An 892,681-nucleotide genomic window follows, 5' to 3' on the forward strand; every position below is an offset into this window, starting at 1 on the left:
CAGATCGATCTCAATGGAGAAAACAACACTGGAACAGGCTATCAGAGCTCATATTCGGTCGGTCAGGTTAGTGCAGTTTCAATTACCGGGTTAGACACTTCTATCTTTGATGTTGATGATGCCAATATAGAATCAGCAGTTATTACCCTGGTTAATGCGCAGGCAGGTGATCAGCTAGTGATAGATAACCTACCTGATGGAATCGAAGCTCGCTTTGTAGAGAGTACTGAGGGATCAATCAGAATTGAACTCACCGGAAGCGCCAGCAAGGCTATCTATGCGCAAGGGCTTCAGTCGATTGGATTCATAAATAGGCTGGAGAACCCAAGCACAATTGCCAGGACACTAGAAATCTCCGTTAATGATGGGGACGAATCCAGCAATACGGCTATCAGTAGCCTGCAGGTCATTGGAATTAACTCCCTGAATGCTCCCTCCACAAAAACGATTGAAGGCAGCGATCTCATATTTGATGTCCAGTTAACTGCAACGCCAGTGAGCGATGTAGATTTTTCACTCTCTATAGGTGATGAGTCGACTGCAATCAGCGGAGTAGACTATAAATCAGTCCCTGCATTCACAAATGGTGTGCGGTGGATGGGCAATGATCCTAAATCGGGAAGGATCACGGTCCCAGCTGGAGTAGAGTCCTTTAATATTGTCTTTACCACAAATGATGATCTTGTAGTAGAAGGGACAGAAACTGTCGTCTTAAAGCTTGCGAGTGTTAGCGCAGTTGGCCAGATAACCGATGGCTCCGGTTCCTTCTTGGCTATCAACAACATCACCGTAAACGAAGGCTCTCCAACAGCTGTTTTTCGAGTAGAAGGCGTTGAAGGACAAGAGCTAAGGCTCAATCTTGAAGGTTACATTGATGACACAGAAGCTGGTCAAGGAGAATTCAATGCAGGAGCAAAAGCTGCAACCATGACTGGTAATGGCGCAGATCTAGACTCGTTCTTAGAAGTCTATAACGGCCAGACTTGGGAGCCCTATGTGCCAGGTAGTTTTGTAAGATATCCAACTGGGAGCACAACACTACTGGTAAGGGTAGATCTCAGAAATGATATCGAGTCCGAAGGCCGCGAAGCCTTTAAATTAATTGCCGAAGCTAAAGCTATTGACCCTATTGCTTCCGATGATGGGAATCTGATCCGAGTTGCAGGTATCGGGATCATCGCAGATGACGGGCGTGGCCCGTTCTTCAACGAAGCTGGTTCTGAAAACTATGATGTTGTCAGAGATGACGACAGACGCATCAAGATCTCTAGCATTAATATCAATGAAGGTTCGTCGTATGGAATTTTTACAGTTGCTAATAACGAAGTATCGGATCAAGAGATAAAACTTTCAGTTCAGGATAGCCCCAATAGCGGCTTTGAAACGGGACAAAGAGATTTAAAACCCGGTGAGAGCTCTGCGTTCAGCCCAGATCAACTTTCGAACAAAGTTCTAGAGTACTGGGACAACGAGAACAATGGATGGGTACAATTTACCCAGCAAGACTTTGTGCCCATCAAGGGCAACAGTCTCCTCTATGTGAGGCTCGATACCAGCAGCGAGCAGGATGATGTGTTCGAAGGTCAAGTGGGTGAATCGAGTATCGGCGAGACTTTCAAGCTTGTGGCTACTAACAATAATGGGGAAGAACTAAGTTTTGGCATTGGGCAAATTCTGGATGATGGTACCGGTATTAAATATACGGGAGATATCGCGGATGGAAGTCCAGTCACATCAACGAGCGATCTTGATGATGATCTTGACAAGGATGGTATCGCACCCAATGTGGAAGAAATATTAGCTACTCAAGCATTCTCAGTGGGACAAGGTGGCCAAGCAGGTGACCTGAACAATGACGGCATTCAAGACGCCGAACAAGCAGCAGTTTCAACACTGGCCTGGATCAAGGCAACAAATCTTGAGCTCGCGAAGACTGGAGAACTCTTAGATGTGAAGCCAATTGTTTCGATTGTGGTCGAAACAAGCGCAGATGCAAATCAGGTGGAAGAAGCAGGAGCAGCTGACAGCAAATATCAACTGCAGAACGTTAATGTTGTCAGTCAAGAGAGTGAAATATTCAGAGGCAGCAAGCCAACACAGACCAAGAATGAACTTGAAACAATCGAGGCAAACTGGGATCCCATCCTCTTTGACATTCAAAAGAAGGAGGATGCCCTAGAACTCGTTGATGCAGATCCAACTAGAGAGGGGACTCAAATTATCGTAACGATTGATATCGCCAGAAGCGGCACAAAAGAGGGCGACTTTAATGCTTATCTTAAGTTTGTGTCTGACGACGTAATTCAAACCGCAATAGACAACAACATTGATCTTAGAGACCTTGATGGAAACCCTATCACGGAGCCAGGATGGATTGACTTTACACGTCGCCAAGACGCGAGCGGAAACTACACTGGAGATGGCGCCCAGTTTATCGTAGAAGACATAGGCGGGCAGCGCATGATCACCAAGATAAGACTAACCTTTACTGACAACAAGTTTGGTGATAATGATTTGCTCAATACCGGGGTGAAAGACCCTGGCCTGCCAGTGAGGAGAACCCTACGGATTCAAGATGCACAGGCAGACTCCACCCCAGAACCACAACCATCTAGGCCAAATCTTCAAGAGCCAGAAGATGAACCTCTTCCACCGGTAACCCCTGAGGTAACGCCTGACGCACCGGTTTCAGCAGATGCTCCACCGGTAACGCCTGACGCACCGGTTTCAGCAGATGCTCCCGTCACGCCAACTGAACCAACGCCCTCTAGAGAAATCGAGGCAGAAGAAATTGAAGAAGAGCCAACCACGGTTCAGAAATTCACCAGTAATGAAGCTCGTAGGCTGACGCCTTTGGTCGCAGTAGCCGAAGTTGAGGAGATAACTCGCCGCACCACGGCAGCGCAGGAAAACGTTGACGAAAATAATGTTCAAGCAACAAACCTATTCATGGACGTACCCTACGATGAAACCAAGCTAGTTCGGGAACTTGTACTGCAATCGCAAGACACTTTGATAAATTGGGCGGCAAACGCCAGAATTATCGCAGGAGGCAATCGTGGTGAGAGCGTTCTCAACGGTCGCGACACGGTAAAAGGATCGACGAACAAAGATCATGGCCCCTCCGAGATCGCGGGCGAAGCTGCGTTAGGCCCTAACAGCAGGCGCCCATCTGTCGCAGGGGCGCTTTCTACATCAGAGTTGGGCCTTGAACCCAGGCTGGGCAATGGCTTACTGGATACCATCTTGCTCGGCGGTGGAGTGCTCTATGCCTTCAATCGCTTCAATACCAACAAGGTGACCAGTTGGGTCAATCAGTTGCTGGCCAAATCACCAAAATATTATGCAGGAGCAGGTCAATATGAAAGGGTGATCACGGTTTTCCTGATGGCATCGGAAACAGGGCTGCAACGCTTGATCGCAGCACGGGTAACCGACGAACAAATTGAAATTCTGGCCGAACAGATCCTTCCCATGTCCCTCAGTGCAGCTGCTGCACCCTCTCAGGCAGATCTAGACCGAGAACTACAGCAGCTGGTGAAGAAGGTCACCGACCAAACCAACTCGTCGCATGACCTTCTCTTGTTTGATCCCAAGCTAAGGGAAGATCTGCCGATTTACGAATCGCTCGGTAACGATGATCATGAGCTACAGCCGAAAAGTCTGCACGCAATCCTCAACAAACTCAACCCAGACGAGCTTTCCGATCTACGCCAATGGATCAGCAGGCCCTCTAGCTGCACCATCGACAATCACCCCATTGCAAACCGTCTCAAACAGCGCCAACATCAGCTGAGGAAGCTCGTCAACCACGACAAGTCCCGCTTGGTATCCATGCTGGAGCTCTGCCTGGCTATGGCCCAGCCCATGGCTTAGGGCGATTGGGACAGGTTCAATTCAAATCACTAGCTTCGATCGCGGCCACCGTAAACAAACGACGGAGGCCACGATGAGTCTCAGTCAGTAGCAGATCAATTGAGAACCTTTGTGTGACAGCCAGATCAGTTGGGTGCCTTCCATTCCTCCCACTCAACGTCCTGATCGGCGTCGGCGGGAGGTTGAGCCGAAGGCGGCATACGGCTGAGTGCGTCCTGGGGCCAACCCAGGCGCTGAAACACATCCTGTCGTTGTTCTTGTCCCATCGAGGCTAAGGCATTCACAACATCGCGCACTTTCTTCTCGTTGTGCACGAGTGCCATGAAGAACTCCTGTTCACTGGCCTCCAAGCCTTCAAACCACTGCACAAAGACGCGCACGCGGTCGGCGATCGGTCGGGTGGAAGTCATGGAATGAAATCTCAGAAGGATTTGGTGGCGGCAAGTGATCAGCCCGCAGGGGAGCGGATCTGGCGCAGCGCATCCAAAGCACGCTGCACCGCATCAGTGAGCAGAGTAATCACACGCTTATCACGCACAATCAGATTCACCGACACGGTCTGCCCCGAACTCACCTGGTGCCTTGTACCACTCTTCTCAAGATAGAGTCGATTGAGCGATACATAAGCAGGAAAACGAGGCAGGGGATTCTGCTGATCAGGAGGGAGAGAGTCAGTGCCGATGCTTTTTAAGCGACCAGGAATGGCTCCAAACTGAGTAAAGGGGAAGGCATCAATCCGAATTTGAGCGGCCTGACCAGGTTTCACAAAGCCAACATCGCGGTTCGTGAGAAATACCTTGGCCTCCAGTGTGCCTCGAGGCACAACTTTAAGCAAGGTCTCGTTCGCTTGGGCGGCATAACCAGGGCTCGATGGTTTGAGTTCAAACACCATCCCTCCGACTGGGGCCCGCAGCTCTTCGTAATCAAGAGACTTGTTCACCTCAAACAGTTGGCGCTCGAGGTCGCTGAGGTTACGCAACGATTCCTGGCGCAGCTTGACAAGCTCTGCCTGGACCTCGCGCAGATTCGCTTGCGATTGAGCAATCTCCGAGCGCAACTGCTGGATCTTGTTTTTCTGCTGTAAAGACTGAACCCCCTGGATCCCTCCCTGACGAACCAACGGCTCAATTTGCGTTAAAATGATTTGTTCAGTCTGAAGAGATGCTTCCAGGCTGCGAGTGCGAGATTCAAGGCTCTGCTCTCGTGCCTCATAGGCCCGCTCCTGCTCATTAAAGCGCTGGCGCTCCAACCGGAGCTGCTCGAGCAAAGCAGCCTGTCGGGTTTCATTCACCTCGGGGTCAAATTTGAGTAGCGGCTCGCCTGCTCGAACGGATTGCCCTTCCTTCACATAGATCTCATCGACAACCCCTGGTGCTGGGCTCATAATCGGCCGAGAGGCACCAATCGCTTGCAAGGTGCCGTTTGCCACAACAACCTCGTCGATCTTGGCGAAGGCCGCATACACAAATCCAAGTGAAGCTGTGCCAATAATCGACCACACCACCGCTTGACTCCATACAGGGGCGGGCTTAAGCCGCACCTCCTGGTAATCAACCGGGCGAGAATGAAGAGCGGCTTGCGTTCGCTTAAAAAGACCCATCAAACCAGCGCAGCCTCCTGCTGGTTGTAGAGCAAAGCATAGCGGCCGTTGCGTGCCATCAACTCATCGTGATTGCCCTGCTCCACGAGAGCACCCTGATCCATAACCAAGATCTGATCGGCATGGCGCAAGGCTCCTAGGCGATGCGTGATGAAAAGCACCGTGCTACCGCGGTAGGCCTGCATCAGATTCCGCGTCACCAGCTTCTCCGTTTGCACGTCGAGAGCACTGGTGGCCTCATCCAAGATCAACAGCCGCGGACGTTTCAGCACCATCCTTGCAATGGCGATGCGCTGGCGTTGCCCACCGCTCAATCCAGCACCCCGTTCACCCACCGAACTGCTGTAGCCAGCAGGCATGGCCTGGATGAAGTCATGGGCGCAAGCCACCTGGGCAGCGCGGCAAATGTCTTCAAAGGAAGAATCAGGGCGGGTTAGCGCCAAATTAGCTAACACCGATCCGTCAAATAGGAGACTATCCTGAGGGACCACACCGATCTGGGCGCGCAGGGAATACAGATCAACCTTGCTGATGTCGTAGCCATCAATGCGAATGGTGCCATCAATCGGGTCATATAGCCGCGTGAGCAGCTTCAGCAGGGTGCTCTTACCGCTACCGCTAGTGCCCACAATCCCGACAAAGGAACCAGCCGGGATCTCGAAATTCACATTCAGTAATTGCAGCGGTCCCTGATTGCCGAAACGGAAATTGACTGACTCGTAACGGATATTGCCGTGAACCGGAGGAAGAGGCGGTAACTGCTCGCCGGCTATCTCGATCTCTTCTGGGTGGTCGACGATGTCGGACAGACGCTCCAGCGAAAGAGAGGTTTCCTGGAAGCTCTGCCAAAGGGTGGCCAGCCGCAGCAGCGGGCTCGTGACGTATCCAGCCAAAATGCGGAAGGCAATCAGCTGACCGAGGGTGAGCTCGCCTTTGAGCACCAGGGAAGCGCCAATCCAAAGCACCAAGAGACCCGAAAGCTGCTCAAGAAACTTGCTCGCGGAACCAGCCGCCGTGCTGGTCAGAGTGTTGCGGAAACCAGCCTGAATTTGGCCTCCGTAAAGCTGTTGCCAACGCCAGCGACTGTGCAGCTCCATCCCTTGGCCCTTGACCGTTTCCATGCCGCTGAGGGTTTCCACCAAATGGCTCTGAACGCGGGCATTCGCTTCAGCCTGTGCACGCAGCTGCGCTCGAATAATCGGCGCTGCAGCTGCCGTGAGGGCAACGAAGAAGGGAACCACCGCCAGTGCCCAAAACGTGAGGCTGATGCTGTAGAGCATCATCACGGCGATGTAGATGATCGCGAACAGCGCGTCAAGCATCACCGTGAGGGCGGTACCTGTGAGGAAGCGGCGGATTTTCTCGAGCTCATTGATACGGCTGCTCACCTCACCAACGGGCCGGCGAGCGAAATAGCCCAAGGGGAGGCGCAATAGGTGATCGATAATCGTGGCACCTAAGGTGATATCAATGCGATTGGTGGTGTCGGAAAAGAGATAGGTGCGAAGGGCTCCGAGGACTGCTTGAGCCACCGCCATCCCAACAAGCAATGTACCAAGCACATTCAGGCTACTGAGATTGCCCTGGGTGATCACCGCATCAATGATCTGCTGAATCAACAGTGGATTAAGCAACGCAAACAACTGCACAAAGAAACTGGCAATCAACACCAGAATCAAAATGTTGCGGTGCTGCATAAGGGCCGGGAGAAACCAGCCCAGGCCGAATCGCGCCGTCGGTGAGGACGCGCTTCGTTCCAGCGTCAACACCTGAAGCTTGCCCTGATCACCAAAGCCAATCAGGCTCTCGAGCCCACGGCGCTCTTGAACCGCGCAAGGATCACTGCAGAGCGCATCCTCGACATCCACCTGCCAGATCACAAGCGGATGTCCCTCCTGCATCACCACCACCGGTGTTGGCAAACGTTGCAGCTGGGATTCGCTGACCTCGAGAATGGATGCCCGCAACCCCATCAGTTCGCTCACAGCGGCCAGCTGCAAAAGACCAATTCCTGCCTCTCCCTCCCGTTGCAATTGATCCGCAAGAATCCGCCGCAACACGTCCTTCCGGAAGGGCAGGTCAAAAAAGCGGGCCAACATCCGCAGGCAGGCCATCGGTTCATCGATCGGCCCCTGCCCCGTCACATGGGGAAAGCTGCCGTCGTCGCTGAGGCGTCCATACCAATCTTCGAGGGCATCGGTTTGCGCAGGCACAAGTGCACCTGGGCTTTCCAGCCACTCCGGCTCGAGCACTTCGTCATCGGGAAGCGAATCGCCACCCACCACCATGACCGCTGGCATGCGGGTTGGCGGCCAGCCGGTTGGCTGAGCAACCAGGCGCCCCGGCAACTTGCCACGCACAAACAACTCAAGTGGACCCGAGATCTCCGCTCCGGGTTCCAGGCCCTCAAAATTGGTGGAGCTCACCAACCAGGTGCCGGCATCGATTCCCAGGCTGTGGCTGCCGGGCGCTAGAAGCTGCACCTGCTGCTCACTGCGAGAGTCGTGCAGTTGATTCGAGGCCCAGTCGCGCAGGCTTTGGCGGAGCGGCAGGTTGGCGCAACCACTGGCAGCGATCACGGCATAGAGCTCTTCGAGGCTGGGTGACGCCAGAGCCGGGCAGGGCTGGGGCAAAGCCTCGCAGGCACCCAAGAACGCTCCCGCAGGCATGAGCCACAACTTTGTAGGCAAGGCAGCTTGCAGGGCAAAACCCGTTTCGCCGCGGAGCAACGCACGCTCACCCACCATGCCAGTGGGCCCAACCCGCTGCAACGTAAACGGTTCCCCGTGTTCGTCCCTGGCCAACAATCTCAGCTGGCCCTTCACCACAAGAGCCACCCCTGGTGGCAAGTTGCCATGGTCGTAGAGCTTTTGCCCAGGCCTGAGCTTCAGCGGCCGGAGCGCCTCGGCCAGCTCAGCTTGATGCTTTGGAGGGAGCTCATTAAAGGGGGGCCAGTCGGCGACAACTCCCAAGGCAATAACAAGGTCCACAGGCTTAGTGAAACCCCTTGCAAATGAGCGAAGCGATGCTCAAGGACGTCCTAGATTAATGGTAGTGATTTTGCTGAACAACACCGGCAAAGGCAAGCCCTGTCCCCAGATCCAGCAATGATGTCGATTGCTAACAAAGGCTGTGGACCTGGCTCTGCGGTGGCTGCCGCAGGCGTTCTCGCAGGTAGAGATCCCCCTCATCCAGCAAGAGCCTCTCCTGCAACGGAGAATCGAGTGTGGCCGCTTGGAGGATTTCGAGGCGCACCACAACCCACCAGCCCTCTAGTTGCTTTGGAGGCCAGATCTGCCCAGGTCGACTCACCTGCAGCAGTTTTGCCAGAGCAGGGTGCAGCTGGCTGAGCGGCACAGGTCCCAACACCCCGCCACTGAGCTTCTCCGGGCCGCCAGAGAACTGAGAGGCTAGCTTCGAGAAGCTGGCCTCTCCCTCCTTGATCTGGAGATGTAGTTCGGAAGCCAGTTCGCCATCCAGGAGGCGAAGCATGGAGTAAGTCACTCGATCAAACTCAGACTTGCGCTTCAGAAAAATCGTTTGCAGATCGGCACCCCAGCGCTCACGGCACCACTTCAACCACTGCCAGGAGCGCGCCGCCATGAGATCCAGATCACTATCCACCAGGCCGTAGCGGTCCAACCAGGCCTGGCGCGGCTCCAGCTCTTTCAACCCCAACTGACGCTCCAGGTTCTGGCGTAGCAGCAGCAGCCGCTCAGGCTCTGGCAAAGGGCAATCCCGCAGCAGCTCATCGATGCAGCGCTCACGTTCTACCTGCTCCAGAAGACCCCATCGGGCCAGCTCCCCTCCACTTACATCGCCCATCGGCGGATTCCCTCCCCACAGCAGCAGAGAAGCTGCCTCAGCACCCAACAATATTGGAGTTTACGCCGAATCGCCGGCAAGAATCGATCAGATCTTGAGGGCGATCACACCATCTGAAGCTGCAGCAACAGATCCGGTACTGCCGGTTCCGCCTCCCAGCGGCGGCGCGGCAACGCCCGCAAGCGCGCCAGCAGCTCATCCACCGAAAAGGGTTTCACCAGATAGTCGTCCACGCCCGCATCGAGCGCTTGAACGCGATCGCTCACATCGTCGTGGCCGGTGAGCATCGGCACGGGCAAGCTGATCCCGGCATCCCCCATCCGCTGGCACAGCTCAGGCCCGCTGCCATCGGCCAGGTTCCAATCCAGCACCAACAAATCGGGTGGACTGGGCTGGTCGAGCTGATCCCAAGCACCGGCCGCATCAGCTGCGGTGCTCTCCTGGTAGCTCTCGGCCTACAGCGCCTCCTTCAAACACGTGCGCAGACGCGGCTCATCATTCACCAGCATCACCTGGATCGGAGGATCAGAGGCCGTCGTGCTGAGCACCCTTCAGAACCAAAGGTTCACCCTAAAAGTAATGGGATGGACTGCAAAAAGAACCGTTAGACTAGTGCTGGAATTGGTTCTGTGAAACCGTGTCCACCGCCTGGACCCCTGGAGCCATCGCTGAGCTCCGTACGAAACTCAACCTGCCCTTCGTGCGCGCCGATGCCCAGGGCCTGGTGGTGGAGTTCAATCCCCGCTTCAGTGAGGTGTACGGCTGGGACGCAAGCCTGATCGGCCAATCCATCGGCGAAATCCTGCCGGCAGAGTTCCGGGAACTCCATCATAGCGGCTTCGCGCGCTTTCAGCTTACCGAAACCTCGAAGGTGGTCAACCACCCCCTCACTCTGGCCACGATCTGCAACGACGGCACCGTGATCAGCAGCGAGCACTATATTGTTGCTGAGAAATCCAATGACTCCGTCTGGAGTTTTGCCGCTACGTTGCGCCCCCTCGAAGGACCCCACGCTCAACCCCAGTAGGCCTGCGTTTCGCCCCTGACCCCGCATCCCGCTGCAGAGAACCCCGATCCAGGGGCGCTCCTGGATCAACTCCGCCAGTCACTTGGACTGTTGCAGGTTGCCTTTGATGCCTCGGAGCAGCCGATGCTGATTCTCGATGCAGCCAACAAAGTGCGTTGGGGTAACCAAGCAGCTGCGGATGCCTGGACCAGCGGCCTGCCCATCCTGCTCCCCAGCAAGACTTTGACTGATCTCGTGCAGCTGGCCACACCAGCCGGCCATCCGATCAGCGAAAACGAACCAGCCCATCCCCTCTCCAGGATGAAACTGGCCAATGGCGATGATCGCTATCTCCTGCTCCAACCAGGCCAGGCCAGCGGCCCGCTTGAAGCCCATCGGGTCCGCTGGCGGCGGGTCACGGAAGTGCCGGGTGGTTTTGTGTTAATCACCTTTGCCAATCTTGGCCCAGCTGAACGAGCGCTGCTCCAACAGCAACGGCTCATCAACCAACTAGCTCACGAACTTCGCACCCCATTGGCCATCGTGAATGGTTGCTTGAAGCGCTTATCTCGTAGCACCGATTCCGAAGCACAGAAGCACAAACAAATCACCACAGCTCACCAGGAAATTCGGCGCATCGATCGCCTCCTCGAGCAACTGAGTTTACTGAGCCAGTTGGATGTCGGCAGCTACCGGCCGACGCTCGAAACCCGATCCCTGGGCTCCTTCTTAGAGGGGTGGTCGCGGCAATTGCGGCGGCAGGCGCGCGATCGCGTGAGCTTCAATCTCGACGACCTCAATCCCGCGCTGCAACTTCAGCTGGATCAACTGGCCTTCAACCGCATTCTCAACCACCTGCTCGAGAACAGTCTGCGCTTCTGCCCGGCCAAATCACCAATCCTCATTACTGGCCATGAGCGGGATAATCAGCTCGAAATCCTGTTTATGGATTGGGGCCCAGGTATTCCCGAAAGCGATCTCGCGACAATCTTCGATCGTTTCCGGCGCCTTGAAACCATGCGCAGCGTCAGCCACACCGATGGCTCCGGTTTAGGACTGGCGGTGGTGCGCGCGCTCACAGAGGCGATGGACGGGACTGTATGCATCCTGCCGAATCGCGGTGCCGATGGCCTAAGCCGTGCAGGAACGGTGGTGCAACTCATGCTGCCTGTGCATACCCCTAAGCCCCCAGCAGGGGCCTCAGGGCAAAATAACCTTGATGCAGCACACCCCTCTCAGAGGGATGAAGCCGGCTTGGATCGGACCGAAGAATCCGGCACAATCAAATAGAACGAAATCACAGATGCGGCGGCAACCGCTAGAAAAATGTGATCGAGCCAGCCCATCTCAACGCCCATCCCCATCACCGTAATCCAGGTGTTCACAATCACCATCACAACCATAAAAACCGCAAAAACAACAGCCAGGGCTTTGAGGACCACCCGCCGTGACTGCCACAAGACGAGCAATACAGGAACGAGCACAACGGTCGAAACAGCATGCAAAATACGCATGCTGGTTTCAGTGTGAAAGTGCGGTGTCATCGCCGCCCAAAGATTCACTGGCACCATGAAGGCGCAGAGCAGGAGATAAGCAATCATTCCGTTACAGGCAAAGGGATAGGAACACAGGTGGGGAAGGCCAACACAAAGGTAGTGCCGGCTCCAACCTCACTGGTCACGGCGATGCTGCCATCCATCGCTTCCACCAGCAACTGCACCACGGAGAGCCCCAGCCCGGAGCCTTGCTGGTCTAGCGCATTGGGAGAACGGTAAAAGCGATCAAAAATCTTATCGAGGTCTTCCGCCGGAATACCCACACCTTGATCGATCACAGAAATCAACAGCATTGAACCATCAAGCTTGAGCTCGATCGTGATACAGGAGTCGGGCGCGGAGTATTTCGCAGCATTCTCAAGCAGGTTGAGCAGCACCTGCTTCAGCCGGTCGCGATTAGCCAGGATACAAACCTTGAATTGATCAGGCATCCCCAGCTTGATCCGCCTGGAGAGCGACGTTTGAGCCACAGCAGACGTTTCCTGCACCACCTCCATCGCACAGATTTGATCCAGAGAGACAGCCAAACGGCCATTATCGGAGCGTGCAAGATCGAGAAGATCTGAAATCATTCTTGTGATTCGAGCTGCTTCTTCTTGGGCGGTTTCGATAGCCTTGCGCTGCTGATCAGTGAGATTGTCGCCGCGGCGCAGTGCTCGCTTGAGATAGCCAGAGAGAATCGTGAGCGGAGTGCGTAGTTCGTGGCTTACCGCATCAACAAATTGACGTTGATGATCCCAAGCATCTGACAAACGATCCAAAACCCGATTGAACGCTTGCGCCAGCTGATCTAACTCAACAGGCGCATCATCGAGCTCGATACGCAATCGGTTGAGATTGTCAGCCTTGACCTGATCTGCCATGCTATTCAATTGCAGCAGCGGCCGAACAATTCGAGACACCAGCAAGCCAACCCCAAGCGCAGTTAAACCCAGGATTGTACCCCAGACACCAACAAGGAGACCAAAAAAGTTTTTATCGTCCATCACAGCCGCAGTCACGTTCTCGGCCGTCCACACCTTTGAGCCCATCCCGGCAATCTCGTGTTGGTGCACCACAAATTGCTCATCGCCCAAATTGACCACTTCCGCTTCATAGCCCTCGTTTTTCAGATGATCGGCATCAACACCGTTCGACACCTGGGAGCCGATAACTCTATCCGCGGCCTGGATCAAGGCCTGGGGCACGTCAACCACCTGCGATTTAGCCGTGAACAAAGACCCGTTCTTGTTCTGGATCCAGAAGAAGAAGTCAGATCCGCTGTACTCATCCAAACACGGCTGGGCGAGTTCAGGTGTCATCAAGGCATCATGCTGATCAAGACCACCTTGTTCATGCGCCGACTCAGCCAAGCAGCTCATCATCAACGTGGACATTCTCGTGGCGTGACGGTGATGCTGGTGGATCAGATTGCGATAGTTGAGCCAGATACTGGCACTCGAAGCAAAGCTGAAACCAAGAAAAACAGCCGAAAAGGCCGCCAACTGCAAGCGCCCCTGGATCGAGCCGAGCAGACGTGTACGCCATGCACGGCGAGCAGACTGATCAGCCACAGTCTCGCTTCACCCTTAAGTACTGATCAACCAGCCCGGGCAGACTGTCAAACAAATCGGGCTTGAGAACATAATCATTGGCCCCAGATTCGAGCGCTTCCCTACGCTTCGCATCATCACTAAGCGCCGTAACGATCACCACTGCCCCCGAAAAGAGACGCTTTTTTAAATGCTGCAAACACTGAAGACCATCCATTCCAGGCATCATCAGATCCAACAGGATCAAATCAATCGGCTCTCGATCAACCAGCTCGAGCAGCTCAGCTCCGCTGGCGCACAGGCACGGCTTAAAGCCTTCATCGCAGAGCTCATCGTCGAGCAAGGCGCGGATCCTTGGGTCATCATCCACAACCGCCACCGTTGGGCGTTCGCTCGCGGAGTCGCTCATCGCTCAGCCGGCTCGTGGCGGGACTATCTCTAACGGCAAATCTAAGTGGCTAAAGCGTGCTTTGCACGCGCAGAGCGACCTCTGCGCTCATCGTTGTGGTGATCAAGGCTCCGGGCCGCTGCTGATGCACCAGGCGCATGGCAGCCCAGCTACCGGTTGGATCCACACAGATCGAGAAGGGAAGCGCAGAAGAAGCGCCAAGAAGTCGCAAGGGTAAGCAGGCGCTCGCGCTGCAGCGCAGGCTCTGAAGCCACCCGCCAGCGCACGCTGCCTCAGGATCGCCATCGCCGAGATGGGTCCGCCCTTGGCGGCGTGCAGGATGGCGGCGCGAAGACCTTCCACGCTCACATCGCGGCCGCGGGCCATCAGGGGGCGGAAGGGCTGGGTTTGTTGTTGTAGGAAGGCCACCCCCGCGGGCGGATACAGGAAATTCGCCAGGGGCACCAAGCCCACGGCCTAGGGCTTGGCCAGGGCCGCACGCAGCTGATCGTCGGGCCAGCCGGAATTGGCGGCCAGCTGCAGCAATTGGCGATCGCCGATCGTGCCAACAGCCACAAACTGCTGCGGCGCGGCGTAAGGAATCGTCCATCGCTCTGCGCCACTGGCCAGGCGCAGGGTTTGGGTGGCACAGGGGGCTCCAGCGGTGCCGGGGGCACGATCACTGGGCCGGTGGGTTGCGCCGGTGCGGCCGTTGCGAGCCTTATCACTGGTTGAGCTTGAGCACAGCCATGAAGGCCTCTTGGGGCACGTCCACCTTGCCCATTGCCTTCATGCGCTTCTTGCCTTTGGCCTGTTTCTTCAGCAGTTTCTTCTTGCGGGAAATATCACCGCCATAGCACTTGGCCAACACATCCTTACGGATCGCGCTGATGCTGGTGGAGGCAATGATGCGGCTACCAATCGAAGCCTGGATGGGGATCTTGAACTGCTGGCGGGGGATCAGTTCCTTCAGTTTTTCCACCAGGGCCTTGCCCACGTTGTAGGCCTTATCGCGGTGCACAATCGTAGTGAGGGGATCAGCCCGCTCGCCATTGATCAGCACATCCAAGCGCACCAGTTCGTTCTTGCGATAGCCGATCAGTTGGTATTCCATCGACGCATAGCCCTGGGTACGCGTCTTCATCTGATCAAAGAAGTCAGTCACCACTTCTGCCAGCGGTAGTTCATAAATAAGCGTCACACGATCGGTGGTGATGTATTTCATATCGAGATACTCGCCGCGCCGTTCCTGGCACAGGCCCATCAGCGCGCCGTTGTACTCATTCGGCGCATAGATCTCCATCTTCACGTAGGGCTCTTCAATCGACTCGCGCTTCTGCGGGTCGGGAAGCGTGGCGGGGTTATCCACCATCACGTCCGTTCCGTCAATCATGTTCACCTTGTAGATCACCGACGGTGCAGTGACGATCAGATCGAGGTCGTACTCCCGCTCCAGCCGCTCCTGCACGATCTCCATGTGCAGCAAGCCCAGGAAGCCACAACGGAACCCGAAGCCCATCGCACTGCTGGTTTCCGGTTCGAACTGAAGCGCCGCATCGGAGAGCTGAAGCTTGTTGAGCGCTTCGCGCAGATCCGGATATTGGTCGGCCTCCGTGGGGAACAGGCCGCAGAACACCATCGGCTTGGCCTCGGTGTAACCAGGCAAGGCCTCGTCTGCCGGAGCATTGAGCAGGGTGATCGTGTCGCCCACGCGGGCATCGGCCACAGCCTTGATCGAGGCCGCCAGGTAACCCACCTCACCGGCGTGGAGCTCCTCCACCTTCTTCTGATCCGGCGCCATGATCCCGATCTCATCGAGCTCATAGGTCTTCTTGCTGGCCATCAGCAGCACCTTGTCTTTGCAGCTGATCCGGCCGCTCATCACCCGGAAATACACAATCACCCCCCGGTAAGGGTCGTAATAGGAATCAAAGATCAGTGCCTTGGTGGGCTCCTCCACCGCATCCTTCGGCGCTGGCACCCGGTCCACCACCGCTTGCAGAATTTCGGGTACACCCAACCCTGTTTTGGCCGAGCAGGCAATGGCCTTGCTGCAGTCAAGGCCGATGATCGCCTCCACCTCTGCCTTGATGCGATCGGGGTCGGCACCGGGCAGATCGATCTTGTTGAGAACGGGAATGATCTCGAGGTCGTTCTCCAGTGCCAGGTACACATTCGCCAGGGTCTGGGCTTCCACCCCCTGGCTGGCATCCACCACCAGCAGCGCCCCTTCACAGGCCTGCAAGGAGCGACTCACCTCATAGGAGAAGTCCACGTGCCCCGGGGTGTCGATCAGGTTGAGCACGTATTGCTCACCGTCGGCTGCGGTGTAGTTCATCCGCGCCGCCTGAAGCTTGATCGTGATCCCCCGTTCCCGCTCCAGTTCCATGTTGTCGAGGAACTGATCCTGCATGTCGCGGCTGGCCACCGTGCCCGTGTCCTGCAGCAGCCGATCGGCCAGGGTCGACTTGCCGTGGTCGATGTGAGCAATGATGCAGAAGTTGCGGATCCGTGAGACGGGGGCGTCGGTCATGCGGTTGGCGGAATCCCGGCTCGGGCTTGTGTCGTCAGTGAAGCGATCCTAGGGAGCAGCCACCAGCCCCAGAAGCGCATCACTGCGCTCCCGGGTGCGGGCTAACAGCGCCGGATCGGCATTGATGTCCTGCCCATAGCTGGGGATCAGTCGCTGCAGGCGTTCATGCCAGGCCGCCGTGGTCAACTGTTGCGAGAAACAGCGCTCCAGCACCTCCAGCATGATTTTGACGGAGGTGCTGGCCCCCGGTGAGGCCCCCAGCAAGGCCGCCAGGGAACCATCCGCAGAGGCCACCACTTCGGTGCCCAGCTGCAGGCGCCCGCCCTCGGGCGTGCGTTTGATGATCTGCACCCGCTGGCCAGCCACCGAGAGCGTCCAGTCCTGGTCGCGGGCTTCAGGCAAGAAGGCGCGTAGGACCTCCATCCGATCGGCCTCGCTCTGGCGCAGCTGATTGATCAGGTACTTCACCAGGGGAAGGTTGTTGACTCCCACCTGCAGCATCGGCAGCAGATTGCCAGCCCGCATTGACATCGGCAGATCCAGCAGCGAGCCCGTCTTGAGGAACTTGCTGCTGAAACCCGCATAGGGACCAAACAGCAGCGAGCGCTTGCCATCGATCCAGCGCGTATCGAGGTGGGGCACCGACATCGGCGGCGCTCCCACCTTCGCCTTGCCGTACACCTTGGCGTGGTGGCGCGCCACCAGCGATGGCTCGCCGCACACCAGCCACTGACCACTCACCGGGAAACCGGCATAGGCATGGGCTTCGGGGATGCCGCTGCTCTGCAGCAGAGGAAGGGCTCCCCCGCCAGCGCCCAGGAAGACAAAGGGGGTCTCCACCTGCCGAGCACCCGAGGGTCCGCGCAGATTCAAGACCCAGTCACGATCGGAAGCCACGCCAAGCCTGTGGCCGCGGTTGAGATCGGTAACCGTGGTGCCGAACATCACATCCAGCGCACCAGCGTTTTGCAGAGGAGCCAACAAGGCCCGGGTGAGGGTTCCGAAATCCACATCCATCCCTCGCTCGATGCGCGTCGCGGCCAGGGGCTGATCGCGCCCGCGCCCTTCCATCACCAGGGGCATCCAGGCTGCGATCTGCTGCGGATCACTGGTCCACTCCATTGCCCCAAAGGCAGGTAAAGCGCTCAGCTGCCGGTAGCGTTGCTGCAGAAAGGCCACATCCTCGGCACCCCACACCAGGCTGAGATGGGGCACCCGATGCAGAAACCCCTCTGGCTTCAGCAGGCCCTGTTCAGCAAGCGAGGCCCAAAACTCCAGGCTCGATTCGAACGCGGCATTGATCGATAGAGCCTTAGCCGTCGCCACCGTGCCATCAGCCTGCAGCGGGGTGTAATTGAGCTCACAGTTGGCCGCATGGCCGGTGCCTGCATTGTTCACTGCAGCACTGCTTTCCAGCGCTGGCGCCTCAAGACGCTCCACCAGCAGCAGGCGCAGCTCAGGGTCTAGGGCATGCAACAACGACGCCAAGGTGGCGCTCATGATTCCCGCGCCCACCAACACAACGTCGTAGCGGTTCACAAAAGAGACAAAACGGAGTGTGATGCCCAAAGGCTATGGAGCCGGTGCCCTTCGCGCCTGCCTACGATCGTGTTCTCTTCCGACTCCGTTCATTTGCCATGAGCACCGAGACCCTGCCGCTCACCAGTGAGAACGTGGAGAAGGTGCTCGATGAGCTGCGCCCCTTCCTGATGGCCGACGGCGGCAACGTGGAGGTGGTGGAGATCGATGGCCCCGTGGTGAAGGTGCGTCTGCAGGGAGCCTGCGGCAGCTGCCCCAGCAGCACCATGACCCTGAAGATGGGCATCGAGCGCAAGATGCGTGAAGCGATCCCCGAGGTCAGCGAAGTGGTGCAGGTGCTCTGAACCTGCTTTTCGTTTACGGCAGCCTTCGCGCCAACGGCCCTGCACACCACTTGCTTGGGGGTGCAGCTGCTGAAGCATCTGGGATGCTGCAACCCGGCATCGGGTCCGTGGATGGGGAGGTGTATCGCGTCAGCGGTGCCCTCTGGCCCCTGCTCGATGCCTGGGAAGAAGCCCCTCAGGTCTATGAGCGGGTCCAACGCCAGCTCGATGACGGTCGCTGGGTATGGGTGTATCAGAGGCCCGGCTGAGCCGGCGGCGGGCAGGTGCGCGCCTCAAAATTGCAGCTGTAGATCGTTGGTTTCTGCCAGCTCAGGGGAATCTCGAGAAGGTCCCGGGTACCGGTGAGCCCTTGCATCAAAAACAGCACCGCCGCAAGCACACTGGCGCTCACATGCAGACGCCGGAGGCGGATGTCGCGCAGGATCTCGGGCCGGGCGCCAAGGGAGAACAGCATCAGTCCAGTGACAGCAACACCAGCCCAGTAGTGCGACTGCCAGAAGGCTCCATCCAGGGGGTTATCGGATAAACGCCACACCTCCGGCTGGGCGCCGAGCCCCAGCACACCGGCCCAGGTGATCATGGCAAAGACCAGGCGCAACCCCGGTGCCTTCGAGAACCAGAGCGCCACCAGGCTCACCAGCGTGCCGACCAGCACCAACACCAACTGCATCGCCCGCGGGGTCCCCCCCGCGAACGCCGCCAGAGGCGCCTTAGTGGCAATCACGACAGTGAGCGCGATCAGCACGATCACCACCACGCCGGCCGACAACCAGCGACCCAGATCACTGTGGTCGCGCCCCACCGTGGCGGGGAGTTTCGTCTTCTGCAGGCGCCGCTGCCGGGTCTGCAGCGCCAGGCGAATCACCATGCCAATCAAGGGATAGATCAACACCACCGCCAGGAACGGATGCAGGATCCAGAGCCAGTCAACGGATGCCACGCCCGGGACGCAGTTCAGGCCTCCTCAGGCTAAGGCGGAATGCACGGGACGCACCCAGCCGAGCTTGCGCTCCAGCTCCTGAATCATCCGCCCCGCCAGGTCTTTCCCCGTGGCGGTTTCGATGCCCTCCAACCCCGGGCTGGAATTCACCTCCAGCAGCAGGGGGCCGCGTTCTGAACGGATGATGTCGACACCGGCCACATCGAGGCCCATGGCACGGCAGGCCGCGATCGCCAGACGTCGCTCGTTCTGCAGCACCCGCACCGCCCGGGCCTTACCGCCCTGGTGCAGGTTGGCGCGATAGTCGCCCAGGGCCGCGGTGCGCTCGATGGCCGCCACCACCTTGCCGCCCATCACAAAACAGCGGAGATCCTTGCCGCCGGCTTCCTTGATGAATTCCTGCACCAACAGGTTGGCGTTGATGCTTTTCATCGCATTAATCACGCTCTCGGCTGCCTTCTGGGTTTCAGCCAGTACCACGCCGCGCCCCTGGGCACCCTCGAGCAACTTCACGATCAGAGGAGCCCCACCCACCATCGTGATCAGATCTTTCGTGTCGAGCGGGGAACTGGCAAAGCCAGTCACCGGCACATTCAGGCCATGGCGCACAAACAGTTGCGATGCCAGCAGCTTGTCGCGCGAGCAGCTGATCGCTTCCGCCGTGTTGAGCGTCTGCAGGCCCATGGCCTGGAACTGACGGGTCACCGCGCAGCCATAAAACGTGACGCTCGGGCGGATGCGCGGGATCACCGCATCGAAACGCTCCAACACATCGCGGCCCCGGTAATGCATCTCCGGGCTCTGGGCATCGAGGCGCATGTAGCAGTGCTTGATCGCCAGAAACTCCATGCGATGGCCGCGCTCCTCCCCCGCCTCCATCAAACGGCGATTGCTGTAAAGGTCGGGATCGGTGGCGAGCAGTGCGATGCGTAGCCCCTTGCGCTCCACCCGGTGATGGGCATACATCGCCTCCACCTGGGCCTGGTCGTACTGCACCAGGTGATGGCTGCCCTCCGGATCCACCAGCACCCGGCCCACCATCGCTTCACGGCCGAGCAGCATCCGGTACCCCATGGCATCACGATTCGTGAGCGTGAGCTCGATCGGCCAGCTCTGATCACCCAGTTGCAGGGTCTCGCGAATCACATAGCGGGCCTCCACCAGACCGCTGGTGTTCTTCACCCCGCGCTGCTGGAGCACCGGTGCCTCATGGCGGACCACCACCGATCGATCGTTTTGAAGGGGATGCACCTCAAAACTGATCCACTCCTTCCCCTCCCGTTGAAACGGCGTGATGTTGAAGGCATGCAGTGACGAGGTCGCGGCACCGGAATCCACGCGGGCCTTGATCGCCGCTAGCCCGAGGCCTGGCAGACCGCACCACTCCTCACTACCAACGATCACCTTGGCGTTCATCGCCATCAGTGCGAAACACCTCAATCTGATCCCACTGCCAGGCCGCTGATCCAGCGATGATCCAGTTCATACGCTGACGCCTGGAGCGATGCGCAACCACTGCCCCGCCCTCGCCAACAAGACCTACTTCAACTACGGCGGCCAGGGCCCGTTGCCCACACCATCGCTGGAGGCCATCACCAGCTCATGGCAGCAGATTCAAGGACTGGGGCCCTTCACCACCGATGTCTGGCCGTTCATCGGCCGTGAAGTCAACAGCACCAGGGCCCTGCTGGCCGGACTGTGCGGCGTCGCCCCCCATCGCTTGGCCCTGAGCGAGAACGTCACCAGTGGCTGTGTGCTGCCGCTCTGGGGCCTGCCCCTGCAGCCTGGAGAGCGCATCCTGATTGGCGACTGTGAGCACCCTGGAGTGGTGGCCGCCTGCCAAGAGCTGGCGCGGCGTCGGCAACTCCAGGTCGACACCCTGCCGGTGAAACAGCTCCGCGGCGGTGGCGACCAACAGGCGCGAACCGATGCCGACGTGCTCAGTGCCCTCACGGCCAACTTGCATGCGAACACCCGGCTTGTGGTGCTCTCCCACCTGCTTTGGAACACAGGGCAACGGATGCCGATCGCAGCGGTGGCCATGCAGCTCAGCGAGCATCCCAGCCATCCCTACCTACTGGTGGATGCGGCCCAGAGCTTTGGGCAGATCCCAGTCGCCGAAGCCGCTGCTGCCTCCGACATCTACGCCTTCACAGGCCACAAGTGGGCCTGCGGTCCCGAGGGTCTGGGTGGCGTAGCGCTCTCGGAGCGCGTGCTGGCGGAGGCCAGTCCCACCCTGATCGGTTGGCGGAGTCTCAAGGATGAAAGCAGAGCCATCGCCGGAGATCCGGATCCTTTTCACCACGACAGTCGCCGCTTCGAGGTGGCGACGAGCTGCATACCGCTCATGGCAGGCCTCCGCACCTCGCTGGAACTGCTCGAGCGAGAGGGGAGTGCGGAGCAGCGGTTGGCACGGATTCAGGCGCTAAGCAAAAAGCTCTGGCAGCAACTGACGGCACTGTCAGGGGTCTCCCCCCTGCTTGAGGGTCCTCCCCCGGCCGGGTTGGTGAGCTTCCAGCTCGCCGGGACCACCCCTCCAGCCACGACCGTTGAAACCCTTGGCGCCAAAGGGATCTGGATCCGCGATCTGGCCGATCCCACCTGCCTGCGGGCCTGCACCCATGTCGCCACCAGCGAAACCGAGGTCGACCAGCTCATTCACCAACTTGGCACCATTTCGTAACGCAACTAGCACGCAACCGTGTCACATAGCGTTTTCGTGGGCCTTGCGACGCTGCCATCCCTTGTGAATGGTTCAGGCTTGGATGTGCTGCAGGCGTTTCTCACCCAGCCCCTGCCCTGGCTGGCCCTGCTGCTTGCCCTCAGCGCCGCCTTCCTGATGGGGTTCGCCCGCAGCGGCCTCGGCACCGGCGGCTTTGTGGTGTCGCCACTGATGGTGTTCGCCCTCGGCCCCAGCGATGGTCTAGCCGTCGTGGCCGTGCTGATGTTGCCGGCGGCGCTGCTCGGTGTGTGGCAGCACCGCGGCGAAGGCGAGCGACGCCTGTTGCAGCCCCTGGTGCTCGGCATGGTGCTGGGCACGGCCCTGGGCGGACTGGCGCTCTGGGCTCTGGTGTCGGGCGGCGATCTCAACATCGTCCATCGCCGCATGGAGGTGCTGGTGGCCCTGCTCTTGCTGCTTTATGTGGCCCTGGTGGCGGGCCGCAACGTCATCGCCCGCGCCGGTGGTGGCGGTGGACCGGCCGGCCCCACCGGCCTGGTGCTGGTGGGATCGGGGGTGGGCATCAGCCAGACCGTGGCCAATTCCGGCTCACCGCTGCTCACGGTGTTTTTTCTTCGCCATCAGGTTCCACGCAGTCGCTTCGTGGCAGCACAACTGATCGCACTGCTGGTGCAGAACCTTCTCAAGTTGATTCCCCTGATCAGCCTCGGCATCCTCCATCTCGGCAACGCCGGCAGTGCCCTGCTGCTGATCCCGGTCACAGTGATCGGCAATCTGAGCGGCCAGCGCTTTTATCGCGGTGCAAGCGAGCGGTTGTTCTTCCTCTGCTATCAGGTGCTGCTCCTGATCGGCTTTGCCGTGAGCGTGGCCCTGATTGCGGGACGCAGCAGGATCCTGGGCCTGCTCTAGGGCTGCGGGCAGCCCAAAGAATCATCCGATCAACAGCTCAGGCGAGAGCGCAGCGCCTTCTCCGCCTCCTCACGGTCATCGAAATGCACTTTCTCAGTGCCCAGGATCTGATAGTCCTCATGCCCTTTTCCAGCAATCAACACCAGATCGCCCGGTGCCGCCGAAGCCACCGCCCCGGCGATCGCTGCAGCCCGGTCCACCGCCACTACAGGCTCACATCCAACCGGCAGGCCCGCCACCACATCGGTGAGGATCTGCTGGGGGTCCTCGGTGCGTGGGTTATCGGATGTGACCACAACCCGATCCGCCAGCTGGGCGGCAATCGCCGCCATCTGAGGCCGCTTGCCCCGATCGCGGTCGCCCCCACAGCCGAACACGCAGACCAAACGCCCCTGCACAAAAGGACGGCAGGCCTCCAGGGCGTTCTTGAGGCCATCAGGGGTATGGGCGTAATCGACCAGCACGGCAGGTAGCTGATCGGCAGCCGCTAACGGCACCACCACCCGCTCCATGCGCCCCGGCACGCCACGGAAGCTGCTGATGCCCTGCAGCATCATGGGCAAAGGAAGGCCCTGTTGCTGCAACACACCAACGGCCTGCAACAGGTTCATCAGGTTGAACCGCCCGACCAGCGGCGACTGGAACATCCCCTCTCCCCTCGGTGTCAGCAGGCGCCCCTCCACACCGCTGGAACGCATCACCAGATCGGTCATGGTCAACTCAACGTCCTGATCGGGTTCGAGGGAACTGCGCCAGCAGCGCTCACCCAAGCGCTCGGCCAACTGTCGGCCCCAGGGGTCGTCAACGTTCACCACAGCCCGAGCACCCTCATCCAGCAACAGAGGTGCCGCGAACAGGCGCGCCTTGGCCTCGAAATAGGCCTCCATCGATGGGTGATAGTCGAGGTGGTCCTGGGTGAGGTTGGTGAACACAGCCGCAGCGAAGCGGCACCCGGCTACCCGTTGCTGCTCCAGGGCGTGGGAGCTCACTTCCATCGCCGCCACCTGGCTGCCACCAGCCACCGCCTCCGCCAACTGGGCCTGAAGACGATCGGCAAAGGCCGTGGTGTGGGTGGCCGTGATGCTGTGGCCAGGCCAGCGGTTCACCAGGGTGCCGAATAGGGCTGCGGGTCGACCGGCCTCCAGGCTCAAGTGCTCGATCAGATGGGTGGTGGTGGTCTTGCCGTTCGTGCCCGTCACTCCGATCAAGGTCATGCGGCTGGAGGGGTGCTGCCAGAACGCCGCGGCCAATTCACCGATCCAGGTTGCTACCGGCTCGGGCACCACCAGCACAGGATCGTTCTCCCCCGGCGGTTGAGCAGCAGCAGCGGCCGGGCCAATCACCGCAGCCACGGCACCATCGGCGAGGGCCTTAGGCCAGAAACTGCCGCCATCCACCCGAACCCCAGGCAAGCCCAGAAACAGGCTGCCCGCGCCAACACAGCGGGAATCGCAGGTAATCGCCTGAATCGGCGCATTGGCCAGTGACTCCGGCCAGGTCAGGCCGACAGCTCGCAGGAGCGAATGCAGCGTCTGAGACATCGCCGACCCGAAAACGATGGGGCCGTTCTAATCCGATCCAAGCGCCTTGGAGCAGGCCCGTTGCAACCAGTTCAACAGGCCCTCGTCACTCAGTCGCGGGGACACCCTCGGTAGCTCCAGCTGTCTCCCGATGATGACCAGGGTGAGCACAGGCACCTCCAGGTCGAATCGGGCTCGAAGTTCAGGGGAACAATCCGGAGCATCGATATCCACCACCTTCAACGACAAAGGAGGTTGCAAGGCGGACAGATCAAGCGCGCGCAAACGCTCCTCCAGCCCCTCGCACAAACAACAGCCCGTGCGGCTGAAGAGGGTCAGTGTTTGGTGCTCAGTCGGGGACGGGGTCACAACCGCAAGGGGTGAAGGGATGGCAGCGGCTGAGCCGGCGCAAGGTCAGCCATCCGCCTCGCCAGGGACCATGGCGCTGGATCGCCTCCAACCCATAGGCGCTGCAACTGGGAATGAAGCGGCAACGGGGCCCGAGCAACGGCGAGAACCAGCGGCGATAGAAGCCGATCAGGGCCAGCATCAGGCCAGCAAGGAGTTGGTTGCAGAGGGCTGGAATGCCGCCAGATAGAGTATTCGATTCGTGCATGCGGAGCCGCGGTCTGGGCCTTGTGTCCAGCATGACGGTTGAACGGCGCGAATGGTCCCAACAACTCCTTCCCTATGTCTCGATACCGCGGCCCTCGCCTGAGGATCACGCGGCGCTTGGGAGACCTTCCCGGTCTCACCCGGAAGGCCGCAAAGCGGTCCTATCCCCCCGGTCAGCACGGCCAAGCCCGTCGCAAGCGCTCTGAATACGCGATCCGTCTCGAAGAGAAGCAAAAGCTTCGCTTCAACTACGGCGTCTCCGAGCGTCAGCTCGTGCGCTACGTGAAGAAAGCGCGCGCCCAGGAGGGTTCCACTGGAACCAACCTGCTGAAACTGCTCGAGAACCGTCTCGACAATGTCTGCTTCCGCCTCGGCTTCGGCCCCACCGTTCCCGGTGCCCGTCAGCTGGTGAACCATGGGCACGTGACCGTGAACGGTCGCGTCACCGACATCGCCAGCTATCAGTGCAAGCCCGGCGACGTGATCGCCATCCGCGAGCGCAAGTGCAGCAAGCAACTGGCTGAGGGCAACCTGGAGTTCCCTGGCCTGGCCAACGTGCCTCCGCACCTGGAGCTCGACAAGCCCAAGCTCAGCGCCAAGGTGGTGGGCCGCTGCGAGCGCGAATGGGTCGCGCTCGAAATCAACGAACTGCTGGTGGTGGAGTACTACTCCAGAAAGGTCTGACCTTCAGTTACACCGCATGGCTTTTGGGGCAATCCCGAGAGCCTGGTCAAACTCTTGCCCACACGATCGATGGCGGGCAGGAGTTTTTTTTGGCCCGATGCAAAGCAGTCACTCAGCGATTTTTAAAGACTGCTCCAAATGGTTGACCTGTTGTTCCAAGGTCGCTTCACGGCGTTGCAACTCGAGTTCTCGCTCATGAGTTTGCTCATCCATCTGCGCGCGACCACCATTCATCATCTCCGAGTAGGTCAGCGCTCTCGGCTTTCCAGGGAGCGGAGAGGGGTCAACCATTGGCAAAATCCACTAGGGTCAAATCAAATACTGGCGAAACCTCGAAATCTCGCCGCCATACTGAATTTATTTGTACCACTGCTTCCAGCATTCGGCATCACCACTCCTCAAAAAGCAGACCGAACAACTCGCGTCCATACCACTAATCAACGAAAGCAATCCCCTTGACTAACGCCGCCGCCAAAACCCTGTCGACAACTCCGCTGAGGCGCATTGACTTAAACATCAAGCCATACATGAGCAGCGACGACAGAATTGCCGCCTGGCAGATCATTAGCACGATCGCCCCCTTGACCTTATGCTGCATTGCGATTGCCAATGTCACTGAAAAGCTAACAATACTATCGCTCATATTAACACCCATTCTTTTCATTTTTATCATTCTTTTTTTAAGCAGAAGCTTTTCGCTGATGCATGACTGCGGCCATCACAGCTTGTTCAAGGCCAAGGCCTCCAATCGCGTTGCCGCTTTCCTTCTCAGCATTATTCACGCTATGCCCCATCACCCTTGGTCAAGGGGTCACGCATTTCACCACAAACACAATGGCAACTGGAATCGATACAGAGGTCCATCGGCTTTAACGACGCTCCGCGAATACGAGAACAAGAGCAAACACTCTCAATTTGCTTATAAAATGCTTCGTCACCCCTTAACCCTCTTACCTGGGGGCTTTTACTATTTGGTGATCAAGCCAAGAGTTGCATTGCTTCTGGGATTTCTCGAATTGATTGCAAAGGGGGCTATCCATGGGTGCCGTGAATCGTCTAGCGGCAAAGCATTTAACCCTTTTACGTTTATCGACAAACACAAATCAAGCTTTTTCTACACCAGAGAGGAGGTTTACGACACGACCGCCAACACCATATGCGTCTCATTGGCCTGGTGGTGGATCGGAAGCGCAATCGGACATTGGCACTTTTGGATCCTCTACACCTCAATCATGAGCACCAGCGCAGCAATCATGATCGCTGTGTTCTTTGTCCAACACAACTTCCCAGGATCGTATGCGAGTGGCGAAGACAATTGGAGTTACTTCAAAGGCGCTGTCGATGGCTCATCTTTTTTGATCATGCCTCCTGTTCTCAACTGGTTCACCGCTGATATCGCTTACCACCACGTGCATCACCTCTCCGAAAGAATACCAAACTATCGCTTGCGCATGTGCCATCAAGACGAACAGAACAACTTTGACAGCGTTAAGCGACTACGACTTGATCAAGTCTGGGAGTGCTTTTCATTAATCCTTTGGGACAACGAAGCCCTTCGGCTTGTTTCAACGAAACAATAATTCCCACATCTTGCGCACATTGCTCCCCGAAGGCGCGAATAGATAAGTCTTGATTTTTGCTGAGAAAAACAACAATCTCCTAAACTCAACAGCCGATCGAATCCCCCCCTTGCAGCATCCCGCGACCGCACCCGCTGATGCCACCCGGGCCATCCATCACGGTGAGAGCTACGCGGCCGAGACCGGCACGGTGATGCCGCCGATCTACGCCACCTCAACCTTCGCCCACGGCAACCCTGGCGGGTTCGACTACACCCGCTCGGGGAACCCCAACTTCCGCATCCTCGAAGGCGTGCTCGCCTCCATTGAGCAGAGCGCCCACGCCACGGTGTTCGGTTCAGGCGTCAGCGCCATTACCGCCATCGCCTCCACCCTCAGCCAGGGGGATCTGGTGCTCTGCGAAGAGAACCTCTACGGCTGCACCGTGCGCTTGTTTGAACAGGTGTTCGCCAAATTCGGTGTGCGCACGGAATGGGTCGATTTCACTGATTCCCAAGCGCTCACAACGATTGCTGAGCGCCAACCCGCCATGGTCTGGCTGGAGAGCCCTACCAATCCCCTTCTCAAAGTGATTGACCTGGAAGCGGTCTGCAGCGCAGCCCGCAGCGCAGGTGTGCCCGTTGTGGTCGACAACACCTTCGCCACAGCCTTGGTGCAGCGCCCTTTACAGCTGGGTGCCACGCTCTCGCTCACCAGCACCACCAAATACATCAACGGTCACTCCGATGCCTTAGGGGGTGCCGTGTGCACGGATGCCCCTGAATGGCATGGGCGCATGGTGTTTGCCCAGAAAGCCCTGGGCCTGATGCCATCCCCCTTCGACTGTTGGCTGATTACACGGGGCATCAAAACCCTGCCCCTGCGCCTTCGGCATCAGATGGCCAGTGCGGCGACGATCGCTGACCACCTGGCCATGCATCCGGCCGTGAACTGGGTGCGGTATCCCCATCGCAACGATCATCCCCAGCAAGCCGTGGCGCTCCGTCAGATGCGTGGCGGTGGAGCGATCGTGACCATCGGCATCCGAGCAACCCGTGAGCAGGCCTATGCCGTTTGCAAGGCTCTGCGCTGGTTCACCATGGCCGAAAGCCTTGGGGGCGTTGAAAGCCTGATCTGCCACCCCGCCACCATGACCCATGCCGCCGTGGCCGCCGACGTGAAGGAGAAGCTCGGGATCAGTGATGGGCTCGTGCGTCTCTCGATCGGCTGCGAAGATCCAGACGATCTGATCGCCGATCTCGATCAGGCCCTCGCCCTGCTGTCATGAGCCCCCGCGATCTGCAGCGCAATCCCTGCTGGCAGGCCGCGGACCTGGGTCATCCGCTTCCCGATGCCACCCATGCCGTGTCGGTGGCATTGCCCCGCTGGAGGGATGTGGTGGCCTACGAAGACAATGATCCGAATTGCCGGTCGCAGTTGCGGGCGGTCTATCCCCGTTTCGGCTTCCACCCGCTGGTCTCAGAGCTAGCCAGGGCTGCCCTGGATGAGAGCGGTGCCCCACCAACCAGCAGCGCCTGGCCCTATCCAACCCTCGCCGCGGCGGAGGCCGCGCTGGCGCACTGCCTCCGCGAGGCACCCGACGCTCACACAACGATCGCAACAGTGCGCGGACTCGCTTGCCTGATTGCCGACCCTGACAGCACTGCAGCAGCCAAGGCCTTCTGGCAGCACGCCGGCCTCGGGGCCTCCTCCCGATTGGCGGCCATCGCCCTTGGAAAGGAGAGCGCACCCTCCGACAGCGAAGCCAACGCAGCGCTCCAAGCCGTGATCAGCCGCCTGTCGCAGATGTATGGCTGCACCGCCGAGAACATCTCGCTGCATCCTTCTGGCATGGCAGCCCAACACGAAGCGCTGCGACTGGTGAACCACCTGCATCCAGGCCGCCCCTCTCTCCAGATCGGCTTCCCCTACGTGGATGTGCTCAAACAGCCCCAGGTGCTGTTCAACGGTGCAGAGCTGCTGATAGACAGCAGCCCCGCCGTGGTTGAGGCCGCCCTAAAGCGACTCAAGCCGGCAGCACTAGTGGTGGAACTCCCCAGCAACCCGCTGCTGCAATGCGTTGACCTGCCAACGATCGCCAAGCTCGCCCACGCCCGCGCCATCCCTGTGATCGCTGACGACACGATTGGCTCCGGGCTCAACATCGACGCCCTTCCCCATGCCGACCTGGTGTTCAGTTCCCTCACCAAGAGCTTTGCCGGTCGGGGGGATGTGCTCGCGGGCAGCCTGATCGTGAGCCCCTACTCCACGTGGAGGCAGACCTTCCTCTCCAAGCGGTCATCCACTGAGGCTGGCATCCTGGCCGGCCTCGCTGCCGCTGATGCGATCCCCCTCGAGCAAGGCAGCCGCGATCTCAACCAGCGGTTACCCCAGCTCAATGCCAACACGCTTGCCCTGGCCGAACAACTCAAACAGCACCCGGCAGTGGAACGGGTCTTTCACCCGGCTGACTGCGCGAACTTCACCGCCCTGATGCGACCCGATGCCGGGAACATCGCTTCAGCCCCTGGCCATGGCTGTTCCGCCCCTGGCCATGGCTGTTCCGCCCCTGGCCACGGTTGCCTGCTGTCGTTTGAGCTGAAGGGAGGCACCGAGAAAGCCCAGCGGGTCTACGACGCCCTCTCTGTGTGCAAAGGGCCGAGCCTCGGCACGGCCTTCACGCTCTGTTGCCCCTACGTGCTGCTCGCCCACTACGAGGAACTGCCCTGGGCTGCATCCTGCGGCGTGCCCTCCCATCTCCTGCGGGTGTCTGTGGGACTGGAGGACCCTGCAGAACTCTGGCAGCGCTTTAAACAGGCCCTGGAAGCTTGAAGCCCATCCACTCGGAATCTGAACAGGGGCTTAACAGCCGGCCTCATTCCGCCCTGAACTCCCTACATTGCCTTGATTGGGTTTCAGCAACTTTCCCCATGTCTCGCGTTTACGCCGATAACAGCCAGGCCATCGGCAACACTCCCCTGGTGCGCCTGAACCACGTCACCAAGGGCTGCAAGGCCACCGTGCTCGCCAAGGTTGAAGGCCGCAACCCCGCCTACAGCGTGAAGTGCCGCATCGGCGCAAACATGATCTGGGACGCCGAGAAGCGTGGCGTGCTCAGCGAAGGCAAGACCATCGTTGAGCCCACCTCTGGAAACACCGGCATCGCTCTGGCCTTCACGGCGGCAGCCCGCGGCTACAAGCTCATCCTCACGATGCCTGAGTCGATGTCCATCGAACGGCGTCGGGTGATGGCCGTTCTGGGTGCAGACATCATCCTCACCGAGGCCGCCAAGGGCATGGGTGGTGCCATTGCCAAGGCCAAGGAGATCGCCGAGAGCGACCCTGGCAAATATTTCATGCCCGGTCAGTTCGAGAACCCCGCCAACCCCGAGATTCACGAGAAAACCACTGGTCCAGAAATCTGGAACGACTGCGACGGCGCCATCGACGTGCTCGTGGCCGGCGTCGGCACCGGTGGCACGATCACCGGTGTATCGCGCTACATCAAGAATCAGGCTGGCAAGGCGATCGAATCGGTGGCCGTGGAGCCCAGCCACAGCCCTGTGATCACCCAGACCCTGAACGGCGATGAGGTGAAGCCCGGCCCCCACAAGATTCAGGGCATCGGTGCCGGCTTCATCCCCAAAAACCTCGACCTGTCGGTCGTCGACAAGGTGGAGCAGGTCACCAACGAAGAGTCCGTTGAGATGGCCCTGCGCCTCGCCAAGGAAGAAGGTCTGCTGGTGGGCATCTCCTGTGGTGCCGCAGCTGCTGCCGCGATCCGCCTGGCCCAGCAAGATGCCTACGCCGGCAAAACCATCGTCGTGGTGCTGCCCGACCTGGCCGAGCGCTATCTCTCCTCGGTGCTCTTCGCTGATGTGCCCAGCGGGATCATCGAACAGCCCGCAGTGACCGCTTGATCAGCGCCTGAACGCCACTCAGTCTCCGGGGGCTGCTGCCTTCAGCACCGCCTCCGGAGCGATCCACATGGCATCGCCATAGGAATAAAAGCGATAACGCTCCCCAATCGCGGCTTCGTAGAGCTTGAGGAGACGCTCGCGACTGATCAGTGCGCTCACCAGCAAGAGCAGTGAGCTTTTCGGCAAATGGAAGTTGGTGAGCAGCCCCTGCACCACGGCAAAACGAAAGCCCGGCTGAATCACCAGATCCACAGGACCTTTTAAGGGCTGCAGCTGTCCCCCTGCCGCAGCCGCCGCCCCTTCCAGAGCTCGAACGCTGGTGGTCCCCACAGCAATCACCCGTCCACCCCGTGCTCGGCAAGCCTTCACCGCCTCCACCAAGTCGGCCGACACCTCGACCCATTCGCTGTGCAGCGTGAGCTCGCTCAGGTCTTCGGTCTCCACAGGCCGAAAGGTGCCCAGGCCCACGTGGAGCGTCACCGAGGCCAGCGCAATGCCCCGCTCCCGGATCGCTGCCAGCAACGGATCACTGAGATGCAGCCCCGCCGTGGGAGCCGCCACAGCCCCGGGTCGTGCGGCATAACGAGTCTGGTAACGGGTTTGATCCGCCTCGTCGTGCCGGGTGATGTATGGGGGCAGGGGCACCTCTCCATACCGCTCCAACAGGGCTTCGATCGCGATCGCGTCCTCGCAGCCGGCAGGGAATTGCACGATGCGACCGCCACTGGCCTCATCGCTGGCCAGCACCTGCAACGGCAAAGGCTCCTGCTCAAGACCCTCGAGCCACACCTGATCGCCAGGACGCAACTTCTTCGCAGGACGGGCCAGACACAGCCAGCGCCCCTCACCCCGCGGCTCTAGCACCAGCAGCTCCGCCATCCCTCCCCCGGAGCGACGCACCCGCAAGCGGGCCTTCAACACCCGCGTGTCATTCACCACCAGCAGATCACCGGGCTGGAGTTCGTGCTGCCAGTCCCACACCGTCTGATGACGCACCTGTTCGAGCGGAGCATCGATGGATGGCACCATCAGCAACCGCGCTGCATGCCGCGGCTCCACAGGCGACTGAGCAATCCGCTCTTCAGGCAACTGATAGTCGTAGGAACTGAGTTGGAGATCGCGGGGGTCAGACACAGGCACCGGCGCGGCAATGGCCAATCTGCCTAAGCGCGGGCAGGGTCCTGCATCGGCTCCTTCACGTAGTACCTCACGATCGAAAACACCCGACTGCCGTCGGCCGACAGGGCCCGGAACAGGTTCAGGCCTCGCTGATTCAGCAGTGTCATGTCGAGACGGTCGCGAGGAATCGCCACCGGCATCACAACGGTGGTGGTGCGGTCAGGGTGCTGCTGCTCCTCCTGTTCCACGTAGTCGCAGAAGGGATCGATCAGTGAACTAAAGGGGCTGTCGAGCAGCTTGAACTCAAGGGAGCCCGTCTGGGTGCCGGCCCAGCGATCCCACTCGGTACTGAGCCGACCGGGGTCCTCCTCTTCCGCGAGCACCATCACCGCTGTCACCGAGTCGGCAAAGGAGCAGGCATAACGCACGGCCTCAAAGCTCGGCATGGTGAGGCCTGCAATCCAAACAATGCAGTGATGCCCCGTGGGGGTGCTGCGCTCCGGACAGCAGAGGGGTTCCATGCCGGCTCTTGGTGCGATAGCCGCATACACCTCCCGATAACGGCGACGGATCATCGCCAGCCCTGCCACGAGCAGGGGAATCGCAATCACAACCGTCCAGGCCCCCTCATCAAACTTGCTCACCACGATCACCAGCAGCACCAAGAAGGTGGCGAGGGCTCCCAGGGCATTCATCAGCATTCGGCCCTGCCAACCATCACCCCTAAGCCGCCACCAGCGCCGCACCAATCCCAGCTGCGAGAGAGTAAAAGCCGTGAAAACCCCGAGGGCATAGAGATTCACCGCCACGGTGGTGTCTCCCCTGCAGATCAGGATGATGAGGGCGGTGAAGGCCAGAAGCACACCGATGCCGTTCTGATAGACCAGCCGGTCTCCCAGCCAGCTCATCTGCCTCGGAAGGCAACGATCATCGGCAAGCATCGCCGCCAGCCGGGGGAAGCCGGCGAAGGCCGTATTGGCTGCCAGCACGAGAATGAGAAGCGTCGCGATCTGGAGAGCCCAGAACAACACGCTGCCTGCTCCGAACACGCGGATGCCGATCTGGGCCAGCACGGTGACCTTGGGATCGGGGGCGATGCCATACATGAATCCCATGCCACTCACCGCGAGGAACATCAGGGAGAGCAACACCCCCATCACGAGGAGCGTCTTGCGAGCATTCGCCGGAGCAGGCTCCTTGAACACCTTCACGCCATTCGCAATGGCCTCGATCCCGGTCATGGCGGAACAGCCAGAGCTGAAAGCCCGCAGAATCAGAAACAGACCGATGGGTTCAAGCGCCTGCACCGACGGGGGCGCATCCGCTGACCAGCCGTGGTGGAACGTGAGGTCCTTCAGACCCGCGATCGTCAGCAACACCACCATCAACACAAAGGCATAGGTGGGAATCGCGAACACCCGACCGGCCTCCTTCACCCCCCGCAAATTGGCCCAGCCCACCAGCACCAACAGCAGCAGTGACAGCGACACCTCATGGGGAAGCAGAGATGGCGCCAGAGACGACAGCGCCTGGGTTCCCGCCATCAGGCTCACCGCCGCCGTGAGCGTGTAATCAATCAGCAAGGCAGCTGCGGCAACGAGGCCCACATTGCGACCGAGATTGTCGCGAGCCACCACGTAAGAACCGCCACCATCGGGATAAGCGGCGATCGCCTGGCGATAAGAGAGCACCACAATCACGATCAGGGCGATGATTGCCAGGGTGATCGGCACGGACAGCCCGAGGGCAGCACTACCGCCGAGGATCAAGACGCCCAGCGCTGCCTCCGTGGCATAAGCCACCGACGAGAGCGCATCGGAGGAGAGGATGGGCAGGGCCTCGAAGTTGGGCAGCCGCTCACCGACGGCGGCTGCACGGGGTAAAGGTCGACCGAAGAAACGGGACAGAAAACCTGTGGACACGACTAGGACCATTCGGTCCAAGACTGCCAACGTGGCCCGGATCTGGCAGCTCCTGCCCTGATCGCTCAGATCGCGAGGCTTTCCGGCCTGGTCTCGATCAGTTCCGCGAGATCCTTCAGGAAGGCAGCGCCATCAGCGCCGTAGATCACGCGGTGGTCGGCCGTGAGGTTCACCTGCATCTGACGCTTCACGGAAATGGAACCGTCTTTGCCCGCCACCACAGTGGGGCGAGAAGCGGCAACCGCCAGGATCGCGCCGGTGCCAGGGGGAAGAATCGCGTCGAATCGATCGACGCCGAACATGCCCAGATTGGAGAGGGTGAAGGTGCCGGTGCTGTATTCCTCTGGCTGCAGCTGCTTGCTGCGGGAGCGCTTCACCAGGTCAGCCCACTGACGCGACATCTCATAGAGATCGGTGCGGTCGGCTTGGCGCAGCACGGGAGTGATCAATCCACCGTCTTCCATGGCCACCGCCACGGCCACATTCACATCAGCGGGATAGGCCATCCCTGCAGCGGTGGTAGCGGCATTCACCTGGGGGTGACGGGCCAGGGTCACCGCCACAGCCTTGGCCAGCAGGGCCGTCATCGTGACGCCCTTGGGCTTCACCTGCTTGTAGAAGACGTCGAGCTTGTCGGTGGTGATGGTGTACCCCACACGGAAGCAGGGAACCGCCAGGCTCGCTTCCATGTTGCGATTCACCGCCGCCTGAAGCGTGTTGAAGGCAACGGTGTCGCCGGGGGCACCAAAGCTGTTGCCAGCCGGAGCGCTGGGGGCAGCAGCACCGGCACCGGCCACCACAACGGCCGCTGTGGTGCCTTCACCCACCCGCGGGGGGGTGATTGGACGACCAGCAGCCCGCTCCACATCGTCCGCCTGGATCCGGCCATTGGGTCCACTGCCGCGGAGACCAGCGAGATTCACGCCCATCTGGGCCGCCAACTTCTTGGCACGAGGACTGGCCACGAGACGACCGTTGCTGGCCACGGGCGCAGGGGCAGCAGCGACCGGTGTCGCGGGTGCCGCAGGAGCGGGGACAGCAGCAGGTGTGGGTGCTGCGGCAACAGGAGCCGGTGAAGAGGCCGCAGCAGCAGGCTGAGCTGGAGCGGCGGCTGCGCCACCGCCTGATCCTGCCTTGGCTTGAGCCTCGGCGATCTCGGCCTCGGTCTCCACGATCAAACCGATGGTTTCACCAACAGGAGCGGTGCTCCCAGCTGGCATCAGCACCGCCGCCAGGTAACCCTCATTGAAGGATTCAACATCCATGTCGGCCTTGTCGGACTCAACCACGAGCACCGACTCTCCCCGTGCCACCTTGTCGCCGGGCTGTTTGAGCCACTCCACGATCTTGCCCTCCGTCATGGTGGAGCTGAGGGCAGGCATGAAGATGTCGTGGGTCGCCAAAACCGTCTCCAGGTGGGCTGAGTAGGGGGATTTTACGGGCCGACCAGACAGCTGAGCCCAAGAAGGGATCAGTCCTGTTCGATCGACTCGACCACCCCGTCCCGCACGACGACAGCCACCTGCATCTTGCTCACGAGGTTGTCGCCCACCTTGAGCTCGCAGAAGCTTTCGATCTGGCCCTGCTCAACGATTTGCTCCATCTCGAGCTCGCGCACCTGAGCCTGCTGCTGCAGCAGGTTGCGCTTCTGCTCCTCCAGTTCGGCCCGTTTGGCAGCCACCTGTTGCTGCACCTGCGCCACCTGATCCTGCACCCGGGGATCGAGGGGGTTGGCGCTCTGGCGACGGATCTCGTCCACCACCTGCTGCCCCTCCTGCTCCAGCTGGGCCAGCTGCTGATCGGTGGTGGCAATCCCATTGCTCAACTCGCGCTCAGCCTCCTCCTTCCAGGCAGGAGTCACGACGGCACGAACGGTGATGGAACGCTTGATCGAGAGGCTAGTGCCGTCTGACATGGGAGCCATGAGGGAGCGCCAAGCGTCTCAGCCCAACGCCGGAAGGTCAAGACGGATGACCGCCCCTCAACGGCCGTAGATGGCCTCGATCGCCGCGCGATCCCTCTGACTGATGCGATCGCGGCGCTGCTTCAAGGTTTGGGTGAGCAAGCCATTCTCAATCGAGAACGGTTCCACCAGGGCCACCCCCGCCAACCGCTCATCGGCACGGGATCCGACCCGCTGCGCCAGCAATCGATTGAGTTCACCGCGCAGCAGGCGGCGCAGGCTTGCATCACCGGGCCGCCCTCCCAGCTCCTCGCCAAGGGTCAGCCCCTGATCGGAGGCCCAAGCCTGCATGGCCTCAACCCTGGGCACCACCATGGCACCAAGCTGACGCTCGTCCTGACCCACCAGCATCACCTGCTCGATCAAGGGGCTGGCCACCAGCGCCTCCTCCAGGGGGCCTGGCTCGATGTTTTCACCGCTGCTCAGCACGATCGTGTCCTTAGCCCGGCCTGTCAGCACCACCGAGCCATCCGGCAACAACATGCCGAGATCACCGGTGTCAAACCAACCATCGGCATCCAGAACTTTGGCGGTGGCCTCTGGTTTGCCGAGATAGCCCTTCATCACCTGCGGGCCTCGCACCAGCACCAGACCCCGCTGGCGATATCCGAGAGGCTGACGGGTCTCGGGATCCACGATCCGGAATTGCGTCTCCGGCATCGGCAAGCCGGAACTACCGCGGATGTTGCGCCAGGGGCGACGACAGCTCACCACGGGGCTGGTTTCCGTGAGTCCATAACCCACCAGCAGTTCAATCCCAACAGCCTCAAAAAAGGCATCCACGTGGGGAGCGATCGCTCCACCGCCGTTGATCGGGTAGCGCAGTTGGCCGCCACTTAACTGAAGGCGCAGCTTTGGCCAGATCAACTGGGATGCCAAGGCATGGGCCGGCCAGCGGCGTGCCGCCTCAGCAGCGGCGCGCAGTCGATCGCGTTTGCGCTGCGGCTCCAACATCAGATCAAGGCTGCGGCGCCGGGCCAGTCCATAGGCGCTGCTATTCGCCAGGGCTGCCCGCAGCAGGCGCTGACGGGAAGCGGGGAAGGTTTTCAACACATCTTCAAAGCCCGCCTGCACGGCCTCCCAGAGCCTCGGCACCGTGACCATCACCACCGGCTTCACCCGAGGCAGATCCTTCTTCAGCTGCTTGATCGTGGTGTAGGTCTGCGAGCAGGCACAGGAAAAAAAGAAATATTCCGCACTGCGCTCGTAGGCATGCCAGATGGGCAGCACACTCAGCACCGGGTCACTGGCTTCTGGCCTCGCGACACAGGCAAGGCTGCGCATCTGATGCAGCAGGTTGCCGTGACTGAGGGGCACCCCCTTGGGCTGGCCGGTGGTCCCGCTGGTGTACAGGATCGTTGCGATCGTTGCGTCCGCGGTGGCACGGTCTCGCCCTGCCTCAGGATCAGGAGCGGTATGCCCTTCGCCCAGGGCAAGGAAGTGATCAAAAGCGAGCACCCCTTCCGCCGCCTCTCCCTCAAGTTGAAGCACAAAGCGAAGTCGCGCTCGCAACTGGGGCGGGAGGTCAAGGCGCCGCCAGAGGTCGGCGTTCTGAACCACCAAGGCCACCGCCCCGGAATCCTCAAGGATGTAACGGAGTTCCTCCACTGGTGCGGCAGCGCCGCGCACCGCATCAGTGGCCCCGGCCCGCATCAGCCCCTGATCCGCCACCAGCCAGCGGGGGCTGTTCTCCGCAAAGAGCCCCACCACATCGCCGGAGCTGATGCCAAGCGCAGCGAACGCGCTCGCCGCCCGCGCGATTCGTTCGTCCAACTCGCCGTAACTGAAGCGCTCCGGATGAACAGCATGGGGAGCGTCAACCGCCAGCACCCGGCCGTGATGGTGAGCAAGCCAAGGCCAGATCTGATCCACCCGTCCGAGGGCCTGCACATGCTCCTGACGGGCCAGGGCTTGCTGCTCCCGCGCTGTAGGGCTCCAACTGGCTTGAGCGAATGACGACACGGCAAGGACCTGGGATTGCCCAGGGCTATCACCCTGGGGCGCCATCGGCAATGGCAACTTGAAGTTCAAGGACTCAGCCACTCGAGGCCAAACCGCGCCGCCAGGGCCTGGCCCAAGAGGGGCTGCACCTCCTCCACTGTCAAGCCTGGAAGCCAGTCGCTCAGTCGCCCCACCGGACGACCGCTCAACCCGCAGGGCACGACGGCCTCAAAACCTTCGAGATCACAATTCACGTTGAGTGCGAGCCCGTGCTGGGTGATCCAGCGGCGGCAACCAACCCCAATCGCCGCCACCTTGGCGCCGTCCAACCAGACCCCGGTGAGGCCTTCGATCCGCTCACCCTGCAGCTCCAGAAGCTCCAGCACGTCGATCACCACCGCTTCCAACTCACGCAGGTACCAGTGCAGATCAGGCTGATGCCTGCGCAGATCAAGCACTGGATAGGCCACAAGCTGACCGGGCGCATGGTGCGTTACCTCCCCTCCCCGATCGATCCGATGCAGGGGCGCCGGAGGGTGGGAGGGATCAAAGCGCAGATGCTGCTCACTGGCACCACGGCCAAGGGTGTAGCAGAGGGGATGCTGCAGCAACCAAACAGCCTCGGGGTGGGCCGCTCCCGGCTGCGCCAACAGCTGCTCCTGCCAGGAGCGCTGCCAGTTCCAGGCCTCTGAAAATGACACAGGCGAAGCAGGCTCAAAAAGAAATGCCGCAGCCTGCATTGCCCCCTGGTTTGGCGTCTCTAGGTTGCGGATATCGTCTGGCACCGGAGGGATGCCGTGAAGCTGCTGATCCATGGTCGCAATCTCGAACTGACCCCTGCTCTGCGCGACTACACCCAGTCAAAGCTGGAGCGGGCGGTGCAGCACTACAACGACATGGTCAAGGAAGCGGATGTGCATCTTTCCGTAGCCCGCAACCCGAGAGTTCCCCAGCAAACAGCGGAGGTGACCGTCTTCGCCAACGGCACCGTGATTCGCGCCCAGGAACGCAGCGAAAACCTCTACGCCAGCATTGACCTGGTTGCCAACAAACTCTGCCGACAACTGCGTCGGTTTAAGGAGCGCCACAGCGACCATCACCACAGCCATGGCCATCGCGCCAGCGAGACGCCCCCCACCGATGCGGTGACCAGTGAGGCACCCATCGATGGCTCGCTGCTCGACGGCAAGGAGGCCCAACTCCCTGAGCCCGGGGTGCGTCGCAAATACTTCGCCATGCCACCGATGCGCATGGAGGAAGCCCGCCATCAGCTCGATCTGATCGATCACGACTTCTACTTCTTTCGTGATGCGGAGAGCGGTGAGCTGCAGGTGATCTATCGCCGCAACCACGGTGGCTACGGCGTGATTCAGGCTCGGGACTGATTACGGGCTTCCAGCCCGGCTCCCGCGCCAGGATTCCATGCCACCAGTGCCGCTTCCGACCCGCCGGCAGGATCTGCCTGAACTGGCCCCCCTGATCCACCAGGCCCTGCTGGATCCCCACCTGACGCCCGAACAGCTGCAGGAGGGCTGTGACGCGGCGCGGCAACTTGGGATGGGTGGGCTCTGCACCAGCCTGCGTCATCTGCCAATGCTGCGGGAACGGCTTGGTGCCCCTGGTGCAACCCGACTGATCGCCACCATTGCCTTCCCCTTCGGTGGCCTCCCTAGCGAGCTGAAGCAGGCGGAAGCGGAATGGGCAGCAGAGCAAGGGGCAGACGCCCTGGATGTGGCCCCTGATCTGGCCGCATTAGCGACCGGGGATGGCAATCAGTTCGCAGAGGAGCTTGCCGCCCTGGGCGCGATCGGCCTTCCGATCACGGTGGTGCTCGACCTGAACCGCCTGGCTGACGATCGGCTGGAACTAGCGGTTGAAGCGGCCCTCGATGCCGGAGTCAGCGCCCTACAGAGTGGCCCTGGCTTCGGGCCAGGGGTCACACCAGCCCAGATCCAGCGCCTGCGAGGACTCTGCCGCGCGCGCTGCGGGATCAAAGCCGTGGGCGGTATTCAGCAGCTGGAGACCTGTGCGGCGCTGATCGAAGCCGGTGCAACAGCACTGGGCACAAGCCATGGCCCTCAGTTGCTTCAGGAGCTGCGCCGCCCCTCCTCAGGCGGCTCCCATGGGGACTGAGCGACGCCTCGAGGGTTTAGCGCTGAAGGTGGGCCCCCTCGGAGAACACGATCGACTGCTCACCCTGCTGAGTCGGGAATCGGGAGTGATCCGACTGGCTGTTCCCGGAGCCCGCAGGCCGCGCAGCAGCTTGGCCGCAGCGGTGCCCCTCACCCAACTGGACTTGCAGGTGGTCGGCCAGCGAGGTCTCCCACGGATCCGGCAGTTGCGGGTGCAGCACAGCTTCAGCGCCGTCGGACAGCGGCTGGAAACCCTGGCCGGTGCCCAGGCGCTGGCGGAACTTTGCATCGCCCTGGTGGCCGGTGACGATCCGATGCCAGGACTCCTGGAGATGGTATTGCTGCATCTGGAGCGGCTGGAGCAGTGGAGTCGGCTCTTACCACCCCAACCGAGCCTCGCCCTGGCCGGCACGGTGCAGGCCTGCGTGCACCTGCTTGCCCTCGGCGGCTATGGGCTGCCGCTTCAAAGCTGCTGCCGCAGTGGCTCCGCCCTGATACCACCCATTGGCCAGTGGGACTGGCGCTGCAGCCTTCTGGCGGAGGAAGGCTTTGCCATCGACCGCCAACCGGGGGCCGCGATTCAGCTCAACCCATCGGAACTGGCCCTCCTGCAGCGACTCCCCAGGGCCGAGCTCCCCCACCGACGCGATGGTGAGCTGATGGGACCAGTCGATGTCTGGCTACGCCTGCTCACGGTTGTGGAGTGCTGGATCAGGGCCCATCTGCCCCGGCCGGTCCGTTCCCTCGCCATGGTGCGGGAGGCTGGGCGATCATGACCCGGTCACGGCAGCCACTTTGAGCGGTCCATCTCTGAACACCCCGGAACCAGCCCTACCGACCGGGGGCAATCCAGAAGGGGGACGTGGTCTGCAGGCCGTTCTCAGGCTTGAGGATTTCCGCAAACTCTGGATCGGCCAAATCTTCTCCCAGCTGGCCGACAAGTTCTACATCGTGCTGATGGTCTTCTTGATCGATCAGCACCTGCTGCTGACGCAGCAGCACAACGGGGTCCTGGCGAATGTCGCGTCCGACTACGGCTTCGACATCAGCACCCGCACCCAAGTGATCACGCTGCTGGCCACCGGAATCTTTGTCGCCAACACCATTCCCGCCATGGTGCTGGGAAGCGTGGCTGGGGTCTGGGTGGACCGCTGGCCCAAGCGTCGGGTGATGGTGGCCTCCAACGGCCTGCGGGCGCTCCTGGTGTTGCTCACACCGCTCTGTCTGATCCCCGGCCCCCAGATCCTCGGATTGCCCTGGGGCTACTGGGGACTCCTTGGGATGACCTTTCTGGAGTCAATCCTGACCCAGTTCTTCGCACCGGCGGAACAAGCCGCGATCACGCTGCTGGTGCCAGGAGAACACCTGCTCGCTGCCAACTCGCTGTACCAAACAACGAGCATGGGCGCCACGATCGTGGGCTTCGCCCTTGGGGAACCGATCCTTCGCGCCCTCAACCTGGCCTCGGAGCGGCTCGGTATTCCCGGTGGGGAATTCACTCTGCTGCCCTTTTGCTACGGCATGGCGGCTCTGAGCCTGCTGGCGATCCGGCGGGATGAGCCCCCCCGAACCAGCTCCGGACGCTCCGTCTGGCAGGAGATCGGCGAAGGTGTGCAGGTTCTCAGGCACTGTCCGACCGTGCGAAGCGCCATGGTGCATCTGGTGCTGCTCTACAGCCTGCTGGCGGCCCTGTATGTGCTGGCCCTCCAGCTCGCCGCCCTGATCACCAACCTCGGCCCCTCCGGCTTTGGCACTCTGCTGGCCATGAGTGGCCTGGGCATGGCCGTGGGCGCTGTACTGACCGCCCAACTCGGCCATCGCTTCAGCCGCCGCCGCCTGACGGCAGCCGGTCTGGGAACGATCACCTGGTCGCTGCTCCTGCTCAGCCAGTTCAAGGGCTCCCTGAGCGGGACCCTGGGCCTCTGCGGAATCCTGGGCGTAGGTGCTGCCCTCGTGGCGATTCCAGCCCAGACCACGATTCAGGAGGACACCCCTGAACACCAGCGGGGGCGCGTGTTCGGCCTGCAGAACAATCTGATCAACATCGCCCTCAGTCTTCCGCTCGTGCTGGCGGGGACCCTAGTGAGCCGTGTGGGCCTCTCCCCGGTGCTGGGACTGCTGGCGATCCTCGCTCTGATTGCTGCACTCGTGGAGCGCCCCTGGAAGCGCTGCTAACTTTCTTGTTCAGCAGAGGGGAAGCAGCGGGTGGCGCATATCGCCTGGCTGGGCAAGAAATCACCGTTCTGCGGCAACGTCACTTACGGGTTGAGCACCACGGAGGCCCTGAAGGCCCGTGGCCATCAGACCAGCTTCATCCATTTCGACAACCCGGAGGCCCCGGCCAATCGAACCACCTCGCTGCTGGCGAACGATCCGGACGTCAGCCTGCCGTACCTCATCAAATCACAGGTTTACACAATCCCTTCACCAGGGGCTCAAAGGGAATTGCGCGAATCCCTAGAACGGCTTCAGCCCGATCTGGTCCACGCCAGTCTCACCCTCTCCCCCCTTGATTTCCGCCTCCCAGACCTCTGCCAGCAACTGGGAGTGCCTCTGGTCGCCACCTTTCACCCACCCTTCGATGCCGGCCTGCGCAACCTCACCGCTGGCACGCAACAACTGACCTACCAGCTGTATGCACCGGCCCTGGCCCGCTACGACAGGGTGATCGTGTTCTCCGATCTGCAGGCTGAAGTGCTGGCCCGACTCGGAGTTCGTGAAGAGCGGCTGGCCGTGATTCCCAATGGCGTCGACCCCCACTGCTGGGCCCCAGGGGATCCCGGCACGGTCAGCCCAGGGAAGCAAGAGGTGCGCGAACGACTGGGCGACGACCGGATCTTCCTCTACATGGGGCGGATCGCCACCGAAAAGAATGTCGAGGCCCTGCTCAAGGCCTGGCGCCTGGTCAATCCCCGTGGCTGCCGGTTGGTGGTTGTGGGGGACGGCCCCCTCCGCACCACCCTGCAAAACGCCCATGGCAATGGCAGCGTGACCTGGTGGGGCTACGAGTCAGACCTCAGCACCCGGGTGGCCTTGATGCAAGCAGCCGAGGTGTTCGTTCTCCCGAGCCTGGTGGAGGGCCTCTCGCTCGCACTGCTGGAAGCAATGGCTTGCGGTTGTGCCTGCGTGGCCACGGATGCTGGTGCCGATGGGGAAGTGCTCAACGAAGGCGCAGGCATCGTGCTGAGCACCCAGGGCGTTACCACCCAGCTGCGCACCCTTCTACCAGTGCTACGCGACCAGGAGGTGCTCAGCGCCGAACTGGGCCGACGCGCCCGCGAACGGGTTCTGGAGCGCTACACCCTCAGCCGCAATATCGAAGCGATCGAAGCCCTGTATGCCGAGCTACTAAGAACCCGCACCAGCCACGCTGCCTGATGATCCGCTGAACCATCAGCGCAGGTTTCGGCCGTGTTCAGACGCAGCCACAACCGCCTCGATCAATGCGGAGCGAAGACCTGCCTGCTCCAACTTACGGAGAGCGGCCATCGTGGTGCCACCAGGTGAAGCCACCATGTCTTTGAGCTGACCGGGATGCAGCTCCTGCTCCTTGAGCAAAGCAGCCGTACCGGCCAACGTGCGATGGGCCAGGTGATGGGAAAGATCGCGGGGCAGGCCTGCGGCGACAGCGCCATCAGCCATCGCCTCCGCCACCATGGCCACATAGGCCGGACCGGACGAGGTGAGAGCTAAGAACGCATCCAAAAGCGACTCGCCCAGCTCAAGAACCTCACTGACCGGGGAAAAGAATGCTTTGACCCGCTGCTGATCCTCTGGAGTGAGCCCCTGCCCCCAGGCCAGACCGGTGAGGCCAGCCCCCACCAAACACGGGGTATTGGGAACCGCGCGAACGCAGCGTCGTCCGGGGAAGGCAGCCTCAAGACGCTCGAGGGTCACACCAGCCAGAACAGAAATCAGAATCGGGGACGTTCCCTCCGGCACAGGCGGTGCAGAAGCCGCAACCCCATCAAGCTGATGAGGTTTGATCGCCAGCAGCTGGACATTGCACGTCCAAACCGAACGCGCCTCCGGATCCACTGCAGCCAACAGATGCACCCCCTGGGGCAAGGACGCCGCTAAGCGCTGGCAGGTTGACGCTTGTCCAACAACCGCGATCACGTCGTCGGCCGCGACAACGCCTTGCTCAAGCAGAGGCAGCAGCAGAGCCTGGGCCATCCGACCCAGGCCGATCACCCCAAAAGAGTCAGGCACAGTGCTGAAGCAGGGCTCAAAGAGCAGCGGCAGTCGCACCACCCCAGGCTGGGGCAGGAGCCACGCTGGCCTGAGCGGATGACTGCTCCACATCTCGGCTCACCACCGTGGGGGAGGAGACCTCTTCGTGGCCGGCGTTGATCACGCTCACGCAGCTTGGAGCGAACAGAAAGATGCTTTCACCGACCCGCTCCTGGTGGCCGTCGATGGCAAAGGTGCCCCCTGCCACAAAATCCACCGCACGCTGAGCCTGGTCGGGCTCCATCATCGTGAGGTTGAGAATCACGGTTTTGCGTTCGCGCAGCGCCTGAATCGCCTTCGGCATCTCATCAAAGCTGCGGGGCTCCATGAGCATCACCTCAGCCGCCGCAGTGCTGATACCGGGCATCCCGATCACATTCGAGCTGCCACCGAAGGGGGAGTCGCTGCCGAAGGGATTGTCAGAACCGAGCGGTGCGAGAGCGCCACCGCTGGCATGGGTGGCACCGGAATCAGCCTCATGCTCTTCGCCGGTGTCGTAGTCGAGATCGTCATAGTCGCCATCGAGATAGTCATCACCGGCAACAACGGCGCGAAGGCGGGAAATCAGCGACACCTGGAGTCTGCGAAACCTTGACCCTGAATAGCGCTCCGTCGGAGCCGGAGCAAGCGTTAAACGGCAGATTGCTGCAAGGGCCGCGCACCGAACAGAGCCGAACCGAGCCGAACCCAGGTCGCTCCAGCCGTTACTGCGTCCTGCCAGTCACCGCTCATCCCCATGGAGCACTCATCAAGACCCAGGTCATCGGCCAACCGCCGGCACTCCTGAAAGAGCGCCAATCGCTCCTGCGAGTCCAGCCCCAGCGGGGCCATCGTCATCAGGCCGGTGATCCGTAGATGGGGAAGGCCTTGCAGCTCCTCCCAGGCAGCCCGAAGGTCCTCAGGGTCCCAGCCGCCCTTGCTCGGATCTGGGCGCAACTTGACCTGAAGCATCAACTGGGGATGACGCTGCTCCTCCTCCGCGATCCTCGAGACCCTCCGGCACAGGGCCAAGGAATCAATCGAGTGAATGACGGGGAACGCCCTCACCACCTGACGCACCTTGTTGGCCTGCAGACGACCGATGAAATGCCAGCGCAGATCCTGCAGGTCCCCTAAGGCCTCCTGTTTGGGCAGCGCTTCCTGAAGACGGCTTTCTGCAAAGTCCTGCTGCCCGAGTCCTGCAAGGAAACGGATCGGCTCCGCAGGATGGCCTTTACTGACCGCAAGCAGACGGGCTGAAGGCGGCAAGGCTTCCCCGAGCTCTGCCCAACGCCTTGAAAGATCCACTTCGATCATGGTCAAAACAGGCGCAGAGACCGCACTCAGATGAACGTCTGGTCGAACAGCTCCCTCCAGAGCTCCTGATCAGCGGCTCCATCGCGTCGGCTGCGCGCCAGGTTGAGCTCAGCGTGGTGGCGGGCATCCTGGTAAGGGATCACCTCAAACTGAGCACCACGGGGCTGCAGGGTGACAAGGAAGAACATCCGCTGCGCATACAGCGTGGCGTAAATATCACGGCCCTCTCCCGCCGGCGCGACGCGATACAGCATGCCGAAGGTGGGGTGATTCAGATAGCGCTCGGCGCCCACAGATTCAGATCAGGAATCACAGTGCACCGTACTTCCCACGCAAACCAACCATCATCAAGAGGACAATCATTGCCAAAGAATTGAGAACAGCCGAGGCTGGAGTGGTCTTCGAAGCGACTCGAAAATGCGAAGCCGGGCGCCATTGGCCGCCCCGGGCTAGCAGCGCATCCGCCCCCTGTTCGGCCCTCAGCAAGATGTTGGCGAGCAAACGCTCTCCAACAGAAAGAACAAGGCCGAAGGACGCCTTGAACCCAAGCCTGCGCAGGTTCACCGCACGACTGGCGAGGGCACGCATCAGATTCTGGAGCTCCTCCTGAACCAGCGGAAGGAAGCGCAGCGCGAGCAAGAGCTGAAAACTCAAGCGCTCCACCGGAACACCTAAACAGGCCAGAGGGGCGAGCCCCCAGCTCAGCGCCCAGACCAAGTCTTCACTTGGGGTTGTCAGCAGCATCAGATTGACGCTGTGAATGACCGTGACGATAAGCGTGGCGCTGCTGAGGCCCAGCTCGGCGGAACGCCGATCAATCACAAGCGGACCAAGGCTGAGTGGACCAAGCCGGACAGGGCCCAGCCGCCAGATGTCCCAAGAGGGCACCTGCAGTGAGAGACCGGGAAGTTCCTGGGGTGAGCGAAGGGGCCAAGAGACAGCGGGATCACCAGTGGGCAGGAACGCAGCCAGCAGCCCCACGCCACCGCCGAGCAGAGCAAGCAAGAGCAGCGAACGCCACCAGAGCCTTGGCGGCAGACCACTCAGCAGCGTGAGCAGAAGCAGCAGACCCAGAAGGGAGAGCCGCCAGATCGGACCGGCCAGCACAGGGGTGAGCAAGAAAAGCAGCACCCAAGCGAACTTGAGGCGTGGATCAATCAGTCGCAGCCAGCTCTCACGGCCATCCACGTACTGCCCGATGGGGATCTGCCTCAGCCAGTCCATCGTTTAGTCCTGACGGTTCTGCTGGCGAGCCAAATCTCGCTCCGCATCCCGCTGCTGTTTACCCCGCCAGAACAGCTTCAAAGGAGTGCCATCGAAACCAAGCCCTTCGCGGATCTGGCGTTCCACATAGCGACGGTAGGTATCGCCAAACAGCTTGGGATCATTCACGAACAAGGTGAAGCTCGGTGGACGGCTGGCCACCTGAGTGCCGTAATACAGCCGACCTTGACGACCTCCGCGGGTGGTCGGTGGACTGCGCCAGCTGAGGGCCTCCTTGAGCACTTCATTGACAACCGAAGTGCTGACCCGGCGCCGATGTTGCTCCACCGCGAGTGCCGCGAGCGCAAAGATGCTGTCCACCCGTTGGCCAGTCAGAGCGGAGGTGAACAACATCGGCGCCCAATCGAGGAAGTAGAGCTTGGCGCGCAGCTCCTTCTCCATCGCCGGCATGGTGTGGCTGTCCTTCTCGACCGCATCCCATTTGTTCACCACCACCACACAGGCGCGACCCTCCTCTTCGATTCGACCAGCGAGACGCTGATCCTGCTCGGTCACACCATCGAGAGCATCGATCACAAGCACGCAGACATCACTGCGTTCAATCGCCTTGAAACTGCGATTGATCCCAAAAAATTCAGGCCCATAGTTGACACTGCGCCGGCGGCGAATGCCAGCGGTGTCCACCAGCCGCCAGGGCATGCCCTGGCGCTCAAGCTGGGTATCAATTGTGTCGCGCGTGGTGCCGCGAATCGGGCTCACGATCGCGCGCTGCTCGCCGCAAATGGAATTAAGCAGACTCGACTTACCCACATTGGGACGACCGACAATCGCCATCTGGATCGGTTCATCGTCCTCGCCCTCCTCCTCCTTGGGAGGAAGAAAGGTGAGCACCTGATCCAGAAGATCCCCGGTTCCTGCACCATGAATCGCGGAAATCGGGTGGGGCTCGCCCAGACCCAATCCCCAGAACTCAGCCGCCATGGCCAGCCCCTGATCGGGAGACTCGCACTTGTTGACCGCTAAGAGCGTGGGGCAGCGCTGGGTACGCAACCATTCGGCAATCGCCTCATCAGCGGCTGTTACCCCCTGCTGCCCATCCACGATGACGACAGCCACACAGGCCTCGGCCATGGCCAGATTGGCCTGCTCGCGAATCTCCGGCAGAAACTCACTGTCATCGTCGAAAACGAGACCACCGGTATCAACCACCTTGAATTCACGATCCCCCCAATAGCCGTCCTGATAGGTGCGGTCGCGGGTGACTCCGGGCTCGTCATGGACGATCGCCTCGCGCGTGCGGCACAGGCGATTCACCAGCGTCGACTTGCCGACATTGGGACGCCCGATGATCGCGACAACCGGACGCGCCAAGACAGACAAGGAAAGGGACTTCCTTGACAGTACAGAGGCACCCCTCCAGGCACTCAAGGAGGAGGAATAGGAAATCTTCCTAAGAGAGACTAATGAGACCCAGCTGAGACCGCTAGCCCTTGGGCAGTGCAGCAAGCGTCACAAGCCATGCTCGAGCTCATTGCAACCCTCGTCGTCGACCTCTCCGACCAGCGACTCACCGTCTTGGACCGCAACCAGCAGGTTGTGCGCGTGATTCCCGTCAGCACCGGCAAAGCATCCACACCGACCCCGACCGGCGAGGCCTCTGTGCTCACGAAATACCGCTCTGTGACCATGCGAGGGCGGAACTATGTGGCCCCGGGCGTGCCCTACGCCATGTGCATCACCGCCAATGAACTGATCTGCATGCACGGAGCCCCCTGGCAGGAAGACGCCGGCCAGGCCTTTGGCGTACCCCGCAGCAATGGCTGCGTGCGCATGCCCACCCATCAAGCTCGCTGGTTGTTTGAGAACACCCCCAAAGGAACCAAGGTGATCATCCAGGTGTGAGCGCGGGGGCCCGCCCAGGGCCTTCAGCTCACCGGCGGGTCCCCGGGATGACCTCGCACCGGATCCTCCGGCGCTGGCAACAACTCCGGCACAGGCCCCTGCTCCGGCAAGGGATCACCCCGCCCCGCCAACCAGGCCAGCAACCAGTTGACCGCCGTGGCCCTCCGCGTACGCCGGGGGTAGAGGGCACCGATGCGGTAGCCCTGAAAACCGAGCTGCTGTTTAAGCAGTTGCTTGTGCTCCGGCGGCACCGAACGGGTGAGCTGCACGGAGGCCGGCCGTGTGGCAATCACCTCCGGAGCCTGGGGGTAGGCCAGCCTCCAGGGCTCAGGAGTCTCAGGTCCTGCACACCAGGGCTCTCCTGGAGAGCGGGGTTGATAACCAAGCCTCTCCCAGACCAGCGTCGCCACAAAGCGATCGGAGAGGCGGTCCTCCAGGATCCGCTCCAGCAGAGCCGCGCTGAGCGGCCAAGGTTGCGCCGTCATCAGACCAATCAGACCCGAAGCCATCGTTTCACGACAGCAGCTGGCAACTCCTTAATCCCTCCATTACCTTCGACGGATGTATGTGTTTGACACAAGTCTCGATAGCGCGAGTCGAATCGACTCGGCTCAGTCCACGCACCGCCTGAGCTTCCGCCTGCCCGACAGCGTGCTTCGCAGAGCCCTCCGGGATCGCCGCCGGTTTCTACAGGGCCCTGACAGCCTGGCCATGCCCTGGGACGCCGATGGTCGGGTGACCTTCACCTACTCAGTGGCATCAGAGCGGAGTCGTCCGGTCTATTGCGACCGTCGCGATCAGCCCCTGCCAGCTCGGCAGCTGAGTCAGGTGCGAGCTGGATCTGCCGTGCGTCTCACCCTGAGGCAAGTGCGCAAAGGCGGAGGGCGTCCTGGCACCCGCCTGGAGGTGCTCAAAGTGCAGCTGCTGCATGTTGATGCCCCGCTACCAGGGGGTCCTGCAGCCCCCCACAGCATCCAGTCGTTTGCTCTGCAGTTGCCGGTGGATCTTGCCCAGGAGGTGGAGCGTCTGGCCCAGGCAGAAGACTGGTCCACCACCGCCTGGCTGCGCAATGCCATTGAACAGCAGGTGGCCCGCAGTCGTGCGCGCTTGAGCAACCACGAGAACGCTGCCTGAAGGGCAGGATGGAGAGGTAGTTCAGCGATCGATGTCGCTCCCTGCCCCCCCGCGTTTTCAAAGCGACCTCACACTCCCCGGACTCGGTACGCCGCGGCGGCTGCGCTGCAGGGTTCTGCAATCCCCCCTGGCCGGCGTCAGTGATCGGATCTTTCGAAACCTGGTGCGGCGCTGGGCACCAGATGCACTCCTGTTCACGGAAATGGTCAACGCCACGAGCCTTGAGCTTGGCCATGGCCGGCGCAAGGTCGAGGAACTGGCCGAGGAATCCGGGCCGATCGGCGTGCAGCTTTTCGATCACCGCCCGCAGGCCATGGCAGAGGCTGCCCGGCGTGCGGAGGCAGCGGGTGCCTTCCTGATCGACATCAATATGGGTTGCCCGGTGCGAAAAATCGCCCGCAAGGGCGGCGGCAGCGGCTTAATCCGCGATCAGGATCTGGCTTGTCGGATTGTTGAGACGGTCGCTGCCGCTGTGACCCTGCCGGTGACCGTGAAAACCCGTCTTGGCTGGTGCGGTGAAGACGGCAGTAGCGCCGCGGCCGTGGCCTGGTGCCGACGGCTGGAAGGCGCTGGTGCTCAGCTGCTCACCCTGCACGGCCGCACACGAGAACAGGGTTTCAAGGGGCAGGCCGACTGGCTTTCGATCGCAGCGGTGAAACAAAACCTGGCGATTCCGGTCATCGCCAACGGTGATGTGAACAACCCGGACGATGCCCTCCGTTGCCTGGAGACCACTGGAGCGGATGGGGTGATGGTGGGGCGCGGCACGATGGGCGCGCCCTGGCTGGTCGGGCAGATCGATGCCGCCCTGGCTGGTCGGCCGATCCCCACGACTCCTGCCGCGGCCGATCGGCTGGCCATTGCGCGTGAACAGCTGCTGGCCCTTGTGGACTGCCGGGGCGATCACGGGCTCCTGATCGCTAGGAAACACATGAGCTGGACCTGCACCGGCTTCAGTGGAGCGCCCCAGCTCCGCCACGCCCTGATGCGTGCCCCGACGCCCGCTGACGCGATCGCTCTTCTCGATGCCGCAGGCCGGTCGCTGGCAACAGCCCCTCCCGGCTGCTGAAGCGCCGTGAACCTGCTGCCCCTCCTGGTTCTGCTTTGGCCCCTCTGGCTTCAACGTCGTCCAGAGCAGAGCTCTCCCCTCTGGGCTCGACGCAGTCTGATCCTGCTGATCAGCCTGCTCACAGCCCGTTACCTGGTGTGGCGACTGAGCGCCAGCCTCAACCTCACCACAGCCCTGAGCACCAGCCTCAGCCTGCTGCTCCTGCTGAGCGAAGGCTGGCTGCTACTCACAGGGCTGGTGCCCCTATGGCTGGCCTGGCGGTCATTCCCCGACCGCCGCAACGAGGTGGAGGAATGCGAGCAGCGATGGAGAGCCAGTGGCTGGCGACCCTGGGTGGACATCCTTGTACCCACGAAAGGAGAACCACTCGCCGTCCTCGAACGGACCCTTGTGGGTTGCTGCAATCAGACCTACTCCAACAGCACCGTCTGGCTGCTGGATGACAGCGGACGCCAAGAGGTTCGGAAGCTCGCTGCTGAACTGGGCTGTCGCTATCTGCATCGCCCCCAGAGAAACGGCGCGAAGGCCGGCAACCTGAACCACGGTTTGCACCATTGCAACGGGGAACTCGTGGCCGTGTTCGATGCCGATTTCATTCCACAACGCCACTTTCTCGAACGCTGCATCGGTTTTCTGATGGAACCGGATGTCGCCCTGGTGCAGACACCGCAGAACTTCATCAATGCCGATCCTGTGATGCGCAATCTGGGAATGGAGCAGCGCCTGCTTCCCGATGAAGAGAGTTTCTACCGCTGGATCGAACCGGTGCGTGACGGCTGGGACGCCGTGGTCTGCGCCGGCACCTCCTTTCTGGCACGTCGCGCCGCCCTTGATGCTGTTGGAGGCTTTGTTGAGCAGGCGATGTCGGAGGACTTTGTCACCGGAATCGCCCTGCGACGCAGCGGATGGCGGTTGCTCTACCTGCAGGAAAAGCTGAGTGCTGGCCTGGCGGCAGAAACGATGGCCGACTTCGTACGCCAGCGACAGCGCTGGGCTGCCGGGACGCTCCAGAGTTTGCGACTAGCGGATGGCCCGCTGGCGCCAGGACTAGGCCTCGGCCAGCGGATCGCCTACCTCGAGGGAGTGCTGCATTGGTGCAACAACCTGCCCCGACTTGTGCTCATGCTGATGCCCTTGAGCTACGGGTTGCTCGGAGTGGTGCCAATCCTGCTGACCCCTGAGGCGATCATCTCTCTGCTACTGCCGCTCTGGGCGACGCTGCTTCTGAGCCTGGGCTGGCTCAATCGCGGCTCAAGGGCCGCCTTCCTGAGCGAACTGACCGGGTGGGTCCTGACGGTGCCGCTCACCCTCACCGTGATCAGCCGCATGCTCGGCCGTTTCCATGGTTTCCGGGTGACGCCGAAGCATCAACGGCGCGACCGGGGCAGCTGGAGCCTGGGCCTGGTGATGCCGCTGCTGGCGCTGCTACTCCTCAACCTCATCAACCTGGCGGGCCTCTTAGCTCCAGAGGCAGACCTTGAGGAGTCAACGCCCCAAGGACAGCTCCTGGGCCTGGTGTGGGCCACCCTCAACACCCTGAGCCTGCTGGTCGCCCTTCGAGCCTGCTGGGATCCCGCCGTCTCCGATCCAGCCCCCTGGCAGCAGCTCTCGCTCTCAGCAGCCCTTGAGGACGCTGGAGGTCATCACCACCCCTGCCGGATCACAGCGATCAGCGAAAGCGGTGTGGAAGTACAGCTGCCTGGCCGCCCACCACCGATCGTTGCCAGTACCAAGCTTCGTTGGTCCGATGAGCTGCCAGCCCTCGGAGTCACGCCTTGGGAGCCATCCACCCGCAGGGAACAGGCCGGCCAACTCGCCCTCCACTGGCAGCCGCTCTCGTCCCATGAACGCCGCAACCTCAGCCGCTGGCTGTTCACCCGTCCTGGCTGCTGGGTGGAGCGCCAGGCCGGCGGGGAATGGATCTCTTTGCTTGTGCTCTGCCAGCGAATCCTGCCCCCGTGGCGCGGACCGGCTCCATTTCAACGCAGCCTGGTGCCGCAGAGAGTCAGCCCAGCAGCAGATCGCGAGTGCCGGTAATCGCCTGTGTAGCGAGGAGCAGAGCCACCAGCACATTGATCACGACGTGAAGTCGGCGCATCGCATCACGACGTCCGATTTCCTTTTGCAAGGCCACCGAGAGCAGAAGCATCCCTGCGAGCAACACACCACCCCAGTAATGGGACTGCCAGAAGGCCAGGTGCAATGGGGAATCAGCGAGACGCTCCACCTCCGGCTGAGCCCCCAGCACCAACAAACCCACCCAGCAGGCGAAGGCCCAGAGCAAACGACGCCCTGTCCGACCTGTGCGCAAGAGCCCCCCATAGGCGGCTGCAACGCCGATGGAAGCAAGCAGGATTCCGGCTAAACCCGCTGCACGGTCGGCCGCCGCGGGCATTCCTTCAGCCCAGGCAGACGCCACATCGTGACCGAAGGCAATCAGCACTGCCAGCACAACAGCCCCCGTCAGCCAACGCCCGTGATCGGCATGCTCGATCGGCACCGTCGGTGGAATCGGATTGATCTGGAGCCGGCGCTCGCGAGCCAAGATTCCCAGGCGGATCGTCGCCCCCACCACCGGATACACAAACAGAATGATCAGGACGGGATGCAAGAGGGCGAAGCCTTGCATCGGGGTGAGGGTGGGAAGTGAAAGCTCTGACACCACGGAGCCGATCGCAACCAAGAACTGCACCTTCACCTTTAAGGCAGCACTTCTACGGCAGAACCGGCGGACAGGGAACGCCCTGCGATCTCTGCCGGATCAGAAGCTGGGAGAAATAAGGCCTTGTCTGGGCTGACACAGCATCGGCCGTGATCACTTGCTGATCGGGCCAGCCGACACGCTCAGCAAACAGGGCCTCGGCCAGCAGGCCCTGCTGCTCCAACAGCGGCTGCACCCAGAGCCAACGATGGCCGAGCTTGAGCAGAGCCAACACCATCGCCTGCTGGCGCGCCTGCTCGAGTAGGGCGAGTAAATCCTCGGGGCGGTCTGGGCAGGGTCGAATCAGCAGAGCCTCCTGCTGAAAGGCCAGAGGCCAGGCACCGGCCGCAGCAGCGGCCGCGACCGAGGACACCCCTGGAATCACCTGCAACGGGCATTCCGGATGGTGTTTTTGGAGTGCCAGCAACACATAACTCCCTGTTGCAAACAGAGAGACATCCCCTTCGCAGAGAAACACCACGCGCTGGCCCGCGGCTACCTCGGCAGCCAATGCATTGGCTGCCGCCAGCCAGGCCGCCCGCAACGGCTCGGCCTCCCGAACCATCGGAAACACCAAGGGCAGTTGCCGCTGCCCAGTCTCCAAAAAGTGCTCCACGATCGTGAGCGCCATCCCCGAGGCCGTGAGCGAGGCGACCGGGTAAGCCACAGCATCCGCAGCCCTCAACGCTCGATAGCCGGCAAGGGTGAGAAGGTCCGGATCTCCAGGGCCCACCCCCAGGAGCACCACTCCTGGAGATGCGGCTGGCCTCTCACTTCGCAGGTCCACAGGATTCGAGAAGAGGCAAACGAATCGTCTCGTTCTAGGTCAGCCCGATCAGTCGTAAAGCAATGGCAGACCAGCTGGTGGTGGCAGCCAGCCCCAGGCAGGATGGATGTCCCAGCAGCTTCCGGGAGTGATGAGTCATCTGCGCATCTTTCCCGCCCCAAGCCACACCCCCGGCGAGGCTCCAGAGAATCTCGATAAGGACCTCTCGCCCCTGCCCAGCCTGGAAAGCAATGATCCAGGCACGATTCAGGCAGAACTCCTGGAACGTGGCATCCGTTTCGAGCGCTGGCCAGCACGCCAATCCCTGCCGTCAGGCGCTGACCAGGAGGCGATCCTCAAGGCCTATGCCGATGAGGTTGCTGCCGTGCAAAGCAGCGGTGGCTACGGCACGGTCGATGCCATCCGGATGACCCCTGAGCATCCCGATCGGGAAACGCTCCGCTCCAAGTTCCTGAATGAGCACACCCACGCTGAAGACGAAGTGCGCTTCTTTGTGGAAGGGCAGGGGCTGTTCTGCCTCCATCTGGGCCATGAGGTAGTCCAGGTGCTGTGCTGCGCCGATGACTGGATCGCCGTTCCTGCCGGCACCAAGCACTGGTTCGATATGGGGTCTGCTCCGTCCTTCTGCGCCATCCGGTTCTTCAATAATCCAGAGGGCTGGGTCGCCCAATTCACGGGTGACCCAATCGCCAGCCGCTACCCGCTCCTGAACTAAGGGAGGCTCAGGCAGCAAGCAGCAGCCGTGCATCCACCGGCGCCCGAAGCCTTTGCAGAACATCACCTCTGGCCCCTGATCCCGTGGCATCAGCCAACAGCAGGGCTGCCTCGAGGTCGGCGCATCGGCTGATCAGATCCCGAACCAGCGGATTGGCTTTCAGGCCATCCCACTGCTCCTCTGTCGTGCCGTTACGGAGGGCCTGCAGAGAGTCAGCCACAGCCGCTGCCACGGCTGTCTTCACCGTCACCGCTGGATCAGCCATCACGACACCCGCAAGAACTGGGTCAATTCTAAAACCGACCACAGACAGTGGCGCGTCTCTTCAGGCTTCTTTTGGACTTTGCTTGCGGATTCCAACGGAGTGCATCCGCACATCCTCGGGGCGCTCGAGTTCGCCGGAGAGCGCCTCCACCTCGGCGAGAGCCAACGCTTGCAACCTTGGAACAATCACGTCCCGCGGCCAGCGCTCCTCGCAGAGCACCCAATAGAGCCCGAAATGGCGTGCCTCGCTTTGCAGCAGCCCCGCATACAGATCACGAAGTTCCGGATCCGGGCTGTGCTGCGCCAGTAGAGCCATCCGTTCGTGGCTACGGGCTTCGATCAGACCTGCCACCAGGAAGGAATCCAGCATCCGCTCCGGCTCACCACGACGCACATGCTTGGCAAGCTGGGCTCCGTAGCCCGGCGATGGCAGCGGCTCGAGGTAGCGACCGCGTGCCTTGAGAAGAGCCAACACTTGCTCGAAATGCTCCAGTTCCTCTCGCACCAAAGGGCTGAGCACCTCCCCGAGGCCTGGCTCGCAGAGATAGCGAAACATGAGCTGCACCGCGGAGCCGGCCGCCTTGCGTTCACAGTGGGCGTGATCGATCAGCACCTCCATCGGGCGGGCGATGGCCTGCTGCACCCAGAGGGCGCTGGTAGGAGCCGCCAGCCAGCGGATGCTGGCCACTGGCACCGGCGTAACAGCAGCGGCCTCAGCCACGGGCAGAGGCAGCCCGCAGGTGCTGCAGAAGGCCATCCAGGGCCAGAACGTAACTCGCCGCACCAAATCCACTCACCACTCCGACGGCGCGATCTGCCAGATAGGAGTGATGCCGGAATGGCTCCCGGGCATGGGTGTTACTGAGGTGCAGTTCTACATAGGGAATCTCCACCCCCAACAGCGCATCCCGCAGAGCCACGGAGGTGTGGGTGTAAGCACCGGCATTGATGAGAATGCCATCCATCAGGCCCATCGCCTGATGAATTCGCTCCACCAGGGCACCCTCAAAGTTGCTCTGGAAACACTCCAGCTGCACACCTTCGGCCTCGGCCCTCTGGATCAAACGCTGTTCGATCACGTCCAGGGTCTCAAATCCGTAGAGCCCAGGCTCTCGGCGCCCGAGCAGGTTGAGATTGGGGCCGTTGAGCAGCAGAAGGCGCATGGCCCGATGCGATGCATGTCGAGCTGATCGTATCGAGGGGTGATGGTCCCGCGGGCTGGTAAGTTCTTGCGGTGTGGTTCGGGTCGGTGCCCGAGTGGTTAATGGGGGCGGACTGTAAATCCGCTGGCTCTGCCTACGTTGGTTCAAATCCAACCCGGCCCACCTTCCACATGCCCTTGTAGCTCAGCGGTAGAGCACTCCCTTGGTAAGGGAGAGGTCACGAGTTCAAGTCTCGTCAAGGGCTTCCATCCAACGATGGCTCTGCACCAAAGCCATGGTTGATCTCGACACCCTCGCTTGCCTCGATGGGCTGATCTGGTTGAGAACCGGTCGGGACGTGGCTAGCCGCCTGAGTCTCGACCAATCGTCGGTGAGCCGAAGGCAGCGAACCTGCGCCAGCAACTTCGGGATCACTCTTGAAAAGCATGATCAAGAGTGGGTCCTAACTGGTGATCAGACCCTGCTGAACATGGAGCGGGAGGTCCACCAGAGGGCCCGCCTGTCGGGACTGCATCCCCTCCGGCTGGAGGCCACCTACTGGACCCTGCCCCTGCTTTGCACACCCGAGCCCTGCGGTTGGATCGCCGGTCTCTCCAATCGGGTGGGCATGGGGCCCAACCTATCCCTACTGCGCCAAAGAATCTGCGATGCATGGATCTGCGGCCTGCCGGATCTCCCTGCCGCCGACGACCCCGAACTCTGTGCTGTGCACCTCTGCACCATGCCGCTGCATCTGCTGGTCAAAGCGGATCACCCACTGCTGAAGGAAGCAGACATCCACTTGAGCGATCTCCAGGCCTTCCCGAGCCTGGCTCTGCCGGATGGCGCCTATCCCGTGGTCGAACGAGAACTGAAAACGCTCGGCCTCTGGAACACTCCGGTGCCCATGAGCCGTTATCGCCAGGATCGCTGGGAAGGGCGCAGCGCCAAGGATGTGACCATCGTCTATGGCCACTGTCTCAGCCAGGCAGTCTCCGGTGAGGGGCTCGTTCCACTGCCTTACACACTGCCCTTTCAATCAGGCGAGACTCTGGTCACACGTCGTGAGCTACGCGACGAACCTGCGATCACGGCGCTGATTCAGAACTTGCGACAACGCCTTCGCCGTCTGCAGGCACAGTTCCCCGAGCTGAACATTGCGTCCTAAGAAGCCCAGGCAGCGCCAGCCAACAAAGGAAAGGACCGCTTTGCAGCGCTCTGCCTCGGCGCTAGCACTTGGAAAACGGCATGGCCATGGCAGACAAGCCGCTCCTTCTGGCCCTGGACCAGGGCACCAGCAGCTCCAGGGCCGCTCTCTTTGACTCCGAGGGCCACCTGATCGCCAGCGCCTCAGCCCCTCTGGCGATCCACTACCCAGCTGATGGCTGGGTGGAGCAGGATCCCAGGCTGATCTGGCAGAGCCAACTCCAGGCGATGGCCGATCTGGAGAAGGCCCTCAGCCCCGAGCAACGCCAGGCCGTGAGTTGCTGCGGCATCACCAACCAGCGGGAAACCACCGTGCTGTGGCAGCGCAACGACGGCGCCCCCTGCGGACCAGCCCTCGTCTGGCAGGACGGCCGCACCGCCGACCTATGCCGGCAATGGAAACAGCAGGGACTGGAGACAGAGTGGCGCCAACGCACCGGCCTGCTGCTCGATCCTTACTTCAGCGCCAGCAAGATCCGTTGGCTGATGCTGCATGAGGCGGCCGCCAATGCGGCAGCGTCTCGCGATGACCTGTGCTTCGGCACCGTGGAGAGCTGGTTGCTCTGGCACCTGAGCGGGGGCACGCGGCACTGCTCCGATATGAGCAATGCCAGCCGCACTTTGCTGATGGATCTGGAGCAGCGGCAGTGGGTGGACGCCTTCTGTGAGCAAGCCAGTCTGCCCCTTTCCGCGTTACCGGAGCTGGTGCCCTGCCGCGGCGACTTTGGCGCGATCACCAAAGGGCTGCCCTTCGCGGGTGTGCCGATCAAGGCCCTGCTTGGCGATCAACAAGCCGCCACCCTCGGCCAGCTCTGCCTGGATCCCGGGGAAGCCAAGTGCACCTACGGCACCGGCGCCTTTCTTGTCGTGAACACCGGCTCAGTGATCCGCCGCTCGAATGCCGGCCTACTCACCACGCTGGGCTGGACCGATGCCGATGGCACTCCCACCTATTGCCTGGAGGGAAGCCTCTTCAATGCCGGCACCGTCGTGCAATGGCTGCGCGACGGCCTAGGGATCATCGATAGCACCGAAGCAATCAATGCGCTGGCTGCCCAGGTGGACTCCGCCGCCGGCGTGATGCTGGTTCCAGCCTTCACCGGCTGGGGCACCCCCCATTGGGACCCGGAAGCCAGGGGGCTGCTGATCGGCCTCACCCGAGACAGCGATCGGCGCCATATCGCCAGGGCCGCCCTCGAGGGGATCGCCCTATCGGTGGCCACCCTGGTGCATCTGGCAGAAACGGCCCTGGGGCAAGGGCTTGGCGAACTAGCCGTCGACGGGGGAGCGGCAGCCTCCGATCCACTTCTTCAGGCGCAGGCCGACAGCACGGGCCTGCGGGTGCGCCGACCGGCCAGCCTGGAGAGCACCGCCAGGGGGGTGGCCTTGCTGGCCGGTATGGAGTGCGGTGCCGTGGGGGATCTTCGAGCCCTGCAGGTGCAGCGCGTGGATGGAGCCAGCGTGTTCATGCCTCAAATCGATGGCCCGCAACGGAACCGCTGGCGTGAGCGTTGGGATGACGCCGTGCGCCGCAGCCTGCACTGGAGCCAAGGAGGCCAGGCATGAACCAGTTGTTCGACCTTGTCGTGATCGGTGGCGGCGCCAGCGGTGCGAGCGTGGCCTATGAGGCCGTACGCCGCGGCCTCAAGGTGGCTCTACTGGAGGCGTCCGATCTCGGCGGTGGCACCAGCTGCCGCAGCACCAAATTGCTTCACGGTGGCGTGCGCTACCTGGAACTGGCCTTCAAAACAGCTGATCCCGCCCAGCTCCGCCTGGTGCGCGAAGCCTTACTTGAACGGGGCCATTGGTTGCGACAGGCGCCCTTTCTGGCTCATCGGCTCGAACTCGCCCTGCCCACCAGCAACCGGCTGGGCCAGGCCTACTACCGCGTTGGCCTTGGCCTCTACGACGCCCTTGCGGGGCGAACTGGCATTGGCTCCAGTCGCTGGCTGTCGTCGCAACAGCTGCGTGAGGCCCTCCCTGGGCTGCAACCAGAGCTGAACGGTGGTGTGGCCTACAGCGATGGACAGTTCGACGATGCCCGCCTCAATCTGCTTCTGGCCCTCACTGCCGAACAAGCCGGCGCCGAGATCCGCACCGGCTGCCGAGTCACCCAACTCGAGCGTGATGGCCAAGGTCGGATCTGCGCTGTCCTCAGCCTGGGGGACGATGGCCGCGAAGAACGCTGGCAGGCCCAGGTGGTGGTGAATGCCACCGGCATCCAGGCGGATGCCATTCGCCACATGGCCGATCCCGACCTGCCGCCCCGCATGCTCACGAGCCGAGGCGTGCATCTGGTGCTCGAAGCCGATCTCTGCCCGCAGGGCATCGGCCTGCTGCTACCGGCCACCAATGACGGACGGGTTCTGTTCATGCTGCCGTTCTTCGGCCGCACCCTCGTCGGCACGACCGATACCCCCTGCCCTCTCGAGCAGGCCCAGACCCCTTCACCTGAAGAACACGCCTATCTGCTGTCGTACGTGCAGCGCTGGTTTCCCTTCCTCAGCGAGCTCAGGATCAGCAGCAGTTGGGCTGGCGGCCGCCCCCTGTTGCGCCCCGCGGGAGCCAATCGCAGCAGCAGCCGCGTGGTTCGCGAACACGAAGTGGAAACTCTGAGCTGCGGCTTGGTGAGCGTGATGGGAGGCAAATGGACCACCTGCCGGCCCATGGCTCTCGACACCCTGGCGGCGGTGGAGAAACAGCTTGGGCAGTCGCTTCCCGAGCCCACTGCCCTGCCTTTGCTCGGTGCTGATGGCAGTCCGGAACGCACCCCGCAGCGCTTGTGCGAGCAACAGCAACAGCTGGAAGAGCTCCTGCCCGACACCCCTCTGCGGCAGCGCCAGATCGACCATCTTCAAGCCAGCCATGGACTGGAAGCCCCCAAGCTTCTGGCCGGGTGGCCTGCGGCTGAGCGGCGGCCCCTGAGCGAAGTGATTCCTCTTTGTCGAGGCGAATTGCGGCACGCGATCGAACGGGAACACGCCCGCACGGTCACCGATGTGCTGGCGCGCCGCTGCCGCCTGGCCATGGTGGATCAAGCGGACGCCGAGCGCCTGGCGCCTGAGGTGCAGTCATTGCTCGCAGACAGTCGCACCAACGGCAACCTTGCCGAACCCTCCATCGACCTCAGGCTCTAAAGCACTCAGGCCCGGTCACAGGCCCTGCGGTTCGAGATCGTCACGCATCTCTTCCACCTCACCGATCAACCACCAACTGAAGCCGTGGGCCGGGAGGTAGACGAACCAGTTGGGCCCCGCTTCAGGGAACTCACAGCCCCAGAGCACCTCTCGCGTGCGCTGGCCCAGCCAGCGACTCAGATCCAGCCGGAAGGAGGCTCCAGCAGCAGAAAGATTGGCTGCGACGAGCACCGTCATCGACTCGCTGCAGCGGCTGTAGGCAATCACCGCAGGGTGGGCGCAGTCGAGCAGGGTGAAATCACCACTGCGCAAGGCAGGCAACAGCCGTCGGCAGGTGAGCATCCGCCGATGCCAATTCAGCAGAGAACCTGGCAGTTGCTTTTGCACCTCCACATTCACCACCCGATAGTCGTACCCAGGAGCGGTGATCGGTGGCAGCACCAGCAGAGGATCCGGAGCGGTGGAAAATCCACCGTTGCGGGCAGGGGTCCAAGCCATCGGCGTTCGGTTGGGGTCACGATCCCTCAACCCGGGCCAGTCACCCATACCCAGCTCATCGCCGTAGTAGAGGCAAGGCATGCCTGGAAGGCTGTAGAGGAGTGCGTGCAGCACCCGGTTGGACCCAGGGTCACCATTGAGCAGGGGTGCCAAGCGTCGATTGATTCCCCAGTTGAGCCAATGCCCCTGCCCTTGATGCAGTCCTGTACGGATCGACTGGATCAGCTCCTCAGGCACCAGGTGTCCATCGCCAAGCCAAAGCTCATCGTGGTTACGCAGAGGCAGGGCCCAGCGACATCCGGGAACGGCCTGATGGGAGGCCTCGAGACAGAGGCGAAGATCCCGTGTGCTGCCACTGGCGATCGCGGCGAAGAGATGGGCTGTCAGCACGAAATTGAACGCCCCATGCAGCTCCTCATCCGCCAGATAGGGCGCCGCCTCATCCACTGGCTGAATCGCCTCAGCCAGTAAAAGCACATCACGGCCATGCCGCTCCACCCGCTGCCGCAACAGCTTCAAAAAGGCATGGGTCTGGGGTAAGCCCTCACAGCGGGATCCCTCCTGCTCAAAGAGAAAGGGCACGGCATCGAGCCGGAAGCCATCCACCCCCCGCTCGATCCAAAAGTCCACCACCTCGAGCATCGCCTGCTGCACAAGGGGGTTCTCGTAGTTGAGGTCTGGCTGATGGCGGAGGAAGCGATGCAGGTAGTACTGCTCAGCCACCGGGTCCCATTCCCAGTTGGAGGCCTCGAAGTGTCGAAACAACACCGGCGCATCGGCGTAGCGCTGCGGGTCATCACTCCACACGTAGACCTCCCGCTCCGGGCTTCCCTTCGCTGCCCAGCGGGCGCGTTGGAACCAGGGATGCAGCGTGCTGGTGTGATTGAGCACCAGGTCGAGGATCACCTTGATCCCCTGGGAATGGGCTGCGGTGAGACAGCGATGGAACGCGGCGAGATCTCCGAGGTCGGGGTGAATCTCCTTGAAATCGGTGATGTCGTAACCGCCGTCCTGCAGGGGTGATGGATAGATCGGTGTCAACCAGAGGGCATCCACACCCAACCAACGCAGATAGGGCAGCCGCGATGCAAGGCCCTGGAGATCACCCGTGCCATCGCCGTTGCCATCGGCGTAGCTACGCACGATCAGCTGATAGATCACAGCACCGCTCCACCAGGGCTGCTCCATGCCTCATCGCCGTCTCTCCTTCACTGGTGGTAGCGCTGGGGGGAGGCGTCACGCCAGCGCTGCCCACAGAACGGCAAGCAGGTTGCGAGCATGACGGCAGTCCGTCCCCAGCCATGACCAGCTCAACCGTCCCGGTGAGCCAGGCCCTACCGGATCTGGCAGCCCTGCGCGCCCCAGTGCAGAGGGGCGACACCCGCGCTGAAGGCTGGCGACGTCGTCAGCTGCAGGCAGTCGCCACTCTGGTGGAGGAGCACGAAGACGAGATTCTTGCCGCCCTGCATCAAGACCTGGGCAAACCGGAGCTGGAGGGCATGGTCGAGATCCTGGCCCTGCGGCAGGAGCTGAAACTTTGCCGACGCCAGCTGCGCCGCTGGATGCGTCCTCGGCCCGTGCCCGTGCCCCTTGCGCAACGTCCGGGCAAAGCGGAGGTCATCCGAGAGCCGCTGGGCTGCGTGCTGATCATTGGCCCCTGGAATTATCCCTTCCATCTCACTCTGCAGCCGCTGATCAGTGCCCTCGCCGCTGGCAACACCGCTGTGGTTAAACCCTCCGAGCAGTCTCCGGCGACCTCATCCCTGATCGCTCGTTTACTTCCCAGCTATTTCCCGCAGGACGTGGTGCAGGTGGTGGAGGGTGAAGGGCCTGTCGCCGCCGCCCTCGTTGATCAGGGATACGACCACATCTTCTTCACTGGAAGTGGAGCCATTGGCGCCAGAGTGCTTGCTGGTGCGGCACCGCACCTCACCCCTGTGACGCTTGAGCTGGGGGGGAAAAGTCCGGCGGTGGTGCTTGAAGGAGCGGATCTGAGCGTGACTGCAAGACGGCTGATCTGGGGCAAGGGGCTGAATGCAGGGCAGACCTGCATCGCCCCCGACCATCTCTTGGTTCAAGCGAGCATTCGAGAGCCGCTACTGGCAGCTCTGGCCCAAGCCCGCCTCGAGCTTTATGGAGAGCAGCCGCTGCAATCCCCTGATCTGGCCCATCTCATCCATGGCCGCCACTTCCAACGACTCAATGCGCTGCTGGAGGGGGCTCGGCAGAGCGGACAGGTGCTGATCGGTGGTGAGAGCAACGCGGACACCCTGCGTATGGCACCAACAGTGATTCAGGTGGATTGCGATGACGATCCCCTGATGGAGGACGAACTCTTCGGCCCCCTGCTGCCCATGATCTGCGTGGACAACCTCGCGGAGGCGATCACAAGGATCCGTCGGCAGCCGAAACCGCTGGCGCTGTATCTGTTTGGAGGAGAGGCCCAAGACAGGGCCATGCTGCTTCAGGGCACCAGCTCTGGTGGGGTGTGTTTTAACGATGTGGTGATGCAGGTGGGTGTTCCCGAACTGCCCTTCGGGGGCGTAGGCGCTAGCGGAATGGGGGCCTATCACGGGGAAGCGGGATTCCGGACCTTCTCCCATGAACGGGCTGTGCTGAAGCGCTCCTTCGCGCTGGATGCACGACTGCGTTACCCGCCCTATGCCATCAGCCGAGGGCTGATCAAACGACTGCTCGGCTGATCCGAGACTGGCATCGCCGGCTGGACACCTTATGGTTCGCCCAGCCGACCGAGACGCATGCGCCGCACCACCATTGCCGCCCTGGCCCTGGCGGTTCTGCTGCCCCTGCCGAGCTTCGCGGGCACTGTCACCGTCAAATCAGGTGACACCCTCTCCGACATTGCCGACCGTTACGGCATCTCCGTTGGCGCTCTGATGCGCATGAACGGGCTGCGGGATGCCAACCATGTGGAAGTGGGGCAGACGCTGCAAGTCCCAGGACCCCGCGTGGTTGCTGGATCTGGCCGCCACACCGTGCGCAGTGGTGACACGTTGAGCGGCATTGCCGATCGCTACCGCGTCAGCGAGAAGGCGCTGATCGCGCTCAACAACCTTCCCAGCGCAGACCACGTTGAACTTGGAGCAACCCTGAAGCTGCCGAGCAACGCTGTGTTGCCCAAGCCCAAACCGAAACAAGCCCCCAAACCCAAGCCTGTAGCGATCAAGGCCAATCCCAAGGCCACGGCCCACACCGTGGCCAGCGGCCAAACGTTGACCCAGATCGCCAAGGCCTATGACGTGCCCGTGGCCACCCTCATTCAGCTCAACGACCTGACCGATCCCAACAAGGTGACCGTTGGCACAAAGCTGATGCTTCGCGGAACCACACCCAAACCCAATCCCATCAAACAGACCGTCGAAGCCACACAACCTGCTCCAAAAGCCCAACCCGCTCCGAAGAGTCAGACAGCCAAAGCCGTCGAAACTGCGCGACCGGTTCAAACAGCCAAGCCCACTCAAACGGCCAAAGCCTCGGCGAAACCCACCAGCAAATCCGTGCAGCCCAAGGATGCCGACTGGCGAACCTATGGCCCGCTTCAGGTGGACTGGGCCAACTGGCAGTCGATGGGTGGCAGCGATGTAGCCCCCACGCTCAACTCCGATGGCAAGCCCCTCTACATCGCCGTCAATTGCGCCGCAAACAAGATCAATGTCACCGGAGCCGATGGATCCTGGAAAAGCTGGAGTGCACCCCAGAGTGGCTTTGAGGATGATCTGGTGAAAGACCGCTGCAAGAGCAGCAAAGGCTGAATTCAAGCCACAAAGCGCAGGGGCCAGGGCTGCCGCAGAAACCGGCGACCACTGTCCCTGAGGTACAGACGCTGGATGCCGTCATCGCTTTCCTGAATCAGCTCCTCCTGCACCAACCGTCTGGCCAGCCAGCCCCAACGCTGAGGCTCCTGCTCTGAAAGAGCCTCCGTGAGCGAGCGCAGGTCATGCCCCTGCCCCTGGTCCAATGCCTTCAGCACCTCAACGGCCTGTTCTGACCAGTCGGCCAAGGAGCCCTTGCTGAGGCATCGATCACAGCGACCACAGGGCGGTGAGAGCTCACCGACCGCCAACAGCAACGCCTGTTGGCGGCAGTCCCCGCCCTCTGCCACCGCTTCCATGCGCCGAAGCTTTCGTTGCGCCTGCTCCAGACGCCAGCGTTCTTCAGGCGGGTAGTCAGAGCCGCTCTGCCGCTGCAACGAGGCCTGCATCGCCCACCCCAAGCTGGTGCGATCTCTTGGGGAAAAAAGCACCAAACACTGGGCCGGCAAACCATCACGCCCGGCTCGACCTGACTCCTGCAGATACCCCTCAGGAGTCGAGGGGAGGTCGAGGTGCAGGACGAGACCCACATCGGCGCGATCCACACCCATCCCAAAGGCCACTGTGGCCACCAGGACGGGACGATCCGCTTCAAGAAAATGATGGAGAGCCTGCTGGCGCGCCTCGACCTCGAGACCGGCGTGATACGAGATCGCTTCAATCCCCTCATCGCGGAGGCGAGCGGCCCAGCGTTCCACTGACCGTCGGGTACGCGCGTAGATCAAAGCAGCGCCACGGGCCTCTTGCAGGGCGGCGAGCACCTGGGGCAGGGGCTCTTTAGGGCGACGGCGCATGGTGTACACCAAGTTGTCCCGTCGCGCAGAACCAACCTGCACCAGGGGCCTCTGCAGGGCCAGCAGGCGCAGAATGTCAGCCCTGACCTGGGGCGCTGCCGTGGCGCTCAGGGCCACCACCGGCACACCCGGGCAGAGATCCCGAACCTCCCCAAGACGCCGGTAGTCCGGTCGAAAGTCATGGCCCCAGGCGCTGATGCAGTGGGCCTCATCTACCGCAAGAGCCACCAAGCGCCCCTGCCTGGCGGAGTCAGCAACGACACGGCGCACCCAGTCGTGCTGGAGACGTTCAGGAGCGAGATAAAGCAGGCGCAGCCCACCGTCGGCAAGCATCTGCTGCATGCGACGGCGCGCTTCCGGATCCACGCCGGCATGGAGCGAAGCTGCAGCAATGCCGCGCGCCCGCAGCTGTCGCACCTGATCGTCCATCAGGGCCACAAGGGGAGAGATCACCAGGACCAGTCCGCCCCGAACAAGAGCGGGCAACTGGTAACACAGCGATTTGCCGCCGCCGGTGGGAAGCACCACAAGGGAATCGCGACCATCCAGGAGAGCCTCGATGACCGAACGTTGACCAGGACGGAACGCATCCCATCCGTAATGCTGCCTGAGCGATGCCAGCAGGGGATCCAAACAACACCACAGATGGCGGATCCAGTTTAGGCACCGCCAGATCTAGGGGATGACCGGTGGCTCCAGCTGGTCAGGCGACTCCTCCACCAGCTGCAAACGCACCCGCTTTCCTCCGGCCAGTTCGCCCAAGGAGACCCTCAGGGTCGCACCGCTGAGGCTCTGCAGAGCCGAAAGCACATCGCGCAGATAGGGCGTGCTGCTTCCACTCTCAACCCAGAGACGCTCCTGCAGGCCACCGAGACGCCGCCAGGAGGTATGGAGCTTCAAAACGGCCGATTCCAGAGCCTGGGCCTGGCCCACCGCATCCGCAAGCAAACCAAGGGCGTCAAGCCGTTGCGCCTCCTGCATGGCCTTCTCCAGGTCGAGCTCGCCCTGCTGAAAAGCGCGAACGGCCACCCCTGATTCAGTCGCCTTATGAATCCAACGGGCCGTACTCGTAACGTCTTTGACACGGTCTAGTTCCGGTTCATCCCGCAGCGCCCGGCGCAAATCCTCCTGCTGAGGTTCCGGGAGTTTGGCCAGCTCCCTCACCAGGGGAGCCACCAGCTTGGGGGGCAGAAGATTCTCCTGAGTCCGCTGTCGGATCTCCTCCGGCAGCAACGGGCTGGTGGCCGCCGTGAACTCATCGGTCAGGCGCCTCACCTGCTTGCGAGTGATCTCTTGTCCCTCATTGGCCGCTTCTGAAATCATCAGCTGCACCTCGGGGGCCGCCTGTGCCGTTTCTAGAAAAGCCCGCTTGGAAAACTGATTGACGCTGTCCGCCTGCAGCAGTCCTCCACCCACCAGATCATCCGCTGATTCAGCCAGCTGAATCAGGCTGTAGGCACGGGTCTTACTGATCTCTCTCTCCCTTAACCACTGCAGAAAGCCAGCACCGCGTCCTTCGCCACCGCGCTTCTCGCGGTCGCGGACGGCCCGGAGAATGCGGCCACGCCAGATCTCTGTCTGGAGATCAAATCGATCGCAAACGGCCCAGGCTTGCTCCAGCTGAGCCAAAAATTCGAGCGTGCTGAGATCGTCCCGTTCAGGATCAGGGAGATCGAGCTCCAGAGCCGGGGGATCAGGAATCTGGCTAGAGCTCACTGCAAACGAACAGACGGGGCTGGATGCTGCCATGGCGAACGACATTCTGTGACGCTCCATGCATCCACACGCCCATACGGCGATACGCTCGCCTTGCATCCCGACCCTCCGCAGCGATGGCGATCTCCCGCGGTGACAAGGTGCGCATCAAGCGCCCCGAGTCCTACTGGTTCAACGAAGTGGGCACCGTTGCCTCGATTGACACCTCTGGCATCCGCTATCCCGTCGTCGTTCGCTTCGAGAAGGTGAACTACAACGGCATCTCCGGCTCCGAAGGTGGAATCAACACCAACAACTTTGCAGAAGCCGAGCTCGAGCCCGCCTGAGGCCCTTGCCTGAACTGCCAGAGGTTGAGACGGTTCGCCGCGGACTGGCGAGTCGTCTCGAATCATTCGTTATTGAAAGTGTCGAGGTCTGCCGGGACCGTGCCATTGCGAGTCCTGGTGGATCCTCTTTGTTTGCTGAGGCCCTGCAGGGAACCCGTGTTGGTGCTTGGAAACGGCGGGGCAAATACCTGATCGCCAACCTCCATGCCAGCACTCAGGAGCTCTCAACGGACGGCATAGCTGATGCCGGTCTCTGGGGTGTGCACCTCCGCATGACCGGACAGTTTCAGTGGCATCCAGAGCCATCATCCACTTGCCGACACACCCGTGTCCGCTTCTGGAATCCCGAGGGCCAAGAGCTCAGGTTCGTGGATCTTCGCAGTTTTGGAGAGATGTGGTGGGTACCGCCAGGTGAACCCGCCGAACACGTCATGACGGGCCTCAAGACCCTTGGGCCTGAGCCTTTTGACGATGCATTCAGCGCGGCTTACCTCAAGCAAAAGCTGAAAGGCTCAAGCCGATCGATCAAGGCAGCGTTGCTGGATCAAGCCGTGGTGGCGGGAGCCGGCAATATCTACGCCGACGAAAGCCTGTTCGCGTCAGGAATCGCGCCACAAACTCGTGCAGGGAGCCTGAGCCTGCAGCAATTACAACAACTGCGCGATGCCCTGGTGCAAGTGCTGGAGATCAGTATCGGGGTCGGCGGGACCACGTTCAGCGACTTCCGCGATCTTGAAGGCGTCAACGGCAACTACGGCGGCCAAGCATCGGTGTATCGGCGCACGGGTCAGAGTTGCAGTCGCTGCGGGGGCACGATTCAGCGCGAGAAACTCGCAGGACGCAGCACCCACTGGTGCCCTGGCTGTCAACACTGAGGTGCGCAGATGGTGCCATGTTGTGCATGGCTCCGCCCTCGACTAGGACTGGAAAGTACCCCCAAGCGGATGGCATTGAGAACGCCCCCACAGCAACTCGTGGACACCATTCATGCCCTTCATCAGCGGGGGTGGTGTGATGGCACCGGCGGAAATTTCAGTGTCGTCCTAGAGCACAGCCCACTCCGCCTTTTGATGGCACCAAGCGGTGTCGACAAGGGGCTCGTACAGGCAGACCAACTGATTGAGGTGAACGCCCAAGGCACCGTGGTGAAGGGAGAGGGAAAGGCAAGCGCAGAAACGTTGTTGCACCTTCAGGTGATCCACGATTGCAACGCAGGATCAGTTCTCCACACCCATTCACCGGCAGCCACTCTTTTGTCCAAACATCACGCCGCATCTGGGTCCCTCAGGCTCGAGGGCTGGGAGATGCTGAAAGGACTCGAAGGCATCGACACGCACGACACAAGTGTGTCGGTTCCGATCATTGCCAATGATCAAAATCTCAAGTCACTGAGCGCTACGGCTTCAAAGCATCTGCCTGGAAAAGCGCACGGACTGCTTGTCGCTGGTCACGGCCTCTACGCGTGGGGGAAGACATTGAACGATGCACGTCGACATGTGGAGATCCTTGAGTTCCTGCTGGATTTGCACTGGCGCGAAAGCCTTCTGCTAGGGAGATGGTCATGACTGAATGCCTGTTGCTCGACATTGAAGGCACAACCTGCCCCGTGACATTTGTCGCAGACATTCTCTTCCCATATGCGCAAACACACCTTTCGTCTTTCCTTGCAGAGCATGGCGATGAGGTGATCATTCAAGACATTGCCAGGGCAGCATGGCGGGAGTGGGAGCAAGATAGTGACAACACTGCACAAGCAATCCTGCAGGAGGCAAAAGCCTCAAATCTGCAAGAACGACAAGCACTGGAAAACTATTGGCAGCTATTGATTCAAACGGATCGGAAAGCCACATCCCTGAAAGACTTGCAAGGCCACCTTTGGGCAGAGGGATTCCAGAAGGGTGACATCAAGGCCGACCTGTACCCAGAAACAATCACTTCGCTCAAGCGCTGGAAAAAAGAAGGTTTAAAGCTAGCGGTGTATTCATCAGGCAGCATCAAAGCGCAACAACTGCTCTATGCACACACGATTTCGGGAGATCTAAGGGAGCTATTTAGCGGTTGGTTTGACACCCACACAGGCAGCAAAAAAGAGACCACCAGCTACGTGACAATCGCCAATCAACTCAAAATTCCAGCCGCATCGATCACCTTCATCAGCGATAACGGCGTGGAATGTGATGCCGCCCAAGAAGCGGGCATGCAAGTGTTGTTCAGCCTAAGGCCAGGCAATCCAGATCAAAACCCTCGCGGACATCGCGTGATCCACTCCCTTGAGCAAGTCGACGCGTTGATCTAAAACCTCACCAAACGGTAGCGCGTGGAGGAGTCTGCCAACAAAAAAGCCACCCTTCCGGGTGGCTTTCCTGCAACGTTGCAATGGTTCTCCATTCGCTAAACGTTGATTTTGAGAATTGTTTTACCTGGCATCGAGCTATTTTCTCAGGGGGCTACCCCCCAAATATCGTCGCCGCTGCTGCGTTTCACAACCGAGTTCGAGATGGATCGGAGTGGGACCACAGCGCCATGGACACCAGGATAGTTCAATCCTCAAGGTATGAACCCTGAGAACTGCATAGGCTCCCATCACTCTTCAGTGATGACGTCTGAATTGAATAAAACTTGTCTCTCAGGCAAGAACCAAATGTTGGTCAAGCCCTCGGTCTATTAGTACTCCTCCGCTGCATCCATTACTGGACTTCCACGTAGAGCCTATCAACGGGTGTTCTTCCCGTGACCTTACTGGGTTACCCCATGGGAACACTCATCTTGAGGTGGGCTTCCCACTTAGATGCTTTCAGCGGTTATCCACTCCGCACATGGCTACCCAGCGTTTACCGTTGGCACGATAACTGGTACACCAGAGGTGCGTTCCTCCCGGTCCTCTCGTACTAGGGAGAAATCCTCTCAATGTTCCTACGCATACACCGGATATGGACCGAACTGTCTCACGACGTTCTGAACCCAGCTCGCGTACCGCTTTAATGGGCGAACAGCCCAACCCTTGGGACCGACTTCAGCCCCAGGTTGCGATGAGCCGACATCGAGGTGCCAAACCTCCCCGTCGATGTGAACTCTTGGGGGAGATCAGCCTGTTATCCCTAGAGTAACTTTTATCCGTTGAGCGACGGCCCTTCCACTCAGAACCGTCGGATCACTAAAGCCGACTTTCGTCCCTGTTCGACTTGTAGGTCTCACAGTCAAGCTTGCTTCTGCTTTTGCACTCGACGGCTGATTTCCAACCAGCCTGAGCAAACCTTTGCGCGCCTCCGTTACCTTTTAGGAGGCGACCGCCCCAGTCAAACTGCCCACCTGATACTGTCCGCTCCCCGGATAACGGGTGAACGTTAGAACCCTAGCTCTGAAAGAGTGGTATCTCACCATTGACTCCCTAGTACCCGCAAGCACTAGATCAACGTCTCCCACCTATCCTGCGCATTCAGAGCCCGGGCACAATACCAAGCTACAGTAAAGCTTCATAGGGTCTTTCTGTCCGGGTGTATGTAGTCCGCATCTTCACAGACAATTCTATTTCGCCGAGCCTCTCTCCGAGACAGCTCCCAGATCGTTACGCCTTTCGTGCGGGTCGGAACTTACCCGACAAGGAATTTCGCTACCTTAGGACCGTTATAGTTACGGCCGCCGTTCACCGGGGCTTCAGTCGCCAGCTTCGCTTACGCTGACCGGCTTCCTTAACCTTCCGGCACTGGGCAGGCGTCAGCCCCCATACATCGTCTTGCGACTTAGCGGAGACCTGTGTTTTTGGTAAACAGTCGCCTGGGACTCTTCACTGCGACCAGCTCGCGCTGGCACCCCTTCTCCCGAAGTTACGGGGCCATTTTGCCGAGTTCCTTAGAGAGAGTTACCTCGCGCACCTCGGTATTCTCTACCACCCCACCTGTGTCGGTTTCGGGTACTGGCAGTTATGCCTTAACGGGTATAGAGCTTTTCTTGGAAGCATGACGTCACCAACTTCGCTGCCGTAGCAGCTCGTACTCACGCCTCAGCTCGGATCGTTTTCGCCGATCCTCAACGCCTCGAACGCTTGAACCAGTAACCAACATCTGGCTTGGCTAGCCTTCTCCGTCCCTCTTCCCAAAACATAACCGGTACAGGAATGTTGACCTGTTATCCATCGACTACGCCTTTCGGCCTCGCCTTAGGTCCAGACTAACCCTCCGCGGACGAGCCTGCCGGAGGAACCCTTAGGGTTTCGGTGCATGGGATTCTCACCCATGTTTTCGCTACTCAAGCCGACATTCTCACTTCCATGCAGTCCACGCCCGCTCACGCTAACGCTTCACCCCACATGGAACGCTCCCCTACCATAAATCCGCAGCTTCGGTACAACGCTTAGCCCCGTTCATTTTCGGCGCAGGATCGCTCGACCAGTGAGCTATTACGCACTCCTTTGAGGATGGCTGCTTCTAGGCAAACCTCCTGGTTGTCTGGGCAATCCCACCTCCTTTATCACTTAGCGTTGATTTGGGGACCTTAGCTGGCGGTCTGGGCTGTTTCCCTCTCGACCATGGAGCTTATCCCCCACAGTCTGACTGCCTCGCTACACACAGGGTATTCAGAGTTCATCTCGATTTGGTACCGCTCTCGCAGCCCGCACCGAAATGGTGGCTTTACCCCCCTGCTGGAGCACGAGACGCTACGCCTCAACGTATTTCGGGGAGAACCAGCTAGCTCCGGGTTCGATTGGCATTTCACCCCTAACCACAGCTCATCCGCTGATTTTTCAACATCAGTCGGTTCGGACCTCCACTTGGTATCACCCAAGCTTCATCCTGGCCATGGTTAGATCACCCGGGTTCGGGTCTATAAACACTGACAAACGCCCTATTCAGACTCGCTTTCGCTATGGCTCCACCATTCCCGGTTTAACCCGCCAGTGCCTATAAGTCGCCGGCTCATTCTTCAACAGGCACACGGTCATCCGATCAGTCGGACTCCCATTGCTTGTAAGCTCACGGTTTCATGTTCTATTTCACTCCCCTCCCGGGGTTCTTTTCACCTTTCCCTCGCGGTACTGTTTCGCTATCGGTCACACAGGAGTACTTAGCCTTACGAGGTGGTCCTCGCGGATTCACACGGAATTTCACGTGCTCCGTGCTACTCGGGATACAGCTAGGTCAGTTCAGTTTTCGTGTACGGGACTTTCACCCTCTGTGGTGTGCCATTCAAACACTTCCACTAACATTCCTTTTCCACATTGCTGTCCCACAACCCCGATGCTCGAAAGCATCGGTTTAGGCTCTTCCCCGTTCGCTCGCCGCTACTTAGGGAGTCGTTTTTACTTTCCTTTCCTCCAGCTACTAAGATGTTTCAGTTCGCTGGGTTGGCTCGCACCGCCCTATGGATTCAGGCGGCCGTTCTAGGGGTTGCCCCATTCGGAAATTCCCGGATCAAAGCGTGTTTCCAGCTCCCCGAGACTTATCGCAGGTAACCACGTCCTTCATCGCCTCTGTGTGCCAAGGTATCCACCGTGAGCCCTTTGTAGCTTGACCAATGTATCTCCAACACGCTTGCTGTCGTTGAAACAGATTCTCTCTGATTCATTGCTGAATCAAAGATCTAACTCCTCATTGCTCGACACAATTAGAAGAACGTGATGGAGTCTCGGCTCTTGCTCGATAGAATTTGCAATCACTCCTCATCATCACCCTTTCGGATCATCATTCAGAGTCATCGCATCATCCATGAGATGCTTTATTCTTTCCAGACTCACCTATGCAGTTGTCAAGGTTCTGCCAGACTTCAAATCAAATCACCAATTGCTTGATCACCTGATTCGAGCCCAGCATCTTATCAACCATCGATAGATTTCTCTCTATCGCAGGAATGACAGGAAGCTGGGTTCCTCTAGCGGACACATCTAAATCACACTCCAATCGAGCTCATACTCCAAACTTCTGGAGATGGGAATTAAAGTTCGGTCAGTGGAGGTTAGGAGACTCGAACTCCTGACATCCTGCTTGCAAAGCAGGCGCTCTACCAACTGAGCTAAACCCCCAACACCGAATGGGCCATCCTGGACTTGAACCAGGGACCTCACCCTTATCAGGGGTGCGCTCTAACCACCTGAGCTAATGGCCCAGGAGTCTCATCCCTTTTGGGGTGTGACCTAGACAAAGTTTAGGAACTAAAAATCTCCATTAAGCAGCTCACTGTTTCCAGTTCACTCTTAACTTCAAAGCTGAGGTACCGATCGACCTAAGGTGACAGAATTTCGGCCTAAGAATAAAACTACTCAGGCATCAAAATCATTGTTTGTCTCCCTGTTAGGAGGTGATCCAGCCGCACCTTCCGGTACGGCTACCTTGTTACGACTTCACCCCAGTCATCAGCCCCACCTTCGACGTCCTCCTCCACAAGGGTTGGAGTAACGGCTTCGGGCGTGGCCAACTTCCATGGTGTGACGGGCGGTGTGTACAAGGCCCGGGAACGTATTCACCGCAGTATGCTGACCTGCGATTACTAGCGATTCCTCCTTCACGTAGGCGAGTTGCAGCCTACGATCTGAACTGAGCCACGGTTTATGAGATTTGCTTGTCCTCGCGAACTTGCTGCTCTTTGTCCGTAGCATTGTAGTACGTGTGTAGCCCAGGATGTAAGGGGCATGATGACTTGACGTCATCCACACCTTCCTCCGGTTTATCACCGGCGGTCTCTCTAGAGTGCCCAACTGAATGCTGGCAACTAAAGACGTGGGTTGCGCTCGTTGCGGGACTTAACCCAACATCTCACGACACGAGCTGACGACAGCCATGCACCACCTGTCACTGCGTTCCCGAAGGCACTCTCCCGTTTCCAGGAGATTCGCAGGATGTCAAACCCTGGTAAGGTTCTTCGCGTTGCATCGAATTAAACCACATACTCCACCGCTTGTGCGGGCCCCCGTCAATTCCTTTGAGTTTCACACTTGCGTGCGTACTCCCCAGGCGGAACACTTAACGCGTTGGCTACGACACCGAGGGGGTCGATTCCCCCGACACCTAGTGTTCATCGTTTACGGCCAGGACTACAGGGGTATCTAATCCCTTTCGCTCCCCTGGCTTTCGTCCATGAGCGTCAGTTATGGCCCAGCAGAGCGCCTTCGCCACTGGTGTTCTTCCCGATATCTACGCATTTCACCGCTACACCGGGAATTCCCTCTGCCCCTACCACACTCTAGCCCAACAGTTTCCACTGCCATGATGGAGTTAAGCTCCACTTTTTAACAGCAGACTTGATGGGCCGCCTGCGGACGCTTTACGCCCAATAATTCCGGATAACGCTTGCCACTCCCGTATTACCGCGGCTGCTGGCACGGAATTAGCCGTGGCTTATTCCTCAAGTACCGTCAGATCTTCTTCCTTGAGAAAAGAGGTTTACAGCCCAGAGGCCTTCATCCCTCACGCGGCGTTGCTCCGTCAGGCTTTCGCCCATTGCGGAAAATTCCCCACTGCTGCCTCCCGTAGGAGTCTGGGCCGTGTCTCAGTCCCAGTGTGGCTGATCATCCTCTCAGACCAGCTACTGATCGATGCCTTGGTGCGCCTTTACCACACCAACTAGCTAATCAGACGCGAGCTCATCCTCAGGCGAAATTCGTTTCACCTCTCGGCATATGGGGTATTAGCAGCCGTTTCCAGCTGTTGTCCCCCTCCTGAGGGCAGATTCTCACGCGTTACTCACCCGTCCGCCACTAACCCGAAGGTTCGTTCGACTTGCATGTGTTAAGCACGCCGCCAGCGTTCATCCTGAGCCAGGATCAAACTCTCCGTTGTAGATCAATTCCTTTTGATGACTTACATCACCTCAAATTGATTTGCGTCACCCACAATTCAGTTTTCACTCATTGCAGTTGAGGCCTCCTTTCAGCTGACACAGAAAGGGTTCTTAAGAGTGCACTTCTAGATTTCTCTATCCATGACTTTCCAGGATCTCAGATCCGGTTGTTGCTCCATCAATTCGCACACCGGCAACAGTCAGGCTCGTGAAAACCTCACCGTTGCAGCGAATGACTTCATCGCAACGACATTGTTTGACGGGACCTCACACCTTCATCGCTCTTTCATCAAAGCCTTCCACTCACCTCGCGGCTCGTTTCAAGACCTCGACGCGATGAAAGCGTCAGTTCCTAAACTTTTCGATTGTCCAGGTTCTGCCGTCGCGCTCCCTCTCAGGAGCGGTGGGCTGTGCGGCCTCTCGCGACCGCTTGTGAAACTTACAACACCGTGGGATCGCTCCCTCTTGGTCTTGTAAGCACCGATCGAACCACACAAAAGCTCTCGCTTCCCTTGTGCTCCTCCCGGCTGCGCCTTCCGCCCTTCGGCTTCCTGCGCAGTCCAAAAACATAACCCATCAACTCCCCTACTCGCAACCTCAGGGGCGTCACCAGATCTCCAGACTTGCTTCCACTGGCCAAAACGCTTGCAATCACTACGGTCTGATCAGGATCTCCTGAGCAACGAACCATGGCAGGTCGATTCAGCCAGCAGCACCAGCGTGTGCGACCCAGCTCCAAGGAAGACCAAGTCGTCGAGAAGGCAAGGGAGCATTTCGAACGCACTCTGATTTCCGTTGGTGGTGCACTGGCGGGAAGCGTGGCGGCACTGGAGCACCCCAGCTCCGACGGAGCTCTCAACTACGGAGAGATCTTCCTGCGCGACAACGTGCCGGTGATGGTTTACCTGCTAACCCAGCGCCGCTTCGATGTGGTGAAGCAGTTCCTGAGTGTGTGCCTGGATCTTCAGAGCACCACCTACCAGACCCGCGGTGTTTTCCCCACCAGTTTCGTGGAGGAAAACCAGGAGCTGATCGCCGACTACGGACAACGATCGATCGGAAGGATCACATCCGTCGATGCGAGCCTCTGGTGGCCAGTGATCTGCTGGCTCTACGTCAAACACAGCGGCGATCACAGTTTCGGCGCCAGCCAAAAAGTGCAGCGGGGGATCCAGCTGCTGCTTGATCTGGTCCTGCATCCAACCTTCGAGGGCACCCCCGTGCTCTTCGTGCCGGACTGCGCGTTCATGATTGATCGTCCAATGGACGTGTGGGGCGCACCACTCGAAGTGGAAGTGCTGCTCTATGGCTCGCTTCGCAGCTGCATCCACCTCATGGAACTCTGCAGAAGTCAGCACAACAGCAGGCTGCTCGATCAGCGCCTGGTGCTCACGAGGCAATGGGTGCATGACCTGCGCGGCTTCCTCTTGAAGCACTACTGGGTCACCAGCAAGACGATGCAAGTGCTTCGACGACGGCCCACAGAACAGTACGGGGAGAACCAGCACCAGAACGAATTCAACGTTCAGCCCCAGGTCATCCCCGACTGGTTGCAGGACTGGCTGGAAAACCGCGGCGGCTATCTGATTGGCAACATGCGAACCGGCAGACCCGACTTTCGCTTCTACAGCCTGGGAAATTCACTGGCCTGTCTCTTCGGCTTGCTGACCAGCCCCCAGCAGCGGGCACTATTCCGCCTGGTCTTGCACAACCGTGACGATCTGATGGCCCAGATGCCCATGCGCATATGCCATCCGCCGATGGACGGTCTCGAATGGCAGAACAAAACTGGCTCAGACCCCAAAAACTGGCCATGGAGCTACCACAACGGTGGACACTGGCCAAGCCTTCTCTGGTTTTTCGGTGCTTCCATCCTTCTGCATGAGCGGCGAAACCCACACGCCGACGTTCTGCTCATGGGCCAAATGAAGGCTCTTCTTGAAGAGAGCTATTGGAGTCATCTCAACCAACTGCCCCGTCAGCAATGGGCCGAATACTTCGATGGGCCAACAGGGACCTGGGTAGGACAACAGTCCCGCACCTACCAAACCTGGACGATCGTCGGATTCTTACTCCTGCATCACATGCTGAGGGTCAACCCTGACGATGTCGACATCCTGAGTCTGGACGATCAGCCATAAAAAAACCCGGCCAAAGGCCGGGTTTCATTCCTGCAAAGAGCAGGACGTTGCTCAGAAGAGACCGAGGGTCAGAGACTTGTCGATCGGGAGTGCAGCACCAATACCCAGGTAGATGGTCGTGAGAGTTCCGAAGAGGAAAACGGCCATCGCCACTGGACGGCGGAAGGGGTTCTGGAACTTGTTGAAGCTCTCAATGAAGGGAACCAGCATCAGGCCCAGAGGAACAAGCGTCTGCAGAGCGATACCGAGAAGCTTGTTGGGGACAACCCGCAGAATCTGGAACACGGGGTAGAGGTACCACTCAGGAAGAATTTCGAGAGGGGTAGCAAAGGGATCAGCCTTGTCGCCGAGCATGGCCGGATCAAGAACGGCGAGGCCCACCACACAGGCAAAGGTTCCCAGAATCACAACCGGGAAGATGTAGAGGAGATCGTTGGGCCAGGCAGGCTCACCGTAATAGTTGTGGCCCATGCCCTTGGCCAGCTTGGCCCGCAGCTTTGGATCGGTGAGATCCGGCTTCTTGAGGATGTGCATGATGCAGGACGGGGTTGTACGAACGGTAGAAAAAGCTGTTCGGTATCCGCTTCAGGATGTGAAGCGAATGAAATGGATCACAAGGGGCCGGAGATGCCCTGCTTCCGAATCATCAGGAAGTGCATGAGCATGAACACGGCCAGCAGCCAGGGCATCACAAACGTGTGGAGGCTGTAGAAGCGGGTCAAGGTGGACTGACCAACGCTCTCACCACCGCGAAGCAGCTCAACCATGAAATCGCCGACCACAGGAATGGCGGCGGGAACGCCAGACACGATCTTCACAGCCCAGTAACCAACCTGATCCCAGGGGAGTGAGTAGCCAGTCACACCGAAGGACACGGTGATCACGGCCATGGTCACGCCCGTCACCCAGGTGAGCTCACGGGGACGCTTGAACCCCCCGGTGAGATAAACGCGGAACACGTGAAGAATCAGCATCAGCACCATCATGGAGGCGCTCCAGCGATGGACCGAGCGGATCAACCATCCGAAGCTGACGTCGGTCATCAGGTACTGAACCGAGCTGTAGGCCTCTGCCACCGTCGGCTTGTAATAAAAGGTCATCGCGAACCCAGTCGCGAACTGAATCAGGAAACAGACCAGGGTGATCCCGCCCAGGCAATAAAAGATGTTGACGTGGGGTGGGACGTACTTGCTGCTGATGTCATCAGCGATGTCTTGGATTTCAAGACGTTCCTGGAACCAGTCGTAGACGGGTGAGGAGTTCGCCATGCAGAGGTGGGCTTGGATTGCGAGAGTCTACTGAACACGTTCCAGCGATCGCGTCCGGGATGAAGCCAATGTTGCCGACTGTTAACGACCTGGCAAACCAATTGCGGCGACTGGCTTGTGGGCTGATCAGCCTGCTCGTGATCGCCCTCGCCATCGCCCCTCAAGCCCTGGCGCTCAACGATGCGCAGCAGCTCGTGGTGGAGAGCTGGAAGCTGGTGAACCAGAGCTATGTCGACCCGTCGCGCTTCGATGCCATCCACTGGCGAAGGCTGCGCCAGAAAGCCCTAGAGGGATCCATCGAATCCAGTGGCCAGGCCTATGACGCCATCGATGCCATGCTCGCGCCGATCGGCGATCCCTACACCCGACTGTTGCGGCCAGCGGACTACGACGTCATGAAGGCCAGTAACGAAGGCAGCCTCAGCGGAGTAGGGCTGCAACTTGGGCACCGCAGTGATGACGGCAAGATCGTGGTGATCGCGGCCCTCGAGGGCTCACCCGCGGCTGATGCAGGCCTGGTCAGTGGCACGTTGGTGCTGGCCGTGAATGGAGAAACCACAGAAAGCCTTGGGCTCGAAGCCACGGCTGCCCGCCTTCGCGGCGAGGCGGGAACCCAGGTGGTGCTCACCTTGCTGTCAGCGGATGACACCCAGAGCGAAGTAACGCTCGAGCGTCGGTATGTGGATCTCAGGCCAGTGCGTACAAGGCGCCTACGCAGCGACAGTCACACGCTTGGATACCTGCGGATCACCCAATTCAGCGATGGTGTGCCAGACCAAGTGCAGGAAGCACTACGAGAGCTCTCCGAGAAGGGAATTGAGGGCCTGGTGCTCGACCTTCGCAACAACTCCGGAGGGCTGGTCAGTGCTGGTTTGAGCGTGGCAGATGCCTTCCTCAGCAATCAGCCGATCGTGGAAACCCGCAACCGAGATGGAATCGCCGATCCCATTCAGGCTGGTCAGGGGGAGATTTACAGCGGGCCGATGGTCACCCTTGTCAATCAAGGGACGGCCAGCGCGAGTGAAATTCTGGCGGGTGCCCTCCAAGACGACGGGCGCTCCCAGCTGCTCGGAAGCCGAACCTTTGGCAAAGGACTGATCCAGACCCTGACCAATCTCAGTGATGGCAGCGGTCTGGCCATCACTGTGGCGGGCTACGTCACACCAAGCGGCCGGGACATCCAGGGTCAAGGACTGGAGCCAGATCGCCTGCTGGATCAGCCAGAGCCCTTGAATCCTGGAGGCGAAGGAGATCGCTGGCTCCTGGATGCCGAACGGTTTATGGAATCGCTACTGGATCGCAGAACGGCGTCCACGGACCCGGAACCCGACCCGCAGCCATGAGCAGCCGAACATTCCACGACCCCCTCCATCGCAGCATCCGGCTCGATGCCAGCCGGCCCGCTGAGGCCATGGTCATGGCCCTCGTCGACAGCCAACCATTCCAACGCCTACGTCGTATCCGACAACTGGGTCCCGCCTTTCTCACCTTTCACGGTGCTGAATCGAGTCGTTTCACCCATTCCCTTGGGGTTTTTCATCTGGCGCGCCAGGCCCTTGATCGGCTGGTGTCCAAAGACCCCACCCTGGAATGCCATCGCGGCACCCTGTATGCCGCGGCACTTCTCCATGATCTGGGCCATGGACCGCTCAGTCATACCGGCGAGGAGATGTTCGGTCTGCATCACGAGCAGTGGTCAGCGCGACTCGTGCGTGAGCACCCACAGATCCGCCCGTTGCTCGATGCCCACAGCGCTGGCACGGCTGATGCTGTGGCCAACCTGCTGGGGCATGACAAGGCTGAACGCAGCGTGATCAAAGCGCTCGTCAGCAGCCAATTGGATTGCGACCGTCTGGACTATCTACTGCGCGACAGCTACAGCACTGGAACCCGCTACGGACAACTCGATCTGGAGCGAATCCTTTCGGCGCTCACCCTGGCACCTGATGGTGAACTGGCCATCCATCCGAAGGGGCTGATGGCAGTGGAGCACTACCTCGTGGTGCGCAATCTGATGTACCGCAGTGTTTACAGCCATCGACTCAATGTGGTTTGCAACTGGCTTCTGGAACAGGTGATCCGCATCGCCCGACAGCTCGGCCCCGGGGATGTCTGGTGCGATGCGGTTTTGAAGCGGTGGCTGTGGTCGCCCAAACAGTTGGATCTCAACGCGTTCCTCGCCAATGACGATCTACGGACCGGGTACCACCTACTGCGCTGGGCAGAGGACGGCCCAGCACCTCTGGCCAACCTCTGCCAACGCTTTCTCGATCGACAGCTCCTCAAGGCCAGTGCCGTCGAGCATCTGAGCAGCGAACAGCAGCTTGAGGCCCTTGCTCTCGCCAGACGCCTTTCTGAGCAGCAGGGCATGGATGCGGAAACCTGCTGCGGACTCCGTCATCAGCAACTGCGGGGGTATCACCCCTACCGAGGCGGGCTACGTCTCTGGGATGGCCAGCGCTTACTTGCCCTCGAGCAGGAATCACCTCTTGTACAAAGTCTGACCACGCCAGCCGCAAGCGCCTGGCTCATCCACCCTCGGGAGATCGAAACAGAGCTTCGCAGCCACCTGGGCACCCATGGCTTCGGCGCCTAGCGTTTGCCCATGCCTGCGCCGCTTTTTGAAGCCAGATCCCAGGAAGACGTGACTTACCGACTTCGGCTTCCCCCCTTCCTGGAGCGTGACTGGCAGGAAGCGCTGCCTGATCTACTCGCCAACTGTCCGCCAGGGCCCGTGGATCTCGATTGCGGAACCTGGCCTCTCAACGTGCGAGACCTTCACCATCTAATCGACACCCTCGAACGGGAAGGACTCTCGATCAACGGCCTGGAAGCCTGCAGAAGTGAAACGGTCATCAGTGCCAATGCCCTTGGCCTACAGGCCCGCCTGCGGATGGAACACCTGCAGATCAAGCCCGTAGCTGACGCTGCAGCAGGCCTGCGGCTCCATCAGGGCACCTTGAGGTCTGGGGATCACGTCAACGCCCAGGGCCACCTTCTACTGGTCGGTGATGTGAACCCTGGCGCCCGCGTGTCAGCAGCTGGTGATGTTCTGGTCTGGGGGCGACTGAGGGGCGTTGCCCATGCAGGCTGCCTAGGCAACAGCGAGGCCAAGATCGTGGCGCTCCAGTTGCGGCCACTGCAACTGCGGATCGCTGATTGCGTTGCCCGTGGACCGGACGAGCAGCCTCAACCTGGCTTTGCGGAGCAAGCCCGCATTGTGAATGGAGAAATCGTGATTGAAGCCGCCCAGCCACTGCCCCCGATCGTTCCTGCAACAGAGCGGGACGATTCCCTGGCCTGAATGCGTCACCCCCTTTAGGCTGCCCTGACTTCCCGGGACCCCGTGGCGCCAACCTCGCGAACGATCCTGATCTGCTCTGGCAAAGGCGGTGTCGGCAAAACGACCCTCACAGCCAATCTGGGCATTGCCCTGGCCAGGCAAGGTCAGAAAACCGTTGTACTGGATGCCGATTTTGGCCTTCGCAACCTCGATCTTCTGCTGGGCCTCGAAAACAGAATCGTCTACACAGCGCAGGAGGTTCTGGCTCAGACCTGCCGACTCGAACAAGCCCTCGTACGCCACAAGCAAGAGCCCAACCTCGCCCTGCTTCCGGCGGGCAATCCCCGCATGCTCGAGTGGCTCAAACCCGAAGACATGCAATCCATCGTGAGCATGCTTCAAAAACAGTTCGACTACGTGCTGATCGACTGTCCTGCCGGGATCGAGGACGGATTCAAGAATGCAGCCGCTGCAGCCCGCGAGGCCATCGTGATTACCACTCCCGAGGTTTCAGCAGTTCGCGACGCCGACCGGGTGATCGGGCTTCTCAACACCAGAGGGGTTTCGCCGGTGCAGCTGGTTCTCAATCGAGTGCGGCCAAAAATGATGGCGAACCAAGAAATGCTGGCGGTTGATGATGTCACCGACATCCTCGCCCTCCCCCTGCTGGGACTTGTGCTGGAGGATGAACAGGTGATCGTGAGCACAAACCGGGGTGAGCCACTCACCCTGAATGGTGGCGGCTCACCTGCAGCCCGTGCTTACGCCAACATTGCACGCCGCTTGCAGGGAGAGGACGTTCCTCTCACCGACCCTGCAAAAGAAGGACGTGGGCTACGCGCCAAGGTGCGCCGGCTGATGCAAAAGAAGATTTTCTGAAGCGATGACCCTGCGCGACATCCTCGACAAACTGCTCGGACGCCAGCCAGCCAGTGCCACCACAGCACGGGAACGTTTGCAGCTGGTGCTTGCCCACGATCGCAGCGATCTCAGCCCCGAACTTCTGGAGCAGATGCGCAAAGAGATCCTTGAGGTCGTGGCGAAGTACGTAGAAATCGACCTGGATCATGGCGACGTAAGCCTGGAGACCGAAGACCGGGTGACCGCGCTTGTGGCGAACCTGCCCATCCGCCGCCCCCTGGCCATTCCAACCCGCAACAACGACCAAGAGACAGTCGACGCCTGAGGGCGTCCCAGGGGAATGCTTGGCTCAGCAGCACTTTTGCCATGCCGACCTCTGACCTCACCCCTGCGGAGCTCTCTGTCGTTCGCTTGCTGTTGGAAGGACTCAGCAACAAAGCCATCGCCCAGCGCAGGGTTCTCAGCATCCGCACCGTGGAGACCCACATCAGTCATGCCCTGGGCAAGACCGGCTGTCGCTCCAGGCTGGAGTTGATGCTCTGGATGCTGGCCAGGGAAAGGCATCAGAGGCCGGAGCCGGCCGGTACACTTCCCTCATTGCCGGCTTAGCTCAGCGGTAGAGCAGCGCTTTTGTAAAGCGAAGGCCGTCGGTTCAAATCCGTCAGCCGGCTTGGATGGTGATTGCAGTAAATCTTCGGGGCACTTTCCGTTCTCAGGACTGTCCGTTCTCAGGACTGACCAGATCGACCGGCAAGCAACCAGAGGCCAGTCAGAGCCAGGAGCCAGGGAAGAAAACCAAGGTTGAAAAGAGGGCTCGCAAAGCCAACCACTGGGAAGATCAGCCAGTGGGTCGCTGCCTGCAGCACCAGCACGATGGCGATCAACCAGAGCATGGGGGCTTCAGGTTCAGGCCTGTAGGCATCACAGCACCCTCTCGCAGGACTCGCCACTCCCCTGGACCGCTCCAGGCGAGAACGGTGCTTGCCAAGCCACTCGGAGCTGGCCAGGGCAGCGGAGCAAGCAGTGACAGCGAGGGAAAGCAACGCCAAGCGTCTCGAGCGTTGGTCGCAGCAGGCTCTCCGGACCGATTCACGCTTGTGGTGGCCAGGGGGCCGCTCCTGGCCAAGAGCGCTCTGGTGACTGCGCAATCGGGCACGCGCATGCCGAGTGTTGACGCCCCTGGGTGGAGCCTGTCAGTCATCGATCCTTGGGAGGGGAGCACCAAGGTGAGAGCGCCTGGCCAATGATCTGAGGCCAGAGCTTCCGCCTCCCGACGTGCATCGACCCGCGCGTGACACAGCAGGTCCATGGCATCAGCGCCCATCAAGATCAGCGGCTTCTCCAAAGGACGCTGCTTCAGGCACCAGATCTGGCCAGCGTGATCCGGCAGTGCGGCCAGGGCCGGGAGGGTGTCGGTTGGAATCAACACGGGATTTCCACTTTGCAACTGAAGCAGCAGTGACTCGACTCCATCCCCATCAGGCATCAAAACTGGCATCAAATCAGGACGACCTCCTGGCAATACAGAAGCGGGCGACCCCTTCAAGATCGCGTTCAGCTCGAACATCCTCAAGGCCGGCCTTGCGACAAAGCGCAGCAACCGGCTCGCTCTGATCGTGATGATGCTCCATCAGCAGCCATCCGCCTGGAGCGAGAGCGCGGCCTGCTGACATCACAATGCTCGCAATGGAATGGAGGCCATCGGGACCTCCATCAAGCGCCAGCCTTGGTTCGTAATCCCGCACCACCGGATCAAGGAGATCCACCGTCGAAGCAGGGATATAAGGCGGGTTAGACACCACCAACTGCAATCCCCCCCACCAGGGTTCCAACGGCGTCCACCAGTCACCAGCATGCAATTGCCAGTCAGCCGAGCCGGCCAGGCGCTCCAGGTTGGTGCGAGCCAGAGCCAGGGCCGCTTCACTGCAATCGACCCCATGGCCGCTCCAATGGGGTAGAGCACGAGCCAGAGCAACCGCCAGGGCACCAGAGCCCGTGCCTAGATCAGCCCAGCGTCCCGACCCAAGGGAATTCGGCTTGACCGAGACGCAGTCGAGGGCGAGATCCACGAGCAGTTCGGTCTCCTGCCTGGGAATCAAGGCTGCGGATGACACGGTTAATTCAAAGTCCCGCCAGGGGCAGCAACCAACCAGATGCTGCAAGGGCTCGTGACAGTCGAGATGGCGCCGCCACAGCAACTCAAGCTCCTCAAGCGCACAGCTGAGGGTCACAACCCTGGCACCGGGATCGAGATGCAAACGCTGAAGCTCAGTCCAGCGAAGACCACCGGCCAAATCCAGCAACCAATCGAGATCGGCTCCATAGCCTCCCCGGGAGAGCTGCTTCCGCCTCCAGGCCAGCAGGTCTGTGCCAGAAAGCTCTGAAGATGCCATCCGTCCAAGCTAAGCAAGCCGCCAGCGCATCCCAGGTTCAGCGCAGACAACTCCCTGAAGCTCCAGCTGAAACAACTGCTCCGCCAAATCGGCGGTGGATCGACTGAGTTCCTGGCCCAGCGTCTCCAACCCGGCACCTTGCTCAAGCAATCGCAACAGAGCGGAATCCTGAGCACCAGCAGCGACGGGTGGAGACAACTTGGAGAAAGAACTCTGCTCAGGTCGCGCCAGGCAGCCGGCACCCAGGAAATCGAGAAAGTGGTCAATACAGACCAGCGGCGAAGCCCCGTCGGCCAAGAGTGCGTTACTGCCCTTCGCCGAATCCCTCAGAACATCCCCAGGGACCACCCAGAGAGCACACCCCAATTGCTGAGCACATCGAGCCGAGAGCAACGCCCCACTTCCCTGCGGACACTCCACGACCACCACAACCCTGGCGAGAGCGACCAGCAGTCGGTTGCGAAGCGCAAAGCTCGCGCGAGAGACACGAGCCTCCGGAGCCTGCTCCGTGATCAACAATCCACTGGAGGCCACATGGGCCTGAAGCTGGGCATGCTCGGGCGGATAAACCCTGGTCAAAGGAGTTCCCACGACAGCGATCGGCCGACCAGATGCCGCGAGGCAACCTTGATGCGCAGCAGCATCAACCCCCTCGGCCAAACCACTGACCACAGGCCATCCCGCCTCCGCCAGCGCTTCTCCCAACCTGGTGGCCACCCGCAAGGCATGGGACGAAGGCCGCCGGGTGCCGACAATCGCAACAGCGGCAGAATCCGCCAGCGCTGTCCAGAGGGAGTCCTGCCCTCGCCAAAAGAGCGCGACCGGAGGCCTAGGCAGGGCGCCTAGAGCATCAGGCCAGATCCTGTCGCCGGGCACCAAGACATCCGCGGGAACGCTGACACGAGGAGCCTTCCCCCAGCGAGAGCGAAACCGATCAACCCGTTCAAGTAGGGAGTCAGGCCAGAGCAGAGCAGCCTTCAGGCGAGCGCGGGGCCACCCCCAGAGCGCCGCAAAGCCTCCTTCAGTCCGGAGGGCGAGAGCGCGAAGGGCATCCATCCGACTGGAACCAAGGCCAGGACAACGACTCCACAACCACCACCAATCGCGCAACTCCAAACTCGGCAACTAATACATCTGTATTAGCGTCTCATGCTGGCGGCTCAGGGCCTTGCTGGAGGCGCCGCAAGGCTTCGCCGAGGGGTTCCGGAGCCTGGCGCAGAAGGGTGCGACGCCCACCGTCGAAGCGAACCAGCACCAGCTCGACCCGAGCCTCTGCCGCCACCTCGCCATCCGAGCACAGCCAGCGACTCCGCCACGGCCAGCGAACTCCTTTCCTAGGGAGCGCCCAGCTTTCCAACAGCACCTGCTCGCCGTGATGGAGGGCCTGCCGATAGTCGATCTCTAGGCGCACCACAGGCATTTCCAGCCCTGCCTCCGACACCACGCCGTAGGGCAGCCCCACGGCTGCCAATGCCTCCACCCTCGCCTCCTCGAGCCAGGCCACATAGGCGCCATGCCACATCACCCCACCGTGGTCGGTGTGCTGAGGAAGAACACGTTTGCTCCAACGCCAGGGCCGCGTCGTAACGCTCTCAATCACCATGCTTCAGGCCCTCCTTTTTCGGCCATAGGCTGCTGCACACACCGCTGCGATGTTGTGTTCAACAACCTTCTGATTGCTGATTCCGGGAAGGGACATGTCGAGGAGATGGTCAAAATGCTGCGCGATCTACCCGGATTCCGCGCCGCAAGGATCAACCTCCTCCATGTTGTTCCAGAACAGGACAAATCCGGCGCTGAAGAGCACTGGGCCGACGCCGCCCAGCTCCTTGCCCAGGCGGTGGAGCGGCTTGGCCTCAACCCGAGCGAAGTGAACTCGATCATTCGTCAAGGTGACGCGAAACAGACCGTGCTCAAAGTGGCAGAGGAGCTCAATGCCGATCTGATCGTGATGGGATCCCGGGGGCTCGGACGACTCCAATCGATCCTCGCCAACAGCACCAGCCAGTACGTCTTCCAGCTCTCAACCAGGCCCATGCTTTTGGTGCGAGACGATCTGTACGTACGCCATGTCAATCGTTTGCTCGTGACCATCGATGGCACAGGAGTTGGCGACGACGCCCTGCGACTGGCCTGCGAGATGATTCGCGACATTCCCGGGGGACAACTGACGGGTGTCCATGTGGCCAGGCAGGACATCACCCCATCCCGAGGAGCCGTTAGCAAAGGCGACGCTCTACTGGAGGCAGCGGTCCAACGGGCCCGCGGCTATGGAGTCGCCCTGAAGCCCTTACACATCACCGCGAACGACATCGGCCGCGGGGTGTGCCAGGCCGCCAAGGACACGAATGCCGATCTCGTCGTGATCGCATCCCAGGACCGTCGACCGCTCGTGGCCCGCGGACTGGTGGATCTGGACAAACTGCTGGGGGGATCCGTGAGCGACTACATCAGGGTGCATGCTCCAGCCCCCGTGATGCTCGTGAGGGAACCGGAGCGGTCTTGAAACTGCTCCGGTGAACCCGTTCAGCTCTGCTTGCTGTTGGTCTGAATGAACAAAATGATCAGGAAGACCGTCGGAACCAGCACGAACATGAGGCTGGCGACAAAGCCGAGATCGTTGGTTTCCATGACCGCTGATAAGTGCCCTCGGAAGGTATCACCGTTCGGCGACCTCGCAGGGCCAAACCTCAGGCCTCGTCACCGGGCGTAGCAGCCCGATCATCAAGTTCCTGATCAGGCTCGGGCTCATCTTCATTCAGCTCCTGAGCAGGCCAGGCGGTTGGCCCGCTTGGCAAACCGCCCGCTTGTGCTGCTGCGATCCGTGCCTCCGCATCCGCAAGCCCCATCTGCGGCCTGGTCAAGACCACGAGGGAGTCCTGTACAAGCGCCTGACAGGCAAGACGCCAAGTGTTCGGCCGACGCCGCAACTTGTTCTCCTCCACTGCCGTGCGCGTGGAGAGAGCACCCGGCAAAGCACCATCCGGCACATCGACAAAGCAAGTAATGCACTGGCCGCACCCGCCGCAGTTGCCAAGCTGACCTTTCAGGCCGTACAGGGAAATCCCTTCACGAAGGGCCACGTCCCGCAGATTTTCCCCGGGGTAGCACTCCACGTCACGACCTTCTCTGACAAAGCGGATGACTGGCATGGCGAGGGGAGGTCGGAAACCTGCATTCTGAATCCAGGGGTTGCGATTTGTAACCGCCGCATCAGAGGCACCCCGACATCGCCCTGAAGCCCCTACCTCCCTTCCTCCAGCAGGAACATGGCAACAGGCCGATCCGCTCAACGGCACGAAAGAGATGTTGAGACGTTGCAGCTCGCGACAGCGAGTCCCAGCAGCCCTTCAACACCCCTTACGATCGCTGGGTCTGGCTGCATCAGCAGCTTCGTTCCCCCGAACCTGACCCATGGGATTGCCCTGGTATCGGGTGCACACCGTCGTTATTAACGACCCCGGCCGACTCCTGGCCGTGCACCTCATGCACACCGCCCTCGTTGCCGGCTGGGCCGGCTCGATGGCTCTCTATGAACTCGCCATTTTCGACCCCTCGGATCCTGTTCTGAATCCGATGTGGCGTCAGGGCATGTTTGTGATGCCTTTTATGGCCCGTCTTGGCGTCACCGGCAGCTGGGGAGGCTGGAGCATCACCGGTGAGACCGGTGTGGATCCTGGCTTCTGGAGCTTTGAAGGTGTCGCCGCAGCTCACATCGTGTTCAGCGGCCTGCTGATGCTGGCTGCCATCTGGCACTGGACTTACTGGGATCTCGAGATCTGGCAGGACCCACGCACAGGTGAGCCCGCCCTTGATCTCCCCAAGATTTTCGGCATCCACCTCCTGCTTGCAGGACTAGGCTGCTTCGGTTTCGGCGCCTTCCATCTCACCGGTGTTTTCGGACCGGGCATGTGGATCTCCGATCCGTACAGCCTCACCGGGCACCTAGAAGCTGTCCAGCCAGCCTGGGGTCCTGAAGGATTCAACCCCTTCAATCCTGGTGGAATCGTTGCTCACCACATCGCTGCAGGGATTGTCGGCATCATTGCTGGCATCTTCCACATCACCACTCGACCTCCTGAGCGCCTTTACAAGGCCTTGCGCATGGGGAACATCGAGACGGTCTTGGCTAGTGCCATTGCCGCTGTGTTCTTCGCAGCCTTCATCGTGGCCGGCACCATGTGGTACGGCTCAGCTGCCACTCCTGTGGAGCTGTTCGGCCCGACCCGTTATCAGTGGGATCAGAGCTACTTCAAGACTGAGATCAACCGTCGCGTTCAGACGGCAATGGATTCAGGTGCTTCCGAGCAAGAGGCTTATGCCTCGATTCCTGAGAAACTTGCCTTCTATGACTACGTCGGAAACAGCCCTGCCAAGGGCGGTCTGTTCCGTGTTGGTCCGATGGTGAATGGTGATGGTCTGCCCACGGGTTGGATTGGCCATATCTCCTTCACTGACAAGGATGGTCGCGATCTTCAGGTGCGCCGTCTCCCCAACTTCTTTGAGAACTTCCCTGTGGTTCTTGAAGACAGTGACGGCATCGTGCGGGCTGACATTCCTTTCCGTCGGGCTGAAGCGAAATATTCCTTCGAGCAGCAAGGTGTGACCGCCACAGTCTTTGGTGGTGCCCTTGACGGTCAGACCTTCACTGATCCTGCTGACGTGAAGCGACTGGCTCGCAAGGCTCAACTGGGTGAAGCGTTCGAATTCGACCGCGAGACCTACCACTCCGACGGCACCTTCCGCAGCTCACCCCGCGGCTGGTTCACCTTCGGCCATGCCACCTTTGCCCTCCTCTTCTTCTTTGGGCACATCTGGCACGGTGCACGCACCCTCTACCGTGACGTGTTTGCCGGTATCGATCCCGATCTCGGTGAGCAGGTTGAGTTCGGTCTGTTCCAGAAACTGGGAGACCGTTCCACCCGTCGACTGCCTGAGGGCTACGTGCCCCCGGCAGGCACCACCCTCAGCTGATCGCCCCCTCGGAGACTCTCGATGGAAAGCTTCGCTTACATCCTCATCCTCACCCTGGCGATTGCCACACTCTTCTTCGCCATCGCTTTCCGCGATCCCCCGAAGATCGGCAAGTGATTCAGGAATCAACTGCTTTGCCCCGCATGAAGGCGGGGCTTTTTTTTGGCAATTTCCAGGCCTGGACAAGCTGTCTAAACTTGGAACACATTCGACTTCGGAGTGAACCGGGCGTGCAGTGCCCTTCCTGCCAAAACACAGACAGTCGGGTATTGGAATCCCGTGCTGCCGATGGAGGCAGGAGTGTTCGCCGTCGGCGTGAATGCCTGAACTGTGAGTTTCGCTTCACCACCTATGAACGGGTGGAGACCATGCCGATCACCGTCCTCAAACGGAATGGCAGCCGCGAGAGCTTCAGCAGGAGCAAGCTGCTCCATGGCCTGAGCAGGGCCTGCGAGAAAACCGGGATCACAGCCACCAAACTCGAAGAAATCGTCGACGAACTTGAGCTCACCCTTCAACAGCGCAACGGTCGCGAGGTGACCAGCCACGACATTGGAGAGCTGGTGCTTGAGCAACTCAAGGAGCTCAGCGAGGTGGCATACGTTCGCTTTGCTTCGGTTTACAAGCAGTTCCGCGGCGTCAACGACTTCGTCAAGACGCTCGAAGGAATGAACACCAGCAAGCCTCCTCTAGCCACCGTTTGAATTGAGCAGCTGAGGAACCACCCAAGCGAATCGCCCTAGGGCCGTCTGTAAGAATGGGCGATTCGATCGCTTGTGGTCGGCGGGCCTCAGCGTCTTCTCTCACACTGTCTTCGGGCAGACCGCCATCCCCCCATGTCTGTCACCTCCACCGACCAGGTTCAGGATCCCAACGCGGAAACAGCCGCGTTTGCCGAAGATGCTGAAGCGATCATGGCAACGGAATCCATCGATGCCTTCGCTGAAGAGGACCTGAGCATTCCGGAGGATGTGCCCACGGCCGACGACCCCAGCAGCCGGGCCAGCAGCCGTGATCTCGATGGCGCTGGTTTCACCCTCGACGAGTTCGCCTCGCTGCTGAGCAAGTACGACTACAACTTCAAGCCTGGCGACATCGTCAACGGCACCGTCTTTGCCCTGGAGTCGAAGGGAGCGATGATCGACATCGGCGCGAAGACGGCCGCCTTCATGCCGATGCAGGAGGTGTCGATCAACCGTGTTGAGGGACTGAGCGATGTTCTCCAGCCGGGAGAGGTGCGCGAGTTCTTCATCATGAGCGAAGAGAACGAAGACGGTCAGCTCGCACTATCGATTCGCCGGATTGAATATCAACGCGCCTGGGAACGGGTGAGGCAGCTGCAGAAAGAAGACGCCACCATTTATTCCGAGGTGTTCGCCACCAACCGTGGTGGTGCCCTTGTGCGGGTGGAAGGCCTGCGCGGCTTCATCCCCGGTAGCCACATCAGCACCCGCAAGCCCAAGGAAGATCTGGTCGCCGATTTCCTGCCGCTCAAGTTCCTGGAAGTCGACGAGGAGCGCAACCGTCTGGTGCTCAGCCATCGTCGCGCCCTGGTGGAGCGCAAGATGAATCGCCTCGAGGTAGGCGAAGTGGTGATCGGCACCGTTCGTGGCATCAAGCCCTATGGCGCCTTCATCGATATCGGTGGTGTCAGCGGTCTGCTGCACATCTCCGAAATCAGCCACGAGCACATCGAGACTCCTCACACCGTGCTCAATGTCAATGACCAGATGAAGGTCATGATCATCGATCTGGATGCCGAGCGCGGCCGCATCTCTCTCTCCACCAAGGCGCTTGAGCCGGAGCCCGGTGACATGCTCACCGATCCCCAGAAGGTGTTCGAGAAGGCCGAGGAAATGGCTGCCCGTTACAAGCAAATGCTGCTTGAGCAGGCCGAGGAGGGCGAAGAGTCCTACGGGATGATGGGCTGATTCTCGCGATCAGTTCGTCCCATGGCCACGCTGTTACTCAACGGTGAGGCCCTAGCCGAAATCGATGGGGTGCTGTTCGACAAGGACGGCACCCTTTCTCATAGCGAACCGCACCTCATCAGCCTGGCGCGAAGGCGAATTGAAGCCATTGCAGAACGCATGCAACACCTTCCACTTCGCGTCGTTTCAAACGCGTTGGACACCAAAAGCCTGCGTTCGCTCCTCGAAAAGGCCTACGGACTGAACAGTGAAGGCGTTCGCCCGGACAGTCTTCTCGCCGTGGCGTCAAAACAGCACAACCTCGCTGCCACCGCAACCGTTCTCAGCCTGGTGGGCGTGCCGTGGCCTCAGGCCCTACTGCTTGCGGAGGAGAGCTTTGCATCCGTGGAGCAGTCGCTTCCCCCCGATGAAGAAGACGGTTCCACTCCGCTTTTACCGGATGCCAAACGCCTGATCCAAGCGCTCAACAAAGCCGGGGTGACCTGTGCTGTGATCAGCAACGACACCCACGAGGGAATTCAGCGCTTTCTGCGTCATCACCAGCTAGAGCACGCCGTTTCAGGCATCTGGAGCGCGGAGCATCAGCCAAGCAAACCAGATCCGGCCGCTGTCCACCGCCTCTGCGAGTCCCTGCAACTCAACCACCGTCGCTGCGCCCTAGTCGGCGATGCCGACTCCGATCTACTCATGGGCAGGCGCGCTGGAGTCGCTGTCACCCTGGGCTACGTGGCCGGATGGAGGGAGCCCCCAACGCTTACCGCCCACGAACACCTTGTTCACCACTGGCGCGATCTCCAAGTGCGCCTAGAAGACTGAACTCGCCTCCCCTTAGAGTCGCTCCATTCGCACCGGGTCATGAGTCGCTACGTCTTCACCTCCGAATCCGTCACAGAAGGACATCCCGACAAAATCTGTGACCAGGTCAGTGATGCAGTACTCGATGCGCTCCTCGCACAGGATCCCTCCAGTCGCGTGGCCTGCGAAACGGTGGTCAACACCGGACTCTGCATGATCACCGGTGAAGTCACCTCAAAGGCCCAGGTGGATTTCATCCATCTTGTGCGCGATGTGATCCGCGACATTGGCTACAGCGGCGCCAGGGCCGGTGGATTTGATGCCAACAGCTGTGCTGTGCTGGTTGCCCTCGATCAGCAATCCCCTGACATCGCCCAGGGCGTTGATGAAGCCGATGACCATGCTGGTGACCCGCTCGACAAGGTGGGTGCGGGAGATCAGGGCATCATGTTCGGCTACGCCTGTGATGAAACTCCGGAGTTGATGCCTCTGCCGATCAGCATCGCCCACCGTCTCTCGAGGCGACTGGCAGAGGTCCGTCACAACGGCACCCTTGAATACCTGCTCCCGGATGGCAAAACCCAGGTCAGTGTCGTGTACGAGAACGATCAGCCCGTGGCGATCGACACGATTCTGATCTCCACCCAGCACACCGCGGAAGTGGCTGGCATGAGCGGCGAGCAAGAGGTCAGGCAGCGCATCAGCGATGACCTTTGGACCCATGTTGTGGAACCTGCCACGGCAGATTTGCCCCTGAAACCCGAAAAGGGATCGACTCGCTATTTGGTTAACCCCACCGGAAAATTCGTGGTGGGTGGCCCTCAAGGTGATGCGGGGCTGACAGGCCGCAAGATCATCGTGGACACCTACGGCGGCTATGCCCGCCACGGTGGTGGTGCTTTCTCCGGTAAGGACCCCACCAAAGTGGATCGCTCTGCTGCCTACGCAGCCCGTTACGTCGCGAAGTGCCTCGTGGCTGCTGGTCTCGCCCGGCGCGCAGAGGTCCAGCTGAGCTATGCCATCGGAGTCGCTAAGCCCGTCTCCATCCTTGTCGACTCGTTTGGCACCGGCAAAGTGTCAAACGCGGAGCTCACCGCACTCGTGAACAGCCACTTTGATCTGCGCCCTGGAGCGATCATCGAGCAATTCAAACTGCGCGACATGCCTTCTCAGAGCGGAGGTCGCTTCTATCGCGACACGGCCGCCTACGGGCATTTCGGTCGCCCTGATCTCAAGCTTCCCTGGGAAGACGTGGCCGACAAAGCCGCAACGCTGCTCCAGGCGGAAGCAACCCGCCTCCAGGAGGGGAGCACCATCTGATCCTTGACCTGTGATCGCCCCTGACACCGCGGTGCTCGGTATCGATCTGGGCACCAGTGGTGTCCGGATCGCGATTCTCGACCTGGCCGGCAATCTTCGACACAGTGAAGGGATGCCCTATCCAGGTGCATTCGAGGACCCAGCGGCATGGGTTGATGGCTGCAGGCAGCTCATCGCGTCCATTCCCTCTGACCTGCGCCAGCGGCTTCGAGCCCTGGCGGTGGACGGAACCTCTGGCACCCTCCTGGCCTGTGAAGAAGACGGAAGGCCTCTGGGGCCAGCCTTGCCGTATCACCTCAGTTGCCCGGAACAGCTGGAGCGACTCAACGCCCTGATCAGCGACTCCAATCCTGCAGGCAGTGCAAGCGGAAGTCTGGCCAGGGCCCTGCGCCTGCTGGAGACGCATAAAAGAGATCAGCTGCTGCTGCGCCACCAGGCCGACTGGATCACTGGTTGGTTTCTGCAAAGCTGGCGTTACGGCGAGGAAGGAAACAACCTCCGCCTGGGCTGGAATCTTGAGACGGGGCGCTGGCCAGACACCTTTGCCCGCCAGCTTTGGTGTCAGGCCCTGCCTGAGATCAGGCCAAGCGGAGCACTCTTGGGATCGATTGCCCCCTCGATCGCCGATCAACTCGGCTGCCCCCCAAACCTTCAGGTGATCGCTGGCACCACAGATTCGAATGCAGCGGTGCTCACGGCCAATCCAAGCGCTGGAGATGGGATCACGGTGCTCGGCAGCACAATCGTTCTGAAGCGATTTGTGAAGACTCCACTCGCTGGTGCGGGAGTCACGAACCATCGGGTTGGAGGTCGCTGGTTGTGCGGAGGGGCCTCCAACTCCGGTGGCGTCGTCCTGCAACAACAGTTCCCTGGAATCGACCTCGAGGAACTCAGCCGTCAGATTGATCCTGAGCAGAACAGCGGCCTGGATCTACGCCCCTTGCCGGCAAGGGGCGAACGGTTCCCCATTGACGACCCGACGCTCGAGCCGATTCTCAGGCCTCGGCCTGTCAGCGATGCCCTCTACCTCCATGGCCTGCTGGAGGGCATGGCTCGCATCGAGGCCCAGGGCTGGCGACGTTTGACGGAGCTGGGAGCTCAACCCCCAAAACAAGTGATCACGGTGGGAGGGGGAGCCCGCAACCCCCAATGGAGAAGGCTCCGGGAACGGATCCTCGGCCTGGCAGTTCGCAGTTGCCATGCTCCTCCGGCCGCTGGCACGGCACGCTTGGCACTCGAAGGTCTGCAACAGGCTGCCGATCTGCACGGATAAAGATGGAGAATCCAGTGCGCTTCAAACTGCCGGTGCCTGCCAAAATTCGCGACGTTCTCGCCGTCGGACTCTTCGTGATCCTCGCCGGCTATGTGACATTCAGCGGTTTCCGCCTCGCCCTCCTGCTCTGGCAACGCTTCGGCTGAAGCCAGGCAATCCTCCTGGCCGCCATGTGCCGACAACCGCTCCTCTGTTGATCCCCCACTCCCCATGGCCGCTGATCCCCTCACCCCAAGCGTCAGTGATCGCATCTGCCGGCACATGAATGCAGATCACAGCGAGGCTGTTCTCAGCTACGCCCGCCACTACGGCGGAATCGAGAACCCGCAGAGCGCCACGATGCTGGCCGTGCGATCAGATGCCATGGAGTTGGAGGTGGATGGAGCAACGGTGAAGATTCCGTTTGATCACCAGCTGAGCGACAGCGAGGATGCCCATCGCACCTTGGTGGCCATGCTGAGAGCGATGCAGAATTAGGCCTCAGGGGAATCCTTCACGCAGCGCGACCGCTGCGATGCTCAAGCTGATCAGGCAAAGCTGCCGTGACCTGCTGATTAGACCCAGCTGCCCCATCTGCTCGGCAGAGATCGTCTCCCATCCCAGGGAACAACACCCCTGCCAAGCCTGCTGCCAAGCCCTCGGCCTTGGAGCACACCCTTGCCATGGACGTGATCCTCTGCCGTGGATCGCAGCAGGGCTCTACCAAGGTCGCCTACGCGAGAAGCTTTTGCAGCTCAGGAGCAGCGGCAATCTCCGCCAGCTCCGAGCCCTCAGTGCTGGCCTGAGGGAGCGACTGCCAGCAGAGGCCCTGCTGGTACCAATTCCCAGCTGGAAGCACCGAAGCAGAGCCAACCCACTGCCAGCCCTGATCTGCCAAAGCCTGGAACGCTCAACCAGAGAATTCTTGGAACGAACCTCAGCAGGAATGGGACAACACCACCTGAGGGCAAGACAACGGTTGGACAACCAACGCTCGGCCTTCAAGGCCACAGCACTGGCGACTGAAGTCGCAACCAACACCAAGGCAATCGGAGCGGCGGACCGAATGCCCCCCCTCTGGATCGTGGATGACATCCTCACCACTGGCGCGACGGCCCTCGCGGCGATGACCGCTCTTCAAACAGCCGGCCTAACGGTGCACGGCCTAATCTGTTTGGCCCGAACCCCAAGGAAGCTGCCCAGGTCTGGAACGTCGTGATCTAAGATCTAGCTGTCGCGCAGACGACGCGCCGGGATAGCTCAGTTGGTAGAGCAGGCGACTGAAAATCGCCGTGTCCCCAGTTCAAATCTGGGTCCTGGCATTACGTACGACAAAAGAAAATGGATAAAGTTTTTAATAACGCAGATAGTTTCGCTATGGCTTTTGATGAATCATGGAAACAGCAGTCTAAATCCCAAAGCTTTTTAGGCTTATCAGCGGAAGCTCGAAAGCATTATCTATTTGAGAACTGCATTCAAGATCATCCATTTTTAATCAACAGCCCAAAGGAAGCCAACCAAGTAGCAGACTTCCGAATCAGACTATTAGGGCTTGATCAGCAATAAAGCGATTTCCAATCAACAGAAAGCATTAAGCCGTCATCGAGTCATAGTCGGGATCGTCTATGTAAACAGTTTCCAGAGCACTATCGGCTTCATGCTCTTGGCCATCATCCTCGCGGCTCGACGCTTCAGCAGCCAAATCTTGCTCCCCACTCACCAACGACAATTCAGGCACACCTGAAGTCGCAACAACACCAGTTTCTTCGAGTGCCAACAGCTCTTTGAGATCGCCAAGGCGTCCACCAACGGCATCCAGAAGTTCAGCAAACCCCTCAGACTCCATTGCCAGAGAGACCCCCTTCACCGAGGAATCAACGGCATCGAGACGACGTTCAAGCTCAAGCAGCCTTAAAGCAAGGCCCTCACACACTTGAGTTACCACCTGCATCTGACAGCAAAGCTGTCGCACGAGGCGCTCATCAAGCCCAAGCGAGTCCATGGCTGCCTTAAGGAAGAGCTCTCAAATCGTATCGATTCAAAGAAGACTGTCCAGCACCATCGCGGTGACTGGCAACATGGAATCCCATGGCAGCGTCAGGCTTACGCTTGATCCAGTACCCCGCCTGCCAGCAGCCTTCCGGGAATGACCGCGACCTTAGCTCGACTGACACAGCAACTCAGCGCGAGCTTCAGCAACCAACGCCAAGCCTTCGACAACCCGCCCTTATACGGGAATATTTTGGTGCGGTTTCGCCCCCTGCCCCACTTTGAAACAGCCTCTCTTTTGCTCGAGCAGGCCTACGCAATTGCAGCCAACGAACCGTACAGAATTCGAGTTTTAAGACCAAAAGCCTGTGCTGAACGAGGCTTAGTGATCGAGAACTACGCAATCGCAGACAATCAAAGATTCTGGGGAGCCATCCAAGACCAATCAAAGCGCGAGAAGATTCAGGAAAGTGATCTTCAACTACTTGAAGGTTGCACTTACATCGTGACTGAAACAGACGAGGGCTTTAGCGGAGAGGTTGAACCAGGCTGCAGGTGCATTGTCAAGCGGAAAGGCTTTGAGTCTTACCTCGTGAGCAGCTTTCAGCTCTCCCCCTCATCAATGAGCACCATCGATCGCGGCCATGATCCCAAAACCCATGAACACCTCTGGGGATCAATTGCAGGCCCGTTCATTTTCGAAAAAACAGAAGATTTTTCCGAAGAAATCCCTGAAAAGTGGCTCATGCCATAACCCACCATCACCCCGAATCACACCATTAACAAGCCAATCGAGAGCCATGACATCAATCGAACAACTGATGAACTCAGCTGATCAGAACAGTGAAGTGATTCACACGATTGGAGAACTGCAATTCCGCATTGACCTCAAACCCGACGATCTGAGACTTTGGTCGAAAACCCTTCAAACGCGCAACGAACACTGCAACTTATTGCTTGCCTGCGAGCACGGTGATGGCGCTCTCGATCAAACATCCCTCACTTGGGTCGTTGGCTCGGCAATCCGCTCCTTCAGCATCCAATCAGCCGATGAAGTCACACCCCTGCTCACAAGCCTTGGCGTCGAAGCAGCCTTAAGCGAGAAACTTCCAGAGCTCTGTCCTGGCTTGGGGTTTGATATCACGTGGGCTTTTTACCTTGATCGCAATGGCACCCTCAGCGCATCACCAGTACCATCCGAAGCCTGAATGGACCCTCAACAAGCGATCGGCGGCAAAGAACTTCAAGTTCTGATTGCCAAAGCGAATGTCTGCGGACTGCAACAACACCCCAATCTTCCTGAGTCTTCAAAGCGCATTATTGCCAAGGCCGATCAAGACAAACGGCAATTAACTGAGGTCGAGGTCAACGATCTTTGCTCCACATCAGGAATGAGCGCAACGGTCATTTTATTTGTGATCGAGCACGCCAAGCGCTATGTCGATCAAAGCAAGCAAGTTGTGCTCAAAGCGCATCCATCACTTGTCGAGCCCGGAGGCGCGCTGCATCCAGCCGAACGCGCCCAGGCTTGCTGGAGAGACTGTTGGAACTTTCTTCGCGTCGCCACCTATGCGACGGCAACCGACACTGCCGACTGCACAGATCCTCAGGGCATTGAGGCGGTACGTGCTCTTTACGACCAACTCAGAGTGCCCATGGAAGGGATGTCTATGGCTTTAATCACCCTTTCCAGCCTGATCACGGCCGATATCCAACTACAACACAGTGATCTCAATCGAGAGGCACTGGCCTTCGAAGCAGCTTTCGCACACCTGAACGCGACGCTTCATAAAGGTTAAGCAAACTCCTGATACGTTTCACCGCTTCACGACAGGATTGCTGCAGCAAGGGGCGATGATGGGTCGCCAGTATTTATGCCTAGACAGGAAGCGATGTCGTTACCCCTGCTGTCCTATCCCCTTGAGACCCAGAACTCCCGGGTGAGCAATCTTGCGGGGGACAAGTCAACCGTGAAGGGGAGCCTGCAAGGGTCAGCTGGCGCTGGCAGCGATGGAGCGCGGGGAAGCATCGACGCCTTAATCGAAACCGCCTATCGGCAGATCTTTTTTCATGCCATGCGATCCGACCGCGAGCCATTCCTGGAATCTCAGCTGCGCGCAGGCAACATCACCACCCGGGATTTCATCCGGGGCCTTCTGCTATCGGAACGATTCCAACAGGGTTATTACCAGTGCAATTCCAACTACCGCATGGTGGATCAGGTGGTGGGAAGGGTGCTCGGAAGGCCGGTGCATGGCGACGGCGAGCGCCGCGCCTGGTCGATCGTGATCGGCACCAAGGGATTCGCTGGTTTTGTTGACCAACTCCTCAATACGGAGGAGTACATGCAGGCGTTTGGCTACGACCTGGTGCCCTCTCAACGGTCTCGGGTGCTCCCGGGTCAGGCCCAAGGTGAAATGCCGATCTATCAGGCCTACCCCCGCTACGGCAGCGACTGGCGCGACTCCCTCCAACGCCGTGCCCCCAGCGGCCAAGCCGATGCCATGGCTCCCATGGAAGCTTCGGCAGCTTGGGTGAATGGCCAACCACCGGCATGGGCGCTGAAGGCCTGGCTCGGCATTGCCGTTGTCGGCGGCCTCGAACTCACCCGAGTGCTGCTTACGATCGCGATTTCTATGGTTCGCAACTGACATGTCTGCGTCAGCGACTGCCCTTGCTCTACGCGACTGGTCAGCCCCCGAACTGTGCAAACCCACGCCTGACTCCACCACCACCCCGGTGGACGCACGCGGGGCTGATTGGCGCGGCCTCAGCGTCGGCGCGCTTGATCTACAGAACGGCAATCTCTGCCGGGCCGATCTGCGCGGAACCAACCTCAGCGAGGCCAAACTCGAGGGATGCGATCTGCGGCTCGCCCGCTACGACAGCAAAACCCTGTTTCCTGAGGGCTTCGACGTCCGCAGCTGCGGAGCTGTGGGCCCTGGAGCCAAGCTGAGCGGTGTGTTTCTGAACTGCACCGACCTGCGCGGCATGGATCTGCGTAGAGCGTCGCTGATGGGTGCATATCTGAGCGGCGCCGATCTGAGCGGTGCCCTCCTCGACGGTGTGCGATTTACAGGCTCTGATCTGCGCCACGCAGTTCTGCGCGGAGCCCTCTGCCGAGGTAGTCGTTTCGGAGGCTGTCAGCTCGATTTCGCCGACTTCCGTGCAGCCGACCTCACAGATGCAGGCCTCGAAACAGCCGAATCACTGCAGGGGGCGGATTTCTCAGGCTGCATTGGTCTTCAGCCTCAGATCCCAGCCCTGCTCAGTCGCCCCTACAAAGAGCTCGACTGCTGGAACCCCCTCACCCGAAGCCACACCAGAGACGGCCTGGAGGTAGCTCGATAACAAAGGCATCTCTCTCCAGAAGCACTTGCCAGGGGGCTTCGGCGCGCATTGCAGTGGAAGCAATTACCAAGACGTGGTCGCAGAGCGCCCCAAAAGCGTCATGTCACGCAACATCGAGAAACAATTGATTGAGGTTTATAAAGAACTGAGCCTTGACCATGGCGGGCATCAGATCATGTTGGAGCCGTGCTGTAAAGCTCCCCATGCCCTTCGGACCTGCCTCACTCCTCGGGGTTGAGCGTTTCTCTCAGGAAAGCGAAGCTCCGCTCGAGCTGATCCCTGGGGATGACGACGCCAAGAAAGAACAGATCATCAACGCGGTGTACAAGCAGGTGCTTGGCAACGCCTACGTGATGGAGAGCGAGCGTCAGCTCGTGGCTGAATCCCAGTTCAAGCTCGGTGAAATCAGCGTGCGTGAGTTCGTGCGCATGGTTGCCAAGAGCGAGCTGTACCGCGGCCGTTTCTTCGACACCTGCGCCCGCTACCGCTACATCGAGCTGGCCTTCCGCCACCTGCTGGGACGCGCCCCCGTTGACTTCAACGAAATGCGTGCGCACGCCGAGCGCCTGGACAGCAAGGGCTACGACGCCGACATCGACAGCTTCCTCGATTCGGACGACTACCAGAACACCTTTGGTGAGTGGACGGTGCCCTACCAGCGCGGCTGGAAGACCGAAAGCTGCACCACCATGCAGGAATTCACCTGGAGCTTCCAGCTTCTGCGCGGCAACAGCAGCAGCAGTCTGAAAGGCGATCTTTCCGGCATCACCAGCAAGCTGGGCGGTAACGCCTACCAGAACCGCCCCATGGCGGTGGTTCCCCCCTCCTCCAGCGAAACCCAGGGCTGGAGCTTCCGCCCCTCCAAGAATCTGCAGGACGCCGCCACCCGTCTGGGCAGCGGCGCCAGCGATCAGGGCAAGACCTACCGGGTGGAAGTCACCGGGTACAGCGCCAACAATGTGCGGCGCATCTCCCGCTACACCCGCTCCAACCGGGTGTACTACGTGCCCTTCGACAAGCTCTCCGAGCAGTTCAAGCGCATCCATGCCGAGGGCGGCACGATCGCCAGCATCACCCCCGCGAACTGAGGCACACCCACTGTCTTGCTCCCGCAGCAGAACCTTCCGGCTGGTGAGACCAGCCAAAAGGTTCCGGGAGTAACGCCTGCTTTCCCAAACAAGGCCCTCCAACACCATTCTCCCATGTCTTCCAACAGCTCCAACGCCCTTGGCTTCGGCGCCACCCAACTGATCCCCGGCCCCGTCTCCTACTCCCGCACCCGCACCCCCTCCGGCAGTGCAGCCGTAAGCAACGGCGACTTCCGCAATCAGGGCACCAAGGCTTCGGTCGATTTCTTTGCAGCCGACGACGAAACCGCTTTTGCCGCCACCGTGCGGGCTGCGTACCGCCAAGTGTTTGGCAACGTGCAACCCATGGAGAGCGAGCGTGCCACCAGCGCCGAATCCATGCTCCGCAACGGCGACATCAGTGTGCGCGAGTTCATTCGCACCATCGCCAAGTCTGAGTTTTACCGGTCCCGCTACTTCGAGGCGGTTGGCCCCCACCGTGCTGTTGAGCTGAGCTTCAAGCATCTGCTGGGCCGTGGCCCCGTCAACGAAGCGGAAATCACCGCCCAGGTGACGCTGATGGCCAACGGTGGTTTCGACGCCGCCATCGACGGGATCCTGGATTCCGACGAGTACATCCAAAGCTTCGGGGAAGACACCGTTCCCTACCCGAGCAGCTTCAACAGCCAGGCCGGTCAGCCCCAGGCCAGCTTCAACCGCATCGCCGCCCTCGAGCAGAATTTTGCCGGCAGCGATACGGCCATCGGCAGCCGCAGTCAGCTGCTGAGCAACCTGGCCCAGGGCTACAGCATCCGCATCAACCCGCCGGCTCAGGTGTATCGCAGTGGTTCGTCCGTTGCTGGTGGTTTCTGCGGCAGCGGCAGCGCACGCGGTGTTTTTGCGCCGGTGAAGCGCAGCACCGCTGATGGTGGGGACAGCGCTCCGATGCGTGGAGACCTCTACGTCGGTTTCGGCCTTGGCCAGCGTGTCCAAGAAACCTTCGAACGTTGCGAGGGCGACTCCGCCGATCAGATCAACGCTCTGATCCGCTCCACCTACCGCCAGGTGATGGGCAACCCTCATCTGATGGAAAGCGAGCGCAGCCTCACCGCTGAAAGCAAATTCGCAGAGGGCACCCTCAGCACCCGCGAATTTGTCCGCGCCATCGCCCTTTCTGCTGAATACAGCCGTCGCTTCTTCGAGAGCAACGCCCCCTACCGCTTCGTTGAGCTCAACTTCAAGCACCTGCTCGGACGCGCACCCGTGTCTCAAGCCGAGGTGAGCGAGCACATTCAGCGCCTGGCCAACGAAGGCTACGAAGCTGAGATCAACAGCTACCTCGACGGCAGCGAGTATCAGGAAGCCTTCGGTGAGTACACCATTCCGTTCCAGCGCGTGAGCACCGAGAACGGTCGTTCCCAGGTGGCCTTCAACCGCAACCTGGCGCTGTCCCAGGGTTACGCCTCCAGCGACACCGTTCAAACGAGCTCCACCCTTGTGACCTCGGTTGCGACGAACAGCTCCCCCAACAACTGGAACAGCACCACCCAGCGCATCAACCGCATCGGCGCTGCGTCCGGCACAACCGAGCCCACCGGTAAGCGCTACCGGATCGTGGTTCAAGCCCAGCCGGCTGGTGGCCGTCAGCGCACACCCAATGCCAGCTACCTCGTGTCGGGCAAGGACATGACCTCCCAGTTGGGCTACATCCACCGCCGCGGTGGCCGGATCGTATCGATCACCGAAGTGATCTGATCACTGTTCATCAACCCTCCCCTGCCCTCCGTACCCACGTCGATTAATGACTGAAGCCACTGTGAACACCGCGAATGCCGACCTGCGCCAGGCTGATGCGCAGGCCGTGATCCGTGCGGCTTACCGCCAGGTGTTCGGCAACGCCCACCTGATGGATGAAGAGCGCTGCAGCTCTGCGGAAAGCCTGTACGTGAATGGCGACCTCACCGTTCAGGGCCTGGTCACCGCCTTCGCCCAGTCGGACACCTACCGCCGTCTGTTCCTGGACAAGAACGGCCCCTACCGCTTCGTTGAGCTCAACTTCAAGCACCTCCTGGGTCGCGCCCCCCACAACCAGGCCGAGCTGAGTGAGCACGTTCAGCGCCTCGCCAACGAGGGATACGAAGCTGAAATCAACAGCTACACCTACAGCCACGAGTACCTCGATGCCTTCGGTGTCGACGATGTGCCCGCCATGCGCGGCAACAGCAGCCAACTGGGTCAGAGCAACGTGAGCTACACCCGCTCCGTGGCGATGGACTCCGGCTTCGCAGGCTTTGACGGCAGCACGTCCTCGATCCTGATTTCCAGCATCGGCACCAATGCGGCCCCTGCTGCCGGGCCCAAGACCCCTGGCCCCGGCAACCGGGACAGCAAGCGTTACACCATCACCTGGACCACCGCATCCCCTGTGGGTGTGCGTCGCCGCTCGGTGCAACGCACCTCGGCTCCCTATAGCTCCCTCACCACGAGCATCCAAGCCATTCAGAAGCGTGGTGGTCGCATTCTTTCTATTGCGAACACTTAATCAATCGAGGGCCCTGCCTCGGTCAGGGCTCTTCCTGATGCATCATTGGTCTGGCGGCAGCCCTGCCGCCAGAGATTTTCAAACAATCGGACCACTAAGACAACGCTTGCAACCGATGTCCCCACTCCACCGCCCCAACTCTGATAAGCGCCCCTGCGAGATGGTCAACGCCTCTCCATCCGGCACCAATGTGCCTGTGGCCATGGAGATGATGGTGGAGTCCATGGTGAAGATGATGCAGAGTGCACGCAGCCAAGAATCTTCGGACGCTTCAATTCGGTTCTGAAGTTTCTAATGAATCTCCAATCGTTCGTTGAACGAAGCGAGGGTCAGTGGCGCTCCATGAGGAGTGGTCACTCCCTCGCTTTTCAGCAATTTGAAGAGGTCCTCAGCCAGATCACCATCGAGCGTCTTGATCTTAACGATCAACGGGTGATTGATTTACTCCAATCGGATACGTCGGTTCAGGGAACACCCGAAGCGCCCTTTCGCATGGAGTGGAGTGCTGAAAGCGACTGGGAGCCCGACGATCCCAGTGAAGTATCAGCGGGCTCCTGCGTTCTCGTGCCCTTCCCCGCCAATGAACAGAGTGGTGTGCTGCTGCGGAGTGTCGGCTATGCCGAAGCGGAACAAGCCACATCCACCTACCAGTTCCTGTCCGACGGCACGTTTGTACTGAGTACGAAATACGGCCAGTCGATTGCGGAAGAGCGCATCTGGTTTGTGGCTGAACATGTGCGCTGCCGCTCATCTGTATTACGCACATCAGAAGGCTCGGGTGTGCTGCAGACATCCTTTGCATCCGAAGTCAGGCGTCTCTCGGTTTGACCACCACCAAGACAATGCACCCTTCCCTGGCGTTTGCACGCACCCTTTGTGGGCATTACAGCAACCGCAAACAGGCACAATCTGATCCAAGCAAGTTTGCCCATATCAATATTTTCTTTCTGCCTCTGCCTTGGGCCGTTCTTGAAGCCCCTGGCTTTTATTCGGAACAGAGCTACGACCATGATCCCTGGCGGCCCTACCGCCAAGGCGTTCACCGCCTCCGAGCTGGGAGCGAGGGGATTCACATCGTTGAAAACTACGGGCTAGCAGCACCCGAACGCGTCGCCGGCGCCCCTCAGCACACCTCCCTGCTCGATGCCATCGACGCCCAAAGCCTCAAACCGCGCTGCGGCTGTGCCATGCACTTTCGCAGCGTGCGCGACGGTGCTTATGAAGGATGCGTGGAGCCCGGCAAGGGCTGCATGGTTCCCCGCGACGGCAAGTTGACTTATCTCGTCAGCGAAGTGAATGTTGACCAACAGAGTTGGAGCAGTCGCGACCGAGGCTTCGACCCAGCCACCGATCAAGCGGTCTGGGGCTCTGAACATGGCCTACTCCAATTCGAGCGCGTGGCATCCCTGGCTGACCATCTCACCGACGATTGGCTGAAAGGCCTCAACGACTAATCAGCAGGCACCCCGTCTCATGCCTGCAAGCCCAGCGGAAAAACAATTGCGGACGTGGATCCGATCCCAGCATTTGATCTGCGTTGGCACCGATTTTCTGTTCGAAACAGTCGATCAAGCCCAACTTGATCGGTTCGAACAATCCCTGGAAGCACTTGGAGGGCACATTCGAGAGGTCAAAGCCGTCGGCAATTGGCCCATGGGCCCGAACCGCAGCTTCAAAGTGCTCCGGGCACTGGCCAGTGTTCCAAGACCTGGTGGTGAGAAAATTGTCCAGTACTGGGCAAGTCGCGGCTCAAATCAAACCCGCTACGCAGAGATCAATTCCTGATCATCGCCAAACGAGCCTCCACATACGGATGGGGATCAGGCTGTTGCGCAGGCTGCATGCCCAATTGCTCCATCACCATGGCAGCGGCATAACGACACTCCCAAAATGCCATCTGCTCAGGATCACTCCAATCGCCAAGATGCTCACGACAGCGATCTGGAACCAGTGCTGCCAGAGCCAGCAAAGCTGCTGGCTTTGACTTCATGAACTGGGGTCGCTTGGTTTCAACGGCCTCCAGCAACCATGCTTCAATCTCAACGAACGCATCCTGCGGCCAATGCTGCACAGCAGCAAAAAGGCGAATAAAGAAATAATGGGCACCGTAATCATTATGCGCTTCCTCTTGCCAACGCTGTTTTAGAAGTGGCCACAGCATTAAAGAAGGGCGACTGCGAAGCGTTTGCAGACCTAAATAGCAACGGCTGAAATCAGTTCCAAAGAATTCCTGAACCAGGAAAGCGTCGGCCGGAGGGGCATCATACCGATGCACTAAAACAAGATCATCAGGATTGTCGATGAGAAGACGATCGAGGGTTGCCGTTAACGAAAGCCCTTGAAAAGTCTCCTCAGCATCAGGCCAAAGTGCCGTTAATGCACGCATACGAAACACAGGAGACACAGGCGCCTTCAGCACACTCGGCAACAACTGACCAGCACCACAGTCGATCACATCCTGAATCCCAGCATGTCGATCCATTTGATTCGGAAGGGTCAGGAGATCTTCCAAGGCATCAATCTGATCAAACGTCCCACTCAGCCGAGCGATTGCTGAGCGTGCTGCTCCGCGCACACCCGGGACTTCGTCATCAATCAGCAACTGAATCGCAGGCAATGCCTCGCGCACTGCCAAGCCCGCCAAACTCTGAATCAGCACCCTGCGGTTCTGACCAGGATCCGCCAGAAGAGCCATCATCTGCTGATGGAAATGGTCGTCTTGACAGCTCAACTGTTCAAGCGACCAAGCAGCATTTTCCACCAAATAAGGATCATCACTGCTTAAGCAGGCACCGATCACGGCCTCCGCAGCCGTGACCTTCAATCGACCCAACACTTCGACCGCTTTGCGTCGCGCCAGTTTCTTCGTTTGTTGGTCGCTGCCTTCAGCCACCAACGTGATCAACGCATTGGCAGTGGTCTCACCAGGAAAATTGATCAGATGGGAGGCCGCCATGTAGTAATCACTGGCGGAGTCGAGCTGGTCTTCCGGAAGCGTGAGGATGCGCAGGGCTTCCTCATGGGAGAGGCCGAGATGAATATTGTCGAAACGACTCACAGCACAAATTAGGGCGAATGCCAACGCCCTTCAGACAACTCCCATGACTCTGCAGTGGCACGAGCCCATTCTGCGAGTGCGTTAAACATTTGCGACACCCTGGCCCCACCAGGTGAAGTTTGGCAGGCTGGCCTTGTCAGTCACAACAGAGACATGGGTCCCTGGCAAGAGAACAGCTTCATGGTCACCACCGGCATTGCCGAGGGGGCCCGTTTGAAGGCGCGGCATGGAACCAAGATTCCGCTCTCCCTTTTGAGCCGCCACATGCAGATGGTGGGCCAGCGCCAAATCTCAATCGTTTCAGTCTCTTTGCAGGGAGCAGACGCAGTGAGGTCATTCGCGGCGCACACCCAACCATCCACCCCAGCGGCGCCCAAAGCCAGCAAGTCAGCCAAACAAGAACGCTGGCCCCGTCGCCGCAAAAAGGCGAGCGAATAAGAGTGAGGGGGTCAACCCCTCCGTTCGAACACGCCATCAGCTGGCCGACCTGCTTTCAGGCCTTCCCAGTTGATGGCTTGGAGAAAGGCATCCCCATCGAGAGTTTCCACCACATCCACACCCCAAGCCCCTAGCTGAAGCGGAGAGCCAGGGGCCCCAGCGGTGTCTTTTCGGCCTCCGAGGGCAAGGAGGTGATGCCCCGCATCGTCTCCCCGGGCTGCACGAAACGCACGCCAGGCAGAAACAAGATCATCTGCCACTTCACTAGCACTCCCCTCTGCATCAACGGTCACAAGCCAATGGGGATGGTCGAGTGGTGCTGCCGAGCTGATCCGTTGGCTGTATTGCTTCAAGCCATTCGCCAACTCTTGTGCGCCCAAGGGCGGCAACGATGGGGAGTTGACCTGCAGGTTGTGGGAGAGAACGAAACAGGTCATGGGGTCAACAGTGTGACGAAGACCCTAACTGGGCTCAGTCACCCTCGATAATTCAAAGCTCAGGCACATCAAGGGTGATGAGCGAACACCAGCCCCTGTCCGTTGACGGACAGCCTCAGCAGCTCAACCAAGACGAGGCAACCCAGCTGGCCGAGGAGCTGAAGCAGCAAATCCGTAATGGAGTCATCCCAGCCGGAGACAGCGACAGCATCGAACGGATGGTGGCCGGGCTTGGCGACCCACGCGGCCTGATGCGACTGACCTTCGCCGAAAGTCTTGGCGTGGTGGGCAAGGCAGCTGTGCCATCGCTCTGTCGTGCCCTCTCCGAGCACGACAGTGTCACCGTGCGCCGTGCCGCCGCCAAAACCCTCACGCTGATCGAAGACCCCCGCGCTCTGCCTGTACTGCTCAAAGCCCTGCTCAATGACCCTGATCCCGTGGTGCAGGGATCCGCCGTGGGCGCCATGGCAGCAGTGGGAGCAGAAGCCATTGATGGCCTGCTCGAGGTGCTGATCAACCCCAACAGCACCGCGATGCAGTTGGGTCTTGCCAGCTGGGGGCTGGCCTTTGTTGGTGCCAGGGCACCAGAAGCTCTGCGAAACGCAGCCACTTCAGACCATGCCGAAATCCGCTGCGCCGCGATCGCCGCTTTAGGCGATCAGATCCAAAGCCTCGATGACAGCGAAGCCAGGGGCCTGGTGGAGCAGGGGCTCAAGGATTCAGATCGCGATGTGCGCGCTGAGGCGGCAACGCTGCTCGGCAAACTCCACAACCCAGCCTGGGCAGCACCGTTGCTCGAGCCGATGCTGAACGACCCGGAAGGCCAGGTTCGAAAAAATGCGGCCCTGTCTCTGATGAAGCTTCAGGCCACTGCCTCAAGGCCAGCACTGGACGTTCGTTTGAGCCAAGAAGACCAAACGGATGTCCAAGCCGTTCTGAAATTGGCCATCAATCAACTCGATCAGGCCGGTTGACGGGCCTTGAGATCTTTGACCCTCAACACAGCAGACGCCAACGTCTCCCTCACATAGTCGTCAAGATCGTCGAGAGCCAGCAGGGCATCAAAGCCTTCCTCCACTGAGGGGTCATTGATCTCAGCCAATGCGTTCACTGCGGCAACCGCCTGAGCAGGGTTATCGCCACGACTCACCTCAAGCAGGAGAGAAACCGCCTGTTCCCCGACCTGCCCCAAAGCCATCACGGACGCCACAGCAACCACAGGGGAGGGATCCGCGAGGCCTGCCTGGAGCACCTCCATGGCAGCTGCTGAAAAGGGAAGTCCTGGATAGTTCGAGGCCAACTGGGCATAGGCCTTCACGCAACTTGCCCTCACCGTTCCATCCTCACTGGAGCGAAAGCAATCAGCGATGGGCTGCATCGCCACCTCACCAAAGGCACCCAAGCCACGCACTGAAGCGCGACGCAGGGAAACATCGGGTTGATCGAGCAAGGCGATCAAGCGCGGCATCGCTTCTTGTTGCCAGTGCTGGGCCATGGCCGTAAAGGCCTGGGTCTGGATGTATGGATTGGGGTGAGCCAAATCACTGAAGAGCTGATCCAGGTCTGGGATCGCTGCGTTTTCAGCTGCAGTCACACAAAATCTTCAGCGTCGCTGAGACCCTAAAACGGCCAACAACGTCTTGAAAGCAAGGCAGTGAAACTTCAACAAGGCACAAAAAAAGGGGGCCCGCAGGGCCCCCTTCTTCACCAATGACGCGACTCAGGAGAGGGCGTTGATGGCGTAGTCGAGGTAAGCCTTGAACTCGTTCAGAGCCTGGGGGCTCATGTCGCGAGGTGCGCAAGCGCGGTCGCGGGTGTAGGTCAGAGCTTCCACGTAGGGAGCGGTAGGCAGACGCAGGGTGCGATACACCTCACGAGCGCCGGCAATGCCCCACTCGTCCAGAGGACCGGTGCCGCCCACAACCAGGCAGTAGTTGATCAGGCGCAGGTAGTGGCCCAGATCGCGGTAGCACTTGTCCACCTTGGTCTGGTTCTCACCAGCCTCACCGGGCTGCTTGAGGTAGGGGTACTTGTTGAAGCAGGCATCGCCAGCTTCCTTGGTGACGGCGTCCAGACCAGCAGCCAGCTTCTCAGCGGCTTCCAGGCGGGCAGCGGCACGTTGGATGTTGCCCTGAACGGCCTCGAGGTCGTTCTGGGTGGGGAAGCGACCAGCTGCGTCAGCGGCGGTCACAACGGTGGTTGCAACGGATTTCATTTTGAGATCCTTAGTGGAAGTGTGCTTTGGGAAAAGAGAGCTATCGCTCGCTGATTCAGCTGAGGGCGCTGATCACGCGGTCGAAGTAGGAAGCAGCTTCTGCAACCAGAGCAGAGCAGTCACCCTGGACGGTTTCCATCTTGCGGAAACGGGTCTCGACAGGGTTGGTGCCGGTGGTGTTGGTCTCGTTGATGTGAGCCGTGGAAGAAGCCTTCATGATGGCCACAGCGCGAGCTGCAGACTGCAGGGGCACACCCAGAGCCACGTAGGTCTCCTTCAGACCGTTCAGGCAGCGGTCGTTGAGCACGGAAGCATCGCCAGCCAGCAGGGCGTAGGAGATGTAACGCAGAACGATCTCACCGTCGCGCAGGCAAGCAGCCATGCGGCGGTTGGGGTAGCAGTTACCGCCAGCCTGGATCAGACCGGTGTTCTCGCAGATCATGCCGGTCACAGCATCAGACACGATGCAGGAGGCGTTGGAGGTGATGGCGTTCACAGCATCAAGACGCTTGTTGCCTTCGGCAACGAAGCCCTTGAGAGCAGCCAGTTCACCGCCACCAATAGGAGCGGTTTTAGCGTCGGCGCTAACGACGGCGCGGGAGAATGCGTCGAGCATAGGAAAGCAGGACTGTTAAGGGGGCTTATACGGCCGCCAATCCAGCAGTCAAAGAATCACGGAGACTCTCTGGCCATTGGCTCCCGTGCACTACACCCAGGAGACTTGGTGGCTAGGTGCTTGAGCCCGAAGGCTTAAGCGCGGAACGAAACTAATATCGACTCATCTCCCAATTCGCGAACCCTTACGAATAAGCAAAGGTTCGTCATACGCTCTCAGAAAAGTCAAGATGCATTGCAGCAGAATGACTTTCAGATGATGTAACGCTAGGAACATCCGGTTCATGTCGCCGCGATTCAGCAGGACAGAACGTCACAAGCGATCGATTTCTGAGAACGGCCAGAACAACCACCAAGTCAAACAACCCTCGAGGAAGCGATCGTTCACGCCGCCCAGGCAACCGAACCAGCTCTGCGACGGATCCAGACCATGGATTAACGCCATGAGGCCACTGCAACACCATGGCACTGGTTAGGCAAAACGAAGCCCAAGCCGCCTTGAACAAGACAAAAAAAGGGGGCCCGCAGGGCCCCCTTCTTCACCAATGACGCGACTCAGGAGAGGGCGTTGATGGCGTAGTCGAGGTAAGCCTTGAACTCGTTCAGAGCCTGGGGGCTCATGTCGCGAGGTGCGCAAGCGCGGTCGCGGGTGTAGGTCAGAGCTTCCACGTAGGGAGCGGTAGGCAGACGCAGGGTGCGATACACCTCACGAGCGCCGGCAATGCCCCACTCGTCCAGAGGACCGGTGCCGCCCACAACCAGGCAGTAGTTGATCAGGCGCAGGTAGTGGCCCAGATCGCGGTAGCACTTGTCCACCTTGGTCTGGTTCTCACCAGCCTCACCGGGCTGCTTGAGGTAGGGGTACTTGTTGAAGCAGGCATTGCCAGCTTCCTTGGTGACGGCGTCCAGACCAGCAGCCAGCTTCTCAGCGGCTTCCAGGCGGGCAGCGGCACGTTGGATGTTGCCCTGAACGGCCTCGAGGTCGTTCTGGGTGGGGAAGCGACCAGCTGCGTCAGCGGCGGTCACAACGGTGGTTGCAACGGATTTCATTTTGAGATCCTTAGTGGAAGTGTGCTTTGGGAAAAGAGAGCTATCGCTCGCTGATTCAGCTGAGGGCGCTGATCACGCGGTCGAAGTAGGAAGCAGCTTCTGCAACCAGAGCAGAGCAGTCACCCTGGACGGTTTCCATCTTGCGGAAACGGGTCTCGACAGGGTTGGTGCCGGTGGTGTTGGTCTCGTTGATGTGAGCCGTGGAAGAAGCCTTCATGATGGCCACAGCGCGAGCTGCAGACTGCAGGGGCACACCCAGAGCCACGTAGGTCTCCTTCAGACCGTTCAGGCAGCGGTCGTTGAGCACGGAAGCATCGCCAGCCAGCAGGGCGTAGGAGATGTAACGCAGAACGATCTCACCGTCGCGCAGGCAAGCAGCCATGCGGCGGTTGGGGTAGCAGTTACCGCCAGCCTGGATCAGACCGGTGTTCTCGCAGATCATGCCGGTCACAGCATCAGACACGATGCAGGAGGCGTTGGAGGTGATGGCGTTCACAGCATCAAGACGCTTGTTGCCTTCGGCAACGAAGCCCTTGAGAGCAGCCAGTTCACCGCCACCAATAGGAGCGGTTTTAGCGTCGGCGCTAACGACGGCGCGGGAGAATGCGTCGAGCATAGGGAGGGGCAAGACTTCGGGGTGATCCACCGAGCCCTTCAACCGGAGCTGAAGGTGTCAGACGCAAGGCGTTGGGCGCAATGCTCAAGACCCGGACTGATGGAGCCGGCGTACGAGTGGCAGACAAGCTACCGCTCCAGGGGAAGGTAGGTGTTTTTCATGGGTAGCTTCCCGGAGGCCTCGGATGACGCAAAGGTTCGTCATCCGCCAACCCGATCAAGCCAAAACCTTTCCAGCGCATGGGACTAAGGCAGAATTTCGCCCCCCACAAGGCCCCATCCATGCGATCTCTACAGGTTCTCTCAAGATTCCACGCAACGGTCTGAGCAACCTCATTCCCCCAGCGGTCTTGAGCGACAGTATTAATAAGGTCATCAAGAACATGACGGAGCCAGACCCAGCGCCATGGCAGCCAGGTTCTTCGTTCTAGGGTCGCCGCACTTGGATCTCTCCTGCCCGTGACGGACGTCTCCACGCAAGAGCTCGACGAGTCGATCGAACAGCTCACTGCTTATCGCGACAGGCTCCGGAGCGACGTGGTCGCAATGGGGCAGAAGTTGAAATTGCCTCAAAAAAAGATCGAAGGAACGTTGAGCGATCACCCCGAGCTGCAACGCATCGAAGCAGTTCTCAACCAGCTGATCACTGAACGCAGCAAGCGCTGAGCGCTCGCCACGACCTTCTGAGGCCCTCTCCGATGCTCACCACAGCGATGACGATGGAGGCGTTCCTCCAAGCCAGCCGCGGCACTTGGATGACCCGTCGCGCCGTCCATCACCTCGACCACCAAGACGATGAGTTCGCCGATTCCAATCTGATCATCGAGCCCTTCAGCCGCTCAGACTCAGCTGTGGAATCGATCTGCACCAACCTGGGCATCGACCCATCCGAAGCCAATGGCGGCGCCCGGTTTTGGTGGGAAAGCAATCTCAAACAGAGCAGCCGCAGCGATGACAACGCTGCTGTTCTGATCGATGTGCCATCGACGGAAGCACCGCATCGAGGCTTCCTTCTGCGTGACAAAGGCTACGTGGAAAAGCAATCGGTGATTAGCACTTACACCTTCGCCGAGGATGGCGTGCTCACGATCACAACCCGCTACGACACCAATGTGGGAATCGAGCGGTGTTGGTTCGTGACCGACAACCTGCGAATGCGGGTGAGTTCTGTGCAATGTCTCGACGGGGTCTCCATGACGACCTACTGCACCGAATTCCGCTGCCCCAGCGACAGCGATCTTGAACAACTGCGCCAGCAGGCTTTGGCCCTGGAGCATGACCTCAATCAGGCGGGGGCCATCTGAATGTTTGACCCCTTCCTCAAAGAACTCCATGCAGGGATCGAATCCCGGGGAGGTCGTCTCGCAACTGTTCCCGAAGGCCTGGAACAGAAGAGATCCGACAAACAGAACAGTGAGATCCGCAGCTGGCTGTGGGATGTGCCGGGGTTCCGCCGCTGGCGCGTCACCCGCCTCGATGCAGGCGACAGCCTCCAGGTGCTCAATTCGGTCGCCTACCCGGCTGAAACGTTTGATCACCCATTACTAGGCATCGACCTGCTCTGGTTCGGAGCCCGTCAGAAGCTGGTGGCCGTTCTCGACTTTCAGCCGCTGTCGCAGGATCCCAGCTACTTCGAGCGCCACTACAGCGGCCTCAAAAACCTGCACGCGCAGTTCCCCGATCTGAGCGGCGAAGAGACCATGCGCTCCTTCGACCCCAATCAATACTTCTCGCCCTGGCTGTTGTTTTGCCGCGGTGGTGCCGATCAGGCACAAAGTTCCCTGCCCAAAGCCTTCACGCCATTTCTGGCGGCCTATTGGCAGCTGCATGACCAAGCCGCACAAGCAAAAAGCCCGATGACGAGCGAAGACGTCATCAATCTGCAAAAGGCTTACGACGTCTACAGCGCCGAACGGGATCCAGCCCACGGCCTATTCACCAGCCATTACGGCAAGGAGTGGTCAGACCGCTTTCTCCACGAGTTTCTCTTCCCCGCAAGCCAGAGCGCATGACTCCCTCTCCTCGTCACAGCAGCCTCGATCCCGTTCAGATCGAAGGGTGGCGCTGGCAACCCTTTCTCGACAATGCCGTCGGCAAACTTCAGCCGTTCGATCCTCAGCCCTACGACGTGCCCGACACGTTTTTGCTGAAGCAAGGCAGCACGGGCTCGAAGGCGCGACCAGTTCCCGTCACCACGGCCACCTGGGCATGCAGCACAGCCAAGCTGCGCCAGGTGCGATCGGCTTGCGTGGAAGCGGGAGCGGCCGCCTCCGTGCTGAATTTTGTGATCAATCCCAGCTGCCGCTACGACTTGCCCTTTTTCGGTGCCGATCTGGTGACCTTGCCCAACGGTCACCTCCTGGCCCTGGATCTTCAACCAGTCGACAAGAGCGATCCAGAACACACCGAGCCGGTCTGGGAGCGACTCATGCCCATCTTCGAACGCTGGCGCCAGGAACTCCCTGATGGAGGACCGATCCCCGAAGAAGCGCAGCCTTTCTTTTCTCCAGCATTTCTATGGACGCGCCTTCCGCTTGGCGCAGAAGGCGACCGATTGATCGAGACGGTGATCCGCTCTGCTTATCAGGAGTATCTCGAGCTCTATCTCAACTTGGTTGACGAAGCCAAACCGGTGAGCGATGCCAGAGCGGCAAGCCTGCTGGCCGGCCAGCATCGCTACACGACCTATAGGGCGGAAAAAGACCCAGCACGGGGCATGCTGACGCGCTTTTACGGCGCCGACTGGACGGAGGCTTACATCCACGACGTGCTCTTCGACCTGCGATGAGCCTCGACTTCCTTGTGACTGCAAGCGGAGTTAAGCATTATGAACAGCCTTCGGGGTCCCTTGGCTGACTTCGCGAGAATCACTGGCGACGGGACGCGAGAGCCTCCCGGCTTTCTCCCCATCCCTGTCTGAAGTTTTCTCCAGACCTCGCCTACAGGAGTTCCAACATGTTCGACGCCTTCGCCAAGGTTGTCGCCCAGGCTGATGCCCGGGGCCAGTTCATCAACGCCAGCGAGATCGACGCCCTGGCCGCCATGGTGTCCGACAGCAACAAGCGTCTGGATGCTGTGAACCGCATCACCAGCAACGCTTCCACCATCGTTGCTAACGCCGCTCGCGCCCTGTTCGCTCAGCAGCCTGCGCTGATCGCCCCCGGCGGTAACGCTTACACCTCCCGCCGCATGGCTGCTTGCCTGCGCGACATGGAGATCATCCTGCGTTACGTCACCTACTCGATCTTCACCGGCGACGCTTCCGTGATGGAAGACCGCTGCCTCAACGGTCTGCGCGAGACCTACCTGGCCCTCGGCACCCCCGGTGCTTCCGTGGCTGCTGGCGTGAACCTGATGAAGGAAGCCGCCATCTCCATCGCCAACGACAAGGCCGGCATCACCCAGGGTGATTGCACCGCGCTGATGAGCGAAATCGGCACCTACTTCGACCGCGCTGCTGCTGCTGTCGCCTGATTGCGACGCCGTTCAGTCGTTAACAACCTTTTTCACCTCCAATGAAAACTCCCCTCACCGAAGCGGTCTCCTCAGCTGACTCCCAGGGTCGCTTCCTCAGCAACACCGAAATCCAAGGTGCTTTCGGTCGTTTCAACCGAGCCAAAGCTGGCCTTGAGGCTGCCAAAGCTCTGACCACCAAGGCCGACACCCTGGTGAACGGTGCTGCCCAAGCTGTGTACAGCAAGTTCCCCTACACCACCCAGATGCAGGGCGCCAACTTCGCTGCCACTCCCGAAGGCAAGGCCAAGTGCTCCCGCGACATCGGCTACTACCTGCGCATGGTCACCTACTGCCTCGTGGCAGGCGGCACCGGCCCCATGGATGACTATCTGATCGCCGGTCTCGACGAGATCAACCGCACCTTCGAGCTCTCCCCCTCCTGGTATGTGGAAGCGCTGAACTACATCAAGGCCAACCACGGTCTGTCTGGTGAGGCTGCCACCGAAGCCAACAACTACTTCGACTACGCCATCAACGCTCTGATCTGATTTCCGTCAGTCATTGCATCACGATCGTTGTCGATCTCTTTCAGGCCTCCCAGTGGGAGGCCTTTTTATTGGCCTGGTGATGGCAGCATCGGGACCCACTCTCCTGCGCGGAAGCTATGCAGTCAGGCCCGGAAGGATCACAGGCCTGGAATGGGGATCCGATCGATGAAGCAGAAGCCCTGCGGCGCCTGCAACTCAGTGACGATCCTTCGGCGCAGTACTACGCCGCCTGGTGGCTAGGTCGCAGCCGCACGCAACATCCCCAGGCTGTTCCCTTACTGCGCAACGCCCTGCAACAACGTCGGGCCCGCCAACTCGGCGATGAGGTGGAAGAAAATGCCGTTGCCCGTAATGCAGCCCGTGCCCTGGGCAAGCTCGGTGCCATCGCCAACCCTGCCATCCCCGATCTGCTCGCAACACTGAACGATGACGACCATGGTCTGCGGGAAGCCGCGGCTCGGTCGCTCGGCCAGTTGAAAGCTGAAGCGGCGGTGCCCTTACTGCTCGCTCGCTTGGCCAGTGGACCTGACGTCGCCGGCGCCCGGGAGGAGGGCACGCCACGGATGAAAGAACCCTGTGACGCTCTTCTGGAAGCACTGGGAGACATCGGCATTGGCAACGACGCCGTGCTGACCACTCTGAAATCCTTTCTGCACCACGAACGGCCCGTCGTGCGGAGTTCCGCCTGCAGGGCGTTGCTGCAACTCACCGACGATCCTCAATGGGGAGAAGCGATGGTGGAGTTGCTTCAACACGACCAACTTCAAGTGCGCCGGGCGGCCCTGATGGACCTTGGAGCAACGGGTTGGAGGCCAGCCCTGACCGCCATCAGCAACACCCTCGCCGAAAACAGCCTCAAGCTGATCGCCCTACGAGGGATTGCCGAAACCGCCGTTGATAAGGCAGTCGATGAAGCCGTGCTCGACGCCATGGACGCCCTGCTCTGATCATGACTCTCCCCACCCCCATCGCTGCGCTGATCGAGGCGGTCGACCGCGCTGACACCGCCGACGGCTTGCTTGAAGCTACACAGGCCCTTGCTGCCACGGGCCATCCCGCCGGTGCCCGCTGCCTGCTCGAAATTCTGGGCTTCAACAACCCAGGTGCTGCCGTCGCCGCCGTCGATGGCTTGATCGCGATCGGAGAACCGGTCGTCGAAACGATTCTCGACAACCTCGACGGCCACAACTACGGCGCCAGGGCCTGGTCGGTGCGGGCGCTCGCAGGGATAGCCGACCGCCGCGGCCTGCCTGTGCTGGAACGGGCCCTGGCGGCAGACATCGGACCCAGTGTGCGCAGAGCCGCTGCTTGTGGCCTAGGCAATCTGCAACTCACCGATCCAAACCATGCCGAGGCAGAGCGGGAACGCTGCCTTCAAGGCCTGATCCAGGCGACAGACGATGGCGAGTGGATCGTGCGTTACGCCGTGGCTGTTGGCCTCGAACGTCGCCTGCGCGAAACCAGCTGCAACCCGATGCAGCGGCAGCAAGGAGAGAACGCCCTGCGCAAACTGCTGGGTGAGGGGGAAGATGTGAAGGTGGTGCGCTCCAGGGCTCGCCTCGCACTCCAACGCCTTTCGAACGGATGACTCAGAAGCTGCTGTTTGTCTGTCTCGGCAATATCTGCCGGTCACCAGCCGCCGAAGGGGTGTTCCTCCATCTGATAGCACAACACGGCCTGTCCGACAACTTTGTGGTGGATTCGGCCGGCACTGGCGGCTGGCATGTGGGGCAACCTGCCGACCAACGCATGCAGGCCGCCGCGAACCGAAGGGGCATCCATCTACCCAGCCGGGCACGCCAACTCGCCATGGGCGATCTCACAAGCTTTGATCTGATCCTGACCATGGATCAGGACAATCTGGATGCCGTGCAGAGCCTGAGCAGAGAAGCCGGGGGGCGATCTACGGCAACAATCCAGCCGATGCTCGGCTATGCCCGTCGTCATCAGACCAGGGACGTACCCGATCCTTACTACGGGGGTGAAGCTGGTTTCGAGCATGTGCTCGATCTTCTAGAGGATGCCTGCGAGGGGCTGCTCGAAACGCTGACCAACCCGGCGAAGCATCCAGAGTGATTCATCCCTGGCCGGCTGGGTTCGGCCAGGCCTCCTCGGCCACCCGGAACCGGAACAGATCCACGAGGGCTTCGATCACCTCGTCGATGCTCATGCCGTCGGTGATCAGTTCCGTCGCGTCCACCGCCTGCACCAACGGCGCCACGTCACGGGTACTGTCCATCCGATCCCGTTCAACGATCTGGGCTTCAAGCACTGCCAGATCGGGGACCGCATGGCCTCGGGCCTCCAGATCCTTGGCCCGACGGCGAGCCCGCTCCTCCGGTGTGGCCGTCAGGAAGACCTTGAGCTCGGCATCGGGGAACACAGCCGTGCCGATGTCACGCCCTTCCGCCACCAAGCCACCTTGCTCACCCAAGCGCTTTTGTTGTCGCGTCAGTAGCTCTCTCACACAGGCATGGGCAGCCACAAGCGAAACGGAAGCGGTCACCCGCGGGTCTCGAATCGCGTCGGTGACGTTTTCTCCATTCACCCGTACCGTCTGAATGCCATCACGCAGTGGCTCCAGCTCAATCTCAAGATTGGTGAGAAGCTGCTCAACTGCATGGGCATCGGCCGGATCAGCACCCTTTTGCTGCACCCACCAGGTGACGGCCCGATACATGGCGCCGGTATCGAGGTAGAGCAGACCCATACGCTCAGCGAAAGCACGGGTCACAGTGCTCTTGCCGGCACCGGCGGGGCCGTCGATGGCAACGATGGGCGAACGAGTCATCAGAAACACGTGATCGATCAGACGGGTCTGGCCGCAGCGAACAGCCGCAGCCAACAGGCGTAGGGCCTGATCGGGCCGAGCCGGCTGAAGGGAGATCGGATCCAGGACATCTACATACTCCACCGCCAGGCCGGTGGCGCCGAGGGCACCTGACAGCTGAACTGGATCCACGGCGGTCCCCCGATCCCGAAACTGCTGAGCACAGGCCTGAAGCAGAGCTGGAAACTGAGCAGCGAGTACCCGTTCTGAAGCCGTGAGATAGGCGTTACGAGAACTGCAAGCAAGCCCATCTGGATCGCGCACGGTTGCACAACCACTGATCCGCGTCGGCAAACCGAGATCGGCGATCAGATGGCGAAGAATCGTGAGCTGTTGCCAATCCTTCTCCCCCAGCACAAGCCAGTCGGGCCTGGTTAAGGCCAAAAGGCGACAGACCACGGTCGCGACACCATCGAAATGACCGGGGCGGTGGGCTCCGCACAATCGGTTCTGTAGCGATTCGGGCACCTGAAGACGGAAGGCCTCCTGCGCACCCCCGGGATAAATCTGCCCATCATCAGGACACCAAAGGGCTGTGGCACCTGCTTCAGCTGCCAGCTGAAGATCAGCCTGGAGAGTCCTTGGATACTGAGCAAAGTCTTCACCCACTCCAAATTGCAGTGGGTTGACATAGACACTCACCAAAACCGAGCGAGGGCCTGATCCGAGCGTGCGGGCCCTCTGGATCAGCTGGGCATGCCCCTGATGCAGAGACCCCATGGTCGGCACGAAGTGAACAGGCTCAGACCTGCCTGCACGCCATCGCTGCAGATCGCCAAGAGTCCTGAGGACAGGGAGACTCAGCGCAGCACCTCAAGCTTGACCTTGGCCACGCCGCTAGCAATCAAACCCAGCTGATTGGCAGCGCCATGGGCGAGATCAATCACCCGAGCGCCGTGGAACGGACCTCGATCATTGATTCTCACCACGGTGGAACGGCCGTTCCAGAGATTCGTGACGCGAACGCGAGTGCCGAAAGGAAGGGTGCGATGGGCTGCGGTCATCGTTCCCGGCCGAAACACTTCACCATTGGCGGTGCGATTGCCGAAGAACCCCGGGCCATACCAGCTGGCTTCGCCGGTGCTTACAGAGACGACTGCTGGCGCTGGAGGGACAGGAGGCTGTGCCTTGACCGGTGCAGGAGCTGGCTCGGAAGGCAGCTCTTGAGCAGCACTGGCAGGCTCCGATAACTCGTTCGAGACGGGAGTCTCTGAAGCCGTTCCATCTGGCAGGGGCTGATTCAGGACCAGATCAAGGGCATCCCTCACAGGATCGGCCTCAAGATCACGAGCCAAGACCGGCAGAAGCGCTGCGCTACCTGAAATCACTCCAGAGAGAAGCAGCAAGACGAAAGAAGGACGCATGCCAGGCGGCTGGCGCAATGTCGTGACGACAAAGGGGAGAAAAGTTCACCCCAGTTACGCGAGCCTCAGCAAACAAAGAACGATCAGAACGTAAGGAGAACCACCAACTGGGCGACACCCCCTCCGCTAGGCCTTAAGAGCGACCAGCCCCAGAGACCCCATACCAAGACTCCTGCCCCTCACAGAGGAAAACGACCGCCCAAACCAAAACAACCGATGAGCTGAGCTTTTGACTGGTATAAGCCAGGCTCATGCCCTAGGGGACAGTGAGTCGACCGCCCCCGGAACGTCGAGGAGAGAGGATCGGAACAGATGGGCGGCGGGGACTGACCTCGCAGAAGCATTCATGGACTACAAAACCGCTGGCGTTGATGTGGAGGCCGGACGCGCCTTCGTCAATCGAATTCGCACAAGCGTGGAAGCCACGTTCCGCCCTGAAGTGATCGGTGGCCTTGGTGGCTTTGGTGGGGTGATGCGACTCCCGGCAGGGATGCGCTCGCCGCTCCTGGTGTCCGGGACTGACGGCGTGGGCACCAAGCTGGAACTGGCCCAGGACCACCATGGCCATCACAACGTGGGCATCGACCTGGTGGCGATGTGCGTCAACGACGTGATCACCTGTGGAGCCTCACCGCTGTTCTTCCTCGACTACATGGCCACTGGAGCCCTCACCCCAGACTGCATGGCCACCGTTGTTGAAGGCATCGCCGAGGGCTGCCGCCTGAGTGGCTGCGCTCTGCTCGGAGGGGAAACCGCGGAGATGCCTGGCTTCTACCCTCCTGGCCGCTATGACCTTGCCGGCTTCTGCGTGGCTGTCGTCGAGGAGGACGCCTTGATCGACGGCCAATCCATTGAAGTGGGAGATCGCATCGTCGGCGTGGCGAGCAGCGGCGTACACAGCAATGGCTTCAGCCTGGTGCGCAAGGTGCTGAGCCTCGCCCATGCGGATGCATCCACGTGCTTTGGCGAGCGCGAGCAACCACTCATCCAGGCGCTACTGGCGCCCACAACGCTCTACGGCTCGTTGGTGCAGGCGCTGCTCCAAGAGAGCATCCCCTTGCATGGCATGGCCCATATCACCGGCGGGGGGCTTCCGGAGAACCTCCCGCGCTGCCTACCCGACGGCACCAAAGCAGCCATTGATGCCAGCAGCTGGGAGCGCCCAGAGCTGTTCCGCTGGCTTCAACGCCATGGTGAGATCCCAGAACGGGATCTCTGGCACACCTTCAACCTCGGGATCGGTTACTGCCTCATCCTTCCTGAGGCCGAAGCCGAGCGGGCGATTGCCATCAGCGCGGCCAAAGGGCTACAAGCCTGGACAATCGGCGAAATCGTCAGCGGCACTCGCAGTGCGGATGTGCCGGTGGTTGGGCTGCCGGCTTAATGCTTCAGAATCCAACATCCTCTGTGCTCTAGAGCACAGATTTAATTTCGATCACTATCCTTAACCCAAGCTGGTTGCCTGCAGAGGCGATAGCAGAGACGACAAATCCTTATTTGTGATGCCTTTTGATAAGCCTCAACGCACGACCCGACGCCGGTCTTCGGCTGGCCCCGTGCCGCCCCGCCGCCCCCTGGGCCATGGACTGGAGCGAGGTGGCCCCCATCGGCAGGGTCCGCGTCCGACCTATCTGGCGCTGAAGGATCACGGCAAGGTCTTTGTGGCTGACATGCCCCACCTCTCAGACGGGCAGCTCTCCCACATCAGCAAGGAGGCAGAGGAAGTCCTGAGCAGCCTGGAGCGGCGCATCAGTGAACTCGAGAGCGACCTCTCCCTGGAAGCGAACGATCGCGACACTCTGATCAAGGCCTGCACCAAGAGAGACGTCACCCACCGCTTTCTAAAAGCGATCAAGGACGAACAGGAGCATCGCCAAAACAACCCTGCTGTTCGCAGTGCGGCTGGGGAATCACTGCCTCGCACCTTCTTGGAAATCGCCAGGCATCGGCTGCCTGGCGCCACTTTCGATTCACTCCTGCAGGAAGCACTAGCCGCCTGCGAGCAATCCACTCGCAGCGAGGCCAATGAGCCCGCACCGGCGCCGACCGTTAGCAACGTCGTCCCCCTCCAGACGGCGGTGACCAGCCTGCCAGTGGTGGTCAGTCCTGATCCTGAAGAACCTGCTGATCAGGCGCTCTGAAAGGGGTTGGCAGGCATGCGCACCCGATTCGCCAAAGCGAGTTGATCCAACTCGATGCGCTCCTGGTCTGTTAGCGACCAGCTGAGGGCCTGAACCGTATCGGCAGCCTGAGCGGGGCGGCGCAATCCAGGCAGGGGCTTGGCCCCATGGGCCCGACACCAGTTGAGGGCCACCTGGGCCTGACTGGCTGCGCGGTTGGCTGCAATCGCAGCCAGTTTCCGACGCAGCGCGACACTTCCGGGTAGCAAGCGCCTGAACAGGCCGCGTCTCAGGACTGTGCTTGGTGGGATTTCGGCGTCAGGAGACAAGGCCAAGACGCCCAAGGCCAACGGGCTATAGGCCAGAAGCTCAATGCCGAGCTCCCGACAGGTCGCGATGAGACCATCAGCCTTGATTGGGTCAGGGGCCAGCAGCGACATCTGCACCTGCACGCTGGTCAGCCGTATCGACCGGGAGGCAAGACGGGCCTGCAGTGCACGCAGACGGCACGGTCCGATGTTGGACACACCAAGCTCCCGCACGGCCTGGCGCTCCACCAGATCAGCAAGACCATCCAGAAGAGGGCCCTCCTGCCAAGGGGCATAGCGGGCCGTGCTCCAGTGCAACTGCACCCGATCCAGGTGTCCCTGCAGGCGCTCTCGGCTGGCCTGAAAGGGCTGTTCAAATCCTCGACGTCCCAATCGCCAGGGGAAGGGAGCCAGCTTGGTGGCCACGATGAGCCGGGAGCGCTCCTCCTTGGGAAGAGCCTTTAAAAACTGCCCTAACAACGATTCACTGCGACCGTTGAAGCGACCGGTGCCGTAGGAATCGGCCGTATCCACCAGGTCTAGGCCTCCGGCCAGCGCCAGGCGCAGGGTCGCGGCCAGCTCTGGGTCATCCCGGTCAGGCTGATATCCCCAGAGCAGTTGGTTCCCCCAAGACCAGGTCCCAAAACCGATTCCCGTCACACCACTCCACACAACATCGCGCCATGATCGCTACCTGAAGATGTGTCCGGAGCATTGGCAATCGTCATGCCATTCAGTCCTCTCTCCGACTCCGTGTCTCGACAAGCGCCCAGACCAGCGGTTGCTGAACAGATCGAGCAGAAGGGCATGGACGTGACCTCCAGCACTACATCGGCGAGTCCAACAACCGTTCTCTGCGACCATTGCGGACGCACAGCTGAGAACGGCATTCGCTGCCTGGGCATGTGTGTGGCAGACAGTGACTACTAACCGCCTGCTGCTGACGAACGCTGCAGGCCTGCTGTTGCTGGGGTGGGGACCTGCCTTTCCTGCAACTCCCAACCAACCGGCCCCGCCGGCCATTGGCAGGCTGCAAACCCTCAGCAAGAGCTGTGAGTACCGCCTGGAAGGCGGTCACCAGGGTCCCTGCGCCCTGGTGGAGTTGGTGCGAAAAGGGCCTGAATTGCTCTTTGTTCGATTCACAGGATCAGGTCCCGACAAAGGATCCAATCGACAGCTGAGCTTTGTCGCCATCACCAGCGCAGAAGCGATGCCTTTGCATTGCGAGAGCGGCGTCTGCAAGTTGCTGGCACAGCCTTGGCAGGGCGCCGTATCCAGCGCGGCTGAGAGCAGCAGCGACAGACTCGGTCTGGCAGAGGGAATTCCCAGGGCCTGGCCAGTGAGCGGACGCTGCAGCATCGAGGAATCGATACTGCGCTGTCAGGCTCAGCTGCCGGAAGGTGGCTGGCTGAGAGCCTCCGCCGCCCTGTGAGCTACGCACCAGGCTTGTCACAGCCCATCAGAGAAGATCTGACAGGATTCAGCGTGCAAGCTCCGAGAAGCTTGAGCCCCTGTCCCACGACCCACGACCCACGACCCACGACCCACGACCCACGACCCACGACCCACGCTGACCCATCCAAGGTGCTGAAGCCATCAAGCCAACGAATGGGCCGAATCGCGATCCAAAGGATCGTTGCAAAGGCGGCACCCAGATTCGAACTGGGGATAAAGGATTTGCAATCCTCTGCCTTACCACTTGGCCATGCCGCCGTGCAGGGAGCCGCGCTCCCATCTGCGGATCGTATCAGCGAGACCTCAGGCAGCTTGCTGGTGCTGAGCAACGGACATGGTGAAGATCTCATTGCCCTGCGGATTCTCGAGGCGCTGCATCGGCTCCGCCCAGGGGTTCAGCTGCGAGTCCTGCCCATGGTGGGTGTGGGACGCGCCTTTGATGCTGCAACAGAAGCTGGCTGGCTGCATCGGGTCGGCCCCCGTGCAGCACTACCCAGCGGCGGTTTCAGCAATCAGAGCCTCCGGGGCCTGATCGCCGATCTGGGTGCCGGCCTGCCCCTGTTGAGCTGGCGCCAATGGCGCTGCCTGCGTCGAGAGCGCAAGCAGGTCAATGCAGTGGTAGCCGTTGGTGATCTACTCCCACTCCTGCTGGCCTGGGCAGCTGGCGGGCGCTTTGGCTTTATCGGCACCCCCAAAAGTGACTACACCTGGCGGAGTGGTCCTGGCCATGCCTTGAGCGATCACTATCACCGCCTCAAGGGCAGTGAATGGGATCCCTGGGAATGGCTACTGATGCGGAGTCGTCGCTGCAGCTTTGTTGCCATGCGCGACCGGATCACCGCAAGAGGCCTGAGACGCCGTGGCGTCCGAGCAGAAGCTCCGGGCAACCCAATGATGGATGCGCTGCATGCAACGGAGCCCCCCTCCGCGCTGGAGCGTTGCAGGCGACTGATGCTGCTCTGCGGCAGTCGGATGCCGGAAGCTCTCCACAACGCCGAACGTCTGCTGCGCTCCTTGGAAGGATTCCCGAGCTCGGTCCCTCTGGCCCTCTTGATGACCACGGGCTCCCAACCGGATCAATCCCAACTGGCTCCCCTGTTGGAAACTCTCGGCTATCGGCCTTGCCCGCCCCCTGCTGCATCCCTGGAAGCGACGGCTTGCTGGGTGAAGGGCGTGCATCTGCTCCTGCTTGGCAGCGGTCGCTTCGACCGCTGGGCAGGCTGGGCGGAGGTGGGGCTAGCCACAGCGGGGACCGCCACGGAACAACTTGTTGGCTTGGGTATCCCCGCCCTCTCTCTCCCCGGTCCTGGTCCGCAGTTCACCCGCGGCTTCGCCAAGCGACAGAGCCGACTGCTGGGGGGGGCCGTCCTCCCCTGCCGCTCCCGATCCGAGCTCCAGGAGCGCCTGAGCCTGCTGCTCAACGACGCCTCCCTGCGGAATGAACTGGGCCGCATCGGTTGCCAACGCATGGGGCGTCCCGGTGGAAGCACAGCGTTGGCCCGCAGGATCTTGGATCAGTTCATCGCAGATACTGAATGATCCTGCCCCGTTCACCATGGCCGCCATTCAGGACCGTGACTACTTAAGGCTCTGCGCCGAACTGGCCAGCTGCCTGAGCATTAGTCAGGCAGCTGCCCGGCGCCAGGTCGAGTACGCAGCAGCCCAGGAAGGAGTCAGAGATCTGGAAGCACGCAAACGCATCGCTTCACAACTACTCGACGAGGCACAGGTGTCCAGGGCCTCACAGGGCGAGGATGCAAACCCCGGACTCGATGCTCTGCTGGCGGCCAGCCCAGGGGACGAACATTTCATGCTGGAAGACTGAGGTTCAGTGCTCAAAGGTCTGCGTGAAACGCAGACGATCGAGTTCCGACATCACCGGAATGCACTGGAAGCAACGCTGAGCAAGCTCCCAACGGCCCTCTCGTCTCAGCATCTCCTCGAGTCGCTCCCGGGCTGGCAGCAGGAAGCGGGCATCATTTGCCGCATAGGCCAGCTGGGTGTCACTGAGCTGATCGACCCTGCCCCAGTCACTGCTTTGCGCCTGCTTATCGAGCTCGACCCCCACCAACTCCAGCACCACCTCCTTGAGACCATGCCTTGGGCTGTAGGTGCGCGCCAGACGACTGGCGACCTTGGTGCAGAAGATCGGATTCACCGCGATGGCCAAACCGCTGGCGAGGGCGGCCACATCGAATCGGGCGAAGTGGAACACCTTCTCCACGGTGCTGGATTCCATCAGGGCCTTTAAACGAGGCGCCTCCGTCTGACCAAGGGCAATGCGAATGCAACAGACGTTGTCGTCAGCATCACAAAGCTGCACCAGACAGAGCCGGTCGCGGCCATGGATGAGCCCCATGGCCTCGGTGTCCACCGCCAGTCTTGATGCCGCTGCGTAACGCTCGAACCAGACGGAATCGAGATCGCCATCAAACACCGAGAAGTCCTTGGGAGGAGAAGCGAGTTCAGCCATGAGCCAACCAGAGACCGTGAGACGAGACATCCCACCACTTTGATCACGAGCGGAAAACACTTTCCGCTCCAGACTTGAAAAACAGAATGAGACCAAGTTAGACACAAACGAGACCTAGCGACCGACGTGCAGACCCGCCGCAAACACACCCGCGCCTGCCTGGCCGATATCGAGCGTTACTTCCGTCAGCCGCCACCGCGTTTTCTGGATCTGGAACTCGCCGTGTGCTGGGTACTCGACTGCCTTCTGCAGAACGACAGCTACCCCTCAGGGCTGCTGCATCGACTGGAGCATGACCATCCCGAACTGCGCTTGTCGGAAACCGTCCTGCATCAGGCCCTGAGCTTTCTGGATGACCAGGGCATGCTCGACCACTACAGCAAACGCTGTCCAAGCCGCGGCCGCCCCCGCAGCATGCTTCACCTCAACAGCGAGGCGCGTGAATCAGCCGAGCGGCTGATGGGTCCTTGGCAGCGCTGGCTGATGGACCATCTCTGCCAACCCCAGCTGCCGGCGGCGACCTAGAACGGATGGGCAGCTGCGACAGAACGGCGTCGGATGCCCTCCTTTCAGACCTCGACACTGCTGCTGACCCTCCTGCTGGCCATCGGCCTGGTGTTTTTCCTCAGGGCAGCCAGCAAAGACCGCACCACAGTTGTGGACGTGCAGTCACCCCGTCCTGCCCTTGAGGTGCTGGACGGGGTGAGCACATGGCTGGAGCGACGAGGCTGGAGCCAGAAAAGTGGCGATGCCGAGCGACAGGTGCTGCGCTTTGAGGCGACCGTGGAGGCCAGCACGCCATTGGCATTACTGCTTTCGACGCTTGGTGCCATCGGAGCAGGTTGCCTAGGCCTTGTGCTCAGGGAACTGAGCCCGATGCTGGGCTGGTGGCCCCTAGGACTGGCCCTGCTTGGTCCACTGGCGGGCCTTGTTTATCAGCGCAGAGCTCGCCGCCCCGAATCCCTCGAGATCCGCTTGATGCGAGGCGATGCGGATGGCGGCAGCACCTTACGGCTGCGCGCCCACCGGGATGAGTTGATCGCCCTCGAACTGGCCCTGGCAGGGCCGCTGGATCTCGCCAGCGACGGCTCTCTGCTCTCCTCTCCCATTTGAGGAACAAGGCCATGCTGCGCTCCCTCACCCTGGTGGGCTTGACATCAGCCTTCACGATGCTGGGCTTGGCGACCGCGGCAGATGCGCCTCTGCCGCCAGGGGTGGACCCTTTGACAGGTCCTGAAGTCAGCCTTGAGGCCCAATGGCAGGGACGAGCTGGCGTCGGCCCCCGGATTCCGATTCTCGTGCTCGCAGGCCATGCCGATTCCCAGGGGATCGAGGGTTCTGGCACCGCCGGAGCCGCTGTTGATCTCCACAGGTCCGAGCCGATGGATGGCCGGATGCGTGACGAGCTGTATTGGAACCTTGCGGTCCGCGATGCGGTTGTCGCCCAGGGACGCCAGCGAGGTCTGAACATCCGCGCTTACACGCCAGCGAGTTTGACGATCCACGACGAGGACGATCCGCGGACCAACTGGTCGGTAGGTCGCCGCCACAGTGCTGCTGGCGGCTATGCGCTCGAAATTCACTTCGACGCCTATGGACCCGATGGCTTCGGATCGGGCCTGATTCCCGCCCTGAATCGCCCACTGAATCGGTTCGACGAAAGTCTTGCCATCGCCTTCGGGCGCTATCCCAAACGATTCCGCGGGGGCTTAGGAGCACCGCGTCGAGGGATCAGCATTCTTGAAATCGGCAAATTAGAGGGAGCTCTTGAGACAGGGCTTCGCTCCCCTGAAGGGCGACAGGCGAGCCTGAGCACCATCGCCCGCCGAATCACCGAAGCCCTGGTCCTCGCACTTCCGCAGTCGCCCCCCGAGGCCCCGCTCAGTTCACGGCCTGATGGGGCTGGCAGCGCTCCTCGAGGGATGGATCGTCAAACCAGTTCTGAGGACGCGTGAACAGATCCGTCAGCAACGCTTCCCTTGAACCCTCGGGTGCGCTGTAGCCATACTCCCAGCGAGCAAGAGGCGGCAGTGACATCAGGATCGATTCTGTGCGGCCATTGGTCTGAAGACCAAAAATGGTTCCTCGGTCCCACACCAGGTTGAACTCGACATAGCGACCCCGTCGGTAGAGCTGGAACTGACGCTCCCGATCGCCATAGGGAAGGTTGTTGCGTCGCTCGACAATCGGGCTGTAAGCCGGCAGGAACGCCTGGCCACAGGCGCGGGCCAGATCATGCAGCTGCTCCCAGCCGAGAGGAACGGAACCAATCGCTGTGGCGGCATGGGCCGCAGGCCCCTCTGGATCCTGGCCCTTGTAGAGCTGACCATTGCCGTCTTGGTAGTCGTAGAAGATCCCGCCGATGCCCCGGGTCTCTCCACGGTGCTTGAGGAAAAAGTACTCATCGCACCAGGGTTTGAACACGTTGTAGAGCTCAGGGCTGACCGAGTCGCAGGCCTGTTTGTGCTGACGATGAAAGTGCCGGGCATCCTCCAGAAATGGATAGAAAGGTGTCAGGTCAGCGCCACCACCGAACCACCAGACCGGGCCGGCCTCGAAATAGCGGTAGTTGAGGTGCACCGTCGGCACATAGGGATTGCGTGGGTGAAGCACCATGGACGTGCCGGTGGCAAACCATGGATGCCCCTTCGCCTCAGGACGCTGGCGCAGGATCGAGGGTGGAAGCTCCAGACCATGGACCTCCGAAAAATTCACCCCGCCCTGCTCAAAGATGCGGCCCTCACGCATCACACGCGAACGCCCGCCGCCACCCTCCGGTCGATCCCAGCTCTCCTCCTGAAAGCGGCCAAGGCCATCGAGGCGCTCTAGGCCCGCACAGATCTCGTCCTGCAGCCCCATCACCAGAGCCCTGGCTCGATCTCTGGAGTTGGCGGGCGGGCGCTGAAGAGCCCTAATCGCAGGCTTAGAGGCCGCGGCATCCGAGGAGATGGACGCTTGTCCAGTCTCGAAGGATCCGCCCCTGAGGCGACGCAGCAGTGAACGAACCATGGGTGGCATCCCGCAGGAACTGGCTTGAACCATTTCAGCCTGCGGGCACCCTGCACAAGTGCACGTGAAGGTCTGTCATGGGAACACACTCCTAGGATCCGGCCCGACGGCAGCGACGTATGGCCACGGCAGAACAGGCGACAACGGCTCTGACAGCGATCGTCGACAGCGGCAGCGGACGTTCAGCCCTGGAACTTGGCTGGATTGACCGCATCCGCGTCAGCCCACCTCGAGCGGTGATTCGGCTGAATTTGCCCGGATTTGCCCAGAGCCAGCGCGAGCGGATCGTGCAGGAGAGTCGAACCAGGCTGCTGGAAATCGACGGCATCAGCGATGTGCAGATCGAAGTGGGATCGCCACCACCCCAGCACTCTGGAACGCAGCCAGGTGGCATCGGCCATGCCGGCCACGGTCAAGTGGCAGAGCGACAAGCGATTCCAGGCGTTCGACGGGTGATCGCGGTCAGCAGTGGCAAGGGCGGTGTCGGCAAGAGCACCGTGGCGGTGAACCTGGCCTGTGCCCTGGCGCGCCAGGGGCTCAAGGTGGGGCTTCTGGATGCTGATATCTACGGACCCAACGCTCCCACCATGCTTGGCGTGGCGGACCAGACGCCACAGGTGGAGGGGAGCGGCAGCGAGCAACGCATGACCCCCATCGAAACCTGTGGACTCGCCATGGTTTCGATGGGCCTGCTGATCGACGAAGACCAGCCGGTGATCTGGAGGGGACCGATGCTGAACGGCATCATTCGTCAGTTCCTCTATCAGGTGAACTGGGGTGAACGGGACGTTCTTGTGGTGGATCTGCCGCCCGGCACCGGTGATGCTCAGCTCTCCCTCGCGCAGGCCGTTCCAATGGCAGGAGTTCTGATTGTGACCACTCCGCAGCAGGTGGCACTTCAGGATGCCCGTCGCGGCCTGGCCATGTTCCGGCAGATGTCGATCCCCGTGCTGGGGGTGATCGAAAACATGAGCGAGTTCATCCCTCCGGATCAACCGGAACGCCGCTACGCCCTCTTCGGTGAAGGGGGCGGCCAACGGCTCGCTGATGAGTTCGAGACCGATCTCTTAGCCCAAATCCCCCTGGAAATGCCCGTGCTCTCAGGCGGAGATCAAGGGCGGCCGATTGTGATCAGCCAACCTGAATCTGCCAGTGCTCAGGTCTTCATTCAGTTGGCCGAGACGGTCCTTCCCCTGATCGCCCAGAGCAACTGATCATGCAAAGCGGCTTGCCATGGGCCAATCGGAGGCGTCGTTCGCGCCTACCGGGCATGGGAAGCCGACGCAGGGACACCGAGCGTGTCCTCTGGTGGATCCCCCTGGCCCTTGTCGCCATCGCGGGGGTGTTGATCGCCAGCACCCAGCGTCAGGCCGAATACGCCGACTGGTACCAACACTGGATTACAGCGGCCTTCGGGGTCGGGATTGCCCTGCTTCTGGCCCGGTTGAACCTGGAACGGCTCAAACCGCTGTTGATTCCCATCTATGGCCTCACGGTGATCAGCCTGATCGCTGTACGCCTGATCGGCACATCCGCTCTCGGAGCCCAGCGCTGGATCAGCATTGCTGGAGTGCACGTGCAGCCGTCGGAATTCGCCAAGCTTTCAGCCATTCTTCTGTTGGCTGCGGTGCTTGACCGGCACCCCGTGGAGCGACCGGTTGACCTCCTCCGCCCACTCGGGGTGATCTCCCTTCCCTGGCTTCTGGTCTTCATCCAGCCCGACCTCGGCACCTCCCTGGTGTTCGGAGCCCTCCTGCTCACGATGCTCTATTGGTCGGGGATGCCGTTTGCATGGCTAGTGCTGCTCTTAGCCCCCCTGGGCACGGCACTTTTGGCTGGCCTCCTCCCTTGGGCTCTCACGGCTTGGGTGCCGCTGATGATGCTGGTGGCTTACCGGTCCCTCCCGTGGAAGCGACTGGCAGCTGGAGCCGTTCTGGCGATCCAGGGAGCTGTGTCCCTGATCACCCCTTGGCTGTGGATGCATGGGCTCAAGGACTACCAACGGGATCGCCTCGTGCTGTTTCTAGACCCCAGCAAAGATCCCCTAGGCGGCGGTTACCACCTCCTGCAAAGCACGGTGGGGATCGGATCTGGAGGGTGGTTCGGCACGGGGCTCCTGCAGGGCCAGCTCACAAAACTTCGCTTCATTCCCGAACAGCACACCGACTTCATCTTCAGCGCTCTTGGTGAGGAAACGGGCTACGTAGGCACGGTGCTGGTGGTGGTGGGCTTCGCCGTGCTGATGGGGCGCATGCTCCAGGTGGCGAGCCGGTCTCGCACGGACTTCGAATCGCTGATCGTGATCGGAGTGGCCACCATGCTGATGTTCCAAGTGGTGGTGAACATCTTCATGACCATCGGCCTTGGCCCAGTGACAGGCATCCCCCTGCCGTTCATGAGTTATGGGAGATCCGCCATGGTTGTGAACTTCATCGCGCTCGGCCTTTGTCTTTCGGTCGCACGCAGGGAACGCAACGCCCAGAACCGGTGACCACCTCCCCATCACTGAAGGCCATTCAGGCCTGCATGGCCGAAGGCGTCCCCCCCTCCGGATCTGACGATGCCAGTGCACGCCGTCTCTGGTGGGCCGCGCTCGACACCCTCCAGGAGCAACTGCAGGAGCAAAGCTCAACCACGGGTGGGCTGTGGCTGGCGGCCCCCCTCCCTGCCCTCTATGACCCCACCCTGCTGAAGGCGATGCGCGGTTGGGTATGGAGCCCCAATCCCCAGGGTTTACCGCAGCTCGGTCCGGCTGGACCGACAGCAGCGCCCGGTGATCCCTACAAACAGCTGCCGCTGCACCCAGACGATGGACACGATCCACTGCTCGTCGTCATCCAGCCAACGCTGCAGGTGGCACTGGCCCTGCAAGGCCCGCCGGACCAGAGACAGCTGCTCATGCGCAGTGACCCAAAGACCCTCGGCGCCATCCTGAGCTTGCTGGAACAACGCCTTCGCGCGGATGCCCCAGATCAGGCCGATGCGCTCCATGACGCAATCCGAGCCCTGGGCTCTCTACAGAGCAGTAGTGCCTACAGCGAGCAGTTCTGGCCCGTGGTGGCGGAGCGCCTGGCGCGCATGGCCCCCAGTCTGACCCTTCAGACCCTGAGGGACGAGCCTGGGCGAGGGGACAGCAACGAGCCGATCGAGGGCGATCAGTACGAGGGCGGAGCCGAAGCGGAACTCTCCTTGTTGGAAGCGATCACCCATGAAGTCAGAACACCGCTCGCCACAATCCGCACCTTGATCCGATCCCTGCTGCGCCGCCGCGATCTTGCACAGGTGGTCATGGAACGACTTCAGCAGATCGACAGTGAATGCACCGAGCAGATCGACCGCTTCGGACTGATTTTCCACGCTGCCGAACTGCAGCGACAATCCACTGAGCCAGCAGAACTGGCCCAGACAGATCTAGGCGCCGTACTCCAGCATCTGGCTCCTGGGTGGCAGATGCTCCTAGAGCGGCGAGGTGTGGCTCTGCAGATTGAGCTCAGCCCGAATCTCCCAGCGGTGCTCAGTGACCCAAGCCGATTGGAACCGATGCTCGGAGGACTGATCGACCGCAGCAGTCGGGGGTTGCAACAGGGCAGCCAACTCGTGCTTCAACTGCGCCCTGCCGGAGCCCGACTGAAACTACAGATCCGCGGTTACAACCCCAGTGAGCAGGGGCGAGGCCTTGGAACCGCCGAGCCCACAGCTGAGCTCGGACCTGTACTCAGCTGGAACCCAGGCACCGGCAGCCTCCAACTGAGTCAGGCGGCTACGCGTCGACTGCTGGCCAGCCTTGGGGGTCGTCTCGCCCAGCAGCGGGATCGCGGCCTAACGGTGTTCTTCCCCGTTGCAGGGAGGAGCCAATGTTGACGGGTGTGAAGCTTGCCCACCAGAGGTGAGATCAGACCCTAATCACGGTGCTACTTTCCAGCCGTAACGGCATGCCGATTTTTCGAGGACAGCCATGACAGCAACGGCGTTGAACGGTCAGCTCCCCCAGTTCATCGGCAGCACCGGTGGACTTCTGAACGCCGCAGAGACCGAAGAGAAGTACGCCATCACCTGGACCAGCTCCTCCGCCCAGGCTTTTGAGCTTCCCACCGGTGGCGCGGCGATGATGAACCAGGGCGAAAACATCATGTATTTCGCTCGCAAAGAGCAGTGTCTTGCCCTTGGCACCCAGCTGCGCACCAAGTTCAAGCCCCGGATCGAGGACTACAAGATCTATCGCATCTTCCCCGGTGGTGACACTGAGTTCCTCCATCCCAAGGACGGCGTCTTCCCTGAAAAGGTGAACGATGGCCGCGCCATGGTGGGCCATAACCCCCGTCGGATCGGTGCCAACCCAGATCCCGCCACCCTGAAGTTCAGCGGTCGCAACACCTTCGACGCCTGAGCCCCGCGGTCAACGGTCGGCTGCAACAATCCCTTCATGCTCAGCCCTGACCGCGCCGCCTTCTTCGAGGCAGCTGCCACTGGTGCCAGGTTCATTCCTGTTGCACAAAGCTGGCCTGCCGACCTGGAGACCCCTCTCACCACCTGGCTGAAAGTGGGGGAGGGGCGTCCTCCTGGTGTTCTTCTTGAGTCAGTCGAGGGCGGTGAAACCCTTGGCCGGTGGAGCGTGATCGCCTGCGATCCTCTGTGGACCCTCACAGCCCGAGGGCATCAGCTCACCAAGTGTTGGCGCGATGGGAAGGAAGAGCGCTTTGAGGGCAATCCGTTTGAGCTGCTGCGCAGCAGCTTGGAGGCTTACAAAACCGCTTCGATTCCTGGCTTGCCGCCCCTTGGCCAGCTCTACGGCATCTGGGGCTATGAGCTGATCCGCTGGATCGAACCCACGGTCCCGGTTCATCCATCAGCTCTCGATGATCCGCCGGATGGAGTCTGGATGCTGATGGACAGCATCTTGATCATCGACCAGGCCAAGCGCCTCATCACTGCTGTTGCCTACGGCGATCTGAGCGGAAGCCATGCAAGCGCCGCCAACGCCGACGAAGCCTGGGAGGATGCCCTCCAGCGCATCCAGCGCCTCGAGGAGCGCATGGCGGCCCCACTGCCCCCGATTCGCCCCTTGCGCTGGCGACCGAGTGAACAGACATCACCGCAGACCCGGAGCAATCGCAGCCAGGACAATTTCGAACAGGCCGTCAGCCGCGGCCGCGAGCACATCGCCGCCGGCGACGTCTTCCAGCTGGTGCTGAGTCAGCGCCTGGAAACGCGTGTACCCCATGAGCCCCTAGCGCTCTACCGGAGCCTGCGGATGGTCAATCCTTCCCCCTACATGGCCTTCTTCGACTTCGGGGACTGGCAACTGATTGGCTCCAGTCCAGAGGTGATGGTGAAAGCCGAGCCCGTTCCGGAAGGGATCCAAGCCAGCCTGCGGCCCATTGCCGGCACCCGCCCTCGAGGGCGCAACGAGCAGGAAGATCGCCAAATGGAGGCAGAGCTGCTCGCCGACCCCAAAGAGCGGGCCGAGCACGTGATGCTGGTGGACCTGGGCCGCAACGATCTGGGCAGGGTTTGTCAGCCCGGCTCAGTGCAGGTGCGCGACCTGATGGTGATCGAGCGCTATTCCCATGTCATGCACATCGTCAGCGAGGTGGAAGGGCTCCTTGCCTCAGGGAGAGACGTTTGGGATCTGCTGATGGCAGCCTTTCCTGCTGGCACGGTGAGCGGTGCACCCAAGATCCGGGCCATGCAGCTGATTCATGCCTTGGAGCCTGAGGCACGTGGGCCCTATTCAGGCGTTTATGGCGCAGTCGATCTGGCCGGAGCCCTCAACACCGCCATCACGATTCGCGCCATGGTGGTTCGCCCGGATCCGGATGGGGGTTGGCGGGTTCAGGTGCAGGCCGGCGCGGGTGTGGTAGCCGATTCCAAACCCGAAGCTGAATACCAGGAAACTCTCAACAAGGCCCGCGGCATGCTGGCGGCCATCGCTTGCCTCGGGGATCCGCCCCCATGAGCCATCCCCTACTCCTGAAGGGCTTCGAGGTGGAACTGTTCACAGGCCGGCCTGACGGAGAGAACGTCGGGGTCGCCGCACAGGCATGCCGTGAGCTGGAGGGCTTCGTGACCGAGCCTGACCAGCGGAACCTCGAATACGTCACGGCACCAGAGGCCGACTACAGCTCCCTGCGGGAAGCCCTGATCAGCCCTCGACGCCGGCTGCGTCAGTGGCTGGCACCTCGCCAGCTCACCCTGCTTCCCGGAAGCTGCCTGAGCCTGGGAGACCCGAGTCGATTCGAACGTACGAACCCCGACAATCCTTATCACGATCTGATCGAACGCAGCTACGGCACCCGAGTGGTGACCGCAAGCATCCATATCAACCTTGGCATCGCCGCCGCCGATGATCTGTTTCGGGCCCTGCGCCTTGTGCGTTGCGAAGCAGCCCTCTGGCTGGCGCTGAGCGCTAGCTCCCCCTTCCTGGGAGGCGCCGTCACCGGAGCCCATTCCCAACGTTGGCTGCAGTTCCCCCTCACACCACCCCAGGTGCCTCTGTTCCGTGACCAAACCCACTATGTGCAGTGGATGGAGGAGCAGCTGCAGGCGGGAAGCATGCACAACGTTCGCCATTTGTGGACGTCTGTGCGCCCCAACGGTCCACGACGTCCTCATGAACTCAACAGGCTCGAACTGCGCATCTGCGACCTGATCAGCGATCCAGACCTGCTGCTGGCGGTCACCACACTGCTTGAGCTCCGTGTGATCGCCCTACTGGAAGGAGCGGAAGGGCTGGACCCACTGCAAAGCAGCTCCCTCACGCTGGATCAGCTGGCCGACCTTTGCGATGCCAATGAAACTGCTGCAGCCCGATGCAGTCTTGATGCCGAACTACGGCACTGGCAGGACGGCCGCCCGATCAACGGCAAAGACTGGGTGCGTCTCTTGCTGGCATCCGTCCAACCCCAAGCCATGAGATTGGGCCTCAGCTCCCGCTTGGCACCAATCGACAAGGTGCTGCAGGACGGCAATCAGGCGATGCGCTGGCTCAAGGCCCATGCCAGCGGAACCCCCATCCGAGAGGTGATGCGCACCGCCATCGCCGAGATGGCCACCGAAGAGCTCCCCATGAGCAGCGATTCAGGCGTTTTGGGATGATCATGGCCAGACCCGCAGACGGCCGCCCCCTGATGCCTTCGACCTCCGCCCTCAACACCGAGTGCGACCCCAGCGGTTTGGCATCGCCAGCGCCGGGCGGAGATCAACTGCTCCAGCAGCGCCTGGAGCTGGTGGAGGACCTCTGGGAAACCGTTCTGCGCAGTGAGTGCCCTCCTGAGCAAGCAGAGCGCTTGCTGCAGATGAAGCAACTGAGTGCTCCCCTCGCCAACGAACCCCAGAGTTCCGCGAGTGACGCCGTCGTTCAGCTGATCCGCGAGATGGATCTGGTCGAGGCGATCGCCGCGGCCCGGGCGTTCTCCCTTTATTTCCAATTGGTGAACATCCTCGAGCAGAGGATTGAGGAAGACAGCTACTTGGCGAGCATCAGTCGCTCCGCTGATCAGCCCGATCGGATCGATCCTTTTGCGCCGCCCCTAGCGAGCCAAACCGAACCAGCGACCTTCCAGGAACTGTTCGAGCGACTCAGACGCTTGAACGTGCCGCCGGCCCAGCTCGAGGCATTGCTTCAAAACCTCGATATCCGCCTGGTCTTCACAGCCCACCCCACGGAGATTGTTCGGCACACCGTGCGCCACAAGCAGAGGCGGGTGGCAACCCTGCTCCAACAGCTACAGGGCAGTACCGAGGTCAGCAAAGGGGATCAAGCCAGCCTGCGCCAACAGTTGGAAGAGGAGATCCGTCTTTGGTGGCGCACCGACGAGCTTCATCAATTCAAGCCGTCGGTGCTCGACGAGGTCGATTACGCCCTGCACTACTTCCAGCAGGTGCTCTTCGATGCCATGCCCCAGCTCCGGCGTCGGATCAGCTCGGCTCTCCAACAGAGCTATCCGGATGTTCGCCTCCCCCCCTCAGCCTTCTGCACCTTTGGTTCCTGGGTGGGCTCCGATCGGGATGGCAATCCCTCGGTGACACCTGAAATCACCTGGCGCACCGCCTGCTATCAGCGCCAGCTGATGCTCGATCGCTACGTCTCAGCGGTGCAGGACCTGCGCGACCAGCTGAGCATTTCGATGCAGTGGAGTCAGGTGAGCGCACCGCTCCTGGAATCGCTGGAAATGGACCGGTTGCGCTTTCCCGAGATCTATGAAGAGCGGGCAGCTCGCTACCGCCTGGAGCCTTATCGACTGAAGCTGAGCTACATGCTGGAACGCTTGCGGCTCACACAGCAACGCAACCAACAGCTCTCGGATGCAGGCTGGCGCACCCCTCCAGAGGGACTGATTCCTTGCCCGACTGGAGCCGCCGCCGGGAACAGCGCCGAAGCGCTGCACTACGACTCCGTCGCTGAATTCCGTAGTGATCTCGAGCTGATCCGTAACAGCTTGGTGAGCACCGAGCTGACTTGCGAACCACTGGACACCTTGCTGACCCAGGTGCACATCTTTGGGTTTTCCCTCGCCAGTCTCGATATTCGCCAAGAGAGCACGCGCCACAGTGATGCCCTCGATGAGCTGACCCGCTATCTGCGACTTCCCACCGCCTACGGCGAGATGGATGAAGCGGCCAGGGTTCAATGGCTGCTCTCGGAAATGCAGACACGCCGCCCGCTGATCCCTCCAGCCGTGGAATGGTCTTCGACCACCGCGGAGACGATCGCGGTGTTCCGGATGCTCCATCGCCTTCAGGAGGAGTTCGGCAGTCGCATCTGCCGCACCTACGTGATCTCCATGAGTCACACCGTCTCCGATCTCCTGGAGGTGCTGCTCTTGGCCAAGGAAGCGGGCCTGGTGGATCCGGCTGCTCATCACGCCGATCTGCTTGTCGTGCCCCTGTTTGAAACGGTTGAGGACCTGCAGAGGGCGCCGGAAGTGATGGGCCAGATGTTTGAGAATCCGCTCTACAGACAACTGTTGCCCCGGGTTGGCGAACAAGCCCAGCCCCTCCAGGAGTTGATGCTGGGCTATTCCGACAGCAACAAGGATTCAGGCTTCCTCTCGAGCAACTGGGAAATCCATCAGGCCCAGATCGCCCTCCAAGATCTGGCCAGCCGCCACGGCGTCGCCCTGCGCCTGTTCCATGGCCGCGGGGGCTCCGTGGGACGAGGAGGTGGGCCTGCTTACCAGGCGATCTTGGCTCAGCCCAGTGGCACTCTGCAGGGACGCATCAAGATCACGGAGCAGGGAGAGGTCCTGGCCTCGAAATACAGCCTTCCCGAACTGGCGCTCTACAACCTGGAAACGGTCAGCACGGCTGTGGTTCAGAACAGCCTGGTGACCAATCAACTGGATGCCACCCCCAGCTGGAATGAATTGATGGCGCGGCTGGCCAGCCGGTCCCGCAGCCACTACCGAGCTCTGGTCCACGACAATCCCGACTTAGTGGCTTTTTTCCAGCAAGTCACGCCGATCGAGGAAATCAGCAAGTTGCAGATCTCCAGCCGACCGGCAAGGCGCAAGAGCGGTGCGAAGGATCTCTCTAGCCTTCGGGCAATTCCCTGGGTCTTCGGCTGGACGCAAAGTCGCTTCCTCCTACCCAGCTGGTTTGGCGTTGGCACAGCACTCGCTGAGGAGGTGAGTTCCGATCCTGAACAATTGGAATTGCTGCGCCGGCTGCACCAGCGCTGGCCGTTCTTCCGGATGCTGATCTCCAAGGTGGAGATGACGCTCTCCAAGGTTGACCTTGACCTTGCCCACCATTACGTGTCCAGCCTGGGCAGAGCCGACCACCGCGAAGCCTTTGAACGCATTTACGCCACCATCGCGGCAGAGCACGACCTCACGCGACAGCTCGTGCTCGAAATCACCGGTCAAGATCGGCTCCTGGACGGCGATCCCGCGCTGCAGCTTTCAGTGGACCTACGCAACCGCACGATCGTGCCCCTCGGATTCCTGCAGGTCGCACTCCTTCGGCGCTTGCGCGATCAGAACCGTCAACCACCCATGAGCGAGGCCCCGAACACCGATCCCGATGGCCGCACCTACAGCCGCAGCGAGCTGCTGCGCGGGGCGCTGCTCACCATCAATGGGATCGCTGCAGGGATGCGGAACACCGGCTGAGTGTCATTCCTTCCCTTCCGACAACAAACGCCGGTCCCCAGCCTTCCCGCCGGTTGTGCCCTCTATCAGGATCTCCCCCCTTCAGCAGAGGCCATCAATGAGCTGCTCCAAGCCTGCGCTGAACCGTGCCTACCTCCGGAGCGTTGGGGAGCAGCCCTGGAACGGAGTCTTTGGTGCCTGAGCATCGTTTCAGAGAACGATGGTCAGCTCCTCGGCTTCGTGCGCGCCACCAGCGATCGTGCTCTCAATGCCAATCTATGGACGTTGGCGGTTCGACCTGGGGCGAATCAGGCCCAGTTGACTGTCGTTTTAGTGCATCGCTCCCTGGCAATCCTCCGTCGAGATCTACCAGGTTGCAGTATTTCAATCGCGGCACCGTCCTCAGCGCTTGCCGCACTCAAGAATCAAGGGTTTGTGTTGGATCCCGGCGGAATCCGAGCCATGGGACTCAAGCTCCGCTGACGAGGCGAAGACCGCAAAACTGACCACGAGCATGGAGGGACTCGAACCCCCGACCCTCAGAACCGGAATCTGATGCTCTATCCAACTGAGCTACATGCCCACAACGGCAAACGCCGCTGCAGGGGGTGGATCCGCAGACCTCCCCGATCCGATTACCTTAGCGACACGTCGCACCCGGACCGATTCGGCTTCACCGGCTCGAACTGCAGGGTTTCCGCAACTACAGCCATCTGCAGCTGGAGATCGAATCACCCCGCTTGCTCGTCATCGGCAGCAACGGGATCGGAAAATCCAACCTGCTTGAAGCGGTTGAACTACTTGGCAGCCTGCGCTCCCATCGCTCCAGCCAGGATCAGGATCTGGTGCAGTGGGATCAACCCAGGGCTCTGCTGCGAGCCATCACGCCAGACCAGGATCAGCTGGAGCTCGAGCTGCGCCGGCGAGGTGGTCGCCAAGCCCGCCGCAACGGCAAGGTGCTGGAACGTCAACTGGATCTGATCGGCCCCCTGCGCTGCGTCGGCTTCAGTGCGTTGGATCTCCATCTGGTGCGAGGGGAACCGGCGCTTCGCCGACAGTGGCTCGACAGGGTGGTGCTGCAGCTTGAGCCGATCTACAGCGAGTTGAACAGTCGCTATGGGCGGCTCCTGCGCCAGCGAGCCCAGCTCTGGCGACAACACCGAGAAGGACCTGCATTCGATCACTTGCTCGATGCCTTCGATGAACAGATGGCCCTGGTGAGCACCAGGATTCATCGCCGGCGCCGCCGGGCCCTAAGCCGACTCCAACCTCTAGCCGCTGCCTGGCAGAGACGCCTGAGCGACAACCACGAAAGCCTTGAGCTGAACTACCGGCCCGGCAGCGTGTTGGAGGGAGAGGAGGCGGAGGAACCCTGGCGGGAAGCGATTCAGCACCAGTTCCGGATCCAACGGCCAGAGGAAGCACGCCTTGGCTCCTGCAGGGTTGGCCCCCACCGCGACGAAATCGATCTCCTTCTGAACGGCACCTCAGCGCGTCGCTTCGCCAGCGCTGGGCAGCAGCGCACTCTGGTGCTAGCCCTCAAGCTGGCGGAGCTGCAGCTGGTAGGGGAGCTGTGGGGGGAGCCACCACTCCTGCTGCTGGATGATGTCTTGGCTGAATTGGATCCTGTACGCCAGCTGGCTCTCCTTGAAGCGGTCGGAACCTCCCACCAGTGTCTGGTGAGCGCCACGCATCTCGATGCCTTTGAAGGGCAATGGCATCAGCACGCCCAGATCGTCGAGGCCGAATACCTGGCTTCCAACGGGAACCTGAGGTAAAGTCGAGAGCTGTTTTCTTTTGAAGCCCTGATGGAGCAGACCCTGTCTTGCCTGCATCCCAACCCGGGATGGGGCGGCGCCGATTCCTCGCCAGCCGACAGTTCCACCACACCCAGTGCCACCGACATGGTGGGCAAACACTGCATTCTCGAGCTTTACGACTGCGACACCAGCAAGCTCGACGACGAAGCCTTTCTGAGGACCACCATCACGACAGCAGCGAAACGTGCTGGTGCCACACTCCTCAACCTGATCACCCATCGGTTCGAACCACAGGGCGTGACGGGACTAGCTCTCCTGGCTGAATCTCACATTTCCATCCACACCTGGCCCGAAAGTGGCTACGCCGCTATCGATGTTTTCACGTGTGGTGATCACACCATGCCTGAACGAGCTTGCGACGTTCTCCGCAAGGAGCTCAAGGCAGGTCGCCATGCCCTTCGCAGTTTCCTGCGGGAGACACCGGCAGCCTTGGTCGATAGCGAACGGACGCCGAGTCTTTCAGCGGCCTGAATCAAAGTCAGCCCCACGAATCAGAGGTGCCTTGCGAAGGTCGCCTCTGAAAGGCTGATGGCAATGATCCATCACGGATCAGACAACGAGTCCATGCCAAAGGCTTTAACCGCGATCTTGGAACCGATCGCGGTTGAGCTTGCCGCTGACCAACCCCTCTAGATCGAGACTGACCGCTGTGAAACCAAAGCCCATCAGTGCCTCCACGAGGGCGCTGCGCAGCTGAGGCTCCACCAAGGAAGCGATTCGGTCCACAGGCACTTCCACCCTGGCCGCCTGGCCATGGCTGCGCACGCGCACCTCAGGGAATCCCTGATGGCGCAACCACTCCTCGGCCGCCCCGACCCGACGCAGACGCTCCGCGGCAATCGGATCGCCGTAGGGAAAGCGGGAGGCCAAGCAGGGCTGGGCTGGCTTATTCCACCAGGGGAAACCAAGCACACGGGAGAGGCTGCGCACCATCAACTTGTCGATGGCCAATTCCGCCAGCGGGGAACGCACGCCGGCCAGACGCGCCGCATCGATTCCTGGTCTGTGATCCCCAAGATCGTCATGATTGACCCCATCCACCACCTGGGCAGCCCCGGCTGCCGCGGCGATGAGACCTAGATGGCGATGCAGTTCTCGCTTGCAGGCGAAGCAACGGTCTTGGGGATTACTGGAATAAGCGGGATCATCCAGCTCTGCGGTTTGCACCTCCCGGTGCTCGATTCCCACCCAAACGGCCTGCTGCCTGGCCTCAGCGCGCAAATGGGGGGCCAGGGCCGGGGAAACCCCAGTAATCGCCATAGCCATCGAACCAAGCTGCTCGAAGGCGATCGCCGCCACGAGGGTGCTGTCAACACCTCCGGAGTAGGCCACGCAAAGGCGCTCATGACGCCGCATCCACTGACGCAGATCCTCAAGCTTGCTGCGCTCGTCAGCAGACAGTGTGAGCGTCTGATCCACTCGTTTCAGTGATGCCAACCGTTGGGATCAGGCTAGGGCGGCAGGCTGGTCACTCTGGGTAAGCTCCAAGGGCCATCCGACGCGCCATGGCAGGGAATCGAAGGCCAGCCATCGGCATCGTCACGGCCGCTGACAGTCAAGAGCGCAGTCATGGACAGCTGCACGTCTATGACGGAGAGGGAAAGGGCAAGAGCCAGGCCGCTCTTGGTGTGGTGCTTCGCACCATTGGCCTGGGCATCTGCGAGCAGCGCCGCACCCGGGTGTTACTGCTGCGTTTCCTAAAGGGGCCTGGTCGGGCCTACGACGAAGATGCGGCAATTGAAGCGTTGCAGCAGGGCTTCCCCCATCTCATCGACCAGGTGCGTACCGGTCGGGGCGACTACTTCGGGGCTGATGAGGTCACCCGTTTCGATCGCCAGGAAGCACAGCGCGGCTGGGATATTGCCAAAGGAGCGATCGCGAGTGCCCTTTACTCCGTGGTGGTGCTTGATGAACTCAACCCCGTGCTCGAGCTGGGCCTGCTCGACATCGACGATGTCATGCGCAGTCTGAGGGAGCGCCCTGAGGGCATGGAAATCATCGTCACCGGCCGGGCAGCTCCGCGCCAGCTTGTGCAAATCGCTGATCTCCACTCCGAGATGCGTGCCCATCGGCGGCCGGCGCCCACGGACGGCAACGTGATCACGATTGAACCCCAAGGGGGAATCGAGATCTACACAGGAGAGGGAAAAGGCAAATCCACCAGCGCCCTTGGAAAGGCCCTACAGGCAATCGGCCGAGGCATCAGTCAGGACAAGAGCCACAGGGTGCTGATCCTCCAATGGCTCAAGGGGGGCAGCGGTTACACCGAGGACGCGGCGATCGCCGCGCTACGTGAGAGTTATCCCCATCTTGTGGACCATCTGCGCTCCGGGCGCGATGCCATTGTTTGGCGGGGCCAACAGCAACCGATCGACTACGTGGAAGCAGAGCGGGCCTGGGAAATCGCCCGTGCCGCTATCTCCAGCGGGCTCTACAAAACTGTGATCCTCGATGAACTCAATCCGAGCGTCGATCTGGAGTTATTACCAGTGGAGCCAATCGTGCAGACCCTGTTGCGCAAGCCTGCGGAGACGGAAGTCATCATCACCGGACGCTGCAAAAATCCTCCGGCCTATTTCGATCTGGCCAGCGTGCATTCCGAGATGGTGTGCCACAAGCACTACGCCGAACAGGGCGTTGATCTCAAACGCGGCGTGGATTACTAAGAGACCTTAGTAACGGGGAACAGCAGGATCGATCTGTTGGGACCAAGCATCAATTCCTCCATCAACATTGATGGCAACAATCCCTTGCTGGCTCAGCGCTGTCACCGCCTTAGCGGAACGACCGCCAAGCTTGCAATGCACATAGATCGGTCGATCACCCGCCCGCTCTCGGATCGCCCCGAAGGCTTCGCCGCTTTCAATCGTGGCAAGGGGAAACAGCTCAGCCCCTGGGATCGCCGCAACCTCCACCTCCGCCTGATTGCGGACGTCGATCAGAAGCAGATCAGCGCCGGAATCGAGCAACGCTTTGAGCTCTTGCACGGAAATGCTTTCCACCTGCTCCTCCTGAGCAAAGGCGACGCCAGTGGTGCCGCAGAACGCTTGGTAGTCAATCAGGCCGGTGATCGGCTGTCGCGAAGGAGCTGGAGCGAGACGCAGCTCCCGAAAGCGCATGGCCAGACCGTCCACCAACAGCAGGCGACCATCCAGCGGATCGCCGATTCCTGTAATCAGTTTGATGACCTCAGTGGCCTGAATCAGACCAATCAGTCCAGGCATCACGCCAACAACGCCACCAGCAGCGCAGGAGGGAACGAGACCAGGGGGCGGTGGTTCCGGCACAAGATCGCGATAGTTCGGGCTTTCTACCGTGCGATTGAAAACGCTCACCTGACCTGAGAACCCCTGGACCGACCCATAGATGCAGGGTTTTCCCAAGAGGGCGCAGGCGTCATTCACCAAGTAGCGACTGGGGAAATTGTCAGTGCCATCGCAGACCAGGTCATAGGCACGCACAATGTCCAAGGCATTGTCGGCACAGAGCATGATGTCGTGCTCTTCCACCTGCACATGGGGGTTGAGATCCCGAACCCGGGCCGCCGCCGAGCGAGTTTTCGAGTGCCCAATGCTGGCGCTGCCGTGAATCACTTGGCGCTGCAGATTCGAGGCTTCCACCCGATCAAAATCGACAATGCCGATTCGGCCCACCCCTGCAGCAGCGAGATAGAGCAAGAGAGGCGAGCCCAGGCCACCACTGCCCACGCACAGAACCGAAGCCCGCTTCAGGCGCAGCTGGCCTTCCAGTCCCACCTCTGGCAGTGCGAGGTGGCGTGCATACCTGGACCGCTCCTCATCACTCAGTTCGGGATGGCCGACGTCGTGATTGGGCATGGGATCAGCCGTCGTTCCCATGAGTGTGAACGAGGGGCAGACGGGTGGCCGTTCCGGCAGCGATCCACCAGGCCTCAACCTGAGCATCCTTGCCCATGATCAGCATCAAACCCGGCTGCACCATCCAACGCTGATCCTGATCCGATGGCCTTGGCTGCCCCCCTGGATGCGAGTGGGCCGTACCAAGCACCTGAAGCCCACGATCTCGAGCCCAGCGCTGGGCATGCAACTGCTCTCTAGGGTCGAGGGCAAAGCGGTTGCGACGGGTCGGGACAGCCTCCGGGAGCTCAGGCAGAGCATCCAGCCCCGGCCGCCAGACATTGCAGCAAGGCCAGATCTGCTGCACCCACCACGTTCTGGGGTTCGCCGCATGGGCAGTGCCCAGCAAGAGTGCACAGCCCTCATTCGGCAACGCTGCCCGCAGGCTGGAACGCAGAACGATCAGGCAATCCCAACCGAGGCACACCCGTTCTGGCCATTCGGTGAGCTGACCGATACGCTCAAACCACATTTTCCATCCGTCAAAGGTTCATGAGCGAGGACAGCACCGCGGTGAAGGACGCGAGCGCCAGCACCGACACCAGCAGCGAGACGGCCAACGGCGGCGATAGCTTCAACTTCACTGAGCGTTATGGCGAGGTGCTGGGCAAAATCAATTCCACCCTTGATCAGGTGGATTGGAGCCAAGCTGGTCGCATCGGCAAGGTGGTCGGCATCTTCGCTGCTGTGATCGTTGCCCAAATCCTGATCAAAGGCATTCTCGACACCATCAATCTTCTGCCCGTGGTGCCCGGCCTGCTGGAACTGCTCGGCGTGGTTGTGGTCGGTCAGTGGAGCTGGAAAAATCTCACCACCAGCGATAAGCGCCAGGCCCTGATCACCCGGGTGCAGACCCTGCGCAAGGAATATCTAGGCTGATACTTCAGCCATCGATGCCTTCGAGCCGTTGAAGGGTCTGCAGGCACTGTTGCCGGTAGGCCCCACCGAAGAGGTTGGCATGGTTGAGCAAGTGATAGAGGTTGTAGACCTCAACCCGTTCAGAGGCCAGGTCAGGCAAAGGCCACTCCTGTTGGTAAGCCTCGTAGAAACGTCTTGAAAAGCCTCCGAACAGGTGGGTCATCGCCAAGTCCACCTCACGATCCGCCCACCAACAGGCTGGATCAATCAGTAGTCCCCGCCCATCTCCCAGCACGGAGGCATTGCCGCTCCAAAGGTCGCCATGGACCAGTGCCGGCGTCGCCCCGTGCCGATCAAGCCGTTGGATCAAACCGTGCAAGAGCGGCTCGAATGGAGCGATCTCCAGCCCCCAGCTCCTGGCGAGCTCCATTTGAGGGCGTAGGCGTAAGTCAATGAAGGCCTCGCCCCAGGACTGTCGCCATCCTCCTGGTTGAGGGCCCAGACCGATGTAGGCGTCGCTCTCCCAGCCAAAGCGATCAGGCCCTTGCCCTGCGGACGCGCGATGCAGACGGGCTAGGCCACGCCCGAGCCGACGCTGATCGCCAACGCCCTGATCCAGCCAGGGCAGCAGCAGCCAGGCCCGGTTGGATTGACCATGGAGAAGCGCCAGGACCTCGGGCACCAGCAGATCGAGGGGATCGCTCCAGCGGCGCAGGGCCTGCAGGCCAAGCCGTTCGGCCTCAAGCATGACTGGATCCCCTCCCTTGGCGAACAGCTGGCGACCATCGCTGAGCTGCAACCGCCAAGCCTGCTGACTGCATCCACCACCCACCGGCTGACAGAGCTCAAGATCCACGCCCCCCGCATGGGGCCCCATCCCCCTCACCAATCGAGCTAGCTCCTCCTGCATCCGCACCTCTGCTCCCGGCTTGCCAGCATGCCGCGATGGAGGAACAGCAGGATGTGATTGTGATCGGCGGTGGCATCGCCGGTCTCACAGCGGCGGCACTTCTGGCACGCCATGGTTTGCAGGTCACGCTGCTGGAAGCCCACTATCAGCTAGGTGGCTGTGCAGGGACCTTCCGCCGTGGCCCGTACACCTTTGACGTCGGTGCCACCCAGGTGGCAGGGCTGGAGCCAGGCGGTAGCCATGCACGCATTTTCAAACATCTGAATCTCGAACCACCGGAGGCGGTTCCGCTGGATCCCGGCTGTGTGGTCGACCTGGCCGACGGTACCGAGCCGATTCGGCTCTGGCGTGACCCGGAGCGCTGGAAGGCCGAACGTCAGCGCCAGTTCCCTGGTAGCGACCGCTTCTGGTCTCTTTGCAGCCAGCTGCATCAGAGCAATTGGGCCTTTGCCGGCCGAGACCCCGTTCTTCCGATCCGCTCTGGCTGGGATCTGCTCCAGACCATTGGAGCCTTGGGCCCAGCAACCATGGCCAGCGCCCCCTTAAGCCTGCTCACCGTGGGCGATCTCCTGCGCATCAGCAGCTGCTCTGAGGACCAACGCCTGCGCCGCTTTCTTGACCTCCAGCTGCGGCTCTACTCCCAGGAGCCAGTGGAGCGCACTGCTGCTCTCTACGGAGCAACCGTGCTGCAGATGGCTCAGAACCCTCAAGGGCTCTGGCATCTCCATGGCTCCATGCAGGTCCTCAGCGATCGCTTGGCATCGGCCTTTAAACGAGATCGGGGCTGTCTACGGCTTCGGCAACGGGTCACACGACTGACAAGACAAGGCGAAGGTTCAGGCTGGCGAGTCCAAACCGAATGCCGCGACGGAAGCCCTTCGAGCTTCAGTGCCGCTGATGTGGTGTGCAGCCTGCCGCCCCAGTGCCTACCAACCCTGATCAGGGAAGACGAAGGTGCCAAGGCCATGCCACTGGGCTATCGCAGGCAACTGATGCAACTGGATGCCCCCAGTGGTGCCTTGGTGCTTTACGGGGCCGTGCGCCGAGACGCCTTACCAGCGGATTGCCCAGGCCATCTACAGCGCGACGGAGAGTCGCCCGGATCGCTCTTTGTATCCGTGAGCCAGGAAGGGGATGGTCGCGCCCCGATAGGGGAAGCCACCTTGATCGCCAGCGTGTTCACAGACCCAGGTATTTGGTGCCAGAGGCCCGAGGCCGACTACAAAGCGCACAAGCGGGGCTGCCAGGAAGCGATCAGCCACACCCTGGAACAGTGGCTCGGCTTCTCTCCCGATGCCTGGCGTCATCAGGAACTGGCCACTCCCCGATCGTTCGCCCACTGGACGGGACGTCCGAATGGGATTGTCGGAGGGCTTGGTCAGAGCCCGCGCCGCTTCGGCCCCTTCGGACTGGCCAGCCGCACACCGCTGGCCAATCTGTGGCTATGCGGCGATTCGATCCATCCAGGAGAGGGCACCGCTGGGGTGACCCTCTCTGCCCTGATGGCCTGTCGTCAACTCACAGCCCAACGGGGGCGACCACTGAAGCTCAAGGATTCATGAGCTCACCGGGTGCAGTCAGAAATGCAGGCCTGAGCGACCGTGTCTGCTCCAGTTCACGCTCCAGCTGTGGCCAGTTCCCCTCCAGGATCGCCTCCTCCAACTGCTCGAGGCTCCAGCGATAGGCAGCCAGACCTCTCAGCACCGCAGCGGTGTTGCGAGAGGCCATCGCCGTGCCAAGGACCGGATTGCCTGCCCCCACGCGCGTTGTGTCGGCGAACCCGCTGGAGGCCAACTGACAGGCGAGCGCCCGCACCGCTGGATCACGCTCCGTCCCCACAGCTCGCAAAAGGGCCGCACTCACAAGCACCGGCACATGGGAAATGAGTGCGACGGCCTGATCGTGACGCTCTGGATCCGCTGTCAGCCAGTGGCTACCAAGGGCGCGTGCCATTCCTTCCACCATGGCCAGCGCTTCGGGATCGCTGGACGCGTCAGGTGTGGCCACCCAGGGACGTCCGCGGAAGAGATCGCGCACACCTGCCTCAACACCCGCCTCAGCCGTGCCCGCCATCGGATGGCTGGCGATGAAACGGGGATGGCGGGCACGCCAGACCTCCAGCACCGGCGTCTTGACCGACCCCACATCCGTGATCACCGCCTGCTTCGGTAAGGCCGCCACCAGAGCGGGATCAGGGTCGAGCAAGCGTTCGATTGGAAGGGCGAGGATCACCAGCTCGCAGCGGGCCAGATCGGCTGGGTTCGTGCTCACCCGTTGGGCAAGTCCCCGCTCCAGGGCCCGCCCGACCGTCTCTTGACGATGGCAGAGGCCGTGCACCTCACAACCAAGGGCCTGGAGATCCAAGGCGAGCGATCCGCCGATCAGCCCCAGGCCAACAATGCCCACCCTGCCTGGGACCTGGGGGGGGCAAACCAGCTGCTGCTGCATCTCAGGGACTGTCGATGTCCCCATGTTGATCGAGAGATCAGCCTGAACCATCCCGATTCAGCGCTCTGCCTAGGCTCCTTTGATGCTGGAAGCACATGCCCATCAGCAACTCAAGCAACTGCTGCTGCAGGAGCGCTCGGCGTGGCCGCATCACCTGACTCTGAGTCGCCTGATCGCCCGAGGGCTACGGCGTCGGGATCACGCCCTCATTCAACTCAGCCCCTGCAGCCAGGATCAATGGTGGCTTGGGCTCCTGGTTCCCCTCTCTCTTCAGAGCCGCCACTGCGTGCTGGTCCTTGAGGACCAGCAGCGCCAGCGTCTACTCCAGGTGGAGCGCCCGAGGCTGCAAGCGGAGGGTTTGCAGCTGCCCTGCTGGCAGGGACTAGAAGCACCGCAGGGCGATCAGCTCTGGTTGCTCAATACCCAAGAGCTGGTCGAGGCCCAACGACTCGGCCTCCTACGGGCTCACCATCTTTTGATCATCCCTGAGGCTGATCAGCTCAGCCAAAGACTTCGACGGGCGATGGCTCTGACCTTAACGGCGTCGGACTGGGAAAGTCTTCGTCGGGCCCAGCCCAGTGCCGACGGAGCATTGCTGGAGCTGTATGAACGCCTCAGTCGCCAACTGTTTGGCCAGGCGACCCACAGTGATGCCAGCGTGCGTTTGCAGAGCTGTCAGCTCCAAAGCCTGCGCGACCTGCTGAGCCTTCTGCAACCACTGCCAGCCCCATGGGCACGCGTCCTGGCGGCCGATCCGCAGCATTGGGCCAGCTGGGCTCAGCTTGACCACCGCCTGCTGCAATGGAGCTGGCACCTCCAGGCCCTGGAGCCCCTGAACCAGCTGCATGCCCTGTTGAAGGACCATCCAATCCTGCTTCTCAGCAGCAATGGGAACAGCGGACCTTTGCAGGCGGAATTACGCAGTGCCGGCTTCCAAGCCGAGGTTGATGTGCATCTGCGCGAGCCGTCGCTTCTGGAGCCGGTCCCTCTTTTTGCACCCCGCCGACAACCGCTGCCGAACACCGAGGTGTACGCGCAACACCTGCTCGAACAGTCCCGACGACTGATTCTCGGACGCGCCGGGATGACGATCGTGCTGCTCAATGACCCACAGATGCGCCAGCGTCTCACCAGCGAACTGGCGGGAGAATTCGGCAGCCGCGTCCTGGAGCAGGCGACCGCCCCGGAAGCCAATGGTGTGATCTGCTGCTCCTGGGAGTGGTGGCTAACGCATCAGTCGCAGCTGCCGGCTCCCGATCAGCTGATCGTGGCACTGCTACCGATCGCCAGCCTGGAAAGCCCCCTAACGGCAGCCCGGGTGGAAGCTCTCAAGCAGCAGGGGCGGGACTGGTTCAGGGAACTTCTGCTTCCAGAAGCCCTCAGCCTGATGGCCCCGGCGATTGCTCCGCTTCGCCGCAGCGGCGGTCGTCTTGCAGTGCTGGACGGACGACTGCGGGGTCGAAGCTGGGGCGAACAGGTGTTTCAGGCCCTGCAACCGTGGACCCCCTTACACCGGCTCCTGCCTGACTAAAAAAACGCAATCAAGCCTGCGTGAGCCCACTTAGGCTCCCCAAAGAACCAATCGCCTTTGCATGGGAGAAGCCCGACGCCGCGCCAGCCAGGGCCTGCCGCCCCGCCAGCCTCGTGCGAACCCTGCAGACCAGGAGCGGGTTGCACCTTGGCTGCCCCTCACCAAACAGCAAACCAATCAGTTCGTATCGATCACGACCCGCGGTGCCTGGATCGGGATTGGCGCCCTGGTGGTGTTCTGGGTGGTGGTGCGCTTCATCGGACCCGCTGCAGGCTGGTGGACCCTGGCCGATATGCCTTGATCCACCTATTACGAAACAGCGCAGCAGTAAACAGGCGACAATCGAGGCCTGTCAAAGGTGAGACATGCCCGTCTGCGTGCTGGTACTGAAAGACTGGAGTGACGCGGCGTCTCTGCAAACCAAGCTCAAAGCCCAGGCCCTGCCGCTGCTTCAAAGCGTGCTGGTACCGCCGGAAGGTGGGGACGGGCAGTTGCCAGACGAAGGAGATGGAGCCACCGGACTCCAGTGCGAACTCATCGATCGGGTGGAGCTGCTCAACCCCAACCTGGCGCGGCAACGACGCCAACGGGGCATGGCCCGCTGGCTGATGCCCTTTGGCTTTCTCGCTGGGCTCACCTTTACCCAGATCACCACGCTGGAAACCTTCTCCGCCCTCGGCACCTGGGCTCAACCGATGATCGGCGGCCTCCTGGGGATGGGCTCCGGCCTTATGGGTAGCTATGCCGCCGCCGCGAGCGTGCCCTCCGACAATGAAGACGGGGTGCGAATCCTTCGCAATCGCCATCAGGAGAAACGCTGGCTTCTTTTGCTGGAGACCCCAACGGGTATCGAGCCCCCCTGGCAGCTCCTGCAAAGTGCTCGTCCGATCCAGGTGGTGCGCCTGAGCGAGCTCTGATGTTGCCCCGCGAACCACTCCTGCAGGGCAGTCGCCTTAGGGCCGGACTGGAGCCACTTCTCGATCTAGCCGATGAGGTATTGCGCACCTGGCAGCCAGGCTGGAGTCCCTTCCTTTCTGCCCCCCTCCAGAACGAAGCGCTCGCCCGATTCTCGTCCTTGACTGAGCTGCGCTGGGATCGGGAAGGGGGCTACCCGGCCGCGGAGCGCTGTCGCCTGCGCTGCCAGCGCAGCGGCGGAGAGCCCACAGAGAAGAGCAGCCCATCCCTCGCGACGGATGTGCCGATCCACGGCCTATCAGTGGAAGGCAACTTTCTGTTTGACCCCCTCTCTCCGGCTGACATGCACCAAGCTCTCGAAGGGATGGGCGTTGAGGAGGGGATGCTCGGGGATATCTGGATCCGCGGAGATCGGGGGGCTCAACTGCTCTGTACCCCCGAGGCGGCAGCCTTGCTTGATGGGCGGCGAGGGGTGGTGCGCGATGTGGAGATCCTCTGCGAGTCGATGGCGCCGGAAGCCCTTCAACTTCCCGCCCTGCGCGCGGTCAAACGCCTAAGCAGCGTTGAAGCCTCCTGCCGACTCGATGCGATCGCCTCTGCAGGGTTCGGGCTTTCACGCTCCAAAGTCAGCCAGCAGATTCGCGCAGGAAAGCTCCGGCTGAACTGGGAGCCCGTTCGCCAGGCAAGCCGCGATCTACAGGTGGGCGATTGCCTACAGCTCCAGGACAGGGGAAGCGTGGAGGTGCTCTCGCTGACTCTGACCAAACGTGATCGCTGGCGCGTCGACATGGAGCGACGCTGAGGGGAACGGATCGCTCCGGCTGCTAGGTTCACTCTCTCAGCGGAACGACCCGCTGCTACGCCTCACGCAAATGCTTGATGCGTCGAGAGGGCGATTAGCTCAGAGGTAGAGCACTACCTTGACACGGTAGGAGTCACTGGTTCGATTCCAGTATCGCCCACTTTCTCAACGGAGACAGGACACAGGAATGGCGCGCACCGTTGTGGTGGGGCTTGGGCGCTCAGGGGTCGGAGCCGCGCGTCTGCTCAGGGCTCAGGGCCTCGCTGTCACGGTGCTGGAGCGGGATCAGGGATCGAGCCAAGAGGAGAAGGCGCAACTCCTACGGGCCGAAGGGATTGACGTGCAGCTTGGGCGACCCCTGATGCCCGAGAGCTTCACGCCCTGGCTCAACGCAGCCTCCCCCGATGACGGCCTTGCTGCCGTGGTCGTGAGCCCCGGAATCGCTTGGGATCACCCGACCCTCAATCAGCTCCGCTCTCACGGTGTCTCCGTGCTTGGGGAAATGGCTGTGGCCTGGCAGGCCCTGCAGATGGCCCCCTGGATCGGGATCACCGGCACCAACGGCAAGACCACTGTGACCCAGCTGCTTCAGCACGTGCTGAGCCATGGCGGCCTGTCGGCACCGATGGCAGGCAACGTTGGGAACTCGGCCGCTGAACTCGCCCTTTTGCTCCAAAGCGAGCAGCTGCCTTGCCCTGACTGGGTCGTAATGGAAATGAGCAGTTATCAGATCGAAGCGGCGGCCACGGTCGCTCCCCGGATCGGCATCTGGACGACGCTCACGCCCGACCATCTCGAGCGCCACGGGACCCTCGAGGCTTACCGCTCCATCAAACGGAGTTTGCTGGAGCGCTCTCAGGTGCGGATTTTCAATGCCGATGATCCCGACCTTCAAGCCCATCGCGCCTCCTGGAGCCAAGGCATCTGGATCAGCGCTGCAGGGCCTGGTGAGGGCGCTGAGCCTGCTGACCTCTGGTGTGATGAGAACGGCACAGTGCGAGCCCCCTCAGGCCCCTTGTTTCCCGCCTCAGCGCTGGCGATGCCCGGGGCCCACAACCGTCAGAACATGCTCATGGTCACTGCCGCTGCCTTGGAAGTAGGACTCGATCCGGGCACGATTGAGGCCGGACTGCGCAGCTTCCCTGGGGTTCCCCACCGCCTCGAGCGGCTTGGGCTGCTCGAGGGCATGGACGTGTTCAACGACAGCAAGGCCACCAACTACGACGCTGCCGTCGTCGCCCTGCGCTCCGTACCAGGCCCGATTGTGGTGCTTGCAGGCGGGCAAACCAAACAAGGAGATGCCACGGAATGGCTGCGCCTGATGCAGGAGCACGCCTGCGCAGCCGTGCTTTATGGCCGTGGAGCCGAAGAGCTAAAGAGTCTGCTGAAGAGCAGTGATTTTTCAGGGGTGGTGGAGAGCACCCTTGATCTGAATACAGCGGTGCCGCTGGCGATCGAACTCGGACGCCGACAGAAGGCCGCAAGCCTGTTGCTGTCCCCGGCATGCGCCAGTTTCGATCAATACCGCGATTTTGAAGCGCGTGGCGATCATTTCCGCACCCTGATCAACGCCCGTCTCTCCCCCTAATCTTCCTGGGAGCATGCGGTGACCCTTTTGGCGTACTGGCTGATGAAAAGCGAGCCTGACGTCTATGGAATCCAGGACTTGGCGCGCGAGCGGGAGACCCTTTGGGACGGGATCCGCAATTATCAAGCCCGTAATTTCATGCGCAGCATGAACATCGGCGATCAAGCCTTTTTTTATCACTCCAATTGCAAACCTCCGGGCATTGTTGGCCTGATGGAGGTGGTTGAGACCGGTCTCACCGATCCGACCCAGTTCGATCCCAGCTCCAAGTACTACGACCCGGCGTCCAAACAGGAGTCTCCTCGCTGGGACTGCGTGCGGCTCCGCTATGTGGGAGTGTTTGCCGAGCTGCTGAGCCTCGATGCCCTGAGGGAGACGTACAACGAAGAGCAGCTCACGGTCGTACGCCGCGGCAATCGATTGTCGATCCTGCCCGTAGCGGATCCGATCGCCACCGATCTGCTGAGCCGCCTTGGAACGCTCCACTGAGACCGTCCTCCCTTCCCCAGGACGTGAGGTTCTGCCCCTGGCCACCGTGCTGCCCAGGGCCTGGATTGGCTTCAGCCAGGCCCCCTGGCATTCCCTGGGGCTTTCAGCGCTGACACTCTTGGCTGCCGTCGGGCCAGGTGTGCTCGCCAGCGATTTGCGGACTAGCGACCTGCCGCTCATCGTCGCCCTTGGGGATCTGCTAGTAGCAGCCAGCCTTTTACTGCCGATAGGGCCACTGATGGCTCTCCTCGACTTGGCGGATCAGCTTCTACCAGCCGCATCCAGTGAGAGGTCACCCTCCAGGATCGCTAGGCCTGACCACCAACCTCGGCTCCTCTGGCTATGGCGTCAGGGACTGGCGCTGCTGACTCTCGAAGGACTGATCTTCATCGGCGCTTTCAGCAGCATTCGACTGATCAGCTGGCTCTTGCTTGGTCAGAGCCCTGTCTTGGCGGGAGCCAGTGTGCTGCTGGGAAGCCTGGCCACAGCCCTCTGGGGAACGGGACAGGTGTTAGCCCTGCCGCTGCTCGTGCACCATCACCATCGCCCCCTTGCAGCCATGGACCACAGCCGCCGCATTGTTCAGGCGAACCGCCTGAAGATTCTTGCCCTGATCGGCCTCCTGCTCGGTCTCAATGCCTTGGGGCTCATGGGTGCCTGCCTTGGGCTGTTATTCAGCCTTTCCCTCAGCGCCCTCGTGCTGATGGCCAGCTGCCGCACTCAAATCTGCTGAAGCAGCGACTGACGCCTGAACATGTTGCCGACATACAGGCGCGTAATCGCCCTTGACTCGACGCCGTTCTGAACCAGAAAGCCGGCAAGGGCCGCCTGAACGAGACGGTACTGATCCCAGTTGGGATAATTCTCGATGAAGCGGGTCATGGCCTCCTGCAGAGGCAGGGGCAATTCAGCCTGAAAACTGACCAGTGCAGCGTCCATGGCTCCAGAGGCATCGGATGCAGATGACCCACAACCTGAGGGGCTCATGAGCTCTGACTGCATCATTTGCGCTGCTTCTGGCTGCATCTCTGAATCACCGATCGACCACCAGTTCTCCACACCGCGAGGACCACGTCAAGGGCAGCCTCATCGAGCCTTCCCACCCCTTCTCCCCATGAGACTCGAGCTATCAAGCCCTTTCAGGAGAAGCGATGCCGCCTGAAAAGGCCCATCACAACCAAGGCAACCAACGTCAAGAGGGATCAACCCGATTCATCCGGTTTTCCACAAACTCCGCGAGAGCAGGTCGCAACAGGAGAGAACCTGTGGAAAAGCTGTTCAATGCGGGGCAAAGGCGGTGGAGGAAGCCCCATTCGCTCAAATGATCAGAAGAACTTATCTCGAGCCTGAATCCCAGATCGTTCTCATCGCCGCCGTCACAGCCTGAGCAGCTGGCGCAGGCCAATGGCCTTCCACTCCCCTTCCGCCGGTCGCGTCAGCTTCAAGCAGAACCTGCAGCGCCCATCGATCCCGATGGCCCTCCAGGCAGCCCCACCAGGGCGCTCTCTCCATTTCCAGCGTGATCGCCTCTTCTTCAAGCAGCTGATCCACCAGCGCCTGATGCTGATTGGTGAGCTCCGAAACCAAGGCCACCAGGCCCTGCCACTCCCCTTCGGTTAGCTCAAATGCCCAAGCCTCCCCTCCAATCAACACGGGATAACGGAGACGACTGGGATCGTGGGCCAGGCGCCAGCCAGGCCCTTCCTGCTGAATCATCCAGGGAGCAAGTCAGGCTGATCCTGCTCATCACTCAGCTCGATAATGGCCCTCTGCACCGGCTTGACGCTGGACTCCTCAAGCAGCCCGTCGAAGTCGTCAAAACGACGCTGTTTGGCCCGGAACGCAATCCGAACGGTCGTGAGATAGCGATTGCTTGATTGGCGGATCAGGCTTTCACCGCGCTTGGCCAGATCCTGAGAGCTCAAACCGGCACCGATCACGATTGACCTGACAACAATTCACCACTCTAAGTGAGCATGTCGCTGTGGAACGGCACATGCATCGGATAGGTGCGCTGCAGGCTGCCAGGAACTCGCAAAACGATCTGACGCCCCAGCCCCATGGCGGCGAGGGGCTGTCGCAGCATCTCCAGCAATGCGCTGATCTCCTCAAGATGCGCCGCGTCAACGCATTCGATCCGAATACTTCCCCAGCTGCGCGACATCCTGCTGGCCCGAAGTGGTTCCAGCCGCTGCTCCAGCACAGGATCCTCCCTGTAGAAGGACATCACCAACCGCTGCAAGCGATCCATCCTGATACCCCTTAGTCTCATCGTTCTTCCAACCTGCCCATGGCAGCGGACCGACCCCCGGCGGACGAAGAAAACCTTCAGGTTTCAGAGCGGACTGGAACGCTGGCGATCGACCTGGGAAGCACCACCACCGTGGTGGCCTTTCAGTTGGATGGCGGCACCGCCCCGAACCTGCTCGATCTCCCACCCATCACTCGCAATCCAGGGGAGATACCGAGCCTGATCTGGGCTCGCAGCGCCGATGACCCCAATCCTCTTGTGGGCCGACAGGTGCTCGACAGTGGTCTTGCCGACGGCCACTCTCCAGGATTACTGAGAGATTTCAAGCGCTTCATCGCTGGTCCTGAGCTGGATCCAGCGAATGAGTGCTCCGATCAGTCCAACGGCGAGTCCTTAGGCGAACAAATGTCTGCGGACTCCGCCGGTGAGTGGCTGCTTCGAGAGATCTGGCGGAGGCTGCCCAATGGGGTGAGGGTCGGACGGCTCGTACTCACGGCCCCGGTGGAGCACTACCGGGGCTACCGAACCTGGCTTCTGAAAGCCTGCAGCCAGCTACCGGTTGATGAAATCGCCCTGGTGGATGAGCCCACCGCAGCGGCCCTGGGGGCCGGGCTGGCGCCAGGCTCTCGCCTGCTGGTGGTGGACGTGGGGGGGAGCACGATTGACATGGCGCTCGTCGCTCTTGAGGGAGGGGAAGGGCGTGCGGCGCCCCTCGCCCAGCTCTTGCGCTTCCGCGGCAGGGACCTGGCCAGCAGTCGCCAGTCCTTGCGCTGCGCCAAGGTGCTGGGGAAGGCCGGTCTAGCTCTCGGTGGACGGGATCTGGATCGCTGGATCGTTGACCACCTGGCCCCAGGGAAGTTCCAGAAGGACGATCCTGCGATCGCCCCTCTGCTCAATGCTGCCGAACGCCTGAAATGCCGGCTCAGCGACTGCAACCATCCCTCCGACCTGCCCCTCAGCGAGATCGCGACCCTCAGCGATGAGGGGCGCCAGCAGGAGCTTCGCCTGACGCGATTGCAGCTCGAGTCGCTGATCCAAGAACGGGGCCTGCTGAAGGCTCTCGATGATTTGTTGGAGCAGACGCTCGCAGGAGGACGGCGACACGGCTGCCCTCTCGAGGATCTCGATGGGGTGATGGCGGTAGGCGGTGGGGCACGCCTCCCCCTGCTGCTGGACTGGCTGCGGCAGAGAACTGCACCAGTCCGCCTGCTGACACCACCTCCTGTTGTGGCCGTGGCTTCCGGAGCCCTTTCCCTCACCCCTGGCGTGCAGGTCAGGGACGTTCTTCAGAGGGGGGTGTCGCTGCGTTGCTGGGACCGCCGCAGTCAAAGCCATCACTGGCACCCTTTATTCGTCGCCGGTCAGACCTGGCCGACCCGGAGTCCGCTTGAGCTCGTCCTGGCTGCCGGTCGCGAGGGTCAAGGCCAACTGGAGCTGGTGCTCGGGGAACCAGAGGCCATCGGCCGCCATGACGTGGTTTACGTGAACGGCTTGCCAACCCTGCAGCAGGGCAGCGCAACAGCCACGGTGCGCCCATGGAGCGCCCCCTCCCCGCACCTACCCCTCGAGCCCACGGGGAAGGCTGGTCAGGACTGCCTGCGCCTGCGTTTTTCCATCGATGCTCAGTCCGTTCTGCTCGTGGAGGGAGAAGACCTGCGCAGCGGCCTGAAGCTGCAACCTCGTGAACTGGGGACGGTTCGCTGAGCAGCAGCGCGTTATGCGCCTTCTACACCGTCCACAAACGGCATGGATTGACCTGGCTTCTTCATAGAACAATCAAGAACCTGCGGTCCTGCTTTGGCGCTTCGTCGCCACACCCTGCCCCGTTACTGGCTCGGCTTGACCCTGGGCGGCGTTGCCCTGCTCTGCGGCGCGGCCTACCTCTGGGAACAGCAGCTTCCCCTGCGCCTTCGGGAGGCGGCCCGTCGCGGTGATCTCGACGCCTGCTTGCGCTACGGCGAACAACTGGCGGCTCTGCGCTGGCTGGGTCAGAAGGCCCCCCTGGAGCAGGCCTACTGTCGCCGCCAGCAGGCACAAAGGCTCTGGGAGCTTGGACAGTTGGCGGACGCCCTTCGCCTGCAGGAGCAGCTCGTGAACTCTGGTGTCGGCACCCCAGGTGATCGTCAAGGGGATCAACAGCAGCTGATGGTGTGGCGGGATCAACTCCGTAATCAAGCGTTGACGCTCTTTCGTCAAGGCGATCTAGAGGGGGCCATCAGCAAGCTCACCCCTGTGGAGCAGGGGGATGGCCGTCCCGGCACCCGCCTGAGTGACAACCTCCGGGAGACCTGGAATCGCAACCGCCTGAATCACGAACGGCTGATTGAGCTTGTAGAGCGCAAGCGCTGGTGGGAAGCCTTGTCCGTTCTCAACCAGCTCGACCACCCCTGGTGGCAGAGGAAGGCTCTGCCTGAGCGACAGGCGGTGGAAACCTCGATCGATGCGCTGAGGGACCGGGAGGACCATCACAGTCATGGCGACCTACCAGCCCATACCGTTCCTGAAGCGGAGCTGGATGCTGCTGTTCAACAACGCATCCGAATGGGATTGGAACCCTGGAAAGCTTTCCTTGCCGGCTGCGCCGATGTTGGCGGCAGCGTTGAGGAAGAGGGGCCCGAAAGCCTGTGCCGCAGAAGGTAATGCGGCGGAGCGCTCAGGCGCATGACACAATGCGCCCCAGCAATGACGTGGCTCATGCAAGCGGGCGACAAGGTAACGGTCTCAGCCAACGTCGTGGTGTTTAACCATCCCGAACATCGTGGTGAAGCCTTCGATCTCCAGGGAAGCGAAGGGGAAGTGGTCAACGTGCTGGATGACTGGAAAGGTCGGCCGATCAGTCCCACCCTGCCGGTCATCGTGGCCTTTGGCCGTTACAAGGCCCACTTCCGCGGTGATGAGCTCACCGCTGTGAGCTGAAGGGAACCCTTCAGCGCAGGTACACCCCCTCCTCACCGTCAAGATCCATCAAGCGCAGCTCGATGGTTTCCGTGCGTCGGGTTGGCACAACGCGTCCGCAAAAATCAGGCTGGATCGGGAGCTCACGGTGACCACGATCCACCATCACCAGAAGCAGAACCCGACGCGGACGGCCCCAGGCCTGAATCGCCTCCAAGGCCGCCCTCACGGTGCGACCGGTAAAGATCACATCGTCGACAAGCACCACAACCCGCTCCTCAACGCCCATGGGGAGGTCCGTGGCTTGTCCAAACCGCATTCCCACCCGCTCGAGATCATCGCGATGAAAGGTGGGGTCAAGCGTTCCTTGAGCAATCGTGCGGCCGGAGAGATCCTCAAGCTGGCGGGCGAGAACTCGGGCGAGCTGCACGCCGCGTGTGGGGATGCCCAACAAAACCAGGTCATCCGTGCTGTCAACGGTCTCCAGCACCTGCGAAGCAAGTCTGGCGAGGGTCCTTGCCAGCTCCTGGGCCGAGAGGATCTCAATCCTTCCGGCATCGGCAGAACCGCCCATAGCCAAGCGCTCAGCGAGTCTCAGTTTATGGCGGCCGGATGGTCGAAAGCTGACCGACCGAACACCGACTGGGTCGAACTGCAGCTCTTGGAGGTAACTTGAATATGGAGAAGCCCTTAAGAACTGAACGTTGCGGAGAGAGCGTGCCGAACAGCAGTGATGAGAGCTTCCAGCGATCCGGTGCCGTCGCACCGGTCGTTCTCGCCATTCTTGACGGCTGGGGACACCGCGAAGGGAAAGAGCACAACGCCATTGTCACCGCCGAGACTCCGGTGATGGATGCCCTCTGGCATGCCTATCCGCACGCACTGATCCAAGCCAGCGGAGCCCATGTGGGACTCCCGGACGAGCAGATGGGCAATTCCGAAGTGGGGCACCTCACCATCGGAGCAGGCCGGATCATCCGCCAGGAACTCGTTCGGATCAGCGAAACCGTCCGAAACGAAAAGCTCGGTGAACGATCCGCTCTCCGGGAGCTGGCAGCGGAGCTGCGCAACAGCAACGGCACCCTCCACCTCCTTGGCCTCTGCTCCGACGGTGGCGTCCACAGTCATGTGGATCATCTCTGCGGGCTCTTGCGCTGGGCAGCCTCCGAGGGCCTGAGCAAGGTGGCGATTCACGCCATCACTGATGGCAGGGACACCCCCACCCAGAGTGCCCCCCAATTCATCGAGGCCGTTGAGAATGCCATCCTCCTGACCGGAGTTGGCGAGATCGCCAGCCTCTGCGGCCGCTATTGGGCCATGGACCGAGACCATCGCTGGGAGCGGACCAGCATGGCCTACTCCCTGCTCACGGATCCCGCGATCGAGATCAGCGGCATGACGGCCTCAGAGGCCCTGGCCGCGAGCTACGCCCAGGGAACCACCGACGAGTTCCTCGAACCGGTGCGTCTCACCCCCAGCTTCTTCAACGACGGCGACGGGCTTGTGATGTTCAACTTCCGCCCCGACCGCGCTCGGCAGATTGTTCAATCCCTGTGCGTCGATGCCTTTGAGGGTTTTGAGCGCGCCCAACGCCCCAAGTTGAAGATCGTCACCTTCACGCAGTACGAAGCGGATCTTCCCGTGATGGTGGCCTTCCCTCCCGAGTCGCTCGATCAGCTACTCGGCCAGGTGGTCGCCGATCACGGACTGCGCCAGTACCGCACGGCTGAAACCGAAAAATATCCACACGTCACCTACTTCATGAACGGTGGCATTGAGCAACCCCTTTCAGGAGAGGACCGCCACCTGGTGCCCTCACCACGCGTCGCCACCTACGACCAAGCGCCTGCGATGGCCGCTGCCACCCTCACGGACAGTTGCATCGAAGCGATCGAACGTGGCGTGTATTCGCTGGTGGTGATTAATTACGCCAATCCCGACATGGTTGGCCACACCGGTGTGATGGGGGCCACCACCGAAGCGATCCAGGAGGTCGACCATTGCATCGGTCGCCTGCTCGATGCCGTCGGGCGCATGGGAGGCACGCTTCTGATCACAGCCGACCATGGCAATGCAGAAGTGATGCAAGGTCCCGATGGTCAAGCTTGGACCGCCCACACCACCAACCCGGTGCCCGTGATCCTCGTGGAGGGGGAGAAGCGCAAGGTCCCTGGCCTTGGCAATGCCCTGCGCCTCCGAGACAACGGCGGGCTCGCTGATATCGCACCAACCTTGCTTCAACTTCTCGATCTCCCCAAACCTGAGGTGATGTCAGGCTGCAGCCTGATTGAATCGATTGATGCGCCGACTTTGAGCGCCCGTCTGCCCCAACCCGTCTGACTCTGCCTGATGCTTACATCTGTTCTCTCCTGGATCTGGATCGGCAGCGGCATGCTGCTCATCCTGCTGGTACTCCTGCACAGTCCGAAAGGCGATGGCATGGGAGGACTGGCAGCCAGTGGCAGCTCGATGTTCACCAGTGCCAGTAGCGCTGAGGCCACGCTGAATCGCCTCACCTGGACCTGCCTGGCAACGTTTCTCACCCTCGCGGTGATCTTGAGTGCTGGCTGGCTTCGCTGAAGCCAGCAAGGGTGAAGTCAAGGACAACTCACTGGAACTGAGGTGAACCCACCCGTTCCGCATAGGCTTCCTCTCCATGGGCGTCGACGTCGATCCCGAGGTTTTCAGCGTGTTCGGACACGCGGAAACCAAGCCCAAGACCACGCAGGATGCCTGCAATGACGAGAGTTCCCGCCGCCGCCAGGCCATAGGCCACCACAACAGCTTGAAGCTGCCCTCCAATCAGGGCCAACCTGCCTTTCTCGGCTAGAACCTGACCGGCAGGATGATTGGCGATCAGTTCAGCACTGGCAAACACGCCTGTGAGCATGGCGCCGATCGTGCCTCCCACGCCATGCACCGCAAAGGTGTCGAGAGAGTCATCGAAGCGCAGTTTCACCTTGACCTGGACGGAGACATAACAGAGCACTCCGGTGATCGCACCGATGGCCATGCCTGAGCCAGGGCTGACGAAACCAGCGGCTGGCGTGACCCCCACGAGACCGGCAACCGCGCCGGTGGCCATACCCACAACAGTGGGCTTGCCATCACGCCATGTTTCCACCAGCGACCAAGCCACGAGTCCTGCAGCCGCAGAGAGGTGTGTGGTGGTGAAGGGCAGTTCAGCGCCACTCACAGCCAACTGACTGCCACCGTTGAAGCCAAACCATCCAAACCACAACAGGCCGGTGCCCAGAAGAATCTGAGTCACGTCATGGGGAGGGCGAACGGAGCGGGGCCACTGCTTGCGGGCACCGACCAAAGCAGCGAGCAGCAGGGCAGTGACACCTGAGCTGATATGCACCACCGTGCCACCAGCAAAATCGAGATCCTTGCCAAGGAATCCTCCACCCCAGACCATATGAGCCAGTGGGGCGTAGACCACCAGCAGCCAAACGGGTGTGAACACGCACCAGAATCGGAAGCTGAGCCGCTCCACCAGGGCTCCGGAGATGAGCGCCGGCGTGATGATCGCAAACATCCCCTGGAAGAGGGCAAAGCTCAGGCCTGGGATCGACAAGCCATCCCAGATTGGAGGGATGTTTTCGAGCAGAGCGAAGGAGAAGGGATTGCCGACAACGGCATTGAAGGCTCCTCCATCGGAGAACGCCAGGCTGAAGCCGAAGGAGGCCCAGACCAGGGTGGCGATCCCCATCATCACGAAGCTCATCGCCATCGTGTTGAGAACGTTCCGCCCCTGAACAAAGCCACCGTAGAAAAAGGCAAGACCAGGGGTCATCAGCAAAACAAGAGCTGCTGACGTCAAGATGAGGGTGTTATCGGCATCAGAGAGAGCGGCTTCACCAGCGTGGGCCGGCAAAAGGGCGGCACTGATTACCTGCAGCGCCGGAACGCAAAGAGCAGCAATCAGCAGACGCCTGAAACGGGACTGCAGCACAAGTTGAAACGGTTACCAGCGATACCGTTTCAGAGCACGGGCCCCCTCGAATGTTCACCATGAACAGTTGGGGGCATCTTGAGGGAGACGTTCATGCATGGGGACATCCTCAGAGCATGAAAAAACCCCCGCCGCAGCGGGGGTGAACCGTTGCTCCTTGCGGAGCCGTCGATCAGTAGTCGAAGTCGCCGCCGCCCATGCCGCCTCCGGCAGGAGCTGCTTCCTTCTTCTCGGGCAGATCGGCCACGATGCACTCGGTAGTCAGAACCATGCCAGCGATGGAGGCAGCGTTCTGCAGACCAGATCGGGTCACCTTGGCGGGATCAACGATGCCAGCAGCGAGCATGTCCACATACTCGCCGTTGGCTGCGTTGTAGCCCTCGTTGAAGGACTTGGCCTTCACGTTCTCAGCGACCACAGCACCGTTCACACCGGCATTTTCAGCGATGCGCATCAAGGGAGCGGTCAGGGCCGCGGCCACGATGTTGGCACCGATCAGCTCCTCTCCGTTGAGGCTGCCAGATGCCCACTGCTCTAGAGCAGGAGCCAGGTGAGCCAGGGTGGTGCCGCCACCGGGGACGATGCCTTCTTCAACGGCCGCCTTCGTGGCGTTGATGGCATCTTCCAGACGCAGCTTCTTGTCCTTCATCTCGGTCTCGGTGGCAGCACCCACCTTGACCACAGCCACGCCACCGCTCAGCTTGGCGAGACGCTCCTGCAGCTTCTCCTTGTCATAGGTGGAGTCGGTTTCGTCCATCTGCTTGCGGATCTGCTCGCAGCGGGCCTTCACTGCCACTTCGTTGCCTTCGGCCACGATGGTGGTGGTGTCCTTGTTGATGGTGATGCGGCGAGCGGTGCCCAACATCTCCAGCTTGGCGTTCTCCAGCTTGAGGCCGGCGTCCTCGGTGATCAGCTGACCGTTGGTGAGAACGGCGATGTCCTCGAGCATGGCCTTGCGGCGGTCGCCGAAGCCAGGGGCCTTCACAGCAGCCACGTTGAGCACACCACGCAGGCGGTTCACCACGAGGGTGGCCAGGGCCTCCTTTTCGATGTCCTCAGCGATGATCAGCAGAGGCTTACCGGTGCGAGCGATCTGCTCAAGCACGGGCACCAGGTCCTGCACCAGGCCGATCTTCTTGTCGGTCAGGAGGATATAGGGCTCCTCGAGCACCGCTTCCATCCGCTCGGTGTCGGTGGCGAAGTAGGGGGAGATGTAGCCCTTGTCGAAACGCATGCCCTCGGTGACCTCAAGTTCGGTGGTCATCGACTTGCCTTCCTCGAGGGAGATGACCCCTTCCTTGCCAACCTTGTCCATGGCATCGGCGATCATCCGACCCACTTCTTCGTCGTTACCGGCGGAGATGGTGCCCACCTGAGCGATGGCGTTGCTGTCGCTGATCGGCTTGGCGTGCTCCTTGATCTTGCCGACCAGGAATTCAGCAGCCTTGTCGATGCCCTTCTTGAGGGTGATCGCATTGGCACCGGCGGCCACGTTGCGCAGACCAGCCTTGACCATGGCGTGTGCCAGGACGGTGGCAGTGGTGGTGCCGTCACCGGCGGCGTCATTGGTCTTGGAGGCAGCCTGACGGATCAGAGCAACGCCGGTGTTCTCGATGTGGTCCTCGAGCTCGATCTCTTTGGCGATGGTGACACCGTCATTGATGATCTGAGGAGCGCCGAACTTCTTCTCGAGAACGACGTTACGGCCCTTGGGACCGAGGGTGACAGCAACGGACTCCGCAAGGATGTCGATGCCCTTTTCCAGAGCGCGGCGAGCCTGCTCGTTGTAGATGATGCGCTTGGCCATGGGAGGCAGGGAGAAAGATAAAAGTGGAAACGATCAATCGAAACTGAACTCAGCACGTGGGCGCTGAGGCCAGGAGGCTTGGGAACGCTCAGTTCACAATCGCGAGGATGTCCTTCTCGGAGAGAAGCACGAACTCATCACCACCGAGCTTGATGTCGGTACCGGCGTACTTGCTGTAGAGCACCTTGTCGCCAACGCCGACTTCAGGAGCCTGGCGGGAGCCGTCGTCATTGCGCTTACCGGGACCCACCTGGACCACCTCGCCCACCTGGGGCTTTTCCTTGGCGGTGTCAGGGAGAAGGATGCCGCCGGCGGTTTTTTCCTCGGACTCGGAAACTTTGACGAAGACGCGGTCTCCAAGGGGCTTAACGGTGGAGACGCTGAGGGAAACAGCTGCCATGGGTGAATGCGAAAGCAGGGACAGGGGACGCGAAGCGCCACACATCGACACGAGCTAGCACTCAAGGTCGACGAGTGCCAACCTATGGCCTGGACGACTGCCCCCGCCAGCCACCCGGCGTGCGGTTGACCGAACCCCTCCTGAGGCCGCCATTGCGGTGGTATGGTTGCGCCGCTCAGGAAGGGAATGCCTCCGGACCTGTCTGTGTCCATCGTTCCCTCAAACTCCTCCTTTCTTATGGCCGCTGCTGCTCCCGCCTCCGCCGGTACCAAGGGTGTTGTCCGTCAGGTGATCGGCCCGGTTCTGGATGTGGAATTCCCGGCCGGCAAACTGCCCAAGATCCTCAACGCTCTGCGGATCGAAGGCACCAACACCACCGGTGAGAAAATCGCTCTGACCGCTGAAGTTCAGCAGCTCCTCGGTGACCACCGCGTTCGCGCCGTCGCCATGAGCGGTACTGATGGACTCGTTCGCGGCATGGAAGCCGTTGATACCGGCGCTGCCATCTCCGTTCCCGTTGGCGAAGCAACCCTCGGCCGCATCTTCAACGTGCTTGGTGAGCCTGTCGATGAGCAGGGTCCTGTGAACGCCACTGCCACGGCTCCGATCCACCGGGAAGCTCCCAAGCTCACAGAGCTGGAAACCAAGCCCAAGGTGTTCGAGACCGGCATCAAGGTGATCGACCTCCTGGCTCCCTATCGCCAGGGCGGCAAGGTGGGACTGTTCGGTGGTGCCGGCGTCGGCAAGACCGTGCTGATCCAGGAACTGATCAACAACATCGCCAAGGAGCACGGCGGTGTGTCCGTTTTCGGTGGCGTGGGTGAGCGCACCCGTGAGGGCAATGACCTCTATGAGGAGTTCAAGGAGTCCGGGGTGATCAACTCCGAGGACCTCTCCAAGTCGAAGGTGGCCCTTTGCTACGGCCAGATGAACGAGCCCCCCGGCGCACGCATGCGCGTGGGCCTCTCGGCTCTGACCATGGCTGAGCACTTCCGCGATGTGAACAAGCAAGACGTTCTGCTGTTCGTCGACAACATCTTCCGCTTCGTGCAGGCCGGCTCTGAAGTGTCTGCTCTGCTGGGCCGCATGCCCTCCGCTGTGGGCTACCAGCCGACTCTGGGCACCGATGTGGGCGCCCTGCAGGAACGTGTTGCTTCCACCGTCGAAGGTTCAATCACCTCGATTCAGGCCGTCTACGTCCCTGCTGACGACCTCACCGACCCAGCTCCCGCCACCACCTTCGCCCACCTCGACGCCACCACGGTTCTCAACCGTGCCTTGGCCTCTAAGGGCATTTATCCGGCTGTGGATCCCCTGGATTCCACCAGCACCATGCTCCAGCCCGCGGTTGTCGGCGATGAGCACTACCGCACCGCCCGCGCTGTCCAGTCCACTCTGCAGCGCTACAAGGAGCTTCAAGACATCATCGCCATTCTCGGCCTCGACGAACTCTCTGAAGATGACCGTCAGACCGTGGATCGTGCCCGCAAGATCGAGAAGTTCCTGTCCCAGCCATTCTTCGTGGCTGAGATCTTCACCGGCATGCCCGGCAAGTATGTGAAGCTCGAGGAAACGATCTCCGGCTTCAACCAGATTCTTGCTGGTGAACTTGATCACCTGCCCGAGCAGGCCTTCTACCTGGTGGGCAACATCGAGGAAGCGAAGGCCAAGGCCGAGAAGATCAACGCCGAATCCAAGTGATTCTGAGGGGGGTGTCTTGAGCACCCCCCAATCACTTGCTCAAAGTCGTCCGTTCTCCCCTTCGAACCAAGGTTCATGTCCCTCACCCTTCGCGTGCTGGCCCCCGACCAGAGCGTCTTTGATGGCAGTGCTGATGAGGTGATCCTCCCCAGCACTACCGGCCAGCTCGGCATCCTTCCTGGACACGTGTCCCTCCTGGCCGCTCTGGATGTGGGCGTGCTTCGGGTGCGCAGCACCAAAGGTTGGCAATCCATCGCTCTGATGGGCGGATTCGCCGAAGTGGAAGCTGATGACGTCACGGTTCTGGTGAACGCTGCAGAACTGGGCAGCAACATTGACGCCGGCAAGGCGGAAGCCGATCTGGAGGCAGCACGGGCCGAAGTCAATCGCTTCGAAGGTCAGCCTGCTTCCCCAGAAAAAGTCAAAGCTCAGCAGAGCTTGGACCGTGCTCGCGCTCGCGTGCAAGCCAGTAAGTGATCGGCCTCAGCCCTGAGTCTTGAACTCAGTGATGACCTGAACAGAAATTCTCAAACGACTCCCTTTCAGGGAGTCTTTTTTTGTGCCGAGCCCAGGCAATCAACGACATAAGGGCCAAAAAAACCCCGCCAAAGGCAGGGTTTTGATGCATCAGATCGCGTCAGATCAAAGACAAAAAACCGACCTTGATCAAGCGGTACCGCAGAAGGTCACATCAGGGAACTTGAGCTTGGCTTCGTCAAGACTCTTGCCCTTGCCCTCTTCTTGCCAGTAGTTGATCACCTCGGTGGCTTTATTCAGCACTTCCACTCGCTCATTGTCAGTAATCCAGCTCTTGCCTTCCAGCTCGGTTTTGAGCGTTTCCCAGGCATCCTCACGGGGCCAGAAGAAATAAGCCGTCAGGGGGCTGGGGCCACCACCAACGATCTGATCAACAGCCAGGGCGACGTTGTCAGGGAGCCAGAGGATCTTCAACAGGAAACGACCTTCATCGGCCTTTGGGGTGTAGCCGGAGGGCACTCCATCAGCATCAATCGTGGCGGTCGCCAGGGCAGCACTGCCACCACGCATCACAGGACGGCCTTCCGTCGGCTCCTGGTCAGGGGTAGCCGTATCGGCTGCTGCTGCTGCGGTGGCGACCTCCTGGTCGGCGGCAGCGCCTTCGGAAACCGTCATGGTGTCAGCGCTCAAGAATTCAGGACAAACAACTAACCTACCAGCCGCCCGAGGCCCAACCGCCCTGACCCCCCCTGAAGCCCCAGCCCGCTCCCCATCCCGCTGCCTGCTGCTGTTTGATCTGGACGGCGTGATTCGTGATGTAGCGGGCAGTTACCGGCGCGCCCTGCAGTCGACGGTGGAGCACTACAGCGGCTGGCGACCGGAGCCCTCAGTGATCGATGCGCTGAAAGGAGAAGGTCTCTGGAACAACGACTGGGACGCCAGTCTCGAACTGCTCAGACGGCACGCCGCCACACCATTGCCAGAGCGGGAGGCATTGATCGACGTTTTCAGTGGCTTCTACTTCGGCGATCAGGCGACCAGCGCCTCGGGAGCGGCCTCTCCTGAGGCCTGGAACGGGTACATCAAGGATGAACCGCTTCTGGTGGATGCGAGCTTCTTTGCAGAACTCAGCGACCTCGCCGTGGGCTGGGGGTTTGTCAGTGGTGCCGAACCCCCCTCGGCCCGCTTCCTGCTCGAAACCCGCCTTGGCCTGACATCCCCCCCCCTGATCGCCATGGGTGATGCCCCCGACAAGCCAGATCCCACCGGCCTGCTCCAGCTGGCGAGCTCCCTGATCGAACACCCCCTTGGCAAGAACACGCCTCCAATCGCCTACCTCGGTGACACCGTCGCCGATGTGCAGACCGTCGTAGAGGCCAGACGGCGCTGCAGTGATCAACGCTTCTTCAGCCTTGCCGTGGCCCCCCCTCACCTGCAGGCCGTCGGCCAGGAACGCGCCCGGCATCACTACGAAGCACGCTTAAGGGAGGCAGGTGCTGATGTGGTTCTGTCTCACACGGCTGCAGCACTGGAATGGTGCCGCGATCTGCCCCTCAACGTTCCATCGCAGCCGTGCTCTTGAGAGCAGCAGCGGTCAGCACCTCCCGCCCCATCGCAGTGACCGCCACGTCATCCTCAATCCGAATGCCAATCCCCTTCCAGCGCTCTTCGATCGCCGGCTGACCCTCCGGCACGGCCAAACGATCACTCACGTACAAACCCGGCTCCACCGTGAGCACCATGCCTGGCTCGAGTTCCACAGGATGTTCGCCCAGTCGATAGGCACCGACGTCATGCACATCGAGGCCAAGCCAATGACCGGTGCGGTGCATGTAGAGATGGCGATAGGCCCCCTGTTCGATGATCGCGTCCGCTTCACCGACCAGAAGACCAAGTTCCAGCAATCCTTCCACCAGCACCTGCAGGGCGGTCTGATGGACCTGCTCTGCGCTTACTCCAGGCCTGACCGCCTCAATCGCCCGCTCCTGAGCGGCCAGCACTAATTCATAAAGGGCCCGCTGTTCGCCGGTGAAGCGCCCGTTGATCGGGAAGCTGCGTGTGATGTCTCCGTTGTAGTAATCGGGCAGCGAACATCCGGCATCAATCAGAAGCAGGTCACCGTCCTGCAGGACGTCGCTGTTGGCGATGTAGTGAAGAACGCAGGCATTGTCTCCACCGGCCACGATCGAGCTGTAGGCAGGCCCTCGGGCACCGGCCGCCAAGAAATGCTGCTCAATCAGAGCCTGGAGCTGCCGCTCCCCCATCCCCGGTGCCACAGCAGCGCGGGCCAGCTCATGGGCCTCCGCTGAAATCCGGCAGGCCTCCCGCAGACGCTCCAGCTCCTGGGGCTCTTTACGCAAACGCAAGCGATGCAATAGGGGGCATGGAGCCACCAGACCAAGGGCTGCCGCTCCGCTTCGGGGAGCCCGATCGAGCTGGTCGGCCCAAGCCTTCAGCACCAGGGGCTCAACGGCAGCATGGCGACCGACTCGAAAGGCGATGCCCTCGGCACCCTTCAAATACTCCGGCAGACGTTCTTCCAGCTCATCGCGTGGATGGGCGATCTGTGCACCGAAATGCTCCACCGCCCCCTCACACCCCCAGCGACGGCCGGTCCAGACCTCGGCACCTGCCTCCCGCGGATGCACGAACAACACAAAGCGCTCCCCGTCCGGACGATGAGGGAGCAGCAGCGCCACCGCATCCGGTTCATCGAAGCCGGTGAGATACCAGAAGTCACTGTCCTGGCGGAAGGGCCACTCGCAGTCAGCGTGATGGGTGACCAGGGACGCTGCCGGAATGACGGCCGCCGCACCACCGAGCTGCTCAAGGAATCGTTGACGCCGCTCGGCATGACGCTGCTGATCAATCACGGCGGAGACAGAAGGACGGGGAAACGTCAGGATGGCAGGCAAAGCACCCGGGCATGACCAGCGACCTTCTGATCCTGATCCTGATGGTGGTGGTGGTACTCGCCGGATCCGCCCTGTGTTCGGGTGTCGAGGCAGCGTTGCTCACGGTCAACCCGGTACGGGTGCATGAACTGACTGGCCGCAGTCGACCACCCGCCGGGGCGCGGCGGCTGGAACAGTTGCGTCAACGACTGGGACGCACCCTCTCCGTGCTGGTCATCGCCAACAACGGCTTCAACATCTTCGGCAGCATGATGCTGGGCGGCTATGCCGCCTGGGTGTTTCAGAAGAACCAGTTCAGCGAGGTGGCCCTTCCGCTGTTCTCGGTGGCCCTCACCGTGCTGGTGATCCTGCTGGGGGAGATCCTTCCCAAGGCGATCGGAAGCCGGCTGGCCCTGCCGGTCTCTCTTGCCAGCGCACCATTGCTGCACTGGTTAGGGGTGATCATGCGCCCGCTGGTGCTGCTGCTCGAGCGCCTGCTGCCGGCGATCAGCGAAGAGAACGAGATCAGCACCGACGAGAACGAAATCAGACTCCTGGCCAGGCTTGGCTCCCAGAAAGGACAGATCGAGGCCGATGAAGCGGCCATGATCGCCAAGGTATTTCAGCTCAACGATCTGACCGCCCGTGATCTGATGACCCCCCGCGTCGCGGCACCCACCCTGGAGGGGGCCCTCTCTCTCGATCAGCTGAGACCCCAGCTGATGGCCCAGGCAGCCCCCTGGTGGGTTGTGCTTGGAGCCGAGGTGGATCGCGTTCTGGGGGTTGCCAGTCGGGAGCAACTGCTGACCGCCCTGCTCGAGCAACGCGGACAACTGAGTGCCGCCGATCTCTGTGAACCTGTGGAATTCGTCCCCGAGATGATCAGGGCCGACCGATTGCTAACCAGCTTTCGTCGCGACAACAGCGGCGTCCGGGTGGTGGTCGATGAATTCGGAGGCTTCGTGGGCGTGATTGGCGCCGAGGCGGTGCTGGCGGTGCTGGCGGGCTGGTGGCGCAAGGGAGGCGTGGGAGGCCAGCTGGAATGACCGTCGCTCCCGCCTCTCTCCCAACCCTCGAACGCTGCCAGCTGCTGCTCCAACAATGGCGCCAGACGCTGGAATTAACGGCGCGGGACCGCAGCCTGCTATCTGGCCATCTCCAAACCCTGGAGCGCCAGATGGAACGTCTCGCCCAGCGACGGTTGCGGATCGCCGTGTTCGGACGCGTGGGGGTTGGCAAGTCGAGCCTCGTGAATGCTCTCGTGGGGGAAGCGCTGATGGCCACGGATGTGGCCCATGGCTGCACCCGACGCCAGCAGGCGGTGACCTGGCCGCTGACCATCGAAGCGCTCGAAGCGATCGAGCTGGTGGACACCCCAGGCATCGATGAAGTGGCCGCTGACGCCAGGGCCAGGCTCGCGGCTCGGGTCGCCTTGCAGTCAGATCTGGTGCTGATGGTGCTGGATGCCGACATCAGCCGGGTGGAGCTGGAGGCGCTCGACACCCTGCTGAACTGGGGGAAACCGGTGCTGCCGGTGCTGAACCGCAGCGACTGCTGGCCGGAACCGCAGCGCCAGACCTTGTGCCGGAGCATCGAGACAAGAATTCGTGAACACCTAGCTGTCTCGGGGCTGTGCCGCACCAGTCGGCGGGTGCTAGCGCCGATCGCGGTGGCAGCTGCCCCCCGTGGGGCGGTGGTCCTTAGCGACGGCCGGGTGCGTAGCCGCCCTCTGCCAGCGGAGGTTGATGGCCTGGAAACAGCCCTTCGCAGCCTGCTGAACGAGCAGGGGCAAGCCCTGCTTGTCCTCAATAGCCTGCGTCAAGCGGAACGGCTGCAGCAACGCCTGGAGGCGGGTCGTTTGCTGCGACGCCGCCAGGCGGCGCAGGGGCTGATCGGCCGCTACGCCGCCCTCAAGGCGGCCGGCGTGGCCGCCAACCCACTGATCCTGCTGGATCTAGCCGGTGGCTTGGCCTGCGACACAGCCCTGGTGGTGCAGCTCTGCCAGCTCTATGACCTACCGATGGGAGGACCGGGAGCACGACGTCTGCTCCAGCGCCTGTCTGGGCACAACGCCCTGATCGGCGGAGCCCAGCTCGGCATCCAAGCCGCCCTGAGCGGAGTGCGACAGCTACTGATGGTGGCGGCCCCCTTCACCGCCGGGCTCTCCTTGGCTCCCGCCGCACCCGTAGCCCTGGCCCAAGCAGCCTTAGCCGTCCACACCACCCGTCGAACCGGTCGGCTGACGGCCCGCTGGCTGCTGGAGCAGAAGGGCCGAGGCAAGCGCTCTCGGCCCCTACCCGCCACCTTGCTGAGGCGCCTGGCCTGGCAGGACTCCACCCTGCAGCGCCTGCTTGCGGAGTGGCCTCAACCCCTGGAGAGAACGGCGGTGCAGGAGCTCCTGCCTTGAGCGATTCGCCCACAGACAAAATCGCGCTGCTGGGGACCAGCGCCGACCCACCGACCCGGGGCCATCAGGCCCTGCTCGAAGGTCTGTGCAAACAATTCCCCAGGGTGGCCACCTGGGCCAGTGACAATCCCTCCAAACAGCACGTCATCGAACTGAACCAACGCCTGGAACTGCTCGACGCCCTGGTGCAGTCGATCAATAACCCCCGACTGGAACTGGTGCAGGAGCTCAGCAGCCCCTTTGCGATCACCACGGTGACCCGGGCCGAGCAGCGCTGGCCAGGGCTGGACCTCTGCTTTGTGGTGGGCAGTGATCTCATCAGCCAGATCCCCCGCTGGAAAGACGCCTCCACCCTGCTGGGCCATTGTCGTCTGGCGATCGTGCCCCGGCAGGGATGGCCCTTGCAGGACGCCGAACTCAAGCGCTTGCGCAGCCTCGGGGGCCGTCTTGAGATCCTGCCGCTCGGGATTCCAGGAACCGCCAGCTCCGAGATTCGCTCGCGAGCGGCAGCCTCTCAGATCCCCGATGCGCTGGAGCCGCTGCTGCTGAAGCACAATTTCTACGGTTTCACCCGCGGCAACGACTGAAGCGCCATGCGTATCGCCCTGGCCCAGATCAATCCGCTGGTCGGTGACCTCGCCGGCAATGCCAGGCGGATCCTCAGGGCCTGCCAGGACGCCCACCGTGCAGGGGCCGATCTGGTGGTCACTCCAGAGCTAGCCCTTTGGGGCTATCCGGCTCGGGACTTACTGCTGAAGCGATCCCGCGTCAGCGCGCAGAGCAGGGAAATGGATTGGCTCAGCGGAGAACTCGCAGCCCTCGCTCCACACCTGGGGGTGTTAGTGGGCCTGGTGGAACCGGCCTCAGATCAACAGCAGCCGAGGCTGTTGAACGCGGTGGCCCTGATCCGTGGAGGTCACTGGAGGGTGGTGGGCCGCAAACAGCTGCTGCCCAGCTACGACGTCTTTGATGAAACGCGCTACTTCCGAGCCGCTGAAGGTCCTTCCGTGCTGGATTTCCCCACGGAAGAACGAACCTGGCGCCTAGGTCTCACCATCTGCGAAGACCTCTGGGTGGATGGCTCTCTGCATGGAGAACGCCTGCGCGGACCGGACCCAATCGCTGCATTAGCGGAACAGGATGTGGATCTGCTGCTGAATCTCTCAGCCTCCCCCTTCGGTCGTCACAAAACGAGCAAGCGTCAACAGCTAGCGGGGCAGGCAGCTCAACGGCTGCACTGTCCGGTGATTTATGTGAACCAGGTAGGCGGCAACGATGAACTGGTGTTTGACGGAGCCAGTTTCGTAGCGGTCCCAGCGCCGGAGCCCAGCGCGCCCGCCTTGCAACTGCCCAGTTGCAGGGAAGCGGTGCAGATCTGGGCAACGGACCAGCAGCTTGAGCGGAGGACGGCCCTGATCACTCCTTCAGAACAGAACGAGCTCGAGCCCCTCTTCCGTGCCCTGGTGCTGGGCGTGAAGGATTACGCCCGCAAATGCGGCTTCCAGCAAGCCTTACTTGGCCTTAGTGGCGGCATCGATTCGGCCTTGGTGGCGGTGATCGCCTGTGCAGCCCTTGGCGGCGAGCAGGTGCAGGGCCTGCTGATGCCGTCCCCCTGGAGCTCCAAGGGGTCGATCGACGATGCCCAAACGCTGGCAGAACACCTTGGGCTCCGCACGCAAATCGCCCCGATCCAATCCCTCATGGATGGCTTTGCCACCACTCTCGAACCGGTGTTAGGGGGTCGACCGACCGATGTGACGGCAGAAAACCTGCAATCCCGCATCCGCGGAACCTTGCTGATGGCCATGGCCAATCAGCAGGGGCAGCTGCTGCTCTCCACGGGCAACAAATCGGAACTGGCCGTGGGCTACTGCACCCTCTACGGCGACATGAACGGCGGTTTGGCGGTGATCGGCGATCTCTATAAATCGAGTGTGTTTGCGCTCTGCGCCTGGCTTGACAGCGATGCCAGCCAGGCCTGCCGCCGCGACCTGGGGCTTCCCAGCGCAGGGGAGCTAGTGGGACGGGCGATCAGGGAGAAACCCCCCAGCGCCGAGCTCAGGCCCGACCAGAAAGACAGTGATTCGTTGCCGGATTACGCCGTGCTGGATCCGCTGCTGCGGGACATGATCGAAGAACGCTGCAGCCGCGAAGCCCTGCTGGCTAGGGGCCATGCCACCGGCGATGTGGATCGTGTGCAACGGCTGTTCCAGCGAGCGGAGTTCAAACGCCGTCAGGCGCCGCCCCTTCTGAAAGTGAGCGGTCAGGCATTCGGAACCGGTTGGCGGCTGCCGATCGCGGCCGTCTGAGCCAGATTGAGGAGAGATTCCGGCAGCCATGGCCCACTCCGTTCTCTCCGCCCCGATGGCGAGCATCGGGGTGCCAACCGAGATCAAGTCGGATGAGCAACGGGTCGCCCTGACCCCAGACGGTGCGCGGGAGCTGGTGATGCAGGGCCTTGAAGTGCGTGTGCAAAGCGGAGCAGGGGCTGGCGCCGGCATCAGCGATGACGCCTTTGCTGCCGCGGGTGCCCGGGTGGTGGACCGTGAGGAGGCCTGGGCCGCCCACCTGGTGGTGAAAGTGAAGGAACCGCAGGAGGAGGAATTCCCATTCCTGCGCGATGACATGGTGCTGTTCACCTACCTGCATCTGGCCGCCTACCCAAAGGTGGGTCAGGCGCTCCTCGATGCAGGCACCACCGGCGTGGCCTACGAAACCGTGCAGCTGGAGAACGGCAGCCTGCCGCTGTTGGCACCGATGAGCGAGATCGCCGGTCGGCTCGCAGCCCAGGTAGGTGCCCGGCTTCTGGAACGACCGAACGGTGGCCGTGGCGTACTGATCGGGGGCTGCACCGGGGTTCGTCCAGCACGGGTGGTGGTGCTCGGCGCCGGCACGGTGGGCTGGAATGCAGCGCGGCTTGCGGCGGCGATGGATGCAGAGGTGATGCTGCTGGATCGCTCCCCAGAACGGCTGCGCAGCCTGGAAGCCGACCGGCGCGGACGCCTGATGAGCGTGGTGAGCAGCCGGGGATTACTGGAGCGACTGGTGCCAACCGCAGACCTGCTGATTGGTGCCGTGCTCACACCAGGGGGCCGAGCACCGACCCTGGTGGACGAAGGCATGGTGCAGCAGATGAAACCGGGGTCAGTGATCGTGGATGTGGCGATCGACCAAGGGGGCTGCGTCGGGACCAGCCGGGAGACCACCCACACCGACCCAACCGTGACGATCCATGGGGTGCAGCACTACGCCGTGGGCAACATGCCTGGGGCCGTGCCTTTCACCTCCACCGAGGCCCTGGTCAGCGTGACACTGCCTTACATCCTCGGCATCGCTGGCCGCGGACTGGAGGAAGCCGTCACGGAGCGGCCCGAATTGCTTTCAGGCTTAAACACCGTGCAAGGCGCGGTCTGCCATCCCGGAGTCGCCAAAGCCCTGGGAGTGCCACCTCGCCACCCAATGGCCTGCCTGCGCTGACACGGGAACGGGACGACTTCGTTACGCCAGCGTACCGCCGGAATCCAAGATCAGTGGCTTGATGTAGAGCCACTCACCGCCGAGCTGCCTGTCTCTCCGCTGAAACAGGGAGGTTTCTTCCAGCACGCCCCGATGCCCTCCGACCTGGAAGCTGGCCTTGAACTGCACGGTCCCCTCCAGATCAGCGGAGCCTCCACGCTCCACTGCGATGATTTCGAGCCCTAGCCAACGGGTCTGGCGGCAGCTTTCGCGCAGATCCTTGCGGCGCTTTGCGAGGGGTTCCCCAGGGATGGGATGGGTCTGAATCAGATAGTCGAAAACGCCGCAGGCATAGGCGGCGTAACGGGAACGCATCAGCTGCTCTGCGGTCTGCGCCTGCTGCTCGCCACGATGCAGAGGGCGGCAGCAAGCGACAAAGGCCAGCCCAGAGCCACAGGGACAAAGCCTTGAGCCTGTGGCAGCCGCGAATCCGAAACCAGCCGCCATCACTCAAGCCGATGCAGCGAGGGGAATGGACGCTGCAAAGAGGCCGGTGCAATCCCCTCGCGAAGGGCCAGCACCAGCCCGGCTGCCTCCGCATAGGAGCTTGCTGATAAAAGCTCAGCGACACCCTCCAGCCCCAGGGCCGAAGCGCTGACCTTTAACAACGATGGGTTGGCCACTGCGATCACAGGGACCCTCCGTTCGAGGCAAGCGAGCACAGCCTCGCTTCCAAGGGCACCGTCCGGCACCACCACGGCACCCAATTGATCGGCGTGCAAGTCCTGGGGTTGAAGCTGAGTGCCTGAAGCGAGCAGCTGCGGAGCGCGACTCAATCCCACAAGCACGCAAGCCAGAAAGGTGTAGCCGAGCTCCTCGCCTGCAGCCCGCGGATCGAGCTGGGGATCGAGGGGCAAAGGCTGAACGGCTGGTGCATGGGCACAGGGGATCTGGAGATGACGCACCAGCAGATGGCTGATCACCGCCTCCGCACCGGCCAGCACATCCACGCCGCTGCCGTGGCGATAGGCCGCCAAGGCTTCGCTTTCGGGATCCTCGGGAAATCGGGCTACGACAGCGATGGCAGTAGCCCCAGCAGCCTTGAGCTGCTCGCCCGCTCTCAGCAGCGCATCCGGACGCTCAAGCGTGCCCCAGCTGATGCCACTGGCGCCAAGCTCCAGATGCACACCAAGCGGCACTTCGGTGGTCAGCACCGGGCCAATCTCCAGGCCAAGAGTGGCCCGGCAGCCTTCAGCCACCTGCAGATGACGCTCGCGCAACTCCGGCTCAATCCCGGCATCCAGCAGCAGGCCGATGCGCTGTTGCCGCACAGGCCTCAGGCTCCAAGTGCCTACAGCGAAACGATCGAGCCCGTAACCCTCCACGTAATGGATCCTTGGGTCGCGCCAGTAAAGGGCCGCGCCGTTCATCACATTCGGATGTGTGATCAAACAGCCGGATGCTGCCGCCAACAACCTGGCACTGGGCAGGGCATCACCGGCATAGCCACCGATGGCGCAGCCGATTCCAGTAGGAACCAACAGCAGAGTGGGCAGAGCATCCCCAGGAGCCAAGGCGGCACTCATGGGATCAGCACCGCCTCCACTTGCAACTGGAGCCCAGCCCCTGCGGCACTGGGCTCAGCGGCCGTAATGGCCCAGCGCAGGGGCTCACCGTGCACGCGCAGCTGATCGAGCAGCCATTGCCGCAGGCACTGGGCCTGCAGCTCAGCAGGTGCGCACATCGTCAAGCGAAGGGAGGTCAGCCTCACTTCTGATACTGCCCGAACTGCGCTTCATAGAGCGCATCTTCCTGGCCAGCCACCACCTTGAGATCAGAGCGGGGATAGGACACGCAGAGCAGCGCGAAACCGTCCTTGCGCAGCTCCTCCTTAACGCCCATCGCATCGGGCTGATGCACCTCACCCTCGCGGATCTGGGCTGCACAGGTGGTGCAAACCCCAGCGCAGCAAGAACTCGGAATCAGCACGCCAGCCGCTTCAGCGGCGGCGAGCACCGTCTGATCGGCGCTGCACTGAAAGGCATGCTGCTGCCCATCCAACTCAACCGTAATGGTGTAGGTGCCCGCAGTGGTGTCGCTCATCCTTGCTGCCAGAAGAAGTGCCAGGAGCCAGCATCCTCTCAGGGCACAGGCCGTTGACAGGAAGTCCAATGCGAGGGATCGGGCGCCAAGTATTCAGGTGGGAGCCCATCAGCGACGGCCGTCAGCACAAAGTCGAAGCTGATCGAGACCCGCAACGCATCCTCAACGCTGTTCTCAAGAACACTGTGCTCGAGCCGGGAGGGGAACAACACCAGCAGACCTGGCTGGGGGGCCAAGGTCCAGCGCGTCTGATTGTGCGGATGATCGAGCGCAATTGGCCCCCCGTGACCGACGGCCAGGCCGGGCACCAGTTCATTGAGCTGGTGGGGCGCATGCAAACAAAGCGCCCCCTCCTGGGCGGACCCATCACCGCTTAGATAAAGCACGGCACTGAGATGCGCATTCGGATGGTGGTGGCGTCCCACCACCTGCCCCCACTCACTCAACACCGGCCAGCAACGCTGCAGATGAAGGGAGACACGGGTGAGGTCGAACCCAGTCGCCTCGAGATAGCGCCAGGCCTGCTGGGTAACCCAATCGGCGAGCGGAGCCACATCGGTATGACGGTGCAGTTGCCAGATGCCATTCAGGTCCCCGGTCCAGGCACAACCTGGACTGGGATTCCCGCTCGCCTCTCCGCGTAGCTGATGCAGCGTCTGCAGCAGGCCGGCATGGTCAAGGGGATCGAGCGGCAAATGCTCGGTTGCCACCAACGTGGGGAAGAGGGGATGCAGTTGGAGAGCCATCGCTCCATCATCCAGCGCTGACAGTCAGCGCAAGAGACCATAAAAAAACCGGCCCCCAAGGGGACCGGTGAAGACTGATCGCTGGATTGCCGCAGGATCAGGCCATTGCTGCAGCACCGCCAACCACCTCAAGAATCTCCTGGGTGATGGCTGCCTGACGGGCCTTGTTGTAGTCAAGGGTCAAGGACTTGGCGAGAGCCTTAGCGTTGTCGCTCGCATTGTTCATGGCCGTCATGCGACTGGCCAGCTCTGAAGCCGCAGCTTCCTGCAGAGAGCGGAGGAGCTGATTCTGCAGATAAAGGGGCAACAGTGCATTGAGCAACTGCTCAGGACTCTGCTCAAACACGATGTCGGAGGGAACAGCAGGCTGGGTATTACCCGGACCAGTGCCGGTCTCGACGCGAAGCTGACCTTCCTTGGTCGTGAGGCGGAAGATCTCATCATCGGCCTCAGCAATTCCCTGAGGATCGAGGGGCAGCAAGGTCTGGACCACAGGCTTGCAGCTCACGAGGTTGATGAACTTCGTGTAGATGATCTCGACACGATCAGTGCTCTCCGAAAGGAACTCGGCAAACACTTCATTCGCAATCGAGCCGGCTTCATCAGCCGTTGGCACCTGTTCCAGACCGGTAAACGTGGCCTGGATCGGATAACTACGGTTGGTGAAGTAAGTGATGGCTTTACGGCCGATCAGCACCAAATCGACTTTGTAGCCCTGGGCCTTCAGTTCAGCGAAGCGCTGCTCGGTGCGCTTGATGATGTTGGTGTTGTAGCCACCGCAAAGGCCGCGGTCGCCGGTCACGGCCACCAGGGTGATGGACTCGACGGTGCGTTGCTCCAGCAGAGGGGCATCGGCATCTTCGAAGCGCATGCGGGCCTGAAGGTTCTCGAGCAGGCGTGCCAGCCGATCCGCAAAGGGACGGCTGCGCAGCACCTGCTCTTGAGCCCGGCGCACCTTGGCCGCAGCCACGAGACGCATGGCCTCAGTGATCTTGCGGGTGTTCTTGACCGATTTGATTCGGTCTCTGATCTCCTTGAGATTCGCCATGAGTGAAGATCCCTCAGTTGGCCGTGGCCAGCATGGTGGAGGTGACTTCAGCGATGGCCTCCTTGAGCATGGTTTCGGCCTCAGGGCTGAGAACCTTCTCATCCTGAATCTTCTGAATGAACTCAGGCTTATTGCTCTTGAGGTACTCGCGCAGCTCACGGGAGAACTGCACCACCTGATCCACGGGAACGTCGTCGATCAAACCCTTCACGCCGGCGTAGACGATGGCGACCTGCTCAGCCAGGATCAGCGGGCTGAACTGAGGCTGCTTGAGCAGTTCACGCAGACGCTTACCGCGGCCAAGCTGCTTTTGAGTGGCAGCGTCGAGGTCGGATGCGAACTGGGAGAACGCGGCGAGCTCGTCGAACTGTGCCAGCTCGAGCTTGAGGGTACCGGCAATCTTCTTAATGGCCTTGGTCTGGGCAGCACCACCAACACGGCTCACGGAGATACCAACGTTGATGGCGGGGCGAAGACCTGAGTTAAAGAGGTCGGAGCTCAGGAAGACCTGACCATCGGTGATCGAGATCACATTGGTCGGGATGTAGGCCGAGACGTCGCCGGCCTGGGTCTCGATGATCGGCAGGGCGGTCATGGAACCCTTGCCCATCGCATCAGACAGCTTGGCGGCACGCTCAAGCAAACGGCTGTGGCAGTAGAAAACGTCGCCGGGATAGGCCTCACGACCGGGCGGACGGCGGAGCAGCAGAGACATCTGGCGGTAAGCCTGAGCCTGCTTGGTGAGGTCGTCGTAAATCACCAGCGTGGCCTTGCCCTTGTACATGAAGTACTCAGCAATGGAGGCACCGGTGTAAGGAGCCAGATACTGGAGGGCTGCAGCTTCGGATGCGTTAGCAGCCACAACGACGGTGTAGTCGAGAGCGCCGCGCTCACGCAGGACTTCGACGACGTTGGCCACGGAAGCGGCCTTCTGGCCGACGGCCACATAAACGCAGACGACGTCCTGGTCCTTCTGGTTGAGGATGGTGTCGATCGCAATGGCGGTTTTGCCGGTCTGGCGGTCACCGATGATCAGCTCACGCTGACCGCGACCGATGGGGATCATCGCGTCAATTGCGGTGATGCCGGTCTGCATGGGCTCATGCACCGACTTGCGCTGGATGATCCCAGGGGCGGGGGATTCGATCAGGCGGGTTTCGGTGGTGGCCAGATCACCCTTCCCATCGATCGCGCGTCCGAGAGGATTCACCACGCGGCCGAGAAGAGCTTCTCCAACAGGAACTGAAGCAATCTTGCCGGTGGCGCGAACGGTGCTGCCCTCCTGGATGCCGTTGCCCTCGCCCATCAGCACGGCGCCGACGTTGTCGTCCTCAAGGTTGAGGGCGATGCCTTCGGTGCCGTCTTCGAACTCAAGGAGTTCACCGGCCATGGCCTGCTGCAAGCCGTACACACGGGCAATGCCGTCGCCAACCTGGAGGACGGTGCCCACGTTGCTGACCGATACGGACTTGTCGTAGTCCTCGATCTGCTGTTTGAGGATGGCGCTGATCTCGTCAGGACGGATGGAAACCATGGCGGGAAGTCCCTGCGGGGAGTGGTGGGTGGAGGAGCGATGAAGAGGGGTGGAAGGCTCAGCTCGCCTTGGCGAGCGACAAACCGAGTCGACGGACCTGACCGGCCAGGCTGGCGTCGATCACCTGGGAGCCCAGGTTCACAACGAATCCACCGATCAAACTGGGGTCAACGCTGAGGTCGATCTCGACCGTGCCGGATCCGACCATGGCCTGAACTTTGCTGGCCAGAGCAGCCTGCTGGTCATCGGTCAGGGCCTGAGCAGTGGCCACCTTGGCCAGAGAGATGCGGCGGGATTCCCGATAGAGGTCGAGATAGCGCAGCAGCACTGCATCAAACGCGGCCAAACGCTGACGATCTGCGAGCACCTTGAGAAGGTTGAGCAGAGAAGGCTTCAACTGATCACTCAAGAGAGTGGTGAGGGCCTTTTTCTTACTTTCAGGCTCGAGCACTGGAGAGGTCATCGCATCCCGGAGCTCGGCGGACTGGTCCCAGAGAGCGAGTAACTGCTTGCACTGGACTGCCACATCATCGGATTCCTTACGAGAATCCGTCACCTGAAGCAGAGCTTCGGCGTAAGGAGTGGCCAGGGAGTTGAGAAGGGGCATCAGGCGTCCTCCAGATTGGCAATGGAGGCATCAATGAAACGGGCTTGGCCCTGTTCATCGAGGCGACCAGGGAGATCAGCCAAAACCTTGTCGATGGCGGCAAGAGCCGCTTGACGACGGAGCTGTTCGGTGAGGCGGGCACCCTCAGCATTGAGATCAGCAAGGGCATCCTGTTTCAGGGCAGCCATCGCTTCGATCGTGCGCTTCTCACCATCCAGACGGATGGCTTCGGCTCGCGCCTTGCCGTCTGCACGGATCTGCTCGGCTTTTTGCTGAGCAGCAGCCAAATCGGCCTGGGCCTTAGCCAGTTCAGCCGTCGCAGTTTTCAGACGGGTCTCGGCATCCTCAAGGTCGTGAAGGATTGCCTGACGGCGACGCTCCAGGATTCCACCGAGGAAGCCCTTAAGGAACCAACCGAGAACACCGATCACGATGACCAGGTTGATCAGGTTGGTTTCGAGTGGATTGAGGTTGATCCCAAATCCACCTTCGGAAGCAAGCAGGGAAAGAGAGAACATCATCACGCTGCCAGAAGTCGTTGAATGATCTGGGAGCTGAGCTGATCGACCTGAGCCATCAGCTTGGCCTGCGCTCCTTCGCGCTGGGCCTCGATCTCTCGGCGAGCCTGCTCGCGGGTGCGATTGGCTTCTGTCTCAGCCGTGGCCAGAGCCTCGCGGTAGAGACGATCAACTTCCTGTTCGGCTTCGACAATGGCGGCTTGAGCCGCCTGACGAGCACCGCGGAGCTGATCGGTGAGATCGGCTTCCAGACGCTGAACCTGAGCCAGCTTCTGCTTGGCATCGGCACGGCTGGTGGAGATGTAACCCTCACGATCTTCCACGACCTTGCCGACCGGACGGAAGAAGAGGGAATTAAGCAGGAAGGTGAGGAGCACCACCTGAACCGCCATCAGCGGAAGGGTGGCATCGAGGTCAAAGAGACCTCCCTCCGGTACCCCTGCTTCAGCGAGCAGAAGCCAGGTCATGGAAGAGGAGCGCTGGGTGGAAGCGGGACAATGGATTCAGAAAAAGACTGGAGGAATCGCTAAGCGCGATTCCTCCAGACCTGAATCAGCCGGCGAAGGGGTTGGCGAACAGGAGCACCAGAGCCACAACCAGGCCGTAGATGGTCAGAGCTTCCATGAAGGCCAGGGAGAGCAGCAGGGTGCCGCGGATCTTGCCTTCAGCTTCGGGCTGGCGGGCGATCCCTTCCACAGCCTGGCCGGCTGCGGTGCCCTGGCCAATGCCAGGACCGATGGCGGCGAGGCCCACCGCGAGAGCGGCGGCCAGGACGGAGGCGGCGGAGGTCAGATCACTCATTGGTGGAAAGCGGTTGGGGTTGCGCAGGATGAGCGCGGAAAGGGCAGGGCGCGCCCGGGACACTCTTCCGAGGAAGAGTGGGCCCGGTTCCACCCGGACCTGCGCGCGAAGTGTTTAGCAGATCGCCGGGGACCGGCGAAAGGATGAAGCGGCCTAGTGGGCCTCTTCGTGCACAGCCTCACCGATGTAATTGGCGGCGAGAGTGGCAAAAATCAGAGCCTGAATGGCGCTGGTGAACAAGCCGAGGAACATGGCCGGCAGGGGCACGAGCACCGGCACGAGGAAAGCCAACACTGCCACAACCAGTTCGTCAGCCAGGATGTTTCCAAACAGACGGAAGGAGAGTGACAGGGGCTTGGTGAAGTCCTCGATGATCTTGAACGGGAGCATGATCGGCGTGGGCTCCACGTAGTACTCGAAGTACCGGAGGCCTTTGCGGCTCAGGCCCGCATAGAAATAAGAGAGCGACACCAGCAGGGCCATGGCCACGGTGGTGTTGATGTCAGCGGTGGGAGCGCCGAGCTCACCATTGGGCAGTTCGATCAGACGCCATGGGATGAGAGCACCGCCCCAGTTGCACACAAAGATGAACAGGAAGAGGGTGCCCACAAACGGGAGCCAGTCGCGATAAGCCTTTTCGCCGATCTGCTCCCGAGCCAGATCCCGCAGATAGTCCCAGAGAAACTCCAGAAGGTTCTGCACGCCACGGGGGTCACGCTCCATTTTGCGGGTACCGCTGACCACGAGAGCCAGAAGCAAGCCGATCACAACCCAGGAGCTCAGAAAGACCTGGCCGTGAAGATTGAGATTGCCGATCTGCCAGTACAGATGCTGGCCCACCTCCAGTTCGGCGAAAGGAAGGGGGAAGGGCAACAGAGCCATGAATGCAGGGGGTTGCGCGGACTCAGGCGTCTGTGACGGCCTGAAGGATCAGGGCAGGCTTGTAGAGAAGAAAACCAAGAAAGGCAGGAAGCAGCTCCAGCTGGGGGAGGCGCGAGGAAGCCACAATCAGCAACATCGGCACCACGAGCTGAAACCGACCCACCTGACGGGATCCTCCGCCGAGCCGGGCCACGCTGCGGGCGAGCAGACGCAGGTAGAGAAGACCAGCGCACGCTCCGACCAACAGGCTGCGGGCCACATGAAGATCGAACCGGAGCGCTGCCACGAGGGCTGCAGCCAAAGAAACGATCAAGGTGACCAGCATCAGGCGACGTTGCAGACGCGCGTAATCCTCCATACCGTTGTCTGGAGAGGTGATTTCCCCATTCAGATCGGTGGAAGGCACTGTCTGCAAATAACACCTGAGAAAGCGCGCGGAATCTATCACGCGCTACAGACGGAAAACCGACTCAGGGGTGCAGCAGCAGCAGGCGCTGATCCATCAACCCCCTCACAAGGCTGAGGGTCTGATCACCGAAACCCAACTGGCCAAGAGGCGTCTCGGGATGCTGCTCAATGGCTTGAAGCAGTGCCAATGCATCCTGATCAATGCTGAGGGGCTCAAGGTCGGGGCCCAGCATGCTGGTGGATGGCCAGCCCCACAGACAGGGCTGCCGCTCCGCACGGGCAGCAAGCAACGCTTCAGGGTCATCCCAAACGCGTTTCTCCACAGGGGTGGAGCTCACAAAGAATTCGAAATGACTGATGTCTGGATCGAGCTCTTCCACCAAAAGCCACTGCTCAAGGGGAGACAAACGCAGGGCTCGCTCCAGCAATTCCCCCTGAAGCAGGCGGGCAGGATCCCAGACCGATGGATTCGAAAATCCGGCGAAATGGAGACCCGATGCCTCGATGTAGGCCATCAGACGCCGCAGGTTGTAGCTCGTTTCCTGAGGGTGCAGGTACATGTCGGCAAAGTTGGCGTCGGCAGCACAATCCACCGACCAGCGCTGCTCGTGATGACGCCTTAAGCGGTTGTCGTCAGGGAGGTGATCAAACAATTCGCGCCCCAGCTCCAGGCCCTCGGAGCCCGTACCGACAGCCAGCTGCGACAGAGCCCTCTGCACACGATGGATTTCCCAGCGGCCACCATCGGCGTACAGGAACAGATGCAACAGGCCCTTGTCGCTTAAACGCTCACCGAGGGCTTGGAGACCGGCGGAGGGATCATCGAGGTGGTGAAGCACCCCCACCGAATTGATGTAGTCGAATTGTCCCTCTGCCTGCAGGTCGAGAAGGCTGCGCTGCTCCTGGCGCAATGACGCCACCACATCCGCCGCTCCAGAACGCCGCAGCCTCTCCCTGGCCACATCGAGGGCTCCGGGGCTGATGTCAACCGCAAGAACGTGCGCTCCAGGATTGAGGTGGCAGAGGTAATCGGTGGTCACACCGGTGCCACAGCCGGCATCAAGGATGTGGGGCGGCCCAGCCTTGGCCTCCGATGGAGGCACGAACCCATACACCGCCTGATGCACGCTCTTGAGGTTCCAACGCCAGTTGTATCCAGGCGGAGGGCCATCCTGAAGCGGGTCGCCTGGATAGGGGAAACGGTCATAGAAGGCGCTGACAACGGGGGTTGCAGCGTCCGTGGAGGTGTTGGGCATCGATCGTGTCGAACCGGTGAGGCGAGGGTGGTGAGCCGAGCATTTCATGGCTGAGCCCCCAGTCAGGCCCTGGATCTCCATCCCTGCAAATATTTGTTCATGAGGGCGAAGAAGCCCGAGAGACGAGCCGTAATGTGACCCGATCTGGCTTGATTCGTTCATGACCGTGACCGCCAGCAGCGGCAGCCCAAGGGTCTCGCCTCAGCTCTTCGACACCCTGCCGCTCTCGAGCGTTCGACAGGCTGAGCAGCAAGATCGCTTCCCCGAAGGCGGCGAGCTTGACAATCTGATTACGTTTTTCCGCAGCGGTCAGGATCGTCTTCAAGCAGCAGAACTGATCTCCACCAACGCTGAAGCGATCGTGGCTCGCGCGGCCAACCGGATTTTCGCTGGCGGCACCCCTCTCTCGTTCCTAGAAGAGCCGCTGAGCCGCGGCGAAAACACCCAGGCAGACGGCACCGTGTTGGCCGCTGACCAGGTCGCCTTCCAGCGCTCTGTTCAGACATTCACCGGGGCCAGCGCCACGGTGCAGAAAGGCAACGCCCTCACCCGTCTGCTGCGCGGTAACAACGAAGATGCCGATGTCAGGGTTGTTCTTCCGACAGGCTTCTCCCCCATCAGCGTGGCCAAATATGGCCCCGAACGGATGCGTAAATCCGTTCGCGATATGGGCTGGTTCCTTCGCTACGTGGGCTACGCGCTCGTGGCCGGCGACCCGAGCATCCTTGCGGTGAACACCCGCGGACTCAGAGACGTCCTCGAAAAGGGTTGTTCGCTGGCCGCCACCAATGTGGCGCTGCAGGAAATGCGTGCTGCCGCCGCATCACTCCTGGGCGACCGCCCCGAAGCGCGGCGAATGACGATCGACTGCTTCAACGTGCTGCTCAAGGAGCTGGCTGTTGCCACTCCTTCCACCCGTCAGAGACTCGGCAGCCCACAACGGCAGGGCCTGCAGTTGCCCGCGATCTACGCTCTCGCGGCCCAAGGCAAAGCACCGCGTTACTCCCTCAAAACCGGGATGAGCGGCAACGAACGCCAAGAAATCGTTCGCGCCGCCTACCGGCAAGTGTTTGAACGCGACATCGCCAAGGGCTACTCCCAGGCCCCCTGTGCCGCTGAGGCATCTCAGCTCGTGCAAGGCAAGATCTCCATGCGTGAATTCATTCGCGCCCTTGGCCGGTGCAAGGAATACCGGCAGCAGTTCCACGACCGGTTCGTCAACAGTCGGGTGGTGGAGCTGGCTTACCGCCACTTCCTCGGTCGAGGCATCAGCTCCCTGGAGGAATTCCGCACCTCCTTCGCCATCCTGAGCGATCAAGGCCTCAACGGCCTGGTGGATGTGCTGGTGAACTCCGGCGAGTACGCGCAAACCTTTGGGGAGGAGACGGTTCCCTTCCTGCGCGATCTGGGTGAAGAAGCTCAGGAAAGTGCGGGCTGGGGATCCAACCGCAAGTTGTTCCGCTTCAGTGCGCCATTCGAAGGAGCACCGCAGTACGTCACTCTCTACGCCTCCTACCGCCAACCCCTCGCCGACCAACACGTTTACGGAGGCGGCAACGACCCCGTTGGCAATCAATACGGAGCCATCTTCCCCAGCGCCACGGCCACCGTCAGCACCCGCCCGGCTCCCTACGGCTACGACACCCGTCGGCTCCTCATCAGCAATGGCATGGCGTCGCCAGGCCAAATGGACAGCGCTCAGTTCCGCAGCAGCCGTCCCCGCAAGGTGGGACCCAGGGTGATGCGCCTGCAGCAAATCGCCACCGGTGGAGCAGCCGTTCCCAAACGGGGCGGCCAACCCAGCATCCGAAACACCGAATCCAGCACTCAAGCTGTGATCAATGCGGTGTATGTGCAAGTGCTCGGCAACGCGGGTTACGCCGGCGAGCGCATGGGCGCCAGCGAAACGCAGCTTGAAAATGGCGATCTCTCGCTGCGCGACTTCGTTCGTGCAGTGGCACGATCCGATGCCTTCCGCCGCCGCTACTGGGATGGGCTGTACATCACCAAAGCGATTGAAGTGATGCATCGACGCCTGCTGGGCCGTCCCACCTTTGGCCGGTGGGAAATTGACGCTCTGTTCGACACAGCAGCTCGCAAAGGTTTCTACGGGCTCGTCGATGCCTTGATCGACAGCAAGGACTATCAAGACAGCTTCGGGGAAGACACCGTTCCCTACGAGCGGTTCATCACGCCCAAAGACGTGAACACGCGCCGAGTCCCCACCTGGAAGCGTGAGCTCAACACAGCTGAGCTGATGGATCCGACGCCTCAAATCAGGCCCAATGTGCGCCCCAAAGCAGGCTTCCGCAGCAGCGGTGACATCACCGCACGCAATCTCAAGCCCGCCGCAGCCGTCAAGGGCACCTGGACCGCATCGATCAGCACCAACGCCCCCGACCCACGCTGGGTAGCCCTACGGGCGACCCGTCCAAGCTTCGGCACATCAGCGGCAGCCGCAACCCCCTCCGCCGCGATCAGCACGGGCACACCAGGTGCACGCAGCTTCAGCCGCTCCACCTTCCAGGTGCCCCACAGCCGCAGTGCCCAGCCGGACGTTCCCGGCGCGCGCCTCGCCAAAGCTCTGCGGGCCACCAACGCAGATGGGTTCCGCCGTCGTGAGGGATTGGCTGCAGCGATCACGCTCAAGCCCCCTTACAACGAGGGCGAACTCCAAGCCGCCATCGACACCACCTACCGGCAGCTGATCAACAGAATCCCCCTGGAATCGGAGCGCCTGCTGTCTGCGGAGTCACGCCTGCGCAATCAAGACATCGACATGGGCGGTTTCATCGAAGCCGTTGCCCTCAGCCCCACCTACCAAGACCAGCTGGCACGCATGGCACCACTGCGGTCGGCCTCGGCTGCATGCCTTGACCTGCTTGGCCGCGCCGGCACACCTGCAGAGGTGGCCGACTTCCTGCAGATCCGAGCCACCGCCGGTCAGCCCGCTGCAGTGCAGTCACTCCTGAAGCGACGTGGCGCGGAGAAAGCCGATCAAGCTCCAAGCATCCAGGGGCTGAACACCCGCCCTGGCCAAAGCCAGGAGACGGTGACCAAAACCGCATCGCTCTATCGAGGCAATGCCGCCATTAACCCCGACAACAACCCAGCGATTTAATTCACAAAACCGCCACGGCATTGTTAACAGCCAAACCTCCCCCGTTTACGGGGGAGGTTTTTATATGTCTACGCACGAAATATTGACAGCAATCAGCCAAGAGATAGGCGCGCGAAGAGAAGCATTAACAACCCCCCAAAAGCATTGCAGCGCAATCGATTACACCGAAAAGAGAGGGCGTGAAGAACTGTTACCACCGCGCCAAGTTCTGCAAAGGACTCGCGCAGAATGACCTGGCGATCGGTCAAACTGGTCGCGTCAACCACTCACCGGATCTCGGCCTCCCTCGGGCGGCCGCGCTTTTCGAGGCAGAACTGCATGAGCATCGTCTCCAACTCGATCATCAACGCGGACGCCGAAGCCCGCTATCTCAGCCCTGGCGAACTCGACCAGATCAAGGCTTTCGTCGGTGGCGGCCAGCGCCGTCTCCGCGTCGCCCAGGTTCTCTGCGAGAGCCGTGAGCGCATCGTTAAGCAAGCAGCTGGTCAGCTATTCCAGAAGCGCCCCGACGTCATCTCCCCAGGCGGCAACGCTTACGGCGAAGAAATGACCGCCACCTGCCTGCGCGACATGGATTACTACCTGCGCCTGGTGACCTACGGAGTCGTCGCCGGCGACGTCACCCCCATTGAAGAGATCGGCGTCATCGGCGCGAAAGAGCTGTATCGCTCCCTGGGCACTCCTCTGGAAGCCATGGCCTCGGCCGTGCGTGAAATGAAGATCGTGGCCATGGGCCTCCTCACCGGCGCCGACGCTGAAGAAGCCGGCACCTACTTCGACTACGTGGTGGGCGCTCTCGCCTGATCCCTCGTCACTGCCATTCACGCAACTACTGAGTATTCATGCAAGACGCCATCACCAACGTCATCAACAAGTCCGACGTTCAGGGCTTGTATCTCGACACTGCCTCGATGAGCAATCTCGAGCAGTATTTCGCCAGCGGTGAGCTCCGTGTGCGTGCAGCTGCCACCATCAGCGCCAACGCTTCTGGAATCATCCGCGACGCCGTCGCCAAGGCACTGCTCTACTCGGACATCACTCGTCCTGGTGGAAACATGTACACCACCCGTCGCTATGCAGCCTGCATCCGCGACCTCGACTACTACCTGCGTTATTCGACCTACGCCATGCTGGCGGGTGACACCTCCATCCTCGATGAGCGTGTCCTCAACGGCCTCAAGGAGACCTACAACTCCCTGGGCGTGCCCATCGGTGCCACCGTTCAGGCCATCCAAGCCATGAAGGAAGTGGTTGCAGGCCTGGTCGGTCCTGATGCCGGTAAGGAAATGGGTGTCTACCTCGACTACATCTGCTCTGGCCTCGGCAACTGAGCCCATGCGCTTGTTCAAAGTCACCGCCTGCATTCCCTCACCTGAAAAGGTGCGGACGCAGCGCGAATTACAGAACACCTTCTTCACGAAATGGGTTCCCTACGAGAGCTGGTTCGCTGAGCAGCAGCGCATCATGAAGCAAGGGGGGCGGATCCTAAAAGTTGAGCTCTGCAGCGGTCGCCCTCAGGTGAACGTCGGCAACTGAACCTGAAGCCTCCTCAGATTCTTGAAAAGCCCGGTCAGAGACCGGGCTTTTTTGTCTTCTACGACTTGGCAAAATCCCCTTGAGACGGCTGAATGGAGCATCACCATTTGTCTCTCCTTCCTTGACCAGCACCAGTGCGATTTCCAGAAGGAAACCACGCACCGTGACAACAGCGGTCCAGGGGCCGTTCCTGCAACGCCAGCTGCCACTGGATTGGTCGCTCTGGCCTGCGGAGGCCAGGCTGCTGATCAGCCTCACGGCAATCTGGAGCCTGGCGGGACTGCTGGTGCTCGCGTCCGCCAGCTGGTGGGTTGCCAGCCGGGAAATGGGAGAAGGGGCTTACTACCTCAAGCGACAGATCATCTGGATGGTGGCCAGCTGGGGACTCTTAGCCACCGCAATCAGCACTGACCTTCGGCGCTGGATGAAGCTCGCCGGCCCGGCTCTCTGGATCGGCACCCTGCTTGTCGCGGCCACCCTCGTGTTCGGCAGCACCGTGAATGGTGCGAGCCGCTGGCTCGTCATCGGCCCTCTTCAGATCCAACCGTCGGAACTCGTCAAACCATTCGTGGTGCTTCAGGCCGCGAACCTCTTTGCCCATTGGAAACGGAGCGCTCCTGATCAAAAGCTGCTCTGGCTGGGCAGCTTCGCGGCTTTGATTCTGCTGATCCTCAAACAACCGAACCTGAGCACAGCAGCTTTGACGGGCCTACTCCTCTGGCTCATGGCATTCTCTGCCGGGCTACGCCTGCGCACCTTGTTCGGTACCGCCCTGGCGGGCGCCGCCTTGGGAGTCAGCAGCATCATGATCAACGAATACCAGCGTCTACGGGTGATCTCGTTCCTGGATCCCTGGCAGGACCCCCAGGGAGATGGCTATCAACTGGTGCAGAGTCTGCTCGCCATCGGTTCAGGGGGGCTGTTCGGCCAGGGTTTCGGACTCTCGACCCAGAAGCTGCAGTATCTGCCCATTCAGAGCACAGATTTCATTTTTGCCGTCTACGCAGAGGAGTTCGGCTTCATCGGCTCGTTGATGCTGCTGATGTTCCTGATGTTGATCGGCTTCATCGGCCTGCGCGTCGCCCTGCGCTGCCGGAGTAACCAGGCCAGGCTGACGGCGATCGGATGCACCATCCTGCTGATTGGCCAGTCGCTGATGAACCTGGCCGTCGCCTCTGGAGCCATGCCCACAACGGGACTGCCGTTACCGATGATCAGCTATGGGGGCAACTCTTTGATGTCGAGTCTTTTGATCGCCGGCCTTCTGATCCGTTGCTCCCTTGAATCCAGCGGTCTGGTCGGAGGTCGCAGGCTGAAACAAAACGGGGGGCGGAGGCACCAGCCAAGGCGGCCCTCTCGATAAGGTGACGATCAACCTCCGAGGCAGCCATCAACCTCGATCTTGCCGGTCTTGCACAGAGCAGTGAGCAGCTGCTGACCCAGGCCCTGACCCACCCTGGGCCCATCACCCTTGGCTTGGTCTTTGCCGGTGGCGCACTCACGAGCCTCGGTCCCTGCTCTCTTTCCCTGCTTCCCGTCACTCTGGCTTACCTAGCGGGGTTTGAAGGCCGCCAAAGCCCTTGGCAGCGAAGCCTGCTCTTCTGCAGCGGGATTGTTGTTGCACTCGTGCTGCTGGGCAGCCTCAGCGGCCTGCTGGGGAGGATCTACGGCCAGGTGCCGAATGCCGTGCCGACAGTGGTCGCGGTGCTTGCTGTGGTGATGGGGCTTAACTTGCTTGGTCTCCTGCGGGTGCCTCTTCCTGCAGGACCGGACCCGACCCAGTGGAGCCGCCGTATACCGGCCCCCTTGGCACCAGTGGCTGCTGGCCTCGCCTTCGGATTGGCCGCCTCCCCCTGCACAACCCCGGTACTCGCTGTTCTGCTCGGATGGATCGCCACCAGCGGCAGCCCCTTGATCGGCATGCTGCTGCTCACCTGTTTCGGTTTCGGCCAGGTGCTTCCGCTGCTGCTGGCAGGAAGCGCAGCAGCGAGCGTTCCCAACCTGCTGGCCCTACGCCCAATCGGCCGCTGGGTGCCACCGGTGAGCGGCGTGGTACTCATCACCACCGGTGCACTCACCCTGCTCTCGCGCTGGCTGTGAACCAGCCATGACCTGACACCCATGACCCCTCAGCCATGACAGCGCTTCGACGTCTGGCAGCTCTGCTATCCGATCTACGGCTGGCCATTGCGCTGCTGCTGCTGATCGCGATCGCCAGTGCCTTCGGCACCATCCTTCCTCAGGGGGAAGATCCTGCGCTTTACCTCGATCGCTTTAACAACGATCCCTGGCTGGGACTGATCAACGGCGATCGAATGCTCGCCCTCCAGCTGGATCATGTTTACAGCAGCTTCTGGTTTCTCAGTCTTCTCGGCTGGCTCGGGCTGGCCTTAATCCTCTGCAGCTGGCGACGCCAATGGCCCGCTCTCCAGACCGCCCTCCGTTGGATTGATTACCGCGAACCGCGTCAGCTCAGCAAACTGGCCCTGGCCGAGAGCCTGAGCCTCGATGACGCGAGCACGGGGCTCCGACGGCTGGCGAGCAGCCTCAGGGAGCGTGGTTGGCAAGTTCAGGAGCACGGGGAACGTTTCAGTGCACGCCGGGGAGTGGTAGGCCGCGTTGGCCCGCTACTTGTGCACACGGGGCTTGTCCTGCTGATGCTGGGTGCCGCCTGGGGGGCACTGGCTGGTCATCGCCTCGAGCGCTATCTGGCACCTGGGCGCAGTCTCGACCTTCTGAATCGCCAGGGAGAGAGCCAGCTCACCCTCACCCTCGAGCAGTTCGCGATCGAAAGGGATCCCGCTGGGCGGCCCGAGCAGTTCCGCTCGGTTTTAGAGCTTCAGGCGCCTAACGACGCCAGCCCCTCCATCCACGAGATCAGCGTCAACCACCCACTCCGTTTTCGCGGGATGACGGTGTATCAGGCCGACTGGTCACTGGCGGCAATCACGGTGCAATTGGGCAACAGCCCAAGGCTGCAACTTCCTCTGCAGACCTTTCCGGAACTCGGAGATCAGCTCTGGGGTCTGGTGCTCCCCACCCGGCCGGATGGCAGCGAACCAGTGCTTCTAGCCCTCAGCACCGAAGAGGGCCCTGTGCAGGTGTTTGGCAGCGGCGGCGACTCCTTGGCCAATCTGCGCCCAGGGGGGGCGGCAGCAGAAATCAATGGTCTGCCGCTGCGTGTGTGGGACGTGATGCCAGCCAGCGGTCTGCTGCTGAAACGTGATCCTGGAGTCCCTCTGGTCTATGCAGGCTTTGCTATCACCCTGCTGGGGGGCGGCCTGAGCCTGGTGGCCACCCGTCAGCTCTGGGCCATCCTTGACCCCGAAGGCAGGAAGCTGCATGTGGGCGGCCTCTGCAATCGCAACCTGGGGGGCTTCGCCCGGGAGCTGCCGGAGCTCATCAGCAAGGCTGGCGGCTGCCGTGACTGACACGTACGACGGTGTGCACATTGCCGCGGGGGTGGAAATCTGCCTCCAGCTGCATCCAGACCGGATCACAGGCCGCCACAAGATCATCAAGGATCCTGTTGGCCACCTCTTCATGGGAGATGGTGCGATCGCGATAGCTGTTCACATAAAGCTTGATGGCCTTCAGCTCCACCACCCGGGGACCGGGTTGGTAGAGCAAACGCAAAACCGCGAAATCCGGATATCCCGAGAAGGGGCAGAGACACGTGAATTCAGGTAGTTCAATCGCCACCTCATAGGGACGCCCAGGACGGGGATTGTCGAAGCAAATCAACTCGGCCTCGGCGATGGCACGCTCGCCATAGAGGGGAGTGCGGGTGGTTTCAGAGGCGGAGGAAGCCAAGACACAAGGCGCGAAGTGATCACCACGCTACAAACTCACAAAAGCTTCACAAACAAAGAGCGAAACTGTTCACTATGAACAGCAGTTTTGAGATACAACATTCTTGAAGGACAAAACGTTGAGCTTGGTCGGCGCTTCGGCGCCGGTCGACCAGCCGGAAGTAGCCCTCCGCAAGGCGAAGCAACGCTCCTTCCATCGAAGCGGTCCCCGATTCGCTCGGGTGAACTCCCATCCCTTCGAGGTTCCAACCATGTCTGTCAAACAACGCACTTATCGAGGCGTCGCTTATGACGCCAACCAACACGAGCAGCCAAGCCAAACCAAGGTCGATCACACCTACCGCGGTCAGCATTACGAGGCTCCGCTCCGCCATGAGTCCGCCGATGCCGACGCCAGTGTCGAGCTGCACTACCGCGGCAACACCTATCAGCACAGGCAAGCGGAAGCCAGCCAGCAGGCCAACCGCTGATTCGGTCGCAAAAGGCACAACTGTTGCCTGGGCGCCACGCCGTAATGGAGTGGTCGCTCAGGCTTTTTCATGGATCTCTGCCTGTACAGCTCCGAAAGCTCCATCCGGCTCCGACCGGGCAGTATCCACGGCATGCTCTGGTTGCAGACGCATTTCGAGAGCGAACACTGGTCGCTACTGGCCGATGGCTTGGTGACCCTTCCCCCCGCCGATGCCGACGCCCTAAGCGCCGATGCAAGTGCGGCAGGTCTGCAACTGACGTACCTGCCAGCCCTGTCGCCATCCGGCCAGATCTGACACACTTTCCTTACTCAACACCCACCGCCCCAGGTCATGAAAAAAGTCGAGGCGATCATCCGCCCCTTCAAGCTGGAAGACGTGAAATTGGCCCTTGTCAATGCCGGCATCGTTGGCATGACTGTGAGTGAAGTGCGTGGTTTCGGTCGCCAGAAAGGCCAAGTGGAGCGCTATCGGGGATCTGAGTTCACGGTGGAATTCCTCCAGAAGCTGAAGATCGAGGTCGTTGTCGATGACGCCCGCGTCGACACGGTCGTCACCGCCATCGCCGATGCCGCGAAAACCGGCGAAATCGGCGATGGCAAGATTTTCATTTCACCTGTCGACACAGTGGTGCGCATCCGCACCGGGGACCGCGACGGCTCGGCACTCTGAAGCAGTCTTCTAGAGCCCCAGGGTTGCCCTTGCCAGCGCCTGCAAGCTTTCAGCTGTAGGCATCTGCACTGGGGCTCCCTGGGCGAGCCAAAGCAAATATTCGTGGTTTCCAGCCGGACCGGTGATCGGTGATGCCACGAGACCATGGGGGTTCCAACCCAGTGGTGATGCTGCATCGATCACCCCAATCAGGGCATCCCGATGGGCATCAGGGTCCCGCACCACACCTCCTTTACCGACCCGTTCCCGACCCACCTCAAACTGAGGCTTCACCAACAACACCGCCTCCGCTTTCGTCGGATCCAGCAGGCCCCGTAGTGCTGGAAGCACTAGGCCCAGAGAGATGAACGACACATCGGCGACCGCCAATGTGGGCCTGGGGTCATCCACATCGAAGAGCTCGTCTGGCGTGAGACGACGCAGGTTTGTTCGTTCCCTCAGCACCACCCGCTCATCCGTTCGCAAGCTCCAGGCCGTCTGCCCGTAGCCCACATCAATGCCGTACACCTTGGCGGCCCCGTGCTGCAGGAGGCAGTCGGTGAAACCACCCGTGGAGATCCCGCCATCCAGGCAGATGCGTCCATCCAATTGCAAAGGGAAAGCTTCCAGAGCCGCAAGCAACTTGTCGCCACCCCTGGAGACGAAGCGAGGGGGCTGTTCGACGATCACCTCAAGATCAGGGGCGACCTCGACACCAGGTTTGTCCAGGAGTTGTCCATGGACATCCCGCACCCGACCTGCACGGATGAGCTGCTGGGCCTGCTGACGCGAAGGCACCAGGCCAAGGGTCAGCAGATGCAGATCCAGTCGTTGTTTACGGGCCATTTCGTCATAAAAGCAGAGGAGAAAACGGAACAAAAACCAGGGTTCCTCCCGGAGCGGCGGTGACCACCAGGAAGATCGTTCCAAGCCGCCCGCAAGGACGTGTCAGCCCATCAGCCCCCCCGCTCCAAGAAGCGCATCAGGACATCCCCTCGCCCACATCTGCGGGGCCTGCCAAGCGTCGAGCCAAACCGCGTCCTTGAACTGCTCCCCCCCGGCACTTTCGTGACCATCGACAATCACCCGAGCGATCTGCCTCCCTTTCAGGTGATCGAATGCCGTGGAGGGCGTTGCTGGGTGCGCCAGCAGGCCTGGGGGCAACACGTGCAGTGGGAAGTGGAGCATCAACGCCTGACGTCGGCCTAAGAGACGTGCTCCTCCTGAGCAACCCAGCCCAGGCCATACATTGGTGAGGTCGTTGCCACGCGCTGGCCTTGATCGAGAGATACACCCTGCCTGAGATGGGCGCGCTCTGGACTGACCGGGCGAAATATCAGAGCTGGCTCGATGTAGAGGTCGCCGCCTGCGAAGCCAACTGCAGCCTTGGCCGTGTGCCAGAAGACGCCATGCAGGACATTCGCACGAAATCGGCCTTCGAGCCGGAGCGAATCCTGGAGATCGAGGCCGAAGTGCGTCACGACGTGATCGCTTTCCTCACGAATGTGAATGAACACGTCGGCGATGCGGGTCGCTACATCCACGTGGGCATGACCAGCAGCGATGTGCTGGACACTGGCTTGGCTCTGCAACTGAAAGCATCGGTGGCTCTGCTGCGTCAGGAGCTAGCCGCCCTGGATGCAGCCATCGCCAAGTTGGCCTCTGAGCACAAGTCCACGGTGATGATCGGCCGCTCCCACGCGATTCATGGGGAACCGATCACCTTCGGATTCAAGCTGGCCGGCTGGCTCGCGGAGACCCGTCGCAATGCCGATCGCCTCGAGCGGCTGGAAAAGGATGTGGCCGTAGGCCAGATCAGCGGCGCCATGGGCACCTACGCCAACACGGATCCTGAAGTTGAACGCCTCACCTGCGAGCGCCTCGGCCTCACTCCAGACACCGCCAGCACCCAGGTGATCTCCCGTGATCGTCACGCCGATTACATCCAAACTTTGGCCCTCGTCGGCGCCTCGCTCGACCGATTCGCGACCGAGATCCGCAACTTGCAACGGACTGACGTTCTTGAAGTGGAAGAGAGCTTTGCCAAAGGGCAGAAGGGCAGTTCCGCCATGCCCCACAAGCGCAATCCAATCCGCAGCGAACGCATCAGCGGCCTCGCGCGGGTGCTGCGGAGCTACGTAGTAGCCGCTCTCGAGAACGTCGCCCTCTGGCATGAACGCGACATCAGCCACAGTTCCACCGAGCGGATGATGCTTCCCGACTGCTCGGTGACACTGCACTTCATGCTGCGGGAGATGACGGCCGTTGTCGCCGGTCTGGGGGTCTATCCCGACAACATGCGTCGCAACATGAACGTGTATGGCGGCGTGGTCTTCAGCCAACGCGTGCTTCTTGGCTTGGTGGATGCCGGGATGAGCCGAGAGGATGCCTATCGGGTGGTTCAGCGCAACGCCCACACCGCCTGGAACAGCAACGGCGGCGACTTCCGGGCCAACCTGGCGGCAGATCCTGAAGTCACTGACAAACTCAGCGCCGAGCAGCTAGCTAACTGCTTCAGCACAGATCTACACCAGTCCAATCTCGGCGTGATCTGGGAGCGACTGGGACTCTGACGCCCTGAACGCTGCATGTTCTGGACCCCCTACGCAGACTGGATCTATGTGGTGGTGAGCGTCAGTGGCTTGCTGCTGATCATCGCCATGGTGCTCAGGCCCAATCCAAAACGATGACGAACACCACCAGGATCGAGACCGACAGCATGGGGCCGATTGCGGTTCCCACCGAGGCTCTTTGGGGAGCCCAGACCCAGCGCTCGCTCCAGAATTTCGCCATCAGCCAAGACACTGTTCCCCTGGAACTGATCCACGCCCTGGCACGGATCAAACAGGTGGCCGCCGTGGTGAACACCCGCCTGGGCGTTCTCGATCAGGAGCGTTGCGCTCTGATTGTGGAGGCGGCGGCGGCGGTCGCCGAAGGCCAGCACGATGCCCACTTCCCCTTACGGGTCTGGCAGACCGGCAGCGGCACCCAGACCAACATGAACCTCAATGAGGTGATCAGCAATCTCGCGGCCCTATCCGCTGGCGAGCCCATGGGGAGCCACAGGCCGGTGCATCCGAATGATCACGTCAATCGTTCGCAATCGACCAATGACGCCTTCCCGGCCGCCATCCACGTTGCAACCGCCGAAGGGATCAGCCGTCGCTTAGTGCCTGAACTGCAACGACTGCACGAGGCCTTGGCCAAGAAAGCCGACGCCTGGAACGGGATTGTGAAAATCGGCCGCACCCACCTGCAGGACGCGGTACCGCTCACCCTGGGCCAGGAAGTGTCCGCCTGGCGCGACCAGATCGGCACAGCGACCGAGCGGATCGATGCCTGCCTCGCCGAAGTGCTGCCTCTCCCCCTTGGCGGCACGGCCGTGGGCACAGGCCTGAACGCACCCGATGGCTTTGCAGAGCAGGCCGCCGCCGAGCTTGCACGCCTCACCGGCCTGCCCTTCCGCTCAGCGCCAAACAAATTTGCCGTGATGGCCAGCCATGACGGCCTGGTGCATGCCATGGGTCAGCTGCGGCTGCTGGCGGTGACACTGCTGAAGATCGCCAACGACATCCGCTTGCTGGCTTGCGGCCCCCGCGCCGGCCTGGCCGAACTCCATCTGCCGGAAAACGAACCCGGCAGCTCGATCATGCCCGGCAAGGTGAATCCCACCCAGTGCGAGGCAATGGCGATGGTGTGCACCCAGGTGATCGGTCTCGATGCCGCTGTGGCCATGGCGGGAGCCGGTGGCCACCTGCAGATGAACGTCTACAAACCGCTGATCGGCTTCAATCTGCTCCAGGCGATCACCCTGCTCACGGATGCCTGCCGCTGCTTCCGGGTGGCGATGGTGGAAGGGATGGAACCGAACCTCAGCCGCATTCAACGCGACGTCGAGCAATCCCTGATGCTCGTGACGCCCCTGGCACCGGTAATCGGTTACGACAAAGCCAGTGCCATCGCCAAATATGCCCATGAGCAGGGAACGAGCCTTCGCGATGCCGCCCTGGAGCTGGGCTACGTCAGCGCTGATGATTTTGACCGGATCGTGGATCCGGCCGCGATGACCGTGCCGCACGGATAACCCCTGAAGCGGCCCGTCAGGCAGCCCGTTCCGTGGCTGGGTTCAATCCTCCGGATTCCGCCGCCGCGGCCTTCAGCAGATCATCAGCTTCGGCCACCGGGAAGCGGTTGATCGCTTTGAGCGCCTGGCGAGCGTGGCTACGCAGCTGCTCGCTGATCGCCTCGCAGTAGGGCACCTGCGCCAGCAAATCCACGGTGCGCCGCATGATCCGCACCACATCACCCTCGTCCAGGGAGGTATTGGCGATCAGATCGTTCCAGGCCGTGCCGCGCGCCCAGGCCTCCACCAGCCCCATCAGCTCCGGCTCCCACCAAGCAGGCACCACCACCTGGGCGCGCTCCTGGGCCCGAAGCAACTCGCGACGGATTCCCATCAGATCGTGGAGTGCCTCCTCTGCCCGAGGCGGCGGTGGGAATCCGCTCCATAAATCAGGGCGATTGACCTCCGTACTGATCGCCTCAAACACAGCCGCAAGTTCCGCTGGCGGCAGATCATCGAGATGGCCACTCATCAGAGCCAGGCCCAACCACAGTTCGTTATCTCCCCGCAGAGCCGCCACGGTGCGGCCTATCTCGGTGGGTTCCAGATCATCGAGGCAGCCGAAGTGCTGCAGGATTTCGATCAAGGCCAGGAAGGTTTCCCAGTGGCGGTTGGCGCGGTGATGAAGCAGCTGCTGACGCTCGCTGATCTCCAACTCCAGCTCCTCCATGCGGCGCCGATGCTTCTTGAGCTGGCGGCGATCCCCCCAGCGGTGCGCCGGGTGAGCCTCGAGGTCGGCCTCCAGCTCCTGCACAAGACGGGCCTGGGAGAGAACCTCTCCGGCCAGGTCGTACTGAGGAGTGGTCATGTCATGGCGTTGGGCGATATGGCCCACGGCGAGTGCCAGACCGCCACTGCGTTGATCCCCATGGCGGAGCTCACCCGATCGACGCAGTTCAGGGGCCTCAACCCCATGCACCTGCAGGCAGCTCAGCTCCGCATGCAAGCTCACCACAGCCTGGCAAGGCAGCAGCAGCCAGACATTGTCGTGGGTGAGGCAAAGCAGCAGGGGGAACTGACCAGGACCGTCCTGCTTATCGACGATCACCGCTGGCGTCACCGCGCCCCGCAACTGCGGGGCCTTAAGACTCACCAGGGTGCCGACACTGGCGAACTGCAAAGCCAACGTCAGCTCATGGGCCAGGGTCTCCTCCGCCTGCTGCTGCAGGATCCTCAACAGACGCCGCTCCTCCCGCAATCGGGCCCGACGCTTCTCGTAATCCTCGAAGTCTTCCCAAGGCACATCCCCAGCTGTGCCCTGCAACTGACCCAGCTGAAGCCTGAGCTGGGTGAGGATCTCCTCCTCCTCCACCAAATCCAGGCTCGCCAGATAGCGCCCGAAGCTGCGCTCCACGAGCTCCCTCGCCTTGGCGAGATCATGGCGTTGCAAGAGATTGAGCACCATCCCATAGCTGGGGTTGAACTGACTCACCAGCGGATCGGCTGGACTGGTGGCCAGTTGTCCTGCCTCGCGCACCCCCTCGAACCGGCTCTGCACCGTCACCACATACCCCTGGGAGTCAAGGCCACGCCGGCCGGCCCGGCCGGCCATTTGCAGAAATTCACTGGCCATCAGCGGCCGGTGGCCCCGTTCAGTGCGTTTCGACAGGGCTGCAATCACCGTGCTGCGCGCCGGCATGTTGATCCCCGCCGCCAGGGTTTCCGTGGCGAAGACCACCTTCACCAACCCCTCCTGGAACAGCTCCTCGATCAGCTCCTTCCAGGCGGGAAGCACGCCGGCATGGTGGGCCGCGATGCCACGAAGCAGGGCATCGGCATGCAAGCCATCACGGACCGCCTCCGGATTGGCGCTGGCATAGGCCTTGAGACGAGATCGGATTCGAGCCTGCTCGGCATCGCTCACCAGACATTGCACCCCCAGATCGCGCACCGCCTTATCGCACCCCCTGCGGCTGAAGATGAAGTAAATCGCGGGAAGCATGTCGCGCTCCGCCATCTGGGCCACGACGAAGCTGATCGGTGGTGGCTCCGGCTGGGGAGGTTTCGGGGAGCGTCCTTTGCGTTTGCTGCCCTTCGGAGCGCGCCAAACCTTGCAATTGGGATGCAGTCCGGTCCCTTCCTCATTCAGCAAGGGATGCAGTCCCTTGGCACTGCAGAAACTGAACTGAAGCGGCACCGGCCTGAAATCACTCAGCACCAGACGGGTGGGTCCATGCACCCGCTCAATCCAATCGGTCAGCTGACCGGCATTGGCCACCGTGGCCGACAGGGCCACCAACTGGACCGCTGGCGGGCAGTGAATGATCGACTCCTCCCAGACCGTGCCCCGCTGGGAATCGTTCATGTAGTGGCATTCATCGAGCACCACCGCCTCAACATCCGCAAGCGGATCGTCATGCTCGTCCGCTTCCGCATAGAGCATGTTGCGGAAGATCTCGGTGGTCATCACCACGATGGAGGCCTCCCGGTTGACGCTGAGATCACCGGTCATCAAACCGACGTTCTCCGCCCCAAACTGCCTGCGGAAATCACGCAGTTTCTGGTTGGAAAGCGCCTTGAGAGGCGTGGTGTAAAAAACCTTCTGGCCGTGGGCCATCGCCCGATAGATGGCATATTCACCGACGAGCGTCTTACCGGAGCCGGTGGGGGCACTCACGACAACCGAATGCCCCTGATTCAGGGCATCGATCGCCTCCAGCTGAAAGGCATCCAGGGGGAAGGGAAAGATCCGCGCCGGATCTGGCGACCCCACGCTCGCGGGCTCAGCAGCCTGGGTATCGGTTTCCGCCATAGAAGCGATCCTAGGGACGCTTCCGCCACCAGGCCGCCAGCGCACTGCCCATCAGGGAATGAACCACGGCGGAGATAGCCCCTGGGAGGGCGGTGAGGGGGCTGGTGAATCCTCCGCTTCGAGCCAGCACCACCGCCAGACCCGAGTTCTGCATGCCCACCTCGATGCTGATGGTGCGTGCTGCCCGTCGAGACTCCCCGAGCAGAACCGGCAACACCAGACCCAGGAGAAAACCACTGCCATGGAGCAGAAGGGTGGCCAGCAGCAACAGAAAGCCCTGAGTGAGCAGGGCCTCCCGCTGGGCACCGATGATTCCAGCAACGATCAAGGCGATCGCTAACACAGCAACTGGGGGCATCAGCGGCTCGATCCGCCGAGCCAATCCTGGACGCCCCTGCTTGAGCAACACCCCAACAGCCACCGGAATCAACACCACCTGGAGCACATTGGCCAGAAGCGACCAGCCATCCACAGGCACATAGCGGCCCGCCAAAATGCTGCTCAGCAGCGGTGTAAGACCCACCGCCAAAACGGTGCTGAGGGACGTCATCACCACCGAGAGCGCCACATCCGCGCGAGCGATCAAAGCGACCACGTTGCTAGCGGTGCCCCCTGGGCAACAGCCGACCAGAATCAAGCCGACGGCAAGCGGTGGTTCCAAACGCAGGCCCCAGGCCACCAATGCCGCCAGAGACGGCATCACCACAAACTGCAGCAGCACACCCAGCAGGGCTGGCCGCGGCCGAGTCAGGACCCGACGGAAATCGGCAGGCTCCAGCCCTAGACCCATGCCGAGCATGATCACGGCCAGGGACCACACGATCACCGGACCTGCAACCCAAGCGAACAAGCCCGGCAACGCCAGGGCGAGACCGGCCGCCAGCAAGGTCCAGCATGGGAAAAGCAGGGTGAAGCGCTCCAGCAGCCGGGGTGGCATCAAAGGAACCAGGCAGGCAACTTCACCATCCTGTCCTGCCCTGGCACTGCAGCAGAGTAAGGAGATGGAGAGCCTGCCCCCAGCCCGTCGCCGTCAGCTGCGCACCTGGGTCCCCGCACCTGGGAGCGCCAGGCTGCAAGCGCATGGCTCTCAAGCGGAGAGCGACCCACTCCTTGATCTAGCCAGCAACGATTATCTAGGGCTCAACCGACACCCCGTTCTGATCGCTGCCGCCCAAGCGGAGCTCGAGCGCAGTGGAGTCGGTGCCGGAGGGTCCCGACTCGTGAGCGGAAGCCGGCCAGTTCATGGCGCATTGGAAGCGGAGCTCGCCGACTGGCTGGGGAGGGATCGGGTGCTGCTCTTCCCCAGCGGCTTTCAGGCCAATCTTGCGGCCATTTCCGCCCTGGCGGATCGCCACTGCACCGTGCTGGCGGATCGCCTGATCCACCACTCCCTGCTGGTCGGGGTGCAGGCCAGCGGCGCACGGTTGAAACGCTTCGCCCACAACGACCTCAACGCAGTGAAGGAGCTGCTCGAATCCTGCCGAAACAGAAACCCTGACCAACCGCTGCTGGTGGTCACGGAAAGCCTGTTCAGCATGGAGGGCACCAGCCCAGCCCTGATGGAGCTGACGGCTCTCTGCCGCCAGCACCGGGCGCGCCTGCTGGTGGATGAGGCCCATGCCCTGGGAGTTCTTGGTCCAGCCGGGCGCGGCCTCGCCTACGGCCTGGAGGGCGTGACGATGATCAGCGGCACGTTTGGCAAAGCGTTCGGAAGCGGCGGTGCCTTCCTGGCCACTGATACCAAGCTGGGGGAGGTCCTGCTGCAGAGCAGCGGCGCCTTCCGCTACACCACTGCCCTTGCGCCTCCACTGGTCGCTGCAGCATTGGCGGCCCTCAAGCTGATCCGTCACCATCCCGACTGGGGTCAGCAACTGGTGGAGAGAAGCATCCTTTGGCGGGACCATCTCCAGGCCGCAGGCTGGCAGCGGCCTAGCGGTTGCGGGCCGATCCTGCCCCTGATCGTGGGGGCCGACCAGGCGGCACTCGATCGGCAGCATCAACTGGAGAAGGCAGGCCTGCTCACCGTGGCGATCCGCCCTCCCACCGTGCCCGAGGGAACGGCCCGCCTGCGGCTTGTGCTGCACCGCGACCTCCCCGATGAGACATTGGAGGTACTGCTGAGGGCGCTGGCGGATGGCTGATCTGCCGAGGCAAGAGGTGATCGCCATGCACGGCTGGGGTGGAGACAGCTGCGCTTGGGAGCCCTGGCACCGCCACTTTGACCGCCATGGCTGGCACTGGCAAAGCGGAGAACGGGGCTATGGCGGACGTCCCCTTAAGCAGCCCCAATGGCATGCCAACAGCGAGCGTCGGGTCCTCATCGGCCATTCCCTCGGCCCTCATCTGGTCCAAGCGACTGTGCTGTGCCAAGCCACCGATGTGGTGCTTCTAGCCAGCTTCGGGAGATTCATCCCAACAGGTGCCGGAGGCCGCGCCCTGCGAACGGCCCTCAACGGCATGCATGCAGCCATTGGGACTGAGGGGGAAACCGCCATGCTCACGACCTTTCTCGCCCGGGCTGCCGATCCAGCGAACCCCGATGCACTGCCCAGCGGCCCCCTAAAGAAAGGTCTTAGCTCCGAAGGCCGAAACCGGTTGCGCCGCGATCTCGAACGGCTCAGCCAGACCATCGGCCTGCCAGACGGCATCCCCACCCAGGCGAGAGTGCTCGTCGTGGAGGCTGGTGCCGATGCGATCGTCTCGTCAGCCGCCAGTCGCCAATTGCTGCTGGATCTGCAACAGAAACTGCAGGCCGCTCCTGAACATTGGACCCTGAAGGATGTGGGCCATGCCTTACCAGTTCCTGACCTGGTCTGCAGGGTGCAGCGCTGGCTGGATGGAGCAGCCTCATCTTGAGGGATTCGCCCCACTGGCAGCAGGACGTGCTGCATGAATTCAGCCGGGCGGCGCCGTCCTATGACGCCCACGCACGGCTGCAGCGGGCTGTCGCCTGGCGTCTGGCGGCGCTCTGCCAGCGCCTCCCGATTCGCCGCGGCTTATGGGTGGATCTGGGTTCCGGCACCGGACTGCTTGCGGAGGCCCTGGAGGCCCTTCATCCCGGACAGCGACTCACCCGACTTGATGGGAGCCAGGCGATGCTGACCATGCAGCCGGCCGGAAGCGCCACCCTGCTGTGGCGCCTTCAGGACGGACTGCCCCCTTGGCAAGAGCCACCGCGGTTGTTGGCTTCCAGCTTTTGTCTTCACTGGCTTGAGCAGCCCGATCTGCAGCTGGTGCACTGGTACAGGGCCCTCGCCCCTGGCGACTGGCTGGCGGTTGCCCTGCCCGTGGAGGGCAGCTTTCCCCAGTGGCACGCAGCGGCAAGAGTGAGTGGGGAGCGCTGCTCAGCTCACACCTTCCCCAACCCGCAGGATTTGGTCGCCAACCTGCCAGTCGAGGCGATTCAGCACAACAGGTGCTACCGCTTTAGCCAGCAGGCCTCCAGCGCCGTTTCGCTGCTTCGGCCCATGCGCCAAATCGGCGCCGGCAGCTCCCCCTGCACTCCCCTGGGGGTGGGCGGCTGGCGCCGCCTCGAACGGTGCTGGCCGGACCGCAACTCCAATGGCCAGATCAGACTCACCTGGTTGATCCAGATCCTGCTGCTCCGGCGATGACTGAACGCCCTTGCCCAGGCCCCCGTCTGGTGGTCTGCGGCACCGACACCGACGTGGGCAAGACAGTAGTGAGCGCCCTGCTGGTGCAGGGACTGGAAGCCCGCTACTGGAAACCGGTGCAAAGCGGCCTGGAGCAGGGCGGTGATCGCGACTGGTTGGTGAACCTGCTGCACCTTCCGCCGGAGCGCTGGCTGCCAGAGGCCTACGCCTTTCAGGCCCCTGTCTCTCCCCACTGGGCCGCGGAGATGGAGAACCAAGAGATCGATCCCGAACGGCTGTCCCCCCCGAACCAAGACCAATGTCCGCTGGTCATCGAAACCGCCGGTGGTCTTCATGTGCCACTCACACGCACATGGCGACAAATCGACCAGCTGGAACGCTGGCAGTTACCTGTGCTGCTGGTGGCCCGCAGCGGCCTGGGCACTCTCAACCACTCCTTGCTCAGCCTGGAGGCCCTCAACCGACGGAGCATTCCGGTGTTGGGACTCATCCTCAACGGCCCAATCCATCCCGATAACCCCCGCACCCTGGAGGAGCTAGCCGGGGTGCCTGTACTGGCCCAGTTACCCCCATTAGCACCGCTGAATGCCCAGGCCCTGGCGGAGCAATGGCGCATTCAGGGACTGGGCCCTAAGTTCGAACGGATTCTTAATGAGCAGGACTGCCCCCAATGACGAGCCGCCAGACCTGGGCCACTGCTGCCGTGATCCTGCTCTGCGGAGGCATTCTGGTGCTGTTCACCGATGTGGAAGTCGGCATCGTTCGCTGGTTCAACTGCGGCCCTCTCTCCACGCCATCAGAAGACCGAAGCGAAGTCTGCCGCTGAATCCAGCCGGGAATCAGAGATCTCCCGAGGCCACCCTCAACCGAGGGGCCGAGAGCGCAAGGGACACAGTCCGTTGCGAAGAGCGACATGACGCACGGCCAGAGCCAGAGGCCACCCCTGTCGCAACTGCTCGTGGATCTGATCGATCTGACAAGGAGACCACCCGCCCATCTCGAGGCGCACCTTGATCGAGGGCCATCCACCCTCGAAGAACATCTGCCGTGTTCCGCAGGCGCGGGAGTCGAGACTGCGATTGAAAACTGCACAACGCCTGCCTGAGTCGGACCGAGGCGAATCGATAAAACGATTGGATCGTCTAGTCGTTGTCTGTGCTGTGGCCATGGTGGGAGGCCTCAACGTCATCTCCATCATGGCGCTCCCTTCAAGGACCGGCCCTCATGGCCGCCTCGACATCCAGACGAGACAAGCCGTAGGAAAACCTGCGCTGAGCGTCCTGCCCCGGAGACTGCCAGCTCACCCAAAGCTCCTCCTGGTCAAGACGAATCTCGGCAGACCAATCAGGCTGCGTCCAACACCAAAGACAGGGGTCTTCCTCACTGCGTAGGGCCCCAAGCCCCTCAAGCCAGAGCTCAAGGGAGCGAAGGGAGTGCTGATTGAGCGGCGTCTGGCCCGGGGGCAGGGAGGACATCACTGCGGGAGGACTCTGAATCAGACCAAGTCTGCTCCTGCAGCATCCAGCTGGGCGCGACCTGCAGCTGCACCCCCCGACGCCATCCCATCCCAAGGCCAAGCACGAGACAGAGCAGCAGAGCCCCAAGCAGCAGCACGATCGACAACCACTCGCCCCCGGAGAGAGGACGTCGCTCACCGATCCGCCCCCATCCAGCCCCTGAAGCCGATGCCGTTACGCGTTGCACAGGGGCGACTGGTTCCTGCAATCCGGCGTCGTAACAGGCGCGGCGGCGGGGATCTGCCAGCTGCGCATAGGCCTCGCATAGCTGCTGAAACTCGCGGGAGGCCTGCTCCGCAGGCAACTGGGTGGTGTCAGGGTGCAGCGCCTTGCTTCGACGACGAAAAGCCTGACGAAGACCGCTTGCATCCACTCCTGGATCAACCCCCAGCAGGTCGTAGAGGGTCCGGTTCTCAGCCACGGGCGCACCGGGTCATCCTCGAGGAGGCATCCTAGGGAGAACCAACGGTCGGATCTCGATGCCGAACCCGTCCCGTTTCGATCGACCGGAACAGGATCTCTGGGAGGCCCTGGGCTGGACACCTTCAGCCCGACAACTGGAGCAGTTCATCCGGCTGCAGCAGGAGCTGAAGGAATGGAACAGCAGGGTGAACCTGACCCGACTGCTCGAAGGAGCTGATTTTTGGATTGCTCAGGTCTTTGACAGTCTCTGGCCCCTCCAAAGGGAACTGCAGACGCCAGATGCGCCCCTGGACTGCATCGATGTGGGCACCGGCGGGGGGTTTCCTGGACTGGCCGTCGCCATCGCCCTCCCCGGCGCCCGGCTCACACTCGTGGATTCCGTCGGTCGCAAGACCTCAGCGGTGCTGGCGATGGCCCGCAGCCTCGAGCTTGCTGATCGCGTCCAAGTACGCACGGAACGGATCGAACGCACCGGCCAAGATCCACACTGCCGTGGCCAGTTCGATCGAGCCATGGCCCGTGCCGTGGCCTCAGCTCCTGTGGTTGCCGAATACCTGGTTCCCCTCCTGCGAGAGGAAGGGGAGGCCCTGCTGTATCGCGGTCGCTGGACGCCGGAGGATGAGCTGCAGCTTCAGGGCGCCCTCAAGCCCCTTCGGGCGAACCTTGCGGAACGTCAGCACTGCGAGCTGCCAGCCGACAAAGGGCCGCGCCATCTATTGCGTCTACGTCCCCAGGCCAGATGCCCTGCCACCTACCCAAGAGCCATCGGGATACCGGCCAAACTGCCCTTGGGTCTCGACCTGAACTAGGCGCTCGATAGACGCTGCTGCTCCGCTCCACCCACCCGCGCTCGTAAGGAACGAAGAATCGCGGGGATCTGCGTCGCCCAGGGGCTGGCACCCAAAACGCTCAGCAGCTCGGCTTCCGACACCTGCTGGTCAAGGGGGTCAGCATTGGCGCCAGGAAACCAATGGCTGGCTTTGCCGAGCAATCCGTATCGGGCTCTGGCGTAACCCTCAAGGCCCCAGGCTTCCACCAGTCCATGGAGCCAGAGCAGCACCTCCAGATTGATCTCTCCGGGTGTGTCCTCCCAGCTGGGAAGGCCCTGGCGCCAGCTGCACAACCAAGGCTCACCCAGGGCTTCCTTGGCCGCTCGCTCCAGATGCTGCTCCACAGGGGGCACGAGTTCAGAAGCCCTGTCCAGCAGCGACACGGCCTCGAGATGTAGATCAAGGTCTTCCGGTCGTGCGGCCCCGACGCTGATGGTGTGCACGCGTGGATCCCTCAGGCAAAAGAGGTCGTTGAAGACGATCGGATGCAAGGGCGCACAGAGCTCCTGCATCGGCACGGAAGGGGTGTGCAGATGTCCTCCCTTGTCGGTGGGACTGATGATGAACACCCCCATGTCATGGTCCGCCGCCGCTGCAATCGCCGCTTCGTTGTCCTGGCGAATGAAATACCAGTGCAAATTCACGTAATCAAAGGCGTCACTGGCGATCGCTTCCTCGATCAGCGGCGTGGGTCCATGGGTGGAGAAGCCGACATGGCCGATCCGGCCATCGCGCTGCCAACGGTGCACAACCTCAAGGCAGCCACCAGGACGCAGGGCTTGCGCGAGGTGTTCCGAACGGTTGATGCCATGGATGGAGAGGAGGTCAATGCGTCGTCCTCCGAGGCGCTCCGCACTCAGTCGGAGCTCAGCTTCGAAAACCTCTGGATCGTCATGGGGCGGCACCTTGGTCTGAAGAAGGCGGCTCCGATCCGGCACCCTGTCGAGCGCCCAGCCCAGCTGGCGCTCGGAACTGCCGTAATGACGAGCGGTTTCCACATGATGCAAGCCACAGGCGACGGCACGCTCCAAGGTGGCCTCGAGTTGTCGCTGAGACTCAGCGGTGATCGCATCAGCCTCAAGATCAGTCCAGCTCTGCTGAAAACGCATCCCTCCAAGAGAGAGAATCGGGATCGGTAGTTCGGTCCGCCCGAACCGTCGCGTCGGCAGCGCAGCGCTCATGGGCCTGAAGATCGGGGCAACTGCCGTCGGGGCCTGGCTGGAGAAGGAAGCCCTAGGGGAAGCAGTTCCGTTGCCTCAAGGCGGGCCCGCAGACCATCGAGCTCCTCAAAGCCAACCCAGTGAATGCAATCCACTGGGCAGGTCTCAATCGCCTCCTGGATCCGTTCCGTGCTGTCGCCGTCCTGTCGAATCGCACGGGATCGGCCCAGTCGGGGCTCGATCGAGAAAGTGTTCGACGCCACATGGGCGCAGTAACGACAGCCGATACAAACGGCCTCATCCACCCACACAGCACGCTCGCGCAACGCCCCTCCGAGAAGAGGCTCATCACCACTGCGCTGATCGCCACCGTCAACGGTGGCGCGATAGGCCGCAGAGGGGTCAAAGGGCAATGACACGCCGCAACAGGAAAGGAATCAGGCGTCCCAGCGGGTCACCACCAACTCAATCGATCCATCCTGAGTGGTCGTTTGCTCACTCAGCGCAAAACCTTCCTCAACACTGGCGCTGAGCACGGTGTGAAGGGCATAGCGCTGGGTCAGGCGCTGGAGAAAGCGCTCAACGGGAATGGGCTGGCGCCAGAGGTCGAGATCGGTCACCAGCTCGTAGCTGCCGGTTGAAGCATTCCAACGAAAGCCCAAGTCAGAGCCTTCGGTCATCTTGACCGCCAAATCAGCATCAACGGTCTGACCGCGGTAACCGCGCACAGGGCGGGAGCCCGACTCGGGCTCGTAGCCAAGATCGCGAAGCGCAGCCATCAGCGGATCGCGCTGACGAAGCTCCGTACGAACCGTGCTGAAGTGAGACATCAGAGTTGCTCAACGGGAAGAGGTTGGGTCTGTGCCGCCTGGGTGCCATAGGCCTCACTGGTGGCTTCGCGGCGCTCGACAGAACCGAGAGCTGCTTCCAATCGCTCAGTCAGACCGAGGCAGGCTTCACCTTCAACGCCTTCAACACGCTCCTCAACCCGTCCGTCAGGACGAATGCGGAAACGGAGTGTGCGCTGGGGCATTCGCCTCAACCATGGAGACAAGAATGCTAGGCAACGTGCCTGGCGACTGACGGGCGACTGTTACAGGCCGCTGTAGCTCCCAATGACTCAGAGCAGACCTTCATCCACCAAGGTCTGCAGGCGCTCCAGAATCTCGGGGTTTTCGAGTTGCTCCAGAGCCGTCCTGGCCTCATCGCGGACGGAAGTTTCCTGATCATGGAGCAAGGCGTTCACGAACGCTTCGATCACATCAGCCCGACGCGGCTCAACGAGCTGCTCCACAAGGCGACCGAGCGCCCAGATGCAGTTACTCCGGACCACAGGCTCACTATCGATCCGCAGGCTGATCAGGAGCTGTCCTGCAGCAAGATCCGCTTTCACAGGGGAGGTCATTCCAGCTTCAGCCAAGGCCACGGTCGCCCAGAGCCGGACGGAGGCCACATCCACCTGCAACGAGCGGATCAGGGGGTTAAGGACCGGGGCATCGGGGTAATTGCCCAGGCTCCAGGCTGCCGCTTTGCGGACATACGCAATGCTGTCGACCTGGAGCAGCTGCAGGAGCGGCTCAACTGCGGAAGGGGAGGGGTTGCGGCCAAGCGCGTAGACCGCGCTCATCCGCACAACTGGACAGGCCTGGCTGAGCAGAGGCAGCAACAGGGGGACGGCTCGGGGGTCGCGGTGCTCACAGAACACGCGTAAGCCTTGAAGACGTTCTTCATGGCCTTGCTGCAACCAGGCCAGCCCCTGATCACATTCACGGGCGGCATGGAGCGCTTCATCCTGCGGATCATCGAGATCAATCTCGTCGAGAGGATCGCCGAGCAGCTCTGCAGCCAGTTCACGGGAAAGCACATCAGGATCGATGGCCAGGTTGACCAGGCCCTCATCACCGTCTGGAGTGAATCGCTCGCTCATGGCGCCGATCGTACGCTCAGCCCACCGGAGCCGGGGCCAGCATGTCACCCGGCAGCCAGATGCGCGCACTGACGGCGAACAAAGCCAAGGCGAACAAGCCCACGATCATCAGGGGCAGCAGGGTGGTGCGAAAGAAACTCACGGAACAAACGCTTTCGGCCATTCTGGGTGGCGATCAGACGGCCAGAGACCTGCGGCGGCCCGAACGCAGAAGCAGCGTCAGGCAAACCACCGTGACAATCAGCCCGATCCAACCGCTGAGCTGCTGATGCAGCAGGAACGCGCCCGATCCGAGCAGAGCGCCGAAGAGCACGCCACTACTCAAAAGAAAACGGAGGAGTAGGGCTGGTAGAGACTCGGCTCCATCGCTGGCATCCGGTTGACGCCAGCGGCGCCAACCGGGCCCGGGGGGCTGCACCTGTTGCACGAAGCGCTCGAGGACTGCTGCTGATTCGGGTGGGGTGCTGAGCATCACCACCACCCAGACCACGGCAGTCAGGGCTGTGGTGACCATCAAGCGCGAGCCGTAATCCGAGATCTGCAGCACAGGCACCACCGAAGTGCTGAGGCCAACACAAAAGCCGCAGAGCATGGCAGCCAGCTCAGCGGCGGCGTTGATCCGCCACCAGAACCAACGCAACACAAGCACGACCCCTGGCCCGGTCCCAATGGCGATCACCAAACGGAACACCGTGCCGATGCTGTCGCTGATGAGAGCGGTGATCACGCCAAGCACCACCAGCAGCACACTCATCAGTTGCCCGATCAGCAGCAGCTCCCGCTGGGAGGCCTCCGGCCGGATAAAACGTTGGTAAAGGTCATGGGTGAGATAACTGGCCCCCCAGTTCACGGAAGTGCTCACCGTGCTCATGAAAGCGGCCACCAATGACACGACCACGAGGCCGAGCACAACCGGCGGCAAGTACTGAACCGCCAAAGCGGGATAGCTGAGCTCCCAGTCGCTTTGGTCCGGCAGAAGCACCAGCGCGGCAAGCGCCACCAACACCCAAAGCCAGCTCCGAACGAGATAGTTGACCACCAAGAACACCCAACCGGCGAGGCGCGCCTGCTGTTCGTCCTTCGTGGCCAGCATGCGCTGGATGAACTCACCGCCGCCATCACTACGTCGGAAGCTCCACCACTGCACGCTGAGGTAGGCCAAAAACGTGGACACACTGATTCCGGCACCGCCAATCCAGTCGAGGCCTGCGTCCGTCCAGCGCCAAGGCACCAGCGACAGCAGTTCCGGACGGCCGAGGGCATCGAGGCTGCTCAGAAGTGCTTCCATCCCCCCGGCGGCATGGATTGCAGCCCAGGCAACCGCCAGGGCCCCCAGCAAGGCCAGCAGAAGCTGCACAAAATCAGTGACCACAACAGCCCAGAGACCACCGGCGGCGGTGTAAGTGAGCACGAGGCCTGCCACAACCGCCAACAGCAGCACGGTGTCAGAGAGGCCACCGAAGGCAGGAATCGGCTGATCCGAGACGATCCCCAGCGCCTCCACCACTTTGCGCATCGCCAAGAAGGCATACCCGATGCCGATGCAGTTGACCGGAAGCGCGAGCAGGAAGGCTTTGATCCCCCGCAACCAGGCGGCGGCTGGCCCGCCGTAGCGCAGCTCTGTAAAGGCGGCGTCAGTCAGCACACCACTGCGCCGCCAAAGCGGCGCGAAGACCACAGCCATTGCCACATGGGCGAGACCAAATCCCCACCACTCCCAGTTGGCCGCAAGCCCACGGGTACCCACGAGACCCGCCACATAGAGGGGCGTATCGATGGAGAAGGTGGTGGCAGCCATCGAGGCCCCAGCCAGCCAGCCACTGAGGCTGCGACCGGCCACGAAGTAGTCGTCCTCTCCACGATTGCGTCGGGCCAGCCAGAGTCCGAGAACCAGGGTCCCCGCCAGATAAAGAACAAGGATCAACCAGTCAATTCCCGCCATGGAGCCCTGCCGGATGGCGGCAGTCTCGATCAAGTGGTGCGATTCCGCCGCAACTGTCCGCAGGCCGCATCCTGATCGAGCCCCCGACTGGCCCGCAGGCTCACCGCCACACCACGGCGTTCGAGGACCTGCCGAAATGCAGCAATCCGCTCAGGGGATGGTCGCTGAAAATCCTCTTCGTCGATGGGGTTGTAGGCGATCAAGTTCACATGGCTCTGAAAGCCACCAACCCGGTCAGCAAGTTCTGCGGCATGACTCGGGGCATCGTTGAGCTCGCCGAGAAGGATGTATTCGAAACTGACGCGTCGTCCTGTGACCGCCAGGTAATGGCGACAGTCATCAAGCAGGGCGTCGTAGGGGTACGCATGGGCGGTGGGGATCAGCTCCTCCCGCAGCCGTTGATTAGGCGCATGCAGGCTCACAGCAAGGGTGAACTGGGCCCGACCCAGGCGACTCATCGCCAGTTCAGCCAGCTGCGGCAAGGTGCGCGGCACCCCCACAGTGCTCACGGTGATCCGGCGCTGACCGATCCCGAGGTCGTCATTGAGACAGCGAATCGCGCCCAGCACGGCGTCGATATTCAGCAAGGGTTCTCCCATCCCCATGAACACCACATGAGAGGGACGGCGATCCATCACCTCGCGAACACTGAGCACCTGATCGACGATTTCGTGGGTGGCGAGGGAGCGTTGGAGGCCCCCCTTCCCGGTGGCGCAGAAACGACAGGCCATGGGGCAGCCCACCTGACTGGAGACACAAACCGTCAGCCGTTGGTCTGTGGGGATGCCAACCGTTTCAATCAACTCACCGTCGTTGGTGGCCAGCAGCAACTTGGTGGTGGCATCAGTAGCAATCCGTCGGTCCTGCTCCTTGAGACGACCGACGGTGACACCTTGCTCCTCAAGAGCGATTCGCCAGGCCTTCGGGAGCACCGTGATCGAGGCCAGATCAGGGGCTCCCTTGGCGTAAAGCCAGTCATGGAGCTGCCGCCCCCTAAAAGCCGGCTGCCCCTGGTCGACAGCCCACTGCTCAAGATCTGCGGCGCTGCGGCCCAGAAGGGCCACCGGCTCCGGAGTCGAGCTCACCAAGTCAGTAGACCGTGGCCCAGCTTGAATTCCACCGCCAACAGAGCAATAAACCCAAGCATGGCCACACGGCCATTGAGCCGTTCCGTATGGAGGTGAAAGCCGTAGCGGGGCTTACGGCGTTTCGGAATCAAGGTGGGCTCAAGCATGACCATGGTCTGCAGCGACATTGAGTCTGATGGCGCTGATCCGACAGCTGTGGACCTTCAGGGCAGAGGGATCACTCATCGCTGAGCAGCCCCTCTTCCTGCAGACCCTCGAGGGCCTCAGCATCGACCACCTGCTCCTCAGCCAGCTCATCGTCAGCTGCAGGACGGGCGAATGCCGCGAAGTTGCTGGCTGCGGCATCGATGCCATGACGACTGCGGGTGGCTTCCAGATCTTCCTCACTGGGGTCATCGAGCACGGCAGAGGCGCTGGCTGCCGGGGCAGCGGGCATCTCCACGGTGTAGTCAGGCCTCAGATTCTGCATGCGTCGGTAACCAGCAGGGTCCTCGGACAGGATGTCGGGGTGTGGACCAGCCTCGGCCCGCAGCTCCTCTTCGAAGCCGCTGAAACCGGTACCTGCTGGGATCAAGCGACCGATGATCACGTTCTCTTTGAGACCGCGCAGCCAGTCGCTCTTGCCTTCGATGGCTGCTTCCGTGAGAACCCTCGTGGTCTCCTGGAAGGAGGCCGCAGAAATGAAGCTGTCGGTGTTGAGCGAAGCCTTGGTGATACCGAGCAACACAGGGGTGAATTCCGCTGGAGCTCCACCGGTGATCGCCATGGCTTGGTTCGTGTCTTCCACCTGACGCAGCTCGATCAGCTCGCCAGGAAGCAGGGTGGTGTCCCCGGCATCTTCGACCCGCACCTTGCTGGTCATCTGACGGACGATCACCTCGATGTGTTTGTCGTCAATCGAAACGCCCTGTGATTTGTAGACGTTCTGAACCTCATTGACGAGGCGGTGCTGCAGTTTGGCAATCGCCTCTTGGGCGGCCTCCATCAGCGGCTTGCGGCTGCGCAGATCCTCGAAGAAACATTCCAGCAACTCATGGGGGTTGATCGGCCCATCGGTAAGCAGCTCACCGGCATGCACTTGTTGACCATCGCTGACCATCACGTTGCGGCCCAGCAGGATCGGATATTCAGAAATCGCATCATCCGCCTCAATCACTGTGACGGTGGTGGATTCATCGTCCTCACCCTGCTTGATCTCAACGGTGCCAGGCTTCTTGCAGAGAATCGCCGATTCCCGTGGCCGACGGGCTTCCAGCAATTCCTCAATCCGGGGAAGACCCTGAACGATGTCACCGGTCTTCTGCCGCTCGAACACCAGGAGGGCGAGACCGTCTCCCCGCTGCACCAGGTCACCATCACGCACGTGCAGAAGGGAATCGGGCGAGATCATGTAGGGGCGGCCGAGTCGGAGGGTGATGCTGCTGCCATTCACGGCCTCCACCTCACCGCAGCAACCAGCCGGCTGACCTGCAGCAATCTCGTCACCATCGACAACCCTCTGCCCCAAGCTGACCAGGACGGATCCCTTAGCCGTGAGGGTTGTGGTGTCCTCCTCTCGCTCGACGATCAGACGACGAACCGGTTCGCCATCCTGCTCTTCAGGCATCTGCACCACACCCTGCTGCTTGCAGAGAATCTGAGTCGTAGCCACCACGTCACCGGCCTTGATCGACTGGCCGTCCTCCACCTGCAGCTCGGTGTGAGTCGAACCATGGCTGGAGTCGGAGATGGTGTCACGACGCACCAGGATGCTTTCAAGAATCACCAGCTGAAGACGTTCGATCGTCTTGGCGCGCTTGTCGGGCACAGCTTCAACGTCCACGGTCATCTGCGGAGTGGTGTCAAAACTTTCCAGCATCAACTGGGTGCGAAGGAGCTCCACACCTTCCACAGACTTCACCAGCTCACCATCCTTAAAGGCAAGTCGCTGGCTGGCTTTTAGCCCCAAGTAGGGCCCCTTGGCCTGCTTGACATGGCTGAGCTCAGGAAGCTGAGCCTCATTGGGAATGGTGTATTCCTCGACAGGGCGGAGCAGAAGGCCCATGCCCTCCGGGGTTTCCACCGACTGCACAAACACCATGGCATCGCTGCTGATGCCCTTAGCGATCGTTTCGCCGGGATTCACCATCACCCCATCACCCTCGAATCGCTCAAGGGCCTTCTTGTCGGAGCAGAGGTGGAAGCTACCGCTGCGCACAATGATTTCGCGCAGGATGTCGTTCTTCTGAGTGACCGTGACGATGCCGGCGGTCTGGCTGAAGATGTCTTTCACCACCTCAGTGCCAGCCTCAATCCACTGGCCGTCCTCAATCATCAACAAGGAGATGTCCTTGTTGATCTCATGGGTTTCCTGAGGGACCCACAGCATGGTCCCGCCCTTGCTCACCTCATATCCGTTCTTCGCGGAGCGGGCTTTTTTGATTGCCAGCCCTGGAGCAAAGCGCACCAGACCACCGGTCTGGGTACGGAAGCGATCATCGGCGAGTTCAGCCACCACTTCACCGGAACCGATCTTGCTTCCAGGAATGGTGTTGAGGCGATAACGGGTGCCGTCCTTGGCCTCGAGATGCCAGATCTCTCCAGCATGGGTGGACTCTCCCAGAAGCTTGAAGTCCTTGAGAGTCATCGCCGTGGTGACGATCTGAACCTCACGGGAATCACCGAGGGAGTCGCGCAGACGCACATCGCCGCCATACTCACTGGCCTGGCTGGCCTCAGCGAGCACCTGGCCCTCGTGGACCGGGGCGGAAGGCTTGACCACAGGGTGTGCATTGGGGGGCAGGTTGTACACATCCCCTGCCAGCACCCACATGCGGCCCAACCTCTGGGCCTTGCGGGTGATATTGCCCTGACGGTCGGTGACCTCCCTGGGCTGAATTGCTTTCTCATAACGCACCTGACCGGCGAGATCACAGATCACGTCTTTGGTGGCTTTCTCAACGCTCTTCTTGACCGCACCAGCGGCAATCTGAGCAACGGTCACATCAGAGGCGATGACCTGGCCGTTGTCGACGAACAGGAGCGAACCGTTGGTGATCTCGATCTTCTGGGGCTTGCCCTTGCCGCTGGGCTGAATCGTGAGGGTGAAGTCCACCTCTGCCTGTTGGGCGTTCACACCATGGGGGGTGCGATACGGACGAACCCGAGCCTTGGCACCGAATTCAACCGTGCCCTCGAGCTTCGAACGAACCACACCGGTCTCGGCTGTAGACACACCACCGGTGTGGAAGGTGCGCATCGTGAGCTGGGTTCCGGGTTCACCAATCGACTGAGCCGCGATGATTCCCACCGCTTCTCCGAGATCCACCAGCTCGTTATGGGCCAAGGCCCAGCCGTAGCACTTACGACAAACGGAGCGATTGGCTTCACAGGTGAGGGGTGAACGCACGCTGACCGCAGCGACACCGGCCTTCTCAAATGTTTTGGACAGAGGCGGATCAATCTCGGTGTCGCGTTCCGCCAGCACCGTTCCTTCAGCGTCGAGCACCTGATCGGCAGTCAGACGTCCGATCAGACGGCTGCCATAACGACCATCCTCCGCTTTAACGAGGATCGAACGCGTGGTGCCGCAGTCGTCCTCACGCACGATGACGTCCTGAGCCACATCCACCAGACGGCGGGTGAGATAGCCCGAGTCAGCAGTCCGAAGTGCCGTATCCACCAGACCCTTACGGGCTCCATAGGAGGAGATCACGTATTCGGTGACCGTCAGACCCTCGCGGAAGTTGGTACGGATTGGGAGGTCGATGATCTCCCCCTGCGGGTTAGCCATCAGGCCGCGCATGCCCACCAGCTGACGCACCTGGGACATGTTTCCCCTGGCGCCTGAGTTGGCCATCATCCAGACCGAGTTGAGCGGGTCGTTCTGGTTGAAGTTCTTCTTGACCGCATCCACTAGACGCTCATTGGTCTCCGTCCAGGTGTCGATCACCTTGGTGTGACGCTCAACCTCCGTGATCTCCCCGAGGCGATAAGACTCCTCGGTGGCGGTGATCAACTCCTCGGCCTGTCCAAGCAGATCTTGCTTGGCCTCAGGGACTTTGAGGTCGTCGACAGAGATTGAAACGGCCGCCTGAGTGGCATAGCGGAAGCCCAGATCCTTGAGCTGGTCGGCCATTGCAGCGGTGGCGGCGGTGCCATGGGTCTTGTAGGCCCAGGCCACCAGCTGCTTGAGGCCTTTCTTATCCACCACCCGGTTGCGGAACGGGGGTGGGGTCTTGGCCAAAGGGGGAGTCACAGCAGCAGGAGCTGCCTGCTTGCCTTTAGCGGCCTTGCCGGAAGACTTACGGGATTTGGAAGGAGTGGAGGTCATGACAGCGCTCGGTTCGTGAATCGGGGAAAAGTCGTTGCGAAAAAAGGCGTCAGGTGGCCGCCACCGCGTCGATGATCGTGTGGTTCATGACCACGCGTCCGACGGTTGTGAGGATGTAGCGACTGATCAGGGCACCGTCCTCATCGAAACGGTCGCGCCGGAAACTCCACTGCTCAAAGCGGGTTCCATCGCTGAGGGTCTCACTCTTCAAGGGTTCATCACGCTCTTCGTCGTCTTCAACTTCACCGCTGAAGCGAACCCAAACCCAGTCGTGCAGACCGATGCGCTTGTCTTCGAAGGCATGAATCACATCCTCGAGGCCCGCGAAGGTGCGGGAGCGATCACCAAACTCCACAGGCTTTTGATCGGGCTGTAGTGCCGTCAGGTAGTAGGCGCCAAGCACCATGTCCTGGGACGGCGTGATGATCGGCTCGCCCGTAGCAGGAGACAGGATGTTGTTGCTGGCAAGCATCAGCATGCGCGCCTCAGTCTGAGCCTCAATGGCCAAAGGCACGTGCACAGCCATCTGGTCACCGTCGAAGTCAGCGTTGAAGGCCGGACAAACGAGCGGGTGCAACTGAATGGCACGGCCATCAACAAGCTTCGGCTCGAAAGCCTGGATGCCGAGTCGGTGCAGGGTGGGCGCTCGGTTGAGCAGGATCGGGTGCCCCTCAATCACCTCCTGCAAGACCTGCATCACCTCATCGTCTGCACGCTGGATCAGCTTCTTGGCCGCCTTGATGTTGTTGACGATGTTCTGGCGGATCAGGCGATGGATGACGAAGGGCTGGAACAGCTCGATTGCCATCTCCTTAGGCAAACCGCACTGGTGCATCTTCAGCTTCGGACCGACCACGATCACGGAACGACCTGAATAGTCGACGCGCTTACCAAGGAGGTTCTGACGGAAGCGACCTTGCTTGCCTTCGATGATGTCGCTGAGGGACTTCAGCGGTCGGTTATTCGCACCAACCACGGTGCGGCCCCTGCGACCGTTGTCGATCAAGGCATCGACCGCCTCCTGGAGCATCCGCTTTTCGTTGCGGACGATGATTTCGGGGGCGAGGATTTCCTGAAGACGCGCCAACCGGTTGTTCCGGTTGATCACACGGCGGTAAAGGTCGTTGAGGTCAGAGGTGGCGAAACGGCCACCATCCAACTGCACCATGGGTCGCAGATCTGGCGGGATCACAGGGATCACATCCAGCACCATCCACTCCGGACGGGCGTTGGTGGCGATGAAATTGTCGATCACCCGCAGGCGCTTGATCAGCTTGGCCCGCTTCTGGCCTTTGCTGCCGGCGATTTCCTCGCGTAGCTGCTCAGCGACGGCCTCAAGCTCCAGGTCTTCGAGCAGCTGCTTGAGAGCCTCAGCACCGATGCCCACAACGGGCTCGTTCTCAATCTCAGAATCCTCGGCGTAGATCTCATCTTCGATCTCCAGCCACTCGTCCTCGGTCAGCAGCTGCTTGTACTTGAGGTCCTTGTGATCACCCGGATCGAGCACCACATAGCAGTTGAAGTAGACGATCTGCTCCACATCCCGCAGGGGCATGTCGAGAAGGATGGCCACATAGCTCGGGATGCCCTTCAGGTACCAAACGTGGGACACCGGAGCAGCCAGCTTGATGAAGCCCATGCGGTGACGACGCACCCGGCTCTCGGTCACCTCAACGCCGCAGCGTTCACAAACGATGCCGCGGTGGCGCACCCGCTTGTACTTGCCGCAGTGGCACTCCCAGTCCTTGGACGGTCCAAAGATCTTTTCGCAAAACAGCCCGTCCATCTCGGGCTTCAGCGTGCGGTAGTTGATGGTTTCAGGCTTGGTGACCTCACCCACCACCTGTCCATTAGGCAAGGTGCGCTGACCCCACTCCATCACCCGATCGGGGGATGCGAGCGTGATCTTGACGTAATCGAAGTGGTTCTCGGTGCGGAGGTTGCTGTTGGTCATTGACGGTTAAGGGAAGAGAGGGGGTCTGTCGGTTCGATCGTTCGGTCCGTCAGTCCTCGTCGTAATCCGCGACGCCGAGGGATTCATAGGTGGGCCTACTGGGCGTGCTCCGGCGGGGATTCACGTCCTGCATCAGATCCACTTCCTTGCCTTCATCGGTGAAGACCGCGATGTCCAGTCCGAGGGACTGAAGTTCGCGCATCAGCACCTTGAAGGATTCCGGGGTACCAGGACGGGGGATCGGCTTGCCCTTGACGATGGCGTTGAGCGCCTCATTGCGGCCCTGCATGTCATCGGATTTAACCGTGAGCAGTTCCTGCAGGGTGTAGGCGGCGCCATAGGCCTCGAGTGCCCACACCTCCATCTCACCCAGACGCTGACCACCTTGCTGGGCCTTACCACCAAGGGGCTGCTGGGTCACCAGGGAGTAAGGACCCGTCGAGCGAGCGTGGATCTTGTCGTCCACCAAGTGAACGAGCTTCAGGAAGTGGGAATAGCCCACTGCAACAGGCTGGTCAAAGGGTTCACCGGTGCGTCCATCACGGAGCAGCAGCTTGCCGGGATCATCCGGGTTGTAAATCCAGTCTTTGCCGGGCTGGCTCGCAGCCTCCTTCAGGAAGGCCTCCACGGTCTGCTGAGATTTCTCAGCTCCATACATCTCATCGAAGGGAACCACCTTGACCCGACAGTCGAGATTGGAGGCGGCCCAACCCATCAAGAGCTCAAACACCTGTCCGACATTCATGCGGCTCGGCACACCCAGGGGGTTGAGCACGATGTCCACCGGAGTGCCATCGGGCAAGTAGGGCATGTCCTCCCGAGGAAGGATGCGGCTGATGATGCCCTTGTTGCCATGGCGGCCAGCCATCTTGTCGCCGACCTGGATCTTGCGACGCTGCGCCACATACACCCGCACCACCATGTTGGCGCCCGGGGGCAGCTCATCCCCCTGCTCACGGGTATAGATACGAACATCCACGACGCGGCCGCGCTCAGTGCTGGGAACGCGCAGGGAGTTATCGCGAACGTCGCGAGCCTTCTCACCGAAGATCGCACGCAGCAGCTTCTCTTCCGGCGGCTGATCTGACTCACCTTTTGGAGTCACCTTGCCCACCAGGATGTCGCCGCTCTCCACAAAGGCGCCGATGCGAATGATGCCCATCTCGTCAAGGTTGCCGAGGCTTTCCTCAGCAACATTGGGAATCTCGCGGGTGATCTCTTCAGGGCCGAGCTTGGTCTGGCGTGCTTCGATCTCGTACTTCTCGATGTGCACCGAGGTGTAGAGGTCGTCATTGACCAGACGCTCACTCACAAGAATCGCGTCCTCGTAGTTGTAACCCTCCCAGGGCATGTAGGCGATCAGCACGTTCTGGCCGAGCGCGATCTCGCCGCCCTCACAGGCAGAGCCATCAGCCAGCACCTGACCGACGATGACGGGATCACCCTGACGCACGATCGGTCGCTGATTGAGGCAGGTGTCCTGGTTGGAACGCTGATACTTCTGCAGGAAATGGGTGTGATCCGTTCCCTCCTCGTCGCGCACGACAATCGCGGTGGCATCGACGAAGGTGACCGTGCCGTTGACCCGGGAGATCGGCACCATGCCGGAGTCGCGTGCCACCTGGGTTTCCAAACCGGTTCCCACAAGGGGGCGCTCGGGTCGGAGCAGAGGCACGGCCTGCCGCTGCATATTCGAGCCCATCAGGGCACGGTTGGCGTCGTCATGCTCCAGGAAGGGGATCAGGGAGGTGGCCACAGAAATCACCTGGACAGGTGAAAGCTGCACGTAGTCGACCTGCTCCGGGGGGACTTTCTCAAAGTCCTGGCGGTAACGCACTGGGATCAGATCGGCGAGGATGCGACCGTCTGAATCGGTGGCCACGTCACCAGGGGCGACACGACACTCGTCCTCCAGATCAGCGGAGAGATAGATGGGATCTCCCTGCTTGAGAACCACGCCGTTCTCAACCTTCCAGAAGGGGGTCTCGATGAACCCGTACTCATTCACCCGAGCGTGGGTGGCCAGGGAATTGATCAAACCGGCGTTGGGACCTTCCGGTGTCTCAATCGGGCAGAGACGGCCGTAGTGAGAGGGATGGATATCACGCACGGCGAAGCCGGCGCGCTCACGGGTCAGACCGCCTGGGCCCAGGGCCGAGATCCGGCGCTTGTGGGTGAGCTCAGCGAGGGGATTGGTCTGATCCATGAACTGGCTCAGCTGGCTGGAGCCGAAGAACTCCTTGATCGCCGCCACCAGGGGCTTGGGATTGACCAGCTGGGCAGGAGTGAGGGAGTCGGTCTCTCCGACAGTCATCCTCTCCTTGATGATCCGTTCGAGGCGGTTCAGGCCCACACGCACCTGGTTTTGCAGGAGTTCTCCAACCGAGCGCACGCGGCGATTGCCCAGGTGGTCGATGTCATCAAGGCTGGCCCCGCCGACATCGAGCTCGAGGTTGATGAGGTAATCGATGGTGGAGAGCACGTCCTCGTGGGTGAGGGTGCGGACCGCATCGGGAATCGTGAGGCGGAGCTTTTTATTGATTTTGTAGCGACCGACGCGACCGAGGTCGTAGCGCTTGGGATCGAAAAAGCGGGTCTGCAGCAGCTGCTGACCACCACTGACCGAGGGGGGCTCACCGGGGCGAAGCTTCTTATAAAGCTCAAGCAGAGCCTGATCCTCCGAGCTAATCCCTTCGTCGTTGGCGGCCTCAATCGACTTCTTGTAGTACTCCGGATGACGGAGCTTATCGATCACATCGTTATCCGAAAGACCCATGGCACGCATCAGGACGTGCGCGTTGATCTTGCGGGTTTTATCGACCCGGACATGCAGCAGGTCGTTCTTATCGGTCTCGAACTTCAGCCAGGCGCCACGATTAGGAATCACGCTGGCGTTGTAGGTGCGACGCCCGTTCTTATCCATTTCATCTTTGAAATAGACGCCGGGGCTGCGCACGATCTGGTTCACAATCACGCGCTCGGCACCATTGATGATGAAAGTGCCGCGCTCGGTCATCAGGGGCAGCTCCCCGATGAAAACCTCCTGCTCCTTGATTTCACCGGTCTCTTTGTTGACCAACCGGCAGGTGACATACATCTGTGAAGCGAAGGTCGCATCACGGCGCTTGGCCTCTTCCACATCGTGGCGAGGGCGCTTGAGTCGGTACTCGCTACCGACGAAGTGCAGCTCAAGCTTGCCGGTGTAATCCGTGATCGGAGAAAAGCTTTCCAGCTCCTCGATCAGACCTTTGTCCAGGAACCACTTAAAGCTGGCACGCTGCACCTCCACCAGATCGGGCAGGTAGGTGGCGGTCTTGGCGACCTGAATCGCGCTGCTGCTCATGCGGAGACCTGCAGAAGGATGGAGGGACAAAAGGCCTGAAGGTCAGCCGCTGAATTCCACGATCTTTGATCACCACAAGGCTGCGGCACCTCCTCGCCACGGGGAGAAGGCACCGCTGAAGGGGTCTCAGAGATCTCGGGAACGAACGGCGGACGTCGTCAATGCACCGGAAGGGAGTGGACGCTTCGGGAGCCGCTGCGCAGAATCTGCGCATTGGCCAGGCCAATAAAACATCTTACACTTCTACTCCGCCTTCGCCCGAAAGCGCTGGTTTCAGGGCAGAGCGAACAATTGACGGGCATTGGCGGTACTGCGCTCAGCCACCTCCTCCACGGTCTGCCCACGCAATTCAGCGACCCGTTGAGCCACCGCAGCCACAAAGGCAGGTTCGTTGCGCTTGCCTCGCCTGGGCACAGGGGCAAGAAACGGACAATCAGTCTCAACCAGAAATCGATTGTCCGGCACCTGTCGAGCACAGGCGTGAGTGACCTCAGCCTTGGGGAACGTCACCGTGCCACTGAAGCTGATGTAGAAGCCAAGCGCCAAAAACGCCTCCATCTCTTCAGGGGTACCACCCCAGCAGTGCATGACCCCCCTCGGGCAAGCACCACGAGCTTGACGCTCCTGCAGCTCACGCAGCATCGGCTCAGCGGCATCGCGGCAGTGAATGATCACCGGGCGGTCAAGCTCAACCGCCAGATCAAGCTGGGGCCTCAGCACCGCCAACTGCTCATCGAGATTCTTATCGCGGTACAAATCGAGACCGAGTTCACCGATGGCCACCACTCGGGGATCATCAAGAGCAGCGCGACGCAACAATGCCGCGGTGTCAGACGTCCAGTGCTCCGTATCCAGTGGATGCACACCCACCGAATAACGCATCTCCGGGAAGCGATCGGCAAGGGCCCGGATCGCCGGGATTTCAGAAGGCTCGACGCAAGCATGAAGCAGAGCCACCACCCCGGCCTCTCGCCAGCGCTGTGACACCTCGTCGAGATCCGCGTCGAAATTGCGGAACACGATGTGACAGTGACTGTCGATCAGCGAAAGAGTGGACACAAGGACCGGAAACGCGCCTTCCGGTCCATTTTGCAGAGTTGAACCTTGGAGCGATGCTCAGCTGGCGGTGGCTGCCGGCTCAATCGCCTTTTTCACAGCCGCGGTCAGCCGGGACTTCTGGTGGGCGCCGTTGTTGCGATGCAGAACACCACGCTTCACAGCCTTGTCAATCTTGCTGAAAGCAGCATTCATGCTGGAGTGAACGGTGGCCTTGGCATCGTCGCCGGGCTTCTCGGCATAGGCCGAACAGGCAGTGAAGCAACGCTTCATCAGGGTGCGCAGTGCCGACTTGTACGACTTGTTCTGCAGACGATTGCGCTCGGCAATCTCAACGCGCTTTTTTGACGACTTGTTATTGGCCACTGAGGCGGATCGGGTTCGACAATCTTCAACCTTAGCCCACAGGAGTTCTCCCGCACTTCATCCTTCGGACGGGAGCAGCGGGTTCTAGCTTGATCAGATGCCATTGCCTCAGAGCCCCCGCCGATGACCCAGCCGAACCGTGAGGTTCCCTCCAAGGCCAAGATCCACCTTCGCTGCCTCCATGACGCGGATCAGGCCGCTGCCTTGCTGGATCAGATCGCAGGGCGAACCGGCGGTGATGCGCAGCAGCAAGCACAGGCCACTGTCGACGGGATCCTGACGCGCGTGCGACGAGACGGCGACCAGGCTTTGATCGAACTGACCGAGGAATTAGACGGTTTCAAGCCCGAGCCCATTCAGCTGGATCCAGCGCTGCTTGAAGAGGCCTGGAAGCGAACACCGGCCGATCTCCGGGACGCTCTGGACTTGGCCCATCGCCGCATTCAGGATTTTCACTCCCGTCAGAAACCCCAGGACCTCGACTTTGAGGGGGTCCATGGTGAGCGTCTCGGACGTCGATGGCGCCCCGTACACCGGGCGGGGCTCTATGTCCCAGGTGGACGCGCTGCTTACCCAAGCACTGTGTTGATGAATGCGGTGCCTGCACGCACTGCCGGGGTGGAACGTGTCGTGATGGTCACTCCCGCCGGCCGGGATGGTTGCGTCAATCCAACGGTCTTGGCCGCTGCCCACATCGCAGGAATTCAAGAGGTTTACCGGGTGGGTGGTGCCCAGGCGATTGCCGCCCTTGCCTTCGGCACCGAAACGATTCCACAGGTCGATGTCATTACAGGGCCAGGAAATCTTTATGTGACCCTGGCCAAAAAAGCGGTGGTTGGGCAGGTGGGAATCGATTCCCTCGCCGGTCCCAGCGAGGTGCTGGTCATCGCAGACCACACAGCCGCAGTCGCCCACGTCGCTGCCGACCTGCTGGCCCAGGCCGAGCATGACCCGCTGGCTGCCTCCGTGCTGCTCACGACGGAGCCAGCCCTCGCAGCTGCATTACCGGCCGAACTGGAACGTCAGCTCTGCGATCACCCCCGCGAGAGCATCTGCAGGCAATCCCTGACGAACTGGGGACTTGTTGTGGTCTGCGACAGCCTGGAAAGCTGTGCCCGCCTCAGTGATCGCTTCGCACCCGAACATCTGGAGTTGCTGGTGGAGCGCCCCGAGGCCCTGGCGGATCGCATCCGCACGGCAGGGGCGATCTTTATTGGCTCATGGTCACCGGAGGCGGTCGGCGATTACCTCGCAGGCCCGAACCACACCCTGCCCACCTGTGGAACAGCTCGTTTCAGTGGGGCCCTGAGTGTCGAAACCTTTATGCGCCATACCTCCCTGATCGCCTTCAACAGGGCAGCCCTGGAAGCCACCGGCGGAGCCGTCATGGAATTGGCCCGCAGCGAGGGGCTGCACAGCCATGCCAACTCGGTGTCGGTGCGGCTCAACGCCTGACGAGATCTCGTACACCGGCCACACCGTCACTGATCTCACCAACCAGCACTTGATCGGTGATGTTCACGAACAGGCCGTTCTCCAACACCCCAGGAAGATTGTTGATGGCCTGCTCGAGGCCAGCAGGATCGCTGACGCCACCTTCAAATTTCACATCCAGCACCAGGTTTCCCTGATCGGTGACCACTGGACCGGCCTTCTTCACTGCCATCCGCAGTTCAGCCTCTCCCCCCATCTCGGACAGCTGTGCTTTGACCTGGCGCCAGGCGCCTGGGAGCACCTCCACAGGCAACAAAAAGCCGAGGTTCAGGGTGTCCACCAGCTTGGTGGAATCAACCACCACCACGAACCGGTCGGCGCGAACAGCCACCAGCTTTTCCTGCACATGGCAGGCTCCGCCTCCCTTGATCAGCTGAAAGGAAGGATCGACTTCATCAGCCCCATCGATGGCCAGATCGATGCGATCCACAGCATTCAGGCTTTGCAGAGGGATCCCAAGTTCTGCCGCCAGAACCTCCCCTTGAAACGAGGTGGTCACCCCGACGATCTCCGTGAGTTCACCTTGCTTCAACTTGGCACCAAGGGCCTGGATCATCAGGGCTGCCGTGGAGCCTGACCCGAGCCCGACCACCATGCCGCTCTGGATCTGCTCTGTGGCAGCAGCAGCCACAGCCTGCTTCATCTGGGTCTGAAGATCCACTGTCGTTGGTCAAAGACTGGCGAGACCGTAGCAAGGGTTTCAGCCGAGACCAGGAAGGGGGGCCGGCTTGACAGACAGGCGCAGAGTCTGACCACTGCGCAGCACCTCGAGGGGCAGTGGCGCCCCGATCTCAGCACGATCCACTTCCTGCAACAGCGCCTGAGGACCATCCACCGGGAGGCCAGCAGCGGAAATCACGAGATCGCCACGCCGAAGCCCCGCTTGGTCAGCCGGGCTATCTGGCAACACGGTCTGTACAAGAGCTCCGGAGTGCTCGGGCAGTTGAAGCAAGGCATTGGGATCGCGGTTGTGATCCCTTGCGATCCTTGGGGTGAGAGGCACCAGCTGGAGCCCTAAATAGGGATGCACCACCTCCCCTGTGGCCAGCAGCTGCTCCGCGACCCGACGGGCCAGATTGATCGGAATGGCAAAGCCGAGACCAGCCCCAGGCCCCGAGCGCACAAGAGTATTGATGCCGATCACTTCTCCAGCGGCATTCACCAGCGGACCGCCGGAGTTTCCAGGATTGATCGCGGCATCGGTCTGGATCAGATCCAAACGCTTGTCAGAGAAACCGAGGGTGTTGATGTTGCGATGGAGGCTGCTGACGATGCCGAGGGTGACCGTGCGCTCGAGGCCATAGGGCGTACCGAGGGCAATCGCCCAGTCCCCCACTTCCAATGCTTCGGAGTCACCCAGGGGTGCAGCGGATGGCCGCTCCCCACTCCCGAGACGCACCAAGGCGAGATCTGTGATCGGATCGGTCCCGATCACCTGGCCATCACGCTGTTCGCCATCTGCCAGGGTCACAGTCACCTCATCAACCCGCTCCACGACATGGGCATTGGTGAGCACCAAACCTTCCGCATCGATCACCACTCCCGATCCCTGCCCCCTCTCGCGTTCTGCACCCAGGCCCGGTTGCCCCAGCAGGTCCCGCAGCAGAGGGTCAATCAGCGTGGGGTCATAAGGCTGCCGCTGCACCAGACGCTCGGTGTCGATCCGCACCACGGATGGGGCAACCCGATGCACCACATCAGCAACAAAGCTGTGAGAGGCCTTGCCAGAGCTGAGTGAGGCCTGCACCGGAAGGGCGCCGATCAGGCTGCAGAAACAGATCAGCAGAGCAACTGCGCACAGCCGGAAGCGACCCATTAACGCGCGAAGGCGACGGCGGCTCCCACGCTAGGGGCATCCCAGAGCATCGACGAATCTCTCCCCGCTGACTAGATCTATGGGTGATCTCCACGATGTGGGTTCCATGGGATCCATTCGGCATGCGCGGCTGGCCTTACTCGCCGTCTGCAGCACCTTCTTGCTGGCCTGTCAGAAACCTGCTGAACAGACAACGGGCAATCCGCCAGCAACCCCTGATCTTGTCTCCGAAAGCGGGCAACTGCGAGCGGTGGTGATCGGGACGGAGCTGCCGATGGTGCGCAAAGCCGATCAAGGATTTGACGGCCTCAGTTTCGTCGTGCTGGAGGCCATACGCGACCAGCTCAATGCCGAAGGAGTCAAGGGTGCGAAGCAAGTCAGCATCGTTCCCATCGTTGCTCCGACTATGGCGTCGGGTTTGGAGATGATCCGCTCAGGGAAAGCCGACATCGCCTGTGGGGTGAATTTCTCCTGGGAGCGACAAAAGAACTTCGACTTCACCCTTCCTTTTGCCTCCAGCGGGATCAGGCTGCTGGCGCCGAAAGGGAATGACGGCACTCCCAAGAACCTCCAGGGCAAGACGATCGGCGTCATTGCCGACAGCGTTGCCGCCAACGTGCTGGCTGAAAACATCAATCAAGCGACGTTCAAGAGCTATGCAACCCCAAGCGATGCGCTGCAGGCTCTGAAATCTGGCGCCATCCAATTGTTGGCGGGCGACAGCCTCATCCCTGCAACAACGTTCGCGTTGGGAAAGGCATCGACGCTCCACATCGATCGACAGCAGCCCCAATTTCCAGAAGAACCTTTTCCTGAAGAGCCCAGGCATCCATCAAGGTGGCGCCACGGGCATGACAAACAAGCCTGAGATTCAGGCTGGAATCTCCATAGCCGATGAAATTGACGGCAAGAGTGCGGCTTGCATCGACATCGGGGTGCCCACGCAGCCAGCTTTCCATTGCGGAAGTGAGCTCAGGAATCAGCGCGCGATTGGCGTAGTTAAGCCCGAATTCAATCCAGACCCGGCGATTATCAATTTCGCTGATGTTGATCACCGGCTTGGCACTAAAAATCGCATTGGGCACAAAAAGAGGCTGGCGATCCACCGAACGAAGGCGCGTATAAAACCAGCTAATCTTTTCGACAGTTCCCGAGAGATTTTCCGAAGGAATATCAATGTAATCACCCACAACGAATGGCCTATTGACATACAAGCTCAGGCCACTGAGTGAATTCGAGACAATACTCTGGGCGCCAAAACCAACGGCCGCCGCGCCGAAGCCACCGGCAGTAATCAGCACGGCGGCAGAGATACCCAGTAGACGCATCACCTGCAGCACGAGGACAAGCAGCGCTAGGCCAAGCAGGAGCTTGCCAATCACGTCGAGCAAGAACGTGCGGTCCTTCTTCTCCAAACCGGGCAGCAAACGTTCGCCGTAGCGATCGGGGTGCGCCTCGATCACTCCCTTCCAGCGCAGAAGGGTCCAGGAGAACCCCACAACAGCTATCTCGACAAAGAAGGAGCGGCTACCAAGGCCATCCCGGGGCAGATCAATGACCTGGGGATCAAGAAGCTCGCCGATCCACCAGCCCAAGGAGGCAAGCGCCAAGCTCATGCACACGCTCAGTCGACTGGCGAGCAGCAGATGGCGACGCAAAGACCCTGAACCGAACCGGCGAGCGATCAGATCAAGAGCGAACCAAATCAGCAGCGCACTGCCCAGCCCAATCAGCGGAATCTGCGAGTCAAAAGGAAGCGTCGTCACAACAGCAGGGCGATCGCGGGGGATTTCGGGACCCTACCAAGCGCAATCCGGCCTTAACTTGCCTCTCTCACCGCCCGATCCACGATGACGGTCCCCTCAAGCCAGCGTCTTCGCTGTGAGCTCTGCCAGGTTGAGATCGATTGCCAGCCCGGTCTGCCCGACCAAGTGCTCTTCAGTCGCGGCCCCGGCGGAACCCGGAGCAAGCTGTGGGCCAGGGTGTGCCAATACCTGACCACCGGGGAGCAGAAGGCGCGCTGCATCAACCAGGTCCCAACCCTGCGAGGCGATGAAAAACCTGGGGATCGCTACGAGGATCTATCGAGCATCGATCTGGGAGGAAATCAGACCTGATCCGATTCGTGCACACCCCGGCACGATGCGGTGGACACCGCCAGCGAGCCTGCCTAGACGTGCGGTAACGCGCACTCTTTCCGATGAAGCACTCCCGCCGGGCCACCGCCACTGGCCTGATGCTTCTCGCCTCGTTCGGCTTGCTGGCCTGTCAGAAGTCGCCGTCGTCTTCCCCTGACTCCTCAACAAACGGAGCGGGTGCGTCTGAGACTGTGTTCTCTACCGGCAAGCTACGGGCTGTGGTCATCGGCCAGCAGCTTCCTTTTGTCACCACCACCGAGACTGGTGATGACGGCCTCTCCTTCGTTGTGCTGGAGGCGATCCGCGACCAACTCAAAACGGCCGCTGAGACCAAGGTCGACAACGTGAGCTTGGAAACGATGACGGCCAGCTCGGTGGACGAGGGCCTCAACAAGATTCGCAATGGTGAAGCCGATATCGCCTGCGGTGTGGGTTTCTCCTGGGAGCGCCAGAAGACTCTTAACTACACCCTCCCCTTCGCCACCAGCGGCATCCGCGTGCTGGCACCGGCCGGCATCGATGGCACACCCGACAGCCTCAAGGGTCAGACCATCGGCGTTGTGAAGGACAGCGTTGCGGCCTCGATCCTGGCCAACTCCGTGGATGACGCCTCCCTTCAGGCTTTCGACACTCCCTCAGAGGCTCTAGAAGCGCTGAAGAGCGACAAGGTGAGCGTGTTGGGTGGCGACACGCTCTGGCTACGCGCCAACCAGAAAACTACGGCCCCTGATAGCAATTTGGTTCCAGCCCTCCCCTATGGCCGAGCGAGCGTGGGCTGCGTGGTCACCGATGCCACCCCTCACCTCCTCAACGTGAGCAACCTTGCCATCGGCCGGCTTCTGCAGGCCTACATCAACAACGACACCGACGTGCGCAAGGAAATCAACCGCTGGGTGGGTCCTGGCAGCAGCATTGGTCTCAAAGACGAGCAGATCAGCACTTTCTTCAGGATCGTGCTGGCCACGGTCGCCGAGATCACCCCTAACAACTAACGCCTTCCCACCGCCGACCCACCCCGATCGATCCAGGACCCATGAAAAAAACCACCCTCCTCAGCCTCGTGACCCTGCTCAGCGCGGCGGGCGTCATGCAGCAAGCCAGCCATGCCAGCGTCCACGTCGACCCAGACCGGAGCCTTCAGCTCGAGCAACGGATCGAATGGATCCGACAGGCGGCCTGGCAGGCACTCGATGAAGCAGCTCCACAGCACCCGGACCTCGCCCGTGCCTGGGGCAACGGTGGTGGTCGTGCCTGGGGCAACGGCGGTCGTGCTTGGGGTAACGGAGGTGGTGGCGGCTGGGGGAACGGCGGACGTGGCTTTGCCAATGGCGGTGGCGGCGGTTTCGCCAATGGCTACCGCGGTGGTTTCGCGAACTGGTGAACAACGCAGAATTCGGCCCGATCGGGCTGTTGGTGATCCAGGCCACCTCTCTGTGCAACCTGGACTGCAGTTACTGCTACCTACCGGACCGGCAAAAACGGAAGATTTTTGACCTCGAGTTGCTGCCGACCCTGCTCGACCGGATTTATGAGAGTCCCTTCTGGGGCCCCCAGTTGTCCATCCTCTGGCATGCGGGGGAGCCTCTCACCCTTCCCACCGGTTACTACGACGAGGCCACGGCGATCCTCCGGCGTCACACCGCTGATCTCCAAGCCCAGGGTGTGGTGATTGAGCAGCACGTTCAAACCAATGCCACGCTGATCAATGCCGACTGGTGTGATTGTTTTCGGCGTAATCAGATCGTGGTGGGCGTGAGTGTCGACGGGCCCGAAGACATTCACGACGCCCACCGTCGCTTCCGCAACCAGCGGGGATCTCATGCCCTGACGATGAAGGGAATTAAGACACTGCAAACGCATGAGATTCCCATTCACGCCATCGCAGTGATCACCAGTGCTGCCATGGAGGATCCAGAACGGGTCTACCGGTTCTTCCGTGATCAGGGCATTCACCACATCGGCTTCAACGTAGAGGAGCAGGAGGGCGTGCATACCCAGTCATCCATGCAGGGGCAAAGTCGCGAAAAGCAATATCGATCCTTTCTGAGCCACTTCTGGGACTGCAATCGTCGCGATGGTTTCCCAATCCACTTGAGGGAATTCGATCAAGTTCTAGGGATGATCCAGGGGGAGCAACGCCTGCTTCAGAACGAGATGAATCGTCCCTACGCCATTCTCAGCGTTGACGCCCAAGGCAACTTCTCCACCTTCGATCCGGAACTGCTCTCCGTCGAAACTGAGCGCTACGGACTGTTCAATCTGGGCAACATCCGTGAGGTGTCATTGGAGGCTGCCGCCTCATCAAGCACCTTCCAGCGATTGCTTGCCGACATGCGCTCAGGCATGAGTCGCTGCCTGAAAACCTGTGACTACTACGGCTTCTGCGGTGGCGGCAATGGAAGCAATAAGTATTGGGAACACGGCACTCTCGATGCCAGCGAAACTTGTTCCTGCCGCTTCTCCAGTCAGATTCCCGTAAACGTGGTGCTGGAGCGGCTGGAGCTTGAGAGTGCCACCAGCCCCTGACGCACTCGCTCCACTCCCCACAACCCAAGAGAGACCATGCCGATCCAGACAGGACGGACCACTGCCATTCTCTGCTGCACCGCGATCTCCAGCGCGCTCTCGATGGCTCCCCAAGCCCATGCCGGATGTTCCTTCCTGATGCCGGTCGGGGGCAATGGCAACGGTCCTCAGCCCCACATCGTCAAGAAACAGGTCGAACGCCCCAAAGGCTTGGTAGGAAAGGCCGTCGGACGCACGAACTGGAACACTGATTTCGTCGTCAACCGGCCTTACCGAAGCTTCAAGCTCTTCTTCACGGCAGATTCCACCGATGGCAATCCGGGTGCCTATCCAATCGAGGCCTATCTGAAATTCACAGACGGAAGCAACCTTCGGGTGGTGCAGCAATCCATGAAGCCCCCCACGGGCACCGGTGCCCAGTTCGGTCCATTCGCAGTGCCGTCCGGCAAGGCCGTGAGTCAGGTGAATTTCAGAATCGGCGCTAACAATGATCCAGGAGCCACCGGCTTCAGCTACCGAATCTCTGTGCAGGGTTGCAACTGAACGCTGCCTCTCGGCTGCACTTCGGCTCTGTGAACCACCATCGCCTACATTTGACACAGGCCTGGTGAGTACCTCTCTCCGGGAGGGTGATCACAGCATCAACCATCGGGCCTGAGCCCGAGTCACCCTCTCGCCGAGCCCTTGCCCCATCCACTCCTGCCGGACATCACTGCCGTTGCTGCAAGCACAGCTGCAGCACACGGTTTTGAGCTAGCAGACATTCAGATCCTCACCCACCTGCAACCCATGACGGTGCAGGTACAGATTCGTCGCGGAGATGGTTCTGACGTCTCACTGGATGACTGCGCAGGCTTCAGTGGACCCATGGGAGAAGCACTTGAGTCGCAGGCTCTGCTCACCGAGGCGTATGTTCTGGAGATCAGCAGCCCTGGCATCGGGGATCAGCTCCAGAGCGATCGGGACTTCCAGACGTTCCGCAGCTACCCGGTTGAAGTCCTCTATCGCGATGACGAAGGCAGGGAGCAACGGCAACAAGGCTCCTTGCTCGAACGCAACGACGACCACGTGCAGGTGAATGTGCGGGGACGCATCAAACGGATTTCCAGACCCTCTGTGATCTCCGTTCAACTCATCAGCCCCACCGGCTGAATCCCCTCCACCCCACTCGCTCGCTCTTTTTTTCTTCTCGAAATCCCCCGATGGCTCTCGTCCTTCTCCCTGGCCTTACCAACCTGATCGATGACATCAGCGAGGAGAAAAAACTCCCCCCTCAGGTGGTGGAAGCGGCCCTGCGTGAAGCTTTGCTGAAAGGCTACGAGCGCTATCGACGCACCCTCTACCTGGGCATCAGTGAAGACCCCTTCGATGAGGAGTACTTCAGCAACTTCGATGTTGCCCTCGACCTTGAGGAGGAGGGCTACCGGGTGCTAGCCAGCAAGATCATTGTCGAAGAGGTGGAAAGCGAAGACCACCAGATCGCCCTTGCCGAAGTGATGCAGGTGGCCGACGACGCCCAGGTGGGCGACACCGTTGTCCTCGATGTCACCCCTGAGAAGGAAGACTTCGGTCGCATGGCGGCAGCCACCACAAAGCAGGTTCTTGCCCAGAAACTCCGAGATCAGCAACGGCGCATGATCCAGGAGGAATTCGCTGATCTGGAGGATCCCGTCCTCACCGCCCGAGTGATTCGCTTCGAGCGTCAGTCGGTGATCATGGCCGTGAGCTCGGGCCTAGGCCGACCGGAGGTTGAAGCTGAGTTACCCCGCAGGGACCAGCTGCCCAACGACAACTATCGAGCCAATGCCACCTTCAAGGTCTTCCTGAAGGAAGTCAGTGAAGTACCCCGTCGTGGTCCCCAGTTGTTCGTGAGCCGCGCCAACGCCGGACTCGTCGTTTACCTCTTTGAGAACGAGGTTCCTGAGATCCAGGAGGGATCGGTGCGGATCGTGGCGGTGGCCAGAGAAGCCAACCCCCCATCCCGTTCCGTTGGCCCGCGCACGAAGGTCGCCGTTGACAGCATCGAAAGGGAAGTGGATCCCGTCGGCGCCTGCATCGGTGCCCGAGGCTCCAGGATTCAGCAGGTGGTCAACGAACTGCGCGGCGAAAAGATCGATGTGATCCGCTGGTCAGCTGACCCCAGCCAGTACATCGCCAATTCCCTCAGCCCTGCTCGGGTTGAAGTGGTGCGACTGGTGGATCCTGAAGGACAGCATGCGCACGTGTTGGTTCCCCCGGATCAGCTGAGTCTTGCCATCGGGCGCGAAGGCCAGAACGTCCGTCTGGCGGCGCGTCTGACGGGTTGGAAGATCGACATCAAGAACTCCACCGAATACGACCAGGCGGCAGAGGATGCGGTTGTGTCTGAACTGATCTCCCAACGGGAAGAAGAGGAAGCCCTCCAGCGCGAAGCCGAAGAGCGCCTCGCCGCTGAACAGGCAGCCCGAGCTGCCGAGGATGCACGCCTGCGCGAGCTGTATCCCCTGCCTGAGGATGATGAGGACAACGACCCCGATGCCTCCTATGAAGAGGTTGCCCAAGTCGATGGCGTCGACGACGCCCAGGCCGTGAGCGAAGAGGACGGAGCCCGGTGAACATCGATCGCCCCATCCTGCGACGGTGTGTCGCCTGTCGCCAGTTGCTCGATCGTCGCCAGCTCTGGCGCGTGGTACGCGACCATCAGGATGGGGTTCTCTTGGACGCAGGGATGGGCCGATCCGCCTACCTCTGCCCCCAGGAGGCCTGTTTGGAAGAGGCACGCCGCCGCAAACGACTGCAAAAAGCCCTGCGTTGCCAGGTGCCCGACAGCGTTGTGGAGGTGCTGCAGGAGCGGCTCACCCTTCAACGGGATACGGCCGCTGAGGCAAGATGACCATTGGCCCCACCTGGGTGGAGCCCCGGGGCACACCGTGCCCTGACCGACCGGAGACCTGACCTGAATGACCAGCAGCGGCAAAGTCAGAATTTATGAGCTGTCCAAGGACTTGGGCCTGGACAACAAGGACGTGCTGGATGCTGCTGAAAAGCTTTCCATTGCGGCGAAGAGCCACAGCAGCTCGATCAGTGATGGCGAGGCAGCAAAGATCCGCTCATTGCTGAAGCAGGGCAGCAAGCCTGCACCGGCAGCACCTGCGAAACCGGCTCCAGGCAAGGCGATCCTTTCCGTGCGGAAAGCGGACAGCCCCAGCGCCAAGCCTGCGCAGCCGGCTGGAGATGCGGCAAGCCCAAGCCGCCCGGCCGCTCCGCGCCAACCAGCCCCCCCGGCGAAGCCAGTGGTGCAGCAGAAGCCCGTGGTGGTGAAGCCAGGGGTGCAGAAACCCACGAGTCCGAAGCAGCCTGTGGCCCGGGAGCCCCAGGCCAAGCCAGCTGCTGCGCCAACACCCCGTCCTCAGGTGGTGAAACCTGCGGTGAGCGCACCTCCGGCACGCCCCAGTGCCCCTGCGAGCAAGCCAGTTTCGAACACAGGGCCGGCGACACCAAGTCCTCGCCCTGCGGTTCCTTCCCCCAGACCCGTCCAAAACCAAAGTGGTGCTCCCAGTGCTGGGCGGCCTGCCGCACCCGCACCGGTGAAGCGCACCACGGCGCCGCCCCAGCGTCCGGTGGCCAAACCGGAATTGGTGGGCCGCCCCCAGCCGGCCCGCGGAGCCAATCCTCCAGGCAATGCCCAGGGAAATCCCCCCATGCGTCCGCCGGCGCAGCGTCCTGGCGTCAGTCCCCGACCTGTCGCCGCCGGCAGCCAAAACCAACGACCGGCAACGCCCGCTCGCCCCGGCGCCCCCCAGCGACCGACTCCTGCCAGAGCAGGTGGACCTGGTGCTGGACGTCCTGGGCCATCCCGTACCGGCCAGCCCCGTTCTGGCGGTGGTCTCGAGCTGGTCGGCAAGCCGATCCGACGCGATGGAGCGGGCCCAGGCGGACGCGATGGCGGCGGACGCCCGTCGGCACCGATTCGCCCCGGAGCTCCTGGCGGCATGCGCAAGCCAGTGGCCCCTGGCGAGCTCATGCAACTTCAGAAGCCATCTGGGCGTCCTGGGGCACCCCCGCCGCGTCGACCCGACGGCACGCCGGTTGCACCGCGTGGAGGAACGGACGGTGACAGCAAAGCCACTCCTCCCGTGGCTCGGCCCACCGCTCAGCCACCTGCAGCGCCTCGACGTCCTGGTTACAGACCAGCCCCGGGTGCTGGAGGTCAGCGCCGACCCGGTCGCCCCGACTGGGATGACAGCGCCAAGCTGGAAGCTCTGCGCAGCCGCTCTCCTCAGAAGCAGCGCCAGAAGGTTCACATCATTGGTGAAAACGATGATGCGCTGACGGCGGAAACCGGTGGTTACGCCGGTGAACAGCAGGCCATGGTCCTTTCGGCCAGCCTGGCCCGTCCGGCCAAACCCAAAGCGCAGCAGAAAGCCGCAGCCAAGCCGGTGGCGGCCATGCGGAAACGCAAAAAGGAAACCACCCGCCAGCGCCAACGGCGCCGGGCGATGGAACTGCGTGCAGCGCGAGAAGCCAAGCAAGTACGCCCGGAGATGCTGATCGTTCCGGAGGACAACCTCACGGTGCAGGAACTGGCCGACATGCTCAGTGTCGAGAGTTCCGAGATCATCAAATCCCTGTTCTTCAAGGGGATCATCGCCACGGTCACACAAACCCTCGATATGCCCACGATCGAGACGGTGGCCGAAGAGTTCGGTGTGCCGGTTCTCCAAGACGACGTGGAGGAGGCCGCCAAGAAGACGGTCGAGATGATCGAGGAGGAGGATCTCGCCCACCTGATTCGCCGCCCTCCCGTGGTCACCGTCATGGGTCACGTGGACCACGGCAAAACAAGCCTGCTCGACGCCATACGCAAAGCGAGGGTGGCCGCAGGCGAAGCCGGAGGCATCACCCAGCACATCGGTGCTTACCAGGTGGAGATCGAACACAGCGGAGAGCCCCGCAAGATCACCTTCCTCGACACGCCTGGCCACGAGGCATTCACCGCCATGCGGGCCCGAGGCACGAAGGTGACTGACGTTGCTGTCCTGGTGGTTGCTGCCGATGACGGCGTCCGCCCCCAGACCCTGGAAGCGATCAGCCATGCACGGGCCGCTGAGGTCCCGATCGTGGTGGCGATCAACAAGATCGACAAAGAAGGAGCTTCTCCCGACCGGGTGAAGCAGGAACTCTCGGAACAGAACCTGCTAGCCGAGGAATGGGGCGGTGATGTGGTGATGGTGCCCGTGAGCGCGATCAAGGGCGAGAACATCGACAAGCTGCTCGAGATGATCCTCCTGGTCACCGAAGTGGAAGACCTGCAGGCCAACCCCGATCGCCTGGCCAAGGGCACCGTGATCGAGGCGCACTTGGACAAAGCCAAGGGTCCTGTGGCCACACTGCTGATTCAGAACGGCACCCTGCGTACGGGTGATGTGGTCGCTGCTGGGCCTGTGTTGGGTAAGGTGCGCGCCATGGTCGATGACGCCGGGCATCGCCTCAAGGAAGCAGGGCCCTCCTGTGCGGTCGAGGCCCTGGGCTTCAGCGAAGTGCCGACAGCTGGTGATGAGTTCGAGGTTTATCCCGACGAAAAATCCGCCCGCGCCGTTGTGGGCGATCGCGCCTCCGATGCCCGCGCCACACGGCTGGCCCAGCAGATGGCGTCCCGTCGTGTGTCGCTTGCCGCAATGTCCGGACAAGCCAGTGAGGGCGAGCTCAAGGAGCTCAACCTCATCCTCAAAGCCGACGTTCAGGGCAGCGTGGAAGCGATCCTCGGGTCGCTCGAACAGCTACCGAAGGACGAAGTCCAGGTGCGAGTGCTGCTGTCAGCTCCCGGTGAGATCACCGAAACCGACGTGGATCTCGCTGCCGCATCGGGCGCGGTCATCGTGGGCTTCAACACCTCCATGGCCTCCGGTGCCAAGCGCGCTGCCGATGCCACTGGTGTTGACGTCAGGGACTATGACGTCATCTACAAGCTGCTGGAGGACATCCAGATGGCGATGGAGGGCCTGCTCGAACCAGAAATGGTCGAGGAGCCTCTGGGCGAAGCGGAAGTGCGTGCCGTCTTCACGATTGGCAAGAGCGCCGTGGCCGGTTGCTACATCACCACGGGCAAGCTCCAACGCAACTGCAAGGTTCGTGTCCATCGCGGCAAGGAAATTGTCTTTGCGGGCGATCTCGACTCTTTGCGTCGCAACAAAGACGATGTCAAAGAAGTCGCCACGGGCTTCGAATGCGGCATCGGCTGTGATCGCTTTGCGAATTGGGAGGAGGGCGACCGTATTGAAGGCTTCAAGATGGTTACCCAGCGCCGAAAACTCAGCACCTGATCACCACCCCGCCACTGCCGACCGTGAGTTCCCGCAGCGAGCCACTGCTCTGGCTTCAGCTCCTTGCCATCGGGGCCATCCCCTTGGAGCTGATCCTTTTGCAGCTGGTGCTCGCCGGATCGGATCTGGGTCCTGTGCCTGTGCTGGAACGGCTCTTGACTTGGGCACTTGGGGCCTTGGCCCCTGCGGTTCTGCTGTGGCGCCAGCCAGCTGACTGGGGATCCCTGCTGTTGGTCCGCATCAGGCCAGACTCCCGCAGCCGCGTTCAGCGTCAACTCAGCAACCTGCAAAGCAGCCCTCTGATCCGTGTACTGGCTGCCAGTGGAGTCCTGGTGCTTCTCTTCCTGTTCTGGTGGATTGACAGCTCGGCCGTGCTGGTTCGAGACCTCTCCCCCCTGGCAGGCAGCAGCCGTCTGACCTGTCTATTAGTCGCCATCCCAATCCTGGCGATGCTGCTCTGGCAGTGGCAGCAATTGATCCAAGCAATCTGGCTTCTGACCTGCGATCCCAATGCACTGGATGCGGTCAGCCCTATGGATGACAACGAATTTCAGCCCCGCAGGCTCTCCTTCGGCCTGGGTCTACTGCGCTTGGAGAACCTCCACTGGGACGTGCAGAACGCCGCCACTGCGGCGGCAAATGCTTCAGGCGCCGCGGTCTCGATCGAACCAGAGCAGGCTGCCGAAGAGGACAACAGCTCCAATCTGAATTCCGAGGTCACTGAGAACAACCTCCCCACCGGCACTGCCCCGGAAGCCCATGACGAAAAGTCCGAGCCCACCGGAAGCGAAGAAAGCAAGCCAGAGGAGTCGCCGAAGACCCCGCCAGGGAGTGCGTGATTCCCTGAGAAGTCGCTCCTTGAGGTCAGGGTCGAGGGATTTCCTGGAGTTCTGACCCAACCGTCAAAAGCGCTGCAGCTTCAAATGTTAAGTTCCTGTTGTCGCCGATGTAGCTCAGCCGGTAGAGCAACGCTTTCGTAAAGCGTGGGTCGCCTGTTCAAGTCAGGTCATCGGCTTCACCCCAATGGCGCCGGATGCGTCGTCCAAGCTCTCGGGCAAGACCAGACTGATGACGCTGGTACCGGAGTGTCATGAAAAGCAGCGTGGTCGAGCCGCTGAAACGACTGGAGGAGCTGCACAGAAGTTACCGGCGGGATGCTGCGCTCGATGAGGTCTTCATCGTTCTCACCATTGGAGCCAGCTTGATTGCCACCTTCGGATTGCTTGCGAATAGCGCTGCTGTGGTCATCGGCGCCATGGTGGTTGCTCCCTGGATCATGCCCATCCGATCCGGAGCCTTTGCCATCCTGCTCGGCGACGCACGTCTGCTGAGCCGTGCCCTGCGCACACTCTTCATCGGTGTCTTGACCACCACGGTGATGGCAGCACTGCTGGGCAGCAGCGTGGGGCTGCCTCAGTTTGGGAGCGAAGTGGCGGCGCGAACAGCACCCAATCTGCTTGACCTAGGCATTGCCCTTGTAGCCGGTGGTTTGGCCACCTATGCGAAGTTGCGCAGCGATGCCGTCAGTTCCCTGGCGGGCACGGCGATTGCTGTGGCTCTGGTCCCACCGATCTGCGTGATGGGCCTGCTGATCTCCCATCAGCGCTGGAGTCTGGCCAGTGGCGCTGGCCTGCTTTTCGCCACAAACCTGATGGGCATCCTCACCGGCGGGCTTGTGCTCATGGCCTGGAAGGATCCGGTGCTGCGTCAGCAGCTTCGCCGCAGCCATCTCAGTGCTGCGAACTTCGCGCTCACCGGTTTGTTGCTGATTCCGCTTGGTAGCAGCTTCATCAACCTGCTGGGTCGTGCAAGACAAGACAACACCCGCGACGCGATCCGCTCCACGATTCTTTCCTTTCTGCGCCGCGAAACGCTGACCTTTGGCGATCAACAGAACGTCGATCTCGAGCAACTCGACATTGACTGGGGGCGCAACCCTCCAGTGATTCGCGCACTAGTGCGCGTGACCGATCCAAGACTGCCCACCTTCAAACAGGTTTCAGCAGTGCAGGATGAGATCAACAAAAGACAATCGCTTCGTTTTCAGCTGGTAGTGCAACGTACGGCGGTTGATGTCGTCGGTCCGGAGGAAGCACCCAACGAGAACAATTCCAGTGCGAGCAACCTCTTGCCATCTGACCAGCAACCTGATGTTTTGCCACAGTTGACCGCGCCGCCAACTCTTGACAAGACCACTGATTAAGGGCGACGGGGCATCGAGATGCCAGCGAATGCCGTTTCAAGACCGGAGCTGCTGGTCGAAGAGTTGACCGTAAAGCCATGCCTGAGTGATGCCTTGCTGTCGAAGCGGCGCTTCTGAATGCAGCGGAAGCACCCCACGCAACTGGGTGGGCGTTAGCCGTGCGCAGCGTGATTGCAGCCTGAGTGTCCAAGCCAAGAAGCGCACAACAAAAAGCCCCCTCCGAGGAGGGGGCTTTCCGGTTCAGTTGACCTGAACCTGTTGTTGTTTCCAGATCAACCGATGGCGGGAGCTTGCAGAGCCACGGGGGTGGACTCAGCAGCAGCCAGGTCGAGGGGGAAGTTGTGAGCGTTGCGCTCGTGCATCACTTCCATGCCGAGGTTGGCGCGGTTCAGCACATCAGCCCAGGTGTTCAGGACGCGGCCCTGACCATCAAGGATGGACTGGTTGAAGTTGAAACCGTTCAGGTTGAAGGCCATGGTGCTGACGCCCAGGGCGGTGAACCAGATGCCGACCACAGGCCAGGCAGCCAGGAAGAAGTGGAGGCTGCGGCTGTTGTTGAAGGAGGCGTATTGGAAGATCAGGCGACCGAAGTAACCGTGGGCAGCCACGATGTTGTAGGTCTCTTCCTCTTGGCCGAACTTGTAGCCGTAGTTCTGGGACTCGCTCTCAGTGGTCTCGCGGACCAGGGAGGAGGTCACCAGGGAGCCGTGCATGGCGGAGAACAGGGAGCCACCGAACACACCAGCCACACCCAGCATGTGGAAGGGGTGCATCAGGATGTTGTGCTCAGCCTGGAACACCAGCATGAAGTTGAAGGTGCCGGAGATGCCGAGGGGCATGCCGTCAGAGAAGGAACCCTGACCGAAGGGGTACACCAGGAACACAGCAGAAGCAGCAGCCACAGGAGCGCTGTAAGCAACGCAGATCCAGGGGCGCATGCCGAGGCGGTAGGAGAGTTCCCACTCGCGGCCCATGTAGCAGAAGATGCCGATCAGGAAGTGGAACACAACCAGCTGGTAAGGACCGCCGTTGTAGAGCCACTCATCGAGGGAGGCCGCTTCCCAGATGGGATAGAAGTGCAGGCCGATGGCGTTGGAGGAAGGAACAACAGCACCGGAGATGATGTTGTTGCCGTAGATCAGGGAGCCAGCAACAGGCTCACGGATGCCGTCGATGTCGACGGGGGGAGCTGCGATGAAGGCAACGATGAAGCAGGTGGTGGCAGCCAGCAGGGTGGGGATCATCAGCACACCGAACCAGCCCACATAGAGGCGGTTGTTGGTGGAGGTGACCCACTCGCAGAAGGACTGCCAGCCATTGGCGCCGGAGCGCTGCTGAATGGTGGTGGTCATGAGAACGGGAAAAGATGCTCCGAAGAGCGGTTACGGAAGGGCAGGGATGCCCTGCCACGCACGACTGTAACGGAACATTGAGCTGTGTGTGCTCCCGTTCATGAAGAAGGGCAAGGCCTTCAGGATCGCTTAAGGTTCTTAAGTCAAGTCTCTGGAGACTCAAGTGGTTCTGATTCGCTGGCTTCATGCCGGGCGACGTCTCGAGGAGACCGTTCCAGTGGAACGAGCGCGTCACAGGCGCCATGAGCTCGAAGCCCAGGGGGCTGTCATCTACTGGAGCGAGCGACTGGTCAACCCGCAGTAACCACGCAGACTGGGGGCACCAACCCTTTGTCCATGCTCAGCAGAGCCTGTGCCGCAACTCAAATCCGTGTCGCCCCCCTGGTCGGTTTCACGGGCCTTGCACTGGCCTTGCTTGGGCTCAGCGCCTGTCAAAAGCCATCGCAACCGAACAAAGCAGGCCAACAGGCTGAAGCGATCAATCGTCTGGAGTTGCGCCTCGAGCAACTGGAGCGACGGCTTGCCCAGCAGGGCGCACAACCGGGCGACCCGAATCGCAAAGCTCCCGCCGGCCCTGTGAAATCACTCACCCTGCGCCTCGGCACGGTGGATGATCGATTACGGATCTACTGGGCCGATGGCAGCACAAGCGATCTGCCCTGCACCAAGGAACAGGCCACCTGGGCCTGCGGGTAGGCCATCCCCCCAAGGCGAACGGTCGTAACCAGACACAGCTTGGTCATCAACCAGTCAGATGACGATCGCCCTGCCCAAGCATCATCGGGACCATGAACCAGACACGAACGCTCCGCTTCGCTACAGGCCTGCTCCTTGGCCTGGCGGCCCTCAGCCCAGGCGCCCTGCACGCTCAGAGCAGCAGCTCGCTTCCCCTCGCTCAAACCAAGGCCGCGAACCTGGCCCGAATGCGAGCTGAATCTCTCAACGGGGGGCTCTCTCAGTACAGGGCCGCTAGCTGCATGTACGAAACCGGGGCTCCCACATGCCTGATCTCCCGATCCAGCCAGGGTTTTCTGTTCCGCTTCAAGGGGGGGGCACCAGGTTGGCAACAGCAGGTTCCAGCCAATCCCTCAATGGAAACTGAGGTTCTGGTCTCCCGCACCGGAGACAGCATCGTGGCGGTCCCCTACAACGGTCCTCTGCGCTGAATCAAGTCCAAACTGATCCGGATCGGGCGCGCTGTGTTGCAGTGAGTTGACAGCTGAAAGGAGCCGAACAATCAATGAAGGTGAGATCCTCACCTCACCCATGGGTTTCCGTCTCCTCTCAGCCTCACTGGCCTTCAGCGGCGCGTCTTTGCTCAGCCTCACCGCTCCGGTTCAGGCGCAGGCCCCTGTGCCCGCCTCCCAAGTGCGTGCCCTGAACTTGGCACGTAACACCATTGTGAACCAGAACGGTGGTCTGAGCGCTTACCGGCCGCAGCCCTGCATGTTCAACACAGCCGGAGGAGGCGGACAGTGCCTGACTAGCGACAACAGCCAGGGCTACACCTTCCGCTTCCTTGGCGGTAAGCCCGGCTGGCCGGAGAACGGAAGTCAGCCGACCACCGAATCCGAAATCCAGATCGCCCCTGACGGCCGCAGCGTGGTTCAGGTGATTTACAACGGCTCCCCGCGCTGATCGCTCATCAGCAGAGCCCTGAGCGCCCCTGGCCCTGATGGGTCCAGGGGCCACCGTTCCCTGCTGGTGAAGCTGAAGGCGATCGCTTTTTCGGCATAGGCCGCTTCATTGATGAACACCGGCACTAGCCCTTCCGGGCCTCCATGGCGGATCACCTCGCCATCGGCACGTAAGAACAGAGGGTCACCAAGACGCAGCGGGTGCCAATCCCGGCCTTGAAGCTGTGGATGAATGCAGGCATCAGGGCGACCGGCTGGATCGCGGGGAACGTCAATGCTGCCGAGATGTCGATGCACCACCAAATCGGATGGGGTGATCAGTAAGCCGTGAGCAGCTTCATGGGTCACATCGAAGGCCGCCTGGAGTACGAGCCGGGTCTGTTCGACGACGCGGGCAGAGCGAACACCCTGGGGCACAGGGCCGATCTCAACAACCAGTCCGCAGGGCCAGCGCTCCACAAGAAAGCCCTGCTGAGCCTGATCACCCTCATGCAGATACACCGGCAGTCCCAGCCGCTCCTGCAGCGCCGCTGCCAAGGTAAGATCAGCCGGGCGGCGCCCATAGACCACCAGCGAGGCCCCCATCGCAGCCGTCGTGCTGTGCAGATCGAACACCAGGCTGCAGGGCAGAGACCCAGAGCTCCCATAGGCAGCCATGAGCTCCCGGGCCCGGAGGACCTCCAGGGGGACATCCTGCGGGGCTGAGGAGAAAGATTCCGGGACCAGACCCAACCATTCGGGTCGGAAGCTGCGATTGAGGTCACGATCGACATAGCGCCTGGCAAGTCGGCAGGCCTCGGGGTTGCCAAGCACCGTCTCGACCTGCAGCCCCCTGCGATCAAGCAAGTCTGGATGCGTCTCCCATTGCTCGAGCAGCCAGGGACCGTTGATCTCATTGCCGTGGGTGCCCGCGACCACCAACACTCGAGAGGCTGCCATGCACCACCAGCCAGGACCTCCAGCCTGGCGGAGGATGGAATGAAAGGAAAGCGCCATGGCCGTTCCCCCGCTGATCGTTGCCACTGCTCGCGCGGGTTGGCACTGGCAATGGCAACGCCTGATGCAAGGACTCGCCCCAGCCGACGCAGAAGGTCACTACCGCAGGCCCGCGAGCGACCGCCGTGACGTGGTTCTACCCGAGGCCAGCGACCTGCTTGCCCGCAACGACGAGACCCGAGCGCGACTGATCATCGGCCGCAGCTGTCCATGGGCCCATCGCACCTGGCTCATTCATCAACTGCGGCAGCTGCAGCCGAGTCTTGAGCTGGTGATCGCTAAAGCCGATCACCTGAAGGGGCGATGGAGCCTGGAACCGGCCTGGCTGGGCTGCGACAGCCTGCAGGCTCTGTATCAACACTGCGGCTGCAGTCCCAGACACCGGGCCACAGTGCCGGCGCTGATTGATCCATGCCAGTCAGCAACCCATGAACCGGCTCTGCTTGGCAATGACAGCGCCGAACTCAGCCTGGCGCTAGCGCGCTGGCCTGCCCCCCAAGGAGCTCCTGATCTCGCCCCGGAGCCGCTTCTGGAGAGCATCGAAATTTGGCAGCAACGACTGCAGCCAGCGGTCAATGACGGGGTCTATCGCTGTGGATTCGCCCGCAGCCAGCAGGCCTATCAAGACGCCAGTGAGGCTCTCTTCCAGGCCTTGAAAACCGTGGAATCAGCTCTCAAAACTGGAGGGGGTCCCTGGCTCTGCGGCGAGGAGCTGACCCTGGCTGACGTGCGTCTCTTCCCAACACTGATTCGATGGGAAATGGTGTACGCCCCCCTGTTCGGATGCACGGCCCACCCCCTATGGACCCTGCCGGCACTCTGGGAGTGGCGACAACGCTTCTTCAAGCTGCCAGGAGTAGCCGCCACCTGTGATGCCCACGCCTGGCGGCAGGATTACTTCGGAGCCCTCTTCCCGCTCAACCCTGGGGGCATCATTCCAGCCGGCGAGGACTTGAGCAGACTGGTCATGGCCCAGCCCCCCACCTGCCCATGATCTCCTCCACCGCCAACGGTGAACAAACAACGTTCGAGGGGGTCTATGGCAGTTACCAGATCACCGAGCGTGATGCGAAGGAAGTGCAGCGCTATCGCTTCTGTCTCCTGATCTGCGCCATCAGCTTCACGGCAGCCATGGGGCAATGGGCCCTGCTGGGCCCACGCCATGCAGGCCTCTGGCTCGCGCCAATGGCCACCAGTCTGGGACTGGCCCTGAGCTGGATCCATATCTATCTGCGCAGCCTGCATCGAGCTCTACAGATCCTCTGGGGCCTGGGATGCTTTGGGCTTCTGGTTTTGATGTGGCGAAGCGGTTCCGAGCCCATGCTCCAGGTCGCGGCGCAGCAACCACTCTGGATCTGGCTGATCGGTCCTCTGTTCGCCGCCCTCACTGGGGTGGGGTTCAAAGAGTTCTTCTGCTTCCGCCGGCCGGAAGCGATCGGACTCACCCTGCTGCTACCCCTGGGACTACTCGGCCACCTGAGCGGACTGCTCTCAGAGGCGCTCACCGGCACTGTGATGACTCTGGCGGCCCTGCTGATGTTGGTCCTAGCGCTGCGCAAGTTTGGGGGCCCTGTTGCTGCCGATGTGGGGGATAAGAGCGTGTTTGCTTATCTGGAAGCACAACGGATGGCCTCAAGCGCGTGAGTCTGATCAGCCTGGTGGGTGCAGCGAAGGATTTCGGAATCCGCACCCTCTTCGCCGAGCTCACACTGCACGTGGCCGCGGGCGATCGGCTTGGCCTGATCGGACCCAATGGCGCGGGTAAATCGACCCTGCTGAAGGTGCTCGCCGGGATCGAACCACTCGGTGCTGGAGAACGACGCTGCTCGCCACGATTGCGGATCGAACTGGTGGGCCAGGAGAGTGCCGTAGAGCCCGGTCTCACCGTGCTCGAACAGGTGCTGGCTGGCTGCGGAGAAAAAAGGGAGCTCCTGCTGCGCTTCTCCGCGTTAAGCGAGGCTGTGGCTGAAGCACCCGAAGACAGTGCCTTGCTGGCTGAGCTGGGACAGCTCAGCCAACAGATGGATGAGTCGGAAGCATGGGGCCTCGAACAGCAGTGCCAAGAGGTGTTGCAGCGCCTTGGTATCAGTGATCTCCATCGCCCAGTCGAAGACCTATCCGGCGGGTATCGCAAGCGGGTGGGTCTGGCATCGGCCCTGGTGGCCTGCCCGGATGTATTGCTGCTGGATGAGCCCACCAACCATCTAGATGCGGCAGCGGTGGAATGGTTGCAGTCATGGCTCGACCGCTATCCAGGGGCTGTGGTGCTCGTCACCCACGATCGCTATGTGCTGGATCGCGTCACGCGCCGGATGGTGGAGGTGGATCGAGGCGAAGCACGCAGTTACGACGGGAACTACAGCACCTATCTGCAGCGCAAGGCCGAAGAGGATGCCGCAGATGCCGCCTCCGCTGCAAAATTCAAAAGCGTTCTGCGCCGGGAGCTGGCCTGGTTGCGTCAGGGCCCGAAAGCTCGCAGCACCAAACAGAAAGCAAGGCTGCAACGCATCGAGGCGATGCGGGAAGCACCCTCCCGCCAGGCTCGGGCGCAGCTGGACATGGCCAGCATCAGCCGAAGGATCGGCAAGATCGCGATCGAAGCTGAGAACCTGAGGGTCACCGCCGATGGCCATCCCGACGGGCCTGTGCTGCTGGATGACTTCAGCTACAGCTTTAGCCCTGAGGACAGGGTCGGCATCATCGGCCCCAACGGAAGCGGTAAATCGAGCCTGCTGGACCTGATCGCCGGGCGCCGCGAACCCACCAGCGGCAGCCTGCGGCTCGGCGACACCGTGCACCTCGGCTATCTCGACCAACACACCGACGCCCTCACCAGCGGACGTGGACTGGAGCGGAAGGTGATCGAATTCGTGGAAGAAGCTGCTTCGCGTATCGACCTGGGGGGCGAACAACTCAGTGCATCTCAGTTACTTGAACGCTTTCTGTTTCCTCCCGCCCAACAGCACAGCCCCATCAGCAAGCTCTCCGGAGGTGAGCGGCGGCGCCTGACCCTCTGCAGGCTGTTGATCCAAGCCCCCAATGTGCTGCTTCTTGATGAACCAACCAATGATCTCGATGTGCAAACGCTGAGCGTCCTCGAGGATCTCCTAGAGGACTTCCAGGGCTGCGTCGTAGTGGTCTCCCACGACCGCTATTTCCTCGACCGCACAGTGGATCGCCTGTTCTGCTTCGAGAACGGGCGCCTGCAGCGTTTTGAGGGAAACTACAGCGCCTTTCTCGATCAACGTCGGCAAGACGAGCGGTCAAGCGCAGGACAGCGCCAAACCAAGGACACCACCTCCAGCCTGCGGCAGGAGAGCCAGACCAGCGATCCAGCGCCGACTCCTCGACGGCGCAGTTTCAAGGAATCTCGAGAGCTTGAAGCTCTCGACCGGGAGCTCCCAGCTCTCGAAGCACGCAAAAGCGAATTGGAAGCCGCGCTGAGTAGCGGGACTGGAGAAGACCTCACCCGCCTGAGCGAGGAGCTGGCCGCATTGATCCAGAAGCTGGAGTCAGCCGAGGAGCGCTGGCTGGAACTCAGCGAACTGGCTTCATAAAAGAAGCTGTCTGCAACAGAGGTGAACCGCTGCGCTTGCGCCGTCTGCGCTTGGGATGAGCCAGATCCTGGGAGCGAGATGGTGCGGGCCATTCACAGCAGAGAACAACCTGCGCCTGGCTCTGGCCCGACACGGCCCAGGGGGCCGGGAGAACCCGCGCACCGGCAGCCTCAGCCAGCTTCATCGCCGTAGGCCTGTAGTCATCGAGAGAGCGATGCAGGGCCATCTGATCACCCATCCGTCTCAGGTAAAGGTCGTGGGACCAGATCACCTGATTGTGTTCAAAGGCTTCACAGGCCTGCACGAGCGAGGCAAATCGCTGACTGACAAGCCCAGAAGGAGCGCATTGCTTCCATTCCAGGATTTCCTGAAACGTCAGTCCTGATCGCCATTGCCTCTGCTCCGAGAGATAGCAGAAGGCCTCAGGCCCATTGATCCAGAACATCCGCCCCTCCTCATCCATGAAGTGGCGGCCTTGACGATGCCTGATCCGAACCATGTGCCCCCTTGCTCCCTACTGAGCTGGTAGCGCCAATGAGCGATCCCTGACAAGCATCCTGTTACGGAAAGGCAGTGGCACCCTTCCCCCGTAGCGCCATCGTGGATCAGCCGTATGGTGTGCCCGTTGCCTGTGAGCGGCACCCAAAGACCGCAGATTCCATGAAATCCATCGACGAGCACATCCAAAAAGATCAATCGGAGATCGAGGCTGCCCGTGCCGAGGGGAACGAGGCCAAAGTGCGTCACCTGGAAGGTGAGCTCAAGGAGCTCAAGGACTACAAGGAACACCATCCCGGTGATAACCACGACCCCACATCCCTTGAGATGTATTGCGACGCCAACCCCGACGCACCCGAGTGCCGGGTTTACGACGACTGATCAGAGCGTCAGTCCCTACTGAGGAATGATCGATGGCCTGCAGGATGCTGTCCTGCAGGGCATTTCTTTGGCGTTTTCAGACTTCCTCGTCGTATTCGGCTGGGCTACCGGTGAGAGAGCAGACCACAGCTTCTTCGGCCTTCATCTCGCGCACTTCGGCGATCGGACGGCCCATGCCCTGCAGGACGGCGATCTCCTCACGGGTCTGACAGCGGGCAATCACCCCACCTTCGGCATCGAAACAGGTGAAGAAGGTCATGAATCGAAAACGAGCTGCCCCCGTTATCGCCATGGATCCAAGGGGCCACAAGCATTGATGTCGGCGTGAACACCAGCACCAGGTTTCCGCCAAACAACCAGCTGTCTTAAATGCCCAGCTCTCGCCAGACCAGATCCAGGAGTTGATCCAGCCCCTGGCCCATGGCCGCCGAAATCAAGTGCACTGGTCGACCGCTTTCACGTTGCAGCCGTTCCACCTGTTCAGCACGGGCCGCCTCATCATTCAGCAATTCCTGCTTGTTCAGCACCAGGATTCGTGGGCGATCCACGAGAGCGTGGCCATAGGCCTCCAGCTCCTTCTCCACCACGCGAAGGTCGCTGACTGGATCCTCTGAGCCCCCATCCACCAAATGGATCAGCAGCCGGGTGCGTTCGATGTGTCTTAGAAAATCATGGCCCAGCCCTGCTCCCTGGGCAGCACCAGCGATCAACCCGGGGATGTCGGCAAACACGGTGCCATCCCCTGTCGGACGTCGGACGACGCCAAGGTTGGGCACCAGAGTTGTGAATGGGTAATCGGCGATCTTGGGGCGAGCCGCTGAGAGCACGCTGATCAAAGTGCTCTTGCCTGCATTGGGCAATCCAATGATCCCCACCTCGGCCAACAGCTTCAGCTCCAGCTGCAGGGGCCATTCCTCCCCATCGCGACCTTCAGTGCATTTCTCCGGCGCCCTGTTTCGGTTGCTGAGGTAGTGGGCGTTTCCAAGGCCTCCGCGGCCACCAAAAGCCACCACCAATTGCTCGCCAGCCGTCGTGAGATCCCCCAGCAAGATGCCTGTGGTGAGGTGGCGAACCTCCGTACCGCATGGCACACGGATCACCAGGTCAATGCCAGAGGCACCGGTGCAGCGATTCGGACCGCCCCGCCGCCCATCCACCGCCGGGAAGAGGCGCTTGTATTTGAAATCGAGCAGGGTCTGGAGGTTGGCGTCTGCCTCGAGCACAACATTGCCGCCATTCCCCCCATCACCCCCTGAGGGGCCACCGGCCGGCACATATTTTTCGCGTCTGAAAGCGACGATCCCATCGCCGCCGCGGCCGCCCCGCACGGTGATGCGCGCCTGATCGATGAACTGCACAGCAACCCTCAGGCCTGGCCAACCATCAACCCTAGGATCGCGTCGAACGGGAGCACAGCGGTGGCCGGGGTTCGCTTCGAGGCGCTCAGCAAAACCTATCCCGGTCGGGGCGGTGGCGCTGGGGTGGAGGTGATCCGCCAACTGGATCTCAGCATCGACGATGGCGAGTTCCTCGTGCTGGTGGGCCCCTCCGGTTGCGGCAAAAGCACCTTGCTCCGGCTGCTGGCAGGGCTCGACACCCCCAGCTCAGGCGAAATCCTCGTGGGGGATCGACCGGTCAGTCAGCTAAGGCCCTCCCAGCGGGACGTGGCCATGGTGTTTCAGAGCTATGCCCTCTATCCGCACCTGAGTGTGCGCGACAACCTGGGGTTCGGTCTCCGGCGCAGTCGCTCACGCACGCCTGTGCAACGGATCCAGGATCAGCTGCACAGGCAGACGCGGCAGCTTCCAGGCATCCTTCAGGTTCCTTCCATGCGGGAGCAACGCATTGAGGAGCGCACCCAGGAGGTGGCACGCGCCCTCGAGCTCGATCAGCTGCTCGATCGCCGGCCCAAGGAACTCTCAGGTGGTCAGAAACAACGGGTGGCGCTTGGTCGCGCCATGGCCCGCCAACCAGCGGTGTTTTTGATGGATGAACCGCTGAGCAATCTCGATGCCAAGCTGCGCACCAGCACCCGTGCCCGGATTGTTGATCTACAGCGCCAGCTGGGCACAACCACCCTTTACGTGACCCACGATCAAGTGGAGGCCATGACCATGGGGCACCGAATCGCGGTGCTGAATCAAGGCAGGCTGCAGCAACTGGGCACGCCGATGGAGCTCTACCGCTGGCCCTCGAACCTGTTCGTGGCTCAGTTCATCGGTAGTCCGCCGATGAACGTGCTGCCGGTCCGTGTGGGTGCCGGCCACTGCCTTCTCTTGGAGGAGCGCCGGCTCAACGTGGAAGGTCCACTCGCTGCTGCCATGCCCGCGCTGGAAGGCCAGCCGCTCACCGCTGGCATCCGACCGGAACAGTTGAACGTGGCTCCCGCCACCAACCGCAACTTGCCTGCGGAGGTCAGTCACTGCGAGGTCCTGGGGAACGAGCAGCTGATCACCTGCAGGCTGCTTGAGGGCAATCACCTGGTGCAGGTGCGAGCTGAACCGGATCTCAGCCTGACCAGCGGCAGCCGGATCCACCTCGATGCGGATCCGGCGGGTTGGCGACTGTTCGACCAGGCTGGAGAAGCGATCCCGCTGCCTGAGGAGCCTGCCGCTCCAGGCCCGGAGCCAGTGCTTCCAACGCTTTAGGCGATCGCGAACGGATTCATCGAGGCCAAATCACACTGCAACCAGCTCCACCGTCTCCCTGATCCGCATCCACCACTCGCTCCACGTAAGGAACCGTCGACAACCAGTCGCGCAGTCCACGTTTAAGGCGCCCGGTGCCAACGCCATGAATCACCCAGACCGGACCACTGGCCGTGCGCAGGATCTCCTCCACGGCAGCCTCAGCCTCATGCACACGCATGCCACGCACATCCACGGTGTTGCGTGAGGTGCGCACCTGAGCACCGGAGCCATTCACCCGCGCCTTGACCTTCACCACCGGTTCAGGTGCTGCGGCGCGACGACCATCCAGGCTCTCTACCGCTGTCAGCTCCACGCTGCTACGCATCACTCCGCAACGAACCTGCAGCTGAAGGCCATCCTCTGAGATCGACAGCACCTCTGCTGCCTTGCCGAGTGCGAGCAGTCGGATCCGTTCGCCAACCGCAGGCCGCCAGTCTGTGAGCTGTCGGCGCTGGGGCCGGGGCTGATGATCTGACTCCAGACGCCTGAGCCGTTGGCCGGCCTGCCGAGCCGTTTCGCCATCGGCCTTCTCATCCCGCAGGCGCCGGATCAGACGACGAACCTCCTTCTGGCCTGAGCGAATCGAGGCCTCGAGGTGCTGCCTCCCCTGTTCCTGCCGCTCTGAGGATTCACGCCGCTGGCGCTCCCAGCGACCCAGCAGCTCCTCATGCAGAAGTTCCGTGCGGGCCAGGAGAGCAGCGGCATCCTCAGCAGCCGCCTGCTGGCGTTGACGCTGTTCCTCAAGACCGCGGATCACAGCGTTCACATCCCCCTCCGCCTGGGGGGCCAGCAACTCCCGAGCCTGCTCGATCACCCCAGAATCCAGGCCCAGACGCGTGGCAATCGCCAGAGCGTTGCTGCGACCTGGAATACCCCAGAGCAAGCGATAGGTCGGAGACAGCGTGTCGCTGTCGAAAGCAACGGAGGCGTTCTCGAAACGAGCATCGGCGTACTTGAGGGCCTTCAGTTCCCCAAAGTGGGTGGTTGCCACGGTGAGGCGGGCTCGGTCCGCGAGGGTGCGCAACAGGGCCGTCGCCAGGGCCGTGCCTTCACTGGGGTCCGTGCCTGCTCCGACTTCATCGAGCAGCACGAGAGCTGGGGCGGGGCCGGCCGCCAAAGCGGCGAGGATGCGCCCGATGCGTCTCACATGGCCGCTGAACGTCGACAGGCTCTGCTGCAACGACTGCTCGTCACCGATGTCAGCCAGCACCTGAGCACACCAGGGAAGGGATGGCGTTCCCGTGCAGGGCAACCAGAGACCAGCACGGGCCATCAAAGCGGCCAGGCCGATGCTTTTGAGAGTGACGGTCTTGCCGCCGGTGTTGGGTCCGGTGATCGCGACCACCCGCAGACTGCTGGAGACCTCCACGCTGATCGGTACCACTGGGGCCCCCTGATCCCTGCGCTCCTGCCAGACGAGCAGTGGATGGCGCAGGTTTTGGAGCACAAACGGAGCGTCAGGATCGGGCTCCAACCGAGGAGGTACGGCACCAAGCCACTGGCCATACCGCGCCCTGGCCAGGGCCAGATCCAGCTGAAGCAGCACGGTCCCGAGTCGCTGGAGGGGCTCACCCTGCTCACCCACAGCAGCACTCAACTCCGCCAGCACCCGCTGTTCCTCCTCCCGGATCCGCCCCTCGAGATCGGCCAAACGGTTGCCCAGGTCCACCACCGTTCGCGGCTCCACGAACACCGTGCTGCCAGAGGCGGAGCTGTCATGCACCATGCCGGGGCAATGGGCCGCGGCACCGGCCTTCACCGCGAGCACGGGACGGCCATGGCGCTCAGCAATCACCGTGTCCTGCAACTGCGAAGCCCAGCGGCGGATGACCTCCTGCAGGCGATCACGACGCTCCTGGCGCAGCTGCTGCCACTGCCGTCGTAACCCGGACAGCGCCGCACTGGCACGATCCGCCACCCTGCCGCCCTCCTCCAACGCGAATTTCAGCCGCTGCTCCAACTCTGGGAGGGTGGCCACATCCTCAAGCAGGGCTGTACAGACAGGTCGAAGCTCAGGGTCATCGATCTGCCGCCGCAGGCGACGGCCAGCGGCCAAGGTGTCAGCCACCTCCAGCAGCTCCTCGCCATCGGCGCCCCCCCCTTTGCAGCAGCGCAGAACAACCGGCTCGAGGTCGTGAACCCCCTGAAAACTGAGCCCCCCGTCAATCACACCATCGAGCCCCCCCATCTCGGTGCTGCGGGCCAGCAAGACGCGACTGCCATCGAGATCAGCGGGGAAGAGATCACCCTGGCAGTGCCGACGGCCCACAACCGTGCTGGCGAAATGAGCGAGATGACTGCAGAGGCGCGGCCACTCCAGTAGCTCGAGCGCCTCCTCCAGCACGCCGGATGACGTCGCCATTGCGCGGTGTTGCTCAGCCATCGTCAGGAGGGCTCAGCGGCAACCTCAGGCTGATTCGAAGGAATTCCCTCCGGGGGCTCATAAAGCATTTCGAGCCAGTTGCCCTCGGGGTCGCGCAGATAGAAGGAAGCAGTGCCATCGCGATGGTCATGCACACCACCGACTGCCACCCCATCCTTCTTGAGCCGGGCATGCACGGCATCAACAGCGGCACGGTCCTTGAAGTGAAAGGCGAAGTGGGGGCCGGCGGCCTTGTAATTGGGTCCGAGCAAGGCAAGACCATCGCGGCCCTCGCCCGCTTCCAGGTAGCACCAGTCCTCAGCCCGCCAGACGAGTCGCATGCCGAGATCCGTATAAAAGGCAATCGCCCGGGTCATGTCCTGCACGCGAATGGCGACATGACCGAGACGATGGACGGGAACCATGGCGGAAGGGGCAGGCGAAAGGAGCTCAGGCTGATCTGAACCTACCGGCGCGGCTCCAGGGATGCGGGCTCAGGCTTTGGATCATGGGCGAAGGAGATCCCCCAGGAGGTACGGCAAACACAGCCGATGGAAAAGCAGATCAGGCCGCTCCCGAGCAGCGCCAACCCGTCACCCCGATCACGGCGATCGCCACTGAGCAGAAGATGGGCGGCAATGATCAGGGCAATGGCGGAGGCCACGAAGGGCAGCGGACTCCAGAAACGCAGAGGTCGGGCGGCAACCATGGTCGAAGTGGAACCTGTTCCCTGCTTAGCCCTGATCGATCAGTCCTGCTGCAGCCAAGCGGCGGCATCACAGGCGTGATAAGTGAGGATCAGATCGGCACCGGCACGCTTGAAGCTGAGAAGGGTTTCGAGCACCACAGCCCGCTCATCGATCCAGCCGCGCTCAGCGGCCGCCTTCACCATTGAGTATTCGCCGCTGACGTTGTAGGCGGCAATCGGCAGCTCCGATTCCTTCCGAAGCCGGTGAATGATGTCGAGGTACGCCAACCCGGGCTTCACCATCATGATGTCGGCCCCTTCCTGCTCATCAAGCTGAGCCTCAGTGATCGCCTCCCGGGCATTGGCCGGGTCCATCTGATAGGTGTCCTTGTTGGTGGGAATCGGCTTGCTACCGGCAGGGCGTGGGGCGGAATCGAGTGCCTCACGGAACGGGCCGTAGTAGGCCGATGAGTACTTGGCTGTGTAGCTGATGATGCCAACGTGTTCGAAACCGGCGTCATCGAGCGCTTCCCGGATGGCTCCGACGCGGCCATCCATCATGTCGCTGGGGCCAATCAGATCGGCTCCCGCCTCAGCCTGCACCACCGCCTGCTTACAGAGCTGTTCGATCGTTTCGTCATTCAGCACGACCCCCTCAGCACTGACGATCCCGTCATGGCCGTCGCATGAATAGGGATCAAGCGCGACATCGGTCATGATTGCCATCTCTGGCAACTCCTGCTTGAGCTGACGGATGGCACGGGGAATCAGGCCGTGCTCGTTGAAGCTCTCGGAGCCATCTTCACTTTTCAGCCCTTCCGCCACCTTCGGGAACAGCACCACACAGCGGATTCCCAGATCCCAGGCGCGCTTCACTTCACCGGTGAGCTGCTCGAGGCTCCAGCGAAACGCCCCTGGCATCGCCCCGATCGCCTCCACCTCGGTGCCTTCATGCACAAACAACGGATAGATGAAATCCGAAGCCTGAAGACTGTTTTCGCGCACCATGGCCCTCAGAGCCGGGGTGCGGCGCAGTCGTCGGGGGCGATAGGGAAGATCCATCAGGCGAGGCTGGATTGGGGTTGAAATCGTAGGACCTGCCTCAGAGGCGAGCCGACTGAAGCCAGTCGCGACGGGGATCCTGTGCACGTGCCTCGCGCCACTGCTCGAACAGCCGCTTCTCCTGCTCCGACCAGGCATCCGGCCACTGGAGCGTGAGGGTGAGCAGCAGATCACCGCGACCGGACTTCTGGGGCCAACCCTTGCCTTTCAGGCGAAGGCTGCGGCCAGGGGCTGTTCCCGCAGGAATGGCCACATCGGCTTCGCCGTCAGGGGTCATCACGGTGACGCTGCCACCCAGGGCGAGTTCATCGACAGCAACGGGCAGATCCGCGCGCAGCTGATCACCATCGAGGCGCCACACGGGATGGGCCTGCACCTCAAGATTCAGATAGAGATCGCCGCGACGCCCCGTACCCGGCTGCAGGTTGCCTTTGCCCTTGAGGCGGAGCCTGGAGCCATTTTTCACCCCAGCAGGGATTCGCACCTGCACCCGTTCATCATTGACGGAGAGAGTGCGCTCTCCACCGCGGAAGGCTTCGGAGAAGCTGACCTTGACGGTGGCTTCTGCATCGAGGTTCACGGGCTGTCGCTGTGCGCCCCTGGGGAAACCACCTCCTGCGAAACCACCTCCAGGAAAACCGCCTCCTGGGAAACCGGAAGCACCCGCGAAGCCAGCACCACCCCCACCCCCGAACCGCCCCAGCAGATCGTTGATGAAATCATCGAAATTTCCGTAGCGGCCGAAATCCACATCAAAGCCGGCTCCAGCTGGGCCACTGCCCATGCCGCCAGCCTGATTCCAGTACTGGCCGAACTGTTCATAGCGCCGGCGCTTCTCCGGATCGGACAGCACTTCGTAGGCCTCGCTCACCTCTTTGAACTTGGCCTCGGCTGTCTGATCGCCGGGATTCACATCCGGGTGGTACTGCCGGGCCAGCTTCCGGAAGGCGCGTTTGATCGCATCGGCATCAGCACCGCGGTCGACCCCGAGCACTTTGAAGTAATCGCGGTAACCACTGCCGGCCATAACGGATGCGATGGCCTAGGGCCCCACTGAGATCCATCGTCTCAGCAATGTCCTTCCCCGGCCCAGGCCATGAATGGAGGGAAGCCCGAACGACGATGGCCTCTTTACGATTGACTCGTTCTCTCGGGGCCCATGCATTCCATGTCCCGCCGGGGCCTGCGTCGGCTGTTCATCGCAGCCACCCCCCTGCTGCTCGCGCCCCTTGGGGCCACGGCCCAACCCGCCGGCCCTGATCCACTGGCCCTGGCGGACCACCTCAAGCAAGTGAACGTCTTGTATTACGGATCCTGGCGCTGTCCGGCCTGTCAGTTCCAGACGGGCCTTTTCGGTGAAGTCGGGGCCCAGCGTCTTCCCTACGTGGAATGCGCCAAACCCGAAGAACTGCCTCAACAAGCGGCCGCCTGCCAGGCAGCCGAGATTCGCGCTTATCCCACCTGGATCCTGCCCAATGGCGAAAGGCGCGTGGGCGTGCAAAGCCTGGAGGAGCTTCAGGTCTGGTCAGGGATGACAACAGGCCGCCCCTGAATGGGCCCGATTCGATAACGAAAGGCTGGCGACCTCCGCAATCCTGCGAACAATGCAGGCAGCAGAGAAGCGCCAATGGCCACATGGTTTCCAGGTCGGATTCTGCATGGCTTCAATCAACGCCACTGGCGTGGGGATCTGCTGGGGGGGCTGACTGCAGCGGTGGTTGCCTTGCCCCTAGCCCTGGCCTTCGGCAATGCGGCGCTGGGCCCAGGAGGCGCGATTTACGGTCTTTACGGAGCCATCGTCACAGGGTGTCTAGCGGCGCTGTTCGGCGGCACCCCTGCACAGGTGAGCGGTCCGACCGGGCCCATGAGCGTGACCGTGGCCGGGATTGTGGGCACCCTTGCTGCCGTAGGAATCTCGCGTGACCTAAGCGGCGGGCAAGTCCTGCCCCTGGTGATGGCCGCGGTGGTGATCGGTGGACTGCTGCAAATCCTGTTCGGCCTGCTGCGCCTAGGGCGGTACATCACGCTGGTGCCCTACTCGGTGGTCTCGGGATTCATGTCGGGCATCGGCGTGATCATCCTGCTGCTCCAGATCGGCCCGCTTCTTGGCATCACCAGTGGCGGGGGTGTGGTGAATGCCCTGCGGATGGTGGCCGGCAACTGGCATCCGAATCCGGCTTCTCTAGGCATCGGTTGCTGCACGTTGCTGGTGGTGTTCTGCACTCCGGCCTCCATCCGTCGCTGGCTGCCCCCACCACTTTTGGCGCTGCTGTTGATCACGCCGCTATCGCTGCTGCTCTTCGGCTCGGAACAATTGCCGAGGATCGGGGCGATCCCAGAGGGAGGCCTACAACTGAACGTGCCCAACTGGAGCGAACATCTCCCTGTGCTCGTGAGGGCAGGGCTGGTGCTGGCAGTGCTCGGCTCCATCGACTCGCTTCTGACCTCACTGGTGGCCGACAACCTGAGCGGAACGCGTCACCGTTCGGACAAGGAGCTGATCGGTCAAGGCATCGCCAACGCCGTAGCAGGCCTACTCAGCGGCCTGCCAGGAGCCGGGGCGACCATGCGCACGGTGATCAACATCAAATCCGGGGGCCGCACACCCCTTGCGGGGATGGTGCACTCACTGGTGCTGTTGGTGCTGCTGCTTGGGGCCGGCCCCTTGGCGGAAGGAATTCCCACTGCGTTACTCGCAGGAATTCTGATCAAGGTGGGGCTCGACATCATCGACTGGGGATTCCTATTCAGAGCCCATCGGTTGTCTCGCAAAACCGCGGTGGTGATGTGGGGCGTCTTGGTCCTCACCGTGTTTTGGGATCTGATCGGGGCCGTGCTGGTGGGCATGTTCGTGGCCAACCTGCTGACGATTGAAAATCTGAGCGAGCACCAACTGGCAGGGATGGAGAGCGGGCCAGAGGCCAGCGGCAACCTTCCCCCCGAGGAGCAGGCCCTCCTCAACCGTTGCGGTGATGCCGTGATGCTGTTTCGCCTGCAGGGCCCTCTCAGCTTTGGAGCCGCCAAGGGCATCAGCGAGCGGATGATGCTTGTTCGTGAGTACAGGATGCTGATTCTCGATATCAGCGAGGTCCCTCATGTGGGGGTCACGGCCAGCCTGGCAATCGAGCGCATGGTGGATGAAGCCCGCAACCACCATCGGGACGTGTTGGTAGCCGGCGCCTCTGGCAAGGTGCGCGAGCGGCTGAACCAGTTCGGGATCGATGCGTTGGTGCCGACCCGCAGGGAAGCGCTCGAGCAAGCACTGGCCCATCTGGGCGGGGATAACGCAACCTTTAGCTGAACACTTAAAGATGAGGGCATCCCAACGATGGCCCCGTCATGAGCCAGCAGAATCTGGATCGATTCCTCAAGCAAGCCTCCGCCGATCCCGCCCTCACCGACAAGGTGAAAGCAGCCCGTTCGGCGGAGGAGCTGATCCAGGTGGCCGCCGACCACGGCCATGAGCTTCACCACGCCACGGTGGTGCGCCACAACCTGCACAACATGGCCGGCATGAGTGATCAGGAGATCACCGAGCTAGGCAACAAAATCTTCGAACAGAATTTCGGCGACGTGTTCATCGGCCGCTTCATCTGATCGGTTCGCCACTGGATCGGCTCACTCCCTTCGACTCAAACTCCAGCTGGTCCTTGCAGCTGGAACAGAGCAAGTGGCCCTTATGGCGCCAGAAGCTGCGTGTGGAACGCTCGATGTCTTTGGTGCACATCAGACAGCGAAACAGGGGGCTCATGCCAGGCCGGTGGAGAGCGTGTCTTGAATGTGCAGCAGCCTGCAGGAGCCGGCTGTGTAAGCCGTTACCGAGTCATGGGTAGGGGCCTTCCAGCCCCCATGAGTCATTTGGGTGATAGGAATGACCTATGCAGCGTGAGACTGCCTTTCTGCGCCCTGCTGCTCCATTCCTTGACAAAGTGTTGACAACGGCGCTTCGTGGAGCTGTTGGCCGATGGCATCCACCTGCAGGAACAAGTAGCGGAAGGCGGAGTCAGACGGGGAACGCTTGAGCTCGATCCCAAGCGACTCCGTGAGCACAGCATGATGACGCCGGGCAAAGCGCTCAGGATCACGCAGGCTCTCGCATTTGCTCAGGATCCCGAGCACCTCCATCAGCAGCAGGCACAAGACTGGGATGCGGATACCTCGACGCATCAGGGATCGCCTTGAGTAGCTAATCAGCTAGAGATCTGTTGTGGCAGAAACGCTTTGGAACACTGAGAGGGGGCGATCCCACCGACCTCAACCCATGCTCGCGGCCGCAGCAAAATGCCTGTGACGCTCTTTGAATCAGCCCTGCGTCGTGACGTGTCCTAGGCCAAGCAAAAATGCAAAAGAAAAAGCCCTGGGCCATGACCCAGGGCAGAGATGTGTTTAGGGGATGGAAGATGTTCAGGCTGATCAGACAACCGGATGAACGGTTGTCTGCTTGATGATCAAACGGTTGTCAGAGCATATTGCTGGTTGTGCTCTTCAATCAGCGAAACGACTGACTGATCAAGACCAGCTGCCATCACGCCCGAGCTGCCTTCCAGCTCGTCGATGAAGGCACGTTCGTGACCTTGGCTGGCATCATGTAGAACACCAGATTCGATCGCATTCTGCTCGGCAAAGGCACTGCTATCCCAGTGGCGACCATTCTGTTCAAACAGATCCATCATGCTGAACTTGGAAGAAACTCCTGCAAAGAGCTGATCTCCCTGATGGAGAGTCTGATTCCAATCAGCATCAATGATTGACAAATCAATGATATCGATCGTTCCGTCGAAATTGGCATCCACATCATGGGGGGTACTAGAAGCTCGAGCACCAGCCTCTAGCGCAGCCAGATCCTTCATCCCAACGCGACCATCGTAGTTCAGGTCACCTTGGAACGTCACCAGGTGCTTCACCTGGAACTGCTCAATCTGAGTGGAGTCCCACATGAAGTCGCCATAGGCCTCAAGCTTGTAGCCAAGCTCGTGGGTATCAACAACAGAACCAGCTTCACCAATGATTTGGAACGTTGTTGTGATCTCAGCCACTTCGCCTTGGCCAACCTCAGGGCTCCAGCCAAGTTCAGTAAGAGTATCAGTACCGTTGCTGAACTGAGCACTCACGTCAGCAACAGAATTGCTGAGTGAAGTGAGCTTCATGTCAGTGAAGGTGAACTCACCATTGTTTTGCCAGGTATTCGACTGCATGATCGTGTCACCACGACGCACGAGGTTGGAGAATTCTCCTTCGCCATATTTGCGAATCTCGCGCTGTGTTCCCAGATCAAAGCTACCTTCAGCGACCAGCTCAGCTTGTGCAGAGCGGGCGACGACCTCAAGATCAGGATTGAGCATCGCATATTGGCCGCCAAGGTCACGCAGGGAGTATTGGTCTTGCCAGACAACACTGTCAATGTTGGCATCAACAGAGAAGCTCAGAGGAACGCTGAAGTTCTCCGTGTTCATGAAGCCATAGACATCCTCTGAACGCTCGGCCTTGATCAGATCATTAATGTCGCCACGCTGTTCCAGTGCAACATACGCAAGGACCTGACGATTCGACACCGAGTGCCCAGTACCGAGAGACTCGAGACCAGCACCAGCGAAACGGATCGACTGAGTACCGTCGTGACACTCGTGAATCTCAACACGACGCTGAACATTCAGATCGTCTGTAAAGAAGATGTTTTCTTCCTTTAGCTCAAAGACGTCACCGAATGCCTGGCCCAGATCCACCGTGAAGTCGAGAGTGTTGATGCTCGAGTCACGGAGTGATTCAGCGGTAATCGCTAGATAAAACTTGCTACCTTGCTCGGCCTCATTCCCGAACTGGCGCAAGACAATTTCATCAGCAGAATCACCAGTAAAGACAGGCTGCTTGACAAGACTTAGGCCGAGGTCAATTGCCTTCTCGGCAAATTCCTTGTAGTAGAAGCGTGATGCACTTCCATCGGGGTCACCAGCTTGCTCATCGGGATGTTCACAATCAGCGTGATCGTGAGCAGCAGCTGCAGCTCCCTCTTCGCAATCTTCACCACCGCAACAGTCTGCGTGGTCGTGGGCGTCACCTTCGGCACAATCGGCGTGGTCATGAGCGGCTGCGTCCGTACCGTGATCATGGTCGGCTACAGCGGCCGGATCTGCCTCGAGTGATTCGGCGATTACCGTCTCACCCGCAGCTCCCTCTTCGCATGCTTCACCGTCGACACATTCATCATGATTGTGCGCTGCAGCATCCGTACCGTGATCGTGCTCGTGGTCGTGTGCAGCCGCTGGATCTGCCTCGAGTGATTCGGCGATTACCGTCTCAGCCGCAGCTCCCTCTTCGCATGCTTCACCGTCGACACATTCATCATGATTGTGCGCTGCAGCATCCGTACCGTGATCGTGCTCGTGGTCGTGTGCAGCCGCTGGATCTGCCTCGAGTGATTCGGCGATTACCGTCTCAGCCGCAGCTCCCTCTTCGCATGCTTCACCGTCGACACATTCATCATGATTGTGCGCTGCAGCATCCGTACCGTGGTCGTGCTCGTGGTCGTGTGCAGCCGCTGGATCTGCCTCGAGTGATTCGGCGATTACCGTCTCAGCCGCAGCTCCCTCTTCGCATGCTTCACCGTCGACACATTCATCATGATTGTGCTCTGCTGCATCCGTACCGTGGTCGTGCTCGTGGTCGTGTGCAGCCGCTGGATCTGCCTCGAGTGATTCGGCGATTACCGTCTCAGCCGCAGCTCCCTCTTCGCATGCTTCACCGTCGACACATTCATCATGATTGTGCTCTGCTGCATCCGCACCGTGGTCGTGCTCGTGGCCGACTTCGTGGTGGTAATTCGCGAGGGACTCCGAGTCACCGAAATTCACCCATTCAAAACCCTTGAACTCAGCACTGCCGGTTGCGCGACTCTTAATTTTAAGGCTTGCACCATCGAAACTGATTTCGTAGTTGTCATCCGATTGATCAGAATCCAACTCGCCGTCGTAATCAAGCTTTCCACCAAGCAGCAGGTTGTCTTGCAGCGAGTCGCTCAGAGCTTCGTAAGTTGTCGTTGGCTGATCACCATCTGAGCTGTCCGCAGACTCAATGCGCAGAGCGGCACCAGGAGAGTCTGTGGTATAGATCTTGATGCCCTCTCCATTCTCTGCCTCGTTAAAGTCAATCGTGATTGCACTATGCTCAGGGCAGTCATCGCAGTCGGCATACAGGATTTGATCCTGTGGACGCCTACCTGTGATGGTGTTCTCCTCGTAATGTTCACCCAGGAGAAGAACACGATGATCGGAGATAAGCGCCGTTACATCGATGTCTGTGGCGGACTTGCTGAGGATTGTAATCTTGTCCTCAAGCAGATCTGTCTCACTGAAGTCTCCAAAGAGCTGAACCCTCTGGACGGCGTCAGCCTCAGAAGCCTCACCGAGGTTCAGCGTGTATTCCTCAACCCTAGAAATCTCGGCGATGAGCTGGAATGTTTCGGCTGAGAGTGGCTGATCTTGAGCAACCTCTCCAATCGCCCTGAGAACGACAGTCTCGGTGCGCTCACTCAAATCACCGTACAGCGCTTTCAGTTCCTCACGGTAAGAGGCATTGATAGAGGTCTCATCATCAGAAGCGATTGCATAGATGCGGTAGGTCTCGGTTTTGGCGTCTCCACGAATGATCGCGTGATCGCCTCTCTCAGCGTGGTTTCCACCATCAAGAAGATCCCGCCCATTTGCAGCATTCTCCTCAAGTGAGCCTTCTGCATTCACAAACAGCACATCATCCCAGTTATTGCCATTCAGCTCATCGTCACCCTTGCCGCCAAACAGGACAACACGGGATTTACCAGAGTAGCTCAGGACGTCATTGCTATCCGATGCACCAGGGGCAAAGTGGAAGACGCCATCTTTTGTCAACAACATCTCTACACTGCGCAATATATCAGTGCCATCGATATCATTTGAAATCTGCAGCTCACCACCCACAAGGTCAAAGGCTAGATCTGCGACGTTGGTGCCGTAGATGGCCATATCCATACCGGTGCCACCGTCGAGATAGTCATCGCCAGTACCTCCAACCAGAACGTCATTACCGTAGTAACCGTTAATCCTGTCGTTACCGCCGCCGCCATGGATGAAAGAATCACCCCAGAAATTGTCGTCGGCGCTAGGGGTGATCACATCATCTTCTTCTGAACCCCAGAGCATGTTGCTGAAGTTAGCCATCACATCTGCCGTCAGATTTGATGGGGTCCCGATCGTGACATCCTGACCGAGATGGCCCTCATGCCCTGTATGCCCTGCATGTCCGCCACCCGCCGCAGCAGGATCAGTAGCAATCGGAGTGCCATGGAAGCCAGAACCATCCGGCCGGGTTGGTGTTGTTCCTACAGCGATGTCAGCTGACGTGCTGTGATCGATTCCCGTAACCGGATCGATGGAGTTGGTTGGCCCATCATGGATTCCAGGCGTATGCGCTGGATCATGCATTAATGGGAAGTAATCAGGTGAAAGGCTGAATTCTTCTGTTACGTATGCACCCTCCTGGAAGAAGCCGTCATACAGCTGAGTCCAGAAGTTATACATCATCATTGAATCTTCGTGATTAAGGTTGTGGCAGTGGAACACAAAGCCGCCTTCAAAGGTGCGGAAATGCATAACGATTTCCGCAGTTGTATTGGGTCCTAGAATCGTTGTATCACTCTTCCATTGCTTCTCAGGCCAGTAATCAGGGCCGGGCTCTCGTCCTTCAATCGTCAACACCTGGTGCGATTCCAGGTGGATATGGATCGGATGCCACCAACCGCCGGAACCATTAATCAGATTCCACTGTTCCGCATTGCCAAGCGTGATTGCATTATCAACTCGCTCATGTTCCCAGGCCTGCTGGTTGATCACCCACATGCCTCCCCGACGTCCGAATTCAAACTGACGAGTGCGTGTCACCATGTCACGAGTGATCTCGTGGTGCTCGCGTAACGGGGTGTCTAGCGTCAGGTTGTATGTCGGCGTGGAAGGTGTCGCTTCACCAACCACAATCTTCATAATGCGATCGGAGAACCCTGTATCGCCTAGATCATTGAGTTTTCCGACCGGCCCACGGCCTGACTGCTGCTCAGCTGTGTTCACCAAATAGAGAACTGTGCCTGGCTCGTATTTGCTGAAGTCCATCACCACATCAGCGCGCTGAGCCATGGAGAGGGTGAACTCTTCCATCGCCAATGGTTCACCGTTCAGCCAGGTATCGTTGCCGATCCGCAAATGCTCTTGCATTGTGCCGGCTTCATCTTGAATGCTGAGCTGATAGATGCGACCGGTGGATGCGCCAAGCATGCGCAAACGGGTTTGGGTGGGCTCCACCACAAGGAACGGGTATGACTTCCCGTTGATAACGGCTACATCTCCAAGATAACCGTCAATATTGTCACCTACAGGGGAACCATCAAAGAAAAAAGAACCATCTGCATTGAATGTGCGATCGGAAATAGCCAGTGCAATGTCATATTTTGAGTTTGTCGACATAAACTTCGCTTCATCCCACTCCACAGGATTGCCATTGGCGTCCTTATTGGACCAACCAGGCAGAACCATGTTCTTGACGAGATCCAGCTCAAACTCGTCATAGGACAGCCAGAATCCAGACATACCCTGGATCACGTGCAGGTCTGTCAGGTCCTCACCGTGATCGTGATACCACATGGTGGATGGAGCCTCGCTGAAGTCAGGCTGCCCATCCTCACCATTCGGGACTGTATTGGCGTAGTAATAATCCCGATACATTCCGGGATTAACTACATTTGAAGAGTATCCATCTGAGTGAGATGGGTTATGGCCACCATGCAGGTGAATCGATTCGCGCTGGGGGAATCCCTCTGGATTAATGCCCTCAAATGGAGGTAAATCGTTGTAGTGGCGAACCACAACCGGCTGGCCAACCTTCGTCTTAAATGTTGTGCCAGGGTATGTGCCATCGTATCCGTAAATCGGCGTTACGATCTGCTGATCTGCTCCATCGGCAACAACCTGGGTATTTGCAATCTCATACTGGGAATACCAGTAAACAGGATCATCAGTGCTGAAATATGGCGTTGTGCGCTGATCCGAGGAAATATTGTATTCAAAGAACTCATTTGCCATCCCGCCATAGAGTTCTTGGGTGGGATCAACATCTTGATACAGAGCAGGAGCCCCGCTTCTATCCGCTGAGGGAGCAGGATTGAAGCCCCAAGGCCCTACGCCATTGCCGATATATTCAGGCAGTTTCAGGCTGGGTACCGTGACCGGTGACGCCCATTTCGTGATAGCAAAAGGAGTATCTTCGCCCTGATATCGCTCGGTTTCGACAAAAATCGGGTTCGTTGTGTCCTTGATCAGAACTTGAACGCCTTCGTAAACCAGGGTGCCGCGAGGCTTGTCGCTGTAAAGATTTAGCTTGAAGTACTCATCTCCATCAGCAACCCAGTCCTCTGCCAGCTGGTGGACAATTTGAGCGGTTCCATCGGCCTGGATTGTGGCCTGGCCGACAATGGTTCCAGCGGCGAGATCAGTGGAGTCGACCGATTGATCGATGGCTGTATCAAGCGCGTAATGAATGATGGTGCCTGCAGGTGCGCCATCCGCGTGAACAGTGGTGATGAGCTGACCACCTTCCTCAACTGAGGCCTGGGAGGTCGTAATTGAGTAAGCGGCCATTTGCTTAGGCCCCACGAGGGGGATCTATTCATTTGCCAAACTATCTGCAACACCCAGGGCCAGGCACTGGCAAGGTCACTCGTTGCTTGTCTCAAGCATTTGGATGCGTTTTGCGTACTTTCTAACGCGATTTACAGCGCTGATCTTCGCAATCCATACAGCTTCTGCGTTTTTCGGACATTTGCATCCAGTTTTCTTGCTTCCCCGTTCTCCAGCTCGCCTGGTCCTATGAAGGCCGGCCCTCGACTCCCTTCTCGCCGCTGCTTCGATTGACTGGTCAGGCCAATCAACCAGCTCCAACAAACTAGTAGTACAACCATCTCAATAAATCCTTATCCGACAGCCACCAACCGGCACTCTCCATCCATGCTGCTTCTGATTGGCTGCGGTGAGGACATAGCGCACTGAATCCGCGCTGTGATCAGGTGCAGTCCTTTCCATATCCTCTGGGTTCTTTTCATCGCTAACGCAGTAGGGCAATGTTTGCCAAAGCGATTCGCAGGATTCGGAGATGAAGAGCCCGGGTGCCCCGTCGCGGTCTGCTGCGTAGAGGAGCTGTTTCATGAACTGCCAGCCAACGGCTCTCGAGCTTTTGGGGCTACCGGTGATCTGGAAGCCGTAGCGGGCGAAGTCGTTGGCCAAGGTGACCGGTGCATCCCAGTGCTCTGCCGTCATTCCCAGCTGAGCGGTGACGGCCGAATCCATGATCGTGCGGCGCTTGCCGACATCGGCAAAGCTCATCCCGTAGTGACTGAGCAGCCCGCCAACCCTCGAGGCGAAGCGTTGCGTGGTGAGCGAACGGTCGCCGCGATTCCATTCCTTGGAGCCATCCGGCTGGATCGAGCAGATGTAAGCCTCATCCAGGCAGATCCACGATCCGCGGGGGATCACCTTCCCGCCGAGCTCGATCCAGTCATCCACCACCTCGACCATCAGCACTGCGCAGGCCGGTGATGCAGTGCCCCAGTCACAGCCAAGCCAGCACCACCGCGACTGGTGTTCGCGTCTAATCGCCGGCCCATCAACGCCTTGATACGGGAGGCTCAACCCGCCGGGCAACATGCTGCGCTCGATCGACAGGCAGGCACCGAAGAAGCCGGCTGTGACCTGCCCCCAATCGCCATAGACCTCAGCGGCGATCTTGCTCTCATCGCAAAAGCAGCTGGCCTTGAGCTCGGCTTCGTATTGGTCGGGGTTGCTCAGGTGTGGGTTATCCCTGAGCGTCGACTTGATCCAGCAGGTCTCGCCACCACCGAAGAACTCGCAGCGCCAGATCCGACCGGGCAGCTGCTTGGAAACGATGTAGTCCCGCACCCACCAGGAGCCAGGGCCAAGGGGGTTGCAGGTGGCGATGAACTTGGGCACCACCGCCGGATCGGTGGTTCGCATTGAGCTCCGTGCCCGCAGCACCACCTGAGGGTCAGGCTCCTGGGTCAGCTCATCCCAGAAGATGTGGCTCAGGTCTTCACCTTGGATCTTGGCGAAGGCTTCGCCGCCATCCATGTGGATCAGCCGCAGGATGCCGCCGTTGCTCAGGCGCCATGTGCGCTTGGCCTTGAGATAGCGGCTACCGGGCATCAGCATTGGCAGCTGGCCCTGCAGCAGATCCTCGAGCTTGGAGAGGCCCGCCAGATCGTGACGGATCAGCACGGCGTTGAAACCGTCGCCGCTGATTAGCGCGAAGTACCCGATCAACCAGACCAGGAGGATCGACTTTCCGCCGCCGCGGCCGCCGGCCAAAACCAGGCTGTTGAGCGAATCAACCGATTGCACCAAGCCGGCGACCTTGCGCTGCCATGGGGAGAGCTGCAGAGGCTTAACCGGCATGGGCTGCTCCATAAGCCCCAGTCTGCCGAGATTCGCCGTTGACATCCCGGCGAATTGTCAATCGGGATGTCAATCGGTGATTGACAGGGCGTAATGGCCGCGACCAGAAAGCCAGTGCCAAGCTACTTAAAAGGGGCCTTCCAGCCCCCATGGATCATTTGGGTGATAAGGCTGACCTCACCCCATCTCCTTTAAGGATCAGGCAGCAACAGGGGCTGCTTGACGGGAGAAACGAACGATGTTGTTCGCAGTTACGGGTTTGCTCTCACCGAGCAGGCTTCAGTCACCCTCCTCATGCCCCGTCGAAACCATTGCAGCCCCAGGGAGGGGGGAATGGAGCTGAGCGGAATCGAACCGCTGTCCGAAACACTGGTGTGGATCACCTAGTCCGGTCGAGACCGGACGTTGTCATTCTGACAGCAGTGGTGACGGAGAGCACAGGATCGTGGGGAGGGACAACCGCCATGCACACCGAAGGATCCCCGCCGTGGCGGTGCTGCCCCAGGGACTCGAGGAAGCGGGAGCCCAGGAGCTGATCGACCTGGGGGCCAAGGCCGTAAGGCCGCTACGCCGAGCCGCGGCCTTCGAAGCTGATATGGCCTGCCTCTATCGGCTGCACTTGCAGTGTCGCCTGCCCTTCAGGCTGCTTCGAGAGCTAAGCCGCTTCCCCTGTGATGGCCGCGACTCGCTTTATCACGGCGTGCAGGACAGCGTCGACTGGGAACGCTGGCTGCATCCCTCCATGAGCTTCCGGGTGGATGCCACCGGCAGCGCCCAAGGGCTCAACCACAGCCATTACAGCGCCCTGCAAGTGAAGAACGCGATCGTGGATCGCCAACGGGAGTTGTGGGGGGAACGTTCCTCAATCGACTTGGAGGAGCCCGACCTCCATCTCCACCTGCACCTGGGACGGGGCGAAGCTGTGCTCAGCCTCGATGGCTGCGGCGGCAGTCTCCATCGCCGTGGCTACCGGGCGGCAATGGGTGCCGCACCGCTCAAGGAAAACCTGGCCGCTGGGTTGATCCGGCTCACGGGTTGGGACGGCACCACTCCCCTGGTCGATCCCCTCTGTGGTTCAGGCACCCTCCTGATCGAAGCCGCGAGCCTGGCCCGCAGGCAATCCCCTGGCCTTGAGAGGACCTTCAGCCTCGAAGGCTGGGCGGATTTCGATGCTGAGCTCTGGCGCGATGAACTGGAGCGGGCCCGGAGGCGCAGCCAGCCCCAGCAGCCCTCAGCACCAATCCTGGGCTGGGAGCAGGATGCCGCCATTGCCGAGCAGGCTCGCAGCAACGTGGCTGCCGCCGGTCTCGAGGAGTCGATCACCATCAACACCGGTGATTTCCGCGATCTGTCACTACCAGCGGGGCCTGGGATCGTGGTTTGCAACCCGCCCTATGGGGTACGCATCGGCGCTGAGGACGAACTCGAAACGCTTTATGGCGACCTGGCCCAGGTGGTGAAACGGGAAGCGTCCGGCTGGGAGTTCTGGCTGCTCAGCGGCAACCCTGCTGTGACCGGAGCGTTGCGCATGAAGGCGTCCCGGCGGATCCCAATCAGCAACGGCGGCATCGATTGCCGCTGGCTGCACTACCAGGTGCGCTGAGAAGAAAACCCACGAAGGTTCAGCGACCCAGCACCGCCTTGGTCGTGCGGGACAGACCATCAAGAGTCTGGGGCAAATAGGGCCCCTTGGTGAGCTGTCCGCCAATCCGCAGGCTGATGCCGGCCACCACCACATCAGCAATCGCCAGAACGACCAGGGCCTGAACCAGGGACCACCCCCAGGCCTCAAGAGCCCAGACCAGCAGGGCGACTTCAGCAGCGATGAGCGCCAGCAGCATCAGGGTGCCGCCCATGGCCAGGAACAAGCCACCACTGATCAGCCGCCGCTTCTCCCTGTCCACCTCCTGAAGAGCAATGCGCACATGCAGATCCATCACGGAACCCGCCAGAGCCGTCACCCGGGCAGCAGCCCCGAGTCGCCTTGAGCGGGGTGCCTCGGACTGGGCACCTTGATCCATAGGAGTCGAGCCGGTCATGAGGAGCGCCGCCCTCCTGCCAGCAGGGATCCCAGCAGCAACCCAACACCGGCGGCAATGGCCAGTGACAGCAGCGGACGCTCCCGCACTGGCCGCTCAATCCTGGGCCGCAGGGTCTGATTCAGATCATCGAGCAGGTGCTCAAGCTGCTGTTCCAGGGGCTCAAGACTGTCGGCCAGATGTCGGGTGCGGTCGCCAGCCCGATGCAAAAGGTCCTCGAGCTGAGGCCGAACCGCCGTCCCGGCACGACCGGTTTGCTCCGCGATGACCCGAACCACTTCATCCAAGCTGCCGCGGGTGGCCTCCAAGGCCTGGGATGCAACCTCGGGCCAGCGTCGCTGGATCTCAGGCAGCAACGTCTCGAAATGATCGCGAAACCGCTGCGGAATTGACTCGAGCTCAGGGGTGGAAGGAGCCGGTTCGGGCCGAGTCGGCTCCTGGGCGGGGAAAGCTGCCGGGTCCATGGATCTCCAGCTGGTTGCCCGCAGGTTAGGGGCGAAGTCACACCCTTGAGCTTTTCAGGGGGTCCGCTAACTTGTGACCGCTGACAGCCGTTGCCCCTGTTGGTTCACATCAATCAGGTCGGGCTGACGCACTTCAAGTCCTTCGGGGGGGCGATGTCGATCCCCCTGGAACCCGGTTTCACGGTGGTCACCGGGCCAAATGGATCCGGAAAGAGCAACATCCTTGACGGCGTGCTGTTCTGCCTCGGACTCGCCAACAGTCGCGGCATGCGCGCCGATCGACTGCCTGATCTGGTGAACAGCGGTGTACTCAAGGCGGGGAAGGCCGCAGAGACCACCGTGAGCGTTCGCTTCGACCTCTCCGATTGGGCCCCTGATCCAGCGGACGAAGGCCTCGAGCCACCGGAGGAGGGGCCTTGGATTCGCGCCGATCAGAAGGAATGGACCGTGACCCGCAAACTGCGGGTCATGCCAGGCGGCTCGTACAGCAGCAGCTACAGCGCCGATGGTGAACCCTGCAATTTGCAGCAGTTACAAACCCAGCTGCGCCGGCTAAGGATCGACCCTGAAGGCAGCAACGTGGTGATGCAAGGGGATGTGACCCGCATCGTCTCGATGAGCAACCGGGAGCGCCGGGGCCTTGTTGATGAGTTGGCCGGTGTCGCCCTTTTTGACAGTCGCATCGAGCAGACGCGCCGCAAGCTCGATGACGTTCAGGAGCGGCAGGAGCGCTGCCGGATCGTGGAGCAGGAACTTCTAAACGCCAGGCAACGGCTTGAGAAAGATTGCGCCAAGGCGCGCACCTATCAGGAGTTGCGCCAGCGCCTGCAAATGGGTCGACAACAGGAGCTGGTGCTGGGCTTCGAAGCCGCTTGCCGGGAGCTGGAGCTCCAGAAAACCCGCCAGCAGCAACTCGCGGAACAGACCGTTCGCGACCGCGAAGCCCTGAGCGAGAAGGAGACAACCCTTCAAGCTGCCGCCAGCCAGCTTCAAACCCTTCAGGAGAGCGTGAAAGCCCTCGGCGAAGACCAATTGTTGGGCGTGCAGGCGGAGCTCGCCGGCCTCGACACCCGGGGGCGTGACCTGGAACGGCAGTCGGCTCTGCATCAGCAGGAAGGCGAACGGCTCCAGGGCCTCCGCCACGATCTGAACAACCGTCGCCGCCAATACCAGGAGGAAGGGCAGCAGCTGGTGGCCAACACCAGTCAGGAGAACCTTGACGATGCCGAACGGCTCTGCCGTGACGCGGAAGCCGCTGTGGAGATCTCCCGCCGCCGCCTTGGTGATGTGGCCGGGCGCTCCGGTACCTGGATCGAGGAACAACGGCAGCGCAGCGCCCGTCGCCTCGAGCTCCAGGCTCAGCTGACCCCGCTGCAGCGGGAGCAGCAACAACTCCTGGAGCGTGAGCGGCAGGACACTGATCGTCTCGCTGATCTTCAGCAGGAGCTGGAGACCGACGGAGAGGAAGACCGCCGGGTGCAGCAGAGCCTCGAACAGCTCGAGCAGGAGTGGCAAACCCTGCTCCAATCCCTGCGGGAAGGCAAGGAGCTCGTGCAGACCCTGGCAGAGGAGCTCGCCGTTCAGCAGCGCACCCGCGCTCGCCTCGAGCAAGAGCAGGGCAAGCTCGAGCGGGAGATCGCCCGCCTCGAGAGCCGGCGGGAGGCCCTGCAGGAAAGCCGAGGCACCGGAGCCCTTCGCTTACTTCTCGAAGCAGGCCTCGATGGCATCCACGGCCCGGTTGCGCAGTTAGGGGAGGTGGAGGAACGCCACCGTCTCGCCCTTGAGGTGGCCGCCGGGGCTCGCCTTGCCCAGGTGGTGGTTGATGATGATCGGATCGCCGCCCAGGCGATTGAACTGCTCAAAAGCCGCCGGGCCGGGCGACTCACCTTCCTGCCCCTCAACAAGATCAGAGCCTCTGGGGGTGGCAGCGGCGCAGCCATGGCCCGCGGCCGCCGCCCGGATGGGGCCATGACCCCGAGCGGCGGAGGGCTCATCGGACGGGCGGTGGAACTGGTGCGCTTCGAACCGATCTATGCCGATGTGTTCGCCTATGTCTTTGGAGATACCCAGGTCTTTAGTGATCTGAACAGCGCCCGGCAGCAGCTGGGTCGCCAGCGAGCCGTCACCCTTGAGGGAGAGCTGCTTGAGAAAAGCGGTGCCATGACCGGCGGCAGCCTGTCCCAGCGCAGCGGTGGTCTCAGTTTCGGGGTGAGCAGCGACAGCGATGAGGCAGCACCCCTGCGCCAGCGGCTGTTGGAGCTGGGGGAAGCTCTGGTGGCCTGCCATCGCGAAGAACAGCGCCTGAGCGCTGCCCTGGATGCAAGCCGCCCGCAATACCGCCAGCTGGAACAGCGACAAGCTGCCCTTGAGGCGGAACGTCAGACGGCCCGTCGAGCCCACGCCCCTTTGCTTGAGCGCTGCCGTCAACGCAACGATCGGCTCGAAAACCTTCGCAACAGCCAGGCCCAGCTGCAATCCCGACTGACGGAACTAGGGGCAACCGTTTCACCCCTTCAGGCCGAGCTGGACACCCTGATTCAGCAGGAGCAGGCCGCACAGCAGCAGGGAGATGCCGGCAATTGGCAACAGCTGCAGGAGGAACTGGAAGCAGCTGACCGAGCCCTGAGTGATGCGCGCCAGCGACGGGATGGGCTGCTGCAGGAAGAGCGTCAACGGGAGCTAGCCCTGGAACGCCTCGGCGATCAGCAACAGAACCTGGAAGCGGAGGAGCAGCGCCTGCTGGAGGCCGTGAAGGCCCTCGGTGAGCAGCACAGCCGCTGGCAAAAAGAGCAGCAGGAACTGACGGAGCGGCGCCAAGCCCTCGACACCCAGCAACAGGAGCTACAGACGCGCTTTGGGGAGCAGCGCCGGGCCCGGGACGAAGCAGAGGCAGCCGTGGCTGAGCAACGCCAGCAACTCCAACAGGCTCGTTGGGAACTGGATCGGCTGCAGGAGGAACAGGAGACCCTGGCGGAACAGTTGCGCAGCGGCTCCCTGCGACTGCAAGAGCTGGAAAGGGCACTGCCTGATCCAAAACCTGAAATCCCAGAGGAGCTGCGCGCCGCGGGATTAGAAGCTCTCCAAAGCGAGTTGCAGCAGTTGCAGCAGCGGATGGAAGCACTAGAGCCCGTGAACATGCTGGCCCTGGAGGAGCTGGCCGAGCTGGAGACGCGGCTCAATGATCTCGGGGAGCGCCTTGACGTGCTCAGCCAGGAGCGGGAAGAGCTGCTGCTGAGGATTGAAACCGTCACCACCCTGCGGCAGGAAGCCTTCATGGAGGCCTTTACCGCCGTGGATGGTCACTTCCGCGAGATCTTCGCCAGCCTCTCCGATGGCGACGGCCATCTGCAGCTCGACAACAACGATGACCCCCTCGAGGGAGGTCTCACCCTGGTGGCGCATCCGAAAGGCAAGTCGGTGCGCCGATTGGCCGCCATGTCAGGGGGAGAGAAATCGCTGACGGCGCTCAGCTTTCTCTTCGCCCTGCAGCGTTTCCGCCCCTCACCCTTCTATGCCCTCGATGAAGTCGACAGCTTCCTCGATGGTGTGAATGTGGAGCGGCTGGCAGCCCTGATCGCACGGCAAGCCGAGGATGCCCAGTTCCTGGTGGTCAGCCACCGTCGGCCGATGATCGGCGCCTCCCAACGCACGATTGGTGTGACCCAGGCACGGGGTGCCCACACCCAGGTGGTGGGGCTACCGGATGCAGCCTGAACAACCGCCAGTGTCCCCTTGCGTCAAAATGACCGGAATGAATCGCCAGGACTGGGCAAGGATTTGAGCGCATCTCCATCCCCAAACGACCCTCTCGGCGCCATCGTGCCCGGTGCTGGAGTCCCCAGCGACCGGCTGTGGCTGCGTTCTGAACTGATGGGCACCCAGGTGATCACCCGCGACACGGGCCGCCGTCTTGGGGTGGTCGGTGAGGTGATCGTCGACATCGATGGCCGTGAGGTGGTGGCCCTAGGCCTGCGGGACAACCCCCTGACCCGCTTTCTGCCTGGCCTTCCCCGTTGGATGCCCCTAGACCGGATCCGTCAGGTGGGCGACGTGATCCTCGTCGACTCCGTTGATTCCCTCAGCGAAACCTTTCAGCCGGATCGCTACAGCCGGGTGATCAACTGCCAGGTGATCACAGAATCCGGTCAGCAGCTGGGCCGCGTGCTTGGCTTCTCGTTCGACATCGAAACCGGCGAACTCACCACACTCGTGATGGGTGCTCTCGGGGTTCCTCTACTCGGGGAGGGGGTGCTCAGCACCTGGGAGATTCCGGTGGAGGAAATCGTCAGCAGCGGTGCCGACCGAATCATTGTCTATGAGGGCGCCGAAGAGAAGCTCAAGCAACTCAACAGTGGCTTCCTCGAAAAGCTTGGGGTTGGAGGTCCCAGCTGGGAGGAACAGGAACGGGAGCGCTACCGCGTCAACGTCGTTCCCGTCGAGAACCAGCTGACCTCAGGCCAAGCGAACGAACAGGAGCAGCGGCGGCTGGAGGCCTCCCGGGCAGAGACCTTCGCTCCAGAGGAAGAGCTCGACTATGTGGAAATCGACGAGCGCCGCTACGAGCAGCAACGGCAGCCCCAGCGCTATCTCGATGCCTATCCCGACGAACAACCGCAACGCTGGGATGAACAGGATCGCTACGGACGGCTGGAGCAGGAAGAGAGACCAGGACCGGAGCCGGAGCCTGTTGAACGCTTTTCGGCCAGGCCCCGTCCAGCGGCGCGTCGGGCGGTTGACCCGATCGGCGACCCCCTCGATGTCGAGCCGATCGAGCCCAACGAGCGCTTTCGGGAACCCGCAGATCCAAGAGAGGAGCTTGAGGATCCCTGGTAACGGTCAGTCCCGATCCTTGAACTGCAGCGAGGCGCTGTTCACGCAGTAGCGCAATCCAGTTGGTGCGGGGCCATCGCTGAACACATGGCCCAGATGGGCATCACAACGGGCGCAATTGATTTCCGTTCGCACCATGCCGTGACTGCGATCCTCTTTCGTCAGGATCGCGCCACTGGTCACCCCATCCCAGAAGCTGGGCCAACCAGTTCCCGATTCGAATTTGGTCTCAGAGCTGAACAGGGGCGCATCGCAACAGACGCAGTGATACAGGCCATCAGCTTTGTGATTCCAGTAGGCGCCGGTGAAGGCCCGTTCTGTGCCCCCCTGACGAGCAACCTGGAACTGCTCAGGGGTGAGCTGCGCCTGCCACTCATCAGCGCTGCGCTCAAGGCGGTCACCGGCGGTCATGGGGGCTGGATACGAAAGCGGCCAGACCCTAGTCGGTCAGCGCCTTGGGCAGCAGCTCACGAATTTCTGCGGCCAGCGCCCTGACCGCTCCTGGCTGGCCACGAAGGCTGCGTAAGTCGTCTCGCTGCCCTTGCAAACGCTCTGGGGAGGCCAGCCATTCATCCGCCTCCCGGGCGATGGCTTCCGGAGTGATCGCACCCACCCGTTCAGGCACCACCAGACGCCCCGCTGAAATGTTGGGCCAGGCAAGAAAGCCATGATTGCGCAGGCGCCAGGCACTGAGCAACCATCCGATGCATCGGCGTAAGCCGGGCAGACGCGCCAGCAGCCCGAGCCAACCATCCCAGGCCTGCATCACGCCCAGGTGCTGCGTCGGCACCAACACAAGCATCGGCACCCCTAGGGCGCCGAGCTCAGCGGTATTGGCACCCACGGTGGTGAGTGCCAGGGCGCACTGACTGAGGGGGCCATGGGCGGGTGGATCCTCATGGAGATGAATCACGGTGCCCGCTCCCGTGACCAGGCTGCGGCCGGACCATGCTGGAGAGGGATCGATGATCTGTGCAATCGAGGTCCTGTAGCAGGCAGCAATCGGATTGCTGGATCCTGCGAAATGCAGCAACTCCTCAGGGCTAGTCGTCGGCGCCACCGGCAACAGAAAGCGACAACCCGGGCGCAAAACAGCCAGTCGGTCGGCGGTCTCAAGCAGAAAGGGAACCCCCACGCACAACTTGGCTTGCTTGGACCCCGGCAGAAGCGCCAGCCACTCCCCTGGCGGGAGGGGCTCCTGCTCCCGGGCGTGGCTGGAGAGATCAGCCATCAGGTCCCCGATCACCGTGCAACGGGAACGGAAGCGTCTGGGTAGCTGGGAACGAACCTCGGGCCCCATGGCCGCCACCCGGTCATTCCAGCGGGGCCAGCGGGCCACCCATTCGGCGTAGGTGATGTGCCGATAGCCGAGCCGAGCCGACAACAAGACACTCCAGAACTGATCCCCCCCCAGAAACACCACCACCCCGCGGGACGCCCAGGGCCCGAAGCGCCCCGGACGCAGTAACAGAGACCAGAACTGAGCCGCGCTGGTGATGCGGTCAAACAGTCCCCAGGCTTGCGCCACCTCCGCCTCGCTGCCGGTGGCATTCGGGCAGGGCACGAGCACCAAGCGCAGGCTGATCGGTGAGGCCCCAGCACGCGGGCGAAGCAGCATCGAGCGATGCAGAGCTGCTGCCAGGGGTCTCACCCAGGTGGTGAGCTCCCCAGGGCCATTGGAGACCAACACGATGGACAGCGTGGCGTCTCCGGTCGGCAACTCAGGCAAGGGCGACACCGGTGCTGGCCAGATTGTGAAGAGAAATGCGGATGGCGAGACTTGAACTCGCAAGGCCGAAGCCACACGCCCCTCAAACGTGCGTGTCTACCAATTCCACCACATCCGCGTGGCTGACTCGACCTCTCGGGTCGCGTCGAGGAAAGATCATACCGGCTCGGGGTTCGCACAACATTCCCAGCACTCCGAAGAAGATCCGGTCAGGAGCGCTGATACGATCCGCCCTGGCCTGGATGCTGCGGGATGCCCATCGGCAAAGTGCTGATCGCCAACCGCGGCGAGATTGCCCTCCGGATCCTCCGGAGCTGCAGGGAGCTTGGAATCGCCACCGTGGCTGTGTACAGCACGGTCGACCGGAACGCCCTGCACGTGCAACTCGCCGACGAAGCGGTTTGTGTCGGTGAGGCGGCCAGCAGCAAGAGCTACCTCAATATTCCGAACATCATTGCGGCGGCCACATCGCGGGGGGTCGACGCCATCCACCCTGGCTACGGCTTCCTAGCGGAGAACGATCGGTTCGCTGAGATCTGCAGGGATCACGGCATCACTTTTGTGGGCCCCTCCCCCCATGCGATCCGTTCCATGGGTGACAAGTCCACGGCAAAAACCACGATGCAGCGCGTCGGGGTGCCCACGGTGCCAGGCAGCGAGGGCCTGCTGTCGACCCCAGAGGAAGCCGCCGAACTGGCAGCGGACATGGGCTACCCAGTGATGATCAAAGCCACCGCCGGCGGTGGTGGTCGCGGCATGCGCCTGGTAATGGATGCCGAGCAGCTGCCTGGACTTTTCAAAGCGGCCCAAGGGGAGGCAGAGGCGGCCTTCGGCAATCCGGGCCTGTACATGGAGAAATTCATCGACCGGCCCCGGCACGTGGAGGTGCAGGTCCTCGCTGATCGTCACGGCAACGTGGTGCATCTAGGGGAACGGGACTGCTCCATCCAGCGGCGTCATCAGAAGCTGCTAGAGGAGGCCCCGAGCCCGGCCCTGGATCCCGATCTACGCCGACGCATGGGCGAAGCGGCGGTGGCGGCAGCCCGCAGCATCAACTACGAGGGCGCAGGAACCGTGGAATTCCTGCTCGACCGCAGTGGTGGCTTCTATTTCATGGAGATGAACACCCGCATTCAGGTGGAGCACCCCGTCACAGAAATGGTGACTGGCATCGACCTGATCGCGGAGCAGCTGCGCATCGCCGGCGGTGAGCCAATCAGCGTGCGTCAGGAAGAGGTTCAGCTGCGCGGCCACGCGATCGAGTGCCGGATCAATGCTGAGGACGCCAACCACAATTTCCGCCCGGCTCCCGGACGCATCACGGGCTGGCTCCCACCGGGCGGGCCAGGCATTCGTGTCGACAGCCACGTCTACACCGGCTACGACATCCCCCCCTTCTACGACTCTCTGATCGGCAAGTTGATCATCTGGGCCCCTGATCGGGAGAGCGCACTCAAGCGCATGCGACGGGCGCTCAACGAATGTGCCGTGACGGGGATCCCCACGACTGTTGATTTTCATCTGCGCCTCCTTGACCGTCCGGAATTCCAGCGCGGAGACGTGCACACCAAATTCGTCGAACAGGACATGCTCTGAGCCCTGGACTCACCGTTCAGGCAGTGGCTGCCGCTGCATGGAGCATCACCTGGGAGAGCAGGCCCTGCTGACCCACAAGCAGCTCACGCAGAAGACTGAGCAGGCCCACCCAAATCACAGGGGTCACATCCACACCGCCGATCGGTGCCACAAGCCGCCGAGTCGCTGACAGCAAAGGTTCAGTGGGCCAAGCCACCAGAGGCCACATCCCGGCCTTCAAATCGATCTGCGGATACCAGGTGAGCACGATCCGCACCAGGAACATCAGGGTCCAAACAGCCAGCAGGACCCCCAGCACCAGATGGACGGCAGGCAGCATGGCGAGGGGGAGCGGCGTCACAAAGCTCAAAGCATCCGGCCGCCCATCGTAGAAAGCGACCTGTGATCCTTAGGATCCTCAGAGCAAGGCCATCGCGTCCGCTCCGACATGACCCCCTCCCTCGCCAACTTTCTGAGCAGCCTCGTGTGGGGCACCGTGATCGTGGTCATCCCTGCCAGCATTGGCCTCTTTCTTCTGAGCCAGACCGATCAGGTCGACCGCAAGCTCTGATCCCCCCTGACGCAGTTCGTAGACTGGATTGAATTCGGCTGGTCTTCAGCCTGAAGCCAGCCGTCGCCAGGGGGCCAATCAGTGGTTAATGCCAGTCTCAACTGGGCCAGCATTGTCGGCATCGTGCTGGCTGTGGGTGGTGCGCTTCTTTATTTCATGCGCTCCTTCAAACCTGCGCTTGCGCGGGACTACGACGTCTTCTTCGCAGCGATCGGGCTGCTATGCGGCGGCATTCTCTTCTTCCAGGGCTGGCGACTGGATCCGATCCTGCAATTCGGTCAGTTTCTCCTGGCTGCTACAACCGTCTTTTTTGCCTACGAAAGCGTTCGTCTCCGCGGTGTTTCAACAGAACAGGCCAGGAGATCGGCTTACTTCGACGACGAGCCTGCTCCGTCCCGCGGCCCAGCCGGTGGTCTCCGCGGTGACTTTGATCCGGGCTACGACCGGTTTGATGAGCCCCAACCGCTGAGACGACGGTTCCGCGGTTCCGAGCCAGACGGCATGGATGACGACGGCGCTGAACGTGATTTCTACAGACCCCGTCGCCCATCCCGTGCTGCCATCCCGGAACAAGCAGCCAGCCGTCGCCGCGGCCGGGATGAAGCTGACGGCGGCTGGTCCGAAGACTCCGAGCGCGAGCGGCGCATGGCCAGGTTTGGACGCCGCGATGATGACGACGCCCCCTCACGCTCCAGCTTTGGGGAGCGCCGCAGCCAACGCCAGGACCAACGACGGGGGAGCAGGCCCAGTGCAGCCAGTCCCCGTGACGGATCTCCAGCCGCAGGCCGCATGAGAGCAGCCCCAGAGGAGGCTTCTTTCAGCAAGGCTGACAATGCCAGCCCCGCTCGGCGTCCCGGTTCCCTGGGTGAGTCCCGCAACCAGGCCGCCACAGGCTCGAATCGCTTTGATTCAGCCCCATCAACCTCCCCTCGGACAGGAACGGCTCGGCCTAACCCAACATCCACCTCTCCAGCCGCCAACCCACCATCCGCTGAGCGGCCCACCCCCCGCAGTTCCCGTCCGCGGGACAACAGCTCCCGTTTCGACGACTGATCCCCAGGGGGATTGCCACCATTTGCTCTCCAGGTTCCCCTGATGCCCAGGCTCCCCCTGATCCTGGCCATGCTGATGACTTGTCCCTGGATCAGCGCCTGTGCGCCAAGGGCCCAGCGAGCACCAGGTGGCTTCGCTGACCGTCAGCAGTTGGAGCCAGCCCTCAGCGGTGATGGCAGCCTGCTTGCCGTCATCGTCGACCAGAACGGACGCCCGACTGTTCAGCTGCGTGATCGTCGCGGGGGTGGCCTGATTCCTCTGCGCCACCTCAATCGGCATCAGCCCCACAGCTCCCCGTCCTTGAGCTGGAATGGCCGTTATCTAGCCGTGATCACCCAACGGGGCAGCCGTCGTATGGCCCTGATCGAGGATCGACTCACGGGCCGTGCCCATCCAATCCGCCTTCCCGGCAACCGTGATCCGATCCGCCTCAGCCTGGCTCCCGATGCCAGACGACTCGCCCTTCAGGTGGCCGATCAGGGGCGCTGGAGGGTGGAGCTTCTCGACCTCAGCGGCACTCTCGAACCCGAACGGCCAGGAGGTGAGCGGCTGAGCGATCCAGCAGGAGCGACACCATGAACTGGATCAGGGCAGGCTGCTGCTGCATGGCTGGTCTGATGCTCAGCGCCTGTAGCCCGGATGGAATCCGTCCACTCTCGGATCTGAATGGCCGTCTCGCCTCCAGTGGTGAAGCCCGAAGGGATCCAAGCCTTGCTCAAGAATGGCTGGCAACCTTGAGCAGCCGGAGCGGCAGGGAGCGGATCGAGCTGATCAACCTGCGCAGTGGTCAGCCAACTCCAACGCCAGGCCTGAATCGGGCCGATGCCCAGCCGGTGAGCATCAGCCTGAGCGGCGACGGAGAGCGCCTCGCCCTCGTGCGCCAGCGCGATGGAGAGACGGAACTGATGCTTTACCGCCGCTCGCTCGGCCTGATGCAACAACTGGAGCTCAATCCGCGAGGAGTTCCTCGCCAGGTGAGCCTGGACGGGAGAGGCAAGCTACTTGCCGTGCAGGTGAGCCGCGGCGGCCGCTGGGAGGTGGATCTCATTCCATTGCCCTGAATCCCCTGGCCCTAAAGGCAGAAGCCCTGCATCCACGGTGGGCATGCCTGGGAGCAAGGAGCTTGATGGATCAAGTCAGGGCACCAGACCTGCCCAACGCAGAAAGGTGTCGTGGCTGATCGCTTCCACCAGAAGCACCGCGGCGAAACCGACCATGGCGAAACGACCATTGATGCGCTCCGCATAGGCGCTCCACCCGAAGGCAGGAACATCCGAGGTGGTCGCACTGGTCTCTGGGGCCTGTCCGGGAGCGGAGTCCTTGGAGGTCTGCTCAGTGCTGCTGCTGGTCATGCGGCCGGATCAGGATTGGGATACGTCATAGCTGGCCGTGGGGATCAGACGCCAGTCGCCATTGCCAATCAGCTCCAGAACCGTGTCGTGGAAGCTGAGCAGAGTCGGTCGGTGCCCGACGCTGATGAAGGCCAGATCCCTGTCGATGAGCAGCTGGTAGAGGTGCTCCTCCGTCTTCACATCGAGAGCGCTGGTGGCCTCATCGAGGACGACAAAGCGCGGAGCATTGAGCAGCAGACGGCCGAAGGCCAGACGCTGCTGTTCGCCGAGGGAAAGAATTCTGGGCCAGTCCTGTTTCACATCCAGATCGGGATAGCGGCTGACCAGCTGAGGCAGGCGCACCTGCTCAAGCACAGCCCGCAACTGGTCATCGCTGAAGCGGGCCTCATCGGTGGGATAACAGAGCTGCTCCCTCAAGGAACCAAGCAGCATGTAGGGCTTCTGAGGAATGAACAGCAGGTCCCCTGTCGGGGGACGCTCGATCCGTCCTTGCTCGGGAGACCAGAGCCCGCTCACCATGCGCAACAGGGAGGTTTTACCGCAGCCGGAGGGCCCCACCACAAGAAGCTTGTCGGTGTCACCAACACTGAGGGTGAGGTCGCGGATGATCGGGGTCCGAGCGCCAGGGGGAACCAGATCGGCATGGTCCACCAAGATCGAATCGCGGTCGCGCACGGTGGCGCCGGTTGCATCCGGAGCCTGCTGACTGACCTGCTCCACTTTGGATTGAAAGCCCTCAAGACGAGTAATACCCGCTGTGAATTGGGCCAGCTCTTCAATCTGATTGACCACGAAAAATAACGAGGACTCGACCATGCCAAAAGCAAAGTTGGCCTGAATGAATCCGCCGTAGTCGATCTCGCCAGCGAAGTAGGGCGCCGCCATCACCAAATACGGGAAGAAATTACTGGCATAACCAATCGACCGCCTCATCACGTCAATGACCACCCGCCAGATGATCAACAGATTGAAATTGCGCACCACAGAACCGAGTCTGCGCTGGGTCTCTTCCTGCTCAGGCTTCTCGCCTGCATAAAAGGCAATCGACTCGGCGTTGTCGCGAACATGCACCAGGCCATAGCGAAAATCGGCCTCATAGCGAAGTTGATCAAAATTGATCCTGACCAACTTGCGACCGGCCACAATCAGCACAGTCGTTGCAAAGGCGGCGTAGGCAAACAGCGAGAAGGTCAGTGTTGTGCTGATGCTCCAGAGGATCAAGATATTCAGCGAGAAGGTCAGCAGCGCATCAAAAATCCCAAGCGTGAACTGAAGACTCTGAGCCGTGAATGCGCGTGTATCATCAGTGATCCGCTGATCGGGGTTATCAACATCAGTGGCCTGCTCATCATTTGGATTAAGAACGTAGTAAGCCCGATTGCTCATGTAGTCTGCAATCAGGCTGCGCGACAGCCAGTCGCGCCAGATAATGCCTAGCTTCAGGGTAAAGAAGATCTGCGAAACCCTGATCGGCAATGCCACCACAAAACAGCTGGCATAAATAATCAGAATCCGGTAAAAGCCTTCCTGTTGCTTAGCAACCAGGGCATTGGTGAGATCGCGGGCAATGAAGCTGATTCCGGCATTGATGCCGTTCACTGCCAGCAGCATCAACACGATCACTGCGAGCAGCAGCCAGTGCAACCAGCGACGGTTGCGCAACTGCTGGCGCATGGCCAGGAAGCTGGCGGCCCCGATCAGGAACAGCGTCGCGAAGCCCCACCCCCACCAGCCGCTCCAGATCGTGGTGAGGGTGCTGAGCACACCTCCGAAATATTTCTCGGTGATCAGAGGCTGCAGCTTCGCCAGCAGCTGCATCAGCCCCGTTAGCAACAGCAGCACCACGCCGCCGACACAGAACAGCAGCGAGATCAGCAGCCAGACGAACTGCCAGCCGCTGGCCTGATCCAAAGGGAGGAAAAACGGCTGCGCGAGGTGGCGCAGCTTGGCGAGCTGACGGCGCAGGGCCTCGAAAGGAACCTTGCTGGGGAGAGTTGTCATCGCCTGATTCTCTCGGACCCTGGACTCAACCGGGAGGCCAGGCGAGGGGACGCCCACCGATCACGTGCACATGCAAGTGAAAGACGGTCTGCCCAGCATCAGCACCGCTGTTGATCACAGTGCGCCAGTCGCTGAGGCCCTCCTGCTTCGCCACTCGGGCCGCGACCAGCAGCAGATGGCCAAGCAGGGGCCCATCCGCCTCCTCAGCTGAGCGCAGACTCTCGATCGGCTTGCGCGGGATGACGAGCACATGCACCGGAGCCTGCGGGGCGATGTCGCGAAAGGCGAGACAGAGATCGTCGCTGTAGACCTCATCACAGGGGATCTCACCACGCAGGATGCGGGCAAAAATCGTGTCAGCTGTCATCGTCTGATCCGGGATGTGACAGGTGGGGCACTAAACCCCTGACCCGCTTGATTGCAATGCTGGCACGCTGCCTGAGTGCCTCGATCGTCGGCCTAGAGGCTCGACCGGTGGTCGTGGAGGTAGACCTAGCCCCCGGACTTCCAGGCCTCCAGCTGGTAGGGCTGCCGGATACCGCCATCCAGGAATCCCGGGAACGGGTGAGGGCAGCCCTTCGCAACAGCGGCTTTCGTGGTCCACTGGTGCGGGTGGTGGTGAACCTGGCCCCGGCGGATCTACGCAAGGAAGGACCGGCCTTTGACCTGCCGATTGCCCTCGGGCTTCTGGTGTCCAGCGGCCAGCTGGATGCACCGCTGCTGAAGGATCTCTGGTGTGCCGGTGAACTGGGCCTCGATGGAAGCCTGAGGCCCTGCCGAGGCATCCTTGCTGTGGCCCGTCTGGCCGCCGCGGCAGGAGCCCGAGCGCTGGTGGTGCCTGTGGCGAATGCCGCTGAAGCCAGCCTGGTGCCCGACCTAAGGCTGCTGGCCGCCACCTCACTCCGGGAGGTCGTGCAGACGCTCCGGGGAACCCAGCCCTGGCCATGCCTTGACGTGGCGAACGCGATCACCGCGACGGCCGACGACTCCTTTGACACGAGGGATGGAGTGATCGGACAAACCGTGGCGCAACAGGCTCTGGCGCTGGCGGCTGCCGGTGGCCATCACCTCCTGATGGTTGGCCCTCCGGGCTGCGGCAAAACCCTGCTGGCCCGTCAGCTCCCGAGGCTGTTGCCCCCGCTCAGCCAGGGAGAAGCGCTGGAGATCACCCAGCTGCATTCGATCGCCGGCTCTCTCCCCCAACCGGCGAGCCTGGTTCAACGCCGCCCGTTTCGATCCCCCCATCACAGTTGTTCGCCGGCAGCCCTGCTGGGGGGAGGCGCTAATCCCAGACCCGGGGAACTGAGCCTGGCCCATGGCGGCGTGCTGTTTCTTGATGAGCTGGCGGAATTTCCACGCTCCCTGCTCGACCAGTTGCGCCAACCGATCGAAGAAGGCTGCCTCTGGCTCAGTCGAGCCAAGGTCAAATGCGCCTTCCCTTGCCGGGTCACCCTGGTGGCAGCAACGAATCCCTGCCCCTGTGGTTGGTTTGGCGAGCCGGGAGGCCAATGCCGGTGCCGAGAAACGGAACGCCAGCGCTACTGGAACCGTCTGTCGGGGCCCATGCTGGATCGCCTCGATCTGCAACTCCGGTTGCACAGGCTGCCGCCGGAGCAGCTCCGCCGCAGCGTGGAGACCCCAACCCCAGAGCAGGAGCCGACACCACTGTTGTGTCCAGAACGAATCCAGCAGGCACGCCTGAGAATGATTCGGCGCAATCCCTCGGGGTGCCTGAACAGCGCTCTCAGTGCCGCAGCCCTGGGGCGAAGCGGGAGCTTGAGTGCTTCAGCTTTAGAACGATGGGAAAGGATTGTTGAGCAGCGTCAACTGAGTGCCCGCAGTGGCCTGAGGCTGCTCCGGGTTGCTCGCACCTTGGCTGACCTGGATGACCGCGAGCATGTCCTGAACACCGACCTCAGCGAAGCACTGTGCTTTCGCAGCTTCGACACCCCCCCGACCGATGGGGTGAACACACAAGGGGATTGAAAGAGCTGGAAGCACAGCCCCAGCCCAATGGTCGTGTCAGTACCGGAACTTCACCCTTTCCGGTGCATCGCGATAGGGCTGTGGCCCAATCGGAGGTGGCTGGTGCAGCTTCTCCTCTCTGGGGTTCCCAAGTGCATGGGAGAGGGTGTCTCCGAACCAATGTCTGATGCTTTTAAACCTGAAATCCATCACCGACTCCCAGCTGATCTGCCATCAGTCTGGTGCTGGAATTCAGGGGTCGCCAACCAGTGCAAATACTGATTTCTAACCAGCAAAACAGGCCCTGAGTGGGAAAAGCTCTTCTCTCCCAGGGCCTTGGCAATGGATCAGAAGCCAGAGCTTCGGATCAGCGACGACGACGACGCTGCTGAGCCTTGCGCTTGTACTTCTCGATGGGTGTCTCGTGGTGACGCAGGCGCTTGAGGTCTGCAAAGATCCCGGCCTTGGAGACCTGACGCTTGAAGCGACGTAGGGCTGATTCGATGCCTTCGTTTTCTCCGACCGTGACCTGAGTCATGCAGCAAGCAAGGTTGTCCAGCCCGTCAATGTAGCAACTCGCCCGCAGCTCAAGGCTGGGTCGATGCCTCACCGGCATCAGGCCAGGACTCCCGGAAGACATACAGGTGACCGAGGGTCTTCTTGCCGTACTGACGGCGCATCAGTTGCCAGCCGGGCTCCATGACCAACTGCAGAAAGTCCTGTCCCGGCCCACCGGTACGAGCGATCAACAGGGTGGGCTTAGAGGTATCACGGGTCGGCACCGCCAGCAGCTCCACGTCAGAACCGGTCTTCACCACAGACAGGCGGTAACGGGTGCCCAGGTCGTCAGCACCAATGCGGAGGGAATAACCATTGCCATCGATGTAGCGATTGCAAATCCCGGTGAAATCAAAGGTGGCCAACAGAGGATTGACGACCGCTGGGGCGGAGCCCGATACGGAGTAACAGGGGCGCTTGCTGCTGCGCTGCTCGTAGATGTTGAGCTGCGCTGACTCCCCTTTACCGATCGGTGCTGCCACCAGGATGAATCGGCTCTGTTCCACCGGCGCTGCCGTGAACAGAGAACCCTGCGCCCTCAGCGGGAGAGGACTGACGGCGGCCGTGATGGCGGCCGTCAGAGCGGTCACAACGGCGAGAGGCAGGAAGCGGACCATCCGGTGGAGGGAAGGAACTAGTCCGGATCGTAAAAGTCGAAACGGGAAAGGGCGATCCGATTCAGACCGGTTTGTTGAGACGAATCGCGACCAGAAGGGTGACGACCGTGGCGGGTGCAGTGAGAGCCAGGATCCAGCCGGTGACGGTGCCACCAAGATCGGGATCGCCGTAGGCAAGCTCAAACACCGAACCGGTGGCGGCGATACCGAGCACGCAGGCCAGAGCCAGAAAGAGGCCGGCAAGAGGTTTCATCGGCATCGCTCAGACCAGGGGGCGAACATCAGCAGCCAGAAAACCATGGTCCTTGAGCTCACGGTTGCGATTGCCTTCATCACTCACCCGATCGACAAAGAGGACTCCCTTGAGGTGATCCATCTCGTGCTGGATGCAGCGGGCCATGAGCCCATCGGCCTTCATGGTGCGAGGACGTCCCATCTCGTCGCGGTAGCTGAGCTGAATCGCGCTAGGTCGCACCACATCGAGATAGACACCGGGGATGCTGAGGCAGCCCTCCTCGTAGGTGTCTAATGATCCGCTCGTGGTCGTGATCTCCGGGTTGATCAACACCAGGGGTGGAGCCGCGGCGTTCTCGATATCGAGATCGATCACGAGCAATTGCTGATGCACTCCCACCTGCGGAGCCGCGAGCCCGATCCCGCGGGCGGTGTACATGCTGCGCAACATGTCGCGGGCGAGATCCCGCACCGCTTCATCCACCCGACTGATGCGCCGTGCCTCCTGGCGCAACACCTGATTCCCCAGCGTGTGAATCTCGAGCGGGGCAACCTCCAGAGGCTCCTTCGCCACCGCCACGGCGCCGCCGCTGCGTTCGGCCGACCGTGCCAGTTGAGCGAAACTTCGAGCCAAGCGTCCTGTCTCCGCGAAGGATTGCATTGGCTTGATCTTAGGCAGCCTGACCCGCCAGCCTCCCGATCAGCACCAGTTGCCCCACCCACACGCCTCAGACCTCGTCCCCATGCACACTCCCCTGGCCGCACGGATTGCTCTCGGCCGCATGCCGACGCTGCGGGAACCGAGGTTGGTCGGCGACTCGGGCGACTGGGTTCTCTGGCTGGAACAGCGCCCCCAAGAGAGGGGACGCACCACCGCCCTGATCCGTCGCTGGGGGGCTGGGGCCACTGCGGTTCAGGAGCTGACCCCCGCTCCCATCAACCTGCGCAGCAGGGTGCACGACTACGGCGGTGGCGTGTTGGCCCAGGCCACTGATGGCCAGGAGCTGATGCTGGCCTGGATCGACGATCGCGATGGCTGCGTCTGGTTTCAGACCTGGCAAGGCCTGGACCAGAGCGAAGCAAATCCTCTGCTCGCCCATGGCCCCGCCCGCCGCCTCAGTCGGCCTGGAGCTCCCCTCGCGGACGGCCAGCTCGATCCCTTCAGGCGCCGCTGGCTCGGCGTCATGGAAGACGACGGCCGCGACTGGTTGGTGAGCCTGCAGCTGGACCAGGAGGATCAGACCCCAGACCGCTTGCATCAACCGGCTGATTTTGCTGGGTACATCGCCCTCGGTCCAAGGGGGGACAGGCTCGCCTGGGTGGAATGGCAGCAGCCGAACATGCCCTGGGACAACAGCCAGCTCTGGGGCGCTGATCTGGATTCTGAGGGGCGGATCATCACTCCAATGGCCCTGGCGGGAAGCGAGGGGACAACCGGCGCAGAGATCTCCGTGTTCCAACCCCTTTGGTTGCCGGACGGTCGCCTGGTGGTGGCCGAAGATGGCAGCGGTTGGTGGAACCTGCTGCGCAGCACAGGAGGCACCACTCTGGACAGTCTCCAGTGGGAGCGCCCCTGGCCCATGGAGGCGGAAACCGCCATGCCCCAGTGGGTGTATGGCATGCGCACCTCCGCCTGGGATGGCAGGCAGCTGTTGGCAGCCGTCTGCCGAGAGGGGTGCTGGCAACTGAACCGTCTCAGCGAGCAAGGCACGATTCAGACGCTTGACCAACCCTTTGATGATCTAGCGGGCCTGCATGCGCAGGGGGAAAGAGCCGTGGCCATCGCGAGCAACAGCACCACTGGCCAGGGGCTGCTGGAGATCGATCTCAGCGATGGACATTGGCACCACCACCCGGCGGCCGAGCCCGCGCTGAGCGCGGAGTGCATCAGCGTGGCGGAGCCCCTTTGGTTTGAGGGATCCCAGGGACGCCGCACCCATGCCTGGTACTACCCACCGAGCGCTGGCTCAGCAGAGAGGCCCCCGCTGTTGGTGAAGAGCCACAGCGGTCCCACCGCCATGGCCCGACGGGGCCTCAGCCTCGGCATCCAGTACTGGACATCCCGCGGCTGGGGCGTGGTCGATGTGAACTACGGCGGCTCCACAGGTTTCGGGCGGGCCTACAGGGAGCGGCTCAACGGGGGCTGGGGACTCGTCGACGTGGAGGACTGCGCCGCGGCCGCCCAAGCCCTGATCGCAGCCGGTCGCGCCCATCCGGACCAGATCGCGATCGAAGGGGGCAGCGCCGGTGGCTTCACCACCCTGGCCTGCCTTTGCTTCACCGACACGTTCCGTGTGGGCGCCTGCCGCTACGCCGTGAGTGATCTCACCGCCATGGCCACGGACACCCACCGTTTCGAGGCCCGCTACGCGGAGCGTCTGGTGGGGATATGGCCGCAGGAGCGCGAGCGCTATGAAGCGCGCTCTCCCCTGCTCCATGCCGAGCGGATCCACTGCCCGGTGATTTTCTTCCAGGGCGACAAAGACAAGGTGGTGCCACCGGAGCAGACCGAACGGATGGCAACGGCACTCAGGGCTAACGGGCTGCCAGTGGAGGTGCACAGCTTCCCGAACGAAGGCCACGGCTTCCGCGACAGCCACGTGCAGATCAGTGTGCTTGAAGCCACCGAACGCTTCTTCCGCACACATCTGGGCCTCAACGAAGGTTGAGCTGAGAAACGGACCGCTCTTCTTGGTCAGGATCCGCCTGACCGTAGTGAAGCCCACGGAACTGGGCGTAAACAGCCTCCATTTGTGCTGGCGAGAGCAGGGGCGGTTCGCCGATCTGCAGAGCCTGGAGATACATCCGTGCCAGGGTCTCCACCTCCACGGCAATCCGCAGCGCCTGATCAAGATCCGATCCCAGGGCCACCAGCCCATGACGGGCCAGCAGACAAGCCTTCCGATCCCGGAGCGCTTCCACGGCATAGGCCGAGAGCTCGGCCGTTCCGAACGTTGCATAGGGCGCACAGCGAACGTCATCACCGCCGGCGACGGCCACCATGTAATGGAAGGCGGGAATCGATCGGTCATGGCAGGCCAGGGCAGTGGCATGCACCGGATGGCAATGGAGCACCGCCTGTGCTTCCGGACGCCCTGCCAGTACATCGGCATGCAAACGCCACTCCGAAGAGGGACGGCGCTGAGCCGAGCTCAAGGGGTGACCCTCCAGATCAAGCGCCACCAGATCGCCCGGCTCCATCTGCTCATAGGGCAGGGAGCTCGGGGTGACCAGCATGCCGCCAGGGATGCGCACCGACAGGTTGCCCGAGGTGCCCTGATTGAGACCCGTGCCATTCATACGCCGGGCCACCGCCACCAGCTCCTCTCGCAAACCGGGCTGTTCGGGAACCCCATGCCCGGAGAAAACTTGCTCAGATCCCACTGTTTCAGCCATTGCCGTAGAGGCCACGCAAACCGGCTTCGCTTGCCGGCGCCACACCACGCTCGGTGATCAAACCGCTCACCAGCCGGGCGGGGGTGACATCGAAGGCAGGGTTGAAGCCAGCGCTGCCATCGGGGGTGAGCTGCACCTGAACCAGCTCCCCTGCGCTGGCGCCGCTGATCACCCGCCCCTGAATCGCCGTCACCTCATCGGCAGAGCGGGCTTCGATCGGGATCTCCGCCACTCCATCCTCGAGCGACCAGTCAATCGTCGACGCAGGAAGCGCCACATAAAAAGGAACCTGATTGTCGTGAGCAGCTAGCGCCTTGAGATAGGTGCCGATCTTGTTGCAGACGTCGCCCCGACGGGTGGTGCGGTCAGTACCAACGATCACTGCATCCACTTGGCCGTGCTGCATGAGGTGCCCACCGGCGTTGTCGACAATCACCGTGTGGGGAACCCCCTCCCGTCCCAGCTCATAGGCCGTGAGGGAAGCGCCCTGATTGCGGGGGCGGGTCTCATCGACCCACACGTGGATGTTGATCCCGGCGCGGTGAGCCTTGTAGATCGGAGCCAAGGCCGTTCCCCAGTCGACGGTGGCCAACCAACCCGCATTGCAATGGGTCAGCACGCGGAAGGGCTCAGCCCGTCGCCCAGGCGGACGCGCAGCCGCCAGCTCCTGAAAAATCTTCAGCCCGTGGTCGCCAATCGCCTCACACATGGCCACATCCTCATCAGCGATCGCAGCCGCCTCCTGGCGGGCCGCTGCGGCGCGCTCGGCCTCCGGCAGGGGCCGCACCCGATCGCGGACCCGCTCGAGGGCCCAGCGCAGATTCACCGCCGTCGGCCGGGTGGCATTGAGTTGATCAAACGCGAGATCAAAGGCCCGATCACTGGCATCCACCTGGAGAGCAAGCATCAGGCCGTAGGCACCGGTGACGCCGATCAGCGGTGCTCCCCGCACCACCATCGTGCGGATCGATTCAGCGGCCTGATCGCAGCTGTGAAGCGTGCGGGTGCTGAAGCGATGCGGCAGCTGGGTCTGATCGATCACCCCGACCGAGCAACCATCCGGCTCGAGCCAGATCGTGCGCCAGGCTTTGCCGTCGATGTTCATCCGCTGCGCCAGCACTGAGTTGGATCCATGCTGCCTGGTGACTGTCCCGCTCGGATGTCTCTTCGCCGTCGCCATTTCCTGCAGCTCGCCCTCGGGACGGGCCTGAGCGCAGCTGGGCTTGGCATCAGCCGTGCGGCTGGCCGAGCAGCGTCTCGCGGTGATCTACGCATCGGCCTGATCAGTGATCTCAACAGCAGCTACGGCTCAACCGCCTACATCCCCCAGGTCAGCCAGGGACTGCAGCAGCTCCTCGCCCTCAAACCGGCCCTGTTGGTGTGTGCCGGCGACATGGTGGCCGGCCAGAAACGGGGCCTCACCGCCAACCAGCTGGATGCGATGTGGGAGAGCTTCGCCCGCACGGTGTTGACACCAGTACGCCGAGCCGGGCTGCCCTTCCTACCAGCCATCGGCAACCACGACGGATCACCGGGTTTTGAAGCCGATCGGGCCGCGCTGCGCCGCTTCTGGACGCCACGCCGTCAGGCCCTGGGCCTGACATTCGAAGATGCGGGCGACTTCCCCTTTCACTACAGCGTCCTGCAAAACGACGTGTTCTGGTTGGTATGGGATGCCAGCTCGAGTCGAATCCCCCCTGCCCAGATCCAGTGGGCCCGCCGGCAACTGGGCAGTGCCGCCGCGCGAAGAGCCCAGATCCGCATGGTCGTCGGCCATCTCCCCCTGTTCGGGGTCAGCCAGGGACGGGATCGACCGGGGGAGAGGCTCGAGCAGAGAGCAGCGATCCTGGCGATCCTGGCGGAGGGCAACGTGCAGGCCTACATCAGTGGACACCAGCACGCCTGGTATCCGGCCAAGCTCGGGCCACTCGACCTGATCCAACTGGGGGCTCTTGGCAGCGGCCCCAGACGGCTTCTCCAGGGAGGTATTCCGCCTCAGCAGACCTACACCACCCTCGACATCAACTGGCCAGAGAACTCCCTGGTGGAGACCACCTATGCGGTGGCCAGCGGCCAACCCGTGGCCTGGAGCCGCCTACCCGCCACCTTGATGGGCCGCACCGGCGGCCTCAACCGCAACGCTCAGGCGCGATCAATCCGCCGGTAGCCGAACCAATCCGGCACCTGGGGCTGGCTCAACCCCTCGGGATGGGGATCAAGCTGCACATACCACCGCTCACCCCCGAGCAGCTCCAGCTGCTCGATCGCCAGGCAGTCGTCGACGGCGCAGAGATCATCCTTGTGCTGCTGCAACGCGCCTGCCAGCCACTGCCGCTTTGCCGCCGCCTTGGCCGCCTGAGGCGAGCGCGCCACCACCAGCCCGAAGTGGTGCAACTCCGCCAAGGAATCAGGGCGGTAGGCGCCCAGGTTCACAAACCAGAGCCGATCGGGCCGGGGCGCGGCCGGCTCGCGCACGAGGCTCACCGCCCAACCATCGATCACCCGCACCGCCATGTAGCTGTCCAGGTGCAGGCCCTCACGCCTCCCGAACCACTGCCGCCGCAGCTCGGGGAGGGTGTCATCGATCGAGGCCCCCGTCACAAAGCGCACATCGTGCAGCTCGATGTGACTGGTGGCGGTGCGGCCCCCCAGCACCACCAGAAACAACTGCGTGTGGTCAGCCAAGAGCTCCATGGTCAGCATTCCAGCAGCTGTGAGATGGCTGGCGCGATGGGCGGTGCATTGGATGTGGTGGTGGTGGGTGCCGGACTCTCCGGGTTGATCGCCGCTCGCCGCTTGATCGAACAAGGGCAGCGGGTGCGCGTGCTGGAGGCGCGGCCACGGGTGGGGGGCCGAATGGTGAGCCAGACCCTCAGCGACGGCAGCGTGGTGGATCTGGGAGGCCAGTGGGGAGGCCACACGCACCACCGCTTCGCGGCGCTACTGCAGGAGCTCGGGCTGAGTTGCTATCCGAGTTACTACGCAGGCGACGGCATCTTCTGTTGGCAAGGGAAGTGCATCAAGGCCCCACTAGCGGAGCGTTTTGAGAACAGCCTGGTGTTCTTTGAGCCTGGGGCCCTCGACCTGGATGCGAAGGAGCTGGAGGCAACCCGCGCACTGCAGCAAGCCTTCACCGCCCTCGTCGCCCAGATCAACCCACGCCAGCCCTGGCTCACCCCCGATGCCGAACGGCTGGATCGGCTCACCGTGAGCGCATGGGCTACCCAGCAGACCAACCTGCCCCTGGCCCATCTGCCCCTCGCCTGGCTCTGCCGCGTGGGGGGATCGGGCGGCTTTGAACCCTGGGAAGCCTCGATCCTGCACCTCGCCTGGACCCAGGCGGTGGCGCCGCAGACCGAGACACCGGAAGCCTGGCTGGTGCAGGGAGGGGCAGGAGCGGTGAGCCTGCTGCTTGCGGCGGACCTTCGGGCCCGCAGCCCTGGGGCCCTCGTGCTGGAAGCCCCGGTGCTGGCCATTCAGCAAAACGAGGCCATAGCAACTGTGATAGCCGAGGGGCTCGAACCGCTGCAGGCCCGTGCGGTGATCTTGGCGGTGCCACCGCCGCAGCGGCAAGCGATCCGCTTTGAACCGCCCTTGCCCCCGGCGCATCAAGCCCTGCTGCAACGCACAGCCATGGGAGGCATGACCAAAATTCTCACGCGCTACAGCAAGCCGTTCTGGCGTGAGCAGGGCCTGAACGGTTTAGGGACCGGTAAACAGCCCTGGCTGGATCTCACCGCCGACAGCGGCCCCCCTGGCGAGCAACCGGCCGTGCTGGCCAGCTTTGTGGCAGGGGAGCGGGCCATCACCATGGCCGCACTGCCGGAGGCGGAACGGCGAGCGTTGATCCTCAAGGATCTGGTGCGCTATTGGGGGCTCCGACGCCGCCAGCCCCCTCGATCTGGTGGAACAAGCTTGGAATGGCGAATCCTGGACCGGCGGTGCCTTCACCAGCTTTCCAGCACCAGGCAGCTGGACCAGCCATGCCCGCCTGGCTGCCGGCACCGAGGGTGGCCCGGCTCCCGCCAGCCATGGGCGGGTGTGCTGGGCCGGTACCGAGGTCTCCCCGCGCTGGCCTGGCTATTTCGAAGGCGCCATCGAGGCCGGGGAGCTAGCCGCATCAACCGTTGCCCGACACCTGAGCCCATGAAGGATCGGCCCTACATCCATGGAACGAGTCGCCGCGAACAAGCACGTCTGATTGATCAAGCAGAGCTGCTCTCCGAGCTATTGGCAGCGAACCTGGATTACCAGGCTGGCGACCAGATCCTCGAGATCGGCTGCGGTGTTGGTGCGGTGCTGGGGCAAATCGGCAAGAACCACCCCGATGCCCAACTGCACGGGATCGACATCAGCCCCGACCAGATCGAGGCCGCGCGGCGGCACCTCAGCGGGCTGGGCCTAGATCAGATGGAGCTCGCGGTGGGGGATGGTGCAGCGCTGCCCTGGGAGGGCTCCTGCATGGATCGTGTGCGGTTGGTGTGGGTGGTGGAGCACCTGCAGGAGCCCCTGGCGGTGCTGCGCGAAGCCCTGCGGGTGCTGCAGCCAGGGGGCACGATTCACATCACCGAAACCGATTACTCCAGCCTGCGGGTTTCCCCGCCAGACCCCGCGATCGAGGCGATGCTCAGCGCCTTCGTTGCCCATTTCAACCGCCATGGCAATGCCCACGCCGGCCCGGCGCTGGGCCCCTGGCTGGAGCAGACCGGCTTCACTGCGGTGCACAACACCATGGTGGGGATCCACCACTGGTGTCCCAGTCGGCGCGATGCGGTCGATGGGTTTTGCAGCTATTTGCTCGGCTTTATCGAACCGGAACGCTCAGCCTTGTTCGAGGCTGCGCCCACACCCCATGCCGCAGCCCTGATCGAGACTGGACTGGAGCGATTTGCGCGCCTGGCGGAGCAGCCCGATGGGGCGATCAGCATCAGTGCCTACCAAGCCCGGGGGATGAAACCCGCCGACGACCAACCAGGCTAAACACCATGGATCTTTTCGCACAGCAGTGGGCCTCCTATCGGGCCGTGGTGGAGCACGATCTGGTGGAGCACCAAGCCGTGGCCTCCGCCACGGCCGCAACCCTGGAGGGCTGGCTCAAGGCTCGCCCCAACAATGCCGCGGCACCGCGGATGGTTGATCTGGGCTGCGGGGATCTGGCGCTGCTGGCTCCTCTGCTGCAACGCCTGCCTTTGGGCTCCTACACGGGACTGGATCTCACGCCTGAGGTGCTGCCCCTGGCGCAGCAAGCTCTCGGCAACGTGGCCTATCCATGCCGCTGGCTGGAAGGAGATCTACTCCGTTGGGCGAGCGATCCAGCTGGCGATGACGCAGAACCGGTCGACATCCTTCACTCTGCCTTCGCCATTCATCACCTCAGCGCCGAGGAGAAACAGTGGCTGCTCGAGCGCCTGCGCACTCGGATCGCACCGGGAGGGTTGTTCATTTGGGTGGATGTCTTCCGGAAACCCGGCGAGAGCCGCGACATCTACATGCAGCGCTACCAGCAACGCATTGCCAGCAGTTGGCTCCAGCTCTCTGCCCAGCAGCGAGAGCAGGTGAGTAGCCACCTGGCCGCTTACGACCACCCCGCCGATCGCGCCGCGATTGAGTCCACGGCCAAAGCAGCAGGTTGGCAGTGGCGCTGGGCATGGAATGGACGCCAACACGCTGAGGCGATGGCCGTGCTGACGCCAGCCTGAGCGAAGAGGATCCGCTCAGCTGTGCTCCCGCAGGAAGCTGATGGAGCCCTGCAGCTCATCGGCAAAGCGGTCGATCTCCTCGAAGGTGGTGGTGAAACTGAGGCTGGCCCGGGCTGATGCCGTGACGCCGTAATGGCGATGAAGAGGCTGACAGCAGTGGTGACCACTGCGAATGCAGATCCCACTGAGATCAAGCAAAGCGGCGATGTCATTGGCATGAACCCCATCCACCAGGAACGTGGCCAGGGCGCCGCGACCCGCCTGCTGCTCTGGGGTGGGGCCGAGAATGCGCAGGCCTTCAATCCCCTGCAGGCGCAGGAAGAGATAGCGGGTGAGCTGAGCCTCCCAGGCCTGAATTTGATCAAGACCAAGGGCCTGGAGATAACGGATCGCTGCCCCCATACCGATCGCCTCGCCAATCGCCGGGGTCCCTGCCTCGAACTTGTGGGGCAGCGCCGCCCAGGTGCTGTGGTCCAGGAAAACGTCCTGGATCATCTCGCCACCGCCCAGGAACGGGGGCATCGCCTCCAGCAAAGCCTCGGGTGCCCAGAGAAAACCCATTCCGGTGGGACCACAGAGCTTGTGGGAGGAGCCCACTAAGAAATCCACACCCATGACTGACACATCAATGGGCTGATGGGCCAGGCTCTGACAGGCATCCAGGAGCACCTTCGCGCCCTGTTCCCGTGCCGCGGCCACGACGTCCTGGACGGGATTGCAGCATCCCAGCGTGTTGCTGATGTGCACCAAAGACACAAGCTTGGTGCGGGAGCTGAGCTTGCAGCGCAGATCCTCAAGATCGAGCATGCCCTGCTCGGTCACCTGCACGTGACGAAGCACGCATCCGGTGCGCTGAGCCAACAACTGCCAGGGCACCAGATTGCTGTGATGCTCCATCACGGTGAGCAGCACTTCATCGCCTTCCCTGAGGTTGGCGTCTCCCCAGCTACGGGCCACGAGATTGATGGCCTCGCTGGCATTGCGGGTGAACACGATCTCGCTGGCGCTGGCGGCAGCAATGAATCGAGCGGTGGTTGCCCGGGCCCCCTCAAAGGCCTCGGTAGCGCGGGCGCTGAGCTGATGGGCACCGCGATGCACGTTGGCGTTGTCGCAGCTGTAGTAGTGCTGCAGCGCCTCGAGCACCACCTGGGGCTTCTGGCTGGTTGCCGCATGATCGAGATAGACCAACGGACTGCCGGAGGCAGAGCACTGGCTCAGAATCGGGAAGTCGGCACGAGTCCGTTCCGCGATTGACATGCCGACGTGCCGCCCCGTGGTCAGATCCTGGGTTGCACTGGTCATACCTCCAGTCCCTCCAGCAGTTGCGTCATGACGGGCCAGGCACTGGCTGCGCCGGGCAGGTGATCCACCACCTCCTGGCAGTACCCACGCAACAGCAGGGCGGCGGCATCGGAGGCGCCAATGCCCCGGCTCTGGAGATAGAAGAGCTCATCCTCCTGAAGCTGAGACACCGTGGCGCCGTGGGCACAGCGCACATCGTCCGCCACGATCTCGAGCTCTGGCTTGGTGTCGATCCGGGCCCGTTCCGAGAGCAGCAGGTTGCGACTGAGCTGGGCGGCATTGGTGCGCTGGGCAAGGCGCGGCACCCGCACACCACCATTGAAGATGGCGTGGGAACGTCCCCCAGCGAGACACTTCTGAAGCTGATCAAGCTCCCCTTCCGGCCCCTCGAATTGAACGGTGCTGTGGGTGGCGAGCTGCTGATCAGCGGCCGACACCGAAAGACCACGCATCACGGTGCTGGCCTGACCATCCACCTGCACCACCCGTGGCTCCAAACGGGCCAAGGCCCATCCTTTGGCTACAGAGGTGAGTGTGTAGGCACTGCGGGGCTCCTGCTCCACAGCGCCATGGATCAACAGAGAGCCCTCGCCATCGGCGCAGGCGACCAAACCGTGATTGAGCCTCGCTTCCTGGCCTAGGTGAACCTCCAGCACATGGCTGTGGGCCACCGGCCCCTCGGCAAGCACGACCTGGAGCAGATCCAGCTGCGCCTTCTCCTCGAGCAGAAGCAGCACCCGGGTGGCCGTGAGACCGGTGGGGCTGGCCAGCACCAGCTCGAGGGGGGGGGCCGAACCTCGCACCCGCAGCGCCAGCACCTGCTGACTGGAGGCATGGTTGAGCTCCACGGGCCAGGCGTCCGCACAACCGCAGCGATCGAGGGTGTGACCAAGGGCCTGCTCCAACTCGGAAGCACTCAAACGGGTGATCCCCTCAGGCAGCACCATCGCCGCCAAGGGATCGGCTTGTCCATCGAGGACGAGACGCAGCGTTCCCGTCGCCACCGCTGGCAAGGCTGAAGGATCCAGCGGAGCACGAGCATCAGCACTGCTCAGGGGTAGGCGCGCGATCGCCTCAAGGCGCGTCAGATCCGTGAGGCGCCACGCCTCCTGACGGCGGGTGGGCAGGCCGAGGCGCTCCAAGGCCTCCCTCCCCCGACGCTGGACAGGGTCCAAAACACTGTCGTGACTGGAGAACTGCATCCTCAGACCCCCTCCTGGGCAGCCAGTTCCTGATCCACCCAGTCGTATCCCGTCTTCTCCAGTTCCAACGCCAGCTCACAACCACCAGTGCGCAAAATCCGCCCAGCAGCCATCACATGGACGTAGTCGGGCGTGATTTCGTCGAGGAGGCGCTGGTAGTGGGTGATCAGCAGCGTGGCGTTCTCCGGACCGGCGAGCTGATTCACACCACCGGCCACGATGCGCAAGGCATCGATATCGAGACCGGAATCTGTCTCATCCAGAATGGCCACAACCGGTTCCAGCAGGGCCATCTGCAGGATCTCGTTGCGCTTCTTCTCACCACCTGAGAAGCCCTCATTCACGCTGCGCTCAAGGAAGGCAGGATCCATTTGCACCACCTGGAGGCGCTCACGAACGTGATCCTCGAAATCAAAGGTGTCGAGTTCCTCCATCCCCTGGGTCTCGCGTCGAGCATTGGTGGCCACCCGCAGAAACTCAAGATTGCTGACCCCTGGAATCTCGACTGGATACTGAAAGCCGAGAAACACGCCAAGACGAGCGCGTTGCTCAGGCTCCAGTTCAAACAGGTCTTGACCTCGGTAACGCACGGAACCACCAGTGACCCGATAAGCGGGGTGACCAGCCAACACCTTGGACAGAGTGCTTTTACCGCTGCCGTTCCGCCCCATCACGGCATGGATTTCGCCAGCACGCACCTGCAGGTTCACCCCCTTGAGGATCGGCTGATCCTCCACGGAGGCATGCAGATCGGAGATGTCGAGAAGCAGCTCGGCGTCGGGGCGGATCACGGGACGGAGAAGGAAGGGGTCAGAGAACGGATCTGGACGGGACAAGCAGGGATCAACCCACCGATCCCTCGAGCTTGAGGGCGAGCAGCTTGTCGGCCTCAGCTGCGAACTCCATCGGCAGCTGATTGAAGACATCGCGGCAGAATCCGCTCACCATCATCGACACCGCTTCTTCGAAGCCAATGCCCCGGCTCTGGAGATAAAACAGCTGGTCTTCGGAAATGCGGCAGGTGCTCGCTTCATGCTCGATCGCCGCCTGGGGCTGTTGCGAGCGGATGTAGGGATAGGTGTTCGCAGCAGCCTGATCGCCGATCAGCATCGAATCGCACTGGCTGTAATTGCGCGCCCCTTTGGCGCCAGGCCCCATCTGCACCAGACCGCGGTAGCTGTTGCTGGAGCAACCAGCGCTGATGCCCTTGCTCACAATCGTGGAGCGGGTGCGGGGCCCCACATGCACCATCTTGGTGCCGGTATCGGCCTGCTGGCGGTTATTGGTCAGTGCCACGGAGTAGAACTCACCGACTGAATCGGCTCCCTGAAGCACGCAGCTGGGATACTTCCAGGTGATGGCAGAGCCGGTCTCGACCTGCGTCCAGCTGATTCGGCTGCGAGCCCCTCGGCACTGTCCCCGCTTGGTCACGAAGTTGTAGATACCGCCCACACCGTTTTCATCACCGGCATACCAGTTCTGCACGGTGGAGTATTTGATCGAGGCATCATCAAGAGCCACGAGTTCCACCACTGCAGCATGCAGCTGATTGGTGTCAAACATGGGAGCAGTACAACCCTCGAGGTAACTCACCGAAGCCCCTTCCTCGGCCACGATCAAGGTGCGCTCGAACTGGCCCGTGTCGCCAGAGTTGATGCGGAAATAAGTGGACAGCTCCATCGGACACTCCACACCCTTGGGAATGAACACAAAAGAGCCATCACTAAACACGGCGGAATTGAGGGCCGCGAAATAGTTGTCATTGCTGGCAACCACTGTTCCCAAATAACGCTCGATGAGCTCAGGGTGCTCCTTGACAGCCTCACTGAAGGAACAGAAGACGACTCCGTGCTCGGCGAGCTTCTCTTTGTAAGTGGTGGCAATCGAGACGCTGTCAAATACTGCATCAACAGCCACGTTGCTCAATCGCTTCTGCTCGCTCAGAGGAATTCCGAGTTTGTCAAACGTTTCCAGCAGTTTGGGGTCCACCTCATCGAGGCTGGACTTTTTCTCCTGCTGTTTGGGAGCCGCGTAATAAACGATGTCTTGATAATCGATCGACGGATAACCCAGAGCAGCCCAATCGGGTTCTTCCAGGGTCAACCAGTGCCGGAATGCCTTGAGCCTGAAGTTCAGGAGAAAGTCGGGCTCCTCTTTCTTGGCCGAGATCAGGCGAACGACATCCTCGCTCAGCCCCTTGGCGATCTTGTCGGTCTCAATGTCGGTAACGAAGCCGTATTTGTACGGCTGACTGACGGGATCACGGGTGGAGGCACTGGTCATGGCGATCAACCCGCAGACGCGTGGATCTCCTCGGTGCTGATGGTTTGAGCATCGCCGCGGAAGGGATTGTCCTCAGTGAGGAAAAGCATGCAGTGACACTCCTTGCGCTCGCGCATCGGGACACAGGGGCAGTTCCAGAAGGCCTGGGACACCTCAGCCTCCTTGTCTTCGTAGTGACGGCAAGGGCAGAGGGCTCCTCCGAGTTCGTCCTTGTGACGGGCGAGTCCCTTGAGCACCACGGCCGTGACCCCAGGGTCACTGCAGAAATAGGTGCCGGTGCGCTGGGCATAGGTCTCAGCGAACTTGCGGATCACCTCGAGGCTCTCGGCCGTGGGCTCCGGGTTGCCAGCGGACGGATCGGTCATGGGGCGGAGGCGGAAATGCAGAAGGCAGGTTGACGCCGGACAACGGATGAGCTGACCTGCCGGCAGGCAAATACGAAACTCCGTTGTTTCGTTTTTGAAGCCTAGGGCACAGGTCCGTCGACCGACGGGTGTGGCCATTCTCACCTGCTGCCGGCGAGGGATGTCGCCTGCGCACTGACGGAAGCGAAGCCCGTTTCTAGTTTCCGGCTTGAACGACCAAGACTTCCCTCCATGGCTATCGCTAACCGGTCCGCTGCGGAGTGGCTCGGCTCCGAGGCCGAGCTCCTGCTGCAGGGCACTCCGCGCGTCAGCAGAGAACGCCTGCACCTACCAGGCCCCGCAGTGGTCGACCGTTTCGCCCTCACCGACCGCAATCCCCAGGTGATGCGCAGCCTGCAGCAGCTCTACGGCAGCGGCCGCCTCGCCAACACCGGTTACTGATCAATCCTCCCCGTCGATCAGGGCATCGAACACTCAGCGGCCCACTCCTTTGCCCCTAATCCCGATTACTTCGACAGCGAAGCGATCGTGGAACTGGCTGTGGAAGCTGGCTGCAACGCGGTTTGCTCAACTCTGGGGGTGCTCGGCTCCGTGGCCAGGAAGTGGGCTCACCGCATTCCCTTCATGGTCAAGGTGAACCACAACCAGCTGCTCACGGCACCGAATGTGCACGAGCAGATCCTGTTCGCCTCCGTTGATCAAGCGTGGGACATGGGCGCCGTGGCTGTGGGCGCGACCATCTATTTCGGCAGCGATGACTGCAACCGTGAGCTGCAACAGATCGCAGCACTCTTTGAGCATGCCCACGAGCGGGGATTAGCGACCGTGCTCTGGTGCTATCTGCGCAATCCGATCTTCAAGCAGCCTGAGGCCGATTACCACCTGTCGGCCGACCTGACCGGCCAGGCGGTGCATCTGGGCGTCACCATCGGGGCGGACATCATCAAGCAGAAACTCCCGGCCAACAACGGGGGCTATCCAGCCGTGGCGAAGGCGCTGGGTCACGCCTTCGGCATGACGGACGATCGGATCTACAGCGAGCTGGCCAGCGACAACCCCGTCGATCTCTGCCGCTACCAAGTGCTGAACTGCTACGCCGGTCGCATCGGACTGATCAACAGCGGTGGCGCCTCAGGCAGCGACGATCTGCATGAAGCCATCCGCACGGCGGTCATCAACAAGCGCGCCGGGGGCAGTGGCCTGATCATGGGCCGAAAAGCTTTCCAGAAACCCAGGCAGGAGGGGGTCGACCTCATCCAGGCCGTTCAGGACGTTTACCTCAGCCCCGAGGTCACCATCGCCTAATCCCGGCGCTGGTCAGACGCCACCTGAAAGGATTGCGTGGCATCGTGTGAACATCACGACTGACCCATGGGCGCACACGCTCAGGCTCCCACCCGCGAGACCACCCTGACCCTGCTGTTGCGGCAGGGTCAGGTGAGTGCAGCGGATCTGGCTGGTCAGCTCGGCATTTCCGTTCAGGCGATGCGCCGCCACCTGCGCAGCCTGGAGGACGACGGCCTGGTGGAATCCAAGCCAATGACCGCAGGTCCTGGCCGTCCCTCCAACATCTGGCGACTGACCGCCTTGGGGCATCAGCATTTCCCGGATGGCAGTGAGAGCTTTGCCCTCGGGCTGCTCAATTCCATGGCGGCCACCCTGTCACCGGAAGCCATGGCGTCCCTCCTGAGCCAGCAGGCCCTTGAAAAAGCGAGCCGCTACCGCCAGAGAGTGGGATCCGGCCCCCTGAGGGAACGCATCGCCACCCTCGCCGAACTACGACGTCAGGAGGGGTATGTCACGGAACTGGAGCCGGATCCCGACGGCCACGGCTGGTGCCTAAGCGAATTCCACTGTTCGGTGCAGCGGATCGCAGAGGAATATCCAGTCGTTTGTGATCAGGAGCTGCAGCTCATCCGTCACACCTTCCCCGATTGCCAAGTGGAGCGTGTGCACTGGCGACTCGAGAAAGGTCATTCCTGCGGCTTCCGGATTACTCCTGACCATGCCTGAGGCGCCAACTCCAGAGGGCAGCCCCCTCAGCCTGGAGGTGATCGCGCGCATCGACGCCACCCTGCTACCGAACCAGGAGCGCCATCACCTGCGCCTGATGGCTCACTGCCTCGCCTGTTTTCAAGACATGGCCAATGGCCGCGACCAAGGCCCTCTGCCCTCCGCTGCAGAACAGCGGAGCTGGTGCCAGCAACATCCCCAACTGCAAGACGACGCTCCCTTTGCCCTCCTGCTTCTCCAACAGTTCCAGAGTGCTGGTAGGCAGCTCGAATCCCTGGCGGCAAAGCAGCAGATCACCCCGCTGGGCCTGACCCTCGATCATCTGATCGAGGACGCCGTGAACACCCATCAGCTGCGATCATCCTGAGCAGCCCTGCACGCCTGTCAGCGAGGCCCGCATGACCCTTGCCATTCCCGATGCCCTCAGCTTCTTCCGCCTGAGCAACGGACGCTGGCGGTCGCAAAGGAGCGTCCACCACCTCCTGCATCGACGGGCGGAAGCAGGGGGCTCCCTCATCGTTGTCGAGGATTTGGATGCCCACGACCCCCGTCTTCGGGCGATGGCTGCCGAGCAGGGCCACGATCCCGACCGCCTTGTGGGGGGGAGTCAGGTGCGCTGGAGCGCTTCGATGGCCTGGGATCAAGAGGGTGCTGCCCATGACGGCGAAAGCGTGATCGGCCTCATCCCCGATGGGGCGAACGGTCGATCCGGGGTGCTGCTGCGAGACCTCGGTTATGCGGAAAAAGCGCCAGCCGCCTCCCGCTTCTCCATGGATGAACAGGATGGCCTCATGCTCACCACCGAATACGAAACCATGGCGGTGTGGGAGCGATTCAGCTTCGCGGGCCCAGATGTGCGCATCCGCTCCAGCACGGTGGAAGGCCTGTCGAACAATGCCTCCTTCTGCCTGGAACTTCGCCTGCCGGAGGGGGGTGATGGGGCAAGCGGAACCGCCTCGAGCAGGAGCCATCAGCAAGCGTCGCTCTCGCCTCTGGGCTGGTGAAGCCATCAGCGGCGACTATTACGGACTGTGATTGCTGAGGAAGCGAAAGAGAGCGGCCGCATTCGCCACTTCTACGATTCCCAAAGTCAGTAGCTGTAAGCACTTGGCCCTCCCCCTTCTGAACTACGCCCCCACCACCCAAAACAATCGGGTTGCCCCGATTCGGGTGAGCTCCGATGAGGACGCCAGGGCTGTTGCACTCGACATCGCCGCCGATTCCAGCAATCTCGACACGGTGATCGAGTCGGCGTATCGCCAGATCTTTTTCCACGCCTTCAAGGCCGATCGGGAACCCTTCCTCGAATCGCAGCTGCGCAACGGTCAGATCACCGTTCGCGACTTCATTCGTGGCCTGTGCTTGTCGAACACCTTCCAGCGCAGCTTCTACAACCTCAATTCCAACTACAAAGTGGTGCGCCATCTGGTGGAGAAGGTGCTGGGCCGCAAGACCCACGGACAATCCGAGGAAATCTCCTGGTCGATCGTGCTGGCGACCAAGGGCGTAGGGGGCATGGTCGACGCTCTGCTCGACAGCCAGGAGTACCTCGACACCTTCGGCTACGACACCGTTCCTTACCAGCGCAATCGCGTCCTCCCCGGCCGCGAACTGGGTGAAACGCCCTTCAACGTCACCACCCCTCGCTACGACGAGTACTACCGCGGCATCTTCGGATTCCCTCAGGTCGTCTACACCGGCACTGCGAAGCCGATCCCAGCCCGGGCGAAAATCACCCGTGGAGGCGCCCCTGCCGATTACCTCGCATGGGTGGCCGGTATCGCCAATGCCCGTGGAGCCTCCCCCAGTGGCAATGCCGACATCGATTACATGTCGAAGGTCCCTTACCGCAGCATCGGTCGCTGAGACCTGCTCCCATAGCTAAAAAAAGGGGCCCTGAGGCCCCTTTTTTTATGCGTCCGGTACATGCCCAGCCGTCAGGATTTTCTGACCCCGAACCTCTGGCGTGATCGAAACACAGTTGTTTAACCCAGACTGATCCCGAAGAAAAACTGGGTGGTTCCCATCGTGACGCAAGCTCTCTCCTCTCTCGCCCGCCTCACCCTGCGTCAACTGCGCCAGATGGCCAGCGATCTTGGAGTGACCCTCTACAGCCGAAAGAGCAAGGAAGATCTCGTTAGTGCAATCGCTGAGAAGCAAGAGCGCCGCGGCGGCGACCTCAGAGCAATCGAAGCCGAACTGAATGCCCCCTCTCGCCCGGAAGCGAACACACGGGTGGTTTTCCTACCTCGCGATCCCCAGTGGGCCTACGTCTTCTGGGAAATCGCCGATCGGGATCGCAAGCGCGCTCAGGCGGATGGCGCTGGTCATCTGAGCCTGCGTCTTGCTGACGTGACCGGCATTCAAGACGGAACCTCTCATCCCCACACCCTCCAGGAAGTGCCCGTCGATAGCCACAGCACCGAGTGGTACTTGCCGGTGCCCCTCTGCGATCGCGATTACCGCGTGGAGCTCGGTTATCGCTGCGGCAGCAATTGGATCTCCCTGGCGTTCTCCTCGGTTGCCCGGGTTCCTGCCCTGCACCCCAGTGATCAGATCCTCGACCAGTTCGTGCCCTTCAGCCTCGAGGCCTCCCCTGTTGCACCTGCCCCTGCAACCAACATCGAAACCAGCGACAGCGGGCTGCACGAAAGGCTTTACCAGAGCGCCACGACCCACTTCCGCAGCCGTCGCGTGGGCTCCGAAGTTCTGCATGAGCAGGATTCCATGGGTGCCGACCGTTTCGGACTCAATGATTCCGGTGCTGGCCTCTGGGCCAGCGGTCGCAACGAATCCGGTCTCGGTGGTGTCGCTCCCCGCCAGCGGTCCTTCTGGCTTGTGGCCGATGCCGAGCTGATCGTCTATGGCGCCACCGATCCCTCCGCTCGCCTCACCATCGGCGGCGAGGACGTGCCCCTCTCCAGCGACGGCACCTTCAGGATCCAGGTGCCCTTCCGCGATGGGCAGCAGGTGTATGCGATCGAAGCGACAGCTGCCGATGGTGAGCAGAAGCGCAACATCACCCTCAACTTCGAGCGCGTCACCCCTGAAGACAACAGCAATCCAGCCAGCGAAGCCAAAGCCGAGTGGTTCTGATCCTGTGGGGATGAAAGCAACCCCAGCCCTGCGCTGGTTCGTGGCCATCACTCCCCTGGCGGGGGCGATGGTCTTTCCAATTGTTGTTCCCTTGACCATGGCCCGCGTTGGCATCGGCGCAGGCGTCGGGGTGGCGCTTGCCCTGAGCAGCCTCTGGTTCGTCACAATGCTGCGCACCTCCGAGATGCCCCACTGAAGCGATCCCGGCGGGGGAATCCTCCCTTCTGGGAAGTTGTTTCGTTATGAGATCCCTGGGGAGAAATCGATGCCAAGGCTGGATCAGGGGTCTGGGGATCATCTGGTTAGCTCTGGTCTCGGCCAGCTGCAGTCAACCGGGTCAATTGCTCGGCCAGGCACCAGCAGAACCGCCACTGCCGGAAGCCATCCAAGTGGCCTTCAACCATCGGGACGGCAACCGCTACCGCAGCCCGCTGACAGGCCAGTGGCGCAACGGTGACAACCTGGAGCAGCTGGTGATCGAGGCGATCGCAACGGCCCAGGAGGAGATCCTCGTGGCCGTGCAGGAGATCTCTCTGCCGGCGATCGCCACCGCACTGTCGCAGGCCCGCCACCGTGGGGTGGTGGTGCAGGTGGTACTCGAGAACACCTACAGCACGCCATGGAGCGAGCAGCACTTAGCCGACCTGCCACCGCATGGCCGTCAACGACTCGAACAACTGCAGGCCTTGGCCGATCGCAACGGCGATGGTCTGCTGAACGATTCGGAGCGCCTCGATGGCGATGCCGTAGCGCTGCTCCAGCGGGCGGGTGTGCCCTTGATCGATGACACCGAAGATGGCAGCAAAGGAAGCGGCCTGATGCACCACAAGTTTGTGGTGATCGACCGGCGCCTCGTGATCACCGGCAGTGCCAACTTCACCAGCTCTGGGATGCATGGGGATGCGGGTGCTGCAAGCAGCCGCGGCAACGTGAACCACCTCCTAACAATCGAGAGTCCTGAGCTGGCAACAGTCTTTGCGACCGAATTCACCCGGATGTGGGGCGATGGCCCTGGCGGTCACCAGGACAGCCGCTTTGGGCGCGGCAAAGACAGCGGTGTTGTGGAGACGGTGCAGGTGGGCGACACCCGGATCGATGTGCTGTTTACGCCGCATTCAAAATCGGATCCCAACCACGGCCTGCGGCTGATCGGGGATCAACTGGCAACAGCACAGCGGAGCATTGATATGGCCCTGTTCGTGTTCTCCGCGCAGGGACTGGCGGATGTGCTGCGGGAGCGAGTGGAGCAGGCGGTTGAGGTGCGACTGCTGGCGGATCCAGGCTTTGCCAGCCGCTCGTTTTCCGAGGTTCTGGATCTCTTGGGCGTGTCCCTGCCCGATCGGTTCTGCAAACTGGAAGCAGGAAACCGGCCGTTTGAGACAGCACTGCAGGGAGTCGGCAGCCCTCGCCTCGCCCGCGGCGACAAGCTGCACCACAAGTTCGCTGTGATCGATGGCAAGACCGTCATCACGGGCAGTTTCAACTGGAGCCCCTCGGCTGCCCATCAGAACGATGAAACGTTGCTGGTGATTCACTCACCCGAATTGGCAGCCCATTTCACCCGAGAGATCGATCGGATGTGGCGAGGAGCAGAGCTGGGCATCACCGAGCGCATGCGCCGCAAGCTGGAAAGGCAGCGACAACGGTGCGGGAGTGGGGCAATGCGGGGCACAATGGCGCCATGATCACGATCACTCCCCAACGCACCCTTTCCCTGCTGCTGGGAATGGCCTTGGTGACACCCCAACTGGGTTGGGCAGGAACCACCTATGTGCCCTTCCCCACCAAGGAGGAGCTCAGGGCCATCCAGTTGCTCGCCTACGACTGCTCCAGGGAGAACAGCGCAGAGCTCTGTGATCGCACCCGCAGTTTGGCTGATCCTCTGATGGATCATCCGCGCCTTCCCGCCGCCTGCAAGGACGCGATCTGGGATCTACTCCAAACAGCGAAACCAGCGGCAAGCAATGGCTTTCAACGCCGCGACAGCATCGACAAGCCGGCCCGCCGACTCACCGTCGTCTGCGCCGATCCAGTGAAACCCAAGCCCACGGGGCCGAAGCCTGGCAGCCTCACTCCCAGTCAAACGTGAAGCGCTGGCCCGGCAGCAACCGGCCCACCTCCTCACGAATCTCCTGCATCATCTGAACGCTGATCAGCGGATGCGCCTTCAGTTCGCGCACCATCTCCTGCACGTTCTCCGGGGTGAGCCCGTGACTTGAGACCATCGAATCAAGACGCTCCCTGAACGCTTTCAGCACCAGCAACTGCTCCTCACTGAGAGGCTCTGCATTGGGGTGATCAATCTTCATGGCTCTCCCGGCAAGCAGCTCCATCCGCTGCTTGTTGAAAGGTAGCTGCGACAACTGGTTGCCCTCAACACTCTTCAGGGCCGGGATCGTGTTTACGTTCCGCATAGAGACGCCGTCCCTCCGATGACCACCTCGGCCCCCGTGGAACCAACCCAGCGCCAGGTGCGCCTCGAGACCCCCTTCAGCGACCAAAAGCCCGGAACCTCGGGCCTGCGCAAGAGCAGCCAGCAGTTTGAACAGCCTCACTATCTGGAAAGCTTCATCGAAGCTGTGTTGCGCACCCTGCCAGGCGTCCAGGGGGGAACGCTTGTTGTGGGTGGCGACGGCCGTTACGGCAATCGCCGGGCCATCGATGTGATCCTGCGCATGGGGGCCGCCCATGGCCTGAGTCGGGTGATCCTCACCACCGGGGGAATTCTTTCGACACCGGCCGCCTCCAACCTGATCCGCAAGCGTCAGGCCATCGGCGGCATCATCCTGTCGGCCAGCCACAACCCAGGCGGCCCAGATGGTGACTTCGGAGTCAAGGTGAATGGCGCAAACGGTGGTCCCACCCCCGCCTCCTTCACCGACGCGGTGTTCGAATGCAGCAAGACCCTCGAGCAGTACTCGCTGGTTGATGCCCCAGCGATCCCGCTGGATGCCCCTGGAAAGCACGCGATCGGCGCCATGAACGTGGAGGTGATCGATGGCGTCGACGACTTCGTTGAGCTGATGCAGCAGCTCTTTGACTTCGATCGCATCGCAGCTCTGATCCGCAGCGATTTCCCCCTGGCCTTTGACGCGATGCACGCCGTCACTGGACCTTACGCACAGCGTTTACTCGAAGGCTTGCTCGGAGCACCAGCTGGGAGCGTGCGCAACGGGATTCCACTCGAGGATTTCGGGGGCGGACATCCCGACCCAAATCTCACCTACGCCCACGACTTAGCCGATCTCCTGCTCCAAGGCGATGCCTATCGCTTTGGTGCCGCCTGTGATGGAGACGGCGATCGCAACATGATCCTCGGCCAGCGCTGCTTCGTGAACCCCAGCGACAGCCTGGCAGTGCTCACAGCCAATGCAAGCGTGGCTCCCGCCTATGCGGCCGGCCTGGCCGGGGTCGCCCGTTCGATGCCCACCAGTTCCGCCGTGGATGTGGTGGCCAGGGAGCTCGGAATCGACTGCTACGAAACCCCAACAGGCTGGAAGTTCTTCGGCAATCTGCTGGATGCCGGGCGGATCACCCTCTGCGGCGAGGAAAGTTTCGGCACCGGCAGCAATCACGTGCGCGAGAAGGACGGACTCTGGGCGGTGCTCTTCTGGCTACAGATCCTGGCGGAACGTCGTTGCAGCGTGGCCGAGATCATGGCCAGCCACTGGGGACGTTTCGGGCGTCACTACTACTCCCGCCATGACTACGAAGCCGTGGCAAGCGAGGCCGCTCACGGTCTCTATGACCGCCTCGAGGACATGCTGCCCAACCTGGCAGGTCAATCCTTCGCCGGCCGGAGCATCAGCGTCGCTGACAACTTCAGCTACACCGATCCAATCGATGGCTCGGTCACCGGAGGGCAGGGCTTGCGCATCCTTCTGGAGGACGGCAGCCGCGTCGTCGTGCGCCTCTCCGGCACTGGCACGAAAGGCGCCACCATCCGGGTCTATCTGGAAAGCTATGTGCCCAGCAGCGGCGATCTACAACAGGATCCCCAGGTCGCCCTGGCCGACATGATCAACAGCATCAATGCCCTTGCAGAGATTCAGCAGCGCACTGGCATGGATCGCCCCACAGTGATCACCTAAACAGCCTGATCACCTAAACAGCCTGATCACCTAAACGACTAACGGCGCCGATTGCGGCTCTTTCGCCCATGGCGATAGAGCGGATCGGTGGCCTCTTGCTGAAGCTGTCGGGTCGTTTCAATCGCAAACCCACCCAGGCCTCCGCAGAGAACGATCATCAAATAGAAGAGCCGTAGTCGAGTGATGTCGACCTGCACAGGGGTGTTGTCGATCAACACCTTCATGAAATAGGCAATCAAAGCGCCGATGGCACAACCAATGGCGATGGCCACCAGCACACGGGCACCACTAAAGGGTTGGTTGAGATCCACTTCCTGGCGTTTCATGATCCGCCCTGGATCTGAGCAGGCGGCTGCTGCTTACCGTCAGCCTCACCAATAAGCGATTTCATTACCACATAAAACACGGGCACCACCAGGGTCGAGAGGAACGTGGCCACGAGCAATCCTCCGAACACGACAAGACCAAGGGACGATTGGCTCTGAGCACCAGCTCCACTGGCCAGCATGAGGGGAAGGAAGCCCGTCAGCGAAGAAATCGCTGTCATCAGAATCGGCCTGAGTCTGGATTTGGCGGCAAAACGCGCCGCATCCATAGCCGAAGCCCCCTCGCCCATCTGCTGATTCGCAAGGTCCACGATCAGAATCGCGTTTCCGCCTGCAAGACCGATCAGCATCACGAGGCCCACCTGGGCATAGATATTGAGCACTTGCCCAGCAGCACCAAGAAAGACGAGAGCACCGAGCAAGGCGGTGGGCACGGTGAGCAAAATAATGATGGGGTCGGTATAGCTCTCGTATTGGGCCGACAGCACAAGAAACACAGCGAGGATGCCAAGGGCGAAGATCACCACCGCCAACGCGCCTGCTTTCACCTCCTCCCTGGAGATGCCGGTCCAATCGAAACCGAGGCCCTGGGCATTCTGCTCGGTGAAAATTGTCTTCATCGCTGTGATCGCCTGACCGGAGCTCTTACCTTCGGCAGGCGTGCCCTCGATTTTGATCGAGCGATAGAGATTGAAGTGAGGGATCACACTCGGACCACTCGTCGGCTTGACCGTAAAGAACTCAGACAGAGGGATCTGCTCTCCCTGAATGTTGCTCACGTAGATCGACTTCAGCTGTTCGGGAGTGGCGCGATTTGCAGCTTCGGACTGCACATACACCCGACGAACGCGTCCCTCCTGGAAGGTGTCATTGACATAGGCCCCACCAAAATTGACACTGAACGTCTGCATAGCGGAGCCGAAATCCACACCGAGTGACGCAAGCTTTTCACGATCGACCTTGATCTCGATCTGAGGAGACTCGGGGGAAAACAGCGTGTAAACGCGATTCAGGATCGGGTTGGCGTTGGCAGCCTGGATGATCCTTCCAGCAGCTCCAAAGAATTCATTGAGGGCATAGGCACCGCTGCTCTGATCAAGCAACTGGAATTCGAAGCCTCCGCCGGCCCCATAGCCCGGAATCGAAGGAGGCTCCACCACAAACACCCTGGCACCGTCTACAGCCATGAGCAGCTTCTTGTTGAGGCGCTCAACGATGGCAGCGACGCTGTGCTCATCACCGGGACGATCATCCCAATGCTTTGTGCCAAAAAAGAACAAACCTTTATTCGGAGCGTTTCCATCCAGACTGGCCCCACTGAACAAGGCCGCTGAGGCAATGTCCTCTTCCGTGCGCAGAACCGCGGCAACCTCGCGATTGATCGCCAGCGTTGTCTCATTAGAAACCCCGTCAGGAGCCTGTACAAAACCGATGGCGTAGCCCTGGTCTTCGATCGGAACAAAGCCTCCGGGTATCCGCGTGAAAGCAAATCCAGTGAGCAGAATTCCCGCGGCCAGAGCCGCCATCACCAGAGGACGCGCCTGGAGAACCTTCTCGAGGAGATCGGAATAACGGCGTTCAAATCCAGCATAAAAACGATTGAACTGGCTGAAGATCAACGGCACGAACCAGCCCACCACCACACCGATCAGAGGCCAGAGCAAAACGGGGATCCAATCGGTCATCCCCACCACCACGAGTCCGACCACTGCACCGCCGATGGCCGTTGGGAGACGCAGGGGCAGGCCGGTGATTTTCATGGCAATGAAGCCAACCAGAGCACCAACGACCGTTGGAACAAGCACCATCGCCGCTCCATTGCCGGCACTAAGAAGCCCATAGACAAAACCAAGGGCAACGCCGGCGACGGCATAGTGCTGACGACTTAACTCCTTGGTTTCGCGGGAGAGCAACAGGGCCGAGAGCATCGGCGAGAAGGTCAGCGCGTTGAACGTGGAGATAGCAATCGAAAAGAGAATCGTGGCCGCAAACTGCTTGTAGATCGTGCCAGTGGCACCGGGGAAAAAGAGCACCGGCAGAAACACCGCCATCTTCACCAGTGACGTGGCGATCACAGCGCCAAACAGTTCATCCATGGTCGCAATTGCGGCCTGGACAGCGGAGAGACCTTCAGCCTTCTTGGCCGAAGTGTCCTCCACCACTGTGATCGCATCGTCCACCACTAGACCGGTGGCCAGCACCAGACCAAAGAGGGTGAGCTGGTTGAGCGAGAAGCCGAAGGCCAGCACCAGAGCAAAGGTGCCGATCAGAGCCACAGGGATGGCGATCGCAGGCACCAGAGTGGCCTTCCAGTTCTGCAGGAACAGGAAGAGGATTAAGACCACCAGAATCACCGCATCCCGCAGCGAGTTGGTCACACCTTTGATCGATTGATTGATGAAGTCAGTGGTGTCATAGATCTTCTGCGTCTCCATACCCACAGGGAGGGACTCTTCAAAGGCGGCAATCACGTCCTTCACGCCATTGGACACCTCAATCGCATTGCTGCCAGAGAGTTGATAGACGGCGACACCAACCGAGGGAGTGCCCTTGAGATCCATCGCATCAATGCCATAGGTCTCTCCACCAAGACTGACGCGGCCCACATCCCTCAGCTTCACGAGGCCACCGTCATCAGTGGTCTTCAGCACGATGTTTTCAAATTCACGTTCAGTGGTTAGACGCCCCTGAAGCTGCACGGTGAAGGTGAACTCCTGACCCTTCGGTGCCGGAGCACCACCAACCTTGCCGGCGGGCACAAGCCTGTTCTGACTTTGAAGCTGCCTGACGACATCTGAGGATGTCAGCCCATTGGCGGCAAGCCTGTCGGGATCAAGCCAAAGACGGAAAGCGATCTTGCGATTACCGAAATAGGTGACCTCGCCAACACCAGGAACTCGCTTGATATTGTCAGTAAGGTTCTTATCGAGATAACCACTAATTGTTTCAACACTATATTCGGCTTTCTGAGGGTCTGCATTAACAAAATTGTAAACGAGAAGAATCGAATTTGAAGCCTTGTTCACGGTCACGCCGGCCTTTCGAACTTCTTCAGGCAACTGGGGCTCAGCAAGTGCAACCCTGTTTTGCACATTCACCTGATTGATATTGCCGTCGGTGCCACTGTTGAACGAAACAGAGATAGAACTAACGCCATCAGAAGAGCTGTTGGAAGTGATGAAATCCATCTCCTCCACACCGTTAATCTGCTGCTCGAGAACGGTGGTGACCCCCTGCTCCACCGAAACGGCATCGGCACCCACATAGGTGGCTGAAACTTTCACCGTGGGAGGAGCAATATCCGGAAGGTTCTCGATCGGAAGAATCGGAATCGCAATCAGACCAACGATCACGATTAAGAGACTGCAAACCGTACTCAGAACCGGTCGCGTGATGAAGTTATTCGAAGCAGACATACTTCAGCTCAATTCTTAGAGGCGGGAGATTGGGGTGACTTGGCAGCACCAACCTTGACGGGCATACCGTGCTTGAGATTGAGCAGATTGGTCGTGATGACCTTCTGATTGAGGCTCAGACCCCGGCTGATCGGATAACGGTTGTTCTGCAGTTCTCCAACCGTGACAGGGGTCTGCAGAGCGAACTGAGTATTCGCTGGCAGCTTGCCCATCTCGATGCCTTTGCTGATCCTGGCGAGATTGGCCTTACCAGGATTGGCCTTCAGCTCCGAAAAGGTTCCGACCCGATACACAAAGCTCTGACCTGAGCTCTGGGTCACCGCAGCAAAGGGCACCGAAAGCTGTTGCTTCGCCTGGAGCTGCACGCGGGTTCGCAGACGTTGACCATTGCGCAGCTGGCCATCCTCATTGGGGAACACTGCAATCGCTAGCAGCGCCTGGGTCCCCGGAGTGACCTGGGGATCAATCGAATCGATCTTGCCGGTGGCGATGACCTTGCCGCTCCCCGGAGCACTCAGAAGCACGGGTTGCCCAAGGGCCAAGCGATCACCGAAGACGGCGGGAACCTCCACACGAGCCTCAAGGGTGTTGTTCTGAACAAGGCTTGTGAACACTTCCCCCTGGCGGATCACATCACCCACCTTCACGAGCACATCAGCGACCGATCCAGCCATCGGCGAGCGCAGATTGCTGTAAGAAAGGTCAGCTTCCTTGGCGATCACCGCCTCCCTGGAGGCGACATATTGGGCCTTGTATTCATCCCGCTGGAGGGCCGAGGCCGCCCCCTGAGGCACCAGAAACTCGAAGCGCTCCCAGTTGAGCTTGTCCTTCTGGGCCTGGGCCTTCAGATTGGATAGCTCCGCCCGAATCTGAGCCTGATCAAGAACGACCAGGAGTTGACCAGGTTTGACCGTGTCACCTTGGGTGATCTTCAGCCCAAGGATGCGGCCCGAAGCCTGAGCCGCCAACTGAACGAGGTTGGAGGCTTCCAGGGTGCTGACTGTGTCGATGTCGTCGGTAAAACGCGCCTCCTGCACCGGCGCCAACTGAACCGACACCGGCGGACGCTGGGGGGCTGGCTTACCGCAGGCAGCAAGCATGAACCCCAAGGCCACCGGGGGTGCCAGTCGACGGGAAAGAATCACAGGCTGATTCCGATACGGCCTGATTATGCAAGCTTTCAGATGGGTCGTTGATCCGAAAAAGGCCAGAATCACGGGATCGGGACAGGTGTGATGGTGGCCGATCTGTTCACACATCACGGCGAACAAACGCGCCAGCGCCTGGCGCCATTGGCTGATCGGCTTAGGCCACGCAGCCTCGATGAATTCGTTGGGCAGGGAGCGATCCTTGCGGAAGGTCGGCTGCTGCGTCGCGCGATCGCTGCAGACCGGGTCGGCAACCTACTGCTGCATGGCCCACCTGGAGTCGGCAAGACCACCCTGGCGCGGATCATCGCCAATCACACCCGCGCCCACTTCAGCTCACTGAATGCCGTCTTGGCGGGAGTGAAGGACCTGCGCACTGAAGTCGATGCGGCACGCCAGCGACTCGAACGCCACGGCCTGAGGACGATCCTGTTCATCGATGAGGTCCACCGCTTCAACAGTGCCCAGCAGGATGCCCTGCTGCCCTGGGTGGAAAACGGCACCCTCACCCTGATTGGCGCCACCACCGAGAACCCCTATTTCGAGGTGAACAAGGCCCTGGTGAGCCGCTCGCGCTTGTTCCGGCTTCAGGCCCTGGAGCCCTCTGACCTGGAACGACTGCTGGAACGTGCCCTGACCGATCCAGCGCATGGCTATGGCAACCGCTCGGTAACGATCAGCCAGGAGGCAGCGAGCCACCTGGTGGATGTAGCGGCGGGCGATGCCCGCAGCCTGCTCAATGCATTGGAGCTGGCGGTGGAGAGCACCCCAGTCGACGACGACGGCACGGTGCGCATTGATCTGACGATCGCCGAGGAGTCAATCCAACAGCGGGCCGTGCTTTACGACAAGCAAGGGGACGCCCACTTCGACACGATCAGCGCCTTCATCAAGTCGCTGCGAGGTTCAGATGCCGATGCCGCCCTGTTCTGGCTGGCACGGATGATCGAAGCGGGAGAGAATCCCCGCTTCATTTTCCGGCGGATGCTGATTGCCGCCGGGGAAGATGTCGGTCTGGCCGACCCCCAGGCGGTCGTGGTGGTGGAAGCTTGCGCGGCAGCCTTTGAACGCATAGGCCTCCCGGAAGGGCTCTACCCACTGGCCCAGGCCGCCCTTTATCTGGCCTGCACCGACAAAAGCAACAGCACGATCGGCATCTTCGAAGCGATCAAAAGCGTGAGCAGCGCCCAAAAGCAGGAGGTCCCCAGCCATCTGCGTGACGCCAATAGGGATGGCGATGCCTTCGGCGATGGCCAGGGCTATCGCTACCCCCATGCCTTCCGTGAACACTGGGTGGCCCAGCAATATCTGCCCTCAGCCCTGCAGGGTGAAGCCTTCTGGACGCCAGGCCACCAGGGATGGGAGGGCCAGAGGCGGGAACGGATGCTCGAGCGACGTGCCGCCCAACTGGCCGCCGCGGCCGAAGCGGTCGATGACCATCCCCTGCTGGTGAGCAGTGGGCCTGAACGGCCCCAGATGGAACGCTGGCTGCAGCGCCAACTGGCCCAAGACGGCGAGCGCTTGCAAGCGCTGAGGAAACGCCTCTGGGCTGATCTGCCTTGGAAGCGCACGGACCGGGTGCTGCTGCTTGGGGGCCGCTCACTGCTTTGGGCCCTTGATCCACTGGCAGCGGTGGCCGAAGGAGGTGTCACGATCCTCTGCCACTCCCGCGAGGACCAAGACCGACTCGAGGCCCAACTGCAACTGCTCGATCCGCTCCACCGACCCACCCTGCTGAGCGGGGTTGCTGAGCTGGACACCCTGGCGAACGAGCATCGCTTTGAGGTGATCGGCGGCCGGCTGAGCCAGGAGGATCTGGCGACAGCCAGCGACCTGGAATTCTGGAACAGAGTTGCCAGCCACTGCTATCCCGGCAGCCGGTTACGCCTTCTGATCAGTGCGCCTGAGCTCGGCCCTGCTGCTGCCTGCGAGGAAAGCGGTGCTGCTGATCAGCTGAATGCATCCGATCAACAGATTCTGCAAAGCCTGATCACCCAGGAACGGGCGTGGCTGAACCATCTCCAGAGCGGTGATCAACTCCGCCCCAGCCTCGAAAGCACCGGTTGGCAGCTCAGCCTTGAGCACTGGAGCGAAACTCTCGGTCTTCCGCTTGATCCGCCTCTGATCGAACGTTGGCTCGGGGAGGGACGCCCCTACCGGCAACGCCTGGAGACCAACCGCGACCATCCAGCCACGGATCTTCAGCTGCTGCGACGCCTGCTGGAGCAGCGACGGGGCGGCACCTTGCCCCAGCGCTTGCGCCATCAACGGCTCACTGGGCACTGGCTAAGCCCGGCAGCCCTCGAATCGAGCGGACCATAAAAAAGCCCCGGCAATGCCAGGGCTTGCATCTGAGGGATCCTCTGAAGAGGACCTGTCAGTCGATCACCAGAGGCCGCGGACGGGAGCAGCAGCGCGGGGAGCGGGAGCAGCGGGGAGGATCTGGTTGGCCTGCACGCAAGCGGGCAGGAACACGTACCAGGACAGCAGAGAGGTGGCCTGAGCGCCATTGAGGCCGCTCTTGCACACGTTCTGAGCACCGTCGGAAGAGCCGTTGTCGTTCAGACGGAAGGCGACGGGCAGGTTCTTCATGATGCCGGCGGACGACAGCTTGCCGTCTTTGGAGTCGGCGATGATGGCGGAGCGCAGGGCGGCCACAGCGGTCTTCTGCTTCTTCCAGTAAGGGAAGTAGCTGCGGGTTTGATCCTTAAGGAACTTCACGCCGTCCTTGGAGTAGAGGAAGCGGGAAACGCCGATCAGGTCGACCTTGTAGGTCTTGGTCATGCCTTCACGGATCTCATCGGCAGTCCAACCAGAGTTGTTGATACCGGCCTGGAGAGCACGATCGGTGATGTCACCGTTCTTGAAGAATTTCTTGAAAGCCTTGGACTTGGTGGTCCAAACAGCGCCACCGGAAACCCAGCGAACGGGTTGCTTGGTACCGGCTTCAGCGGCGACAGCCAGGGTGGAGAGAGAAGCGCCAGCGAGAAGGCCGGCTGCGAGACGGGTGAACACGGACGGCGAAAAAAGACGTCAATTCTCTTTTAGCCCTGAGGCAGAAAAACGCCAACACGTTGGTGCGTTACAGCACCTCTGGCGCCCCATGTTCGCCCGCACGGGATCAACACGGCGAGACACAAAATTCCATTGGGTCTCCTAATTACTGGAATTAGATATCTCCTCAGCGGCGAATTCGTTCCAGCCTGCAGGGCAGCCCAGCGATGGGCCTTGCGCTGCAGAGGAAGCATCACCTCGACATAGGCGCCGCTCGAGCCGGTCTCCCCTGAGACGAACATCGGCCAAGAAAGCCTCACCTCCCCGCCTCGGCATCAGCCAGAGACGGCTGAAACCATCACCGCGCTCCACCCGGGCCTCAAGATGCTCACCGGTCTGCAGACCCAGGTCCTCCAGCGAAGCGGCGAAATGCCCCCAGTAATGGCGAGTCATCTGCCCACGGACGAACTGAGCCAGCAGAACCTCCGCATCACGGCGTCGCTGCAGAGCACTCTCCCGATCCTCCAGCACCTGGCTCACACCACCTGAGCCATCAGCCAAGGCGGGCGGCAACAGGTCCACCAGCCCCTGCGAGGGAGAACGACGCATGCCATCAAGACCCAAAACCGCCAGGCAGACGGCAGCCAACAGGGTGGGGAGACCTCTCAGGGAGGGGGAGGCCACGGGCCTAACCATGCAATGGCATTCACGTTAGGCAGAGCATGGAGACCTGTCTGGAAGCGTCACACCCCTCCCCTTCCAGGGAATCCTGAACCATGGCCAGGGTCCAGGAACCATGGCGCCAACCCTGGACAGCCAGCTCCTGCCCCTCCCCGCAATGGACCACCGTGCGCAGGTCCTCGCGACAGCACCATTGAGGCAGATCCTTAGCCAGGGCACCTCGCTGCCACTTGATTGCCGCCTCCTTGATCACCCAACGGTCAAGCACGGCCTGGCGCAGAGCCAAAGGCTCTAGCCCCCGAAGCTGCACGCGCTCCTCCGGCGGAAAAAAACGACGGGCCAGAGCCTCTGCGGGCAGCATCCGATCGCGTCGCTCCAGATCAACACCGAGCTTCCTGGGCCCCCAGCCCACGAGCAAAGCATCGGGACAGTGGCTGAGACTGACGCACCCCCAGCCTGGCGCCAAGGTTGGCGGAGCTGCTGGTGGAGCATCCAGGGGAATAGCCAAGGGCTCAACGTCCATGAGCTCACCAAGGAGCTGTCTCATCCATGCTCGAGAGCGCAGAAACTCGGATCGACGGCGCTGCGGGAGCGGCTCAGCCCAACGCCATTCGCGAGCGCTAACCAGGACTGGATCGGAGGGTCGCTGATGCTGCAGGGGAATCAACCAGAGGACAGGTACGCTGCGCCCCAACGTCTGTTCACCGCCCCATGGCCCTTCAGATCGGTGATGCTGCACCGGATTTCACACTCCCCAACCAAAACGGTGACATGGTGCAGTTGTCCTCATTCAAAGGACGCCGGGTGGTGATCTACTTCTATCCCAAGGATGCGACCCCTGGCTGCACCAAGGAAGCCTGCAACTTCCGTGACCGATTCGCAGCCTTCGAACAGCACGACATCACGGTGCTCGGCATCAGCAAGGACAATGCTGCATCCCACCAACGCTTCATCGCCAAACAGGAGTTGCCCTTCAGCCTGCTGACGGATGAGGAGCCCTGTCCTGTGGCCGAGTCTTTCGAGAGCTACGGCCTCAAGAAATTCATGGGGCGCGAATTCATGGGAATGATGCGCCACACATTCGTGATCGATCCTGAGGGCAAACTCGAGTTGATCTACCGCAAAGTGAAAGCCGATGAGATGGCCGATCAGATTTTGAGCGATCTCAATCTGGCCTGATCGGCCTGAGGTCGTGCTCATGACGGAGCTGAAGCAAGCCTTCCAGCACCAGGTTCGGAGCGTGATGCACAGGCACCCCTCTGGCGAGCAAGCGGGGGAGCAGCTCTGGGGCATCACCGCCACAGAGCCAGAGGGGTGACTCGCTGATGCGCTGGGCCTCCACGATCAGACCCAGCAGGGCCTGACGAACCCCGCAGCGCATCGCGGCAGCCGTCTCGCGAGGGAACAGGCTCTGCGATTCGAGCGCAAGGGAGTGCTCCGCGGTAGGCAGGGGTTCTGCTGGCAAAGGGAGGGCCTCAGCACCAGCCGCCATCGCTCGCAACTGCAACGCCATTCCGGCTGCCAGCTGGCCACCTGCAAATTCCCCGGCAGGGGTGACCCGCGTGAGGCTCAACACGGTGCCTGCATCAACCACCAGGACGCCACGACCGACATCGCGCACCTGCTGCCAGGCCCGCCACCCGGCCAGGGCTCGATCGACCCCAAGCCAAGGTGGTGCCTCCCTCAGAGGCACATCACGCAGTTGCACCTGCCTGAAGCCCTGGAGTGTGGCATCGGGAGGAACGGTTCCGACAGCAGCCCAGAGATGGGGAGGACGCTGCTGCAATCGCAGGGAGTCGGGAGGAGTGTGATCGAAACTCCAGCCATCACACCGTTGCTCCGCCCAGTGCCAGCGGCTGTTGCCGATCAGCAGAGCGCGGAAGCCATCCGGCATGGCTAGATGCCATCACCCATCACGCCCGGCAGATGGATGCCGCACTCCTGTTTGAGTCCACCGAAACGGGTCTCACGTCCGGATTGCTCCGCTCCATCCGGTGCACTCGAATGCCAGTCACCAACTGTGGAATAGCCCTTCTCAAACAGTGGGTGTTGAGGCAGGTCATGCTCCTGCATGTAGTAAAAGACGTCCCTGGGTGTCCACTGGAGAAGCGGGCGAAGGGAGAGCCGCCCCCGGATCGGATCGAGAAGGGTCATGGTGCCGCGATGGTCGGTCTGACCTCGTCGCACCCCACTGGCCCAGCACTGCACGTTGAGCAACTCCATGGCCCGCTCAAGAGGCTCCACCTTGCGCAACCGCAAGTACAACTCCATGTCTTCGACACGACCGGTGCTCCAGAGCTGGCCATGGAGAGCTTCCATGCGGGCGGCGGAGAGCTCGCTCTGGGCCACATGCAACTGCAGATCAAAGCGACGGGTTAGAGCGTCGGCATAGCGGTAGGTCTCCTGGGGCAGATATCCGGTGTCGACCCAGATCACAGGCACTGAATCGCCACCAGGACAGCGACTGAGCATGTGCAAAAGCACCGCTGACTGAATTCCAAAGCTGGTGGTGAGCGCAAAGCCTGGCCCGTAGTGCTCGATGCCCCAGCACAGGCGTGCCTGAGGCTCGAGCGCGTCAAGCCGGGTGCGAGCGTCCTGCAGGGACTGATCACCTGACATCACCCCCACCCTGGCTGCCGAACCATCCGCTGCAAGCTCGCCTTGATTCATGTCTCCATCCTCCAATGCCGCCGGCACCCCGGCCCTGCCTATGGTTCAGGAATGCCATCGGGACCCGCATGTCTGCCTCATCCGCCGATGCCCAGCCCGTGGTGATCGTTGGCGGTGGTTTTGGTGGACTGAGCGCAGCCCTGGCCCTCAGCCATCAGCAGCCCCGACCTCCGATCGTCTTGATTGAACCGAACGATCGGTTCGTGTTTCTACCGCTCCTTTATGAGTTGCTGAGCGGTGAACTGCAAACGTGGGAGGTTGCCCCCCGCTACGCCCAACTCCTCGATAATCGGGGGGTCGTGCGCCTTCAGGAGCGGGCCCGGCGGATCGATACCGTCACCGGAACCGTGGAAACCGACTCTGGGGTTTGCCTGACCTATGGCCAGCTGGTGCTGGCCAGCGGCTCCGAACCCCAAGACTTCGGGATCCCTGGCGTCCGTGAGCACGCCCTGCAGTTCCACACCCTCAGTGATGTGGCTCAGCTGCGCAACCACCTACGCCAGCTTCAACGGCAGCCACGCAACGACGGGGTGGATCGCCCAGGGCTCGCCCTGGTGATCGTTGGCGCCGGTGCCACGGGTGTGGAACTGGCCTGCAAAATGGCTGATCTTCTTGAAGGGGCCGCTGAGCTGCACCTGATCGAACGCGGAGACTCGATCCTGCCTCTGGCGAAAGCTTTCAACCGCGAACAAGCCTCACTGGCGCTTCAGCGCCGGGGAGTGCACGTGCACCTCAACCAGAGCGTGCAGTCTGTCCAGGCTGATTCGGTCACACTTCAAGACCCAAACACCCCGCCCCTGAAACACAACGGTCTGATCTGGACCGCTGGAACTCGCCCACGGGTGCCGGAGCTGAACCCCAGCCCCCAATGGCGTGGGGAGCGCCTGCTCGTTGATGCAAGCCTCTGCAGCCTGACCAGTCCGAATCTTGTGGTGATTGGCGATGTAGCCGCCCACGACAACGCCGATGGCACGGCTGGCGACTGGCCCCGCACCGCTCAGGTGGCTCTGCAACAGGGGGAAGCGGCCGCCCGCACCGTGATGGCCATCCGAGCCAGGGTCCAAGCCCCTCCGTTCCAGTACAACGATCTCGGCGAAATGATGAGTCTCGGCAAGGGAGAAGCCAGCCTGACCGGCCTGGGACTGACCCTGGCCGGCCCCCTGGCCTACCGACTGCGCCGCCTCACCTATCTGGCCCGACTACCAGGCCTGTCCCTGGGTCTTCGAGCAGCCGGGGCCTGGCTTCTGGGCGGTTGAGACAAGCCCATCTGGCGGGTCGGACCCGCGGCCTGCGCCCCTCCCAGCTGAGGCAGGCCGAGAAGCTGAGCCATCGGCGCCATCCCGCCGAACACGGAGCCGACCAGCTCACACTAAACCGCCTGGCCGACATGGCCCTGGAGATGGAGCAGCCCCTGCATCTGCTCGTTGATGCCCGAGGGCTTTGCCGCCTCCTCTGGATCGGCCCCTTGACTGAATCGGGGCAATTGCAGAGTCATCTCACTGACAGCACCAGACGGAGAACCGGCGACCGGAGCCGCTGGCGGCTGATGAGCTGTCTGCCAGGAAGCAACAGTGCGGCCCTCGATCCAGACCCGCGCGAGGCCGTGGTGGCCCTGGATCTGCAACCGGAGCTCTGGCTGCGCTACATGGCGCGGCCTGAGCGCGGCGGTCAGCGCGCCGCCCGGGGCTGGCTGCCCAGCCCCGATGCCAGCCTTGGCTGGGCAGCTGCTGATGCTCAGGATCTTGAGAGCCTCTGCGAGCAGCCCCCTTCTGCGCTGGACGACAACCGTCCGCCCATGGCCAGCCCACGGGAGGCCGAGGACCAGGAACGGATCCTCCTCCTCACCCTCAGCGGTGGAGATGCCCAGCGGGCCGAGCGCGATCTGGCCGAACTGGAAGGACTCGTGCGCAGCGCGGGCGCCCAGCCAGTGATGGTTTGCAACCAAAAGCACAGCACGGGCAACCCCCAGACCCTCTGGGGAACGGGAAAGTTGCAGGAAGCGGCCATCGAGGTGCGGCGCCACAGAGCATCACTGGTGGTCACTGACCGGGAGCTAACACCCGTGCAAGCCAGAAATCTCGAACGGTGGCTCGACTGCCCGGTGATGGATCGCACCGAGCTCATTCTCGACATTTTTGCCCAGCGCGCTGCCAGCGCAGCGGGGCGCCTGCAGGTGGAGCTAGCCCAGCTGCGCTACCGGCTTCCGCGCCTGATCGGACGGGGCCGGAGCCTCTCCAGGCAGGGGGGCGGGATCGGCACCCGAGGGCCCGGTGAGACCCAGCTGGAGAAGGACCGTCGGGCGATCAGCCGACGGATCGAAACCCTTCGCCGTGGCCTACTCCAGCTCCAAGAGCATCGAGCGCGACTACGGGATCGCCGCGAGGGGCTCCATCGCCTCGCTCTCGTCGGTTACACAAACGCCGGCAAGTCCTCGCTGCTGAACGCTCTCTGTGGGAAACGCGAAAGCCAGCGGGTGCTCGCTGAGAACAAACTCTTCGCCACCCTTGACCCCACCACGCGCCGACTTGCCTTTCCCCGAGAAGGCGCAGCTGCGGATGAACTGTTGATCACCGACACGGTGGGCTTCATCCGCGATCTACCGGCGGCGCTCAGAGAAGCGTTCCGGGCCACCCTTGAAGAGACCCTTGATGCCGACCTGCTGCTGCTGGTCGTGGATCTCGGGGATCCCGACTGGCCCGGCCAGCTGAAGGCTGTGCACGGCTTGCTGGATTCCCTCGGCTGTGGCCAACCCCGTCAGGTGGTGGCCAATCAGATCGACCGCTGCGATGCCGAAGCGATCGAACGCATCCGCCAGTTGGAAGCGGATGTCATTTATCTATCGGCCACAACAGGCACGGGGCTGCAGGGCCTTCTGAACAAACTGAGCATGCGCTTCTGGGGAGACAACAGCAGGGCAGATACGGTGGCAGCAGCCCATGAAGCGCCTCCTCCATGGCAGAGCTGATTGCAGCCCTGCAACACCCCCAGGCCCTGATCACGCTCGCGGTTCTGCTGCTGGCTGTCGTGCTGTTCGTCACAGGGTGGCTGGCGCCAGAGCTGACGGGCCTGCTCAGCGTCGCTCTGCTCGTGAGCTCGGGTGTCCTGACACCGGAGCAGGGGCTGGCGGGATTCGGCAGTCCGGCCCTGATCACCCTGATGGGTCTGTTTGCAGTGTCTGCGGCCCTCTTCCGCAGTGGCGCACTCGATCGTCTGCGGGAGCTGATCGCCTCTGAACGGATCCGCAGCTCCAGGCGGATGGTGGCCCTGCTGACGTTGGTCGTCGCACCGATTTCGGCCGTGGTGCCGAATACACCAATTGTCGCCAGTCTGCTGCCTGTCTTGGAGAGCTGGTGCCGCCGCCGCCGAATCGCCCCATCGCGGGTCCTGCTTCCCCTCTCCTTCGCGACGGTTCTCGGGGGCACACTCACCTTGTTGGGTAGCTCCGTGAACCTGCTGGCCAGTGACATCAGCCGCCAGTTTGGCCTCGGCCCGCTGGAGCTTTTCAGCATGACGGCGATCGGCCTGCCCGTCTGGCTAGCGGGATCAGTCTTCATGCTCCTTGCACCGTCTGGTTTGCTGCCGAGCCGCGGTGAGGACGACAGCCAACTGGCCACAAGTCCCAGCCAGAGCGGCTACACCACAGAGGTCACCATCCCTCCAAACTCCAGCCTGGTGGGCCAGACCCTCCGCCACAGCCGTCTTCAGAGGCGTTTTGATGTGGATGTGCTGGAACTACAACGCGGGGCAGAACGTCTGCTCCCCCCACTCGCCGATCGTCGCCTCGAAGCCGGAGATCGGCTGCTGCTGAGGGTTACCCGAGATGACCTCCTACGCCTCCAGCAGGACCACACCATCCAACTCGCCGATGCCCAGCGCCCGCCGGGCAACCCGATGGCTTTCTCCGACCTGGAAGCGACCCTGTTCTCGACGGAGGTCGATGGCGGACAACGCACGGTTGAGGTGCTGCTCCCGGCGGGATCCACCCTGGCCGGCGCCAGTCTCAGGGAGCTTCGTTTCCGCCAGCGCCACAACGCCACGGTGCTGGCCCTTCGCCGCGGCCAGCAAACCGTGCAGGAGCGACTGGGCCAGGCCGTCCTGAGGGAAGGCGACGTCTTACTGCTACAAGCTCCCCTTGATGCCATCCGCGGACTGCAAGCCAGCAACGATCTGCTGGTGCTCGATCAGCTTGAAAACGACCTGCCAACGGTTCGACGCAAACCTCTAGCCATCGGCATCGCAGTGCTGATGCTGTTGATCCCCACGCTCACCCCCATCCCGCTCGTCGCAGCGGTTCTGCTGGCCGTGGTGGCGATGGTGATCACCGGTTGTCTCCGACCTGGTGAGGTGCAGCGCTCGATCCGGCTCGATGTGATTCTGCTGCTCGGTTCCCTTTCAAGCTTCAGCGTGGCGATGCAGACCAGTGGGCTTGCCGATGGTCTGGCGGCGGACCTAGAGCGACTGCTGCAACCCTGGCCGGCCTATGCAGCCCTCGCGGCGATGTTCCTGGTCACAACACTGATCACCAATGTGATGAGCAACGCTGCTTCGGTGGCCCTGCTGGTGCCGGTAGCCACTCAACTGGCTCAGCCTCTCGGCCTTCCACCCCAGTCGCTGCTGATGCTGGTGCTGTTCGGGGCGAGCCAGTCTTTTCTGACGCCGATGGGGTATCAGACCAACCTGATGGTTTTCGGTCCGGGGCGCTATCACTTCCTCGATGTTCCGCGCTATGGCGCCGGCCTCACCGTGATCATGACGTTGCTGGTTCCTGCGTTGATCCTCCGGCAGGTTCAGGGAGGCTGACGATGCCGATCCCTGCCGCGCTCTCCCGAACTCAGGCCTGGTATCGACGCCTGACGGTCCCGCAATTCACGGTGGTCACAGGACTTCTGGTGATCCTGGCGGGCACCCTGATCCTGGCAACACCGGTCTGCTCTGGTTCGCAAGTGGGCCTCTGGGAAGCCCTGTTCACCGCCACCTCCGCCGTCACTGTGACCGGGCTGTCAGTCATCGATGTTGGTCAGGACCTCACGCCGATCGGGCAAGGGGTTCTGGCCGTGATGATCCTGGTGGGAGGCCTTGGACTGATGGCGATCACCACGTTCCTCCAGGGATTTGTGGTGCGTGGTACTGCCTTGAGGCAACGGCTTGACCGCGGTCAGACCCTCGATGAATTCGGCGTCGGGGGGGTGGGCAGCACCTTCCGCGGCATTGCCCTGACGGCAGCGGTGATGATCCTGATCGGTGCCACGGTTCTCTACAGCTTCGGCTTCACCGATCTGCCACGGGGGCCTGAGCGGCTCTGGGCATCCCTGTTTCACAGCATTTCCGCTTACAACAACGCGGGCTTCGGCCTCTGGAGCGACAGCCTTGAGAACTACCGCACCAACGGCGTTGTCAACGCAGTGATCTTGGTGCTGATCGTGCTCGGGGGCCTTGGTTGGCGCGTGACCAATGACGTCTGGACCCATCGCCAGCGCCTCAATCGCCGCAATCTCAGCCTGCACACCCGGCTCGTTCTGCGCTCCAGCCTGATCCTGATCGCCATCGGCACCGGCGGTCTGCTGATCACCGAATCACTCACACATGGACAGTTCCTCAGCAGCGTGGCCTGGCCGGAACGATTGATGGCTGCACTCTTCGAATCGGTCAGTGCTCGCACAGCCGGCTTCACCACCGTGCATCTCTCCCTCCAGAGCATCTCGGATTCCGGCCTGCTGCTGATGATGACCCTGATGTTCATCGGGGCGAGCCCGGGGGGAACTGGAGGCGGCATCAAGACCACAACGGTGGTCGCCCTTGTCGCTGCGACCCGCTCCACCCTGCGGGGCCGTGAGGACGTGGTGATCCGCAACCGTCAGATCTCCGACAAGGTGGTGTTGCGAGCCGTCAGCATCACGGTGGCCTCGCTCCTGTTCGTGCTGGCGATGGCCTTGCTCCTGGCCCTTAGTAGCAACCTCAGTGGTGAGGAACCCTTCACGTTTCTGGAGCTTCTGTTCACCTGCATTTCCGCCTTCGCCACCGTGGGTCTGGATCTGGGGGTGACTGAGCACCTTGGACGATTCGGGCAGCTGGTGCTGGTGCTGGGCATGTTTGTGGGACGCCTGGGGATCCTGCTGCTACTGAGTGCGATCTGGGAAACCCTCAACCGGGATCTGTTCACTCGTCAGAATCGAATCGGTTTCCCCCGGGAGGATCTCTATGTCTAGGGAGTGGTGGAGCTGGGCCGCATCCGGAGACGCCCAGCTGCAAAGTTTCGGGGTTGTCGGTGTCGGACGCTTCGGCAGCGCCGTGTGCCGCGAGTTGCTTCAGAACAGCGCGGAGGTTCTGGCCGTGGACCGCTCCGCCCGGGCTATCGAGGAACTACGCCAGCAGGAACCCTCCATCGAGGCGCGGGTTGTGGACTGCACCGATGAGGAATCCCTGCGTGAGGCCGGGATTCTCGACATGGACACCGTGGTGGTCGCGATCAGCGAGCCAATCGAAGCCAGCATCACGGCAACCCTGATCGCCAAGGATGGCAAGGGCAGTCGGGTCCGGCGGGTGATTGCACGAGCCACCAGCGATCTGCACGAAAAGATGCTGATTCGCGTTGGAGCCGACAAGGTGGTGTTCCCCTCGCGCATGCAAGGTGAGCGCCTTGGGCTGGAACTCGTGCGGCCGAATCTCATGGAGCGCCTTGAGCTCGATGAACGTCACTGCATCGAGGAGATCAAGGTGCCAGGGCGTTTCGTGGGCCGTTCTCTACGGGACCTGAACCTGCGTAAAAACCATCACGTGAATGTGCTGGCAGCTGGTCCAGCAAGGGATCTCACCGTGAATCCACCGGCCTCCCACATCCTCCAAGAGGGCCACGTGCTGGTGGTGATGGGGTTAATCGACGACCTTCAAAAACTGCCTAGAACCTGAACTCATGCGCGTCATCGGGCTGATGAGCGGCACCAGCGCCGATGGGGTCGATGCCGCTCTTGTGGACTTCAACGGCCACCCAAGCCAGCCCCATTGGCGCCTGATTCGCCAGGCATCACTGCCCTACCCAAGGGAGCTTCAGTCCAGGATCCTGGCGGTGGCGCAGGGGGAACCGACCGCAGCCGGTTCACTGCTGGCACTCTCCGAAGAGATCACCCTCCATCAGGCCGAAGCCGCTCGGGCCTGCGATCCCCTGGGCCAGGCCAGCCTGGTGGGCTGCCACGGACAAACAATCTGGCACCGTCCACCCGAGCGGAATGTCGACGGAAGCTTCCGACTGGGGGCCAGCTGGCAACTGTTGCAGGCCGAATCGCTGGCCCAGCAACTGGGCCGGGCAGTGATTCACAACTTCAGAGCAGCGGACCTTGCTCTGGGGGGCCAGGGTGCGCCGCTTGTGCCCATGGCAGATGCAGCCCTGCTTGGTCGCTGCACGGGCTGGCGCGCCCTTCTGAACTTGGGAGGAATCGCCAATCTCACCCTGATCCCGCCCCGCTGCGGGCCTGACCGCGACCAGCCGGTGCTGGGTTGGGACTGCGGACCGGCCAACAGCCTGATCGATCTGGCCATCCAGCAATTCAGCCACGGCAGGGAGACGTTTGACCGGGATGGACAACGAGCCGCAGCCGGGAAGGTGCACGAGGCCTGGATCCAGCGCTGGCTGCAGGAGCCTTACTTCCTTCAGGCTCCGCCGAAATCCACGGGCCGAGAACTCTTTGGACGCGATGACCTGCAACGACGACTCTCCGAACTGAGCAATGCCTCCAACGACGACTGCCTTGCCACCCTCACCGCTTTCACTGCCGCAGTGGTGGCAGCGGATCTCGCGCGGATTCAAGCCCAGGGCCGGCCGCTCCCCCTGGAGCTCCTGGTGGCTGGTGGCGGCGGCAGAAACCCGACCATGATGCGTGAGCTAACCCGCCGTTGCCGCGGGCTGCGTGTGCGATCCAGCGATGCGTTGGCGCTTCCCGCCACCAGCCGGGAGGCGATTGTGTTTGCCCTGCTCGCCTGGTGGCATCAGCGGCGCCACCCCGGCAATGCGCCAGCCGTGACTGGTGCCCAGCGCGCCGTTGTGCTGGGGCAGCGAGCCGAGCCCGCCTGAGAGGCCAGGCTGTTGTCCAAACAGGCTGGCGGCTCATTGAACGAGGGGCTCAGCCAGGGCGATAGAGACGCAGGCGGCGAGGGGCCCCACGCAGGCGGCGAGGCTGCTGCGCCTCAAGCGCCGTGCGCATCCGCTCCACAGGCGCATCCGAAGCAGCGCCCTGCTCATAGCGCTGCACACCTTGCTGGATCAGCACCTTGGCCATATTGCTCACAGTGCGTGATTCCTGCTCGGCCAGCGAGGAGAGCCTCTGGCAGAGATCTTCTGGCAGCACAACCTGAATCCGAGGGGACTTCGGCTTCCCGCTGGAGGAGGTTTGGCGGGTAGGCACGACCCAAAGGCAGGCAGAGCTACTCAAGAGTGTACAGAGGTGTGCAAGGATAGTATCCAGCACTATGCTGCAGGCAAACGAACGCTGATCGACCCCCAGAGGCTCCTCGATCAACAGCCCGCTCTCGACCATCAGCCCCTCCGCCAAGGAGCCCCATGCCCAGACCCGCAAGCCTGAGCCCCGCTCGCCGGAACAGCTCCCGGTCCGCCAGCCGATCAAGGCGTCGGCAGGAAACCGATGATGTGCTGGTCTCTGCAGTGATCAGCACCTACCTGCTGACCCATCTCCACCACGTGCTCCAGCGGGCTGAATACGGAGCCATCCAGGAGGGACGTCGTTCCCAGGCCGCCAACTACGCCCAGCTCCGCAAGGTGCTCTGCATGGACGCCCGCAGCATGGAAGATGCTTCAGCCATCGGACTGCGCGACACCGATCTCGAGAAGGCCGCCTGAGCCGAAACCTCTCAGAGAGTCAAGACGCTGCCGAAGCGGCGCACCCTTCATAGCGTTGGAAGACGACACTCCCACCTCCATGAGCAACGCTGCTGAGCTGTATCGCCGGATTGAAAGTGACCGCGACCTGACCAACAGTCTGTTCAGACAAGCGCTTCAGAACCCGCAGGGAGCCATCGAGGCCATCTGCGCCATTGGAGAAAGCCTGTCGCTTCCTGTCACGCCCGATCAGGTCAGAGCACACCTTGGCGATCTTGACGACGATCGCACCAAGCAATGGCTGATCAAAGCCCGGGGTGGACTCTGAGGGAGCGGCTCTCAGGCAGTTCCCGCAGCCCCGATGGTTTTGGCTTTGGACGCCCGTGGTCCCCACCACCGGCCCAGCTGAAAAACAGCCAATAGCTGACAATGGCCAACCCGGCCGCCACCACAAGGGCCGTCACCTGCTCCAGTCTTGCCATCGCCGGTGGTTCGGATCGCAGCATTCAGTCTGCCTTTCACCCCGCACGGGATGATGGAGAGATGCCAGCCCCTTCCATCACGTGCTGAGACTTGAGCGCGTCAGCAAGATCTACCCAACCGGGGAAGTGCTCCGGGATGTGACCTGGGAGGTGAAGGCCGGGGATCGCATCGGTCTCGTGGGCGTGAATGGTGCAGGAAAATCCACCCAGATGCGCCTGATTGCCGGCCTCGAGGAACCGAGCGGAGGTCAGATCGTCCGCCAAGGGGACCCGCGGATCGCCTATCTGCAGCAGGAATTCGATGTCGATCCCCGACGCAGCGTCCGCCAGGAACTGTTTCAAGCCTTCGGAGAAGCGGCCCAAGTGCTGAATCAGCAGCGCGAGGTTGAAGCAGCCATGGCATCGGAACGGGCGGCGGCAGATGCCGACCACCTTGACGATCTGATCCACGAGCTCGGGCGACTGCAAACGCGCTTCGAGGCACTGCACGGCTACGAACTCGATGCCCGCATCGACAAGCTTCTCCCCACCATCGGCTTCAGTGCTGATGACGCGGAACGGCCGGTTGCCGACTACTCCGGCGGCTGGCAGATGCGCATCGCCCTTGGCAAGATCCTGCTCCAAGACCCTGACCTGCTTCTACTCGACGAGCCCACGAACCATCTGGACGTGGAAACGATCCAATGGCTGGAGGGCTACCTCACCGAACAGAGCGCTGCACTGGTTGTGATCAGCCATGACCGCACCTTTCTGGATCGCGTCTGCAATCAGATCGTGAGCACGGAACGCGGGATCTCGCGGAGCTACCTCGGCAACTACACCGACCACTTGGAGCAGAAAGCCCTGGAGCGGGAAGCCACCCAAGCCGCCTTTGAGCGTCAGCAGAAGGAAATCGCCACGCAACAGGCCTATATCGACCGCTTCCGCGCCAGCGCCACTCGCAGCACACAGGCCAAGAGCCGAGAGAAGCAACTCGACAAGGTGGAACGAGTCGATGCCCCGATCGAGGATGTGGGCGGACCGAGCTTCCGCTTCCCACCCGCACCGCGCTCGGGCGCTCAAGTGGCCGTGATCGAATCCATGACCCACAGCTACGGGGATCAGATCCTGTTTCTCGGTGCAGACCTAGAGGTGGAACGGGGGGATCGCATCGCATTTGTCGGACCCAATGGAGCCGGCAAATCCACGCTGTTGCGACTGCTGATGGGGCTGGAGACTCCGGACGAAGGGAGCGCGCGCCTGGGAGAACACAACATCGTGGCCAGCTACTTCGAGCAAAACCAAGCCGAAGCCTTGGATCTCGGCAAAACCGTGATCGACACCATGTTTGAAGCGGTGCCGGACTGGACGCAGACCCAGGTGCGCTCCCTGCTCGGCAACTTCTGCTTCAGCAATGAAAGCGTTTTCAAGGAAGTAGGAAAACTGAGTGGAGGCGAAAAAGCGAGACTGGCTCTGGCTCTCATGCTTCTCAGCCCCTGCAACCTTCTGGTGCTTGACGAGCCCACCAACCACCTCGATATTCCGGCGAAGCAGATGCTGGAAGACGCGCTCATTCATTACGAAGGTGCGGCACTGCTGGTCTCCCATGACCGCTATTTCATCTCAAGGGTGGCCAACCGCATCGTCGAGCTTCGTGATGGCGAACTGATCCTTTATCGAGGCGATTACAACTACTACCTCGAGAAAAAAGACGAAGAAAAACAAGCGGCAGTCGCCGCAGTAGCCGCTGCGGAGCAGGAAGCGAAGCGACGGGCGAATCGAGAAAAGCAGAAGCAACGCCAGGAGCGCAAAAAGAGCGCTGCCTAACAGTGATCGCCAGGGCTGGCAAGACGAAACTTCACAGATGGTTAGGCAGGAAGACTCATTTCTCTTTACCAGCCCAAATGGTGTGCATAGGCTGACATCACTGCTCCCGGATCGCCATGACCCACACGCCCCCGATCCATGCCAGCACTCTCAACTCCAGCGCCATGAACGCCGCAGAAACGCAGCACGAACAGACCTGGGACGCAGTGGAAACCTATTTCGAGTGCATCACCACCTGCTCCCTTGATGACGGCGAGTGCATCACCCGCTGCGTTGAACAGTTACGGGACGCTGACAGCTAGCGCGCCTGCGGCAAGTTGCTCATCTCCACAGGAGTGATCGACAAGCTCACGGCCGTCCCTCCCCGCAGCACCTTCACGCTGAGAGGACGACCGACCCCATGCCGGTCGATCGCAGTCACCACGGCGGCAGGAGTCGCCACCGGCACCCCCGCCAGCGCCACGATCACATCGTCGACCCGCAAACCGGCATTCGCAGCAGGTCCTCCGGGCACCAAAGAACGCACCACCGCTCCTGGGGGCACGGTGGCACCAGGGCGAGGCGCGGGAACCGACGACAGACCAATTCCCACCATGGGATGGCTGGCCCGCCCCTGGGCCACAAGCTGACCAGCGATCGTGCGGGCTCGATTGATCGGAATCGCAAAACCCAGACCCGCACCAGGTCCAGAGCGCACCAGGGTGTTGATACCCACCACTTCCCCGGCGGCATTGAGCAACGGTCCACCGGAATTGCCCGGGTTGATGGCGGCGTCGGTCTGAATCAAGTCGAGCCTCTTTCCTGAAATTCCCAGCTGGGAGACGTTGCGGTTCAGATTGCTGACGATTCCCAGCGTCACGGTGTTCTCCAGACCGAAAGGATTGCCCACGGCAATCGCCCAGTCACCGACCTGAAGACGATCGGAATCGCCAAGGGGTGCTGTCGGCCAGGGGCCGGATTCCGCCAACCGGATCACCGCAAGATCCGTGAGGGTGTCCTGGCCCAGCACCCGACCAGCTACACGACGACCATCAGGCAGGCCGACCATGACCTGATCGGCCTTCTCCACGACATGGGCATTGGTGAGCACGAGTCCCGAGGACTCGAAGATCACACCACTGCCCTGACCGCGTTCCACCCTTGCCCTGGGCGCAGCGGGTGACTGCAGCCCGAAGAACCTCTGCAGGAAGGGATCCAGCATCAGACCACCAGGCAAGCCGGAGACGCCCGTGGAGCGCACGGTTCGCTGGGTTTCGAGGGTGACGACCGCCGGCCCGCTTCTCTGGACTGCCGAAGCAACGAACGATTGGGGTGTCAGGGCCGCTGCCGCTGCGGAGGCTGCCTGTGCCGGGGGCAGAACCTGAGGGATCAATGCCAGGGGCCCGACGACAGCCGTCGCGACGAGCATGGACGCTGTGACGGGCCTGAACATGCTCGCAGAACAGCAAAACGCAGGTCTTGACAGTACGCAGAACAAAGGGGAGCCGTCAGTCGCAATCCCCGACCAAACCATGACCGGATGCAACCCGCGGCGCCATCGGCCCTGACGGCGATGATGGGAACAAAGCTGGTCCGTACCGCTGGAGGCGAGCACCATGTTGAACAGCCTGTTCCCGATCCTCTACGGCGCAGCCTTCGTTTTTCTGCTCTGGCAGGCCTTTCGCGTGATGGGCCAGGGATTCCGAGCCGCACGTAGCCCGAGAGACCGCACCGGTCAAATCACCGTGCATCCGGAACTTCTCGATCAAGAGGGGCGCATCACAGAAGAGGACCTGCTCACCGTGCGTTTCAGTGGCGGGAGCGACCCAGAGGAGACGCCTGACGGAAGCAGGAACCACGACTGAATAAGGTTGGGTGATGGCGACCTTTGTCGGCGCCGGTCGGACTCGTAGGGGGGACTCCTAGGTGGATCAACGAACACGGATTGTGGCAGCGGTGATCAAATCCGTGAAACTGCCTCCACGCTTCCGACTGCGCCTCTTAAAGGAGGATCCGGTTCGCCTTGAGTTGAGCCTCACGCCCGCTTACGGGAAGCAACCCATCCAGGTGGGACTGGTGGAGTCTCTGGATCTGGTCGCGCGTCGTGATCGCGAAGGAAGGATCCCTAGGGATTTACAGGGCACCTGGGACTGGACAGTCCGCCACGGCGAAGTCAGCACTGGTGGTTGGAATCCCTATTTGAAAGAAGCACTGCAAACCATGTTCGAAACCGGTCTGCCCGCCATCGTTTACGAAGAGCTGACAGGCGAGGAATACCACCCTGTTGATGGGGCGAGGCATGTCCGCTGAGCCAAACGCCAGGCCCTCCTTGTAAAGGCGTACGAAGCGCTACAGCGCCTCACCTCAAGAAGGGCTAGACCGAAGGGACTACGGCCTTTAAGGTTTTCTTCATGGCCACGCTTCGCTTTTCCCTCAGTCCGCTGGTGAAACTCTTGGCAGCAATGGGAGCTCTCAGCAGCCTCCTGCTTCTGGGACTGCTCAACATCTTCGGCTAATCCTCTTTGCCCACGACCGGTTCTCCCGAGTTTCCGATCGACCCGCTGCTTCCAGAGCTCTGCAGCTCGCTGACGGAAGGATCCACCGTGCTCCTACAGGCTCCACCTGGGGCAGGGAAGACCACCCGTGTGCCCCTGGCCTTGCTTGGCGCGCTCAACGGATGCCCGCCCATGGGCAGGGGCATCCTGATGCTGGAACCACGGCGGCTTGCCACCCGTGCCGCTGCCTGCCGATTAGCTGAGGCACTCGGAGAATCCCCTGGCGAGCGAATTGGCTACGCCGTCCGTCATGAGCAGCGGTCCTCGTCAATCACCGAATGCGAGGTGGTGACCACGGGACTGTTCCTTCGACGCCTTCAAAGCGACCCGGAACTCAGTGGCATTGGCTGCGTGATTTTCGATGAATTCCACGAACGGGGCCGAGACAACGATCTAGCCCTCGCCCTCGTGCGGGATGTCCGCCATCACCTGAGGCCGGATCTGCGCCTGTTGCTGATGTCAGCCACGCTCAATCTGGAATCACTGGAGGCGGAGTTGTCCGGCGCCACGGTGCTCACGAGCGCGGGGCGTTCGTATCCCGTCACCACCCATCACCTACCTCCACGGGCGGGGGAACGTCTCAGCAGCACGGTCATCCGGGCTCTGGAACAGCATGCCCTGCCCCTCGGCGCTACCGAGCTAGAGAGCCGCCAGCAACCACCGACCGTGCTGGTGTTTCTGCCCGGCCTTCACGAGATCGACCAATGTGAGCGTGCGATCCAGGAATGCTCGAGCCTGGAGGGATGGCAGCTGTGCAGCCTCCATGGCCAGCAGCCCCTGGAGGTTCAGACCCGTGCTCTGACCGCCTGTAGCAGCGAATGGCACGGACGGATTGTGCTGGCCACGGCCATTGCCGAAAGCTCCCTCACCCTTCATGGGGTGAGGCTGGTGATCGACAGCGGCCTCAGTCGCCGCAGTCGTTACGACCCTGAAACGGGCATGGAAGGCCTGGAAACCGTGCCGACCTGCCTGGCTAGTGCCGATCAACGGCGAGGGAGAGCAGGGCGCCAGGCTCCTGGTCAATGCGTCCGCCTCTGGTCACCAGCGGAGCAACAGCGACGCCCTGAGCACGACACACCTGAGTTGCTGCGCTGCGATCCTCAGCCTCTGGTGCTTGACCTGGCGCTCTGGGGCGCCGGTCTCGGAGAGCAGCTGCACTGGCTGGATCCTCCGCCCCGGCCCTCCCTCCAGGAGGGATTGCACCATCTCGTCGGGCTGGGGGCCTTGACCCCAGCCGGCCTTCCAAGCGATGCCGGTCGGCAACTGGCAGGCATCGGGACCCATCCCCGTCTGGGGATGCTCTTACTCCATGCCCGCGAGTGGAAGCGCTCTCGACTGGGGGCCGACCTTGCCGCTCTGCTGAGCGAGCGGGACCCCCTCAATTCCAACGAGCATGGCAGCGACCTTGGGGCCAGGCTGCAGCTGCTGAAGAAGGGCCGGAACGACCGGATCCACAGCATCCGACAACTCAGCCGGCAGCTCTATCAACAACTGGAAGCGCTGCCAGCCCTGCGGGCGCAGGCGCTCCCCCATGCCGGACAGCCACCCGCGGCTGATTGCAGTGATGAGCTGGTGGCGGCCTTACTGCTGGCAACGGCATTCCCTGAGTGGGTGGCTTTACAGCGCGCCGAACGATCGAGCAGCTATCAGCTGCGCCAGGGCCGGGGGGCAGTACTGACAGCGGAGGACCCCCTGCAGGCGTCAGCGGCCCTCGCAGTAGCGCGTCTCGACCTCGGGCGGGTCAATGCCCGGATCCGGCTCGCCCTGCCCCTCCCCATCTCCTGGCTTGAAGACCTGGCCAGACGCGAGGGTGAATGGCAGGAAACGGTGGCTCTGGATGAGGGACGGGTCCGATCGCGGCGGAACCTTCAACTGGGAGCCCTCACCCTCCAGTCTTTGCCCCAACAGAGGCCCGATCCTGAACTGGCCTGCTCTCTGCTCCTTGATCACCTGGGCCATGCGGGCCTGGAGACGCTCCCCTGGGGCCCGCGCAGCCAACAGCTGCGGGAACGACTCGCGCTTCTGCATCAGCACAGAGGACTCCCCTGGCCCGCACGCGACTGGGAGTCTTTGGCCAGGGACCTGCCAGAGTGGCTGGGACCCTCGTTACTGGGCTGCACAGGCTTGGGCGACTTCAGCGAAGACCAGCTGATCGAGGCTCTCTGGGGAGAGGTGCCCTGGCAGCAACGCCAATCACTGAACCAACTATTGCCGGAGTCGCTTCTGATCCCGTCCGGTCGCCAGGCCAGGCTCGACTACCGAGACGGAGAGGTCTGCCTGGCCGTCAAGCTGCAGGAGATGTTTGGCTGCCTGCAGACCCCCAGGGTGCTGGAGGGACGTCTCCCTGTGACGCTCGAGCTGCTCTCGCCAGCGGGGCGCCCCTTACAGAGAACCCAGGATCTGGAGGGCTTCTGGAGAGGCAGCTACCACGATGTTCGCCGAGACATGCGTGGCCGTTACCCCAAACATCCCTGGCCAGACAACCCCGCCACCGCGATCGCAACCGCTGGGACGAACAAGCGCCGTTAACCGCGAGGCAAGAGGGGAGATCCGCACCAAAAGCGGCCCCGATGTGCCGCGCAAGACAGTCAACAAAACTCAAACCTTTGTTACATTGACTGGGCAGGTCCTTTTTTCTTCGCCATGTCTGACAACGCACAAGCCCGCTTCGGTTTCGTCAACTTCGCTGAGACCTGGAACGGACGTCTCGCCATGCTCGGCTTCGTGATCGGCCTCGGCACCGAACTGCTGACCGGCCAGGGCATCCTCACCCAGATCGGCCTGGGCTGATCGAACCCGGACGCTGCATGCGTCGTTCAAAGCCCCGCCACGGCGGGGCCTTTTTCATGTCACAGCGCATCCCAACCGGTGCTGCGAGAGAGTATCTGGATTGCTTCGATCGTTTGTGCCGCGTCTTTTCGCCAGCAACCGCCGGGACGGAGCCCGGCTGTTGAGTAGCGCCCTCGTGCTTCTCGCCATTTGCGCCACCCAAATCCAAAGCCCCTGGGGCCTCACCCTGACCCTCGTTTTCAGCGCCCTCTGTCTCTACTGGGGCATGGCCTATCGGCACCTTGACCACTGACGCTCCCCCCACCTATTCGGTTGCTGAACTCAATGCCGCGATCGGCACCTTGCTGGAAAGGGGGTTCGCCCCGCGGTTTCTCGTTCAAGCGACGGCATCAAGGCCCCAGATCAAAAAAGGTCATCTCTGGCTAACTCTCACGGACGGAAACGCCAGCATCACAGCTGTGGTTTGGGCCTCCAAGCTTCAGCAACTCAACTTCGTTCCAGGCGACGGCGATGGCGTTCTGGTGGTGGGCAAGCTCAACTTCTGGGCCGCTCGGGCGAGCTTGGCGGTGCAGGTGCTCGACCTGAGGCCCAGTCTCACCACCGTGATGCGCCGTTTTGAAGAAGTGCGCGAGCAATTGCTGCAAGAGGGCCTGATCGATCCGAGTCGGCAACGGCCTCTTCCCCGCTACCCCCGGCGCGTCGCGCTGCTCACGAGCAGTCCCAGTTCAGCACTCGCAGACATGCTGCGAACCGCGAGGGAGCGCTGGCCCTTGACCAGTCTGCTGCTCCTACCGATCCCGGTGCAGGGTGATGTAGCGCAGCAGATCGTGCAGCGATTGCAACGCCTGAGCGAGGCCCAGCCAAGACTGGCTCTCGATGCCATCGTGCTGGCTCGGGGCGGTGGCAGCCGTGAAGATCTGATGGTTTTCGATGATGCCGACGTCTGTCGACAGCTCGCCATGAGCCCAGTGCCTCTAATCACTGGAATCGGCCACGAAGACGACCTCACCGTCGCCGACCTCGTAGCCGATCACCGGGCCGCGACGCCCACGGCAGCAATCGTTCAGCTGCTTCCGTCAAGAGAGCACGCCCTCGCAGACGTGCATCAGCGCCAACGCCACTGGCGAGATCAACAGGCATGGGCTCTGAAGCGAGAACGCCAGAAACTGAACCAGCGCTTTGAAAACTGGTCGCTGCACCACCCCCGTCGACTGCTTGAACGCATGAGGGTGCAGCTCAATCAACGGATGAAGCTCCTCTCTGCGCTCGCTCCAGAACGTTGGTTGGCCCGCGGCTTTGCCATTCTTGAAACGGCCGATGGGCGCCCCTTGCGCAGCATCACGGAGGTGCAGCCCCCACAAGACCTTCTGGTCAGGCTCAGCGACGGCCAAGTCGTGGTCGAAGCCAAAGCCGTGAAACCAGGATCACAACGCTGAACTCTCCAAACCGCACCGTCCCCTCACCGCGCACACCATGGCTGCAAAAAGCAAAGCAAGCCGAGCCAGCAACGGCAGCATCGATCCCCAGCAGGAGGAGGAGACTTGGCGGAAGGATGCCGCTCACCTGAGCTACGAAGAAGCTCTGCAAGCCGCCGATCTCCTCCTCAGCCACCTTCAGAACGACACCCTGCCTCTGTCTGAACTGGAACGAGCCCATCGACGGGGCCAGATCTATCTCGAACATTGCCAGACACTGCTGGCACAGGTGGAACAATCCGTCCAGGAGCTAGATCCGGAGACGATGATGCCTCAAACACACGACAAGAAAGAAGCTGATGCATCGCCCTGAACTTCTGCGCTGGATCTATCTGCTGCTGGCTGTTGCAGGAGCGATCCTTCCCTGGCAAGCGAATCTGGAATTCATGCAGGCCAACGGCGACCCTTTGGCCCTAATGCAATTCATTCAAGATGCCAACGCCAACGCCGCCGCCCGCTCGCTCAGCCGGGATCTGCTGATCGGAGCCAGTGCCATCACCATCTGGATCGCGGTGGAAGGGCGTCGCTTGCAGATGAAGGGCTGGTGGATCACGTTGATTGCCTGCGTCATGATCTCCTTTGCCTGCGGTGCGCCCCTGTTTCTCCATCTGCGCGAGCGACGTCTTGCGGAACTGGCAGCCGCTGAGCAGTCCTGAGGCTGATCAACACTCAGAACTGATCAGGAATCCACATCCTGGGCTTGCACATCAATGGTCATGGCACTGGCAGGTGCCGAATCAGTGCTCGGATTAGCAGCGGTTAGCGGAGCCCCGCAAACCGAACATCGCTCTCCGCTCGAGAGGTTCATCGCCCCGCAGGCGGGGCAGGCCTGCATCCGACTCTGAAGGAATCGCCAGCCCAACCAGCCAGCTCCACCCAGAATCAACGGCAGGGCCAGCAGCACCAACAGCAGTCCTCCTGCCACATCGAGCAGCACCCGACCTGCTGCAGTTGGCAGCAGGATCAGCAGCAGCAGTCCGATCCAAAGCAGGGAGGAAGAACGGGGCACAGGCCAAATAAGGAAGACCGGATCTCAGTGTCGCTGATCCACACCGAGGCTGAGGCGTCGTTTCGCCAGGACCACACTCCAACACTGGCCGAAATAGATCACAACACCAACCATCCACACCCAGAGAGTGAGCACCAGCACGCTGCCAATCACTCCATAGGCCTGGAAACGAACGCCGAGGGAGAGGATGCTGCGACTCACGGCAAGATTGAGAATGGTGAGCAGCACACCGATCAAAACGGCCCCTGGAACGAGGGGACGCAGAGGGACGCGCCGGCTGGGCAGCAGGAACTGAAGCAGAAGGGCCATGCCGGCAAAACCAAGACATGGAATCAAATAACGACCGAATGTCAGCACGGGAATATGCGCCAAAAAAGACTGAAGCCAAGGCAACGAACGCAACGAATCATCGAGTGCCGCTGCATGAATCATGCGTAGATTGGCGCTGATTTGATCAAGAACAATCAGAAGCCCAACAAAGATCACCACAAAGAATGCTTCAAGCCGGACCCGGAGAAACTGAACAACTTGCTGATACCAGTTCACATCAGCAGGTGGATCTGGGAAATAGTCAAACCAAATCCGATCAGCACCCCGCTGCAAGGTCAAATAAACATTCCCCGCGGTGACAAGCAGGACACCTGCACCAAGTAGGCCAGCACCAAAGCCTTGCCGCACAAGCTTTTCAAGAGTGACTTGAACAAGCGCTACAGCGGAAGGGGGAAGGACGCCAGCGGTGTAATCAATAATCTGCTGATCCAGCCCTTCTTGGCGTCCAAGAAACCAAGAAGCAACCGAAAGAGCTATCAGCAACAAAGGGAAAATGGATTGAAGCGTGTAATAGGCAAAGGCAGCACTGAGATCAACACAGTCACAGCGCGACCAACGCGCATAGGCCTGCCATAGGCTTCGGATCAAGCGCTTCCAGGCCAACCAACGCCGCATCCAAGCCATAGGTCCAATGACTAAACGGTAGCGCGTGGAGGAGTCTGCCAACAAAAAAGCCACCCTTCCGGGTGGCTTTCCTGCAACGTTGCAATGGTTCTCCATTCGCTAAACGTTGATTTTGAGAATTGTTTTACCTGGCATCGAGCTATTTTCTCAGGGGGCTACCCCCCAAATATCGTCGCCGCTGCTGCGTTTCACAACCGAGTTCGAGATGGATCGGAGTGGGACCACAGCGCCATGGACACCAGGATAGTTCAATCCTCAAGGTATGAACCCTGAGAACTGCATAGGCTCCCATCACTCTTCAGTGATGACGTCTGAATTGAATAAAACTTGTCTCTCAGGCAAGAACCAAATGTTGGTCAAGCCCTCGGTCTATTAGTACTCCTCCGCTGCATCCATTACTGGACTTCCACGTAGAGCCTATCAACGGGTGTTCTTCCCGTGACCTTACTGGGTTACCCCATGGGAACACTCATCTTGAGGTGGGCTTCCCACTTAGATGCTTTCAGCGGTTATCCACTCCGCACATGGCTACCCAGCGTTTACCGTTGGCACGATAACTGGTACACCAGAGGTGCGTTCCTCCCGGTCCTCTCGTACTAGGGAGAAATCCTCTCAATGTTCCTACGCATACACCGGATATGGACCGAACTGTCTCACGACGTTCTGAACCCAGCTCGCGTACCGCTTTAATGGGCGAACAGCCCAACCCTTGGGACCGACTTCAGCCCCAGGTTGCGATGAGCCGACATCGAGGTGCCAAACCTCCCCGTCGATGTGAACTCTTGGGGGAGATCAGCCTGTTATCCCTAGAGTAACTTTTATCCGTTGAGCGACGGCCCTTCCACTCAGAACCGTCGGATCACTAAAGCCGACTTTCGTCCCTGTTCGACTTGTAGGTCTCACAGTCAAGCTTGCTTCTGCTTTTGCACTCGACGGCTGATTTCCAACCAGCCTGAGCAAACCTTTGCGCGCCTCCGTTACCTTTTAGGAGGCGACCGCCCCAGTCAAACTGCCCACCTGATACTGTCCGCTCCCCGGATAACGGGTGAACGTTAGAACCCTAGCTCTGAAAGAGTGGTATCTCACCATTGACTCCCTAGTACCCGCAAGCACTAGATCAACGTCTCCCACCTATCCTGCGCATTCAGAGCCCGGGCACAATACCAAGCTACAGTAAAGCTTCATAGGGTCTTTCTGTCCGGGTGTATGTAGTCCGCATCTTCACAGACAATTCTATTTCGCCGAGCCTCTCTCCGAGACAGCTCCCAGATCGTTACGCCTTTCGTGCGGGTCGGAACTTACCCGACAAGGAATTTCGCTACCTTAGGACCGTTATAGTTACGGCCGCCGTTCACCGGGGCTTCAGTCGCCAGCTTCGCTTACGCTGACCGGCTTCCTTAACCTTCCGGCACTGGGCAGGCGTCAGCCCCCATACATCGTCTTGCGACTTAGCGGAGACCTGTGTTTTTGGTAAACAGTCGCCTGGGACTCTTCACTGCGACCAGCTCGCGCTGGCACCCCTTCTCCCGAAGTTACGGGGCCATTTTGCCGAGTTCCTTAGAGAGAGTTACCTCGCGCACCTCGGTATTCTCTACCACCCCACCTGTGTCGGTTTCGGGTACTGGCAGTTATGCCTTAACGGGTATAGAGCTTTTCTTGGAAGCATGACGTCACCAACTTCGCTGCCGTAGCAGCTCGTACTCACGCCTCAGCTCGGATCGTTTTCGCCGATCCTCAACGCCTCGAACGCTTGAACCAGTAACCAACATCTGGCTTGGCTAGCCTTCTCCGTCCCTCTTCCCAAAACATAACCGGTACAGGAATGTTGACCTGTTATCCATCGACTACGCCTTTCGGCCTCGCCTTAGGTCCAGACTAACCCTCCGCGGACGAGCCTGCCGGAGGAACCCTTAGGGTTTCGGTGCATGGGATTCTCACCCATGTTTTCGCTACTCAAGCCGACATTCTCACTTCCATGCAGTCCACGCCCGCTCACGCTAACGCTTCACCCCACATGGAACGCTCCCCTACCATAAATCCGCAGCTTCGGTACAACGCTTAGCCCCGTTCATTTTCGGCGCAGGATCGCTCGACCAGTGAGCTATTACGCACTCCTTTGAGGATGGCTGCTTCTAGGCAAACCTCCTGGTTGTCTGGGCAATCCCACCTCCTTTATCACTTAGCGTTGATTTGGGGACCTTAGCTGGCGGTCTGGGCTGTTTCCCTCTCGACCATGGAGCTTATCCCCCACAGTCTGACTGCCTCGCTACACACAGGGTATTCAGAGTTCATCTCGATTTGGTACCGCTCTCGCAGCCCGCACCGAAATGGTGGCTTTACCCCCCTGCTGGAGCACGAGACGCTACGCCTCAACGTATTTCGGGGAGAACCAGCTAGCTCCGGGTTCGATTGGCATTTCACCCCTAACCACAGCTCATCCGCTGATTTTTCAACATCAGTCGGTTCGGACCTCCACTTGGTATCACCCAAGCTTCATCCTGGCCATGGTTAGATCACCCGGGTTCGGGTCTATAAACACTGACAAACGCCCTATTCAGACTCGCTTTCGCTATGGCTCCACCATTCCCGGTTTAACCCGCCAGTGCCTATAAGTCGCCGGCTCATTCTTCAACAGGCACACGGTCATCCGATCAGTCGGACTCCCATTGCTTGTAAGCTCACGGTTTCATGTTCTATTTCACTCCCCTCCCGGGGTTCTTTTCACCTTTCCCTCGCGGTACTGTTTCGCTATCGGTCACACAGGAGTACTTAGCCTTACGAGGTGGTCCTCGCGGATTCACACGGAATTTCACGTGCTCCGTGCTACTCGGGATACAGCTAGGTCAGTTCAGTTTTCGTGTACGGGACTTTCACCCTCTGTGGTGTGCCATTCAAACACTTCCACTAACATTCCTTTTCCACATTGCTGTCCCACAACCCCGATGCTCGAAAGCATCGGTTTAGGCTCTTCCCCGTTCGCTCGCCGCTACTTAGGGAGTCGTTTTTACTTTCCTTTCCTCCAGCTACTAAGATGTTTCAGTTCGCTGGGTTGGCTCGCACCGCCCTATGGATTCAGGCGGCCGTTCTAGGGGTTGCCCCATTCGGAAATTCCCGGATCAAAGCGTGTTTCCAGCTCCCCGAGACTTATCGCAGGTAACCACGTCCTTCATCGCCTCTGTGTGCCAAGGTATCCACCGTGAGCCCTTTGTAGCTTGACCAATGTATCTCCAACACGCTTGCTGTCGTTGAAACAGATTCTCTCTGATTCATTGCTGAATCAAAGATCTAACTCCTCATTGCTCGACACAATTAGAAGAACGTGATGGAGTCTCGGCTCTTGCTCGATAGAATTTGCAATCACTCCTCATCATCACCCTTTCGGATCATCATTCAGAGTCATCGCATCATCCATGAGATGCTTTATTCTTTCCAGACTCACCTATGCAGTTGTCAAGGTTCTGCCAGACTTCAAATCAAATCACCAATTGCTTGATCACCTGATTCGAGCCCAGCATCTTATCAACCATCGATAGATTTCTCTCTATCGCAGGAATGACAGGAAGCTGGGTTCCTCTAGCGGACACATCTAAATCACACTCCAATCGAGCTCATACTCCAAACTTCTGGAGATGGGAATTAAAGTTCGGTCAGTGGAGGTTAGGAGACTCGAACTCCTGACATCCTGCTTGCAAAGCAGGCGCTCTACCAACTGAGCTAAACCCCCAACACCGAATGGGCCATCCTGGACTTGAACCAGGGACCTCACCCTTATCAGGGGTGCGCTCTAACCACCTGAGCTAATGGCCCAGGAGTCTCATCCCTTTTGGGGTGTGACCTAGACAAAGTTTAGGAACTAAAAATCTCCATTAAGCAGCTCACTGTTTCCAGTTCACTCTTAACTTCAAAGCTGAGGTACCGATCGACCTAAGGTGACAGAATTTCGGCCTAAGAATAAAACTACTCAGGCATCAAAATCATTGTTTGTCTCCCTGTTAGGAGGTGATCCAGCCGCACCTTCCGGTACGGCTACCTTGTTACGACTTCACCCCAGTCATCAGCCCCACCTTCGACGTCCTCCTCCACAAGGGTTGGAGTAACGGCTTCGGGCGTGGCCAACTTCCATGGTGTGACGGGCGGTGTGTACAAGGCCCGGGAACGTATTCACCGCAGTATGCTGACCTGCGATTACTAGCGATTCCTCCTTCACGTAGGCGAGTTGCAGCCTACGATCTGAACTGAGCCACGGTTTATGAGATTTGCTTGTCCTCGCGAACTTGCTGCTCTTTGTCCGTAGCATTGTAGTACGTGTGTAGCCCAGGATGTAAGGGGCATGATGACTTGACGTCATCCACACCTTCCTCCGGTTTATCACCGGCGGTCTCTCTAGAGTGCCCAACTGAATGCTGGCAACTAAAGACGTGGGTTGCGCTCGTTGCGGGACTTAACCCAACATCTCACGACACGAGCTGACGACAGCCATGCACCACCTGTCACTGCGTTCCCGAAGGCACTCTCCCGTTTCCAGGAGATTCGCAGGATGTCAAACCCTGGTAAGGTTCTTCGCGTTGCATCGAATTAAACCACATACTCCACCGCTTGTGCGGGCCCCCGTCAATTCCTTTGAGTTTCACACTTGCGTGCGTACTCCCCAGGCGGAACACTTAACGCGTTGGCTACGACACCGAGGGGGTCGATTCCCCCGACACCTAGTGTTCATCGTTTACGGCCAGGACTACAGGGGTATCTAATCCCTTTCGCTCCCCTGGCTTTCGTCCATGAGCGTCAGTTATGGCCCAGCAGAGCGCCTTCGCCACTGGTGTTCTTCCCGATATCTACGCATTTCACCGCTACACCGGGAATTCCCTCTGCCCCTACCACACTCTAGCCCAACAGTTTCCACTGCCATGATGGAGTTAAGCTCCACTTTTTAACAGCAGACTTGATGGGCCGCCTGCGGACGCTTTACGCCCAATAATTCCGGATAACGCTTGCCACTCCCGTATTACCGCGGCTGCTGGCACGGAATTAGCCGTGGCTTATTCCTCAAGTACCGTCAGATCTTCTTCCTTGAGAAAAGAGGTTTACAGCCCAGAGGCCTTCATCCCTCACGCGGCGTTGCTCCGTCAGGCTTTCGCCCATTGCGGAAAATTCCCCACTGCTGCCTCCCGTAGGAGTCTGGGCCGTGTCTCAGTCCCAGTGTGGCTGATCATCCTCTCAGACCAGCTACTGATCGATGCCTTGGTGCGCCTTTACCACACCAACTAGCTAATCAGACGCGAGCTCATCCTCAGGCGAAATTCGTTTCACCTCTCGGCATATGGGGTATTAGCAGCCGTTTCCAGCTGTTGTCCCCCTCCTGAGGGCAGATTCTCACGCGTTACTCACCCGTCCGCCACTAACCCGAAGGTTCGTTCGACTTGCATGTGTTAAGCACGCCGCCAGCGTTCATCCTGAGCCAGGATCAAACTCTCCGTTGTAGATCAATTCCTTTTGATGACTTACATCACCTCAAATTGATTTGCGTCACCCACAATTCAGTTTTCACTCATTGCAGTTGAGGCCTCCTTTCAGCTGACACAGAAAGGGTTCTTAAGAGTGCACTTCTAGATTTCTCTATCCATGACTTTCCAGGATCTCAGATCCGGTTGTTGCTCCATCAATTCGCACACCGGCAACAGTCAGGCTCGTGAAAACCTCACCGTTGCAGCGAATGACTTCATCGCAACGACATTGTTTGACGGGACCTCACACCTTCATCGCTCTTTCATCAAAGCCTTCCACTCACCTCGCGGCTCGTTTCAAGACCTCGACGCGATGAAAGCGTCAGTTCCTAAACTTTTCGATTGTCCAGGTTCTGCCGTCGCGCTCCCTCTCAGGAGCGGTGGGCTGTGCGGCCTCTCGCGACCGCTTGTGAAACTTACAACACCGTGGGATCGCTCCCTCTTGGTCTTGTAAGCACCGATCGAACCACACAAAAGCTCTCGCTTCCCTTGTGCTCCTCCCGGCTGCGCCTTCCGCCCTTCGGCTTCCTGCGCAGTCCAAAAACATAACCCATCAACTCCCCTACTCGCAACCTCAGGGGCGAAGTAGCGCTGTTCCCCAGGGCATCAGACGCTGCAACTGCTCCTGAGAGGTCGCAGCCAACACCGGGAAATCCGCTTCAGCAAGGTCCATCCCAGGCTGAAGACAGGCAGGGTCAGCCGCGAGCCAGTGCAAGGGGCACTGCAATTCGGAGAGAACCAACCAAGCCGCAGCCAGATCCCAGATTTTCGGAGTGGCCTCCAAGGCCGCCATGGTCTGCCCCATCGCCACGCTGAGCAAATTCAAACTCGCCACCCCAAGGAGCCGGATCTTCCCGGGAAACGACTGATCGGGGCGGCTCTGGAGCACGCGGATCGCACGGCTGCATAAAGACACACAGGCACTGTCAGCGGCAAGGCGGGTCTGGGGTGTCAAGGGCTTGCCATTTCGCCAAGCTCCCTTGCCACGAATCGCCACAATCCGCTGATGAAGGGATGGAATCTCCAGAAAAGCCTCAACCGGACGGCCATCGATGCAACGGGCCACTGAGATGGCCCAGTAAGGAATACCAGCAGCGAAATTGGTGGTGCCATCGAGGGGATCCACCACCCAATAGGCCTCCGTTTTTGGAAGTTGCTTAGATCCTTCCTCACTCAAGACCCCCTCGCCTGGGGCCAGGGAAGCCAAGCCGGCAACGATCGCACTGTCACTCCACCGATCACAGGCGGTGATCAGAGTGCCGTCAGGTTTCACATCAGAGACGATGTGGCCGAAATCACGCCGCTGTCGCTCCGCCACCTGATCCAGCAACTGATGAACGCCGGTCAACTGATGGGACGTCAGCAGTTCAGCCACAGATCACGATCAGCCCTTGGAAGCGGACGCCGTGGCCTGGCAAGCCGGACGATTCGGAGAAGGTTCGATCGGCACCACAGAGGCATCGTCCTCAGCCGGCTTGGTGGCTGGGAGGTTCTGAGGCTGACAGGCCTTCACCGCATCAAGACCGGTGCGACGACGCAGCTGGGCAATGCTCTTGTTGTAGGTATTGATCGCATCGGCATAGCGAACCTCGGCCTGGGTGAGATCCCGCTGGGTGTCCACCACTTCCCTTTGGGTGGTCACACCCGCCTGGAAACGCAGGCGAGCCAAACGCAGCGACTCACGGGCTGACAACACTTCCCGGGAGGTCGCGAAGATGTCCTGATTGGCCGTGCGGAGGTTGTAAAAGCTTTCCTCCACCTGAACACGGATGCGATCACGGGTGGAGGCGAAGTTGAAGGCACTCTCCTCAGCCCGCTGCTTGTTGCGGCGGTATTCGGCGCGGGCACGTCCGCCGTCAAAGATGTTCCAGGTGGCATTCAGGCCCACCGAGTTGTTGGCATTCCAGCCGTAGTCGTCCATATCGACGGGCGAAACCACGTTGGTTTGGCCCTGGAAGCGAGCCGTGCTGAAGGCATTCACCAGACTGAGCACTGGCTGCACAGCAGCGAGAGCCGCATTGGCATTGCTGTTGTTGATCGAGATATCGAGGATCAGCTGATCAAGTTCCTCGCGGAAGGCAAAGGCGGCCACGATGCTCTCCTGCAAAGAGGGTTGCCAGACGCCGATCACCTGCGATGGGCTTGCAGCGGTAGGGGTCACGTCCAGGGGGAGATCCAACAATCCAGCCAGGGATCGGCGGGTCTTGTTCTGGAAGCCGATGCCATTGGTGAGCACCTGCTGATCTCGGGCAAGCTGAGTTTCAGCCTCCAGCACTTCAAGCTTGGTGGCGACACCAGCCTGAAAGCGGGCGCTGGCGTCTTTCAGGCTCACCAGGGAGGCCCGCACCGACTGCTGACCGATCCGCACCTGCTCATCGGCGCGCTGAAGGTCGAAGTATGACTCTGCTGTTTCCAGCCGTCGGTCCCGAAGAGCGATCAGGTAAGCATCGCGAGCGCGTTCAAAATTGTCGCGAGCTGCAGCAATCCTTGGCACTCGCTTGGGGTCGATGAGATTCCACTGGACCTGGACCGCAAAATTGGCCGTCCACTGGCTGCTGGTGGTGTAAGGAGCCGTGGACGGGACTCCGGTCGAGGAATTGAACGTGGGTGCGAAATCAGGGTTGCGATATTGATCAGCGGCGAGGTACTGCGGCAGACCGTTAGCAGAGAGATTGACCGTGGGATACCAGAGGGAAATCTCGGCAAGCAGAGCCGACTTGGCTTGCTCCACCTGACTGGCCGCTGCCTTGAGGCTGGGGTTGTTGACCTCCATCAGCTGCTCGGATTCCGCAAGGGTGAGCGGACGGAGTTCACGGATCCGCACCTGAGACGGTTTGTCTGGGAGCGCAAGACTTGGAGGCGCCTGCAGGGGGCTCAGCGCTTCAGGGAGTGTGGTGGCGGCAGGGGGCAGAACGGAAGGATCGGCTTTCGGACGCGGTCCATTGAGTTCGATGGCGGTCGGGAGAGTCTTCTGATCAATCAGCGCTCCAGAGTTCGCTGCCTCAGAGGCCACAGGGGCCTGAACAGGTGCATCTTGGGCCTGTAGCCCCGTCGGGACAGACGCGGCCAGAGCACCTGCAATGAGAAGAAAACGAGCAGCGGTCCAGGCCACGACAGATTGCAATCTGCCGGGAGCTTAGGGGCATTAGGGCTCCTGACCCAGCACTGCGGCCACGATGTCAGCTGCTCCATGCACGATCCGGATCGTGACCGGCAATCGTGCCTGCACCTCTTCCAGGGTCATGTCATCGAGAAACACCGGCGCCCCCTGTCGGAGCATCACCGAGGGCAATAAGAGCTGATCACCGAGGTCGACCCCCTCAAGACCCACCAGTAGATCCTCTCCGGTGAGCAAGCCCGTCACCACCTGATCCTGTCCCCAGTAGGGACTCGGTAGACCGTGGAGAGAGAGCGACACCCCTTCGATGCCATTGAGGCGGTCACGTACGGATCTCAAGGCCTGGTCGACCAAACGACCCACCACCCAGCTGCTGCGCATCGGCTTTGCACTCCGAGGGGGCAAAGTCTCGGTGGCCTGATCCAAGTCCTCCAAAAAGGCTCGGATGCTTCCGACTCCATTCTCCTGCTGGGGCAGATCCTCGTAGTTGGCTCGTGGCGGGAGGGCACGGCCTGCGATCAAATACCACTCATCCGAGAGCCAGGCGAACCGACTGCCCAGAGTCTCCTGAAAATGGCTCTGTAAGGCCTCGACCTGGGTGATGACCTCCTTGGCATGGTCAGGATCGACAGGGACCAGTCCATCGCCGGAAGGCCGAAAGCGAGTCAGGCCCACGGGCACCACAGCGGCCGAAAGCACGGCAGGCCAAGCACCGCTCGCAAACGCAGCAAGGTCTTCCAATGTGCGCTGCAGCGCTGCTCCGTCATTGAGGCCTGGGCAGACCACCACCTGGGCGTGAATCTGCAAATCGCGTTCCGCAAACCAGCGCAGCTGATCCAGCAACAATGCGGCGCGCGGATTCTCCAGCAACCTGGAGCGCAGGTCTGGATCCGTGGCATGCACGGACACGAACAGGGGAGACAGGCGCTGGGCCTCGATGCGCTGCCAATCCGCCTCGGTGAGGTTCGTGAGTGTGAGATAGGAGCCGTAAAGAAAGCTCAGCCGGTAGTCATCGTCCTTGAGGTAGAGGCTGCTGCGATGCCCAGGCGGCTGCTGATCGATGAAACAGAAGGGGCAGTGGTTATTGCACTGACGCAGTCCGTCAAAGAGTGCCTCGGTGAACTGGAGACCAAGACCGTCATCCGCATCCTTTTCAAGGTCCACCTGATGAAGCTCGCCCGCTGCATCCATCACCTCGAGATGGAGCTCTTCCTCCACCACCAGATAGCGGTAATCGATCAGATCCCTCGGACGGATGCCGTTGATGCTGAGCAGTTGGTCTCCTGGTTCAAAACCCAACGCTTCACCGATGGACCCAGGCTCAACGGCGGCCACGACGGCTGGTGCGGGCTGACGCGAGGCCGATTCCGAATCCAGGGCCGCCAGAGCGACGCCGGCGGATGGTTCATTCCACACCGCGATGGAGGCAGCTGATCTCAGTTTGATCCTGAGCCGGCCCACCAGACCAGGAGCAGCACCCCGAAGAGCAAGCGATAGATCACGAAGATCCAGGTGCTGTGCCTTTGGAGGAACTTAAGCAGCCAATCAATGGCCAGCCAAGACACCACGGCGGCCGACACGATGCCCACCAGCAAAGGCAGCACACCCCCGCCGCTCGGCTCGGTGAAGGCACCCTTGAGTTCCACCAGTCCAGCGATCGTGATCGCCGGAATTCCCAGCAGGAAGGAGAAGCGGGCCGCATCCTGCCGTTGCCAGCCATCGAGAAGAGAGGCTGTCAACGTGCTGCCCGAACGCGAAACGCCGGGAATCAACGCCAGCACCTGGGCAAGGCCAACCACCAACCCGTCACGCCCCTCCACCTGAACAAGCTGCTTGATCCGGGGACCAATCCTCTCGGCGAGGGCCAGCAGCAAGGCCATCACAATCGAGACCACGGCAATGGCAGGCACGCTGCGCAGGGGCGATGACTCATAACCAGGCCAGAACAGCTTGATTGCCAGACCTGCGATCAGGATCGGGACCGTTCCCACCGCCATGGCGATACCGAGACGAGCCTCGGGTTCACGCCACTGGCCACGGGAAACAGCGACTGAGATGCCCTTCAGCACGCTCTGAAGGTCCTGACGGAAATAAGCAATCACCGCCACGATGCTTCCAAGCTGAATGACGGCTGCCACCGAGACGCCGGGGTCACCCCAACCAGCCAGGACGGGAACAACCTTGAGGTGAGCAGTGCTGCTGATTGGCAGAAATTCCGTCAGCCCTTGCACTACACCAAGCACAAAATCCCGCCAGCAGGCTTCGAGCAACCCGGGGGCGGTGGCGACGTCGGTCATGAATCGGTTCGAAGCAGCCGCACGCTATGACCACCGACCGACCGACGCCAGCGCAGTGGGCGGGGTCGAATCTTCTAAGGTTTCGGGACTTTCTTCACAATCAGGAGTCGTCCGTTGTCCAGCGGCCTGATCAAAGCGGCTGCCCTGGACCCTCCAAGGCTCAATGGCGCCGAGCTGCTGCTGCCGATTCCGAAGGCTGGGGAGGAGGTCATCATTTCCCGTGGAGCAGCGGCACTTGTCGTGCTGCCCGTTTTTCTTCAGGCCCCCTGGGTGCGCCTCCATCCTTTCAGTGCCGGCCTGTTCAGCTTCCTGCTCCTGGGTGTCGGGATCCTGCTGGGAATGAGAGTTGAGCCAGCGAAAGCCCGCTGGGGTGCTCTGTTGGTTGGCTTCAGTGGAAGCTGGCTCGCGGGAACTCTCTTCTGGGGCTGGCTGCGGGCCCATCCGCTCCTGCATCTCCCCATCGAAGCCCTTGCCCTTCCCCTTGCGCTCACAGGTCTGCAAGGGCGCTGGCGCCTGGGTTGCAGTTTTTACTTAGCGTCTTTGGTTGGCACAACACTGACTGACTTGGCGATGGCGCTCACCGGCGTGATGCGCCTCTGGCCAGCAGTGGTTGAGGCACCGATCGAGGAAGCTCAGCCGCTTCTCAAGCAGGCTGCCCTGACCCTGAGCCGCCCAAGCTCGCTAGCCATCCTTCTCGCCTTCACGGGCCTGATCCTGCTTATCGCCAGAACCCTCCGCCGCCGTGGACGTCTCTGCCCATCAGGTGATGCCAGCTGGGGAGTGGCCTCTGCCGTTCTGATCACGACCCTGATGATCGACGGCCTGTTCCTTCTGACCGCCCTGATCCAACCGCGCTTCAGTGGACTGATCTGAAACGAACTGCAAAAGCTCACGCCGCAACGGGGGGTTTGTCCGTGACGCACTTGTAAGGTTTGCTCACCGGCGTCGCCGGCAGTCCCGTTCCGATCCCTGACGGAGTGTTCCGATGAAGCGGCTGGTCTCCTGGCTGACTGGTGTGATGCTGATGGCAGGCCTGGTGCTTGGCCTCGTCATGCCCCCAGCCGTGCACGCTGACGACCTTCGCAACGTCGCTGACGAGAAACTGGCCGAGCGAGGTAACAAGGTCGACCTCAACAATTCTTCTGTGCGCCGGTTCCAGCAATTCCCGGGGATGTATCCCACCCTCGCCGGCAAGATCGTGCTCGGCGGTCCTTATGAAAGTGTTGACGATGTGCTCAACCTCGACCTGAGTGATCGTCAGAAGGAACTGTTCGCCAAATATCGCGACAACTTTGTGGTGACGGCTCCCTCGATCGCCTTGAACGAAGGTTTCGACCGCATCAACGATGGTCAGTACCGCTGAGTGCCGATCTTGAGACCGGCTTCGGTCAAACTATGTTTCATCCCGAACCGCCGGTGACCCCGGCGGTTTTTTTGCTGATGCCATGACACAGCACCAGCCATCGAGCGAACCGATTCCCCCAGGGCCATGGGATGTGATCGTGATCGGTGCAGGAGCTGCCGGTCTGATGACCTGCCTGGAGCTACCCGAAGGACTGCGCATCCTGCTACTCAATCGCAACACCAGCAGGCGCTCTTCTAGTCGATGGGCCCAGGGCGGTATTGCCGCCGTGACTCGACCGGAAGACAGTGCCAGCAGTCATGCCAGCGACACACTCATCGCCGGGGCAGGGCTCTGCGACAGGAATGCTGTTGAACTGCTGGTCAATCAGGCCCCCGCTTGCGTCGAAAGGCTTCAGCAACTGGGCATGGCCTTCGATCGCAACAGCAGCGGCAAGCTAGCCACCACCCTTGAGGCAGCCCACAGCCATCACCGGGTGCTGCACGTGCAAGACCAGACCGGAAGGGCGCTGGTCGATGTGCTGCGCGAACGCGTCGAACAACGTCATGACCTTCTGCATCGCCGGGGGATCCGTGTGACCCGACTCTGGGTGGAGCACGGTCGCTGCTGCGGAGTTCAGGTGCTCGATGGCCCAAGTCTGCACTGGATCTCAGCCCGGGCTGTGGTGCTCGCCACAGGGGGAGGAGGCCATCTCTATGCGAACACCACCAATCCCCCCCAGGCCTGCGGAGAAGGCGTCGCCCTCGCCTGGCAGGCGGGGGCTGCAGTGGAAGATCTGGAATTCATGCAGTTTCACCCCACGGCCCTGCGCCTTCCAGGCGCCCCCTGTTTCCTGATTTCAGAAGCGGTGCGTGGCGAAGGGGCTGTCCTGCGCGACGACCAAGGGCAAAGCCCCGTCGCAGATCTTGCTGGAGCTGATCTGGCACCGCGCGACCAGGTCAGCCGGGCGCTCGTGCGCTCCATGCGCGACCGGGGCACGGATCACATCGACCTGGACCTCTCACCGATCCCTCGAGAGCGCGCAGTCCAGCGCTTTCCCACCATCCTGGAACGCTGCCGCAGTTTTGGGCTTCAACCTCTGGAGCGGCCGATTCCCGTGGCCCCCGCAGCCCACTATTGGATGGGAGGAGTGGCCACTGATCTCCATGCCTCAACCAACCTTCCTGGTCTCTACGCGGTGGGGGAAGTGGCCTGCACAGGGCTGCATGGTGCCAACCGCCTAGCCAGCAATTCCCTAATGGAATGTCTGGTTTTTGCCCGACAGCTACGAACGATCGACCTTCCGAACGCTCCAGCCAAGGCAATCGTCCATCACCCAGGCACCGATCTCCGGGCAGGCGCACCCCTGCAGAGCCGCAGCCGGATGAGCGCCGAAAAGCTGATGGCAACCATCGACATCTGGCGACTGCGTTGCTGGCAGGTGGCGGGAGTGGACCGGGACAGCCGCGGAATGGCGCATGCTCTGAATCAGGTTCAAGTGACGCTGGACCAACTGGAAGCGGAGCCATCCCTGGAACTGATCAGATCACAGCCTGTGGATGCGCTGCACCGACTGAATGAGGAAAGCCGGCGGGAGCTGAACCTGCTGCTCGACCTTCAGCATCGACTGCGGGCCAGTGCCCTGCTTCTGGAGGCCTGTCTGTTCAGAAAGGAGAGTCGCGGAGGCCATTTCCGTCATGACGCTCCCTGGCCCATGCCCCAGTGGGAATGTCATTCCAGACAACAGCGGGGCCAGGCGATCGGGACCCGACCCGTTGTGCGCTGACTCACGGGAGTGAAGGCGATCGAAATCAGTCGATGCTTGGGCCCTGGTAATTGGAAAGCTTGGCGAGATCGGCCAGTGGCTTCACACCGGAATCGAGCTTTCCATCAATCTCCCAGGTGGGGAAGCCTTCCACGCCTTTTTGCTGGCAGAGCTTGGTCTGACTGTTCTGACCATCCGGGGCACACTCCACGACCTTGAGCTTGGCGGCGGCCTCTTGGCCGAACAACTCCTTTTGCTCATGGCAGTGCGGGCACCAGTAGGCCGAGTACATGACGGCACCGGAAGCGGTGAGATGCTCAGCAAGCTCAATCTTGGCTGGATTGCTCGAGGTGGTGACAGAGGGAGGCGCTCCAGGCCCGGTGACCGCAGCGTCAGGGCGATTGGGGTCGACCACCGAAGCCCAGATCAAGCTGCCCAACAAAACGGCAAGAGCCAGCAACACCCCTCGAAACAGAAGCGGCGCTGGATCCTCCCAGCCACCGCCGGCGACCGAAAGAATCAGCAAAGCGATCGAGATCAGTGCCGACAGAACACAGAAGAAGCAGAAGGCCTGGATCTTGAACAGCATCAGGCCCACCAGCACAAGGCTGAACATCGCCATGCCAACGGACACGACAAACAAGCCCCACCAGGTGCGACGAGACAGATTCGCCTTGTTCTCCGCTAACCCAGGCAGCAGAGGCACAATCGCCATCACCAGCACAGCCAAATAAGCAATCAGGCCGGCGAAGGAGAGCGGGATACTGAAACCATCCCCCTGAAGCAGGGTGCCCCAGGCGCTGTTCAGGACCTTGTCACAGCCATCAGCCCCCAGCGGGCAGCTGAGATCCCCCAGGATTCCCCAGCGCTTGAGAGTGATTGAGCCGGTGTCGATCACCCCAACCGTGGCCAGAACCGCCATGGCGATTCGGACCCATTTCGAACCGGAATCCTGGCGGCGACGACTGGTGAGGCGGGTGGTCGACATCAGCTGCGTCCAGAGCGCGTCAAGTCTGACAGCAACCGTCGGCCAGAACCGTGCTGAACACAAAGGACTAGGGGTGCAACCCTATGGTGAGAGATTGCCGAATCGGTCGGGGCATGAGCAAAGATCCAGGCACTGAGGCTCAGACAACCCGTCGACCGACCGTTGCCTTTGCCCATCTTGGCTGCGAAAAAAACCGGGTCGACACGGAGCACATGCTTGGGCTCCTGGCCCAAGCGGGTTACGGCGTCAGCAGCGATGAAAACGACGCCAGCGTGGTGGTAGTGAACACCTGCAGTTTCATCCAGGACGCCCGTGAGGAATCGGTGCGCACCCTGGTGGGCCTGGCAGAACAGGGAAAAGAGCTGATCATCGCCGGCTGTCTGGCGCAGCATTTTCAGGAGGAACTGCTCGACTCCTTACCGGAAGCAAAAGCGATCGTGGGCACCGGCGATTACCAGCACATTGTTGAGGTGCTGCAGAGGGTGGAAGCCGGGGAGCGGGTGAACCGGGTCAGCCGGACCCCGACCTTCGTGGGTGATGAGCACCTGCCCCGATACCGAACCACCGGCGAGGCCGTGGCTTATCTGAAGGTTGCCGAGGGCTGCGACTACCGCTGCGCGTTCTGCATCATTCCCCATCTTCGAGGCGATCAACGCTCTAGGCCGATCGAATCCATCGTGGCCGAAGCCCATCAGCTCGCAGCCCAGGGTGTGCAGGAGTTGATCCTGATCAGCCAGATCACCACGAACTACGGACTGGACCTCTATGGAAAGCCCCGCCTAGCTGATCTGCTGCGTGCCCTTGGCGAGGTTGAGATCCCCTGGATCCGGGTGCATTACGCCTATCCAACCGGCCTAACCCCCGAGGTGCTCAGTGCTTACCGGGAGGTGCCCAACGTCTTGCCTTATCTGGATCTGCCCCTGCAGCACAGTCACCCCGATGTGCTGCGGGCCATGAACCGTCCTTGGCAGGCAGAGGTGAATGAACGACTGCTGGACCGCATCCGCGAACAGCTCCCCGACGCGGTGCTACGCACCACGCTGATCGTCGGCTTCCCAGGGGAGACCGAGGCCCAGTTCGAGCATCTGGCTCGCTTCCTGGAGAGCCAGCGCTTCGATCATGTGGGCGTGTTCACGTTCTCCCCCGAAGAGGGGACCCCGGCAGCCGCATTGCCTGACCGAGTCCCGGAGAACCTTGCCATCGCCCGCAAGGACAGGCTGATGACCCTTCAGCAACCGATCTCCGCCGCAGCGAATGCCTCTTGGGTGGGTCGCACAGTGGATGTGTTGATCGAGCAGCACAACCCCTCCACTGGCGCCATGATCGGACGGTGCGGACGCTTTGCGCCTGAGGTGGATGGCGAGGTGCTCGTCCAGCCAGGTGAGAACGGTCTGCAGGCCGGTCCTGGCACGATGGTGCCCGTCAAAATCACCGGCTCCGACGTCTATGACCTGAGCGGGCAGATGGTGGGAGCCGCGGCCATGGTGGCGGCCGCCCGCTCCACATCGTGACCGCCACACGGTTCTCCCAGGCCAGACAGCGCAGCATTTTTCTTGTGGCGTCAGGAATGAGCACCGCAGGATCCTTCGCAGGGCTCACGGCGAAAGGCTGGATCCTGATGAACGGCACGGAAAATCCGATGCTGCTGGCCCTTCATTTCGCAGCCCTGTCCCTTCCCACCCTGCTGGTGAGTGGGCCGGCGGGCGTGAGGACCGACAGGGTCGGCTGCGAAACAGTGCTCATTCAGGCCCAGTGGGCACTGCTGGCCGCTGGACTGCTAGGCGCTTTGTCGATCCCGCTCCTAGAAGGCACTGCCCAGGTCGGCGCACTGCTGGGCAGCACGCTGCTGGTGGGAATCGCCAGCGCCTACGAGCTCACAGCACGCAACAAATACTGCGCACTGCTGGTGGATGAACCCACCCAGCTCGCCCCCTACCTCACCAGCTTTTCCGTGGTCTTCAACGTCGGAAAGCTCGTGGGTCCCCCAATTGGGGGATGGCTGGTGGCCCTCACGGGAGCAGCAACAGCCCTCAGCCTCGATGCCCTCACCTATCTGCTGCCCATTGCCAGCGTGATCTGGCTGCTCAGACCGAATCTCGAACAGGAACAGCGCAGTGGCAATCAAGACCAGGCGTCCCTGCTGCATGCCTGGCGCGACTGCGGGCCCACCCTGCGCCATGTGCTGCGCTTCACCGCGGTCATCTGCCTGGTGGGCTTCTTCCACCCCGGCCTGGCACCACTGATCGCCGCCGACACGATCGGACCTGATCCGAGGGATCTTGGCTTGTTCACCAGCGTGCTGGCCGCAGGGAGCATTACCGGCGGCCTAGTGCTGCAGAGAAATAGTCACCGCTTCTGTCAGCGTCCATGCCTGACCTTGGGTTGCTTCGCTCTGATCACGGCCTTGGCCCAGCTGGGAATGGCCAAGGGTGAGACGCGAGGCCTGGTGCTGATGATGGCCTTTCTGATCGGAGCCGGAACAGCCGGGCTTCTGAGCAGCACCAATTTGATCACCCAAGTTGGATCCAAACAGGTGATGCGAGGAAGGATGGCAGGTCTCAGTCAGATCGCCTTCCTTGGGGGCGGAGGACTGAGCGGAATCCTGGCCGCAGCCATCACACTCACCCTCGGACTCAAGAGCGCATTCGCCATTGCCGGAGGAATCGGCCTTGCGCTGGCCGTCGTTGAAATCAGCCAGCGCGGTCAAACCGTGCTGGACGAGACAACCAAGCTCAGATCAGTTTGATGCCACGCAGCACGCCGCTGATCACTGCAGCGGTAACGAGACCGGCACCGACCAGACCCAGATAGATGACAACGCCCACGACAGACACAGCAAGTCGCAACTATTAGACCAGAAACAGGGACGCCTTCGTGGCCACACCCCCTAAGGTTGACGCAATCCGCGCCAAGGGTCAGCGGCAAGCCCCAGCTCAGCGCCACAAGCCCAAGCACCGTCAAGCCAGCGTCCGCCAGCAAGATCCATGCGCACCCTCTTCATCTATCCCCAGTTCCCCAAGACCTTCTGGAGCTACGAAAAAATCCTCGAGCTCGTCAACCGCAAGGTTCTGCTTCCACCCCTAGGACTGGCGACCGTTGCAGCCCTGCTTCCTCAGGACTGGGAGATGAAGTTGGTTGACCGCAATGTGCGGGAGCTCACCGAAGCGGAATGGAACTGGGCGGAATTGGTGGTGATTTCGGGAATGATCGTCCAGAAGGACGACATGCAGCGACAGATCGCCGAAGCGAAACGGAGAGGCCTCCTGGTTGCCGTTGGTGGCCCCTACGCCAGCTCCACCCCTGATGCACCGGAGATCGCCGAAGCGGATTTCAAGGTGCTGGACGAGGGTGAGATCACCCTGCCGATGTTCGTGGAAGCGATTCAACGCGGTGATCGGAGCGGTCGGTTCAGCGCGGAGGGTGACAAACCGGATGTGACCTCGACTCCGATTCCCCGATTCGACCTTCTGGAATTGGATGCCTACGACTCCATGAGCGTGCAGTTCTCCCGTGGCTGTCCGTTCAACTGCGAGTTCTGCGACATCATCGTGCTGTACGGCCGCAAGCCCCGCACCAAAACCCCCGAACAGCTGATCGCCGAGCTACAGCGGCTCTACGACCTGGGCTGGAGACGCTCCATCTTTCTGGTGGACGACAACTTCATCGGCAACAAACGGAACGCCAAGCTGTTGCTCCCTGAAATCAGGCGCTGGCAGGAGGAGCGGGGCTATCCGTTCAGTTTCGCCACCGAGGCCTCCGTCGATCTCGCCGACGACGAGGAGATGATGCAGATGATGCACGACGCCCGTTTTGAGAGCGTTTTTCTCGGGATCGAAACGCCTGACGAGGCGAGCCTGGAAACAGCCCGGAAGGTGCAGAACACGCGCAACCCTCTCGATGCCGCTGTCGACAGGATCACCGCCAACGGCATCCGGGTGATGGCGGGCTTCATCATCGGTTTCGATGGCGAAAAAGATGGAGCCGGTCGCAGGATCGTCGACTTTGTGACCCGCACTGGCATCCCGGCCGCAATGATGGGCATGTTGCAAGCTCTCCCCAACACGGCGCTCTGGTATCGCCTGGAGAAGGAAGGACGCCTCATTCAGGAGAAAGCCGCCGCCAAGGGGGTGAACCAGACGAATCTTCTGAACTTCAAACCAACCCGCCCGATCCGGGACATTGCGAACGAATACGTGGAGGCCTTCTGCGCTCTCTACGAACCCAATGCCTACATGGATCGGGTCTATACCTACTACCTCAAGATGGGGGCACCCCGTTGGAAGGCTGCTGCCAAGCTGCCCACCTGGACGGATCTCCGAGCGCTGTCGATCGTGATCTGGCGCCAGGGAATCAAGCGAAGCACCCGGACCCGTTTCTGGCGCTACATGCTCGGCATGGCCCGCCAGAACCCGGCCCTGCTGGAGCAGTTCCTCGTGGTGCTCGCGCACAACGAACATTTCCTGGAATATCGCTCCATCGTGCAGCGGGAGATTCGAGAACAGCTCGAATCACTGCCCCCCGAGGAACCCAGCAATCCGCGCGAACTTCAACCGGCCTGATCGAGACGCTCTCAGTCCTGCACGTAGGGGCGCCCCTCCAGGAGGCACTGTTCGGCCTTCTGGAGTTCACGCCCTAAATACAGGGCGTGGTCGAGCCGGCTGATAGGAAGGGGCTCACCCCCCTCGCTGAGCTCGATTCCCAGCTGTTTTGCCGTCTTGCCGCGGTACACGCGATCAGGGGAGCGGGGTCCACCGCCCCGACAACCCAGCACCTCACCGGTGTCGGGATCCGTCGCACGCCCTCGGTCATCCACATCATTTCGGTAGTGCTCAGCCACCAGCTCTGCAGAGGCAGCATCCACCCGGATCAAGAAATACCCGGCCGGATCGAGGGCAATGAAACGCTGGGACAATCGATCATCGAGTGCCCGGCCCTCAACCGGATCTCGAGGAGGAGCCACCGGCTCGGATGCTGAGGGGTGGGACGACGCCGAAGAGCTGCTGCTTGCCATCCCGACACCCTACAAATCAGCCGCGGACGCTCTCAACTGAGGAGCTTCTGCCCGGAAGGGCAGTTCAGCATTCACCGCATCAATCTCCTCGAGCATGAGGCCATTGGCCTTGGGCAGCCAGGTCCTGATCAAGCGATCCATGCCCTCGTCGTACCAGCGGTGAAGGCTGTGCTGAGGCCTGGCGACGAATCCGCGGCGGCGTTTGTGGCTGCCCCCGGCACCGGGATCAAAGTGCTGCAGCCCCTGCTCCAGAGCCCAGGCGATTGGTGCGTAGTAGCAGACCTCGAAATGCAGGCAGTCGATCTCCTCGTCACTGCCCCAGTAACGGCCCCATAGCTGCTGCTGATCCTGAATACACAGCGACATGGCCACGGGCTCCTGGGGGTCGCCCCGATGGGCACTGAACAGCACCACATGCGGGCGCAGGGCTTCGCCCGCAAGGGCATCAAAAAAGGAGGCCTCCAGATATTTGCTTCCCCACATCCCCCAGCGAGCGCAATGCTGCTCGTAGAAGCGATGCATGCGTGTCAACAACCCAGGGGTCAGCGTCTCACCCCTGAGGGCGGTCACCTCAAGACCCGCCTCGCGAACGGCCTTGCGTTCCCGTTTGATATTGCGGCGCTGGTTGGCATTGAAGCCCCTCAAGTAATCGTTGAAATCCCGCTGACCCTCGGCTGACCAGAGACTCTGCTGATTCAGCCAAGTCGCACAGCCCGCCGCCTCGGCGAGGGGCCGCCAAGCGGGATCGACATAGAGAAAATTGCAGCTGAGGATGCCGTTTCGTCGCGCAAAATCATCGATCAGCTCGAACATCAGCGCGGTCAAGACCGCAGGATCCTCCGCAGAATCGATATGGAAGCGATAACCCTCGACAGGGCTGACCGGACTCATGCCCAGAAGTTTGGGGTAGTAGCGAAGCCCCAAATCAGCGGCGAGCCTTGCGAAAGCCTGATCGAAGACGAACTCGCCATAGCTGTGCCCCTTGAGATAGAGAGGCGCGACAGCCACCAGCCTGTCTGCGCCACGCCAGAGGGAGAGATGCAGGGGCTGCCATCCCTGCTCCGGCACGATGCTCCCGGACTCCTCCAGGGCCGTGAGCCACGACCAGCGATAGAAGGGACTGGCCTGCGAGCCGACCAGTTGCTCCCAGGCGGCCTCTGGAATCTCGCGAAGGGAGCGGTGCCACCGGGCGGAGAGGGATGCCATCACCGCCAAAGGGCGAAGTCGCAGTGACCCTAACCATGGCGACGGGCAGGGATCAGAATTCAATCCCGCCCGTGATGCGCCTTGCTCGGTTCATCCCTTCTCCAGCGCCAGATGCCAACAGCGCTGCTGAGCATCGCCTGCCTGGCGCTGGCTAGCCCAGCAGCCTCAGCCGGCTGGCTGGCCCCCGTGCTGCAGATGATGCAGCCCCGGATTGAATCGCGTTTGACCGATCAATGCCGGCAACTGATCGGCAGGCAAGGGGGAACACCTCTGGAATCAGAGCTGAGCAAGCTGGCGGAACAGCCCTGCCGCTCGCTCGCTAAGCCCGTGAGCGCCTGCCTGATCCGTGAAACCAGTCGCACGGGCCGAGAGCTGGGGGTGATCAGTGAACTGTTGACCGGCAGAGTCGGCGACGATGCCGAAGTGGTGATCAAGCGCTGTCTGGCCTCCCTGCTGGGCCTCCAAGAGAGCAACCTTCGTGACCTCCCCCTTCAGGATCTTCTTCAGCGCTGGCGGCAGTAATGCAACAGCACTTCATCGGCCTCGAGACGATCGCAACGTTCGAGGCCCCAAGCGCCTGGTTCCGCGAGCAGGTCAGGCAGCCCCTTGGGACCGGTCGGCAGCCAGTGGTGAGAACCCCCTAGCAGCTTCGGAGTCAGCGTGAGTTGCAACTCATCCACAACATCCTCGGCCAGCAGAGATCCACAAAGCTGAGCACCACCGAGCAGCAGGACGCGCTGGAGCCCCGCTTTGGCTAGGGAGCGGAGTGTCTCCTGCCAGGACTGACCGAGCGTCAGCCGCTGATCGAACCCTGAGGGCACTGGAGTGGCCACAGGTGGGGTAAGCAACCAACGTTGCAGGGGCTGTCTGAAGAACGGCCATTCACGTGGAAAGCTCTGCTGACGAGACACCACCAGGGCCACCGGCTGCGGAGGCCTGCCGTCCTGAACCCGTTGCGCCTGACGCTCCCCGTCGCGAATCAAGCAGGTCGTGCGATGGGCCCGCAGCGTGCCTGCGCCAATCAGGGCGCCATCAGCCCAGGCCAGGGCCTCCTCCAAAGCGCGACGATCCCCTGTTCCACCGAGCTGAGCAGCTCCGCCAGCAGCAGGGGCGAGGCGGCCGTCCAGGCTGATGGCGAGCACCAGCCGAAGCGTCGGTGCTTCGGTGAGCTTCAGGAGGCCAACACCGCCTCAAGGGCGGTTGGACTCGCATTCAGCTGAGGCGTCTCCGCGTAAACCTCAGCTGCGTTGTTCGGACTTTCCTGCAGGCGCACCTTGTGCAGCACCACTCCGATGGCCCGGATGGGAGTGGCCAGACGATCGGCAATATGAAGCGCAATGTTCTCCGCCGTTGGAACACAGCTAGCGAAATGGGGCACGTCCTTATTGAGGAAGGTGTGATCGAAAGGCTCGACCACGAGATCATCCAGAAGGCTCTGAAGCGCCGCTAAGTCACAGACCATCCCGGTCCGTGGATCGATCGTGCCTCGCACGGTCACATCGACCAAATAGTTGTGGCCATGGCCGTGGGGCCTTGCACACTTCCCGTAGATCCGCTCGTTCTCCTCCTGGGAGAGCTCAGGGCGGGCCAGGCGGTGGGCAGCCGCAAAGTGGGTGCGAAGCGTGAGGAAAGCGTCCATGCCGTGTCCGAGATAGTCGGCCCAGAGGCCTGGTGATTCGTAAAGCCGCAAAGCGACCAGAGGAAGGTGGGGAACAAGACGCGTCCAGATCACGCGGACGAGTGCTTCCGTGGTGGGAAGACAGCCCTCGGGCTTGGAGACGTCGAACTCATCCCAAGCGTCGTTCAGACAGCGAAAGTCCAGAGATCCGGTCACCTCTTCACGGATCGCGTGCTTGACCTCCGAGAGGTTGAGCACCATGCCGTCCGCATCAAGGGGACCCGCCATCGAGACGATGAGTTCGTAGTTATGCCCATGGCCAGGCGCCAGAGCGCAAGCACCGAATCGGGCATTGTTGTCATCGGAACTGAGCTCTGGGAGCCAGTAACGATGCGACGAACTGAAGCAGGCCCGCCGTGTAATCACACAGCGTCGACCCTGACCATGGGGAGCAAGGGCCATTGCGGAAATGTCAGCCATGGCATGCCCAGACCAGGAGGCATCCTAGGGAGTTCCTGTCTTCCACCGTCCGACCCCGCGGTTCCCTCGCCATGACCGAGCCTTCCCCCACAGCTGTTCACCCTCTGAAGACAAGGCTCGGGGGCCGCAACCTCTACCTGGTGGGGATGATGGGCAGCGGCAAGACGAGCAGCGGCAGGCCCCTGGCCCAGGCCCTGGGATACGGATTTGTGGATGCCGATGCAGTGATTGAGCAGTTGGCTGGCCGATCGATTCCACGTCTGTTCAAAGAAGAGGGCGAGGAAGGTTTCCGCGCCCTCGAAGCCCAGGTGCTGCAGGCGATCGGACAACGACACTCCCTGGTGGTGGCCACAGGCGGTGGCGTCGTGACGCGACCAGAGAACTGGGGGGTCCTGCATCAGGGGCTGGTGATCTGGCTCGACCCCGACCGGGAGCAGCTACTGGAGCGTCTGCAGCGGGATCCTGGAGAGCGTCCACTCCTGCAGAACGGGGATCCCGAAGCGAGCCTCGATGCGCTGCTCGCAGCCCGACGCCCGCTCTACGCCGAGGCTGATCTGCATCTACGGATCCAGTCGCAATCACCAGACGCCGTCGCCGCCATGGCACTGGAGGCCATCCCAGGGGTGCTCAGTCCCGTCCAGGGGGCTCCAGGCGCACCGCAAACCACTGGAGTGTGACCCCGGGAGCCACCTCCAGATCACAGGCGGTGTCGAGCAGCCGGATGGCGGCCGCCGCAACGGAACCGGCAGCCTGCAGGTCGGAAGGAAGCGCATCCAGCGCCCGCAAGTGCGCTTCCAGCCATGTCAGGGTGTCGGCAGCGCTGAGCAGTTGCTCCGGGCGACCAGGCTCCAGCACCACGTAGTGATCACAGGCACGAATCAGGGGGTCAGACAAGGTGCAAGGACTGCTGCCACTGATCATCGGACTGCTTCTGCTGAGCGGGGCCGGACAAGCCTGGTCTGCGGACGATCCCACGCTGGACCAGCGCCTTCAGCTCTGGCCGGAATGGCAGCTGCCAGCCCCCCTCCCCCGTCCTGGCCGCCACAGTGATCTCGTCTACCCCAGCTGGTTTGAAGGCGAATGGATGGTCAGCAGCATGGACTTGGACAGTCCGGACGATGACGCCTCGCCCCTGGAACACAAGGCTCGCTTCATCCGCCGGGGGGGTGCTGTGGTCGGCGACAGAGCCTTCAATGCCATTGCCGTTGGCCAGGCAGTTCTCGGATCGACTCTGCTGACAGTCGAGCAACCAGAGCGCGAACCCAACCGTCAACTCGCGAGGCTGCGCGGCGATCGCCTGCTGGAAACCACCGTGATCGGACGACGACAGAGTGATCCGAACCGCAGCGATGTCGTCAGCGAGTTCCTCAGTGACGAACTGGTCCTACAGATCCTCCACGGTCCTGAGGCTCCAAGGATCAGCAGGGTTGAAACCTTGAGCCGTTATCAACCATGCGCCCCAGCGTCCCGCGAACGCATCTGCGCCGATCAATGGCAGGCCCGCTACAGCGGGCCCGACACAGGGCTGAATCGCAGCCCTGAATCAGTCCATCGCTACCGGCTCGAACTCACACGACTGCAGGATCGCTCTGCATCAGCTGGGCCTCCAACTGATCCCTCCAACGGAACAAACCTTGGAGGCGGGGGTGGTCACTGAGCCCAGCCACACCGCGACCTGCCAAGGCGGCTCCCGAGGAGGAAGGAAACCGCAACAGTGAGAGCTGAGCGGCAACAGCAAGATCAGCAATCGACAAGCGGTCGCCCACGATCCAAGGAGCCTGCTCCAGCGCCTGGGCCAACTGGGTCAGGCTGGTCAGCAAAGATGCACGCTCCCCCTGAGCCACGATCTCCCCCACCCCCTGCAGGAGTCCGGTGGGAATCCCTGCAACGGTGCGGCGCAGGGGCTCCGGGAGGTCATCGGGCAGCAGGGCAACCCGAAGCTCCGAATCAATGGTGGCGGCCTGAGCCAAGGCCACCCTGGCGGCGTGGGCCAGGGTGGTATCAGCCCAGTCTTCAATCAGATGAACCTGCGCTGCAGCCCGCGGGTCTTCGGGCCAGAGAGGCGGCTCTGGGGCAAGGGTTTCGAGATAGGCGGCAATGGAACTGGAATCGGCAATCACCGTCTCGTCGTCGACCAGCATTGGCACCTGTCGCTGACCAGAGCGGCGAAAGACGTCGACCTGACCCAAGCCCGGCGTCACCTCCACCTCGCGATAGCTGAGCCCCTTGGCCTGAAGCACCATCCGCACCTTCAGACAAAAGGCGGAATGACGAAATTGATGCAGCTCCAGCACGGTCAACACCCGCCTGCGGCTTCCAGGCTAGCCATCCAGGATCAGTGCTGAGATCGGGAGGATTGAGGAGTGGACTGTGTGCAACCCAAGCGCACCACAGGCTGACAAAACAGTGACGAACTGAGCGCAAATCGTCTTGACAGATCCATACCTTAAAGAGAGAAACCTGCTCCATGGCCCACACCACACTGTTGGAACGCATGATCGATTTCATGCGCAGCATCAGTACGGAAACTCCATCTCCTCTCCAGATGGAAGTGTTCACAGGGCCGCATGGCGGTCGTTATGTGCTGACTGCCGATGGACGCAAGCGTTACCTCAAACGCTCCTGAGCTTCAGGGTCTCGGCGATGATGGGGAGCCGCTTCAGCTGTAGCTCCCGGCCATGAAGGACTTCTTCATCAATGTGACGCGGTATCCCCGCTATCTGATCGCCTTCAGCCTGGGGGTTCTCAACTCGGTTGCGGAGCCCTTGGCCCAGCGGCGCAGCAATCCTGTGACCGCTGTGGCGCTGATTGGCGCCCTGGTGAGCGGCCTCATCAGTGTGGGATTGGTGCTCCGTGCCATGGTGACGCCATCCCCCCTGATCTGAAGAAGGCGATGGCACCGGGACGGCGTGTCGAACGAGTTGCGGCCTTGATCCGACGCGAAACAAGCGAATTACTGATCAACGGCATCCGCGATGAGCGGGTGCATCAGGGCATGGTGAGCATCACCGAAGTGGAGGTCAGCGGAGACCTGCAGCACTGCAAGATCTTCGTGAGCATCTATGGCGATGACAGCCAGAAACAAGAAGTGCTCGCAGGACTGCAGGCTGCCAGCGGCTTCCTGCGTGGTGAACTCGGGCGTCGGTTGCAGATGCGTCGAGCACCTGAGGTGGTGTTCCAGCAGGATCGCGGGATTGAGAAGGGCACCTCCGTGTTGAGCCTGCTCAACCGCCTGGAGGAGGAGCGTCAAGAGCGGGGAGACATCCCCGAAGGCTCCGACGCGGATGATGAGCGGCCATGAGCCCCGAGGCCGAACTGCGACGACAGGTGGCCTCGCTGCTGGTGGTGCGCGGCAGCGGCCATGCTGAAGACCGACAACGCCGCTACCCCCGCTGGGAACTCCCGAATCAGGAGCTGCGTCGTCTGATCGGTGAGGGGATTGGTGGTGTCATTCTGCTCGGCGGCAGCAGCACCGAACTGCAGCAGCGCTGCCAGACCCTGCAGAGCTGGGCGCGAGAGCCGTTGCTTCTGTGTGCCGATGTGGAGGAAGGGGTCGGCCAACGCTTCGAGGGGGGCACCTGGCTGGTGCCTCCCATGGCCCTCGGCCGACTGCATGCCCGGGATCCCGAACGAGCGATTGCGCTGACTGAGCACTACGGACGCTGCACCGGACGTCAGGCCAGACGCTGCGGACTGAACTGGGTGCTCGCTCCGGTTGCTGATGTGAATAACAATCCGGGAAATCCGGTCATCAACGTTCGGGCCTGGGGCGACGCTCCAGACTGTGTGAAGGCCCTCGCCTGTGCCTTCCAGCGGGGACTGGCCAGCACAGGAGTGCTCGGCTGCGCCAAACATTTCCCTGGCCACGGGGACACCGGCGTGGACTCCCACCTGCAGCTGCCGGTGCTGCGCCACGACAAAGCTCGCCTGGAGCGCGTGGAACTGCCCCCTTTTGCGCAGCTGATCCAAACTGGAGTCGACAGCGTGATGACGGCCCACCTCCTGATCCCGGCCCTCGATCCCGAGCTTCCAGCCACCCTCTCCCGGGCAGTACTCACCAATCTGTTGCGAGACGATCTGGGCTTCCAGGGGCTTGTCGTGACCGACGCACTGGTGATGGAGGCGATCAGCAAGCGCTGGGGTGCCGGCGAGGCAGCGCGGCTGGCCTTCGCCGCTGGGGCGGATCTGATCCTGATGCCGGCGGATGCCGATGCCGCCATCGAGGCGATCGTGGCTGCTCTCCAGAGCGGCGTCATCCCCCGGGAGCACCTAGAGACGGCTCTCGCCCGCCGGCAGCAGGCGCTCCAGAAGGTCGCGGCAGCTGCCGCCTCCGGAGCGACGGGCGAGGGGTTTCAAGACGAGCCCCTTGAACTCGATGGGGAGAGGAGCCTGGCTTTGGAGCTGATTCAACTCAGCCTCGACACCCAGGGACCACTGCCCTTGCCACCTCTCAACGCTGAAGGGATCAACCTGCTGCGAGTCGACACTGTGCTGCCATCGCCACTGCTGCGAGCCGATGCACCGTCGCTGGCGCTAGCGGAGGCAGCTGGCTATCGAAGCCTGATCTGCCACCCCCAAGGCATCTCGCCATGGCAACCAGGAGCGGACGAGAACCCCCTCGCTCTTGAGCGCCTCGGCGATGGGAATGTGCTGCTGCAACTGTTCCTGCGGGGCAACCCCTTCCGGGGCGAGCGGGATCGAGCCGAACCCTGGAGCGCAGCCCTGCGGCAACTCCAGAAACAGCAGCGACTGGCGGGTCTTGTGGTGTATGGATGCCCATACACCTGGGCCAATCTGCGCAGGGAGCTCGAGCCGCAGATCCCAGCGGTCTATGCCCCAGGACAGATGGCTGAGGCTCAGCAGGCAGCACTTTCGCTGCTGCTGGGATCATCGGAACCGAGCGCCATGGCCGTCGAGGGCTTCACGGACTGAGCAGCAGCCGTAACCTCCCACCAGTTCCGGCCCCGATCCGATGCTCAGTCTTTCGATGATCGTGCGCGATGAAGCGCAGCGTCTGGAGGCCTGCCTGGGATCCGTCAAGGACCTGGTGGACGAGATGGTGGTGGTAGACACGGGCTCCACCGACAACACCATTGCGCTGGCCGAACAAGCGGGTGCGCGGGTGGAGCGCATCGACTGGCCAGGCGACTTCGCCCCAGCCCGCAACGCAGCCCTCGAGCATGTGAAGGGCGACTGGGTGCTGGTGCTGGATGCCGATGAGCAACTGCGCCCGGAAGCCATCCCCCCTCTCAAGGCATTGATGGCCCAGCCGGATGTGCTCGTGGTCAACCTGCTCCGCTACGAGCAGGGGGCGGCCATGGCGCCTTATTCCAGCGTGAGCCGACTGTTTCGCCGACATCCCGACATTGCTTGGAGCCGGCCCTATCACTCCATGATTGACGACAGCGTGCAGGGGATCCTGGAACGCGAACCCCATTGGCGCATCGTCAACTGCAGTGAGCCGGCCCTGCTGCATGACGGCTACCGCCCTGAGCTGTTGCAAGGGAGTGACAAAGCCGAACGCTTGCGCCAGGCCATGGAAGCCACCCTTGCGGAGCACCCCGACGACCCCTACGCCTGCGCGAAGCTCGGCGCCCTCGAGGTTTCCGAAGGCAACAGGGAGCGGGGCATCAGCCTGCTGCAGCAGGGACTCGCGGCCCTGGAAGCAACGCAGGGAGAACAACGACCTGCCGAGCACTACGAACTGCTGTTGCACCTGGCGATCGCCCAGGCAGAGACGGATCCAGACACGGCCATCCGCACGTACCGCAAGGCGCTGGAGCTGCCGATCGACACCCGACTGGGCCTGGGCGCTCGCTTGAACCTGGCGGCCCTGCTGCTTCAGCAGGGGGCTCTCGAAGAGGCCTTGCAGCTCACTGGCACTGCCACCCAGAGGGCACCGGAGGTGGCCCTTGCTTGGTACAACCTTGGCCTGATGCAACGCCGCAAGGGCGACATCGCCGCAGCCCTCCAGGCCTATGAACGGGCCCTGACCCTGAACCCTCAGCATGCGGAAAGCCACCAAAACCTGGCGGTCGCTCGGCTGCTCGGGGGCGACATCGATGGGGCCAGGAGCAGCTTCCGTCTGGCCATTGAGCTGCTGCATCAACAGGCACGCCCACAGGATGCCCAGGCGCTGCGGGCCCAGGTGGAGGGCCTCGTGAAACTGGAGGAGGCACGCTGATGAGCAACGCAGCGCAGCCCCTGCTCGGGCGCACCGTCGTGGTCACCAGGGCTCAGGAGCAGCAAGGGGAAGCCAGGAAGCAGCTCGAGCAGCTCGGTGCGGCGGTGCTCGACCTACCGGCTTTGGTGATCGGCCCGCCCGATGAATGGGGGCCGTTGGATGACGCGTTGTCGGAACTGGATGAATTCCATTGGCTGGTGGTCTCCAGTGCCAATGGGGTGAACGCGGTGGAGGAGCGCCTGCAACTGACGGGCCGCAGCCTCAGCCGTCGCCCCGCAAGCCTGAAGATTGCCGCCGTTGGCCGCAAAACTGCAGCGGCCCTGGAAGCGCTTGGCGCTCCCGCGGATTACGTGCCGCCCAACTTCGTGGCAGACAGCCTGATCGAGCATTTCCCCGTGTCGGGGTGGGGCCTTCGCCTGCTGCTGCCACGCGTCCAGAGTGGCGGTCGCACCGTGTTAGCGGAAGCCTTCGGGGAAGCCGGGGCCAGGGTGGTGGAAGTAGCCGCCTATGAATCACGCTGCCCCGCAGACATGCCGGCTGTCACCGCAGAGGCCCTGAAGAACCAGCAGGTGGATGCGATCACGTTCAGCAGCGGGAAGACCGTGTCGCATACCGCATCCCTGCTCAGCGAATGCTTTGGGGCTGATTGGCAGGCACTCCTGCGGGAGGTAAAGCTGATCTCGATTGGTCCCCAAACCAGCATGCGTTGCCGCGAACTGCTGGGCCGGGTGGATGGCGAAGCCGACCCCCACGACCTGGAGGGGTTGGTGCAATGCTGCGTTCAGGTCATGCAGACGGGCGGCTGAAGCTTGGCACCGACGGCATAGGTGAGACAGCCCCTGCGCAGATCGATCTCCCGCACGCTCCAGTCGGGAGGAAGGAGAGGTGCCGACTCCGCAAAACAACGGCCGCGCGTTCCGACGCAGACGGCACCGGAGCCTGCATCTGTCGTGATCAGCGCCTGGAGCTGACCGCCCACGGCGAGCACCCCCTGCAGGCTGAGGATCGGTGCAGATCCGGAGGTCGCTGGCTTGGCCTGGGCATCTCCAGCCGTTGCAGAAGCTGCAGGGAGGGGAAGGGCCGCGAATGGATCAGAACGGCCGCGCGGCGTAGCCGCCTCCACTTGAGCGCTACTGGGCAAAGCCACCAGCCCTGGAGCCTGAAGAGTGGGTGCTGCCGACTCGGCACCCTCAGCCCGCTTCTCAGAAGCGGAAGGCTGAACAGATGGCGCTGGGCTCTGCGTGCGCGCAACTGGAGTGCCACAGGCCGCCAACAGGGTGCAGAGCAACAGCTCAGCTCGAAACGGCGTAATCGCTTTCCACCAGGTCACGGAAACGGTCAAGGTTGGCCTGCAACTCGCGGGTGACAATCCCACCCAGGATGGTCGGTTCCATCAGGGGTGCCAAGACTCCAGGCAGCTCATAAGTGACACTCAGCTTCACCACCGTCCGATCATCCGCCTCGGGATAGAAGCGGACGGCCCCCTTGGTGGGCAGCCCACCCACGGACTCCCAATGCAGCTGCTGTGCTTCCACGCGGGTGGTGATCCGGGCCTTCCACTGAAATCGGAATCCTTGAGCGGCAAGGGTCCAGTCGGTGAGATCAGGATCCTCGAGGGTCTTCACTGACTCAATCCAGCGCATCCACCGCGGCATCGCCTCGAGGTCACTCCACACCGCCCAGACGCGGTCCACTGGCGCTTTGACCTCCGTGGTGACGGTGTGTTCGAGCCAACGTCCCATGGTTCAAGCCACTGCCGTGTTGGTGGCCAGTGCCGCAGGTCTGTCGAGAATCGCAGCCGCGGCAAGATGTCCGCTCATCGTCGCCCCCTCCATCGAGTCGATGTAATCCTGCCGTGTGTAGCTCCCTGCCAGGAAGAAGTTGCTCACGGGTGTGCGCTGATCAGGGCGGTAGGGATCCATCCCTGGTGCCTCCCTGTAGAGCGACTGGGCCAGCTTCACCACGTTGCTCCAGGTGAGTGTGAGCTCCTTGGCAGAGGGGAACAGAGCGCGCACCTGCGCATCGGTATGGGCGACGATCTCATCCACTGACTTCGGAATCCAGGGATCGCCAGGCGTCAGCACGCACTGCAGCAGTGAGCCCTGGCCCTCTTTGCGGTAGTCCTCTGGACTGGCCAGGGCCAGATCCGCAAAGCAACTGAAATCTGCATCGGCGGTATAGAGCAGGTTGTCGAGTCCAGCGGGCTTCGAGCAATCGCGGCGACGCTGGTCCTGCCCCTGCTGATCCCCGAGTTCGGTCACCCAGCCGTCGTAGCGGAGCTGGACAGTCGCCACCGGAACGGCCTCCAGCCGGTGGATCGCGTCGAATTGCGGGAACCGACGCCAGTCTTCAGGCAGCAGACGCTGAATGCCAGGCACGTCGCATGCGGCCAGATAAGCATCGGCTTCCACATGGATGTCTCCTTCAGGGGTGCCAAGGGTTAGGCCACTCACCTCCGGCGTATCGGCAGCGTTGCAATGCACCTGCTTCACCCGGTGGCGCAGATGCAGTTGCCCCCCACGGGCCTTGATGTAATCCAAGATTGGACCTGTGAGCCAACGATGGGGTGATCCTTTAAGCAGATTGAGCTTCGAGGCTTCCGTCTTCGCCGCAAACATCATGAAGATGGTGAGCATGCAGCGCGCAGAGATCGCCTCACAATCGATAAATCCGAGGGCATAGGCAATCGGATTCCACATCCTGCGGATGCTCTCGGGGCTGCCACCGTGGCCGACGAACCAGTCCTGAAAACTGACGGAATCCAGGGCCCGGATCGTCCGCATGGCCCCCTCGTAATCCACCAGCCCCCTCACGATCGGACTGGTGCCCAGGGCCAGTGCATTGCGCAACTTATCGATCCAACTGAGCTGAGGGGTGGTGAAAAAGGCCTTTAAGCCGTTGAAGGGGGCACCAATCGGAAAGCGAAAGTCGAGCTCGCGCAGGTCACCACCCAAGTTCACGAACAAGTGGGTGTGATCCTTGGGCAACAGATTCTCGATCGCTCCAACCTTGCGCATAAGCGCAAACAGGTTGGCGTAGTTGAAGAAAAACACATGCAACCCCATCTCGATGTGGTTGCCCTGGTCGTCTTCCCAGCTACCCACCTTGCCGCCAAAAAATGGCCGCGCCTCATAGAGGTTCACCTCGTGCCCGGCATCCACCAGATCCACTGCGGCGGCCAGACCAGCCAACCCAGCGCCCACGATCGCGACCCGCACCGGCAGCATCCGCCAACAACAGAACGACTCTATGAATCGGCAGGACGCAGCGGGGATCCATACAGTAAGGACAGGTCTGAACCCATGCCCGTGACCGCATCCCCTCTCAACGCTGCCACGACCAACACGGCTGACGGCACGGCTGACGGCACGGCGCCCCACACCGGGAAGGACGGCAAGGGGATCCTGATCACAGCCACGGCCATGCAGCAGCTCGCCAAGCTCTGCCGCGAACAGGGAGAGGATCGTGTCCTGCGGGTCGGGGTGCGTTCCGGTGGCTGCAGCGGCATGAGCTACACGATGGATTTTGTGCCGGCAAGCGAGATCGAGGAGAGCGATGAGATCTACGACTACAGCTCCCCAGATGGCGCCAGCTTCCAAGTGATCTGTGATCCCAAGAGCCTGCTCTACATCTATGGAATGCAGCTGGATTTCAGTACCGCCCTCATCGGTGGTGGCTTCAACTTCACCAACCCCAATGCCACGCAGACCTGTGGCTGCGGCAGCTCCTTCGCCGTTTGAGTCCGCTGCATGGGAATCTGAGAGCACTGCAGGAACAACCTGAACGGTGAACGCGATCAACGAGGAAAGCCTGTTTGAACAGGCGATGGGCCGTTATCAGAGCGGCGCAGAGGCCTCAGAACTGCTGGATGACTTCATCGCGATCACAAACGCGGCCCCCAGGCAATCGGCAGGCTGGACCTGCCTGGCCTGGCTCCAACTGCTCTGTGATCAGGGGGAAGAAGCCCTGCGTTCGGCCCGCACAGCAGTGAAACTCAACCCCCAAGACCCTCAAGCCAGGATCAACCTTTCTCTGGCCATGCTGGAAACCGAAGCCAAAGGGGTGCGCGATCACATCCAGATGGTGCAACAGGTGCTGGCGATGGCTCCGGAGGTGGGAGACGAGCTCAAAGCCTCGATCGCCGATGGCCTGGCCCGCAAGCCCGGCTGGCCCGCCCTCACCAAGGTGAAGGCCTGGTTGGAGCTCTGAGGTGTCGCGCCTGCTGCTGCTGAGCAATGGCCATGGCGAAGATCTCTCGGGCGCCTTGCTTGGCCTTGCCCTCCAGCAACTCGGCCATCAGGTGGACGCCCTGCCTTTGGTGGGGAACGGCCACCCCTACCGAGAGGCAGGACTGCCACTGATCCTGCGCACCCGAGAATTCAGTACAGGTGGACTGGGCTACACAAGCCTGCGCGGCAGGCTGACGGAACTCGTGCAGGGTCAGGTGCTCCACCTGCTCGGTGGCCTGGTGAGGCTCCTGAAGGTCGCCCATCGCTACGACCTGGTGGTGGTGGTGGGTGATGTGATTCCGGTGATGGCGGCCTGGCTCTGCCGAAGGCCGGTCGCCACCTATCTCGTGGCCTACTCCAGTCACTATGAGGGGGTGCTGCGCCTGCCCTGGCCCTGCGGCAGCTGCCTCTCAGGCCGTCAGTCACGCCTGGTCTTCAGCCGGGACCAACGCAGCGCCGATGATCTGAGCAGGCAGCTGGGACGGCCGGTGCGCTTCCTTGGCAACCCCTTCATGGATCCTGTCCTGCAGCTCCAGGAACCGCTTCCCTCCTGCAGGCGGCGTCTTGGCCTACTTCCAGGAAGCCGGCGCCCGGAACTGGAACAGAACCTCATGCTGCTGCTTCAAGTGGTGGAGAGGCTGCCGGAGCCGCAGATCAGCAGCGGCGAACTGGCCCTTGACCTGGCTCTGGTCAACAGCTTTCCCGACCCTGAATTGGCCGCGTTGGTGAGCCAACGGGGCTGGCAGATGAACGTCAGCGGACAGCTGGTGCAAGGAGGCCGCAGGATCACCCTGCGGCGCGGCTGTTTCGGTTCCGTCTTGCAGAGCTCGAATCTGCTTCTTTGCATGGCTGGAACCGCCGCAGAGCAGGCGGTGGGCCTGGCCAAACCTGTGCTGCAGCTGGCAGGGCAAGGCCCCCAGTTCACGGCCAGCTTTGCCGAGGCCCAGCGGCGCTTGCTTGGCCCCACCGTCTTCTGCGCTAAGGGTCCCATCGGCAGCCCTGAGACCCTGAGCGCGACAGCGCAGCTCGCTCTAGAGCTACTGGAGCGCAGTGCCTCGGATCCTCAGCTTCAGGAGCAGTGCCGAACCGAAGCCCGCATCCGCCTTGGCACGATTGGCGGCAGCACCAGGATCGCCCAGGCGATCGATGATCAGCTCCACCTCTGCCAAGAGCCCCTTTCGACATGAACGCGAATCCGCAGGAACCGCTCTGGAAGCGCTGGCTGGACCGGCTGCTGGTGCTGAATGTGTTTCTCGTTCTTGCAGGCGCGTTCTGGTTTGCAGCAGCCGTTCTGGCGAGCAGTCAGGGGGTTGAACAACCCCTGCGATTGTTTCAGGAACTCTGGGAGCCCTTGTTTACACCGGCCATCGGCCTGCTGATCAGCGCAGCCCTCATCAGCGGAGGCTGGTCTTGGTGGCAGAGGCGAGGGCCTCGATCAGATCAGGGTGGCTGAAGCGGAAGCCCAGTGGCTCAAGCCGCTCGGAACGCACCTGCTGGCCGTCCAACACCACACGAGCCCCATCACCGAGCAGCAGATGGAGCACCGGTCCAGGAACTGGCAGCAGGCTGGGACGCCCCAAACAGCGACCGAGCGTGAAGGCGAACTCCCCCATGCTCACTGGGTTAGGAGCGACGCCATTCACCACCCCTGACCAGGCCGGCGTCTCCAGGGCGGTCTGAATCAGACGACAGAGGTCAGTGCGATGAATCCAGCTCATCCACTGACGGCCGGTGCCGATCGGACCACCGAAGCCAGCCCGGAACACCGGCAGCATCTTGCCCAGTGCTCCGCCATCGCCGGCCAAGACGATGCCGATCCGCACCATCACCAGTCTTGTGGCCAAGGGCTTTTGCGCTGCGGCGGCCTCCCAGGCCTGACAGAGCCGACCCAGCACATCATCTCCACCTGCACTGGATTCCACGAAGGAGGCGGTTTCACTGGTGCCGTAAAAACCGACGGCCGAGGCATTCACCAAGACGGAGGGAGGCTGCTCCAGGCCCGCCATCGCCTGCACCAGATGCTCCGTAGTGGCGATGCGGCTATCGAAGAGCCGCTTCAGATGCTCGGGAGTCCAGCGCTGCTCGGCAATCGGCTCCCCAGCCAGATTCACAACGCCTTCAGCTGCCACCAACGCTGCATGCAATGCTCCGGCCTTCTCCCAGCTGGATGACTGGGCGGGATCGACCCCCACCCAGGTGACCTCAGGCGCCCCAAGCTCGATTCTGACCGCCTCCGGACGACGGCTGACGACCGTGAGCTCGTGCCCCTGCTGGAGAAGCATGGGGATCAGTTCACGGCCCACCAGACCGGTGCAACCGAGCAGCAGGAGGCGCATGGGGCTTCATTGGCGAGGCTCTGAAGGCTAAGGGCCTAGGGACCGCTAACGGGAAGCGTGATCTTCATGCGACGGGCGAGGGGCACTAACGCGAACCCCTGAATGAACAATCCGAACAGAACCACCGCCAGAGCAAGCGGTGGCATCTCGCGTCCCCAGGGCACTCCGGAAGCCCAGGCATCAATCGCTAGAGCAATCGGCACCGCCCCCCGCATGCCTGCCCAACAGACGAACATTCGCTCAGGAGGGCGAAATGGCGTCCGCAGGAGCAGGGCCTGAACGATCAGCAGTCGCACCAGCTGCATCACGAGGAAGAGGAGCAATCCCCAACCCGCTGCAAAAACGACGTTTTGAGGTTCCACCACAAGGCCCATGCAAAGAAACAGCATGAGCTCGGCCATCTTGGCGAAACTGGCATGGGCCTCCTCAAGGACGGCCTGATCAAGGCTGGGGCCATTGCCGAGCACCAGACCGGCCACATAAGCCGCGAGCAGGGGGCTACCGCCCATCAACGCCGCACCGCCACTGAGCACCATCAAGAGAGCCAGGCTCACCAGCGGAAGCATCGTGTTGTGGTTCAGGCTGGTGCGACTGCCCAGCAGCTGCACGGTGACGCTGCCGCCAAGAAAGCCCAGCAGGATGCCGAGGAGGAACTGGCGAACCACATCGATCACCAGATCAGCAGCGGCGACCCCCTCGCCACCGGCAAGGGCAAGCGCCACCCCTGCCAGAACAACAGCCATCGGGTCATTGAACCCGGATTCGGTTTCAATCAGATCCATCAAAGGCTGAGGCAATTGACCCGCTAGGGGGCGGAGCAGTGCCAGCACGGCCGAAGCGTCGGTACTCCCAACCATGGCGCCCACGAACAGGGCCTTGGGCAACAGAGCTGCCATGGAGCCATCGGGGTCAAGGGACCCGAAACCAAGGATCACCAGTGCGATCAACACTGAGGTCAGGAGAACCCCCAAGGTGGCAAGCCTCGCCGCAGGGCGAATCACAGCCCTGACCTCAGCCCAGTTGGTGGTCAGCCCCCCAAAGAACAGCACCAGCACCAGAGCTATCTGAGTGATCTGCGCGGCGTGACTCAGGCTGAGCAGGGAAGCTGTGCCTGAGGAGACTTCCAGCTTGTTGTCGATCAACAGCCCAAGTAGAAGCACCATCAAGATGCCCGGCACTCGGATCCGAGCTGCCAGATCATCCAGAAGCACCGCCACCAGCAGCAAGCCACCGAAAGCAAGCAGATACACCGCCAGTTGATGGGCCAAGCGGGAGACAACGCCACGATCGGATGGTTCTAGCCTGCTTCACAGCACAATTCCCGTGATGGCCGAGACAGCCCCCGCCCTCAAGAAAGGCACCCTGGTGCGGGTCAACCGCCAGGCCTACGCCGGCAGCACCGAAGCTGCAGCCAGCGATCCATTGCCCCCCACCTACATCTTCGAGGGCCCGGGCGAAATCCTTCTCGTGAAAGGCGACTACGCCCAAGTGCGCTGGCGTCGTCCAGTTCCGGATGTGTGGCTCAAGCTGGATCAGCTCGAAGCCTGCGGCTGAAGCTGCTGCTCAACCTCCTGCACAGCGCGGGGGACCGAGAGAGCGGCAGAGGGCAAGCGCCAGAAGGCCCCAGACAGCACGGCCCCAAGGTCATCCAGAGCCACCAACAACGGCTGGGAGCCATGCCGATGTCGAGCCTCGGCCGCCACCGCGCTCGCCCTCCAAGGGGCCCAATCCGCCAGGAGCACCACAGATCGATAGGCCGCAGGCCAGGGGTTTCCTGGCAGCCGCACCTGAAGAGCAGCAAACTGCCGTTCTGCTTCGCCTGGTCGATTCCCCAGCAGGGCGAGCAGGGCAAGGCTCCAATGGGACTGAACCGCCTGGGGATCGCGTCGGCGTTCTTGCTCTGCCTGTCGACGGACCCGGTCGCGATAGAGCCTATGGCCATCAAGCATGTGCTCCAGAGCTACTGCCTGAAACAGGGGATCCAAGCCGGCAGGCCCTTGCGCCAAGCCCGCAGCAAGCGTGGGGAAACGCTCTTCAAATCCTGGGAGCGGCCTTGATTGAGGCCGCCGCCGCCAGAGGGAATAACTGCCGCCCTGAGGTCTTGGGAAGCGCTCCACCCGCTCGAACAGACCACTGCGGCGCACCGCCTGATCAAGACGTGTGGCGCTCTTGCGAACGGACCCCTGATCGCCCTCAGCGAGCAGCACCAAGCTGGCGCGATCGAGCACGGGCTGCAGGTCACTGCGACGGCCTCCGAGCTGGCGGCCGACCAGCTGACCGCCGTGGCGACGGCCGTAGTAGCTCACGTTGTGCTGATTGAGATCAGGGGTACTCGGTACAACGATCAGCGTGGAAGGTGCAGCCTGGGGATCACCTCCACCAGCCCGGCGAACGATGGCCTCCAAAGGGCCCTGCGGCTGCTGGCGCAAACGAGACGCCTGGGCACTCCAGCCAGCCGGAAGGCACGCCAGCAGGCCCGAGACCAGAGCCAACGGCGCCAGCCATGGCAACGATCCAGGCCAGCGCGAACGCCACCAGAGTCCCCACTGCCACCAGCCGCGCGTCAGCAGCAGGATCAAGGGAGCCAACAGCGGTGCGATGTAACGGTCGTCCTTGTTGGGACTGAGGCTTGTGACGATCCACCCCGCCAACAGGGTGACGAGCAGAAACCTCCAGCCCAGGGAGTCATCCCCGTCGGTACGGGTGCACTGCAACCCCCAGAGCAGCAGTCCTCCCAGTCCGACGGCCAGCAGAACGACTCCGATCTGCCCAGGCAGAAGCTTGGGATACCAGAGCCATCCCGCCAGGGTCAGCGGGCCTGGATCCCCCTCTCGGGATGCCGACTCCAACACCGCCCGGTTGGTGCCACCGAGGGTGGTGATCCAGTTGTGATGCAACCAGGGCAGCACTCCCGCCAACACCAGGATCAGGCCCGTCAACAGCTGCCAACGGCGACCATGACCGCGACGAAGCGAGCCCCAGGCGACCCAGGCGAGAGCGGGTATCAGCACGAGCAGCGCACTCTGTTTCACCAGCAGCGCCACGGTGCAGGCCAGCGCCGCCGCGATCGCTTGGCTCCAGCGGCCTCCGCGCTGGGGATGCCACCAACAGCTCAGACGCCAGAGCGCCAACACCACCGTGGCACTGAGAGACATTTCCAACACGTAGTCGCTGCGTAACTCCAGCAGCGCTGGAGCGACGGCCAACAGCAAGCTGGCCAGGAGCGCAAAGCCTCTGGCCTCGCGGCGCTCCTGCCGCAACGTCAAGGCCCAGGAGGCGACGCCCAGCAACAACAGGCCGTGCCAAAGGCTGAGGCTCCAGGCCGCTTGAGCCGGGGCATCACCGGCTGCCGCCATCACCGTGCCGTTGACCAGCGAGGCCAGGGGCGGAATCTTTGGGGAGAGATCGAGCAGGGCCTGCCAACCCCGCCAACCGCCACCGGGGAGCAACCCAAGGGCTCGACCATGCTCAAGGGCACTATTGAGATAGTCGGCTTGATCCCAAGCGGGGAGCCCGCTCTGCAGCATCCACCAAAGCCGGTCGATTCCGGTGGCAAGCAACCAGATCAGCAGGACAAGCGCACGGAACAGCCAAGGGCCCATCAGATGATCTCCAGCCGACGGCGCTCCTCTTGCAAACGCTGACGCCGACGTTTCGCCTCTCGCAACATCTCGCGCCCGTCGTGGAGATAGTTATCCACATAACCCATCGTGTAGCGATCCAACTCGTTGAGGGCATCCTCCACCTGAGACAGACAGTGATAGACGCTCAAACCGAAACCACGGGCCGTCGCTGGCGTCGGGAGGGATTGATACAGCGTCTTGACTTTGTCGATGCGCTGGCGACTCTGCTGGACATAGATGCAGAACGCCTCCATCAGTGTGTCGTCATACGGGTCGGCGGCTAAAGCACGGAGTTGAGCAGGAAAGGCATTGATGACCTGACCCAACTGCCGATCGATTGGGGCATACACAGTCTGCAGCCACTGCACCAGGGCGTCATCGGCATGGGCCCCCTGGCCGCTGGAGCGGCGGGCCGCCTGGGCAGCCCTGGCATTGCGAGCCCCCCGCCGGCTCGCCTCATCGCTCCCCCCTGCCATGGCCGAAAACGTCCGGTCAAACGAACGACGTCTGTCGGCATCCCCCAGCAGTTCCCAGGCGGCATTCAGAGCCAGAATCCGCTCGGGATCGCCTCCAGCATCGGGATGATGCTGTTTCACCAGACGCCTGTAAGCAGCCTTGATCTCGGCATCACTGGCGGTGCGCCCGACCCCCAGCACGCCGTAGGGATCACCACCATGGGCATCAAGCTGGGGGGCACGACTCATAGGTGCCCATCCCGCCTGGCAGGCATCACGGCCGTTGCACTGAACATCGGCGTGGACAAGTAGCGCTCGCCGAAACTGGCCAGGATGACCACGATGCGGCGGCCAGCCATCTCCTGACGTGCACCGATCCGCAGAGCAGCTGCCACCGCAGCACCGCTACTGACACCGCTGAGCAAACCCTCCTCCCTGGCGAGACGGCGACCCATCGCCATCGCCTCCTCATCACTGACCGCGAGCACCTCATCAATCAGATCCTGTTCCAAGACAGGCGGCACAAAGCCAGCACCGATGCCCTGGATCCGGTGGGGGCCTGGCTCACCTCCCGTGAGCACAGGGCTTCCAGCAGGTTCCACCGCCACCACCTGCAGCTGAGGAAGCCGCTCGCGCAGCACTCGGGCACAACCGGTGAGGGTGCCGCCGGTGCCAACGCCGGCCACAAAGACATCCAAGGCACCGTCGGTGTCGGCCCAGATCTCCTCCGCGGTGGTGGCGGCATGAACCGCAGGGTTGGCCGGATTGTCAAACTGCTGCAGCAAATAAGCCTCGGGAATCTCCTCCACCAGCTCACGCGCCAAGGCGATCGCCCCCTGCATCCCTTCACTACCTGGTGTGAGCTGCAACTCTGCGCCGTAGGCCCGGAGCATGGCGCGCCGCTCCGTGCTCATCGTGTCGGGCATGGTGAGAATCAGGCGGTAACCGCGTGAAGCCGCCACCATCGCCAGGGCAATACCGGTGTTACCGCTGGTGGGTTCCACCAGCACCGTGCGGCCAGGATGAATGGTGCCGCTTGCCTCTGCCGCCTGCACCATCGCGCCAGCAATGCGGTCTTTCACCGAAGCCGTGGGGTTGAAGCTTTCCAGCTTGGCGAGGATCTCCGCGTGGCATCCATGGGCAGCAGGGAGCCGATTGAGGCGCACCAGAGGGGTGCGACCCACCAGCGCTGTGATGTCAGGCGCAATCGGCATAGACGGTGGGAGCGGTACTGAACACCAACACTCCACCCATCCAATCAAACCCCCGCAGCAGACGACAGGGCGCTGACTGGAATGCCCTCAAGATGCACAAAAAAGCCCCCGGGGTTCCGGGGGCTGATCGCAAGGCAATGGTGAGGAGTGCCTCACGCTTGGCTGTATGAACCGTGATGAATTAGAGCCCCACCGAAGCAGGGCTCCCATCGTCCGTTCTGATTGCGATCAGAACTTGAAGGTGGTCTGGACCAGACCGCCGAAGACGTTGAAGGTACCGTCGTAGCCGTTGCCATCGGTTACGAGGCTACGGGTGCCCTGACCCAAGGGGCGGGACAGATAGAACAGAGCCGGGGTGATGGCGATGTTGTCGGTCACCTGGAAGTTGTAATACAGCTCGAAGGCATAGTTGCCATCGAAGGGAGTATCGCTACCTTTCAGAGCCGTGGCGAAGGTGGGCTGACCGAAGGCGAAACCCAGATCATTGCCCTTCAGGAACACATCATCCCACTTCAGGCCGGTGAACCAGCTCTGAGAGGTTGTGTAAGAACCTTCTTGAATGTCGTCGCCAGAAACATTGTTCAGAGCCCAACCCACAGAGATGGAAGGGATGAAGCCTGCTTTCTTAGGCTGCCAATAAGCGTTGAGGGCGTAGCTGTTGGAAGAGCGGTCGCCGTCTTTGCCCAAGCAATCGAGGTTGAAGTTATCGCTAGCGCCACTCAAGCCTTGTTGAACGAATTGAGTGGAACGACGCATGCCGGAACGGCATTGGCCATAGCGATAGCCGAAGGCCACACCCCACTCAGGGCCGCCATAACCGATCTGCGCCAGCAGGTTGGCACGGGAGTTGTCGGTCATGAAACCGCCGGTGGAGGAATCTGATTTGTTCCCTTCACCATCGTCAGCTACGTAGTTGACGGACACGCTGAAGGCGTTGGCGCCCTTCTTGACCTTCTGCTTCCAGTAGGCACCAATCAGCTGACCGGTCTCCTTGTTGTAGACACCAGGAGTGCCAGCAAGAGCGAAGTAATCGAGGATTTTGGCTCCACCCTTGTTGTAAACAGAGGGCCACATCGCCAGAGACTCGGTGTTACGAGCAAGAGCACCGGCAATCACGGTGAACTCTTTGCCGACCGGGAACTTGTAATACAGACGATCAAGGACAACGTTGTTCTCAGTTGCCTCAGCGATGTCCAGCTTGGTCAGGTTGACGCCGCCACCATCAAAGGCATTGTCGTTATCGAAGTTGCCAGCACGGAGGCGGGCATACAGCTTGTCCTTACCGGTGAAGCTGGTGTTGAAGGCCAGACGCTGGTCGTAGTTGAAGGTGAAGGCGCCGAACTCCTTGTTGTAAGCGTTGGCTCCGCCGCCGCCAGTCCTGTTGTTCCAGGCAGTGTCGTCAACGCTATCGCCGCCAGCAGTCGTGGCACCCATGACGAAGGTGGTTTGACCCTTCAGCTTGGTGGTGGTGGAGAACTGGGTCGCTTCCAGCTCACCCACGCGGGCCTCGAGACCGTCGACGCGGCCCTTGAGGATGGCGAGCTCCTTCTCGAACTCGGCCATCAGGCGCTTGAGCTCGTCGGTCACTTCAGTGACGCGGTCGAGACAGGCGTTCAGCAGAGCAGCCGCCTCGAAGCGGGTCATGGCGCGGTTGCCGCGGTAGGTGCCGTTGGGATAACCGGCGACGCAGCCGTAGCGCTCGATCAGGTTGGAGAGAGCCTGGTAAGCCCAGTCGGTCGGGTAGACGTCGGAGAACTGGGAGATGCTGGTGACCTGCTCGCCAGAAGCGGCGTAGTCAGACACACCGTTGATGTTCAGCTCAGCAGCAGACGCAGCCACAGGAGCCAGAAGGCCCAGGGCAGCAGGTGCCACCAGCAGTTGCTGGAAGAGTTTCATGGAGTTCCTCACACCAATTTGAGGGAAATGGAGCTCGCGGTAGCCGTACGCACAAAAATGCACGCCAGACCACGAACGAATCGAGCGTACAGAGGACATCTGATCGCCGGCCAGCTGGTCAGTGAAAAATCTGTCTACCAACAAAAAACCCCGGCCAAGGGCCGGGGCGCTGGTCAACTCCTCAATCGCGAAAGCTGACAAATCGATCTGAAGCAATCAGAACTTGAAGGTGGTTTTAACAAGGCCACCAAAGTTATTGAAAGTGGCATCGCCATCTTGATTCAGCAATCGGGTCCCCTCACCGAGGGGTCGGCTGAGATAGAAGAGAGCAGGAGTCACAGAAATGTTATCTGTAACCTGGAACATGTACCACCACTCAAAAGCATAGTTGCCGTCGGCCACGAAATCGCTTTCTGAATTGTCGCGGTAATCAATGGATGTAACAAAAGTCGGCTGACCGACGGCCATACCGGCAGCATTGCCTTTCAAGAAAACATCAGCCCATTGCAAACCAACATACCAAGATTGGGATGTTGCGCTTTTGATGGGCGTAGTATCGAGACCGTCTACGGAGTTCAAGCCCCAGCCTGTGCTGATGCTGGGAATCCAACCTGCAGTTTCCGGAGTCCACCAAGCACTGAGACCAACTGAATTGCTAACCCCTGCACCAGAAACAAGCACCGAGAAAGGCGTTGCATTGCCTCCGTAAACACCTGCACCGTTATCGCCGGATGCGTAGTTGTAAGCGGCAGCAAGACCCCAGGAATCCTTAGCATAGGCTAACTGGACGGTTCCATTGGAGGCCGCTGCATCAGTTGCGATACCTCCACCAACTCCCTTCTCTGAGCTTGATAGATTTCCGTTTGCTGAGACGTAGTTGGCACTGATACTAAAGCCATCCTTCTGCCACCAGACGCCGGCACCAGAACCTAACGTCAAGTTGTATGCCCCTGGGGCACCGGCATAGGTAAAGAAGTCGAGAATGGTATCAGAGGGATACGCACTCGGCCAGACCGCGAGCATGTCGTCTTGACGAACGCGCCCACCAGCCGTGACCGTAAAGTTTTCGCCGACAGGGAACTGATAGAACAGTCGATCAACACCCACACTGTTGGCACCACTGGGCTCTTCGAAGGCGACTTCCATCGCAGTCAGGCCAGTGCCAAAAACAGAATTACCAAAATTACCAGCACGCAGACGGGTCTTCAGCAAATCCTTACCCGTAAAGCTGGTCAAAAGCTCTAAGCGATAATCATAATTGAAAGTAAATGCGCCAAGATCTTGATTGTAAGTATCATTGGCTGATGACTCGCTACCACCAGCGGTGGACGCACCCATCACGAATGTGACCTGGCCCTTCAGCTTGGTGGTGGTGGAGAACTGGGTCGCTTCCAGCTCACCCACGCGGGCCTCGAGACTGTCGACGCGGCCCTTGAGGATGGCGAGCTCCTTCTCGAACTCGGCCATCAGGCGCTTGAGCTCGTCGGTCACTTCAGTGACGCGGTCGAGACAGGCGTTCAGCAGAGCAGCCGCCTCAAAGCGGGTCATGGCGCGGTTGCCGCGGTAGGTGCCGTTGGGGTAACCGGCGACGCAGCCGTAGCGCTCGATCAGGTTGGAGAGAGCCTGGTAAGCCCAGTCGGTCGGGTAGACGTCGGAGAACTGGGAGATGCTGGTGACCTGCTCGCCAGAAGCGGCGTAGTCAGACACACCGTTGATGTTCAGCTCAGCAGCAGACGCAGCCACAGGAGCCAGAAGGCCCAGGGCAGCAGGTGCCACCAGCAGTTGCTGGAAGAGTTTCATGGAGTTCCTCACACAGGAAAAGCGCAGTGCGCCAATCAATAAGTTGGTTCTTTACCTACCAATAACCAACTTGACCTGTGCCAGCTTGCGCAACGACTGGTAACAGCCATAACCAAAACGAGAGAAAAACGTTATTGCTGTTACCAAATTCCCGCCCGGCGGCAACGCTCCAGAATCGGTGCTTACTCCGCCCAGGAACTTGACCGTGCGTTCAGACCAGCGCTCGCCGAGAACGTTCATGGGCTTGTCGCGCGAAGCGCTGATCGCTGCTCTTTTCTTTTGGGTCATCGGCCTTGGGCTTCAAGCCTGGCGCTCCCACGTGCTGTTGGCCAGCTACGACCAGGGAATCTTCCAACAGGTGCTCTGGAACAGCCTCCGGGGCCATCCCTTCGAAAGCACCCTCTCCTCACAGCTGTCCACCAACGTGATCCACGGCGGCGAAGCGCCAGCCCTTGGCTATGCCCGCCTCGGACAACACTTCACCCCCACACTCCTGCTCTGGGCCCCCCTGCTGGCACTGATTGGCGCTGCAGCTCTACCCCTGGTTCAGGTGACGCTGATCGCAGCTGCCGGTCTGCTGCTGCACAGACTCGCCAGCAGCGGTCTCCCCATCCGCACCGCCAACTGGATCACTTACGGCTTTTTCTGCGGCAATGCCCTCGTGGGACCAACTCTGGGGAATTTCACTGATCTCTGCCAGCTTCCCTTCGCGGTGTTCGCACTGATGCTCGGCCTGCTCGGGCGACGGTCCTGGCTGATCCTCACGGCGGCGCTGCTGATCCCACTGATCCGGGAAGACACCGGCATCCTCCTCGTGGCCGTGGGGCTCTGGATGCTGCTGCGAGACAGGGTCCGCTGGCCACTGGCCTTTGCGCTCATTGCCTGGGGCGGCGGCTGGATGCTGGTGGTGACCAGTCAGATCATGCCCCTGTTCTCCGACGACAACAGCAAGCGTTTCATGGTCGAGAACTTCGGCCAATACCTCACGGAAGACAAAGCCGATGGGGCGAGCAGCCTGAGCATGGTGCGACAGGCCCTCGGTCAGCCTTTGACCCTTCTCCAGGAGCTGATCGACCCTCCTGGGCAGACGGTTCTTTATCTCCTCGGCCACGCCCTCCCCTTTTTGTTTGTGCCCCTGATCAGCCTCGATGCCTGGGTGATAGCGGGGCCGAGCCTGCTTGGGCTGTTTCTAGCCCAGGGCAGCAACGACCCCCTGTCGATCACGATCCGCTACACACTCCTTGTGGTGCCGGGATTCAGCCTGGGCACGGTGTTCTGGTGGCAGCGCAGGTCCGTCGCCCCACCCGGCCCGCGGACGCGCCTGGCCTGGGGAGCAGCCCTTGCCCTCTCGCTCGTGCTCACCATCAGCAGCAATCCCCATCGCAGCCTGTCCTTTCTGATCCCCGACAGCGTTCGGCCCTGGGTGTACAGCACTCCTCTGGCGCAGTGGCGACACGGACACGCAGCCAGGGAGGTCTTGAGCGTGATCCCGGCGGATGCAAGCGTGAGCGCCAACACCAATCTGGTGCCCCTGCTAGCACGCAGGGAAGTTGCCGTACGTTACCCCTACAACACCAGCTATCTCGACAGACATCAAGTGGAGCGCTCCGTTGACTGGATCGCCATCGATCTCGACTGGCTGGAGCGCTACGCGGTTGCCTTCCGGGGGGACTGGAAAGCTCTTCAACGCATCCGAGAAGACCTGCCCCAGCAACTCGACACCTTCAAAGTGCAAGCCCTCAAGGATGGTGTTGTTGTGCTGCAACGCGATGGAGCCATCCAATCAAACCTGCAGAAAGCCGTGAATGATCGTCTCCAAAGGCCCTTACCAAGAGATCCCCGCAACCGGTGATGCCCTTTCTAAAACGATGCCCCCGACCGGAAACCGATCGGGGGCTCTCGCCAGGTCCGCTCTGTCGCGAAACCGATTGATCAGTCAGAAGGTGCCGTCAGTCGGCGTTCTCCGCGATCAGCAGACCCTGAATCAAAGAACTGGAACTCATGGACACCTCCTCCTGAATGGATTGATGAACGCCGGCAATGCCTTCGATGCTCAGACGACATCCGAAGATGGAATCCCAGCATCACATCACTGCGATCGGAACTCTTGAACCATAACGGAACTCATCTGTTCTTGAAAGGCAGACCGGCTCTTGTTCTCTGGCTTTTCACCCTCTGCCTCTGGCTGCCCTGGCTGGGAAATCTGCCCTTGAGGGACTGGGATGAAGCACTCATCGCCTCCATCTCCCATTCCACGATGGGGCAAGACGGCTTGGAACGCCTGCTGCCGATTCGCTGGGATGGAAATTATCTCAACAAGCCCCCTGGCCTGCACTGGCTCATCGGTGCCATGAGCCAGTGCTTTGGGAGGGCGGAGTGGGCCTTGCGCCTTGTTCCCGCCTTGCTCTCCACCCTGGCAGTGCCTCTGATTGTGCTCCTACGCCAGGAGTTGGCAGTCACGTGCGGTAAAGGAAGTGATGGGAGACGCAATGACGAACGCTCAGCCTGGCTTGCGGGCTTGATCCTGATGACCTTGCTCCCCATGGCACGCCAAGGTCGACTGGTGATGCTCGATGGAGTGCAGCTGAGTTGCGCACTCCTGCTCTGGTGGGGATGGTTGCGAAGCCTTCGTGAGCCTTGGATAGGTCTGCTTGCCGGCCTGGGCAGTAGCGGAGTGCTTCTAAGCAAACCACCCGCTCTTCTTGGCTTCCTGGTGATCCCGATTGTTATCGGACTGGCAGAAAACCAACTCGTTCCCAACAGTGAGAGAAGCAATAGGGCAAGGATTCACTGGTCAACAAGATTTAGCTGGGTACTCCTGGGTTTAGTGCCAGGGATCAGTTGGCATGCCTGGAATTTCAACCAACGTGGCGATCAGGCCTGGCACATGTGGGGAGCTCAGGGATTGGCTCGGGTCACCACCGTGCTGGGTGACAAATCTGGGGCCTGGGTGATGCCACTCACAGAAGTGCTGGAAGGAGGCTGGCCCTGGTTGCTCCTCCTCCCATCAGGCTTGATCTGGGCGTGGCGCTGTCGACACCGTCGCGTCGGGTGCTGGGAACTGGGATTACTGATCGGCTGCAGCGCGATGGTGCTTCCTCTCAAAACCCAGCTGCCCTGGTACAGCCATCTGCTCTGGCCTCCAATTGCCCTACTTTGCGCCGAAAGTCTGAACGAGCTGCTTGAAAACCAGCGTCATCGTTGGATCGCGGGCTGCTGGGCTGGACTCGGAGCAATCTTGATCCTGGCAGCCTCACTGCTCCAGTTCAAAGTCATCGCCATTGCAGTACCGCCGAGCCCAGCATTATTGGCTGGCGCAGGTCTCCTCGTCGGCGGCATCTCGCTGCAATCAACGTCAAAAAACAGGCGACGCCAGGGGTTGACTGTTCTGTTGTGTGGCTGGAGCCTTGGCCTGCTGTTTCTCTGGCAGAGCGGAAGCTGGCTGTGGGAACTGAACGAAACATGGGATCCGCGCCCCATTGCAGCCCGGATCCGCACTCTTCCTGCGTCTGCCCTTGTTCTTCGAGAAGGCAACGAACATCCGGCCCTGGATTGGTATTCAGAACGAAAGATTGCCCGAATCTCAGAGAGTTCCCATCCAGCAGGAGAGTTTTGGCTGATCAGCAATCAATTTCAGGAGCGATGCCAGATGTTTGATGCAGCCAAGCCCTTTGATTCGGAGATTTGGGGACTTTGGTTTTGCCCCGCTCTCGATACAGACTCTATTGTCGCCCCATCGCCAACACCATGACCATGGAGCGGGACCTGAAGTTATCAGCGAAGGCTCAGCACACGGTTTGGATCGCTGCCGCAGTATTTGCCGCCACCGGATTCGCCCTCCAATGGTGGCGAATGCAGTCCCTGACTGCATCAATGGACCAAGGAATCTTGATGCAGGTTCTCTGGAATGGATTAAGTGGCCATCCTTTTGAAAGCACACTTTCCTCTCAACTGTCCACCAACGTCTCCCATAGCGGGCAGTTGCCAGCGCTTGGATACCACCGGCTAGGCCAACACTTCACCCCAGCCCTGGCTCTCTGGATTCCTCTGGTAGGAGTGATGGGGAAATGGGCCCTACCGATGCTGCAGGTCGCCCTGATCACCCTGGCCGGCCTGGTACTGCATCAACTGGCACGCGATGAACTGGAGCCAAAACTGGCCAGCTGGATTCCACTGGCTTTCTACGGGGCCAACGCCGTTATCGCCCCTTGCATGCTGGGAAATTTCACCGATCTCAGTCAGCTCCCACTGTGTTTCTTTGTGCTGCTGCTAGGCCTAAAGCGTCACTCACTGCCTCTCATCGCACCAGCAGCATTGTTAATGCCTTTAATACGGGAAGATACTGGTGTAGTCCTGGTAGGCATCGGCATTTGGCTAGGAATCCGCGATCGTCAACGTTGGCCCCTGGCAGCAGCACTCATTGCTTACGGCGGGAGCTGGGTGACTATAGCGACCAATCTCTTGATGCCACTCTTCAGTGATGACAACAGCAAGAGATTTATGGTCGAAAATTTTGGCCAATATCTTCAGGGTCGCGAACAGGCTTCCAGCCTTGAAGTGCTTGGCCTAGCTCTTCAACAGCCCTGGATTTTGCTGCGGGAACTGATCACACCTCCAGGCGACACATTCACTTATCTATTGGCACAGGGATTACCCCTTTTAATGATTCCCTACCTATCCATCGACAGCTGGCTTCTCATGGGCCTTCCCCTGTTGGGCTTGCTTCTGGCTCAGGGCTTCAACAATCCCTTGTCGATCAGCATTCGCTATACCTACTTGGTCGTACCTGGCTTATTCGTTGGCACCATTTTCTGGTGGCGCCATCATCAATCACTCTTTCGTTCGCGACGACTACGACGACTTTGGAGCGGCGCCATTGCGCTCTCCATCCTGTTCACCATTAGCGGCAATCCCAACCGCAGCCTCTCCTGGTTGGTACCAGACAGCATTCAACCCTGGATCTACCGCAGCCCGATGGAGCAGCTTACCCATGGCGCAGCAGCCCGTAGCCTGATCGCGTCAATTCCAGCAGACGATTCAGTTGCCGCCACAACACAGTTAGTCCCTCATCTCGCTGCGCGAGAAGCTCTGATTCGCTTCCCTTACAACGCGATCTATCTCAATCGGGAAAGACAGCCAACTCCCGTCGATTGGGTTGCAGCTGATCTCCACAATCAAATACGTTTTCAACAATACCCAAAAGAATTAAGAGGCCTAAAACAAAATTTATCAAGCATCGAAATACTCCGCAAAAAGGGTTACGGACTAGTGGGTTTCAATAGTGACGTTGTGCTTTTGCACTTAAACCAAACTGATAACCCTTCTGCGGCCAAGCAATTCGAAACACTCAAAAACCAGATCTCGCAATGAAGTCGCCGCGCCCCATCCGTCTGCACTGGGTGGCCCTTTGCGTTGGGCTCCTCTGGTGGGGAGCCGCTGCACTACGCCATCACTGGCTGCAAAGCAACGGCTTCGACCTTGGGATCTACGACCAGGTGGCCTGGCAAATCGGACAGGGACTGGAAGCGCGCTCCAGCCTTCTGGGCCTTCATCACATGGGAAATCACGGTGCCTGGGTCTTCTATCTGATCGGCCTCCCCTACCGCTGGTTGCCTTCCGTGCAGTGGCTGTTTGCAAGTCAGGCCTTGGCACTGGCCTTCACAGCGCTGCCGATCACCGCCCTTTGGCGACAGCTTGGTTTGCCTGATCGGCTGTCACTCACTGCAGCATTGCTCTGGTGGCTGCAGCCACAGGTCTTCAACACAAACCTGTTTGATTTTCATCCGGAAACATGGGCAATGCCGGCACTCGCTGGGGCGATCTGGTGTAGCAGAGCGCGCCGGCCTCTTCTCTGGTTGACATGCCTGATCTTCTTACTCGGATGCCGGGATGGCCTTTCCTTGGTTGTGATGGGTCTTGGCCTTAGCGAATTGGCTCAAAAGCGTTGGCGCTGGGGAGCGAGCGCTCTCGTTCTCGGCTTTGGCTGGTTGCTCTGGCTGAGCCAATGGCTTTATCCAACACTGAATGGAAATGGTGCTGGGCCTGCCGCCCTGGAACGTTTCAATCACTTGGGCACGAGTGTTCCCGAAATCCTGCTGAACAGCATCACGCAACCTTGGAGCTTGATTCACACCTTGCCATGGGCAGAGATCCCGACTTTTCTTCTGCTCCTGGCCGCTCCCACTGTGCTGTTCTGGCGCAAGCGATCGATACCGATCCTGCTCGCAGCCTTACCTCTCTTGGCAGTCAACCTCCTGTCTGCAGATCCAGCACAACGCAATCTGGTGCACCACTACAACCTGCCGATGGCAGTGATTGCCGTGACCGCTGCGATCGATGGATTAAGCAGTACAAAATGCCAACGTTGGCCCTGGCGACGCCTCATCGTGACAGCAGCCTGCTGGGCCCTGCTAGCCAAACCGGGATACTTCCTGAGCATCTACACCAGTCGTCTGGATCAGATTGCAGATGTTCAACGAGCCGAACAGCTTGTTCAAGCAGAGGATCGCCTGCTAACCAGCAGCCACTATGCGCCCCACTTCAGCGATAGAGCATGGATTGAATTGCTGAGACGGCGCAGCCAGATCGATGCAGGAGTGCAAACCTGGGATGCAATTCTCCTCAACCCAAGCGATCCAGGCTGGTCATCACGTTCAACACTTCAAGACGATGCTCTTAAGCAAGCCCAGCAAGATCAATGGATGTGCAAAACATGGAAGTCAGGTCTCAGTCTCTGCAGAAAACCGAGAACGAACTGATAAAAATGAACAGCCTCTGTTGAGGAAATCTCTAATTCAACAATAAAAAACCTGCCTTTCGGCAGGTTTCAGTCAGAACGCATTTTGATTCAAGAAATCAAAGAGCGTTACCACGGGGCAGAACCTCTTCAGGGAAGACGAAGTTTTCGTGCGGCTGGTCAGCCGGTGCCATCCAGGCACGCAGACCTTCATTGAGAAGGATGTTCTTGGTGTAGAAGGTCTCGAATTCGGGATCTTCTGCAGCGCGGATCTCCTGCGACACGAAGTCGTAGGCGCGCAGGTTGAGGGCCAGGCCGATGATGCCGATGGAGCTGGTCCACAGGCCCATCACAGGCACAAACAGCATGAAGAAGTGCAGCCAGCGCTTGTTGGAGAAGGCGATCCCGAAGATCTGGCTCCAGAAGCGGTTGGCGGTGACCATCGAATAGGTCTCTTCTTCCTGGGTCGGTTCGAACGCCTTGAAGGTGTTCGACTGCTCGCCGTCCTCAAACAGGGTGTTCTCCACGGTGGCGCCGTGGATGGCACAGAGCAGAGCACCGCCGAGGATGCCGGCCACGCCCATCATGTGGAAGGGGTTCAGGGTCCAGTTGTGGAAGCCCTGAAGGAAGAGCAGGAAGCGGAAGATCGCGGCCACACCGAAGGAGGGAGCGAAGAACCAGCTGCTCTGGCCGAGGGGGTACATCAGGAAGACGCTCACGAACACCGCAATCGGACCGGAGAAGGCGATGGCGTTGTAAGGACGGATGCCGACGAGACGGGCAATCTCGAACTGACGCAACATGAAGCCGATCAGCGCGAAGGCACCGTGGAGAGCCACGAAGGCCCAAAGGCCGCCGAGCTGACACCAGCGCACGAAGTCACCCTGGGCCTCAGGGCCCCAGAGCAGCAGGAGGCTGTGACCCATCGCATCAGCGGGGGTGGACACAGCAGCGGTGAGGAAGTTGCAACCTTCCAGGTACGAGGAGGCGATGCCGTGGGTGTACCAGGAGGTGACAAAGGTGGTGCCGGTGAGCCAACCACCGATGGCCAGATAGGCCGTGGGGAAGAGCAGGATGCCGGACCAGCCGACAAAAACGAAGCGGTCGCGCTTGAGCCAGTCATCGAGGACGTCGAACCATCCCCGCTGTGGCGCGCGTCCTACAGCGATCGTCATGAGGAGAGCTTCATGAAGCTTTACGAAGCGAGCCTAGGGGGCGCAGCGGTTTTTGTGGGCGGAACCCAGAGGACGTCGTTCACAGATGAGTAGAAATGCCCACGCGTCCGGGCGAGCGCCTGATTCGCAAGAATGCGGTGACTAAATTTCTGCCGCCGTGTACGTCGTTGAACTGGCCCTCCGAATGAGCCCGATGCCGGTCTCGGTGCAGCGCAAGGAGCACGGCGACGCCGAAAGCCTCTATCAACAGATCCGACAAAGCCTGGAGCAGGGGCAACCGAGAATGCTCGAACTGACCTGCGAGAAAGTGGAAGGCAAGCGCATCAGCGTGCTGATCAGCGACGTCCTGGCCGTGCAGATCTATGAGAAGGCTGCTGCCACCGGTGGCAGCAAGCGTCCAGGCTTCGCCTTTGATGGCTGAGCCCGGAGGGCTGAGGCTGGAGAGGGTCAGTTTCGGCTGGCCCTGCGGTAGCAAGGCTCTGGATCACTGCAATCTCAACCTGCCAGGCCCCGGCCTTTGGATGCTTGTGGGCAGCAATGGCAGCGGCAAGAGCACGCTGTTCCGACTGATTGCAGGCCTCATCCATCCCCAGCAGGGCACGCTGGTCAACCGGCTGCGCCCGGCCCTGGTTTTCCAGAATCCAGACCATCAGCTGTTACTTCCCAGCTGCGGCAGCGAACTGCGCCTCAGTCTCCCCGAGGCCCTTGACCCTGAGCAGCGCCAGCAGCGCGTCAACCAAGTGCTCGAGCAAGTCGGGCTGGCCGGGATGGCCTCGAGGCCGATCCACACCCTCAGCGGCGGCCAGAAGCAACGGCTAGCGATTGCGGGTGCCCTGGCCAGCGAAGCCAGCCTTTTGCTGCTGGATGAGCCCACGGCCCTCCTGGATCCGGCCAGCCAGCAAACGGTGTTGGCGACCGTGCAGCAGCTGTGCCATCGCTCCACCAACCCCCTAACCGCCCTCTGGGTGACGCATCGCCTCGACGAACTGGACCACGCCGATGGCGCCGCACGGATGGAGAAAGGCCGAATCGGAGCCTGGTGCCCGGGGCCGCAACTACGCCGCAACCTTCAACCTCTTGCCGGCCGGCGGGGCTGAGAGGTAGGTTCTTCGGGTCCCATTCCTCGGTAGCTCAGCGGTAGAGCGGTCGACTGTTAATCGATTGGTCGCAGGTTCGAATCCCGCCCGGGGAGCTTCAATTCACAAAACCGCAGTTTCACGCTGCGGTTTTTTTATGGCCGCCGCCGCGGCCGATTTTCCTCTCAAACCGGAAAATCCCGTTACAAACGCCGTGCAATTTGGAAGACTTCCTGAAGAGGGAAGGGGATTGTCGCCCAGGCAACCGCGAAAAAACCTTGACAGCACTGGATATCTAGCCATTTCACACCAATAGGGAGGTTCGACGACACGGCCTGCAACCCCCTACAAATCTTGGGAGAATCCGCACAGAGATTGTTTCAACTCCTGCTATTCCCCTCGCCTGAGTACCGATGAAGCCCTGCATCCTGCTGATCGAAGACGACAGGGACATGCGCGAGCTGGTGGGTGGCCACCTGGAGCACAGCGGCTTTGACGTGCAACGCGCCGAGGACGGCATCAAAGGCCAGGCCCTCGCCCTGCAGTACACCCCCGACCTGATCCTCCTGGATCTGATGCTCCCGAAGGTGGATGGCCTCACCCTCTGCCAAAGGCTGCGCCGAGATGAGCGCACGGCTGGCATCCCGATCCTGATGCTCACCGCCCTAGGCGGCACCAAAGACAAGGTCAGCGGTTTCAATTCCGGTGCAGACGACTACCTGACCAAGCCCTTTGACCTCGAAGAACTGCAGGTGCGAATCAAAGCGCTGCTGCGTCGAAGCGACCGGGCACCCGTGGGCACTGGATCCCATCAAGAAATTCTTAGTTACGGTCCGCTCACCTTGGTGCCGGAACGGTTCGAAGCGATTTGGTTCGACACTCCGGTGCGTCTCACCCACCTCGAATTCGAGCTTCTGCACTGCTTGCTTCAGCGCCATGGCCAAACCGTGGCCCCCTCGCTGATTCTCAAAGAAGTCTGGGGCTACGAGCCCGATGACGACATCGAGACGATCCGGGTGCACGTGCGTCACCTGCGCACGAAACTCGAACCCGATCCCCGCAAGCCCCGCTTCATCAAAACCGTCTACGGCGCTGGTTACTGCCTCGAGCTACCGACTGGGGCCCAGCTCGACGACCTCGGCGACGTGCTCTCCCAGGCGCGGCAAGAGCGCGACCGACTCGATCAGTCCAAACGCGCCAGCGCCTGATCGCTTCAGGCCCCGTCCACCAAAAGATCCAACAGCGCCACCTCCCAGGCCAACCGGGGTTGCACAAAAGCGAGCAGATGCTGGCGCAGTCGCTGCAACCGCTGCAGCTCCCTTTCGCAGTGGTGCTGGCGCCAGCGATGTTGCTCCCACCAGCTCAACAGCCACAGTTGCTGCTCTCCACTCAACGACTCGCTGAGATCTCGGGCGAGGCCGAGGGCTTCCGCTGGAGTTTGAGGAGGCTGCTCCAAGCGGGTACGCAGTTCTTCAGGCAGAGCCTGCCATTGGCTCTCATGCTGGAGTAAGGCGCCAGGTGATCCCGCTGCGAGCGCCAACAGATCTGGTTCCTGCAACGCAGCGCTGCCCCGATGCGGCCCATCCCCTTCCAACCCTTGCAAGACCGTTCGCATGTCGTCACTGCCCAGACGGATGAAACGGATCTGCTGGCAACGGGAGCGGATCGTGCTCAAGAGGCGCTCAGGAGCCGAGGACAGCAGGATGAGCAGTCCATGCCCCGGTTCCTCGAGGGTTTTGAGCAGAGCATTCGCCGCCGACTCCGCCATAGCCTCCGGCTCCTCGATCACCACCAGCCCGCGACGGGCTTCCAGAGGCTGGCGGGCCAGAAAGCGACTGACCGCACGAATCTGCTCCAGGCGTAACTGGGGCGGCGTGCGCCGACTCACACCCGCCTCGTCCGCCTCGGAACGGGGCACCAAACGACCCTGGTGGGAGTAGGTCGGCTCAACCCAGAGCAGATCGGGATGATTGCGGGCTGCCAGCCGACGACGCTGGCGCTGATCGCTCCGGCCAGCGGCCAGGACCCCCTCTAAAAAACGCAGCGCCGCCAGTTTCCGGCCGACCCCTTCCGGTCCACTAAAGAGATAAGCCGGAGCCACGCGATCACGCTCGAGAGCGGCCTGGAGCAGGGCCACGGCTAAGGGCTGCCCCACCAGGTCGCTGAACAGCGATGGCGTCTGCTGGAGCGCGACCATCAGAGCCAAGCCCTCGCCTGATCGCGGAGGGTGGATTCCAAATCAAGGCTGACCTGAGCTGCAGGTTGGCAGGCATCGATCGTGACCCATCCCTGCGCGACCGCCTCAGCAGCAAATCCGGCGGCCACCCGTTCCAAAAAAGCGCCTCCAGCGGCCTCCATGCGATCGTCCTGACGCTCGCCACGGCGCTGCAAGCTGATCGCTACCGGCAGTGACAGCCAGAGGGTGAGATCGGCGGTCAGCCCACCGGTGGCGATGGTGGCCAACTGACGGATCAGGTCCTGTTCCAACTGCCTGCCATACCCCTGATAAGCCAGGGTCGAGCCGGTGAATCGATCGCTGAGCACCCAGTCGCCTCGATCCAACGCCGGTTGGATGCACTGGGCCACGTGCTGAGCCCGATCAGCGGCGTAAAGAAGCAGTTCGGCCAGCGGCTGTGGCGCACATGCCTCCGGCGGATGCAACAACAGTTCGCGCAGGGCTCGCCCCAAGGCTGTTCCCCCTGGCTCCCGGGTCTGCACAAGCTGGGCACCAGGGGGCATCAGTCCACTGGTGGGAAGCCAGGCGGCAAGGTGCTGCCACTGGGTTGTTTTGCCGCATCCATCGATGCCCTCGAGCACAAGCAGTCGCCCACGGGTGCTGGTCATGGCAAACGAAGGCTGAGGGCATTCAGCACCACAGTGATCGAACTCAAGGCCATCAGCAGAGCCGCGAGGGGGGGAGAGAGCAGGATGCCGAAACCCGGCAGCAAGACCCCAGCAGCCACGGGCAACACGATCAGGTTGTAACCAAAGGCCCAGCCAAGGTTCTGACGGATTTTGGTCATGGTGCGACGCGCCAAAGCCAATGCCTCTGGAATCGCTTCGAGCCGATCACCCAGCAACACGAGATCAGCCGTGTCCTGAGCGATCTGAGTTCCCGTACCAATGGCAATGCCCAGATCTGCCGCAGCCAGCGCCGGGGCGTCATTGATGCCATCGCCGACCATCGCCACCGCCCCCTGGGCACGCAGCTGCTCAAGGTGCTGCAATTTCTGCTCAGGCAGCAGCTGCCAACCGAGCTGATCGGATTGGAAGCCAAGCTGATGACCAAGCCGTTCCACCGCTCCGCGGCGATCGCCGCTGAGCATCGCCAGCTTGAGCCCCTGATCCCGCAGGCGCCCTAGGGCGAGCAGCGCATCCTGGCGGGGGCGATCATCGATCCCAACCAAGCCCAGGGGTTCCTGATCCAGAGCCACCGCGACCACCGACTGGCCCGCCTGCATCGCCTGATCCAGAGCCCCCTGCATCCGTTCCGACCAGCCAACCCCTTCAGCCTGCAGCCATTCCGGAGCACCAACCCGCAGCACACCACTGACCCCTTCGAGTTCCCCCAAGACCCCCGCGCCGGAGATGGTGCGGCTGGAGTTCGCCGCCAGTAAGGGCAGCTGACGACGCTGGGCCTCCTGCAGCAGCGCATGGGCCAGAGGATGACGGCTGGACTGCTCAAGGCTTGCGGCGAGCTGGAGCGTCCGGGATGGATCCTCACAGGCGAGCACCGATGCCACCAACGGGCGGCCGAGGGTGAGCGTGCCGGTCTTGTCAAACACCAGCTGCTGGAGAGAGGCCGCGAGCTCGATCACATCCCCTCCCCGAAACAGCCAGCCCTGCCGCGCGGCTAAGCCTGAGGAGACGGTGATCACCGTGGGGGTGGCGAGACCGAGGGCGCAGGGGCAAGCGACGACAAGCACAGCGATGGTGAGCTGAAGCGCCAGACCCAAGGGCGTTTCAGCGCCCGCCCCCAGGGGTGCATGGGCGCCATGGCTATGCACAGCACTGGCCTCGTTCATCAAGGCCATCGGCATGGCGAGCACCTGGGGCCAGAGGCGTGCTCCCAGCTGCCACCAGAACAGGAAGGTCAGGAGAGCGAGGGCGACGACGCCGTAGCAGAACCAGCCCGCCACCCGATCCGCCAGACCCTGGATCGGGGCTTTGCGCGCCTGCGCCTGTTCCACCAGCGCAATGATCCGAGCGAGGGCCGTTTCGGCGCCAACCCGACGGACCTCCAGCACCAACGTGGCCTCCAGGTTGAGGCATCCGGAAGCGAGCTCACAACCAGGGGTGGCTTCAAGGGGCAGAGGCTCACCGGTGAGGCTGGAGACATCCACGGCCGAGTGACCCTCCAGCACGACACCATCGACAGGGATGCGATCCCCGGCGAGCAGTTGCACCCGCTCACCCGGACGCAGGGCAGCAACGGGAACCTCCCGAACGGCACCGTCCTCCATCAGCAGCCGGGCCCCTGCGGGCTGCAGAGCCGCCAGTTGCCTCAGAGCCCGTCCAGTCCGCAGGCGTGCTCTCTCCTCGAGGAAGCGTCCCAACAAGACGAATCCCAGGAGCATCACCGGCTCGTTAAAGAAACAGGGCCAGCCAACCTGAGGCCAAACCAGTGCCACGGCACTGGCGAGATAGGCACTGCCCACCCCAAGACCCACCAGCGTGTCCATGCTGGGGGCGCCGGCACGGGCAGCAGCCCAACCGCTCACAAGGATCGAGCGTCCGGGACCGAACACAGCCACCGTGGCTAGTGCGGCATGAAAAGGCAGGGCACCGAGCAGGGGCAAGGGCAGCTGTCCGCCCTCCGCCAGATGCCCCAGCACTGACAGCAGCAACAAAATCAACGCCACCATCAGCTGACGCCACTGGCGCCACCAACCCCAAGTCCGTTCAGGGTCCTGCTCCGCAGGGCCTGGAAGGGTCTGAGATCGGGAGCGCGCCGGAAAACCACGGGTCTCCAGGGCGGCCAGCACCGACTCGAGCCCCCCTTCATCCTCCCTGAGGCGCACCCAGGCACTGCGGGTGACCAGGTTGACACTGGCCTCCTCCACGGCGGGCTGGTCAAGCAGGGTGCGCTCCACAGCTCGCACACAGCCACCGCACTTCATGCCCTCCACGTCCAGGACCAGCGCAGTCGTCACAGCAGAAGGACGAGACGGATTCACGGCGACTCTTGGCTTGGTTGCAGGCTAGGCAGGACCGATTCCGGTCAGGATGGTGACACTTTCCTGCCCGCCGTGCCCCGCAGCAACCGCAACGACAACTTCATCGACAAGAGTTTCACGGTCATGGCCGATCTGATCGTGAAGCTGTTGCCGATCAATGCTCGGGCCAAAGAGGCCTACGTGTATTACCGCGATGGGCTTTCCGCTCAAAACGATGGGGATTACGCCGAAGCTCTGGAGAACTACGAGGAGAGTCTGAAGCTTGAGGAGAACCCGATCGACCGGGGCGAAACCCTCAAGAACATGGCGATCATCTACATGAGCAACGGCGAGGAGGATCGGGCGCTGGAGACCTATCAGAAGGCTCTGGATGAAAACCCCAAACAACCCTCCTGCCTCAAGAACATGGGGTTGATCTACGAAAAACGTGGACGCATGGCGGAGGAAGAGGGCCGGCGCGATGAAGCCGATGGCTGGTTTGACCGCGCCGCGGACGTTTGGACCCAGGCGGTTCGCCTCAATCCCGGTGGCTATCTCGACATCGAAAACTGGCTGAAATCGAGCGGCCGAAGCAACGTCGACGTGTATTTCTGATCCAGTTCCTCAGGCGTTCAAGCCCGATCGTCTGCCGGATCGACACCGAGGGCCATGACGAGGGCCTCGGTGATCCGTGCTGCCTCGAGCAGCTCCAGATCAAGCGCTGAAGCCAAACGCCCGAGGCCACTGCCCCTTGGCACAACAGCCCGGCGGAATCCGAGGCGGACCGCTTCTTGAAGGCGTAGTTCCAGCTGGCTCACGGGGCGCAATTGCCCTCCCAACCCCAGCTCGCCCAGCAGCACAGTGCCGTCCGGCAGGGTTAAGTCGCGATAGCTGGCGACCACCGCTGCAGCCACCCCCAGATCCGCCGCCGGCTCTTCCACCTCGAGCCCGCCTGCCACAGCGAGATAGCAGTCGTAGCGCGAGAGAGGCAGGCCCATGTGCTTCTCAAGAACGGCCAGGATCTGATGCAGTCGATTCACGGCAATGCCCGTGGCGGTCCGCCTTGGGCTCGAATAGCTGGTCGTGCTCACAAGGGCCTGCAAATCGACCACGAGCGGGCGCGTTCCTTCACAGGCCACGATCGTGGACACACCACTGGCTTGATCCCCACTCAGAAATAGAGCGCTGGGATTGCCCACCTCCGCCAGGCCCTGGCCACGCATCTCGAAGACACCGAGTTCATGGGTGGCCCCGAAGCGATTCTTCACGGCCCGCAGCAAGCGATGGCTCGCAAAACGATCCCCTTCAAAGGTGAGCACGGCGTCCACCAAGTGCTCAAGCACCTTGGGACCAGCAAGCACCCCTTCCTTGGTGACGTGACCCACCAGCAACAGCGCTGTGTTCTGACGTTTGGCAAGCCGTTGCAGGGCAGCGGCGCACTCCCGCACCTGGGCCACCGACCCTGGGGCGCTGGACAGATCGGCGTCATGGAGGGCCTGGATACTGTCAATGATCGCCACCTCCGGCCGCAGAGCCTCCAGCTCCTCCAGCACCAGTTCCAGGTCCGTCTCCGCGAGCAGCTGAAGCTCAGCACTCTTGTCCTGACTTGCTCCCTCCTGGCTTGATGCCTCCTGAAGGCGCTGCCAGCGCAACCTCACTTGAGCCGCAGACTCCTCGGCACTGACATAAAGCACCGAGCGCCGACCCGCCATCCAGGCCGCGCTTTGAAGCAGCAGGGTGCTTTTACCAATGCCGGGATCTCCACCCACCAGCACCAACGATCCCGGCACAAGTCCCCCGCCAAGCACGCGGTCCAGCTCCCCATAACCGCTGGCGAGGCGCTGAAGCGGTTGATTGCCCAGCTCTGCAATCGCTTTCGAGCGGCGGGCCGACGGAGCGGTGGACGGATCCGCACCGGCCCGGCGACGTCGACCATCCTCCCGGGGGGCCGCCTGCTCGACCAACGAATTCCAGCTGCCGCAGCTGTTGCAACGGCCAAAGAACTGACGAGTCTGGGCGCCACAGCTCTGGCAAACGAAGAGGGAAACCGGCCTGGGCACGTCGAATGATGAAGAAACTTGGCGCTGAGTGAACGATGGGCACCCTCATCCACTTATGTGTGGCGAGATCTTGTAAAGGCTGCTGGCCTTATGACAGCCACCGGTTCTGGGAAGGAAACCATCCTCGTCGTCGATGACGAGGCAAGCATCCGGCGGATCCTCGAGACCCGCCTCTCAATGATCGGCTACAACGTCGTGACGGCCTGCGATGGCAACGAGGCCCTGGAGTGCTTCCGCGATTGTGAGCCAGATCTGGTGGTGCTCGACGTGATGATGCCGAAGCTGGATGGCTATGGCGTCTGCCAGGAGCTGCGCAAGGAATCCGACGTTCCGATCGTGATGCTCACGGCCCTGGGAGATGTGGCCGACCGGATCACAGGCCTTGAGCTCGGTGCTGACGACTACGTGGTCAAGCCGTTCAGCCCCAAGGAACTGGAGGCTCGGATCCGCTGCGTTCTGCGCCGGGTTGACAAGGACCAGGTGGCCGGCATCCCCAACTCCGGCGTCATTCAGGTGGCTGATCTGCGCATCGACACCAACAAGCGACAGGTGTTTCGCGCTGATGAACGGATCCGCCTCACCGGGATGGAGTTCAGCCTTCTGGAGCTCCTGGTGAGTCGCTCCGGCGAACCCTTCAGCCGAGGAGAAATTCTCAAGGACGTGTGGGGCTACACCCCTGAGCGACATGTCGATACTCGGGTGGTGGATGTTCATATCTCCCGGCTTCGCTCCAAACTGGAAGACGATCCGGCAAATCCCGAGCTGATCCTTACGGCCCGGGGAACCGGCTATCTGTTCCAGCGCATCGTCGATTCCGTTGCCTCCGAAGGACCCTGACTCCGCCGCGACTCCGTCGCCCCGGACCAAACCACGTCGTTCTCGTGCCGTTCGTCGGCTCGTGATCTGGTATCGACGCAACGCAGCGGTGACCAGCCTCGTGGACACCGCTACCACCTCGGCCAGCGCCGCCGGTACCGCCGCGGGCAACGTGGCTGGATCCGTCGGATCCATCGCCGGCAGCATGCTGCAGCCTTTGGTCTTCGATCCTCTGCGCCGGCTGCAAGGTGGTGGTGAGGGTTCCGATCAAACGATTGACGACCGCGATCGGCTCTGGGTGGCCGTTGACGGCATGGGTGGTGACCACGCACCAGGCCCGATCCTCGAAGGATGCCTCGAGGCGATCGAGCGGCTGCCCCTCCGCATTCGTTTCGTCGGAGAAACCGATCGGGTGCTGCAAGCTGCTGCAGCCATGGAGCTCAGCAGCGCCCTGGAGAGGGCCATCGCGGCAGGCACGCTCGAACTGGTGCCCAGCGGGGCCTCCATCGGCATGGATGACGAGGCCACGGCCGTGCGTCGCAAACGCGACGCCAGCATCAATGTGGCCATGGATCTGGTGAAAAAAGGTGAGGCCCTAGCCGTGTACTCGGCAGGAAATTCAGGCGCGGTGATGGCCTCCGCGATCTTCAGACTGGGTCGCCTCGCCGGCATCGACCGACCCGCCATCGGAGCCCTGTTCCCCACCAAGGATCCCGGCCAGCCGGTGCTGGTGCTGGATGTGGGGGCGAACATGGATTGCAAGCCTGCCTATCTGCATCAATTCGCCCTCTTGGGCAACATCTACAGCCGCGATGTGCTGCAAGTGAGCAGCCCTCGCATTGGACTTCTGAACATCGGCGAAGAGGAGTGCAAGGGAAACGAGCTCTCCCTGCGCACCCATGAACTGCTGAGCAAGGAAACCCGCCTCAACTTCGCCGGCAACTGCGAAGGCCGCGATGTGCTGTCCGGAGACTTTGATGTGGTGGTCTGCGATGGCTTTACGGGCAACGTGCTGCTCAAGTTCCTGGAATCGGTCGGCAGCGTGCTTTTGGATGTCTTGCGAGCCGAGCTGCCGCGAGGACGCCGGGGCAAGGTGGGATCGGCCTTCCTGCGCAGCAACCTCAGGCGCATCAAGAAACGACTCGACCATGCCGAACACGGGGGCGCCCTGCTCCTGGGGGTCAATGGCATCTGTGTCATCGGTCATGGCAGCAGCCGTGCCCTCTCAGTGCTCAGCGCCCTACGCCTCGCGCACTCGGCGGCCAGTCACGGCGTCATGGACGATCTGAACGCACTGGGCGAGAGTCAGGCCATGGTCGAGGCCTGAAACACCTGGACTGTGGTTGACTGACGCCGAATCTGCGGCCGACTGTCTTGACTGGATCACCTCCACTCTCCGGTGCAACCGGTGGCGTGGCCCTGGTGGCCAGCGGCAGTGCCCGTGGCGCCCAACAGATCAGCAACGCCCAGCTGGGCCAACGGGTTGACACCAGCGACGAATGGATTCGCACCCGCACTGGGATTGGCAACCGCTGCATTTGCGGCCCCGATCAGAGCCTTGCTGACCTGAGCCATCAGGCCGGCACGCAGGCCCTCTCGATGGCGGGATGGGACGCCGACAGCCTCGACCTGGTGCTGCTGGCCACATCCACCCCCGATGACCTGTTCGGCACAGCACCGAAGGTGCAGGCCCTGCTCGGAGCCCGCAACGCTGTTGCCTTCGATCTCACAGCTGCCTGCAGCGGCTTTCTGTTCGCATTGGTCACCGCTGCACAATTTCTGCGCACAGGTGCCATGCGCAGGGTCCTGGTCATCGGCGCTGACCAGCTCAGCCGCTGGGTCGACTGGGACGACCGGCGCACCTGCGTTTTGTTTGGAGACGGGGCCGGTGCGGTCGCGCTTGAGGCCACGAGCGCCGACCAGGATGGACTGGTGGGTTTCGCGCTTCGAAGCGATGGTGCCAGAGGAAACTGCCTGAATCTCGCCCAGCACAACGAGCGTCAGACGCTGGTGGACAGCGCCTCGCACCAGGTCGGTGGGTATCAGCCGATCAGCATGAACGGCCAGGAGGTCTACAAATTCGCGGTCCGCGAAGTGCCAGCCATCCTCAAGCAGCTCCTCGAGGCGACTGACACCGCTCCAGAGAACCTCGACTGGCTGCTCCTTCACCAGGCCAACCAGCGGATCCTCGATGCCGTTGCCGATCGTTTCAACCTTCCCCACGCGAAGGTCCTCAGCAATCTGGCCCACTACGGCAACACCTCCGCCGCCACGATCCCACTGATGCTGGATGAGGCCGTCCGTGACGGCCGTGTACAGCCTGGCCACCGGATTGCAAGCAGCGGATTCGGAGCCGGTCTCAGCTGGGGTGCTGCGCTGTTCCACTGGCAAGGCCCCTCGTAGGCTCGCCGCACTGTTGCTCGCGAGTGATGTCGATCGCCTGGGTGTTTCCTGGTCAAGGGTCTCAGAAACTAGGCATGGCCGATCCGGTGCTCGCTCTTCCCGGAGCAGAGGAACGTTTCGCGCTGGCCGAAAAGATCCTGGGCAGGAATCTGCTGGCCATCTGCCAGGGGGACACCGACATTGCCGGTGATCCAAGCGACCTGAATGACACTCGCAATACCCAGCCAGCTCTCTTTGTCGTGGAGACGCTGCTCATCGATGAGCTGCGGCGGCAGGGTCGGGAACCGGCGCTGGTGGCCGGCCATAGCCTCGGAGAACTGGTAGCGCTCTATGCCGCAGACGTCTTTGATGCCGCAACCGGCCTGGAGCTGATGCAACGCCGCTCCACCCTGATGGCCGCAGCAGGTGGTGGCGCAATGACGGCCGTGATCGGCTTCGATCGCAGTCAGCTGGACGAACTGGTGGCGGCCCATGAGGCCGTGGTCATTGCCAATGACAACAGCGCTGCCCAGGTCGTGATCTCAGGGACGCCCGATGCTGTGAAAAGCGTCAGCGAGCAACTCACCTGCAAACGGGCGATTCCGCTGCCGGTTTCAGGAGCCTTCCACTCCCCGTTCATGGCCGAGGCCGCCGAAGCCTTCGCCACCCATCTCGATGCCATCGCTTTTGAGGATGCGCGCTTCCCGGTCTTGAGCAACACCGACCCAAGCCCCAGTTGTGATGCAGCTGTCCTGAAACAGCGCCTCCGGAACCAGATGACCCATGGGGTTCGTTGGCGGGAAACGATGGACGCAATGGTGTCAGCCGGCGTTGACACCCTCGTGGAGATCGGCCCAGGCAATGTTTTGGGTGGTCTGGCGAAGCGCTCCATGGAGGGCATCAGCATCAGCCAGCTGGCCAGCGCCGCTGACCTTGGACTCTGAGCGCAGATCCAGCACCAGGATTCAAAACCTTGACCTCCTCTCTCACCCCTTCTGACGCTGGCGCCCTCCCGGTGCTGCTAAGCCCCAAGCCCAGCCTCACCTACAGATTGGTGAGCAATCTTCTGGTGTTTCCAGTCTTCCGGGGCTTGTTCCGCGGACGCACGGAGGGGAACCATCACGTTCCGATGCAGGGTCCCGTTGTGGTGGTCGCCAACCATGGCTCCCATCTCGACCCCCCTCTGCTCGGTCACGCGCTTGGACGCCCCGTGGCCTTCATGGCCAAGGCGGAACTCTTTGCGATTCCGCTGCTGGGACCCATCATTCGAGCCTGTGGCGCCTACCCCGTCAAACGAGGTGCCAGTGACCGCGAAGCGATCCGCACCGCCACGGCTCGCCTCGACGAGGGATGGGCTACAGGCGTGTTCCTCGATGGCACACGCCAGCGAGACGGCCGGGTCAACCAGCCGATGCCAGGGGCGGCCTTGCTGGCGGCCCGCAGCGGCGCCCCCTTGCTACCCGTCGCCATCATCAACAGTCACAGGGCCCTGGGCCCTGGACAGAACCGCTTCAGGCCGGTCCCGATCGTGCTGCGCATCGGAGCTCCGATCCCCGCACCAGCCAGCCGGCGCAAACCGGATCTGGAGGCCACCACCCTCGAGCTGCAGCGCCGGATCAACGCACTCCTTGATCAGGGTTGCTGAGCAGCCGCCCGAGATGATCACGGGCCCAGGGCTTGAGGTCTTGTCCCGTGAGCACCCAGGCCAGGGCTCTGAGACCATCCCCAAACGTTTTGCTGAAGCCCTCCTGCTGACAGTGGGGAGAGCAGGCCACCGGCACTCCCGTGAGACGAATGCCCCGGCTACCCGCCACCAGGGCACCCACGGCCATGGCCCGAGGCAGATGGTCCTCACTTGTGACCAAAAGGAGATGCTGCACCCCCTCTCGCTTCAACTCATCCACCAGCGACGTGAAATTGCCGAGAGTGTCTTCCGCCCGATAGTCGAGGCGTACACGCCCCGCCGAGAGTCCCTCCCGGTGCATGAGCCAATGGGCATACTCCGGATTACTACCGCCGCTCACGAGCAGGGGCAGCTGCAACCTCCTGGCGAGCTGCAAGCCCGCCCTCTCACGGTCGACATCTCCTCCCAGCACAAGGATTCGCTGGGGGGGAGTGCGGGTGAACCAGGCCTGCCGGAAAGGCCGCAGTGGCCAGGCGGCGGCAGCACCCATCAGTGCCGCGAGCAGAAGCATGACTCCACGACGACCGTTCACCGTCAGACCACCCCCACCGGTGACGTGGGATAAACAGGCAGCACCGTGCTCCAGGCAGCGGGACGTTGCAGACGATGGGCGTGGTGGCAGAGATCGAGCAGATGACCCACGTCCGCTTCCACCTGCTCCTCCATCACGAGGGCCGGAGTTGGTTGCAGCTCATCGGCCAAGAGTGCTGGAGGCTCCAGCTCCTCAGCCCCGAGTTGACCTGGGTTCAGGCGATAGCAACCAGCGACCCGGCCGCGGCGGGGCAGGGTCTGCACGATCCAGAACGGAGAGGTCGGGTCCAGAGAAGGCGCAGCGGCGGCTAGCCGGGGTGCCATCAAGGCAAAACTGCTGACACCGTCAAGGGCGCAATCCAGCTGCTGGGCCAGGGTGCGGGCCATCACCACGGTGAGTCGCGTGCCAGTGAAGCCACCGGGGCCGATAGCCACCGCCAACCTGGCAATGTCACCCCACTGATCGCTGGGCAAAAGACGCTGCACAGCCTCGATCAGCTCATTGGTCAGGCCCCGTCCACAGGGGAGAACCAACTGCTGCCTGGAGTGTTGGGGATTCTCGAGATCTAGAACCGCCACACCCAGGGCAGGGGTAGAGCTGTGCAGTGCCAGGAGCCAGCGGGTCATGAGGGGAGCTTCGCACCCGGCCTCAGGCGCTGCCAACGGCCTGGATCCGCATCAAAACTGTCGCAGGCGCGCACATCCCACTCCACACCGACCTCACCACCCTCGAGTTCCAGAACACTCACATGAATGCGAGGGGCATCCGGCTTCCAATCTGGAGCAGCAGTCAGGTGTGGAACACCATGCTGGCGTTCCACCGCGTGATAGGCCTGACAGCGATCCACCCAGCGGCAATCCACACAGATGCACATGGCTCACGACGCCGCTGAGGCCTCCATTCTGGAGCTAGAGCCCGAGCAGCAGGCCCGTGAGGTTTGGCGCCGACTCACCCCAGAACGCTGGCCTGTATCCCCAAAGGATCTCCCTGCGGGTTCAGCCCTTGTCGGGGGCTCGATCCGAGACGCCCTAATCGGACGCCAACGTCGAGCGCCGGATCTTGATCTGGTGGTCCCGGAGGGGGCCCTCAAGCTGACGCAACGACTGGCTCGCGACTATGGAGGGGCCTGTGTCGTACTGGATGAAGCGCGGGATATGGCCCGCCTGGTGCTGGGCGGCTGGACCCTCGATCTGGCCCGTCGAGATGGCGATGACCTGGAAACGGACCTCGGGCGCCGCGATTTCCGCCTGAATGCAATCGCACTGGTGTTGGGGGATGCACCGATGCTTCTCGATCCCACCGACGGCATCGCCGACCTTCGCTGCTCGCGGCTTCAGGCCGTGCAGGAGCAAAACCTGATCGACGACCCCCTGCGCCTACTTCGGGCCCTGCGCCTGATCGCAGAGCTGCCCCTGACGATCGAAGCGGAAACACGCGTGATGCTGCATCGACATCGGCATCGGTTGCCCCTCGCAGCTCCTGAACGAATCCAGGCCGAGCTCACGCGTCTCGTGGAAAGCCCGGGTGCTGCTCTCGCCCTGCAGGAGCTGAAGGCCCTGGACCTGCTGGCCCCCTGGCAGGAACTCCCGGCACCGGGGTTCGGAGGTGTTCTTGCGGGAGCCGATCCGGAGACCACAGCGAGCTGCCTAACCACCCAGGAACGAGACCAGGCCCTACCCCTTCTCCGGCTGACGACCTGCCTGAGCGACGAAGGCCTGCAAGCTCTGCGCTTCAGCCGTCGCCAGCAACAACGCTGCGCAAGGCTGCGCCAGTGGCTGCACCGCGATGACGGCAAAGCCTTCGGTTCACTGCCAGAAGCGGAGCGTCTGACACTGCATCGCACGCTCGAGGACGACCTTCCTGCCCTGATCCTGACTCTTCCGCTCCCTGAGCGAGAGGAATGGCTGCAACGCTGGCGGAACGACGAGGATCCGCTCTTTCACCCCCGCCCACCCGTGGATGGACGCACCCTTCAAGAGAGCCTCTCCATCCCCCAGGGCCCCAGGCTGGGGGAGCTGCTGCAGCACCTCAGCCTGGAGAGGGCCTTCGGACGGCTCCATCACCGTGAGGAGGCTCTGGAGGCAGCACGGCTCTGGCTCTCTGGGCGCTGTGGTTGACTGGCCCTGCAACGATGAGCCCGATCGGACTGACCGGATCTTCAGCTTTTTCCCTCCCTTCATGAGCGTTCGCCTTTACGTCGGCAACCTGCCGCAGGACTTTGACACCAAGGAGCTGGAATCCCAGCTCACCAGCGTGGGGGAGGGGATTCGCTTCAAGGCGGTGCTTGACCGTGAAACTGGCGCCTGCCGTGGCTTCGGCTTTGCCAATGTCAACGATGACAAGGTCGCCGATGCACTGATCGAACAGTTCAACGGCAAGGAATTCGGCGGCAACGCCCTGCGGGTGGAGCGCTCAGAGCGCCGTGATAACAACGCTGGCGCAGCCGGTGGCCGTCGTGGTGGCCGCGACCAGGGTCATGCACCCGGTTCAGCCCGCAAGGCAGTGAACAAGGTGGTCCACAGCGATGCCAAGGCCGAGGAAGCTCCGGATCCCCGCTGGGCGGGTGAACTGTCCAAGTTGAAGGACCTGCTCGCCAATCAAAAAACGGCTGTCTGAGGCGATTGTCCACCTCATCAGTCGAGGACATCCCTCGCAGATGTCCTCATTGACCCCAAGCCTTCAGGCGGAGCCTGGAGGCTTTTGTTTGATCAACGTGCCTGGGCTGTCACGAAGGACCGTGGGATTTCGAGCAACTTACCCAGACGCCCCACATAGGCTCTGTGATTAAAAACGTCGTAATCCAGTCGTTCGATTGCATCCAGAATCCCTCTGTAGAGACGCAGTGAAGTCCAAACCGGCCAACGCGCATCTCCAGACAACCAGCGCACACCTGCTTCCGAGCGAGAAAACCAGCTGCGCGCCCTATCCAGCTGAAACACCATCAAGTCGCGCCAAGCATCGTTCAGACGACCTGCCATCAAGTCATCCTCTGAGTAACCAAAGCGATCGAGGTCTTCCTGGGGAAGATAGATCCGCCCTCGATGTCGGTCCTCGCCCACATCTCGAAGGATATTGGTGAGCTGATTGGCGATGCCAAGAGCAACGGCAGCATCCGACGTATCCGGTCGGGCGCTCCATGGAGCCGTGGTGTAAGCCTCGTCCACTCCCATGACCCCCTGCGTCATCAGACCGACCGTGCCAGCCACCCTGTAGCAATAAAGCTTGAGATCCTCAAACTTCGGGTAGCGCGTCCAGGTGAGGTCCATGCGCTGGCCCTCGATCATGTCGATGTAGGGCTGAATGCCCTGGGGGAAACGCTGCAGCGTGTCCACCATGACGGCATCCAGGTCATCTTCGACCATGCCGTTGAATAAGGCACGGGTCTTCTCTTCCCAGCGATCCAGCCGTTCAGCTAGCTCCTCAACAGAGCGGGACTGCGCCTCAGCACTATCCATCAACTCGTCAGTTCGACGGCACCAGACGTAGATGGCCCAGATCGCGCGGCGTTTCTCTGGGGGCAGCAGCAGGGTCCCGAGATAGAAGGTCTTAGCCCATTCAGCAGTCTCGAGACGACAGGCTTCATAGGCACTCTCGAGGGCGGGAGAAAGACTCGCGTGATTCCCCCGATCCTTCGAGAGATCGGGAGGCGCCAGGGTCATGGGATCAAGCCGTGGCCGGCGCAGTGTTTCCTGATGATGATCGCAGGTGACCCTCTTGACGGTCTACCGCCTGAGCGCAGAGCTTGCCACTGAGAACAGCACCCTCCATCGAAGCAAGGTACCGCTGCATCGTGTAATCACCTGCCAAAAAGAAGTTTTTGATCGGGGTGCTCTGGTCAGGGCGAAGCTGCTGACAACCTGGAGTGGTCTTGTAAACCGAAAGCGGGGTTTTCACCACTTTGTACTTGCGCAACTGAGCAGGGTGCTCACCACCAAAGTGCATTGGGAAAAGTTTTTTCAGTTCACCCATCGTGGCCTCGATGATCTCCTCATCAGGCCTGCCGATCCAGTCTTTTGCTGGAGCGAACACCAGCTCAAGCATTGATTGATCCGGGTCCTCATATTCGCGACAGGTGATGCTCATATCGGCATACACACTGAGCAGAGGGGAGCGGCTAAACAGCAAATGATCAATATCGGTCAGCTTGCGATCGAACCACAGATGCAGGTTGATCACAGGAACCCCACGCAAGCCATCCAGCTTGCGAAACACCTCCATCTGTTTCCAGGGCTCAGGCAGCAGCAGCTTGAAGGGATCCACCGGCAAGGCACTCACGTAGGCGTCCGCCTTGATCTCGCGTCCCTCCTGGCCATTGATGCCACCGATCCGAAAACCGGCAACACGTCCGTCGGGCTCGAGCTGGATCTCTCTCAGTGGACTGTTGAGATGCACCTCTCCGCCACAAGCTTCGATGTGATCAACGATCGGCTGGCAGAGACGCTCCGGAGGCGCCCCATCAAGAAACGCCATTTGAGAACCGTTCTTCTCCTGCAGAAAACGATTCAGGGCCGTGAGCACCACGGTGGCAGAGATTTCGTCGGGATCAATGAAGTTCAACGCCTTGCTCATGGCCATGAACACCTCGTCGTTCACCCGCTCCGGAATGTTGTGCAGTCGCAGCCACTCAGTCCAGGAATATTTGTCACACTCTTCGACGTAGCCCTGACCCCGCAACATCGCTGGCACCAGACCGAGCCCGAAGCTGATCTTCTCGGGCCAAGTGAGCATGTCGTTGTTGCCAAGAATCGCCGCTACACCATTGATCGGGGCCGGCAGATCCGGGAAGTCAAAGCGGCTGTAGGTGCCAGGCTCCTCTGGCTGATTGAAGATCATTGAGTGGCTCTTCCACTGAAGACGGTCTTCAATCCCGAGCTCTTTGAAGAGCTGAAGCATGTTCGGGTAAGCGCCGAAAAAGATGTGGAGGCCGGTCTCGTACCAGTCACCGTCCTCGTCCTTCCAGGCCGCGACCTTGCCGCCGAGCACGTCCCTGGCCTCGAGCACGACGGGGGTATGCCCGGCGTCGGCCAGATACTTGGCACAGGACAGACCGGCAAGACCAGCTCCTGCAATGGCGACGCGCATGACGTGTTCCAAATCGTGAAGCCAACCTTAAAAGGCCTGCTTCCCCAGGCGCTTCCTAAAGTCGATGTCACAAGCCCCCGGAGTTCCTGAGGACTCCTCCCACGTCATGGCCGAGACCCTGCTGAAGTGCACCACCCGCCACGTGCGGCTGTTCACCGCCCGGGTGGAAAACAACAACCTTGTTCCGGCTGACGACCAGCTCACCCTCGACCTTGATCCCGACAACGAATTTCTCTGGAATGAGGCTGCCGTGGCGACCGTGCAGCAGCGCTTCCGTGCGCTCGTGGATCACCAAGCTGGCCAGGAGCTGAGTGATTACAGCCTGCGCCGCATCGGCACCGAGCTTGAGGGCTGCATCCGTGAATTACTTCAGGCTGGATCCTTGAGCTACAACCCGGACTGCCGAGTCCTCAACTACTCCATGGGGCTACCCAGAACCCCTGAACTTCTGTGAGTCGCTCCCCCTACGACCGGCGGTATGACGATCGCCGTTATGACGACCGGCGCTACGAGCAGCGACGAGCAGGAGGGCCTGCGGGTCCTGGTCCCAGTGGTGGTCCTGGTGGTGGCGGTTTGAAATTGAACGGTGCCTCCGCCGCCGTGCTCGCCGGTGTGCTCGTGATCGGTATCGGCATCGGCAGCGCCGTGACCAGCACGACCCAGGGAGACCAAGGCAATATCGCCAGCAGCCAACAGCTCGACATGGCTGTTCCTGACCCGGAATTCTGCCGGCAGTGGGGAGCGAGTGCCTACGTCATGGATGTGGAGATGTACACAACCATGAACCCTGTAAGCAGCTTCGTGACCCAGCCATCACTCCAGGCGGGTTGCGTGATCCGGCGAGAAAACTGGGCCGTGCTTCGCAAGGAGGGGGCGATCACCCCAGCCCAGGAACGGGACTGCAAACAGCGCATGAACACCTTTGCCTACATCGGATCGGTTCGCGACAAACCCGTTGTGCGTTGCGTCTATCAAACCGACGTGAGCGAAAACAAATTCATCACCAAGGGGGTCGCCGATGACACCGTTGGCATCACTCCTGAAGCAGGTCAGTTCTGAGCCGCTGCGATCACCCCTGGGAAGGGGCCTGGGGATCTTCGTCGACCAGAGGTTCCACCTTGGCAGCTCCCTGGGTGGCAGCTCCCTGGGGTGATCTCGACTGGCGTAAGGGGCTGTCAGGGCTAGCGAACACAGGCAGGACGTCGCGACGGAAGGCCTCAGAGGCCCTTGAGCAGTAACGGGCGGGATGACTGATCAGCTTGAGCTGTCTGCGCACCTGGAGATCAACCACCGAAGGCCGATGCAGGGTGCCGGCATTCAGCTCCCTCTCGATCGAGACCACCGGTAGGAATGCAGCGCCAAGACCAGACTGCACGGCGTTCTTGATGGCTTCGAGGGAATTGAGCTCCATCTCAATCCGCAGTCTCTGGACATCAAGACCGGAGCGAGCGAGCAACTGATCCACCATCTTCCGCGTGGTGGACTGAGCATCTAAACAAACAAAGCCCAGCCTGTAGAGATCCTCCTTGCTGAGCTCCAGCAAACGGGCGAGGGGGTGCTTGACAGGCAAAACAAGGGCCAGCTCGTCGTTGGCATAAGGCACCACCTGGAGCAGATCGTTGAGCTCGGCTGGAAGTTCACCGCCGATGATCGCCAGATCGATCTGGCCATTGGCCACACTCCAGCCGGTGCGTCGAGTGCTGTGAACATGCAACTGCACCGCCACATCCGGATACTTCTGCCGAAACAGCCCGATCATGCGGGGCATCAGATACGTGCCGGTGGTCTGACTAGCTCCAACCACCAGTGATCCGCCCTTGAGGTTGTGGAGGTCATCGAGGGCACGACACGCCTCATGGCACTGGCTCAGGATCCGATCGCAGTAGCCCAGCAGCAGATGTCCGGCTTCAGTGAGCTGGGCCTTGCGACCTCCACGATCGAAAAGCGAGACCTCGAGCTGCTTTTCAAGGTTCTGAATCTGAAGGCTGACGGCAGGCTGGGTGACAAACAGGCTGTCGGCCGCCTTCTTAAAACTGCCCTCGCTGACGATGGCTCGCAGGATCCGCAGCTGGTCGAGGGTGAACGGGAGATCAGCCATGGGGGCCTGCCAGCTGGGCAGGAACGATCAAAAAACTGTAGTGGGGCCGGCAGCCGCCAGAATCGCGCTTCGCCGCAATCGCCAGCGTGCTCCCCAGTGACCCGAGCAGTCCCCATCACACCAGCCTGGTGATGCTGATGCTGCTGTTGCTCTTCGCTGTTATTCACAGCGGCGGAGCTGCCCTGCGCAGCCGCGCAGAGGCCCGGATCGGTGCCCGGGCCTGGCGGCTGATCTTCGCGGCGCTGAGCATTCCCTCAGCAGTGGTGGTGATCGGGTATTTCCTGGCGCATCGCTACGACGGAGTACGCCTCTGGAATCTCCAAGGGGTGCCTGGTCTGGTGCCGTTGATCTGGGGCCTCACGGCAATCAGCTTTCTGTTTCTCTACCCAGCCACCTACAACCTGCTGGAAATCCCGGCGGTGCTGAAGCCCCAAGTGCGCCTCTACGCAACAGGGATTATCCGGATCAGCCGCCACCCTCAGGCCGTGGGGCAGATCCTCTGGTGCTTCAGTCATGCCCTCTGGATCGGCAGCAGCTTCATGTTGGTGACCTGCGCCGGCCTGATCGGTCATCACCTCTTTGCCGTGTGGCACGGCGATCGCCGTCTGCAAGAACGCTTCGGCGCCGCCTTTGACACCTTGCGGGACAGCACATCTGTGATTCCCTTCGTGGCGATCTTTGATGGACGCCAACAGCTGGCATGGCGGGAGCTTCTACGCCCGGCTCAGTTAGGGATCGTCATCGCCGTGGGCCTGTTCTGGTGGGCCCACCACTGGATCCCGGTCGGCACCACCGTCTTTCTTCACTCACGGCTGGAGAGTCTGCTGAGCTGAGCTGCCTACACTCACCAGCAGCCTGACTCGCGCGGATGCATTCGGCAGCTGATTACGCCTGGTTGATCCCAGTGCTCCCTCTGCTCGGCGCAGTCCTCACAGGCTTAGGCCTGATCAGTTTCAACCGCACGATCAATCGGCTGCGAAAGCCAGTGGCCATCCTGCTGCTGAGCTGTGTGGGTGCTGCAGCCGTCATCAGTTACGCGGTGCTCTTCGAGCAACTTGCAGGGGCACCGGCAGTCGAACATCTGTTTGTTTGGGCCAGCGCCGGAAGCTTCAATCTGCCGATGGGCTACGTGGTCGACCCCCTCGGGGCCGTGATGCTGGCCCTGGTGACCACGATCGCCCTTCTGGTGCTGATCTACTCCCATGGCTATATGGCCCACGACAAGGGCTATGTGCGCTTTTTCACGTATCTCGCCCTGTTCAGCAGCTCCATGCTTGGTTTGGTGCTGAGCCCCAATCTTCTCGAGATCTACGTGTTCTGGGAGCTGGTGGGCATGTGTTCCTACCTACTCGTGGGCTTCTGGTACGACCGGGATGGTGCCGCCCATGCAGCCCAGAAGGCCTTTGTCGTGAACAGGGTTGGTGATTTCGGATTGCTCCTTGGAATCCTTGGTCTGTTCTGGGCCACGGGAAGCTTTGATTTCCAGGGGATTGCTGATGGCCTCAGTGCTGCCATCAGCAATGGCACGGTTCCAGGCTGGGCTGCCTTGGCTCTCTGTCTGTTCGTGTTCATGGGTCCGATGGCCAAGTCGGCCCAGTTCCCCCTCCACGTTTGGCTACCCGATGCCATGGAGGGTCCAACACCGATCTCCGCCCTGATTCACGCCGCAACGATGGTGGCGGCAGGCGTGTTTCTGGTCGCCCGACTGGAGCCTCTCTATGCCCAGTTCCCAAGCGTTGGTTTGGTGATCGCCGTTGTGGGAACCATCACCTGTTTCCTTGGCGCCTCCATCGCCCTCACTCAGATGGACCTCAAGAAAGGGCTCGCCTACAGCACCGTGTCTCAGCTGGGCTACATGATGCTGGCCATGGGTTGTGGGGCCCCGGTGGCTGGCATGTTCCACCTGGTGACCCATGCCTTCTTCAAGGCGATGTTGTTCCTGGGGTCAGGCTCCGTCATCCATGCCATGGAGGATGTGGTGGGCCATGAGCCCGTGCTGGCGCAGGACATGCGCCTGATGGGAGGACTGCGCAAAAAGATGCCGATCACAGCCATCACCTTCTTGATTGGCTGCATTGCCATCAGCGGTATTCCGCCGTTGGCCGGCTTCTGGAGCAAAGACGAAATCCTCGGCCAGGCGTTCAACAGCTATCCGGTTCTTTGGGCCGTCGGCTTTCTGACCGCCGGCATGACCGCCTTCTACATGTTCAGGCTTTACTTCCTGACCTTCGAAGGCGACTTCAGGGGCCATGACAAGAGCCTCCAGCACGCGTTGATGGAGGCTGCTGGCAAATCCGCCGATGAAGATCATGACCATCACGCCGGCAGCCTCCATGAGTCCCCCTGGTCCATGACCCTGCCTCTGGCCGTGCTTGCGGTGCCTTCTGTGCTGATCGGTCTCTTGGGCACCCCCTGGAACAGTCGCTTTGCCGGTCTGCTCAACCCTGAAGAAGCTGCCGAGATGGCCGAGCACTTCAGCTGGTCAGAGTTTTTACCCCTCGCCGGAGCCTCCGTCGCGATCTCCCTCACAGGCATCACCATTGCCGTGCTGGCCTATGCCCTGCATCGCCTCGATCTAGGTCAGCTGGTGGCGGCTCGCTTCCCGGCTATCAACGCCTTCCTCGCCAACAAGTGGTACCTCGATGCGATCAACGAGAAACTGTTTGTGCGTGGCAGCCGCAAACTTGCCCGCGAGGTGCTTGAGGTGGATGCCAAGGTTGTCGACGGTGTGGTCAACCTCACGGGCCTCCTGACCCTGGGCAGCGGTGAGGGGCTCAAATACTTTGAGACGGGCCGAGCCCAGTTCTATGCCCTGATCGTGTTCGGGGGCGTGATTGGCCTGGTGGTGCTCTTCGGAGTGCTGGGGGGCCCGATCGGCTAGGGCTGCCTGACCGGCTCTGTGTGTGTCAACGCCTATCGAGTGGCTGCGCTTCTGCGCAGGATTTCTACACTCCAGCCAATGCTGTGAAAAGGCCGGGCCGTGTTGGAGTTTGCCGTCAGTCCACCTTTTGACCCCACCTCACCCCTCACGCCTGAATTGATCGAGGCAGGGGTGCCCTGGCTGAGTCTCTCGATCTTGTTCCCAATCGTTGGAGCTCTGATCGTCCCCTTCATCCCTGATCAAGGTGAAGGGAAACAGGTGCGCTGGTTTGCTCTCGGCGTCGCCCTGATCACGTTTTTGATCACGGGAGCTGCCTACCTGAATGGCTACGACCCCAGCGTCAGTGGGCTGCAGCTCTCTGAACGGGTGAGCTGGCTACCTGATCTGGGCCTGACATGGGCCGTAGGAGCCGACGGGCTTTCGATGCCCCTGATTCTGCTCACCAGCTTCATCACAGCGCTGGCCGTTCTTGCAGCCTGGCCTGTGACCTTCAAGCCGAAGCTCTTCTTTTTCCTGATTCTGGCCATGGACGGCGGACAGATCGCTGTCTTTGCCGTTCAAGACATGCTGCTCTTCTTCCTGGCTTGGGAACTGGAGCTGATTCCCGTTTACCTGTTACTGGCGATCTGGGGAGGCAAGAAGCGTCAATATGCAGCCACCAAATTCATCCTCTACACAGCGGGAAGCTCTCTGTTCATCCTGCTGGCAGCCCTGGCGATGGGCTTTTTCGGCGGAGGCACCCCCAACTTTGAATACAGCGTGCTGGCTCAGAAGGGCTTCGGGACAGGCTTTCAGCTGCTCTGCTACGCGGGTTTGTTGATCGCCTTCGGCGTGAAGCTCCCGATCGTGCCACTCCACACCTGGCTGCCGGATGCCCATGGCGAAGCCACAGCACCTGTGCACATGCTGCTGGCAGGGATTCTGCTCAAGATGGGCGGCTATGCCCTCATGCGCTTCAACGCTGAGATGCTGCCCGAAGCCCATGCCCAATTCGCACCCCTTCTGGTGGTGCTCGGCGTGGTGAACATCATCTACGCCGCCTTGACCTCCTTTGCCCAGAGGAATCTCAAGCGCAAGATCGCCTACAGCTCAATCAGCCACATGGGTTTCGTGCTGATTGGCATTGGCAGCTTCAGTGCTTTAGGCACGAGCGGAGCCATGCTGCAGATGATCAGCCATGGACTGATCGGAGCCAGCCTCTTCTTCTTGGTGGGAGCCACCTATGACCGCACCCACACGCTCCAGCTCGATGAAATGGGAGGCGTGGGCCAGAAGATGCGCATCATGTTTGCGCTCTGGACCGTCTGCTCCCTCGCCTCTCTCGCCCTACCTGGCATGAGTGGTTTCGTGAGCGAGCTGATGGTCTTCGCAGGATTCGCCACCGATGAGGCTTACAGCCTGACCTTCAGGATCGTGATTGATGGCCTGGCGGCTGTGGGCGTGATCCTCACCCCCATCTACCTGCTCTCCATGCTCCGCGAAATCTTTTTCGGCAAGGAGAACACCCAACTGGCTGCTAACACGAATCTGGTCGATGCCGAACCGCGGGAGGTTTACATCATTGGCTGCCTGCTGGTGCCGATCATCGGAATCGGCCTCTATCCACGGCTCATGACGGACAGCTACCGCAGTTCGATTGAAGCCCTGGTCAACAGAGACGTGGTGGCAATGGAGCGAATCAAACAACCCACCGCCTCGATGCTGCGCAGCGTGTCCCTTGCACCAGCGCTTCTTCGAGCACCCACCCTGCCCGAGGCGTAACAATCTTCGTCTGTTCGCCAGGCGAGTGAAACAGCCGCCTCCATCACCCGTAATTTTCTGGGGTCTAGCCAGCGAGCCATGCGCCAGGTCAATTTCACCCTGATCTTTGCTTTTGGCTTGGCCATGGTGTTCTTCACCCTGGAGAACACAGCGGCCACCACCGTGCATCTGCTGCCGGGACTCCAGTACACACTGCCCCTGGCAGCCCTGCTGCTGGTGTTCGCGGGCATCGGGGCTGTGTCCGCGTGGTTCTTCGCCGCCTGGAGCGGGATGCTCAACAACGTGGAGCAGTTCAGCCGGGAGGGGGAGCTAGAGGCACAACAGGTCCGGATCAAGGATCTGGAAAGTGACCTCAATCGCTACCGAGCCACCGTAGAAACCCAGCTGGGCCTGCTTCCCGCGGCCGGAGGAACCGGGCCCGATCAGAGCGCTGAGCCCAGTGATCATGTGGACGTGCAGGCCAGCTGAGGCCTGGCGTCTTGAGCACCCACTCGATACGTTGTGGGCAGCGATGCAACATCCTTGTCGGAGGCCGGGCTAATCCGCAATCGAGAGGGTGGAGCCCGCCTGGCGATCCGCCTTCTCCAGGATGCGGCCCAACGGGGTGATCTAGACCCCTGGGATGTTGATGTGATCGCCGTGGTCGACGGCTTTCTTGACCAGCTCCGCCAACGGATCAGCGTGCCCAGGCAGGTGGCCGAAACGCTGCGACAGCGAGGAGGAAGCTACGAACAGGACCTAGCGGACAGCAGCGAGGCCTTCCTGGCGGCAGCGGTACTCGTGGGGCTGAAAGCCGAAGTGCTTGAAGCCCAGACCTTTCCCCCTGAACCTGTAATCGAGGACTGTTGCGACCCTGAATTCGGAGATCAGGGGTGGCTCAACCCTGAATTTGATCTACCGCGGCGCCCTGAGCGGCATCTGGAGCGACGGCCTGTTGCCCCACCGCCGCTGCGCCGGCCGGTGACCTTAGGGGAGCTGATCGAGCAACTGGAGGCGATCGCCGAGCAGCTTGAATCCGATGAGCTGGAACTCAAGCGGCGTCAGCGCCAGAAGCGCTTCAGCCGAAGGGAAGCGATTGCCCAGGTGGCCGCCCTGGCCCATCGGGAAAAACTGCCGGAAACCACCGCAGCCCTGGGTGTGTTTCTGAACAGTTGGGACGCCGCTCTCCACTGGACCGACTTTGATGCGCTGGTCAACCGATGGGGTGAAGTAGCTGCCCAGGACCTGGACACCGATCGAGTCGGTGTCTTCTGGGCTTTGCTGTTTCTCTCCTCCCAGGGCCAGGTGGAGCTGGAACAGGAGGGCCATCTGCATGCTCCGCTCAAGCTGAAACGCCTGTTGGCACCAGGGACGATGGCCCAGCTCCCCCTCACCAGCCTCGAGGTGCCAGCTGTCGTGCCGTCTGGAGCATCGTTGGTGGCCTGAGCGGCCCCTTATGTTGACCTATCCAAACTGAGGCCTTGAGACGTCGATGAAGGCGATGATCCTGGCGGCCGGCAAGGGGACGCGGGTCCAGCCGATCACGCACGTGATCCCCAAGCCGATGATTCCGATCCTGCAGAAGCCGGTCATGGAGTTTCTGCTGGAGCTTCTCAAGGAGCATGGCTTCAATGAGGTGATGGTGAATGTCTCCCACCTCGCTGAGGAGATCGAAAACTATTTCCGAGACGGCCAGCGCTTCGGTGTCGAGATCGCCTACAGCTTCGAGGGTCGAATCGAAGACGGTGAGCTGATCGGTGATGCCCTCGGATCAGCCGGCGGACTCAAGAAGATCCAGGACTTTCAGACCTTTTTCGATGACACCTTTGTGGTGCTCTGCGGCGATGCCCTGATCGATCTCGATCTTAGTGAGGCCGTGCGTCGTCACAGGGAGAAGGGTGCGATCGCCAGCCTGGTTACCAAACGGGTTCCACGGGATCAGGTGAGCAGCTACGGCGTCGTGGTGACCGACGAGCAAGACCGCATCAGTGCCTTCCAGGAGAAGCCGCGCGTCGAGGAGGCGCTGAGCGACACAATCAATACCGGCATCTACATCTTCGAACCGGCCATCTTCGAACACATTCCTTCCGGGCAACCCTTCGATATCGGCTCGGATCTCTTCCCGAAGCTGGTGGAACTTGGTTCACCCTTCTACGCCTTGCCCATGGACTTCGAATGGGTCGACATCGGCAAGGTGCCCGATTACTGGCAAGCCATTCGCAGTGTTCTCCAGGGCGACGTCCGCCAGGTGGGCATTCCAGGCAAGGAAGTTCGCCCCGGCGTCTATGCCGGCCTCAACGTGGCTGCCAACTGGGACAAGATCAATGTGCAAGGCCCTGTCTATGTGGGTGGCATGACCAAGATCGAAGACGGCGCCACGATTCTCGGTCCCTCGATGATCGGTCCCAGCTGTCACATCTGCGAAGGGGCCGTGATCGACAACTCGATCATCTTTGATTATTCCCGGATCGGACAGGGGGTTCAGCTGGTCGAGAAGCTCGTGTTCGGCCGCTACTGCGTTGGCAAAAACGGCGACCACTTCGACCTGCAGGAAGCAGCCCTTGACTGGTTAATCACCGATGCCAGACGGCAGGACCTGGTGGAACCTTCTCCGCAGCAGAAGGCCATGGCAGAGCTCTTGGGCACGGATCTCACCCCGGCAGCGAGCTAATCCCAGCGCATTCAAGAATCTCCGGGATTCGCTGCTCTGCCTTGACGGCCATCAGATGGACCCCCTGGGCGATGCCCAGGTAGCGGTGCACCTGCTCTGCGGCGATTTTGACCCCCTCAGCAGCGGGATCCTGGGCCTGAGCAAGCCGTTCGATCAAGGACTCGGGGATGCAGGCCCCAGGCACCATGCGATTGATGAATTGGGCATTCCGGGCGGATTTGAGCAGGAAGACACCAGCAAGAACCGGCAACTCCAGGGGATCCGCCAGCTCACGGCAAAAGCGTTCCAGCGCCTCTGGATCCATCACCATCTGGGTCTGAACAAATGCTGCTCCTGCCATCCGCTTCCGTTCCAGGCGACGGGCGAGACCACTCCAACTGGCTGAATGGGGATCAGCCGCGGCTCCTGCAAACAACGCGGTGGGGCCATCGGCAAGGGCACCCTCGACAGGATCTTCACCGCGGTTGAACGCTGAAACCTGCTGCAACAAGCGCACCGCTTCCAACTCATTCACAGGGCGGGCCGCGGACTGATCCCCGGCCCGAACGGGATCCCCCGTCAGGCAGAGAAGATTGCGGATCCCCAGGGCATGGGCACCGAGAAGATCCGCCTGCAGAGCGATGCGATTGCGATCACGACAGGCGATCTGCAGCACTGGCTCATGCCCCGCATCCAACAGCAAGCGACAGAGGGCCAGGCTGCTCATCCGCATCACAGCCCGACTGCCATCCGTGACGTTGATGGCATGGACACGATCACGGAGCCGCTCGGCCATGGCCAGGGCATGGCTGGGATCCCCACCTCGAGGAGGCATCACCTCCGCCGTGAGAGCAGGACCACCTCCTTGAGCCAGGATGCGCTGCAGCGCGCTCGTCAAATCCGATCACCATTCACCGAGCCACTATGGGGGATCAAGCACCCTGCCCGCACCTAGGATGGAATGAACGGCGTGGGAAACGGTCACCATGGCCAACGGCAGCGTTCCCGATCCCCTGACGATCGATCTATCGACCAGGGAAGTCGAAATCGTGGAGCTTGTCGCTGAGGGACTGACCAATCAAGAAATCGCAGAGCGACTCACGATCAGCAAGCGCACCGTGGACAATCACGTCAGCAATGTCTTCACCAAGACCGGCGCCAAGAACAGAGTGGCCCTTCTGAACTGGGCGATGGATCATGGCAAGATCTGCCGCGATGGCTTCAACTGCTGCTCCCTGTCGGACGGTGAGCCCGGCGCGTCCTGAGCGGAGATCCGATCGCTCTGGGAATCGACAGCAAGGAACAGCTGGCCAAAGAGAGCTCAAACAGGGCCGCATAGTCCTCGCAGGCCTCCCTGCTCACGCCCATGAAACGGAGGATGCCATCGCTGTCGTAAAGGCCATACATGGCGACCCCCCAGAAGATCCCGTTGCTGAGTGAACCGACGAAGCCGGAGACCCATCAACAGAATCTAAAGCAAATCGAAAGACTCTTTCCACTCCCGGGGCCAACGGGACAAAGGGCAATGGGCCAAGGCGGCATTGCTCCAGCGGTCATCACCCGTAATTTCGCGCCCACACCACTCCGGCACCCGGATCGGCACATCGGCTGCGGGAAGCTCCACCTCAGCCAGCACTAAAGGAGCGTTGTCAGCCTCAAACACATCCACCACCCAGTCACCGCCTGGACAATCGAGGCTGAAGCGGGTCTTGGTGAGCCGCTGGGGGGCGAGCTGCCAGAGCGCCTCTCCGTCCTCCACCGGAATGTCGTATTCGAATTCATGACGGGCGAAACCTGCCGCCGGTGCCTTCAGGGTCAGCCAGGCCCTGTCGGCAAGCCCTGGTTGCTCCCCCCTAAGCCGCAGGCGAACGGTCAAACCCTCCCGGGAACCAGCGAGATAGCCCTGACGCAGGGGCTGAGGCGGACCAGCGAGGGTTCGCCAGCCCTCAGCAGTCACCAAAAAACGCCGTTCAATCTCCAGAGCCATGACCGTGAATCGATGGGGGCCTCGTCAGTTGGGGGACGGAGCGCTGTCCACCAGACTGCCGGCCCAGTGAAGCTTGTAGGCCAGGGTGCGGTAGTAGGAGGGGCGCTGCTCCAGCTGCACCATCAAGGCATGGTGGGGAGCCCGCTGAATCACGCAGCACTCGCCAGGTTCCAGCACCGTGCCACTGGCACCGTCCTTCCAGAGCTTCACCTGACGGCTTCCATCACCCAGGGGCCAGATCACAAGCCTGGAACGCGGTGGCACCACGACGGGGCGACTCGAAAGGCTCATGGGGCAAATCGGGCTGACGATGATGGCATCGATGCCGGGATGAAGGATTGGCCCTCCCGTCGCCATCGCGTAGCCAGTGGAGCCGGTCGGGGTGGCCAGGATCAGACCATCGCCGCGGATCTGATCGACCACCTCCCCATCGATCTCCAGTTCGAGGGTGCAGGTGGGAGCGATTTCATCGCGATAGGGGCGGAGATACAGATCGTTCAGCGCCCAGTGAACCTCTGGCGAATCACCGCCATTGGACTGATCACGCCCGGATGACGTGCCCACGGGGCAATTGAGATCAGGGCGACGATTGATCGTGGCCTGCAGCATCATGCGACGCTCCATGGCGAAACGATCTTCCAGAAGCCGCTGCCAGAGCTCCTGACCACCCAGCAGGCTGGCCTCGTGGGTGAGGAAGCCGAGATGACCGCCCACGTTGAAGCAGAGGATCGGCACATTCAGCACCGCCAGGTGGCGTGCTGCACCCAGCACAGTGCCGTCACCACCAAGCACCACGGCTAAATCCGGCAGCTCAGGCTCGGACGCGAGCAAACCCGGAAATGGATCTGCACTCAGACCACTCATGGCCAGGCTGACCTTGGCCCCCAGTGACTCCAGTTCAGAGGCACACTTGCGTGCTTCACGCAAGGCGATGGGGCTGTCAGCCCGATAGATCAACCAGACCCGATCGAGGCGCATGAAACAGTGGCGCCGGGGTCACCAGCGCAGCAGGTTGAAACGTTCCATATCCACTGTGACCCTGTTCCGATAAAGCGACAGCAAGATCGCCAGACCAACGGCAGCTTCCGCCGCTGCCACCGTGATCACAAACACCGCAAACACCTGACCGCGAATCAGATCGCCATCCACATAGGACGAGAAGGCCATCAGGTTGATGTTGACTGCGTTGAGCATCAGCTCAATGCTCATCAGCACCCGAACGGCATTGCGGCTATTGATCAGGCCCCAAACACCAGTGCAGAACAGAACAGCTGCCAGCAGCAGAAAGGCCTCGAGGGGAACGGAACCGCTGAGCAGATCAGACATGGGAGGGAGTAAGAAAAAACGGTGCGACCGGAACAGTGATCAACGCAATCAGGAGGGGCCCTGATCGACCAGAAGTGGTGTCCGCGCCTTTTCGATCAGGCCTTGATCGGCCTCCTCGCCCGTGCCGAGATCCGTGGCCTGAACATCCCGACGTGCGAGCACAATCGCTCCAATCATCGCCATCAGGAGGAGAACGGAGGCGAGCTCAAAGGGCAGTAAATAGTCGGTGAAGAGATGCTCACCGATCCGCTCAGTGGCTGCCTCGCCAATGGCCGCCGGGCCAGGAGTGGCCCATGGGGTGGTGACCACCACACGAACCAGCAAGGCAAAAAGGCCGGCACAGACCCCACCTGAGAGCAGGCGCCGCGTTGACAACCCTGGAACTGGAGCGAGGTCTTCCCGTTTGTTCACGAGCATGATCGCGAACAGGATCAGCACGTTCACAGCACCCACGTAAACAAGCACCTGGGCTGCCGCCACAAAGCTTGCATTGAGAAGGAGATAGAGGCCGGCGACCGCCAGAAACACCCCGCCGAGCAGAAACGCGGAGTACACGATGTTGCTCAGCAACACCACACCGAGGGCGCCAAGCACCACCACGGCCCCAAGAACAACAAAGCAAATCAGCTGGGTGGATGCCGCGATCGTCATTCGGCGCTCTCCTCCTTCGCGGGGGCAGACCCTGAGGATTCTCCCCCATCCCCTGCTCCTGAACCAGGATTGCTGGAGAGAGAAGCCAGGATCTGCTCAGGGAGCTGACCGGCTCGGGGTTGATCGGCAGGCACTCCGTGGGGATCCATGGCACCGGCAGGGAGATACCCCAGCTCTCGCAGGGGCTGAACGGAAGGATCGGTGGTGACGCTGGTGGGCAGGCGTCCGAGGGCCACGTTGTCGAAATTCAGGCTGTGACGATCAAAAGCTGCGAGCTCGTACTCCTCCGTCATCGACAGGCAGTTGGTGGGGCAGTACTCCACGCAGTTGCCACAGAAAATGCAAACCCCGAAATCGATCGAGTAGTTGCGCAGCTCTTTCTTCTTGGTCTCCTTGTTCATCACCCAGTCAACGACTGGGAGATTGATCGGACAGACCCGCACACACACCTCACAGGCGATGCATTTATCGAACTCGTAATGGATGCGGCCGCGGTAACGCTCCGACGGGATCAATTTCTCGTAGGGGTACTGGACCGTGACCGGTCTCCGCTTCATGTGGTCAAAAGTGACCGCCAAGCCCTGGGTGAGATTGCGGGCTGCATCCACCGCATCCCGGGTGTACTCGCCAACCTGCTTGAGAAATCCGAACATGGCCAGGGTGCCGTCAGAGGGTCATGATGCCGCGTCCAGCGGCGTGTTGTCTGAGATGAGGGAGCGGCTCAACCACCGAAAGCAACGGGGAACGCCAGCTTGAGAGCAGCCGTGACCAGGAGATTCACCAGGGAAAGGGGAAGCAGGAACTTCCAGCCCAGGTCGAGCAACTGGTCAATGCGCACCCGCGGAGTGGTCCAGCGCAGGAGAATGGCCAGGAACACAAGCAGATAGGCCTTGAGCACGGTCATGACGATGCCCACCGTGCCGGTGATCACTTGGACCAAAGGAGCATCAACCGACTGGCCGAGCCAGCCAGCCAGCCATTCGACCGGAATCGGGAAACCCCAACCACCCAGGTAGAGCACCGAAACCAACAGGGCCGAGAGCACGAGATTGATGTAGCTGCCCAGATAGAAGAGGGCAAATTTCATGCCCGCATATTCGGTCTGGTAGCCGGCCACCAGCTCCTCTTCGGCCTCCGGAAGGTCGAAGGGAAGACGCTCGCATTCGGCCAGGGCACAGATCCAGAAGATCAGAAAGCCAACGGGCTGACGCCAAACATTCCAGCTCAGAAGACCAGCTCCTGTCTGCTGGTCAACAATGTCGATGGTGCTGAGTGAGTTGCTCATCATCACCACCGCCAACACCGCCAGGGCGAGGGGAATCTCATAGCTGATCGACTGAGCAGCGGCCCTCAGACCGCCAAGCAGGGAATATTTGTTGTTGGACGCGTAGCCGCTCATCAGCAAACCGATCGGCTGCACGCTGCTCAAGGAGATCCAGAGAAAGATGCCGATGCCCACATTGCTGATCAGCAGGTTCTGACCGAAGGGCACGATCAGCCAGGAGAGAATGACCGGAACCACCACCAGCACAGGGCCAAGGGTGAAAAGCAGCCCATCGGCTCGGGCGGGAATGATGTCTTCCTTGACGAGAAGCTTCAGGCCATCAGCAAGGGGCTGAAGCACGCCGAGGGCTCCGGCGTACTCAGGACCGATCCGTTGCTGGACGGCGGCGGAGATCTTGCGCTCGAGCCACACGGTCACCAGCACGCCCACCACTGCAGCCACCAACACCAGCAGCATCGGCAGCGGCAACCAGAGCAGATGGGCGGCCTGCGGAGACAGGCCCAGACCCTGGAGTGTCTGACTGAAGCTGACCTCCAGATCCAGGCCCGGGCTCACCAGGGCCGGCGCAGTGGTGGCGAGAGGGATCACCATGTTCATGGGTGAGTTGCCAGCAACTTAGGCGCCCGCAGCCGGAACACGACCTTCAGCGGGAAGCCACTGGCGGAGCGGCTGGCCCGTATAGATCTGTGAGGGACGGAAAATCCTGTTGGCGCCAAGCTGCTCGCGCCAGTGAGCGAGCCAACCGGCCACGCGGGCAATCGCAAAGACCGGCGTGAACAGATCGCGAGGAATCCCAAGCTTGCGGTAAACGAGCCCGGAATAGAAATCGACATTCGGATAAATCCCCTTGGGGCCGAGACGGCTCTCTGCAGCCGCCTCCAGCGCACGCGCCACGTTGTAGAGCTCATCGTGACCGAATCGCGCAAACATCTCCTCCGCCAGGCCTTGAAGGATCACAGCGCGGGGATCCTTGACCCGGTATTCGCGGTGTCCAAATCCCATCACCTTGCGCTTCTTGGCAATGGCCGCGTCGAGATAGGTCGCCGCCTGATCGGGCGTTCCGATCTCCTCGAGCATGGCGAGCACATCTTCGTTCGCTCCCCCATGGAGGGGACCGGCCAGTGTGCCGACGGCCGAGGCAACCACGGCATAGGGGTCAGTGAGAGTGCTGGCCGTCACCCGAGCGCTGAAGGTGCTGGCGTTGAGGCTGTGCTCGGCGTGGAGCATCAGGCAGCGGTCAAAGATCCGTGCTGCAAGCGGGTCCGGCTCCCGTTCAGTGAGCATGTAGAGGAAGTTCGCCGAGTAGGCGAGGTCATCCCGGGGCTGGATCGGATCCTGGCCCTTCCGGATGAGCTGGAAGGCGGCCACCATCGTGGGAATTTTGGCGATCAGCCGCACCACCGCGTCGTAGATGTATTGCGGGTCATCGATGGCCCGACGTGAATAAAACAACCCCAGAGAGGCGGCACTGCTCTGCAGCGCATCCATCGGGTGGCCACTGGCGGGGAAGCACTTCATCATGTCGCGCACACGGAAGCTGACGCGCCGGTGCATCTGCACCTCTTCCTCGAAGTCGCGCAACTGCTGACTGGTGGGCAACTCTCCCCAGATCAGGAGGTAGGTGGTTTCCAAGAACGTGCTCTTCACCGCCAACTCCTCGAGGGCGTATCCCCGGTAGGAGAGGCGACCGCGCTGACCATCGATATCGCAGATGGCCGACTGGGTGGCAGGCACACCCTCCAGGCCTGGACGGAACACGATGCCCGTCTTGTCGTGACGGATCTCCTCAGCCTGGTTGTGTGCCACCTCCACTCCGCTGCTGAGGGCAACCTAAACCGAGCGGGGGAGAAGAAACCGTGGCCTCAGTAACGCCTCCAGCTGGGCTCCGGACCTGGCGTCAGCCGGCCCCGCCGGGATATGGAGATGGCAGAACCCGGCCTTACGCAAGCGAATGCTTTGGTCTGGAGCACCGAGAAGCCTTGCTGCAAAGGCACTGAGATCAGGCTCATGACCAACGAGGAGGCAACGGCCCTCCAGGCTTGGCAGCAGGGCATCGCAATCACCTCCAGGCATCAACCTCGACTCCAGCTGCAGCTCTGAAGCGAGACCAACCTGAAGAGCCAGCTCCGCTGTCTCCCGGGCCCGTCGAAAAGGGCTGCTGAGCAGGCGATCGGCGTTGAAACCCAGACTGCGCAGTCTGCGCACCACCGCCAGGGTGCGCTGACGCCCTGGCGGGGTCAGGGCCCGTTCAGGATCATCCCGACCCGCAACGCGCTCCTCGGCAATGCCGTGACGGAGGAGGAATAGATCAAGCGAAGCTGAGCCGGGCACGGAAGCGCAGGGTGTCGCTGGCTTCAGCCTGATCAGTTGCCGCTGGAATGTCAGCAGAAACAGCCTCTCCTGCAGAAACAGCCTCTCCCGCGGAAACAGCCATCGCCATGCCATGAACAGCCGGCAACAGGGAGCGACCGGCCACGGCCTGAAGAAGCGTCCAGGGGCGCCACTGCTGCAGTTGATCCCGAGCCCCCTGCTCAGCAAGGGCAAGCTGCTGCAACGAGGCCCCGTCGGCGGCAAGCGCCTCCAACTGATCGAGGCGTGGTTCAAGGGCTTTCTGATCCCTCCGCTGATGCAGCGCCTCGAGAGCGTTGCTCCACCAAGCGACTCCCGATTCCGACTCCAGGGCGACGGCGAGCTGGGCCTCGAGTGCCTCTTTGCCATGGCTGCGCTGCCGCTGCAGTTGCGTCCAGACGTTCAGGGATGCGGACTCACCAGGCAGGTTGGAACGAACCAGTCCCTTCTGTTTCAGCTGCGCATCCACGGCCTGATCATCAGGACGGCCATCGCGACTGCCTAGAAGCCAGCCATCGTTCAAATGCTCCCAGAGCAATGGGCCCTCATCGAGTTCGGCAATCACCTCCAGTGCGGGGGAACCGATCCGCTCCAGACGGCTGCGGAGGATGGGGCCCAGCCATTGGTCCAAAGGATCACCGACGTCGCTTTTGAGTAACTGGGCTGGTTTCTCCAGCAACGCCAAGGCATCCGCAGGCCCCCCTGAGGCCCGCAGCAGGGGAGCCGAAAGCTCCGCTGCCCCGGAACGCCGGATGACTGGCGAGCGGAAACGCAAACGGCCCTCCAACTGCAAATCGGCACGCTCGGGAACCAAGGCCGCCACGAGGCCCTCAAGATCCTTTCGCTGGGAGAGTGCCGCAGGGAAACCAAGCCAGGTTTCCATGGCCGCCGGACTGGCCGTCAACAAGGCGACACCATGGCCCAGCTGCCGCAGCTGTCGGCTGAGCTCCTGATCACCGAGCTGATGGAGTTCATCAAGCTGGGATCCATCAAGGGCCTGCTCCAGCACCCCACGACCTGAGGCCAGAAGGAGCAGGTCATCGTCAATCAGTGCCGTGGCCAGGGGCTGTGGATCGCGTCCCAGCAAGGCCCCGCGACCGCTGATCACGCCAATACCTCGGTAACGGCTGATCTGGAGATCCGTGCCAGCCAGGCTGCGGGTCTGCCAAAAGCGCTGCAGAAAGCGCCGGGCACCATCGTCATCGCGGCTGGCCAGGGCTAACACCCATCCCATCGCCCCTTCAGCACCAGCCGGTTCCAGCAGCGCCAGGCTCACCTGAGGGCCGAGCCAATCCGCCAATTCAGAGGTGTAATCAAGTCCTGCCAAGGCGAAGGCGCCATCACGAAGCTGCTCCATCCCCTCACGAGCGGAGCGCCGCTGGCGTGTAGGGGCCACCGCTTGGGCATAGGCCGGAAGCCGCCCCGGATCCACCAACCAATGCAGGCTCAGGGCCGACTGCCTGGGCACAAAGCGCGCCGCTCGAGGCAGCTCAAGGGGCTGCTCGGCCAAGCGCAGCGGACTCTGCTGCACCATCGACCACCACAAGGCTGCAGCGGCTCCCAACAGGAGCACAACCGCAAGGACAACAGCGAGCAGGAAAGAGCGGGCCTTCATGGGCCGGCAACGGGGCACCTCCCGTCATCTTTATCCATCCAGCGTCCGATGCCAGGGGCTTGCAGAATCAAACAATGAGCAACGACATCGAAACCGGGGCTCCGAAGCCCCTCACGGCCACTGATCTCCATCACTGGCTCCAGGAGGCCTCACCCCCCCTACTGGTGGATGTGCGGGAACACAGCGAACTGGCCATCGCCCCCTTCCCAAGTCCGGTGCTCCATCTGCCCCTGAGCGAATCAGAGCAATGGATGGCGGAGCTCGAGACCAAGCTCGCAGGAGTGGAGGCCCTGGTGGTGATCTGCCATGCCGGCGTCCGCAGCTGGCACTTCGGCTGCTGGCTTCTGTCCAGAGATCCCCACCGCTCCGTCTGGAACCTGAGCGGTGGGATCGATGCCTGGAGTGTGACCGTGGACCCAAGGGTCCCTCGATACTGATCACCCCTGGCTGCTCCCCCTGCTGAGGGGTTCATGACAGAACCGGCGGGGTGACCGCTCAGCCCCCGTACGATCGCAACGTTGAGCAAGAACCCTTGGAGACCCTCCCCAACCGACAACAGGAGGTTCTCCGGGCGACGGTCCATCACTACGTCGATACGATCGAGCCGGTCGGCAGCAGGACGCTCGTTCAGCGCTTCGGACTCAAAGCCAGCTCAGCCACGGTTCGCTCAGCGATGGGAGCACTGGAGCAGCGCGGGCTCCTGACACAGCCGCACACCTCGGCGGGCCGCGTGCCCAGCCCCAGTGGCTATCGCCATTACGTGGACTGCTTACTGCCGAAACCCGGTGTCGCGGCGCAGCATCTCGAACAGGAGCTCACCCAGCTGAGCCTCCGCTGGGCAGCCCTGGATGATCTGCTTCTTCAGATGGCACGTCGGCTGACCGACTTCACCGGCCTGATGAGCCTGATCACGAGACCGACGCGAGCGGAGCCAACCCTTCAGGCGGTGCGACTGGTGCGCAGCGGAGACAGGTTGCTGGTGATGCTGGTGGAAAACAGCAATCAAGCGAGCCACCTCAACCTGCGTCTCCCCCATGGAGCAGCCGATCAACTGGAGGCGATGGAGCACTGGACCAGCCATCAGCTGGAACAGCACGGTGACGGCAGCCTGGATTGGAACAGCTTGCCGCTTCAACTCCAACCCTGCGGACGAGCTCTGCAGGACGCCATCAACAGCCATCAACGCCTGCGACGCCCTGCAGAAAGTGGCGCCCTTGTGCATGGGGTCTCTCGTCTGATCGCCCAACCGGAATTCAACGACAGCAGCCTGGTGCGTCCGCTGCTCGAATTAATCGACCAACGACCGGCAGCCGTCGTGCCTGGGGATCATCAAGCTCCCCAGGGGGTCTGGATCGGGCACGAACATCCGGAGGCGGCCCTCCAGTCTTTCTCGGTGGTCCAAGCCAGCTATCGGACTGGAGCCGACGGGATAGGCCAGGTGGCGCTGGTGGGCCCGATGCGTATGGCCTATGCCACCGCCAGAGCTGCAGCCCGTTCAGTCGCCAGAGCCTTAGAACGCTTGCTCAGCTGAGGGCAGGCCTCAGCCTCCCAGGGCTTTGCCCAGCTTTTCGGCCACCGTATTCACATCCTTATCGCCGCGGCCGCTGCAGTTGAGCACCACCTCCGTTCCATCCGGCAAGGTCGGGCAGAGCTGTTCCAACCAGGCGAAGGCATGGGCGGTTTCCAGCGCAGGGATGATGCCCTCAAGCTGACTGACCAGCTGCAGCGCCGTCAGGGCCTCCGCATCGGTGACAGCACCGTATTCAGCACGCCCGATCTCGCGCAGGTAGCTGTGCTCGGGGCCCACACCGGGGTAATCGAGACCGGCGCTGATGGAGTGCGCTTCCTGCACCTGCCCCTCGCTGTCCTGCAGCAGCAGGCTCATGGCCCCGTGCAGCACACCCACCCGTCCTTCGGTGATGGTGGCCGCATGCCGCCCTGTGGCCACGCCATCACCAGCAGCCTCCACACCAACCAAGCGCACGCCTTTGTCCTGAACAAAGGGGTGGAACAGCCCCATGGCATTGGAGCCGCCACCCACACAAGCCACCAGAACATCTGGCAAGCGACCGAAGGCCTCATGACATTGACGCTTCGCTTCCTCGCCAATCACGGCGTGGAAATCGCGCACCAACATTGGGTAAGGGTGGGGTCCGGCCACCGAACCGAGGATGTAATGGGTGCTCTCCACGTTGGTGACCCAATCTCGAATGGCTTCGCTGGTGGCGTCCTTAAGCGTTGCGGTACCAGCCTTCACCGGTTGCACGGTTGCGCCGAGGAGCCGCATGCGGAACACATTGAGCGCCTGACGTCGCATGTCTTCAGCACCCATATAGACAACGCATTCCAGGCCGAAACGGGCACAAACCGTTGCCGTTGCCACCCCGTGCTGACCGGCACCCGTCTCTGCGATCACCCGTTTTTTACCCATACGCAGCGCTAGCAGGGCCTGGCCCAAAGCGTTGTTGATCTTGTGAGCACCGGTGTGATTCAGGTCTTCCCGCTTGAGCCAAATCCTGGGACCACCATCGGCGCGGCGGTAATGGGCCGTCAGCCGTTCGGCCTCATACAACGGAGTCGCCCGCCCCACGTAATTGCGTAACAGCCGGTCTAGTTCGGCAGTGAACGCCGGATCCCTCCAGGCCTCAGCAGCGGCGGCCTCCAGTTCCGCCAGAGCCGGCATCAACGTTTCAGGCACGTACTGACCGCCATACCGCCCGAAGCGTCCGCGATCGGTGGGCCTAGCGCTGACGGCCAGATCCGCATCGGTGGGCTGAGAAGGCAGAGTGCTGGTCACAGAGCAACCGACCGCGTCTGCGGCCGCTGAAGCATGGGATCAGCGTAAGCAGGCGGACACACGATGCCGCGAGTCGCCGAAAGACGGCTCGCTCGACGGCTCACTGTCTGGCGCGGAAACGGCAGGATGGATGAGATCGCGGAATCGCAATGCCGAAGGGTGGCTGGCAGGAATTCAGCAGCACCGAGAGCCTTCAGCGCCCCACCGGCCCAACGGCCGCACCGACCCCGAAGGCTCAGCAGATGGTGCGGGTGCAGCCCACCCGCGGCGGTCGGGGCGGCAAAACCGTCACGGTGATTCGTGGTCTTGAACTGGATGCCACCGGCTTCAAGGCTCTGCTCAAAAAACTCAAGGGCCGGATCGGCAGTGGCGGCACAGCGAAAGATGGCGTGGTGGAACTACAGGGGGATCAGGTGGACGTGGTCCTCGAGCTGCTCAGCCAAGAGGGTTACCGGCCGAAACGCGCCGGCGGCTGACGCCGCTGAGGGAGCTCTAACGGGCTGATGGAGAATGGCGAGCCAACCGGATCTGCCTGCCGCCCATGTCTGCCTCGCCTACCTACGGCCAGCTCACCAACCAGGGCGCATCCACCAACATCGCTTGGCACCACGCCTCCGTGGATCGAGCAGCCCGTGCCGAACAGCGCGGACATCGCAGTGCAATCCTCTGGTTCACCGGTCTGAGCGGTGCCGGGAAGAGCACCTTGGCCAATGCGGTGAATCAGGCCCTGTTCGAACGGGGGCTGGCCACCTACGTGCTGGATGGTGACAACATCCGCCATGGCCTCTGCAAGGACCTCGGCTTTTCTGATGCGGACCGCGAGGAGAACATCCGCCGCATTGGCGAAGTGGCCAAGTTGTTCCTCGATGCGGGTGTGGTGGTGCTCACCGCCTTCGTTTCACCCTTCCGGGCCGATCGCGACAAAGCCCGCGACCTGGTGGAGGACGGCGACTTCATTGAAATCTTCTGCGCCGCCGATCTGACGGTCTGCGAGCAGCGGGACACCAAGGGGTTGTATGCCAAGGCCCGTGCTGGAGAAATCAAGGAATTCACCGGCATTTCCAGCCCCTATGAGGCGCCCGAACAGCCAGAGCTGAAGGTCGACACCGGCAGCAGCGACCTGGAGGCCTGCGTCGAGCAGGTGGTGACTCATCTGATCAGCCTGGGCGTGATTCCGGCGAAGTCCTGAGCTCCACCCAGGCATCAACAAGAGTCTTGAAGCAGCTGGCCACTGGAACGGCCAGCAGCAGCCCCAGCAATTCACCCAGCCCCAGCAGATCGCCAGCTCTGGCACCCAACGGAAGGGCGATCAGCAACCAGGCGGGCTGCAAACCAACGATGCTTCCCATCAGACGGGGTTGGATGACCTGATCCACGATCTGACCGACACCGATAGCCGCGGCCAGGATCTCCAAACCGGTGCGGGGGTCCTGCACCGCCAGTAGTGCACTCACGGCAACGATGGTGAGGGCGCTGGCATAGGGAATCAGGGTCGTCAGGCCAATCAAAACGGCAAAGAGCACGCCGTAGGGAATGGACAGCAACGTGAAGACAAGGATCTGCCCGGCACTGAGAATGAGTGCCAGCAGCACCTGGCCGCCGAAATAACCACGAAAGGTGCGTGTGATCGTGCTAATCACCAGGGCACGCCACTGCTCAGGCAACCAGCGAGCGAGCCCGGCGGTGATCGCATCGCCCCCAAGCAGAAAGAACACGGCCAGCACCAGAACGATCACCGTGTTGATCGTGGTGCCGAGCGTCGCCCCGAGAATTCCCAGCAAGCGCTGACTGAACTGACTCGCCACCCGACTGACACGCGTCAGCAGATCGCTGCTCAGATCACCGAACTCACTGGGCAACCCACGCGAGGCGGCCCAATCCTGCAAACCGCTGATCCAGGCTTCCGCCTGCACCAACCAGCTGGGCAGGGCATTGATCAGCTGCGCCAGCTGATCAATCAACCTGGGAACCAGGGTGACCCCAGCGAGACCAAGGGCTCCGACGGTGACCAGGGTGACCAGCAGGATCGCCAACCATCGGGGCAGACCGCGGCGACTGAGCCAGCGACAGGGAATATCCAGCAGAAAGGCAATCAGAGCCGACGTAAGAAACAGCCCCGGAAATGGCGCCAGAGGCAGCAGTAACTGCCTCAGAACGTAGAGATTGAGGGTCAGCAGCGGCAGAGCAAGCCCCCATCGCAACCAGCTCGGCCAAGCCATGAGAGAACGCACCTGCGGCCATTGTGTGGGGATCGGCCAAGCGCTGACTGCTTGAGTCAGCGGCCCGCCATCCCTTCCAGGTAGCGGCTCGATCCGATCGCCTGAAGCCGGGCATCCTTGCCGGTGACCATGTCGTGCAGTTCCTGGCGATAGGTGGCCAGCCGCTCCGCCAGGGCTTCGTCGGCGGTGGCAAGAATTTGAGCCGCTAACAAGCCGGCGTTGAGCCCCCCTCCGATCGCCACCGTGGCCACCGGAATCCCTCCTGGCATCTGCACGATCGAATGCAGGGAATCCACCCCAGAGAGCGCCCGGCTCTGCACCGGCACGCCGATCACAGGGAGGGTTGTGAGCGCGGCGACCATCCCGGGCAGATGGGCAGCACCACCAGCACCGGCCACGATCACCTTGAGGCCCTGGTCTCGAGCCTGCTGCGCGAACATCACCATCTCCAAAGGTGTGCGATGGGCGGAGAGCACACGCACCTCAACCGCCACTCCCAACTGCTCCAACGCCTCAACGGCTGGCTGCAGGGTGGGCAGATCGGAATCACTACCCATGATCACCGCCACCTGGGGTGCGACTGAAGGCATGGTGCTGGCGCAAGAAAGCGAGACTGTCATCGTCCCGCACGAACCGCTGGCAGTCACCTGGCATGGATCGGATCACCAACGTGCGTTTGCCCCAGCGACCGGGCCGTGATGACCGGCCTGACCTGTGGTGGCTTGAGTTAGATGACGACAGGCTCATCCTCGACCTTGGCCGAATGCCGGAACGAGGCGCCATGGAGGGCCAGAACTGGCGAGGCGACTGGCTGAGTCCGATGGGGATCGACCTTCAGATCAACGGCGGACTTGGCCTGGCATTCCCCGAACTCACCGAGAAAGACCTTCCCAGACTGCTCCAATTACTGGATCAGCTCTGGTTGGACGGGGTGGAAGCGATTGCTCCGACCCTGGTGACCTGTGGCATTGAACCGCTACGCGAGGCCCTATCGGTGCTTCGGACGGCGAGGAACGAGGAACACCCCAACCGCTGCAGGCTTCTGGGAGCCCATCTCGAAGGCCCCTTCCTGGCCGAGGCGCGCCGAGGCGCCCATCCCCTTGAGCATCTCTGCAAGCCCAGCCTGGAGGCCCTTGAACGCAGGATCAAAGGCTTCGAGCATGAGATCGCCTTGGTCACCCTGGCCCCGGAGCTCAAGGGAGCGGAGCCGGTCATCGAGCGGCTCCGCTCCCTTGGCATCACCGTGGCGCTGGGGCATAGCGCCGCCAACGCCAAGGAGGCGACGGCGGCCTATGCGCTTGGGGTCGGGATGCTGACCCACAGTTTCAATGCCATGCCAGGACTGCATCACCGAGCGCCGGGCCCCCTGGGTGCGGCCTGTCGTCAGGGCGGCATTGCTCTGGGGCTGATCGCCGACGGGGTGCATGTGGACCCGACGATGGCCGTGCTTCTGCAACGGCTTGCCGGAGATCAGCTGGTGCTGGTGAGCGATGCCCTGGCGCCCTATGGCCTCGCCGATGGCCAGCATCGATGGGATGAACGGGTGCTGCTGGTGGAGAACGGCACCTGCCGGCTCGAAGACGGCACCCTGGCTGGCGTCACCCTCCCCCTGCTGGAAGGGGCCCGCAGACTCGCCCGCTGGAGCGGAGATCCCGATGGGGCGATCTGGGCCGCAACCCGTGCTCCCCGCGAGGTCCTGGAAGCACCGGAAGCGTGGGACACGCTTCTGCTTCATCACCCCCTCCAGGCTTGTCTGCGCTGGAGCCTGAAGGGGGATGGGGACCTGCACTGGCAACACGCTGCTTAGGATCCCGCCGACCCATCCACTCCTCCCCATGGCTCCCGTGCAACGCCTGAATGACACCCAGGCCGAGAAGCAGGAGGTGAAGGGCTACTTCGAGACCACAGGCTTTGATCGCTGGAACCGCATCTACAGCGAATCGGACGATGTGAACAAGGTGCAGCGCAACATCCGCATCGGTCACCAGAAAACCGTCGACGAGGTGCTCAGCTGGATCCAAGAGAGCGGAGACCTGCAGGACGTGAGCTTCTGCGATGCCGGCTGTGGGGTGGGCAGCCTCAGCTTGCCTCTGGCAGCACTGGGGGCGGGCTCGATCAGCGCTAGTGACATCTCCGAGGCGATGGCCAAGGAAGCAGAACGCCGCGCTCGCGAAGCCGGGCTCGACATGGGAAGGCTTCAGTTCAGTGCAAGTGATCTAGAAAGCATCAGCGGCTCCTTTCACACCGTCTGCTGCCTGGATGTCTTCATCCATTACCCGCAGCCTGCTGCAGAAGAGATGGTGAAACACCTCTGCGGCCTCGCCGAGCAGCGATTAATCGTGAGCTTTGCGCCCTACACGCCCCTGCTGGCGCTACTCAAGGGGATTGGCCAACTGTTTCCAGGCCCCAGCAAAACCACCCGCGCGTACACCCTCAAAGAGGACGGCATCGTGCGCGCAGCTGCGGCCTGCGGCTTCCAACCCATGCGCCGGAGTCTCAACAAAGCACCGTTCTATTTCTCAAGGCTGATCGAGTTCCGCAGAGCCTGAGCTCACACCCAGGCGGTCGGCGCTTCAAAGGCCAGCATGCCCAAAGCGCTCGCCAACTCAAGCTTCCAGGCGTGCAAGCAGTAACCGCCATCACCAGGTGTGGCATCAGCGGAGATCCGCCGTTCCAGGCGATAGAGCGGATCTCCCAGCAGCGGACTCCCGATCTGAGCCAGATGGATGCGGATCTGATGGGGTCGCCCCGTGCTGATCGTGACCTCGAGCAGATCTCCTTTGGCCTGGCGATCGAGCAAGCGCAGCTGGGAGTGGGCCGAGAGCCGCTTGCGGACCGGCTCATCCACCCAAGGGAGCGGCCCCCAAATCCAGCCCAAGAGCGGATGCTCACGTTCCACAACGTCGGTATCAACCTCCAGGGTCTGGCCAAACTCAAGACCTTCCACCCGTCGGGCCCAAGCCTGGTAAGTCTTGCGGCAGCTGCCTTCGGGCCTGAATTGCCTGGAGAGCGCTGCCCGTGTGGCGGATTCACGGGCACAGACCTGCAAGCCCGAGGTGAATCGCCCCAGTCGGTGCACTGGCTTGGGCACCAGGGCCTCTCCCCGTTCCCGGCTGCGTTGCACCAGCTGATGGCTGAGGGTGTGGAGCAGGAAGCCTCCACCCGGCATCACCGGAAGCCCCGAGGGTTTATTGATCACCAGCAGATCACCGTTGTCATGGATGGTGTTCCACTGTTCGGGGACAGCGGGCTCGCGCCAAGGCGGCCGCCGCCACTCAATCCGGTCTCCGTTGGCGACCACTGCATCAGCCCAAAGCACCTGGCCATTGAGGCTGAGCTCCCCAAGCTGGAGGCGCTCCAGCCAAAGCGAAACAGGCGAATGGCGATACCGAGCCGAGAGCACGGCGCTGAGAAGCTGCCCGGACTGATCAACACCAACCCGGTCGCGATAGATCCAGCCTTGATTCAGGGCCGCCTCCCGCCAGCCGACCGGCGCGGGTCTGATCAATCGACCAGGCGATGCTGCAAAGCGAAGCGGACCAGCTCCGTGCGACTGGAAGTGCCGGTTTTGATAAACAGCCGGCTGACGTATTTCTCGACGTTGCGGATCGAGGTTTCCAGCTGACGGGCAATCTCCTTGTTCATCAGCCCTTCGGCCACGAGCTGCAGCACGCTGGCCTCCCGCGGGGTGAAGCTCAGCTGCGGCGCTTCAGCCGCCGCAGCGGCATCGGCAGCAGAGCCTGTGAGCATCGAGCGGATCTCGTTGATCTGACGGGCCATCTGGCCCACATCCGCATCGGCGAACCGCGCCGCTTCAGTCAGCAGGCGATCCTGACGGCGCACCACATTGCGAACCCGCGCAACGAGCTCATCGGGGTCGAAGGGCTTGGGAATGTAGTCGTCAACGCCGGCCAAGTATCCCTGGGTCCGGTCCGCCGTCATGCCCTTGGCGGTGAGGAAAATCACGGGTGTGCCCCCCAGGCGTTCGTCCTCCCGCATGCGACGCAGCAGGCCGTAGCCATCACAGCGGGGCATCATCACGTCGCTGATCACGAGATCGGGGAGCAGCTGCTGGGCCTTGCTGAAGCCCTCCTCACCATCCACTGCCGTGGTCACGTCGAACCCCTCGTCCTCCAGGTAGGCCTGCACAGCAGTGCGCAAACCCGGCTCATCGTCCACCAACAGCAGACGTGGGACCGGCTGGTCGACATCAGCCGCCGGTGCTGGGTCCTGATCGGCTGGACGGGAAGTCGTCATGGCCCGGGATCGATCTGGCGGAAATCTAGAAGCGTCAGGGCGATGGGACACGCAGGGTCTCGATCGTCTCGACCAGGAGGCCGCTATAGCCAAGCTCCCGAGCCTTGGTCGACAACGTGGCAGGGTCCTGACCCGCCTGGGAAGGCACACAGGCCGCCCACCACACCAAATGGTTCTCCCGATTCGCGGCTGTGATCGGGCCGCCGGGATTGAGCCTGCGGATGTAGATCGCGTCGTTGTCACGGGTCACCCTCAACGGGGATGTCCTGCCGCAGTTCACCGATTCGGTAGGAACCACGAGATTGTCGGGATATTCCTTCCAGAGCTTGTAGCGACGCAGATCCGGATCACTGGCATCGCCCTTGATGGCGTAGATCGCCAGGGTGTAGGTGCCACCACCTATCGATTTGGTTTCGAGGACGGTCATGTCGGATGGCCGCATGCGCTTCATCTGCTCCAACAGCTCCTCCCGCTCGATCGCGCGTGCTGGCAGGGTGGTGATCGCCGCAAGTGATGCGGTCAAGCCCAGACTGAGGACGCTGAGGAAGGCACGCATTCAAAGCAGGAGCAAACGTCTCACCATGCTGCCAAGCCCAACGAGAAGCCAGCCGATTTGTCTCGACCACCAGGCCACCACACCCTGCGCATCGGAGGTGGTGGAAGCGATGGCTCCGTGGTGGACAGAACAATGGGGCAATCCCTCGAGTCGGCAGCACCGGCTCGGCCTCACAGCCTCTGCGGCTGTGGCAGAAGCCCGCGATCGACTCGCTCGAATACTCGCCGTAGAGAGCGAGCGGGTGATTTTCACCAGTGGTGCCACGGAAGCCAACAACCTCGCTCTCCTGGGTCATGCCCGGGGCAGGGCCCGCCAACGGGGCGGCCCGGGGCATTTGATCAGCGTGTGCACAGAGCACCATGCGGTGCTGGATCCCTTGCAACAGCTCACAGAGGAGGGCTTCCGGCTCACCCTGCTCCAGCCAGATCCTGATGGGTTGGTGTCTCTGGAAGAGCTGAAAGCGGCAATTCGCGATGACACCCTGCTGGTGAGCGTGATGGCGGCCAACAACGAGATCGGCGTGCTCCAACCTCTCGCTGCCCTGTCACGCCTGTGTCGGGAGCACGGCATCACCCTGCACAGCGATGCAGCCCAGGCTTTCGGAAACCTGCCCTTCGAACCGGATGCGCTCGGCGTCGACCTGGCCAGCCTGAGCGCCCACAAGATCTATGGCCCCAAAGGGATTGGGGCCCTGGTGCTGCGGCCTGAGCTAGCGATCCAACCCCTGATGTTTGGCGGTGGCCAAGAACAGGGGCTACGCCCTGGCACCCTTCCGGTGCCACTCATCGTGGGCTTCGCAAGGGCGGCGGAACTAGCGATCAGCGATCGATCGGAACGTAGACAGCGGCTCCGGCTTCTTCGCGATCGGCTTTGGAGAGGTCTGCAAGCAGCGGTGCCTGACCTGCTCTGCAATGGCTCGATGGAGCACCGGCTGGATCACAACCTGAACATCACGATCCCTGGCGTGAGCGGGAGCCGCCTCCATCAGGAACTGCATCGCCTGGTCACCTGCAGCAGCGGCTCGGCCTGCAGCCGGGGCACCCCATCCCACGTCCTGCTGGCCTTGGGACGCAGCCGCAAGGAGGCGGAGGCCTCCCTGCGCCTCAGCCTCGGACGCCAGACCAGCAGCGAAGACATCGATCGAGCGATCGCCGCCATCAGCACAGTCACCCAGACATTGCGCTCAAGCTCGGGTATCAGAAACCCCTGAAAAAATCGGTCAAAGCGGCTACCTTCCGGCCAGAACCGCCCCATCCAGGTCATGACCGACACGCCCAGCAGCAGCAGGCTGCATGTCCTGAAAGCCGTTGAAGACGGCTGGAATGCCTTCACCAAGGCACCCTGGCCTTTCATTCTCTACACCCTGCTGGTGGGTGTGCTCTCGCTGATCTTTCAAGCGATCGGCAATGCAGCCACCGGCGGCGGCAGCAACACAACTCTCGGCATCGGTGGCGTGATCCTCACGATCGTTGCAGTGGTGGGCTCCTGGATCGTGAGCCTCTGGGGTGTCACCGGCATGGTGCGCGGCTCCTAGATCGCCCTGGATGGACGCAAACCCGCCTTCGCAGAGTTCACCCGTTGGGATGGCGCCGCAGCCTCCCGACTGTTCGTGCGCTGGATCGCCCTGACCATTGTGTTCCTGGTGATCGCCATCATCTGCGGCCTGGTGGGCTTTGGCCTGGCTCAGCTCAATCAGGTCCTGATCTGGATTCCAGCCGTCGTGGCTCTGATCCTGTTCATCTATCTGAGCGTTAATCAGAAATTCCTGCCCTACGTCGCCCTGCTCGAGCAACGCGGCCCGTTTGACACCGTTCAGCGCGGTCGTGATGTGGTCGATCCCTCCTGGTGGTGGGTGGTTCTTCTGCTGATTGTGGATGCCGTCATCATCACCATTGGCGCTCTGCTGTGTGGCGTGGGCCTGCTCGTGGCCGCTCCGGTGGTGGCCTGCATTACCACTGCGGCCTACCGCCAACTGTTCGGCATCGAAGACCAGACCGGCCTGCTCAACGGGAACTGAGCAAAAGAAAGCCAACAACACCAAGAAAGGCCAGCACCACCTGCGCCACTCGGCTCACCAGGAGTCCGGCGACAACCGCAAGACCCACAACCGCCCCTCTCCGCAGGGCCTCAAGCCACCCCAGCATCCGGGGTGGCTTTTTTGTCGCCAGGGTTTCCACCATTGCGGCCCCCAACCAGGGGCCGAACAGCACGCCCAAGAGCGGTCCACCCACGGGCAAAGCCGGAAGTAGTCCGAAGAAACCGAACAGCAGACCTGCCCCCGCTCCGAGGACTGCCCAGCGACTGGCTTGAAGTCGGTCCGAAGCCAGACCCAGTGCCAGCACATCGGCACAAAGTCCGAGGCCGAACACGGCAAGAGCAAAAACCACAGAAGGCCAGGCCAGATCCCAACCCACCGCAAGCCACCAGATGCCTGCCCCAAGCGGCAACCAGATCAGCCCTGGCAAGAGAGGGAGCAAGGTTCCAGGGATCGACAGCAACTGAACCATCAGGGCCAGCCACCAGAGACCATCACCCCCTGGCGCAGCGTCCATCAAGGCACGAGCGCGGCATCCCGGCGCCTGGCGATTCGCAGTTTGGCGCTGCGACTGCGGGGGTTCTGCTCCTGCTCCTCTTCTGAGGCAACCAGGGGGCGACGGGTGATGCGTTGCAAGCGCTCATCCTGAAGAAACGCCGTTTTCACGCGCCGATCTTCAAGCGAATGGAAGCTGATGATCGCCAGGAGCCCTCCGGGCTCAAGCCAGTCAGGAGCCTGCGCCAACAAGCGATCCAGCACCCCCAATTCATCGTTGACCGCAATCCTCAGCGCCTGAAACGTGCGCGTGGCTGGGTGAATGCGTCCTTTGCGGGCCTTCGGGGGGTAACAACCAGCAACGGCATAGGCCAGAGAGGCCGTGCCGTCATAAGGACCCTGGGAGACCAGATCCGCCTTGATCCGTCTCGCGATCCTGCGGGAGAGACGCTCCTCGCCGTAGGCGTAGATGAGATCGGCCAATTCGGCTTCCGGCAGGCGTTCGATCAGCTCAGCTGCCGTTTCCCCACCGCCCTCCGGATTCATCCGCATATCGAGGGGACCATCGAGGCGAAAGCTGAAGCCCCGCTCCGCCACATCAAGCTGTGGGCTGCTCACGCCCAGATCGGCCAGCACCAGCGAGACCGGCTCCGTTGGCTCGTAATCAGCGAAGTTGGTCGCCACGATGGTGACCCGATCAGACATCGGTGCCAACCGCTGGGCAGCGGCGGCCCTGGCGGTGGGGTCTTGGTCCAGACCGATCAATCGCAGGCCGGGGTAACGCTCCAAGAGGAGCGCACTGTGGCCTCCTCCCCCCAAGGTGCAATCGAGAAGAACGCCCTGGAGGCCCAGGCCGCCAGGCTCCTCGACCAGCGCCTGCAAGAGCGGGTCAGCCAGCACAGGGACGTGCATGAACACCTGAGTGGAGCCGGGGGACTGATCGGGCATGGGTCCTTCCTAAGATCCCGTCACGATCGTTTTGCCACGGCCCATGACGCAGCTGGAAACGCGCACGGAGCCGATGGTGGTCAACTTCGGCCCCCATCACCCCTCGATGCACGGGGTGTTGCGGCTAGTGGTGACCCTGGACGGTGAAGACGTGGTGGATTGCGAGCCGGTCATCGGCTACCTCCATCGCGGCATGGAGAAAATCGCCGAGAACCGCACGAACGTGATGTTCGTGCCCTACGTGAGCCGCATGGACTACGCGGCAGGCATGTTCTATGAGGCAATCGTGGTCAACGCCCCGGAACGGCTTGCCAACATCCCGGTTCCGAAGCGCGCTAGCTACATCCGTGTTCTGATGCTGGAACTGAACCGGATCGCCAACCACCTGCTCTGGCTTGGCCCCTTTCTTGCTGACGTGGGTGCCCAGACCCCGTTTTTCTACATCTTCCGTGAACGGGAGATGATCTACGACCTCTGGGAGGCAGCCACCGGCCAGCGCCTGATCAACAACAACTATTTCCGCATCGGCGGTGTGGCAGCAGACCTGCCCTGGGGATGGTTGGAGAAGTGCCGCGATTTCTGCGACTGGTTCGGCCCGAAGATCGACGAATACGAGAAGTTGATCACCAACAACCCGATTTTCCGCCGCCGGATTGAGGGCCTGGGAACCATTGGCAAGGAAGAGGCCATCAACTGGTCTCTGTCAGGGCCGATGCTGCGCGCCTCAGGCGTGCCCTGGGACCTGCGCAAGGTGGATCACTACGAGTGCTACGACGATTTCGATTGGGATGTGGCTTGGGAGAAGGAGGGTGACTGCTTCGCGCGCTACCGCGTGCGCGTCGAGGAGATGCGCCAGTCGCTGAAGATCCTCCGTCAGGCCTGCGACATGATCCCCGGTGGGCCGACCGAAAACCTGGAAGCCAAGCGGATGGCCGAGGGCAAGGGCAGCGACTTCGCAGGCTTTGACTATCAGTACGTGGCCAAGAAGGTGGCGCCCACCTTCAAGATCCCGGAAGGGGAGCTCTACACCCGACTGGAATCAGGCAAAGGAGAGATTGGTGTGTTCATCCAGGGCAACAACGACGTGACCCCCTGGCGCTTCAAGATCCGCGCCGCCGACAGCAACAACCTGCAGATCCTTCCTCACATCCTGAAGGGGCACAAGGTGGCAGACATCATGGCGATTCTCGGCTCCATCGACGTGATCATGGGATCCGTTGATCGCTGATCGCCCCGCTGCTGCACTAGAGCTAACTCCCTAGGCATGAACACCTGGCTCAGACGACTCCAACACTCTGGTTATCTGTTGCCGACTGCTGCCACAAGCTATCTGTTGGTTAAGGGATTACACCCTGGAATTCCAGGCCTTTCCTGTCCCTTCCGAGCCCTCACCGGTGTGCCGTGTCCAGGCTGCTTTCTCACCCGCGCTACAGCGGCAGCCCTCGCTGGCAACTGGAGCGGGTCGATTGAACTGCATGCTTTCGGTCCTCTCACCGCAGCGTTGGTGGTGACATGGAGCATTCAGTCGTTGCGAACGAAACGCTTGTTCCCCAAGAACATCACCTTGGCCTGGATCCCGATCGGCACTTCGGCGCTCTTCATCTATTGGCTACTCCGAGTGGTATTTACCTATGGCTTCCCCAGCGAAGGCCTGTGGCGCTTCCCAGCTGGCTTTTAAACGCCAGGTGTCTTATGACATCAGCTTTACAAAGCCTTAGCGAGAAAGCACTCACCAAACCCAAAATCCCTGATGCAACAGAGGCATCAGGGGGGGGCTTTTTAGCAAATTCCTCCGACCAGAGTCGGTCGTTTAAGCGATGATCAAGCAGCAGCGCGCACCAGGCCGCAACGCGATACATACAACTGCAGGAAAAACGTGACTAACGGAACATAGATGATCAATCCAATAATGAAGAAACCGCAGGTGACAAACGCAAGCAAAAAGGCAAGTAGCTGCAGGCCCACGAGCGCCCAACCCTTCTCACTGCCATAGACAGAAGCAAAGGAGGACGTGAAACAATCCCAAACACTAAGATCTGTAGTGAACACCTTATTGACGTAAATTGGTGCCGAAGCCAGCACAATGATGCCTGGCAAAAAACACAGAAAAATGCCAACAGTGGAGGCAACTGTAAACAGCACACCGGCCAAAAAGTAACGACCCAACCGAGACATCAACAGCGAATAGACATCAGCAAAACTGACCACGCCTTCACCGCGCTGATAGTAGATCGCCGGTATTGCGGTGAACAACACGCTGATTAAACTCTGTAGAAGCGAGAAAGGGATGCTGCTGAGCTGACCAAAAATGGCACCCATACCTGCGCCCACCCCGGAGCCATCATCTAACGCCGAGAACAACAGGAAAATCACCCAGTACACGATGAGGCCAGCCACAGCCACAGCGACAGAAGCAAGCCAGGTGAGCAGCAATGTGGGCACATGGGCAATGGTGTCATTCCAGGCCTCACGGAGGGTGGCGCCCGCACTAAACGTTGTCATAAAAAAGAAAAATTTTTAGGCAGTATACAACAAATCACTTCAATGGCAACCAGGTTGACGAGTCACCCCTAATTCGATAACGAGAGGCAGGATTGGCAAGTAAACTCTTGAAAATCCCAACCAACCAAACTCAATGTCATGCTGCAAATCATTCCGATTGCTCTACTCGCCGCTGTGTTTCTTCTCGATCTCGTGAATGCACTGGTGGGCGTGTTGTCGAATTTTGAGATCCTGCCGGAACTAGGCCAATGGACGAACATTCTCGGAACAGCGTTGAGCCTGCTCGCCACGCTGATCTCCGCAGTTCTTCTCGCCACAAAGAAATTTTCATCGCTGGCACTGGGCTTCATGGTGACGCTGCTGTGCGCACTATCCAGTGCTGTGTTCGCTACCTGGACAGCAAGCTGGTTTCTCCCCTAAGCCACAAAAACCATCGACCAGGCTCCAGGTACAACAACAAGGGCGTTAACGGCAGGTGGAGTTCGGTGACACCAATGCCTACGCCATTACAACCCTCCATCAGCCCCTACGCTCGAGCATTGAGGGTTAACAAGAAAGCCTTGCCACTTCGCAATCGAAACATACGCTGCGCTTCAAGCAAAACGGCCAACACAGCAACCACTCCCCCTAACGCCAACGCTGCCGTCAAGGAATGTTCTGCGAGGCGACCTCCGCAGCCCAGACATAGCGCATATCTCCTAGAGCTGGAACTACAAGACCCAGGCCCCCTGCAAAGGGCCGCACCTTCCACCAGATCAGCAACGTGAAGCCAAGACTCAGGCTGTCATCAAGCGATCAAGCCTTTTCCCACCAATAATGATTGCCATTTGACGGCACCAGAATCGAGACCACGCAAAAGCTCAGAACAATGACCCAGTGTATTATTTTAATCAGATATATAGATCTCCACACTCATTACGATGCATCTCAAACTCCTAGATCGCGGTGAGTTCAATAATCGTACAGCCGGTTTCAGCACTCAACAGGCTCTAATCATCCTCTTGGCAATCTTTCCCCTGGGAGTAATAGCCCTAGGAGTCGTCCTCCTCGTGGCAAAGAAACACGGCCAAACTCCAGTGACGAAAGCAGAAGAACCCAAGCCAGCAATCGCGTCCAGACCGGGGCCAACGGGCGAGGCCAGCACTACGAATCCAACACAAACAAAAGGCTCGACACGTGAAAGAGCCCAGCCATCAATGAGCGGTACAGTCGAGCTCGGACCCTCCGTGAGTGGCGCTCCAATCCGTTTGCTGATGGGAAGCATTCAATCGCGCGACCAACAGTTCACGGAGTTTCAATATCAACTTGGTACCAGCACAGTGCAGGCGATGGCCAACTGCAGTAACCAAAGTTGGACCAGCTATCCCGAGCGCCAGGTGAATCGGCCCCAGTCACCGGCAACGGAGCGCATGCTCAGCCTGGTCTGTAGGAATGCGCCTCAGGTGAACCAAACAGCAACGGCCCCCACCCCAAATCCGGACGCGTTATATCCAGGGGTAGCGGTTGTGTTCGACCCACCGAGCAATGTGCGCACAAGCCCAGGCGGAGCCTTCCTCTGCACAGTGAACAATCAGCGGACGATTCCCGTCGGTCAGGCTCAAGGTGAGTGGTACCCCACTTCCGCGTGTGGATCCCAAGGCTTCATTCATCGCAGTCAAGTTCGCTTCTAAACACAGACCTTTTGTTTCCCTTCCCTTCTTCCCCATGCTCCCTTTCCGCGACCCCCGCACGGCAGGATTCTCAAATCAACAGGCACTGCTCGCACTACTAATAGTTTTTCCAATCGGAATGATTGGCATCGGGGTCGTAGTCACCCTTGCAATACGATCCAACTCTGTCTCCACAGCCGAGGCCCCTGCGCCAGCCATACAGACACCGTCTCCGAGTGCACCTCCTGCTCAAGAGGCGACAGAAATCAACAGGCCGGCGCCGTCAACGGACACCAAACCCTTGGCAAATCCAGGATCTGCACGCCCCACCGTCAGTGGGAACACCTGCTGGTTCCAGATGCAGCGGGAAGGCAGTTTGATCGGTAATCGTTGCAACGTGACCCAAAGAGTCAACGTCAACGGTGATCGAGTCTTCGACGTGATTGAGCCCTCAGGCCTGAAACGATCCGTGGTGCTATGGGAGAACAATGAGGTGGAAGTGTTCCTTGAAGGCGAGCGCTACATTGGAAACTGGCGTATGGATGATGACGGTGATGTTCGCGTCAGCCTGCCCGGAGGTACATTTGCCTTTACACCTCCTAGCTAGTACTCCGAACAGTGGCAAAGGGGACCCTCGAGTGAGCGACCAATCAAAAATCGTCGTCGCCTTGCCGCCTGATCAGCACAAACAATCCAACCAAAAGAGAAGCAACAACTAAAAAACCAGCCGCCCCTAGCAAAGGTGCCGCAGGAGATGGACTCGAAAACGGTTGAGGAGATTGTGGGCCAAGCGGTGGGGGATGGCTAGCTGATGGCAATGGTTGATGAGAAGGCTTGGCAGACTGATGCTTGACGTAGCGAACAAAACCCAGCAGACCAACCAACTCTGATTGATCTGGCGAAACATCGAGGGTTAAACCTGTACCAGTTGACTGATTCACAAGCTTGATCCTGTTCTGTTCAAGAAACTGCCATTGCGCATCAGTAAGGACACCAAACATCGTGACAGCAGCCTTTCCATCAGGCTCGAGATAAAGACAGGAGAACTGCTCTGCAGACGAACTATCATCCATCCCATCCAAGCAATACTTACCACTGAGCCGTGAAGAAGGAGAAGCCAAGCAGGCCTGAAGAGCAGCACAAGAAGCAATAACTACAACAAGTCGGCAACTCCACAATCGATCCATAAAACATTTATCCATCGTATCGATACACCCCTTCTCCAACACGAAACGCAGCACCTGTTGATTTCTGAAGCTGCCTTCGAAAACGTTCTGCTTCCTCCACCGAATCAAAACTTGCCACTTGCAAAGATCCTTCGGCAGTGATATAGGCATCACCGCAGTATCGATCTCGAATGATTCGCAACAAATTCCTGTCCGGTGGACCCAGCACTGGCCACCAACGCTTTGCCGCACCTGGCGGGGAACCGCAGCTGGAGGCATAACGCAATGTAGGCAAAGACTGCACCGATGATTGCTCTCCATTGCGCCAAACCACCAGCAACACGAGTGGGCTCAACAACATGGCGATGATCAAAAGAACGATAGCGGGTTGCGCAGAATCATTGCCGGTGGCGGTTGATGAGAAGGATCGATCACTTTCATCTAAACCAACATAATCAGCTGGTTTAGAGATCGCAGCAGAGTGTGAAAGTGAAGAGATCACACTTGAATCAGCCTCCTCATCAAGAGACTGAAGAAAACGCTCTGCTTCCTCGGCGGTTGAACGAAGCTGATCGACACCGTCTTGCTTTGAAGTCACAAGCCGGCCTGCCCGTTATCGAACCGTTCAAAACCGCAGAGACGAGCCGATGCTTGGTATTCGGGGTCGAAGCGATCCCAACGGAAGCTACGCGGGTCGTAGCGGCTATGGCTGCGATCAATCGCTTCGTGGGTCGTCAGACGCGTTAGAGGAATTCCGAATTTGGCCTGCCATAGCAACACCTGGGCTGCCAGAGTTCGATATTGAGCCTGGGTGTAGCCGGAGTGCCCACTGCGGTCGTCCCGACCATCCTCTGGCGACACAAGGCTGATATGCAGGGCAATATTGTTCACTGATCCCACGCTGGACGGCTTAGTGCGCTGGGTGACATCACCAAAAGCCGACATCCCCGCCCCATAGGCGCGCTTTTCATCCGGAACGATGCGCACGCGTGTGCCATCACGGGCAATCAGCATGTGATAACTGGCCTGATCCGCATCATTGGGATGAGGAGTTTGAAAGAATGCAACCGTCGCTTTCTCGCTGATCACCGTTTCATGCAAAACGATGATGAGTGGTTCAGCCTGCAGAGGTCGCTTCCAGGTATCGACAACTTTTCGGTCGCCAAAATTGGTGGTATCGGCGGTTTGATCCTCCTCCTCAGTTAGCCCAAGCGTTTTGACACAGCTGGCAATCTCCTGCTTCGTTGCAGGCGGCACACCCGCATCCGCCAACTCCATCAAAGGAGGAAGTGACAGACCTTGTTTCGATATTTTGCTCTTTGGCTGGGGTCCACCCTCGTCATTGGAATCGGCATGACCATTGATCGAGGGATGCTGATCAGAGACGGATTGCCAAGGGAAGCGGAGCGGCAAGGCCGAACAACCGCTGAGAAGGATGAGGGCTGCAACAACAGAAGTAACGCGAAAATTAGACATTTACTGTTTGCGATAATCCCAAATTTTCCATCGACCAGACTCTTCTTTGAGGGTATAAAGCCAGTCTTTAGTACTTGAGGACGTTTCGCTGCCCTTGGGTGAATGCAGAACAGATACTTCGGTCACAGAAACAACGATCGAAGGCATGGAAGGCGAGGGCATATAGCGCATCACACGATTCACCTTGATCGCAGAATAACTATAATAGCTATTATTATTTTTTAGCCACTGAATCGAACCATCTGGCTTAGTGAGATCTGTCCACAACGGTCCTGCTGCAACCACCTGATCGGCCAAATCTGTATTAAATGGTGGTGCAAAGATCTGAGATTTCACCGTGAGCCATTGTTCAACGATGGCTCTCGCTTGCTCTTGTGTGAGTCCAGACGGCTGAGCCGCAGGCTGTTTTTGCGTGGGCAGCGGCTGAATCGTGGTGGATCGATCTGAGGAGTCCGGACGCTCGACGGCCTGGGGAGCGGGAGCCTGCGCAGTTGTCACCGTGCCCTGACGCTGCAGGAGCAACACGACAAGCCCCAGCCCCACCAAGCCAATTGGGAAAATCAGCAAAAGAACCAACAGGGCTTGCTGATTACTGAAACCTTGCGCGCCGCGCCGCCCTAAACGGAGGCCCTTGATTGACGTTGAGCGACTCACGGAATCACCTCGGAGGAAGATGGGGTCGATGCAACAGCACCGAGCTTGCAGGCCCTGACCCAGAAAAAGCCATAAGGCCAACGGTCACAATGGGCTAACGACCAGGATGGGAACCAGGGCGATTGAAGCAGGTGTCATCACACGACTCCAGGGACACATCGAAACAGAATCGTAAACCTGATCCTTGGCAAGGGGGATGCAGCCTGTTGTTCAGCAAAACGCCAAGACCATGGTCGGCACTGGGAAGCTGTGCTGCGATGCAAATCCTGCATCAATCACCAGCTCACGCCGCATGGGATCTCCGCCATGCCGCAGCAGTGGAAGATCTGCTGAATCAGTACATCAAGACACTGCCACAGGGCGCGAATATGCCTTCTCCAAGGCTGTTCATCTACAAGGGCACTGCCTTTTCGCGTGCTTGCCCTCAATCGGGCATCGATGCACCCGCGTACTGTCCAGGCGACCACACCATCTATTTGGAGATAGGACTTGGAGACCAGGTCGCCAGCAAGTACGGCGATTTCGGAGCACTGTCGATCCTGTCCCACGAATTCGGCCATGCCTATATGAGTCAACGCAAGTTGCATCCCAGGGGCAAAGAGGGAGAGCTGGCCGCTGATGCCTTCGCAGGGGGCTTCGCGCGATATGTGGAGCAGAAGGGGCTTCTGGAAGCAGGTGACGTCAATGAAGCCCGTGCGACCTTTGCAGCAGTTGGCGACTACGAGGTGTACCACCACGATCACCACGGCACCCCTATAGAACGTCGCCAAGCCTTTGAACAGGGGTATCAGCAGGGATTCCGCTTGCCTGGTGATACGTCACCGCCTCCAACCAACCCACTCCCTCCAGCACAATCTCCTGGAGTGCCACCAACCGCAGAACAACACCCTCCACCCATCGCTCCTCTGAACAACGGAGCATCCCCTGTCACTCCCCTTCTGGGCTTAGGGATTGGAGGTATGCTCTTGATTCTGATCCTGGTCGGCGTGATCACCATGATCAATCGCGCCCGGGTGGATGACTGAACCCAACCGAGGCCTCACCAAGCAGCATGCGCTGCTGGCACTGATTCTTGCCTTTCCGCTGGGCCTGATGAGCGCAGGCTTTGTCGTGTTGGCGCTGATCAATCGCCCGGAGACCGCAACAGAGCCAACAACGCCCAACACCGAGACGCAACCCGGGCGAGAACAGGCAGAAAGGCCCACATGGGACAGAGAGCCTTTGCCCAAAGACAAGATCTCTCCACCGGTGCCGAACCCAGCATCAACACGGTCTGAGGACAGACAACTCGACGATCTTGCGGATGCGATTTTCTGGCGTAGACATCCTTCCTTGTACGGAGTAAAGCTCAGCAATCAAAGCGGGGCTTTAGCCCGTGAATGGCAGCAGATCCGCCGATGCGAAGCAATAGTCGACTATCGCTTCTATCAAGTCGTTCCTCAGATGCACGGCCGCGCCATCAACAAAGACCAAACAGAGCTTGTGGTGCTCTGGCAAAACCTCAGAACTCAGGTGCCTGGCTGCTCCTGACCCACTCCCGTCTGCAAAACAGACCGCGGTCGAAGGATCACAGCTCCAATCGACTCAGGAACAGATTGGACGTAACGGTGAAACGACTTGGAGCGGATCACCCCCTGCCCCGGCACCGCATGGACCGCAGACACACCCGAATCATCATTCACAATCACTCCCATATGCGTGACATCCAAGCCGCGAATCGAGGTGGCCACCGCAAACAGATCACCACTTCGCAAAAGGGAACTGACCCGATTCAGGCTTGAATTTGGGATGTAGGTCTGCACAACATCGTAGACCTGCTCCAATCGAGTGATACAGGCCAAGGTGGATTGATTGCGCAGCGGAGCATATAGCTCTGGATGACTCGACATGTAATTCAGCTTCAAGACACGTGACTGCTGGCCTGGTAGATCCCTGGTGATGTCATCAACAAGGCCAGCGGCTTCAGCAGAGCGACCCCAGTAATGAAAGTAATGGTGCCTTGAGCAATAGCCCACCTCTCCATTGGCATATCGCAGTTGCCTTGTCACCTCTGCGAATCCATTCCAGGTTTGAGAAGCAGCCAAAGCGAGCAATTGCTCGACAAACAGCATGCAGTCAAAACGGGTCAAATCCAGCTGAACTCGCTCTTGACGGTCGGCATCAAGAGAGAAGGCTGCATACGGTGTGCCCAAAAAATGCAACGCCAAGATCGCAACGGTTTGAGCCCCAGACAGGCCAGTAATCAGTGGCTGCAATCTGTCGAATGCAGCCTGCGTTCCAGGAATCACCTTGAAATCAAAAGGTGCTGTCTCCCTGGCGGGATGCTGCTGGCGTGTTTGCTCGGCAAGCCCAGCCTTATCAAGGGCGTTCACGCCTGCGGGATCACTGGGAAGGGGGTGAGCTGCCCCGGTCAGAAGCAAAGCGAGCGCTATCAATAGCAACGAGCGATTCGCAATCATGGGAAAGCCTGGCCGAGCCTCTGCTTCACCCTGCCACAAACAAATAGGAACGTATGGTTGGAGTGATCATCAGAGCATTCGGGTTGAACCGTTCAACGTTCCGACGTCACCCTGCCGCCTGGTTGACGCTTCCAGCCACAGCAGCACTTCTCACGGCTTGTGCTCCTTCCGCGCAACTCCCGGATTGCGTCAAAGGCACTCAAGCCCCCACAGCCACGCAGAACCAACGCTGGGAAGCGGCCTCACCGCGCTCGAGGCTGGAACTTGCCATCGATGGCAGCAGCTCGATGCTTGGGCTGACGGGCTCAGCGTCGGCAAAAAGCGCATGGAAAGCCTTATTGAAAGGAGTGTCACTAAGCGCAGCCGCCAATGGACTGAGCGTGCAGCCCGTTCGTATTGGCAGCGGCAAAAGCACACCAATCACCAGCACATCGCTAGCTGCTGATCCCTGTTTCTTCAGCGGTTGTGGCGCCTTTCGTCCAGTCACCTCCAGCCTCGGCTCCCTCTGGGAACAACCGGGGTTAAGTGAGGGTGCTCCACCGCTGCGCGTTGCCATCACTGATCTGGAAGTCAACGATGGAGACATCAGCAAACTGGTGAAAGCGATCAAACCGCACGTGAACGAGGGTGCCGTGATCGGGATCCTGGCGGTTCGCCTTCCTTTTGATGGCGATGTCTACAACAGCCAGGGAGCGGTGATTCACAAGGGTGAGGCCGAACGACCGACCTACCTCCTGGCCACTGGTCCTCAGGCCCAGCTCCACAGCTTCCTGCGCGAGATCAAGACCAAATCGGCATTAGCGGGAGTGCCTACGAACTCAATGCAGCTCACACTTCTTGATGAGCAAGCGAATGCGCCAACGCTGCTCGCAAAAAATGTCACGTCCACCCCTGCAAACCAAATCAAGGAAGTCCCCCTACGGTTAGGGGACAAGAGCTACAGCCCATACAGCAACGCAAACTACCAATTCGCGAAGCTGGAGTCAGGGGTACAGGGCCTGCGCCTCAGCACAAGCGCCAATCCGGGCACAGACCTGCAACCCGACATGGGCTTGGTGAATATCGAAGGAATTGCTCTGCCAGCAATCGACATGGGCATGAAAGGGACCCGTGCAACAGGGTTCCAACTCACGGGAACTGACTTAACCGTCGCGATTGACATCCCCGAGAGCCAAGTCGGTGGTGCGCTGCGTGCAAGCGTCCCTCGAGGTCAACTCCCTGAGGCCTGGTGGGTAGCCTGGAATCGATCGAATTCTACGGCCAAAGAAGCACCCAATCAAACTGACGGCCTGTTATTGCTCTTAACAAGCCTGAGCAAACTTATGGTGGAATCAGGAACGACACCTGCAGCCTCTCTCTGCCTGGCTTTCAGCCGGTAACCGATCGATCTCCGGAATTATGCGAAATCTGCAATTAATTATGCTCGCCCTGTGCATTGCACTCGGTGTCGTCTGGATCTCCATCGCACAAAACTGGATCTTCCTGAATCTGTTTCCGGGAATCCTGGTAGGCCCCGGTCTCAAACTGGATGACTATCTACAGACAGGCAGCAGCCCTGCATTCTCCGTCTTCTGGGGAGGGTGCATCACCGCACTGCTGATCTGGATTTCCGTGACTTGGTCAGCTCGTCCTGTCAGCTCATCGCAAACAAGATTGATGCAACCGATGTGGTGGCTGGCTGCATCAATTCTCGTCGTCTTTGGGTGGCTGTGCCTCGGTTGGTTCACGATTTTCCAGTGGCAAGTCACTGGCACCAACGCATTGCCTGGCTACAGCAGCTACCCCGTGCCAGCAGGTGGCTGGCTACTCCTTATGGGCTTCGTGATGCTGGATGTGATTTTGCTGTTCTGGCTGCCAACCCTCTTGGCATCACCACGCACTTACAGGCTGGTCGTGCCTGGCGCTGTCACTCTGTTGGGAGGCCGCTGAAATGAAGACGATTTTCGCAATCGGCGTCGGCGGTACAGGTGCGAAATGCATTGAAGCGCTTGTGCACCTGCACGGCTGCGGCCTGCTCACGGATCAAGAGGGCAACCCCGCGCGTCTTGGGGTATTTCTGGTGGAGCCCGACCAGCAAAGCGCCCTGCTGGTTCGCGCCCAGACCGCCATCAACCGCTATGGCGCCATGCGCCGTGCCGTGGGGCGCAACAGCGATCGATTCGCACGTGCTGAATTGCGTGACTACGGCCAATGGAGCCCCCTCACCACTTCATCAGGCGCCCTCAGCCTCGATCAGGTCTTCCCTAAAGCCGTGCTGCGCACGCAAGCCCCCGGGGTTGCGGCCCTGTTCGATTGCCTTTTCCCTCCAGAAGAGCAAAGCGCCGATCTGGAAGTGGGCTTTCGCGGCCGCCCTCCCATCGGATCTGCCGTGATGAGCCGTATCAGCCTCGACAAAGAGGCACAGGTGGGTCAATGGCAGCAAATGCTGAGTGACATCCAAACCGCTGCCGGCAGCGGCGAGGCTCCAGTGATTCATCTGTTCGGAAGCGTGTTCGGTGGAACCGGTGCATCCGGTGTGCCCACCCTCGGTCAGCTGCTGAAGAACTGGCTAAGACAACAGGGGCTTACCAGCATCCAGGTGCAGGCCTCTCTGCTGCTGCCCTACTTCGATTTCGAAGGCATGGCTGATGACGACACCGGCGTTCACGCCGAGTCACGCAACTTCCAACTGAACACCGACGCTGCTCTTCAATACCTGCGCACCAGCGGCCGCGCCTGCTTCGACAGGGTTTACCTAGTGGGAAGCGACATTAAAGCCCGCTATGGCTTCAGCATCGGCGGCACGTCTCAGTCCAATGCCGCCCATGTGGTTGAGCTCCTTGCCGCTCTTGGGGTCTGCCATCCAGCTAGCAGCAGTAATGGCTACGCCCATGTGCTCAGTCGCACTGAGCAACAGAGCATGAGTTGGGAAGATCTGCCCGACAACGAAATTGTGGGCGAGGCCCTGGCCCGCGGAGCACGATTCGCCGTGGCCTGGCGCAACAACATCAGTCGAGAGATCAATGCAGCCCAAAAGGTGCCGATGCGCACCTTCCTCAGTGGTGCTCCCTGGGCTCAAAGGTTCTTCCACCCGGCGGGAGCTGGCGCCAGCCGAGGCGGCAGACCTGGCATCCGCGACAAGGAGCAGCTGACCGTGCAGAACGCGATCGATCAATACTGCGACACCCTGCTGCAGTGGCTGAATCAGATCTCAAGCAATCTGGGCAGCGGGTTCCGCCAGGAGTTGTTCACCGCCGATCTGCTCAAGCCAAGCGATCGCTATCAGAACAATCTGAATCGGATCGTGAGAGGCAAGGCCCGACCCCGCATCGCCGAGTCCTCCGACAGCGTCGAGTTCATCAAGGTGCGCATGGATCGCCTCAGCTCTGATGCGATCCCCCATCGCGGCATGGCAGGTCTGGCTGACTGCCTCTGGACCCTGGTGGTCTGACACCTTCTCCACAGAGCTCACTGAACACCTCCTCTCTTCGTCATGACCTCTTCCCAGACCCAGGACATCGTCCAAATCCCCTGGTTTCCAAAAACAGACCCACCACTGGCCGGAGGCGCACAGTCGGGAGAGTGGCAGGGTCGTGATCAGCAAAGCCTGGGCACCATCGCCAAAAGCCTTGTGTATGAGGTATCCACCTCCAGGGTGAATTCGCTGCCTTCCCCCTGGTCGCGGGCTCTGCAGTTCGAGCAAGCTGTGCTCAACACGCGTTACCCCACCCGCGATTCTCTGCTGGAGGAATTGTTCGGCGGCATGGCCTGTCTGGGCCTCTGGGAAATGTTCGGCTTACGCCTCGATGCTCAGCGGGTCGCCCTGCTGGAGCATGCCGACCTGGAAGACGATGCCGTGGGCCCATTCTCTCGCAGTCTCGCCAGCTCGCTTCCTGACGGAACGACCTCTCTGTCACGTCACCCCGACGGTCGCAATCCCTGGGAAGTCGTCTATGTGTTCACCCTCCAGAGCACCGTGGTGGGCTTCAGCTCACCCAGCACTCTGTTCTGCCCTGCGGTGCATCTCCCCCAAGCGATCCAGGGGATGGGCTGGACTGCGGGTGGACGCTTCAGCAACCCCGTTGAATTCCTCGGCGGTCCCCAGCGTCAGGCCCTGGCCGATTGGTTCAGCCATGTGAAGAACGGGATGCTGAAAGCACCAGATCTGCAGAGCCAGACCACGGCGGGGCAACTGGCTGAAGTGCTTGAGCTATTCATCACCAAACTCACTGCGGGGCGGCTGGGCACCCCGACCCTGTCGGACAGCGGGCGCGTTGCCAACCTGCCGTCGAACCCGGTGGCCCTGTCCTTGCTGGCACGCCCCGCCAAGGGTGGCGTCAGTGCCAGCCAGGCCACTATCGAACTGGGCGATCGCCTCAAGGCGCCGCTTGGGGACACACCGACCGGCGAGCCGGTGGTACTGGTGGATCCCGAGATGCCCAACAAGCTGGGGGTCAGTGCCGCTGACATCTGCCTGTACAAATCAGCCACGCTTGAGTCCATCGGGTTTGATCCCGGTCAGCTCGAGCGGCAATACGGCCAGGAGATCACTGTTCTCACGCCTGACCAGATTTTCCTCGACGAGCTGTATCTGGTGTCAGGCGAACAAGCACTGATGCATTCATGGCTGCCAAGCCGCCTCGAAGGCGTGCCCATGGTTAATGGCGAAGCGGTCACGCCCCTTCTGCCTTTGCGTCCGGAAATCCGCCGTCTGTTCAGCAGCCGCGAACTGCAGGAGCGTTGCGAACTGCGGGTGATGCAGACCAGTGTGAGCAGTGAACTGGAAATTCGCCTCACCCTGCCGCTTCAAGGCCAGCGGGATGGGTACGCCATCTCCCGCTCCTATCCCTTGAAGGAGCAGAACCTGGTGGCGGAAGACCTCCCGGTGATCACGCTATGGCCCTTTGTCAGCGATGAGCGCTGGAGGCTTTATTACCTTTTCTGCGAAGACAGCCCATCAGCACTCACCGTTGATGGATTCGCCGACTACGACCGAAAACTGGGGCGGGATGGCCAGCAGGTCGTGAAGTATTTCACCACCAACCATTTCCCGGATCTGGTCCGTCTCAGTGAGCGCGGGCAAGACCGTGGTCTATTGCCGGTGACCCCACCTGCCAGCAGCCCGGATCAGGGAACCCAATGGCAAGTGGGCATCGACTTCGGCACCTCGTTCACCAACTTCTTCATTGATGAAGGTGCAGGCCCGCAACGGCGCCACCTCGACACCAGGGTGATCTCTCTGACCCTTTCCCAGAAAGAAGAACGCCAGCGCCTGCTGAATCAGTACTTCGTTCCAGAGGAGATGTTGCCCAACGCCGATAACGGCGGCAATCCACCAACCGCAACCGCCATCAGCCTGCGCGGCTGGCAGGAAGTGCTCGGCCAGGTGCCGGAGCTCTTCCATGAGGCTCGCTTGAGGGTTCCCAGCCCAGGCGAATTCGGTGGCGCCGAACTGCGCACAGGATTCAAATGGGAGCAGATGCAATATCAAAAACCCTTCCTGAAGGAGGTCGCACTGCTGATCAGTGCCAATGCAGCCGCCAATGGCGCCAAGGAATTGCAGTGGTCTGTCTCCTATCCCAGTGCGTTCTCTCCAAACGAGGTGGCTCGGTACCGCCGGGTGTGGGTGGAACTCTGCGCTGACCTAAACAAACTCACAGGCTTGCGCCATGCCCTCAACGGCAAGGCTGGTGAGGGTGGCCTGCAAACAGAAGCTGTGGCCTTCGCCAGCTACTTCGGAAACTTCCAGAACCGGCAGATGGTGCACACCTCCTGCCTCGACGTGGGCGGCGGCACCACCGACATTTCGATCTGGCAGGACAACCGCCTCATTCACCAGGTGTCGATCCCCTTTGCCGGTCGCGACATCAGCTCTCAGCTGTTGCGCAGGAAGCCAGCATTCTTGAAATCCCTCTTCCCTCCAAGCCTCACTGCCGACATCAGTGATGACGAAGCAAGGGCCCGGCAAGACCGCAACTTCACCAGTCGTCTCGACAACATCATGCGCTACGGGTCCGATGAGCTGCTAGCCGGTCGGCTCGACATGCTCGTGAATCAGGAATCGACGCTGCAGGAACCGCTGCAGCAATTCCTCAGCCTGCTCGCCGTCAGCTTTGGAGGGATTTACCACTACCTCGGCCAGATTCAGCAGGTGCTGCGCGAGGAAGGAAAACTCACACGCTCCACCCCAACCCCGGTGTACATCGGAGGCAATGGCGGGCGGCTGATCAATTGGATTGATGCCAGCTCCAGCTTCCAGAAGGGAGGTGATCCCGACCGTCTGATGGAGATGCTGCAGATCAAGGCATCCGGCAGTGAAGCCGGCAATGCATCAACCACGCTCTCCGATGCCTACAAAGACGAAACCTCCTGCGGCTTGATCAGCTCAGGCGTGAATCTGATCGGTGATTTCGATCCCCGTAGCGATGTGATGGTGTGTGGCTCAACCCTGGTGGTCAACGATCTAACCTTCGAGGCCGGTGACCGGGTGGAGTTACCTCACACCATGTCGCAGATTGAGCGCTATGAGTTGCCCAATCTCGACGCAATCCGAGCCTTTGTTGATCACTACGACGACAGCATTGCAGAGCTGCGCATCCGCAGCTTGCTTCCGATTCGTCAGTTGTGTGACCTGGACACTCTCTGGGCCGAAGTGGAAACGGAAGTGCGCTCCCTCTGCCTGGCCAAAGTGGGCCAAGAAGCCAGTGACCTCGAACCCGAACCGGGCTTCATTCTTGGCCTGAGAGCACTCACCAACATCTTGGGCCGTCTTTGGGCCGATCGTTTCTGAGGGACAACGCCATGAACACTGCACGCAAACTCAGCCTGGTTGGCTTGGCATTAACAGCAACCCTTTGTGGGCTCGGCGATCGGAGCCAAGCGCAGACATCGCCGCCCCCTCGCCCTGAAGACCAGGGACGGGGCCTACCGGGCGAAGGCCTTGAGCCCCCAGCAGAACAATCCGACTCAAGCTCAGCGCCATCAGCCGATCAAGCTCCTGACTTGGAGCCGGGGATGTTGAACCCAGTTGAGCAGCGCCTAGAGCAACTGGAACAACTAAAAACCAGCAAAGCTGACGCCGCAGTCGAGATCGGCCCAATAACCGCGCCCTTCGCATTGCTCACGGGCGGCAGCCTACTGGTGGCTCTGCTCGGCCTGGCCGCCGGCATCACAGCGCACCTGCAACTGCGCCGCAGCCATCAATCGCTGAGACGGCAGACCGACAATCTGCGCACGCGACTGAACACGCTCGAAATGCAGGTGGAGCAAGACCGTGTCGTCAATCGCACGCGGCCAACCCCGTCGGCGACAACCCAGCTGTTTGTGAGCCAACCTCCTACGGCCACCCCGATGCCGAAACCCATGGCAGTTACTCCAGCTGCAACGACACCAGCTCCCCTCCCTGGAGCACCTCCTGCTCAGAGCCCTGCTCCCTCTCCAATCAGCAAAGCTGGCCTGATCGCTGCCCTAAACAATGGCGATCGACAGCAGCTGCGTGATGCAGCCCAGGCTGAGCTCAACATTACCAGTGAGTCGGAGAATGCGATCGCGACCGGGCGGGCCACAGCAACTGAACTGGAGGAAGTGCCTGGGGGGGGCAGCTACTGGCTGATTTCTGTGAATCAACAGCATTGGTTATTCCCCACCGACCGCACACTGAAAGGGTTTGCAGCCGCTCAACCTTCCAAAGGGCTATTCACCTACGAGCAGCAAACAATCTCAAAAGCCCAGTTGATTGAACCAGCCTTGCTGGACTACACGGGAGCAACTTGGAGCGTGAAAACTCTCGGGCGCATCGGCACACCGTGAGCTGTCTGTCGCGCACGGCATCTGATCAGCCCTCTGGGTTCAGCAATCAGCAGGCACTCCTGGTGCTTCTCCTTGTGTTTCCAGCGGGTCTGGTTCTGCTGGGCGTCGGTTTCACGGTGCTGATGAGACCCCAAGCACAGCAAGCGGAACAACCCAAACCCTTGACGACAGCCGAGCGCATCGAGCCAAGAGTAAACCCAGTGGACTTAGCCATCAGCACCGTGAACCAATGGGTGCAAGCCCTATCTGACGGCAACACAACCAAAGCCCACTCACTCATGACCGACGGAGCTGCAACGCTCTATGACCCTGACTTTTTCACTCAATTTGAACGGGTCACAGTCTCGGATTTACAGGTCTCTAGCGTCAGCGGCTCCTATATCAATCTCAACGGCGTGATGACATTTATCTATCCCGATGGATCAACGCAGCGAGAAACACGAACTTTCACAGTGAATGTGTTGTCACAATCTCAACCTGTTGTGACAGCGACCGAGTTTGTCTCAGTCATCAAGCCCCGATACTGATTTCAGACCAACTCAACCCAACAACCTGGACTCCAGTGCCTGCAATCGTCTTTCAAGGCTGGTCTGCAGCGGATCGGCGTGCAGACCAATCATGCCTTTCTCCCTGAGATACCAGCGACGACCATGCTCAACACCATGAGCAAAACCCGGCTTGATGAGCTCCATCTCTGCAGGTGGAGAAGCTTCAGCACTTCGATCAAACAAACGCCCCAAACTTTCAATCTGCGTTTGCCGCTGAAGCATTCCTGGTCGGGGCAACAAAACCCATTCACCATCCTGGGTTTCGATCATCCATGTGGTGCCCTGCGCAAACACCTCCAGCTCAATTTCCTCAATCGCCCCACTCAAGGTGCGACCACTGACACTACAGGGCCTGGCAAACGGCTGAAGGAGGGCCGGGGTATTGCGATAAACATCAACAAGTCCATCGAGCGGAAGATTCAGCGTCGGAATCGCATTCTCTTTGGTATCTAATCGCACCGGAAGCTCAGGCTCACGACGCGGCCCATCAGAACCCATTAATTCTTGATCACGCCAATTCTGCAAATCCTGATCAATTTTCTCCAATCGATCGGAAAGCTCAGAAACGTCTTGGCGGACGCTCTCAAAGCTACGAGAAATATTATCGTTCGTCTCAACAAAATGATCACTCAGCTGCCGAACACTTTTCAGCAGAAATTTCACAGAGTCAACAAGTTTCTGGTCATCCATTGATCACTCTCCAGATTGCTGCTGAGTACGCTTGACCGATTCTTGTGCAGCACGCAGGAGCTGGTCAAGCTCTCCGTCATCGGCCTGAGAATTCCCAGCAGGAAGCGAAAATGGAGCTGCATGATGGGTTGAAACGGCAGCAGCATCATGGGCAGGATCAGCAGTCTTTAGCCCCCTATTCGCCTGCTTAACGGAATCCGGCAGGAGGAAAAGATCTAACAACTGACCAATTCCGCACAAACCAAGCGTGAAGAGCAACACCATGCCATAGCCAACCTGGCCAAGGTACATGCGCTGAACGCCACAAACCCCGACAAACGAGAGGCACCAGAGAAGGTAGCTCAGGGATAGCTCTTTTTTCTCCCGAATGGGCACCGATTAATCATTTCAGCTGCACAGTTATTCTATCGTAAATCCAGCGAAGCCCCAGACCAGGCTCACACCAACCCATGCCGGAGAGCTGGCCAGTCCTCATCAACACCCTGTTACTTGCGTGGCTGGTGCGAACCGTGATCGTCCTTCAGCTAGCTTTTCGAGATAAAAGATGCGAACTCACGCAGACTCAACACGAACTAGCAATTTCAAAAGCATCAGATAATCAGAAATCAATAAGCATCGTCATCCCCGCATTCAACGAGAAGAGATTAATTGAAGCGACTCTACTATCATGCATTCAGTCAGATTATGCCAACAAGGAAATCATTGTCGTTGACGACGGATCCACAGACGGCACGGGAGTCATCGCGAGAAAACTCGCTGATAAGCACCCAAGCCAACGGATTAAAGTATTAAGAAGCCGCCGCAACCAAGGAAAAACTGAGGCCCTCAACCTTGGCCTTAGCCAAGCCAAAGGAGACCTCATCGTTACCCTTGATGCCGACACACAGCTGGAAACAGAACAAACCCTCTCAGTATTAGTCCGGCCAATCCTTACAAACCCAGAGATTGCAGCAACCACAGCCAACTTCAAAATTGCCAATCCAGCATCAACACTCAGTAGATATCAGGCGATCGAATATGCCAAAATGATCCAAATAACTAAACGGGCACAAAGTCAAACCAACACAATACTGATACTTCCCGGAGCGCTAAGTGCCTTCAGCAAAGTTGAGCTCAAGGCAATAGGAGGATTCTCAAAGGCCACATTGGCCGAAGATGCCGATGCCACCATGGCATTGCTTCGTCAGGGTTATCACATCTGCCTAAATACAAGTGCCTGCGGATTCACAGAAGTACCAACATCCATCGCTACCTTTATCAAACAGCGAATTCGCTGGCGCGTTGGCCAATGGCAATGCCTCTGGAAACATCGAGGCCTTGCAAGGCAATCATTGGCAGCTTGTTTTTTTTATTTTGACGTCGTCGCAACCAACTGCCTGACAGCGGCAACGCCCATTTTCATTCTTCTTGCTCTTTGGCGATTAATTGAGCAAGGCGATTGGCAATCCTCAGCCTGGGCCTCCTGCGGCTTCATCGCGACAGATATTTTCGTGACAACAACCACTACACAACTCGACAAAAGCTTTAGAACAACATCTGCAAGTTATTGCGGCAGCCTGGTCTTCTTTGCGGCCCTCAACCCTGTGATCACATGGCTCTCGATCATCAAGCTATCAAGCAAAATTCCGATCACCTGGTAAGGTAATTGCCCAAAAATAATATCACTGCGAAGAATCATCGATCCAGCGGCAAGCCGTATCAGAGTCTGACGAATATTGAACTGATCCATCTTGGTTCTTACGACCTGCAAGGTTGATGCAGCCTTGCTTACCACGCACATCTTCGATAACCGCCATGAAATCGCAGTAATAATTACCTCTGTAGCTCCCACAGTCATGCGGATTAGAGAAGGTCACCTTGGTTCCATCGTCCCACTCACCTTCGTTCAACTCTTTTGCCAAACTGAAACCAAATTTCTTATAGTCAGCGAGGTCATTGTAATTAGTGGGCAAAGAAAACTTTCTGGAATCAATCACTGAACAACCAGAAACAACAAGACCCATCAGAGGGGCCAAAGCAATCAATCGATACATCAGTCTTGTCGCATGCAATGCAACAATAACAAATAATGATGGGTCCCCTCAATACCTTTTTCTGCAATGCAAATCCTGCATAAGCAAGCCTGAAAGAGGCACGACGATCTCACACTCCCTTCCAGAAAGCCAGGGTGCGACTATCCTCTCAAATAGCACTGATCACCACTCGGCTATCACCTCACAGACCAATCACTGGAAACCCGTACAAAACCCACGGTAGTCAACTTCAACTTCAACTTCAACTTCAATTTGCATTACCCAGGAAACGATCCAGACCATTGCAGCCTCTGAACAGCAAGACAATGGACATACCAATCTCTTGAAGGAATCAATACACGACCCCAGGCATGCCGCTTGTGATGCACTGTTGTCAAACTGATAGAGCGTTCCCTGAATGGCAACAGCGTTGACAACGACGCCGACATGGCTGCAACTACACCGCACCGTGCGCTTCGGCGACACCGATGCAGCCGGCGTGATGCATTTCCACCAGCTGTTGCGCTGGTGCCATGAGTCCTGGGAGGAGAGCCTGGAGCGTTACGGCACTGAAGCTAGTGAGGTGTTTCCTGGCTGCCGCGGCCAGGAGCGCTGGCCTGAGATCGCTCTGCCGGTAGTTCACTGCAGCGCAGACTTCCTGCGGCCGGTGCACGGGGGTGATCATCTCCAGGTTCTGGTTGCACCGCAGCGGCTCGATCCAGGGAGCTTTGAGGTGCGCTATCGCTTCCAGCTGGATCACCAAGATGTAGCCCGTGGCTTGATTCGTCAGCTAGCGATCAGCAGCACGTCCCGCCGGCGTTGCGCCCTACCGGAAGCGATTGATCGCTGGCTGGAAGCATCGGCCCTTGGAAGCATCAGAGGCCTCTAATTCGGCTTGCGCTGCCAGGCCCAGACCAGCGCAGCGCATTGGAGCGGCAGCATGCAAGCGGCAATCAAAAGGGGATGAAAGCCGCCTTGTGATGTCCCAGAAACTGCAGCAGCACTAAAAATTGTTGCTCCCACCAACAAACCAGTGGGAGCAATTCGCCGCAGGGAGGGCAACGACATCAGAACCAGGCTTTTTGCTGATCAAGATAGGTTTCACGGAACTCCTCTGGAGTTTTTGTGAGATAAATGATCCCCTCAATCAGGCCAATTACCTGCATTACAACGTATGCAACTCCACAGGTTGGAATACTGCCAGCAAGACTGACAACGAGCATGATGATACCTGCATTGTTGTAACCAAGGACAAATTTATGAATACCTAGGCCACCGAAGAAGATACCAAGGAGGCCGGCGGTAAGTTTTTTGCTGCTGATTTCCGACTCAGAGAGGGTGGTCATCTTTTTGAAGTATTTTCGCGGCAATTAAAGCAAATCTGCCCATTTTTGCCAACGCTTACGCTCCCATTTCCCAGCATCTGTCACGGCCAAGCCTGGGCACTGCAGCCATCGGATCGGTCGTTCTGCAGGGAGCCAATCACGCGTCAACCCTTCTAAACGAGACTGGAGTTGATGCCACTGATCAGTGGCTAGACACCCCTCTCGGCAGCGAACCAAGGCCACCAAACGCCGCTCCCACTCTGGATGCTCCACGGGAAGAAACAAGATCCCATCAAGGGCACACCCACAAGCGTGGGCTTCTTTCAACAAGCGCTGAGCCAACTGATCAGGGAAGACTGTTTCCCCGCCTGATTGAATCGCATCATCCAGGCGGCCATGGATTGTGAGTAGCTGCTGCCCGTCAGCAGCCCAATCCAGGGTCGCTCCATCACCCGATCTCCACCAACCGTTGGCATCCACCAAGGGCTGCAGGGCTCCATCTTGCCAGCGGCCGATGGCTAACCGCGGGGTGCGCACCAGAAGAGCCCCTGAAGCCTCCAAGCGCAACTCCACATCACCAAGGGCTGTTCCAGACCCCCGCTCACCCGCCAAGAAACGCTCTGGTGATTGAGCCGCCACCATGGCGGCCGTCTCTGTCGCGCCGTAACAAGGTGCCAGCCGCACCTCCAGCGCACGGGCTCGATCAGCCAGATCGATGGGGAGCGCGGCTCCACCCACCCAGATCACCGCTAAATCTTGCAACCAACGCACACCCGCGGGGTGATCAAGCAAGCGTCGCAACTGCGTGGGCACCAACGACACCACACGGGGCTTGCTGTACCAGAGCGGCATGGCTCGGCAATGGGACAACAACGCCTGCGGATCACGCATCAATGCAGGTGCCAACACAACATGGTCAGCACCCCAAAGACGGCTGCGCCACCAAGGCATCAGGCCGCTCATGTGATGCACCGGCAAGGGGTTGAGTACAAGCATCTGATCCAGTTCCAAACCAAGACTCGTCAGCCAGCGTCCGGTTGCGGTCGCGGATTGGTCGAGATGGCCCGCAGGCTGCAGACACAAGCTGCGACCACCGCTGGAGCCGCCGCTAGCCATGATCACGCCCGCTCCCTGAGGGCAAGCACTGGCCGCAGGCAGCTCAGGAGAAGCCCCCTTGGGGGCCTGCAACTGGATCCATTGCCCATCCACAAGGGCTTGCTCCACCTCCTGCAGCACCACTGGTAGCTGGGTGGGATCCACGATCAACCGCTTGGGAGCCGTCATCTCACATCCCCCGCTGCAGACCACACCTCAAAAGGATCAGACGAAAACAGCGCATCCTCAGGGCACCAACCCGGGGCCAACCCAGGCGCGGCTGGTGACGGGCCTCGCTGCTGCAAAGCCGCCAGATGGGCCAGCCAGCGGGCGCCGATACCGGTTTCAAACGCAGTGCTCAGCATCAAATGGGGAGCTCCCTGCTGCAGTTGACGCAACAACGGCCTGGGATCCCCCTCAAGAGCTGGGCGCCGCACCTGCCACCCAGACCAACGGGCCCGCCAAGCGGGGTGATCCCGCAAGCTCTCATCCAAAGCCACAGGCACCCGGCACAGCAGGTGCTGATGACCTGCCAGGTCATCCAGCGCCAAGGGCTGCTCAATCCACTCCAGGCGTGGCTCACCTTGAAGCTCCTCGGCCCACTGCTCCGCAGTCGCCAGTCTCCATCCGCCGTTCGCATCCAGGCGCAGGCGTGCCTGAGATGGCAACGCCTCCAGCAACCAGGCCAGCAAGCGACGCTCCTCAGGATCCGCTGCCGCCGCCACCTTCCACTTGAGGGTCAGCGCGCCATCCGCTGGTATCGCCTCAAGCACCCGGGTGAGGGCCTCCGGCATCGCAGGCCCAGCCGGCAGCAGACGGGCTGATGCAGGAGCCGGCAACCAGTCCAGCGGACTGCGCTCTCCCACCAGCCCCTGGAGCTCCGCCAGGGCTGCCCCAAAAGCGAAGGCCACTTCCCCAGGACTGCTCTCTAACAGCTGCTCCAGCTCTTCTATAGACGCAAACACAGCTGCGTCATTGATCCGTTCGATCAACCAACGGTCGCAACGCATCTCCTGATGCGGTGTGAGCGGTGACACCTCGCCCCAACCAAAACGACCGCAGCCATCTTCGATACGCAGCAACCAGCCCCGCCGCTGCTGCCAGGCTCCAGCAGCGGTCTCCAGAGGGCGAGTGAGCGCAAAGGCATAGGGCCTGAGCTGGAGCCGCATCACCATCGGCTCAGGCCAGGGGTCCGAATCCAAGCCAAGGCCCGAGCGCGAGACCCACACTCAAACCCAAACCATTCAGCGCCTGAAAGCGGAGGGCTAGGAATTTGCTGCCCACAACCCGATCAGGAGTGTGATGGTGCTCCCTCAACAGTCGAATCAGAGCGGCACCCGCGGGGAGAGCCAGCCCGCTCAACAGGGCTGTCAGAGGCCAGTCCCCCTGCAGGATCGGCACCCACTCCAACGCCAGGGTTCCGGCCACGAACCAAGGCACCAGGGCCGCAGCCCGCGCCGTTCCCAGCCGCACCACCGGCGAACGCTTGCCATGGGCGGCATCCTCTTCAGTCTGATGAAAGTGCGAGCAGAACAGCACCAGGGTCGTGGCCAGGGCAGGGCCCGCTCCTAAGCGAAGGGCGACGGTCCAGGGCACCCTGAAAGCGATCGCTGCAGGCTCGGCGGACGGAGCCAGCACCAGCAGGGCTGCCGCCGTGGCGAAGGGACCGAACGCCAACCAGCAGAGCGGTTCCCCGAGGCCCAGGTAGCCGAGCCGGAAGGGCGGCCCTTGATACAGATAGCCGAGGCCACAGCTCACCAGCACCAGGGACAACACCGCAAGGCTGCTGTGCAGGGCGACCACCAGCATCAGCAGTAGACCCAACAGCAGGGCGAGATTGGCCAGGCGGCGTACCGGTCGGCGCCGCCCCAGCAGGGCCACCACGGAATGGGGCTTGCCGTTGGTGTCAACGCCAGTTTCAGCATCGAACAGATCGTTGCTGAGGTTTTCCCAGAGCAGGAGCAGCACCGCTGCCACCAGAAAACCAAGGGCCTGGCTCCAACGCACGGGCTGGCCTGCGGCCAGACGCCAACCTGCCGCCAACACCACGGGCATCACGGCCACGGAATACATCGGCCACTTGATCGCGGCCTTCCAAAGCCGACGCCGCTCGGCCACCGGGGCGTGAAGGGATGCAACAGCCTGACGATCTGGCATGGACTCGGCCCCTGAACCCCGCATGAAGGCCCATACATTTGAGCAGCATCACCCACCCATGCCGCCGGATGACGGCTGAGTCCAACACCAGCCCTGCCGAGATCCGCTTCAGCGAGCTGCTGGACCGGGCCATGCATGTCTGGCGACAGCGGCAGGGAGAAGAGGGAGTCTTCAGCCTGGCCCTGCCCCTGGTGGGACTGGACCCCCTCACCCAGCTCCCCCTGCTGGAGTCCCCCGACCCCTTCCGCTTCCTCTGGGATGGGGCACCAGGTCTGAGCCTGGCGGCAGCTGGGCGCTGCCATCACCTGGATCTCGCAGGACCAAGACGTTTCGAACTAGCCCAACGCTTTAGCGACGCAACCCTGGCCCGGGTGCAGGATGGCAACCCGGAGGCACCTGCCCAGGCTCGCTCCCGCATCTTGCTGGCCTTCTCCTTCTTTGAGCAGAGTGGCGAACAGCAACCAGCTGGTGGCACCCCGTCGGTTCAAGCCGTACTGCCCCGCTGGCAGCTGAGCTGCCATGGCCGACAGGGATGGCTTCGCCTGCATGGCGTCGTCAACCAAAGCAGCGATGTGCGTTCGCTGGCGGAAACGCTCTGGTTGATGGCTGAACGGCTGCAGCAGAACCCAAGTAGCCAGAGGAAACCAGGGATCTCCACCGTCAGCGGCACCACGATTCCAGGAGCCTGGGAACAGCGTTACGCGCCGACCCTGCGCCGAGGCATCGAGCTGGTCAACGACGGGGAGCTGCACAAATTGGTGTTGGCGGTGCGCCAGTCGATCCAACTTGAGGCCCCACTCGACCCTCTGCCATTGCTGGATCGGCTGCGTCAGCAACAGGCGGGGAGCTGTCGCTTCCTCTGGCAACGCCACAGAGATGACAGCTTTTTCGGGGCTTCACCGGAACGGCTGCTCAGTCTGCGCAACGGCCAGCTACGCAGCGATGCTTTAGCCGGAACCGCCGGTCGCAACGAACAGGCCATCAGCCTGCTGCGCTCCGATAAAGACCGACGGGAGCATGAACTGGTGGTGCAGGCCATCACCGAACATCTGCGCGCCCAGGGATTGCAGCCGCGCCGCCCCCGTCGTCCCCAGCTGGCACGTCATGGCCAGCTGGTGCATCTCCACACCCCGATCACCGCCGCTGCCCCCGACCAGCAACCGCTCACCCTCGCCGGTGCTCTGCATCCAACACCAGCCGTAGCCGGGCTGCCACGCCGGGAGGCGATGACCTGGCTGCGCAGCCTGGAACCATTCGAACGCGGGGGGTACGCCGCACCGATCGGCTGGATCGACAGCGCCGGAGATGCGGAGCTACGGGTGGCGATCCGCTGCGGCCATGCCCGGGGCCGCCAATTGGATCTCACAGCCGGAGCAGGCCTGGTGCGCGGTTCGGTGGCCGAACGCGAATTGCAGGAAGTGGGTCTCAAGCTCACGGTGCTGGCGGATCAGCTTGAGCTGCGCCCCCAGCTTCACTGCACCTGAGCCTGAAGCCGCTCGATCACCTGGTCAGCCAGGGGCCGCTGCATCAGACGCTCCACCTCACGGATGCCAGTCGGACTCGTGACATTGATCTCACTGAGCATGCCGCCGATCACATCAATCCCCACGAAGAACAAGCCTTCGGCCCGCAAGGCGGGGGCAAGGGCTTCGCAGATGAGCTGTTCTCGGTCCGTCAGCTCAGTCGCTTCCGGATGACCGCCCACAGCAAGGTTGCTGCGAAATTCCCCTTGCTTCGGCCGCCGGTTCACCGCCCCGAGCGGTTCACCGTCCACCAGCAGGATCCTCTTGTCACCAGCGCTGACCTCGGGCAAGAAGCGTTGGGCCATCACGGGCAGCCGCTCCTGTTCGGTGACCAGTTCGAGCAGAGCACCGAGCCCCGGAGCATCGGCACTGACCCGAATCACACCGAGGCCGGCACGCCCCCCGAGGGGCTTGAGCACGATGTCCCCCTGCTCGCGCGCGAACGCTTCCAGCTCCTGAACGCGACCAGCCACCAGGGTCGGGGCCATCCAGCGACTGAAACGGAGGGCGCCGAGCTTTTCGTTCCAAGCGCGCAGCGAGGAAGGCCGGTTAAGAACGCGAACGCCGGCCCGCTCCGCCACTTCCAAAAGATGCGTGGCATAGAGATAGGCCTCATCCACCGGCGGATCCTTCCGCATCCAGATCACGTGAAAGCGACTCAGGGGCAGACGCTGCCCTTCGCCGATCGTGATCCAGGGTTCCGGCTGCACGGGCGCGGCCACAGCAAAGGGCTCATCGGCCAGAGCGATCAGATCAGAAGGGGTGCACGCCCAGAGTTCGTGACCGGCCCTCGCCGCAGCCTCCATGAGGGCGGCGGTGGAGTCTTTGGCTGGATTGATGCGCTGGAGTGGATCCAGCACGAACAAGTGACGCATGGCGAGCAGCCTCAGGCGTCACCAGCGAGCAGGGCATCAAGCTCCCCTGCCCGTTCAAGGGCATGGAGATCGTCACAACCACCGACGTGTCGGTCGGCGATAAAGATCTGGGGCACACTCCGACGACCATCGCCGCGGGCGGCCATGGCATCACGACCCGGCTCATCACCATCCACAGCATGTTCGGTGTAAGCCACCCCCTTGCGATCCAGGAGCTGCTTGGCCCGGATGCAGTAAGGGCAGGTGCGCCAGGTGTAAATCTCAACCGGAGCCATGGGGAAACACGCCGAGCTTCTGGATCCTATGCAGAACGACCTCGCTGATAGGTTCAACCCATTGGATCAGCTGGCAACCGTTGCTCGACCTCACCGACTTCAAGCGCGACCTTTCTGAGCTCACCGACCGCCTGGGCCATGCCCAGGACTGTCTTTGACGTTCCTGCCCTCAAAGCCAGACAGCAGGACCTCGAACAGCTCGCCGCCCAACCGGACTTCTGGGACGACCAACAGAACGCCCAGAAGCAGATGCGCCGCCTCGATGAGGTGAAGGCCCAACTCGAGCAACTCGGCCAATGGAGACGTGCCGTCGATGACGCCCAGGCCACCCTGGAGCTCTACGACCTTGAACCTGACGACGAGATGCTCAGCGAAGCCCAGCAGGGGCTCACCACGCTGCGCAACGACCTGGACCGCTGGGAGCTGGAGCGCCTGCTCAGTGGTGAGTACGACAAGGAAGGTGCCGTGCTGTCCATCAATGCCGGAGCTGGCGGCACCGATGCCCAGGACTGGGCACTGATGCTGATGCGCATGTACACGCGCTGGGCCGAAGACCACGGGATGAAGGTGAGCGTCGACGAACTCAGCGAAGGTGAGGAAGCAGGCATCAAGAGCTGCACGATCGAGATCGAGGGCCGTTACGCCTACGGCTATCTACGGAACGAAAAAGGCACCCACCGCCTGGTTCGCATCTCACCGTTCAACGCCAACGACAAGCGCCAGACCAGCTTTGCCGGTGTGGAGGTGATGCCAAAGATTGAAGAGGAGGTCAAGCTCGACATCCCCGAGAAGGACCTGGAGATCACCACCAGCCGCTCCGGTGGTGCCGGTGGTCAGAACGTGAACAAGGTGGAGACGGCTGTGCGCATCCTGCACATCCCCACCGGCTTGTTTGTGCGCTGCACGCAGGAACGCTCCCAGCTGCAGAACAAGGAGAAGGCGATGGCCCTGCTGATGGCCAAGCTGCTGGTGATTGCTCAGGAGCAGCGGGCTGCAGAGATCGCCGACATCCGCGGCGACATCGTTGAGGCGGCCTGGGGCAACCAGATCCGCAACTACGTGTTCCACCCCTATCAAATGGTGAAAGATCTCCGCACCCAGCACGAAACCACCGATGTGCAAGGGGTGATGGACGGTGATCTCGATCCCTTCATTCAGGCTCTGCTGCGCCAGGGTGTGGACAGCCCAGGCCGTGAAGAGGACAGCTGAGCGATGAGCACCAATCCGGCGCCAAACGACCCCGCCCCCATGGAACCCACGACCAGCGAGGGGGCGCCGACACCACCACCCAGTTTCGTGAAGCTGGCCATGCGCAACATGGTGCGCAAAGGTCGCCAGAGCCTTGTCCACTTCGGGTTGACGGCCTTCGGCTTCATCGGCTTCATCCTGGTGGTCGCCTGGCTTGGGCGACCGACCCTGCCGCAATGAGCCCAACTGCGGATCCAGTGATCAGCATCGACCTCGCCTTCCAGGCCGCACCCTCAGACCTGATGGACGCCGAGGCCGATGCTCAGCTTCAGGAACGGCTCAACACCCAAGACGCTTGGGAGCTGGACTTGATCACCTGGCTCACAGCCATGCGCAACGACGCGAGCCTGGTCTGCCCGGAGGTCGTACGGACCGCAAGCGAGTTCAGCCTTGGTCTGCAGTTTTGCGATGACCCAACAATTGCCGCCCTCAACGGACAGTGGCGTCAGAAGCCCCAACCCACCGATGTGCTCTCCTTCCCTGCTCTGGAGGGGGATCCGCCGATCGGGGCCGATGCCTGCCTGGAACTCGGAGACATCATCGTGTCGGTACCGACCGCTCAACGGCAGGCTGACGAGCATGGCCATGACCTGCTGCACGAACTGCGCTGGCTCGTGAGCCATGGGTTTTTGCATCTGCTGGGCTGGGACCATCCCGACGACGCGCAGCTCAACGCCATGCTCCAGTGCCAGGAGCGTCTGCTAGCCATCAACGGTAAGGTTCAGTCCCAGGGTGAGATCAGCTGAATCAACAGATGGGATCACTGCTGCACTCCGAAGATGACCGCTCATTGACCGACGAGCTCAGCCACGCCAGCAGCCAGGCTGCCGCCAGCCACAGGGCCGCGCGGCGCGGGGCCTGGCGCATCGCCGGTGACCTGCCCGCGAGCTTCCGCTATGCAGCCCAGGGACTGGGCTACGGCTTCGTCAGCCAAAGGAACTTCCGAATCCATGTGGTGATCGGGGCGGTGGTGTTCAGTCTTGGCCTCTGGCTGCAACTGCCCACCATCCAGCTGGCCGTGCTCGTGCTCACGGTGGCGGCGGTGCTGGTGCTGGAACTGCTCAACACTGCGATCGAATCAGTGGTGGATCTGGCGATCGGTCGCCGCTTTCATCCCCTGGCAAGAATCGCCAAGGATTGCGCAGCCGCCGCCGTGCTCGTGGCAGCGATCAGCTCCCTGCTCATCGCCTTGCTGCTGCTCCTCCCTCCCTTGCTGGAGCGCCTTCACGGATAATCGCCCCCATGCTCCTGGTCATCGACAACTACGACAGCTTCACCTTCAACCTGGTGCAGTACTTCGGTGAGCTGGCCGACCAGCACCCGCTGGCTGCGGATCTGCGGGTGGAGCGTAATGACGCCCTGAGCCTGGATGAGATCCGCAGCCTCAATCCCGACGCGATCCTGCTCTCCCCAGGCCCTGGGGACCCAGACCAGTCGGGAGTCTGCCTGGAGGTCCTGCGCGAACTTTCGCCAACGGTGCCGACCCTGGGAGTGTGTCTCGGCCATCAGGCCCTGGCCCAGGTGTATGGAGGTCGCGTGGTGCGGGCAGCGGAGCTGATGCACGGCAAGACTTCACTGGTGCTGCATCAGGGTGATGGCGTGTTCGCAGGCTTGCCCCAGCCGCTCACCGCCACGCGATACCACAGTCTGATCGCTGACCGCGAGACCCTACCCGCGTGCCTGGAGGTGACGGCCTGGCTGGAAGACGGCACGATCATGGGCCTGCAGCATCGGGACTTTCCCCACCTCCAGGGCGTGCAATTTCATCCCGAGAGCGTGCTCACCGAAGCCGGGCACCAGCTCCTGGCCAACTTTCTGAAGTTGGCGGAAGGTGGCGCCCACCACTGCTAGCTTCCAGCTTCCATCGGACTCCGCCTCCGCCCATGCTTGTCCGCCCGCTGGCCTCGGCCCTGATTGCAGCAGCACTGCCCGCAGCGGCACTGGTTGGAGCAGCACAGCCCGGAGCGGCGATCGCTGGTGGCGTCACCATCACCAGCTATGGCCACAGCGCCCTGCTGATCAATGGTGGCGGCCAATCGGTGCTCGTGAACCCCTTCAAGGCCGTGGGCTGCGCCAAGGGCCTTCGGGAACCGAGGGTCAACGCCACGGTGATCCTGGCCAGCTCAGAACTGGCCGACGAGGGTGCCCGCATCGCAGGGGGCACTTTCCTCTCCAAGCCTGGTTCCTACAGGGTCGGCGGCTTGAAGCTTGAAGGCTTCGCCGCACCCCATGACCGTGTCGGCGGACGACGCTTCGGCCAGTCCACCCTCTGGCGCTGGCAACAGGGAGGATTGAGCTTCGCCCATCTGGGGGGCACCGCGGCTCAGCTCAGTGGTGAAGACAAGGTGCTGCTGGGTCGCCCGGATGTGCTGATCATCGGTGTCGGTGGCGGCGCCAAGGTCTACAACGCTGCGGAGGCCGCCAAGGTGGTGAAGGAGCTCAATCCCCGTCGGGTGATCCCCGTGCAGTATGTGAGCGGACCCACCCCTGCGGGCTGCGACCAAAGCGGGATCCAGCCCTTCCTTGATGCCATGGCCGGTACGGAGGTGCGTCGTGTTGGCACCACCCTCTCGGTTCCCACCGGCCTCGGCGATGGCACCGTCATCGATGTGATGCGCTAGTGCGTCAGCAGCAGGTCGGCGAGCCGCTGGCGGTCCGCCCCTTGCAGCAGCGCCAACAGCACCAGCACCCTCGCTTTCTGGGGGCTCAAATCTTCCGCTGGAAGCAAACCGAGCAGCTCATCATCCGACCGCGCCGGCACCCGACCCCGGCCGGTGCGTGACGTGCGAACGAGCAGCGGAACTTCCTGGAACCTCCCTTGCGCCAGGCACTTGCGCTCCAACGCCAGCCGCTCGAAACAAGAGAGCTGTCCCGCCCCGGTTCCCGCAAAGACCAAAGCATCGACACCCGCGTCGATCAAGGCCTCAATCAGTCGCGTCGACGGCTGCACATAGCCATACAGGATCTCCACCAGCGGCCAGCATTCAGGGTCCGGCATGGCCGCGAACGAGGACCGATCAACCACCAGCCCGGAATCGGTGGTGTGGGGATGGCTAGGTGTGCGGGTGAAGCGCACGCCATCACCATCGACCGTGCCAAGACGCCCGTGACCGGGGGAGCGAAAGGCTGCGACCCCGGAGCAGGCGACCTTCGTCACCTCGCGGGCACCATGAATCTCCCCATCCATCACCACGAGAACCCCACGACCAACAGCCTGGGGATGCACGGCCACCTGAAGGGCCTGCAACAGGTTGAGGGGACCATCCGCACTCAACGCTGTGGAGGGTCGCATGGCTCCCACCAGCACCACGGGCCTGGCATGACCGAGTGCGAGATGCAACCAGTAGGCGGTTTCCTCAAGGGTGTTGGTGCCATGGGTGATGACCACACCGCTGAGGCCGGGATCCTGACGGAAGGCTGCATCGATCCGCCGCAGCAGCTGCAGCCAGAGCCGATGGCTCATATCAGCGCTGTCGATGTTGGCGAGCTGTTCCACCTCCAAATCGGCCACGCAGCCGGCATCCGGCAACGCTGCGAGCAACTGCTCACCATCGAGCACCCCGGCGTTGTAATCCTCCAGGGCAAGGCGCGACTCAGCGGTGCCGGCGATGGTGCCACCCGTGCAAAGCACCAACAGACGGGGGAGGGACTGGGAGGGCCGCTCGCTCATCAGCAATCAGCCTTCAGGGACGGGGGCCTGGAGCGGCCAAGGAGACATACACCTCCCAAAAGTGCTGCATCTGCTCGGTGGTGCCGATGCTGACCCGCAGAGAACCGTCGATCTGGGGCTTACCCGCCATCGATCGCACGAGGATCCCCGCCGCGCGCAACTCCGCCTCCACCTCCGCAACGGCCCGCTGCGGCCAGATCAAGAGATAGTTCCCTCCGGCTGCGTGGAAAGAAACACCAGATCGTGTCAACTCCGAGACGATCCAGTCACGGGCCCGTATCACCTCGGCCACATAGGCATCGGTATAAGGCTGGTCCCGAAGGGCCGCGAAAGCAGCGGTCACCGCCACGCTGTTCACGTCGTAGGGACCAGTGACCCGACTGACGCGATCCACCACAGCGGCGTGACCGATCGCAAAACCGATGCGCAGGCCTGCCAGACCGGCCGTCTTGGCCAGGGAGCGCAACACCAGCAGATTGGGAGTAGCGGCGAAATCGGCGCTCGGCAACACACTGTCGCCGGTGAATGCCTCATAGAGCTCATCCACCACCACCAACGTGTCAGGGGCAGCAGCCGCCAGCGCCAGCACCTGACCCGCCTCGAGACGGGTGCCGGTGGGGTTATTCGGATTGCAGAGCATCAGGATCCGCGGCTTCCGACCTAGGGCCGAACGGATGGCATCCAGCGGAAAGACGAACCCAGGCATGCCATGGGGGATCGCCTCGATCGTCATCCCTTGCATGGCAGCGCAAGGGGCGTAGTAACCGAAGGTGGGACTCGTGGTGAGCAGCGTGTCACCGGAGGCGCCATAGGCATGGACGACGGCATGGATCGCCGCATCCACCCCGTTGAAGAGGCCGATCTGATCAACGGTCAGCGGGACACGCAAACCCGAAGACGAGGCCGCCAGATTGGCCATCAAGGCCTCCCGCAGTCCGTCGTACTCGGGATAGATGGCGATGTGATCGGCTGGAATGGCCCGGATCGCCTCCAGCACCTTCGGGCTAGGACCAACCGTGTTCTCATTGAAGTCGAGTCTCAACAAACCCCGCCGACCTTCAAGAGGAGCGCTGTAGGCCTTCAGTCGCTCCACGTCGAGACGCGCTGCAGGACCCTCTTGCCGTTGCTGCCTGGCCATCGAGGTGTCGCTCACATCCGCTCCAGGGTGGCAATGCCCAACAGTCCTAGGCCGCACTTCAACGTATCGGCCGTGAGCCTGCACAGGGCCAACCGGGAACTGAGTGTGGCCCCTTCGGCCTTGAGCACCGGCACCTGGTCGTAAAAACGGTTGAACACCTGGCTGAGCTCAAACAGATAGCTGCAGAGACGATTGGGCAGCAACTCCTCCTCCACCTCGGCGATCACGGCATCAAATTTCAGCAACTCCCTCACCAGAGCCCACTCCTGGGGCTCGCTGAAGCTCAAGCTGCCCGCCTCTGAGGCGGCGGAGGCTTCCAGATCACCACCCTTGCGGGCAATCCCCGCGATGCGCACCACCGCGTAGAGCAAATAGGGCGCCGTGTTGCCTTGGAGGGCGAGCATCCGATCAAAGCTGAACTGATAGTTGGTGATTCGGTTCTGGCTGAGATCGGCGTATTTCACCGCCGCTAGTCCCACCGTGGTGGCCACGTGCTGGATGAACGCCTCGTCCTCGCTGCGGCCCTCGTCCTCGAGGCGACGACGCAGGTCCGCTTCCGCTCGCTCGACGGCTTCATCAAGAAGATCGCGCAGGCGGACCGTGTCGCCAGCCCTGGTCTTGAGCTTCTTGCCATCGTCGCCCTGCACCAACCCAAAGGGCACATGTTCCAGACGTCCGTTCTCGGGGATCCAACCCGCACGACGGGCCACCTGAAACACACCCGCGAAGTGATTGGCCTGGCCCGCATCCGTCACATAAATCACGCGGCGAGCACCATCACCATCCGGCACTGCTGCGTAGCGATAGCGAATCGCCGCCAGGTCGGTGGTGGCGTAATTGAAGCCCCCATCACTCTTCTGCACGATCACTGGCAGCGGTTTGCCGTCCTTGCCGCTCACGCCCTCCAGAAACACGCATTGGGCGCCGTCATCGGTCACCAGGAGCTCGGCCTCTTGCAGGCCTTCAAGCACAGCCGGCAGATACGGGTTGTAGAAGGACTCACCCCTCTCGCTCAAGCGGATGTCGAGTCGGTCGTAAATCTTCTGGAATTCACGACGGGACTGATCGCAAAGCAGTCCCCAAGCTTTTAGCGATACCGGGTCACCGCCCTGCAGTTTCACCACCTCCTCGCGGGAGGTGATCTGAAACGCCTCATCGTCATCAAAACGCTTCTTGGCCTCGCGATAGAAGGCCACCAGGTCGCCGAGGTCCACCGCATCAGCGGTCTCCAGAGCGGCAGGCGCCACCTGCTTGAGATGGGTGATCAGCATCCCGAACTGAGTGCCCCAGTCGCCCACATGGTTGAGACGCAGCACCGGATGGCCACGGAACTCGAGCACCCGCGCCAACGAGTCGCCAATGATCGTGGAGCGCAAATGGCCCACATGCATCTCCTTGGCGATGTTGGGGCTTGAAAAATCCACCACCACCGGTGCCGAGTTCTCCACCAGCGGAACGCCCAGGCGGGGATCTCCGAGCCTGGTGACCACCTCCGACGCCAGCTGCTCAGGGCGAAGGGTGAGATTGATGAACCCAGGGCCCGCAATTTGGGGCTCCAAGCAGAGATCGGTGAAACCGGGGTTTGCCTGGAGCTGCTCCACGATCGCGGTGGCGATCTGCCGCGGCGCCTGCTTCAGGGGTTTCGCCAGGGGCAGGGCACCGTTGGCCTGAAAGTCACCGAACTCCGGCTTGCTGGCCGGGACCAGCTGGGGGTCGAGCGGCCGCCCGACCTCACGCGCTTGTGCTGCCGCTGCTGGAAACGCCCGTTCCATTGCTTCGCGCAGCTGGGTCTCCAGGGTGTGGGCGATGCGCAGCATGGAAGGGGAATGGGGCAGGGCCTGGCTCTGATCATCCCCCGGCGGGGGTGAAACGCATGCTCAGATCCAGCCAGCTGCTGCGCGTCACGGGTGCACTGGTGGAGATGAGATCAAGACCGCTGGCCGCATAGGCCGCGAGCGCCTCGGGCTGAAGGCCCGAGGCCTCCAGCACCACCGGTGCCGCGCCGGGGCGGGCACGCGCCTCGTCCCGCAGTCGAGGCACCAACGCCTTCAGCTCCTCCGGGCTGAACTCATCCAACAGCACCCCATCGGCGCCGGCCCGCACGGCCGCGATCGCTTCCACCTCGGTTTCCGCCTCCACAATCACAGGCGCCGGCCAGGGGGCCGAGGCGCGCACAGCCGCCATCGCCGCCTCCACCCCCCCAGCCCAGGCCAGGTGGTTTTCCTTGAGCATCGCTGCATCGTCTAAACCCATGCGGTGGTTCAAACCACCGCCGCAACGCACGGCATATTTCTCCAAAACCCGCAGCCCTGGCGTGGTTTTGCGGGTATCCGCCAACTGCACACCTGAGCCCTTCAGCTGGGCGACCAGCGCTGCGGTGGCCGTCGCAATCCCGGAGAGGCGCATGGCCAGGTTCAGGGCCGTGCGCTCCATCGCCACCAGCGCCTGGGCCTCAGCGTCCAGTTTGAGCACACGTTGCCCAGGCTTGACCAGCTCTCCCTCGTCCACCAGCAGCCGCACCCGAGCCGCAGGGTCGAGAAAGCACAGCAATGGCTCCACCAGCACGCCACCGCAGAAACGCCCCTCAGCCTTGGCGACCCAGTGAGCAGCGCCATGGCACCCGTGAAGTGCTGGAGCTGTGAGATCGCCGCGGCCAAGGTCCTCCATCAGCCAGGCCTCCAGCTGCGCGCGTAGCTGCGGGGTGATCAACAAAGGAGCCACCATCAGAGCCAACTGGTGCCAGAGGCTTCCAGGGCTTCGATCGAGGGCCAGGCCCCCCAGCCAAACAGGAGCTGGTTCAGACGGTCCATCAAGGCCGGCGTCTCCTGAAGAGCCTGACGGGCGGCCCATTCAGCCTCTTGCACCTGGTCATCGGAAAGGTTGAGAGCCTCCAGCAGGCGTCGGTAAGCGACCCGCTCAGCGGCGTTGATGGCACTGTCATCCTCTGGCCCCTGACTGCTGCACGCCATCTGATAGGCGAGAGACACCATCTCGATGCGCACATCCTTGTCCTGGAGCTGGCCGACCCAGGCCTCCAGATCCGAGGCCTGCTCAGCCTGCAAAGCCGCCAGCGCATCCTCGGGATCCACCTGCGGCAACAGGCGGGCCGACAGCTTGCCCAGCAGCGCCCTCTCTTCCGGAGCTACCTCCCCATCCACACTCGCCACCCAACACAACAACTTCAACTGAGCCTGTTGCGCGGGGTTGAGGCCAGCCAGGGGATCAGTCACCGGACACACCGAGCGAGAGGCCTTCATTCTGGGAGCCCAGCGGCCCTCACTTGCCGATGCAGAACCGGGAAAAGATCCGATCCAGCACTGATTCGGTGAGCTCCTCCCCGGTGATTTCACCAAGGCTGTGAATTGCCTGACGCAAATCGATCGTCCAGAAGTCCCAGGGCAGCCCCTCGGTCGCCACCTGTTCACTGCGGGCCAGGGCATCGGCGGCCTCCTGAGCCAGATCCGCCTGGCGTTGGTTCAGTGAGAGGAGCAAGGAGCCATCTGTCAGGGCTCCACAACGCTCCAACATGGCCTGCACCAACTCAGCCTCCCCAGCTCCGGTACTGGCACTGAGGCGGATGTCGGCAGCAGAGCCAGTCAGCCGCGCCGGGATGTCCGTGCCAGCAAGATCCACTTTGTTGCCCACCAGCAGATGGGGCACAGCGGCGGGGATGCGTTGCCGCAGCGCCTCATCCTCGGGCGTCCAGCCCACGCTCAGGTCAAAGAGGAGCAGCACCAGATCAGCACTGGCCAGGGCGTCATGACTGCGGGCGATGCCGAGCTGCTCCACCGCATCGCTCGTCGCCCGGATGCCAGCGGTATCGAGCAGGGTGATCGGCACCCCCTCCAGCACGATCTCGCTCTCCAACAGATCACGGGTGGTGCCGGGCAGGTCGGTCACGATCGCCCGCTCCCGACGGCTAAGCCGATTCAGCAAGGAGCTCTTGCCCACATTCGGACGTCCCACCAGGGCCACCCGCAGGCCACTGCGCAGGGCCGCGCCCCGTTCAGCATCCGCCACCAGAGTGCGCAGATCCCTTTGCAACGCCTGCAGCTCTTGCAGTAAGGCCGCACCATCGAGCGGGGGCAGATCCTCCTCGAAATCCACGCGCGCTTCCAGCTCACTGAGCTGATCGAGAAGTCGTTCACGCAGGGCCGTGATCCGTTGCTGAATCCCCCCGTCGACGCCGGCCATCGCCAGCTGCGCTGCCCGCTGACTGCGCGCCGCCACCAGATCACTGATCGCTTCAGCGCGGGTCAGATCCAGGCGACCGTTCAGCACCGCGCGCTGGCTGAACTCTCCCGGCAGAGCCCGGCGCACCCCGGGCTGTTCCAACACCCTGGCCAGAACACGCTGTATGGCGATCACACCCCCGTGGCAATGGATCTCCACCACGTCTTCGGCGGTGAAACTGCGCGGCGCCAGCATCAAGAGCAGGAGCACCTCATCAATCCGCTCCTCGCCGTCAGCGGCGAGCACGTGGCCGTAAAGCACCCGATGGCTCTCCCAGGGCTGGTGGCCGGGAATGCGAGTCACGGCGCGCACAGCCGCCTGAGCCTGGGGCCCCGAGAGGCGGATCACCGCGATGCCACCCTGCCCCGGGGCCACAGCCGTCGCGACGGCTGCAATGGTGTGCGGACCAGAGCTGCTCTCAGACATTGGCGCGTTGGGCCGATTTCAGCTCTCTCCTCTCTACGATCGCAAGCCACACCCTTCTCCGCAGGCGACGGACTGCACCCATGGCCCGGATGCTCCTGAAGGATGTGCAATCCAGAGTTCGACGGGCGATGACCTGGATCTGGGACCAGGAAGGCACGCCAGGACAGCGGGCGCGTGGTGTGAGCGCTGGCGTCTTCTGCGGCTGCTTTCCCTTCTTCGGGCTGCAAATCATCCTCAGCGTGGGTGTGGCGTCCCTGCTGCGGGGCAACCATCTTCTGGCCGCCGCTGCCACCTTGATCAGCAACCCCTTCACCTACGTGCCCCTTTACTGGTTCAACTACCAGGTGGGTGATGCGCTCATTGGGAACGGTCAAGGTCCTGCCCTGAACAGCATCAGTCGCAGCACGCTTTGGGAGCAGGGCTGGGGGTTCAGCTCCCGCCTACTTCTTGGTTCAGCCGTGGTGGCCACCGTGCTGGCGATCCTGATGGGAGTGCTGGCGTTCCTTGTGTTTCGACGGAATCAGGTCTCCGCCAAAACAACAAGTCATCCGTAAAGCTCAAAGCCACCGTTCCGAATCCCCAGAAACACCCCACACAGCAGCAGATTCATGGAGGCTGCTGATGCCAGAACTCAGCTCTGCCCGGTCCGCGCGATATCGAGCACATCCGCCATGGAGCGGATCTGATCCATGGTGCGCTGCAACAGGTCAGCACTGGCCAGCTCCACTCGCAAGTCGATGCGGGCCGGTTTGCCGTAGGCCGTTTTCACACGAGCATCACTGACGTTGATCGATCCATCAGACAGGCGCATCAGGATGTCTTTCAGGATGCCAACCCGATCGATCACCTCGATGCGCAATTGCACGGGGAAGCGCTGACCATTGCTGGCATTCGCCGGGTTCCAGCGCACAGGCAATCGCCGTTCGCTGGGAATTGCCTCCACGTTGGAGCACTCTCGCCTGTGAATGGTGATCCCATGGTTGCCAAGGGCCACCGTGCCCAGGATCGCTTCACCGGGGAGCGGGCTGCAGCAACCACCCAGACGGTAATCAAGACCCTCGACTCCGAGGATCGGAACGGCATCGCCGTGGTCATGGCGAGCCTGCGCTGATTCCGCCTGTTCCACCAGCTTGCGGGCCACATCCTCATTGCTGAGGGGCTGGATCTCCGCCGCGGATTGGAGACGAATTTCCTCCCGGAGCCTGTTGAGCACCTGATGAAGGGTGACGGCACCGAAACCGAGGGCCGCAAGCAAGTCGTCGGTGCTGTTCAGATTGCACCGCTCGGCGACACGGGTCATTGCTTCGCTAAGGAGCAAGGCATCGAAACCGCTCCGCCCCAGCTCACGCTCCAACAGCTCCTTGCCGCGCTGAATCGTTTCATTGCGATGGCTGCGCTTGTACCACTGGCGGATGCGATTTCGCGCCGTTGGCGTGGCCACGAAATTGAGCCAATCGAGGCTGGGGTGTGCGGTTTTACTGGTGAGAATGTTGACGAAATCACCGTTCTGCAACGGTGTTGAGAGAGGGCAGAGGCGATCGTTGATCCTCACGCCATGGCAGTGATTACCCACCTCGGAGTGAATCCGGAACGCGAAGTCCACCGCCGTGGATCCCTTGCGCAGGCCAACCACATCGCCCTTGGGAGTGAACACGAAGACCTCTTCGTCGAAGAGATCTTCCTTGATCGACGCCAGGTAGTCGTTGTGATCATCGGCGCCCCCCTCCTGCTGCCAGTCGACCAGCTGCCGCAGCCAGTTGAACCGTTCGGTATCCCCGCCTGCCGCCGGTGACCCCCCCTCTTTGTATTTCCAGTGGGCCGCAATTCCGAACTCCGACACCTGGTGCATCTCCAGAGTGCGGATCTGCACCTCGATCGGCCGATGCCGGCCGATCACCGCTGTGTGCAGCGACTGATAGCCGTTGGGCTTCGGAAGGCCGATGTAGTCCTTGAAGCGTCCGGGGATCGGCCGAAAGGTGTCGTGCACCACGGCCAGGGCCCGATAGCAGCTCTCCACATTGGGCGTGATGATGCGCAGAGCGGCCACGTCGTAGATCTCGTGGAATGCCTTCTGCTGCCGCTGCATCTTGCTCCAGATGCCATAGAGGTGTTTCGGTCTACCACTCACCTCACAGCTGCCAAGGCCCACAGCCGCCAGACGATCGCTGAGCAATTGCACAGTCACCCCGAGGCGTTCCTCACGCTCACTGCGCTTGGTGGCCACCTGCTGCTGGATCTCCCGGAAGGCTTCCGGCTCCAACAACTTGAAGGCCAGGTCTTCCAGTTCCCATTTGAAGCGACCGATGCCAAGACGATTGGCCAAGGGGGCATAGATCTCCCGGGTTTCCCGGGCAATGCGCTGACGCTTCTCCTCCTTGAGCGACCCGAGGGTGCGCATGTTGTGCAGACGATCCGCCAGCTTCACCAGCACCACGCGGATATCGCTGGCCATCGCCAAGAACATCTTGCGCAGGTTCTCCGCCTGAGCTTCGGTGCGGTTAGTGAAGTGAAGTCCCCCCAGCTTGGTGACGCCCTCCACCAGCTCACGCACCTCGGCGCCGAAATGATTTTCGAGCTGAGCGGGAGTCAGATCGGTGTCTTCCACCACGTCATGGAGGAAGCCGGCGGCGATCACTGGCGCACTGGCACCGATATCGCGCAGCAAGTCGGCCACGGCCACCGGGTGCACGATGTAGGGGTCGCCGCTGGCGCGGAACTGACCCTGATGCAACTGGAACGCGAAATCAAACGCTGCCGCCAGAAGCGCTTCGGGGTCGGTCGGGCAGCTGTATCCCTCGCCAGGGGGCACATGGGTGAGGCACTCCCGCAACCAGTCGGGCAGATCGATGCCGTAATCCTCGATCGTGCGGATCGGATGCACCCTTGGCACGGGCTGGTCGCACCCCTCTGCTGCACTGACCGCATCGGTCTGTGTCGGTTCCGGCGCAGAGGTGACGTTCAGCATCCGACCCGGCAGGGTCAATCCATGGTATTGAGTCGGGTGCTCCTGTGCTGCCATTGATGTCCAGCGGTTCTGGGTTAGTGCTGGAGCTCAAGCAGTTGAGGCTGCGCTACCCGAGCAGTGATCGCTGGACCCTGGATGGGCTGGACCTTGAGCTGGAGCCGGGGGAGCGCCTCGCCCTGGTGGGCCCCTCCGGCTGCGGGAAAAGCACCGTGGCCAGAGCTGTACTCCAGCTGCTGCCGGCCGGAAGCCAGTGCCTCGGCGGCCTGAAATTGCAGGGTCAGGACCCCAGAACGCTGGGCCGCTCAGCACTCCGGCAGCTACGCGGCGAAGCGGTGGGCCTGGTCTTTCAGGACCCGATGACCCGCCTCAATCCGTTGATGACGGTGGGGAATCACCTCCTCGACACCCTCAGAGCCCACAGGCCGGCCACTCCATCCACGAAACGGCGCAACCGGGCCGAACAGCTGCTGGAAGCGGTGGGCATCGGAGCTGAGCGCTTCGGCGCCTACCCCCATGAATTCAGCGGTGGCATGCGCCAGCGCCTGGCGATCGCTCTGGCCATGGCCCTTGATCCGCCGCTGGTCATTGCCGATGAACCCACCACCAGCCTGGATGTGGCCGTGGCGAACCAGGTGATGGGCGCTCTGCAGACGCTCTGTGCAGAGCGGGGAAGCGCCTTGCTGCTGATCAGCCACGACCTGGCGATGGCCAACAGGTGGTGCGAACGGATGGCCGTGCTCGATCAGGGGCGGGTGGCGGAGCTCAACAGCAGCCTCACCGTGCTGACAGAGCCCCGGTCCGACGTGGGCCAGCGCTTGGTGGCGGCAGCACGCCAACGGGAGGGAGGTCAGACCCCGGCGGCTCCAGAGAGCCGACTGCTGCTCCGCGTGGAGAACCTGCGCTGCTGGCACAACCTGGGGGGGCCACCCTGGGCACCCACGTGGCTCAAGGCGGTGGATGGGGTGAGCTTTGCGCTGCAGGCGGGGGAATCCCTCGGGGTGGTCGGCGGCTCGGGCTGTGGAAAGAGCACGCTCTGCCGCGCCCTCATGGGCCTGAACCCGATTCGGGGCGGGCAGGTGTGGCTCAACGGGCAGGAGCTGTTGCGCCTGCGCGGCCCCCAGGAGCAACTGGCGAGGCGTTCGATCCAGATGGTGTTCCAAGACCCCTTGGCCTGCCTGAATCCGGCCATGCGCGTGGTCGATGCCATCGCTGATCCGCTGCTCATCCACGGCTTAGCGAAACCGGCAGCCGCACGGGAACGGGTCCGGGAGCTGCTGGAACTGGTGGGCCTGACTCCGGTCGAAGAGTTTCAGAACCGTCGGCCCCGGCAGCTCTCCGGCGGCCAGCAACAGCGGGTGGCCATCGCCCGGGCCCTCGCCCTCGACCCACGGGTGCTGATCTGCGATGAGAGCGTGAGCATGCTCGATGCCGAGATCCAGGCTGAAGTGCTCATGCTGCTGCGCGGTCTCCAGGCCCGCCTTGGAGTCGCGATGCTGTTCATCACCCACGACCTCTCCGTGGCCAGTGGGTTCTGCCACCGGGTGATCGTGCTCGACAAAGGGAAGATCGTGGAGGAAGGCCGCGGTGATCAGGTGCTGCAAGCACCGGAAGCGGCAATCACCCGAAAGCTGGTGGCGGCGTGTCCCCGCCTACCCGCCGTCTGAGCACCGCCAGAAGCTTCTGCATCACAGCCGGCAACGGCGCCTCAAACAGCATCCGCTCCCGCGTGATCGGATGGTCGAGGCCGAGTTGAAAGGCGTGCAACGCCTGCCCCGGAAGCTCGATCGGCAATTTTCGGCAGCGGCTGTAGGTGGGGTCCCCCACCACCGGATGGTTCATGTGAGCGCAGTGCACCCGGATCTGGTGGGTGCGGCCGGTGTCGAGCTTGAAACGCAGCAACGAGTAATCCCCCAACCGCTCCCGCAGGCTCCAATGGGTGCAGGCATAACGCCCGCTCTCTCCGCTCACCACCGCATATTTCTTGCGATCCGCTGGATGGCGACCGATGGCGCCAACGATCGTGCCGGAATCTCCCTGGGGCACCCCATGCACCACCGCGAGGTACTCCCGAGACGCGATCCGTTTCTGGATCTGCACCTGCAGCTTCACCAGTGCCTCCTGCGATTTGGCGATCACGATGCAACCGGTGGTGTCCTTGTCGAGCCGATGCACGATGCCCGGCCTGAGCTTGCCGCTGATCCCCGGTAGATCGGGGCAGTGGTGAAGCAAACCATTCACCAGCGTGCCGTCTTTGTTACCCGGTGCCGGATGCACCGTGAGCCCCGCCGGTTTGTTGATCACGATCAGGTGCTCGTCTTCAAAGAGCACATCGAGATCCATTGGTTCCGGCTTCAGGTAAGGCAGCGGTTCCGGCGGTGGCATCCACAGCTGCACCTCATCGCCCTGGCGCAGGGGCGTTTTGGCCTTGCCGGTCTTGCCGTTCACCCGCACAAAGCCAGCATCAATGAACTTCTGAATCCGGGCCCGGCTCTGCTCGGATCGCTGGCTCACCAACCAGCGATCCAGACGCATCGGCAGGGGCTTGGGATAGGTGAGCGACACCAGCTCCCCCTCCCCTTCGCCGAAGGCCTGAGTGAAGACCTCCTCTGGCAGCGGTGGCCTCAAACCGGCAACTCCAGGGCAATGCTGCCAAGGGCCGACTTGCGGAAGTCATCCATCAGGCGCTGGCTCATTCGCGCCGTGTCGGCCGAGGTATGACGCTCTGCAGCGGCCTGCATCCAGAGGGCGGGATCAGCCGTGCCCCCAGCCAGAGGGATGCCGTAACGCGACTCCAGCAGTGGCAGAGACACCCCGGAGCCCTGGCGCTGCTCCAGCGCCGCCAGCAGACGCAAAAACGCTTGCGCGACGAGTTCACCGTCATAGGCGGCCTGACCGATGTCATCACAGAGAGCCAGGTGCAGCGCCGCTCGCTGGTCATCCAGCCGCGGCGGCAGCACGCCGGGGGCATCCAGCAGATCCAAGTCCTGCCCTAAACGCACCCAACGCAGGGTGCGGGTGACCCCAGCACGGCGAGCGCTGGCGACCACCTTCTGCTTCACCAGACGATTGATCAGCGCCGATTTCCCCACATTCGGGAAGCCGAGCGTGAGGGCCCGCACCGGCCGAGGACGCATTCCCCTGTTGCGGCGTCGTTCATTGAGCTGGTCGCCGGCGCGGATCGCTGCCTGCTGCAGCTGTTTCACACCCGTTCCAGCTTTGGCATCACACCAGACCGTGCTCTGCCCCTCTCCCTTGAACCACTGCTGCCAGGCCTCGCGCGCCTCAGCGGTGACCATGTCGCGTCGATTGATCACCAGCAGGTGCTGCTTGCCCGTGATCCAGCGATTGAGGTGGGGGTGGCCGGTGGCCAGAGGGATCCGGGCATCGCGCACCTCGATCACCAGATCCACCTTGTCGAGATTGCGCTTGAGCTGCTGCTCCGCCTTGGCGATATGGCCCGGGTACCACTGAATCGGGGGGGAACTCACGGCACGACCAACACAGGGCAAGGGGCGAGCTGAATCACCCGTGCGGCGGTGCTTTCGGTGTCTGTGTCCAGATTCACGCCGCGGGTGCCCATCACGATCACATCCACATTCAACTCGTCGGCCACATCACAGATCACAAAGGCCGGCTTGCCCTCCCGCTCGATCACCTCGCAATCGAGGCCTGCATCCGCAAAACGTTGGCGGGCCTGCTCGAGCAGCACGGCCACAGCCGCAGGGTCATGCATCTCTGGCCGCTCAGGCTGCACCACAGACAACACGATCAGGCGACTGCCATGGCTCTGGGCCAGTTCCAGGGCCTTGCCGGCGGTTTCGATCGCCTGGCGGCTCTGATCGATCGGAAACAGAACGGTGCTGAACATAACGGCCATCCCGACGCAGACCTTTCAGGCCAGTCCTAGCGAGTGCTGCGGAACTCGGGTTAATCTCACCCCGTTTTCTTACCGCACGACACAACCCCATGGCGAAGCGTTCCCTGGCCAGCCTCTCCGGCACCGACCTCAGCGGCAAACGCGTGCTTGTGCGGGTTGACTTCAACGTGCCTCTCAACGATGCCGGCGCCATCACCGATGACACCCGCATCCGCGCTGCCCTGCCCACCATCAACGATCTGATCGGCAAGGGCGCCAAGGTGATCCTCTCCGCTCACTTCGGCCGTCCGAAGGGCCAGGTGAACGATGCCATGCGTCTGACCCCCGTGGCCGCTCGCCTGAGCGAGCTGCTGGGCAAGCCTGTGGTCAAGACCGAGAGCTGCATCGGCCCCGACGCCGAAGCCAAGGTGGGCGCCATGGGCAATGGCGATGTTGTGCTGCTGGAGAACGTGCGTTTCTTCGCTGAAGAAGAGAAGAACGAAGCCGGTTTCGCCGAATCCCTGGCTGGCCTGGCCGATGTGTATGTGAACGACGCCTTCGGCGCCGCCCACCGGGCTCACGCCTCCACCGAGGGTGTGACCAAGTTCCTGAAGCCTTCCGTCGCCGGCTTCCTGATGGAGAAGGAGCTCCAGTACCTGCAGGGTGCCGTGGATGAGCCCAAGCGCCCCCTCGCTGCCATCGTCGGTGGCTCCAAGGTGAGCTCCAAGATCGGCGTGCTCGAAGCCCTGATCGACAAGTGCGACAAGGTGCTGATCGGCGGCGGCATGATCTTCACCTTCTACAAGGCCCGCGGCCTCGCAGTGGGCAAGAGCCTCGTGGAAGACGACAAGCTGGAGCTGGCCAAGGAGCTGGAGGCCAAGGCCGCTGCCAAGGGCGTGCAGCTGCTGCTGCCCACCGATGTGGTGCTGGCGGATAACTTCGCTCCCGATGCCAACAGCCAGGTGACTGCGATCGACGCCATCCCCGACGGTTGGATGGGCCTCGACATCGGCCCCGATTCGATCAAGGTGTTCCAGGAGGCCCTGGCCGACTGCCAGACCGTGATCTGGAATGGCCCCATGGGCGTGTTCGAGTTCGACAAGTTCGCCGCTGGCACCAACGCCATTGCCACGACCCTGGCCGAACTGAGCGGCCAAGGCTGCTGCACGATCATCGGCGGCGGCGACTCCGTGGCCGCAGTGGAAAAGGCCGGCCTGGCCGAGAAGATGTCCCACATCTCCACCGGCGGTGGCGCCAGCCTCGAGCTGCTGGAAGGCAAGGTGCTGCCCGGCGTCGCCGCCCTCGACGAGGCTGCTTGAGCCAATGAGCTGCTTGAGCAGACAACAGGAGCTTCAGCTCCCCCGCGGGCCGTTCCACCAGGAGCGGCCTTTTTGCTGACGCTGCTCAGCCCGGCGCCAGCCCTGGTGATCAGGGCGCAGCGGCAGGCCTAGACGGCGACGTTCCGCATTCATCACCTGTCGGCCCTGCGCATGAAGCACCCGACGGGCCTGGCGCTGGTTCTGCTGGCAACGGCCAAAGGCCTCGGGCGTGCGCGCCTGCTCCAGACAGCGCCGCTGCGAACGCAACAGGGCCAGGCGTTGGTCGTAGCTGCGCAGCTCCCAGTCGCGGCGGGTCTGGAACAACTGCTGTTTCTGGCTGTCGGTGAGACCCTTGACGTTCTGTTCGTGGGTCGACCAGCGACGCCCCGGTTCTGGGTCAGCCAAGGCCAGACCTGGTTGCAGGGCAGCGACCGTGAGGGCCGCACAGGCCATCCGCTGAGCCTGCTGCCAACGCGTCGTGAAAGCCATGGGATCCATCCGAAAGAGGACCCGCTCATGCTGCGCCGATCGGCAGGGCAGGATCTGACCGGAACGGCAGCCAACGATGACTGAATCTGACCTGCAGGCCCCGGCCCCTATCGCCTGCATCGGCCTGGGGGCCCTGGGGCTGCCGATGGCCATCAACCTTCGGCGCGCGGGCTACGAACTGCACGTGCATACCCGGAGCCGAACCCCCGAGAGCGATCCCGCCCTTCAAGGCGCTCCAGGTGCAGATACCCCCGCCGACACGGTGCAGGGCTGCAGAGCCCTGCTGCTCTGCGTAAGCGATGACGCCGCTGTGGAAGCCGTGCTCTGGGGGGAGCACGGTGCTGGGCCGGCCCTGACGACCGGCAGCCTGGTGATCGACTGCTCCACCATCAGCCCGGCCACATCCCAGGCCATGGCGCAACGCCTGGCGGTGCGCGGTGTGCGCTACCTCGATGCTCCGGTCACCGGCGGCACGGAAGGAGCGAAAGCCGGCACACTCACCGTGCTCTGTGGCGGCAGCGCCGCCGATCTGAAACGAGCCCTGCCGGTCTTGGAGGCGATCGGCGGCTCCATTCACCATTTCGGTGCCGTCGGCAGCGGCCAACAGGTGAAAGCGGTGAACCAGGTGCTGGTGGCTGGCAGCTATGCCGCCGTAGCTGAGGCGATCGCCCTGGGACAGCACCTGCAGCTGCCGATGGAGCAGGTGGTGAACGCCCTGCAACACGGGGCGGCTGGATCGTGGGCTCTGCAGCACCGCTCCGGGGCGATGCTCGCCGACACCTACCCACTGGGCTTCAAGCTGGCTCTGCACCACAAGGATCTTTCGATTGCCCTGGAGGCCGCCCAGGCGACCGGCCTGGAACTGCCGATCACGGCAGCCGTGCGCGCCCAGGAAGCTGAACTGATCGACAACGGACTTGGCGATGCGGATGTATCCGCGCTGCGCCGTGCCCTACCCAGAAATACAAACATGAAAGAAGCACGAAGCCGTCACGAAAAAGACACGCTCAAGTAACAAAATCGTGCCTGAAGGAGTTCAGAGCTGGCTGCGGTCGTTCACCACCCGCACCCGCTTGGTCACGGTGATCACCCCCTCCGGATGCACCACCAGGGCGGCCCAGGTCTGAGAACCGGGCTGGAAAGGAGCCTGCACGGATTTGAACAGACCACCACCGCCCAGGGGCTCGAGCTGGATGTCCGGACTCTGCTGCTCGGCCACCTGCGTCGGGGTCAAACCGATCAGACCACCGGCGAGCAAAGCGTCACCGAGGGGCTGATCCAGCACCACATCCACGTCGTAACGACTGCCGGTTAGCACCGCATCGGGGATCAGGAGGCTGACGGGCAGGGGCTTGCTGGCACTGGTGAGCACCGACTCCTCCTGAAGGATCTCCTGGCCGGTGATCAAGCCCCCCTGGGTGCTGACGGCCAGTTGCTGGCTGGCCTTGAGCGTGTAACGCAAGCCATCTTTTTCGCGGGTGCCGCTCACGGCCACGCTCAACGTCGGGCGACCATCAGCCAGGGGCTGCCCTGCCCGCAAGCTCCAGCGGGCATCAGGGAACTCAGCAGCGAAACGCCGATAGCGACGGCCAATGACCCCCTGCTGCTCCGGCGCCAAGAGGGCATCAAGCCCGTTCTGCTGCGGAGCATTCAGGGCCTGCTGCAAACGCTGCACCAAACCAGATGCTGGGCTTGCAGGCTGAGTGGTGCCTGCCGCCAGGGCGGAGCCACTGGCCAACAACAGGGCCGAGAGGGCGGTGAGAGCGGGTCGGAACACGCGGCTGATCCTCGTCGGCACTGCCTTTAAGTTAAGGCGCCTTTTGATCGCCGCCCGCTGCCATGTCTCGGCTTCTGATCGCCGCCAGCGGCACCGGCGGTCATCTGTTTCCCGCCCTGGCCGTTGCCGAAGCCCTGCCGGACAGCTGGCAGGTGCGCTGGCTGGGGGTGCCCGATCGGCTCGAAACCACCCTGGTGCCGGAGCGCTATGGACTGGAGACCGTACGGGCGGGCGGCCTACAGGGACGGGGGCTGCGCAAACTGCTGCAACTGGTGCAGCTGCTGGCCGCCAGTGGCGCCGTTCGGCGCCTGATCCGCCGCCAGCGAATCCGCGTGGTTTTCACCACCGGGGGCTACATCGCCGCACCTGCGATCCTTGCGGCCCGCTGGTGTGGGGTGCCGGTGGTGCTGCACGAATCCAATGCGATCCCCGGCCGGGTCACTCGGCTGCTCGGACGCTTCTGCACCCAGGTGGCCGTCGGTCTGCCTGCGGCAGCTGAGCGCATTCCGGGCTGCCGGGCCCTCGTCACCGGCACACCGGTCCGCAAGGAGTTTCTCTCCCGCCAGACCTTGCCGGACTCGGTCCCCCAAGGTCCTGGCCCGCTCCTGGTGGTGATGGGCGGCAGCCAAGGAGCCGTAGGCCTGAATCGCATGGTGAGAGCGGTGCTCCCAAGGTTGCTGACGGCAGGGTGCCGCGTGGTGCACCTGAGCGGCAGCAGCGATCCGGAATCGGGAAGCCTCCAGCACCCCTCCCTGGTCGAACAGCCCTTCAGCGATGCAATCCCCGCATTGCTGCAACATGCCGATCTGGTGATCAGCAGGGCCGGCGCCGGAAGCCTGAGTGAACTGGCGGTGTGCCACTCCCCCACGGTGCTCGTGCCCTTTCCCCAGGCAGCAGACCAGCACCAAGATGCCAATGCGGCCTGCGCCGCTGCCTTCGGCGCCGCCGTGATCGTGCATCAGCACGAGCCGGAGCATCACGCCCTGGCCGACTGCCTCTGGCGGCTGCTTGGCCCACGCCTGCGGGGCTGTGATCCCGCCGTTGACCCCCTGATCAAGCTTGCTGAGGGGATGGAACGGCTGGAGGTGCGCGATGCCGAGCAGCGGCTGGTGGAGGTGTTGATGAGGCAGCTGCGTTGACAGCAGGCTGGTTGCTGCGGTGCTCAGATCAAAGGCTGAAGCGCGAGCTGATCACGCAACGCCCGCACAATCCGGCGGTTTCCGCGTCGATCCTGCAGGCCAATCCGTAACCAACGCTCCCCCAGACCTGCAAACGAACGACAGTCGCGCAACAGCACACCGCGACGCGCCAGGCCTTCCCGCAGCGCCAGCAACGACGCAGCACCCTCAACCAGGACGTAGTTGGCATGGGAAGGACGAGGGTCCAGGCCGGGCAAGCATCGGAGCTGCTCCTGCAGCCAGGCACCTTCGCGGCTCACCCAGCGCTGCACGCGCTGCTGCCAGCGGCTGAGCCCCGAGGGATCAGCCATCACAGCGGACCCAGCGGCCAAGGCAAGACCATTCACTGGCCAGGGATCACGCCACGCACGCCAATCGTGGAGTCGCTCCGGCGCAGCAATCGCATACCCCAGGCGCAATCCCGCCACCGCGAACAGCTTGGTGAGGCTGCGGATCACCACCAGGTTGGGGTGATCCGTCACAAGCGGGATCAAGGTCTGCTGTTCGCCGTTGGGCACCAAGGGCAGAAAAGCTTCATCGCAGATCACCAGGCGATAACGAGCCAGAAGCGGCTCCAAGGACGCGCGGCTCCAGAGCTGACCTGTGGGGTTGTGGGGGTTGGTGATCCAGACAACGGATGCATTCGCCAGCGAGTCCGGTGCGGTCGGCCAAGGATGGGGACCGCTCTGGTCAGGCCAGGCGAGCGGTAGCGACACAGACACACTGCCGGCGTCCCAGCAACGCAGGGCCCGAGCGTAATCAGCGAAACCCGGCTGGGGCAGAGCACTGAGCCCGAGCGCGGCCGCATCACGGGCCACCCATGTGAAGAGCTCAGCGGCACCGTTACCTGGCAACACCTGCTCTGGTGGGACGCCATGCCAGGCAGCGATCGCTTCACGAAGGGCGGTTTGACGGCGATCGGGATAGTCACGCAAGGCACTGCTGCGGATGGCCTCAGCAAGGGCCTGTCGCAGTCGGCGGGGTGGAGAAAACGGCACCAGTGAGGCGCTGGCGTCAAGAACCCGCCCTGGATTCAGCCCAAACCGCTGCGCCTCCTGGATCAAGTTGCCGCCATGGAGAGGTGGTCCGCTGCTCACACCAGACGCCAGCTGCTGTCGCTCCATCCTGCCCATGACAGAACGGTCGACGCCGGCGGGCAGCCCCGATACAACCCAGGAGTTCTTCCCCTGCTCTTCTGTGATGAAGCTGGATCGCGGCTGGGTGCTAGGGGTCTGGATCGGCACAGCCCTCGCAGGAGCTCCCGGGGTTGTCGCAGGCGACAACAAAGCTCTGCTGAAACTGCTGCAGACCCGGGAATGCCCCAACTGCCGCCTCGCGGATGCTGATCTAGTGCACGCCGACCTCAGGGACGCCGACCTGCAGGGCGCCCGCCTGCAACGCGCCAATCTGGGCCAGGCACGTCTCGATGGTGCTGATCTCAGCGGCGCTGACCTGAGCTTCACCAGCCTGCGCGGCGCCTCATTACGGGGCGCCAATCTTGAGGGGGCACGGCTGTATGGCACCGATCTACGTGATGCCGATCTCGCCGGAGCGAGGCTGGGCGCCAATGCGCTGGAAGAGGCCCACTGGCAGGGGGCGAAAACCATCACCACCGAAGCACGCAGCCACGCGGCACTGCACAACGCGGGGGTGGATGCCGCTCTTGCAGGGCGCTGGCCTCAGGCCGAGGAGCTATTCAACGAGGCGATCGCCCGTCAACCGGACGAAGCCCTGAGCTGGGTGGCACGGGGAATCAGCCGAAGCGAACAGGCCAAGGATGAGCTTGCGGCCAGGGACTTCCGCTATGCAGGAGCACTGTTTCAGCAAGCCGGCAACCCTGCGATTGCAGAACAACTCCAGAAAGCAGCCGTTGCCGTGCAGAAACGCAGAACTGAGCGAACCGATCAACCATCCGGCAACGGCTGGGGAGGTCAAATCCTGAGCGGCATGGCGGGGGCCGCTCAGGTTCTCGCCCCACTGGCCATGAAAGCCCTGATCCCTCTGGGACTTGGGCTCTAGGCACTCAGACCCTTCCGCTCCGCTCAGGAGCCACTGAGAACCTGCCTCGCAGCAGGCAGGCTGGGCTTGTAGCCATAGCCATAGGTACCTCCCATTTCATCATCAATGATGCGAGGGGTGACCAAGATCACCAGCTCATTTTTTCTGCGATTACCTCCGGAACTTCGGAAGAACTGCCCAATCAACGGCATATCTCCGAGAATCGGCCACTTGGTGACTGTTTGCACATCCTCATCCGAAATCACACCAGTAAGAATCAAAGTCTGACCGTCGCGCACACGGATCTTTCCAGTATCCAGAGACCGACTATTAATGACATTGATCGATCCACAGTTGGCAACTTGCTCAGGCCTACCGACCGCAGCAGAGATCTCCGGAGACAAAGCGAATGTAATGAATCCATTATCATCAATTCTGTCAACCCTCGCTCCAAACGTCAGCCCGGCATTACTGAAGACAGGCTGACAGAAATTATTGCCATTGATGTCCTGCTTGACCTCATAGGACGTCACTAACTGCGTCCCCACAGACACAAGGGCTTCATTGGAACGCTCGCGGCCAACCTTGCCATCAGATGAGATCTTCGCAGAATCCGAGCCTTGAGCGGATTCGTCTCCCTCCTGAATAATCAGCGTCGGACTGGCCAACACCTTAGTGGATGAAGACTGAATCTGAGCAACGAGGAAATCAAAGAACTGATTGGTGGGGTACTGGAAGCGCGTCGGTGCCTCATAAGTAATCTTGCCCTCCTCATCAATTTCCGTGACACCAGGCTGCAACGGGTTTTGATAGGTGCCAAAACTGGGCCGATAGGGTCCACCCGGATTTGTCTTCGATCCTGGCAATGGATAGGGAGCCTGCGGCTGATCAAGGAATTGCCCCTCCTCCACAATCCTTCCTGTTCCGGAAATCGGCGTTGTGCCTTCCTGGGCTGTGTATGTACCAGGCAGTCCCCCTTGCGCACTGCCAGGCGGCTTGTAAGCGCCAAAATTGGCCAGCAACTGGCCCTGATCACTCACGATGAAGGCATTACCAGACCGGAAGGCGAAACTGTTATTGATCTGAGAATCATTAGTCAGTGAAATATCAAGGATCCGCACGTTTAAAGCGACCTGACGCTGACGCAGATCGATCTGCTTGAGATAGCCCTCAGCGACAGCAACAAGCTGTGAGTCCCCCACCATCGTGACCGTCTGCAAACGGGAATCCGTTGTCACAACAAGGCCCAGAAGCGGTCCAGAGGAAGCGCCAAAACTCTCACTATTGAGCGTGGTGGTCCTGGTCTGAGAGGTCTGAGTGCTGAGCTGAGCTGTATTTGCAGCGGACGGCTCCCCCGAGGTGGTGGTCTTCGTATTCGTGAGGTTGTAAGTGGCGCCAAGATTTCCCAGATATTTGGCTGCTGATTCAGCTGTCACTTGATTCAGTCGCACCACTTTTGACATCTGGGGGCCAAATGTCTTGGACGCAGCGCTGCTGCCAACCAACAATGTGCGGCCGTCCAGTTTTCCCTGTAAGCCAGAAGCCAGCAGAACGCCATTGAGAGCTCGGGCATAACTCTCCCCCTGAAAAGCCATCGAGACCGATCGACCGCCAGCGATTCCTGCCCCAGCCGTCCCGGAACTCCCAGAAGCGCCCCCTTCCTCCCCCACATACACGAATCCATACCCCCCCAGACGAGCCAAGGCCATGAGGGCATCTTTGGCGGGGGCATTGTTAAGGGTCAGCGTCACCGGCGGACCGCTCACATTCACGAAACTGCGGTTCTGCAGCACCATCGTGCCCACCGCCATGTCACCCAGCGGCGGTGCCACGGCACGCGGACGAAGGGGCGGCGCATAGCGGGGCTGAGGCACCCGACCGGGGGTGTTGAGATCGAATCGGCCGCTCTGCAACTGCGGCGTGCCAAGGCCGTTGAAGGTGAGAACCAGATTGCGGCCATCGGCACTGACCACCGGATCCTGCACAGCCTGACCAGGGAGACGCCTGACCAGGAGCTCGAACTGATCGCCCGAGCCGCGCAGGCTCACCGTTTCAATGCCCAGCTCGGGCAATGAGAGCCGCTGCCCACCAGAACCGAGCGCCCGACTCCCCTGAGTGCGCAGACGCCCTTCCCAGCTCGAGCCGTTCTGACGCTGCTGCAGGACAGGCTGAGCGCCAACCCCCTCAATCACCACATCAAGGGCATTGCTGCGGCGCTGCAGGGTCAACCTCAGGGCCTGGCCCTGGGCAAGCGCAGCCGAATGTCCTTGCCGTAAACCAAATCCCGAGAGATCCGCGGCTGCCCCCCCGAGCACCAACGCCAAAGCCATTGGCGTCAGACATCTCGAGGCACCCATGCGCAGAATCGCTATCGAAGATGGACGGATGGTATCGAGCGCATCCAGCTGGAGCCAGCCTCAAAGTTCAGGCGGGCGGACGTCCATCAGCGCTGCGCACGGGCGAAGAATCATGTGCGGCTTCCGGCCGCTGGTCATAAAAACTGAGCCGCAACTTCAACTGGGTGAGCACCGGACCAGGGGCCGCTGCCTTGTTGGCATCAGAGCGCTCCACCTCCACACCACGGATCTCCAGATCGCTGGACTGCACCAGCAATTCCAGCGCCTCCATTCGACGCAGAAACGCTTGAACCGCCTGATACGAACCCCGCAGCTGCAGCAGCACGCTGGTGGCCTCGTAGCCCCGGGCGGCGAGCGGATCCCTGGGGGCCTTGGCCGCGCCTGTGTCCTTGCCGTTGGCAGCTTTCGTCTTAGCCGGCTTCCCCTTGCCAGTCTTGCCGGACTCGAGAGCGGCCGGCGGAACCGGTTCATAAAGCTCGATCGCCACACCGGTGGCCACAGCAATCCGGCTGAGCTGGGCCAGGAAGGTCTGAATCTGGCCCTTGCCGGCCAGCAGCTTCACCAGCAAGGCCTGCTGCTCCTGCATGGAGCGTTCCTGCTCCTCCGCCTTGGCCAGCTGCCCCTCCAACAGTGGCAAGGTCGCCTGCTTCGCCTTCAGCTCCCCGAGGCGCCTTTGCTGGGCGTTCAGCCGCTGCCAACGGGGCCAGCCATCCAGCGCCAGCAAACCGAGAGCCACCAGCCCCCCCAGCACAATCGGCGCCCCCAGCAGCAGACGCTTCCGACTGAAGCCTCTCCTCCAGGTGGGTTGAGTCGAGCTGAGGTTGGTCACAGCGCCACCCCTGCCTGTTGCAGCAAGCGATAGCGGGCCGCCAGGCCATCAGCGCCGAGCGCCTCGAGCTCCGCCAGGGACGGCCGGGCCGCCGGGTCCAGGGTCCAGCGGAGCGAGAACGTCAGCGCTGCCGGCCGCTCCTTGTCGGCGTCGGGGCTCGTGATTTTGGCCACCTCGACCCCATCGGCTGCGCTCATCGGCAGAGCTGCCAGAGCCAGCACCAACGCATTGATGCGCTCCAACGGCCCTGGGGCCATGGCGGCGGCCACCTCCCCTGAGATCTGGATCGCGTCCCCCTGCACCCGCACCGACTGCAGTTGCACGCCCCCAGGGGTCACCCGGCGCAGTTGCTCCAGCAGGGCCGATCCGGAACGCACCGCCACCAGCTGTTCCGCAAGACGGGTGTTGTCCTTGCGCAGCGCCGCTGTGCGGGCGCGCATCCGGCGCAGTCGACTCTCTGCCGCAGTCACCCGTGCTTCCACCGGCAGCAATGCCGCCAAGGCACGGGCCTGCTCAGCCTCACGCCACCCCATCGCTCCCAGCAGCAGCAGCGTCAGCAGCAGCACACCTCCACCGACCAGCGATCCCCGCAGCAGCAGCGGTCGGGTGGGCAGCTCGCCGGCCTCAGCAACGGCCAGGCCAAGCTCCTGGCGCCGTTCCTGCAGCAGGTCGATGGATGACGCCGCCGCGGTGATCGGGGCCTGGTCTGGCAAAGCCAGTGCCAGCAACGATGGCTGCCCCTCCCCTTCAGCCATTGGGCACCAGGCCAGCTGCTGCTGCCGGGCCTCCTGGGGGGCAGTGATCCACCAGCGAGCGGGCTGCGTCGAGGCTCCCCCCTGGTGCCGCCAGGCCGCCAACAGCTGCTGCACCTGATGCTCAAGCTCAGCCCCGGCAGGCAAGTAACGATCGAGCTCCGGCAGGCCATGGCGCAGGAGCAGCAACCGCCAGCCGCGGCCCTGCTGCAGAAGCCAGACCAGGTCCCCGCCAGCCTCCCCTAACCGGACCACCAGTTGCCGACGGGCGGCCGCCAGCAGCCAATCCACCTGTTGCAGGCGCAGATCAGCCGCCTCGATCACCGCCACCCAGGCCTGCAGCAGCATCCGCTCGGTACCCACCAGCACCTGCTCGCCTCCGGCTGTCTCCGGAGACTCCAGCGCGAGGTAGGCCTCTGCAAGAGGAAAGGGCCAGCCGAGCTCAGGCTGAAGCGCGCGCAGATCATCACTGCTGGCCAGGCGCCCAGCAGCAGGCGGCTCCAAGAGACGCCACTGGCCAGCCTCCAGGGGCAGCATCAGGTGCAGATCCACAACGGTGGGGGGCAGGCCGCTCTCCAGCAACAGATCAGCGATGAACTCCGCCAGAGCCTCCCGTTGCAACGGCAGGCCATCTCGACAGATGTCCGCCGGCAAGTTGGCCGCTCGATGGCACCAGGCATCCTGCTGCCACCACATCAATTCCAACTGATCGGAAGCCGGTGCCAGCCACACCGCCTGGCGCGCCATCAACGACCGCCATCCGGCCTGGGCCCGCTCCAAAGCGGGAACGCGCTCGATCAGTGCTCCCAGCTCCAAGATCCGAGGAGGCCTTTAACGACACGGTATCGACTAAACCCAGGGCACGCCGCTACCCACCGCCTCGCGGTGATGCCGGAAGCCATGACGATCCAGCTGCTGCAGGAGGCCCTCCAAAATGCGTGGCACCAGATCAGGACCCTCAAAAATCCAACCGGTGTAGAGCTGCACGAGAGAAGCCCCGGCCGTAATCCGCTCCCAGGCCGCCTCTGGGGAATCGATGCCACCCACCCCGATCAGGGGCAGAGCAGGCCCGGCGGTGGCCCGCAGGCGCCGCATGACCTCCAGAGCACGGTGGCGCAGGGGCGCACCGCTGAGGCCTCCGGCCTCTTCCGCCAGGCTGCGACCAGTCTGGGGAAGCAAGCGCTGCTCCAGGCCGAGACGATCCAGACTGGTGTTCACGGCGATCACCCCCGCCAGTCCTTCCTCGAAAGCGAGGCGTGCGATGCCATCAATCGCATCGTCTTCGAGGTCTGGGGCGATCTTGACCAGCAAGGGTGGGCAGGCCGGCAAGCGACGCAGGCGCTCCACCAGCCGACGCAACTGCACCGAATCCTGGAGCTCCCGTAAGCCAGGAGTGTTCGGTGAACTCACGTTGATCACCGCATAGTCAGCCAAGGGGGCCAGCAGCTCCAGCGAAGAGGCGTAGTCATCGGGAGCAAGCTCGAGGGGGGTGACCTTCGATTTGCCCAGGTTGATGCCGAGCACCGCCGGACGCTGACCTGGTGCCGCCAGGGCCTGGCGCTCCAAGGTGCGGAGCATCGCCTCCGCCCCATCGTTGTTGAAACCCATCCGGTTGAGAGCAGCCCGTTCCGCCGCTAGCCGGAACAACCGCGGGCGGGGATTACCGGGCTGGCGATGCCAAGTGACCGTGCCCACCTCCGCAAATCCAAACCCGAAGCGATCCCAGAGCCCAGCAGCCACACCGTTCTTATCGAACCCGGCCGCCAGGCCGACCGGATTGGCGAAGCGACAGCCAAACAGCACCTGCTCCAGGCGCAGATCGCGCCGTTGCAGTTCGGCCGCAACCCCCTGCAGCACGGTGGAGACCCCTGGCCAGTTGCGACGCAAACTGGCTTGCCCAAGAGCGAGCAGCGCCGATCGGCTCAACTGCTCCGCATCCACGCCCTCATCGCGGGCAAGCAAGGGACCCAACCAACGTTGGTAGAAGCCTCCCGTAGAGAACGGCTCGGCCATTGGCCCCCTTAGTTCTGTTCTGATCCTGCCTCGGCACGTTGCAAGCGCCAGCGGCGCCCCTCCTCGAGGGGCTCCACCCACCAGTCGCGCCATCGCCAGGGACCATCCCGATCCTGGAGTCGGGCCAGGGGCTGCTCCACCAGCTGGGCCAGCTCCACCGCTGTGAGGCCATAGCCACCCTGGGCAAGACGATCAGCGAGCTCCAGGCGACTGAGCAGTCGCTGCAATGAGGCTGGGGCCGGGGCCTCCTCCAAGGCCGCTGGGGCAGAAGCACCTGCAGCAGGAGCGGATCCCGACGCGCCGAGCACAGGACGCTCTCCTCGGGAGAAGGCCACGGCGATCTGATCCACGCGGTCGTTATCGGGGTCGCCGCTGTGCCCTTTCACGTAGGCCAGGGGCACATCCGGCAGCCGGGCGCGATCCAGGGCCTGCCAGAGATCCTGATTGAGCACGGGTTTACCAGCAGCGGTCTTCCATCCCTTGCGTTTCCAGCCGGCCATCCAAGAGCCGAGCCCATCAATCAGATATTTGCTGTCGGTACGCAAGCGCAGATCAGGGTGGCGGGGCAACTCCTTAAGCCGCTCCAGCACAGCCAGAGCCGCCTGCAACTCCATCCGATTGTTCGTGGTGGCCGGATCTGAACCGCCGAATTCCTCCACACTGCCATCCTCAAAGCGCAACAGCGCTCCCCAGCCCCCCGGGCCGGGGTTCCCGCTGCAGGCCCCATCGGTGGCCGCTGCCACCACCCGGCCGCGAGCGTCGCGATCGGTCTTGTCAGCCATTGGTTTCGATGCAAAAGGTTCGGTACAACACGGATTGCGTTCCCACCCAGGAGTTCCCCGCCATGCCGCGAACCTACCCCGGAAGCCTGGTGGCCGGACTGCTGCTCAGCCTGAGTGGATTGCCGCTGCTGGCGGCGGGGCTCTTCGACAGCCAGCCCCTCAATCAGGAGCGCTTTGCCGTACTGGCGCAGGCAGTGGGACGCAACAGCTGGAAACTGCTGGTGCTGGAACAGATCCAAAAACGCCCTCTCTGCTGGGAAGAACGCCGCGACGGTCTGGTGAACCCATCCCTGAATGACTTCGATTTCTCGGGGATCTGCAGCCGCTACCTCGACAGCAACGGCTACTCCCTGAGGGCCGGTGGCGAAGACATGGACAAACGCTTCCGGCTGCGGATTGAAGACGATCGCAATGGCTTGGTGCTGTTGGCCATCGACCCGGATCGGGGGGTGCCGATTCCAGTGGCACGCGCCAGCCGCTACCGCCGCGATCGCAATGCCTTTGTGAAGCTGAACCTTGAACCTGGCTGGGCTCTAGAGCGACGGGCTTACCAGGGGCGCACCCTCAGCCACGTGTATTTCGCCAATCCCTCTCCCACGAACCGACTTCTGGCCCTGTCAGGGGAGAGCGACACAACCGGTGGCTTCCGCAGACTGGGCCAACCTTCGGCGCCAGAGGCGCCGAGAATCAGCAGCCTGGCCGGACGTGGCCCGGTTCGCCTGGAGGTGATTCCTTACAGGCCTTGAGCGGATCCAATCGCCGCAGCTTGCGATCAGACAGTTGAAAGAGCGCACGATCACAGCAGCGCAGCATCCTCCTCCGAATTAATTTTGCAAAGTGTGAGGAGTGCTGAGCGCCTCTTCAGGGTCGAAACAAGGACAGACTCCTGCAATGCGTTCCACTCAAAGCTCCGCCTACGGCGGGGCTTTTTTTTGCCCTTGACTCAGTCATCAAAAAGCCGGCCCCAAGGGACCGGCTGTGAAAACGACAGGGGGAAGACCCCTTGCGATCACTTGAGGGTGACCTTGCCGCCGGCCTCTTCGATGGCCTTCTTGAGGGCTTCAGCTTCATCCTTGGACACACCTTCTTTGATGGCCTTAGGAGCAGCTTCAACCATGGCCTTCGCGTCGCCCAGGCCAAGGCCAGTGGCTTCACGGACAGCCTTGAGGACCTTGATCTTGGCGGAGGCATCGAAACCTTCCAGCACAACATCAAATTCGGTCTTCTCTTCGGCGGCTTCACCACCGCCACCGGCGGCGGCGCCAGGAGCGGCCATCACCACACCAGCAGATGCGGCAGCGGACACACCGAAGGCCTCTTCGATCTGCTTGACGAGCTCGGAAGCTTCAAGCAGCGAGAGGGTTTTCAGCGATTCGAGAATTTCGTCGGTTTTTGCAGACATGGGTGGGAATCAGCAACAGATCAAAAAAACAGTCGGGTCGAAGACGATCAGCTGTCGCCGGATTCGGCGTGCTGCTTGAGCGCCCGAGCAAGACCGGAGGGAACCTCGTTGATGCCAACAGCCACCTTGGTGGCCACAGCATTGATCGCACCGGCGATCTGGGCCATGAGCACCTCCTTGGAGGGGAGGTCGCCGATGGCTTTGATCTCATCCGTGGATAGAAGCTTGCCTTCGAAGAGGCCGCCCTTGGTCTCGGATTTCTTGGTTTCCTTCTGGAAGGCCTGAAGGGCCTTAACAGCACCACCGACATCGCCCTTGACCAGAACGAAGGCATTGGTGCCGCTCAGAAGAGCGTCGAGATTTGACCAGACACTGTCACCATCAATGGCACGACGCATCAAGGTGTTTTTGGTCACCTTGCACACACCGTTACTGGCCTGCAGACGGGTCCGCAGATCAGACATCTCCTTGATGGAAAGACCCTGGTAATCCAGGACCAGTGCCATTTCGGACTCACCGAGGAGCTGCTTGAGCTCTTCGACGATCTGTTGCTTGCTCTCCAGCGTGCGGCCCATAGGAATTGGATCGGATCGAGGGGAACAAGCTGGGCACGCGGCCGATCAACACTTCCGAAGAAGCGGAGGCCGCGTGTCGATCCAATCCCCGAAGGGACAAAAAACCGTCGCGTCTGCCTCGGCAGGATTTACGAATCGCTCGAATGCTCGTTGAGAACGATCGAGTGGTTCACCCGCTGTCTATGGCCGGGCGCGTGCCCGTCTGGCTTTCGCCAGCTCATCAATTTACATCAACGAGGGGGCTTACGCCTCCTGCTTGATGTCTTGGAGAGCGGAATAGTCCACCTGCACCGAGGGGCCCATGGTGGAGGTCACATACAAGCTCTTCCAGTAACGGCCCTTGGCACCACTGGGCTTGTTGCGATCAATGGTCTCCTGAAGCGTCTTGAGGTTCTCCAGCAGAGCATCGGCCGTGAAGCTTGCTTTGCCGAAACGCACATGCACGATGCCGGTGCGATCGGCACGGAACTCGAGTTTGCCGGCCTTGAATTCCTTGATGGCACCTGCAAGGTCAGTCGTCACAGTGCCGGCCTTGGGGTTAGGCATCAGGCCACGGGGGCCAAGCACGCGACCGAGTTTCGCCACCTTGGGCATCATGTCGGGGGTGGCGATCAGGAGATCGAAGTTCATCTCGCCCTTGGCGATGGAATCAACGAGATCGTCATCACCAGCAAGCTCAGCGCCAGCAGCCTTGGCTTCGGCGACCTTTTCACCGCGGGTCACCACTGCAATCCGCACGGTCTGACCGGTGCCATTCGGCAGCGCGACGGTGGTGCGCAGCTGCTGATCGGTGTACTTGGGATCGATGCCGAGGCGCACATGGGCCTCCATCGTTTCGTCGAATTTGGCGGTGGCGTTCTCCTTGATCAGCTGAATCGCTTCAAGGGGTTCATAGGCCCGGTCCTCGATCTTCGTGACGAGGCTGGCCAGACGCTTGGAAAGTTTTGGCATGACAGGGATGGGGTGCAGGCGACCAATCGGTCTCCCCCGGTAATGGGAACAGTGAAGCTGGAGGTGCGGAGTTGAGCAGCGCGTCAGTCGCTGATGGCGACGCCCATGTTGCGGGCGGTGCCTTCGATGATGCGCATGGCCGACTCAACGCTGGTGCAGTTGAGGTCAGGCAGCTTGGTCTTCGCAATCTCCTCGAGCTGGGCACGGCTGATGGAGCCAACGCTGCCCTTGGCGGACTGACCGGAACCCTTGTCGATTCCAGCGGCCTTAGTGATCAACACCGACGCCGGAGGCGTCTTGGTGATGAAGGTGAAACTGCGGTCCTCGAAGACCGAAATCTCCACCGGAATCACATAACCGGCCTTGTCCTGAGTGCGGGCGTTGTACTCCTTGCAGAACGCCATGATGTTGACCCCGTGCTGACCGAGGGCAGGACCCACCGGCGGTGCAGGGTTGGCTTTGCCGGCCTGAAGGGCCAGCTTGATCACAGCTACGACTTTCTTGGCCATCGGCTACAGGAGTTGGACATCTGCGGATCACCTGGCCCTCGGGACAGATGCGGCGGAGTAGCGAACCACCCCTCAGGCCGCCCTCCGCAGGGAGACGGCCGCCGCTGATCAGTTCTGCTTGCTCACCTGAGAGAACTCGAGCTCGACCGGGGTTTCCCGGCCAAAGATCGACAGCAGAGCCTTGAGCTTGCTGCGCTCCCCTGCCACTTCGATCACCTCACCCTGGAAGTCTTTGAACGGACCGGCGGTCACCAGGATTTGGTCACCCTCGGTGAGATCGACCTTGACGACGGTCTTCTTCTCAGCCGCCCGCTTGAAGATGCGGTCGACCTCCTGACGGCTAAGGGGCCGGGGCTTGATGTGGCCGCGAGCCTTACCGGTGGCACGCCGATCTTCTGCACCCACGAAATTGATGACGTTTGGGGTGCTGCGGACCGCCATCATCGTGTCCTCGTCCAGCACCATGCGCACCAGCACGTAGCCAGGGAAAACTTTCTCCTCGGTGGACTGACGGCTGCCGTCCTTCTTCACCTTCACCGCAGGAGTTTCGGGAATTTCAATCTCAAGGATGCGAGAGCTGACGCCGAGGGTGACAGCGCGCTGTTCCAGCGTTGCTTTCACCTTCTTTTCACAGCTCGAGGCCACCTGAACCGCGTACCACCGGGCCACGCTGGTGCGAGCCGCGGCCGAAGCCGTCCCCTCTTCACCCTCATTCGGTGCTGGCAGATCCAGCACCTCGGAGGTATCAGCTGTGAGGTCGACGTCAGACACGGGCGAAGGAGAGGGAGGGAAAACGACGGGGGCAATCAAGGGTCCGACAACGGAACCGACGACGCCTCAACGGAACACCTGAGAAGCAGCCCAGCCGTAAAAACGACTGAGGGCAGCGATGGCCGCAGCAGACAGACTGACCATCAAAATCACAGCGATCGATTCGCTGAAGAGCTGCTGACGACTCGGCCAGACCACCAGCTTGAGCTCCTCAAACGCGGCCGCCAGAAAGCCACCCTTTCGCCCCTCATCAGAGGGAGCTTGGGGCTGGCTCGCGGTGGTGTCCTCGGAAGTGGGGGTGGTCACGGATCGGGGGCCGGAGCTGACACCGGTGCTGTCAGCACCTGCCGGCAAACAGACACCTTACCGGATGCCTGATCGGCTCAGGTTTGAGGTTCGAAGCGGAACGGGTCCAATGCCGTCGCGCCGGGAGCGACCTTCACCGCCTTGGCACCGCGGAAGCGATCCTCCAAAAGTTCCGTAGCCAGAGGATTTTCCAACTGTCGCCGCAGCACCCGGCGCAGGGGCCTCGCTCCGTACTCCGGTTCAAAGCCCTGCTCCGCCAGGGCTCGCACAACGGCTGGGTCAACGCGCAGCTCCAGGTCCTGCTCCCGCATCAGTTGGTCCAGCTCAGCGAGCTGTAGATGCACGATCCGCTCAAGATCGTCGATCGCCAGAGGGCGGAAGCGGATTACTTCATCAATCCGGTTGAGGAATTCCGGCCTGAACTGGCGCGACAGGGCCTCATCCACCTGGGCGGCGAGGGCCTGATCGAGCGCCGCGACATCGGCCTCCGGCTGCTGCCCCTGACGGGCCCGATCCAGAATGGCGCGACTGGCCAGGTTGCTGGTCATCACCACCACCGTGTGGCGGAAATCGACGGTGCGCCCCTGGGAATCCGTGAGACGCCCGTCATCCAGCACCTGCAGCAGGACATTGAAGACATCGGGGTGCGCCTTCTCCACCTCATCGAGCAGTAAGAGCGCATAGGGGCGCCGACGGACGGCCTCGGTGAGCTGACCACCTTCCTCATAGCCCACATAGCCGGGAGGAGCTCCAAGCAGGCGGGCCACTGCGTTGCGCTCCATGAATTCACTCATATCAAGGCGCACCAGCGACTCCTCCTCGTCAAAGAGCAGGGCTGCTAAGGCCTTAGCGAGCTCGGTCTTGCCCACCCCTGTGGGTCCGAGGAAGAGAAAGGACCCCACTGGGCGACGCGGGTCCTTCATGCCGGCCCGGGCGCGTCGGATCGCCGCTGCCACCGCCTGCACCGCTTCGGGCTGACCAATCACACGCTGGGCGAGATGGTTCTCAAGCTCCAAAAGCTTCTGACGCTCACCCGCCAGCAGGCGCTGGACAGGGATCCCGGTCCAGCGGGCCACCACATCAGCGATGTCAGCAGCCTCCACCTGCTCCCTCAGCAGTGCTCTGCCCTCCGCCTGAGCCGAAATCAGCACCTGCTCCAGATCGCGGCGGCGCTGCTGCACGCGATGGAGCTGGTCGTATTCCAAACGGGCGGCTTCCTCGAGATCAGCGTTCCGCTCGGCTTCGGCGATGGCATGGCGCAGATCCTCATCGTCCTGCAGGAGCTGACGCAGCTCCGCCAATTGATCCCGCTCCGCCTGCCAACGCTGACGCAGATCCTCCAGACGAGACGCAGCCTCCAGACGGGATCGCTGCAGCTGAACCCGCTCAGCCTCCGGGGCCTGCTCAGCCGATAACAGCGCCAGCTCCACCCGGCGAAGCTCCGACTCGGCATCCTCCACCACCTGAGGCTTGGAGGTCACATCCATTTTGAGCTGGGCGGCCGCCTCATCAATGAGGTCGATGGCTTTATCCGGCAGACAGCGATCACTGATGTAGCGATCCGCCAAACGGGCCGCCGCCGTGAGTGCTTCATCGGTGATCGTCACGCCATGGTGCAGCTCATAGCGCTCCTTCAGGCCGCGCAGAATCTCGATGCTGAGCTCGATCGAAGGCTCAAGGATCGGCACCTGCTGAAAGCGTCGACTCAGGGCCGGATCCTTCTCCACCGTGCGCCGATAGTCCTCCGTCGTGGTGGCAGCGATACAACGCAGATCGCCACGGGCGAGGGCTGGTTTGAGCAAACTGCCTGCGTCGGCACTGGAGCGGTCGCTGCTGACCACCGTGTGCAGTTCATCGATGAACAGCACCACTCCCGCCTCGGGATCACTGACCTCAGCCAACACCGAGCGCAAGCGCTCCTCAAACTGGCCGCGGAACTTGGCACCCGCAATCAAGGCGCCCACATCCAGGGCGACCAGCCGCAGACCCAACAGCGAGTCGGGCACCTCACCGGCAACGATCCGCTGGGCCAGCAGTTCAGCAATCGCGGTCTTGCCCACCCCAGGAGCACCAATCAGCACCGGATTGTTCTTGCCCCGTCGGGACAGGACCTTGATCAAGCGCCGGATCTCTCCATCGCGACCGATCACCGGATCCAACTGACCGGCCTCCGCCGCCGCCGTCAGATCCCGTCCATAGAGCTCCAACGCTGAGGGTTCAGCGGGCAGCTCCGATGCCGGGGGCTGAGCCATCGACTCCATCGGCACCTGCCGAGGTGCCGCGGACTGTGGTGGTGCAATCGGCGGTTGAGGAACAACGGACTGTTGTTGAAAAGCAGACGGTTTCTGTGCCGCCGAAGCTTGTCGTTCAGCCGATGGCCTGGGCTGAGCAGAACGCTCAGCGGAGACGGTGGGGACCACCGCCGACCCTGGCGACCAACGACGTAGCTCCGACTCGAGGCGATCGGCCGGGAGGCCTGCACTGTCGAAGAGGTCAGCCCCGATGCGTGGATCACGTCCGATCGCGATCAGCAGATGGGAGAGCTCGATCTGGCGGGATCCCCAGAGGGCGCGAGAGCGGTCCGCCGCCTCCAAGAGCTCCTCGAGATCTTCTCCAATAAAAAGATCGTCTCCCCGAGCCATGGGTTGGTCGGCGAGGAAGGCCTCCAGTCGATCCATCAGCCCCGGGACATCGAGCGGCAAGGCCCGCACCGTCTCCATGAAGCGACGGTCGCTGAACAACACCTGGAGCAAATGCTCCACATCCAATTCGGCATGGCGCCAACGACGGGCCAGATCCTGCCCAGCCAGCAGCAGATCCCAGGCCTCGTCGCTGAAGCGATCGGGCTCCATGGTGAGGCTGGCCGGTGGATCTGTGGCGGAACGCATCTCGGAAGTCATCGTCACCCTGTTGGCGTTAGGCAGTTGCGTTAGGCAGCCGCCTTGGAGGAGAGCTCGATCAGCTCCACCTTGTATCCGTCGGGATCCTCCACAAAGGCGATCACCGTGCTGCCGTGCTTCATCGGACCGGGTTCACGCACCACCCGTCCGCCTTTGCCGGCGATGGCCGCGCAGGTGGCCCGGATGTCCTCCACCCCGAGGGCGATATGGCCATAAGCGTCACCCAGCTCGTAGTGATCGGTATCCCAGTTATGGGTCAGCTCGAGCACCGAGTGCTCGCTCTCATCGCCATAACCCACAAACGCCAGGGTGAAACGGCCCGAGGGGTACTCCTTGCGACGCAGAAGACGCATGCCCAGCACCTCGGTGTAGAAGCTCAAGGAGCGCTCCAGATCCCCGACCCGGAGCATGGTGTGCAACATGCGCATCAGCGTTGATCCCCCGGTTTCTCCCAGCATGGTGCCAAAGCACACAAAGGAGGGTCAGGGGGCGACCCATAGGATCCTCGGAACTTTGAACGACGGCACGTGTTCGATTCCCTCGACCTCGTCATTGACACCATCGTTGCCAGGGAGGTGCTCGATTCCCGCGGCAACCCCACCGTGGAAGCGGAAGTGCTGCTCGAGGGAGGTGCCAGCGGTCGGGCGATCGTGCCCAGCGGCGCCAGCACCGGCGCCCACGAGGCCCATGAACTGCGTGATGGCGGCAGCCGCTACATGGGTAAGGGTGTCACCCAGGCGGTGGACCACATCGAGGATCGGATCGCCCCCGCTCTCTGCGGACTGTCTGCCCTTGACCAGGCGAGCATCGATGCAGCCATGCTCGAACTCGACGGCAGCGCCAACAAATCCAATCTGGGCGCCAACGCCATCCTGGCGGTGAGCATGGCCACGGCCCGTGCAGCTGCCAACGGCGTGGGCCTTCCGCTCTACCGCTACCTGGGCGGACCGATGGCCACCCTGCTGCCGGTGCCCCTGATGAACGTGATCAACGGCGGCGCCCATGCGGCCAACAGCCTTGATTTCCAAGAATTCATGCTGGTGCCCCACGGTGCCCCCAGCTTCCGCGAAGCCCTGCGCATGGGCACCGAGGTGTTCCATACCCTCAAGGGCCTGCTCAAGGACCGTGGCCTGAGCACCTCTGTAGGCGATGAAGGCGGCTTCGCCCCTGATCTGGGCAACACTGAAGCGGGCGAAATCCTGGTGGAAGCCATTGAGAAAGCCGGCTACAAGCCCGGCGAGGAGATCGCCCTTGCCCTCGACGTGGCCAGCACAGAGTTCTTCGCCGATGGCCGTTACGCCTTTGGCGGCGGCAGCTACACCAGTGCCGAGATGGTCGACCAACTCGAGCAGCTGGTGAATCGCTTCCCGATCGTTTCGATCGAGGACGGACTGGCGGAAGATGATTGGGAGGGCTGGAAGCACCTGACTGAACGCCTGGGCAACCGTGTGCAGCTCGTGGGTGATGACCTGTTCGTGACCAACAGCCAGCGCCTTCAGCAAGGCATCGATGCCAGCACAGCGAATTCGATCCTGATCAAGGTGAATCAGATCGGCACCCTGACCGAAACCCTGCAGGCGATCGATCTGGCGGGCCGCAACGGTTACACCAGCGTGATCAGCCACCGCAGCGGTGAAACCGAAGACACCACCATTGCTGATCTCTCCGTCGCCACCCGCGCCGGTCAGATCAAAACCGGCTCCTTGAGCCGCAGCGAACGGGTCGCCAAATACAACCAGCTGCTCCGCATTGAAGATGAGCTTGGTAGCCAAGCCGTGTATGCCGGTGCCGTTGGCCAAGGTCCCCGCGGCCGGGGCTGAGGCTCAGGGACCGTTCTGGCCAAGCTGCTCAATCCGTCCATCCCGACGGAGCTTGAGTTGCAGCTTGAGCCAGCCCATGCCTACAGGAATCCCTGCCGCCACAGGCAGCAGGGCCCACAAAGGCCGAGGTCCCGCACCCAGCAGCGCAGCTGCCAGGGCCAACGAGCCCAACAGCACGGATTGTCCGACCGCGTGTTGTGCCGTCACCATGCGCCGGAACTGACGATCGGATTCGCCCATCCGGATCTGCAGTTGCAGATCCCCTTGCTCAAGGCGCTCCAGGCTCTCGTCAAGACGGCGGGGGATCCCTGCAGCGCGGCTGCTCAGCGCTCCCACCTGACGACCAAGTTCATTGAAGAGATCGTTGGGTCCGGATCCGCTGGAAGCCATCAAGGGAAGGAGGTAGGGCTTGGCAATCGCCACCAGGCTAAAGGCGGGATCGAGGCTGCGTCCGACCCCTTCAAAGGTGGAGAGAGCCCGCATCACAAAGATCAACTCCACCGGCAGCCGGAAGGGCTGGCCATACACCAGCTCGTAGAGATCTCCCGAAAGCTTGTCGATCACATTGGCGCTGAAGGGAGGCGTGAGCGCCTCCTGCAACATCAACCGCACCAAACGCCTAACCGGCCCGATGTCCACATCACGGGCGATCACCCCGGCGGCCTGCATCTCACTGACCAGAGCCGCCGCATCCCTTGAGGCCGCCGCACGGACCATGGCACCCAGCCGCCGACGTAGGCCATCGGAGAGCAGCCCCATCATCCCGAAGTCGTAATAGATCAGGGCGCCATCACTAGCGACAGCGAGGTTGCCGGGATGGGGATCAGCATGGAAAAAGCCAAAGCGCACCAGTTGCTGCAGATAACTGGCCGCTCCGATTTCAGCCACAGACGAAGGCTCGATCCCTGCGGCAACAAGGGCAGGGCGATCATTGACCTTGATCCCCGGCAAATAATCCAGGCAAAGCACCCGACGGCTGCTCAGCTCCCAGATCACCCCGGGCACCCGGATGCGTGGCTCATCGAGAAACTGCTGCCGGAAGCGGGCGGCATGCTGAGCCTCCAAGCGGAAGTCCAGTTCCCGCAACAACACTCTCCTGCATTCCTGAGCGATCGCGACCCAATCGCGGCCCCGGCCCCAACTGGGATGCCGCTGCAGAACGGCAGCCACCTGCTGCATCACCTCCAGATCAAGGCGAAACAGGCGTTCGAGCCCCGGGCGCTGAATTTTGAGCACCACCTGCCGACCGCTTCGCAGGCTGGCGCGATGCACCTGGGCCAAGGAGGCAGCGCCGAGGGGCTGCTGATCCAGATCGATGATCTCGGCGCAACGGGCTCCGAGCTCGTCCTCCAGCACCGCCTGGGCCCGGTCAAACGAAAAGGCAGGCACCCGGTCCTGAAGATCAGCCAATTCCGACACCCAACCCGCCGGCAGCACATCGGGCCGGGCCGAAAGCAGCTGACCGAGCTTGATGAAGGCCGAGCCAAGGGCGAGCAGTTCAGCCGTCAGCCAGCGGGCACGTTGCTGCTGACGGGCCTGACGCCGTTCGGCGCTGCAACCGCCGGGATAGGTCCAGGCGCAACCATCCCACCAGAGCAGAACGATGAGCGTGAGCACTGCACGCCAGATGCGCAAGGCACGCAGCACACTGCGCAGGGGCATAGGAAGCGCCGGAGCCCCCATCAGGGTGTCTCCTCCATCAAGCGGCTGAGCTCCGCAACCCGCGCACGGAGGCCATCAATCTGCTGCTGGGGATCCACATCCCCAACGGGGCCTGCGGGCTGTGCGGGGTCAGACGGCTCCTGGCCATCGGAATCCAGTCGTTCCGCTTCCGCCCGCACCTCGTCTTGAAAAAGATCCCATTCTCTGCGCAGCCGCTCAGGTGCGTCCTGGGCAATCACGGCCACTTCAGCGGCCGCCTCCGCCAAGCCATGGCCAAGGCGAGCGGCCAAGCGGTGCATGGTGGCTCTGATCAGGGCATCAGGAGAGGGCATGACCTCGACAGAGCTGATGCTGAAACTGTGGCAGATACCCGGCGGAAAGCGCGATCCCCAACCAGCGGCCTAGGGGGTCGGGGGAGCGACCGGCGCCGCCGGGAAGGGAGCGAGAGGAGCGGGCGACGCTGGCTGGGCCTGAACCGGGGCGGGTTCGGCCACAGCTCGCGCTGGCTCAGGCTTGGGCAGCACAGGCGCGGGAACCACCGGAGTGGGCTCGGCCCAGACCGGCTCAGGCAGCGCCTGCTCTGGCAGCGGGCCAAGGGCAGCCTGCTGCTCTGCATTGCGCTTGGCTTCAGCAGCAAGGCGCTCCGCCTCTAGGGCAGCTTTCTCGGCTTCACGCTGGCGGGCCAGCTCCGCCTCTTCGGCTGCCACATCAGCAGTCAATGCCTGATGATCGTCACCGTGGAGTCGCCGCAGATCCTCAAGGGTCTGTCCGGGGAATGGCTGCGCTGCGAACCCCTCACGTTGAGGCTTCTGCAAAGCACCCTGCATCACGATGATGCGTTGGGTGATGCCGTAGCCCAGGGCAAAACAAGCGCCTGCCACGAGCGGACCCACCCAGAAGCGGGGTCGCGTCGGCCGCTCAGGTGCTGCCTGGGACGTGGACTCCTTGGCCAAGGGAAAAGCGTCCAATTCACAGGTCCATCCTGGCAGCCGCGACTGGGATCAAGTGGTGTAATCGGCGTTGATGCGCACGTATTGATCCGAGAGGTCACATCCCCAGGCACGGCCACTGCAGGAGCCATCACCCAGCTCCAATCGGATCAAGACGCTGTCGTCCTGGAGATAGGCCCCTGCAGCCCGCTGCCTCAGATAGCCCGAAGCGGCATCCCGGTCAAAGGGAAGGGGCCGCCCTGCAGCCATCAGCTGATAGGGCCCCAGCCATAGAGCCACCGCTTCGGGGTCAAAGTCCACACCGGAACGACCGGCAGCCGCCACGATCCGTCCCCAGTTGGGGTCGCGCCCATGCACGGCTGTTTTCACAAGCGATGAGCCACAGACCGTGCGGGCGATCAGAAGGGCCTCTGCTTCCGTTGCCGCACCCTGGACCAGCACATCGATCAAGCAGGTCGCACCCTCTCCATCACGGGCGATGGCGCGGGCCAGATGCTGTGCCACCAGGGTCACACCTTCCTCAAGAGCCGCCAGATCGGCGGGAGCCAGCGGCTCGCCAGCAGCAAAGGCAAGGAAAGTGTCATTGGTGCTGGTGTCTCCATCCACCGTGATCGCATTGAAGGAGCGATCCACCGCTCGCTTCACCATCGCCTGCCAGACCTCAGCCGGCACGCCGGCATCACAGGTGAGATAGCCGAGCATGGTGGCCATATCGGGATGGATCATCCCAGAACCCTTGGCCATGCCGCCGATCCGAACGCGACGGCCGCCGAGGTCCGCCTCAAGGGCGATCTGCTTATCGATTAAGTCGGTCGTCAGGATCGCGGTGGCGGCTGCAGCCCCGCCCTCAGAGCTGAGCGCGTCGACCAGGGGATCCAAGCCCGCCAGCAGGGTGTCCATCGGGATCGGCACACCGATCACGCCGGTCGAACAAATCAGCACATCGTCAGCATCCAGGCCCAAACGATCAGCCAGCGCCTGCGTAGCCCTCTGGCTATCAATCAAGCCGCGATCGCCGGTGCAGGCATTCGCCTGCCCTGAATTGGTGAGCACGGCCCTGGCCCGACCCGAGCTCGCAGCCAACCGCTGCGCGCAAAGATCCACACAGGCGGCACGCACCACGGAGGTGGTGAAAGTGCCGGCGCAAACAGCGCCTTCCGGGGCCAGCAACAAGGAGAGATCCGACTTACCGGAGGCCTTCAGTCCTGCGGTGATGCCAGCCGCTTCAAACCCCTGTGGTGCGGTGATGCCCCCCTCCAGGGGAGTCCATGAGATCGATGAGCCGCTGGTAGCCGCAAGCACGTGCGCACGCGAGACACTGGATCCATCCTGACGCCGCGCCATGCCCAGCCAACGCCGGATTGGCCTCACCGGAGGCATCGCCAGCGGCAAGAGCAGTGTTGGTCGCTGGTTGGCCGACAGGGGCATTCCACTACTGGATGCCGACCAAATCGCCCGTGACGCCCTAGTCACCGGAAGCGAGGGTGCCAAACGGGTGCTGGAACACTTCGGAGATCGGGTGCTGGCAAGCGGTTCGACCGTGGTAGACGGGCGCATCGATCGCGCGGCCCTGGCCCGGATCGTGTTCAGCGACCCAGACGAGCGGCGTTGGCTCGAGCGGCTGGTCCACCCCCTCGTCCGCGATCACTTCGATGGGGAGCTGCTGAGGCTCGAGCAGGAGCCAATCGTGGTGCTGATGATTCCGCTGCTGTTTGAAGCAGGCCTGGAGAGCCTCTGCACAGAAATCTGGGTTGTGACCTGCTCAGAACAGCAGCAACAAGAGCGACTGATGGCCCGAGATGCGCTGACGGCCGAGGAAGCCCGGCTCAGGATCGCCGCTCAGCTGCCCCTCGCCAGCAAATGCGCCAAAGCAGACCTGGTGATTGACAACGGTGACCGGCCAGAAGCGTGGACCGTGCTGGTCGAATCACAGCTCTGAGATCCAGTCCTGATCGGGAGAACCTCACGAGAAGCGCACCGCACGCTGACAACAACGGCCACCGAACCTGCGCCCCGCCCATGGCGGGGCTTACCCATCGCCAGGGATTGTCCATCAGAATTCAGGCATGAACCACCTGCTCCACCTGAGCGCCGTCGGCTTGAGCGCCTTCACCATGGCCGCCGCCAGCATTAGCTGCGGCAACGCTGCCCAAGCACAGGCGATCACATTCCGCTGTTATGACCGTGAATCAGGAGCCCTTGTCGCTGTCAGCGCAATCGACCTGAGCTCATCACAAGTGAGCTGCATGCCGGCTGCCGAGTCGGAGGGTTGGCCAAATCCAGATCCAGGCGAAGCTCCAGCACCAGGCAACGCTTCAGTCCCTGACAGCAGCCCGAACGATCCCCTCGCCGCACGACGCAGCATCAACCTGGCTCGCGATACAGCAATCCGGCTCAACGGTGGGCTCAGCGTCTACAGACCCGCCAGTTGCATGTTCGCCGGCGCCGCGGGCAATCCCTGCCTCAGCCGGGAAAATGACGACTTCGTCTTCAACATCCCTGGAGGGCCACCGGGTTGGGAGCAGAGCGGTGAAGCCCCCAGCATTCAGACAATTCTGAAAATCGCCGCCGATGGCCGCTCGGTGCTGAACGAGCTATACAACGGCCCTCCGCAAACCAACTGAGACGGAGCATTAGCCCCCCTTCAGTTTCTGAGTGAGGATCTGATTCGCCAGCTTCGGATCAGCCTTACCGCCGGTCTTCTTCATCAGCTGGCCCACAAAGAAACCCTGCAGCTTGTTCTTACCGCCGCGGAAAGCTTCCACCTCCTCAGGGTGAGCAGCCAGGAGCTCTTCGACGATGGCGGTGATCGCGGCCGGGTCGCTGATCATGCCCAGGCCTCGCTCATCGACGATCTTGGCCGGTGAGCCACCCTGCTCGAGCAACTCAGGAAGGATTTCCTTGGCGATCTTGCCGCTGATCTTGCCGCCATCGATCAGTTGCACCATTTCCGCGAGCTGCTCCGCGCGGAAGGGCAAGTCCCCGTAGCTGAGACGGTTGCTGTTCACATAGGCGGCGATATCGCCCGTGATCCAGTTGGCAGCAAGCTTGGCGTCAGCACCTGCAGCCACCACAGCCTCGAAATAATCCGCCATCGGACGTTCGTCGGTGAGCACCCGGGCGTCGTATTGCGACAGACCAAGGGTCTCCGCATAGCGATGGCGCTTAGCCGCGGGCAGCTCCGGCAGTTCGGCGCGCCAGGCTTCGCGCTGATCCACGCTCACCTCGATCGGCCCAAGGTCAGGATCGGGGAAGTAGCGGTAATCACTGGCTCCCTCCTTACCGCGCATGCTCTTCGTGAGCTGCTTGCCCTCATCCCAGAGTCGGGTCTCCTGCACCACGGGTTCGCCGGTTTCATAGGCCTTGATCTGGCGCTGAATTTCGTAGTCACAGGCCTTCTGAATCGCCGAGAAGGAGTTCATGTTCTTGATCTCCACCTTGGTGCCAAAGGGGGCATCAGGCCCCTGGCGCACGGAGATATTGACGTCACAACGCAGGGAACCCTCCTGCATGTTTCCATCGCTCACGCCTAAGTAGCGCATGATCCGGCGGATCTCAGAGGCGTATTCAGCAGCCTCGCGACCGGTGCGCAGATCGGGCTTGCTGACGATCTCAGCGAGCGCAACCCCAGCGCGGTTGTAATCCACAAGGGAATGGGTGGAACCCGCCAGTCGATCGCTGCCGGCATGCACCAGCTTGCCCGCGTCCTCCTCCATGTGCAGACGCTCGATACCGATGCGTTTGAGGTAAGTGTCTTTGCCTTTTTCTGCCACTTCCACCTCGATCCAGCCGTCCTCAGCGATCGGTTCGTCGTACTGAGAGATCTGGTAGTTCTTCGGCAGATCGGGATAGAAATACTGTTTGCGGTCGAACTTGCAGTGCTCCGCGATGTTGAGGTTGAGGGCCATCGCCGCCTTCACCGCATACTCGAGCACCTTCTGATTCAGCACAGGCAAGGTGCCGGGCAAACCGCACACCACCGGGTCGATGTGGGTGTTGGGGTCATCACCGAAGGCCGTGGAGGCGCTGGTGAAGATCTTGCTCTCGGTGCCCAGCTGCACATGGGTCTCCAGACCGATCACGGCTTCCCAGTTGCCCGTGCCCGCGCCGTTCGCTGCCATCCGCCCAGATCCCTGCTAGCCGGCCAATCCTATGGAACGACGTCGTTAAGGTCGGGTGTCTGAACCACAAGGGGGCAATGGCCGACGATCCCGTCGTGATCCTGGGAGGGGGACTGATGGGGCTGGCGGTGGCCCATCAGCTGGCCCGCCGCGGCCGTCAGGTGACCGTGCTGAGCCGCCGCCGCAGCGAAGCGGCTGGATTCGTGGCCGCCGGCATGCTGGCCCCCCATGCCGAGGGCCTGAGCGGCACCCAGCTGCGTTTCGGGCAGATCAGCCTGGAGCGGGCCCCAGGGTGGGTCGCCCAGATCGAGGCCGACAGCGGCCTGCCCTGCGGCCTGCGCTCCAGCGGGATCGTGGTGCCGTTCCAAGGTGCAACGGAACGGGACCGATACCCCACCGCAGCCTGGGGGCAGCCCCTGAACCGCGCCCAGCTCGAGCGGGAGCTACCGGGCCTGGCCCCGCAATGGAGCACAGGACTGCTCTTTGCTCAGGACGGCCAGATCGACAATCGCCGCCTGCTGATGCGGGCCCTCGAAAGCGCTTGCGCCGACCGCGGCGTGCGCTTCCAGGAGGGCTTAGAGGTCCTGGCCCTCGAACAGGACGGCAAACACCTGCAAGGAGCACGAGTCCGTAACGCAGAAGGAACGGAATACACACTGGATTGTTCAACGGCCGTGCTCTGCAGTGGCGCATGGAGCGCCCGACTGCTCTCCGCCCTCCCGGTGTTTCCCGTGAAAGGGCAAATGCTGTCCCTCCAGGCCCCTCGGGGCGCCCTCAAGCGGGTGATCTTCGGCCCCGGCACTTACCTGGTGCCCCGCGAGGACGGACTGGTGGTGGTCGGCGCCACCTCCGAACCCGAAGCCGGCTTTGACGAAGGTCTCACCCCCCAGGGACAGCGGACCCTGCAGGACGGCATCGCCTCCCTGCTGCCGCAAGCCATGGACTGGCCACCGATGGAACGCTGGTGGGGATTCCGACCCTGCACCCCCGACGAGGGCCCGCTGCTGGGGGCAAGCCCGATCACGGGGCTCTGGCTGGCCTGCGGCCATCACCGCAACGGGGTGCTGATGGCGGGCCTGACCGCAGAGCTGGTGGCGGATGCCGTGCAACAGGAATCCCCCAGCCAGCTCAATGGTGAGCTGCTGGGGGACTTTCGCTGGGACCGGTTTGAAGTCGGGGCTCTCAGCAAGAACCCTGACTGATCGGAAGGATCAGCCCTCGGTGCGCCAGCCCTGATCCGAAGGGGTCCAGTCGCTCAGCTCGGAAGCCTGGAACCAGAGACCGATCTCGAACTGGGCCGTTTCCGGGGCATCGGATCCATGGATCACATTGCGACCGATATTGATCGCCAAATCACCGCGGATGGTGCCGGGCTCGGCCTCCAGGGGCTTGGTCGCACCAATCAGCTTGCGAGCGCTGGCGATCACACCGTCACCCTCCCAGACCATCGCCACCACAGGGCCGGACGTGATGAACTCGACCAGGCCGGCGAAGAAGGGGCGCTCCTTATGCACTCCATAGTGCTGCTCTGCCAGCTCCCGGCTGGGGGTGAGCTGCTTGAGCCCCACCAGCTTGAAACCCTTGCGCTCGAAACGGCCAAGGATCTCGCCAACGAGACCACGCTGGACGCCATCGGGCTTGATGGCAATGAAGGTGCGTTCGGCAGCCATGAGTAGGAGAAAAACCGCGGTCATCGTCCGTGGCCGACGGCCCGCTTGGCAAGCAAGCCTGCTGCCCAAAGCTGAAGCTCGTGACCGAGCTGCCTAGATTCCGAGTCTTAAACTGTGGCGGAAGCATCGATGCTCAGTGCTCCCTCTGGCACCGACGGCACATGGACTGCCCAGGCAGGCGCCAGTGTCTATGGGCTCGATCGCTGGGGGGATCCCTACTTCTCCACGAATGCCAGGGGGCATGTGTCTGTGCAACCCAGGGGGGATCGCGGCGGCAGCATCGACCTGGTGGATCTCGTCACGGGCATGCGGGACCGCGATTTGGCTCTCCCCCTCCTGATCCGCTTCGATGACATTCTTGAAGACCGCCTGGAGCGACTCCACGCCGCCTTTGACCGCGCCATCGCCCACTACGGGTTCAGAGGTCGTTATCAGGGGGTGTTTCCGGTCAAATGCAACCAACAACGCCATGTGGTCGAGCAGCTCGTCGAGAGCGGCCAACGCTGGCATTTCGGCCTAGAGGCCGGCAGCAAGGCCGAACTGCTGATCGCACTCTCACTTCTCGAAGACCCGGACGCCCTGCTGATCTGCAACGGCTACAAAGATCAGCGCTACATCGAAACCGCCATCCTGGCGAGACGCCTCGGTCGTCAACCCGTGGTGGTGATCGAACAGCCCGAAGAGGTCAATCGCATCATCAAAGCCAGTCGTGATTTAGGTGCAGCGCCCCTAATCGGAATCAGGGCTCGGCTGTCCACTCGCAGCACGGGACGTTGGGGGAGTTCCGTCGGCGATCGCGCCAAATTCGGGTTGTCCATCCCAGAACTACTGGACACCGTTCGAGCGCTTGAGGAGGCCGACCTACTCAGCGAACTACGCCTACTCCACTTCCATATCGGCAGTCAGATCAATGACATTGCCGTTTTGAAGGATGCACTGCAAGAAGCTGGGCAGATCTATGTGGAGCTCCATCGTCTGGGTGCTCCGATGGGCTACTTAGATGTAGGCGGTGGACTAGGTATCGACTACGACGGGAGTCGCAGTGCCACCGCTGCCTCCACGAACTATTCCCTTCAGAACTACGCCAATGATGTAGTGGCGACAGTGCGGGAATGCTGCGAACCCTGCAACGTGCCTGTGCCGACTCTCGTCAGCGAAAGCGGACGAGCTCTGGCCAGCCATTTCAGTGTGCTGGTCTTCGATGTTCTCGGAGCGGGCACAGCTCCTGATCACGCGCCATCCGCTGCTGAAGATGACCCGCTGATTGTGCGCAACCTGCAGGAGACCCTCAACAACATCAACCAAAGCAACCTGCAGGAAGCCTGGAATGATGCGCTCAAATTTAAGGACGATGCACTCAGCGCCTTCCGGCTGGGCTATCTCAATCTTCCCGATCGAGCACGGGCCGAACAGCTCGCATGGGCTTGCGCCCGCAAGATCGCATCGCTCATCCCCCCGGAACACTGCCCTGAGGATCTGCGCAACCTCAAGGCCAGCCTGGCCACCACTTATTACGCCAATTTCTCTGTTTTCCGGTCCGCCCCAGACACCTGGGCCATCGATCAACTCTTCCCGGTGATGCCGATTCATCGCCTGGACGAAGAACCAGATCAACTCGGCAACATTGCTGACCTCACCTGCGATTCAGATGGGAAGCTCGCCCGCTTCATTCATGATGGCAAGAGCAAAGCACTGCTCGAGCTCCACCAGCCCAAACCTGGCGAGCCCTACCTGGTTGGCCTCTTTCTCGCCGGTGCCTACCAGGAAGTGATGGGCAATCTGCACAATCTCTTCGGCAGCACCAACGCGGTGCACATCCGACTGGCCCCTGGTGGTGGCTACCGGGTTGACCATGTCGTGCAAGGAGACACGAACGCCGATGTGCTCCAGGCGATGGAACACAATCCCGAGCTGATGCTCGAACGTCTTCGCCTGGCCAGCGAACAGGCCATCAGTGATGGGCGACTCTCCGTCAGCGATGCCCGTCGTCTCATGAGCCACGTGACCACCAGTCTTCGCCAAACCACCTATCTGCAGGAATGAGCCTCAACCCTCACCCTCTAACAGGCCTCGTTTGATCAGAGGCTGGGCATCGACAAGGCGCAACTGTCCGTCCTCTTTAACGACGGTGCCTCGACTCCTCAACTTGCTCAGCGTCCTCGACGCCGTTTCATGAGCCAATCCAGCAAGAAGCGCGATTTCTTTCTGCGCCAAGGGCGGAATCAAAGCCAGGGGATCTTTGGATCCAGAGGATTTCCGAGTAAGTAGGCCAAAGGATCGAGCAACTGTGTTGTGGCGTCGGCACTCTGCAGAGCGAAGCGCTGATTCAGATCCCGCAGTCGACTGGCCTCCAATCGAGCGAGAGCAAGGGCGAATCGCCACCTAGCGCGGATCCTTGAGGCCCTCCACGCACTGGTCAACATGAATCGCTTCAGTTGGGAACGCAACTGCCAACAGCTCTCCCAGGGGCCACAACCTTGAGGCAGGGCGGCTCGGTTGTTGCAAACACTTCACTTGCTCTGTAACGCAACTAACACTTGGGCGGATTTGAACAAGCCATAAAACTCAGCCTTAAGGAGCGTCTACAAAACCTGAAGCTGGTGGCGAGTCTTGCGACCTTCCTCAAAAACCTGGCTCCCTCGACAGCGTCTTTGCAGTAGGCAACAGCCTTAAGAGCAGTCCCCTTGGGGAGAAGATGGTGGCTGCCCTACAGGCTAACAGCCACTTCAGAGCCTAAATGGATGAGCGCTGGCGCCCGCAGCCGATCGATCTGAACGTTCTGAAGACCCTGCCTGAGGGCAGCCTCGGTCGCATCTACGCCGACCAACTGATCAGCCAGGGAATCACCCCCGACAGCTTGATCGATCCATCCCCAGTGACCACCGCGCAGGATTTCGTGGTGCACCGACTCAAAGAAACCCACGACATCGTGCACGTCCTGACTGGCTTCGGGATCGATGGGGCCAGTGAACTGAGGCTCCAGGGGTTCAACCTTGCGCAGAATCGCTCACCCATTGCCGTGATGCTGATCTTCGGCGGGATGCTTTCAGCCCTTCAGAACGACGAACCTCTCGCCCCGATGCTGCGAGCCTTGGCGCAGGGCTTTCAGATGGGACTTGATGCGGAGCTGGTCATTGCTCGAAAACTCGAAGATGGTTGGGATCGGCCCCTGAGCGACTGGCGAAGAGAACTGAAACTTCCCGTCGAGTCCGAGCCATGACCAAGACGCTGGGGAGCAATGAGCTCTACAGCGCCAACAGGGTTGAGCCATGGACTCATGACAACGCTGCATGCAGCTCCTCCCGGGCCGCGGCCAACGCTGCATCCAATGCAGCACCATCACGCCCTCCGGCCTGGGCCAGGTTGGGGCGGCCGCCACCGCCGCCACCGCAGACCTTGGCGATTCCACCAATGAACTTGCCGGCCTGGAGCTTGGCGGCAATCACCCCCTTACCAAAGGCTGCCACCAGAATCACCTTGCCTTGATCAGCTGGATCCGGCAGGCCTCCAAGCACCACGGCAGCCCCATCGCCGAGCTGATCGGCCAGGCTCTGGGCCGCCCCTTGTAGGCCGGCACCGTCCACACCATCCAAGCGTTCCACCAGCAGCTGGAAGCCAGCCAAAGCCGTGGCCTTGCCTGCCAGTGCCGCCGACTTGGCCACGGCCAACTCCGCCTGAGCCGCTGACAGCGCCTTCCCCGTGGCCTTGAGTTCCTCCTGTAGCGCGATCACCCGTTCCACGATCTCGCCGGGCTGGGCCTTGAAGCGCTCACCCAGCTGTTTCACTACCGCATCGCGCTCATTGAGATACGCCAGCACCGCCGGGCCGGCCACGGCCTCGATGCGGCGGATGCCGGCAGCCACGCCGCTCTCGCTCACGATCTTGAACAGACCGATCTCAGCGGTATTGGCCACATGGGTCCCTCCGCAGAGCTCCATCGACACCCCCGGGACATCGACGACGCGCACGACATCGGCATACTTCTCGCCGAACATCGCCACGGCACCGGCGGCCTTGGCTTTCTCGATCGCCATCTCCTGCACCTCAAGCCGGTGGGCCTCGCTGATCCAGCCATTGATCAAGGTCTCGATCTGCTCGAGCTCCGCCCCAGTCACCGCCCGAGGGCAGTGGAAATCGAAACGCAAGCGCTCGAAATCCACCAGGGATCCAGCCTGGCCAATTCCGGGATCCACCACCTGCTTCAGCGCAGCCTGCAACAGATGCGTGGCCGTGTGATTGGCCTGGGCCCGGCGCCGACAGGCGCGATCCACCTGACCATGCACCACAGCACCAACGCTGAGGCTGCCGCGCTCCACACGGCCGCTGTGCACGAACACACTGCGGTTCCGCGACACAGCGTCGATCGCCACGATCAGTCCGTTGCCGTCGGCGCCGTCTCCGGCCAGTACGCCACGGTCTCCCACCTGGCCGCCACCCTCGCCATAGAAGGGCGTGGTGTCGAGCACCACCTGCACCGCATCACCGGCCACAGCGGTTTGGGCGGGCTCGCCGTTCACCACCAGCGCCTGCACGCTGCTGCTGTGTTCCAAAAGCTCATAGCCCCGGAAGCTTGTGGCATCGAGTTCAGCCGCCACCTGATCGATCGCATCCTGAAGGGTGAGATCGATGCTCACGGCTGCCGCCTTGGCCCGCTGACGCTGGGCCTCCATAGCCGCCTCGAACCCCTCAAGATCCACCCTGAGGCCATGCTCCTCGGCAATCTCCTCGGTGAGTTCGAGTGGAAAGCCATAGGTGTCGTAGAGCTCGAAGGCCTGCTCGCCTGAGATCTGCTTGGGCTTAGCCGCAAGCACATCCGCCAGCAGCTTTTCGCCGCGCTCGAGGGTTTCAAGAAAGCGGGCTTCCTCGCGCTGAAGTTCGGCAAGGATCACCTCCTTGCGCTCAATCAATTGGGGATGCACCGCCTGCATCAAAGCAATCGACGCCTCACCCATCGCCGTCAGGAAAGGCTTGTCGATCCCCAGGAGGCGTCCATGCCGCACCACCCGGCGCAGCAGGCGACGCAGGATGTAGCCGCGGCCAAGGTTGCTGGCGGTCACGCCATCGCAGATGAGCTGAGTCACGGCTCGGCTGTGGTCACCGATCACTTTCAGGCTCGTCTTGCCCTTGTCATCCAGGGCCTTGTAATCAACTCCTGCAAGAGCAGCCGCCGTTTCGATCAGCGGATAGATGAGGTCGGTCTCGTAGTTGTTGGGCACCCCCTGGAGGATCTGGGCCATCCGCTCGAGGCCCATGCCGGTATCGATGTTGCGATTGGCAAGCGGGGTGAGGGTGCCCTCCGCATCGCGGTTGTACTGCATGAACACCAAGTTGTAGAACTCGATGAACCGGGAGTCGTCTTCGAGATCGATTCCCTCATCACCAAGGTCGGGCTTGAAGTCGTAATAGATCTCCGAACAGGGGCCACAGGGGCCGGTCGGCCCAGATGCCCAGAAGTTATCGGCCTCATCCATGCGAATGATCCGCTTGGGGTTGACCCCCACCACGTCACGCCAGATCACCTCGGCTTCGTCGTCCTCACGGAACACACTCACCACGAGATTCTTCGGATCCAATCCGAACACCCCGGTGCTCAACTCCCAGGCCCACTCAATCGCCTGCTGCTTGAAATAGTCCCCGAACGAGAAATTGCCGAGCATCTCGAAAAAGGTGTGGTGCCGCGCCGTGCGACCCACGTTTTCGATGTCATTGGTGCGAATGCACTTCTGTGAACTGGTCGCACAGGGTGCCGGCCGCTCCTGCTGGCCGAGGAAGACCGGCTTGAACGGCAACATGCCGGCGATCGTGAGCAACACCGTGGGGTCCTCTGGCACCAGGGAGGCACTCGCCATGCGTGCATGCCCCCGCTGCTCAAAGAAGCTGAGGAAGGCCTCGCGAATCTGCGCACCGCTGCGGGGACGTGCTTCCTGCGGACGCGACGATCGTGCAACAGCCATGGCGGTTTCGGGCTTGAGGAGCAGGGCCAGCAGCCATGATCGCCCCTGAGCCGCCACTCACCTTGGCCGCCCCACCCACCTCCACCAAGGCACCGGACCCGGACAGCCGTGCTCAGCTGCGGCTGCGCTCCATGGGCTGGGCGCTGCTCGCGGGACTCTGTGCCGGGTTGATCGGCCTACCCCTCGGGGTGGAACAGGCCGTCCGCGCCACCGGCTGCGGGCTCTTCTATGGACTGCTGGCCTTCCATCTCGAACGGGTGGACCCGGAGGATTCACACCTGCAGGCCGGGCTTGTTGGCGCGATCTGCGGTGTGCGCAGCCTGGGGATGGCCCTGCCCTCTCCAATGGGGGGTCTGGACGCCCTGGCATCATTAGGAGAGGAACTCCTTCTGGCGTGGTTGCCGTTGATCGGCAGCGCACTCCTGCTCCACGGCACCCATCGCATGTTGTCTGCGTCGCGGCCATGAGCCTGCTGCACGCCACCTGGCTCCCTGCCATCCGCACTCCGACCAGCTCCGGGCGACCGGCCCTGCTGGTGTGGGCAGACACGTGGCGTGTTGCTGAGCCTGCCGGTCCAGGCCTCACGCCAGCGCTTCACCCCTTCACCCTGAGCCCCGATGATCTGCGGGCCTGGCTGACCGAACGCGACCTCCTCCCCGAAGGAATCATCGACGCGACCGCCTGCCTCACGCTGCCGAGCCGCAGTCTGAAGCGCCGCAAAAAACGATCAGACAGCAACGACAGCGAGGAGAACGACGGCTGGACAGGGCTCCCCCTCCAAGCGGGTGAGCCGATTCCCAAGCAGACCGAATGGTGGCCCTGGCAAGTGCAGGGCCTGGCGATCGAACCCGGTGCAGCCACCAGCTGGCTTGCACGCCTCCCCCTCTCAGGTCGCCACCCTGACCTGGCCGATGAACTGCGCTGGTGGAGCCACATGCAGCGCTGGGCCCTGAGCCTGATCGCCCGTGGACGCTGGATTCCACAGGTGGAGCAGAGCAAAGGCGAGGGCTACCCCCATCGGGCCCGCTGGGTGCCGCTGCTCAATCGTGAGGACGATCGCAGACGCTTGGAGGATCTGGCCTCCCGCCTGCCCCTGGTGGCCACCTGCGCCCTGCCCTGGCGGGAGCCGACCGGCCGGCGCAGCAATCGCACGACCCGGCTCAGGCCAGAAGCCATGCGAGCCGCCAACCCGGTGGCCTGCTGTCGACCTCGCAGCGGTCGCTTACGCGTGGCAACCCTCCTGGAAGACCTTGTGGATGCCCAGTTGCGCATGGGCTTCACACCCCAAAGCGAGGGGCTCGATCCCCTCCTGACCGCCTGGCAGGACGCCCTCGGATCCGACACCGGCGTGATCACCCTGGGCGATGAGGAAGCTGAACGCCTGGCGACCGCCAGTCACCACTGGCGAGAAGGAGTGGCCGGCAATGTGGCCGCTGCCCGCGCCTGCCTGGAGCTGGAAACTCCAGCGGAAGGCGAGGACCTTTGGACCCTGCGGTTCGCCCTGCAGGCGGAGGCCGATCCCACCCTGAAGGTGCCCGCAGGGGTGGCCTGGGCCGCCGGTCCCAAGGGGCTGCAGTTGGGTGAGATCGCTGTCGACCACCCTGGCGAACTGCTGCTGGAGGGGATGGGACGGGCGCTCACGGTGTTCACGCCGATCGAACGCGGGCTCGACAGCGCCACCCCGGAAGCGATGCAAATCACGCCGGCTGAGGCCTTCGTTCTGGTGCGCACCGCCGCCCGCCAGCTTCGTGATGTCGGCGTCGGTGTCGACTTACCCCCCAGCCTGTCCGGCGGCCTGGCCAGTCGTCTTGGCCTGGCAATCCAGGCGGAACTGCCCGAGCGCTCCCGCGGCTTCACCCTCGGTGAAAACCTCGACTGGAGTTGGGAACTGATGATCGGCGGTGTGACGCTGACGCTGCGCGAACTGGAACGACTGGCGGGCAAGCGCAGCCCTCTGGTGAATCACAAGGGGGCCTGGATTGAACTTCGCCCCAACGACCTCAAGAACGCCGAGCGTTTTTTCGCCGCCAAACCCGATCTCAGCCTCGACGATGCCCTGCGCCTGACTGCCACAGAAGGCGACACGCTGATGCGGATGCCTGTGCACCGTCTGGAAGCCGGCCCACGGCTGCAGGCGGTGCTGGAGCAATACCACCAGCAGAAGGCCCCCGACCCGCTGCCCGCTCCCGAGGGCTTCTGCGGTCAGCTGCGCCCTTACCAGGAGCGCGGCCTTGGCTGGCTCGCCTTCCTGCATCGCTTTGACCAAGGCGCCTGTCTGGCCGATGACATGGGCCTGGGCAAGACGATCCAGTTGCTCGCCTTCCTCCAACACCTGAAGGCTGAGCAGGAGCTGAAACGACCGGTGCTGTTGGTGGCTCCCACCTCGGTGCTGACCAACTGGAAACGGGAGGCGGCCGCCTTCACCCCGGAACTGCAGGTCAAGGAGCACTACGGCCCTCGACGCCCGTCGACCCCCGCAGCGCTGAAGAAAGACCTCAAAGATGTGGATCTCGTGCTCACCAGCTATGGCCTGTTGCAGCGGGACAGTGAACTGCTGGAGAGCATGGACTGGCAGGGAATGGTGATCGATGAAGCACAGGCGATCAAGAACCCCAGTGCCAAGCAGAGCCAGGCGGCCCGGGACCTGGCCCGCCCCGGACGCGGTAGCCGATTCCGGATCGCCCTGACGGGCACACCGGTGGAGAACCGAGTGAGCGAACTCTGGGCCCTGATGGACTTTCTCAATCCCAGGGTCCTCGGGGAGGAGGACTTCTTCCGCCAGCGCTACCGGATGCCGATTGAGCGCTACGGCGACATGTCGTCGCTTCGGGATCTCAAATCCCGCGTGGGGCCCTTCATCCTGAGGCGCCTGAAAACAGACAAAGCCATCATTTCCGACCTGCCGGAGAAGGTGGAACTGAGCGAGTGGGTGGGGCTCAGCAAGGAGCAGAAGTCGCTCTATGCCAAAACCGTGGAGGACACCCTCGATGCGATCGCCCGTGCCCCCCGCGGCCAGCGCCATGGTCAGGTGCTGGGCCTGCTCACCAGGCTGAAGCAAATTTGCAACCATCCGGCTCTGGCTCTCAAGGAAGAGAGCGCCAGCGAGGATTTCCTGCAACGTTCCGTGAAGCTTCAGCGGCTCGAAGAGATCCTCGAGGAGGTGATCGAAGCCGGCGACCGTGCCCTGCTCTTCACCCAATTCGCTGAATGGGGTCACCTGCTGCAGGGTTACCTCCAACGTCGCTGGCGCAGCGAGGTGCCCTTCCTGAGCGGCAGCACCAGCAAGGGTGAACGCCAGGCAATGGTCGATCGCTTTCAGGAAGACCCGCGTGGGCCTCAGCTGTTCCTGCTGTCACTCAAGGCCGGTGGTGTGGGCCTCAACCTCACCCGCGCCAGCCATGTCTTCCATATCGACCGCTGGTGGAACCCAGCGGTTGAAAACCAGGCCACTGACCGTGCTTACCGGATTGGCCAGACCAACCGGGTGATGGTGCACAAGTTCATCACCAGCGGCTCAGTGGAAGAGAAGATCGACCGGATGATCCGCGAGAAATCCAGACTGGCAGAAGACATCATCGGCTCAGGCGAAGATTGGCTTGGTGGCCTCGATATGGGCCAGCTCAAGGAATTGGTGAGCCTCGAGGACAACTGAGGACAACGCATGACCATCACCCCCACCGGTAACGGCATCAACACCTCCCTGGGCGATGAAGGCCTGGGGCAGCAGCCCTGGTGGGTCGAACAGTGGATGGAGCTGATCAACTCCTACCGCTTCAAGAAACGCTTGGAGCGGGCCTGGGCCTACGCCCGAGAAGGGCATGTGACCTCAATCCGCTTCGAGGGGCGACGGGTGCATGCCCGCGTGCAAGGCACCGGTGAAGACCCTTACAAAGTGAAGCTCTGGCTCGATGTGCTTAGCGACGAAGACTGGGGCTACGTGCTTAAGGCCCTGACCCAGAAAGCGCGTTGGTCAGCCCAGTTGCTGGCAGGAATCATGCCGTCGGACATCGAACGGGCTTTCGCAGCCAGCGGCAGGCGTCTGTTCCCCTTCAAACTTCAAGAGGTGCGCAGCGAGTGCAGCTGCCCTGACAAGGCCAACCCCTGCAAGCACATCAGCGCTGTGTACTTCCTGATGGGGGAGCGCTTCAGCGAAGACCCGTTCGTGCTCTTCCAACTGCGGGGGAGAACCCGGGCCAAGCTTCTGGAAGACCTGGCGGAACAGCGGCGTGAAGCCCTCGAGGCCATCGCCCAGGACGAGGAGGCGTCCGCCTCTGCAACCAGCGACACCCCCACGACCCTGACCCCACCCCATCCAGCCGTCCTGGATCCCACCCTTTGGTGGCGCTATGACGCTGCACTGGATGGAGACCTGGTGGTGATCACCCCGGCCATGGAGGGCGACACCGGCCTGGATGCGGCTGGCGAGCTTCCTCTGGCTGAGGAACCGCGATTTCCCGATGCCAAACAGCAGTTTCTTGCCCATCTGAGGGAGCAGGGTCAAACCCTGGCCCAGCAAGCGATGCTGGCGGCCATGGCCACCGGTGGCTGAGCAGACCTCCCAAGAGCACAACAGTGCCAAAGAGCGAGCCCTGCCCCTTGAGGAGGCTCCTTGGCTGAGCCTGGAGAAACGCGGTCTCGTCAACATCCTGTTGCTCTCCCATCAACGGGCCTTCGGCACTCCGCTGCTGGCCGGCGACCGCACGGGCAGCTCGCGCCGCCTCGCCTGCCAGGAGCTGTTTGCCGTCGACATGGCTGTACTGGCCCATGACGGTGCTGCGCTCGACTCCAACGAAGGGCCCCGCCTCACCTATGCCAATGCCGCCGCCCTCAGGCTCTGGCGGCATACCTGGCCCACCATGATCGGGATGCCCTCCAGGCTCACCGCCCCCGCAAACGCCCGCCGAGAAAGGGCCCAGGCTCTGCAGACCGCCCAACGTCGGGATGCTTACCAGGGCTATCGCGGCATTCGCATCGATCGCGAGGGGCGGCGGTTCATGATCAACAACGCCAGCATCTGGACGCTCTGGGATGAGGAGGGGCGTGCCTGTGGGCAAGCCGCTGCCTTCTCAGATTGGTGGTGGCTCTAAGGGCTGCCACTAACCCTGTTCGGTTCTTGCGACATTCCAGGTGTGACAACCGAATCAGGTCGTCCAGACCGAACCAAAGAGGGCGGTTCTCCGGCTGTTTGTTCTCAATCGAGCCACGCAGATTAGCGCTGTGGGTGACAACCAACACCCCAGAACTCCCCCCTTTTGGAGGACCTTTCATGATCACCCTTCGCCAATCCCCCTTCGACCTTTTTGAGCGCCTGGAGCAGCAACTGGCCCAGGCCGAGCGCGTTCCCGCCGCCGAGATCCGCGACCACGCTGATGCCTATGTCATCCGCGTGGAGCTACCGGGTGTCGAGCGCAACACGATCGACGTGCAGGCCACCGATCGCAGCGTGAGCGTGAGCGCTGAGCGCCAGTGCCCTGGCGAAGACAAGGCCGATGACACCGCCCTGTTGAGCGAGTTTCGCTACGGGACATGGAGCCGCAGCTTTCGCTTTCCCCAAGGCATCGACCGCGAGCAGCTGCGCGCCAGCTATCGCGATGGCGTGCTTGAGATCCGGGCCGGCAAGGCCCAGACCCGCACGTCCGTGACCGTCGCCCTGGAGGACTGACCGGGAGACAGCTGCTGAGGAGAGGAACGGAGTCCTGGCCCCTGCCGAATCGGCAGGGGCCTTTTTCTTGCGTCGCGCTAACGGCCCAGACCGAGCAAGTCGTAGCCAATGAACACCAGCGAAAACAGAACGAAAAACGCGAGGCCGATCCAACAGAGCCCCCGCATCAAGGGGCCATAGCGATGCTCCGCCGGCACGAGGGAACTGTTCATGGTGTCCATCGCCATCCAGGCGAACAAAGGAGCCGTGATGAAGCTGCCTGCCATCGCACCGAACACGAAATCCTTCACACCGACACCTCCACTGGCGGCCAACAGCAGGGCCCCAACAGAAGCGAGGAAATGGAGCAGAACCCAGAGAGCCAAGCGCCGGCGCTGGGGCCCTGGTGCAGCGTCACCCCGATCCTTGCCCTGCAGGAGTCCCTGAATCGCCGAAATACTGCGGGGATAGGCATCCAGACAGGTGAGGGTGGTGCTGAACATCGCGGAAAAGGCCGCTGGCACGATCACCCAGGCCGCCCAGCCACCCATCGCCTCGGTGTAAAGGCGAATCAGCTTTTGGGCAAAGGAGACACCACTGCCCGAGAGCATGCCGTCGCCGGTGCCGTACATCGTGTAGGCCCCCAGGATCACGAAAAACACAGCCGTGATCACCGTCACCCCATAGCCAAGGTTGAAGTCGAATTCCGCCTCGGCCCTGGTCGCTGTGTGCTGGCTATCGCGGGCGCGGGAGAACATCCAAAGAGAGGGCCAGACACACATCTCCACGGGCCCTGGCATCCAGCCCATCAGGGGGATGAGGAATCCCAGATTGGCGAGGGTCCATGGGCTGGGATCCGAACGCGTCCAGCTGGCCGCCACATCAGCCACGGGTCCTCGCAGCAACAGGCTGAGGGCGGCAACACCGGTGAGCAGGGTGAGCAGAGCCACCAGCAGCTTGGAGATCCGGTCGAGAGCCCGATAGTGACCCACGAGCAGAAGCAGGGCACTCATGACGAGCACAGCGATCGCAAGGCCGTAGGGATCGAGCGTTTGAAGGAGCGGAACATTCGTGAGCAAGACCCCCGCCACAAAGCTGACCGCAGCAATCGTGAGCGTCCCCGTCACCAGGCTGACGATCAGATAAAGCGGCAGATAAGCGCGACTGCGGGCCTGAAAACCCTCGAGCAGCGACTGGCCCGTGACGGCGGTGAAACGACTGCCCACCAACAGGAAGGGGTACTTGAGCAGATTGGTGAGCAGGATCAAACCCAGCAGGGCAAAACCGAAGCGGGCGCCCGCTGTGGTGGATGACATCAGATGGGAGCCGCCGATGCAGGCACCCGCCAGAAGGATTCCAGGGCCCAGGCTCTGGCGCAGGCCACTCCAGCCCCGCCCAACGCTTGTGGTCATAACGGCCAGTCGCACTTCGGGTCATCCTCGACCCCAGCCCGTCACCCGCAGCCCGTCACACGAGAGCCTGTAACGCCTGAGCGCTCGGCAGGGCTGGACACCTGAGAGTGTTTCTAGAGTCAGGCACCGCCGCGCAATGACGTCATGGCAGTTGCCACCGGCCGACTCAGCCTGCAGTGTGAGGCGATCGCTGCTGACACCACCACGATCCGTTCCCTCGACTGGGATCGGAGCCGTTTCGATATCGAATTCGGCCTGCGCAACGGCACCACTTACAACGCCTTCCTGGTGCGCGGGGAACGCACTGCCCTGATCGACAGCAGCCACGCCAAATTCCGCGAGACCTGGCTGCCACTGCTCCGGGAGCAGATCGATCCGAAAGCGATCGATGTGATGATCGTGAGCCATACCGAACCGGACCATTCAGGGCTCATTGGCGACCTACTCGAACTGAATCCCGAGATCGAGATCGTGGCCTCGAAGGTGGCCATTCAGTTTCTCGAAAACCAGGTGCACCGACCCTTCCGCTCCAGGGCGGTGAAAAGCGGAGACTGCCTGGATCTCGGCATCAATCCCGACACGGGCACGGAGCATCGCTTCGAGTTCCTCAGCGCCCCCAACCTGCACTGGCCGGACACGATTTTCTCCTTTGATCACGGCACCGGCATCCTCTACACCTGTGATGCCTTCGGATTGCACTACTGCTCCGACGAGCTCTTCGATGTTGACCCAGGAGCGATCGCACCGGATTTCCGTTTTTATTACGACTGCCTGATGGGACCCAATGCCCGCAGCGTGCTGCAGGCCCTCAAGCGCATGGATGGTCTGCCGGCGATCAACACGGTCGCCGTCGGCCATGGACCACTGCTTCGCCACCACCTGGATCACTGGATTGAGGACTATCGAGAGTGGAGCGGGCAGCGCAGTAAGGGAGAGACCTATGCGGCCGTCTGCTACCTCAGCCAATACGGCTTCTGCGACCGGCTCAGCCAGGCGATCGCCCGGGGCATCGGCAAGGCGGAAGCGCAGGTCCAGCTCGTGGATCTGCGGGCGACGGATGCCCAGGAACTCTCCGCCTTGATCGGCGAGGCTCAGGCGGTGGTGGTTCCGACCTGGCCGGCGGAACCCGACAGCGAATTGCAGGCCTCCATTGGGACCCTGCTGGCCGCCCTGCACAGCAAGCAATGGGTTGGCGTCTATGACGCCTTCGGCGGCAACGATGCCCCGATCGATGCGGTGGCATCCCAGCTGCGAGCTCAAGAGCAGAAGGAAGCCTTCGCACCCTTGCGAATCCGCGCGCTTCCCAACGGCCAGGACTATCAGCGCTGCGAAGAAGCCGGCACCGACCTCGGTCAGCTGCTCACCCGTGACAAGACGATCGCGGCCATGAAGAGTCTGGATGGAGATCTCGACAAGGCTCTAGGCCGACTGAGCGGCGGACTTTATGTGGTGACGGCAAGCCAGGGTGAAGGAGAGAGCCTGCGCCGCAGCGCCATGGTGGCGAGCTGGGTGAGTCAGGCCAGCTTCACGCCGCCGGGCCTCACGATCGCCGTGGCCCGTGACAGGGCGATCGAGGCGCTGATGCAGGTGGGTGATCGCTTTGTGCTCAATGTGCTTCGGGAAAGCAATCACCAGCCCTTACTCCGCCATTTCCTCAAACGATTCCCGCCGGGTGCCGATCGCTTCGCCGGCGTGAACGTGCTCGAGGGCGTTGCCGATGGCGGCCCGGTGCTTGGTGATGCGCTGGCCTATCTGGGTTGCCGTGTGGAGCAGCGCATGGAGGGCCCCGACCACTGGATCATTTATGCGGTGGTGGAACAGGGCAACGTGGCGGACGCCGATGCCCGCACCGCAGTGCACCACCGCAAAGTTGGGAACCACTACTGATGGCCACCGCGATAACCGACAGCGAGAGAGCTGGAGAGCGGCGGGTTGTTCTGCTGCCGATCGCCGAAGGACTGCAAAGCCTGCGGGGCCTGAGCCCCCAGCGCCTGCGCTTTGAGCTGGAATACGCCCTGGAACGGGGCAGCACCGCGAACAGCTTCCTGTTCGATGCTGGCGTCGATGCCAGCGGACAGGCACGCCCTGCCCTGCTGGTTCATCCTCCAGGTGCGGCCTACGCCGATGTGTTCTTGCCTGCACTGGCCAGGAGCCTGCCCAGTGACACCCAGACGCTGCAAGTGGTGGTCGGGCACGTGAACCCCAACCGAGTGGCACTGCTGCGCAGCTTGGCGGAAACCTATGGCGGACTTGAGCTCATCAGCTCCAACCCTGGAGCCAAGTTGCTGACGGAGCTCTGGAACCAACGCAAACCGCTACCGCAAGGGGAGCCTGACCTGCGACCACCGCTTCCGGAGCTCCCACCGATTCAGGTGATCCGTCAGGAGACAACCCTGCCCCTGAGCCACGGCCATCAACTGCAGCTGCTGCCCGCCCCTAGCCCCCGTTGGCCTGGCGGGCTACTGGCCTTTGAGGAAAGCAGTGGCCTACTGATGAGCGACAAATTCTTCGCCGCTCACATCTGCACGGAGGCTTGGGCCGAAGCAAGCCGCACGGAGACAGAAGAGGAGCGCCGCCACTTCTATGACTGCCTGATGGCACCAATGGCAGCCCAAGTGGACTCCCTCGTGGAACGACTGGAGCAGCTCGACATCCGCACGATCGCCCCAGGCCATGGGCCGGCCATCGACGCCAGCTGGCGCAGTTTGCTCAGCGACTACCGCCGCTGGGGGGAAAGCCAGCAGGGCTCAACCCTGAATGTGCTGCTGCTCTTCGCCAGCGCCTATGGCAACACCGCAGCGATTGCCGATGCCTTGGCCCGCGGAGTCGGGCGCACGGGCGTGCGCGTCAACAGCCTCAACTGCGAGTTCACCCCCGCCGATGAATTGGTGGCGGCCATCCGCGCAGCAGACGCCATCCTGATCGGCTCCCCCACCCTGGGGGGCCATGCACCCACCCCAATCGTCTCCGCCCTCGGCACCGTGCTGGCAGAAGGCGACCGCAGCAAGCCTGTCGGCGTTTTCGGAAGCTTCGGCTGGAGCGGGGAAGCCCTCGACCTTCTGGAAACCAAGCTGCGCGATGGAGGCTTCAGTTTCGGCTTCGAACCGATCCGGATCAAATTCAGCCCCGATGCAGCCACCGTGCGCACCCTGGAGGAAACAGGCACCCGCTTTGCCCGCCAGCTCCAGCAGGAGCGCCGCAAACAGCAACGGCGCAGCGCCGGTGGCCTCAGCGAAAGCCGCAGTGATCCCTCGGTGCTGGCCCTAGGTCGCGTGGTGGGCTCTCTCTGTGTGCTGACCGCCCGCAAAGGGAACGGCGACAGCGCCCAGAGCGGAGCGATGGTGGCCAGCTGGGTGAGCCAGGCCAGCTTCACGCCTCCGGGAGTCACGGTGGCCGTGGCCAAGGATCGCGCCGTTGAAGCCCTGTTGCACAAGGGAGATCGCTTCGCTTTGAACGTGCTGGCGGAGGGAAGGGAGAGCGGTCCCATGAAACAGTTCCTGCAGCCGTTTGAACCGGGGGCGGACCGCCTGGCCGGCCTCGAACTAGTGAGCAGCCCCGGCGACCAGCCCTTGCTGCCAGAAGCCCTGGCCTGGCTGGAAGGGGACGTGAAGCAACGGATGGAATGTGGCGATCACTGGCTGATCTATGCGGAGGTGAAGCACGGGGGCATCCTTGACAGCGAGGGGGTGACGGCCGTTCACCAGCGACGAAGTGGCGCCAATTACTAAGAAACGCTGAAAACTGAACGACACTCGCAGCAGTCCCGGCAATCGAACCCTAACTCATACTCGTTATGAGTATGAGTTAGGGTTCGCTCAGTTGCGCTCCGCCCACGCATCCATGGATCTGAACAACGCCGCCACCCACGCCAATCTCGAGGCCGCCTTCGGCGGCGAGAGCATGGCCAACCGCAAATATCTCTTCTTCGCCGACGTGGCCAAAAAGCTCGGCAAGACCGAACTGGCCAAACTCTTTCGCGACACTGCCGCCCAGGAAACCGAGCACGCCTTCGCTCACTTCCGCCTGCTCCACCCTGAGCTGGTGATCGACGATCCGGCCAGCCTCAGTGAAGACGCCAAACAGGCGATGCTGGCTCGCTGCCTGGAACTGGCCATCGAGGGTGAAACCTACGAGTACACCACCATGTACCCCGAGTTCGCCGCCCAAGCCCGCAGCGATCGCGATGGCGGCGCCGAGGCGGAATTCAACGAACAGATCGACGAGTCCAAGGAACACGCCGGCATCTTCCGCGCCGCTGCCAAGAATTTCGGCCTGCTCGCACCGATCGAGCAGCATCACGCTGAGCGCTACGGCGTCGCCCTCGAAGCGCTGCAAGGCAAGGGAGAGGCCGGAGAGGCCGATGAGCCGGTCGCCGGCCTATGGATCTGCAAGGTGTGCTCGATGATCTACGACCCCGCCCAGGGCGACCCCGACTCCGGGATTGCTCCAGGCACGCCGTTTGAAGCGATTCCAGACGACTGGACCTGCCCGATCTGCGGCGCCCGCAAAGCCAGCTTTGTGCCCTACCGGGAGGCGGAATTGAAATCCGCTTGACGCTCCCCCCAGGCGTGCAAGGAATTCAGCACTGGCAAAAGCTCATTCCCAAGGTCCGTCAGCGCGTATTCCACGCGCGGCGGCACCTCGGGATGGATCGTCCGATGCACCACACCATCGGCCTCTAAATCGCGTAGCTGAGCCGTCAACACTTTCTGACTCACACCATTCAGTGCCCGCTGCAAATCAGAAAAGCGCTGGATACCATCCACTAATTCACGAAGGATGAGCAACTTCCAGCGCCCCTGAATCACTTTCAAGGCCAACTCGGCCTTGCAATTGCTGTGATCGTGTCCAGCGCGGAACCCCCCGTCATCAGCCATGGGTTACCTCGAGGTCACCGAACCACTTTGCGGTGCGTCCTTGTGCAATGGCAAGCCATCAGCTGACCATCAAGAAGCCAAAGCACCCCCCCATGCCTCAAGCGAGCAACCAGCCAACCGTCCTTGCATTGGACGCAGGAACCCACGCGCTGTGCACCTGTGGGCTCAGCCAAAACGGCGCCTTCTGCGATGGCAGTCACAGTCAAATCGGCAACACTCAAAGCACACCCTGGTGGAAGTTCTGGGCATGAACAACGCTCCCAACACAGGCCTACTGGTGATCACCGCCAGCAACGGCGAAAACCTCAAGCTGGCGGATCGGTTCGCGACGCACGCCAAAGCCTTGGGACAAAACGCCGAGGTGCTGGATCTCACCAGGATCGACCTGCCTCTCTTCACCCCCAGAGCCCAAGACTGCGGCACTCCAGCGGCGGTCGCTCCTCTGCAAGAGCAGCTCATGAACGCAGCACGCTGGGTGATCTGCGCACCGGAATACAACGGCTCGATCCCGCCCTCGCTAACGAACGCGATCGCATGGCTCTCGGTGCAGGGCGAAGACTTCCGCGACCTTTTCAACGGGCGACCCATTGCGATCGCCACCTTCTCCGGTGGTGGTGGCATGGAGCTGCTGCTGTCACTGCGGATTCAACTCACCCATCTGGGCGCCCAAGTGGTGGGCCGCCAGCTACTCAGCAACTACGCCAACCCCCCCAAGGACGAGAGCATCAGTGATCTGCTGAAGCGTCTTCTGCAAATGACACCACTTGCACTCTGAGCCGAGCCATGCCCGCACCTCTTTCCACCAACAATCCCGGCTTCGTCATCCGCCCAGCCGCAGAACGCTTCCACAGCAGCCATGACTGGCTCGACTCCTGGCACAGCTTCTCCTTTGCAGGCCACCACCATCCCGACTGGATGGGCTTCGGCCCCCTGCGGGTGATCAACGACGACCTGATCGCCGCCGGACGGGGCTTCGGGATGCATCCCCATCGCGACATGGAGATCATCACCGTGATGATCGACGGCCAGATCAACCATCGCGACTCCATGGGCAACAGCGGCATGATCCGCGCCGGTGAAGTGCAACGCATGAGCGCTGGCACCGGCATCGTGCACAGCGAAATCAACGAAGGCGACACGCCCTGTCGGCTCTTACAAATCTGGATCGAACCGACCAGTGCAGGCCTACAACCGGCCTATGAGCAACGGCAGATCCCTGCGGGCAACGGCTGGAGCCAAGTGCTGAACCCCGATGCCAGCGAAGGAGCCATGGCTATCGCCCGCCCTGTACGACTCTGGCGGGGGCAGATCGAAGCCGGAGCCATGCTGCCCTGGCCAAGGCAGCTCAGCGGTTCCGCCTGGCTGCAAATCATCGACGGACAACTGTTGCTCGACGCAGCCCATGCCTCAGCCCCCGATGCTCTTGGGCGTGGGGACGGCCTGGGCTTCCCTGGCGACACCCCTCCAGGAGCAGCACTCAAGGCGATCACCAAGAGCGACGCGCTTCTCTTTGAACTGCTGCACTAGGACCGTCCACCCGAACGACGAGCTCACGCCACAGGTGGTGGCTCGCGCAAAATCCGCAGTCGCGCAGGATACAAATTCGGGTCACGCCCATGACAATCGCTTAAACCACAAGGCTTTTCGGTACTGGCGATCGCGACCAAGTCAGCCATTGGTAACTCAGCCTTAATGCGATCCCGAAGACTTTGGAAATTTGCCTGGCACGCCACATCTGGCGGCCTGAAATGGCTGTGAATCCAAGATTTCCCTCAGAGATGGGACCCGAACAAGAGCTTCAGCCCGCGGTGCGTTATCGCGGATTTCTTTTGTTGGCGCAAAGCAATCACAGCTGGCTCGTGAGGCCGGAGCGCAGTCCGATGACCCTTCTGCCATTCCGCACGCCCACCTGCTCGCTGGAGGACGTGAAGGCACTGGTGGACTGGCGCTTGTCTCAGGAAAGCAGCCTGATCGGAGCTGCTTGATCAGACCTGCTTGACTCGACAGCTCTGACTAGGTCTGTTGAGTCAAGCAGCCTGGGGAGGAGGCGTGGGAGAGCCAAGGGGCTGGAACGGAAGCACCAACGTCGCCCAGTGCTCAGGGCAAACGGGGCGTTCCCGCCGAGCCTGACGCACACCGAAAGGCACCCTCACCACATTGGTCCCTTCCACCCGAAGAGTGTGACCTCGCTCCAGGGCAGATTCCAGACAAGCAGGAAGTTCTGGCTCTTGTGGCTTGAGCGTTGTCTTGGAATTATTTTCGCTGGCCATGTCCCCCCGACAAGGTTTGCTGTTGCCGGCCAGTGTGGAGAAAGCTCCGACACGGCGGTAGAAACCGAACAAAACTTTTTCGATTTCGGTGAAAATTTAGCCTGTCACCTGGGGATCGGCCAGCTCCTCGACCGTCGGACAGGTGCAAACCAGATTCCGATCACCGAAGGCATTGTCGATTCGGGCTACGTGGGGCCAAAACTTGTTCTCGCATTGACCAGGCATCGGATAAGCCGCCAACGTGCGGCTGTAGGGGCGATCCCAACTGTCCGCGGTCACCGCAGCGAGGGTGTGAGGAGCTCGTTTCAGTGGATTATTCAGTGGGTCGCTCTGACCCAAAGCAATCGCATCAGCTTCCGCTCGGATCGCAATCATGGCGTCACAAAAACGATCCAATTCAGAAAGACTTTCACTTTCGGTGGGCTCAACCATCACCGTTCCCGCCACTGGCCAGCTCACCGTTGGTGCATGGAATCCGTAATCCATTAAGCGCTTGGCAATGTCATCCACCTCAAGACCAGCCGATCGCTTGAGATCCCGCAGATCAAGGATGCATTCATGGGCCACCAGACCCTGCTCCCCCCGGAACAGCACGGGGTAATGCGAGGCGAGGCGGTGGGCCAGATAGTTGGCCGACAGCAGGGCAACGGCTGAGGCCTGGCGCAGGCCCTGCGCACCCATCATCCGCAAATACATCCAGCTGATCGGCAGGATGCCCGCACTACCCCAAGGAGCAGCTGACACCGCCGAGATCGCTTGCTCGCCGCCGCAGGGCACCAGGGGGTGTCCAGGAAGGAACGGCAACAGATGGGAGGCCGCAGCGATCGGCCCGACCCCTGGCCCACCACCGCCATGGGGAATGCAGAAGGTCTTGTGGAGGTTCAGGTGGCAGACATCGGCCCCATAGGCCCCTGGACGACAAAGCCCCACTTGGGCATTGAGGTTGGCCCCATCGAGATACACCTGGCCGCCGTGCTGATGGACCAGCGCGCAGATCTCCCGGATCCGCGTTTCAAAAACCCCATGGGTTGAGGGATAGGTGACCATCAGGGCCGCCAGTGAATCGCTGTGCTCCTGCGCTTTGAGACGCAGATCCTCCACATCCACGTTTCCCTGGTCGTCGCAGCCCACAGGCACAACCCTCAGGCCAGCCATCACGGCACTGGCTGGGTTGGTGCCATGGGCACTGGTGGGGATCAGGCAGACATCGCGATGCTGCTCCCCCCGTGAGCGGTGCCAAGCCCGGATCACCAGCAACCCCGCATATTCACCCTGAGAGCCCGCATTGGGCTGCAGGGACACCCCTGCAAAACCGGTGAGCGCCGCCAGCCAACCCTCAAGATCGTCGACAAGGCGCTGGAGGCCATGGCATTGATCCTTAGGCGCAAAGGGATGCAAGGCGGCGAAGGCTCGCCAGCTCACGGGAGAGAGCTCCGCGGCGGCATTGAGCTTCATCGTGCAGCTGCCCAGCGGAATCATGCTGTGCACCAGCGAGAGATCGCGGCTCACGAGCCGCTGGATGTAACGCAGAAGCTCGGTTTCACTGCGATTCCGATGGAACACCGGTTGGCGCAGCCAAGGTTCAGATCGCAGGGGCAGCCCCGCCAGGCCGGTGTGAACGTCCAGGCTCCCTGGATCGGGAAGAGCCAAGAGCGGCTCCTGTCCAGCCGCCTTCGCCAGCAGCGCCAGCAACACAGCCAGCTCCTCAACGGTGCTGAGTTCATCCAGGCTGATGCCAAATCCCGTCGCCTGAGCCGGTGCTGCCCCATCCGGAAGCACCCGCAGATTGAAGCCCTGGTCTGCCGCGAGCGCATGCACCGCCGGGGCATGGGGCGAGACCACATCAAGGCCATCGAAACGGGGGGCCTTCGGCAGTTCGTAGCCCAGCTCCCGCAGCCCGTGCTCCAGCATCATGCGCAGTCGCACAAGGCGCTGAGCGAGGGCTTCCAGCCCCTCAGGACCGTGATGAATGGCATAGAAGGAAGCCATCACCGCCAAGAGCACCTGAGCCGTGCAGATATTGCTGGTGGCCTTGTCACGGCGGATGTGCTGCTCGCGGGTCTGCAGCGCTAAACGCAAGGCAGGCCGGCCGTCGACATCGACGGATCGCCCCACGATGCGACCGGGTACCTGACGTTTGTAACGGTCGCGGGTGGCGAAGAATGCAGCATGGGGACCACCGGCCGCCATCGGCACCCCAAAACGCTGAGCGCTACCGACGGCGATGTCGGCACCAAGATCACCGACCGGCGCAAGAAGCACCTGGGCCAATGGATCAATCGCGACCGTGACCAAAACGCCATGGGCATGGGCCTGAGCGATCAGATCAGAGGGATCCCAAAGCCGTCCGCAACGACCGGGGAGCTGCAGCAGAACCCCAAACACCTCAGCGTCCCAGTGGAACGCTTCCGGCTCCAGCACCTCCACCGAGATCCCAAGGGGTTGGGCCCGGGTTTGCAGCACCGCCAGGGTCTGAGGAAGCACAGCGGCATCCACGAGAAAGCGGCGCGCCTCCGACCGCTTGCAGACCGCCATGCTGAGGGCCATCGCTTCCGCGCAGGCCGTTCCCTCATCGAGCAGTGAGGCATTGGCGATCGGCAGACCTGTGAGCTCACTGATCAGGGTCTGGAAATTGAGGAGTGCCTCCAATCGACCCTGGGCGATCTCGGCTTGGTAGGGGGTATAGGCCGTGTACCAGGCGGGGTTTTCCAGCACATGACGCTGGATCAGCGCTGGAGTGACCGTGTCGTGATAGCCGAGACCGATCAACGAACGCCGCAGCTGATTCGCGTCGGCGATCTCCCGCAACTCAGCCAGTGCTGCCGCTTCTCCCACACCAGCGGGCATCGCTGCCTGCGGTGCCGTTTCATCGAGGATGTCCGAAGGGACGACCGCCTGCACAAAGGCGTCGAGGGAGGAGTAGCCCAGAGCCTGCAGCATGACCCGCTGCTGCGCTGGATCCGGCCCCAGATGCCGCTCCACAAAGGGGGAGAGCTCCGTCTGAACCGGCTCGGAGGCGGGGCCTGCGCTGCGCTGGTCCAAAAGGGTCACGGCACGCCGGTATGGAGGACTGCGACTTTAGGGAAGTCCTTCCGATGATCGGCGCTACCGGGGATCGGCCAGCCCTAGGAACGCCTTCAGCAGTTAGCTGGCCGCCACCTTGGTGGCGTAGGTGCTGGCATCCATCAGCTCGGCCAGCTGGGTGGGATCGGAAGGACGGATCACCAGCAGCCATCCCTCGCCGTGGGGATCGTTCTGCAATTCCTCCGGGCTGGCGAGCACAGCCTCGTTGCGCTGCACCACCTCACCGCTGATTGGTGCATACATGTCTTCCACCGCCTTCACCGACTCGACAGAGCCAAAGCCATTGCCCCGATTGAGCACGGCGCCCACATCGGGCAAATCCACAAACACGATGTCACCCAGCTGATCAACGGCGAAGGCGCTCAGACCAACCCGCACAAGCTCCCCATCGGCGTGGGCGTACTCGTGACTGTCGGCGTAGCGGAACTGCTCAGGGAAATCGAAGGCCATCGGGCCGGTGGTAGGCGAAAACCTCACCCAGTGTGGGGTAGATCCACCAGTCCTGCCGTTTGCAGGGCTGCGAGCGCCCGGATCAGGGCGAGCTCGATGTGACTGCGGTGGGTGCCGCCCTGCACGTAGAGGTTGTAGGGAGGGCGCAGGGGTGCATCGGCCGAGAACTCGCTGGTGCTGCCATCGATGAAAGTGCCACCGGCCATCACCAGATCACTGGCATAACCAGGCATCGCCGCAGGGACAGGATCCAGATAGGAACCGACCGGCGAACAGGACTGAAAGGACCTGCACACGACCTTGAGCGCTTCGGGATCGCCCAGCTGGACAGCTTGAATCAGATCGCTACGGGGTGCCTGCGCTGCCGGCTGCACTGAATACCCCAAGGCTGCAAAGGTGCCAGCCACCAGATCTGCACCGATCAAGGCCTCGGCCACCATCTGCGGCGCCAGAAACAGACCCTGCAGCACCAAGCGATGCAAGTCAAAACCGGTCCCCCCCTCGCTACCGATGCCAGGGGCAGTGAGCCGACAGCAGGCCTGTTCCACCAGATCAGCGCGCCCGGCCACATACCCCCCGGTGGGCGCGATGGTGCCGCCAAGGTTCTTGATCAATGAGCCAGCGATCAGATCCGCGCCGACCTCGGATGGCTCCCGCTCCTCCACCAACTCGCCGTAGCAGTTGTCAACAAAACAGATGCAATCGGGCTGACGGGCGTGAATGTGCTGGCAAACCGCTTCGATCGCAGCGATGGAAAGAGACGGTCTCCAGCTGTAGCCACAGCTGCGCTGAATCAGGATCAAGCGCGTGGGCTGCTCTAAGGCTTCGTCCAGTGCCTGGAGGTCGACCGAGCCGTCGGCCTTGAGATCCCGCTCGTCGTAACGCACACCGAACTCCGCCAGGGAGCCTTGGCCTGCACCGCGCAAGCCGATCACCTCTTCAAGGGTGTCGTAGGGCCGACCGGTGATGGCCAACATGCGATCACCCGGGCGCAGCACTCCAAACAGAGCTGCCGCGATGGCATGGGTGCCGCTCACGAACTGAAGACGCACCGCAGCCTTGTCTGCCCCCAACACCCTGGCGAAGACTCGATCCAGCACCTCGCGACCCTGATCTCCATGGCCGTAGCCCGTGAGCGAGGCGAAGTGCTGGGTGCCGACCCGCTCAGCAGCAAACGCAGCGAGGACCTTTTCAAGACGGCTTGCCACCCCCGCCGTCCGCGCAGCAGCGGAGGCCGACTGCTGCTCCCGCACGGCCTGAACCACGGCCCTGGCCTGCGCCTCAGCCCGGTCTCCACTGGGAGAGGCCGCGGACATGGCCGTGGAAGTGGCAGTGGAAGCGGCGAAAGACGAATCCATGAAACGGTGTCGCTCGCTGCATCATGCAGCGCTCTCCTACATTCTCTTCTCCAGCCGAACGCCTTCCAGCTCCGGGCTTACCGAAGTCAAAGGCGCACCGGTTCGTGGAGTACTCCTTGGTTACAACTGCACCGGCCCCTGTCGCCACCGACCGAGAGCTGCGCATGCGCGCTGCGGTCATGTCCCCGCGTCAGCCCCTGCCTCGCCGGCAACGACGCATCAAGTGGGGCACCACAAGCTTCATGCTCGTGATGCACGTTCTGGCCACCGTGGCCCTGCTGCCGCGGTTCTGGAGCTGGCAAGGAGTGGCAGCCCTAGCGGTTCTTTATTGGGCCACGGTTCTCGGCGTCACCCTTGGACTCCATCGCCTGGTAGCCCACCGCAGCCTGGAGGTTCCCCGCTGGCTCGAGAGGGTCCTGATGGTGATGGGCACCCTGGCCTGCCAGAGCGGACCGATCGACTGGGTCGCTCTGCACCGCCACCACCACAAGTTCTCTGACCAACCCAACGACCATCACGACGCTGGTCGTGGCCTCTGGTGGAGCCACAGCGAATGGATGCTCCATGAAATCCCCGCCCTTGAGCACAAGGAGCGCTTCGCAGGCGACCTCTTGAGCGATCGCTTCTACGTGTGGCTGGATCGCTGGTTCCTGTTACTCCAGATTCCCCTGGGACTCGGCCTGTACTGGTACGGCAACGCAGCGCAAGTGCATGGTGGCGGCCTGGGCCTGGTCCTCTGGGCCATCCCCCTACGCCTGGTGCTCGTCTACCACGTGACCTGGCTGGTGAACTCGGCCACCCATGCCTTTGGCTATCGCAATTTCGACTGCCCCGACCTTTCACGCAACTGTTGGTGGGTGGCGATCCTGTCCTTCGGCGAGGGCTGGCACAACAACCATCACGCGCACCCTGCCAGCGCTCGTCATGGCTTGCGCTGGTTTGAGTTCGACATCACCTGGCAGCACATCCGGCTGCTGCGGCGACTGGGGCTGACCCGTCGCATTCGCCAGGCGCGTTACGTGCCCTGAGTCCCGGCAGTCAGCCCCTTGGCCTTCTGCCGCAATTCGGCCAGGAATCCTTCGGCTCCAGAGCGACTCGATCCGCCGAGGGCTTGATGGGTGGCATGCAAGTCCAGGAGCTCCCCATCGAGATCCTCGGCGCTGTAGTCCCGCAGACCGGCCATCACAGCAGCGAAACGCTCCCGCCGCTGACTCTTGCTGGCTGGATAAGCAGCCATCACCTGATCGCGGCACTGCCTCCAGGACTGGCCGCCACAAAGATGTTCAGCCAATGCCGCACTCAGCGAAGCCCCCTCATCGGCTTCAATCCGCCAATCAAACCCGGGCGGCAACGGCGCCAAGCCCACGAAGATCTCGAGAAGATCCCCAGCTCCCAGGGCCTCACCCCGGGCATTGCGAAGCGGTTCAGCACCAGCGGCCAGCACCTCCAAAAGCTCGGGGTGAACCTCAGCAAGACGCGCTCGGATTGATTCCAAGCCGGCATGGAGAACTGCATTGGCCTGTCCTAAGGCAAGGAACACCTCAGGACCGGGAGACGCGAGCTTGCCGTTGCGCAGGTTGGAGATCTGGGAGTTATGCACACGGCCGAGATCCAGGGTTTCGGCGAGGGCGGGCAACACCCTGTGCGACCAGCCATTGCGCTCATGCCAGACGTGCACGAGATGGGCCATGGCCCAACGGCCCTCGGCGAGGCGCTCCCGGTAACCCTTGGTCACAGAATCAGCCTGGATATTGAACTCAGCCACTTGATACGGATCCTTATCGCTTATAGTTTATCGATAGTTATCCGGATCGAGCCATGGTTTCAAGCGTGATCACGGCACCATCGCCACCCAGCAGGCCGACAGACTCGCACAGGGCCCTGGAGCGGGCTCAAGGGCTGCACAAACCCCGCCAAGGCGAAACCTATGTGCCCCTGGATCACGGACGGCGCTGGGGAACCATCGGCTTCATGATCGCGATCCATGGGCTGGCCTTGGTCGCCTTGCTGCCGAGCTTCTGGAGCTGGCAGGCCGTCACCAGCCTGCTGGTTCTCTACTGGGTCACCGCCTGCCTGGGGGTGACGATCGGGTATCACCGCCTGCTCTCACATCGATCCTTCCAGGTGCCCCACTGGCTCGAGCGCTTCTTCGCCACCTGCGGCGCGCTCAGCTGCCAGCACGGACCCATCGACTGGGTGGGTCTTCATCGGCATCACCACAAGTTCTCTGATACGGATGCAGATCACCACAACAGCCACCGCGGATTCTGGTGGAGCCACATGGGCTGGATGTTTGAACCCATTCCAGCCATGCAGGCCGTCCCGCGCCTGAGCGGGGATCTGGCCAGGGATCCCTACTACCGCTGGCTCAACAACAATTTCCTGCTGCTGCAGTTGCCCCTTGCGGGACTGCTCTTCTGGATCGGCACCGTCACTGGCGCAGGCGGCTGGGCACTCTTGCTCTGGGGCATCCCTCTACGCCTCGTGCTCGTCTATCACGTCACCTGGCTGGTGAATTCGGCAACCCACTGCTGGGGTCAGGTGGTGTACGAAAGCGGCGATGCCTCCCGCAACAACAAGTGGGTCGCAGCCCTCACCTTCGGCGAAGGCTGGCACAACAACCATCACGCTTTCCCCCATTCCGCCCGCCATGGACTTCAGCCCCGTCAGATCGACCTCACCTGGGAGCACATTCGTCTGATGCGGGCGCTGGGACTGGCCAGCAAAGTGCGCCTACCCGTCGCATCGTAAAATTCTCGATCGCTCCATCGTCGTCGTCAGGAAGCAACCCCATGGCCAAGCGCGTACAAGTCGTTCTGAATGAGGACGTTCTCAGCCTCGGCCGGGATGGCGATCTGGTTGAGGTGGCTCCGGGCTACGCCCGCAACTTCCTGCTCCCCTTCGGCAAGGCTGTTCCCGTCACTCCTGCCGTGATGAAGCAGGTGGAGCACCGCCGGGCCAAGGAGGCCGAGCGCCAGGCCGCCCTCAAGCAAGAGGCCCTGGCCTTCCGCACCGCCCTCGACACCATTGGCCGCTTCACCGTCAAGAAGCAGACCGGTGACGACGACGTTCTCTTCGGCACCGTCACCAATGGGGATGTAGCCGAGGTGATCGAGGAAGCCACCAAGAAGGAAGTCGACCGGCGCGACATCACCGTGCCCGACATCCACCGCACCGGCTCTTACAAGGTCAGCGTCAAGCTGCACAGCGAAGTCACTGCTGAAATCAATCTGGAAGTGGTCAGCTACTGATCCCTCAACTCAAGGGTTTCTTCCGTCACAACCCACTCTGGCGCCTGCCCAAGGGTGCGCCAGAGTGGGTTTTCGCTTGCAGCCAACGACTCCATGGTGACCGTCCCCTTCAGCGATCAGGGCGGCGAGGCCGCTGAGGGGGGACGCCGGGGTTTCGGTCAGGGCCGCCGCCGAGATGAGCCCAATTTCGAAGCCTTACCGGACTCGATTCCCCCTCAGAACCTGGAGGCGGAAGAGGCGGTGCTGGGCGGCATCCTGCTGGACCCCGATGCCATTGGCCGCGTCGCCGATGTGCTCCAGCCGGAAGCCTTTTACCTCAATGCCCACCGGGAGATCTTCCGCACCGCGGTGATGCTCCACAGCCAGGGCAAACCCACCGACCTCACGGCCATGACCGCCTGGCTGGCCGATACAGGTGCCTTGGAGAAGGTGGGGGGAAGCAACCGGCTTATGGAGCTGGTGGAACGGGTGGCCTCCACCGCCTCGATCGAGCAGGTGGCCCGCCTGGTGATGGACAAATTCCTGCGCCGTCAGCTGATCCGCTCTGGCAACGAGGTGATCCAACTGGGCTTTGATCAGAGCCTGCCGATGGAGCAGGTGCTCGATAAGGCCGAGCAGACGATCTTCGCCATCAGCCAGGAGAAACCCACCAAAGGCCTCACTCCCACGGCTGAGATTCTCACCAGCACCTTCAACGAGATCGAGAGCCGCTCGCTCGGCACCTCCGTGGCAGGCATCCCGGTGAACTTCTACGACCTGGATGCGATGACCCAGGGCCTGCAACGCAGCGACCTGATCATCGTGGCGGGCCGGCCAGCCATGGGCAAAACCTCGATCGTGCTCAACCTGGCCAAGAACGTGGCTCAACTGCACAACCTGCCGGTGTGCGTGTTCTCCCTGGAGATGAGCAAGGAGCAGCTCACCTACAGGCTGTTGTCGATGGAAGTGGGCATCGAAGCCGGGCGCCTGCGCACGGGCAGGCTGCAGCAGGAGGAATGGCCCTTGCTGGGCCAGGGCATCAACACCCTGGGGCAGCTGCCGATCTTCATCGACGACAAACCCAACTCCGGCGTGCTGGAAATGCGCTCCCTCTGCCGGCGCCTGATGGCCGAACAGGGCAAGGAGCTCGGCCTGATCGTGATCGACTACCTGCAGCTGATGGAGGGCTCCACCCCAGACAACCGGGTGCAGGAGCTGTCGCGAATCACCAGGGGCCTCAAAGGCATGGCCCGAGAGTTAAACGTGCCGGTGATCGCCCTCTCCCAGCTCAGCCGTGGCGTGGAATCGCGCACCAACAAGCGCCCGATGCTGAGCGACCTTCGCGAATCGGGCTCCATCGAGCAGGACGCCGACCTGGTGCTGATGATCTACCGCGACGAGTACTACAACCCAGAAACCCCCGACCGGGGCATCACCGAAGTGATCGTGACCAAGCACCGCAACGGACCGGTGGGCACGGTGAAGCTGCTGTTCGAGCCACAGTTCACCCGCTTCCGCAACCTGGCGGCCTGAGTCGTTTCCGATACTGGTGGGATGACACCCAGTCCAACCCCCACTGAAGTCTTCGACGTGATCGTCGTGGGGGGTGGCCATGCCGGCTGTGAAGCCGCCATCACCGCCGCCCGGCTGGGCCTGAGCACCGCCCTGTTCAGCCTCAATCTCGATCGAATCGCCTGGCAGCCCTGCAACCCTGCCGTCGGCGGCCCCGCCAAAAGCCAGCTGGTGCATGAAGTGGATGCCCTCGGTGGAGTGATCGGCCGCCTCGCCGATGCCACCGCCATCCAGAAGCGGATCCTCAATGCCAGCCGCGGACCTGCGGTGTGGGCCCTGCGCGCCCAGACCGACAAGCGCCAGTATTCACGCCAGATGCTGCAGCTGCTGCAGCACACCCCCAACCTGGCCCTGCGTGAGGCGATGGTCACAGGGCTGGAAATCGAAGGCGATCCCAGCGGCGGTGGTGAACGGTGGGATCCCAGCCAAGGCCCAGCCTCACGGATCACAGGCGTACGCACCTATTTCGGCAGCATCTACGGCGCCAAGGCCGTCGTGCTCACCGCCGGCACCTTCCTGGGGGGGCGCATCTGGGTGGGCCATCAATCGATGGCGGCAGGCCGTGCCGGCGAGCAGGCCGCCGAAGGCCTCACCGAAGCCCTGCAACAGCTTGGATTCCATACCGACCGTCTCAAAACCGGCACCCCGGCGCGGGTCGACCGGCGCAGCCTTGCCCTCGATCAACTCGAAGAGCAACCCAGCGACGCCGCCGATCGCTTCTTCTCGTTTGACCCCGCCGCGTGGAGCAGCGGTGAACAGATGAGCTGCCACATCACACGCACCACGGCAGCAACCCATCAACTGATCAAAGACAATCTGCATCTCACCGCCATCTACGGCGGCGTGATCGACAGCAAGGGGCCGCGCTACTGCCCCTCAATCGAAGACAAGATCGTGCGCTTCGCCGATAAAGACAGCCACCAGATCTTCCTCGAACCGGAAGGGCGCGACACGCCCGAGATCTACGTGCAGGGCTTCTCCACGGGCCTGCCCGAACCGATCCAGTTGCAACTGCTGCGCAGCCTGCCTGGCCTGGAACAAGCCGTGATGCTGCGGCCGGCCTACTCCGTGGATTACGACTACCTGCCCGCCACACAACTGTTGCCATCGCTGGAAACCAAACGGGTGCAAGGGCTCTTCAGCGCCGGCCAGCTCAATGGCACCACCGGCTACGAGGAAGCCGCGGCCCAGGGACTGGTGGCTGGCCTCAATGCCGCCCGCCGCATCCGCGGCCAGGAGCCGGTGCATTTCCCCAGAGAAGGCAGCTACATCGGCACGATGATCGACGATCTGGTGAGCAAGGATCTACGCGAGCCCTACCGGGTGCTCACCAGCCGCAGTGAATACCGCCTGGTGCTGCGGGGCGATAACGCCGACCGGCGACTGACGCCCCTGGGACGAGAGCTGGGGCTGATCGACGACCGTCGCTGGCGCTTGTTTGAAGACAAACTCCAGGCGATGGAGGCCGAAAAGCAGCGGCTGGAAACCGTGCGCCTCAAGGTGAGCGATCCGGTGGCCCCTGCGGTCGAAGCAGAGACCGGTGCGCCAATTAAGGGCTCCATCACCCTGGCGGATCTCCTGCGACGCCCGGGGATGCATGCCGCCGATCTGGTGCGCCACGGCCTGGCCGATGCCGACCTCCCCCTGCCGGTGCGCGAAGGCGCCGAGATCGACATCAAATACAGCGGCTATTTGCAGCGCCAACAGCAGCAGATCGATCAGGTGAAGCGCCAGGGCCAGCGCAAATTGCCTGCCACCATCAACTACACCAACATCAGCACCCTCTCCCGGGAGGCGCGCGAAAAGCTCACGGCCGTTCGCCCGTTCACCCTTGGGCAGGCCAGCCAGATCCCCGGGGTCAGTCAGGCCGACCTCACCGCTCTCCTGGTGTGGCTGGAGCTCCAGCAACGGCGTCGCCAATCCGGCGAGTCAGAGCTCGCCCCCCTGGGCCAAGCTCGATAGCGTTGCAGCAGACAACGGCCTGCGGTGCCACCACGCCTTTCCACATCCCGGGCCTACTGGAACCTGCGCGCAGAGCAGGTGATGGATCGGGTGTTCAGTGATGGCGAACATCGGCTTGAAGCCGTCACTGTGCAGGTGGAACCGGCCTCAGCGCCTGCCGCCCCCCGAGCCACTGCAGCTGCACCAGAGCGTCAGCCTCGAACCCTCCGCTGGATGCTGGCGTTGATTGGCATGCCAGCCCTGATCAGCATGGCCATGAGCATCTGGCTGGCGCGCAACTGGCAGGCCTCCCAACGGGCCCTCAGCCGCGAGCGTGACCTCCAGCTGATCGAACGGGTGCGCCGCCTGCCCCCTCCAGAACCTGCCAAAACCACAGACAACTCAGCCGCAACAGGCCCGTCAGCCGCCCAAACCCGCGACAGCGAGATCCGGCTCCCCACCAGCCTTGAACCGGTGGTGGTGCCCTTGCCTGCCATCCCCCGAATCGATGGGGCATCAGCGAACAGCGCCGGATCAGCAGCGCCGGTGAATGCTCCAACCCCTCAAGCGCCTGCTGGGTCTGACCCCCTACTGGTGGGAGTCGTTCATGCCGGTGGAGGCAAGGGCTCGGCGATCTTCCGCCTCGATCAGCTCTCCCTCTCCGCCAGCCCGGGGGAGATGATCGGCAACAGCGGATGGCGGCTTCACTCGGTTGAAGCGCAAGGAGCGGTCATCGAGCGCCAGGGTCAGCAGCGCCAGCTCTCGGTGGGAGGCGCCTTCTGAACGACGTTCCCTCAGCCCTCTTCCCTTCACCCGAGCCCCTCTGGCAAGCCGCAAGCGCCTCGGTGATCGGTGCCGAAAGCCCTTGGTCACTGCCAGGCCCCTGGAGGCTGATGCTGCTGGGGGATGGCAGCCCCACCCGACACCTGCGGCTGCTCACTGGCCATCCCGCGGCCGTGCGCCTGATCGCCATGGAAGCCGACAGCACCATGGAAGGAGCACCTCGAGAGGTGCGGGAACTGGACCATCCGCTCCTCCGCCGGCAAGTCTGGCTGGAGTGCGGCGGAATCACGCTGGCTTGGGCAGAAAGCTGGTGGAACCAGACGGAAGCGGAACAGCATCTGCAAGACAGGAATCTGCCGATCTGGCTGAGCCTGACCCAGGGCCGTTCGGAACTGTTCCGGGAGGTGGATGGCCTGGCGCTTGTTCAGAGCCATTGGCTTGAGGAAGGCTTCCAGGCCACTGGTCCGTTTTGGAGTCGTCACTACCGCTTCTTCCGTCAGGGGCGGGAGTTGACCGTGATCCGGGAGGTGTTCAGCCCCCGATTGGAGGACTGGCTGGGCCCAGCTCCTCGACAAGCGCTTCACCTCCCGTCATGAAGGAAGCACTCGGATTGTCCCGTTTTCCACTTGACAACTTGCTATTCAATGTGCTCTCCCCATGATGGCTGCACTGGAACTCCACTCCAATGGCAAACCACTCCTGGCTGAGCCTTACTGAGCTGGGGCAGCTGTTCGGCATCTCAACCCGCCACTGTGAACGTGCCCTCGATCAGGCCGGCTGGCTGGACCGCCATGGCAGGCCGACCCCAGCGGCGCTCGACGCCGGTGCGGCCTCCGTTCAAGGACCGCAATGCCACCCGCGCGGCAGTCGCTGGAATGCAGACATCTGCCGCACCCTGCTCGAAACCCGGGGCTACAGGCCCATCAGCCGCGACGACCAGGTCAAGCAATGGGTGGCCCTGCTGGAGGCGATGAGCGAAGGCTCCCCATCCATCGCCGCCACGGCTGACCAGATGGCAGAGGATCTTCCCTCCGATCTGGTGGAGGACGTCAACGCTGGCCTGAGTCGCCTGGGCTGCCGGTTTCAGGCCAGCCGCAAAGCTTCCGCCTGCTGACGGGCCTTCTCCAACTGCTCCCGCAGGCGTTCCTCATCCGCATGGCTGAGGCTGGTCTGAATCAGACGGGCATGGGGGGCATGGCGGCGTAACTTCTCGATCACGCGATCCGCGGTCACCTCGCGCACAAGCAGGGCCAGAGCCGCCGTTCCCTTGGGAAGGGTCTCCCCAAGATCGCGCAGGAACTGGTCATTGATCCCCATGTCACTGAGGGCACCGGAAGCCGCACCAGCACTGGCACCGACCGCCAAACCCAGCAAGGGATTGGCGAACAACAGCCCCACAAGCACCCCCCAGAAACTGCCGCCGAGAGCACCCGCTGCCGTGAGGTTGATCGCCTGACGCAGGTGCACATGCCCGTCCTGCCCATGCTCAAGCACCACGGCATCCTCCAGGGCAATCAGGTGCTCCTGCTGAAAACCCACCAGTTCCTGACGGACTTCCTCGGCCTCCTCCAGCTTGGGGAAGCCCACCACCACGAGATTGCTCATCAGTCCACTGTCGGATGATCCGAGGCTAGGAACGGTTCGGCGATTCAACCGTCCCGACGACGACTGGAGCGGGGCAGAGAGCGGCGCACAGGAGACTCCGCAGCAGCGGAACCTGGACGTCGCACAGAAACGCCCTCAGGAACACCGGCGGATTCCGTTGCAACGCCTCGCTTCCAGCGCTCCACCCGGAATTCACTCTCATCCGGCCACTCGTCGTCGGCCACCGATCGCTCCCGCGCCTGAACTGCAGGAGGAATCAAGGGTGGCTGCCGGCGAGAGATCGCCTCGAGGGGCCGCTTGCGGCCGTTGGATCGCAAAGGCTGTTCAGATCGCAAAGGCTGTACAGGCGGTTCCCGCCAGCTGTCACTTCCATCGTCCTCCTCATCCAGGAGCCAGTCGATCTTGTCGCCCACCCAACGCCCAACCGCATCCAGGCTGCCCGCAGCAGTCCGGCCTGAACGGGAGCCAGGGCGTCGCCCTGGGCGCGTCCCGGCAACACCATCCACCAGCTGGCGGCCCGTTTCCAGCCACTGATCCAAGCGTTGCGCCTGTTGCCGTCGTCCATCCATCTCCCGACGTTACCGACGCCGTCGTCGCAGCCAACGCTCCCGGCGCCATCCCACCAGAGCGATGGCGATGCCAGAGCACTGAAGCACCAGCAGAAACAGATCGATTTCAGCCATCCGCCCCATGGCCTTGATCAACGACAGAGCAGGTGTCTTGACCGTCATACGGCTGAAACTGCAAGACACAGCTGGCATGCCATCGCCCCCCATGGTGGCGATCACAACAGGCACGACAGGCGGCCTGGGCCAGACGGCGGCGGTAGGGAGAGCAATGCCCACAGCGGGGGCAGACCGCCAGCCAACGCGGGGCTGTCACAGGCACCGGAAAGCGATGACGCACGCTCACCACAAATCGATCCTGGGCGCGGTTGATCTGCTCCATCCGCGCCCGGAACTCAGGTCCATGCCCCTCCGACGACCCCAGCACCAGATCCACCCAGGCGTGAATCATTTCGTGGCAGAGGGTGCTTTCCGTCGCCAGGCGTGGCAAGGGGTCGAGCAGAGGGCGAGAGAGCACGATTTCACGACCATGGGGCGGGGCGACCTGGGGGCCACGGCGATAGAGCCCGGCCGTGCGCCGCATCCGGCCGTCACTCCAACGCACCGCAAGCAAGGGCTGCTGTCCGCGCACAAGGCTGCCCTCGAAATGCTCTCGGTTCAAGCGATGAAACAGGGGGAGCAGCGGCTCCAGGGCCATGGGAGGGGTCCGGTGAGCGTCCAGCCGGTGGTCAACAGCGCCAGTCTGCACACCTTCTGCAACGGCCTGCACAACCGTCAGTCAGACTCTTGGCGCGTCATCGTGGCCGCGGATGGATCTGGCTCTGGTTCGGGAACTCGGAAGCAAGGCCCTGCTGGCCGGTGCCGGAGCACTGCTCCTCTACTGGACAATCACCGCCGTCAAGCTGGTGCTGAGCGCCCGTGGCATCAACCCCCTGATCAAGCAGTTCTTCACCCAGGTGGCAGCAGGACGCATCGACGCCGCCTACCTGCTCACCACCAAGAGCTACCGCCAGCACGTGAACCGCCAGCAATTCATCCGCTTCCTGGCTGGTCTCAAGCTCAATCGCTTCCGCAACCTCAAATCCGGTCGCCCAAGGATGCAAGAGGGCAACATCATTCTCACCGTGAAGCTGCTGGCTGAAAACAAAGAGGAAATGCCGCTCGACTTCACCTTCACCAAGGTGGAGGAGAGCTGGAAGATCGAGCGGATCACCCCGGTGAACGCCTGACGCCTCCCCCGTCATGACAGCCCCAACCCGGGAACGGGCCAGCGAACTGCGTGCTCTGCTCAACCGGGCTGCCCACGCCTATTACGTGCTGGATGCTCCAGTCATGGAGGATCCGGTCTATGACCGTCTCTACCGTGAACTGGCGGACCTGGAGGCTGCCGATCCTGAGCTGATCAGCGCCGACAGCCCAACCCAAAGAGTCGGAGGTTCCCCCGCTGAGGGATTCACGAGCGTGCGCCATCGCATCGGCCTGCTCAGCCTCGACAACGCCTTCAACATCGAGGAGCTCCAGGCCTGGCATGGCCGACTGCTGCGGGCTCTCGATCGGGAGCCGAACCAAGGCGAACCTCTGCCAGCCCTGGCGATGGTGGGCGAGCTGAAGATTGACGGCAATGCCCTCGCGCTCAGCTATGAGCACGGCGTGCTGGTGCGAGCCGCCACCCGCGGCGATGGCGAACAGGGGGAGGAGATCACCGCCAATGTGCGCACCATCGCGTCCGTGCCCCTGCGTCTGCAACTGGAACAGCCCCCCGCATGGCTGGAGGTGCGGGGCGAAGCGTTCATTCCCGATGGCACCTTTGATGCCATCAACCGTGAGCGACAGCAGCGGGGCGAATCCCTATTTGCCAACCCCCGAAACGCCTGCGCCGGGACCCTGCGCCAGCTCGATCCAAAGGTGGTGGCCGCCCGCAGACTTGATTTCTTCGCTTACACCCTCCACCTACCGGGAGGCTGGCAGGGCCATGGGAGCGACCCGCCACTGCCTGCCACGCAGTGGGAGTCATTGCAGTGGTTAAAAGCCGCCGGCTTCAAGGTCAATCCCAATGCCGAGCTACTCCCCGACTTGGCGGCGGTTGAGACGTTCTTCGCTGCCTGGGACAGCCAACGCCACGCGCTCGATTACGCCACCGACGGGGTCGTGGTGAAGCTCAACGACCTTCGCCTGCAGGACGCCGCCGGCTTCACCCAGAAAGCACCCCGCTGGGCCATCGCCCTGAAATACGCCGCAGAGGAAGCACCCAGCAAGTTGCTGAGGATTACCTGCCAGGTGGGACGCACTGGGGTGGTGACACCCGTGGCCGAATTCGAACCCGTGCCCCTAGCCGGCACGGTTGTGAGCAGAGCCACCCTGCACAACGCCAATCGGCTGGCGGAGCTCGATCTGCATGGCGGCGACACCATCGTGGTGCGCAAGGCCGGGGAAATCATTCCCGAGGTCGTGCGGGTCCTCACAGAACTACGCCCCGCCGGCAGCCAGCCACTCGCCCTGCCCCACAGCTGTCCTGAATGCAGCTCCGAATTGGTGCGGGAAGAAGGCGAAGCGGCCACCCGCTGCGTCAACAGCAGCTGCCCGGCGATCCTGCGCGGGGCGCTACGCCACTGGGTCAGCAAGGGCGCACTGGACGTCGATGGACTGGGCAGCAAGCTGATCGAACAGCTTGTCGACCGGGGCCTGGTGCGCTCCATCGCGGATCTCTACAGGCTCGATGCCGCCCTGCTGGGAAGCCTGGAGCGGATGGGCAGCAAAAGCGCCACGAATCTGCTGACCGCCCTCGAGGCCTCCAAGAACCAACCATGGCATCGACAGCTCTATGGATTGGGAATCCACCATGTGGGCGAGGTGAATGCCAAGGCCCTGGCGGCCAGCTTCACGACTGTGGAGACGCTGGCCCGGGCGGCAGCCGAGCAATCGGACGCGTTGACAGCCGTCCAGGGCATCGGCGGTGAAATCGCCCAGAGCCTGCAGCAGTGGTTCGCCACCAGCGCCAACCAGGAGCTGCTGAACGGCCTGCAGGCCATGGGCTTGAGCCTGGCGGCATCCGAGCAGGAACTGGCCGGAGCCGCCGCCAGGGAGCGCGATGGCCACCTCAACGGTCAGACCTTTGTGCTCACCGGCACTCTTCCCAACCTCAGCCGCTCCCAGGCCCAGGCCTTGATCGAAGCAGCAGGGGGCAAAGTCAGCGGGTCGGTGAGCAAGAAAACTCACTACGTGGTGGCTGGTGAAGAGGCGGGCAGCAAGCTGAGCAAGGCCGAGGCCCTAGGGGTGCCGGTGCTGGATGAGGCAAGCCTGCAGCAGCTGCTGGCAGCCAATGGACCGAGCGATCATTCTTCCTCAAGAGCATCGAAGCAACTGGAATGAAACCAACAGCCTTCCGCTGGATCAAAAGCGACTGCGGAAGGGCCAAATATGCCGATCTGGCAGGCCGCCGCGGTGCCATCGCACAACTGCGACTGGGCTGGTTCATCCTTTTTGCCGCCCTTCGCGACTGGCGCCTGCCCGATCCTGATCAGACCTCAGGATCCTGATCGAGGCCAGGGCCCTCCTGCAGCGCCCGGCGGGCGGCACGACCCACGAGCCACACCACGGCGATGGTGGCGAGCACACCGACAACCCTTAACCACCAGGCCCCTGGCGAGGCATCACCGGCCAACACCTCCCCAAAACGGGCGGCATCACCGGCCAAGGCACCAAGGGCACAAAACAGCACCGTGCCGGGAAGAATTCCGATCAAGCCAATGGTGTAATCGCGCAGCGACACTTCACTAAGGCCATAAGCCAAGTTGAGCAGCGAGAAGGGGAAGGCGGGAGAGAGTCGGGTGAGCAGCACCAGCTTCAGGCCCTCCCGGCTCACAGCACGCTCGACAGCCTGCAGCTTCGGCAAACGCGCCAATCGCTGCTGCGCCCATCCGCGCAGCCAGGTTCGCCCCAGCAGAAATGCCGCTTCAGCGCCGAGGCAGGCGCCCACGAACACGATCAAGCTGCCCCACCAGGTTCCATACAGAGCTCCCGCAAGCATCGAGGCCCACACCCCCGGGAGCAGCAACGTCACCCAGAGGGCGTAGAGGGGGATGAACAACAGGGCCCCCAGCGGAGACTGCAGGGCGGGAAGCCAACCCTGCCAATCAAGGAGCACGCCCAGGGCCGCCAGCATCAACCAAGATCCTGCAGGCGACGGCGGGCCAACTCCGCTTGCGCTTCCGCTTCCGCAAGGTTGGCCTTGCATTCCGCCACCACCTCGGGCGGCGCCTTGTCCGCAAAGTTGGGATTGCTGAGGCGACCAGCCAAGCCTTTGATCTCCTTCTCCGCCTTCGCGATGTCTTTCTCCAGGCGCGTCTTGAGCGCCTCGAGGTCAACCAGGCCCTCAATCGGCAACAGCACCTGCAGTTCGCCGCTCACGCCAGCGAGCGCTTTCGCCACCGGTGCTGCTTCAGCCTGCTCAGCGGTCATCACCTCGACGGTCTCCGCGCGCGTGAGTGCACGGATGTCAGCACTCCCCTGCTGCAGCACAGCCGTCAGGACATCACGACCGGTCACGAAACGCACCGGCACCGTCTGGGATGGCTTCAAGCCGGCCACAGCACGCAGATTGCGCACGACTCGGATGGCCGCGATGAGTTCAGCAAACGACGACTCGAGCTCGTCATCCAAAGCCTCCATATCGACGGCGGGCCAGGATTGCAGGGCCAGGACCGTTGTCTGTGGTTGAGCGGTGACGCTGTGCCAGAGCTCCTCGGTGAGATGGGGCATCAAGGGATGCAGGAACAGATGCATTTGACTGATCACCTTGGCCAGCACCTGCTTGGCGGTTCGCTGATCGGCCAGTGCCTCGGCTGAGGGGTTCTCGCCCGGATTGAGCCGACGCTTGCTCAACTCCAGATACCAGTCGCAGACATCGTTCCAGGCGAATTCATAGAGACCCTTGGCCGCTTCGCCAAGGCCGTAGCTGCCGTAGCGCTCGGCAGTTTCCCTGTTCACCCGTGCCAAGCGCGACAGAATCCAACGGTCGGCCAGCTGCAGGGCAGCGGGATCGGGCTCCCCGAGCTCAGCTGGCGTCGCACCACCCAGGTTCATCAGCGCAAATCGCGTGGCGTTCCAAAGCTTGTTGGCGAAGTTGCGCGCTGACTCCACCGTGGCGGAGGTATCGGATTTGCGGTCGTAATCGAGGCGGATGTCCTGACCAGCACCGGCCACCTCCCGCACCAAAGCGAAACGCAGGGCATCGGTGCCGTAGCGATCGATCAGCAGCAGCGGATCGATGCCGTTGCCCGCGCTCTTGCTCATCTTGCGGTTCTGTTCATCCCGCACCAGGCCGTGGATGTAGACCTCCTTGAAGGGCATCTCGCCGGTGAAAGCGCCGGCCATCATCGTCATCCGGGCCACCCAGAAAAAGATGATGTCGAAGCCCGTCACCAGGGTGCTGGTGGGATACCAGCGCTGCAGGTCAGCGCTGCCTGTATCAGGCCAGCCCAGGGTCGAGAAAGGCCAGAGACCGCTGGAGAACCAGGTGTCGAGCACATCCTCGTCCTGCTCGATCACCGCAGCAGGGCCGTACTCCGCTTTGGCCTTCTCCAGGGCTTCGGCTTCGTTGCGGGCCACCACGTAGGGCGTGGTGTCGGTGTACTTGCCTCCGGTTTCGCTGATCACGAACCAGGCGGGGATGCGATGCCCCCACCAGAGCTGGCGGCTGATGCACCAGTCGCGGATGTCGGTGAGCCAATCGCGATAGACCTTCTCCCAACGCTCGGGGATGAAGCGGGGATCCTGCTTCTCGAGAGCTTCGCGGCAGCGGGCCGCCAATGGTTCAGTTTTGACAAACCACTGAGTGGAAAGCAACGGCTCCACCGGCACCTTGCCGCGGTCGGAATAGGGAACGCTGTGGCGATAGTCCTCCACCTTCACCAGCAGCCCTAGCTCCTCCAGGCCAGCAACCACGGCCTTGCGGGCCTCGAAGCGATCCAGCCCCTCAAACTGGCCGGCTTCGGCATTCATCGTGCCGTTCTTGCGCATCACGGTGATCTGGGGCAACCCGTGGCGCTGGCCGATCGCGAAATCATTGGGGTCGTGGGCCGGCGTCACCTTCACGCAACCGGTGCCGAAATCCTTCTCCACATGGTCGTCCGCCACGATCGGAATCTCCCGACCCACAAACGGCAGGGTGAGGGTCTGGCCCACCAGGTGGGCGTAGCGCTCATCGGTGGGGTTCACCGCCACAGCCGTATCACCCAGCATCGTTTCGGGGCGAGTGGTGGCGACCTCCAGGTGTCCCTCACCACTGCTGAGCGGATAGCGGAAATGCCAGAGGTGACCATCGACCTCTTTCATCTCCACCTCCAGGTCACTCACCGCCGAACCGGAGGCGGGGCACCAATTCACCAGGTACTCACCGCGATAGATCAACCCCTGCTCATGCAGTCGCACGAAGGCCTCCTTCACGGCCTCACTCAGCCCCTCATCGAGGGTGAAGCGCTGACGCTTCCAATCCACCGAGTACCCCAGCCGCCGCAGCTGCCCAACAATTCGTCCACCGCTCTCGGCCTTCCACTGCCAAGCCCGCTCCAGGAAGGCTTCCCGACCCAGGTCGTGTCGGGTCTTGCCCTCCTCCTTGAGCTGCTTCTCCAGAATCGTTTGCACCGCAATGGAGGCGTGGTCGGTGCCGGGCAAGCAGAGCACGTTTTTGCCCGCCAACCGCTGATACCGCACGATCGTGTCGATCAAGGCCGTGTTGAAGGCGTGGCCCATGTGCAGGCTGCCGGTCACATTCGGCGGTGGAATCACCACCGAGAAGGGCTCGCCCTCGGCGCCAGGATCGGGGTGAAACGCCCCCTGCTCCTCCCAGGCCTGCTGCCAGCGCGCTTCGGTACCCACTGGATCATAGGTCTTGGCGAGCTCAGACACAGCGAACAGGCAATACAGAGGCGCCATGCTCGCAAAGGGGCGTCACCCTTGGGCCAGTCGCTCCAGATACCCCGACCTCGCCCCAGCATTGATCCAGCCAGTAGCAATCGTCTTGCTCGCGGTGTGATTCACCCGCCCGCGATGGATGTGAGAAGGACCTGCGGGAAAGATCAGCAACTTGCCGCGCTCGGCAGGTTCGTGGTGCCCCTGCCAGTGGAACTCCGTCCCGGCATCCGTCACCGTGTCGCAGTAAAGAATCCAGGCCAGCACCCGATGGACTGGCTCGGTGGCCTCATCGCTGATCGTCCAGTCGCAGTGCCACTGCTTGAACCCCTCTCCCGGCGCATAGCGCTGAAGATTGAAGATCGGCAAAACGAACAGCTCTTGATCGGGGCAAACCTGCTGGAAGAGGGGTCGCTCCTGCACATAGCGCTCCAAGCCAGCGCTGACGCCCCGCAGAATCACCTCAGCAAGGGCAAAAGCCTCGGGGTCACTGCGATCGATAGCCACCAGGCTGATGTCAGTGCTGAGCTTGGCGGGTTCAGAGGGATCGGCTGACCCGAAGGCCACTCCGGGCCGATGCAGATCAGTGCGCCGCTCAAAGAACGTCATCACCCCATCAGCCACGGCCTCATAGCCAGGGTTGCTGTAACGCGCGATCAGCTCCATGGAATCGCCACCACCGCATCAAGGGTCTGCCAGCGGGTCTGATCGCTCGTCACCCTGCCCTCAAGACCCACCCGCTTCAGAGCCTGCTCGAGTCGCTCCGGCGAAAGCACAGCCGGGTCCTGGGGAGCAAGGGAGAGCACTAGCACCTGCTGCTCCGCCGGATCGGCAAGCACCTGCAGCTCCAGATCCGTGAGATCCCTCTCGAAAAACAGACGCCGCAATCGGGAGGTGAGCCGAGACCCGAGGGCCTCGGCGAACTGCTCCAGGGCATCCCTCTCACCGGAGAGACCACAGTTGAGAGCCAACCAAATCAGCAGCTTCGCCCAGCTGTCGACAGTCCAGAGGGGCTGGAAGCTTTCTCGATGCTGGCGGATCAGCTCGGCCAGGGCGAAATCCACCAGGGTGCCCTGCAACTGGGCCGCAGAAGGGAGCAATGGATCGGATCGCTGGCTCATACCTGCCATCCTCTCCTCCGGGGGTCAGACTGGACGTTGAGATGCCCGCCATGGTCATGACCCTGGATCTAAACGATCCCGAACTCGAGTTCTCGGACCTCGTCTACGCCTACCAAAGCTGGGTGATGGCGGTGATCAACGATGAAAAACTGGACAGTGAGGACAAGCTTCTCAGTGACGAGATCACCGAGGATGCCCTCAACGCGATGCGCTTTCTCCCCGGCGAAGTCACCAGCGCGATCGAAACCAGCCTGGCTCGGGTTTACGACGTCGATGCTGATGAGCTAGCGGCTCTGCTCTTCCCAGAAGACTGAGCAGCAGACAATCCAGGCACAGGATGGCCAGCCAGATCACATCGGTGAATGCCCGCCAGCGAAGGCTGCTGGAGGAACTTGAGCGCTGTGGTGACGAGATGAGTGGCCAGCAGCTCCATCGCGCCATCCAGGCCGGAGAGCGGCCCATGGGCCTGGCCACGGTCTACCGCCATCTGCGCCTGCTACAGCAACAGGGGCTGGTGCGCTGCCGGCACCTGCCGACTGGCGAGGCGTTGTATGCCCCCTTAACCAGAGATCGTCACCATCTGACCTGCGTGGACTGCGGCCGCACCAGCGCCCTCAGCCACTGCCCAATCCATGGCCTGACGGTGCCGGCCGAGGAAAGCCAAGGTTTCGAGCTGCTGTTTCACACCCTGGAATTCTTTGGGCTCTGTGCCAGCTGCCGGGAACAACAGAGGCAGCCTTGACGTTTGGAATGGGCGATACCGGGATCGAACCAGTGACAATCTGCTTGTAAGGCAGGTGCTCTACCGCTGAGCTAATCGCCCGTGCTGCTGATTGTGCCTGAAGGCGGCAGGCTTGGTCCAACGCTTCGATGCAACGCGATGGCCTCCGGGCGGGACCACGACCGCGCCACCAGCCTCTGGGCCCTGCCGTTGGCCGGCCTGCTCGCCTTGCTGCTGGGTGGTTGGGCCGGTGCCCTGGGGGGCCTGGCCTTCCTCATGGGTGGCCTTTGGCTGTCACCGGATCTCGACACCCACTCCCGCGCCCTCAATCGCTGGGGCCCATTGCGCTGGATCTGGTGGCCCTACCGGCGTCTGCTTCCCCACCGTTCGCTCTTCTCCCATGGGCCTGTGATCGGCATGGCCCTGCGTCTGGGCTGGCTCCTGATCCTGCTGCTGCTGGTCTGGCAAGCACTGGCCTGGTTACCACTGCCCTGGGTTCCCAACATTCAGGAGGGACTGCCCTGGCTGCTGCAGCAACTGGTGGGACAACCCAACGCTCTTCTGGCCGTGCTGCTGGGCCTTGAAGCCAGTGTGTGGCTACACCTCATCCTCGACGGCGATCCGCTGCCGGCGGAGTGGCGCGCCAGACGACGCCGGTGAGAGGGTGGCGGCAACTCGCCGCCGCCGAGATGGCCGACCCCCAGACCCAGCCGCCGCACCACCCGGATCCAATCCGCCAGCTGGAGGCTGTGGTAGCCAGGCTGCGTGATCCTTCAGGTGGTTGCCCGTGGGATCTCGAGCAGACCCATGCCTCCCTCGTGCCCTATGTGCTGGAAGAGGCCCACGAGGTGGCTGACGCAATCCAACACGGGGATGACCGTCATCTCAAAGAGGAGCTTGGCGATCTGCTGCTGCAGGTGGTGCTGCATGCCCGGATTGCGCAGGAAGAACAGCGTTTCGATCTCAATGCGATCGCCGAAAGCATCAGCGACAAATTGATCCGACGCCATCCCCACGTGTTCGCCGGCGCTGAGGCGGCCGACAGCGCTGCGGTGAAGGCAACCTGGGACGCGATCAAGGCTGCAGAACGGGCCGAGCAAACGGCAGATGGGGCTCCTTCCAGAAGTCCCCTGAGCGACCAGCTGGCTGGCAAGGTGCGGGGCCAGCCGGCAATGGCCGGCGCCATGACCATCTCTAAGAAAGCCGCCAAGGCCGGTTTCGAATGGGATGACCTGGCCGGGGTGTGGGACAAGGTGCATGAGGAGCTCGATGAGCTCAAGGAGGCGGTCGCCTCAGGAGACAGGGCTCATGCCCAGGAGGAACTGGGTGATGTGTTGTTCACCCTTGTGAACGTGGCCCGCTGGTGCGGCATTGATCCGGAGGCCGGCCTAGCGGGAACGAACCGGCGCTTTCTGGACCGCTTCTCCCGGGTGGAAGCCGCCCTGGGCGGAGACCTGCAAGGACGCGGCATCCAGGAACTGGAACGGCTCTGGCAGCAAGCCAAAGCCCAGATCAGAGCAGAAGCAAACTCTCCAGCCAGCTGAAAGCAGCCCTGAGACGGTGAGCGTCAGCTCATCGTGCCTTCCGTGCTGCCCCAGAGTTGACGTTTGGCGGCATCGGCCTTGCGAATGCAGGCCTTCGCCTCCCCGCGCGTCATGCAGACCCGGGCCCGTTCCTCGAGCTGCATCAACTCCACCAACTGGGTTAATGCCCCTCGGCTTTGTGGATGTTTCATGTCGACCTCCACAGTCTTTCCTTTTACTTAACTGCCGCTTAACCTTTAAGTCAACCGGGATCAGCTTTCTTAATCATCCAGCGATGGTTTGCCCTGACGCCGCCGCTTGAGGGCGCTACGCCGCCCCTTGGCCTCGAGGCGACGCCGCACCGCACCCCGTCCGGGACGGGTGGCACGCCGCTCTGGTGGGGGTGCTTTCAATCCCTCCCTGAGCAGATCCCCCAAGCGCACGAGAGCCAACTGACGGTTCTGCCACTGGGAGCGCTCTTCCGCCACCACCAGCCGCAGACAGGTGCCATCAAGTCGAGTGCTCAGACGCTCCTTCAAGCGCGCGCGACGAAACGGACCAAGGGCCGACGACCGCTCCAGATCAAACACCAGCTCCACCCTGGAATCGGTGGTGTTCACCCCCTGACCACCAGGACCAGAGGCACGAGAAAACCGCCACTGAAGCTCAGCGGCGGGGATCACCAGGCGGTCGTTGACGATGCAGTGCAGAACTGACAAGAGGCCTCCCGCCGGTTTTAGCTGGAGAGAACCGTTTGCCACCCCTGCGATGAACCACGATGCTGCGGCATCCACCTCCGGCTGGATCGACGAACCCCATCAGGGGGTGCGTTACGGCCTGGCCGGGCGCGTGATCGCCGAGGAGCAATCCCCGTTCCAACGGGTCACGATCATTGAGAGCGAGCGCTACGGCAAAGGCCTGCTACTCGATGGTTGCTGGATGACCGCCGAACGCCAGGAGCGGCACTACCACGAATCAATCGTGCATCCAGCCCTTTGCAGCGCCGCACAGATTGAGCGAGTGCTGGTGATTGGCGGTGGGGACGGCGGCACCGCCCGCGAGTGCCTGCGCCATGCCGGCGTGCAGCACCTCGACATGGTGGAGATCGATGGGCTGGTGGTGGAGTGGAGCCAGCAGCACCTGCCCTCCATCGGCGGAGGCTGCTGGAGCGATCCCCGCTTCCATCTCACCGTGGGGGATGGCATCGCCTGGGCCGCGAATGCCTCCGACGCCAGCTACGACGTGGTGATCGTTGATGGATCCGATCCCGCTGGCCCAGCCGAAGGATTGTTCAACCGTGCCTTCTTCGAGCAGTGCCGCCGCATCCTGAAACCGGGCGGTGTGTTTGCCACCCAGAGCGAATCACCCGAAGCGTTCCGGCAGGTGCACATCGACACCGTGAAGGTGATCCGCGAGGTGTTCGGCCACGCGGATCCGATGTATGGATGGGTGCCGATGTACCCCAGCGGCTGGTGGAGCTGGACCTTTGCCGCCACCGACAGCCCGCGTTACCGACGACCCGACCCAGTGCGGGCCGCCGCCGTCGCCGAGGGCTGTGAGATCTGGAGCCCCCGCTGGCAATGCGGTGCCTTTGATGCCGTGCCTGCCTTTGTTCAACGGGAGCTCGCTTGATGGACACGACCACCATCAACACCCAACTGCTCAACACCGATCTGTTTGATACCGACGGAGCCATCTACATGGGCAGCCAGCGGGACCCTGCCGGCTGCCGCGTGGGGCTGTTCGGCGTCCCCTACGACGGCACCACCTCCTTTCGCCCCGGAACCCGATTCGGACCGGGGGCCATCCGGGAGGTAAGCAACGGTCTCGAGACCTATTGCCCCCAACTGGACCAAGACCTGGAGGACCTGAACTTCGCGGACCTCGGCGCCGTGGACATCCCCTTCGGAGCACCTGAACCCGTGGTAGCCGCGGTGAAACAGGCCACCGAAACCGTGCTGGCCCTTGGCCTCAAGCCACTGATGCTGGGCGGCGAACACTCAATCAGCTCCGGAGCAGTCGCAGCCGTGGCGGCACGACACCCCGACCTGGTACTGGTCCAGCTCGATGCCCACGCCGACTTGCGCCATGAATGGCTTGGAGCCAGCCACAGCCACGCCTGCGCCATGCGCCGCTGCCTGGAGGTGCTGCCCAGCCAACAGCTGCTGCAGATCGCCATTCGCAGCGGCACCCGGGAAGAATTTTCAGAACTGCGCAACACAGGCCGTCTGGTGGCGATTGAACGAATGACCGACGCCCTTAAGCCACTGCGGGGCCAACCGATCTATCTCACGGTTGATCTGGATTGGTTTGACCCGGCCGTCATGGCCGGCACCGGCACCCCGGAACCAGGCGGATTCCATTGGGGCGACTTCGCAACCCTCGTGGATGAATTACGTCACCATCAGCTCGTCGCCGCCGATGTGGTGGAACTGGCTCCGCAGTTGGATCCTTCAGGTGTGAGCAGCGTGCTGGCCAGCAAAGTGACCCGCAGCCTCCTGATGCTGCTGCATCAATAGAAATGGCAGGCATCCAGCCGCTGCTCCCGCAGTCGGCTGTGCTGCCGCTCCAGCAGGCTCAGCACCATGGTCGGGTGGCGGTGGACCAGCTCCAAAAAGCTGATGCGAGGCAGACGCACGAAGGCCACCGGCGTCAAGGCCCGGGCATCACGGCTGTGATGCAGACGGTTTCCTGCCAGGTCTTCATAGAAGAACACCTCACCGGCGCCGTAACGAAGCCGGCCGGCACCTGGGGCAGACAACTCAACCAGCCCCCGCTCAAGGGCATAGATGGCCTGCACGGGCTCGGAACGTCGGAACAGGATCGCGCCCGTCGGCACCGTGTGCTGATCGGCGTGGGCGTGTTCTGCAATTAACTCCACCGGCGAAGGCAAAGGGCTGGTGGCAATCAAGGCAGAGGGTTCCCCCACGTGTTCCATCAGACAATGCTCACGGATCAGACCGGAAACAGAGGTTGCTCAAATCACAGAATAGGAATCCAAGCTCGATCTTCAGCTTTTCTTCCGTTTTTGGCTCAACCCTCACCCCCTGCCGCCAGGGGCAGGGAGCGTTCATGCAGTTCCAACTGAACGTCTGACCGAGCGACTGCTTGCTCCATCGCCACGAGCCGAGGCAACGACGGTGGGCGGGCGGTCCAGTGATGACACCAGGCCACCCGAGCGAGATCCGCATGAACCGGCAGGCGGCGCAAGCGACACCAGCCGCCATCTGCAGCCGCTGAGGCACCTGCAGTGCAGTGAAGACAGGTGTGGCAGCAAACGTCTGCCAAACGCAAAACCCGGAGAGCGCCAAGCGTAAGGACGGTTGAAAAAGCGAACCACCTCCGCAAGCAAATCTGCGGCTTTGCTTCCAATTACGGTGCCGAGGGCGATCACCTTGGCCGAGAATGCGGACCTCGTGCCCTCGGTGAGTGATGGAGCTAAAACGCACCCCCCTGCACGATCTCTGCCAAGAAGCAGGAGGCCGCATGGTGCCTTTCGCCGGCTGGGAGATGGCCGTGCAGTACTCAGGGCTCGTGGCCGAACACACCGCAGTGCGTCAGGCGGTGGGCATGTTCGACATCTCCCACATGGGGGTGCTGCGCTTCAGCGGGCCTAACCCCAAAGACGCCCTTCAGCAGCTGGTGCCCACCGATCTTCACCGCATCGGACCTGGCCAGGCCTCCTACACGGTGCTGCTCAATCACAACGGCGGCATCCTGGACGACCTGATCGTCTACGACCTCGACGACAGCACGGTGCTAGCGGTGATCAACGCCGCCTGTGCCGAAACCGATCGCGCCTGGTTGGAACAGCAACTCAGGAGCAGCTCCATCAGCATCAGCGACGCCAAAGGCGATGGTGTGTTGCTGGCACTTCAGGGCCCAGAGGCCCAGGCCGTTCTGGAAGAACTCAGCAGCACATCGCTGCAGGACTTGCCCCGCTTCGGGCACAGGCTGCTCGCCCTGCCAGGGCTGAATGCGGAGGTCCTGGTGGCGCGCACCGGCTACACAGGCGAAGACGGCTTTGAATTGCTGCTGCCCCGTGACGCGGGCCGGGAACTTTGGAAACACTTACTGAAGCAAGGCGTGACCCCCTGTGGCCTCGGGGCCCGGGACAGCCTTCGCCTTGAGGCGGCGATGCACCTCTACGGCCAAGATATGGATGTCAGCACGACCCCCCTCGAAGCCGGTCTGGGCTGGCTGGTGCACCTGGAGAATCCGGTGGCATTCATCGGCCGAGATGCACTCGAGCGGGAAGTGGCCTCAGGCAGCCAGCGCAGGCTGGTGGGGCTGCGCCTGGAAGGCCGGGCCATTCCCCGCCACGACTACCCAATCCTTAATGGTGACCAAGTGGTGGGCAAGGTGAGCAGCGGTGGCTGGGCTCCCAGCCTCGAGGCGGGCATCGGCCTGGGCTATGTGCCAACAGCCCTCGCAACGGTGGGCACCCCCCTCAGCGTTGAGATCCGCGGCAAACGCCATCCCGCCACCGTGGTGAAACGCCCCTTCTATCGACGGACCACCTGACGGTGCAGCCTCCTCCCTGTGGGAAACTCGCCTCTCACGTCACGCCCCCTGGCCCCATGCGCAGCAACGGATGCGGAGATCTGCGCGAAACACAGGTCGACGAGCAGGTCAAGCTCTGCGGCTGGGTCGACCGACGACGCGATCACGGTGGAGTGATCTTCATCGATCTGCGGGACCGTACCGGCACCGTGCAGATCACCGTGGACCCCGATCTTGGGGCCGAAGCCTTCGCGGTGGCGGAACACCTGCGCAGCGAGACCGTCCTCCAGGTGCAGGGCAAGGTGCGGGCGCGACCGACTGAATCCCTCAATGAACGTCTGGCCACTGGCGCAGTGGAAGTTCTGGCCAGCACCATCACGGTGCTGAACAACGTCAAGGGCAACTTGCCCTTCCCGGTGTCGATCCACGACGAGGAGAACACGCGCGAGGAGCTCCGCCTGCGCCACCGCTATCTGGATCTGCGCCGCAAGCGCATGAACGACAACCTGCGCCTGCGGGCTCAGACGATCCAAACCGCCCGCCGCTTCCTTGAAGACGAAGGCTTCATCGAGGTGGAAACTCCGGTGCTCACCCGATCCACACCAGAGGGAGCCCGCGACTACATCCTCCCCAGTCGCGTCTGTGGGGGTGAATGGTTCGCGCTGCCCCAGTCACCCCAGCTGTTCAAACAGCTGCTGATGGTGGGTGGCATCGAGAAGTACTACCAGGTGGCCCGCTGCTTCCGGGACGAAGACCTGCGCGCCGATCGCCAGCCGGAATTCACCCAGCTGGACATCGAGATGAGCTTCATGGATCAAGAGGACATCCTCGATCTGAATGAACGGCTGATCAGCACCATCTGGAAAACGGTGAAAGGGATCGAGCTGCCCCGTCCCTTCCCGCGCATGACCTGGCATGACGCCATGGAGCGTTATGGCACCGACCGACCCGACACCCGCTATGGGATGGAGCTCACCAATGTGAGCGACATCGTTCAGGACATGGGCTTCAAGGTGTTCAGCGGTGCGGTGAAGGCCGGTGGCTCCGTGAAATGCATCGCCGTTCCCGGCGGAAACGATGCCGTGTCAAACGTGCGCATCAAGCCAGGTGGGGACGTCTTCAGTGAGGCCCAACAGGCCGGCGCCGGTGGTCTGGCCTTCATCCGAGTGCGCGAGGGCGGCGAGATCGACACGATCGGGGCGATCAAAGACAACCTCAGCGAGGAGCAGAAGCAGGAGCTGCTCAGCCGAAGCGGCGCCGAGCCTGGCACCCTGCTGCTGTTCGGTGCCGGCGACACCGCCACGGTGAACAAGGCCCTGGATCGGGTGCGTCAGTACCTGGCGCGCGAACTGGGCCTGGTGAAGCCCGACCGGGACAACAACCAGTGGAATTTCCTCTGGGTGGTCGACTTCCCGATGTTCGAGTTCAACAGCGACGAGAACCGCTACGAAGCGCTTCATCACCCCTTCTGCGCCCCCAACAACAGTGATCTGGGCAGCGATCCAGCGCAATGGGCCCACAACCTGCCCACGGCCCGCGCCCAGGCCTACGACCTGGTGCTCAACGGTCTGGAACTCGGTGGCGGCTCCCTGCGCATCCATGACTCAGCTCTGCAACGTCAGGTGCTCCAGACCGTTGGACTGCCCCTGGAGGAGGCGCAGCAGCAGTTCGGCTTCCTGATCGACGCCCTCGACATGGGGGCACCACCCCACGGAGGCCTGGCCTTCGGCGTCGACCGCATGGTGATGCTCTTGGCCGGTGAGGAGTCGATTCGCGACACGATTGCCTTCCCCAAAACCCAGCAGGCCCGCTGTCTGATGACTTCAGCGCCCGCAGGGGTTGCCGACAAGCAACTCGAGGAGCTGCACGTGGCCAGCACCTGGGTGGATCCCGAATAGATTCCGCGCATTCCAAGCACTGCTGACCAACGCGCGGAACCCTGAGGACATTCAGGCGTACGCCTTTGACCACCAGTGAGCGATCGAGCGGGGCTTCCCGGGAGCGCAGGGGCGCAGGCAATGACCTGCTGCGCCTTTACCTGCAGGACATCGGTCGGGTGGATCTGCTCAGCAATGAAGAGGAGGTGCTGCTGGCCCGGCAAGTGCAACGGCGGGAGCAACTGCTGCGGGAGGAACGCGCCCTAGCGGTGAACCACCCGGTGCTGCAGACGCTGTTGGAGCTGGAGGAACTACAGCAACGGGAGGCGAACCATCTCTGTCACTGGCCCACCCGCCAGGAATGGGCGCGAGCGGCGGGGCTAGCCGTCAGCGACCTTCAGGCCACGCTGACCGAGGGATACGGCACCTGGGCAAAGCTGATCCAACTGGAACCCAGGGAACTCAAACGGGAGCTGCGTGATGGTCGCCGAGCCCGCGATCGCATGATCGCCGCCAACCTGCGTTTGGTGGTGACCGTGGCCAAGAAATATCAGCAACGGGGGCTGGAACTGCTGGATCTCGTGCAAGAGGGCACCCTCGGACTCGAACGGGCCGTAGAGAAATTCGACCCCACCCGTGGCTTCCGCTTCAGCACCTACTCCTACTGGTGGATCCGCCAGGGCATCACCCGGGCGATCGCCACCCAGAGCCGCACGATTCGACTGCCGGTTCACATCACCGAAAAGCTGAACAGGATTAAGCGAGTGCAGCAGGAAATCGCAAGTCAGGAGGGGCGACTCGCCTCCCTTTCAGACCTGGCCAAGCGTCTCGGGCTCAGCGAGGAAACGGTGCGCCTGACCTTGATGCGAGTTCCCCGCTCGGTCTCCCTTGAAATGCGCGTGGGCCGCGAACAGGACACCCAGCTCGGCGACCTGCTGGAGGATGGCAAAGCCACTCCCTAACAGGAACTGACCAGGGACGCCCTGCGTGACGACCTGGAACACCTGCTGGATGAGCTCACTGACCGGGAGGCGGAAGTGATCCGTCGGCGCTTTGGGCTCGAGGACGACACCCCCTGCACCCTGGCGCAGATCGGTGAAGCGATGGCCCTCTCCCGAGAGCGGGTTCGGCAGATCGAAACCCGGGCTTTGCTGAAGCTGCGCCAACCCCAACGACGTTGCAAGGTGCGGGATTACATCCAGGAGTTCGATTCCTGAGCGGAGCCTGCTGCCCGCCGCTAAGACAGCCGCTAAGACAAAGGCAACAGGACCTCACCGTCATGACCGGCACCCCCACGATCGACATCGGAATCCCCGCTGACCAACGCGAACAGATTGCCTCCGGCCTCAGCCGACTGCTGGCCGACACGTATGTGCTCTACGGCAAGACCCACGGCTTCCACTGGAACGTGACCGGCCCGATGTTCAACACGCTCCATCTGATGTTCATGGAGCAGTACACCGAGCTCTGGAATGCCTTGGACGTGATCGCGGAGCGGATCCGCGCCCTCGGGGTTGTGGCACCCCACGGTGGCAGCACCCTGGCCAATCTGGCCTCGATCCAGGAAGCCTCCCAACAACCTGCCGCCCTGGAGATGGTGCGCGAGCTGGTGGCAGGTCATGAAGCGGTGGCCCGCACCGCCCGGAGCGTGTTTCCCCTCGCGGAGGCCGCGAGTGATGAACCGACTGCCGATCTGCTCACCCAACGTCTGCAGATCCACGAGAAGACCGCCTGGATGCTGCGCAGCCTGCTGGAGGGCTGATCACGATTGGCGCGATCACTGGGATCCATTCCCCTTGGGGCGCTCGGTACATTGAAGAGTCGCCTGGGGGGTCATGGCCAAATTCGTCTTCGTCACCGGTGGAGTGGTCTCCAGCATCGGCAAGGGGATCGTGGCCGCCAGCCTCGGTCGGCTGCTCAAATCCCGTGGCTACAACGTTTCGATCCTGAAGCTGGATCCTTATCTCAACGTGGACCCGGGCACGATGAGCCCGTTCCAGCACGGTGAGGTCTTCGTCACGGAAGACGGCGCCGAAACCGACCTCGACCTCGGCCATTACGAACGCTTCACCGACACGGCGATGTCACGCCTGAACAGCGTGACCACTGGTTCGATTTACCAGTCGGTGATCAACAAGGAGCGTCGGGGTGATTACAACGGCGGAACCGTTCAGGTGATTCCCCACATCACCGGCGAGATCCGCGAGCGGATCCATCGCGTGGCCTCCAATAGCGGCGCTGACGTGGTGATCACCGAGATCGGCGGAACCGTCGGTGACATCGAATCCCTGCCATTTCTGGAAGCCATCCGCGAGTTCCGCGGCGATGTAGGTCGCCACGACCTGGCCTACATCCATGTGACCCTGCTGCCTTACATCGGCACCTCAGGTGAACTGAAGACCAAACCCACCCAGCACTCCGTGAAGGAGCTGCGCTCCATCGGCATCCAACCCGATGTTCTGGTGTGCCGCAGTGACCGGGAGATCAGCGATGAACTCAGGCGCAAAATCGGAGGCTTCTGCGGTGTTCCCCAACGGGCGGTGATCCCATCGCTGGATGCCGACAGCATCTATGCCGTGCCCCTGACCCTGGAGGAGCAGGGCCTTTGCCGGGAAGTTCTCGATGTGCTGCAGCTCAATGATCACGAGAGCGACATGGCCGGTTGGGCCCAGCTCGTGCACAAGCTGCGCAATCCAGGGCCCGCCGTAAAGGTGGCCTTGGTGGGCAAATACGTGCAGCTGAACGATGCCTACCTGTCGGTGGTGGAGGCCCTGCGCCACGCCTGCCTTGCCCAGGATGCATCCCTCGATCTGCATTGGGTCTGTGCCGAGGAGATCGAAAATCGCGGAGCCGATGCCCTGCTGGGCGGCATGGATGCGGTGGTGGTGCCCGGAGGCTTTGGCAACCGTGGCGTCGACGGGAAGGTGGCAGCGATCCGCTGGGCCCGGGAACAGCGAGTCCCCTTCCTGGGGCTTTGCCTTGGCATGCAGTGCGCCGTGATCGAGTGGGCTCGCAATCAGGCGGGACTCATCGGCGCCACCAGTGCCGAACTGGAACCGGGTACGACCCATCCCGTGATCCACCTCCTACCCGAGCAGCAGGATGTGGTCGACCTGGGCGGCACCATGCGTCTGGGCGTTTACCCCTGCCGTCTGGCTCCGGGAACGATGGCCGCCAGCCTCTACGGAGCCGAAGTGGTCTACGAGCGTCACCGTCACCGCTACGAGTTCAACAACTCCTATCGGAGCCTCTTCCTGGAGTCGGGATACACGATCAGTGGAACCTCGCCGGATGGACGACTGGTGGAACTGATCGAACTTCCCGGCCACCCCTTCTTCACCGCTTGCCAGTACCACCCTGAGTTCCTGTCCCGACCGGGCCAGCCCCATCCCTTGTTCAGGGGACTGATTGAAGCGGCACAGCAGCGGCTGCCCTCCAGCCCCAGCGAAGCGCTGCGTCAGGCTGAGCAAGTCAGCGCCAACACCAGCCCTTGAGCCAGCAGCTATCGGTGGTGGAAACTTTCCATTCCCTGCAGGGGGAAGGGCTCCATGCCGGCCGCAGTGCTTTTTTCATCCGGCTCGGGGGCTGCACGGTGGGCTGCGCCTGGTGCGACACCAAACACTCCTGGCCTGCCGACTCGCACCCATCGAGGAGCGTGGAGTCTCTCGCCAGGGAAGCAGCCAGTGCAGCCCGTGATGGCGCTGCGTTTGCCGTCATCACCGGAGGAGAACCTCTCCATCACAATCTCGATGCCTTGACGGCAGCCATCCGGAGCGCCTGCACCCTGCCAGTTCACCTGGAAACCAGCGGCGTGGATCCTCTAAGTGGCTCCCCCGACTGGATCACCCTCTCACCCAAGCGTCACCGTCCACCACGACCGGAGCTGCTGAGCCACTGCCATGAACTGAAGGTGATCGTGCACGAACCGGCAGATCTGCTGTTTGCCGAGGTGGTGTCAGCCCAAGCACCCCAGGCCCACTGGCTGATTCAGCCGGGATGGGAGAGCAGCGAAGGCCAGCAGCTAGCCGTGGATCAGGCCCGCAGCCATAGCCGCTGGCGACTCAGCCTCCAGAGCCACAAGTGGCTTGGAGTGCGCTGATTCAAAATCCCGCTCAAAGCTTTACGGCGTCCTGCTGACGGGTTTCCGCCTTCCAAATCCGCCAGCGCAGTTCGGTGCCCTTGGGCAGATCCACCACAATCGGCCAAGAGGCGTTGTAGGGCACAAGAAAAGGCTGTTTGCCAAGGGCGAGGAAAGAACGCCCTGATGTCTGATCCGGCGGGCAGGCCTTACGGGTGCTCATCACCACCACCGGACCCTTCAGCTCGAAAAGAGCCCTGCCGGATGCCTGAGGCAGACGACGCAGGCTCAGGCCTGGGCCGCTGAGTCGCTTGAGGTTGCAATCCTTTGCCACCTCCTGACCCACGATCAACTGCACACGCCAGTCCAGAGGATTCCTGGAGATGAGAGCGTCTGGACTCTTCGGCAGCAGACCAGAGGGCTGAATCACCCAACGCTGCAGCCCCGGCGCCGGTGCGGGATATCCGCTGAGATCCAAACGGGGAATCGCCTGTGCAGCCGGTGCCATGGCTGCCGCTGCAGCAGCCAGCAGGGCCAGACCCTGCAAACCCCCACGCTTTGCGCTTGATGCGTGGAAGCAACGCCTGGCCATGACCCTTGCGGCAACAGAATGCCAAGCATGACCGATTCCATCGCGATTGCCCTCCTATCCGGAGGGCTTGATTCCGCCACCGCCGCCGCCCTGGCCATCGAAGCCGGGCAAAGGGTGATCGGCCTCTCCTTCGACTACGGCCAGCGCCATCGCCGTGAACTGGAGGCCGCCAGTCGACTGGCAAGCACCCTGGGGCTGGCGGAACACCTCACCATCGCGGTCAATCTCGCCAGCTGGGGGGGGTCATCCCTCACCGATGCGCAACTCACGATTCCCAGTGATGGCGTTCAAGACGGGGTGATCCCCTCCACCTATGTGCCTGGGCGAAACACCGTCTTCATTGCGATCGGCCTCAGCCTCGCGGAGGCACGGGGTGCAGAACGACTGGTGCTGGGGGTCAATGCCATTGATTACTCCGGTTATCCCGACTGCCGACCCGACTATCTGGCCGCTTTTCAAACCCTGGCCAATCTGAGCAGTCGGGCTGGGCGGGAAGGCCGGGGTCCACGACTCTGGGCACCGCTGGTGGAATGGAGCAAACAGCGGATCGTGGAGGAGGCGCTGAGGTTGGGGGTGCCCATTGAGCAGACCTGGAGCTGCTACAGCGGTGGTGCCGAACCGTGCGGTGTCTGCGACAGCTGCCGCATTCGTGATGAGGCTCTGAGAAGCGCCGGGCGGCCGGATCTCTGCAGCCCTTGCGCTCCAGGCGGCATCCAGCCGTGTTGATCCGTGACGCCTGCCCCTGGCGAGAGCCGTCGTGGATTGCGACGGCCTTAGCGGCTGACCATGGGGAAGACGGCCTGATCTGGCTGGATGGCGATGGCAGCGATCTGGGTCGTTGGGTCACCCTGGCGGTCGATCCAATCGAGCAGGTCTGCTGCAGAGGGCTGCCCAGTGACGCTGATGCAGCCAATCCCTTCACCGCCCTCCGCAGCCTGGGCCCCGGCCACTGGAGCGGCTGGCTCAGTTATGACGCAGCCGCGTGGCTGGAGTCAGGCAACCCCTGGAAAGCCGACTCGATGGCGAGCCTCTGGATCGCCCGGCATGACCCAGTGCTGCGTTTCGATCTCCAGCGGCAGGAACTCTGGCTGGAAGGCATGGATCCAGCTCGCCATGCGGCAATGCTGCGCTGGCTGAGCAATCTCCCGGATCACCCTGCGACCCCCGAGGCTCCAGCACCACGCCACAGCCCCTGGCACCGTCACACGGACCGGGATGGCTTTGTGGTCGGTGTGGAGCGGATCCGGGAGCTGATCGCCGCCGGGGATCTTTTCCAGGCCAACCTCACCGCCTGCAGCAGCTGCAAGCTGCTCGAGCCCATCAGCAATCTGCAGCTCTACAGGCGCCTACGCCAACGCTGTCCGGCACCGTTCGGCGGACTGATCGTGGCGGCGGGAGAGGCGGCAGGGGAGGCACTGCTTTCCACATCACCGGAGCGGTTCCTCTCGGTGGAGCCCGACGGTCGGGTGGAAACCAGGCCAATCAAAGGCACCCGGCCCCGCGATCCAGATCCGGAGCGGGACGCTGATCTGGCGGCCGAACTGATCTGCAGCGGGAAGGACCGAGCGGAGAACGTGATGATCGTCGACCTCTTGCGCAACGACCTGGGACGGGTCTGCCAAACGGGTTCGGTGCAGGTGCCTCAATTGGTGGGCCTTGAAAGCTACGCACAGGTGCATCACCTCACGTCGGTGATCACCGCTCAGCTCCGGGAGGGCGCGACTTGGGTGGAGCTGCTGGAGGCGAGCTGGCCGGGGGGATCAATCAGCGGTGCCCCAAAGCTGCGGGCCTGCCAACGCTTGCAGGAGCTTGAGCCAGTCGGGAGGGGGCCCTACTGCGGCTCCCTGTTGCGCATCGACTGGAACGGCCGTTTCGACAGCAATATCCTCATCCGCACGGTGCTGCGGCAAAACAACCAACTGCGCCTGCATGCAGGCTGCGGGATCGTCACCGACTCGCAACCCGAAGCAGAAGCGGACGAACTGGACTGGAAACTGCTGCCACTGCTGGAGGCCCTGGGATGAGCAACCAGTCCACGCAGAACTCCAAGCCTGAGTCGATCAGCTGGTGCAACGGCCGTTGGGGTTCTGCAAAGGAGCTGGGGATACCCCTCAGCGACCGAGGCCTGCTGCTGGCAGACGGTCTGTTTGAGACCGTGCTGGTGCAGGCGGGAAAACCGCGGCTGCTGGAGGACCATCTCCAGCGCTGGCAGACGAGTGCGGCGCTGCTGGCCATGGCCCCTCCCCCTGAAGCGGATTGGCTGAAAGGCCTGATCAGCGAAGCAATCGACCGCTGCGGTCTAGGCGGGGAAGGGAATGAAAGCAGCGGCGCCCTGCGCTTGAACTGGAGCCGAGGCGATGGCGATGGCCGCGGGATCGAGCTTCCAACCGCAGCCACCGATCCAAGCCAGCATCGCTTTTGGTTGACGTTGCAGCATCACACCCCGAGTTTCTCCCCGGTCCGTTGCTGGATCAGTCGCCATGAACACCGCAATGCCACAAGCCAGCTGAGCCGTTGCAAAACCTTCGCCTATGGCCAAGCGATTCAAGCCCGACGAGAAGCACGGACCCACGGCGCCGACGATGCCCTGCTGCTGAGCAGCAAAGGGGATCTTTGCTGCGGCAGTACCGCCAACCTGCTGGTCCTTCGCCAAGGCACCTGGATCACCCCGCCTCTGAGCAGCGGCTGTCTGCCAGGCATCATGCGAGCCCGCACCCTGACCCTGCCCAACGCCAACGAGGAACCACTCGGCACACAACCGCAACCAGGGGATCAGTGGCTCCTGATCAACAGCCTTGGATGCAGGCCGCTGGCGCAGGTCGACGACCAACCCCTGAACGTCAATGCGGCCAGCGCCCAGGCACTCTGGAGCAACCTGCTGGACTGAGTCGAGCAAAAGAGACGTGGACGTTACCGAATAGCTACCGAATCAACACCGAATCGTGCCATCAATCAATCTGTGGCGGGAGCGCCGTGCTGTGGTGATGCTGCAACAAAGAGGCGCAAGCCGATGGAACTGAAACGCGATCTGGGGATCAGCACCCTCACCCTGGCCGTGGTCAGCAGCACGATCGGGTCTGGGTGGTTGTTCGCGCCTTACTTCTCAGCCCGTAGCGCCGGGCCAGCGAGCCTGCTGGCCTGGGTTGTCGGTGGAGCCATGGCCTTCGTGCTGGCCCTGGTGTTCGCCGAGCTGGGAGCACTCGTCAACAGCTCAGGCGCCCTAGCCCAGATCCCGCTGCTCAGCCATGGGCGGCTCTCCGGCTTTATCGGCGGCTGGAGCGCCTGGATCTCTTACGTCTCCCTACCCACCATCGAGGTTCTGGCCCTGCTGCAGTACCTGGCCAGCAGCCTGCCCTGGCTCACCCACGACGAGGGTGGCCAGCAACTGCTCACCGGTGCCGGTCAGCTGCTGGCTGTTGCACTGCTGGTGTTCTTTACCTGGATCAATCTCGCTGGAGTCAACCGACTGGCCCAATGGATCGACAGCCTCACGATCTGGAAACTGATCGTGCCGGTGCTGGTTTCAGTGACCCTGATGCTTCTGGCAGGCCATTGGGGCAACCTCGGCATTCGGGTCCCCATGGGACAGGGTGCCCTCGTGGACGCGATCGGCAGTGGTGGCATCCTGTTCAGCCTGCTGGGATTCCGCACCGCCATGGATCTCGCCGGGGAAGCACGCAGCCCGCAGAGAGACGTGCCCCTAGCGATGGGATTGGGCCTGGGTCTCTGTCTGGGGATTTACTTGATCCTCCAGCTGGCCTTCCTGGTGAGCGTGCCTCCTGCAGACCTCGCCGGAGGCTGGTCACGCCTCACTCTCAGCGCCCATGGTGGGCCGATGGTGGCCCTTGCCCTTGGCCTCGGCCTGGGCTGGGTGGCCACCCTGCTGCTGATCGACGCTGTGATCTCACCGGGAGCCACGGCCCTCACCTTCGTTGGGGTGTCGGCACGGGTGAGCTGGATGATGGGTGAATGCGGCCTTCTACCGAAAGGGCTCGGACGTCTCAACAACCGTGGCGTTCCCCACTGGGCATTAATCAGCAGCCTCGTGATCGGCTCCGCGCTGCTCTGGATCGGTCCGAGCTGGCAGACGGTGGTGAGTTTCCTCACCTCCACCCTGGTGATCGCCCTGGCGATGGGCCCGGTGAGCTTGCTGAGCCTGAGGCGGCAGCTCCCGAATGAACCCCGCCGGTTCCGCATCCCCCAGGCGCGGTTGCTCTGCAGCATCGCCTTCGTGATGGCCACCTGGGCCACCAGCTGGTGCGGCCGTCCAGCCCTGGAGGGAGCCGTGGTGGTGATCCTGATCCCCACACTGATCTATGTCGCCAACCGCTGGCGGCAACGCCAGCCAATCGATGCCCGCGCCGGTCTTTGGTGGATCCTCTATCTGGGTCTGCTGCTGCTGGACATGGAACTGTTCAGCGAAGGACAACCCTTCGCCCTGCCAACCGGCCTCCACCTACTGCTGCTTACGGTCCTTGCCCTCGTGGTGCTGCCCCTGGCGGTGAAGAACGCGCTGCCGCAGGTCTCCCCCCACGCCCTCACTGGCTTAGGAGCAGGAGACCCAACCGGCTGATAGCCAAGACTGACAGCAGCTGTCGCATGGACGTGCACCTGGATCGTCGTTGCTTTCTGCTGGGGGCCGGTCTCAGCTGTGTCGGTCTGCTGGGATGGAACACACCCACCTGGGCCGTGCCAGAGGAGGACCTGCTCAACTGCCGACCCGCCGATCCACTCGAAGCACTGATCACGGGCAACAACCGATTCTCTGCGGCCTGGCAGCAAGCCGATCAAGCTGATAGCACCAACGAGCGCTCCCAACAAATGGCTGCACTCTGGAGCGGGCACTGCTTTCTGCCAGCCAAGGTGATGGCACAAGGCCAAGCACCCTGGGCCACCGTCCTCACCTGCGCAGATTCACGCGTGGCCCCGGAATGGATCTTTGATGCTGCTCCTGCTGATCTGTTTGTGATTCGCAGCGCTGGCAACACCGCGTTCGATGATGCAATCGCTTCCATGGAGTTCGGCGTTCTGGCCCTGAAAACGCCCTTGATCATGGTGATGGGCCATAGCGCCTGCGGCGCTGTCAAGGCTGCGCAAGGCGACGAACTCCCCACTCCGCTGCTGACGGAACTGGTGAAGCCGATTCGAGCGGCCATCCAACCAGGGCAAGATCTGGAAGCGGCGACCAAAGCCAATGCCAGTTACGCCGCCAAGCAGCTCACCGCCCGCAGCGAGGTGATCAAAGACGCCGTCGACAACGGCACATTGCAGATCGTGGTCGGCTACTTCGACATTGGCTCTGGCAAGGTGACGATGGTCTGACGATCACACACTCAAAAAGCGATCCACGACCGCCTGACTGAGTTCGGCGGTCGGACCGCTCGCCACAATCCCCCCCCGCTGCATCGCGTAATAGCGATCGGCTTGCCGGACAAAATGGAGGTGCTGCTCCACCAGCAGCACACCAATGCCGGTCTCGGCAATAATGCGACGAACAGCAGCTTCAATGTCCTGCACGATGTTGGGCTGAATGCCCTCGGTGGGTTCATCGAGGAGCAGCAATTTGGGCTTGCCAAGCAGTGCCCGGGCAATGGCCAGCTGCTGCTGCTGGCCACCGCTGAGGTCACCACCCTTGCGGGGCAGAAACTCCCGCAAGATGGGGAAGAGCTCATACACAAACGGATCGATGCGCCGGTGGCGTCCGAGCCCACCTGGGAGCGCTTCCATCCCCAGCATCAGGTTGTCCTCAACGGTCAGCTGGGGAATGATTTCTCGCCCCTGGGGCACATAGCCGACCCCAGCCCTTGCCCTCTGATAAGGAGCCTGACGGTCGAGCCCATCACCGTTGAAGACAATCTCTCCGCGGCGTGGTCGCAACAGACCGATCAACGACTTGAGAAGCGTGGTCTTACCCACACCGTTACGGCCGATCAGACAAACCATCTCACCAGATTTCACGGTGAGGTCCACGTCCCGCAGGATATGGCTCTCGCCGTAATAGGTGTTCAACCCGCGGATTTCCAGAAGTTCCGTCATCCGTTCTGCTCCTCCGTGGTTCCGAGATACACCTCAATCACACGCGGATCAGCCTGCACCTGATCCATCGTTCCCTCACAGAGCACATGACCCTGGTGCAACACCGTCACTGGGCTCTCCAAGCGCCGGATGAACTCCATGTCGTGCTCAATCACCAGCACGGTGTGATCCCCCGCCAACGACTTGAGCAAATCGGCGGTGAGATCCGTCTCCTCATCGGTGAGTCCTGCCACCGGCTCGTCGACCAGGAGAAGATCAGGATCCTGACCCACCAACATCGCAATCTCCAGCCACTGTTTCTGACCATGGGAGAGAGCGCCTGCAAGCCAGTCAGCCCGGTGATGCAGATTCACGATGCTCATCAGCTGATGCACCTGATCGCGCTGCGTGGCATTCAAACCGCCGAACAACAGTGACCATGGCTGCTTGGGCCTGCTGACCGCCAGCGCCAAGTTCTCCTGGACGCTGAGCTTCTCAAACACCCGCGGACTCTGAAATTTGCGGCCGATGCCGAGTCGAGCGATGCGGTGCTCTTTGGTTCCCACCAGGGAGCGCCCCTTAAACACCACATCCCCTTCGGTGGGAGTGGTCTTGCCAGTGATCACATCCAAAAAGGTGGTCTTGCCAGCCCCATTGGGACCAATCACCGCCCTCAGTTCACCAGGCTGGAGACTGAGATTGAGATCGCGTAGGGCTAAGAAGCCGTCAAAGCTGACTGTGATCTGGCGTAACTCCAAAAGGGGAGCACTCATGGCTGCACCTCCTCCTGACCGTCGATTTCCAGTTGGGGGTAGGTGGCGATTCGACGACCCAAACCCAGGCGGGACAGCAGATTGCGAGGGCCATCTGTGCGGAACCAACCGATCACACCTTCCGGCAGTGCCGTGACCACCAAAATGAACAGTCCGCCTTGAATAAACAGCCAGCTCTGTGGCATCGCCTCGCTCACCAGGCTTTTGGCGTACATGATCGAGACGGCGCCGAGAATGGCACCAACCAACGTGCCACGCCCTCCGACGGCGACCCAGATCACCATTTCGATTGAAAAGGGCACCGCCATGTACTGGGGCGAAACGATCCCCGACTGCACCGTGAAGAGGGCACCGCCAATGCCCGCAAGGCCTCCGGCAATCGCAAACACAATCGTCTTGAACAGGGTGGGGTTAAAGCCGGTGAAGCGAAGCCGCGGCTCGTCATCACGGATCGCGATCAACACATCGCCGAAACGACCACGCACCACCCAGCGCACAAACAGCCAGGCCAAGATCACGATCACAGCGGTGATCCAAAAGAACCAACGCTGCATCTCAGGTGAACCAACCATCTGTCCGAACAGCTTGGTCACATCGGTTTTGAGACCGTTGGTGCCGTTGATCAGCTTCTGTTGGCCATTGAAAAAATTGAAAAACACCAGCAAGGCCGCCTGGGTCAGGATCGAGAAGTAGACCCCCTTGATGCGGTTGCGAAACACCATGTTGCCGAGCAGCGCAGCCAGCAATGCCGGCACTAGCCAGATGGCAATCAACGTGAACAGAGGATTGTGGAAGGGTTCCCAGAACAAGGGCAGCCGATCCACGCCGTAAAGGCTGAAGAACTCAGGGATGCCGTTGGGATGGCTGGCAGAGCTATTGAGCTGGAGATACATCGCCGCCGCATAGCCACCGAGAGCGAAGAAAATGCCCTGCCCGAGGCTGAGCAATCCGGTAAAACCCCAGATCAGATCAATGCCGAGGGCCACGATCGCCAGGGAAAGGAACCGACCCAAAAGATTGAGCCGAAACACAGGAAGCACCGCTGGTGCCGCCACGACCGCGGCAACGATCAGCACCCAAAGGAGCACCAGGGGCCAACGGCGCTGTTGAAAGACTTGAATCATGAGCTCAGGCCTCCACCATGCGTCCCTTCTGCGGGAAGAGACCCGCTGGACGGAACTGCAGGAACACCACGATCAGAGCGAAGACCATCACCTGAGCCATGCTCGTGGTGGCGAAGAACTTCACCGCTCCCTCCAAGGGGGCAGGCATACCGGGCCAGATCGAAAGCAGCCGCCCGGCACCGATGAGGTCGGTCAGCAAGCCGATGGAGAAGGAGGCGATCACCGTGCCCAGCAGATTGCCAACTCCGCCAAGCACCACGACCATGAAGCAGCCCACGATGTAGGACGTCCCCACATTCGGACCGACTGAACCGAGCAACGACACCGCCACACCAGCGACCCCGGCCAAGCCGGAACCAATGCCAAAGGTGAGCACGTCGACGGTGTTGGTGGGGATACCCAGGCAATCACTCATCTCTCGGTTCTGGGTCACAGCACGGATACGCATGCCCCAGACGCTGCGATTGAGGAACCAGGTCACGCCGACCACGGCCACCACCGTGATCACGATGATCACCAGACGAGGCACAGGGAAGGTCAGATCGGCGAACTCAAGACCACCACGCATCCATTTGGGCGCCGTCACATCCACGTTGCGAGAGGTGGCACGCGCGATCCGGCTGACCTGAGACGCCAATCCATTGGCAAACACCACGCCAACCAGAGCTGCAACACCCCAGCTGGCAGCACGCATCCAACGGGCTCGGGGGCCTTGCAGCAGAAGCTGAGGTAACAACAGAGGCAATGAAAAACCAAGCACCAGGGCCAGCACCACACCGGCGGCCTGAGCCAGGGGCACGCTGCGCACGAACTGCTGCAGGATCAAGCTGACGCCCCAGGTGGCCAGCAGTGTTTCCAGGGGATTGCCGTAGAGGCGGCGAATCACGGTGCGTTCCAGAAGGATGCCCACCACACCACTGGTGATGAAGGCCAGCGGAATCGCCACAAGAACGTAGATGTCGTAAATGGGTTGAAGCGCGGGCAGCTTAAAGATCAGCTGCACCACATAGGTGGTGTAGGCCCCAAGCATGATCAGCTCGCCGTGGGCGAGGTTGATCACACCCATGAGGCCGAACACAATCGCCAATCCGAGAGCAGCCACCAGCAGCACCGAGCCAATGGCCACCCCGTTGAACAGGCTTTCTAAAAGCAGTTGCACGGAAATTGATGAAATGAGCGATCAGACAAACCACAGAAAGAGGAGCCCCAGATGGGACTCCTCCGGACAGCATTCAGACCAGGGTTCGGCCTGAGTCAAGCGATCAGAGCTTGTACTTCTCGCCCTTGCTGGGATCACTCCAATCGCAGGCAAAGCCCTTCGAAGAAGGCTCAAATTGGTTCCAGGTCTGTGGATCGATCGGATTATCAGACTGCTCGACGATCTTGAACTGACCGTCAGCGGTGATCTCACCAATACGCACAATCTGGGAGATGTGGTGGTTAGGCCGCACCTCAATTGGACCCTGAGGAGCATCAAACTTGATACCAATCAGAGCCTCACGCACCTTGTCATCATCAAATGTGCCGGCCTTCTCAACGGCCTTCTTCCACAGATAGACCATGTTGTAAGCCGACTCCTGAGGGTCAGCCACCACGCGATTGGCACCATATTTGGCCTTGAAATCGGCCGCAAATTTCTTCGATGCCGGCGTGTCGATCGACATCATGTAGTTCCAGGCACCGTAATGGCCTTCGAGGAACTCAGGTCCAATCGTGCTGATCTCTTCTTCAGCAATCGAATAACTCATCACGTAGTAACCATTGGCAGGCGTGATGCCGGCGTCCTGGATCTGCTTGAAGAAGGCAACATTCTGGTCGCCATTGAGGGTGTTGATGATGACACCACCGTCAGGAAGAGCCTTTTTGATCTTGGCAATAATTGGAGCCACCTCGGTATTACCCAGGGGCAGATAGTCCTCACCAACAACCTTGCCACCGAGCGACTTCAGCTGCTCCTTGGTAATCGTGTTGGAGGTACGGGGGAAGACGTAGTCCGAACCCACGAGGAAGAAGGGCTTCCCTGCTGCAGGGGAGTCCTTGAACATGAAGTAGGTCGCCGGCTCAGACTGCTGGTTGGGAGTGGCACCGGTATAGAAGATGTTCTTAGAACACTCCTGACCTTCGTATTGAATCGGATAGAAAAGGAAGGCATTCTTCGATTCGTAGACCGGCAACATCGCCTTGCGGCTCGCGGAGGTCCAACCACCGAAGACAACGGGCACCTTGTCTTGATCGATCAGCTTTTTCGACTTCTCAGCGAAGGTGGGCCAATCCGAGGCTCCATCTTCGACGATGTACTCAATCTTGTATCTCTTGCCGTCGACCTCAACACCACCAGCGGCATTGATCTCATCAATGGCCATTTTCTCGGTATCCACGAGGGTGGACTCAGAGATGGCCATGGTGCCGGTCAGGGAGTGAAGGATGCCCACCTTCACCGTGTCGTCGAACTGAACATTAGAGGCCTGATCACCACCGCCACAGGCCGTGACTACCACGCCCAGCGAGGTCGCCGCCAGGCTGATCAGAATGCGTTTTGACAACGATTGAGACATGGTGTGTTGACAGTGATAACTGTTGCGCTAGGCGCCATAAGACAGTCCCAGCCAGACGCACTCCTTCCAGTAACACTCACTACCAATCGGACAGAAGAGGCCTGATATCGGAGCAAGCGATCACGAATTCGGTAGTTGTTGCAACACAAACGCCACCACCAAATCCAGCCCCTCACCGCTGTGCAGATTGGTGAAGCACCAGGGGCGATCGCCGCGCATGCGCAGGGTGTCGCGCTCCATCACGGCCAGGTCAGCCCCCACCAGAGGCGCCAGGTCGATCTTGTTGATCACCAGCAAATCCGAACGCGTGATCCCGGGGCCGCCCTTGCGCGGGATCTTGTCGCCTGCGGCCACGTCAATCACATAGATACAGAGATCAACCAGCTCCGGACTGAAGCTGGCGGCCAGATTGTCGCCGCCGCTCTCAACCAACACCAGATCCAGATCTGGGAACTGAGCTTCCAACTCCGCCACCGCTGCCCTGTTGATGGAGCAGTCCTCCCGAATGGCCGTATGCGGACAGCCACCGGTCTCCACACCACGGATCCGTGACGGCTCTAGAGCTCCTGCGCGAGTTAAAAACTGAGCATCTTCCTGGGTGTAGATGTCATTGGTGACCACCGCCAACTGCAGGTGATCCCGCAGTCGCCGGCAAAGCGCCTCGACAAGAGCGGTTTTGCCAGACCCCACCGGCCCAGCCACACCAAGCCGCAACTTGCTCCCCATCAGCTTCGGAATAAACGGGAATACAACTCAGCATGGGACAGCTGCGCCAGCGATGCCCCAACGCCCGCTGACCACAAGGTCCGTGGATCAGCAGCGAGGAGCTCTTGGGCCTCGGCAGCGATCCGCGGCAACAGACGCTGCTGAAGCATCTGAGCCCTGGTCGGGCCCAAAGGCAACAGGCGCACGGCCGCACTGAGCTGATTGGCGACCCAGCTGTAGAGGTAGCCCTCCACCGTGTCAGCCTCCGACAGCCCCAGCGACAGTGCCGCCCAGGCCCATGCCGCCGGCCAGGCCAGGGGGAGTGGTTCAGTCAGTGGATGACCCATGTCGGCCAACAGCTGCAGGAGAGACCCCCCCATCTGACGTTGTTGAGCTCGCACCTCCGCAGCTTCACGGGTGGCCAGCAGCCAACCATCCAGATCCAGCAAACGAAGTCGGGCCTGATCATCAGCGCCTCGAGCCCAGCTGTTCAGATCAACCATCAGCTCGGAAAGCGCCGCAGCCTCCAGCCGCAACGCTCCCCGCTCCAGCTCGGCGATCAACCACTGCTCGAGACCAGCCTCACTCTTCAGCGCCCCGGCCTGGATCAAGACCTCTAACCCCTCCGAGTAACTGAACGCTCCCACCGGCAACGCCGGGCTCACCAACTGGAGCAACGCCAGGGAGGTCATGGCGTTTCATGGCTGTGGCGATGGGCATGGCTGTGACCACCCCCATAAGCGCCTCCCTCCGGAACAAACGGACGCTCACAGACACTCACACGCAAGCCACGGCTCCGCAACATCGTCTCCAGCACCGAATCCGCGAGCAACAACAAGTCCCCGTCGTGGAGCTCGAGCGCCACATGGCGGTTGCCGAGGTGATAGGCCGCCTGCAGGAGTTCCACGACTGAATCCGCCTGCACCCGCAGCAACGGTTCCGGCGCCGCAATCACCACCACCTCCCAGCTCCGGGAACGATCCAACAAGCGATCACCGGGCTGAAGGGCACCCTCCCGCGGCAGCTGAAGCAAGAGCGCACGTCCACAGTGGCTTCGGCGGCGACCACGGAGCACCGTGCGTTCTTCGGCCGTGAGTGGCAATTGCAGGCGGCGGTCGGGCGGAAGATCTCCAACGGCCTCACCCACTTGGCGATGCTCCAACACGATCGGTTTGTGATCGCTCGCGTTGTCACTCATCGCGTTGTCGTCCAAGGCTGCTCCGCTTTCACCCTGAGCCTGCCCAGCCGTCGGCCTTGATTTGGTGTTGATTGCTACAGGTCATCGCAGCTCGAGCGCCGAGCGTGGGGGCATGCAACGCCTCGATCCCTGGCATGGCCGCTGCGAGCTGCGGTTTGAACACCGGCAGACCGTGCACGGCGACGCAGGCACAGTTCACCAAGGGGGCTGCAGCGCCCCGTTCAAGCTTCTGCGGGCTGAACAAGGCAACAACGGTCGCTGTGAGCTGCCAATCCTGCATACGGCTGGAGGACTGGTAGGTGGCGACCAGCTCAGCATTGCCCTGGACCTGAAAACAAACAGCCGCTGCTTGATCACCAGCGTCGCCGCCCAGAAGGTCTACGGGTCCATCGGCCGCAGCCGCCTCTACCCCGAAGGCCAATGGGCCCGTCAACAGGTGCACTGCACACTGGCGAAAAGCAGCGATCTGGAATGGCTACCCCAGGAGCTGGTGCTTTATGCGAATGCCCTCTATGAGCAGCATCTGACGGTGCAACTACCAGCTGACGCCTCCTTTCTCAGTGCAGAAATCGTGCGGCTGGGCCGCACCGCCGCCGGAGAAACCCTCCAGCAGGGTCGCTGGCGCTCAGCCCTGAGCATCTTTCGACGCAGTGATGAACCTCATCAAGCCGATCGCTGGGAAATGGTGGACCGGTTGGACTTGGGGGGCGATGCCCTCAACGACCAGCACGGACTGAACAAACAGCCAGTGTTCGGATCGCTGGTGTGGGCTGCACCGATGCCCTTGAGCGGCGATGCTCTGGCGCAACTGCTGGAGCTGGTCCGCAGCGATCGCGAAGGCCTGGAAGGCACGCTGCGCTGCAGCGCCTTGGATCAGGGCCTGGTGGCCCGTTATGCCGGTCCGTCCAGCCGCGATGCCCGCTTCTGGTTCAGCCGCATCTGGGCTCGCACCCGCGCCCTGCGCGCCTTGAGCGCTCCACAGATCCCAAGGGTCTGGCCTTTGCAGGAACAGCCTTTGCCAGCGTCATCGTTCATGACGAACACTGCTTGGCCCGCAGTAAGGACACACTGAGAACGACCGAGCCAGTCCATGCATCTCAGCCCCCAGGAAAAAGACAAGCTCCTGATCGTCACCGCGGCATTACTGGCCGAACGGCGACTCCAGCGTGGCCTCAGGCTCAACCACCCCGAAGCGGTGGCTTGGCTGAGCTTCCTTGTGCTGGAGGGTGCCCGCGACGGAAAGAGCGTGGCGGAGCTGATGCAGGAAGGCACCACCTGGCTGAGCCGCGAACAAGTCATGGACGGCATTCCCGAACTGGTTCACGAGGTGCAGATCGAAGCGGTGTTTCCCGATGGCACCAAGCTCGTGACCCTGCACGACCCAATTCGCTGACCCACCACCCTGCATCTCTGCCATGGCCCCGCTGATTCCCGGTGAACTGTTGCCCGAACCCGGCGACATCGAACTCAACGCTGGCCGGCCCGTGACCACCATTCCCGTGGCCAACAGCGGTGACCGGCCCGTGCAAGTGGGCTCCCATTTCCATTTCGCCGAAGCCAACGCCGCCCTGCAGTTCGACCGGGCCGCAGCCCGAGGTCAACGGCTCGACATCCCCGCCGGCACCGCCATCCGCTTCGAACCGGGTGACAGCCGCGACGTGAACCTGATTCCCTTCGCCGGTACGCGACGCGTGATCGGCTTCAACGGCCAGATCAACGGATCCCTCGACGCCTGACCCATGCCCTATCGCATCTCCCGCCAGGCCTACGCCGAGACCTACGGCCCCACCACCGGTGACCGGGTTCGCCTCGCCGACACTGAACTGATTCTTGAGGTTGAAAAGGACTACACCGTTTATGGCGATGAGGTGAAATTCGGCGGCGGCAAGGTGATCCGCGACGGCATGGGCCAGGCCCAGACAACCCGAGCAGGTGGTGCCGTCGACACCGTGATCACCAATGCCCTGATCCTCGATTGGTGGGGGATCGTGAAAGCCGATGTGGGCCTGAAAGACGGCCGCATCGTCGGCATCGGCAAAGCCGGCAATCCCGACACCCAGGCAGGGGTGACGATCGTGGTGGGCCCCGGCACCGAAGCGATCGCCGGCGAAGGTCACATCCTCACGGCCGGTGGCATCGACACCCACATCCATTTCATCTGCCCTCAGCAGATCGAAACGGCCCTGGCCAGCGGCGTCACCACCCTGATGGGCGGTGGCACCGGCCCGGCCACCGGCACCAACGCCACCACCTGCACCCCCGGCGCTTTCCATATCAGCCGCATGCTCCAAGCCGCTGAGGGTCTACCGGTGAACATTGGCTTCTTCGGCAAGGGCAACGCCAGCACGCCCGAAGCGCTCGAAGAACAGGTGCGCGCCGGTGCTTGCGGCCTGAAACTGCATGAAGACTGGGGCACCACACCCGCCAGCATCGACGCCTGCCTGTCGGTCGCCGACCGCATGGATGTGCAGGTGTGCATCCACACCGACACCCTCAACGAAGCCGGCTTCGTGGAAGACACGATCGCCGCCATCAAGGGCCGCACGATCCACACCTTCCACACCGAGGGTGCCGGCGGCGGTCACGCCCCAGACATCATCAAGATCTGCGGAGAAGCCAACGTACTTCCCAGCAGCACCAACCCCACCCGGCCTTACACCCGCAACACCCTTGAGGAACACCTCGACATGCTGATGGTGTGCCACCACCTCGATCCCAAGATTCCGGAAGACGTGGCCTTTGCCGAATCGCGGATTCGCCGCGAAACGATCGCCGCCGAAGACATCCTTCACGACCTGGGCGCCTTTTCGATCATCGCCAGCGATTCCCAGGCCATGGGCCGTGTGGGCGAAGTGATCACCCGCACCTTCCAGACAGCCCACAAAATGAAGGTGCAACGGGGTGCCCTGCCGGAAGACTCAAGCCGCAACGACAACCACCGGCTAAAGCGCTACATCGCCAAGGTGACGATCAACCCGGCGTTGGCCCACGGCATCAGCACCGAAGTGGGCTCGATTGAAACCGGCAAGCTCGCCGATCTCGTGCTGTGGAAGCCGGGCTTCTTCGGCATTCGGCCCGAACTGGTCCTCAAGGGCGGCTCGATCGTGTGGGCCCAGATGGGAGATGCCAACGCCTCGATTCCCACCCCTGGCCCGGTGCATGGTCGGCCGATGTTCGCTGCGTTCGGCAAAGCCTTGGCGCCCAGTTGTCTCACCTTCGTGAGTAGCGCAGCCATGGACGCCGACATCCAACGTCAGCTGGGACTGGAGCGCACCTGCATGGCCGTCGAAGGCACCCGCAGCGTGGGCAAAAGCGCCCTCAAACTCAACGCCGCCCTGCCGAACATCAGTGTGGATCCACAGACCTACGAAGTGTTCGCCGACGGTGAGCTGCTGACCTGCGAGCCTGCCGAAGTGCTGCCCCTCGCCCAGCGCTATCTGTTGCTCTAGGGCTGGTGGTCTAAGGGAACTGCTTGAGGCCAGGATCAACCTGATTGAGCTGTTCACGACTGAAACGAGGCGTGATCAGCAGGCGCAGGGGATCGCTACCACTAAACACTCCGGATCTGGCCGTCGGTGCTGCCAGCGGCGGCGCGGATGGGGTGTTGCTCAGGTGCTCATCGAAGAAAGCGCGGGCCATCCCCTTCAATTCCTCTCGCGCCAGAGGCTGATCCGGACCGATCACAACAGCGGGCAATGCAGACGTGCCATCAAGGAACGAGAGATGGGTGCCGTTGTGTTGAAGAGCCAACAGGGAACCAGGCTGCTGAATCGACGTGAAGGGGATCAGCTGCTGAGAGACGGGCGGCGCAAAGATATCGCCCGTACCGGAAACAAACAGAATCGGCGCAGCAATCGCCTTCAGCGACGTGGGGCTGAAGATCGGATTGGTCACCGGATTCACCGCCACCGCTGCCTTCACGCGCAGATCTCGAAAACTCTTGCGTTGCACCACCTGGCCGGGGGCGACACATTGCCAGACCACCGCAGGATTGAGCACCACCTTGTCGGGATCGTTCAGCTCATCGCACCCCTTAAGGAGATAAGGCCAATCGAGTTCAGCACCAGCGAGGGCCGTCACGGTGTAACCGCCGAGCGACTGACCAAGCACGCCCACAGCGGCGGTATTCACCTTGGTTCCCCAACGCTGCTGCATCTGGTCGATCAGGTCACTGACGCTGAGCGGTTGGCCATACCAGGCATTCGCAGGCGGAATCGCACCGGTGCCCTGAATCGCCGCCTTGATCGTGTTGGCGCTGGTGAAAGGGAAATTCAGCGATGCCACGGCATAGCCATGGCTCGCCCGCTGCTGGCCCACATACAAGAGGGCATTCATATCGGTGTTCAGGCCAGGAGCAATCAGCACCAGCCGTGCCGGGCTGGCGCTCGTGGCGCTGTTGGGGATGTAGGCGATGGCGCTAATCGTGTCGCCGAAGCGTCCCTGAAATTGAAACGGGGTCTGGGTGAAAGCCACCGCCCCCTTGTCGGCCAACGTCGCCAGATCAGGACCCTGGGCCGGTTCCCCCTGAATGGAGGCAATGCGAGGAAACAGCTTGTTCTGAAGGTTGAACTGCTGGGTGAGCGATTGAGCCAGGGAGAGCACCGCAACCACATTCACCGGCAGGGTTCGGGTCGGATAGGCCTGGAGCACATCAATCAGGCGCAGCTCACCGGATTGGGCAGCTCCAAGAATCAAAGCGGAAGACAGAGCCGGCTCGGCGATCTCAGGAGGCTGGGCGAACACCTTCACCAGTTGCTGCAAAGAGCGTTTGCCAAGTGGAGTGCTGAGGAAATTGGACGCCATCACATCCGTGACGGGCACGCTTTGATTCAGCAGATTGCGCAACGTCTGCTGCTGCTGTGGTTTCAGCAGGTTGAAATAACTCTGTAGATCCGGATTGACGCGACCTGTTTCGGTGAAGGTCACCAGCGATGGCACCGACACATCGCGGGACAATTCACCGAACTGAAAGCGAACGCGCTCGGCTGCTATCGCTGGCAATCCCAGGGGCACAAGACCAGCCAGCAGGGAAAGCATCGTCAGTCCATAGCGACGCATGAGCCAGCTCCATTCCGCCGCAGCACCCTCTACGAATCAGGGCTGATTGACAAGTGCAGACGCTCGCCAGATTCAGGATTCCAATTCGGTAACGACCGCCACCCGCGATGGCACCACTGAAGCCTTGGATGGGCCCAGCCATTCCACGGCACATGTTCACCGATTACAAACCCAGCCGCGGCTACGACGAATATTTCTGCAGCGAGCAAGCGGAACCGCGCACTCCCCTGCTGCCGCTGCTGTCGTCCCTCGGGCGCATCGGCCTTGATGAACTGAATCGCTCACACGCCTCCGCCAGTAATCTGCTTCGCCGCCTTGGTGCAACCTTTCGCCTGAATGATTCAGGCCAGCTCGGTGGTGAGCGGATCCTTCCCTTTGATCCATTACCTCGCTTGATCAGTCGTTCCGACTGGAACAGCTTGGAACGAGGGCTTTTTCAACGCCTTGAAGCGATTGACTGCTTTCTTGCCGATGTTTATGGAGAGCAGCGGATTCTCAACGACGGTGTGATCCCCCGGGAGGATGTGGAGAGCTCCCAGGGCTGGCGTCCTCAGATGCAAGGCATGACAGTGCCGCTGGGGCGCTGGTGCCACATCTCAGGTCTCGATCTAATCAGGGACGGACGGGGCACTTGGCATGTGCTTGAGGACAATCTGCGTTGTCCATCAGGCGTGGCCTATTTCCTGGAAAACAGGCGGGTCATGAAACGGCTGTTTCCGAGCCTGTTCGAGGGCCGCACGGTGCAGCCCATCGACGACTACCCCTCCCATCTGCTGCGCACGCTGAAGGAACTCGCCCCCTGGACAGACACGCCCCGAGTCGTGCTGCTGACCCCAGGGGTGTTCAACAGCGCCTACTTCGAACACAGCTATCTCGCCCAGCAGATGGGTATCGCCCTGGTGGAGGGACGAGACCTGGTCTGTGAGGACGGTCGGGTCTGGATGCGCAGCACCCGTGGCTTGGAGCCCGTGGATGTGATTTACCGACGCATCGATGACGACTTCCTCGACCCTCAGGTGTTCCGCCGCGATTCGATGCTCGGCGTGTCCGGACTGCTTGAGGTGATGCGTGAGGGACGGGTAGCGATCGCCAATGCCCCAGGCACCGGAGTCGCTGACGACAAGCTCATCTACGCCTACGTCCCCGAGATGATCCGCTACTACCTGGCAGAAGAGCCGATCATCGCCAATGTGCCGACTTATCTCTGCTCTCGCCCCCAAGATCTCACCTACGTGCTGGAGAACCTGCGGGAGCTGGTCGTGAAGTCCGTGGCCGAAGCCGGTGGCTACGGCATGTTGATTGGCCCCCACGCCAGCCGGGAGGAGATCGAGGCCTTTGCTCTCAAGATCCAGGCCAACCCCCGCAATTACATCGCCCAACCAACCCTCGAACTCTCCACCGTCCCTTCCCTGAGCGAAGGAGTGCTCTTCCCCTGTCACGTGGATCTTCGGCCCTACGTGCTGCGCGGACGCAGCAACTGGGTCAGCCCCGGCGGCCTCACCCGGGTGGCACTGAAGCGAGGCTCCCTGGTGGTCAATTCCTCCCAGGGGGGCGGCTGCAAAGACACCTGGGTTGTCTCTGACAGCCAGGTTGTCTCTGACAGCCAGGTTGGTTCCGAACTCACGTCATGTTGAGCCGCGTTGCCGATTCGCTCTACTGGATCAATCGCTACGTGGAGCGTGCCGAGAACATCTCCCGCTTCGTGGAGGTGAGTGAAGCGATGGCGCTCGACTGCCCACCAGGCAGTGCCGAGCCCTGGCTGCCATTGGTGGAGGCCAGTGGAGACCGAGAAGCCTTTGATCAGCACTACCCGGGCCAGAACCCGAAGGAGGTGATCCGCTTCCTTGTCTCTGATCGAGACAACCCCAACAGCATCGTGAGCTGCATCGCCATGGCCCGGGAGAACGCGCGCCAGATCCGCGATGTGATCACCACAGAGATGTGGGAGCAGATCAATGGTCTCTACTGGAGTCTCCAGGATGGTGAGGCGATTTGGCAGGAACCGGAGCAGGAGCAGCTACGCGACATCCGTCGCGGTTGTCAGCTGTTTTACGGGATTACGGATGCCACCCTCAGCCGGGATCTGTCCTGGCTCTTCAGCCAACTCGGTCGCCTGATTGAGCGAGCCGACAAGACGTCCCGCATCCTGGACGTGAAATATTTCCTGCTGTTGCCCTCACCGGAAGAGGTGGGGGGCGTACTCGACGAACTGCAATGGATCGCCCTGCTGCGCTCTGCCGGGGCCTATCAGATGTTTCGCCAGAGCATGCAGGAGGCGATCGCCCCCAGCGCCGTGGCCTCATTCCTGCTGCTGGATCCCACCTTCCCCCGCTCCGTGCGCTGCTGCCTCCAGGGCATCAGCGACACCCTGCAACAGATCCAGCGCCAGCCGGTGCCAGGTCCACCCGATGACCTGGAATGCCTGCGTGGCCAACTGCTCGCGCGCTGGAGTTTCGTGCGCATTGATTCCCTCATCCACTCCGGTCTGCATGAGGCGATCGATCACCTCCAGGCGGATCTGAACCGCTTGCATCAGCTGATTCACGAGCGTTACTTCACCCTCAGCGATCTCCGTTCCATCCCTGCCGATCCCGCATGCGCGCTCAGCTGATCCATCGCCTCAACTACCGCTACGCAGCTCCGGTGAGCCTTGGGGAGCACCGTCTCTGCCTGCAACCGAGAGGTCAGGGATTCCAGCGACTGATCAGCCATCAATTGGAGATCAGCCCCGACCCGATGCATCGTCACGAACTGGTGGCCTCCAGCGGCGATGAAATCTGCCGGGTGCGTTTTCTCGGCGCCACCGACCGGCTCAGCTTCATCGCCCGAAGCCTGGTGGAAACCCGCAGTGCACCGCCGCTTGAGAGCTGTTTCAGTGGCATGGAGCCCTCGTTGCCCTATCCGCGCGGCCTGCTGAACAAGGATCTCCAGGGGGCGCTTGAGGGCTGGCTGCCCGATGGACAACACGATCCCTCGGCGGTGGAGCTGGCCCAGGATGCACTGATGGGCAGCAATCAACAGGCCCTGCCCTTTCTGCGCCAACTGGTGGAGATGATTCAAGATCGGGTCAAATACACCCAGCGCCACATTGGTCCGGCCTGGCCCGCCGGCCGCACCCTCCGGGAGCGAGTCGGTTCATGCCGAGACCTGGCCATGCTGATGATCGAATGCTGCCGCTGTGTGGGTCTGCCAGCTCGCTTCGTGAGCGGTTACCACCTGGTGGATCCAGCCCCGGAGCAGTACGACCTGCATGCCTGGGCGGAGGTGTATTTGCCCGGTGCCGGCTGGCGAGGCTTCGATCCAAGCGGCAGCGGCGCCATCGATGATCGCTACATCGTGCTGGCCAGTTCCTCAAGGCCCGAGCTCACAGCAGCGGTAACCGGCAGTTTCAGTGGGCCGCCGAACACCGCCAGCGACCTGAGCTGGAGCATTGAAGCGGAGATTGATGGCTGTGGCCTGCTGCTCCGAGGGGAACAAGGGCAGGAGACTGACTCCAAGCAAACTCAGGCCGCCTGAACCAGCGGCGCCAAACCATGCAAACGAGGCCGGGGCGCCGCCGTCGATGTCATGGCAAACAGCTTGGGAATTCGACGGCTGTTGTAAACGCGGAATTCACGCACGAGTGACGCACCGGTCTCACGCAGGGCCTGGTTGAGCACCACCGAACCCTCAGGATCCGACACGGAGCGATGAAAGGTGCCCTTGGGGATGCGCAGGATGTCACCACCGCTCTCCAAACGCACGATGTGGAAGGGCTCCGTCCAGCTGAGATTCACCAGATAAAAGGTGCGACCACCACTGGCAGCCAACAGGTTGTCTTCCTGATGGGGGTGGAGATAGAACTGCCAGGCTCCGGTCTCAGGATCATTGGGGGGGCTGACGGCCGGGCCGCTGTGGATCACCAGATCGCGTGCATTGGAGTCAGCGACGGTGACATCAAAGAAGCGAACCGCCGGCGTGTCGCGAAAGCGTTCGTAGGAGAGCAGTTCGAACACGGGGAGAAGTGGGCCGTAGCGCTGCAGCCTTTGTAAACGGCCGAAGAGCAACCGATGGTGCCAGATGCAACCGATTCCCCAGCCGGGGTTCAACCGCCGAGATAGGCCATGTCGGCGCGCTCCGGATCGGTCTGCACCTGGAGACTGCGCTCTTCGCTGTAGCGATCTATGCGCGCTGACCAGTGATCCCTCAGCGCCACGACCAGCGACTCGGCATCGGGGTGAGGCTGAAGCCAGGGCCGCAGATTGAGCCCGGTCGATGCAAACAGACAAGTGAACAGCTGGCCATCAGCGGTGATCCGGGCCCGATTGCAATCCGAGCAAAACGGCTCGCTCACAGAGGCGATCATCGCCACCACGCCGGCTCCATCTCGGTAACGCCAGCGCCTGGCCGTGCCCCCTGCTGGCCGACCCAGGGGCTCCAGGGGCCAAACCGCTTGCAGTTGGCGGAGCATCTCCGCCGCCGGCATGACCTGATCACCGCTCCAGCCGTTCCGATGCCCCACATCCATGAACTCGATCAGGCGTAGTTCCAGCCCTTGGTCACGTGCGAAGGCAGCCAAGGGCAGCAGCTGATCCTCATTGCGACCCCGTTGGATCACGCTGTTGAGCTTGAGTGCACCCAAACGAGGGTCAAAGCCAACCTCACGGGCCACCACAATCGCCTCCCGCACCGCAGCAAGGGCGCGTGACCCCGCCTCGCCCACCTCCGGCAATCCAGCCATGGCGGCCACCACGCCGGCATCGAGGCCATCGAGGCTGAGGGTGATCCGATCCAGACCAGCTCGCCGCAGACGCTCAGCCCTGGCTTGATCCAGGAGCAAGCCATTGCTGGTGAGAGCCACCTCCTCCAGTTGCGACAGTGGATCGCCTGGCTGTTGTCGCCGCAGGCGAATTGCCTCAAGCAAGGGCTCCAGCTGGTCACTGAGCAAGGGTTCACCACCGGTGAGGCGCAGGGAGCGAACCCCAAGGCGACAGCAGGCCTCGATCAGCGCCAGGCGCTGCGACTGACTCAGCAACCCGCTCACCTCCCTGTGGTCGGGCTGGCAATAGGAACAGGCGAGATTGCAACGGGCCGTCAACGACAGACGCAGCACCTGAAGAGGGCGCTGCCTGCGGTCCGTCACCAACTCAGAACTCACCATCAGTCAACGCTGCCAGATCAGCGGGATGGTTGGCATTGAGCAGCTGCTCTGGAGGCAGAAAAAAGGAGCGGTGGGGAATCAGGTCCAACCAATCGTGCCAGCGATGGCAGCCGCGACCTAACTGCCGCTCGAGTGCAGCGTGGGAGCCAGCCATACCGGGATAAATCCCAAGCAGGGGCTGCTGCCGTTCGCCGTCATGCGCCACCAAGGCCGCGTGCTCCTGTTCCCGCCAGGCGACCAACAGCGTCTCCAGGGCAGGGGAGGTGAGGTAAGGCAAATCGATCGGCAGCACCAACCAGGCCTCATCGACCCGAGCGGAAAACACGGCAGCAAAAGCCTGCAAAGGTCCGGCAGGAGGCCAAGGCTCAGGCAGCACCGACAAATCCGGAAAACGTGAAGCAAGGTGTTCACGATGTCGGGGATGACCTGACAGCACCAGCACCTGCAGATCCAGAGCTCTCGCCATGGCGACGGTGTTGTCAATCCAGGTCCCGCCCCTGGGATGGGGCAACAGCGCCTTGTCAGCACCCATGCGACGGCTGGCCCCTCCGGCGAGAACACACGCACGTAGCAGTCGCGGCACAACAGAGGCTCGGATCACCGTCACTTAGCACCGCCGCAGGGGGGCGATTCCGTAACAACAGCGACCAGGGAGATGGCGGGAAGGTGGTGCAATAACCCGGCGGTTTGCATTGGCGCCGCAACTGAAATCCTGGGCGCTGCCTTTTCCGAAGCCGGGGTTTGATCCTTCCTCATCCACAACCCCATGCTTGGCGATCTTTGGTCGTTCCAGGGCAGGTACCGAACCCTTCACCTGACCTGGTTCGCCTTCTTCCTGACCTTCGTGGTCTGGTTCAACCTGGCCCCTCTGGCCACCACGGTGAAGGCGGATTTCGGACTCAGTGTTCCCCAGATCCGCACCCTGGCGATCTGCAACGTGGCATTGACTGTGCCCGCTCGCATCCTGATCGGGATGCTGCTCGACAAGTTCGGCCCACGCATCACCTACTCCTCCTTGCTGGTGTTCGCAGCCATTCCCTGTCTGCTGTTTGCCTCCGCTCAGGACTTCAACCAGCTGGTGGTGGCCCGTCTCCTGCTCTCGATCGTGGGCGCGGGTTTTGTGATCGGGATCCGCATGGTGGCTGAATGGTTCCCACCCAAGGAGATCGGCCTGGCAGAGGGGATCTACGGTGGTTGGGGCAACTTCGGCTCCGCCTTCTCTGCCCTCACCTTGGTGATCGTGGCCGGCTGGCTGTCATTCTCCGGCGGCTTCGAGCTACCGGGCGGCGACATCCTGAACTGGCGCGGTGCCATCGCCCTCACCGGCATCATCTCCGCGGTGTACGGCTTCATTTATTACGCCAACGTCAGTGACACCCCTCCTGGCAAGGCCTATCAGAAGCCGGCCAAGTCTGCGGGCCTTGAGGTCACATCCATGAAGGATTTCTGGGGTCTGCTGGGCATGAACGTGCCCTTCGCGGCCATCCTCTGCGTGCTCTGTTGGCGTCTCCAGAAAGTTGGCTTTCTGAATGCCGGCACCTATCCCCTGGCGTTGGTTGCGGTGCTGATCTGGTTCATCTTCCAGACCTGGGGAATCATCCGCACCAACCGTGAGCTGATCCTTGGAACTAAGACCTACCCCAAAGAGGATCGCTACGAGTTCAAACAGGTGGCCATCCTGGAGCTCACCTACATCGTCAACTTCGGTTCCGAGCTGGCCGTGGTGTCGATGCTCCCCGCCTTCTTCGAGAGCACCTTCGATCTACCCAAGGCCACGGCAGGCATCCTGGCCTCCTGCTACGCCTTCGTGAACTTGATCGCCCGCCCCGGTGGCGGACTGATCTCCGATCGGCTCGGGAGTCGCAAAGGCACGATGGGCTTGCTCACCATCGGCCTGGGCATCGGCTATTTGGTGATGAGCCTGATCAAGCCAGGAACCTTCAGCGGCACTGCCGGCATCGCGATTGCCGTTTTGCTCACCATGGCCTGCTCCTTCTTTGTGCAAGCCGGTGAAGGTGCCACCTTCGCCATGGTGCCCCTGGTGAAGAAGCGGGTCACCGGACAGATCGCTGGCATGGTGGGCGCCTACGGAAACGTCGGGGCCGTGGCCTACCTGACGATTTTCAGCCTCCTGCCCATCTGGATGGGTGGTGATGCGAAGGATCCCTCACCCGAAATCGTGGCGGCCTCCAACAGTGCCTTCTTCCAGGTGCTGGGGATCGCTGGCCTGATCGTGGGCTTCCTCTGCTACTTCTTCCTCAAAGAACCCAAGGGATCCTTTGCTGAAGAGCATGCCGATGAGGCTGCACTGGCGAAGGTCTGATCAAACCGCGCCTCAACAGGCTGCACTCGTGGGGAGCCCAACAGGGCTCCCGCTTTTGTTGGCACAACGATCCCGATCATGTCCCAGCGCTGGTTAACTCAGCGCCAACATCCCTCTCGCCATGGCTGAGCCGACGACCAACCAACACAGCCAGTGTCCCTACTGCGGAGTGGGCTGCGGTCTTGAGCTCCTGCCGCCGGGAGAAGCCGGAAAGGCCGTCAAGCGTGATGCCGATGGAACACCGATGTGGAACTCCCGCGGTGATCGAGACCATCCCTCCAGCCTCGGTCAGGTGTGCATCAAAGGGGCCACGGTCGGGGAGACCCTGGCCCGAGGTCGACTGAATCAACCTCTCTATCGCGCCAGTCTCGACCAGGATTTTCAGCCGATCGCCTGGGATCAGGCCCTGGATCTGCTTGAAGGTCGAATTCGTAGCACCCTTGCCGGCAAGGGGCCCCAGGCGATCGCCATGTATGGCTCAGGCCAGTTCCACACCGAGGACTACTACCTCGCCCAGAAACTGCTGAAAGGAGCCCTAGGCACCAACAACTTCGATGCCAACTCCCGGCTGTGCATGAGTTCTGCGGTGGCCGGCTACACCCGCAGCCTCGGTTCCGACGGCCCTCCCTGCTGTTACGAGGATCTCGATCAATGCGCGGTCGCCGTCCTGATCGGCACCAACACGGCTGAGTGCCATCCGGTGCTGTTTCAGCGTCTGCTCAAGCGCAAAAAACGAGACCCCAAGGGCCTCACGATCGTGGTGGTCGATCCCCGGGCGACTGATACAAGCAGGATCGCCGATCACCATCTGGCCATTGCCCCCGGCACCGATCTCGCACTGCTGCATGGTCTTGCCCGACTGATCGTTCAGGACAACGGCTTCGACAGTGACTTCATCGATGAGGCCACGGAAGGCTTCGCCGCCTATGCAAAGACCATCAGGACCTGGACTCCAGCCAAGGTGGCCGCACTCTGCGGAATCAGCGAAAAAGAACTGCGACAGGTCGCCAGGCTCTGGAGTCGCAGCCAGGGGGTGCTCAGCCTTTGGTCCATGGGTGTCAACCAACGGCGAGAGGGCACCGCCGTTGTGAGCGGCATCATCAACCTGCATCTGCTGACAGGGCAGATCGGCAAGCCGGGGGCCGGCCCCTTCTCGCTGACTGGCCAACCGAACGCGATGGGGGGGCGAGAGGCCGGCGGCCTGGCCCATCTGCTTCCGGGATATCGCCTGGTGAGCAATCCCGAGCACAGAAGCGAACTCGAGCGGGCCTGGGGTCTTCCGGAGGGCTCGATCCAGCCGACCCCGGGCCTGACCGCCTGGCAGCAGGTGGAGGCGATGGAGCGGGGCGAGCTGGATCTCTGGTGGGTGGCAGCCACCAACCCGTTGGTGAGCATGCCCAACCTGGAGCGGGTGAAGGCGGCCATGACGCGCTGCCCCATGGTGGTGGTGAGTGAGGCCTACGCCGACACGGAGACCTCCCATTACGCCCATTTGCTGCTGCCCGCAGCGCAGTGGAGTGAGAAGGCTGGTGCGATGACCAACTCAGAACGGCGTGTGACCTTCTGCCCCGCCTTCCGGCCCCGGCACGGTACGAGCCGTCCTGACTGGGAGGTGTTTGCTGAGCTGGGACGACGTCTGGGATTCGTCGAGCAATTCAGCTATGTCTCCTCTGCAGAGGTGTATGCGGAATTCACAGCGCTCACCGCAGGCCGGGTCTGCGACATGTCGGGGCTCAGCCATCAACTCCTGGCGCAGCATGGGCCGCAGCAGTGGCCCTTCGAAACCGGACGCGAACCCAGCAACAGCTCCCGGCGGCTCTATAGCGACCATCGCTTCCCCACCAGCAGTGGACGGGCTCGCTTTCACGCCGAAGACCCCCTCGGCCTGGCCGAACCGCCCTGCGAGATGTATCCGCTCGTGCTGTGCGTGGGCCGCTACCTAGGGCAGTGGCACACCATGACGCGCACCGGCAAGGTGGAGCGCTTGCGAGCCATGCATCCAGAACCGCGCCTGGAAATGCATCCGGAAGACGCAGCCCGCTTCTGCATCGAAGCCGATGGCCTGGCGGCCATCAGCTCACGGCGGGGCACCCTCACCGCCCGCGTCACCATCAGTGAGCGCATTCGCAGGGGGTCGGTGTTTCTGCCGATGCACTGGGGATTCAGTCAGGACAATGCCTGTGAAGCCAATGCTCTGATGCACGAGCTGGCCTGCCCAGTCTCCAAACAACCGGAACTGAAGGCCACTGCCGTGGTGGTGGCCCCTGCCGTATCGGTGGTCAAACCGATCGAACAGGACAGCCGGCGCTTGGAAGCACTGCGACGCTGGCTCAGCCCAGCACTTCGCTGAACGCCGCCTCCAGATTGTGATGATCGTGGCCGGGCCGAGCCAGCTTGCAAAGCGCGAAACGCTCCAGTTCGCTCAGCCCAGCCCAACGGTCGAGCGCGAGGGGAATCCTCTTCCGCTGAGCCGCCTCCAACAACAGGTCCGGCAGCTGGTCAGAGCATTGCCAAGGCTCTGCAATGGCGACGGGCAGGTCAGTCACCATGCCTTCGGCCATCGCAGCGGTGCAGAGGCGCAAATGATCCCTCAACAGGTCAAGTGCTTTTGAATCATCAGCCCAGTCCACCACCTCCTGACGTTGCTGCTGACTGAGGGCAAGCCAATGATTGAGCCTCAGCTTGACGCCACTCAAATCGAGTTTGCGCCGTACACACAGAGGAATGCAGCGCCAGTTGCCGATGAAATCCTGCTCAAAGGCAAAGCAATGACGGGCCTGATCGATCGACCGTTCAGGCATTGGTATCAACAACAACCATGCACTCTTGTTTAGCCGAAAACGGTGTATCTGAAGACCATCCATGCCAGCGGAAGCCAGCAGGCTCTGCGCACGCTGTACAGCCATCATGCGCTTCGCCATTTCTCTCGGCATGCTTTTGGGTGTCTCCCATGGCTGGGTGGTCTCCGAGGGTTACGCCTCCGACTGGCTCACCATCAATCCGGAAAGAACCATGACATTTCCGGGGCTGAATCGGGCATTCGGTAGCGAATCATTCAGTGCTTTTCCATAGTGGGATCTTCATCCCTTGCACTGCCTCCATGGCAACCAGCAACGTTTCGGCAACGAGCACCCGTAGCCCGATCACCATCGCCGCCGGCTTCATCGGTGCCTTCATCGTCGCCTCCCTGGCCGTTCAGATGGTGCGCAGCCAGATCGCGATCCATCCTGTGCACGCCGAGGCATCGAAAGCTGCCACCGTCGAGCCAGTGATTCCCGCCCAAGCCAGTCTCTGGTCGGTGCTCGGCGAGCGCTGATCCACACGAACAGGCCAAGAAGACGCAAAGCCATGGCTGATGGCATCACCCACCTCACCGGCCAAGGAGAGGTGCACATGGTCGATGTGGGCGATCGAGACATCAGCCGAAGGGAGGCTGTTGCAGAAGGTTGCCTGCGCATGAAGACCAGCACCCTGCAGCGGGTCATCCAGGCGGACACTCCCAAGGGTGATCTGCTGGCCGTGGCCAGGATTGCTGCGATTCAAGGGGCGAAACGCACCTCAGAGCTGATTCCCCTCTGCCATCCCCTCCCCCTGAGCGGCATCGAGGTTGCGATCAAACCTGACCAAGAGCTGCCTGGGCTTTTGCTGCAAGTCCACTGCCGAACCACTGGGCAGACCGGTGTGGAGATGGAGGCACTCACCGCTGTCTCCATCGGCCTGGTCACCCTCTACGACATGCTCAAGTCCGTAGACCCCGGCATGACCATCGAAACGATTGGTCTTGTGGAAAAGCATGGCGGACGCCATGGCAGCTGGCACCGACAAGCTGCAGGCCATGACGGCTGAGCCCTTCGGACGCGAAGGGCTGCCGCTGGAGCAGGCGCGCAGGCAGATCCTCGAAGCGTTGCAACCCCTTGGCCGCAACGAAGTGCTGCCCCTCGAGCAGGCCCTTGGCCGCACCACCGCCAGCCCTGTGCAGGCGCTGGCCGCAGTGCCGGGGTTTCGCGCCTCGATCATGGATGGCTATGCGATTGCCGGTGCAGAGCAACCGGAGCCCGGTGCCCGCTGGCATCTGGTGGGGGCTTCAGCAGCCGGTGCGCCCTATGGCGCCAAGCTTGCAGCTGGTGAGGCGGTGCGCATCCTCACCGGCGCTGTGGTGCCCGAAGGGAGTGAGCGGGTTTTGCCGCAGGAGCTGGTGGCCGTCGCCGGCGATCAGCTGGAGCTGGTGAAATCGTGCGGGCCCAATCCCTGGATCCGCTCACCGCAGGAGGAGGCTGCCCCGGGCCAGGAGCTGGTGGCGGCGGGGCAACGGCTGGGAGTGGCTGAGCTCGGCCGGCTGGCCAGCTGTGGGGTGCAGGAGCTGGAGCTAACAGGCCGGGCCCGGATTGGTTTGCTGATCAGCGGAGATGAGCTACTGCCGCCCGGGGCTGAGCGCGGGCCGGGCCAGATCTGGGAAAGCAATTCCGCACTGCTGTCCGCTCTGCTCCAGCGCCTTGGCTACCCGGTGACCAAACAGCTGGTGGTGGCTGACGCGCCGGAACCGCTGCGCGAAGCCCTGCAGGAACTGGCAGCGACCTGTGATGTAGTGGTGAGCACCGGTGGCGTGTCTGCCGGAGCCAGCGACTGGATCCGCCCGCTGGTGGAGGAGCTGGGGCAGGTGCGCTTCTGGAAGCTGTTTCTCAAGCCAGGCCGGCCATTGGCCTGGGGGCAGGTGGCGGGGGTGCCCTTCTTCGGGCTGCCGGGTAATCCGGTGGCCGCGGCGATCACGGCGCTGCAGTTGCTCTGGCCGGCGCTGCAACGCCTGGAGGGCGCTGAGCAGGAGCTGTTGCCCCGGCTCAAGGTTCGCCTGGAAGCACCCCTGCGCCGTGGTGCCGGCCGGCCGGAGCTGGCGCGGGCGCGGCTGGCAGTGGCGGCCGACGGCGGCCTCTGGGCCCGGGTGGAGGGCTCCCAGGCCTCCTCGCGCATCGGTTCGCTGCAAGGTGCTGATCTGCTGCTGGAGATTCCCGCGGAGCTGGGGAGTCTGGAAGCAGGCACGGAGCTATGGGCACAGCTGCTGCGGTTGCCATTGCTCTGAACTCAGAGTGGCGTGTTGGCACTGAGCCATTCGCTGCTGCCATCAGCACGCCACTCCCGTTTCCAGAAGGGAGCCTCATGCTTGAGCAACTCCAAAAGCTCCTGGCAGCACCGCTGAGCGGGACCGCGGCGGTCAGCGCCGATCGCCACAAGCACAATCGGCTCACCGGGGAGTACACGCCCAATGCGGTGCTGAATCAGGCAGCTGCGTGCGTGATGGCGCGCGCCACAGGCGTGAGCCAGTTGCTCGAGATGACGTTCGCTCATGCCGGAGTAATGGTTCAGCTCCAGAGCCTCCAGCGCACTGCCATCAGCTGCATAAGCGCGCATGCGACCAATGAACAGACCCTCGGCAGCGCTGCTGGCATGACCTTGAGCATGGAGCTGACAATGCCATCGCTCGAGAGAGCTGAATGGCTCAAAAGGTTGATGGAGCAGTTCAATCCTCAGGTGCATCGGTCCCGAATCAGCGATCTGAATCAGTCAAAGAACTTGAATCAGCCCCCAGTGAAAGGTGGCAGAAAGGCCAGCTCATCGCCGGCATGCACCCTTTGCTGAGGGTCCACCAGGTTTTGGTTGATCGCCACTCGGATACTCGAACTCCAGGGACCGAGATTCAGCTGATTCCAAACCTCGAGGGCCGAGACGTTGTCACCTGCCGGCAGCGACAACTCCCGTTCAGACCAACCGGCCCGATCCTGCAGTGCTGCGAAAAGCAGCACCCGCACGTTGTCAGCGCCCCCCCGTTCCGAATCCGCTTTCAACACCTCGCCCACGACTCCAGCTCTGCATGGTTCTAGCGTCAGCACTGGCGAAGCTTCTTTGCTCTGACTCTCTCGATCGCTCTGCTGACGGTTTCCGATCGCCGCAGCCTCGCTGATGATGTCAGCGGCGACTGCCTGCAGCAGCGCCTCCAAGCGGCGGGTCACCACCTGGCAGAGCGCCGCATCTGCCCCGACGATCGCTACAGGATCCGTGCCAGCGTTAGCACCTGGATCGCCGATGAAACCATCCAAGTGGTGATCACCTGCGGCGGCACCGGACTGACGGGGAGGGACGGCACCCCGGAAGCGGTTGAACCCCTACTCGACAAATGCATCGACGGTTTCGGCGAATTGTTCCGGGTGCTGTCGTTTGAAGCAATCGGCACCAGCAGCCTCCAAAGTCGCTGTCTCGCAGGTGTGGCCAATGGAACGATCGTGTTCGTTCTTCCCGGCTCTCTTGATGCGGTGGAAACCGCCTGGGATCGGTTAATCAAGGCTCAACTCGATGCAACGACCAAACCCTGCAATCTCGTGCAGCTGATTCCCCGACTCAGAGAGTCGCCGGATCGCCTTGCAGCCGAGTCGTTCAAAACGGGATCGGCATCGTGACCGCAGCAGGCTGAGGCGCACACGCCTCGATCTGCTCCGCCACCACATCACCCACCACCACGATCGAAGGAGAAGCGAAGGCCTCCTCCTGAGCCCGCTCGGCCACCGTGGCCAGCGTGGCCCTCAGGCAGCGCTGGCCAGACACTGTGCCCTGCTGAATGACAGCCACAGGCGTCTCGGCACTCAAGCCACCCTTCACGAGCTCAGCAGCGATGCGGGGCAGGTTATGGAGGCCCATATAAATGACCAGTCCATCGCTGGCGCTGGCCAGGGCCTGCCAATTGACGCTGGGACGCCGTTTATCAATCTCCTCATGGCCAGTTACAAAGGTCACCGACGACCCCGCCCTGCGATGGGTGACGGGAATGCCGGCATAGGCGGGTGCGGCAATGCCTGCGGTGACACCGGGCACCACCTGCACGGGAACTCCATGACTGGCCAGATGGGCCGCCTCCTCACCACCACGCCCAAACAGAAAAGGGTCACCCCCCTTGAGGCGCACCACACACTGATGCCGCTGAGCCAGCTCCACGAGCACCGCATTGGTGCTGGGCTGAGGCACGGAATGATGCCCCCTGCGTTTGCCGACGAACCGGCGCTCACAGCTCTCAGGCACCAGATCCAGCACCTCCCGCGGCACTAGGGAGTCGTAAACCAGCGCATCACAGTGACTGAGAAGCCGCTGGGCTTTCACCGTGAGCAAGTCAGGGTCTCCCGGACCTGCTCCAACGAGATAAACGGTTCCCACCTTCAAATCTCCAACAGTTGCATCGGCCAGAGTCGCTTCGGTCACAGTCGCTTCGGTCACGGGAGAGCAGCAAGGAGATCGATCAAACCGGAGCGCACCAAAGGGACCTCCAACAGTGCAGGCGATCCACCAGCCTGACGCAGGGCCTCCGACATCCGGTTCGGTGCCAGTGCCAGTGGCCGAGGCTGATACCCGGGATGTTCGGTCTCAAAAACCTCCCACTGATCCGCCGGCACCAACGGACAACCCAGTTGAGACTGCAGAAGTTTCAGATAGCGGTCGGCAGGCCCCGGTCTCACGGGGTGATGAACCACCGCCCAAGATGCCGCAGCCAGATCATCCGCAGATGACAGCCAGCGACCCAGCAAGTCTCGCCAGTAGGGCCAGGCGCCTAGAAAAGGCAACAGGGTGATGGACGTCCCTGCTTCGCGCAGCCGTTGGCGGATCTCTGGCAAATCGGAACGCACATGACTGCCGGGCAACAGCAACAGAGGAACAAGCCACTCGTGCTCGGGGTCTGACGTCAGGGACAGACCTCTGGTCTGTGCCGGTTCAGCCGCTGTAAGGGCCTCAAGCAGCACTGGGGCCTGGCGACGACACGCCACCGCATCAGCCAACTCGAGCCAACACGATGGGATCTCGCCGCCACTGCGGCCATGCACCACCAAGCGAAGAGCTGATCGCTGGAGAGAGCCGGGTTTCCGTAACAACCGCCACGGATCAAAACGAGCAGGCGCTGATGAAGTCAGACCGAAGCGATGAACACCTTCTGCATCATGCCCAGACAACGCCCACGACCGAACGCCATCTCCCACCGCAGGCGTCACGAGCGGCCAACACCCAAGAGACGGTCGGAGCTCGATCGCGACCTGGCGGCGATGGCAAAAGTCTGGTGGATGATCCGCCAGGGCGCCGTGCGCATGCTTGGTGAAATCGGTCGTCAATACTGACCAGGACCCCCATGAATTGGGCGCTGCCATGCAGCCAGAAAGCGCCGCACTCACGTGTAGCGAAACAGACAAAATCGCGGGCTCGCACCCATTGGCCGTTTGGTTAGATCCGCTACCGAACGTCGCACCAGTCAGCCGCTAAAACCTCCCTGCAGCGCGCCTTTCCTTTTGAAGTGCTGCCCAACACGTCCTCAAAGAGACGTTTGCACTTCACCCGTCGATCCATGACCTTCAGCGCAGCCACCAGGGACTACCTGGAAGGGAAAAAGCTCAACAAAATCGAGCAGAACAAAGCCGAAAAGGATGGCCTTCTGGTTGGCAGCGAGATTGAACATTTTGCCCAAATCGGCTGGGAGCAAGTCGACGAAACCGATCTGCAATTGCGTCTGAAGTGGTACGGCATGTTCTGGCGCCCGAAAACACCAGGGAAGTTCATGCTGCGCCTGAGGGTGCCGAATGGTGTGCTGAACAGCGATCAGCTGCGCGTTGTCGCTTCGATCGTGGAGCGCTACGGCGAAAACGGCAGCTGTGACATCACCACGCGTCAGAATCTGCAGCTGCGCGGAGTGCTGCTTTCTGATCTACCTGAAATTCTGAAACGCCTTCAGGAAGCCGGACTCAGCACGATTCAATCTGGGTTTGACAACCCTCGCAATGTCACCGGCAACCCACTCGCTGGCATCGATCCCACCGAAATCGTTGACACACGCCCATACACCCAAGCACTCAACGACTTTCTCACCAACCACGCCAAAGGCAACAGCGATTACTCCAACCTTCCACGTAAGTGGAACACGGCTGTCGCCGGGTCGAAGGATAATTTTCTGCTTCACAACGACATCGTCTTCCATCCGGTCGAGCACAATGGCGAACTGGGCTTCGGGGTTTGGATCGGTGGCATCCTCTCCTCCCAGATGAATGCCTACGCCATTCCCCTCAATGCCTGGGTGAAGCCGGATCAGATCTGCGCCATGACCGATGCAGTGATCAGCATCTGGCGTGACAACGGCGAGCGCGACAAGCGTCCGAAAGGTCGGTTCCGCCTTTATCTCGACCAGGTGGGGCTGGAACCGTTCCGGGCGATGGTGGAGGCGCGCTTCGGAACTCTCACCCCGGATCCCGGTTCAGTCTTTGATGCCGAACCACGCTCCCACTACGGCATCCATCCCCAGAAACAGGAGGGACTCCACTTCGCCGGTCTGCACGTACCCGTGGGCCGACTCACGGCGGATGATCTGCAGGATCTCGCCAGCGCCAGCCTCCGCTACGGCAGCGGTGAGGTGCGTCTGACAGAGGATCAGAACGTGATCCTTGTGGGCATTCCCACCGAACAGATCGGTGTCCTGGAATCCGACCCGATCGTGCAGCGCTTCCCTCTGGCACCAGGCACCCTTGCGGCCGGCACCGTGTCTTGCACTGGCAACACCTACTGCGGTTTCGCCCTCACCAACACCAAAGATCAGGCCCTGGAAGCAGCCCAACGTCTCGACGCCGAGCTGGAACTTCCCGCTGAACTCAAAATCCACTGGACAGGATGTCCGAATACCTGTGGCCAGGCCTACATGGGTGCCATTGGCCTCACCGGCACCAAGGCCAAGAACAGTCAGGGCGAGATGGGAGAGGGCTACACCCTGACCCTGGGGGGATCGCAGGGAGCGAATCCACAGATCGGCGAACTACACCGCAAGGCGATTCCGGCCGAGGAGATCCACTCGGTGCTCCGGGAGGTGCTGATCGAACAGTTCGGAGCCAAACCGCGCTCCTGAACCCAACTCCCTGAAGCAACGGCATCCGTGGCGCTGACCTTTTGAAGCCATGGATCAGGACCCATTCATCACCGTTCAATCTCACCCCTCCAAATCATGAGCACCTCACGCGATCTGTTCTCCCGCCTCGTCAATTGGTTCAGCACCAGCGGTCGGGATCGAGCACCGATCCTGCGTCCCGCCCATCAGCGCGACCTGTTTTCCAAGTTGATGAATCGCATCAGCGGCTGAGCTTGCTGCATCCAACAACATCCCCCAGAGAGATCAACGCCATGAGTGCCACTGCCTCACAAATGGACTATGTCCTGCCCAATGAACTCGTCGACGGCATGATTGCTGCCGGCGGCAAGAAAGCAGCTGTCAGCGTCAAGAACCTGCTGATTCGTGGTTTCTATTCCGGCGCGATTCTCGGCCTGGCCGTGATCCTTGCCCTCACCGTGGCAGCCCAGAGCAAGATGCCCTTCCTCGGCTCCCTGCTCTTCCCCTTTGGATTTGCCAGCATCGTGCTCTTTGGCATGGAACTGGTCACCGGCAACTTCGCCCTGTTGCCAATGTCCACCTGGGCGGGACGCAGCACCTGGAGCGCCACCTTCCGCAACTGGAGCTGGGTGTGGATTGGCAACTTCATCGGCACGGCCGTGGTGGCGCTGATCATGTGGGCCAGCCTCACCAGCGCCGGTCACGTGGCACCTTTAGCCGCCGCTGACGGCGGCAAGGGCTGGCAGGTGGTCGCCGCAACGATCATCAAACTCAACAAGCTGAATGTGGTCACCAAATACGAGGCCCTCGGCAGCACCGGACTCTTCCTCGCTTTCCTGCGCGGCGTGGTGGCGAACTGGTTGGTTTGCCTTGGCGTGACGATGGCCCTGGTGAGCAAGAGCGTGCCTGGAAAACTGCTGGCCTGCTGGCTACCGATCACCGCCTTCCAAACGATGGGTATGGAGCACATCGTGGTGAATCAATTCCTGCATACCGCTGGACCGCTGCTCGGCTCTGGGGTCAGCTTCGGTCAGGTCATCGTTTGGAACTGGATCCCAGTCACCCTGGGCAACATCGTCGGCGGCATGGTGTTCATCGGCATGCTCTTCTACAGCACCCATCGCACTCCTGTCGCGGATGTGCTGCCGCGGGAGCATGACGAGAAGCTCGAGCGGGAGCTCGCCGCCGAACTGGGGGCACGCTGATCCGAATGGCTACCCGTGCAATCGATGAGGCTGCCCTCTGGGAGCGGCTGTCGCAATCGCGGAGGGTTCCTCTGGAACCCGACTGGCTGGGGGAGGCTTACTCCCCTGGCCTTTCGTCTGCACTGTGCAGTGCGATCAGTGAACAGCTCGGCATGCTCGGGCCGCGGGGATGGCCCGTGATCGGGGCGTTGATCCGCAGGCATGGCAACCGGCCGGATCTGGTGCACGCCGCTGGCCTGTGTCATCAGGCCCCCGCGCGCGACTGGCTGCTGAGTCAATTGCGCGAGAAGGACTCTGACGCCGAATGCCCGGATCTCCCCCTGCTCGAAGCGCTCAGCTGCTGGGGAGCCGAACTCACGCTGACGGAACTGGAGCGAATCCTGGAAGCAGCCCCACAGGCCACGCGGCTAGCGGGTCTTGAGCTTCTGCGCTTCAAGGCCCATCAACTGAATGCCCACACGCTGCTTCAGCTGTGCGCTCCGGCCCTGGCCGATTGGCGGGACCCAGTCACCATTGCGGCGATCCGTCTCTTGCAGCGCCGAGATGAGCCCTGCATCAGCGATGCCCTCGCTGGCTTATGCCGCACGGGATCCGATGCCGCCGCCGCCGCTGCCCTCAAAGCTCTCGGCTGCATGGCCACCCCCCGAAGCCAGGAACTGCTGGGCACTCTGGTCGTCGAGTTATCGAGACCCCAGCGGCGAGACTTGGCCATGCGTCAGTTGCAGCAGCAATTTCGCAATCGGTAAAACAAGCCATAAAAAAGGGTCCGACTTGATCGGACCCTGGCTTAGAGCTATCTCAATCCACAAGAAGATTGATCACCATTTTTTGTATGGGAGAAATTTGCCGCACATCATGATCTTGACACGATCACCCTTGGGGTCCTCGACCTTATCAACATCAAGAGTAAAGTCAATCGCACTCATAATGCCGTCGCCAAACTTCTCTTGAATCACGTCTTTTAGAGGCATGCCATAAACCTGCATGATCTCGTAAAAGCGATAGATCAGCGGATCGGTTGGAATCACAGGATCAAGGCTGCCCTTGGTGGGGTAGTCCTGCAGAGCAGCGGTGATCGCAGGATCCAGGGAGAGCAAGGAAGCCAACTTGGCGGCTTCCTCCGCGGATGCTGTGGCCTGACCATAAAAAAGAGATGCAATCCACACCTCATCGAGACCCATAGCTGCCTCGAGGTCAGCAAAAGTCATGCCCTTCGCTTTTTTGGCAGCCATCAGGGTGGCCGTGACAGTGGCCTGAGATGGCGAGGCCAATGAAGGAGTCAGAGCTGATGCGGTCATGTTGAAACAAATAATGGGAACTGCCTTAAGAACAGCATCTCCTGTGAGACCTCTCAGCAGCTCAATGAGCCTCTCCGAATCGGGAGCATCCAACTGAAGCATCGACTACAGAATCAAAGGATTTTGACCAGCATTTGGCAGCCGTTTTAACAGATTATTGGCAGCAATCCTTGCACTATGAATGCACCAATAAATCATGATGTCATGGCATTCGTCCGCCGCACACTCACGACAAGCTGGTCGACTATGGCCGCGACCATGAACAAGATCTGGAGACCAAGAGCAGCTAGCTCAAAGCAACGCTTCCCCAACTTGATCGTTGAACGCCTCTATTACGCCGAGGGACGCCAGCATCCGGACCATCCCCTCCATGGCCTGCAAATCGGCCTTGCCCGTTGGTAGCGGTTGTTACCTCCAGAGGGTGAGGCAATCAAGAACGATCGCTCCATGACGGGCTTTCCACCGTGCCTCAGTCGGCCACCAGCACCCCTGAGCTCCGCCAACGCTTCAAAGAGCTGCTGCGCAAAGTTGGCAGCGGTGAGCACACCAGTCGTGGCTTGAGCCGCGGGGAAGCCGATGAAGCCCTCGCTCTGATGCTTCAAGGGCATGCATCGGACACGCAAATCGGTGCCTTCCTGATCGCCCACAGGATCCGTCGTCCGGAACCCCAAGAACTGGCAGGGATGGTGGACACCTACCGACGCCTGGGCCCGCAACTGACCAGCGCGTCGGCTCAGCCAAAGCCGGTCTGCTTTGGCATGCCGTTCGATGGACGCACCCGCACAGCACCTCTGTACCCCCTGACCGCTCTGGTGCTCTGCGCTGCCGGTCAGCCGGTGGTCCTCCAAGCTGGCGCTCGCATGCCGGTGAAGTACGGCGTCACAGCCCTGGAACTGTTCCAAGATCTGGGCCTGGATCTCCAGGGGCTGCCCCTGAACGCTGTGGCCTCTGGCTTCCAGCACCATGGCCTCGCCCTTATCCACCAGCCCGACCACTTCCCCCTCGCCGACAGCCTGATCCGTCATCGGGACGACCTGGGCAAACGACCACCGGTGGCCAGTGCCGAACTGCTCTGGACTGCCCACCACGGCGACCACCTGTTCGTGAGTGGTTTTGTGCACCCACCCACCGAAAGCCGCGCCTGGGAAACCCTGAGCCTGCTGGGGGAAGAGGATGTGATCACGGTGAAAGGGCTTGAAGGCAGCACAGACCTGCCGATCAGCCGGGCCTGCATCACGGCCCGCATGCGCCGCACAAAACCAGCGGAGCGGATGATCCTTCATCCGCGCGATCACGGTTGTTTCGGCCCCGACCAGGAGTGGACGAACCTGGAAGCCTGGACGGAGCAGGCCCACGCAGCCCTCCGCGGTGCTGGCCCCCTGGCGGCAGCCCTGCGCTGGAATGCCGGTTGCTACCTCTGGTTCTGCGGTGTCAGTGCAAGCCTCAGTGCCGGCCTGGAGCGCGCGGAACAGTGCTTGCAGAAGGCAGAGGGCCAAACCATGCTCGAGTCTCTGATCCGTTGGCGCTCTGCTGTAGGAGGGTGAGATCCTCCGCAGCGCCCAGCCTTGCGTCGGCCTCCCGTTCCCACCCTGCTCAGCGCCTTTCTGACGCTGCTCAATGACCGGCTGGGTGAAAGCATCGTGTTTCCGCTCCTGCCGTTTCTGCTGGCGGGATTCAATGCCGATGGACGCACCCTGGGTTTGCTCGCCGGCAGTTATGCCTTCGCGCAGTTCACCGTCACACCGCTGATCGGCGCCCTGAGTGATCGCTTCGGTCGAAGGCCCGTGATCGCCACCTGTGTGAGCGGTTCGGTCTTAGGGCTCGGTTTGTTCGCGATCACGGTGAGCCTCGACTGGCCGATCGGATCGACCCTGCCGCTGATGCTTCTGTTCGCAGCGCGGCTGATCGATGGCATGAGTGGCGGCACTGCAGCCACGGCAGGAGCCGTGCTTGCGGATGTGACCCCACCGGAACGCCGAGCTCAGGCCTTCGGTCTGATCGGCGTGGCCTTCGGACTCGGTTTCATCATCGGACCGTTTCTCGGAGGGCAGCTGGCCCGCATCTCAGTCACCCTGCCGGTGTGGGTGGCCACAGGCTTCGCCGTGCTCAACCTGGTGGTGGTTCTACTGCTGCTGCCGGAGACCCACGCCCGTGATGCCCGCCGGGCAATGCCGCGAAAACGGGATCTCAACCCCTTTGCTCAGATCGCCAAGGTGATGGGCAACCCAGCGGTGGGACGTCTCTGTCTGAGCTTCTTTCTGTTCTTCCTGGCCTTCAACGGCTTCACCGCCATCCTGGTGCTCTACTTCAAGCAGCGGTTCAACTGGGGCCCGGAGCTGGCCACCACTGCTTTTCTGATCGTCGGAGTGGTCGCCACCCTGGTGCAAGGCGGCCTGATCGGACCTCTGGTGAAACGACTCGGTGAGTGGCGTCTCACCCTGATCGGACTCGGACTGGTGATTGCAGGCTGCCTGCTGATTCCCGCCACGGATCCTGAGCAAGCCCAAGTCGGGGTGTTCAGTGCCGTGGCGATTCTGGCCACCGGCACAGGTCTGGTGACGCCAAGCTTGCGCAGCCTGGTGTCTCGACGCCTGGATAGCGAGGGCCAGGGTGCTGCTCTAGGCAGCCTTCAGGCTCTGCAGAGTCTGGGCAGTTTTCTCGGCCCCCCCGTGGCCGGACTCAGCTACGACCTGGTCGGTGCCGCCAGCCCTTTCCTGGGCGGTGCCATGGTCCTTGCCCTGGTCATCCTGCTGGTCAGCGGCAGCCCCCTACCCCGAAACACAGACCTGAACACAAGCTCTCCAGAACACAGTCGGGGCAAAGCGTGATTGCTACGTTGCGCGGACAGCAGCCGCCTCTCCAGGCCCACCCATGTCCGCTCATCACCTGGCCCCGGAGCACTACATCAACCGGGAACTGAGCTGGATCGCCTTCAACGAACGAGTGCTGGAACTCGCACTCGATGAGCGAACACCCCTTCTGGAGCAGGCAAAATTCAGCGCGATTTTCAGCAACAACCTCGACGAATTCTTCATGGTGCGAGTCGCCTCCCTGAAGAGTCAGGTGGAGGCTGGTATCAGCAAACGCAGTGAGGATGGACTGACTCCCCTTGAGCAGCTGCATAAGATCCGCGAACGGCTGACGCCGGTCTTAGAGCAGCAACAAAAGCATTACCGCAGTCGACTGAAATCACAGCTGCGCGAGCATGGCGCCCACCTGCTCGATTACGAGCAGCTGAACAAGAAACAGCGCCTCTGGATCGACAACTTCTTCCAGACAGCAATCTTTCCGGTGCTCACGCCGCTGGCCGTGGATCCGGCCCATCCCTTCCCCTTCGTCAGCAACCTGAGTCTCAACGTCGCCGCCCTGATCCTCGATCCCCAGTCAGGCCAACGCCAACTGGCCAGGGTGAAGGTGCCCCAAAAGATCCTGCCCCGGTTCGTTGCGATCCCTACCGATCTCAGCGATTTGGAGCGTGAGCCCCTCCACACCGCCGTGCCCTTAGAGCAGGTGGTGGCCTTCAACCTCAGCCTTCTCTTCCCTGGCATGAAGATCGAAGGCCATTATTTCTTCCGCGTCACCCGAGACGCCGACCTGGAACTGCGTGATCTCGAGGCCGACGATCTCATGATCGCGATCGAGCAGGGCCTGCGCAAACGGCGCATGGGTGGAGAGGTGGTACGCCTCGAGGTGGCCGATGAAATGCCCCAGGACGTGATCGACATGCTGATGGAAGGCATGTCTGTAGAAGAGGAAGACCTGTATCGAATCGGTGGTCCCCTCGGCCTCGATGACCTCTTTGGTCTGCTGGCAATCCCCCTGCCTCAACTCAAAGATCAGGGCCACAGCGGCCAGACCCCAGCGATTCTGTCCCGGGCCCAGCGCAGCATGCTCGAGGACGGCTCGATCAAGGAAGAGGAATTTGAAAGCATCTTCTCGGTGATCCGTCGGCGTGATGTGCTGCTGCACCACCCCTACGACCTGTTCTCCACCTCCGTGGAGGAATTCATCAATCAGGCCGCTGATGATCCACTGGTGATGGGGATCAAGATGACCCTCTATCGCACCTCCAAGGATTCACCGATCATCGCCGCCCTCATCCGTGCAGCCGAAAACGGAAAGCAGGTGATGGCTTTGGTGGAGCTGAAGGCCCGCTTCGATGAAGACAACAACATCCAGTGGGCCAAACACCTGGAGCGATGCGGCGTCCATGTGGTGTACGGGGTGATCGGCCTCAAAACCCACACCAAGATCGTGCTGGTCGTGCGCAAGGAGAAGGAGCGCCTGCGCAGCTACGTGCACATCGGTACTGGCAACTACAACTCCAAGACCTCGAAGCTTTACACCGATGTGGGGCTTCTCTCTGCCCGTCCGGAACTGGGCCAGGATCTGGTGGAACTATTCAACTATCTAACGGGCTTCTCGAAACAGCAAAGTTTCCGTCGCCTGCTCGTAGCCCCAGTGTCCCTGCGCAAGGGGATGGAACAACTGATTCGCCGGGAGATCGATCACGCCCGCGAGGGTCGCACCGGTCACATTCGGGCCAAAATGAATTCACTTGTGGATCCGGAGATCGTCGCACTTCTCTATGAAGCCTCCCAGGCAGGGGTGCGCATTGAACTCATCATTCGCGGCATGTGCTGCCTACTTCCTGGACGAGAAGGTCTCAGTGAAACAATCAGTGTGGTGAGCATCCTGGGCCGCTTCCTCGAGCACTCCCGGATTTTCTGGTTCGCCAATGGCGGTGAGCCCGAGGTATTCATCGGCAGTGCGGATTGGATGCCCCGCAACCTCGACCGCAGGGTGGAGGCGGTGACCCCTGTCGAGGAGCCAGCCCTGCGCGAGCAACTGGAGCGCCTGCTCGCTCTCTACCTGGCGGACAACCAGGGTGCCTGGGACATGCAGAGCGATGGCAGTTTCCAGCGCCGCTTCGCCGACACTGAAAGCTGCAACTCCCAGCTGCAACTGATCGATCGTTGGCGGCAGGGCGTTCCCTCCGAAACAGCGCTCAAAGAAGCCAATGCAAACGATTCTTGATCTTCGTTACGACTGCTACAACATTGGCTGACAAAATAATCAGTTTCCTACAGGGAACAGAGGTCGCTTCCATTCAATATCTGCATCGCCAACAGAAGTGAGACGGCCAAGTATCAAACTCGTTCGAATGTCCTGAAAAGCTTCCAATTCATACAACGCACCCTCAGCTCATAGTGCTAAATTGCGCGCAAATCTAATCTCAGGAGGCCAGGGTGATGGGGATCCCTCTGGAATCTGTCGAAGGAGCACATCGCGCTTCTTCGTCGGAACCTGTATTGCCGAACACATCGCGTGTTCGCAATGATGGTGCATCCAAACCAGCGCAAGGATCACGTCAGTCCCGCCAGGGCGGACGACTGTCCACTGATTCCATTGGCTATTACCTGAGCAGCATCGGCAGGATTCCTCTGCTGACGGCCGCCGAAGAAATCGAGCTTGCACACCACGTGCAGTCCATGAAGCAGCTGCTCGAGCTGCCTGAGCAAGAGCGCAGCCCACGCCAGAAGCATCAGATCCGCATGGGCAAACGCGCCCGGGATCGCATGATGGCGGCCAACCTGCGCCTCGTGGTGAGCGTCGCCAAGAAATACCAAAATCAGGGCCTGGAACTGCTGGACCTGGTTCAGGAAGGGGCGATCGGCTTAGAGCGGGCTGTCGACAAGTTCGATCCCGCCATGGGTTACAAATTTTCCACCTATGCCTACTGGTGGATCCGTCAAGGGATGACCCGGGCCATCGATAACAGCGCCCGCACCATTCGCCTGCCCATCCACATCAGCGAGAAGCTCTCGAAGATGCGGCGCATCTCCCGTGAGCTCTCCCATCGTTTCGGTCGCCAGCCCAATCGCCTAGAGCTGGCCCATGCCATGGGGATCGAACCACAGGATCTGGAAGACCTGATCGCCCAAAGCGCCCCCTGCGCCTCTCTCGACGCTCACGCCCGCGGCGAAGAAGATCGCAGCACCCTCGGTGAACTGATTCCCGATCCCAATGGCAGCGAGCCGATGGAGGGAATGGACCGCAGCATCCAGAAGGAGCATCTGGGCGGCTGGCTCTCCCAGCTGAATGAGCGGGAGCAGAAGATTCTCCGCCTTCGCTTTGGCCTTGATGGCCAAGAGCCCCTGACCCTTGCAGAGATTGGTCGTCAGATCAGCGTGTCCCGTGAACGGGTGCGCCAACTGGAGGCCAAGGCCATTCTCAAGCTGCGGCTCATGACCAACCACCAGCAGGCGGCCTGATTACACCCCTGCCCCTGCTGGTGATCGCCGCCTGGCTGGCCTGCGTGCTCGGCATGGCAGTGGTCGCCCGCAGGCTCTGGCCGGAGCGTCGAGAGCTGAGCCGGAAGATCGTGCACATCGGCACCGGTCCAGTCGTCCCTCTGGCCTGGTGGCTCGGGATTACGGCGGCCGTCGCGATTCCCATCGCACTGCTGGTCACCCTGGTGGCCTTGATCAATCACCGCTGGCGACTGCTGCCGGCCGTCGAGGACATCGAGCGCCACAGCTACGGCACCGTCGCCTATGGCCTTTCCATCAGCGTGCTGCTCATTGCGTTCTGGCCTGACCATGCCGATGCCGTCTGCGCCGGTGTGCTGGTGATGGCTTGCGCCGATGGTCTTGCCGGATTAATCGGTCGCGGCATTCCCTCCGCCAGTTGGCGTCTGTGGGGTCAGCGCAAGTCGATGCTCGGAACCCTCACGATGGCCCTGGTCAGCCTGTTGGTGCTGATCGTGCTGGCAGCACTGACCTCGCCGTCTCCACCGCTCACCAGTTTGTTGATCATCGCGGGGCTGGCCACAGTGCTTGAACAACTCAGCCGGTGGGGCATCGACAACTTTTCTGTACCAGTGACTGTGGCCATCTGCTGGTGGAGCCTGAATCCCTAAACCCGCAACAGCCTCTCCCAGTGACGCTGCCAGTCCCCGTGGCTTCCAAGACCCACCACGAGCAGCTGTTCCCTGGGAAGCCGTTGCAATCCCGCCTGCCAGCTGGTGATTTGCTCTGCTTTCTCCATCCACAACGCCATCACATGGCCTTGGAGCCGGTCAGCATCCCAGTGCTGTTGAACAGCCATCCACTGCGTCCACTGCAACAAAGCGTCCAACTGGATCGGGCGAAAGCCCTTGAGTAACAACCCAGTTTCCTGCTCGAGCTCAAACAGACGCAGTGAATCCCCGAAACCAAAGAAGTGAAGAAACACCATAGGCCTCAGCCTTCCTAAGAGGTTTCCTCAACCTAGGCAATACGCAACGATGCGAAGTTCAGCCTGAACGAATTATTTAACTGGCGCACATCAACGAATTAATGATCAACAATCTTGGCACTCTCACGAGGAGAGTGCCAAAGGGCGACCTGCGGCCACCGCTGCTGCCAAACCATCAAGAAGTTGCTCTGTGGTGTCGATGCTGATGCAGGCATCTGTGACGCTCTGCCCGTAAGTCATGGCCGAACGGTCGGCATTGAGCTTCTGGCTGCCCTCCACGAGATGGCTTTCCAGCATCACGCCCATCAACTGGCCTGAACCCTGTCGCACCTGATCAGCAACTGCTGAGAGCACCTCTCCCTGACGACGGAAATCCTTGTTGGAATTGCCATGACTGCAATCCACCATCAAGCGGGCGGGGAGTCCGGCCTGCACCAGAGCCGCAGACGCCTCCTGCACAGCCTCCAGGTGGTAGTTCGTGCCCCTGCTGCCCCCACGCAGCACGAGATGACCGTCAGGATTTCCGGTGGTGCTCACGATCGAGGCATGACCATGACCGTTGATCCCTAGGAAATGGTGGGGCCTCGAGGCGGCCTGAATCGCATGGATTGCAATCGTGGCACTGCCATCGGTGCTGTTCTTGTAACCGACTGGCATCGAAAGGCCTGAAGCCATCTCCCGGTGGGTCTGACTTTCTGTCGTGCGTGCGCCAATCGCCGTCCAACTGATCAGATCAGCGATGTACTGGGGGACCACAGGGTCCAGCAGTTCAGTGGCTGCCGGCATACCGTCGCGGGACAGATCCAGCAGCAGCGAGCGTGCCATCCGCAAGCCTGTATTGATGTCGTAGGAGCCATCGAGGTGCGGGTCATTGATCAACCCCTTCCAGCCAACGGTGGTGCGCGGCTTCTCGAAATACACCCGCATCACCACCTCCAACTGATCGGCATGACGCTCCCGCAGAGGCGCAAGACGGCGGGCATACTCCCGGGCCGCGTCAACATCGTGAACCGAACAAGGGCCCACGATCACCAGCAGCCGCTGGTCCTCGCCCCGCAGGATTGCCTGGATGCGTCCACGGGCCGCTGCAACCGTCTGTGTCGCCGCCGCATCGGTGGGCAAATCAGCGTGAAGCAGAGAGGGAGCCACAAGGGGGCGGGTCTCCACCACATGCAAATCGGAGGTGGTGGTGCTCATACCCCGCGCCAAGAAAAACCCAGATTACGGACAATCCCGGCAGCATCCGACACCAGGTCCGTTCACCCCAACAAGAAGAATGGATGCCAAGACCGCTGCCTGAGCCATCGCCATGCTGAGTGCCTACCGAGCCGCCGCCGCCGAACGCACCGCCCAGGGGATCCCTGCCCTGCCCCTGACAGCGGAGCAAACCCAGGCTCTCACCGGCCTACTCGAGGCACCCCCCGCAGGAGAGGAGCAGGAGCTGCTGCACCTGCTCAGTGAGCGCATCCCACCCGGCGTGGATGAGGCCGCCTACGTCAAAGCCTCCTGGCTCAGCGCGGTGGCCCAGGGCTCAGCCAGCAGTCCGCTGGTGACACCCCTTGAAGCCGTTCGCCTGCTGGGAACGATGGTCGGTGGCTACAACGTGGCAGCCCTGATCGAGCTGCTGCAGCACAGCGACAGCAGCCTGGCCGCCTGTGCCGCTGAGGGCCTGAGCCGCACCCTGCTCGTCTACGACGCTTACAACGAAGTGATGGAGCTTGCTGGCTCCAACCGCTTTGCCAAGCAAGTCGTTGACAGCTGGGCCGCCGCCGACTGGTTCACCTGCCGACCCGCCCTGGCAGAGGAGATCACTGTCACGGTGTTCAAGGTGGAGGGCGAAACCAACACCGACGACCTCTCTCCAGCGACCCACGCCACCACTCGACCAGACATCCCGCTGCACGCCCTGGCGATGCTGGAATCCAGGGATCCGGAAGGCCTGAGCACGATCGAGACGCTCAAGGCCAAGGGACACCCGGTGAGTTACGTGGGCGATGTGGTCGGCACCGGCAGCTCCCGCAAGAGCGCCATCAACTCCGTGCTCTGGCACACCGGCAACGACATCCCCCATGTGCCAAACAAGCGCGCCGGTGGGGTGATCCTGGGCGGAAAGATCGCCCCGATCTTTTTCAACACAGCCGAAGACTCAGGTGCTCTGCCGATCGAATGCGACGTCACCGCCCTCAACACCGGCGATGTGATCACGATCCGACCCCATGCGGGCACGATCGAGCGGGCGGCCGGGGAAGCCAATGCCGGTGAGATCATCGCCCGCTTCGAACTCAAGCCGAGCACGATCACGGATGAGGTGCGCGCCGGTGGGCGTATCCCCCTGATGATTGGTCGCGCGCTCACCGACAAGGTGCGCAACCAGCTCGGTCTGCCCCCGTCCGACCTGTTCATCCGTCCATCGGCACCGGTGGACACCGGCAAAGGCTTCACCCTGGCCCAGAAGATGGTGGGCAAGGCCTGCGGCCTGCCGGGCGTGCGCCCAGGCACCAGCTGCGAGCCACTGATGACCACCGTGGGCAGTCAGGACACAACGGGTCCGATGACTCGCGACGAAATGAAGGAGCTGGCCTGCCTGGGCTTCTCCGCTGATCTGGTCATGCAGAGCTTCTGCCATACCGCCGCCTATCCCAAACCGGTGGATCTCCAGACCCAAAAGGAGCTGCCCGACTTCTTTGCCCAGCGGGGCGGCGTTGCCCTGCGCCCCGGCGACGGCATCATCCACAGCTGGCTCAACCGGATGCTTCTGCCCGACACCGTCGGCACCGGCGGTGACAGCCACACCCGCTTCCCTCTAGGAATCTCTTTCCCGGCCGGTTCCGGTCTGGTGGCCTTCGCCGCGGCCATCGGCGCCATGCCGCTCGACATGCCCGAATCCGTGCTGGTGCGCTTCAGTGGCTCCCTTCAGCCGGGGGTGACCCTGCGCGATGTCGTGAACGCAATCCCCTGGGTGGCAATCCAGAAAGGCCTGCTCACCGTGGAGAAAGCCAACAAGAAAAACCTGTTCAACGGCCGGATCATGGAAATCGAGGGTCTGCCCGATCTGAAGCTTGAGCAGGCCTTCGAACTCACCGATGCCTCGGCGGAGCGCTCCTGTGCCGGCTGCACGATCAAGCTCTCGGAGGCAACGGTCAGCGAATACCTCCGCAGCAACGTGGCGCTGCTTAAAAACATGATCGCCCGGGGCTACAGCGACGCCCGAACCCTGGCCCGTCGCATCAAGGCGATGGAAGCCTGGTTGGCCGATCCCCAGCTGCTGAGCGCCGACAGCGATGCCGAGTATGCCGAGGTGCTCGAGATCAACCTTGATGAGCTCACCGAACCCGTGATCGCCTGCCCCAACGATCCCGACAACGTGAAGCTGCTCAGCGAGGTGGCCGGCGATGCCGTGCAGGAGGTGTTCATCGGATCCTGCATGACCAACATCGGCCACTACCGCGCCGCGGCCAAGGTGCTGGAGGGAGCCGGTCAAAACAAAGCGCGCCTCTGGGTGTGTCCGCCCACCCGTATGGATGAGGACATGCTGAAACAAGAGGGCTATTACGCCACCTTCGAGGCAGCCGGCAGCCGCATGGAAATGCCCGGTTGTTCACTCTGCATGGGCAACCAGGCCCGTGTGGACGACAACACCACGGTGTTCTCCACCAGCACCCGCAACTTCAACAACCGACTGGGCAAAGGCGCCCAGGTGTATCTAGGCAGCGCCGAACTGGCCGCGGTCTGCGCCCAACTGGGCCGCATCCCAACCGCAGATGAATACCGCAACATCGCCGCCGAAAAGATCGATCCTCTCTCCACTGAGCTTTACCGCTATCTGAACTTTGACCAGATCTCTGGCTTCGAAGACGAAGGGCGTGTCGTGAGTGCCGACGACGAAGCGAAGGTGCTAGCGGGGGCTTGATCCCCCTTGCTGGCACCCGCCTTGGTAGAACGCACCGCATGGTTGTTCTGAGCGAACCGAAGCAACGCCGGCACCAGCTGGGTTCCAGTCGCAGCATCCGCCGATTACTGGAGCGGCGCTGGTGGGTCGTGGTTCTGGCCTTGATGCTCACCGGGCTCGGGGCCGCTCTGACCGGGGTGCTGTTCAAGGCGGGTATCAAGCTTCTGGGCAGCTGGCGACTGGAGCTTCTGGCCGACCTGCCCGCCTGGGCGGTCCTCCCAGGCCTCGGCGCCGTCGGCGGCCTGATCTCAGGCCTGATGGTTGCCAATCTGGCGCCGGCCGCCGGCGGATCCGGCATCACCCACATCATGGGCTTCCTCAAACATCGGGCCGTACCGATGGGCCTGCAGGTGGGATTGGTGAAGCTGATCGCAGGCATCGTGGCGATCGGCAGCGGTTTTCCCCTTGGCCCCGAAGGCCCCTCCGTGCAAATGGGGGGATCGGTCGCCTGGCAAATGGCCCGATGGCTCAAGGCCCCGGTGGCCTTCCGACGCGTGATCGTGGCCGCCGGCGGTGGGGCCGGTATCGCAGCGGTGTTTAGCGCCCCGATCGGCGGCTTTGTCTACGCAGTGGAGGAACTGCTGCATTCCGCCCGCCCGGTGGTGCTGCTGCTGGTGATCGTGACCACCTTCTGGGCCGATGCCTGGGCCGACGTCCTTGGCCTGGCCGGACTCAGTCCCAGCAGCGGAGGGCTTGACGCCACCGAAGGCTTTCAACTCGAACGGGAGTACACGCCTCTGGTGAATTTTCTACCGATCGATCTTGGTTATCTGATCGCGCTGGGGGTGGTCGTCGGAGTGCTCGCAGAGCTGTATTGCCGCTATGTGCTCGCCATGCAACGCAAAGGCAACGCCTGGTTTGGAGACCGGCTTGTGCTGCGCATGGTGATCAGTGGCGGAGTGCTCGGAGGCGTGTATGCCTTTCTGCCTGAACCCTTTCACAACCTGGAGGGCCTCCAGCATCTGATCGCCGATGGCAGCGCCGACATCCCGATGGCGCTTGGGACCTTCACCGTGTTGTTCTTCAGCACAGGGCTGGCAGCCGCCTCTGGAGCTCCTGGCGGCCTGTTCTTTCCCATGCTCACCCTGGGAGGCTCCATTGGCCTGGCCTGCGGGATCTGGGTGGAAGCGCTCACTGGGCATGTGCCCAGCACTTACGTCTTTGCCGGCATGGGCGCCTTCGTGGCCAGCTGCTCGCGCACGCCGATCACAGCGATGTTTCTGGCCTTCGCGCTCACCAAAGATCTTCTGATCCTCAAGCCAATTCTGGTGGCCTGCCTGGCCAGCTTTCTGATCGCGCGGCTCTTTGATCACCGCTCGATCTACGAACGCCAACTGGGAATGGAACTGCAGGTGGAGGACCACCTGGCCGCTAAACGAGAGCGCCGAGGCGGCATCCACCACGCCTGGGATGGGTCGGTCCGACGCCGGGCCTTTCAGCCTCCCCCACCACCGCAGCCTGCGATTCAACCTTCAGATGACCCTGCAGGATGATGGGGTATCCCGGACGCCCTCCTGAACCAGGAAACCCTGCTGTTTGATCCGGCAGTGCCGGAACCAGGCGCCCTGCGGACGGTGCTGGCCTTTCCGAGCACCTACACGGTGGGCATCACCAGCCTCGGTTATCAGATCGTCTGGGCCACCCTGGCGATGCGCCCCGATCTGGACGTCCGCCGCCTGTTCACCGATCAGGGAGATCCACCGCACCGACACTGCGACCTCTTTGGTCTTTCCCTGAGCTGGGAGCTTGACGGACCCGTGCTGCTCGATCTGCTCGAACAGCAGCGGATTCCTATCTGGAGTGCTGATCGCAGCGACAACGATCCGCTGGTGTTCGGCGGTGGGCCGGTACTCACCGCCAACCCAGAGCCCCTGGCGCCTTTTTTTGATGTGGTGCTGCTTGGTGATGGAGAGGAGCTACTGCCAGCCTTCATCGATGCGCTCCAGAGCGTGAGAGATCAACCCCGGGCGCAACAGCTGCGCCACCTGGCCCGGATCCCAGGCATCTACGTGCCTGCGCTCTATGCACCCCGCTACGACCCGGATGGCTGCCTGCGGTCGATCGAGCCGATCGAAGCGGACTGCCCCGCGCGAATCGCCAAACAGACCTGGCGGGGCAACAGCCTCAGCCACTCCACGGTGATTACACCGGAAGCGGCCTGGCCAGACATTCACATGGTGGAGGTGGTACGTAGCTGTCCGGAGCTGTGTCGCTTCTGCCTCGCCAGCTACCTGACCCTGCCCTTCCGCACCCCCTCCTTGGATGACGGCCTGATTCCAGCTGTGGAGAAAGGACTCACCGCCACCCGACGCCTAGGACTTCTCGGCGCCTCCGTCACCCAACACCCCCAGTTCAGCGAACTGCTGCATTGGCTTGGCCAAGACCGCTTCGAGGATCTGCGCGTCAGCGTCAGTTCAGTGCGGGCCGCCACGGTGACACCGGATCTCGCCCAGGGGCTAGCCCGTCGTGGCAGTAAGTCGCTCACGATCGCGATCGAAAGCGGCAGTGAACGGATGCGCGGAGTCGTGAATAAGAAACTGAGCACCAGCGAAATCGAAGCAGCAGCGCGGCATGCCAAGCAGGGAGGCCTGAGCGGTCTCAAGCTCTATGGCATGGTCGGGCTACCAGCTGAAGAGGAGAGCGATGTGGAAGACACCGCCTCTCTGCTGCTGGATCTCAAGAAAGCCACTCCGGGGCTGCGCCTGACCCTGGGTGTCAGCACCTTCGTCCCGAAGGCGCACACCCCTTTCCAGTGGCAAGGCGTGCGACCGGAGGCTGAACAACGACTCAAGCTTCTGGCGAAACGGCTCAAGCCAAAGGGGATTGAGCTGCGACCGGAAAGCTACGGATGGAGCGTGATTCAAGCCCTGCTCTCCCGCAGCGATCGTCGGCTCGCTCCGGTGATCGCCGCCGTGCGCGGGTCGCAGGACAGCCTGGGGGGTTGGAAGAAGGCCTACCGGGCAGCACGGGCAGGGGAGCTGCCATCAACCACCAGCGCCGGAGTCACCCTGCCCGTTCCCCCGCCCTGGGAGCAGGTAGTTCATGACGTTTGGGATGAACAGATGGTTCTGCCCTGGACCCATCTCGACGGCCCCCTCAGCCCGTCGACCCTGGCGGCCCATCAGCGGCAGGCACTGGATCTGGCCTAAGCATCATCCGCAACCCGGCCAGCAGAATCCAGCCGGCGATGTTGAGCCGACTGTCAAAGAACGGCATATCGGTGCCATGCAGCACCACCAGGATCAAGACCGACGCCCACCAGGCCCGATCGAAGAGGGTGCGCAGCCCCCTCCGAAGACTGGTGATCAACAGAGCCAAAACAAAACCGATGAGGAGCATGGCCACCGATAGGCCATGGCTCAGAGCGAGCTCCAGGGGAAGGTTGTGGGCATGGCCGTGCCACTTGCCGGTCCGCAAGGGGTAGAGAACGGAGAAGGCAGCTGCCCCCCAGCCCAGCCAGGGACGTTCCCCGATCAGCTGCAAAGCAACTCCCCATTGACTGAGACGGGTGGAAGCCAGCGCCCGCTCCGCCGCATGGCGACTATCGGTGAGCCGAGACCAGATCGCTTCAGGCACAAGGGCCCGGGCCGGCTGCTGAAACGCTGATGGCACCCCTGGCAGCACAGCCAGCAGCAGTGGAAACAGAGCCAGCAGCAACAGCGGTAGCAACCAGAACCAGCTCTGAGCTCCCAGCACGATTGGAACAGCCAGCACCAACGCTCCCCAGGCATTACGGGAATCGGTGAGCAGCAGAGCGGCCACCTGGGCAGTCGCGAGGAGGATCGCCAGGGCCCGCCGCTCTGGTTTCAACCCCGGCTGCACAAGGGCTGCAAGCGCAAAGGGCCAGACCAAAGCCAGCCAAGCCCCGGCGATATTGGCGTAATCGAACAACCCGGACAGACGGCCGCTCGGTTCACCCCCCGGGGTCACAAACCAGATGATCAGGCCGTTGAATAACTGCCAAGGACCCTGCCAACCCCACCAGATCTGGCCCAGACCGGTCACCAGCACTGGCACGGTTCCCACCACCAGCCAAAGGGCGGTACGCCGGCGTCCGTCGGCATCAGAGACATAGGGCTGAAAGCCCCAGAACCCCCAGAAGAAAGGAAGCCAATTGGCAAGTCCAGCCCAGGCCAGCGGTCCTGAATAGGCGCGCAAACATCCGCTGACCATCAGCACCGCGGCCAGGATCAGGGGCAGCGTCCAGGGATCGCTCCAGCCGTTGCGCTCCCGACGCAGACTGCCGATCAGCAGCGCTGGGAAGAGCAGCAGGCTCCCTAACAGCGCAGAGGAAGGCAGCAGAACAACTCCCAACTGAAAGAGCAGCCAGCCACTGGGGGCTGCCTGCCGCGGCCGCTCAGTGGCCAAGGCTCCCGCCAGAACACGGACCGGGCTCACGCGAACACCGCAGTGCGGCCGCGATAGACCATCACCTGACGACGCAGATGCAGTCGCAGCGCCCTGGAGAGTGCCAGGCGTTCGGTATCACGGCCCTTGCGGATCAGATCCTCCACCTCATCGCGATGGCTCACATGCGCAATGGTTTGCTCGATGATCGGGCCGTCATCGAGATCTTCGGTGACGTAATGAGCCGTGGCGCCGATCAGCTTCACACCTCGCTCCCAGGCCCGGTGGTAGGGCTGAGCACCCTTGAACGCGGGCAGGAAGGAATGGTGAATGTTGATGACGGTGGGGAACTCGGCAAGGAAGTCTGCACTGAGGACCTGCATGTACTTCGCGAGCACCGCTAGTTCAATCCGATGCTCCCGAAGCAGCGACAAGATCGTCTGCTCTGCCTCGGCTTTGCGCTCCTTCTCCACAGGAACACACACAAACGGCACACCGAAGTCCTTGCAGAGGGGCTCAAGATCGGGATGGTTGGCGATCACCAGGGGCACCTGCATCGGCAGCTCGCCGCTTCGGGCACGCCAGAGCAGATCCAAGAGACAGTGACTCTGCTTGCTGGCAAAGATCGCCACCCGGGGATGCTCATCAGAAAAGTGAAGCTGCGCCTCACCACCAAGGCGTTCTGCCAGGGCCGCAGCCGCCGGTGCAATCGCCTGGCGCGGTAACCCGAAACCGTCCAGCCCCCATTCAATCCGGCTGAGAAAGAGGCCGGCACCGGCATCGGTGTGGTGATCGGCGTGGCGAATGTTGCCGCCATTGGCCGCGACCCATCCAGCCAACTCGCTCACCAGGGCCGGTCGATCCGGACAGATCACCTGAAGAATCACCGATGGGGATGACACGATTCACCAACGTGGAAGCATCGATTCTGACCCTGTGCGATCACGGTTAAAGTCCACGGGTCTTCCCTGGAATCCCAATGCTGAGCGCCATGCGTCGCCTCGCTGCGTTCTGCCTCTGCCTCGTCCTCTGCTTTGGCCTTGCGGCCTGCAGCGGCGGCGCGAAGGCCAAGCCCGCCACCATCAGCCCCGAGGAGATGGCCGTGATCCGCCGTCAGGCAGAGGGATTCATCAGTGCCCAGGAGCGACTGCCTGAACTGGCAGCGCTCGTGAACAAGCGCGACTGGACCTTCACCCGCAACCTGATCCATGGGCCCATGCAGGAAGTCGGCCGCGAAATGCTGTACATCAATCAGCGTCTGCTGCCAGGCGACCGGGCAGAAGCCAATGAGCTGGCTACGTCCCTGAAGGACGCCCTGGCGAACCTTGACGAAGCAGCCCGACTCCAGGACGGTGTGAAGCTCCAGAAGGCCTATGTGGAAGTCGCCACCGGCTTCTCCAACTACGCCAAGGTGATCCCCGCTCAAGCCCTCAGCTGAGCGCCTCAGTCACTGTCATCGGAGCCGGAGCCGTTGGGGCCGGCTGCGCCTGGCGCCTTGCCAAGGCCGGTCATTCCGTCACCCTGATCGATCCCAGCCTCGGCTCTCCACCCCCCTCCGGAGAGCGTTCCGGTCCGCTCGACAGCGGCACCGTCGCGTCCCTGGGAATCCTGATGGGACTGGTCTTCAGGCGATCCAGTGGTCGCGCCTGGCGCCTGCGGCGACGCAGCATGGAACTCTGGCCGCAATGGGCAGAGGAGCTCGGTGACCAAGAGCAGCCACTTCAGCTCCAGACACCTTTGGTGCAAGTGGCCGCCACCGCAGAAGAAGGCTTGCGGATGCAAGCGCTTGCCGAGGAGCGTGAGAGTTCAGGGCTGCGTTTCCTTAGCCAGGAGCACCTGCAGCGGCAGCATCCCGACTGGCCTGGCGGAGAGCATGGAGCCCTCCACTCCGCCCAGGATGGACGCATTGATCCCCTAGCGCTCCTGAAGGCCCTGCGGAAGCAGCTGACTCGGCTCGATGTGACCCTGATCAGCGAAGCGGTGACGAGAATCCGCCGCGCTCAACCATCGCCTGCGCTGATCGGGAAACCCTGGACTCTGGAGCTTCACAGCAGTGGGTTGCTCGAAACCGACCAGGTGGTGATCTGCAGTGCCCTGGCCGCCCAACCGTTGCTGACAGAACTGGGCCATCAGCGTGCGATGGAACCGGTCCTAGGCCAAGTGCTGGACCTGGAGCTGGCGGAACCAAGCGCACCCTGCTCCCCCTGGCCGGCAGTGCTGGTCTGCCAGGGCATCAATCTGGTGCGGCAGGGTGCATCGGCGAACGGTCGTCAACGACTTTGGCTGGGAGCAACCCTGGAGCCAGGAACCCAGGCCGATCCGCAAGCCCTGAACCAGCTGCTCTCCCTGCAAGGCCAGGCTCCCGCCTGGTTGCAGCGGGCAACCGTCGTCCAGCACTGGCAAGGGCTTCGAGCCCGACCGATCGATCGGCCTGCACCACTCCTGGAGGTGCTCGAACCAGGCCTGATCCTGGCCAGTGGCCACTACCGAAACGGTGTGCTGCTGGCTCCGGCAACAGCGGAGTGGGTCTGCGAACAGATCACAACCCGAAGATGACAAGAGCCTTACAGGCTCTTAAAGGCCAACCCGAAAAGGTCTGCATAGGGTCCGGTTATGGAGTGTTGCTCCATGCCTCTTTGCCCTTGGTGTCCATGCAATCCACACCCTTGCGCCGCGCTCTGACCGCCGCTGCTGGCGTGACCGCCACCTTCGCCCTCGCCTCCTGTTCCTTCGGTGGCAGTGGCGGTGGTGATCAGGTCAAAGGCAACCTCAACGGCGCCGGTGCCTCCTTCCCAGCAGCCATCTACACCCGTTGGTTCCAGGAGCTGGCCCCCCAGGGCGTGAACGTGAACTACCAGTCGGTCGGATCCGGCGCCGGTGTGCGGCAATTCACCGCTGGCACCGTGGACTTCGGTGCTTCCGACAAACCAATGAAGGCGGAGGAGATTGCCCAGGTGAAGCGGGGTGTGCTGCAAATCCCGATGACCGCTGGTGCCATTGCCGTGGCTTACAACCTCAAGGACTGCGACCTGAAACTGAGCCAAGAGCAGTTGGCTGGCATCTTCCTGGGCAAGATCAGCAACTTCAAGGAGCTCGGTTGCGCCGATCAGGCCATCACCGTGGTGCGTCGTTCCGATGGATCAGGCACCACCTACAACTTCACCAAGCACCTCTCCGCCATTAGTGAAGCCTGGAAGAACGGCCCAGGCGCAAACAAATCGATCAAATGGCCCACGGGTGTCGGGGCCAAAGGCAATGAAGGCGTGGCAGCCCAGCTGAACCAGATCCAGGGCGGCATCGGCTATGTGGAATCGGCCTATGTGAAGGGCAATCTGCAAGCTGCCGCTCTCACCAATGCCTCTGGCGAGCTGGTGAAGCCCACCAACGAGACCGAAAGCCTGGCTCTCGATTCCATCGATCTCGGCCCCGATCTGATCGGTGGTAATCCCAATCCACCCAAGGGTTACCCGATCGTCACCTTCACCTGGATCCTGGCTTACAAAACCGGGAATGCCGACAAGACCGATCGCCTGAAGAAGACCTTCGACTTCATGCTCTCGGATACAGCCCAGAGCCAGGCCCCATCCCTCGGTTATGTGAGCCTGCCCGCAGGGGTCGTGGAGAAGGCCAAGGCTGCTGTGTCTGAGATCAGCCAGTGATCCTCTGAAACCGATCCGTCTGATGCGTCAGACAGCAAAAAGGGGGCCTTAGGGCCCCCTTTCTTGATGGCGCAGATCGAGCGAACGACGCTCAGGCGGCAATCACTTTGATTCAGTGAATTCCGCGTCAATCACATCGTCACCAGCATCGCTGCTGGATCCGGCGGCACCATCAGCACCTGGGGCTGCAGCGCCATCAGCACCGGCCTGCTGGTAAACGGAGGCACCCAAGGCATAGAGCTCCTGCTGCAGTTGCTCCAGCAGAGACTTCATCGCGTCGAAGTCCTCCTTTTCGGTGGCCTCCTTGAGCTGGGTGCGCTTCTCCTCCACCTTGGCCTTGGCGGCATCGTCAACCTTGTCACCGAGTTCGCCCAGTTGCTTCTCGGCCTGGTAGACGAGGGTCTCGGCCTGGTTCTTCAGGTCGATTTTTTCGCGCTTTTCCTTATCGGCGCTGGCGTTGGCCTCGGCATCCTTCACCATCTTGTCGACCTCGGAATCACTGAGGGTGGAGGCACCAGTGATTGAGATGGACTGCTCCTTGCCGCTGCCCTTGTCCTTAGCGGTGACGCTGAGGATGCCGTTGGCGTCGATGTCAAAGGTCACTTCGATCTGAGGCACGCCACGGGGGGCGGGGGGGATGCCATCAAGACGGAAGGTTCCAAGCGACTTGTTATCGGAAGCCATCTCACGCTCGCCCTGGAGCACGTGAATCTCCACGTTGGTCTGACCATCCACAGCTGTGGAGTAGGTCTCCGACTTCTTGGTGGGAACTGTGGTGTTGCGGGAGATCATCTTGGTCATCACACCGCCGAGGGTCTCCACACCCAGGGAGAGGGGAGTGACGTCCAGCAGAAGGATGTCCTTGACCTCTCCGGCGAGCACACCGCCTTGAATGGCGGCACCAACAGCCACCACCTCGTCGGGGTTCACCGTCTGGTTGGGATCCTTACCGGTGATCCGCTTCACCAGCTCGAGCACAGCGGGGATCCGCGTGGAACCACCCACCATCACGATCTCGTCGAGCTCACCAGCGGAGAGCTTGGCGTCCTTGAGGGCCTGCTCCACCGGCACGCGGCAGCGATCGATCAGCTTGGAAGCCAGTTCCTCGAACTTGGCGCGGGTCAGGGTGAGGTCGAGGTGCTTCGGACCCTCAGGGGTTGCCGTGATGAACGGCAGGTTGATCTCGCTCTGCGTGGCACTGGAGAGCTCGATCTTGGCCTTTTCAGCCGCCTCGGTGAGACGCTGCAGAGCTTGCTTGTCCTGACGAAGATCAATGCCTTCGTTGGCCTTGAAGCTGTCAGCCAGGTGATCAACGATCACTTTGTCGAAATCATCACCACCGAGGTGGGTGTCACCGGAGGTGGAGAGCACCTCAAAGACCCCATCGCCAACTTCGAGGACGGAGACATCAAAGGTGCCGCCGCCGAGGTCGAAGACCAGGATGCGCTCGTTGCTCTTCTTGTCGAGGCCGTAGGCAAGCGCAGCGGCCGTGGGCTCGTTGATGATGCGCAGCACCTCGAGGCCGGCGATCTTGCCGGCATCCTTGGTGGCCTGACGCTGGGAATCGTTGAAGTAAGCGGGAACGGTGATCACCGCTTGCGTGACGGTCTCCCCCAGGTATTTGCCGGCATCTTCAGCAAGCTTGCGAAGCACCTGTGCGCTCACCTCCTCAGGGGCGAACTGCTTGTCAAGCACCGGGCACTTGACCTTGACGTTGGAACCAGCCTTTTCAACGGTGTAGCTGACTTCCTTCGACTCTTCGTTGACCTCATCGACACGACGGCCAATGAAACGCTTGACCGAATAAAACGTGTTATCGGGATTCATGACCGCCTGGCGCTTGGCGATCTGACCAACAAGCTGGTCCTGATTCTTTGTGTAGGCGACCACGGAGGGGGTCGTGCGGAACCCCTCGGCATTGGCAATCACGGTGGGCTTGCCACCCTCCATCACAGAAACACAGCTGTTTGTGGTGCCGAGGTCAATACCAACAACCTTGCCCATGGGATCCCACCTCCTCGATTGAGTCCGTCTTGAACTTCTGCATCCTCAACAATGGGGCCTCCTACAGGCGAGGTGTGGTTCCCGAACAGTTGGCCAGGCAGGCTGGGGAGTCAGCGCGCAGACCCGTTCATGACCAGCCCCGGGACCATCGGCGCCAGCACCGGTCTGGTGGGCCTTCTCGGCGATCCGGTGCATCACTCACTCTCCCCTGCAATGCACAACGCTGCTCTGCAGGCGATAGGGCTCGATTGGGTGTTTCTGGCCCTACCGACTCCTGCTGACCAGCTAGGCACCGTGACCCAGGGGCTTCAGGCGATCGGCTGCCGCGGCCTGAACGTGACCATTCCCCACAAGCAAACCGTTGCCGGTCTCTGCCGGGAACTCAGCCCCCTGGCCCAGAGAGTCGGTGCCGTCAATGTCCTGGTGCCGCACGCCGATGGCGGCTGGTATGGCACCAACACCGACGTTGAAGGCTTCTACAGCCCCCTGCAGGAAGCTGAATCCGACTGGAGCGAGCGCCGAGCTCTGGTGCTGGGCTGCGGTGGAAGCGCCCGCGCCGTGGTGGCAGGACTGACCGAACTCGGCTGCACCCGGATCCAGATCGCCGGTCGTCGCCAGACGGTGCTGGAAGACGTGATGGCAGCCTGCGGGAGCTGGTCCCCTCAACTGGAAACGCTCCTCTGGAGTGACGACGAGATCCTCAACGATGCGCTGGAGCACAGCGATGTTGTGGTTAACACCACCCCTGTGGGAATGGCCTCTCCTTCAAAACCGGAGGCCGCTGAAGCAAGCCCTCTGAGCACCCACCAAATCGATCGCCTGAAACCGGGGAGCTGGATGGTCGACATCATCTACACACCCAGGCCAACTCGCTTGCTCCAACTGGCGGCAGCCCAGGGCTGTCAGACCCTGGACGGTCTGGAAATGCTGGTGCGACAGGGGGCAGCCGCCCTGCGCCTCTGGTCCGGTCGCCAGGACGTTCCAGTCGGGATCATGCGAGAGGCCGCCCTGGCACAACTGACCCCTCAGGGCTGACCGCCTAGCGTCAGCCAAGCCATAACCGCCGCATGTCCATCCCCGTCTGGCAGCGACTGCTCGGCCTGCTGGTTTACGTGCTGCCCTGGAGTGATGCCATCCCCTTTGGCAGCCACCTGATGGGTCAGTTCCCCTGGCTGCAATGGCTCACCCTTCCGGCACTGCCGCTTGTGCTGCTGGAGCGGGGAATCCCCTTCGGCAACCTGCTGATCTTCTTCCTGTTGTTTTTGGCCGTTGTTCGCAACAGCAACGTGCCTTACTTCATCCGCTTCAACACGCTCCAGGCCCTGTTGGTAGACATCGTCGTGGTGCTGCTGGGCTATGCCTTCGCAATCCTGCTGCAGCCCCTGGGTGGCGGCCTGATGCTGCGAACCCTCTCCAGCACGGTGGTGATCGCCGTGCTCGCCGTGGTGATCTTTGCAGTGATCGAATGCCTGCGGGGACGGGAACCGGATCTACCTGGTCTCAGTCAGGCGGTACGCATGCAGCTCTACTGAGCTGTCAACCCCCCAGGCGTTAAGTTGGTGAATCCGTCGCTCACCCTGGTGAGCCTTCTGTCCCCGTCGGATCGGATTCCATGACCCAGCAGCCCTACTACGAGACGATGTACATCCTCCGCCCGGATATTCCGGAAGAGGAGGTCGAGTCCCATCTCACCAAGTATCGGGACATCCTTGTGGAAGCCGGGGCCGAAGTGCTGGACAACCAGATGCGCGGCAAGCGCCGCCTGGCCTACACGATTGCCAAGCACAAGGAAGGGATCTACGTGCAGCTCAGCCACAACGGTGATGGCCAGCAGGTGGCCGTGCTGGAGAAGGCGATGCGCCTGAGCGAAGACGTGATCCGCTACCTCACCGTGAAGCAAGAAGGCCCTCTGCCCGCACCCCGGGTGATGCCTGGCAGCGAAGCGGCGAGCGCAGAGCCTCAGGCAGCGGAACAGGAAACCGCAACCGCCAACGCCTGAAGCCGGTTCCTGAAACAGCGGGATTGATGCAGCCATGGCACGGCGATAATGTCCGGTCATGGCTGAACGATCGGACCCCTATCAAGCACCCTTCCCTGTTTGGAGAGCTCTCCATGAGCCCAGCGAGGAAGAAGCAACCGATGTGAATCAACTCCGGCAGCGCGTCCAGGAGTTGGAGGCCAGGGTTGAGGAGTATGAAGCCCTGCTTGAGGAACTGCCTGCTTTGTTCGAACGCAAGTTCCAGCAAAGGCTGGAACCACTTCTCGAGCGGTATCGACTGCTGGCCAATGCCCAGGACCTGAATACCACCAAGACGCCGCCCCTCCTCAAAGCAGCCCTGCGCTGGAGACAACGCAACACCTGCGAAGTCAACAATCTCAAAGGCAACAATGGCGAAGTCCCTGAAAGGGCTGCCTGAACGTCAGCGGCGGCGAGCAGCAGCCCAGAGCCTGATCGGCAGCCCCCACACGTAGATGAACCCCTCGGCGGCGCGGTGATCGAATTGATCGTCGCTGCCATAGGAGGCCATGGCCGGCACATAGAGGCTGCTGGTCTCCGAGGCTCTGCCGATCACGATCGCGTTGCCCTTGTGCAGGCGCAGACGCACCACCCCATTGACGTGTTGCTGGGTGCGATCCATAAAGCCATCCAGGGCTTCTTTGAGCGGACCGAACCAGAGCCCCTGATAGATCAGATCAGCCCATTGCATCTCCAGCTGTCGCTTAGTGCGAAGCACATCCGCAGCCAAGGTGAGGCTCTCGAGTTCCTGGTGGGCCTGAATCAGCAGTAACAGCCCCGGGGTCTCATAGATCTCCCGGCTCTTGATGCCCACCACCCGGTTTTCAATCATGTCGAGACGGCCAATGCCGTGACGGCCAGCCAGACGGTTAGCCTCACGAACCAGGGCCACAGGATCAAGGCGCTGGCCATTGATGCTGACGGGATTGCCCGCTTCAAAAACGATCTCGATCTCCTCGGCCTGGTCGGGGGCATCACTGATCGAGGCGGTCATGGCAAACACCTCCTCAGGAGGCGGCACCATCGGATCCTCGAGCGGTCCAGCCTCGATGCTGCGACCCAACAGATTCAGATCGATCGAGTAAGGGGATTTCTTACTGACAGGAGCCGGAATCCCGCACCGCTCTCCGTAGGCAATCGTCTCCTCGCGGCTCATGCCCCACTCTCGAGCGGGCGTCAGCACCTTCAGATCCGGAGCCAGGGCGGCGATGGCCACATCAAAGCGCACCTGGTCATTGCCCTTACCGGTGCAACCGTGAGCCACGGCATCGGCACCGACTTCGCGAGCCACCTCCACGAGACGGCGGGCAATCAGTGGCCGGGCCAGCGCTGTGGAGAGGGGATAGCGACCTTCGTAGAGCGCATTGGCACGGATCGCAGGGAAGGCAAAGTCACGAATAAAAGGCTCGATCAGATCGCCCACCAGCGACTGGCTGGCGCCTGCCTCAAGGGCCTTGAGACGAATCGGCTCCAACTCGTCGCCCTGACCTAGATCCGCGGCGAAGGTGATCACCTCCTCCACACCCCACTCCTGCTTCAGATAGGGGATGCAGACACTGGTATCGACCCCACCGGAATAGGCGAGCACCACTTTCTTCGCGCGCCCCATTAACTGGACTCCTGATCACGATCGTCTGATTCTCCCTCCCCGTCGGCCCAGCCCAGCAAGAGCCACACCGCCAGCACCACAGGAGGACCGAACACCAACACCAGCAGTCCTGGCCAGGCAAGCGGCACAGGATCTGGATGGGTCGCACCCCAGAGCCTTAATGCAGCGCTGATGAACAGCGCCAGCAACCAGACCCCAAGCAACGAGCTCAGCTTGAGGGGCACGCTTTGAGTGGCAAGGTGGACATCAACGCTGTCTCCTATGATGACGGATTGGACTGATTGGACTTGTCCTTAGCGATGAGCAGCGCCCTCGACAGCATCAACCCGGCTCTGACCCGCTACGGGCGCAAGGAGCCCGCACCGGTGCTGCCCCTGCGTGAGGAACCCGATCTGCTGAGCTGGCTGGAGACCAGCGGTCGTCTGGTGGAAGACGAGGAGTCGACCTCACCGGAAGTGAGCACGGTGGAAGAGGAAGAACTCTCCGCACTGATGGGCGAGAAGGAGGACTACAACGCCGCTGACGAGCAGAGCGAAGAGAACTGGGAAGACTGATCCCACAGGCCTGAACCGCCCTAATCTCGGCGCGCCCGAACGCCCCTGCCTTGAGCGACTCCCTGGCGCCGAGATCCAGTTCAGACGGACGCATTGCAGCGACGGTTCTGGCCGTCGTTGTGTTCAGCATCGCCTTTGCAGCCGATCGTTGGATCCCCAATAGCCTGCTGAGCCTGCCGCTGCTGGTGGCCAGCCTGATCGCGGCCGCGACAACGGCCTGGGGGGTGCCGCAGCTGCGGGCCCTAAAAATGGGGCAAGTGATTCGGGAAGACGGACCCGAGGCCCATCAACGCAAAGGCGGAACACCAACCATGGGTGGCTTGCTGGTGGTGCCGGTCGGGGTGATCGTCGGCTCCCTCAGTGCCGTGGGCGAGGAAAGCGGTCCACGGCTGCTGGCGGTTGCAGCGGTCACCCTCGCTTACATGGTCATCGGCGGAATCGATGACTGGCGCAGCCTCACACGACAGACGAACAAAGGACTGACGGCACGAGGCAAGCTACTGCTGCAGGGCCTGACAGCGATTCTTTTCCTTGCCCTTGCAGGATCCCAGGGCTGGATCAGCAGCAGCGTTGCCCTGCCCTTTGCTCTGACCCTGTCTCTGGGATGGCTGATCTGGCCCCTCGCCCTGTTTGTGTTCCTGGCGGAAAGCAATGCCACGAACCTCACCGATGGCCTCGATGGACTGGCCTCCGGCTGCGGAGCTTTGGTGTTTACAGGGCTTGCCCTGCAGCTGATGGTGCGTGGCAACAGTGGTGATCCAGCCCTGGCTGGCTTCTGCATGGCCATGGCCGGAGCCTGGCTGGGCTTTCTCGCCCACAACCGCAACCCGGCAAGACTGTTCATGGGTGACACCGGATCCTTGGCGATGGGGGCTTCCCTCAGCGCCGTGGCGCTGCTCAGCAACAGCCTCTGGCCTCTTCTGGTGATGGGTGGTGTGTTCCTGGCGGAATCCCTCTCCGTGATCCTTCAGGTTTGGGTGTTCAAGGCCACCAAAGGCCCCGATGGCGTCGGCCGTCGCGTGTTCCGAATGGCACCGCTGCATCACCATTTCGAACTGGGTGGCTGGAGCGAACAGACGGTGGTGCGCAGCTTCTGGCTGATCAATGCTGGCCTCGTGCTGCTGGGGTTGCTCTTCCTTCCTCTTCCATAAAGGGAAGGAAGACCCCTGAATCCAACTGACACGATGCCGTTGCTTTCCCGTTACGGTTTCGTCTCAGGTTGAAGAAGTTTCCGTTCTTCGGAGAGCATGAAGCTCATCCCCGAGTCATCGACCCTGGACGCATTGCCATGGCCTATTTCACCTGGAAGGAAGCTGGACTCACCAGCGATTGCCCCAGCCTCCAAGCCATGGCGGCCCGCTTCGAAGAAGCCGCGAGCCTGATGCGACGGATGGCCGGTGAAGGATTCCAGTTGGAACGTTCCGCCGGAGAGGCAAGGATCACCCATCCCCAGGCGGAGGTGTTCGATGCCTGGGGGTTCATCAATGAGGAATCGCCGGAACGGCAACTCACCTTGATTCCGGATCAACCCGATTGAGCCAAGCGACCTCACTGTCGCCGGAGCGCACCGACAATCCAAACCACAAGAAACGCGAGCGACGAAACACCCAGATAGATCAGAGCCCACTTCTGCATGGTGGCGATCTCCCAGCCGAACAACAGACCATCCGCCGCATCGCCAGCCGTGGAAAACGCAAAGACGACAGGCATGGCCGGTGGAGCGCGAAGATCACCCCATGCTGCCCTGTCCATGACGATGACCCTGTTTCCAAAAACGGTGATGCTGCTGGGTAGCGGCGAACTGGGGAAAGAGGTGGTGATCGCTGCCCAGCGCCTCGGATGCCGGGTGATCGCCTGCGATCGCTATGCCAACGCTCCCGCGATGCAGGTTGCGGATGCGGCGGAGGTGTTCGCCATGACCGACCCAGAGCTGCTCCAAACGGTGGTGCGACGTCATCAACCGGATGTGGTGATTCCGGAAATCGAGGCCCTGGCCGTGGATGCCCTCCAGGCCCTGGAGGATGACGGCATCCGGGTGATCCCTACGGCACGGGCGACAGCAGTCACCATGAACCGGGACCGGATCCGAGACCTGGCGGCTGGCCCCCTGGGACTGCGTACCGCGCGTTTCGCCTATGCCGCCAACCTCGAAGAACTGAGACAGGCTGCGGAACCATTGGGTTGGCCCGTGGTGGTGAAGCCGGTGATGAGCTCCTCCGGCAAAGGGCAAAGCGTGGTGAACAGTGCCGATGAACTGGACGCGGCCTGGCAGGCAGCGGTTTTAGGGGCCCGCGGAAGCGCTGAGCGGGTGATCGTGGAGGAATTCCTTCGCTTCGAGCTGGAAATCACCCTGCTCACGATTCGTCAGAGCGATGGCACCACCCTGTTCTGCCCACCGATCGGTCACGAACAGAGCGGTGGTGACTACCAATGCAGCTGGCAGCCCGCCGCCCTCAGCGCCGGACAGCTGGAACAAGCCCAAGCCATGGCGCGCAGCGTTACCGACAACCTGGGCGGTGCGGGACTGTTTGGAGTGGAGTTCTTCCTCTGCGGCGATGAGGTGATCTTTTCGGAGCTCTCGCCACGCCCGCATGACACTGGCCTGGTGACACTGATCAGCCAGAACCTGAGTGAGTTCGAACTGCATCTACGCGCCGTGCTCGGTTTACCGATCCCAACGATCCGCTGCGAACAACCCTCAGCCAGCCGCGTGATCCTGGCGAATGAGCACCTGAACCAAGTGCGTTACGCAGGACTGACAGAGGCCTTGCAGGAGAACAACACCGAAGTGCTGCTGTTTGGAAAACCCGATGCACGCCCTGGCCGGCGCATGGGGGTCGCCCTCGCACAGGGATCGGATCTGAACGAAGCCCGCAGCAAGGCAGACCGAGCGGCTGACCGGATTCAGGTGCTAAGCGCCTAGCGACGCTGAAGAAAGCGATAGTGCTGGAGCCCTTCCAGCACACCAGACACTTTGGAGCGACTGGCAAAGAACACGCGCTGCTGCTGACGGAAGCCCTCCAGGCAAGGGTCATGTTCGGCAGGCACCACCGTGGCAGGCAGACCACGCACCAGTTCGGCATCGCCCTGCTGACTGGCCACCACCAAAATCCGATCGAGGGGCAGTTGCCAGCGAAGCGCGAGGAAACGGATCGCTTCACTGCGAGAAGCCCGCAGTGGCAACACATCCAGAAACCAGTGGCAGCGAAGGTAGGGACGCGCCGCCTGGCGACGTTGGCGCAGGCGCTGACGCACCAACGCCAGAATCGCCTCGCCAGGTTGTCGAAGCAAGTAGCTGACCTTGAAGGGGCCCTGCTGGGCTGAATCCTGCAACTCCAGATGGGCACCGAGATCGGAAAGACTTCGTTCCACCTCATCTCGCTGCCAGTCCACCGCAATCCGCGCAGCCCACTGGGGATCGGCTTCGAGATCCTCTCCGTAGGCGATCTCCGTGCCTGCCCGGGTGATCCACACACTGGGCGACGGCAGGTGCAGCTCAGCAAAACGGTGACGGGCCGCGGCCAGCGAACGACCGCTGAGAATCCCAAAACTGCCAGCCCCGGCCCCTGGCCCACTGGCCTCTAACTGCTGCCGAAGCAGCTGAAGCGCGTCAGCATCGGGCTGCTCGAGGCTGCTGTCGAGATCCAACAGCAGCAACCGATCACCAAGCGGACGCCTCTCAGGGCTGGTGGTTCGGGCTGCAACTAGGGATGCAGCCGCATGGACCCGCTGCTGCATCAAGGCCAGATAGCGGCAGACGTGGGCATCCCAGCTGAAATGACGACTGACCGCCTCAATGCCGTTGTCGCGCCAGCGACGCCAGCGCTCCGGATCCGAGCTGGCCCGTTCCAGACCATCCTGAAGCGCCTCCAGGTCGGTCACATCCACCAGCAAACCGTTATCGCAACGCGCCAGGATGTCGCGCGGTCCGCCGTCATCAGTCGCCACCATCGGCAAGCCACAGGCCGCGGCCTCCAAAAGGGTGAGCCCGAAGGGTTCCGTGAGCGCCGGATTCACAAACAAACCGCGACGACGAGCCGCCCAGCGATACACGGCTGGAATCTGCGCGCGCTGATGCTGTTTGGGATAGGCAACCTTGCCGTAGAGGTCGTAACGGTCCACCAGGTCGAACACCTGCTGAAACACCTCTCGCTGCTGTTTTTCGAGTTGACGGGGATCCTCTCGACAGCCGAGCACAAGCACCAGATTGTGGCGTTGCCGCAACACCGCAGAACGACCGAACGCCTCCACCAGTGCCGGAATGTTCTTGCGACGAACCGCCCTGGAAATCGCCAGCAGGGGAGGGAGTTCCGGTTCCCTGAGAAAGGACGCCAAAAGACCATCCACCACAGGAGCTTCCCCTGGCGTGGCATCGGGATGGAACCGCTGGGAGTCCACTCCCGGCGGCACCACCTGAGCCTGTTCGGCCTGGAAGCGGCCGTAACGGGCATATTGCTCATCCGCCTCCTGGCGGGTGCTGGTGATCACGAGATCGGCATGGGCCAGGGCGAGCTCCTCGGCATCGATGCGCCGACTGATTGCAAACGCCTGCTCGATTTGTTCGTGATCCCCACCAGCGGCAAGCAAGCGACGCAATTTCTCGCGACCGAGGGAATGGCCGGTGAAGACCAGAGGGATGCCAAGCCGGCGACTGACCAGGGCGCCCACGTATCCGGCATCGGCGTAATGGGCGTGAATCCAATCCGGTCGATGCTGAGGATGCTGGAGACGGGTCACCAACTGATCAGCCAGCTCGTCGAGATGCGGCCAGAGCAATTCTTTGCGCAGATAGCGGCGTGGTCCGAAGGGAAAGCGCAGGATCGAAGCCCCCGGCGCGATCAGTTCCTCGCTTCGGGCGTAATCAGCGGAGACGCGCCGGTCCTGAATCAGGCGAGTGACAACCTCAACCCGCTCCACTTCCGGACGAGCGGCCAGGCCCCTGGCCAGTTCGAGCACGTAGAGGGTCTGACCGCCAGTGTCGGCATCACGGCCAAGCTCAAGATCATGCGACCGAAACAGTCCGTGCAGGTGCAGATGCAACAGCTTCAAACCCACACTCACCCCCGACGCACAACAGAGCAATCGAGCGATTGCCTTTGGTTAAGAGATAAGGGCGGCAATCAAGCAAAAAACTGAAAAGAATCTGAGAGATTCGCCATAGATCACCCTCGCAAGCGCGAAACCGCTCTGCCTGCAAGGGGATTAGAGCAAAGGCTCAGGAGAACGACGCAACAACCACATGAGGAAATGCAAACAGATCAGGGGTTGATGAAAAGCAGCCACCTGTCTTAGAGGCTCCTACAAACCGCTGGTCACATCCACCAATGGTCGAGCGGAACTGCCCCAGCGACCGGCGCTGAAGGTGAACGTGGTCGACACGCCCAACTGCTCGTGAATCCACGCAAGGATCAGGGGCCCAAGCACTGGTGGGTCCGCTTGATCGGCAGGGGCCCAAAGATTGAAATGGTCACCCCCTGAAACAAGCACCAGCCGATGACCACGAGCCATCGGCTGGCCACGACGCATAGGGGTGACCGCCTCAGGATCCGGAGGCACCACCCAGTCACTGGTGCCGCTCACAAACAGGGCCTTAGCCTGAGCGGAGGGCGCACTGGTTTCGTCGAACAGCAGCATCAGCGGGGGGCTCACGGCCACCACAGTCGTCACGCGGGGATCGGCAAGGGACCCTTGCTCCGCCCCGGTCAGCCAGCTGCACTGAAGGATCCAACTGAGGTTGCGTTCCGGATCGCGAGGATCCTGACAACGGTCCTTGAGTTTGCGACTCGTGGTGCCCAGGCCCCCAAGCTGCAGGGCGGACACGGCCCCCCAGGAATGGCCGACCACCGCCACAGCCCTGGTGTTGAGTGCCGTGCCAGGCAACAGGGATCCGGCTTCGATGCCATCAAGCAGTGCCTGAACGTCCAGCGGTCGCAGTCGTAACTCCTCTGGACCCGGTGGGGGCTGATCCCCGAGGAGCATTGCTTTCTGCTGTTGGGAATCGCTGCCGGGATGGCGAGGCAGCAGCACGGTGTATCCCTGGGAAGCAAGCAAACGGCCCCAACCCTCAAAGCTGGCAGGTTCGTCCCAGAGGCCATGAGAAATCACCACCAGGCGACCATTGGCCGCTCCCGTGGGCTTTACCACCGTGAGGCTGATCGGCTGAGGGCGGTGAGCCACCGACAGGCTGAGCTGCTCACGGGTCCAACCGGTTGCGGCCGATGCCAGCAGCGAGGACGGTGCCGGCACTGCCGGAGTTCCCTGCTGCACCAGCTGGCGCGCATCATCCCAGTTGTTCTGAAGCCTCTGGGCGTAGAACGCAAGAGCCTGAAGATTGAGTGTGATGCTCTCGCCAGGGATGTTCTGCAACAACCCGAGCACGGTGGGTTGTCCATCCCGGTACGTCGCCGCCAGCGCATCGCTGACCATGCGACCACTCGTGTCGATGGGCAATCCCTCCACCTCCACCAACTCCGAAGCAGCCACTAAGGCTTGCTCAAGCAGAGGATGGCCGACCATTTGCTCAGCGACGCCTCCGGTCTGTTCCGGCAGTGGTGCCGTAAGCAGCTGATTGAGCAGGCGCAGCACCGCACCCTCGCCGGCGCGATCGAGCTCCTGCAGATCCGGATTCGCCTGGATCAGTTCCGCAGCCGTTCGCACCTGAGCGATGTCCAGGGTGATCGTCATCTCCATCACCGGCAGGCGTAGCTGGAGGCGATCGACTGCCTCAGCAGGGAGAGGGGCCAAGCCCATGCCGCCGAAACAGCAGGCCACCCCAGCAGCCATGGAAAGCAGGGGCTGTTGAATCCAGCTCTGTTTCATGCGACCCGTTTTCATGCAGCCCTTTTTCATGCAGCAGTGGCCATCTCTTGGGCGGGATGTTGCTCGAGCACCTTGCGTAGATAACGACCGGTGTGACTGCTGGGGTGCTGGGCCACCTCCTCAGGGGTCCCGCAGGCGACGATCTGCCCGCCCTTGTCACCCCCTTCTGGACCCAGATCGATGATCCAGTCGGAACAACGGATCACATCGAGATTGTGTTCGATGCAGATGATCGAATTGCCCTTATCCACCAGTCGCTGCATCACATCCATCAACTTGTGCACGTCGTAGAAGCTCAGACCGGTCGTGGGCTCATCGATCAAATAGAGCGTTTTGCCGGTGGCACGGCGTGAAAGTTCGGTGGCCAGCTTCACCCGCTGTGCTTCGCCGCCGGAGAGGGTTGGTGCCGGCTGACCGAGCTTCACGTAGCCGAGACCCACATCCACCAAGGTGCGCAGCCGATCCGCCGCCTGGGGAATGGCTGAGAAGACATCAGCCGCCTGCTCGACGGTCATCTCAAGCACATCAGCAATGGTGTGGCCCTTGTAGGTGACCTGCAGGGTCTCGCGATTGAAGCGAGCCCCTTTGCAGACATCACATTGCACATACACATCAGGGAGGAAATTCATCTCAATCACGTTCACCCCCTGACCGCGGCATGCCTCGCAGCGACCACCCTTGACATTGAAACTGAACTGACCGACCTGATAGCCACGGGCCTTCGCCTCCACCGTGGCCGCAAACACCTGACGGATCGGATCGAAGGCACCGGTGTAGGTGGCCGGATTAGAGCGGGGCGTGCGACCGATCGGCGACTGGTCGATCACGATCACCTTGTCGATCGACTTAAGACCGCGCAGTTCTCCCAAACCCTGCGGGAACGGCACCTTATGACCGAGACCGTGCTCCAGGGCGGGGTGCAGCAGTTCATTGACCAGGGTGCTCTTACCGCTGCCGCTCACCCCGGTGACCGACACCAGACGACCAAGGGGGAACTCCACGCTCAGACCTTTGAGGTTGTTGCGGGCGCAATCGAGCAGCTTGAGGCTTCGGCTACCAGCGTTGCGCCGCTCCGCTGGCGTGGGAATGCTGCGGCGGCCACTGAGATACGCCCCCGTGAGCGACTGCTCCGCAGAGAGCAGATCGTCCAACGAACCCTCCGCCACGATGTGGCCCCCATGCACTCCAGCTCCAGGGCCGATATCCACCAAATGATCCGCCGCACGGATCGTGTCTTCGTCGTGTTCCACCACCACCAGGGTGTTCCCCAGATCACGCAGACGCTCCAAGGTGGCCAACAGGCGATCGTTGTCACGCTGGTGCAAACCGATGCTCGGTTCATCCAGCACGTAAAGCACACCGGTGAGACCGGCGCCGATCTGAGTGGCGAGACGAATCCGCTGGGCCTCTCCGCCGGAGAGGGTCATCGCCGGGCGATCGAGGCTCAGGTAATCGAGCCCCACATCCAGCAGGAAACGCAGGCGCATGCGGATCTCCCGCAGCACCAGATCACCGATCTGAATCTGACGAGATGAGAGCAGGGGTTCATCGCCATCGGCAGCGCCGACACCCATGAGTCGTTCAATGCGTTCCAGGGTTTGACCAACGCTCACAGCGGTCAGCTCAGTGATCCGGAACGGACCCACGCGCACCGCCAGAGCCTCCGGACGCAGCCGTTGACCAGCGCAAGTCGCGCAAGGCACCAGCTCGAGATATTTCTCCAACTTCTGACGTTGGGCCTCGCCACTGGCATCCCGCAGCTGACGCTCAAGGATTGGCAGGATCCCCTCGAAGGGCCTCTGGTAGCCGGCGCTCTTGCGATAGCGGCTGTCGGCCTGGATCAGGATCGGCTCGTGGCTGCCGTTGAGCAGCACATCCCGTTGGTCGTCATTGAGCTCCTGCCAGGGGGTTTTGATCTCAAACCCGAAGGCCTCCCCGACTGAATAGAGAAGGGAGAAGTAATAGCTGTTGTCCTTCTCTGCCCAAGGAGCAACGGCGGCATACACCGGCAGTGAGGGATCGGGCACCACCCGCTCCGGGGTGAATTTGCGCAGGTGTCCGATGCCGTGGCAGTCCTCGCACGCGCCGTAGGGACTGTTGAAGGAGAACAGGCGGGGCGAAAGCTCCTCAAACACAGCGCCGTGTTCCGGACAAGCGAAGTTCTCGGAGTAGAGCCGCTCCCGTTCCATGCCATCAGGAAGCTCCTCGTCCTTCTTGGGCACCACCTCCACCACCGCGAGGCCATCTCCACGTTTGAGGGCCGTGCGCAGTGAGTCGGTAAGACGCTCCTGGATCCCCTCACGGGCCACCAAACGGTCCACCACCACATCAATGCTGTGGCTGTGGTTCTTGTCGAGTTCGATGTTGTCGGAGAGCTCGCGCACCTCACCATTGATGCGAACCCGTGCAAAGCCCTCGGCCGCAAGGCCACTGATCAGCTTGCTGTGGGTGCCCTTCTTGCCGCGCACCACTGGAGAGAGCAGCTGATAGCGGGTGCCCTCCGGGAGGGTGAGGATCTGATCGACCATTTCGTCGATGGTCTGAGGGCGGATCGGTCGATCGCACTGGGGACAGTGAGGTTCACCGGCACGACCGAACAGCAGACGCAGATAGTCCTGGATCTCCGTAACCGTGCCCACCGTGGAGCGAGGGTTGTGGCTGGTGGATTTCTGATCAATCGAGATTGCTGGCGAAAGCCCCTCGATCGCATCGACGTCGGGCTTATCCACCTGACCGAGGAACTGCCGGGCGTAGGCGGACAGGCTCTCGACGTAACGGCGCTGTCCTTCCGCAAAGATCGTGTCAAAAGCCAGAGAGCTCTTGCCGCTTCCGCTCACACCGGTGAACACCACCAGCTTGTTGCGCGGAATCGTGACGTCGACGTTCTTGAGGTTGTGCTGACGGGCGCCGCGCACACGGATCACGTCCTCGAGAGAGCCGCCGCTGAGGTTGACCGGAACCGCAGCCTTCATCGGCAGATCCTAAGAGGGCTTCAGAGTCTACGGAGATGAATCCAACTCAGGCGGCTCGTTGCTCCAGCAAGCTGGCCGCATAGGCACGCGCTTCGTTCAGATCACCACCGGCGAGCTCCGCCAATTCCTGCTCTCGGGCCTGAGTGTCCCGCAGGTGGGACACTCGCGAGCGGGTCACACCAGCATCCACCGCTTTACTGACGCGGAAGTGATGGTCAGCAGCAGCGGCCACCAATGGCTGATGCGTCACGCAGAACACCTGCCGGTGACGCGACAACCGTCGCAAAAGATCCGCCATTGCACCGCTGACGCGGCCACTCACACCGGAATCGATCTCGTCAAACAGCAGCGTGCTGGACCCATCGACATCAGCCAGGCAGGTCTTAAGAGCCAGCAGAAAGCGCGACATCTCTCCACCAGAAGCCACCTCGCCAAGCGGCGCTAAGGGCTGGCCGGGGTTGGCTGAAAAGAGAAAGCGAATCGCATCCGCCCCGGATTCGGAAGGGTCGGCCGGATCGACAGCCACCTGAAAGCGAACATTGGCCAGACCCATGGGGCGCAGATAAGCCAAGAGGTCCTCCTCCAGCTGATGGGCCACTCCCTTGCGCAGGGCGGTCAGCTGTTGATTGACCTCATCCCGACGCTGACGGGCCGCGGCTTCCTGTTGCTCCAGGGCGTGGACAACGGCTTCCGCTCCTCCGGGCTCGAAGCTCTCGCGCAATCCATCACGCAGCACGCAGAGCTCCGCAAGATCCTTGCCATGACGCCGCTCCAGGCGTTTGAGCAAAGCCAAGCGCTCCTGCAGATCACTGAGCCGGGCGGGGTCACTCTCCAGGGCAGCTCCATAGGTCTCCAGATCACGGATGAGATCCCGCAACCCCGCCTCCAGATCCAAACAGCGGTCACCCAGACCCTGGAGGGAGGCATCCAGCTGGGCCATCTGTTGCAGTTCATGGCAACAGACCAGCAGATGATCCACAGCGGAGGGCGCCTGATCGGCACCGTCCTGAAGGCGCCCGATCAAAACGGCAAGCCCCTCCTGGAGGCGCACGCCATGGACCAGTCGATCCTGTTCAGCAGTGAGAAGGGCGATCTCATTGGGATCATCCAGAGCCGCAGTCTCCAGTTCCTCCAACAGGGCCTGATGATGCTCCCGCTCCCGCTCGAGCCGTTCACGATCCTCGCGGGCTCTCTCGAGAGTGCGCTGCTGATCGCGCCATTGCTGCCAGGCGCGACGCACCACACCCAAAGGTTCCTCAAGGGCGATGGAACCCAGTTGGTCGAGCCATTGGCGCTGCAATCCCGGTCGAGCTAGCTGCTGGGTCTGCCCCTGAACCGTGAGATCGATCAACATCGGCCGAAGGGAGAGCACCTGCTGACGATTCACGGCCACGCCATTGAGGCGAAAGCGGCTGCTAAGGCGATCGTCCTGCCGACGCCAATCGCGACTGATCAGGAGCTCCTCCTCCTCATCGAGAGGCAGCTCCTGCTCTTCCAACCAGGTGAGCATCGTGGGCTGCAGAGAAAAACGGGCTTCGATGGAGGCCCGCTCCCGGTCGTGGGGCACCAAACGCTGAGCCGCCGGACCCTGCAGGCCACCGAGCACAGCATCGAGGGCATCCAAAAGGATTGACTTACCTGCTCCCGTCTCTCCTGTGAGCACGGTGAAGCCCCGCTCAAAATCGAGCTCCAGGCGGTCGATCAGGGCGATGTTCTGGAGGCGCAGCCCGGTCAGCACGACAGCTCCCGGTGGTCGCGTTGACCGTAGCGGCTGCCCAGCTCGTTTAGAAGGGGTGCACTGGCGTCGCCGGCCGTGATGAATCAGGAACTCGGAGATTTCATCGAGGCCTCAGGCCTGATGGAGTACGACCCTGCCGCGATCACCCGGATCTACGCGGGGCATCCCAACCGTCTGCTCAAACGCCTCTGGCAGACCCTGGTGCCGATCGGACTCCTGCTACTGGGCATCGGTTTCGACTGGCTCTTTCAACTGCTGAAGAGCCCGGAACGGGCCAGGCAACGGGCCGGGGAATGCGCCGAACTGCTCGTGGATCTGGGACCGGCCTTTATCAAGGCAGGGCAGGCTCTTTCCACCCGACCAGACATCGTTCCTCCGGTGCTTCTCGAGGAACTCGCCCAACTGCAGGACCAGCTCCCAGGATTCTCCAGCGAGCTGGCGATGGCCTGCATCGAAGAGGACCTGGGAGCACCGGTTGACACCATCTTCGCGACCCTTGAACGGGAGCCGATCTCCGCGGCCTCGCTCGGTCAGGTGCATCGGGGGGTGCTGAAGGGAGGACAGCGGGTGGCTGTGAAAGTGCAACGGCCAGGACTGCGGGAACAGATCACCCTCGACCTCTACATCGTCCGCAACATCGCTGCCTGGCTCAACAGCAACATCGGGCTGATCCGCAGCGATCTGGTGGCCCTGATCGATGAACTGGGCCGGAGAGTCTTCGAGGAGATGGACTACCTCAACGAAGCGCAAAACGCCGAGACCTTCCGCGATCTCCACAGCCACAACCCGCGCATCGCCGTACCGCGCATCTACAGGGAAGCCACCAGTCGCCGGGTGCTCACCATGGAGTGGATCGATGGGGTGAAGCTCACCAATCTCGAGGCTGTGCGGGCCATGGGAATCGATCCCGATGACATGGTCGAGGTGGGGGTCAACTGCAGCCTCCAGCAGCTACTGGAACATGGTTTTTTCCATGCCGATCCCCATCCGGGGAATCTGCTCGCTCTTCAAGACGGACGGCTCTGCTACCTCGATTTCGGAATGATGAGCGAGGTGAGCCGAGAGTCGCGAACGGGGTTGATCCAGGCCGTGGTGCATCTGGTGAACCGCAACTTCAGCAAGCTCTCCAAGGATTTCGTGACCCTGGGCTTTCTGGCGGAAGACGTGAATCTCGAACCGATCGTTCCAGCCTTCGAGAGCGTGTTCAGCCAGGCCTTGGAGATGGGAGTCAACCGGATGGACTTCAAGAGCGTCACCGATGACATGTCGGGAGTGATGTATCGCTTCCCCTTCCGGGTGCCGCCCTACTACGCCCTGATCATTCGCTCCCTGGTGACCCTGGAGGGAATCGCCCTAAGCGTCGATCCTGAGTTCAAGATCCTCGGTGCCGCCTACCCCTACTTCGCCCGTCGATTGATGGAGGACCCGGATCCGCAGCTGCGTCAGAGCCTCAAAGAAATGCTGTTTGACGGCGATGCGTTCCGTTGGGCACGCCTGGAGAATCTGATGGCCAGTGCCGCCAGTCAAGCCCAGCTGGATCTCGACACCCTGCTGGATCAGGTGCTCGATTTCCTGTTCTCCCCTAACGGCGGCATGCTGCGCAACCAACTGGTGGAGGCGGTGGTCGATCGCATCGACAGTTTTGGATGGCTAGCAATGCGTCGGATTGGCCGCCAGCTTCCCCGGCCCCTGCAACCACCAGCTCTGATGATGCAATCCGACTGGAACGACAGCGACATGCTGGATCTCGAACCGATCCGGCAACTGCTGAGCGTGCTCCAACAACTACCGGGATTCCGTCCGGAACTTCTGCTCAGTCGTTTACCCCGCTTGCTTCGAGAACCCGATGCACGCCGGATGGGTTTCAAGGTGGCCAAAGGGTTGGCCGAACGAGGAGTTGTCCGCCTTGTGAAGGTCGCCGCCGGAGTCCCTGCCTAAATTCCGCTGGCTAGGACCTGCCGATGCTTCGTTCCACCTCCGACCAATCACGGCGACGCGCTGTACTCGCCCTAACGACAGGTCTGGGCATCGGTCTCAGCAGCCTGTTGGCACCCGCCCACGCCGCCAAGGATGTGGCCTTCGTCAGCGGTGCCTTTCGGCGTTCGATTTCGGTAGCGGATCTTGCATACCTGGCTGACACGGGCAAACCCCGCGGTCTGCTGGCCGACATCCTGCGCCTCAGCCGTCAGGACCCTGAGGCTGTCGCCAAGCTCCTGAACCAAAAGCTCGATCTGCCCCTCGTGCTCACCAGTCGACTGATGTCGACCCGGATCGGCGATGTGATCATCCAACGGGTGGCAAAAATCATCTATCCACTGATGGTGCCTGCCCCGTCCGTGAGCGTGCCGGCCATTCGCGCCGGAGTGATTAACGGACTGCAAAAAGGCAGTGGTGGATTGAATGCGATCAAGTTTCTGGAGGCCTACCCAGCCGAGATCATGGAGGTGAACATCCCTGCCCTGATGGCCGTGATCGAAAAGGCGGAATCGATCGCAGGACTGGTGAAATTCTTCTCCGAATCCCCCCTCGATGGACTCAAGGAAGCCAAGCCCTGAATCCATCCAACTCAAAAGCCAGGGCCCAGACGCATAGATTCCTTGGGTCCTTTGCGTTGTGCCGGTGTCTCTGCTCCAGAAGCTGCGCAGGCGTCTGATCACCGGTCCTGTGATGCAGGACTGGCCAGGCCTGATCGAGGCCTACAGGAGCTGGCTCCCCGTCAGTGACGCTACGCCTGTCATCACCCTGAGGGAGGGAGCCACCCCCCTGATTCCCGTGCCTTCAGTCAGCGAGCGGATCGGCCGCGGCGTGAAGGTCTACGTGAAGTACGACGGTCTGAACCCAACGGGATCCTTCAAAGACCGGGGCATGACCATGGCGATCAGCAAAGCCAAGGAAGCAGGCTGCGAAGCAGTGATCTGCGCCAGCACCGGCAACACATCCGCTGCAGCTGCCGCCTACGCCCGCCGGGCCGGCATGCGGGCGTTTGTGCTGATTCCCGATGGCTACGTGGCCCAGGGAAAACTGGCTCAGGCCTTGGTCTACGGCGCCGAGGTTCTAGCAATCCGTGGAAACTTCGATCGCGCCCTCGACATCGTGCGTGAAGTTTCCGACCGCTATCCGGTCACCCTGGTGAATTCGGTGAATCCCTACAGGCTCCAAGGACAGAAGACAGCTGCCTTCGAAGTGATCGAAGCCCTGGGTGATGCTCCGGACTGGCTGTGTATTCCCATGGGTAATGCGGGCAATATCACCGCCTACTGGATGGGGTTCCAGGAGTACCACCAAGCTGGTCGCAGCCGCAGGCTGCCCCGAATGATGGGGTTCCAGGCCAGTGGATCCGCCCCACTCGTCAACGAGACCACGGTGGAAGATCCAGAAACGATTGCCACAGCGATCCGGATCGGTAATCCAGTGAACCGGGAGAAAGCGATCTCAGCCCGCCAGGCCAGCAATGGCGCCTTCCTCGACGTCACCGATGCCGAAATCGTGGCCGCCTACAAACTGCTGGGAGGGCAAGAAGGTGTGTTCTGCGAACCCGCCAGCGCCGCATCCGTCGCCGGTCTACTGAAGCGGAAGGATGAGGTGCCGAGCGGAGCCACTGTGGTGTGTGTGCTCACAGGCAATGGCCTCAAGGATCCCGATTGTGCGATCCAGAACAACGATGCCTCCTTCCACACGGATCTCGATCCAGACCTGGGCACGGTGGCCAAGGTCATGGGGTTCTGAAAACAGAGCGAAGTCTCCCCCCTCTTAGAGGGGGTTTTTTTATGAGTCAGCACCGCAACCAGCCAGCAAACTGCCTGCGGAAGACGGCTGCCAACCATTTCCAGAACCCGTGGAAAACCCTGGCAAACAAGCCTCGTCGACCAACGGCATCGTCTCCACAGCCTGTGCAATCTGTGCAGAACGGTTATTTCTCCAGATCAGCCTCCTCTCTCTCCCCAGGGCTGTGAACTGGAGATCGTCCATGAGGCAGGCGCTCTGGGCCTTTTTCCACGCTTTCCCCAGCACCGACTACGGCTGTTTGGATTGGTTTTAAAAAAGATCTAATCCTTAATCCGGATCAGGAACAAACCAGATCCAATGCCATTGCACTTCTCCCGAGCCTGTGAAACCGTGGGAGGCCATTCAGAATCAACGGTCCAGACGTTGACGCCATGAAACTGGTCTGTTCCCAGGCTGAACTCAACGCCGCTCTGCAGCTGGTCAGTCGCGCTGTCGCGTCCCGCCCGACCCATCCGGTGTTGGCCAATGTGCTGCTCACGGCCGATGCCGGAACAGGTCGGCTGAGCCTCACCGGGTTTGATCTCAATCTCGGCATTCAGACGTCCCTGGCTGCCTCTGTTGACAGCAGTGGAGCCGTCACCCTGCCCGCCAGGCTCCTGGGGGAGATCGTTTCGCGGCTCTCGAATGAATCTCCAGTAACCCTGGCGTCGGATGAGGCGGGGGAACAGGTGGAGCTCACCAGCCTCAGCGGCAGCTATCAGATGCGTGGCATGCCCGCTGATGAATTCCCCGAGCTGCCGCTCGTTGAGAACGGCACAGCCCTGCGATTGGATTCGGCGGCCCTCGTGCGAGCCCTGCGGGCCACCCTCTTCGCCAGCAGCGGTGATGAAGCCAAGCAGCTGTTGACCGGCGTGCATCTCCGCTTTGAGGGGCGCCATCTTGAGGCTGCCTCCACGGATGGTCACCGACTGGCGGTGCTGGCGGTGCCCGATGCCCTTCAGGAGGATCAGGACGAGCTCGCGGTGACCTTGCCCGCCCGCTCCCTGCGGGAGGTCGAGCGCTTGGTGGCGGGTTGGAAGGGGGACGACCCTGTGACCCTTTTTTATGACCGGGGGCAGGTTGTGGTGCTTGCCGCAGATCAAATGGTGACCAGTCGCACCTTGGAGGGCACCTATCCCAACTATCGGCAGCTGATTCCCGAAAGCTTCAGCAGGGTGCTCGAACTGGATCGCCGAGGCTTCATCGCCGCTCTTGAACGGGTGGCTGTCCTGGCCGATCAGCACAACAACGTGGTGCGAATTGCCAGTGACCCCAGCTCCGGTCTCGTGCAGATCAGTGCAGATGTTCAGGATGTCGGCAGTGGTTCTGAGTCCTTGCCCGCCGAGTTGAGTGGTGAAGCTGTGCAGATCGCCTTCAACGTCCGTTATGTGCTGGATGGTTTGAAAGCCATGGAGGGTGATCGGATCCGTCTTCGTTGCAATGCCCCCACCACGCCGGCTGTCCTCTCGGCCGCCGATGATGAATCCAGCTTCACCTACCTGGTGATGCCTGTTCAGATCCGCAACTGAGTCCTTGTCACGTCCCGATCAGATCCTGCTGAGCGATCTGCTGCGGCATCGGGTCCGTTGCGATCAGGGCCTCGATCACGGCCCCGGAGTGATGGCCTGGATGCATCCACCGGTGCATCGGTTGCTGGGTTGGGTCAGTCGTCCATCAGCGCTGCGCACCACTCGAGCGGTTTGGCGTCTTGATCAATGGCGCGGGCTCAGTGAGCAGGAGGCCTTTGTCAAAGGTCCCCCGGCAGAGGCTGACCTCGCCACGCTTGAGCGTCTTCCCACGTTGATGGAGGCTGATCTGCTCGATCGGCACGGAGAACGGCTGGGCAGCATTGCTGATTTGGCTGTCGTACCGGCCACCGGTCAGATCCTCCACTACCTCGTGTGCAGGAGTGATCCACGGTTGCCCGGCAGCAGTCGCTGGCGTCTGAGTCCCGATCGGATCGTGGATCAGCAGCCTGGTCAGGTCACCACGGCGCTCCGGGAACTGGATGAATTGCCCTTGGCCCGAGCCAGCGTTCGTCAGGATTTTCTGCGGCGCTCCCGCCACTGGCGCGAACAGCTGCAGCAGATGGGTGATCGCGCCGGTGAACGGCTCGAAGGTTGGTTGGAGGAGCCCCCCTGGGAGGGCTCTGGGGGCGACTTTGATGCGGAAGTGGACGACCACGACCAGGAGCGTTCTCAAGCTCGATGGTCTGATGCATCGTCTTGGGAGGAAGAGGATTGGGGGGAGACCTGGGCTGACGAACAACCGGTGCGTCCTGACTCCCCCTCATCACGACGGCGGGATGACGATCCCGATCCCTGGATCTGATCCCGCCGTCGGCAACACTGGGAGAAGCTGACATCCCGTTTGTGGCTTCGTCTCCTGCTTCGGCGCAGTCGTTTGATGTGTCCGCCGCTCTCCGTCAGGAGGGATTGACCGAGGAGGACTACCGCGAAATCCAGCGCCGTCTTGGACGGGACCCGAATCGGGCGGAGTTGGGCATGTTCGGTGTGATGTGGTCGGAACACTGCTGTTACCGCAATTCCAGGCCGTTGTTGCGGGGATTCCCCACGGAAGGACCGCGCATTCTTGTGGGGCCTGGTGAAAACGCAGGTGTCGTGGATCTCGGTGACGGACACCGTCTCGCCTTCAAGATCGAGAGTCACAATCACCCGTCGGCGGTGGAACCGTTCCAGGGAGCGGCGACCGGCGTGGGCGGCATCCTGCGGGACATCTTCACCATGGGGGCCCGTCCGATTGCCTTGCTCAACGCGCTCCGCTTCGGACCTCTGGACGAGCCGAGCAATCGGGGCCTGCTTGAGGGCGTGGTCGCCGGCATTGCCCATTACGGCAACTGTGTCGGCGTTCCCACCGTTGGCGGGGAGGTGGCCTTTGATCCCTCCTACAGCGGCAATCCCCTCGTGAATGCCATGGCACTCGGTCTGATGGAGACCGATGACATCGTCAAATCCGGGGCCATGGGTGTCGGTAATCCCGTGGTTTACGTGGGCAGCACCACCGGTCGCGATGGCATGGGTGGGGCCAGCTTTGCCAGTGCGGAACTGAGTGCTGCTTCTTTGGATGACCGACCCGCTGTTCAGGTGGGCGATCCCTTTTTGGAGAAGGGATTGATCGAGGCCTGTTTGGAGGCTTTCAAAAGTGGAGATGTGGTTGCTGCTCAGGACATGGGCGCGGCTGGTCTGACCTGCAGCTGCTCGGAAATGGCAGCCAAGGGAGATGTGGGTGTGGAGCTGGATCTTGATCGCGTGCCCGCCAGGGAGGAGGGAATGACCGCCTACGACTATCTGCTGTCGGAATCCCAGGAGCGGATGTTGTTTGTGGTGCGTGCCGGGCGGGAGGAAGCGTTGATGGAACGCTTCCGCCGCTGGGGCCTGCAGGCGGCTGTGGTCGGTCGTGTTCTTGAGGAGCCCGTGGTTCGGGTGCTCCAGCACGGTGCCGTGGCGGCGGAGATTCCGGCTCGCGCGCTGGCGGAGGACACCCCGATCAATACGCATACCTTGATCGCGGACCCCCCTCTGGACATACAGCAGCACTGGCGCTGGACCGAGGCCGATCTGCCCGCCGCGGACCCAGGCCACGACTGGGGAGAGGATCTGCTCCGTTTGTTGGATGACCCAACCATCGCCAGCAAACGTTGGGTCTATCGCCAGTACGACCAGCAGGTGTTGGCCAACACCGTCATTCCTGCCGGTGGCGCCGATGCCGCTGTTGTGCGCCTTCGACCGCAGCAGGGGGATGGCTCTCTATCGGCTGTGGAGCGGGGCGTGGCCGCCACGGTGGACTGCCCCAACCGTTGGGTCGCCCTGGACCCGGAGCGTGGAGCCATGGCAGCCGTTGCGGAAGCAGCCCGCAATCTCAGCTGTGTTGGTGCCGAACCACTCGCCGTCACCGACAACCTCAACTTCCCTTCACCGGAAACCGACCGTGGTTACTGGCAACTCGCCATGGCCTGCCGCGGTCTCTCGGAAGCCTGTAGGCAGCTCAACACTCCCGTCACCGGTGGCAACGTGTCTCTCTACAACGAGACGCGAAGCGACGATGGCACGCTCCGACCGATTCATCCGACCCCGGTGGTGGGCATGGTCGGTCTGGTGGAGACCATCGCTTCGGTGATCGGTCTGGGTTGGCGCCGTTCCGGGGATCCCCTGTTTCTCCTGGGTGTCGCCCCTGATGAAGCCAATGACGATCGATTAGGCCTGGCTGGCAGCGCTTATCAGGGGGTGATTCATGGCCTGCTCAGCGGCCGGCCGCCGCGGCCTGATCTTGCCCTTGAGGCTCGTGTGCAGGCCCTCGTGCGTGCCGGGGCCGCTTCCGGTCTGCTCGCTTCAGCCCATGACTGCAGCGATGGTGGTTTGGCTGTGGCTCTGGCTGAGAGTTGTTTAGCGGTTGGTCTCGGTGCACAGATTGATCTGTCCGCTGGCGCTGCGCGGCCGGAACGTCTCCTCTTTGCCGAAGGTGGTGCGCGGATCGTGATCTCCGTGAAGGCTGAATGTCTGTCGGCCTGGACGGCTTTGTTGGCGGGTCCTGAAGGTCGGGAGGTGCCGGTCACGGCCCTGGGAACCGTGACGGATCAGCAGCGACTGACCCTCAGCATCGGTGATCAGCGCATGATCGATACCCCTGTTGAGGCCTTGGTTCAGGCCCATGAGCAGGCCTTGCCCCGCCGGATGGAGGCGTGAGGGCGTGAGGCACAATCAGAAGGAACTCTGAAGACGAGGCGCCCTGTGCATCAGTTTGCGGCTGAGCGTCCCGATCGAATGGAGGAGGCCTGCGGCGTTTATGCCGTGCTCGCGGCTGATCAGCCCGTGGCCAACCTCACCTATTTCGGCCTTTACTCCCTTCAGCATCGCGGTCAGGAATCAGCTGGGATCGCTGTCTTCAATCAGGGCAAGGTGCGCCTGCATAAGGACATGGGTCTGGTCAGCCAGGTGTTTGACCAGGATGTGCTCGCTCGTATGCCCGGCCATCTCGCCGTTGGCCATAACCGCTATTCCACCACCGGTAGCAGCCGCGTCTGCAATGCCCAACCTGTGGTGCTGATGACCCGCCTTGGTCCGTTTGCCTTGGCCCACAACGGCAATCTGGTCAATGCCGCTGAGTTACGGGAGCGGGTTGACGATGGTGCTGCCGAATTCACGTCCACGACTGATTCAGAGCTGATCGCCCTGGCGATTCAGCAGGCTGTCGAGCGTGGGCTCGATTGGGAGCCGGCCATTCGCGAGGCCGCGGCCCTCTGCCGAGGCGCCTTCAGCCTCGTGATTGGCACATCAGATGCTCTCTTCGCGTTGCGCGATGGTTACGGCATTCGGCCACTCGTGTTTGGCCGTTTAGGTGAGGCCGCCGATGGTCACTGGGTGGTGAGCAGTGAAACATGCGGTCTCGACATCATCGGAGCTAGTTATGAAGATGATGTGAAACCTGGTGAGATCGTTCGTTTTTGTTGTGGTGATCTAGAGCCTAAGCGTGATCACTGGGTCGAGGCATCGACGCGGATGTGTGTGTTTGAAATGATTTATTTTGCTCGCCCTGATAGTCGTTTCTTTGGGGAATCTCTCTACAGCTACCGGCAGCGAATTGGCCGGATTCTTGCTAAGGAATCGGCTGTCGAAGCCGATCTCGTGATTGGTGTCCCTGACTCGGGAATCCCCGCTGCAATTGGCTACTCCCAGGAGAGTGGTATCGCCTTTGCTGATGGACTGATCAAGAATCGCTATGTCGGTCGAACCTTTATTCAACCGACTCAGGCGATGCGTGAAGCGGGAATCCGCGTGAAGCTCAATCCTTTGCCTGATGTGCTGGCTGGCAAGCGTGTTGTGGTGATTGATGACTCAATCGTGCGTGGTACGACCAGCCGAAAATTGGTGCAAGCCCTTCGCGATGCCGGCGCCACGGAGGTCCATATGCGTATTAGCTCTCCCCCGGTGACCCATCCCTGTTTCTATGGCATTGACACCGACACTCAGGATCAGCTGATTGCAGCTCGCCTCACGATCGAGGAGATCACCGCTCACCTCAAGGTGGATTCGTTGGCCTATCTGAGTAAGGAGGGCATGGTGGAGGCCGCCAAGGCTAAGTCCGAGCATTTCTGCACGGCTTGTTTTGATGGTGCCTATCCAATTCCCATGGATCAAAGCGTCAGCTCCAGCAAGTTGATGTTGGAGCCCTCGGGTGTGGCTGCGGTTAACAGGGCTCAGGCCTGATCGCTGATGATTGGGATTAAATCCACAAGCGTTTCCTCTGCTTTCAGAGGAAGCTGCAGCCCCTGATCTGTTGCAATGTCGGCTGAGAGCAAACGGCCATGACGGCCCTGGTTGGAGACCACCCCCAGCAGCGTGTCAGCGGAACTGACCGCCACCACTCGATCGTTTGGCTCCTGGTCCTCATGGAGCTTGATCACCACATCGCCGAGGTCACCACGCCTGCAGAGGCGTAGCTCATTCAAGGGCTGTCGGATCAACCGTCCCCTCTGGGTGGCGAGGATCAAATCGCTCTCTGACTGCTCATCAAGACTCAGGGCGCCGATCAGTTGCTCCTCGGGCAGCAGACGCATGGCGATGGGTCCTTGAGCCAGCTTGCCCATCAGCGGCAGGGTGTTCTCATCGACTGGCAACTGCAGCACCCTTCCCAGGTCTGACACCAGAGCCACCGTTCCTCCGTCTTTGCAGATCAGAGCTGTTTTTAGGCTCACGCCATCTTTGAGTTTGAGGATCGTCGCTGCTCGTCCTGAGAGGTCCTGCAGGTCTTCAAGGGGCAGCCGCTTGAAGCGTCCGTCTGTGCTCAGCAGCCCCAGGGACAGGTTGGAGTCTGAGTGTCCGGCGTCCGGCAGTCGCAGCAAACTGACCAGCGGATCGCCTTCCAGAGCGGTGGGCAGGAATCGTTCCAGGGAGCCTGGCTGCTGTCCGGCGAATTCCCAGCGCAGGAGAGCAATGCGACCGGTGGCGGAGAGGGCCAGCAATCGTGGTGCCGATGTGACGGGCAGGATCAGTCGTGCCGGTGCTGGTTCATCGCCCAGGGGAGCGGCTTCCTGTAGGTGCAACCGTCCGAGGAGCTGGGGGCTGATCACCTTCACCTGACCATCGGCCTGGATCAGCAGGCGGGCATCCCCCGGGAGCGCTTCAAGGGCCTGCTGACGCTGAAGCTCTGCGGTTGGTCGTTGATTGGCCGCCCGTTCTGCCAGCAGGTGATCGCCCCCTTCAATCAAGCGGGTGCGTCGCGGTGTTGCGAAGCGCTTTTTCAATTGTTTGAGCTCGGTCACCAGGGCATCCAGTAGCTCGTCCCGGTCCTGCAGCAGTCGTTGGAGACGGCTGCGTTCCTGACGGAGGTCGTTCGCTTCCTGGCGCAGGCTTTCCTGTTCCAAGCCTGTGAGTCTGCGCAGCGGCATCGCCAGTACTGCATCGGCCTGTCGCTCGCTCAGGCTGAGATGCACCATCAAGCTGGCCCGGGCGCTGGCGGCGTCGCGGGCTTTCTGGATCATCTCGATCACCTCCTGCAGCGCATTGAGGGCGCTGATCAGGCCCTCCACCACTTCCAACCGGTCCTCTGTTTTGCGCAGCGCATGGCTGGTGCGCCGGATCAGGGTCTGCTCTCGGTAATCAAGGAAGGTTTGCAGCAACTGCCTCAAGGACAGCTGCTGGGGCTGACCATCCACCAGGGCGAGCAGGATGGCGCCGAAGTTGCTCTGCAGGGATGTGCGTCGTTGCAGGTCCTGGAGGACTTTTTCAGGATCTGCATCCCGCCTGAGTTCCACGACGACGCGCATGCCGTCTCGGTCGCTCTCATCGCGGATATCGGCAATGCCGCCGATGCGGCCATCGTTCACCTGCTCTGCCAGTTTTTCGATCCAGCCAGCCTTGCTCAGTTGGAACGGCAGCTCAGTAATCACCACCGCATTGCGCTTATGCCGACCTTTGCCAGGTTGCACCTCTTCAATGTGGGCGACACCCCGCATGGGAATGCTGCCCCGACCGTTCAGATAGGTCTCGCGTACACCACTTCCCAGCAGCACTTCTCCGCCGGTCGGGAAGTCTGGCCCTGGAACCAGCTCCAGGAGCTTGGCATCGCTCAGTTCGGGTTTGCGCACCAGTGCCACCAGGGCATCCACCACTTCACCCAGGTTGTGAGGGGGGATGTTGGTGGCCATGCCCACGGCGATGCCGGCACAACCGTTCAGCAGCAGAAAGGGAAGCTGGGCAGGGAGAACCGTGGGTTCTTGTTGGGATCCGTCAAAGTTGGCCGCGAAATCAACGGTGTCATCACCGATTTCGTCCAGCAGCCCCTCATGGGCGATCGGTGCAAGCCGCGTTTCCGTGTAACGCATGGCTGCCGGGGGATCGTCATCGACGGATCCGAAGTTGCCGTGGCCATCCAGCAGTGGATGACGACTGGAGAAGGTCTGCACCAGGCGCACAAGCGCGTCATAGACGGCCTGATCTCCATGGGGGTGGTACTTGCCCAGCACATCCCCAACAACGCGGGCGCATTTCCGGTAGGGCCGGTCTGGGGTCAGCCCCAGCTCGTGCATCGCGTACAGGATGCGTCGCTGAACCGGTTTGAGGCCATCGCGGGCATCGGGCAGGGCCCGACCCACGATCACGCTCATGGCGTATTCGAGATATGAGCGCTGCATCTCCTGATGCAGGGCGATCGGTTGAACGCGCTCCTCGGCCATCCGGATCGGGAATTCTGAGGGCGGAAGGGGCTCAGCCTACAGATCTCTGCGGGATTGATCAGGCGATTCAGCGTCCGCTGCTGGGATCGGCATTGGCTTCCGCCCGTTCGACAGCGTCTTTAAGGGTCGAGCTGGAGAGGAGCGTGCTCGTGGCCTGGCGCAGATTCAGACCCCAGAGCTGTTGTTTTTGATGGGCCGGCAGCACGTAATTGGGATCCTCCGCCAGGGCCTGACGGGCCAGGGTCAGGGCTTCATCACTGCCGGGTGACTGGCTGTTAAGGGCGGCGGCCAGCGCCAGCATCGGTTCTGCGTTGCGTTTGATGTTCAGCACCCGCCGCCAGCGCTGGATTGCCTCGCTGGTGTTGCCCATTTCAAACAGCACCAGTGCCTGGTTGTTCACCGCTTCCCAGAAGGTGGGTTTGAGTGATGACGCTTTTTCAAATGCCTTCAGTGCAGACCTGTAGTCGGTCTGCATAATCCGGGCGTTCCCCAGGTCGAAATAGGCGCCAGGGTTGTTGGGATCGAGCTTCAGCCCTTCATCCAGCAGGGGGATCGCGTCATCTGGCCTGTTGTCCCGAAGGGCTAGAGATGCTTCTGCGAACCAGAGGCCGGCCTTCTTGGGGTTCAGTTGTTTGGCCCGTGCGAGAGATTCGGCGGCCTGATTCAGTTGCTCGCTGCGCAGCTGGGCTTCCGCCAGAACCGACCAAAGTCGTTCATCGTTGGGTTGCAGACGCACGGCGAGGGCAGCCAGACGGGCGGCTTCCTCGGGCTGTCCGAGCTTCAGAAGTTGTGCAGCGGTGCGTCCGATGCCGATGCCGGAACCCTCCAGTTCTTGGCTGCTGGGTAAATACACCGTTGGAACCAGTGCCCTCGAGGCAGGTGGCAGCATCACGCTGGCCAGGCCCATCAATGCCGCTGCACACCAGGTCGCTCTGCCGACGCGCTGACCCTGCCGCCTCATCACTGTGCCTCAGATCCGTTCAGGTTAGGCGGGCTCTCCACAGCCGCTGCTGCCGCGTTTCGTCTCCACATCCAGGGTTTGATCCGGCGCAGTGCCGATCCCTGCAATTTGTCTCTCCAGGTGACGTCATCCCAGCTGAGTGCCTGTTGGCGCGTCAGGCTGAGCACCCAGGGTCGCGGTTGCACATCGGGATCCTCACTGCTGGGGATCGAGCCTTGATTCCAAGGACAGATCTCCTGGCAGATGTCGCACCCGGCCACCCAGGGTCCGAGGGAGCTGCTGATCGCCTTTGGCAGTTCCGTCGTTCGGTTCTCGATGGTGTGATACGCCAGACAGAGTCGTGAATCGACGACAAAAGGTTCGCGAATTGCGGCGGTTGGACAGGCCTCCATGCAGCGTGTGCAGCGACCGCAGAGGGGCTTGGCAGCCTGGTCTGGATCCAGCTCCAAGGTGGTGAGTAGATGGCCGATCACCATCCAGGAGCCCCGCTGTTGATGGATCAGGTTGCTGTGCTTGCCGATCCAGCCCAGACCGGCTTCCTCAGCCCAGGCTTTGTCTAGTAGCGGTTCAGCATCCACACAGGCTCTCCAGCCCACGCCGGGATGTTGGGCTTCCAGCCAGCGACCCAGGCGTTTTAGCCGTTGGCTGACCACGCGGTGATAATCCCTTCCCCAGGCATATCGGGCGATCGCCAGGGCTCCCGGTTCCCGGTTGGAAGCCACGTGGTAATTGAGACCCACCGCAAGCAGGCTTCTGGCCCCTTCCAGCAACCGATCCGCAGCTTGACGCCGCGGTGCGGCCATCCAGCCCATCTCTGCCTGGTGGCCTGCTTCCAGCCAGCGTTGCAGGGCGGCTGTGCGCAGCTGCAGTCGAGCGCTACCCGGCAGTCGAGCGATGCCGACAGGATCGAACCCCTGGAGGCGCGCCTGCTGTTTCAGGGCCCTGCTGAGCTGGCACAGATCGGTGTCATGCGACACGGAAATCGACCGTAAAGTTGGGCACCTTTTGGCATCTTGCCGTGTCCGCTTCCGCTTCGGGTTCCTCCTCCAACCTGCGCCTCGCGCCGGTGCTGCGTTGGCTCGGTCTCACCCTGGTGGTTCTTCTCGCTCTGCAGATCTCCGTTGTGCTCAGCGGTGCGGATTGGTCTGAGCCGGCTTTTCAGCAGCTGTTGATCGAGCGGCTGGTCAGCCAGGCACCGATGGGTTTTGTCGGTTTGCTGTTGATGCTGATCGGTTCCCGTCTGGATCATCCCGGTGCTGAGCGCACCGTGATCCGTTGGGTTGTCTGCGTTCTTTCCGCCCTGCTCACGGTGGTCATGATCGCGGTGGTTCCCATGGCGATCAGCGGCAACCAGACCCTTTCCGGTCAAGCGGACCAGACCCTTCAGCAGCGTCGCGGTCAGCTCGAGATGGCCCGTCAGCAAGGCAAGAATCCCGACAACGTCAAAATGCTCGGCGACCAACTGGCCCAGGCCGGTCAGCTCCCAGCCGGGGCGAGCGATGAAGAGAAAACCAAGGCGGCTCAGCTCTTTATCGATGGTCAGCTTCAGCAGATGGACGACCAGATCCAGCAGGCGGAGCGTCAGCGCAACCTTGCGGTGAATCAGCGCCGTTACGGCGGCACCGTCAGTGCTGTGGTGCTGGCTATCGCCTTCGTTCTTCTTGCCTTTGCAGCCGTTCTCTGAACGGCTTTTCTGACTGATCCTCTGGCCGCTGGTTAGGTTGGACAGACCTCGTCGACTCCAGGACCGGGACGTTTCTTGGTGCAGTCCAACCCCAGACCTGATCTGCCGCTCAGCGCCAGACTTCAACAGGATCTCAAGAATGACCTGATTGCTGGCTTGCTGGTGGTGATTCCGCTTGCCACCACGATCTGGCTGGCGACCACGGTGAGTCGCTTCGTTCTGGCCTTTCTCACCTCGATTCCGAAGCAGTTCAACCCCTTCATCACTCTCAATCCGCTGCTTCAGGACCTGATCAACCTGGCTTTGGGGCTCACGGTTCCTCTGTTGGGCATCCTCCTGATCGGTTTGATGGCCCGCAACATCGTCGGCCGTTGGCTGCTCGAGTTCGGGGAGGGAACCCTGTCGAGGATTCCCCTGGCTGGGTCGGTCTACAAAACCCTCAAACAGCTGCTGGAGACGTTTCTTCGTGACAACTCCAAGCGCTTTCGTCGGGTCGTGCTGGTGGAGTATCCGCGGGAGGGTCTCTTCAGCGTCGGTTTTGTGACTGGGATCGTTGGCCCCTCTCTGCAAGCGGAGCTTGATCAGCCCTTGCTGAGCGTGTTCATTCCCACGGCGCCCAACCCCACCACCGGGTGGTACACCCTGGTGCCGGAGAGCTCCGTCCGTGATCTGAATATTTCCGTGGAGGATGCCTTCCGCACGATCATCTCGGCTGGGATCGTCAATCCCGATGAACGGGAAGCACCGGTGAATCGCAGTTTCTCCAGTTTGATCTCCCAGTTGCGGGCCTCCGTGACGCCCTCTTCAAGCACCTCCGAAGCCTGACGCTTGCGTTTGCCGTTCCTCTTTCGCGAATCCTCCATGCAGTCCCGATCCCTGGCCCGAGAGCTGGCTCTTCTGGTGCTTGGTCAACTTCCTGACCGTGAGGTGAAAGCAATTCAGGAGTCGTCTAAGGCTGACTTCTCTGTGGAGAGCCTGCTCCAGAAAGCGCTTGACACGCTTCTTCAGCATTGGCGCGAGACCCTTGATGGCTGTGCTGCCGATCTGGAGAAGGCCCAGCAGCATTTGCTGGACAGCGAACTGAAGGATGGCGATCGCAGTGACAATGCCGTGGTGCGCGACCAGCTCAAGGCGTCCCTGGCGTCAGCTGAGCAGGTGCTGAACGGTTTGTCTGGATCTTTAGAGCTGCCTCGACTGCTGGCCCTCGCCGATCAGGATCGTGTGCGGGAGGACGCCAGGCAGCGGATCGCGTTGGTGCTGGAGCAGCGCACCAGCATTGATGCCCGTTTGGATGGAGTGATGGAGGGCTGGAGGCTGACCCGTCTGCCTCGCATTGATCGGGATATTTTGCGTTTGGCTGTTGTGGATCTCACCGCGCTGAAGACCCCCGCAGCGGTTGCTTGTAATGAGGCTGTCGAGCTGGCCAATCGTTACAGCGATGATCAGGGGCGGCGCATGATCAATGGAGTGCTTCGCCGTCTCCAGGCGGCGGCATCCACCTCGTCCCTGTCCTGACCTCCGGTCACTCAAGCCCCGCATCGATGGTTTACGACTGGTTCAATCGCACCTCCGTCCCGCCCGGACAGGAGCCCGCCGATGGAGAGGTGACCGCTGCTGAACCCGCAGAGGCGGCTGAACCTGCGGCTGATCCATCACAGGCCAATGGGGCAGTTGTCGATGAGGATCCCCTGGAGTGGGCCCGGCAGGCCTACGCACGCCTGAAGGCGCAAAAGGCCCAGGAAGCATTGGCTGTTCAGGCAAAACAGGCTGTTCAGGCAAAACAGGCTGTTCAGGCAGAACAGGCTGTTCAGGCAGAACAGGTTGCTCCTGTTAAGGAGTCCATCGCGTCCTCTGAGTCAGCTCCTCTCTCTGAGTCTCAAGAGCGCGAATCCACACCTGAAGCGTCATCCGCGGTGTCGCCTGATCCGGCTCCAACAGCGGGTTTGTCCTTGCTGGAGCAGGCAGCGGCCCAGCGTCAGGAACGCCGCGAAGATCTCGAACGCCGGAGCCTTCCAGTCGATCCCGTGGAGCCGGCCCAACCGGCTCAGTCCTTGGAGATCAGCGGATCTCCTGCTCTGGTCAGCGATGGTGACGATCCACAGCTCGGGGCATTCGATGACACCTTCACCTGGTCTGCCGAGGTGCTCGCAGCCCAGGGGCGCCGCGCTGAGCAGGTCTCGCTTGAAGAGATTGATTGGCTCGGTCGCCTGCGGCGCGGCCTTGAAAAGACTCGCCAGGGTTTTGTTACCAGCCTGCTGGAGAATCTGGGCGACGACCCCCTCACTCCAGAGGTGGTGGATGAACTGGAGGCTCTGCTGCTGCGGGCAGATGCCGGCGTGCAGGCCACCGATCAGGTGATGGAGGCCTTGCGCCGACGCCTGAATAAAGACGTGGTCGATCCTCGCGAAGGGATCCGGTTCCTGAAAGAGCAGCTGCGCAATCTGCTGGAGAAGCCCATTCATGACAGCGGTGTCGAGCTTCTCGCTCCGGAGCGCGGTCGTCTCAATATCTGGCTGATGGTGGGCGTGAACGGTGTGGGCAAGACCACCACCCTCGGCAAACTCGCCAATCTCGCCGTCCGCAGTGGCTACAGCGCTCTTGTGGCCGCGGCCGACACCTTTCGTGCGGCGGCGGTGCAGCAGGTGGCGGTCTGGGCTGATCGCAGTGATGTGCCGGTGGTCTCCAATCCCTCGGCCAATGCCGATCCCGCGGCGGTGGTGTTCGATGCGATCGGTGCCGCCCGTTCCCGCAACGCCGATCTGCTCTTGGTGGATACGGCTGGTCGGCTTCAGACCAAGCACAACCTCATGGAGGAACTGCAGAAGATCCGTCGGATCGTTGATCGGCTTGCTCCGGAGGCCAAGGTCGAGTCTCTCCTGGTGCTCGATGCGAGCCAGGGGCAGAACGGTCTGAAACAGGCGATGGCCTTTGCCAAGGCTGCTGATCTCACGGGTGTGGTGATCACCAAGCTTGATGGCACCGCCCGCGGTGGGGTCGCTCTGGCGGTGGCATCGGAGGCAGGTTTGCCGATCCGTTTCATCGGAGCAGGGGAGGGGATCCGAGATCTACGGCCTTTCAACAGCTTTGAGTTTGTCGAGGCATTGCTGGCCGGTCGCTGAACCCTTGCTACCTTGCGGGTCCTGCCATGGTTGGCCGTGAGCAGTAAGCCACCACGGCGCCACTCCACTCCGCGTCAACGCAGTGCCCCCCAGGCATTGACGGCTACGGCATCGTTTCGGCAGCTTCTCGACAGCCTTTCCAACGAACAGCGCACCAACCAGGACCTGTTGGTGTCTCTCGGTTTCACTCTGCGCAGCTTCACCAACCTTGATCGTTTCCTGGAGCTGGTGCCCGTGGTGGCATCGCGGCTCGTTGGAGTGGAAGGAGCCCTGTTGGTGCCGTTTCAGGCGGATGGGCGCCTCTGGCGTGAGCAGCTCCAGGTTTTGCCGTCCGATCGATCGGAGGAGCTTCTGCGACAGGTCGCCGCCTACGAGCCTGGGCTGGTTGTGGGTTTCGCCTCAGAGGAGAGTCAGCTTCAGGGTCTCGATTATCTGGTTCAGCGTCAGCTCGGTCGAGCGGAGCTGTTTGCCACCAGCCTCGTGGCCCGTGGTCGTCCTCGGGGTCGTCTGTATGTGTTCAGCCATGGGCCGTCCATGGCCTGGAGCGAGGTGCATCGCCGCCACGTGCAACTGGTGGCCGATCTGGCCGCGGTGGCGATTGAAAACGACCTGATGCTGCAGCAGGCCCGTCGCCATGAACGGGTGGATCGCCAGCTCAGCATTGGTGCGGAGATCCAGGCGCAGCTGCTGCCCGATCGCTGCCCGGTGATTGAAGGGGTGGAGTTGTCGGCCCGTTGCCGCCCGGCGTTTCAGGTGGGCGGTGACTACTACGACTTCATCCCGACGCGACCGGAATTGATCGGGCGGCGACGTGAACGGGGTCGTTGGGCTCTCGTGATGGGGGATGTGATGGGCAAGGGGGTGCCGGCCGGTTTGCTGATGACCATGCTCCGGGGGATGCTCCGCGCCGAGGTGCTGAGCGGACTGCCTCCGGATCGCATCCTCCATGACCTCAATCAGCTGGCCCAGGAAGATCTGGCCCAGTCCCACCGGTTCGTCACCCTTTTTTATTCCGATTTCGATCCACGCACCCGCCGGCTTCGTTTTGCGAATGCGGCCCATAACCCGCCGCTGATTTGGCGTGCCCAACAGCGGACGATCAGTCGCCTCGATGCACCGGGTCTGTTGATCGGTCTTCAGCCGGAGGCCGACTACGGCTGCGGCGATGTGGTGCTCGAACCCGGTGACGTGATTCTGTATTACACCGATGGGGTCACGGAGGCCCCTGGCATCACGGGTGATCGCTTTGATGAAGCTCGCCTGATGCGAACCCTTGAGGCGGCCTGTCGTTCTGGGATGGGCTCCCAGGGCATCCTCGATCAGCTGTTTACCCGTCTGGATCGTTTTATCGGTGCGGATCGGCAGTTGGAGGATGACGCCTCGATGGTGGTGCTCAAGGTGCGTGAGGAGGTGATGCTTCCGTCTGTTCCCCGTTCTGCCCTCTGACAAGCTGAAGGCTGGTGGCGTGAACGGCAGGTATGGCAGCGGGAGTGACGGGCGGCGGCTCGGGCACCTGGAGTGATCGGTTTGAAGAGGGCTTGCACCCGGCGATCGAGCGCTTCAACGCCTCCATCGGGTTTGACATCACCCTGTTGCAGGAGGACCTGGATGGCTCGATCGCCCATGCACGCATGCTTGCTGAATGCGGAGTGATCAGCGATGAAGAGGCTGGTCAGCTCTGCGCCGGTTTGGAGCAGATTCGCAGCGAAGCGGCATCCGGCAACTTCCAGCCTGGCCTGGCCGATGAGGATGTGCATTTTGCGGTTGAGCGGCGTCTGATTGCCTTGCTGGGTCCGGTCGGTAAGAAGCTTCACACCGGCCGCAGTCGCAATGATCAGGTGGGAACGGATCTGCGTCTCTGGTTGCGCAGGAGAATCGACGCGCTGGAGCAGGCGGTTGTGCGTTGTCAGCATGCCCTGCTCACGCAGGCCGATCGCCATCGTGAGACCTTGATTCCGGGCTACACCCATCTGCAGCGGGCCCAACCGCTTTGTTTGGCCCACCATCTGCTGGCCTACGTGGAAATGCTCGAGCGCGATCGTGAGCGACTCAGGGATGTGCGCGTTCGGGTGAACATCTCTCCGTTGGGGGCTGCGGCATTGGCTGGTACACCCGTGCCGATCAATCGACGCAGCACGGCAACGGCCCTGGGTTTTGAGCGGGTCTATGCCAACAGTCTTGATGCGGTGAGCGATCGGGATTTCACGGTGGAGTTCTCCGCAGCGGCTGCTTTGGTGATGGCCCACCTCAGCCGCTTGGCGGAGGAGGTGATCTTCTGGGCGAGTGAGGAATGCGGTTTCGTACGTCTGACCGACCGCTGCGCTACCGGCAGCAGCCTGATGCCTCAGAAGAAGAATCCAGATGTACCGGAACTGGTGCGTGGAAAGTGTGGCCGGGTCTTCGGCCATTTGCAGGGCCTATTGACGATGATCAAGGGGTTGCCGCTTGCTTACAACAAGGATTTTCAGGAAGACAAGGAAGCCCTGTTTGATGTTGTTCGCACGACCTCTGATTGTCTCGAGGCCATGGCGATTCTTCTCGAGGAGGGGGTGGAGTTCCGACCGGAGCGTCTCGAGCAGGCTGTCGCCTCTGATTTTTCCAATGCCACCGATGTGGCTGACTATCTGGTGACCCGTGGTGTGCCCTTCCGTGAGGCTTATCAGTTGGTGGGTGCAGTGGTGAAGCGTTGCCTTCAGGACGGTGTGCTTTTGCGTGATCTCAGTCTTGAGCAGTGGCAGCAGTTTCATCCGGTGATTGAGGCGGATCTGCTGGAGGCGCTTGTGCCTCGCCGCGTGGTGGCGGCCCGTCTCAGTGAGGGGGGAACGGCTTTTGTTCGCGTTGAGGAGCAGCTGGCTCTCTGGTCTGAACGTTTGTCAACGAAGTGACTCACTGGGTCTACGCTAAACAAGCCAGAGGCCATTGATCCCTTTTCGGACCATGAACCGATGGCAGGTCAGGTCCCATCGGTCCCTCTTATCAACGGTCCATTAGGAAAGTGAGCATTTTCGTCGGCAATTTGCCCTTCCGCGCTGAGCAGGAAGACATCATTGAATTGTTCGCCGCCCATGGCGAAGTCACCAACTGTGCCCTTCCTCTGGAGCGCGACACCGGCCGCAAGCGTGGTTTCGCCTTCGTCGAAATGGCGGATGAGGCAGCAGAAGCTGCTGCGATTGAAGCCCTTCAGGGTGTTGAACTGATGGGCCGCCCCCTGCGCATCAACAAAGCCGAACCCCGAGGCAGTGCTCCCCGTCGAGGCGGTGGTGGCGGCTACGGCGGTGGCGGCTATGGCGGTGGTGGTGGCTACGGCGGTGGCGGTGGCGGCCGTGGTGGCTATGGCGGTGGCGGCGGTTATGGGGGCGGCGGTGGTCGCTCTGATGACGGCGGTGGCGGTGGTTATGGCGGTGGTTCCGGTGCCCGTGGCTGGGAAGATCGCAGCTACGGCGGTGGTGGCGGTTATGGGGGCGGCGGTGGAGCTCCCCAGGGCGGTGACTACGACGATGGCCGCAGTCGTCGCCGCCGCGGCGGTGGAGCTACTGCTCCCCAAGGCGACGATTACGGCGATTACGGCGGCGCAGAGGGCTGATCCCTTTCGCTGTTCCAGGCGATCAGCAGCACAGGTTCAGAGCCCGGCATCCTCAAGCTGCCGGGCAGCTGACTCGAGAACGGTCAGATCGGCTCCTTTGCGTTGGGCGTTCTGACCAAGATCCCTGCGCCAGTGGCGTGCTCCAGGCACTCCTTCCACCAGTTGCACGAGATGACGGCCCATGTCCCAGAGTCGTCCCCCCCGTTGGAGGTGCCGTTCCGCATGGGGCATCAGTCCCCTCACCACCCCTGAGGCGCTGACCGGTGGTCGTGCTGAATCGCCGTAGATCAGTTGGTCCACCTCGGCCCAGCGCAGGGGATGGGCGTAAGCCGCACGACCCACCATGGCTCCATCGCAGTGGCGCAGGGCATTGAGACAGTCGCTTGGGGTGTCCAGCCCGCCATTCAGCTCGATGGTGAGCTCGGGTCGGCGCTCCTTCAGGGCAATCACTCGGTCGTGCTGCAGAGGCGGAATTGTGCGGTTCTGTTTGGGATCCAGTCCCTCCAGCCAGGCCTTGCGGGCATGCACGCTGAATCGTGATGCGCCAGCGGCGGCCACTGCATCCACGAAGGCGGTGAGTAAAACATCGCTGTCGAGCGCATCGATACCGACCCGATGCTTGACCGTCACCGGCAGATCCGAAGCGGCTTTCATAGCTGCGACGCATCGGGCCACCGTCTCTGGTTCGGCCATCAGGCAGGCACCGAAATTCCCTGCTTGCACTCTGGGGCTCGGGCAGCCCACGTTGAGGTTGATCTCGTCATAGCCCCAGTCGGCGGCCATTCGGGTTGCTTCCGCCAGCAGCAGGGGATTGTCTCCACCCACTTGCAAGGCAAGGGGGTGCTCTTCTGGATCAAATCCCAGCAGTCGCTCCCGCCGATCGCTGTGGTGCAACGCTTGGGCCACCACCATCTCGCTGTAGAGCAAGGCTCTCCTGCTGATCTGCCGCATCAGCAGGCGGAAGTGACGATCGGTGCAGTCGAGCATTGGCGCCACACTGAAGCGCCAGGGCGGTTCCCGGTCGGAGCTGGTGGGGGAATCCATCCCCCCATGCTGCCTCGCGCCAGGCCTCGCTTAGAACACCATCATTGCTTTTGCTCTCTGCCATGACCTTTTCCATTCGGCAGCGGCTACTGAGCCGTCGCTCTCTGCTGGGCCGCGTCATGGTGGTTGCGTTCGGTTGGATGGCAGCTCCCAGGCCTGTCCTGGCGGCGTCTAAGGCAGCAGACCCCGCCTGGACTCTCTCGGATGCTGAATGGAAGCGTCGGCTCACACCAGAGGCCTATCAAGTGTTGCGGCGGGAAGGGACCGAGCGCCCCTTCACCAGTCCCCTGAATGGTGAGAAGCGCAAGGGCACGTATCACTGCGCTGGCTGTGACCTGCCTCTGTTTTCCTCTGCCGCCAAGTTCGACAGCGGTACGGGTTGGCCCAGCTTCTGGGAGCCGTTGGCCGGTGCGGTTGCCACGAAAGTAGATTTCAAATTGATCATTCCGCGCACCGAGTACCACTGCCGTCGTTGCGGGGGCCATCAGGGTCATGTGTTTGATGACGGTCCAAGGCCCACCGGCAAGCGCTACTGCAACAACGGCGTCGCCCTCCGGTTCCAGCCCTCTGCATGATCTGATCGTGATCGGCGGTGGTGCCGCCGGCTTCATGGCAGCAATCACGGCTGCCGAGCAGGGGCTCAGGGATGTCCTGGTCCTCGAGGCCACCCCTGAGCCCCTCAGCAAGGTGCGCATCAGCGGCGGCGGTCGTTGCAATGTCACCCATGCCTGCTGGGATCCGATCGAACTGGTGGGCCATTACCCCCGCGGTAATCGCCCCCTGCGCGGTCCCTTCAGTCGTTTCGCCTGCGGGGATGCTGTGGGCTGGTTTGCCGATCGAGGTCTGGAGCTTGTCGAGGAGCCGGATGGTCGGATGTTTCCTGTCGCCAACCGATCAGAGGCGGTGATCCAGTGTTTGCGCCGTGCAGCTCGGAGTGCTGGGGTTGAGCTTCAGCTGCGTGCTCCGGTGCGCAGCCTGCGGCAGCAGGACGAAGGGTTTCTGCTCGAGGGCCATGGCCGCCAAGGCGAGACAGCTCCGCTTTGGACGGCCCGTCGGGTGCTCGTGGCCACCGGTGGTCATCCCAGTGGACGGCGACTGGCTGCCGCTCTCGGGCACCAGATCGTCGATCCCCTTCCCTCGCTGTTCACCCTGGCACTTCAGGCCCCCGGGCTTACAGCCTGTTCTGGGGTGGCGCTCGATGGCGTGGAACTGGAGCTCAGCCTGTCCGGCGGTCGCTGGCGACAGCTGGGCAGGGTGCTGATCACCCACTGGGGGCTCAGCGGTCCGGCGACCCTCCGACTAACGGCCTTCGCTGCTCGTGGGTTGCATGCGGAGCGGTATCGAGGCGAGCTGACCGTGCGCTGGTTGGCTGGGTTGGCCAATGCTGAGGTCTCCGCAGCCCTGCAGACCCTGCGCCATCAGGAATCACGCCGCAGCCTCGCCGCAGCCCGACCCTATCCGCAGCGGCTGCCACGGCGGCTCTGGCTCACCCTGCTCGCTCAGGTGGGAGCTGATCCTCAGCGTCGCTGGGCGGACTGCCCAGCTGCCTGGGAGCGAGCCCTGGTGCAGGCGTTGACTGGCAGTCGCTATCCGATCCGGGGTCGAGGTCCTTTTGGAGAGGAGTTTGTGACGGCCGGTGGTGTCGCGCTTGGCGAGGTCAATCTGGCAACGATGGAGAGCCGACTGGTGAACGGTCTTTACTTCGCAGGGGAGCTGCTGGATGTGGATGGGGTCACCGGCGGCTTCAACTTCCAGCACTGCTGGAGCAGCGGTTGGCTGGCGGGTCAGGCGATCGCTGCCTCCCTCCTCTGAGCACTGTTCACTGGATCTGGTCGAACACCGTGAACATCGGCAAATACATGGCCAGCAGGATTGAGCCGACGATGCCACCCACCACGACGATCATGGCCGGTTCCAGCATCGAGGTGAGCGCTTTGACCGCCGCCGACACCTCGTCTTCGTAGAAGTCCGCCACTTTGCTGAGCATCTGGTCCATCTCGCCGGTTTCTTCACCGATCGCGAGCATGCTGAGGGCCATCTCCGGCAGCACCTTCTGGCGGTTCAGGGCTGTGCTCAGAAGCACCCCCTCCTGGACGAGCGTTCTTGAAGCAAGGATCGCGTCCGAGATGATCGAATGACCGGCCGTCTCGCTGGAGATTTCCAGGGACATCAGGATCGGCACGCCGGCGCGGGTGAGGGAACTGAAGATCCGGCAGAACTGAGCGGTGGCCGTTTTCATGATCAGGTCGCCGAACAGGGGTAGGCGCAGCGTTATCCGATCCACCACACGACGGCCTTTGTGGGTGTTGTAGTAGCGAGCGAATAGCCAGACCCCCACCAGCAGCCCCCCCGCGAAGATCAAGGAGGCGGAGGATCGCAGCAGTTTGCTGAGGTCCACCATCAGCTGGGTGAACAGGGGCAGTTCCGCCCCCAGGTCTTCGAAGATTCCGGCAAAGGTGGGAATCAGAAAGATCGTCATGCCCAGGAACACGAGGATGGCGATCACCAGCACCGCAACCGGATAGCCCAGCGCGCCTTTGATCTGGTTCTGCAGGCGGGCGTTGTCTTCGAGCAGTTTGGCCAGGCGTTTCAGGGATTCATCGAGCACACCCCCCGCCTCGCCCGCCTCCACCATGGCCACGGTGAGCTGATCAAAGACCTTCGGCCATTGCCGCATGGCTGCACCCATCGCCGTGCCCTGGTTCACCTCCAGTTGAACGGCGACGAGAGCCTTCTTGAACATCGGCAGTTTTTGCTGGCTGGCCATGAGATCGAGGCTGCGCACGATCGGTACGCCGGCATCCACCAGCGCGGCCAGCTTGCTGGCCCAGACGGCCTTCTCCTTCACGCCCGGAGGTTTCTGAAACGCCTCCCCCAGGTCGAGGGAGAGCAGACCGGCCTTGGCTTGGCCGCCTGCAGCTGTCTGATCCTTGGTTTTGGCACGTAGATCCGTGGCCTTGATGCCGCGTCTCCTGAGCTGGCGCCTGGCGTCGACGGGATCACTGGCACGGATCGTCACCGATCGCGCCTGTCCTGAGGCGGAGGTGTAGCTGGCGGTGAAGGTGACCATCGATCAGCGCCTGGGTCAGCCGTTCAGCAACCGTTCCAGTTCGGACGGTTTGCTCGCTTTGGTTCTCGCCTCATCCAGGCTGATCTCGCCGCGGTTGACCAAATCCGCTAAGGCCTTCTCCAGGGTCTGCATCCCCTGCTCTCCCCCGGTCTGGATCTGCGAGTAGAGCTGAGCGGTCTTGCCCTCGCGGATCAGATTCGCCACGGCTGGTGTGTTGATCAGGATTTCCTGGGCCATCACCCGGCCGAACTGGCCTGGTTGAGGATTCTCTTTCCGGCAGAGGGTCTGGGAGAACACCGCCACCAGGCTTCCAGACAGCTGCACGCGGATCTGGGTCTGCTGGCCGGGTGGGAATACATCCACCATGCGGTCGACGGTTTGAGCGGCCGAGCTGGTGTGCAAGGTGCCAAACACCAGGTGACCTGTTTCCGCGGCGGTGATCGCCAGCTGGATTGTTTCGAGATCGCGCATCTCCCCCACAAGGATCACGTCCGGGTCCTCCCGCAGGGCTGCTCGCAGGGCATTGGCGAAGCTGCGGGTGTCTTCGTTGAGCTGCCGTTGGTGCACCAGGCTGCGATCACTTCGATACACAAACTCGATTGGATCTTCGATCGTGAGGATGTGCTCTGCTCGGGTGTGATTGATGTGGTCGAGGAGGGCCGCGAGCGTCGTGGTCTTGCCGGAGCCCGTCGGGCCGGTCACCAGCACCAGCCCTCGCGGTCGCTTGCTCGTTTCCACCACCACCGAAGGCAGCTGCAGGGCCTCAATGCTGGGGATGCTGCTGCCGAGGGCCCGCAGGCAGGCGGCGTAACTGCCTTTCTGGCGATAGACGTTCACGCGGAATCGCGCCACCCCCTTCAGGCCGTAGGCGCAGTCCAACTCCCACGTCTGTTCGAGGGTCTTGCGCTGACTGTTGTTCAGCATCGAGAAGATCAGCCGGTTGCAGGTCTCCTCCGTCAGGGGGGTCTCCGTGAGGGGGCGGAGCTGCCCGCTGAAGCGTCCGTAGGGAGGTTGCCCGCTGGCGAGGTGCAGGTCGCTTCCGCTGCCCTGAACCAGCTGTTCCATCAGGTCTTCAATCATCAGGTCCATGGCAGGCAGCTCATTGACGCGGGCGCAGGCAGTACGGACATTCCAGCCAGACTTCCTGCAGTCCGCCACCACAACCGGCGCAGGTCAGGGTGCTCAGGGCCCGGGCGCGGCGTTCCGATTCGAGTCCGGCATCGGTGAGGATCATGCGTCCCACCTCCTCCAGGGTGGTGAGTCCTTGGCGCACCAGCTCCAGGCTGTAACCCAGCAGCGTTTGCATGCCGCTCTCCAGGGCGAGGCGCCGGATCACGTCCGTGGTTGCTCCCTTCGCCACGGCGGTGGCCAGGGTTTCATTCATGCGCAACACCTCATACACACCAACCCGGCCGCGGTAGCCACTGCCCTGGCAATGGCCACAGGCGTTGCCGCTTCCGTCGTGGTGACGGGCGCGCACGAAGCGCACATCCGTTTCTCTGTGGGTGATGAGTCCGAAGCGCCCCAGTTCGTCGGTATCGGGCTGGTAAGGCTCGCAGCAGTGGCTGCAGACCCGGCGCAACAGGCGTTGGGACACGATGCCGATCAGGGAAGCGCTGACCATGAACGGTTCGACGCCCATTTCGCTGAGACGGGCGATCGCACTTGGGGCGTCATTGCAGTGCAGGGTGGTCAGCACGAGGTGTCCGGTGAGGGCGGCTTCGATGGCTGTTTTGGCGGTTTCCAGATCGCGCGTCTCCCCCACCAGCAGCACGTCCGGGTCTTGACGCATAAAGGCGCGCAGGGCGGTGCTGAAGTCGAATCCCTTGTCACGGTTGACCTGGCACTGGGTGATCCCAGGCAAGGTGTATTCAATGGGATCCTCCACCGTGGAGATGTTGATCCCAGGGTCGTTCCGTTCCGCCAGTAGCGAATAGAGCGTCGTGGATTTACCCGATCCAGTTGGGCCAGTGACCAGGATCATCCCGAAGGGTTTGGAGCCGAGGCTGCGCACCAGTTGAAGGGCGTCAGCATCGGTGATCAGCTTGTCCAGCCCCAGCTGGGTGGCGCCGCTGTCGAGCAGCCGCAGGACGATCTTTTCCCCGAAGCGGCTCGGAAGGCTGTTGACCCGGAAATCAACGGTGCGCTTCTGGAAGCGTCGCCGAATGCGCCCATCCTGGGCCTGTCGGCGTTCGGCGATATCTAAATCGGCCATGATTTTGAATCTTGAGGTCACTGCCGGCACAAGGCGACTCGGCAACGGTTCGCTGTAGCTCTGAAGCACGCCGTCCTGACGGAAGCGCACCTGAAGTCCGGCTTGCTGGGGCTCCACATGGATGTCACTGGCTTCCAGTTGCAGGGCCTGCAGCAGGATTCGGTTCACCAGATTTACGACCGGTGAGGCGTTGGTGTCTTGCAGGGTCTGCTCGAGGTCCTCGTGCAGGGCTGCCAGCCTCGCGGTTTCCTCGGGGTCTTCTTCCAGGACCCCCTCGGGATTGAAATTTTCAAGCAGGGAAGGGCTGGCGGCTGGGTTGGACGCCGGTTCTGCGCTGAGGGCTGTTTCTCGGGAGGCTGTTTCTCGGGAGGCTGTTTCTCGGGAGAGCGCGCCCGTGATCACTGTGTCAGGGGTGTTGGCTTCAACAGTGCTCTGCGGTTCTTGGAGTGCCAGCCCTTGGAGCTCAAGCCCTTGGAGCAGCCTTGCCAGCTTTGGCTGGTTGAGGTCTAGTCCCTTGCGTTCGATCGCGTCCCGCAGGCGGGAGGCGCTGAGGGGTGTGGGCTGTTCCGGCAGCGGGATCTGCAGGAGCAACTCCAGTTCCAACCGTTGCCGAGTCGGTTCGGAATCGGAGGTTGATGCCTGCTCTTTCATGCTCGACTCCGCAGACGATGCACGGTGATGGGTCGGAGGTGCGGGCTTCCGCCGCTTGTGGGAGGCACGCCTCACCCTTCAACATGTCTAGACGTGAATTCGGTCCCGGTCAGCATGAGTGGCGATCTCTCCTCCCCTGCGCATGAGTCCACCGCTGGTGGCGGTTCTGAGGTTCCGTCGTCATCTGTGAGTCCTGAGTCCGCCGCGCAGCAGCCCTCAGATTCCTCGACCGATGGCTCCGCTGGTTCGATGGACAGCCCAACAGCCAGTGAAACGGTCGATGGGTCGACCGAGTCTGCTGCTGACAACAGTGCCCGGCTCGAGCAGCTGGAGCGCGAGCACAGCAGCCTTCGGGAAGAACATGAGACCCTGCGCAGTCAATACATGCGCATCGCTGCCGATTTCGACAACTTCCGCAAGCGCCAGAGCCGGGATCAGGACGACCTCAAGCTGCAGCTCACCTGCAGCACCCTCAGCGAGATCCTGCCGGTGGTCGACAACTTTGAGCGGGCCCGCCAGCAGCTCAACCCTGAAAGCGAGGAGGCGCAGTCGCTGCATCGCAGTTATCAGGGCCTCTACAAGCAGTTGGTGGATGTGCTCAAACAGCTGGGAGTGGCCCCGATGCGAGTCGTGGGTCAGGACTTTGATCCGACCTTGCATGAGGCAGTGCTGCGGGAACCCAGCGACGAGCACCATGAGGATGTGGTGATCGAGGAGCTTCAGCGCGGTTATCACCTCAATGGCAGGGTGCTTCGCCACGCCATGGTCAAGGTCTCCATGGGGCCTGGTCCTCAGGGTGGGGCTGCAGCTCGGCCCGATGCCGATGCCGACAGCAGCTCCGCGGAGACTGGAGACTCCAGTGATGCGTCCGCTTGATCGCCTGGAGCTGGCCCTTAGGGTGATGAACGGGATGACGAGCTGATGGCCGATTACTACGAGCTGCTCGGGGTCGGAAGGGATGCCGATGCCGACAACCTGAAGCGGGCCTATCGGCGATTGGCTCGCCAATACCACCCGGATGTCAACAAGGATCCTGGTGCTGAGGATCGTTTCAAGGAGATCGGCCGCGCCTATGAGGTCCTTAGCGACCCTCAGACCCGTGCCCGTTACGACCAGTTCGGTGAGGCCGGTCTCGGTGGTGCTGCCGGCATGCCCGACATGGGCGACATGGGTGGCTTCGCCGATCTGTTCGAAACCTTCTTCAGCGGCTTCGGTGGAGCGGCAGGTGGGCGGCAGCAGCGGCGCCGTGGGCCCCAGCAGGGCGATGACCTCCGCTACGACCTCACGATCGATTTCGAGCAGGCGGTGTTCGGTCAGGAGCAGGAGATCCGTATCCCCCACCTGGAAACCTGCACCACCTGCAACGGCAGCGGCGCCAAAACCGGCAGTGGACCCACCACCTGCACCACCTGCGGTGGTGTTGGTCAGGTGCGACGTGCAACCCGAACTCCCTTCGGCAGCTTCACGCAGGTGGCGGAGTGTCCCAGTTGTAATGGCAGTGGTCAGGTGATCGCTGATCCCTGCTCCGCCTGCGGTGGCCAGGGGGTGCAGCAGGTTCGCAAGAAGTTGCGGATCAACATCCCTGCCGGTGTCGATACAGGCACCCGACTGCGGGTGGCCGGAGAGGGTAATGCCGGCCAGCGCGGCGGTCCCTCAGGGGATCTCTATGTCTTTCTCACCGTTCGTCCCCATCCCAGCTTGCGACGGGATGGCCTCACCGTGCTTTCCGAAGTGAAGGTGAGCTATCTCCAGGCCATTCTTGGCGACACGATCGAGGTGGAGACCGTCGATGGTCCTTCCAGCCTCGAGATTCCTGCCGGCACCCAGCCCAATGCCGTGCTCACCCTCGAGAACAAAGGCATCCCCAAGCTCGGCAACCCCGTGGCCCGAGGTCACCAGCGCATCACGGTCACCGTTCAGTTGCCCACCCGCCTCAATGCGGAAGAACGGACCCTGCTGGAGGATCTGGCCGGCCACCATTCCGCCCGGGGTGAACAGCATCACCACCACAAGAGCGGATTGTTTGCCCGCCTGTTCGGACAACGCTGAACGGTGCCCTTTCCCGAGGCCGATTCGTCACTTGATCTTCGGGGCACCCCCTGCCCGGTGAATTTCATCAGGGCACGACTGGCCCTGGAGGGCCTGGAACCAGGGGCAGTGTTGGAGCTGGTGTTGGATCGCGGCGAACCTGAGGCCATGGTGTTGCTCGGTCTGGAGCGGGAGGGTCATGCCGTGTCGGTGCAGGAGACCACGGACGACTGGCTGAGACTTCACGTGACCTGCGCTGGTGGTTGATTCCGACCGCCGGCACGGGATGGTGGTGGCCCTTCAGGCCAACTATTTGGAGGTGGAGCTGGATGATCCGGAGGCGGGCCTTCGCCTGCTCTGCACCCGTCGCACGCGACTCGCCCATCGCGGTGCCGCGGTGCATGTCGGTGATCGGGTCTGGGTAGAGGCCATCGATCGGGAGCACAACCGCGCCGTGGTGGCGGAGGTGGACCCGCGCAGCAGCTGGTTGACGCGTCCACCCGTGGCCAATGTCACCGCGGTGGTGGTGGCTCTGGCCGTGGAGCAGCCTGCCTTTGATCCTGATCAGGCCAGTCGCTTTCTGCTGACGGCGGAGCAGACCGGCCTGCAGGTGCATGTGCTGCTCAGCAAGTGCGATTTGATCCCGGCAGAGCAGCAGCAGGCGCTGGTTGAGCGTTTGCGTGGCTGGGGCTATGACCCCCTGGCGGTGTCCAGCCGTACGGGCATGGGACTGGAAACGCTTCGTTCCAGGCTGGCGCAGGGGTCGCTCTCAGTGCTCTGTGGTCCATCTGGAGTGGGTAAGAGCTCCCTACTCAACGGTTTGATCCCCGGGTTGGAGCTCAGGGTTGCGGCAGTGTCCGGTCGTCTGCAGCGCGGCCGCCACACCACCCGTCATGTGGAGCTTCATACCCTCCCTTCAGGCGCGAGGGTGGCCGACACTCCTGGTTTCAACCGGCCTGAGCTGCCCGGTGATGTGCAGAACCTGGAAGTGCTTTTCCCAGAGCTGCGTCGGCGACTAGAGGATCAACCCTGCCGATTCCGTGATTGTTTGCACCGGGGAGAACCTGGCTGTGGGATCGATCAGGACTGGGATCGCTATGCCCTTTACCGGCGTGCCGTCGAGGAGATGCTTGCCCTCAGCCGCCCATCCCGGGGAGGTTGAGGTTGAGGCCGCCTGTGAGTTCCTCCATGCGTTCTTTCATGGTGCCGGTGGAGCGTTCATAGGCCGACTTGAGTGCTGCGAGCACGGCCGCTTCACAGGCTTCTGTGCCTTCTGACAGGAGAGCTGGATCCAAGCGCACCCGCAGGGGTTGCTGATTGCCAGACAGCCACACACTCGCCCGGCCATCGTCTGATGTGCCTTCCAGTTCCATGGCGTCGAGCTCCTCCTGGAGCTTCTGGGCGTCCTGCTGGATCTGCTGGGCCTTCCGGAACGCTTCCGTGAGCTGACCGAAATTGGGGAGTCCGAACCCTGCCATGACGCCTTTGGAGGAATCGGCAGGTTAGGCGGTCAGGGCGAGGGAGTCTCGCTGAAGCCGAGGCGCTTCACTTCGGTGTGCAGTCGGATTCCTCGGTCCCGTTCGACCTCGGTTTGCACCAGCTCGATCAGATTGCCGATGTCGGCAGCGGTCGCTCCTCCGAGATTCACGATGAAATTGGCGTGGATGTTGGAGACCTCGGCGGCCCCAACCCGACGGCCCTTCAGGCCCAGTGACTCGATCAGTTGACCGGCCTTGAGTGGTTCGGGATTGCGGAACACGCTGCCGCAGCTCGGCCATTGATACGGCTGTGTGGTGGTGCGATGGGACAGGTTGTCGCTGGTGCGACGGCTGAGCTCGGCTGGATCATGACCGGGTTCCAGCAGGAATCGCGCGGCGATCACCAGGTGCTCCGCACGTTGCAGGCGACTGTGCCGATAGGCAAAGTCGAGGACTTCGCTGGTGAGGGTGATGGGCTCGCTGCTGGTGCCCTGGAGATCGAGAACGTCGACTGAGATCAGCCGTTCTGCGGTGCAGCCGCCTTGGGCTCCAGCGTTCATCACGGCGGCGCCTCCCACGGTGCCTGGAATGCCCACGGCCCATTCCAGGCCGTGGAGACCGGCCTTGGCAGCCCGGCGCGCCAGGGTGGGAATCGGCTCTCCGGCCCAGGCGCTGACCTCACCGCTGTCGCCACAGACCTGGCTGCCCTGCAACTTCCGCAGGCAAAGGGTGAGCCCCGGCAGCCCGCGATCGCTGATCAGCAGATTGGAGCCTGCGCCGATCACCCGGATCGGTAGGGATTCGATCTGAGCCCACTGCAGCAGCTCCTGCAGCTGGTGGATGTCTGCTGGTTCCGCCAGCCATTCGGCCGGACCACCCACGCGCCAGGTGGTGTAGTCGGCGAGAGCGACCTGCCGACGCAGCACGCCCGACTGCTCAAGCTGCATCAGGCCGCCAGTGGTGAGCGACATGAGGCTTTCGAGGAAGAGCTGTCGTCGGCAAGACGGCTCCAGAGGCTGTTGACATCACCGGCGCCCATGGCGAGCACGAGATCATCGGGCCGGCTGTGCTCCTGCACCAGCACGGTGAGCTCCTCCAGGCTGTCGGCCACCAGAACGGGACGCTCCGGTGCCAATCGATGCAGGGACGAGGCCAGTGCGTGGCTGTTCACGTCGGCGATCGGTGCTTCACCGGCGCTGTAGACAGGGGCGAGCAGAACGCAATCGGCCAGGGTCAGGGCCGCAGCGAACTCCTCGAGGAATTCCTGGGTACGGCTGAAACGGTGGGGCTGGAAGACCACCATCAACCGTTGGGGCGCCCGGGGCAGGGGACTGCGACCGCTGTTGAGCATCAGGCGCGCCATGCTGAGTGTGGCGCGGACCTCACTGGGGTGATGGGCGTAGTCGTCCACGATCTGGCGTCCTTGCCAGTCGCCGCGGAAATCAAAGCGCCGACCCGGGGCCTGCAGCTGTTCAAGTCCCTGCTTCAGCTGATCGAAGCTCACGCCCGCTAAGCGACAGGCAGCCAGCGCTGCGGTCACGTTGCTGAGGTTGTGCAGCCCAGGCAGGGGGAGGGTGATTTGCCCGATCGGCTCCCCAGCCTCGTAGAAGTCGGCGATGGTGCGGTCGCCGTCTAGTGCCACCGGTAGCGCTGCGAAATCGACTCCCTCGCTCCGTTGAACAGACCACCAGGCGGCCGCTTGAAAATGCTCGCGCAGAATCGGGTCGTCGTGGTTGGCCAGCAGACGACCGCAACCCTGGGCGAAACGCCCCATGGTGGCGATCAGGTCCTCAAGGTTCTTGTAGTGATCGGTATGGTCCAGTTCCAGATTGGTGATCACACCGAGTTCGGCCTCGAACTTCACTAGGGAGCCATCCGATTCATCTGCCTCCGCGACCAGGAAGCGGCCGGTGCCGGCATGGCCATTGCTGCCGAAGCAAGGAACGACGCCACCGATGACGGCGGTGGGGTCTTCACCAGCTGCTGCCAGCAGGGTGGTGATCACTGTGCTGGTGGTGGTTTTGCCATGGCTGCCTGCCACCGCGATCGACGGTTGATCGGCGATCAGAGCAGCGAGTACGTCGGAGCGATGCCAGATGCTGAGACCATGCGCGCGGGCGGCAGCGAATTCAGGATTGTTCGCCGGAATCGCGGTGCTGACCACGACCAGCGGGGCTGGCTCCGACGCCGCGATCAGCCGATCGATGGTGCTGGCCACCTGGGAATCCAGCACCTGGATGCCCTGATCGATCAGACGCTGAACGATCGGCGTGCGCTTGGGTTCCGAACCACTCACCCGAAAGCCGCGTTCCGCCAGGATCAGCGCCAGCGCGGACATGCCAATGCCGCCGATGCCGATGAAATGAACGGGCTGCTGCCGGCTGAGCGAACTGGCCAATGGGCTGGATCGTGAGCCCGAAAGATAAGGCAGTCCTTGGCCGAAAGCTTGTCTTCGACACGCATGTCAGCACTCCACCCCATGTCAGGTTTGACGCTCACCTGGGGGCTTCAGGGATTGCAGCTGGGGCTTGGACAAGGAAATCCTATTGATTTCTGTATGATCGGCGGCCAAACCACCCACTGCGGTCCGCCGCTTTTGCCATGACCCTGCGCGTTGCGATCAATGGATTCGGCCGAATCGGTCGCAACTTCATGCGCTGCTGGATCAGCCGTGGGGCCAACACCGACATCGAGGTGGTGGGTCTGAACGACACCTCCGACCCCAAGACCAATTCCCACCTGCTCACCTACGACACCATGTTGGGTCGTATTCAGGGTGCAGAGATCGGTTACACCGACGACACCCTGATCGTGAATGGCAAGACGATCAAGTGCTACTCCGACCGCAATCCCCTCAACCTCCCCTGGAAGGAGTGGGACATCGATCTGGTGATCGAGTCCACTGGTGTGTTCAACACCGATGAGAAAGCCAGCATGCACCTGCAGGCCGGCGCCAAGAAGGTGATCCTCACCGCTCCTGGCAAGGGCCCTGGTGTTGGCACCTTCGTGGTGGGCGTGAACGCTGATCAATACCGCCACGAGGACTTCAACATTCTCTCCAATGCCAGCTGCACCACCAACTGCATGGCGCCGATCGTCAAGGTGATCGACCAGGAATTCGGCATCGTCAAAGGCTCGATGACCACGGTGCACAGCTACACCGGTGACCAGCGCATCCTCGATGCCAGCCACCGCGACCTGCGCCGCGCCCGTGCCGCTGCGATGAACATTGTTCCCACCACGACGGGAGCTGCTCAGGCTGTGGCTCTGGTCTACCCCGAAGTGAAGGGCAAGCTCGACGGTCTAGCTCTGCGCGTTCCCACCCCGAACGTGTCCCTGGTGGACATGGTCTTCAACGTGAGCAAGAACACCACCAAGGAGGAGGTGAACGCTTCACTGAAGGCTGCGTCCGAAGGATCAGCCAAGGGCATCATCAAGTACTGCGAACTGCCCCTGGTCTCCACTGACCACGCTGGCACCGATGAATCCACCATCGTGGATGCCGAGCTCACCAAGGTGATGGGCGGTGACCAGGTCAAGATCCTGTCCTGGTACGACAACGAGTGGGGCTACAGCCAGCGCGTGGTTGATCTCGCCGAAATCGTCGCCAAGAACTGGAAGTGATGACACAAGCACTCTCCTGAGTGCTGTTCGTGACTGTTTCAACCCCTCCTCGATGGAGGGGTTTTTTTGTTGCTCACTCCTGGCCGCTGCTGTTTCCCTAAGCGCTGAAATGGGTGTATCCGGCTGCCGCAGAGACCACGCCGCTGCCGTCGCTCCAGCAGATTTGACCGTTGGCGTCACTGATCTCGCCGATCCTCTGGCTGCCTGGTTGTCGGGCCAGCCAGTCTCGTGCCCAGTCGGGGGGCAGGCTCAGCACAAGTTCAAAGTCTTCCCCGCCATTCAGGCACCAGCTTTGCCATGGCTCTGTCTGGGGCCAACCTTGGGCCAGGGGAAGCGCCCTGGGATCGAGCAGTGCTCCGCAGTGGCTGCTGCGGCAGAGATCACTGACCGCTGTGAGCAGCCCATCGCTGCTGTCGGTGCCTCCTGCTCGCCACTCCAGACCTTCGGGTTTGCAGCCCAGCAAGCTGTGCAGCGCATCGAAACGGGGTTGGGGGCGTTGATGCTGGCGGATCGCCTGCTTGCAGAGTGCGGGGTCGATGCCTTCGAGTGCCGGATCGAGGCTGTTTTGGAGCAGCGCCAGCCCCAGCCTGCTGAGGCCATGGGGACCACTCACCACCAACCAGTCACCTGGCCTGGCCTGATTGCGATGCAGACGGAGTCGACTGCAGCGACCCAGGGCGGTGATCGCCAGCATGCGCTGTAGACCGCTGGTGCAGTCTCCGCCCAGCAACACCCCGCCGTGGCAGTGCAGGGCAGCCTGAAGACCTTGATAAACCCCCTCCACCCAGCGCCAGGGGGTGTCTGCAGGGGCGACCAGTCCGACCGTGATTCCTAAGACGTGATCAGCGCCGCTGGCGGCGAGGTCGGAGAGATTGACAGCGGCAGCCCGCCAGCCCACATCCTCTGCCTCCGTGGTGGCATCACTGAAATGAACGCCATCCACCAGCAGATCCGTGTTCACCAGCAGCTTGCTGCCATCGGATTCGATCTGGGCCGTGTCGTCCTCGAACTGACCAGGAGGGGCGTAAGCGGCCAGGCGACGGATCAGCTCCGCTTCCCCCAGGTCGCGCAGACGTTCAGCCACGGAATCGTTCAGCCAAGGGATCGTGCTCAGGCGTGGGGCTGCAGCCGATCAGCCCCATCGATCACTTTGATGCTGACCACGCTGTCGTCAACACCGAGTTCCTCGAGCACATCAAAGCCATCCACGACGTAGCCGAAGGCCGCATTGCGTCCATCCACCAGGTTGAGACCGGCGGGGGTGAGCTCGGCCTCATAGAGGAACATGAAGAACTGGGACGATCCATCGTCCAGTGCCTGGTCGGAATGGGCCCAGCCCAGGGTGCCGAGGGTGGCGAAGGGGAGTGTCGGAGTGGCCTTGTACAGCCCCACATCTTCGAAGGTCTGGTTGTAGAAAGTCTCCGCTTCACCGGGAACGCGGATCTCCAGGGGCACGTGGCGTTCTTTTTTGGTGCTCGGATCGACGTAGCCGATTTCGGGCCCCTTGGGATCACCGGTCTGAAGGATGTAGAAGTCTTCAGCGCGGATAAAGGGCAAGCCGTCGTAGAAGCCCTTGAGGCTCAGATCGATGAAGGCTCCTGCGGTGAGCGGAGCGTTGTAGCCATCCACCACCGCGGTGAGATCGCCTTGGCTGGTGCTGATGGTCACGGTGGCGCGACCCTGAAGGCGGGGCAGGGCGTCGAACTCCGCAGGGATTGCTGGGATCGTGTCGTCCGTCAGCAGTGCTTCGAGATCACCGACCAGGCTGAGGGTGGATCGACGTCTGTCGATGAAGGCGGACTTGTCTTGCCGCTCCACGTCGTCTTGGAGTTGGTGGATGCCTTCGGAGACCGCATCGAGCAGCTGATCGGCTGTTGCTTGGTCCGCCTCGGGCATGGCGGTGAGGATCGTGTTGCGTCGCGTCGCCAGTAGCGCTTGGCTGCGGCTGAGGGAGCGGGCCAGGGCACTCCAGCGTTTCGCCCGCAGGTCATCGCTGGTGCCTTCGAGTCGGTGCTGGAGCTCGCGCAGGTCTGCCTGATCGAAGGGGAGTGCGTCGCGGAGGATCGCTGCGGGATCCTTGACGGCATTGCCCTGGGGCAGGCCGGCATAGGCCGGTGCTGCCAGCCAGAGGCCAGTGGCGGTGATCAGGGCGATCAGCAGGGAGCAGAGTCGCTGATGTGCCATGGGGAACCCAGGTGCTGCCTGGACTTTGGCACAGCCGTATGATCCCCTGAACCGTTCCGCGGGAATGATCTCCAGCAACGACTTTCGCACCGGCACCACAATTGAGCTCGACGGTGCCGTCTGGCGCGTCGTCGAGTTCCTGCACGTGAAGCCCGGCAAGGGTTCTGCCTTCGTTCGCACCAAGCTCAAGGCTGTGCAGAGCGGCAGCGTGGTTGAAAAGACCTTCCGTGCCGGCGAAATGCTTCCGCAGGCCATGCTCGAGAAGGCCACTCTCCAGCACACCTACATGGAGGGTGACGATTACGTCTTCATGGACATGGGTTCCTACGAGGAGACCCGTCTCACCGCCCAACAGATTGGCGACAGCCGCAAATACCTCAAGGAAGGCATGGAGGTCAGCGTCGTGTCTTGGAATGGCAAGCCCCTTGAGGTGGAACTGCCCAATTCCGTTGTCCTTGAGATCACGCAGACTGACCCTGGCGTGAAGGGCGATACCGCCACTGGCGGCACGAAGCCCGCCATTCTCGAGACTGGAGCCCAGGTGATGGTTCCCCTGTTCCTCTCGATTGGCGAGAAGATCAAGGTCGACACCCGCAACGACTCTTATCTGGGCCGCGAGAACGGATGACCATGCAGCTTGATCACGACCAGCTCCATCGCCTCCTGGAGGTGCTCTCGGAGAGCGACATTCAGGAATTCCGACTGGAGGGGGATGACTTCCGCCTGGAGGTTCGTCGCAATCTCCCCACCATCGCTGTGGCTGCTGCAGCTCCCGCTCCAGCAACCGCCTCTGCGGCACCGATCGAGGTGCGACAGGAAAGCACTGCTGGCCCTGCCACCCCACCCCCTGTGGTGCCGGCATCCCGCTCTGACCTGGTGGACGTCACAGCGCCAATGGTTGGCACCTTCTATCGCGCTCCGGCTCCGGGTGAGGACCCCTTCGTTGAGGTGGGAACCCAGGTGAACTCCGGTCAAACCGTCTGCATCCTCGAGGCGATGAAGCTGATGAATGAGCTGGAGGTCGAGCTGGCCGGTGAGGTGATTGAGATCCTTGTCGACAACGGCACACCAGTGGAGTTCGGTCAGGTTTTGATGCGGGTCAAGCCCGGCTAGTCGAGCTGAGCTCCCAGGCCGCTTGCAGGGCGGCCACCATGCTGTCTGCCCGGGCGACTCCACGCCCGGCGATGTCGAAGCCCGTGCCGTGATCTGGTGAAGTGCGCAGAAAGGGCAAGCCCAGGGTGGTGTTCACGGCTTGGTCGAAGGCCAGCAGCTTCACGGGAATCAAACCCTGGTCGTGATACAGCGCCAGGATTCCATCCGGACTGTCTGTGTAGGCCCCCTGTTGCCAGGATCGGGCGGCACTGAGCCAGCAGGTGTCCGGTGGTAACGGTCCACTCAGGGACACTTCGGGATGGTCCTGGGACCACTCCTGAAGCAGAGGTGCCAGCCAGCGTTGCTCTTCATCCCCCAGCTGCCCCTGTTCGCCGGCATGGGGGTTGAGCCCTGCCACCAGCAGCCTTGGGCTGGGGTTGAAGCGCTGGCAGAACGCGGCGAGTGTATTGAGTTTGTGCAGGATGCGGGCTGGTGTGAGCTGTTCGGGAACGGCGGCAAGTGGGATGTGGGTGGTGGCCAGCAGGGTGTTGAGGCGCCAGCCAGTCAAGGGTGAGACCGCCGTGAACAGCATTGAGGCTTGATCGGTTCCGCATAGTTCCGCCAGCCGTTCGGTCTGGCCTGGATAGTGATGGCCTGCGGCATGCCAGGCATGTTTGGCGATTGGTGCGGTCACCAGGGCCCGCCCTTGCCCCTGGAGCACCGCTTTGGTGGCGGTGGTCAACCACTGAAAGCTGCTGTCTCCACTGATGGCGCTTGGGTCTCCAGCCTCGATCTTGTGGCTGAGGGGTTGGTCGAGCATCGGTAGCCCGTCTGGATCTGCCAGCGGGCCTGCAGCATTGGCCCGCAGCTGCTGATACGTGGCTTCTAGAGCGCGACGACAGCCCACAAGCAGGGGGTTCAGGTCGGATGGCAGAGCCGGTGAGGCGAGAGCCTTCAGGGTCACCTCCATGCCGATGCCCGCCGGATCACCCAGGGCGATCAGCAGCGTCTGATTAGCGTCGGAGGACTCGATCGTCATGGCGATGCTGCGCTGGTTGCTTCTAGGGCTTCTGCTGTATGGCCTGGGGACGGCCCTGCGTCAGGGCTGGCTGGAGGTGCAGTGGCATCGTCTGCTCCATGACGCCGGTCTCACATTCATTGATCCGGAGAAGCCGATCCAGTGGAATGAGCTGATTCTGGGCGCTCCGGAGTCGGAGGGGGCTGATCAGCGGAAGGCACCGCAGCCCTGAATCCTTCCACCTTGAGGCAGTCCAGCAGGCCGCTGCGAAAATCCGGGTGCAGCAGCGTGTAGCCAAGCTCCTGGCAGAGCAGATGATTGCTCACCCGGCGGTTCTCTGTCCAGAAGGAGCGGGCCATCGCGCTCATGGCGACGCTGGCTTCGCTGTAGGGCTTCGGTTCGGGGATGGCCACGCCCAGCAGGGAGGCGGCATGGCGTTGCACCGTGGCCGATGGGGCCGGTTCGTTGTCGCTGATGTTCACGATCTCAGGCCGCTGCCCCTGCGCCGCACGTTCGATCAGGTGCAGACAGGCGCCTGCAATGTCATCGACATGGATGCGGCAAAACACTTGGTTGGGTTTGTCGATCGGTTGTAGTTCACCGCGGCTAATTGTCCGAAGCGGCGAGCGGTCGGGGCCGTAGATCCCTGGCAGGCGAAGAATCTGCACGGGAAGACCAGATTCCAGCCAGGCCTGCTCACAGGCAAGTCGTCGCTGGCTGCGTTCCTGGGTGGGCTTGGCTGGATCCGATTCCTGCACCCAGCCTCCCTGGCGGTCTCCGTAAACGCCGGTGGTGGACAGATAGCCCACCCACTGCAGGGGGAGCTGTCGCAGTTGCTCCCCAAGACAGCGCAGCACCGGATCCTGTCCATTGCGTTCAGGAGGAATGGTGCTGAGCACGTGGGTTACATCGTTCAACTGCTCCGGATCGGGATGTTTGGCCAGTTGGCTGTCAAAGCGCAGTACCGACCCCATGTCTGATTCATCGGGAAGGCGCCGCGTGGTGAGAACCCTGGCCCCTTGGCGTCGAGCGAGGGCGGCCAGATGGCTGCCACTGAATCCGGCTCCCAGCACGAGGAGGGTGGCGTCCGGCGGCAGAGGCGGGCAGCGGTTGACAAGATCGTCGAGCATCAGTACAAGTGTATTAGTTCACCGTTGGCTCATGACCGGCTCCTGCCTGACCCTGGTACCCACGTCATCCATCATCGCGCCGCGGCGCCGGGCGCTGCGCCTCTCCTTGTCCACCACTAGTGCCGCCTTGGTGGCTGCTGCCTGCATCTCAGGAGCGTTTCTGTTGGCGCCTGAGCAGCCTGAGCAGCAGGCCTCGATTTGCCAGCGCCACAACTCCGCTATCGCCTGCCGCGTTTGGTGAGCGGAGCTCAGGTTCAGGCGGGTTGCAGCAGCCAATCGCCGTTCTGGGCGTCATCGCCGGGGGCGTCACCGTGCTCCAAGTCATCGCCAGCGTTGCTTTCCAGCTCCGGTTGGGCCCACTGCAGAAGTCTGAGGGCGAGGCGCAGATCGCCATCCATCCAGGCGCGGATCGCCATGGCCCGCCGGGGATCGTAGAAGCGTTGCCTCCGGTACCAGTCGAAAGCATCGGCATCCGACTTGTGTCCATTGCAGGACAGGCAGGCCGGCACGCAGTTTTCAGTCACACTCAAGCCGCCACGACTACGTGGCAGAACGTGATCAATCGACTCTGATGGTTTGCCGCAATAAATGCAACTTTTGCCCGTGAACTTATGCAGGGATTGACGCCATCGTCGGACACGCAATTTGGGACATAGATCTTCAAGGAAAACCGCATCCCTGCTGTGCATCCGAGTGCCTCGGTTGTGCGTAGTTTGCCCTCTCTCCCCGGTGCGTCAATGTGTCGAAGACTGCATTTCAGAAGGTTCATCTCGCTCCGGGATCACAGCATTTCCTGCCTGCTTGTGCCTTGGCTGAGAAGCCCTAAGATGGTTTTTGCTGACTGATTCAGCCACGGCTTCAACAACGGCATCGCAGTGTTATCTCGGGCTCTCTCCTGCAGGTCTTGTGCAGGTGATGCATCCCTTTGATGCCGTCACCCAGGCTCAGATCAGAAGGATCCGACCCCGGGGGGTGTGGCGCGGTGCCAAGCGAGGCTGGGAATTCCCCTTGGCCGCGGCGAAGGAGCTTCAGGCCCAGCTGGGCCCGCGGTTTCCGGTGCGCGACGATCTGGCCCGCTGGATGGCCTGGCATCAGCATCCGATGCCGCCGTTGCCTTCCCATCGCCAGTTGGTTGCATTGGCCGATCTGGATCAGGCGCTGCCTGACGGACGTCAGCCGCTGCCCCATCAGCGCAGTGGTGCCCGATGGTTGCTGGCCCGCAGAGGCGCGGTCCTCGCCGATGAGATGGGTCTTGGCAAGACCCTCACCGTCCTGCTGGCGGCCCGTGCCATGCAACGTGCCCTCCCGCTGGAGCTGGTGGTGGTGGCCCCGGTCGGACTCCATGACCACTGGCGGCGGGAGGCTGATGCCTTGGGCCTCAGCCCTACGTTGCTCAGTTGGGCTCGACTCCCTGACGACCTGCCCGAGGCGGGAACGCTGCTGGTGGTGGATGAGGCCCATTTCGGCCAGTCGATGCAGGCCCAGCGCACCCAGGCTCTGCTGCGCCTCGCCCGTCACCCCCGGTTGCGGGCGATCTGGCTGCTCACGGGCACGCCGATGAAGAATGGCCGGCCCGATCAGCTCTATCCATTACTGGCGGCGATTGATCATCCGATCGCCCGAGACCAACGCCAGTTTGAGGAGCGTTACTGCCAGGGTCATTGGCGCGAGCAGGCTGGTCAGAGGCGCTGGCAGGCCGGCGGCGCCAGTCAGTTGGAGGAGTTGCGACGGTTCACCCGCCCGCTGGTGCTCCATCGGCGCAAGCAGCGCCTTTTGGGGTTGCCGCCGAAGGAGCGGCGCTTTGAGCCTCTCCAGCTGGAGGATGCTGAGGCCCGCGGGATGGATCACCGTCTTGCTCAGGTGATTGAGGAGTACCGCCGAAGGGTGCGGGCTGGATCGGTGCGCTCCGATGCGGAATCCTTTGCTGTGCTGACGGCCCTGCGCCGAATTGCTGCGGAGTTCAAATTGCCTGCGGCGGCCAGCCTGGTGGAAACACTGCGTCGCCAGGGACAGGCGGTTGTGCTCTTCAGCAGCTTTGTGGAGCCCCTGCATCTTTTGCAGCAGCGCCTGGGGGGTGTCGTGCTGAGCGGGCGATTACGACCTGAGGATCGTCAGGGGGTGGTGGATCGCTTTCAGGCGGGTGAGACCGATTTGCTGCTGAGCACCTATGGCACCGGCGGTCTTGGTTTCACCTTGCATCGGGCCCGCAGGGTGGTGTTGCTGGAACGGCCCTGGACCCCTGGAGCTGTGGATCAGGCCGAGGACCGCTGCCATCGGCTTGGGATGGATGGGGGGTTGATCAGCTATTGGTTGCAGTTGGGGCTAGCCGACCAGCTGGTGGATTCGCTCGTGGCCAGTAAGGCGCGCCAGATTGAAATTTTGCTGGGCCCCAGAAGCCTGACCCTGGAGCGTCAGCCCTTGCCCGCGCTGCTGCGGCGCTGTTTGCAGGATGCCTGACGCACCTTCAGCTCATGGCTGATCATCGGATCGGCGGCTTTCCCCTGCTTGTTCACCAGCTGCATGGCTTGGTTGACATCGCTGCAGGCCTGATCGAGGCGGCCGAGCAGCGTGTAAAGCAGAGAGCGATCCGTGAGCGGTCCCGGGTCGCTGCGATGGAGATCGACTACAGCATTGCAGCGGCGCAGCGCCCGTTCGAGTCGATTGAGATCAAGGTTCTCCAGACAGGCCTGGGCGGGCAATTCAGGATTGCTGGCCTTGCGGGTCGGGGCTGAGCGGCTACTGCAGCCCAGGCCTGAGACCAACAGGCCGGCCAGAAGTAGGCCGACCACAAGGTGTCTGGGTTCAGTAGCTGTATCGCTGATCACCGTAGGTATTCGAGGAGGAACCGGAGCTGGAGGACTTGGCCTTGGGTTGATCTTGGGGAAGCTTGGCGGAGCGGTCGGATCCCCCGAACAGGTCACCGAGATAGCGACCGCAGTCGGGATAACTGCCGGGATCTTTGACCACAGCCTCGGTGATCATCACAGCAGCATGTTCAGGGGAGGTTTTGAAGACGCTATTGCCCTGACGCTTTATCAGTGCATAAGAAGCTTCCCAGCTGACGGAGTGGTCGTTCCCGTTGCTGCGCATGAAGCAGTAGATCTGGGCGCCTTTGTTGGGTTCGGGCTTATCAGCCGCTTTGACGCCGCTCGCCACCAGGTTGAGCCCGGCGAGTCCGGCCAGGGTAAGGACGGTTGCAAGACGGATCTGGATCCTGGCCATAACTGGACGTTGTAGACGAACTGCGCCAACGTATCGAGTCCGCGGTCGCTGTCCAGAGTCCATTCAGGACTCGCCCATGCCCAGGGGGACTAGCAGTTTCACCACAAGCGGAAGAACGAGAAGCACCGTGATCAGGCGCACGGCATGGAGCGCTGCTACGGCGGCTCCAACGCCAAAGTCGGCACCCACCAGACTCATGCCGCTGATGCCGCCGGGAGCGGCTCCCAGCAGCGCAACCACTGGATCGATCCCGAGGAGCCGGCTGGTCCAGAGCCCCACCACCAGGCCGGTCATCACCAGGGTGACGGTGATCAGGATTGCCGGGCGCCAAAGCTGCTGAAGCTGGTCCAGGGATTCCCTCGTGAGGCCGGTGCCGATCACGGTGCCGATGCCGATCTCGAGGGCGGTGCGGGTGCCAGGGGGCCACTCCGCCTGGGGCAGCCGACCGCTCATGCTGACCAATCCGGCACCAATGAGAGCGCCAGCGAGTGGTGCCGCCGGGATGCCGGTGCGCAGAGCCAGAAGACCGAGGCTTGTTCCTGCCAAGAGATAGACCAGAAGCGTTGCCGGAGCGGGCATGGGGGGATTCCGATCAGGGAAGACTTCCAGTCTGATCTGCGATGTGTTGTCATCGGCTCATTCCCTCCGGTCTTCCCCCGGTCATGACCCAATCCGTGTCCTTCCGCATCACCCGTACGGCTGAGGATGTCGCCCAGACCCTCAACGCGCTCTCTCAGCGTCTGGTGAAACTGGAGCAGCGGTTGGAGAGCGTGGATCTGCAACTGCGTCAGCAGCAGGAGGCCCAGGCCATGCCGGTTGCGGAGATGGAGCGTCTCGATGGAGTCGATCAGATTCTTCAGGACTGCCGTGAACTGCTCCATCAGTCGGAACCTGCTCAGCTCCATGGAGAGGAGGAGCACCAGCACGACCATCAGCATGGCGAGCATGAGCACCACGATGAGGCCATGGCTGCTCGATTAACGGTTGCTTGATCAAGGGGCTGCTTGATCAAGGGGTTGCTTGAGGAACAGGTCGGTATCGCAGCGGGCTGGCCAGGGGTGTCAAAATAAAAAGAAAGCCAACCATGGCACTCTCTAACTCCAGCTCCTGTGCTCCAGCAGGTTCGGTTCGCTTGGGTCGCACGTCGTCCCTCAGCTGCAACCGTAAGGGTTTTATTGAGGGAGGACATCAGCTTGAAAAGCTGGAATTCGCCCTGGCCGTCGCGATGACCCGAGGTGACGAGGGTCGTTCAGCGCTGCTTCGAGCCCAGATTGATGCTCTGGGTGGCAACGTTGAAGAGCCTGGCACCTAAAAGTGCAGCGTTGAGGCTGCTGCGATGCGGCGCATGGGGCCTCAATCGTTTTCATGCCCTGAATTAACAGATCTGGGTGGGTTGTTGCTCAGAACAGCGATAGGATCCTGCATAGATCAAAGCAACAGAATTGACATCCACATTGATCAGATCGACGCCGATCGGATCAGCGATGGCCCCGCCAGCGGCTCGCCCTGATCAGCGTCAGTCCCATTTGAATGAGGCCAAACGTCTGTTTGAGCAGGCGCGCCACGAAGCAGATGCCGGCAATATCAGCGCATCAGGAATTCTGATCCTGAAAGGTCTTGAACAGGAACGACGGGCTGGCGGCGTTGGCCCTCAGGTGATGCAACTCATCAAGCCCAGGCAGTGAGCCGAGAGAGCCTTGTATTCGACAAGCGGGTGACCGGACTCGAACCGGCGACGTTCAGCTTGGGAAGCTGACATTCTACCACTGAATTACACCCGCATGGCGGCAGTTTAAGTCACTGCCGCCGATGGTTTTTGCCTGGATCAGGAGTGAAGGGCGGCAGCGGCAGCGGCCACGCCGGCGCCCACGCTTGTCTTATGCAGACCCATGGTTTGCAACGTGGCCTCAATGGCGGCCACGGCTGTGAGTACATCGCGATCACAGACAAAGCCGAGATGGCCGATGCGGAACACCCGTCCCTTGAGGTGATCCTGACCGCCGGCGAGAAGGATGTCGAAGTGTTCTTTGATGCTCTTGCGCAGCACTTCGGCATCGATGCCCTCTGGAGCCACGGCGGTGATCGCCGGGCTGCCGTGTCCTTCAGCGGCATAAAGAGGCAGGCCGATCGCCTTCATGGCCGCCTGAGCAGCATCTCGATGGCGGGCATGCCGCGCAAAGATCGCATCGAGGCCTTCCGCCTGCATCATGTCGAGGGCAGCCTCCAGAGCGAAGTAGAGGTTCACCGCCGGAGTGAACGGGTTGCTGTTTTTCGCTGCTGTTTTCCGGTAGGGCCCGAGATCCAGATAGAACTTCGGCAGGTCGGAGCGCTCGTAGGCCTGCCAAGCGCGCTCGCTCATGGCGACAAAGCTCAGACCCGGCGGCATCATGTACCCCTTCTGAGAGCCGGAGGCGACCACGTCGAGCCCCCAGGCATCCATGGGCACATTGCTGGCTCCCAGACTGGTGACGCAGTCGGCGATCGTCAGCGCTGTGCCATGGGCTTTGACATGACGGCTGATCGTCTCAAGGTCGTTGATCACCCCCGTGGAGGTTTCCGAGTGGGTGAGGATGACTGCACGGATGCGCTTCTCGGTGTCGGCCTCCAAGGCGCTGCGGAAGGCTTCGGGATTCAGCGGTTGTCCCCACTCCGCTTTGATCACCTCCACGTCCAGGCCGTAGGCGCGCGCCACCTTCACCCAGCGTTCGCCGAATTTGCCGTTGTCACCGCAGAGAACCCGGTCACCGCGGCTCAGGGTGTTGATGATTCCCGCCTCCATCGCCGCCGTGCCGCTGCCGGTGATGACCAGCACGTCTCCTGTGGTCTGGTGCAGCCAGCGGAGCTGTTCGGTGGTGCGTTTGACCAGCGCTTGGAATTCGCCGCTGCGGTGGCCGATGGGATGTCGCCCCAGTGCTTTGAGAACCGTTTCAGGCACCGGCGTGGGGCCCGGGATCATCAGGGTGAGCTTGTCCTGCACGGTCTCGGATCGGGAATCGGTCATTGTAAAAAACGATCTTCACAGGGCTTGTCCCATTCCTCACTGGACGGCTGGTTGTGACTGCCATGGCTGAGACCTTTCCTCGGGATCAGTCGGGACTGACCCTGCCCGTCTGGGTGGCGGCGGCGGCCCGTGCTGCGCTGCAGATCCTGTGTGGTGAGCCCTTCCAGGCCCGGCAGACCCTTCAGGTTCCTGACCGCTCGGATCCCTTGGTTGTGGCCGTCCAGTCCGGCGCTCCTCTACGACCCGGCCGTGACGCTTTGGCGATCAGTCGTTGTGATCCCGGTCCAGGGTTGGATCTGACCCGAGATCTCGAAATCTGGGTACGGGCTTCCTGGCGTGGGCAGTCGCAAGGCGCTGACTGGTTGGAGCTGATTCCAGGGGAGGGGGTCGGGCGCCTCGAGGGTGATCAGCAGCTTTGTATTTCCGATTTCGCCCGTCGCCTTCTGGAGCTGAATCTCCGGCCGTTGCTCCCGGAGGGTCATGGTCTGCGCCTGGATCTGATCCTTCCGGTCGGTCGCTCTCTAGCGGAGCGCACCAGCAATGCCGCTTTCGGGGTGGTGGATGGATTGGCCCTGATCGGGACCCAGGCCGAGGTGCAGGCCAGCGCCTCACCGGAGCAGCTCGCTCACACCCTGGACCAGCTCCGCGCCCTGACCCAGTCAGCGGGATTCAAGGGCGACCTGGTGCTTGTGATCGGTGAGAACGGCAGGGACCTGGCTCGTCGCAGCGGACTGGCGGATCAGGCTCCCGTGCTGAAGGCGGGCAATTGGATCGGTCCATTGCTCGTGGCGGCAGCGGAAGTCGGTGTGCAGAACCTGCTGTTGCTTGGCTACCACGGCAAATTGATCAAGCTGGCCGGTGGCATCTTTCACACCCATCACCATCTGGCGGATGGCCGGCTCGAGGTGCTCATGGCCCTCGCGATTGAGCAGGGCTGGCCCGCCGAGCGGGTGCGGCCTCTGTTGGAGCTCGCTTCCGTGGAGGCGGCTCTGCAGGAGTTGGACGCTTGGAATCGGGAACGCACAAGGGCGCTCTGGCAAGCGATCGCGGGCGCTGTCGAGACGCGCAGCCAGAGCTACCTCGCCCGTTACGGCTCCTGGCCTCTTGAGATCGGCGCGGTGCTCTTTGACCGCTCCCGCCGGCTTCGTTGGGCCGGCCCACGGGGCCTGGCTCTCTTGGAGTGCTGGGGTGTGGAGCTCGAAGACCCCCACTGACCCTTTCATTACGCTGAAGGGCACGACGGTCGATCCGTTCCGACCAACCTGCCGAGATGTCCCAGATCCAGCCCGATGGTCAGCGCAAGCCGGCCATCGTCATCCTTGATTTCGGTTCCCAGTATTCCGAGCTGATCGCCCGGCGCGTGCGCGAAACCGAGGTGTTCTCGGTGGTGATCGGCTACAGCACCACGGCTGAGGAGCTACGACAGCTGGCGCCGCAGGGGATCATCCTGAGCGGTGGCCCCAGCTCGGTGTATGCCGACGGGGCCCCCCTCTGCGATCCAGCGATCTGGGATCTGGGTATTCCGGTGCTCGGGGTCTGCTACGGCATGCAGCTGATGGTGCAGCAGCTGGGTGGTCGGGTGGTCGCGGCCACCGGCAAGGCTGAATACGGCAAGGCTCCTCTGGTGGTGGACGATCCCACAGATCTGCTCACCAACGTCGACGACGGTTCAACCATGTGGATGAGCCATGGGGATTCCGTGGAGGCATTGCCGCCGGGTTTCGTGCGTTTGGCCCACACCGCCAACACCCCGGAAGCTGCGGTGGCGAACCACAACCGCAGGCTCTACGGCGTGCAGTTTCACCCCGAGGTGGTGCATTCCACCTGCGGCATGGCTTTGATCCGCAATTTCGTCTATCACGTCTGCGGTTGTGAGCCCGACTGGACCACCGCTGCGTTCATCGATGAGGCCGTCGCCCTGGTGCGGGAGCAGGTGGGTGACAAGCGAGTGCTCTTGGCTCTTTCCGGTGGTGTCGATTCCTCCACCCTCGCCTTTTTGCTCAAGAAGGCGATCGGAGATCAGCTCACCTGCATGTTCATCGATCAGGGCTTCATGCGGAAGGGGGAGCCGGAGTTCCTGATGGACTTCTTCGATCGCAAGTTCAACATTCACGTCGAGTACATCAACGCCCGTAAGCGATTTCTCGACAAGCTCCATGGCATCACCGATCCGGAGGAGAAGCGCAAGATCATCGGCACGGAATTCATTCGGGTCTTTGAAGAGGAGAGCAGGCGGCTTGGACCCTTTGATTACCTCGCCCAGGGCACCCTCTACCCCGATGTGATCGAGAGCGCCGGCACCAACGTCGACCCCAAGACCGGGGAGCGGGTGGCGGTGAAGATCAAGAGCCATCACAACGTGGGCGGACTGCCCAAGGACCTTCAGTTCAAGCTGGTGGAACCCCTCCGCAAGTTGTTCAAGGACGAGGTGCGCAAGGTCGGCCGCAGTCTCGGGCTCCCGGAGGAGATCGTCCGTCGCCATCCATTCCCGGGCCCTGGTCTTGCGATTCGCATCCTTGGGGAGGTCACCAACGAGAAGCTCGATTGCCTGCGGGATGCCGATCTGATCGTGCGTGAGGAGATCAAGGAGGCCGGGCTGTATCACGAGATCTGGCAGGCCTTCGCTGTGCTGCTGCCGGTCCGTTCGGTGGGGGTGATGGGTGATAAGCGCACCTATGCCTGGCCGATCGTGCTCCGATGTGTCTCCAGCGAGGACGGCATGACCGCCGACTGGTCGCGACTACCGGCCGAGTTGCTGGAACGGATCTCCAACCGAATCGTCAATGAAGTGAAAGGGGTGAATCGGGTGGTGCTCGACATCACCAGCAAGCCGCCCGGAACGATTGAGTGGGAATGAGTGGTGGGGGCTGGTGATCGGCCCCGGCTGCCGATACCCTGAGCCCCCGGCCTAAAATGGTGTGACCGCTGCCCAACAGCAGGACCTGCAACTGCAGCGCCGACTGCAGCAGGACAGCATTCAGCTGGCAGGTAAGACGATCTACATCAATCCGTTCCTGTACTGGCGGCGTTTCGACAGCAACACCGACCGCTGGTTGCGGGAGCCCGGTCAGCTCAGTGAGGAGCAGATTCGACAGAACCGCAGTCGCTTCTACCCCGAGCTGGCCTGGGATCTTCTCGATGAGGAGTCGCTGCAGATCAAGGATGGTGCTGTGGAGATGTTCCTCAAGAGCCTGGAACTGATCAGCACTTTTCACCCTGAACTCACCTCCGGCCAGTTGCTGGAGGTCGAGCGCAAGATGGCGATCACCAAAAAGCGGTCCTTTGAGCGTTGGGTGGAGAAGTCCTATCGCCGTCGCTTCAAGCAGGAGGAGCGTGACCGGCGTCGTTTCGCCCGGGACCGCTTCCTGCGGGGCTGGCGGGAATGGTTGGTGCAGGAAACCACACGACAGGCGATGGTGCCGATGCTGGCTGTGATCGTGCTTGCCGCGGTTGGTGGCTGGACCTTTGGGGCTTCTCAGTCGAGTTGCCCCACGCTGGTGCTTCCTGCAGAGCAGACTGGAGGACGCTGAACGCGCCCTGGCCCATGGCCGACCCACGCCCCCTGGATGCTGTCCGGCTGACGTTGATGCAGGACGTGTTGCCGATTGGTTTGGCCCTGGTGGAACGGGTCCGCCGTGGGGGCGCTGCTGGCCTGGTGGAGACGTTGACCACATCGGCGGATCCTTTTCAGGATCTGCGCACCGAGGGAGAACCAGGAGCTCGTGAGCTTCGTGATCGACTGGATCAGGTGAGCCCGGGGCTTGGTAATCCGGTGATGCAGGTGTCGGTGGAGGTGGATCCTGTGGCACCGGAACCGGCCGCTGATGATCGGGCTGAATTACAGCGGGTGTTGACTCGCATTGATGATCAGCTGGCGCAACTGCGCGAGCTGATGGCCTCCTGAGGGGGCGCGGACGGCAGATCCCATGGCACGATCCGGCCTCGGCAATCGCAACAGCTCGCGTAGCAGCCAGTCGCGCAACAGCCAGTCGCGCAGCAGCGGCCTCAACCAGCAGCCCGTGGTGCTTCTAGGAGTGGTGCTGGTGTTCTGCGGCGCAATGCTGGCTCGCCTCACCTTGCTGCAGGTGTTCGAGGGGGCCCATTACCGGGAGCTGGCGGATGAGAACCGAATCCGCCTTGTGCCCCGTTCCCCGATCCGCGGACGTCTGCTCGATCGCGAGGGACGAGTTCTGGCGTCCAGCAAGCTCACCTATTCGCTTTACCTGGAGCCGCGGTTGGTGAGTGACCGCCAGTGGCCCGATCTGCGCGATCGCCTGGCGACATTGCTCAACCTTTCGGCTGCTGAGCTCGATCAGAGGCGTGGTCAGGGGGTGGATCGGGATGGCTACCGGATCACCCTGGGCACGGATCTGACTTCGGAGCAGGTGCTGCGTTTCCGCGAGCAGGCGCTTGGGTTGAAGGGGGCCCAGGTGGATGTGGACATCCTGCGCTCCTATCCCTACGGCACTCTGGCGGCCCATGCTCTCGGTTACACCCAGCCGATCACTGAGCAGGAATACAAACAGCTTTCCGACAAGGGCTACAAGATCCGTGATCGCATCGGACGCACCGGCGTCGAGGCCGCCTACGAACGTCAGCTGCGGGGCAAATGGGGTGGTCAGATGCTCGAGGTCAATGCCATGGGCGAGGTGCAGCGCAGCCTCGGCGATCGGCCGTCTGTGGCCGGCAAGGACCTCACGCTCACGCTGGATCTCGATCTTCAGAAGGTGGCGGAGCAGGCTTTGGCGGACAAACCAGGGGGAGCGATTGTGGCCATGGATCCCCGCACTGGCGCTGTGCTGGCTCTAGCCAGCAAACCCAATTTCGATCCCAACTTCTTTTCCAAGCTGGTCACCACCCAGAAGGAGTACGACGCTCTCTTCTCCAATCCGGCTAAACCGCTCCTGAGCAGGGCGATGAATCCGTATGACCCTGGCAGCACCTGGAAAGCGGTGACGGCTATGGCCGGGATGGAGTCCGGTAAGTTCCCCCCTGAAACGAAGTTGCAGACCGCTGCCTGCATCACCTACGGCGGTCACTGCTTTCCCGATCACAACGGAGCCGGGTTCGGCCTGATCGGTTATGCCGATGCCCTGCGCTTCTCGAGCAATACCTTCTTCTATCAGGTGGGTGTTGGGGCTGGTTCCAAGGCCCTGAAGAAGGCCGCCACCGCCCTTGGCTTTGGTGGCAAAAGTGGCATTGAGATCGGCTGGGAGGAGAGCGTTGGTCTTGTGGGTGATCAGGATTGGGCCGCGGCTGGCCGTGGCTGGGCGAAGCCAGGCACCACCCCCTGGATCCCGGAGGATATGGCCAGTGCGTCGATTGGGCAGTCGGTGGTGCAGATCACTCCTCTGCAGTTGGCGCGGGCCTACTCCGTGTTTGCCAATGGCGGTTGGCTGGTTACACCTCACCTGGCTGATCAGGGTCTCGACTGGACCAGTCCCTCCCGTCGCACCAAGGTGGCGATGAAACCCTCCACCCTCGCCAAGATTCGCGAAGGCCTGCGCAAGGTGGTCTCTGATGGCACGGGTGCCGGTTTGAACGGGCCTGGCATTCCTCCCGCTGGTGGCAAGACGGGAACAGCGGAAGACAGCACCGGCGGCCCGGACCACGCCTGGTTCGCCACCTATGCGCCCTATCCGGAAGGCCAGATCGTGATTGTGGCCTTCGCCCAGAACACCCCAGGTGGTGGCTCCGTCCATGCCCTTCCGATGGCCAAGAAGGTCATGGAGGTCTGGAACCGCAAGCGTGGGGCTAGGCCCTGATTCAGAGGGGTGTTGATCAGGCGGCGCTGATCTGATCGGCTTTGAGCACGCCCCGGTAGTAGGTGCGCAGTTGCTCGGTGGCACCGGCCCACCCCCAGCGCTCGGCTTCGCTGCGCGCGGAACGGCGCAGGGCTTGCCGTTCGAGATCGTTGCCAAGTAAGCGCTGGGTGGCGTTGATCAGGCTCGCGGCTCCACCGTCAGCGCCATCGGGCTCGTAGAGGCAGCCGTTGATGCCATCGCTGATGATGTCAGGGATGCCGCCACGGTTGGCACCCACCACCGGGCAACCGGCGGCCATCGCTTCCAGCAGCACGAGGCCGAGGGTTTCGGTGCTGGAGGGGAACAGGAAGGCGTCGCCGCTGGCGTAGGCGCTGGCCAGCTCTTCACCAGCCAGGTAGCCCACGAAGGTGGTGGCGGTTCCCTCGAAATGGCGTTCAAGCTGCTGGCGGTGGGGGCCATCGCCCACGAGGGCCAGGCGTGTATCCGGCAGGGCTTCCAGCACGGGCTTGATGCGCTCGATCTGCTTTTCTGCGGAAAGGCGACCCACGTAGAGCAACAGGGCGCCACGATCATCGTGTTCACCAAGCAGGCGGCGACGCATGTCGGCCTGACGCAGCTCCGGACGGAACAGATCCGTGTCGACCCCGCGCTGCCAGAGGGCGGTGTGTTGGATGCCCTTCTCACTCAGCTCTTTCACCATGGCGGTGGACGTGCAGAGGTTGAGTTCTGCTTGGTTGTGGGCGGCTTTGAGCAGTTCCCAGAGCAGGGGCTCGAGCATGCCCATGCCGTAGTGCTCGAGGTATTTGGGTAAGTGGGTGTGGTAACTAGCGATCAAGGGGATCGACTTGTTTTTTGCCAGCCAGATGCCTCCAAGCCCGAGCACAGCCGGATTCACCACGTGCACCAGATCCGGTTGGAAAGCGTCGATGGCTTCCGACACGGCAGGCCTGGGCAAGGCAAGCTTCAGCTCGGGGTACAGGGGCAGCGGCATGGCCGGCACTCCCATGACCCGAGCACCCATGTAGTGGCTGGGCGCTCCCTCCGGACAGAAGACCAGGACTTCATCGCCGGCATCCACCAGGTGTTTCACCGTTTTGGTCAGACGGGTCACGATCCCATCCACCTTCGGCAGAAACGTTTCGGTGAAAAAGGCGATCTTCACGGGTTAAACGGGCGTGCAGGGGGAACGTTCAGGCCTTGACCCCGATCGCTTCTGCCTGTTTGTTGGTCCAGGCTGACACGCAGGGGATGCGCTTGCGGTCGCAGCGGTCGGAGTAGCGGGTGGCAATCTCCACCACTTCCTTGAGCAGGCCGTCATCAAGGGTGGTGGGGTTCAGACCCAGCTCGATGAAGCAGCGGTTGTCCACGATCAGGTCGTTTTCCACGGCCTCGTTGCGAGGGTTAGGCAGGTGGTTGATCTCAGCGCCAGTCAGCGCGGCCACCTTCTTGGCTAATTCACCCACTTGATGGCTTTCGGTCATCTGGTTGAAGATCTTCACCCGTTCTCCCTTGGATGGAGGATTTTCGAGCGCCAGCTGCACACAGCGCACGGAGTCGCGGATGTGGATGAAGGCGCGGGTTTGGCCGCCGGTTCCGTGGACGGTGAGTGGGTAGCCGATGGCTGCCTGCATCAGGAAGCGGTTGAGCACCGTGCCGTAGTCGCCGTCGTAATCGAAGCGGTTGGTCAGACGTGGATCGCGGTCCGTTGCATCGGTGTTGGTGCCCCACACGATCCCCTGGTGGAGATCGGTGATTCGTACCAGATCGTTTTTGTTGTAGTAGAGGAAGAGCAGCTGATCGAGCGTCTTGGTCATGTGATAGACGCTGCCCGGGCTGGCGGGATGGAGGATTTCTTCCTCAAAGCGGCTGCCATCAGGTTGGGGCACCTCAACCTTGAGATATCCCTCGGGGATCGTGGCGCCCCGATGGGAGCCATAGCCGTAGACGCCCATGGTGCCGAGGTGCACCACATGGATATCCAGACCGCTCTCCACGATGGCGGCCAGCAGGTTGTGGGTGCCATTGACATTGTTGTCAACGGTGTAGCGCTTGGTAGCGCTGCTCTTCATGGAATAGGGAGCGGCCCGTTGTTCAGCGAAGTGCACCACGGAGTCGGGCTTTTCTTCGATCAGCAGATCGAGCAGCCGCTGATATTCATGGGCGATGTCCATGTGCACGAAGCGCATGGGCCTGCCGCCGGTCTCCTGCCAGGCCTGAAGGCGTACGCCGATGCTGGTGATTGGTGTGAGCGACTCGACTTCGAGATCGATGTCGATCTTGCGGCGGCTGAGGTTGTCGATGATCACGACCTCATGGCCCTGATCCGCCAGGTTCACAGCACACGGCCAGCCACAGAAGCCGTCACCGCCGAGAACGAGAACTTTCACCCCAAACTCCTGCTGAAGCGTGCGAGCCGCTGATCTGGGGCAAGCTACTACAGGCTTTTCAGCTGATGGCCACGGAGACCGCCATCAGGGCCACCACAAGCACGGCGCCGGCCATGATCAGCAGGCGGGAGGCATTGCTGCGGCTGGATGATTCAGCCATCACTTCCATTCGCGGTTCTTTTGCGAAGGCATTCAGGCGGCCGCCGTCTTCTTGGGTGACCTGCATGGCCAGGCATTGCATCTGAGCAGGAACCTATGGGCGCAGGCCTGTTCTGGTGCGCATCTGCCACGCAGCTTCATGGCCAGTGATCGTTCGTTACTTGACCTGGCCGGTGGTGGGTGAGCTCGCTGAGGCGTCCTGGCGCAGAGGCAGGCGTCCGGCTATGCGGGCCCATCGGCCTGCCTGCACGGCAGCAGCCATCGCTTCGGCCATGGTGGCGGGATCCCCCGCCAGGGCAATGGCGCTGTTCACGAGCACGGCATCGGCACCCATCTCAAGGGCCTGGGCCGCTTCGCTGGGTACACCGATTCCTGCATCCACCACGACAGGCACGCCAGCGTTTTCGATGATCAGGGCAATGTTGGCCGCATTGCGCAGCCCTTGGCCTGAGCCGATCGGTGAGCCAAGGGGCATCACCGTCGCGCATCCCACCGCCTCGAGTCGTCGGGCCAGCAACGGATCGGCATTGATGTAGGGGAGCACGGTGAAGCCCTCCTTCACCAGCTGCTCTGCGGCCTCGAGGGTTCCGAAGGGATCGGGCAGGAGGTGGCGGCTGTCGGGGATCACCTCCAGCTTCACAAAGTTGTTGTCTTCCTGGCCGGCAAGCTTGGCCAGCTCCCGGCCGAGGCGGGCAACCCGGACCGCTTCCTGGGCTGTGGTGCAGCCGGCGGTGTTCGGCAGCATCCAGATTCGAGACCAGTCGATCGCCTCCATCAGGCCGGCATGGCCTTCGGCTACGGCCTGCACCCGACGCACCGCGACGGTGACCATGTCACAGCTTGAGCGCTCGAGACTGGCCTGCATCGTGGCCAGATCCGGGTATTTGCCCGTCCCGGTGAACAGACGGCTCCTGAAGGCGCGGCCTCCAATCAAGAGCGGGTCGTCGTTCAGCTTTGGCTTGACGGGCTGTGGGGTCGGATCCATGGGCTTGCGGCGGATTGGTGTGAGAACCGGATCAGGGAGCGTTCCCATCGGATCGGATGGCTCTACCGTGCGCCCATCATCCATTTCTATGCATGCCGATTCCAGTCGCCGTGGATCTGCCGGTAGAGACTCCGGTGGTCTTTGAGAACCAGCTGCCCCTGGATGCCTCCCAGCTGGCTTTGCCAATGGTGCTTGAGGGGTCTGTCGAGAATTTCGATCCGATCGCCCGTGCAGCCTCCCTGGCAGCCGCGATGCCCCGCCAGTGGTGCGGCTCTTACCGCTCCTTTGAGGGCGGCGGAAAGCTGCCGGTGCAGGTGACGCTGGCCAGTGTGCAGCCCTTCGGTCAGATGGTGGCGGTGCGTGGCGACATGCGGATCGGCGAGGTGACCACGGCGGTGCAGGGCAACCTCAACGCCAAATCAGACCAGCTGGATCTGCTGCCCCTGTCCGATCAGCTCACCGCCGGCCTCGAGCCAGGCGGTGCTTTTTTGGGATTGCAGGGGGCAACCCTCGCCGGTTGGATGGCTCCGCGGATGACCAACCCTGGTGGTCGCTTGCACCTTGCGGCCAGTTGCCCGGCTTCAGAATCCCTTCCCGTTCGCGGCCTCTGGTGAATTGCCGCTTTCAGGCTTACGGCTCAAGCGCTGTTCAATCCGCTTGAGCCGTTTTTTGGCTGTTCCATTGTTGGGTTCGAGGCTCAAGCAACGCCGATACAGCTCAGCAGCCTCTTCCGGTTGCAGGAGACGCTCTTGGGCGAAGGCCAGATTGTTGAGGGCGACGGGATAGTCGGCCTTGGCCTGGAGGGCTGATTTGTAGTGCTTCACAGCTGCCTGAAAGTCCTTCTGGGCTGCGAGCGAGAATCCCAAGGCGTTCTCCACCAGGGCTCGAGCTTCATCCGGTTCTCCGGAGAGTCGTTTCAGGGCTTGTCTCAGATTGGCGGTGGCCTGGGGATAGAGGCGTTTGCGCAGCTGAACGGAGGCAAGCTCATAGAGCTGACCTGCATCACGCGATGACGCAGCTCCGTCCTGTTCAAGGCGGATGAGGGAAAGCTCATCACGGCGCACACGCAAGAGCTGGCGACCGACCACGACAGCCACGATCGCCAGCAGTGCAATCAGACCCAGCAGGTAGGTCTGCGGAACGAGGATGTCCATCACGAAGGGCTCCTCGGATCAGTTTGAGCTCAAGCCTTGGCGGCCTTCACCACAGTGGTGAAGGTGCCGGGATCGGCCACGGCGAGTTGGGCAAGCATTTTGCGATTGATGCGCACATCGGCCTTCTTGAGACCACCGATCAGACGGCTGTAGCTCAGACCGTTCAGGCGGGCCGCAGCATTGATGCGGGCAATCCAGAGGCGGCGGAAATCGCGCTTGCGACGACGGCGATCACGGTAGGCATTGCAGAGAGCCTTCATGACCCGCTGATTGGCGGTACGGAACAGGGTTCCGTTGCTGCCGCGGAATCCACGGGCTAGGCGGAGGATCTTGTTGCGACGCTTGCGGGCGACGTTGCCTCTCTTGACGCGGGCCATTCGGGTAAGAAATCAGAATCGAACGTTGAGATGCCTTGGAATTCAGGCGTAGGGCATCATCAGGGCCACACGATCTTCATCGGTGCGGTCCACAACAGCCTTCGTGCCCAGGTGGCGCTTCAGCTTCGGGCTCTTGTGATCGAGCAGGTGGTTGCGGAAGGCCCGGCGACGCATGAATTTGCCAGTGGCCGTCGCCTTGAACCGCTTTGCGGCAGCTTTGCGGGTCTTGAGCTTGGGCATGTCTCTGGCTGCGCGTGGCACAAACGACAACAATACGCCCTCAACCTCCCCCCATCCATGCCACGCCTTTCTGCAGCTCTGAGGCAGGGATCGATCCTGCAGGCACTCCTGCTCATCGCAGCGGTTGCAGGCGGTTGCCGGGCCCAGGAGCTGCAGGCACCGCCCCCGATGGAGTCCCCCGTCGAGCGGCCGACCCACCGCGTGGTGGCGCAGCCGCCCTCAGCGCGGAAGGATCGGCTCTGGGTGGCCCTCGAGGACCATCTCGGACGTCGTGCTGGCCAGGGGGCGCCGGCGCCCCTGTTGACCCTGCAAAGCGCGGGAGTCGCTCCGCTGGTGTTGCGGTCTCCAGGGATCAAGGAGCCGTTGCAAACCGCTGCTCGTCTCCGCTTCAGCTGGCGTTCGGTCCCCCGCCAAGCGCCATTGGAGCTCGCGCGTCAGGTGGCTGGACCCTTTGCCAGTTTTGAATCCGCCGAGCGGGTGGCCACCCGCTGGCGCGGCCAGGGGGTGCAGGCCCTGGTGGCCCATCCCAATGAATGGGAGGTATGGGCTCCTGAAGCAGCGCTGCCGCTCCCGGATGTTCCTGTCCGTCGGGTGAGGGAAACGTTGACGATGTCCATTCAGCCTGTGCTGGAGGGGGCCAAAGGTGGCCGAACGCTTCAGGGACCTCTGCTGATTGAGGCCCCTGACGGTCTGCGCTGGAAGGGGGGCGTGATGCGCGGACCCTTCCGGCTCCAGGCGGATGCCTATGGCAGCTGGACATTGCTGGAGCAGGTGCCCTTGGAGCGTTATTTGGAAGGGGTGGTGCCCCATGAGATCGGAGCCGGCTCGCCCGCGGCGGCACTCGAGGCCCAGGCTGTGCTGGCCCGCACCTGGGCGCTTGCCAACAGCCATCGTTTCGCGATCGATGGCTATCACCTCTGCAGCGACACCCAGTGCCAGGTGTACAGCGATCCTCGGCAGGCCGGGGCATCGGTGCGTCAGGCGATCAAGGCCACGGCTGGTCAGGTGCTCCAGTGGCAGGGTTCGCCGATCAGTGCCGTTTATCACGCATCCAACGGTGGGGTGATGGCGGGAGTGAACGAGGCCTGGGCGATGCCATCTGTGCCTTATCTGCGCAGCCAGGCTGATGGTGGCAAGGCCTGGACCGGGTCCGTGCTCGTCCCCGTTCCGAATCAGGCAGCGGTCGAGGCCTTGCTGAAGAGAACAACTGGCGCCTATGGCTCCGGACATCCCCGCTTCCGCTGGACCCGCACCTACAGCGCGGCTCAACTGCAGGGGGCCTTGGCTGCTCAGGCGCCCCGCCTTGGGGTGGTGCAAGGGGTCAGCGTGCTGGAGCGGGGTCCGAGTGGTCGGGTTTTGGCCTTACAAGTGGTTGGAGATGGTCCTGGCTCACCCGTGGTGCTGCGACTGGATGGGATCCGCCGCAGCTTGCGCCGTCTTCCCAGCACCTTGATGGTGGTGGAGCCTGCTGGTGCAGGGGTCTGGCGTTTCCGGGGCGGTGGTTTCGGCCACGGGGCCGGTCTCTCCCAGGCTGGAGCGATTGATCTGGCCCGTCAGGGCTGGTCGGTGGAGCGCATCCTGCAGCACTACTACCCCGGCACAACGCTTGTTCCTCTGTCGGCTCTCAGGAAGGCCCCTTAGAGTCCCGGCATTCTGGGATGCTTCATGGCCGTGGCCGCAGTGACTGGCGATCACCGACGCGGCAAGACGGCCCTGTTCCTAGCTGCCTGTGGCTGTGCTGGAGCGGCGCCCCATTGGTTGGACCCCGCCCGCAGTCTGCTGCCGGCGATCACCCTCGCCGTGGTGCTGGGTGGCTATGGCTTGCGAACCGTGCTGCGAGGACGCGGTGCGGCATCTGTTGACCCAGGCAGTGCAACCAGGCCTCTGGACACCGGCAGCTGGCCTGCGGTGGATGTGGTTGTGGGTGCCCGTGATGAGGAGGCTGTGATCGCTCGGCTGGTGGAACGGCTAGCGGCTCTGCGGTATCCCGCTGACAGGCTCAGCTTCTGGGTGGTGGATGACGGCAGTCAGGACCGCACTGGGGCGATTCTTGACGGGTTGCAGCAGCAGCATCCCCAACTGCGGGTGCTGCACCGTCCACGCGGAGCCGGTGGCGGCAAGTCGGGTGCGTTAAATGCCGTGCTCAAGCAGCTTCAGGGCGACTGGTTGCTGGTGCTGGATGCCGATGCTCAGCTTCAGGAGGACGTGCTCGAGCGCTTGTTGCCGTATGCGCTGGGTGGCGGCTGGTCGGCCGTGCAGTTGCGCAAGGCGGTGGTCAATGCGGGTCAGAGTCTGCTCACGCGCGTTCAGGCCATGGAAATGGCCCTCGATGCCTTGATTCAGCAGGGGCGTTTGCTGGGTGGCGGCGTGATGGAGCTGCGCGGGAACGGCCAGCTGCTTAGCCGTCGCAGCCTTGAGGCCTGCGGAGGTTTCAACGAAGACACGGTCACTGACGATCTCGACCTCAGCTTTCGCCTCCTGACCGAGGGATCTCGGATCGGCCTGCTCTGGGATCCACCTGTTCAAGAGGAGGCTGTTGAGTCGGTGCCGGCGCTCTGGAAGCAGCGGCAGCGCTGGGCTGAAGGAGGTCTTCAGCGTTTCTTCGATTACTGGCCCCAGCTGTTGTCGAGTCGGTTGAGCCCGAGTCAGCGTCGTGACCTCGCCTGTTTCTTTCTGCTCCAGTACGCCCTGCCGGTGGTCTCGTTCGCCGATGCACTCACCAGTGCGGCGACTTGCACGATGCCGGCCTACTGGCCCCTGTCGATCGTTGCGTTCAGCGTGTCGGGTCTGGCCTACTGGCGTGGGTGCCGTCGGCCGAGCGAAGGCCCGGAGCTGCCGAGCCCCGAGCCCCTGTCACTGCTGCTGGCGATTGCCTACTTAGGCCATTGGTTTGTGGTGATTCCTTGGGTGAGTGCTCGGATGGCCCTGTTCCCGAAGCGGCTGGTTTGGGCGAAGACCAGCCACCGGGGCGAGGCGACGGTCGAGGCCTGAACCTCAGCTCTGGCCGTCGAGATCGACGTCAACCACATCGCCATTAAAGAAATCGGCGAAGCGCTTCACTTTGTCGTCCATCGGTGAACTCAGGGGTCGCGGCTCCACTGGCTTGTTGTCGGGCACTTGGGCCACCGGGAGCTGGGGTTCGCTAGCGCCGGTGGGTTTCGCATCGGGGATGGTGGCAGTTGCTATGGGGGGCGATGTCTGTGGGGTGGATGGGCTTGTGACGGGTTCGGCAGGCGCGGTGATCTTCATGCGCTCGCTCAGTGGGGTGACTGACGGACTGACCGGTGCCGCTGGGGTCAAGGTCCCGCTCTGGTTTTCCAGCACCAGCTGACGGTTGCCACCCAGGGCGCGGCTGATCGCCTGCTCCAACAGGCTGGCGCGGCTCTGCACCATTCCCATCCAGTTGCCGGCCACCTGGACCACGGCGCGGTGGGCATCAAGGCGAACCAGTTGGGCTTGCTGGGAAAGCAGCATGCGGGTGGAGGGCAGTTCCAGGCTCCCGAGGATCTGCTGCCAGAGCTCGCCCAGGTTGGTGGGGTCGGGTGGAGCCGCTGGCTCTGTGGCTGTCTCCGTTACGGGTTCAGCGACTGCCGCGACTGGCGTTGGGGCCTGTGTCTGGGTTGGGGGCAGGCTCACCGCCGCCTTCGCTGGGGCTGCAGGAGGAGCCACCGCTGGGGTGACCGCAGGGGCTGAGTGCACTCCTTGTTCTGGCTGGGCCCGGGACTCAGGTTCCGCCAGCAGACCGAGCAGCAGCACCTCCAGCCATAGACGCGGCTGCACACTGAGACGGAGCTGTTGCTCACTGCCACGCAGGCGTGCTTGCCACTGGAGCAACCGCTGCCGGCCGATGCGTTGGGCCAGCGGCGGCAGTTGATCCCGGAACTGGGGTGAGACGCTGGTGAGTTCAGGTCTGTCGGGAGCGGCGGCCATCAGCACCAGATCCCGCAGGATTCCCGCCAAGCCCTGCAGCACTGCTCCCGGGTCGCGGCCGCGATCGAGCAGGCGCCTGCTGCTCTCCAGGAGAGGCAGTGGCTCACCGGCGGCCAAGGATTCGCTGAGATGGATCAGTTCCTGTTCGGGTACGGCCCCCAGCAGTTCCCACACCGCATCGGCTTCGATCGGAGGTGGCAGCAGGCTGAGCTGATCCAGCAGGCTTTCGGCATCGCGCAGACCGCCCTGGGCCCTTTGCGCCACCACATGAAGGGCCTCCGGTTGAATCCCGATCGCTTCCTGTTCGGCAATCCAGCGCAGGTGGGCTTCGAGAGCCTCGAGGGGGATGCGCCGGAAATCAAAACGCTGGCAGCGGCTCAGGATCGTGGGCAGCACCCGCTGGGGATCGGTCGTCGCCAACACAAACACCACGCGCGGTGGCGGCTCCTCCAGGGTTTTCAGCAGGGCGTTGAAGGCGGCGGTGGAGAGCATGTGGCATTCGTCCACCACGTACACCTTCCAGCGGGCCTGCACCGGGGCAAAGCGGGAGCGCTCGATCAGGTCACGGATGTTGTCAACACCCGTATTCGAGGCGGCATCGATCTCGATCACATCGAGGGCGCTGCCGGCGGCGATCGTGGTGCAGAGCTCGCAGGTCCCGCAGGGCTCAGGTGTGGGCCCGTCGCTGCTCAGGCAGTTGAGCGATCGGGCGAGGATCCTGGCGCTGGACGTTTTACCTGTGCCCCGTGGGCCACTGAACAGATAGGCCGGAGCGATGCGATCGCTGCGTAGGGCGTGGCTGAGGGTGGCGGCAATCGCGTCCTGCCCCACCAGCTGATCAAACCGCTGAGGTCTGTACTTGTGATGCAGCGGCTGGTAGGCCTGACTCATGCGCTGCTGGCGGGACCCAGAGGTTACTCAGGTCTGCCCTGTTCCGATGTGGTGTCAGCGGCTTCCAGAAGCGCAACGATCTGTTGCTCCAGTTCCTCCACGGCGGCCAGTTCATCCGCGAGGGTCTGGCCGGCCTGGAGTAAGCGTCGGCTCTGGCGGTTACCGCGATTCGAAGCGCCGCTATCGGGGCCGCCCCGCAACCACCCCTCCGCTTGCTCCAGGGTTGTTTCGAGTTTTGCCACCAGCCGTTGACGCAGTTGCTCGAGTTGGCTCAGGCCTCGGCGTGCCCGATCGCGGGAGGTCTGATCCACCAGGCCTTTGCCCAGCAGCAGGCTCAGGCCCGTGAGTAAGGCAGCGGGCATCAGTTGGCCAAGGGCCAGGGCGCCCAAGCTGCCGGTGTGCAGCCAGTCCTCCACCTGGCCGCTGCGGTGGCGACCGGTCTTGCACCAGGTGGCGAAGTGCTCGCAATTGTTGAACAGCAGGTTGTAGTTCTGCTCGCCGATGCGGCTCATGGCGCGTCGGAGCGTGATGCCCGCTGGTGAGGCCTGTGGGTGGTCGATCACGCTGATCTCCTGGCCGCGGCTGAACTCTTGGAGAGAGCTGCGCAGGATTTCACGACCCTCTAGGTAGTGGGCCACGCTGCCATCGCCCAGATCAATGCCGTGATGCAGAAACAGGCCGTGCTGCCGGGGAACCGTGAGGTGGTCGGCGGCGGCCATGAAGGATCAGTCCACAGGGTTCAGGCTGATTCCTGCTGACGTTCGCTTCCCGGCAGTGGCAGTACCTTCCCGCCGGTGTGTTCCTCCACCATGGTGCGCGTCACGGTGAAGGACTTCACATTCTTGCGTGAAGGCAAGTCGTACATCAGGTCGAGCATCAACTCTTCCACGATTCCGCGCAGGGCCCGGGCGCCGGTTTTGCGCCGGTGCGCTTCGCGGGCGATCGCCACGACCGCGTCGCTTTCGAAATCCAGTTGCACATTGTCCATGCTCAACAGGGTGCGGAACTGCTTGACCAGCGCATCGCGGGGCTCGGTGAGGATCGATTCCAGCGCTTGTTCATCCAGAGGTTCCAGCACAGCGCTCACCGGCATGCGGCCAATGAATTCCGGGATCAAGCCGTACTTCACGAGGTCGTCCGGCTCCAGATGGCGCAGCACCTGGGCTGCTTGCAGGTCGCGATTGGCCTTGTTGCGACCGCGACCATCACTGCTGGGCACGAAGCCGATCGCATTGCGTCCAAGCCGCTTCTGCACCACGTCATCGAGGCCCACAAAGGCGCCGCCGCAGATGAACAGGATCTGGCTGGTGTCGATCTGGATGCAGTCCTGATAGGGATGCTTACGACCGCCCTGGGGGGGCACGTTGGCCACGGTGCCTTCCAGCATCTTCAGGAGTGCTTGCTGCACCCCCTCGCCCGACACATCACGGGTGATCGATGGGTTCTCGCTCTTGCGGGCAATCTTGTCGATTTCATCGATGTAGATGATGCCGCGCTGGGCTTGGTCCACATCCATGTCGGCCTTCTGCAGAAGCCGCAGCAGGATGTTCTCGACGTCTTCCCCCACATAGCCGGCTTCGGTGAGGGTGGTGGCGTCGGCCACGGCGAAGGGCACATCCAGGAGTTCTGCCAGTGTCTGGGCTAGCAGGGTCTTGCCGCAGCCGGTGGGACCGATTAAGAGGATGTTGCTCTTGTGAAGGCGGGTGGCGGTCTGTTCGGTTTCGCCCTTGCCATCGCCTTGCCAGGCCAGGCGTTTGTAGTGGTTGTAAACCGCTACGGAGAGCACCTTCTTGGCCGCTTCCTGACCGACCACCTGATGGTCGAGAAAGCTCTTGATTTCCTGTGGTTTGGGGATCGAGGCAAGGGTGGGGGCTGGCTTTGTGCTTTTGCGGGTTCCCTGGGCTGCCTTGCGGGAGGTTTCGGCCCCCTGGCGGGAGTTGCCCTGGGCATCGATCAGCTCTTCATCGAGGATCTCGTTGCAGAGATCGATGCACTCATCGCAGATGTACACGCCGGGACCAGCGATCAACTTGCGGACTTGCTCCTGGGACTTGCCGCAGAAGGAGCACTTCAGATGGGCGTCGAATTTGGCCATCGGGCGCTGGTCGCTTCAAACGGGGTCAGTCGGATCGACGGATGGTCGCGGTCCGGATTCCCAGGATCGCCGTGGAGCTGCGCGATGTCAGCCCTCCGTAACGATTCCTCCGTCCGCGAGACTGTCCACCACCCGGTCGATCAATCCGTATTCAACCGCCTCTGCTGGAGAAAGGAAGTAATCGCGGTCTGTATCTTCAGCGATTTTTTCGAGGGGCTGGCCCGTGTGCTCGGCCATCAGACCGTTGAGGGTGTCTTTGAGGAACAGGATCTCCTGGGCTTGGATCTCGATGTCGACAGCCTGGCCTTGGGCGCCACCGAGGGGCTGGTGGATCATGATCCGGGCATTTGGCAGGGCGAGGCGCTTGCCCTTGCAGCCACCGGAGAGCAGGAAGGCGCCCATGGAGGCAGCCAATCCATAGCAGATGGTCACCACGTCAGGAGCAACCTGCTGCATGGTGTCGTAGATCGCTAGTCCGGCCGTGACCGAGCCACCGGGGGAATTGATATAGATCTGAATGTCTTTTTCAGGATCCTCAGCTTCCAGGAACAAGAGCTGAGCCACTAGGGCATCCGCAACTTGGTCATCGATTCCAGTTCCGAGAAAGATGATCCGCTCCCGGAGAAGACGCGAATAGATATCGAAAGCCCGTTCGCCTCGACCCGACTGTTCCACCACGGTGGGCAGCACACCAGGGGAGGCCGATGGCATGGCTGAGACGGGGCTGATGCCCCGCCAGCGGTTCTGGATCGGATGGTGGTGACGGGCGTCGATCACGCGGCAGCTGGCGGGTTCCTGTACAGGCTCAATCTATGGGTGCTGATCAGCCGTCGGCGTCCCCATCGGCCTTGGCTTTGCTGCTTTTCGCTTTGGCGGTGCCGGTGGCCTTGGTGGAAGCCTTGCTTGTGCCGGTTTTCGCTTTCGCCTCTGGTTGTTTCTTCTCCTTGGCGGTTTCAGCCTCGGAGCTCTCAGGGGCCTTCTCGACCACGGTGTTGTTCTCTTCCAGCCAGCCGAGCAATTTGTCGCGCAGCAGGTCGTCGATCACGGCCTGGCGCAGCCGTGCCGGATCGATGTCGCGTTCACCGGAGAGCTGGCGCTTCACCTCCTTGAGCTTGGCTTCGATTTCTGTGTCCTCCACCTTGAGGTCTTCCGCTTCGGCCAGAGCACTGAGGGCGAGGCTGCGACGGAGCCGCTCTTCGGCTTCGGGTCTGGAGGAGTTCATCAAGGAGCGCACCAGCTCCGGGGTGAACAGGGATTTCACATCCATGCCCTGCTGGGCGAACTGGCCAGCGGTCTGCTCCACCAGGTTGCGCACTTCCTGCTGCACCAGGCTTTCAGGCAGATCCACCTCCAGCTGCTCCACAAGGGCGGCCAGCAGGGCGTCGTGGCGATTGCTCTTCTGGCGTCGCTCGGCGTCGTCCTTGAGGCGCTTCTCCAGTTCTTCACGCAGCTCCGCCATCGTCTCCTTATCGCTGGCCTGCTTGGCGAAGGCGTCGTCGAGCTCAGGCAGTTCGCGGGTCTTGAGGTCCTTGAGGCTGATCACGAAGCTGGCCTTGCGACCGCGGGCATCCTCTTTGGGGTAATCCTCTGGGAACTGGCAGTCGACGGTTTTCTCATCGCCGATGGCCATGCCGACGATCCCTTCCACGAAGCCCGGGATCATCCGCCCGTCCTCCAGTTCCACATCCATCGAGTCGGCGCTGCCACCCTCGATCTCATTGCCGTCATCGGCGTAGGTGCCTTTGAAGCCCACGACGGCCACATCACCGTTGGCGGCGGCACGGTTGTCCACCGGCACCAGCGTGGCCATCTGCTTGCGGGATTGATCCAGCATGTCGTCCACCTGAGCAGGATCAAAGCTGACGGCTTCCGCTTCGGCCTTCAGCCCTTTGGTGGTTTTGAGTTTCGGCACTGGAGCCACGTCGGTTTCGAGCGTGAGCGTGAGGGCCTTACCGGGGTCAAAAGCTTCCAGCAGGCTCTCAAATCCGCCGGTCAGATCGGGTTGCCCCAGGGCTTCGATCTGTTCTTGTTCGATGGCCTCCCGCCAGACTCCGTCGACAATGGCTTCCAGGGCGGTGGCTCGGATCCGCAGCGGGCCGATCTGCTGCAACAGCACCGCCCGGGGCACCTTGCCTTTACGGAAACCAGGCAGATTGATGCTGCGGCTGAGGCGGGTCACCGCTGCTTCGTAGCTCTCCTTGCAACGCTCCGCAGGAACTGCCACTTCCACCGCCAGGCGGCTGCCCGGACGGGCGGTGGTCTTGACCTTCAGGGACGCGGCGCTCATGCAGGAGTAGTTCGGGCAGCCCAACACTTTATGGAAGCGTCAGTCCGTGGATCGCCACGTATTGTGAGGGCAACGTTTCATCGGATGCTCCAGCCTGGCGCTGCTGCTGGATTCCGATCGTGGCCAGGGGCCAGCGTCGTCATTGCAGTTCTAAAACCCACCGCTTGTCTCCCTCTCCGTCGAACCCCACCGCTTCTCTGCCGAATCGCCCCTTAACCGTCGCCGTGCTCGGTGCCAGTGGTGCAGTGGGACAGGAGCTTTTGCAGCTGCTGGATGAGCGTGCATTTCCGGTTGGTGAGCTGCGATTGCTTGCTTCAGCCCGCTCTGCTGGAACGACCCAGAGCTGGAAGGGGCAGGAGCATTCGGTTCAGGAAGTGACGGCTGCCTCCTTCGAAGGGGTGGACTTGGTGCTCGCCTCTGCTGGTGGTTCGGTCTCGCGACAATGGCGCCAGGCGATTACTCAGGCCGGCGCCCTGATGGTGGACAACTCCAGCGCCTTTCGCATGGAGGACGGTGTGCCGCTGGTGGTGCCTGAGGTGAATCCGAAGGCGGCCTTCAAGCATCAGGGCGTCATCGCCAATCCCAACTGCACAACGATCCTGCTCACCCTCGCGCTCGCTCCCCTGGCAGCGAAACGACCCATGCGTCGTGTTGTGGTGAGCACCTATCAGTCGGCCAGCGGTGCCGGTGCCCGGGCCATGGAAGAACTTCAGACCCTCAGTCGTGTGGTGTTGGACGGAGGTGAAGCCAAGAGTGAAGTGCTGCCCCATTCCCTCGCCTTCAACCTGTTTCTCCATAACTCGCCGCTGCAAGCCAACAGCTACTGCGAAGAGGAGATGAAGATGGTCAATGAGACCCGCAAGATCATGGATCTCCCTGCGTTGCGTTTCACGGCCACCTGCGTTCGCGTGCCCGTGCTGCGTGCCCACTCAGAGGCGGTGAATGTGGAGTTTGAGCAGCCGTTCCCTGTGGAGGAGGCCCGTGCCCTCCTGGCGGCAGCTCCAGGGGTCGAGCTGATTGAGCAGCCCGAGTGCAACCGTTTCCCGATGCCCACGGATGTGACCGGCCGCGATCCCGTGGCGGTGGGTCGGATCCGTCAAGACATCAGTGATCCCAACGCCCTGGAGTTCTGGCTCTGCGGTGACCAGATTCGCAAGGGCGCGGCCCTCAACGCGATCCAGATTGCCGAACTGCTGATTAACGCATGACCCTCTCCGCAGCCCTCTCTCCCACCCCCTTCGGCCGTCTGCTCACGGCGATGGTCACTCCTTTCGATGCCGACGGCCGGGTTGACCTGGCCTTGGCCGGTCGTCTCGCCCGCCATCTCGTCGACGAGGGATCCGATGGTCTTGTGGTGTGCGGCACCACGGGTGAATCCCCCACCTTGAGCTGGCAGGAGCAGGTGCAGCTGCTGGAGGCCGTGCGTCAGGCGGTGGGCTCTGGGGTGAAGGTGCTGGCGGGCACAGGCAGTAACAGCACCGCCGAGGCGGTGGAGGCCACCCGAGAGGCGGCGGCTGCCGGGGCCGATGGGGCCTTGGTGGTGGTGCCTTACTACAACAAGCCTCCTCAGGAGGGGCTGGAGGCCCATTTCCGGGCCGTGGCCGAGGCAGCCCCCGAGTTGCCGTTGATGCTTTACAACATCCCCGGCCGCACCGGCTGTTCGATGGTGCCGTCCACGGTGGCTCGACTCATGGATTGCGCCAACGTCGTGAGTTTCAAGGCCGCCAGTGGCAGCACCGATGAGGTGAGCCAGCTGCGCCTGAGTTGCGGTGCCCGGCTTGCCGTCTACAGCGGGGATGACGCCTTGACGCTGCCGATGCTGGCCGTCGGTGCCGTCGGCGTGGTCAGCGTGGCCAGTCACCTGGTGGGCCGGCGCCTGCGCGCCATGATCGAAGCCCAGCTCAGTGGCCGCAATGCCGAGGCCCTCGGCCTGCATGAACAGTTGCTCCCCTTGTTCCGGGCCCTGTTCGCCACCACGAATCCGATTCCGGTGAAAGCCGCCCTTGAGGCCAGTGGTTGGCCCGTTGGAGCCCCCCGTCTTCCCCTTGTTCCCCTGGAGACCGCCATGCGCGATGACCTGATCCAAACCCTGTCTGCCCTGCGTCAGACCTGACGCCACGGCTGGCCGGCGATCACGCCTTTGTTCTTCGATTCATCTGACATTCATGACTGCTTCGATCTCTACGTCCCGCAATGGCGCGACCGCCGCCCAGGAGCCCTGTCTGCGCGTGATTCCCCTCGGGGGACTGCACGAGATCGGCAAGAACACCTGCGTGTTCGAGTACGGCGATGACCTGATGCTGGTGGATGCCGGCCTGGCCTTCCCGAGCGATGGCATGCACGGCGTGAATGTGGTGCTGCCCGACACCAGTTTCCTGCGCCAGAACCAGAAACGGATCCGGGGCATGATCGTGACCCACGGTCATGAAGACCACATCGGTGGCATTGCCCACCACCTCAAGCACTTCAACATCCCGGTGATCTACGGGCCTCGGCTGGCCCTATCGATGCTCACCGGAAAGATGGATGAGGCCGGTGTGAGCGATCGCACCACCCTGCAGACCGTCGGTCCCCGTGATGTGGTGCGGGTCGGTCAGCATTTCTCGGTGGAGTTCATCCGCAACACCCACTCGATGGCCGACAGCTTCTCGCTGGCGATCACGACGCCTGTGGGCACGATCATCTTCACGGGCGACTTCAAGTTCGATCACACCCCCGTGGATGGGGAGCATTTCGACTTGGCCCGTCTCGCTCACCACGGCGACAACGGCGTGCTGTGCCTGTTCAGCGATTCCACCAATGCCGAGGTACCTGGCTTCTGCCCGCCGGAGCGTTCGGTCTTCCCCAACCTGGATCGTCACATGGCCCAGGCGGAAGGTCGGGTCATCGTCACCACCTTCGCCAGTTCGATTCACCGGGTGTCGATGATCCTGGAGCTGGCCCTCAAGAACGGCCGCAAGGTGGGTCTGCTTGGCCGATCCATGCTGAACGTGATCGCGAAGGCGCGGGAGCTCGGCTACATGCGCGCTCCGGATGATCTGTTTGTGCCGATCAAGCAAATCAATGATGTGCCTGATCGCGAAACCCTGTTGCTGATGACCGGAAGCCAGGGGGAACCGTTGGCTGCCCTGAGCCGGATTTCCCGTGGTGAGCACCCTCAGGTGAAGGTGAAAACCACCGACACGATCATCTTCTCGGCCAGCCCAATTCCTGGAAACACGATCTCCGTGGTCAACACGATCGACCGCCTGATGATGCTTGGGGCGAAGGTGGTCTATGGCAAGGGCGAGGGCATTCACGTGTCGGGCCATGGCTTCCAGGAAGACCAGAAGTTGATGCTGGCTCTCACCAGGCCCAAGTTCTTCGTGCCGGTGCACGGTGAGCACCGCATGCTCGTCTGCCACGCCAAGACTGGTCACTCCATGGGTGTGCCGGAAGACAACACCCTGATCATTGAAAACGGTGATGTGGTCGAGCTCACGGCTGAGTCGATCCGCAAGGGTGATCCGGTCAAGGCCGGTATTGAGCTGCTCGATCAGTCGCGCAACGGCATTGTTGATGCTCGTGTGCTGAAGGAGCGACAGCAGCTCGCCGAAGACGGCATCGTGACGATCCTGGCGGCGATCAGTACGGATGGGGCCATGGTCGCTCCCCCTCGGGTGAATCTGCGTGGTGTGGTGACCACGGCGGATGCCCGCAAGATGTCGCTGTGGACCGAACGGGAAATCAGCTGGGTTCTGGAGAACCGCTGGAAGCAGCTCACCCGCAACACCGGCGGCAAGGCCCCTGAAGTGGATTGGATGGGTGTGCAGCGCGAGGTTGAGGTGGGCCTGGGCCGGCGTATGCGCCGCGAGTTGCAGGTGGAGCCTTTGATTCTTTGCCTGGTGCAGCCCGCTCCCGGTGGCACGCCGGTGTACAAGGGCCGCGCCGATGCCGAGCCTGATGATCGTCCGGCACCCCGGGGCCGCGGTGGCCGTGGCGGTCACGGTGGTGGTGGCCATCACGGCCAGGGGCGTCGCGACCGCGACCGCGCTCCTGCCCCCGTCAAGGCGGTACCGGCTCCTGCAGCTGCGGGCCAGTCAGCTCCAGCGGCGTCGACTCCGGCATCCACTGCCGAGAAGGCTGTCGCGGCCCAGGCTATTGCCACCAAGACTGCTGTTGCCACCAAGGGGGTGGGGGCCAAGCCCGACCCGGATCAGGACATGCCGGCCGGTCGCACCCGCCGCCGCCGTTCGGCGGCGGCCTGAGGGCCGATCAAGACTCAGATCTCCCGCAGTGAGTCAGTCTTGCTGCGGAAGGTGTTGAGCAGCAGCTGCAGATAGCTGACGCTACGCAGCTTGATGTTGGCGGTGAGCGACATGCCCACCTGCAAGGGCAGGCTGCTGCCGTTCTTCAGCTTGAGTTGCTGGCTGTCGAGCTTGATCGTGGCCGGAAAGCGGTACTCCTGGCGGCCCTTCTGGGCGTCGGGGGCGAGGGCATCGGATCCCACCGACGCCACACTGCCTTCCAGTACGCCGAAATCGGTGGCAGGGAAGGAATCAATGCTGATCTCGGCTGGTTGGCCCCTGCGCACGAAACCGATCTTGCTGCTGGGGATTTCCACATCGGCCTCGAGGGTGTTGAACGGCACCACCTTCAGGGCTGGTTCGCCAGTTTGGGCCACAAAGCCTGGCGTGGTGAGCTTGAGGTCGAACACCACTCCATCGACCGGGGCTCGCAGGGACTGGTAGCCGAGGGTCACCTCCGCCTGGGTGATCTGGGAGCGCAGCTGGGCCAGGTCGCTGCGCAGACCAGCGGTTTCGGCATTGATCTGTTCGATCTGCTGGTCAAGCACGCTTTGTTGGCGCCGGCCTTCCACCATCTCCTTGCTCACGCTGCCGCGCAGTTCCTCCACCTTGTTTTGCTGCTGCAGGTACTGCAGTTCTGAGGAGGCGCCTTCTTTGGCCAGTTTGGAGAGACGACTCAGGATCTTCTCTTCGAGGGCAAGACGGGCCTTGAGGTTGCTGATCTGCTCACGGTTGATCTCGTTGCTCCGTGCCTTCTCCTGTTGCTTGAGCAGCAGTTGCTGTTGCTTCTGGGAGAGCTGCTGCTGCTTGAGGCGCTGGGATTCCTGGAGCGACTTCAGTTCTTGGCTGCTGCTCTTCTGATCGAGCTCGATCAGCACCTGGCCTTTCTTCACTCGGTCGCCACCCTTCACCAGGATTGCCTTGACCACACCTCCGGACGGGATCTGAAGGTCTTTGACGTTGCCGACAGGCTCGAGTTTGCCCTGGGCTACCACCACCTCTTCGGTGCGGGCGATCGCCAGCCAGCCGATGCCGATCAACGTGGTGCCGACCAACCCCCAGGTGACGGAGCGCAGCCAGATGCGGTCCTGCTGAAGCACCGATTCGTTGTGGGTGAGGGAACCGGCACGACGCTCGAGCTGATCCTGAGCCTTGCGGATTAAACCACCGATCGGGTTATTGGATTGGAACGGACTCATCTCAACCGGCCTCCTGCTGGCGATACAGCGCGTAGTAGCGACCCCGACGTTCCATCAGTTCGTCGTGACTGCCCACCTCGGCCACCACGCCCAGGTGCATGACCACGATCAGGTCAGCCCGGCGCACGGTGGCGAGGCGGTGGGTGATGAAGAAAACGGTGCAGTCCTGCAGAGCTCCGACGAGGTTGTCGCAGACCCTTCGCTCGGTTTCGTAGTCGAGGGCGCTGGTGGCTTCATCCATCACCAGCAGCTTGGGGTTGCTCAGCAGGGTGCGGGCGATCGCGATCCGTTGCCGCTGTCCGCCGCTGAGGGAGGCTCCGCGTTCACCCACGGGGGTGCTGTAGCCATTGGGCAGACCCATGATGAAGTCGTGGGCATCGGCCAACTTTGCGGCCATCACGATTTCGTCGCTGCCGGCATCGGGCTGGGTGAGCGCAATGTTGTCGCTGATCGAGCCAGAGAACAGCAGGGGGTCCTGGGGCACGATGCCGATCTGGCGGCGCAGGGAGTACAGCTCCACCTTGTCGATGTCGTAGCCATCGATCAGGATCCGACCCTCCTCGGGGGCGTACAGGCGGGGCAGCAATTTCATCAGGGTGCTCTTGCCGCTGCCGCTCTGGCCGACAATGCCCACAAAGGTGCCCGCCTTGACGTGCAGGTTCACGTCTTTGAGAACCGGATCCATATCGGGAAGGAAACGGAAGCTGAGGTTTTCGAAGCTCACGTCCCCCTCGATCGGAGGCAGGGGCACCTTGGCCTTGTCGAGGGCGTCGGATTCCTGGGGGGTGTCGATCACATCGGCGAGACGTTCGAAGCTCACCTTGAGCTCCTGGATGCTTTGCCAGATGCTGGAGAGGCGCAGCAGCGGCTGCGTCACGTAGCCGGAGATGATCCGGAAGGCGATCAGCTGGCCGATGGTGAGTTCTCCGCTCAGCACCAGGGTGGCGCCGACCCAGAGCACCAGCAGCTGCGAGAGCTTTTGCAGCACCTGGGAGGTCTGGTTGAGGACGGTGCCGCTGATCGTTTTCTCGAACGAGCGGTTGATGTAGGTGGCATACAGCTCCTGCCAGGAGAAGCGACTCACCATCTCCACGTTTTGGCTCTTCACGGTCTGAATGCCGGTGAGCACTTCCACCAGATGGCTCTGGGTCTTGGCGTTGGCCTCCGCGGCTTGGCGGTACTGACGGCGGAATAAAGGCGCGCCGATCAGGGTGAGAGCGATCTGAATCGGCAGCACCGCCAGGGCAATCAGGGTGAGCAGCCAGCTGTAGACCACCATCACCACGATGTAAATCACCGAGAAGGCGGCATCGAGAAGCGTGGTGAGTGCCTGACCGGTCAGGAAGTTGCGGATCTTTTCGAGCTCGCTGATCCGGGAGCCCAGTTCACCGACGGGGCGTTTGTCGAAGTAGCCGAGTGGTAAACGGAGCAGGTGATCGATCACTTCGGCGCCGAGGCGTTGATCGATGCGGTTGGTCGTTTCCGAGAACAGGAACGTCTTGAGGCTGCCGAGCACTCCCTCCAGCAGGGTCACGGCCACGAGGGCAATCCCCAGCACCTGAAGGGTGTCGAGACTGCGCTGGCTGATCACCTTGTCGATGATCACCTGGATCAGCAGGGGGTTGGCCAGGGCAAAGAGTTGCACCACGAAGCTGGCGATCAGCACCTGCACGAGCACGCCGCGGTAGCGGCGCAGGGCCGGCCAGAACCAGGAGGGTCCGAAGCTCTGGTTGAGGGTGGCGTTGGAGCGCTCCAGCAGCAGCACATCGAGGCCATCGGGGAAGGCGTCGTCCAGTTGCTCGGGAGCCAGTTCAACGATGCCGTCCCGGGGGGAGGCGAGGACGAGACCGCTTTGGTTGCTGCGTGCCACTAGGGCGAAGCTGCCCCCCCAGGGCACCAGGGTGGGAGTCTGCAGGCGGGTCCCCATGGCGGCGGCAACCCGGGCACCGGACACATGCAAGCCAAGGCCTGCGGCGATCTGGCCGCAGAGGCGCAGATTTGGTTCCTGCCCGCGGCGCGTCATCTCCCGCAGCACCTTTTCGATCGCATCGCGGCGGAAGGGCAGCTTCATGAGTTGCGCCAACATCTGGAAGCAGGCCAGGGTTTCCTGGAGCACGCCCTCGGCGCGGATCAGACGCAACTGATCGAGCAGGTCGGCATCGGGGCTGAAGCGGCTGACCGGTGCTGGACCCGCGGGAGTGGGGACCCGTGCACTGTTTGCCGCTTCTGTCGTCGTGGCAGTGAGCTCGCCGCTGCTGGCTGTTGCTTCGGCGCCCTGCGGTTCGCTGTTGGTGATCTGCTCAACAAGAGCCGTTGGCAGACTGATGAGGCGTGCCGGGAACGGTTGGCTAGCGGGCGGCAGTGCCGATGGATTCAGGCGTTCACCTGGGGTGCAACCGGCCCAGGCCGAGGTCAGAAACACCTGGCGGTTCGATGTCTCTGCCTCTTGGATTGCTGCTGCATCGAGGGGCACCCTTCGGGCTTCTCGCAGGGCTTCTTGGAGCAGTTGTAGAGAGGTGTGGTCGGCCCGGGCGTTGCGCTCCTGCAGATCCTGAATCAGAGCGGTGGTTTCCGAGGCCCAGAGCTGGGCATCACACCAGCGGCGGAAGCTGTCTTCCTCTTGGTAGAGCTCGGCCCAGAGCTCATCGCTGATCGCTGCCGCGGTGAGTGAATCACTGGCGATCAGGTTTTCGACACCCCGACCATTCATCAGGCTCGCCGCACCCAGCACAGCACCGGGCTCAAACTTGCCGAGGGAAAGAAGGCGACCTTGATCCTGGCCGACGAGTCGTGCGCGGCCCTGGATCAGGATCAGCACCCGCCCCGGAATGACGCCGGGTTCCACCAACTGCTGACCAAGCTCAAACGAGAGCAGTTGGGCCTGTTGGAGCACTCGCTCCTGGGCGGCTTTGCTCAGACAGCGGATCGCTTCCTGCCGGATCAGCTGGCCAACGGGTGTCTGGGTCATGACGCAGAACCGTCGCTGTTAGCCTGAAGCGCGCCCAATGTACGGGAGGTTACCTGCTTCACCCACTCCTGAAGCAATTCCATGCTCATTTGATCGGCCATCCGTTCATCGAACGTGGCTGGTGCGAAGCGTTCGAGCCGGGCAACCACCCACCAGCGGTCCACGCTGAAGGGTTCGAGCAGGGCACCTGGCTTGGCGGCTCGCAATTTCTCCGAGAGCACTGGATGGGATTGATTCAGGGGCACCGGCCCCACGACGCCGTTGGTGTTGCGCTCTGTGCCTTGAGAGAAGCGAGCTGCCAACTCGCTGAAATCGGCTTCTCCATGGGCGATGCGCAGATAGAGCTCCTGGGCCTGGGAGCGTCTGTTCAGCCGAAGAAGGCTGTAAACCACACGGTCCAACCGGTTTTTTTCCACGAGGAAACGGGCTTCGGCTTTGGCGCCGAACTGGTCTCGCGCGAGACGACTCATGCGCAGTGGTCGTTCGATCACGTCGCTGGGCACGGCGTCGGCGGTGATCCCCTGCTGGCGGGCGTAGGCCTCCGTTGCAGCCGCCAGCGCTTCAGGGTCGGGCTGGATGTCTCGGATCAGTTCGCTAACCAGCATTCGTTCGATCAGGGCTTCGAGCAGGTTGTGCTCGCGGAGGAGATCGAGCCCCGCACCACCGATCAGTAGCTGCAGATCGGGAAGGGTTGGGTTAAGCACGCCAGAGTCTGATCTGGGCGAACAATACTCAGCACAATCGGTCTTGCTTGCGATGGGTCGCGTGCAGCCACCCTTGATCTTGTTGCTGGGGATGCATCGCAGCGGCACCTCCCTGTTAGCGGGTCTCCTGCAGCGGTTGGGGGTGGCGCTGCCAGGCACCTTGATCGCCGCCGACGCCCACAACCCCTCGGGGTATTTCGAGTGGCGGGAGGTGGTGGATCTGCAGGAGCAGTTGCTGATGGATCTGGAGCGCTGGTGGCCCGCGGCGGAGGGACTGCGTCCCTTGCCGGAGGGCTGGCTCGACCATCCAGCAACACGAGCGGCAGCCGCGCAGTTGCAGCGTTTGCTCAGTGTGGAACAGGCGCGCCAGCAGGGCCCATGGCTGATCAAGGATCCACGGAGCTCACGGCTGCTGCCTCTCTGGCTTGGCTTGGCTGCGGCCCTGGAGCTGCCTCTGCACCTGGTGCTGTCGATCCGAGATCCGGCGGAGGTGGTCACGTCACTCATGCGTCGCGATCGGGTGGCGACGGGGATGGATGCGTTGCGCGCCCAGCGGCTTTGGTGGTTGCACAACCAGGAGGTGCTGGCGGCACTGCCGCCAGGCCAGGCGCTGACGTTCGTTGATTACAGCGCTTGGTTCAGCTCTCCGGAGCAGCAGCTCGAGCGCCTGCTGACGGCTCTACCCGAGCTACAGCCAAGGGAAGAGCAACGGTTGCAGGCCCTGGCTCTGATCGATCCACGCCTGCAGCGCAGTGGACGCACGCCGCTCCAGGCCAGGGCTTTGGATGAACCGATTGAGGCGGGGTGTCGCCGTTTGCTGGCAGGGGCGCGGTCGCTGCAGCCCTGGCCTGGAGCAAGGATTCCGTCGCTGGAGCAGCAGGATCCAGAGTTTGCTGCTGGCGATCTGGCAGATCCCCATGGATGGCAAGCCTGGTGCGACCGGCATCACAGCTGGCCAGCCCCCCGCCGCCATCCGCCCTTGCCTGTGGGCAATTGTGTGCATGTGCATGTGCATGTGCATGTGCATGTGCATGTGCTAGGGCGTTCCCGCTGGAAACCGCGCCTTGGACGCTGGCTCAGACGGTTACCGCTCAGCGTTTGCCCTGAAGCATCAACGCGGCGGATAGCTCTGAACTTTTCCGTGCCCGCTCCAGCAGCGGCGCAGCAGTGGCGCAGCAGTGGCAGCAACAACTGGCGCAGGCGGAGCTGATCTGGGACCCGGATCCATCCCGGGTGCGGCTGCTGCGCGCCCTTGGTTATCCCGCCTACTGGTTGGATCCAGCGGCTCCGCCTCACCGATGTCCGCGTCGATCTCTTAGGCCGTTCTTTAAGTCAAAGGGCCACCGATTCTTCAGAATCCGCAGCAGCGAACCGGGCTTCAGCAGTTGTGATCCCGAGTCGTGAGCTCAGCTTCATTCGCCACCACGATCTTGGTGCCGTCGGCGTTGAAGCTGAGGGAGTCGGGAAGGGTGCCCACCACCACGTTGCCGATGTTGCGGATCTTGGTGCTTGAGCCGTTGCCGCTCAGCTTGTAGAAGACCACCAGGCCAGCGTCTTCCCGGGATTCCTTGCCGGCGATCGCCACGGCAGCCAGGTCACCATTCACGGTGACGCTCTGGGCATCGCCATCGAGGGTGTAGCTCTTCACCAGCTTCGGGGAGCTGGGGTTGGAGAGGTTCACTACGGCCAGCTGATTGCCACCGGTGATCACCAGGGCGACCTTGTGGTCTGCGGCGTAAGAGACGATTTCGGCGCCGCCGAGGTCGATGGAAACTGTGGCCATGGTGGAAGGAAGGGGGACGATTTGGTTGCTGTTGCTGAGACCGCTGTTGATGATGCGGTTGTCGTCATCAACGCTCTAGGTCTGAGGCGTAAAGGATCTGAAGTGAAGAAGCCTTGAAGCGCCAGATCTTGCGGCATCAGAAACAAAACTTGCCCAACCTTGTAAGTGTTCGCTTCAGCAAGCGTGTTTTCAACTACATGACGATGTAGCAATCGCTACGTCACGTGTTCGCCGTTGTCTTTGGGCTGATCGCTACAGCCTGTAGCGGAGCAGGAAGGGGCTGAGATCCATGGTGCTTGGCTCCGGTTGAGCGTCCTGGTGCATCACAACCTCCTGCTCTGGGGTGGGCTCTAGGGGTTCGCTGCGCGTGCTTCTGGATTGACCTGTTGACGGAGAGTCCAGCCACGGGGTGGCAGCCATGACACCGATGGCTGACGGTTGCAGGTGGCTCGTAGCGGCATCGGCGCTCAGGAATGGATCTTGGATTAGGGCGTGTGACTGCTCTTTGCTGACACTGGCTGTGGCTGCAGGAAGGCAGCGCTCGAAGCCTTGCTCAGCCAGCTCTCGAAGGGTCTCCGGTGGCTGGCAGCTCAGCACCCGCTGGTAGTGAGCCTCAGCCGCCGCTGGATCCTGGAAGCCATGGAACTCGATGTGGCCCAGCAGCAGTGAGAGCACAGCTCGCCAAGCGATCAGGGCCTCGTCGGAACGACCCTCCGCTTCCGCTGTATTGAGTTCGTCCAGAAGGGTGGTGCTCAGATCCTTCGCCTGGGGATAGTTCCCTTCCCCATAGGCCTGTTCGGCGCTCAGGTAGCGCTGCTGAAAGTCGGCATCCAAGGCGGTTCAGGGGCGCTGTTCCAGTTGTAGGGCGTCTGCACGCCAGTGGATCCTCCAGCCTGCGCTCAGATCGCGGCCAGCGGCGGGGCTGCCGGTCGCTGTCGCTTGGGCCAGCTCTTCCAGTTGGGAGGCGGTGAGCGGTGGCACCCCCCTGACCCGCAGCCAGTGGGCCAGCAGGGTGCGGCGGGTTTCGAGCGGGAGGCTGCCGAAACGGCGGCGGTCGAGAGATCCCTCCGTCACGCTCAGGTGCTCCAGGGCCAAAGCGTTCAGGCTCGCTTGGGTGTCCTGCAGTTGGGACATCCGCTCCGCCAGCTCCGCCAGTCGACCGCTGCAGCCCGGGTGCAATTGCTCCAGCACCGGCAGCACCTCGGCGCGAATGCGATTGCGGGCATAGGCCGGATCCCGGTTGCTGGGGTCGTCCCAGATCGGCAGCGCCAGCTCGCTGCAGACCCTGGCGGTGTCGGCGCGGCTGAAGTCCCGTAGGGGACGGATCAGCTGCAGATCGCTTCCCTCGAAAAGTCTTCGGCTGTGGCGTTGGCTGCCCAGCCCGGCAAGATCACTGCCGCGGGCCAGTTGCAGCAGCAGGGTTTCGGCTCGGTCACTGGCGGTGTGCGCGCTGATCACGATCTGGCAGGGGTGGTGGGGGTAGAGGCCGCTGAGCCGTTCGGCTTCGGCGGCGAGTGCGCCATAACGCCAAGCTCGGGCACCGGCTTCGCTGCGCTCAGGGTTCTCCAACGCGGCACGCCCTACAGCCAGATCCAGACCCTGAGCACTGCACCAGGTCTGCAGTTCCTGAGCGATTTGGCTGGATCCCGCATGCCAGCTGTGGTCGCCATGCCAGAGATGCAGCTGCCAGTGATGCAGAGGCTGCAGGCCCCGCAGGAGGGCCAGCAGGGCCATCGAGTCTTGGCCACCGGAGAGGGCCAGCAGCAAACGGCTGCCCCGGGGGAGCATCGCCGGCTGTGCCAGGAGCCGGCGATGCAGGCGGTCGTGCCAGGGAGTCCAGCCCATCGGGTGCGGCCTGCGTGCGGTGGGAGAATCAAGGCATTCGATTCCAAATCATGACCCGCCTCAGCTCCCTGCCTGCTGCCCTGAGTGCGCGCCTTGCGCAGCGTTCGGCCCTGAAGGTGATCGCCGGTCTGATGAACTTTGATGCCGACTCCGTTGCCCGGGTGGCCCGCGCTGCTGGCTTGGGTGGTGCTGATCTGATCGATGTGGCCTGCGATCCCGCGCTGGTGGCCCTGGCGATCCGCGAATCCGGTGGCGTGCCCGTGTGTGTGTCGTCGGTTGAGCCCGAGCTGTTTGTGGCAGCGGTGGCGGCCGGTGCGCAGATGGTAGAGATCGGCAACTTCGATGCCTTCTATCCCCAGGGCCGCATCTTCGGTGCGGCTGAGGTGCTGGAACTCACCCGCCAGACCAGGGCTCTGTTGCCGGAGGTGGTGCTGAGCGTGACCGTGCCCCACGTGCTGCCGATGGATCAGCAGGAGCAGCTCGCGGTGGATCTGGTGGAAGCCGGTGCCGACCTGATCCAGACCGAAGGCGGCACGAGCGCCAAGCCCTTCAGCGCCGGCAGCCTCGGCTTGATCGAGAAGGCCGCCCCCACGCTGGCGGCCGCCCACAGCATCAGCTCTGCTCTGCAACAGGCCGGTCTCGAGGCCCCTGTGCTCTGTGCTTCCGGCCTCTCGGCCGTGACTGTGCCGATGGCGATCGCTGCCGGTGCCGCGGGTGTGGGTGTGGGTTCGGCTGTGAACCGCCTCAACGATGAGCTGGCGATGGTGGCCGTGGTGCGTGGCCTGCGTGAGGCGCTCGGCAGCGCCATCATCACTCGGGTGTGATCACTCAACTGGTCAGCTTGATGGGGTGTCTCTAGCGTTCGGTCAGCCATGCTCTGCCCGCGATGAACACCCTCGGCTGGTTGCTCCAGTGGCCGATCCGTGCGCTGGTGTTGTTGCTGGTGGCGGCGCTGCCCCTTGGGGTGGAAATGGCCAACTTCGGTACGGCCCTCTGGGCGGCGATCCTGATCGGCCTGCTCGGCACCTTGCTGATCGGGCCCCTCAAGCTGCTGTTGGGGCCCGCCTGGCCATCACTTCCCTGGGAGGGTTGATCTCGCCGGTGTCGTTTCTGTTCAACTGGCTGATCACCGTGATTCTGTTTGGCCTAGCGGCCTGGTTGATCACTGGTTTTCGTCTGAAGAACGGCCTGTTCAGCGCGATCCTTGGGGCGGTGGTGTACAGCCTGATCAGCGCCTTCGTGCTGCGGGCCCTGGGGCTTCAGGCCGCCAATTGATCGAGCACCTGGCGGGCCCTTTGCACCACGGGCTGGGGCACGCCGGCTAGCCGGGCGGCCTCGATGCCATAGCTGCGGCTGGCACCACCGGCCTGCACCCGATGCAGAAACACCAGGTCATCGCCGGTTTCTTCCACCAGCACCTGGAAGTTGGCCACATTCGCTCGCTCCGCCGCCAGGTTGTTGAGCTCGTGATAGTGGGTGGCAAACACCGTGCGCGCCTGCAGATCCCCGGCCAGGTGTTCGCTCACGGCCCAGGCGATCGAGAGGCCATCGAAGGTGGCGGTGCCCCTGCCGATTTCATCGAGCAGCACCAGGGAGCGATCGCTGGCGTGATGCAGGATGTTGGCGGTTTCGGCCATTTCCACCATGAAGGTGGACTGGCCGGCGGCGAGATCGTCGACGGCACCCACGCGGGTGAAGATGCGATCGGCGATGCCGACCACGGCTGCCTGGGCCGGCACCCAGCTGCCGGTCTGGGCCAGCAGCTGGATCAGGCCGATCTGTCGGAGATAGCAGCTCTTGCCGCTGGCATTCGGTCCGGTGAGCACCACCAGATCGGTGCCATCGCCCAGGTGCACGTCGTTGGCGGTGAAGTTGCGCTCCACCAGCAGCTGCTCCACCACGGGGTGCCGACCGGCGGTGATCTGCAGCTCGCGGCCATCGCTGATTGTTGGCGCGCACCAGCGGCTTGTGGCCGCCACCTCCGCGAGGCCACCCACCGCATCGAGGGCCGCCACGGCTCGGGCGGCCTGACGGATCGGAGCGGCCATGGCACCCACCTGCTCCCGTAGCTGGCAGAACAGCTCGTACTCCCGCTGGCAGGCGCGGGCCCGCAGCTGGAAGATCGTGCCTTCCCGCTGCTTGAGTTCGGGAGTGATGAAGCGCTCCTCATTGGCGAGGGTCTGACGCCGGATCCAGTGATCCGGAACGTCAGCGGCTTTGGCTTTGCTCACCGCCAGGAAATAGCCGAAGGTGCGGTGATACTGCAGGCGCAGATTGGCGTTGCCGCTGGATTGGCGCTCGAGACGCTCTTGTTCCGCCAGCCAAGCGTCTTGATCATCGAGCTGGTTGCGCAGCCCATCGAGCAGGGGATCGACGCCGTCGTGGATCAGGCCGCCTTCGCTGAGCGACAGGGGTGGGGTCTCGATCAGGGCATGGCGTACCGCTTGAGCCAGCTCCGCTAAGGAAGGATCCGGGGTGCAGAGATTCCGCAGCCACTCGGGGTGCCGATCGTTGAGTTCACCGTTGAGCCGCGCGGCCAGCTGGGGCAGCCGCTCAAGCCCATCGGCAATCGCCACCAGATCACGGGCGCCTGCATGGCCGGCACCGGCCCGGCCGGCGAGCCGCTCCAGGTCGCCCATCGGTCGCAGCAGCCGGCGCAGGGCCTGGCGCAGGTTGCGCTGCTCCACCAGCAGTGTCACCACAGCCTGGCGTTGCTGGATGGCGATGAGGTTCATCAACGGCGCTTCGATCCAGCGGCGCAGGCAGCGCCCACCCATGGCCGTGTGGGTGCGATCGACGGCCCAGAGCAGGGAGCCCTGCAGCTGTCCATCCCGCTGGGTGGCGGTGAGCTCCAGGTTGCGTCGGGTCTGGGCGTCGAGCATCAGGGCTTCACCGCTGTGCACGATGGCGGGCACCTCAAGGGGCACGCTCAGGTCGTCCTCCAGGGGCTGGGTGTCGCGCAGGTAGCGCAGCAGTCCGCCGACGGCTCGCAGGGCCAGGGGCAGATCCCCCAGGCCGAGGCCATCCAGACTGGCCAGGCGGTAGTGATCCAGCAGGGTCTGCTCCGCCTGCGGACGGCTGAAGGGGGTGGTGGCCATCGGCGTCAGCCGCAGGCGCTGGGGGCACCATGAGGGGCTGGCGTCGTCGTCTGCTGATGGGGCCCAGAGCAGCTCAGCAGCCTCCAGTTGGCTCAGCCGTTGGTGCAGGCCAGCACTACCGGTTTGCTCCATCACCTGCACCTCACCGGTGCTCACATCGGCGTGGGCCAGACCCCAGCGGAACGGTTGCTTGCCCTTGGCTGGCTCCACAACCACGGCCGCCAGCCAGTTGTTGCGGCGGGCCTGGAGCATGCCCTCCTCGAGCACGGTGCCCGGGGTGAGCACACGGGTGATGTCGCGTTTGAGCAGAGCGCCTTTGGCGGGGGTGGTCTCCAGCTGGTCGCAGAGGGCTACGGAGTAGCCGCGGCGAATCAACTCGGAGCAGTAGCGCTCCGCGGCGTGATGGGGAATGCCGGCCATGGGCACACGGCCAATCGCTTTGCCGCCCTCCTTGCCGGTGAGGGTGAGTTCGAGCACCCGCGAGAGTTCAACTGCATCGTCGAAAAAGCACTCAAAGAAATCTCCGAGCCGGTAGAGCAGTACGCGCTCGGGGTGGGCGGCCTTGAGCTCCACGTAGTGGCGCAGCATCGGTGTGAGCTGCAGGGGGTCCACCTGGCTGTGGTGGGCCCAGGCCGGTTCGTCGCTGATTGCGTCGCTCTCAGGCTGGCTCGTGGTGCTGACTGCTTCAGGGTCGAGTTCGGCGCTTCGTTCGCGGCGCTGGCGCGGCCGTTGGCTGGCATCAGCGCTCAGGCTGGCATCACTGAGGTCTGCGGTCGCTGAAGCGTCCTGGCTGGCGCCCGCTCGCTGCTGGGGTTGCTCGGCTGGCTCAGGCGCTCCAAACAGATTGCCTTGCAGAGCCTGTTCTGGAGGTTGGGCGGCGGACCGTGGCATGGAGGCGAGTCCGGCGTGAGCAACGACGGGATCGTACCGATCCCGCCCTGGCTGCTTCCAGGTTTTCACTGTTCTCCCATCCCCCGTAACCTGAACGACCGGCCGTTGGCACCCGACGTCATGCCCGCCTACGAGCTCTCGGCGCCCTATTCACCCAAGGGTGATCAACCGACGGCGATCAAGCAGTTGGTGCAAGGGGTCAACGGTGGTGAGCGCTTTCAGACCCTGCTCGGGGCCACGGGCACGGGTAAGACGTTCACGATGGCGAATGTGATCGCCCAGACCGGCCGGCCGGCGCTGGTGCTCGCCCACAACAAGACGCTGGCGGCCCAGCTGTGCAACGAGCTGAGGGAGTTCTTCCCCCACAACGCCGTCGAATACTTCATCTCCTATTACGACTACTACCAGCCGGAGGCCTACGTCCCGGTCAGCGACACCTACATCGCCAAGACGGCGTCGATCAATGAGGAGATCGACATGCTGCGCCACTCGGCCACCCGTTCGCTGTTCGAGCGTCGCGACGTGATCGTGGTCGCCTCGATCAGCTGCATCTACGGCCTGGGCATCCCAAGCGAATATCTCAAGGCGGCGGTGAAGTTTGAGGTGGGCGACACCTTGAACATCCGCAGCCAGCTGCGGGAACTGGTCAACAACCAATACAGCCGCAACGACACGGAGATCGCCCGCGGGCGCTTTCGGATCAAAGGTGATGTGCTTGAGATTGGCCCCGCCTACGAAGACCGGCTGGTGCGAATCGAGCTGTTCGGTGATGACGTGGAGGCGATCCGCTACGTGGATCCCATCACTGGCGAGATCCTCCAGAGCCTGGAGTCGATCAACATCTACCCCGCCAAGCACTTCGTTACCCCTAAGGACCGACTGGACACAGCGATCAAGGCGATCCGCACGGAGTTGCGTGATCGTTTGGATGTGCTCAACACGGAAGGCAAGTTGCTCGAGGCGCAAAGGCTCGAGCAACGCACCACCTACGACCTGGAGATGCTCCAGCAGGTGGGCTACTGCAATGGGGTGGAGAACTACGCCCGCCACCTGGCCGGCCGCGAGGAGGGCACCCCGCCGGAGTGCCTGATCGATTACTTCCCTGACGACTGGCTGTTGATCGTGGATGAGAGCCACGTGACCTGCTCGCAGCTGCAGGCGATGTACAACGGCGACCAGGCGCGTAAGAAGGTGCTGATCGAGCACGGATTCCGTTTACCCAGCGCGGCGGACAACCGCCCGCTCAAGGGGGAGGAGTTCTGGACGAAGGCGCGTCAGACCGTGTTTGTGAGCGCCACGCCGGGGGACTGGGAGCTGAAGGTGAGCGATGGTCAGGTGGCTCAACAGGTGATCCGGCCCACGGGGGTGCTGGATCCAATCGTGGAGGTGCGGCCGACGACGGGCCAGGTGGATGACTTGCTCGGCGAGATCCGCAGCCGGGCGGCCAAGCAACAGCGGGTGCTGGTGACCACCCTCACCAAGCGGATGGCGGAGGACCTCACGGATTATTTGGCCGAAAACGAGGTGCGGGTGCGTTACCTGCACTCGGAGATCCACTCGATCGAGCGGATCGAGATCATTCAGGATCTGCGCCTTGGTGAATACGACGTGTTGGTGGGGGTGAACCTGCTGCGGGAAGGCCTGGACCTGCCGGAGGTGTCGCTGGTTGCGATCCTCGATGCCGATAAGGAGGGTTTCCTGCGGGCGGAGCGCTCACTGATCCAGACGATTGGCCGCGCGGCTCGGCATGTGGAGGGGGTGGCGCTGCTCTATGCCGACAACATGACCGACTCGATGGCCAAGGCGATCGAGGAAACCGAGCGCCGCCGCAAGATCCAGCACGCTTACAACGAGAAGCACGGGATCGTGCCGACGGCGGCGGGCAAGAAGGCGAGCAATTCGATCCTCAGCTTCCTGGAGCTGTCCCGCAAACTCAAGACCGATGGTCCCGATGCGGATCTGGTGCAGGTGGCCGGGAAGGCGGTGAAGGCTCTGGAGGATGACACCGACGGCATGGCCCTCGATGCCCTGCCGGAGCTGATTGAGCAGCTCGAAGCGAAGATGAAGGAGGCGGCCAAGAAGCTCGACTTCGAGGAGGCGGCGAACCTCCGGGATCGGATCAAGCAGCTGCGTCAGAAGCTGGTGGGGAGCGGTTGAAGCGCCGCTCAGTCGTCAACCCCCCAGCGGTGATTCGGTGCCCTGTGCTTCATGGCGCAGGCTGCCGCCGAGCCCGAAGCCGGCGTGCACGGCCTGCAGGGCGGCAATCCCATCGGCTTCCGCCACCACGCAGCTGGTGCGGATCTCACTGGTGGCGATCAGTTCGATGTTGAGGCCGGCATCCGCCAGGTAGCGGAACATGCGGCCGGCGGTCCCGGCGGTGGCGGGCATGCCAGCACCCACGGCGCTCACCCGGGCGATGGCTGGTCCGTCTTCCAGTAAGGCTCCAGGCCACTGGGCCAGCAGGGCACTGAGGGCCTGGTCGGCGGCGATTCGGTCCTCGCGTTTGAGCGTGAAGCTGATGTCGCGGCTGCCATCGCTGTGCTGCCGCTCCGACTGCACAATCGCATCGATGCTGATGCCGGCATCGGCCAGGGCCGAGCAGAGGGTTGCAGCCGTGCCGGGCCGGTCTGGGACGTGGCGCACGCTCACCTGCGCCTGATCGCGGTCAAGGGCGACACCGCGCACCTCCGGCTCTCCGGCGCCGGTGGCGGGGGGGTTGATCTGTAGCTGCTGCTCGGCCAGTTCGAACGCCTCGCTCACGGCCCGCAGCGCTTTGCCGCCGAGGGAGGCATCGATGACGCAGCTCACCTTCACCTCGCTGGTGGCGATCAGGCGCAGGTTGATCCCCACTCGCGAGAGGGTGTCGAAGAGACCGGCGGCGATGCCGGGGCGACCCATGATCCCGGCGCCGCTGATGCTCAGTTTGCTCATGCCGCCCTCGGCCACCAGCTGGCCGCCCATGGAGTCCACCAGCTCAGTGCAGATCCGGCGGGCCTTGTCTAGATCCGCTTCCGCCACGGTGAAGGTGATGTCGTTGCTGTTGCCTTCGTGGGTGGCCTGGATGATCAGGTCCACATTCACGCCGCCGGCTGAGAGGGCTTCGAACAGGCGGGCGGCCACTCCGGGTTGGTCGGGCACATGGGAGAGGGCGAGCACGGCCTGCTGTTCCAGCAGTTCGGCTCCATCCACGGGCCGGCCCAGTTCCAGGCCCTCGCGGCCGATCGGGCGGGCGCTGCGGCTCGTGAGGGTGGTGCCGGGCGCATCGCTCCAGCTAGAGCGCACCACCAGGGTGACGCCGTAGTTGCGGGCGATCTCCACGGCGCGGGGGTGAAGCACGGCGGCGCCGAGGCTGGCGAGCTCGAGCATCTCGTCGCAGCTCACCTGCCCCATCAGCTGGGCATCGGCCACCTTGCGCGGATCAGTGGTGAGCACGCCAGGCACATCGGTATAGATCTCGCAGGCATCGGCGCCGAGTGCTGCGGCGAGAGCCACGGCGGAGGTGTCGGAGCCACCGCGGCCAAGGGTGGTGATTTCAGCGGCGCCGCCACTGCTCTGGCTGGTGCCCTGAAAACCGGCCACCACCACCACCTGGCCTTCGCCAAGACGACTGCGGAGGCGCTCGGTGCGCACCTCGAGGATGCGGGCGCGGCCATGGGCAGATTCGGTCACGATGCCCACCTGGGCGCCGGTCATTGAGATGGCGGCAATGCCGAGCTCATGGAGGGCCATCGAGAGCAGGGCAATCGATACCTGCTCACCGGTGGCCAGCAGCATGTCCATCTCCCGCTGGGGCGGGTTGCTGCTGATGGCGCGGGCCTTCGCGGTGAGTTCGTCGGTGGTGTGACCCATGGCCGACACCACGATCACCAGGTCATGGCCCTCTTCCTTACAGGCGGCGATGCGCCTGGCTACGGCCTGGATGCGCTCCACGCTGCCGACGGAGGTGCCGCCGAACTTCTGCACCAGCAGGGCCATCCATGCCGCTTCATACCGGAGGCGATTGTCTCACTGGGTCAACCCAACAGGTCTGTTCAACCCAACAGCCTTGTTTAACCCAACAGCCCGTCGCGGAAGGCATCGCCGGGCTGGGCACCGCGCTTGAGCGCTGCTTCCACATCCAGGAGCCGGCCCAGCAGCTTCAGGCAGCGGGTGGGAGGCCGGCCTTTGAGTTGCTTGCGCATCACATAGATGCGCTTGGGGTTGCCGATGCCGGCGGCCTTGGCGATCACGTTGGCGTCCCGTTCTCCCTGTTGCTCCAGCAGGCTCACCCAGAGCCAGCCGCGGATCTGCCCGGTGAGGGTGGCGACGATGCGCAGGGCTGGTTCGCCCGCTTCGATCAGGCCATCGAGGCGGCTGATCGCATCGCCCACATGGCCCTCCAGCAGCGCATCCCCCACTTGCAGGGCATTGCTGGCCTGGCCCTCGATCAGGCTGCTCACCGCGGCGGCGGTGATCGCTTTGAAGCCGCTGCTCTCGGCATGGAGGGCGAGTTTCTGCAGCTCCATGCTCAACCGGGCGCTGTCGCTGCCGATCGCATCGATCAGGGCGTCCACGGCAGCCGGTTCCAGCTGGAGCTCAAGTTCAGCGGCGGTGCGCTCCACCAGTTGCCGCTGGCCAGCCCCGTCCCACACCGCTGGCAGTTGGAAGCTCCGCTCGCTGGCAGCGCCCGCTTTCACCAGTTTCTGCAGGGCCTTGGTCGTGCGCAGCCGCCCGTCGGGTTTGGATGGGTTGCAGAGCAGCAGATGGCAGTGGTCTGGAATCAGCTCCAGGCCAGCTTCGAAGCGATCGGCCAGTTCGCTCGGGCAGGCATTGCAGAAGGGCGAGCGCTGCAGCAGCACCAACCGGCCACCGCTCCCGAAGGGAGGGGTGCGCGCTTCTTCCAGGGCCTGCTGGGCCTGACCGGCTTCAGCGCCATCGAGGCGGCTCAGATTGATGCTGCTCCAGCTCGGGTCCACCACCTGATCGATCAGGCCGTTCACCGCCCGCTCGAGCGCGGCGCTGTCATCACCCCAGAGCAGGTGGATCGGCATGGGGGCACCCGCAGGGTTGCTGTGGGTCGATGATGCCGGAAGTGAGCGCGACTGCCCTGGCCAGCGACCATCCGATCTTCACGGAAAGCATCCGTCGCATTCGAGCGCTGCTGGGGGAGACCGGGCTTGACCCGTTGCAACAGCAGGTGCTGGAGCGCCTGGTGCACAGCAGCGGTGATCCGGATCTGGCGCCCCTGCTGCGGTTCAGCTCGCAGGCCTGTGAACGGGGTCTGGCGGCGCTTAAGGGCGGAGCTGTGATCCTCACGGACACGGCGATGGCCAGCGCGGCGGTGGCGCCAATGGCCTCGCGCACCCTGGGCAACCCGGTGCGTTGTTTGCTCGATTGGGCTCCAGAGCACTCACCCCAGGGATCAACCCGTTCAGCGGCGGCGATGCAGAGCGCCTGGCCAGAGCTCACCCAGGCAGCTGCAGCCGCTGCTCAGCCCTTGCCCATCGTTTTGGTGGGCAGTGCGCCCACGGCCTTGGAGCAGTTGCTGGATCAAGTTGCCGAGGGTGAACCGGCTCCGAGTTTGCTGATCGGCATGCCGGTGGGGTTTGTGGGGGTGGCCGAAAGCAAGCGGCGGCTGGCGGCCAGTGATTTGGATCAGATTCGCCTCGAGGGCAGCCGTGGTGGCGCCGGCCTGGTGGGGGCAGCGGTGAATGCGCTGCTCAGGGCGGCCAGCTCAGATCTGTCGTAGGGGAATCGGTCTTTCTGCGCCGTCGGCTCCACCACAAGCTGTAACGCTTCCTCCGGCTGCTTGCCCGCCTGCCGCCGGCCCCGTGTGAGAATCACACCACCGACCCGGCGTCGACCCTCCCATGCAGATCCTGAACACCCTCACCGTGCTGGCCCTGGTGGTGATGTCTTTCGCCTTGATCGTGGGCGTGCCGGTGCTTTACGCCTCCAGCGAAGACAGTGGCCGCTCCAATCGCCTGATCCTGCTGGGCAGCATCGTCTGGGTGGCGCTAGTGCTGGTGAACTGGGGAATGAGCTTTTTTGTAGTCTGATCCCTGCGATCAGCCTCAAAGTTCTTGGTTATGACGACGCTTCTACCCGCTGGGTGGGAGCATGGGAGAAGCGCGTTTCGGCTCTATGGCCACCTTCGAAGGACGTTTCACAGATGCGCAGGGTCTGCGCATCGCCGTGGTGGTGGCTCGTTTCAATGATCTGGTGACCGGCAAGCTGCTGAGTGGATGCCTGGATTGCCTTGGCCGCCATGGGGTTGATACCTCCGCTGAGAGCAATCAGCTCGATGTGGCCTGGGTGCCGGGGTCGTTTGAGCTGCCCGTGGTGGCGCAATCGTTGGCGCGCAGCGGTCGCTACCAGGTGCTGATCACCCTGGGTGCGGTGATCCGCGGCGACACGCCCCATTTCGATGTGGTGGTTGCAGAAGCGAGCAAGGGCATTGCCAGCGTGGCGCGCGACACTGGAGTGCCGGTGATTTTTGGAGTGCTCACCACCGACACGATGCAACAGGCGCTGGAGCGGGCCGGCATCAAGAGCAATCTTGGTTGGAGCTACGCCCTGCAGGCCCTGGAGATGGGGAGTCTGATGCGCGCTCTGCCCTCTGGTTGAGCTCTGGATTGACCAACGGCCCCTCGGTGGTGCATGCTCATCAAGTCGCGAGGGACACAGCCCCAGCGCCGACCTGCGGATGTAGCTCAGTGGTAGAGCATCTCCTTGCCAAGGAGAGGGTCGAGAGTTCGAATCTCTTCATCCGCTTGCTTTGACTCATTGCCTGCGAACCAGCAATTGCTGGGGTTCGGCGGATCTAAATCCCAGTTGCTGGTAGAAACCCGCACTGTTGGTGGTCATCAGATACACCCGTTCCGCCTGGCGGATCGCTGGAGCACTCAGTAAGGCTTCCACGACACGCCGGCCGAGCCCTCGGCCCTGGAGGTCGCCAGCCACCACCACATCCCAGAGCACGGCCCGGTGGATGCCATCGCTGGTGGCTCGCCCGAAGCCCACCAGGCGCTTGCCCCGCCAGAGGCTGACCACCACATCACTCCCAGCCAGCATCCGTTGCAATTCCTGGAAGCTGCGGTCTTGGGCCCAGAAGGCGTGCTTCTGAAACAGGCGCCGCAGCTTCAGCAGGCCGCGGGTGGGCCGCAGATCTGGTCCCATGCCAAACCAACGCAGCCCAGGGGCTCCGGCTGCATGTTCCACCAGGCAGTAGCGGGTCATCCCGTCATCCTCTTATGCAGCTCGGCCTTCAGCCGCCTCGCCGCTTGAGCAGCGTGAATGGGTCGTAGCGAACGGAGATGCCGAACTCTTCGGCAAACTCCAGCACCCGGCACCAGGCCCGGTCCCCTGCGTCCGATGGCCGCACGATGCCGGTGAGGATCACGGGGGCATTGCCGGTTTGCAGGGTCATCGTGAACAGTGGCCAGCCCACCGACGCCTGCACGCTGTCGTCCCTGTAGGTGGGTGCCACGTCCAGCGATCCGATCAGGATCCGGCGCTGGTTGGCATCCCAGGCGTGGGGGATCCGATAACGCTCCAGCAGTGTGGCCGCCAGCGCCCAGGAGCGGCCCTCGCTGTCGATTGCAACGGCCAGCGCTTCACCGCGGGCTTCGATCGTGGTCGCGCCCTTGAAGCTGAGCTGGCTGGGGGGGCGTGGCGTCTGGCTTGTGCCGCCAGCCATCAGCTCCCGGATCCTTCGCCGCAGCTGCTCACCGCCATCGAGGGGGCCGTTCTTTTCCAGTTGCAGCAGATCCCAGCGCTCACCCGTGCCGCCCCACACCACCGGTCCGTAGTTGTCGTGCATGAGGCGGCCGTCTTTGTTGGAGGCGGCTTCGGCGTGGGTCATCACCCGCTGGATCGTGATGTCTTCGGTGCTCCAGCCCCAGCTCGTGGCGATGGCCGCGGTTTCAGCGCAGAGGCTTTCGAGTTGCGACGGAGTGGGCGGAAGCGTCCAGGGGTCGGGCTGGCCGCCCATGCAGGCGCAGGAGAGGGCCACGGCATTGCTATTGCGCGCCCAGGTGTGGGCCGGCAGATCCACGCTGGTGGCGTGCAGACGGTGCACCCGGCCGTCGCCGCCAATGATCACGTGATAGTGGCCGGGGCGGATCCAGTCGTAGCCCGTGGCGGTCCAGTGCAGATAAATCGTGGCGGCCATGGGCCTCGGCAGGGGTGCGGGCGTTCACTGCAGAGGTAACAACTGCCGCAGGCATTCGGCCACACCGCGGCGGTCGCTATCGGCCAAGGCACCCAGGCCATTGAGGATCAATCGTTCATCCAGGCTGAAGAGTTTGAGCCGCACCCCGCAGGGTTTGGGTAACCCGGTGCCCTCCAACTCTTGGATCGCCCAGTCCATTGGCCAGCTGGAGTTCGTCGCGCTGGTCACCATCGCCAACACCAAATGGCCGCTGTTGATCTGAAAGTGAGGTGCCGATACCACCAAGGCAGGGCGCCGTTTCTGTGTGGTGCGATCGGTGAAGGGAAATGGAACCCTCACCAGTGAAAACGTGGGATAGGGCTCAGTTCTCACAGCTCTGCGAAGGCTTCATCGTCGGCTGCGCTGGCCCAGTCCTGAAGGTTGGCTTCCAGCCCCTGCAGGTAGTCGAGATCAAGGGGCGAGACAACCTTCACCCGTGCTGTGCCGTTGTCCACTTCCCAGGACAAACGATCGCCCTGGCGGAGTCCGAGGGCGTCCCTGACCGCTTTGGGCACCGTCACCTGACCTTTGCCTGTGACGGTGGCGATGTCGATGGTCATGCAGGTGTTTTGATTCCGATAAAGGCAAGTTAGCGGGAATGTGTCCTTACTTCTTACTCCTTACTCCTTACTCCTTGCGTCTTTTGGTCCTGGTCAAAATGGGGCCATGACGGTTCTTGCCCAGCACCATTGGCAGCAATTGGAGAAGCGCCCTGGCCCGTTGGCTGCGCCACAGCCAGGAGCTTTAACAGAACAGAGCGCCCATGCTGAAATGGCGCCGGTTCGGAATTCGACGCCAGGGCAGCCATGACGCGCAAGGGCATCATCCTGGCGGGAGGCAGCGGCACACGCTTGGCACCGCTCACGTCGGCGGTGAGCAAGCAGCTGATGCCGGTCTATGACAAGCCGATGATCCATTACCCGCTCAGCACCTTGATGCTGGCGGGGATTCGGGAGGTGCTGATCATCACCACCCCCCACGATCAAGCGGCGTTTCAGCGACTGCTTGGTGATGGCAGTGCCTGGGGGATGACGATTGTCTATGCCGTGCAGCCCAGTCCCGATGGTCTTGCCCAGGCCTTTCTGATCGGCGCTGATTTTCTTGGTGGCGCCCCTGCTGCTTTGGTGCTGGGCGACAACCTCTTCCATGGCCATGAGCTGATCCCCCAGCTCCAGGCCGCCACCCGACGCCTGGAGGGCGGCACCGTGTTCGCCTATCCGGTGCGGGATCCGGAGCGCTATGGCGTGGTCGAGTTTGATGCCGATGGAATGGCCTTGAGCATTGAGGAGAAACCGGCTCAGCCTCGCAGTCGTTATGCCGTGACTGGTCTTTATTTCTATGACGCCTCGGTGGTGGAGCGGGCCCGTCAGGTGCGACCGTCGGCCCGCGGCGAACTGGAGATCACCAGCCTCAATCAGATGTATTTGCAGGAGGGGGCGCTCACGGTGGAGTTGATGGGCCGCGGCATGGCCTGGCTGGATACGGGCACCTTCGATTCGCTGCATGAAGCGGGTGCTTACATCCGCACCCTCGAGCAACGCCAGGGTCTGAAGGTGGGCTGCCCGGAGGAGGTGGCCTGGCGTCAGGGCTGGATCAACGACGATCAGCTCGAGGCCCTGGCCCAGCCCCTGCGCAAGAGCGGCTATGGCGCTTATCTGCTTCAGATGCTGCGCGAGAGCGGTGGCGACCATGCCCTGCTGCAGCGCACCCTGGAGGGGCGAGCCAAGGAGAGGCGCCATGACGGCTGAGGCTTTGTGCAGCACCGACGGCCAGCAGCTGCAGGGCCCACTGCTGGTCACCCCCCAGGTGTTTGGCGACGAGCGCGGCTTTTTCTACGAGAGCTGGAACGAGCGCCGCTTCCGGTCAGAGTTGATCGCCGCCGGGGTGCCGGCTGCTGAGGCCGAGGCGATCCAGTTCCGGCAAGATAATCACTCTCGTTCCAGCCGTGGCGTGCTGCGGGGCCTGCATTTCCAGTTGCCCCCCGAACCCCAAGGCAAGTTGGTGCGTTGCAGCGTCGGCGCCATCTTTGATGTGGCCGTGGATCTGCGCCGGGCATCGCCCACCTATGGGCAGTGGGTGGGGGCGGAGCTGAGCGTCGAAAACCATCAGCAACTCTGGGTGCCGGAAGGCTTTGCCCATGGCTTTCTCACCCTCAGCGCCGTGGCGGAGGTGCAGTACAAAGCCAGCGGCTTCTGGAACCGCGATTGCGAACGTTCCCTGCGCTGGAATGATCCAGCCCTCGCGATCACCTGGCCCCTGGAGCAGGCCGGCGTTGCCCAGCCGCTGTTGGCCGAAAAGGACGCAGCAGCGCCGGAGCTGGCTCAGCTGGAGGCAGCTGGTGAGGTGTTTGCGTGAGGATCCTGCTCACCGGATCCAGCGGTCAGCTCGGCCAGGCCCTGCGCGCTCTGCAGCCGAGCCAGATCGATGGAGAGCCGGTGGAGCTGATCGCCACGGCTCGTTGCGCGGATCCGGCGCAGGCCCAGGCGCTGGGGCTCCTTCTGCCCATGGACCTGGCCGATCCCGAGGCTTGTCGCGCCGCGATTGCCAGCCACAGGCCCGACTGGGTGCTCAATGCCGGTGCCTACACCGCCGTGGATCGGGCGGAATCAGAGCCGGAGCTGGCCCATGCCGTGAATGCCGGCGCCCCCCGTGCCTTCGCCGAAGCGCTGAGCGAGCTTTGCCCCTCTGCCCGTTTGCTGCAGATCAGCACCGATTTCGTGTTCAACGGCGAGCAGGGCCACCCCTACCGGCCGGAGCAGGAGCTCGAACCTCTGGGTGTGTATGGCGCCAGTAAGGCCGCCGGCGAGCGGGCGGTCGCTCAGGTCCTCGGTGCTGGCCCAGAGGGCAAGGCCATGATTCTGCGCACCAGTTGGGTGTATGGCCCGGTGGGCCAGAACTTTCTGCGCACGATGCTGCGCCTCCATGCCCAGCGCGCTGCCAGCGGCGAGCCCCTGCGGGTGGTGGCCGATCAGGTGGGCTGTCCTACCAGCACCGCTGGCCTGGCCCGGGCCTGCTGGGCCGTGATCGCGCAACGCCTCAGTGGCGTTCTGCACTGGAGTGAGGCCGGTGTGGCCAGTTGGTACGACTTCGCCGTCGCCATCGGTGAGCTGGCCGCCGCCGCTGGCCTGCTGGACCATGCTGCGCTGGTGGAACCGATCACCACCGCCGACTACCCCACCCCGGCCCGCCGTCCTGCCTATTCCCTGCTCGATTGCAGCACCAGCCGTCAGCGCCTCGGCCTGTCGCCTCAGCACTGGCGCGCCGCTTTGGAGGAGGTGATCGCCGATGTGGGGGCGTGATCCGCGCACGCTGCTGCTACGCGCGCTTCTGCTCGATTGGCTCGGCCAGCTGCTGATCCTGGTGCTGCTGATGGTGAACCCGGTGGCGTTGGCGGTCCCGATCGGCGGCTCCCACCTGGAGGGTCAGGGGGCCTGGTTGGCGTTCTGTTGTCTGCTCTATCCGCTTCTGGGTTGGTTGTTTGGCAGTTACACCGTGCTGCGCTGGCGGCAGCTGGCGTTGCCGGTGCTGCTGCAGCGGCTCTTGCTCACCAGCGTGGTGACCCTGATGGTGGTGGCGATCGCCCGCTGGCTGCTCAATCCGGGTGAGGAGGTGTGGCTGGTGTACCGGCGGGTGCAGTTCCTCTGGCTGGGCCTGTTGTTGGTGTGGTCGTTGCTGGTGCGCGTGGGCCTGCGGCGCGGTGTGCTGTTGCCCGATGCGCCCCGCCTGCTCTTGCTGGCTGGTGAGGATGAGCAGGCGGCGATGCTGCAGAGCTGGCGACGGGTGCCGCAGCGGGAACGCCTGGAGCCGGTGACCTTGGAGCAGTTGCAGGTGGCCCTCAGCGATCGGGCCTGCTCCTTGCTGGTGGTGCTGGCGCCCGGCTTGGAGCGCGATCCCCGCTGGGCCAGCCTGCAGGAGACCCTGGAGACGCAGGACCCGCGCCAGGTGCGGCTGCTGTCACCCCTGAGCCTGTTTGAGCAGCAGCAGGAACGGTTGCCGCCGGCGTTTCTGCCTGAGGGCGGCCTCAGTTACGACGACCTGCCCTGGGCGGCTGCCTTCAGTGTGCAGGCGCAGCTGAAGCGTGTCGCCGACCTGCTGGTGGCCGGTGGCTTGCTGTTGCTCAGTGCGCCGTTTGTGGGCCTCGCCGCTGCGCTGATCTGGTTGGAGGATCGCGGCCCGGTGCTCTACGTGCAGCGGCGCAGTGGCTGGCTGGGTCGGCCTTTCCGCGTGTTCAAGCTGCGCACCATGCACGTGCAACCGGCGGATGCCCCAGCGCTCTGGACCCAGCCGGGCGACCAGCGCATCACCCGGGTGGGGTTGTGGTTACGCCGCCTGCGCCTCGATGAACTGCCCCAGCTGCTCAATGTGCTTAGCGGTGAGATGAGCCTGATCGGTCCACGCCCGGAGCGCCCCGAGCTGGAGCAGGAACTGGAGCGTCATATCCCCCACTACCGCAAACGCCACTGGATGCGCCCGGGCTTGAGCGGCTGGGCCCAGGTCTGTGCCCCCTACGCCAGCAGCATCGACGATTCCGACCTGAAGCTGTCGTACGACCTGTATTACCTCAGGCACTTCAGCACCTGGTTGGATCTGGTGATCCTGTTCCGTACGATCAAAACCGTTCTCAAGGCCGGTGGCCGCTGAGGCGGGCTGCAGCGGTTCAGGCGGCCACCAGGCCCAGATGCTCCACATAGGGCTGAAAGTCGCGGTCGCTGAACAGCAGCGGCAGGTTGGCCTCAATGCAGGCGGTGGCGATGATGCCATCAATCGTCTTGCGCACCGTGATCCCCCTTCGGCGCAGCTGTCTGTAATTGTCGGCCGCTTTCCACGCGTTGCTGCCGTCAAGCATCGGCAGCAGGGGCAGGGAGCGGAATAAGTGCCGGGCGGTCGCCCCATCCCGGTCATGGCGAAATCCCTGCATCACCTCCACCAGGATCAGGTCGCCGATCGCCAGCGGCGTCACCCCAAGCAACCCATCAGGTGCTGGGCAGATTCGCCATCCAGGCGCTGGCTCTCCAGGTCGCCGTCCCAGTTGAGGCGGCCGCGGAAGGCGCGGATCTCGGCCTGCTGCTGCAGCTTCACGAGCGCGCGCAGACCCAGCTCCACGGCCTCCCGCTTGCTGCGGGCTCCGCTGGCTTGCATCGCCTGTTTCATCAAGCTGTCGTCAATGACGATGTTGGTGCGCATCCAGCTCCCCCTGATGTGTAAAGCATAGGCCTTGCTTACACATCTGCGAGGGGCCCGGTGTCTGCGATTCTGGAGATTCATTGCCCGGAGTCATGGCTGCCACAGCCGTCGCCACCCCTGTGGAGCTGTTGGGTCCGCGACAGCGCATCCTGATCACCGGCGGTGCCGGCTTCATCGGCGGTGCGGTGGTGCGGCATCTGCTGCAGCACAGCCAGGCCCAGGTGTTCAACCTCGACAAGCTCGGCTATGCCAGCGATGGCACCAGCATCGAGCTGGTGCTGAAGGCGCTGGGGCCAGCGGCTGAGGGGCGGTATCAGCTGCTCCGCACGGATCTGGCCGATGGGGAGGCCACGGCGGCGGCGGTGCAACAGGCCGATCCGGATCTGGTGCTGCATCTGGCGGCAGAAAGCCATGTGGACCGCTCGATTGCCGGGCCGGAGGCCTTCATCAGCAGCAATGTGACCGGCACGTTTCAGCTGCTGCAGGCGGTGCGGGCCCACTGGGAGGGGCTGCCGCAGGGACGGCGGGATTCCTTCCGCTTCCACCACATCAGCACCGATGAGGTGTTCGGTTCGCTGGGGGCGACGGGCCGCTTCTCAGAAACCACCGCTTACGACCCCCGCAGCCCCTATTCCGCCAGCAAAGCGGCCAGCGACCATCTGGTGCGGGCCTGGCACCACACCTACGGCCTTCCGGTGGTGCTCACCAACTGCAGCAACAACTACGGGCCCTGGCAGTTTCCCGAGAAGCTGATTCCGGTGGTGATCCTCAAGGCCGCGGCGGGCGAGGCGATTCCCCTCTATGGCGATGGCCTCAATGTGCGCGATTGGCTCTATGTGGACGACCATGTGGAGGCGATCCTGCTGGCGGCCACCCGGGGGCGGCTGGGGGCGAGCTACTGCGTGGGCGGCGGCGGCAGCGATGGCAGCACGAGCGAACGCAACAACCGCCAGGTGGTGGAAGCGATCTGCACCCTGATGGATCAGTTGCGGCCGGAGGGGGCACCCCATGCCCGTCTGATCAGCCTGGTGAAGGATCGGCCCGGTCATGATCGGCGTTACGCGATCGACGCCAGCCGCATTCGCAGCGAGCTGGGCTGGCAGCCGCGCCACAGCTTTGCGGCGGGATTGGAGTCCACGGTGCGTTGGACTCTCGAGCATCGGGCCTGGTGCGAGGCGATGCGCTCCCGTTAGGTTGCAGGGAGAGAGTTTGGTCGCGGCCCCACCATGTGCGTTCTCTGCGAGCGAGCTGCGGCGGTGAGGCTGGGGCTGCAGGGCATCGCAGGCGTGAGCACGGCCTTGGCGTTGGGCGATGCCGTGCTGGCGAGCAATCTGCTGATCGACAGCGCCAATGTGGCCTTCAGCCAAGGGCGGGTGGCCAGCGATGGCGTGATGGATCTCTACCTGCATGCCCCTGGTGGCGCGGTGCAGGTGTCGGGCGGTGGGTTTGGCGGTCAGACGATTGAATCGGTGGCGATCCCCCAGCAGGATCAGGACTACATCCGCTCGATCGTGAGTCGCCTTGACGCGATTATCGATCTGGATTTCCGCTTTGTGGCGAATCCGGGCCAGGCCGATGTGGCCTTCTATTACGACACCGAAATCGAGATCGGCGGTGGCGGCCAAACGTTGGGATTAGCCACCACAGGGTCGGCCGGTTGGGAGCTGTTCATCAATCAGCCCGCCGTCGCTTCGAATCAGGACTACCGCCAGTATGTGAACCTGCATGAATGGGGCCACGCCCTCGGCCTTGAGCACCCGTTTGAAGCGGGCGATGGGGATGTGTATGCCGGCAGCACCAACCCCTGGACCAGTGCCTATCCGGAAGAAACGGTGATGGCTTATCGCAGTCCTCTCAATGGTGAGTGGCCGGATTTCTTTTCCACGTCGGATCTGAATGCCTTGATTGAGGCCTGGGGGGCGGAGACACGGCTTCTGGGAGAGCAGGGTGATCGTTTTATGGGTGGTGAGTATCGCGATGTGGTGGCAGGTGCTGCTGGCAATGATGAGCTCCGGGGTAACCGTGGATTTGATCGACTTGAGGGGGGATCGGGTGATGATTGGCTTCTCGGTGGCCCTGGTGCTGATGAGCTCTTTGCGGGGAGTGGCAATGACGTTGTGATGGCGGGGTTTGGGCACGACACCCTGACGGGTGGTGCCGGTGACGATCGATTGCGTGGAGGCTATGGCGGCGATCTTTTTCTTCTCTCGTCTGGCCAAGATGTGATCGAAGATTTCCGGATCGCTGACAATGATCGGCTTGGGCTCGAAGCTGGGATCAGTTATTCCTTGCAGCAATCAGGCAATGATCTTGAGGTTGTGACTGATCAGGGAATGACCACGCTCTGGGGTGTTGATCTGACCGATTTTGACGTGAGCAAGCAAATGATTCTGACCAGCACAATTCCTCTTTGATTCGGTTCTGCCATGCGCCTGAAGCTTCATGTGGGTCACGGCAAGACCGGAAGTTCGTATCTGCAGAGTTGGTTGGCTGTGAACGGGGAGCGCCTCAAGGTCGATCACGATGTGCTGTATCCCCAGCAATGTCCGCTCACCAACTGGTTGGACCAACGCGCTGGTCTTGGTCAGTTCAGCATGGGGAATGGCTATGTGCTGGATTCGGTTCTTGCGGAAGACTGCGGGCCTCGCCGCTGCCGCCGCTGGTGGCGTCGTTTGCTCAGGCAATCAGGTGCCAGCGCAGGCGATCTCCATGCTGTGCTGTTCAGCTGTGAACCCTGGGCCAGGCGCCTTCCGGATCGCTTCCCAAAGCTGAATCAGTTGCTGTCCGTTTTGGACCTCGACGGTGCGGATCTCTGGCTGCTTGTGCGTGATCCTTTGGATCATGCCATCTCCGTGTATGGCCAGATGGTGAAGCGCCATGGGTTTCAGGGTGACCTGGAGGACTGGCTGTCGGTGTATGACTTTCCGCAGGTGTTGTTGCGTTTTCTCGAGAGGAGGGCTGAGCAGGGCGATCGCATCACCTTGCAAGTGGATCATTACGGGCGACAACGCGCCAATCTGGTGTCATGCCTGCTGGGATGGTTAGGCCTGCCGCTTGATGCTGGCTGGTCTCGACCGGTTCAGTCGTCCGTGAATCGCTCGCTGACACGGCAGGAGCTGGCCTTGATCCGTTGGCTCAATGGCGTGAATGCGCAGCTGTCTGTCGACGTTGCCGAGCGGCTTGTGAATCAGTTGCCGCAGTTGCATGACAGGGCTCCTGTTCCCAGTCAGGCTGCCTGCGAGGGATTCGTGCAACGCTGGCAACCTGTGGTGCGTCAGATCAATGGGATGCTTCCCGATCAGGCTCAGCTGCAGTTGAAGGTGCCTGAGTTGGCTCCTTCAGGAGAGCAAGCGATGCCATCACCATGGATCGGCTTGAGCAGGGAGCAGCTCAGCTGCCTGCTTGAGAGCTGTGGAGCCCTGGGTTGACACCATGACGCGAGCCCGACCTCAGAATTGGCTGCTGATCAGTTTTGATCAGTGGCGAGGCGATTGGCTGCACCAGCCCTGGTTGCGCTTACCCAATCTCCAGCAACTTGCGCGTGAAAGCTGGGATGTGCGTCGTTGTTATACCTCCAGCCCTCAATGCATTCCGGCACGCGCCAGTTGGTTGACGGGGCGAACCCCCGGTGTCCTCGGCGTGACGGCGAACGCCCACTACACCGTGCCGGCAGATGCACCCTCGTTTGTTCGCACCCTGCGGGACCGGCATGGCTATCACACGGTGCTTGTGGGGAAGACCCATTGGACGCCCCACGAGCCCGGGGTGGATCTGCGCGACAACCTGCCCTTGATGGAGCAGCTCGGTTTTGAGCATGTGCGTGAGATCGCTGGGCCGCGGGCCCTGGCAGTGGTGGAGTGTGAGCTCACGGATCGTTGGCGCGACGCAGGGCTGCTCGAGGTTTATCGCGCTGATCTTGAGGATCGCTACCGCCAGGGTTGTGTGCACACCGTGCGGCCGAGTGTGTTGCCGGATGCCTTGTATCCCGATCTCTGGCTCACCAGGGTGGCGCTGGAGGAATTAGCGCAGCTGCCCGCGGATCGCTCCTGGCTGCTGTGGGTGAATTTTCCTGGCCCCCATGAGCCCTTTGATGTGCCAGCCGGCTGGCGCGGTTATCACGGCGCAATCCCTCCGCCGGAGCCCCGCCCGACTGATGCGCGGGATCTGGCCCAACGGGCACCGCAAGGGTCGGTGTTGGCTCGCAAACTACAGCGCTGGCCCAATGGAATCCCTGCAGAGGCGCTGGCCGACTTGCGCAGCGACTATGCCGATCATCTGCATCTGCTGGATGCTCAGGTGGGAGAGCTGCTGACTGGTCTGGCTCGCCGTGGCGATTGTTCCCAAACGGCTGTCAGCGTCTGCAGCGACCATGGTGAACTTCTGGGTGACTGGGGTCTGCTGCTCAAGGGTTGCTTTCTTGAGGGAGCGATGCGCAGTTTGTTTCTGCATCGGCCACCTCAGGGGAGACGAGGGCTGCGTCGGATCTGGTCTCCTGGTGAGCGCGCTTATGGCCTCACCGCTTGCCTCTGGGATGCCGCCGCCGCCGTGGCGACACCGGCTCAGGGCAGTTTTGGCTCTCGCTTGCGTCGACAGCCTGCGGAGGTGTTGGTGGAGTTTGAAGATGAGCGCCTGCAGCTGAGATGATGAATGACTTGCCCCTGGTGCTCCCATGCCGTTCGATCCCAGCTCGCGGATACTGCTGACAGGAGGCACGGGGAGTTTCGGCAAGGCCTTCATTGCTGAAACCCTGCGGCGCTTTCCTGATCTGCGTCGGTTGGTGGTGTATAGCCGGGATGAGCTGAAGCAATGGGAGCTCCAGCAGCAGTTCCCGGAGGAGCGTTATCCGCAGTTGCGCTTCTTTCTGGGTGATGTGCGCGATCAGGAACGGTTGCGCCGCGCCATGGAGCGGGTGGACACCGTGGTGCATGCCGCAGCGTTGAAGCAGGTGCCCGCGGCGGAATACAACCCGATGGAGTTTGTGAAAACGAATGTGCTGGGCGCAGAGAATGTGATTCAGGCCTGCCTAGACACCAGCGTGAAGCGCGTGGTGGCGTTGTCGACGGACAAAGCCGCAGCGCCGATCAATCTGTATGGCGCCACCAAGCTGTGTTCCGACAAACTATTTATCGCTGCGAATAACATCAAAGGGCGCCGCGATCTTCGTTTTTCAGTGGTGCGCTATGGCAACGTGATGGGTTCCCGTGGCTCTGTGATTCCATTTTTTCTCAGCAAAGCCCGCGATGGCGTGCTTCCGATCACTGATCCCGCCATGACTCGCTTCAACATCTCCTTGCAGGATGGGGTCGAGATGGTGCTCTGGACATTGGAGCATGCCCTTGGCTCGGAGTTGTTCGTGCCCAAGATCCCCAGTTACCGGATTGTCGATGTGGCCGAAGCCATCGCTCCGAGCAGTGAGAAACCCGTGGTGGGCATCCGCCCCGGGGAGAAGATCCATGAAGAGATGATCACGGCCTCCGACAGCTTCAGTTGCATCGATCTGGGCAAGTATTACGCGATCCTGCCCAGCGATGGCAGTGGTCATCGGCGCTACGAGCAAGCCGGTCGGCCCTTTGAAGCGGTGGCGAAGGGATTTGCCTACAACTCCGGCACCAATCCAGAGGTTCTCTCCGTGGAGCAGATCCGCGCCTTAATTCGCGAACACGTGCAGCCTGATTTTCACCCCTGTTGACGCAGGGTGTCCAGGGAGATGGCAAAGGTGCGCAGTAATTCTTCCGGGGTGCCGTACAGGCGCACGCCCTCAACACGCGGCAGGGCAACCGATTCACCTGCGTTGATCGCGCTCTGGAGCATCGGTGCGATGTAATGCTCACCACGCACCGTTGTGCCCTGCCTGAGTTGCATCAGGGCCGCATCGAGAAATGTGGAGGCGGAACGAAAGCCATAAAGGCCGATCGAGGCCAGATCGGAGATGCGTTCCTTTTCTGCGATCGCCAGCGCTCGCTCGGGCTTGGTTGGGTCGGGCAGACCGAACGACCAATGGTCCCCTTCGGCCTGAAACACCGCCATCGAAGCAAAGCCGCTGATCTTGCCCAGCGACGCATGCCATTGAAAGCCCGTGTCGCAGTTGTGGATCAGCAACGGCCGAGCGCTCAGATCAGGTTGGTGCCGCAGCAGCTCTGCGATGGCCACCTGACTGGTCGCGAGTTGGCCGGGTAGCAGCGTGTCGAGTTCCACCCAATGGAGTACCACACCGGGATGGCGTCTCTGGATTGAGGCTTCCAGCTGTTCCCGCACTCCATGCTGGCGACGCACGGCCAGCAGCAGATGATCGCCGGCTTCGATCTGAAAACTGGCGAGGGTGTGTTCCAGGAGGCTGAGCCCTTGCGCCCGGATCAGGGGCTTTGGCGTGCTGATGCCGGCCTTGCGGAAGCGGCTGCCCTCACCGGCTGCAGGAATCAGGATCAGGCGCTCCATCAGCGATGCGGAAAGGTGTTGAGGTAAGAGAGAAAGGAAGGGTGGCCGTGTTCGATCTGCAGGAAGCGTTGATGCAGCCGGCTGGCTTTGAGCACGGGGAAGTGGGCGAGCACGGTGAGGGTGGCTGCGGTTTCGAGGGGCCCCACAAAACCATCCTGGGGCAGGGTGCGGCCCTGCAGGATTCGGGCTTGTTGGTTCGAGATCAGAAAACAGCCGGCGTGGGGATTGCTGCTGATGTCGAAGCTCACTTCTGCGGCGTCAGGATCAAAGCGTCCGCGCAGCACCTGCTCCTGAGGCGTGCAGAACTGCTGCAGGAATTCTGGGCGCAGAGGTCCATCCACCAGCAGGCGGGCCTCGGCGGCTTGGGTGGTGGGTTCGATGCGATGGGGCATCAGCACCAGCTGGTGCTGGGTGCGTTCCAGAAACCAGAATTGTTTGTCGATGAAGAGGGGATCGCTGATCACGAGATCATCCTCCAGATAGAGGAGCAGATCGGCGCCGTCTGCGCTTTGGATCAGCCAGTCGCGCGCTGCCAGGGGGAGATGCCGGGGGTTGTCGAGCGCCACGGTGTGGCTTTCGATGCGATCTGCAAACAGGCCCAGCACATCGTTGAGTTGGTGCGTGCCATCGCTGAAGAGATGGATCTCCGGCTCAAGTGCTGTAAAGCGCTGCAGACGATCGCCCTGGGCAGGCCAGTGCTCGATGCAGCGATCGCCGATGTGCAGCACCGCATCGCTTCGACTGCGGCGCAGCGCCAGCAGGCTGCAGAGGCATCGGGCCAGGGCCAGGCTGCGCGCCATGCGTTGCCCAGGTCGTCCGCTGCCGTAGCCGCTGCCGCCTTCCACTTCGCGGAAGAAATGGGGGATGGCCACCCGCAGCCGAAGCGTTGCTGCTGAAGCGTCACTCATCGCAGCACGGCCGCGAAGCTGTTGCTGAGAATCATCAAGCCGATGGCGAGGAACACCACACACCGTTCGCCATCCTCGCGGTGCAGGGGCAACATGGACAAGAACAGGCTGGCGGTGAAACAACGTTCTTCCTGGGGCGTGAGCCCTGCGAGCAGCCCGGTCTCTTCGATCGCCCGTTGCACCTCGGCGTAATGACCGGGCACATCGAGGCGAAGACGCAGCTGGCCCGGTGCCAGCAACTCCAGTTCGAACAGATCATTCACCACCACGTCATAGAGATAGCGCCCGGAATGGAGCAGCTTCACCTGGTCGTAGCGGCCATCCCCGAAGCCGATCGGCCAGGTGGCGCCAGGTGGCTGTTCGCCGCGGGGATCGATCAGGCGGATGGAACCGCTGAGAGGTTCGGCCAGGATGTTGTTGAAGCAGAGATCGCCATGGATTCGCTGCAGGGGGCGAGCTGCTTCCAGAGTCGGCAGCTCCTGGAGTAGCGCTGCAGCGGCTTGTGCCGGTGCGGGCAGCTGGAGGCGATGGATCAAGCCTGAGCCGTGCGGCGTCGCTGGCAGCAGCTCCAGTTGCCAGGGGGTGCTCCACCAGTCGGCCCAACGCCAGGCGCCTGGCAAGGGTGCCGGCTGGGCGGCCCATTGCTGCAGCCGCTGCTGCAGTTTGCGGCTGTAAAGCCAGGCGACGGAGGCCTGGAGCGGCGGGTTGGGTGTGGCTTCTTCGGCGAGGGCCGTACGGATCGCGGCCAGCCGCTTCATCAGCTGGTTCCAGCCATTGGCACCGATGCGCCAGTGCAGAAACAGCTCGGCCAGGCTGGGAAAGGGCACATATTCCAGCTCGAGGGCATCGTTCTGCTGGCGCAGGCAGGCGGGAAAAAAGCGCTGCAGTGGTTGGGGCAGCGCCTGGAAATAGGCCGCTTCTTGCTGCAGGCGTTGCCGATCACGGGAGTGTTTGCGGATCAGATCGCTACTGGGGCAATAGCTGACGCTGTTGAAACCACGGCTGGTGAGGCGACTGAGTCGGCGCCGGCTGGCGGTGGCGCGATGACCCAGATCCAGCCAGGGCATGGTTTCCAGGCGAGCAAGGCCAAGGCGCCAGAGCTCTTCTGCCAGGGTGAGCAGATCCTCATCGGCGCCGGCTGGCCCATCGGCTTGTCGACGGCGTGCGGCGAGCAGATCGCGCAACAGTGCGACGGGAGCGGCGATCAGGCCCGTGAAGGGGTGGCTTTTGGGTTCCTGCCCATCCGGGGGCTGCCGTTTCGGATGGAAGCGGATCTGATCGGTGGTGATGCCGCTCACGCCCGACCAGTCTTCCCGCGGCAAGGGGTGCTCACCGAGGCCGATCCAGGTGCCTCTTGGCAGGGACAACGGCGGCAGGGTGGTGATCGGCTGCAGCAGCACCTGATCGCTGCTCACGGCTTCCAGAGCCACCGCCAGGCTGGCGAGCACATTGGCCTGGGGAGGAATCGTCAACCACTGCCAGTGCGGTTGGTGACGCATCGGCCGCAGGGCACACCAGGGTGCATCCACCACCACCCGGATGCAGCCAACCTCAGGCTGATGGCGCAGACGTTGGCAGATGTGATCGAGGGCAAGGCCACTGCCATCGGCCAGCTCCGCCGGATGGGCGCTCAGGGGAGGGCTGGGCCCGAGCCGTTTGCCTGCCAGGCTGCCTCCAGCGAGCACCAGGGCGGTGATGGAGGTCATGGGCAGGAGCTGCGATCGCTGTAAAGGAAGCCTCGCAGGCCGTGGCAATCGCGAAAAGGAATGCCGAGGAAGTTGAGGTAGCGGGCGAAACACACCTCAGATGCGAAGCGGGGATGGCCCTGAAAGAGGCGGTGATAGGCGGTGTCGGCGCCGGGCTGGAACCGGGCCAGGGCTGCGGCCAGGTCGGTTCCGCCGTCGATCAGCTGCTGGCGCCAGGCCTCGGTGCTTGCGGGGCGACCGATCAGCTCCACCGGCCAGTTCATGCCATACCACTTGAGCGCCTCATCGGAAGCCAGCACCTGCTGCAGATTGATCGGCCAGTAGCGCTCCTCCTGCTGGTCAAACCATCCGGGCAGGGCAGCGAAGAAGCCCTCCAGGAGCATCACCGCATCGCGACGACCACCGAACACCTTGTCGGACGCACCCACCAAACCGACATTGGCGCTCTCACAGACGCGGATCACGGTCTGCAGCAGCCGTTGGGGGTGCACGTAGAAATAGTCGCTGCGCAATTTGATCAGGTGGCTGAAGCGGTAGCCCCTGCGTTGTTCCACCTGTCGCACCAGCGAGAGTGCGAGAGCCAGCTTGTGCCACTGCTTCATCGATGGCACCGGCAGGTCGTGATCGATCCGGACCTGATCCGGATGCTCCTCGAGTATCAGCAGGCGTTCGGGGCTGGTGAGACGGCGAGCGGCTGCGGCAAACGGGGCGGTGGTGACGATGAACAGCGCGGCGCGGCGGCTGAGCCGCTGGATCAGGGCCTCACTGCGGCTGAGGCAACGCAGTTCGCCCGTGAGCAGCAGGGCTGGGCGTGCAAGAAGCGGTCGGCTCAGGGCCCGTGGCAGCGTCTGCTGCAACGATGCGGGTGCGTTGGTGTTTTGCTGACGCGCGCGGATCAGAGCCGGGTCGTCAAGGGCTGGTGGGGTCGGAAGGGCGGGGTGATCGGCGGAGCCGCTGAGCAGCACCCACTGCGGCTGGTGTGTCGGTTGACGTGGACCTGGCATCGGCGCTACAGCTGGTGTGGAGGATGGCAATCGGGTTTGCGAAAAACGCATCACAATGGCCTTAACGGTCTTGCAGCTCTGCGTTGAAATCCTGAAAATGGCAAGGAGTCAGTTGGGAAACCGACTCTGAGCGTTGACGGTGGTGACACCTTCTCCTAAATATTGGACGCACTCCAACGTTCTACAAACCAGTGGTTGCTCCTCTCCCTTCGCAAACCATCACCGGAACCTCAGCTGCTGACATCCGCGCGTCCACTCCCGGGACCAACGCGCTGGTTGAGACGTTCCAGGCTGGCGACACCATCACTCTGAACAACGAAGGCGATTACGCCCTGAGTGGTGATGGCGCTGACGTCATTCTGGTGGGTGGCACGGCTTCAGTGAGCCTCTCCAACAGTGTTGTGGCTGGCTTCGGTCAAGACACCATTTCGATTGGCTCGGCTGCTGGCAGCCTTGCTTCAAATGATGCTTACCTTGCAGGCAATCAAGGTAATGACTACATTACTTTAACTGCTGCTGCAGCAACTTCAACCTTTAATGGTGCCTTCATCGGTGGTGGTCTGAATAATGACACTATTTCGTTGACCAATGTTTCCAGCTACATCAATTCATCCGTCAAAGGTGGTGATAACGGCGATAGTATTGTCATCGTATCCGGCTCCAATGTCAGTACTATTTTTGAAGGCAATAAGGGCGCGGATACAATTCGTTATGGCGCTACAGCCGCTACGAACGGTTCGCTCGGTGGTGGTGCAGGACATGACACCATCACGATTGGTACTGCGGCTGCAGCAGTCGTTTCTTGGATTAATGGTGGGGCAGGTCTTGACTCGATCTTGATTGATACGGGCTCTTCCTTCTCAACTCTCGCAGGTGGTGGATTGGCCGATACAATTACATTTAGAGATGATTTCTTGGGAGGTGTTATCTATGGTGATGGTGTCGGTGTAACCTCCTCAGGGTCGGGTAGTGCAGGAACAGCCGACGGTGCCGATCGGATTACGGGTATCGATATAACCACCGGTGCAACCATCTACGGTGCGGGCGGCGCTGATACGATTCGTTTTAATGAATTCACTGGTGACTCAGCTGCCGCCTTCATCGATGGTGGTGATGGAGCAGATCTCCTGACTCTCGCAGATATTCTCGCTAGAGCCGGTACGGCGAACATTGTTACCATCTCCGGTGGTAAGGGTGCTGATACTATCACCCTTACAACTGCGGCTGCTGGTGCTCTCCTAAATGGGGGAGAGGGCAATGACACAATCTTTGCAGACGCGGGAAGTGCACTGTCTATTAACGGTGGCGCTGGTACTGATACGATCGTCTTTGTAAGCACAACAGCAACTAGCGTCACCGGTGGTGATGCTGCTGACATCATTACGTTTGGCACGGCTGTTGCTTTCACTGCGGGGACCAACAATCTCGCCAATGCTGCAACTATTGATGGAGGAAATGGTTCCGACACTATTTCCCTCCAAGCCTTCACAACATCTGGTCAAAGTATTGCTGGTGGTGCTGGTAATGACAGCATTCGCCTCGGAACTGCTTCTGACAATACCGGCCTGGCTTGGGCTTCAAACGGTACAATCAACGGCGGAGCCGGCGTTGATAGCATTGTTTTGTCGGCAAGTGCTGGTGGTGGTGTTGAGGCAACAACCGCTTTGACCAAAGGTGTAGCAAGCATTGCTTATGAATCTGGTGACGTTATCGTTCTTGCGTCAACAGCAGCAAGCGGTAATGCACTGAATGGTGCTGTCTACGTTGGTGATAGCGCTATCGGCATCTCTGCTGTTGGCACTCTGTCTGCTGGTACCCTCGCTGTATACAGTGATGGCACTGATTCCTTCTTTGCCTTCAAGACCAATGATGCTAATTCTGCGGTTATTTTCCGAGTAACTGGTGCTGATCTTGTGAGCACTGCGGTCCAAAATGCTATTACAACTACTGCGAATGTCAGTTTCTCGATTGGTGGATCAGCTGATACTGGTATAACCATTACCCTTGCCTGATCTTCCTCTTATAATCACTTTTTGGGGAGCTTCGGCTCCCCTTTTTTTTTTATGGAGACATGGTAACATTTGAATCTAATTTAAGCTCAGACCTTCTTCCTATTTGTGAAAACCATGCAAAACTCATCCCCCGAAAAAATGCTGTTTGCGAATCAGCAGACAGCTAAATCAGCGATGGGTCATCGTTATTTAGGTCTAGATTGGAAGAAGATCGAAAATCGGCGTGAGTTGTGCCGTTTAGCTGAAGAAGAAGAACCATGGAGGGTTAAAGCCGAAAATTTTTTATTACTGCCCCAAATGCTTCCCTCCTCTGATCAAACTGCCAAGATCTATGATGACCTGAATATTGGATTTGAACTGGGTGATGGAATTGAGCAATATATAGATGTGCATGGCAAGGATCCCCACCTTTTGCGTCCTTTATTGCAACTAAGACAGGTGGTAGCTGATCAAGGCTTTGATCAAAATGAAAGTGTCACGACGGCTGACCATCTTAGTCCGTATTTTCTGATTGCATTTGGAACGGGAGATGGCAGAACACTTCGCTCGTTGATTAATCACTACAGGCCATATCATCTTGTCATTGCTTTGGCTGACTGGCATGACTTCGCTACAAGTTTCTGGGAAATTGACTGGCAAGAAATTTCTGCCCGGCAAGAAATAAATGGTAAAGGCAAGATTACTATAGGATGTTACAAAGACAGTAACGAGCTTCTGGGATTTCTGCTCAGCGAGTGTCACGCTGGTATTGATCATGCTTTACTCTATCTTCCTCCAAAGGGTGGATGCGATCCGCAAACAGCTCTGCTTCGTGAGGGGATAACAAAAGTGGAGCTAAGTAATAGTATTTCTTATTTGGGTTACACTATCGATGAGCACAATATGGTGTGGAACACCTGGCAGACCCTGTCCCGTAAACCCCGCATCTTTCGTCAGCCCCAAAAGCCAATGGGAGGACGCATGGTGGTTTGCGGGAGCGGACCAAGCCTTGATACCAACCTTGGTCATTTGCGGGAGCTCAGTCGTACTCATTGGATTACGGCGTGTGGGTCCAATATTCGAACCCTCAAGATGAACAATATTCGTGTGGATTTTTTAGCCTTGGTTGAGCGTGAGGATTTGGTTGCTCTGGATATGGAAAAAGTTGTAACTGAGCTCGGTAGTGGTCAAACGCGTTTGGTAATGTCCTCTACCTGTCATCATCAGTTACTCAGTCTCTTTGCTGACAGCATGGTGTTTTTCAGGCCAGCGCTTACTCCTTTGGCTCTATTTTCGAATAGTCCAGCAGAAGTTCTTAATTTTGAGGGGCCGGAAACGATCAACACGGGTGTTGCCCTTGCTGCCGCTCTCGGCATGGATGAATTGGTTCTGGTTGGTGTCGATCTTGGTGCAAGGACCCTGCAAAAGCTGCGCAGTGATGAGGCTCAAGGCTGGTCTGCGCGTGATCTGGATTTGGAAGCGCCAGCAAATTTTGGTGGTACTGTCTTTACCTCAAGACTGTTGCGTGATTCACGCATGTCTGTGGAGGCGTGTCTGCGTTGCTATAAGCAACTGAAAGTATTCAACGCCAGTGATGGTGCGGCGATCGAAGGTGCTCAAGCTCAGCTGGCCATAGCGCGTGTCCAATCTTGCATCGATGTTCCACCCCTGGAATCCTTTGAAGACTCGCCTCTTGGGCAGTGGTGGATTAGCTCTGCGCGATACACACCACAGCGTTTTGTTTCGTCCTGGGCCAGTCGTCGCCCTAGAGCGGAAGTGGCTGCTTTAGTTACTTCTTTGAAAGGATTGTTTCGTTCACAGGAGCTTTGGAATCCTGTTGTGATTCAGCAGATTACGCGATTGTTGGCCTTAGATGTTCCGCCTGCTGTGCAATTTCCACGGCGGGTGTTGCGTAGTACGATCCACAAACTGGTGATCGCTGTGAATCGGCAGTTAATGGTGATGGCTGCGGATCCTCAGAAGATGGCTGGATTTGAACGTGCCGCCCGTCGCATCCTGGCTGATCTGCTCAATCCACTCGAGGATGAGCTCTACGCCCTCTGTGATGCGGTTGAGGATTTGCCAGTCCAGCCATGCGAGAATGCACTTTCGGAGAAGGAGTTTGTGGTCGATGCCTGACCTTGCCGGACAGACGCTACAGCGCAATCGCCTCTGGTTGGCTCAGGCCGCTCCGGCGCTTGCTGCTGAGCTCAGTGATGAAGCGGTGAATGGGATCACGTTGCGTCAATGCAGCATCGATGCTGATGGCGATCAGGCCGACTGTGATCTTTACTTCGCAGACGAACGGGCTCTCGAGGGATGCAACCAGACCTTGGCTGCACTGTTGAGTCAGCAGCTCAAGCGCACCGATGGTGTGGCGATGCCCAGGCCACTGCGCTCCTCATCTCTCGAGAATGCTTCGGAACCGGGCTCCATCCTTGCGGAGATGGTGAACAAACACCGAGAGGTGCTTCTCGACCATCTACCCGCCATCCCTGCTTCAGATGCAGTGCTTGGTATCCAAAAGCCGCCCTATCGCAATCTGGTGATTTTCGGCAGCTTGATGCTGGTGCCGTTGTTGCCCTATCTGCAGAGCCTCCCCAACAGCCCCTGGATCAGCCTCACCCTGATTGAAGATGATCCCAAACAGCTCGCGGCCACCCTTTCGCTGATCAACCTTGAGGCCCTGGTGGATCTGTGTCGATCGCAGGCGATCAGCCTCACCTTGCATATGGACGAGAGCAAAACCAATCTCCAGGATCGACTTTACACCCAGCTCAGCAGCGACAATCCCACCTTGCTCTATGGCTGGCAGACCCTGCGTAGCCCCGTGCGCTCGCCGGTGCTGATGGAGTTGCACAGCTGGTTGCATGCCCCAGAAGGTGCGGCCCAGCATGTTCTGGGCTTGCTCGGCTTCGCCACCGATGAGATCAATCAGACCCATCAGGCTCTCTGGAATGCCCTTACGCAGAAGCCCTTGAGGGTGTTGGCGCCTGAGCAGCTAAGAGCCGACGTGCCCGTTGTATTGGTTGCTAGTGGGCCATCCCTGGATGATCAACTCACTTGGTTACGTGAGTATCAGCAGACTTTGAATCTGGTGGCAGCCGGTAGTGCCCTTGGTGCCCTGTTGCGTGCAGGGATTCGCCCAGCAGCGGTTGTGTTTCTTGAGAGAGATTCAGAGGTTTACGCAGTGCTTTGCGATCTTCTTGCTGATGGCTTTAGTCTTGATGGCATCACCTTGTTGGCCAGCTCTACAATTGATCCTCGTGTACCGGCGCTGTTTTCTCAGACAGCTTTCTTCCATCGCCCCGTGGCGGCTGCTACCGGCCTGTTCCCTAACGACCAGTCCGCCACCTTGCCGGTGTGCGGCCCCCATGTAATCAATGCCGCTCTCGAGGCGCTGCTCTGTCTGGGCAGCCGGCAACTGCTGCTGGTGGGGGCCGACTTTGCGGCCCGGCAGCGTGATTACCCTCGTGCTGAGGGTGCTCTCGGTGAATCGCCGCGTGAGTTCACGATTCCAGTTCGCGGCAACCTTGGCCGCACCGTGTTTTCCGAACCCGGCTTGCTGCATACCGGCTACCTCCTCAATCGAGTGATCGTGTCGACCCCCCAAGCTCAGGTGTGGCGACTTGGAGAGGGAGCCGTGCTCGAGGCGGCCCAAACGGTGAAAAGTTCCACTGAGCTTGCGCAGCGTTTCGGTAGTGCGCCGAATGCGCTCGCTGCGGCGCTGCAGGAGCTGCCCTCGACCAGCTTCAGCCGCGATGATTGTTCCGGTTTTTTTGATTTGGTGGAGACTGATCTGCAGGCTTGGGCCGAGGAGCTCAGTCAAGCGGCAGAGGTTGCTGAGGGTTGGTCGCGCCCCCTGGCCGAGGCGATCGCACCGCTGCTGCAGCGTTTGCATGACGGGGATTCGCGGCAGCGCCGTCTGCTTGCTCAGTTGTTGTGCCAGCCGTTGTTCTTTTCGGCGATGTCTATGCACGACGCGCCCTCCGGCGATCAGAAAGTCTTCGCTCATGCCCGCCACCAGTTCCTCGCCAGCGTGCAGCTGATGCAGGCGGTGGTGCGCCAATGGATTGCCGTGATGCGCCCATGGCTTAGAGCGCCGCAGCTCCCACTCTGGGATCCAGAATGGATCCGCAGCCGCTTTTGCAGATCAGTAGCTTAAGGTTTGCCTTTAAAGATTATCAACTATCATGTTACCCCTCCCTCCCACTCGTACGGTTCAATACCATCATCGCGTTGCAGATGTGATCATTTTTAGTCGCTCAGATTTTGATTCTTTAGGAAAACTATCTCAATCAATGATTGATTGGCTACTTCTTAATCAAAATTGCTTCTTCGCTTGACTTTCAGGAAGTCAAGCATTATGATAAATCATTTCCTTTCGGCTTTTGGTTTTATGACTTTAGATTCTTCGAATCAGTTAAAGCTTCATTCTAGTCGTCAAGAGCAACTAAGCAAATCAACGCAGTATATACAGTCGTTTTTGAATAACCTAGATCAATCGACAGCGTATCAAGTAAGCCCATGTCCAACTTGTAGTAGCATAAAAGCGAATATCCTGTTCGAAAAAAACGGTGGTCAATACGCCTTTTGCACCCATTGTGAACACGTATTTTTGGCTAAATCACTTAAGCCTGGTCATTTAATTGATTTTTATTCTAATTATCCAACATCGAGTCTCGATTGGCATCAAAATGAATCCGATTTCTACATTAAAATTTATAATTCTGGTCTTGACATGATTGATTTGGATCATAAGTCAGCCAAGCTTTTAGATATTGGATGCTCGGGTGGCTTGTTTCTTTCAATGACTGCAGATCGTGGTTACGTTGGTTTTGGAGTAGAGCCAAATGCAAAAGAGCCTTTATATGCTAGAGAACATGGTATTAATGTTGTCGGAAAAACTATTTATGACCTTTCCGTTCATGAAAAATATGACGTCATTACGATGTGGGATGTGCTGGAGCATATTGATTCGCCAGTTGACTATATTCAAAAATTAAAGCACTATCTTAGCCCAGGTGGAGTTATTTTTGTCCAGGTTCCCACCTGCGACTCTATAGCCGCCAGAATTATGAGGGAAAAATCCAATATGTTTGATGGCATAGAGCATCTAACCCTATTTAGCAATAAAAGTTTAGATTTATGCTTCTCAAGATCTGGTTTCATTAAATTAAATACTAAGAGTGTTATCTCCGATGTTTTTGCTTTAAAGAATTACTTGTTATATGAAGCAGATCCTTACTTGCCATCCAGTTCAACGCCCAGCCATAGCTTTACTGATCTAATTAATTTTGACGCGATCGAAGCCAATTCTTCCGGCTATAAAATTCAAGCTTGTTATCAGTTGCTGCCATGAATCACATTTACTATTGCAAGAGATGCTTGTATCCATCAAGTAAGCCAGATTTGTGGTTCAAAGATGGAGTCTGTGGAGCTTGTCATTCTTTCGATAAAAGATCCCATTATGATTGGAAAAATGGACCTCAAGTATTACGAGAAATCATACATCAAAATAAGGTCAATCCTTCATATGATTGTATTGTGCCTGTCTCTGGTGGGAAAGACAGTACTTATCAAGCATGGAAGCTCTTAAGGGAAGGTTATAACCCGTTGTGCGTTACAGCGCCAACAGATCAGTTGACTCCTTTAGGACGAAAAAACATTGAAAATCTCAAAACATTAGGTTGTGACTATATTGAAATTTCAGTTAATCAGCAGGTGCGAAATAAGATAAACCGGCATGCATTTTTTAATGTTGGCGATATTCAGTGGCCCGAGCATGTGTTAATATACACTATCCCTGTCCACGCTGCTGTATTATTCAAAATTCCTATCATTGTTTGGGGAGAATGCCCGCAACGTGAATATGGTGCCGGAAAGCCCGAAGACGCGACCTTAAAATATTTTGACCGAAGAGTATTGGAGGAGTACGGCAGTCTTAATGGGTTGAGAGTATCAGATTTGCTCAATATCGATGGTATAAATGCAAGAGACTTGTATTTCTATGAGTATCCTGCGGCAGATAAGGTTGAAGAACTGGGAATCAAGGGTTTGTATCTAGACAACTATTTTCCATGGAATGGAATTTCAAATGTTACAATAGCCCAATCAATCGGTTTTCAGACTTACCATGAACCAATTCTTGGAACAATTGCTAATTATGAGAATCTCGATAATTATGTTCACGGTATTCATGATTACTTAAAGTATTTAAAGTTTGGTTTCGGAAGAGCTACCGATGTGGCTTGCAACTTAATTCGTCGCAATCTTTTGATGCGTGATGATGCCATCGATCTTGTTGCCAAAAACGACGGCTTATTCCCAAGTCACTATATGCATAAGTCACTTGAGGAGATATTGAATGCATACAATATTTCAATGCAACAATTTAGCGACATATGCGATGAATTTACTAATTATGATTTGTTTCAAACTACTCCTAGCGGTGAATTGATTTTGCGCCCTGACGGGTCGCCTCGTTTGCTAGCCGATTTTTCTTGCGTCAGCAATTAGGGATGTAGATATGATTAAAATAGTTAATTTTCCTTTTTGCAATATTTCCAGTGTCTTGCGTTGTCTCGATAATCTTGGAGTTGACTTTTCTGTTTTGAATAATTCTTCCGAGATTAATTCGGATGATATTGTTGTTTTGCCTGGTGTTGGAACGTTTCAAGAAGGCATGAATTTTCTACGCCAGAATGGTTATGTCCCAGCTTTGACTAATCATGCGCTTTCAGAAGGCAGGATTATTGGTATTTGTTTAGGCATGCAGTTGTTGCTTTCAAGGAGTGAGGAAAGCCCGTGCGTAAGTGGGCTTTCACTTATCCCTGGCGCGTGTTCACAATTGCCCGCTTGCAATGATTTCCTGGTTCCACATATAGGTTGGAATAGTATTAGCCACAATCCTTTATGTACTGATTCTTTTGCCTTTTTGGGAAGTGAATCTTCGTCACTTTATAGTTCAAAGGATTTCTACTTTGTGCATTCTTACGTGGCGTGTGCGGAAAATCAGAGCTCTGAAATGTTTTATTTTGATCATCCACGCGGGCGCATGGTTGCAGCTTTGTGTAATTCGAATACCGTTGGTTTTCAGTTTCATCCAGAAAAAAGTGGTCCAGCAGGCTACGAGTTGCTTCTGCGATTTTTACGATGAAGAAGCGAATCATCCCCTCCATTCTGTTAAAGTCTGGGTCTACAAATGCATGTTTGTCCCATCAATTTTCTCCTTGGAGAACTATTGGTACCCTTGCTCAGCAGCTCAAGCTCCACGTCTCGCGTGGCTGTGACGAGCTCCTTGTCATCAATCCTTATCATGCGTCCGTTGCTTCTTCACCTTTAACTTCTCGACTTGTTAAGCTCATAACTAAAAATACCGATATTCCGGTGGGGTATTGTGGCGGAATTATCTCGACTCAAATTGCCGTACAATCCATTAATGAATGTTTCGATAAAGTTTTTGTTACGAGAGCTTTTCTCGATGATGACAATAGCTTGCCTGCTATGGTATCTGTTCTAGGTACCCAAAGTGTCGGTGTTTGCTTGCCGTACGCTTGTGATCGCTCAACTGGAGAAAGGTTTGTATGGGACTTTAGGCGCCAATCTTTTTTGCGTACTCATCCATTGGAATTTTACATTAGGAAGGCCTCATGCGAGGGAGCAGGGGAAATTTTGCTTTACAGTGTTGAAAGAGATGGGTCTATGAAGGGTTTTGACGAAGATATTTTGCCTGTTTTAGAGCGCTTGCGCGTTTCACGGCCTTTGCTTTTGGGGGGTGGTGCAGGTAAGCCTAAGGATTTTGTTTCGGTTTTAAAGTCAGATTATGTTCAAGGAGTAGTTGCAGCCTCGATTTTCTCTTTAACAGAAGAGACTCCGAGAACACTTCGTGATTATTGCTTGAATGCTGGCATTCCCATGAGGCGAGCCTAAAGTTGAACTTGAGATATTGTGGCTAGTATGGACTTATGCGTCATTCCTGCACGTGGTGGCAGCAAGCGTATTCCTCGCAAAAATATTCGCGACTTTTGCGGTAAGCCAATAATTGCATGGTCGATTGAGGCCGCTCATTCCAGTGGTTGTTTCGATCGTGTCGTTGTTTCGACTGATGATGATGAAATCGCTAATGTGGCTAAGCGGTGGGGTGCTGAAATCCCCTTCAGAAGATCTGTAGAGTTGTCAGATGATTTTGCGGGGACTATCCCGGTAATCGTCCATGCTGTGGAGTGGTGCATAAATCAGGGTTTAAATCTTGATTCAGTTTGTTGTTTATATGCTACGGCGCCTTTTGTAGATTCCGGGGATATTGCAAAAGGTCGAGAATTGTTGAATACTGCTTTGCCTGATCGGTTTGTTTTTTCTGCCACTACCTATTCTTCCCCTATTCAGCGGGCATTGCGATTGGATCCGTTGACTGGCCAAGCTCATATGTGGCATCCAGATCAATTTTTTAGAAGGAGTCAAGACCTCGAACCTGCATATCATGATGCTGGGCAGTTTTACTGGGGCCGAGCACATGCATGGCTTCAGGTTTCAAATCTATTTGAAGGAAGTGTTCCGCTGCTTCTTCCGCGCTGGCGTGTGCAAGATATTGATACACGCGATGACTGGACTCAGGCCGAATTGATGCGAAGAGCTCAGTCTATTCAATTTATTGATTGAAATGAAAATCGTCCTTGTTGTTGCCGCCCATCCCGATGACGAAGTGCTTGGCTGCGGTGGCACTATCGCCCGCCACGCTGATGCTGGTGATCAGGTGCAGGTGTTGATCGTCGCGGAAGGAGCGACCTCACGTCAGGGGCAGCGCAATCGCCAGCAGGCCGGTGATGAGCTCTCCGTGCTCGCCCAGGCTGCACAGGCGGCCGGTTCGATTCTTGGGGCGGCAGGTGTTGAGCTGTTGAATCTGCCTGATAATCGTCTCGATTCCCTTGACCGTCTTGATCTGATCAAATCGATTGAAGAGCGCATTGCTCGGCATCAGCCCGAGGTGGTGTACGTGCACCATGCCGGTGATGTGAATGTGGACCATCGGCGCCTGCATGAAGCGGTGGTCACCGCCTGCCGGCCCACACCAAGACACTGTGTGCGTCGGCTGCTCAGCTACGAGGTGGCCAGCAGTACGGAGTGGCAGCCCCCTGGCTCAGCCCCGGCCTTTCAGCCCAATTGGTTCATCGACATTTCGGCCCAGTGGGAACGTAAACGCCAGGCTCTCGAGGCTTATGCCGCTGAGATGCGGCCCTGGCCGCATGCCCGCTCGATCAATGCCCTGGAACATCTGGCCCACTGGCGCGGCGCCCAGGTGGGCGTGGAAGCTGCGGAGGCGTTCTGCCTCCTGCGGCAGTTGGTGTGAGCAGCTTCGATGACTGTTCTTCGCCAACTTGATCGCTTCCTGCTCTCCAGCGCCTTCGGCAAAACCCTGCTGGGGCCTATCGATACCACAGGCGCAGCCGTGCTGCTGGGTCTCCCGGCTGATCCGCAGCCTTCGCCACTGCTGGTCGGTCGCATTACTCTTGTTTTATTGGTTGTCTGCGGCACGTGGTATGGAGTCCGACGTTCCGAGCTGGAGCGAGCTGCGAGCGAGGCACGCAGCCGAGATTTCGAGAATCGATTCGAAGCTCTCATCGATGAGGCAACAGACCGCGTTGTTGAGAGAGCAGAACGCGCTGAGGAGGCAGCAGTTGGAGCGCTTCGATCGAGCCTTTGTGGTCTTGAGGCGCAAGCTGCGGGCGCAGACGTGGCAGCCTCTACCACCGCTCGCGCCTATCTCGCCCTCCTCGAAGGAGAAGGCCTGACGGTCAGTCCGGCAGATCCTGCTGCTGGTTCCGAAGCTGAGGAACCGTTGGCATGACCCCCATTCTCATCCGCTGCGACGCCTCCCTCTCAATCGGCAGCGGCCATGTGATGCGCTGCCGCACCCTGGCGCGGGAGCTGCAGCGCCGCGGGGCGCAAGTGTCCTTTCTCTGCCGGCGCCAGCCCGGTGATCTGATCAGCCTTCTGGAGCAAGAATTCACCGTGCTGCCCCTGCCAGAGCTGCCGCTTTCGGCTGCCGAAGGATTGCAGGGTCGCGAGCTTTATGCCGCCTGGTTGGGCTGCAGCCAGGACCAGGACTCCGCCGATTGCCTGCAGTCCCTCGCTCAAGCAGGTATCACCAGCGCCAGTTGGCTGGTGGTGGATCACTATGGGCTGGATTCCCGAGGGGAGAGCCAGCTGCTGGCGGGCCTCTCCGGTGATGGCGAAGCTGCAGCCCGGTTGCTCGTGATCGACGATCTGGCCGATCGCCCTCACCAGGCTGATCTGCTGTTGGATCAGAACTTCTTCGGGGCGGAGACCGAGACGCGCTACGTGGGCCTGGTGCCAGAGCATTGCCGTCAGCTTCTGGGGCCTCACTACGCCCTGTTGGGGCCTGAATACGCCCAGTTGCATCCGCTGGTGCCACCGCGCACGGATCTGCGGCGCGTGCTGGTGTACTTCGGGGGAGTCGATCCGGACAATCTCACGGGCCGGGCCTTGGAGGCGCTGCTGGCCCCCGAGCTCGCTCACCTGGTGGTGGACGTGGTGCTGGGCTTGCAGTCGCGCCATCGCCAGGCTGTGGCCGAGCTGGTGGCCCGTCGACCCCACACCACCCTGCACGCTCCTCTGCCCAGCCTGGCCGGCCTAATCGCGCGTGCTGATCTGGCGATCGGAGCTGGCGGTGCCACCACCTGGGAGCGGGCCTGCCTGGGCTTGCCGAGTCTGGTGGTGGCGATTGCTGACAACCAGCTGCCTTTCGCCCAGGCCCTTGATCAGGCCGGCCAACTTCAGTTACTTGGCGATGCGGGGAGCGTGTCCGTTGAGCAGATCTCCCAGGCATTGCTTGCGGTTCTGCAGGATCCCTGGCCCCGTGCCTGCGGCGATGGCCTCACCGATGGTAGGGGTGCCGCACGGCTGGCTACGACGCTACAGGGTCCCCAGCTGCCGATGCAGCTGCGACCTTCTACAGCCGCCGATGAAGACCTGCTGCTGCGCTGGGCTAACGACCCTGATGTGCGCGTTAACAGCTTCTCGCCTTCGCTGATCGCCCCGGCTGATCATCAGCGCTGGTTCCAGGCTGGTCTTTCGGATGCCCAGCGCCTCCTGTTGATCGCCAACGACGCCAATGGCTGCCCGCTGGGCCAGATCCGCTTTGATCGCCAGCCTCCGGGCAGTGGCAGTGGACCAGTTGAGGCGCAGATCGATCTGTCGTTGGATCGCTGCGCTCGAGGTCATGGGCTGGCCACTGAGCTAGTGCGTCTGGGCCTGCAGGCCATGGAGAGGCACTGGGGCCCGGCCACGGAAGCTGTGGCTGAGGTGCTCGACGGCAACACCGCCAGCCAGGCGACCTTCGCCCGCGCCGGATTTGTGATCGACTCCATCCCGGCAGACCTCCCCCCCTCGTCTCGGCCTGCGACGCGGTGGCGATGGCGCCCAGCCGCATCACCTTGCTCAGTGATGCCTCCAGCTGGCTCAACGCTTACCTCCCCCGGCTGATTGAGGCTCTCTGGGCGCGAGGTCACTCTCTGCGCTGGGGCCATCATCCAGCCCACCTGGCGGCAGGAGATGTGTGCTTTCTGCTGAGTTGCGGCCGCCTGCTCAGCCCCGAGCAGTTGCGTTGCACCGCCACAACCTGGTGGTGCACGAGAGTGCCCTGCCTCATGGGCAGGGCTGGAGCCCGATGACCTGGCAGATCCTGGAAGGTGCCAGCACGATCCCGGTGACCTTGTTTGAAGCCACTGCAGCACTGGACGCCGGGCCGATTTGCCTTCAGCGCACAATTGATCTGCAGGGAACGGAGCTGGTGGACGAGTGGCGAGCCCTGCAGGCGGAAGCGACCATCGCCCTCTGCCTGGAGTGGCTGGATCGCTGCGCCGAAGTGCTCGATGAAGCTCGCCCCCAGCAGGGTGAGGCCAGCCACTACCGCCGCCGCCGCCCGGCCGATTCCGAGCTGGATCCCCAGCGTTCCCTGGCTGAGCAGCTGAACGTGCTGCGGGTGGTGGACAACCAGCGCTACCCGGCTTTCATGGAGCTGCGGGGCCGGCGCTATGAGCTACTGATCCAAGCACCGCCTCTAGGATCTCCTCAGCCCCCTGGCCCTTCGTCGCCATGACGGCCTTCACCGACGAGCGCGATCTCGACCACCCCGTGTCTGCAGAGGTGGAGCAGACCATCCGCGATGTCTTGAAGGAGCACCTGAGCAGCCAGGGGCTTGCAGGCGTGCTGGTGAATCCGGGCCTCGATCACGACGGCGACCCGGTGCTCTTTGTGCACGTCAAGTTCCGTCTTGTCGAGCCCGGTATCAACCCACGCCAGCTCAGTGACAGTGCCATCTCCCTAAGGAGGGCGCTCTGGGCGATTGGCGAACGCCGTTATCCCCATCTTCGTTACGATTTCCACGACGATCAGCGCATCCTGGGCACGGAGAATTGGTGAGTGGCTCTCTCCAGTGATCTGATCGCAACGGCACGGCAGTTGGCCCATGTGCATCAACGCCGGCCTCGCCAGGCCGATCTACGGCGATCGATCAGTACGGCGTATGACGCCGTGTTCCACGGATTGGCTGAAGTAACCGCAATCCGCTTGGTTGGCACAAGTGGTGCTGCCCAGAAAACACCCGCATGGTCACGCGTGTACCGGGCGCTGAACCATCAGACAATCAAGAAAGCTTGCGGCCTCAAGGAAGCGCAAAATTATTCCCAAGATCTTGCTGTTTTTATCGACCTCTTTCCCAGTCTTCAGGAGCGACGTCACCAAGACGTTCAAACAGTTCCACGCGATGAACAGCTCGACTTCATTGCCCTTGGCATGTCACGCCGGAGCTTGGGCTGATGGCCTTCACGCTCCGCGAACATCTCCTGGAAGCAGCCCCGTGGCAGCAGCTGCAGTTGCTTCTCGATGCCTGTTTCCCTAGGCCACCCCGCGATGTGTTCGAGCGGGTGGTAGCCGCCAGTCACCGCCGCCAACGCCTCTGGCTTGCCCAATCCCCAAGCGGCGAGCTGCTGGGCATGGTGATGCTCAGCCCCCACAGCAAAGGTGGCCACCTCGACAATCTGGCCGTGGCACCCGCAGCCCGTGGTCAGGGGGTTGGGCAGGCCCTCGTGCAACGCCTGCTGGTCGATACCGCTGGCAGCACTCCTGCCATGGTGAGTCTCACCACCCGCATTCCTGAGTTCTTTGAGCCACTGGGCTTCCAGCCCTGCGGAAACTTGAATGATGGCTCCACAGCCATGCTGGTGCTCTTGCCACAGCCCAATGCACACCCTGCGCTTTGATCAGCCCAACCGCGCCATGACCATTCACATCGCCGGCCGACCGATCGGGCCGGAGCATCCACCCTTTGTGATCGCCGAAATGAGCGGCAACCACAACCAGAGCCTGGAGCGGGCCCTGGCGATCGTGGAGGCCGCTGCCTGGGCAGGAGCCCATGCGATCAAGCTCCAGACCTATACCGCCGACACAATCACCCTCGATGTGCGTGGTGGGGATTTCGAAATCAACGATGCCGACTCTCTCTGGGCCGGTCAGAACCTGCATGATCTCTACAAGCAGGCTCACACTCCCTGGGAGTGGCACGCCCCGATCATGGCGCGAGCCCGTGAGCTCGGCTTGATCTGCTTCAGCTCGCCCTTTGATGAAACGGCCGTCGACTTCCTGCTCGAGCTCGATGTGCCGGCCTTCAAGATCGCCAGCTTTGAGAACAACCACCTGCCCCTGATCGAAAAGGCGGCAGCCACTGGCAAGCCTCTGATTATCTCCACCGGGATGGCCACGCTGGGAGAGCTTGAACAAGCTGTCGCGGCAGCGCGTGGGGCCGGTTGCCAGGATTTGGTGCTGCTCAAGTGCACCAGCACCTACCCCGCCACCCCGGCCAACACCAACATCCGCACCATTCCGCATCTAAGGGAGCTGTTTGGTTGTGAGGTGGGGCTGTCTGATCACACGATGGGCGTGGGTGTGGCCGTGGCATCGGTGGCGCTTGGCGCCACCGTGATCGAAAAGCATTTCACCCTCTCGCGAGCGGAAGGGGGAGTCGACAGCGCCTTCTCACTGGAACCTCAGGAGCTGGCTGCATTGGTCCAGGAAACAGAGCGCGCCTGGCAGGCTCTTGGCGGTGTGCGCTACGGCCCCACTGAGGCAGAGAAAAAAAGTCTGGTGTTCCGCCGGTCGATCTACGTGGCGGCGGATATGGCCGCTGGGGATCTGTTCACAGAAGACAATCTCCGCATAGTTCGTCCTGGGAATGGCGCACCTCCGTCCCTGTACCGCCATGTGCTGGGAAGGCCGGCACGCCAGGCCTACCAAAAGGGCACGCCCCTCACTTTTGATCAGTTGCTCTGAGTGAGCGCTGCATTCACTAACTGTTGCCAAGAGTGCAGGCTGGCATCGAGCCTGTGTTCTGCTGCCATGGTGCATCTTGGCCGAGGCGGACCTTCCAGCGCCTCGATCACTCGGGCGGTGAGAGTTGTTTGGTCGTCGAGATCGACCCACAGCACATGCTCAGGATCCTGCACCACGCCTTGAGTGGCTTCGGTTTGGTTGACGCAAAGGCGGGCGCCGCTGGCCGCAGCTTCAAACAAGCTCCAACTCGTTACATACGGGCGAGTGAAATAGCAATGGAGGTTGCTGCGCTGCAGCAGTGATCGATACTGCACGTATGGCATGAGGCCGGTGAAGTGCAATCGCTCACGACCTGAAAATTCACCGAGCTCATCCAGCAGCCGATCTTTCCAGCTTCCTCCGTGGCTCGGGGCGTCATAGCTGTAGGCCCGGCGATCTCGCCCAGCGATCACCACATGCAGCTTGGGGATGGCCTGGAGTGCAGCAGCAGCGGTGCGGAGAAATTCCGGAAAGCCTCGTAACGGTTCCATGCCCCGCGTTGCATAGCTCAGTAGTGGTGTGTCTGGATCCAGTGTGAGGGGTGATGGCAGCTCTTCCCCCTCCAGGCGAATAGAGCGATGATCGATGTCGGGATCAGGATGAAAGAATCCGGCGTCAATGCCATCAAACACCACGCGTAGTTTCTGTTGGGTGCATGCTGGAAATTGCTGCTTTTGCCACTGTGTGGGCACCACGCCAATGTCGCAGCTGTTGAGTTCATCCAGGATCGGGAGATTGCGCATGCGCGTTTGCAGTTGTTCGTTCAATCCGAACTCTGCAAGTAACCAGCGGGTGGTTTGTGGCTGGAAATACCACTCGAACAGGCCAATGTGAATGGCTTGTGGGAGCAGGTCTTTCACAAACAAACCCAGCCCCATGCCGCCATGGCTGATCACCAGCCTCGGGTTCAATCCCTCCTCCATCAGGGCATTGAGGCTTCGCAGCACCGCTTGGCCTTTGAGCACGGCTTCTTCTGTGGCCACCAGGTAGTGGTGGGTGCCGGCATTCGGGCTTCGGTGCAGCTGGAACTGCCGAATCGTGACCCCAGGGATCGGTTGTGTGTTGGCATCGTCGCGTGCCGTCAGAAAAATCACCCGGTGTTGCCCGCTTTGACCCAGCGCTGCGGCGAGGTGGCGGAACTGGGCGGGGTAATTGCCGTGGATGAAAACGATGTCCAAGGCGGTGCTGCCGGTAGGGCTTGATTCTCCCCTGCCAGGATCTTCTGCAGTGGCGTGAGCGCATGCGGATCCTCTTCGTGCACCAAAGCTTTCCTGGTCAGTACCGGCATGTGATCCGGGCCCTGGCCTCTCAGGCCAACCATCAGCTGGTGGGTCTGGGTATTGAGGCACTCCAGGAACCCATCCCTGAGGGAGTCCGTTATGGCCGCTATCCCTTGACGCGTGGCACTGCACAGGATGTGCATCCCTGGGCTGCGGAAACTGAAACCAAGGTGATTCGTGCCGAGGCCTGCGCCAAGGCGGCCCATCAACTGCACCAGGAGGGGTTCATCCCAGACCTGATCTGTGCCCATCCAGGTTGGGGCGAGGCCCTGTTCTTGCGCGATGTCTGGCCCGAGGCTCCCCTGCTCAGCTATCAGGAGTTTTATTACAACGCGCGAGGCTTCGATTACGACTTCGATCCCGAGTTGCAAGGGCCACTGGAATGGCAGGCTTGCGCCAATCTGCGCATGAAGAATGCGAATCCACTGCTCATGCTGGAGTCGAGCAGCTGGAACGTCACCCCCACCGCCTTTCAGCGCAGCAGTTTTCCGGCCCACTTCCATAGCCGTATCAGCGTGATCCATGACGGCGTTGATACCCGGCTTGCCGCACCCGACGCAACCTCGGCTCCGCTCCAGCTCGACGACGGCACCGAACTCCGTCGTGGTGATCCCCTCATCACCTTTGTGAACCGCCGCATTGAGCCCTATCGCGGTTGCCTCACGTTCATTCGTGCGATTCCGCTGATTCAGCGCGCTTGCCCTGAAGCTCGCATCATCGTCGTCGGTGGTCATGAAGGTGTCTCATACGGCAAGGCACCGCCGACTGGGACCTGGCGTGATCTTGCCCTGGCTCAGATTCGCGGTCAGTACGACGCGTCACGGGTGCATTTCACGGGCAACCTGCCCTATGGCACTTTCCTCAAGCTCTTGCAGCGCAGTGCCTGTCATGTGTATCTCACCTATCCCTTTGTGTTGAGCTGGAGTCTGTTGGAGGCGATGAGCATCGGTTTGCCAGTGGTGGGTTCAGCGACGCCCCCAGTGCAGGAGGTGATCCGTGATGGCCACAACGGGCTGTTGGTTGATTTTTTCTCATCTCAGCAGTTGGCTGAAGCCGTGGCCGAGATGCTCACGAAGCCAGACCATGCCGCGGCGCTCGGCGCGGCGGCACGCCAGACCGTTCTCACCAACTACAGCCTGGAGCGTTGTGTGCCCAGACATCTTCAATTGATGCAGCTGGTGGCAGACCGTGTGCTTCAGGCGTCGCCCTGATGGGCGTAGAGGGTGGCGTATCGCCCACCCAGCTCCATCAGGTCGGCGTGTGTGCCCTGTTCGCTGATCTTGCCTTGATGCATCAACACAATGCGATCGGCACGGCGTACGGTACTCAGGCGGTGGGTGATGAAAAACACCGTTTTTCCTCGCAACTGATCCTGGAGATTGCGGCAGACCGTGGCTTCAGTGTCGTAATCGAGTGCGCTGGTGGCCTCATCAAGCACGAGCAGATTTGGATTCTGAAGCAGGGTTCTGGCGATGGCGATCCGCTGGCGCTGGCCACCGCTCAGGCCCGCACCCCTCTCGCCCAGCTGCGTGCCATAACCATCTGGCAGTTCCATGATGAAATCGTGGGCCGCTGCCGCCCGAGCCACGCGAATCACCGTTTCCGTGTCTGCTTCAGGCAGATTCATGCAGATGTTGTCGCGAATAGTGCCTTCAAACAGCAAACAATCTTGCGGCACGATGCCGATCTGCTGACGCACACTGCTGAGATTCACTTTGCTGATGTCATAGCCATCGATCAGGATGCGCCCTTCATTGGGTTCATAGAGGCGCGGTAGCAATTTCATCAGCGTGCTTTTGCCACTGCCGCTCTGGCCCACGATGCCCACGAAGCTTCCCGCTGGTACGGATAGCTCGACTCCGTCGATCTGATAGGGGCCTTGTGTGTTGAAGCGGAAGCGCAGCGCTTCAAAGTTCACATCACCTTGAATCGGAGGCAGTGAAATCTGACCTTCATCACGGTCTCCAGCTTCAGGCACCTGATCAACAATGTCGGCCAGTCGCTCCATCGAGATTCCCACCTGCTGGAAGCCCTGCCACAGACTGGAAAGACGAAGGATTGGACCCGTGACGTAGCCGGCGATGATCCGGAAAGCGATCAGTTGGCCCAGGCTTAATTCACCATTCACCACTTGATACACACCCACCCAGATGATCAGCAGGGAGCTCAGTTGGTTGAGGAAGTTGCCGACTTCACTGGCACTACTGCCCAGCACAACACTTTTGAAGCCTTCAGCGATCTGGCCTGAGTAACGCTCTTGCCAGCGCCAGCGTGAGTTGAGCTCGAAATGCTGAGCTTTCACCGTTTGGATGCCGCCCAGGGTTTCAATCAGATGGCTCTGGGTGCGTGCTGCATATTGGGCCTGGTGGCGAATCAGTCGCCGATACACCGGGGCAATGAACAGGATCAGCACCACATACAGCGGCACCGTGCCCAGGGCGACCGCCGTGAGCAAGGGGCTGTACATCAGCATGATCAGGATGTAAATCGTGGCGAACAGCAGATCCAGAGCACTGGTGATGGCTGTGCCCGTCAGAAAGCCCCGCAGGTTGCCCAGTTCACTGAGGCGCTGCGAGAGTTCGCCCACCGGTCGTTTCTCGAAGAAACGCAGTGGCAAGCGCAACAGCTTGTCGATCACCTGGCTGCCCAGCAGCAAATCCATTCGGTCGGTGGTGTCGATGAGCAGCCAGGTGCGCACCGCCGTGAGCAGCCCCTGGAACAGGGCGGCCGCCACAAGTGCCGCACCGAGCACCTGCAGAGCAGAGAGATTGCTCTGGTTGATCACCTTGTCGATGATCTGCTGCAGCAGAAGCGGGTTGGCGAGCTGGAACAACTGGATGAAGAGCGATGCCAGCAACACCTGGATCAGGGGCCATTGGAATCGTTGGATCACCGGAGCGAACCAGCCCCAGCCGAACTGCCGTTTGGGCGTGTCGGCTAAGCGTTTCACCAGCACCACCTGCACCATTTCGCCCCAGCTGGCTTTGGCCTCCGCCATGGGCCGTTTGATCCAGCCCTTTTCCGGATCCGCCAGCATCACCTGCCCTTTGCCGACCTCGGCCAGAAGGGCGAAATGGCCTTGCCAACCCACCAGAACCGGCAGCTCAAGACGATGCAGTTGCTCGAACTTCACACTGCCCACCTGGGTTTGCAGACCCATCGACTCCGCCAGTTGGCCGATCGTGTGAATGGGTACGCTGCCGCTCCGTTCCGCTGATCCTTCGAGCACCCGTTCGATCACATCGACGGGGCATGGCGTGTCGTAGGCCCGAGCCAACATGCGCAGTGTTGCCAGGTTCGCGCCTACGGGGCCTTTGCCTTGGATCGGTTTGAACCCTTGGAGATCGGCTTGGTTTTTCGCTTCCCGAAGGCCCAGGTCACTCAGATCCAATACCTGGCCGGGTTGCCAGCGTTGGTCATCACGGAGCGGATGGCTGTCATCGCTCCCAGCACTCTGAGGATCAGGTGTTGGGTGAACCCCAGCCGAGGTCTGCGGCTTGGCATCACAGGGTCTCCACGTCCAGAAACGCAGGTCCAGGTTGCTGGCGCTTCTCAGCTGTTGCTGTTGTTCAGGGCCCAGTGAGCAGCCCACCAGATCCTCATGGCCCGGGAGGCAAGTACTCAGCAAGGTCTGGCTTGTATGGCCGCTACGTGGTTCGGATGGGTCAGAGCTGGGCGAGCTGCTGTCCAGTTGTTGGAGGATCCAACCACAGGCGTCATCGGGTGGGTGCGACAGCCGTTGGAGATGGCACGTCAGAACAGCTGCGCCCTCGCAGCGGCTCCAATGGCGATCAAGCCCCTCACGCAGCCCTTGATCGCGGCGGATGAGTTCGAGCAGAACTTTCAGTGGGAAACCCAGCACGCGGCTGGGTCGGCGGGCGATCGCGCCTTCGCATGGGGCCTGACGCAGCAGACCCACCACACCGAGCAAGGAGCCGGCTTCCGCCCGCCCCACACTGAACAGATCTGGCCCGAAGGGTTCCTTGGCCAGAAGTCGCAGGGCGCCTTCGAGCACCACAAAGCCGTGGCTTTCCAGAGATCCCGCCCGTAGAAGCGTTTGCCCCTGGCGGAGGTCGATCACCTCCGAGGCTTCGGCAAGCGCCCTGAGGCTCTGATCTGATGCATCAGACAATTCCCGCACGGTGCGCAGGGCTGCCTGACGATCCAGTTCGGCAACGGGCACGGTCATGTGGGAAAGGTGATGCGCTCGAGCATCCTGCTGCATTCCTCTTGCAACCAGGATTCGAAGGCCTGGCGCAACAGCACCGTCCGCAGTTCATCGTTGAAACTGCTCGGCTGGAAGCCGACCAGGGAAACCACAACCACAAGGCTGCCGATCTGGATCGGTCGAGCCACTTTGCCCGGCTCGCAGTGTCTCAGCACCTCCAAGACGGGGGCTTCCAACTCCGCGACCGGCACCGGCCCACGCAAGGCGGTGGCGTCAGGGCCAGCCCCGGGAAATTGACGCGCCAGGCTGTCCCAGCTTTCCTCCCCATCTTTGAGCCGGAAATAGATCTCCTGCATCACGTCGGCATCAGCGGCTTCTAGCCGTTGATAGGTCACGGTGTCGAACTGATCTTTGTGCTGCAGATACAGGCTTTGAGCCCGGGGCCCCCAGCGTTCTTCTCGGTAACGCACCACTTGATGCGGTCGGCTGATCATCTTGATCAGCAAGGCTTCATTGATATGGCGTTTCTGCAAGTGGTCGAGGAAGGCCTCGTCACTCTCCAGGCCATTGCTCAGCCTGTAGTCACGAAGCAGATCAGATTGTTCTTCGCTGGAGAGCGGTGTTTCTGCCAGCACCTGATCCAGGAGCCATTCCTGCGCCAACCGAGGGATCGCACCCTGGCGGCGCATCAGGTCGATCAGTTCCTCGGTATTGAGATGCTGGTCTGCAATCACCAGCCCTGATTCTGTGTGCGGCACAGCTGGGGTTGTCGATGTCATGGCAATGGCGGCACTGCGTTCATTCATGGCTGACGCAGGCGTTTGAGGCTTTCACCCCGATTGGTGAACAAATCACTGAGCAGTTCGATCAGGCGTCGATCGCGAAGCTTAAGGTTGGTGGTGATGGTCATACCGGCCTGCAGGGGAATCACGCCGCCTTCGCGAGTTTTGAGCTGCGATCGCTCCAGGCTCAGGTCCACAGGGAAGTGGTATTGCCGGATCAGTTCATCAGGCGGGAGGGCATCAGCTCCGATTCGCGTGATCTTTCCATTGATTTCGCCGTATTCCGTGTAAGGGAAGGAATCCACTCTCACCTTCACCGACTGGCCTGGCTTGATGAAGCCAATGTCTTGATTGCCCACGTTCACCTCTCCTCCTAAATTCCCCTTAGGCACGATTTTGAGCAGCGGCTCCGCATTCGTGGTCACATAGCGATCGTTGTCTGGCTTCAGGTCAAACACCGTGCCACTGATCGGTGCTTTCACGCGCTCATTGCGCAACTGGCTCCGAAGTTGATTCAGCTTTCCCTGTAATTCGGCCCGCCGCGTGTTGCTGTCGTTGATCAGTTCTTCGCGCTGGGTTTGCAGCTGGATCAGCTCATCGCGTTGGGTTTCCAGCTGGTTGCTCTGCTGCAGGATCTGCACTTCGCTGATAGCTCCACCCTGTTCCAGGGGCCTGAGCTTGTTAAGAATGCGCTCCGTCAGCGCGATGTTCCGTTCCAGGGTTTCCTGGCGCTGGGCGTTGCTCCGTAATTGGTCTTCAAGTCGCTCACGTTCCAGAGCCAGTTGCTGGCTCAGCGTTTCTTCTTCAGCTTTGGCGCTTTTCACGTCGAAGCGCAGCAGAAGCTGTCCTTCCCGCACCTGCTCACCGTTGTTCACCAACACCTGGGCGAGTTGGCCATTCACCGGGCTTTTCACCTCGACGCCACCGCGCTGCGGCACCAGCCGCCCCTGCACGGTGATCACCTCGTCGATTCGGTAGAACCAGGCGGTGGCGAATGCGGTTGCCCCCAGGCCCACGAGCGAGAGCAGGAAGATTTGCCCCCATTTGGAGGTCTGCCGCACCATCACCGTGTGTTCCTGCGGCAGGAGCATGAAGCGCCGCTTCTGCCGTGTACTCAAGAACCCGGGCCGAAAGTCATCGGCATAGCCTACCGGTCGTCGCCAGGAGCCACTCCATGACCGCTCGCGATGTTCTCTTCATCAGCCTCGACTCCTGTCGTTACGACACTTTTGCCGCAGCCCATCGAGCCGGATTGCTGCCCCATTGCGCCGCTGTGGGCCCCTTGCATCGGGCCATGGCCCCCAGTTATTTCACCTATGGCAGCCATGCCGCGTTCTGGATGGGCTTCACCCCCGGAGTGGTGGGGAGCGCTGAGCCCTGGCTCAACCCCAAGGCCGGCAAGCTGTTTCGGATGGCCTATGCCGGCCACGGCGGAAGCGATGGCAAGCAGAGTTTCCAGCTGCAGGGGGCCAACCTGATCGAAGGGTTTCGAGCTCAGGGTTACCGCGCCATCGGCAGTGGTGCGGTCGATTGGTTTGACCCTGCCTCCGACACGGGTGCTGTGCTCGGTGCACCCTTCGAGCGTTTCCATTTCGCCGGGAATACCTGGAGCCTGAGGTCTCAGCTGGCCTGGATTGAGGCGGAGCTGGAGGCCACTCCGCCGGATCAGCCGGTGTTTGTATTTTTGAATGTGGGCGAAACCCATGTGCCTTACTGGCATGAGGGCGCCAGCTGGGAGCGTTGGCCCAGCCCCTGTGTGCCTTTCGGCGGCGAGGGCTGCAGCGCTGCCCTCAGCGCTCAACGGCAGCGGGCTTGCCTGGAGTGGGTCGATCAGCAGCTGGCCCCCCTGATGGCGCGGTTCAGGCAGGGCACCACCCTGATCTGTGCCGACCATGGCGACTGCTGGGGCGAGGACGGTCTCTGGGAGCACGGCATCAGTCACCCCGCCACCCTCACCGTGCCTTTGCTGTTGCGGGTGCGAGGCACTGCTGTGGCTGGCACCACGAGCCCTAAGACCAGCCCCAGTCGATTCCGTAGCGTTCTTTCACGCCTGAAGCGGTGGCGGCGAGCTCGTGTCTGAGCTGTTGCCGCAACGCTGGTTCCACCGCTTGTGCTTCTCCTCGCCCTGCATTCGCCCGGGGTAGTGGCATCGGTAGGGGGCGCCGCCGCAGTTTGAGAAAGCGTTGAATCCGATCCCACACCATCGCCGTGTGATCAAACAGGTCTTCGCTTTTCAGGATCAGCATCCGCCGTTTTGGGAACAGGGCTTCATAGCGATCCAGTTGTTCCAGATAGCGGCTGCGGGCCACATAGCTGTGCTTTTGCTGGCTGTAGGCGCTGCCGCTCGCCAGACGCTCCGTTTCTGCGGCCAGGGCTTCTGCCGGCTCCAGGGGTTCAAAACCATGGCGCCTGGCATGGAACACCTGCGACAAGGCCCGCTCTGCCGGATCTCGCAGCAGGGCAATCAGGCGCACGCGGGGGAGGAGTGCTTGGATCCGCGACGGCGCTTCGGGGTGGAAGAGGTAGTAGGGCGTGATTTCTCCACGTCGCTGCCACCAACGGGCCTGTTGGAAGTGATCGGCATACCAGGCGGGCGGTTGATCGCTGTGCAGGCTGAAGTAGTGCACCTCTTTGCACGCCGGCAGAAACACCCCCGGATGCTGCTCGAGCAGGCGTTGAAGACTTGTGGTGCCCCCTTTTTGCGTGCCGATCACCAGGAAATGGGGCAATGGCTTCGCTCGACGACGCCAGCAGCTCATCGTTTGAGCACGGATTCCAGGGTGGTGACCACACGCTCCAGATCCAACTCGCTCAGGCCTGGATACAGAGGCAGGCTGATCGCTGAGCGTCCATAGGCCTCGGCCGCCGGGAAGTCGCCGGCATTGAAGCCCAGCTGTTGGTAATAGGGCTGCAGGTGAACAGGGCTGTAGTGCAGTTGAACGCCGATGCCTGCCGCTCGCATCCCTTCAAAGACCTTGCGATGACGCTGGGCGTCATCATCGTCCAGTTGGATCACGGCCAGATGCAGGGCGGATAGGCAATCGTCTGGAATCGCCAACAGTTGCACCGGAAGTGTCTCCAGCCTGTCCTCATAGAGGCGATGAAGGCGGTTGCGTTCTGTCACCACCGAGCCCAGCCGTTGCAGTTGACTCATCCCAAGCGCGGCCTGTAAGTCGGTCATGCGGTAGTTAAAGCCGAGCATCTGTTGCTCGTAGCTCCAGGGCCCGGCAGCCTCCTGAACGAACCGCTCCGGATCTTTGGTGATGCCATGGCTCCGCAGCTGACGCATGCGTTCGGCCAGCTCCGGGTCGTTGCAACACACCGCCCCACCTTCACCGCTGGTGATGATCTTCACCGGGTGAAAACTGAACACCGCCGCATCACTGAAACGACAGCTGCCGACTGCCTCTTGTCGATAATGCCCACCGATGGCGTGGCTGGCGTCCTCCAGGATTTTGACCCCGTATGGGCGCACCAGCGCAGCAAGGTCGGCCATCGCGCAGCTGGTTCCAGCCAGATGCACCGGCACGATCAGATCCGGAAGCCGCCCCGCTGCGGCAGCGTTGCTGAGTTTGCATTCGAGTGCTTGCAGGCAGATCAGGCCTGTGTCGCCATCGATGTCCACGAACTCCACATCAGCGCCGCAATACCTTCCGCAATTCGCCGAGGCCACAAAGGTGATTGGCGTGGTCCAGAGCAGTCCACCCGGGCCTAACCCCAGAGCCAAACAGGCGAGATGGAGCGCGCTGGTGGCGCTGTTCACCGCCACCACAGCGCTGGCGCCTACGGCGTGAGCCAACCCCTGCTCAAAGGCCGGCACCGCTGGGCCCTGGGTCAGGAAAGGACTCCGCAGAACTGCGTCCACCGCAGCGATGTCTGCTTCGCTGATCGTTTGACGGCCGTAGGGAAGAAAGGCTGGGGTCACAACGGCGAGCGGTTTAGCGTCCACCCATCCTCTCAGTGACGTCTGGTGACTCGGCCTCCTTTGCTGCTGGTGGTAGGCATGCATCGCAGCGGCACCTCCTTGCTGGGTGGTGTGCTGCAGCGTCTGGGTGTCGCTTTGCCGGGCGAGACTATCGCTGGCGATGACCACAACCCCGAGGGGTATTTCGAGTGGGATCAGGTGGTGGCCACTCAGGAGCGGCTTCTGATCGATCTGGAGCGCTGGTGGCCTTCGGCCCAGGGCACCCTGGCGTTGCCTGCGGGTTGGCTGGAGCATCCGGCCACGCTCGATGCCCGCGCCAGGCTGCATGGTCTCCTCGCCGCCGAGGTGGCTGCTCAAGAGGGGCCCTGGGCGATTAAGGATCCGCGCTGCAGCCGCCTTCTGCCTCTTTGGCTTGCGCTCTGCCGTGAGCTGGAGATCCCGCTTCAGATCGTGCTGGCCGTGCGAGATCCCGCCGAGGTGGTGGCGTCTCTGGTTCGCCGTGATGGTCCGCTCACCGGTATGGATGCCTATCGCGCTCAGCAGCTCTGGTGGCGCCACAACCTGGAAGCGATCCACACCGCCCGTGAGGCGCTGTTGCCTCTGGCCGTTGTTGATTTCGCCCGCTGGTTTGATCAGCCTGCCCAGCAGCTCCAGGATCTGCTCGCGGCGCTGCCCAGCCTGCAGCCTTCTGGCGAGCAGCAACGCCATGCCCTTGCCCTGATCCGACCCGAGCATCGCCGCAGCTTGGAGGCCGGTCAGCAGCTGGTGTTGGCACCGCCGTTGCGCCGTTTGTATGCGCGCCTGCTGCGACGCCCTGTGACACAGCGTTGGCCCAGCGCCGAACCCCCGGGTCGATTGCGCCGGCAGGCTCCGCCGCCGTTGCTGCCCTCGTGGTTGGAAGCCCACCCTGCCGAGTGGCCGGCGTGGTTGGAGCGCCATCGCCATTTCCCCGCTCCCCGGTGTTGGCGACGCTTCGCGCTGGGCCCAGACCCGGTGCTCAATGTGTGCGGGCCTGCCTGGACGGCGCTGGAACCTCACTGCCGTCTGCAGCGCTTGCCGCTGCTGGGGCTGGAGCAGCGCCGTATCGATCCGGCTCGTTGTCTGTTGCATCAACTCCGCCTCGAACCCGACCCCCGCCCGGTCGCCACCGACGCTGGCCCCGTTGAGCTGTTGGCGTCGGTGGCTCTCAACCTTGAGCTGCCACCGCCCGCCCGTGCGGCTGAGTGGTTGGCGCACCTCCGCAGTCGTCAAGTGATCTGGGATCCGGATCCCGCCCGCGTCCTGCTGCTCCGGGCCTTGGCGCTGCCGGCCTGGTGGCTCGATCCGGAGGCACCGGTGAATGGGTGGCTGCAGCAACCGGCTGCTAACGATCCCGCCTGCTGGGCCTCTCATCTCGGCCTGGCGCCGTCGGAGAAGGGCGCCCTGCTGGTGTGTGGGGCTGCGGGTGCGATCTGGGATCGTGCTCTCGCCCAGGAGGCGTCCCAACCGCGGGGTCAGAGCGCGGGGCCTCGCATCGATTACCGGCCAGGCTGGCCGGAGCTCATTATTGAGAGCCCTGCCGCCGGTCTGGCCCGTGCTGGCTGGTTGCAGGCTGCCGTGCTCGAGGCAGAGCGCCTGGTGGTTGCTGGTGTGCAGGCCTTGCCCAGCGATTGGCAGGGGTTGGCGGTCGCTGCGGCCGACCCTTTGTTGTTGCCTGCGGAGGCCACGCCTGCCGAACTCCGGGCGCTCCATCGCGGTGAGCCATTGCAAGCGCTCGCCGAGGATCGGCCCTCACCCGCCACCGACAGCGTCTTCGCCTGGCACAGCAGTCGTGTGCCCCGCGCCTCCGTGCTGGTGAGTCTGTTCAACTACGCCGATCGCATCGAAGCGGCCCTTGCCAGCGTGGCCGTCCAGACCGCCGCCGATCTGGAGCTGATCGTGGTGGATGACGCTTCCACCGATCAGGGCGTCGAGACGGTGCGGGCCTGGATGCAGGCGCAGCTGGATGGGCCGCACCAGACCTTCGCCCGCTTGCTGTTGCTGCGCCACACGCGCAACACCGGCCTCGCTGCAGCGCGTAACACCGCCTTTGCGGCGGCCCAGGCCCCCTGGTGTTTTGTGCTCGATGCCGACAATGCCCTCTTCCCTGCAGCGGTGACGCAGTGTCTGGCCCTGGCGGAGGCTGGGGCCGAGCCGTTGGCGGTGGTACATCCGCTGTTGGCGGTGGAGGCGGAGCCAGGCCGGCCCGATGAGCAACGCACGCTCGCCAGCACAGCCAGCTGGCAACGGCAACGTTTGTTGGGCGGCAATGTGGTGGATGCCATGGCCCTGGTGCGGCGCTCCGCCTGGGAACGGGTGGGCGGCTACACCCACATCGAAGGTGGTTGGGAAGACTTCGATTTCTGGTGCAAGCTTGTGGAAGCGGGCTTCTACGGCGTGCAGTGCCCCCAGCTGCTTGCGGTGTATCGCAGCCACGCCGAGTCGATGAGCCACACCGCCACCAACCGCTCCTGGCGCGCGCTGTCTCGCACCCTGCAGGCGCGCCACCCCTGGTTACAGCTCCCCCTGGCCACACCGTGATCCTGCAGCTGCTGCGGGAATGGCCTCCCGGTTATGGCGGCGTCGAGCGGGTCGCCCATGAGCTGGCCAGCGTCTGGGGCGGCACGGTGTACAGCTTTGATGCTCAGGGGTTGGCGCAGCGGCAACAGGATGCCCTGCCGGTCACCTACCGGCGCCAGCGCCTGGCCTGCACCGTTCCGCTTGGGCGGCTGCGGCTCCCCTTGCCCTCGCGGGCCCTGTGGCGCCTGCTGCGCGACCCCCAGCCGCTCCATGGCCATCTGCCCTCGCCTGGGGTGCTTTTGGTGTTGCTGCTGGCTCGGCTGCTCCGCCGCCGCCGCCGCGTGACGGCCCACTGGCACAGCTTTCTCGATCCCGATCCCAGCCTGAACGGGGTTCTTTTTGAGCTCTATCAACGCCTGGCCCTCTGGGGCCTTCCCCTCTTGTCGGCGGTGGTCACCACCTCACCGCTGCTGGCCCAGGAGTTGGTGCGCTGCGGCTGTCGCCCTGAGCGGGTGCAGGTGCTGCCCTGCTGCCTCAGCGCTGCGCAGGAGGCCCTGGCCTTGGCGCTTCCGCCGCGGACGCCTCGGCAAGGCGATCCCCTGCGCCTGATCTTCATCGGCCGCCTCGACAGTTACAAACGGCTGGATTGGTTGCTCGAGGCCCTGGCCACGCTCCAGACCCCCTGGCAGCTGGCGGTGGTGGGCGATGGCCCTCAGCGTTTGGCCCTGGAGGCCCTCAGCCAGGCGCTGGTGGCGGCGTCAGCCTGGGGCTGCGTGCGGTTTCACGGTCGCTTGCCTGAGGCTGCCAAGCAGCGCGAGCTTGCGGCGGCTGAGGTGCTGGTGTTGCCCTCCGATCGCTGCCATGAGGCCTTTGGGATCGTGCAGCTGGAAGCGATGGCCGCCGGCATTCCGGCCCTCGCTTTTCAGTTGCCCCGGTCCGGCATGGGCTGGGTGGGCCAGTTGCCCGATCTGGATTGGCCCCAGACCCCAGAGGCGTTGCCGGCTGTGCTGCAGCGCCTGGCGGCGTCGCCTGGCTTGCGCGCACGCCTGAGTGTGCAGGCCCGGGAGCGTTATCAGCGCCTGTTTGCGCGCTGCATCTGGGAGCCCCAGCTGCAGCGCTTGTATCCTGCTGCCGATGCAACAGGTTGAACCGCCAGAGGCTGCAGCGTCCAACACCCGGCCCGTGGTGTTGCGCTTGGAGAACGTGCGTCTCGACATTCCGGTGTTTACCAATGAGACCCGCAGCCTCAAATCAGCCCTGATTCGCTCGGTCACCGGTGGCAAGTTGCGCCGCAGCCGCGGCGGCGCCGTGGTCACGGCCCTGCAGGAGGTGACCTGCACGATCCACGAAGGGGAGCGGATCGCCCTGATTGGCCACAACGGCGCTGGCAAATCCACGTTCCTGCGCATGATCTCCGGCATCTATCGCCACACCGCCGGCCTTTTTGAGGCGCGGGTGCCGGTGTTTCCGATGATTCACAAGAGTTTCATCACCAGCCCGGAGCTCAGTGGCCTGCAGGCGATCAAGGCCCACTATTTGATGGTGAATGGCAATCTGCGTGGTTTTACGCCCTTCTGCGACGACGTGGTGGAGTTCTCCGGCCTCGGTGATTTTGTGCGCCTCCCCGTGAAGACCTACAGCCAGGGCATGGGGGCGCGCCTGCTGTTTGCCTTGCTCACCGCTTGCAGCCACGATTGTTTGGCGATGGATGAGGGCTTCGGCACGGGCGACAGCAGCTTCTATGAGCGTGCCCAGCAACGCTTGCATGAGTTTCTGGCCACCACCGGCACCCTGTTGCTCGCCTCCCATTCCGATGCTCTGTTGCAGACCTTCTGCAGTCGAGGTCTGGTGTTTGAGGAGGGCCGGATCGTGTTTGACGGGCCCCTCAACCAGGCGCTTGCCCACTACCACCAGCTCTGATGACTCTGTCGCGTTCCCACTCCAGCGTGATGGCCACCCTGAGGGAAGCCTGGCGTTTGCGCCGCGTCTGGTGGTTTACCGCAACAGCTCGCACCCAGGCTCGCTTTGTGCGCACCTTCCTCGGCAGCTTCTGGCTCGGGCTCTCCAATCTGTTTTCGATCGCCGTGCTCGCCTCGGTGTATCGCTATGTGTTCAAGGTGCAGGATTTCAACGCCTATGTGGTGCTACTTGGTCTTGGTTTGGTGATCTGGAACAGCATCAGTGCGGCGGTCACGGAAGCGCCGAATCTGTTTGAGCACAATCAAAACCATGTGCACAACACCAATCTTCATCCTGTGTTTTACACGCTGGAGGAGTGGGCCTTTCAGTTGCAGACGTTTGTGCAGTCGTTTTTGATGGTGGTGATCGCCCTCAGCTACTTCCAGCATGATCTGCTGCTGAATCTGCTGTTGAGCGGCTGGCTGCCCTTGTTGAACCTCTTTTTGTTTCTCTATTGGTTCCCCTTGCTGGTGTGTTTGCTCGGGGCCCGTTTCCGTGATCTGTATCAGCTGGTGCCGATTGCGATGCAGTTGGTGTTTCTGCTGTCGCCGATTCTGTATCGCAAGGAAAGTCTTGGCCCTGGGGTTTGGATCGCTAATTTCAATCCTTTTTATCGGGTGCTCAGCCCGATCCGCCACACCCTGATGACTGGGGAACTGCAGTGGGGCGTGGGCCTGGTGCTGCTGGCGGTGAATGGTCTCGGCCTCTGGCTGTCGGTGCGACGTCTCAACCAGGAGCGCGCCAACATTCCCTTCCTGATCTGATGGCAGGCGGCGTGCCCTGTCTCATCAACCTGCTCTCCTGGCTGCCTGGCCATTCCGGTTTCGGCAGCTACGTGCAGCGAGTCGTGCCCGGCCTTGAGGGTTTGCGCTTGCAGCTCAGTGCTGCTGGTGAGGCTGTGTTGGTTCCTTCGGAGCACTGGTCGCCGGAGCCACCGCCATGGGCGCCTTCCCATCGCCTGCGTTGGCTACAGCGCTACAGCCTTGTGCAGCATGGGTTGGATTTGAAGAGCCTTTGGCAGCAGCAGGGCTTGGCCATGCCTGATGGGGCCACGCCTGAGCCGGAACTGATCTATTCGCCCTTTTTCGATGCCATGCTCTGCTGGCCTGAGGTGCCCCAGCTGATCACCTGCCACGACCTCACACCGCTGGTGGCCTCCAACAGCCGCAAGGCCTGGTTGCGCTACCGCTTCTGGCAGCCCCGCCATTGCCGCACCGCTACCCGGATCATCGCCATCAGCCGCTATGTGGCCGATCAGCTCGTGGCCTTCGGGGTGCCGGCGGCCAAGCTCTGTGTGATTCCGAATGGCATTCAGCTACAGCGCCCGCCGATCCCAGCCCCCGCCAGCGACGACCTGCTGGCTCTGGCGCGGCACGATGTGAACAAGAATCTTCCCGCCCTGTTCCGCGGCGTCGCCCAGCTGCAGCGCCGCTGGCCCCAGTGGCAGGGGCGGCTGCGCATCATCGGTCGGGGCGGCCGCCAGACTCCACTGGTGCGGCGATTGCAGCGCCAGTTGCCTCGGCCCGAGCAGGTGGAGCTGCTGGAGGCCCTGCCGCAGGAGCAGTTGGTGGCCTGCCTGCGCTCCAGCCTGGCGCTGATCTCCGCCAGCAGCGAAGAAGGCTTCGATTACCCGGTGCTGGAAGCGAAGGCGGAGGGCCTGCCCACCCTGATCAGCGACATCCCCGTGCACCGAGAGTTCCACGCGGGCTCCTCCCTGTTCTTCCCCACCGATGACGAGGGCGTGGGCTTCGCCGACCAGGTGCAAGAGCTGCGGACCGATGGCGCCCTCTGGAGCCATCTCTCAAGAGCTGGGCTCGACCTCGCTCGTTCGCTCTCTGTTGAGGCCCAGATTGCCCAGATCCGAGATCAGCTCATGGCTCTTGGCGCAACCTGAAGACGCCTGGGGGTGTGGCTCCGTGGGGGTGGTCCCGATTCGGCTTGTATGAGTTCGCAAATGGTGGTGTCGAAGCTCTGGTCGATCAACTGCTGGTAGCGGCGATAGCGGAGAATCCTGTCGCTGCGCATGCGAATGAGGTGTCGGCGTGAGGCTTGTTCGTCGAGAGCTGCCTGCTGCTGTTCTTGCTTGAGGGTCACCAGACGCATGGCACTGGCCCAGTCACTGGTTTGCAGGGTGGAGCAGAGAAGCACGTGTTGCTCGAAATCATGCAAGGCCTGGATTTCCTGGTGCGACGCTGATGGGCTGGCAATGGCGGTGAGGCCGAGGCAAGCCGCATCCAGCACGGGAATGCCGAAACCTTCCACGAGCGAAGGGCTCACCAGCGCCAATGCGTTGAGATATAGATGCCGTTTGGTGGCTTCATCCACGTAGCCAGTCAGCAGGATGCTGTTGTGACCGCTCACGAGGCGACTCACTGAAGCGCTGTAAGCATCGTGCTTGAGCATGCCGGTGATGCAGAAGCGAATGCCATGCCGCTCGATGCCAGATTCCACATAGGCCCTCAGCGCGAAGAGCAGGTTCTTGCGCGGTTCCACCGATGAATTGAATAGGAGATAGCCACCGGGTTTTAAAGTCTGTAGCTGTCCTTTGCCCTCTGCGTTGATCTTCAGCGACGGCATTTGCGCTTCCCAGTCGAGCGCATCGCCTGGAAATTGAAGGGAGGGTGACTGGATCAGTACCCTGCTGTGGTGTTCGGCTCCCTCCATGGCCGTTGGCAAGATGGAAGTATTAAATTTGCGCTGTGTGGCGCTGGAGACAAACAGCCGTCCTGCAGAGGCGCAACTGCGCAGGCGTCGGGCGAACCCAGCCACATGGTCACTGGTTTGCACGTACTCGAGTGGGATCAGGTCGTGCACTGTCTGGATGAAGATCTTTGATGTCGTGGGCCTGATGTGGAGCGGACAGGTGGTGATCAGTCCGTCGAATCCCTGCAAGTCGATTTCCAGGACTTCACCCGGTTTCTGATTAGCCAGGCGAAAGCTGTTCACGAAAATGTCATCGGCGCAGATCAACCCGTCCACATTCAGAAGATAGTCGAGCCGCTCGGTTTGCAGGTAGGGGTTGTCGAACAGCTCGCGAATGGGCAAGCATTTGAGAGATCGACCGGGATAGCGGCGCTGAGGGAAGAGGGTATTGAGTTTGGCTCGGGCTCTCAGGACAGGTGACACCCATTGCTTCACGATGGGCAAAGCCCGGAGGAGCCTCTGCCGCAGGCTCATCTGCGACAGGTAGTGTTGACCGGTATTCAAGCCTTCGAGCACCCTGGCGTAGAACACAGTGTCTGCCGTGGTTTTGGGAATGCGCCGCGACCGCAGATCGTTCATCGGCGGATCAAATTGGGTGAGGAGCCACACCTCGGCTCCGGCCCGTTTCAGGGCGCGGAGCACGCCTTTGCTGTACACGGCAATGCCGCGGTGCTCGCTCTGCTCGAGATCAATCGCTGTGACGACCAGTCGAAGACCATGCAGGGACTGGGATGAGGGGGTGGCTGGAGTGGTGCTCATCGCGACAGCGTCTCGTTGCTTTGCTTGAGGCGAAGCCGTTCTTCACGAAGATCCATCAGTACCAGGTCTCGAACCCGCAATTCCTCCTCCAAATCGCGTAGTCGGTCGACTTCGGCACGAAGGGGCTCCAGTTCATGCACCCTGGCCAGGAGTTCGGGAAGTTGATGGATCACGATCTCGCGCAGTTGATGCGACTCCCATTGCTGTTGTTGCAGGAAGAGTTGAAGCTGGGCCGGTGTGGCTTGGTTGAGAAATGACCGCACTCGGGCCCTGAGGCGGGTGAGGTCTTCGCTGTTCCCCCCCTGCCCTTCCTGGGTACTCCGGGTGCTCTCCGACTCATGAATGGCACACGACCTTCCACTCAGCCACACCTGTTTGCCGAGGGTCTGCTGCACATCAAGACAAAGTTCTACATCCTCCCCGCACACCTTGTAATTCTCATTCAGTCGGATCGTCCCGAAGTCATCCCGACGGATCCACTGCAGTGCACCGGTGACGGCTGCTACCGGCCCTGTGGGCGTGACCTCCGGGCGATCGGCGGGAATCAAGCGATCGAGCAGGTGATAAGCAGAGCCCCTCGAGTCGAAATTGATGCCTGCATGCGTCAGCCGCCCTTGCTGATCGCGCAGAACAGCTCCCACCAATCCGACTGTTCCGTTCTGATTGAGAACTGTGAGGGCTGCATCGACGCAGTCGTGATCAAGAATCAGATCGTCATTGGCCAGCATCAGCACGTCGCCACCGGCGCGCTCGGCCAGTCCATTCATGTTGCCGGCGAAGTGATACGGAACTCGTTGTGCGATGTGAAAGTCGAAGCGACTGCTGTTGCGGATCTGCGCTTCCTCGGCGTCACTTCCGTTCCATGAGCAGAGAATCTCAACGTCCAGCGGCGACAGGCTGCAGGCACGGTCCAAGCTGCTGCAGAGGCGGTTCAGCAGCGAGGCTGTCCTTGAAACCACCAGGATTGAAAGCCGCATTGATCTCCCAAGCCCTTCGACTCAGGGTATCAAGGTCCCAGATAGCGCGATTGCAGCAGGGTTTCGAGGTCGTTGCGGAGTGCCACGTCGGCGTCGTTCAGAAAAGGACCCAGCTCTGTGAGGGGGATCGGGACTCGTGGATAAGGCCTGAGATTGAACAGCACCTGTTTTTTCAGGAGAGGACAGCCGGCATGCAGCAACGCCTGCCAGGCATAGAGGCTCAGATTCACACCCCGAGGTTCGCGCACCTCAAACCGTTCGAGCTGCTGATCCAGCTCCTCCCCAGCCACCAACATGGCAATCAGCCCATGGCGAGCACGCAGCGCTACTCCGGCTTTCAGCAGCGCCTGGCTCAGGCCGATCTCTCCTTGGTTGATGAGATCGTCTTTGTGGCCATCGAGTGCCAGCTGCGGCCAGAAGCTTCGCCAGGCCTTGCTCCGTAGCAGGCAGCCATTGGCGAGCAGCCAATACGACTGCAGGTGGTACGCATCTCGCTCGATCGAATCGGTCATGCCCAGCAGGCGGGGCTGGTCGTTCGGGTTGTCGGTGGCCATCGCCTCGAGGCAGGCCGCCAACCGCTTGCCGCCGCCAACCGGCAAGGTGCTGTCGTTGGCCAACAGGCAATGGCTGAGCCCGCGTAAGAGCTGAGGTCGTTCCTGCAGCAGGCAGCAGAAATCTCGATAGGCCCCCAGGCACAGCCCCAGGTTCCGCCGTCGACTGATCAGAGCATCGCCTTGCTGCAGCGCCGCTTCGGCATCGGCATTCAGGCCTGAACTCGACACCACCACTGTCCAGCCTGCGCGCTGCATCGCCTGCAGTGCCAGGAGCCAGCTGCCCGGCAGGGCGCCACGGCGGTCGTAGTGGTGCCAGAACACCAGCCGCTGCGGCTGGCGCCGTTCGAGCCCCTGCAGGAGCTGGTCGGCATCCTCCAGTCGGCCACGGTGGTTCCAGCGAGCGTTGAGGCGTTGCTCCTGGCGTTGTTGTTGCCAGAGCTCCGCCCGGCGCCAGGCCTCAGTGCCTTGCAGCACCGCAAGCAGGGATGGATCGCCCTGATGCTGTTCTGGCAGAGCGAGAGCACGCCAGAGAGCGAGTTTTCCCTGTTGACTGGGCAGCGGCAATCTCAGGCGTTGGGCCTGACGCAGGCTGCGCTGCAACCGCGGTCGGCTGCGGCCCAGGTCGCGCAGGGAGCGATAGGCCAGCAGCGCTTGGCCGGCATCGCCCCTGCACAACTGACGGCTGAAGGCCCGTAAGGCAAGGGCCTGAGCGAGGCGGTGGTGCATCAGCAGCAACCAGACGGGCAGGGCTGAACCCTCGCAGTATCACTCCACCCGGGCTCAGTAGGCTGGCCAGCACTGACCTCGGCCGCCTCCATGCTCAAGCTCCTGCTGGGTGACCCCAATGCCCGCAAGCTGAAGCGCTACCAGCCGATCGTCTCCGACATCAACCTGCTGGAGGAGGAGATCGCTCCCCTCAGCGACGACGAGCTGCGCCGCCGCACCGCTGACTTCCGCCAGCGCCTCGAGAACGCCGGCAGCCTCGACAACCAGCGCCCTCTGCTTGATGAGCTGCTGCCGGAAGCGTTTGCCGTGGTGCGTGAAGCCGGCAAGCGCGTGCTCGGCATGCGTCACTTCGATGTGCAGCTGATCGGCGGCATGGTGCTGCACGAGGGCCAGATCGCCGAGATGAAAACCGGCGAGGGCAAGACCCTCGTGGCCACCCTGCCCAGCTTCCTCAATGCGCTCACGGGCCGGGGCGTGCACGTGGTCACGGTGAACGATTACCTCGCCCGCCGCGATGCCGAGTGGATGGGCCAGGTGCATCGCTTCCTGGGCTTGAGCGTGGGTCTGATCCAGCAGGACATGACCCCCACCGAGCGGCGTCGCAACTACGGCTGCGACATCACCTACGCCACCAACTCGGAGCTGGGATTCGATTACCTGCGCGACAACATGGCCACCGACATCAGTGAGGTGGTGCAGCGCGAGTTCCAGTACTGCGTGATCGACGAGGTGGATTCGATCCTGATCGATGAGGCCCGCACCCCCTTGATCATTTCCGGGCAGGTGGAGCGACCCCAGGAGAAATACCAGCAGGCGGCTCAGGTGGCGGCCGCGCTGGAGCGGGCGGCGGAGATGGGCAAAGACGGCATCGACCCCGAGGGCGATTACGAGGTGGATGAAAAGCAGCGCAGCTGCACCCTCACCGATGAAGGCTTCGCCAAGGCGGAATCGCTGCTGGGCGTCAGCGATCTCTATGACCCCCAGGACCCCTGGGCCCACTACATCACCAATGCCCTCAAGGCCAAGGAGCTGTTCATCCGCGATGTGAATTACATCGTGCGCGAAGGCGAGGCAGTGATCGTGGATGAATTCACCGGTCGGGTGATGCCCGGCCGCCGCTGGAGCGACGGTCAGCACCAGGCGATCGAAGCCAAGGAGAGCCTGGCGGTGCAGCCGGAAACCCAGACCCTCGCCTCGATCACCTATCAGAACTTCTTCCTGCTCTATCCGCGTCTGGCCGGCATGACCGGCACCGCCAAGACCGAGGAGGTGGAATTCGAGAAGACCTACAAGCTCGAAACCACGATCGTGCCCACCAACAGGCCCCGGGCGCGGCAGGACATGGCCGATCAGGTCTACAAGACCGAAACCGCCAAATGGCGTGCGGTAGCTAAGGAGACCGCCCAGATCCACCGCGAGGGACGGCCCGTGCTCGTGGGCACCACCAGCGTGGAGAAGAGCGAGCTGCTCAGTGCCCTGCTGGCGGAGGAGGCGATTCCCCACAACCTGCTCAACGCCAAACCTGAAAACGTGGAGCGGGAGGCGGAAATCGTCGCCCAGGCCGGTCGCTCCGGCGCCGTGACGATCGCCACCAACATGGCCGGCCGCGGCACCGACATCATCCTCGGCGGCAACAGCGACTACATGGCTCGCCTCAAGCTGCGGGAGGTGCTGCTGCCTCGCTTGGTGCGTCCCGAGGAGGGCCACCGCCCGCCGGTGCCCCTGCAACGCAGCGCTGAAGCTTCAGGCTTCGCTGCCAAGGCTGCCCCTTCCAGCGGTCCCCACGGCCATGCTCCCAGTGAGGCGCGAGCGATCGGCAGCCTCTATCCCTGCCAGCTCAGTGAAGACACCGACCAGGCCCTGGCGGATCTCGCTCGCGATCTCGTCAAGGCCTGGGGGGATCGCGCCATCTCGGTGATTGAGCTCGAAGATCGGATTGCCACTGCCGCTGAGAAAGCCCCCACCGACGAGGCACAGATCGCTGCCCTGCGTGCTGCGATCGCCCGCGTGAAGGCGGAATACGACGTGGTGGTGAAGCAGGAGGAGGCGCGGGTGCGTGAGGCCGGTGGCCTTCACGTCATCGGCACCGAACGTCATGAATCCCGCCGGGTGGACAACCAGCTGCGCGGCCGCGCCGGTCGTCAGGGCGACCCTGGCAGCACTCGCTTCTTCCTCTCCCTGGGCGACAACCTGCTGCGCATCTTCGGCGGTGATCGTGTGGCCGGCCTGATGAACGCCTTCCGCGTGGAGGAAGACATGCCGATTGAATCCGGCATGCTCACCCGCTCCTTGGAGGGGGCCCAAAAGAAGGTCGAGACCTACTACTACGACATCCGCAAGCAGGTGTTTGAGTACGACGAGGTGATGAACAATCAGCGCAAGGCGGTGTATTCCGAACGTCGTCGTGTGCTCGAGGGCCGTGAGCTCAAGAAGCAGGTGATCGGTTACGGCGAGCGCACCATGAACGAGATCGTGGAGGCCTATGTGAATCCCGACCTGCCCCCGGAGGAGTGGGATCTCGCCCAGCTGGTGAGCAAGGTGAAGGAGTTTGTGTATCTGCTCGAGGATCTGGAGCCCGAGCAGCTCCAGGGACTCTCGATGGAGGAGCTCAAGGCCTTCCTCCAGGAGCAGCTGCGTAACGCCTACGACCTCAAGGAGGCTCAGATTGAGCAGCAGCGCCCTGGGCTGATGCGGGAGGCGGAGCGTTTCTTCATCTTGCAGCAGATCGACACCCTCTGGCGTGAACATCTGCAGGCGATGGATGCCCTGCGGGAATCGGTGGGTCTACGTGGCTACGGCCAGAAGGACCCGCTGATCGAATACAAGAACGAGGGCTATGACATGTTCCTGGAGATGATGACCGGCATGCGCCGCAACGTGATCTACTCGATGTTCATGTTCCAGCCGGCTCCTCCTGCCGGCCAGTCGGCGGAGCAGTCCGTCTCGGCCTGATCACTCCTCCCCCAGAAACTCCAGGATTTCCCGGTCCTTGAGGCTTTGGGATTCGCCGCGGCAGATCTCGCTCAGGGGTTTGCCGGCGGCCACCGCCTTGAGGCAGGCCTGGAGGGTGCCCACCTGGCTTTCGAGCTGGTCGATCCGCTCCATCAGGTTGCGGATCACATTGGCCTCCGCATCGGGCAGGGCGGAGTGGGCCAGGGGGTTGATGCGCACGCCGCTCTGGTGAATCACCCGGCCGGGGATGCCCACCACCGTGCAGTCGTTCTCCACATCGCGCACCACCACCGAACCGGCGCCGATGCGGGTGTTGGTGCCCACCTGGATCGCCCCCAGCACCTTGGCACCAGCTCCCACCACCACGTTGCTGGCGAGGGTGGGGTGGCGTTTGCCGTGCTCCTTGCCCGTCCCGCCCAGGGTGACGCCCTGATACAGCAGGCAGCGGTCGCCGATTTCGCTGGTTTCACCGATCACCACGCCCATGCCGTGGTCGATGAACACGCCGCTGCCGATGCGGGCGCCGGGATGGATTTCCACCCCCGTGATGCTGCGGCCCAGCTGGCTGAGCAGCCTGGCGGCCAGCTTCAGGGGCAGGCGCGAGCGCCAGAGCCGATGGCTGAGTCGATGCAGGGTGATCGCCTGGAAGCCCGGATAGCAGAGCAGGATCTCCAGCGGTCCGCGGGCAGCCGGATCCCGCTCGCGGATGATCGCCAGGTCGGCGCGGATCTGATCAAACATGCCTTAGCCCGCTTGCAGGCCGATCTCCTTGCGCAGCAGCTCGATCGTATCGCCGCTGAGGTAGCTCTCGGCGCAGTGCACCTGGGGCATGCGCATCAGCTGGGAGCGGTTCTGGCGCAGGCTTTGCTCCACCAGCGGCAGGCTCGGACGGTCGCAGAGCACATGGCTGGCGGCCCGCAGCAGCGCCAGCAGGCGGCTGCCCACATCAGGGGTGGCGGTCATCAGCAGCAGCTCGTTGCCGCGCATGCTGTGCAGGATCACCTCGGCGGCGCGCAGGATGCCCGGGCTGATGCTCACCAGGCCCACGCAGCTGCCCGGCCGCAGCTCCTTGAGCATGGCCAGCTCCTCGCGGAAGTCGTTGAGGTCCACCGCCACGGCACGCACCCCGTGGCGCTTGGCCAGGTCCTCCACCGGCTGCAGGAAATAACGGCTGGTCACCACCGTGCCGTTGCTGGCGCTCTCGAGCACGCTTTCGAGCTCTTCCATCGGCACCACCTCCACGGGCACATCGAGGTTGGGCTCGAGCTCTTCGGCGATCAGCATCGAGGCGCCGATGTCTTCCCTGGGGGTGCTCACGAGGACGCGGGCGCCGCAGCGCAGGCGCCAGTCGATCTCCCGGGTGAGCAGCTCCCGCGTCTGCTGCAGCGTGCAGCCGGCGTTCAGCAGGCCGTCCACACACTTGCGCACTTCGCGATCGAGGTCGGTGATGCCCCGGTTGCGGATGTGCACGGGGGTGCGGATCTCTCGCGGTTTCTGCTGATCGCGCACGTAGATGCCGGAGCCGGCCATCGCCTCCACCACGCCATCGGTTTCCAGCTGGCGGTACACCTTGCTGATCGTGTTGCGATGCAGCCCCGTCTGCATGGCGAGCTGGCGGGTGCTGGGCAGGCGGTGGCCAGGGGGGTAGTGGCGCGCCGCGATCGCGAAGCAGATTTGGTTGTACAGCTGGGTCGACGCCGGGATGTCGCTTTCCTGCTGGATGTGGAATCGCACGCCGGTGGGCCGGATCGGAATGCGGCCACCATAAGGAGCGATCGGCTCGGTGACAATTGCTGCGGTGGTCTGTGTCCCTATGCCAGTTTCGGATTCTCTCTCTAGATCCGCCGGTTGGCGTCGGGTCGAGGACGGTCCGGTTCCCCTGCGCTGCTGGTGGTCTCCGGCCGTCTCATGGCCAGAGGATGGCTCTGAAAGTAACGAAAACGTTACGGTGAAAACACGATCCCGTGCCGTAATCGTGCTGCCGGAGGTGTTCGGCGTCAATGCTTGGGTGCGCAGTGTTGCTGACCGGATTGCCGCCGCCGGCGTGCCCGCCCTGGCGATGCCGCTGTTTGCACGCACGGCCCCAGAGCTCGAGTTGGGCTATGGGCCTGAGCAGCTGGCGGAGGGCCGCCGCCACAAGGACGCCACCAGCACCGATCAGATCCTGGCCGATCTGGCTGCGGCGATCACCTGGCTGCAGAACACCTTGCAGGGCAACCTGGAGATCACCGTGGTGGGCTTCTGCTTCGGGGGGCATGCCGCCCTGTTGGCCGCCAGCCTGCCCCAGGTGAGCCAGGCCTTTGATTTTTACGGAGCTGGCGTCGTGCAGGGTCGCCCGGGTGGTGGTGCCCCGAGCTTGGAGCTGCTGCCCCAGGTGCAGGGCCAACTCACCTGCCTCTGCGGCAGCGCCGATCCCCTGATCCCCGCTGCAGACCGGGCGGCGATCGCCTCAGCGTTTTTGGCGGCTGATCCCAGCGGAAAGCGGCTGCGCTACTGGGAGTTTGAAGGCGCTGACCACGGTTTTATGTGCGAAGCACGCGACAGTTTCAACCCCGCTGCTGCGGAGCAGGGCTGGCAGTTGCTGCTGGAGGCGCTGCGGGATTGAAGCTCGCCAGGTCTGCGGCTTGCGGCTTGATCAGGCCTGGGGCGGCTTGCTCGCGACCTTGGCGGCCGTGGGCCGCGGTGGGGAGGGAATCGTGCGCACGGCCTTGGTGGCGGCCTGAGGCTCGTCGGAGTCTTTCTTGGCCAGCGGCGTCTTGCGTGGCGTTAGGAACATGATCATGTTGCGGCCTTCCCGCTTGGGCGCCTGCTGAATCTCCGCCTGCTCCTCCAGATCATTCGCCATCCGGCGCAGCAGCGTTTCCGCCAGGGCGGTGTGCTGAATCTCGCGGCCCCGGAAGATCACGGTGCACTTCACCTTGTCGCCGGCCTTGAGGAAGCGGGTGGCCTGGCCGATCCGCACGTCGTAGTCGTGCTGGTCGATCTTGTAGCGCATCTTGACTTCCTTCACTTCGGTCTGATGCGACTTCTTCTTGGCCTCCTTGGCCTTCTTTTCCTGTTCGAACTTGTATTTGCCGTAATCCATGATCCGGCAGACCGGTGGGTCCGCCTTCTCGCTCACCAGCACGAGATCCAGCTCTCGCTCCTGAGCCACTTCGAGGGCCTTCTCGCGGTCAATCACCCCAAGCTGCGATCCGTCGGCGTCGACCACCCGCAACTGCGGGTAACTAATGCGGTCGTTGATGTTGGGCAGCTCCCGCACGGGAGCACGACGGTCAAAACGGGGACGTGGTGGCATTCAGGACGTTGAGAGGACAGACAAGGTCTCGGTGCGATTAGCTCGACCGGGACAACACATCAACCTTCACCCTAGACCTCCTTGGATCAGCGTCATCGCTTCGCTCAGCGCATCCTCACCGCTCAGCCAGCAGGGTTGATGCTGGCGGCGGAACCAGGTGCGCTGCCGTTTGGCGAATTGGCGGGTGCGCTGGCTGGTGATCGCGATCGCCTTCTCTCGGCTGAGCCGGCCCGCCAGCAGCTCCAGGGCCTCCCCGTAACCAATGGTTTGCAGCAGGGGTAGATCGGCTCCGTAACGGTCCCGCAGCTTTGCGGTTTCCTCGACCAGGCCGCTGTCATAGAGCTGACGGGTGCGTTGATCGATCCGCTGGCGCAGGTCGTCTGGGTTCAGGCCCAGCTCCAGCACCCGCCAGGGGGGCGGCACGGCTCCCTGCTGGCTGCTCATCGATTGCCCACTGGCGTAGAGCACCTCGAGGGCCCGCTGGGTGCGGACCGCGTCGGCCGGGGCGATCCGCGCCGCCGCCTCCGGATCGGCCTGTCGTAACAGCGCATGGCAAACCCCCTGGCCGAGGGCGCTCAGCTGAGCGCGCAGCTCCGGCTGTGGTGGCACCGCCGGTGGCCGTAGGCCGCCGGTGAGTGCTTTGAGGTAAAGGCCACTGCCTCCTGCCAAGAGGGCCATTCCCCGTCGCTGCAGTTGCGCTTCAACGGCGGGCCCGGCGATCGCCTGGAATTCCTGCAGGGTGATCGGCTGGTTGGGAGGGCGTAGATCCAGCAGCTGGTGGGGTACCCGCCGCCGCTGCTCCGGTGTCGGCTTGGCAGTGCCGATGTCCATCTCCTGATACAGCTGACGCGAATCCACGTTCAGCACCTCCAGTTCGAGGCGTTCGGCCAGCTCCAGGGCCAGGGCCGTCTTACCGCTGGCGGTCGGCCCCAAGAGCACCACCACCAGTGGGGTGTTGGCTCCCGGCTCGGCGGGTTCGCCCATGGCTGCTGGCGGAGGGAGGTCGGACATGGTCACGGCCAAGGGGGTTGCACCCCCTGGGGAAACGGCGTCTCAGAGGCCTCTGCAAGCGCCTCTGGCGCGCCGGTGGTAAATTCAGCCTGACAGGAGGCCCGGCAGACGACGAACGCATGAGCGAAGCCTCAAAGGTTCAGGCCGCCTACGGAGCCGAGCAGATCCAGGTCCTGGAAGGCCTGGAGCCCGTGCGCAAGCGCCCGGGCATGTACATCGGCACCACCGGGCCCCGTGGTCTTCACCACCTCGTGTACGAGGTGGTCGACAACTCGGTTGACGAGGCCCTTGCGGGCCATTGCGACGAGATCCAGGTCGTTCTCGCGGAAGACGGCTCCGCTTCGATCACCGATAACGGCCGCGGCATCCCGACCGATATTCATCCCCGCACGGGTAAGAGCGCCCTGGAAACGGTGCTCACCGTGCTCCACGCCGGCGGCAAGTTCGGCGCCGGCGGTTACAAGGTGTCCGGCGGCCTACATGGCGTGGGTGTGTCGGTGGTGAACGCCCTCAGCGAATGGGTACAGGTCACCGTGCGCCGTCAGGGCCAGGTGCACCGGCAGCGCTTTGAGCGCGGCGCCCCGATCGGCAGCCTTGCCTCCGAGCCCCAGCCCGCTGACGAGAACGGCCGCACCGGCACCAGCGTCTGCTTCAAGCCAGACATTCAGATATTCACCGGCGGCATCGTTTTCGATTACGCCACCCTTGCCGCCCGTCTGCGCGAACTGGCCTATCTCAACGGCGGCGTGCGCATCGTCTTCCGTGATGAGCGTGAAAGCGCTCGCAATGCCGACGGTGAGGCCCACGAAGAGATCTATTTCTACGAAGGCGGCATCAAGGAATACGTCGCCTACATGAACGCGGAAAAGGATCCGCTGCATCCCGAAATCATCTATGTGAATGCCGAGAAAGACGGCGTTCAGGTGGAAGCCGCCTTGCAGTGGTGCGTCGATGCCTACTCCGACAGCATCCTTGGCTTTGCCAACAACATCCGCACCGTGGATGGTGGCACCCACATCGAGGGATTGAAAACGGTGCTCACCCGCACCCTCAACACCTTCGCCCGCAAGCGCGGCAAGCGCAAGGAAGCCGACTCCAACCTCGCGGGCGAGAACATTCGTGAGGGTCTCACTGCTGTGCTTTCGGTGAAGGTGCCTGAGCCGGAATTCGAAGGCCAGACCAAAACCAAGCTCGGCAACACCGAGGTTCGCGGCATTGTCGACAGCCTGGTGGGCGAGGCCCTCAGCCAATACCTGGAATTCAACCCCTCGGTGATCGACATGATCCTCGAGAAGGCGATCCAGGCCTTCAATGCCGCTGAGGCCGCCCGCCGCGCCCGTGAGCTGGTGCGCCGTAAGAGCGTGCTGGAGAGCTCAACGCTTCCCGGCAAGCTGGCCGACTGCAGCTCCCGCGATCCCTCCGAGTCGGAGATCTACATCGTGGAGGGTGATTCGGCTGGTGGCTCCGCCAAGCAGGGCCGCGATCGGCGCTTCCAGGCGATCCTGCCCCTGCGCGGCAAGATCCTCAACATTGAGAAGACAGACGACGCCCGCATCTACAAGAACACGGAGATTCAGGCTCTGATTACCGCCCTCGGCCTTGGCATCAAGGGTGAGGAGTTCGACTCCAAGAATCTGCGGTACCACCGCGTCGTGATCATGACCGACGCTGACGTGGACGGTGCCCACATCCGCACGCTCCTGCTCACCTTCTTCTACCGCTATCAGAAGGAGCTGGTGGAGGGTGGTTACATCTACATCGCTTGTCCGCCCCTCTACAAGGTGGAGCGCGGCAAGAACCACACCTATTGTTACAACGAGCAGGATCTCCAGAAAACGCTGGCTGGTTTCGGCGAGAAGGCCAACTACAACATCCAGCGCTTCAAGGGTCTCGGTGAAATGATGCCCGCGCAGCTCTGGGAAACCACCATGGATCCCACCACCCGCATGATGAAGCGGGTGGAGATCGAAGATGCCCTCGAAGCCGATCGCATCTTCACGATCCTGATGGGCGACAAAGTGGCCCCCCGGCGCGAGTTCATCGAAACCCACAGCGCCGAACTCGACATGGCCAAGCTCGACATCTGATGCCCGCTGCTGCAGCTGTTTTGCGTTGGAGCTGGTTGCTGGGGGTGGCCTTGATCGCGCCGGCCGCTCTGCCGGCCGGCGGTGCCGAGCGTCGTCAGCCCGAGGTGCGTCGCCGCGATGCCGGTGCCCCCTTCCTGAGTGGCAGTGATGCCCTGCTCCAAGGCAGTCCGCTGGTGGAGGCACCGGCCCTGCGTCATCTCGAGATCGGCACGCCCCTGCAACTTCTGCGCCGTTGGCGCTGCGCTGATGGCCACGAGTGGCTGCAGGTGCAGGTGGCCAGTGGCTCTGCCCTGCCCAGCGACCCCCAGCCCCGTCGCGGCTGGATCCATGGCTGAACCTTTGTTGCTTCCCGGTCAGGCCCTCTTGGTGGGCCTCGGAGCGATTCCTGGTGCCTGGTTGCGGCTGCGGATCGTCAATCACGTTGAACCGATCGTGCCCCGCAAGCATTGGGGCACCTTCACGGTCAACCTGATCGCGGCCTTCGCCCTCGGACTGGTGCTTGGTTTGCAGACCAGCGGTCGCTGTCAGCCGGCTGCGGCGGGGGCATCGCCTTTGATGCTGCTGATCGCCGTTGGCTTTTTCGGAAGCCTCAGCACTTTCTCCACCTTTGCGGTGGAGTTGCTCACCACCCTGCAGCGGCGCCATTGGGGTGAAGCCCTGTTGCTCAGCCTCGGTTCGATCCTGGGTGGCCTGCTGGTGGCAGGCCTCGGATACGGGCTGGGTCTGGCGGAGGGGCTGGTCTGATGGCGGATCCTCAGCCACCCAAGGGCCAGCTCACCCTGCGCGCTGAACTGGAGGAGTTGCTGCTGGTGGCGGTTGGCGCCATGCCCGGAGCCCTGATCCGCTGGCAGGTGGGCGTGCATCTGCACGACAAGGACGTGCTGGTGAACGTGCTGGGCGCCTTGATCCTGGGCTGGCTCGCTGGCCAACCGATTCAGGCGCGACGCCAGCTGCTGGTGGGCATCGGTTTCTGCGGTTCGCTCACCACCTTCAGTAGCTGGATGGTGAACAGCGTCGGCTTCCTTGCCGCCGGGGATTGGGCTTCGGCGCTTGGTTTGATTGGCCTCACCCTGGGGCTGGGGCTGGGTGCCGCAGCCCTGGGGTTCGCGCTCGGCCGGGCCCTGAAGGGCTTAGCGCCGAGCGATTGAGTGCCCTTGAAGGCTTTGCGTCAGGCGGCCAGGGCGGCTTCGATCGCCGTCTTGAGTTCGGCGTCTTCGGGGGCCACACCGCTCTTGAAGCGGGCGATCACCATGCCGTCTTTACCCACCAGGAACTTCTCGAAGTTCCAGGCCACATCACCGGCGGGAGCCGTCTGGTTGAGGGTGGTGTAGGGCTCGGTGGTGCTGCCCGTGGCATGCACCTTGTCGAAGAGTTCGAAGCTGGCGCCGTAGGTGGTGGAGCAGAAGCTCTTGATCTCATCCAGCGTGCCGGGCTCCTGGGCGCCGAAGTCGTTACAGGGGAAGCCCAGCACCTGCAGGCCTTTGGGGCCGTAGGCGTCCTGCAGGGCCTGGAGGCCGGCGTACTGCTTGGTGAACCCGCAGCGGCTGGCCACGTTCACGATCAGCAGCACCTGGCCGTTGTAGTCGCCGAGGCGCTTCTCGCTGCCGTCGGCACTGCGCACGGTCACGGCACTTACGTTCACGCTCATCGTCATCCAGTCGGGCGGGCGGCCATACACTAAGCACGCCCTGACGCATGCCGATGGACGAGGCAAACGGTGGGGGGGCAGCAGACGCCAACATCGCAGCTGTGGTAGCCCAGCAGCTCGAATCCATGCTCGCGAGCGGCAACTACGACGCCGTGAAGATGCTGCTGGAGCCGGTGCAGCCGGTGGACATCGCTGAGGCGATCGGCAGCCTTCCGCGCACCCTTCAGGCCCTTGCCTTTCGGCTGCTCAGTAAAGATGAGGCGATCGAGGTCTACGAGTACCTCGACCCGGCCGTGCAGCAGAGCCTGTTGGAGCGGCTCCGATCTGGCGAGGTGCTGGAGCTGGTGGAGGAGATGTCACCCGATGATCGGGTGCGGCTCTTTGATGAGCTGCCCGCCAAGGTGGTGCGTCGCCTGCTGGCAGAGCTGAGCCCAGCCGAGCGCCGCGTGACCGCTCAGTTGCTTGGTTACGAACCCGAGACTGCCGGTCGTCTGATGACGACCGAGTTCATCGACCTCAAGGAATTCCACAGTGCTGCCCAGGCGCTCACGATCGTGCGCCGTCGTGCCCGCGACACTGAGACCATTTACAGCTTGTATGTCACCGACGGCGAGCGTCGCCTCACCGGCATCCTCTCCCTGAGAGATCTGGTGACGGCCGACCCTGAGGACCGCATCGGCGATGTGATGACCCGGGATGTGGTGAGCGTGCGCACCGACACCGATCAGGAGGAGGTGGCCCGGGCGATCCAGCGCTACGACTTCCTGGCGGTGCCAGTGGTCGACCGGGAGCAGCGTCTGGTGGGGATCGTCACCGTGGACGACGTCATCGACGTGATCGAGCAGGAGGCCACCCGAGACATCTACGCCGCCGGTGCTGTGCAGGCCGGCGATGAAGACGATTACTTCCAGAGCAATCTGTTCACCGTCGCCCGCCGTCGGGTGGTCTGGTTGGCGGTGCTGGTGGTGGCCAATGGCTTCACCACCGAGGTGATCGCCATGAACGATGGGGTGCTCAAGCAGGTGGTGCTGCTGGCGGCCTTCATCCCGCTGTTGATCGGCACCGGCGGCAATGTGGGTGCCCAGAGCTCCACCGTGGTGATTCGTGGTCTGAGCACCCAGCGCATCCAGGCCCTTGGCCCGCTGAAGGCGATCGGCCGTGAAGCGATCGCCGGGGCGTTGCTGGGTCTCTTGATGCTGGTGGTGGTGGTGCCTTTCGCCTGGTGGCGGGGGGAGGGCCCGCTGGTGGGTGCGGCTGTGGGCATCAGCCTGATGGCGATCACCACCCTGGCGGCCACTGCCGGTGCCGCCTTGCCTCTGCTGTTTAACCGCATGGGCCTCGATCCCGCTTTGATGTCGGCCCCGTTCATCACCACGGCGACCGACGTTGCCGGGGTGTTCATTTATCTGCGCACGGCCGCCTGGTTGCTGCAGCGGTTGCAGGTGGGCTGAGCCGTAGCGCTCCGAGGCTTCAAAGCGCCTTAGGTATTTGCACTCAAAAGGGCGGGATTGGCCATTTCTGAGAGGGCTTCACACTTCTTCAGGAGTAGGCTTTACATAACGCAAAGGTGCTGTCATGGCCGTCTCCCCCGCCTCCAAGCCCCCATCGGCGGCCGCATCGCGCCCCATGGGTGGCGACGTGGATCTGGTGCGTTCGTACCTGCGGGACATCGGTCGTGTGCCGCTGTTGAGCCATCAGCAGGAGATCACGCTGGGTCGTCAGGTGCAGGAGCTGATGGAGCTTGAGGCGCTGGAGTCTGAGCTGAGTGAGCAGCGTGGTGGCGAGGTGGTGGCAGCCGAGGAGTTGGCGAAGGCAGCTGGCTTGAGCGGTGTGCAGCTGAAGCGGAAACAGCAGGCGGGCCGTCGCGCGAAGGAGCGGATGGTGGCGGCGAATTTGCGTTTGGTGGTGAGCGTCGCGAAGAAATACACGAAGCGGAATATGGAGCTGCTGGATCTGATCCAGGAGGGAACGATCGGCCTGGTGCGTGGTGTGGAGAAGTTCGATCCAACGCGTGGCTACAAGTTCAGTACGTATGCGTACTGGTGGATCCGTCAGGGGATCACGCGTGCGATTGCGGAGAAGAGCCGGACGATCCGTCTGCCGATCCACATCACGGAGATGCTGAACAAGCTGAAGAAAGGTCAGCGTGAGTTGAGCCAGGAGCTGGGTCGAACGCCAACGGTGACGGAGCTGGCTGAGTTTGTGGAACTGCCGGAAGAGGAGGTGAAGGAGCTGATGTGCCGTGCACGTCAGCCCGTGAGCCTGGAGATGAAGGTGGGAGATGGCGATGACACGGAGCTGCTGGAGCTATTGGCGGGGGATGGAGAGCTTCCGAGCGAGCAGGTGGAGGGCGAATGCCTGAAGGGAGATCTGCGCGATCTGCTGGAGCAGCTGCCTGATCTGCAACGGCGTGTGCTGCGGATGCGGTATGGGATGGACGGGGAGGAGCCGATGAGCCTCACCGGCATCGGCCGGGTGATCGGCATCAGCCGTGATCGGGTGCGCAACCTCGAGCGTGATGGCCTTGCCGGCCTGCGTCGCCTCAGTGATCAGGTGGAGGCCTACGTCTCCTGCTAAGAAGTCTCCTGCTAATAAGTCTCCTGTTGAGAGGTCGCTAGTTAAGGGTGCGCCAGCTGAGTGCCGCCTGCCCGCTCCGCAATCGCGATCAACAGTGGATTGACCTGATCGGGTGCCTCGTCGTGGGGGCAGTGCCCCACCCCTTTGATCACCTGGAGGGAGCGGATGCAGGCAAAGCGTTCTCTCCACACCTGTGCCTCCGCCACCGGCTCCCAGGGATCGGCCTCGCCCCAGATCAGATGCACGGGCAGATCAAGGTCTTGCAGCAGATCGGGAGCCAGGTGGTCATCGAACAGATTGATGAAGCCGCGAAAGGCCTCAGCCGCGCCTGGGCGCTGACTGGGTTGGAGCAGAAGCTGCACCAGCGCCTCATCCACGTTGTGCCCGCTGGGGTAGGCCTGCTTCAGCACCTGGCGGATCACCGTTGGTCTGGCCGCATTACGGAAGAGGGCTGTGCTCAGCCAGCGCTGGCTGACCAGGGTCTTCAGTAAGGGCCTGATCCAGGCCATCCAGGCGGGTTGCCTGGCGAGCTGTTTGTCATCCATCAGCCGTTGGGCGCAATCGATCAACACCAGGCCTCGGCAGGGACTCGCGTCCGGATCGGCCTGCAACAGCTGCGCGGCGCGCAGGGCCACCACTCCACCGATGGAGTTGCCCACCAGCAGCACCGGACGTCCCACGATCTCCCGGCAGAACGCCGCCACCTGCGCGCCCCAGAGGTCAAAGCTGTAGTGGATTGAAGCGGTGGGATCGGCGCCGACTTCGGCCCGCTCATGACCCAGGAGGGCATTGGGTTGGCTGCTGGCGCCAAAGCCGATCAGATCAAGCGCATAGCTGGGCGTGACGCTCCCAAGAACAGGCAGCACATGGCGCCAGTGTTCCTTGCAGGCACCGAAGCCGTGGATCAGCACCACGGCAGGGGTGGATGCCTCCGTTGAGGTTGAGGTTGATGTGCTGCACCAGCCCACCTCGAGCTGGAGAGTCTCCTGCCGCTTCCACAGCCAGAGCTTGGCTTCAGCTTGCACCTGCGGGGGCCTTGGGGTCGCTGAGCGCAGGCTCGCGCTTGCCGAACAGTCGCTCTTCGAGACCCTTGATCACCACATAAAAGGGCGGCACCACGCCGAGCGAGAGGATGGTCGCCACCACCAGGCCACCGAAGATCACCGTGCCGAGCGACTGCTGGCTCTGGGCGCCAGCGCCATTGGCCACCACCAGGGGGAGGAAGCCTGCCAGAGCTGCGATGGCGGTCATCAGGATCGGTCGCAGGCGCGACTCGGCCGAAGCGATCACCGCTTCTGTTGCCGTCATGCCTTCCTCGAGGTGTTGTTCGGCCACTTCGACGATCAGGATGCCGTTCTTGGCCGCCAGGCCGATCAGGGTCACCAGACCCACCTGGGCATAGATGTTGAGGTCGATCGAGCGTGCGGCCAGGAAGGCCAGGGCGCCGAGCATCGCCAGGGGCACGGTCATCAGGATGATCACTGGCGTCACATAGCTCTCGTACTGAGCCGACAGCACCAGATACACGATCAGGATGCCCAGCCCGAACACGAGCACACTGGCGCTGCCGGCGGAGAGCTGAAGGGCGGCCAGACCGGTGAAGGCGTAGCCGATGTTGTTGAAATCAAGTTGCTTGAACAGGTTCTGGATTGCCGTCAGGGCCTGACCTGAGCTCTTGCCCAGCGCCTGGGCGCCCTGCACCAGCACCGTCCGGTAGAGGTTGTAGTGGCTGATGATTGGTGGGGCACTGTCCAGCTCCGCCTCCGCAAACTGCGACACCTGCACCATCTGGCCATCACGGCTCTTCACGTAGTAGCTGAGGATGCTGTCGATATCGGCCCGCTGCGCAGCCTCTGACTGCACATACACGTTGCGCACCTGACCATTTTCGTAGGTGAGGCCCGTGTAGCTGCCACCGGAAAGGGTGGCGATCGTGTCCATCGCTTCCTGATAGTCGACGTTGAGGGCGCCCATCAGAGCCCGATCCACCTTGAGGCCGAAGGCTGGTGCGCTGGGGATGAACTGGCTGTAGAGCGAGGAGAATTCACCGCTGGCCTTACCGGCTTTGATCAGCTTCTGGGCCTGGTCGTTGAGCTGATTGAAGCTGTAATCACCGGTGAGGTCATTGAACTGGAAGTAGAAGCCCCCCTGGGCGGAGAAGCCCGGCACTGCAGGGGGCTGGCCGATGACGGCAATGCCGCTGCTGAGTTTCGAGAGTTTGGCGTTGAGGCGATCGGCGATTGCAAAGGAGCTGTTGCTCTGGCCCGAGCGCTCGCTCAGCGGTTTGAGACCGACCATGATCGTGCCCTGGTCAGGGCTCGAGCCGTTGAAGCCATAGCCGCTGATCACGGCGGCGTCGCTCACATCACTCTCTTGCTTGAGGATCGCGGCGATTTCCTTGCCCATCGACTGGGTCTGGCTCAGGGAGGCGCCGTTCTGCAATTGATAAATGCCAAGGATGTAGCCCTGGTCTTCATCGGGGATGAAGGCGGACGGCAGGGCCATGAAGGCGAGCACGGTGATCACGATGCCGCTGCCCAGGGCCACCATCACCCAGCGGCGGGCTCGGATCAGCGCCTGAATCAGGCGGGCATAGCCGTTCTGGAGTTTGGCGAAGTTGTTGTTGAACACCCGGAAGATCCGTGGCAGGTTCGCTCCCGCCAGGCCACCGACCACCACACCGAGGATGTAGGTCCATTGCCCGAAAGCAGCGGAGCTGAAGCGCCCGAAGGCCAGACCCACGATCACCCCGGCCACGGGCCAGGTCCAGCCTTTCGGTTCCGCCGTCTCGCCGCCGCGCAGGATCAGACCGGAGAGCATCGGCGAGAAGGTCAGCGCGTTGAAGGCGGAGATCGCGATTGAGAAAGCGATCGTCAGCGCGAACTGCTGGTAGATGATGCCGATGCTTCCCGGATAGAAGGCCACCGGAACGAACACAGCCATCAACACCAGGGCGGTGGCCACCAGTGCGCCGAACAACTCACCCATGCAGGCGAGTGCTGCCTGGCGCGGCCGCATGCCCGCTTCGATGTTTTTCGACACCGCTTCGATCACCACAATCGCGTCGTCCACCACCAGGCCGGTGGCCAGCACCAGGCCGAGCAGGGTGAGCTGGTTGATCGAGAAGCCGAACACCTTGATGAAAGCGAAGGTGCCGATCAGGGAGATCGGAATCGCCAGGCTGGGCACCACGGTGGCGCGCCAGTTCTGCAGGAAGATGAACAGGATCAGCAGCACCAGCACGATCGCCAGGCCGAGGGCATCGATCACGCCATCCACCGAGGCTTCGATGAACTGACCGATGTTGTACACCTGCGTCACAGTCACACCGGGTGGCACTGTGGCTGCAAACGACTCCATTTCCTTCACCACCGCATCGGCCACATCCAAGGCGTTGCTTTCAGGCGTCTTAAAGACGGCCACCGTGATCGCGTCGTGGTTGTCGGTGTTGACCGCTGCCGTTGTGTAGTTGTTGAAGCCGTATTGCACGCTGCCGACATCCTTGAGCAGCAGAAGGTTGCCGGTGGGCGAACGGCCGACGATCAGGTTGTTGAAGTCGTCGATCGACACCAGGTTGCCGTTGTTCTGCACCAGCAACGGGTAGGTGTAGGCCTGATTGCCGGAGGCTGGAGGTCCCCCCACCAGGCCGCCCACCGCCGTGGTGTTTTGCGCCTGTACGGCATCAATCACCTGGCTGGCGGTGAGGTTGTTGGCGGCCAGCTTTCCAGGGTCGACGTTCAGCCAGTAGGCGGGATTGCTGCCGCCAAGGATGTTGACGTTGGCAACCCCGTCGATCCGCTCCAATGGGTAGTAGAGCTGCTCATAGATCAGGCCGTTGAGGTAGGCCGAGTCGAACTGGCCGTCGCTGGAGGACACCTGATAGGCCAGCAGAATCGAGGGGGTGCTTTGTTGCACCGACACGCCAGTGGCCGAGACCTGCGAGGGCAGCTGGGGCATCGCCAGAGACACGCGGTTCTGCACGTTCACCTGGTCGATATCGATATTCGTGGTCTCGTCGAAGTAGACCTGGATGATGCTCTGCCCCTCCATGTTGCTGGTGGAGGAGATGTAGGAGGCGCCGGGCACGCCATTGATCTGCTGCTCGAGCGGGTTGGTGACCGACTGTTCGGTGACCAGCGAGTTGGCGCCGCTGTAGTTGGCCGTCACCTGGATCAGGGGCGGCGCAATGTTGGGCAGGTTGGCGATCGGCAGGGTGGGGATAGCGATCACCCCCATCAGCACGATCAGGATGCTGCAGACGGTGGTGAGAACCGGCCGCCTGATGAAGTTGTCGGAAAACGCCATGGCCTTCAGTTGCCCCTGGCGCCGTTGGCACTGTTGGAGACCTTCACCGGCAGGCCGTTGCTGAGCAGGGCCGTGTTGCTCACCACGACCGTTTCACCACGGTTCAGTCCGGAGCGCAGCGGGTAGAGGTTGTTCTGAAGCGTGCCGAGCACCACAGGTTTCTGCACCACGATCGGTGTGCTTGCCGGCAGCTTCTCCAGCTTCTGCTTGCTGGCTTCCGGCACGGAGCTGGAGGCCTTGATCTTGGGGAGGGCTTTGCTGAGGGGCACCACCACATACACGAAGGGTTGCTGCGCCTGCATGAACACCGCCTGCACCGGCACCGCCAGAGCCTGTTTCTGATCGATCAAGATCTGGCTCTTCACGAACTGGCCGGTTTTGAGCTTGCCGGTGAGGTTCGGGAAGGTGGCCTTCACCATCAAGGTGTTGGGCGACTGCTGGCTGCCGGAAATGCCGTAATAGGGCGAGATGAAGGTCACACTCCCCTGGCCGCTGACCGGTGGTCTGGTCTGGGAGCTCACCTTCACGGTCTGTCCGATTTTGATCTGATCCGCCTGGGTGGCGGGGATCTGCATCAGCGTCCAGAGGCTGGAGTTATCGACGATGCCCGTGATCGCCTGGCCAGTCTGCACGTAATCGCCGAGCTTCACCGTGTCGAGATCCCCGACGATGCCGTCGATCGGTGAGCGCACGTATTTGTATCCGAGCGTGGCGGCACTGGCGAGGGCCTGATCGCGGGAGGCGATCGCCTGGGTGGCGTATTGGTCTCGGGTTTTGGCCGATGCCGCGCCCTGCTCGTAGAGGAATTCGTAGCGCTCGGCGTTGAGCTTGTCGGTGCGGGCCTGGGCGCGGGCGGCATTGAGGGCGGCGCTCTGCTGCACGTTGTCGAGCACCAGGATCGGCTGGCCGGCCTTCACCCTGTCGCCTTCGCTGGCGAGAATCTTCACCACCCGGCCTTCCGTCTCCGGTCGCAGCGCCACATTGGTGGTCGACTCCAGCATGCTGATCGCTTCCACGCTGGGATTGAAGGTGGCCTCACCGATCCGAGCGGTCTGGACGCTGAGGAACTGCTGAGCGGGCTGTTTGGGCTTGCTGCAGGAGGCCAGCAGTGCGGTACTGGCCAGCAGGGAGAGCGTCAGCGTTCGCCGCACTGTCGGAGTGGCAAGAGATGGCCAGAAACTACTGACGCTTCATGGAAGCGGTGGGTGTTGTGGTCAGTTTGTGACCGCGTCAATCGCAGCGTCGATCGCCCCGTAGCAGCAGGCCAATTGCGCATCGCTGATGCAGAGCGGCGGCAGCAGGTAGACGACGTTGCCGAGGGGCCGCAGATACACCCCCCGCTCCAGGCAATGGCGTTGAAGTTGCCGGCCCACGGGGTTGAGGTAATCGGTGTCACCAACAGCCAGATCGAAGGCGGCCATGGTGCCCAGGCAACGCAGCCGCTGCACGGCCTTTCGCTCTTGCAGGTGCTCTAGATGCTTGCGGTGGCGGGCCTCGAAGCCGCTGAAGGCCTCTGGGTTGGCCTCGAGCAGATCCAGGCTGGCGAGGGCGGCGGCACAACCCAGGGGATTGGCCGTGAAGCTGTGGCCGTGGAAGAAGGTGTGAGTCGGTTCCGTGCTGATGAAGCCCTGATACAGGCGTTCGCTGGCCATCGTGCCCCCCATGGGCAGGAAGCCGCCGGTGAGCCCTTTGGAGAGGGCGATCAGATCCGGTTGGATCCCCGCCAGCTGGGAGGCGAACAGGGCGCCGGTGCGGCCGAAGCCGGTCATCACTTCATCGGCGATCAGCAGGGCGCCGCAGTCACGCAAGCGGGCGGCGACGGCCCTGAGGAATTCAGGACGCACCAGACGCATGCCGGAGGCTCCCTGGATCAGGGGCTCGACGATCAGCGCTGCTGTTGGCGTCGTCAGGGCCTGGTCGAGGGCTGCGAGTGCGACCTGCTCCCGCCCCTCCACCGTGGCATCGCCCCAGTGGGTGTGGGGCCAGGGGATGCGGCAGACGTCGAAGAGCAGGCTGTCGTAGGGGTCGGTGAACACCGAGCGATCACCGAGGGCCATCGCTCCAAAGGTGTCGCCGTGATAGGCCCCTTCAAAAGCGATCAGCTGACGGCGCTCGCTGCCCTGGTTGCGCCACCACTGCCAGGCGATCTTGAGCGCCACTTCGACGGCCGTGGAGCCGTTGTCGGAGAAGAAGAGCCGATCAAGACCGGTGTGGGCGGCGAGGCGGCTGGCGAGCTGTTCGGCGGGCGCGTGGCTGAAGTTGGCGAAGATCACCTGCTCCAGCTGCGTGGCCTGATCGGCAATGGCGGCGGCGATCGTCGGCTCGCCATGGCCGTGCAGGGTGACCCACCAGCTGCTGATGGCGTCGATCAGTTCACGGCTGCTTGAGGGAGAGCCCTCCAGGGGAGTGCTGTCGTCGAGCGTCAGCAGGCAGCCCTTGGCGCAACGCACCCGAAGAGGCTCAGGGTGCAAGGCCACCTGGGTGGTGGGGTGCCAGAGATGGGGATGCCAGGCCATGAATGAGATCTCAGGCGCGGAGGTCGTTGATCAGCTGTTGAATCGCACCAACCTGCTGCTCCACAGAGAACGAGTGGGCCAGGTCTCGGCCAGCGCCGGAGAGGTCGCGCCAGCTGGTGGGATCGCGCAGTAGCTGATTGATGGCACCAGCCAGCACGGTTCCATCGTCGTTCACCGGAAAGAACAGGGATGACCCTTGATGAAATTCCCGATGCACGGGGATGTCGCTGATCAGGGTGGGCAGCCCTTCCGCCTTGGCCTCGAGAACGGGGTAATCAAAGCCCTCCTCCTTCGACGCAGAGATGAGGGCCAGGCTGCCCCTCAGGGTCTGGATCAGTGCCTCCGGCGGAAGCGATCGGATCAGCTCCACCCGCTCGGGTTGAGGCAGAGCCCTCAATCCCTTGCGCAAACGTTGACTGTCGGGGCCATCCCTGCCGATGATTCGCACCCGGCCCTGCCAGTGGGGGAGCTGCCGTTGCACCCCCGCCAGCGCCCGCAGCAGTGCTGGCAGGTTCTTGTTGGCATCGTGGCGTGCCAGTACCACCAGGTCGGCGCTCTGGGGGGCTGGTAGCACCGGTCGTTGCACGCGGATGCCATTGGCAACCACTCGGATCCGCTCGGCTGGCAGGCCGAAGCTGATCAGTTGATCGGCCACATGCCGGCTGATCGCGATCACCCTGGTGGCACAGCGCAGATGACGCGGCTGCCAAAAGCGGTACTTGAGCCAGGCCTTGCGGCTGTTGGGACAGGTGAGGGGTGTCAGGTCATGGCAGGTGATCAGCTGAGGGAGCTGTGGCCAGCAGAGCAGCGCATCAAAAAAGGGGGAATAGATCAGTTCGGGCAGTTCTCCATGGAACCCACTTCCCTGGAGCAGCGCCGGTAGATCGAGGCCGTGCTGGGTCATGCCATAGCGCTGGAGGAGGCGCATCAGACGACCGGGTGCCTGGGGGGGCGGCTCTGGCTGCCAGGTATCGCGGTCGATCAGGCAGCCCTGCCCGCTTCCATCAAGCTGCAGCCTCCAGCCCTCCAGCCCTGGAACGACCCTCTGGACATAGCTCCCGAAGCCGGAATGGCCGGGCAGCCACGAGAGCAGATTGATCAGCAGAGTCAATCCCTTAAGGGCTGAGTGGGGACACATCCAGCGTCCCATGGGGGTCAGGGAGCCTTGCGTTGCGCGATGGCAACGGCGGAGATTGCCAGCCGATCAGACGGGCACAATCGATCTCCAACTCTTCGCTTCAGATCCGCCGCTGTGGAGCACACCATCGCTGACCGGCAGCTCGCTGCGGCTCTGCTCCAGTGGTGGCAGCAGCACGGTCGGCGCGCGCCGGAGACCAAACCCTGGATGGTCACGATCGAACGCTCCTGGCCCTTGCCCGATCAGGCGCTCGATCCCTACGGCATCTGGATCGCCGAGGTGATGTTGCAGCAGACCCAGCTGCAGGTGGTGTTGCCCTACTGGCAGCGATGGATGGCGGCCTTCCCTTCGCTCAAGGCCCTGGCCGCTGCAGATGAGCAGGCGGTGCTGCTGCAGTGGCAGGGCCTGGGCTACTACTCCCGTGCCCGGCGGCTGCTGGCCGCGGCCCGGCAGATGCAGGAGCAGATCACGGCCGGCCGGCCTGGCTCCGTAGCTTCCGCGGATCCCGCTGCCTGGCCCCAGGAGCTGGAAACCTGGCTGGCGCTGCCCGGCATCGGTCGCAGCACCGCCGGCGGCATTCTCTCCTCGGCCTTCAACAGCCCCCTGGCAATTCTTGATGGCAATGTGCGCCGGGTGCTGGCGCGCCTGCAGGCCCATCCGCGCCCTCCGATGCGGTCACAGGCTCAGTTCTGGCGGTGGAGTGAGGCGCTGATTGCCGCCGCGCCAGGTCGCGCCCGCGATTGCAATCAGGCTCTGATGGATCTGGGCGCCACCCTCTGCACGCCGCGCAATCCAGCCTGCGGCCGCTGCCCCTGGCAGGACCGCTGCGCTGCTTACGCTTCCGGCACGCCTGATGCCTTTCCTGTGGCCGAACCCTCCCGCTCCCTTCCCTTTCAGGTGATCGGTGTAGGCGTCGTGCTCAACGATGCCGGCGAGGTGCTGATTGATCAACGGCTCAACGAGGGATTGCTCGGGGGGCTTTGGGAGTTTCCCGGCGGCAAGCAGGAACCGGGCGAGGCCATTGAGCACACCATCAGTCGGGAGCTGCGCGAGGAGCTGGCGATTGAGGTGGAGGTGGGTGAGTCTCTGATCAGCCTCGAGCATGCCTACAGCCACAAAAAGCTGCGCTTTGAGGTGCATCTCTGCCGTTGGAACTCAGGCGAACCGCAGCCCCTGGCCAGTCAGCAGGTGCGTTGGGTGCGGCCTGAAGACCTCGACGCCTATCCCTTCCCTGCCGCCAATACGCGGATCATCGCGGCCCTCCAGGAGCGCCTTGGCAGCTCTGCGGCCGACTCCATCGCAGACTCCAGCCCAGACTCTTCCGTCGATCTGCCCCAGGCGAGCTAAGGCTGTTAATCGCCAATGCTTGTTGATCGCAAGTAGCTGTGGATCGCAAGTAGCTGTTGAGTGAAAAGAGCTGTTGGCAGTTGGCTGCTCTCTGGCCAAGCTGCAGGAATCTCTTCGTCCTATCGCTCTCTTCCATCCATGGCTGAGTCGTCGCCGCAGGTGCTTTGTCTCGGTGAGGCCCTGGTGGATCGACTCGGTCCCCCCGGTGGCGATCTCTCCAGCGCTGGCCCTGAAGACTGCGATGACCGGCTGGGTGGTGCTCCTGCAAATGTGGCTTGCGCCCTGGCACGGCTGGGCACGCCCGTTGCCTTCGTTGGCCGGCTCGGTGATGACGCGATCGGCGCCAGCTTCCATGAATTGCTTCAGGATCGTCATGTGGATCTGCGCGGTCTGCAGTGGGATCCGCAGCGGCCGACTCGGGTGGTGCTCGTGCGCCGATACAGCGATGGCGAGCGTGTGTTTCAGGGGTTCGCCGGCGATCACGGTGACGGTTTCGCCGACCAGGCCTTGGATCGAGCCCCCCTTGAGGTGGCCTGGGCACCCCTGGCTTCGGCCTTGCGCTGGTTGTTGATTGGCACCATCCCCTTGGCGAGCGAGGCATCGGCCGCGGCCCTGCAAGCAGCTGTGGCTCAGGCCAATCGCGATCATGTGCGCATCGCCCTTGATGTGAACTGGCGGCCCACCTTCTGGGATCCCTCCGCTTCCCCGGCTGCGGGCCCTGATCCGAATGCCCTGGCGGCCATGGCTCCCCTGCTGGAGCGGGCAGCGCTGCTCAAACTGGCGCGGGAGGAGGCCGACTGGCTCTTCAGCAGTGCTGATCCTGCGCTGATCAGCGCTTCGCTGCCCCAACGCCCCGATGTGGTGGTCACCGACGGCGGCGATCCCGTGCGCTGGTGCATTGCCGGTCACACAGGAGCGATGCCGGTGCTGGCGCCTCCTCGTGTGGTGGACACCACCGGTGCCGGCGATGCCTTCACCGCAGGCCTGTTGCATCAGCTGGTGCGCTTGACCCCGGCTGTTGGGCAGCCCCTGGCGCTCCATGGGGCCGTGGTGGAGCAGGTGGTGCGGTATGCAGCAGCCTGTGGTGCGCTCGTGTGCGCCGGGGCTGGAGGGATCGACCCCCAGCCCTCAGCGGCTGATGTGGAGGCTTTTCTGGCTCAGGCGCCCGCTCCAGTCTCCGCCTGAACGACCGGCTTGCATAGCTGCGCCAGTCGCCCCTCAGCTTGTGCACCCACACCCTGCCGGTGGCTGAGCTCCAACCGCCAGGCGTCAGGCAGGGCGAGGCTCAGCCGCTCGGGCCACTCCACCACCAGCAGGGCACCCATGGCAGTCGCCTCCTCTTCCTCCTGCAGAAACAGGTCATCGGCGGCGCTGGGGAGCTCCAACCGATAGAGATCGAGATGCACCAGCGGCGGGGTGCCTTTGGGGTAGTGCTGGGCGAGGGCGAAGGTGGGGCTGGTGATCGGTTCCTCGATGCCCAGGCCGGCCGCCAGACCCTGCACCAGCGAGGTTTTGCCAGCGCCAAGCGGGCCCTGCAACAGCAGCAGCGATCGAGCCGGTAGACGCCTTGCCAAGGCGAGGCCGAGGGCGCGGGTGGCTTCCAGGTCTTCGAGGATCCAGGTGCCATCTGTAGATTGAGGGTCTGGCGAGCCCGAAGCCTCGGCGACTCTGCAGAGATTCCCGTCCACGTTCTCCCCAGGGAGCTTTAACTCATGGTGGCAACACCCACGGCAACGACCGGCCTGCAGGTCGCCGCTGACTACATCATTGCGGACATCAACCAGGCCGCGTTCGGGCGCAAGGAGCTCGACATCGCCGAGACCGAGATGCCCGGTCTGATGGCCTTGCGCGAGAAATACGGCAGCGAGAAGCCCCTGAAGGGTGCCCGCATCGCCGGCTCCCTGCACATGACGATCCAGACCGCCGTTCTGATCGAAACTCTGGTCGAGCTGGGCGCCGAGGTGCGCTGGGCTTCCTGCAACATCTTCTCCACCCAGGATCACGCTGCTGCCGCCATGGCCGCCCGTGGCATCCCCGTCTTCGCTGTGAAGGGCGAGACCCTTGAGGAGTATTGGGATTACACCCATCGCATCCTTGCCTGGGGCGACGGCGGTTCCCCCAACATGATCCTGGACGACGGTGGTGATGCCACCGGTCTGGTGATGTTGGGCAGCAAGGCCGAGCAAGACAGCAGTGTGCTCGACAACCCCTCCAATGAGGAGGAGACCTTCCTGTTCGCTTCAATCAAGAAGAAGCTTGCCGAAGATCCCAGCTTCTACAGCCGCACCAAGGCGCAGATCCAAGGTGTGACTGAAGAGACCACCACCGGCGTGGCCCGTCTCTACAAGATGCAGAAGAGCGGCGAACTGCCCTTCCCCGCCATCAACGTCAACGACTCGGTCACCAAGAGCAAGTTCGACAACCTCTATGGCTGCCGTGAGTCGCTGGTCGACTCCATCAAGCGCGCCACCGACGTGATGGTGGCCGGCAAACAGGCCCTGGTCATGGGCTACGGCGATGTGGGCAAGGGGTCTGCCCAGTCCCTGCGCGGCCTTGGGGCCACCGTCTGCATTGCTGAGGTCGATCCGATCTGTGCCCTGCAGGCGGCAATGGAGGGCTATCGCGTGGTCCGCCTCGAGGACGTCGTCGATCAGATGGACATCTTCGTGACCGCCACCGGCAACTACCAGGTGATCCGCCATGAGCACCTGGTCAAGATGAAGAACGAGGCGATCGTTTGCAACATCGGTCACTTCGACAATGAGATCGATGTGGCCTCCCTGAAGCAGTACGAGTGGGACAACATCAAGCCCCAGGTCGATCACATCAGCCTGCCCAGCGGCAACCGGATCATCCTTCTCGCCGAAGGCCGACTGGTGAACCTGGGATGCGCCACGGGTCACCCCAGCTTTGTGATGAGTAACTCCTTCACCAACCAGGTGCTGGCTCAGATCGAACTCTTCACCAAGGGGAATGAGTACGACAAGCAGGTGTACGTGCTGCCCAAGCACCTCGATGAGATGGTCGCCCGCCTGCACCTCGACCGTATCGGCGCCAAGCTCACCGAGCTGAGCAAGGACCAGGCCGACTACATCAATGTGCCTGTGGAAGGTCCCTACAAGCCTGACCACTACCGCTACTGATCCCTGCGATCAGCGCTGTTCCCGCCCCATGGAAGACTTGCGCCAACGTGCGCGGGCTCCATGGGGCTTTCTGAATTCGTCACCCAGCTGCCGGACTGGATCGGTCAGGCCGTGGAGGCCAACCCCTGGGCCGGGTATGCCGCCATCTTTGCGGCGATGTTTCTCGAGAATCTCTTCCCACCGATTCCCTCTGAGCTGATCATGCCCCTGGGGGGCTTTTACGTGCAGCAGGGCCAGCTGCAATTGATCCCGGTCGTGCTGGCGGGCCTGATTGGCACCGTGCTCGGGGCGTTGCCTTGGTACGGCATTGGCCGTCTGATCAATGAAGAGCGGATCGAGCAGTGGCTCAGCCGCCACGGCCGCTGGATCGGCATCAGCCCAGAAGAATTAGCTCGCAGTCGTCGCTGGTTTGGCCGCTACGGCACTGCCCTGGTGTTCTGGGGACGCCTTGTGCCCGGGATCCGCACCTTGATCTCGGTGCCAGCCGGAATCGAGCTGATGCCGATGGCACCGTTCCTGATCTGGACCACCGCCGGCAGCTTGATTTGGACCCTGCTGCTCACCCTGGCTGGGGTTGCCCTGGGGGAGAGCTACAGCAACGTGGAGCTCTGGATCGACCCTGTCTCGAAGGTGATCAAGGTGGTGCTGGTGATCGCCCTGTTGGCGGCCGCCATTTGGCTCGGCCTGAGGATCTGGCGCCGCCGCAATGCCGCCGACTGATCCGGCCACTGAGCCAATGATCTGAGCAGGTTGAAACTGAGCTCGATGACCTGGTCAAGGGGCAGATGCGGAGTCCCAAAGCTGGATGCCTCTGCCCCTTGCTCAGCTCAGAAGGGCACTTCCTCTTCGCTGGGACTGCCGCCGAAGCCACCTGACGCTCCCTCGCTGTCGCGCTTGGAACCCAGCAGCTCGAGGCGATCCACCCGTACCACGGGCTTGCTGCGCTCCTCGCCGCTGTTGCGGTCGGTCCAGCGGTCGAGCTTGAAGCTGCCGATGATTCCTAGCAGGGATCCTTTCTTGACGTAATCAGCGGCGACCTGGGCCTGCTTGCCCCAGATCTCGAGGTTGAACCAATCCGGCTCGTCGTCGCGGCTGCGGCGGTTCACGGCCATGGTGAGGTTGGCCACCATGCTTCCGGATTCGAAGTAACGCACCTCGGGGTCGCGGCCAGCGCGGCCGACCAAGGTGACGGAATTGACGCCCATGAATGTCTCCTGTGTGTTGGGTCAATGATGCGCCAAAGCGGCCATCTGTGACGGCTGCCCTGGCTGCTTTTTAGAAGTTCCACCCTCGGGGCCGCTTGTATCAGGACAGGGGCTGAACGGCCGCTCAACTGCCCCTATGATTCGCCGACCTGAGCCGTTCCAAGGTGCTTTTCCGTCGTTTCCAGCTGTCCCGCGACATCGGGATCGACCTCGGCACGGCCAACACGCTGATCTACGTCTCCGGCCGCGGCATCGTGCTGCAGGAGCCCTCCGTGGTGGCCCTTGATCTCGAGCGTGGCGTGCCCCTGGCGGTGGGTGATGAGGCGAAACTGATGCTGGGCCGCACCCCCGGGAATATCAAGGCTGTTCGTCCCCTCAAGGACGGGGTGATCGCTGACTTTGATGCTGCTGAGCAGATGCTCAAGAGCTTCATCCAGAAGGGCAATGAAGGTCGTGGCATCGTCGCGCCCCGGTTGGTGGTGGGCATCCCCAGCGGCGTCACCGGCGTGGAGCGCCGTGCTGTGCGGGAGGCCGGTTTGGCCGGTGCTCGCGAAGTGCACCTGATCGATGAGCCCGTGGCTGCGGCCATTGGCGCCGGTCTGCCGGTGACCGAACCGGTGGGCACCATGATTGTTGATATCGGTGGTGGCACCACCGAAGTGGCGGTGCTGAGCCTTGGCGGTACCGTTCTGAGCGAATCCGTGCGCGTTGCGGGCGACGAGATCAGCGATGCGATTGGGGTGTACCTCAAGAAGGTTCACAACCTCGTGGTTGGTGAGCGCACCGCTGAAGACATCAAGATCCGGATTGGCTCGGCATTCCCCGACAACGACTTCGACCAGACCGTCATGGATGTGCGCGGTCTGCACCTGCTCTCCGGACTGCCCCGGACGATCCAGCTTCGGGCCGGCGACCTGCGCGAAGCAATTGCCGAACCGCTCAACGTGATCGTGGAAGCCGTGAAGCGGACCCTTGAGCGCACCCCGCCTGAGCTCGCCGCCGATATCGTCGATCGCGGCATCATGCTGGCCGGTGGCGGCGCTCTCGTGCGTGGGATCAGCGATCTGATCAGCCACGAAACGGGAATCTTCACCCACATCGCCGAAGACCCCCTGCTGTGTGTGGTCAATGGTTGCGGCCAGGTGCTGGAGGACTACAAGCGTCTGCAGCGCGTGCTCGACACCCCCGAATTCGTTCGCAACTCAGTGACGGCCTGAGCCCATGGGTTCCTCCCAGTGGCCGATGGGCACCCGCCTGCGCAGTTGGCGGCGTCTCTGGCCCTGGCTTGCTCTGATCGCTGCCCTTGCTGCCGTGCGCTGGAGCAAGGGTGCGGCCTTCTCTGATGCCTACGCTCTGCTGAGCCGGCCCTTCTGGCCAGGGTCAGCCCAGCGGGAGTGGCTGCAATCCTCTGGCAACCTTGAGCTTCAGGCTCGCCTGCAGTTACTCCAGCAGGACAACGATCGCCTGCGCGGTTTGCTGGATCTCGACCGCAACAGCGAGAAGGACAAGCGGGTTTCTGCGGCGGTGATCTCCCGGCGCACGGAGGGTTGGTGGCAGCAGCTGGAGCTGGGGCAGGGATCCGCTGCAGGGATCGCCCCTGGTGATGCGGTGATGGGGCCCGGTGGACTGCTGGGCCGCGTGCAGAGCGTCACCCCTGCGACGTCCAGGGTGCGGCTGCTGACCGCACCGGGCAGCCAGGTGGGCGTCTGGGTGCCTCGCACTCAGCAACACGGTCTTCTGGTGGGACTGGGCACTAGCCATCCCCAACTGCGCTTTCTCGACAAGGATGTGAAGGCGCGCCCGGGTGATCTGGTGAGCACCTCCCCCGCCAGCACTCTGTTGCCCCCCAACCTGCCAGTGGCGGTGATTCAGTCGATCAATGGGCGGGCTGTTCCGGCACCGGAGGCCCTGGTGCAGTTGGTGGCGTCTCCTGAGGCCATCGACTGGGTGCAGGTGCAGACCCGCTGATGGCACGCCTTCACCAACAGCCGATCTGTGTCGCGTCTGCGCTCTTGGTGCCCTTGCTCACCCTGGCGACACCCGGCTGGCTGACCCTCTCAGGGGTGGCCCCCAGTTGGTCGATTCTCTGGTTGCTGCCCTGGTCGCTGGTGGATGGTCCGGTGTCCGGGACGATCGCAGCGGCCGGTCTTGGGCTGGTGCTCGATGGACTCGGGGGCGGTGGCCTCACCCAGCTGCCGGTGCTGATGCTGCTCGGCTGGTGGTGGGGGCGGCTCGGGCGGCGGGGCCGACCGATCGAACGCAGCCTCAATCTCGGCCTGCTCGCCTGGATTGGCACCATGCTGCTCGGTCTCAGTCTCTGGCAGCAAGGGCGCCTGCTTTCGGGTCTCGATGCACCGCTCTTTCAGCACTGGGCCTGGCGCCAGTGCTTGCTGCAGGCGTTGATCACCGCCCTGCTGGCGCCGATGCTGGCGTCGTGGCAACTGCTGATCTGGCGTCGACGTGCGCCGGCCTGATCTGATGCTCAAAGCGCCTCGCTTCCGAACCCTGTTCACCGGCCTGATCCTGACCGGATCGGTCCTCATCGGTTGGGGCTGCCGGCCGGCCCAGCGCTCGGATCTGGCGCCGCAGGGACCGCTCCAGCTCTGGACCCTCCAGCTGGCACCCAAATTCAACCCCTACATGGATGGGGTGATCGATGCCTGGGACCGGGCCCATCCCAAGGACCCCGTGCGCTGGACAGATCTGCCCTGGGGCTCGGTGGAGCGCAAGCTGCTGGCTGCTGTGTTCGCGCGTACCGCGCCGGATGTGGTGAATCTGAATCCGCCCTTTGCAGCCAACCTCGCCAGTAAGGGCGGCCTGACGGATCTCACGCCCTTGCTGCCCGCGGGAGCGGCGGAGCGCTACCTGCCCTCGGTCTGGCAGGCGGCGAGGGATCCCCAGGCGGGCCAGATCGCTGTGCCCTGGTATCTCACTGTGCGCCTGAGCCTGGTGAACCGTGGCTTGCTTCAGCAGGCAGGCCTAGAGCAGCCGCCCCGGCGTTGGCAGGAGCTGCCGGCCTTTGCGCGTCGGATCCGCCGCACCACAGGTCGCTATGGCCTGTTTGTGACCGTGGTTCCCGACGACTCCGCTGAGCTGCTCGAATCGATGGTGCAGATGGGGGTGACCCTGCTGGATGACCGGCAGCGGGCTGCTTTCAACACCCCGGAGGGGCGACGTGCCTTTGCCTTCTGGAGTGATCTCTACAGGGAAGGCCTGCTGCCTCGCGAGGTGGTGAGCCAGGGGCAGCGGCGAGCGATTGAGCTCTATCAGAGCGGTGAGCTGGCGGTGCTGGCCAGTGGCGCTGAGTTTCTGCGCAGCATCCAAACCAATGCCCCCGGCATCGCCGCCCGCACCGAACCCTCCCCACCCCTCACCGGTGCGGATGGCACCGCCAATGTCGCCTTGATGACCCTGGCGGTGCCCCGTCAGAGCAGTCGCCCTCAGCAGGCAGCGAACCTGGCTCTTTTCCTGACCAACGCTCCTAATCAAACCCGTTTCGCCCGGGAGGCCCGGGTGCTTCCCTCCTCGCGCGCTGCCCTGCAGCAGGTGCTCAGGGAGCTGGAGGCCGAGCGACCGGCGAATGGCCAGGAGGCCCAGATCCGCCAGGCCCGCTTGCTGTCGGCCCGCACCCTGGAGCGAGCCCGGGTGCTGGTGCCAGCGAGCCCCGGCATCAAGCGCCTGCAGGCCATCATCTACACGCAGCTCCAGCGGGCGATGCTCGGCCAGATCAGCAGCGATCAGGCGGTGACCGAGGCGGCCCGGCAGTGGAATCGCTACGCCGAGGCCCGTTGGCCCTGAGCAGAGGTCTTAATCCTTAAAAGAATCAAAAGCCTTGGGGCGGCATGATCCCTTGGCTCGTGTTCTGTTTGGGCTGAACGGTAGGGTTGCGGCTCCTGATGCAGCGTTCGCATGCCCGAGCCCGGGCCATCCACTGCTCCGAAGGCCACGATCCTCGTGGTGGATGACGAACCTGCCGTTCGGCGCGTGCTGGTCATGCGCCTGCAATTGGCCGGCTACCAGGTGATTTGCGCCGAAGACGGCGAGGAAGCTCTCGAGCGTTTTCACAAGGACAGCCCCGATCTGGTGGTGCTCGATGTGATGCTCCCGAAGCTTGATGGCTTTGCGGTGTGCCGTCGGCTGCGGGCCGAATCCTGCGTGCCGATCATTTTCCTGTCTGCGCTGGAGGCGATCTCCGAGCGGGTAGCCGGTCTTGATCTCGGTGCCGACGATTATCTGCCCAAACCGTTCAGTCCCAAGGAGCTTGAGGCGCGGATCGCCTCGATCCTCCGTCGGGTTGGTCGGGGGTCGGCTGCCGCGGAGCCGAGGGATGTGCCCGTTGGTCAGGGGGTGCTGCGGGTCGGTGATTTGGTGGTGGATACCAACCGTCGTCAGGTCACGCGCGGCAGCGAGCGCATTTCCCTCACCTATACGGAGTTCAGCCTGCTGGAGCTGCTGTTCCGTGAGCCCGGACGCGTGGTGCCCCGGGCCGAGATCCTCGAGCAGCTCTGGGGGTATCCCCCTCGCCGCGCTGCCGATCTGCGTGTGGTGGATGTCTACGTCGCCCGCCTCCGCGGCAAGCTCGAGCCCGATCCCCGCAATCCGGAACTGATCCTCACCGTGCGCGGGATCGGTTACGCCTCCCAGCGCATGGGTGATCTGCCCGCCGCTGTCAACGCCTGAACCACTGCTGCAGCGCATTGGCAGCCATCAGGCTTCGAGGGGATTGACGTGGATTTCCATCCCATCCCAGGATTTGATCGGATTTCACTTCCGGAATCCTTTTCTCACTCCTTCAATGAGATACCCCACTCTCTTGTTGTCTTCTTTGGCAGCAATGCTTTTGGTGTCCTGCTCCACCCAGGATCCGCGATCAGAATGGCGCATGGAGAAGGCGGGCATTTTTGAGCAGGTCAAGAGCTGCTCTATCAAGCCTGAAGAAGCCATCGCCAAGCTTTCAGCTAGGCGCGATGCTCTGGCTTCCAAGGTGCAGGTTGGTTTTGATCCTGAAAAAGTGCGTCGTCTCGCACGAGAAGGGGGTTGCCCGGAATCTTGAGTCGTTGATTCCTCAGGATGCTCAGAGGGCGTCATCGATCAAGATGGCGCCCAGGCGATCCCACATTTGTGTCTGAACTGCGCGAGACCCGTCTGGAGAAGGCCAACGCCCTGCGCGAGCTCGGCCAGGAGCCCTACGCCCTGCGTTTCGAGCCGAGCCATCGCACCGATCAGCTCCAGGCTGACCATGCCGATCTGCCCAATGGAGAGGAGCGGCAGCTCGAGGTGGCGGTCGCCGGTCGGGTGATGACCCGTCGGGTGATGGGCAAGCTCGCCTTTTTTACCCTCGCGGACGAAACCGGTTCGATTCAGCTCTATCTGGAGAAGGCCAGTCTGGGTGAATCATTCAGCCAGCTCACCACCTTGGTGGATGCGGGTGATCTGATTGGTGTACGCGGCAGCCTGCGCCGCACCGACCGGGGCGAGCTGTCGGTGAAGGTGAGCGACTGGCAGATGCTCACCAAGGCTCTCCAGCCTCTCCCGGACAAGTGGCACGGCCTGGCGGACGTGGAGAAGCGCTACCGGCAGCGCTACCTTGATCTGATCGTCAGCCCCCAGTCGCGGGAGACCTTCCGGCGCCGCGCCCTGATGGTGAGTGCGATCCGGCGCTGGCTCGATGAACGCGCCTTTTTGGAAATTGAAACGCCGGTGCTGCAGGCGGAGGCCGGCGGTGCCGAGGCGCGTCCGTTCATCACCCACCACAACACCCTCGACCTGCCCCTTTACCTGCGGATCGCCACGGAGCTTCATCTCAAGCGACTCGTGGTGGGGGGCTTCGAGCGGGTCTATGAGCTGGGGCGCATCTTCCGCAACGAAGGCGTCAGTACCCGCCACAACCCCGAGTTCACCTCGGTGGAGGTGTATCAGGCCTATGCCGATTACACCGACATGATGGATCTCACCGAGCAGCTGATCGCCTCGGTGGCTGAGCAGATCTGCGGCGGTACCCGCATCACCTACCAGGACACGGAGGTGGATCTGACCCCCCCCTGGCGGCGCGCCACCATGCATGAGCTGGTGCAGGAGGCCACCGGTCTCGACTTCAACGCCTTTGCTGATCGCGCCTCAGCAGCAGCGGCGATGGAGGCCGCTGGTCTGGAGGTGCCTGAAAAAGCCGACAGCGTGGGCCGTTTGCTGAATGAGGCCTTTGAGCAACGGGTGGAGGCGGAGCTGATTCAGCCCACCTTTGTGACCGACTACCCGGTGGAGATTTCGCCGCTGGCACGCAAGCACCGCAGCAAGCCAGGGCTGGTGGAGCGCTTTGAGCTGTTCATCGTCGGCCGGGAGACCGCCAATGCCTTCAGTGAGCTCATCGATCCCCTCGACCAGCGACAGCGTCTCGAGGATCAGCAGGCCCGGCGGGCGGCTGGTGACGATGAGGCCCATGGGGTGGATGAGGATTTCCTTCAGGCTCTCGAGGTGGGGATGCCCCCCACGGGTGGCCTCGGGATCGGCATCGATCGCCTGGTGATGCTGCTTACCGATAGCCCCTCGATCCGTGATGTGATCGCCTTCCCGCTCATGCGCCCAGAAGTCCGTGCAGAAACCCGTACAGAGCCCTGAACCATCAACGTGGATAATTAGACCCAGTGGCAGGGTCCTCTTCCCATGAGTGGCGAGCGCGTAGGTTTCCGCTTCAAACACGCCGATGCGGTGGTCAAGCGCAATCCCCAGGGGCGTTCTCGCCGCGGTTGGGTGATGGAGCCGGTCGAGCAGACCACCAGCCGTGGCACCAAGATGCCCGCTTACCGAATCCGCTGGCGCGACAGTGAACGCCCCGAGATCGTGCTCCAGCACATGCTGATCGCCGATCCCGATCCCACTCCACCCCCCGAGAACGTGAGCCTGGTGCCCCCGGCTCCCAAGGCCTGATCCATCAGCTGAAGCCCTGACGGCGCCTCAGCTCCTCCAATTCTTGCTTTGCTTCAAACAGGGCCCAGTCTTCTTCGAGGCTGCGGCCCTGTTGCTGTTTTGCAGCCCTTTGCTGGAGCTGGCTGAGCTGGGTGTTCAGGTCCTGAAATTGTTGACCCAGGCCCTCCAGTTCTCCCCACAGCTGCCGGCCCTGGTCCATCAGGCTCTGCACATGGGCCTCAGCCCGTCCAGCCAGATCCTTGGCGCCAGCTGCGCGAGCCCGGCTGCAGCGGGCCTGCCAGTCGCGCACCTCTGAGGCGAGGGCCAGGAGCAGGCGGCGGTGCTCCTCCGCCTGCTCCTGGAGCTGAGCGCGCCGACGCTGGAGATCCTGCTGACGATCACGCAGATGCTGTTCGCGCAGTAGTTGCTCCTGCTGGGGATTGGAGCGCAGAAAGGCATTGAGGCGTTCCTCGAGGTTGCGCTCAAGCTGATCCAGCCAGGTGGGGGCCATCAGCCGTCGCCCTGCCCATCGGGGGCTTTGGTGATCAACGGGGCTTCGATCTCCTGCTGCAGCGGGGTGATCGCTCCATCACGGGAGCGCAGCAGCAGCTGGGTGAGCCGAGCCACCGATCCTTCCCCAACCTCCAGCTCGCTGAGTCGCTCGAAGGCCTGCCGATAGAGCGCTTCCAGTTCATCGATCAGGGATTCCCGCTGCTGGCGGATGGTGCGGCGTTGCTCCTCACGGCTCATGGCGGCAGCGGTGCTCGGTGACTGATGGTCAGTCTGCCGCCTCCAGCAGGTGCAGAGAGAGGCTGTCGTCGGGGTCATGCCAACGGCGTGCGCAGCGCCATCCCGCCTCTGCGGCCAGCTCGATCGCCATCACAGGGCTGTACTTCACGCTGTATTCGGTCACCAGCGCTTCACCGTCGTCGAAGCTCCAGTGCTCATCGGCAATGGAGACCTGTTGGGGGCAGCGGCTGATCAGGGCCATCTCCACGCGACTGGCCTCCGGTTGCCAGTGGGCCTGGTAGCGGAAGCGTTGGGGATCGAAGTCGGCCTGCAGATCCTGGTTGAGGCGATGGAGCAGATTGCGGGCAAAGGCAGCCGACACCCCGGCGGCATCGTCATAGGCCGCCTCCAGTACCGACGCCGGCTTGGGGTGATCAAGGCCCAGCAGCAGGGGGCCGCCGGCCAGGATCCTCCGGAAGCGCCGCAGCAGCTCCTCCGCGTCCTGGCGGTTGAAATTGCCCAGGGAGCTGCCGGGGAAGAACCCCAGCCGTCGTTGGCCCCGCAGCAAGGGATGGTCAGGCAGGGTCTCCAGTTGGCTGTGGTCACAGCAGATGCCGAGCATGGCCACCGTCGGATGGGCTTGTTGCAGCTTGGTGATCGCCTGCTGGAGATGGTCGGCGCTGATGTCGAGGGCGACGTAAGCCGGTGGCTGCAGGGCCTTCAGCAGGGGGCCCACCTTGCGGGCACTGCCGGCCCCGAACTCCACGATCACGCCATCACCGAGGGCTGCAGCGATCTCGAGGGCCTTGCACTCCAGCAGGTTGATTTCGGTGCGGGTGAGCCCGTATTCCGGTTGTTCGCAGATCCGGTCAAAGAGCTTGGAGCCTTCGGCGTCGTAGAGGAACCAAGCCGGCAGCTGGCGTGGTTGGCGCGCCATGCCATCGCGCACCAGCTGGCGCATGTCGGCGGCGGGGGGATGGAGGTCGATCAGCTCGATCGCGGGAGGTCTCGGGAGATTCATCTGACTGGTCATCTGGCTGGTCATCTGGCTGCTTACCTGGCCAGGCGCAGGCCGGCGGCCATCCAGCGGCTCGCCGGCGGGAAGAAGTTCCGGTAGGTGAGACGGCTGTGACCCTCGGGAGTCAGGCGGCTGCTGCCCCGCAGCACGAATTGGGAGGTCATGAACTTGCCGTTGTATTCCCCCACGGCCCCGGCCGCCGGCTGGAAGCCCGGATAGGGGCGGTAGGGGCTGGCGGTCCATTGCCAGAGGTCTCCTGTGGCTTGAAGGAGCTCATCGCTGCGCTCGCGGGCGCTCAGCTCCCACTCCGCTTCGCTCGGCAGGCGGGCACCGGCCCAGCGGGCATAGGCATCCGCTTCGAACCAGCTGATGTGCCTGACAGGGCGTTGCGGTTGCAGGGGTTGCCGGCCCGCCAGGGTGAATTCCCATTGCCAGGGTGCTTCAGGGCCCTCCCGGCGCCAGTAGCGAGGGGCTTGCCATGCTTTCGTTTGGCACAGGCTCCAGCCTTCGCTCATCCATAGCTCCGGCCGCTGGTAGCCACCGTCGGCGATGAACTGCTGGTAGTCGGCATTGGTCACCAACCGGTCCGCGAGCGCGAACGGCTCCAGCCAGACCCGGTGGCGCGGCCCCTCATTGTCGAAATGGAAGCTGTCGAGATTTGCGCTGTCGAGATGCAAGCTGTCGTGATGCGAGCCTTGGCCGATCTCGACCAGGCCTCCGGGATGTTCCAGCCAGCGGCGCTCGCTGCCGGGTGCTTCCTTCGCCTCCTCCCAGTCGCTGCGGTAGCAGGGCTCCAGGGGCTGGCGACTGAAGCCATCGAGCAGGTCCATCAGCAGCAGTTCCTGGTGCTGCTGCTCGTGCTGGAGTCCGAGCTCCACGAGGCCGCTCCAACGGCGATCCTCGCCAGCGCTGAACAGTTGCTCCAGAGAGGCATCGACCCGCCGGCGCCAGGCGAGCACCTCGGCGATCCCCGGTCGGCTGAGAAGGCCGCGCTGGGGCCTGGGTTGTCGGGGACCGACGGTCTCGTAATAGGAATTGAACAAGTAGCCCCAGCGGGGATCAGCCGGGCGGTGATCTGGCTGAAACGGCCCGAGCACGAAGGTTTCGAAGAACCAGGTGGTGTGTGCCAGGTGCCATTTGGGTGGGCTGGCATCGGCCATGCCCTGCAGGCAGAGATCCTCCGGTTCGAGGGGGGCGATCAGCGCTTCGCTGGTGCGGCGCACCGTCAGCAGGCGAGACAGCAGGGGCTGCTGCGTGCTGAGGACCATCCCATGCGGGCGACTGCGGCAGACCCTAGGTGCGGATCAATTGCGGTGCAGGTGGCGCTGGGCCCCTACCATCGGCCCACTGCGGCTGGAACGATGGAGATCGGATCTGTGCTCGCGGAGCGCTATCGGATCGATCAGCAACTGAGCGCCGCCGCCCAGGGAGTGCTCTGGCGCGCCGCTGATTTGCTCGCCGGCGAGTCCCCTGTGGCGTTGCGCGAACTGCGTGACCCTGCTGCCCAGGAGCGCTTCCGGGCGATCTGGCCTGCGATGCAGGCGGTGCTTCATCCCCAGATTCCTCGCTTCGGTGGCCTGCTGGAGGAGGAGGGAGCCCTCTGGCTGGTGCGTGAGTGGCAGGAGGGGCAGAGCCTGAGTCAGATCCAGCGCCAACGCTCTGAGCGCCAGCTGGTGTTCGGTCCCGGGGAGGTGCTCTTGCTGCTGCGCCAGCTGCTGCCACCCCTGGCGGTGCTGCATGGCCGCGACTTGGTGCATGGCGATCTCAACCCCGGCAACCTGCTACGCCGGGATCAGGACGGTCTGCCCGTGCTGCTGGATTTCGGCCTGCTGCAGCAGGCCGGTCTGCGCCCACTGACCGGCGCAACGGCCGGCTATGCCCCCAGGGCCCAGGGCCGCGGTGAAGCGGCTGCCGCCTGGATGGATCTCCATGGCTTGGGTGTCACGGCCCTGAGTCTTCTCAGCGGTCGGCCCCCGGAACAGTTGCTGGGGCCTGACGGTGCTGCTGCCAGCGCCTGGCGCATTCCCGAGAGCTTGAATCTGGAGCCCCCCTATCGCGCGGTCCTTGAGCGGCTGCTCAGCGAACGGCCCGGGGAGCGTTTCGAGCAGGCCCGCGAGGCGCTGCAGGCGCTGCAGGCTGTGGTCATGCCCGAATCCACTGGTCCCCAGGCGCTCTCGGAACGCACGGTGGTGCTGGCGCCGGCGGCGCCTGTTTCTGCGCCCGTTCCAGATCCCACACCTGCGTTGCCTTCCCTCGCCATGGTTCCAGACGCTTCAGCCCAATCGCAGCCAGGCGATCAGGCTGTTTCAGTACGGAGTCGCCCCAGCGCCGAGGAGCGTCAAAGGGCCGCCGAAGGGCGTCTCTGGCCGGTGGTCGGCGCGCTCCTCGTTTCGGCGGTGCTGGGCACGGCCATCGGCTGGTTCCTGCTCAGTCGTGGTCGCAGCCCGGATGGTGCCCCCTCCACGGATCGTGATCTGGTGGGCCGGGCCCCGAGTGCCAGCTTGCCGCCGGCGGAGGTGGATCAGCGTCAGCAGCTGCTCAGTCGCCTGCGTGCCCTTCAGGTTGACCGCAGCTGGTTTCTGCAGCTGGTGGATGCCAGCCTGCTGGCCCGCTTCCCCGAGCGGAACGGGCGCCTGCCGACTGATTCCCTCGAGGATGCTCCTCTGCGCCGGGTCTGGAATGAGCTGGCGGAGGAGTGGCTGGCCCGGGTGGAGCAGTTGCCGCCCGATCTGCGGGCCCGGCTTGGCCAGCTCAAGGGTGCGGATTGGCAGAAGCAGCGGGAGGCGCTCACGAAGCAGGGGGTGAATCCCCGGGTGGTGGAGCAGCTGGTGAGTGCTTCAGCCCAGAACCTTCTGCCCGGCGTGGTGAGCGGTAGCAAGCCCCCTGAGCCTTACCTGCAGCTCTGGTATGCCGCCGCCATGCGCGGGCTGGGTGATGTGCGCATCGAGAAGCTCACGGCTCGCCCCGGTGCGCCCACGGTGCTCTCCAGTCGTGTGCCATCCGGTGGGGCGCGCTTGATTGCGATTCAGGTGCCGGCGGGCCGCCGCCTGGTGCTGGGCATCAACGGCACCCCCCTGATGCAGATGACCGTCTACGGCGCCGATGGTGAGGTGGTCGCGGCCCGGGGCCCGCTGCGGGTGGTGACCCTCACGCCTGAAGCGGGCTCGCCCGTGCAGGTGCTGGTGACCAATGAAGGGGTCTCTTCGGGTTTGCTCACGCTCTCGTGTCGGGCTGATCGACCCGCCCCAACGCCTTTGCCGGAGGTGGACCCGAATCCGATTCCAGATCCGGCGACCGGTGCCACGGGTGCGGTGGATGGCATGGCTGACCCCCCGGGGCCGAAGCCGGCCGGGGCGGCCAAGCCGCCGGAGGCGCCGCTGGCACCACCCCCAGCGGCAGGAGCAGCCCAAGGGGACGGTGGCGTCACTAACTAGTAACGATTCAGTAACGGGATAGTGCTGCGCGGGTTTCTTTTTTCACCTGCTTTTCCTTTTCGGCCGCTCGTTTGTCGTGCAGCTTGCGGCCCTTGCCCAGTCCGATCGTCAACTTGATCCACGAGCCCTTGAGATGCATGTTCAGGGGGATCAGGGCCAGGCCCTTCTGGTCAAGCTGGCCCCGCAACTTGTCGATCTCGCGCCTGTGGGCCAACAGTTTGCGCACCCGCAGGGGGTCGTGGTTGTAGTAGCCACTGGCGTGGGTGTGGGGTGAGATGTGCACGTTGTGCAGCTGCAGCTCACCGTTGCGGATGAGGCAGAAGCCATCCCGCAGGTTGGCCTGGCCGGCCCGCACCGATTTCACCTCCGTGCCCACCAGCTCGATGCCGGTTTCCAGGGTTTCCAGGATTTCGTATTGATGGCGCGCCAGGCGGTTATCGGCCAGCAGGCGATTCGCCGCTGCCCTGGCTGCTGCCCCCTTCTTGCCTCCGCCTTTCGCCATCCGGCTGCCTTGGATCTCCCGACCTTATCCAGACATCGGTACCCTTCCACCATGGCGATCGTTTCCTCCAGTGCCGGCTCCGGGCGCAGCAAGCGCAACGCGGTGCCCCGTCTGGTGGATCCAGCCGCGCAGGAGGAGGATGTCGCGGGTACGGATTCCGCGGGCATCAATTCCGCAGGCGCGCCTCTCGAAGGAATCGATGGGGCTTCAGCCCGCGATGAGGGGCTCCGCCCTCGACGTCTGAATGACTACATCGGCCAGCGGGAGCTGAAACAGGTGCTTGGCATCGCCGTGCAGGCGGCGATCGGCCGCGGCGATGCCCTCGACCATGTGCTGCTCTATGGCCCCCCCGGCCTCGGGAAGACCACCATGGCCCTGGTGCTCGCCGAGGAGCTGGGGGTGAGCTGCCGGATCACCAGTGCACCGGCCCTCGAGCGCCCGCGAGACATCGTTGGTCTGCTGGTGAATCTGCAGCCGCGGGAGCTGTTGTTCATCGATGAGATTCATCGCCTCACCCGGGTGGCTGAGGAGTTGCTCTATCCGGCGATGGAGGATCGGCGCCTTGATCTCACGGTGGGCAAGGGGAGCACGGCTCGCACCCGCACCCTCGATCTGCCTCCCTTCACCCTCGTGGGCGCCACCACCCGGGCCGGCTCTTTGAGCTCCCCCCTGCGCGATCGCTTCGGCTTGATCCAGCGCCTGGAGTTCTATGGCCAAGAGGATCTCGAGGCGATCGTGGAGCGGGCCTCCGGCCTGCTCGGCCTCCGTCTCACGGCAGCGGCTTGTTGCGAAATTGCTCGTCGCTGCCGGGGCACTCCTCGCATCGCCAACCGCCTGCTGCGGAGGGTGCGGGATGTGGCTTGTGTGCGCGGGGTGGAGGGAGCGATCGAGGCCGCGCTCGTCGAAGAGGCCCTCAGCCTCCATCGTGTGGATGGCCGTGGATTGGATGCCAGTGACCGTCGCCTGCTCGAGCTTCTGCTGCAGGCCCATGGAGGTGGCCCTGTGGGCCTTGAAACCCTGGCGGCTGCCCTCGGTGAAGATCCCACCACCCTGGAAGCGGTGGTGGAGCCTTACCTGCTGCAGCTCGGTTTCCTGCAACGCACCCCCCGGGGGCGAGTGGTGACGGCGGCGGGGCGTCGACATCTGGGCTGGCCGACGGAGGGATCCGAAGCGGCATGATCCATCGCGCCCTTCTTTTGGTGTTGCTGGGATTGCTCTGGCTGGTGCAGCCGGTTGAGGCAGATCAGGGTGTCACGGTTCCAGACCTCTCAGATCGCGACCTGTTCGAGCGGGCCCTGGCGGCCAGTCGCGATGGTGCGGCAGCCCAGGCGCTGCCCTTTTGGGATCGTTATTTGGAGCGCCAGCCTCAGGACGCCGCCGCCTGGAGCAACCGCGGCAATGTGCGCCTGGTGCTTGGTGATGCCGAAGCTGCGATCGCCGATCAGACCCAGGCGCTGGCCCTGGAGCCTGAGGCGATGGATCCCCATCTCAACCGCGGCACTGCGGAAGAGGCGTTGCAGCGGTGGTCGGATGCGGCCACGGACTACACCTGGATCCTGGAGCGGGATCCCCAGGAGGCTTCGGCCCTCTACAACCTGGGCAATGTGCGCGGCTCCCAGAGCGACTGGGCGGCGGCGGCTGAGCTGTATGCCCAGGCGGCCCTGGCGCGGCCGGGGTTTGCGATGGCACGCTCCAGCGAGGCCCTGGCCCGTTATCAGCTTGGTGAGCTGGATGCTGCCGAACAGGAGTTGCGCAAACTGATTCGCCGCTATCCCCTGTTTGCTGATTCCAGAGCGGCCCTGTCGGCCCTGCTCTGGCGCCGGGGCCAGGGTGGCGAGGCGGAGAGCCACTGGGCGGCGGCGGCCGGGCTCGATCCCCGTTATCGCCAGGCCGATTGGCTGCTGGCGGTACGGCGCTGGCCACCGAGCCCCACGGCCGACCTGGGCGCGTTTCTCAAGCTGGAGAGTCGATGAACACCCCCATGGATCCCTGGCTCACTCGCCTCGACGCGCAGTTGCCGGAACTGCTGGAACTGCGCCGTCATCTCCATGCCCATCCGGAGCTGAGCGGGGAGGAGCACCAAACGGCCGCGTTGGTGGCGGGGGAGCTGCGCCAGCACGGTTGGCAGGTGCGCGAAGGGGTGGGACGTACCGGTGTGGTGGCCGACCTTGGTCCGTCTGAGGGGCCAAGGGTTGGCCTGCGGGTGGATATGGATGCCCTGCCTGTTGAGGAGCGCACGGGGCTGGCCTATGCGTCCCGCCGTCAGGGGGTGATGCACGCCTGCGGCCATGACCTGCACACCTGCATTGGCCTGGGGGTGGCCCGTTTGCTGGCGGCTGAGTCGCCTCTGCCCTGCGGGGTGCGGCTGTTGTTTCAGCCCGCCGAAGAGCTGGCCCAAGGGGCCCGCTGGATGCGTGACGACGGCGCCCTGGAGGGTCTCTCCGCCCTGTACGGCGTGCATGTGTTTCCGTCTCTTGCGGTGGGAACGATCGGGGTGCGCAGCGGCAGCCTCACAGCAGCGGCAGGGGAACTGGAGATCGAGGTGATCGGTGAGGGGGGGCACGGTGCCCGGCCCCACCAGTCGGTGGATGCGATCTGGATCGCCGCCCGGGTGGTGACTGGTCTGCAGGAGGCGATCAGTCGCCGCCTGGATGCCCTGCATCCCGTGGTGGTGAGCTTCGGGCGGATCGAGGGCGGCAAAGCCTTCAACGTGATCGCCGATCGGGTGCGCCTGCTCGGCACCCTGCGCTGCCTGGATTGCGATCTGCACGGTCGGCTGCCAGCCTGGATCGAAGACACCGTGCAGGCGATCTGTTCCAGCTTCGGCGCCACCGCCACCGTCAGCTATCGCTGCATCGCCCCCCCGGTGCACAACCATTCGGGCCTCACGGATCTGCTCGAACGCTGTGCCATCGAACAGATCGGTCGCGCCCAGGTGCAGCGTCTGGAGCACCCGTCCCTTGGCGCGGAGGATTTCGCGGAGCTGGTGCAGGAGCTGCCGGGCAGCATGTTTCGGTTGGGTGTGGCGGGGCCGGATGGATGTGCGCCCCTGCATAACGGTCGTTTTCTGCCGGATGAAGCCAGCCTGGGGGTCGGCATTCGCGTGCTCACCTCCACCCTGCTGGCCTGGATGAACGCTCCCATTCCCGCGGAGGCTCCGTGAGCTCGCGCATCCGATCCTTGGGCCATGTGTGGCTGTCGCTGGCGGCGCCTCTGTTGGTGTTGCTGGGGTTGGTGGCGCTGTTCCTGCGCCAGGGGCAAGACCGCCTGCAGGCCCTGCCTGCGATTGTGGTGGGCATCACCCTGGTGACCAGCGCCCTGGTGGGCCGTCGACGCCGGCGTCAGCGCCTGTTGATGGCTCTGCGCAGCACCCGGGCCGAACGCCCATCCCAGGAGCGCGACTGATGGCTGCCCAACCCGACGACCGACCCTGCCCCGATGCGGCAACCCTGCGCGAGGCGATTGCCTCCGGTGACCCGATGCGGGCCATGCCCGCCTTGGCGACTCTGAGGGAGTTCCCCGAGGATCAGACCGAGACCGTGGTGGTGCCGCTGTTGCTGCTTGGCGCAGAGCAGGAGGCCTTTCTGGTGCGCTCGCTCAGCTGCAGCGGCCTGGGGGTTCGCCGCAGCGAGGCGGGCTGGGCGCTGCTCGAGCGGCTGCTGCGGAACGACGAGGACGCGAATGTGCGCGCGGAAGCGGCCAATTCCCTCGCCAGCTACGGCGTGGAGCGGGCCTGGCCCCTGCTGCGGGACAGCTTTGCTGCCGACAACGCCTGGCTCGTGCGTTGCAGCATCCTCTCGGCCCTGGCGGAGCAGCCTGGGATTGATCCCGCCTGGTTGCTCGAGCTCGGCCAGCTGGCGATCGAGGATGGCGACGGCACCGTGCGGGTGGGCGGCGCTGAGATCCTGGGCCGGCTGGTGCGGGAGCAAGCCGCCGATGACGTTGGCAGCCAGGCCCGGGCCCTGCTCCAACCGCTGCAGCAGGACACGGATCACCGGGTGGTGGCAGCGGCCCTGAATGGCCTGCAGGGGGGCTGAGCACCCCTTTGACGCGACTCTTGCTACCGTTCCGGCACCACTAGGGGTGCCCTGGTCGCTTGCGACTGATCGGGCTGAGATCACACCCTCCGCACCTGATCCGGGTCATGCCGGCGCAGGGAAGTGACCAAGCGTGATCCCGGGCTGCAGCCCACCTCTGGCTATCCCGTCGCCGATTCGATCATGCGTGCTTCCTGGGTTGCCGCCCGCCAGGGCAAGGCCAATGTGTCGCAGATGCACTACGCCCGCCAAGGGGTGGTGACCGAGGAGATGGCCCATGTGGCCAAGCGAGAGAACCTGCCCGAGTCGCTGGTGATGGAGGAGGTGGCCCGGGGCCGCATGATCATCCCGGCCAACATCAACCACACCAACCTGGAGCCGATGGCGATCGGCATCGCCAGCAAGTGCAAGGTGAACGCCAACATCGGTGCTTCTCCGAATGCCTCAGATGCGGACGAGGAGGTGAAGAAACTGAAGTTGGCGGTCAACTATGGCGCCGACACGGTGATGGATCTCTCCACCGGTGGCGTGAACCTGGATGAGGTGCGCACGGCGATCATTCATGCTTCGCCGGTGCCGATCGGCACGGTGCCCGTTTATCAGGCCCTGGAGAGTGTGCACGGCTCGATCGAAAAGCTCGATGAAGACGACTTCCTGCACATCATCGAGAAGCACTGCCAGCAGGGCGTTGATTACCAGACCATCCACGCCGGTCTGCTGATCGAACACCTTCCCAAGGTGAAGGGCCGCATCACCGGGATCGTGAGCCGTGGCGGCGGCATCCTGGCGCAGTGGATGCTCTATCACCATCGCCAGAACCCGCTCTACACGCGCTTTGACGACATCTGCGAGATCTTCAAGCGCTACGACTGCACCTTCTCGCTGGGTGATTCATTGCGGCCCGGCTGTCAGCACGATGCCTCGGATGCCGCGCAGCTCGCTGAACTCCACACTCTGGGTGAACTGACCCGTCGCGCCTGGACCCACGATGTGCAGGTGATGGTGGAGGGTCCGGGTCACGTCCCCATGGACCAGATCGAGTTCAACGTGAAGAAGCAGATGGAGGAGTGCAACGAAGCGCCCTTCTATGTGCTCGGCCCTTTGGTCACCGATATTGCTCCCGGTTACGACCACATCACCTCAGCGATCGGTGCGGCGATGGCTGGCTGGCATGGCACGGCGATGCTTTGCTACGTGACCCCCAAGGAGCACCTGGGTCTTCCCAATGCCGAAGACGTGCGTGAAGGCCTGATCGCTTACAAGATTGCGGCCCATGCGGCGGATATCGCCCGTCACCGCCCCGGTGCCCGTGATCGCGACGATGAGCTCAGCCGGGCTCGCTACAACTTCGACTGGAACAAGCAGTTTGAGTTGTCACTCGATCCCGAGCGTGCCAAGGAGTATCACGACGAAACCCTGCCGGCGGATATCTACAAGCAGGCCGAGTTCTGTTCGATGTGTGGGCCCAAGCACTGCCCGATGCAGACCAAGATCACCGATGCCGATATCGAAGGCCTGGAAGAGGTGCTGAAGGCTCAAGGTGGCGCCGAACTGGCTGGCGTGAAGATGGAGAAGGCTGACTAATCACAGCTTTTTGATTGCTTTAGGGGTCTGAGAGGCAAAGATCCCTGTTTTTTTGTCGACTATCCAGATGTAGGACATTCCTTCGTTGGTGTTGCTGTCAGTTATCTCCAGGCGGTTGCCACGCTTTGCAATGTGTGTGATTTGATAATCACCACGTTCAGCGGGGATTGGCTTGCCGTCCCGGATGAGTAATATCCAGGCACTCCAGTCGCCATCGCGAGACCTGGAGCGAACGTAAAGCCGATCATTTCCATCTTTTCCAGCCTCAATCCCTGTCGCCGCATAAATGGTCTGATCGGGTTCGCTTTTGGCCCCGAGTTCTGAGGGGATGCCCTGGTGATCGTTGATTGTTCGGACCTTGGCTTCTTGTCGTGAGGCGTCGTAGTTCACGATGCAACGTTTTTGTCCTTTGCCATGGGCAGGTTTCAGCCGGTGGTGTTGTTCCGGCTTGCTCAGGGCCAGCCATGAATAGGCACCGATACCAGAGGGTTCTGTGTAAGGCCAGTCGGTCTTGGGGAAGTGACCGCTGTAGCCATTCAGCGTTGGAATTCCAGTGCGTCTCTGGGCATGCATGGCCATCACCTGGGCTCGCCATGGCGGTTGTTCGCTCCACTCGTACCAGAACAGATCACAGTTGCTGGAGCTCAAGGCAGTAGTGATGGCGTTGTTTTCCTGCCGCCAGGTCTTGAGCGAAAAGGAGGGCTGACCCTTTGGCCAGATCCCAACAAAGCTTCCCATCAGTGCCAGTAGTGCTGCGATGGGCTCCCAACGTTGAACCCCTGATCGCTGCCAATGCGTGGCGGCGAGGGCGATTGCCGGAGCCGCATACAGCACGATCACCATGGCTACGCGGCTGGAGGCGCGCACGGAGCTGGCACCTGGCAGCAGTTTGCTGATGATGATCCAGAGGCTGAATCCCTTGAAGGAGAGGCTCAATATCACCATGGCCCCGATGGCAATTAACCAGATCCGTAGGGGGTTCGGGCTGGCTTTTCTTTGAGCGATCGCTGTCAGTAGGACAGCTGCGAACAAGATCAGCAGGCTCCAGCCTGGAAACAGTTCCTGCTCAGCGCCATAAACCCAGTTTGGATTTGTATTGGCCGCGGTCAATGGTGGCTGGAGGAGCCATTGATCACTCCCGAACAGCCAGCTCCCAATCTTGGGGAGATTATTAATGATTTCTCCAATGTCCCTTTTCCCAAAGGTCTTCAGTGTTTGCAAGTAGGGGAGGTAAATCGTTGCGTTGAGACCAATGCAGGCAAGCAGTAGTGTTGTATGAATCCCTAGCCGTTGTCCGTGCTTCAGCCTGAACCGGTGTTGATGAAAACGCTTTAAGAGGTGAATGGCGCTAGCAATTAAGACGCCATAACAGGCATAAACAAAGATGTAGATATTGAAGAAGCCATTGGCCAGAAGCCAGGAGCCCAACAGAAGCCAGTCACTGATCGTGAAATCGACTGGTGGTTCCTGGATCAATCGATGGCAGAGCCAGAGAATTGGGCCGATCAGAAAGAGGCTGAGCAGCTGGGGATGACCTAACTGTTGGGTGATAACAGGGCTGAAACTGGTGACGAGTGCCGCAATGCTGATCCAGACGGGTTGGGTCTCTGGAGCAATGCGTTTGGCGGTATGGCGGATGGCTACGAAGTTCAGCCACAGGGTCGTGGTAATCCATCCCACATAGCTTTGAAAAGGATCGCAGAATGAACGGAAGGTTCCGTAGATCACGCTGGGACCGAGTAAATGATCACTCCAGGCAAGAGTGTCTTGAATCGGCCAAAAAAAGTCTGGCGACCAAAAGTGCGCTGATTTAAAAATTTGAAAATCAATGAAATGCCTGTAGGCGTGTTCTAGGAAATACAGGTTGAGGAGCGTGTCGCCTGGGTCTGTCGGAAATTGTGCGAGGCCACTGGATAGGGTCGGCCAGAGCGTCATGGCGATTGCCAGAGCTGGAACCGCTAGCCAGTGGAACAACAGATGAGACGCGCTCTTGAATCTCAAAGGCATTCCCTGAACCAGGCAATCGTGGGGTCCAGACCCTGTGGAAGCGAGATCTTAGGTTCCCATCCCAGCTCCTGTCTGGCGAGATCAATGATCGGCTGGCGTTGGAGTGGATCGTCTTGGGGGAGCGGTTTTGTGATCAGTTCGAGCTTAGGATTGATGCGATCGCGCACCAGTTCAGCCAGCTGGCGGATGGTGAACTCACCCGGATTGCCGATATTGATGGGGCCTGTGTGGTTGCCGTTCATCAGGCGGATCATGCCTTCAATCAGATCATCCACATAGCAGAAGGAGCGGGTCTGGCTGCCATCGCCGTAGAGAGTGAGAGCTTGTCCTTGCAGTGCTTGCATGATGAAGTTGCTCACTACCCGTCCGTCGTCGGGCAGCATGCGCGGCCCGTAAGTATTGAAAATGCGCATGACGCGAATTTCAGTGCCATGCATGCGCTGATAATCGAAGCAAAGGGTTTCGGCGATGCGCTTGCCTTCGTCGTAGCAGCTGCGGATCCCGATCGTGTTCACGCAACCTCGATAGCTTTCGGGTTGCGGGTGCACCTCTGGATCGCCATACACCTCACTGGTGCTCGCTAAAAGTAGGCGTGCACCCACGCGCCGCGCCAGGCCGAGCATGTTGTAGGTGCCTAGAAAACTGGTTTTGGCCGTTTTGATCGGATTAAATTGATAGTGAACCGGCGAAGCTGGGCAAGCTAGATGCCAGATGCGGTCGACTTCCAGTCGGATTGGTTCCGTTACGTCATGGCGGATCAGTTCAAAGCGAGGATGGCTGATCCACTGGGAGATATTGGTTTTGCGTCCAGTGAAATAGTTGTCGAGGCAGATCACCTCTTCCCCGGCTTGCATGAGCCGGTCGGTTAGGTGAGAGCCGAGGAAGCCCGCGCCGCCTGTGATCAGATTGCGTGTAATTCGCATGATGCGCCTAGCGTTGGGCCCAAAGATTGTATTTCAGGATGCAGTAGATCGCGCGGAATCCATCTCTCCAGCCGATTTTCTTGCCTTCATCGTAGGTGCGGCCGTAGTAGGAGATGCCCACTTCATAGATGCGAAGATTCATTTTTGAGATTTTGGCTGTCACTTCTGGCTCAAAGCCGAACCTATTTTCGCAGATGTTGATTGCTTGAATCACCTCGCGCCTGAATGCCTTGTAACAGGTCTCCATGTCTGAAAGGTTCAGATCTGTGAAGAAATTGCTCATCAGGGTGAGCACGCCATTGCCGACCCTGTGCCAGAAATACACAACCCTGTGTGGTCTGCCACTTTGAAAGCGACTGCCGAAGACAACATCAGCTTTGCCATCCACAATCGGTTGAATGACAATTGGGAACTCCTGGGGATCGTATTCAAGATCCGCATCCTGAACGATGCAGATATCCCCGGTGGCCTTCTGGAAGCCTGTTCTTAATGCTGCTCCCTTCCCTTGGTTCTTGTCGTGGAAGACCACGCTGATTTCATGGTCTTTGATTGTTGCGAGGATATCCCGTGTTCCATCGCTGGAGCCATCATCAACGATGATAATTTCTCGATCGCTTATCGGCGCCTTTTTGACGGCTTCAATCAGTGAAATGATCGTGGCTGCTTCGTTGTAGCAGGGAATAATAATGCTGAGCTTCATTATTTAAATACCCAATATTTTTGTGCGCCGTACGATAGCACGGCTAGGCATGGTATTAGTGCTGCAGCTGCAATATTTTTGCTGAAACCTAGTGTGGTGCCGATGTCAATCCCCGCAGTGTTGAGTAGCCACATGGTTGTCATCAGAGCCAGGTAGCGGAGGATTGGCTGATGGTTGCGCAATCCTTTGGCTTGGAACACGACTTTGCCGTAAATCGTGTAGCCAAAGCCCGTGTTAATGGCTTGGCTGATCAATGTGGCCGCGAGCACACTCACGCTGTTGCTCGCTAGAAGCATTTGCAGCACAAGGTTGGTGACGAGGACATTGCAGAGTCCTGCTGCGCCGAAGCGTCGTTTCTGTCCGCGACGCTTGCCGCGGGTTGGTACCTGATCTGTTGCTTCGGCAGCATCAGTCAAAACCCCCCGGTGCCCTGAGGCAGCGGGGGGCGATGGGATTGCTTGATCAGCCTGTGAGTTCTCTGAATTCACAGACATTAAGTCAACCGAGTAGGGCCTTGGATTTTGCCACGACGTTCTCCACGGTGAAGCCGAACTTCTCCATGCAGGTGCCGCCAGGGGCCGATGCACCGAAGCGATTCATGGTGACGCTGTCTCCATCAAGGCCGATGAAGCGGTGCCAACCGAAGCTTTCAGCTGCTTCCACCACGATGCGCTTGCGCACGGCTGCGGGGAGCACCTGCTCCTTGTAGGCATCACTCTGCTCATCGAAGAGTTCCACGCAGGGCATGGACACCACGCGCACCTTCTTGCCTTCAGCAGTGAGTTGCTTGGCGGCCTGCACGCAGAGGTCGAGCTCGGTGCCGGTGCCGATCAGGATCAGTTCAGGGGTGCCCTCGCAGTCTTCGAGGATGTAGCCGCCGTGGGCGACCTTTTCGATCGACGAGTTGGCCTGGTTGGCCATGTTCTGGCGGCTGAGGCAAAGGGCGCTGGGGCGCTTGCGGTTCTCGATCGCCAGTTTGTAAGCACCGCTGGTTTCATTGCCATCACCAGGGCGGAACACTAGCAGGTTGGGCATCGCCCGCAGGGAGGGGATGGTCTCGATCGGCTGGTGGGTGGGACCGTCCTCGCCAACGCCGATGGAGTCGTGGGTGAGCACGTAGATCACACCCAGCTCGCTCAGGGCCGAGAGGCGCATGGAGCCGCGCATGTAGTCGGCGAACACCAGGAAGGTGCCGCCGTAGGGGATCAAGCCGCTGTTGTGATAAGCGATGCCGTTGAGGATGGCGGCCATGGCGTGCTCACGCACACCGAAGTGCAGATAGCGCTTCTCCGGGGTTTCGGGCTGGTAGGAGCCGGTTTCGCCTTTGATGTCGGTGTAGTTGGAGTGGGTGAGGTCAGCCGAGCCGCCGATCAGTTCTGGCAGGTTGGGACCCAGAGCACCCAGGCAGATCTGGGAGTGCTTGCGGGTGGCCAGTCCACCGTCTGCAGGGGTGTAGGTGGGCAGGTCCTTGTCCCAACCCTGGGGCAGTTCACCGCGCAGCATCCGCTCGAACACGGCAGACTCGGCAGGGTACTGGCTCCGGTAGGTCGCCAGGGTCTGATTCCACTCCGCTTCAAGGCTGGCGCCGCGATCGATGGCCTGACGGAACTGGTCGTAGGCCTCCTGGGGCACCTCAAAGGGGCCGTACTCCCAGCCCAGTTGTTGCCGGGTCAATGCGGTCTCGTCTTCACCCAGAGGAGCGCCATGCACGCCGGCGGTGTCGCTCTTGTTGGGGGAGCCGTAGCCGATGGTGGTGGTCACCTTGATGATCGACGGCTTGTCGGTGACGGCCTTGGCCGCTTCGATCGCCTTGCTGATGACGTTCACATCGGTGTTGCCATCCGCCACGTGCTGCACGTGCCAGCCGTAGGCCTCGTAGCGCTTGAGCACATCTTCAGTGAAGGACACATCGGTGCGTCCATCGATGGTGATGTGGTTGTCGTCGTACAGGGCGATCAGCTTGCCCAGCTTCAGGTGCCCGGCCAGGGAGGCGGCTTCGGAAGCCACACCTTCCTGATTGCAGCCGTCACCCATGATCACGTAGGTGTAGTGATCCACCAGGGTGGCGCCGGGCTTGTTGAATTTGGCGGCCAGGTGCGACTCGGCAATGGCCAGGCCCACCGCGTTGGAGATACCAGCGCCGAGGGGGCCGGTGGTCACCTCAACCCCCGGGGTTTCGAAGGTTTCGGGGTGACCGGGTGTTTTGGAGCCCCACTGGCGGAACTGTTTGATGTCGTCGATCGACACCGAGTCGTAACCGGTGAGGTGAAGCAGCGCATAGAGCAGCATGCAGCCGTGACCGGCGGACAGCACGAAGCGGTCACGGTTGAACCACTGGGGGTTCTTGGGGTTGTGCTTCAGGAACTTGTCCCACAGGGTGTAACCCATCGGTGCACAGCCCATGGGCAGACCGGGGTGGCCGCTCTTGGACTTGTTGATGGCATCGACAGCCAGCATGCGGATGCTGTTGATGCAGAGCGTGTCGAGGGAAGCGGGCGCGGCGACCATGGCGTGTTGACGGGATACTGGGACAGGAACGCAGGGCTGAATCAGCCGATGCGACGGAAGGCAAGGCAGACGTTGTGGCCGCCGAAGCCGAAGGAGTTGGAGAGCACCGCATCCAGTGTGGCTTCACGGGCGGTGTTCGGTACGACATCCAGATCACAGTCGGGATCCGGGTTGGCGTAGTTAATTGTGGGGGGAACAACCCCATGGCGGATCGCGAGCACGCTGGCCACCGCTTCGATGCCGCCGGAACCGCCGAGCAGGTGGCCGGTCATCGATTTGGTGGAGCTCACGGGAATCTGCAGGGCACGGGCGCCGAGGGCGCTCTTGATCGCCGCAGTTTCGTTGCTGTCATTGGCGGGGGTGCTGGTGCCGTGGGCGTTGACGTAGCCAACGCTCTCGGGGGCCAGCCCTGCATCAGCCAGGGCGAGTTTGATGGCGGCAGCTCCACCGACACCGCCCGGGGTGGGGGCGGTGATGTGGTGGGCATCGCAGGTGGTGCCATACCCCACCAGTTCCGCCAGCACCGTGGCCCCCCGGGCTTGCGCGTGGGCCAGGGTTTCGAGAACGAGAATGCCCGCGCCTTCACCGATCACAAAGCCATCCCGCTCCCGGTCAAAGGGACGACTGGCGGTGGCCGGGTCGTCGTTGCGGAAGGACAGGGCTTTGGCGCTGGCGAAACCGGCAACACCCAGAGGAGTGATCGCCGATTCAGCGCCACCGCAGATCATGGCGTCGGCTTTGCCGAGCTGCAGGATGCGGAAGGCATCTCCGATCGCGTTGGATCCAGCTGCGCAAGCGGTGGCGACAGCGGAACTGGGCCCCTTGGCGCCGAGGGCGATCGCCGCCAGGCCTGTGGCCATGTTGGGGATCATCATCGGCACCGTGAAAGGGCTCACACGGCCTGGGCCCTTGTCAGCCAGCACGTGGGCCTGGGTCTCCATGGTCAGCAGGCCGCCGACGCCCGAACCGATGCTGATACCGATGCGCTCGGCGTTCGATGCGTTGATCTCGAGACCGGCATCAGCTAGCGCCTGCTTGGCGGCGACAACGCCGAACTTGCAAAACCTGTCCCAGCGCTTCGCCTCCTTGGCTTCGAGGTAACCGCTGGGGTCGAAGTCCTTGACCTCGGCTGCGAAGCGGCAGGCGTGGGCGCTGGCGTCGAACAGGGTGATCGGCGCCACACCGTTCTTGCCGGAGGTCAGACCGGTCCAATAGTCGGCAACGGTGTTGCCGATCGGTGTCACCGCGCCGAGGCCGGTGACCACGACGCGTTGGAGACCCTCCACCATCCGGAAACCTCAGGCCTGCTTGTCTTCGATGTACTTGACGGCGTCGCCGACGGTGGTGATCCCTTCAGCAGCCTCATCGGGAATTTCGATGTCGAAGGCTTCTTCCAGGGCCATCACCAGCTCGACGGTATCGAGGGAGTCGGCGCCGAGATCGTTTTGAAAGTTGGATTCCGGCTTCACGTCGCCGGCATCAACGCTGAGTTGCTCCGCCACGATCGAACGGACTTTTTCGAGGATCGCTTCCTGGGACATGGCCGTGAAGACGGGACGACGCATCCTACGGGCTGGGCAAGCGGTCGTTAACAACGGTGACGGCCGACCGTTACCGGCGGTTCAGCTGCGCTTGCTGCGGGTACCTTGACGCCAAGCCATCTGTTCAGGAACGGGCACATGTCCCACGCCGTCAAGATTTACGACACCTGCATCGGTTGCACCCAGTGCGTGCGGGCCTGCCCTCTGGACGTGCTCGAAATGGTGCCGTGGGACGGCTGCAAGGCCGGCCAAATCGCTTCCTCCCCCCGCACCGAGGACTGCGTCGGTTGCAAGCGTTGTGAAACCGCCTGTCCCACCGACTTCCTCAGCATTCGCGTTTATCTGGGTGATGAGACCAGCCGCAGCATGGGTCTCTCCTACTGATTTGAGCCTCTCCGGCCATAAGCTCAGCCCGGCAATCGCCGGGCTTTTTTTATATGTGCGGAATCGTTGCGGTGATCGGCTCGCGTGAGGCAGCTCCCCTGCTGCTTGAGGGCTTGCGTCAGTTGGAATATCGCGGCTACGACTCCGCTGGAATCGCCACCGTTGAGAACGGAGCGTTGCATTGCTCGAGGGCGAAGGGGAAGCTGGTGCATCTCACCGCGAAGGTGGAGGTCGACGGCGCCCCCGGGCTCTGTGGGATCGGTCACACCCGGTGGGCCACCCACGGCAAACCCGAGGAGCACAACGCTCACCCCCACAGCGATGGCAGTGGTCGGGTTGCCGTGGTGCAGAACGGCATCATCGAAAACCACCGCAGCCTGCGTGAAGAGCTGACCGCTGCCGGAGTGCATTTCCGATCCGAGACCGATACGGAGGTGATTCCGCATCTGATCAGTGCTCAACTGGCGAGTTTCCAGGCCGCTGGCCGGTCCGCCGATGGGGCCCTCCTGCTGGAGGCGGTGCAGGCGGTGTTGCCGCAGCTGCAGGGCGCCTATGCGCTGGCGGTGGTGTGGGCGGAGGTTTCCGGTGCCCTGGTGGTGGCCCGCCGGGCGGCGCCGTTGCTGATCGGTCTTGGTGAAGGGGAGTTTGTCTGCGCCAGCGACACGCCCGCTCTCGCCGGGATCACCCGCACGATCCTGCCGATGGAGGACGGGGAAGTCGCCCTGCTCAGACCCTTGGGCATCGAGCTCTACGACGCTGAGGGTGTGCGGCAGCAGCGTACGCCTTCCCTTTTGAACGGCACGGATCATGTGGCCGACAAGCGCCATTTCCGCCACTTCATGCTCAAGGAGATCCATGAGCAGCCGGAGACGGCTGAGCTCTGGGTGGCGCGCCATCTCCCCAGCGGTTTGCCGGAGTCGAATCCGGTGGCCTTGCCGTTCGATGAGGCCTTCTACACAGGGGTGGAGCGGATTCAGATCCTGGCCTGTGGCACCAGTCGTCATGCGGCCTTGGTGGGGGCCTATCTGCTGGAGCAGTTCGCCGGATTGCCCACCAGCGTGTTCTATGCCAGTGAATTCCGTTATGCGCCGCCGCCGCTGGCGCCCCACACACTCACCATCGGGGTGACGCAGTCGGGGGAAACGGCCGACACCCTCGCCGCCCTGGCGATGGAGGCAGAGCGCCGCCGCGCCTTGGGCGATGACGCCTATGCACCACGCCAGCTGGGGATCACCAACCGGCCCGAGAGTTCTCTGGCCCGCCAGGTGGAGCACATCCTCGACATCGGCGCTGGCATCGAAGTGGGTGTGGCGGCCACCAAGACGTTCCTCGGCCAGCTGCTGGCGTTCTACGCCCTGGCCCTCGCCTTTGCGGCTCGGCGCGGCAGCCGGCCGGTGGCGGAGATCGGCGTCCTGGTGGCGGAGTTGCGCCAGCTTCCCAGCCAGCTCAGGCAACTGGTGGAGCGTCACGATCGGGAGTCGGAAGCGCTGGCCCACCGCTTTGCTGAAACCCAGGACGTGATCTTCCTGGGGCGCGGTATCAACTATCCGATCGCCCTGGAGGGAGCGCTCAAGCTCAAGGAGATCAGCTACATCCACGCCGAGGGCTACCCCGCCGGTGAGATGAAGCACGGCCCGATCGCCCTGCTCGATGCCCACGTGCCGGTGGTGTCGATTGCGATGCCCGGCGTGGTGTTTGAGAAGGTGCTGAGCAATGCCCAGGAGGCGAAAGCTCGTGATGCGGAGCTGATCGGAGTGGCACCGGAAGGGCCGGACACGGCTCTGTTCGATGCTCTGCTGCCGGTGCCGGAGGTGAGCGAGTGGGTGAGCCCCCTGCTCACGGTGGTGCCCATGCAACTGCTGAGTTACCACATTGCCGCCCATCGCGGTCTCGATGTGGATCAACCACGCAACCTGGCCAAGAGCGTCACCGTGGAGTGATCGCAGCCGCATCGCTGCGGCCATACAGATCATCGAAGCGGACGATGTCGTCTTCGCCGAGGTAAGCACCGCTCTGCACCTCGATCATCTCGACGGGGATGCGGCCCGGGTTGCTGAGCCGGTGTTTGCAGCCCAGGGGGATGTAGGTGCTCTGGTTTTCGCCGATCAGCTGCTGTTCGCCATCCCGTTCCACAAGGGCCGTGCCCTTCACCACAATCCAGTGCTCGGCTCGGTGGTGGTGCATTTGCAGGGAGAGGCTGGCGCCTGGTTTCACGGAGATCCGTTTCACCTGCCAGCGATGGTCTTCGACCACGCCGGTGTAAGAGCCCCAGGGGCGATAGATCCTGCGGTGGGCCTTGCCCTCAGGGCTGCCGTCGGCCTCCAGCTGCTTCACGATCGTTTTCACGTTCTGCGCTTGGCTGCGATCGGCGATCAGCACAGCATCATCGGTTTCGACCACCACCAGGTTCTCCACCCCCAGCCCCACTACGAGTCGGTGTTCGCTGCGCAGGTAGCAGTTGCGGCTGCCCTCGCTGATCACCCGGCCGCGCAGCACGTTGCCGTTGTCATCGCGATCGGCGGTGTCCCACAGGGCACTCCAGCTGCCCACATCACTCCAGCCCGCCGCCAGGGGCAGCACAGACCCAAGCGCTGTTTTCTCCATCACCGCCACATCGATCGCCACATTCGGGCACTTGGCGAAGGCTTCCCGCTCCAAACGCAGGAAATCCAGATCGGCCACGTCCTGCTCCAGGGCGGCGCGGCAGCAGCTCACCACCTCCGGGGCCAGTCGCTCCAGTTCAGCCAGCATGGCGCTGGCTTTGAACAGGAACATGCCGCTGTTCCAGGTGAAGCGGCCACTGGTCAGGAACTGCTCAGCCGTGGCGCGGTCGGGCTTCTCCACAAAGCGGGCGATCGGCACGGGGGTGAGGGCCCCAGGCTGCAGCGGTTCGGACGCTTCGATGTAGCCGTAGCCCGTCTCCGGTGCGGTGGGAACGATCCCGAATGTCACCAGTCGCCCGGCTTCGGCGGCGCTGCGTCCGGCTTCGATCGCCGTGCGGAAGTGGGCGGCGTCGCGAATGACGTGGTCGGCTGCCAGCACCAGGAGCAGGGGGTCATCGCCGCGGGCTGTGGCCTGCAGGGCAGCGACCGCGACGGCTGGAGCGGTGTTACGGCCCATGGGCTCCAGCAGGATCGCGCCCGGTTCCACGTCGATCTGACGCATCTGCTCGGCCACGATGAAGCGATGGTCGTCGTTGCAGATCAGTAACGGCGCTCCCAGACCTGTCAGGCCCTCCAGCCGTTGCTGGGTCTGTTGCAGCAGCGTTTCATCGCCCTGGCCCCCCAGGGGCCAGTACTGCTTGGGATAGCTGGCGCGGGAGAGCGGCCAGAGGCGGGTGCCCGTGCCGCCGCAGAGGATCACCGGGATCAGAGGGGTGGTCACCGTTCGCTCGACCGTGATTGGCGCCAGTGTCGCGCAGGGCCCCAGGACCTGTCAGCTTTTTGAGTCGGTGTCTAGAGCTCCAGGAGCCCGGGGGGAGGAGTCAGCAGCAGCCAGCCCTCCTCCAGGTGCACCTCTGGAACGATCGTCTCCACGAAGGGGATCAACACCCGGCGCCCTCCATCGCTGCGCTCCACCTCCAGCAGGTCATTGCCACCGCTGATCAGGTCGGTGACGCTGCCGATCGCTTCAGCATCGGCCTGGAGTCGCACCTCGAGGCCCACCAGATCGAGGAGGTGAAACTCGCCATCGGCGAGGGCGGGGCGGTCATCGGCGCGCACCAGCAGGGTCTGGCCCACCAGGGCTTCGGCGGCGCTGCGGTCGTTGACCCCCTCGAAGCGCACCACGAACAGCTGTTTACCGGGGAGCTGTCGACCGCTGCTCAGCTCCACGGCGCGGGGCACGCCGCCACGGGCCTGCAGCCAGCGCGTGCCAGGCGTGGTGAAGCGCTCCGGGAACTCACTGGCGGGATTGACGCGCAGCTCGCCGCGGAGCCCCTGGGCCCCCACCACGGTTCCCACCGCCAACCAGTCATTGCTGTTCATCTGCTCATCATCTCGCCACGCGATACTGGGTAACGATTGCTGACCGCATCCATGGCCTCCACCGCTCCGATCCTGCCCGGTGCCACGGTGAAGGTGGTGGATCCCCGTTCGATCTACAACGGGTACATCGGGTTTGTGCAGCGGATCAGCGGGGATCGGGCGGCGGTGCTGTTTGAAGGGGGTAACTGGGACAAGCTCGTGACCCTGCGCCTCAGGGATCTGAGCGCCGCCTGAGGGTGATGTGGGATGCGTCCGGACGCCTCTACAACCTGATCATCTTCGGCACGATCCTGGTGAGTATGGCGGGGCTGATGGTCGAGCCCCATCCGCTTCATCTCGCTGCTGATGATGCGGTGCCGGCCTGGGTGCACAGCCTTGAGCGGGCCTGCCTGCTGGTGTTCATCGCCGATTTTCTTCTCCACCTCTGTCACGCCCCAACCGCTGGCCTATCTGCGCAGCTTCTACGGCCTGATCGACCTCTCGGCGGTGCTGTTCTTTTTTGTGCCCCGGATCAGCAGTGACCTGATCCTCTGGATCTTCAAGTTCGTGCGGGTGCTGCGGGTGTTCAAGTTGCTGCGCTTTCTCGATGAGGCTCAGTTGCTCGGCAACGCTCTGCGCGCCAGTGCCCGCCACATCGGTGTGTTCCTGTTCTTTGTGGTGATGACCCAGGTGGTGCTGGGTTACGTGATGGTGGTGATTGAAAGCGGGCACCCCCAGACGCAGTTCCAGACCATGGGGCACGGCGTGTAGTGGGCAATCGTCACCATGACCACCGTGGGCTACGGCGATGTGGTGCCCCAGACGGTGCTCGGTCGCTTGTTAGCGGCGGTGGTGATGGTGCTCGGCTTCGGGATCATTGCCATCCCCACCGGCATCGTCACGGTGGAGATCATCAATCAAGCTCGGCAGGATCAATGCTCCTGTGGGGACTGCGGCCGCACCGGTCACCGCCACCGGGCCGCCCACTGCGATCAGTGCGGGGCGGTGTTGCCTTTGGGCCGTTCCTGAAGGAGCCTCAGGGCGTTCCTTGCAGCGTGCTGTTCGGCTTCACGCCTGGAGCCGCCCCAGCCCTCAGCGAGGAGATCGGCCAGGCTGACGCGGCAATGGAAGCGGCGCGGGTCGCCGTGGCGGCGGCTGACCTCCCGGGTGTCGTAGGCCGGCAGGCCCAGGGCCTGGCCCTGGCTCCACTCCTGTAGGGCGGATTTGCTGTTGCCCCGATGGGGGTCGGCGAGAACGGCGGCGCTGGTTGGCTGCCAATAGGGGGTCAGCCAGGCCTGCACCGCCTGCAGCCCTCCGATGGCGTAGATCGCGCCGATCAGCGCTTCACTGAGTTCGGCGCGCAGGGTGGCGTGGCCGGCTCCATCACCGCTGGCCATCGCACCGATTTGCCACCAGCGTGCGATGCCGATCTGCTCTCCCAACTGGGCCAGCCATTCATCGCTCACCAGCTGGGCGCGCAGGGCGGACCGTTCCCCCACCGGCAGCTGGGGCTGGGTGCTGGCGATGAATTCGGTGGCAGCCAGGCGCAGCACCGCATCGCCGAGAAATTCCAGTTGCTCGTGATGGGAATGCAGGCCGCTGGAGGTGTGGGTGAGCGCTGCATTGAGCTGGGCGAGCTCGTGGTCCTTGAGCGGCAGCGGCGAGGAGAGGCCGAGTTGCTGCCAGAGCTGCTCCAAATGCTCGCGACGGGCGGCATCGATGGCAATGGGAGTGTTGGGTGCCATGGCTTCAGCGGCTGCGCTCAAAAAATCAAGCGCCTCAACTCAGGGTTATAATGCTGCCCCGTTCTCAGGCTGAACAACGCTCCTGGTCTGTTGCAAGCCGTTGGGCCAGACAGAAAGTGATAGTAATTCGCCAGGCTTTTGCGATCAACGCCAGGAGGAAGTTGCAAGGGTTGGCTCAGGGTAGGGTTCGTAACTCAGGCGATCGAGGAATGTGAATCCCTCGCCGGTGACAGAGATTGAGATCTTGGCTCCGAACTCAACATTGCAACGAGCTTTCCCGCGGACCATCGGTCTGATATGGGCCTGGCAGAGGCTGATGATGCGATCTGGGATGCTTCTGCTGTCTGCGTGATGGAGAATGGTCTGATGGCGGACCAGCTCGCTGATTACCAGCAACTTCTGATAGATATGCCCTCGGGCGGTCAGAAGGCAGCCACCACAAGCGACCAGGGCGTCGATGCTCGAGAGATTTCGCTTGAGGTGGCCAAGCTGCTACTTGATGGCCTTGCGGATCTAGTTGATACGGTTTTTTTTCTTCTGCTGCTTCGAAGAAGCCTTCGGCTAGGGCTACAGCAAAAAACTGCTGCCTGGCCTGTTTGCGGTGGGTACGAGGCTTATGGCCAAAGCTTTGTCTAACCTGAGGAGCATCGCATCAATCAGGATCTCAGTCACCTCCCTCGCTTCATTGAGCAGTGATAGATCTGTTGGATGAAAGATATCTACAGGTGCACAGGTGGCAGCGATCAAAAGTGAACCCTGATTCGGCTGCTTCTGCGAGGATGGTTTTGACCGGACTGCAGGATTGGTCAATCCACCACCACTGCCATTGTCATCGCCTTGGCCCTGGGAATCGGATGAGCGAATCACCTTGAGGCCATGGCGCACAATCAGTTCGTTGCAGTCGTTGACTAGCGATTACGGTAGGCGCTTCCGGAAATAGACCATCATCAATGGATCAAACGGTGCCGAATACTGGAATGCTTCCAGGCCGATGAAGAGCTGGAGATATGGACTCTCCTTGATCTGCTCAACCAGCTCTTCATCCGTGAGCCCGAGGCATGCCTTGATGATCAAGGCACCCAGTGCCATGCGAAAGGGTTTTGCCGGTGCTGCAAAGCCCTTGCAGAATTGCGCGGCATAGTCGTCCTCCAGCTCATCCCATGGGATCAGCTCAGCCAGCTTGATCGAGCGATTGTCACCAGAGAGTTTGCCGCCGAAAGGCAGGAAGTGGTCCTCAAACGAGAGCTGATGACGATGCTCACGCCTGTACATGTGGAAAACTCCGGACCACTTTTGGGCTCAAATCGGCCCGTTTGCGCACATTTTACCGTCAAAAAGAGCTTAAAGTCATTGCGCTGCAGTGGGTCTGGCTTTATTCAGGAAGCCCCATGTAACCCTGGATCGGCGATCAGTTTGCGGCCGACGCAACGGGAGAGCGTCTCAGCAAAACCATCGCTGCAGAGCCCAAGAAGCAGCTCTCGGGTGGACGGTCCAAAGCATTCCCAGCGATGCAGAGTTTTCTTGTGCTCGAGTGGGTTGTCGTAACTGACCCACTCGCAGGCGTCGTCACTGGGGAATTCGGCTTCCACGCTCCTGGCCAGTGAATCGGGCAACACCTGATCAATCAAGGTGCGGGGAAAGGGTTGAGTTGAGCGTGAGGGAAGCAGTGGAAAGCCTCCCTGAGGCGATCCTCGGGAATGGGGGGGGCATGTTGAAGTGATATCTCGATGATGTTGTCCCGGTTATGATGTAGTTGGCTTCATGTCCGGAGTGCTTTGACGGCGGGCGTTACGGGCGAGGGTGATGAATATTTGCGGCCACCAGGTCAGGCGTTGGTGCCAGGGCAGCTGGTAACGCGAGCAGAAGCAGTGCCACTGGCATTGTTTGGCCTGCCAGCGCTGCCAGGCCAGTCGGATCGATGCTCTGCGACGCCCGCGGCTATCGCTGCTGTTGTTGCAATGGCGGCGATGAGCCAGCAGCTGGTCTGGGCAGGCAAGCAGTTCACCGCTGTGCCGCGCCACCAGGGCCAGCCAACTGTCGTGAAACACCGCTGCCGCCGGAATCGGCAGCGCCCGTTGCAGCAGTGCCCGATTCACCAACACTGTGCAGCCGGTGACCTGGTTGTGCTGAGCCAGGCTCACCAGTCCGGGCGGCGTCCCCTGGCAGCGGTGCGATTGCCACAAGCTGCCGGCCAGGCGATGACCGTTGGCATCGATGAGCTGGGCATCGGAGTGCAGCAGCAAGGGCGTGCCTGAGCCGTGGCGTGTCTCGGCGTCTTGCAGCAGGCGCAGGCCGGTGGCGAGTCGCTCGGGGAACCAGAGGTCGTCTTGATCGCAGAGGGCCACATAGGGGGCACGGCTGGCCAGGAGCAGCTGATTGAAGGCGGCGGTGGGGCCGAGCCGCTGGGGCTGATCGCACACTGGGCTGATCCGTTCCAGCCAACCAGGACACCGGCATTGCCAGCGCTGCAGGATCGCTGGCGTGTCATCGCAGGAGCTGTCGTCGCACACCAACACCCGGTCGGGGCGTCGATGCTGCCTCCAGAGACTCTCCAGCTGTGCATCGAGAAATGCGGCTCCGTTGCAGGTGGCCAGCACCACCTCCAGCGTCAGCGTCTCCGGGATCACCACCACTGCAGGCCCCATTTGCGGAAATAGAGCCAGGCGCTGTGCAGATTCACGAGGGTGAGCCGCCAGTTGGTGTAGCTGCCTCGGCCCCAGTGATGCCAGACGGTGGCGATGGGCAGATTTACGGTGGGGCCGTGTGCAGCCAGGCGGCGGGTGATATCGGCATCTTCGAAGTAGAGAAAAAAGCGCGGATCGAAGCCGCCGATCCGTTCCACGGTCGCGCCGCGCATCAGCAGACAACAGCCGCTGAGGTAGGTGGAGCGGAACACCTGGTCGTAGGAGTGATCACGCATGGTGAACCAGTGGTCGTAGCGCCGCAGGCGCCGTGGTTTGAGGCGACGGGGGATGAAGCGACGGCTGATCAGGGCCAGCAGGGTGGGGTTGCGCTTGCAGAGAAACTGGCGCTGGCCATCGGGAAAGCGCAGCTGGGGTATGGCGGCGGTAACGTCGGGATGGTGCTCAAGCCATGCCAGGAGCGATTCCAGGCTGCCCGGGGCCCAGGAGAGATCGGTGTTGAGCACGGCCACCAGCGGCGGCACGCCGTGGTGAGCGCACCACTGCTGCCAGAGCTGGTTGAAGGCGCGGCCGTAGCCCGGATTGGCCTGCTGCACCAGGGTCATGCCGGCCCCTGGCAGCAGCTGCTCCACCGCTTCGCCGGGGCGATGATCATTGACCACCACGGCATAGGCCACATCGGCGGCCAGGGCGTTGAGGCAGCTGCTCAACCGCTGCACATGCTCGGCGGGAGGGTGATGCGCCACCAGCACCAACAGAGCGCGCACAGAAATGCCTGCTGCAGGAGGCACGTCAACGCATGGTGCGGACGGCATCCAGGCTCTGGTTGAAACGGCTGAACAGCAACTGCAGAACAGTGCGCTGTTGCAGTTTGATCTGGGCGTTGAGGGCCATGCCCGGTTGCAGCCCGAAGCGTCGGTCACGCACGCTCAGGCTCTGGGCGCTGAGATCGAGGCTGATCGGGAAATTGGGGTAGTCGTATTCCTGCGACGGCGGCAAAGCATCCTCACTCACCTGGGTGACCGTGGCGGGCAAGGTGCCGTAGAGCGATTTGTCGTAGGCGCTGAAGGCGATCTCGGCGCTTTGGCCCGGACGAATGAAGGCCAGATCTTTGTTCGGAGCGAACACCTGGGCCTGGAGTTCGTCGTTGGGCACCAATTTGAGCAGTGGTTCATTGCCATTCGCCACCTGGCCGGTCTGGGCCTGGAGGTCGATCACGGTGCCATTCACCGGAGCCCGAAGGGTGACGAGATCCAGTTTCGAGCGCGCATCCACCAGATCGGCCCTGAGCTGGGCCTGGGTGCGTTCGGACGCGAAGGCGAGCGTCTGTTGCTCCTGGCGGGCTTCCGCCAATTCTCGCCGGGTGGCCTCGAGCTGACGCTCCTTTTCAATCACCTGGAGCTGGGAGCTTCCTCCGTCGGCCGCCAACTGCCGCAAGGGGGCCAGCAGCCGCTCGTCGATCGCCAGCTGGCGATCGAGTCCGCGGATCCGCTCATTCAATCGGGCCTGGGCGGATTGTTGGCGACGGGTTTCCGCCTCCAGCTCACTGCGCAGTTCGGCCACATCGCTGCGTTGCACCCGAGGATCCAGAACGACCAACGCCTGGCCCGACTCGACGCGCTGGCCATTGTTCACCAGCACTTCTCGCACCACGCCCCGCTCCGGTGTGGTGAGTTCCTGTGTGCTGCGCCGCGTCACCAGCTTGCCCGGCACATCCACGATCTGATCCACTTTCACCACCGCTGCAGCCGTGACCACGGTGAGCGTGAGCACCGACAGGGTGCCGGCCAGCACCAGGGGCAGCATGGGAGAGGGCCGACTCTCCAGCCGAAGGGCTTCATCCTGATTGGTTTGGCTTGCGGCCGGCAGGGGCCGTCCTGGCAGTTGGGGCTGGCGCATGATCAGGCGGAGCGGAGAGGTTGTTGCTGGCCGGCCATGGTGGCGAAGGCGCCAGCGCGGGCCATCAGCTCCTCCCAGGACCCATCCTCGAGGATCACACCCTGATCCATCAGCAGGATGCGATCGGCGTCGCGCAGAGTGCCTACTCGATGGGTGACCAGCAGGATGGTGCGACCGCTGAAGCGTTGGCGTAGGCGCTGAAGCAGCAGATGCTCAGTGGTGGGATCCAGGGCGGAGGTGGCCTCATCGAGGATCACCAGATTCGGGTTCTGCAACACCATCCGCGCGATGGCAATGCGTTGCTTCTGCCCACCGGACAGACCACCGCCGCGTTCGCCCACCCGGGTGTTGTAGCCGTCGGGTAGCTGCATGATGAACTCGTGGGCACAGGCCACCTGGGCGGCTTCCACCACCGCTTCATAGGGAGCATCGGGCAGGTTCAGGCGCAGGTTGTCCAGCACGGTGCCATCGAACAGGATTGACTCCTGGGGCACAAAGCCCACTTGGCGGCGCAAGCTGCCGGTCTGCACCTTGCTGATGTCGATGCCATCGATGAACATCCGGCCTTCCTGCGGTTGGTAAAGGCCGTCGAGCAGCTGCACCACGGTGCTTTTGCCGCTGCCACTGCTCCCCACCAGGCCCACCGTGCTGCCTGCAGCGATGTGCAATGTGAAATCGTCGAGTTGGCGACGCCCGTCAAGGTTGTAGGAAAAGGCGACCCGCTCGATATCGATCCGACCCTGGATCGGTGGCAGGGGCAGCCGATTGGCGCTGCTGATCGATTCCTCCGGCTGCTGTCCCAGCACATCGGCGAGGGCATCCATGGCGGCGCGGGCATCGCGGTATTGATTGGCAATCGTGGAGAGATTGAGCATCGGTTGCACAATTCCATTGGAGAGGATGAACACCGCAAAGAGGGCACCGACGGAGCCGTTGCCGCTCACCACCAGCCAGCCGCCCACCATGAACAGGGCCACGCGATTGGCATTCGCCACCGCCTCATTCAGTTCACTCACCGTGACGCGGGTTTTCGTGAGCCGGAAATCTTCTCCGGTGAAGCGGCGATAGCGCTCAAGCCATTGCCAACGCGCTTGGCTGGCGAAGTTCTGGCTTTTCACCGTCCGGATCGCGGTGAGCACCTCCACCAGGAACCCCTGGGCCCGTCCCCAGGCCTGATTGCGGCGGGTGAGCAGCCGTTTGAGTGGATCGCGTCCGGCTCGATTGATCAAGAGCAGGATCGGCACCTGAATCAACACCACGGCGCCGAGCACGGGCGAGAGCCAGAAGAGAACGATCGCCACCATGGGCATGAACAGCAGATCGAGGCTGCTGCTCACGGCCGTGTTGGTGAGAAAGTTGCGCACGCGCTGCAGGTCATAGAGGCGGCTGGCGAGATCCCCCACCGTGCGCCGATCGAAGAATTTGAGCGGTAACCGAAAGAGGTGCCCCACGATCTGGCTGCCGAGGCGGGTGTCGATCCGGTCGGAAAGATCGGAGAGCAGAAATTCCTTGAGCAAACCCAACACCGCCATCACGGCGATCGCCAGGCCCATCACCACGCCGATGGGCCAGAGCAGGGAGAGATTGCGACTGCCCACCACCACATCGATGATTTGCAGCACCGCCAGCGGAAACACCAGCGACAGCAGTTTGTCGACGAAGCCGGTGAGCACCAGCAGCCCCATCTGGGGCCGATAGGGCTGCATCACCGTCCAGAACCAGTTGAGGTCGAACCGGGTGGCCTGGGCGTCGTCGGCGGCTGATTCGGCCGGGCGCACCAGCATCAGCTTCAGGCCTTCATCGCCCAGTTGCCGCAGCTCCTGCAGGCTGAGTGTGATCAGTCCACGACTGGGATCGGCCACCACCAAGCCCCGCGCACCAGCCTCTTCGACGAGAAGAAAGCGCTCGCCGTAGCGGATCAGGGCGGGGGGCTCGATCCGGTGCAGGTGCTGGGCGGGAGCGGTGAGGGGTCTCACTTCCAGGCCCAGGCTTTCGAGGATCTGGCCGAGATGGAGCAGGGAAATGCCCCCCAGCCGGGTGTCGCAATCGAGCAGCACCTGCTCCACCGAATCGCGAGGAAAGGGGAAGCGATAGCGCTGCGCCAGACGGCGCAGACAGATCATGGCGGTGTCCAGTGGCGTGTCGCCCCTTTCGCGCAGGGGGGGCAACACCCGGTGGGCTTGGCTCAGGCCGAGCTCCCCAGGATCGATCGGAGCGGGGAGATCACCGGCGTCTTCGGCCTGCTGCCAGAGCTCATCCGGTGCTCGGCCGGCGTTGCGTTCCGGTGCGTCCGTCCGCCCGCTGCGGGCCTGCAGGGCTTCATCGAGGGCGGCGCGTTGGATGCCGAGCAGACGAGGGCCCAGGGGAAGATCGCGGTCGGCGCCGCTGGGACGCCATTGGTCGATCGAATCGCCCAGGCGTGCCTCCGGGCCGAGCGGTGCACTGGGCAGCCAAAGCCAGGAATCATCGAGATCACCGGCTTGGCGAAGGGCATCGCCGCTGAGCAATTGCAAGGCACCAGGACGCCAGAGTTCAGCCAGTAGTCCGGGCAGATCGTCGTAACGCTGAGGCTGGCGGGCAACCCAGGCCAGCAGCAGCTGGGCCAGCTCACTGCGGTCTGGTTCTATGCAGCCCTGCTGCAACACCGCTTCATCGGGCAGCAAGCGCAGGAATTGCTTTGCGGGCAGTGCCGCCACCAGGGTGGACTCCATGGCGATCGCGGCTTCACAGGGAAGGCCGCGCACCAGGCCACACCAGCCGAGGGCATCGCCGCTGCCGAGGCGAGCCAGGGTGAAGGGTCCGCTGCTGGGATCGTCGCCGATCAGGCGCACCGCACCTTCGGCGATGAACATCACCTGGTGCGGGAGGCGATCGGCCTGCAGCAAGGGTTGGCCTGTGCGGTAGCGCAACCACTGCAGATGGGAGCGCTGGGAGGCGAGAACGCTCTGTAACGGAACCGGAAGGGAGCTGGCGTTCTGACTCATGGCAAGGGGATCAAACAGCGGGATCCCGGCTCGGGGTTGGTTGCGCGGAGTGTGGCGATCGCCTCCGTGAGCCATTGACGGTGCAGGCGAAGCATGAGCTCCTTGCAGGTGGTGCCATCGAACTGTGCCGGCTGACGACTGTCCAGCCGCAGCACAATGAAGCGTCCGCCTGGTAAACGCAAGGGTGGTTGGACAACGCCTGGTTGCGCCCTGAGGGCGAGCCGATCGAGGGGTGGTTGCAGATCCTCGACACGTAAAGGTCCAAGGTGGCCGCCACTGTCGCGGCTGTTGCCGAGAGACTGTGGTGCCAGCTCTGCGAAGGAAGCATCACCCTCTTGCAACTTGAAGAACCATTCCTGGGCGAGGTGGGCATCATCAATCTGGAGCACCGACAGACAGACGCGATCCAGTTGGGGGCCCAGCTCAAGAAAGAGTTCGTGGGCCTTTGGTTCGAAATGCTGGGGTTGCCAGGTGGCTAAGGGGTTGCCCTCCGCCACAATGGTCTCGATGCGTCGTCCGAGCCAGACGGACAGTAGATCAGTGGTCTCTAGAGCCTCAATCACTGCCTCACAGGGCCACTCGAGCCAGTGATGCGATGCTTCGGAGGTGGCAGGGAGTGAAGTCATGACGCACAAGCCACCCGAGCAGGCTCAACTCGACGCACTCTGGCGTGAAGTGAACAAGGCCATCACGGACAGGGCCTGGCCGGAAGCAGAAGGTCTGCTGTTGCGATACCTGCAGCTTGTTCCACAAGCTGCTCTTGAGTTGTGGGACGTCTTAGCTTACGTCGACCTGATGCAGGGCGACTACAGGCGTTGTTTGCAGGTGTTGCAGCCCTGGGCAGACCATCCCAGCCGTAACTTCTGGCTGCAGCACAAGCTCGGCGATGCCCATCGCGGGCTGAATCAGTTGCCGCAGGCGGAGGCCTGTTACCGCCAGAGCCTGGTGGATGGCTCCGATAGCCCGCTCACGATCCGCAACCTGTTGCAGGTGCTCGATGGTTTAGATCCTGGGCGAGCGGTGCGTGAAGTGCAGCAGTGGTTGGTGGATGCAGCAGCATTCCCATCAGCGGCGGCCTGGGAGGGCGCCCGCCAGGCGGCGGTGCTGGTGCCGGGGCTGGCCTTGGCGGAGCAGTTGCGGCGTTGCGGCCAGGCGGATGCGGCCTGCCGGCGGCGTTTGTTGGATGCTGCCGCCTATCGACTCGACCTCTCTCGGCTTGCTGCGCTGTTGCAGGAGGCTTCGGCCAGCGCAGCGGGTTTGAGTGCTTGGGAAGGGGCGTTGCAACAGCGGCTTCGCCGTCTGCAGCTCTGGCCGGTCACGCTGCCGACGCCGGCAGGTCGAGCAACCAGCGCCCCAGGCGCTGACGCACAATTCCGCTCAGCCGCTCCTGGCTGAGTCGTTCCCGCACCCTCTGCTGGCCGCGCCGTCCAAGCGCAGCGGCGGCGCTGGGATCTTCGGCCAGTTGCCGCATGGCCGCGGCTGCGGCCTGGAGATCCGGTTCGGCCCAGAGCGCCCCGGTCTGGTAGTCGCCAGCGCTGCGCGTGAGGATTTGCCGTTGCCAGGGGATCAGCAGGGCGCTGCCTGGTGGCATGAACTCCAGGTTGCCGGAGTAGCCGGTGGCGATGGTGGGCATGCCCAGGGCCATCGCTTCAGCGAGGGTGAGCCCGAAGCCCTCAGCGCGGTGCAGGCTCACCAGGGCATCGGCGTGTTGATACAGGGCATCGAGCTTGTTCTGGGGCAACAACTGCTCGAGCCAGCGGATGCGGCGATCACCGGCACTGATGGCCTTCAGGGCTGCAGCTTGCTCGGGGAACTGCTCGGCACTGCTGGCTTTGATCAGCAACTGCACTGAGGGGCCACCCCGTTCCGCTTGGGGAAAGGCGCTCTGGAAGGCCTGGATCACGCCGGCGGGATTTTTGCGCTCGGTCGTGCTCCAGTAATCGAACAGGCTGAGGAAGGTGAAGGGGCGGGCTGCGGCCTGCTGCCGCCAGCGTCGTCTGGCTTCTGATCGGGCCTGGAGGTGGGGCCAGTCGGGGAGGTGGGGCACGGCGACCACCGGCACCGGGCTGCGTTGGGCCAGGGCCTGGGCGGTGAAGGCGCTCGGACACCAGATTTCCTGGTAACCCGAGAAGAACCGTTCCCAGCCGGCTGGGAAGCACTCCAGCTCCCAGGCCCAGTAGCCGATGCGCAGGGGCGCTTTCAGGGGGTGCGCTTCCAGCAGCTCCGGAGTGCTGGCGAGGATGTTGGGGTTGGTGTGCACCAGATCCACATGCACTGGTTGGGCGTGCCTGGGCGCTGGTGGCGGCTCCAGCTCCCGAATCGCAGCATGGCTGGCCAAGGGCAGATCCACCAGCTCCAAGTCGCAACCACAGGCCTGGAGGATCCGGGCGGTGGCACTGGCCCCACCGGCCAGGCCGAAACCGGCCCGCAGATGGCCATAGAACCGGATCCGCATCGAAACAGCCGAGGAGGCAACACCTGATAATTCCCCCATGATCACGCAGTCAGCCCTCTCCGCAGCGCAGCAGCGCCGGCGCGACTTGCATCTGCATCGGTTGCAGGATTGCGCTGAGGCTCGTGCGTTTGCTAGCGCGGTGGCTGAAGCGATCGGGCTGCCCCTCACCCAGCTGCATGCGCATGTGGGCCCCTATCCCCTGTTCCAACTAGGTGCCGACAACACAACGGCAACGCACCAGCGCTTCTATACCCAGCATGCGCATCAGCGAATTCAATATCTGAATCTGTGTCGGCGGGTGATCAGGGATCTCATTGGCGAACCGTGCTACGTGCAGGCCATTCCCACCTATCGCTTCGGGTTGCCGGGGAACCGCTGGGTGGGCAGCTTTCACCGCGATTCCGATTTCGGCCACAGCGGTTACGAACTGAACGCGATCTGCGCGCTCACGCCCATGCCCGCCAGTGCGGCCTTGCATGTGGAACAGACCGCCGGCGCCCACGATTTCGCACCGATGGAACTGGAGGCCGGTGAGGTGATTCTGTTCGACCATATCGATCGCCTCCATGGCTGCCCGCTCAACCGGGAGGGAGTGTCGGTGGCGAGTATTGATTTCCGCTTTGTGCCGGTGCGCTTCGCCGAGGAGGCCTTTCGTGATGCCGCCAGCAGCATCAACACCGGCATCGCCTTTCTGCCTGGGCATTACTTCACGGCGGAGCCGCTCTGATGGGCGTCCGGGTGCGGCTGAAACAGGAAGTGCGCCGCGGCTTGCAGCAGGGGCAGGGCCAGTGGCAGCGCTGGACCGCCCCGCTGCATCGGGGCCGGGAGCAACGCCAGCTGGCAGCGATTCAAAGCCTTCGTCGGGTGCAGGAGCTGCAGTTGCCGGTGAGCTGGCAACGGGGGGAGCGCCGCTGGGTGCTGTTTTCGCACTACCACCCCAAAGGATGGCTGCAGCGCTGCATTCGCCGCGAGCTTCAGGATCTGCGCGCCCATGGTTGGGCGGTGTTGCTGCTCAGCGACCGGCTGGATGGGGCAGCCCTGGATTGGTGCCGGCAGCAGGATGTTGGCTGGTTGCGGCGCCTGAACCAGGGCCGGGATTTCGGCGCCTTTCAGGACGGCTGGCTTGCGCTACAAGCCCAGGGGCTCTGGACCGAGTGTGAGCGCTTGTTGCTGTTGAACGACAGCGTGTATCCGGTGGCGGACCTGGCGGCGAGCAGCTGGCCACGCTTTCTGGAGGGTGCGGCGGAGGCGGTGCTGGGCTTTAGCGACTCGTTTCAGAACGGCTATCACCTGCAGAGCTATGGCCTGCACCTGCCGGGATCGGTGCTGCAACACCCCTGGTGGGATGCCTATTGGCGCCAGTATCCCGGTTGGGGCGGCATGACGGTGGCGATCCGAGAGGGGGAGATCGGGCTGTCGCAGCTGTTGATGGATCAGGGTGTGGCGCTGCAGGCTCTGCATCCGGTGAGCCGCCTGCGGGCTCAGATCGCCAGCGCCGAGCTGTTGGAGCAACTGCAGCGCCACTGCTCGCGGGAGGCGGCGGTGTGGATCCAGCAGCAACTGCTGGCCACCGGACTCAGTTCGCTGAATTTCCATTCGCCGGCCCATTACTGGGCGATTCCTCTCTTGCTGGATGGCTGCCCGTTCCTGAAGCGTTGGTTGCTGGAGAGCAACGAGGAGCAGATGCTCGACCCCCTGCTGGTGGCAGGCGGTGCGGCGTCTCTGGTGGATCCGGAGGAGCTGGCCGATTACCTGCGCCCGCCGATCATCGGCTTTGCCGGTTAAAGCCAGCGGATCACGGCCATGCGGCGACGGTCGAGGCGGGCCAGCAGCAGCAGCACAAGCAGCACCTGGCCGAGCAGCACGAGACATTCCAGGACCCAGTGGGGTTGCCCGAGGAAGGGATCGCGGGCGAGCCGCACCCAGGCATAGAGCGGGTTGAGGTCGCTGACCCAGCCGAGGGCACCGAGGCTGCGGCGATAGAACAGGATCGGTGAGGCCAGGAACCCGATCTGCAGCAGCACGGGCATGAGCTGGTGGATGTCGGCAACACTCACGGCGATCGGAGCGATCAGCAGGGTGAGCCAGAGGCAACCTAGGAGCAGGTTGAGGAGGCCGAGCCAGCCGCCCTGGAGCAGATGAAGCCAGAGCTGGGGTTCGAGGAATCCCATCACCAGCAGCACCGCCGTGAGGGCGATCAGCAGGGCCAGGCTGGTGGTGAGCCACTCCTCCAGCACCACCACCCCCACCGGCAACGGTTGGTTGAGCAGGCGCTCCCGCGCCCGTTCGAGCACGGTGCAGCTGCTGTTGATCGCGGTGGAGAGGGTGTTCCAGCTCACCAAGCCCAGGGCCACATACACCCAGTAGGCACTCCAGTCGTCGATGCCCGTGAGCGTGCCGTAGATCGTGCCGAGCACCGCCATGCTGATCAGGGTGGAAAGGCCGATCCAGCTGCTGCCGAGCAGGGTGCGGGCGAACTGCATGCGGATGCGCAGCCAGGCCCCGTAGGCGAGGGCGGGGAGCAGGGGCCGGTAGCTGGCGAGCAGTCGCATCAGTTCAGTTGTCCTTTGTAGAGCTGCAGGGCGCGGAAGAGGCTGCCGTCATACACGAGCCGGCCCCGCTCCAGGATCAGGCCACGCGTGCAGTAGCGACGCAACAGATCCTCCGAGTGGGACGCGAGCACCAGCGTGCCGGCCGCCTCGATGAAGCGATCCAGATGGCTGCGGGCCTTGCGTTGAAACCACTGGTCGCCGGCGACGAGGCCCTCATCAAGGGCGAGCCCCTGCACATCGCGAAAGGTGATCAGGGCAAACGACAAGCGGGTGCGCATGCCCAGCGACCAGGTTTTGATCGGTGTGGCCAGAGCATCGCCGAGTTCGGTGAAGGCTTCAATCGCAGCGCGGTAGTCGTCCCAGCTCTGGCTGGCGGCGCGATAGAGGCGATGGCTGAAGCGTGCCAATTGCAGGCCGGTGAGTTCCTGCGAGAAGCCCAGCGATTGCTCGATCACCGGCGCCAGCGGCGGCCCATCCCGCCTGATTCGTCCGGCGGTGGGGCTGTAGATGCCCCCGAGCAAACGCAGCAGCGTGGTTTTGCCGCTGCCGTTGTGGCCCAACAGCCCGATGCGCTCGCCATGGCCGATCACCAGATCGAGATGGTCGAGGGCAAGGGGGCGTAGACCGCTGGGCCCCTGGGGCTGCAGCAACTGCTTGAGCGAGCGGCGGTCATTGCGGCCGCGCAGGTCGATGCACACCTGATCAAGGCGCACATAGGCCGGTTCAGTGGCCTGCATCGATGGATGACGCTGCTCCAGCTGGTGCAGATCATCGGCGCCGAGCAGGCCGTTGGTGGTCTCGCTGCCACGCCGTTCTTCGGCGAGAAGCCGGCCCAGCTGCTCGCGACGCCGGGCCTCCAGGGCGAGCAGCTGTTGGCTCAGCGCCGGGGTGTGATCGAGGAGATCGCTCACCTCGGCCAGCACAGCATCGGGCACGGCGGCCAGGCAGGCGGCGGCACCGAGGGCCGCATGGAAGCGACGGGCCAGGTCAAGCCAGGCCTGGGGCACCCCTTCCAGCTCGGCGGGTGGCTGGGGCAAGCGACAGCAGACCAGCGGCCGATCCGGTGTGGCCGCAAGCCGCAGGCCGGAAGCCTGCAACACCGCCAGGGCCGGTTGCAATTCGGCGTCTGGATCAGCGATCAGGCGCTCAAAGTTGAGCAGGGGCCAATGGCCCACGCGGGGATGATGTTGACGGCACTGCACCAGATCGAGGTTGTATCGCAGCCAGAGGGCGAGGGCCTTCAGGGGCGGCATGTCGTCGCGGTAGCCGATCGAGGCAACCACGGCGGCTGGATCACGCACGATGGCAAGGCCGTGGTGGAGCCAGTGGGATCCCAGCGCGGCCGACACCAGCGGCAAGGTGCGGCAGAGGCGTGGATCCTTGAGGGCAAGGGCTGGTCGGGCCGTGTCGCCGGGAGACGGGGTCGCAGCTGTGCACCAGCTCTCCAGCAGGCGGCGCGTTTCCCGCGCCAGGCCAGCCTGCAGGCCAGCGTCGTTGGCCTCGGTGATCGCGAGGGGCCAGCTGCCATCCCACTGGCAGCCATTCGCTGCCAGCCAGGCCTCGTTGAGGGCCACCAGATCGGCGGATTCCTGGAAGCCGTCGGGATTGTCGGCGGCGGGCGGCAGCAGATTGGGGGGCAACTGCACGCCGTGGCGCTCGAGGGCCCGCACACAAATAGATGTCCCACTGCGGTGCATACCGAGCACCCACAGCGGGACGGGGATTGACGTGAGGGGTTCAGCCAGAACAGGGGGGAAGCAGTGATGCCGAGATCACACGAAAGCGACGTCGTCGTCCTGGAAGGCGGCTCCACCCGAAACGAGATCGAGAGTTCCAGTTTCAGAACCTGAGAGGTTAATCACCAACTTGTTGCTGCCATAACCGCTGATGGACACACGGCCCTCGATGTTGGCTGCGATTTGCACCTGGTCATCACCGTTGCTGTTGAAATCGGTGATGGTGTCGGTGGAGCTGCCCTGAAGTTGGTCAACGGTCAGGTAATACACATCGTTGCCAGCGCCAAGGGTGGTCTGATCGGAGCCAGCGCCACCGCGCACGATGTCGTTGCCAGCGCCCGCATTGATCTCGTCGTTGCCAGCGCCAGCACGGATGAAGTCGTTGGCGGCAGAGCCTTCGATCTGGTCGTCAGCCCGGCCGGTGTTGATGTAGTAGTCAGGCGTGTTGTCGGCGGAGAAGGCGTTGGGATTGCTCTGGAAGGCCTGAGCTCCGCCGGGAAGGTTGTCGGCAATGGTGCCGCCACCGCTTGCAGCTGCAGCGGTGTTCACCTTGGTGCCGTCAGTGATGGCACCCTGATAGTTCACCACCACAGATCCGCCGTAGTTGGGGTCGATCTGAACGGAGGATCCACCGTTGGCCAGGGTGTTGCCGCCCGCATCGGTGGCGAGTCCCACTTGAATCGTGGCGTCGTTAGCACCGGCACCGGCATTCACCACCACATCAGCACCCGTGGTGCCCACGGCCAGATTGAGCGTGCCCGTACCTTCGGTCACTTCCAAAACCACGGGTGCACTTGCGGTGGCTGTGGGGTCAGTCACCACAATGGGGGCACTGGTGTTCAGGCTCGAGGTGGATCCGGCAGTAGGTTCCACAACCGTTGTGGATGTGGTGCTGATGGGGGTTACAGTATTAATAGTGACGGACACTAGGTGGATGCAATCACTTGGACCAAAACATAGTCGAACAGGACCTCGAAGTCAGTTGCGGTAGACGGTTTAAGTGTTGATCCGCGCAAAACTGCCGTGGCAGTGCCGATCCAGCGTCTCCCGGATCCGTTGCAGCAGCTCGCCTGGAAATGTTTGATGCTGGTTGGCCATCCCCACGTTGCAGGCGCGCCAGTGGGGCATCAGATCCCTGCTGTCTGTTGGTCGTTGCAGGAAGGTCAGAATCCTGTTCAGCTCGTCCTCGGGATGGGCAAACAAGCGCTCGCTGGACACAAGCAGCAGTTGCTCCTGAGGCAGCACGGCGTCCCAGCGCCTCAGTGCGGCGTCGTAGCAGCTGTCCTGAAGGGCGCGTGACCACAGTTGCTGGTGGATGCCGCTCAAGCTGGCCGGGGTGTGGTGTTCGATGGCCTGGAGCTCTTGTTCCAGCAAGGCGATTGGGTCATGGTCAAGACCCTCCAGCCGCTGGAGATGGTTGAGCCAGCTCAGGGCGCGCTCCCAAGGGTCTCGCAACAGCACGATACACCGCACCTTGGGCATCAGCTCCACAATCCGTTGGGGCGCTTCCGGGCAGTGGAAATAGGTGGGGCTCGCTTCTCCCCGGGCAATGCCGGCCTCTGGCAGGAAACGGGGGAACTGGGCGCAGTACCAGTCAGCTCCCAGGTGATGAAAGCGATCAAAGAACTGCAGTTCCTTGCGCGGATGGCACCAGACCCCCGGATGGTGGCTGAGCACTTGCAAGAGCGAGGTGGTGCCCCCCTTCGGGACGCCAATGATCAGGAAATCCGGGGAAGTGGGGGGTTGAGATTCTGGGGCGAGCGCCTGGGCCTGCGGGCCGAGCTCCAGGCGAGCGGCTCGGCGCGACACGGTGATCGCGTTCTTGAGCTGCCCATCCAGCAACAGGTAGTGAGCCAACAATTGATTGGCGAAGGCGCTCTGGGGGCGTCGCGACGTGATCTGGACGTAGGCCTGCAGCACGCGTTGGCGCATCGCAGGGCTGAGCCGCAGATACTGCAAAGAGTTATGGCTGCAGTAGTGGTCGGGATTGCGTTGGAGGCTTGCCAGAAACCAACCGGCGGCCCGATCCGGATGGCCGTGGGCCCGTTGCAGTTCCCCCAGTCGGTAAGAAGCTTCTGCTTGCACAGTCTTATCCAGGCACGCCTGGGCGAGGGAGGCCTCGGCCAGCGCCTGCTCGCCGCGTCGTTGTTCGATCACACCGCGAAGCAACCAGGCAGGCCCATTCATGGCCGGCCAGTGCACCTGCTCCAGGCAGAGTGCCGCCAGCTCGATCGCGCCCTGCTGCTGCAGCCAGTCGGCGAGGGCCACGGCGCTACCGCTGCGTTCTCCTTCAGACACGGCCTGCCGCAGGATCAAGGGCAACCAGTGGTGGAGAAGCTGAAGGCGTTGTTGGCCAACAGCCAGCTTCACAAGCGTGAATAGGCGGGCGTGGGACAGCTCCCCTTGGTAGGCCGCACGACGACATTGGCGCCACGTGCGGCCCAGGGCGCCATCAGATACGTTGCGCATCACAGCGTTGGGATGGGTTGAGGCCTCCACAGCTGGATCGCAGGCTCTTGATGCGGTGTTGGACACTGAGGGGGCAGCAACAGCAAGCTGAGCGAGGGCCAGCGCTGGGCCTCCCAGCGAGGCCACTCCTTCACGTTGATGCGCTTTTGACAGTCGAGCGTGCGGAGCTGTTGATCAACGGCGGCTCGCAGCCATAAGGGCTCTGGGCTGGCAATCAGCCATAGCTCCAGGCTCTGGTGCGGTTCGTTGGTTTGCAGCCAGGTCTCCATCACAACGTCGAGGCCGAGAGGAGCCTCCATGGCAAACAAACCGACGCAGCGGAGATCACGGATGGTGGCCTCAGACCATCCATCGCACGCGGGTGCGGCTGCGACCGTGACCGACGGATCGCTCAGCAGCAACAGCGACTTGCGCGCCCCAAGTTGTTCCAGTCCTTGGTTCAGGACACCGGGGGCCCATTGATGCTGGGGGTCCCGTTCGAGAACAGTGCGGCAGTAATGCACGCAGGTGGCCGGATGGCGTTGCCGAAGACTGTGATGGGCCAGACGCATCACCGGCCAGTTCTGCCAGGGGTCGAGGCGCAGGCTGTGCTCCCACCAGCTGGCCGCTTCGTCATAACGGTGCAACTGTTCAAGGAGATCCGCGCAGGCATTGGCGAGAGGTGTTGGGAATTGGCTGGGACCACCTCCCTGATGGGCCGCCAGCTGTTTCAACAACTCAAGGGCCGGTTCCGGCTGGTTGTGATCACGCCAGAGACTCACCAATTCGAGCAGGTGTTCGATCTCGAGGGGAGGCGGATCCTGCAAAAGCTGGGATTGCAAGCCAAGCGCCTCAGGCACGTGGTGCTGTTGCAACAGCAGAATCAGTTGGTGCCAACTCGGAGCCTGTGCGTTCAACAAGCGGGCCGCTTGATCGAACCGTCCCAGTCGCCGCCAGCACTCGGCCAGGGCAGTGCGGAGCTCAGCCTGCTCGGGCGGCAGCAGGCTCCAGGTTTGCCATTCGGCTGCTGATTCAGCGTCGCCGCAGGCCCGTCGCCAGCGGGCCACCCGTTCGAAGGCGCTGGGTGCGGGCGCGTCAGCTTCCAGATCGATCAGGGCCTGATCCAGATCGGCCGGTAGGGTCTCACGCATACCGCTCATGATGACGTGTCCAGTGCGGCCAAGGTGTCTGCCGCTTCACTGGCGCCAGGTCGCAGATCGATCGGATACAAGCCTGGCCCCTCATAGAGCCATTCCTGCAGCGGTAGTGGTGTTGCGGCGGCTTCAAGGCGACGGTGGCGCAGCTGGCGCCGCTGAATCAAGGGATCGAAATAGGTGGGTGCATAGGCGGGGTTGACCAGTTCGATCACGGTTGTGGAGGGCCGGGCAGCGAGCAGATTGGCCATGGCGGCACCGTGGGGTGCGATCAGGGTTCCGGCCGCCGCCACCTGGTGCCACTGCTGCTGCACGCTGCGCAGCAAGAGGGCGGGGATGCCGAGCTGGCTTTGCCAGAGGCGTTCCGCCAGGGCCGGGCGGCGTTGGCTGGTGCCGCGCCCCAGCCACAGCCTTGTTTCAGCGTCAGCGGTCCCCTGCTCGATCCCCCAGAACTGCTCCAGCCAGGTGAGATTGGCGTGGGCGGGTCGGCCGAAATGGCTGGTGAAGCTGGGCACGAGCAGCAGCTCTGCCTGGAGGTGATCGCTGGCCGGCAGCAGCCGTTCCGGTCTGATACCGAGGCGTTGGAGCGCTTGGCGCACGTAGGCAGGTGAACCGCCGTTGTGCCAGAGGCGCAGATCGGGCCACTGCTGCAGCGCGGCCTGCCAGCAGCGCCCGAGGCGCGGCAGCAGTTCCAACTGCCAGTGGAAGAAGAGTTCCGCTGACAGCTCCGCCACCGCCAGCACAGGGCCTGCGGCATGTTGGGCCGGTGGGCGATCCCTTTCGGCCTGACGCAAATGCTCGATCGTCAAGTGTTCCAGCGCCTGACGATGCGGGCAGGCGGGCCAGGGCCAGGGATAATGGCGGCAGAGTTGGGTGAGCCATTGGCCTGAGGCGTCCTGCACCGCCACGCCATGGCTGAGCCGCCAGGGATTGCGCTGGCGGGGCACCCAGATGCGCCCCTGGGGCAGTTGGGTCAGCTGCAACGGCGGATCCGCCGGGCTGGCTTGCTTCTGGCAGGGGAGGCAGGCCTGGGCGGCGCAGGGGGGCTGCAGCCATGGTTCCGGTGGTGCTGCCGGTTCGGCCAGCAGTTGGGCGCCGGTGTGGTAACCCAGCCGGTCGTATAAGCCTGCCAGCTGGGCATCGAGGCGCTGCTGGCGACCGCAGCCCCAGGCTCGCTCCAGGTGTTGCAGGGCTCGGCTGGGCACCTCTGGCAGGCAGATCTCCCCCCAACCCTGCAGCAGGGCGCCAAGACGACTGACGCCCGCCTCGCCGGGATCGCCAGCCAGCAGCATCCTGGCCAGTGCGAGCGCCTGGCGCCTTAGGGGCGCGATCGGATCGCGACTCAGCCCGGCAGCGGCGGCCTCCAGGTGGGCCTCCACGGCAGGGCGCTCCTGCAGCAGCAGGCTGTGCCAGGCGCTGAGGGCCCGGCGCGGTCGCCCCCGATCCAACGCTTCCAGCGCTTCGGCGTGAAGGGTTTGAGCGTTGGTGGTGGCGTTGCGGCTTGAGGTCATCGCGCCAAGAGCAGGTCCTGGGCTTGACGCCAGAAGCGGCTGGCCTGCAGTGCTTCGGCATCGAAGCGCTGACCGATGCGGGCGCAGCTGCGAGCGAACACTTCCAGGTAGTGCACCGGTCGCCTCGGGAGGGGATACGGGCAATCCTCCAACGCCTGATGCAGCAACTGCAGAGCCAGATCTGGGGCGCCATCGCTCCAGGCTTGCCAGCTGGCCCAGGTGGTGGTGTCGTAGCGCTGGCTGCGGGCCCAGCCTGGCTCGCTGGCCGCCACCGCTTCCAGGTGGTGCTCCATCACCGCCAGCAACCCCTGCAACTGGGCCTTGGTGCGGCTGCTGGCATTGGCGCCATGGAGGCGGTAACGCACCAGCTCCTGCTCGATCCAGGCGCCCTCGTGGCCGGCTGCCGCCAGACGCAAGAGCAGATCCACGTCTTCTGAATGGCGCAGCTGGGGATCAAACCCGCCCACGGCGAGCAAGGCGTCGCGGCGCACGGTCCAGGCGCTGGGCAGCACAGCCTTGTGCTGCATGAAGCTACGCCAGCTGAAACCGGCCCCCTCCTGCCAGGGCCTCACGGCCTGTTGATGACGCCCGGCGTCATCACAGCGCCACCAGCCCCCATGCACATGGCTCAGGTGGGGATACCGGGCGAAGGCCTGCAGCGGCAAGGACAGGCGCCCTGGCAGCGGACGATCATCGGCATCGAGAAGGGCGATCAGGGGGGCACGGCTGGCGGCGACGCCCGCATTGCGGGCCGCGGAGACGCCGCGCCCACCAGCGCGGATCAACTGCCAGCGCTCCTGGGGCCAGTGGGCGCAGAGCCGCTGCAGCAGCGCGTCGCTGCCATCGCTGCTGGCGTCATCGATGGCAATCAGCTCGAACCCGGTGTGCCATTCGCGCACCAGGGCCGCCAGTAGGGGGGGCAGCCAGGGGGCGGCATTGCGCATCGGCACCACCACACTGATGGGGGGAGCGAAGGCCACGGCGGCAACCGAAGACAGATGAGCTTGATGCTGTCATCCGATGACAGACTTGTGCCGCGATCTGCACAGGGTCATGCCGCGCGCCAGCAAAGGCTCCACGTCGGGCAACGCAAGCGGCGGGGGCAGCAAACGGAGCTCCAAGCGCAACGCCAAGCCAAACCCAGCCAAGCCAAGGCAAGCCAAGCCCAGTCAGGAGGCGTTGCCGAACGAGCTGCCCATGGCCGATCGCTACTACGAGCTGGCGGAATCGATGAATGCCCGCGGTGCGATCGAACTGGCGGTGCCGTTTTATCGCCAGGCCCTGGCGATGCTGCTGGAGGAACGGGACCAGTTGCGACAGCTGTTGCCTGAGCAGCAGCAACAGCAGCGTCTGTTGGACAGTCGCGAGGAGCAGATCGAAGGCCTGATCAACGAAGCCGCCCTGTTGCGCGTGGGCAGTGGCAACGGCCTTGACGAGCGCATCGCCGAACTGGCCGAGGAGCTGACGCCCCAGAGCGCCCAGCAGGTGTTGGCGGGCTTGCGCGAGCTGGTGCCAGAGCCGGAACTCCTGCCCGCCCCTGGTCGCAGCCTCGAGGGCAAGGCCCTGATGCTCTGTGGTCGCGTTGCCGAGGCGATCGCCAGTTTTGAAGCGGCCTACGCCGCCGCTGGCCAGGCGCCCGAGCATGGGATCAACCTGGCGGCGGCCCTTTTGGCGGCAGGCCAGGCCAGCCAGGCAGCCGCTCTGTTGCAACCCCTGCATCAACAGGGTTTGGCGGTGTTGGAGCCCGACCAACGGGCCGCGCTGCTGCGCAATTTCGCCACGGCGGCTAGTCAGCTGGAGCAACCGCTTCTGGCCCTGCAGTTGCGCCGGCAGTGGTTGCAGCTGGAGCCGGAGGCGGTGCCCTGCGACCGCTGGTTGGGCTGGTGCCGGGTCGGCTTGGCGCAACCCCCTGGCGATCACGCCCGCCAGGAAGCGCTTGCCTTTCTGCAGGATCTGCGCCGCTTGCATCCCGCCAACCGCGCGATTGCTGAGGTTCTGGCGGAAACCCTGGAGGCGGAGGGCGACTACCGCCAGGCGGCGCTGCTGTATCGCGAGTTGTTGCGGCCGTGAGCGCCAAGCTCAATGGCCAGGAGCTCTACGCCCAGGCGGCGTCTGCGGTGGAGCAGGCCTCCTGGGGTCGGGCGGAGTCCTTGCTGCGTCGGTTGTTGGCGTTGCAGCCCGACCATGCCAGTGGCCATCACCTGCTGGGCAAGAGCCTGCGCGCTCTCGGTGAACCCCACCAGGCTCTGGCGGCCCAGCAGCGCAGTTGTGGGCTCGATCCCTGGCTGGGTTGGAACTGGTTTGCCGCTGGTGAACTGTTGATGGAGCAGCAGCGCTGGCCGGAGGCGGCCGAGGCGTTTGCCTGGGCCTTGCATGCGCTGCCGGCGGAGGGCTGGATCGCCCACCAGCTGCAGCAGGCGCGCAGCGCTGGGGTTGTGGCGGGCGACAGCTACCAGCATTGGATTCGGCACCACGAACCCCGCCTGCCCGATCCGCTCACGCCCCTCACGCAACAGTTTTGGACGTTGGCTGGCCAGGGCCAGTGGCGGGCCTTGCATGGTCCGGCGTCCTTGCAGCCGCGCTGGGCACCGCTTGGATCTTCGCCTTGGCCCGTGGAGGGCTGGTTGGTGTTGCTCGGCCCGCAGACCCAGTTGCGGCCGGGGGCGCTCCAGGCGTTGGAGGGGTGGTTGGCACAGGCCTTGCCCTGGCAACGGGCCGGCCAGGCGGTGGCGGATGTGATGTATGCCGATGAAGATCGGCTTGAGCCTGACGGCCGGCGCTGCGATCCCTGGTTCAAGCCGGGTTGGGTGCCGGAGAGCTTCTGGAGCAGTCCCTGGCTTGGTGGCTTGAGTGTGTGGCGCCTGAGTTGGCTGCGTCATCAGACGCTGCCCTTGCCGCCAACGGATCCGGCGGGTCGCTTCCGCTGGCAGCTGGCGGCTTTGGAGCGCAGCCCGCGGATCGAGCCCTGCCCGTTGCTGCTCAGCCATCAGGCGATGGCGAGCGGTGGGCCCAACAGCAGAGCTGATCCCGAATCAGAGTCCGGAGCTGAGGCTGCGGCCCTGTTGGCCCATCTGCAGGAGCAGGGCGAGGCGGTGCAGTCGGTGACGCCTTTGCCCCAGCGCCCCGGCTGTTTTCAGCTGCACTGGGCCCTGCCGAAGCGCGTTGGCTGCTCGCTGCTGATTCCCACCCGCGATCGCGCCGATCTGTTGCAGGTGTGTTTGCAGAGCGTCTGGGACAGCACGGAGGCGGCGCGGGCCCAGGGGATCGATCTCGCGTTGGTGCTGATCGACAACGGCTCGGTGGAGCAGGCCACTACGGAGCTGCTTTGTCGCTGGCAGCAACGGCTGGGTGATGCGATGACCACGTTGCGGCTGGAGCAGCCGTTCAACTGGAGCCAGCTCAACAATCAGGCGGCAGCGCGGGCTCGCGGTGAGGTGTTGCTCTGCCTCAACAACGACATCGAGGCGCGGCAACCCGGTTGGCTGGAGGCGATGGTGGCCCAGGCGCTGCGTCCGGTGGTGGGTTGCGTCGGCGCCAATCTGTTGTATCCCGATGGCACCTTGCAGCACGGTGGTGTGGTGCTGGGCCTCCACGGTGGTGCCGACCATGCCTATCGCCATCTGCCCCTCAGCCATGGCGTGCATCGCGGTCGCAGCGGCCTGCTCACGGGTTGGGGTGCGGTCACCGGGGCGTGCCTGATGCTGCGCCGGGAGCTTCTGTTGCAGCTCGGTGGTTTCGATGAAGGACTCCCGGTGGAATTCAACGATGTGGATCTTTGTCTGCGCCTGGGCTCCTTGGGCTACCGCCATGTGATCCCCCCCGAGGCGGTGTTGATCCACCACGAAAGCCAGAGCCGCGATGCCTTGGCCAGCCGCACGGCCCACCAGGCCCTCCAACGGCTCCAACGTCGCTGGCCCGGCCGCTTACGCAGCGGTAGCCCCTGGTGGCCCCAACAGATGGAACCAAATCATGTCGATGGACGACCGTTGGGGATGGCGGTTTCTGTTGAATGATGGCTTGATGTCTCGATGACCGAGTGATAGACCCTGGAAAGATCACGCGCGCAGGCACTTGCATCACGCAAGTGATCGGATGCAACAGGACGATGTTCACGCCTCCGATAGACCCAGCGATACAGCGGGCCTTCCTTGAAGCCCATGCAGAGGATGTCACTCCATCGATTGGGCTCCGTCATTGGCAAGGTAAAGACACCTTCTTGGCCCTCTAGAGCCGACAATCCGCCCGCATTGGTTGTGATGATCGGAAGACCATAGGCTAGGGCTTCTCTAGCAACAAATCCGTACACTTCATGCCACAACGATGGCATCGCCACGAGATCTGTTTGTGAAAAGATGAAGGGCAGATCGACTCTGTCGTAAGGCCCATGCAGTGTGACGACGTCGGGGTGATCTTGGCTGATGCGTTTGATCGCCAGCTGGCTCGCTTGATTGCCGTGGTAGCTGGTTGGACAGGGGCCATGCAGCTGAATTGAAACGATAGTGTGCAGGTCTGACTGAAGACAAGCTTGGCAGAAGAGAAGCTGGCCTTTGTGCGGCGCAATTGTGCCGAGGATGGCGATGCGTATTTTGTTATGGGTTGCGGGTGCTGAGCTTTGCTTCTCTCTGCTCAGGCTTTCTCGTGCAAAGACGAGGTTGAGCCCATTTTCAATGGTTTGAATTGGGCTGGTGATTCCGTGTTGCTGGTGAATGTGAGCGGCTTGTCGAGATGGCGAAATCACTGCTGCTGCATGCTTTAGGCAGTGATCGCTGTACTGCGTCCAGGCTGTTTTGAGAGATAGCGGTCGTGATGACCTAAGATTTGAGTGGTTATGGTGAGACTGATAGTATTCTGATGACTCGAGGCTTTTAGCCGTTTGATAAGGCCAGGTCTGCAAGGCATTCTGTTCCCAGGCTTCGTGATCGTCTGGGTCGATGATGGTGTTTTGATTGCTGAAGAGTTGACCGCGAGGGTCGAGCGTCCAGTAGTCATGCAAGGTTGCCACGCAGGGTAGTGATTTGCTGAGAGTGGCAATGGCTCGGATGCCAAAAAATAAATTGTGATGGAAATCAAGAAGGTCGAGTTGATGGTGATTGGCCCAATGTTCGAGGATGACTTCGGCTTGTGGCACGCGCTGAAAATCCATCAGACATTTTGTGTTTTCATAGCAGTAATTCATTTCCTGGATTTGAATGCCATCGTCCATCCAGCCACGCGTGGCAAAGCGCTCGCCTGATCCCGTGGTATTCACGCAATGCACAAAAACCTGATGGCCCATAGCGCGTAAGTCATGGGCGATTCCGTGAACATGGGTTTCCAGGCCACCGCGATGCTCATCGCCCCAGGCAAAAGAGACAAGGCCGATCTTGAGTGGGCGCGTCATAGTCGATTGAAAATTATTGCTGGAAAGCTTGTGTGCAATCAGAATTTGATTTGCAGCGACGCCTGCAGACTCAGCCGTACCCGTTCTGTCAGAACGGCATCGGGGAGTGGTACGCGCTCTGGATAGCCATCTATTGGTGTGACTCTGCAGCCGGGGTATTCGCAATTGCTCATAATGCTTTCAATCATGGGGGTGATGACCAGACCGATTTCGTTGAATGGCCTCCAACTGATGCCTGCGTTGAGATTGCGGCCGCTCCATTCACCGATGATGTGTAGGCCATCCAAGGCTTCAATGGCAATGGAGGCTATGGGATTGATTTGTCCATAGTCGCTGCCTGTTCTTAGTGCTCGCTTGAAGCGTTCGTTGCTGCAGGGATTGGTTGGAGTGAATCCATAGGTTGCACAGCCTGCATCTCTCAGGGCCTGAGTTTGGTCTTGGAAGGTTTGCTCGATTGGTTTGAATTCGCCGTTGCCAACCCCTGCCGTGAGGTAGAGATTGCGAAACCATGGGCTTGCATTTTCAGGAGGCTTAAGTCTGAGGCGCTGGCTGCCCACAAAGTAAAAATTGCGGGTCATGTCTGAAAAGATGAAATCCTGGCTGTCCCAGGTGATCAGATTCTCGACGCCTGTTCGGAAGGACGTGTCTGGACCAATGGCTTTGGAATAGTGTAGACCTGTCTGAACACCTTGAAGGATGCGGTTGCTGTCGACGAGAGGTCCATCACCTCTGCCAATGGAGCTCGAAATGGTTTCAGCACTGGTTGTTATGAAAAATCCACCCCAGGTTTGGGTGTCGCCAAATCCCAGATTGAAATAGGTGCTTCCGTTGGCCTGAGTGTCGAGTGATTTTTGCCAGTCATCAAAGGTGGTAAACGCTTCACAAGGCCCTTTCCCGAGGGTGCAATCGGTTCCGGTTACGCTGACGTCAAACATGACGCCATAGGGGCCATATCCGTTTGGGACGAGATAACTGATTTGTGGTAGCCATCGCTCATTGCGCCACAATGCCCTCGAGCTGGAGTAAGTGGGAGAGGCTTCATCGAAAGCGCGCCGTGCGATCTGAATGGCTTCAGTCGCGTTTTGGATCACCATTTGAGGGTTTTCCTCCGCCACAATCACGCCCTCGCTGTCCACCGGTTCCCACACCAGCCCTGCATTGGCGTTGATGGTTTGGTTTGCTTCCGGCATCACCGCAATCGAGGTGCTGCTGGGTGGGCTGTCGCTTGGTGTGTTGTTGCTGGGGGGCACCGGTTCCCACACGAGCGCGGTCGGTGGCGGCGGTGGTGTCGTCGATGTCAACGTCGATGTCGGCGACTCGGTTGCCGCGGGCACGGGTTCCCACAGGAGGGGCTTCGCAACAACGGTGTTGGCCGCGTTGTTCTCCGGCAACGCCGGCAGGGGGGGGACCGGTTGCCACTGCAGCTCCTGCGCCGAAGCGGCGGTGCCGGTGGTGGTGAGCAACAGCAGGGCTGCTAGCCAGCTGCGGGTCATGCAGCCACTCCCACGCGGTTGAGCTGTCGCAGCAAGGCCAGCTGGCGCGGCAGTGGGTTGGTGCCGGGGTGCACCTGCATCAGATAGTCGAGCGCCTCGGTGGGGGAGAGTGCCTGGGTTTGCACCAACCAGGCCATGCACACCAGCGGCGAACGCTCCATGGCTGCCACGCAATGCACAAACACCGGACCCACCTGGTGCAGCGCCGCGAGCTGCTGGAGAGCGTCCTCCAGCTGCCCCAGTTCGAGCACGTCTGCACTGCGGTGATCCGGCAGCACCAGGCGCTTGCAGCAAAAGCTCTCCTCCAGACCGGCTGGGGCTGGGGCTTCCTCGTTGCTGCAGAGACTGAACACAGCGCGAATGCCGGCGTCGTGCAGCCGTTGCAGATGTCGCTCAGCCCGCGGTGCCGGACCCACCGCCAGTGCATCGACGAGCACCCAGTCGATTCGGAAGCGACGCGGCGATGGTGGTGTGATCGACGGCACCATCAGTTGTCGAGCCAACGCATCAGCTGACGCCGGCGCTGGGCTACCCGCTCACGCAGGCTGCTGGGGGCTTTCGGGGCCGCTGTCACCCGTCGTTGCTGACGGGATACCCCCGCAGTGTCGCCGCCCTCAGGCTCCGCTTCGGCGTAATGGGCATAGGCCGCTGCAGGGTCGTAGGCGGCATAGCAGTAACCGCCATAGCCATAGCCATAGCCATAGCCATAGTTTCCGTAGCCGTATTGGCCGTAGCCATAGGCCGAGGCACCCTGCCGCTCTGGTTTGATCGCATTGGTCACGATGCCCAGCAGGGGGGCACCGCTGCTGCGGATGCGGTTCACCGCTTCCCTGGGCAGGCCGCGATCGACGCGATCCAGGCTCACCAGCAACATCAGGCCATCGCAGTGTTCGGCCACCAGGGCGGCGTCGGCCAGACCGAGCACCGGTGGTGTGTCGAACAGGATCAGATCAAACTCACCACTCGCTTCGAGGTCCTGCACCAGTTGGTGCATGCGCCCGGAACTGAGTAGCCGGGCGGGATCGGGGGGGCGGCGACCGGCGGTGATCACCGACCACCCCTCATAGCCCTCCACCTGTTGCAGAGCGTCGCGCCAGGCGGGCGCTTCATCACTGAGCAGATTGGACAGTCCGCGCAGGTTGTTGAGCCCCAAGCGGGTGTGCAACTGCGGCTTGCGCATGTCGGCATCAATCAGCAGCACCCGTTGCCCCATTTCCGAAAGGGTTTTCGCCAGCAGGCTGTTCACCAGTGATTTGCCTTCTGTCGGCAGGGAGCTGGTGAGGGAGATCGAGCGCAGCGGCCGGTCGCTGTTGAGGAAGCGCAGCGACGTGAACAGGTTTCGGAAGGCCTCTTGATAGAAGAAACGTTGGTAACCGGCCTCCTGCTTTTGCTGGGGATCGCTCACCGGCAGGGTCTGACTGTCGAGCTCGTTGAGCATGAAGCGCTTGTCTTCTCGCACCCCCTGGAAAAAACTCACATAGGGAACATGACCCAGCAGGGGCAAGCCTAGCTCATCCTTCACCTCACCGGCATGGTGGAACACATGATCCATGCGATCGCGCAGCAAGCCGGCGCCAGCGCCGGCCACCAATCCCAACATGGCGCCAAGGGCAAGGTTGCGCGGCACCGAGGGTTTGATCGGATTGGGATTGATTTCCGGTGGATCAATCACCCGCCAGGGCACGCTGCGCTGGGCGATTTCCAGTTGGAAATTCTCACGAGCGCTCACGAGGCCGGCCAGGTTCTCCTGCGCAATCGTGAGCCGGGTCTGCAGGGCTTCGTATTGCTTGATCAGTGCCGGTTGTTTGAGGAACTGGGCATTGAGTTCCTGCTCCTGGGCTCTTGCTGTGGCGAGGCGGCCGGCATTGAGGCTGAGCGCGGCATCCACCGCTTCCAATTGGTTTTTGCGTAGCAGCGGTTTCAGCTGATTGAGGCGTGCCTCCAGGCCCTGCACCATGGAGGAGTCAGGGTTGTATTTGGAGCGGGCTTCCGCCAGCTCTGTTTCCACCTTGAGCAGTTGCTGCAACAGGCTCTGGTCCACATCGCTGATGGTGAGGCCCTGCACACCACCACCGGCCGTGGTGCCGTTGCCCATCCCACCGATCGCTTCCTGGAAGCCGCGGGCGGTGAGGGTGCCGTTGGCGATTTCCTGGCGCACCTTGAGCAGACGGTTGCGTCCGGCCTGCAGATCGAGCACCTGGGCGGCCATGCCCGCTTCGCGTTCCTTGAGCGCTCCCCCTTCCGCGGAGGGCTCGAGCAGGGAATGCTGGCGCCGGAAGGCGGCCACCTCAGACTGGATCTGATCGGTTTTGGCCTGCAGCGCCGGCGCTTGTTTGTTGAGGAAAGCGAGGCCATCGGCCAGGCGTTGCTGCCGTTGCTGGAGGGCGGCCTGGAGATAGGCCGTGCTCAGGGCCTTGAGCACGGCTTCATCCTGCTCAGGATCGCGGCCGGTGAGGCTCACATTGAGCACGCCTTCCGCCTCTTTGCGCTTTTCGCCGCCGGAGCTGATCGTGATGCGATTGGCAAGGGAGTTTTCATCGAGATCGAAACGGCGCGCGATCGGGCCGAGCAGTAATGGGCTCTGCAGCACTTCGATCAGGGTGGGGATGTCGTTGCTGGTGGTGTTGCGAGCCAGCTGCTCAAACATGGTGTTGTTGAACCCTGCGGCAGCGTGACTGCCCCCACCCTCGGTGCTGATCGGGTCGGTGATCAGCAGGACAAAGGAGCCCTGATAAACCGGCCGGAACACCCGCTGATACACCGTGACCAGTCCGGCCAGGCCGATCACGGCAGCGGCGGTCACACCCACCAGTTTTTTGCGCCGCCTCAGGGCGCGCCACACCTCGCGCAGGTCGATCTCGTCGTCACTGCTGCCCATGCCAGGTGGCACCTGCCCCAGGTCGCGCACCTGAACGGTCTGGATGCCCTGGGGATTGAAATCCGGGCTCTGGCCAGGGCTGGCAACGAGTTTCGACATTGCCGCGACTGAATAGACGCACCATTAAAGCCCCGGGTGCAACACGTTTCGATCTGTCATGGGACACTGCACTCGTCATCACGACCCTTCAGCACGCTTCTTCCCATGACCCGGTTGCGCACTCTTGCCCTGGCGTCATGGCTGGCCAGTCAGCCCCTCTTGGTTTCCGGGGTGGCAGCCGCGCCGTCGTTGGAGGCACCAATCGTGGCGCCAGCGACCCAGACGCAGAGCGGCATGAACCGCAGCGATCTGGTGTTGCAAGGCGACGCCTACATCATCGGTCCCGGCGATGTGCTCGACCTCAAGTTGTTTGATGCGCCGGAGTTGTCGGGGCAACTGGAGGTGCTCAACGATGGTTCAGTGCCTCTGCCCCTGATCGGCAGCGTGCGCCTCAGCGGGCTGACCCTGCAGCAGGCCACGGTGTGGGTGCAAACCTTGATGGGGCAGCAACTACTGCGCCCGGATCTGCAGCTGCGGGTGGTGCGACCGCGGCCGATTCGGGTGGCGCTGGTGGGTCAGGTGGAGCGGCCCGGTATCTATTCCCTCACCGTGAGTGAGACGGTGCAAACCGAGGGCGGCCCCACCACCAGCATCAGCGGCTTGCCCACGGTGGTGGATGCGATTCAGAAGGCGGGGGGCATCACTCAGAAGGCGAATCTGCGCGATGTGGTGCTGCAACGGCGACTGCCGGGCGGCGATCAACCGGTGCGCTACAAGCAGGCCAAACTGAACCTGCTCGATCTGATCCTGGAGGGCAACCAGACCCAGAACCCCTTTTTGTTTGATGGCGACACCATTCGCCTGTCGCGGGTCGACGAGACGCCGGAGGAAGCGATTGAACTGGCGGCGGTGAACCTTTCGCCGCAGGTGATCAACGTGAATGTGATCGGCGAAGTGGAGACCCCAGGACGGTTGCAGTTGCAGGCGAACACGCCGTTGGTGCAGGCGGTTTTGGCAGCTGGTGGTCCCAAGGCCTGGCGGGCGAACAAGGGCAACGTGGAGCTGGTGCGGATCAATCGCAACGGTTCGGCCACCCTGGAGCGTTTTGCCCTGGATCTGAGCCAGGGGGCATCCAATGCCAAGAACCCTCCCCTGCGCGATGGCGACACGGTGAAGGTGAATCGCAGCGGCCTCGCCCAGGCGAGCGATGCGATCAATGCCGTGAGCCAACCCGTGAGCGGCTTGGTCACGATCTGGACTCTGCTGCGTCTGGTGAACGACACCACGAACTGAACCAGCCGTTCGCTTGAAAAAGAGACTTTTGATGCGGATGTCGCATTAAACCGGCATTGGTTGCCGAAGCCTCATCCATTTCCGGGGGGGTAAAATACTCAACTCCAGCGAGTTGATTTTTCATGACTTCAGCTCTCGAAGCGTTCGTCGACGCAGTGGAGCGTTCGCCTGAACATCAGCAGCGTGTGTCGGAAGCCACAACGCCGGAGCAGATCACGGCCCTGGCGGCTGATTTGGGTTGCTCAGTGTCCACTCAAGATCTGCGTGCGTTTTCGCGGGAATTGTGCGCTACCTGGTGGCCCTGGTCGGAGAAGGGGCATGCCTGGCGTCGCGCCTTTTTTGGCGGTTGAACGAGTCGGTTGAGCGAGGAGTCGGTTGAGCGATCGGCCCCATGCGCTACGTGGCGTCGTTGTGAGACAGTCCTTCTACCCGGTATCTGTGAGACGGTTGAGCCGCTGATTCCTCTCCGGCACCCTTGCCGCCAGCCAGCACCCGCTCATTGAACAGCGATCGCTTTCAAGCCCTCGAAATCAAAGAGCTGAGCCATCGACTGGCGGCACAGACCTACCGCTTTTTGCAGCCACATCCCCGGGTGGAGCACTGGCTGAGCCTCGAAGAGCTGAGGCGCAGGACTCCGCTGGATCCCCTGTTGAATCTGCTCACGTTGCCGATCCGGCCTGATCTGGATGCGGTGGTTCTTTCTATGCCCATCTAGCGGTTTCCAGGGCTCAGCAGGGAGGAAATCATGGTGATTGCAGGTATCCCGCTGGACGAGCTGCGCCACACGCGTGCCGCACAAGAATGGCTAGCCGAGGGCCAGCGAGATGAGGCCGCAGCGATGACCCTTCACCTCCTCAACCGCCGCTGCGGCCCCCTCAGCGAAACAACCACTGCCCAGATCCGGGGGCCTTACCTGTGGATCAGTTGGAGGTCTTTCTCGATGCCCTGCCCGACTTCCAGGGCACCGCCGCGAGGTCTATCGCTGATTGCCGAGGCCGCGCGATACTCGTTGCGCATGCAAACTGCATGCATGCCGGCTAGGCTCGACGCAGCGTTTGTCTTCAGCGATGCCGTCACTGCAGATCCGCGATGTGCCAGACCCACTGCATCGTTTGTTGCAGCGGCGAGCCACGCGGAACAAGCGCAGCCTCAGCCAGCAGGCATTGGTTGATCTGGAAGAGCTAGCGGGTGGTGATCCCCGCCAGCGCCGCCAGGAGGCCTTGGAGCGCATCGCTCAGCACTGGCG

890 protein-coding genes, 17 tRNA genes, 6 rRNA genes, 12 pseudogenes and 2 riboswitches (1 of these 927 cut by a window edge) are annotated in these 892,681 nt (G+C 61.9%); of the genes and pseudogenes, 494 read left to right on the top strand and 431 right to left on the bottom strand.

Annotation, left to right across the window (positions count from 1 at the left end; all coding sequences use genetic code 11):
- Positions 1-3,876: hypothetical protein (locus H0O21_RS00005; RefSeq protein ID WP_370523058.1), on the top strand; the 3,876-nt coding region annotated here is incomplete at its 5' end.
- 125 nt (positions 3,877-4,001) lie between these two features.
- Here the strand turns inward: H0O21_RS00005 and H0O21_RS00010 are convergent.
- The 5 genes and pseudogenes from H0O21_RS00010 to H0O21_RS00030 form a co-directional block, all read right to left on the bottom strand.
- Positions 4,002-4,286, bottom strand: a complete 285-nt coding sequence (locus H0O21_RS00010) for a hypothetical protein (RefSeq protein ID WP_185189975.1) — start codon at positions 4,284-4,286, stop codon at positions 4,002-4,004.
- 38 nt (positions 4,287-4,324) lie between these two features.
- Entirely contained in the window at positions 4,325-5,476 is a 1,152-nt protein-coding gene (locus H0O21_RS00015) for an HlyD family efflux transporter periplasmic adaptor subunit (RefSeq protein WP_255441045.1), read from the bottom strand.
- Entirely contained in the window at positions 5,476-8,448 is a 2,973-nt protein-coding gene (locus tag H0O21_RS00020) for an ABC transporter transmembrane domain-containing protein (protein WP_255441047.1), read from the bottom strand. The genes H0O21_RS00015 and H0O21_RS00020 overlap by 1 nt, the downstream gene beginning before the upstream one ends.
- Positions 8,449-8,596: 148 nt before the next feature.
- A complete protein-coding gene (locus H0O21_RS00025) occupies positions 8,597-9,301 on the bottom strand; it encodes a peptidylprolyl isomerase (RefSeq protein WP_185189978.1) in 705 nt (234 codons plus the stop codon).
- Between the two features lie 104 nt (positions 9,302-9,405).
- Positions 9,406-9,735, bottom strand: a pseudogene (locus tag H0O21_RS00030) (response regulator transcription factor); the annotation flags it as partial.
- Positions 9,736-9,938: 203 nt separating this feature from the next.
- Here H0O21_RS00030 and H0O21_RS00035 point away from each other — a divergent pair.
- Both H0O21_RS00035 and H0O21_RS00040 read left to right on the top strand, forming a co-directional pair.
- Positions 9,939-10,328, top strand: a complete 390-nt coding sequence (locus H0O21_RS00035; RefSeq protein WP_185189979.1) for a PAS domain-containing protein — start codon at positions 9,939-9,941, stop codon at positions 10,326-10,328.
- 90 nt (positions 10,329-10,418) lie between these two features.
- Positions 10,419-11,597, top strand: coding sequence for a sensor histidine kinase KdpD (locus H0O21_RS00040; RefSeq protein ID WP_185189980.1), 1,179 nt, complete (start codon positions 10,419-10,421; stop codon positions 11,595-11,597).
- Here H0O21_RS00040 and H0O21_RS00045 read toward each other — a convergent pair.
- The 6 genes from H0O21_RS00045 to H0O21_RS00070 form a co-directional block, all read right to left on the bottom strand.
- Entirely contained in the window at positions 11,543-11,908 is a 366-nt protein-coding gene (locus H0O21_RS00045) for a hypothetical protein (RefSeq protein WP_185189981.1), read from the bottom strand. The two genes, H0O21_RS00040 and H0O21_RS00045, sit on opposite strands and share 55 nt — an antisense overlap.
- Positions 11,905-13,416 (bottom strand): cell wall metabolism sensor histidine kinase WalK, encoded by a 1,512-nt coding sequence (locus H0O21_RS00050; protein ID WP_185189982.1) that lies wholly within the window; start codon positions 13,414-13,416, stop codon positions 11,905-11,907. Before H0O21_RS00050 ends, H0O21_RS00045 begins: the two co-directional genes overlap by 4 nt.
- A complete protein-coding gene (locus H0O21_RS00055) occupies positions 13,409-13,804 on the bottom strand; it encodes a response regulator transcription factor (protein WP_185189983.1) in 396 nt (131 codons plus the stop codon). Before H0O21_RS00055 ends, H0O21_RS00050 begins: the two co-directional genes overlap by 8 nt.
- Before the next feature lie 102 nt (positions 13,805-13,906).
- Positions 13,907-14,257 (bottom strand): hypothetical protein, encoded by a 351-nt coding sequence (locus tag H0O21_RS00060; RefSeq protein WP_185189984.1) that lies wholly within the window; start codon positions 14,255-14,257, stop codon positions 13,907-13,909.
- Between the two features lie 250 nt (positions 14,258-14,507).
- Entirely contained in the window at positions 14,508-16,316 is a 1,809-nt protein-coding gene (gene lepA, locus H0O21_RS00065) for a translation elongation factor 4 (protein ID WP_185189985.1), read from the bottom strand.
- A 48-nt stretch (positions 16,317-16,364) separates the two neighbouring features.
- Positions 16,365-17,855, bottom strand: a complete 1,491-nt coding sequence (locus H0O21_RS00070) for a malate:quinone oxidoreductase (RefSeq protein ID WP_185190781.1) — start codon at positions 17,853-17,855, stop codon at positions 16,365-16,367.
- Positions 17,856-17,953: 98 nt separating this feature from the next.
- On the opposite strand from H0O21_RS00070, the gene H0O21_RS00075 reads away from it, so the two are divergent.
- Both H0O21_RS00075 and H0O21_RS00080 read left to right on the top strand, forming a co-directional pair.
- Entirely contained in the window at positions 17,954-18,199 is a 246-nt protein-coding gene (locus H0O21_RS00075) for a NifU family protein (protein ID WP_007098450.1), read from the top strand.
- Positions 18,200-18,282: 83 nt separating this feature from the next.
- Complete coding sequence (locus tag H0O21_RS00080; RefSeq protein ID WP_221625464.1) at positions 18,283-18,447, top strand: gamma-glutamylcyclotransferase; 165 nt, start codon at positions 18,283-18,285, stop codon at positions 18,445-18,447.
- Here the strand turns inward: H0O21_RS00080 and H0O21_RS00085 are convergent.
- The 3 genes and pseudogenes from H0O21_RS00085 to H0O21_RS13580 all read right to left on the bottom strand — a co-directional run.
- Complete coding sequence (locus H0O21_RS00085) at positions 18,432-19,139, bottom strand: DUF4079 domain-containing protein (protein ID WP_185189986.1); 708 nt, start codon at positions 19,137-19,139, stop codon at positions 18,432-18,434. The two genes, H0O21_RS00080 and H0O21_RS00085, sit on opposite strands and share 16 nt — an antisense overlap.
- A 24-nt stretch (positions 19,140-19,163) precedes the next feature.
- A complete protein-coding gene (gene rimK / locus H0O21_RS00090; protein WP_370523118.1) occupies positions 19,164-20,105 on the bottom strand; it encodes a 30S ribosomal protein S6--L-glutamate ligase in 942 nt (313 codons plus the stop codon).
- 57 nt (positions 20,106-20,162) lie between these two features.
- Positions 20,163-20,561, bottom strand: a pseudogene (locus H0O21_RS13580) (ATP-dependent zinc protease); the annotation flags it as partial.
- A gap of 82 nt (positions 20,562-20,643) precedes the next feature.
- On the opposite strand from H0O21_RS13580, the gene H0O21_RS00095 reads away from it, so the two are divergent.
- Entirely contained in the window at positions 20,644-21,822 is a 1,179-nt protein-coding gene (locus H0O21_RS00095; protein WP_185189988.1) for an aminotransferase class V-fold PLP-dependent enzyme, read from the top strand.
- 18 nt (positions 21,823-21,840) lie between these two features.
- On the top strand, positions 21,841-22,728 hold the full coding sequence (locus tag H0O21_RS00100) for a TSUP family transporter (RefSeq protein WP_255441048.1): 888 nt from the start codon (positions 21,841-21,843) through the stop codon (positions 22,726-22,728).
- A 29-nt stretch (positions 22,729-22,757) separates the two neighbouring features.
- On the opposite strand, the gene H0O21_RS00105 is transcribed toward H0O21_RS00100, so the two are convergent.
- From H0O21_RS00105 to yidD, 3 genes are read right to left on the bottom strand one after another with little or no spacing between them, the layout of a single operon-like run.
- Entirely contained in the window at positions 22,758-24,269 is a 1,512-nt protein-coding gene (locus tag H0O21_RS00105) for a UDP-N-acetylmuramoyl-L-alanyl-D-glutamate--2,6-diaminopimelate ligase (RefSeq protein ID WP_185189989.1), read from the bottom strand.
- A gap of 27 nt (positions 24,270-24,296) precedes the next feature.
- The gene (locus H0O21_RS00110) at positions 24,297-24,617 is read right to left on the bottom strand and encodes a glutaredoxin family protein (protein ID WP_185189990.1); all 321 of its coding nucleotides are present in this window, start codon (positions 24,615-24,617) and stop codon (positions 24,297-24,299) included.
- Positions 24,598-24,864 (bottom strand): membrane protein insertion efficiency factor YidD, encoded by a 267-nt coding sequence (gene yidD / locus H0O21_RS00115; RefSeq protein ID WP_185189991.1) that lies wholly within the window; start codon positions 24,862-24,864, stop codon positions 24,598-24,600. Before yidD ends, H0O21_RS00110 begins: the two co-directional genes overlap by 20 nt.
- A gap of 74 nt (positions 24,865-24,938) precedes the next feature.
- Here yidD and rpsD point away from each other — a divergent pair, with 74 nt between their 5' ends.
- Positions 24,939-25,547, top strand: coding sequence for a 30S ribosomal protein S4 (gene rpsD / locus H0O21_RS00120; protein ID WP_131456100.1), 609 nt, complete (start codon positions 24,939-24,941; stop codon positions 25,545-25,547).
- Between the two features lie 108 nt (positions 25,548-25,655).
- Here the strand turns inward: rpsD and H0O21_RS00125 are convergent, their stop codons facing one another.
- The gene (locus H0O21_RS00125) at positions 25,656-25,838 is read right to left on the bottom strand and encodes a hypothetical protein (protein WP_131456098.1); all 183 of its coding nucleotides are present in this window, start codon (positions 25,836-25,838) and stop codon (positions 25,656-25,658) included.
- A 164-nt stretch (positions 25,839-26,002) separates the two neighbouring features.
- On the opposite strand from H0O21_RS00125, the gene H0O21_RS00130 reads away from it, so the two are divergent.
- The 4 genes from H0O21_RS00130 (at position 26,003) to cysK (H0O21_RS00145) (ending at position 31,026) form a co-directional block, all read left to right on the top strand.
- A complete protein-coding gene (locus tag H0O21_RS00130) occupies positions 26,003-27,127 on the top strand; it encodes a fatty acid desaturase (protein WP_255441049.1) in 1,125 nt (374 codons plus the stop codon).
- A gap of 109 nt (positions 27,128-27,236) precedes the next feature.
- Complete coding sequence (locus H0O21_RS00135) at positions 27,237-28,394, top strand: PLP-dependent aspartate aminotransferase family protein (protein WP_185189992.1); 1,158 nt, start codon at positions 27,237-27,239, stop codon at positions 28,392-28,394.
- A complete protein-coding gene (locus H0O21_RS00140; protein ID WP_185189993.1) occupies positions 28,391-29,938 on the top strand; it encodes a PLP-dependent transferase in 1,548 nt (515 codons plus the stop codon). The genes H0O21_RS00135 and H0O21_RS00140 overlap by 4 nt, the downstream gene beginning before the upstream one ends.
- A gap of 98 nt (positions 29,939-30,036) precedes the next feature.
- Positions 30,037-31,026: a cysteine synthase A gene (gene cysK / locus H0O21_RS00145; RefSeq protein WP_131456092.1), complete on the top strand. Its 990-nt coding sequence runs from the start codon at positions 30,037-30,039 to the stop codon at positions 31,024-31,026.
- A gap of 18 nt (positions 31,027-31,044) precedes the next feature.
- Here cysK (H0O21_RS00145) and queA read toward each other — a convergent pair whose 3' ends face one another.
- The 6 genes from queA to lipB form a co-directional block, all read right to left on the bottom strand.
- The gene (queA, locus tag H0O21_RS00150; RefSeq protein WP_185189994.1) at positions 31,045-32,160 is read right to left on the bottom strand and encodes a tRNA preQ1(34) S-adenosylmethionine ribosyltransferase-isomerase QueA; all 1,116 of its coding nucleotides are present in this window, start codon (positions 32,158-32,160) and stop codon (positions 31,045-31,047) included.
- A gap of 29 nt (positions 32,161-32,189) precedes the next feature.
- Positions 32,190-34,067 (bottom strand): APC family permease, encoded by a 1,878-nt coding sequence (locus H0O21_RS00155; protein ID WP_370523060.1) that lies wholly within the window; start codon positions 34,065-34,067, stop codon positions 32,190-32,192.
- 65 nt (positions 34,068-34,132) lie between these two features.
- Positions 34,133-35,449: a dihydrolipoamide acetyltransferase family protein gene (locus H0O21_RS00160; protein WP_370523061.1), complete on the bottom strand. Its 1,317-nt coding sequence runs from the start codon at positions 35,447-35,449 to the stop codon at positions 34,133-34,135.
- Positions 35,450-35,538: 89 nt separating this feature from the next.
- Positions 35,539-35,982: a YlqD family protein gene (locus H0O21_RS00165; protein ID WP_185189997.1), complete on the bottom strand. Its 444-nt coding sequence runs from the start codon at positions 35,980-35,982 to the stop codon at positions 35,539-35,541.
- 66 nt (positions 35,983-36,048) lie between these two features.
- Positions 36,049-38,037 carry an AMP-binding protein gene (locus H0O21_RS00170; protein ID WP_185190785.1) on the bottom strand — a complete coding sequence of 663 codons (1,989 nt, stop codon included), beginning with the start codon at positions 38,035-38,037 and terminating at the stop codon, positions 36,049-36,051.
- A 20-nt stretch (positions 38,038-38,057) separates the two neighbouring features.
- Positions 38,058-38,711 carry a lipoyl(octanoyl) transferase LipB gene (gene lipB / locus H0O21_RS00175; RefSeq protein WP_255441208.1) on the bottom strand — a complete coding sequence of 218 codons (654 nt, stop codon included), beginning with the start codon at positions 38,709-38,711 and terminating at the stop codon, positions 38,058-38,060.
- Between the two features lie 57 nt (positions 38,712-38,768).
- Here lipB and hpf point away from each other — a divergent pair, with 57 nt between their 5' ends.
- From hpf to H0O21_RS00200, 5 genes are read left to right on the top strand one after another with little or no spacing between them, the layout of a single operon-like run.
- Positions 38,769-39,356, top strand: coding sequence for a ribosome hibernation-promoting factor, HPF/YfiA family (gene hpf, locus H0O21_RS00180; RefSeq protein ID WP_185189999.1), 588 nt, complete (start codon positions 38,769-38,771; stop codon positions 39,354-39,356).
- 37 nt (positions 39,357-39,393) lie between these two features.
- Entirely contained in the window at positions 39,394-40,104 is a 711-nt protein-coding gene (locus tag H0O21_RS00185; RefSeq protein ID WP_131456081.1) for a 2-deoxyribose-5-phosphate aldolase, read from the top strand.
- Positions 40,094-40,879, top strand: a complete 786-nt coding sequence (locus tag H0O21_RS00190) for a DNA repair protein RecO (protein WP_185190000.1) — start codon at positions 40,094-40,096, stop codon at positions 40,877-40,879. The genes H0O21_RS00185 and H0O21_RS00190 overlap by 11 nt, the downstream gene beginning before the upstream one ends.
- Before the next feature lie 19 nt (positions 40,880-40,898).
- Entirely contained in the window at positions 40,899-42,278 is a 1,380-nt protein-coding gene (locus tag H0O21_RS00195) for an MFS transporter (RefSeq protein ID WP_185190001.1), read from the top strand.
- A gap of 30 nt (positions 42,279-42,308) precedes the next feature.
- Positions 42,309-43,481: a glycosyltransferase family 4 protein gene (locus H0O21_RS00200; RefSeq protein WP_185190002.1), complete on the top strand. Its 1,173-nt coding sequence runs from the start codon at positions 42,309-42,311 to the stop codon at positions 43,479-43,481.
- A gap of 15 nt (positions 43,482-43,496) precedes the next feature.
- Here the strand turns inward: H0O21_RS00200 and proC are convergent, their stop codons facing one another.
- The 6 genes from proC to der are packed head-to-tail and all read right to left on the bottom strand — an operon-like array spanning position 43,497 to position 48,227.
- Positions 43,497-44,279 (bottom strand): pyrroline-5-carboxylate reductase, encoded by a 783-nt coding sequence (gene proC / locus H0O21_RS00205; protein WP_370523120.1) that lies wholly within the window; start codon positions 44,277-44,279, stop codon positions 43,497-43,499.
- 52 nt (positions 44,280-44,331) lie between these two features.
- Positions 44,332-44,910, bottom strand: a complete 579-nt coding sequence (locus tag H0O21_RS00210) for a cell division protein SepF (RefSeq protein WP_185190004.1) — start codon at positions 44,908-44,910, stop codon at positions 44,332-44,334.
- Positions 44,911-44,966: 56 nt separating this feature from the next.
- Positions 44,967-45,632 carry a YggS family pyridoxal phosphate-dependent enzyme gene (locus H0O21_RS00215; RefSeq protein WP_185190005.1) on the bottom strand — a complete coding sequence of 222 codons (666 nt, stop codon included), beginning with the start codon at positions 45,630-45,632 and terminating at the stop codon, positions 44,967-44,969.
- A 26-nt stretch (positions 45,633-45,658) separates the two neighbouring features.
- Complete coding sequence (locus tag H0O21_RS00220; RefSeq protein WP_131456067.1) at positions 45,659-45,925, bottom strand: PipX family protein; 267 nt, start codon at positions 45,923-45,925, stop codon at positions 45,659-45,661.
- Positions 45,926-45,941: 16 nt separating this feature from the next.
- Complete coding sequence (locus tag H0O21_RS00225) at positions 45,942-46,856, bottom strand: CbiQ family ECF transporter T component (protein ID WP_185190006.1); 915 nt, start codon at positions 46,854-46,856, stop codon at positions 45,942-45,944.
- Between the two features lie 3 nt (positions 46,857-46,859).
- Positions 46,860-48,227 (bottom strand): ribosome biogenesis GTPase Der, encoded by a 1,368-nt coding sequence (gene der / locus H0O21_RS00230; protein WP_131456063.1) that lies wholly within the window; start codon positions 48,225-48,227, stop codon positions 46,860-46,862.
- Between the two features lie 147 nt (positions 48,228-48,374).
- Between der and H0O21_RS00235 the strand changes: the two genes are divergently transcribed.
- The gene (locus H0O21_RS00235; RefSeq protein WP_131456061.1) at positions 48,375-48,758 is read left to right on the top strand and encodes a L,D-transpeptidase; all 384 of its coding nucleotides are present in this window, start codon (positions 48,375-48,377) and stop codon (positions 48,756-48,758) included.
- 23 nt (positions 48,759-48,781) lie between these two features.
- Here the strand turns inward: H0O21_RS00235 and H0O21_RS00240 are convergent, their stop codons facing one another.
- The gene (locus tag H0O21_RS00240) at positions 48,782-49,243 is read right to left on the bottom strand and encodes a DUF1823 family protein (protein ID WP_131456054.1); all 462 of its coding nucleotides are present in this window, start codon (positions 49,241-49,243) and stop codon (positions 48,782-48,784) included.
- Positions 49,244-49,319: 76 nt separating this feature from the next.
- Between H0O21_RS00240 and H0O21_RS00245 the strand changes: the two genes are divergently transcribed.
- From H0O21_RS00245 to H0O21_RS00255, 3 genes are read left to right on the top strand one after another with little or no spacing between them, the layout of a single operon-like run.
- Positions 49,320-49,892 carry a hypothetical protein gene (locus tag H0O21_RS00245; protein ID WP_185190007.1) on the top strand — a complete coding sequence of 191 codons (573 nt, stop codon included), beginning with the start codon at positions 49,320-49,322 and terminating at the stop codon, positions 49,890-49,892.
- Positions 49,893-49,923: 31 nt separating this feature from the next.
- A complete protein-coding gene (gene dusB / locus H0O21_RS00250) occupies positions 49,924-50,961 on the top strand; it encodes a tRNA dihydrouridine synthase DusB (RefSeq protein ID WP_185190008.1) in 1,038 nt (345 codons plus the stop codon).
- Between the two features lie 6 nt (positions 50,962-50,967).
- A complete protein-coding gene (locus H0O21_RS00255) occupies positions 50,968-52,998 on the top strand; it encodes a glycosyltransferase (protein WP_185190009.1) in 2,031 nt (676 codons plus the stop codon).
- On the opposite strand, the gene H0O21_RS00260 is transcribed toward H0O21_RS00255, so the two are convergent.
- Both H0O21_RS00260 and cobI read right to left on the bottom strand, forming a co-directional pair.
- The gene (locus tag H0O21_RS00260) at positions 52,967-53,590 is read right to left on the bottom strand and encodes a DUF4079 domain-containing protein (RefSeq protein ID WP_185190786.1); all 624 of its coding nucleotides are present in this window, start codon (positions 53,588-53,590) and stop codon (positions 52,967-52,969) included. The two genes, H0O21_RS00255 and H0O21_RS00260, sit on opposite strands and share 32 nt — an antisense overlap.
- An 85-nt stretch (positions 53,591-53,675) precedes the next feature.
- Complete coding sequence (cobI, locus tag H0O21_RS00265) at positions 53,676-54,449, bottom strand: precorrin-2 C(20)-methyltransferase (RefSeq protein ID WP_255441053.1); 774 nt, start codon at positions 54,447-54,449, stop codon at positions 53,676-53,678.
- Between the two features lie 130 nt (positions 54,450-54,579).
- On the opposite strand from cobI, the gene H0O21_RS00270 reads away from it, so the two are divergent.
- Positions 54,580-55,164, top strand: a complete 585-nt coding sequence (locus H0O21_RS00270; RefSeq protein ID WP_185190788.1) for an acireductone dioxygenase — start codon at positions 54,580-54,582, stop codon at positions 55,162-55,164.
- Between the two features lie 7 nt (positions 55,165-55,171).
- Here H0O21_RS00270 and H0O21_RS00275 read toward each other — a convergent pair whose 3' ends face one another.
- Genes H0O21_RS00275 through aroQ form a run of 3 tightly spaced genes read right to left on the bottom strand, consistent with a single transcriptional unit; the run spans position 55,172 to position 56,591 of the window.
- The gene (locus tag H0O21_RS00275) at positions 55,172-55,429 is read right to left on the bottom strand and encodes a hypothetical protein (RefSeq protein WP_185190010.1); all 258 of its coding nucleotides are present in this window, start codon (positions 55,427-55,429) and stop codon (positions 55,172-55,174) included.
- Between the two features lie 60 nt (positions 55,430-55,489).
- Positions 55,490-56,185 carry a tRNA-(ms[2]io[6]A)-hydroxylase gene (locus H0O21_RS00280; RefSeq protein ID WP_255441054.1) on the bottom strand — a complete coding sequence of 232 codons (696 nt, stop codon included), beginning with the start codon at positions 56,183-56,185 and terminating at the stop codon, positions 55,490-55,492.
- Positions 56,142-56,591, bottom strand: coding sequence for a type II 3-dehydroquinate dehydratase (aroQ, locus tag H0O21_RS00285; protein WP_185190011.1), 450 nt, complete (start codon positions 56,589-56,591; stop codon positions 56,142-56,144). The genes H0O21_RS00280 and aroQ overlap by 44 nt, the downstream gene beginning before the upstream one ends.
- 80 nt (positions 56,592-56,671) lie before the next feature.
- On the opposite strand from aroQ, the gene H0O21_RS00290 reads away from it, so the two are divergent.
- The 5 genes from H0O21_RS00290 to H0O21_RS00310 all read left to right on the top strand — a co-directional run bounded on the left by H0O21_RS00290 (position 56,672) and on the right by H0O21_RS00310 (position 60,913).
- Positions 56,672-56,753: transfer RNA gene (locus H0O21_RS00290), tRNA-Tyr, on the top strand.
- A gap of 10 nt (positions 56,754-56,763) precedes the next feature.
- Positions 56,764-56,835 (top strand) — tRNA-Thr (locus H0O21_RS00295).
- 30 nt (positions 56,836-56,865) lie between these two features.
- Positions 56,866-57,738 (top strand): LysR substrate-binding domain-containing protein, encoded by an 873-nt coding sequence (locus H0O21_RS00300; RefSeq protein WP_185190012.1) that lies wholly within the window; start codon positions 56,866-56,868, stop codon positions 57,736-57,738.
- An 86-nt stretch (positions 57,739-57,824) separates the two neighbouring features.
- Positions 57,825-59,342, top strand: a complete 1,518-nt coding sequence (gene glpK / locus H0O21_RS00305; RefSeq protein WP_185190013.1) for a glycerol kinase GlpK — start codon at positions 57,825-57,827, stop codon at positions 59,340-59,342.
- Positions 59,339-60,913 (top strand): glycerol-3-phosphate dehydrogenase/oxidase, encoded by a 1,575-nt coding sequence (locus H0O21_RS00310; RefSeq protein ID WP_185190014.1) that lies wholly within the window; start codon positions 59,339-59,341, stop codon positions 60,911-60,913. The genes glpK and H0O21_RS00310 overlap by 4 nt, the downstream gene beginning before the upstream one ends.
- Positions 60,914-60,928: 15 nt before the next feature.
- On the opposite strand, the gene H0O21_RS00315 is transcribed toward H0O21_RS00310, so the two are convergent.
- Positions 60,929-62,599, bottom strand: a complete 1,671-nt coding sequence (locus H0O21_RS00315; RefSeq protein ID WP_185190015.1) for an alpha-amylase family protein — start codon at positions 62,597-62,599, stop codon at positions 60,929-60,931.
- 113 nt (positions 62,600-62,712) lie between these two features.
- On the opposite strand from H0O21_RS00315, the gene H0O21_RS00320 reads away from it, so the two are divergent.
- Both H0O21_RS00320 and H0O21_RS00325 read left to right on the top strand, forming a co-directional pair.
- Complete coding sequence (locus tag H0O21_RS00320; RefSeq protein WP_185190016.1) at positions 62,713-64,113, top strand: aldehyde dehydrogenase family protein; 1,401 nt, start codon at positions 62,713-62,715, stop codon at positions 64,111-64,113.
- A gap of 57 nt (positions 64,114-64,170) precedes the next feature.
- Positions 64,171-65,184, top strand: a complete 1,014-nt coding sequence (locus tag H0O21_RS00325; protein ID WP_185190017.1) for a LysM peptidoglycan-binding domain-containing protein — start codon at positions 64,171-64,173, stop codon at positions 65,182-65,184.
- A gap of 2 nt (positions 65,185-65,186) precedes the next feature.
- On the opposite strand, the gene H0O21_RS00330 is transcribed toward H0O21_RS00325, so the two are convergent.
- Together H0O21_RS00330 and H0O21_RS00335 are read right to left on the bottom strand one after the other, a co-directional pair.
- Entirely contained in the window at positions 65,187-66,671 is a 1,485-nt protein-coding gene (locus H0O21_RS00330; RefSeq protein ID WP_185190018.1) for an ATP-dependent DNA helicase RecQ, read from the bottom strand.
- 42 nt (positions 66,672-66,713) lie between these two features.
- Complete coding sequence (locus H0O21_RS00335; protein WP_131456025.1) at positions 66,714-67,754, bottom strand: hypothetical protein; 1,041 nt, start codon at positions 67,752-67,754, stop codon at positions 66,714-66,716.
- A 116-nt stretch (positions 67,755-67,870) separates the two neighbouring features.
- On the opposite strand from H0O21_RS00335, the gene H0O21_RS00340 reads away from it, so the two are divergent.
- The 4 genes from H0O21_RS00340 to mtnC all read left to right on the top strand — a co-directional run bounded on the left by H0O21_RS00340 (position 67,871) and on the right by mtnC (position 70,376).
- Positions 67,871-68,080: a photosystem I reaction center subunit IV gene (locus H0O21_RS00340; RefSeq protein WP_131456023.1), complete on the top strand. Its 210-nt coding sequence runs from the start codon at positions 67,871-67,873 to the stop codon at positions 68,078-68,080.
- A gap of 5 nt (positions 68,081-68,085) precedes the next feature.
- Positions 68,086-68,955, top strand: coding sequence for a DNA-formamidopyrimidine glycosylase (locus tag H0O21_RS00345; protein WP_185190019.1), 870 nt, complete (start codon positions 68,086-68,088; stop codon positions 68,953-68,955).
- A gap of 69 nt (positions 68,956-69,024) precedes the next feature.
- A complete protein-coding gene (gene mtnB / locus H0O21_RS00350) occupies positions 69,025-69,645 on the top strand; it encodes a methylthioribulose 1-phosphate dehydratase (RefSeq protein WP_185190020.1) in 621 nt (206 codons plus the stop codon).
- Entirely contained in the window at positions 69,642-70,376 is a 735-nt protein-coding gene (gene mtnC, locus H0O21_RS00355; protein ID WP_185190021.1) for an acireductone synthase, read from the top strand. The genes mtnB and mtnC overlap by 4 nt, the downstream gene beginning before the upstream one ends.
- Before the next feature lie 122 nt (positions 70,377-70,498).
- Here the strand turns inward: mtnC and rrf (H0O21_RS00360) are convergent.
- The 5 genes from rrf (H0O21_RS00360) to H0O21_RS00380 form a co-directional block, all read right to left on the bottom strand.
- Positions 70,499-70,615, bottom strand: a 5S ribosomal RNA gene (gene rrf, locus H0O21_RS00360).
- Between the two features lie 109 nt (positions 70,616-70,724).
- Positions 70,725-73,590: ribosomal RNA gene (locus H0O21_RS00365) — 23S ribosomal RNA — on the bottom strand.
- Between the two features lie 433 nt (positions 73,591-74,023).
- Positions 74,024-74,096, bottom strand: a tRNA-Ala gene (locus H0O21_RS00370).
- 9 nt (positions 74,097-74,105) lie between these two features.
- Positions 74,106-74,179 (bottom strand) — tRNA-Ile (locus H0O21_RS00375).
- Between the two features lie 185 nt (positions 74,180-74,364).
- Positions 74,365-75,849: ribosomal RNA gene (locus H0O21_RS00380) — 16S ribosomal RNA — on the bottom strand.
- Together the 16S, 23S and 5S rRNA genes with 2 tRNA genes alongside form the textbook arrangement of a ribosomal RNA operon.
- A 690-nt stretch (positions 75,850-76,539) precedes the next feature.
- On the opposite strand from H0O21_RS00380, the gene H0O21_RS00385 reads away from it, so the two are divergent.
- On the top strand, positions 76,540-77,991 hold the full coding sequence (locus H0O21_RS00385; RefSeq protein WP_131457068.1) for a glycoside hydrolase 100 family protein: 1,452 nt from the start codon (positions 76,540-76,542) through the stop codon (positions 77,989-77,991).
- A gap of 51 nt (positions 77,992-78,042) precedes the next feature.
- Here H0O21_RS00385 and petD read toward each other — a convergent pair whose 3' ends face one another.
- Positions 78,043-78,525 (bottom strand): cytochrome b6-f complex subunit IV, encoded by a 483-nt coding sequence (gene petD, locus H0O21_RS00390; protein ID WP_185190022.1) that lies wholly within the window; start codon positions 78,523-78,525, stop codon positions 78,043-78,045.
- Between the two features lie 77 nt (positions 78,526-78,602).
- A complete protein-coding gene (petB, locus tag H0O21_RS00395) occupies positions 78,603-79,259 on the bottom strand; it encodes a cytochrome b6 (RefSeq protein WP_006042106.1) in 657 nt (218 codons plus the stop codon).
- Between the two features lie 68 nt (positions 79,260-79,327).
- Here petB and ctpZ point away from each other — a divergent pair, with 68 nt between their 5' ends.
- From ctpZ to H0O21_RS00430, 7 genes are all read left to right on the top strand, one after another.
- The gene (gene ctpZ, locus H0O21_RS00400) at positions 79,328-80,602 is read left to right on the top strand and encodes a carboxyl-terminal processing protease CtpZ (RefSeq protein ID WP_370523062.1); all 1,275 of its coding nucleotides are present in this window, start codon (positions 79,328-79,330) and stop codon (positions 80,600-80,602) included.
- Positions 80,599-81,855, top strand: coding sequence for an HD domain-containing protein (locus tag H0O21_RS00405; protein ID WP_185190024.1), 1,257 nt, complete (start codon positions 80,599-80,601; stop codon positions 81,853-81,855). The genes ctpZ and H0O21_RS00405 overlap by 4 nt, the downstream gene beginning before the upstream one ends.
- A 9-nt stretch (positions 81,856-81,864) precedes the next feature.
- On the top strand, positions 81,865-82,563 hold the full coding sequence (gene minC / locus H0O21_RS00410) for a septum site-determining protein MinC (protein ID WP_185190025.1): 699 nt from the start codon (positions 81,865-81,867) through the stop codon (positions 82,561-82,563).
- Between the two features lie 42 nt (positions 82,564-82,605).
- Positions 82,606-83,421 carry a septum site-determining protein MinD gene (minD, locus tag H0O21_RS00415; RefSeq protein ID WP_185190026.1) on the top strand — a complete coding sequence of 272 codons (816 nt, stop codon included), beginning with the start codon at positions 82,606-82,608 and terminating at the stop codon, positions 83,419-83,421.
- Positions 83,422-83,425: 4 nt separating this feature from the next.
- Positions 83,426-83,728, top strand: a complete 303-nt coding sequence (gene minE, locus H0O21_RS00420) for a cell division topological specificity factor MinE (RefSeq protein ID WP_131457056.1) — start codon at positions 83,426-83,428, stop codon at positions 83,726-83,728.
- 41 nt (positions 83,729-83,769) lie between these two features.
- Complete coding sequence (locus H0O21_RS00425; RefSeq protein ID WP_185190027.1) at positions 83,770-84,012, top strand: response regulator transcription factor; 243 nt, start codon at positions 83,770-83,772, stop codon at positions 84,010-84,012.
- A tRNA-Thr gene (locus tag H0O21_RS00430) sits at positions 84,003-84,074 on the top strand. The genes H0O21_RS00425 and H0O21_RS00430 overlap by 10 nt, the downstream gene beginning before the upstream one ends.
- A 57-nt stretch (positions 84,075-84,131) precedes the next feature.
- Here H0O21_RS00430 and H0O21_RS00435 read toward each other — a convergent pair.
- The 5 genes from H0O21_RS00435 to H0O21_RS00455 all read right to left on the bottom strand — a co-directional run bounded on the left by H0O21_RS00435 (position 84,132) and on the right by H0O21_RS00455 (position 87,399).
- Positions 84,132-84,296, bottom strand: a complete 165-nt coding sequence (locus H0O21_RS00435) for a hypothetical protein (RefSeq protein WP_185190028.1) — start codon at positions 84,294-84,296, stop codon at positions 84,132-84,134.
- Positions 84,284-84,889 carry an L-threonylcarbamoyladenylate synthase gene (locus H0O21_RS00440; RefSeq protein WP_255441055.1) on the bottom strand — a complete coding sequence of 202 codons (606 nt, stop codon included), beginning with the start codon at positions 84,887-84,889 and terminating at the stop codon, positions 84,284-84,286. The genes H0O21_RS00435 and H0O21_RS00440 overlap by 13 nt, the downstream gene beginning before the upstream one ends.
- 16 nt (positions 84,890-84,905) lie before the next feature.
- Positions 84,906-85,796 carry a peptide chain release factor N(5)-glutamine methyltransferase gene (gene prmC / locus H0O21_RS00445; RefSeq protein WP_185190030.1) on the bottom strand — a complete coding sequence of 297 codons (891 nt, stop codon included), beginning with the start codon at positions 85,794-85,796 and terminating at the stop codon, positions 84,906-84,908.
- Positions 85,797-85,805: 9 nt separating this feature from the next.
- On the bottom strand, positions 85,806-86,852 hold the full coding sequence (locus H0O21_RS00450) for a DNA-processing protein DprA (RefSeq protein WP_185190031.1): 1,047 nt from the start codon (positions 86,850-86,852) through the stop codon (positions 85,806-85,808).
- Between the two features lie 91 nt (positions 86,853-86,943).
- Positions 86,944-87,399 (bottom strand): acyl-CoA thioesterase, encoded by a 456-nt coding sequence (locus H0O21_RS00455; protein WP_185190032.1) that lies wholly within the window; start codon positions 87,397-87,399, stop codon positions 86,944-86,946.
- A 54-nt stretch (positions 87,400-87,453) separates the two neighbouring features.
- Here H0O21_RS00455 and H0O21_RS00460 point away from each other — a divergent pair, with 54 nt between their 5' ends.
- Positions 87,454-88,302 (top strand): universal stress protein, encoded by an 849-nt coding sequence (locus H0O21_RS00460; protein WP_185190033.1) that lies wholly within the window; start codon positions 87,454-87,456, stop codon positions 88,300-88,302.
- A gap of 20 nt (positions 88,303-88,322) precedes the next feature.
- Here the strand turns inward: H0O21_RS00460 and psbM are convergent, their stop codons facing one another.
- Both psbM and H0O21_RS00470 read right to left on the bottom strand, forming a co-directional pair.
- Positions 88,323-88,427, bottom strand: coding sequence for a photosystem II reaction center protein PsbM (gene psbM / locus H0O21_RS00465; protein ID WP_131457044.1), 105 nt, complete (start codon positions 88,425-88,427; stop codon positions 88,323-88,325).
- A gap of 59 nt (positions 88,428-88,486) precedes the next feature.
- Positions 88,487-88,948, bottom strand: coding sequence for a 2Fe-2S iron-sulfur cluster-binding protein (locus tag H0O21_RS00470; RefSeq protein ID WP_185190034.1), 462 nt, complete (start codon positions 88,946-88,948; stop codon positions 88,487-88,489).
- 262 nt (positions 88,949-89,210) lie between these two features.
- Here H0O21_RS00470 and psbB point away from each other — a divergent pair, with 262 nt between their 5' ends.
- The 12 genes from psbB (at position 89,211) to H0O21_RS00530 (ending at position 97,634) form a co-directional block, all read left to right on the top strand.
- Positions 89,211-90,770 (top strand): photosystem II chlorophyll-binding protein CP47, encoded by a 1,560-nt coding sequence (gene psbB, locus H0O21_RS00475; protein WP_131457040.1) that lies wholly within the window; start codon positions 89,211-89,213, stop codon positions 90,768-90,770.
- 21 nt (positions 90,771-90,791) lie between these two features.
- Positions 90,792-90,887, top strand: coding sequence for a photosystem II reaction center protein T (locus H0O21_RS00480; RefSeq protein WP_006042122.1), 96 nt, complete (start codon positions 90,792-90,794; stop codon positions 90,885-90,887).
- A gap of 113 nt (positions 90,888-91,000) precedes the next feature.
- Positions 91,001-91,474: a transcriptional regulator NrdR gene (nrdR, locus tag H0O21_RS00485; RefSeq protein ID WP_131457038.1), complete on the top strand. Its 474-nt coding sequence runs from the start codon at positions 91,001-91,003 to the stop codon at positions 91,472-91,474.
- Positions 91,475-91,606: 132 nt separating this feature from the next.
- Positions 91,607-92,701 (top strand): 30S ribosomal protein S1, encoded by a 1,095-nt coding sequence (locus tag H0O21_RS00490; RefSeq protein WP_185190035.1) that lies wholly within the window; start codon positions 91,607-91,609, stop codon positions 92,699-92,701.
- A 21-nt stretch (positions 92,702-92,722) separates the two neighbouring features.
- Positions 92,723-93,517, top strand: a complete 795-nt coding sequence (locus tag H0O21_RS00495; RefSeq protein WP_185190036.1) for an HAD family hydrolase — start codon at positions 92,723-92,725, stop codon at positions 93,515-93,517.
- 39 nt (positions 93,518-93,556) lie between these two features.
- Complete coding sequence (metK, locus tag H0O21_RS00500; protein WP_185190037.1) at positions 93,557-94,816, top strand: methionine adenosyltransferase; 1,260 nt, start codon at positions 93,557-93,559, stop codon at positions 94,814-94,816.
- Between the two features lie 13 nt (positions 94,817-94,829).
- Positions 94,830-96,089, top strand: a complete 1,260-nt coding sequence (locus H0O21_RS00505; protein WP_185190790.1) for an FGGY-family carbohydrate kinase — start codon at positions 94,830-94,832, stop codon at positions 96,087-96,089.
- 2 nt (positions 96,090-96,091) lie between these two features.
- Positions 96,092-96,235, top strand: a complete 144-nt coding sequence (locus tag H0O21_RS00510) for a hypothetical protein (protein ID WP_161567587.1) — start codon at positions 96,092-96,094, stop codon at positions 96,233-96,235.
- A gap of 64 nt (positions 96,236-96,299) precedes the next feature.
- Positions 96,300-96,566: a DUF2470 domain-containing protein gene (locus tag H0O21_RS00515; RefSeq protein WP_131457030.1), complete on the top strand. Its 267-nt coding sequence runs from the start codon at positions 96,300-96,302 to the stop codon at positions 96,564-96,566.
- 167 nt (positions 96,567-96,733) lie between these two features.
- The gene (locus H0O21_RS00520; protein WP_185190038.1) at positions 96,734-96,874 is read left to right on the top strand and encodes a hypothetical protein; all 141 of its coding nucleotides are present in this window, start codon (positions 96,734-96,736) and stop codon (positions 96,872-96,874) included.
- A gap of 443 nt (positions 96,875-97,317) precedes the next feature.
- Positions 97,318-97,390: transfer RNA gene (locus tag H0O21_RS00525), tRNA-Phe, on the top strand.
- Positions 97,391-97,409: 19 nt separating this feature from the next.
- Positions 97,410-97,634 carry a hypothetical protein gene (locus H0O21_RS00530; protein ID WP_185190039.1) on the top strand — a complete coding sequence of 75 codons (225 nt, stop codon included), beginning with the start codon at positions 97,410-97,412 and terminating at the stop codon, positions 97,632-97,634.
- A gap of 25 nt (positions 97,635-97,659) precedes the next feature.
- On the opposite strand, the gene H0O21_RS00535 is transcribed toward H0O21_RS00530, so the two are convergent.
- A complete protein-coding gene (locus H0O21_RS00535; RefSeq protein ID WP_185190040.1) occupies positions 97,660-98,019 on the bottom strand; it encodes a hypothetical protein in 360 nt (119 codons plus the stop codon).
- 195 nt (positions 98,020-98,214) lie between these two features.
- Between H0O21_RS00535 and H0O21_RS00540 the strand changes: the two genes are divergently transcribed.
- The 11 genes from H0O21_RS00540 (at position 98,215) to H0O21_RS00590 (ending at position 106,802) form a co-directional block, all read left to right on the top strand.
- A complete protein-coding gene (locus H0O21_RS00540; RefSeq protein WP_185190041.1) occupies positions 98,215-98,811 on the top strand; it encodes a chromophore lyase CpcT/CpeT in 597 nt (198 codons plus the stop codon).
- Between the two features lie 67 nt (positions 98,812-98,878).
- Positions 98,879-99,265 (top strand): hypothetical protein, encoded by a 387-nt coding sequence (locus H0O21_RS00545; RefSeq protein WP_255441056.1) that lies wholly within the window; start codon positions 98,879-98,881, stop codon positions 99,263-99,265.
- Positions 99,266-99,856, top strand: coding sequence for a phycobilisome polypeptide (locus tag H0O21_RS00550; RefSeq protein WP_185190043.1), 591 nt, complete (start codon positions 99,266-99,268; stop codon positions 99,854-99,856).
- Between the two features lie 93 nt (positions 99,857-99,949).
- Positions 99,950-100,708, top strand: coding sequence for a phycobilisome rod-core linker polypeptide (locus H0O21_RS00555; protein ID WP_185190044.1), 759 nt, complete (start codon positions 99,950-99,952; stop codon positions 100,706-100,708).
- Between the two features lies 1 nt (position 100,709).
- Entirely contained in the window at positions 100,710-101,408 is a 699-nt protein-coding gene (locus tag H0O21_RS00560) for a pentapeptide repeat-containing protein (protein WP_185190045.1), read from the top strand.
- A 203-nt stretch (positions 101,409-101,611) separates the two neighbouring features.
- Positions 101,612-102,496, top strand: a complete 885-nt coding sequence (locus H0O21_RS00565; RefSeq protein ID WP_185190046.1) for a phycobilisome linker polypeptide — start codon at positions 101,612-101,614, stop codon at positions 102,494-102,496.
- A 114-nt stretch (positions 102,497-102,610) separates the two neighbouring features.
- Entirely contained in the window at positions 102,611-104,230 is a 1,620-nt protein-coding gene (locus tag H0O21_RS00570) for a phycobilisome rod-core linker polypeptide (protein ID WP_185190047.1), read from the top strand.
- A 46-nt stretch (positions 104,231-104,276) separates the two neighbouring features.
- On the top strand, positions 104,277-105,017 hold the full coding sequence (locus H0O21_RS00575; RefSeq protein WP_185190048.1) for a phycobilisome rod-core linker polypeptide: 741 nt from the start codon (positions 104,277-104,279) through the stop codon (positions 105,015-105,017).
- A 294-nt stretch (positions 105,018-105,311) separates the two neighbouring features.
- Positions 105,312-105,845, top strand: coding sequence for a phycobiliprotein lyase (locus H0O21_RS00580; RefSeq protein ID WP_185190049.1), 534 nt, complete (start codon positions 105,312-105,314; stop codon positions 105,843-105,845).
- Positions 105,846-105,859: 14 nt separating this feature from the next.
- The gene (locus tag H0O21_RS00585) at positions 105,860-106,471 is read left to right on the top strand and encodes a chromophore lyase CpcT/CpeT (protein ID WP_185190050.1); all 612 of its coding nucleotides are present in this window, start codon (positions 105,860-105,862) and stop codon (positions 106,469-106,471) included.
- Positions 106,472-106,490: 19 nt separating this feature from the next.
- Positions 106,491-106,802, top strand: coding sequence for a CpeR family transcriptional regulator (locus tag H0O21_RS00590; RefSeq protein ID WP_185190051.1), 312 nt, complete (start codon positions 106,491-106,493; stop codon positions 106,800-106,802).
- Here H0O21_RS00590 and H0O21_RS00595 read toward each other — a convergent pair.
- Both H0O21_RS00595 and H0O21_RS00600 read right to left on the bottom strand, forming a co-directional pair.
- Positions 106,792-107,910 carry a HEAT repeat domain-containing protein gene (locus H0O21_RS00595; RefSeq protein ID WP_255441057.1) on the bottom strand — a complete coding sequence of 373 codons (1,119 nt, stop codon included), beginning with the start codon at positions 107,908-107,910 and terminating at the stop codon, positions 106,792-106,794. The genes H0O21_RS00590 and H0O21_RS00595 overlap by 11 nt on opposite strands.
- 614 nt (positions 107,911-108,524) lie before the next feature.
- On the bottom strand, positions 108,525-108,950 hold the full coding sequence (locus H0O21_RS00600; RefSeq protein ID WP_185190053.1) for a DUF2656 family protein: 426 nt from the start codon (positions 108,948-108,950) through the stop codon (positions 108,525-108,527).
- A gap of 77 nt (positions 108,951-109,027) precedes the next feature.
- On the opposite strand from H0O21_RS00600, the gene H0O21_RS00605 reads away from it, so the two are divergent.
- Positions 109,028-109,924, top strand: a complete 897-nt coding sequence (locus H0O21_RS00605; RefSeq protein ID WP_185190054.1) for a HEAT repeat domain-containing protein — start codon at positions 109,028-109,030, stop codon at positions 109,922-109,924.
- On the opposite strand, the gene H0O21_RS00610 is transcribed toward H0O21_RS00605, so the two are convergent.
- From H0O21_RS00610 to cpeB (H0O21_RS00630), 6 genes are all read right to left on the bottom strand, one after another.
- Positions 109,912-110,544 carry a HEAT repeat domain-containing protein gene (locus H0O21_RS00610; protein ID WP_185190055.1) on the bottom strand — a complete coding sequence of 211 codons (633 nt, stop codon included), beginning with the start codon at positions 110,542-110,544 and terminating at the stop codon, positions 109,912-109,914. The two genes, H0O21_RS00605 and H0O21_RS00610, sit on opposite strands and share 13 nt — an antisense overlap.
- Positions 110,545-110,670: 126 nt before the next feature.
- Positions 110,671-111,165, bottom strand: coding sequence for a class 1 C-phycoerythrin subunit alpha (gene cpeA / locus H0O21_RS00615; RefSeq protein ID WP_185190056.1), 495 nt, complete (start codon positions 111,163-111,165; stop codon positions 110,671-110,673).
- Positions 111,166-111,220: 55 nt separating this feature from the next.
- Positions 111,221-111,781: a class 1 C-phycoerythrin subunit beta gene (gene cpeB, locus H0O21_RS00620; RefSeq protein ID WP_185190057.1), complete on the bottom strand. Its 561-nt coding sequence runs from the start codon at positions 111,779-111,781 to the stop codon at positions 111,221-111,223.
- A 312-nt stretch (positions 111,782-112,093) separates the two neighbouring features.
- A complete protein-coding gene (locus H0O21_RS13275; protein WP_255441058.1) occupies positions 112,094-112,225 on the bottom strand; it encodes a hypothetical protein in 132 nt (43 codons plus the stop codon).
- 110 nt (positions 112,226-112,335) lie between these two features.
- Complete coding sequence (gene cpeA / locus H0O21_RS00625; protein ID WP_185190058.1) at positions 112,336-112,830, bottom strand: class 1 C-phycoerythrin subunit alpha; 495 nt, start codon at positions 112,828-112,830, stop codon at positions 112,336-112,338.
- A gap of 55 nt (positions 112,831-112,885) precedes the next feature.
- Complete coding sequence (gene cpeB, locus H0O21_RS00630; protein ID WP_185190057.1) at positions 112,886-113,446, bottom strand: class 1 C-phycoerythrin subunit beta; 561 nt, start codon at positions 113,444-113,446, stop codon at positions 112,886-112,888.
- A gap of 458 nt (positions 113,447-113,904) precedes the next feature.
- On the opposite strand from cpeB (H0O21_RS00630), the gene H0O21_RS00635 reads away from it, so the two are divergent.
- The 9 genes from H0O21_RS00635 to H0O21_RS00675 all read left to right on the top strand — a co-directional run bounded on the left by H0O21_RS00635 (position 113,905) and on the right by H0O21_RS00675 (position 119,525).
- On the top strand, positions 113,905-114,111 hold the full coding sequence (locus H0O21_RS00635; protein WP_185190059.1) for a hypothetical protein: 207 nt from the start codon (positions 113,905-113,907) through the stop codon (positions 114,109-114,111).
- A gap of 32 nt (positions 114,112-114,143) precedes the next feature.
- Entirely contained in the window at positions 114,144-114,749 is a 606-nt protein-coding gene (locus tag H0O21_RS00640) for a phycobiliprotein lyase (protein WP_255441059.1), read from the top strand.
- Positions 114,750-115,457, top strand: a complete 708-nt coding sequence (locus H0O21_RS00645) for a 15,16-dihydrobiliverdin:ferredoxin oxidoreductase (protein WP_185190060.1) — start codon at positions 114,750-114,752, stop codon at positions 115,455-115,457. It begins immediately after the preceding gene.
- On the top strand, positions 115,454-116,233 hold the full coding sequence (locus tag H0O21_RS00650; RefSeq protein ID WP_185190061.1) for a phycoerythrobilin:ferredoxin oxidoreductase: 780 nt from the start codon (positions 115,454-115,456) through the stop codon (positions 116,231-116,233). The genes H0O21_RS00645 and H0O21_RS00650 overlap by 4 nt, the downstream gene beginning before the upstream one ends.
- A 167-nt stretch (positions 116,234-116,400) precedes the next feature.
- A complete protein-coding gene (locus tag H0O21_RS00655; protein ID WP_185190062.1) occupies positions 116,401-116,919 on the top strand; it encodes a phycocyanin subunit beta in 519 nt (172 codons plus the stop codon).
- A 41-nt stretch (positions 116,920-116,960) separates the two neighbouring features.
- On the top strand, positions 116,961-117,449 hold the full coding sequence (gene cpcA / locus H0O21_RS00660) for a phycocyanin subunit alpha (protein ID WP_185190063.1): 489 nt from the start codon (positions 116,961-116,963) through the stop codon (positions 117,447-117,449).
- A gap of 116 nt (positions 117,450-117,565) precedes the next feature.
- Positions 117,566-118,396 (top strand): HEAT repeat domain-containing protein, encoded by an 831-nt coding sequence (locus tag H0O21_RS00665; RefSeq protein WP_185190064.1) that lies wholly within the window; start codon positions 117,566-117,568, stop codon positions 118,394-118,396.
- A 2-nt stretch (positions 118,397-118,398) separates the two neighbouring features.
- Entirely contained in the window at positions 118,399-119,037 is a 639-nt protein-coding gene (locus H0O21_RS00670; protein WP_185190065.1) for a HEAT repeat domain-containing protein, read from the top strand.
- Positions 119,034-119,525 (top strand): low molecular weight protein-tyrosine-phosphatase, encoded by a 492-nt coding sequence (locus tag H0O21_RS00675; protein WP_185190066.1) that lies wholly within the window; start codon positions 119,034-119,036, stop codon positions 119,523-119,525. The genes H0O21_RS00670 and H0O21_RS00675 overlap by 4 nt, the downstream gene beginning before the upstream one ends.
- Position 119,526: 1 nt before the next feature.
- Here the strand turns inward: H0O21_RS00675 and H0O21_RS00680 are convergent, their stop codons facing one another.
- Both H0O21_RS00680 and H0O21_RS00685 read right to left on the bottom strand, forming a co-directional pair.
- Positions 119,527-121,050, bottom strand: a complete 1,524-nt coding sequence (locus H0O21_RS00680) for a bifunctional pantoate--beta-alanine ligase/(d)CMP kinase (protein WP_370523095.1) — start codon at positions 121,048-121,050, stop codon at positions 119,527-119,529.
- Positions 121,051-121,079: 29 nt separating this feature from the next.
- A complete protein-coding gene (locus H0O21_RS00685; RefSeq protein ID WP_131456961.1) occupies positions 121,080-121,643 on the bottom strand; it encodes a septal ring lytic transglycosylase RlpA family protein in 564 nt (187 codons plus the stop codon).
- A 346-nt stretch (positions 121,644-121,989) separates the two neighbouring features.
- Between H0O21_RS00685 and purM the strand changes: the two genes are divergently transcribed.
- On the top strand, positions 121,990-123,027 hold the full coding sequence (purM, locus tag H0O21_RS00690; RefSeq protein ID WP_185190067.1) for a phosphoribosylformylglycinamidine cyclo-ligase: 1,038 nt from the start codon (positions 121,990-121,992) through the stop codon (positions 123,025-123,027).
- Between the two features lie 118 nt (positions 123,028-123,145).
- On the top strand, positions 123,146-123,784 hold the full coding sequence (locus H0O21_RS00695) for a histidine phosphotransferase (protein WP_185190068.1): 639 nt from the start codon (positions 123,146-123,148) through the stop codon (positions 123,782-123,784).
- Here H0O21_RS00695 and H0O21_RS00700 read toward each other — a convergent pair.
- Positions 123,772-124,731: an aldo/keto reductase gene (locus H0O21_RS00700; RefSeq protein ID WP_185190069.1), complete on the bottom strand. Its 960-nt coding sequence runs from the start codon at positions 124,729-124,731 to the stop codon at positions 123,772-123,774. The genes H0O21_RS00695 and H0O21_RS00700 overlap by 13 nt on opposite strands.
- 66 nt (positions 124,732-124,797) lie before the next feature.
- Between H0O21_RS00700 and H0O21_RS00705 the strand changes: the two genes are divergently transcribed.
- Together H0O21_RS00705 and H0O21_RS00710 are read left to right on the top strand one after the other, a co-directional pair.
- Positions 124,798-125,001, top strand: coding sequence for a hypothetical protein (locus H0O21_RS00705; RefSeq protein WP_185191047.1), 204 nt, complete (start codon positions 124,798-124,800; stop codon positions 124,999-125,001).
- Positions 124,991-125,503: a hypothetical protein gene (locus tag H0O21_RS00710; RefSeq protein ID WP_185190070.1), complete on the top strand. Its 513-nt coding sequence runs from the start codon at positions 124,991-124,993 to the stop codon at positions 125,501-125,503. The genes H0O21_RS00705 and H0O21_RS00710 overlap by 11 nt, the downstream gene beginning before the upstream one ends.
- A gap of 210 nt (positions 125,504-125,713) precedes the next feature.
- Here H0O21_RS00710 and H0O21_RS00715 read toward each other — a convergent pair.
- Positions 125,714-125,784: transfer RNA gene (locus H0O21_RS00715), tRNA-Cys, on the bottom strand.
- Between the two features lie 54 nt (positions 125,785-125,838).
- Between H0O21_RS00715 and H0O21_RS00720 the strand changes: the two genes are divergently transcribed.
- On the top strand, positions 125,839-127,065 hold the full coding sequence (locus tag H0O21_RS00720) for a lipid-A-disaccharide synthase-related protein (RefSeq protein WP_185190793.1): 1,227 nt from the start codon (positions 125,839-125,841) through the stop codon (positions 127,063-127,065).
- Between the two features lie 16 nt (positions 127,066-127,081).
- The gene (locus H0O21_RS00725) at positions 127,082-127,351 is read left to right on the top strand and encodes a hypothetical protein (RefSeq protein WP_131456950.1); all 270 of its coding nucleotides are present in this window, start codon (positions 127,082-127,084) and stop codon (positions 127,349-127,351) included.
- 3 nt (positions 127,352-127,354) lie between these two features.
- On the opposite strand, the gene H0O21_RS00730 is transcribed toward H0O21_RS00725, so the two are convergent.
- Entirely contained in the window at positions 127,355-127,999 is a 645-nt protein-coding gene (locus H0O21_RS00730) for a ribonuclease D (RefSeq protein ID WP_131457117.1), read from the bottom strand.
- 126 nt (positions 128,000-128,125) lie between these two features.
- On the opposite strand from H0O21_RS00730, the gene H0O21_RS00735 reads away from it, so the two are divergent.
- Genes H0O21_RS00735 through H0O21_RS00745 form a run of 3 tightly spaced genes read left to right on the top strand, consistent with a single transcriptional unit; the run spans position 128,126 to position 129,954 of the window.
- The gene (locus tag H0O21_RS00735) at positions 128,126-128,524 is read left to right on the top strand and encodes a helix-turn-helix transcriptional regulator (protein ID WP_131456948.1); all 399 of its coding nucleotides are present in this window, start codon (positions 128,126-128,128) and stop codon (positions 128,522-128,524) included.
- A gap of 33 nt (positions 128,525-128,557) precedes the next feature.
- Positions 128,558-129,112: a cofactor assembly of complex C subunit B gene (locus tag H0O21_RS00740; protein WP_131595218.1), complete on the top strand. Its 555-nt coding sequence runs from the start codon at positions 128,558-128,560 to the stop codon at positions 129,110-129,112.
- 11 nt (positions 129,113-129,123) lie between these two features.
- Positions 129,124-129,954: an N-acetylmuramoyl-L-alanine amidase gene (locus tag H0O21_RS00745; RefSeq protein ID WP_185190071.1), complete on the top strand. Its 831-nt coding sequence runs from the start codon at positions 129,124-129,126 to the stop codon at positions 129,952-129,954.
- Here H0O21_RS00745 and hemF read toward each other — a convergent pair.
- The gene (gene hemF / locus H0O21_RS00750) at positions 129,881-131,008 is read right to left on the bottom strand and encodes an oxygen-dependent coproporphyrinogen oxidase (RefSeq protein ID WP_185190072.1); all 1,128 of its coding nucleotides are present in this window, start codon (positions 131,006-131,008) and stop codon (positions 129,881-129,883) included. The two genes, H0O21_RS00745 and hemF, sit on opposite strands and share 74 nt — an antisense overlap.
- A 119-nt stretch (positions 131,009-131,127) precedes the next feature.
- Here hemF and H0O21_RS00755 point away from each other — a divergent pair, with 119 nt between their 5' ends.
- The 8 genes from H0O21_RS00755 to H0O21_RS00790 all read left to right on the top strand — a co-directional run bounded on the left by H0O21_RS00755 (position 131,128) and on the right by H0O21_RS00790 (position 141,582).
- On the top strand, positions 131,128-132,222 hold the full coding sequence (locus H0O21_RS00755; protein ID WP_185190073.1) for an Mrp/NBP35 family ATP-binding protein: 1,095 nt from the start codon (positions 131,128-131,130) through the stop codon (positions 132,220-132,222).
- Between the two features lie 56 nt (positions 132,223-132,278).
- Positions 132,279-133,499 (top strand): rod shape-determining protein RodA, encoded by a 1,221-nt coding sequence (rodA, locus tag H0O21_RS00760; RefSeq protein WP_255441060.1) that lies wholly within the window; start codon positions 132,279-132,281, stop codon positions 133,497-133,499.
- Positions 133,496-134,869, top strand: a complete 1,374-nt coding sequence (locus H0O21_RS00765) for a HAMP domain-containing sensor histidine kinase (protein ID WP_255441061.1) — start codon at positions 133,496-133,498, stop codon at positions 134,867-134,869. Before rodA ends, H0O21_RS00765 begins: the two co-directional genes overlap by 4 nt.
- A 94-nt stretch (positions 134,870-134,963) precedes the next feature.
- Positions 134,964-135,395 (top strand): photosystem I reaction center subunit II PsaD, encoded by a 432-nt coding sequence (locus tag H0O21_RS00770; RefSeq protein WP_131456936.1) that lies wholly within the window; start codon positions 134,964-134,966, stop codon positions 135,393-135,395.
- Positions 135,396-135,431: 36 nt separating this feature from the next.
- A complete protein-coding gene (locus tag H0O21_RS00775; protein ID WP_185190075.1) occupies positions 135,432-136,964 on the top strand; it encodes an anthranilate synthase component I family protein in 1,533 nt (510 codons plus the stop codon).
- Positions 136,961-138,103 (top strand): glutamate--cysteine ligase, encoded by a 1,143-nt coding sequence (gshA, locus tag H0O21_RS00780; protein WP_185190076.1) that lies wholly within the window; start codon positions 136,961-136,963, stop codon positions 138,101-138,103. Before H0O21_RS00775 ends, gshA begins: the two co-directional genes overlap by 4 nt.
- Positions 138,104-138,135: 32 nt before the next feature.
- Positions 138,136-141,120, top strand: a complete 2,985-nt coding sequence (gene ppc, locus H0O21_RS00785) for a phosphoenolpyruvate carboxylase (RefSeq protein WP_255441062.1) — start codon at positions 138,136-138,138, stop codon at positions 141,118-141,120.
- A complete protein-coding gene (locus tag H0O21_RS00790) occupies positions 141,121-141,582 on the top strand; it encodes an N-acetyltransferase (RefSeq protein ID WP_131456928.1) in 462 nt (153 codons plus the stop codon).
- Between the two features lie 26 nt (positions 141,583-141,608).
- Here H0O21_RS00790 and H0O21_RS00795 read toward each other — a convergent pair.
- Positions 141,609-141,682: transfer RNA gene (locus H0O21_RS00795), tRNA-Arg, on the bottom strand.
- Positions 141,683-141,785: 103 nt separating this feature from the next.
- Here H0O21_RS00795 and recF point away from each other — a divergent pair.
- Complete coding sequence (gene recF / locus H0O21_RS00800; RefSeq protein ID WP_255441173.1) at positions 141,786-142,877, top strand: DNA replication/repair protein RecF; 1,092 nt, start codon at positions 141,786-141,788, stop codon at positions 142,875-142,877.
- Positions 142,878-142,907: 30 nt separating this feature from the next.
- Entirely contained in the window at positions 142,908-143,390 is a 483-nt protein-coding gene (speD, locus tag H0O21_RS00805) for an adenosylmethionine decarboxylase (protein WP_131456924.1), read from the top strand.
- 105 nt (positions 143,391-143,495) lie between these two features.
- Here the strand turns inward: speD and larE are convergent, their stop codons facing one another.
- The gene (larE, locus tag H0O21_RS00810; protein WP_255441063.1) at positions 143,496-144,356 is read right to left on the bottom strand and encodes an ATP-dependent sacrificial sulfur transferase LarE; all 861 of its coding nucleotides are present in this window, start codon (positions 144,354-144,356) and stop codon (positions 143,496-143,498) included.
- Positions 144,357-144,424: 68 nt separating this feature from the next.
- On the opposite strand from larE, the gene H0O21_RS00815 reads away from it, so the two are divergent.
- Entirely contained in the window at positions 144,425-145,585 is a 1,161-nt protein-coding gene (locus tag H0O21_RS00815) for a cob(I)yrinic acid a,c-diamide adenosyltransferase (RefSeq protein ID WP_131456922.1), read from the top strand.
- 6 nt (positions 145,586-145,591) lie between these two features.
- On the opposite strand, the gene moeB is transcribed toward H0O21_RS00815, so the two are convergent.
- Both moeB and H0O21_RS00825 read right to left on the bottom strand, forming a co-directional pair.
- Entirely contained in the window at positions 145,592-146,755 is a 1,164-nt protein-coding gene (gene moeB / locus H0O21_RS00820) for a molybdopterin-synthase adenylyltransferase MoeB (protein ID WP_185190078.1), read from the bottom strand.
- Between the two features lie 4 nt (positions 146,756-146,759).
- Positions 146,760-147,266, bottom strand: coding sequence for a M67 family metallopeptidase (locus H0O21_RS00825; RefSeq protein WP_185190079.1), 507 nt, complete (start codon positions 147,264-147,266; stop codon positions 146,760-146,762).
- A 20-nt stretch (positions 147,267-147,286) separates the two neighbouring features.
- Between H0O21_RS00825 and H0O21_RS00830 the strand changes: the two genes are divergently transcribed.
- Entirely contained in the window at positions 147,287-147,673 is a 387-nt protein-coding gene (locus tag H0O21_RS00830; protein ID WP_131456916.1) for a CAAD domain-containing protein, read from the top strand.
- Between the two features lie 4 nt (positions 147,674-147,677).
- On the opposite strand, the gene H0O21_RS00835 is transcribed toward H0O21_RS00830, so the two are convergent.
- The gene (locus tag H0O21_RS00835; RefSeq protein WP_185190080.1) at positions 147,678-148,562 is read right to left on the bottom strand and encodes a fructosamine kinase family protein; all 885 of its coding nucleotides are present in this window, start codon (positions 148,560-148,562) and stop codon (positions 147,678-147,680) included.
- Between the two features lie 35 nt (positions 148,563-148,597).
- Here H0O21_RS00835 and crtD point away from each other — a divergent pair, with 35 nt between their 5' ends.
- Positions 148,598-150,124 (top strand): C-3',4' desaturase CrtD, encoded by a 1,527-nt coding sequence (gene crtD / locus H0O21_RS00840; RefSeq protein ID WP_185190081.1) that lies wholly within the window; start codon positions 148,598-148,600, stop codon positions 150,122-150,124.
- Here the strand turns inward: crtD and H0O21_RS00845 are convergent.
- Positions 150,111-151,010, bottom strand: a complete 900-nt coding sequence (locus H0O21_RS00845) for a prephenate/arogenate dehydrogenase (RefSeq protein ID WP_185190796.1) — start codon at positions 151,008-151,010, stop codon at positions 150,111-150,113. The two genes, crtD and H0O21_RS00845, sit on opposite strands and share 14 nt — an antisense overlap.
- Positions 151,011-151,092: 82 nt before the next feature.
- Between H0O21_RS00845 and H0O21_RS00850 the strand changes: the two genes are divergently transcribed.
- The 8 genes from H0O21_RS00850 (at position 151,093) to H0O21_RS00885 (ending at position 157,068) form a co-directional block, all read left to right on the top strand.
- Positions 151,093-152,541 (top strand): helicase, encoded by a 1,449-nt coding sequence (locus tag H0O21_RS00850; RefSeq protein ID WP_185190082.1) that lies wholly within the window; start codon positions 151,093-151,095, stop codon positions 152,539-152,541.
- Positions 152,542-152,602: 61 nt separating this feature from the next.
- Entirely contained in the window at positions 152,603-152,842 is a 240-nt protein-coding gene (locus H0O21_RS00855; RefSeq protein WP_131456908.1) for a DUF2839 domain-containing protein, read from the top strand.
- 64 nt (positions 152,843-152,906) lie between these two features.
- Entirely contained in the window at positions 152,907-153,458 is a 552-nt protein-coding gene (locus H0O21_RS00860) for a hypothetical protein (protein ID WP_185190083.1), read from the top strand.
- Positions 153,455-154,258, top strand: coding sequence for a photosystem II S4 domain protein (locus H0O21_RS00865; RefSeq protein WP_255441174.1), 804 nt, complete (start codon positions 153,455-153,457; stop codon positions 154,256-154,258). The genes H0O21_RS00860 and H0O21_RS00865 overlap by 4 nt, the downstream gene beginning before the upstream one ends.
- Positions 154,259-154,346: 88 nt before the next feature.
- Positions 154,347-154,418: transfer RNA gene (locus H0O21_RS00870), tRNA-Val, on the top strand.
- Between the two features lie 27 nt (positions 154,419-154,445).
- Positions 154,446-155,846 (top strand): UDP-N-acetylmuramoyl-L-alanine--D-glutamate ligase, encoded by a 1,401-nt coding sequence (gene murD, locus H0O21_RS00875; protein WP_185190085.1) that lies wholly within the window; start codon positions 154,446-154,448, stop codon positions 155,844-155,846.
- A gap of 42 nt (positions 155,847-155,888) precedes the next feature.
- Entirely contained in the window at positions 155,889-156,335 is a 447-nt protein-coding gene (locus H0O21_RS00880) for an EVE domain-containing protein (protein WP_185190797.1), read from the top strand.
- Entirely contained in the window at positions 156,319-157,068 is a 750-nt protein-coding gene (locus H0O21_RS00885) for a hypothetical protein (protein WP_185190086.1), read from the top strand. Before H0O21_RS00880 ends, H0O21_RS00885 begins: the two co-directional genes overlap by 17 nt.
- Here the strand turns inward: H0O21_RS00885 and H0O21_RS00890 are convergent.
- The 4 genes from H0O21_RS00890 to H0O21_RS00905 form a co-directional block, all read right to left on the bottom strand.
- Positions 157,056-157,322 (bottom strand): DUF2811 domain-containing protein, encoded by a 267-nt coding sequence (locus H0O21_RS00890; RefSeq protein ID WP_185190087.1) that lies wholly within the window; start codon positions 157,320-157,322, stop codon positions 157,056-157,058. The two genes, H0O21_RS00885 and H0O21_RS00890, sit on opposite strands and share 13 nt — an antisense overlap.
- Before the next feature lie 348 nt (positions 157,323-157,670).
- The gene (locus H0O21_RS00895) at positions 157,671-158,051 is read right to left on the bottom strand and encodes a DUF1818 family protein (RefSeq protein ID WP_185190088.1); all 381 of its coding nucleotides are present in this window, start codon (positions 158,049-158,051) and stop codon (positions 157,671-157,673) included.
- Positions 158,048-158,275 carry a DNA-directed RNA polymerase subunit omega gene (locus H0O21_RS00900; protein ID WP_131456892.1) on the bottom strand — a complete coding sequence of 76 codons (228 nt, stop codon included), beginning with the start codon at positions 158,273-158,275 and terminating at the stop codon, positions 158,048-158,050. The genes H0O21_RS00895 and H0O21_RS00900 overlap by 4 nt, the downstream gene beginning before the upstream one ends.
- Before the next feature lie 26 nt (positions 158,276-158,301).
- Positions 158,302-158,586, bottom strand: coding sequence for a hypothetical protein (locus H0O21_RS00905; RefSeq protein WP_131456890.1), 285 nt, complete (start codon positions 158,584-158,586; stop codon positions 158,302-158,304).
- 39 nt (positions 158,587-158,625) lie between these two features.
- Between H0O21_RS00905 and H0O21_RS00910 the strand changes: the two genes are divergently transcribed.
- The 3 genes from H0O21_RS00910 (at position 158,626) to H0O21_RS00920 (ending at position 161,502) form a co-directional block, all read left to right on the top strand.
- Positions 158,626-160,290 carry an Hsp70 family protein gene (locus H0O21_RS00910; protein WP_185190089.1) on the top strand — a complete coding sequence of 555 codons (1,665 nt, stop codon included), beginning with the start codon at positions 158,626-158,628 and terminating at the stop codon, positions 160,288-160,290.
- Between the two features lie 93 nt (positions 160,291-160,383).
- Positions 160,384-161,226: a hypothetical protein gene (locus tag H0O21_RS00915; RefSeq protein WP_185190090.1), complete on the top strand. Its 843-nt coding sequence runs from the start codon at positions 160,384-160,386 to the stop codon at positions 161,224-161,226.
- A gap of 54 nt (positions 161,227-161,280) precedes the next feature.
- A complete protein-coding gene (locus tag H0O21_RS00920; protein WP_131456884.1) occupies positions 161,281-161,502 on the top strand; it encodes a ferredoxin-thioredoxin reductase variable chain in 222 nt (73 codons plus the stop codon).
- 10 nt (positions 161,503-161,512) lie between these two features.
- Here the strand turns inward: H0O21_RS00920 and pyrR are convergent, their stop codons facing one another.
- Positions 161,513-162,055: a bifunctional pyr operon transcriptional regulator/uracil phosphoribosyltransferase PyrR gene (gene pyrR, locus H0O21_RS00925; protein WP_185190091.1), complete on the bottom strand. Its 543-nt coding sequence runs from the start codon at positions 162,053-162,055 to the stop codon at positions 161,513-161,515.
- A gap of 104 nt (positions 162,056-162,159) precedes the next feature.
- Here pyrR and gpmI point away from each other — a divergent pair, with 104 nt between their 5' ends.
- Both gpmI and secG read left to right on the top strand, forming a co-directional pair.
- Positions 162,160-163,821: a 2,3-bisphosphoglycerate-independent phosphoglycerate mutase gene (gene gpmI / locus H0O21_RS00930; RefSeq protein ID WP_185190798.1), complete on the top strand. Its 1,662-nt coding sequence runs from the start codon at positions 162,160-162,162 to the stop codon at positions 163,819-163,821.
- 9 nt (positions 163,822-163,830) lie between these two features.
- Entirely contained in the window at positions 163,831-164,061 is a 231-nt protein-coding gene (gene secG, locus H0O21_RS00935) for a preprotein translocase subunit SecG (protein WP_131456878.1), read from the top strand.
- A gap of 28 nt (positions 164,062-164,089) precedes the next feature.
- On the opposite strand, the gene H0O21_RS00940 is transcribed toward secG, so the two are convergent.
- The 3 genes from H0O21_RS00940 to groES all read right to left on the bottom strand — a co-directional run bounded on the left by H0O21_RS00940 (position 164,090) and on the right by groES (position 167,646).
- Positions 164,090-165,439 (bottom strand): ammonium transporter, encoded by a 1,350-nt coding sequence (locus H0O21_RS00940; protein WP_255441065.1) that lies wholly within the window; start codon positions 165,437-165,439, stop codon positions 164,090-164,092.
- A gap of 172 nt (positions 165,440-165,611) precedes the next feature.
- Positions 165,612-167,246, bottom strand: a complete 1,635-nt coding sequence (gene groL / locus H0O21_RS00945; protein WP_185190092.1) for a chaperonin GroEL — start codon at positions 167,244-167,246, stop codon at positions 165,612-165,614.
- Between the two features lie 88 nt (positions 167,247-167,334).
- Positions 167,335-167,646: a co-chaperone GroES gene (gene groES, locus H0O21_RS00950; RefSeq protein ID WP_131456874.1), complete on the bottom strand. Its 312-nt coding sequence runs from the start codon at positions 167,644-167,646 to the stop codon at positions 167,335-167,337.
- 237 nt (positions 167,647-167,883) lie between these two features.
- On the opposite strand from groES, the gene atpD reads away from it, so the two are divergent.
- The gene (gene atpD / locus H0O21_RS00955; protein ID WP_131456872.1) at positions 167,884-169,347 is read left to right on the top strand and encodes a F0F1 ATP synthase subunit beta; all 1,464 of its coding nucleotides are present in this window, start codon (positions 167,884-167,886) and stop codon (positions 169,345-169,347) included.
- A 75-nt stretch (positions 169,348-169,422) separates the two neighbouring features.
- Positions 169,423-169,824, top strand: coding sequence for an ATP synthase F1 subunit epsilon (gene atpC / locus H0O21_RS00960; protein WP_185190093.1), 402 nt, complete (start codon positions 169,423-169,425; stop codon positions 169,822-169,824).
- Positions 169,825-170,013: 189 nt separating this feature from the next.
- Here atpC and H0O21_RS00965 read toward each other — a convergent pair whose 3' ends face one another.
- Entirely contained in the window at positions 170,014-170,499 is a 486-nt protein-coding gene (locus H0O21_RS00965) for a 30S ribosomal protein PSRP-3 (protein WP_131456868.1), read from the bottom strand.
- Between H0O21_RS00965 and H0O21_RS00970 the strand changes: the two genes are divergently transcribed.
- A complete protein-coding gene (locus H0O21_RS00970) occupies positions 170,498-171,406 on the top strand; it encodes a TIGR01548 family HAD-type hydrolase (protein WP_185190094.1) in 909 nt (302 codons plus the stop codon). The genes H0O21_RS00965 and H0O21_RS00970 overlap by 2 nt on opposite strands.
- On the opposite strand, the gene H0O21_RS00975 is transcribed toward H0O21_RS00970, so the two are convergent.
- Entirely contained in the window at positions 171,378-172,739 is a 1,362-nt protein-coding gene (locus H0O21_RS00975) for an aminopeptidase P N-terminal domain-containing protein (RefSeq protein ID WP_185190095.1), read from the bottom strand. The two genes, H0O21_RS00970 and H0O21_RS00975, sit on opposite strands and share 29 nt — an antisense overlap.
- An 11-nt stretch (positions 172,740-172,750) precedes the next feature.
- Here H0O21_RS00975 and H0O21_RS00980 point away from each other — a divergent pair, with 11 nt between their 5' ends.
- From H0O21_RS00980 to ald, 5 genes are read left to right on the top strand one after another with little or no spacing between them, the layout of a single operon-like run.
- The gene (locus tag H0O21_RS00980) at positions 172,751-173,764 is read left to right on the top strand and encodes a CNNM domain-containing protein (RefSeq protein WP_185190096.1); all 1,014 of its coding nucleotides are present in this window, start codon (positions 172,751-172,753) and stop codon (positions 173,762-173,764) included.
- Positions 173,761-175,125, top strand: a complete 1,365-nt coding sequence (locus H0O21_RS00985) for a GTP-binding protein (protein WP_185190097.1) — start codon at positions 173,761-173,763, stop codon at positions 175,123-175,125. The genes H0O21_RS00980 and H0O21_RS00985 overlap by 4 nt, the downstream gene beginning before the upstream one ends.
- A complete protein-coding gene (locus tag H0O21_RS00990; RefSeq protein WP_185190800.1) occupies positions 175,122-175,712 on the top strand; it encodes a nicotinate-nucleotide adenylyltransferase in 591 nt (196 codons plus the stop codon). The genes H0O21_RS00985 and H0O21_RS00990 overlap by 4 nt, the downstream gene beginning before the upstream one ends.
- A gap of 6 nt (positions 175,713-175,718) precedes the next feature.
- Entirely contained in the window at positions 175,719-177,434 is a 1,716-nt protein-coding gene (locus H0O21_RS00995; protein WP_185190098.1) for an NAD+ synthase, read from the top strand.
- Positions 177,435-177,462: 28 nt separating this feature from the next.
- Complete coding sequence (ald, locus tag H0O21_RS01000; protein WP_131456856.1) at positions 177,463-178,602, top strand: alanine dehydrogenase; 1,140 nt, start codon at positions 177,463-177,465, stop codon at positions 178,600-178,602.
- 21 nt (positions 178,603-178,623) lie between these two features.
- Here the strand turns inward: ald and H0O21_RS01005 are convergent, their stop codons facing one another.
- The 14 genes from H0O21_RS01005 to H0O21_RS01070 all read right to left on the bottom strand — a co-directional run bounded on the left by H0O21_RS01005 (position 178,624) and on the right by H0O21_RS01070 (position 188,484).
- A complete protein-coding gene (locus tag H0O21_RS01005) occupies positions 178,624-179,088 on the bottom strand; it encodes a YchJ family protein (protein ID WP_185190099.1) in 465 nt (154 codons plus the stop codon).
- A complete protein-coding gene (locus H0O21_RS01010; RefSeq protein WP_185190100.1) occupies positions 179,088-180,167 on the bottom strand; it encodes a DUF3326 domain-containing protein in 1,080 nt (359 codons plus the stop codon). Before H0O21_RS01010 ends, H0O21_RS01005 begins: the two co-directional genes overlap by 1 nt.
- Positions 180,164-180,325 (bottom strand): hypothetical protein, encoded by a 162-nt coding sequence (locus tag H0O21_RS01015; RefSeq protein ID WP_164498759.1) that lies wholly within the window; start codon positions 180,323-180,325, stop codon positions 180,164-180,166. Before H0O21_RS01015 ends, H0O21_RS01010 begins: the two co-directional genes overlap by 4 nt.
- 23 nt (positions 180,326-180,348) lie before the next feature.
- Positions 180,349-180,684 carry a 2Fe-2S iron-sulfur cluster-binding protein gene (locus H0O21_RS01020; protein ID WP_131456850.1) on the bottom strand — a complete coding sequence of 112 codons (336 nt, stop codon included), beginning with the start codon at positions 180,682-180,684 and terminating at the stop codon, positions 180,349-180,351.
- Between the two features lie 38 nt (positions 180,685-180,722).
- On the bottom strand, positions 180,723-181,430 hold the full coding sequence (locus H0O21_RS01025) for a putative 2OG-Fe(II) oxygenase (RefSeq protein WP_131456848.1): 708 nt from the start codon (positions 181,428-181,430) through the stop codon (positions 180,723-180,725).
- 97 nt (positions 181,431-181,527) lie between these two features.
- Positions 181,528-182,478, bottom strand: a complete 951-nt coding sequence (locus H0O21_RS01030; RefSeq protein ID WP_185190101.1) for a F0F1 ATP synthase subunit gamma — start codon at positions 182,476-182,478, stop codon at positions 181,528-181,530.
- A gap of 13 nt (positions 182,479-182,491) precedes the next feature.
- The gene (gene atpA / locus H0O21_RS01035) at positions 182,492-184,012 is read right to left on the bottom strand and encodes a F0F1 ATP synthase subunit alpha (protein WP_131456844.1); all 1,521 of its coding nucleotides are present in this window, start codon (positions 184,010-184,012) and stop codon (positions 182,492-182,494) included.
- Positions 184,013-184,070: 58 nt separating this feature from the next.
- The gene (gene atpH / locus H0O21_RS01040) at positions 184,071-184,619 is read right to left on the bottom strand and encodes an ATP synthase F1 subunit delta (RefSeq protein ID WP_131456842.1); all 549 of its coding nucleotides are present in this window, start codon (positions 184,617-184,619) and stop codon (positions 184,071-184,073) included.
- Complete coding sequence (locus H0O21_RS01045; protein ID WP_185190102.1) at positions 184,619-185,140, bottom strand: F0F1 ATP synthase subunit B; 522 nt, start codon at positions 185,138-185,140, stop codon at positions 184,619-184,621. Before H0O21_RS01045 ends, atpH begins: the two co-directional genes overlap by 1 nt.
- Complete coding sequence (locus H0O21_RS01050) at positions 185,140-185,604, bottom strand: F0F1 ATP synthase subunit B' (RefSeq protein WP_131456838.1); 465 nt, start codon at positions 185,602-185,604, stop codon at positions 185,140-185,142. Before H0O21_RS01050 ends, H0O21_RS01045 begins: the two co-directional genes overlap by 1 nt.
- 85 nt (positions 185,605-185,689) lie before the next feature.
- A complete protein-coding gene (atpE, locus tag H0O21_RS01055; protein ID WP_006911576.1) occupies positions 185,690-185,938 on the bottom strand; it encodes an ATP synthase F0 subunit C in 249 nt (82 codons plus the stop codon).
- A gap of 153 nt (positions 185,939-186,091) precedes the next feature.
- Positions 186,092-186,820, bottom strand: coding sequence for a F0F1 ATP synthase subunit A (gene atpB, locus H0O21_RS01060; RefSeq protein WP_131456836.1), 729 nt, complete (start codon positions 186,818-186,820; stop codon positions 186,092-186,094).
- A 22-nt stretch (positions 186,821-186,842) separates the two neighbouring features.
- Entirely contained in the window at positions 186,843-187,226 is a 384-nt protein-coding gene (locus H0O21_RS01065) for a hypothetical protein (protein ID WP_370523065.1), read from the bottom strand.
- 64 nt (positions 187,227-187,290) lie between these two features.
- On the bottom strand, positions 187,291-188,484 hold the full coding sequence (locus H0O21_RS01070) for a bifunctional 2-polyprenyl-6-hydroxyphenol methylase/3-demethylubiquinol 3-O-methyltransferase UbiG (RefSeq protein ID WP_185190103.1): 1,194 nt from the start codon (positions 188,482-188,484) through the stop codon (positions 187,291-187,293).
- A 160-nt stretch (positions 188,485-188,644) separates the two neighbouring features.
- Between H0O21_RS01070 and H0O21_RS01075 the strand changes: the two genes are divergently transcribed.
- The 7 genes from H0O21_RS01075 to H0O21_RS01105 all read left to right on the top strand — a co-directional run bounded on the left by H0O21_RS01075 (position 188,645) and on the right by H0O21_RS01105 (position 196,572).
- On the top strand, positions 188,645-191,605 hold the full coding sequence (locus tag H0O21_RS01075; protein WP_185190104.1) for a phycobilisome rod-core linker polypeptide: 2,961 nt from the start codon (positions 188,645-188,647) through the stop codon (positions 191,603-191,605).
- Positions 191,606-191,923: 318 nt separating this feature from the next.
- The gene (locus H0O21_RS01080) at positions 191,924-192,409 is read left to right on the top strand and encodes an allophycocyanin (protein ID WP_185190105.1); all 486 of its coding nucleotides are present in this window, start codon (positions 191,924-191,926) and stop codon (positions 192,407-192,409) included.
- A gap of 38 nt (positions 192,410-192,447) precedes the next feature.
- Entirely contained in the window at positions 192,448-192,936 is a 489-nt protein-coding gene (gene apcB / locus H0O21_RS01085) for an allophycocyanin subunit beta (RefSeq protein ID WP_007098855.1), read from the top strand.
- Between the two features lie 4 nt (positions 192,937-192,940).
- The gene (locus H0O21_RS01090) at positions 192,941-193,141 is read left to right on the top strand and encodes a phycobilisome linker polypeptide (RefSeq protein ID WP_185190106.1); all 201 of its coding nucleotides are present in this window, start codon (positions 192,941-192,943) and stop codon (positions 193,139-193,141) included.
- 163 nt (positions 193,142-193,304) lie between these two features.
- Positions 193,305-194,504: an FtsW/RodA/SpoVE family cell cycle protein gene (locus H0O21_RS01095; protein ID WP_255441175.1), complete on the top strand. Its 1,200-nt coding sequence runs from the start codon at positions 193,305-193,307 to the stop codon at positions 194,502-194,504.
- Positions 194,505-194,572: 68 nt separating this feature from the next.
- On the top strand, positions 194,573-195,241 hold the full coding sequence (locus tag H0O21_RS01100; protein WP_236629698.1) for a cytochrome c biogenesis CcdA family protein: 669 nt from the start codon (positions 194,573-194,575) through the stop codon (positions 195,239-195,241).
- Between the two features lie 35 nt (positions 195,242-195,276).
- The gene (locus H0O21_RS01105) at positions 195,277-196,572 is read left to right on the top strand and encodes a cytochrome c biogenesis protein ResB (protein ID WP_185190108.1); all 1,296 of its coding nucleotides are present in this window, start codon (positions 195,277-195,279) and stop codon (positions 196,570-196,572) included.
- On the opposite strand, the gene queF is transcribed toward H0O21_RS01105, so the two are convergent.
- Entirely contained in the window at positions 196,544-196,954 is a 411-nt protein-coding gene (queF, locus tag H0O21_RS01110; RefSeq protein ID WP_131456821.1) for a preQ(1) synthase, read from the bottom strand. The two genes, H0O21_RS01105 and queF, sit on opposite strands and share 29 nt — an antisense overlap.
- A 114-nt stretch (positions 196,955-197,068) precedes the next feature.
- Positions 197,069-197,144: riboswitch (Glutamine riboswitch) on the top strand.
- Positions 197,145-197,204: 60 nt separating this feature from the next.
- Here queF and H0O21_RS01115 point away from each other — a divergent pair.
- The 3 genes from H0O21_RS01115 to H0O21_RS01125 all read left to right on the top strand — a co-directional run bounded on the left by H0O21_RS01115 (position 197,205) and on the right by H0O21_RS01125 (position 198,095).
- Positions 197,205-197,423 (top strand): DUF4278 domain-containing protein, encoded by a 219-nt coding sequence (locus H0O21_RS01115; protein ID WP_131456819.1) that lies wholly within the window; start codon positions 197,205-197,207, stop codon positions 197,421-197,423.
- Positions 197,424-197,492: 69 nt separating this feature from the next.
- The gene (locus H0O21_RS01120; protein ID WP_131595127.1) at positions 197,493-197,720 is read left to right on the top strand and encodes a hypothetical protein; all 228 of its coding nucleotides are present in this window, start codon (positions 197,493-197,495) and stop codon (positions 197,718-197,720) included.
- A gap of 36 nt (positions 197,721-197,756) precedes the next feature.
- Positions 197,757-198,095, top strand: a complete 339-nt coding sequence (locus H0O21_RS01125; RefSeq protein ID WP_131456815.1) for a P-II family nitrogen regulator — start codon at positions 197,757-197,759, stop codon at positions 198,093-198,095.
- A 9-nt stretch (positions 198,096-198,104) separates the two neighbouring features.
- On the opposite strand, the gene H0O21_RS01130 is transcribed toward H0O21_RS01125, so the two are convergent.
- A complete protein-coding gene (locus H0O21_RS01130) occupies positions 198,105-198,920 on the bottom strand; it encodes a TlyA family RNA methyltransferase (RefSeq protein ID WP_185190802.1) in 816 nt (271 codons plus the stop codon).
- A 222-nt stretch (positions 198,921-199,142) separates the two neighbouring features.
- Here H0O21_RS01130 and H0O21_RS01135 point away from each other — a divergent pair, with 222 nt between their 5' ends.
- The 4 genes from H0O21_RS01135 to fumC all read left to right on the top strand — a co-directional run bounded on the left by H0O21_RS01135 (position 199,143) and on the right by fumC (position 202,158).
- Entirely contained in the window at positions 199,143-199,283 is a 141-nt protein-coding gene (locus tag H0O21_RS01135) for a hypothetical protein (RefSeq protein ID WP_236629683.1), read from the top strand.
- A 68-nt stretch (positions 199,284-199,351) separates the two neighbouring features.
- Entirely contained in the window at positions 199,352-200,647 is a 1,296-nt protein-coding gene (gene purB / locus H0O21_RS01140) for an adenylosuccinate lyase (protein ID WP_185190109.1), read from the top strand.
- 15 nt (positions 200,648-200,662) lie between these two features.
- Positions 200,663-200,764, top strand: coding sequence for an adenylosuccinate lyase (locus H0O21_RS01145; RefSeq protein WP_131456811.1), 102 nt, complete (start codon positions 200,663-200,665; stop codon positions 200,762-200,764).
- A complete protein-coding gene (gene fumC, locus H0O21_RS01150) occupies positions 200,761-202,158 on the top strand; it encodes a class II fumarate hydratase (protein ID WP_185190110.1) in 1,398 nt (465 codons plus the stop codon). Before H0O21_RS01145 ends, fumC begins: the two co-directional genes overlap by 4 nt.
- 16 nt (positions 202,159-202,174) lie before the next feature.
- On the opposite strand, the gene H0O21_RS01155 is transcribed toward fumC, so the two are convergent.
- Positions 202,175-204,949, bottom strand: coding sequence for an RNA helicase (locus tag H0O21_RS01155; RefSeq protein ID WP_185190111.1), 2,775 nt, complete (start codon positions 204,947-204,949; stop codon positions 202,175-202,177).
- A gap of 10 nt (positions 204,950-204,959) precedes the next feature.
- The gene (locus H0O21_RS01160) at positions 204,960-205,886 is read right to left on the bottom strand and encodes a bile acid:sodium symporter family protein (protein ID WP_131595120.1); all 927 of its coding nucleotides are present in this window, start codon (positions 205,884-205,886) and stop codon (positions 204,960-204,962) included.
- A 64-nt stretch (positions 205,887-205,950) separates the two neighbouring features.
- Here H0O21_RS01160 and H0O21_RS01165 point away from each other — a divergent pair, with 64 nt between their 5' ends.
- The 5 genes from H0O21_RS01165 to H0O21_RS01185 are packed head-to-tail and all read left to right on the top strand — an operon-like array spanning position 205,951 to position 209,389.
- The gene (locus H0O21_RS01165; protein WP_185190112.1) at positions 205,951-207,090 is read left to right on the top strand and encodes an 8-amino-7-oxononanoate synthase; all 1,140 of its coding nucleotides are present in this window, start codon (positions 205,951-205,953) and stop codon (positions 207,088-207,090) included.
- A complete protein-coding gene (locus H0O21_RS01170) occupies positions 207,083-207,805 on the top strand; it encodes an alpha/beta hydrolase (protein WP_185190113.1) in 723 nt (240 codons plus the stop codon). Before H0O21_RS01165 ends, H0O21_RS01170 begins: the two co-directional genes overlap by 8 nt.
- Complete coding sequence (locus H0O21_RS01175; RefSeq protein ID WP_185190114.1) at positions 207,802-208,563, top strand: methyltransferase domain-containing protein; 762 nt, start codon at positions 207,802-207,804, stop codon at positions 208,561-208,563. Before H0O21_RS01170 ends, H0O21_RS01175 begins: the two co-directional genes overlap by 4 nt.
- On the top strand, positions 208,560-209,237 hold the full coding sequence (gene bioD, locus H0O21_RS01180; protein WP_185190115.1) for a dethiobiotin synthase: 678 nt from the start codon (positions 208,560-208,562) through the stop codon (positions 209,235-209,237). Before H0O21_RS01175 ends, bioD begins: the two co-directional genes overlap by 4 nt.
- Positions 209,234-209,389 carry a hypothetical protein gene (locus tag H0O21_RS01185; RefSeq protein ID WP_164498758.1) on the top strand — a complete coding sequence of 52 codons (156 nt, stop codon included), beginning with the start codon at positions 209,234-209,236 and terminating at the stop codon, positions 209,387-209,389. Before bioD ends, H0O21_RS01185 begins: the two co-directional genes overlap by 4 nt.
- Before the next feature lie 382 nt (positions 209,390-209,771).
- On the opposite strand, the gene H0O21_RS01190 is transcribed toward H0O21_RS01185, so the two are convergent.
- Both H0O21_RS01190 and H0O21_RS01195 read right to left on the bottom strand, forming a co-directional pair.
- Complete coding sequence (locus H0O21_RS01190; protein WP_131595111.1) at positions 209,772-210,038, bottom strand: DUF3143 domain-containing protein; 267 nt, start codon at positions 210,036-210,038, stop codon at positions 209,772-209,774.
- Positions 209,980-210,501: a J domain-containing protein gene (locus H0O21_RS01195; protein ID WP_185190116.1), complete on the bottom strand. Its 522-nt coding sequence runs from the start codon at positions 210,499-210,501 to the stop codon at positions 209,980-209,982. The genes H0O21_RS01190 and H0O21_RS01195 overlap by 59 nt, the downstream gene beginning before the upstream one ends.
- Before the next feature lie 58 nt (positions 210,502-210,559).
- Between H0O21_RS01195 and rsmG the strand changes: the two genes are divergently transcribed.
- Positions 210,560-211,312, top strand: a complete 753-nt coding sequence (gene rsmG, locus H0O21_RS01200) for a 16S rRNA (guanine(527)-N(7))-methyltransferase RsmG (RefSeq protein WP_185190117.1) — start codon at positions 210,560-210,562, stop codon at positions 211,310-211,312.
- Here the strand turns inward: rsmG and H0O21_RS01205 are convergent.
- From H0O21_RS01205 to rpsT, 14 genes are all read right to left on the bottom strand, one after another.
- On the bottom strand, positions 211,309-212,514 hold the full coding sequence (locus H0O21_RS01205; protein ID WP_185190118.1) for an aldo/keto reductase: 1,206 nt from the start codon (positions 212,512-212,514) through the stop codon (positions 211,309-211,311). The two genes, rsmG and H0O21_RS01205, sit on opposite strands and share 4 nt — an antisense overlap.
- Positions 212,511-212,912, bottom strand: a complete 402-nt coding sequence (locus H0O21_RS01210; protein WP_131456786.1) for a ferredoxin — start codon at positions 212,910-212,912, stop codon at positions 212,511-212,513. Before H0O21_RS01210 ends, H0O21_RS01205 begins: the two co-directional genes overlap by 4 nt.
- A gap of 18 nt (positions 212,913-212,930) precedes the next feature.
- The gene (locus tag H0O21_RS01215) at positions 212,931-213,323 is read right to left on the bottom strand and encodes a DUF1257 domain-containing protein (RefSeq protein WP_131456784.1); all 393 of its coding nucleotides are present in this window, start codon (positions 213,321-213,323) and stop codon (positions 212,931-212,933) included.
- Positions 213,323-213,526, bottom strand: a complete 204-nt coding sequence (locus tag H0O21_RS01220) for a DUF2997 domain-containing protein (RefSeq protein ID WP_131456782.1) — start codon at positions 213,524-213,526, stop codon at positions 213,323-213,325. Before H0O21_RS01220 ends, H0O21_RS01215 begins: the two co-directional genes overlap by 1 nt.
- 87 nt (positions 213,527-213,613) lie before the next feature.
- Positions 213,614-214,420 carry a HEAT repeat domain-containing protein gene (locus H0O21_RS01225; protein WP_185190119.1) on the bottom strand — a complete coding sequence of 269 codons (807 nt, stop codon included), beginning with the start codon at positions 214,418-214,420 and terminating at the stop codon, positions 213,614-213,616.
- Positions 214,421-214,436: 16 nt separating this feature from the next.
- Positions 214,437-214,562: a hypothetical protein gene (locus H0O21_RS13280; RefSeq protein WP_255417779.1), complete on the bottom strand. Its 126-nt coding sequence runs from the start codon at positions 214,560-214,562 to the stop codon at positions 214,437-214,439.
- A 33-nt stretch (positions 214,563-214,595) separates the two neighbouring features.
- Positions 214,596-216,362, bottom strand: coding sequence for a sodium:solute symporter family protein (locus H0O21_RS01230; protein WP_185190803.1), 1,767 nt, complete (start codon positions 216,360-216,362; stop codon positions 214,596-214,598).
- 29 nt (positions 216,363-216,391) lie between these two features.
- Entirely contained in the window at positions 216,392-217,447 is a 1,056-nt protein-coding gene (gene rlmN / locus H0O21_RS01235) for a 23S rRNA (adenine(2503)-C(2))-methyltransferase RlmN (RefSeq protein WP_255441067.1), read from the bottom strand.
- Positions 217,444-217,596, bottom strand: a complete 153-nt coding sequence (locus H0O21_RS01240) for a high light inducible protein (RefSeq protein ID WP_131456776.1) — start codon at positions 217,594-217,596, stop codon at positions 217,444-217,446. Before H0O21_RS01240 ends, rlmN begins: the two co-directional genes overlap by 4 nt.
- Before the next feature lie 71 nt (positions 217,597-217,667).
- A complete protein-coding gene (locus H0O21_RS01245) occupies positions 217,668-221,762 on the bottom strand; it encodes a DNA-directed RNA polymerase subunit beta' (RefSeq protein WP_185190120.1) in 4,095 nt (1,364 codons plus the stop codon).
- A gap of 49 nt (positions 221,763-221,811) precedes the next feature.
- The gene (locus H0O21_RS01250; RefSeq protein WP_131456772.1) at positions 221,812-223,716 is read right to left on the bottom strand and encodes a DNA-directed RNA polymerase subunit gamma; all 1,905 of its coding nucleotides are present in this window, start codon (positions 223,714-223,716) and stop codon (positions 221,812-221,814) included.
- A gap of 49 nt (positions 223,717-223,765) precedes the next feature.
- Positions 223,766-227,059 carry a DNA-directed RNA polymerase subunit beta gene (rpoB, locus tag H0O21_RS01255; protein ID WP_131595095.1) on the bottom strand — a complete coding sequence of 1,098 codons (3,294 nt, stop codon included), beginning with the start codon at positions 227,057-227,059 and terminating at the stop codon, positions 223,766-223,768.
- A gap of 273 nt (positions 227,060-227,332) precedes the next feature.
- Positions 227,333-228,118, bottom strand: coding sequence for a TatD family hydrolase (locus H0O21_RS01260; protein ID WP_185190121.1), 786 nt, complete (start codon positions 228,116-228,118; stop codon positions 227,333-227,335).
- 57 nt (positions 228,119-228,175) lie between these two features.
- A complete protein-coding gene (gene rpsT, locus H0O21_RS01265; protein ID WP_185190122.1) occupies positions 228,176-228,481 on the bottom strand; it encodes a 30S ribosomal protein S20 in 306 nt (101 codons plus the stop codon).
- A gap of 123 nt (positions 228,482-228,604) precedes the next feature.
- Between rpsT and hisD the strand changes: the two genes are divergently transcribed.
- On the top strand, positions 228,605-229,936 hold the full coding sequence (gene hisD, locus H0O21_RS01270) for a histidinol dehydrogenase (protein WP_185190123.1): 1,332 nt from the start codon (positions 228,605-228,607) through the stop codon (positions 229,934-229,936).
- On the opposite strand, the gene rpiA is transcribed toward hisD, so the two are convergent.
- Complete coding sequence (gene rpiA / locus H0O21_RS01275) at positions 229,926-230,618, bottom strand: ribose 5-phosphate isomerase A (protein ID WP_185190124.1); 693 nt, start codon at positions 230,616-230,618, stop codon at positions 229,926-229,928. The genes hisD and rpiA overlap by 11 nt on opposite strands.
- Positions 230,619-230,675: 57 nt before the next feature.
- The gene (locus tag H0O21_RS01280; protein WP_131456762.1) at positions 230,676-231,791 is read right to left on the bottom strand and encodes a trypsin-like peptidase domain-containing protein; all 1,116 of its coding nucleotides are present in this window, start codon (positions 231,789-231,791) and stop codon (positions 230,676-230,678) included.
- Positions 231,792-232,065: 274 nt separating this feature from the next.
- On the opposite strand from H0O21_RS01280, the pseudogene H0O21_RS13285 reads away from it, so the two are divergent.
- Positions 232,066-232,473 (top strand): annotated as a pseudogene (locus H0O21_RS13285) (transporter substrate-binding domain-containing protein); the annotation flags it as partial.
- 43 nt (positions 232,474-232,516) lie between these two features.
- Here H0O21_RS13285 and H0O21_RS13290 read toward each other — a convergent pair.
- Positions 232,517-233,386 (bottom strand): mechanosensitive ion channel family protein, encoded by an 870-nt coding sequence (locus H0O21_RS13290; protein WP_255441068.1) that lies wholly within the window; start codon positions 233,384-233,386, stop codon positions 232,517-232,519.
- Positions 233,387-233,641: 255 nt separating this feature from the next.
- Here H0O21_RS13290 and H0O21_RS01290 point away from each other — a divergent pair, with 255 nt between their 5' ends.
- The 10 genes and pseudogenes from H0O21_RS01290 to H0O21_RS01335 all read left to right on the top strand — a co-directional run.
- Positions 233,642-233,908, top strand: a complete 267-nt coding sequence (locus tag H0O21_RS01290) for a hypothetical protein (protein WP_185190126.1) — start codon at positions 233,642-233,644, stop codon at positions 233,906-233,908.
- Positions 233,909-233,991: 83 nt separating this feature from the next.
- Complete coding sequence (grrP, locus tag H0O21_RS01295) at positions 233,992-234,921, top strand: extracellular substrate binding-like orphan protein GrrP (protein WP_185190127.1); 930 nt, start codon at positions 233,992-233,994, stop codon at positions 234,919-234,921.
- 41 nt (positions 234,922-234,962) lie between these two features.
- Positions 234,963-235,310, top strand: a complete 348-nt coding sequence (gene grrA, locus H0O21_RS01300) for a GrrA/OscA1 family cyclophane-containing rSAM-modified RiPP (protein WP_185190128.1) — start codon at positions 234,963-234,965, stop codon at positions 235,308-235,310.
- Positions 235,307-236,455: a cyclophane-forming radical SAM/SPASM peptide maturase GrrM/OscB gene (gene grrM / locus H0O21_RS01305; protein WP_185190129.1), complete on the top strand. Its 1,149-nt coding sequence runs from the start codon at positions 235,307-235,309 to the stop codon at positions 236,453-236,455. Before grrA ends, grrM begins: the two co-directional genes overlap by 4 nt.
- A gap of 102 nt (positions 236,456-236,557) precedes the next feature.
- Complete coding sequence (locus tag H0O21_RS01310) at positions 236,558-236,998, top strand: hypothetical protein (RefSeq protein WP_185190805.1); 441 nt, start codon at positions 236,558-236,560, stop codon at positions 236,996-236,998.
- 141 nt (positions 236,999-237,139) lie between these two features.
- Entirely contained in the window at positions 237,140-237,607 is a 468-nt protein-coding gene (gene rimP / locus H0O21_RS01315) for a ribosome maturation factor RimP (protein ID WP_131456749.1), read from the top strand.
- A gap of 50 nt (positions 237,608-237,657) precedes the next feature.
- Positions 237,658-239,049, top strand: coding sequence for a transcription termination factor NusA (gene nusA / locus H0O21_RS01320; protein WP_185190130.1), 1,392 nt, complete (start codon positions 237,658-237,660; stop codon positions 239,047-239,049).
- Positions 239,046-239,327 carry a YlxR family protein gene (locus H0O21_RS01325; RefSeq protein ID WP_131456745.1) on the top strand — a complete coding sequence of 94 codons (282 nt, stop codon included), beginning with the start codon at positions 239,046-239,048 and terminating at the stop codon, positions 239,325-239,327. The genes nusA and H0O21_RS01325 overlap by 4 nt, the downstream gene beginning before the upstream one ends.
- A gap of 67 nt (positions 239,328-239,394) precedes the next feature.
- On the top strand, positions 239,395-242,757 hold the full coding sequence (infB, locus tag H0O21_RS01330) for a translation initiation factor IF-2 (protein ID WP_185190131.1): 3,363 nt from the start codon (positions 239,395-239,397) through the stop codon (positions 242,755-242,757).
- A gap of 23 nt (positions 242,758-242,780) precedes the next feature.
- A pseudogene (locus H0O21_RS01335) lies at positions 242,781-243,341 on the top strand (low-complexity tail membrane protein); the annotation flags it as partial.
- A 60-nt stretch (positions 243,342-243,401) separates the two neighbouring features.
- On the opposite strand, the gene H0O21_RS01340 reads toward H0O21_RS01335, so the two are convergent.
- Complete coding sequence (locus H0O21_RS01340; RefSeq protein ID WP_185190132.1) at positions 243,402-243,656, bottom strand: DUF3493 domain-containing protein; 255 nt, start codon at positions 243,654-243,656, stop codon at positions 243,402-243,404.
- A 43-nt stretch (positions 243,657-243,699) separates the two neighbouring features.
- Between H0O21_RS01340 and H0O21_RS01345 the strand changes: the two genes are divergently transcribed.
- Together H0O21_RS01345 and H0O21_RS01350 are read left to right on the top strand one after the other, a co-directional pair.
- Positions 243,700-243,772, top strand: a tRNA-Thr gene (locus tag H0O21_RS01345).
- Positions 243,773-243,847: 75 nt separating this feature from the next.
- The gene (locus tag H0O21_RS01350; protein ID WP_185190133.1) at positions 243,848-244,960 is read left to right on the top strand and encodes a DUF389 domain-containing protein; all 1,113 of its coding nucleotides are present in this window, start codon (positions 243,848-243,850) and stop codon (positions 244,958-244,960) included.
- Positions 244,961-245,232: 272 nt separating this feature from the next.
- On the opposite strand, the gene psbA is transcribed toward H0O21_RS01350, so the two are convergent.
- A complete protein-coding gene (psbA, locus tag H0O21_RS01355; RefSeq protein WP_007100687.1) occupies positions 245,233-246,312 on the bottom strand; it encodes a photosystem II q(b) protein in 1,080 nt (359 codons plus the stop codon).
- A gap of 163 nt (positions 246,313-246,475) precedes the next feature.
- On the opposite strand from psbA, the gene H0O21_RS01360 reads away from it, so the two are divergent.
- From H0O21_RS01360 to H0O21_RS01375, 4 genes are all read left to right on the top strand, one after another.
- Positions 246,476-246,616, top strand: a complete 141-nt coding sequence (locus H0O21_RS01360) for a hypothetical protein (protein WP_164498757.1) — start codon at positions 246,476-246,478, stop codon at positions 246,614-246,616.
- A 32-nt stretch (positions 246,617-246,648) separates the two neighbouring features.
- Positions 246,649-247,008, top strand: a complete 360-nt coding sequence (locus tag H0O21_RS01365; RefSeq protein ID WP_255441071.1) for a hypothetical protein — start codon at positions 246,649-246,651, stop codon at positions 247,006-247,008.
- A 92-nt stretch (positions 247,009-247,100) separates the two neighbouring features.
- On the top strand, positions 247,101-247,478 hold the full coding sequence (locus H0O21_RS01370; RefSeq protein WP_185190134.1) for a hypothetical protein: 378 nt from the start codon (positions 247,101-247,103) through the stop codon (positions 247,476-247,478).
- 100 nt (positions 247,479-247,578) lie between these two features.
- Positions 247,579-247,950 carry a hypothetical protein gene (locus H0O21_RS01375; RefSeq protein ID WP_185190135.1) on the top strand — a complete coding sequence of 124 codons (372 nt, stop codon included), beginning with the start codon at positions 247,579-247,581 and terminating at the stop codon, positions 247,948-247,950.
- Here H0O21_RS01375 and H0O21_RS01380 read toward each other — a convergent pair.
- The gene (locus H0O21_RS01380) at positions 247,929-248,888 is read right to left on the bottom strand and encodes an aspartoacylase (RefSeq protein WP_185190136.1); all 960 of its coding nucleotides are present in this window, start codon (positions 248,886-248,888) and stop codon (positions 247,929-247,931) included. The genes H0O21_RS01375 and H0O21_RS01380 overlap by 22 nt on opposite strands.
- A gap of 55 nt (positions 248,889-248,943) precedes the next feature.
- Between H0O21_RS01380 and H0O21_RS01385 the strand changes: the two genes are divergently transcribed.
- The 3 genes from H0O21_RS01385 to H0O21_RS01395 are packed head-to-tail and all read left to right on the top strand — an operon-like array spanning position 248,944 to position 252,502.
- Entirely contained in the window at positions 248,944-249,939 is a 996-nt protein-coding gene (locus H0O21_RS01385; protein WP_185190137.1) for a glutathione S-transferase C-terminal domain-containing protein, read from the top strand.
- Complete coding sequence (locus H0O21_RS01390) at positions 249,936-250,589, top strand: DUF2301 domain-containing membrane protein (protein WP_185190138.1); 654 nt, start codon at positions 249,936-249,938, stop codon at positions 250,587-250,589. Before H0O21_RS01385 ends, H0O21_RS01390 begins: the two co-directional genes overlap by 4 nt.
- Positions 250,586-252,502, top strand: a complete 1,917-nt coding sequence (locus H0O21_RS01395) for an ABC-F family ATP-binding cassette domain-containing protein (RefSeq protein WP_185190139.1) — start codon at positions 250,586-250,588, stop codon at positions 252,500-252,502. Before H0O21_RS01390 ends, H0O21_RS01395 begins: the two co-directional genes overlap by 4 nt.
- On the opposite strand, the gene H0O21_RS01400 is transcribed toward H0O21_RS01395, so the two are convergent.
- Positions 252,483-253,001, bottom strand: coding sequence for a hypothetical protein (locus H0O21_RS01400; RefSeq protein WP_185190140.1), 519 nt, complete (start codon positions 252,999-253,001; stop codon positions 252,483-252,485). The two genes, H0O21_RS01395 and H0O21_RS01400, sit on opposite strands and share 20 nt — an antisense overlap.
- Positions 253,002-253,162: 161 nt before the next feature.
- On the opposite strand from H0O21_RS01400, the gene H0O21_RS01405 reads away from it, so the two are divergent.
- A complete protein-coding gene (locus H0O21_RS01405) occupies positions 253,163-253,381 on the top strand; it encodes a CP12 domain-containing protein (protein WP_131456720.1) in 219 nt (72 codons plus the stop codon).
- 76 nt (positions 253,382-253,457) lie between these two features.
- Here the strand turns inward: H0O21_RS01405 and H0O21_RS01410 are convergent, their stop codons facing one another.
- Both H0O21_RS01410 and obgE read right to left on the bottom strand, forming a co-directional pair.
- Positions 253,458-253,640, bottom strand: coding sequence for a hypothetical protein (locus H0O21_RS01410; RefSeq protein ID WP_131595048.1), 183 nt, complete (start codon positions 253,638-253,640; stop codon positions 253,458-253,460).
- Between the two features lie 106 nt (positions 253,641-253,746).
- The gene (obgE, locus tag H0O21_RS01415; protein WP_185190141.1) at positions 253,747-254,739 is read right to left on the bottom strand and encodes a GTPase ObgE; all 993 of its coding nucleotides are present in this window, start codon (positions 254,737-254,739) and stop codon (positions 253,747-253,749) included.
- Between the two features lie 60 nt (positions 254,740-254,799).
- Between obgE and H0O21_RS01420 the strand changes: the two genes are divergently transcribed.
- Positions 254,800-256,029 carry an ABC transporter ATP-binding protein gene (locus H0O21_RS01420; protein WP_185190142.1) on the top strand — a complete coding sequence of 410 codons (1,230 nt, stop codon included), beginning with the start codon at positions 254,800-254,802 and terminating at the stop codon, positions 256,027-256,029.
- A 16-nt stretch (positions 256,030-256,045) separates the two neighbouring features.
- On the opposite strand, the gene H0O21_RS01425 is transcribed toward H0O21_RS01420, so the two are convergent.
- The 5 genes from H0O21_RS01425 to H0O21_RS01445 are packed head-to-tail and all read right to left on the bottom strand — an operon-like array spanning position 256,046 to position 261,210.
- Positions 256,046-258,454, bottom strand: coding sequence for an endonuclease MutS2 (locus tag H0O21_RS01425; protein WP_185190143.1), 2,409 nt, complete (start codon positions 258,452-258,454; stop codon positions 256,046-256,048).
- A 2-nt stretch (positions 258,455-258,456) separates the two neighbouring features.
- Positions 258,457-258,858, bottom strand: coding sequence for a VOC family protein (locus H0O21_RS01430; protein ID WP_131456710.1), 402 nt, complete (start codon positions 258,856-258,858; stop codon positions 258,457-258,459).
- A gap of 41 nt (positions 258,859-258,899) precedes the next feature.
- Positions 258,900-259,142 (bottom strand): hypothetical protein, encoded by a 243-nt coding sequence (locus H0O21_RS01435; RefSeq protein ID WP_131456708.1) that lies wholly within the window; start codon positions 259,140-259,142, stop codon positions 258,900-258,902.
- A 39-nt stretch (positions 259,143-259,181) separates the two neighbouring features.
- On the bottom strand, positions 259,182-260,183 hold the full coding sequence (hemB, locus tag H0O21_RS01440; RefSeq protein WP_131456706.1) for a porphobilinogen synthase: 1,002 nt from the start codon (positions 260,181-260,183) through the stop codon (positions 259,182-259,184).
- Positions 260,184-260,223: 40 nt separating this feature from the next.
- Positions 260,224-261,210, bottom strand: coding sequence for a DnaJ C-terminal domain-containing protein (locus H0O21_RS01445; RefSeq protein ID WP_185190144.1), 987 nt, complete (start codon positions 261,208-261,210; stop codon positions 260,224-260,226).
- A 132-nt stretch (positions 261,211-261,342) separates the two neighbouring features.
- On the opposite strand from H0O21_RS01445, the gene H0O21_RS01450 reads away from it, so the two are divergent.
- The 3 genes from H0O21_RS01450 (at position 261,343) to H0O21_RS01460 (ending at position 263,780) form a co-directional block, all read left to right on the top strand.
- Positions 261,343-261,735, top strand: coding sequence for a hypothetical protein (locus H0O21_RS01450; protein ID WP_240789363.1), 393 nt, complete (start codon positions 261,343-261,345; stop codon positions 261,733-261,735).
- A gap of 75 nt (positions 261,736-261,810) precedes the next feature.
- Positions 261,811-263,484 carry a SulP family inorganic anion transporter gene (locus tag H0O21_RS01455; RefSeq protein WP_185190145.1) on the top strand — a complete coding sequence of 558 codons (1,674 nt, stop codon included), beginning with the start codon at positions 261,811-261,813 and terminating at the stop codon, positions 263,482-263,484.
- A gap of 38 nt (positions 263,485-263,522) precedes the next feature.
- Positions 263,523-263,780, top strand: coding sequence for a Nif11-like leader peptide family natural product precursor (locus H0O21_RS01460; protein ID WP_131456700.1), 258 nt, complete (start codon positions 263,523-263,525; stop codon positions 263,778-263,780).
- Positions 263,781-264,059: 279 nt separating this feature from the next.
- Here H0O21_RS01460 and H0O21_RS01465 read toward each other — a convergent pair whose 3' ends face one another.
- The 3 genes from H0O21_RS01465 to H0O21_RS01475 all read right to left on the bottom strand — a co-directional run bounded on the left by H0O21_RS01465 (position 264,060) and on the right by H0O21_RS01475 (position 272,665).
- The gene (locus H0O21_RS01465) at positions 264,060-264,350 is read right to left on the bottom strand and encodes a hypothetical protein (RefSeq protein WP_185190146.1); all 291 of its coding nucleotides are present in this window, start codon (positions 264,348-264,350) and stop codon (positions 264,060-264,062) included.
- A 281-nt stretch (positions 264,351-264,631) separates the two neighbouring features.
- Positions 264,632-270,838: a multicopper oxidase domain-containing protein gene (locus tag H0O21_RS01470; protein WP_185190147.1), complete on the bottom strand. Its 6,207-nt coding sequence runs from the start codon at positions 270,836-270,838 to the stop codon at positions 264,632-264,634.
- A 321-nt stretch (positions 270,839-271,159) separates the two neighbouring features.
- Positions 271,160-272,665, bottom strand: coding sequence for a hypothetical protein (locus H0O21_RS01475; RefSeq protein WP_185190148.1), 1,506 nt, complete (start codon positions 272,663-272,665; stop codon positions 271,160-271,162).
- Between the two features lie 445 nt (positions 272,666-273,110).
- Between H0O21_RS01475 and H0O21_RS01485 the strand changes: the two genes are divergently transcribed.
- The gene (locus H0O21_RS01485) at positions 273,111-274,268 is read left to right on the top strand and encodes a class I SAM-dependent RNA methyltransferase (protein WP_185190149.1); all 1,158 of its coding nucleotides are present in this window, start codon (positions 273,111-273,113) and stop codon (positions 274,266-274,268) included.
- 19 nt (positions 274,269-274,287) lie between these two features.
- Here H0O21_RS01485 and H0O21_RS01490 read toward each other — a convergent pair whose 3' ends face one another.
- Both H0O21_RS01490 and H0O21_RS01495 read right to left on the bottom strand, forming a co-directional pair.
- The gene (locus H0O21_RS01490; RefSeq protein ID WP_370318302.1) at positions 274,288-274,704 is read right to left on the bottom strand and encodes a phage holin family protein; all 417 of its coding nucleotides are present in this window, start codon (positions 274,702-274,704) and stop codon (positions 274,288-274,290) included.
- On the bottom strand, positions 274,701-275,168 hold the full coding sequence (locus H0O21_RS01495; RefSeq protein ID WP_131456696.1) for a DUF883 family protein: 468 nt from the start codon (positions 275,166-275,168) through the stop codon (positions 274,701-274,703). The genes H0O21_RS01490 and H0O21_RS01495 overlap by 4 nt, the downstream gene beginning before the upstream one ends.
- A 153-nt stretch (positions 275,169-275,321) precedes the next feature.
- Here H0O21_RS01495 and smc point away from each other — a divergent pair, with 153 nt between their 5' ends.
- Together smc and H0O21_RS01505 are read left to right on the top strand one after the other, a co-directional pair.
- The gene (smc, locus tag H0O21_RS01500) at positions 275,322-278,882 is read left to right on the top strand and encodes a chromosome segregation protein SMC (protein WP_370523068.1); all 3,561 of its coding nucleotides are present in this window, start codon (positions 275,322-275,324) and stop codon (positions 278,880-278,882) included.
- Between the two features lie 63 nt (positions 278,883-278,945).
- Positions 278,946-280,001, top strand: a complete 1,056-nt coding sequence (locus H0O21_RS01505; RefSeq protein ID WP_370523069.1) for a PRC-barrel domain-containing protein — start codon at positions 278,946-278,948, stop codon at positions 279,999-280,001.
- Between the two features lie 3 nt (positions 280,002-280,004).
- Here H0O21_RS01505 and msrB (H0O21_RS01510) read toward each other — a convergent pair whose 3' ends face one another.
- The 3 genes from msrB (H0O21_RS01510) to H0O21_RS01520 form a co-directional block, all read right to left on the bottom strand.
- The gene (gene msrB, locus H0O21_RS01510) at positions 280,005-280,409 is read right to left on the bottom strand and encodes a peptide-methionine (R)-S-oxide reductase MsrB (protein WP_185190151.1); all 405 of its coding nucleotides are present in this window, start codon (positions 280,407-280,409) and stop codon (positions 280,005-280,007) included.
- A 28-nt stretch (positions 280,410-280,437) separates the two neighbouring features.
- Positions 280,438-281,736: a glycosyl transferase gene (locus H0O21_RS01515; RefSeq protein ID WP_370523070.1), complete on the bottom strand. Its 1,299-nt coding sequence runs from the start codon at positions 281,734-281,736 to the stop codon at positions 280,438-280,440.
- Positions 281,737-281,763: 27 nt separating this feature from the next.
- Positions 281,764-281,845: transfer RNA gene (locus H0O21_RS01520), tRNA-Leu, on the bottom strand.
- Between the two features lie 134 nt (positions 281,846-281,979).
- On the opposite strand from H0O21_RS01520, the gene accC reads away from it, so the two are divergent.
- The gene (gene accC / locus H0O21_RS01525; protein WP_131456688.1) at positions 281,980-283,323 is read left to right on the top strand and encodes an acetyl-CoA carboxylase biotin carboxylase subunit; all 1,344 of its coding nucleotides are present in this window, start codon (positions 281,980-281,982) and stop codon (positions 283,321-283,323) included.
- 16 nt (positions 283,324-283,339) lie between these two features.
- On the opposite strand, the gene H0O21_RS01530 is transcribed toward accC, so the two are convergent.
- Positions 283,340-283,663, bottom strand: a complete 324-nt coding sequence (locus H0O21_RS01530; protein WP_236629675.1) for a YggT family protein — start codon at positions 283,661-283,663, stop codon at positions 283,340-283,342.
- 87 nt (positions 283,664-283,750) lie between these two features.
- Here H0O21_RS01530 and psbX point away from each other — a divergent pair, with 87 nt between their 5' ends.
- From psbX to H0O21_RS01550, 4 genes are all read left to right on the top strand, one after another.
- Positions 283,751-283,873, top strand: coding sequence for a photosystem II reaction center X protein (gene psbX, locus H0O21_RS01535; protein ID WP_130129943.1), 123 nt, complete (start codon positions 283,751-283,753; stop codon positions 283,871-283,873).
- An 81-nt stretch (positions 283,874-283,954) separates the two neighbouring features.
- Complete coding sequence (locus H0O21_RS01540) at positions 283,955-284,926, top strand: Ycf66 family protein (protein ID WP_185190152.1); 972 nt, start codon at positions 283,955-283,957, stop codon at positions 284,924-284,926.
- Between the two features lie 42 nt (positions 284,927-284,968).
- A complete protein-coding gene (locus H0O21_RS01545) occupies positions 284,969-285,505 on the top strand; it encodes a Tol biopolymer transporter periplasmic protein (protein ID WP_255441073.1) in 537 nt (178 codons plus the stop codon).
- Positions 285,502-285,987 carry a hypothetical protein gene (locus tag H0O21_RS01550; RefSeq protein ID WP_185190153.1) on the top strand — a complete coding sequence of 162 codons (486 nt, stop codon included), beginning with the start codon at positions 285,502-285,504 and terminating at the stop codon, positions 285,985-285,987. Before H0O21_RS01545 ends, H0O21_RS01550 begins: the two co-directional genes overlap by 4 nt.
- 75 nt (positions 285,988-286,062) lie before the next feature.
- Here H0O21_RS01550 and H0O21_RS01555 read toward each other — a convergent pair whose 3' ends face one another.
- The 3 genes from H0O21_RS01555 to H0O21_RS01565 are packed head-to-tail and all read right to left on the bottom strand — an operon-like array spanning position 286,063 to position 288,646.
- A complete protein-coding gene (locus tag H0O21_RS01555) occupies positions 286,063-286,278 on the bottom strand; it encodes a chlorophyll a/b-binding protein (RefSeq protein WP_185190154.1) in 216 nt (71 codons plus the stop codon).
- Positions 286,279-286,287: 9 nt separating this feature from the next.
- The gene (locus tag H0O21_RS01560; RefSeq protein ID WP_131456677.1) at positions 286,288-288,279 is read right to left on the bottom strand and encodes an ABC transporter ATP-binding protein/permease; all 1,992 of its coding nucleotides are present in this window, start codon (positions 288,277-288,279) and stop codon (positions 286,288-286,290) included.
- A gap of 25 nt (positions 288,280-288,304) precedes the next feature.
- Entirely contained in the window at positions 288,305-288,646 is a 342-nt protein-coding gene (locus tag H0O21_RS01565) for a histidine triad nucleotide-binding protein (RefSeq protein WP_131456675.1), read from the bottom strand.
- Positions 288,647-288,702: 56 nt separating this feature from the next.
- Here H0O21_RS01565 and H0O21_RS01570 point away from each other — a divergent pair, with 56 nt between their 5' ends.
- Positions 288,703-290,265, top strand: coding sequence for a YifB family Mg chelatase-like AAA ATPase (locus H0O21_RS01570; protein WP_185190155.1), 1,563 nt, complete (start codon positions 288,703-288,705; stop codon positions 290,263-290,265).
- 346 nt (positions 290,266-290,611) lie between these two features.
- Here H0O21_RS01570 and rpsU read toward each other — a convergent pair whose 3' ends face one another.
- The 4 genes from rpsU to def all read right to left on the bottom strand — a co-directional run bounded on the left by rpsU (position 290,612) and on the right by def (position 292,287).
- The gene (rpsU, locus tag H0O21_RS01575) at positions 290,612-290,782 is read right to left on the bottom strand and encodes a 30S ribosomal protein S21 (protein WP_006043142.1); all 171 of its coding nucleotides are present in this window, start codon (positions 290,780-290,782) and stop codon (positions 290,612-290,614) included.
- 49 nt (positions 290,783-290,831) lie between these two features.
- Positions 290,832-291,419, bottom strand: a complete 588-nt coding sequence (locus tag H0O21_RS01580; protein WP_185190156.1) for a DUF3747 domain-containing protein — start codon at positions 291,417-291,419, stop codon at positions 290,832-290,834.
- 61 nt (positions 291,420-291,480) lie between these two features.
- Positions 291,481-291,678: a hypothetical protein gene (locus H0O21_RS01585; protein WP_131456669.1), complete on the bottom strand. Its 198-nt coding sequence runs from the start codon at positions 291,676-291,678 to the stop codon at positions 291,481-291,483.
- Between the two features lie 3 nt (positions 291,679-291,681).
- Positions 291,682-292,287, bottom strand: coding sequence for a peptide deformylase (def, locus tag H0O21_RS01590; RefSeq protein WP_131595012.1), 606 nt, complete (start codon positions 292,285-292,287; stop codon positions 291,682-291,684).
- A 109-nt stretch (positions 292,288-292,396) separates the two neighbouring features.
- Here def and H0O21_RS01595 point away from each other — a divergent pair, with 109 nt between their 5' ends.
- Positions 292,397-294,322, top strand: a complete 1,926-nt coding sequence (locus tag H0O21_RS01595; RefSeq protein WP_185190157.1) for a prolyl oligopeptidase family serine peptidase — start codon at positions 292,397-292,399, stop codon at positions 294,320-294,322.
- Here H0O21_RS01595 and H0O21_RS01600 read toward each other — a convergent pair.
- Complete coding sequence (locus tag H0O21_RS01600) at positions 294,309-295,049, bottom strand: class II aldolase/adducin family protein (RefSeq protein ID WP_185190158.1); 741 nt, start codon at positions 295,047-295,049, stop codon at positions 294,309-294,311. The two genes, H0O21_RS01595 and H0O21_RS01600, sit on opposite strands and share 14 nt — an antisense overlap.
- Positions 295,042-296,154 (bottom strand): S-methyl-5-thioribose-1-phosphate isomerase, encoded by a 1,113-nt coding sequence (mtnA, locus tag H0O21_RS01605; protein ID WP_185190159.1) that lies wholly within the window; start codon positions 296,152-296,154, stop codon positions 295,042-295,044. Before mtnA ends, H0O21_RS01600 begins: the two co-directional genes overlap by 8 nt.
- Before the next feature lie 54 nt (positions 296,155-296,208).
- Between mtnA and H0O21_RS01610 the strand changes: the two genes are divergently transcribed.
- Positions 296,209-297,216, top strand: coding sequence for a metallophosphoesterase (locus tag H0O21_RS01610; protein WP_185190811.1), 1,008 nt, complete (start codon positions 296,209-296,211; stop codon positions 297,214-297,216).
- Here the strand turns inward: H0O21_RS01610 and H0O21_RS01615 are convergent.
- On the bottom strand, positions 297,192-297,743 hold the full coding sequence (locus tag H0O21_RS01615; RefSeq protein WP_185190810.1) for a DUF1543 domain-containing protein: 552 nt from the start codon (positions 297,741-297,743) through the stop codon (positions 297,192-297,194). The two genes, H0O21_RS01610 and H0O21_RS01615, sit on opposite strands and share 25 nt — an antisense overlap.
- A gap of 36 nt (positions 297,744-297,779) precedes the next feature.
- Here H0O21_RS01615 and H0O21_RS13295 point away from each other — a divergent pair.
- From H0O21_RS13295 to H0O21_RS01625, 3 genes and pseudogenes are all read left to right on the top strand, one after another.
- Positions 297,780-299,199 (top strand): annotated as a pseudogene (locus H0O21_RS13295) (flavin monoamine oxidase family protein).
- A 62-nt stretch (positions 299,200-299,261) separates the two neighbouring features.
- Positions 299,262-300,029, top strand: a pseudogene (locus H0O21_RS13300) (methyltransferase domain-containing protein); the annotation flags it as partial.
- Between the two features lie 5 nt (positions 300,030-300,034).
- Entirely contained in the window at positions 300,035-300,748 is a 714-nt protein-coding gene (locus H0O21_RS01625; protein WP_185190161.1) for a trans-aconitate 2-methyltransferase, read from the top strand.
- A gap of 15 nt (positions 300,749-300,763) precedes the next feature.
- On the opposite strand, the gene H0O21_RS01630 is transcribed toward H0O21_RS01625, so the two are convergent.
- Genes H0O21_RS01630 through H0O21_RS01650 form a run of 5 tightly spaced genes read right to left on the bottom strand, consistent with a single transcriptional unit; the run spans position 300,764 to position 305,900 of the window.
- Positions 300,764-302,050 (bottom strand): SufS family cysteine desulfurase, encoded by a 1,287-nt coding sequence (locus H0O21_RS01630; protein ID WP_185190162.1) that lies wholly within the window; start codon positions 302,048-302,050, stop codon positions 300,764-300,766.
- A complete protein-coding gene (locus H0O21_RS01635) occupies positions 302,047-303,252 on the bottom strand; it encodes a SufD family Fe-S cluster assembly protein (protein ID WP_185190163.1) in 1,206 nt (401 codons plus the stop codon). The genes H0O21_RS01630 and H0O21_RS01635 overlap by 4 nt, the downstream gene beginning before the upstream one ends.
- A 2-nt stretch (positions 303,253-303,254) precedes the next feature.
- Entirely contained in the window at positions 303,255-304,043 is a 789-nt protein-coding gene (gene sufC, locus H0O21_RS01640; protein WP_131595297.1) for a Fe-S cluster assembly ATPase SufC, read from the bottom strand.
- Between the two features lie 52 nt (positions 304,044-304,095).
- Positions 304,096-305,535, bottom strand: coding sequence for a Fe-S cluster assembly protein SufB (gene sufB / locus H0O21_RS01645; RefSeq protein ID WP_185190164.1), 1,440 nt, complete (start codon positions 305,533-305,535; stop codon positions 304,096-304,098).
- Positions 305,536-305,540: 5 nt separating this feature from the next.
- Complete coding sequence (locus H0O21_RS01650; protein ID WP_007101519.1) at positions 305,541-305,900, bottom strand: ferredoxin-thioredoxin reductase catalytic domain-containing protein; 360 nt, start codon at positions 305,898-305,900, stop codon at positions 305,541-305,543.
- A 231-nt stretch (positions 305,901-306,131) separates the two neighbouring features.
- Between H0O21_RS01650 and H0O21_RS01655 the strand changes: the two are divergent.
- The 9 genes and pseudogenes from H0O21_RS01655 to H0O21_RS01695 all read left to right on the top strand — a co-directional run bounded on the left by H0O21_RS01655 (position 306,132) and on the right by H0O21_RS01695 (position 313,098).
- Positions 306,132-307,205, top strand: a pseudogene (locus H0O21_RS01655) (class I fructose-bisphosphate aldolase).
- 66 nt (positions 307,206-307,271) lie between these two features.
- The gene (gene sufR, locus H0O21_RS01660; RefSeq protein WP_185190165.1) at positions 307,272-307,913 is read left to right on the top strand and encodes an iron-sulfur cluster biosynthesis transcriptional regulator SufR; all 642 of its coding nucleotides are present in this window, start codon (positions 307,272-307,274) and stop codon (positions 307,911-307,913) included.
- Positions 307,906-308,280 (top strand): hypothetical protein, encoded by a 375-nt coding sequence (locus H0O21_RS01665; protein ID WP_185190166.1) that lies wholly within the window; start codon positions 307,906-307,908, stop codon positions 308,278-308,280. Before sufR ends, H0O21_RS01665 begins: the two co-directional genes overlap by 8 nt.
- Before the next feature lie 31 nt (positions 308,281-308,311).
- A complete protein-coding gene (locus tag H0O21_RS01670) occupies positions 308,312-308,917 on the top strand; it encodes a phycobiliprotein lyase (protein WP_185190167.1) in 606 nt (201 codons plus the stop codon).
- 103 nt (positions 308,918-309,020) lie between these two features.
- Complete coding sequence (locus tag H0O21_RS01675) at positions 309,021-309,779, top strand: phycobilisome rod-core linker polypeptide (RefSeq protein ID WP_185190168.1); 759 nt, start codon at positions 309,021-309,023, stop codon at positions 309,777-309,779.
- Between the two features lie 162 nt (positions 309,780-309,941).
- Positions 309,942-311,009, top strand: a complete 1,068-nt coding sequence (locus H0O21_RS01680; RefSeq protein ID WP_185190169.1) for a DUF4912 domain-containing protein — start codon at positions 309,942-309,944, stop codon at positions 311,007-311,009.
- A gap of 10 nt (positions 311,010-311,019) precedes the next feature.
- Positions 311,020-311,205, top strand: coding sequence for a hypothetical protein (locus tag H0O21_RS01685; protein WP_185190170.1), 186 nt, complete (start codon positions 311,020-311,022; stop codon positions 311,203-311,205).
- A 46-nt stretch (positions 311,206-311,251) separates the two neighbouring features.
- Positions 311,252-312,694 (top strand): phosphatidylserine/phosphatidylglycerophosphate/cardiolipin synthase family protein, encoded by a 1,443-nt coding sequence (locus H0O21_RS01690; RefSeq protein ID WP_185190171.1) that lies wholly within the window; start codon positions 311,252-311,254, stop codon positions 312,692-312,694.
- Complete coding sequence (locus H0O21_RS01695) at positions 312,691-313,098, top strand: hypothetical protein (protein WP_185190172.1); 408 nt, start codon at positions 312,691-312,693, stop codon at positions 313,096-313,098. The genes H0O21_RS01690 and H0O21_RS01695 overlap by 4 nt, the downstream gene beginning before the upstream one ends.
- On the opposite strand, the gene H0O21_RS01700 is transcribed toward H0O21_RS01695, so the two are convergent.
- Entirely contained in the window at positions 313,079-313,342 is a 264-nt protein-coding gene (locus H0O21_RS01700; RefSeq protein WP_255441077.1) for a hypothetical protein, read from the bottom strand. The genes H0O21_RS01695 and H0O21_RS01700 overlap by 20 nt on opposite strands.
- Positions 313,343-313,441: 99 nt before the next feature.
- On the opposite strand from H0O21_RS01700, the gene H0O21_RS01705 reads away from it, so the two are divergent.
- Complete coding sequence (locus H0O21_RS01705) at positions 313,442-315,100, top strand: alpha-D-glucose phosphate-specific phosphoglucomutase (RefSeq protein WP_185190173.1); 1,659 nt, start codon at positions 313,442-313,444, stop codon at positions 315,098-315,100.
- Positions 315,101-315,138: 38 nt separating this feature from the next.
- On the opposite strand, the gene H0O21_RS01710 is transcribed toward H0O21_RS01705, so the two are convergent.
- From H0O21_RS01710 to H0O21_RS01720, 3 genes are read right to left on the bottom strand one after another with little or no spacing between them, the layout of a single operon-like run.
- Positions 315,139-315,426, bottom strand: a complete 288-nt coding sequence (locus H0O21_RS01710) for a hypothetical protein (RefSeq protein WP_185190174.1) — start codon at positions 315,424-315,426, stop codon at positions 315,139-315,141.
- Entirely contained in the window at positions 315,423-318,842 is a 3,420-nt protein-coding gene (locus H0O21_RS01715) for an efflux RND transporter permease subunit (RefSeq protein WP_185190175.1), read from the bottom strand. The genes H0O21_RS01710 and H0O21_RS01715 overlap by 4 nt, the downstream gene beginning before the upstream one ends.
- Before the next feature lie 8 nt (positions 318,843-318,850).
- Complete coding sequence (locus H0O21_RS01720) at positions 318,851-319,987, bottom strand: efflux RND transporter periplasmic adaptor subunit (RefSeq protein WP_370523071.1); 1,137 nt, start codon at positions 319,985-319,987, stop codon at positions 318,851-318,853.
- A gap of 90 nt (positions 319,988-320,077) precedes the next feature.
- Here H0O21_RS01720 and H0O21_RS01725 point away from each other — a divergent pair, with 90 nt between their 5' ends.
- Positions 320,078-322,312 (top strand): AAA family ATPase, encoded by a 2,235-nt coding sequence (locus tag H0O21_RS01725; protein ID WP_185190176.1) that lies wholly within the window; start codon positions 320,078-320,080, stop codon positions 322,310-322,312.
- Positions 322,313-322,375: 63 nt separating this feature from the next.
- Here the strand turns inward: H0O21_RS01725 and H0O21_RS01730 are convergent, their stop codons facing one another.
- The 3 genes from H0O21_RS01730 to H0O21_RS01740 all read right to left on the bottom strand — a co-directional run bounded on the left by H0O21_RS01730 (position 322,376) and on the right by H0O21_RS01740 (position 324,212).
- Entirely contained in the window at positions 322,376-323,005 is a 630-nt protein-coding gene (locus H0O21_RS01730) for an alpha/beta hydrolase (protein WP_185190177.1), read from the bottom strand.
- 141 nt (positions 323,006-323,146) lie between these two features.
- Entirely contained in the window at positions 323,147-323,680 is a 534-nt protein-coding gene (locus H0O21_RS01735) for a thymidylate synthase (RefSeq protein WP_255441078.1), read from the bottom strand.
- A 10-nt stretch (positions 323,681-323,690) separates the two neighbouring features.
- Complete coding sequence (locus tag H0O21_RS01740; protein ID WP_185190178.1) at positions 323,691-324,212, bottom strand: 4'-phosphopantetheinyl transferase superfamily protein; 522 nt, start codon at positions 324,210-324,212, stop codon at positions 323,691-323,693.
- A 164-nt stretch (positions 324,213-324,376) separates the two neighbouring features.
- On the opposite strand from H0O21_RS01740, the gene bcp reads away from it, so the two are divergent.
- The gene (gene bcp / locus H0O21_RS01745) at positions 324,377-324,844 is read left to right on the top strand and encodes a thioredoxin-dependent thiol peroxidase (protein WP_131456621.1); all 468 of its coding nucleotides are present in this window, start codon (positions 324,377-324,379) and stop codon (positions 324,842-324,844) included.
- Here bcp and H0O21_RS01750 read toward each other — a convergent pair.
- Together H0O21_RS01750 and H0O21_RS01755 are read right to left on the bottom strand one after the other, a co-directional pair.
- Positions 324,831-325,559, bottom strand: coding sequence for a type III pantothenate kinase (locus tag H0O21_RS01750; protein ID WP_185190179.1), 729 nt, complete (start codon positions 325,557-325,559; stop codon positions 324,831-324,833). The genes bcp and H0O21_RS01750 overlap by 14 nt on opposite strands.
- 2 nt (positions 325,560-325,561) lie before the next feature.
- Positions 325,562-326,335, bottom strand: a complete 774-nt coding sequence (locus H0O21_RS01755; RefSeq protein WP_185190180.1) for a phosphoadenylyl-sulfate reductase — start codon at positions 326,333-326,335, stop codon at positions 325,562-325,564.
- Between the two features lie 68 nt (positions 326,336-326,403).
- On the opposite strand from H0O21_RS01755, the gene H0O21_RS01760 reads away from it, so the two are divergent.
- Genes H0O21_RS01760 through H0O21_RS01785 form a run of 6 tightly spaced genes read left to right on the top strand, consistent with a single transcriptional unit; the run spans position 326,404 to position 334,400 of the window.
- Positions 326,404-327,591, top strand: a complete 1,188-nt coding sequence (locus tag H0O21_RS01760) for an NAD(P)/FAD-dependent oxidoreductase (RefSeq protein ID WP_185190181.1) — start codon at positions 326,404-326,406, stop codon at positions 327,589-327,591.
- Positions 327,588-329,300 (top strand): GTPase HflX, encoded by a 1,713-nt coding sequence (gene hflX, locus H0O21_RS01765; RefSeq protein ID WP_185190182.1) that lies wholly within the window; start codon positions 327,588-327,590, stop codon positions 329,298-329,300. The genes H0O21_RS01760 and hflX overlap by 4 nt, the downstream gene beginning before the upstream one ends.
- Positions 329,288-331,135, top strand: a complete 1,848-nt coding sequence (locus tag H0O21_RS01770; RefSeq protein WP_185190183.1) for an SLC13 family permease — start codon at positions 329,288-329,290, stop codon at positions 331,133-331,135. The genes hflX and H0O21_RS01770 overlap by 13 nt, the downstream gene beginning before the upstream one ends.
- Before the next feature lie 2 nt (positions 331,136-331,137).
- Positions 331,138-332,541, top strand: a complete 1,404-nt coding sequence (locus H0O21_RS01775; protein ID WP_131456609.1) for a TrkH family potassium uptake protein — start codon at positions 331,138-331,140, stop codon at positions 332,539-332,541.
- Positions 332,534-333,241 (top strand): TrkA family potassium uptake protein, encoded by a 708-nt coding sequence (locus H0O21_RS01780; protein WP_131456607.1) that lies wholly within the window; start codon positions 332,534-332,536, stop codon positions 333,239-333,241. Before H0O21_RS01775 ends, H0O21_RS01780 begins: the two co-directional genes overlap by 8 nt.
- A gap of 4 nt (positions 333,242-333,245) precedes the next feature.
- Complete coding sequence (locus H0O21_RS01785) at positions 333,246-334,400, top strand: anhydro-N-acetylmuramic acid kinase (protein WP_185190184.1); 1,155 nt, start codon at positions 333,246-333,248, stop codon at positions 334,398-334,400.
- A 49-nt stretch (positions 334,401-334,449) separates the two neighbouring features.
- Here H0O21_RS01785 and H0O21_RS01790 read toward each other — a convergent pair whose 3' ends face one another.
- The gene (locus H0O21_RS01790; protein WP_131594953.1) at positions 334,450-334,731 is read right to left on the bottom strand and encodes a hypothetical protein; all 282 of its coding nucleotides are present in this window, start codon (positions 334,729-334,731) and stop codon (positions 334,450-334,452) included.
- A 155-nt stretch (positions 334,732-334,886) separates the two neighbouring features.
- Between H0O21_RS01790 and H0O21_RS01795 the strand changes: the two genes are divergently transcribed.
- The 4 genes from H0O21_RS01795 to H0O21_RS01810 all read left to right on the top strand — a co-directional run bounded on the left by H0O21_RS01795 (position 334,887) and on the right by H0O21_RS01810 (position 337,752).
- Entirely contained in the window at positions 334,887-335,183 is a 297-nt protein-coding gene (locus H0O21_RS01795; protein WP_255441080.1) for a hypothetical protein, read from the top strand.
- 79 nt (positions 335,184-335,262) lie between these two features.
- Positions 335,263-335,490 carry a hypothetical protein gene (locus H0O21_RS01800; protein WP_131456601.1) on the top strand — a complete coding sequence of 76 codons (228 nt, stop codon included), beginning with the start codon at positions 335,263-335,265 and terminating at the stop codon, positions 335,488-335,490.
- A 235-nt stretch (positions 335,491-335,725) separates the two neighbouring features.
- Positions 335,726-337,450, top strand: a complete 1,725-nt coding sequence (locus H0O21_RS01805) for an ATP-binding cassette domain-containing protein (RefSeq protein WP_185190185.1) — start codon at positions 335,726-335,728, stop codon at positions 337,448-337,450.
- A 116-nt stretch (positions 337,451-337,566) separates the two neighbouring features.
- Entirely contained in the window at positions 337,567-337,752 is a 186-nt protein-coding gene (locus H0O21_RS01810; protein ID WP_185190186.1) for a hypothetical protein, read from the top strand.
- Here the strand turns inward: H0O21_RS01810 and H0O21_RS01815 are convergent.
- On the bottom strand, positions 337,749-338,858 hold the full coding sequence (locus tag H0O21_RS01815) for a trypsin-like peptidase domain-containing protein (protein ID WP_185190187.1): 1,110 nt from the start codon (positions 338,856-338,858) through the stop codon (positions 337,749-337,751). The two genes, H0O21_RS01810 and H0O21_RS01815, sit on opposite strands and share 4 nt — an antisense overlap.
- Before the next feature lie 187 nt (positions 338,859-339,045).
- Here H0O21_RS01815 and H0O21_RS01820 point away from each other — a divergent pair, with 187 nt between their 5' ends.
- The 8 genes from H0O21_RS01820 to H0O21_RS01855 all read left to right on the top strand — a co-directional run bounded on the left by H0O21_RS01820 (position 339,046) and on the right by H0O21_RS01855 (position 344,905).
- Positions 339,046-339,294: a DUF2973 domain-containing protein gene (locus tag H0O21_RS01820; protein WP_131456593.1), complete on the top strand. Its 249-nt coding sequence runs from the start codon at positions 339,046-339,048 to the stop codon at positions 339,292-339,294.
- A gap of 61 nt (positions 339,295-339,355) precedes the next feature.
- A complete protein-coding gene (locus tag H0O21_RS01825; RefSeq protein WP_131457070.1) occupies positions 339,356-339,739 on the top strand; it encodes a hypothetical protein in 384 nt (127 codons plus the stop codon).
- A 212-nt stretch (positions 339,740-339,951) separates the two neighbouring features.
- Positions 339,952-342,513, top strand: a complete 2,562-nt coding sequence (gene hrpB, locus H0O21_RS01830; protein ID WP_185190188.1) for an ATP-dependent helicase HrpB — start codon at positions 339,952-339,954, stop codon at positions 342,511-342,513.
- A gap of 114 nt (positions 342,514-342,627) precedes the next feature.
- Entirely contained in the window at positions 342,628-342,774 is a 147-nt protein-coding gene (locus H0O21_RS01835) for a chlorophyll a/b-binding protein (protein ID WP_131456589.1), read from the top strand.
- Positions 342,775-342,889: 115 nt separating this feature from the next.
- Entirely contained in the window at positions 342,890-343,066 is a 177-nt protein-coding gene (locus tag H0O21_RS01840) for a hypothetical protein (protein WP_164498756.1), read from the top strand.
- Positions 343,056-344,210, top strand: a complete 1,155-nt coding sequence (xseA, locus tag H0O21_RS01845) for an exodeoxyribonuclease VII large subunit (RefSeq protein WP_185190189.1) — start codon at positions 343,056-343,058, stop codon at positions 344,208-344,210. The genes H0O21_RS01840 and xseA overlap by 11 nt, the downstream gene beginning before the upstream one ends.
- A 37-nt stretch (positions 344,211-344,247) precedes the next feature.
- A complete protein-coding gene (xseB, locus tag H0O21_RS01850) occupies positions 344,248-344,562 on the top strand; it encodes an exodeoxyribonuclease VII small subunit (protein ID WP_185190190.1) in 315 nt (104 codons plus the stop codon).
- Positions 344,549-344,905, top strand: a complete 357-nt coding sequence (locus H0O21_RS01855) for a DUF2834 domain-containing protein (RefSeq protein ID WP_185190191.1) — start codon at positions 344,549-344,551, stop codon at positions 344,903-344,905. The genes xseB and H0O21_RS01855 overlap by 14 nt, the downstream gene beginning before the upstream one ends.
- Before the next feature lie 23 nt (positions 344,906-344,928).
- On the opposite strand, the gene H0O21_RS01860 is transcribed toward H0O21_RS01855, so the two are convergent.
- The 11 genes from H0O21_RS01860 to H0O21_RS01910 form a co-directional block, all read right to left on the bottom strand.
- Positions 344,929-345,258 carry a hypothetical protein gene (locus H0O21_RS01860; RefSeq protein WP_185190192.1) on the bottom strand — a complete coding sequence of 110 codons (330 nt, stop codon included), beginning with the start codon at positions 345,256-345,258 and terminating at the stop codon, positions 344,929-344,931.
- A 24-nt stretch (positions 345,259-345,282) separates the two neighbouring features.
- Positions 345,283-346,203, bottom strand: a complete 921-nt coding sequence (locus tag H0O21_RS01865) for a YihY/virulence factor BrkB family protein (RefSeq protein ID WP_185190814.1) — start codon at positions 346,201-346,203, stop codon at positions 345,283-345,285.
- Between the two features lie 135 nt (positions 346,204-346,338).
- Positions 346,339-346,455, bottom strand: a 5S ribosomal RNA gene (gene rrf / locus H0O21_RS01870).
- A gap of 109 nt (positions 346,456-346,564) precedes the next feature.
- Positions 346,565-349,430: ribosomal RNA gene (locus H0O21_RS01875) — 23S ribosomal RNA — on the bottom strand.
- Between the two features lie 433 nt (positions 349,431-349,863).
- Positions 349,864-349,936: transfer RNA gene (locus H0O21_RS01880), tRNA-Ala, on the bottom strand.
- Positions 349,937-349,945: 9 nt separating this feature from the next.
- Positions 349,946-350,019 (bottom strand) — tRNA-Ile (locus H0O21_RS01885).
- Between the two features lie 185 nt (positions 350,020-350,204).
- Positions 350,205-351,689 (bottom strand): 16S ribosomal RNA (locus H0O21_RS01890).
- Positions 351,690-352,287: 598 nt separating this feature from the next.
- Complete coding sequence (locus H0O21_RS01895) at positions 352,288-353,088, bottom strand: inositol monophosphatase family protein (protein WP_185190193.1); 801 nt, start codon at positions 353,086-353,088, stop codon at positions 352,288-352,290.
- A gap of 9 nt (positions 353,089-353,097) precedes the next feature.
- On the bottom strand, positions 353,098-354,825 hold the full coding sequence (locus H0O21_RS01900) for a TolC family protein (RefSeq protein WP_185190194.1): 1,728 nt from the start codon (positions 354,823-354,825) through the stop codon (positions 353,098-353,100).
- A 33-nt stretch (positions 354,826-354,858) separates the two neighbouring features.
- On the bottom strand, positions 354,859-356,247 hold the full coding sequence (locus H0O21_RS01905; protein ID WP_185190815.1) for a TIGR03279 family radical SAM protein: 1,389 nt from the start codon (positions 356,245-356,247) through the stop codon (positions 354,859-354,861).
- A 20-nt stretch (positions 356,248-356,267) separates the two neighbouring features.
- Complete coding sequence (locus H0O21_RS01910) at positions 356,268-357,128, bottom strand: undecaprenyl-diphosphate phosphatase (RefSeq protein WP_185190195.1); 861 nt, start codon at positions 357,126-357,128, stop codon at positions 356,268-356,270.
- A 114-nt stretch (positions 357,129-357,242) separates the two neighbouring features.
- Here H0O21_RS01910 and H0O21_RS01915 point away from each other — a divergent pair, with 114 nt between their 5' ends.
- The 3 genes from H0O21_RS01915 to nadB all read left to right on the top strand — a co-directional run bounded on the left by H0O21_RS01915 (position 357,243) and on the right by nadB (position 360,256).
- Positions 357,243-358,001 carry a DUF3120 domain-containing protein gene (locus H0O21_RS01915; protein ID WP_185190196.1) on the top strand — a complete coding sequence of 253 codons (759 nt, stop codon included), beginning with the start codon at positions 357,243-357,245 and terminating at the stop codon, positions 357,999-358,001.
- A gap of 112 nt (positions 358,002-358,113) precedes the next feature.
- Positions 358,114-358,491, top strand: coding sequence for a photosystem II complex extrinsic protein PsbU (gene psbU, locus H0O21_RS01920; RefSeq protein ID WP_131454839.1), 378 nt, complete (start codon positions 358,114-358,116; stop codon positions 358,489-358,491).
- An 82-nt stretch (positions 358,492-358,573) separates the two neighbouring features.
- Positions 358,574-360,256, top strand: a complete 1,683-nt coding sequence (gene nadB, locus H0O21_RS01925; RefSeq protein ID WP_185190197.1) for an L-aspartate oxidase — start codon at positions 358,574-358,576, stop codon at positions 360,254-360,256.
- 25 nt (positions 360,257-360,281) lie between these two features.
- On the opposite strand, the gene H0O21_RS01930 is transcribed toward nadB, so the two are convergent.
- Complete coding sequence (locus H0O21_RS01930) at positions 360,282-361,223, bottom strand: vitamin K epoxide reductase family protein (protein WP_185190198.1); 942 nt, start codon at positions 361,221-361,223, stop codon at positions 360,282-360,284.
- Between the two features lie 113 nt (positions 361,224-361,336).
- On the opposite strand from H0O21_RS01930, the gene rimO reads away from it, so the two are divergent.
- Both rimO and H0O21_RS01940 read left to right on the top strand, forming a co-directional pair.
- Positions 361,337-362,734 carry a 30S ribosomal protein S12 methylthiotransferase RimO gene (rimO, locus tag H0O21_RS01935; RefSeq protein WP_185190199.1) on the top strand — a complete coding sequence of 466 codons (1,398 nt, stop codon included), beginning with the start codon at positions 361,337-361,339 and terminating at the stop codon, positions 362,732-362,734.
- Positions 362,731-363,969, top strand: coding sequence for an MFS transporter (locus H0O21_RS01940; protein WP_255441082.1), 1,239 nt, complete (start codon positions 362,731-362,733; stop codon positions 363,967-363,969). The genes rimO and H0O21_RS01940 overlap by 4 nt, the downstream gene beginning before the upstream one ends.
- Here H0O21_RS01940 and H0O21_RS01945 read toward each other — a convergent pair.
- Positions 363,956-364,048, bottom strand: a complete 93-nt coding sequence (locus tag H0O21_RS01945; protein ID WP_038023572.1) for a hypothetical protein — start codon at positions 364,046-364,048, stop codon at positions 363,956-363,958. The genes H0O21_RS01940 and H0O21_RS01945 overlap by 14 nt on opposite strands.
- A gap of 159 nt (positions 364,049-364,207) precedes the next feature.
- On the opposite strand from H0O21_RS01945, the gene H0O21_RS01950 reads away from it, so the two are divergent.
- On the top strand, positions 364,208-365,782 hold the full coding sequence (locus tag H0O21_RS01950; protein WP_185190200.1) for a B12-binding domain-containing radical SAM protein: 1,575 nt from the start codon (positions 364,208-364,210) through the stop codon (positions 365,780-365,782).
- Between the two features lie 11 nt (positions 365,783-365,793).
- On the opposite strand, the gene H0O21_RS01955 is transcribed toward H0O21_RS01950, so the two are convergent.
- Positions 365,794-366,183, bottom strand: a complete 390-nt coding sequence (locus H0O21_RS01955; RefSeq protein WP_255441083.1) for a DUF4346 domain-containing protein — start codon at positions 366,181-366,183, stop codon at positions 365,794-365,796.
- 60 nt (positions 366,184-366,243) lie between these two features.
- Positions 366,244-367,440: a GNAT family N-acetyltransferase gene (locus H0O21_RS01960; protein ID WP_185190202.1), complete on the bottom strand. Its 1,197-nt coding sequence runs from the start codon at positions 367,438-367,440 to the stop codon at positions 366,244-366,246.
- 81 nt (positions 367,441-367,521) lie between these two features.
- Here H0O21_RS01960 and H0O21_RS01965 point away from each other — a divergent pair, with 81 nt between their 5' ends.
- The gene (locus H0O21_RS01965; protein ID WP_255441084.1) at positions 367,522-367,962 is read left to right on the top strand and encodes a hypothetical protein; all 441 of its coding nucleotides are present in this window, start codon (positions 367,522-367,524) and stop codon (positions 367,960-367,962) included.
- Here the strand turns inward: H0O21_RS01965 and H0O21_RS01970 are convergent.
- Entirely contained in the window at positions 367,944-368,615 is a 672-nt protein-coding gene (locus tag H0O21_RS01970; protein ID WP_255441178.1) for a dihydrofolate reductase family protein, read from the bottom strand. The two genes, H0O21_RS01965 and H0O21_RS01970, sit on opposite strands and share 19 nt — an antisense overlap.
- Positions 368,612-369,538 carry a 6-carboxytetrahydropterin synthase gene (locus H0O21_RS01975; protein WP_185190204.1) on the bottom strand — a complete coding sequence of 309 codons (927 nt, stop codon included), beginning with the start codon at positions 369,536-369,538 and terminating at the stop codon, positions 368,612-368,614. The genes H0O21_RS01970 and H0O21_RS01975 overlap by 4 nt, the downstream gene beginning before the upstream one ends.
- A 71-nt stretch (positions 369,539-369,609) precedes the next feature.
- Between H0O21_RS01975 and H0O21_RS01980 the strand changes: the two genes are divergently transcribed.
- The gene (locus tag H0O21_RS01980; protein WP_131454847.1) at positions 369,610-370,215 is read left to right on the top strand and encodes a shikimate kinase; all 606 of its coding nucleotides are present in this window, start codon (positions 369,610-369,612) and stop codon (positions 370,213-370,215) included.
- On the opposite strand, the gene H0O21_RS01985 is transcribed toward H0O21_RS01980, so the two are convergent.
- The gene (locus tag H0O21_RS01985; protein ID WP_131454848.1) at positions 370,166-370,432 is read right to left on the bottom strand and encodes a chlororespiratory reduction protein 7; all 267 of its coding nucleotides are present in this window, start codon (positions 370,430-370,432) and stop codon (positions 370,166-370,168) included. The two genes, H0O21_RS01980 and H0O21_RS01985, sit on opposite strands and share 50 nt — an antisense overlap.
- 1 nt (position 370,433) lies before the next feature.
- Between H0O21_RS01985 and H0O21_RS01990 the strand changes: the two genes are divergently transcribed.
- A complete protein-coding gene (locus H0O21_RS01990; RefSeq protein WP_185190205.1) occupies positions 370,434-371,195 on the top strand; it encodes a DUF6816 family protein in 762 nt (253 codons plus the stop codon).
- Here the strand turns inward: H0O21_RS01990 and H0O21_RS01995 are convergent.
- Positions 371,107-371,832, bottom strand: a complete 726-nt coding sequence (locus H0O21_RS01995; protein WP_185190818.1) for a glutathione S-transferase family protein — start codon at positions 371,830-371,832, stop codon at positions 371,107-371,109. The genes H0O21_RS01990 and H0O21_RS01995 overlap by 89 nt on opposite strands.
- A gap of 173 nt (positions 371,833-372,005) precedes the next feature.
- On the opposite strand from H0O21_RS01995, the gene H0O21_RS02000 reads away from it, so the two are divergent.
- Genes H0O21_RS02000 through H0O21_RS02025 form a run of 6 tightly spaced genes read left to right on the top strand, consistent with a single transcriptional unit; the run spans position 372,006 to position 376,528 of the window.
- On the top strand, positions 372,006-372,164 hold the full coding sequence (locus H0O21_RS02000) for a hypothetical protein (protein WP_161971404.1): 159 nt from the start codon (positions 372,006-372,008) through the stop codon (positions 372,162-372,164).
- Between the two features lie 52 nt (positions 372,165-372,216).
- Positions 372,217-372,423 (top strand): DUF751 family protein, encoded by a 207-nt coding sequence (locus H0O21_RS02005; RefSeq protein WP_131454850.1) that lies wholly within the window; start codon positions 372,217-372,219, stop codon positions 372,421-372,423.
- A gap of 8 nt (positions 372,424-372,431) precedes the next feature.
- Entirely contained in the window at positions 372,432-372,839 is a 408-nt protein-coding gene (rbfA, locus tag H0O21_RS02010; RefSeq protein ID WP_131454851.1) for a 30S ribosome-binding factor RbfA, read from the top strand.
- On the top strand, positions 372,836-374,470 hold the full coding sequence (locus tag H0O21_RS02015) for a glycoside hydrolase family 3 N-terminal domain-containing protein (RefSeq protein WP_185190206.1): 1,635 nt from the start codon (positions 372,836-372,838) through the stop codon (positions 374,468-374,470). The genes rbfA and H0O21_RS02015 overlap by 4 nt, the downstream gene beginning before the upstream one ends.
- Before the next feature lie 40 nt (positions 374,471-374,510).
- Positions 374,511-375,722 (top strand): glycosyltransferase, encoded by a 1,212-nt coding sequence (locus H0O21_RS02020; protein ID WP_185190207.1) that lies wholly within the window; start codon positions 374,511-374,513, stop codon positions 375,720-375,722.
- A complete protein-coding gene (locus tag H0O21_RS02025) occupies positions 375,722-376,528 on the top strand; it encodes a uroporphyrinogen-III synthase (protein WP_185190208.1) in 807 nt (268 codons plus the stop codon). The genes H0O21_RS02020 and H0O21_RS02025 overlap by 1 nt, the downstream gene beginning before the upstream one ends.
- Here the strand turns inward: H0O21_RS02025 and H0O21_RS02030 are convergent.
- From H0O21_RS02030 to zds, 3 genes are read right to left on the bottom strand one after another with little or no spacing between them, the layout of a single operon-like run.
- Entirely contained in the window at positions 376,504-377,064 is a 561-nt protein-coding gene (locus H0O21_RS02030; RefSeq protein ID WP_185190209.1) for a hypothetical protein, read from the bottom strand. The two genes, H0O21_RS02025 and H0O21_RS02030, sit on opposite strands and share 25 nt — an antisense overlap.
- The gene (locus tag H0O21_RS02035) at positions 377,015-377,464 is read right to left on the bottom strand and encodes an SRPBCC family protein (protein WP_131454856.1); all 450 of its coding nucleotides are present in this window, start codon (positions 377,462-377,464) and stop codon (positions 377,015-377,017) included. Before H0O21_RS02035 ends, H0O21_RS02030 begins: the two co-directional genes overlap by 50 nt.
- Before the next feature lie 3 nt (positions 377,465-377,467).
- Positions 377,468-378,940 carry a 9,9'-di-cis-zeta-carotene desaturase gene (zds, locus tag H0O21_RS02040; RefSeq protein ID WP_185190819.1) on the bottom strand — a complete coding sequence of 491 codons (1,473 nt, stop codon included), beginning with the start codon at positions 378,938-378,940 and terminating at the stop codon, positions 377,468-377,470.
- Positions 378,941-379,024: 84 nt separating this feature from the next.
- Between zds and H0O21_RS02045 the strand changes: the two genes are divergently transcribed.
- The 4 genes from H0O21_RS02045 to H0O21_RS02060 all read left to right on the top strand — a co-directional run bounded on the left by H0O21_RS02045 (position 379,025) and on the right by H0O21_RS02060 (position 381,404).
- Entirely contained in the window at positions 379,025-379,462 is a 438-nt protein-coding gene (locus H0O21_RS02045) for an iron-sulfur cluster assembly accessory protein (RefSeq protein ID WP_185190210.1), read from the top strand.
- 85 nt (positions 379,463-379,547) lie between these two features.
- Complete coding sequence (locus H0O21_RS02050; RefSeq protein WP_131455195.1) at positions 379,548-379,931, top strand: hypothetical protein; 384 nt, start codon at positions 379,548-379,550, stop codon at positions 379,929-379,931.
- 1 nt (position 379,932) lies between these two features.
- Positions 379,933-381,138 carry a lipid-A-disaccharide synthase-related protein gene (locus H0O21_RS02055; RefSeq protein ID WP_185190211.1) on the top strand — a complete coding sequence of 402 codons (1,206 nt, stop codon included), beginning with the start codon at positions 379,933-379,935 and terminating at the stop codon, positions 381,136-381,138.
- On the top strand, positions 381,135-381,404 hold the full coding sequence (locus H0O21_RS02060; protein WP_185190212.1) for a hypothetical protein: 270 nt from the start codon (positions 381,135-381,137) through the stop codon (positions 381,402-381,404). Before H0O21_RS02055 ends, H0O21_RS02060 begins: the two co-directional genes overlap by 4 nt.
- Here H0O21_RS02060 and H0O21_RS02065 read toward each other — a convergent pair.
- Positions 381,346-382,287 carry a TIGR01777 family oxidoreductase gene (locus H0O21_RS02065; RefSeq protein WP_185190213.1) on the bottom strand — a complete coding sequence of 314 codons (942 nt, stop codon included), beginning with the start codon at positions 382,285-382,287 and terminating at the stop codon, positions 381,346-381,348. The genes H0O21_RS02060 and H0O21_RS02065 overlap by 59 nt on opposite strands.
- 35 nt (positions 382,288-382,322) lie before the next feature.
- Positions 382,323-383,555 carry a cation:proton antiporter gene (locus tag H0O21_RS02070; RefSeq protein WP_185190214.1) on the bottom strand — a complete coding sequence of 411 codons (1,233 nt, stop codon included), beginning with the start codon at positions 383,553-383,555 and terminating at the stop codon, positions 382,323-382,325.
- Between the two features lie 58 nt (positions 383,556-383,613).
- Between H0O21_RS02070 and ndhO the strand changes: the two genes are divergently transcribed.
- Positions 383,614-383,841, top strand: a complete 228-nt coding sequence (ndhO, locus tag H0O21_RS02075) for an NAD(P)H-quinone oxidoreductase subunit O (RefSeq protein WP_185190215.1) — start codon at positions 383,614-383,616, stop codon at positions 383,839-383,841.
- On the opposite strand, the gene H0O21_RS02080 is transcribed toward ndhO, so the two are convergent.
- The 6 genes from H0O21_RS02080 to H0O21_RS02105 all read right to left on the bottom strand — a co-directional run bounded on the left by H0O21_RS02080 (position 383,820) and on the right by H0O21_RS02105 (position 391,515).
- Positions 383,820-385,889 carry a glycosyltransferase family 39 protein gene (locus H0O21_RS02080; protein WP_185190216.1) on the bottom strand — a complete coding sequence of 690 codons (2,070 nt, stop codon included), beginning with the start codon at positions 385,887-385,889 and terminating at the stop codon, positions 383,820-383,822. The two genes, ndhO and H0O21_RS02080, sit on opposite strands and share 22 nt — an antisense overlap.
- Entirely contained in the window at positions 385,889-386,614 is a 726-nt protein-coding gene (locus tag H0O21_RS02085) for a J domain-containing protein (RefSeq protein ID WP_185190217.1), read from the bottom strand. The genes H0O21_RS02080 and H0O21_RS02085 overlap by 1 nt, the downstream gene beginning before the upstream one ends.
- Entirely contained in the window at positions 386,611-387,579 is a 969-nt protein-coding gene (gene cysK / locus H0O21_RS02090) for a cysteine synthase A (RefSeq protein ID WP_185190218.1), read from the bottom strand. Before cysK (H0O21_RS02090) ends, H0O21_RS02085 begins: the two co-directional genes overlap by 4 nt.
- 228 nt (positions 387,580-387,807) lie before the next feature.
- Positions 387,808-389,475 carry an iron uptake porin gene (locus H0O21_RS02095; protein WP_185190219.1) on the bottom strand — a complete coding sequence of 556 codons (1,668 nt, stop codon included), beginning with the start codon at positions 389,473-389,475 and terminating at the stop codon, positions 387,808-387,810.
- Positions 389,476-389,691: 216 nt separating this feature from the next.
- On the bottom strand, positions 389,692-391,275 hold the full coding sequence (locus H0O21_RS02100) for an iron uptake porin (protein WP_185190220.1): 1,584 nt from the start codon (positions 391,273-391,275) through the stop codon (positions 389,692-389,694).
- A gap of 51 nt (positions 391,276-391,326) precedes the next feature.
- Positions 391,327-391,515, bottom strand: coding sequence for a hypothetical protein (locus H0O21_RS02105; protein ID WP_185190221.1), 189 nt, complete (start codon positions 391,513-391,515; stop codon positions 391,327-391,329).
- Between H0O21_RS02105 and H0O21_RS02110 the strand changes: the two genes are divergently transcribed.
- The 4 genes from H0O21_RS02110 to H0O21_RS02125 all read left to right on the top strand — a co-directional run bounded on the left by H0O21_RS02110 (position 391,514) and on the right by H0O21_RS02125 (position 398,033).
- Positions 391,514-393,127, top strand: a complete 1,614-nt coding sequence (locus tag H0O21_RS02110; protein ID WP_185190222.1) for a DUF2079 domain-containing protein — start codon at positions 391,514-391,516, stop codon at positions 393,125-393,127. The genes H0O21_RS02105 and H0O21_RS02110 overlap by 2 nt on opposite strands.
- Positions 393,128-393,409: 282 nt before the next feature.
- The gene (locus tag H0O21_RS02115; protein ID WP_255441086.1) at positions 393,410-395,026 is read left to right on the top strand and encodes a glycosyltransferase family 39 protein; all 1,617 of its coding nucleotides are present in this window, start codon (positions 393,410-393,412) and stop codon (positions 395,024-395,026) included.
- Complete coding sequence (locus H0O21_RS02120; RefSeq protein WP_255441087.1) at positions 395,023-396,645, top strand: DUF2079 domain-containing protein; 1,623 nt, start codon at positions 395,023-395,025, stop codon at positions 396,643-396,645. Before H0O21_RS02115 ends, H0O21_RS02120 begins: the two co-directional genes overlap by 4 nt.
- Positions 396,646-396,674: 29 nt before the next feature.
- A complete protein-coding gene (locus H0O21_RS02125; protein ID WP_255441088.1) occupies positions 396,675-398,033 on the top strand; it encodes a DUF2079 domain-containing protein in 1,359 nt (452 codons plus the stop codon).
- Positions 398,034-398,130: 97 nt separating this feature from the next.
- Here H0O21_RS02125 and psbD read toward each other — a convergent pair whose 3' ends face one another.
- The gene (gene psbD / locus H0O21_RS02130; RefSeq protein ID WP_007100314.1) at positions 398,131-399,186 is read right to left on the bottom strand and encodes a photosystem II D2 protein (photosystem q(a) protein); all 1,056 of its coding nucleotides are present in this window, start codon (positions 399,184-399,186) and stop codon (positions 398,131-398,133) included.
- Between the two features lie 157 nt (positions 399,187-399,343).
- Between psbD and H0O21_RS02135 the strand changes: the two genes are divergently transcribed.
- The 4 genes from H0O21_RS02135 (at position 399,344) to H0O21_RS02150 (ending at position 401,470) form a co-directional block, all read left to right on the top strand.
- On the top strand, positions 399,344-399,607 hold the full coding sequence (locus H0O21_RS02135; RefSeq protein ID WP_185190225.1) for a hypothetical protein: 264 nt from the start codon (positions 399,344-399,346) through the stop codon (positions 399,605-399,607).
- Positions 399,600-400,283, top strand: a complete 684-nt coding sequence (locus H0O21_RS02140) for an ABC transporter ATP-binding protein (RefSeq protein WP_185190226.1) — start codon at positions 399,600-399,602, stop codon at positions 400,281-400,283. The genes H0O21_RS02135 and H0O21_RS02140 overlap by 8 nt, the downstream gene beginning before the upstream one ends.
- Positions 400,284-400,306: 23 nt before the next feature.
- Positions 400,307-400,378: transfer RNA gene (locus tag H0O21_RS02145), tRNA-Asn, on the top strand.
- A gap of 297 nt (positions 400,379-400,675) precedes the next feature.
- Entirely contained in the window at positions 400,676-401,470 is a 795-nt protein-coding gene (locus H0O21_RS02150; protein WP_185190227.1) for a response regulator transcription factor, read from the top strand.
- A gap of 5 nt (positions 401,471-401,475) precedes the next feature.
- On the opposite strand, the gene H0O21_RS02155 is transcribed toward H0O21_RS02150, so the two are convergent.
- From H0O21_RS02155 to H0O21_RS02165, 3 genes are read right to left on the bottom strand one after another with little or no spacing between them, the layout of a single operon-like run.
- A complete protein-coding gene (locus H0O21_RS02155; RefSeq protein ID WP_185190228.1) occupies positions 401,476-402,459 on the bottom strand; it encodes a DNA polymerase III subunit delta' in 984 nt (327 codons plus the stop codon).
- Positions 402,459-403,106 carry a dTMP kinase gene (gene tmk, locus H0O21_RS02160; protein ID WP_185190229.1) on the bottom strand — a complete coding sequence of 216 codons (648 nt, stop codon included), beginning with the start codon at positions 403,104-403,106 and terminating at the stop codon, positions 402,459-402,461. The genes H0O21_RS02155 and tmk overlap by 1 nt, the downstream gene beginning before the upstream one ends.
- Positions 403,103-405,415 (bottom strand): cation-translocating P-type ATPase, encoded by a 2,313-nt coding sequence (locus tag H0O21_RS02165; RefSeq protein WP_185190230.1) that lies wholly within the window; start codon positions 405,413-405,415, stop codon positions 403,103-403,105. The genes tmk and H0O21_RS02165 overlap by 4 nt, the downstream gene beginning before the upstream one ends.
- A 96-nt stretch (positions 405,416-405,511) precedes the next feature.
- Between H0O21_RS02165 and H0O21_RS02170 the strand changes: the two genes are divergently transcribed.
- Positions 405,512-406,033, top strand: coding sequence for a photosystem I assembly protein Ycf3 (locus H0O21_RS02170; RefSeq protein WP_131454875.1), 522 nt, complete (start codon positions 405,512-405,514; stop codon positions 406,031-406,033).
- 17 nt (positions 406,034-406,050) lie between these two features.
- Here H0O21_RS02170 and radA read toward each other — a convergent pair whose 3' ends face one another.
- Positions 406,051-407,478, bottom strand: coding sequence for a DNA repair protein RadA (radA, locus tag H0O21_RS02175; RefSeq protein ID WP_185190231.1), 1,428 nt, complete (start codon positions 407,476-407,478; stop codon positions 406,051-406,053).
- Positions 407,479-407,568: 90 nt separating this feature from the next.
- On the opposite strand from radA, the gene rpaB (H0O21_RS02180) reads away from it, so the two are divergent.
- The 5 genes from rpaB (H0O21_RS02180) to H0O21_RS02200 are packed head-to-tail and all read left to right on the top strand — an operon-like array spanning position 407,569 to position 412,321.
- Positions 407,569-408,315 carry a response regulator transcription factor RpaB gene (rpaB, locus tag H0O21_RS02180; protein WP_131454877.1) on the top strand — a complete coding sequence of 249 codons (747 nt, stop codon included), beginning with the start codon at positions 407,569-407,571 and terminating at the stop codon, positions 408,313-408,315.
- Entirely contained in the window at positions 408,296-409,621 is a 1,326-nt protein-coding gene (gene plsX, locus H0O21_RS02185; protein WP_185190232.1) for a phosphate acyltransferase PlsX, read from the top strand. Before rpaB (H0O21_RS02180) ends, plsX begins: the two co-directional genes overlap by 20 nt.
- Positions 409,622-409,668: 47 nt before the next feature.
- Positions 409,669-410,697: a beta-ketoacyl-ACP synthase III gene (locus H0O21_RS02190; protein WP_255441089.1), complete on the top strand. Its 1,029-nt coding sequence runs from the start codon at positions 409,669-409,671 to the stop codon at positions 410,695-410,697.
- Between the two features lie 26 nt (positions 410,698-410,723).
- Positions 410,724-411,620: an ACP S-malonyltransferase gene (fabD, locus tag H0O21_RS02195; protein WP_131454880.1), complete on the top strand. Its 897-nt coding sequence runs from the start codon at positions 410,724-410,726 to the stop codon at positions 411,618-411,620.
- Between the two features lie 29 nt (positions 411,621-411,649).
- Positions 411,650-412,321 carry a 1-acyl-sn-glycerol-3-phosphate acyltransferase gene (locus tag H0O21_RS02200; RefSeq protein ID WP_255441090.1) on the top strand — a complete coding sequence of 224 codons (672 nt, stop codon included), beginning with the start codon at positions 411,650-411,652 and terminating at the stop codon, positions 412,319-412,321.
- On the opposite strand, the gene H0O21_RS02205 is transcribed toward H0O21_RS02200, so the two are convergent.
- The 3 genes from H0O21_RS02205 to H0O21_RS02215 are packed head-to-tail and all read right to left on the bottom strand — an operon-like array spanning position 412,293 to position 413,766.
- Entirely contained in the window at positions 412,293-412,871 is a 579-nt protein-coding gene (locus H0O21_RS02205) for a YdcF family protein (protein WP_131455199.1), read from the bottom strand. The genes H0O21_RS02200 and H0O21_RS02205 overlap by 29 nt on opposite strands.
- 23 nt (positions 412,872-412,894) lie before the next feature.
- Positions 412,895-413,518 (bottom strand): tRNA (adenosine(37)-N6)-threonylcarbamoyltransferase complex dimerization subunit type 1 TsaB, encoded by a 624-nt coding sequence (gene tsaB, locus H0O21_RS02210; protein ID WP_185190233.1) that lies wholly within the window; start codon positions 413,516-413,518, stop codon positions 412,895-412,897.
- The gene (locus tag H0O21_RS02215; RefSeq protein WP_131591999.1) at positions 413,515-413,766 is read right to left on the bottom strand and encodes a Ycf34 family protein; all 252 of its coding nucleotides are present in this window, start codon (positions 413,764-413,766) and stop codon (positions 413,515-413,517) included. The genes tsaB and H0O21_RS02215 overlap by 4 nt, the downstream gene beginning before the upstream one ends.
- Between H0O21_RS02215 and H0O21_RS02220 the strand changes: the two genes are divergently transcribed.
- Positions 413,765-415,009, top strand: coding sequence for a CCA tRNA nucleotidyltransferase (locus tag H0O21_RS02220; RefSeq protein ID WP_185190234.1), 1,245 nt, complete (start codon positions 413,765-413,767; stop codon positions 415,007-415,009). The genes H0O21_RS02215 and H0O21_RS02220 overlap by 2 nt on opposite strands.
- A 61-nt stretch (positions 415,010-415,070) precedes the next feature.
- Positions 415,071-415,508 (top strand): RNA-binding protein, encoded by a 438-nt coding sequence (locus H0O21_RS02225; RefSeq protein WP_131592002.1) that lies wholly within the window; start codon positions 415,071-415,073, stop codon positions 415,506-415,508.
- 92 nt (positions 415,509-415,600) lie between these two features.
- Here the strand turns inward: H0O21_RS02225 and H0O21_RS02230 are convergent, their stop codons facing one another.
- Together H0O21_RS02230 and pds are read right to left on the bottom strand one after the other, a co-directional pair.
- Positions 415,601-416,551, bottom strand: a complete 951-nt coding sequence (locus tag H0O21_RS02230) for a phytoene synthase (protein ID WP_185190235.1) — start codon at positions 416,549-416,551, stop codon at positions 415,601-415,603.
- 4 nt (positions 416,552-416,555) lie between these two features.
- On the bottom strand, positions 416,556-417,974 hold the full coding sequence (pds, locus tag H0O21_RS02235; protein WP_185190236.1) for a 15-cis-phytoene desaturase: 1,419 nt from the start codon (positions 417,972-417,974) through the stop codon (positions 416,556-416,558).
- Between the two features lie 106 nt (positions 417,975-418,080).
- On the opposite strand from pds, the gene H0O21_RS02240 reads away from it, so the two are divergent.
- Both H0O21_RS02240 and H0O21_RS02245 read left to right on the top strand, forming a co-directional pair.
- Complete coding sequence (locus H0O21_RS02240) at positions 418,081-418,428, top strand: NAD(P)H-quinone oxidoreductase subunit M (protein ID WP_131454901.1); 348 nt, start codon at positions 418,081-418,083, stop codon at positions 418,426-418,428.
- Positions 418,425-419,033, top strand: coding sequence for a DUF3172 domain-containing protein (locus tag H0O21_RS02245; RefSeq protein WP_131454902.1), 609 nt, complete (start codon positions 418,425-418,427; stop codon positions 419,031-419,033). The genes H0O21_RS02240 and H0O21_RS02245 overlap by 4 nt, the downstream gene beginning before the upstream one ends.
- Positions 419,034-419,043: 10 nt before the next feature.
- Here H0O21_RS02245 and H0O21_RS02250 read toward each other — a convergent pair whose 3' ends face one another.
- Entirely contained in the window at positions 419,044-420,072 is a 1,029-nt protein-coding gene (locus H0O21_RS02250) for a LysR family transcriptional regulator (protein WP_131454903.1), read from the bottom strand.
- A gap of 131 nt (positions 420,073-420,203) precedes the next feature.
- On the opposite strand from H0O21_RS02250, the gene H0O21_RS02255 reads away from it, so the two are divergent.
- The 6 genes from H0O21_RS02255 to H0O21_RS02280 all read left to right on the top strand — a co-directional run bounded on the left by H0O21_RS02255 (position 420,204) and on the right by H0O21_RS02280 (position 427,364).
- Entirely contained in the window at positions 420,204-420,905 is a 702-nt protein-coding gene (locus tag H0O21_RS02255) for an NnrU family protein (protein ID WP_131455201.1), read from the top strand.
- A gap of 35 nt (positions 420,906-420,940) precedes the next feature.
- The gene (locus H0O21_RS02260) at positions 420,941-422,953 is read left to right on the top strand and encodes an NAD(P)H-quinone oxidoreductase subunit 5 (protein ID WP_131454904.1); all 2,013 of its coding nucleotides are present in this window, start codon (positions 420,941-420,943) and stop codon (positions 422,951-422,953) included.
- A 99-nt stretch (positions 422,954-423,052) separates the two neighbouring features.
- A complete protein-coding gene (locus H0O21_RS02265) occupies positions 423,053-424,714 on the top strand; it encodes an NAD(P)H-quinone oxidoreductase subunit 4 (protein ID WP_131592032.1) in 1,662 nt (553 codons plus the stop codon).
- A gap of 78 nt (positions 424,715-424,792) precedes the next feature.
- The gene (locus H0O21_RS02270) at positions 424,793-425,182 is read left to right on the top strand and encodes a LapA family protein (protein ID WP_185190237.1); all 390 of its coding nucleotides are present in this window, start codon (positions 424,793-424,795) and stop codon (positions 425,180-425,182) included.
- 54 nt (positions 425,183-425,236) lie between these two features.
- Positions 425,237-426,139, top strand: coding sequence for a segregation/condensation protein A (locus H0O21_RS02275; RefSeq protein ID WP_185190238.1), 903 nt, complete (start codon positions 425,237-425,239; stop codon positions 426,137-426,139).
- Positions 426,140-426,185: 46 nt separating this feature from the next.
- Entirely contained in the window at positions 426,186-427,364 is a 1,179-nt protein-coding gene (locus H0O21_RS02280) for an NDP-sugar synthase (RefSeq protein WP_131454908.1), read from the top strand.
- Here H0O21_RS02280 and H0O21_RS02285 read toward each other — a convergent pair.
- Positions 427,345-428,241, bottom strand: coding sequence for a methylenetetrahydrofolate reductase (locus H0O21_RS02285; RefSeq protein ID WP_131454909.1), 897 nt, complete (start codon positions 428,239-428,241; stop codon positions 427,345-427,347). The genes H0O21_RS02280 and H0O21_RS02285 overlap by 20 nt on opposite strands.
- Before the next feature lie 88 nt (positions 428,242-428,329).
- Between H0O21_RS02285 and H0O21_RS02290 the strand changes: the two genes are divergently transcribed.
- On the top strand, positions 428,330-428,608 hold the full coding sequence (locus H0O21_RS02290) for a response regulator transcription factor (RefSeq protein ID WP_131592040.1): 279 nt from the start codon (positions 428,330-428,332) through the stop codon (positions 428,606-428,608).
- Between the two features lie 206 nt (positions 428,609-428,814).
- Here H0O21_RS02290 and H0O21_RS02295 read toward each other — a convergent pair whose 3' ends face one another.
- The 9 genes from H0O21_RS02295 to H0O21_RS02335 all read right to left on the bottom strand — a co-directional run bounded on the left by H0O21_RS02295 (position 428,815) and on the right by H0O21_RS02335 (position 436,556).
- Complete coding sequence (locus H0O21_RS02295; RefSeq protein WP_185190239.1) at positions 428,815-429,330, bottom strand: CYTH domain-containing protein; 516 nt, start codon at positions 429,328-429,330, stop codon at positions 428,815-428,817.
- Between the two features lie 24 nt (positions 429,331-429,354).
- The gene (locus H0O21_RS02300) at positions 429,355-430,308 is read right to left on the bottom strand and encodes an NAD(+) kinase (RefSeq protein WP_185190240.1); all 954 of its coding nucleotides are present in this window, start codon (positions 430,306-430,308) and stop codon (positions 429,355-429,357) included.
- A gap of 18 nt (positions 430,309-430,326) precedes the next feature.
- A complete protein-coding gene (gene nuoK, locus H0O21_RS02305; protein ID WP_131454914.1) occupies positions 430,327-430,656 on the bottom strand; it encodes an NADH-quinone oxidoreductase subunit NuoK in 330 nt (109 codons plus the stop codon).
- A 48-nt stretch (positions 430,657-430,704) separates the two neighbouring features.
- The gene (locus tag H0O21_RS02310; protein ID WP_131454915.1) at positions 430,705-431,307 is read right to left on the bottom strand and encodes an NADH-quinone oxidoreductase subunit J; all 603 of its coding nucleotides are present in this window, start codon (positions 431,305-431,307) and stop codon (positions 430,705-430,707) included.
- A complete protein-coding gene (ndhI, locus tag H0O21_RS02315; protein WP_131454916.1) occupies positions 431,304-431,960 on the bottom strand; it encodes an NAD(P)H-quinone oxidoreductase subunit I in 657 nt (218 codons plus the stop codon). The genes H0O21_RS02310 and ndhI overlap by 4 nt, the downstream gene beginning before the upstream one ends.
- Before the next feature lie 68 nt (positions 431,961-432,028).
- Positions 432,029-433,147 carry an NADH-quinone oxidoreductase subunit NuoH gene (gene nuoH / locus H0O21_RS02320; protein ID WP_185190823.1) on the bottom strand — a complete coding sequence of 373 codons (1,119 nt, stop codon included), beginning with the start codon at positions 433,145-433,147 and terminating at the stop codon, positions 432,029-432,031.
- Between the two features lie 60 nt (positions 433,148-433,207).
- Positions 433,208-434,398 carry a citrate synthase gene (locus H0O21_RS02325; protein ID WP_131592052.1) on the bottom strand — a complete coding sequence of 397 codons (1,191 nt, stop codon included), beginning with the start codon at positions 434,396-434,398 and terminating at the stop codon, positions 433,208-433,210.
- Positions 434,399-434,422: 24 nt separating this feature from the next.
- Positions 434,423-434,923, bottom strand: coding sequence for a histidine phosphatase family protein (locus tag H0O21_RS02330; RefSeq protein WP_185190241.1), 501 nt, complete (start codon positions 434,921-434,923; stop codon positions 434,423-434,425).
- Positions 434,901-436,556 (bottom strand): DUF3352 domain-containing protein, encoded by a 1,656-nt coding sequence (locus H0O21_RS02335; RefSeq protein WP_185190242.1) that lies wholly within the window; start codon positions 436,554-436,556, stop codon positions 434,901-434,903. Before H0O21_RS02335 ends, H0O21_RS02330 begins: the two co-directional genes overlap by 23 nt.
- A 74-nt stretch (positions 436,557-436,630) precedes the next feature.
- On the opposite strand from H0O21_RS02335, the gene H0O21_RS02340 reads away from it, so the two are divergent.
- Complete coding sequence (locus H0O21_RS02340) at positions 436,631-436,993, top strand: rhodanese-like domain-containing protein (RefSeq protein WP_185190243.1); 363 nt, start codon at positions 436,631-436,633, stop codon at positions 436,991-436,993.
- 95 nt (positions 436,994-437,088) lie between these two features.
- On the top strand, positions 437,089-438,087 hold the full coding sequence (locus tag H0O21_RS02345) for a heat-inducible transcriptional repressor HrcA (RefSeq protein ID WP_185190244.1): 999 nt from the start codon (positions 437,089-437,091) through the stop codon (positions 438,085-438,087).
- Positions 438,088-438,096: 9 nt separating this feature from the next.
- Here H0O21_RS02345 and trpB read toward each other — a convergent pair whose 3' ends face one another.
- Positions 438,097-439,353: a tryptophan synthase subunit beta gene (gene trpB / locus H0O21_RS02350; protein ID WP_185190245.1), complete on the bottom strand. Its 1,257-nt coding sequence runs from the start codon at positions 439,351-439,353 to the stop codon at positions 438,097-438,099.
- 149 nt (positions 439,354-439,502) lie between these two features.
- On the opposite strand from trpB, the gene H0O21_RS02355 reads away from it, so the two are divergent.
- Complete coding sequence (locus H0O21_RS02355; RefSeq protein WP_185190246.1) at positions 439,503-439,829, top strand: translation initiation factor; 327 nt, start codon at positions 439,503-439,505, stop codon at positions 439,827-439,829.
- A 65-nt stretch (positions 439,830-439,894) separates the two neighbouring features.
- A complete protein-coding gene (gene cysC, locus H0O21_RS02360) occupies positions 439,895-440,542 on the top strand; it encodes an adenylyl-sulfate kinase (RefSeq protein WP_185190247.1) in 648 nt (215 codons plus the stop codon).
- Here the strand turns inward: cysC and H0O21_RS02365 are convergent.
- Positions 440,511-441,572 (bottom strand): AI-2E family transporter, encoded by a 1,062-nt coding sequence (locus tag H0O21_RS02365; protein WP_185190248.1) that lies wholly within the window; start codon positions 441,570-441,572, stop codon positions 440,511-440,513. The two genes, cysC and H0O21_RS02365, sit on opposite strands and share 32 nt — an antisense overlap.
- Positions 441,573-441,628: 56 nt before the next feature.
- Positions 441,629-442,162 (bottom strand): 5-(carboxyamino)imidazole ribonucleotide mutase, encoded by a 534-nt coding sequence (purE, locus tag H0O21_RS02370; RefSeq protein WP_255441092.1) that lies wholly within the window; start codon positions 442,160-442,162, stop codon positions 441,629-441,631.
- Between the two features lie 62 nt (positions 442,163-442,224).
- On the opposite strand from purE, the gene H0O21_RS02375 reads away from it, so the two are divergent.
- Positions 442,225-443,379, top strand: coding sequence for an N-acetylglucosamine-6-phosphate deacetylase (locus tag H0O21_RS02375; protein WP_185190249.1), 1,155 nt, complete (start codon positions 442,225-442,227; stop codon positions 443,377-443,379).
- 28 nt (positions 443,380-443,407) lie between these two features.
- Positions 443,408-444,121, top strand: a complete 714-nt coding sequence (bchM, locus tag H0O21_RS02380) for a magnesium protoporphyrin IX methyltransferase (protein WP_131592070.1) — start codon at positions 443,408-443,410, stop codon at positions 444,119-444,121.
- 2 nt (positions 444,122-444,123) lie between these two features.
- Here the strand turns inward: bchM and H0O21_RS02385 are convergent, their stop codons facing one another.
- The 3 genes from H0O21_RS02385 to H0O21_RS02395 are packed head-to-tail and all read right to left on the bottom strand — an operon-like array spanning position 444,124 to position 446,352.
- Positions 444,124-445,080, bottom strand: coding sequence for an RNA pseudouridine synthase (locus tag H0O21_RS02385; protein ID WP_255441093.1), 957 nt, complete (start codon positions 445,078-445,080; stop codon positions 444,124-444,126).
- Positions 445,077-445,829 carry a response regulator transcription factor gene (locus H0O21_RS02390; RefSeq protein WP_255441094.1) on the bottom strand — a complete coding sequence of 251 codons (753 nt, stop codon included), beginning with the start codon at positions 445,827-445,829 and terminating at the stop codon, positions 445,077-445,079. The genes H0O21_RS02385 and H0O21_RS02390 overlap by 4 nt, the downstream gene beginning before the upstream one ends.
- Positions 445,830-445,863: 34 nt before the next feature.
- Positions 445,864-446,352 carry a hypothetical protein gene (locus H0O21_RS02395; protein ID WP_370523073.1) on the bottom strand — a complete coding sequence of 163 codons (489 nt, stop codon included), beginning with the start codon at positions 446,350-446,352 and terminating at the stop codon, positions 445,864-445,866.
- Between the two features lie 58 nt (positions 446,353-446,410).
- Between H0O21_RS02395 and H0O21_RS02400 the strand changes: the two genes are divergently transcribed.
- The 3 genes from H0O21_RS02400 to H0O21_RS13310 all read left to right on the top strand — a co-directional run bounded on the left by H0O21_RS02400 (position 446,411) and on the right by H0O21_RS13310 (position 448,402).
- Positions 446,411-447,595: a cysteine desulfurase family protein gene (locus H0O21_RS02400; protein ID WP_185190251.1), complete on the top strand. Its 1,185-nt coding sequence runs from the start codon at positions 446,411-446,413 to the stop codon at positions 447,593-447,595.
- A gap of 51 nt (positions 447,596-447,646) precedes the next feature.
- Entirely contained in the window at positions 447,647-447,919 is a 273-nt protein-coding gene (locus H0O21_RS13305; RefSeq protein WP_255441095.1) for a hypothetical protein, read from the top strand.
- Between the two features lie 75 nt (positions 447,920-447,994).
- Complete coding sequence (locus H0O21_RS13310) at positions 447,995-448,402, top strand: hypothetical protein (RefSeq protein ID WP_255441096.1); 408 nt, start codon at positions 447,995-447,997, stop codon at positions 448,400-448,402.
- Here the strand turns inward: H0O21_RS13310 and H0O21_RS02410 are convergent.
- A complete protein-coding gene (locus H0O21_RS02410) occupies positions 448,389-448,937 on the bottom strand; it encodes a DUF456 domain-containing protein (RefSeq protein ID WP_185190252.1) in 549 nt (182 codons plus the stop codon). The genes H0O21_RS13310 and H0O21_RS02410 overlap by 14 nt on opposite strands.
- On the bottom strand, positions 448,937-449,863 hold the full coding sequence (gene rsmH, locus H0O21_RS02415) for a 16S rRNA (cytosine(1402)-N(4))-methyltransferase RsmH (RefSeq protein WP_131454933.1): 927 nt from the start codon (positions 449,861-449,863) through the stop codon (positions 448,937-448,939). The genes H0O21_RS02410 and rsmH overlap by 1 nt, the downstream gene beginning before the upstream one ends.
- Before the next feature lie 43 nt (positions 449,864-449,906).
- Here rsmH and H0O21_RS02420 point away from each other — a divergent pair, with 43 nt between their 5' ends.
- Positions 449,907-451,091, top strand: coding sequence for an NAD(P)H-quinone oxidoreductase subunit H (locus H0O21_RS02420; protein WP_131454934.1), 1,185 nt, complete (start codon positions 449,907-449,909; stop codon positions 451,089-451,091).
- A 36-nt stretch (positions 451,092-451,127) separates the two neighbouring features.
- Positions 451,128-451,541, top strand: a complete 414-nt coding sequence (locus tag H0O21_RS02425) for a DUF2752 domain-containing protein (protein ID WP_185190253.1) — start codon at positions 451,128-451,130, stop codon at positions 451,539-451,541.
- Between the two features lie 143 nt (positions 451,542-451,684).
- On the opposite strand, the gene H0O21_RS02430 is transcribed toward H0O21_RS02425, so the two are convergent.
- Positions 451,685-452,365: a hypothetical protein gene (locus tag H0O21_RS02430; protein ID WP_185190254.1), complete on the bottom strand. Its 681-nt coding sequence runs from the start codon at positions 452,363-452,365 to the stop codon at positions 451,685-451,687.
- A gap of 138 nt (positions 452,366-452,503) precedes the next feature.
- On the opposite strand from H0O21_RS02430, the gene H0O21_RS02435 reads away from it, so the two are divergent.
- On the top strand, positions 452,504-452,785 hold the full coding sequence (locus tag H0O21_RS02435; protein WP_185190255.1) for a hypothetical protein: 282 nt from the start codon (positions 452,504-452,506) through the stop codon (positions 452,783-452,785).
- A gap of 1,587 nt (positions 452,786-454,372) precedes the next feature.
- Positions 454,373-454,621: a hypothetical protein gene (locus H0O21_RS02440; protein ID WP_185190256.1), complete on the top strand. Its 249-nt coding sequence runs from the start codon at positions 454,373-454,375 to the stop codon at positions 454,619-454,621.
- 43 nt (positions 454,622-454,664) lie between these two features.
- On the opposite strand, the gene H0O21_RS02445 is transcribed toward H0O21_RS02440, so the two are convergent.
- The 4 genes from H0O21_RS02445 to H0O21_RS02460 form a co-directional block, all read right to left on the bottom strand.
- Positions 454,665-455,255, bottom strand: coding sequence for a hypothetical protein (locus tag H0O21_RS02445; RefSeq protein WP_185190257.1), 591 nt, complete (start codon positions 455,253-455,255; stop codon positions 454,665-454,667).
- Positions 455,209-455,778: a hypothetical protein gene (locus H0O21_RS02450; protein ID WP_185190258.1), complete on the bottom strand. Its 570-nt coding sequence runs from the start codon at positions 455,776-455,778 to the stop codon at positions 455,209-455,211. Before H0O21_RS02450 ends, H0O21_RS02445 begins: the two co-directional genes overlap by 47 nt.
- Positions 455,775-456,593 (bottom strand): peptidoglycan recognition family protein, encoded by an 819-nt coding sequence (locus H0O21_RS02455; RefSeq protein WP_255441097.1) that lies wholly within the window; start codon positions 456,591-456,593, stop codon positions 455,775-455,777. Before H0O21_RS02455 ends, H0O21_RS02450 begins: the two co-directional genes overlap by 4 nt.
- A gap of 63 nt (positions 456,594-456,656) precedes the next feature.
- A complete protein-coding gene (locus H0O21_RS02460) occupies positions 456,657-457,310 on the bottom strand; it encodes an ARC6/PARC6 family protein (RefSeq protein ID WP_185190260.1) in 654 nt (217 codons plus the stop codon).
- Positions 457,311-457,567: 257 nt separating this feature from the next.
- Between H0O21_RS02460 and H0O21_RS02465 the strand changes: the two genes are divergently transcribed.
- Complete coding sequence (locus H0O21_RS02465; RefSeq protein WP_185190261.1) at positions 457,568-458,335, top strand: neutral zinc metallopeptidase; 768 nt, start codon at positions 457,568-457,570, stop codon at positions 458,333-458,335.
- A complete protein-coding gene (locus tag H0O21_RS02470) occupies positions 458,328-458,840 on the top strand; it encodes a hypothetical protein (protein ID WP_185190262.1) in 513 nt (170 codons plus the stop codon). The genes H0O21_RS02465 and H0O21_RS02470 overlap by 8 nt, the downstream gene beginning before the upstream one ends.
- On the opposite strand, the gene H0O21_RS02475 is transcribed toward H0O21_RS02470, so the two are convergent.
- The gene (locus tag H0O21_RS02475; protein WP_185190263.1) at positions 458,819-459,682 is read right to left on the bottom strand and encodes an N-acetylmuramoyl-L-alanine amidase-like domain-containing protein; all 864 of its coding nucleotides are present in this window, start codon (positions 459,680-459,682) and stop codon (positions 458,819-458,821) included. The two genes, H0O21_RS02470 and H0O21_RS02475, sit on opposite strands and share 22 nt — an antisense overlap.
- Before the next feature lie 434 nt (positions 459,683-460,116).
- On the opposite strand from H0O21_RS02475, the gene H0O21_RS02480 reads away from it, so the two are divergent.
- The 6 genes from H0O21_RS02480 (at position 460,117) to H0O21_RS02505 (ending at position 468,084) form a co-directional block, all read left to right on the top strand.
- Positions 460,117-461,148, top strand: coding sequence for a hypothetical protein (locus H0O21_RS02480; protein ID WP_185190264.1), 1,032 nt, complete (start codon positions 460,117-460,119; stop codon positions 461,146-461,148).
- Between the two features lie 40 nt (positions 461,149-461,188).
- Positions 461,189-461,698, top strand: a complete 510-nt coding sequence (locus H0O21_RS02485; protein ID WP_185190265.1) for a hypothetical protein — start codon at positions 461,189-461,191, stop codon at positions 461,696-461,698.
- 1 nt (position 461,699) lies between these two features.
- Positions 461,700-463,199 carry a tubulin-like doman-containing protein gene (locus H0O21_RS02490; protein ID WP_185190266.1) on the top strand — a complete coding sequence of 500 codons (1,500 nt, stop codon included), beginning with the start codon at positions 461,700-461,702 and terminating at the stop codon, positions 463,197-463,199.
- Positions 463,200-463,241: 42 nt separating this feature from the next.
- Positions 463,242-466,538 (top strand): cell division protein FtsA, encoded by a 3,297-nt coding sequence (locus H0O21_RS02495; RefSeq protein WP_185190267.1) that lies wholly within the window; start codon positions 463,242-463,244, stop codon positions 466,536-466,538.
- A 224-nt stretch (positions 466,539-466,762) separates the two neighbouring features.
- Positions 466,763-467,557, top strand: coding sequence for a hypothetical protein (locus tag H0O21_RS02500; RefSeq protein ID WP_185190268.1), 795 nt, complete (start codon positions 466,763-466,765; stop codon positions 467,555-467,557).
- The gene (locus H0O21_RS02505; protein ID WP_185190269.1) at positions 467,554-468,084 is read left to right on the top strand and encodes a hypothetical protein; all 531 of its coding nucleotides are present in this window, start codon (positions 467,554-467,556) and stop codon (positions 468,082-468,084) included. The genes H0O21_RS02500 and H0O21_RS02505 overlap by 4 nt, the downstream gene beginning before the upstream one ends.
- 12 nt (positions 468,085-468,096) lie before the next feature.
- Here the strand turns inward: H0O21_RS02505 and H0O21_RS02510 are convergent, their stop codons facing one another.
- Positions 468,097-468,768 (bottom strand): hypothetical protein, encoded by a 672-nt coding sequence (locus H0O21_RS02510; RefSeq protein WP_221625465.1) that lies wholly within the window; start codon positions 468,766-468,768, stop codon positions 468,097-468,099.
- A gap of 30 nt (positions 468,769-468,798) precedes the next feature.
- Positions 468,799-469,170 (bottom strand): TM2 domain-containing protein, encoded by a 372-nt coding sequence (locus H0O21_RS02515; RefSeq protein WP_221625466.1) that lies wholly within the window; start codon positions 469,168-469,170, stop codon positions 468,799-468,801.
- A 74-nt stretch (positions 469,171-469,244) separates the two neighbouring features.
- Here H0O21_RS02515 and H0O21_RS02520 point away from each other — a divergent pair, with 74 nt between their 5' ends.
- The gene (locus H0O21_RS02520) at positions 469,245-470,435 is read left to right on the top strand and encodes a glycosyltransferase family 2 protein (protein WP_185190271.1); all 1,191 of its coding nucleotides are present in this window, start codon (positions 469,245-469,247) and stop codon (positions 470,433-470,435) included.
- Between the two features lie 21 nt (positions 470,436-470,456).
- Here the strand turns inward: H0O21_RS02520 and H0O21_RS02525 are convergent, their stop codons facing one another.
- Positions 470,457-470,828 carry a hypothetical protein gene (locus H0O21_RS02525; RefSeq protein ID WP_185190272.1) on the bottom strand — a complete coding sequence of 124 codons (372 nt, stop codon included), beginning with the start codon at positions 470,826-470,828 and terminating at the stop codon, positions 470,457-470,459.
- Positions 470,829-471,225: 397 nt separating this feature from the next.
- Between H0O21_RS02525 and H0O21_RS02530 the strand changes: the two genes are divergently transcribed.
- A complete protein-coding gene (locus H0O21_RS02530) occupies positions 471,226-471,696 on the top strand; it encodes a thioesterase family protein (protein WP_185190273.1) in 471 nt (156 codons plus the stop codon).
- 178 nt (positions 471,697-471,874) lie between these two features.
- Here H0O21_RS02530 and H0O21_RS02535 read toward each other — a convergent pair whose 3' ends face one another.
- The 4 genes from H0O21_RS02535 to menA are packed head-to-tail and all read right to left on the bottom strand — an operon-like array spanning position 471,875 to position 475,384.
- A complete protein-coding gene (locus H0O21_RS02535) occupies positions 471,875-472,153 on the bottom strand; it encodes a TM2 domain-containing protein (RefSeq protein ID WP_185190274.1) in 279 nt (92 codons plus the stop codon).
- Positions 472,154-472,177: 24 nt separating this feature from the next.
- Complete coding sequence (locus tag H0O21_RS02540) at positions 472,178-473,416, bottom strand: AMP-binding protein (RefSeq protein WP_185190275.1); 1,239 nt, start codon at positions 473,414-473,416, stop codon at positions 472,178-472,180.
- A complete protein-coding gene (menC, locus tag H0O21_RS02545; protein ID WP_185190276.1) occupies positions 473,413-474,402 on the bottom strand; it encodes an o-succinylbenzoate synthase in 990 nt (329 codons plus the stop codon). Before menC ends, H0O21_RS02540 begins: the two co-directional genes overlap by 4 nt.
- A 4-nt stretch (positions 474,403-474,406) precedes the next feature.
- Positions 474,407-475,384 (bottom strand): 2-carboxy-1,4-naphthoquinone phytyltransferase, encoded by a 978-nt coding sequence (gene menA, locus H0O21_RS02550; protein WP_185190277.1) that lies wholly within the window; start codon positions 475,382-475,384, stop codon positions 474,407-474,409.
- Between the two features lie 68 nt (positions 475,385-475,452).
- On the opposite strand from menA, the gene H0O21_RS02555 reads away from it, so the two are divergent.
- A complete protein-coding gene (locus H0O21_RS02555; protein ID WP_185190278.1) occupies positions 475,453-476,868 on the top strand; it encodes an isochorismate synthase MenF in 1,416 nt (471 codons plus the stop codon).
- On the opposite strand, the gene gshB is transcribed toward H0O21_RS02555, so the two are convergent.
- Entirely contained in the window at positions 476,856-477,782 is a 927-nt protein-coding gene (gene gshB / locus H0O21_RS02560; protein ID WP_185190279.1) for a glutathione synthase, read from the bottom strand. The two genes, H0O21_RS02555 and gshB, sit on opposite strands and share 13 nt — an antisense overlap.
- Positions 477,783-477,793: 11 nt before the next feature.
- Entirely contained in the window at positions 477,794-478,057 is a 264-nt protein-coding gene (grxC, locus tag H0O21_RS02565; RefSeq protein ID WP_185190280.1) for a glutaredoxin 3, read from the bottom strand.
- A gap of 80 nt (positions 478,058-478,137) precedes the next feature.
- Between grxC and prfB the strand changes: the two genes are divergently transcribed.
- The 6 genes from prfB (at position 478,138) to H0O21_RS02595 (ending at position 481,926) form a co-directional block, all read left to right on the top strand.
- Positions 478,138-479,266 (top strand): peptide chain release factor 2 gene (gene prfB / locus H0O21_RS02570; protein ID WP_185190281.1). Its coding sequence is split into 2 segments (ribosomal slippage): positions 478,138-478,212 and positions 478,214-479,266, totalling 1,128 coding nucleotides; the frame shifts between segments, so codons are not numbered across the junction.
- A 39-nt stretch (positions 479,267-479,305) separates the two neighbouring features.
- Positions 479,306-479,485 (top strand): DUF3285 domain-containing protein, encoded by a 180-nt coding sequence (locus H0O21_RS02575; protein WP_185190827.1) that lies wholly within the window; start codon positions 479,306-479,308, stop codon positions 479,483-479,485.
- On the top strand, positions 479,482-480,051 hold the full coding sequence (gene ybeY / locus H0O21_RS02580) for an rRNA maturation RNase YbeY (RefSeq protein WP_255441098.1): 570 nt from the start codon (positions 479,482-479,484) through the stop codon (positions 480,049-480,051). The genes H0O21_RS02575 and ybeY overlap by 4 nt, the downstream gene beginning before the upstream one ends.
- A gap of 8 nt (positions 480,052-480,059) precedes the next feature.
- Positions 480,060-480,539 carry a diacylglycerol kinase family protein gene (locus H0O21_RS02585; RefSeq protein ID WP_131592099.1) on the top strand — a complete coding sequence of 160 codons (480 nt, stop codon included), beginning with the start codon at positions 480,060-480,062 and terminating at the stop codon, positions 480,537-480,539.
- A gap of 8 nt (positions 480,540-480,547) precedes the next feature.
- Positions 480,548-481,156 (top strand): aminodeoxychorismate/anthranilate synthase component II, encoded by a 609-nt coding sequence (locus H0O21_RS02590; protein WP_185190282.1) that lies wholly within the window; start codon positions 480,548-480,550, stop codon positions 481,154-481,156.
- A gap of 32 nt (positions 481,157-481,188) precedes the next feature.
- A complete protein-coding gene (locus H0O21_RS02595) occupies positions 481,189-481,926 on the top strand; it encodes an MBL fold metallo-hydrolase (protein ID WP_185190283.1) in 738 nt (245 codons plus the stop codon).
- On the opposite strand, the gene H0O21_RS02600 is transcribed toward H0O21_RS02595, so the two are convergent.
- The 6 genes from H0O21_RS02600 to mnmE are packed head-to-tail and all read right to left on the bottom strand — an operon-like array spanning position 481,923 to position 488,772.
- Positions 481,923-482,975 (bottom strand): asparaginase, encoded by a 1,053-nt coding sequence (locus tag H0O21_RS02600; RefSeq protein ID WP_185190284.1) that lies wholly within the window; start codon positions 482,973-482,975, stop codon positions 481,923-481,925. The two genes, H0O21_RS02595 and H0O21_RS02600, sit on opposite strands and share 4 nt — an antisense overlap.
- A gap of 13 nt (positions 482,976-482,988) precedes the next feature.
- Positions 482,989-484,113: a histidinol-phosphate transaminase gene (locus H0O21_RS02605; RefSeq protein ID WP_185190829.1), complete on the bottom strand. Its 1,125-nt coding sequence runs from the start codon at positions 484,111-484,113 to the stop codon at positions 482,989-482,991.
- Between the two features lie 11 nt (positions 484,114-484,124).
- Positions 484,125-485,930, bottom strand: a complete 1,806-nt coding sequence (gene argS / locus H0O21_RS02610; RefSeq protein ID WP_185190285.1) for an arginine--tRNA ligase — start codon at positions 485,928-485,930, stop codon at positions 484,125-484,127.
- Between the two features lie 31 nt (positions 485,931-485,961).
- A complete protein-coding gene (nadC, locus tag H0O21_RS02615; RefSeq protein ID WP_185190286.1) occupies positions 485,962-486,837 on the bottom strand; it encodes a carboxylating nicotinate-nucleotide diphosphorylase in 876 nt (291 codons plus the stop codon).
- Positions 486,837-487,343 carry a TerB family tellurite resistance protein gene (locus tag H0O21_RS02620; RefSeq protein WP_236629485.1) on the bottom strand — a complete coding sequence of 169 codons (507 nt, stop codon included), beginning with the start codon at positions 487,341-487,343 and terminating at the stop codon, positions 486,837-486,839. Before H0O21_RS02620 ends, nadC begins: the two co-directional genes overlap by 1 nt.
- A gap of 46 nt (positions 487,344-487,389) precedes the next feature.
- Entirely contained in the window at positions 487,390-488,772 is a 1,383-nt protein-coding gene (gene mnmE, locus H0O21_RS02625; RefSeq protein WP_185190287.1) for a tRNA uridine-5-carboxymethylaminomethyl(34) synthesis GTPase MnmE, read from the bottom strand.
- Between the two features lie 80 nt (positions 488,773-488,852).
- Between mnmE and H0O21_RS02630 the strand changes: the two genes are divergently transcribed.
- Entirely contained in the window at positions 488,853-489,326 is a 474-nt protein-coding gene (locus tag H0O21_RS02630) for a DUF2062 domain-containing protein (RefSeq protein ID WP_185190288.1), read from the top strand.
- Positions 489,327-489,403: 77 nt separating this feature from the next.
- Here H0O21_RS02630 and H0O21_RS02635 read toward each other — a convergent pair whose 3' ends face one another.
- Positions 489,404-491,737, bottom strand: coding sequence for a bifunctional (p)ppGpp synthetase/guanosine-3',5'-bis(diphosphate) 3'-pyrophosphohydrolase (locus H0O21_RS02635; RefSeq protein ID WP_185190289.1), 2,334 nt, complete (start codon positions 491,735-491,737; stop codon positions 489,404-489,406).
- 56 nt (positions 491,738-491,793) lie between these two features.
- Between H0O21_RS02635 and H0O21_RS02640 the strand changes: the two genes are divergently transcribed.
- On the top strand, positions 491,794-493,401 hold the full coding sequence (locus tag H0O21_RS02640) for an ABC transporter ATP-binding protein (protein ID WP_185190290.1): 1,608 nt from the start codon (positions 491,794-491,796) through the stop codon (positions 493,399-493,401).
- Here H0O21_RS02640 and H0O21_RS02645 read toward each other — a convergent pair.
- Genes H0O21_RS02645 through H0O21_RS02655 form a run of 3 tightly spaced genes read right to left on the bottom strand, consistent with a single transcriptional unit; the run spans position 493,355 to position 495,605 of the window.
- Positions 493,355-494,362, bottom strand: coding sequence for an RluA family pseudouridine synthase (locus H0O21_RS02645; RefSeq protein WP_185190291.1), 1,008 nt, complete (start codon positions 494,360-494,362; stop codon positions 493,355-493,357). The two genes, H0O21_RS02640 and H0O21_RS02645, sit on opposite strands and share 47 nt — an antisense overlap.
- Positions 494,359-495,225, bottom strand: a complete 867-nt coding sequence (gene ylqF / locus H0O21_RS02650) for a ribosome biogenesis GTPase YlqF (protein ID WP_185190292.1) — start codon at positions 495,223-495,225, stop codon at positions 494,359-494,361. The genes H0O21_RS02645 and ylqF overlap by 4 nt, the downstream gene beginning before the upstream one ends.
- On the bottom strand, positions 495,222-495,605 hold the full coding sequence (locus H0O21_RS02655) for a universal stress protein (protein WP_131592932.1): 384 nt from the start codon (positions 495,603-495,605) through the stop codon (positions 495,222-495,224). Before H0O21_RS02655 ends, ylqF begins: the two co-directional genes overlap by 4 nt.
- Positions 495,606-495,703: 98 nt before the next feature.
- On the opposite strand from H0O21_RS02655, the gene pgk reads away from it, so the two are divergent.
- Positions 495,704-496,912: a phosphoglycerate kinase gene (gene pgk, locus H0O21_RS02660; protein WP_185190293.1), complete on the top strand. Its 1,209-nt coding sequence runs from the start codon at positions 495,704-495,706 to the stop codon at positions 496,910-496,912.
- A 33-nt stretch (positions 496,913-496,945) separates the two neighbouring features.
- Here the strand turns inward: pgk and H0O21_RS02665 are convergent, their stop codons facing one another.
- On the bottom strand, positions 496,946-497,401 hold the full coding sequence (locus H0O21_RS02665; RefSeq protein ID WP_185190294.1) for a hypothetical protein: 456 nt from the start codon (positions 497,399-497,401) through the stop codon (positions 496,946-496,948).
- Positions 497,402-497,477: 76 nt separating this feature from the next.
- Between H0O21_RS02665 and H0O21_RS02670 the strand changes: the two genes are divergently transcribed.
- Positions 497,478-498,416, top strand: a complete 939-nt coding sequence (locus tag H0O21_RS02670; RefSeq protein ID WP_185190295.1) for an NAD(P)-dependent oxidoreductase — start codon at positions 497,478-497,480, stop codon at positions 498,414-498,416.
- A 21-nt stretch (positions 498,417-498,437) separates the two neighbouring features.
- On the opposite strand, the gene H0O21_RS02675 is transcribed toward H0O21_RS02670, so the two are convergent.
- Entirely contained in the window at positions 498,438-499,178 is a 741-nt protein-coding gene (locus H0O21_RS02675) for a hypothetical protein (protein WP_131454961.1), read from the bottom strand.
- Between the two features lie 62 nt (positions 499,179-499,240).
- Between H0O21_RS02675 and H0O21_RS02680 the strand changes: the two genes are divergently transcribed.
- Positions 499,241-500,317 (top strand): glycosyltransferase, encoded by a 1,077-nt coding sequence (locus H0O21_RS02680; RefSeq protein ID WP_185190296.1) that lies wholly within the window; start codon positions 499,241-499,243, stop codon positions 500,315-500,317.
- A gap of 23 nt (positions 500,318-500,340) precedes the next feature.
- Here the strand turns inward: H0O21_RS02680 and H0O21_RS02685 are convergent, their stop codons facing one another.
- Complete coding sequence (locus tag H0O21_RS02685) at positions 500,341-501,489, bottom strand: histidinol-phosphate transaminase (RefSeq protein ID WP_255441099.1); 1,149 nt, start codon at positions 501,487-501,489, stop codon at positions 500,341-500,343.
- A gap of 67 nt (positions 501,490-501,556) precedes the next feature.
- Here H0O21_RS02685 and H0O21_RS02690 point away from each other — a divergent pair, with 67 nt between their 5' ends.
- Positions 501,557-502,375, top strand: a complete 819-nt coding sequence (locus tag H0O21_RS02690) for a pentapeptide repeat-containing protein (protein ID WP_185190831.1) — start codon at positions 501,557-501,559, stop codon at positions 502,373-502,375.
- Between the two features lie 23 nt (positions 502,376-502,398).
- Here the strand turns inward: H0O21_RS02690 and H0O21_RS02695 are convergent, their stop codons facing one another.
- The 5 genes from H0O21_RS02695 to H0O21_RS02715 form a co-directional block, all read right to left on the bottom strand.
- The gene (locus H0O21_RS02695; RefSeq protein WP_185190297.1) at positions 502,399-504,711 is read right to left on the bottom strand and encodes a type II secretion system protein GspD; all 2,313 of its coding nucleotides are present in this window, start codon (positions 504,709-504,711) and stop codon (positions 502,399-502,401) included.
- A gap of 67 nt (positions 504,712-504,778) precedes the next feature.
- Entirely contained in the window at positions 504,779-505,540 is a 762-nt protein-coding gene (locus H0O21_RS02700; protein WP_185190298.1) for a hypothetical protein, read from the bottom strand.
- On the bottom strand, positions 505,537-507,108 hold the full coding sequence (locus tag H0O21_RS13315) for a PilN domain-containing protein (RefSeq protein ID WP_255441101.1): 1,572 nt from the start codon (positions 507,106-507,108) through the stop codon (positions 505,537-505,539). Before H0O21_RS13315 ends, H0O21_RS02700 begins: the two co-directional genes overlap by 4 nt.
- Positions 507,109-507,141: 33 nt before the next feature.
- Positions 507,142-508,305, bottom strand: a complete 1,164-nt coding sequence (locus H0O21_RS02710; RefSeq protein WP_185190299.1) for a quinone-dependent dihydroorotate dehydrogenase — start codon at positions 508,303-508,305, stop codon at positions 507,142-507,144.
- Positions 508,306-508,313: 8 nt separating this feature from the next.
- Positions 508,314-509,087 carry a ribonuclease H gene (locus H0O21_RS02715; protein WP_185190300.1) on the bottom strand — a complete coding sequence of 258 codons (774 nt, stop codon included), beginning with the start codon at positions 509,085-509,087 and terminating at the stop codon, positions 508,314-508,316.
- Positions 509,088-509,149: 62 nt separating this feature from the next.
- On the opposite strand from H0O21_RS02715, the gene H0O21_RS02720 reads away from it, so the two are divergent.
- A complete protein-coding gene (locus tag H0O21_RS02720) occupies positions 509,150-509,833 on the top strand; it encodes a DUF3747 domain-containing protein (RefSeq protein WP_185190833.1) in 684 nt (227 codons plus the stop codon).
- Positions 509,834-510,096: 263 nt separating this feature from the next.
- Here H0O21_RS02720 and rplL read toward each other — a convergent pair whose 3' ends face one another.
- The 8 genes from rplL to gloA form a co-directional block, all read right to left on the bottom strand.
- Positions 510,097-510,489: a 50S ribosomal protein L7/L12 gene (gene rplL, locus H0O21_RS02725; protein ID WP_185190301.1), complete on the bottom strand. Its 393-nt coding sequence runs from the start codon at positions 510,487-510,489 to the stop codon at positions 510,097-510,099.
- 47 nt (positions 510,490-510,536) lie between these two features.
- Positions 510,537-511,064, bottom strand: a complete 528-nt coding sequence (rplJ, locus tag H0O21_RS02730; protein WP_185190302.1) for a 50S ribosomal protein L10 — start codon at positions 511,062-511,064, stop codon at positions 510,537-510,539.
- 243 nt (positions 511,065-511,307) lie between these two features.
- Positions 511,308-512,015 (bottom strand): 50S ribosomal protein L1, encoded by a 708-nt coding sequence (gene rplA, locus H0O21_RS02735; protein WP_185190303.1) that lies wholly within the window; start codon positions 512,013-512,015, stop codon positions 511,308-511,310.
- An 83-nt stretch (positions 512,016-512,098) separates the two neighbouring features.
- Positions 512,099-512,524, bottom strand: coding sequence for a 50S ribosomal protein L11 (rplK, locus tag H0O21_RS02740; protein WP_131454971.1), 426 nt, complete (start codon positions 512,522-512,524; stop codon positions 512,099-512,101).
- A 108-nt stretch (positions 512,525-512,632) separates the two neighbouring features.
- Positions 512,633-513,295, bottom strand: a complete 663-nt coding sequence (gene nusG / locus H0O21_RS02745; RefSeq protein ID WP_131454972.1) for a transcription termination/antitermination protein NusG — start codon at positions 513,293-513,295, stop codon at positions 512,633-512,635.
- 66 nt (positions 513,296-513,361) lie between these two features.
- Positions 513,362-513,601 carry a preprotein translocase subunit SecE gene (gene secE, locus H0O21_RS02750; RefSeq protein WP_131454973.1) on the bottom strand — a complete coding sequence of 80 codons (240 nt, stop codon included), beginning with the start codon at positions 513,599-513,601 and terminating at the stop codon, positions 513,362-513,364.
- Positions 513,602-513,678: 77 nt separating this feature from the next.
- Positions 513,679-516,501, bottom strand: coding sequence for an ATP-dependent Clp protease ATP-binding subunit (locus tag H0O21_RS02755; protein WP_185190304.1), 2,823 nt, complete (start codon positions 516,499-516,501; stop codon positions 513,679-513,681).
- 29 nt (positions 516,502-516,530) lie between these two features.
- On the bottom strand, positions 516,531-516,929 hold the full coding sequence (gene gloA / locus H0O21_RS02760) for a lactoylglutathione lyase (RefSeq protein WP_131592173.1): 399 nt from the start codon (positions 516,927-516,929) through the stop codon (positions 516,531-516,533).
- A gap of 99 nt (positions 516,930-517,028) precedes the next feature.
- Here gloA and eno point away from each other — a divergent pair, with 99 nt between their 5' ends.
- Positions 517,029-518,321, top strand: coding sequence for a phosphopyruvate hydratase (gene eno, locus H0O21_RS02765; RefSeq protein WP_185190305.1), 1,293 nt, complete (start codon positions 517,029-517,031; stop codon positions 518,319-518,321).
- 3 nt (positions 518,322-518,324) lie between these two features.
- Here the strand turns inward: eno and H0O21_RS02770 are convergent, their stop codons facing one another.
- The 4 genes from H0O21_RS02770 to argJ form a co-directional block, all read right to left on the bottom strand.
- Positions 518,325-520,004, bottom strand: a complete 1,680-nt coding sequence (locus H0O21_RS02770; RefSeq protein ID WP_185190306.1) for an AarF/ABC1/UbiB kinase family protein — start codon at positions 520,002-520,004, stop codon at positions 518,325-518,327.
- Positions 520,004-520,315: a hypothetical protein gene (locus H0O21_RS02775; RefSeq protein ID WP_185190307.1), complete on the bottom strand. Its 312-nt coding sequence runs from the start codon at positions 520,313-520,315 to the stop codon at positions 520,004-520,006. Before H0O21_RS02775 ends, H0O21_RS02770 begins: the two co-directional genes overlap by 1 nt.
- A gap of 69 nt (positions 520,316-520,384) precedes the next feature.
- Positions 520,385-520,936: a hypothetical protein gene (locus H0O21_RS02780; protein ID WP_185190308.1), complete on the bottom strand. Its 552-nt coding sequence runs from the start codon at positions 520,934-520,936 to the stop codon at positions 520,385-520,387.
- Between the two features lie 48 nt (positions 520,937-520,984).
- Positions 520,985-522,277, bottom strand: a complete 1,293-nt coding sequence (argJ, locus tag H0O21_RS02785) for a bifunctional glutamate N-acetyltransferase/amino-acid acetyltransferase ArgJ (RefSeq protein WP_185190309.1) — start codon at positions 522,275-522,277, stop codon at positions 520,985-520,987.
- Between argJ and coaE the strand changes: the two genes are divergently transcribed.
- Together coaE and H0O21_RS02795 are read left to right on the top strand one after the other, a co-directional pair.
- Positions 522,276-522,872, top strand: coding sequence for a dephospho-CoA kinase (gene coaE, locus H0O21_RS02790; protein WP_185190310.1), 597 nt, complete (start codon positions 522,276-522,278; stop codon positions 522,870-522,872). The genes argJ and coaE overlap by 2 nt on opposite strands.
- A gap of 127 nt (positions 522,873-522,999) precedes the next feature.
- Positions 523,000-523,557, top strand: coding sequence for a hypothetical protein (locus H0O21_RS02795; protein WP_255441102.1), 558 nt, complete (start codon positions 523,000-523,002; stop codon positions 523,555-523,557).
- Positions 523,558-523,566: 9 nt separating this feature from the next.
- Here the strand turns inward: H0O21_RS02795 and gatB are convergent, their stop codons facing one another.
- Entirely contained in the window at positions 523,567-525,054 is a 1,488-nt protein-coding gene (gene gatB / locus H0O21_RS02800) for an Asp-tRNA(Asn)/Glu-tRNA(Gln) amidotransferase subunit GatB (RefSeq protein WP_185190311.1), read from the bottom strand.
- A gap of 77 nt (positions 525,055-525,131) precedes the next feature.
- On the opposite strand from gatB, the gene thiO reads away from it, so the two are divergent.
- Positions 525,132-526,256, top strand: a complete 1,125-nt coding sequence (thiO, locus tag H0O21_RS02805) for a glycine oxidase ThiO (protein ID WP_185190312.1) — start codon at positions 525,132-525,134, stop codon at positions 526,254-526,256.
- A 9-nt stretch (positions 526,257-526,265) separates the two neighbouring features.
- Here the strand turns inward: thiO and ndk are convergent, their stop codons facing one another.
- Complete coding sequence (gene ndk / locus H0O21_RS02810; RefSeq protein ID WP_131454994.1) at positions 526,266-526,724, bottom strand: nucleoside-diphosphate kinase; 459 nt, start codon at positions 526,722-526,724, stop codon at positions 526,266-526,268.
- A gap of 129 nt (positions 526,725-526,853) precedes the next feature.
- On the opposite strand from ndk, the gene speA reads away from it, so the two are divergent.
- Positions 526,854-528,767, top strand: a complete 1,914-nt coding sequence (gene speA, locus H0O21_RS02815; protein WP_185190313.1) for a biosynthetic arginine decarboxylase — start codon at positions 526,854-526,856, stop codon at positions 528,765-528,767.
- A 3-nt stretch (positions 528,768-528,770) separates the two neighbouring features.
- Here speA and H0O21_RS02820 read toward each other — a convergent pair.
- Positions 528,771-529,099, bottom strand: a pseudogene (locus H0O21_RS02820) (helix-turn-helix domain-containing protein); the annotation flags it as partial.
- A gap of 362 nt (positions 529,100-529,461) precedes the next feature.
- Here H0O21_RS02820 and H0O21_RS02825 point away from each other — a divergent pair.
- Positions 529,462-529,944, top strand: coding sequence for a Coq4 family protein (locus tag H0O21_RS02825; protein ID WP_370523075.1), 483 nt, complete (start codon positions 529,462-529,464; stop codon positions 529,942-529,944).
- A 55-nt stretch (positions 529,945-529,999) separates the two neighbouring features.
- Here the strand turns inward: H0O21_RS02825 and alaS are convergent, their stop codons facing one another.
- Complete coding sequence (gene alaS / locus H0O21_RS02830) at positions 530,000-532,678, bottom strand: alanine--tRNA ligase (protein WP_185190314.1); 2,679 nt, start codon at positions 532,676-532,678, stop codon at positions 530,000-530,002.
- Positions 532,679-532,713: 35 nt separating this feature from the next.
- On the opposite strand from alaS, the gene H0O21_RS02835 reads away from it, so the two are divergent.
- The 5 genes from H0O21_RS02835 (at position 532,714) to H0O21_RS02855 (ending at position 538,340) form a co-directional block, all read left to right on the top strand.
- Entirely contained in the window at positions 532,714-533,145 is a 432-nt protein-coding gene (locus tag H0O21_RS02835) for a hypothetical protein (protein ID WP_131455001.1), read from the top strand.
- A complete protein-coding gene (locus H0O21_RS02840) occupies positions 533,142-536,330 on the top strand; it encodes a DEAD/DEAH box helicase (protein ID WP_185190315.1) in 3,189 nt (1,062 codons plus the stop codon). The genes H0O21_RS02835 and H0O21_RS02840 overlap by 4 nt, the downstream gene beginning before the upstream one ends.
- Before the next feature lie 9 nt (positions 536,331-536,339).
- Positions 536,340-537,227, top strand: a complete 888-nt coding sequence (locus tag H0O21_RS02845) for an SWIM zinc finger family protein (RefSeq protein ID WP_185190316.1) — start codon at positions 536,340-536,342, stop codon at positions 537,225-537,227.
- Positions 537,220-537,765, top strand: coding sequence for an MEKHLA domain-containing protein (locus tag H0O21_RS02850; RefSeq protein WP_255441103.1), 546 nt, complete (start codon positions 537,220-537,222; stop codon positions 537,763-537,765). Before H0O21_RS02845 ends, H0O21_RS02850 begins: the two co-directional genes overlap by 8 nt.
- Positions 537,766-537,944: 179 nt before the next feature.
- On the top strand, positions 537,945-538,340 hold the full coding sequence (locus H0O21_RS02855) for an Hsp20/alpha crystallin family protein (RefSeq protein ID WP_131455004.1): 396 nt from the start codon (positions 537,945-537,947) through the stop codon (positions 538,338-538,340).
- 77 nt (positions 538,341-538,417) lie between these two features.
- Here H0O21_RS02855 and H0O21_RS02860 read toward each other — a convergent pair whose 3' ends face one another.
- On the bottom strand, positions 538,418-539,731 hold the full coding sequence (locus H0O21_RS02860; protein WP_185190317.1) for an NRAMP family divalent metal transporter: 1,314 nt from the start codon (positions 539,729-539,731) through the stop codon (positions 538,418-538,420).
- Between the two features lie 144 nt (positions 539,732-539,875).
- Here H0O21_RS02860 and H0O21_RS02865 point away from each other — a divergent pair, with 144 nt between their 5' ends.
- From H0O21_RS02865 to H0O21_RS13560, 3 genes are all read left to right on the top strand, one after another.
- Positions 539,876-541,618: a diflavin flavoprotein gene (locus tag H0O21_RS02865; RefSeq protein ID WP_185190318.1), complete on the top strand. Its 1,743-nt coding sequence runs from the start codon at positions 539,876-539,878 to the stop codon at positions 541,616-541,618.
- On the top strand, positions 541,618-543,459 hold the full coding sequence (locus H0O21_RS02870) for a diflavin flavoprotein (RefSeq protein ID WP_185190319.1): 1,842 nt from the start codon (positions 541,618-541,620) through the stop codon (positions 543,457-543,459). The genes H0O21_RS02865 and H0O21_RS02870 overlap by 1 nt, the downstream gene beginning before the upstream one ends.
- A 112-nt stretch (positions 543,460-543,571) precedes the next feature.
- On the top strand, positions 543,572-544,285 hold the full coding sequence (locus H0O21_RS13560) for a rubrerythrin family protein (protein WP_185190320.1): 714 nt from the start codon (positions 543,572-543,574) through the stop codon (positions 544,283-544,285).
- On the opposite strand, the gene H0O21_RS02880 is transcribed toward H0O21_RS13560, so the two are convergent.
- Complete coding sequence (locus H0O21_RS02880) at positions 544,255-544,608, bottom strand: helix-turn-helix domain-containing protein (protein WP_131455009.1); 354 nt, start codon at positions 544,606-544,608, stop codon at positions 544,255-544,257. The two genes, H0O21_RS13560 and H0O21_RS02880, sit on opposite strands and share 31 nt — an antisense overlap.
- 92 nt (positions 544,609-544,700) lie before the next feature.
- Between H0O21_RS02880 and H0O21_RS13585 the strand changes: the two genes are divergently transcribed.
- The 4 genes from H0O21_RS13585 (at position 544,701) to H0O21_RS02900 (ending at position 546,593) form a co-directional block, all read left to right on the top strand.
- The gene (locus tag H0O21_RS13585) at positions 544,701-544,859 is read left to right on the top strand and encodes a CDGSH iron-sulfur domain-containing protein (RefSeq protein ID WP_185190321.1); all 159 of its coding nucleotides are present in this window, start codon (positions 544,701-544,703) and stop codon (positions 544,857-544,859) included.
- On the top strand, positions 544,856-545,383 hold the full coding sequence (locus H0O21_RS02890) for an NADPH-dependent FMN reductase (RefSeq protein ID WP_185190322.1): 528 nt from the start codon (positions 544,856-544,858) through the stop codon (positions 545,381-545,383). The genes H0O21_RS13585 and H0O21_RS02890 overlap by 4 nt, the downstream gene beginning before the upstream one ends.
- Positions 545,384-545,391: 8 nt before the next feature.
- Positions 545,392-546,135 carry a pirin-like bicupin family protein gene (locus H0O21_RS02895; RefSeq protein ID WP_185190323.1) on the top strand — a complete coding sequence of 248 codons (744 nt, stop codon included), beginning with the start codon at positions 545,392-545,394 and terminating at the stop codon, positions 546,133-546,135.
- Positions 546,136-546,386: 251 nt separating this feature from the next.
- Positions 546,387-546,593, top strand: coding sequence for a hypothetical protein (locus H0O21_RS02900; protein WP_131455013.1), 207 nt, complete (start codon positions 546,387-546,389; stop codon positions 546,591-546,593).
- 42 nt (positions 546,594-546,635) lie between these two features.
- On the opposite strand, the gene H0O21_RS13330 is transcribed toward H0O21_RS02900, so the two are convergent.
- The 4 genes from H0O21_RS13330 to H0O21_RS02915 form a co-directional block, all read right to left on the bottom strand.
- Positions 546,636-546,878 (bottom strand): hypothetical protein, encoded by a 243-nt coding sequence (locus H0O21_RS13330; RefSeq protein ID WP_255441104.1) that lies wholly within the window; start codon positions 546,876-546,878, stop codon positions 546,636-546,638.
- A gap of 96 nt (positions 546,879-546,974) precedes the next feature.
- Positions 546,975-549,929, bottom strand: a complete 2,955-nt coding sequence (gcvP, locus tag H0O21_RS02905) for an aminomethyl-transferring glycine dehydrogenase (RefSeq protein WP_185190324.1) — start codon at positions 549,927-549,929, stop codon at positions 546,975-546,977.
- A gap of 93 nt (positions 549,930-550,022) precedes the next feature.
- Positions 550,023-550,412 (bottom strand): glycine cleavage system protein GcvH, encoded by a 390-nt coding sequence (gene gcvH, locus H0O21_RS02910; RefSeq protein ID WP_185190836.1) that lies wholly within the window; start codon positions 550,410-550,412, stop codon positions 550,023-550,025.
- A 23-nt stretch (positions 550,413-550,435) separates the two neighbouring features.
- Positions 550,436-551,728: an aminotransferase class I/II-fold pyridoxal phosphate-dependent enzyme gene (locus tag H0O21_RS02915; protein WP_185190325.1), complete on the bottom strand. Its 1,293-nt coding sequence runs from the start codon at positions 551,726-551,728 to the stop codon at positions 550,436-550,438.
- A gap of 206 nt (positions 551,729-551,934) precedes the next feature.
- On the opposite strand from H0O21_RS02915, the gene H0O21_RS02920 reads away from it, so the two are divergent.
- Entirely contained in the window at positions 551,935-552,798 is an 864-nt protein-coding gene (locus tag H0O21_RS02920) for an acyl-CoA desaturase (RefSeq protein ID WP_370318268.1), read from the top strand.
- Here H0O21_RS02920 and H0O21_RS02925 read toward each other — a convergent pair.
- Positions 552,786-553,460: a hypothetical protein gene (locus tag H0O21_RS02925; RefSeq protein WP_370523099.1), complete on the bottom strand. Its 675-nt coding sequence runs from the start codon at positions 553,458-553,460 to the stop codon at positions 552,786-552,788. The two genes, H0O21_RS02920 and H0O21_RS02925, sit on opposite strands and share 13 nt — an antisense overlap.
- A gap of 128 nt (positions 553,461-553,588) precedes the next feature.
- Between H0O21_RS02925 and H0O21_RS02930 the strand changes: the two genes are divergently transcribed.
- The 7 genes from H0O21_RS02930 (at position 553,589) to H0O21_RS02960 (ending at position 560,410) form a co-directional block, all read left to right on the top strand.
- Positions 553,589-554,521, top strand: coding sequence for a fatty acid desaturase (locus H0O21_RS02930; protein ID WP_185190326.1), 933 nt, complete (start codon positions 553,589-553,591; stop codon positions 554,519-554,521).
- Between the two features lie 41 nt (positions 554,522-554,562).
- Positions 554,563-555,021 (top strand): 50S ribosomal protein L9, encoded by a 459-nt coding sequence (gene rplI, locus H0O21_RS02935; protein WP_131455019.1) that lies wholly within the window; start codon positions 554,563-554,565, stop codon positions 555,019-555,021.
- Between the two features lie 93 nt (positions 555,022-555,114).
- On the top strand, positions 555,115-556,533 hold the full coding sequence (gene dnaB / locus H0O21_RS02940) for a replicative DNA helicase (protein ID WP_185190327.1): 1,419 nt from the start codon (positions 555,115-555,117) through the stop codon (positions 556,531-556,533).
- A gap of 21 nt (positions 556,534-556,554) precedes the next feature.
- Entirely contained in the window at positions 556,555-558,534 is a 1,980-nt protein-coding gene (gene mnmG, locus H0O21_RS02945) for a tRNA uridine-5-carboxymethylaminomethyl(34) synthesis enzyme MnmG (protein WP_185190328.1), read from the top strand.
- 24 nt (positions 558,535-558,558) lie between these two features.
- Entirely contained in the window at positions 558,559-559,296 is a 738-nt protein-coding gene (locus H0O21_RS02950; protein ID WP_185190329.1) for a hypothetical protein, read from the top strand.
- On the top strand, positions 559,293-559,892 hold the full coding sequence (locus H0O21_RS02955) for a chorismate lyase (RefSeq protein ID WP_185190838.1): 600 nt from the start codon (positions 559,293-559,295) through the stop codon (positions 559,890-559,892). The genes H0O21_RS02950 and H0O21_RS02955 overlap by 4 nt, the downstream gene beginning before the upstream one ends.
- 89 nt (positions 559,893-559,981) lie before the next feature.
- Complete coding sequence (locus tag H0O21_RS02960; RefSeq protein ID WP_185190330.1) at positions 559,982-560,410, top strand: hypothetical protein; 429 nt, start codon at positions 559,982-559,984, stop codon at positions 560,408-560,410.
- Here H0O21_RS02960 and H0O21_RS02965 read toward each other — a convergent pair.
- The 3 genes from H0O21_RS02965 to H0O21_RS02975 form a co-directional block, all read right to left on the bottom strand.
- Positions 560,380-560,901 carry a DUF1269 domain-containing protein gene (locus H0O21_RS02965; RefSeq protein ID WP_131455025.1) on the bottom strand — a complete coding sequence of 174 codons (522 nt, stop codon included), beginning with the start codon at positions 560,899-560,901 and terminating at the stop codon, positions 560,380-560,382. The genes H0O21_RS02960 and H0O21_RS02965 overlap by 31 nt on opposite strands.
- A gap of 44 nt (positions 560,902-560,945) precedes the next feature.
- Complete coding sequence (locus H0O21_RS02970; RefSeq protein ID WP_185190331.1) at positions 560,946-561,470, bottom strand: RNA helicase; 525 nt, start codon at positions 561,468-561,470, stop codon at positions 560,946-560,948.
- A gap of 106 nt (positions 561,471-561,576) precedes the next feature.
- The gene (locus tag H0O21_RS02975; RefSeq protein ID WP_185190332.1) at positions 561,577-562,164 is read right to left on the bottom strand and encodes a SprT family zinc-dependent metalloprotease; all 588 of its coding nucleotides are present in this window, start codon (positions 562,162-562,164) and stop codon (positions 561,577-561,579) included.
- 112 nt (positions 562,165-562,276) lie between these two features.
- Between H0O21_RS02975 and H0O21_RS02980 the strand changes: the two genes are divergently transcribed.
- Genes H0O21_RS02980 through H0O21_RS02990 form a run of 3 tightly spaced genes read left to right on the top strand, consistent with a single transcriptional unit; the run spans position 562,277 to position 565,003 of the window.
- Positions 562,277-562,696, top strand: a complete 420-nt coding sequence (locus tag H0O21_RS02980; protein ID WP_131592253.1) for a hypothetical protein — start codon at positions 562,277-562,279, stop codon at positions 562,694-562,696.
- Between the two features lie 13 nt (positions 562,697-562,709).
- Complete coding sequence (gene ligA, locus H0O21_RS02985; protein WP_185190333.1) at positions 562,710-564,836, top strand: NAD-dependent DNA ligase LigA; 2,127 nt, start codon at positions 562,710-562,712, stop codon at positions 564,834-564,836.
- On the top strand, positions 564,833-565,003 hold the full coding sequence (locus tag H0O21_RS02990; RefSeq protein ID WP_185190334.1) for a hypothetical protein: 171 nt from the start codon (positions 564,833-564,835) through the stop codon (positions 565,001-565,003). The genes ligA and H0O21_RS02990 overlap by 4 nt, the downstream gene beginning before the upstream one ends.
- On the opposite strand, the gene H0O21_RS02995 is transcribed toward H0O21_RS02990, so the two are convergent.
- Genes H0O21_RS02995 through H0O21_RS03010 form a run of 4 tightly spaced genes read right to left on the bottom strand, consistent with a single transcriptional unit; the run spans position 564,985 to position 569,506 of the window.
- The gene (locus H0O21_RS02995; RefSeq protein WP_185190335.1) at positions 564,985-565,629 is read right to left on the bottom strand and encodes a TVP38/TMEM64 family protein; all 645 of its coding nucleotides are present in this window, start codon (positions 565,627-565,629) and stop codon (positions 564,985-564,987) included. The genes H0O21_RS02990 and H0O21_RS02995 overlap by 19 nt on opposite strands.
- Positions 565,629-568,373, bottom strand: coding sequence for a valine--tRNA ligase (locus H0O21_RS03000; protein WP_185190839.1), 2,745 nt, complete (start codon positions 568,371-568,373; stop codon positions 565,629-565,631). The genes H0O21_RS02995 and H0O21_RS03000 overlap by 1 nt, the downstream gene beginning before the upstream one ends.
- Before the next feature lie 42 nt (positions 568,374-568,415).
- Positions 568,416-569,042 carry a 2OG-Fe(II) oxygenase gene (locus tag H0O21_RS03005; protein WP_185190336.1) on the bottom strand — a complete coding sequence of 209 codons (627 nt, stop codon included), beginning with the start codon at positions 569,040-569,042 and terminating at the stop codon, positions 568,416-568,418.
- Positions 569,033-569,506 carry a protein phosphatase gene (locus H0O21_RS03010; protein WP_370523076.1) on the bottom strand — a complete coding sequence of 158 codons (474 nt, stop codon included), beginning with the start codon at positions 569,504-569,506 and terminating at the stop codon, positions 569,033-569,035. Before H0O21_RS03010 ends, H0O21_RS03005 begins: the two co-directional genes overlap by 10 nt.
- 47 nt (positions 569,507-569,553) lie before the next feature.
- Here H0O21_RS03010 and H0O21_RS03015 point away from each other — a divergent pair, with 47 nt between their 5' ends.
- Together H0O21_RS03015 and H0O21_RS03020 are read left to right on the top strand one after the other, a co-directional pair.
- Positions 569,554-569,811: a hypothetical protein gene (locus H0O21_RS03015; RefSeq protein ID WP_131455034.1), complete on the top strand. Its 258-nt coding sequence runs from the start codon at positions 569,554-569,556 to the stop codon at positions 569,809-569,811.
- Positions 569,812-569,834: 23 nt separating this feature from the next.
- Positions 569,835-570,239, top strand: a complete 405-nt coding sequence (locus tag H0O21_RS03020) for a transcriptional repressor (protein ID WP_131455035.1) — start codon at positions 569,835-569,837, stop codon at positions 570,237-570,239.
- Between the two features lie 9 nt (positions 570,240-570,248).
- Here the strand turns inward: H0O21_RS03020 and H0O21_RS03025 are convergent.
- Positions 570,249-570,320 (bottom strand) — tRNA-Val (locus tag H0O21_RS03025).
- Positions 570,321-570,377: 57 nt separating this feature from the next.
- Here H0O21_RS03025 and H0O21_RS03030 point away from each other — a divergent pair.
- Together H0O21_RS03030 and mazG are read left to right on the top strand one after the other, a co-directional pair.
- Positions 570,378-570,878, top strand: a complete 501-nt coding sequence (locus H0O21_RS03030) for a metal-binding protein (RefSeq protein WP_185190338.1) — start codon at positions 570,378-570,380, stop codon at positions 570,876-570,878.
- Between the two features lie 29 nt (positions 570,879-570,907).
- On the top strand, positions 570,908-571,762 hold the full coding sequence (gene mazG, locus H0O21_RS03035) for a nucleoside triphosphate pyrophosphohydrolase (protein ID WP_185190840.1): 855 nt from the start codon (positions 570,908-570,910) through the stop codon (positions 571,760-571,762).
- Between the two features lie 23 nt (positions 571,763-571,785).
- Here mazG and H0O21_RS03040 read toward each other — a convergent pair whose 3' ends face one another.
- Together H0O21_RS03040 and arfB are read right to left on the bottom strand one after the other, a co-directional pair.
- Positions 571,786-571,953 (bottom strand): hypothetical protein, encoded by a 168-nt coding sequence (locus tag H0O21_RS03040; protein WP_185190339.1) that lies wholly within the window; start codon positions 571,951-571,953, stop codon positions 571,786-571,788.
- 69 nt (positions 571,954-572,022) lie between these two features.
- Entirely contained in the window at positions 572,023-572,451 is a 429-nt protein-coding gene (gene arfB, locus H0O21_RS03045; RefSeq protein ID WP_370523101.1) for an alternative ribosome rescue aminoacyl-tRNA hydrolase ArfB, read from the bottom strand.
- A 58-nt stretch (positions 572,452-572,509) separates the two neighbouring features.
- Between arfB and speE the strand changes: the two genes are divergently transcribed.
- Together speE and speB are read left to right on the top strand one after the other, a co-directional pair.
- Positions 572,510-573,373 carry a polyamine aminopropyltransferase gene (speE, locus tag H0O21_RS03050; protein ID WP_131455223.1) on the top strand — a complete coding sequence of 288 codons (864 nt, stop codon included), beginning with the start codon at positions 572,510-572,512 and terminating at the stop codon, positions 573,371-573,373.
- On the top strand, positions 573,373-574,260 hold the full coding sequence (gene speB / locus H0O21_RS03055; RefSeq protein WP_185190340.1) for an agmatinase: 888 nt from the start codon (positions 573,373-573,375) through the stop codon (positions 574,258-574,260). Before speE ends, speB begins: the two co-directional genes overlap by 1 nt.
- Here the strand turns inward: speB and H0O21_RS03060 are convergent.
- Together H0O21_RS03060 and H0O21_RS03065 are read right to left on the bottom strand one after the other, a co-directional pair.
- On the bottom strand, positions 574,254-574,670 hold the full coding sequence (locus H0O21_RS03060; protein ID WP_255441106.1) for a Crp/Fnr family transcriptional regulator: 417 nt from the start codon (positions 574,668-574,670) through the stop codon (positions 574,254-574,256). The genes speB and H0O21_RS03060 overlap by 7 nt on opposite strands.
- Before the next feature lie 104 nt (positions 574,671-574,774).
- Positions 574,775-574,951, bottom strand: a complete 177-nt coding sequence (locus H0O21_RS03065) for a hypothetical protein (protein ID WP_185190342.1) — start codon at positions 574,949-574,951, stop codon at positions 574,775-574,777.
- Positions 574,952-575,173: 222 nt separating this feature from the next.
- Between H0O21_RS03065 and gcvT the strand changes: the two genes are divergently transcribed.
- The 6 genes and pseudogenes from gcvT to H0O21_RS03095 all read left to right on the top strand — a co-directional run bounded on the left by gcvT (position 575,174) and on the right by H0O21_RS03095 (position 582,220).
- The gene (gene gcvT, locus H0O21_RS03070; RefSeq protein WP_185190343.1) at positions 575,174-576,265 is read left to right on the top strand and encodes a glycine cleavage system aminomethyltransferase GcvT; all 1,092 of its coding nucleotides are present in this window, start codon (positions 575,174-575,176) and stop codon (positions 576,263-576,265) included.
- 56 nt (positions 576,266-576,321) lie between these two features.
- A complete protein-coding gene (gene aspS / locus H0O21_RS03075; RefSeq protein ID WP_185190344.1) occupies positions 576,322-578,142 on the top strand; it encodes an aspartate--tRNA ligase in 1,821 nt (606 codons plus the stop codon).
- Between the two features lie 65 nt (positions 578,143-578,207).
- A pseudogene (locus H0O21_RS03080) lies at positions 578,208-579,338 on the top strand (RNA polymerase sigma factor, RpoD/SigA family).
- Between the two features lie 62 nt (positions 579,339-579,400).
- On the top strand, positions 579,401-579,883 hold the full coding sequence (locus H0O21_RS03085; protein WP_131455043.1) for a Dps family protein: 483 nt from the start codon (positions 579,401-579,403) through the stop codon (positions 579,881-579,883).
- Between the two features lie 73 nt (positions 579,884-579,956).
- Positions 579,957-581,615 (top strand): CTP synthase, encoded by a 1,659-nt coding sequence (locus tag H0O21_RS03090; protein WP_131455044.1) that lies wholly within the window; start codon positions 579,957-579,959, stop codon positions 581,613-581,615.
- On the top strand, positions 581,612-582,220 hold the full coding sequence (locus H0O21_RS03095; protein WP_185190345.1) for a 7-carboxy-7-deazaguanine synthase QueE: 609 nt from the start codon (positions 581,612-581,614) through the stop codon (positions 582,218-582,220). Before H0O21_RS03090 ends, H0O21_RS03095 begins: the two co-directional genes overlap by 4 nt.
- A 13-nt stretch (positions 582,221-582,233) precedes the next feature.
- Here the strand turns inward: H0O21_RS03095 and H0O21_RS03100 are convergent, their stop codons facing one another.
- Positions 582,234-582,707 (bottom strand): ecotin family protein, encoded by a 474-nt coding sequence (locus H0O21_RS03100; RefSeq protein WP_255441107.1) that lies wholly within the window; start codon positions 582,705-582,707, stop codon positions 582,234-582,236.
- Positions 582,708-582,818: 111 nt separating this feature from the next.
- On the opposite strand from H0O21_RS03100, the gene queC reads away from it, so the two are divergent.
- The 5 genes from queC (at position 582,819) to H0O21_RS03125 (ending at position 588,113) form a co-directional block, all read left to right on the top strand.
- Entirely contained in the window at positions 582,819-583,517 is a 699-nt protein-coding gene (gene queC / locus H0O21_RS03105) for a 7-cyano-7-deazaguanine synthase QueC (protein WP_185190347.1), read from the top strand.
- Positions 583,511-584,815 (top strand): anthranilate synthase component I family protein, encoded by a 1,305-nt coding sequence (locus tag H0O21_RS03110; RefSeq protein WP_185190348.1) that lies wholly within the window; start codon positions 583,511-583,513, stop codon positions 584,813-584,815. The genes queC and H0O21_RS03110 overlap by 7 nt, the downstream gene beginning before the upstream one ends.
- A complete protein-coding gene (locus H0O21_RS03115) occupies positions 584,812-585,678 on the top strand; it encodes an aminotransferase class IV (RefSeq protein ID WP_185190349.1) in 867 nt (288 codons plus the stop codon). The genes H0O21_RS03110 and H0O21_RS03115 overlap by 4 nt, the downstream gene beginning before the upstream one ends.
- Before the next feature lie 123 nt (positions 585,679-585,801).
- The gene (locus H0O21_RS03120; RefSeq protein ID WP_185190350.1) at positions 585,802-587,364 is read left to right on the top strand and encodes an APC family permease; all 1,563 of its coding nucleotides are present in this window, start codon (positions 585,802-585,804) and stop codon (positions 587,362-587,364) included.
- A 26-nt stretch (positions 587,365-587,390) separates the two neighbouring features.
- On the top strand, positions 587,391-588,113 hold the full coding sequence (locus tag H0O21_RS03125) for a carbonic anhydrase (protein ID WP_185190351.1): 723 nt from the start codon (positions 587,391-587,393) through the stop codon (positions 588,111-588,113).
- 3 nt (positions 588,114-588,116) lie between these two features.
- On the opposite strand, the gene urtE is transcribed toward H0O21_RS03125, so the two are convergent.
- The 8 genes from urtE to ureE all read right to left on the bottom strand — a co-directional run bounded on the left by urtE (position 588,117) and on the right by ureE (position 595,161).
- Positions 588,117-588,827, bottom strand: coding sequence for an urea ABC transporter ATP-binding subunit UrtE (gene urtE, locus H0O21_RS03130; protein ID WP_131455052.1), 711 nt, complete (start codon positions 588,825-588,827; stop codon positions 588,117-588,119).
- Positions 588,824-589,579, bottom strand: a complete 756-nt coding sequence (gene urtD, locus H0O21_RS03135) for an urea ABC transporter ATP-binding protein UrtD (RefSeq protein ID WP_185190352.1) — start codon at positions 589,577-589,579, stop codon at positions 588,824-588,826. Before urtD ends, urtE begins: the two co-directional genes overlap by 4 nt.
- Positions 589,576-590,703, bottom strand: a complete 1,128-nt coding sequence (gene urtC / locus H0O21_RS03140; protein ID WP_131592292.1) for an urea ABC transporter permease subunit UrtC — start codon at positions 590,701-590,703, stop codon at positions 589,576-589,578. Before urtC ends, urtD begins: the two co-directional genes overlap by 4 nt.
- Before the next feature lie 4 nt (positions 590,704-590,707).
- Positions 590,708-591,862 carry a branched-chain amino acid ABC transporter permease gene (locus H0O21_RS03145; RefSeq protein WP_185190353.1) on the bottom strand — a complete coding sequence of 385 codons (1,155 nt, stop codon included), beginning with the start codon at positions 591,860-591,862 and terminating at the stop codon, positions 590,708-590,710.
- A 103-nt stretch (positions 591,863-591,965) separates the two neighbouring features.
- Positions 591,966-593,258: an urea ABC transporter substrate-binding protein gene (urtA, locus tag H0O21_RS03150; protein ID WP_185190354.1), complete on the bottom strand. Its 1,293-nt coding sequence runs from the start codon at positions 593,256-593,258 to the stop codon at positions 591,966-591,968.
- A 120-nt stretch (positions 593,259-593,378) separates the two neighbouring features.
- The gene (ureG, locus tag H0O21_RS03155) at positions 593,379-593,984 is read right to left on the bottom strand and encodes an urease accessory protein UreG (RefSeq protein ID WP_185190355.1); all 606 of its coding nucleotides are present in this window, start codon (positions 593,982-593,984) and stop codon (positions 593,379-593,381) included.
- A complete protein-coding gene (locus tag H0O21_RS03160; RefSeq protein ID WP_185190356.1) occupies positions 593,984-594,655 on the bottom strand; it encodes an urease accessory protein UreF in 672 nt (223 codons plus the stop codon). Before H0O21_RS03160 ends, ureG begins: the two co-directional genes overlap by 1 nt.
- The gene (gene ureE, locus H0O21_RS03165) at positions 594,652-595,161 is read right to left on the bottom strand and encodes an urease accessory protein UreE (protein ID WP_185190842.1); all 510 of its coding nucleotides are present in this window, start codon (positions 595,159-595,161) and stop codon (positions 594,652-594,654) included. The genes H0O21_RS03160 and ureE overlap by 4 nt, the downstream gene beginning before the upstream one ends.
- 112 nt (positions 595,162-595,273) lie before the next feature.
- On the opposite strand from ureE, the gene H0O21_RS03170 reads away from it, so the two are divergent.
- From H0O21_RS03170 to ureC, 4 genes are read left to right on the top strand one after another with little or no spacing between them, the layout of a single operon-like run.
- On the top strand, positions 595,274-596,233 hold the full coding sequence (locus H0O21_RS03170; protein ID WP_185190843.1) for an urease accessory protein UreD: 960 nt from the start codon (positions 595,274-595,276) through the stop codon (positions 596,231-596,233).
- A gap of 18 nt (positions 596,234-596,251) precedes the next feature.
- Positions 596,252-596,554 (top strand): urease subunit gamma, encoded by a 303-nt coding sequence (locus H0O21_RS03175; RefSeq protein ID WP_131592304.1) that lies wholly within the window; start codon positions 596,252-596,254, stop codon positions 596,552-596,554.
- Between the two features lie 22 nt (positions 596,555-596,576).
- Entirely contained in the window at positions 596,577-596,897 is a 321-nt protein-coding gene (locus H0O21_RS03180; RefSeq protein ID WP_185190357.1) for an urease subunit beta, read from the top strand.
- 3 nt (positions 596,898-596,900) lie between these two features.
- Entirely contained in the window at positions 596,901-598,610 is a 1,710-nt protein-coding gene (gene ureC / locus H0O21_RS03185; RefSeq protein ID WP_185190358.1) for an urease subunit alpha, read from the top strand.
- Between the two features lie 10 nt (positions 598,611-598,620).
- Here the strand turns inward: ureC and H0O21_RS03190 are convergent, their stop codons facing one another.
- Entirely contained in the window at positions 598,621-600,219 is a 1,599-nt protein-coding gene (locus H0O21_RS03190) for an alpha/beta hydrolase (protein ID WP_185190359.1), read from the bottom strand.
- Positions 600,220-600,371: 152 nt separating this feature from the next.
- Here H0O21_RS03190 and H0O21_RS03195 point away from each other — a divergent pair, with 152 nt between their 5' ends.
- The 3 genes from H0O21_RS03195 to H0O21_RS03205 are packed head-to-tail and all read left to right on the top strand — an operon-like array spanning position 600,372 to position 603,735.
- Positions 600,372-601,853 carry a circularly permuted type 2 ATP-grasp protein gene (locus H0O21_RS03195; RefSeq protein ID WP_185190844.1) on the top strand — a complete coding sequence of 494 codons (1,482 nt, stop codon included), beginning with the start codon at positions 600,372-600,374 and terminating at the stop codon, positions 601,851-601,853.
- Complete coding sequence (locus tag H0O21_RS03200) at positions 601,847-602,830, top strand: alpha-E domain-containing protein (protein WP_131455062.1); 984 nt, start codon at positions 601,847-601,849, stop codon at positions 602,828-602,830. Before H0O21_RS03195 ends, H0O21_RS03200 begins: the two co-directional genes overlap by 7 nt.
- A complete protein-coding gene (locus H0O21_RS03205) occupies positions 602,815-603,735 on the top strand; it encodes a transglutaminase family protein (RefSeq protein WP_131455063.1) in 921 nt (306 codons plus the stop codon). The genes H0O21_RS03200 and H0O21_RS03205 overlap by 16 nt, the downstream gene beginning before the upstream one ends.
- On the opposite strand, the gene H0O21_RS03210 is transcribed toward H0O21_RS03205, so the two are convergent.
- The 3 genes from H0O21_RS03210 to H0O21_RS03220 form a co-directional block, all read right to left on the bottom strand.
- Complete coding sequence (locus H0O21_RS03210) at positions 603,723-604,214, bottom strand: redox protein (RefSeq protein ID WP_131455229.1); 492 nt, start codon at positions 604,212-604,214, stop codon at positions 603,723-603,725. The two genes, H0O21_RS03205 and H0O21_RS03210, sit on opposite strands and share 13 nt — an antisense overlap.
- An 89-nt stretch (positions 604,215-604,303) precedes the next feature.
- On the bottom strand, positions 604,304-605,359 hold the full coding sequence (locus H0O21_RS03215; protein WP_185190360.1) for a GTP 3',8-cyclase MoaA: 1,056 nt from the start codon (positions 605,357-605,359) through the stop codon (positions 604,304-604,306).
- Positions 605,346-605,966, bottom strand: coding sequence for a molybdenum cofactor guanylyltransferase (locus tag H0O21_RS03220; RefSeq protein ID WP_370523078.1), 621 nt, complete (start codon positions 605,964-605,966; stop codon positions 605,346-605,348). Before H0O21_RS03220 ends, H0O21_RS03215 begins: the two co-directional genes overlap by 14 nt.
- A gap of 159 nt (positions 605,967-606,125) precedes the next feature.
- Between H0O21_RS03220 and H0O21_RS03225 the strand changes: the two genes are divergently transcribed.
- Together H0O21_RS03225 and H0O21_RS03230 are read left to right on the top strand one after the other, a co-directional pair.
- Positions 606,126-607,682, top strand: a complete 1,557-nt coding sequence (locus tag H0O21_RS03225; protein ID WP_185190362.1) for an MFS transporter — start codon at positions 606,126-606,128, stop codon at positions 607,680-607,682.
- Between the two features lie 121 nt (positions 607,683-607,803).
- On the top strand, positions 607,804-610,032 hold the full coding sequence (locus H0O21_RS03230) for a molybdopterin oxidoreductase family protein (RefSeq protein WP_185190363.1): 2,229 nt from the start codon (positions 607,804-607,806) through the stop codon (positions 610,030-610,032).
- On the opposite strand, the gene H0O21_RS03235 is transcribed toward H0O21_RS03230, so the two are convergent.
- Positions 610,013-610,483, bottom strand: coding sequence for a nitrate reductase associated protein (locus tag H0O21_RS03235; protein WP_185190364.1), 471 nt, complete (start codon positions 610,481-610,483; stop codon positions 610,013-610,015). The two genes, H0O21_RS03230 and H0O21_RS03235, sit on opposite strands and share 20 nt — an antisense overlap.
- A 299-nt stretch (positions 610,484-610,782) precedes the next feature.
- Between H0O21_RS03235 and H0O21_RS03240 the strand changes: the two genes are divergently transcribed.
- From H0O21_RS03240 to H0O21_RS03250, 3 genes are read left to right on the top strand one after another with little or no spacing between them, the layout of a single operon-like run.
- Complete coding sequence (locus H0O21_RS03240; protein WP_131455070.1) at positions 610,783-610,998, top strand: hypothetical protein; 216 nt, start codon at positions 610,783-610,785, stop codon at positions 610,996-610,998.
- A gap of 32 nt (positions 610,999-611,030) precedes the next feature.
- The gene (moaC, locus tag H0O21_RS03245; protein WP_185190365.1) at positions 611,031-611,528 is read left to right on the top strand and encodes a cyclic pyranopterin monophosphate synthase MoaC; all 498 of its coding nucleotides are present in this window, start codon (positions 611,031-611,033) and stop codon (positions 611,526-611,528) included.
- Positions 611,488-612,756 (top strand): molybdopterin molybdotransferase MoeA, encoded by a 1,269-nt coding sequence (locus tag H0O21_RS03250; protein WP_255441110.1) that lies wholly within the window; start codon positions 611,488-611,490, stop codon positions 612,754-612,756. The genes moaC and H0O21_RS03250 overlap by 41 nt, the downstream gene beginning before the upstream one ends.
- A 2-nt stretch (positions 612,757-612,758) precedes the next feature.
- Here H0O21_RS03250 and H0O21_RS03255 read toward each other — a convergent pair whose 3' ends face one another.
- The gene (locus tag H0O21_RS03255) at positions 612,759-613,211 is read right to left on the bottom strand and encodes a molybdenum cofactor biosynthesis protein MoaE (protein WP_131455072.1); all 453 of its coding nucleotides are present in this window, start codon (positions 613,209-613,211) and stop codon (positions 612,759-612,761) included.
- Positions 613,212-613,252: 41 nt separating this feature from the next.
- Entirely contained in the window at positions 613,253-613,687 is a 435-nt protein-coding gene (locus tag H0O21_RS13590; RefSeq protein WP_330848521.1) for a MoaD/ThiS family protein, read from the bottom strand.
- Here H0O21_RS13590 and moaB point away from each other — a divergent pair.
- Positions 613,583-614,128, top strand: coding sequence for a molybdenum cofactor biosynthesis protein B (gene moaB, locus H0O21_RS03265; RefSeq protein WP_131455073.1), 546 nt, complete (start codon positions 613,583-613,585; stop codon positions 614,126-614,128). The genes H0O21_RS13590 and moaB overlap by 105 nt on opposite strands.
- Here the strand turns inward: moaB and cobA are convergent.
- The gene (cobA, locus tag H0O21_RS03270; RefSeq protein ID WP_185190846.1) at positions 614,106-614,921 is read right to left on the bottom strand and encodes a uroporphyrinogen-III C-methyltransferase; all 816 of its coding nucleotides are present in this window, start codon (positions 614,919-614,921) and stop codon (positions 614,106-614,108) included. The two genes, moaB and cobA, sit on opposite strands and share 23 nt — an antisense overlap.
- Before the next feature lie 11 nt (positions 614,922-614,932).
- Entirely contained in the window at positions 614,933-615,586 is a 654-nt protein-coding gene (locus tag H0O21_RS03275) for a CbiX/SirB N-terminal domain-containing protein (RefSeq protein ID WP_255441111.1), read from the bottom strand.
- Positions 615,587-615,634: 48 nt separating this feature from the next.
- Here H0O21_RS03275 and H0O21_RS03280 point away from each other — a divergent pair, with 48 nt between their 5' ends.
- The 5 genes from H0O21_RS03280 to H0O21_RS03300 all read left to right on the top strand — a co-directional run bounded on the left by H0O21_RS03280 (position 615,635) and on the right by H0O21_RS03300 (position 619,522).
- Entirely contained in the window at positions 615,635-615,826 is a 192-nt protein-coding gene (locus H0O21_RS03280) for a hypothetical protein (protein ID WP_185191048.1), read from the top strand.
- A 224-nt stretch (positions 615,827-616,050) separates the two neighbouring features.
- Positions 616,051-617,592 carry a ferredoxin--nitrite reductase gene (locus H0O21_RS03285; protein WP_185190366.1) on the top strand — a complete coding sequence of 514 codons (1,542 nt, stop codon included), beginning with the start codon at positions 616,051-616,053 and terminating at the stop codon, positions 617,590-617,592.
- A 96-nt stretch (positions 617,593-617,688) separates the two neighbouring features.
- Positions 617,689-617,823, top strand: a complete 135-nt coding sequence (locus H0O21_RS03290) for a ferredoxin--nitrite reductase (RefSeq protein WP_131455075.1) — start codon at positions 617,689-617,691, stop codon at positions 617,821-617,823.
- 62 nt (positions 617,824-617,885) lie between these two features.
- Positions 617,886-618,776, top strand: a complete 891-nt coding sequence (locus tag H0O21_RS03295; protein ID WP_185190848.1) for a formate/nitrite transporter family protein — start codon at positions 617,886-617,888, stop codon at positions 618,774-618,776.
- A 5-nt stretch (positions 618,777-618,781) separates the two neighbouring features.
- Positions 618,782-619,522: a HEAT repeat domain-containing protein gene (locus H0O21_RS03300; RefSeq protein WP_185190367.1), complete on the top strand. Its 741-nt coding sequence runs from the start codon at positions 618,782-618,784 to the stop codon at positions 619,520-619,522.
- Between the two features lie 72 nt (positions 619,523-619,594).
- On the opposite strand, the gene cynS is transcribed toward H0O21_RS03300, so the two are convergent.
- Entirely contained in the window at positions 619,595-620,047 is a 453-nt protein-coding gene (cynS, locus tag H0O21_RS03305) for a cyanase (protein WP_370523102.1), read from the bottom strand.
- 231 nt (positions 620,048-620,278) lie between these two features.
- On the opposite strand from cynS, the gene H0O21_RS03310 reads away from it, so the two are divergent.
- From H0O21_RS03310 to H0O21_RS03335, 6 genes are all read left to right on the top strand, one after another.
- Positions 620,279-620,476: a hypothetical protein gene (locus tag H0O21_RS03310; protein WP_185191049.1), complete on the top strand. Its 198-nt coding sequence runs from the start codon at positions 620,279-620,281 to the stop codon at positions 620,474-620,476.
- Positions 620,477-620,538: 62 nt separating this feature from the next.
- Entirely contained in the window at positions 620,539-621,618 is a 1,080-nt protein-coding gene (locus tag H0O21_RS03315; RefSeq protein ID WP_185190368.1) for an anthranilate phosphoribosyltransferase family protein, read from the top strand.
- A 21-nt stretch (positions 621,619-621,639) separates the two neighbouring features.
- Complete coding sequence (locus H0O21_RS03320) at positions 621,640-622,902, top strand: MFS transporter (RefSeq protein ID WP_185190369.1); 1,263 nt, start codon at positions 621,640-621,642, stop codon at positions 622,900-622,902.
- Positions 622,903-622,945: 43 nt separating this feature from the next.
- The gene (gene ppk1, locus H0O21_RS03325; RefSeq protein ID WP_185190370.1) at positions 622,946-625,111 is read left to right on the top strand and encodes a polyphosphate kinase 1; all 2,166 of its coding nucleotides are present in this window, start codon (positions 622,946-622,948) and stop codon (positions 625,109-625,111) included.
- 215 nt (positions 625,112-625,326) lie between these two features.
- Positions 625,327-626,349 carry an RpoD/SigA family RNA polymerase sigma factor gene (locus tag H0O21_RS03330; RefSeq protein WP_185190371.1) on the top strand — a complete coding sequence of 341 codons (1,023 nt, stop codon included), beginning with the start codon at positions 625,327-625,329 and terminating at the stop codon, positions 626,347-626,349.
- A gap of 53 nt (positions 626,350-626,402) precedes the next feature.
- Positions 626,403-626,996 (top strand): diacylglycerol/polyprenol kinase family protein, encoded by a 594-nt coding sequence (locus H0O21_RS03335; RefSeq protein WP_185190850.1) that lies wholly within the window; start codon positions 626,403-626,405, stop codon positions 626,994-626,996.
- On the opposite strand, the gene H0O21_RS03340 is transcribed toward H0O21_RS03335, so the two are convergent.
- Both H0O21_RS03340 and H0O21_RS03345 read right to left on the bottom strand, forming a co-directional pair.
- Positions 626,993-627,313: a hypothetical protein gene (locus H0O21_RS03340; RefSeq protein ID WP_131455082.1), complete on the bottom strand. Its 321-nt coding sequence runs from the start codon at positions 627,311-627,313 to the stop codon at positions 626,993-626,995. The genes H0O21_RS03335 and H0O21_RS03340 overlap by 4 nt on opposite strands.
- Before the next feature lie 123 nt (positions 627,314-627,436).
- Positions 627,437-628,510 carry a 3-deoxy-7-phosphoheptulonate synthase gene (locus H0O21_RS03345; RefSeq protein ID WP_185190372.1) on the bottom strand — a complete coding sequence of 358 codons (1,074 nt, stop codon included), beginning with the start codon at positions 628,508-628,510 and terminating at the stop codon, positions 627,437-627,439.
- A gap of 112 nt (positions 628,511-628,622) precedes the next feature.
- On the opposite strand from H0O21_RS03345, the gene acnB reads away from it, so the two are divergent.
- The 3 genes from acnB (at position 628,623) to H0O21_RS03360 (ending at position 634,411) form a co-directional block, all read left to right on the top strand.
- Complete coding sequence (acnB, locus tag H0O21_RS03350; RefSeq protein ID WP_185190373.1) at positions 628,623-631,223, top strand: bifunctional aconitate hydratase 2/2-methylisocitrate dehydratase; 2,601 nt, start codon at positions 628,623-628,625, stop codon at positions 631,221-631,223.
- 38 nt (positions 631,224-631,261) lie between these two features.
- A complete protein-coding gene (locus H0O21_RS03355) occupies positions 631,262-632,755 on the top strand; it encodes a ClC family H(+)/Cl(-) exchange transporter (protein ID WP_185190374.1) in 1,494 nt (497 codons plus the stop codon).
- Between the two features lie 81 nt (positions 632,756-632,836).
- A complete protein-coding gene (locus H0O21_RS03360; protein WP_221625472.1) occupies positions 632,837-634,411 on the top strand; it encodes a radical SAM protein in 1,575 nt (524 codons plus the stop codon).
- On the opposite strand, the gene H0O21_RS03365 is transcribed toward H0O21_RS03360, so the two are convergent.
- Both H0O21_RS03365 and purU read right to left on the bottom strand, forming a co-directional pair.
- Positions 634,359-635,630, bottom strand: coding sequence for an O-antigen ligase (locus H0O21_RS03365; protein ID WP_185190852.1), 1,272 nt, complete (start codon positions 635,628-635,630; stop codon positions 634,359-634,361). The two genes, H0O21_RS03360 and H0O21_RS03365, sit on opposite strands and share 53 nt — an antisense overlap.
- Before the next feature lie 26 nt (positions 635,631-635,656).
- A complete protein-coding gene (purU, locus tag H0O21_RS03370; protein WP_185190375.1) occupies positions 635,657-636,511 on the bottom strand; it encodes a formyltetrahydrofolate deformylase in 855 nt (284 codons plus the stop codon).
- 77 nt (positions 636,512-636,588) lie between these two features.
- On the opposite strand from purU, the gene psbQ reads away from it, so the two are divergent.
- The 3 genes from psbQ to pstS all read left to right on the top strand — a co-directional run bounded on the left by psbQ (position 636,589) and on the right by pstS (position 639,268).
- Positions 636,589-637,047 carry a photosystem II protein PsbQ gene (gene psbQ / locus H0O21_RS03375; protein WP_185190376.1) on the top strand — a complete coding sequence of 153 codons (459 nt, stop codon included), beginning with the start codon at positions 636,589-636,591 and terminating at the stop codon, positions 637,045-637,047.
- A gap of 17 nt (positions 637,048-637,064) precedes the next feature.
- Positions 637,065-638,165: an NAD(P)/FAD-dependent oxidoreductase gene (locus H0O21_RS03380; protein ID WP_370523104.1), complete on the top strand. Its 1,101-nt coding sequence runs from the start codon at positions 637,065-637,067 to the stop codon at positions 638,163-638,165.
- 95 nt (positions 638,166-638,260) lie between these two features.
- Positions 638,261-639,268: a phosphate ABC transporter substrate-binding protein PstS gene (pstS, locus tag H0O21_RS03385; protein ID WP_185190377.1), complete on the top strand. Its 1,008-nt coding sequence runs from the start codon at positions 638,261-638,263 to the stop codon at positions 639,266-639,268.
- Between the two features lie 102 nt (positions 639,269-639,370).
- Here pstS and dnaK read toward each other — a convergent pair whose 3' ends face one another.
- Positions 639,371-641,272, bottom strand: coding sequence for a molecular chaperone DnaK (gene dnaK, locus H0O21_RS03390; protein ID WP_185190378.1), 1,902 nt, complete (start codon positions 641,270-641,272; stop codon positions 639,371-639,373).
- Positions 641,273-641,401: 129 nt separating this feature from the next.
- On the opposite strand from dnaK, the gene H0O21_RS03395 reads away from it, so the two are divergent.
- The 4 genes from H0O21_RS03395 (at position 641,402) to H0O21_RS03410 (ending at position 643,689) form a co-directional block, all read left to right on the top strand.
- Entirely contained in the window at positions 641,402-642,307 is a 906-nt protein-coding gene (locus H0O21_RS03395) for a shikimate dehydrogenase (RefSeq protein WP_185190379.1), read from the top strand.
- 32 nt (positions 642,308-642,339) lie between these two features.
- Complete coding sequence (locus H0O21_RS03400; RefSeq protein WP_131455092.1) at positions 642,340-642,804, top strand: Tic20 family protein; 465 nt, start codon at positions 642,340-642,342, stop codon at positions 642,802-642,804.
- Between the two features lie 80 nt (positions 642,805-642,884).
- Positions 642,885-643,271, top strand: coding sequence for a 30S ribosomal protein S6 (gene rpsF / locus H0O21_RS03405; RefSeq protein ID WP_131455093.1), 387 nt, complete (start codon positions 642,885-642,887; stop codon positions 643,269-643,271).
- Positions 643,272-643,329: 58 nt separating this feature from the next.
- Positions 643,330-643,689 (top strand): hypothetical protein, encoded by a 360-nt coding sequence (locus H0O21_RS03410; RefSeq protein WP_185190380.1) that lies wholly within the window; start codon positions 643,330-643,332, stop codon positions 643,687-643,689.
- Between the two features lie 3 nt (positions 643,690-643,692).
- Here the strand turns inward: H0O21_RS03410 and H0O21_RS03415 are convergent, their stop codons facing one another.
- Complete coding sequence (locus H0O21_RS03415) at positions 643,693-644,898, bottom strand: argininosuccinate synthase (RefSeq protein ID WP_185190381.1); 1,206 nt, start codon at positions 644,896-644,898, stop codon at positions 643,693-643,695.
- Entirely contained in the window at positions 644,898-645,122 is a 225-nt protein-coding gene (locus H0O21_RS03420) for a hypothetical protein (RefSeq protein ID WP_185190382.1), read from the bottom strand. The genes H0O21_RS03415 and H0O21_RS03420 overlap by 1 nt, the downstream gene beginning before the upstream one ends.
- Positions 645,123-645,197: 75 nt before the next feature.
- Between H0O21_RS03420 and H0O21_RS03425 the strand changes: the two genes are divergently transcribed.
- From H0O21_RS03425 to H0O21_RS03435, 3 genes are all read left to right on the top strand, one after another.
- Positions 645,198-645,452 (top strand): DUF3134 family protein, encoded by a 255-nt coding sequence (locus H0O21_RS03425; RefSeq protein ID WP_131455097.1) that lies wholly within the window; start codon positions 645,198-645,200, stop codon positions 645,450-645,452.
- Between the two features lie 50 nt (positions 645,453-645,502).
- Positions 645,503-646,603 carry a phospho-N-acetylmuramoyl-pentapeptide-transferase gene (gene mraY / locus H0O21_RS03430; RefSeq protein ID WP_185190383.1) on the top strand — a complete coding sequence of 367 codons (1,101 nt, stop codon included), beginning with the start codon at positions 645,503-645,505 and terminating at the stop codon, positions 646,601-646,603.
- A gap of 137 nt (positions 646,604-646,740) precedes the next feature.
- Positions 646,741-646,989, top strand: a complete 249-nt coding sequence (locus tag H0O21_RS03435; protein ID WP_131455099.1) for a hypothetical protein — start codon at positions 646,741-646,743, stop codon at positions 646,987-646,989.
- Between the two features lie 11 nt (positions 646,990-647,000).
- Here H0O21_RS03435 and H0O21_RS03440 read toward each other — a convergent pair whose 3' ends face one another.
- Positions 647,001-647,162, bottom strand: coding sequence for a cytochrome B6 (locus H0O21_RS03440; protein WP_131455100.1), 162 nt, complete (start codon positions 647,160-647,162; stop codon positions 647,001-647,003).
- 46 nt (positions 647,163-647,208) lie between these two features.
- Here H0O21_RS03440 and purT point away from each other — a divergent pair, with 46 nt between their 5' ends.
- Positions 647,209-648,375 (top strand): formate-dependent phosphoribosylglycinamide formyltransferase, encoded by a 1,167-nt coding sequence (purT, locus tag H0O21_RS03445; RefSeq protein WP_185190384.1) that lies wholly within the window; start codon positions 647,209-647,211, stop codon positions 648,373-648,375.
- On the opposite strand, the gene H0O21_RS03450 is transcribed toward purT, so the two are convergent.
- The 4 genes from H0O21_RS03450 to recN form a co-directional block, all read right to left on the bottom strand.
- Positions 648,372-650,507: an HAD family hydrolase gene (locus H0O21_RS03450; RefSeq protein WP_185190385.1), complete on the bottom strand. Its 2,136-nt coding sequence runs from the start codon at positions 650,505-650,507 to the stop codon at positions 648,372-648,374. The genes purT and H0O21_RS03450 overlap by 4 nt on opposite strands.
- 243 nt (positions 650,508-650,750) lie before the next feature.
- Positions 650,751-652,271 carry an alpha/beta hydrolase gene (locus H0O21_RS03455; protein WP_255441112.1) on the bottom strand — a complete coding sequence of 507 codons (1,521 nt, stop codon included), beginning with the start codon at positions 652,269-652,271 and terminating at the stop codon, positions 650,751-650,753.
- A gap of 26 nt (positions 652,272-652,297) precedes the next feature.
- Complete coding sequence (gene uvrA, locus H0O21_RS03460; protein ID WP_185190386.1) at positions 652,298-655,243, bottom strand: excinuclease ABC subunit UvrA; 2,946 nt, start codon at positions 655,241-655,243, stop codon at positions 652,298-652,300.
- A gap of 46 nt (positions 655,244-655,289) precedes the next feature.
- On the bottom strand, positions 655,290-656,981 hold the full coding sequence (recN, locus tag H0O21_RS03465) for a DNA repair protein RecN (RefSeq protein ID WP_185190387.1): 1,692 nt from the start codon (positions 656,979-656,981) through the stop codon (positions 655,290-655,292).
- Positions 656,982-657,059: 78 nt separating this feature from the next.
- Between recN and H0O21_RS03470 the strand changes: the two genes are divergently transcribed.
- The 7 genes from H0O21_RS03470 (at position 657,060) to purF (ending at position 666,970) form a co-directional block, all read left to right on the top strand.
- Entirely contained in the window at positions 657,060-658,919 is a 1,860-nt protein-coding gene (locus H0O21_RS03470) for an AarF/ABC1/UbiB kinase family protein (RefSeq protein ID WP_185190388.1), read from the top strand.
- A gap of 23 nt (positions 658,920-658,942) precedes the next feature.
- Positions 658,943-659,536, top strand: coding sequence for an alpha/beta hydrolase (locus H0O21_RS03475; protein WP_131592385.1), 594 nt, complete (start codon positions 658,943-658,945; stop codon positions 659,534-659,536).
- Positions 659,537-659,648: 112 nt separating this feature from the next.
- The gene (thrC, locus tag H0O21_RS03480) at positions 659,649-660,707 is read left to right on the top strand and encodes a threonine synthase (protein WP_185190855.1); all 1,059 of its coding nucleotides are present in this window, start codon (positions 659,649-659,651) and stop codon (positions 660,705-660,707) included.
- Between the two features lie 431 nt (positions 660,708-661,138).
- The gene (gene dnaN, locus H0O21_RS03485) at positions 661,139-662,275 is read left to right on the top strand and encodes a DNA polymerase III subunit beta (protein WP_185190389.1); all 1,137 of its coding nucleotides are present in this window, start codon (positions 661,139-661,141) and stop codon (positions 662,273-662,275) included.
- A 4-nt stretch (positions 662,276-662,279) separates the two neighbouring features.
- The gene (locus H0O21_RS03490) at positions 662,280-663,077 is read left to right on the top strand and encodes an RNA methyltransferase (RefSeq protein WP_185190390.1); all 798 of its coding nucleotides are present in this window, start codon (positions 662,280-662,282) and stop codon (positions 663,075-663,077) included.
- Between the two features lie 41 nt (positions 663,078-663,118).
- Positions 663,119-665,449, top strand: coding sequence for a phosphoribosylformylglycinamidine synthase subunit PurL (gene purL, locus H0O21_RS03495; protein ID WP_185190391.1), 2,331 nt, complete (start codon positions 663,119-663,121; stop codon positions 665,447-665,449).
- Positions 665,450-665,527: 78 nt separating this feature from the next.
- Positions 665,528-666,970 (top strand): amidophosphoribosyltransferase, encoded by a 1,443-nt coding sequence (gene purF / locus H0O21_RS03500; protein ID WP_255441113.1) that lies wholly within the window; start codon positions 665,528-665,530, stop codon positions 666,968-666,970.
- Here the strand turns inward: purF and H0O21_RS03505 are convergent.
- The 3 genes from H0O21_RS03505 to queG all read right to left on the bottom strand — a co-directional run bounded on the left by H0O21_RS03505 (position 666,961) and on the right by queG (position 671,376).
- Positions 666,961-669,438 (bottom strand): DNA topoisomerase (ATP-hydrolyzing) subunit A, encoded by a 2,478-nt coding sequence (locus H0O21_RS03505; RefSeq protein ID WP_185190393.1) that lies wholly within the window; start codon positions 669,436-669,438, stop codon positions 666,961-666,963. The genes purF and H0O21_RS03505 overlap by 10 nt on opposite strands.
- 67 nt (positions 669,439-669,505) lie before the next feature.
- A complete protein-coding gene (locus tag H0O21_RS03510; protein WP_255441114.1) occupies positions 669,506-670,345 on the bottom strand; it encodes a tetratricopeptide repeat protein in 840 nt (279 codons plus the stop codon).
- A gap of 53 nt (positions 670,346-670,398) precedes the next feature.
- Positions 670,399-671,376, bottom strand: coding sequence for a tRNA epoxyqueuosine(34) reductase QueG (queG, locus tag H0O21_RS03515; protein ID WP_185190395.1), 978 nt, complete (start codon positions 671,374-671,376; stop codon positions 670,399-670,401).
- A gap of 41 nt (positions 671,377-671,417) precedes the next feature.
- Here queG and H0O21_RS03520 point away from each other — a divergent pair, with 41 nt between their 5' ends.
- The 7 genes from H0O21_RS03520 to H0O21_RS03550 all read left to right on the top strand — a co-directional run bounded on the left by H0O21_RS03520 (position 671,418) and on the right by H0O21_RS03550 (position 678,785).
- Positions 671,418-672,083 carry an HpsJ family protein gene (locus H0O21_RS03520; RefSeq protein ID WP_255441115.1) on the top strand — a complete coding sequence of 222 codons (666 nt, stop codon included), beginning with the start codon at positions 671,418-671,420 and terminating at the stop codon, positions 672,081-672,083.
- A gap of 75 nt (positions 672,084-672,158) precedes the next feature.
- On the top strand, positions 672,159-672,908 hold the full coding sequence (locus H0O21_RS03525) for a DUF502 domain-containing protein (RefSeq protein WP_131455114.1): 750 nt from the start codon (positions 672,159-672,161) through the stop codon (positions 672,906-672,908).
- Between the two features lie 36 nt (positions 672,909-672,944).
- Positions 672,945-673,598: a transcription antitermination factor NusB gene (gene nusB, locus H0O21_RS03530; RefSeq protein ID WP_185190397.1), complete on the top strand. Its 654-nt coding sequence runs from the start codon at positions 672,945-672,947 to the stop codon at positions 673,596-673,598.
- Between the two features lie 26 nt (positions 673,599-673,624).
- Positions 673,625-675,202, top strand: a complete 1,578-nt coding sequence (gene ftsY, locus H0O21_RS03535) for a signal recognition particle-docking protein FtsY (protein ID WP_185190398.1) — start codon at positions 673,625-673,627, stop codon at positions 675,200-675,202.
- Positions 675,203-675,238: 36 nt separating this feature from the next.
- Positions 675,239-676,648: a PP2C family protein-serine/threonine phosphatase gene (locus tag H0O21_RS03540; RefSeq protein WP_185190856.1), complete on the top strand. Its 1,410-nt coding sequence runs from the start codon at positions 675,239-675,241 to the stop codon at positions 676,646-676,648.
- Between the two features lie 32 nt (positions 676,649-676,680).
- Entirely contained in the window at positions 676,681-678,087 is a 1,407-nt protein-coding gene (gene argH, locus H0O21_RS03545) for an argininosuccinate lyase (RefSeq protein WP_185190399.1), read from the top strand.
- Between the two features lie 110 nt (positions 678,088-678,197).
- Positions 678,198-678,785: an RNA-binding protein gene (locus H0O21_RS03550; RefSeq protein WP_185190400.1), complete on the top strand. Its 588-nt coding sequence runs from the start codon at positions 678,198-678,200 to the stop codon at positions 678,783-678,785.
- A gap of 36 nt (positions 678,786-678,821) precedes the next feature.
- On the opposite strand, the gene dusA is transcribed toward H0O21_RS03550, so the two are convergent.
- Positions 678,822-679,829 (bottom strand): tRNA dihydrouridine(20/20a) synthase DusA, encoded by a 1,008-nt coding sequence (dusA, locus tag H0O21_RS03555; protein ID WP_185190401.1) that lies wholly within the window; start codon positions 679,827-679,829, stop codon positions 678,822-678,824.
- Between the two features lie 62 nt (positions 679,830-679,891).
- Here dusA and msrB (H0O21_RS03560) point away from each other — a divergent pair, with 62 nt between their 5' ends.
- Both msrB (H0O21_RS03560) and H0O21_RS03565 read left to right on the top strand, forming a co-directional pair.
- Entirely contained in the window at positions 679,892-680,404 is a 513-nt protein-coding gene (gene msrB / locus H0O21_RS03560) for a peptide-methionine (R)-S-oxide reductase MsrB (RefSeq protein ID WP_185190402.1), read from the top strand.
- The gene (locus tag H0O21_RS03565; RefSeq protein WP_185190403.1) at positions 680,331-681,641 is read left to right on the top strand and encodes an NAD(P)/FAD-dependent oxidoreductase; all 1,311 of its coding nucleotides are present in this window, start codon (positions 680,331-680,333) and stop codon (positions 681,639-681,641) included. Before msrB (H0O21_RS03560) ends, H0O21_RS03565 begins: the two co-directional genes overlap by 74 nt.
- 7 nt (positions 681,642-681,648) lie before the next feature.
- Here H0O21_RS03565 and H0O21_RS03570 read toward each other — a convergent pair whose 3' ends face one another.
- The 3 genes from H0O21_RS03570 to H0O21_RS03580 are packed head-to-tail and all read right to left on the bottom strand — an operon-like array spanning position 681,649 to position 685,765.
- Positions 681,649-682,899, bottom strand: a complete 1,251-nt coding sequence (locus H0O21_RS03570) for a type II secretion system F family protein (RefSeq protein ID WP_185190404.1) — start codon at positions 682,897-682,899, stop codon at positions 681,649-681,651.
- Positions 682,900-682,914: 15 nt separating this feature from the next.
- Positions 682,915-683,988, bottom strand: coding sequence for a type IV pilus twitching motility protein PilT (locus H0O21_RS03575; protein ID WP_131455123.1), 1,074 nt, complete (start codon positions 683,986-683,988; stop codon positions 682,915-682,917).
- Between the two features lie 10 nt (positions 683,989-683,998).
- A complete protein-coding gene (locus H0O21_RS03580) occupies positions 683,999-685,765 on the bottom strand; it encodes a GspE/PulE family protein (RefSeq protein ID WP_185190405.1) in 1,767 nt (588 codons plus the stop codon).
- A 114-nt stretch (positions 685,766-685,879) separates the two neighbouring features.
- On the opposite strand from H0O21_RS03580, the gene grpE reads away from it, so the two are divergent.
- From grpE to rsgA, 4 genes are read left to right on the top strand one after another with little or no spacing between them, the layout of a single operon-like run.
- Complete coding sequence (gene grpE, locus H0O21_RS03585; protein ID WP_185190406.1) at positions 685,880-686,641, top strand: nucleotide exchange factor GrpE; 762 nt, start codon at positions 685,880-685,882, stop codon at positions 686,639-686,641.
- Positions 686,642-686,686: 45 nt separating this feature from the next.
- Positions 686,687-687,814 carry a molecular chaperone DnaJ gene (gene dnaJ / locus H0O21_RS03590; protein ID WP_185190407.1) on the top strand — a complete coding sequence of 376 codons (1,128 nt, stop codon included), beginning with the start codon at positions 686,687-686,689 and terminating at the stop codon, positions 687,812-687,814.
- 3 nt (positions 687,815-687,817) lie between these two features.
- A complete protein-coding gene (locus H0O21_RS03595) occupies positions 687,818-688,060 on the top strand; it encodes a sulfurtransferase TusA family protein (RefSeq protein ID WP_185190408.1) in 243 nt (80 codons plus the stop codon).
- Between the two features lie 19 nt (positions 688,061-688,079).
- Positions 688,080-688,955: a ribosome small subunit-dependent GTPase A gene (gene rsgA, locus H0O21_RS03600; RefSeq protein ID WP_185190857.1), complete on the top strand. Its 876-nt coding sequence runs from the start codon at positions 688,080-688,082 to the stop codon at positions 688,953-688,955.
- Here rsgA and H0O21_RS03605 read toward each other — a convergent pair.
- From H0O21_RS03605 to murC, 3 genes are read right to left on the bottom strand one after another with little or no spacing between them, the layout of a single operon-like run.
- Positions 688,930-689,271, bottom strand: a complete 342-nt coding sequence (locus H0O21_RS03605) for a YbaB/EbfC family nucleoid-associated protein (protein ID WP_131455127.1) — start codon at positions 689,269-689,271, stop codon at positions 688,930-688,932. The genes rsgA and H0O21_RS03605 overlap by 26 nt on opposite strands.
- Before the next feature lie 32 nt (positions 689,272-689,303).
- Positions 689,304-690,218 carry a UDP-N-acetylmuramate dehydrogenase gene (gene murB / locus H0O21_RS03610; protein ID WP_255441180.1) on the bottom strand — a complete coding sequence of 305 codons (915 nt, stop codon included), beginning with the start codon at positions 690,216-690,218 and terminating at the stop codon, positions 689,304-689,306.
- Positions 690,218-691,669 carry a UDP-N-acetylmuramate--L-alanine ligase gene (gene murC / locus H0O21_RS03615; protein WP_185190410.1) on the bottom strand — a complete coding sequence of 484 codons (1,452 nt, stop codon included), beginning with the start codon at positions 691,667-691,669 and terminating at the stop codon, positions 690,218-690,220. The genes murB and murC overlap by 1 nt, the downstream gene beginning before the upstream one ends.
- A gap of 203 nt (positions 691,670-691,872) precedes the next feature.
- Here murC and gap point away from each other — a divergent pair, with 203 nt between their 5' ends.
- Positions 691,873-692,895, top strand: coding sequence for a type I glyceraldehyde-3-phosphate dehydrogenase (gene gap / locus H0O21_RS03620; RefSeq protein ID WP_185190411.1), 1,023 nt, complete (start codon positions 691,873-691,875; stop codon positions 692,893-692,895).
- 97 nt (positions 692,896-692,992) lie between these two features.
- Here gap and thiL read toward each other — a convergent pair whose 3' ends face one another.
- Together thiL and H0O21_RS03630 are read right to left on the bottom strand one after the other, a co-directional pair.
- On the bottom strand, positions 692,993-693,979 hold the full coding sequence (thiL, locus tag H0O21_RS03625) for a thiamine-phosphate kinase (protein ID WP_185190412.1): 987 nt from the start codon (positions 693,977-693,979) through the stop codon (positions 692,993-692,995).
- 26 nt (positions 693,980-694,005) lie between these two features.
- Positions 694,006-695,079, bottom strand: a complete 1,074-nt coding sequence (locus H0O21_RS03630; protein ID WP_185190413.1) for a peptidylprolyl isomerase — start codon at positions 695,077-695,079, stop codon at positions 694,006-694,008.
- A 64-nt stretch (positions 695,080-695,143) separates the two neighbouring features.
- Here H0O21_RS03630 and efp point away from each other — a divergent pair, with 64 nt between their 5' ends.
- Together efp and accB are read left to right on the top strand one after the other, a co-directional pair.
- Entirely contained in the window at positions 695,144-695,707 is a 564-nt protein-coding gene (gene efp / locus H0O21_RS03635) for an elongation factor P (protein ID WP_131455133.1), read from the top strand.
- Positions 695,704-696,192, top strand: a complete 489-nt coding sequence (gene accB, locus H0O21_RS03640; RefSeq protein WP_185190414.1) for an acetyl-CoA carboxylase biotin carboxyl carrier protein — start codon at positions 695,704-695,706, stop codon at positions 696,190-696,192. Before efp ends, accB begins: the two co-directional genes overlap by 4 nt.
- Here the strand turns inward: accB and pdxA are convergent.
- Positions 696,179-697,210: a 4-hydroxythreonine-4-phosphate dehydrogenase PdxA gene (pdxA, locus tag H0O21_RS03645; protein ID WP_185190415.1), complete on the bottom strand. Its 1,032-nt coding sequence runs from the start codon at positions 697,208-697,210 to the stop codon at positions 696,179-696,181. The two genes, accB and pdxA, sit on opposite strands and share 14 nt — an antisense overlap.
- A gap of 116 nt (positions 697,211-697,326) precedes the next feature.
- Positions 697,327-698,319, bottom strand: a complete 993-nt coding sequence (locus tag H0O21_RS03650) for an SDR family oxidoreductase (RefSeq protein WP_185190416.1) — start codon at positions 698,317-698,319, stop codon at positions 697,327-697,329.
- Positions 698,320-698,350: 31 nt separating this feature from the next.
- Between H0O21_RS03650 and H0O21_RS13335 the strand changes: the two genes are divergently transcribed.
- Positions 698,351-698,560, top strand: coding sequence for a serine protease inhibitor (locus H0O21_RS13335; protein ID WP_255441116.1), 210 nt, complete (start codon positions 698,351-698,353; stop codon positions 698,558-698,560).
- Between the two features lie 13 nt (positions 698,561-698,573).
- Here H0O21_RS13335 and H0O21_RS03660 read toward each other — a convergent pair whose 3' ends face one another.
- Positions 698,574-699,008, bottom strand: a complete 435-nt coding sequence (locus H0O21_RS03660; protein WP_131455136.1) for an HNH endonuclease — start codon at positions 699,006-699,008, stop codon at positions 698,574-698,576.
- A gap of 226 nt (positions 699,009-699,234) precedes the next feature.
- Between H0O21_RS03660 and H0O21_RS03665 the strand changes: the two genes are divergently transcribed.
- A complete protein-coding gene (locus tag H0O21_RS03665) occupies positions 699,235-700,776 on the top strand; it encodes a DEAD/DEAH box helicase (protein ID WP_185190858.1) in 1,542 nt (513 codons plus the stop codon).
- Here H0O21_RS03665 and H0O21_RS03670 read toward each other — a convergent pair.
- The 3 genes from H0O21_RS03670 to H0O21_RS03680 form a co-directional block, all read right to left on the bottom strand.
- Entirely contained in the window at positions 700,731-701,144 is a 414-nt protein-coding gene (locus tag H0O21_RS03670) for a hypothetical protein (protein WP_255441117.1), read from the bottom strand. The two genes, H0O21_RS03665 and H0O21_RS03670, sit on opposite strands and share 46 nt — an antisense overlap.
- On the bottom strand, positions 701,122-701,541 hold the full coding sequence (locus tag H0O21_RS03675; RefSeq protein WP_185190417.1) for a DUF6554 family protein: 420 nt from the start codon (positions 701,539-701,541) through the stop codon (positions 701,122-701,124). The genes H0O21_RS03670 and H0O21_RS03675 overlap by 23 nt, the downstream gene beginning before the upstream one ends.
- Positions 701,542-701,604: 63 nt before the next feature.
- Positions 701,605-702,120, bottom strand: coding sequence for an AbrB family transcriptional regulator (locus H0O21_RS03680; RefSeq protein WP_131455138.1), 516 nt, complete (start codon positions 702,118-702,120; stop codon positions 701,605-701,607).
- 83 nt (positions 702,121-702,203) lie between these two features.
- On the opposite strand from H0O21_RS03680, the gene H0O21_RS03685 reads away from it, so the two are divergent.
- The 3 genes from H0O21_RS03685 to H0O21_RS03690 all read left to right on the top strand — a co-directional run bounded on the left by H0O21_RS03685 (position 702,204) and on the right by H0O21_RS03690 (position 703,226).
- Entirely contained in the window at positions 702,204-702,533 is a 330-nt protein-coding gene (locus tag H0O21_RS03685; RefSeq protein WP_185190418.1) for a chemotaxis protein, read from the top strand.
- A gap of 92 nt (positions 702,534-702,625) precedes the next feature.
- On the top strand, positions 702,626-702,853 hold the full coding sequence (locus H0O21_RS13340) for a hypothetical protein (protein WP_255441118.1): 228 nt from the start codon (positions 702,626-702,628) through the stop codon (positions 702,851-702,853).
- A gap of 172 nt (positions 702,854-703,025) precedes the next feature.
- On the top strand, positions 703,026-703,226 hold the full coding sequence (locus tag H0O21_RS03690; protein ID WP_185190419.1) for a hypothetical protein: 201 nt from the start codon (positions 703,026-703,028) through the stop codon (positions 703,224-703,226).
- 24 nt (positions 703,227-703,250) lie between these two features.
- Here H0O21_RS03690 and H0O21_RS03695 read toward each other — a convergent pair.
- A tRNA-Gly gene (locus H0O21_RS03695) sits at positions 703,251-703,322 on the bottom strand.
- Positions 703,323-703,366: 44 nt separating this feature from the next.
- Complete coding sequence (locus H0O21_RS03700) at positions 703,367-704,518, bottom strand: alanine--glyoxylate aminotransferase family protein (RefSeq protein ID WP_185190860.1); 1,152 nt, start codon at positions 704,516-704,518, stop codon at positions 703,367-703,369.
- 86 nt (positions 704,519-704,604) lie between these two features.
- Between H0O21_RS03700 and cbiD the strand changes: the two genes are divergently transcribed.
- The 5 genes from cbiD to mrdA all read left to right on the top strand — a co-directional run bounded on the left by cbiD (position 704,605) and on the right by mrdA (position 710,307).
- Positions 704,605-705,756 (top strand): cobalt-precorrin-5B (C(1))-methyltransferase CbiD, encoded by a 1,152-nt coding sequence (gene cbiD, locus H0O21_RS03705; RefSeq protein WP_185190420.1) that lies wholly within the window; start codon positions 704,605-704,607, stop codon positions 705,754-705,756.
- A 56-nt stretch (positions 705,757-705,812) separates the two neighbouring features.
- The gene (gene guaA, locus H0O21_RS03710; protein WP_131592442.1) at positions 705,813-707,399 is read left to right on the top strand and encodes a glutamine-hydrolyzing GMP synthase; all 1,587 of its coding nucleotides are present in this window, start codon (positions 705,813-705,815) and stop codon (positions 707,397-707,399) included.
- 61 nt (positions 707,400-707,460) lie between these two features.
- A complete protein-coding gene (locus H0O21_RS03715; protein WP_131455143.1) occupies positions 707,461-708,072 on the top strand; it encodes a hypothetical protein in 612 nt (203 codons plus the stop codon).
- A 14-nt stretch (positions 708,073-708,086) separates the two neighbouring features.
- Positions 708,087-708,446, top strand: a complete 360-nt coding sequence (locus H0O21_RS03720) for a hypothetical protein (RefSeq protein WP_185190421.1) — start codon at positions 708,087-708,089, stop codon at positions 708,444-708,446.
- 22 nt (positions 708,447-708,468) lie between these two features.
- Entirely contained in the window at positions 708,469-710,307 is a 1,839-nt protein-coding gene (mrdA, locus tag H0O21_RS03725) for a penicillin-binding protein 2 (RefSeq protein ID WP_185190422.1), read from the top strand.
- A gap of 16 nt (positions 710,308-710,323) precedes the next feature.
- On the opposite strand, the gene H0O21_RS03730 is transcribed toward mrdA, so the two are convergent.
- The 4 genes from H0O21_RS03730 to H0O21_RS03745 form a co-directional block, all read right to left on the bottom strand.
- Positions 710,324-711,469 carry a glycosyltransferase family 1 protein gene (locus H0O21_RS03730; protein ID WP_185190423.1) on the bottom strand — a complete coding sequence of 382 codons (1,146 nt, stop codon included), beginning with the start codon at positions 711,467-711,469 and terminating at the stop codon, positions 710,324-710,326.
- Between the two features lie 28 nt (positions 711,470-711,497).
- On the bottom strand, positions 711,498-712,694 hold the full coding sequence (locus H0O21_RS03735) for an NAD-dependent epimerase/dehydratase family protein (RefSeq protein ID WP_131455146.1): 1,197 nt from the start codon (positions 712,692-712,694) through the stop codon (positions 711,498-711,500).
- 58 nt (positions 712,695-712,752) lie between these two features.
- Positions 712,753-712,920 carry a photosystem II assembly protein Psb34 gene (gene psb34, locus H0O21_RS03740; protein ID WP_131592446.1) on the bottom strand — a complete coding sequence of 56 codons (168 nt, stop codon included), beginning with the start codon at positions 712,918-712,920 and terminating at the stop codon, positions 712,753-712,755.
- 90 nt (positions 712,921-713,010) lie between these two features.
- Positions 713,011-713,838, bottom strand: coding sequence for a thiazole synthase (locus H0O21_RS03745; protein WP_255441181.1), 828 nt, complete (start codon positions 713,836-713,838; stop codon positions 713,011-713,013).
- Positions 713,839-713,930: 92 nt separating this feature from the next.
- On the opposite strand from H0O21_RS03745, the gene H0O21_RS03750 reads away from it, so the two are divergent.
- The gene (locus H0O21_RS03750; RefSeq protein WP_185190424.1) at positions 713,931-714,452 is read left to right on the top strand and encodes a hypothetical protein; all 522 of its coding nucleotides are present in this window, start codon (positions 713,931-713,933) and stop codon (positions 714,450-714,452) included.
- On the opposite strand, the gene H0O21_RS03755 is transcribed toward H0O21_RS03750, so the two are convergent.
- From H0O21_RS03755 to rpmI, 3 genes are read right to left on the bottom strand one after another with little or no spacing between them, the layout of a single operon-like run.
- Entirely contained in the window at positions 714,420-714,992 is a 573-nt protein-coding gene (locus tag H0O21_RS03755) for a tetratricopeptide repeat protein (RefSeq protein WP_185190425.1), read from the bottom strand. The genes H0O21_RS03750 and H0O21_RS03755 overlap by 33 nt on opposite strands.
- A 29-nt stretch (positions 714,993-715,021) precedes the next feature.
- The gene (rplT, locus tag H0O21_RS03760) at positions 715,022-715,369 is read right to left on the bottom strand and encodes a 50S ribosomal protein L20 (RefSeq protein WP_185190426.1); all 348 of its coding nucleotides are present in this window, start codon (positions 715,367-715,369) and stop codon (positions 715,022-715,024) included.
- Between the two features lie 42 nt (positions 715,370-715,411).
- On the bottom strand, positions 715,412-715,609 hold the full coding sequence (gene rpmI, locus H0O21_RS03765; RefSeq protein ID WP_131455152.1) for a 50S ribosomal protein L35: 198 nt from the start codon (positions 715,607-715,609) through the stop codon (positions 715,412-715,414).
- A 57-nt stretch (positions 715,610-715,666) separates the two neighbouring features.
- On the opposite strand from rpmI, the gene H0O21_RS03770 reads away from it, so the two are divergent.
- Positions 715,667-717,250, top strand: a complete 1,584-nt coding sequence (locus H0O21_RS03770) for a SpoIID/LytB domain-containing protein (RefSeq protein ID WP_185190427.1) — start codon at positions 715,667-715,669, stop codon at positions 717,248-717,250.
- Between the two features lie 24 nt (positions 717,251-717,274).
- Entirely contained in the window at positions 717,275-718,600 is a 1,326-nt protein-coding gene (locus H0O21_RS03775) for a glycosyltransferase family 2 protein (protein ID WP_185190428.1), read from the top strand.
- Positions 718,601-718,603: 3 nt separating this feature from the next.
- Here the strand turns inward: H0O21_RS03775 and H0O21_RS03780 are convergent, their stop codons facing one another.
- The 5 genes from H0O21_RS03780 to tig all read right to left on the bottom strand — a co-directional run bounded on the left by H0O21_RS03780 (position 718,604) and on the right by tig (position 724,812).
- On the bottom strand, positions 718,604-720,430 hold the full coding sequence (locus H0O21_RS03780) for a DNA polymerase III subunit gamma/tau (protein ID WP_185190429.1): 1,827 nt from the start codon (positions 720,428-720,430) through the stop codon (positions 718,604-718,606).
- 23 nt (positions 720,431-720,453) lie between these two features.
- Positions 720,454-721,149: a lecithin retinol acyltransferase family protein gene (locus tag H0O21_RS03785; RefSeq protein ID WP_185190430.1), complete on the bottom strand. Its 696-nt coding sequence runs from the start codon at positions 721,147-721,149 to the stop codon at positions 720,454-720,456.
- 20 nt (positions 721,150-721,169) lie between these two features.
- Entirely contained in the window at positions 721,170-722,525 is a 1,356-nt protein-coding gene (gene clpX / locus H0O21_RS03790; RefSeq protein WP_185190431.1) for an ATP-dependent protease ATP-binding subunit ClpX, read from the bottom strand.
- Between the two features lie 87 nt (positions 722,526-722,612).
- The gene (gene clpP, locus H0O21_RS03795; protein WP_131455158.1) at positions 722,613-723,302 is read right to left on the bottom strand and encodes an ATP-dependent Clp endopeptidase proteolytic subunit ClpP; all 690 of its coding nucleotides are present in this window, start codon (positions 723,300-723,302) and stop codon (positions 722,613-722,615) included.
- Between the two features lie 46 nt (positions 723,303-723,348).
- Positions 723,349-724,812 carry a trigger factor gene (gene tig, locus H0O21_RS03800; protein ID WP_185190432.1) on the bottom strand — a complete coding sequence of 488 codons (1,464 nt, stop codon included), beginning with the start codon at positions 724,810-724,812 and terminating at the stop codon, positions 723,349-723,351.
- Positions 724,813-724,976: 164 nt separating this feature from the next.
- Here tig and H0O21_RS03805 point away from each other — a divergent pair, with 164 nt between their 5' ends.
- The 3 genes from H0O21_RS03805 to H0O21_RS03815 are packed head-to-tail and all read left to right on the top strand — an operon-like array spanning position 724,977 to position 729,059.
- The gene (locus H0O21_RS03805; protein ID WP_255441119.1) at positions 724,977-726,020 is read left to right on the top strand and encodes an aspartate-semialdehyde dehydrogenase; all 1,044 of its coding nucleotides are present in this window, start codon (positions 724,977-724,979) and stop codon (positions 726,018-726,020) included.
- Complete coding sequence (dapA, locus tag H0O21_RS03810; RefSeq protein ID WP_185190433.1) at positions 726,017-726,925, top strand: 4-hydroxy-tetrahydrodipicolinate synthase; 909 nt, start codon at positions 726,017-726,019, stop codon at positions 726,923-726,925. The genes H0O21_RS03805 and dapA overlap by 4 nt, the downstream gene beginning before the upstream one ends.
- Before the next feature lie 52 nt (positions 726,926-726,977).
- A complete protein-coding gene (locus H0O21_RS03815; RefSeq protein WP_185190434.1) occupies positions 726,978-729,059 on the top strand; it encodes a ribonuclease J in 2,082 nt (693 codons plus the stop codon).
- Between the two features lie 14 nt (positions 729,060-729,073).
- Here the strand turns inward: H0O21_RS03815 and H0O21_RS03820 are convergent, their stop codons facing one another.
- From H0O21_RS03820 to H0O21_RS03830, 3 genes are read right to left on the bottom strand one after another with little or no spacing between them, the layout of a single operon-like run.
- Positions 729,074-730,297 (bottom strand): HlyD family secretion protein, encoded by a 1,224-nt coding sequence (locus H0O21_RS03820; protein WP_185190435.1) that lies wholly within the window; start codon positions 730,295-730,297, stop codon positions 729,074-729,076.
- A gap of 1 nt (position 730,298) precedes the next feature.
- Positions 730,299-733,265, bottom strand: coding sequence for an ABC transporter transmembrane domain-containing protein (locus tag H0O21_RS03825; protein WP_185190436.1), 2,967 nt, complete (start codon positions 733,263-733,265; stop codon positions 730,299-730,301).
- Positions 733,262-733,969 (bottom strand): peptidylprolyl isomerase, encoded by a 708-nt coding sequence (locus H0O21_RS03830; RefSeq protein ID WP_185190437.1) that lies wholly within the window; start codon positions 733,967-733,969, stop codon positions 733,262-733,264. Before H0O21_RS03830 ends, H0O21_RS03825 begins: the two co-directional genes overlap by 4 nt.
- 52 nt (positions 733,970-734,021) lie before the next feature.
- Here H0O21_RS03830 and H0O21_RS03835 point away from each other — a divergent pair, with 52 nt between their 5' ends.
- Positions 734,022-735,179, top strand: a complete 1,158-nt coding sequence (locus H0O21_RS03835) for a sulfotransferase family protein (RefSeq protein ID WP_185190438.1) — start codon at positions 734,022-734,024, stop codon at positions 735,177-735,179.
- A gap of 168 nt (positions 735,180-735,347) precedes the next feature.
- Here the strand turns inward: H0O21_RS03835 and H0O21_RS03840 are convergent, their stop codons facing one another.
- The 3 genes from H0O21_RS03840 to tilS form a co-directional block, all read right to left on the bottom strand.
- The gene (locus H0O21_RS03840) at positions 735,348-735,752 is read right to left on the bottom strand and encodes a hypothetical protein (RefSeq protein ID WP_185190439.1); all 405 of its coding nucleotides are present in this window, start codon (positions 735,750-735,752) and stop codon (positions 735,348-735,350) included.
- Positions 735,753-736,004: 252 nt separating this feature from the next.
- Positions 736,005-736,586: a hypothetical protein gene (locus H0O21_RS03845; RefSeq protein ID WP_185190440.1), complete on the bottom strand. Its 582-nt coding sequence runs from the start codon at positions 736,584-736,586 to the stop codon at positions 736,005-736,007.
- A 6-nt stretch (positions 736,587-736,592) separates the two neighbouring features.
- Complete coding sequence (gene tilS, locus H0O21_RS03850; protein WP_185190441.1) at positions 736,593-737,597, bottom strand: tRNA lysidine(34) synthetase TilS; 1,005 nt, start codon at positions 737,595-737,597, stop codon at positions 736,593-736,595.
- Between the two features lie 50 nt (positions 737,598-737,647).
- On the opposite strand from tilS, the gene H0O21_RS03855 reads away from it, so the two are divergent.
- Both H0O21_RS03855 and H0O21_RS03860 read left to right on the top strand, forming a co-directional pair.
- On the top strand, positions 737,648-738,421 hold the full coding sequence (locus H0O21_RS03855) for a DUF561 domain-containing protein (protein WP_185190442.1): 774 nt from the start codon (positions 737,648-737,650) through the stop codon (positions 738,419-738,421).
- 62 nt (positions 738,422-738,483) lie between these two features.
- Positions 738,484-738,872 (top strand): annotated as a pseudogene (locus H0O21_RS03860) (phage holin family protein).
- Here the strand turns inward: H0O21_RS03860 and mutS are convergent.
- Entirely contained in the window at positions 738,857-741,586 is a 2,730-nt protein-coding gene (gene mutS, locus H0O21_RS03865) for a DNA mismatch repair protein MutS (protein ID WP_185190443.1), read from the bottom strand. The pseudogene H0O21_RS03860 and the gene mutS sit on opposite strands and share 16 nt — an antisense overlap.
- Positions 741,587-741,706: 120 nt before the next feature.
- Here mutS and uvrB point away from each other — a divergent pair, with 120 nt between their 5' ends.
- Positions 741,707-743,743, top strand: a complete 2,037-nt coding sequence (gene uvrB, locus H0O21_RS03870) for an excinuclease ABC subunit UvrB (RefSeq protein ID WP_185190444.1) — start codon at positions 741,707-741,709, stop codon at positions 743,741-743,743.
- A 15-nt stretch (positions 743,744-743,758) separates the two neighbouring features.
- On the opposite strand, the gene H0O21_RS03875 is transcribed toward uvrB, so the two are convergent.
- Positions 743,759-745,561 carry an aspartate kinase gene (locus H0O21_RS03875; protein ID WP_185190445.1) on the bottom strand — a complete coding sequence of 601 codons (1,803 nt, stop codon included), beginning with the start codon at positions 745,559-745,561 and terminating at the stop codon, positions 743,759-743,761.
- A gap of 74 nt (positions 745,562-745,635) precedes the next feature.
- Positions 745,636-746,616 (bottom strand): DNA polymerase III subunit delta, encoded by a 981-nt coding sequence (gene holA / locus H0O21_RS03880; protein ID WP_185190446.1) that lies wholly within the window; start codon positions 746,614-746,616, stop codon positions 745,636-745,638.
- Between the two features lie 32 nt (positions 746,617-746,648).
- Here holA and H0O21_RS03885 point away from each other — a divergent pair, with 32 nt between their 5' ends.
- The 4 genes from H0O21_RS03885 (at position 746,649) to H0O21_RS03900 (ending at position 748,339) form a co-directional block, all read left to right on the top strand.
- Entirely contained in the window at positions 746,649-747,314 is a 666-nt protein-coding gene (locus tag H0O21_RS03885) for a precorrin-8X methylmutase (protein ID WP_185190863.1), read from the top strand.
- A 121-nt stretch (positions 747,315-747,435) separates the two neighbouring features.
- Positions 747,436-747,624, top strand: a complete 189-nt coding sequence (gene psbZ / locus H0O21_RS03890; RefSeq protein WP_131455170.1) for a photosystem II reaction center protein PsbZ — start codon at positions 747,436-747,438, stop codon at positions 747,622-747,624.
- Between the two features lie 85 nt (positions 747,625-747,709).
- Entirely contained in the window at positions 747,710-748,192 is a 483-nt protein-coding gene (gene ribH, locus H0O21_RS03895) for a 6,7-dimethyl-8-ribityllumazine synthase (RefSeq protein WP_185190447.1), read from the top strand.
- Between the two features lie 75 nt (positions 748,193-748,267).
- A tRNA-Gly gene (locus tag H0O21_RS03900) sits at positions 748,268-748,339 on the top strand.
- 9 nt (positions 748,340-748,348) lie between these two features.
- On the opposite strand, the gene H0O21_RS03905 is transcribed toward H0O21_RS03900, so the two are convergent.
- The 4 genes from H0O21_RS03905 to H0O21_RS03920 are packed head-to-tail and all read right to left on the bottom strand — an operon-like array spanning position 748,349 to position 750,337.
- Entirely contained in the window at positions 748,349-748,804 is a 456-nt protein-coding gene (locus tag H0O21_RS03905; protein ID WP_185190448.1) for a GNAT family N-acetyltransferase, read from the bottom strand.
- Positions 748,805-748,832: 28 nt separating this feature from the next.
- Entirely contained in the window at positions 748,833-749,738 is a 906-nt protein-coding gene (locus H0O21_RS03910; RefSeq protein ID WP_185190449.1) for an N-acetylmuramoyl-L-alanine amidase, read from the bottom strand.
- A 24-nt stretch (positions 749,739-749,762) separates the two neighbouring features.
- Positions 749,763-750,077: a type II toxin-antitoxin system PemK/MazF family toxin gene (locus H0O21_RS03915; RefSeq protein ID WP_221625467.1), complete on the bottom strand. Its 315-nt coding sequence runs from the start codon at positions 750,075-750,077 to the stop codon at positions 749,763-749,765.
- 29 nt (positions 750,078-750,106) lie between these two features.
- Entirely contained in the window at positions 750,107-750,337 is a 231-nt protein-coding gene (locus H0O21_RS03920; RefSeq protein ID WP_185190451.1) for an AbrB/MazE/SpoVT family DNA-binding domain-containing protein, read from the bottom strand.
- A gap of 246 nt (positions 750,338-750,583) precedes the next feature.
- Here H0O21_RS03920 and rfbA point away from each other — a divergent pair, with 246 nt between their 5' ends.
- The 4 genes from rfbA to H0O21_RS03940 are packed head-to-tail and all read left to right on the top strand — an operon-like array spanning position 750,584 to position 754,418.
- The gene (rfbA, locus tag H0O21_RS03925) at positions 750,584-751,525 is read left to right on the top strand and encodes a glucose-1-phosphate thymidylyltransferase RfbA (protein WP_185190452.1); all 942 of its coding nucleotides are present in this window, start codon (positions 750,584-750,586) and stop codon (positions 751,523-751,525) included.
- On the top strand, positions 751,515-752,132 hold the full coding sequence (gene rfbC / locus H0O21_RS03930) for a dTDP-4-dehydrorhamnose 3,5-epimerase (RefSeq protein ID WP_185190453.1): 618 nt from the start codon (positions 751,515-751,517) through the stop codon (positions 752,130-752,132). Before rfbA ends, rfbC begins: the two co-directional genes overlap by 11 nt.
- Positions 752,129-753,076 (top strand): dTDP-4-dehydrorhamnose reductase, encoded by a 948-nt coding sequence (rfbD, locus tag H0O21_RS03935; RefSeq protein ID WP_185190454.1) that lies wholly within the window; start codon positions 752,129-752,131, stop codon positions 753,074-753,076. Before rfbC ends, rfbD begins: the two co-directional genes overlap by 4 nt.
- The gene (locus H0O21_RS03940) at positions 753,063-754,418 is read left to right on the top strand and encodes a sugar transferase (RefSeq protein ID WP_185190455.1); all 1,356 of its coding nucleotides are present in this window, start codon (positions 753,063-753,065) and stop codon (positions 754,416-754,418) included. The genes rfbD and H0O21_RS03940 overlap by 14 nt, the downstream gene beginning before the upstream one ends.
- A 16-nt stretch (positions 754,419-754,434) precedes the next feature.
- On the opposite strand, the gene H0O21_RS03945 is transcribed toward H0O21_RS03940, so the two are convergent.
- Positions 754,435-754,737, bottom strand: coding sequence for a PIN domain-containing protein (locus tag H0O21_RS03945; RefSeq protein WP_255441122.1), 303 nt, complete (start codon positions 754,735-754,737; stop codon positions 754,435-754,437).
- On the bottom strand, positions 754,734-754,961 hold the full coding sequence (locus tag H0O21_RS03950; protein ID WP_185190456.1) for a type II toxin-antitoxin system VapB family antitoxin: 228 nt from the start codon (positions 754,959-754,961) through the stop codon (positions 754,734-754,736). Before H0O21_RS03950 ends, H0O21_RS03945 begins: the two co-directional genes overlap by 4 nt.
- 92 nt (positions 754,962-755,053) lie before the next feature.
- Between H0O21_RS03950 and rfbB the strand changes: the two genes are divergently transcribed.
- From rfbB to pseB, 5 genes are read left to right on the top strand one after another with little or no spacing between them, the layout of a single operon-like run.
- Complete coding sequence (gene rfbB, locus H0O21_RS03955; RefSeq protein ID WP_185190457.1) at positions 755,054-756,154, top strand: dTDP-glucose 4,6-dehydratase; 1,101 nt, start codon at positions 755,054-755,056, stop codon at positions 756,152-756,154.
- 33 nt (positions 756,155-756,187) lie between these two features.
- Positions 756,188-757,375: a hypothetical protein gene (locus H0O21_RS03960; RefSeq protein ID WP_185190458.1), complete on the top strand. Its 1,188-nt coding sequence runs from the start codon at positions 756,188-756,190 to the stop codon at positions 757,373-757,375.
- Between the two features lie 12 nt (positions 757,376-757,387).
- Positions 757,388-758,389: a hypothetical protein gene (locus H0O21_RS03965; protein ID WP_185190459.1), complete on the top strand. Its 1,002-nt coding sequence runs from the start codon at positions 757,388-757,390 to the stop codon at positions 758,387-758,389.
- A 4-nt stretch (positions 758,390-758,393) separates the two neighbouring features.
- The gene (locus H0O21_RS03970) at positions 758,394-759,605 is read left to right on the top strand and encodes a sulfatase-like hydrolase/transferase (RefSeq protein WP_185190460.1); all 1,212 of its coding nucleotides are present in this window, start codon (positions 758,394-758,396) and stop codon (positions 759,603-759,605) included.
- A 25-nt stretch (positions 759,606-759,630) separates the two neighbouring features.
- On the top strand, positions 759,631-760,650 hold the full coding sequence (gene pseB / locus H0O21_RS03975) for a UDP-N-acetylglucosamine 4,6-dehydratase (inverting) (protein WP_185190461.1): 1,020 nt from the start codon (positions 759,631-759,633) through the stop codon (positions 760,648-760,650).
- Here the strand turns inward: pseB and H0O21_RS03980 are convergent.
- The 4 genes from H0O21_RS03980 to H0O21_RS03995 are packed head-to-tail and all read right to left on the bottom strand — an operon-like array spanning position 760,638 to position 765,014.
- A complete protein-coding gene (locus H0O21_RS03980) occupies positions 760,638-761,396 on the bottom strand; it encodes a hypothetical protein (RefSeq protein ID WP_185190462.1) in 759 nt (252 codons plus the stop codon). The genes pseB and H0O21_RS03980 overlap by 13 nt on opposite strands.
- Positions 761,396-762,304, bottom strand: a complete 909-nt coding sequence (locus H0O21_RS03985; protein WP_185190463.1) for a hypothetical protein — start codon at positions 762,302-762,304, stop codon at positions 761,396-761,398. The genes H0O21_RS03980 and H0O21_RS03985 overlap by 1 nt, the downstream gene beginning before the upstream one ends.
- Positions 762,301-764,010, bottom strand: a complete 1,710-nt coding sequence (locus H0O21_RS03990; protein ID WP_185190464.1) for a hypothetical protein — start codon at positions 764,008-764,010, stop codon at positions 762,301-762,303. The genes H0O21_RS03985 and H0O21_RS03990 overlap by 4 nt, the downstream gene beginning before the upstream one ends.
- Complete coding sequence (locus H0O21_RS03995; RefSeq protein ID WP_185190465.1) at positions 764,007-765,014, bottom strand: hypothetical protein; 1,008 nt, start codon at positions 765,012-765,014, stop codon at positions 764,007-764,009. Before H0O21_RS03995 ends, H0O21_RS03990 begins: the two co-directional genes overlap by 4 nt.
- A 191-nt stretch (positions 765,015-765,205) precedes the next feature.
- Here H0O21_RS03995 and H0O21_RS04000 point away from each other — a divergent pair, with 191 nt between their 5' ends.
- From H0O21_RS04000 to pseI, 16 genes are all read left to right on the top strand, one after another.
- Positions 765,206-767,026 carry a calcium-binding protein gene (locus tag H0O21_RS04000; RefSeq protein WP_185190466.1) on the top strand — a complete coding sequence of 607 codons (1,821 nt, stop codon included), beginning with the start codon at positions 765,206-765,208 and terminating at the stop codon, positions 767,024-767,026.
- Positions 767,027-767,140: 114 nt separating this feature from the next.
- Entirely contained in the window at positions 767,141-769,144 is a 2,004-nt protein-coding gene (locus tag H0O21_RS04005; RefSeq protein ID WP_255441182.1) for a 6-hydroxymethylpterin diphosphokinase MptE-like protein, read from the top strand.
- Positions 769,137-771,170, top strand: a complete 2,034-nt coding sequence (locus H0O21_RS04010) for a 6-hydroxymethylpterin diphosphokinase MptE-like protein (protein WP_185190468.1) — start codon at positions 769,137-769,139, stop codon at positions 771,168-771,170. Before H0O21_RS04005 ends, H0O21_RS04010 begins: the two co-directional genes overlap by 8 nt.
- Before the next feature lie 177 nt (positions 771,171-771,347).
- On the top strand, positions 771,348-772,367 hold the full coding sequence (locus H0O21_RS04015; RefSeq protein WP_185190469.1) for a class I SAM-dependent methyltransferase: 1,020 nt from the start codon (positions 771,348-771,350) through the stop codon (positions 772,365-772,367).
- On the top strand, positions 772,364-773,524 hold the full coding sequence (locus tag H0O21_RS04020; RefSeq protein WP_185190470.1) for an N-acetyl sugar amidotransferase: 1,161 nt from the start codon (positions 772,364-772,366) through the stop codon (positions 773,522-773,524). The genes H0O21_RS04015 and H0O21_RS04020 overlap by 4 nt, the downstream gene beginning before the upstream one ends.
- Positions 773,525-773,534: 10 nt before the next feature.
- The gene (gene hisH / locus H0O21_RS04025) at positions 773,535-774,164 is read left to right on the top strand and encodes an imidazole glycerol phosphate synthase subunit HisH (protein WP_185190471.1); all 630 of its coding nucleotides are present in this window, start codon (positions 773,535-773,537) and stop codon (positions 774,162-774,164) included.
- Positions 774,161-774,937 carry a HisA/HisF-related TIM barrel protein gene (locus H0O21_RS04030; RefSeq protein ID WP_185190472.1) on the top strand — a complete coding sequence of 259 codons (777 nt, stop codon included), beginning with the start codon at positions 774,161-774,163 and terminating at the stop codon, positions 774,935-774,937. Before hisH ends, H0O21_RS04030 begins: the two co-directional genes overlap by 4 nt.
- Before the next feature lie 27 nt (positions 774,938-774,964).
- Positions 774,965-775,666 carry a pseudaminic acid cytidylyltransferase gene (gene pseF / locus H0O21_RS04035; protein WP_185190865.1) on the top strand — a complete coding sequence of 234 codons (702 nt, stop codon included), beginning with the start codon at positions 774,965-774,967 and terminating at the stop codon, positions 775,664-775,666.
- A 1-nt stretch (position 775,667) separates the two neighbouring features.
- Positions 775,668-776,354, top strand: a complete 687-nt coding sequence (locus H0O21_RS04040) for a PIG-L deacetylase family protein (RefSeq protein WP_185190473.1) — start codon at positions 775,668-775,670, stop codon at positions 776,352-776,354.
- Between the two features lie 9 nt (positions 776,355-776,363).
- On the top strand, positions 776,364-776,852 hold the full coding sequence (locus H0O21_RS04045; RefSeq protein ID WP_185190474.1) for a hypothetical protein: 489 nt from the start codon (positions 776,364-776,366) through the stop codon (positions 776,850-776,852).
- Positions 776,849-778,510 carry a UDP-2,4-diacetamido-2,4,6-trideoxy-beta-L-altropyranose hydrolase gene (gene pseG, locus H0O21_RS04050; RefSeq protein WP_185190475.1) on the top strand — a complete coding sequence of 554 codons (1,662 nt, stop codon included), beginning with the start codon at positions 776,849-776,851 and terminating at the stop codon, positions 778,508-778,510. The genes H0O21_RS04045 and pseG overlap by 4 nt, the downstream gene beginning before the upstream one ends.
- A 184-nt stretch (positions 778,511-778,694) precedes the next feature.
- Positions 778,695-779,126 carry a hypothetical protein gene (locus H0O21_RS04055; protein ID WP_221625468.1) on the top strand — a complete coding sequence of 144 codons (432 nt, stop codon included), beginning with the start codon at positions 778,695-778,697 and terminating at the stop codon, positions 779,124-779,126.
- On the top strand, positions 779,123-779,449 hold the full coding sequence (locus H0O21_RS04060) for a hypothetical protein (protein WP_185190476.1): 327 nt from the start codon (positions 779,123-779,125) through the stop codon (positions 779,447-779,449). Before H0O21_RS04055 ends, H0O21_RS04060 begins: the two co-directional genes overlap by 4 nt.
- A complete protein-coding gene (locus H0O21_RS04065) occupies positions 779,450-779,845 on the top strand; it encodes a hypothetical protein (protein WP_185190477.1) in 396 nt (131 codons plus the stop codon).
- Complete coding sequence (locus H0O21_RS04070; RefSeq protein WP_185190478.1) at positions 779,845-780,288, top strand: GNAT family N-acetyltransferase; 444 nt, start codon at positions 779,845-779,847, stop codon at positions 780,286-780,288. Before H0O21_RS04065 ends, H0O21_RS04070 begins: the two co-directional genes overlap by 1 nt.
- Entirely contained in the window at positions 780,269-781,354 is a 1,086-nt protein-coding gene (gene pseI, locus H0O21_RS04075) for a pseudaminic acid synthase (protein WP_255441123.1), read from the top strand. The genes H0O21_RS04070 and pseI overlap by 20 nt, the downstream gene beginning before the upstream one ends.
- On the opposite strand, the gene H0O21_RS04080 is transcribed toward pseI, so the two are convergent.
- Positions 781,342-782,571, bottom strand: a complete 1,230-nt coding sequence (locus H0O21_RS04080) for a glycosyltransferase (RefSeq protein WP_185190479.1) — start codon at positions 782,569-782,571, stop codon at positions 781,342-781,344. The two genes, pseI and H0O21_RS04080, sit on opposite strands and share 13 nt — an antisense overlap.
- 20 nt (positions 782,572-782,591) lie before the next feature.
- Between H0O21_RS04080 and H0O21_RS04085 the strand changes: the two genes are divergently transcribed.
- Entirely contained in the window at positions 782,592-783,884 is a 1,293-nt protein-coding gene (locus H0O21_RS04085; RefSeq protein WP_370523081.1) for a glycosyltransferase family 4 protein, read from the top strand.
- Here H0O21_RS04085 and H0O21_RS04090 read toward each other — a convergent pair.
- The 3 genes from H0O21_RS04090 to H0O21_RS04100 are packed head-to-tail and all read right to left on the bottom strand — an operon-like array spanning position 783,869 to position 788,714.
- Positions 783,869-786,862 carry an ABC transporter transmembrane domain-containing protein gene (locus H0O21_RS04090; protein ID WP_185190480.1) on the bottom strand — a complete coding sequence of 998 codons (2,994 nt, stop codon included), beginning with the start codon at positions 786,860-786,862 and terminating at the stop codon, positions 783,869-783,871. The genes H0O21_RS04085 and H0O21_RS04090 overlap by 16 nt on opposite strands.
- Positions 786,859-787,647, bottom strand: a complete 789-nt coding sequence (locus tag H0O21_RS04095; protein ID WP_185190481.1) for a hypothetical protein — start codon at positions 787,645-787,647, stop codon at positions 786,859-786,861. Before H0O21_RS04095 ends, H0O21_RS04090 begins: the two co-directional genes overlap by 4 nt.
- Entirely contained in the window at positions 787,644-788,714 is a 1,071-nt protein-coding gene (locus H0O21_RS04100) for an HlyD family secretion protein (protein ID WP_185190482.1), read from the bottom strand. The genes H0O21_RS04095 and H0O21_RS04100 overlap by 4 nt, the downstream gene beginning before the upstream one ends.
- Positions 788,715-788,797: 83 nt before the next feature.
- Between H0O21_RS04100 and H0O21_RS04105 the strand changes: the two genes are divergently transcribed.
- Positions 788,798-789,703, top strand: a complete 906-nt coding sequence (locus H0O21_RS04105; RefSeq protein WP_185190483.1) for a hypothetical protein — start codon at positions 788,798-788,800, stop codon at positions 789,701-789,703.
- Here H0O21_RS04105 and H0O21_RS04110 read toward each other — a convergent pair.
- Together H0O21_RS04110 and pseC are read right to left on the bottom strand one after the other, a co-directional pair.
- Complete coding sequence (locus tag H0O21_RS04110; RefSeq protein WP_185190484.1) at positions 789,633-790,382, bottom strand: sulfotransferase domain-containing protein; 750 nt, start codon at positions 790,380-790,382, stop codon at positions 789,633-789,635. The two genes, H0O21_RS04105 and H0O21_RS04110, sit on opposite strands and share 71 nt — an antisense overlap.
- The gene (pseC, locus tag H0O21_RS04115) at positions 790,379-791,572 is read right to left on the bottom strand and encodes a UDP-4-amino-4,6-dideoxy-N-acetyl-beta-L-altrosamine transaminase (protein ID WP_255441124.1); all 1,194 of its coding nucleotides are present in this window, start codon (positions 791,570-791,572) and stop codon (positions 790,379-790,381) included. Before pseC ends, H0O21_RS04110 begins: the two co-directional genes overlap by 4 nt.
- Positions 791,573-791,593: 21 nt before the next feature.
- Between pseC and H0O21_RS04120 the strand changes: the two genes are divergently transcribed.
- From H0O21_RS04120 to H0O21_RS04140, 5 genes are read left to right on the top strand one after another with little or no spacing between them, the layout of a single operon-like run.
- Positions 791,594-794,107, top strand: a complete 2,514-nt coding sequence (locus H0O21_RS04120) for a glycosyltransferase (RefSeq protein WP_185190486.1) — start codon at positions 791,594-791,596, stop codon at positions 794,105-794,107.
- Positions 794,104-795,234 (top strand): glycosyltransferase family 4 protein, encoded by a 1,131-nt coding sequence (locus H0O21_RS04125; RefSeq protein ID WP_255441125.1) that lies wholly within the window; start codon positions 794,104-794,106, stop codon positions 795,232-795,234. Before H0O21_RS04120 ends, H0O21_RS04125 begins: the two co-directional genes overlap by 4 nt.
- A complete protein-coding gene (locus H0O21_RS04130) occupies positions 795,221-796,006 on the top strand; it encodes an ABC transporter ATP-binding protein (protein WP_185190487.1) in 786 nt (261 codons plus the stop codon). The genes H0O21_RS04125 and H0O21_RS04130 overlap by 14 nt, the downstream gene beginning before the upstream one ends.
- Positions 796,006-796,809: an ABC transporter permease gene (locus H0O21_RS04135; RefSeq protein WP_185190488.1), complete on the top strand. Its 804-nt coding sequence runs from the start codon at positions 796,006-796,008 to the stop codon at positions 796,807-796,809. The genes H0O21_RS04130 and H0O21_RS04135 overlap by 1 nt, the downstream gene beginning before the upstream one ends.
- Positions 796,809-797,939 carry a glycosyltransferase gene (locus H0O21_RS04140; protein ID WP_185190489.1) on the top strand — a complete coding sequence of 377 codons (1,131 nt, stop codon included), beginning with the start codon at positions 796,809-796,811 and terminating at the stop codon, positions 797,937-797,939. The genes H0O21_RS04135 and H0O21_RS04140 overlap by 1 nt, the downstream gene beginning before the upstream one ends.
- Here the strand turns inward: H0O21_RS04140 and H0O21_RS04145 are convergent.
- From H0O21_RS04145 to H0O21_RS04155, 3 genes are read right to left on the bottom strand one after another with little or no spacing between them, the layout of a single operon-like run.
- Positions 797,912-799,507: a glycosyltransferase gene (locus H0O21_RS04145; RefSeq protein ID WP_185190490.1), complete on the bottom strand. Its 1,596-nt coding sequence runs from the start codon at positions 799,505-799,507 to the stop codon at positions 797,912-797,914. The two genes, H0O21_RS04140 and H0O21_RS04145, sit on opposite strands and share 28 nt — an antisense overlap.
- On the bottom strand, positions 799,504-800,466 hold the full coding sequence (locus tag H0O21_RS04150) for a glycosyltransferase (RefSeq protein WP_185190491.1): 963 nt from the start codon (positions 800,464-800,466) through the stop codon (positions 799,504-799,506). The genes H0O21_RS04145 and H0O21_RS04150 overlap by 4 nt, the downstream gene beginning before the upstream one ends.
- Before the next feature lie 47 nt (positions 800,467-800,513).
- Positions 800,514-801,764: a hypothetical protein gene (locus H0O21_RS04155; RefSeq protein WP_185190492.1), complete on the bottom strand. Its 1,251-nt coding sequence runs from the start codon at positions 801,762-801,764 to the stop codon at positions 800,514-800,516.
- A gap of 90 nt (positions 801,765-801,854) precedes the next feature.
- On the opposite strand from H0O21_RS04155, the gene secA reads away from it, so the two are divergent.
- Positions 801,855-804,716: a preprotein translocase subunit SecA gene (secA, locus tag H0O21_RS04160; RefSeq protein WP_185190493.1), complete on the top strand. Its 2,862-nt coding sequence runs from the start codon at positions 801,855-801,857 to the stop codon at positions 804,714-804,716.
- Here the strand turns inward: secA and cysE are convergent, their stop codons facing one another.
- Together cysE and H0O21_RS04170 are read right to left on the bottom strand one after the other, a co-directional pair.
- Positions 804,717-805,457: a serine O-acetyltransferase gene (gene cysE, locus H0O21_RS04165; RefSeq protein ID WP_185190494.1), complete on the bottom strand. Its 741-nt coding sequence runs from the start codon at positions 805,455-805,457 to the stop codon at positions 804,717-804,719. It abuts the gene before it with no gap.
- A 3-nt stretch (positions 805,458-805,460) separates the two neighbouring features.
- A complete protein-coding gene (locus tag H0O21_RS04170; RefSeq protein WP_131455175.1) occupies positions 805,461-806,450 on the bottom strand; it encodes a GntR family transcriptional regulator in 990 nt (329 codons plus the stop codon).
- A 79-nt stretch (positions 806,451-806,529) separates the two neighbouring features.
- On the opposite strand from H0O21_RS04170, the gene H0O21_RS04175 reads away from it, so the two are divergent.
- Positions 806,530-807,321 carry a dienelactone hydrolase family protein gene (locus tag H0O21_RS04175; RefSeq protein ID WP_185190495.1) on the top strand — a complete coding sequence of 264 codons (792 nt, stop codon included), beginning with the start codon at positions 806,530-806,532 and terminating at the stop codon, positions 807,319-807,321.
- 30 nt (positions 807,322-807,351) lie between these two features.
- On the opposite strand, the gene infC is transcribed toward H0O21_RS04175, so the two are convergent.
- Entirely contained in the window at positions 807,352-808,014 is a 663-nt protein-coding gene (gene infC, locus H0O21_RS04180) for a translation initiation factor IF-3 (RefSeq protein WP_185190496.1), read from the bottom strand.
- A 66-nt stretch (positions 808,015-808,080) separates the two neighbouring features.
- Entirely contained in the window at positions 808,081-808,998 is a 918-nt protein-coding gene (gene miaA / locus H0O21_RS04185) for a tRNA (adenosine(37)-N6)-dimethylallyltransferase MiaA (protein WP_185190497.1), read from the bottom strand.
- Positions 808,999-809,144: 146 nt separating this feature from the next.
- Between miaA and gyrB the strand changes: the two genes are divergently transcribed.
- The 4 genes from gyrB to H0O21_RS04205 are packed head-to-tail and all read left to right on the top strand — an operon-like array spanning position 809,145 to position 812,260.
- Positions 809,145-811,112 (top strand): DNA topoisomerase (ATP-hydrolyzing) subunit B, encoded by a 1,968-nt coding sequence (gyrB, locus tag H0O21_RS04190; protein ID WP_185190498.1) that lies wholly within the window; start codon positions 809,145-809,147, stop codon positions 811,110-811,112.
- The gene (locus H0O21_RS04195) at positions 811,112-811,447 is read left to right on the top strand and encodes an SH3 domain-containing protein (RefSeq protein WP_185190499.1); all 336 of its coding nucleotides are present in this window, start codon (positions 811,112-811,114) and stop codon (positions 811,445-811,447) included. The genes gyrB and H0O21_RS04195 overlap by 1 nt, the downstream gene beginning before the upstream one ends.
- On the top strand, positions 811,440-811,856 hold the full coding sequence (locus H0O21_RS04200) for a CrcB family protein (protein ID WP_185190500.1): 417 nt from the start codon (positions 811,440-811,442) through the stop codon (positions 811,854-811,856). Before H0O21_RS04195 ends, H0O21_RS04200 begins: the two co-directional genes overlap by 8 nt.
- Positions 811,856-812,260 (top strand): CrcB family protein, encoded by a 405-nt coding sequence (locus tag H0O21_RS04205; RefSeq protein WP_185190501.1) that lies wholly within the window; start codon positions 811,856-811,858, stop codon positions 812,258-812,260. Before H0O21_RS04200 ends, H0O21_RS04205 begins: the two co-directional genes overlap by 1 nt.
- A 20-nt stretch (positions 812,261-812,280) precedes the next feature.
- On the opposite strand, the gene H0O21_RS04210 is transcribed toward H0O21_RS04205, so the two are convergent.
- Positions 812,281-812,760, bottom strand: coding sequence for a glutathione peroxidase (locus tag H0O21_RS04210; protein WP_131455182.1), 480 nt, complete (start codon positions 812,758-812,760; stop codon positions 812,281-812,283).
- 53 nt (positions 812,761-812,813) lie between these two features.
- Here H0O21_RS04210 and mgtE point away from each other — a divergent pair, with 53 nt between their 5' ends.
- A complete protein-coding gene (gene mgtE, locus H0O21_RS04215) occupies positions 812,814-814,211 on the top strand; it encodes a magnesium transporter (RefSeq protein ID WP_185190502.1) in 1,398 nt (465 codons plus the stop codon).
- Positions 814,212-814,335: 124 nt separating this feature from the next.
- Complete coding sequence (locus tag H0O21_RS04220) at positions 814,336-815,337, top strand: RpoD/SigA family RNA polymerase sigma factor (protein ID WP_304623035.1); 1,002 nt, start codon at positions 814,336-814,338, stop codon at positions 815,335-815,337.
- A 41-nt stretch (positions 815,338-815,378) separates the two neighbouring features.
- Here H0O21_RS04220 and H0O21_RS04225 read toward each other — a convergent pair whose 3' ends face one another.
- From H0O21_RS04225 to H0O21_RS04245, 5 genes are all read right to left on the bottom strand, one after another.
- Positions 815,379-816,362: an alpha/beta fold hydrolase gene (locus H0O21_RS04225; protein ID WP_185190503.1), complete on the bottom strand. Its 984-nt coding sequence runs from the start codon at positions 816,360-816,362 to the stop codon at positions 815,379-815,381.
- The gene (locus H0O21_RS04230; protein WP_185190504.1) at positions 816,352-819,642 is read right to left on the bottom strand and encodes an efflux RND transporter permease subunit; all 3,291 of its coding nucleotides are present in this window, start codon (positions 819,640-819,642) and stop codon (positions 816,352-816,354) included. Before H0O21_RS04230 ends, H0O21_RS04225 begins: the two co-directional genes overlap by 11 nt.
- A 5-nt stretch (positions 819,643-819,647) precedes the next feature.
- A complete protein-coding gene (locus H0O21_RS04235) occupies positions 819,648-820,793 on the bottom strand; it encodes an efflux RND transporter periplasmic adaptor subunit (RefSeq protein ID WP_185190505.1) in 1,146 nt (381 codons plus the stop codon).
- Positions 820,794-820,856: 63 nt separating this feature from the next.
- Entirely contained in the window at positions 820,857-822,158 is a 1,302-nt protein-coding gene (gene bioA, locus H0O21_RS04240) for an adenosylmethionine--8-amino-7-oxononanoate transaminase (RefSeq protein WP_185190506.1), read from the bottom strand.
- Between the two features lie 10 nt (positions 822,159-822,168).
- Positions 822,169-823,308, bottom strand: a complete 1,140-nt coding sequence (locus tag H0O21_RS04245; protein ID WP_255441126.1) for a glycosyltransferase family 1 protein — start codon at positions 823,306-823,308, stop codon at positions 822,169-822,171.
- Between the two features lie 102 nt (positions 823,309-823,410).
- Between H0O21_RS04245 and mutT the strand changes: the two genes are divergently transcribed.
- Complete coding sequence (gene mutT / locus H0O21_RS04250; RefSeq protein WP_255441127.1) at positions 823,411-824,643, top strand: 8-oxo-dGTP diphosphatase MutT; 1,233 nt, start codon at positions 823,411-823,413, stop codon at positions 824,641-824,643.
- A 138-nt stretch (positions 824,644-824,781) separates the two neighbouring features.
- Complete coding sequence (locus tag H0O21_RS04255; protein ID WP_185190508.1) at positions 824,782-825,828, top strand: carbohydrate kinase; 1,047 nt, start codon at positions 824,782-824,784, stop codon at positions 825,826-825,828.
- On the opposite strand, the gene tsaE is transcribed toward H0O21_RS04255, so the two are convergent.
- On the bottom strand, positions 825,801-826,331 hold the full coding sequence (gene tsaE, locus H0O21_RS04260) for a tRNA (adenosine(37)-N6)-threonylcarbamoyltransferase complex ATPase subunit type 1 TsaE (protein ID WP_185190509.1): 531 nt from the start codon (positions 826,329-826,331) through the stop codon (positions 825,801-825,803). The genes H0O21_RS04255 and tsaE overlap by 28 nt on opposite strands.
- A gap of 24 nt (positions 826,332-826,355) precedes the next feature.
- On the opposite strand from tsaE, the gene ahcY reads away from it, so the two are divergent.
- A complete protein-coding gene (gene ahcY, locus H0O21_RS04265; RefSeq protein ID WP_185190510.1) occupies positions 826,356-827,786 on the top strand; it encodes an adenosylhomocysteinase in 1,431 nt (476 codons plus the stop codon).
- Between the two features lie 60 nt (positions 827,787-827,846).
- Complete coding sequence (locus H0O21_RS04270) at positions 827,847-828,506, top strand: DedA family protein (protein WP_185190511.1); 660 nt, start codon at positions 827,847-827,849, stop codon at positions 828,504-828,506.
- A gap of 107 nt (positions 828,507-828,613) precedes the next feature.
- Here the strand turns inward: H0O21_RS04270 and H0O21_RS04275 are convergent, their stop codons facing one another.
- Complete coding sequence (locus tag H0O21_RS04275; protein WP_131455624.1) at positions 828,614-828,991, bottom strand: single-stranded DNA-binding protein; 378 nt, start codon at positions 828,989-828,991, stop codon at positions 828,614-828,616.
- Positions 828,992-829,155: 164 nt separating this feature from the next.
- On the opposite strand from H0O21_RS04275, the gene H0O21_RS04280 reads away from it, so the two are divergent.
- The 8 genes from H0O21_RS04280 to H0O21_RS04315 all read left to right on the top strand — a co-directional run bounded on the left by H0O21_RS04280 (position 829,156) and on the right by H0O21_RS04315 (position 835,915).
- Entirely contained in the window at positions 829,156-830,208 is a 1,053-nt protein-coding gene (locus H0O21_RS04280) for a rod shape-determining protein (protein WP_185190512.1), read from the top strand.
- A gap of 4 nt (positions 830,209-830,212) precedes the next feature.
- Positions 830,213-830,959, top strand: a complete 747-nt coding sequence (gene mreC / locus H0O21_RS04285; RefSeq protein WP_185190513.1) for a rod shape-determining protein MreC — start codon at positions 830,213-830,215, stop codon at positions 830,957-830,959.
- Entirely contained in the window at positions 830,959-831,465 is a 507-nt protein-coding gene (locus H0O21_RS04290; RefSeq protein WP_185190514.1) for a rod shape-determining protein MreD, read from the top strand. The genes mreC and H0O21_RS04290 overlap by 1 nt, the downstream gene beginning before the upstream one ends.
- Before the next feature lie 4 nt (positions 831,466-831,469).
- On the top strand, positions 831,470-832,789 hold the full coding sequence (locus H0O21_RS04295) for a sugar ABC transporter substrate-binding protein (protein WP_185190515.1): 1,320 nt from the start codon (positions 831,470-831,472) through the stop codon (positions 832,787-832,789).
- 111 nt (positions 832,790-832,900) lie between these two features.
- On the top strand, positions 832,901-833,671 hold the full coding sequence (gene rpaB, locus H0O21_RS04300; RefSeq protein WP_131455629.1) for a response regulator transcription factor RpaB: 771 nt from the start codon (positions 832,901-832,903) through the stop codon (positions 833,669-833,671).
- A 115-nt stretch (positions 833,672-833,786) separates the two neighbouring features.
- Positions 833,787-834,044: a hypothetical protein gene (locus H0O21_RS04305; RefSeq protein ID WP_185190516.1), complete on the top strand. Its 258-nt coding sequence runs from the start codon at positions 833,787-833,789 to the stop codon at positions 834,042-834,044.
- Between the two features lie 68 nt (positions 834,045-834,112).
- The gene (lysS, locus tag H0O21_RS04310; protein WP_185190517.1) at positions 834,113-835,606 is read left to right on the top strand and encodes a lysine--tRNA ligase; all 1,494 of its coding nucleotides are present in this window, start codon (positions 834,113-834,115) and stop codon (positions 835,604-835,606) included.
- A 45-nt stretch (positions 835,607-835,651) separates the two neighbouring features.
- Positions 835,652-835,915 carry a hypothetical protein gene (locus tag H0O21_RS04315; protein ID WP_131455631.1) on the top strand — a complete coding sequence of 88 codons (264 nt, stop codon included), beginning with the start codon at positions 835,652-835,654 and terminating at the stop codon, positions 835,913-835,915.
- A 4-nt stretch (positions 835,916-835,919) separates the two neighbouring features.
- Here H0O21_RS04315 and H0O21_RS04320 read toward each other — a convergent pair whose 3' ends face one another.
- Genes H0O21_RS04320 through egtB form a run of 4 tightly spaced genes read right to left on the bottom strand, consistent with a single transcriptional unit; the run spans position 835,920 to position 838,909 of the window.
- The gene (locus H0O21_RS04320) at positions 835,920-836,405 is read right to left on the bottom strand and encodes a hercynine metabolism protein (RefSeq protein ID WP_185190518.1); all 486 of its coding nucleotides are present in this window, start codon (positions 836,403-836,405) and stop codon (positions 835,920-835,922) included.
- On the bottom strand, positions 836,405-836,644 hold the full coding sequence (locus H0O21_RS04325; RefSeq protein ID WP_185190519.1) for a hercynine metabolism small protein: 240 nt from the start codon (positions 836,642-836,644) through the stop codon (positions 836,405-836,407). Before H0O21_RS04325 ends, H0O21_RS04320 begins: the two co-directional genes overlap by 1 nt.
- A gap of 28 nt (positions 836,645-836,672) precedes the next feature.
- Entirely contained in the window at positions 836,673-837,668 is a 996-nt protein-coding gene (egtD, locus tag H0O21_RS04330) for an L-histidine N(alpha)-methyltransferase (protein ID WP_255441128.1), read from the bottom strand.
- Positions 837,669-837,676: 8 nt separating this feature from the next.
- Positions 837,677-838,909 carry an ergothioneine biosynthesis protein EgtB gene (gene egtB / locus H0O21_RS04335; RefSeq protein WP_185190520.1) on the bottom strand — a complete coding sequence of 411 codons (1,233 nt, stop codon included), beginning with the start codon at positions 838,907-838,909 and terminating at the stop codon, positions 837,677-837,679.
- 93 nt (positions 838,910-839,002) lie between these two features.
- On the opposite strand from egtB, the gene H0O21_RS04340 reads away from it, so the two are divergent.
- Positions 839,003-841,075 carry a protein kinase gene (locus tag H0O21_RS04340; protein WP_185190521.1) on the top strand — a complete coding sequence of 691 codons (2,073 nt, stop codon included), beginning with the start codon at positions 839,003-839,005 and terminating at the stop codon, positions 841,073-841,075.
- Positions 841,076-841,082: 7 nt separating this feature from the next.
- Here H0O21_RS04340 and smpB read toward each other — a convergent pair whose 3' ends face one another.
- Entirely contained in the window at positions 841,083-841,577 is a 495-nt protein-coding gene (gene smpB, locus H0O21_RS04345) for an SsrA-binding protein SmpB (protein ID WP_131455634.1), read from the bottom strand.
- A gap of 51 nt (positions 841,578-841,628) precedes the next feature.
- Here smpB and ruvB point away from each other — a divergent pair, with 51 nt between their 5' ends.
- The 6 genes from ruvB to thiC all read left to right on the top strand — a co-directional run bounded on the left by ruvB (position 841,629) and on the right by thiC (position 847,198).
- Positions 841,629-842,756 carry a Holliday junction branch migration DNA helicase RuvB gene (gene ruvB, locus H0O21_RS04350; protein ID WP_185190522.1) on the top strand — a complete coding sequence of 376 codons (1,128 nt, stop codon included), beginning with the start codon at positions 841,629-841,631 and terminating at the stop codon, positions 842,754-842,756.
- Positions 842,753-843,550, top strand: a complete 798-nt coding sequence (locus H0O21_RS04355; RefSeq protein WP_185190523.1) for a tetratricopeptide repeat protein — start codon at positions 842,753-842,755, stop codon at positions 843,548-843,550. The genes ruvB and H0O21_RS04355 overlap by 4 nt, the downstream gene beginning before the upstream one ends.
- Entirely contained in the window at positions 843,547-844,740 is a 1,194-nt protein-coding gene (locus H0O21_RS04360) for an amidohydrolase (protein WP_255441129.1), read from the top strand. Before H0O21_RS04355 ends, H0O21_RS04360 begins: the two co-directional genes overlap by 4 nt.
- On the top strand, positions 844,737-844,982 hold the full coding sequence (locus H0O21_RS04365) for a DUF3188 domain-containing protein (protein WP_131455637.1): 246 nt from the start codon (positions 844,737-844,739) through the stop codon (positions 844,980-844,982). Before H0O21_RS04360 ends, H0O21_RS04365 begins: the two co-directional genes overlap by 4 nt.
- Complete coding sequence (locus H0O21_RS04370) at positions 844,982-845,614, top strand: HEAT repeat domain-containing protein (RefSeq protein WP_185190524.1); 633 nt, start codon at positions 844,982-844,984, stop codon at positions 845,612-845,614. Before H0O21_RS04365 ends, H0O21_RS04370 begins: the two co-directional genes overlap by 1 nt.
- A 32-nt stretch (positions 845,615-845,646) precedes the next feature.
- Positions 845,647-845,753: riboswitch (TPP riboswitch) on the top strand.
- A 44-nt stretch (positions 845,754-845,797) separates the two neighbouring features.
- A complete protein-coding gene (thiC, locus tag H0O21_RS04375; protein WP_185190873.1) occupies positions 845,798-847,198 on the top strand; it encodes a phosphomethylpyrimidine synthase ThiC in 1,401 nt (466 codons plus the stop codon).
- Here thiC and H0O21_RS04380 read toward each other — a convergent pair whose 3' ends face one another.
- The 7 genes from H0O21_RS04380 to acpP form a co-directional block, all read right to left on the bottom strand.
- Entirely contained in the window at positions 847,199-849,133 is a 1,935-nt protein-coding gene (locus H0O21_RS04380; protein WP_185190525.1) for a hypothetical protein, read from the bottom strand.
- A gap of 62 nt (positions 849,134-849,195) precedes the next feature.
- Complete coding sequence (locus tag H0O21_RS04385; protein WP_185190526.1) at positions 849,196-850,128, bottom strand: UDP-glucuronic acid decarboxylase family protein; 933 nt, start codon at positions 850,126-850,128, stop codon at positions 849,196-849,198.
- A 7-nt stretch (positions 850,129-850,135) separates the two neighbouring features.
- The gene (locus H0O21_RS04390; RefSeq protein WP_185190527.1) at positions 850,136-850,828 is read right to left on the bottom strand and encodes a glycosyltransferase family 2 protein; all 693 of its coding nucleotides are present in this window, start codon (positions 850,826-850,828) and stop codon (positions 850,136-850,138) included.
- The gene (locus H0O21_RS04395) at positions 850,828-851,244 is read right to left on the bottom strand and encodes a GtrA family protein (RefSeq protein ID WP_185190528.1); all 417 of its coding nucleotides are present in this window, start codon (positions 851,242-851,244) and stop codon (positions 850,828-850,830) included. The genes H0O21_RS04390 and H0O21_RS04395 overlap by 1 nt, the downstream gene beginning before the upstream one ends.
- Before the next feature lie 82 nt (positions 851,245-851,326).
- A complete protein-coding gene (gene tkt, locus H0O21_RS04400) occupies positions 851,327-853,336 on the bottom strand; it encodes a transketolase (RefSeq protein ID WP_185190529.1) in 2,010 nt (669 codons plus the stop codon).
- A gap of 41 nt (positions 853,337-853,377) precedes the next feature.
- Complete coding sequence (fabF, locus tag H0O21_RS04405; RefSeq protein ID WP_185190530.1) at positions 853,378-854,625, bottom strand: beta-ketoacyl-ACP synthase II; 1,248 nt, start codon at positions 854,623-854,625, stop codon at positions 853,378-853,380.
- A gap of 9 nt (positions 854,626-854,634) precedes the next feature.
- Positions 854,635-854,877, bottom strand: coding sequence for an acyl carrier protein (gene acpP / locus H0O21_RS04410; RefSeq protein ID WP_131455659.1), 243 nt, complete (start codon positions 854,875-854,877; stop codon positions 854,635-854,637).
- A gap of 138 nt (positions 854,878-855,015) precedes the next feature.
- Between acpP and psaC the strand changes: the two genes are divergently transcribed.
- Both psaC and glmS read left to right on the top strand, forming a co-directional pair.
- Positions 855,016-855,261, top strand: a complete 246-nt coding sequence (psaC, locus tag H0O21_RS04415; RefSeq protein WP_006042515.1) for a photosystem I iron-sulfur center protein PsaC — start codon at positions 855,016-855,018, stop codon at positions 855,259-855,261.
- A gap of 53 nt (positions 855,262-855,314) precedes the next feature.
- Positions 855,315-857,201 (top strand): glutamine--fructose-6-phosphate transaminase (isomerizing), encoded by a 1,887-nt coding sequence (glmS, locus tag H0O21_RS04420; protein WP_185190531.1) that lies wholly within the window; start codon positions 855,315-855,317, stop codon positions 857,199-857,201.
- Here glmS and H0O21_RS04425 read toward each other — a convergent pair.
- Together H0O21_RS04425 and rimM are read right to left on the bottom strand one after the other, a co-directional pair.
- Positions 857,188-858,645 carry a mannose-1-phosphate guanylyltransferase/mannose-6-phosphate isomerase gene (locus H0O21_RS04425; protein ID WP_185190532.1) on the bottom strand — a complete coding sequence of 486 codons (1,458 nt, stop codon included), beginning with the start codon at positions 858,643-858,645 and terminating at the stop codon, positions 857,188-857,190. The two genes, glmS and H0O21_RS04425, sit on opposite strands and share 14 nt — an antisense overlap.
- A gap of 71 nt (positions 858,646-858,716) precedes the next feature.
- Complete coding sequence (gene rimM, locus H0O21_RS04430) at positions 858,717-859,247, bottom strand: ribosome maturation factor RimM (protein ID WP_185190533.1); 531 nt, start codon at positions 859,245-859,247, stop codon at positions 858,717-858,719.
- Positions 859,248-859,298: 51 nt separating this feature from the next.
- On the opposite strand from rimM, the gene H0O21_RS04435 reads away from it, so the two are divergent.
- Together H0O21_RS04435 and H0O21_RS04440 are read left to right on the top strand one after the other, a co-directional pair.
- Positions 859,299-859,481 (top strand): NAD(P)H dehydrogenase subunit NdhS, encoded by a 183-nt coding sequence (locus H0O21_RS04435; protein WP_185190534.1) that lies wholly within the window; start codon positions 859,299-859,301, stop codon positions 859,479-859,481.
- A gap of 5 nt (positions 859,482-859,486) precedes the next feature.
- Positions 859,487-860,255: pseudogene (locus tag H0O21_RS04440) on the top strand (ion transporter).
- On the opposite strand, the gene H0O21_RS04445 reads toward H0O21_RS04440, so the two are convergent.
- From H0O21_RS04445 to H0O21_RS04485, 8 genes and pseudogenes are all read right to left on the bottom strand, one after another.
- On the bottom strand, positions 860,219-860,971 hold the full coding sequence (locus tag H0O21_RS04445; protein WP_255441130.1) for a ribonuclease III family protein: 753 nt from the start codon (positions 860,969-860,971) through the stop codon (positions 860,219-860,221). The pseudogene H0O21_RS04440 and the gene H0O21_RS04445 sit on opposite strands and share 37 nt — an antisense overlap.
- Before the next feature lie 174 nt (positions 860,972-861,145).
- Positions 861,146-862,243 (bottom strand): annotated as a pseudogene (locus H0O21_RS13345) (transposase); the annotation flags it as partial.
- A 104-nt stretch (positions 862,244-862,347) separates the two neighbouring features.
- Complete coding sequence (locus H0O21_RS04460) at positions 862,348-862,584, bottom strand: hypothetical protein (protein WP_185190537.1); 237 nt, start codon at positions 862,582-862,584, stop codon at positions 862,348-862,350.
- A gap of 129 nt (positions 862,585-862,713) precedes the next feature.
- A complete protein-coding gene (locus tag H0O21_RS04465) occupies positions 862,714-863,616 on the bottom strand; it encodes a glycosyltransferase (RefSeq protein WP_185190538.1) in 903 nt (300 codons plus the stop codon).
- Positions 863,595-864,428, bottom strand: a complete 834-nt coding sequence (locus H0O21_RS04470) for a glycosyltransferase (RefSeq protein ID WP_185190539.1) — start codon at positions 864,426-864,428, stop codon at positions 863,595-863,597. Before H0O21_RS04470 ends, H0O21_RS04465 begins: the two co-directional genes overlap by 22 nt.
- The gene (locus H0O21_RS04475) at positions 864,406-865,512 is read right to left on the bottom strand and encodes an HlyD family secretion protein (RefSeq protein WP_185190540.1); all 1,107 of its coding nucleotides are present in this window, start codon (positions 865,510-865,512) and stop codon (positions 864,406-864,408) included. Before H0O21_RS04475 ends, H0O21_RS04470 begins: the two co-directional genes overlap by 23 nt.
- Before the next feature lie 2 nt (positions 865,513-865,514).
- Positions 865,515-868,496, bottom strand: a complete 2,982-nt coding sequence (locus H0O21_RS04480; RefSeq protein ID WP_185190541.1) for a peptidase domain-containing ABC transporter — start codon at positions 868,494-868,496, stop codon at positions 865,515-865,517.
- Complete coding sequence (locus H0O21_RS04485) at positions 868,493-869,122, bottom strand: peptidylprolyl isomerase (RefSeq protein ID WP_185190542.1); 630 nt, start codon at positions 869,120-869,122, stop codon at positions 868,493-868,495. Before H0O21_RS04485 ends, H0O21_RS04480 begins: the two co-directional genes overlap by 4 nt.
- Between H0O21_RS04485 and H0O21_RS04490 the strand changes: the two genes are divergently transcribed.
- Positions 869,121-869,891, top strand: coding sequence for a hypothetical protein (locus H0O21_RS04490; RefSeq protein ID WP_185190543.1), 771 nt, complete (start codon positions 869,121-869,123; stop codon positions 869,889-869,891). The two genes, H0O21_RS04485 and H0O21_RS04490, sit on opposite strands and share 2 nt — an antisense overlap.
- Here the strand turns inward: H0O21_RS04490 and H0O21_RS04495 are convergent.
- Positions 869,812-870,951, bottom strand: coding sequence for a glycosyltransferase family 4 protein (locus tag H0O21_RS04495; protein WP_185190544.1), 1,140 nt, complete (start codon positions 870,949-870,951; stop codon positions 869,812-869,814). The two genes, H0O21_RS04490 and H0O21_RS04495, sit on opposite strands and share 80 nt — an antisense overlap.
- A 37-nt stretch (positions 870,952-870,988) precedes the next feature.
- Between H0O21_RS04495 and H0O21_RS04500 the strand changes: the two genes are divergently transcribed.
- Positions 870,989-871,678, top strand: coding sequence for a hypothetical protein (locus H0O21_RS04500; protein ID WP_185190545.1), 690 nt, complete (start codon positions 870,989-870,991; stop codon positions 871,676-871,678).
- Entirely contained in the window at positions 871,678-872,736 is a 1,059-nt protein-coding gene (locus tag H0O21_RS04505) for a hypothetical protein (protein WP_185190546.1), read from the top strand. The genes H0O21_RS04500 and H0O21_RS04505 overlap by 1 nt, the downstream gene beginning before the upstream one ends.
- Here the strand turns inward: H0O21_RS04505 and H0O21_RS04510 are convergent.
- From H0O21_RS04510 to H0O21_RS04540, 7 genes are all read right to left on the bottom strand, one after another.
- Positions 872,733-873,503, bottom strand: a complete 771-nt coding sequence (locus H0O21_RS04510) for an ABC transporter permease (protein ID WP_185190547.1) — start codon at positions 873,501-873,503, stop codon at positions 872,733-872,735. The two genes, H0O21_RS04505 and H0O21_RS04510, sit on opposite strands and share 4 nt — an antisense overlap.
- Positions 873,503-875,173, bottom strand: coding sequence for an ATP-binding cassette domain-containing protein (locus tag H0O21_RS04515; protein ID WP_185190548.1), 1,671 nt, complete (start codon positions 875,171-875,173; stop codon positions 873,503-873,505). The genes H0O21_RS04510 and H0O21_RS04515 overlap by 1 nt, the downstream gene beginning before the upstream one ends.
- 102 nt (positions 875,174-875,275) lie before the next feature.
- A complete protein-coding gene (locus H0O21_RS04520; RefSeq protein WP_185190549.1) occupies positions 875,276-876,025 on the bottom strand; it encodes a calcium-binding protein in 750 nt (249 codons plus the stop codon).
- Positions 876,026-876,235: 210 nt separating this feature from the next.
- Entirely contained in the window at positions 876,236-877,708 is a 1,473-nt protein-coding gene (locus tag H0O21_RS04525) for a sulfotransferase domain-containing protein (protein WP_185190550.1), read from the bottom strand.
- The gene (locus H0O21_RS04530; protein WP_185190551.1) at positions 877,708-878,847 is read right to left on the bottom strand and encodes a lipopolysaccharide assembly protein LapB; all 1,140 of its coding nucleotides are present in this window, start codon (positions 878,845-878,847) and stop codon (positions 877,708-877,710) included. Before H0O21_RS04530 ends, H0O21_RS04525 begins: the two co-directional genes overlap by 1 nt.
- Complete coding sequence (locus H0O21_RS04535; RefSeq protein ID WP_185190552.1) at positions 878,844-880,352, bottom strand: DUF563 domain-containing protein; 1,509 nt, start codon at positions 880,350-880,352, stop codon at positions 878,844-878,846. Before H0O21_RS04535 ends, H0O21_RS04530 begins: the two co-directional genes overlap by 4 nt.
- Positions 880,349-881,332: a glycosyltransferase family A protein gene (locus tag H0O21_RS04540; RefSeq protein WP_185190553.1), complete on the bottom strand. Its 984-nt coding sequence runs from the start codon at positions 881,330-881,332 to the stop codon at positions 880,349-880,351. Before H0O21_RS04540 ends, H0O21_RS04535 begins: the two co-directional genes overlap by 4 nt.
- 73 nt (positions 881,333-881,405) lie before the next feature.
- Between H0O21_RS04540 and H0O21_RS04545 the strand changes: the two genes are divergently transcribed.
- Both H0O21_RS04545 and H0O21_RS04550 read left to right on the top strand, forming a co-directional pair.
- Positions 881,406-882,422: a hypothetical protein gene (locus H0O21_RS04545; protein ID WP_185190554.1), complete on the top strand. Its 1,017-nt coding sequence runs from the start codon at positions 881,406-881,408 to the stop codon at positions 882,420-882,422.
- Positions 882,419-884,365, top strand: coding sequence for a glycosyltransferase (locus H0O21_RS04550; RefSeq protein ID WP_185190555.1), 1,947 nt, complete (start codon positions 882,419-882,421; stop codon positions 884,363-884,365). Before H0O21_RS04545 ends, H0O21_RS04550 begins: the two co-directional genes overlap by 4 nt.
- On the opposite strand, the gene H0O21_RS04555 is transcribed toward H0O21_RS04550, so the two are convergent.
- Positions 884,320-885,732 (bottom strand): glycosyltransferase, encoded by a 1,413-nt coding sequence (locus tag H0O21_RS04555; protein ID WP_185190556.1) that lies wholly within the window; start codon positions 885,730-885,732, stop codon positions 884,320-884,322. The two genes, H0O21_RS04550 and H0O21_RS04555, sit on opposite strands and share 46 nt — an antisense overlap.
- 38 nt (positions 885,733-885,770) lie before the next feature.
- Positions 885,771-886,922 carry a hypothetical protein gene (locus H0O21_RS04560; RefSeq protein ID WP_185190557.1) on the bottom strand — a complete coding sequence of 384 codons (1,152 nt, stop codon included), beginning with the start codon at positions 886,920-886,922 and terminating at the stop codon, positions 885,771-885,773.
- Between H0O21_RS04560 and H0O21_RS04565 the strand changes: the two genes are divergently transcribed.
- Positions 886,900-887,247 (top strand): hypothetical protein, encoded by a 348-nt coding sequence (locus tag H0O21_RS04565; RefSeq protein ID WP_185190558.1) that lies wholly within the window; start codon positions 886,900-886,902, stop codon positions 887,245-887,247. The two genes, H0O21_RS04560 and H0O21_RS04565, sit on opposite strands and share 23 nt — an antisense overlap.
- On the opposite strand, the gene H0O21_RS04570 is transcribed toward H0O21_RS04565, so the two are convergent.
- Positions 887,222-887,728, bottom strand: coding sequence for a dual specificity protein phosphatase (locus tag H0O21_RS04570; protein WP_255441131.1), 507 nt, complete (start codon positions 887,726-887,728; stop codon positions 887,222-887,224). The genes H0O21_RS04565 and H0O21_RS04570 overlap by 26 nt on opposite strands.
- A complete protein-coding gene (locus tag H0O21_RS04575; RefSeq protein ID WP_185190559.1) occupies positions 887,713-890,202 on the bottom strand; it encodes a polysaccharide biosynthesis tyrosine autokinase in 2,490 nt (829 codons plus the stop codon). The genes H0O21_RS04570 and H0O21_RS04575 overlap by 16 nt, the downstream gene beginning before the upstream one ends.
- 105 nt (positions 890,203-890,307) lie before the next feature.
- On the opposite strand from H0O21_RS04575, the gene H0O21_RS04580 reads away from it, so the two are divergent.
- From H0O21_RS04580 to H0O21_RS04595, 4 genes are all read left to right on the top strand, one after another.
- Positions 890,308-891,435 carry a polysaccharide biosynthesis/export family protein gene (locus H0O21_RS04580; RefSeq protein WP_185190560.1) on the top strand — a complete coding sequence of 376 codons (1,128 nt, stop codon included), beginning with the start codon at positions 890,308-890,310 and terminating at the stop codon, positions 891,433-891,435.
- Positions 891,436-891,557: 122 nt separating this feature from the next.
- Entirely contained in the window at positions 891,558-891,785 is a 228-nt protein-coding gene (locus H0O21_RS04585) for a Nif11-like leader peptide family natural product precursor (RefSeq protein ID WP_185190561.1), read from the top strand.
- A gap of 125 nt (positions 891,786-891,910) precedes the next feature.
- Positions 891,911-892,150 (top strand): hypothetical protein, encoded by a 240-nt coding sequence (locus H0O21_RS04590; RefSeq protein WP_185190562.1) that lies wholly within the window; start codon positions 891,911-891,913, stop codon positions 892,148-892,150.
- A gap of 352 nt (positions 892,151-892,502) precedes the next feature.
- On the top strand, positions 892,503-892,681 hold the 5' portion of the coding sequence (locus tag H0O21_RS04595) for a hypothetical protein (protein WP_185190563.1). Its footprint extends 67 nt past the window's final position; only the first 179 of its 246 coding nucleotides appear in the window; the start codon lies at positions 892,503-892,505; its stop codon lies off the right edge, out of view.

This window comes from Synechococcus sp. HK01-R (assembly GCF_014217855.1).
Classification (GTDB): Bacteria; Cyanobacteriota; Cyanobacteriia; order PCC-6307; family Cyanobiaceae; genus Synechococcus_C.

What these genes read in the sequence shown, in the direction of transcription:
- H0O21_RS00010 (WP_185189975.1), bottom strand. Translation starts at nt 4,286, where the DNA reads ATGACTTCCACCCGACCGATCGCCGACCGCGTGCGCGTCTTTGTGCAG.
- H0O21_RS00015 (WP_255441045.1), bottom strand. Translation starts at nt 5,476, where the DNA reads ATGGGTCTTTTTAAGCGAACGCAAGCCGCTCTTCATTCTCGCCCGGTT.
- H0O21_RS00025 (WP_185189978.1), bottom strand. Translation starts at nt 9,301, where the DNA reads ATGGGCGATGTAAGTGGAGGGGAGCTGGCCCGATGGGGTCTTCTGGAG.
- H0O21_RS00045 (WP_185189981.1), bottom strand. Translation starts at nt 11,908, where the DNA reads ATGATTGCTTATCTCCTGCTCTGCGCCTTCATGGTGCCAGTGAATCTT.
- H0O21_RS00055 (WP_185189983.1), bottom strand. Translation starts at nt 13,804, where the DNA reads ATGAGCGACTCCGCGAGCGAACGCCCAACGGTGGCGGTTGTGGATGAT.
- lepA (WP_185189985.1), bottom strand. Translation starts at nt 16,316, where the DNA reads ATGACCGACGCCCCCGTCTCACGGATCCGCAACTTCTGCATCATTGCT.
- H0O21_RS00075 (WP_007098450.1), top strand. Translation starts at nt 17,954, where the DNA reads ATGAGCACCGAGACCCTGCCGCTCACCAGTGAGAACGTGGAGAAGGTG.
- H0O21_RS00080 (WP_221625464.1), top strand. Translation starts at nt 18,283, where the DNA reads ATGCTGCAACCCGGCATCGGGTCCGTGGATGGGGAGGTGTATCGCGTC.
- rimK (WP_370523118.1), bottom strand. Translation starts at nt 20,105, where the DNA reads ATGTATGCCCATCACCGGGTGGAGCGCAAGGGGCTACGCATCGCACTG.
- H0O21_RS00095 (WP_185189988.1), top strand. Translation starts at nt 20,644, where the DNA reads ATGCGCAACCACTGCCCCGCCCTCGCCAACAAGACCTACTTCAACTAC.
- H0O21_RS00105 (WP_185189989.1), bottom strand. Translation starts at nt 24,269, where the DNA reads ATGTCTCAGACGCTGCATTCGCTCCTGCGAGCTGTCGGCCTGACCTGG.
- yidD (WP_185189991.1), bottom strand. Translation starts at nt 24,864, where the DNA reads ATGCACGAATCGAATACTCTATCTGGCGGCATTCCAGCCCTCTGCAAC.
- rpsD (WP_131456100.1), top strand. Translation starts at nt 24,939, where the DNA reads ATGTCTCGATACCGCGGCCCTCGCCTGAGGATCACGCGGCGCTTGGGA.
- H0O21_RS00125 (WP_131456098.1), bottom strand. Translation starts at nt 25,838, where the DNA reads ATGGTTGACCCCTCTCCGCTCCCTGGAAAGCCGAGAGCGCTGACCTAC.
- H0O21_RS00140 (WP_185189993.1), top strand. Translation starts at nt 28,391, where the DNA reads ATGAGCCCCCGCGATCTGCAGCGCAATCCCTGCTGGCAGGCCGCGGAC.
- cysK (WP_131456092.1), top strand. Translation starts at nt 30,037, where the DNA reads ATGTCTCGCGTTTACGCCGATAACAGCCAGGCCATCGGCAACACTCCC.
- H0O21_RS00160 (WP_370523061.1), bottom strand. Translation starts at nt 35,449, where the DNA reads ATGCCTGCCCTCAGCTCCACCATGACGGAGGGCAAGATCGTGGAGTGG.
- H0O21_RS00165 (WP_185189997.1), bottom strand. Translation starts at nt 35,982, where the DNA reads ATGTCAGACGGCACTAGCCTCTCGATCAAGCGTTCCATCACCGTTCGT.
- H0O21_RS00170 (WP_185190785.1), bottom strand. Translation starts at nt 38,037, where the DNA reads ATGGCGCCCCAGGGTGATAGCCCTGGGCAATCCCAGGTCCTTGCCGTG.
- lipB (WP_255441208.1), bottom strand. Translation starts at nt 38,711, where the DNA reads ATGCAGGCTGCGGCATTTCTTTTTGAGCCTGCTTCGCCTGTGTCATTT.
- H0O21_RS00185 (WP_131456081.1), top strand. Translation starts at nt 39,394, where the DNA reads ATGCCACCAGTGCCGCTTCCGACCCGCCGGCAGGATCTGCCTGAACTG.
- H0O21_RS00190 (WP_185190000.1), top strand. Translation starts at nt 40,094, where the DNA reads ATGGGGACTGAGCGACGCCTCGAGGGTTTAGCGCTGAAGGTGGGCCCC.
- proC (WP_370523120.1), bottom strand. Translation starts at nt 44,279, where the DNA reads ATGGCCCAGGCTCTGCTGCTGCCTCTGCTTGAGCAAGGCGTTGTCGCG.
- H0O21_RS00215 (WP_185190005.1), bottom strand. Translation starts at nt 45,632, where the DNA reads ATGATCGAAGTGGATCTTTCAAGGCGTTGGGCAGAGCTCGGGGAAGCC.
- H0O21_RS00225 (WP_185190006.1), bottom strand. Translation starts at nt 46,856, where the DNA reads ATGGACTGGCTGAGGCAGATCCCCATCGGGCAGTACGTGGATGGCCGT.
- H0O21_RS00235 (WP_131456061.1), top strand. Translation starts at nt 48,375, where the DNA reads ATGCTCGAGCTCATTGCAACCCTCGTCGTCGACCTCTCCGACCAGCGA.
- H0O21_RS00240 (WP_131456054.1), bottom strand. Translation starts at nt 49,243, where the DNA reads ATGACGGCGCAACCTTGGCCGCTCAGCGCGGCTCTGCTGGAGCGGATC.
- H0O21_RS00245 (WP_185190007.1), top strand. Translation starts at nt 49,320, where the DNA reads ATGTATGTGTTTGACACAAGTCTCGATAGCGCGAGTCGAATCGACTCG.
- dusB (WP_185190008.1), top strand. Translation starts at nt 49,924, where the DNA reads ATGTCGCTCCCTGCCCCCCCGCGTTTTCAAAGCGACCTCACACTCCCC.
- H0O21_RS00260 (WP_185190786.1), bottom strand. Translation starts at nt 53,590, where the DNA reads ATGCAAGGCTTCGCCCTCTTGCATCCCGTCCTGATCATTCTGTTTGTG.
- H0O21_RS00270 (WP_185190788.1), top strand. Translation starts at nt 54,580, where the DNA reads ATGAGTCATCTGCGCATCTTTCCCGCCCCAAGCCACACCCCCGGCGAG.
- H0O21_RS00275 (WP_185190010.1), bottom strand. Translation starts at nt 55,429, where the DNA reads ATGGCTGATCCAGCGGTGACGGTGAAGACAGCCGTGGCAGCGGCTGTG.
- H0O21_RS00280 (WP_255441054.1), bottom strand. Translation starts at nt 56,185, where the DNA reads ATGGCCTTCTGCAGCACCTGCGGGCTGCCTCTGCCCGTGGCTGAGGCC.
- aroQ (WP_185190011.1), bottom strand. Translation starts at nt 56,591, where the DNA reads ATGCGCCTTCTGCTGCTCAACGGCCCCAATCTCAACCTGCTCGGGCGC.
- H0O21_RS00300 (WP_185190012.1), top strand. Translation starts at nt 56,866, where the DNA reads ATGGTTGATCTCGACACCCTCGCTTGCCTCGATGGGCTGATCTGGTTG.
- glpK (WP_185190013.1), top strand. Translation starts at nt 57,825, where the DNA reads ATGGCAGACAAGCCGCTCCTTCTGGCCCTGGACCAGGGCACCAGCAGC.
- H0O21_RS00310 (WP_185190014.1), top strand. Translation starts at nt 59,339, where the DNA reads ATGAACCAGTTGTTCGACCTTGTCGTGATCGGTGGCGGCGCCAGCGGT.
- H0O21_RS00315 (WP_185190015.1), bottom strand. Translation starts at nt 62,599, where the DNA reads ATGGAGCAGCCCTGGTGGAGCGGTGCTGTGATCTATCAGCTGATCGTG.
- H0O21_RS00320 (WP_185190016.1), top strand. Translation starts at nt 62,713, where the DNA reads ATGACCAGCTCAACCGTCCCGGTGAGCCAGGCCCTACCGGATCTGGCA.
- H0O21_RS00325 (WP_185190017.1), top strand. Translation starts at nt 64,171, where the DNA reads ATGCGCCGCACCACCATTGCCGCCCTGGCCCTGGCGGTTCTGCTGCCC.
- H0O21_RS00340 (WP_131456023.1), top strand. Translation starts at nt 67,871, where the DNA reads ATGGCGATCTCCCGCGGTGACAAGGTGCGCATCAAGCGCCCCGAGTCC.
- mtnB (WP_185190020.1), top strand. Translation starts at nt 69,025, where the DNA reads ATGGCATTGAGAACGCCCCCACAGCAACTCGTGGACACCATTCATGCC.
- mtnC (WP_185190021.1), top strand. Translation starts at nt 69,642, where the DNA reads ATGACTGAATGCCTGTTGCTCGACATTGAAGGCACAACCTGCCCCGTG.
- H0O21_RS00385 (WP_131457068.1), top strand. Translation starts at nt 76,540, where the DNA reads ATGGCAGGTCGATTCAGCCAGCAGCACCAGCGTGTGCGACCCAGCTCC.
- petD (WP_185190022.1), bottom strand. Translation starts at nt 78,525, where the DNA reads ATGCACATCCTCAAGAAGCCGGATCTCACCGATCCAAAGCTGCGGGCC.
- petB (WP_006042106.1), bottom strand. Translation starts at nt 79,259, where the DNA reads ATGGCGAACTCCTCACCCGTCTACGACTGGTTCCAGGAACGTCTTGAA.
- ctpZ (WP_370523062.1), top strand. Translation starts at nt 79,328, where the DNA reads ATGTTGCCGACTGTTAACGACCTGGCAAACCAATTGCGGCGACTGGCT.
- H0O21_RS00405 (WP_185190024.1), top strand. Translation starts at nt 80,599, where the DNA reads ATGAGCAGCCGAACATTCCACGACCCCCTCCATCGCAGCATCCGGCTC.
- minC (WP_185190025.1), top strand. Translation starts at nt 81,865, where the DNA reads ATGCCTGCGCCGCTTTTTGAAGCCAGATCCCAGGAAGACGTGACTTAC.
- minE (WP_131457056.1), top strand. Translation starts at nt 83,426, where the DNA reads ATGACCCTGCGCGACATCCTCGACAAACTGCTCGGACGCCAGCCAGCC.
- H0O21_RS00425 (WP_185190027.1), top strand. Translation starts at nt 83,770, where the DNA reads ATGCCGACCTCTGACCTCACCCCTGCGGAGCTCTCTGTCGTTCGCTTG.
- H0O21_RS00435 (WP_185190028.1), bottom strand. Translation starts at nt 84,296, where the DNA reads ATGCTCTGGTTGATCGCCATCGTGCTGGTGCTGCAGGCAGCGACCCAC.
- H0O21_RS00440 (WP_255441055.1), bottom strand. Translation starts at nt 84,889, where the DNA reads ATGCCTGATGGGGATGGAGTCGAGTCACTGCTGCTTCAGTTGCAAAGT.
- prmC (WP_185190030.1), bottom strand. Translation starts at nt 85,796, where the DNA reads ATGGCATCTTCAGAGCTTTCTGGCACAGACCTGCTGGCCTGGAGGCGG.
- H0O21_RS00450 (WP_185190031.1), bottom strand. Translation starts at nt 86,852, where the DNA reads ATGGATGCCCTTCGCGCTCTCGCCCTCCGGACTGAAGGAGGCTTTGCG.
- H0O21_RS00455 (WP_185190032.1), bottom strand. Translation starts at nt 87,399, where the DNA reads ATGGTGATTGAGAGCGTTACGACGCGGCCCTGGCGTTGGAGCAAACGT.
- psbM (WP_131457044.1), bottom strand. Translation starts at nt 88,427, where the DNA reads ATGGAAACCAACGATCTCGGCTTTGTCGCCAGCCTCATGTTCGTGCTG.
- H0O21_RS00470 (WP_185190034.1), bottom strand. Translation starts at nt 88,948, where the DNA reads ATGCCAGTCATCCGCTTTGTCAGAGAAGGTCGTGACGTGGAGTGCTAC.
- psbB (WP_131457040.1), top strand. Translation starts at nt 89,211, where the DNA reads ATGGGATTGCCCTGGTATCGGGTGCACACCGTCGTTATTAACGACCCC.
- H0O21_RS00480 (WP_006042122.1), top strand. Translation starts at nt 90,792, where the DNA reads ATGGAAAGCTTCGCTTACATCCTCATCCTCACCCTGGCGATTGCCACA.
- H0O21_RS00490 (WP_185190035.1), top strand. Translation starts at nt 91,607, where the DNA reads ATGTCTGTCACCTCCACCGACCAGGTTCAGGATCCCAACGCGGAAACA.
- H0O21_RS00495 (WP_185190036.1), top strand. Translation starts at nt 92,723, where the DNA reads ATGGCCACGCTGTTACTCAACGGTGAGGCCCTAGCCGAAATCGATGGG.
- metK (WP_185190037.1), top strand. Translation starts at nt 93,557, where the DNA reads ATGAGTCGCTACGTCTTCACCTCCGAATCCGTCACAGAAGGACATCCC.
- H0O21_RS00510 (WP_161567587.1), top strand. Translation starts at nt 96,092, where the DNA reads ATGGAGAATCCAGTGCGCTTCAAACTGCCGGTGCCTGCCAAAATTCGC.
- H0O21_RS00515 (WP_131457030.1), top strand. Translation starts at nt 96,300, where the DNA reads ATGGCCGCTGATCCCCTCACCCCAAGCGTCAGTGATCGCATCTGCCGG.
- H0O21_RS00530 (WP_185190039.1), top strand. Translation starts at nt 97,410, where the DNA reads ATGGATAAAGTTTTTAATAACGCAGATAGTTTCGCTATGGCTTTTGAT.
- H0O21_RS00535 (WP_185190040.1), bottom strand. Translation starts at nt 98,019, where the DNA reads ATGCAGGTGGTAACTCAAGTGTGTGAGGGCCTTGCTTTAAGGCTGCTT.
- H0O21_RS00540 (WP_185190041.1), top strand. Translation starts at nt 98,215, where the DNA reads ATGACCGCGACCTTAGCTCGACTGACACAGCAACTCAGCGCGAGCTTC.
- H0O21_RS00545 (WP_255441056.1), top strand. Translation starts at nt 98,879, where the DNA reads ATGAACTCAGCTGATCAGAACAGTGAAGTGATTCACACGATTGGAGAA.
- H0O21_RS00550 (WP_185190043.1), top strand. Translation starts at nt 99,266, where the DNA reads ATGGACCCTCAACAAGCGATCGGCGGCAAAGAACTTCAAGTTCTGATT.
- H0O21_RS00555 (WP_185190044.1), top strand. Translation starts at nt 99,950, where the DNA reads ATGTCGTTACCCCTGCTGTCCTATCCCCTTGAGACCCAGAACTCCCGG.
- H0O21_RS00560 (WP_185190045.1), top strand. Translation starts at nt 100,710, where the DNA reads ATGTCTGCGTCAGCGACTGCCCTTGCTCTACGCGACTGGTCAGCCCCC.
- H0O21_RS00565 (WP_185190046.1), top strand. Translation starts at nt 101,612, where the DNA reads ATGCCCTTCGGACCTGCCTCACTCCTCGGGGTTGAGCGTTTCTCTCAG.
- H0O21_RS00570 (WP_185190047.1), top strand. Translation starts at nt 102,611, where the DNA reads ATGTCTTCCAACAGCTCCAACGCCCTTGGCTTCGGCGCCACCCAACTG.
- H0O21_RS00575 (WP_185190048.1), top strand. Translation starts at nt 104,277, where the DNA reads ATGACTGAAGCCACTGTGAACACCGCGAATGCCGACCTGCGCCAGGCT.
- H0O21_RS00580 (WP_185190049.1), top strand. Translation starts at nt 105,312, where the DNA reads ATGAATCTCCAATCGTTCGTTGAACGAAGCGAGGGTCAGTGGCGCTCC.
- H0O21_RS00585 (WP_185190050.1), top strand. Translation starts at nt 105,860, where the DNA reads ATGCACCCTTCCCTGGCGTTTGCACGCACCCTTTGTGGGCATTACAGC.
- H0O21_RS00590 (WP_185190051.1), top strand. Translation starts at nt 106,491, where the DNA reads ATGCCTGCAAGCCCAGCGGAAAAACAATTGCGGACGTGGATCCGATCC.
- H0O21_RS00600 (WP_185190053.1), bottom strand. Translation starts at nt 108,950, where the DNA reads ATGACCTGTTTCGTTCTCTCCCACAACCTGCAGGTCAACTCCCCATCG.
- H0O21_RS00605 (WP_185190054.1), top strand. Translation starts at nt 109,028, where the DNA reads ATGAGCGAACACCAGCCCCTGTCCGTTGACGGACAGCCTCAGCAGCTC.
- cpeA (WP_185190056.1), bottom strand. Translation starts at nt 111,165, where the DNA reads ATGAAATCCGTTGCAACCACCGTTGTGACCGCCGCTGACGCAGCTGGT.
- cpeB (WP_185190057.1), bottom strand. Translation starts at nt 111,781, where the DNA reads ATGCTCGACGCATTCTCCCGCGCCGTCGTTAGCGCCGACGCTAAAACC.
- H0O21_RS13275 (WP_255441058.1), bottom strand. Translation starts at nt 112,225, where the DNA reads ATGGCGTTAATCCATGGTCTGGATCCGTCGCAGAGCTGGTTCGGTTGC.
- cpeA (WP_185190058.1), bottom strand. Translation starts at nt 112,830, where the DNA reads ATGAAATCCGTTGCAACCACCGTTGTGACCGCCGCTGACGCAGCTGGT.
- cpeB (WP_185190057.1), bottom strand. Translation starts at nt 113,446, where the DNA reads ATGCTCGACGCATTCTCCCGCGCCGTCGTTAGCGCCGACGCTAAAACC.
- H0O21_RS00640 (WP_255441059.1), top strand. Translation starts at nt 114,144, where the DNA reads ATGCTCACCACAGCGATGACGATGGAGGCGTTCCTCCAAGCCAGCCGC.
- H0O21_RS00645 (WP_185190060.1), top strand. Translation starts at nt 114,750, where the DNA reads ATGTTTGACCCCTTCCTCAAAGAACTCCATGCAGGGATCGAATCCCGG.
- H0O21_RS00650 (WP_185190061.1), top strand. Translation starts at nt 115,454, where the DNA reads ATGACTCCCTCTCCTCGTCACAGCAGCCTCGATCCCGTTCAGATCGAA.
- H0O21_RS00655 (WP_185190062.1), top strand. Translation starts at nt 116,401, where the DNA reads ATGTTCGACGCCTTCGCCAAGGTTGTCGCCCAGGCTGATGCCCGGGGC.
- cpcA (WP_185190063.1), top strand. Translation starts at nt 116,961, where the DNA reads ATGAAAACTCCCCTCACCGAAGCGGTCTCCTCAGCTGACTCCCAGGGT.
- H0O21_RS00665 (WP_185190064.1), top strand. Translation starts at nt 117,566, where the DNA reads ATGCAGTCAGGCCCGGAAGGATCACAGGCCTGGAATGGGGATCCGATC.
- H0O21_RS00670 (WP_185190065.1), top strand. Translation starts at nt 118,399, where the DNA reads ATGACTCTCCCCACCCCCATCGCTGCGCTGATCGAGGCGGTCGACCGC.
- H0O21_RS00675 (WP_185190066.1), top strand. Translation starts at nt 119,034, where the DNA reads ATGACTCAGAAGCTGCTGTTTGTCTGTCTCGGCAATATCTGCCGGTCA.
- H0O21_RS00685 (WP_131456961.1), bottom strand. Translation starts at nt 121,643, where the DNA reads ATGCGTCCTTCTTTCGTCTTGCTGCTTCTCTCTGGAGTGATTTCAGGT.
- purM (WP_185190067.1), top strand. Translation starts at nt 121,990, where the DNA reads ATGGACTACAAAACCGCTGGCGTTGATGTGGAGGCCGGACGCGCCTTC.
- H0O21_RS00695 (WP_185190068.1), top strand. Translation starts at nt 123,146, where the DNA reads ATGCCTTTTGATAAGCCTCAACGCACGACCCGACGCCGGTCTTCGGCT.
- H0O21_RS00705 (WP_185191047.1), top strand. Translation starts at nt 124,798, where the DNA reads ATGCCATTCAGTCCTCTCTCCGACTCCGTGTCTCGACAAGCGCCCAGA.
- H0O21_RS00725 (WP_131456950.1), top strand. Translation starts at nt 127,082, where the DNA reads ATGGCCGCCATTCAGGACCGTGACTACTTAAGGCTCTGCGCCGAACTG.
- H0O21_RS00730 (WP_131457117.1), bottom strand. Translation starts at nt 127,999, where the DNA reads ATGGCTGAACTCGCTTCTCCTCCCAAGGACTTCTCGGTGTTTGATGGC.
- H0O21_RS00740 (WP_131595218.1), top strand. Translation starts at nt 128,558, where the DNA reads ATGCCCTCCTTTCAGACCTCGACACTGCTGCTGACCCTCCTGCTGGCC.
- H0O21_RS00745 (WP_185190071.1), top strand. Translation starts at nt 129,124, where the DNA reads ATGCTGCGCTCCCTCACCCTGGTGGGCTTGACATCAGCCTTCACGATG.
- hemF (WP_185190072.1), bottom strand. Translation starts at nt 131,008, where the DNA reads ATGGTTCGTTCACTGCTGCGTCGCCTCAGGGGCGGATCCTTCGAGACT.
- H0O21_RS00755 (WP_185190073.1), top strand. Translation starts at nt 131,128, where the DNA reads ATGGCCACGGCAGAACAGGCGACAACGGCTCTGACAGCGATCGTCGAC.
- rodA (WP_255441060.1), top strand. Translation starts at nt 132,279, where the DNA reads ATGGGAAGCCGACGCAGGGACACCGAGCGTGTCCTCTGGTGGATCCCC.
- H0O21_RS00770 (WP_131456936.1), top strand. Translation starts at nt 134,964, where the DNA reads ATGACAGCAACGGCGTTGAACGGTCAGCTCCCCCAGTTCATCGGCAGC.
- H0O21_RS00775 (WP_185190075.1), top strand. Translation starts at nt 135,432, where the DNA reads ATGCTCAGCCCTGACCGCGCCGCCTTCTTCGAGGCAGCTGCCACTGGT.
- gshA (WP_185190076.1), top strand. Translation starts at nt 136,961, where the DNA reads ATGAGCCATCCCCTACTCCTGAAGGGCTTCGAGGTGGAACTGTTCACA.
- ppc (WP_255441062.1), top strand. Translation starts at nt 138,136, where the DNA reads ATGCCTTCGACCTCCGCCCTCAACACCGAGTGCGACCCCAGCGGTTTG.
- speD (WP_131456924.1), top strand. Translation starts at nt 142,908, where the DNA reads ATGGAGCAGACCCTGTCTTGCCTGCATCCCAACCCGGGATGGGGCGGC.
- H0O21_RS00815 (WP_131456922.1), top strand. Translation starts at nt 144,425, where the DNA reads ATGGCAGGGAATCGAAGGCCAGCCATCGGCATCGTCACGGCCGCTGAC.
- moeB (WP_185190078.1), bottom strand. Translation starts at nt 146,755, where the DNA reads ATGCCCAATCACGACGTCGGCCATCCCGAACTGAGTGATGAGGAGCGG.
- H0O21_RS00825 (WP_185190079.1), bottom strand. Translation starts at nt 147,266, where the DNA reads ATGTGGTTTGAGCGTATCGGTCAGCTCACCGAATGGCCAGAACGGGTG.
- H0O21_RS00830 (WP_131456916.1), top strand. Translation starts at nt 147,287, where the DNA reads ATGAGCGAGGACAGCACCGCGGTGAAGGACGCGAGCGCCAGCACCGAC.
- H0O21_RS00835 (WP_185190080.1), bottom strand. Translation starts at nt 148,562, where the DNA reads ATGCAGGAGGAGCTAGCTCGATTGGTGAGGGGGATGGGGCCCCATGCG.
- crtD (WP_185190081.1), top strand. Translation starts at nt 148,598, where the DNA reads ATGGAGGAACAGCAGGATGTGATTGTGATCGGCGGTGGCATCGCCGGT.
- H0O21_RS00845 (WP_185190796.1), bottom strand. Translation starts at nt 151,010, where the DNA reads ATGCAGCAGCAGCTGGTTTGCCCCCCCCAGGTCCCAGGCAGGGTGGGC.
- H0O21_RS00850 (WP_185190082.1), top strand. Translation starts at nt 151,093, where the DNA reads ATGCTGGAAGCACATGCCCATCAGCAACTCAAGCAACTGCTGCTGCAG.
- H0O21_RS00855 (WP_131456908.1), top strand. Translation starts at nt 152,603, where the DNA reads ATGGGAGAAGCCCGACGCCGCGCCAGCCAGGGCCTGCCGCCCCGCCAG.
- H0O21_RS00860 (WP_185190083.1), top strand. Translation starts at nt 152,907, where the DNA reads ATGCCCGTCTGCGTGCTGGTACTGAAAGACTGGAGTGACGCGGCGTCT.
- murD (WP_185190085.1), top strand. Translation starts at nt 154,446, where the DNA reads ATGGCGCGCACCGTTGTGGTGGGGCTTGGGCGCTCAGGGGTCGGAGCC.
- H0O21_RS00880 (WP_185190797.1), top strand. Translation starts at nt 155,889, where the DNA reads ATGAAAAGCGAGCCTGACGTCTATGGAATCCAGGACTTGGCGCGCGAG.
- H0O21_RS00890 (WP_185190087.1), bottom strand. Translation starts at nt 157,322, where the DNA reads ATGAGCCCCTCAGGTTGTGGGTCATCTGCATCCGATGCCTCTGGAGCC.
- H0O21_RS00895 (WP_185190088.1), bottom strand. Translation starts at nt 158,051, where the DNA reads ATGATTCAGCAGGAAGGGCCTGGCTGGCGCCTGGCCCACGATCCCAGT.
- H0O21_RS00905 (WP_131456890.1), bottom strand. Translation starts at nt 158,586, where the DNA reads ATGGATCGCTTGCAGCGGTTGGTGATGTCCTTCTACAGGGAGGATCCT.
- H0O21_RS00910 (WP_185190089.1), top strand. Translation starts at nt 158,626, where the DNA reads ATGGCAGCGGACCGACCCCCGGCGGACGAAGAAAACCTTCAGGTTTCA.
- H0O21_RS00920 (WP_131456884.1), top strand. Translation starts at nt 161,281, where the DNA reads ATGCAAGCGGGCGACAAGGTAACGGTCTCAGCCAACGTCGTGGTGTTT.
- pyrR (WP_185190091.1), bottom strand. Translation starts at nt 162,055, where the DNA reads ATGGGCGGTTCTGCCGATGCCGGAAGGATTGAGATCCTCTCGGCCCAG.
- gpmI (WP_185190798.1), top strand. Translation starts at nt 162,160, where the DNA reads ATGGAGAAGCCCTTAAGAACTGAACGTTGCGGAGAGAGCGTGCCGAAC.
- secG (WP_131456878.1), top strand. Translation starts at nt 163,831, where the DNA reads ATGCTTACATCTGTTCTCTCCTGGATCTGGATCGGCAGCGGCATGCTG.
- groL (WP_185190092.1), bottom strand. Translation starts at nt 167,246, where the DNA reads ATGGCCAAGCGCATCATCTACAACGAGCAGGCTCGCCGCGCTCTGGAA.
- groES (WP_131456874.1), bottom strand. Translation starts at nt 167,646, where the DNA reads ATGGCAGCTGTTTCCCTCAGCGTCTCCACCGTTAAGCCCCTTGGAGAC.
- atpD (WP_131456872.1), top strand. Translation starts at nt 167,884, where the DNA reads ATGGCCGCTGCTGCTCCCGCCTCCGCCGGTACCAAGGGTGTTGTCCGT.
- atpC (WP_185190093.1), top strand. Translation starts at nt 169,423, where the DNA reads ATGTCCCTCACCCTTCGCGTGCTGGCCCCCGACCAGAGCGTCTTTGAT.
- H0O21_RS00970 (WP_185190094.1), top strand. Translation starts at nt 170,498, where the DNA reads ATGGTGTCAGCGCTCAAGAATTCAGGACAAACAACTAACCTACCAGCC.
- H0O21_RS00965 (WP_131456868.1), bottom strand. Translation starts at nt 170,499, where the DNA reads ATGACGGTTTCCGAAGGCGCTGCCGCCGACCAGGAGGTCGCCACCGCA.
- H0O21_RS00980 (WP_185190096.1), top strand. Translation starts at nt 172,751, where the DNA reads ATGACCAGCGACCTTCTGATCCTGATCCTGATGGTGGTGGTGGTACTC.
- H0O21_RS00985 (WP_185190097.1), top strand. Translation starts at nt 173,761, where the DNA reads ATGACCGTCGCTCCCGCCTCTCTCCCAACCCTCGAACGCTGCCAGCTG.
- H0O21_RS00995 (WP_185190098.1), top strand. Translation starts at nt 175,719, where the DNA reads ATGCGTATCGCCCTGGCCCAGATCAATCCGCTGGTCGGTGACCTCGCC.
- ald (WP_131456856.1), top strand. Translation starts at nt 177,463, where the DNA reads ATGGCCCACTCCGTTCTCTCCGCCCCGATGGCGAGCATCGGGGTGCCA.
- H0O21_RS01005 (WP_185190099.1), bottom strand. Translation starts at nt 179,088, where the DNA reads ATGGCGGCTGGTTTCGGATTCGCGGCTGCCACAGGCTCAAGGCTTTGT.
- H0O21_RS01010 (WP_185190100.1), bottom strand. Translation starts at nt 180,167, where the DNA reads ATGAGTGCCGCCTTGGCTCCTGGGGATGCTCTGCCCACTCTGCTGTTG.
- H0O21_RS01015 (WP_164498759.1), bottom strand. Translation starts at nt 180,325, where the DNA reads ATGTGCGCACCTGCTGAGCTGCAGGCCCAGTGCCTGCGGCAATGGCTG.
- H0O21_RS01020 (WP_131456850.1), bottom strand. Translation starts at nt 180,684, where the DNA reads ATGAGCGACACCACTGCGGGCACCTACACCATTACGGTTGAGTTGGAT.
- H0O21_RS01025 (WP_131456848.1), bottom strand. Translation starts at nt 181,430, where the DNA reads ATGGCTCTCCAACTGCATCCCCTCTTCCCCACGTTGGTGGCAACCGAG.
- H0O21_RS01030 (WP_185190101.1), bottom strand. Translation starts at nt 182,478, where the DNA reads ATGGCGAATCTCAAGGAGATCAGAGACCGAATCAAATCGGTCAAGAAC.
- atpA (WP_131456844.1), bottom strand. Translation starts at nt 184,012, where the DNA reads ATGGTTTCCATCCGTCCTGACGAGATCAGCGCCATCCTCAAACAGCAG.
- atpH (WP_131456842.1), bottom strand. Translation starts at nt 184,619, where the DNA reads ATGCCCCTTCTCAACTCCCTGGCCACTCCTTACGCCGAAGCTCTGCTT.
- H0O21_RS01045 (WP_185190102.1), bottom strand. Translation starts at nt 185,140, where the DNA reads ATGATGTTCTCTCTTTCCCTGCTTGCTTCCGAAGGTGGATTTGGGATC.
- H0O21_RS01050 (WP_131456838.1), bottom strand. Translation starts at nt 185,604, where the DNA reads ATGACCTGGCTTCTGCTCGCTGAAGCAGGGGTACCGGAGGGAGGTCTC.
- atpE (WP_006911576.1), bottom strand. Translation starts at nt 185,938, where the DNA reads ATGAGTGATCTGACCTCCGCCGCCTCCGTCCTGGCCGCCGCTCTCGCG.
- atpB (WP_131456836.1), bottom strand. Translation starts at nt 186,820, where the DNA reads ATGGCTCTGTTGCCCTTCCCCCTTCCTTTCGCCGAACTGGAGGTGGGC.
- H0O21_RS01070 (WP_185190103.1), bottom strand. Translation starts at nt 188,484, where the DNA reads ATGCCCAACACCTCCACGGACGCTGCAACCCCCGTTGTCAGCGCCTTC.
- H0O21_RS01075 (WP_185190104.1), top strand. Translation starts at nt 188,645, where the DNA reads ATGACCGTGACCGCCAGCAGCGGCAGCCCAAGGGTCTCGCCTCAGCTC.
- H0O21_RS01080 (WP_185190105.1), top strand. Translation starts at nt 191,924, where the DNA reads ATGAGCATCGTCTCCAACTCGATCATCAACGCGGACGCCGAAGCCCGC.
- apcB (WP_007098855.1), top strand. Translation starts at nt 192,448, where the DNA reads ATGCAAGACGCCATCACCAACGTCATCAACAAGTCCGACGTTCAGGGC.
- H0O21_RS01090 (WP_185190106.1), top strand. Translation starts at nt 192,941, where the DNA reads ATGCGCTTGTTCAAAGTCACCGCCTGCATTCCCTCACCTGAAAAGGTG.
- H0O21_RS01105 (WP_185190108.1), top strand. Translation starts at nt 195,277, where the DNA reads ATGACAGCGCTTCGACGTCTGGCAGCTCTGCTATCCGATCTACGGCTG.
- H0O21_RS01115 (WP_131456819.1), top strand. Translation starts at nt 197,205, where the DNA reads ATGTCTGTCAAACAACGCACTTATCGAGGCGTCGCTTATGACGCCAAC.
- H0O21_RS01120 (WP_131595127.1), top strand. Translation starts at nt 197,493, where the DNA reads ATGGATCTCTGCCTGTACAGCTCCGAAAGCTCCATCCGGCTCCGACCG.
- H0O21_RS01125 (WP_131456815.1), top strand. Translation starts at nt 197,757, where the DNA reads ATGAAAAAAGTCGAGGCGATCATCCGCCCCTTCAAGCTGGAAGACGTG.
- H0O21_RS01130 (WP_185190802.1), bottom strand. Translation starts at nt 198,920, where the DNA reads ATGGCCCGTAAACAACGACTGGATCTGCATCTGCTGACCCTTGGCCTG.
- H0O21_RS01145 (WP_131456811.1), top strand. Translation starts at nt 200,663, where the DNA reads ATGTTCTGGACCCCCTACGCAGACTGGATCTATGTGGTGGTGAGCGTC.
- fumC (WP_185190110.1), top strand. Translation starts at nt 200,761, where the DNA reads ATGACGAACACCACCAGGATCGAGACCGACAGCATGGGGCCGATTGCG.
- H0O21_RS01155 (WP_185190111.1), bottom strand. Translation starts at nt 204,949, where the DNA reads ATGGCGGAAACCGATACCCAGGCTGCTGAGCCCGCGAGCGTGGGGTCG.
- H0O21_RS01160 (WP_131595120.1), bottom strand. Translation starts at nt 205,886, where the DNA reads ATGCCACCCCGGCTGCTGGAGCGCTTCACCCTGCTTTTCCCATGCTGG.
- H0O21_RS01165 (WP_185190112.1), top strand. Translation starts at nt 205,951, where the DNA reads ATGGAGAGCCTGCCCCCAGCCCGTCGCCGTCAGCTGCGCACCTGGGTC.
- H0O21_RS01170 (WP_185190113.1), top strand. Translation starts at nt 207,083, where the DNA reads ATGGCTGATCTGCCGAGGCAAGAGGTGATCGCCATGCACGGCTGGGGT.
- bioD (WP_185190115.1), top strand. Translation starts at nt 208,560, where the DNA reads ATGACTGAACGCCCTTGCCCAGGCCCCCGTCTGGTGGTCTGCGGCACC.
- H0O21_RS01185 (WP_164498758.1), top strand. Translation starts at nt 209,234, where the DNA reads ATGACGAGCCGCCAGACCTGGGCCACTGCTGCCGTGATCCTGCTCTGC.
- H0O21_RS01190 (WP_131595111.1), bottom strand. Translation starts at nt 210,038, where the DNA reads ATGTCCTCCCTGCCCCCGGGCCAGACGCCGCTCAATCAGCACTCCCTT.
- rsmG (WP_185190117.1), top strand. Translation starts at nt 210,560, where the DNA reads ATGCCGAACCCGTCCCGTTTCGATCGACCGGAACAGGATCTCTGGGAG.
- H0O21_RS01205 (WP_185190118.1), bottom strand. Translation starts at nt 212,514, where the DNA reads ATGAGCGCTGCGCTGCCGACGCGACGGTTCGGGCGGACCGAACTACCG.
- H0O21_RS01215 (WP_131456784.1), bottom strand. Translation starts at nt 213,323, where the DNA reads ATGTCTCACTTCAGCACGGTTCGTACGGAGCTTCGTCAGCGCGATCCG.
- H0O21_RS01220 (WP_131456782.1), bottom strand. Translation starts at nt 213,526, where the DNA reads ATGCCCCAGCGCACACTCCGTTTCCGCATTCGTCCTGACGGACGGGTT.
- H0O21_RS01225 (WP_185190119.1), bottom strand. Translation starts at nt 214,420, where the DNA reads ATGAGCGAGCGATTCACTCCAGACGGTGATGAGGGCCTGGTCAACCTG.
- H0O21_RS01230 (WP_185190803.1), bottom strand. Translation starts at nt 216,362, where the DNA reads ATGGCGGGAATTGACTGGTTGATCCTTGTTCTTTATCTGGCGGGGACC.
- H0O21_RS01240 (WP_131456776.1), bottom strand. Translation starts at nt 217,596, where the DNA reads ATGCTTGAGCCCACCTTGATTCCGAAACGCCGTAAGCCCCGCTACGGC.
- H0O21_RS01245 (WP_185190120.1), bottom strand. Translation starts at nt 221,762, where the DNA reads ATGACCTCCACTCCTTCCAAATCCCGTAAGTCTTCCGGCAAGGCCGCT.
- H0O21_RS01250 (WP_131456772.1), bottom strand. Translation starts at nt 223,716, where the DNA reads ATGACCAACAGCAACCTCCGCACCGAGAACCACTTCGATTACGTCAAG.
- rpoB (WP_131595095.1), bottom strand. Translation starts at nt 227,059, where the DNA reads ATGAGCAGCAGCGCGATTCAGGTCGCCAAGACCGCCACCTACCTGCCC.
- hisD (WP_185190123.1), top strand. Translation starts at nt 228,605, where the DNA reads ATGACCCAGCCGAACCGTGAGGTTCCCTCCAAGGCCAAGATCCACCTT.
- rpiA (WP_185190124.1), bottom strand. Translation starts at nt 230,618, where the DNA reads ATGAAGCAGGCTGTGGCTGCTGCTGCCACAGAGCAGATCCAGAGCGGC.
- H0O21_RS01280 (WP_131456762.1), bottom strand. Translation starts at nt 231,791, where the DNA reads ATGGGTCGCTTCCGGCTGTGCGCAGTTGCTCTGCTGATCTGTTTCTGC.
- H0O21_RS01290 (WP_185190126.1), top strand. Translation starts at nt 233,642, where the DNA reads ATGACGGTCCCCTCAAGCCAGCGTCTTCGCTGTGAGCTCTGCCAGGTT.
- grrP (WP_185190127.1), top strand. Translation starts at nt 233,992, where the DNA reads ATGAAGCACTCCCGCCGGGCCACCGCCACTGGCCTGATGCTTCTCGCC.
- grrA (WP_185190128.1), top strand. Translation starts at nt 234,963, where the DNA reads ATGAAAAAAACCACCCTCCTCAGCCTCGTGACCCTGCTCAGCGCGGCG.
- H0O21_RS01310 (WP_185190805.1), top strand. Translation starts at nt 236,558, where the DNA reads ATGGCTCCCCAAGCCCATGCCGGATGTTCCTTCCTGATGCCGGTCGGG.
- nusA (WP_185190130.1), top strand. Translation starts at nt 237,658, where the DNA reads ATGGCTCTCGTCCTTCTCCCTGGCCTTACCAACCTGATCGATGACATC.
- infB (WP_185190131.1), top strand. Translation starts at nt 239,395, where the DNA reads ATGACCAGCAGCGGCAAAGTCAGAATTTATGAGCTGTCCAAGGACTTG.
- H0O21_RS01350 (WP_185190133.1), top strand. Translation starts at nt 243,848, where the DNA reads ATGAAAAGCAGCGTGGTCGAGCCGCTGAAACGACTGGAGGAGCTGCAC.
- psbA (WP_007100687.1), bottom strand. Translation starts at nt 246,312, where the DNA reads ATGACCACCACCATTCAGCAGCGCTCCGGCGCCAATGGCTGGCAGTCC.
- H0O21_RS01365 (WP_255441071.1), top strand. Translation starts at nt 246,649, where the DNA reads ATGCTCAGCAGAGCCTGTGCCGCAACTCAAATCCGTGTCGCCCCCCTG.
- H0O21_RS01370 (WP_185190134.1), top strand. Translation starts at nt 247,101, where the DNA reads ATGAACCAGACACGAACGCTCCGCTTCGCTACAGGCCTGCTCCTTGGC.
- H0O21_RS01375 (WP_185190135.1), top strand. Translation starts at nt 247,579, where the DNA reads ATGGGTTTCCGTCTCCTCTCAGCCTCACTGGCCTTCAGCGGCGCGTCT.
- H0O21_RS01380 (WP_185190136.1), bottom strand. Translation starts at nt 248,888, where the DNA reads ATGGCAGCCTCTCGAGTGTTGGTGGTCGCGGGCACCCACGGCAATGAG.
- H0O21_RS01385 (WP_185190137.1), top strand. Translation starts at nt 248,944, where the DNA reads ATGGCCGTTCCCCCGCTGATCGTTGCCACTGCTCGCGCGGGTTGGCAC.
- H0O21_RS01390 (WP_185190138.1), top strand. Translation starts at nt 249,936, where the DNA reads ATGATCTCCTCCACCGCCAACGGTGAACAAACAACGTTCGAGGGGGTC.
- H0O21_RS01400 (WP_185190140.1), bottom strand. Translation starts at nt 253,001, where the DNA reads ATGGTTCGGATCAGGCATCGTCAAGGCCGCCACTTCATGGATGAGGAG.
- H0O21_RS01405 (WP_131456720.1), top strand. Translation starts at nt 253,163, where the DNA reads ATGAAATCCATCGACGAGCACATCCAAAAAGATCAATCGGAGATCGAG.
- H0O21_RS01410 (WP_131595048.1), bottom strand. Translation starts at nt 253,640, where the DNA reads ATGACCTTCTTCACCTGTTTCGATGCCGAAGGTGGGGTGATTGCCCGC.
- H0O21_RS01425 (WP_185190143.1), bottom strand. Translation starts at nt 258,454, where the DNA reads ATGGCTGAGCAACACCGCGCAATGGCGACGTCATCCGGCGTGCTGGAG.
- H0O21_RS01430 (WP_131456710.1), bottom strand. Translation starts at nt 258,858, where the DNA reads ATGGTTCCCGTCCATCGTCTCGGTCATGTCGCCATTCGCGTGCAGGAC.
- H0O21_RS01435 (WP_131456708.1), bottom strand. Translation starts at nt 259,142, where the DNA reads ATGGTTGCCGCCCGACCTCTGCGTTTCTGGAGTCCGCTGCCCTTCGTG.
- hemB (WP_131456706.1), bottom strand. Translation starts at nt 260,183, where the DNA reads ATGGATCTTCCCTATCGCCCCCGACGACTGCGCCGCACCCCGGCTCTG.
- H0O21_RS01445 (WP_185190144.1), bottom strand. Translation starts at nt 261,210, where the DNA reads ATGGCCGGCAGTGGTTACCGCGATTACTTCAAAGTGCTCGGGGTCGAC.
- H0O21_RS01450 (WP_240789363.1), top strand. Translation starts at nt 261,343, where the DNA reads ATGCATTCCATGTCCCGCCGGGGCCTGCGTCGGCTGTTCATCGCAGCC.
- H0O21_RS01455 (WP_185190145.1), top strand. Translation starts at nt 261,811, where the DNA reads ATGGCCACATGGTTTCCAGGTCGGATTCTGCATGGCTTCAATCAACGC.
- H0O21_RS01460 (WP_131456700.1), top strand. Translation starts at nt 263,523, where the DNA reads ATGAGCCAGCAGAATCTGGATCGATTCCTCAAGCAAGCCTCCGCCGAT.
- H0O21_RS01465 (WP_185190146.1), bottom strand. Translation starts at nt 264,350, where the DNA reads ATGCGTCGAGGTATCCGCATCCCAGTCTTGTGCCTGCTGCTGATGGAG.
- H0O21_RS01470 (WP_185190147.1), bottom strand. Translation starts at nt 270,838, where the DNA reads ATGGCCGCTTACTCAATTACGACCTCCCAGGCCTCAGTTGAGGAAGGT.
- H0O21_RS01475 (WP_185190148.1), bottom strand. Translation starts at nt 272,665, where the DNA reads ATGCCGGTTAAGCCTCTGCAGCTCTCCCCATGGCAGCGCAAGGTCGCC.
- H0O21_RS01490 (WP_370318302.1), bottom strand. Translation starts at nt 274,704, where the DNA reads ATGACCGGCTCGACTCCTATGGATCAAGGTGCCCAGTCCGAGGCACCC.
- H0O21_RS01495 (WP_131456696.1), bottom strand. Translation starts at nt 275,168, where the DNA reads ATGGACCCGGCAGCTTTCCCCGCCCAGGAGCCGACTCGGCCCGAACCG.
- smc (WP_370523068.1), top strand. Translation starts at nt 275,322, where the DNA reads ATGTCGATCCCCCTGGAACCCGGTTTCACGGTGGTCACCGGGCCAAAT.
- msrB (WP_185190151.1), bottom strand. Translation starts at nt 280,409, where the DNA reads ATGACCGCCGGTGACCGCCTTGAGCGCAGCGCTGATGAGTGGCAGGCG.
- accC (WP_131456688.1), top strand. Translation starts at nt 281,980, where the DNA reads ATGCCCATCGGCAAAGTGCTGATCGCCAACCGCGGCGAGATTGCCCTC.
- psbX (WP_130129943.1), top strand. Translation starts at nt 283,751, where the DNA reads ATGACCCCCTCCCTCGCCAACTTTCTGAGCAGCCTCGTGTGGGGCACC.
- H0O21_RS01545 (WP_255441073.1), top strand. Translation starts at nt 284,969, where the DNA reads ATGCCCAGGCTCCCCCTGATCCTGGCCATGCTGATGACTTGTCCCTGG.
- H0O21_RS01550 (WP_185190153.1), top strand. Translation starts at nt 285,502, where the DNA reads ATGAACTGGATCAGGGCAGGCTGCTGCTGCATGGCTGGTCTGATGCTC.
- H0O21_RS01555 (WP_185190154.1), bottom strand. Translation starts at nt 286,278, where the DNA reads ATGACCAGCAGCAGCACTGAGCAGACCTCCAAGGACTCCGCTCCCGGA.
- H0O21_RS01560 (WP_131456677.1), bottom strand. Translation starts at nt 288,279, where the DNA reads ATGACAACTCTCCCCAGCAAGGTTCCTTTCGAGGCCCTGCGCCGTCAG.
- H0O21_RS01565 (WP_131456675.1), bottom strand. Translation starts at nt 288,646, where the DNA reads ATGACAGCTGACACGATTTTTGCCCGCATCCTGCGTGGTGAGATCCCC.
- H0O21_RS01570 (WP_185190155.1), top strand. Translation starts at nt 288,703, where the DNA reads ATGCTGGCACGCTGCCTGAGTGCCTCGATCGTCGGCCTAGAGGCTCGA.
- rpsU (WP_006043142.1), bottom strand. Translation starts at nt 290,782, where the DNA reads ATGACTCAGGTCACGGTCGGAGAAAACGAAGGCATCGAATCAGCCCTA.
- H0O21_RS01580 (WP_185190156.1), bottom strand. Translation starts at nt 291,419, where the DNA reads ATGGTCCGCTTCCTGCCTCTCGCCGTTGTGACCGCTCTGACGGCCGCC.
- H0O21_RS01585 (WP_131456669.1), bottom strand. Translation starts at nt 291,678, where the DNA reads ATGCCGATGAAACCTCTTGCCGGCCTCTTTCTGGCTCTGGCCTGCGTG.
- H0O21_RS01595 (WP_185190157.1), top strand. Translation starts at nt 292,397, where the DNA reads ATGCACACTCCCCTGGCCGCACGGATTGCTCTCGGCCGCATGCCGACG.
- H0O21_RS01600 (WP_185190158.1), bottom strand. Translation starts at nt 295,049, where the DNA reads ATGGCTGAAACAGTGGGATCTGAGCAAGTTTTCTCCGGGCATGGGGTT.
- mtnA (WP_185190159.1), bottom strand. Translation starts at nt 296,154, where the DNA reads ATGAACATCGACGGCAAAGCCTGGCGCACGATCTGGCTCGAGCCGGAT.
- H0O21_RS01610 (WP_185190811.1), top strand. Translation starts at nt 296,209, where the DNA reads ATGTCTCTTCGCCGTCGCCATTTCCTGCAGCTCGCCCTCGGGACGGGC.
- H0O21_RS01615 (WP_185190810.1), bottom strand. Translation starts at nt 297,743, where the DNA reads ATGGAGCTCTTGGCTGACCACACGCAGTTGTTTCTGGTGGTGCTGGGG.
- H0O21_RS01625 (WP_185190161.1), top strand. Translation starts at nt 300,035, where the DNA reads ATGGATCTTTTCGCACAGCAGTGGGCCTCCTATCGGGCCGTGGTGGAG.
- H0O21_RS01630 (WP_185190162.1), bottom strand. Translation starts at nt 302,050, where the DNA reads ATGACCAGTGCAACCCAGGATCTGACCACGGGGCGGCACGTCGGCATG.
- H0O21_RS01635 (WP_185190163.1), bottom strand. Translation starts at nt 303,252, where the DNA reads ATGCAGTTCTCCAGTCACGACAGTGTTTTGGACCCTGTCCAGCGTCGG.
- sufB (WP_185190164.1), bottom strand. Translation starts at nt 305,535, where the DNA reads ATGACCAGTGCCTCCACCCGTGATCCCGTCAGTCAGCCGTACAAATAC.
- H0O21_RS01650 (WP_007101519.1), bottom strand. Translation starts at nt 305,900, where the DNA reads ATGACCGATCCGTCCGCTGGCAACCCGGAGCCCACGGCCGAGAGCCTC.
- sufR (WP_185190165.1), top strand. Translation starts at nt 307,272, where the DNA reads ATGGGCGCACACGCTCAGGCTCCCACCCGCGAGACCACCCTGACCCTG.
- H0O21_RS01665 (WP_185190166.1), top strand. Translation starts at nt 307,906, where the DNA reads ATGCCTGAGGCGCCAACTCCAGAGGGCAGCCCCCTCAGCCTGGAGGTG.
- H0O21_RS01670 (WP_185190167.1), top strand. Translation starts at nt 308,312, where the DNA reads ATGACCCTTGCCATTCCCGATGCCCTCAGCTTCTTCCGCCTGAGCAAC.
- H0O21_RS01685 (WP_185190170.1), top strand. Translation starts at nt 311,020, where the DNA reads ATGAAAGCAACCCCAGCCCTGCGCTGGTTCGTGGCCATCACTCCCCTG.
- H0O21_RS01690 (WP_185190171.1), top strand. Translation starts at nt 311,252, where the DNA reads ATGAGATCCCTGGGGAGAAATCGATGCCAAGGCTGGATCAGGGGTCTG.
- H0O21_RS01695 (WP_185190172.1), top strand. Translation starts at nt 312,691, where the DNA reads ATGATCACGATCACTCCCCAACGCACCCTTTCCCTGCTGCTGGGAATG.
- H0O21_RS01700 (WP_255441077.1), bottom strand. Translation starts at nt 313,342, where the DNA reads ATGGAGCTGCTTGCCGGGAGAGCCATGAAGATTGATCACCCCAATGCA.
- H0O21_RS01705 (WP_185190173.1), top strand. Translation starts at nt 313,442, where the DNA reads ATGACCACCTCGGCCCCCGTGGAACCAACCCAGCGCCAGGTGCGCCTC.
- H0O21_RS01710 (WP_185190174.1), bottom strand. Translation starts at nt 315,426, where the DNA reads ATGAAACGCCAGGAAGTGGATCTCAACCAACCCTTTAGTGGTGCCCGT.
- H0O21_RS01715 (WP_185190175.1), bottom strand. Translation starts at nt 318,842, where the DNA reads ATGTCTGCTTCGAATAACTTCATCACGCGACCGGTTCTGAGTACGGTT.
- H0O21_RS01725 (WP_185190176.1), top strand. Translation starts at nt 320,078, where the DNA reads ATGGTGGCCGATCTGTTCACACATCACGGCGAACAAACGCGCCAGCGC.
- H0O21_RS01735 (WP_255441078.1), bottom strand. Translation starts at nt 323,680, where the DNA reads ATGGTTAGGCCCGTGGCCTCCCCCTCCCTGAGAGGTCTCCCCACCCTG.
- H0O21_RS01740 (WP_185190178.1), bottom strand. Translation starts at nt 324,212, where the DNA reads ATGAGACAGCTCCTTGGTGAGCTCATGGACGTTGAGCCCTTGGCTATT.
- bcp (WP_131456621.1), top strand. Translation starts at nt 324,377, where the DNA reads ATGGCCCTTCAGATCGGTGATGCTGCACCGGATTTCACACTCCCCAAC.
- H0O21_RS01750 (WP_185190179.1), bottom strand. Translation starts at nt 325,559, where the DNA reads ATGCCGGATGGCTTCCGCGCTCTGCTGATCGGCAACAGCCGCTGGCAC.
- H0O21_RS01755 (WP_185190180.1), bottom strand. Translation starts at nt 326,335, where the DNA reads ATGAATCAAGGCGAGCTTGCAGCGGATGGTTCGGCAGCCAGGGTGGGG.
- H0O21_RS01760 (WP_185190181.1), top strand. Translation starts at nt 326,404, where the DNA reads ATGTCTGCCTCATCCGCCGATGCCCAGCCCGTGGTGATCGTTGGCGGT.
- H0O21_RS01770 (WP_185190183.1), top strand. Translation starts at nt 329,288, where the DNA reads ATGGCAGAGCTGATTGCAGCCCTGCAACACCCCCAGGCCCTGATCACG.
- H0O21_RS01775 (WP_131456609.1), top strand. Translation starts at nt 331,138, where the DNA reads ATGCCGATCCCTGCCGCGCTCTCCCGAACTCAGGCCTGGTATCGACGC.
- H0O21_RS01780 (WP_131456607.1), top strand. Translation starts at nt 332,534, where the DNA reads ATGTCTAGGGAGTGGTGGAGCTGGGCCGCATCCGGAGACGCCCAGCTG.
- H0O21_RS01785 (WP_185190184.1), top strand. Translation starts at nt 333,246, where the DNA reads ATGCGCGTCATCGGGCTGATGAGCGGCACCAGCGCCGATGGGGTCGAT.
- H0O21_RS01795 (WP_255441080.1), top strand. Translation starts at nt 334,887, where the DNA reads ATGCCCAGACCCGCAAGCCTGAGCCCCGCTCGCCGGAACAGCTCCCGG.
- H0O21_RS01800 (WP_131456601.1), top strand. Translation starts at nt 335,263, where the DNA reads ATGAGCAACGCTGCTGAGCTGTATCGCCGGATTGAAAGTGACCGCGAC.
- H0O21_RS01810 (WP_185190186.1), top strand. Translation starts at nt 337,567, where the DNA reads ATGACCCACACGCCCCCGATCCATGCCAGCACTCTCAACTCCAGCGCC.
- H0O21_RS01815 (WP_185190187.1), bottom strand. Translation starts at nt 338,858, where the DNA reads ATGCTCGTCGCGACGGCTGTCGTCGGGCCCCTGGCATTGATCCCTCAG.
- H0O21_RS01820 (WP_131456593.1), top strand. Translation starts at nt 339,046, where the DNA reads ATGTTGAACAGCCTGTTCCCGATCCTCTACGGCGCAGCCTTCGTTTTT.
- H0O21_RS01835 (WP_131456589.1), top strand. Translation starts at nt 342,628, where the DNA reads ATGTCTGACAACGCACAAGCCCGCTTCGGTTTCGTCAACTTCGCTGAG.
- xseB (WP_185190190.1), top strand. Translation starts at nt 344,248, where the DNA reads ATGGCTGCAAAAAGCAAAGCAAGCCGAGCCAGCAACGGCAGCATCGAT.
- H0O21_RS01855 (WP_185190191.1), top strand. Translation starts at nt 344,549, where the DNA reads ATGCATCGCCCTGAACTTCTGCGCTGGATCTATCTGCTGCTGGCTGTT.
- H0O21_RS01865 (WP_185190814.1), bottom strand. Translation starts at nt 346,203, where the DNA reads ATGCGGCGTTGGTTGGCCTGGAAGCGCTTGATCCGAAGCCTATGGCAG.
- H0O21_RS01910 (WP_185190195.1), bottom strand. Translation starts at nt 357,128, where the DNA reads ATGACCGACGTCGCCACCGCCCCCGGGTTGCTCGAAGCCTGCTGGCGG.
- psbU (WP_131454839.1), top strand. Translation starts at nt 358,114, where the DNA reads ATGAAGCGGCTGGTCTCCTGGCTGACTGGTGTGATGCTGATGGCAGGC.
- nadB (WP_185190197.1), top strand. Translation starts at nt 358,574, where the DNA reads ATGACACAGCACCAGCCATCGAGCGAACCGATTCCCCCAGGGCCATGG.
- H0O21_RS01930 (WP_185190198.1), bottom strand. Translation starts at nt 361,223, where the DNA reads ATGTCGACCACCCGCCTCACCAGTCGTCGCCGCCAGGATTCCGGTTCG.
- rimO (WP_185190199.1), top strand. Translation starts at nt 361,337, where the DNA reads ATGAGCAAAGATCCAGGCACTGAGGCTCAGACAACCCGTCGACCGACC.
- H0O21_RS01950 (WP_185190200.1), top strand. Translation starts at nt 364,208, where the DNA reads ATGCGCACCCTCTTCATCTATCCCCAGTTCCCCAAGACCTTCTGGAGC.
- H0O21_RS01960 (WP_185190202.1), bottom strand. Translation starts at nt 367,440, where the DNA reads ATGGCATCCCTCTCCGCCCGGTGGCACCGCTCCCTTCGCGAGATTCCA.
- H0O21_RS01975 (WP_185190204.1), bottom strand. Translation starts at nt 369,538, where the DNA reads ATGGCTGACATTTCCGCAATGGCCCTTGCTCCCCATGGTCAGGGTCGA.
- H0O21_RS01980 (WP_131454847.1), top strand. Translation starts at nt 369,610, where the DNA reads ATGACCGAGCCTTCCCCCACAGCTGTTCACCCTCTGAAGACAAGGCTC.
- H0O21_RS02000 (WP_161971404.1), top strand. Translation starts at nt 372,006, where the DNA reads ATGGCCCACACCACACTGTTGGAACGCATGATCGATTTCATGCGCAGC.
- H0O21_RS02005 (WP_131454850.1), top strand. Translation starts at nt 372,217, where the DNA reads ATGAAGGACTTCTTCATCAATGTGACGCGGTATCCCCGCTATCTGATC.
- rbfA (WP_131454851.1), top strand. Translation starts at nt 372,432, where the DNA reads ATGGCACCGGGACGGCGTGTCGAACGAGTTGCGGCCTTGATCCGACGC.
- H0O21_RS02015 (WP_185190206.1), top strand. Translation starts at nt 372,836, where the DNA reads ATGAGCCCCGAGGCCGAACTGCGACGACAGGTGGCCTCGCTGCTGGTG.
- H0O21_RS02020 (WP_185190207.1), top strand. Translation starts at nt 374,511, where the DNA reads ATGCTCAGTCTTTCGATGATCGTGCGCGATGAAGCGCAGCGTCTGGAG.
- H0O21_RS02025 (WP_185190208.1), top strand. Translation starts at nt 375,722, where the DNA reads ATGAGCAACGCAGCGCAGCCCCTGCTCGGGCGCACCGTCGTGGTCACC.
- H0O21_RS02035 (WP_131454856.1), bottom strand. Translation starts at nt 377,464, where the DNA reads ATGGGACGTTGGCTCGAACACACCGTCACCACGGAGGTCAAAGCGCCA.
- H0O21_RS02045 (WP_185190210.1), top strand. Translation starts at nt 379,025, where the DNA reads ATGCCCGTGACCGCATCCCCTCTCAACGCTGCCACGACCAACACGGCT.
- H0O21_RS02050 (WP_131455195.1), top strand. Translation starts at nt 379,548, where the DNA reads ATGGGCCGTTATCAGAGCGGCGCAGAGGCCTCAGAACTGCTGGATGAC.
- H0O21_RS02060 (WP_185190212.1), top strand. Translation starts at nt 381,135, where the DNA reads ATGAACGCGAATCCGCAGGAACCGCTCTGGAAGCGCTGGCTGGACCGG.
- H0O21_RS02065 (WP_185190213.1), bottom strand. Translation starts at nt 382,287, where the DNA reads ATGCGCCTCCTGCTGCTCGGTTGCACCGGTCTGGTGGGCCGTGAACTG.
- ndhO (WP_185190215.1), top strand. Translation starts at nt 383,614, where the DNA reads ATGGCCGAGACAGCCCCCGCCCTCAAGAAAGGCACCCTGGTGCGGGTC.
- H0O21_RS02080 (WP_185190216.1), bottom strand. Translation starts at nt 385,889, where the DNA reads ATGGGCCCTTGGCTGTTCCGTGCGCTTGTCCTGCTGATCTGGTTGCTT.
- H0O21_RS02085 (WP_185190217.1), bottom strand. Translation starts at nt 386,614, where the DNA reads ATGAGTCGTGCCCCCCAGCTTGATGCCCATGGTGGTGATCCCTACGGC.
- cysK (WP_185190218.1), bottom strand. Translation starts at nt 387,579, where the DNA reads ATGCCGATTGCGCCTGACATCACAGCGCTGGTGGGTCGCACCCCTCTG.
- H0O21_RS02095 (WP_185190219.1), bottom strand. Translation starts at nt 389,475, where the DNA reads ATGAAACTCTTCCAGCAACTGCTGGTGGCACCTGCTGCCCTGGGCCTT.
- H0O21_RS02100 (WP_185190220.1), bottom strand. Translation starts at nt 391,275, where the DNA reads ATGAAACTCTTCCAGCAACTGCTGGTGGCACCTGCTGCCCTGGGCCTT.
- H0O21_RS02110 (WP_185190222.1), top strand. Translation starts at nt 391,514, where the DNA reads ATGGGCTTGTCGCGCGAAGCGCTGATCGCTGCTCTTTTCTTTTGGGTC.
- H0O21_RS02105 (WP_185190221.1), bottom strand. Translation starts at nt 391,515, where the DNA reads ATGAACGTTCTCGGCGAGCGCTGGTCTGAACGCACGGTCAAGTTCCTG.
- H0O21_RS02120 (WP_255441087.1), top strand. Translation starts at nt 395,023, where the DNA reads ATGACCATGGAGCGGGACCTGAAGTTATCAGCGAAGGCTCAGCACACG.
- psbD (WP_007100314.1), bottom strand. Translation starts at nt 399,186, where the DNA reads ATGACGATCGCTGTAGGACGCGCGCCACAGCGGGGATGGTTCGACGTC.
- H0O21_RS02140 (WP_185190226.1), top strand. Translation starts at nt 399,600, where the DNA reads ATGGCTGAGCCCGGAGGGCTGAGGCTGGAGAGGGTCAGTTTCGGCTGG.
- H0O21_RS02150 (WP_185190227.1), top strand. Translation starts at nt 400,676, where the DNA reads ATGAAGCCCTGCATCCTGCTGATCGAAGACGACAGGGACATGCGCGAG.
- H0O21_RS02155 (WP_185190228.1), bottom strand. Translation starts at nt 402,459, where the DNA reads ATGGTCGCGCTCCAGCAGACGCCATCGCTGTTCAGCGACCTGGTGGGG.
- tmk (WP_185190229.1), bottom strand. Translation starts at nt 403,106, where the DNA reads ATGACCAGCACCCGTGGGCGACTGCTTGTGCTCGAGGGCATCGATGGA.
- rpaB (WP_131454877.1), top strand. Translation starts at nt 407,569, where the DNA reads ATGACAGCCACCGGTTCTGGGAAGGAAACCATCCTCGTCGTCGATGAC.
- fabD (WP_131454880.1), top strand. Translation starts at nt 410,724, where the DNA reads ATGTCGATCGCCTGGGTGTTTCCTGGTCAAGGGTCTCAGAAACTAGGC.
- H0O21_RS02205 (WP_131455199.1), bottom strand. Translation starts at nt 412,871, where the DNA reads ATGCTTCTGCTCGCGGCACTGATGGGTGCTGCCGCCGCCTGGCCACTG.
- tsaB (WP_185190233.1), bottom strand. Translation starts at nt 413,518, where the DNA reads ATGACCCGCTGGCTCCTGGCACTGCACAGCTCTACCCCTGCCCTGGGT.
- H0O21_RS02220 (WP_185190234.1), top strand. Translation starts at nt 413,765, where the DNA reads ATGGCTCACGACGCCGCTGAGGCCTCCATTCTGGAGCTAGAGCCCGAG.
- H0O21_RS02215 (WP_131591999.1), bottom strand. Translation starts at nt 413,766, where the DNA reads ATGTGCATCTGTGTGGATTGCCGCTGGGTGGATCGCTGTCAGGCCTAT.
- H0O21_RS02225 (WP_131592002.1), top strand. Translation starts at nt 415,071, where the DNA reads ATGAGCGTTCGCCTTTACGTCGGCAACCTGCCGCAGGACTTTGACACC.
- H0O21_RS02230 (WP_185190235.1), bottom strand. Translation starts at nt 416,551, where the DNA reads ATGACCCTGGCGCCTCCCGATCTCTCGAAGGATCGGGGGAATCACGCG.
- pds (WP_185190236.1), bottom strand. Translation starts at nt 417,974, where the DNA reads ATGCGCGTCGCCATTGCAGGAGCTGGTCTTGCCGGTCTGTCCTGTGCC.
- H0O21_RS02240 (WP_131454901.1), top strand. Translation starts at nt 418,081, where the DNA reads ATGGCCGAGACCCTGCTGAAGTGCACCACCCGCCACGTGCGGCTGTTC.
- H0O21_RS02250 (WP_131454903.1), bottom strand. Translation starts at nt 420,072, where the DNA reads ATGGCTGATCTCCCGTTCACCCTCGACCAGCTGCGGATCCTGCGAGCC.
- H0O21_RS02255 (WP_131455201.1), top strand. Translation starts at nt 420,204, where the DNA reads ATGCTGATGCTGCTGTTGCTCTTCGCTGTTATTCACAGCGGCGGAGCT.
- H0O21_RS02260 (WP_131454904.1), top strand. Translation starts at nt 420,941, where the DNA reads ATGCATTCGGCAGCTGATTACGCCTGGTTGATCCCAGTGCTCCCTCTG.
- H0O21_RS02270 (WP_185190237.1), top strand. Translation starts at nt 424,793, where the DNA reads ATGCGCCAGGTCAATTTCACCCTGATCTTTGCTTTTGGCTTGGCCATG.
- H0O21_RS02280 (WP_131454908.1), top strand. Translation starts at nt 426,186, where the DNA reads ATGAAGGCGATGATCCTGGCGGCCGGCAAGGGGACGCGGGTCCAGCCG.
- H0O21_RS02290 (WP_131592040.1), top strand. Translation starts at nt 428,330, where the DNA reads ATGGCCAACGGCAGCGTTCCCGATCCCCTGACGATCGATCTATCGACC.
- H0O21_RS02295 (WP_185190239.1), bottom strand. Translation starts at nt 429,330, where the DNA reads ATGGCTCTGGAGATTGAACGGCGTTTTTTGGTGACTGCTGAGGGCTGG.
- H0O21_RS02300 (WP_185190240.1), bottom strand. Translation starts at nt 430,308, where the DNA reads ATGCGCCTCGATCGGGTCTGGTTGATCTATCGGGCTGACAGCCCCATC.
- nuoK (WP_131454914.1), bottom strand. Translation starts at nt 430,656, where the DNA reads ATGTCTGATCTGCTCAGCGGTTCCGTTCCCCTCGAGGCCTTTCTGCTG.
- H0O21_RS02310 (WP_131454915.1), bottom strand. Translation starts at nt 431,307, where the DNA reads ATGACGATCGCGGCATCCACCCAGCTGATTTGCTTTGTTGTTCTTGGG.
- ndhI (WP_131454916.1), bottom strand. Translation starts at nt 431,960, where the DNA reads ATGTTCGGATTTCTCAAGCAGGTTGGCGAGTACACCCGGGATGCGGTG.
- H0O21_RS02335 (WP_185190242.1), bottom strand. Translation starts at nt 436,556, where the DNA reads ATGAAGGCCCGCTCTTTCCTGCTCGCTGTTGTCCTTGCGGTTGTGCTC.
- H0O21_RS02340 (WP_185190243.1), top strand. Translation starts at nt 436,631, where the DNA reads ATGAGCAACGACATCGAAACCGGGGCTCCGAAGCCCCTCACGGCCACT.
- H0O21_RS02355 (WP_185190246.1), top strand. Translation starts at nt 439,503, where the DNA reads ATGCCGAAGGGTGGCTGGCAGGAATTCAGCAGCACCGAGAGCCTTCAG.
- cysC (WP_185190247.1), top strand. Translation starts at nt 439,895, where the DNA reads ATGTCTGCCTCGCCTACCTACGGCCAGCTCACCAACCAGGGCGCATCC.
- H0O21_RS02365 (WP_185190248.1), bottom strand. Translation starts at nt 441,572, where the DNA reads ATGGCTTGGCCGAGCTGGTTGCGATGGGGGCTTGCTCTGCCGCTGCTG.
- purE (WP_255441092.1), bottom strand. Translation starts at nt 442,162, where the DNA reads ATGCCTTCAGTCGCACCCCAGGTGGCGGTGATCATGGGTAGTGATTCC.
- H0O21_RS02375 (WP_185190249.1), top strand. Translation starts at nt 442,225, where the DNA reads ATGGATCGGATCACCAACGTGCGTTTGCCCCAGCGACCGGGCCGTGAT.
- bchM (WP_131592070.1), top strand. Translation starts at nt 443,408, where the DNA reads ATGGCTCCCGTGCAACGCCTGAATGACACCCAGGCCGAGAAGCAGGAG.
- H0O21_RS02390 (WP_255441094.1), bottom strand. Translation starts at nt 445,829, where the DNA reads ATGACGACTTCCCGTCCAGCCGATCAGGACCCAGCACCGGCGGCTGAT.
- H0O21_RS02400 (WP_185190251.1), top strand. Translation starts at nt 446,411, where the DNA reads ATGCTGCCAAGCCCAACGAGAAGCCAGCCGATTTGTCTCGACCACCAG.
- H0O21_RS13305 (WP_255441095.1), top strand. Translation starts at nt 447,647, where the DNA reads ATGACCGACACGCCCAGCAGCAGCAGGCTGCATGTCCTGAAAGCCGTT.
- H0O21_RS02410 (WP_185190252.1), bottom strand. Translation starts at nt 448,937, where the DNA reads ATGGACGCTGCGCCAGGGGGTGATGGTCTCTGGTGGCTGGCCCTGATG.
- rsmH (WP_131454933.1), bottom strand. Translation starts at nt 449,863, where the DNA reads ATGCCCGATCAGTCCCCCGGCTCCACTCAGGTGTTCATGCACGTCCCT.
- H0O21_RS02420 (WP_131454934.1), top strand. Translation starts at nt 449,907, where the DNA reads ATGACGCAGCTGGAAACGCGCACGGAGCCGATGGTGGTCAACTTCGGC.
- H0O21_RS02425 (WP_185190253.1), top strand. Translation starts at nt 451,128, where the DNA reads ATGAACACCTGGCTCAGACGACTCCAACACTCTGGTTATCTGTTGCCG.
- H0O21_RS02430 (WP_185190254.1), bottom strand. Translation starts at nt 452,365, where the DNA reads ATGACAACGTTTAGTGCGGGCGCCACCCTCCGTGAGGCCTGGAATGAC.
- H0O21_RS02435 (WP_185190255.1), top strand. Translation starts at nt 452,504, where the DNA reads ATGCTGCAAATCATTCCGATTGCTCTACTCGCCGCTGTGTTTCTTCTC.
- H0O21_RS02440 (WP_185190256.1), top strand. Translation starts at nt 454,373, where the DNA reads ATGCAGCGGGAAGGCAGTTTGATCGGTAATCGTTGCAACGTGACCCAA.
- H0O21_RS02465 (WP_185190261.1), top strand. Translation starts at nt 457,568, where the DNA reads ATGCAAATCCTGCATCAATCACCAGCTCACGCCGCATGGGATCTCCGC.
- H0O21_RS02470 (WP_185190262.1), top strand. Translation starts at nt 458,328, where the DNA reads ATGACTGAACCCAACCGAGGCCTCACCAAGCAGCATGCGCTGCTGGCA.
- H0O21_RS02485 (WP_185190265.1), top strand. Translation starts at nt 461,189, where the DNA reads ATGCTCGCCCTGTGCATTGCACTCGGTGTCGTCTGGATCTCCATCGCA.
- H0O21_RS02490 (WP_185190266.1), top strand. Translation starts at nt 461,700, where the DNA reads ATGAAGACGATTTTCGCAATCGGCGTCGGCGGTACAGGTGCGAAATGC.
- H0O21_RS02495 (WP_185190267.1), top strand. Translation starts at nt 463,242, where the DNA reads ATGACCTCTTCCCAGACCCAGGACATCGTCCAAATCCCCTGGTTTCCA.
- H0O21_RS02500 (WP_185190268.1), top strand. Translation starts at nt 466,763, where the DNA reads ATGTTGAACCCAGTTGAGCAGCGCCTAGAGCAACTGGAACAACTAAAA.
- H0O21_RS02520 (WP_185190271.1), top strand. Translation starts at nt 469,245, where the DNA reads ATGCCGGAGAGCTGGCCAGTCCTCATCAACACCCTGTTACTTGCGTGG.
- H0O21_RS02525 (WP_185190272.1), bottom strand. Translation starts at nt 470,828, where the DNA reads ATGTATCGATTGATTGCTTTGGCCCCTCTGATGGGTCTTGTTGTTTCT.
- H0O21_RS02530 (WP_185190273.1), top strand. Translation starts at nt 471,226, where the DNA reads ATGGCAACAGCGTTGACAACGACGCCGACATGGCTGCAACTACACCGC.
- H0O21_RS02535 (WP_185190274.1), bottom strand. Translation starts at nt 472,153, where the DNA reads ATGACCACCCTCTCTGAGTCGGAAATCAGCAGCAAAAAACTTACCGCC.
- H0O21_RS02540 (WP_185190275.1), bottom strand. Translation starts at nt 473,416, where the DNA reads ATGACGGCTCCCAAGCGGTTGATCGTGGATCCCACCCAGCTACCAGTG.
- menC (WP_185190276.1), bottom strand. Translation starts at nt 474,402, where the DNA reads ATGGTGATGCGGCTCCAGCTCAGGCCCTATGCCTTTGCGCTCACTCGC.
- menA (WP_185190277.1), bottom strand. Translation starts at nt 475,384, where the DNA reads ATGCCAGATCGTCAGGCTGTTGCATCCCTTCACGCCCCGGTGGCCGAG.
- H0O21_RS02555 (WP_185190278.1), top strand. Translation starts at nt 475,453, where the DNA reads ATGACGGCTGAGTCCAACACCAGCCCTGCCGAGATCCGCTTCAGCGAG.
- gshB (WP_185190279.1), bottom strand. Translation starts at nt 477,782, where the DNA reads ATGCGTCACTTGTTCGTGCTGGATCCACTCCAGCGCATCAATCCAGCC.
- grxC (WP_185190280.1), bottom strand. Translation starts at nt 478,057, where the DNA reads ATGGCTCCGGTTGAGATTTACACCTGGCGCACCTGCCCTTACTGCATC.
- H0O21_RS02575 (WP_185190827.1), top strand. Translation starts at nt 479,306, where the DNA reads ATGGAACCCACGACCAGCGAGGGGGCGCCGACACCACCACCCAGTTTC.
- ybeY (WP_255441098.1), top strand. Translation starts at nt 479,482, where the DNA reads ATGAGCCCAACTGCGGATCCAGTGATCAGCATCGACCTCGCCTTCCAG.
- H0O21_RS02585 (WP_131592099.1), top strand. Translation starts at nt 480,060, where the DNA reads ATGGGATCACTGCTGCACTCCGAAGATGACCGCTCATTGACCGACGAG.
- H0O21_RS02590 (WP_185190282.1), top strand. Translation starts at nt 480,548, where the DNA reads ATGCTCCTGGTCATCGACAACTACGACAGCTTCACCTTCAACCTGGTG.
- H0O21_RS02595 (WP_185190283.1), top strand. Translation starts at nt 481,189, where the DNA reads ATGCTTGTCCGCCCGCTGGCCTCGGCCCTGATTGCAGCAGCACTGCCC.
- H0O21_RS02600 (WP_185190284.1), bottom strand. Translation starts at nt 482,975, where the DNA reads ATGAGCGAGCGGCCCTCCCAGTCCCTCCCCCGTCTGTTGGTGCTTTGC.
- H0O21_RS02605 (WP_185190829.1), bottom strand. Translation starts at nt 484,113, where the DNA reads ATGGCCAGGCAGCAACGGCAAGAGGGTCCTGCAGCGCGTCTCGACGTG.
- argS (WP_185190285.1), bottom strand. Translation starts at nt 485,930, where the DNA reads ATGCTGCGCATCGCCCACACCCTGGAGACCCAGCTGCGCGAAGCAATG.
- nadC (WP_185190286.1), bottom strand. Translation starts at nt 486,837, where the DNA reads ATGGTGGCTCCTTTGTTGATCACCCCGCAGCTACGCGCGCAGCTGGAG.
- mnmE (WP_185190287.1), bottom strand. Translation starts at nt 488,772, where the DNA reads ATGTCTGAGAGCAGCTCTGGTCCGCACACCATTGCAGCCGTCGCGACG.
- H0O21_RS02630 (WP_185190288.1), top strand. Translation starts at nt 488,853, where the DNA reads ATGGCCCGGATGCTCCTGAAGGATGTGCAATCCAGAGTTCGACGGGCG.
- H0O21_RS02635 (WP_185190289.1), bottom strand. Translation starts at nt 491,737, where the DNA reads ATGCTGAACGTCACCTCTGCGCCGGAACCGACACAGACCGATGCGGTC.
- H0O21_RS02640 (WP_185190290.1), top strand. Translation starts at nt 491,794, where the DNA reads ATGTCCAGCGGTTCTGGGTTAGTGCTGGAGCTCAAGCAGTTGAGGCTG.
- H0O21_RS02655 (WP_131592932.1), bottom strand. Translation starts at nt 495,605, where the DNA reads ATGTTCAGCACCGTTCTGTTTCCGATCGATCAGAGCCGCCAGGCGATC.
- pgk (WP_185190293.1), top strand. Translation starts at nt 495,704, where the DNA reads ATGGCGAAGCGTTCCCTGGCCAGCCTCTCCGGCACCGACCTCAGCGGC.
- H0O21_RS02665 (WP_185190294.1), bottom strand. Translation starts at nt 497,401, where the DNA reads ATGGCTTTCACGACGCGTTGGCAGCAGGCTCAGCGGATGGCCTGTGCG.
- H0O21_RS02670 (WP_185190295.1), top strand. Translation starts at nt 497,478, where the DNA reads ATGACTGAATCTGACCTGCAGGCCCCGGCCCCTATCGCCTGCATCGGC.
- H0O21_RS02680 (WP_185190296.1), top strand. Translation starts at nt 499,241, where the DNA reads ATGTCTCGGCTTCTGATCGCCGCCAGCGGCACCGGCGGTCATCTGTTT.
- H0O21_RS02685 (WP_255441099.1), bottom strand. Translation starts at nt 501,489, where the DNA reads ATGGGCAGGATGGAGCGACAGCAGCTGGCGTCTGGTGTGAGCAGCGGA.
- H0O21_RS02690 (WP_185190831.1), top strand. Translation starts at nt 501,557, where the DNA reads ATGAAGCTGGATCGCGGCTGGGTGCTAGGGGTCTGGATCGGCACAGCC.
- H0O21_RS02695 (WP_185190297.1), bottom strand. Translation starts at nt 504,711, where the DNA reads ATGGGTGCCTCGAGATGTCTGACGCCAATGGCTTTGGCGTTGGTGCTC.
- H0O21_RS02710 (WP_185190299.1), bottom strand. Translation starts at nt 508,305, where the DNA reads ATGGCCGAGCCGTTCTCTACGGGAGGCTTCTACCAACGTTGGTTGGGT.
- H0O21_RS02715 (WP_185190300.1), bottom strand. Translation starts at nt 509,087, where the DNA reads ATGGCTGACAAGACCGATCGCGACGCTCGCGGCCGGGTGGTGGCAGCG.
- H0O21_RS02720 (WP_185190833.1), top strand. Translation starts at nt 509,150, where the DNA reads ATGCCGCGAACCTACCCCGGAAGCCTGGTGGCCGGACTGCTGCTCAGC.
- rplL (WP_185190301.1), bottom strand. Translation starts at nt 510,489, where the DNA reads ATGTCTGCAAAAACCGACGAAATTCTCGAATCGCTGAAAACCCTCTCG.
- rplJ (WP_185190302.1), bottom strand. Translation starts at nt 511,064, where the DNA reads ATGGGCCGCACGCTGGAGAGCAAGCAACAGATCGTCGAAGAGCTCAAG.
- rplA (WP_185190303.1), bottom strand. Translation starts at nt 512,015, where the DNA reads ATGCCAAAACTTTCCAAGCGTCTGGCCAGCCTCGTCACGAAGATCGAG.
- rplK (WP_131454971.1), bottom strand. Translation starts at nt 512,524, where the DNA reads ATGGCCAAGAAAGTCGTAGCTGTGATCAAGCTGGCCCTTCAGGCCGGC.
- H0O21_RS02755 (WP_185190304.1), bottom strand. Translation starts at nt 516,501, where the DNA reads ATGACTTCCGAGATGCGTTCCGCCACAGATCCACCGGCCAGCCTCACC.
- gloA (WP_131592173.1), bottom strand. Translation starts at nt 516,929, where the DNA reads ATGCGCATGTTGCACACCATGCTCCGGGTCGGGGATCTGGAGCGCTCC.
- H0O21_RS02770 (WP_185190306.1), bottom strand. Translation starts at nt 520,004, where the DNA reads ATGGGGGCTCCGGCGCTTCCTATGCCCCTGCGCAGTGTGCTGCGTGCC.
- H0O21_RS02775 (WP_185190307.1), bottom strand. Translation starts at nt 520,315, where the DNA reads ATGCCCTCTCCTGATGCCCTGATCAGAGCCACCATGCACCGCTTGGCC.
- coaE (WP_185190310.1), top strand. Translation starts at nt 522,276, where the DNA reads ATGCCCAGCCAACGCCGGATTGGCCTCACCGGAGGCATCGCCAGCGGC.
- argJ (WP_185190309.1), bottom strand. Translation starts at nt 522,277, where the DNA reads ATGGCGCGGCGTCAGGATGGATCCAGTGTCTCGCGTGCGCACGTGCTT.
- H0O21_RS02795 (WP_255441102.1), top strand. Translation starts at nt 523,000, where the DNA reads ATGAACCACCTGCTCCACCTGAGCGCCGTCGGCTTGAGCGCCTTCACC.
- gatB (WP_185190311.1), bottom strand. Translation starts at nt 525,054, where the DNA reads ATGGCAGCGAACGGCGCGGGCACGGGCAACTGGGAAGCCGTGATCGGT.
- thiO (WP_185190312.1), top strand. Translation starts at nt 525,132, where the DNA reads ATGGCCGACGATCCCGTCGTGATCCTGGGAGGGGGACTGATGGGGCTG.
- ndk (WP_131454994.1), bottom strand. Translation starts at nt 526,724, where the DNA reads ATGGCTGCCGAACGCACCTTCATTGCCATCAAGCCCGATGGCGTCCAG.
- speA (WP_185190313.1), top strand. Translation starts at nt 526,854, where the DNA reads ATGCTCAGTGCTCCCTCTGGCACCGACGGCACATGGACTGCCCAGGCA.
- H0O21_RS02825 (WP_370523075.1), top strand. Translation starts at nt 529,462, where the DNA reads ATGGATGAGCGCTGGCGCCCGCAGCCGATCGATCTGAACGTTCTGAAG.
- alaS (WP_185190314.1), bottom strand. Translation starts at nt 532,678, where the DNA reads ATGGCTGTTGCACGATCGTCGCGTCCGCAGGAAGCACGTCCCCGCAGC.
- H0O21_RS02835 (WP_131455001.1), top strand. Translation starts at nt 532,714, where the DNA reads ATGATCGCCCCTGAGCCGCCACTCACCTTGGCCGCCCCACCCACCTCC.
- H0O21_RS02840 (WP_185190315.1), top strand. Translation starts at nt 533,142, where the DNA reads ATGAGCCTGCTGCACGCCACCTGGCTCCCTGCCATCCGCACTCCGACC.
- H0O21_RS02845 (WP_185190316.1), top strand. Translation starts at nt 536,340, where the DNA reads ATGACCATCACCCCCACCGGTAACGGCATCAACACCTCCCTGGGCGAT.
- H0O21_RS02855 (WP_131455004.1), top strand. Translation starts at nt 537,945, where the DNA reads ATGATCACCCTTCGCCAATCCCCCTTCGACCTTTTTGAGCGCCTGGAG.
- H0O21_RS02860 (WP_185190317.1), bottom strand. Translation starts at nt 539,731, where the DNA reads ATGACCACAAGCGTTGGGCGGGGCTGGAGTGGCCTGCGCCAGAGCCTG.
- H0O21_RS02865 (WP_185190318.1), top strand. Translation starts at nt 539,876, where the DNA reads ATGGCAGTTGCCACCGGCCGACTCAGCCTGCAGTGTGAGGCGATCGCT.
- H0O21_RS02870 (WP_185190319.1), top strand. Translation starts at nt 541,618, where the DNA reads ATGGCCACCGCGATAACCGACAGCGAGAGAGCTGGAGAGCGGCGGGTT.
- H0O21_RS13560 (WP_185190320.1), top strand. Translation starts at nt 543,572, where the DNA reads ATGGATCTGAACAACGCCGCCACCCACGCCAATCTCGAGGCCGCCTTC.
- H0O21_RS02880 (WP_131455009.1), bottom strand. Translation starts at nt 544,608, where the DNA reads ATGGCTGATGACGGGGGGTTCCGCGCTGGACACGATCACAGCAATTGC.
- H0O21_RS13585 (WP_185190321.1), top strand. Translation starts at nt 544,701, where the DNA reads ATGCCTCAAGCGAGCAACCAGCCAACCGTCCTTGCATTGGACGCAGGA.
- H0O21_RS02890 (WP_185190322.1), top strand. Translation starts at nt 544,856, where the DNA reads ATGAACAACGCTCCCAACACAGGCCTACTGGTGATCACCGCCAGCAAC.
- H0O21_RS02895 (WP_185190323.1), top strand. Translation starts at nt 545,392, where the DNA reads ATGCCCGCACCTCTTTCCACCAACAATCCCGGCTTCGTCATCCGCCCA.
- H0O21_RS02900 (WP_131455013.1), top strand. Translation starts at nt 546,387, where the DNA reads ATGGGACCCGAACAAGAGCTTCAGCCCGCGGTGCGTTATCGCGGATTT.
- H0O21_RS13330 (WP_255441104.1), bottom strand. Translation starts at nt 546,878, where the DNA reads ATGGCCAGCGAAAATAATTCCAAGACAACGCTCAAGCCACAAGAGCCA.
- gcvH (WP_185190836.1), bottom strand. Translation starts at nt 550,412, where the DNA reads ATGGCCTTCGATTTCCCTGAGCAGTTCCGCTACGCCGACAGTCACGAG.
- H0O21_RS02915 (WP_185190325.1), bottom strand. Translation starts at nt 551,728, where the DNA reads ATGTCCGCGGCCTCTCCCAGTGGAGACCGGGCTGAGGCGCAGGCCAGG.
- H0O21_RS02920 (WP_370318268.1), top strand. Translation starts at nt 551,935, where the DNA reads ATGCGCGCTGCGGTCATGTCCCCGCGTCAGCCCCTGCCTCGCCGGCAA.
- H0O21_RS02925 (WP_370523099.1), bottom strand. Translation starts at nt 553,460, where the DNA reads ATGGCCCATCTCGTGCACGTCTGGCATGAGCGCAATGGCTGGTCGCAC.
- H0O21_RS02930 (WP_185190326.1), top strand. Translation starts at nt 553,589, where the DNA reads ATGGTTTCAAGCGTGATCACGGCACCATCGCCACCCAGCAGGCCGACA.
- rplI (WP_131455019.1), top strand. Translation starts at nt 554,563, where the DNA reads ATGGCCAAGCGCGTACAAGTCGTTCTGAATGAGGACGTTCTCAGCCTC.
- dnaB (WP_185190327.1), top strand. Translation starts at nt 555,115, where the DNA reads ATGGTGACCGTCCCCTTCAGCGATCAGGGCGGCGAGGCCGCTGAGGGG.
- mnmG (WP_185190328.1), top strand. Translation starts at nt 556,555, where the DNA reads ATGACACCCAGTCCAACCCCCACTGAAGTCTTCGACGTGATCGTCGTG.
- H0O21_RS02960 (WP_185190330.1), top strand. Translation starts at nt 559,982, where the DNA reads ATGGCAAACCACTCCTGGCTGAGCCTTACTGAGCTGGGGCAGCTGTTC.
- H0O21_RS02965 (WP_131455025.1), bottom strand. Translation starts at nt 560,901, where the DNA reads ATGAGCAATCTCGTGGTGGTGGGCTTCCCCAAGCTGGAGGAGGCCGAG.
- H0O21_RS02970 (WP_185190331.1), bottom strand. Translation starts at nt 561,470, where the DNA reads ATGGATGGACGACGGCAACAGGCGCAACGCTTGGATCAGTGGCTGGAA.
- H0O21_RS02975 (WP_185190332.1), bottom strand. Translation starts at nt 562,164, where the DNA reads ATGGCCCTGGAGCCGCTGCTCCCCCTGTTTCATCGCTTGAACCGAGAG.
- H0O21_RS02980 (WP_131592253.1), top strand. Translation starts at nt 562,277, where the DNA reads ATGGATCTGGCTCTGGTTCGGGAACTCGGAAGCAAGGCCCTGCTGGCC.
- ligA (WP_185190333.1), top strand. Translation starts at nt 562,710, where the DNA reads ATGACAGCCCCAACCCGGGAACGGGCCAGCGAACTGCGTGCTCTGCTC.
- H0O21_RS02990 (WP_185190334.1), top strand. Translation starts at nt 564,833, where the DNA reads ATGAAACCAACAGCCTTCCGCTGGATCAAAAGCGACTGCGGAAGGGCC.
- H0O21_RS02995 (WP_185190335.1), bottom strand. Translation starts at nt 565,629, where the DNA reads ATGCTGGCGGCCCTGGGCGTGCTCCTTGATTGGCAGGGTTGGCTTCCC.
- H0O21_RS03005 (WP_185190336.1), bottom strand. Translation starts at nt 569,042, where the DNA reads ATGGAGCTGATCGCGCGTTACAGCAACCCTGGCTATGAGGCCGTGGCT.
- H0O21_RS03010 (WP_370523076.1), bottom strand. Translation starts at nt 569,506, where the DNA reads ATGGCAGGTATGAGCCAGCGATCCGATCCATTGCTCCCTTCTGCGGCC.
- H0O21_RS03015 (WP_131455034.1), top strand. Translation starts at nt 569,554, where the DNA reads ATGACCCTGGATCTAAACGATCCCGAACTCGAGTTCTCGGACCTCGTC.
- H0O21_RS03020 (WP_131455035.1), top strand. Translation starts at nt 569,835, where the DNA reads ATGGCCAGCCAGATCACATCGGTGAATGCCCGCCAGCGAAGGCTGCTG.
- H0O21_RS03030 (WP_185190338.1), top strand. Translation starts at nt 570,378, where the DNA reads ATGGCCTCCGGGCGGGACCACGACCGCGCCACCAGCCTCTGGGCCCTG.
- mazG (WP_185190840.1), top strand. Translation starts at nt 570,908, where the DNA reads ATGGCCGACCCCCAGACCCAGCCGCCGCACCACCCGGATCCAATCCGC.
- H0O21_RS03040 (WP_185190339.1), bottom strand. Translation starts at nt 571,953, where the DNA reads ATGAAACATCCACAAAGCCGAGGGGCATTAACCCAGTTGGTGGAGTTG.
- speE (WP_131455223.1), top strand. Translation starts at nt 572,510, where the DNA reads ATGAACCACGATGCTGCGGCATCCACCTCCGGCTGGATCGACGAACCC.
- speB (WP_185190340.1), top strand. Translation starts at nt 573,373, where the DNA reads ATGGACACGACCACCATCAACACCCAACTGCTCAACACCGATCTGTTT.
- gcvT (WP_185190343.1), top strand. Translation starts at nt 575,174, where the DNA reads ATGGAGCTAAAACGCACCCCCCTGCACGATCTCTGCCAAGAAGCAGGA.
- aspS (WP_185190344.1), top strand. Translation starts at nt 576,322, where the DNA reads ATGCGCAGCAACGGATGCGGAGATCTGCGCGAAACACAGGTCGACGAG.
- H0O21_RS03085 (WP_131455043.1), top strand. Translation starts at nt 579,401, where the DNA reads ATGACCGGCACCCCCACGATCGACATCGGAATCCCCGCTGACCAACGC.
- H0O21_RS03090 (WP_131455044.1), top strand. Translation starts at nt 579,957, where the DNA reads ATGGCCAAATTCGTCTTCGTCACCGGTGGAGTGGTCTCCAGCATCGGC.
- H0O21_RS03100 (WP_255441107.1), bottom strand. Translation starts at nt 582,707, where the DNA reads ATGGCACCGGCTGCACAGGCGATTCCCCGTTTGGATCTCAGCGGATAT.
- queC (WP_185190347.1), top strand. Translation starts at nt 582,819, where the DNA reads ATGACCGATTCCATCGCGATTGCCCTCCTATCCGGAGGGCTTGATTCC.
- H0O21_RS03115 (WP_185190349.1), top strand. Translation starts at nt 584,812, where the DNA reads ATGAGCAACCAGTCCACGCAGAACTCCAAGCCTGAGTCGATCAGCTGG.
- H0O21_RS03120 (WP_185190350.1), top strand. Translation starts at nt 585,802, where the DNA reads ATGGAACTGAAACGCGATCTGGGGATCAGCACCCTCACCCTGGCCGTG.
- H0O21_RS03125 (WP_185190351.1), top strand. Translation starts at nt 587,391, where the DNA reads ATGGACGTGCACCTGGATCGTCGTTGCTTTCTGCTGGGGGCCGGTCTC.
- urtE (WP_131455052.1), bottom strand. Translation starts at nt 588,827, where the DNA reads ATGACGGAACTTCTGGAAATCCGCGGGTTGAACACCTATTACGGCGAG.
- urtD (WP_185190352.1), bottom strand. Translation starts at nt 589,579, where the DNA reads ATGAGTGCTCCCCTTTTGGAGTTACGCCAGATCACAGTCAGCTTTGAC.
- urtC (WP_131592292.1), bottom strand. Translation starts at nt 590,703, where the DNA reads ATGATTCAAGTCTTTCAACAGCGCCGTTGGCCCCTGGTGCTCCTTTGG.
- urtA (WP_185190354.1), bottom strand. Translation starts at nt 593,258, where the DNA reads ATGTCTCAATCGTTGTCAAAACGCATTCTGATCAGCCTGGCGGCGACC.
- ureG (WP_185190355.1), bottom strand. Translation starts at nt 593,984, where the DNA reads ATGGGGAGCAAGTTGCGGCTTGGTGTGGCTGGGCCGGTGGGGTCTGGC.
- H0O21_RS03160 (WP_185190356.1), bottom strand. Translation starts at nt 594,655, where the DNA reads ATGACCTCCCTGGCGTTGCTCCAGTTGGTGAGCCCGGCGTTGCCGGTG.
- ureE (WP_185190842.1), bottom strand. Translation starts at nt 595,161, where the DNA reads ATGAGTGACAACGCGAGCGATCACAAACCGATCGTGTTGGAGCATCGC.
- H0O21_RS03170 (WP_185190843.1), top strand. Translation starts at nt 595,274, where the DNA reads ATGCAACGCCTCGATCCCTGGCATGGCCGCTGCGAGCTGCGGTTTGAA.
- H0O21_RS03175 (WP_131592304.1), top strand. Translation starts at nt 596,252, where the DNA reads ATGCATCTCAGCCCCCAGGAAAAAGACAAGCTCCTGATCGTCACCGCG.
- H0O21_RS03180 (WP_185190357.1), top strand. Translation starts at nt 596,577, where the DNA reads ATGGCCCCGCTGATTCCCGGTGAACTGTTGCCCGAACCCGGCGACATC.
- ureC (WP_185190358.1), top strand. Translation starts at nt 596,901, where the DNA reads ATGCCCTATCGCATCTCCCGCCAGGCCTACGCCGAGACCTACGGCCCC.
- H0O21_RS03190 (WP_185190359.1), bottom strand. Translation starts at nt 600,219, where the DNA reads ATGCGTCGCTATGGACTGACGATGCTTTCCCTGCTGGCTGGTCTTGTG.
- H0O21_RS03195 (WP_185190844.1), top strand. Translation starts at nt 600,372, where the DNA reads ATGTTCACCGATTACAAACCCAGCCGCGGCTACGACGAATATTTCTGC.
- H0O21_RS03200 (WP_131455062.1), top strand. Translation starts at nt 601,847, where the DNA reads ATGTTGAGCCGCGTTGCCGATTCGCTCTACTGGATCAATCGCTACGTG.
- H0O21_RS03205 (WP_131455063.1), top strand. Translation starts at nt 602,815, where the DNA reads ATGCGCGCTCAGCTGATCCATCGCCTCAACTACCGCTACGCAGCTCCG.
- H0O21_RS03215 (WP_185190360.1), bottom strand. Translation starts at nt 605,359, where the DNA reads ATGGTGAGTTCTGAGTTGGTGACGGACCGCAGGCAGCGCCCTCTTCAG.
- H0O21_RS03225 (WP_185190362.1), top strand. Translation starts at nt 606,126, where the DNA reads ATGCTTGGCGATCTTTGGTCGTTCCAGGGCAGGTACCGAACCCTTCAC.
- H0O21_RS03230 (WP_185190363.1), top strand. Translation starts at nt 607,804, where the DNA reads ATGGCTGAGCCGACGACCAACCAACACAGCCAGTGTCCCTACTGCGGA.
- H0O21_RS03235 (WP_185190364.1), bottom strand. Translation starts at nt 610,483, where the DNA reads ATGCCTGAACGGTCGATCGATCAGGCCCGTCATTGCTTTGCCTTTGAG.
- H0O21_RS03240 (WP_131455070.1), top strand. Translation starts at nt 610,783, where the DNA reads ATGGCAACCAGCAACGTTTCGGCAACGAGCACCCGTAGCCCGATCACC.
- moaC (WP_185190365.1), top strand. Translation starts at nt 611,031, where the DNA reads ATGGCTGATGGCATCACCCACCTCACCGGCCAAGGAGAGGTGCACATG.
- H0O21_RS03250 (WP_255441110.1), top strand. Translation starts at nt 611,488, where the DNA reads ATGGCAGCTGGCACCGACAAGCTGCAGGCCATGACGGCTGAGCCCTTC.
- H0O21_RS03255 (WP_131455072.1), bottom strand. Translation starts at nt 613,211, where the DNA reads ATGCACCTGAGGATTGAACTGCTCCATCAACCTTTTGAGCCATTCAGC.
- H0O21_RS03280 (WP_185191048.1), top strand. Translation starts at nt 615,635, where the DNA reads ATGAACACCTTCTGCATCATGCCCAGACAACGCCCACGACCGAACGCC.
- H0O21_RS03285 (WP_185190366.1), top strand. Translation starts at nt 616,051, where the DNA reads ATGACCTTCAGCGCAGCCACCAGGGACTACCTGGAAGGGAAAAAGCTC.
- H0O21_RS03290 (WP_131455075.1), top strand. Translation starts at nt 617,689, where the DNA reads ATGAGCACCTCACGCGATCTGTTCTCCCGCCTCGTCAATTGGTTCAGC.
- H0O21_RS03295 (WP_185190848.1), top strand. Translation starts at nt 617,886, where the DNA reads ATGGACTATGTCCTGCCCAATGAACTCGTCGACGGCATGATTGCTGCC.
- H0O21_RS03300 (WP_185190367.1), top strand. Translation starts at nt 618,782, where the DNA reads ATGGCTACCCGTGCAATCGATGAGGCTGCCCTCTGGGAGCGGCTGTCG.
- H0O21_RS03310 (WP_185191049.1), top strand. Translation starts at nt 620,279, where the DNA reads ATGGCATTCGTCCGCCGCACACTCACGACAAGCTGGTCGACTATGGCC.
- ppk1 (WP_185190370.1), top strand. Translation starts at nt 622,946, where the DNA reads ATGTCCGCTCATCACCTGGCCCCGGAGCACTACATCAACCGGGAACTG.
- H0O21_RS03330 (WP_185190371.1), top strand. Translation starts at nt 625,327, where the DNA reads ATGGGGATCCCTCTGGAATCTGTCGAAGGAGCACATCGCGCTTCTTCG.
- H0O21_RS03335 (WP_185190850.1), top strand. Translation starts at nt 626,403, where the DNA reads ATGGCAGTGGTCGCCCGCAGGCTCTGGCCGGAGCGTCGAGAGCTGAGC.
- H0O21_RS03340 (WP_131455082.1), bottom strand. Translation starts at nt 627,313, where the DNA reads ATGGTGTTTCTTCACTTCTTTGGTTTCGGGGATTCACTGCGTCTGTTT.
- H0O21_RS03345 (WP_185190372.1), bottom strand. Translation starts at nt 628,510, where the DNA reads ATGAGCACCACCACCTCCGATTTGCATGTGGTGGAGACCCGCCCCCTT.
- acnB (WP_185190373.1), top strand. Translation starts at nt 628,623, where the DNA reads ATGCTGAGTGCCTACCGAGCCGCCGCCGCCGAACGCACCGCCCAGGGG.
- H0O21_RS03355 (WP_185190374.1), top strand. Translation starts at nt 631,262, where the DNA reads ATGGTTGTTCTGAGCGAACCGAAGCAACGCCGGCACCAGCTGGGTTCC.
- psbQ (WP_185190376.1), top strand. Translation starts at nt 636,589, where the DNA reads ATGCTGAGCGCCATGCGTCGCCTCGCTGCGTTCTGCCTCTGCCTCGTC.
- pstS (WP_185190377.1), top strand. Translation starts at nt 638,261, where the DNA reads ATGCAATCCACACCCTTGCGCCGCGCTCTGACCGCCGCTGCTGGCGTG.
- dnaK (WP_185190378.1), bottom strand. Translation starts at nt 641,272, where the DNA reads ATGGGCAAGGTTGTTGGTATTGACCTCGGCACCACAAACAGCTGTGTT.
- H0O21_RS03395 (WP_185190379.1), top strand. Translation starts at nt 641,402, where the DNA reads ATGACCAGCCCCGGGACCATCGGCGCCAGCACCGGTCTGGTGGGCCTT.
- H0O21_RS03400 (WP_131455092.1), top strand. Translation starts at nt 642,340, where the DNA reads ATGTCCATCCCCGTCTGGCAGCGACTGCTCGGCCTGCTGGTTTACGTG.
- rpsF (WP_131455093.1), top strand. Translation starts at nt 642,885, where the DNA reads ATGACCCAGCAGCCCTACTACGAGACGATGTACATCCTCCGCCCGGAT.
- H0O21_RS03410 (WP_185190380.1), top strand. Translation starts at nt 643,330, where the DNA reads ATGGCTGAACGATCGGACCCCTATCAAGCACCCTTCCCTGTTTGGAGA.
- H0O21_RS03415 (WP_185190381.1), bottom strand. Translation starts at nt 644,898, where the DNA reads ATGGGGCGCGCGAAGAAAGTGGTGCTCGCCTATTCCGGTGGGGTCGAT.
- H0O21_RS03425 (WP_131455097.1), top strand. Translation starts at nt 645,198, where the DNA reads ATGAGCAGCGCCCTCGACAGCATCAACCCGGCTCTGACCCGCTACGGG.
- H0O21_RS03435 (WP_131455099.1), top strand. Translation starts at nt 646,741, where the DNA reads ATGGCCTATTTCACCTGGAAGGAAGCTGGACTCACCAGCGATTGCCCC.
- H0O21_RS03440 (WP_131455100.1), bottom strand. Translation starts at nt 647,162, where the DNA reads ATGCCTGTCGTCTTTGCGTTTTCCACGGCTGGCGATGCGGCGGATGGT.
- purT (WP_185190384.1), top strand. Translation starts at nt 647,209, where the DNA reads ATGACCCTGTTTCCAAAAACGGTGATGCTGCTGGGTAGCGGCGAACTG.
- H0O21_RS03455 (WP_255441112.1), bottom strand. Translation starts at nt 652,271, where the DNA reads ATGAAACAGAGCTGGATTCAACAGCCCCTGCTTTCCATGGCTGCTGGG.
- uvrA (WP_185190386.1), bottom strand. Translation starts at nt 655,243, where the DNA reads ATGAAGGCTGCGGTTCCGGTCAACCTCAGCGGCGGCTCTCTCGAGGAC.
- H0O21_RS03470 (WP_185190388.1), top strand. Translation starts at nt 657,060, where the DNA reads ATGAATCAGGAACTCGGAGATTTCATCGAGGCCTCAGGCCTGATGGAG.
- H0O21_RS03475 (WP_131592385.1), top strand. Translation starts at nt 658,943, where the DNA reads ATGCTTCGTTCCACCTCCGACCAATCACGGCGACGCGCTGTACTCGCC.
- thrC (WP_185190855.1), top strand. Translation starts at nt 659,649, where the DNA reads ATGCAGGACTGGCCAGGCCTGATCGAGGCCTACAGGAGCTGGCTCCCC.
- dnaN (WP_185190389.1), top strand. Translation starts at nt 661,139, where the DNA reads ATGAAACTGGTCTGTTCCCAGGCTGAACTCAACGCCGCTCTGCAGCTG.
- purF (WP_255441113.1), top strand. Translation starts at nt 665,528, where the DNA reads ATGGAGGAGGCCTGCGGCGTTTATGCCGTGCTCGCGGCTGATCAGCCC.
- H0O21_RS03505 (WP_185190393.1), bottom strand. Translation starts at nt 669,438, where the DNA reads ATGGCCGAGGAGCGCGTTCAACCGATCGCCCTGCATCAGGAGATGCAG.
- H0O21_RS03510 (WP_255441114.1), bottom strand. Translation starts at nt 670,345, where the DNA reads ATGGGCCTGGCCAGCGTGATGCTGCCACCTGCCTCGAGGGCACTGGTT.
- nusB (WP_185190397.1), top strand. Translation starts at nt 672,945, where the DNA reads ATGCAGTCCCGATCCCTGGCCCGAGAGCTGGCTCTTCTGGTGCTTGGT.
- ftsY (WP_185190398.1), top strand. Translation starts at nt 673,625, where the DNA reads ATGGTTTACGACTGGTTCAATCGCACCTCCGTCCCGCCCGGACAGGAG.
- argH (WP_185190399.1), top strand. Translation starts at nt 676,681, where the DNA reads ATGGCAGCGGGAGTGACGGGCGGCGGCTCGGGCACCTGGAGTGATCGG.
- dusA (WP_185190401.1), bottom strand. Translation starts at nt 679,829, where the DNA reads ATGGATTCCCCCACCAGCTCCGACCGGGAACCGCCCTGGCGCTTCAGT.
- msrB (WP_185190402.1), top strand. Translation starts at nt 679,892, where the DNA reads ATGACCTTTTCCATTCGGCAGCGGCTACTGAGCCGTCGCTCTCTGCTG.
- H0O21_RS03565 (WP_185190403.1), top strand. Translation starts at nt 680,331, where the DNA reads ATGACGGTCCAAGGCCCACCGGCAAGCGCTACTGCAACAACGGCGTCG.
- H0O21_RS03570 (WP_185190404.1), bottom strand. Translation starts at nt 682,899, where the DNA reads ATGGTCACCTTCACCGCCAGCTACACCTCCGCCTCAGGACAGGCGCGA.
- H0O21_RS03575 (WP_131455123.1), bottom strand. Translation starts at nt 683,988, where the DNA reads ATGGACCTGATGATTGAAGACCTGATGGAACAGCTGGTTCAGGGCAGC.
- H0O21_RS03580 (WP_185190405.1), bottom strand. Translation starts at nt 685,765, where the DNA reads ATGAAAGAGCAGGCATCAACCTCCGATTCCGAACCGACTCGGCAACGG.
- grpE (WP_185190406.1), top strand. Translation starts at nt 685,880, where the DNA reads ATGAGTGGCGATCTCTCCTCCCCTGCGCATGAGTCCACCGCTGGTGGC.
- dnaJ (WP_185190407.1), top strand. Translation starts at nt 686,687, where the DNA reads ATGGCCGATTACTACGAGCTGCTCGGGGTCGGAAGGGATGCCGATGCC.
- rsgA (WP_185190857.1), top strand. Translation starts at nt 688,080, where the DNA reads ATGGTGGTGGCCCTTCAGGCCAACTATTTGGAGGTGGAGCTGGATGAT.
- H0O21_RS03605 (WP_131455127.1), bottom strand. Translation starts at nt 689,271, where the DNA reads ATGGCAGGGTTCGGACTCCCCAATTTCGGTCAGCTCACGGAAGCGTTC.
- murB (WP_255441180.1), bottom strand. Translation starts at nt 690,218, where the DNA reads ATGCAGCTTGAGCAGTCGGGCGTGCTGCGTCGGCAGGTCGCTCTCGCC.
- gap (WP_185190411.1), top strand. Translation starts at nt 691,873, where the DNA reads ATGACCCTGCGCGTTGCGATCAATGGATTCGGCCGAATCGGTCGCAAC.
- H0O21_RS03630 (WP_185190413.1), bottom strand. Translation starts at nt 695,079, where the DNA reads ATGGCACATCAGCGACTCTGCTCCCTGCTGATCGCCCTGATCACCGCC.
- efp (WP_131455133.1), top strand. Translation starts at nt 695,144, where the DNA reads ATGATCTCCAGCAACGACTTTCGCACCGGCACCACAATTGAGCTCGAC.
- accB (WP_185190414.1), top strand. Translation starts at nt 695,704, where the DNA reads ATGACCATGCAGCTTGATCACGACCAGCTCCATCGCCTCCTGGAGGTG.
- pdxA (WP_185190415.1), bottom strand. Translation starts at nt 697,210, where the DNA reads ATGACGATCGAGTCCTCCGACGCTAATCAGACGCTGCTGATCGCCCTG.
- H0O21_RS03650 (WP_185190416.1), bottom strand. Translation starts at nt 698,319, where the DNA reads ATGCTCGACGATCTTGTCAACCGCTGCCCGCCTCTGCCGCCGGACGCC.
- H0O21_RS13335 (WP_255441116.1), top strand. Translation starts at nt 698,351, where the DNA reads ATGACCGGCTCCTGCCTGACCCTGGTACCCACGTCATCCATCATCGCG.
- H0O21_RS03660 (WP_131455136.1), bottom strand. Translation starts at nt 699,008, where the DNA reads ATGCACAGCAGGGATGCGGTTTTCCTTGAAGATCTATGTCCCAAATTG.
- H0O21_RS03665 (WP_185190858.1), top strand. Translation starts at nt 699,235, where the DNA reads ATGCATCCCTTTGATGCCGTCACCCAGGCTCAGATCAGAAGGATCCGA.
- H0O21_RS03675 (WP_185190417.1), bottom strand. Translation starts at nt 701,541, where the DNA reads ATGGCCAGGATCCAGATCCGTCTTGCAACCGTCCTTACCCTGGCCGGA.
- H0O21_RS03680 (WP_131455138.1), bottom strand. Translation starts at nt 702,120, where the DNA reads ATGCCCGCTCCGGCAACGCTTCTGGTCTATCTCTTGGCAGGAACAAGC.
- H0O21_RS03685 (WP_185190418.1), top strand. Translation starts at nt 702,204, where the DNA reads ATGACCCAATCCGTGTCCTTCCGCATCACCCGTACGGCTGAGGATGTC.
- H0O21_RS13340 (WP_255441118.1), top strand. Translation starts at nt 702,626, where the DNA reads ATGGCACTCTCTAACTCCAGCTCCTGTGCTCCAGCAGGTTCGGTTCGC.
- H0O21_RS03690 (WP_185190419.1), top strand. Translation starts at nt 703,026, where the DNA reads ATGGCCCCGCCAGCGGCTCGCCCTGATCAGCGTCAGTCCCATTTGAAT.
- cbiD (WP_185190420.1), top strand. Translation starts at nt 704,605, where the DNA reads ATGGCTGAGACCTTTCCTCGGGATCAGTCGGGACTGACCCTGCCCGTC.
- guaA (WP_131592442.1), top strand. Translation starts at nt 705,813, where the DNA reads ATGTCCCAGATCCAGCCCGATGGTCAGCGCAAGCCGGCCATCGTCATC.
- H0O21_RS03720 (WP_185190421.1), top strand. Translation starts at nt 708,087, where the DNA reads ATGGCCGACCCACGCCCCCTGGATGCTGTCCGGCTGACGTTGATGCAG.
- mrdA (WP_185190422.1), top strand. Translation starts at nt 708,469, where the DNA reads ATGGCACGATCCGGCCTCGGCAATCGCAACAGCTCGCGTAGCAGCCAG.
- psb34 (WP_131592446.1), bottom strand. Translation starts at nt 712,920, where the DNA reads ATGCAGGTCACCCAAGAAGACGGCGGCCGCCTGAATGCCTTCGCAAAA.
- H0O21_RS03745 (WP_255441181.1), bottom strand. Translation starts at nt 713,838, where the DNA reads ATGGATCCGACCCCACAGCCCGTCAAGCCAAAGCTGAACGACGACCCG.
- H0O21_RS03750 (WP_185190424.1), top strand. Translation starts at nt 713,931, where the DNA reads ATGCCGATTCCAGTCGCCGTGGATCTGCCGGTAGAGACTCCGGTGGTC.
- H0O21_RS03755 (WP_185190425.1), bottom strand. Translation starts at nt 714,992, where the DNA reads ATGGACATCCTCGTTCCGCAGACCTACCTGCTGGGTCTGATTGCACTG.
- rplT (WP_185190426.1), bottom strand. Translation starts at nt 715,369, where the DNA reads ATGGCCCGCGTCAAGAGAGGCAACGTCGCCCGCAAGCGTCGCAACAAG.
- rpmI (WP_131455152.1), bottom strand. Translation starts at nt 715,609, where the DNA reads ATGCCCAAGCTCAAGACCCGCAAAGCTGCCGCAAAGCGGTTCAAGGCG.
- H0O21_RS03770 (WP_185190427.1), top strand. Translation starts at nt 715,667, where the DNA reads ATGCCACGCCTTTCTGCAGCTCTGAGGCAGGGATCGATCCTGCAGGCA.
- H0O21_RS03775 (WP_185190428.1), top strand. Translation starts at nt 717,275, where the DNA reads ATGGCCGTGGCCGCAGTGACTGGCGATCACCGACGCGGCAAGACGGCC.
- H0O21_RS03780 (WP_185190429.1), bottom strand. Translation starts at nt 720,430, where the DNA reads ATGAGTCAGGCCTACCAGCCGCTGCATCACAAGTACAGACCTCAGCGG.
- H0O21_RS03785 (WP_185190430.1), bottom strand. Translation starts at nt 721,149, where the DNA reads ATGGCCGCCGCCGACCACCTCACGGTTCCCCGGCAGCACGGCCTGTTT.
- clpX (WP_185190431.1), bottom strand. Translation starts at nt 722,525, where the DNA reads ATGGCCAAATTCGACGCCCATCTGAAGTGCTCCTTCTGCGGCAAGTCC.
- tig (WP_185190432.1), bottom strand. Translation starts at nt 724,812, where the DNA reads ATGAGCGCCGCGTCCCTGAAGGTCAAGACCACCGCCCGTCCGGGCAGC.
- dapA (WP_185190433.1), top strand. Translation starts at nt 726,017, where the DNA reads ATGACCCTCTCCGCAGCCCTCTCTCCCACCCCCTTCGGCCGTCTGCTC.
- H0O21_RS03815 (WP_185190434.1), top strand. Translation starts at nt 726,978, where the DNA reads ATGACTGCTTCGATCTCTACGTCCCGCAATGGCGCGACCGCCGCCCAG.
- H0O21_RS03820 (WP_185190435.1), bottom strand. Translation starts at nt 730,297, where the DNA reads ATGAGTCCGTTCCAATCCAATAACCCGATCGGTGGTTTAATCCGCAAG.
- H0O21_RS03825 (WP_185190436.1), bottom strand. Translation starts at nt 733,265, where the DNA reads ATGACCCAGACACCCGTTGGCCAGCTGATCCGGCAGGAAGCGATCCGC.
- H0O21_RS03835 (WP_185190438.1), top strand. Translation starts at nt 734,022, where the DNA reads ATGGGTCGCGTGCAGCCACCCTTGATCTTGTTGCTGGGGATGCATCGC.
- H0O21_RS03840 (WP_185190439.1), bottom strand. Translation starts at nt 735,752, where the DNA reads ATGGCCACAGTTTCCATCGACCTCGGCGGCGCCGAAATCGTCTCTTAC.
- tilS (WP_185190441.1), bottom strand. Translation starts at nt 737,597, where the DNA reads ATGGGCTGGACTCCCTGGCACGACCGCCTGCATCGCCGGCTCCTGGCA.
- H0O21_RS03855 (WP_185190442.1), top strand. Translation starts at nt 737,648, where the DNA reads ATGACCCGCCTCAGCTCCCTGCCTGCTGCCCTGAGTGCGCGCCTTGCG.
- mutS (WP_185190443.1), bottom strand. Translation starts at nt 741,586, where the DNA reads ATGCCACGGTCCGCCGCCCAACCTCCAGAACAGGCTCTGCAAGGCAAT.
- uvrB (WP_185190444.1), top strand. Translation starts at nt 741,707, where the DNA reads ATGCCCGCCTACGAGCTCTCGGCGCCCTATTCACCCAAGGGTGATCAA.
- H0O21_RS03875 (WP_185190445.1), bottom strand. Translation starts at nt 745,561, where the DNA reads ATGGCCCTGCTGGTGCAGAAGTTCGGCGGCACCTCCGTCGGCAGCGTG.
- holA (WP_185190446.1), bottom strand. Translation starts at nt 746,616, where the DNA reads ATGCCGATCCACCTGCTCTGGGGTGATGACAGCGCCGCGCTCGAGCGG.
- H0O21_RS03885 (WP_185190863.1), top strand. Translation starts at nt 746,649, where the DNA reads ATGCCGGAAGTGAGCGCGACTGCCCTGGCCAGCGACCATCCGATCTTC.
- psbZ (WP_131455170.1), top strand. Translation starts at nt 747,436, where the DNA reads ATGCAGATCCTGAACACCCTCACCGTGCTGGCCCTGGTGGTGATGTCT.
- ribH (WP_185190447.1), top strand. Translation starts at nt 747,710, where the DNA reads ATGGCCACCTTCGAAGGACGTTTCACAGATGCGCAGGGTCTGCGCATC.
- H0O21_RS03905 (WP_185190448.1), bottom strand. Translation starts at nt 748,804, where the DNA reads ATGACCCGCTACTGCCTGGTGGAACATGCAGCCGGAGCCCCTGGGCTG.
- H0O21_RS03910 (WP_185190449.1), bottom strand. Translation starts at nt 749,738, where the DNA reads ATGGCCGCCACGATTTATCTGCACTGGACCGCCACGGGCTACGACTGG.
- H0O21_RS03920 (WP_185190451.1), bottom strand. Translation starts at nt 750,337, where the DNA reads ATGACCATCGACATCGCCACCGTCACAGGCAAAGGTCAGGTGACGGTG.
- rfbA (WP_185190452.1), top strand. Translation starts at nt 750,584, where the DNA reads ATGACGCGCAAGGGCATCATCCTGGCGGGAGGCAGCGGCACACGCTTG.
- rfbC (WP_185190453.1), top strand. Translation starts at nt 751,515, where the DNA reads ATGACGGCTGAGGCTTTGTGCAGCACCGACGGCCAGCAGCTGCAGGGC.
- H0O21_RS03940 (WP_185190455.1), top strand. Translation starts at nt 753,063, where the DNA reads ATGTGGGGGCGTGATCCGCGCACGCTGCTGCTACGCGCGCTTCTGCTC.
- H0O21_RS03950 (WP_185190456.1), bottom strand. Translation starts at nt 754,961, where the DNA reads ATGCGCACCAACATCGTCATTGACGACAGCTTGATGAAACAGGCGATG.
- rfbB (WP_185190457.1), top strand. Translation starts at nt 755,054, where the DNA reads ATGGCTGCCACAGCCGTCGCCACCCCTGTGGAGCTGTTGGGTCCGCGA.
- H0O21_RS03960 (WP_185190458.1), top strand. Translation starts at nt 756,188, where the DNA reads ATGTGCGTTCTCTGCGAGCGAGCTGCGGCGGTGAGGCTGGGGCTGCAG.
- H0O21_RS03965 (WP_185190459.1), top strand. Translation starts at nt 757,388, where the DNA reads ATGCGCCTGAAGCTTCATGTGGGTCACGGCAAGACCGGAAGTTCGTAT.
- H0O21_RS03970 (WP_185190460.1), top strand. Translation starts at nt 758,394, where the DNA reads ATGACGCGAGCCCGACCTCAGAATTGGCTGCTGATCAGTTTTGATCAG.
- pseB (WP_185190461.1), top strand. Translation starts at nt 759,631, where the DNA reads ATGCCGTTCGATCCCAGCTCGCGGATACTGCTGACAGGAGGCACGGGG.
- H0O21_RS03980 (WP_185190462.1), bottom strand. Translation starts at nt 761,396, where the DNA reads ATGGAGCGCCTGATCCTGATTCCTGCAGCCGGTGAGGGCAGCCGCTTC.
- H0O21_RS03985 (WP_185190463.1), bottom strand. Translation starts at nt 762,304, where the DNA reads ATGAGTGACGCTTCAGCAGCAACGCTTCGGCTGCGGGTGGCCATCCCC.
- H0O21_RS03990 (WP_185190464.1), bottom strand. Translation starts at nt 764,010, where the DNA reads ATGACCTCCATCACCGCCCTGGTGCTCGCTGGAGGCAGCCTGGCAGGC.
- H0O21_RS03995 (WP_185190465.1), bottom strand. Translation starts at nt 765,014, where the DNA reads ATGCCAGGTCCACGTCAACCGACACACCAGCCGCAGTGGGTGCTGCTC.
- H0O21_RS04005 (WP_255441182.1), top strand. Translation starts at nt 767,141, where the DNA reads ATGCAAAACTCATCCCCCGAAAAAATGCTGTTTGCGAATCAGCAGACA.
- H0O21_RS04010 (WP_185190468.1), top strand. Translation starts at nt 769,137, where the DNA reads ATGCCTGACCTTGCCGGACAGACGCTACAGCGCAATCGCCTCTGGTTG.
- H0O21_RS04020 (WP_185190470.1), top strand. Translation starts at nt 772,364, where the DNA reads ATGAATCACATTTACTATTGCAAGAGATGCTTGTATCCATCAAGTAAG.
- hisH (WP_185190471.1), top strand. Translation starts at nt 773,535, where the DNA reads ATGATTAAAATAGTTAATTTTCCTTTTTGCAATATTTCCAGTGTCTTG.
- H0O21_RS04030 (WP_185190472.1), top strand. Translation starts at nt 774,161, where the DNA reads ATGAAGAAGCGAATCATCCCCTCCATTCTGTTAAAGTCTGGGTCTACA.
- pseF (WP_185190865.1), top strand. Translation starts at nt 774,965, where the DNA reads ATGGACTTATGCGTCATTCCTGCACGTGGTGGCAGCAAGCGTATTCCT.
- H0O21_RS04040 (WP_185190473.1), top strand. Translation starts at nt 775,668, where the DNA reads ATGAAAATCGTCCTTGTTGTTGCCGCCCATCCCGATGACGAAGTGCTT.
- H0O21_RS04045 (WP_185190474.1), top strand. Translation starts at nt 776,364, where the DNA reads ATGACTGTTCTTCGCCAACTTGATCGCTTCCTGCTCTCCAGCGCCTTC.
- pseG (WP_185190475.1), top strand. Translation starts at nt 776,849, where the DNA reads ATGACCCCCATTCTCATCCGCTGCGACGCCTCCCTCTCAATCGGCAGC.
- H0O21_RS04055 (WP_221625468.1), top strand. Translation starts at nt 778,695, where the DNA reads ATGACCTGGCAGATCCTGGAAGGTGCCAGCACGATCCCGGTGACCTTG.
- H0O21_RS04060 (WP_185190476.1), top strand. Translation starts at nt 779,123, where the DNA reads ATGACGGCCTTCACCGACGAGCGCGATCTCGACCACCCCGTGTCTGCA.
- H0O21_RS04070 (WP_185190478.1), top strand. Translation starts at nt 779,845, where the DNA reads ATGGCCTTCACGCTCCGCGAACATCTCCTGGAAGCAGCCCCGTGGCAG.
- pseI (WP_255441123.1), top strand. Translation starts at nt 780,269, where the DNA reads ATGCACACCCTGCGCTTTGATCAGCCCAACCGCGCCATGACCATTCAC.
- H0O21_RS04090 (WP_185190480.1), bottom strand. Translation starts at nt 786,862, where the DNA reads ATGACCGTGCCCGTTGCCGAACTGGATCGTCAGGCAGCCCTGCGCACC.
- H0O21_RS04095 (WP_185190481.1), bottom strand. Translation starts at nt 787,647, where the DNA reads ATGAATGAACGCAGTGCCGCCATTGCCATGACATCGACAACCCCAGCT.
- H0O21_RS04100 (WP_185190482.1), bottom strand. Translation starts at nt 788,714, where the DNA reads ATGCTCCTGCCGCAGGAACACACGGTGATGGTGCGGCAGACCTCCAAA.
- H0O21_RS04105 (WP_185190483.1), top strand. Translation starts at nt 788,798, where the DNA reads ATGACCGCTCGCGATGTTCTCTTCATCAGCCTCGACTCCTGTCGTTAC.
- H0O21_RS04110 (WP_185190484.1), bottom strand. Translation starts at nt 790,382, where the DNA reads ATGAGCTGCTGGCGTCGTCGAGCGAAGCCATTGCCCCATTTCCTGGTG.
- H0O21_RS04130 (WP_185190487.1), top strand. Translation starts at nt 795,221, where the DNA reads ATGCAACAGGTTGAACCGCCAGAGGCTGCAGCGTCCAACACCCGGCCC.
- H0O21_RS04135 (WP_185190488.1), top strand. Translation starts at nt 796,006, where the DNA reads ATGACTCTGTCGCGTTCCCACTCCAGCGTGATGGCCACCCTGAGGGAA.
- H0O21_RS04140 (WP_185190489.1), top strand. Translation starts at nt 796,809, where the DNA reads ATGGCAGGCGGCGTGCCCTGTCTCATCAACCTGCTCTCCTGGCTGCCT.
- H0O21_RS04145 (WP_185190490.1), bottom strand. Translation starts at nt 799,507, where the DNA reads ATGAGCACCACTCCAGCCACCCCCTCATCCCAGTCCCTGCATGGTCTT.
- H0O21_RS04155 (WP_185190492.1), bottom strand. Translation starts at nt 801,764, where the DNA reads ATGCACCACCGCCTCGCTCAGGCCCTTGCCTTACGGGCCTTCAGCCGT.
- secA (WP_185190493.1), top strand. Translation starts at nt 801,855, where the DNA reads ATGCTCAAGCTCCTGCTGGGTGACCCCAATGCCCGCAAGCTGAAGCGC.
- cysE (WP_185190494.1), bottom strand. Translation starts at nt 805,457, where the DNA reads ATGTTTGATCAGATCCGCGCCGACCTGGCGATCATCCGCGAGCGGGAT.
- H0O21_RS04175 (WP_185190495.1), top strand. Translation starts at nt 806,530, where the DNA reads ATGCCAGTTTCGGATTCTCTCTCTAGATCCGCCGGTTGGCGTCGGGTC.
- infC (WP_185190496.1), bottom strand. Translation starts at nt 808,014, where the DNA reads ATGCCACCACGTCCCCGTTTTGACCGTCGTGCTCCCGTGCGGGAGCTG.
- miaA (WP_185190497.1), bottom strand. Translation starts at nt 808,998, where the DNA reads ATGGGCGAACCCGCCGAGCCGGGAGCCAACACCCCACTGGTGGTGGTG.
- gyrB (WP_185190498.1), top strand. Translation starts at nt 809,145, where the DNA reads ATGAGCGAAGCCTCAAAGGTTCAGGCCGCCTACGGAGCCGAGCAGATC.
- H0O21_RS04195 (WP_185190499.1), top strand. Translation starts at nt 811,112, where the DNA reads ATGCCCGCTGCTGCAGCTGTTTTGCGTTGGAGCTGGTTGCTGGGGGTG.
- H0O21_RS04200 (WP_185190500.1), top strand. Translation starts at nt 811,440, where the DNA reads ATGGCTGAACCTTTGTTGCTTCCCGGTCAGGCCCTCTTGGTGGGCCTC.
- H0O21_RS04205 (WP_185190501.1), top strand. Translation starts at nt 811,856, where the DNA reads ATGGCGGATCCTCAGCCACCCAAGGGCCAGCTCACCCTGCGCGCTGAA.
- H0O21_RS04210 (WP_131455182.1), bottom strand. Translation starts at nt 812,760, where the DNA reads ATGAGCGTGAACGTAAGTGCCGTGACCGTGCGCAGTGCCGACGGCAGC.
- mgtE (WP_185190502.1), top strand. Translation starts at nt 812,814, where the DNA reads ATGGACGAGGCAAACGGTGGGGGGGCAGCAGACGCCAACATCGCAGCT.
- H0O21_RS04220 (WP_304623035.1), top strand. Translation starts at nt 814,336, where the DNA reads ATGGCCGTCTCCCCCGCCTCCAAGCCCCCATCGGCGGCCGCATCGCGC.
- H0O21_RS04230 (WP_185190504.1), bottom strand. Translation starts at nt 819,642, where the DNA reads ATGGCGTTTTCCGACAACTTCATCAGGCGGCCGGTTCTCACCACCGTC.
- bioA (WP_185190506.1), bottom strand. Translation starts at nt 822,158, where the DNA reads ATGGCCTGGCATCCCCATCTCTGGCACCCCACCACCCAGGTGGCCTTG.
- H0O21_RS04245 (WP_255441126.1), bottom strand. Translation starts at nt 823,308, where the DNA reads ATGGGACGCTGGATGTGTCCCCACTCAGCCCTTAAGGGATTGACTCTG.
- H0O21_RS04255 (WP_185190508.1), top strand. Translation starts at nt 824,782, where the DNA reads ATGGCTGAGTCGTCGCCGCAGGTGCTTTGTCTCGGTGAGGCCCTGGTG.
- ahcY (WP_185190510.1), top strand. Translation starts at nt 826,356, where the DNA reads ATGGTGGCAACACCCACGGCAACGACCGGCCTGCAGGTCGCCGCTGAC.
- H0O21_RS04270 (WP_185190511.1), top strand. Translation starts at nt 827,847, where the DNA reads ATGGGGCTTTCTGAATTCGTCACCCAGCTGCCGGACTGGATCGGTCAG.
- H0O21_RS04275 (WP_131455624.1), bottom strand. Translation starts at nt 828,991, where the DNA reads ATGGGCGTCAATTCCGTCACCTTGGTCGGCCGCGCTGGCCGCGACCCC.
- mreC (WP_185190513.1), top strand. Translation starts at nt 830,213, where the DNA reads ATGGGTTCCTCCCAGTGGCCGATGGGCACCCGCCTGCGCAGTTGGCGG.
- H0O21_RS04290 (WP_185190514.1), top strand. Translation starts at nt 830,959, where the DNA reads ATGGCACGCCTTCACCAACAGCCGATCTGTGTCGCGTCTGCGCTCTTG.
- H0O21_RS04295 (WP_185190515.1), top strand. Translation starts at nt 831,470, where the DNA reads ATGCTCAAAGCGCCTCGCTTCCGAACCCTGTTCACCGGCCTGATCCTG.
- rpaB (WP_131455629.1), top strand. Translation starts at nt 832,901, where the DNA reads ATGCCCGAGCCCGGGCCATCCACTGCTCCGAAGGCCACGATCCTCGTG.
- H0O21_RS04305 (WP_185190516.1), top strand. Translation starts at nt 833,787, where the DNA reads ATGAGATACCCCACTCTCTTGTTGTCTTCTTTGGCAGCAATGCTTTTG.
- H0O21_RS04315 (WP_131455631.1), top strand. Translation starts at nt 835,652, where the DNA reads ATGAGTGGCGAGCGCGTAGGTTTCCGCTTCAAACACGCCGATGCGGTG.
- H0O21_RS04320 (WP_185190518.1), bottom strand. Translation starts at nt 836,405, where the DNA reads ATGGCCCCCACCTGGCTGGATCAGCTTGAGCGCAACCTCGAGGAACGC.
- H0O21_RS04325 (WP_185190519.1), bottom strand. Translation starts at nt 836,644, where the DNA reads ATGAGCCGTGAGGAGCAACGCCGCACCATCCGCCAGCAGCGGGAATCC.
- egtD (WP_255441128.1), bottom strand. Translation starts at nt 837,668, where the DNA reads ATGACCAGCCAGATGACCAGTCAGATGAATCTCCCGAGACCTCCCGCG.
- egtB (WP_185190520.1), bottom strand. Translation starts at nt 838,909, where the DNA reads ATGGTCCTCAGCACGCAGCAGCCCCTGCTGTCTCGCCTGCTGACGGTG.
- H0O21_RS04340 (WP_185190521.1), top strand. Translation starts at nt 839,003, where the DNA reads ATGGAGATCGGATCTGTGCTCGCGGAGCGCTATCGGATCGATCAGCAA.
- smpB (WP_131455634.1), bottom strand. Translation starts at nt 841,577, where the DNA reads ATGGCGAAAGGCGGAGGCAAGAAGGGGGCAGCAGCCAGGGCAGCGGCG.
- ruvB (WP_185190522.1), top strand. Translation starts at nt 841,629, where the DNA reads ATGGCGATCGTTTCCTCCAGTGCCGGCTCCGGGCGCAGCAAGCGCAAC.
- H0O21_RS04355 (WP_185190523.1), top strand. Translation starts at nt 842,753, where the DNA reads ATGATCCATCGCGCCCTTCTTTTGGTGTTGCTGGGATTGCTCTGGCTG.
- H0O21_RS04360 (WP_255441129.1), top strand. Translation starts at nt 843,547, where the DNA reads ATGAACACCCCCATGGATCCCTGGCTCACTCGCCTCGACGCGCAGTTG.
- H0O21_RS04370 (WP_185190524.1), top strand. Translation starts at nt 844,982, where the DNA reads ATGGCTGCCCAACCCGACGACCGACCCTGCCCCGATGCGGCAACCCTG.
- thiC (WP_185190873.1), top strand. Translation starts at nt 845,798, where the DNA reads ATGCGTGCTTCCTGGGTTGCCGCCCGCCAGGGCAAGGCCAATGTGTCG.
- H0O21_RS04380 (WP_185190525.1), bottom strand. Translation starts at nt 849,133, where the DNA reads ATGACGCTCTGGCCGACCCTATCCAGTGGCCTCGCACAATTTCCGACA.
- H0O21_RS04385 (WP_185190526.1), bottom strand. Translation starts at nt 850,128, where the DNA reads ATGCGAATTACACGCAATCTGATCACAGGCGGCGCGGGCTTCCTCGGC.
- H0O21_RS04390 (WP_185190527.1), bottom strand. Translation starts at nt 850,828, where the DNA reads ATGAAGCTCAGCATTATTATTCCCTGCTACAACGAAGCAGCCACGATC.
- tkt (WP_185190529.1), bottom strand. Translation starts at nt 853,336, where the DNA reads ATGGTCGCCGCGCCCGCTTCCCTCGACACGCTCTGCATCAACAGCATC.
- fabF (WP_185190530.1), bottom strand. Translation starts at nt 854,625, where the DNA reads ATGGTGGAGGGTCTCCAACGCGTCGTGGTCACCGGCCTCGGCGCGGTG.
- acpP (WP_131455659.1), bottom strand. Translation starts at nt 854,877, where the DNA reads ATGTCCCAGGAAGCGATCCTCGAAAAAGTCCGTTCGATCGTGGCGGAG.
- psaC (WP_006042515.1), top strand. Translation starts at nt 855,016, where the DNA reads ATGTCCCACGCCGTCAAGATTTACGACACCTGCATCGGTTGCACCCAG.
- glmS (WP_185190531.1), top strand. Translation starts at nt 855,315, where the DNA reads ATGTGCGGAATCGTTGCGGTGATCGGCTCGCGTGAGGCAGCTCCCCTG.
- rimM (WP_185190533.1), bottom strand. Translation starts at nt 859,247, where the DNA reads ATGAACAGCAATGACTGGTTGGCGGTGGGAACCGTGGTGGGGGCCCAG.
- H0O21_RS04435 (WP_185190534.1), top strand. Translation starts at nt 859,299, where the DNA reads ATGGCCTCCACCGCTCCGATCCTGCCCGGTGCCACGGTGAAGGTGGTG.
- H0O21_RS04445 (WP_255441130.1), bottom strand. Translation starts at nt 860,971, where the DNA reads ATGGCACCCAACACTCCCATTGCCATCGATGCCGCCCGTCGCGAGCAT.
- H0O21_RS04465 (WP_185190538.1), bottom strand. Translation starts at nt 863,616, where the DNA reads ATGGGGCCTGCAGTGGTGGTGATCCCGGAGACGCTGACGCTGGAGGTG.
- H0O21_RS04470 (WP_185190539.1), bottom strand. Translation starts at nt 864,428, where the DNA reads ATGCCGTCCGCACCATGCGTTGACGTGCCTCCTGCAGCAGGCATTTCT.
- H0O21_RS04475 (WP_185190540.1), bottom strand. Translation starts at nt 865,512, where the DNA reads ATGCGCCAGCCCCAACTGCCAGGACGGCCCCTGCCGGCCGCAAGCCAA.
- H0O21_RS04480 (WP_185190541.1), bottom strand. Translation starts at nt 868,496, where the DNA reads ATGAGTCAGAACGCCAGCTCCCTTCCGGTTCCGTTACAGAGCGTTCTC.
- H0O21_RS04490 (WP_185190543.1), top strand. Translation starts at nt 869,121, where the DNA reads ATGACGCACAAGCCACCCGAGCAGGCTCAACTCGACGCACTCTGGCGT.
- H0O21_RS04485 (WP_185190542.1), bottom strand. Translation starts at nt 869,122, where the DNA reads ATGACTTCACTCCCTGCCACCTCCGAAGCATCGCATCACTGGCTCGAG.
- H0O21_RS04495 (WP_185190544.1), bottom strand. Translation starts at nt 870,951, where the DNA reads ATGCGGATCCGGTTCTATGGCCATCTGCGGGCCGGTTTCGGCCTGGCC.
- H0O21_RS04500 (WP_185190545.1), top strand. Translation starts at nt 870,989, where the DNA reads ATGATCACGCAGTCAGCCCTCTCCGCAGCGCAGCAGCGCCGGCGCGAC.
- H0O21_RS04505 (WP_185190546.1), top strand. Translation starts at nt 871,678, where the DNA reads ATGGGCGTCCGGGTGCGGCTGAAACAGGAAGTGCGCCGCGGCTTGCAG.
- H0O21_RS04510 (WP_185190547.1), bottom strand. Translation starts at nt 873,503, where the DNA reads ATGCGACTGCTCGCCAGCTACCGGCCCCTGCTCCCCGCCCTCGCCTAC.
- H0O21_RS04525 (WP_185190550.1), bottom strand. Translation starts at nt 877,708, where the DNA reads ATGCGCAACGTATCTGATGGCGCCCTGGGCCGCACGTGGCGCCAATGT.
- H0O21_RS04530 (WP_185190551.1), bottom strand. Translation starts at nt 878,847, where the DNA reads ATGAGCGGTATGCGTGAGACCCTACCGGCCGATCTGGATCAGGCCCTG.
- H0O21_RS04535 (WP_185190552.1), bottom strand. Translation starts at nt 880,352, where the DNA reads ATGACCTCAAGCCGCAACGCCACCACCAACGCTCAAACCCTTCACGCC.
- H0O21_RS04545 (WP_185190554.1), top strand. Translation starts at nt 881,406, where the DNA reads ATGCCGCGCGCCAGCAAAGGCTCCACGTCGGGCAACGCAAGCGGCGGG.
- H0O21_RS04555 (WP_185190556.1), bottom strand. Translation starts at nt 885,732, where the DNA reads ATGACGCGCCCACTCAAGATCGGCCTTGTCTCTTTTGCCTGGGGCGAT.
- H0O21_RS04565 (WP_185190558.1), top strand. Translation starts at nt 886,900, where the DNA reads ATGGTTTGGTTTGCTTCCGGCATCACCGCAATCGAGGTGCTGCTGGGT.
- H0O21_RS04560 (WP_185190557.1), bottom strand. Translation starts at nt 886,922, where the DNA reads ATGCCGGAAGCAAACCAAACCATCAACGCCAATGCAGGGCTGGTGTGG.
- H0O21_RS04575 (WP_185190559.1), bottom strand. Translation starts at nt 890,202, where the DNA reads ATGTCGAAACTCGTTGCCAGCCCTGGCCAGAGCCCGGATTTCAATCCC.
- H0O21_RS04580 (WP_185190560.1), top strand. Translation starts at nt 890,308, where the DNA reads ATGACCCGGTTGCGCACTCTTGCCCTGGCGTCATGGCTGGCCAGTCAG.
- H0O21_RS04585 (WP_185190561.1), top strand. Translation starts at nt 891,558, where the DNA reads ATGACTTCAGCTCTCGAAGCGTTCGTCGACGCAGTGGAGCGTTCGCCT.